The organism is Stutzerimonas balearica DSM 6083 (assembly GCF_000818015.1).
In the GTDB taxonomy this organism is placed as follows: domain Bacteria; phylum Pseudomonadota; class Gammaproteobacteria; order Pseudomonadales; family Pseudomonadaceae; genus Stutzerimonas; species Stutzerimonas balearica.
This window is the reverse complement of sequence record NZ_CP007511.1, coordinates 2,920,685-3,755,000: the sequence shown is the minus strand read 5'-3', so window position 1 is coordinate 3,755,000 and position 834,316 is coordinate 2,920,685. Positions and strand designations below refer to the sequence as shown.

The 834,316-nt window shown below is 64.4% G+C and carries 835 protein-coding genes, 7 tRNA genes, 2 rRNA genes, 2 other RNA genes, 13 pseudogenes, 3 riboswitches and 1 other annotated feature (2 of these 863 cut by a window edge); of the genes and pseudogenes, 476 read left to right on the top strand and 383 right to left on the bottom strand.

From position 1 onward, the window contains the following. From CL52_RS17515 to CL52_RS17270, 51 genes are all read left to right on the top strand, one after another. A 23S ribosomal RNA gene (locus CL52_RS17515) occupies window positions 1–2,542 on the top strand; it begins 349 nt to the left of the window's first position. A 135-nt stretch (window positions 2,543–2,677) separates the two neighbouring features. Beyond that, window positions 2,678–2,793: ribosomal RNA gene (gene rrf / locus CL52_RS17510) — 5S ribosomal RNA — on the top strand. A gap of 108 nt (window positions 2,794–2,901) precedes the next feature. Next, on the top strand, window positions 2,902–3,858 hold the full coding sequence (birA, locus tag CL52_RS17505; RefSeq protein WP_063613259.1) for a bifunctional biotin--[acetyl-CoA-carboxylase] ligase/biotin operon repressor BirA: 957 nt from the start codon (window positions 2,902–2,904) through the stop codon (window positions 3,856–3,858). Further along, window positions 3,855–4,586, top strand: coding sequence for a type III pantothenate kinase (locus CL52_RS17500; protein WP_043222070.1), 732 nt, complete (start codon window positions 3,855–3,857; stop codon window positions 4,584–4,586). Before birA ends, CL52_RS17500 begins: the two co-directional genes overlap by 4 nt. A gap of 10 nt (window positions 4,587–4,596) precedes the next feature. Further along, on the top strand, window positions 4,597–5,274 hold the full coding sequence (locus CL52_RS17495) for an SPOR domain-containing protein (RefSeq protein WP_043222068.1): 678 nt from the start codon (window positions 4,597–4,599) through the stop codon (window positions 5,272–5,274). A 127-nt stretch (window positions 5,275–5,401) separates the two neighbouring features. After that, window positions 5,402–5,486 (top strand) — tRNA-Tyr (locus tag CL52_RS17490). Window positions 5,487–5,510: 24 nt separating this feature from the next. Continuing rightward, window positions 5,511–5,584 (top strand) — tRNA-Gly (locus CL52_RS17485). Between the two features lie 19 nt (window positions 5,585–5,603). Beyond that, window positions 5,604–5,679, top strand: a tRNA-Thr gene (locus tag CL52_RS17480). A gap of 84 nt (window positions 5,680–5,763) precedes the next feature. After that, window positions 5,764–6,957, top strand: coding sequence for an elongation factor Tu (tuf, locus tag CL52_RS17475; RefSeq protein ID WP_043222066.1), 1,194 nt, complete (start codon window positions 5,764–5,766; stop codon window positions 6,955–6,957). A gap of 52 nt (window positions 6,958–7,009) precedes the next feature. Next, window positions 7,010–7,085 (top strand) — tRNA-Trp (locus tag CL52_RS17470). A 44-nt stretch (window positions 7,086–7,129) separates the two neighbouring features. Beyond that, the gene (gene secE, locus CL52_RS17465) at window positions 7,130–7,498 is read left to right on the top strand and encodes a preprotein translocase subunit SecE (RefSeq protein ID WP_041110221.1); all 369 of its coding nucleotides are present in this window, start codon (window positions 7,130–7,132) and stop codon (window positions 7,496–7,498) included. 9 nt (window positions 7,499–7,507) lie between these two features. Continuing rightward, a complete protein-coding gene (nusG, locus tag CL52_RS17460) occupies window positions 7,508–8,041 on the top strand; it encodes a transcription termination/antitermination protein NusG (protein WP_041110222.1) in 534 nt (177 codons plus the stop codon). A gap of 109 nt (window positions 8,042–8,150) precedes the next feature. After that, window positions 8,151–8,582, top strand: a complete 432-nt coding sequence (rplK, locus tag CL52_RS17455) for a 50S ribosomal protein L11 (RefSeq protein ID WP_041110223.1) — start codon at window positions 8,151–8,153, stop codon at window positions 8,580–8,582. Beyond that, the gene (gene rplA, locus CL52_RS17450) at window positions 8,582–9,277 is read left to right on the top strand and encodes a 50S ribosomal protein L1 (RefSeq protein ID WP_041110224.1); all 696 of its coding nucleotides are present in this window, start codon (window positions 8,582–8,584) and stop codon (window positions 9,275–9,277) included. The genes rplK and rplA overlap by 1 nt, the downstream gene beginning before the upstream one ends. A gap of 192 nt (window positions 9,278–9,469) precedes the next feature. Then, window positions 9,470–9,970: a 50S ribosomal protein L10 gene (rplJ, locus tag CL52_RS17445; protein WP_041110225.1), complete on the top strand. Its 501-nt coding sequence runs from the start codon at window positions 9,470–9,472 to the stop codon at window positions 9,968–9,970. Window positions 9,971–10,045: 75 nt separating this feature from the next. Next, entirely contained in the window at window positions 10,046–10,414 is a 369-nt protein-coding gene (rplL, locus tag CL52_RS17440) for a 50S ribosomal protein L7/L12 (protein ID WP_041110226.1), read from the top strand. 207 nt (window positions 10,415–10,621) lie between these two features. Beyond that, the gene (gene rpoB / locus CL52_RS17435) at window positions 10,622–14,692 is read left to right on the top strand and encodes a DNA-directed RNA polymerase subunit beta (RefSeq protein ID WP_041110227.1); all 4,071 of its coding nucleotides are present in this window, start codon (window positions 10,622–10,624) and stop codon (window positions 14,690–14,692) included. A 64-nt stretch (window positions 14,693–14,756) separates the two neighbouring features. After that, complete coding sequence (gene rpoC, locus CL52_RS17430) at window positions 14,757–18,956, top strand: DNA-directed RNA polymerase subunit beta' (protein WP_041110228.1); 4,200 nt, start codon at window positions 14,757–14,759, stop codon at window positions 18,954–18,956. A gap of 138 nt (window positions 18,957–19,094) precedes the next feature. Then, window positions 19,095–19,466, top strand: a complete 372-nt coding sequence (rpsL, locus tag CL52_RS17425) for a 30S ribosomal protein S12 (RefSeq protein WP_003280832.1) — start codon at window positions 19,095–19,097, stop codon at window positions 19,464–19,466. A 97-nt stretch (window positions 19,467–19,563) separates the two neighbouring features. Then, on the top strand, window positions 19,564–20,034 hold the full coding sequence (gene rpsG / locus CL52_RS17420) for a 30S ribosomal protein S7 (protein WP_041110229.1): 471 nt from the start codon (window positions 19,564–19,566) through the stop codon (window positions 20,032–20,034). Window positions 20,035–20,064: 30 nt separating this feature from the next. Further along, window positions 20,065–22,170: an elongation factor G gene (fusA, locus tag CL52_RS17415; RefSeq protein WP_041110230.1), complete on the top strand. Its 2,106-nt coding sequence runs from the start codon at window positions 20,065–20,067 to the stop codon at window positions 22,168–22,170. A gap of 30 nt (window positions 22,171–22,200) precedes the next feature. Beyond that, window positions 22,201–23,394, top strand: coding sequence for an elongation factor Tu (gene tuf, locus CL52_RS17410; protein WP_043222062.1), 1,194 nt, complete (start codon window positions 22,201–22,203; stop codon window positions 23,392–23,394). 150 nt (window positions 23,395–23,544) lie between these two features. Further along, the gene (gene rpsJ, locus CL52_RS17405) at window positions 23,545–23,856 is read left to right on the top strand and encodes a 30S ribosomal protein S10 (RefSeq protein ID WP_003103876.1); all 312 of its coding nucleotides are present in this window, start codon (window positions 23,545–23,547) and stop codon (window positions 23,854–23,856) included. Window positions 23,857–23,937: 81 nt separating this feature from the next. Beyond that, on the top strand, window positions 23,938–24,573 hold the full coding sequence (gene rplC / locus CL52_RS17400) for a 50S ribosomal protein L3 (RefSeq protein ID WP_043222060.1): 636 nt from the start codon (window positions 23,938–23,940) through the stop codon (window positions 24,571–24,573). Window positions 24,574–24,585: 12 nt separating this feature from the next. Next, window positions 24,586–25,188, top strand: coding sequence for a 50S ribosomal protein L4 (gene rplD, locus CL52_RS17395; protein ID WP_041110233.1), 603 nt, complete (start codon window positions 24,586–24,588; stop codon window positions 25,186–25,188). Beyond that, a complete protein-coding gene (gene rplW, locus CL52_RS17390) occupies window positions 25,185–25,484 on the top strand; it encodes a 50S ribosomal protein L23 (RefSeq protein WP_041110234.1) in 300 nt (99 codons plus the stop codon). Before rplD ends, rplW begins: the two co-directional genes overlap by 4 nt. A gap of 15 nt (window positions 25,485–25,499) precedes the next feature. Then, window positions 25,500–26,321, top strand: coding sequence for a 50S ribosomal protein L2 (gene rplB, locus CL52_RS17385; protein ID WP_041110235.1), 822 nt, complete (start codon window positions 25,500–25,502; stop codon window positions 26,319–26,321). A gap of 16 nt (window positions 26,322–26,337) precedes the next feature. Beyond that, the gene (gene rpsS, locus CL52_RS17380; protein WP_003293029.1) at window positions 26,338–26,613 is read left to right on the top strand and encodes a 30S ribosomal protein S19; all 276 of its coding nucleotides are present in this window, start codon (window positions 26,338–26,340) and stop codon (window positions 26,611–26,613) included. 13 nt (window positions 26,614–26,626) lie between these two features. Further along, entirely contained in the window at window positions 26,627–26,959 is a 333-nt protein-coding gene (gene rplV / locus CL52_RS17375; protein WP_003304070.1) for a 50S ribosomal protein L22, read from the top strand. Between the two features lie 13 nt (window positions 26,960–26,972). After that, window positions 26,973–27,659, top strand: a complete 687-nt coding sequence (gene rpsC / locus CL52_RS17370; protein ID WP_041110236.1) for a 30S ribosomal protein S3 — start codon at window positions 26,973–26,975, stop codon at window positions 27,657–27,659. 12 nt (window positions 27,660–27,671) lie between these two features. Further along, entirely contained in the window at window positions 27,672–28,085 is a 414-nt protein-coding gene (gene rplP / locus CL52_RS17365) for a 50S ribosomal protein L16 (RefSeq protein WP_041110237.1), read from the top strand. Next, window positions 28,085–28,276, top strand: coding sequence for a 50S ribosomal protein L29 (gene rpmC, locus CL52_RS17360; protein WP_003289209.1), 192 nt, complete (start codon window positions 28,085–28,087; stop codon window positions 28,274–28,276). The genes rplP and rpmC overlap by 1 nt, the downstream gene beginning before the upstream one ends. Before the next feature lie 2 nt (window positions 28,277–28,278). Continuing rightward, window positions 28,279–28,545 (top strand): 30S ribosomal protein S17, encoded by a 267-nt coding sequence (gene rpsQ, locus CL52_RS17355; protein ID WP_041110275.1) that lies wholly within the window; start codon window positions 28,279–28,281, stop codon window positions 28,543–28,545. Between the two features lie 23 nt (window positions 28,546–28,568). Beyond that, on the top strand, window positions 28,569–28,937 hold the full coding sequence (gene rplN / locus CL52_RS17350) for a 50S ribosomal protein L14 (protein WP_003289207.1): 369 nt from the start codon (window positions 28,569–28,571) through the stop codon (window positions 28,935–28,937). Between the two features lie 11 nt (window positions 28,938–28,948). After that, a complete protein-coding gene (gene rplX, locus CL52_RS17345; RefSeq protein ID WP_043222056.1) occupies window positions 28,949–29,263 on the top strand; it encodes a 50S ribosomal protein L24 in 315 nt (104 codons plus the stop codon). 19 nt (window positions 29,264–29,282) lie between these two features. Further along, window positions 29,283–29,822 carry a 50S ribosomal protein L5 gene (gene rplE, locus CL52_RS17340; protein WP_041110239.1) on the top strand — a complete coding sequence of 180 codons (540 nt, stop codon included), beginning with the start codon at window positions 29,283–29,285 and terminating at the stop codon, window positions 29,820–29,822. A gap of 12 nt (window positions 29,823–29,834) precedes the next feature. Next, on the top strand, window positions 29,835–30,140 hold the full coding sequence (gene rpsN, locus CL52_RS17335) for a 30S ribosomal protein S14 (RefSeq protein WP_041110240.1): 306 nt from the start codon (window positions 29,835–29,837) through the stop codon (window positions 30,138–30,140). A gap of 174 nt (window positions 30,141–30,314) precedes the next feature. Next, window positions 30,315–30,707: a 30S ribosomal protein S8 gene (rpsH, locus tag CL52_RS17330; RefSeq protein WP_041110241.1), complete on the top strand. Its 393-nt coding sequence runs from the start codon at window positions 30,315–30,317 to the stop codon at window positions 30,705–30,707. Between the two features lie 12 nt (window positions 30,708–30,719). Further along, entirely contained in the window at window positions 30,720–31,253 is a 534-nt protein-coding gene (gene rplF / locus CL52_RS17325; protein WP_043222053.1) for a 50S ribosomal protein L6, read from the top strand. A 10-nt stretch (window positions 31,254–31,263) separates the two neighbouring features. Continuing rightward, window positions 31,264–31,614, top strand: a complete 351-nt coding sequence (rplR, locus tag CL52_RS17320; protein ID WP_037043286.1) for a 50S ribosomal protein L18 — start codon at window positions 31,264–31,266, stop codon at window positions 31,612–31,614. A 3-nt stretch (window positions 31,615–31,617) separates the two neighbouring features. Further along, complete coding sequence (rpsE, locus tag CL52_RS17315; protein ID WP_041110243.1) at window positions 31,618–32,118, top strand: 30S ribosomal protein S5; 501 nt, start codon at window positions 31,618–31,620, stop codon at window positions 32,116–32,118. A gap of 2 nt (window positions 32,119–32,120) precedes the next feature. Continuing rightward, window positions 32,121–32,300, top strand: a complete 180-nt coding sequence (gene rpmD, locus CL52_RS17310) for a 50S ribosomal protein L30 (RefSeq protein ID WP_041110244.1) — start codon at window positions 32,121–32,123, stop codon at window positions 32,298–32,300. Between the two features lie 2 nt (window positions 32,301–32,302). Next, window positions 32,303–32,737 (top strand): 50S ribosomal protein L15, encoded by a 435-nt coding sequence (gene rplO / locus CL52_RS17305; protein WP_041110245.1) that lies wholly within the window; start codon window positions 32,303–32,305, stop codon window positions 32,735–32,737. Beyond that, window positions 32,738–34,066, top strand: a complete 1,329-nt coding sequence (gene secY / locus CL52_RS17300) for a preprotein translocase subunit SecY (protein ID WP_041110246.1) — start codon at window positions 32,738–32,740, stop codon at window positions 34,064–34,066. A 30-nt stretch (window positions 34,067–34,096) separates the two neighbouring features. After that, complete coding sequence (gene rpmJ, locus CL52_RS20885; RefSeq protein WP_043217073.1) at window positions 34,097–34,213, top strand: 50S ribosomal protein L36; 117 nt, start codon at window positions 34,097–34,099, stop codon at window positions 34,211–34,213. A 127-nt stretch (window positions 34,214–34,340) separates the two neighbouring features. Further along, a complete protein-coding gene (gene rpsM, locus CL52_RS17295) occupies window positions 34,341–34,697 on the top strand; it encodes a 30S ribosomal protein S13 (protein WP_041110247.1) in 357 nt (118 codons plus the stop codon). A gap of 30 nt (window positions 34,698–34,727) precedes the next feature. Continuing rightward, window positions 34,728–35,117 carry a 30S ribosomal protein S11 gene (rpsK, locus tag CL52_RS17290; RefSeq protein WP_021702690.1) on the top strand — a complete coding sequence of 130 codons (390 nt, stop codon included), beginning with the start codon at window positions 34,728–34,730 and terminating at the stop codon, window positions 35,115–35,117. Window positions 35,118–35,135: 18 nt separating this feature from the next. Continuing rightward, window positions 35,136–35,756: a 30S ribosomal protein S4 gene (gene rpsD / locus CL52_RS17285; RefSeq protein WP_041110248.1), complete on the top strand. Its 621-nt coding sequence runs from the start codon at window positions 35,136–35,138 to the stop codon at window positions 35,754–35,756. Window positions 35,757–35,778: 22 nt separating this feature from the next. Beyond that, window positions 35,779–36,780, top strand: coding sequence for a DNA-directed RNA polymerase subunit alpha (locus CL52_RS17280; RefSeq protein ID WP_041110249.1), 1,002 nt, complete (start codon window positions 35,779–35,781; stop codon window positions 36,778–36,780). A 45-nt stretch (window positions 36,781–36,825) separates the two neighbouring features. Then, the gene (gene rplQ / locus CL52_RS17275) at window positions 36,826–37,212 is read left to right on the top strand and encodes a 50S ribosomal protein L17 (protein WP_003289185.1); all 387 of its coding nucleotides are present in this window, start codon (window positions 36,826–36,828) and stop codon (window positions 37,210–37,212) included. 184 nt (window positions 37,213–37,396) lie between these two features. Beyond that, window positions 37,397–38,857: a catalase gene (locus CL52_RS17270; protein WP_043222050.1), complete on the top strand. Its 1,461-nt coding sequence runs from the start codon at window positions 37,397–37,399 to the stop codon at window positions 38,855–38,857. Between the two features lie 61 nt (window positions 38,858–38,918). Here the strand turns inward: CL52_RS17270 and uvrA are convergent, their stop codons facing one another. Beyond that, entirely contained in the window at window positions 38,919–41,762 is a 2,844-nt protein-coding gene (uvrA, locus tag CL52_RS17265; RefSeq protein ID WP_043222049.1) for an excinuclease ABC subunit UvrA, read from the bottom strand. A 132-nt stretch (window positions 41,763–41,894) separates the two neighbouring features. Between uvrA and CL52_RS17260 the strand changes: the two genes are divergently transcribed. The 4 genes from CL52_RS17260 to CL52_RS17245 all read left to right on the top strand — a co-directional run bounded on the left by CL52_RS17260 (window position 41,895) and on the right by CL52_RS17245 (window position 45,735). Next, window positions 41,895–43,262, top strand: a complete 1,368-nt coding sequence (locus CL52_RS17260; protein ID WP_043222047.1) for an MFS transporter — start codon at window positions 41,895–41,897, stop codon at window positions 43,260–43,262. Between the two features lie 168 nt (window positions 43,263–43,430). Further along, window positions 43,431–43,919, top strand: a complete 489-nt coding sequence (locus CL52_RS17255; RefSeq protein WP_041110253.1) for a single-stranded DNA-binding protein — start codon at window positions 43,431–43,433, stop codon at window positions 43,917–43,919. A gap of 9 nt (window positions 43,920–43,928) precedes the next feature. Continuing rightward, window positions 43,929–44,813 (top strand): sugar nucleotide-binding protein, encoded by an 885-nt coding sequence (locus CL52_RS17250; RefSeq protein WP_043222045.1) that lies wholly within the window; start codon window positions 43,929–43,931, stop codon window positions 44,811–44,813. Then, on the top strand, window positions 44,806–45,735 hold the full coding sequence (locus CL52_RS17245; protein ID WP_043222043.1) for an NAD-dependent epimerase/dehydratase family protein: 930 nt from the start codon (window positions 44,806–44,808) through the stop codon (window positions 45,733–45,735). The genes CL52_RS17250 and CL52_RS17245 overlap by 8 nt, the downstream gene beginning before the upstream one ends. A 66-nt stretch (window positions 45,736–45,801) precedes the next feature. Here the strand turns inward: CL52_RS17245 and CL52_RS17240 are convergent, their stop codons facing one another. Further along, window positions 45,802–46,479, bottom strand: a complete 678-nt coding sequence (locus CL52_RS17240) for an OmpW/AlkL family protein (RefSeq protein ID WP_041110256.1) — start codon at window positions 46,477–46,479, stop codon at window positions 45,802–45,804. 183 nt (window positions 46,480–46,662) lie between these two features. Here CL52_RS17240 and CL52_RS17235 point away from each other — a divergent pair, with 183 nt between their 5' ends. The 6 genes from CL52_RS17235 to CL52_RS17210 are packed head-to-tail and all read left to right on the top strand — an operon-like array spanning window position 46,663 to window position 51,559. Continuing rightward, on the top strand, window positions 46,663–47,445 hold the full coding sequence (locus tag CL52_RS17235; protein WP_043222040.1) for a DUF3450 domain-containing protein: 783 nt from the start codon (window positions 46,663–46,665) through the stop codon (window positions 47,443–47,445). Next, a complete protein-coding gene (locus CL52_RS17230; RefSeq protein WP_041110258.1) occupies window positions 47,442–48,788 on the top strand; it encodes a MotA/TolQ/ExbB proton channel family protein in 1,347 nt (448 codons plus the stop codon). Before CL52_RS17235 ends, CL52_RS17230 begins: the two co-directional genes overlap by 4 nt. A 1-nt stretch (window position 48,789) precedes the next feature. Then, entirely contained in the window at window positions 48,790–49,326 is a 537-nt protein-coding gene (locus tag CL52_RS17225) for a MotA/TolQ/ExbB proton channel family protein (protein ID WP_249330127.1), read from the top strand. A gap of 10 nt (window positions 49,327–49,336) precedes the next feature. Then, window positions 49,337–49,750 (top strand): ExbD/TolR family protein, encoded by a 414-nt coding sequence (locus tag CL52_RS17220; protein ID WP_041110260.1) that lies wholly within the window; start codon window positions 49,337–49,339, stop codon window positions 49,748–49,750. After that, window positions 49,750–50,466: an energy transducer TonB gene (locus CL52_RS17215; protein WP_041110261.1), complete on the top strand. Its 717-nt coding sequence runs from the start codon at window positions 49,750–49,752 to the stop codon at window positions 50,464–50,466. Before CL52_RS17220 ends, CL52_RS17215 begins: the two co-directional genes overlap by 1 nt. Window position 50,467: 1 nt before the next feature. Then, complete coding sequence (locus CL52_RS17210; protein WP_043222038.1) at window positions 50,468–51,559, top strand: tetratricopeptide repeat protein; 1,092 nt, start codon at window positions 50,468–50,470, stop codon at window positions 51,557–51,559. A 14-nt stretch (window positions 51,560–51,573) separates the two neighbouring features. Here CL52_RS17210 and CL52_RS17205 read toward each other — a convergent pair whose 3' ends face one another. Genes CL52_RS17205 through CL52_RS17190 form a run of 4 tightly spaced genes read right to left on the bottom strand, consistent with a single transcriptional unit; the run spans window position 51,574 to window position 54,686 of the window. Further along, window positions 51,574–52,086 (bottom strand): DUF3299 domain-containing protein, encoded by a 513-nt coding sequence (locus CL52_RS17205; protein WP_043222036.1) that lies wholly within the window; start codon window positions 52,084–52,086, stop codon window positions 51,574–51,576. 7 nt (window positions 52,087–52,093) lie between these two features. After that, window positions 52,094–53,359: an ABC transporter permease gene (locus CL52_RS17200; RefSeq protein ID WP_043222034.1), complete on the bottom strand. Its 1,266-nt coding sequence runs from the start codon at window positions 53,357–53,359 to the stop codon at window positions 52,094–52,096. Between the two features lie 2 nt (window positions 53,360–53,361). Beyond that, window positions 53,362–54,069, bottom strand: coding sequence for an ABC transporter ATP-binding protein (locus CL52_RS17195; protein ID WP_041110276.1), 708 nt, complete (start codon window positions 54,067–54,069; stop codon window positions 53,362–53,364). Window positions 54,070–54,089: 20 nt separating this feature from the next. Continuing rightward, window positions 54,090–54,686: a DUF2796 domain-containing protein gene (locus tag CL52_RS17190; RefSeq protein ID WP_041110265.1), complete on the bottom strand. Its 597-nt coding sequence runs from the start codon at window positions 54,684–54,686 to the stop codon at window positions 54,090–54,092. 109 nt (window positions 54,687–54,795) lie between these two features. Here CL52_RS17190 and CL52_RS17185 point away from each other — a divergent pair, with 109 nt between their 5' ends. Beyond that, complete coding sequence (locus CL52_RS17185; protein WP_041110266.1) at window positions 54,796–55,137, top strand: hypothetical protein; 342 nt, start codon at window positions 54,796–54,798, stop codon at window positions 55,135–55,137. A 6-nt stretch (window positions 55,138–55,143) separates the two neighbouring features. On the opposite strand, the gene trxA is transcribed toward CL52_RS17185, so the two are convergent. Next, on the bottom strand, window positions 55,144–56,013 hold the full coding sequence (gene trxA, locus CL52_RS17180; protein ID WP_043222032.1) for a thioredoxin: 870 nt from the start codon (window positions 56,011–56,013) through the stop codon (window positions 55,144–55,146). A gap of 186 nt (window positions 56,014–56,199) precedes the next feature. Here trxA and yedE point away from each other — a divergent pair, with 186 nt between their 5' ends. After that, window positions 56,200–57,423: a selenium metabolism membrane protein YedE/FdhT gene (gene yedE, locus CL52_RS17175; protein ID WP_043222030.1), complete on the top strand. Its 1,224-nt coding sequence runs from the start codon at window positions 56,200–56,202 to the stop codon at window positions 57,421–57,423. Continuing rightward, window positions 57,395–57,631, top strand: a complete 237-nt coding sequence (gene yedF, locus CL52_RS17170; protein ID WP_041110269.1) for a sulfurtransferase-like selenium metabolism protein YedF — start codon at window positions 57,395–57,397, stop codon at window positions 57,629–57,631. Before yedE ends, yedF begins: the two co-directional genes overlap by 29 nt. Before the next feature lie 6 nt (window positions 57,632–57,637). On the opposite strand, the gene thpR is transcribed toward yedF, so the two are convergent. Genes thpR through CL52_RS17155 form a run of 3 tightly spaced genes read right to left on the bottom strand, consistent with a single transcriptional unit; the run spans window position 57,638 to window position 59,258 of the window. After that, entirely contained in the window at window positions 57,638–58,174 is a 537-nt protein-coding gene (gene thpR, locus CL52_RS17165) for an RNA 2',3'-cyclic phosphodiesterase (RefSeq protein ID WP_043222028.1), read from the bottom strand. Further along, on the bottom strand, window positions 58,171–58,839 hold the full coding sequence (locus CL52_RS17160) for a class I SAM-dependent methyltransferase (RefSeq protein WP_043222026.1): 669 nt from the start codon (window positions 58,837–58,839) through the stop codon (window positions 58,171–58,173). Before CL52_RS17160 ends, thpR begins: the two co-directional genes overlap by 4 nt. After that, entirely contained in the window at window positions 58,836–59,258 is a 423-nt protein-coding gene (locus CL52_RS17155) for a YbaY family lipoprotein (RefSeq protein ID WP_043222023.1), read from the bottom strand. Before CL52_RS17155 ends, CL52_RS17160 begins: the two co-directional genes overlap by 4 nt. Before the next feature lie 117 nt (window positions 59,259–59,375). Here CL52_RS17155 and nrdR point away from each other — a divergent pair, with 117 nt between their 5' ends. From nrdR to CL52_RS17100, 11 genes are all read left to right on the top strand, one after another. Beyond that, entirely contained in the window at window positions 59,376–59,843 is a 468-nt protein-coding gene (gene nrdR / locus CL52_RS17150; RefSeq protein WP_041110273.1) for a transcriptional regulator NrdR, read from the top strand. Then, entirely contained in the window at window positions 59,843–60,940 is a 1,098-nt protein-coding gene (gene ribD / locus CL52_RS17145) for a bifunctional diaminohydroxyphosphoribosylaminopyrimidine deaminase/5-amino-6-(5-phosphoribosylamino)uracil reductase RibD (protein ID WP_043222021.1), read from the top strand. The genes nrdR and ribD overlap by 1 nt, the downstream gene beginning before the upstream one ends. A 104-nt stretch (window positions 60,941–61,044) precedes the next feature. Continuing rightward, a riboswitch (FMN riboswitch) is annotated at window positions 61,045–61,190 on the top strand. Between the two features lie 115 nt (window positions 61,191–61,305). Beyond that, complete coding sequence (locus CL52_RS17140) at window positions 61,306–61,968, top strand: riboflavin synthase (protein ID WP_043222019.1); 663 nt, start codon at window positions 61,306–61,308, stop codon at window positions 61,966–61,968. A 10-nt stretch (window positions 61,969–61,978) separates the two neighbouring features. Next, complete coding sequence (gene ribBA, locus CL52_RS17135) at window positions 61,979–63,055, top strand: bifunctional 3,4-dihydroxy-2-butanone-4-phosphate synthase/GTP cyclohydrolase II (RefSeq protein WP_041110844.1); 1,077 nt, start codon at window positions 61,979–61,981, stop codon at window positions 63,053–63,055. 58 nt (window positions 63,056–63,113) lie between these two features. After that, the gene (gene ribH, locus CL52_RS17130; RefSeq protein ID WP_043222017.1) at window positions 63,114–63,590 is read left to right on the top strand and encodes a 6,7-dimethyl-8-ribityllumazine synthase; all 477 of its coding nucleotides are present in this window, start codon (window positions 63,114–63,116) and stop codon (window positions 63,588–63,590) included. Beyond that, a complete protein-coding gene (gene nusB, locus CL52_RS17125; protein ID WP_041110846.1) occupies window positions 63,587–64,072 on the top strand; it encodes a transcription antitermination factor NusB in 486 nt (161 codons plus the stop codon). Before ribH ends, nusB begins: the two co-directional genes overlap by 4 nt. Window positions 64,073–64,085: 13 nt before the next feature. Beyond that, complete coding sequence (gene thiL, locus CL52_RS17120; protein ID WP_200629331.1) at window positions 64,086–65,042, top strand: thiamine-phosphate kinase; 957 nt, start codon at window positions 64,086–64,088, stop codon at window positions 65,040–65,042. Window positions 65,043–65,091: 49 nt separating this feature from the next. After that, window positions 65,092–65,583: a phosphatidylglycerophosphatase A family protein gene (locus CL52_RS17115; RefSeq protein ID WP_052264636.1), complete on the top strand. Its 492-nt coding sequence runs from the start codon at window positions 65,092–65,094 to the stop codon at window positions 65,581–65,583. Window positions 65,584–65,663: 80 nt separating this feature from the next. Further along, window positions 65,664–66,311 (top strand): TIGR02281 family clan AA aspartic protease, encoded by a 648-nt coding sequence (locus CL52_RS17110; RefSeq protein ID WP_041108593.1) that lies wholly within the window; start codon window positions 65,664–65,666, stop codon window positions 66,309–66,311. Between the two features lie 111 nt (window positions 66,312–66,422). Continuing rightward, a complete protein-coding gene (ribA, locus tag CL52_RS17105) occupies window positions 66,423–67,040 on the top strand; it encodes a GTP cyclohydrolase II (RefSeq protein WP_041107853.1) in 618 nt (205 codons plus the stop codon). After that, complete coding sequence (locus CL52_RS17100) at window positions 67,037–67,444, top strand: hypothetical protein (protein WP_043222015.1); 408 nt, start codon at window positions 67,037–67,039, stop codon at window positions 67,442–67,444. The genes ribA and CL52_RS17100 overlap by 4 nt, the downstream gene beginning before the upstream one ends. A 6-nt stretch (window positions 67,445–67,450) precedes the next feature. Here CL52_RS17100 and CL52_RS17095 read toward each other — a convergent pair whose 3' ends face one another. The 5 genes from CL52_RS17095 to CL52_RS17075 all read right to left on the bottom strand — a co-directional run bounded on the left by CL52_RS17095 (window position 67,451) and on the right by CL52_RS17075 (window position 72,426). Continuing rightward, window positions 67,451–67,984: an ATP:cob(I)alamin adenosyltransferase gene (locus CL52_RS17095; RefSeq protein ID WP_043222012.1), complete on the bottom strand. Its 534-nt coding sequence runs from the start codon at window positions 67,982–67,984 to the stop codon at window positions 67,451–67,453. A 5-nt stretch (window positions 67,985–67,989) separates the two neighbouring features. Next, window positions 67,990–68,718 carry an ABC transporter ATP-binding protein gene (locus CL52_RS17090; protein WP_052264592.1) on the bottom strand — a complete coding sequence of 243 codons (729 nt, stop codon included), beginning with the start codon at window positions 68,716–68,718 and terminating at the stop codon, window positions 67,990–67,992. Further along, a complete protein-coding gene (locus CL52_RS17085) occupies window positions 68,709–69,695 on the bottom strand; it encodes a FecCD family ABC transporter permease (protein ID WP_041107847.1) in 987 nt (328 codons plus the stop codon). Before CL52_RS17085 ends, CL52_RS17090 begins: the two co-directional genes overlap by 10 nt. Then, the gene (locus CL52_RS17080; protein ID WP_235366376.1) at window positions 69,683–70,468 is read right to left on the bottom strand and encodes an ABC transporter substrate-binding protein; all 786 of its coding nucleotides are present in this window, start codon (window positions 70,466–70,468) and stop codon (window positions 69,683–69,685) included. The genes CL52_RS17085 and CL52_RS17080 overlap by 13 nt, the downstream gene beginning before the upstream one ends. 86 nt (window positions 70,469–70,554) lie before the next feature. Next, a complete protein-coding gene (locus CL52_RS17075) occupies window positions 70,555–72,426 on the bottom strand; it encodes a TonB-dependent receptor domain-containing protein (RefSeq protein ID WP_043222009.1) in 1,872 nt (623 codons plus the stop codon). A gap of 90 nt (window positions 72,427–72,516) precedes the next feature. Then, window positions 72,517–72,729: riboswitch (cobalamin riboswitch) on the bottom strand. A gap of 206 nt (window positions 72,730–72,935) precedes the next feature. On the opposite strand from CL52_RS17075, the gene rhlE1 reads away from it, so the two are divergent. Both rhlE1 and adhP read left to right on the top strand, forming a co-directional pair. After that, window positions 72,936–74,261, top strand: a complete 1,326-nt coding sequence (gene rhlE1, locus CL52_RS17070; protein WP_043222006.1) for an RNA helicase RhlE1 — start codon at window positions 72,936–72,938, stop codon at window positions 74,259–74,261. Window positions 74,262–74,382: 121 nt separating this feature from the next. After that, window positions 74,383–75,405 (top strand): alcohol dehydrogenase AdhP, encoded by a 1,023-nt coding sequence (gene adhP / locus CL52_RS17065; protein WP_041107839.1) that lies wholly within the window; start codon window positions 74,383–74,385, stop codon window positions 75,403–75,405. Window positions 75,406–75,435: 30 nt separating this feature from the next. Here adhP and CL52_RS17060 read toward each other — a convergent pair whose 3' ends face one another. Then, the gene (locus CL52_RS17060) at window positions 75,436–76,665 is read right to left on the bottom strand and encodes a BaiN/RdsA family NAD(P)/FAD-dependent oxidoreductase (protein ID WP_043222004.1); all 1,230 of its coding nucleotides are present in this window, start codon (window positions 76,663–76,665) and stop codon (window positions 75,436–75,438) included. A gap of 146 nt (window positions 76,666–76,811) precedes the next feature. Here CL52_RS17060 and bfr point away from each other — a divergent pair, with 146 nt between their 5' ends. Together bfr and CL52_RS17050 are read left to right on the top strand one after the other, a co-directional pair. Continuing rightward, window positions 76,812–77,276: a bacterioferritin gene (gene bfr, locus CL52_RS17055; protein WP_041107837.1), complete on the top strand. Its 465-nt coding sequence runs from the start codon at window positions 76,812–76,814 to the stop codon at window positions 77,274–77,276. A gap of 95 nt (window positions 77,277–77,371) precedes the next feature. After that, a complete protein-coding gene (locus tag CL52_RS17050; protein WP_041107835.1) occupies window positions 77,372–77,572 on the top strand; it encodes a hypothetical protein in 201 nt (66 codons plus the stop codon). A gap of 5 nt (window positions 77,573–77,577) precedes the next feature. On the opposite strand, the gene cueR is transcribed toward CL52_RS17050, so the two are convergent. Further along, window positions 77,578–77,982, bottom strand: a complete 405-nt coding sequence (gene cueR / locus CL52_RS17045; protein ID WP_041107833.1) for a Cu(I)-responsive transcriptional regulator — start codon at window positions 77,980–77,982, stop codon at window positions 77,578–77,580. Beyond that, the gene (locus tag CL52_RS17040; protein WP_043222002.1) at window positions 77,979–80,390 is read right to left on the bottom strand and encodes a heavy metal translocating P-type ATPase; all 2,412 of its coding nucleotides are present in this window, start codon (window positions 80,388–80,390) and stop codon (window positions 77,979–77,981) included. The genes cueR and CL52_RS17040 overlap by 4 nt, the downstream gene beginning before the upstream one ends. 141 nt (window positions 80,391–80,531) lie before the next feature. On the opposite strand from CL52_RS17040, the gene CL52_RS17035 reads away from it, so the two are divergent. Next, complete coding sequence (locus CL52_RS17035; protein ID WP_041107829.1) at window positions 80,532–80,723, top strand: heavy-metal-associated domain-containing protein; 192 nt, start codon at window positions 80,532–80,534, stop codon at window positions 80,721–80,723. A gap of 18 nt (window positions 80,724–80,741) precedes the next feature. Here CL52_RS17035 and CL52_RS17030 read toward each other — a convergent pair whose 3' ends face one another. Continuing rightward, window positions 80,742–81,389, bottom strand: a complete 648-nt coding sequence (locus CL52_RS17030) for a TetR family transcriptional regulator (RefSeq protein ID WP_043222001.1) — start codon at window positions 81,387–81,389, stop codon at window positions 80,742–80,744. A 181-nt stretch (window positions 81,390–81,570) separates the two neighbouring features. On the opposite strand from CL52_RS17030, the gene CL52_RS17025 reads away from it, so the two are divergent. Next, entirely contained in the window at window positions 81,571–82,743 is a 1,173-nt protein-coding gene (locus tag CL52_RS17025; protein ID WP_043221999.1) for a multidrug effflux MFS transporter, read from the top strand. Between the two features lie 5 nt (window positions 82,744–82,748). Here the strand turns inward: CL52_RS17025 and CL52_RS21380 are convergent, their stop codons facing one another. The 3 genes from CL52_RS21380 to CL52_RS17015 all read right to left on the bottom strand — a co-directional run bounded on the left by CL52_RS21380 (window position 82,749) and on the right by CL52_RS17015 (window position 84,951). Beyond that, window positions 82,749–82,910 carry a hypothetical protein gene (locus CL52_RS21380; RefSeq protein ID WP_165562738.1) on the bottom strand — a complete coding sequence of 54 codons (162 nt, stop codon included), beginning with the start codon at window positions 82,908–82,910 and terminating at the stop codon, window positions 82,749–82,751. A gap of 87 nt (window positions 82,911–82,997) precedes the next feature. After that, window positions 82,998–83,948, bottom strand: a complete 951-nt coding sequence (locus CL52_RS17020; protein ID WP_043221996.1) for an adenosine deaminase — start codon at window positions 83,946–83,948, stop codon at window positions 82,998–83,000. Between the two features lie 400 nt (window positions 83,949–84,348). Continuing rightward, complete coding sequence (locus CL52_RS17015; RefSeq protein WP_043221995.1) at window positions 84,349–84,951, bottom strand: IMPACT family protein; 603 nt, start codon at window positions 84,949–84,951, stop codon at window positions 84,349–84,351. Between the two features lie 192 nt (window positions 84,952–85,143). On the opposite strand from CL52_RS17015, the gene CL52_RS17010 reads away from it, so the two are divergent. Continuing rightward, complete coding sequence (locus CL52_RS17010) at window positions 85,144–85,473, top strand: four-helix bundle copper-binding protein (RefSeq protein WP_041107822.1); 330 nt, start codon at window positions 85,144–85,146, stop codon at window positions 85,471–85,473. Window positions 85,474–85,542: 69 nt separating this feature from the next. Here CL52_RS17010 and CL52_RS17005 read toward each other — a convergent pair whose 3' ends face one another. From CL52_RS17005 to CL52_RS16980, 6 genes are all read right to left on the bottom strand, one after another. Next, window positions 85,543–85,923, bottom strand: a complete 381-nt coding sequence (locus tag CL52_RS17005) for a hypothetical protein (RefSeq protein ID WP_043221994.1) — start codon at window positions 85,921–85,923, stop codon at window positions 85,543–85,545. Window positions 85,924–86,028: 105 nt separating this feature from the next. Beyond that, window positions 86,029–86,847 (bottom strand): NYN domain-containing protein, encoded by an 819-nt coding sequence (locus CL52_RS17000; protein ID WP_043221993.1) that lies wholly within the window; start codon window positions 86,845–86,847, stop codon window positions 86,029–86,031. Window positions 86,848–87,000: 153 nt separating this feature from the next. Continuing rightward, window positions 87,001–88,296: a PQQ-dependent sugar dehydrogenase gene (locus CL52_RS16995; RefSeq protein WP_043221992.1), complete on the bottom strand. Its 1,296-nt coding sequence runs from the start codon at window positions 88,294–88,296 to the stop codon at window positions 87,001–87,003. Next, entirely contained in the window at window positions 88,293–88,721 is a 429-nt protein-coding gene (locus CL52_RS16990; RefSeq protein WP_043221991.1) for a DUF2231 domain-containing protein, read from the bottom strand. Before CL52_RS16990 ends, CL52_RS16995 begins: the two co-directional genes overlap by 4 nt. Before the next feature lie 267 nt (window positions 88,722–88,988). Then, window positions 88,989–89,333: a zinc ribbon domain-containing protein YjdM gene (locus CL52_RS16985; RefSeq protein WP_041107813.1), complete on the bottom strand. Its 345-nt coding sequence runs from the start codon at window positions 89,331–89,333 to the stop codon at window positions 88,989–88,991. A 65-nt stretch (window positions 89,334–89,398) separates the two neighbouring features. Then, complete coding sequence (locus CL52_RS16980; protein ID WP_043221990.1) at window positions 89,399–89,905, bottom strand: acyl-CoA thioesterase; 507 nt, start codon at window positions 89,903–89,905, stop codon at window positions 89,399–89,401. Between the two features lie 272 nt (window positions 89,906–90,177). On the opposite strand from CL52_RS16980, the gene CL52_RS16975 reads away from it, so the two are divergent. Then, a complete protein-coding gene (locus CL52_RS16975) occupies window positions 90,178–90,858 on the top strand; it encodes a c-type cytochrome (RefSeq protein WP_043221989.1) in 681 nt (226 codons plus the stop codon). Here the strand turns inward: CL52_RS16975 and codA are convergent. The 8 genes from codA to CL52_RS16935 form a co-directional block, all read right to left on the bottom strand. Then, complete coding sequence (gene codA / locus CL52_RS16970) at window positions 90,852–92,087, bottom strand: cytosine deaminase (RefSeq protein WP_043221988.1); 1,236 nt, start codon at window positions 92,085–92,087, stop codon at window positions 90,852–90,854. The two genes, CL52_RS16975 and codA, sit on opposite strands and share 7 nt — an antisense overlap. 106 nt (window positions 92,088–92,193) lie before the next feature. Further along, entirely contained in the window at window positions 92,194–92,643 is a 450-nt protein-coding gene (cynS, locus tag CL52_RS16965) for a cyanase (protein WP_043221987.1), read from the bottom strand. Window positions 92,644–92,721: 78 nt separating this feature from the next. Further along, the gene (locus CL52_RS16960) at window positions 92,722–93,477 is read right to left on the bottom strand and encodes a phytanoyl-CoA dioxygenase family protein (protein ID WP_043221984.1); all 756 of its coding nucleotides are present in this window, start codon (window positions 93,475–93,477) and stop codon (window positions 92,722–92,724) included. A gap of 58 nt (window positions 93,478–93,535) precedes the next feature. After that, a complete protein-coding gene (locus CL52_RS16955; protein ID WP_041107801.1) occupies window positions 93,536–94,927 on the bottom strand; it encodes a glutamine synthetase family protein in 1,392 nt (463 codons plus the stop codon). 123 nt (window positions 94,928–95,050) lie between these two features. Next, the gene (locus CL52_RS16950) at window positions 95,051–96,445 is read right to left on the bottom strand and encodes an aspartate aminotransferase family protein (protein ID WP_043221982.1); all 1,395 of its coding nucleotides are present in this window, start codon (window positions 96,443–96,445) and stop codon (window positions 95,051–95,053) included. Window positions 96,446–96,558: 113 nt separating this feature from the next. Next, window positions 96,559–100,212: an AAA family ATPase gene (locus CL52_RS16945; RefSeq protein ID WP_043221980.1), complete on the bottom strand. Its 3,654-nt coding sequence runs from the start codon at window positions 100,210–100,212 to the stop codon at window positions 96,559–96,561. Next, complete coding sequence (locus CL52_RS16940; RefSeq protein ID WP_043221978.1) at window positions 100,209–101,444, bottom strand: exonuclease SbcCD subunit D C-terminal domain-containing protein; 1,236 nt, start codon at window positions 101,442–101,444, stop codon at window positions 100,209–100,211. Before CL52_RS16940 ends, CL52_RS16945 begins: the two co-directional genes overlap by 4 nt. Before the next feature lie 958 nt (window positions 101,445–102,402). Beyond that, complete coding sequence (locus CL52_RS16935; protein WP_043221975.1) at window positions 102,403–103,275, bottom strand: helix-turn-helix transcriptional regulator; 873 nt, start codon at window positions 103,273–103,275, stop codon at window positions 102,403–102,405. A 325-nt stretch (window positions 103,276–103,600) separates the two neighbouring features. Between CL52_RS16935 and CL52_RS16930 the strand changes: the two genes are divergently transcribed. Then, window positions 103,601–103,816, top strand: a complete 216-nt coding sequence (locus CL52_RS16930; RefSeq protein WP_041107791.1) for a DUF3509 domain-containing protein — start codon at window positions 103,601–103,603, stop codon at window positions 103,814–103,816. A 1-nt stretch (window position 103,817) separates the two neighbouring features. Here the strand turns inward: CL52_RS16930 and CL52_RS16925 are convergent, their stop codons facing one another. Genes CL52_RS16925 through CL52_RS16910 form a run of 4 tightly spaced genes read right to left on the bottom strand, consistent with a single transcriptional unit; the run spans window position 103,818 to window position 106,430 of the window. Beyond that, window positions 103,818–105,155, bottom strand: coding sequence for a sensor histidine kinase (locus CL52_RS16925; protein WP_041107790.1), 1,338 nt, complete (start codon window positions 105,153–105,155; stop codon window positions 103,818–103,820). Continuing rightward, a complete protein-coding gene (locus CL52_RS16920; protein ID WP_041107788.1) occupies window positions 105,152–105,817 on the bottom strand; it encodes a response regulator transcription factor in 666 nt (221 codons plus the stop codon). Before CL52_RS16920 ends, CL52_RS16925 begins: the two co-directional genes overlap by 4 nt. Continuing rightward, window positions 105,817–106,122: a PepSY domain-containing protein gene (locus tag CL52_RS16915; RefSeq protein ID WP_041107787.1), complete on the bottom strand. Its 306-nt coding sequence runs from the start codon at window positions 106,120–106,122 to the stop codon at window positions 105,817–105,819. Before CL52_RS16915 ends, CL52_RS16920 begins: the two co-directional genes overlap by 1 nt. Then, window positions 106,122–106,430, bottom strand: coding sequence for a PepSY domain-containing protein (locus tag CL52_RS16910; RefSeq protein WP_041107785.1), 309 nt, complete (start codon window positions 106,428–106,430; stop codon window positions 106,122–106,124). The genes CL52_RS16915 and CL52_RS16910 overlap by 1 nt, the downstream gene beginning before the upstream one ends. Before the next feature lie 157 nt (window positions 106,431–106,587). Between CL52_RS16910 and CL52_RS21165 the strand changes: the two genes are divergently transcribed. The 4 genes from CL52_RS21165 (at window position 106,588) to CL52_RS16890 (ending at window position 109,125) form a co-directional block, all read left to right on the top strand. Next, the gene (locus CL52_RS21165) at window positions 106,588–106,962 is read left to right on the top strand and encodes a copper-binding protein (protein ID WP_052264591.1); all 375 of its coding nucleotides are present in this window, start codon (window positions 106,588–106,590) and stop codon (window positions 106,960–106,962) included. 88 nt (window positions 106,963–107,050) lie between these two features. Then, the gene (locus tag CL52_RS16900; protein WP_041107783.1) at window positions 107,051–107,311 is read left to right on the top strand and encodes a PepSY domain-containing protein; all 261 of its coding nucleotides are present in this window, start codon (window positions 107,051–107,053) and stop codon (window positions 107,309–107,311) included. A gap of 87 nt (window positions 107,312–107,398) precedes the next feature. After that, the gene (locus CL52_RS16895) at window positions 107,399–108,283 is read left to right on the top strand and encodes an RluA family pseudouridine synthase (RefSeq protein WP_080773384.1); all 885 of its coding nucleotides are present in this window, start codon (window positions 107,399–107,401) and stop codon (window positions 108,281–108,283) included. 59 nt (window positions 108,284–108,342) lie between these two features. Continuing rightward, entirely contained in the window at window positions 108,343–109,125 is a 783-nt protein-coding gene (locus CL52_RS16890) for a DNA-formamidopyrimidine glycosylase family protein (RefSeq protein ID WP_043221972.1), read from the top strand. A gap of 690 nt (window positions 109,126–109,815) precedes the next feature. Here CL52_RS16890 and CL52_RS16885 read toward each other — a convergent pair. Further along, entirely contained in the window at window positions 109,816–110,712 is an 897-nt protein-coding gene (locus CL52_RS16885) for a ribose-phosphate pyrophosphokinase (protein ID WP_043221970.1), read from the bottom strand. Beyond that, the gene (locus CL52_RS16880; protein WP_043221969.1) at window positions 110,712–112,292 is read right to left on the bottom strand and encodes a thymidine phosphorylase family protein; all 1,581 of its coding nucleotides are present in this window, start codon (window positions 112,290–112,292) and stop codon (window positions 110,712–110,714) included. The genes CL52_RS16885 and CL52_RS16880 overlap by 1 nt, the downstream gene beginning before the upstream one ends. Window positions 112,293–112,465: 173 nt before the next feature. Here CL52_RS16880 and CL52_RS16875 point away from each other — a divergent pair, with 173 nt between their 5' ends. Continuing rightward, on the top strand, window positions 112,466–113,740 hold the full coding sequence (locus CL52_RS16875) for a cation:proton antiporter (RefSeq protein WP_043221967.1): 1,275 nt from the start codon (window positions 112,466–112,468) through the stop codon (window positions 113,738–113,740). Between the two features lie 6 nt (window positions 113,741–113,746). Here CL52_RS16875 and CL52_RS16870 read toward each other — a convergent pair whose 3' ends face one another. After that, window positions 113,747–115,147 carry a sigma-54 interaction domain-containing protein gene (locus tag CL52_RS16870; protein WP_043221966.1) on the bottom strand — a complete coding sequence of 467 codons (1,401 nt, stop codon included), beginning with the start codon at window positions 115,145–115,147 and terminating at the stop codon, window positions 113,747–113,749. Between the two features lie 50 nt (window positions 115,148–115,197). Beyond that, a complete protein-coding gene (locus CL52_RS16865) occupies window positions 115,198–116,538 on the bottom strand; it encodes a short-chain fatty acid transporter (protein WP_043221964.1) in 1,341 nt (446 codons plus the stop codon). 106 nt (window positions 116,539–116,644) lie between these two features. Between CL52_RS16865 and CL52_RS16860 the strand changes: the two genes are divergently transcribed. Next, window positions 116,645–117,073, top strand: coding sequence for a DUF192 domain-containing protein (locus CL52_RS16860; protein ID WP_082041999.1), 429 nt, complete (start codon window positions 116,645–116,647; stop codon window positions 117,071–117,073). A gap of 25 nt (window positions 117,074–117,098) precedes the next feature. On the opposite strand, the gene CL52_RS16855 is transcribed toward CL52_RS16860, so the two are convergent. Further along, entirely contained in the window at window positions 117,099–119,009 is a 1,911-nt protein-coding gene (locus tag CL52_RS16855) for a methyl-accepting chemotaxis protein (protein ID WP_043221963.1), read from the bottom strand. 148 nt (window positions 119,010–119,157) lie between these two features. Beyond that, on the bottom strand, window positions 119,158–119,625 hold the full coding sequence (locus CL52_RS16850) for an Lrp/AsnC family transcriptional regulator (protein ID WP_041108585.1): 468 nt from the start codon (window positions 119,623–119,625) through the stop codon (window positions 119,158–119,160). A 199-nt stretch (window positions 119,626–119,824) separates the two neighbouring features. Here CL52_RS16850 and CL52_RS16845 point away from each other — a divergent pair, with 199 nt between their 5' ends. From CL52_RS16845 to CL52_RS16800, 10 genes are all read left to right on the top strand, one after another. Next, on the top strand, window positions 119,825–123,295 hold the full coding sequence (locus CL52_RS16845; RefSeq protein WP_043221961.1) for an indolepyruvate ferredoxin oxidoreductase family protein: 3,471 nt from the start codon (window positions 119,825–119,827) through the stop codon (window positions 123,293–123,295). Between the two features lie 199 nt (window positions 123,296–123,494). Beyond that, on the top strand, window positions 123,495–124,580 hold the full coding sequence (locus CL52_RS16840) for a Glu/Leu/Phe/Val dehydrogenase dimerization domain-containing protein (RefSeq protein WP_043221959.1): 1,086 nt from the start codon (window positions 123,495–123,497) through the stop codon (window positions 124,578–124,580). 77 nt (window positions 124,581–124,657) lie between these two features. After that, a complete protein-coding gene (locus CL52_RS16835) occupies window positions 124,658–126,067 on the top strand; it encodes a sodium-dependent transporter (protein ID WP_043221957.1) in 1,410 nt (469 codons plus the stop codon). Window positions 126,068–126,549: 482 nt separating this feature from the next. After that, window positions 126,550–127,635: a 4-hydroxyphenylpyruvate dioxygenase gene (gene hppD, locus CL52_RS16830; protein ID WP_043221955.1), complete on the top strand. Its 1,086-nt coding sequence runs from the start codon at window positions 126,550–126,552 to the stop codon at window positions 127,633–127,635. A 198-nt stretch (window positions 127,636–127,833) separates the two neighbouring features. Next, window positions 127,834–128,973 (top strand): homogentisate 1,2-dioxygenase, encoded by a 1,140-nt coding sequence (locus tag CL52_RS16825; protein ID WP_043221953.1) that lies wholly within the window; start codon window positions 127,834–127,836, stop codon window positions 128,971–128,973. Then, complete coding sequence (locus CL52_RS16820; RefSeq protein ID WP_043221951.1) at window positions 128,973–129,956, top strand: fumarylacetoacetate hydrolase family protein; 984 nt, start codon at window positions 128,973–128,975, stop codon at window positions 129,954–129,956. The genes CL52_RS16825 and CL52_RS16820 overlap by 1 nt, the downstream gene beginning before the upstream one ends. 90 nt (window positions 129,957–130,046) lie before the next feature. Next, window positions 130,047–130,697, top strand: coding sequence for a maleylacetoacetate isomerase (gene maiA / locus CL52_RS16815; protein WP_043221950.1), 651 nt, complete (start codon window positions 130,047–130,049; stop codon window positions 130,695–130,697). Window positions 130,698–130,781: 84 nt separating this feature from the next. After that, window positions 130,782–132,242 carry a sodium-dependent transporter gene (locus CL52_RS16810; protein WP_043221948.1) on the top strand — a complete coding sequence of 487 codons (1,461 nt, stop codon included), beginning with the start codon at window positions 130,782–130,784 and terminating at the stop codon, window positions 132,240–132,242. 213 nt (window positions 132,243–132,455) lie between these two features. Further along, on the top strand, window positions 132,456–134,345 hold the full coding sequence (locus CL52_RS16805) for a methyl-accepting chemotaxis protein (RefSeq protein WP_043221946.1): 1,890 nt from the start codon (window positions 132,456–132,458) through the stop codon (window positions 134,343–134,345). An 87-nt stretch (window positions 134,346–134,432) separates the two neighbouring features. Continuing rightward, window positions 134,433–135,116: a type 1 glutamine amidotransferase domain-containing protein gene (locus tag CL52_RS16800; protein ID WP_043221944.1), complete on the top strand. Its 684-nt coding sequence runs from the start codon at window positions 134,433–134,435 to the stop codon at window positions 135,114–135,116. Here the strand turns inward: CL52_RS16800 and rimA are convergent, their stop codons facing one another. From rimA to CL52_RS16780, 4 genes are all read right to left on the bottom strand, one after another. Continuing rightward, window positions 135,117–135,902, bottom strand: coding sequence for a S6 modification regulatory phosphodiesterase RimA (gene rimA, locus CL52_RS16795; RefSeq protein WP_041107750.1), 786 nt, complete (start codon window positions 135,900–135,902; stop codon window positions 135,117–135,119). Between the two features lie 162 nt (window positions 135,903–136,064). Beyond that, a complete protein-coding gene (locus CL52_RS16790) occupies window positions 136,065–137,000 on the bottom strand; it encodes an alpha/beta hydrolase (RefSeq protein ID WP_043221942.1) in 936 nt (311 codons plus the stop codon). Beyond that, window positions 136,997–137,311, bottom strand: coding sequence for a DUF2218 domain-containing protein (locus CL52_RS16785; RefSeq protein WP_043221940.1), 315 nt, complete (start codon window positions 137,309–137,311; stop codon window positions 136,997–136,999). Before CL52_RS16785 ends, CL52_RS16790 begins: the two co-directional genes overlap by 4 nt. A 53-nt stretch (window positions 137,312–137,364) precedes the next feature. After that, window positions 137,365–139,515 (bottom strand): TonB-dependent siderophore receptor, encoded by a 2,151-nt coding sequence (locus CL52_RS16780; RefSeq protein ID WP_043221939.1) that lies wholly within the window; start codon window positions 139,513–139,515, stop codon window positions 137,365–137,367. A 166-nt stretch (window positions 139,516–139,681) separates the two neighbouring features. Between CL52_RS16780 and CL52_RS16775 the strand changes: the two genes are divergently transcribed. Continuing rightward, window positions 139,682–140,638 carry a helix-turn-helix transcriptional regulator gene (locus CL52_RS16775; RefSeq protein ID WP_043221937.1) on the top strand — a complete coding sequence of 319 codons (957 nt, stop codon included), beginning with the start codon at window positions 139,682–139,684 and terminating at the stop codon, window positions 140,636–140,638. Window positions 140,639–140,674: 36 nt separating this feature from the next. Here the strand turns inward: CL52_RS16775 and CL52_RS16770 are convergent, their stop codons facing one another. From CL52_RS16770 to CL52_RS21160, 4 genes are all read right to left on the bottom strand, one after another. Further along, entirely contained in the window at window positions 140,675–141,868 is a 1,194-nt protein-coding gene (locus CL52_RS16770) for an amino acid aminotransferase (protein ID WP_043221934.1), read from the bottom strand. Further along, window positions 141,868–142,224 carry a 4a-hydroxytetrahydrobiopterin dehydratase gene (locus CL52_RS16765; RefSeq protein WP_041108580.1) on the bottom strand — a complete coding sequence of 119 codons (357 nt, stop codon included), beginning with the start codon at window positions 142,222–142,224 and terminating at the stop codon, window positions 141,868–141,870. Before CL52_RS16765 ends, CL52_RS16770 begins: the two co-directional genes overlap by 1 nt. A 223-nt stretch (window positions 142,225–142,447) precedes the next feature. Further along, window positions 142,448–143,233 carry a phenylalanine 4-monooxygenase gene (gene phhA / locus CL52_RS16760; protein ID WP_043221932.1) on the bottom strand — a complete coding sequence of 262 codons (786 nt, stop codon included), beginning with the start codon at window positions 143,231–143,233 and terminating at the stop codon, window positions 142,448–142,450. Continuing rightward, window positions 143,230–143,490 (bottom strand): hypothetical protein, encoded by a 261-nt coding sequence (locus CL52_RS21160; RefSeq protein ID WP_139047986.1) that lies wholly within the window; start codon window positions 143,488–143,490, stop codon window positions 143,230–143,232. The genes phhA and CL52_RS21160 overlap by 4 nt, the downstream gene beginning before the upstream one ends. Here CL52_RS21160 and CL52_RS16755 point away from each other — a divergent pair. Further along, the gene (locus CL52_RS16755; protein ID WP_043221930.1) at window positions 143,489–145,060 is read left to right on the top strand and encodes a sigma-54-dependent phenylalanine hydroxylase transcriptional regulator PhhR; all 1,572 of its coding nucleotides are present in this window, start codon (window positions 143,489–143,491) and stop codon (window positions 145,058–145,060) included. The genes CL52_RS21160 and CL52_RS16755 overlap by 2 nt on opposite strands. Here the strand turns inward: CL52_RS16755 and CL52_RS16750 are convergent. The 3 genes from CL52_RS16750 to CL52_RS16740 form a co-directional block, all read right to left on the bottom strand. Continuing rightward, a complete protein-coding gene (locus CL52_RS16750) occupies window positions 145,029–147,539 on the bottom strand; it encodes an ATP-binding protein (RefSeq protein ID WP_052264590.1) in 2,511 nt (836 codons plus the stop codon). The two genes, CL52_RS16755 and CL52_RS16750, sit on opposite strands and share 32 nt — an antisense overlap. Before the next feature lie 87 nt (window positions 147,540–147,626). Next, entirely contained in the window at window positions 147,627–149,003 is a 1,377-nt protein-coding gene (locus CL52_RS16745; protein WP_043221928.1) for an L-serine ammonia-lyase, read from the bottom strand. A gap of 63 nt (window positions 149,004–149,066) precedes the next feature. Next, a complete protein-coding gene (locus tag CL52_RS16740; RefSeq protein ID WP_052264589.1) occupies window positions 149,067–150,014 on the bottom strand; it encodes an NAD(P)/FAD-dependent oxidoreductase in 948 nt (315 codons plus the stop codon). 340 nt (window positions 150,015–150,354) lie between these two features. Between CL52_RS16740 and CL52_RS16735 the strand changes: the two genes are divergently transcribed. Beyond that, entirely contained in the window at window positions 150,355–151,350 is a 996-nt protein-coding gene (locus CL52_RS16735; RefSeq protein WP_052264588.1) for a TRAP transporter substrate-binding protein, read from the top strand. Between the two features lie 38 nt (window positions 151,351–151,388). On the opposite strand, the gene CL52_RS16730 is transcribed toward CL52_RS16735, so the two are convergent. Next, complete coding sequence (locus tag CL52_RS16730) at window positions 151,389–151,784, bottom strand: DUF488 domain-containing protein (RefSeq protein ID WP_043221925.1); 396 nt, start codon at window positions 151,782–151,784, stop codon at window positions 151,389–151,391. Window positions 151,785–151,971: 187 nt separating this feature from the next. Here CL52_RS16730 and CL52_RS16725 point away from each other — a divergent pair, with 187 nt between their 5' ends. From CL52_RS16725 to CL52_RS16655, 15 genes are all read left to right on the top strand, one after another. Beyond that, window positions 151,972–152,322, top strand: a complete 351-nt coding sequence (locus tag CL52_RS16725; RefSeq protein ID WP_041107732.1) for a hypothetical protein — start codon at window positions 151,972–151,974, stop codon at window positions 152,320–152,322. A gap of 84 nt (window positions 152,323–152,406) precedes the next feature. Further along, window positions 152,407–152,847 (top strand): CopD family copper resistance protein, encoded by a 441-nt coding sequence (locus CL52_RS16720; protein ID WP_043221923.1) that lies wholly within the window; start codon window positions 152,407–152,409, stop codon window positions 152,845–152,847. Window positions 152,848–153,009: 162 nt separating this feature from the next. After that, a complete protein-coding gene (locus tag CL52_RS16715) occupies window positions 153,010–154,257 on the top strand; it encodes an acyl-CoA dehydrogenase family protein (protein WP_043221921.1) in 1,248 nt (415 codons plus the stop codon). A 220-nt stretch (window positions 154,258–154,477) separates the two neighbouring features. After that, complete coding sequence (gene nosR / locus CL52_RS16710) at window positions 154,478–156,652, top strand: transcriptional regulator NosR (protein WP_043221920.1); 2,175 nt, start codon at window positions 154,478–154,480, stop codon at window positions 156,650–156,652. A 71-nt stretch (window positions 156,653–156,723) separates the two neighbouring features. Then, window positions 156,724–158,634 carry a TAT-dependent nitrous-oxide reductase gene (gene nosZ / locus CL52_RS16705; RefSeq protein ID WP_043221918.1) on the top strand — a complete coding sequence of 637 codons (1,911 nt, stop codon included), beginning with the start codon at window positions 156,724–156,726 and terminating at the stop codon, window positions 158,632–158,634. A gap of 97 nt (window positions 158,635–158,731) precedes the next feature. After that, a complete protein-coding gene (locus tag CL52_RS16700) occupies window positions 158,732–160,033 on the top strand; it encodes a nitrous oxide reductase family maturation protein NosD (RefSeq protein WP_043221915.1) in 1,302 nt (433 codons plus the stop codon). Next, complete coding sequence (locus CL52_RS16695) at window positions 160,030–160,956, top strand: ABC transporter ATP-binding protein (protein WP_043221914.1); 927 nt, start codon at window positions 160,030–160,032, stop codon at window positions 160,954–160,956. Before CL52_RS16700 ends, CL52_RS16695 begins: the two co-directional genes overlap by 4 nt. Further along, complete coding sequence (locus CL52_RS16690; RefSeq protein ID WP_043221912.1) at window positions 160,953–161,780, top strand: ABC transporter permease; 828 nt, start codon at window positions 160,953–160,955, stop codon at window positions 161,778–161,780. Before CL52_RS16695 ends, CL52_RS16690 begins: the two co-directional genes overlap by 4 nt. Window positions 161,781–161,795: 15 nt before the next feature. Beyond that, a complete protein-coding gene (locus tag CL52_RS16685; protein ID WP_043221909.1) occupies window positions 161,796–162,389 on the top strand; it encodes a nitrous oxide reductase accessory protein NosL in 594 nt (197 codons plus the stop codon). Window positions 162,390–162,415: 26 nt separating this feature from the next. Continuing rightward, a complete protein-coding gene (gene tatA, locus CL52_RS16680) occupies window positions 162,416–162,601 on the top strand; it encodes a twin-arginine translocase TatA/TatE family subunit (protein ID WP_224110301.1) in 186 nt (61 codons plus the stop codon). 266 nt (window positions 162,602–162,867) lie between these two features. Further along, a complete protein-coding gene (locus CL52_RS16675; RefSeq protein WP_041107716.1) occupies window positions 162,868–164,058 on the top strand; it encodes an NnrS family protein in 1,191 nt (396 codons plus the stop codon). 91 nt (window positions 164,059–164,149) lie between these two features. Then, window positions 164,150–164,893, top strand: a complete 744-nt coding sequence (locus tag CL52_RS16670) for an SDR family NAD(P)-dependent oxidoreductase (protein WP_041107714.1) — start codon at window positions 164,150–164,152, stop codon at window positions 164,891–164,893. A 9-nt stretch (window positions 164,894–164,902) separates the two neighbouring features. Further along, window positions 164,903–166,039, top strand: a complete 1,137-nt coding sequence (locus CL52_RS16665; protein ID WP_043221908.1) for a methyl-accepting chemotaxis protein — start codon at window positions 164,903–164,905, stop codon at window positions 166,037–166,039. Window positions 166,040–166,264: 225 nt separating this feature from the next. After that, entirely contained in the window at window positions 166,265–167,707 is a 1,443-nt protein-coding gene (gene ccoN / locus CL52_RS16660; RefSeq protein WP_041107711.1) for a cytochrome-c oxidase, cbb3-type subunit I, read from the top strand. 99 nt (window positions 167,708–167,806) lie between these two features. Continuing rightward, window positions 167,807–168,946 (top strand): HPP family protein, encoded by a 1,140-nt coding sequence (locus CL52_RS16655; RefSeq protein ID WP_043221906.1) that lies wholly within the window; start codon window positions 167,807–167,809, stop codon window positions 168,944–168,946. 6 nt (window positions 168,947–168,952) lie between these two features. On the opposite strand, the gene CL52_RS16650 is transcribed toward CL52_RS16655, so the two are convergent. The 7 genes from CL52_RS16650 to CL52_RS16620 form a co-directional block, all read right to left on the bottom strand. After that, on the bottom strand, window positions 168,953–169,813 hold the full coding sequence (locus CL52_RS16650; RefSeq protein WP_041107707.1) for a LysR family transcriptional regulator: 861 nt from the start codon (window positions 169,811–169,813) through the stop codon (window positions 168,953–168,955). A 114-nt stretch (window positions 169,814–169,927) separates the two neighbouring features. Then, on the bottom strand, window positions 169,928–171,445 hold the full coding sequence (locus CL52_RS16645) for a nitrite reductase (RefSeq protein ID WP_043221905.1): 1,518 nt from the start codon (window positions 171,443–171,445) through the stop codon (window positions 169,928–169,930). Beyond that, window positions 171,436–172,257: a uroporphyrinogen-III C-methyltransferase gene (gene cobA, locus CL52_RS16640; RefSeq protein ID WP_041107703.1), complete on the bottom strand. Its 822-nt coding sequence runs from the start codon at window positions 172,255–172,257 to the stop codon at window positions 171,436–171,438. The genes CL52_RS16645 and cobA overlap by 10 nt, the downstream gene beginning before the upstream one ends. Window positions 172,258–172,323: 66 nt before the next feature. Then, on the bottom strand, window positions 172,324–173,505 hold the full coding sequence (gene nirJ / locus CL52_RS16635; protein WP_043221903.1) for a heme d1 biosynthesis radical SAM protein NirJ: 1,182 nt from the start codon (window positions 173,503–173,505) through the stop codon (window positions 172,324–172,326). Window positions 173,506–173,650: 145 nt separating this feature from the next. Next, a complete protein-coding gene (locus CL52_RS16630) occupies window positions 173,651–173,908 on the bottom strand; it encodes a cytochrome C oxidase subunit IV family protein (RefSeq protein WP_041107699.1) in 258 nt (85 codons plus the stop codon). Window positions 173,909–173,919: 11 nt separating this feature from the next. Further along, window positions 173,920–174,507: a cytochrome c oxidase subunit 3 gene (locus tag CL52_RS16625; protein WP_041107697.1), complete on the bottom strand. Its 588-nt coding sequence runs from the start codon at window positions 174,505–174,507 to the stop codon at window positions 173,920–173,922. Further along, on the bottom strand, window positions 174,491–175,303 hold the full coding sequence (locus tag CL52_RS16620; protein ID WP_043221902.1) for a CbbQ/NirQ/NorQ/GpvN family protein: 813 nt from the start codon (window positions 175,301–175,303) through the stop codon (window positions 174,491–174,493). The genes CL52_RS16625 and CL52_RS16620 overlap by 17 nt, the downstream gene beginning before the upstream one ends. Before the next feature lie 330 nt (window positions 175,304–175,633). Between CL52_RS16620 and CL52_RS16615 the strand changes: the two genes are divergently transcribed. Genes CL52_RS16615 through ahbB (CL52_RS16580) form a run of 8 tightly spaced genes read left to right on the top strand, consistent with a single transcriptional unit; the run spans window position 175,634 to window position 181,128 of the window. Continuing rightward, a complete protein-coding gene (locus CL52_RS16615; RefSeq protein ID WP_043221900.1) occupies window positions 175,634–177,346 on the top strand; it encodes a nitrite reductase in 1,713 nt (570 codons plus the stop codon). Between the two features lie 53 nt (window positions 177,347–177,399). After that, window positions 177,400–177,714, top strand: coding sequence for a c-type cytochrome (locus CL52_RS16610; RefSeq protein ID WP_041107691.1), 315 nt, complete (start codon window positions 177,400–177,402; stop codon window positions 177,712–177,714). A 17-nt stretch (window positions 177,715–177,731) separates the two neighbouring features. Next, entirely contained in the window at window positions 177,732–178,070 is a 339-nt protein-coding gene (locus CL52_RS16605) for a c-type cytochrome (protein ID WP_043221898.1), read from the top strand. After that, a complete protein-coding gene (locus CL52_RS16600) occupies window positions 178,067–179,248 on the top strand; it encodes a cytochrome D1 domain-containing protein (protein WP_041107687.1) in 1,182 nt (393 codons plus the stop codon). Before CL52_RS16605 ends, CL52_RS16600 begins: the two co-directional genes overlap by 4 nt. 1 nt (window position 179,249) lies before the next feature. Beyond that, window positions 179,250–179,708, top strand: a complete 459-nt coding sequence (locus tag CL52_RS16595; RefSeq protein ID WP_043221896.1) for an Lrp/AsnC family transcriptional regulator — start codon at window positions 179,250–179,252, stop codon at window positions 179,706–179,708. Then, entirely contained in the window at window positions 179,705–180,214 is a 510-nt protein-coding gene (gene ahbB, locus CL52_RS16590; protein WP_043221895.1) for a siroheme decarboxylase subunit beta, read from the top strand. Before CL52_RS16595 ends, ahbB (CL52_RS16590) begins: the two co-directional genes overlap by 4 nt. Continuing rightward, a complete protein-coding gene (locus CL52_RS16585; RefSeq protein ID WP_043221893.1) occupies window positions 180,207–180,650 on the top strand; it encodes an Lrp/AsnC family transcriptional regulator in 444 nt (147 codons plus the stop codon). The genes ahbB (CL52_RS16590) and CL52_RS16585 overlap by 8 nt, the downstream gene beginning before the upstream one ends. Then, window positions 180,625–181,128 (top strand): siroheme decarboxylase subunit beta, encoded by a 504-nt coding sequence (ahbB, locus tag CL52_RS16580; RefSeq protein ID WP_043221891.1) that lies wholly within the window; start codon window positions 180,625–180,627, stop codon window positions 181,126–181,128. The genes CL52_RS16585 and ahbB (CL52_RS16580) overlap by 26 nt, the downstream gene beginning before the upstream one ends. A 47-nt stretch (window positions 181,129–181,175) precedes the next feature. Here the strand turns inward: ahbB (CL52_RS16580) and CL52_RS16575 are convergent, their stop codons facing one another. Then, window positions 181,176–182,045 carry a MurR/RpiR family transcriptional regulator gene (locus tag CL52_RS16575; RefSeq protein ID WP_041107677.1) on the bottom strand — a complete coding sequence of 290 codons (870 nt, stop codon included), beginning with the start codon at window positions 182,043–182,045 and terminating at the stop codon, window positions 181,176–181,178. A gap of 168 nt (window positions 182,046–182,213) precedes the next feature. Between CL52_RS16575 and zwf the strand changes: the two genes are divergently transcribed. From zwf to CL52_RS16550, 5 genes are all read left to right on the top strand, one after another. Beyond that, entirely contained in the window at window positions 182,214–183,683 is a 1,470-nt protein-coding gene (gene zwf / locus CL52_RS16570; RefSeq protein WP_043221889.1) for a glucose-6-phosphate dehydrogenase, read from the top strand. After that, on the top strand, window positions 183,670–184,383 hold the full coding sequence (gene pgl / locus CL52_RS16565; protein WP_043221887.1) for a 6-phosphogluconolactonase: 714 nt from the start codon (window positions 183,670–183,672) through the stop codon (window positions 184,381–184,383). Before zwf ends, pgl begins: the two co-directional genes overlap by 14 nt. A 16-nt stretch (window positions 184,384–184,399) precedes the next feature. After that, window positions 184,400–185,125: a bifunctional 4-hydroxy-2-oxoglutarate aldolase/2-dehydro-3-deoxy-phosphogluconate aldolase gene (locus tag CL52_RS16560; RefSeq protein WP_082041998.1), complete on the top strand. Its 726-nt coding sequence runs from the start codon at window positions 184,400–184,402 to the stop codon at window positions 185,123–185,125. Between the two features lie 69 nt (window positions 185,126–185,194). Next, entirely contained in the window at window positions 185,195–186,823 is a 1,629-nt protein-coding gene (locus CL52_RS16555) for an NADP-dependent glyceraldehyde-3-phosphate dehydrogenase (RefSeq protein WP_043221884.1), read from the top strand. 11 nt (window positions 186,824–186,834) lie between these two features. Further along, window positions 186,835–187,698: an aldo/keto reductase gene (locus CL52_RS16550; protein ID WP_041107667.1), complete on the top strand. Its 864-nt coding sequence runs from the start codon at window positions 186,835–186,837 to the stop codon at window positions 187,696–187,698. A gap of 145 nt (window positions 187,699–187,843) precedes the next feature. Here CL52_RS16550 and malE (CL52_RS16545) read toward each other — a convergent pair whose 3' ends face one another. The 3 genes from malE (CL52_RS16545) to CL52_RS16535 form a co-directional block, all read right to left on the bottom strand. Then, entirely contained in the window at window positions 187,844–189,082 is a 1,239-nt protein-coding gene (malE, locus tag CL52_RS16545) for a maltose/maltodextrin ABC transporter substrate-binding protein MalE (RefSeq protein ID WP_041107665.1), read from the bottom strand. Window positions 189,083–189,132: 50 nt separating this feature from the next. Next, window positions 189,133–190,053 (bottom strand): MalM family protein, encoded by a 921-nt coding sequence (locus CL52_RS16540; RefSeq protein ID WP_041107663.1) that lies wholly within the window; start codon window positions 190,051–190,053, stop codon window positions 189,133–189,135. Window positions 190,054–190,173: 120 nt separating this feature from the next. Continuing rightward, entirely contained in the window at window positions 190,174–191,466 is a 1,293-nt protein-coding gene (locus CL52_RS16535; protein ID WP_043221881.1) for a maltoporin, read from the bottom strand. A 383-nt stretch (window positions 191,467–191,849) separates the two neighbouring features. On the opposite strand from CL52_RS16535, the gene mta reads away from it, so the two are divergent. Next, the gene (gene mta / locus CL52_RS16530) at window positions 191,850–193,505 is read left to right on the top strand and encodes a glucan 1,4-alpha-maltotetraohydrolase (RefSeq protein WP_043223287.1); all 1,656 of its coding nucleotides are present in this window, start codon (window positions 191,850–191,852) and stop codon (window positions 193,503–193,505) included. A gap of 153 nt (window positions 193,506–193,658) precedes the next feature. Beyond that, a complete protein-coding gene (locus CL52_RS16525) occupies window positions 193,659–195,689 on the top strand; it encodes a methyl-accepting chemotaxis protein (RefSeq protein ID WP_043221880.1) in 2,031 nt (676 codons plus the stop codon). 43 nt (window positions 195,690–195,732) lie between these two features. Here the strand turns inward: CL52_RS16525 and CL52_RS16520 are convergent, their stop codons facing one another. Both CL52_RS16520 and CL52_RS16515 read right to left on the bottom strand, forming a co-directional pair. After that, entirely contained in the window at window positions 195,733–196,824 is a 1,092-nt protein-coding gene (locus CL52_RS16520; RefSeq protein WP_043221877.1) for a protein kinase family protein, read from the bottom strand. A gap of 56 nt (window positions 196,825–196,880) precedes the next feature. Further along, window positions 196,881–198,968 (bottom strand): alpha-amylase, encoded by a 2,088-nt coding sequence (locus tag CL52_RS16515; RefSeq protein ID WP_043221875.1) that lies wholly within the window; start codon window positions 198,966–198,968, stop codon window positions 196,881–196,883. A 252-nt stretch (window positions 198,969–199,220) separates the two neighbouring features. Here CL52_RS16515 and malE (CL52_RS16510) point away from each other — a divergent pair, with 252 nt between their 5' ends. The 9 genes from malE (CL52_RS16510) to CL52_RS16470 all read left to right on the top strand — a co-directional run bounded on the left by malE (CL52_RS16510) (window position 199,221) and on the right by CL52_RS16470 (window position 214,006). Continuing rightward, window positions 199,221–200,408: a maltose/maltodextrin ABC transporter substrate-binding protein MalE gene (gene malE, locus CL52_RS16510; RefSeq protein WP_043221873.1), complete on the top strand. Its 1,188-nt coding sequence runs from the start codon at window positions 199,221–199,223 to the stop codon at window positions 200,406–200,408. A gap of 66 nt (window positions 200,409–200,474) precedes the next feature. Further along, complete coding sequence (gene malF / locus CL52_RS16505; RefSeq protein WP_200889405.1) at window positions 200,475–202,031, top strand: maltose ABC transporter permease MalF; 1,557 nt, start codon at window positions 200,475–200,477, stop codon at window positions 202,029–202,031. A 10-nt stretch (window positions 202,032–202,041) separates the two neighbouring features. Beyond that, window positions 202,042–202,932, top strand: a complete 891-nt coding sequence (malG, locus tag CL52_RS16500; protein ID WP_041107648.1) for a maltose ABC transporter permease MalG — start codon at window positions 202,042–202,044, stop codon at window positions 202,930–202,932. Window positions 202,933–203,031: 99 nt separating this feature from the next. Beyond that, a complete protein-coding gene (gene malT / locus CL52_RS16495) occupies window positions 203,032–205,779 on the top strand; it encodes an HTH-type transcriptional regulator MalT (protein ID WP_043221869.1) in 2,748 nt (915 codons plus the stop codon). Window positions 205,780–205,876: 97 nt separating this feature from the next. Further along, complete coding sequence (locus tag CL52_RS16490) at window positions 205,877–206,425, top strand: sugar O-acetyltransferase (RefSeq protein ID WP_043221868.1); 549 nt, start codon at window positions 205,877–205,879, stop codon at window positions 206,423–206,425. 148 nt (window positions 206,426–206,573) lie between these two features. After that, window positions 206,574–208,202: an alpha-glucosidase gene (locus CL52_RS16485; protein WP_043221866.1), complete on the top strand. Its 1,629-nt coding sequence runs from the start codon at window positions 206,574–206,576 to the stop codon at window positions 208,200–208,202. A 77-nt stretch (window positions 208,203–208,279) separates the two neighbouring features. Beyond that, on the top strand, window positions 208,280–209,395 hold the full coding sequence (gene malK, locus CL52_RS16480; protein WP_041107641.1) for a maltose/maltodextrin ABC transporter ATP-binding protein MalK: 1,116 nt from the start codon (window positions 208,280–208,282) through the stop codon (window positions 209,393–209,395). A gap of 538 nt (window positions 209,396–209,933) precedes the next feature. Further along, window positions 209,934–211,745, top strand: coding sequence for a DUF262 domain-containing protein (locus CL52_RS16475; protein ID WP_063613252.1), 1,812 nt, complete (start codon window positions 209,934–209,936; stop codon window positions 211,743–211,745). After that, window positions 211,742–214,006 carry a DUF262 domain-containing protein gene (locus tag CL52_RS16470; RefSeq protein ID WP_041107639.1) on the top strand — a complete coding sequence of 755 codons (2,265 nt, stop codon included), beginning with the start codon at window positions 211,742–211,744 and terminating at the stop codon, window positions 214,004–214,006. Before CL52_RS16475 ends, CL52_RS16470 begins: the two co-directional genes overlap by 4 nt. 824 nt (window positions 214,007–214,830) lie before the next feature. On the opposite strand, the gene CL52_RS16460 is transcribed toward CL52_RS16470, so the two are convergent. The 7 genes from CL52_RS16460 to CL52_RS16425 all read right to left on the bottom strand — a co-directional run bounded on the left by CL52_RS16460 (window position 214,831) and on the right by CL52_RS16425 (window position 224,973). After that, window positions 214,831–215,070, bottom strand: a complete 240-nt coding sequence (locus tag CL52_RS16460) for an AbrB/MazE/SpoVT family DNA-binding domain-containing protein (protein ID WP_041110823.1) — start codon at window positions 215,068–215,070, stop codon at window positions 214,831–214,833. Further along, window positions 215,067–215,870 (bottom strand): inositol monophosphatase family protein, encoded by an 804-nt coding sequence (locus tag CL52_RS20870; RefSeq protein WP_041476671.1) that lies wholly within the window; start codon window positions 215,868–215,870, stop codon window positions 215,067–215,069. Before CL52_RS20870 ends, CL52_RS16460 begins: the two co-directional genes overlap by 4 nt. A gap of 61 nt (window positions 215,871–215,931) precedes the next feature. After that, window positions 215,932–217,218 carry a Fic family protein gene (locus CL52_RS16455; protein WP_224110277.1) on the bottom strand — a complete coding sequence of 429 codons (1,287 nt, stop codon included), beginning with the start codon at window positions 217,216–217,218 and terminating at the stop codon, window positions 215,932–215,934. A 426-nt stretch (window positions 217,219–217,644) separates the two neighbouring features. Beyond that, window positions 217,645–219,723, bottom strand: a complete 2,079-nt coding sequence (locus tag CL52_RS16450) for a hypothetical protein (RefSeq protein WP_043221861.1) — start codon at window positions 219,721–219,723, stop codon at window positions 217,645–217,647. Window positions 219,724–220,005: 282 nt separating this feature from the next. Continuing rightward, a protein-coding gene (locus CL52_RS20865; protein ID WP_139048015.1) for an IS3 family transposase occupies window positions 220,006–221,228 on the bottom strand; the annotation gives its coding sequence in 2 pieces (ribosomal slippage) (window positions 220,006–220,943 and window positions 220,943–221,228; 1,224 coding nt in all). Beyond that, window positions 220,834–220,950, bottom strand: a sequence feature (AL1L pseudoknot). It overlaps the preceding gene by 117 nt. A gap of 4 nt (window positions 221,229–221,232) precedes the next feature. After that, window positions 221,233–222,351 (bottom strand): tyrosine-type recombinase/integrase, encoded by a 1,119-nt coding sequence (locus tag CL52_RS16430; RefSeq protein WP_082041997.1) that lies wholly within the window; start codon window positions 222,349–222,351, stop codon window positions 221,233–221,235. Window positions 222,352–222,519: 168 nt separating this feature from the next. After that, window positions 222,520–224,973, bottom strand: coding sequence for a site-specific integrase (locus tag CL52_RS16425; protein ID WP_041104567.1), 2,454 nt, complete (start codon window positions 224,971–224,973; stop codon window positions 222,520–222,522). Between the two features lie 386 nt (window positions 224,974–225,359). On the opposite strand from CL52_RS16425, the gene CL52_RS16420 reads away from it, so the two are divergent. Beyond that, window positions 225,360–225,599 (top strand): helix-turn-helix transcriptional regulator, encoded by a 240-nt coding sequence (locus CL52_RS16420; protein ID WP_043221857.1) that lies wholly within the window; start codon window positions 225,360–225,362, stop codon window positions 225,597–225,599. A gap of 88 nt (window positions 225,600–225,687) precedes the next feature. On the opposite strand, the gene CL52_RS16415 is transcribed toward CL52_RS16420, so the two are convergent. The 4 genes from CL52_RS16415 to CL52_RS16400 are packed head-to-tail and all read right to left on the bottom strand — an operon-like array spanning window position 225,688 to window position 228,601. Continuing rightward, window positions 225,688–226,299, bottom strand: coding sequence for a hypothetical protein (locus tag CL52_RS16415; RefSeq protein WP_143008654.1), 612 nt, complete (start codon window positions 226,297–226,299; stop codon window positions 225,688–225,690). Window positions 226,300–226,314: 15 nt separating this feature from the next. Beyond that, window positions 226,315–227,298: a lysylphosphatidylglycerol synthase transmembrane domain-containing protein gene (locus CL52_RS16410; RefSeq protein WP_043221853.1), complete on the bottom strand. Its 984-nt coding sequence runs from the start codon at window positions 227,296–227,298 to the stop codon at window positions 226,315–226,317. Beyond that, on the bottom strand, window positions 227,298–227,714 hold the full coding sequence (locus CL52_RS16405; RefSeq protein ID WP_043221851.1) for a divergent PAP2 family protein: 417 nt from the start codon (window positions 227,712–227,714) through the stop codon (window positions 227,298–227,300). Before CL52_RS16405 ends, CL52_RS16410 begins: the two co-directional genes overlap by 1 nt. A gap of 2 nt (window positions 227,715–227,716) precedes the next feature. Then, entirely contained in the window at window positions 227,717–228,601 is an 885-nt protein-coding gene (locus CL52_RS16400) for a decaprenyl-phosphate phosphoribosyltransferase (protein WP_043221849.1), read from the bottom strand. A gap of 28 nt (window positions 228,602–228,629) precedes the next feature. Here CL52_RS16400 and CL52_RS16395 point away from each other — a divergent pair, with 28 nt between their 5' ends. Genes CL52_RS16395 through CL52_RS21155 form a run of 4 tightly spaced genes read left to right on the top strand, consistent with a single transcriptional unit; the run spans window position 228,630 to window position 233,024 of the window. After that, window positions 228,630–229,043 (top strand): GtrA family protein, encoded by a 414-nt coding sequence (locus CL52_RS16395; RefSeq protein WP_043221848.1) that lies wholly within the window; start codon window positions 228,630–228,632, stop codon window positions 229,041–229,043. Beyond that, window positions 229,040–230,341, top strand: coding sequence for an FAD-binding oxidoreductase (locus tag CL52_RS16390; protein ID WP_043221846.1), 1,302 nt, complete (start codon window positions 229,040–229,042; stop codon window positions 230,339–230,341). The genes CL52_RS16395 and CL52_RS16390 overlap by 4 nt, the downstream gene beginning before the upstream one ends. After that, a complete protein-coding gene (locus CL52_RS16385; protein ID WP_043221844.1) occupies window positions 230,342–231,094 on the top strand; it encodes an SDR family NAD(P)-dependent oxidoreductase in 753 nt (250 codons plus the stop codon). A gap of 4 nt (window positions 231,095–231,098) precedes the next feature. Then, window positions 231,099–233,024, top strand: a complete 1,926-nt coding sequence (locus tag CL52_RS21155) for a hypothetical protein (protein ID WP_143008655.1) — start codon at window positions 231,099–231,101, stop codon at window positions 233,022–233,024. On the opposite strand, the gene CL52_RS16380 is transcribed toward CL52_RS21155, so the two are convergent. From CL52_RS16380 to CL52_RS16245, 27 genes and pseudogenes are all read right to left on the bottom strand, one after another. Then, complete coding sequence (locus tag CL52_RS16380; protein WP_043221842.1) at window positions 232,997–233,452, bottom strand: lysozyme; 456 nt, start codon at window positions 233,450–233,452, stop codon at window positions 232,997–232,999. The genes CL52_RS21155 and CL52_RS16380 overlap by 28 nt on opposite strands. Further along, window positions 233,452–233,913: a hypothetical protein gene (locus CL52_RS16375; protein ID WP_200889404.1), complete on the bottom strand. Its 462-nt coding sequence runs from the start codon at window positions 233,911–233,913 to the stop codon at window positions 233,452–233,454. The genes CL52_RS16380 and CL52_RS16375 overlap by 1 nt, the downstream gene beginning before the upstream one ends. Before the next feature lie 2 nt (window positions 233,914–233,915). Then, window positions 233,916–234,206 (bottom strand): DUF6127 family protein, encoded by a 291-nt coding sequence (locus CL52_RS16370; RefSeq protein ID WP_043221841.1) that lies wholly within the window; start codon window positions 234,204–234,206, stop codon window positions 233,916–233,918. Window positions 234,207–234,271: 65 nt separating this feature from the next. Next, window positions 234,272–235,324: a phage late control D family protein gene (locus tag CL52_RS16365; protein WP_043221838.1), complete on the bottom strand. Its 1,053-nt coding sequence runs from the start codon at window positions 235,322–235,324 to the stop codon at window positions 234,272–234,274. Window positions 235,325–235,327: 3 nt separating this feature from the next. Next, window positions 235,328–235,534 (bottom strand): tail protein X, encoded by a 207-nt coding sequence (locus CL52_RS16360; RefSeq protein ID WP_200889403.1) that lies wholly within the window; start codon window positions 235,532–235,534, stop codon window positions 235,328–235,330. Continuing rightward, entirely contained in the window at window positions 235,509–236,426 is a 918-nt protein-coding gene (locus CL52_RS16355) for a phage tail protein (RefSeq protein WP_052264587.1), read from the bottom strand. The genes CL52_RS16360 and CL52_RS16355 overlap by 26 nt, the downstream gene beginning before the upstream one ends. 8 nt (window positions 236,427–236,434) lie before the next feature. Then, window positions 236,435–238,864: a phage tail tape measure protein gene (locus CL52_RS16350; RefSeq protein WP_043221835.1), complete on the bottom strand. Its 2,430-nt coding sequence runs from the start codon at window positions 238,862–238,864 to the stop codon at window positions 236,435–236,437. A gap of 49 nt (window positions 238,865–238,913) precedes the next feature. Further along, window positions 238,914–239,237: a phage tail assembly protein gene (locus tag CL52_RS16345; RefSeq protein WP_043221834.1), complete on the bottom strand. Its 324-nt coding sequence runs from the start codon at window positions 239,235–239,237 to the stop codon at window positions 238,914–238,916. 41 nt (window positions 239,238–239,278) lie between these two features. Next, window positions 239,279–239,782 carry a phage major tail tube protein gene (locus CL52_RS16340; protein WP_043221831.1) on the bottom strand — a complete coding sequence of 168 codons (504 nt, stop codon included), beginning with the start codon at window positions 239,780–239,782 and terminating at the stop codon, window positions 239,279–239,281. A gap of 12 nt (window positions 239,783–239,794) precedes the next feature. Continuing rightward, window positions 239,795–240,955 carry a phage tail sheath subtilisin-like domain-containing protein gene (locus tag CL52_RS16335; RefSeq protein ID WP_043221829.1) on the bottom strand — a complete coding sequence of 387 codons (1,161 nt, stop codon included), beginning with the start codon at window positions 240,953–240,955 and terminating at the stop codon, window positions 239,795–239,797. A gap of 70 nt (window positions 240,956–241,025) precedes the next feature. Next, on the bottom strand, window positions 241,026–241,775 hold the full coding sequence (locus CL52_RS16330; RefSeq protein WP_043221827.1) for a hypothetical protein: 750 nt from the start codon (window positions 241,773–241,775) through the stop codon (window positions 241,026–241,028). Between the two features lie 8 nt (window positions 241,776–241,783). Further along, window positions 241,784–242,863, bottom strand: a complete 1,080-nt coding sequence (locus CL52_RS21735) for a phage tail-collar fiber domain-containing protein (RefSeq protein ID WP_052264586.1) — start codon at window positions 242,861–242,863, stop codon at window positions 241,784–241,786. Next, on the bottom strand, window positions 242,860–243,483 hold the full coding sequence (locus CL52_RS16315; RefSeq protein ID WP_043221825.1) for a phage tail protein I: 624 nt from the start codon (window positions 243,481–243,483) through the stop codon (window positions 242,860–242,862). The genes CL52_RS21735 and CL52_RS16315 overlap by 4 nt, the downstream gene beginning before the upstream one ends. Beyond that, window positions 243,476–244,360, bottom strand: coding sequence for a baseplate assembly protein (locus tag CL52_RS16310; protein ID WP_043221823.1), 885 nt, complete (start codon window positions 244,358–244,360; stop codon window positions 243,476–243,478). Before CL52_RS16310 ends, CL52_RS16315 begins: the two co-directional genes overlap by 8 nt. Beyond that, on the bottom strand, window positions 244,357–244,683 hold the full coding sequence (locus CL52_RS16305) for a GPW/gp25 family protein (protein WP_043223276.1): 327 nt from the start codon (window positions 244,681–244,683) through the stop codon (window positions 244,357–244,359). The genes CL52_RS16310 and CL52_RS16305 overlap by 4 nt, the downstream gene beginning before the upstream one ends. Window positions 244,684–244,692: 9 nt before the next feature. Continuing rightward, entirely contained in the window at window positions 244,693–244,929 is a 237-nt protein-coding gene (locus CL52_RS16300; RefSeq protein WP_043221821.1) for a hypothetical protein, read from the bottom strand. 72 nt (window positions 244,930–245,001) lie between these two features. Continuing rightward, the gene (locus CL52_RS16295; RefSeq protein ID WP_043221820.1) at window positions 245,002–245,661 is read right to left on the bottom strand and encodes a phage baseplate assembly protein V; all 660 of its coding nucleotides are present in this window, start codon (window positions 245,659–245,661) and stop codon (window positions 245,002–245,004) included. After that, complete coding sequence (locus CL52_RS16290) at window positions 245,658–246,173, bottom strand: hypothetical protein (RefSeq protein WP_043221818.1); 516 nt, start codon at window positions 246,171–246,173, stop codon at window positions 245,658–245,660. Before CL52_RS16290 ends, CL52_RS16295 begins: the two co-directional genes overlap by 4 nt. 13 nt (window positions 246,174–246,186) lie before the next feature. Next, window positions 246,187–246,720, bottom strand: coding sequence for a phage tail protein (locus CL52_RS16285; RefSeq protein ID WP_043221816.1), 534 nt, complete (start codon window positions 246,718–246,720; stop codon window positions 246,187–246,189). Further along, the gene (locus tag CL52_RS16280; RefSeq protein WP_043221814.1) at window positions 246,717–247,016 is read right to left on the bottom strand and encodes a head-tail joining protein; all 300 of its coding nucleotides are present in this window, start codon (window positions 247,014–247,016) and stop codon (window positions 246,717–246,719) included. Before CL52_RS16280 ends, CL52_RS16285 begins: the two co-directional genes overlap by 4 nt. Before the next feature lie 10 nt (window positions 247,017–247,026). Continuing rightward, window positions 247,027–248,032 (bottom strand): annotated as a pseudogene (locus CL52_RS16275) (major capsid protein). A gap of 31 nt (window positions 248,033–248,063) precedes the next feature. After that, the gene (locus CL52_RS16270; protein WP_043221812.1) at window positions 248,064–248,408 is read right to left on the bottom strand and encodes a head decoration protein; all 345 of its coding nucleotides are present in this window, start codon (window positions 248,406–248,408) and stop codon (window positions 248,064–248,066) included. A 21-nt stretch (window positions 248,409–248,429) separates the two neighbouring features. Continuing rightward, on the bottom strand, window positions 248,430–249,581 hold the full coding sequence (locus CL52_RS16265) for a head maturation protease, ClpP-related (protein WP_052264585.1): 1,152 nt from the start codon (window positions 249,579–249,581) through the stop codon (window positions 248,430–248,432). Then, window positions 249,578–251,095, bottom strand: a complete 1,518-nt coding sequence (locus CL52_RS16260; RefSeq protein WP_082042020.1) for a phage portal protein — start codon at window positions 251,093–251,095, stop codon at window positions 249,578–249,580. Before CL52_RS16260 ends, CL52_RS16265 begins: the two co-directional genes overlap by 4 nt. 2 nt (window positions 251,096–251,097) lie before the next feature. Further along, window positions 251,098–251,304, bottom strand: coding sequence for a phage head-tail joining protein (locus tag CL52_RS16255; protein WP_043221810.1), 207 nt, complete (start codon window positions 251,302–251,304; stop codon window positions 251,098–251,100). Between the two features lie 18 nt (window positions 251,305–251,322). After that, complete coding sequence (locus CL52_RS16250; protein ID WP_063613251.1) at window positions 251,323–253,224, bottom strand: phage terminase large subunit family protein; 1,902 nt, start codon at window positions 253,222–253,224, stop codon at window positions 251,323–251,325. Continuing rightward, window positions 253,148–253,675, bottom strand: coding sequence for a hypothetical protein (locus CL52_RS16245; protein ID WP_052264583.1), 528 nt, complete (start codon window positions 253,673–253,675; stop codon window positions 253,148–253,150). Before CL52_RS16245 ends, CL52_RS16250 begins: the two co-directional genes overlap by 77 nt. Window positions 253,676–254,030: 355 nt before the next feature. Here CL52_RS16245 and CL52_RS16240 point away from each other — a divergent pair, with 355 nt between their 5' ends. From CL52_RS16240 to CL52_RS16230, 3 genes are read left to right on the top strand one after another with little or no spacing between them, the layout of a single operon-like run. Beyond that, on the top strand, window positions 254,031–254,237 hold the full coding sequence (locus CL52_RS16240; protein ID WP_043221808.1) for a DUF6900 domain-containing protein: 207 nt from the start codon (window positions 254,031–254,033) through the stop codon (window positions 254,235–254,237). A 46-nt stretch (window positions 254,238–254,283) separates the two neighbouring features. After that, window positions 254,284–254,505 carry a hypothetical protein gene (locus tag CL52_RS16235; protein ID WP_043221806.1) on the top strand — a complete coding sequence of 74 codons (222 nt, stop codon included), beginning with the start codon at window positions 254,284–254,286 and terminating at the stop codon, window positions 254,503–254,505. Window positions 254,506–254,551: 46 nt separating this feature from the next. Continuing rightward, window positions 254,552–255,007 carry a DUF3489 domain-containing protein gene (locus CL52_RS16230; RefSeq protein ID WP_200889402.1) on the top strand — a complete coding sequence of 152 codons (456 nt, stop codon included), beginning with the start codon at window positions 254,552–254,554 and terminating at the stop codon, window positions 255,005–255,007. A gap of 272 nt (window positions 255,008–255,279) precedes the next feature. Here CL52_RS16230 and CL52_RS16225 read toward each other — a convergent pair whose 3' ends face one another. From CL52_RS16225 to CL52_RS16155, 15 genes are all read right to left on the bottom strand, one after another. After that, window positions 255,280–256,554 (bottom strand): site-specific DNA-methyltransferase, encoded by a 1,275-nt coding sequence (locus tag CL52_RS16225; protein WP_235366375.1) that lies wholly within the window; start codon window positions 256,552–256,554, stop codon window positions 255,280–255,282. Between the two features lie 236 nt (window positions 256,555–256,790). Continuing rightward, window positions 256,791–257,177, bottom strand: coding sequence for a DUF6362 family protein (locus tag CL52_RS16220; RefSeq protein ID WP_043221803.1), 387 nt, complete (start codon window positions 257,175–257,177; stop codon window positions 256,791–256,793). Then, complete coding sequence (locus CL52_RS16215) at window positions 257,170–257,373, bottom strand: hypothetical protein (RefSeq protein WP_043221801.1); 204 nt, start codon at window positions 257,371–257,373, stop codon at window positions 257,170–257,172. Before CL52_RS16215 ends, CL52_RS16220 begins: the two co-directional genes overlap by 8 nt. A gap of 2 nt (window positions 257,374–257,375) precedes the next feature. Next, window positions 257,376–258,146, bottom strand: a complete 771-nt coding sequence (locus CL52_RS21540; protein ID WP_235366374.1) for a crossover junction endodeoxyribonuclease RuvC — start codon at window positions 258,144–258,146, stop codon at window positions 257,376–257,378. Next, window positions 258,143–260,335, bottom strand: coding sequence for an AAA family ATPase (locus CL52_RS16205; protein ID WP_200889401.1), 2,193 nt, complete (start codon window positions 260,333–260,335; stop codon window positions 258,143–258,145). The genes CL52_RS21540 and CL52_RS16205 overlap by 4 nt, the downstream gene beginning before the upstream one ends. Continuing rightward, complete coding sequence (locus tag CL52_RS16200; RefSeq protein WP_043221798.1) at window positions 260,332–261,087, bottom strand: PDZ domain-containing protein; 756 nt, start codon at window positions 261,085–261,087, stop codon at window positions 260,332–260,334. The genes CL52_RS16205 and CL52_RS16200 overlap by 4 nt, the downstream gene beginning before the upstream one ends. Next, window positions 261,087–261,350, bottom strand: coding sequence for a DUF6511 domain-containing protein (locus CL52_RS21375; protein ID WP_200889400.1), 264 nt, complete (start codon window positions 261,348–261,350; stop codon window positions 261,087–261,089). Before CL52_RS21375 ends, CL52_RS16200 begins: the two co-directional genes overlap by 1 nt. 155 nt (window positions 261,351–261,505) lie before the next feature. After that, the gene (locus tag CL52_RS16190; protein WP_043221794.1) at window positions 261,506–263,182 is read right to left on the bottom strand and encodes a DEAD/DEAH box helicase; all 1,677 of its coding nucleotides are present in this window, start codon (window positions 263,180–263,182) and stop codon (window positions 261,506–261,508) included. A 13-nt stretch (window positions 263,183–263,195) separates the two neighbouring features. Then, window positions 263,196–263,801 (bottom strand): hypothetical protein, encoded by a 606-nt coding sequence (locus CL52_RS16185; RefSeq protein ID WP_043221792.1) that lies wholly within the window; start codon window positions 263,799–263,801, stop codon window positions 263,196–263,198. A 2-nt stretch (window positions 263,802–263,803) separates the two neighbouring features. Further along, a complete protein-coding gene (locus CL52_RS16180; protein WP_043221790.1) occupies window positions 263,804–264,691 on the bottom strand; it encodes an ATP-binding protein in 888 nt (295 codons plus the stop codon). Continuing rightward, the gene (locus CL52_RS16175; protein WP_043221787.1) at window positions 264,688–265,002 is read right to left on the bottom strand and encodes a hypothetical protein; all 315 of its coding nucleotides are present in this window, start codon (window positions 265,000–265,002) and stop codon (window positions 264,688–264,690) included. The genes CL52_RS16180 and CL52_RS16175 overlap by 4 nt, the downstream gene beginning before the upstream one ends. A gap of 5 nt (window positions 265,003–265,007) precedes the next feature. Then, a complete protein-coding gene (locus tag CL52_RS16170) occupies window positions 265,008–265,478 on the bottom strand; it encodes a hypothetical protein (RefSeq protein WP_052264582.1) in 471 nt (156 codons plus the stop codon). Continuing rightward, window positions 265,475–265,687, bottom strand: a complete 213-nt coding sequence (locus CL52_RS16165; protein ID WP_043221785.1) for a helix-turn-helix transcriptional regulator — start codon at window positions 265,685–265,687, stop codon at window positions 265,475–265,477. The genes CL52_RS16170 and CL52_RS16165 overlap by 4 nt, the downstream gene beginning before the upstream one ends. A gap of 182 nt (window positions 265,688–265,869) precedes the next feature. Beyond that, on the bottom strand, window positions 265,870–266,874 hold the full coding sequence (locus tag CL52_RS16160) for a hypothetical protein (protein WP_043221783.1): 1,005 nt from the start codon (window positions 266,872–266,874) through the stop codon (window positions 265,870–265,872). Continuing rightward, a complete protein-coding gene (locus CL52_RS16155) occupies window positions 266,837–268,066 on the bottom strand; it encodes a hypothetical protein (RefSeq protein WP_043221781.1) in 1,230 nt (409 codons plus the stop codon). Before CL52_RS16155 ends, CL52_RS16160 begins: the two co-directional genes overlap by 38 nt. Window positions 268,067–268,270: 204 nt before the next feature. Between CL52_RS16155 and CL52_RS16150 the strand changes: the two genes are divergently transcribed. The 6 genes from CL52_RS16150 (at window position 268,271) to CL52_RS16125 (ending at window position 272,149) form a co-directional block, all read left to right on the top strand. After that, on the top strand, window positions 268,271–268,591 hold the full coding sequence (locus CL52_RS16150) for a helix-turn-helix domain-containing protein (protein ID WP_043221779.1): 321 nt from the start codon (window positions 268,271–268,273) through the stop codon (window positions 268,589–268,591). Beyond that, window positions 268,588–269,502, top strand: a complete 915-nt coding sequence (locus CL52_RS16145; protein ID WP_043221777.1) for an ImmA/IrrE family metallo-endopeptidase — start codon at window positions 268,588–268,590, stop codon at window positions 269,500–269,502. Before CL52_RS16150 ends, CL52_RS16145 begins: the two co-directional genes overlap by 4 nt. A gap of 132 nt (window positions 269,503–269,634) precedes the next feature. Then, the gene (locus CL52_RS16140) at window positions 269,635–269,850 is read left to right on the top strand and encodes a hypothetical protein (protein WP_043221776.1); all 216 of its coding nucleotides are present in this window, start codon (window positions 269,635–269,637) and stop codon (window positions 269,848–269,850) included. Continuing rightward, a complete protein-coding gene (locus CL52_RS16135) occupies window positions 269,851–270,357 on the top strand; it encodes a DUF2924 domain-containing protein (protein WP_043221774.1) in 507 nt (168 codons plus the stop codon). Then, a complete protein-coding gene (locus CL52_RS16130) occupies window positions 270,354–271,712 on the top strand; it encodes a recombinase family protein (RefSeq protein WP_043221772.1) in 1,359 nt (452 codons plus the stop codon). The genes CL52_RS16135 and CL52_RS16130 overlap by 4 nt, the downstream gene beginning before the upstream one ends. After that, entirely contained in the window at window positions 271,709–272,149 is a 441-nt protein-coding gene (locus tag CL52_RS16125) for a hypothetical protein (RefSeq protein WP_043221770.1), read from the top strand. Before CL52_RS16130 ends, CL52_RS16125 begins: the two co-directional genes overlap by 4 nt. A 56-nt stretch (window positions 272,150–272,205) precedes the next feature. Here CL52_RS16125 and CL52_RS16120 read toward each other — a convergent pair whose 3' ends face one another. The 8 genes from CL52_RS16120 to CL52_RS16090 all read right to left on the bottom strand — a co-directional run bounded on the left by CL52_RS16120 (window position 272,206) and on the right by CL52_RS16090 (window position 281,324). Beyond that, the gene (locus tag CL52_RS16120) at window positions 272,206–272,439 is read right to left on the bottom strand and encodes a hypothetical protein (protein ID WP_043221769.1); all 234 of its coding nucleotides are present in this window, start codon (window positions 272,437–272,439) and stop codon (window positions 272,206–272,208) included. Between the two features lie 305 nt (window positions 272,440–272,744). Continuing rightward, window positions 272,745–273,123, bottom strand: a transfer-messenger RNA (tmRNA) gene (gene ssrA / locus CL52_RS20425). Window positions 273,124–273,260: 137 nt separating this feature from the next. Continuing rightward, a complete protein-coding gene (locus CL52_RS16115; RefSeq protein ID WP_041103890.1) occupies window positions 273,261–273,566 on the bottom strand; it encodes a PA2433 domain-containing protein in 306 nt (101 codons plus the stop codon). A 176-nt stretch (window positions 273,567–273,742) separates the two neighbouring features. Further along, window positions 273,743–276,592 carry an FAD-binding and (Fe-S)-binding domain-containing protein gene (locus CL52_RS16110; protein ID WP_043221767.1) on the bottom strand — a complete coding sequence of 950 codons (2,850 nt, stop codon included), beginning with the start codon at window positions 276,590–276,592 and terminating at the stop codon, window positions 273,743–273,745. Further along, window positions 276,589–277,260 (bottom strand): LutC/YkgG family protein, encoded by a 672-nt coding sequence (locus CL52_RS16105; protein ID WP_043221765.1) that lies wholly within the window; start codon window positions 277,258–277,260, stop codon window positions 276,589–276,591. Before CL52_RS16105 ends, CL52_RS16110 begins: the two co-directional genes overlap by 4 nt. After that, the gene (locus tag CL52_RS16100; protein WP_043221763.1) at window positions 277,257–278,717 is read right to left on the bottom strand and encodes a LutB/LldF family L-lactate oxidation iron-sulfur protein; all 1,461 of its coding nucleotides are present in this window, start codon (window positions 278,715–278,717) and stop codon (window positions 277,257–277,259) included. The genes CL52_RS16105 and CL52_RS16100 overlap by 4 nt, the downstream gene beginning before the upstream one ends. Next, window positions 278,714–279,535: a (Fe-S)-binding protein gene (locus CL52_RS16095; RefSeq protein WP_041103899.1), complete on the bottom strand. Its 822-nt coding sequence runs from the start codon at window positions 279,533–279,535 to the stop codon at window positions 278,714–278,716. Before CL52_RS16095 ends, CL52_RS16100 begins: the two co-directional genes overlap by 4 nt. Before the next feature lie 94 nt (window positions 279,536–279,629). Continuing rightward, window positions 279,630–281,324: an L-lactate permease gene (locus CL52_RS16090; protein WP_043221762.1), complete on the bottom strand. Its 1,695-nt coding sequence runs from the start codon at window positions 281,322–281,324 to the stop codon at window positions 279,630–279,632. A 277-nt stretch (window positions 281,325–281,601) separates the two neighbouring features. Here CL52_RS16090 and CL52_RS16085 point away from each other — a divergent pair, with 277 nt between their 5' ends. After that, complete coding sequence (locus CL52_RS16085; RefSeq protein ID WP_041103903.1) at window positions 281,602–282,396, top strand: GntR family transcriptional regulator; 795 nt, start codon at window positions 281,602–281,604, stop codon at window positions 282,394–282,396. A 24-nt stretch (window positions 282,397–282,420) separates the two neighbouring features. Here the strand turns inward: CL52_RS16085 and smpB are convergent, their stop codons facing one another. Next, on the bottom strand, window positions 282,421–282,903 hold the full coding sequence (gene smpB, locus CL52_RS16080; RefSeq protein ID WP_041103905.1) for an SsrA-binding protein SmpB: 483 nt from the start codon (window positions 282,901–282,903) through the stop codon (window positions 282,421–282,423). 179 nt (window positions 282,904–283,082) lie between these two features. Between smpB and CL52_RS16075 the strand changes: the two genes are divergently transcribed. Together CL52_RS16075 and CL52_RS16070 are read left to right on the top strand one after the other, a co-directional pair. Continuing rightward, complete coding sequence (locus CL52_RS16075) at window positions 283,083–283,517, top strand: type II toxin-antitoxin system RatA family toxin (protein WP_041103907.1); 435 nt, start codon at window positions 283,083–283,085, stop codon at window positions 283,515–283,517. After that, on the top strand, window positions 283,510–283,839 hold the full coding sequence (locus tag CL52_RS16070) for an RnfH family protein (RefSeq protein ID WP_041103909.1): 330 nt from the start codon (window positions 283,510–283,512) through the stop codon (window positions 283,837–283,839). The genes CL52_RS16075 and CL52_RS16070 overlap by 8 nt, the downstream gene beginning before the upstream one ends. Before the next feature lie 62 nt (window positions 283,840–283,901). Here the strand turns inward: CL52_RS16070 and CL52_RS16065 are convergent, their stop codons facing one another. Beyond that, window positions 283,902–284,606, bottom strand: a complete 705-nt coding sequence (locus tag CL52_RS16065) for an SIMPL domain-containing protein (protein ID WP_043221760.1) — start codon at window positions 284,604–284,606, stop codon at window positions 283,902–283,904. Window positions 284,607–284,754: 148 nt separating this feature from the next. Between CL52_RS16065 and CL52_RS16060 the strand changes: the two genes are divergently transcribed. From CL52_RS16060 to CL52_RS16050, 3 genes are all read left to right on the top strand, one after another. Further along, on the top strand, window positions 284,755–286,008 hold the full coding sequence (locus CL52_RS16060) for an ATP-binding protein (protein WP_041103912.1): 1,254 nt from the start codon (window positions 284,755–284,757) through the stop codon (window positions 286,006–286,008). 28 nt (window positions 286,009–286,036) lie between these two features. Continuing rightward, window positions 286,037–286,597: a response regulator transcription factor gene (locus CL52_RS16055; RefSeq protein WP_041103914.1), complete on the top strand. Its 561-nt coding sequence runs from the start codon at window positions 286,037–286,039 to the stop codon at window positions 286,595–286,597. An 88-nt stretch (window positions 286,598–286,685) separates the two neighbouring features. Beyond that, on the top strand, window positions 286,686–287,624 hold the full coding sequence (locus tag CL52_RS16050; protein WP_041103915.1) for an AEC family transporter: 939 nt from the start codon (window positions 286,686–286,688) through the stop codon (window positions 287,622–287,624). A 41-nt stretch (window positions 287,625–287,665) separates the two neighbouring features. Here the strand turns inward: CL52_RS16050 and CL52_RS16045 are convergent, their stop codons facing one another. The 6 genes from CL52_RS16045 to gatC all read right to left on the bottom strand — a co-directional run bounded on the left by CL52_RS16045 (window position 287,666) and on the right by gatC (window position 293,623). Further along, a complete protein-coding gene (locus CL52_RS16045; RefSeq protein ID WP_043221758.1) occupies window positions 287,666–288,751 on the bottom strand; it encodes a calcium/sodium antiporter in 1,086 nt (361 codons plus the stop codon). 23 nt (window positions 288,752–288,774) lie between these two features. Further along, window positions 288,775–289,842 (bottom strand): calcium/sodium antiporter, encoded by a 1,068-nt coding sequence (locus CL52_RS16040; RefSeq protein WP_043221756.1) that lies wholly within the window; start codon window positions 289,840–289,842, stop codon window positions 288,775–288,777. Window positions 289,843–289,897: 55 nt separating this feature from the next. Beyond that, window positions 289,898–290,302 (bottom strand): septal ring lytic transglycosylase RlpA family protein, encoded by a 405-nt coding sequence (locus tag CL52_RS16035; RefSeq protein ID WP_043221755.1) that lies wholly within the window; start codon window positions 290,300–290,302, stop codon window positions 289,898–289,900. Window positions 290,303–290,409: 107 nt separating this feature from the next. After that, a complete protein-coding gene (gene gatB / locus CL52_RS16030; protein WP_043223260.1) occupies window positions 290,410–291,858 on the bottom strand; it encodes an Asp-tRNA(Asn)/Glu-tRNA(Gln) amidotransferase subunit GatB in 1,449 nt (482 codons plus the stop codon). Between the two features lie 11 nt (window positions 291,859–291,869). Beyond that, window positions 291,870–293,321 (bottom strand): Asp-tRNA(Asn)/Glu-tRNA(Gln) amidotransferase subunit GatA, encoded by a 1,452-nt coding sequence (gene gatA, locus CL52_RS16025; protein ID WP_041103923.1) that lies wholly within the window; start codon window positions 293,319–293,321, stop codon window positions 291,870–291,872. Window positions 293,322–293,335: 14 nt separating this feature from the next. Then, entirely contained in the window at window positions 293,336–293,623 is a 288-nt protein-coding gene (gatC, locus tag CL52_RS16020) for an Asp-tRNA(Asn)/Glu-tRNA(Gln) amidotransferase subunit GatC (protein ID WP_043221753.1), read from the bottom strand. 286 nt (window positions 293,624–293,909) lie between these two features. Here gatC and mreB point away from each other — a divergent pair, with 286 nt between their 5' ends. The 8 genes from mreB (at window position 293,910) to tldD (ending at window position 304,958) form a co-directional block, all read left to right on the top strand. Beyond that, window positions 293,910–294,947: a rod shape-determining protein MreB gene (gene mreB / locus CL52_RS16015; protein WP_041103926.1), complete on the top strand. Its 1,038-nt coding sequence runs from the start codon at window positions 293,910–293,912 to the stop codon at window positions 294,945–294,947. A 135-nt stretch (window positions 294,948–295,082) separates the two neighbouring features. Continuing rightward, the gene (gene mreC / locus CL52_RS16010) at window positions 295,083–296,024 is read left to right on the top strand and encodes a rod shape-determining protein MreC (RefSeq protein ID WP_041103927.1); all 942 of its coding nucleotides are present in this window, start codon (window positions 295,083–295,085) and stop codon (window positions 296,022–296,024) included. Then, complete coding sequence (gene mreD / locus CL52_RS16005) at window positions 296,021–296,506, top strand: rod shape-determining protein MreD (RefSeq protein WP_041103928.1); 486 nt, start codon at window positions 296,021–296,023, stop codon at window positions 296,504–296,506. The genes mreC and mreD overlap by 4 nt, the downstream gene beginning before the upstream one ends. A gap of 119 nt (window positions 296,507–296,625) precedes the next feature. Beyond that, window positions 296,626–297,216 (top strand): Maf family protein, encoded by a 591-nt coding sequence (locus CL52_RS16000; protein ID WP_043221749.1) that lies wholly within the window; start codon window positions 296,626–296,628, stop codon window positions 297,214–297,216. A gap of 78 nt (window positions 297,217–297,294) precedes the next feature. Further along, window positions 297,295–298,752 carry a ribonuclease G gene (gene rng, locus CL52_RS15995; RefSeq protein WP_041103931.1) on the top strand — a complete coding sequence of 486 codons (1,458 nt, stop codon included), beginning with the start codon at window positions 297,295–297,297 and terminating at the stop codon, window positions 298,750–298,752. Between the two features lie 49 nt (window positions 298,753–298,801). Continuing rightward, window positions 298,802–302,608, top strand: coding sequence for a YhdP family protein (locus CL52_RS15990; protein WP_043221746.1), 3,807 nt, complete (start codon window positions 298,802–298,804; stop codon window positions 302,606–302,608). A gap of 59 nt (window positions 302,609–302,667) precedes the next feature. Next, complete coding sequence (locus CL52_RS15985; RefSeq protein ID WP_043221744.1) at window positions 302,668–303,513, top strand: carbon-nitrogen hydrolase family protein; 846 nt, start codon at window positions 302,668–302,670, stop codon at window positions 303,511–303,513. A 2-nt stretch (window positions 303,514–303,515) separates the two neighbouring features. Beyond that, window positions 303,516–304,958, top strand: coding sequence for a metalloprotease TldD (gene tldD, locus CL52_RS15980; RefSeq protein ID WP_043221741.1), 1,443 nt, complete (start codon window positions 303,516–303,518; stop codon window positions 304,956–304,958). 21 nt (window positions 304,959–304,979) lie between these two features. Here tldD and yjgA read toward each other — a convergent pair whose 3' ends face one another. Continuing rightward, window positions 304,980–305,501, bottom strand: coding sequence for a ribosome biogenesis factor YjgA (gene yjgA / locus CL52_RS15975; RefSeq protein WP_043221739.1), 522 nt, complete (start codon window positions 305,499–305,501; stop codon window positions 304,980–304,982). A gap of 97 nt (window positions 305,502–305,598) precedes the next feature. On the opposite strand from yjgA, the gene pmbA reads away from it, so the two are divergent. Next, a complete protein-coding gene (pmbA, locus tag CL52_RS15970) occupies window positions 305,599–306,945 on the top strand; it encodes a metalloprotease PmbA (protein WP_043221737.1) in 1,347 nt (448 codons plus the stop codon). 42 nt (window positions 306,946–306,987) lie between these two features. Here the strand turns inward: pmbA and CL52_RS15965 are convergent, their stop codons facing one another. The 10 genes from CL52_RS15965 to CL52_RS15920 all read right to left on the bottom strand — a co-directional run bounded on the left by CL52_RS15965 (window position 306,988) and on the right by CL52_RS15920 (window position 314,119). After that, complete coding sequence (locus tag CL52_RS15965; protein ID WP_043221735.1) at window positions 306,988–307,260, bottom strand: HPr family phosphocarrier protein; 273 nt, start codon at window positions 307,258–307,260, stop codon at window positions 306,988–306,990. A 14-nt stretch (window positions 307,261–307,274) separates the two neighbouring features. Further along, window positions 307,275–308,129 (bottom strand): RNase adapter RapZ, encoded by an 855-nt coding sequence (gene rapZ, locus CL52_RS15960; protein ID WP_041103945.1) that lies wholly within the window; start codon window positions 308,127–308,129, stop codon window positions 307,275–307,277. Window positions 308,130–308,267: 138 nt separating this feature from the next. Beyond that, a complete protein-coding gene (gene ptsN, locus CL52_RS15955) occupies window positions 308,268–308,732 on the bottom strand; it encodes a PTS IIA-like nitrogen regulatory protein PtsN (RefSeq protein ID WP_041103947.1) in 465 nt (154 codons plus the stop codon). A 5-nt stretch (window positions 308,733–308,737) separates the two neighbouring features. Beyond that, window positions 308,738–309,046, bottom strand: a complete 309-nt coding sequence (hpf, locus tag CL52_RS15950) for a ribosome hibernation-promoting factor, HPF/YfiA family (RefSeq protein ID WP_043221732.1) — start codon at window positions 309,044–309,046, stop codon at window positions 308,738–308,740. Window positions 309,047–309,125: 79 nt separating this feature from the next. Further along, window positions 309,126–310,631, bottom strand: coding sequence for an RNA polymerase factor sigma-54 (locus tag CL52_RS15945; protein WP_043221729.1), 1,506 nt, complete (start codon window positions 310,629–310,631; stop codon window positions 309,126–309,128). A gap of 148 nt (window positions 310,632–310,779) precedes the next feature. Continuing rightward, complete coding sequence (gene lptB / locus CL52_RS15940; RefSeq protein ID WP_043221726.1) at window positions 310,780–311,505, bottom strand: LPS export ABC transporter ATP-binding protein; 726 nt, start codon at window positions 311,503–311,505, stop codon at window positions 310,780–310,782. Further along, entirely contained in the window at window positions 311,505–312,050 is a 546-nt protein-coding gene (gene lptA / locus CL52_RS15935; protein ID WP_041103954.1) for a lipopolysaccharide transport periplasmic protein LptA, read from the bottom strand. The genes lptB and lptA overlap by 1 nt, the downstream gene beginning before the upstream one ends. Next, complete coding sequence (gene lptC, locus CL52_RS15930; protein WP_043221724.1) at window positions 312,037–312,609, bottom strand: LPS export ABC transporter periplasmic protein LptC; 573 nt, start codon at window positions 312,607–312,609, stop codon at window positions 312,037–312,039. The genes lptA and lptC overlap by 14 nt, the downstream gene beginning before the upstream one ends. An 11-nt stretch (window positions 312,610–312,620) precedes the next feature. After that, window positions 312,621–313,145: a 3-deoxy-manno-octulosonate-8-phosphatase KdsC gene (gene kdsC / locus CL52_RS15925; protein WP_043221722.1), complete on the bottom strand. Its 525-nt coding sequence runs from the start codon at window positions 313,143–313,145 to the stop codon at window positions 312,621–312,623. Continuing rightward, window positions 313,145–314,119 carry a KpsF/GutQ family sugar-phosphate isomerase gene (locus CL52_RS15920; protein ID WP_043221720.1) on the bottom strand — a complete coding sequence of 325 codons (975 nt, stop codon included), beginning with the start codon at window positions 314,117–314,119 and terminating at the stop codon, window positions 313,145–313,147. The genes kdsC and CL52_RS15920 overlap by 1 nt, the downstream gene beginning before the upstream one ends. A 253-nt stretch (window positions 314,120–314,372) precedes the next feature. Between CL52_RS15920 and CL52_RS15915 the strand changes: the two genes are divergently transcribed. The 11 genes from CL52_RS15915 to hisC all read left to right on the top strand — a co-directional run bounded on the left by CL52_RS15915 (window position 314,373) and on the right by hisC (window position 322,976). Continuing rightward, window positions 314,373–315,188, top strand: a complete 816-nt coding sequence (locus CL52_RS15915) for an ATP-binding cassette domain-containing protein (RefSeq protein WP_041103961.1) — start codon at window positions 314,373–314,375, stop codon at window positions 315,186–315,188. Next, entirely contained in the window at window positions 315,181–315,978 is a 798-nt protein-coding gene (gene mlaE, locus CL52_RS15910; RefSeq protein ID WP_041103962.1) for a lipid asymmetry maintenance ABC transporter permease subunit MlaE, read from the top strand. Before CL52_RS15915 ends, mlaE begins: the two co-directional genes overlap by 8 nt. Then, window positions 315,978–316,436 (top strand): outer membrane lipid asymmetry maintenance protein MlaD, encoded by a 459-nt coding sequence (mlaD, locus tag CL52_RS15905; protein ID WP_041103964.1) that lies wholly within the window; start codon window positions 315,978–315,980, stop codon window positions 316,434–316,436. Before mlaE ends, mlaD begins: the two co-directional genes overlap by 1 nt. A 12-nt stretch (window positions 316,437–316,448) precedes the next feature. Next, window positions 316,449–317,096: an MlaC/ttg2D family ABC transporter substrate-binding protein gene (locus CL52_RS15900; protein ID WP_043221716.1), complete on the top strand. Its 648-nt coding sequence runs from the start codon at window positions 316,449–316,451 to the stop codon at window positions 317,094–317,096. Continuing rightward, entirely contained in the window at window positions 317,089–317,400 is a 312-nt protein-coding gene (locus CL52_RS15895) for an STAS domain-containing protein (RefSeq protein ID WP_041103968.1), read from the top strand. The genes CL52_RS15900 and CL52_RS15895 overlap by 8 nt, the downstream gene beginning before the upstream one ends. Before the next feature lie 14 nt (window positions 317,401–317,414). Next, window positions 317,415–317,909 carry a phosphate-starvation-inducible protein PsiE gene (locus CL52_RS15890; RefSeq protein WP_043221714.1) on the top strand — a complete coding sequence of 165 codons (495 nt, stop codon included), beginning with the start codon at window positions 317,415–317,417 and terminating at the stop codon, window positions 317,907–317,909. 94 nt (window positions 317,910–318,003) lie between these two features. After that, the gene (locus CL52_RS15885) at window positions 318,004–318,243 is read left to right on the top strand and encodes a BolA family protein (RefSeq protein WP_041103970.1); all 240 of its coding nucleotides are present in this window, start codon (window positions 318,004–318,006) and stop codon (window positions 318,241–318,243) included. Between the two features lie 90 nt (window positions 318,244–318,333). Then, the gene (gene murA, locus CL52_RS15880) at window positions 318,334–319,599 is read left to right on the top strand and encodes a UDP-N-acetylglucosamine 1-carboxyvinyltransferase (RefSeq protein ID WP_041103972.1); all 1,266 of its coding nucleotides are present in this window, start codon (window positions 318,334–318,336) and stop codon (window positions 319,597–319,599) included. 71 nt (window positions 319,600–319,670) lie between these two features. Further along, window positions 319,671–320,303 (top strand): ATP phosphoribosyltransferase, encoded by a 633-nt coding sequence (hisG, locus tag CL52_RS15875; RefSeq protein ID WP_043221711.1) that lies wholly within the window; start codon window positions 319,671–319,673, stop codon window positions 320,301–320,303. Between the two features lie 202 nt (window positions 320,304–320,505). Further along, a complete protein-coding gene (gene hisD / locus CL52_RS15870; protein ID WP_043221709.1) occupies window positions 320,506–321,813 on the top strand; it encodes a histidinol dehydrogenase in 1,308 nt (435 codons plus the stop codon). 104 nt (window positions 321,814–321,917) lie between these two features. Continuing rightward, complete coding sequence (gene hisC, locus CL52_RS15865) at window positions 321,918–322,976, top strand: histidinol-phosphate transaminase (RefSeq protein ID WP_043221707.1); 1,059 nt, start codon at window positions 321,918–321,920, stop codon at window positions 322,974–322,976. Between the two features lie 37 nt (window positions 322,977–323,013). On the opposite strand, the gene algW is transcribed toward hisC, so the two are convergent. Next, entirely contained in the window at window positions 323,014–324,162 is a 1,149-nt protein-coding gene (algW, locus tag CL52_RS15860) for a Do family serine endopeptidase AlgW (RefSeq protein ID WP_041103980.1), read from the bottom strand. Between the two features lie 139 nt (window positions 324,163–324,301). Between algW and CL52_RS15855 the strand changes: the two genes are divergently transcribed. From CL52_RS15855 to cysN, 3 genes are all read left to right on the top strand, one after another. After that, the gene (locus CL52_RS15855) at window positions 324,302–325,060 is read left to right on the top strand and encodes a Nif3-like dinuclear metal center hexameric protein (RefSeq protein ID WP_041103984.1); all 759 of its coding nucleotides are present in this window, start codon (window positions 324,302–324,304) and stop codon (window positions 325,058–325,060) included. A 135-nt stretch (window positions 325,061–325,195) separates the two neighbouring features. Then, window positions 325,196–326,113 (top strand): sulfate adenylyltransferase subunit CysD, encoded by a 918-nt coding sequence (gene cysD, locus CL52_RS15850; RefSeq protein ID WP_043221705.1) that lies wholly within the window; start codon window positions 325,196–325,198, stop codon window positions 326,111–326,113. Between the two features lie 12 nt (window positions 326,114–326,125). After that, window positions 326,126–328,024 (top strand): sulfate adenylyltransferase subunit CysN, encoded by a 1,899-nt coding sequence (cysN, locus tag CL52_RS15845; protein WP_043221703.1) that lies wholly within the window; start codon window positions 326,126–326,128, stop codon window positions 328,022–328,024. A gap of 195 nt (window positions 328,025–328,219) precedes the next feature. Here the strand turns inward: cysN and CL52_RS21150 are convergent. Both CL52_RS21150 and CL52_RS15835 read right to left on the bottom strand, forming a co-directional pair. After that, window positions 328,220–328,371: pseudogene (locus CL52_RS21150) on the bottom strand (IS4 family transposase); the annotation flags it as partial. A gap of 194 nt (window positions 328,372–328,565) precedes the next feature. After that, window positions 328,566–329,051, bottom strand: coding sequence for a pilin (locus tag CL52_RS15835; protein WP_043221701.1), 486 nt, complete (start codon window positions 329,049–329,051; stop codon window positions 328,566–328,568). Between the two features lie 318 nt (window positions 329,052–329,369). Between CL52_RS15835 and pilB the strand changes: the two genes are divergently transcribed. The 5 genes from pilB to yacG all read left to right on the top strand — a co-directional run bounded on the left by pilB (window position 329,370) and on the right by yacG (window position 334,064). Further along, complete coding sequence (gene pilB / locus CL52_RS15830) at window positions 329,370–331,076, top strand: type IV-A pilus assembly ATPase PilB (RefSeq protein WP_043221699.1); 1,707 nt, start codon at window positions 329,370–329,372, stop codon at window positions 331,074–331,076. A gap of 2 nt (window positions 331,077–331,078) precedes the next feature. After that, the gene (locus tag CL52_RS15825; RefSeq protein ID WP_043221697.1) at window positions 331,079–332,299 is read left to right on the top strand and encodes a type II secretion system F family protein; all 1,221 of its coding nucleotides are present in this window, start codon (window positions 331,079–331,081) and stop codon (window positions 332,297–332,299) included. Continuing rightward, window positions 332,299–333,168: a prepilin peptidase gene (locus CL52_RS15820; protein ID WP_043221695.1), complete on the top strand. Its 870-nt coding sequence runs from the start codon at window positions 332,299–332,301 to the stop codon at window positions 333,166–333,168. Before CL52_RS15825 ends, CL52_RS15820 begins: the two co-directional genes overlap by 1 nt. A gap of 93 nt (window positions 333,169–333,261) precedes the next feature. Further along, window positions 333,262–333,870 (top strand): dephospho-CoA kinase, encoded by a 609-nt coding sequence (gene coaE, locus CL52_RS15815; RefSeq protein WP_043221694.1) that lies wholly within the window; start codon window positions 333,262–333,264, stop codon window positions 333,868–333,870. Further along, window positions 333,867–334,064: a DNA gyrase inhibitor YacG gene (gene yacG / locus CL52_RS20860; RefSeq protein ID WP_074519929.1), complete on the top strand. Its 198-nt coding sequence runs from the start codon at window positions 333,867–333,869 to the stop codon at window positions 334,062–334,064. Before coaE ends, yacG begins: the two co-directional genes overlap by 4 nt. Here the strand turns inward: yacG and CL52_RS15810 are convergent. Continuing rightward, entirely contained in the window at window positions 334,058–334,768 is a 711-nt protein-coding gene (locus CL52_RS15810; protein ID WP_043221692.1) for an energy-coupling factor ABC transporter permease, read from the bottom strand. The genes yacG and CL52_RS15810 overlap by 7 nt on opposite strands. Before the next feature lie 366 nt (window positions 334,769–335,134). Here CL52_RS15810 and rplM point away from each other — a divergent pair, with 366 nt between their 5' ends. The 7 genes from rplM (at window position 335,135) to CL52_RS15775 (ending at window position 339,963) form a co-directional block, all read left to right on the top strand. After that, window positions 335,135–335,563, top strand: a complete 429-nt coding sequence (gene rplM, locus CL52_RS15805; RefSeq protein WP_041104003.1) for a 50S ribosomal protein L13 — start codon at window positions 335,135–335,137, stop codon at window positions 335,561–335,563. Between the two features lie 14 nt (window positions 335,564–335,577). Continuing rightward, window positions 335,578–335,970 (top strand): 30S ribosomal protein S9, encoded by a 393-nt coding sequence (gene rpsI, locus CL52_RS15800; RefSeq protein ID WP_043221690.1) that lies wholly within the window; start codon window positions 335,578–335,580, stop codon window positions 335,968–335,970. A gap of 253 nt (window positions 335,971–336,223) precedes the next feature. Further along, the gene (petA, locus tag CL52_RS15795) at window positions 336,224–336,817 is read left to right on the top strand and encodes a ubiquinol-cytochrome c reductase iron-sulfur subunit (protein WP_041104007.1); all 594 of its coding nucleotides are present in this window, start codon (window positions 336,224–336,226) and stop codon (window positions 336,815–336,817) included. After that, the gene (locus tag CL52_RS15790; protein WP_041104009.1) at window positions 336,817–338,028 is read left to right on the top strand and encodes a cytochrome b; all 1,212 of its coding nucleotides are present in this window, start codon (window positions 336,817–336,819) and stop codon (window positions 338,026–338,028) included. Before petA ends, CL52_RS15790 begins: the two co-directional genes overlap by 1 nt. Then, entirely contained in the window at window positions 338,028–338,837 is an 810-nt protein-coding gene (locus CL52_RS15785) for a cytochrome c1 (RefSeq protein ID WP_041104011.1), read from the top strand. Before CL52_RS15790 ends, CL52_RS15785 begins: the two co-directional genes overlap by 1 nt. A gap of 85 nt (window positions 338,838–338,922) precedes the next feature. Beyond that, complete coding sequence (locus CL52_RS15780; protein ID WP_043221688.1) at window positions 338,923–339,540, top strand: glutathione S-transferase N-terminal domain-containing protein; 618 nt, start codon at window positions 338,923–338,925, stop codon at window positions 339,538–339,540. A gap of 12 nt (window positions 339,541–339,552) precedes the next feature. Further along, the gene (locus tag CL52_RS15775; protein WP_041104015.1) at window positions 339,553–339,963 is read left to right on the top strand and encodes a ClpXP protease specificity-enhancing factor; all 411 of its coding nucleotides are present in this window, start codon (window positions 339,553–339,555) and stop codon (window positions 339,961–339,963) included. Window positions 339,964–339,996: 33 nt separating this feature from the next. Here CL52_RS15775 and CL52_RS15770 read toward each other — a convergent pair whose 3' ends face one another. From CL52_RS15770 to CL52_RS15755, 4 genes are all read right to left on the bottom strand, one after another. Then, a complete protein-coding gene (locus CL52_RS15770; RefSeq protein WP_041104017.1) occupies window positions 339,997–340,575 on the bottom strand; it encodes a BON domain-containing protein in 579 nt (192 codons plus the stop codon). After that, window positions 340,572–341,165: a phosphoheptose isomerase gene (locus tag CL52_RS15765; protein ID WP_041104019.1), complete on the bottom strand. Its 594-nt coding sequence runs from the start codon at window positions 341,163–341,165 to the stop codon at window positions 340,572–340,574. Before CL52_RS15765 ends, CL52_RS15770 begins: the two co-directional genes overlap by 4 nt. 63 nt (window positions 341,166–341,228) lie before the next feature. Then, window positions 341,229–341,591, bottom strand: coding sequence for a YraN family protein (locus CL52_RS20855; protein WP_074519930.1), 363 nt, complete (start codon window positions 341,589–341,591; stop codon window positions 341,229–341,231). Continuing rightward, complete coding sequence (locus CL52_RS15755) at window positions 341,588–343,408, bottom strand: penicillin-binding protein activator (protein ID WP_082041995.1); 1,821 nt, start codon at window positions 343,406–343,408, stop codon at window positions 341,588–341,590. The genes CL52_RS20855 and CL52_RS15755 overlap by 4 nt, the downstream gene beginning before the upstream one ends. A gap of 178 nt (window positions 343,409–343,586) precedes the next feature. Here CL52_RS15755 and rsmI point away from each other — a divergent pair, with 178 nt between their 5' ends. The 18 genes from rsmI (at window position 343,587) to lpxC (ending at window position 362,892) form a co-directional block, all read left to right on the top strand. Further along, the gene (gene rsmI / locus CL52_RS15750) at window positions 343,587–344,450 is read left to right on the top strand and encodes a 16S rRNA (cytidine(1402)-2'-O)-methyltransferase (protein ID WP_043221684.1); all 864 of its coding nucleotides are present in this window, start codon (window positions 343,587–343,589) and stop codon (window positions 344,448–344,450) included. 52 nt (window positions 344,451–344,502) lie between these two features. Then, window positions 344,503–344,862, top strand: an RNA gene (gene rnpB / locus CL52_RS20385) — RNase P RNA component class A. A 293-nt stretch (window positions 344,863–345,155) separates the two neighbouring features. Then, on the top strand, window positions 345,156–345,611 hold the full coding sequence (gene mraZ / locus CL52_RS15745; protein ID WP_041104025.1) for a division/cell wall cluster transcriptional repressor MraZ: 456 nt from the start codon (window positions 345,156–345,158) through the stop codon (window positions 345,609–345,611). After that, complete coding sequence (rsmH, locus tag CL52_RS15740) at window positions 345,608–346,555, top strand: 16S rRNA (cytosine(1402)-N(4))-methyltransferase RsmH (RefSeq protein ID WP_043221682.1); 948 nt, start codon at window positions 345,608–345,610, stop codon at window positions 346,553–346,555. The genes mraZ and rsmH overlap by 4 nt, the downstream gene beginning before the upstream one ends. Further along, the gene (gene ftsL, locus CL52_RS15735) at window positions 346,552–346,842 is read left to right on the top strand and encodes a cell division protein FtsL (RefSeq protein ID WP_041104029.1); all 291 of its coding nucleotides are present in this window, start codon (window positions 346,552–346,554) and stop codon (window positions 346,840–346,842) included. The genes rsmH and ftsL overlap by 4 nt, the downstream gene beginning before the upstream one ends. Beyond that, complete coding sequence (locus CL52_RS15730; protein ID WP_043221680.1) at window positions 346,839–348,566, top strand: peptidoglycan D,D-transpeptidase FtsI family protein; 1,728 nt, start codon at window positions 346,839–346,841, stop codon at window positions 348,564–348,566. The genes ftsL and CL52_RS15730 overlap by 4 nt, the downstream gene beginning before the upstream one ends. Beyond that, window positions 348,566–350,029 carry a UDP-N-acetylmuramoyl-L-alanyl-D-glutamate--2,6-diaminopimelate ligase gene (locus CL52_RS15725; RefSeq protein ID WP_043221678.1) on the top strand — a complete coding sequence of 488 codons (1,464 nt, stop codon included), beginning with the start codon at window positions 348,566–348,568 and terminating at the stop codon, window positions 350,027–350,029. The genes CL52_RS15730 and CL52_RS15725 overlap by 1 nt, the downstream gene beginning before the upstream one ends. Further along, complete coding sequence (locus tag CL52_RS15720; RefSeq protein ID WP_043221676.1) at window positions 350,022–351,398, top strand: UDP-N-acetylmuramoyl-tripeptide--D-alanyl-D-alanine ligase; 1,377 nt, start codon at window positions 350,022–350,024, stop codon at window positions 351,396–351,398. Before CL52_RS15725 ends, CL52_RS15720 begins: the two co-directional genes overlap by 8 nt. Next, on the top strand, window positions 351,398–352,480 hold the full coding sequence (gene mraY, locus CL52_RS15715; protein WP_041104036.1) for a phospho-N-acetylmuramoyl-pentapeptide-transferase: 1,083 nt from the start codon (window positions 351,398–351,400) through the stop codon (window positions 352,478–352,480). The genes CL52_RS15720 and mraY overlap by 1 nt, the downstream gene beginning before the upstream one ends. 5 nt (window positions 352,481–352,485) lie before the next feature. Then, window positions 352,486–353,829 (top strand): UDP-N-acetylmuramoyl-L-alanine--D-glutamate ligase, encoded by a 1,344-nt coding sequence (gene murD, locus CL52_RS15710; RefSeq protein ID WP_043223257.1) that lies wholly within the window; start codon window positions 352,486–352,488, stop codon window positions 353,827–353,829. Beyond that, the gene (gene ftsW / locus CL52_RS15705; protein WP_041104038.1) at window positions 353,829–355,055 is read left to right on the top strand and encodes a putative lipid II flippase FtsW; all 1,227 of its coding nucleotides are present in this window, start codon (window positions 353,829–353,831) and stop codon (window positions 355,053–355,055) included. The genes murD and ftsW overlap by 1 nt, the downstream gene beginning before the upstream one ends. Then, a complete protein-coding gene (gene murG / locus CL52_RS15700) occupies window positions 355,045–356,115 on the top strand; it encodes an undecaprenyldiphospho-muramoylpentapeptide beta-N-acetylglucosaminyltransferase (RefSeq protein WP_043221674.1) in 1,071 nt (356 codons plus the stop codon). The genes ftsW and murG overlap by 11 nt, the downstream gene beginning before the upstream one ends. Further along, complete coding sequence (gene murC, locus CL52_RS15695; RefSeq protein ID WP_052264581.1) at window positions 356,108–357,568, top strand: UDP-N-acetylmuramate--L-alanine ligase; 1,461 nt, start codon at window positions 356,108–356,110, stop codon at window positions 357,566–357,568. Before murG ends, murC begins: the two co-directional genes overlap by 8 nt. Continuing rightward, window positions 357,565–358,509, top strand: coding sequence for a D-alanine--D-alanine ligase (locus CL52_RS15690; RefSeq protein ID WP_043221670.1), 945 nt, complete (start codon window positions 357,565–357,567; stop codon window positions 358,507–358,509). The genes murC and CL52_RS15690 overlap by 4 nt, the downstream gene beginning before the upstream one ends. A 2-nt stretch (window positions 358,510–358,511) precedes the next feature. Then, a complete protein-coding gene (locus CL52_RS15685) occupies window positions 358,512–359,369 on the top strand; it encodes a cell division protein FtsQ/DivIB (RefSeq protein WP_041104043.1) in 858 nt (285 codons plus the stop codon). Window positions 359,370–359,382: 13 nt separating this feature from the next. After that, complete coding sequence (gene ftsA, locus CL52_RS15680) at window positions 359,383–360,633, top strand: cell division protein FtsA (protein ID WP_041104045.1); 1,251 nt, start codon at window positions 359,383–359,385, stop codon at window positions 360,631–360,633. 47 nt (window positions 360,634–360,680) lie between these two features. Then, window positions 360,681–361,868, top strand: coding sequence for a cell division protein FtsZ (gene ftsZ / locus CL52_RS15675; protein ID WP_041104047.1), 1,188 nt, complete (start codon window positions 360,681–360,683; stop codon window positions 361,866–361,868). Between the two features lie 112 nt (window positions 361,869–361,980). After that, the gene (gene lpxC, locus CL52_RS15670) at window positions 361,981–362,892 is read left to right on the top strand and encodes a UDP-3-O-acyl-N-acetylglucosamine deacetylase (protein WP_041104049.1); all 912 of its coding nucleotides are present in this window, start codon (window positions 361,981–361,983) and stop codon (window positions 362,890–362,892) included. A 123-nt stretch (window positions 362,893–363,015) separates the two neighbouring features. Here lpxC and CL52_RS15665 read toward each other — a convergent pair whose 3' ends face one another. The 7 genes from CL52_RS15665 to CL52_RS15635 all read right to left on the bottom strand — a co-directional run bounded on the left by CL52_RS15665 (window position 363,016) and on the right by CL52_RS15635 (window position 367,806). Next, a complete protein-coding gene (locus CL52_RS15665; RefSeq protein WP_041104051.1) occupies window positions 363,016–363,549 on the bottom strand; it encodes a ferritin-like domain-containing protein in 534 nt (177 codons plus the stop codon). A gap of 184 nt (window positions 363,550–363,733) precedes the next feature. Further along, window positions 363,734–364,138 (bottom strand): Rho termination factor N-terminal domain-containing protein, encoded by a 405-nt coding sequence (locus tag CL52_RS15660; RefSeq protein ID WP_043221668.1) that lies wholly within the window; start codon window positions 364,136–364,138, stop codon window positions 363,734–363,736. 37 nt (window positions 364,139–364,175) lie between these two features. Continuing rightward, window positions 364,176–364,754: an MgtC/SapB family protein gene (locus tag CL52_RS15655; protein WP_082041994.1), complete on the bottom strand. Its 579-nt coding sequence runs from the start codon at window positions 364,752–364,754 to the stop codon at window positions 364,176–364,178. Between the two features lie 57 nt (window positions 364,755–364,811). Further along, window positions 364,812–365,834: a DUF5924 family protein gene (locus CL52_RS15650; protein ID WP_043221667.1), complete on the bottom strand. Its 1,023-nt coding sequence runs from the start codon at window positions 365,832–365,834 to the stop codon at window positions 364,812–364,814. Window positions 365,835–365,898: 64 nt separating this feature from the next. Further along, a complete protein-coding gene (locus CL52_RS15645; protein WP_052264580.1) occupies window positions 365,899–366,372 on the bottom strand; it encodes an SgcJ/EcaC family oxidoreductase in 474 nt (157 codons plus the stop codon). A gap of 87 nt (window positions 366,373–366,459) precedes the next feature. Beyond that, complete coding sequence (locus CL52_RS15640) at window positions 366,460–366,930, bottom strand: DUF2726 domain-containing protein (RefSeq protein WP_043221665.1); 471 nt, start codon at window positions 366,928–366,930, stop codon at window positions 366,460–366,462. A 288-nt stretch (window positions 366,931–367,218) separates the two neighbouring features. Then, window positions 367,219–367,806 (bottom strand): cytokinin riboside 5'-monophosphate phosphoribohydrolase, encoded by a 588-nt coding sequence (locus tag CL52_RS15635; protein ID WP_043221663.1) that lies wholly within the window; start codon window positions 367,804–367,806, stop codon window positions 367,219–367,221. A gap of 590 nt (window positions 367,807–368,396) precedes the next feature. On the opposite strand from CL52_RS15635, the gene CL52_RS15630 reads away from it, so the two are divergent. After that, a complete protein-coding gene (locus tag CL52_RS15630) occupies window positions 368,397–369,305 on the top strand; it encodes an SDR family oxidoreductase (RefSeq protein ID WP_043221662.1) in 909 nt (302 codons plus the stop codon). Window positions 369,306–369,308: 3 nt separating this feature from the next. Here the strand turns inward: CL52_RS15630 and dauA are convergent, their stop codons facing one another. Continuing rightward, window positions 369,309–371,030 carry a C4-dicarboxylic acid transporter DauA gene (gene dauA, locus CL52_RS15625; protein WP_043221660.1) on the bottom strand — a complete coding sequence of 574 codons (1,722 nt, stop codon included), beginning with the start codon at window positions 371,028–371,030 and terminating at the stop codon, window positions 369,309–369,311. A gap of 186 nt (window positions 371,031–371,216) precedes the next feature. On the opposite strand from dauA, the gene CL52_RS15620 reads away from it, so the two are divergent. Together CL52_RS15620 and mqo are read left to right on the top strand one after the other, a co-directional pair. Then, complete coding sequence (locus CL52_RS15620) at window positions 371,217–371,504, top strand: PA4642 family protein (protein ID WP_041104064.1); 288 nt, start codon at window positions 371,217–371,219, stop codon at window positions 371,502–371,504. 309 nt (window positions 371,505–371,813) lie between these two features. Continuing rightward, window positions 371,814–373,325 carry a malate dehydrogenase (quinone) gene (mqo, locus tag CL52_RS15615; RefSeq protein WP_074519932.1) on the top strand — a complete coding sequence of 504 codons (1,512 nt, stop codon included), beginning with the start codon at window positions 371,814–371,816 and terminating at the stop codon, window positions 373,323–373,325. Between the two features lie 81 nt (window positions 373,326–373,406). Here the strand turns inward: mqo and CL52_RS15610 are convergent, their stop codons facing one another. After that, on the bottom strand, window positions 373,407–373,592 hold the full coding sequence (locus CL52_RS15610) for a hypothetical protein (protein ID WP_043221658.1): 186 nt from the start codon (window positions 373,590–373,592) through the stop codon (window positions 373,407–373,409). Window positions 373,593–373,742: 150 nt separating this feature from the next. Between CL52_RS15610 and CL52_RS15605 the strand changes: the two genes are divergently transcribed. Then, window positions 373,743–374,327, top strand: a complete 585-nt coding sequence (locus tag CL52_RS15605; protein ID WP_041104071.1) for a YajG family lipoprotein — start codon at window positions 373,743–373,745, stop codon at window positions 374,325–374,327. A 54-nt stretch (window positions 374,328–374,381) separates the two neighbouring features. On the opposite strand, the gene CL52_RS15600 is transcribed toward CL52_RS15605, so the two are convergent. Beyond that, entirely contained in the window at window positions 374,382–375,743 is a 1,362-nt protein-coding gene (locus tag CL52_RS15600; RefSeq protein ID WP_043221655.1) for a DUF1329 domain-containing protein, read from the bottom strand. Between the two features lie 350 nt (window positions 375,744–376,093). On the opposite strand from CL52_RS15600, the gene CL52_RS15595 reads away from it, so the two are divergent. Then, window positions 376,094–376,354 (top strand): hypothetical protein, encoded by a 261-nt coding sequence (locus tag CL52_RS15595; RefSeq protein WP_043221653.1) that lies wholly within the window; start codon window positions 376,094–376,096, stop codon window positions 376,352–376,354. A 14-nt stretch (window positions 376,355–376,368) separates the two neighbouring features. Here CL52_RS15595 and CL52_RS15590 read toward each other — a convergent pair whose 3' ends face one another. Further along, window positions 376,369–377,535 (bottom strand): 1-acyl-sn-glycerol-3-phosphate acyltransferase, encoded by a 1,167-nt coding sequence (locus CL52_RS15590; RefSeq protein ID WP_043223250.1) that lies wholly within the window; start codon window positions 377,533–377,535, stop codon window positions 376,369–376,371. A gap of 175 nt (window positions 377,536–377,710) precedes the next feature. On the opposite strand from CL52_RS15590, the gene CL52_RS15585 reads away from it, so the two are divergent. From CL52_RS15585 to CL52_RS15570, 4 genes are all read left to right on the top strand, one after another. Further along, complete coding sequence (locus CL52_RS15585; protein WP_041104140.1) at window positions 377,711–377,893, top strand: CPXCG motif-containing cysteine-rich protein; 183 nt, start codon at window positions 377,711–377,713, stop codon at window positions 377,891–377,893. Beyond that, the gene (locus CL52_RS15580) at window positions 377,893–378,153 is read left to right on the top strand and encodes a putative signal transducing protein (RefSeq protein ID WP_041104143.1); all 261 of its coding nucleotides are present in this window, start codon (window positions 377,893–377,895) and stop codon (window positions 378,151–378,153) included. Before CL52_RS15585 ends, CL52_RS15580 begins: the two co-directional genes overlap by 1 nt. 7 nt (window positions 378,154–378,160) lie before the next feature. Continuing rightward, a complete protein-coding gene (locus CL52_RS15575) occupies window positions 378,161–378,781 on the top strand; it encodes an SOS response-associated peptidase (RefSeq protein WP_043221652.1) in 621 nt (206 codons plus the stop codon). Between the two features lie 86 nt (window positions 378,782–378,867). After that, the gene (locus CL52_RS15570) at window positions 378,868–379,680 is read left to right on the top strand and encodes a M48 family metallopeptidase (protein ID WP_043221651.1); all 813 of its coding nucleotides are present in this window, start codon (window positions 378,868–378,870) and stop codon (window positions 379,678–379,680) included. Between the two features lie 15 nt (window positions 379,681–379,695). Here CL52_RS15570 and CL52_RS15565 read toward each other — a convergent pair whose 3' ends face one another. From CL52_RS15565 to CL52_RS15550, 4 genes are all read right to left on the bottom strand, one after another. Then, window positions 379,696–380,139 (bottom strand): ester cyclase, encoded by a 444-nt coding sequence (locus CL52_RS15565; RefSeq protein WP_041104148.1) that lies wholly within the window; start codon window positions 380,137–380,139, stop codon window positions 379,696–379,698. Window positions 380,140–380,221: 82 nt separating this feature from the next. Further along, entirely contained in the window at window positions 380,222–380,809 is a 588-nt protein-coding gene (locus CL52_RS15560) for a TMEM165/GDT1 family protein (protein ID WP_041104150.1), read from the bottom strand. Window positions 380,810–380,825: 16 nt separating this feature from the next. Continuing rightward, a riboswitch (yybP-ykoY riboswitch) is annotated at window positions 380,826–381,008 on the bottom strand. A 64-nt stretch (window positions 381,009–381,072) separates the two neighbouring features. Beyond that, a complete protein-coding gene (locus CL52_RS15555; RefSeq protein WP_043221650.1) occupies window positions 381,073–382,071 on the bottom strand; it encodes a methyltransferase in 999 nt (332 codons plus the stop codon). 54 nt (window positions 382,072–382,125) lie between these two features. Continuing rightward, window positions 382,126–383,085 carry a 2-hydroxyacid dehydrogenase gene (locus CL52_RS15550; protein WP_043221649.1) on the bottom strand — a complete coding sequence of 320 codons (960 nt, stop codon included), beginning with the start codon at window positions 383,083–383,085 and terminating at the stop codon, window positions 382,126–382,128. Between the two features lie 70 nt (window positions 383,086–383,155). Here CL52_RS15550 and CL52_RS15545 point away from each other — a divergent pair, with 70 nt between their 5' ends. The 6 genes from CL52_RS15545 to CL52_RS15520 all read left to right on the top strand — a co-directional run bounded on the left by CL52_RS15545 (window position 383,156) and on the right by CL52_RS15520 (window position 393,197). Further along, window positions 383,156–383,785 (top strand): LysE family translocator, encoded by a 630-nt coding sequence (locus CL52_RS15545; RefSeq protein WP_041104155.1) that lies wholly within the window; start codon window positions 383,156–383,158, stop codon window positions 383,783–383,785. Between the two features lie 94 nt (window positions 383,786–383,879). Beyond that, window positions 383,880–385,562: a fatty acid--CoA ligase gene (locus CL52_RS15540; protein WP_043221648.1), complete on the top strand. Its 1,683-nt coding sequence runs from the start codon at window positions 383,880–383,882 to the stop codon at window positions 385,560–385,562. 147 nt (window positions 385,563–385,709) lie between these two features. Further along, complete coding sequence (locus tag CL52_RS15535; protein ID WP_043221647.1) at window positions 385,710–386,354, top strand: MBL fold metallo-hydrolase; 645 nt, start codon at window positions 385,710–385,712, stop codon at window positions 386,352–386,354. A 114-nt stretch (window positions 386,355–386,468) separates the two neighbouring features. Further along, complete coding sequence (locus CL52_RS15530; protein ID WP_043221646.1) at window positions 386,469–387,125, top strand: YiaD family glycine zipper/OmpA-like lipoprotein; 657 nt, start codon at window positions 386,469–386,471, stop codon at window positions 387,123–387,125. A gap of 153 nt (window positions 387,126–387,278) precedes the next feature. After that, on the top strand, window positions 387,279–390,986 hold the full coding sequence (locus CL52_RS15525; protein WP_043221645.1) for a CHASE domain-containing protein: 3,708 nt from the start codon (window positions 387,279–387,281) through the stop codon (window positions 390,984–390,986). 90 nt (window positions 390,987–391,076) lie between these two features. Further along, on the top strand, window positions 391,077–393,197 hold the full coding sequence (locus CL52_RS15520) for a two-component system response regulator (RefSeq protein ID WP_041104163.1): 2,121 nt from the start codon (window positions 391,077–391,079) through the stop codon (window positions 393,195–393,197). A 9-nt stretch (window positions 393,198–393,206) separates the two neighbouring features. Here CL52_RS15520 and yihG read toward each other — a convergent pair whose 3' ends face one another. The 3 genes from yihG to CL52_RS15505 all read right to left on the bottom strand — a co-directional run bounded on the left by yihG (window position 393,207) and on the right by CL52_RS15505 (window position 397,683). After that, the gene (gene yihG, locus CL52_RS15515; protein ID WP_041104164.1) at window positions 393,207–394,112 is read right to left on the bottom strand and encodes a 1-acylglycerol-3-phosphate O-acyltransferase, YihG family; all 906 of its coding nucleotides are present in this window, start codon (window positions 394,110–394,112) and stop codon (window positions 393,207–393,209) included. 128 nt (window positions 394,113–394,240) lie between these two features. Then, window positions 394,241–396,337 (bottom strand): phosphate acetyltransferase, encoded by a 2,097-nt coding sequence (gene pta / locus CL52_RS15510; RefSeq protein ID WP_041104165.1) that lies wholly within the window; start codon window positions 396,335–396,337, stop codon window positions 394,241–394,243. A 158-nt stretch (window positions 396,338–396,495) separates the two neighbouring features. Then, complete coding sequence (locus CL52_RS15505) at window positions 396,496–397,683, bottom strand: acetate kinase (protein ID WP_043221644.1); 1,188 nt, start codon at window positions 397,681–397,683, stop codon at window positions 396,496–396,498. A gap of 244 nt (window positions 397,684–397,927) precedes the next feature. Between CL52_RS15505 and CL52_RS15500 the strand changes: the two genes are divergently transcribed. The 3 genes from CL52_RS15500 to CL52_RS15490 all read left to right on the top strand — a co-directional run bounded on the left by CL52_RS15500 (window position 397,928) and on the right by CL52_RS15490 (window position 400,261). Beyond that, entirely contained in the window at window positions 397,928–398,413 is a 486-nt protein-coding gene (locus CL52_RS15500) for an FKBP-type peptidyl-prolyl cis-trans isomerase (protein ID WP_041104167.1), read from the top strand. 94 nt (window positions 398,414–398,507) lie between these two features. Beyond that, the gene (locus tag CL52_RS15495; RefSeq protein WP_043221643.1) at window positions 398,508–398,990 is read left to right on the top strand and encodes a glutathione peroxidase; all 483 of its coding nucleotides are present in this window, start codon (window positions 398,508–398,510) and stop codon (window positions 398,988–398,990) included. 161 nt (window positions 398,991–399,151) lie between these two features. Continuing rightward, window positions 399,152–400,261, top strand: coding sequence for an NADH:flavin oxidoreductase (locus CL52_RS15490; RefSeq protein WP_043221642.1), 1,110 nt, complete (start codon window positions 399,152–399,154; stop codon window positions 400,259–400,261). A gap of 183 nt (window positions 400,262–400,444) precedes the next feature. Here CL52_RS15490 and cysZ read toward each other — a convergent pair whose 3' ends face one another. From cysZ to CL52_RS15460, 6 genes are all read right to left on the bottom strand, one after another. Next, entirely contained in the window at window positions 400,445–401,230 is a 786-nt protein-coding gene (cysZ, locus tag CL52_RS15485; protein WP_052264579.1) for a sulfate transporter CysZ, read from the bottom strand. A 200-nt stretch (window positions 401,231–401,430) separates the two neighbouring features. Then, window positions 401,431–401,766 carry a HopJ type III effector protein gene (locus tag CL52_RS15480; protein WP_043221640.1) on the bottom strand — a complete coding sequence of 112 codons (336 nt, stop codon included), beginning with the start codon at window positions 401,764–401,766 and terminating at the stop codon, window positions 401,431–401,433. After that, window positions 401,763–402,056: a DUF1244 domain-containing protein gene (locus CL52_RS15475; RefSeq protein ID WP_043221638.1), complete on the bottom strand. Its 294-nt coding sequence runs from the start codon at window positions 402,054–402,056 to the stop codon at window positions 401,763–401,765. The genes CL52_RS15480 and CL52_RS15475 overlap by 4 nt, the downstream gene beginning before the upstream one ends. 87 nt (window positions 402,057–402,143) lie before the next feature. Then, complete coding sequence (folX, locus tag CL52_RS15470) at window positions 402,144–402,518, bottom strand: dihydroneopterin triphosphate 2'-epimerase (RefSeq protein WP_041104172.1); 375 nt, start codon at window positions 402,516–402,518, stop codon at window positions 402,144–402,146. 13 nt (window positions 402,519–402,531) lie between these two features. Further along, on the bottom strand, window positions 402,532–403,242 hold the full coding sequence (gene folM, locus CL52_RS15465; protein WP_043221637.1) for a dihydromonapterin reductase: 711 nt from the start codon (window positions 403,240–403,242) through the stop codon (window positions 402,532–402,534). 57 nt (window positions 403,243–403,299) lie between these two features. Next, window positions 403,300–403,923 (bottom strand): hypothetical protein, encoded by a 624-nt coding sequence (locus CL52_RS15460; protein ID WP_041104175.1) that lies wholly within the window; start codon window positions 403,921–403,923, stop codon window positions 403,300–403,302. 174 nt (window positions 403,924–404,097) lie between these two features. On the opposite strand from CL52_RS15460, the gene CL52_RS15455 reads away from it, so the two are divergent. Then, entirely contained in the window at window positions 404,098–404,550 is a 453-nt protein-coding gene (locus CL52_RS15455) for a flavodoxin (protein WP_043221635.1), read from the top strand. 95 nt (window positions 404,551–404,645) lie between these two features. Beyond that, window positions 404,646–405,422, top strand: coding sequence for a class II aldolase/adducin family protein (locus CL52_RS15450; RefSeq protein WP_041104179.1), 777 nt, complete (start codon window positions 404,646–404,648; stop codon window positions 405,420–405,422). On the opposite strand, the gene CL52_RS15445 is transcribed toward CL52_RS15450, so the two are convergent. From CL52_RS15445 to olsB, 3 genes are read right to left on the bottom strand one after another with little or no spacing between them, the layout of a single operon-like run. Continuing rightward, on the bottom strand, window positions 405,410–405,991 hold the full coding sequence (locus CL52_RS15445; RefSeq protein WP_043221633.1) for an acyl carrier protein phosphodiesterase: 582 nt from the start codon (window positions 405,989–405,991) through the stop codon (window positions 405,410–405,412). The genes CL52_RS15450 and CL52_RS15445 overlap by 13 nt on opposite strands. A 25-nt stretch (window positions 405,992–406,016) precedes the next feature. Next, window positions 406,017–406,787, bottom strand: a complete 771-nt coding sequence (locus CL52_RS15440; RefSeq protein ID WP_043221631.1) for a lysophospholipid acyltransferase family protein — start codon at window positions 406,785–406,787, stop codon at window positions 406,017–406,019. Next, on the bottom strand, window positions 406,784–407,533 hold the full coding sequence (gene olsB / locus CL52_RS15435; protein WP_043221630.1) for an L-ornithine N(alpha)-acyltransferase: 750 nt from the start codon (window positions 407,531–407,533) through the stop codon (window positions 406,784–406,786). The genes CL52_RS15440 and olsB overlap by 4 nt, the downstream gene beginning before the upstream one ends. A gap of 171 nt (window positions 407,534–407,704) precedes the next feature. Here olsB and CL52_RS15430 point away from each other — a divergent pair, with 171 nt between their 5' ends. From CL52_RS15430 to CL52_RS15420, 3 genes are all read left to right on the top strand, one after another. Continuing rightward, window positions 407,705–408,604 carry an acyl-CoA dehydrogenase middle domain-containing protein gene (locus CL52_RS15430; RefSeq protein ID WP_043221628.1) on the top strand — a complete coding sequence of 300 codons (900 nt, stop codon included), beginning with the start codon at window positions 407,705–407,707 and terminating at the stop codon, window positions 408,602–408,604. Between the two features lie 192 nt (window positions 408,605–408,796). Next, window positions 408,797–409,960, top strand: a complete 1,164-nt coding sequence (locus tag CL52_RS15425; protein ID WP_043223247.1) for a phospholipase D-like domain-containing protein — start codon at window positions 408,797–408,799, stop codon at window positions 409,958–409,960. An 84-nt stretch (window positions 409,961–410,044) separates the two neighbouring features. Continuing rightward, window positions 410,045–410,626 (top strand): DJ-1/PfpI family protein, encoded by a 582-nt coding sequence (locus CL52_RS15420; protein ID WP_041104188.1) that lies wholly within the window; start codon window positions 410,045–410,047, stop codon window positions 410,624–410,626. Window positions 410,627–410,673: 47 nt separating this feature from the next. Here the strand turns inward: CL52_RS15420 and CL52_RS15415 are convergent, their stop codons facing one another. After that, a complete protein-coding gene (locus CL52_RS15415; protein ID WP_043221626.1) occupies window positions 410,674–412,197 on the bottom strand; it encodes a fumarate hydratase in 1,524 nt (507 codons plus the stop codon). A 193-nt stretch (window positions 412,198–412,390) separates the two neighbouring features. Between CL52_RS15415 and CL52_RS15410 the strand changes: the two genes are divergently transcribed. From CL52_RS15410 to CL52_RS15400, 3 genes are all read left to right on the top strand, one after another. After that, complete coding sequence (locus CL52_RS15410; protein WP_041104192.1) at window positions 412,391–413,521, top strand: GGDEF domain-containing protein; 1,131 nt, start codon at window positions 412,391–412,393, stop codon at window positions 413,519–413,521. Then, window positions 413,514–414,455, top strand: a complete 942-nt coding sequence (locus tag CL52_RS15405; RefSeq protein ID WP_043221624.1) for an iron-sulfur-binding ferredoxin reductase — start codon at window positions 413,514–413,516, stop codon at window positions 414,453–414,455. The genes CL52_RS15410 and CL52_RS15405 overlap by 8 nt, the downstream gene beginning before the upstream one ends. Before the next feature lie 130 nt (window positions 414,456–414,585). Continuing rightward, a complete protein-coding gene (locus CL52_RS15400; RefSeq protein ID WP_074519829.1) occupies window positions 414,586–415,788 on the top strand; it encodes an ISL3 family transposase in 1,203 nt (400 codons plus the stop codon). A 21-nt stretch (window positions 415,789–415,809) separates the two neighbouring features. On the opposite strand, the gene pyk is transcribed toward CL52_RS15400, so the two are convergent. Continuing rightward, a complete protein-coding gene (pyk, locus tag CL52_RS15395) occupies window positions 415,810–417,264 on the bottom strand; it encodes a pyruvate kinase (RefSeq protein WP_043221621.1) in 1,455 nt (484 codons plus the stop codon). A 142-nt stretch (window positions 417,265–417,406) separates the two neighbouring features. On the opposite strand from pyk, the gene CL52_RS15390 reads away from it, so the two are divergent. The 3 genes from CL52_RS15390 to CL52_RS15380 are packed head-to-tail and all read left to right on the top strand — an operon-like array spanning window position 417,407 to window position 418,696. Then, window positions 417,407–417,784, top strand: coding sequence for a tetratricopeptide repeat protein (locus CL52_RS15390; RefSeq protein ID WP_043221619.1), 378 nt, complete (start codon window positions 417,407–417,409; stop codon window positions 417,782–417,784). Window positions 417,785–417,814: 30 nt separating this feature from the next. Further along, on the top strand, window positions 417,815–418,237 hold the full coding sequence (locus tag CL52_RS15385; RefSeq protein ID WP_043221618.1) for a DUF4124 domain-containing protein: 423 nt from the start codon (window positions 417,815–417,817) through the stop codon (window positions 418,235–418,237). Window positions 418,238–418,285: 48 nt separating this feature from the next. Next, window positions 418,286–418,696, top strand: coding sequence for a PilZ domain-containing protein (locus CL52_RS15380; RefSeq protein ID WP_041104209.1), 411 nt, complete (start codon window positions 418,286–418,288; stop codon window positions 418,694–418,696). 7 nt (window positions 418,697–418,703) lie between these two features. On the opposite strand, the gene CL52_RS15375 is transcribed toward CL52_RS15380, so the two are convergent. From CL52_RS15375 to CL52_RS21530, 6 genes and pseudogenes are all read right to left on the bottom strand, one after another. Beyond that, window positions 418,704–420,035: a DUF58 domain-containing protein gene (locus CL52_RS15375; RefSeq protein ID WP_043223245.1), complete on the bottom strand. Its 1,332-nt coding sequence runs from the start codon at window positions 420,033–420,035 to the stop codon at window positions 418,704–418,706. A gap of 28 nt (window positions 420,036–420,063) precedes the next feature. After that, window positions 420,064–421,080 carry an AAA family ATPase gene (locus CL52_RS15370; RefSeq protein ID WP_043221616.1) on the bottom strand — a complete coding sequence of 339 codons (1,017 nt, stop codon included), beginning with the start codon at window positions 421,078–421,080 and terminating at the stop codon, window positions 420,064–420,066. Then, on the bottom strand, window positions 421,077–422,246 hold the full coding sequence (locus tag CL52_RS15365; protein WP_043221614.1) for a DUF4350 domain-containing protein: 1,170 nt from the start codon (window positions 422,244–422,246) through the stop codon (window positions 421,077–421,079). The genes CL52_RS15370 and CL52_RS15365 overlap by 4 nt, the downstream gene beginning before the upstream one ends. Continuing rightward, window positions 422,243–423,760: a DUF4129 domain-containing protein gene (locus CL52_RS15360; RefSeq protein ID WP_043221612.1), complete on the bottom strand. Its 1,518-nt coding sequence runs from the start codon at window positions 423,758–423,760 to the stop codon at window positions 422,243–422,245. Before CL52_RS15360 ends, CL52_RS15365 begins: the two co-directional genes overlap by 4 nt. After that, complete coding sequence (locus tag CL52_RS21535) at window positions 423,747–424,733, bottom strand: stage II sporulation protein M (RefSeq protein ID WP_043223241.1); 987 nt, start codon at window positions 424,731–424,733, stop codon at window positions 423,747–423,749. Before CL52_RS21535 ends, CL52_RS15360 begins: the two co-directional genes overlap by 14 nt. Beyond that, window positions 424,731–425,423: pseudogene (locus CL52_RS21530) on the bottom strand (RDD family protein); the annotation flags it as partial. The pseudogene CL52_RS21530 and the gene CL52_RS21535, both read right to left, overlap by 3 nt. Window positions 425,424–425,593: 170 nt before the next feature. Between CL52_RS21530 and sbcB the strand changes: the two are divergent. Beyond that, window positions 425,594–427,024 (top strand): exodeoxyribonuclease I, encoded by a 1,431-nt coding sequence (gene sbcB / locus CL52_RS15350; protein ID WP_043221610.1) that lies wholly within the window; start codon window positions 425,594–425,596, stop codon window positions 427,022–427,024. Between the two features lie 59 nt (window positions 427,025–427,083). Here sbcB and mvaT read toward each other — a convergent pair whose 3' ends face one another. Further along, a complete protein-coding gene (mvaT, locus tag CL52_RS15345) occupies window positions 427,084–427,464 on the bottom strand; it encodes a histone-like nucleoid-structuring protein MvaT (protein ID WP_041104219.1) in 381 nt (126 codons plus the stop codon). Window positions 427,465–427,828: 364 nt separating this feature from the next. On the opposite strand from mvaT, the gene purU reads away from it, so the two are divergent. From purU to CL52_RS15335, 3 genes are read left to right on the top strand one after another with little or no spacing between them, the layout of a single operon-like run. After that, window positions 427,829–428,680 (top strand): formyltetrahydrofolate deformylase, encoded by an 852-nt coding sequence (gene purU, locus CL52_RS15340; RefSeq protein WP_041104221.1) that lies wholly within the window; start codon window positions 427,829–427,831, stop codon window positions 428,678–428,680. 25 nt (window positions 428,681–428,705) lie between these two features. After that, on the top strand, window positions 428,706–428,876 hold the full coding sequence (locus tag CL52_RS21370; RefSeq protein WP_165562881.1) for a hypothetical protein: 171 nt from the start codon (window positions 428,706–428,708) through the stop codon (window positions 428,874–428,876). Window positions 428,877–428,905: 29 nt separating this feature from the next. Continuing rightward, window positions 428,906–430,360, top strand: coding sequence for a helicase HerA-like domain-containing protein (locus tag CL52_RS15335; protein WP_043221608.1), 1,455 nt, complete (start codon window positions 428,906–428,908; stop codon window positions 430,358–430,360). A 152-nt stretch (window positions 430,361–430,512) separates the two neighbouring features. Here CL52_RS15335 and CL52_RS15330 read toward each other — a convergent pair whose 3' ends face one another. From CL52_RS15330 to yaaA, 4 genes are all read right to left on the bottom strand, one after another. Continuing rightward, window positions 430,513–431,598: an IS5 family transposase gene (locus CL52_RS15330; RefSeq protein WP_043221605.1), complete on the bottom strand. Its 1,086-nt coding sequence runs from the start codon at window positions 431,596–431,598 to the stop codon at window positions 430,513–430,515. A 130-nt stretch (window positions 431,599–431,728) separates the two neighbouring features. Continuing rightward, window positions 431,729–431,944 (bottom strand): hypothetical protein, encoded by a 216-nt coding sequence (locus CL52_RS15325; RefSeq protein ID WP_043221604.1) that lies wholly within the window; start codon window positions 431,942–431,944, stop codon window positions 431,729–431,731. 199 nt (window positions 431,945–432,143) lie between these two features. Beyond that, window positions 432,144–433,589: a mannose-1-phosphate guanylyltransferase/mannose-6-phosphate isomerase gene (locus CL52_RS15320; protein WP_041104227.1), complete on the bottom strand. Its 1,446-nt coding sequence runs from the start codon at window positions 433,587–433,589 to the stop codon at window positions 432,144–432,146. Between the two features lie 656 nt (window positions 433,590–434,245). Then, a complete protein-coding gene (yaaA, locus tag CL52_RS15315) occupies window positions 434,246–435,025 on the bottom strand; it encodes a peroxide stress protein YaaA (RefSeq protein ID WP_043221602.1) in 780 nt (259 codons plus the stop codon). Between the two features lie 140 nt (window positions 435,026–435,165). Here yaaA and dmeF point away from each other — a divergent pair, with 140 nt between their 5' ends. From dmeF to moaE, 5 genes are all read left to right on the top strand, one after another. Beyond that, window positions 435,166–436,218, top strand: coding sequence for a CDF family Co(II)/Ni(II) efflux transporter DmeF (dmeF, locus tag CL52_RS15310; RefSeq protein ID WP_043221600.1), 1,053 nt, complete (start codon window positions 435,166–435,168; stop codon window positions 436,216–436,218). A gap of 217 nt (window positions 436,219–436,435) precedes the next feature. Next, the gene (locus CL52_RS15305; RefSeq protein WP_043221599.1) at window positions 436,436–437,824 is read left to right on the top strand and encodes a PhoH family protein; all 1,389 of its coding nucleotides are present in this window, start codon (window positions 436,436–436,438) and stop codon (window positions 437,822–437,824) included. A gap of 96 nt (window positions 437,825–437,920) precedes the next feature. After that, window positions 437,921–438,391: a cyclic pyranopterin monophosphate synthase MoaC gene (gene moaC / locus CL52_RS15300; protein WP_041104235.1), complete on the top strand. Its 471-nt coding sequence runs from the start codon at window positions 437,921–437,923 to the stop codon at window positions 438,389–438,391. Then, window positions 438,388–438,636: a MoaD/ThiS family protein gene (locus tag CL52_RS15295; protein ID WP_041104237.1), complete on the top strand. Its 249-nt coding sequence runs from the start codon at window positions 438,388–438,390 to the stop codon at window positions 438,634–438,636. Before moaC ends, CL52_RS15295 begins: the two co-directional genes overlap by 4 nt. Window position 438,637: 1 nt before the next feature. Then, on the top strand, window positions 438,638–439,093 hold the full coding sequence (moaE, locus tag CL52_RS15290; RefSeq protein ID WP_041104238.1) for a molybdopterin synthase catalytic subunit MoaE: 456 nt from the start codon (window positions 438,638–438,640) through the stop codon (window positions 439,091–439,093). Window positions 439,094–439,104: 11 nt separating this feature from the next. Here the strand turns inward: moaE and CL52_RS21365 are convergent, their stop codons facing one another. From CL52_RS21365 to CL52_RS15275, 4 genes are all read right to left on the bottom strand, one after another. Beyond that, window positions 439,105–439,269 carry a hypothetical protein gene (locus CL52_RS21365; protein WP_167650297.1) on the bottom strand — a complete coding sequence of 55 codons (165 nt, stop codon included), beginning with the start codon at window positions 439,267–439,269 and terminating at the stop codon, window positions 439,105–439,107. Between the two features lie 102 nt (window positions 439,270–439,371). Next, entirely contained in the window at window positions 439,372–440,775 is a 1,404-nt protein-coding gene (gene rhlB / locus CL52_RS15285) for an ATP-dependent RNA helicase RhlB (protein ID WP_041104240.1), read from the bottom strand. Window positions 440,776–440,866: 91 nt separating this feature from the next. Beyond that, complete coding sequence (locus CL52_RS15280) at window positions 440,867–441,802, bottom strand: GGDEF domain-containing protein (protein ID WP_043221596.1); 936 nt, start codon at window positions 441,800–441,802, stop codon at window positions 440,867–440,869. A gap of 149 nt (window positions 441,803–441,951) precedes the next feature. Then, window positions 441,952–442,608: an alpha/beta hydrolase gene (locus CL52_RS15275; RefSeq protein ID WP_043221594.1), complete on the bottom strand. Its 657-nt coding sequence runs from the start codon at window positions 442,606–442,608 to the stop codon at window positions 441,952–441,954. A 291-nt stretch (window positions 442,609–442,899) separates the two neighbouring features. On the opposite strand from CL52_RS15275, the gene CL52_RS15270 reads away from it, so the two are divergent. The 6 genes from CL52_RS15270 to CL52_RS15245 all read left to right on the top strand — a co-directional run bounded on the left by CL52_RS15270 (window position 442,900) and on the right by CL52_RS15245 (window position 451,614). Next, a complete protein-coding gene (locus tag CL52_RS15270) occupies window positions 442,900–443,928 on the top strand; it encodes an amino acid ABC transporter substrate-binding protein (RefSeq protein ID WP_041104245.1) in 1,029 nt (342 codons plus the stop codon). A gap of 84 nt (window positions 443,929–444,012) precedes the next feature. After that, the gene (locus CL52_RS15265; protein ID WP_041104247.1) at window positions 444,013–445,197 is read left to right on the top strand and encodes an amino acid ABC transporter permease; all 1,185 of its coding nucleotides are present in this window, start codon (window positions 444,013–444,015) and stop codon (window positions 445,195–445,197) included. Window positions 445,198–445,204: 7 nt separating this feature from the next. Next, the gene (locus tag CL52_RS15260; protein ID WP_043221592.1) at window positions 445,205–446,299 is read left to right on the top strand and encodes an amino acid ABC transporter permease; all 1,095 of its coding nucleotides are present in this window, start codon (window positions 445,205–445,207) and stop codon (window positions 446,297–446,299) included. A 9-nt stretch (window positions 446,300–446,308) separates the two neighbouring features. Then, complete coding sequence (locus CL52_RS15255) at window positions 446,309–447,076, top strand: amino acid ABC transporter ATP-binding protein (protein WP_043221590.1); 768 nt, start codon at window positions 446,309–446,311, stop codon at window positions 447,074–447,076. Window positions 447,077–447,200: 124 nt separating this feature from the next. Further along, on the top strand, window positions 447,201–451,097 hold the full coding sequence (purL, locus tag CL52_RS15250) for a phosphoribosylformylglycinamidine synthase (protein WP_043221588.1): 3,897 nt from the start codon (window positions 447,201–447,203) through the stop codon (window positions 451,095–451,097). 199 nt (window positions 451,098–451,296) lie between these two features. Continuing rightward, a complete protein-coding gene (locus tag CL52_RS15245; protein WP_041104254.1) occupies window positions 451,297–451,614 on the top strand; it encodes a YqfO family protein in 318 nt (105 codons plus the stop codon). An 8-nt stretch (window positions 451,615–451,622) separates the two neighbouring features. Here CL52_RS15245 and CL52_RS15240 read toward each other — a convergent pair whose 3' ends face one another. Together CL52_RS15240 and CL52_RS15235 are read right to left on the bottom strand one after the other, a co-directional pair. Beyond that, window positions 451,623–452,126, bottom strand: coding sequence for a L,D-transpeptidase family protein (locus tag CL52_RS15240; protein ID WP_041104256.1), 504 nt, complete (start codon window positions 452,124–452,126; stop codon window positions 451,623–451,625). Between the two features lie 27 nt (window positions 452,127–452,153). Next, entirely contained in the window at window positions 452,154–452,708 is a 555-nt protein-coding gene (locus CL52_RS15235; protein ID WP_043221586.1) for an NUDIX hydrolase, read from the bottom strand. A gap of 123 nt (window positions 452,709–452,831) precedes the next feature. On the opposite strand from CL52_RS15235, the gene CL52_RS15230 reads away from it, so the two are divergent. From CL52_RS15230 to purT, 4 genes are read left to right on the top strand one after another with little or no spacing between them, the layout of a single operon-like run. Further along, the gene (locus CL52_RS15230; protein WP_043221585.1) at window positions 452,832–453,449 is read left to right on the top strand and encodes a CoA pyrophosphatase; all 618 of its coding nucleotides are present in this window, start codon (window positions 452,832–452,834) and stop codon (window positions 453,447–453,449) included. A gap of 34 nt (window positions 453,450–453,483) precedes the next feature. Then, window positions 453,484–454,008: a gamma carbonic anhydrase family protein gene (locus CL52_RS15225; protein ID WP_043221583.1), complete on the top strand. Its 525-nt coding sequence runs from the start codon at window positions 453,484–453,486 to the stop codon at window positions 454,006–454,008. Beyond that, window positions 454,008–454,196, top strand: a complete 189-nt coding sequence (locus CL52_RS15220) for a DUF1289 domain-containing protein (protein WP_102847908.1) — start codon at window positions 454,008–454,010, stop codon at window positions 454,194–454,196. The genes CL52_RS15225 and CL52_RS15220 overlap by 1 nt, the downstream gene beginning before the upstream one ends. 37 nt (window positions 454,197–454,233) lie before the next feature. Continuing rightward, a complete protein-coding gene (purT, locus tag CL52_RS15215) occupies window positions 454,234–455,415 on the top strand; it encodes a formate-dependent phosphoribosylglycinamide formyltransferase (protein WP_043221581.1) in 1,182 nt (393 codons plus the stop codon). Window positions 455,416–455,444: 29 nt separating this feature from the next. Here purT and CL52_RS15210 read toward each other — a convergent pair whose 3' ends face one another. Both CL52_RS15210 and CL52_RS15205 read right to left on the bottom strand, forming a co-directional pair. Beyond that, on the bottom strand, window positions 455,445–456,728 hold the full coding sequence (locus CL52_RS15210; RefSeq protein WP_043221579.1) for an HlyC/CorC family transporter: 1,284 nt from the start codon (window positions 456,726–456,728) through the stop codon (window positions 455,445–455,447). Window positions 456,729–456,743: 15 nt separating this feature from the next. Then, window positions 456,744–457,544, bottom strand: a complete 801-nt coding sequence (locus tag CL52_RS15205; RefSeq protein ID WP_043221577.1) for a cytochrome C assembly family protein — start codon at window positions 457,542–457,544, stop codon at window positions 456,744–456,746. Window positions 457,545–457,708: 164 nt separating this feature from the next. Between CL52_RS15205 and ffh the strand changes: the two genes are divergently transcribed. The 9 genes from ffh (at window position 457,709) to thrC (ending at window position 465,954) form a co-directional block, all read left to right on the top strand. Further along, window positions 457,709–459,085 (top strand): signal recognition particle protein, encoded by a 1,377-nt coding sequence (gene ffh, locus CL52_RS15200; RefSeq protein WP_041104272.1) that lies wholly within the window; start codon window positions 457,709–457,711, stop codon window positions 459,083–459,085. Window positions 459,086–459,229: 144 nt separating this feature from the next. Then, window positions 459,230–459,481, top strand: a complete 252-nt coding sequence (rpsP, locus tag CL52_RS15195) for a 30S ribosomal protein S16 (RefSeq protein WP_041104274.1) — start codon at window positions 459,230–459,232, stop codon at window positions 459,479–459,481. 5 nt (window positions 459,482–459,486) lie between these two features. Further along, complete coding sequence (rimM, locus tag CL52_RS15190; protein ID WP_043221575.1) at window positions 459,487–460,023, top strand: ribosome maturation factor RimM; 537 nt, start codon at window positions 459,487–459,489, stop codon at window positions 460,021–460,023. Between the two features lie 4 nt (window positions 460,024–460,027). After that, window positions 460,028–460,780, top strand: a complete 753-nt coding sequence (trmD, locus tag CL52_RS15185) for a tRNA (guanosine(37)-N1)-methyltransferase TrmD (protein WP_043221573.1) — start codon at window positions 460,028–460,030, stop codon at window positions 460,778–460,780. Window positions 460,781–460,829: 49 nt separating this feature from the next. Further along, a complete protein-coding gene (rplS, locus tag CL52_RS15180) occupies window positions 460,830–461,180 on the top strand; it encodes a 50S ribosomal protein L19 (RefSeq protein WP_041104280.1) in 351 nt (116 codons plus the stop codon). A gap of 156 nt (window positions 461,181–461,336) precedes the next feature. Then, window positions 461,337–462,233, top strand: coding sequence for a site-specific tyrosine recombinase XerD (gene xerD, locus CL52_RS15175; protein WP_043221571.1), 897 nt, complete (start codon window positions 461,337–461,339; stop codon window positions 462,231–462,233). Between the two features lie 79 nt (window positions 462,234–462,312). Then, the gene (gene dsbC / locus CL52_RS15170) at window positions 462,313–463,038 is read left to right on the top strand and encodes a bifunctional protein-disulfide isomerase/oxidoreductase DsbC (protein WP_043221569.1); all 726 of its coding nucleotides are present in this window, start codon (window positions 462,313–462,315) and stop codon (window positions 463,036–463,038) included. A 129-nt stretch (window positions 463,039–463,167) separates the two neighbouring features. Next, window positions 463,168–464,472 carry a homoserine dehydrogenase gene (locus CL52_RS15165; protein ID WP_043221568.1) on the top strand — a complete coding sequence of 435 codons (1,305 nt, stop codon included), beginning with the start codon at window positions 463,168–463,170 and terminating at the stop codon, window positions 464,470–464,472. A 57-nt stretch (window positions 464,473–464,529) separates the two neighbouring features. After that, window positions 464,530–465,954 (top strand): threonine synthase, encoded by a 1,425-nt coding sequence (gene thrC / locus CL52_RS15160; protein WP_043221566.1) that lies wholly within the window; start codon window positions 464,530–464,532, stop codon window positions 465,952–465,954. An 86-nt stretch (window positions 465,955–466,040) separates the two neighbouring features. Here the strand turns inward: thrC and rnt are convergent, their stop codons facing one another. After that, window positions 466,041–466,715 (bottom strand): ribonuclease T, encoded by a 675-nt coding sequence (gene rnt, locus CL52_RS15155; RefSeq protein WP_043221564.1) that lies wholly within the window; start codon window positions 466,713–466,715, stop codon window positions 466,041–466,043. Beyond that, complete coding sequence (pyrC, locus tag CL52_RS15150; RefSeq protein ID WP_043221563.1) at window positions 466,712–467,755, bottom strand: dihydroorotase; 1,044 nt, start codon at window positions 467,753–467,755, stop codon at window positions 466,712–466,714. The genes rnt and pyrC overlap by 4 nt, the downstream gene beginning before the upstream one ends. Before the next feature lie 177 nt (window positions 467,756–467,932). On the opposite strand from pyrC, the gene CL52_RS15145 reads away from it, so the two are divergent. The 3 genes from CL52_RS15145 to gloA all read left to right on the top strand — a co-directional run bounded on the left by CL52_RS15145 (window position 467,933) and on the right by gloA (window position 470,590). Further along, a complete protein-coding gene (locus CL52_RS15145; RefSeq protein WP_043221561.1) occupies window positions 467,933–468,823 on the top strand; it encodes a flagellar protein MotY in 891 nt (296 codons plus the stop codon). 70 nt (window positions 468,824–468,893) lie between these two features. Beyond that, the gene (locus CL52_RS15140) at window positions 468,894–470,111 is read left to right on the top strand and encodes an argininosuccinate synthase (protein WP_043221559.1); all 1,218 of its coding nucleotides are present in this window, start codon (window positions 468,894–468,896) and stop codon (window positions 470,109–470,111) included. 86 nt (window positions 470,112–470,197) lie between these two features. Then, complete coding sequence (gene gloA, locus CL52_RS15135) at window positions 470,198–470,590, top strand: lactoylglutathione lyase (RefSeq protein ID WP_043221558.1); 393 nt, start codon at window positions 470,198–470,200, stop codon at window positions 470,588–470,590. Between the two features lie 35 nt (window positions 470,591–470,625). Here gloA and CL52_RS15130 read toward each other — a convergent pair whose 3' ends face one another. The 8 genes from CL52_RS15130 to rsxA all read right to left on the bottom strand — a co-directional run bounded on the left by CL52_RS15130 (window position 470,626) and on the right by rsxA (window position 477,869). Beyond that, window positions 470,626–470,805: a PA3496 family putative envelope integrity protein gene (locus tag CL52_RS15130; RefSeq protein WP_041104298.1), complete on the bottom strand. Its 180-nt coding sequence runs from the start codon at window positions 470,803–470,805 to the stop codon at window positions 470,626–470,628. Window positions 470,806–470,912: 107 nt separating this feature from the next. Continuing rightward, on the bottom strand, window positions 470,913–471,551 hold the full coding sequence (gene nth, locus CL52_RS15125; protein WP_043221556.1) for an endonuclease III: 639 nt from the start codon (window positions 471,549–471,551) through the stop codon (window positions 470,913–470,915). A 64-nt stretch (window positions 471,552–471,615) separates the two neighbouring features. After that, window positions 471,616–472,329 carry an electron transport complex subunit E gene (locus CL52_RS15120; RefSeq protein WP_043221554.1) on the bottom strand — a complete coding sequence of 238 codons (714 nt, stop codon included), beginning with the start codon at window positions 472,327–472,329 and terminating at the stop codon, window positions 471,616–471,618. Between the two features lies 1 nt (window position 472,330). Then, window positions 472,331–473,086: an electron transport complex subunit RsxG gene (rsxG, locus tag CL52_RS15115; protein ID WP_052264630.1), complete on the bottom strand. Its 756-nt coding sequence runs from the start codon at window positions 473,084–473,086 to the stop codon at window positions 472,331–472,333. Between the two features lie 2 nt (window positions 473,087–473,088). Beyond that, entirely contained in the window at window positions 473,089–474,117 is a 1,029-nt protein-coding gene (locus CL52_RS15110; RefSeq protein WP_043221552.1) for an RnfABCDGE type electron transport complex subunit D, read from the bottom strand. A 154-nt stretch (window positions 474,118–474,271) separates the two neighbouring features. After that, window positions 474,272–476,716 (bottom strand): electron transport complex subunit RsxC, encoded by a 2,445-nt coding sequence (rsxC, locus tag CL52_RS15105; RefSeq protein WP_043221550.1) that lies wholly within the window; start codon window positions 476,714–476,716, stop codon window positions 474,272–474,274. After that, entirely contained in the window at window positions 476,713–477,288 is a 576-nt protein-coding gene (gene rsxB / locus CL52_RS15100) for an electron transport complex subunit RsxB (RefSeq protein WP_043221548.1), read from the bottom strand. The genes rsxC and rsxB overlap by 4 nt, the downstream gene beginning before the upstream one ends. Further along, entirely contained in the window at window positions 477,285–477,869 is a 585-nt protein-coding gene (gene rsxA, locus CL52_RS15095) for an electron transport complex subunit RsxA (RefSeq protein WP_041104308.1), read from the bottom strand. Before rsxA ends, rsxB begins: the two co-directional genes overlap by 4 nt. A gap of 201 nt (window positions 477,870–478,070) precedes the next feature. Between rsxA and CL52_RS15090 the strand changes: the two genes are divergently transcribed. After that, window positions 478,071–478,493 carry a hypothetical protein gene (locus CL52_RS15090; protein WP_052264578.1) on the top strand — a complete coding sequence of 141 codons (423 nt, stop codon included), beginning with the start codon at window positions 478,071–478,073 and terminating at the stop codon, window positions 478,491–478,493. Between the two features lie 11 nt (window positions 478,494–478,504). Here CL52_RS15090 and CL52_RS15085 read toward each other — a convergent pair whose 3' ends face one another. Both CL52_RS15085 and CL52_RS15080 read right to left on the bottom strand, forming a co-directional pair. Further along, a complete protein-coding gene (locus CL52_RS15085) occupies window positions 478,505–479,323 on the bottom strand; it encodes an enoyl-CoA hydratase (protein WP_043221546.1) in 819 nt (272 codons plus the stop codon). 118 nt (window positions 479,324–479,441) lie between these two features. Continuing rightward, window positions 479,442–480,686 (bottom strand): substrate-binding protein, encoded by a 1,245-nt coding sequence (locus CL52_RS15080; RefSeq protein WP_043221544.1) that lies wholly within the window; start codon window positions 480,684–480,686, stop codon window positions 479,442–479,444. Window positions 480,687–480,947: 261 nt separating this feature from the next. Between CL52_RS15080 and ung the strand changes: the two genes are divergently transcribed. Then, on the top strand, window positions 480,948–481,643 hold the full coding sequence (ung, locus tag CL52_RS15075; protein ID WP_043221543.1) for a uracil-DNA glycosylase: 696 nt from the start codon (window positions 480,948–480,950) through the stop codon (window positions 481,641–481,643). A gap of 15 nt (window positions 481,644–481,658) precedes the next feature. Here the strand turns inward: ung and CL52_RS15070 are convergent, their stop codons facing one another. The 3 genes from CL52_RS15070 to ygfZ all read right to left on the bottom strand — a co-directional run bounded on the left by CL52_RS15070 (window position 481,659) and on the right by ygfZ (window position 484,172). Next, window positions 481,659–482,174: a DUF4142 domain-containing protein gene (locus tag CL52_RS15070; protein WP_041104316.1), complete on the bottom strand. Its 516-nt coding sequence runs from the start codon at window positions 482,172–482,174 to the stop codon at window positions 481,659–481,661. Window positions 482,175–482,325: 151 nt separating this feature from the next. Continuing rightward, entirely contained in the window at window positions 482,326–483,162 is an 837-nt protein-coding gene (locus CL52_RS15065) for an HDOD domain-containing protein (RefSeq protein WP_043221541.1), read from the bottom strand. A gap of 65 nt (window positions 483,163–483,227) precedes the next feature. Further along, the gene (ygfZ, locus tag CL52_RS15060) at window positions 483,228–484,172 is read right to left on the bottom strand and encodes a CAF17-like 4Fe-4S cluster assembly/insertion protein YgfZ (protein WP_041104320.1); all 945 of its coding nucleotides are present in this window, start codon (window positions 484,170–484,172) and stop codon (window positions 483,228–483,230) included. Between the two features lie 137 nt (window positions 484,173–484,309). Here ygfZ and CL52_RS15055 point away from each other — a divergent pair, with 137 nt between their 5' ends. After that, window positions 484,310–484,564 (top strand): FAD assembly factor SdhE, encoded by a 255-nt coding sequence (locus tag CL52_RS15055; RefSeq protein ID WP_041104322.1) that lies wholly within the window; start codon window positions 484,310–484,312, stop codon window positions 484,562–484,564. Then, window positions 484,548–485,003: a protein YgfX gene (locus CL52_RS21525; protein WP_074519825.1), complete on the top strand. Its 456-nt coding sequence runs from the start codon at window positions 484,548–484,550 to the stop codon at window positions 485,001–485,003. Before CL52_RS15055 ends, CL52_RS21525 begins: the two co-directional genes overlap by 17 nt. Here the strand turns inward: CL52_RS21525 and nadB are convergent. Further along, window positions 484,972–486,588 (bottom strand): L-aspartate oxidase, encoded by a 1,617-nt coding sequence (nadB, locus tag CL52_RS15050; protein ID WP_041104324.1) that lies wholly within the window; start codon window positions 486,586–486,588, stop codon window positions 484,972–484,974. The two genes, CL52_RS21525 and nadB, sit on opposite strands and share 32 nt — an antisense overlap. Window positions 486,589–486,914: 326 nt before the next feature. On the opposite strand from nadB, the gene rpoE reads away from it, so the two are divergent. From rpoE to pdxJ, 11 genes are all read left to right on the top strand, one after another. After that, a complete protein-coding gene (gene rpoE / locus CL52_RS15045) occupies window positions 486,915–487,496 on the top strand; it encodes an RNA polymerase sigma factor RpoE/AlgU (protein ID WP_041104326.1) in 582 nt (193 codons plus the stop codon). Between the two features lie 31 nt (window positions 487,497–487,527). Beyond that, complete coding sequence (locus CL52_RS15040) at window positions 487,528–488,127, top strand: sigma-E factor negative regulatory protein (protein WP_043221538.1); 600 nt, start codon at window positions 487,528–487,530, stop codon at window positions 488,125–488,127. A 12-nt stretch (window positions 488,128–488,139) separates the two neighbouring features. Then, complete coding sequence (locus CL52_RS15035) at window positions 488,140–489,081, top strand: MucB/RseB C-terminal domain-containing protein (RefSeq protein WP_041104330.1); 942 nt, start codon at window positions 488,140–488,142, stop codon at window positions 489,079–489,081. Beyond that, window positions 489,078–489,560, top strand: a complete 483-nt coding sequence (locus CL52_RS15030; RefSeq protein ID WP_041104332.1) for a SoxR reducing system RseC family protein — start codon at window positions 489,078–489,080, stop codon at window positions 489,558–489,560. The genes CL52_RS15035 and CL52_RS15030 overlap by 4 nt, the downstream gene beginning before the upstream one ends. Before the next feature lie 562 nt (window positions 489,561–490,122). Further along, on the top strand, window positions 490,123–491,922 hold the full coding sequence (gene lepA / locus CL52_RS15025) for a translation elongation factor 4 (RefSeq protein ID WP_043221536.1): 1,800 nt from the start codon (window positions 490,123–490,125) through the stop codon (window positions 491,920–491,922). Between the two features lies 1 nt (window position 491,923). Further along, complete coding sequence (lepB, locus tag CL52_RS15020; protein ID WP_041104336.1) at window positions 491,924–492,778, top strand: signal peptidase I; 855 nt, start codon at window positions 491,924–491,926, stop codon at window positions 492,776–492,778. Window positions 492,779–492,868: 90 nt separating this feature from the next. Next, on the top strand, window positions 492,869–493,246 hold the full coding sequence (locus CL52_RS15015) for a DUF4845 domain-containing protein (protein WP_041104338.1): 378 nt from the start codon (window positions 492,869–492,871) through the stop codon (window positions 493,244–493,246). After that, entirely contained in the window at window positions 493,243–493,932 is a 690-nt protein-coding gene (rnc, locus tag CL52_RS15010) for a ribonuclease III (RefSeq protein ID WP_041104339.1), read from the top strand. The genes CL52_RS15015 and rnc overlap by 4 nt, the downstream gene beginning before the upstream one ends. Beyond that, window positions 493,925–494,842, top strand: a complete 918-nt coding sequence (gene era, locus CL52_RS15005; protein ID WP_043221533.1) for a GTPase Era — start codon at window positions 493,925–493,927, stop codon at window positions 494,840–494,842. Before rnc ends, era begins: the two co-directional genes overlap by 8 nt. 47 nt (window positions 494,843–494,889) lie before the next feature. Continuing rightward, window positions 494,890–495,579, top strand: a complete 690-nt coding sequence (recO, locus tag CL52_RS15000; RefSeq protein ID WP_041104341.1) for a DNA repair protein RecO — start codon at window positions 494,890–494,892, stop codon at window positions 495,577–495,579. Continuing rightward, window positions 495,572–496,318 carry a pyridoxine 5'-phosphate synthase gene (gene pdxJ / locus CL52_RS14995; protein ID WP_043221532.1) on the top strand — a complete coding sequence of 249 codons (747 nt, stop codon included), beginning with the start codon at window positions 495,572–495,574 and terminating at the stop codon, window positions 496,316–496,318. The genes recO and pdxJ overlap by 8 nt, the downstream gene beginning before the upstream one ends. A gap of 123 nt (window positions 496,319–496,441) precedes the next feature. Here the strand turns inward: pdxJ and CL52_RS14990 are convergent, their stop codons facing one another. Both CL52_RS14990 and CL52_RS14985 read right to left on the bottom strand, forming a co-directional pair. Beyond that, window positions 496,442–496,648 (bottom strand): DUF2905 domain-containing protein, encoded by a 207-nt coding sequence (locus CL52_RS14990; RefSeq protein WP_043221529.1) that lies wholly within the window; start codon window positions 496,646–496,648, stop codon window positions 496,442–496,444. Further along, on the bottom strand, window positions 496,633–497,583 hold the full coding sequence (locus CL52_RS14985; RefSeq protein WP_043221526.1) for a LysR substrate-binding domain-containing protein: 951 nt from the start codon (window positions 497,581–497,583) through the stop codon (window positions 496,633–496,635). Before CL52_RS14985 ends, CL52_RS14990 begins: the two co-directional genes overlap by 16 nt. A gap of 139 nt (window positions 497,584–497,722) precedes the next feature. Here CL52_RS14985 and CL52_RS14980 point away from each other — a divergent pair, with 139 nt between their 5' ends. Further along, entirely contained in the window at window positions 497,723–497,998 is a 276-nt protein-coding gene (locus tag CL52_RS14980; protein WP_235366373.1) for a hypothetical protein, read from the top strand. 28 nt (window positions 497,999–498,026) lie between these two features. On the opposite strand, the gene cmoB is transcribed toward CL52_RS14980, so the two are convergent. The 4 genes from cmoB to lon all read right to left on the bottom strand — a co-directional run bounded on the left by cmoB (window position 498,027) and on the right by lon (window position 502,732). Then, the gene (gene cmoB / locus CL52_RS14975) at window positions 498,027–498,989 is read right to left on the bottom strand and encodes a tRNA 5-methoxyuridine(34)/uridine 5-oxyacetic acid(34) synthase CmoB (protein ID WP_043221524.1); all 963 of its coding nucleotides are present in this window, start codon (window positions 498,987–498,989) and stop codon (window positions 498,027–498,029) included. Beyond that, window positions 498,986–499,729 carry a carboxy-S-adenosyl-L-methionine synthase CmoA gene (gene cmoA / locus CL52_RS14970; RefSeq protein WP_043221523.1) on the bottom strand — a complete coding sequence of 248 codons (744 nt, stop codon included), beginning with the start codon at window positions 499,727–499,729 and terminating at the stop codon, window positions 498,986–498,988. The genes cmoB and cmoA overlap by 4 nt, the downstream gene beginning before the upstream one ends. Before the next feature lie 64 nt (window positions 499,730–499,793). Then, window positions 499,794–500,195 carry a protease inhibitor I42 family protein gene (locus tag CL52_RS14965; RefSeq protein WP_043221521.1) on the bottom strand — a complete coding sequence of 134 codons (402 nt, stop codon included), beginning with the start codon at window positions 500,193–500,195 and terminating at the stop codon, window positions 499,794–499,796. 155 nt (window positions 500,196–500,350) lie between these two features. Then, window positions 500,351–502,732, bottom strand: coding sequence for an endopeptidase La (lon, locus tag CL52_RS14960; RefSeq protein WP_043221519.1), 2,382 nt, complete (start codon window positions 502,730–502,732; stop codon window positions 500,351–500,353). A gap of 125 nt (window positions 502,733–502,857) precedes the next feature. On the opposite strand from lon, the gene CL52_RS14955 reads away from it, so the two are divergent. From CL52_RS14955 to putP, 3 genes are all read left to right on the top strand, one after another. After that, window positions 502,858–503,607, top strand: a complete 750-nt coding sequence (locus tag CL52_RS14955; RefSeq protein WP_041104352.1) for a helix-turn-helix domain-containing protein — start codon at window positions 502,858–502,860, stop codon at window positions 503,605–503,607. A gap of 215 nt (window positions 503,608–503,822) precedes the next feature. Continuing rightward, a complete protein-coding gene (gene putA / locus CL52_RS14950) occupies window positions 503,823–506,984 on the top strand; it encodes a bifunctional proline dehydrogenase/L-glutamate gamma-semialdehyde dehydrogenase PutA (protein WP_043221516.1) in 3,162 nt (1,053 codons plus the stop codon). Between the two features lie 176 nt (window positions 506,985–507,160). Continuing rightward, the gene (putP, locus tag CL52_RS14945; protein WP_043221515.1) at window positions 507,161–508,645 is read left to right on the top strand and encodes a sodium/proline symporter PutP; all 1,485 of its coding nucleotides are present in this window, start codon (window positions 507,161–507,163) and stop codon (window positions 508,643–508,645) included. 51 nt (window positions 508,646–508,696) lie between these two features. Here putP and CL52_RS14940 read toward each other — a convergent pair whose 3' ends face one another. Next, window positions 508,697–508,921, bottom strand: a complete 225-nt coding sequence (locus tag CL52_RS14940) for a DUF3203 family protein (RefSeq protein WP_041104358.1) — start codon at window positions 508,919–508,921, stop codon at window positions 508,697–508,699. A 186-nt stretch (window positions 508,922–509,107) separates the two neighbouring features. Here CL52_RS14940 and CL52_RS14935 point away from each other — a divergent pair, with 186 nt between their 5' ends. Beyond that, on the top strand, window positions 509,108–511,129 hold the full coding sequence (locus CL52_RS14935; protein WP_043221512.1) for a TonB-dependent receptor: 2,022 nt from the start codon (window positions 509,108–509,110) through the stop codon (window positions 511,127–511,129). Window positions 511,130–511,194: 65 nt separating this feature from the next. Here the strand turns inward: CL52_RS14935 and CL52_RS14930 are convergent, their stop codons facing one another. The 3 genes from CL52_RS14930 to CL52_RS21260 form a co-directional block, all read right to left on the bottom strand. Beyond that, window positions 511,195–512,007: a DUF1206 domain-containing protein gene (locus tag CL52_RS14930; protein ID WP_041104362.1), complete on the bottom strand. Its 813-nt coding sequence runs from the start codon at window positions 512,005–512,007 to the stop codon at window positions 511,195–511,197. Between the two features lie 463 nt (window positions 512,008–512,470). Further along, complete coding sequence (locus tag CL52_RS14925; protein ID WP_018077868.1) at window positions 512,471–513,379, bottom strand: LysR family transcriptional regulator; 909 nt, start codon at window positions 513,377–513,379, stop codon at window positions 512,471–512,473. A gap of 397 nt (window positions 513,380–513,776) precedes the next feature. Continuing rightward, the gene (locus CL52_RS21260; protein WP_025297715.1) at window positions 513,777–514,055 is read right to left on the bottom strand and encodes an ExbD/TolR family protein; all 279 of its coding nucleotides are present in this window, start codon (window positions 514,053–514,055) and stop codon (window positions 513,777–513,779) included. 233 nt (window positions 514,056–514,288) lie between these two features. Here CL52_RS21260 and CL52_RS14915 point away from each other — a divergent pair, with 233 nt between their 5' ends. The 46 genes from CL52_RS14915 to CL52_RS14695 all read left to right on the top strand — a co-directional run bounded on the left by CL52_RS14915 (window position 514,289) and on the right by CL52_RS14695 (window position 555,404). After that, a complete protein-coding gene (locus CL52_RS14915) occupies window positions 514,289–515,200 on the top strand; it encodes a LysR family transcriptional regulator (protein ID WP_019751274.1) in 912 nt (303 codons plus the stop codon). Window positions 515,201–515,731: 531 nt separating this feature from the next. Next, window positions 515,732–516,493: a hypothetical protein gene (locus CL52_RS14910; protein WP_013982109.1), complete on the top strand. Its 762-nt coding sequence runs from the start codon at window positions 515,732–515,734 to the stop codon at window positions 516,491–516,493. Between the two features lie 118 nt (window positions 516,494–516,611). After that, window positions 516,612–516,830, top strand: coding sequence for an AlpA family transcriptional regulator (locus tag CL52_RS14905; protein WP_011829925.1), 219 nt, complete (start codon window positions 516,612–516,614; stop codon window positions 516,828–516,830). A 40-nt stretch (window positions 516,831–516,870) separates the two neighbouring features. Then, entirely contained in the window at window positions 516,871–517,737 is an 867-nt protein-coding gene (locus CL52_RS14900; RefSeq protein ID WP_018076212.1) for a ParA family protein, read from the top strand. Next, window positions 517,721–517,957, top strand: a complete 237-nt coding sequence (locus CL52_RS14895; RefSeq protein WP_013982111.1) for a type II toxin-antitoxin system HicA family toxin — start codon at window positions 517,721–517,723, stop codon at window positions 517,955–517,957. The genes CL52_RS14900 and CL52_RS14895 overlap by 17 nt, the downstream gene beginning before the upstream one ends. Further along, window positions 517,950–519,608, top strand: a complete 1,659-nt coding sequence (locus CL52_RS14890) for a ParB family protein (protein ID WP_018076213.1) — start codon at window positions 517,950–517,952, stop codon at window positions 519,606–519,608. Before CL52_RS14895 ends, CL52_RS14890 begins: the two co-directional genes overlap by 8 nt. A gap of 17 nt (window positions 519,609–519,625) precedes the next feature. Further along, on the top strand, window positions 519,626–520,186 hold the full coding sequence (locus CL52_RS14885; RefSeq protein WP_018076214.1) for a DUF2857 domain-containing protein: 561 nt from the start codon (window positions 519,626–519,628) through the stop codon (window positions 520,184–520,186). Window positions 520,187–520,188: 2 nt separating this feature from the next. Further along, the gene (locus CL52_RS14880; RefSeq protein WP_017244810.1) at window positions 520,189–521,382 is read left to right on the top strand and encodes an STY4528 family pathogenicity island replication protein; all 1,194 of its coding nucleotides are present in this window, start codon (window positions 520,189–520,191) and stop codon (window positions 521,380–521,382) included. A gap of 127 nt (window positions 521,383–521,509) precedes the next feature. After that, a complete protein-coding gene (relB, locus tag CL52_RS14875) occupies window positions 521,510–521,809 on the top strand; it encodes a type II toxin-antitoxin system RelB family antitoxin (protein WP_009618210.1) in 300 nt (99 codons plus the stop codon). Next, complete coding sequence (locus tag CL52_RS14870) at window positions 521,796–522,083, top strand: type II toxin-antitoxin system RelE/ParE family toxin (RefSeq protein WP_009618209.1); 288 nt, start codon at window positions 521,796–521,798, stop codon at window positions 522,081–522,083. Before relB ends, CL52_RS14870 begins: the two co-directional genes overlap by 14 nt. Before the next feature lie 28 nt (window positions 522,084–522,111). Continuing rightward, window positions 522,112–522,303 carry a hypothetical protein gene (locus tag CL52_RS14865; RefSeq protein ID WP_011805449.1) on the top strand — a complete coding sequence of 64 codons (192 nt, stop codon included), beginning with the start codon at window positions 522,112–522,114 and terminating at the stop codon, window positions 522,301–522,303. Window positions 522,304–522,426: 123 nt separating this feature from the next. After that, window positions 522,427–523,206 carry a PFL_4669 family integrating conjugative element protein gene (locus CL52_RS14860; protein WP_017244811.1) on the top strand — a complete coding sequence of 260 codons (780 nt, stop codon included), beginning with the start codon at window positions 522,427–522,429 and terminating at the stop codon, window positions 523,204–523,206. Beyond that, window positions 523,203–523,751: a DUF3158 family protein gene (locus tag CL52_RS14855; protein ID WP_017244812.1), complete on the top strand. Its 549-nt coding sequence runs from the start codon at window positions 523,203–523,205 to the stop codon at window positions 523,749–523,751. The genes CL52_RS14860 and CL52_RS14855 overlap by 4 nt, the downstream gene beginning before the upstream one ends. Next, entirely contained in the window at window positions 523,748–524,131 is a 384-nt protein-coding gene (locus tag CL52_RS14850; protein WP_016852001.1) for a single-stranded DNA-binding protein, read from the top strand. Before CL52_RS14855 ends, CL52_RS14850 begins: the two co-directional genes overlap by 4 nt. A gap of 294 nt (window positions 524,132–524,425) precedes the next feature. Next, window positions 524,426–526,441, top strand: coding sequence for a DNA topoisomerase III (locus CL52_RS14845; protein WP_043221507.1), 2,016 nt, complete (start codon window positions 524,426–524,428; stop codon window positions 526,439–526,441). Between the two features lie 781 nt (window positions 526,442–527,222). Then, window positions 527,223–527,459 (top strand): hypothetical protein, encoded by a 237-nt coding sequence (locus CL52_RS14840; protein ID WP_011805444.1) that lies wholly within the window; start codon window positions 527,223–527,225, stop codon window positions 527,457–527,459. A gap of 25 nt (window positions 527,460–527,484) precedes the next feature. After that, window positions 527,485–527,877 carry a hypothetical protein gene (locus tag CL52_RS14835; RefSeq protein WP_003141051.1) on the top strand — a complete coding sequence of 131 codons (393 nt, stop codon included), beginning with the start codon at window positions 527,485–527,487 and terminating at the stop codon, window positions 527,875–527,877. 250 nt (window positions 527,878–528,127) lie between these two features. Further along, entirely contained in the window at window positions 528,128–528,844 is a 717-nt protein-coding gene (locus tag CL52_RS14830; protein WP_011805443.1) for a DUF5983 family protein, read from the top strand. 290 nt (window positions 528,845–529,134) lie between these two features. After that, window positions 529,135–529,932, top strand: a complete 798-nt coding sequence (locus CL52_RS14825; protein WP_011805442.1) for a hypothetical protein — start codon at window positions 529,135–529,137, stop codon at window positions 529,930–529,932. A 65-nt stretch (window positions 529,933–529,997) separates the two neighbouring features. Then, window positions 529,998–530,363, top strand: a complete 366-nt coding sequence (locus CL52_RS14820; RefSeq protein WP_019751269.1) for a DUF3085 domain-containing protein — start codon at window positions 529,998–530,000, stop codon at window positions 530,361–530,363. 344 nt (window positions 530,364–530,707) lie between these two features. Then, entirely contained in the window at window positions 530,708–531,259 is a 552-nt protein-coding gene (locus CL52_RS14815) for an STY4534 family ICE replication protein (protein ID WP_019751268.1), read from the top strand. 55 nt (window positions 531,260–531,314) lie between these two features. Then, on the top strand, window positions 531,315–531,926 hold the full coding sequence (locus CL52_RS14810) for a DUF3275 family protein (protein WP_011805439.1): 612 nt from the start codon (window positions 531,315–531,317) through the stop codon (window positions 531,924–531,926). Window positions 531,927–532,015: 89 nt separating this feature from the next. Then, the gene (locus tag CL52_RS14805) at window positions 532,016–532,381 is read left to right on the top strand and encodes a hypothetical protein (RefSeq protein WP_011805438.1); all 366 of its coding nucleotides are present in this window, start codon (window positions 532,016–532,018) and stop codon (window positions 532,379–532,381) included. Between the two features lie 85 nt (window positions 532,382–532,466). Further along, entirely contained in the window at window positions 532,467–533,117 is a 651-nt protein-coding gene (locus CL52_RS14800; RefSeq protein ID WP_011805437.1) for a hypothetical protein, read from the top strand. A 65-nt stretch (window positions 533,118–533,182) separates the two neighbouring features. Continuing rightward, entirely contained in the window at window positions 533,183–534,292 is a 1,110-nt protein-coding gene (locus CL52_RS14795; protein ID WP_011805436.1) for a DUF6094 domain-containing protein, read from the top strand. Window positions 534,293–534,393: 101 nt separating this feature from the next. Next, window positions 534,394–534,699, top strand: a complete 306-nt coding sequence (locus CL52_RS14790; RefSeq protein WP_011805435.1) for a hypothetical protein — start codon at window positions 534,394–534,396, stop codon at window positions 534,697–534,699. Between the two features lie 111 nt (window positions 534,700–534,810). Continuing rightward, complete coding sequence (locus tag CL52_RS14785) at window positions 534,811–537,081, top strand: helicase-related protein (RefSeq protein ID WP_019751267.1); 2,271 nt, start codon at window positions 534,811–534,813, stop codon at window positions 537,079–537,081. 84 nt (window positions 537,082–537,165) lie between these two features. Next, entirely contained in the window at window positions 537,166–537,444 is a 279-nt protein-coding gene (locus CL52_RS14780; RefSeq protein ID WP_305954240.1) for a helix-turn-helix domain-containing protein, read from the top strand. Between the two features lie 15 nt (window positions 537,445–537,459). Further along, the gene (locus CL52_RS14775) at window positions 537,460–537,831 is read left to right on the top strand and encodes a hypothetical protein (protein WP_019751265.1); all 372 of its coding nucleotides are present in this window, start codon (window positions 537,460–537,462) and stop codon (window positions 537,829–537,831) included. Next, entirely contained in the window at window positions 537,828–540,320 is a 2,493-nt protein-coding gene (locus tag CL52_RS14770) for an Hsp70 family protein (RefSeq protein ID WP_019751264.1), read from the top strand. The genes CL52_RS14775 and CL52_RS14770 overlap by 4 nt, the downstream gene beginning before the upstream one ends. Window positions 540,321–540,323: 3 nt before the next feature. Then, window positions 540,324–541,760: an ATP-binding protein gene (locus tag CL52_RS14765; protein WP_019751263.1), complete on the top strand. Its 1,437-nt coding sequence runs from the start codon at window positions 540,324–540,326 to the stop codon at window positions 541,758–541,760. Between the two features lie 497 nt (window positions 541,761–542,257). Then, entirely contained in the window at window positions 542,258–543,295 is a 1,038-nt protein-coding gene (locus CL52_RS21710) for a peptidoglycan-binding domain-containing protein (RefSeq protein WP_071580107.1), read from the top strand. A 15-nt stretch (window positions 543,296–543,310) separates the two neighbouring features. After that, window positions 543,311–545,335 carry a hypothetical protein gene (locus CL52_RS14755; protein WP_050543045.1) on the top strand — a complete coding sequence of 675 codons (2,025 nt, stop codon included), beginning with the start codon at window positions 543,311–543,313 and terminating at the stop codon, window positions 545,333–545,335. Between the two features lie 31 nt (window positions 545,336–545,366). Then, a complete protein-coding gene (locus CL52_RS20365) occupies window positions 545,367–546,011 on the top strand; it encodes a hypothetical protein (RefSeq protein ID WP_019751260.1) in 645 nt (214 codons plus the stop codon). A gap of 9 nt (window positions 546,012–546,020) precedes the next feature. Further along, window positions 546,021–546,509, top strand: a complete 489-nt coding sequence (locus tag CL52_RS14745; RefSeq protein WP_019751259.1) for a hypothetical protein — start codon at window positions 546,021–546,023, stop codon at window positions 546,507–546,509. 17 nt (window positions 546,510–546,526) lie between these two features. Beyond that, window positions 546,527–547,576 carry a hypothetical protein gene (locus tag CL52_RS14740; protein WP_125896072.1) on the top strand — a complete coding sequence of 350 codons (1,050 nt, stop codon included), beginning with the start codon at window positions 546,527–546,529 and terminating at the stop codon, window positions 547,574–547,576. After that, window positions 547,576–548,229 carry a hypothetical protein gene (locus CL52_RS14735; RefSeq protein ID WP_019751257.1) on the top strand — a complete coding sequence of 218 codons (654 nt, stop codon included), beginning with the start codon at window positions 547,576–547,578 and terminating at the stop codon, window positions 548,227–548,229. The genes CL52_RS14740 and CL52_RS14735 overlap by 1 nt, the downstream gene beginning before the upstream one ends. Window positions 548,230–548,247: 18 nt before the next feature. Beyond that, window positions 548,248–548,877, top strand: a complete 630-nt coding sequence (locus CL52_RS14730; protein WP_019751256.1) for an RDD family protein — start codon at window positions 548,248–548,250, stop codon at window positions 548,875–548,877. An 18-nt stretch (window positions 548,878–548,895) separates the two neighbouring features. After that, window positions 548,896–549,183, top strand: a complete 288-nt coding sequence (locus CL52_RS21360; protein WP_019751255.1) for a hypothetical protein — start codon at window positions 548,896–548,898, stop codon at window positions 549,181–549,183. Between the two features lie 247 nt (window positions 549,184–549,430). Next, window positions 549,431–549,985, top strand: coding sequence for a PFGI-1 class ICE element type IV pilus protein PilL2 (gene pilL2 / locus CL52_RS14725; RefSeq protein WP_019751254.1), 555 nt, complete (start codon window positions 549,431–549,433; stop codon window positions 549,983–549,985). Then, complete coding sequence (locus CL52_RS14720) at window positions 549,982–550,629, top strand: hypothetical protein (RefSeq protein ID WP_019751253.1); 648 nt, start codon at window positions 549,982–549,984, stop codon at window positions 550,627–550,629. Before pilL2 ends, CL52_RS14720 begins: the two co-directional genes overlap by 4 nt. A 9-nt stretch (window positions 550,630–550,638) precedes the next feature. Further along, a complete protein-coding gene (locus CL52_RS14715) occupies window positions 550,639–551,358 on the top strand; it encodes a TIGR03759 family integrating conjugative element protein (protein WP_019751252.1) in 720 nt (239 codons plus the stop codon). Further along, window positions 551,343–551,963: a lysozyme family protein gene (locus tag CL52_RS14710; RefSeq protein ID WP_019751251.1), complete on the top strand. Its 621-nt coding sequence runs from the start codon at window positions 551,343–551,345 to the stop codon at window positions 551,961–551,963. Before CL52_RS14715 ends, CL52_RS14710 begins: the two co-directional genes overlap by 16 nt. After that, window positions 551,960–552,493 (top strand): integrating conjugative element protein, encoded by a 534-nt coding sequence (locus CL52_RS14705; protein WP_019751250.1) that lies wholly within the window; start codon window positions 551,960–551,962, stop codon window positions 552,491–552,493. Before CL52_RS14710 ends, CL52_RS14705 begins: the two co-directional genes overlap by 4 nt. Window positions 552,494–552,501: 8 nt before the next feature. Further along, complete coding sequence (gene traD, locus CL52_RS14700; RefSeq protein WP_019751249.1) at window positions 552,502–554,658, top strand: type IV conjugative transfer system coupling protein TraD; 2,157 nt, start codon at window positions 552,502–552,504, stop codon at window positions 554,656–554,658. After that, window positions 554,655–555,404, top strand: coding sequence for a TIGR03747 family integrating conjugative element membrane protein (locus CL52_RS14695; protein WP_019751248.1), 750 nt, complete (start codon window positions 554,655–554,657; stop codon window positions 555,402–555,404). The genes traD and CL52_RS14695 overlap by 4 nt, the downstream gene beginning before the upstream one ends. 1 nt (window position 555,405) lies before the next feature. Here the strand turns inward: CL52_RS14695 and CL52_RS14690 are convergent, their stop codons facing one another. From CL52_RS14690 to CL52_RS14640, 11 genes are all read right to left on the bottom strand, one after another. Beyond that, window positions 555,406–556,551 (bottom strand): hypothetical protein, encoded by a 1,146-nt coding sequence (locus tag CL52_RS14690; protein WP_234410128.1) that lies wholly within the window; start codon window positions 556,549–556,551, stop codon window positions 555,406–555,408. A gap of 275 nt (window positions 556,552–556,826) precedes the next feature. Beyond that, window positions 556,827–557,621: a hypothetical protein gene (locus CL52_RS14685; protein ID WP_018076231.1), complete on the bottom strand. Its 795-nt coding sequence runs from the start codon at window positions 557,619–557,621 to the stop codon at window positions 556,827–556,829. Continuing rightward, complete coding sequence (gene pglZ / locus CL52_RS14680) at window positions 557,621–559,615, bottom strand: BREX-3 system phosphatase PglZ (RefSeq protein WP_018076232.1); 1,995 nt, start codon at window positions 559,613–559,615, stop codon at window positions 557,621–557,623. Before pglZ ends, CL52_RS14685 begins: the two co-directional genes overlap by 1 nt. Continuing rightward, window positions 559,612–562,497, bottom strand: coding sequence for a DEAD/DEAH box helicase (locus CL52_RS14675; protein WP_038057936.1), 2,886 nt, complete (start codon window positions 562,495–562,497; stop codon window positions 559,612–559,614). The genes pglZ and CL52_RS14675 overlap by 4 nt, the downstream gene beginning before the upstream one ends. 5 nt (window positions 562,498–562,502) lie before the next feature. Continuing rightward, window positions 562,503–563,552 (bottom strand): hypothetical protein, encoded by a 1,050-nt coding sequence (locus CL52_RS14670; RefSeq protein ID WP_018076234.1) that lies wholly within the window; start codon window positions 563,550–563,552, stop codon window positions 562,503–562,505. Continuing rightward, complete coding sequence (locus CL52_RS14665) at window positions 563,545–565,467, bottom strand: AAA family ATPase (RefSeq protein WP_018076235.1); 1,923 nt, start codon at window positions 565,465–565,467, stop codon at window positions 563,545–563,547. Before CL52_RS14665 ends, CL52_RS14670 begins: the two co-directional genes overlap by 8 nt. Window positions 565,468–565,470: 3 nt before the next feature. Then, complete coding sequence (locus CL52_RS14660) at window positions 565,471–568,257, bottom strand: DNA methyltransferase (protein ID WP_019751244.1); 2,787 nt, start codon at window positions 568,255–568,257, stop codon at window positions 565,471–565,473. Between the two features lie 91 nt (window positions 568,258–568,348). Next, window positions 568,349–572,080, bottom strand: a complete 3,732-nt coding sequence (locus CL52_RS14655) for a DUF6079 family protein (protein ID WP_043221499.1) — start codon at window positions 572,078–572,080, stop codon at window positions 568,349–568,351. Next, window positions 572,077–572,592, bottom strand: coding sequence for a BREX-3 system P-loop-containing protein BrxF (gene brxF / locus CL52_RS14650; protein WP_018076240.1), 516 nt, complete (start codon window positions 572,590–572,592; stop codon window positions 572,077–572,079). The genes CL52_RS14655 and brxF overlap by 4 nt, the downstream gene beginning before the upstream one ends. 9 nt (window positions 572,593–572,601) lie before the next feature. Beyond that, a complete protein-coding gene (locus CL52_RS14645; protein WP_011927933.1) occupies window positions 572,602–572,805 on the bottom strand; it encodes a helix-turn-helix domain-containing protein in 204 nt (67 codons plus the stop codon). 250 nt (window positions 572,806–573,055) lie between these two features. Further along, on the bottom strand, window positions 573,056–573,304 hold the full coding sequence (locus tag CL52_RS14640) for a hypothetical protein (protein WP_018076241.1): 249 nt from the start codon (window positions 573,302–573,304) through the stop codon (window positions 573,056–573,058). 31 nt (window positions 573,305–573,335) lie between these two features. On the opposite strand from CL52_RS14640, the gene CL52_RS14635 reads away from it, so the two are divergent. The 19 genes from CL52_RS14635 (at window position 573,336) to CL52_RS14545 (ending at window position 591,733) form a co-directional block, all read left to right on the top strand. Then, window positions 573,336–573,707 (top strand): integrative conjugative element protein, RAQPRD family, encoded by a 372-nt coding sequence (locus CL52_RS14635; RefSeq protein ID WP_018076242.1) that lies wholly within the window; start codon window positions 573,336–573,338, stop codon window positions 573,705–573,707. Further along, window positions 573,704–573,943, top strand: a complete 240-nt coding sequence (locus CL52_RS14630; protein WP_018076243.1) for a TIGR03758 family integrating conjugative element protein — start codon at window positions 573,704–573,706, stop codon at window positions 573,941–573,943. Before CL52_RS14635 ends, CL52_RS14630 begins: the two co-directional genes overlap by 4 nt. A gap of 22 nt (window positions 573,944–573,965) precedes the next feature. Then, the gene (locus tag CL52_RS14625; protein WP_016446157.1) at window positions 573,966–574,334 is read left to right on the top strand and encodes a TIGR03745 family integrating conjugative element membrane protein; all 369 of its coding nucleotides are present in this window, start codon (window positions 573,966–573,968) and stop codon (window positions 574,332–574,334) included. Window positions 574,335–574,346: 12 nt separating this feature from the next. After that, window positions 574,347–574,757 carry a TIGR03750 family conjugal transfer protein gene (locus tag CL52_RS14620; RefSeq protein WP_043221495.1) on the top strand — a complete coding sequence of 137 codons (411 nt, stop codon included), beginning with the start codon at window positions 574,347–574,349 and terminating at the stop codon, window positions 574,755–574,757. 79 nt (window positions 574,758–574,836) lie between these two features. Beyond that, window positions 574,837–575,529 (top strand): PFL_4703 family integrating conjugative element protein, encoded by a 693-nt coding sequence (locus CL52_RS14615; RefSeq protein WP_043221493.1) that lies wholly within the window; start codon window positions 574,837–574,839, stop codon window positions 575,527–575,529. Next, window positions 575,526–576,440 (top strand): TIGR03749 family integrating conjugative element protein, encoded by a 915-nt coding sequence (locus CL52_RS14610; RefSeq protein WP_043221491.1) that lies wholly within the window; start codon window positions 575,526–575,528, stop codon window positions 576,438–576,440. The genes CL52_RS14615 and CL52_RS14610 overlap by 4 nt, the downstream gene beginning before the upstream one ends. Next, on the top strand, window positions 576,430–577,863 hold the full coding sequence (locus CL52_RS14605) for a TIGR03752 family integrating conjugative element protein (protein WP_043221489.1): 1,434 nt from the start codon (window positions 576,430–576,432) through the stop codon (window positions 577,861–577,863). Before CL52_RS14610 ends, CL52_RS14605 begins: the two co-directional genes overlap by 11 nt. Then, window positions 577,844–578,278, top strand: coding sequence for a TIGR03751 family conjugal transfer lipoprotein (locus tag CL52_RS14600; protein ID WP_043221487.1), 435 nt, complete (start codon window positions 577,844–577,846; stop codon window positions 578,276–578,278). The genes CL52_RS14605 and CL52_RS14600 overlap by 20 nt, the downstream gene beginning before the upstream one ends. Then, window positions 578,278–581,157 (top strand): conjugative transfer ATPase, encoded by a 2,880-nt coding sequence (locus CL52_RS14595; protein ID WP_043221485.1) that lies wholly within the window; start codon window positions 578,278–578,280, stop codon window positions 581,155–581,157. Before CL52_RS14600 ends, CL52_RS14595 begins: the two co-directional genes overlap by 1 nt. A gap of 13 nt (window positions 581,158–581,170) precedes the next feature. Further along, window positions 581,171–581,914, top strand: coding sequence for a DsbA family protein (locus tag CL52_RS14590; RefSeq protein ID WP_016446150.1), 744 nt, complete (start codon window positions 581,171–581,173; stop codon window positions 581,912–581,914). A 195-nt stretch (window positions 581,915–582,109) separates the two neighbouring features. Then, window positions 582,110–582,604 (top strand): RadC family protein, encoded by a 495-nt coding sequence (gene radC / locus CL52_RS14585; protein WP_003140985.1) that lies wholly within the window; start codon window positions 582,110–582,112, stop codon window positions 582,602–582,604. Between the two features lie 190 nt (window positions 582,605–582,794). Continuing rightward, window positions 582,795–583,271 (top strand): MerR family transcriptional regulator, encoded by a 477-nt coding sequence (locus CL52_RS14580; protein WP_016446149.1) that lies wholly within the window; start codon window positions 582,795–582,797, stop codon window positions 583,269–583,271. Next, window positions 583,268–586,231 (top strand): HsdM family class I SAM-dependent methyltransferase, encoded by a 2,964-nt coding sequence (locus CL52_RS14575; RefSeq protein WP_043221483.1) that lies wholly within the window; start codon window positions 583,268–583,270, stop codon window positions 586,229–586,231. Before CL52_RS14580 ends, CL52_RS14575 begins: the two co-directional genes overlap by 4 nt. Window positions 586,232–586,380: 149 nt before the next feature. Next, window positions 586,381–586,899, top strand: coding sequence for a hypothetical protein (locus tag CL52_RS14570; RefSeq protein WP_017462901.1), 519 nt, complete (start codon window positions 586,381–586,383; stop codon window positions 586,897–586,899). Between the two features lie 143 nt (window positions 586,900–587,042). After that, on the top strand, window positions 587,043–587,486 hold the full coding sequence (locus CL52_RS14565) for a TIGR03757 family integrating conjugative element protein (RefSeq protein ID WP_023125138.1): 444 nt from the start codon (window positions 587,043–587,045) through the stop codon (window positions 587,484–587,486). Further along, on the top strand, window positions 587,483–588,427 hold the full coding sequence (locus CL52_RS14560) for a TIGR03756 family integrating conjugative element protein (protein WP_023125137.1): 945 nt from the start codon (window positions 587,483–587,485) through the stop codon (window positions 588,425–588,427). Before CL52_RS14565 ends, CL52_RS14560 begins: the two co-directional genes overlap by 4 nt. 10 nt (window positions 588,428–588,437) lie before the next feature. Beyond that, the gene (locus CL52_RS14555) at window positions 588,438–589,844 is read left to right on the top strand and encodes an integrating conjugative element protein (RefSeq protein ID WP_043221478.1); all 1,407 of its coding nucleotides are present in this window, start codon (window positions 588,438–588,440) and stop codon (window positions 589,842–589,844) included. After that, complete coding sequence (locus tag CL52_RS14550) at window positions 589,841–590,194, top strand: hypothetical protein (RefSeq protein WP_003292115.1); 354 nt, start codon at window positions 589,841–589,843, stop codon at window positions 590,192–590,194. Before CL52_RS14555 ends, CL52_RS14550 begins: the two co-directional genes overlap by 4 nt. A gap of 15 nt (window positions 590,195–590,209) precedes the next feature. Continuing rightward, window positions 590,210–591,733 carry a conjugal transfer protein TraG N-terminal domain-containing protein gene (locus tag CL52_RS14545; RefSeq protein WP_024162454.1) on the top strand — a complete coding sequence of 508 codons (1,524 nt, stop codon included), beginning with the start codon at window positions 590,210–590,212 and terminating at the stop codon, window positions 591,731–591,733. A 7-nt stretch (window positions 591,734–591,740) separates the two neighbouring features. Here the strand turns inward: CL52_RS14545 and CL52_RS14540 are convergent, their stop codons facing one another. Then, window positions 591,741–592,112 carry a DUF3742 family protein gene (locus CL52_RS14540; protein ID WP_003292113.1) on the bottom strand — a complete coding sequence of 124 codons (372 nt, stop codon included), beginning with the start codon at window positions 592,110–592,112 and terminating at the stop codon, window positions 591,741–591,743. 223 nt (window positions 592,113–592,335) lie between these two features. Here CL52_RS14540 and CL52_RS14535 point away from each other — a divergent pair, with 223 nt between their 5' ends. The 3 genes from CL52_RS14535 to mobH all read left to right on the top strand — a co-directional run bounded on the left by CL52_RS14535 (window position 592,336) and on the right by mobH (window position 596,037). Continuing rightward, complete coding sequence (locus CL52_RS14535; RefSeq protein ID WP_017244844.1) at window positions 592,336–593,094, top strand: type IV toxin-antitoxin system AbiEi family antitoxin domain-containing protein; 759 nt, start codon at window positions 592,336–592,338, stop codon at window positions 593,092–593,094. Further along, a complete protein-coding gene (locus CL52_RS14530; protein WP_003292111.1) occupies window positions 593,087–594,007 on the top strand; it encodes a nucleotidyl transferase AbiEii/AbiGii toxin family protein in 921 nt (306 codons plus the stop codon). Before CL52_RS14535 ends, CL52_RS14530 begins: the two co-directional genes overlap by 8 nt. A gap of 203 nt (window positions 594,008–594,210) precedes the next feature. Further along, window positions 594,211–596,037, top strand: a complete 1,827-nt coding sequence (gene mobH / locus CL52_RS14525; RefSeq protein WP_003292110.1) for a MobH family relaxase — start codon at window positions 594,211–594,213, stop codon at window positions 596,035–596,037. A gap of 401 nt (window positions 596,038–596,438) precedes the next feature. Here the strand turns inward: mobH and CL52_RS21705 are convergent, their stop codons facing one another. Together CL52_RS21705 and CL52_RS21350 are read right to left on the bottom strand one after the other, a co-directional pair. Then, window positions 596,439–596,813 (bottom strand): IS66 family transposase, encoded by a 375-nt coding sequence (locus CL52_RS21705; protein WP_074519822.1) that lies wholly within the window; start codon window positions 596,811–596,813, stop codon window positions 596,439–596,441. 63 nt (window positions 596,814–596,876) lie between these two features. Beyond that, window positions 596,877–596,942 (bottom strand): hypothetical protein, encoded by a 66-nt coding sequence (locus tag CL52_RS21350; RefSeq protein ID WP_376780438.1) that lies wholly within the window; start codon window positions 596,940–596,942, stop codon window positions 596,877–596,879. Between the two features lie 909 nt (window positions 596,943–597,851). Between CL52_RS21350 and CL52_RS20805 the strand changes: the two are divergent. Further along, window positions 597,852–598,888: pseudogene (locus CL52_RS20805) on the top strand (IS110 family RNA-guided transposase). Window positions 598,889–599,201: 313 nt separating this feature from the next. Here CL52_RS20805 and CL52_RS14510 read toward each other — a convergent pair. Beyond that, a complete protein-coding gene (locus tag CL52_RS14510; protein WP_003451223.1) occupies window positions 599,202–600,632 on the bottom strand; it encodes an FAD-binding oxidoreductase in 1,431 nt (476 codons plus the stop codon). 307 nt (window positions 600,633–600,939) lie between these two features. Between CL52_RS14510 and CL52_RS20800 the strand changes: the two are divergent. Beyond that, window positions 600,940–601,276 (top strand): annotated as a pseudogene (locus tag CL52_RS20800) (ISL3 family transposase); the annotation flags it as partial. A 188-nt stretch (window positions 601,277–601,464) separates the two neighbouring features. Here the strand turns inward: CL52_RS20800 and CL52_RS14495 are convergent. The 11 genes from CL52_RS14495 to salA form a co-directional block, all read right to left on the bottom strand. Then, the gene (locus CL52_RS14495) at window positions 601,465–601,905 is read right to left on the bottom strand and encodes a GlcG/HbpS family heme-binding protein (RefSeq protein ID WP_017849597.1); all 441 of its coding nucleotides are present in this window, start codon (window positions 601,903–601,905) and stop codon (window positions 601,465–601,467) included. Window positions 601,906–601,935: 30 nt separating this feature from the next. Further along, entirely contained in the window at window positions 601,936–602,127 is a 192-nt protein-coding gene (thmT, locus tag CL52_RS14490; RefSeq protein ID WP_003292102.1) for a 2-hydroxymuconate tautomerase, read from the bottom strand. 48 nt (window positions 602,128–602,175) lie between these two features. Next, complete coding sequence (gene dmpH, locus CL52_RS14485) at window positions 602,176–602,970, bottom strand: 2-oxo-3-hexenedioate decarboxylase (protein ID WP_017849598.1); 795 nt, start codon at window positions 602,968–602,970, stop codon at window positions 602,176–602,178. Beyond that, the gene (gene dmpG, locus CL52_RS14480) at window positions 602,967–604,007 is read right to left on the bottom strand and encodes a 4-hydroxy-2-oxovalerate aldolase (protein WP_003450283.1); all 1,041 of its coding nucleotides are present in this window, start codon (window positions 604,005–604,007) and stop codon (window positions 602,967–602,969) included. Before dmpG ends, dmpH begins: the two co-directional genes overlap by 4 nt. Window positions 604,008–604,019: 12 nt before the next feature. Beyond that, complete coding sequence (locus CL52_RS14475) at window positions 604,020–604,943, bottom strand: acetaldehyde dehydrogenase (acetylating) (protein WP_003292099.1); 924 nt, start codon at window positions 604,941–604,943, stop codon at window positions 604,020–604,022. A gap of 14 nt (window positions 604,944–604,957) precedes the next feature. Next, window positions 604,958–605,743, bottom strand: coding sequence for a 2-oxopent-4-enoate hydratase (gene dmpE, locus CL52_RS14470; RefSeq protein WP_043221469.1), 786 nt, complete (start codon window positions 605,741–605,743; stop codon window positions 604,958–604,960). Further along, window positions 605,740–606,603: an alpha/beta fold hydrolase gene (locus CL52_RS14465; protein WP_009397180.1), complete on the bottom strand. Its 864-nt coding sequence runs from the start codon at window positions 606,601–606,603 to the stop codon at window positions 605,740–605,742. Before CL52_RS14465 ends, dmpE begins: the two co-directional genes overlap by 4 nt. Window positions 606,604–606,614: 11 nt before the next feature. After that, the gene (locus CL52_RS14460; protein ID WP_009397179.1) at window positions 606,615–608,075 is read right to left on the bottom strand and encodes a 2-hydroxymuconic semialdehyde dehydrogenase; all 1,461 of its coding nucleotides are present in this window, start codon (window positions 608,073–608,075) and stop codon (window positions 606,615–606,617) included. A gap of 34 nt (window positions 608,076–608,109) precedes the next feature. Next, window positions 608,110–609,033, bottom strand: coding sequence for a catechol 2,3-dioxygenase (locus tag CL52_RS14455; RefSeq protein ID WP_009397178.1), 924 nt, complete (start codon window positions 609,031–609,033; stop codon window positions 608,110–608,112). Continuing rightward, on the bottom strand, window positions 609,030–609,368 hold the full coding sequence (locus CL52_RS20795) for a 2Fe-2S iron-sulfur cluster binding domain-containing protein (protein ID WP_003292091.1): 339 nt from the start codon (window positions 609,366–609,368) through the stop codon (window positions 609,030–609,032). The genes CL52_RS14455 and CL52_RS20795 overlap by 4 nt, the downstream gene beginning before the upstream one ends. A 442-nt stretch (window positions 609,369–609,810) precedes the next feature. Further along, a complete protein-coding gene (gene salA, locus CL52_RS14450) occupies window positions 609,811–611,124 on the bottom strand; it encodes a salicylate 1-monooxygenase (RefSeq protein WP_043221467.1) in 1,314 nt (437 codons plus the stop codon). 155 nt (window positions 611,125–611,279) lie between these two features. Here salA and nahR point away from each other — a divergent pair, with 155 nt between their 5' ends. Next, entirely contained in the window at window positions 611,280–612,182 is a 903-nt protein-coding gene (gene nahR / locus CL52_RS14445) for an HTH-type transcriptional activator NahR (RefSeq protein ID WP_003292087.1), read from the top strand. A gap of 55 nt (window positions 612,183–612,237) precedes the next feature. On the opposite strand, the pseudogene CL52_RS14440 reads toward nahR, so the two are convergent. Continuing rightward, window positions 612,238–612,426: pseudogene (locus CL52_RS14440) on the bottom strand (transposase domain-containing protein); the annotation flags it as partial. Between the two features lie 429 nt (window positions 612,427–612,855). Between CL52_RS14440 and CL52_RS14435 the strand changes: the two are divergent. Both CL52_RS14435 and CL52_RS14430 read left to right on the top strand, forming a co-directional pair. Further along, window positions 612,856–613,836 (top strand): IS5-like element ISAch1 family transposase, encoded by a 981-nt coding sequence (locus CL52_RS14435; RefSeq protein WP_014819624.1) that lies wholly within the window; start codon window positions 612,856–612,858, stop codon window positions 613,834–613,836. Continuing rightward, window positions 613,836–615,254, top strand: a complete 1,419-nt coding sequence (locus CL52_RS14430; RefSeq protein ID WP_003292084.1) for an FAD-dependent monooxygenase — start codon at window positions 613,836–613,838, stop codon at window positions 615,252–615,254. Before CL52_RS14435 ends, CL52_RS14430 begins: the two co-directional genes overlap by 1 nt. A 566-nt stretch (window positions 615,255–615,820) precedes the next feature. Here the strand turns inward: CL52_RS14430 and CL52_RS14425 are convergent. Next, a pseudogene (locus CL52_RS14425) lies at window positions 615,821–616,342 on the bottom strand (IS5 family transposase); the annotation flags it as partial. A gap of 306 nt (window positions 616,343–616,648) precedes the next feature. Between CL52_RS14425 and CL52_RS21515 the strand changes: the two are divergent. From CL52_RS21515 to CL52_RS20790, 6 genes and pseudogenes are all read left to right on the top strand, one after another. Further along, on the top strand, window positions 616,649–616,768 hold the full coding sequence (locus tag CL52_RS21515) for a hypothetical protein (protein ID WP_313666383.1): 120 nt from the start codon (window positions 616,649–616,651) through the stop codon (window positions 616,766–616,768). Further along, window positions 616,765–616,917, top strand: a pseudogene (locus tag CL52_RS14415) (transposase); the annotation flags it as partial. The gene CL52_RS21515 and the pseudogene CL52_RS14415, both read left to right, overlap by 4 nt. An 86-nt stretch (window positions 616,918–617,003) precedes the next feature. After that, window positions 617,004–617,363, top strand: coding sequence for an IS66 family insertion sequence element accessory protein TnpB (gene tnpB, locus CL52_RS14410; RefSeq protein ID WP_003292067.1), 360 nt, complete (start codon window positions 617,004–617,006; stop codon window positions 617,361–617,363). Window positions 617,364–617,382: 19 nt separating this feature from the next. Continuing rightward, window positions 617,383–618,943 (top strand): annotated as a pseudogene (gene tnpC / locus CL52_RS14405) (IS66 family transposase). A gap of 44 nt (window positions 618,944–618,987) precedes the next feature. Continuing rightward, a pseudogene (locus CL52_RS14400) lies at window positions 618,988–619,254 on the top strand (transposase); the annotation flags it as partial. A gap of 176 nt (window positions 619,255–619,430) precedes the next feature. Further along, window positions 619,431–619,562, top strand: a pseudogene (locus CL52_RS20790) (IS5/IS1182 family transposase); the annotation flags it as partial. Window positions 619,563–619,806: 244 nt separating this feature from the next. Here the strand turns inward: CL52_RS20790 and CL52_RS20785 are convergent. The 16 genes from CL52_RS20785 to metG all read right to left on the bottom strand — a co-directional run bounded on the left by CL52_RS20785 (window position 619,807) and on the right by metG (window position 636,154). Continuing rightward, the gene (locus CL52_RS20785) at window positions 619,807–621,207 is read right to left on the bottom strand and encodes an OmpP1/FadL family transporter (protein WP_040138055.1); all 1,401 of its coding nucleotides are present in this window, start codon (window positions 621,205–621,207) and stop codon (window positions 619,807–619,809) included. Window positions 621,208–621,502: 295 nt separating this feature from the next. After that, window positions 621,503–621,607, bottom strand: a complete 105-nt coding sequence (locus CL52_RS21700) for an alcohol dehydrogenase catalytic domain-containing protein (RefSeq protein WP_180983588.1) — start codon at window positions 621,605–621,607, stop codon at window positions 621,503–621,505. 114 nt (window positions 621,608–621,721) lie between these two features. Beyond that, on the bottom strand, window positions 621,722–622,360 hold the full coding sequence (locus CL52_RS20775; RefSeq protein ID WP_074519820.1) for a 2-hydroxychromene-2-carboxylate isomerase: 639 nt from the start codon (window positions 622,358–622,360) through the stop codon (window positions 621,722–621,724). Window positions 622,361–622,618: 258 nt separating this feature from the next. Continuing rightward, window positions 622,619–623,623 carry a dihydrodipicolinate synthase family protein gene (locus tag CL52_RS14395; protein WP_003292061.1) on the bottom strand — a complete coding sequence of 335 codons (1,005 nt, stop codon included), beginning with the start codon at window positions 623,621–623,623 and terminating at the stop codon, window positions 622,619–622,621. A 406-nt stretch (window positions 623,624–624,029) separates the two neighbouring features. After that, complete coding sequence (nahC, locus tag CL52_RS14390; RefSeq protein WP_020307243.1) at window positions 624,030–624,938, bottom strand: 1,2-dihydroxynaphthalene dioxygenase; 909 nt, start codon at window positions 624,936–624,938, stop codon at window positions 624,030–624,032. A 27-nt stretch (window positions 624,939–624,965) separates the two neighbouring features. Continuing rightward, a complete protein-coding gene (locus CL52_RS14385) occupies window positions 624,966–626,417 on the bottom strand; it encodes an aldehyde dehydrogenase (RefSeq protein ID WP_014819635.1) in 1,452 nt (483 codons plus the stop codon). 47 nt (window positions 626,418–626,464) lie between these two features. Beyond that, complete coding sequence (hcaB, locus tag CL52_RS14380) at window positions 626,465–627,244, bottom strand: 3-(cis-5,6-dihydroxycyclohexa-1,3-dien-1-yl)propanoate dehydrogenase (RefSeq protein WP_043221459.1); 780 nt, start codon at window positions 627,242–627,244, stop codon at window positions 626,465–626,467. A gap of 69 nt (window positions 627,245–627,313) precedes the next feature. Then, on the bottom strand, window positions 627,314–627,895 hold the full coding sequence (locus CL52_RS14375) for an aromatic-ring-hydroxylating dioxygenase subunit beta (protein ID WP_003292055.1): 582 nt from the start codon (window positions 627,893–627,895) through the stop codon (window positions 627,314–627,316). A 15-nt stretch (window positions 627,896–627,910) separates the two neighbouring features. After that, a complete protein-coding gene (locus CL52_RS20770; protein ID WP_074519818.1) occupies window positions 627,911–629,260 on the bottom strand; it encodes an aromatic ring-hydroxylating oxygenase subunit alpha in 1,350 nt (449 codons plus the stop codon). 69 nt (window positions 629,261–629,329) lie between these two features. Then, window positions 629,330–629,644: a naphthalene 1,2-dioxygenase system ferredoxin NdoA gene (gene ndoA / locus CL52_RS14360; protein ID WP_009399901.1), complete on the bottom strand. Its 315-nt coding sequence runs from the start codon at window positions 629,642–629,644 to the stop codon at window positions 629,330–629,332. A 143-nt stretch (window positions 629,645–629,787) separates the two neighbouring features. After that, window positions 629,788–630,774 (bottom strand): 2Fe-2S iron-sulfur cluster-binding protein, encoded by a 987-nt coding sequence (locus CL52_RS14355; RefSeq protein WP_009399900.1) that lies wholly within the window; start codon window positions 630,772–630,774, stop codon window positions 629,788–629,790. Between the two features lie 138 nt (window positions 630,775–630,912). Continuing rightward, window positions 630,913–632,766: a tyrosine-type recombinase/integrase gene (locus CL52_RS14350; protein ID WP_043223221.1), complete on the bottom strand. Its 1,854-nt coding sequence runs from the start codon at window positions 632,764–632,766 to the stop codon at window positions 630,913–630,915. A gap of 237 nt (window positions 632,767–633,003) precedes the next feature. After that, window positions 633,004–633,077: transfer RNA gene (locus CL52_RS14345), tRNA-Gly, on the bottom strand. Window positions 633,078–633,152: 75 nt separating this feature from the next. Next, window positions 633,153–633,845, bottom strand: coding sequence for a pseudouridine synthase (locus tag CL52_RS14340; protein ID WP_043221454.1), 693 nt, complete (start codon window positions 633,843–633,845; stop codon window positions 633,153–633,155). After that, window positions 633,845–634,051 carry a cysteine-rich CWC family protein gene (locus tag CL52_RS20765; RefSeq protein WP_074519816.1) on the bottom strand — a complete coding sequence of 69 codons (207 nt, stop codon included), beginning with the start codon at window positions 634,049–634,051 and terminating at the stop codon, window positions 633,845–633,847. Before CL52_RS20765 ends, CL52_RS14340 begins: the two co-directional genes overlap by 1 nt. 60 nt (window positions 634,052–634,111) lie before the next feature. After that, the gene (metG, locus tag CL52_RS14335; RefSeq protein WP_043221451.1) at window positions 634,112–636,154 is read right to left on the bottom strand and encodes a methionine--tRNA ligase; all 2,043 of its coding nucleotides are present in this window, start codon (window positions 636,152–636,154) and stop codon (window positions 634,112–634,114) included. Window positions 636,155–636,335: 181 nt separating this feature from the next. Here metG and apbC point away from each other — a divergent pair, with 181 nt between their 5' ends. Further along, window positions 636,336–637,430, top strand: coding sequence for an iron-sulfur cluster carrier protein ApbC (gene apbC / locus CL52_RS14330; RefSeq protein WP_043221449.1), 1,095 nt, complete (start codon window positions 636,336–636,338; stop codon window positions 637,428–637,430). A gap of 100 nt (window positions 637,431–637,530) precedes the next feature. On the opposite strand, the gene CL52_RS14325 is transcribed toward apbC, so the two are convergent. Further along, a complete protein-coding gene (locus CL52_RS14325) occupies window positions 637,531–637,740 on the bottom strand; it encodes a cold-shock protein (RefSeq protein WP_041106806.1) in 210 nt (69 codons plus the stop codon). Between the two features lie 311 nt (window positions 637,741–638,051). Between CL52_RS14325 and dcd the strand changes: the two genes are divergently transcribed. After that, complete coding sequence (gene dcd / locus CL52_RS14320) at window positions 638,052–638,618, top strand: dCTP deaminase (protein ID WP_041106804.1); 567 nt, start codon at window positions 638,052–638,054, stop codon at window positions 638,616–638,618. A gap of 75 nt (window positions 638,619–638,693) precedes the next feature. Here dcd and CL52_RS14315 read toward each other — a convergent pair whose 3' ends face one another. The 5 genes from CL52_RS14315 to CL52_RS14295 form a co-directional block, all read right to left on the bottom strand. After that, complete coding sequence (locus CL52_RS14315; RefSeq protein WP_041106802.1) at window positions 638,694–639,395, bottom strand: ABC transporter ATP-binding protein; 702 nt, start codon at window positions 639,393–639,395, stop codon at window positions 638,694–638,696. Window positions 639,396–639,398: 3 nt separating this feature from the next. Next, complete coding sequence (gene livG / locus CL52_RS14310) at window positions 639,399–640,166, bottom strand: high-affinity branched-chain amino acid ABC transporter ATP-binding protein LivG (RefSeq protein WP_043221447.1); 768 nt, start codon at window positions 640,164–640,166, stop codon at window positions 639,399–639,401. Continuing rightward, window positions 640,163–641,419: a high-affinity branched-chain amino acid ABC transporter permease LivM gene (locus CL52_RS14305; protein ID WP_041106798.1), complete on the bottom strand. Its 1,257-nt coding sequence runs from the start codon at window positions 641,417–641,419 to the stop codon at window positions 640,163–640,165. The genes livG and CL52_RS14305 overlap by 4 nt, the downstream gene beginning before the upstream one ends. After that, the gene (gene livH, locus CL52_RS14300; protein ID WP_041106797.1) at window positions 641,416–642,339 is read right to left on the bottom strand and encodes a high-affinity branched-chain amino acid ABC transporter permease LivH; all 924 of its coding nucleotides are present in this window, start codon (window positions 642,337–642,339) and stop codon (window positions 641,416–641,418) included. Before livH ends, CL52_RS14305 begins: the two co-directional genes overlap by 4 nt. A gap of 250 nt (window positions 642,340–642,589) precedes the next feature. After that, window positions 642,590–643,708 carry a branched-chain amino acid ABC transporter substrate-binding protein gene (locus tag CL52_RS14295; RefSeq protein ID WP_043221444.1) on the bottom strand — a complete coding sequence of 373 codons (1,119 nt, stop codon included), beginning with the start codon at window positions 643,706–643,708 and terminating at the stop codon, window positions 642,590–642,592. A gap of 199 nt (window positions 643,709–643,907) precedes the next feature. Between CL52_RS14295 and CL52_RS14290 the strand changes: the two genes are divergently transcribed. The 10 genes from CL52_RS14290 to CL52_RS14245 all read left to right on the top strand — a co-directional run bounded on the left by CL52_RS14290 (window position 643,908) and on the right by CL52_RS14245 (window position 650,768). Continuing rightward, entirely contained in the window at window positions 643,908–644,219 is a 312-nt protein-coding gene (locus CL52_RS14290) for a DUF2288 domain-containing protein (RefSeq protein ID WP_043221443.1), read from the top strand. A 99-nt stretch (window positions 644,220–644,318) separates the two neighbouring features. Further along, a complete protein-coding gene (gene atpD / locus CL52_RS14285) occupies window positions 644,319–645,731 on the top strand; it encodes a F0F1 ATP synthase subunit beta (RefSeq protein WP_043221440.1) in 1,413 nt (470 codons plus the stop codon). Beyond that, window positions 645,728–646,165, top strand: a complete 438-nt coding sequence (locus CL52_RS14280; protein WP_043221437.1) for a F0F1 ATP synthase subunit epsilon — start codon at window positions 645,728–645,730, stop codon at window positions 646,163–646,165. Before atpD ends, CL52_RS14280 begins: the two co-directional genes overlap by 4 nt. Beyond that, entirely contained in the window at window positions 646,162–646,446 is a 285-nt protein-coding gene (locus CL52_RS14275) for an AtpZ/AtpI family protein (RefSeq protein WP_043221435.1), read from the top strand. Before CL52_RS14280 ends, CL52_RS14275 begins: the two co-directional genes overlap by 4 nt. Window positions 646,447–646,456: 10 nt before the next feature. After that, complete coding sequence (locus tag CL52_RS14270; protein ID WP_043221433.1) at window positions 646,457–646,723, top strand: lipoprotein; 267 nt, start codon at window positions 646,457–646,459, stop codon at window positions 646,721–646,723. Next, window positions 646,720–647,385: a F0F1 ATP synthase subunit A gene (locus CL52_RS14265; protein ID WP_235366371.1), complete on the top strand. Its 666-nt coding sequence runs from the start codon at window positions 646,720–646,722 to the stop codon at window positions 647,383–647,385. Before CL52_RS14270 ends, CL52_RS14265 begins: the two co-directional genes overlap by 4 nt. Window positions 647,386–647,407: 22 nt before the next feature. Then, the gene (locus CL52_RS14260; protein WP_041106786.1) at window positions 647,408–647,656 is read left to right on the top strand and encodes a F0F1 ATP synthase subunit C; all 249 of its coding nucleotides are present in this window, start codon (window positions 647,408–647,410) and stop codon (window positions 647,654–647,656) included. A gap of 7 nt (window positions 647,657–647,663) precedes the next feature. Then, a complete protein-coding gene (locus tag CL52_RS14255) occupies window positions 647,664–648,404 on the top strand; it encodes a F0F1 ATP synthase subunit delta (protein WP_043221431.1) in 741 nt (246 codons plus the stop codon). Further along, on the top strand, window positions 648,391–649,923 hold the full coding sequence (locus CL52_RS14250) for a F0F1 ATP synthase subunit alpha (RefSeq protein ID WP_043221429.1): 1,533 nt from the start codon (window positions 648,391–648,393) through the stop codon (window positions 649,921–649,923). Before CL52_RS14255 ends, CL52_RS14250 begins: the two co-directional genes overlap by 14 nt. Next, entirely contained in the window at window positions 649,920–650,768 is an 849-nt protein-coding gene (locus CL52_RS14245; protein ID WP_043221427.1) for a F0F1 ATP synthase subunit gamma, read from the top strand. Before CL52_RS14250 ends, CL52_RS14245 begins: the two co-directional genes overlap by 4 nt. Window positions 650,769–650,778: 10 nt before the next feature. Here CL52_RS14245 and phnE read toward each other — a convergent pair whose 3' ends face one another. From phnE to CL52_RS14225, 4 genes are read right to left on the bottom strand one after another with little or no spacing between them, the layout of a single operon-like run. Continuing rightward, window positions 650,779–651,546: a phosphonate ABC transporter, permease protein PhnE gene (gene phnE, locus CL52_RS14240; RefSeq protein WP_041106778.1), complete on the bottom strand. Its 768-nt coding sequence runs from the start codon at window positions 651,544–651,546 to the stop codon at window positions 650,779–650,781. Further along, window positions 651,543–652,376 carry a PhnE/PtxC family ABC transporter permease gene (locus tag CL52_RS14235; RefSeq protein WP_043221425.1) on the bottom strand — a complete coding sequence of 278 codons (834 nt, stop codon included), beginning with the start codon at window positions 652,374–652,376 and terminating at the stop codon, window positions 651,543–651,545. Before CL52_RS14235 ends, phnE begins: the two co-directional genes overlap by 4 nt. Beyond that, the gene (locus CL52_RS14230; protein ID WP_043221422.1) at window positions 652,370–653,173 is read right to left on the bottom strand and encodes a phosphonate ABC transporter ATP-binding protein; all 804 of its coding nucleotides are present in this window, start codon (window positions 653,171–653,173) and stop codon (window positions 652,370–652,372) included. The genes CL52_RS14235 and CL52_RS14230 overlap by 7 nt, the downstream gene beginning before the upstream one ends. Beyond that, the gene (locus CL52_RS14225; protein ID WP_043221420.1) at window positions 653,170–654,021 is read right to left on the bottom strand and encodes a putative selenate ABC transporter substrate-binding protein; all 852 of its coding nucleotides are present in this window, start codon (window positions 654,019–654,021) and stop codon (window positions 653,170–653,172) included. Before CL52_RS14225 ends, CL52_RS14230 begins: the two co-directional genes overlap by 4 nt. A 114-nt stretch (window positions 654,022–654,135) precedes the next feature. Between CL52_RS14225 and CL52_RS14220 the strand changes: the two genes are divergently transcribed. The 6 genes from CL52_RS14220 to CL52_RS14195 all read left to right on the top strand — a co-directional run bounded on the left by CL52_RS14220 (window position 654,136) and on the right by CL52_RS14195 (window position 660,040). Beyond that, on the top strand, window positions 654,136–654,486 hold the full coding sequence (locus tag CL52_RS14220) for a diacylglycerol kinase (protein WP_043221418.1): 351 nt from the start codon (window positions 654,136–654,138) through the stop codon (window positions 654,484–654,486). Window positions 654,487–654,556: 70 nt separating this feature from the next. Continuing rightward, on the top strand, window positions 654,557–655,444 hold the full coding sequence (locus CL52_RS14215; protein WP_043221416.1) for an NAD(P)-dependent oxidoreductase: 888 nt from the start codon (window positions 654,557–654,559) through the stop codon (window positions 655,442–655,444). Next, entirely contained in the window at window positions 655,441–656,223 is a 783-nt protein-coding gene (locus CL52_RS14210) for a hydroxypyruvate isomerase family protein (RefSeq protein ID WP_043221414.1), read from the top strand. The genes CL52_RS14215 and CL52_RS14210 overlap by 4 nt, the downstream gene beginning before the upstream one ends. Window positions 656,224–656,344: 121 nt before the next feature. Further along, window positions 656,345–657,697: a spinster family MFS transporter gene (locus CL52_RS14205; protein WP_043223215.1), complete on the top strand. Its 1,353-nt coding sequence runs from the start codon at window positions 656,345–656,347 to the stop codon at window positions 657,695–657,697. A gap of 118 nt (window positions 657,698–657,815) precedes the next feature. Further along, window positions 657,816–659,081, top strand: coding sequence for an Hsp70 family protein (locus CL52_RS14200; protein ID WP_043221413.1), 1,266 nt, complete (start codon window positions 657,816–657,818; stop codon window positions 659,079–659,081). A gap of 56 nt (window positions 659,082–659,137) precedes the next feature. Further along, a complete protein-coding gene (locus tag CL52_RS14195) occupies window positions 659,138–660,040 on the top strand; it encodes a CHAD domain-containing protein (RefSeq protein WP_043221411.1) in 903 nt (300 codons plus the stop codon). A gap of 63 nt (window positions 660,041–660,103) precedes the next feature. Here CL52_RS14195 and rapA read toward each other — a convergent pair whose 3' ends face one another. Further along, window positions 660,104–662,953, bottom strand: a complete 2,850-nt coding sequence (gene rapA, locus CL52_RS14190) for an RNA polymerase-associated protein RapA (RefSeq protein ID WP_043221410.1) — start codon at window positions 662,951–662,953, stop codon at window positions 660,104–660,106. A gap of 141 nt (window positions 662,954–663,094) precedes the next feature. Between rapA and CL52_RS14185 the strand changes: the two genes are divergently transcribed. From CL52_RS14185 to ccoM, 4 genes are all read left to right on the top strand, one after another. Continuing rightward, window positions 663,095–663,406, top strand: coding sequence for a hypothetical protein (locus tag CL52_RS14185; RefSeq protein WP_041106764.1), 312 nt, complete (start codon window positions 663,095–663,097; stop codon window positions 663,404–663,406). Next, window positions 663,406–664,002 (top strand): alpha-ketoglutarate-dependent dioxygenase AlkB family protein, encoded by a 597-nt coding sequence (locus tag CL52_RS14180; RefSeq protein ID WP_043221408.1) that lies wholly within the window; start codon window positions 663,406–663,408, stop codon window positions 664,000–664,002. The genes CL52_RS14185 and CL52_RS14180 overlap by 1 nt, the downstream gene beginning before the upstream one ends. Further along, window positions 663,999–664,160: a hypothetical protein gene (locus CL52_RS21340; RefSeq protein WP_165562947.1), complete on the top strand. Its 162-nt coding sequence runs from the start codon at window positions 663,999–664,001 to the stop codon at window positions 664,158–664,160. The genes CL52_RS14180 and CL52_RS21340 overlap by 4 nt, the downstream gene beginning before the upstream one ends. Window positions 664,161–664,349: 189 nt before the next feature. Continuing rightward, window positions 664,350–664,463 carry a cytochrome c oxidase subunit CcoM gene (gene ccoM, locus CL52_RS21675; RefSeq protein WP_041106760.1) on the top strand — a complete coding sequence of 38 codons (114 nt, stop codon included), beginning with the start codon at window positions 664,350–664,352 and terminating at the stop codon, window positions 664,461–664,463. A 140-nt stretch (window positions 664,464–664,603) separates the two neighbouring features. On the opposite strand, the gene CL52_RS14170 is transcribed toward ccoM, so the two are convergent. Continuing rightward, window positions 664,604–665,074 (bottom strand): MaoC family dehydratase, encoded by a 471-nt coding sequence (locus tag CL52_RS14170; RefSeq protein ID WP_043221407.1) that lies wholly within the window; start codon window positions 665,072–665,074, stop codon window positions 664,604–664,606. Between the two features lie 244 nt (window positions 665,075–665,318). Between CL52_RS14170 and fadD2 the strand changes: the two genes are divergently transcribed. Continuing rightward, entirely contained in the window at window positions 665,319–667,007 is a 1,689-nt protein-coding gene (gene fadD2 / locus CL52_RS14165; RefSeq protein WP_043221405.1) for a long-chain-fatty-acid--CoA ligase FadD2, read from the top strand. A 208-nt stretch (window positions 667,008–667,215) separates the two neighbouring features. Then, window positions 667,216–668,907, top strand: a complete 1,692-nt coding sequence (fadD1, locus tag CL52_RS14160) for a long-chain-fatty-acid--CoA ligase FadD1 (RefSeq protein WP_043221403.1) — start codon at window positions 667,216–667,218, stop codon at window positions 668,905–668,907. A gap of 53 nt (window positions 668,908–668,960) precedes the next feature. On the opposite strand, the gene CL52_RS14155 is transcribed toward fadD1, so the two are convergent. Continuing rightward, window positions 668,961–670,166, bottom strand: a complete 1,206-nt coding sequence (locus CL52_RS14155; RefSeq protein ID WP_074519814.1) for an ISL3 family transposase — start codon at window positions 670,164–670,166, stop codon at window positions 668,961–668,963. A 256-nt stretch (window positions 670,167–670,422) separates the two neighbouring features. Here CL52_RS14155 and ctpM (CL52_RS14150) point away from each other — a divergent pair, with 256 nt between their 5' ends. The 4 genes from ctpM (CL52_RS14150) (at window position 670,423) to CL52_RS14135 (ending at window position 678,737) form a co-directional block, all read left to right on the top strand. Then, a complete protein-coding gene (gene ctpM / locus CL52_RS14150; protein WP_043221401.1) occupies window positions 670,423–672,108 on the top strand; it encodes a methyl-accepting chemotaxis protein CtpM in 1,686 nt (561 codons plus the stop codon). A 223-nt stretch (window positions 672,109–672,331) separates the two neighbouring features. After that, window positions 672,332–673,933, top strand: a complete 1,602-nt coding sequence (locus tag CL52_RS14145; protein ID WP_043221399.1) for a M28 family metallopeptidase — start codon at window positions 672,332–672,334, stop codon at window positions 673,931–673,933. 111 nt (window positions 673,934–674,044) lie between these two features. Next, window positions 674,045–678,148 carry an ATP-dependent RNA helicase HrpA gene (hrpA, locus tag CL52_RS14140; RefSeq protein ID WP_043221397.1) on the top strand — a complete coding sequence of 1,368 codons (4,104 nt, stop codon included), beginning with the start codon at window positions 674,045–674,047 and terminating at the stop codon, window positions 678,146–678,148. Between the two features lie 13 nt (window positions 678,149–678,161). After that, window positions 678,162–678,737 carry a flavin reductase family protein gene (locus CL52_RS14135; RefSeq protein WP_043221395.1) on the top strand — a complete coding sequence of 192 codons (576 nt, stop codon included), beginning with the start codon at window positions 678,162–678,164 and terminating at the stop codon, window positions 678,735–678,737. 2 nt (window positions 678,738–678,739) lie between these two features. Here the strand turns inward: CL52_RS14135 and CL52_RS14130 are convergent, their stop codons facing one another. The 3 genes from CL52_RS14130 to CL52_RS21510 all read right to left on the bottom strand — a co-directional run bounded on the left by CL52_RS14130 (window position 678,740) and on the right by CL52_RS21510 (window position 682,464). After that, the gene (locus CL52_RS14130; RefSeq protein WP_043221393.1) at window positions 678,740–680,830 is read right to left on the bottom strand and encodes a hybrid sensor histidine kinase/response regulator; all 2,091 of its coding nucleotides are present in this window, start codon (window positions 680,828–680,830) and stop codon (window positions 678,740–678,742) included. A gap of 230 nt (window positions 680,831–681,060) precedes the next feature. After that, window positions 681,061–681,804: a helix-turn-helix domain-containing protein gene (locus tag CL52_RS14125; protein ID WP_043221392.1), complete on the bottom strand. Its 744-nt coding sequence runs from the start codon at window positions 681,802–681,804 to the stop codon at window positions 681,061–681,063. A gap of 201 nt (window positions 681,805–682,005) precedes the next feature. Further along, window positions 682,006–682,464, bottom strand: coding sequence for a hypothetical protein (locus tag CL52_RS21510; protein ID WP_235366431.1), 459 nt, complete (start codon window positions 682,462–682,464; stop codon window positions 682,006–682,008). Between CL52_RS21510 and CL52_RS21645 the strand changes: the two are divergent. The 3 genes and pseudogenes from CL52_RS21645 to CL52_RS14115 form a co-directional block, all read left to right on the top strand. Then, a pseudogene (locus CL52_RS21645) lies at window positions 682,426–682,746 on the top strand (DUF3047 domain-containing protein); the annotation flags it as partial. The gene CL52_RS21510 and the pseudogene CL52_RS21645 sit on opposite strands and share 39 nt — an antisense overlap. Window positions 682,747–682,873: 127 nt before the next feature. Beyond that, entirely contained in the window at window positions 682,874–683,086 is a 213-nt protein-coding gene (locus CL52_RS21640) for a DUF3047 domain-containing protein (protein WP_256363839.1), read from the top strand. Between the two features lie 31 nt (window positions 683,087–683,117). Further along, window positions 683,118–683,693, top strand: a complete 576-nt coding sequence (locus tag CL52_RS14115) for a nucleotidyltransferase family protein (protein WP_043221390.1) — start codon at window positions 683,118–683,120, stop codon at window positions 683,691–683,693. 55 nt (window positions 683,694–683,748) lie between these two features. On the opposite strand, the gene CL52_RS14110 is transcribed toward CL52_RS14115, so the two are convergent. Next, entirely contained in the window at window positions 683,749–684,585 is an 837-nt protein-coding gene (locus tag CL52_RS14110) for an isocitrate lyase/PEP mutase family protein (protein ID WP_043221388.1), read from the bottom strand. 231 nt (window positions 684,586–684,816) lie between these two features. Between CL52_RS14110 and CL52_RS14105 the strand changes: the two genes are divergently transcribed. Further along, the gene (locus tag CL52_RS14105) at window positions 684,817–685,446 is read left to right on the top strand and encodes a LysE family translocator (RefSeq protein WP_043221386.1); all 630 of its coding nucleotides are present in this window, start codon (window positions 684,817–684,819) and stop codon (window positions 685,444–685,446) included. 166 nt (window positions 685,447–685,612) lie between these two features. On the opposite strand, the gene CL52_RS14100 is transcribed toward CL52_RS14105, so the two are convergent. Together CL52_RS14100 and CL52_RS14095 are read right to left on the bottom strand one after the other, a co-directional pair. Then, on the bottom strand, window positions 685,613–688,210 hold the full coding sequence (locus tag CL52_RS14100) for an AAA family ATPase (RefSeq protein WP_041106732.1): 2,598 nt from the start codon (window positions 688,208–688,210) through the stop codon (window positions 685,613–685,615). 264 nt (window positions 688,211–688,474) lie between these two features. Beyond that, window positions 688,475–689,374, bottom strand: a complete 900-nt coding sequence (locus CL52_RS14095) for a LysR family transcriptional regulator (RefSeq protein WP_043221384.1) — start codon at window positions 689,372–689,374, stop codon at window positions 688,475–688,477. Window positions 689,375–689,487: 113 nt separating this feature from the next. On the opposite strand from CL52_RS14095, the gene CL52_RS14090 reads away from it, so the two are divergent. Further along, the gene (locus CL52_RS14090) at window positions 689,488–689,916 is read left to right on the top strand and encodes a VOC family protein (protein ID WP_043221383.1); all 429 of its coding nucleotides are present in this window, start codon (window positions 689,488–689,490) and stop codon (window positions 689,914–689,916) included. Continuing rightward, window positions 689,913–690,500: a glutathione S-transferase family protein gene (locus CL52_RS14085; protein WP_041106726.1), complete on the top strand. Its 588-nt coding sequence runs from the start codon at window positions 689,913–689,915 to the stop codon at window positions 690,498–690,500. Before CL52_RS14090 ends, CL52_RS14085 begins: the two co-directional genes overlap by 4 nt. A gap of 56 nt (window positions 690,501–690,556) precedes the next feature. Here the strand turns inward: CL52_RS14085 and CL52_RS20760 are convergent, their stop codons facing one another. Next, entirely contained in the window at window positions 690,557–691,501 is a 945-nt protein-coding gene (locus CL52_RS20760; protein ID WP_074519813.1) for a LysR substrate-binding domain-containing protein, read from the bottom strand. Window positions 691,502–691,621: 120 nt separating this feature from the next. On the opposite strand from CL52_RS20760, the gene CL52_RS20755 reads away from it, so the two are divergent. The 4 genes and pseudogenes from CL52_RS20755 to CL52_RS14075 all read left to right on the top strand — a co-directional run. Then, on the top strand, window positions 691,622–692,404 hold the full coding sequence (locus tag CL52_RS20755) for a 2OG-Fe dioxygenase family protein (protein ID WP_269151289.1): 783 nt from the start codon (window positions 691,622–691,624) through the stop codon (window positions 692,402–692,404). Between the two features lie 48 nt (window positions 692,405–692,452). Then, window positions 692,453–693,070, top strand: a complete 618-nt coding sequence (locus tag CL52_RS20750; RefSeq protein ID WP_074519811.1) for a LysE family translocator — start codon at window positions 692,453–692,455, stop codon at window positions 693,068–693,070. A gap of 14 nt (window positions 693,071–693,084) precedes the next feature. Further along, window positions 693,085–693,699, top strand: coding sequence for a bifunctional phosphoserine phosphatase/homoserine phosphotransferase ThrH (gene thrH, locus CL52_RS14080; protein ID WP_041106724.1), 615 nt, complete (start codon window positions 693,085–693,087; stop codon window positions 693,697–693,699). 92 nt (window positions 693,700–693,791) lie between these two features. Then, window positions 693,792–694,343, top strand: a pseudogene (locus tag CL52_RS14075) (MFS transporter); the annotation flags it as partial. A 114-nt stretch (window positions 694,344–694,457) separates the two neighbouring features. On the opposite strand, the gene CL52_RS14070 reads toward CL52_RS14075, so the two are convergent. From CL52_RS14070 to CL52_RS13960, 23 genes are all read right to left on the bottom strand, one after another. Next, window positions 694,458–695,234 (bottom strand): ferredoxin--NADP reductase, encoded by a 777-nt coding sequence (locus tag CL52_RS14070; RefSeq protein ID WP_043221382.1) that lies wholly within the window; start codon window positions 695,232–695,234, stop codon window positions 694,458–694,460. A 30-nt stretch (window positions 695,235–695,264) separates the two neighbouring features. Continuing rightward, the gene (locus CL52_RS14065; protein ID WP_043221381.1) at window positions 695,265–696,263 is read right to left on the bottom strand and encodes a YeiH family protein; all 999 of its coding nucleotides are present in this window, start codon (window positions 696,261–696,263) and stop codon (window positions 695,265–695,267) included. Continuing rightward, on the bottom strand, window positions 696,260–696,643 hold the full coding sequence (locus CL52_RS14060) for a DUF971 domain-containing protein (RefSeq protein WP_043221380.1): 384 nt from the start codon (window positions 696,641–696,643) through the stop codon (window positions 696,260–696,262). Before CL52_RS14060 ends, CL52_RS14065 begins: the two co-directional genes overlap by 4 nt. 23 nt (window positions 696,644–696,666) lie before the next feature. After that, a complete protein-coding gene (locus CL52_RS14055; RefSeq protein WP_043221379.1) occupies window positions 696,667–696,864 on the bottom strand; it encodes a hypothetical protein in 198 nt (65 codons plus the stop codon). A gap of 3 nt (window positions 696,865–696,867) precedes the next feature. After that, complete coding sequence (gene fdxA, locus CL52_RS14050) at window positions 696,868–697,191, bottom strand: ferredoxin FdxA (protein WP_041014673.1); 324 nt, start codon at window positions 697,189–697,191, stop codon at window positions 696,868–696,870. Window positions 697,192–697,298: 107 nt separating this feature from the next. Continuing rightward, the gene (locus tag CL52_RS14045; protein WP_043221378.1) at window positions 697,299–698,258 is read right to left on the bottom strand and encodes a HEAT repeat domain-containing protein; all 960 of its coding nucleotides are present in this window, start codon (window positions 698,256–698,258) and stop codon (window positions 697,299–697,301) included. 10 nt (window positions 698,259–698,268) lie between these two features. Further along, a complete protein-coding gene (locus tag CL52_RS14040) occupies window positions 698,269–698,502 on the bottom strand; it encodes a 4Fe-4S dicluster domain-containing protein (RefSeq protein WP_014597289.1) in 234 nt (77 codons plus the stop codon). Window positions 698,503–698,601: 99 nt separating this feature from the next. Further along, the gene (locus CL52_RS14035; protein ID WP_014597288.1) at window positions 698,602–700,338 is read right to left on the bottom strand and encodes a fumarate reductase/succinate dehydrogenase flavoprotein subunit; all 1,737 of its coding nucleotides are present in this window, start codon (window positions 700,336–700,338) and stop codon (window positions 698,602–698,604) included. 11 nt (window positions 700,339–700,349) lie between these two features. Next, a complete protein-coding gene (locus CL52_RS14030; protein WP_003301428.1) occupies window positions 700,350–701,093 on the bottom strand; it encodes a GntR family transcriptional regulator in 744 nt (247 codons plus the stop codon). A gap of 71 nt (window positions 701,094–701,164) precedes the next feature. After that, complete coding sequence (locus CL52_RS14025) at window positions 701,165–702,037, bottom strand: ABC transporter ATP-binding protein (protein ID WP_082041992.1); 873 nt, start codon at window positions 702,035–702,037, stop codon at window positions 701,165–701,167. Then, complete coding sequence (locus CL52_RS14020) at window positions 702,034–702,939, bottom strand: ABC transporter permease (RefSeq protein WP_082041991.1); 906 nt, start codon at window positions 702,937–702,939, stop codon at window positions 702,034–702,036. Before CL52_RS14020 ends, CL52_RS14025 begins: the two co-directional genes overlap by 4 nt. 51 nt (window positions 702,940–702,990) lie before the next feature. Further along, window positions 702,991–704,361, bottom strand: coding sequence for an ABC transporter substrate-binding protein (locus CL52_RS14015; RefSeq protein ID WP_043221377.1), 1,371 nt, complete (start codon window positions 704,359–704,361; stop codon window positions 702,991–702,993). Between the two features lie 499 nt (window positions 704,362–704,860). Further along, entirely contained in the window at window positions 704,861–706,129 is a 1,269-nt protein-coding gene (locus CL52_RS14010; RefSeq protein ID WP_043221376.1) for a carbohydrate porin, read from the bottom strand. Between the two features lie 275 nt (window positions 706,130–706,404). Continuing rightward, window positions 706,405–708,537 carry a PQQ-dependent dehydrogenase, methanol/ethanol family gene (locus tag CL52_RS14005; RefSeq protein WP_043221375.1) on the bottom strand — a complete coding sequence of 711 codons (2,133 nt, stop codon included), beginning with the start codon at window positions 708,535–708,537 and terminating at the stop codon, window positions 706,405–706,407. 214 nt (window positions 708,538–708,751) lie between these two features. Continuing rightward, window positions 708,752–709,303, bottom strand: a complete 552-nt coding sequence (locus tag CL52_RS14000) for a VOC family protein (protein ID WP_043221374.1) — start codon at window positions 709,301–709,303, stop codon at window positions 708,752–708,754. A gap of 76 nt (window positions 709,304–709,379) precedes the next feature. After that, entirely contained in the window at window positions 709,380–710,120 is a 741-nt protein-coding gene (locus CL52_RS13995) for a lipoate--protein ligase family protein (protein WP_043221373.1), read from the bottom strand. Next, window positions 710,117–710,821, bottom strand: coding sequence for a 2-oxo acid dehydrogenase subunit E2 (locus tag CL52_RS13990; RefSeq protein ID WP_043221371.1), 705 nt, complete (start codon window positions 710,819–710,821; stop codon window positions 710,117–710,119). The genes CL52_RS13995 and CL52_RS13990 overlap by 4 nt, the downstream gene beginning before the upstream one ends. A gap of 2 nt (window positions 710,822–710,823) precedes the next feature. Further along, window positions 710,824–711,057 carry a lipoyl domain-containing protein gene (locus CL52_RS13985; protein WP_041106711.1) on the bottom strand — a complete coding sequence of 78 codons (234 nt, stop codon included), beginning with the start codon at window positions 711,055–711,057 and terminating at the stop codon, window positions 710,824–710,826. 5 nt (window positions 711,058–711,062) lie between these two features. Then, a complete protein-coding gene (locus CL52_RS13980; protein WP_074519809.1) occupies window positions 711,063–712,085 on the bottom strand; it encodes an alpha-ketoacid dehydrogenase subunit beta in 1,023 nt (340 codons plus the stop codon). Between the two features lie 13 nt (window positions 712,086–712,098). Next, window positions 712,099–713,169, bottom strand: coding sequence for a 2,3-butanediol dehydrogenase (locus tag CL52_RS13975; protein ID WP_043223203.1), 1,071 nt, complete (start codon window positions 713,167–713,169; stop codon window positions 712,099–712,101). Window positions 713,170–713,443: 274 nt separating this feature from the next. Beyond that, window positions 713,444–714,433 (bottom strand): thiamine pyrophosphate-dependent dehydrogenase E1 component subunit alpha, encoded by a 990-nt coding sequence (locus tag CL52_RS13970; protein WP_043221365.1) that lies wholly within the window; start codon window positions 714,431–714,433, stop codon window positions 713,444–713,446. A 23-nt stretch (window positions 714,434–714,456) separates the two neighbouring features. Continuing rightward, entirely contained in the window at window positions 714,457–716,034 is a 1,578-nt protein-coding gene (locus CL52_RS13965) for a GMC family oxidoreductase (protein ID WP_043221363.1), read from the bottom strand. A 57-nt stretch (window positions 716,035–716,091) separates the two neighbouring features. Further along, a complete protein-coding gene (locus CL52_RS13960) occupies window positions 716,092–716,595 on the bottom strand; it encodes a gluconate 2-dehydrogenase subunit 3 family protein (protein ID WP_043221361.1) in 504 nt (167 codons plus the stop codon). Between the two features lie 411 nt (window positions 716,596–717,006). Between CL52_RS13960 and CL52_RS13955 the strand changes: the two genes are divergently transcribed. The 5 genes from CL52_RS13955 to CL52_RS13935 all read left to right on the top strand — a co-directional run bounded on the left by CL52_RS13955 (window position 717,007) and on the right by CL52_RS13935 (window position 723,646). Then, window positions 717,007–718,935, top strand: a complete 1,929-nt coding sequence (locus tag CL52_RS13955) for a sigma-54-dependent Fis family transcriptional regulator (protein ID WP_043221359.1) — start codon at window positions 717,007–717,009, stop codon at window positions 718,933–718,935. A gap of 170 nt (window positions 718,936–719,105) precedes the next feature. Beyond that, complete coding sequence (locus tag CL52_RS13950) at window positions 719,106–721,073, top strand: hybrid sensor histidine kinase/response regulator (RefSeq protein WP_052264577.1); 1,968 nt, start codon at window positions 719,106–719,108, stop codon at window positions 721,071–721,073. Between the two features lie 69 nt (window positions 721,074–721,142). Beyond that, a complete protein-coding gene (locus CL52_RS13945) occupies window positions 721,143–722,030 on the top strand; it encodes a DMT family transporter (protein ID WP_052264576.1) in 888 nt (295 codons plus the stop codon). Window positions 722,031–722,116: 86 nt separating this feature from the next. Further along, window positions 722,117–722,953, top strand: coding sequence for an AraC family transcriptional regulator (locus CL52_RS13940; protein ID WP_043223195.1), 837 nt, complete (start codon window positions 722,117–722,119; stop codon window positions 722,951–722,953). 96 nt (window positions 722,954–723,049) lie between these two features. After that, a complete protein-coding gene (locus CL52_RS13935) occupies window positions 723,050–723,646 on the top strand; it encodes a LysE family translocator (protein ID WP_043221357.1) in 597 nt (198 codons plus the stop codon). Window position 723,647: 1 nt separating this feature from the next. Here the strand turns inward: CL52_RS13935 and CL52_RS13930 are convergent, their stop codons facing one another. Further along, the gene (locus tag CL52_RS13930; RefSeq protein WP_043221354.1) at window positions 723,648–724,643 is read right to left on the bottom strand and encodes a ribonuclease Z; all 996 of its coding nucleotides are present in this window, start codon (window positions 724,641–724,643) and stop codon (window positions 723,648–723,650) included. Window positions 724,644–724,837: 194 nt separating this feature from the next. On the opposite strand from CL52_RS13930, the gene CL52_RS13925 reads away from it, so the two are divergent. Further along, on the top strand, window positions 724,838–725,620 hold the full coding sequence (locus tag CL52_RS13925; protein ID WP_041106700.1) for a sulfite exporter TauE/SafE family protein: 783 nt from the start codon (window positions 724,838–724,840) through the stop codon (window positions 725,618–725,620). Window positions 725,621–725,775: 155 nt separating this feature from the next. On the opposite strand, the gene CL52_RS13920 is transcribed toward CL52_RS13925, so the two are convergent. From CL52_RS13920 to CL52_RS13905, 4 genes are all read right to left on the bottom strand, one after another. After that, a complete protein-coding gene (locus tag CL52_RS13920; protein WP_041106699.1) occupies window positions 725,776–726,201 on the bottom strand; it encodes a VOC family protein in 426 nt (141 codons plus the stop codon). 127 nt (window positions 726,202–726,328) lie between these two features. Further along, window positions 726,329–726,880, bottom strand: a complete 552-nt coding sequence (locus tag CL52_RS13915; RefSeq protein WP_041106697.1) for a periplasmic-like protein — start codon at window positions 726,878–726,880, stop codon at window positions 726,329–726,331. A 61-nt stretch (window positions 726,881–726,941) separates the two neighbouring features. Next, on the bottom strand, window positions 726,942–727,646 hold the full coding sequence (locus CL52_RS13910) for an MOSC domain-containing protein (protein ID WP_043221352.1): 705 nt from the start codon (window positions 727,644–727,646) through the stop codon (window positions 726,942–726,944). A gap of 120 nt (window positions 727,647–727,766) precedes the next feature. Continuing rightward, window positions 727,767–729,011, bottom strand: coding sequence for a M20/M25/M40 family metallo-hydrolase (locus tag CL52_RS13905; protein WP_043221349.1), 1,245 nt, complete (start codon window positions 729,009–729,011; stop codon window positions 727,767–727,769). Window positions 729,012–729,136: 125 nt separating this feature from the next. On the opposite strand from CL52_RS13905, the gene CL52_RS13900 reads away from it, so the two are divergent. The 4 genes from CL52_RS13900 (at window position 729,137) to CL52_RS13885 (ending at window position 732,034) form a co-directional block, all read left to right on the top strand. Further along, window positions 729,137–729,583 carry an HIT family protein gene (locus tag CL52_RS13900; RefSeq protein ID WP_043221347.1) on the top strand — a complete coding sequence of 149 codons (447 nt, stop codon included), beginning with the start codon at window positions 729,137–729,139 and terminating at the stop codon, window positions 729,581–729,583. A gap of 171 nt (window positions 729,584–729,754) precedes the next feature. Then, complete coding sequence (locus CL52_RS13895; protein ID WP_235366424.1) at window positions 729,755–730,648, top strand: ABC transporter substrate-binding protein; 894 nt, start codon at window positions 729,755–729,757, stop codon at window positions 730,646–730,648. Continuing rightward, window positions 730,645–731,406, top strand: a complete 762-nt coding sequence (locus CL52_RS13890; RefSeq protein WP_043221343.1) for an ABC transporter permease — start codon at window positions 730,645–730,647, stop codon at window positions 731,404–731,406. Before CL52_RS13895 ends, CL52_RS13890 begins: the two co-directional genes overlap by 4 nt. Continuing rightward, on the top strand, window positions 731,399–732,034 hold the full coding sequence (locus CL52_RS13885) for an ATP-binding cassette domain-containing protein (RefSeq protein WP_043221336.1): 636 nt from the start codon (window positions 731,399–731,401) through the stop codon (window positions 732,032–732,034). The genes CL52_RS13890 and CL52_RS13885 overlap by 8 nt, the downstream gene beginning before the upstream one ends. Here CL52_RS13885 and CL52_RS13880 read toward each other — a convergent pair whose 3' ends face one another. Together CL52_RS13880 and CL52_RS13875 are read right to left on the bottom strand one after the other, a co-directional pair. After that, window positions 732,035–733,291 carry a DUF445 domain-containing protein gene (locus tag CL52_RS13880; RefSeq protein ID WP_043221335.1) on the bottom strand — a complete coding sequence of 419 codons (1,257 nt, stop codon included), beginning with the start codon at window positions 733,289–733,291 and terminating at the stop codon, window positions 732,035–732,037. It lies immediately after the preceding gene. Between the two features lie 72 nt (window positions 733,292–733,363). Further along, on the bottom strand, window positions 733,364–733,765 hold the full coding sequence (locus CL52_RS13875; protein ID WP_041106682.1) for a hypothetical protein: 402 nt from the start codon (window positions 733,763–733,765) through the stop codon (window positions 733,364–733,366). A gap of 155 nt (window positions 733,766–733,920) precedes the next feature. Here CL52_RS13875 and CL52_RS21245 point away from each other — a divergent pair, with 155 nt between their 5' ends. Together CL52_RS21245 and CL52_RS13870 are read left to right on the top strand one after the other, a co-directional pair. Further along, entirely contained in the window at window positions 733,921–734,085 is a 165-nt protein-coding gene (locus CL52_RS21245) for a hypothetical protein (protein WP_158002193.1), read from the top strand. A gap of 84 nt (window positions 734,086–734,169) precedes the next feature. Further along, window positions 734,170–734,595, top strand: a complete 426-nt coding sequence (locus CL52_RS13870; protein ID WP_041106680.1) for a 3-isopropylmalate dehydratase — start codon at window positions 734,170–734,172, stop codon at window positions 734,593–734,595. Between the two features lie 24 nt (window positions 734,596–734,619). On the opposite strand, the gene CL52_RS13865 is transcribed toward CL52_RS13870, so the two are convergent. Further along, the gene (locus CL52_RS13865; RefSeq protein WP_234458818.1) at window positions 734,620–734,946 is read right to left on the bottom strand and encodes a DUF6746 family protein; all 327 of its coding nucleotides are present in this window, start codon (window positions 734,944–734,946) and stop codon (window positions 734,620–734,622) included. 395 nt (window positions 734,947–735,341) lie between these two features. Here CL52_RS13865 and CL52_RS13860 point away from each other — a divergent pair, with 395 nt between their 5' ends. Next, window positions 735,342–736,961 (top strand): methyl-accepting chemotaxis protein, encoded by a 1,620-nt coding sequence (locus CL52_RS13860; RefSeq protein WP_043221334.1) that lies wholly within the window; start codon window positions 735,342–735,344, stop codon window positions 736,959–736,961. 30 nt (window positions 736,962–736,991) lie between these two features. On the opposite strand, the gene ctpM (CL52_RS13855) is transcribed toward CL52_RS13860, so the two are convergent. Together ctpM (CL52_RS13855) and CL52_RS13850 are read right to left on the bottom strand one after the other, a co-directional pair. After that, window positions 736,992–738,674 (bottom strand): methyl-accepting chemotaxis protein CtpM, encoded by a 1,683-nt coding sequence (ctpM, locus tag CL52_RS13855; RefSeq protein ID WP_043221333.1) that lies wholly within the window; start codon window positions 738,672–738,674, stop codon window positions 736,992–736,994. Window positions 738,675–738,765: 91 nt separating this feature from the next. Continuing rightward, window positions 738,766–739,989 carry an MFS transporter gene (locus CL52_RS13850; protein WP_043221332.1) on the bottom strand — a complete coding sequence of 408 codons (1,224 nt, stop codon included), beginning with the start codon at window positions 739,987–739,989 and terminating at the stop codon, window positions 738,766–738,768. 363 nt (window positions 739,990–740,352) lie between these two features. Between CL52_RS13850 and CL52_RS13845 the strand changes: the two genes are divergently transcribed. Next, a complete protein-coding gene (locus tag CL52_RS13845) occupies window positions 740,353–742,374 on the top strand; it encodes a methyl-accepting chemotaxis protein (protein ID WP_043221330.1) in 2,022 nt (673 codons plus the stop codon). Window positions 742,375–742,417: 43 nt separating this feature from the next. Here CL52_RS13845 and CL52_RS13840 read toward each other — a convergent pair whose 3' ends face one another. Continuing rightward, window positions 742,418–744,250, bottom strand: coding sequence for an SLC13 family permease (locus CL52_RS13840; protein WP_043221328.1), 1,833 nt, complete (start codon window positions 744,248–744,250; stop codon window positions 742,418–742,420). Between the two features lie 208 nt (window positions 744,251–744,458). Between CL52_RS13840 and CL52_RS13835 the strand changes: the two genes are divergently transcribed. Then, the gene (locus CL52_RS13835) at window positions 744,459–744,935 is read left to right on the top strand and encodes a GreA/GreB family elongation factor (protein WP_041106669.1); all 477 of its coding nucleotides are present in this window, start codon (window positions 744,459–744,461) and stop codon (window positions 744,933–744,935) included. Window positions 744,936–744,947: 12 nt separating this feature from the next. Here CL52_RS13835 and CL52_RS13830 read toward each other — a convergent pair whose 3' ends face one another. Together CL52_RS13830 and CL52_RS13825 are read right to left on the bottom strand one after the other, a co-directional pair. Beyond that, a complete protein-coding gene (locus tag CL52_RS13830; RefSeq protein ID WP_043221325.1) occupies window positions 744,948–746,177 on the bottom strand; it encodes a dicarboxylate/amino acid:cation symporter in 1,230 nt (409 codons plus the stop codon). 201 nt (window positions 746,178–746,378) lie between these two features. Then, window positions 746,379–747,941, bottom strand: a complete 1,563-nt coding sequence (locus tag CL52_RS13825) for a TerC family protein (RefSeq protein WP_043221322.1) — start codon at window positions 747,939–747,941, stop codon at window positions 746,379–746,381. 288 nt (window positions 747,942–748,229) lie between these two features. On the opposite strand from CL52_RS13825, the gene CL52_RS13820 reads away from it, so the two are divergent. The 3 genes from CL52_RS13820 to CL52_RS13810 all read left to right on the top strand — a co-directional run bounded on the left by CL52_RS13820 (window position 748,230) and on the right by CL52_RS13810 (window position 750,493). Continuing rightward, the gene (locus tag CL52_RS13820) at window positions 748,230–748,559 is read left to right on the top strand and encodes a DUF1992 domain-containing protein (protein ID WP_041106663.1); all 330 of its coding nucleotides are present in this window, start codon (window positions 748,230–748,232) and stop codon (window positions 748,557–748,559) included. A 28-nt stretch (window positions 748,560–748,587) separates the two neighbouring features. After that, entirely contained in the window at window positions 748,588–749,313 is a 726-nt protein-coding gene (locus CL52_RS13815; RefSeq protein ID WP_043221314.1) for an SIMPL domain-containing protein, read from the top strand. A 91-nt stretch (window positions 749,314–749,404) separates the two neighbouring features. After that, window positions 749,405–750,493 carry a diguanylate cyclase gene (locus CL52_RS13810; protein WP_043221313.1) on the top strand — a complete coding sequence of 363 codons (1,089 nt, stop codon included), beginning with the start codon at window positions 749,405–749,407 and terminating at the stop codon, window positions 750,491–750,493. 7 nt (window positions 750,494–750,500) lie between these two features. Here CL52_RS13810 and CL52_RS13805 read toward each other — a convergent pair whose 3' ends face one another. Further along, complete coding sequence (locus tag CL52_RS13805; RefSeq protein ID WP_043221312.1) at window positions 750,501–751,031, bottom strand: ankyrin repeat domain-containing protein; 531 nt, start codon at window positions 751,029–751,031, stop codon at window positions 750,501–750,503. Between the two features lie 162 nt (window positions 751,032–751,193). Between CL52_RS13805 and CL52_RS13800 the strand changes: the two genes are divergently transcribed. Beyond that, entirely contained in the window at window positions 751,194–751,406 is a 213-nt protein-coding gene (locus CL52_RS13800; RefSeq protein WP_041106655.1) for a DUF3820 family protein, read from the top strand. Here CL52_RS13800 and CL52_RS13795 read toward each other — a convergent pair whose 3' ends face one another. After that, entirely contained in the window at window positions 751,407–751,934 is a 528-nt protein-coding gene (locus tag CL52_RS13795) for a hypothetical protein (protein WP_041106653.1), read from the bottom strand. A gap of 253 nt (window positions 751,935–752,187) precedes the next feature. On the opposite strand from CL52_RS13795, the gene CL52_RS13790 reads away from it, so the two are divergent. The 3 genes from CL52_RS13790 to CL52_RS13780 all read left to right on the top strand — a co-directional run bounded on the left by CL52_RS13790 (window position 752,188) and on the right by CL52_RS13780 (window position 755,102). Beyond that, window positions 752,188–752,823, top strand: coding sequence for a c-type cytochrome (locus tag CL52_RS13790; protein WP_043221309.1), 636 nt, complete (start codon window positions 752,188–752,190; stop codon window positions 752,821–752,823). A gap of 12 nt (window positions 752,824–752,835) precedes the next feature. Next, on the top strand, window positions 752,836–753,747 hold the full coding sequence (locus CL52_RS13785) for a c-type cytochrome (protein WP_043221307.1): 912 nt from the start codon (window positions 752,836–752,838) through the stop codon (window positions 753,745–753,747). A gap of 233 nt (window positions 753,748–753,980) precedes the next feature. After that, window positions 753,981–755,102, top strand: a complete 1,122-nt coding sequence (locus tag CL52_RS13780) for a beta-ketoacyl-ACP synthase III (RefSeq protein WP_043221305.1) — start codon at window positions 753,981–753,983, stop codon at window positions 755,100–755,102. Window positions 755,103–755,121: 19 nt separating this feature from the next. Here the strand turns inward: CL52_RS13780 and CL52_RS13775 are convergent, their stop codons facing one another. The 5 genes from CL52_RS13775 to CL52_RS13755 all read right to left on the bottom strand — a co-directional run bounded on the left by CL52_RS13775 (window position 755,122) and on the right by CL52_RS13755 (window position 758,665). Further along, a complete protein-coding gene (locus tag CL52_RS13775) occupies window positions 755,122–755,532 on the bottom strand; it encodes a SufE family protein (protein WP_043221302.1) in 411 nt (136 codons plus the stop codon). Continuing rightward, window positions 755,529–756,731, bottom strand: a complete 1,203-nt coding sequence (locus CL52_RS13770) for an aminotransferase class V-fold PLP-dependent enzyme (RefSeq protein ID WP_043221300.1) — start codon at window positions 756,729–756,731, stop codon at window positions 755,529–755,531. Before CL52_RS13770 ends, CL52_RS13775 begins: the two co-directional genes overlap by 4 nt. A gap of 85 nt (window positions 756,732–756,816) precedes the next feature. Beyond that, a complete protein-coding gene (gene dapD, locus CL52_RS13765; RefSeq protein ID WP_041110643.1) occupies window positions 756,817–757,851 on the bottom strand; it encodes a 2,3,4,5-tetrahydropyridine-2,6-dicarboxylate N-succinyltransferase in 1,035 nt (344 codons plus the stop codon). A 40-nt stretch (window positions 757,852–757,891) separates the two neighbouring features. After that, the gene (locus tag CL52_RS13760) at window positions 757,892–758,254 is read right to left on the bottom strand and encodes an ArsC family reductase (protein ID WP_043221298.1); all 363 of its coding nucleotides are present in this window, start codon (window positions 758,252–758,254) and stop codon (window positions 757,892–757,894) included. A gap of 84 nt (window positions 758,255–758,338) precedes the next feature. After that, entirely contained in the window at window positions 758,339–758,665 is a 327-nt protein-coding gene (locus CL52_RS13755; protein WP_043221296.1) for a thioredoxin family protein, read from the bottom strand. A 126-nt stretch (window positions 758,666–758,791) separates the two neighbouring features. Between CL52_RS13755 and CL52_RS13750 the strand changes: the two genes are divergently transcribed. Beyond that, complete coding sequence (locus CL52_RS13750) at window positions 758,792–759,037, top strand: hypothetical protein (protein ID WP_041110649.1); 246 nt, start codon at window positions 758,792–758,794, stop codon at window positions 759,035–759,037. 18 nt (window positions 759,038–759,055) lie between these two features. Beyond that, the gene (locus CL52_RS21240) at window positions 759,056–759,214 is read left to right on the top strand and encodes a hypothetical protein (RefSeq protein WP_158002205.1); all 159 of its coding nucleotides are present in this window, start codon (window positions 759,056–759,058) and stop codon (window positions 759,212–759,214) included. 30 nt (window positions 759,215–759,244) lie between these two features. Here the strand turns inward: CL52_RS21240 and dapC are convergent, their stop codons facing one another. Genes dapC through purM form a run of 5 tightly spaced genes read right to left on the bottom strand, consistent with a single transcriptional unit; the run spans window position 759,245 to window position 763,597 of the window. Beyond that, complete coding sequence (gene dapC, locus CL52_RS13745) at window positions 759,245–760,441, bottom strand: succinyldiaminopimelate transaminase (RefSeq protein ID WP_043221294.1); 1,197 nt, start codon at window positions 760,439–760,441, stop codon at window positions 759,245–759,247. 44 nt (window positions 760,442–760,485) lie between these two features. Beyond that, window positions 760,486–761,136 carry a COG3650 family protein gene (locus CL52_RS13740; RefSeq protein WP_043221291.1) on the bottom strand — a complete coding sequence of 217 codons (651 nt, stop codon included), beginning with the start codon at window positions 761,134–761,136 and terminating at the stop codon, window positions 760,486–760,488. A gap of 42 nt (window positions 761,137–761,178) precedes the next feature. Then, a complete protein-coding gene (locus CL52_RS13735) occupies window positions 761,179–761,889 on the bottom strand; it encodes a DUF3108 domain-containing protein (protein ID WP_041110655.1) in 711 nt (236 codons plus the stop codon). An 8-nt stretch (window positions 761,890–761,897) separates the two neighbouring features. Continuing rightward, the gene (purN, locus tag CL52_RS13730) at window positions 761,898–762,539 is read right to left on the bottom strand and encodes a phosphoribosylglycinamide formyltransferase (protein ID WP_043221288.1); all 642 of its coding nucleotides are present in this window, start codon (window positions 762,537–762,539) and stop codon (window positions 761,898–761,900) included. Further along, complete coding sequence (gene purM, locus CL52_RS13725; RefSeq protein WP_043221281.1) at window positions 762,539–763,597, bottom strand: phosphoribosylformylglycinamidine cyclo-ligase; 1,059 nt, start codon at window positions 763,595–763,597, stop codon at window positions 762,539–762,541. Before purM ends, purN begins: the two co-directional genes overlap by 1 nt. A gap of 277 nt (window positions 763,598–763,874) precedes the next feature. Here purM and CL52_RS13720 point away from each other — a divergent pair, with 277 nt between their 5' ends. Genes CL52_RS13720 through CL52_RS13705 form a run of 4 tightly spaced genes read left to right on the top strand, consistent with a single transcriptional unit; the run spans window position 763,875 to window position 767,278 of the window. Continuing rightward, the gene (locus CL52_RS13720; RefSeq protein ID WP_043221280.1) at window positions 763,875–764,948 is read left to right on the top strand and encodes a DUF2066 domain-containing protein; all 1,074 of its coding nucleotides are present in this window, start codon (window positions 763,875–763,877) and stop codon (window positions 764,946–764,948) included. 51 nt (window positions 764,949–764,999) lie between these two features. Then, entirely contained in the window at window positions 765,000–766,091 is a 1,092-nt protein-coding gene (locus CL52_RS13715) for an AI-2E family transporter (RefSeq protein ID WP_041110662.1), read from the top strand. Then, entirely contained in the window at window positions 766,088–766,792 is a 705-nt protein-coding gene (hda, locus tag CL52_RS13710; protein WP_041110664.1) for a DnaA regulatory inactivator Hda, read from the top strand. Before CL52_RS13715 ends, hda begins: the two co-directional genes overlap by 4 nt. Window positions 766,793–766,846: 54 nt before the next feature. After that, complete coding sequence (locus CL52_RS13705; RefSeq protein ID WP_043221277.1) at window positions 766,847–767,278, top strand: GNAT family N-acetyltransferase; 432 nt, start codon at window positions 766,847–766,849, stop codon at window positions 767,276–767,278. Window positions 767,279–767,327: 49 nt separating this feature from the next. Here the strand turns inward: CL52_RS13705 and CL52_RS13700 are convergent, their stop codons facing one another. The 3 genes from CL52_RS13700 to arsC are packed head-to-tail and all read right to left on the bottom strand — an operon-like array spanning window position 767,328 to window position 768,686. Next, window positions 767,328–767,738: a DUF2069 domain-containing protein gene (locus CL52_RS13700; RefSeq protein WP_041110668.1), complete on the bottom strand. Its 411-nt coding sequence runs from the start codon at window positions 767,736–767,738 to the stop codon at window positions 767,328–767,330. Next, window positions 767,731–768,336 (bottom strand): NAD(P)H:quinone oxidoreductase, encoded by a 606-nt coding sequence (gene wrbA, locus CL52_RS13695; RefSeq protein ID WP_043221275.1) that lies wholly within the window; start codon window positions 768,334–768,336, stop codon window positions 767,731–767,733. Before wrbA ends, CL52_RS13700 begins: the two co-directional genes overlap by 8 nt. Then, window positions 768,333–768,686, bottom strand: coding sequence for an arsenate reductase (glutaredoxin) (arsC, locus tag CL52_RS13690; RefSeq protein ID WP_043221274.1), 354 nt, complete (start codon window positions 768,684–768,686; stop codon window positions 768,333–768,335). The genes wrbA and arsC overlap by 4 nt, the downstream gene beginning before the upstream one ends. A gap of 147 nt (window positions 768,687–768,833) precedes the next feature. Between arsC and CL52_RS13685 the strand changes: the two genes are divergently transcribed. Together CL52_RS13685 and CL52_RS13680 are read left to right on the top strand one after the other, a co-directional pair. Then, window positions 768,834–770,042 (top strand): YihY family inner membrane protein, encoded by a 1,209-nt coding sequence (locus tag CL52_RS13685; protein ID WP_052264629.1) that lies wholly within the window; start codon window positions 768,834–768,836, stop codon window positions 770,040–770,042. 128 nt (window positions 770,043–770,170) lie between these two features. Next, window positions 770,171–770,359 carry a hypothetical protein gene (locus tag CL52_RS13680; RefSeq protein WP_043221273.1) on the top strand — a complete coding sequence of 63 codons (189 nt, stop codon included), beginning with the start codon at window positions 770,171–770,173 and terminating at the stop codon, window positions 770,357–770,359. On the opposite strand, the gene CL52_RS13675 is transcribed toward CL52_RS13680, so the two are convergent. Then, window positions 770,360–770,752, bottom strand: a complete 393-nt coding sequence (locus CL52_RS13675; protein WP_043221272.1) for a hypothetical protein — start codon at window positions 770,750–770,752, stop codon at window positions 770,360–770,362. It lies immediately after the preceding gene. 199 nt (window positions 770,753–770,951) lie between these two features. Here CL52_RS13675 and CL52_RS13670 point away from each other — a divergent pair, with 199 nt between their 5' ends. After that, window positions 770,952–771,410 carry a TlpA family protein disulfide reductase gene (locus CL52_RS13670; protein WP_043221270.1) on the top strand — a complete coding sequence of 153 codons (459 nt, stop codon included), beginning with the start codon at window positions 770,952–770,954 and terminating at the stop codon, window positions 771,408–771,410. A gap of 3 nt (window positions 771,411–771,413) precedes the next feature. Here the strand turns inward: CL52_RS13670 and CL52_RS13665 are convergent, their stop codons facing one another. From CL52_RS13665 to CL52_RS13650, 4 genes are all read right to left on the bottom strand, one after another. Beyond that, a complete protein-coding gene (locus CL52_RS13665; RefSeq protein WP_043221268.1) occupies window positions 771,414–771,986 on the bottom strand; it encodes a lytic transglycosylase domain-containing protein in 573 nt (190 codons plus the stop codon). An 11-nt stretch (window positions 771,987–771,997) separates the two neighbouring features. Further along, on the bottom strand, window positions 771,998–772,951 hold the full coding sequence (locus tag CL52_RS13660) for a hypothetical protein (protein ID WP_043221266.1): 954 nt from the start codon (window positions 772,949–772,951) through the stop codon (window positions 771,998–772,000). Window positions 772,952–772,961: 10 nt separating this feature from the next. After that, entirely contained in the window at window positions 772,962–774,677 is a 1,716-nt protein-coding gene (locus tag CL52_RS13655; protein ID WP_043221263.1) for a proline--tRNA ligase, read from the bottom strand. Window positions 774,678–774,836: 159 nt separating this feature from the next. Next, complete coding sequence (locus tag CL52_RS13650) at window positions 774,837–776,078, bottom strand: OprD family porin (protein ID WP_043221261.1); 1,242 nt, start codon at window positions 776,076–776,078, stop codon at window positions 774,837–774,839. 381 nt (window positions 776,079–776,459) lie between these two features. Between CL52_RS13650 and CL52_RS13645 the strand changes: the two genes are divergently transcribed. Together CL52_RS13645 and CL52_RS13640 are read left to right on the top strand one after the other, a co-directional pair. After that, window positions 776,460–776,882 carry an HIT domain-containing protein gene (locus tag CL52_RS13645; RefSeq protein ID WP_043221258.1) on the top strand — a complete coding sequence of 141 codons (423 nt, stop codon included), beginning with the start codon at window positions 776,460–776,462 and terminating at the stop codon, window positions 776,880–776,882. A gap of 2 nt (window positions 776,883–776,884) precedes the next feature. After that, window positions 776,885–777,091: a SlyX family protein gene (locus CL52_RS13640; protein ID WP_041109179.1), complete on the top strand. Its 207-nt coding sequence runs from the start codon at window positions 776,885–776,887 to the stop codon at window positions 777,089–777,091. Between the two features lie 23 nt (window positions 777,092–777,114). Here the strand turns inward: CL52_RS13640 and CL52_RS21670 are convergent, their stop codons facing one another. Together CL52_RS21670 and CL52_RS13630 are read right to left on the bottom strand one after the other, a co-directional pair. Beyond that, complete coding sequence (locus CL52_RS21670) at window positions 777,115–777,747, bottom strand: cold shock domain-containing protein (protein WP_043221256.1); 633 nt, start codon at window positions 777,745–777,747, stop codon at window positions 777,115–777,117. A 201-nt stretch (window positions 777,748–777,948) separates the two neighbouring features. Then, a complete protein-coding gene (locus tag CL52_RS13630) occupies window positions 777,949–778,419 on the bottom strand; it encodes a Dps family protein (protein WP_041109182.1) in 471 nt (156 codons plus the stop codon). Window positions 778,420–778,671: 252 nt separating this feature from the next. Between CL52_RS13630 and aspS the strand changes: the two genes are divergently transcribed. The 17 genes from aspS to nadA all read left to right on the top strand — a co-directional run bounded on the left by aspS (window position 778,672) and on the right by nadA (window position 793,534). Then, window positions 778,672–780,447: an aspartate--tRNA ligase gene (gene aspS, locus CL52_RS13625; RefSeq protein WP_043221254.1), complete on the top strand. Its 1,776-nt coding sequence runs from the start codon at window positions 778,672–778,674 to the stop codon at window positions 780,445–780,447. Window positions 780,448–780,504: 57 nt separating this feature from the next. After that, a complete protein-coding gene (locus CL52_RS13620) occupies window positions 780,505–781,251 on the top strand; it encodes a YebC/PmpR family DNA-binding transcriptional regulator (RefSeq protein ID WP_041109185.1) in 747 nt (248 codons plus the stop codon). Window positions 781,252–781,400: 149 nt separating this feature from the next. After that, a complete protein-coding gene (ruvC, locus tag CL52_RS13615; RefSeq protein ID WP_041109187.1) occupies window positions 781,401–781,925 on the top strand; it encodes a crossover junction endodeoxyribonuclease RuvC in 525 nt (174 codons plus the stop codon). A 41-nt stretch (window positions 781,926–781,966) separates the two neighbouring features. Then, the gene (ruvA, locus tag CL52_RS13610) at window positions 781,967–782,572 is read left to right on the top strand and encodes a Holliday junction branch migration protein RuvA (protein ID WP_041109189.1); all 606 of its coding nucleotides are present in this window, start codon (window positions 781,967–781,969) and stop codon (window positions 782,570–782,572) included. A gap of 4 nt (window positions 782,573–782,576) precedes the next feature. Further along, a complete protein-coding gene (gene ruvB / locus CL52_RS13605) occupies window positions 782,577–783,632 on the top strand; it encodes a Holliday junction branch migration DNA helicase RuvB (RefSeq protein WP_041109191.1) in 1,056 nt (351 codons plus the stop codon). Window positions 783,633–783,680: 48 nt separating this feature from the next. Then, window positions 783,681–784,124, top strand: coding sequence for a tol-pal system-associated acyl-CoA thioesterase (ybgC, locus tag CL52_RS13600; RefSeq protein WP_041109193.1), 444 nt, complete (start codon window positions 783,681–783,683; stop codon window positions 784,122–784,124). Between the two features lie 2 nt (window positions 784,125–784,126). Then, window positions 784,127–784,819, top strand: a complete 693-nt coding sequence (gene tolQ, locus CL52_RS13595) for a protein TolQ (RefSeq protein ID WP_041109195.1) — start codon at window positions 784,127–784,129, stop codon at window positions 784,817–784,819. Window positions 784,820–784,830: 11 nt separating this feature from the next. Further along, a complete protein-coding gene (tolR, locus tag CL52_RS13590) occupies window positions 784,831–785,283 on the top strand; it encodes a protein TolR (protein ID WP_041109197.1) in 453 nt (150 codons plus the stop codon). Continuing rightward, window positions 785,283–786,284, top strand: coding sequence for a cell envelope integrity protein TolA (gene tolA / locus CL52_RS13585; protein WP_043221252.1), 1,002 nt, complete (start codon window positions 785,283–785,285; stop codon window positions 786,282–786,284). The genes tolR and tolA overlap by 1 nt, the downstream gene beginning before the upstream one ends. Next, window positions 786,281–787,576 (top strand): Tol-Pal system beta propeller repeat protein TolB, encoded by a 1,296-nt coding sequence (gene tolB / locus CL52_RS13580; RefSeq protein WP_043221251.1) that lies wholly within the window; start codon window positions 786,281–786,283, stop codon window positions 787,574–787,576. The genes tolA and tolB overlap by 4 nt, the downstream gene beginning before the upstream one ends. A 53-nt stretch (window positions 787,577–787,629) precedes the next feature. After that, complete coding sequence (gene pal, locus CL52_RS13575) at window positions 787,630–788,136, top strand: peptidoglycan-associated lipoprotein Pal (RefSeq protein ID WP_041109203.1); 507 nt, start codon at window positions 787,630–787,632, stop codon at window positions 788,134–788,136. 6 nt (window positions 788,137–788,142) lie between these two features. Beyond that, a complete protein-coding gene (gene ybgF, locus CL52_RS13570; RefSeq protein WP_043221247.1) occupies window positions 788,143–788,946 on the top strand; it encodes a tol-pal system protein YbgF in 804 nt (267 codons plus the stop codon). A gap of 116 nt (window positions 788,947–789,062) precedes the next feature. Continuing rightward, complete coding sequence (queE, locus tag CL52_RS13565) at window positions 789,063–789,710, top strand: 7-carboxy-7-deazaguanine synthase QueE (protein WP_041109207.1); 648 nt, start codon at window positions 789,063–789,065, stop codon at window positions 789,708–789,710. Window positions 789,711–789,730: 20 nt separating this feature from the next. Further along, window positions 789,731–790,411, top strand: a complete 681-nt coding sequence (queC, locus tag CL52_RS13560; RefSeq protein WP_256363850.1) for a 7-cyano-7-deazaguanine synthase QueC — start codon at window positions 789,731–789,733, stop codon at window positions 790,409–790,411. 50 nt (window positions 790,412–790,461) lie between these two features. After that, window positions 790,462–790,537 (top strand) — tRNA-Lys (locus CL52_RS13555). A gap of 196 nt (window positions 790,538–790,733) precedes the next feature. After that, window positions 790,734–792,230 (top strand): succinyl-CoA:acetate CoA-transferase ScpC, encoded by a 1,497-nt coding sequence (gene scpC / locus CL52_RS13550; protein ID WP_041109211.1) that lies wholly within the window; start codon window positions 790,734–790,736, stop codon window positions 792,228–792,230. Window positions 792,231–792,475: 245 nt separating this feature from the next. Beyond that, window positions 792,476–793,534, top strand: coding sequence for a quinolinate synthase NadA (gene nadA, locus CL52_RS13545; RefSeq protein WP_043223191.1), 1,059 nt, complete (start codon window positions 792,476–792,478; stop codon window positions 793,532–793,534). 45 nt (window positions 793,535–793,579) lie between these two features. Here the strand turns inward: nadA and CL52_RS13540 are convergent, their stop codons facing one another. Further along, complete coding sequence (locus CL52_RS13540; protein WP_043221245.1) at window positions 793,580–795,010, bottom strand: M48 family metalloprotease; 1,431 nt, start codon at window positions 795,008–795,010, stop codon at window positions 793,580–793,582. Window positions 795,011–795,117: 107 nt separating this feature from the next. Between CL52_RS13540 and CL52_RS13535 the strand changes: the two genes are divergently transcribed. After that, window positions 795,118–795,360: a sulfurtransferase TusA family protein gene (locus tag CL52_RS13535; protein WP_041109215.1), complete on the top strand. Its 243-nt coding sequence runs from the start codon at window positions 795,118–795,120 to the stop codon at window positions 795,358–795,360. Between the two features lie 8 nt (window positions 795,361–795,368). Here the strand turns inward: CL52_RS13535 and CL52_RS13530 are convergent, their stop codons facing one another. Next, window positions 795,369–795,842, bottom strand: a complete 474-nt coding sequence (locus CL52_RS13530) for a peroxiredoxin (protein WP_041109217.1) — start codon at window positions 795,840–795,842, stop codon at window positions 795,369–795,371. Between the two features lie 10 nt (window positions 795,843–795,852). Next, window positions 795,853–796,413 (bottom strand): glycine cleavage system transcriptional repressor, encoded by a 561-nt coding sequence (locus CL52_RS13525; RefSeq protein ID WP_041109219.1) that lies wholly within the window; start codon window positions 796,411–796,413, stop codon window positions 795,853–795,855. Between the two features lie 195 nt (window positions 796,414–796,608). Between CL52_RS13525 and dapA the strand changes: the two genes are divergently transcribed. The 4 genes from dapA (at window position 796,609) to CL52_RS13505 (ending at window position 799,782) form a co-directional block, all read left to right on the top strand. Next, window positions 796,609–797,487: a 4-hydroxy-tetrahydrodipicolinate synthase gene (dapA, locus tag CL52_RS13520; protein ID WP_043221243.1), complete on the top strand. Its 879-nt coding sequence runs from the start codon at window positions 796,609–796,611 to the stop codon at window positions 797,485–797,487. Window positions 797,488–797,505: 18 nt separating this feature from the next. Beyond that, window positions 797,506–798,606: an NlpB/DapX family lipoprotein gene (gene bamC / locus CL52_RS13515; RefSeq protein ID WP_043221241.1), complete on the top strand. Its 1,101-nt coding sequence runs from the start codon at window positions 797,506–797,508 to the stop codon at window positions 798,604–798,606. 127 nt (window positions 798,607–798,733) lie between these two features. Continuing rightward, the gene (locus tag CL52_RS13510) at window positions 798,734–799,603 is read left to right on the top strand and encodes a phosphoribosylaminoimidazolesuccinocarboxamide synthase (protein WP_041109225.1); all 870 of its coding nucleotides are present in this window, start codon (window positions 798,734–798,736) and stop codon (window positions 799,601–799,603) included. A gap of 89 nt (window positions 799,604–799,692) precedes the next feature. After that, window positions 799,693–799,782, top strand: a tRNA-Ser gene (locus tag CL52_RS13505). An 84-nt stretch (window positions 799,783–799,866) separates the two neighbouring features. Here CL52_RS13505 and CL52_RS13500 read toward each other — a convergent pair. The 15 genes from CL52_RS13500 to CL52_RS13435 form a co-directional block, all read right to left on the bottom strand. Then, a complete protein-coding gene (locus tag CL52_RS13500) occupies window positions 799,867–800,451 on the bottom strand; it encodes an exopolysaccharide biosynthesis protein (RefSeq protein ID WP_041109227.1) in 585 nt (194 codons plus the stop codon). Window positions 800,452–800,471: 20 nt separating this feature from the next. Continuing rightward, a complete protein-coding gene (locus CL52_RS13495) occupies window positions 800,472–801,080 on the bottom strand; it encodes a flavodoxin family protein (RefSeq protein ID WP_041109229.1) in 609 nt (202 codons plus the stop codon). A 90-nt stretch (window positions 801,081–801,170) separates the two neighbouring features. After that, window positions 801,171–801,431, bottom strand: a complete 261-nt coding sequence (locus CL52_RS13490) for a hypothetical protein (RefSeq protein ID WP_041109231.1) — start codon at window positions 801,429–801,431, stop codon at window positions 801,171–801,173. Further along, complete coding sequence (locus CL52_RS21495) at window positions 801,428–801,700, bottom strand: cytochrome c oxidase subunit 3 (RefSeq protein ID WP_052264574.1); 273 nt, start codon at window positions 801,698–801,700, stop codon at window positions 801,428–801,430. The genes CL52_RS13490 and CL52_RS21495 overlap by 4 nt, the downstream gene beginning before the upstream one ends. A gap of 3 nt (window positions 801,701–801,703) precedes the next feature. Further along, window positions 801,704–802,078 carry a cytochrome c oxidase subunit 3 gene (locus tag CL52_RS21490; protein WP_052264573.1) on the bottom strand — a complete coding sequence of 125 codons (375 nt, stop codon included), beginning with the start codon at window positions 802,076–802,078 and terminating at the stop codon, window positions 801,704–801,706. Then, entirely contained in the window at window positions 802,065–803,687 is a 1,623-nt protein-coding gene (locus CL52_RS13480) for a cytochrome c oxidase subunit I (RefSeq protein ID WP_041109235.1), read from the bottom strand. The genes CL52_RS21490 and CL52_RS13480 overlap by 14 nt, the downstream gene beginning before the upstream one ends. Continuing rightward, the gene (coxB, locus tag CL52_RS13475; protein ID WP_041109237.1) at window positions 803,684–804,655 is read right to left on the bottom strand and encodes a cytochrome c oxidase subunit II; all 972 of its coding nucleotides are present in this window, start codon (window positions 804,653–804,655) and stop codon (window positions 803,684–803,686) included. The genes CL52_RS13480 and coxB overlap by 4 nt, the downstream gene beginning before the upstream one ends. Then, on the bottom strand, window positions 804,652–805,449 hold the full coding sequence (locus tag CL52_RS13470; protein ID WP_041109239.1) for an SCO family protein: 798 nt from the start codon (window positions 805,447–805,449) through the stop codon (window positions 804,652–804,654). The genes coxB and CL52_RS13470 overlap by 4 nt, the downstream gene beginning before the upstream one ends. Beyond that, complete coding sequence (locus tag CL52_RS13465) at window positions 805,442–805,843, bottom strand: hypothetical protein (RefSeq protein WP_041109240.1); 402 nt, start codon at window positions 805,841–805,843, stop codon at window positions 805,442–805,444. Before CL52_RS13465 ends, CL52_RS13470 begins: the two co-directional genes overlap by 8 nt. Then, window positions 805,830–806,822, bottom strand: a complete 993-nt coding sequence (locus tag CL52_RS13460; protein ID WP_041109242.1) for a hypothetical protein — start codon at window positions 806,820–806,822, stop codon at window positions 805,830–805,832. The genes CL52_RS13465 and CL52_RS13460 overlap by 14 nt, the downstream gene beginning before the upstream one ends. Then, window positions 806,819–807,343, bottom strand: coding sequence for a c-type cytochrome (locus CL52_RS13455; protein WP_041109244.1), 525 nt, complete (start codon window positions 807,341–807,343; stop codon window positions 806,819–806,821). The genes CL52_RS13460 and CL52_RS13455 overlap by 4 nt, the downstream gene beginning before the upstream one ends. After that, window positions 807,343–807,870: a DUF3341 domain-containing protein gene (locus tag CL52_RS13450; protein ID WP_052264572.1), complete on the bottom strand. Its 528-nt coding sequence runs from the start codon at window positions 807,868–807,870 to the stop codon at window positions 807,343–807,345. The genes CL52_RS13455 and CL52_RS13450 overlap by 1 nt, the downstream gene beginning before the upstream one ends. Beyond that, the gene (nrfD, locus tag CL52_RS13445) at window positions 807,863–809,218 is read right to left on the bottom strand and encodes an NrfD/PsrC family molybdoenzyme membrane anchor subunit (protein ID WP_041109246.1); all 1,356 of its coding nucleotides are present in this window, start codon (window positions 809,216–809,218) and stop codon (window positions 807,863–807,865) included. The genes CL52_RS13450 and nrfD overlap by 8 nt, the downstream gene beginning before the upstream one ends. Then, window positions 809,211–812,168, bottom strand: a complete 2,958-nt coding sequence (locus tag CL52_RS13440) for a TAT-variant-translocated molybdopterin oxidoreductase (protein WP_043221238.1) — start codon at window positions 812,166–812,168, stop codon at window positions 809,211–809,213. The genes nrfD and CL52_RS13440 overlap by 8 nt, the downstream gene beginning before the upstream one ends. Next, window positions 812,165–812,821: a cytochrome c3 family protein gene (locus tag CL52_RS13435; protein WP_041109249.1), complete on the bottom strand. Its 657-nt coding sequence runs from the start codon at window positions 812,819–812,821 to the stop codon at window positions 812,165–812,167. Before CL52_RS13435 ends, CL52_RS13440 begins: the two co-directional genes overlap by 4 nt. A 623-nt stretch (window positions 812,822–813,444) precedes the next feature. Here CL52_RS13435 and fdhF point away from each other — a divergent pair. The 3 genes from fdhF to CL52_RS13420 all read left to right on the top strand — a co-directional run bounded on the left by fdhF (window position 813,445) and on the right by CL52_RS13420 (window position 817,867). Further along, on the top strand, window positions 813,445–816,411 hold the full coding sequence (gene fdhF / locus CL52_RS13430) for a formate dehydrogenase subunit alpha (RefSeq protein ID WP_043221236.1): 2,967 nt from the start codon (window positions 813,445–813,447) through the stop codon (window positions 816,409–816,411). Continuing rightward, window positions 816,411–816,896, top strand: a complete 486-nt coding sequence (locus CL52_RS13425) for a helical membrane plugin domain-containing protein (RefSeq protein ID WP_041109251.1) — start codon at window positions 816,411–816,413, stop codon at window positions 816,894–816,896. The genes fdhF and CL52_RS13425 overlap by 1 nt, the downstream gene beginning before the upstream one ends. Window positions 816,897–817,249: 353 nt before the next feature. Further along, entirely contained in the window at window positions 817,250–817,867 is a 618-nt protein-coding gene (locus CL52_RS13420) for a TIGR04211 family SH3 domain-containing protein (protein ID WP_235366423.1), read from the top strand. A 10-nt stretch (window positions 817,868–817,877) separates the two neighbouring features. Here CL52_RS13420 and CL52_RS13415 read toward each other — a convergent pair whose 3' ends face one another. The 5 genes from CL52_RS13415 to oscA all read right to left on the bottom strand — a co-directional run bounded on the left by CL52_RS13415 (window position 817,878) and on the right by oscA (window position 822,463). Further along, entirely contained in the window at window positions 817,878–818,873 is a 996-nt protein-coding gene (locus CL52_RS13415; RefSeq protein WP_043221231.1) for a sulfate/molybdate ABC transporter ATP-binding protein, read from the bottom strand. After that, window positions 818,870–819,745 (bottom strand): sulfate ABC transporter permease subunit CysW, encoded by an 876-nt coding sequence (gene cysW, locus CL52_RS13410; RefSeq protein WP_043221229.1) that lies wholly within the window; start codon window positions 819,743–819,745, stop codon window positions 818,870–818,872. Before cysW ends, CL52_RS13415 begins: the two co-directional genes overlap by 4 nt. Window positions 819,746–819,755: 10 nt before the next feature. Continuing rightward, window positions 819,756–820,574, bottom strand: a complete 819-nt coding sequence (gene cysT / locus CL52_RS13405; RefSeq protein ID WP_043221226.1) for a sulfate ABC transporter permease subunit CysT — start codon at window positions 820,572–820,574, stop codon at window positions 819,756–819,758. A gap of 449 nt (window positions 820,575–821,023) precedes the next feature. After that, complete coding sequence (locus CL52_RS13400; RefSeq protein ID WP_043221224.1) at window positions 821,024–822,022, bottom strand: sulfate ABC transporter substrate-binding protein; 999 nt, start codon at window positions 822,020–822,022, stop codon at window positions 821,024–821,026. 261 nt (window positions 822,023–822,283) lie between these two features. Then, the gene (oscA, locus tag CL52_RS13395; RefSeq protein WP_043221221.1) at window positions 822,284–822,463 is read right to left on the bottom strand and encodes a sulfur starvation response protein OscA; all 180 of its coding nucleotides are present in this window, start codon (window positions 822,461–822,463) and stop codon (window positions 822,284–822,286) included. Between the two features lie 243 nt (window positions 822,464–822,706). Between oscA and CL52_RS13390 the strand changes: the two genes are divergently transcribed. From CL52_RS13390 to CL52_RS13375, 4 genes are all read left to right on the top strand, one after another. After that, the gene (locus CL52_RS13390) at window positions 822,707–823,288 is read left to right on the top strand and encodes an alpha/beta hydrolase (protein WP_043221218.1); all 582 of its coding nucleotides are present in this window, start codon (window positions 822,707–822,709) and stop codon (window positions 823,286–823,288) included. Between the two features lie 39 nt (window positions 823,289–823,327). Then, entirely contained in the window at window positions 823,328–823,966 is a 639-nt protein-coding gene (locus CL52_RS13385; RefSeq protein ID WP_043221216.1) for a peroxiredoxin, read from the top strand. 212 nt (window positions 823,967–824,178) lie between these two features. Next, window positions 824,179–826,545: a DNA polymerase II gene (locus CL52_RS13380; protein ID WP_043221213.1), complete on the top strand. Its 2,367-nt coding sequence runs from the start codon at window positions 824,179–824,181 to the stop codon at window positions 826,543–826,545. Window positions 826,546–826,584: 39 nt separating this feature from the next. Next, window positions 826,585–826,896 carry a hypothetical protein gene (locus tag CL52_RS13375; RefSeq protein WP_041106566.1) on the top strand — a complete coding sequence of 104 codons (312 nt, stop codon included), beginning with the start codon at window positions 826,585–826,587 and terminating at the stop codon, window positions 826,894–826,896. 7 nt (window positions 826,897–826,903) lie between these two features. On the opposite strand, the gene CL52_RS13370 is transcribed toward CL52_RS13375, so the two are convergent. From CL52_RS13370 to CL52_RS13350, 5 genes are all read right to left on the bottom strand, one after another. After that, complete coding sequence (locus CL52_RS13370; protein WP_043223188.1) at window positions 826,904–828,787, bottom strand: metallophosphoesterase family protein; 1,884 nt, start codon at window positions 828,785–828,787, stop codon at window positions 826,904–826,906. A gap of 14 nt (window positions 828,788–828,801) precedes the next feature. Next, window positions 828,802–829,401 carry an eCIS core domain-containing protein gene (locus tag CL52_RS13365; RefSeq protein ID WP_043223185.1) on the bottom strand — a complete coding sequence of 200 codons (600 nt, stop codon included), beginning with the start codon at window positions 829,399–829,401 and terminating at the stop codon, window positions 828,802–828,804. Between the two features lie 63 nt (window positions 829,402–829,464). Continuing rightward, complete coding sequence (locus CL52_RS13360; RefSeq protein ID WP_041106564.1) at window positions 829,465–829,806, bottom strand: YdbL family probable chaperone protein; 342 nt, start codon at window positions 829,804–829,806, stop codon at window positions 829,465–829,467. A 9-nt stretch (window positions 829,807–829,815) separates the two neighbouring features. Then, complete coding sequence (locus CL52_RS13355; protein WP_041106562.1) at window positions 829,816–830,007, bottom strand: YnbE family lipoprotein; 192 nt, start codon at window positions 830,005–830,007, stop codon at window positions 829,816–829,818. 19 nt (window positions 830,008–830,026) lie between these two features. Then, window positions 830,027–832,579 (bottom strand): intermembrane phospholipid transport YdbH family protein, encoded by a 2,553-nt coding sequence (locus CL52_RS13350; RefSeq protein WP_043221211.1) that lies wholly within the window; start codon window positions 832,577–832,579, stop codon window positions 830,027–830,029. A gap of 489 nt (window positions 832,580–833,068) precedes the next feature. Between CL52_RS13350 and CL52_RS13345 the strand changes: the two genes are divergently transcribed. Together CL52_RS13345 and CL52_RS13340 are read left to right on the top strand one after the other, a co-directional pair. After that, window positions 833,069–833,485 carry a tetratricopeptide repeat protein gene (locus CL52_RS13345; RefSeq protein WP_224110161.1) on the top strand — a complete coding sequence of 139 codons (417 nt, stop codon included), beginning with the start codon at window positions 833,069–833,071 and terminating at the stop codon, window positions 833,483–833,485. 51 nt (window positions 833,486–833,536) lie between these two features. After that, window positions 833,537–834,316, top strand: partial view of a DNA recombination protein RmuC gene (locus CL52_RS13340; protein ID WP_041106556.1) — the 5' portion only. 708 nt of this gene lie beyond the right edge of the window; 780 of the gene's 1,488 nt are visible here — the first part of the coding sequence; the start codon lies at window positions 833,537–833,539; its stop codon lies beyond the right edge, outside the window.

The following is an 834,316-nucleotide window of genomic DNA, read 5'->3' as shown; positions in this document are numbered from 1 at the left end:
GAAGTGAAATCGAGTAGGACGGCGCACGTGAAACGTTGTCTGAACATGGGGGGACCATCCTCCAAGGCTAAATACTACTGACTGACCGATAGTGAACCAGTACCGTGAGGGAAAGGCGAAAAGAACCCCGGAGAGGGGAGTGAAATAGAACCTGAAACCGTATGCGTACAAGCAGTGGGAGCCTACTTTGTTAGGTGACTGCGTACCTTTTGTATAATGGGTCAGCGACTTATTTTCAGTGGCGAGCTTAACCGAATAGGGGAGGCGTAGCGAAAGCGAGTCTTAATAGGGCGTCTAGTCGCTGGGAATAGACCCGAAACCGGGCGATCTATCCATGGGCAGGTTGAAGGTTAGGTAACACTGACTGGAGGACCGAACCGACTACCGTTGAAAAGTTAGCGGATGACCTGTGGATCGGAGTGAAAGGCTAATCAAGCTCGGAGATAGCTGGTTCTCCTCGAAAGCTATTTAGGTAGCGCCTCGTGTATCACTGCTGGGGGTAGAGCACTGTTTCGGCTAGGGGGTCATCCCGACTTACCAAACCGATGCAAACTCCGAATACCAGCAAGTGTCAGCACGGGAGACACACGGCGGGTGCTAACGTCCGTCGTGAAAAGGGAAACAACCCAGACCGTCAGCTAAGGTCCCAAAGTCATGGTTAAGTGGGAAACGATGTGGGAAGGCTTAGACAGCTAGGAGGTTGGCTTAGAAGCAGCCATCCTTTAAAGAAAGCGTAATAGCTCACTAGTCGAGTCGGCCTGCGCGGAAGATGTAACGGGGCTCAAACCATGCACCGAAGCTACGGGTTCAACGTAAGTTGAGCGGTAGAGGAGCGTTCTGTAAGCCTGTGAAGGTGAGTTGAGAAGCTTGCTGGAGGTATCAGAAGTGCGAATGCTGACATGAGTAACGACAATGCGAGTGAAAAACTCGCACGCCGAAAGACCAAGGGTTCCTGCGCAACGTTAATCGACGCAGGGTGAGTCGGTCCCTAAGGCGAGGCTGAAAAGCGTAGTCGATGGGAAACGGGTTAATATTCCCGTACTTCTGGTTACTGCGATGGGGGGACGGAGAAGGCTAGGCCAGCTTGGCGTTGGTTGTCCAAGTTTAAGGCGGTAGACAGGGATCTTAGGTAAATCCGGGATCTCAATGTCGAGAGCTGATGACGAGCTTTCTTTTAGAAAGCGAAGTGGTTGATGCCATGCTTCCAGGAAAAGCCTCTAAGCTTCAGGTAATCAGGAACCGTACCCCAAACCGACACAGGTGGTCGGGTAGAGAATACCAAGGCGCTTGAGAGAACTCGGGTGAAGGAACTAGGCAAAATGGCACCGTAACTTCGGGAGAAGGTGCGCCGGTGAGGGTGAATGACTTGCTCAGTAAGCTCATGCCGGTCGAAGATACCAGGCCGCTGCGACTGTTTATTAAAAACACAGCACTCTGCAAACACGAAAGTGGACGTATAGGGTGTGACGCCTGCCCGGTGCCGGAAGGTTAATTGATGGGGTTAGCGCAAGCGAAGCTCTTGATCGAAGCCCCGGTAAACGGCGGCCGTAACTATAACGGTCCTAAGGTAGCGAAATTCCTTGTCGGGTAAGTTCCGACCTGCACGAATGGCGTAACGATGGCGGCGCTGTCTCCACCCGAGACTCAGTGAAATTGAAATCGCTGTGAAGATGCAGTGTATCCGCGGCTAGACGGAAAGACCCCGTGAACCTTTACTGTAGCTTTGCACTGGACTTTGAGCCTGCTTGTGTAGGATAGGTGGGAGGCTTTGAAGCGTGGACGCCAGTTCGCGTGGAGCCATCCTTGAAATACCACCCTGGCATGCTTGAGGTTCTAACTCTGGTCCGTCATCCGGATCGAGGACAGTGTATGGTGGGCAGTTTGACTGGGGCGGTCTCCTCCTAAAGAGTAACGGAGGAGTACGAAGGTGCGCTCAGACCGGTCGGAAATCGGTCGCAGAGTATAAAGGCAAAAGCGCGCTTGACTGCGAGACAGACACGTCGAGCAGGTACGAAAGTAGGTCTTAGTGATCCGGTGGTTCTGTATGGAAGGGCCATCGCTCAACGGATAAAAGGTACTCCGGGGATAACAGGCTGATACCGCCCAAGAGTTCATATCGACGGCGGTGTTTGGCACCTCGATGTCGGCTCATCACATCCTGGGGCTGAAGCCGGTCCCAAGGGTATGGCTGTTCGCCATTTAAAGTGGTACGCGAGCTGGGTTTAGAACGTCGTGAGACAGTTCGGTCCCTATCTGCCGTGGACGTTTGAGATTTGAGAGGGGCTGCTCCTAGTACGAGAGGACCGGAGTGGACGAACCTCTGGTGTTCCGGTTGTCACGCCAGTGGCACTGCCGGGTAGCTATGTTCGGAAGAGATAACCGCTGAAAGCATCTAAGCGGGAAACTTGCCTCAAGATGAGATCTCACTGGAGCCTCGAGCTCCCTGAAGGGCCGTCGAAGACTACGACGTTGATAGGCAGGGTGTGTAAGCGTTGTGAGGCGTTGAGCTAACCTGTACTAATTGCCCGTGAGGCTTGACCATATAACACCCAAACAATCTGACGATTGTGGGTCGGTCGAAGCCGACAACAGCCGAAAATTCGAATTGAACTGCAAAGCCAGACATCACATACCCAATTCGCTGTAACGACTCAACACCGATACAGCAACCGAATTGCTTGACGACCATAGAGCGTTGGAACCACCTGATCCCATCCCGAACTCAGCAGTGAAACGACGCATCGCCGATGGTAGTGTGGGGCTTCCCCATGTGAGAGTAGGTCATCGTCAAGCACCTATACCAAACCCCCGACCCGCATTCGCTGGTCGGGGGTTTGTCTTTGCTCGGCGGAAACTATCAGTCGCAAGTAAACCTGCAGGGGGAGATGCATCGAAATGGAAATTGAAAAGGTGCTACATATCCTGCAGGACGGCCGTTTCCATTCGGGCGAAGTCATAGGTAAGGAGCTCGGGATATCGAGAGCTGCTGTATGGAAAGTGTTGCAGAAGGCTAAAGAGGAAAGCGGTATCGCCATTCATCGGGTTCCAGGCAAGGGCTATCGCCTGGCTAATCCGCTTTCACTACTGGATTCATCGAGACTCCTTCCCTCGCTAGCCGAGCTCAGTTGGGCGCTCTCGCTGCGCTCACAAATAGATTCCACAAACGCTGAAGCGTTAAGGCTAATGGCGGGGCGGTCCAGGCAGCCACTCGTTGTGCTGGCTGAGGCGCAATCCAATGGGCGTGGTCGCCGAGGTCGGCATTGGGTTAGCCCCTACGGCGAAAACCTGTACTTTACCTTGGGGTGCTCTGTCGCTGGGGGCTTCGCGCAACTTGCAGGCCTGAGTCTCGTAGTTGGCATCGCCACGCTACGCGCCCTCGAGTCAGAAGGATTGGCAAACGGTGGGCTTAAGTGGCCTAACGACATCTACTCCCATGGAAAAAAAATCGCTGGGATTCTGGTCGAAATAGCTGGCGACCCGGCGGACCTGTGCCAGGTGGCAATTGGTATAGGAGTCAATGTCAATATGACCGAGTCTGCTTCTAGCATCGATCAGGAGTGGACCTCGTTGCGGCTTCAACTTGGGCGGTTCGTAGATAGGTCGGCCTTGGCTATACAGCTTGCGCAGCAACTGCAACGTTATCTCCAGCGTTTCCTAGACAGGGGCTTTCACGCATTCAAGGATGAATGGGAACAAGCCCATCTGTGGCAGGGGGAGGAATGCCTGCTGAGTACGCCGTTGACCTCAATTGAAGGAGTTGTTCTAGGTGTCGACGGGCAGGGCGGGATTAGGCTGCGAGTTGATGGTCGCGAACAGGTATTCTGTGGGGGCGAGCTTAGCTTGAGACGGATTGAATGATTCTTGAACTGGACTGCGGTAATAGTTTAATCAAATCGAGGGTGGTCTCCAATGAGGGCATGGTCCTGGCGGTAGCCTCGTCCAGAGACAAGGAGGGGTTGGCTGCCTGGCTAAGCGCAAACACTGATTGGCAAATAGCGCGTGCGCGTTTAGTTAGCGTGCGAAGCCACGAAGAAACCCAGGCGATCGCGCATTTGGTTCTAAGTTACGCCAGTGAAGGGCTGGCTCAGGCGTCGGTTGCTACGAGCTATGCCGGTGTGACGAATGGCTACGATAGACCCGAGCAGTTAGGTGTGGATCGTTGGCTTGCGATATTAGGCGCGTTCGCTCTTTGTCGGCGATCCTTTGTGGTCATCGACCTAGGGACTGCTGTTACCGTGGATCTGGTTCGCGGCAACGGAGAGCATCTTGGTGGCTATATCGCGCCTGGGCTGGCGTTGCTGCGTCGTCAGTTGTCGTCGTCCACAGGGCGTATAGCGCTGGGTGAAGGACTCCCTGTCGGCACTCTAAACGATCCGGGGCGAAACACCGAGGAAGGCGTGGATCGAGGTTGTCGGCTCATGCTGAAGGCTTATGTCCAGGCCCAGATCGAGAACGCCAGATCGATCCTAGGTGATTGCCCCAAGGTCTACCTGACGGGCGGGGATGCGGAGCTGGTCTCCGACAGCGCTTCAACCGAGCACGTGCCCGATCTAGTGTTTCGTGGGTTGGCTATCGTCTGCCCTTGAGGAGCCTGTAATGCGCTGGCTATTGCTCTTGTTGCTTACCCTCAACGTCTTTTACTACTTGGCTCATCAGCAGCAGGCGCCGTTCAGGGTTCACCAGGTTGCGCCCGTCGAGGGATACACGGCCTCGTCTTCCGCCCTTCGGCTGGTGACGGAGGCTCCGCCGCCTCTTCGCGAAAGTTCTTCCCGGGCGCCGGAGCCTGGGCTTTGTCTTTTTTTGGGCGGGTTCGATCAGGAAGCGGCGGCGCGCCAAGTTGAGCAGCGCCTGCTCAGTCTGGATATCAAGTCAGGCGTTCAGGTCATTGAAACAAACGCTGGTACTGATTATTGGGTGTATCTGCCTCCGCTTGCTTCTCGGGCCGCCTCTCTGCGTCAGCTGCGCGAGCTGCAATCTCGAAATATCGACAGCTATATCGTGACGGTTGGGGATCTGGCCAACGGAATATCCTTGGGAATTTTTACGCAGCGGGATTCTGCGGAGGCGGTCGTGGCACGCTTGAGAGACATCGACTACGAAGCCTTGATCAGAGAGTTGCCGCGTATGCACCGCAGGTACTGGGTTCGTGTTGAGCCTCGCGACAGCCATTTGGTCGATGAAGGGCTGCTTGAAGGTCTGGTGTCGAGCATGCCTGCGATGCAGCATGCTCAGATGTCGTGCGATGCCATTGCATCACCACGCGTGTTTGAATAGAATGGCGCCCGCTTCGGGAAGGCACCAATAGGTGCGCTACCAAGTGACTGACAACCTAAGCTCAAGATTTTAAATGAGAAAAAGGTTGACAGACTGAGGAAAGGCATGGAAAATGCCGCCTCACTTTGGAGGGGTTCCCGAGTGGCCAAAGGGATCAGACTGTAAATCTGACGTCATCGACTTCGAAGGTTCGAATCCTTCCCCCTCCACCAGATTAAGCGCAGGCGCAAGCTTACGCGGGTATAGTTTAGTGGTAGAACCTCAGCCTTCCAAGCTGATGATGCGGGTTCGATTCCCGCTACCCGCTCCAGCATGTGAATGTTTTTTATGCTCATGTAGCTCAGTTGGTAGAGCACACCCTTGGTAAGGGTGAGGTCAGCGGTTCAAATCCGCTCATGAGCTCCAAATCAAACAAAGGCAGATATGAGAATATCTGCCTTTGTTTTAATGGTGATCACCTAATTAGCACGATCATGGGAGGCGGTCTCGATGGCAAAAGAGAAGTTCGAACGTAACAAGCCGCACGTCAACGTCGGCACCATCGGTCACGTTGACCATGGCAAGACCACTCTGACCGCTGCGCTGACCCGCGTTTGCTCGGAAGTGTTCGGTTCCGCTCGCGTCGACTTCGACAAGATCGACAGCGCGCCGGAAGAGAAGGCTCGTGGTATCACCATCAACACCGCTCACGTAGAGTACGACTCGAACGTTCGTCACTATGCGCACGTTGACTGCCCGGGTCACGCCGACTATGTGAAGAACATGATCACCGGTGCTGCCCAGATGGACGGCGCGATCCTGGTTTGCTCGGCTGCTGACGGCCCCATGCCGCAAACGCGTGAGCACATCCTGCTGTCCCGTCAGGTAGGTGTTCCTTACATCGTCGTGTTCCTGAACAAGGCCGACATGGTCGACGACGCCGAGCTGCTGGAACTGGTCGAGATGGAAGTTCGCGACCTGCTGAGCACCTACGACTTCCCGGGCGACGACACGCCGATCATCGTTGGCTCTGCGCTGATGGCGCTGAACGGCGAAGACGAGAACGGCCTGGGCACCACTGCGGTCAAGAAGCTGGTCGAGACCCTGGACAGCTACATTCCGGAGCCGGTGCGTGCTATCGACAAGCCGTTCCTGATGCCGATCGAAGACGTGTTCTCGATCTCCGGTCGCGGTACCGTGGTTACCGGTCGTGTCGAGCGCGGCATCATCAAGGTGCAGGAAGAGATCGAAATCGTTGGTCTGCGTCCGACCACCAAGACTACCTGTACGGGTGTCGAGATGTTCCGCAAGCTGCTCGACGAAGGTCGTGCGGGCGAGAACTGCGGTGTGCTGCTGCGTGGCACCAAGCGTGACGAGGTTGAGCGTGGTCAGGTTCTGGCCAAGCCGGGCACCATCAAGCCGCACACCAAGTTCGAAGCGGAAGTGTACGTGCTGTCCAAGGAAGAAGGTGGTCGTCACACCCCGTTCTTCAAGGGCTACCGTCCGCAGTTCTACTTCCGTACCACCGACGTGACCGGTTCGTGCGAACTGCCGGAAGGCGTTGAGATGGTTATGCCGGGCGACAACATCAAGATGGTTGTCACCCTGATCAAGCCGATCGCCATGGAAGATGGCCTGCGCTTCGCTATTCGCGAAGGTGGTCGTACCGTTGGTGCCGGCGTGGTCGCTAAGGTTGTTGAATAATTAGTTGATATAGCCTCTGCAGGTCGGCATAATAGTCGGCCTGTCTCTTTCTAGGCCAGTAGCTCAATTGGCAGAGCGGCGGTCTCCAAAACCGCAGGTTGGGGGTTCGATTCCCTCCTGGCCTGCCAACTTTCAAATTGAAAGTCCGGCAGTCTTTAGAAGGTTCTAGCAGATGAATGTCAAGGCTGAGGCCAAAGACTCGCGCTTCGATCTGGTGAAGTGGCTTGTAGTGGCTGCTTTGGTTCTGGTTGCTGTCGTGGGTAATCAGTTCTATTCCGCAGAGCCGATTCTCTATCGCGTCCTGGCGCTTGTTGCTGTCGCTGCTGTCGCTGGCTTTGTGGCCTTTCAGACTTCGAAGGGGCGTGCATTCGGTGTCCTCCTTAAAGAGGCGCGCATCGAGATTCGCAAGGTCGTTTGGCCGACTCGCCAGGAGACTACGCAGACCACACTGATCGTTGTGGTTGTGGTCCTGGTCATGGCCTTGCTGTTGTGGGGGCTCGACTCGCTGCTGGGTTGGCTGGTTTCCATGATCGTAGGTTAAGGATGTCTCGTGGCTAAGCGTTGGTATGTTGTGCATGCTTATTCGGGTTATGAAAAGCATGTGATGCGCTCGCTGGTCGAGCGCGTCAAGCTTGCAGGCATGGAAGAGTTTTTTGGCGAGATTCTCGTGCCCACCGAAGAGGTGGTGGAGATGCGCAACGGGCAGAAGCGCAAGAGTGAGCGCAAATTCTTCCCAGGCTACGTGTTGGTTCAGATGGATATGAATGAAGGCACTTGGCACCTGGTGAAGGATACCCCGCGTGTCATGGGCTTCATCGGTGGTACCGCTGATAAGCCTGCGCCTATCACTGATCGAGAGGCTGAGGCGATTCTGCGTCGGGTTGCTGATGGCAGTGATAAGCCGAAGCCCAAGACCCTGTTCGAGCCAGGTGAAGTGGTTCGGGTTGTGGACGGGCCGTTTGCCGACTTCAACGGCGTCGTTGAAGAGGTCAATTACGAGAAGAGCCGCATTCAGGTTGCGGTGCTGATTTTCGGGCGTTCCACTCCGGTGGAGCTCGAGTTCAGTCAGGTCGAAAAGGTCTGACGGAAAATTGCATCCCTGACCCCCGCTGCCAGCAGGCTGCGGGGTTTTTTGTCGGCGAGATGCTGGTAAGGGGAGCCGAAAGGCGTCTAACCCAAGAACGGAGTAGCTAATGGCTAAGAAAATTCAAGCTTATATCAAGCTTCAGGTTAAGGCCGGTCAGGCCAACCCGTCGCCGCCGGTCGGTCCTGCGCTCGGTCAGCATGGTGTCAATATCATGGAGTTCTGCAAGGCCTTCAATGCCCGTACGCAGGGGCAGGAGCCTGGTCTGCCTACTCCGGTGATCATCACTGTTTATAGCGACCGGAGCTTCACGTTCGAGACCAAGAGCACCCCGGCAGCAGTGCTGCTGAAGAAGGCTGCTGGTATCACCAGTGGCTCCGCTCGTCCGAACACTCAGAAGGTGGGCACTGTTACGCGCGCCCAGCTGGAAGAGATCGCCAAGACCAAGAATGCCGATCTGACCGCTGCTGACCTCGAGGCTGCTGTGCGCACCATCGCTGGTTCTGCTCGCAGCATGGGTCTGAACGTGGAGGGTGTGTAATGGCTAAGTTGACCAAGCGCCAGAAGGCCATTGCCGCCAAGGTTGAGGCTGGCAAGCAGTACGGTTTCGAGGAGGCCGCCGGCTTGCTCGCCGAGTTGTCGGCTGTGAAGTTCACCGAGTCGTTTGATATCGCGATCAACCTGGGTGTCGATCCGCGCAAATCCGACCAGGTCGTCCGTGGTGCGACCGTTCTGCCTAACGGTACTGGCAAGAGCGTACGGGTTGCCGTTTTCACGCAGGGGCCGGCGGCCGAAGCAGCTCTGGCTGCGGGTGCTGACCGCGTTGGTATGGACGATCTGGCTGCCGAAATGAAGGGCGGCGATCTGAGCTATGACGTGGTCATCGCGTCCCCGGATGCCATGCGCGTCGTAGGTCAGCTGGGTCAGGTTCTCGGCCCGCGTGGTTTGATGCCGAACCCGAAGGTTGGCACGGTCACGCCTGATGTCGCCACGGCTGTGAAAAACGCCAAGGCTGGTCAGGTGCGCTTCCGTACCGATAAGAACGGTATCATTCACACTTCGGTCGGCAAGGTTGGCTTCGCTCCGGAGCAGCTCAAGCAGAACGTTGAGGCTCTGCTGGCGGATCTGAAGCGCCTGAAGCCTTCGACCTCCAAGGGTATCTATGTCAAGCGCGTGACCCTGAGCACCACTATGGGGCCGGGGCTGATTATCGACCAGGCTTCTCTCGAGGCGTGAGTTCGGCGGAGCCCGCTTGGCGGGCTCTGCATTAAATTGGGGTCCCTGCCTGGCGGGGGCTATCCAAGACCGTAGGCGGCGCAAGCCTTAAACGTGAAAGCCTACGCAGAGGTGCTCCCGATTCATACCGAATCGACACCAACACCCGTCCGGCTCCGCCGGATGAACCGGTAAACACCAGGAGTTAAACCCGTGGCAATCAAGCTCGAAGACAAGAAAGCCATCGTCGCTGAAGTCAACGAGGCTGCCAATGCTGCCCTGTCCGCTGTCGTGGCCGATGCCCGTGGCGTGACTGTAGGGGCCATGACCGGACTCCGTAAAGAGGCCCGCGAGGCTGGTGTGTACGTGCGAGTCGTACGTAACACTCTGCTACGCCGAGCCGTCGAAGGCACCCAGTTTGAAGTGCTGAATGACGTGTTCAAGGGCCCGACCCTGATTGCGTTCTCCAACGAGCATCCGGGCGCAGCCGCTCGCATCTTCAAGGAGTTCTCCAAGGGTCAGGACAAGTTCGAGATCAAGGCCGCTGCATTCGAGGGTCAGTTCCTCGCAGCCAACCAGATCGACGTACTGGCAACCCTGCCGACCTACGATGAAGCCGTGGCTCAGCTGATGAGCGTCATCCAGGGCGCAACCAGCAAGCTGGCTCGCACGCTGGCGGCTATTCGCGACCAGAAAGAAGCTGCTGCTGCCTGATAGGCACGGTCTCTTTCAGCTTTCTTACTTATTCAGATGGCTTCAAGCCGTCGCCCCAATACAGGAATTAGAGTCATGGCTCTTACCAACGAAGATATCATCAACGCCGTTTCCGAAATGTCCGTGATGCAGGTCGTCGAACTGATCAAGGCAATGGAAGAGAAGTTCGGTGTGACCGCTGCTGCTGCCGTTGCCGCTGCTCCGGCCGCTGCCGCTGCTGCTGCTGAAGAGCAGACCGAGTTCACCATCGTTCTGGCCGAAGCCGGCGACAAGAAGGTCAACGTGATCAAGGCTGTTCGCGAACTGACCGGCCTGGGCCTGAAAGAAGCCAAGGCTGTCGTTGACGGCGCCCCGGGCGTGGTCAAGGAAGGCGTTTCGAAAGAAGAAGCCGAAGCTGCCAAGAAGGCTCTGGAAGAAGCAGGCGCCAAAGTCGAGCTCAAGTAAGCGACGACTTTGCGTCTACAGCCGAAACGCTACGCGTGAGGCTGACGGCTGGTGGCTTTGGCCACCGGCCTTTTTCCGTTATGGCTGACGATGTCGGTCCATGACGGTCCATCCGGACCAGGATGGTGCGAACCTCGATTCGCAAGATTTTCTGGCTGCTCCCGCCGGGAGAGGCCAACAAGCAGGTGACCAAGCTGGGGAACGCTGATGGCTTACTCATACACTGAGAAAAAACGTATCCGCAAGGACTTTAGCAAGTTACCGCACGTAATGGACGTGCCGTATCTTTTGGCCATCCAGCTGGATTCGTATCGCGAATTCCTGCAGGCAGGAGCTACCAAAGATCAGTTCCGTGACATTGGCTTGCACGCGGCCTTCAAATCCGTTTTCCCGATTATCAGTTACTCTGGCAACGCGGCGCTGGAGTATGTCGGCTACCGTCTGGGCGAGCCTGCCTTCGACGTGAAAGAGTGCGTTCTGCGCGGCGTCACCTTCGCAGTCCCGTTGCGGGTCAAGGTGCGCCTGATCATTTTCGACAAGGAGTCGTCGAACAAGGCCATCAAGGACATCAAGGAGCAGGAAGTCTACATGGGGGAAATCCCCCTCATGACCGAGAACGGTACCTTCATCATCAACGGTACCGAGCGCGTGATCGTTTCCCAGCTGCATCGTTCGCCTGGTGTTTTCTTCGATCACGACCGCGGCAAGACGCACAGCTCCGGTAAGCTGCTCTATTCTGCGCGGATCATTCCGTACCGCGGCTCCTGGCTGGACTTCGAGTTCGACCCCAAGGATGCGGTATTCGTCCGTATCGACCGCCGCCGCAAGCTGCCGGCGAGTGTGCTGCTGCGCGCACTCAACTACAGCACCGAGGAAATCCTCACGGCGTTCTACGATACGAACGTGTTCCATGTTCGTGGCGAGCAACTTGCGCTGGAGCTGGTGCCGCAGCGGCTGCGCGGTGAAATCGCTACGTTCGACATCACCGATGGCAGTGGCAAGGTTATCGTCGAGCAGGGGCGCCGTATCACTGCGCGCCATATCAACCAGCTCGACAAGTCCGGCATCAAAGAGCTGGTAATGCCGATGGACTATGTCCTCGGTCGTACCGTAGCCAAGGCGATCGTGCATCCGTCTACCGGAGAGATCATCGCCGAATGCAACACCGAACTGACCGTCGAAGCCTTGGCCAAGATCGTCAAAGCGGGCGTGGTGCGTTTCGAGACGTTGTATACCAACGATATCGATTGCGGTCCGTTCATTTCCGACACGCTGAAGATCGACTCGACCACCAACCAGCTAGAGGCGCTGGTAGAAATCTACCGCATGATGCGTCCTGGTGAGCCGCCAACCAAGGATGCCGCCGAAACGCTGTTCAACAACTTGTTCTTCACGGCTGAGCGCTACGACCTGTCGGCCGTCGGCCGGATGAAGTTCAACCGCCGCATCGGTCGTGCCGAGATCGAAGGCTCCGGCGTGTTGAGCCGTGAGGACATCGTTGCGGTACTCAAGACTCTGGTCGATATCCGTAACGGCAAAGGCATCGTCGATGACATCGACCACCTGGGTAACCGGCGTGTGCGTTGTGTCGGTGAAATGGCCGAGAACCAGTTCCGCGTCGGCCTGGTGCGCGTCGAGCGCGCGGTCAAGGAACGCCTGTCGATGGCCGAGAGCGAAGGCCTGATGCCGCAGGACCTGATCAACGCCAAGCCGGTCGCGGCGGCGGTGAAGGAGTTCTTCGGCTCCAGCCAGCTCTCGCAGTTCATGGACCAGAACAACCCGCTGTCCGAGATCACCCACAAGCGCCGCGTCTCTGCACTCGGCCCGGGCGGTCTGACCCGCGAGCGCGCCGGCTTCGAAGTCCGCGACGTGCACCCGACCCATTACGGCCGCGTGTGCCCGATCGAAACCCCTGAAGGTCCGAACATCGGTCTGATCAACTCGCTGGCCGCCTATGCCCGCACCAACCAGTACGGCTTCCTGGAAAGCCCGTATCGTGTGGTCAAGGACGGCGAGGTCACCGACGAGATCGTGTTCCTGTCGGCAATCGAAGAAGCCGATCATGTCATTGCGCAGGCATCGGCGAAGCTTGATGGCCGTAAGCTGGTCGACGAACTCGTCGCCGTACGTCACCTGAACGAGTTCACCGTAAAAGCGCCGGAAGACGTGACGCTGATGGACGTGTCGCCGAAACAGGTCGTTTCGGTCGCGGCCTCGCTGATTCCGTTCCTCGAGCACGACGACGCCAACCGCGCCCTCATGGGTTCGAACATGCAGCGTCAGGCGGTGCCGACCCTGCGCTCGGACAAGCCGTTGGTGGGTACCGGCATGGAGCGCAACGTCGCCCGGGATTCCGGTGTCTGCGTCGTTGCCCGACGTGGTGGGGTGATCGATTCGGTCGATGCCAGCCGCATCGTGGTTCGCGTGAACGATGATGAGGTCGAGACCGGCGAGGCCGGTGTGGATATCTACAACCTCACCAAGTACACGCGCTCCAACCAGAACACCTGCATCAATCAGCGTCCGCTGGTACAGAAGGGCGATCAGGTGGCTCGTGGCGACATCATGGCGGATGGTCCGTCCACCGACATGGGCGAGCTGGCGCTGGGCCAGAACATGCGCGTCGCATTCATGCCGTGGAATGGCTTCAACTTCGAAGACTCCATCTGCCTGTCCGAACGCGTTGTTCAGGAAGATCGCTTTACCACGATCCATATCCAGGAGCTGACCTGTGTGTCGCGTGACACCAAGCTCGGCCCGGAAGAGATCACCGCGGATATCCCTAACGTGGGTGAGGCTGCACTGAACAAGCTGGACGAGGCCGGTATCGTCTACGTCGGTGCCGAAGTCGGCCCCGGTGACATCCTGGTCGGCAAGGTCACGCCGAAGGGCGAGACCCAGCTGACGCCGGAAGAGAAACTGCTGCGCGCGATCTTTGGCGAGAAGGCCAGCGACGTGAAGGACACCTCCCTGCGTGTACCGACCGGTACCAAGGGCACCGTCATCGACGTGCAGGTCTTCACCCGTGACGGCGTGGAGCGTGATTCGCGTGCGCTGGCTATCGAGAAGATGCAGCTCGACGAGATTCGCAAGGACCTCAACGAAGAGTTTCGCATCGTCGAAGGTGCGACCTTCGAACGTCTGCGTTCGGCGCTGGTCGGTGCGACCGCCGAAGGCGGCGCGGGCTTGAAGAAAGGTACCGAGCTGAACGACGAGGTGCTCGACGGGCTGGAGCGCCACCAGTGGTTCAAGCTGCGCATGGCCGACGACGCGCTCAACGAGCAGCTGGAAAAGGCTCAGGCCTACCTGTCCGATCGCCGTCAGCTGCTCGATGAAAAGTTCGAGGACAAGAAGCGCAAGCTGCAGCAGGGCGACGACCTGGCTCCGGGCGTGCTGAAGATTGTCAAGGTCTACCTGGCGATCAAGCGCCGCATCCAGCCGGGCGACAAGATGGCTGGTCGCCACGGTAACAAGGGTGTGGTCTCGGTGATCATGCCGGTCGAGGACATGCCTCACGACGCCAATGGCGTGCCGGTGGACATCGTGCTCAACCCGCTGGGCGTACCGTCGCGCATGAACGTCGGTCAGATCCTCGAAACCCACCTGGGCCTTGCGGCCAAGGGCCTGGGCGAGAAGATCAACCTGATGCTCGAAGAGCAGCGCAAGGTGATCGAGCTGCGCAAGTTCCTGCACGAGATCTACAACGAGATCGGCGGTCGTCAGGAGAACCTTGACGAGCTGAGCGACCAGGAGGTGCTCGCTCTGGCGGAGAACCTGCGCAAGGGCGTGCCGATGGCGACCCCGGTGTTCGACGGCGCCAAGGAGCGCGAGATCAAGGCGATGCTCAAGCTCGCCGATCTGCCCGAGAGCGGCCAGATGCAGCTGTATGATGGCCGGACCGGCAATGCGTTCGAGCGCACCACTACTGTCGGCTACATGTACATGCTGAAGCTGAACCACCTGGTCGACGACAAGATGCACGCGCGTTCCACCGGTTCCTACAGCCTGGTTACCCAGCAGCCGCTGGGCGGCAAGGCGCAGTTCGGTGGTCAGCGCTTCGGGGAGATGGAGGTCTGGGCGCTGGAAGCTTATGGCGCTGCCTACACCCTGCAGGAAATGCTCACGGTCAAGTCGGACGACGTGAACGGGCGGACCAAGATGTACAAGAACATCGTGGACGGCGATCACCGCATGGAGGCCGGTATGCCGGAATCCTTCAACGTGTTGATCAAAGAAATCCGCTCGCTCGGTATCGATATCGATCTGGAAACCGAATAACCACGCACCGCCCACGCGGCGCCGGCGCGAGCCGGCTGCCGCAGGTCCGTGAGGAGGAAAGGCCTTGAAAGACTTGCTTAATCTGTTGAAAAACCAGGGTCAAATCGAAGAGTTCGATGCCATCAAGATTGCCCTGGCTTCGCCTGAGATGATCCGTTCGTGGTCGTTCGGTGAGGTGAAGAAGCCCGAGACCATCAACTACCGTACGTTCAAGCCCGAGCGCGACGGCCTGTTCTGCGCCAAGATCTTCGGCCCGGTCAAGGACTACGAGTGCCTGTGCGGCAAGTACAAGCGCCTGAAGCACCGCGGCGTGATCTGTGAGAAGTGCGGCGTCGAAGTCGCGCTGGCCAAGGTGCGCCGCGAGCGCATGGCTCACATCGAACTGGCTTCGCCGGTTGCTCACATCTGGTTCCTGAAGTCGCTGCCGTCCCGTATCGGTCTGCTGCTGGACATGACCCTGCGCGACATCGAGCGTGTGCTCTATTTCGAGAGCTACGTGGTCATCGATCCGGGCATGACCACGCTGGAAAAAGGTCAGCTGCTCAACGATGAGCAGTACTTCGAAGCGCTGGAAGAGTTCGGCGACGATTTCGATGCCCGCATGGGTGCCGAGGCCGTGCGTGAGCTGCTGGGCCAGATCGATCTGGAGCACGAGATCAACCGTCTGCGGGAAGAGATTCCGCAGACCAACTCGGAAACCAAGATCAAGAAGCTGTCCAAGCGGCTGAAGCTGATGGAGGCCTTCCACGGCTCGGGCAACCTGCCCGAGTGGATGGTGCTGACCGTCCTGCCTGTGCTGCCGCCGGACCTGCGTCCGCTGGTTCCGCTCGATGGCGGCCGCTTCGCGACCTCGGATCTCAACGATCTGTATCGCCGGGTGATCAACCGGAACAACCGTCTGAAGCGTCTGCTCGATCTGGCCGCGCCGGACATCATCGTGCGCAACGAAAAGCGCATGCTGCAGGAAGCGGTCGACGCGCTGCTGGACAACGGTCGCCGTGGCCGTGCCATCACCGGCTCGAACAAGCGCCCGCTCAAGTCGCTGGCCGACATGATCAAGGGCAAGCAAGGTCGTTTCCGCCAGAACCTGCTGGGTAAGCGCGTCGACTATTCTGGCCGTTCGGTTATCACCGTAGGCCCGACCCTGCGCCTGCACCAGTGCGGTCTGCCGAAGAAAATGGCACTCGAGCTGTTCAAGCCGTTCATTTTCGGCAAGCTCGAAGCCAAAGGCATGGCTACCACGATCAAGGCCGCCAAGAAGATGGTCGAGCGTGAGCTGCCCGAGGTCTGGGACGTGCTCGCCGAGGTCATCCGCGAACATCCGGTCCTGCTCAACCGCGCGCCGACCCTGCACCGACTGGGCATTCAGGCGTTCGAACCGGTGCTGATCGAGGGTAAGGCAATCCAGCTGCATCCACTGGTATGTGCCGCGTACAACGCTGACTTCGACGGCGACCAGATGGCCGTGCACGTCCCGCTGACCCTCGAGGCTCAGCTGGAGGCGCGTGCCCTGATGATGTCGACGAACAACGTGCTGTCGCCGGCCAACGGCGAGCCGATCATCGTGCCGTCGCAGGACGTGGTTCTCGGTCTGTATTACATGACCCGAGAGGCCGTCAACGCCAAGGGTGAAGGCCGTGTCTTCGCCGATCTGCAGGAAGTCGACCGCGTGTTCCGTGCGGGCGAGGCGTCGTTGCATGCGCGTGTGAAAGTGCGCATCAACGAGACCATCAACGAGCGTGATGGCAGCGTCACGCGCAATACCCGCATCGTCGACACCACGGTTGGCCGCGCGCTGCTGTTCCAGATCGTTCCGGCTGGCATGCCGTTCGATGTGGTCAACCAGCCGATGAAGAAAAAGGCTATTTCCAAGCTGATCAACCAGGCCTACCGTACCGTGGGCCTGAAAGACACGGTGATCTTCGCCGACCAGCTGATGTACACCGGTTTCGCCTACTCGACCCTGTCCGGCGTCTCCATCGGCGTCAATGACTTCGTCATCCCTGATGAGAAGGCGCGCATCATCGATGCGGCGACCGAAGAAGTGAAGGAGATCGAAAGCCAGTACGCCTCCGGTCTGGTTACCCAGGGCGAGAAGTACAACAAGGTGATCGACCTCTGGTCGAAAGCGAACGACGAAGTCTCCAAGGCGATGATGGCCAACCTTTCGAAAGAGAAGGTCGTCGATCGCGAAGGCAAGGAAGTGGAGCAGGACTCGTTCAACTCCATGTACATGATGGCCGACTCCGGTGCGCGGGGTTCCGCAGCGCAGATTCGCCAGCTGGCCGGTATGCGCGGCCTGATGGCCAAGCCGGACGGCTCGATCATCGAGACCCCGATCACCGCGAACTTCCGTGAGGGTCTGAACGTACTCCAGTACTTCATTTCGACCCACGGTGCACGTAAGGGTCTGGCCGACACCGCGCTGAAGACTGCCAACTCCGGTTATCTGACCCGCCGTCTGGTCGACGTCGCTCAGGACCTGGTCGTAACCGAGCATGACTGTGGCACCGAGCAGGGCCTGCACATGACTCCGCACATCGAGGGTGGCGACGTCGTCGAGCCGCTGGGTGAGCGGGTGCTGGGCCGGGTCATCGCGCGCGATGTGCTCAAGCCGGGCACCGAAGAAGTGCTGGTTCCGGCCGGTACCCTGATCGACGAGCAATGGGTCGACTTCATCGAGCTGAACAGCATCGACGAAGTGGTCGTGCGTTCGCCGATCAGCTGCGAAACCCGCTATGGCATCTGCTCGAAGTGCTACGGCCGCGACCTGGCCCGTGGCCATCTGGTCAATATCGGCGAAGCGGTCGGTGTCATCGCGGCTCAGTCGATCGGTGAGCCGGGTACCCAGCTGACCATGCGTACCTTCCACATCGGTGGTGCGGCGAGCCGGACCTCGGCTGTCGATAACGTACTGGTGAAGAATGGCGGTGTGATCCGCCTGCACAACCTCAAGTACGTCGAGCGTGCCGACGGCGCGCTGATTGCAGTGTCGCGTTCCGGTGAGCTGGCGGTTGCCGACGACTTCGGTCGAGAGCGCGAGCGCTACAAGCTGCCGTACGGTGCCGTTATTTCGGTCAAGGAAGGTGACAAGGTCGAGGCGGGGGCTGTCGTGGCCAAGTGGGACCCGCACACCCACCCGATCGTCACCGAGATGAAGGGGCGCGTGACCTTCGTCGGTATGGAAGAGAACATCACCATCAAGCGTCAGACCGACGAGCTGACGGGTCTGACCAACATCGAGGTGATGGATCCGAAGGACCGTCCGGCTGCCGGCAAGGATATTCGTCCGGCCGTGAAGCTGGTCGATGCCAGTGGCAAGGACCTGCTGCTGCCGGGCACCGACGTTCCGGCTCAGTACTTCCTGCCCGCCAATGCGCTGGTCGGTGTGGCCGATGGTGCCGAGGTGGGCGTGGGCGACGTCATCGCACGTATCCCGCAGGAAACCTCCAAGACCCGCGACATCACCGGTGGTCTGCCTCGCGTAGCCGACCTGTTCGAGGCGCGCCGTCCGAAGGAGCCTTCGATTCTGGCCGAGATCAGCGGCACGATTTCGTTCGGCAAGGAAACCAAGGGCAAGCGTCGTCTGGTCATCACGCCGACCGATGGTAGCGATCCGTACGAAGAGCTGATTCCGAAGTGGCGTCACCTCAACGTCTTCGAAGGCGAGCAGGTGAACAAGGGCGAAGTGATTTCCGACGGCCCGAGCAACCCGCACGACATCCTGCGACTGCTGGGCGTCAGTGCACTGGCGCGCTACATCGTCAACGAGATCCAGGACGTTTACCGCCTGCAGGGCGTAAAGATCAACGACAAGCACATCGAGACCATCCTGCGGCAGATGCTGCGCAAGGTCGAGATCACCGAGTCGGGCGATTCCAGCTTCATCAAGGGTGATCAGATGGAGCTGACTCAGGTGCTGGAAGAGAACGAGCGCTTGAGTGAAGAGGACAAGTTCGTCGCCAAGTATGTGCGCGTCCTGCTGGGTATCACCAAGGCATCGCTGTCGACCGAGTCGTTCATCTCCGCAGCGTCCTTCCAGGAGACCACTCGCGTACTCACCGAGGCGGCAGTGACTGGCAAGCGCGACTATCTGCGTGGTCTGAAGGAAAACGTGGTCGTCGGTCGTCTGATCCCGGCGGGTACCGGTCTGGCCTATCACAGCGAGCGCAAGCGCAAGCGTGATGCCGACAAGCCGGTACGGGTGAGTGCTGATGAAGTGGAAGCAGCGCTGACCGAAGCGCTGAACTCCAGCGGTAGCTGAGCAAGTAGGCTCCGACGCTGTCGGGGCCTGCCTTGACGGGGTATGAGAAGCTCTTTAGACTCTCGTTCCCTTAATTTGGCGGGGCTACGAGCCCTGCCATTTTTCGTTTGTGTCGAAAGACAACAGTGGAGCTAGTAGATGGCAACTATCAACCAGCTGGTACGCCAGCCGCGCAAGCGCGTCGTCGAAAAGAGCGACGTACCTGCGCTGCAGAACTGCCCGCAACGTCGTGGCGTGTGCACTCGCGTGTACACCACCACGCCGAAGAAACCGAACTCCGCACTGCGTAAGGTGTGCCGTGTTCGTCTGACCAATGGCTATGAAGTCGCCTCCTACATCGGTGGTGAGGGTCATAACCTGCAAGAGCACAGTGTGGTGCTGATCCGTGGCGGTCGTGTAAAGGACCTGCCGGGTGTGCGTTACCACACCGTACGTGGTTCGCTGGATACCTCCGGCGTGAAGGACCGCAAGCAGGGCCGTTCCAAGTACGGCGCCAAGCGTCCGAAGTAAGCAGTATTTCTATTTATCTGAGTCGATAAGAGTAAGGTCGGGCGTAACAGGCCGTTACCGTCCCGAGCTAACCTGAAGACCGTTTGAGGGCTTATCAATGCCAAGACGTCGTGTAGCAGCCAAGCGCGAGATCCTGGACGATCCGAAGTACGGAAGTCTGATCCTGGCCAAGTTCATGAACCACGTGATGGAAAGCGGCAAGAAGGCCGTGGCCGAGCGTATCGTTTACGGTGCGCTGGACAAGGTCAAGGAACGCAAGAACAGCGATCCCCTGGAAGTCTTCGAAAAAGCACTCGATGCCATCGCTCCGCTGGTCGAAGTCAAGTCCCGCCGTGTCGGCGGTGCCACCTACCAGGTTCCGGTCGAAGTTCGTCCGTCCCGTCGTAATGCCCTGGCCATGCGCTGGCTGGTCGACGCTGCGCGCAAGCGTGGCGAGAAATCCATGGCGCTGCGTCTCGCTGGCGAACTGCTGGATGCTTTTGAAGGTAAAGGCGCTGCCGTGAAGAAGCGCGAAGACGTGCATCGTATGGCCGAGGCCAACAAGGCGTTCTCGCACTACCGCTTCTAATTCAAGCGCAATTTCTACGAGGACCTTATTTTGGCTCGTACTACCCCGATTAACCGCTACCGTAACATCGGTATCTGCGCGCACGTCGATGCGGGCAAGACCACTACCACGGAGCGTGTTCTGTTTTATACCGGCGTCAACCACAAGCTGGGCGAGGTTCACGACGGCGCAGCGACCACCGACTGGATGGTGCAGGAGCAGGAGCGTGGTATCACCATCACCTCCGCGGCCGTCACGACTTTCTGGCAGGGCTCGCGTGCCCAGTTCCCGGACAAGTACCGCATCAACGTTATCGACACCCCCGGTCACGTTGACTTCACCATCGAAGTGGAGCGTTCGCTGCGCGTGCTCGATGGCGCTGTCGTGGTCTTCTGCGGCACCTCTGGTGTGGAGCCTCAGTCGGAAACGGTTTGGCGTCAGGCCAACAAGTACGGCGTGCCGCGTATCGTCTACGTGAACAAGATGGACCGCCAGGGCGCCAACTTCCTGCGCGTGGTCGAGCAGATCAAGAAGCGCCTGGGGCACACCCCGGTGCCGGTCCAGCTTGCCATCGGCGCGGAAGAGAACTTCCAGGGGCAGATCGACCTGATCAAGATGAAGGCGATCTACTGGAACGACGAAGACAAGGGCATGACCTATCGCGAGGAAGAGATTCCTGCGGAGCTCGCCGAGCTGGCTGCCGAGTACCGTTCCAACATGGTCGAGTCGGCTGCCGAAGCCAACGAAGAGCTGATGAACAAGTACCTCGAGGAGGGCGATCTCTCCAATGAGGAGATCAAGGCCGGCCTCCGTCAGCGTACCTTGGCTTGTGAAATCGTTCCGGCTGTTTGCGGTTCCTCCTTCAAGAACAAGGGCGTTCCCCTGGTTCTCGATGCGGTGATCGACTTCCTGCCGGCTCCGGACGAAGTGCCGTCGATCAAGGGTGTCAGCCCTGACAACGATGAGATCGTCGACGAGCGTCACTCTTCCGATGATGAGCCGTTTGCTGCTCTGGCGTTCAAGATCGCCACCGATCCGTTCGTTGGTACTTTGACCTTCGTGCGTGTCTACTCCGGTGTATTGTCGTCGGGCGACTCGGTGATCAATTCGGTCAAGAGCAAGAAAGAGCGCGTCGGGCGGATGGTGCAGATGCACGCCAACCAGCGTGAAGAGATCAAGGAATGTCGTGCCGGCGATATCGCCGCGCTGATCGGCATGAAGGATGTCACCACTGGTGATACGCTTTGTGACCCTGACAAGCAGATCGTGCTCGAGCGCATGGATTTCCCGGAGCCGGTGATTCACGTCGCCGTTGAGCCGAAGACCAAGGCTGACCAGGAGAAGATGGGCATTGCTCTGGGCAAGCTCGCTCAGGAAGATCCGTCGTTCCGCGTCAAGACCGACGAAGAGTCCGGCCAGACCATCATTGGTGGTATGGGTGAGCTTCACCTGGACATCATTGTCGACCGGATGAAGCGTGAGTTCGGTGTCGAGGCCAACATCGGCAAGCCGCAGGTTGCCTATCGCGAGATGATCCGCAACAAGTGCGAGATCGAAGGCAAGTTTGTTCGTCAGTCCGGTGGTCGTGGCCAGTTCGGTCATTGCTGGATTCGCTTCGAGCCCTCCGACGAAGGTCAGGAAGGTCTGGAGTTCAAGAACGAAGTCGTCGGTGGTGTGGTTCCGAAGGAATACATCCCGGCAATCCAGAAAGGTATCGAGGAGCAGATGAAGAACGGCGTTCTCGCCGGTTATCCGCTGCTCGGCCTGAAAGCCACCGTCTTCGATGGTTCTTACCACGACGTGGACTCCAACGAGATGGCGTTCAAGATCGCGGCTTCCATGGCGACCAAGCAGCTTTCCCAGAAGGGTGGCGCGGTACTGCTCGAGCCGATCATGAAGGTCGAGGTGGTCACTCCCGAGGATTACATGGGCGACGTGATGGGCGACCTGAACCGTCGTCGCGGCCTGATCCAAGGCATGGAAGACACCGTTTCCGGCAAGGTTATCCGTGCCGAGGTGCCGCTGGGTGAGATGTTCGGTTACGCTACGGACGTTCGCTCCATGTCGCAGGGTCGTGCAAGCTACTCCATGGAGTTCTCGAAGTACGCGGAAGCGCCGGCCAACATCGCCGAAGCTATCATCAAAAAACAAGGTTGATTCAGCCCTTTAAGTAAGAGGTTTACTGTCGTGGCTAAGGAAAAATTCGAACGTAACAAACCGCACGTCAATGTCGGCACCATCGGTCACGTTGACCATGGCAAGACCACTCTGACCGCTGCGCTGACCCGCGTTTGCTCGGAAGTGTTCGGTTCCGCTCGCGTCGACTTCGACAAGATCGACAGCGCGCCGGAAGAGAAGGCTCGTGGTATCACCATCAACACCGCTCACGTAGAGTACGACTCGAACGTTCGTCACTACGCGCACGTTGACTGCCCGGGTCACGCCGACTACGTGAAGAACATGATCACCGGTGCTGCCCAGATGGACGGCGCGATCCTGGTTTGCTCGGCTGCTGACGGCCCCATGCCGCAAACGCGTGAGCACATCCTGCTGTCCCGTCAGGTAGGTGTTCCTTACATCGTCGTGTTCCTGAACAAGGCCGACATGGTCGACGACGCCGAGCTGCTGGAATTGGTCGAGATGGAAGTTCGCGACCTGCTGAGCACCTACGACTTCCCGGGTGACGACACGCCGATCATCGTTGGCTCTGCGCTGATGGCGCTGAACGGCGAAGACGAGAACGGCCTGGGCACCACTGCGGTCAAGAAGCTGGTCGAGACCCTGGACAGCTACATTCCGGAGCCGGTGCGTGCTATCGACAAGCCGTTCCTGATGCCGATCGAAGACGTGTTCTCGATCTCCGGTCGCGGTACCGTGGTTACCGGTCGTGTCGAGCGCGGCATCATCAAGGTGCAGGAAGAGATCGAAATCGTTGGTCTGCGTCCGACCACCAAGACTACCTGTACGGGTGTCGAGATGTTCCGCAAGCTGCTCGACGAAGGTCGTGCGGGCGAGAACTGCGGTGTGCTGCTGCGTGGCACCAAGCGTGACGAGGTTGAGCGTGGTCAGGTTCTGGCCAAGCCGGGCACCATCAAGCCGCACACCAAGTTCGAGGCGGAAGTGTACGTGCTGTCCAAGGAAGAAGGTGGTCGTCATACCCCGTTCTTCAAGGGCTACCGTCCGCAGTTCTACTTCCGTACCACCGACGTGACCGGTTCGTGCGAACTGCCGGAAGGCGTTGAGATGGTTATGCCGGGCGACAACATCAAGATGGTTGTCACCCTGATCAAGCCGATCGCCATGGAAGACGGCCTGCGCTTCGCTATTCGCGAAGGCGGTCGTACCGTTGGTGCCGGCGTGGTCGCCAAGGTCATCGAATAAGTTCGGTGAGTCTGGAAAAGGGCCCCTTCGGGGGCCCTTTTCTATTGCTGGTCATTTATTGACACCCCCTGGACGCATCCGTACAATTGCGCCTCCTTTTATCAGGCGTTTTCGTCTGGTAGGGATGGCTAATTGGAGTCTGAGGTCAAAATGCAAAACCAACAAATCCGTATTCGGTTGAAGGCTTTTGACCATCGCCTGATCGATCAATCAACCCAGGAAATCGTGGAGACCGCGAAACGTACTGGTGCTCAGGTGCGTGGTCCGATTCCGCTGCCAACCCGCAAAGAGCGGTTCACTGTGCTGATTTCTCCGCACGTCAACAAAGACGCGCGTGATCAGTATGAAATCCGAACCCACAAGCGTGTGCTGGACATCGTTCAGCCGACCGATAAGACGGTCGATGCGCTGATGAAGCTCGATCTTGCGGCTGGCGTGGAAGTGCAGATCAGCCTCGGCTAAAACGCTCTGTTTTAGTCGTGTAACGCTCTGAAATGGGCGGCCATAGCGGGTGAAAGCCCCGTACACTCAAGAGGTTTTAAAATGACTATTGGTGTAGTCGGTCGTAAGTGCGGCATGACCCGCATCTTCACCGAAGAAGGTGTCTCTATTCCGGTTACGGTCATCGAGATCGAGCCGAATCGCGTCACCCAGTTCAAGAACGAAGAAAGCGATGGCTACCGTGCGGTGCAGGTTACCGTTGGTGAGCGTCGTGCTTCCCGTGTGACCAAAGCGCAGGCCGGTCACTTCGCTAAGGCGAATGTCGCTGCAGGTCGCGCCGTTCTGGAGTTTCGTCTGGAAGACGGCGAATACCAGGCTGGTGACGAAATCAAGGCGGAAATCTTTCAGGCAGGACAGCTGGTGGATGTCACCGGTCAGTCCAGGGGTAAAGGCTTTGCCGGTACCATCAAGCGCTGGAATTTCCGTGGTCAGGACAATACCCACGGTAACTCCGTATCCCACCGCGTCCCGGGATCCATCGGTCAGTGCCAGACTCCTGGTCGTGTATTCAAGGGCAAAAAGATGTCCGGGCACATGGGCGCCGAGCGCGTAACCGTGCAGTCCCTGGAAATCGTGCGTGTCGATGCCGAGCGCAACCTCCTGCTGGTCAAGGGCGCAGTGCCCGGTGCGACCGGTGGCGACGTTCTCGTGCGTCCGGCCGTCAAGGCTCGCGGTTAAGGGGGAGTTCACATGCAATTGAATGTTAATGGCGCTCAGGCCATCGAAGTCTCCGATCGCGCCTTTGGTGGCGAGTTCAACGAGACCCTCGTGCACCAGGCTGTAGTTGCCTACATGGCTGGTGGTCGTCAGGGCAGCAAGCAGCAGAAAAGCCGTTCCGATGTCTCCGGTGGCGGTAAGCGCCCCTGGCGTCAGAAAGGTACCGGTCGCGCGCGTGCCGGTACTACTCGTGGTCCGATCTGGCGTGGCGGTGGCGTTACCTTTGCTGCTCGTCCGCAGAATCATGAGCAAAAGCTCAACAAGAAGATGTATCGCGCGGCTCTGCGCTCCATCCTCAGTGAGTTGGTCCGCTCGGAGCGCCTGGTGGTTGTCGAGGATTTCGCCGTTGATTCGCCGAAAACCAAGCAACTAGCCGGCAAGCTGAACGGCATGGGCCTGAATGACGTGCTCATTGTTTCCGATGCCGTTGATCAGAACCTGTATCTGGCTGCCCGCAACCTGCCGCACGTGGATGTCCGCGATGTGCAGGGCTCGGATCCGGTCAGCCTCATTGCCTACGACAAGGTGCTCATCACCGTGTCGGCTGTGAAGAAATTCGAGGAGCTGCTGGGATGAACCAGGAACGCGTATTCAAAGTTCTGCTTGGTCCGCACGTCTCCGAGAAGGCAACTGTGCTGGCCGATGGCAAGAGCCAATTCGTATTCAAGGTTGCGACTGACGCAACCAAGCTGGAAATCAAGAAGGCTGTTGAAAGCCTGTTCGGCGTGAAGGTTGCTGCCGTCAATACCCTGAATGTTCAGGGCAAGACCAAGCGTACCGCTCGCGGTCTGGGCAAGCGCAACGACTGGAAGAAGGCGTACATCGCTCTTCAGCCGGGCCAGGATCTCGATTTCGCCAGCAGTGCTGAGTAAGGGAGGGGGTGCATCATGGCAATCGTTAAATGCAAGCCGACTTCCGCGGGCCGCCGTTTTGTGGTCAAGGTGGTCAATCAGGAGCTTCACAAAGGCGCTCCTTACGCACCGCTGGTCGAGAAGAAGTCGAAAACCGGTGGCCGTAACAACAACGGTCGCATCACCACTCGTCACGTCGGTGGTGGTCATAAGCAGCACTATCGTCTGGTCGATTTCCGCCGCAACAAGGATGGCATTCCTGCCATCGTCGAGCGTGTCGAATATGACCCGAACCGTACTGCTCACATTGCGTTGCTGAAGTATGCCGATGGCGAGCGTCGCTACATCATTGCGCCGAAAGGTGTCGCTGCTGGCGATCAGCTGGTTTCCGGTGTCAATGCGCCGATCAAGGCTGGCAACAGCCTGCCGCTGCGTAATATCCCGGTTGGTTCGACCGTTCACGGTATCGAACTCAAGCCAGGTAAGGGGGCGCAGATCGCTCGCTCCGCTGGTGCTTCGGCTCAGCTGGTCGCTCGCGAAGGCTCCTACGTGACGCTTCGCCTGCGTTCCGGTGAGATGCGCAAGGTGCTGGCCGAGTGTCGTGCAACCCTGGGCGAGGTCTCCAACTCGGAGCACAGCCTGCGCTCTCTGGGCAAGGCCGGTGCCAAGCGCTGGCGTGGTGTGCGTCCGACCGTTCGTGGTGTTGCCATGAACCCGGTAGATCACCCGCACGGTGGTGGTGAAGGTCGTACCTCCGGTGGTCGTCATCCGGTGTCGCCATGGGGCTTCCCGACCAAGGGCGCGAAGACCCGCTCCAACAAGCGCACCGATAACATGATCGTCCGTCGTCGCAAGTAACTAGAGGGATACGACAGTGCCGCGTTCTCTGAAAAAAGGTCCTTTTATCGATCTTCACCTATTGAAGAAGGTCGAGGCGGCGGTGGAAAAGAACGATCGCAAGCCGGTGAAAACCTGGTCGCGTCGTTCGATGATCCTGCCGCAGATGGTCGGTTTGACCATTGCTGTACACAACGGTCGCCAGCACGTCCCGGTCCTCGTGAGCGAAGACATGGTCGGCCACAAGCTCGGCGAGTTCGCTGCTACCCGGACCTACCGTGGTCACGTAGCGGACAAGAAAGGCAAGCGCTAAGGGGTAAGGAAAGATGGAAGTAGCCGCTAAGTTGTCGGGCGCTCGCATCTCCGCCCAGAAAGCCCGCCTGGTCGCCGACCAGATCCGCGGGAAGAAGGTGGGCGATGCGCTCAACCTGCTGGCTTTCAGCAGTAAGAAAGCCGCGGAAATCATGAAGAAAGTGCTCGAGTCGGCCGTTGCTAACGCCGAGCACAACGAGGGCGCTGATGTGGACGACCTGAAGGTCTCCACCGTCTTCGTCAACGAAGGGCGTTCGCTTAAGCGAATCATGCCGCGGGCCAAAGGCCGCGCTGATCGCATCGTCAAGCGGTCTTGCCATATCACTGTCAAGGTTGCGGACAAGTAACGGAGTCGATCAGATGGGTCAGAAAGTACATCCCACTGGCATTCGCCTGGGAATCGTCAAGGAGCACACCTCCGTCTGGTATGCAGACGGCCGTACCTACGCCGATTATCTGCTTGCAGATCTGAACGTGCGTGAGTACCTCCAAGACAAACTAAAAAGCGCGTCCGTAAGCCGTATCGATATTCATCGTCCGGCTCAAACCGCACGCATCACCATCCACACCGCTCGCCCTGGCATCGTCATCGGCAAGAAGGGAGAGGATGTTGAGAAGCTGCGTCAGGACCTGACCAAGCAAATGGGTGTGCCGGTGCACATCAACATCGAGGAAATCCGCAAGCCGGAACTCGATGCCATGCTGGTTGCACAGAGCGTTGCTCAGCAGCTGGAGCGTCGTGTGATGTTCCGTCGCGCCATGAAGCGTGCGGTGCAGAACGCCATCCGCATTGGTGCCAAGGGCATCAAGATCCAGGTGAGCGGTCGTCTTGGCGGTGCCGAGATTGCCCGTACCGAATGGTATCGCGAAGGTCGTGTGCCGCTGCACACCCTGCGTGCGGATATCGACTACGCCACCTACGAAGCGCACACCACCTACGGTGTGATCGGTGTCAAGGTCTGGATCTTCAAGGGTGAGGTCATCGGTGGCCGCCATGAAGAGCTCAAGCCGCAGGCGCCCGCTCCTCGTAAAAAAGCTGCCAAATAAGGAGTACGCCAAATGTTGCAACCAAAGCGTACAAAATTCCGCAAGCAGATGACCGGCCACAACCGTGGTCTGGCGCAGCGCGGTAGCAAAGTGAGCTTCGGCGAGTTCGCGCTGAAGTCCGTATCCCGTGGTCGCTTGACTGCGCGCCAGATCGAGGCAGCGCGTCGTGCGCTTACTCGTCACGTTAAGCGTGGCGGCAAGATCTGGATTCGCGTGTTCCCCGACAAGCCTGTTACCAAGAAGCCTCTGGAAGTCCGGATGGGTAAAGGTAAGGGTGGCGTCGAGTACTGGGTAGCCCAGATTCAGCCGGGCAAGGTGCTCTACGAGATCGAGGGTGTTTCCGAAGAGCTGGCGCGTGAGGCTTTCGCCCTGGCTGCTGCAAAGCTGCCGCTCGCCACCTCCTTTGTTAAGCGGACGGTGATGTGATGAAAGCGAATGAACTTCGTGAAAAATCCGCTCAGCAGCTGAACGAGCAACTGCTCGAGCTGCTGCGCGACCAGTTCAATCTGCGTATGCAGAAGGCGACTGGCCAGTTGGGGCAGTCTCACCTGCTCTCGCAAGTCAAGCGCGACATCGCTCGTGTCAAGACTGTGCTCAACCAGCAGGCAGGTAAGTGATCATGGCTGAAGCTCAGAAAACCGTCCGTACGCTGACCGGTCGCGTCGTCAGCGACAAAATGGACAAGACCATCACCGTTCTGATCGAGCGTCGCGTCAAGCACCCGATCTACGGTAAATATGTGAAGCGTTCGACCAAGCTGCACGCTCACGATGAAAGCAATCAGTGCCGCATCGGCGACAAGGTCACCATTCGTGAGACCCGCCCGATGGCCAAGACCAAGTCCTGGACGCTGGTTGACGTCGTCGAACGCGCCGTCGAAGTCTAAGGGCTAGGGGTCGGAGAAATTATATGATTCAGACTCAATCCATGCTCGATGTGGCTGACAACAGCGGTGCCCGCCGTGTCATGTGCATCAAGGTGCTCGGCGGCTCCCATCGTCGTTACGCCGGTATCGGCGACATCATCAAGGTCACGGTCAAGGAAGCGATTCCACGTGGCAAGGTGAAAAAGGGTCAGGTGATGACTGCTGTCGTGGTTCGCACCCGTCACGGTGTGCGTCGTCCCGATGGCTCGATCATCCGCTTCGATGGCAATGCTGCGGTCCTGCTGAACAACAAGCAGGAGCCGATCGGCACCCGTATCTTTGGGCCGGTGACTCGTGAGCTTCGTTCGGAGAAGTTCATGAAGATCGTCTCGCTTGCCCCTGAAGTGCTGTAAGGAGTAGCCGCATGCAAAAGATTCGTCGCAACGACGAGATCATCGTCATCGCCGGCAAAGACAAGGGCAAGCGCGGTAAGGTGCTCAAGGTTCTCGCCGACGACCGTCTGGTCGTCGGCGGTGTCAACCTGGTCAAGCGCCACACCAAGCCGAACCCCATGGCCGGCATCCAGGGCGGTATCGTCGAGAAGGAGGCGCCTCTGCACGCCTCTAACGTCGCCATCTTCAATGCTGAAACCGACAAGGCTGATCGCGTTGGTTTCAAGGTTGAGGACGGCAAGAAAATTCGTGTCTTCAAGTCGACCCAAAAGCCGGTTGATGCTTGAGACTGCTAGGTAGATAACCATGGCACGACTAAAAGAAGTTTATCGGAAGGAAATCGCGCCGAAGCTGAAGGAAGAACTGAAGCTTGCGAACGTGATGGAAGTTCCGCGTATCACCAAGATCACCCTGAACATGGGTCTTGGCGAGGCTATCGGTGACAAAAAGATCATCGAGAACGCTGTTGCCGATCTTGAAAAGATCACCGGTCAGAAGTGCGTCGTGACGCACGCACGCAAGTCCATCGCAGGTTTCAAGGTCCGTGAGGGCTGGCCGATCGGCGTTAAAGTGACTCTGCGTCGCGAGCGTATGTACGAATTCCTGGATCGCCTCCTTTCCATCTCCCTGCCGCGTGTGCGTGACTTCCGCGGCCTGAATGCCAAGTCCTTTGATGGTCGTGGCAACTACAGCATGGGTGTGAAAGAGCAGATCATCTTCCCGGAAATCGATTACGACAAGATCGATGCTCTGCGTGGTCTGGATATCACCCTGACCACTACTGCCCGCTCGGACGAAGAGGGCCGTGCGCTGTTGCGCGCGTTCAACTTCCCGTTCCGCAATTGATCGGAGTAGGACATGGCTAAGCAAAGCATGAAGAACCGCGAGCTGAAGCGTCAGCGTCTGGTCGCCAAGTTCGCTCAGAAGCGTGCCGCTCTCAAAGCGGTGATCGCTAACCCGAACTCCACTCCGGAAGAGCGCTGGAACGCCCAGGTCGCACTGCAGAAGCAGCCTCGCGACGCGAGTGCATCGCGTCTGCGTAACCGCTGCCGCCTGACTGGTCGTCCGCACGGCGTCTACCGCAAGTTCGGTCTGTCGCGCAATATGCTGCGCCAGGCTGCTATGCGTGGTGACGTACCGGGGCTGGTGAAGGCCAGCTGGTAAGTGGCTGGCCGGCTCGTTCCGGCCTGTCCAGTAGTCGATCAAGCCCCTTCTGGGGCTTGATTCATTTCTGAGCAGTCTCTAGAATGCCCGGCTCGCCTGAGCCTCGCATTTTGCGTGAGTGCTCTGCGAAGCGAGCCGTCAGGCTTATTTTTTTGTTTTAGGAGCTAAGAGCCCATGAGTATGCAGGACCCGTTAGCGGACATGCTAACTCGTATCCGTAATGCCCAGATGGCCGAAAAGTCCGTCGTAAGCATGCCGTCTTCCAAACTGAAGGTGGCTGTAGCCAATGTTCTTCAGGGCGAAGGCTATATCGCAGGATACCAAGTCAGCAGCGATGTTAAGCCGCAGCTGACCATCGAGCTTAAGTATTTCGAAGGCCGCCCGGTCATCGAGGAGCTCAAGCGTGTAAGCCGTCCTGGCCTTCGCCAGTACAAGTCCGTCGATCAGCTGCCGAAAGTGCGTGGTGGTCTGGGTGTATCGATCGTTTCCACCAATAAAGGTGTGATGACTGATCGTGCTGCCCGCGCTGCCGGTGTTGGTGGCGAAGTGCTCTGCACCGTGTTCTAAGGGGGATAAAGCATGTCTCGTGTTGCTAAAAACCCCGTCAAGGTGCCCGCTGGTGTAGAGATCAAGCTCGCCGGTCAGCAGTTGTCGGTCAAGGGTGCCAAGGGCGCTCTGGATCTGAATGTCCACCCTTCTGTTGAGGTGCTGCAGGAGTCCGGGGAGCTGCGCTTTGCAGCCCGTAACGGCGATCAGCAGACTCGCGCCATGGCCGGCACCACGCGTGCTCTGGTCAATAACATGGTGATCGGCGTCAGTCAGGGCTTCGAGCGTAAGCTTCAGCTGGTCGGTGTCGGTTACAAGGCGCAGGCGAAAGGCCAGGTGCTCTCTTTGGCTCTTGGTTTCTCTCATCCGATCGATTATGAGCTTCCGCAGGGCGTAACCGCTGAGACTCCCAGCCAGACCGATATTCTGATCAAGGGTATCGACAAGCAGCTGGTCGGTCAGGTGGCTGCCGAAATTCGCGACTTCCGTCGTCCTGAGCCGTACAAGGGCAAGGGCGTACGTTACGCGGATGAGGTTGTCCGTCGTAAAGAAGCTAAGAAGAAGTAGGGCATAGCAAATGAGCGTAAAGAAAGAAACTCGTCTGCGTCGTGCTCGCAAGGCACGTCTGAAGATGCGCGAGCTGGAAACCGTACGCCTTTGCGTGTACCGGTCTTCCCAGCACATCTACGCCCAGGTCCTCTCGGCCGACGGCGGCAAGGTCCTGGCCAGCGCTTCGACCTTGGACAAGGAGTTGCGCGACGGTGCCACTGGCAACGTCGAGGCGGCCAAGAAAGTTGGTCAGCTGGTCGCGGAGCGTGCGAAGGCCGCAGGCGTCACTCAGGTGGCGTTCGACCGTTCTGGCTTCAAGTACCACGGTCGTGTGAAGGCACTGGCTGATGCTGCTCGTGAAGGCGGGCTGGAGTTCTAAGTTATGGCGAATAACGAGCAAAAGCGCGACGAAGGCTACATTGAGAAGCTGGTTCAGGTTAACCGCGTCGCTAAAACCGTAAAGGGTGGTCGAATCTTCACCTTTACCGCGTTGACCGTAGTAGGTGATGGCAAGGGTCGCGTTGGTTTCGGTCGTGGCAAGTCCCGCGAAGTCCCCGCCGCCATCCAGAAGGCCATGGAAGCTGCCCGTCGCAACATGATTCAGGTCGAGTTGAACGGGACTACCCTGCAGTATCCGGCCAAGGCCGTGCATGGCGCCTCGCGCGTCTACATGCAGCCTGCTTCCGAGGGTACCGGCGTGATCGCTGGCGGCGCGATGCGCGCACTGCTGGAAGTTGCCGGTGTCCAGAACGTTCTGGCCAAGTGCTATGGCTCGACCAATCCGGTCAACGTGGTTCATGCCACGTTCAAGGGTTTGAAGGCTATGCAGTCGCCTGAGTCTGTTGCTGCCAAGCGTGGCAAGAGCGTCGAGGAGATTCTCTAACCATGGCTAACACCGTCAAAGTCACGCTGGTCAAGAGCGTGAACGGCCGTCTGGCTAATCACAAGGCATGCGTCAAGGGTCTCGGCCTGCGTCGCATTGGTCATACCGTCGAGGTCCAGGATACGCCTGAGAATCGCGGCATGATCAACAAGGCCTATTACCTTCTCCGCGTGGAGGGTTAATCATGCAACTGAACGATCTGCGTTCCGCGCCGGGTGCCCGTCGCGAAAAGCTGCGTCCGGGCCGTGGTATCGGCAGCGGGCTCGGCAAAACCGGTGGCCGTGGCCACAAGGGTCAGACCTCTCGCTCCGGTGGCTCGATTGCCCCTGGCTTCGAGGGTGGTCAGCAGCCGCTGCATCGTCGTCTGCCGAAGTTCGGCTTTGTCTCGCTCAAGGCTATGGATCGCGCTGAGGTGCGTACCGCCGAGCTGGCCAAGGTCGAGGGTGACGTCGTTACTCTCCAGAGCCTTAAGGATGCCAACGTCATCAACCAAAACGTGCAGCGTGTGAAAGTCATGCTGTCCGGTGAGGTTGGGCGTGCGCTGACCTTGAAGGGCATCGCAGCCACCAAGGGTGCGCGTGCGGCGATTGAAGCAGCTGGCGGTAAGTTCGAGGACTAAATGGCTAAGCAAGGTGCTCTCTCCGCGCTGGCAAATGGCGGGTTGTCTGAACTCTGGGCTCGTTTGCGCTTCCTGTTCCTGGCGATTGTTGTCTACAGGATTGGGGCGCATATTCCGGTTCCGGGGATCAATCCGGATAGGCTCGCCGAGTTGTTCCGCCAGAACGAGGGGACCATTCTTAGTCTGTTCAACATGTTCTCCGGCGGTGCGCTGGAGCGGATGAGCATCTTCGCGCTGGGGATCATGCCGTACATTTCGGCATCGATCATCATGCAGCTGATGACTGCCGTCAGCCCGCAGCTGGAGCAGTTGAAGAAAGAGGGCGAGGCCGGTCGTCGCAAGATCAGCCAATACACTCGTTACGGTACGCTGGCGCTCGCCATCGTCCAGGCTGTCGGTATGTCCGTTGGCCTGGCGGGGCAGGGCGTCGCATTCAGTAGCGACTTTGGCTTCTACTTCGTGGCCGTGACGACCTTCGTCGCGGGTGCCATGTTCATGATGTGGTTGGGTGAGCAGATCACCGAGCGCGGCATCGGTAATGGCATCTCGATGTTGATCTTCGCGGGGATCGTTGCCGGTATTCCGGGTGCGCTTGGCCAGTCCTTCGAGTCTGCGCGGCAGGGTGATATCAATATCATCGCGCTGCTCGCTGTGGGCTTGCTGGCGGTTGCGATCATCGGCTTCGTCGTCTTCATCGAGCGGGGGCAGCGTCGCATCGCGGTGCATTACGCCAAGCGTCAGCAGGGGCGTAAGGTCTTCGCAGCGCAGACCAGCCATCTGCCGTTGAAGGTGAACATGGCCGGTGTAATTCCTGCGATCTTCGCCAGCAGTATTTTGCTCTTTCCGGCGTCCTTGGGGCAGTGGTTCGGGCAGTCCGAGAATATGGGCTGGCTCGCTGATTTGTCGCAAGCGATTGCGCCCGGTCAGCCGCTCAATATCCTGCTGTTCAGTGCCGGTATCATTTTCTTCTGCTATTTCTACACGGCGTTGATGTTCAACCCGAAGGACGTAGCGGAGAACCTTAAGAAGTCCGGTGCGTTTATCCCGGGGATTCGTCCGGGCGAGCAATCGGCGCGCTACATCGATGGCGTGTTGACTCGGCTCACCCTGTTCGGCGCCCTGTACATGACGGCTGTCTGTCTGCTGCCTCAGTTTCTCGTGGTCGCAGCCAACGTGCCGTTCTACCTTGGCGGGACCTCGTTGCTGATCGTGGTGGTGGTTGTCATGGACTTCATGGCCCAGGTGCAATCTCACCTCATGTCGCACCAGTACGATTCCCTGATGAAGAAAGCCAACCTGAAGGGCTACGGCGGCGGCATGCTCCGCTGAAGTGGTTCGTAAGGTTCGAGGAGTTGGTTGATGAAAGTTCGTGCATCGGTCAAAAAGCTGTGCCGTAACTGCAAGGTCATCCGTCGCGACGGCGTCGTGCGAGTGATTTGCAGCGCAGAGCCCCGTCACAAGCAGCGCCAAGGCTGAGTGTGAAGGTGTGACGCCCGGCAGCTAGTGCGCTGCCGGGTTGAATATTTGTTTCTACAGCGATAATATCTCGCGCCCTTTTCTTGGCTTCCGGGGCGTGGGTAGCTGTCAATTGGAGTTTCACTGAATGGCCCGTATTGCAGGCGTCAACATTCCGGATAACAAGCACACTGTTATCTCGCTGACCTACATCTACGGTGTTGGTCGCACCCAGGCGCAGAACATCTGCGCTGCCACCGGCGTCAATCCGGCGGCAAAGATCAAAGATCTCTCCGACGAGCAGATCGAGCAGCTGCGTGGCGAAGTCGCGAAGCTCACCACTGAAGGTGACCTGCGTCGCGAAGTCAACATGAAAATCAAGCGTCTGATGGACCTGGGCTGCTACCGCGGTCTGCGTCATCGCCGTGGGCTGCCGGTCCGCGGTCAGCGCACCAAGACCAACGCGCGCACCCGTAAGGGCCCGCGTAAGCCGATCCGCAAGTAATTGCGCCCGCGAATCGACAGGAATTAAGTCATGGCTAAGCCTGCTGCTCGTACTCGTAAGAAAGTCAAAAAGACAGTGGTCGATGGGATTGCCCATATCCACGCGTCTTTCAATAACACTATCGTGACCATCACTGATCGTCAGGGTAATGCGCTGTCCTGGGCTACCTCCGGTGGCTCCGGCTTCCGTGGTTCCCGTAAGAGCACTCCGTTCGCCGCCCAGGTGGCTGCCGAGCGTGCCGGTCAGGCTGCTCTGGAATACGGCCTGAAGAACCTCGACGTGAACGTCAAGGGTCCAGGTCCGGGTCGCGAATCCGCCGTGCGTGCTCTGAACGCCTGCGGTTACAAGATCGCAAGCATTACCGATGTGACGCCGATCCCGCACAACGGTTGCCGTCCGCCGAAGAAGCGCCGCGTGTAATTCAGGAGACAGTGAAGAATGGCTCGTTATATTGGTCCCAAGTGCAAACTGTCTCGTCGTGAAGGTACAGACCTTTTCCTGAAGAGCGGTGCGCGTGCCCTCGAATCCAAGTGCAACATCGAGACCCCGCCTGGCGTACATGGTCAGCGTCGTGGCCGTCTGTCGGATTACGGCACCCAGCTGCGTGAGAAGCAGAAAGTTCGCCGTATCTACGGTGTGCTCGAGCGTCAGTTCAGTGGTTACTACAAGGAAGCTGCCCGTCGTAAGGGCGCGACCGGTGAGAACCTGCTGCAACTGCTCGAGTGCCGTCTGGACAACGTCGTCTATCGCATGGGCTTTGGTTCGACTCGTGCCGAGTCGCGTCAGCTCGTTTCGCACAAGTCCATTACCGTAAACGGCAAGACCGTCAACATCCCTTCGTTCCAGGTCAAGGCCGGTGACGTGGTGGCTGTTCGTGAGAAGTGCCGCAACCAGCTGCGTATCGCTCAGGCGCTCGAGCTGTGCGCTCAGCGTGGCCGCGTCGAGTGGGTGGAAGTGGATGCCGACAAGAAGAGCGGTGTTTTCAAGAATGTTCCGGCCCGCAGCGATCTGTCCGCCGACATTAACGAAAACCTCATTGTCGAGCTCTACTCCAAGTAAGGGCTAGAAAATAGGTGTATCCATGCAGAGTTCGGTAAATGAGTTCCTGACCCCCCGCCATATCGATGTGCAGGTGGTCAGTCCGACCCGCGCCAAGATCACTCTCGAGCCCCTCGAGCGTGGTTTTGGCCACACCCTGGGCAACGCGCTGCGTCGTATCCTGTTGTCCTCCATGCCTGGCTGCGCGGTAGTCGAGGCGGAGATCGACGGTGTGCTCCACGAGTACAGCGCGATCGAGGGCGTGCAGGAAGACGTCATCGAGATCCTGCTCAACCTCAAAGGTATCGCCATCAAGCTGCACGGCCGTGATGAAGTGACCTTGAGCCTGGTGAAGAAGGGCCCGGGCGCTGTGACCGCTGCCGATATCCAGCTGGATCACGATGTCGAAATCGTCAATGGCGATCACCTGATCGCCAACCTGGCGGCTAACGGCTCGATCAACATGAAGCTCAAGGTCGTCCGCGGCCGTGGTTATGAGCCGGCTGACGCACGTCAGAGCGATGAGGACGAAAGCCGTAGCATCGGCCGTCTGCAGCTCGATGCGACCTTCAGTCCGGTGCGTCGCGTGGCTTATGTGGTCGAGAACGCGCGCGTCGAGCAGCGCACCAACCTGGACAAGCTGGTCATTGACCTGGAAACCAACGGCACGCTGGATCCCGAAGAGGCGATCCGTCGTGCGGCGACCATCCTGCAGCAGCAGCTGGCTGCGTTCGTCGACCTGAAGGGCGACAGCGAGCCGGTGGTTGTTGAGCAGGAAGACGAGATCGATCCGATCCTGTTGCGTCCGGTTGACGACCTGGAACTGACCGTACGTTCGGCCAACTGCCTGAAGGCGGAGAACATCTACTACATCGGTGACCTGATTCAGCGCACCGAAGTAGAGCTGTTGAAAACGCCGAACCTGGGCAAGAAGTCCCTGACCGAGATCAAGGACGTTCTGGCTTCGCGTGGTTTGTCTCTCGGTATGCGCCTGGACAACTGGCCGCCGGCAAGTCTCAAGAAGGACGATAAGGCCACTGCCTGATCGTCCCCAGTAACCGAACTGAACGTTTGGTAAGGAATTTCAATCATGCGTCATCGTAAAAGTGGCCGTCACCTGAGCCGCACCAGCGCCCACCGCAAGGCCATGTTCCAGAACATGGCGGTGTCGCTGTTCGAGCACGAACTGATCAAGACCACCCTGCCGAAAGCCAAGGAACTGCGCCGCGTTGCTGAGCCGCTGATCACCCTGGCCAAGGAAGACAGCGTCGCCAACCGTCGTCTGGCTTTCGATCGCACTCGTTCGAAGGCTGCTGTAGGCAAGCTGTTCAACGATCTGGGCAAGCGTTACGCCACCCGTCAGGGCGGCTATCTGCGTATCCTCAAGTGCGGGTTCCGCGCTGGCGACAACGCTCCGATGGCTTACGTCGAACTGGTTGACCGTCCGGTCGCCGGTGAGGTTGAAGCCGCCGAGTAACGCTTCGGCGTTATCAGAAAAACCGAGTCCTTGGACTCGGTTTTTTTATGCTTGAAAGATTTGCTCTATCGAACGCGTTGACCGTCATCATTAGTCGACGTTTCGCTGGTTCCCTATGATGGATCTTAACCAGCCGGTGCCATACCGCTTCTGGATGTTTGAAATCCGCCAAGGAGATGCAGCCATGACCGATAAACCCAAATTAACGACCGTTGCCGGTGCCCCTGTATGGGATAACCAGAATTCGCTTACCGCCGGGCGCCGCGGGCCAATGCTTCTGCAGGATGTCTGGTTCCTCGAAAAGCTCGCTCACTTCGATCGCGAAGTGATTCCCGAGCGGCGAATGCACGCCAAGGGCTCGGGTGCCTTCGGCGAGTTCGTCGTGACTCACGACATTACTCGCTACACCAAGGCGGCAATCTTCTCGGAGGTTGGTAAGCGCACACCGTTGTTTGCCCGGTTCTCCACTGTGGCCGGTGAGCGTGGCGCGGCTGATGCCGAGCGGGATATCCGCGGTTACGCGCTGAAGTTCTACACCGAGCAGGGCAACTGGGACATGGTGGGCAACAACACCCCGGTGTTTTTCTTCCGCGATCCGCTGAAATTCCCCGACCTCAACCATGCGGTCAAGCGTGACCCGCGCACCAACATGCGCAGTGCGAACAATAACTGGGATTTCTGGACGGGCCTGCCCGAGGCACTGCATCAGATCACATACGTCATGGGCGATCGCGGTATTCCGGCGTCCTATCGGCACATGCACGGCTTCGGTTCGCACACCTACAGCTTCATCAGCGCCGACAATCAGCGCTACTGGGTCAAGTTCCACTTCAAGACCCAGCAGGGCATCAAGAATCTGACCGACGCCGAGGCTGCGGCAATTGTCGCCAATGATCGCGAAAGTTCGCAGCGTGATCTGTTCGAGGCGATCGAGCGGGGCGAATATCCGCGCTGGACCATGTACGTGCAGATCATGCCGGAAGCCGAAGCTGTGTCTTATCGGTTCCATCCGTTCGATCTGACCAAGGTCTGGTCGAAGAAGGACTATCCGCTGATCGAGGTCGGCTACTACGAGCTCAACCGCAATCCGGACAACTATTTCCAGGACGTCGAGCAGGCGGCATTCACTCCGGCCAATGTGGTGCCCGGCATCAGTTTCTCGCCGGATCGCATGCTGCAGGGCCGCCTGTTCTCCTACGGTGATGCGCAGCGTTACCGACTGGGCGTCAACCATCACCAGATTCCGGTTAATGCGCCGCGCTGCCCCGTGCACAGTTATCACCGGGATGGCGCGATGCGGGTAGATGGCAACCACGGTGGCCGCCTGCACTACGAGCCCAACACCTACGGCGAATGGCAGCAGCAACCGGACTTCAGCGAGCCGCCACTGGCGCTCGGCGGGGCAGCCGATCGCTACGACTACCGTGCGGACGACGCCGATTACTTCACGCAGCCGGGTGATCTGTTCCGACTGATGAAGGCCGACGAGCAGCAGCGTCTGTTCGATAACACCGCCCGGGCGATGCAGGGCGTGGAGCGGCATATCAAGCTGCGCCACATCAAGCACTGCTACCTGGCCGATCCGGCCTATGGTGCGGGTATCGCCAAGGCCGTTGACCTGCCGCTGGCGGAGGCGCTGGCCTAAGACGCTGAGGAACAAAAAAAGCCCGCAGCGTGCTGCGGGCTTTTTTATGCGCCGAGCCGCGTTATCGGGTGCGTGCCCGATCGCGCTCCAGTAGCGGTTTGAGGAAGTGTCCGGTATGCGACTGCGGCATCGCCGCGACATCCTTCGGAGTGCCGTTGGCGATGATCTGCCCGCCCTTGGAGCCGCCTTCGGGGCCGAGGTCGACCAGCCAGTCCGCAGTCTTGATCACGTCCAGGTTGTGCTCGATGACGACCACGGTATTGCCATGATCGCGCAGACGGTGCAGCACATCGAGCAGCTGCTGGATGTCGGCGAAATGCAGGCCGGTGGTCGGCTCGTCGAGAATGTAGAGGGTCTTACCGGTATCGCGCTTGGATAGCTCGCGTGACAGCTTGACCCGCTGCGCCTCGCCGCCGGACAACGTTGTCGCGCTCTGGCCGAGCTTGATGTACGACAGGCCGACATCGATCAGCGTCTGCAGCTTGCGCGCCACCGCCGGTACCGCATCGAAGAACTCGCGCGCTTCCTCGATGGTCATGTCGAGCACCTCGGTGATGCTCTTGCCCTTGTACTTCACCTCCAGGGTTTCGCGGTTGTAGCGCTTGCCCTTGCAGACATCGCATGGCACGTAGATGTCGGGCAGGAAATGCATCTCCACCTTGATCACGCCGTCGCCCTGGCAGGCTTCGCAGCGTCCGCCCTTGACGTTGAAGGAAAAACGGCCAGGACCGTAGCCGCGTGCGCGGGCCTCCGGCACGCCGGCAAACAGTTCACGGATCGGCGTGAACAGGCCGGTGTAGGTCGCAGGATTGGAGCGCGGCGTGCGGCCGATCGGGCTCTGGTCGATATCGACGACCTTGTCCAGGTGCTGCAGGCCATCGAAGCTGTCGTAGGGGGCGACTTCCAGTGTGGTTGCGCCATTCAGCGCGCTGGCGGCGATCGGAAAGAGCGTGTTGTTGATCAGTGTCGATTTGCCGGAACCGGAAACACCGGTAATGCAGGTCAGCAGGCCGACCGGAATCTCCAGGTCGACCCCCTGCAGGTTGTTGCCTCGCGCGCCCTTGAGCTTGAGCAGGCGCTTGGCGTCGCGTGGCGTACGCTCAGCGGGGTAGCGGATGTGTTCGCGGCCGGAGAGATACTTGCCGGTCAACGAATCCGGATGGTTCATCACCTCGGCTGGCGTGCCCTGGGCGACGACCCTTCCGCCGTGAACGCCGGCTCCGGGGCCGATGTCGACGACGTAGTCGGCGAGTCGAATGGCATCCTCATCGTGTTCGACGACGATGACCGTGTTGCCAAGGTTTCGCAGATGGGTGAGCGTGCCGAGCAGGCGTTCGTTGTCGCGCTGGTGCAGCCCGATGGACGGTTCGTCGAGAATGTACATCACGCCTACCAGGCCGGCGCCGATCTGGCTGGCCAGGCGGATGCGCTGGGCTTCACCGCCGGACAGCGTGTCGGCGCTACGATCCAGGGTCAGGTAGTCGAGGCCGACATTGACCAGGAATTGCAGGCGCTCGCGTATCTCCTTGAGAATCTTGTCGGCGATTTCGCCGCGGCGCCCACTGAGCGAAAGGGTGCCGAAGTAATCGCACGCGTCGCCGACCGGCAGCGCGGTGACTGCCGGCAGTGTCTTGTCGCCGACCCAGACATGCCTGGCTTCACGGCGCAGCCGCGTGCCCCGGCAGTCTGGACAAGGCTGGGTGCTGAGGTACTTGGCCAGCTCTTCGCGGACCGAGTTGGACTCGGTTTCGCGATAGCGTCGCTCGAGGTTCGGCAGGATGCCCTCGAAGGGGTGTGAGCGGCGAACGATGTCGCCCCGGTCGTTCAGGTAGCGGAATTCGACGTTCTCCCGACCGCTGCCGCGTAGCACGACCTTCTGATGTTCGGCCGGCAGCGAGTCGAAGGGCTCGTCCAGGCTGAAGCCATAATGCGAGGCGAGCGAGCCGAGCATCTGGAAGTAATAGACGTTGCGCCTGTCCCAACCACGGATCGCGCCTTCGGCCAGCGTCAGCTCGCCGTTGACCAGACGCTTGGCGTCGAAGAACTGCTTGACGCCCAAACCATCACAGGTCGGGCAGGCGCCGGCCGGGTTGTTGAAGGAGAACAGCTTGGGCTCGAGCTCGCTGATCGAGTGACCACAGATCGGGCAGGCGAAGCGGGCGGAGAAGATCAGGTCTTCGGCGCCATCGTCTTCCATCGAGGCGACCAGGGCGATGCCGTCGGCCAGCTTCAACGCCGTCTCGAAGGATTCGGCCAGGCGCTGCTGCAGGTCGGCGCGCACCTTGAAGCGATCGACCACGACCTCGATGGTGTGCTTCTTCTGCTTGTCGAGCTTGGGCAGTTCGTCCAGTTCATGGAGCTTGCCATTGACCCGCGCCCTTACGAAGCCTTGCGCACGTAGCTCGTCGAATACGGCGAGATGCTCTCCCTTGCGCTCACGGATCACCGGCGCGAGCAGCATCAGCTTGCGTCCCTCCGGCAATGCCAGAACCTGGTCGACCATCTGGCTCACGGTCTGGGCTTCGAGCGGAATGTCATGATCCGGACAGCGTGGCGTGCCCACCCGTGCATAGAGCAAACGCAGGTAATCGTATATCTCGGTGATGGTGCCAACCGTCGAGCGGGGGTTGTGCGAGGTGGACTTTTGCTCGATGGAAATCGCCGGCGACAGCCCTTCGATAGTGTCGACGTCGGGCTTCTCCATCATCGACAGGAACTGACGAGCGTAGGCCGACAGCGATTCGACGTAACGGCGCTGCCCCTCGGCGTAGAGCGTGTCGAAGGCGAGCGATGATTTGCCCGAGCCTGACAGGCCGGTGATCACGATCAGCTTGTCACGCGGCAGGGTCAGGTCGATGTTCTTCAGGTTGTGGGTGCGCGCCCCACGAATCAGGATCTTGTCCAAAACAGCCTCGCATGGCGGGCGAAAGCCCGAAAGTATAAGGCCGAGACGAAAGGCGCGGCAAAGCGCGCGCCTGTGACGAGTCGGGGATGGCTGCTAGAATCGCCGCCGGTTCAACTAGCGAGATACTTTCCCATGCCGGATCCGTACAGCGAGCGCATGAGCGCCAGCGAAACCCGTGCTGCCGTCGGCCTCGCGCTGGTGTTCGCGTTCCGTATGCTCGGCATGTTCATGGTGTTGCCGGTCCTGGCGACCTACGGCATGGAGCTCAAGGATGCCACGCCCGCCCTCATCGGTTTTGCCATCGGTGCCTATGGTTTGACCCAGGCGGTGCTGCAAATTCCGTTCGGCGTGCTTTCAGACCGCATCGGGCGCCTGCCGATCATCTACTTCGGCCTGCTGATATTCGCCGTCGGTGCGGCCGTCGCGGCTATGTCCGACAGCATCGGTGGCGTCATCCTCGGGCGTGTGCTGCAGGGGGCTGGCGCGATCTCCGCAGCGGTAATGGCGCTGCTGTCGGATCTCACCCGTGAACAGCATCGTACGAAGGCGATGGCCATGATCGGCATGAGCATCGGCCTGTCATTCGCCGTGGCGATGGTCATCGGCCCGCTGCTGACCCGGGCGTTCGGTCTCTCCGGACTGTTCTGGACCACGGCGGCGCTGGCGGTGCTCGGCGCGCTGATCGTTGTCTTTCTGCCGCGCCCGCAGGCGCACATTCGCCATCGCGAATCGGGCGTCGCCCGCCAGGCCTTGGGCGCCACGCTGCGGCACCCGGAGCTGCTGCGGCTGGATTTCGCCATTCTCGCCCTGCATGCCGTGCTGATGGCCAGCTTCGTCGCCCTGCCATTGGCGCTGGTGGAGCAGGGCGGCCTGCCCCGTGAGCAGCATTGGTGGGTCTATCTGACGGCGTTGCTGGTCGGTTTCTTCGGCATGGTGCCGTTCATCATCTATGGCGAAAAGAAGCGCCGCATGCGGCGTGTCGTGCTGGGGGCGGTGGCCGGCCTGCTGCTGTGCGAACTGTTCTTCTGGCTGTTCGGCGACCGGCTGTGGACGCTGGTTGCCGGAATGGTCGCCTTCTTCATCGCGTTCAACCTGCTCGAGGCATCCTTGCCATCGCTGATCAGCAAGGTCGCCCCGGCGGGGGGCAAGGGCACGGCGATGGGCGTGTATTCGACCAGCCAGTTCCTCGGCGCTGGGCTGGGGGGCGTGCTCGGCGGCTGGTTCTACCAGCATGGCGGGCTGAGCACGGTGTTCATCGGTTGTGCAGTGCTCTGTGCGCTCTGGCTGGCGGTCGCGCTGGGCATGCGCGAGCCGCCTTACGTGACCAGCCTGCGGTTGCCGTTGTCCGAGCGGGCGCTGACCGACAGCGAGCTCGAGGCCCGGCTCCTGGCGCTGCAGGGTGTCGCCGATGTGCTCATCGTTGCCGACGAGGCGGCGGCCTACGTCAAGGTGGACAGCCAGCAGGTCGACCGCCAGGCGCTCGAGCGGCTGGTCGCCTGAGGCATCGTCGACATCGAACGGAGTGGCCGGAATGCTGGCTGCTTCCGGCTCCTTGGTTGGCCGGGGCAGGGCGGTAAGGTAACATTCGCGATCACTGGTCTCTGTTCCGCCGCCCGGGCGGAATGCGTTGGGGCCCCTTGAAACATTTCTTTTCCGAAGGAGTTACCCATGGCCAGAGGGGTGAATAAGGTCATCTTGATCGGCAACGTGGGCGGTGATCCCGAGACCCGCTATCTGCCCAATGGCAACGCGGTGACCAACATCACGCTTGCAACCACCGACAGCTGGAAGGACAAGCAGACCGGCCAGCTCCAGGAACGCACCGAATGGCACCGTGTCGTGCTGTTCGGCAAGGTCGCCGAGATCGCCGGCGAGTACCTGCGCAAGGGTTCGCAGTGCTACATCGAGGGCCGCCTGCAGACCCGTGAATGGGAAAAGGACGGCGTCAAGCGCTACACCACCGAAATCGTGGTGGACATGAACGGCACCATGCAGTTGCTCGGCAGCCGCGGCGGCTCCTCCGACGACGCGCCGCGTCAGCCGCGGCCGCAGCGTGAGCCCCAGCAGGCTCCGCGCCAGCAGGCCCAGCCGCAGCGCCAGGCAGCTCCGCAGCCTGCGCCGGACTATGACAGCTTCGATGATGACATCCCGTTCTAGGTCTGCTTGATGCGAATGCGCCTGTTGCTGTTGGGTGGAGGCAATGCCCTCGGGCAGGCGCTCATCCGTCTGGGGGCCGAAGAGGACATCGGCTTTCTCGCACCGCGGCCGCCAGCGCACGGTTGGGATGCGGCGAGCCTGACCCAGCTGCTGGACGACAACCGACCGGATGCGGTGGTCAACCTCGCCTATTACTACGACTGGTTCCAGAGCGGGCAGGCGAGCGACGCCGCGTTGGCTGCTCAGGCGCGCTCGGTCGAGCGTCTTGCCGAACTCTGTCAGCATCATGACTTCATTCTTCTGCAGCCCTCCAGCTATCGCGTCTTCGACGGCGCGCGCACGACCGCCTACAGCGAGAAGGACGAAGTCGCGCCGCTGGATGTCCGCGGCCAGTCGCTCTGGCAGTTCGAGCAGAGCGTGCGCTCGCTTTGCCCAAGGCACGTACTTTTGCGCTTCGGCTGGTTGCTCGACGACAGCAGCGATGGCTTGCTCGGGCGGTTCCTCAAGCGTCTGGAACGCGGTGAGACGATCCGGCTTGCCGATGACCGGCGCGGAAATCCGACGCCGGTGGATGATGCCGCGAGGGTTATCCTCGCCGTGCTCAAGCAGCTCGACTGCCAGGCGCCGTTGTGGGGGACCTATCATTACGGCGGCCATGAAGCCTCGACGCCGCTGCTGGTCGGTCAGGCTCTGCTTGCCGAAGCCAGTCGCTACCGCCAGCTGACGGCCGACGTCCTGCAGCCGGCAGCCCATGCTGCTTGCGAGGATGCCGACGACGAACCCCAGCACGGCGTGCTCGCCTGCAAGAAGATCTTCAATACCTTCGGCATCAAGCCGCGCGCCTGGCGCGCCGGGCTGCCGAGCCTACTGGAACGCTACTACCGTCATGGCTGACCTGCCGATCCTGGTGACCGGGGGGGCCGGCTTCATCGGCTCCAACCTGGTCGATGTCCTGCTTGCCCGCGGCTATCGGGTTCGCGTGCTCGACAACCTCTCTACCGGCAAGCGCAGCAATCTGCCGCAAGACGACCGGGTCGAGCTGATCGTCGGCGATGTTGCCGACGCCGAATGCGTTCGGGGTGCCATCGAGGGGTGTGGTGCGGTGGTCCATCTCGCCGCCGTGGCTTCGGTGCAGGCCTCGGTGGAGGACCCTGTCGGGACGCATCGCGCCAATCTCATCGGTACGCTCAATGTCTGCGAGGCGATGCGTGCCGCCGGGATAAGAAGGGTCGTGTTCGCCTCCAGCGCCGCGGTGTACGGCAACAACGGCGAGGGAGCCGCGATCGACGAAGACACGCCCAAGGCACCCCTGACGCCCTATGCGGCGGACAAGTTGGCCAGCGAGCATTACCTGGACTTCTATCGGCGCCAGCATGGGCTGGAGCCGGTGGTGTTCCGCTTCTTCAACATCTACGGGCCTCGCCAGGATCCTTCGTCGCCTTATTCGGGCGTGATCAGCATCTTTACCGAGCGTGCGCAGCGGGGCCAGCCGATCAGTGTCTTCGGTGATGGCGAACAGACGCGCGATTTCCTGTATGTCGGCGATCTGGTCGAGGTGCTGGTACAGGCGCTCGAGACGCCAGAATTCGAGATGGGTGCGGTGAACGTGGGGCTCGGCCAGACCACTTCGCTGAACCAGTTGCTGGCGGCGATTGGTGAGGTGCTCGGGCAGTTGCCGCCGGTGACTTATCTGGCTGCACGGCCCGGTGATATCCGCCATTCGCGCGCGAACAACGCGCGCCTGCTGGCGCGTTATCGCCTTCCTCAGCCGCCGACCAGCATGCGTGATGGCCTGGCCCGTCTGTTGCGGCGATAACGCCTGGTGAAAACGCAAGAAAGGCGCCGATGGGCGCCTTTCTGCTGTCTGGGACGGCTAGGTTCGTCAGAACTTGTAGCCGAGGCCGACCATGTAGACCCAAGGATCTACATCCACGTCTACCTTGGTCTTGCCGACGCTCAGTGCGGTTGGGCCGTCGACAGTCGCTTCGGTATCAATGTCGATGTAACGCACTTGAGCGTTGAACATGACGTTCTCCGTAAGCATATAGTCCATCCCAATTTGGGCGGCGAGACCGAAGGAGTCGTCCAGCTTCAAGTTGCTGAACCCTTGAGCTTCGCGAGCGCTCGCGAGATCTTCTTGGAAGAAGGTCGTGTAGTTAATGCCCAGGCCGACATAAGGCTGGAAGCTGGATTGGGCTTCAAGTGGGTAGTAAACAACGCTGAGGGTCGGCGGCAGATGCTTGATGTCGGCCAGCTTGCCATCGAGGCCTCCGAGGCCTTTAACACCTACTTCGTGGCTGAATGGCGTAGCGGCCAGCAGCTCCAGGCCAAGGTTATTAGTCAGCATGTAGGCGAAGTTCAGGCCCAGCTGAGTGTCGCTGTCTAGGGTTGCCTGACCGCCGAGCGTTGCGCCATCCACCTTCAAGGCGCCGCTGTCTTCCCTTGGATCAACAGTAATCGCACCAGCGCGAACGATGATGTCCCCGGCCTCGAAGGCCTGGGCGAAGGGGGCGGCCAGCGCCAGGGCCAGCGCGGAAGCGGTGAACAGGGTCTTGCGCATAATGCTTGCTCCATGTGTGCGTAATTCGATGGGGCAATGGTAGGTGTGGCCGATTGGGGCTTTTTGACTTGGCTCAATGAAAACGGGGGGCCGTGCTGCGACCTTTTGCCCTGCTTGCTTTAGATCAATTTACTAATGATAATGGTTCTTCTTTGAGTTAAATTCTCCTAGCAAGGATTCCCCATGTCGTCCGTCCTTCCCCGCCTGCTGGCGGTCGCCGTGCTGCCCTGTTGCGTGCAGTTCGCTGCGCCGCTAATGGCTGCTCCACTCGATGCGGCGCTCGAAGAGAGTGAGCGTCTGTCCGAGGAGGCAGCCTCGTCCCAGGCGCGCATCGAGCAGCTCGACGATGCCACCCGCCAGATGCTTACCGACTATCGCAGTGCCGTGCAGCAGGCCGAGGCCCTGAAGGCTTACAACGCGCAGATGCGTGAGCTGACGGCGGCGCAGCAAAAGGAGCTCGAAGGCTACGAAAGGCAGCTACAGGGCATCGAGGGCACTCAGGAGGCAGTGACGCCGCAGATGAGTCGCATGGTGGAGGTGCTGGGGCAGTTCATCGAGGCGGATCTGCCGTTCCTGCCGGACGAGCGGGCCGACCGTCTGGCACAGCTCGAGGAGTTGCTGCCACGTGCCGATGTCAGCCTGGCGGAAAAGTACCGTCGCATTCTCGAGGCGTATCAGATCGAGAGCGATTACGGCCGCACCCTCGAGGCCTGGCGCGGCGAGCTGCCGGTCGAGGGCGGTTCGCGCAGTGTCGAGTTTCTGCGCCTGGGCCGCGTGATGCTCTATTACCAGACCCTGGATGCTCATGAGAGCGGCTGGTGGAATCCGGCGACCCGCAGCTGGGAGGTGCTCGACGGCAGCGCACGGCGCCCGCTGACCCAGGCGATTGCCATCGCGCGTCAGCAGCAGGCCCCGGCTTACCTGGAATTGCCGGTGAAAACCCTCGGTCGGGAGAGTGCGCAATGAGTCGTCTGTTTTCTCTGCTGGCGCTGCTGCTGGCGCCGGTACTGGTGAATGCCGCCGAGCCGCTGAATCCCGATCAGCTGCTTGAGCGCATCCGCAGTGAGCGGGCCGCCGAAGCGAGCGCCATGCAGGCGCGCGAGCAGGCTTTCGTGCGTGACCGCGGCGAACAGGCCCGTCTGCTGGCGCAGGCCAAGGCGGCGCTGGCCGAGCAGCAGGCCGAGGCCGAACGGCTCAAGGCCGAGTTCGACCGGCAGGAAGCGCTGCTTGCCGAGCAGGAGAAGTTGCTGGCCCAGCGCGTCGGTCATCTGGGCGAGCTGTTCGGTGTGGTCCGCCAGAGCGCCGGCGACATTGCCGGGCAGTGGCAGGACAGCCTTCTCAATGCCCAATATCCCGAGCGCCTGGCGCAACTGCGAGGGCTCGCCGAGAGCCGCACGCTGCCCTCGGCCGAGGATCTGGATGCGTTCTGGATGACGCTGTTGGAGGACCTGGCCGCCAGCGGTCGGGTCGAGCAGGTCAGCCTTCCGGTGGTTGGGGTCGACGGCCAGCGCAGCGAACAGCCGGTGCTGCGCGTCGGCACATTCTCGGTCTTCGGCCAGGATGACTTCCTGCGCTACGACGCCGATGCCGGTCAGTTGCTGGCACCGGCTCGGCAGCCTTCCGGCATGGGCGAAGTCGATGACTATCTGCGCAGCGATGAGGCACTGGGTGTGCTACCGATCGACCCGAGCCGCGGCACGCTGCTGGCGCAGTTGCAGCGCGAGCCGGACTTCTGGGCGCGCCTGCAGCAGGGCGGGCTGGTCGGCTGGGTCATTGTCGCATTGGGTGTGCTCGGCCTGTGCCTGGCGGGCTGGCGAATGGTCTATCTCAGTGGCGTCGGCCGCAAGGTCGCCAGCCAGATGCGCGAGCTCGAGCGGCCGCGCGACGACAATCCGCTCGGCCGCATCATTGGTGTGCTCGGGCCGAAGCCGCAACTTGCGGACCTGGAGACCCTGGAGCTCAAGCTCGACGAGGCGATCCTGCAGGAAACGCCGCCGCTGGAGCGCGGCCAGCCGCTGCTCAAGTTGCTGACGGCTGTTGCGCCCTTGCTTGGTCTCTTGGGCACCGTGACGGGCATGATCGTTACCTTCCAGGCCATCACCCAGAGCGGTGGCGGTGATTCGCGGCTGATGGCCGATGGCATCTCGCAGGCGCTGGTAACCACCGTGATGGGCCTGGTGGTGGCCATCCCGCTGCTGTTCCTGCACGCGCTGCTGGCCAGTCGCAGCAAGGCGCTGATCCAGCTCCTCGAACAGCAGAGCGCGGGCCTGATCGCGCTGCACTTGTCGGGAACGCCTCGTCGTGACTGATATGCACGGGCTCTGGCTGCGGCTGGTCGACAGCGGTCATCTGCTGCTCGACTTCATGGCCGCCGGTGGGGTCGTCATGTGGGCGCTGGCGGTGCTCTGCGTGCTGTACTGGACGCTGGTGTTCGAGCGCCTCTGGTACATGCGCCGGGTGTTCCCGCGCTGGGTCGACGCCCGCCGCCAGGCCTGGGCCCGGTTGGCCAGCGAGCCCGGCACCTGGCAGCGCGCGGTACGCAGCGCCTGGCTGGCGCAGGCTCAGCAGCAACTGGCCGGGCCGCTGCGCCTGAGCAAGGCGCTGGTAGCGCTCTACCCGCTGCTCGGCCTGCTCGGCACCGTGACCGGGATGATCGCCGTGTTCGATGTGCTGTCGCTCAACGGTACCGGCAACCCGCGCGGCATGGCCGCTGGCGTCTGGCAAGCCACCCTGCCGACCATGGCTGGCATGGTGCTGGCCATCACTGGACTGTTCAGCCTGGCGCGCCTCGAGCGTATCGCCCGGCTGTCGCTCGACCGGCTGGCCGACCAGCTGCGTCACGATTGAGGAGCTGTTGATGCGTATGCGTCGCCATCATTACCAGCAGGACGAAGACACCGGCATCGACCTCACGCCGATGCTCGATGTGGTCTTCATCATGCTGATCTTCTTCATCGTCACCAGCTCCTTCGTCAAGGAGTCCGGCGTCGAGGTGCAGCGCCCGCAGGCCGATACCGCCAGCGCCCAGGACAAGGGCAACATCCTCATCGCCGTGACCGCCGACGGCCAGATCTGGATCGACAAGCAGCAGATCGACGTGCGCAGCGTGCGCGCCCATGTCGAGCGCATGCGCGTCGATCAGCCCGATGGTGCGGTCGTGGTGCAGGCCGACCAGGATGCACGCACCGGCCTGGTGGTGCAGGTCATGGATCAGGCGCGACAGGCCGGGGTCCGCGACGTGGCGCTGGCGGCCAGCACGGGAGCGCGGTAATGCGCCAGGGCTTGAGCCGCGCCGGCTTTTCGCTGCTGGCGGCCTGTGTGGTCACCGTATTGCTGTTCGCACTCATGCTGAGCATGGTCTCGCCGCCGCGCAGCGAAGTCAGCGACGAGCCCGTCGCAGTCGCCAACTTCGTCCGCATGGATGGGCGCAACCAGGACGCTGCGACGCGCACGCGCCAGCAGGCGCCACAGCCGCCACAACCCAAGACGCCGCAGCCACCGACGCCACCGACGCCGAGCATGGCGACCCCGGCGGCCAATCTGCCAAAGCTCGATCTCGATCTGCCGAACATCGATGCCGGTGTGTCGGTCGCCGCGGCACCGGCGCCGAGCTTGAGCGGCCTGAGCGCCGCTGCGGCCCCTGCGCCAGCTGCCACGGCACCCGCGGCTGCTGCCGCCGCCGAGGCGGGCGGGCAACCGGGCGGGCCGGAGCAAGAGGTGGTGCCGCTCAACGATGTTCGTCCCGAATATCCCTACCGAGCCCGGCAACGCGGGATCGAAGGGCATATCAAGCTGGCCTTCACCATTTCCCCCTCCGGCCGGGTGGAAAACATCCGCGTGCTGGAGGCTTCGCCGCGCAACGTCTTCGACCGCGAGGCGCGCCGGGCGGCGGCTCGCTGGCGCTTTGCTCCACGCACCGAGAACGGCGTGGCGGTTTCGCGCGAAGCCGTGAAGACCCTGCACTTCCGCCTGCAAGGAGAACGCTGAGATGCCTCGTCTGCTGCTCGTGTTGATCCTGACCTTCGCCAGTGCCGCGCAGGCGGCGCAAAGTATTGCACCTGGCGTATACCGCGCTCTGCAAGAGGCGCAAAGCGCTCAGCAGAAGGGTGACTATGGTGCTGCGCGAAAGGCGCTGCAGGGCGCCGGGGCCAAGCCTGGCAGCATCGAGCAGGCCCTGGTCTGGCGCAGCCTTGGCTACCTGGCCTGGGCGCAGGGCGATACCGCCGACGCCGTGCGGTGGCTCGACAAGGCGCTGGCCAGCGGCAAGCTCGACGAGCAGACACTCGCCGCCGAACGCGCCAACCTGGCGCGCCTGTACCTCGCCGAAGGCGACTTCGCCCGCGTCGTCAGCCTGTTGAAGGGGGCGGACCAGCAGGATGCCGATATCCTGCGCATGCTCGTGCAGGCGTACCAGGGGCTCGGCCAGCATGCCAAGGCGCTGCCCCTGGCCGAACGTTATGTGGCGGCCAATCCGCGCGCCGAGGACGTCTGGCTGCAACTGCTGGTGGCCGGCAACGCCGAGCTCAAGCGCTACCCTGCGGCCGAGCGTTGGCAGCGCCAGCTGCTGTTGCGCCACCCAGACCAGCCGCGTAGCTGGCGCCAGTTGGCCGGGCTGCAGCAACTGGCCGGCGCCGACGAGCGGGCGTTGGCCACGCTGCGCACCGCCTACGCCAAGGGCCTACGCTTTAGCGAGGCGGAGCTGGACAACCTGGTGCTGCTGGCCGCCGCAGCCGGTCAACCCTGGCAAGCCGCACGACTGCTGGACGGCATGCTCGACGCCGGTCTGTTGCAAGGAAGCGCGACCCGCCGCGAGAGGCTGGCGCAGCTCTGGTGGCAGGCGCGCGAGCGCAGCACAGCGGCGGAACTGTACCGCGAGCTGGCGGCCCGGAGCGGCCAGGCGAAGCTGTGGATGAATCTGGCCCAGCTCGAACTCGAGCAGGCCCATTGGCAGGCCGGCCTTGAGGCGCTGCGCAAGGCTGAACGTGCCGGGGCCGAGCGGCGCCAGGTGCGCGCCTGGCGTGAGTGGGCGGAGAGTGAGCTGAGCTTCGAGCGCGAGCGTCAGGTCGCCCGCACCAACTGAGCCACGCCCGCCGTTCAGGGCAGGTCGTAGGGAAAGATACGCTGCGCCTGCATGCTGTAGCCCGCTTCGGCCAGCTCGCTGCTGGCTGGCTCGACGCGCAACGGACCTTCGATCCAGAACGGTTGATAGAGTTGCTCTACCTTTACCCCTGGCTCGCTGATGGCGTGGACGATCTGGTTCGACGGCGGCGGCGGCACGTGAATGCAGGCGCCGAAATAAGGCACCAACAGGAACTCCACGACGCGCTCCTGCTCACTGATTTCCAGCGGCACGATGTAACCCGGCAGACGCACCTCGAGGCCGTCCAGCGCCTGCACCACCGGCGCATTCGGGTGCTGTTGCGCCGCTGCGGGGCCATTCTCGGCGGCGAGTACATCGGCCAGTTGCGACAGGTCGTGCATTGCGGCCGGCGGGGCCGGGGGCGGCGCATCGGCCGGTACCAGTTCCGACCAACGTAGCTCGCGTATCTCGGCGGTCGCCCAGGATGACACCAGACACAGCAGCAGGATCGGCAGGGGTCTGGGCATGGCGTTCTCAAAGGCGAATGGACAGGCCGTCGACGAGCGACTGCCGGTACGCGCGCCAGGCGGGTACGCCGCCCATCAGCACGGCGGCGCACAGCACCGCGCCGAGCAGCCGCCATTCATGCTGGCCGGGCCAGCGCAGGGGAACGTACAGGCCGTAGTGCGCCTGCAGCGGTCCCTGCGCCCCCAGTATCGCCAGATAGAGCAGCGCGACGCCAAGCAGCATGCCGGCGACTGCCAGCAGCAGGGCTTCGGCGACCAACAGCCCGGCGATATGCCAGGGGCGCGCACCGACCGAGCGCAGGATGGCCATTTCCCGGCGGCGCTCGTTGAGGCTGGTGAGGATCGCCGTCAGCATACCGACCAGACCGATCAGCACGACGAACAGCGAAATGACCAGCAGCGCCTGCTCGGCGGTTCCCATCAGGCTCCACAATTCCTGCAGCGCTACCCCGGGCAGCACCGCCTGCAGCGGTTCGCTGTGGTAGCCGTTGATCTCGCGCTGCAGGCCGAAGGTGGCAAGGCGACTGTCCAGGCCAAGAAGAAACGCGGTGATTTGCCGGGGCTGCAGCGGCAGCTCGCGCGCCTGCGCGGCACTCAGTCGCGCCGCACCCTGGGCCGGTACGCCATGACGCCAGTCGGCATGCAGCGCTTCCATGCCCGCCAGGCTGATGTGCAGCGTGCGGTCGACCGGTGTGCCGGTGCGCTGGAGAATGCCGACCACCTCGAAGGGCTTGTCGTCGTGCTGAAGCAGGCTGATGCGGGCGACGCCGTGCGCAAGCACCAGCGAATCGCCGAGCCGGTAGTTCAATTGCTGGGCAACTTCCGCGCCGAGCACCACTTCGAAGGGGGCCGTGGCGAACGGCCGCCCTTCAGCCAGAGCCAGCGGCTGTTTGCGCCCGTAGCGGTAATGCTCGAAATAGGCCCGGTTGGTACCGAGTACCCGGTAGCCGCGGTGCGAATCGCCTAGCGAAAGCGGTATCGCCCAGCGCACCCGCGGGTGATTGGCGAAGTGCTCGAAGCTCTCCCAGCGGATGTTGTTGGTCGCGTTGCCGATGCGAAATACCGAGTAGAGCAGCAGGTTCACCGAACCGGAGCGCGCGCCGACCACCAGATCGGTCCCGCTGATGGTGCTGGCGAAGCTGGTGCGTGCCTCGGTGCGGATGCGCTCGACGGCCAGTAACAGGCACACCGAGAGCGCGATGGCCATGACCGTCAGCAGGGCGGTGAAGCGGCGGTTGTTCAGGCTCGCCAAGGCCAGGCGCAACAGATGCAAGCTCAACTCTCCGTGATCGGGCGGGCCCGGTTGAGTGCCGGCAGCGACAGGCTGCGGTCGAACAGGCCCGCCAGGCTGCGGTCGTGGCTGACGAACAGCAGGCTGGCGCCGGCTGCACTGCATTCGTCGAACAGCAGGCGCAGAAAGCTCTCGCGGCTGTCGGCATCGAGCGCCGAGGTCGGTTCATCGGCGATCACCAGTTCCGGCTGGCCGATCAGCGCACGAGCCGCGGCGACCCGTTGCTGCTGGCCGATGGAGAGCGAGTCGGCGCGGCGCTCGAGCAGCGACGGGGGCAGCCCGAGATGCTCGAGCAACCGGCTTGCGGCCTGCTCCGTACTGCCGTGTCGACCGCAGGCACGCTCCCTGCGCAGGCGCGAGAAGCCGCAGGGCAGGGTGACGTTGGCGCTTACCGAGAGGAACGGCAGGAGGTTGAACTGCTGGAAGATGAAGCCGGTGTGATCGACCCGCCAGCGGTCGCGGGCTGCGGCGCCGAGGCTGGCCAGGTCGCGGCCGAGTAGGCGGACGTGCCCGCGGTCGGGCATATGCACGCCACCGACCAGGCCCAGCAGCGTGCTCTTGCCGCTGCCCGAAGGGCCTTCGAGAAACACCCGTTCACCCTGGTGCAGGCTCAGCTGCGGGATATGCAGCAGCTCGGTTTGCCCGGGCCAGGCGAAATGCAGATCGTGGATCTCGAGGACGGGCGGAGCCATGGCGTGTTCGGCGGGCATCGTCAGAACTCGAGGGTCGCCGCGCGCAGGCCCAGCTCCGCAGCACGCTGACCGCCGGGGCCGATCAGCTGCACACGCACGCGTTCGAGCCCGGGATAGCCGGCGAACAGCGCGCTGAGGTCCAGTTGCGTCAGTTTGGTCGGCTCGGTGCACAGGAGTCTGTAGCGCGCGAGGATGTCGCTATGGCTGTTATCGTCGGCCGCCCGCGAGGTGCCCTCGCGGTTGTAGCCGGCGTGATTGCTGCCCAGCAGCGAGCTGTCGATCTCCTGCTCACTGACGGCGCAGCCTGCCTGTGCCGGTATGCCGAACAGCCTTTGCGGCTGTTGCAGATCGCCACTCACGGCGGCAATGCGGCGTTCGTCCGGCTCGCCGGCCGGTGCGTGCTCGAACCCCAGCAGATTGATCGCCGGGCTGCGCAGCTCCAGGTCCAGGCGTGTGCCTTCGAACGCCACATCGAGCTCGGCAACACCATGTTCATGGGCGTGCAGCGCGGCGTGGGTGGCCGCGGCATCGTGCTCGGCTTGTTCCTGGGTGTGCTCGTGCGCCTGGGCCAGTACCGGCAGCAGGACGAGGGTCGAAAAGGCGATCAGCTGGCGCATGGAGGGCTCCGGTAGGAAAGCGTCCGTTACGTTATAACAACTTTTGCTTGCGGCTGGCCAGATTTCCTGCGGCATGTGAGCATGAGACGTTTCGCGCTTGGAGGCGGTCATGATCAGGATCAGCGGAAAGATCGGCGATTGGCCGGTCGACCTTGCCATCGAACTCGACAACGAGGATTGGGCGAATCTGGCCGCGGGCTTCGTCGCGGCGCAGCCCGCGGCTGCGGAGCAGGGCGGCGCGCGGCGACCGCGAGAGGATGCGCTCTGGCAGACCGCCCAGGAGCGCCTGCGCCAGGCCGGCATTCTCGAAGGCCCGCAACTCTTCGAGGAGCTGCGCGTGCTGGCCGGCAGCGAGCAAGCGGCCAAGCGGCTGCTGGTCAGGCTGCGGCACAGCGAGCAGGTGCAGGTCGAGCATGGTGCCGACGCCCCGACCTATCGCTGGATCGGCTGAAGCAGCTCAGTAGAGCGCCTGATACAGCTTGCGGCGGTACTGGCCGACCAGCGGGTGATCGTTGCCGAGCAGGTCGAATACCTGTAGCAGCGTCTTGTGCGCCACGCCTTCGTTGAAACTGCGGTTGCGCACGAACAACCTGAGCAGGCCATCGAGGGCGGCTTCGTACTGCTGTCGGGCGAGTTGCTGTACGGCCAGTTGATAGGTGGCCTCGTCGTCGCCCGGGTCCTGCGCCAGGCGCGACTTGAGCGCCGCGGGCTCCGGCAGGTCGTTGGCCTGGCGCAGAAAGGTCAGCTGCGCACGGGCGCCGGCCAGCGCCTGCTTGTGCTCGTCGCCCTTGACTGCAGCGAGGACGGTTTCGGCCTCGCCCAGCTCGCCGCGTTCGGCCAGGCAGCGGGCATAGAGAATCAGCGCCTCGGCGTTCTCGTTGTCCTCGCCAAGCAACTGCTTGAGCGTGTTTTCCGCATCGCCGATGCGGCCTTCGGCGAACAGCTCCCTGGCGCTTTGCAGCAGGTCGGCCTCTGGCGCCGGTGGCAGCTGCACGTGCGGTTCGAGCATCGCGCGGATCGCTGATTCGGGTTGCGCCCCGGCGAAGCCGTCGACCGGCTGGCCGTCCTTGAACAGCACCACCGTCGGCAGGCTGCGGATGCCGAAGCGCATCACCACGTCCTGCTCGATGTCGCAGTTGACCTTGGCCAGCAGCAGCTCGCCGGCATACTCCTCGGTGATCTTCGCCAGCAGCGGCATCAGCGCCTTGCACGGCGCGCACCACTCGGCCCAGAAGTCCACCAGCACCGGTTTGTGAAAGGAGTCTTCCAGCACCAGCTGCTCGAAATTGGCGCTGGTGACATCGAAGATGAAGGGACTCTGGCTCATCGGAATCTCGTCGAGGGCGGGCAGGGAAAAGGCTGCAGGATGACATGGGGGCGCCGACGGCGCCATGCAAGTACTCGCGTCTTCGCGGGCGCTGGGCTAAGGTTGCGCCGGCCCGACGCTGCCGGGCCACACAACCCTTCCTAGACCGGTGCGGCGATTGCAGTCGCGCGTCAAAAGGAGCTTCAAATGTCCTCGCTCTCCGCTTTTCGGGAGCGCTACCTCGTGCGTTTCTGGTCGCCGCTGCCGGCACTGGTCGCACTCGGGGTCGCCTCTGCCTATTACTTTGCAATCACGGGAACCTTCTGGGCCGTTACCGGCGAGTTCACCCGCTGGGGCGGCCATGTGCTGGCCTGGTTCGGTGCCCAGCCCGAGCAGTGGAGCTATTTCAAGCTGCTTGGCCTGAACGGCACGCCGCTCGATCGGGTCGACGGGGTGATGATCATCGGCATGCTGCTCGGTGCGTTGTGCACCGCGCTGTGGGCCAACAACGTCAGTCTGCGCTGGCCGACCAGCCGGCGGCGCCTGCTGCAGGGGCTGGTCGGCGGCATCATCGCCGGCTTCGGTGCGCGCCTGGCGATGGGCTGCAACCTGGCGGCGTTCTTCACCGGCATTCCGATGTTTTCCCTGCATGCCTGGGCCTTCATGCTCGCCACTGTGGCCGGCGCCTGGGTCGGCGTGAAGATCTGCCTGCTGCCCTGGCTGCGCACGCCGCTGCGGGTCGGTACTCAGGCCAGTGCGCTGTTTGCCGACCCTGAAGCGACCCGCCGGCGTGCCGGCCTGCAGGCGCGTATCGGTGTCGGCGTTGCGCTGGTGGCGGTGGCCTTTGCCGCCTGGCGTTTCGACGCCTCGCTGGTGCTGGGCATGGCGGTGCTGTTCGGGCTGCTGTTCGGCGGGCTGATCGAGCGTGCGCAGATCTGTTTCACCAGTGCCGCGCGCGACCTCTGGACCACCGGCCGCACCCGCGCGGCGTACGGCATCCTGCTCGGCATGACCGTGGCATGCGTCGGTACCTTCGGCGCCATTGCGCTGGGTGCGAGTCCGAAGATCTTCTGGATGGGCCCGAACGCGATCATCGGCGGCGTGCTGTTCGGCATTGGCATCGTGGTCGCCGGCGGCTGCGAAACCGGCTGGATGTACCGCGCGATGGAAGGCCAGGTGCACTTCTGGGTGGTCGGCGTCGGTAACGTCATCGGCGGCACCCTCGTCGCGGTGTACTGGGACGCACTTGGCAGCACCCTGGCGCTGCCCTATCCGAAGGTCAACCTGCTCGAGCGCTTCGGCCCCACCAGCGGGTTGATGCTGACGTTCGCCGGGCTTGCCGTGGCCATGCTGCTGGTGCACCTCAACGCCAAACGATTCCAACCGAAAAGGAGCTCGCTCGATGAGCCAGGTACCCGATCTCTCGCTTGACCTGCGAGGCGAACACTGCCCGTACAACGCGATTGCCACGCTCGAAACCCTCGAGACGATGAAGCCGGGGCAGTTGCTCGAAGTGGTGACCGACTGCTCGCAATCGGTCAACGGCATCCCCGAGGACACCCGTGCCAAGGGCTACGACTGCCTCGCGGTGGAGCAGCATGGTTCGCTGTTCCGTTTCCTGATTCGCGTACCCGCCTGAGTTCGCTCAGCTCGCGGCGGCCGCTGTGCTCCGGCGCAGCGGCCAGTGCCGCAACGGCCGATAACGCACGCCGCCTTCCTCCTGCTCCGACACATACAACGCAAAGGACTCGACCGGCCAGGCGAATGTCGGGGGCGTAGCGTGCCGGCGCTCGCCTGCCTGGCGCATCAATGTCAGATGCGGCAGGAAGGGGCGGTCGTCCACCGGCAGCCCGCGTTCAGCCAGGCCGGCGCGCAGCAGCGCGACAAGGTCGCCAAGCGCGCGCGGCGGCTGCTCTGGCGCCAGGCAAGTGAACCCCTTGCCGAGGCTGATCAGCCGATCCAGGCGCAGCTCGAAGGCCTCGGCATGGATCGACTCGCCCAGGCGCGCGATCTCGGCCAGTGCGTCGGCCGGTTGCGCGCCGAGAAACGCCAGCGTCAGGTGCAGGTTCGCCAGCGGTACGGCGCGCCCGTCCAGGCCCTGCTCGTCGCGCCAGCGGCCGATGGCCTGTGCCTGGTCGGCCGGGCAGGGCAGGGCGAAGAACAGCCGCAGCGGGTCGTTCATGCTGCCGCCTCTGCGCGGCGGGCGTGGTAGAGGCTGACCCGGCGAAATTCCTCTGGTTCGGCGAGGTCCGGCCAGGTGCAGGCTTCGAGCATGCCAAGGCGCTGGTACAGCGGGTGGGCGAAGTCGCGCACCCGCGAGTCGGCCACCAGCGCCTCGCGGCCGCGGCTGAGAAACTGGTCGAGCAGCGGCAGGTTGGCGCGGTCGTAGAGCACGTCGGCGACGATGATCAGGTCGAAGCGATCGGCTTCGGCGAAGAAGTCCGCCGAGTAGCTCAGCTGAACCTCGTTCAGCGCGGCATTGGCGCGGCAGGCCGCCAGCGCCAGCGGATCGAGATCGCAGGCCACCACTTCGGCCGCACCCGCCTTGGCCGCGGCGATTGCGGCGACGCCCGAACCGGCGCCGAAGTCCAGCACACGCCGGCCACGCACCCATTCGGGATGCTCGGCCAGCCACTGCGCCAGGACCAGGCCGCTGGCCCAGCAGAAACACCAGTAGGGTGGCTCCTCGAGGATGCGCCGGGTTTCGTCTGGGCTGAAGGCGCGATCCATGTTCGCCGCATCGATCAGCCACAGGCGCAGATCGGTGCCTGGTAGCGTCTCGGCGGCCAGGCGTGCATCGCCGAGCAGGGCGGCCAGCGCCTGTTGCAGCTCGCGCGGCGGGGTCATGGCGCCGGCACCGGGCGCAGATCGCCGAGCGCCTGGCTGCCGGCGCTTTCGATGGGGATCGCCGGCAGGCGCATGATCAGTTGGCCCGCGCGGGTCACGCGGCCGCGCAGCTCGACCGTGCGTCCGGCCGGAAAGGCCTCGGGGTTGAACTGCAGGGCGAACGGCAGCGGCTCGCCCTGGCCTTGCAGCTGTAGCGAGCTGAGCAGGCGGTCGGGCTGGTCGCGGCGGTCGACTTCCAGCAGGGCCAGTTCGACCTGGCTGCCGGCCGGAACGCCGATCAGTCGGCCCTGCAGCTGGTTGAGGATGTCCGACTGCTGCACTGGCAGCTCGACCGGCTGCACCGGCGCCTCGCTCGGCTGGCTGCCGCAGCCGGCAACGGCAAGCAGGACGGCGCTGAAAAGGATGGGACGAAACGGCACGAAGGCTCCTCCGGCGGGGCAGTGGCAGGGCATACGGCATGGTACTGCGCCCTCGTTTGTCTTGCCTGGGCGATGCGCTACCATGGCGCTCCTCACACTCTGACCACGAATGTCACCATGCATTGTCCCTTCTGCAGCGCGCATGACACCAAGGTCATCGACTCCCGTCTGGTGGCCGAAGGCGACCAGGTCCGTCGGCGCCGCGAATGCCTGGCCTGCGGCGAGCGCTTTACCACCTTTGAAACCGCCGAACTGGTGATGCCGCGTCTGATCAAGTCCGATGGCAGCCGCCAGCCGTTCGACGAGGACAAGCTGCGTGCCGGCATGCAGCGTGCACTGGAGAAGCGCCCGGTGAGCGTCGAGCGCCTCGAGGCCGCCATTGGCCACATCAAGCATCAGCTACGCGCCACCGGCGAGCGCGAGGTCAAGTCGCGCGTGCTCGGCGAGCTGGTGATGGCCGAGCTGCAGAAGCTCGACGAGGTCGCCTACATCCGCTTCGCCTCGGTCTACCGCCGCTTCCAGGACCTCAACGAGTTCCGCGAGGAGATCGAACGGCTGTCCTCGCGCGATCCGGGCAAGGCCTGATGCTGCCCGATCAGGCGTGGATGGCCCGCGCGCTGCAGCTGGCGCGCCAGGGCCTGTATTCCACCCACCCGAACCCGCGGGTCGGCTGTGTGATCGTCAAGGACGGCCAGCTGGTCGGCGAGGGCTGGCACCTACGCGCCGGCGAGCCGCACGCCGAAGTGCATGCCCTGCGCCAGGCCGGCGAGCAGGCCCGCGGCGCCACCGCCTACGTCACCCTGGAACCCTGCAGCCATCACGGGCGTACGCCACCTTGCGCCGAAGCGCTGGTCGCCGCTGGCGTCGGTCGCGTGGTGGCGGCCATGCAGGACCCCAATCCGCAGGTCGCCGGGCGCGGCCTGGCGCTGCTGCGCAGCGTCGGCATCGAGGTCGCCAGCGGGGTGCTGGAGGGCGAGGCGCGCGAACTCAACCGCGGTTTCATCAAACGCATGGAAAGCGGCCTGCCGTTCGTCAGCGCCAAGCTGGCGATGAGCCTGGACGGGCGCACCGCGATGGCCAGCGGCGAGAGCCAGTGGATCACCGGACCGGCGGCCCGCGCCGAGGTGCAGCGCCTGCGCGCCCGCGCCAGCGTGGTGCTGACCGGCGCCGATACCGTGCTGATGGACGGCGCGCGGCTGACCGTGCGCGGCGCCGAGCTGGGGCTGGATGAGGCGCAGACGGCGCTGGCACTGTCGCGCCCGCCGCTGCGGGTGCTGGTCGATGGGCGCGGGCGGGTGCCGCTGGGCGCGCCGTTCTTCCAGGCCGGGCCGGCGCTGGTGGCTGCCGCCGCTTCGGTCGACGCCGCGCCCTACCGCGCTGCCGGCCACGAGCTGCTGACGCTTGGCGAGGGGCGCGTCGATCTCGCAGCCCTGCTTGGCGAGCTGGCCGCGCGAGGCGCCAACGAGGTGCTGGTCGAGGCCGGCCCGCGCCTGGTCGGCGCCTTCGCCGCGCAGGGCCTGATCGACGAATACCAGCTGTTCGTCGCCGCCAAGTTCCTCGGTTCTTCGGCGCGGCCGCTGCTCGAGTTGCCGCTCGAGCGCATGAGCGAGGCGCGCGAACTCTGCATCCGCGATATTCGCGCGGTAGGCGGGGACTGGAAGATCGTCGCAACGCCGAAGTAGAGGGCGCCGCGCCAGGCCGGGTGACCGGCGCGGGACACCGAATCGCTGCGTTTGGCTGCACCTTGTGCGCATTTGTGATAAAAACTCGCCCGGGCCGCGAGGCCCGACGTTCTCAGGGCGGGGCGAAATTCCCCACCGGCGGTGATGGCGCAAGCCCAGCCCGCGAGCGCTCGCCGCCTGATCGGCGAGGTCAGCAGATCCGGTGCGATTCCGGAGCCGACGGTCATAGTCCGGATGAGAGAGAGCGGGATGTTCAGGCGGCGCCGTTCGGCGGCGGGCCAGTCCCTGCGATCTGCATTGCCCTGTTTTTCACAAACAGGAGTTCACTGAATGCATTCGTTCCTCGGCCTCGACAGGGAGGCCACATGTTCACCGGAATAATCGAAGCGATCGGCAGCATCCGCGCGATGACGCCCAAGGGCGGCGACGTGCGCGTCTATGTATCCACCGGCAAGCTCGACCTGGCTGACGTCAAGCTCGGCGACAGCATCGCGGTCAACGGCGTCTGCCTGACCGCGGTGGAGCTGCCCGGCGACGGCTTCTGGGCCGATGTCAGCCGCGAGACCTTGGCGCGCACCGCCTTCGTCGACCTCAAGACCGGCAGCCGGGTCAACCTGGAAAAGGCCCTGACGCCTACCAGCCACCTCGGCGGGCATCTGGTCAGCGGCCATGTCGATGGCGTCGGCGAGATCGTCGCCCGCGAGGATAACGCCCGCGCCGTGCAGTTCCGCATCCGCGCACCGCGCGAGCTGGCCCGCTACATCGCGCTCAAGGGCTCGATCACCGTCGATGGCACCAGCCTCACGGTCAATGCGGTCAATGGCGCCGAGTTCGAGCTGACCATCGTGCCGCACACCCTGGCCGAGACGATCATGGCCGACTATCGGCCGGGCCGTCGGGTCAACCTCGAAGTGGACCTGCTGGCGCGCTACCTGGAGCGCCTGCTGCTGGGCGACAAGGCCGCCGAGCCGAGCCCGAACGGCATCAGCGAAGCCTTCCTCGCCGAACACGGCTACCTGAACAAGTGAGACTGCCAGCATGGCCCTGAATACCGCAGAAGAACTGATCGAAGACATCCGCGCCGGCAAGATGGTCATCCTCATGGATGACGAGGACCGCGAGAACGAGGGCGACATCATCATCGCCTCCGAATGCGTGACCGCCGAGCACATCAACTTCATGGCCAAGCACGCGCGCGGCCTGATCTGCATGCCCATGAGCCGTCAGCGCTGCGAACTGCTCAAGTTGCCGCTGATGGCACCGCGCAACGGCTCGGGCTTCGGCACCAAGTTCACCGTGTCGATCGAAGCCGCCGAGGGCGTGACCACCGGCATTTCCGCCGCCGACCGCGCGCGCACCGTACAAGCTGCAGTGGCGAAGAACGCCAAGGCCGAAGACATCGTCAGCCCCGGGCACATCTTTCCGCTGATGGCGCAGCCCGGCGGTGTGCTCGCCCGTGCCGGCCACACCGAGGCCGCCTGCGACCTGGCGCGCATGGCCGGCTTCGAGCCGAGCGGGGTGATCTGCGAGATCATGAACGACGACGGCACCATGGCCCGACGCCCGGAGCTCGAGGTGTTCGCCGCCGAGCATGACCTGAAGATCGGCACCATCGCCGACCTGATCCACTACCGTCTGCTGCACGAGCGTACCGTCGAGCGCGTTTCCGAGCAGCCGCTGGACAGCGAACTCGGCCAGTTCAACCTGGTGACCTACCGCGACTCGGTCGAAGGCGACGTGCACATGGCGCTGACCCTGGGGGCGATCCAGCCCGAGCAGCCGACCCTGGTGCGCGTGCACAATATGGACCCGCTGCGCGACCTGCTGATGGTCCGCCAGCCGGGGCGCTGGAGCCTGCGCGCGGCCATGGCCCAGGTCGCCGAGGCCGGCGCCGGCGTGGTGCTGCTGCTCGGCCATCAGCCCGGCGGCGAGCAGATCCTCGCCAACCTGCGCGAGGAACCGAAGACGCCGAGCACCTACAGCACCGTCGGCGCCGGCTCGCAGATCCTGCGCGATCTGGGCGTGCGCAAGATGCGCCTGATGAGCTCGCCAATGAAGTTCAATGCGATATCCGGCTTCGACCTGGAAGTTGTAGAATACGTCCCGGCCGAATAATCCAAGGCGCCGCGCAGACCGCGGCGCCTTTCGTTCTTTAAGAGATGAGAATTCACCCATGCCCCTGAAGACCATCGAAGGTACCTTCATCGCCCCGCAAGGCAAGTACGCCCTGGTAGTGGGCCGCTTCAACAGCTTCGTCGTCGAGAGCCTGGTCAGCGGCGCGGTCGATGCGCTGGTGCGCCACGGCGTTCGCGAGGACGACATCACGCTGATCCGCGCCCCGGGCGCCTTCGAGATTCCACTGGTTGCACAAAAGGTCGCCCAGCAGGGTGAATACGACGCCATCGTCGCGCTTGGCGCGGTAATCCGTGGCGGCACGCCGCACTTCGAATATGTCGCCGGCGAGTGCACCAAGGGCCTGGCACAGGTATCCATGGAATTCGGTGTGCCGGTTGCCTTCGGCGTGCTGACCGTCGACTCCATCGAGCAGGCCATCGAGCGTTCCGGCACCAAGGCCGGCAACAAGGGCACCGAAGCCGCACTCTCCGCACTGGAAATGGTGAGCCTGCTCGCGCAGCTGGAGGCCAAGTGAGTCTGAACCGCGACGACAGCCAGGACGCCCCGCAGCCCAAGGCCAAGGGTAAGATCGCGACCCGCCGGGTCGCGCGCAGCCTGGCGATGCAGGCGCTGTACCAGTGGCACATGGCCGGCCAGAGCCTCAACGAGATCGAAGCGCAGTTTCGCGTCGACAACGATTTCAGCGGTGTCGACGGCGCCTACTTCCATGAGCTGCTCAACGGTGTGGCGCGCAACAAGGGCGATGTCGATCAGGCGATTACCCCGCACCTGGACCGCGCCCTCGACGAGCTGGACCCGGTGGAACTGGCGATCCTGCGCCTGTGCACCTACGAGCTGATGAAGCGCATCGACGTGCCCTACCGCGTGGTGATCAACGAGGGCATCGAGCTGGCCAAGACCTTCGGCGCCACCGACGGGCACAAGTTCGTCAACGGCGTGCTGGACAAGCTGGCGCCGTCCCTGCGCAGTGCCGAAGTGCGCAGCCAGAAGCGCTGAGGCCCGCGCCTTGCTGGGTGAGTTCGAGCTGATCCGCCATTACTTCGCCGCCGCGGCCTGTGCCAGGTCCGGCGGCGAAGTCGTGCTTGGCATCGGCGATGACTGCGCCCTGCTCCAGTTGCCCCCTGGCGAGCAGCTGGCGGTGTCTACCGATACGCTGGTCGCCGGCGTGCATTTTCCCGACGGCTGCGACCCCTTCCTGCTCGGCCAGCGCGCCCTGGCGGTGGCCACCAGCGATCTGGCGGCGATGGCCGCTGCGCCCATCGGCTTCACCCTCGCATTGACCTTGCCGTCGGCCGATCCGCTCTGGCTCGGCGAGTTCGCCCGCGGCCTCGACGAGATGGCACTGGCCTGCAGCATGCGTCTGCTTGGCGGGGACACCACCTGCGGGCCGTTGTGCCTGACGGTCACCGTGTTCGGTCGCGTCCCCGCGGGGCAGGCCCTGACCCGGCACGGTGCACGGCCGGGCGATCTGCTCTGCGTCGGCGGTGTGCTCGGCGAGGGCGCGGCGGCCTTGCCGCTGGTGCTCGGCGAGCAAAAGGCCGAGCCGGCCGTGGCCGAGCACTTGCTGGCGCGCTACTGGTCGCCCGAGCCGCAGCTGGCCCTCGGCGAGGCGCTGCGCGGCAGGGCGAGTGCGGCGCTGGACATCTCGGACGGCCTGCTTGCCGACTGTGGCCACATCGCCCGCGCCTCGGGCGTGCGGCTGGTCGTCGAGCAATCGCGCCTGCCGCTGTCGCCGGCCGCGGTGGCACTGCTCGGCACGGCAGAGGCCGAGCGCTGTGCGCTGGCCGGCGGCGACGACTACCTGTTGGCGTTCACCCTGCCGCCCGCCGAGTTGCCCGCTTTGCTCGAAGCCGGCTGGCCGCTGTGGCCGATCGGCCGGGTCGAGGCGGGACAGGGCGTGGCTCTGGTCGATACCGCGGGTGATGAAATCCGCGTCACCGCGCATGGCTACACCCATTTCGGCTGAGTTCCGGCAGGCCGATCCGTACATAGAAAAGGACCGAGTCTTGAGCGAAATACACCAGGCCACCAGCGACGAAGTGCGCCCCGCGATATGGCGCAACCCCTGGCAGAACCTGGCCTTCGGCTTCGGTTCCGGGCTGATGCCCAAGGCCCCTGGCACCTGGGGCTCGCTGGTGGCGCTGCTGTTCGTGCCGCTCTGGCAACTGCTGCCCGGCTGGGCGTACGCGGTGCTGCTGGCGGCGGGCCTGGTGTTCGGCGTCTGGCTGTGCGGCAAGGTGGCGCGGGACCTGGGTGTGCACGACCACGAGGGCATCGTCTGGGACGAGTTCGTCGGTATCTGGATCACCTTCTGGCTGGTGCCGGCCGGCTGGCACTGGCTGCTCGCCGGCTTCGTGCTGTTCCGCGTGATGGACATCCTCAAGCCCTGGCCGATCAGCTGGGTCGACCGCCATGTCGATGGCGGGTTGGGCATCATGCTCGACGACATCCTTGCCGGGGTGGCGGCCTGGGCGGTGCTGCAGGGGCTGATCGTCGCGCTGGGCTGATGATTGTGCGGCAGGTCGCGGCAGGGTAACTCTGCCTGACGGAAGATCGTGCCCCTGTTCCGACCGTGAGATGGATGACCATGCGCCGCGCCAACCTGCTGTTCGCCTGCCTGCTTTCACTGCTGCCTCCGGTTGCCCAGAGTGCCTCGAGCGTGCAGGTGGTCGGGTTGTTTCCCAATGCCGCAGTGCTCAATGTCGATGGCCAGCGCAAGCTGGTGCGCGTTGGCGGGCGAGGTCCCGGCGGCGTCGAGGTGGTCAGCGCCGATGCCCGTGGCGCGGTGCTTCGGGTCGACGGCGTCGAGCGTCGCTACGAGCTCAGCCGTGAGTATTCCGGTGGCTATGCTGCGCCGGCACGCACGCAGCTGAGTGTGGCCAAGGGGCTCGGTGGCCACTACTGGGTGGCCGGTTCGATCGACGGCCAGCCGGTGCAGTTTCTCGTCGACACCGGCGCGACGTCCGTGGCGATCAACGAGAACCAGGCGCGCCGGCTGGGCATCGATCACCGGGTCGACGGCAAGCCGATGGTGGTGAGCACGGCGAGCGGCACGGCAAAGGCCTGGCGGGTCCATCTGAACCGGGTCAAGGTTGGCGCCATCGAGGTGCTTGGCGTCGAAGCGGTGGTGGTGCAGGGGGATGCGCCGACCGATGCGCTGCTGGGCATGAGTTTCCTCAATCGGGTCAGCTGGCGCGAGGAGCAGGGCATGCTCATGCTGGAATCGAAGCTGTAGGACGAGGCTCTGCGATCGACCGGCTGAATGCCCCGAACAGCATTCGGCCTACGCTCTGCCGCAGCGAGTTGATGTTACAATATCCGCTTTTCCGTCTCTGGGGTTCCGCCCGTGTCTGTCGTTTTCGTCGCTGCCTCCAAACTGCCGACGCCGTTCGGCGTGTTCACCATGCATGGATTTCTCGACCAGGATACGGGCAAGGAGCATGTTGCGCTGACGATGGGCGATGTGGCGGACGGCGAGCCGGTGCTGGGCCGTCTGCATTCCGAATGCCTGACCGGTGACGCGCTGTTCAGCCTGCGCTGCGACTGTGGTGCACAGCTGGAGGCCGCGCTGCAGGCCATCGCGGCCGAAGGGCGCGGCGTGCTGCTCTACCTGCGGCAGGAGGGCCGTGGCATCGGCCTGCTGAACAAGATCCGCGCCTATGAGCTGCAGGATGGCGGCGCCGATACGGTGGAGGCCAACGAGCGTCTGGGCTTTGCGCCCGACATGCGCGACTACGCCATCTGCCTGCCGATGCTCGAGCACCTGGGCATCCGCGAGATCAAGCTGATGACCAACAACCCGCGCAAGATGAAGGCCTTGCAGGGCTTCGGCATCCGCATTGCCGAGCGCAAGCCGTTGCAGATCGCGCACAACCCCTACAACCGCAAGTACCTGGCGACCAAGGCCGGCAAGCTTGGGCACCTGCTCGGCGAGATCCACCAGGGCGAAGCCGAGCAATCATGACGCGCGCGCAATGGCGCCGCCGGCTGGTGCGCGATGGCTGGCTGCACATCGTGCTGCTGGTCGTGCCGGTGCTGCTGCTCGGTCGCCTGCCGCCGCTGGCCGAGCAGGGCGCGCTGGTGTCGTTCGCACTCGGACTGGTCGGGCTGTTTCCCAGCCTGGGTCGCTTTACCGCCTTCAAGCACCAGCTGATCGCTACCGAGCAGGCGCTGGGCAGCGATCTCGAGGCCCAGGCCTGGGCGGCTTTGCGCCGTGTTCGCCGCCGTGGCCTGCTGGTGGCATCGTTGCCGGGCTGGTCTGCCGCGCTTGGTGCGCTCTGCGGCCTGGAGCCCATCGCGCGGTTGCTGCTGGTCGGTGCCAGCCTGGTGCTGTTCCTGCTCTACCGCATTCCGCGCCAGCTCGCCTGAGGCGTATCAGCGGCCGTAGCTTTCGCTCTTGAACGGCACCTCGGCCACACCGCGCCGCTGGTTGATCACCAGTGTCAGGGTAAAGCAGAAGTTGCACATCAGGTTGAGCAGCCGCGGCAGCAGCATGGGCACTTCGCGCCCCTCTTCATCGACCCGCACCAGCGCGCGGATGGCTTTTTTCGCCGCCGAGCGCGCCAGATGCAGCTGCGGCACCGGCGCCGTGCCGCGCGGCAGGACGAAGCCGGTGAGCCGTTCGGCGACCTCGGCACGATAGTGCGCGAGCCGCTGCGTCAGCCAGGCAATGTGCGTTTCGTCGATCGCCAGCCGCCCGCGCACCGAGCCGTTGAGGTGGAAGGCCAGCGGCTGCAGCTGCTCGAGGTCGGCACGCAGGTCGACCATCTCGTCCGGCAGGTCTGCCAGCACCGCCCCGATGTGCCCGCACAGCTCGTCGGTGATGACCTCGTAATCGCACAGGTAAGCGGTTTCGTAGATGAACGGATAGCAGAGTTCATCGAGGTTCTTGCCGGGTTTCAGCGCCATGGGCTTCACCTCAGGGAGACGATGGGAGGGTGAACGTCGAGGTCGACCTTGACCTCGACGCCAAAGACCGCCTGCAGGTTGGCCTCGGTCAGTACCTCGGCGGGCGTGCCGGCGGCCTGCACGCGCCCGCCGTGGAGCAGGCAGAGGCGATCGCAGTAGCGCGCGGCCAACGCCAGGTCGTGCAGGGCGACGATCACTCCGCGCTCGCCGGCGGCGTATTCGCGCAGCAGTTGCATGACGTTGCGCTGATGGAGCAGGTCGAGGCTGGCGATCGGCTCGTCGGCCAGCAGCAGGTGAGGCTCGCCCGCCAGCACCCGAGCCAGCCAGACGCGCGCCTGCTCGCCGCCGGAAAGGTGGTCGACGCGCTCGCCGAGCCAGGCACCGATGCCGGTCTGTTCGATGGCCCGGCCGATGGCCGCAGCGTCCCTGTCGTGCCAGGGCAGCCGGCCAAGCGCCACCACGTCGCCTACGCTCAGCGCCCAGGCGCTCTGGCAGGCCTGAGGCAGCAGGCCGATCCGCCTGGCCCGGATGCTGGCCGGCAGCTGTCGCGCGTCACGGCCTTCGAGTGCGACCTGCCCGGCATGGGTCTGGATGCCGGCCAGGCATTGCAGAACGGTCGATTTTCCCGAGCCGTTGGGGCCGATCAGGCCGAGCATCTGCCCAGGCGTTAGCGTCAGGTCGATGCCATGCAGGCGGCCGGGCACCGCCAGCTGTTTCGCGTCGATCAGCTCCATCGGTTGCGCTCCTTCCAGACCAGCCAGACGAACAGCGGTGTACCGAGCAGCGCGGTCAGCACGCCGAGCTTGAGTTCCCGGCCGGGCGGCAGCAGGCGCACGCCGATGTCAGCCAGGCAGACCAGCGTGGCGCCGGCCAGGGCCGCCGGCAGCAGCACTCGCTCCGGCCGGTGGCGAACCAGCGGCCGCACCAGGTGTGGCACCAGCAGACCGACAAAACCGATGGCGCCGGCCACCGCGACCGAGCTGCCGACCAACAGGGCGACGCCGAGCACGATCAGGCGGCTGCCACGGCGCACGTTCAGGCCCATGCTCTCGGCCACCTGCTCGCCCAGACTGAGGCCGCTGAGCAGGCGCCGCTGGCTGAAGATCAGAGCGGCACCGGCCAGCAGCGCCGGGCCCAGCAGCGCCAGATGGTCGAGACCGCGCTCGGACACCGAGCCCAGCAGCCAGAACACCAGTTCCTGCATGGCGTAGGGGTTGGGAGCAAAGTTGAGCACGGTTGCCAGTGCGGCACCGGCAAGGGTGGAGATTGCCAGCCCCGCCATGATGACCATCGCAGGCCGGGCCCCTCCGGCCAGCGCCAGCATCAGCAACAGGGCCGCCAGTGCCCCGGCAAGGCCCGCCACGGCCGGGGCGGCGCTACCCAGCTGCGGCAGCAGGCCGAAGTAGAACACCGCAGCCGCGCCGAGTGCCGCACCCTGGCTGGCGCCTGTCAGCGCCGGATCGGCCAGCGGATTGCGCAACAGCCCCTGCAAGGCGGCACCGCTCAGGCCGAGCGCAGCGCCAACGCCCAGGGCCAGCAGTGTGCGCGGCAAACGGATGTCGCCAATGACGATCGCACCGAGGCTGGCCTTGCCGGCCAGCCAGTCGCCGAGGCCGCCGAGCACCGGCACCGAGGTGGAGCCGAGGCTGAGCGAGAGCAGCGCGCTGGCGGCCAGCAGCAGCGCGAGCGCGGGAGTGACTAATCGAGCCATTGGTTGAGCTGTCCTATCAGATCCCACATCCAGGGCCCGGGGCACTGCCAGCGCCAGTAGTCGGTGCTCAGCCAGGCCTTGGGCGCAATGGCCCGGCGCAGCGCAGGATGTTGGGCGAAGCTGTTGGCCAGTGCCCGTTCGGGGGCGGCGGCGAACAGGATGGCATCCGGCGGGTCGGCCACGATGGCCTCCAGATCGAGGCGGACGTGGCCGGACTGCCCGAGGTAGTTGCGCCAGCCGGCCTGTTCGATCAGCTGGTGCTCGAAGGTATCGCGCCCGGTGCCGATGCCGTTGGCACCGAGCAGCAGCAGGCGTGGGGCATCCGGTTCCGGCTGATGCGGCGCCGGGGGCGCCGTGGCGCGGTCCGGGTCCTGGCCGAGTAGTTCGAGTAGCCGACGCTCGTAGCCCTCGATTTCGGCCAGGGTGGTCGGCAGTGGAATGACTTCGACGCGTATGCCGAGCGCGCGCAGACGCTCGCGCAGGAGCAGGGCACTGTACTGGCCGACCAGCACCAGGTCCGGTCGCAATTCGACGAGGCGCTCCAGCGAGCCGTCATGCTCGGGCCAGTCACCGTCGAAAGCCGGCAACCGATAGCGCCGATGCATCGGCGAGAGTGCAGCGACCTGAGCAGGCCTGGCGTAGTGCGCCAGCGCCCAGTCCATGCACAGGTCCAGCGAGACGACCCGAGAGGGGGCCGCTTGCGCGGCCAGCGGGGCCAGCGGGGCCAGCAGCGCGCCGAGCAGACAGCAAGCGTATTTCAGATCGCGCAGCACACGGCGAGCCCCGGTATCGACAGAGGCGCGAGCGTACCACTCCCGCCCGCGCCAGACGAACGGGCCGCAGACGGTCCGCCGGCGGTTCAGAGCGACGGCGTCCAGGTCACCGAAAGCTGCGCCATGCGGCCCTCCTCGACGTAGTCGCGCACGACGCTCGGGAAGCTCGAGTAGTCGGTGTCCTGGGCCAGCACGTAACGCTTGTCCAGCAGGTTGTCGACCTTCAGCCCCAGTTCGATCTCGTCGCTGACCTGCCAGCTGCTGCGCACGCCGAGTACGCCATAGCCGGCCAGTTCGCGCGTATTGGCCTCGTCGCTGTAGGCACGGCTGACGGTGCGCCAGCTGGCACCGACCGACACGGCGCCGAACTGGCGGTCCAGGTCGAGGCTCAGCGTGCGTCGGGCGCGGCGGCTGAGCGTCTTGCCGGTGTCGCGGTCGCGCGGATCGATGACGCTGACGCCCAGTTCGCCGTGCCAGCCCATCAGCTCATGGGACAGTGCGGCTTCGAAGCCATTGATGCGCGCCTCGGAGATGTTCATCGGCGTCCAGCTGGAGTCGAGCACGATGGCGTCTTCGATGTCGGTGCGGTAGATCGAGGCTTCCAGGCGGGTGCGCTCGGCGAGCTGGCTGCGCCATTGCACTTCATAGCTCTTCGAGCGCTCGGGCTGCAGGTCCGGGTTGGCGCCATAGGGGTAATACAGGTCCATGAAGGTCGGCGCGCGGAAGCCTTCGCTGTAGCTGAACACCAGCTGGTTGCGGGTATCGAGCGGCAATGTCAGCGCGCCGCGCCAGCTGTTTTCGTGGCCGAACTGCTCGTTGTCGTCATGCCGCACGCCCAGTTCGGTGGAGAAGTGTTCGCCGCTGAAGCGGTGCTGCACGTAGGCGGCCTTGTTCCAGCGCCGGTCTTCGGCGTAGGCGGTGTTGCTGTTGAGGCTGTCTTCGTACCATTCGGCGCCAAGCGTCAGGCTGTGTTCTGCGTTCAGGCGCAGATCGTTGAGCCAGTTGACCGTGTCCCGGTAGGTGCTCAGCGAGTCCTTGGCGTTGCTGTCGTCGGCGCGGAAGAAACGCCGCGACTCGCTGTGGCCGAGTTCGAGGCGGCTGTTCCAGATGTCGTTGATCTGCGCCGCGAGATAGCTGGCGTAGCTCTTGAGCTCGAACTCGTCGTAGGGGTAGCTGCCCATGTAGCCGAGGTCGTACTCGGTCTCGCCGCGCTGGTCGAGCAGGCTCAGGCCGGCCTCGACATCCTCGCTGAAGCGGTGGCTGAGGTTCAGGCTGAGCCCGTTGTTGCGATAGGCGTCGTGATCGCTGTTCGGGCCCTGCTCGGCATCGGTGCGATTGGTGCCGTCGGTGTCCTCGGCGCTGGCATTCAGGCTGAAGCGTGTGGCGCCGTTGCCGCCGGAGAGGCCGGCGCTGCGCTCCCAGGTGCCACGGTTGCCATAAGCCATGCGGACCCGCGGCTGCAGCCCTTCGCTCTGGCCGCGGCGGGTAAAGATCTGGATCACGCCGCCCATGGCTTCGGAACCGAAGATCACCGAGTTGGCACCGCGCGAGACCTCGACGCGTTCGATCTGCTCCACGCTCAGGTATTCCAGCGGGGCGGCGCCGCCGCTGGCGTTGTTGACCCGCTGGCCGTCGATCAGCACCAGTGTCTGTGCCGATTTGGTGCCGCGTACATACAGCCCGGTGATGCTGCCGCGGCCGCCGGACTGGCCGATCTGCACGCCCGGCACGCGGCTGAGCAGGTCGGCGACGGTGCTCGGTTGCAGGCGATCGATGTCGTCGCGGGTGAAGACGGTGGTCAGGTTGGTTGCCTCGGACCGGGTCTGCGGCAGGCGCGCCGAAGTGACGACCAGATCGTCCAGTTTCAGCTGGTCGTCGTAGGCGAGCGGATCGGCCGCGCTGGCCAGCGTGGGCACCAGGGCCGCAATGGCCAGGGCGAGGGGGTTGAGCGATTTCATCAGGATCCTCAAAAGCGAAGGAAGACTTTTGAGGAGGGCAGGAACAAGCGCGCACGAGCGCGACGCTTGACGGTGCTGCCCTCCGCAACACCAGTCGAATCCGTCCAGGCCGGTCTCCGGGCTCTCGACTCGGCCCGCTCGCCTTCCCGTGCTGTGCACAGTGGCCGTTGAGCGGACTGCGATCGGCTGATCGCGGTCGATTACCGTTGCGGGGGCAGCGCCGGGTTTGCTCCTGCGAGCGCACCGGCTTCCCGTTTAATGCGGCCCCATGGGGGCGCGCACACCTTGGCGGATTAGAAAAACGCGCGCACCTTACGGGGCGGCGCCGACAAACACAAGGTACAGGGTCAAGAAGCGAGGCCGCTGCCGCGGGTGCGCGCGTGGCCGTCCCTGGCGCATGCCTGCAGCGCTCGCGCATGCCGACAGCCGGCGAAGTTCGCGGTGGCGCCGCCCTGGCCTGTTAGAATCCGCGTCTTTTCATCCGCCCGTTGCGGCGCTGCGAGCCTGCCATGACCTTCGCCTCCCTCGGCCTGATCGAACCGCTGCTGCGGACCCTCGAAAGCCTTGACTACCACACGCCGACGCCGATCCAGGCCCAGGCGATTCCCGCCGTGCTCAAGGGCCGCGATCTGATGGGGGCGGCGCAGACCGGCACCGGCAAGACCGCCGGTTTCGCCCTGCCTGTGCTGCAGCGGTTGTGTACCGATGGGCCGAAGGTGATGAGCAATTCGGTGCGCGCGCTGGTGCTGGTGCCGACCCGCGAACTCGCCGAGCAGGTCTACCAGAGCCTGCGTAGCTACGGGCAGGACCTGCCCCTGCGCAGTTATGCGGTGTACGGCGGGGTCAGCCTCAATCCGCAGATGATGGCCTTGCGCAAAGGCATCGATGTACTGGTCGCCACGCCCGGGCGGCTGCTCGATCTGTACCGGCAGAACGCGGTGAAGTTCGCCCAGCTGCAAGTTCTCGTGCTCGACGAAGCCGATCGCATGCTCGATCTCGGTTTCGCCCGCGAGCTCGACGAGCTGTTCGCTGCACTACCGAAAAAGCGCCAGACCCTGCTGTTCTCGGCGACCTTTTCCGAGCCCATCCGGCAACTGGCCGGCGAGCTGCTGCGCGACCCGCTGTCGGTCGAGGTGAGCCCGCGCAATACCGCGGCGAAGACGGTCAAGCAATGGCTGGTGCCGGTGGACAAGAAGCGCAAGACCGAGCTGTTCCTGACGCTGCTCGAGGAGCGCCGCTGGACGCAGGTACTGGTGTTCGCCAGGACGCGCAAGGGCGTCGATGCTTTGGTCGAGGCGCTGGAACGGGCCGGCATCGCGGCTGACTCGATCCATGGCGACAAGCCGCAGCCCAGCCGTCTGCGCGCGCTGGAGCGCTTCAAGGCCGGTGAAGTGCGGATACTGGTGGCTACCGATGTCGCCGCCCGCGGGCTCGACATCCAGGGCCTGCCGCAGGTGGTCAACTTCGACCTGCCGTTCGTCGCCGAAGACTATGTGCATCGCATCGGGCGCACCGGCCGTGCCGGCGCCAGCGGTGAGGCCGTTTCCCTGGTGGCCGCCGACGAGGTCGACCAGTTGGCCGCGATCGAGACGCTGATCGGCCAGGTGCTGCCGCGCCACGAGCTGCCCGATTTCATTCCCGAACACCGCGTGCCGGCTACCGCGCCGGGCGGCCAAGTGATCAAGAAGCCAAAGAAGCCGAAAAAGCCCAAGGACGTGCCGGGCAAGGGCCGCATCCATCTGGGCAACTGGTTCGACGAGAACGAAAAACCCAACGCCAAGCCGATCCGCAAGGTACCGAGCCTGGGAGGCAGGCCGGCGAAGAAGCCGCGCTGAACCGCGGGGTGGCAAGGGCGCGACCAACGGTCGCTGCAATCGCTTGGCAACTGATCCAGGTCTAGGCTGTTCGCATCCGCAAGGAGCAGATTCGAACATCCCAACCCTGGAGAGAAGCCTCATGCCTCAAACCATGAAAGCTGCTGTGGTGCATGCCTTCGGCGAGCCGTTGCGCCTCGAAGAAGTTCGGGTGCCGATGCCCGGCCCCGGCCAGATTCTGGTGAAGATCGCCGCCTCGGGCGTCTGCCACACCGACCTGCACGCCGCCGAGGGCGACTGGCCGGTGAAACCGGCGTTGCCGTTCATTCCCGGCCACGAGGGCGTCGGCCATGTCGCCGCGGTTGGCGCCGGCGTGACGCGGGTGAAAGAGGGCGACCGGGTCGGCGTGCCCTGGCTGTACACCGCCTGCGGCTATTGCGAGCACTGCCTGACCGGCTGGGAAACGCTCTGTGAGAGCCAGCAGAACACCGGTTACTCGGTCAATGGCGGCTACGCCGAATACGTGCTGGCCGATCCCAACTACGTCGGCCTGCTGCCGGACAAGGTCGCCTTCGAAGACATCGCGCCGATCCTTTGCGCCGGGGTCACCGTCTACAAGGGGCTGAAGGTCACCGGCGCGCGGCCCGGCCAGTGGGTGGTGATCTCCGGCATCGGCGGGCTCGGCCACGTGGCGGTGCAGTATGCGCGGGCGATGGGCCTGCACGTGGCAGCGGTGGACGTCGATGACGCCAAGCTGGACCTGGCCCGGCGCCTGGGCGCGAGCCTGACGGTCAACGCGCGCACCGAGAATCCGGTCGAGGTGATTCAGCGCGATATCGGCGGCGCCCACGGCGTGCTGGTCACCGCAGTGTCCAACAGCGCGTTCGGCCAGGCCATCGGCATGGCGCGCCGGCACGGCACCGTCGCGCTGGTGGGCCTGCCGCCGGGTGATTTCCCGACGCCGATCTTCGACGTGGTGCTCAAGGCGGTGAGCATCACCGGCTCGATCGTCGGGACCCGCGCCGATCTGCAGGAGGCGCTGGATTTCGCCGGCGAAGGGCTGGTCAAGGCGACCATCCATACCGACACGCTGGACAACATCAACCAGATCTTCGACGACATGCGCGGCGGGCGCATCGAAGGGCGGATCGTGCTGACGATGTAGACGGGTGGCCCGGCCGCGTGGCCGGGCCACTCAGCGCGCGTCGAGCCAGCGCAGCAGGCCTTCGGCCGCGGCACGCCCGCTGGCGAAGCAGGCGGTCAGCAGGTAGCCGCCGGTCGGCGCCTCCCAGTCGAGCATCTCGCCGGCACAGAACACGCCGGGTACCTGGCGCAGCATCAGGTTCTCGTCGAGCTCGGCGAAGCGCACTCCGCCGGCACTGCTGATGGCTTCGTCCAGCGGCCGTGGGCGTACCAGGGTGATCGGCAGGGCCTTGATTGCCTGCGCCAGAGCCTGTGGATCGGCGAAGGTCGCGGTATCGGTCAGCTCCCGCAACAGCGCGGCCTTGACCCCATCCAGGCGCAGCTGGCGATGCAGATGCTTGGCCATTGACTGCGAGCCGCGCGGCCGCGCCAGTGCGCGCGCGATCTGCTCGGCCGAGCGATCGGGCAGCAGGTCCAGTTCGATCCGGACCTTGCCGCTGCGGTTGATGGCCTCGCGAATCGGCGCCGACAGTGCATACACCAGGCTGCCCTCGATGCCGCTGGCGGTAAGCACGAACTCGCCGCGCCGCGGCGTGCCGCCAGGCAGCCGCAGGGTGACCGTCTTCAGCGGCGCACCGGCAAATCTTTCCCGGAGATGGGCGCTCCAGCCCGCGACCTCGAAACCGCAGTTGGTTGGCTGCAGCGCGGCGACGGCCACTCCGCGAGCCTCCAGTTGCGGTACCCAGGCGCCGTCCGAGCCCAGCCGTGCCCAGCTGCCGCCGCCGAGCGCGAGCACGGTGGCCGTCGGGTGCAAGCGAAGCTCGCCCGACGGCGAGGCAATCCGCAGCGCACCCTGTGCATCCCAGCCCAGCCAGCGGTGGCGCGTGTGGATGCGCACCCCGGCTTCGCGCAGGCGCTTGAGCCACGCCCGCAGCAGGGGGGCAGCCTTCATGTCGGTGGGGAATACCCGTCCCGAGCTGCCGACAAAGGTCTCGATGCCCAGTGCATGGATCCACTGGCGCAGCGCTTCGGGGCCGAAGCGCTCGAGCGAACCCTGCAACGCTGGCTGGGCCTCGCGATAGCGAGTGACGAAGTCGGCAAAAGGCTCGGCGTGAGTGATGTTCATCCCGCCGACGCCGGCGAGCAGGAACTTGCGCCCTACCGAGGGCATGGCGTCGTAGAGGTCCACCGTGCAGCCGGCGCGGCTGAGCACCTCGGCGGCCATCAGCCCGGCTGGGCCGCCGCCGACGATGGCGATGGAGGAGGCGGAATCGGCGCTCATCTGCAATGCTCTGAAAACGGAAGGCGCATTGTAGCGGGGCGAGGGCGTCGCGGCTGCGACGATGCGCCAGGCCGCAATGCTTGACCGGCCAGGACTCAGCCCCGATCCTTGCCGCCTTGTAGCGATTGGTTTCGAGGAAGCAGCAGATGAAAGGCCAGGCACCGGTAGTCGATTACCTCAAGGAGTTGCTGCGCGGCGAGCTGGCGGCGCGCGACCAGTATTTCCTGCACTCGCGCATGTACGCCGACTGGGGGTTCGAAAAGCTCTACGAGCGCATCAATCACGAGATGGAGGAGGAGACCCAGCATGCCGATGCCTTGCTGCAGCGGATCCTTTTTCTCGAAGGCACGCCGGACATGACGCCCGAGGCCATCCACCCGGGCCAGACCGTGCCGGAGATGCTGCGCAGCGACCTCGCCCTGGAATACCGCGTGCGCGAGGCGCTGGCCAAGGGCATCGCGCTGGCCGAGCAGCACAGCGATTACGTGACCCGCGACATCCTTGCCGCGCAGCTGCATGACACCGAAGAAGACCACGCCTACTGGCTGGAGCAGCAGCTCGGGCTGATCGACCGGATCGGCCTGCAGAACTACCTGCAGTCGCAGGCCTGACGCAGCCCCTGCGCGGTGCGCCCGGCGGAACCGTTTTCGCCGGGCAGGTTCAACATGCCAGCAGTCATGTCGAACCGTCGCACGGAGTCGCGCGCATGAAACAGTTCAAAGGATTCCTCCAGGGGACGGCCGTCTTCCTGGGCTCGCTGGCGTTGCTGTTCGGGGCCGCCTTTGCGCTCAACCTCGAACGCAGCTGGGTCTACCAGTTGATCAATGCCCCGCTGATGCTCGAACTCAGCGTGCTCAGCGCCTTGATCGTGCTGTTGCTGTGGACGGGGCGGCAGCGCAGCTCCTGAGCTGCTCAGCGATCACAGCAACCGCCCGACTCCAGTTCGCTCAGGATCGGGCAGTCGGGGCGCTCGTCACCCGAACAGTGGTCGACCAGGTTCTGCAGGGTGTCGCGCAGTGACACCAGTTCGGCGATGCGCTGGTTCAGCGTCTCGATATGCGCACCGGCCAGCGCCTTGACGTCGGCGCTGGCGCGCTGGCGATCCTGCCACAGGGTCAGCAACCGGCCGACCTCCTCCAGCGAGAAGCCCAGGTCGCGCGAGCGCTTGATGAACGCCAGGCGATGCAGGTCGTCCTCGCTGTAGCGGCGGTAGCCATTGGCGCCGCGCCCGGCCGGGGCAATCAGCCCGATCGACTCGTAATAGCGGATCATCTTTGCCGACAGCCCGCTGCGGCTGGCGGCCTGGCCGATATTCATGGCTGCTCCCTCCGATCCCCGGTTGTATGGGTGTCCGGCTGCCAGCGCTTGAGCAGCAGGGCATTGCTGATCACGCTGACGCTGGACATCGCCATCGCCGCGCCGGCCACCACCGGGCTGAGAAAGCCAAGCGCCGCCAGGGGGATGCCGATCAGGTTGTAGACAAAGGCCCAGAACAGGTTCTGCTGGATCTTGCGATAGGTCCGTCGGCTGATGTCCAGCGCCGCCGGCACCAGTCGCGGGTCGCCGCGCATGAGCGTAATTCCGGCGGCGTGCATCGCCACGTCGGTGCCGCCGCCCATGGCGATGCCGACATCCGCCGCGGCCAGCGCCGGTGCGTCATTGATGCCGTCGCCGACCATGGCCACGGTGGCGCCGTCGCGCTTCAGCGCGGCGACGGTGGCGGCCTTGTCCGCCGGCAGCACTTCGGCATGTACATCGTCGATGCCCAACGCCTCGGCGACGACCCGCGCGCTGCCGCGATTGTCGCCGGTGATCAGGTGGCTTTGGATGCGCCGGCCGTGCAGCGCGGCGATCGCCGCGCTCGCGCCCTCCTTGAGGCTGTCGCCAAAGGCGAACAGCGCCAGCACCCGTGGCACCGGAGCACGTTCCAGCAGCCAGGACAGGGTACGCCCCTCGTCCTCCCAGCGGCGCGCGGCATCGGCCAGCGCACCGGCATCCAGCCCGCTCTCGTCGAGCAGGCGGCGATTGCCCAGCGCCAGTTCGCGGCCCTCCAGGCGCCCGGCGATGCCGCGCCCGGCAAGCGCCTGGCTGGCCTCGACGTCGGGCAGCGTGATGTCCAGTGCGGCGCTGCGCTCGAGCACCGCGCGTGCCAGCGGGTGCTCGCTGCCGCGCTGCAGCGCACCGGCCAGCCGCAGCGCCTGGTGTTCGTCGCCCTCGGCGGCCAGGAGATGAACGATCTCCGGCTTGCCGGACGTCAGCGTGCCCGTCTTGTCGAACGCCACGGCATTCACCGCATGGGCGACTTCGAGCGCCTCGGCGTCCTTGATCAGGATGCCGTGACGCGCGGCGACGCCGGTGCCGGCCATGATCGCCGCGGGTGTCGCCAGGCCGAGGGCGCAGGGGCAGGCGATGACCAGCACCGCCACGGCGTTGATCAGCGCGGTCTCCAGTGCCGCTCCGGCCAGTAGCCAGCCGGCCAGGGTAGCCAGGGCGATGAGCAGTACCGCCGGGACAAAGATCTGGCTGACCCGGTCGACCAGCTTCTGGATCGGTGCCTTGGCGGCCTGGGCATCCTCGACCAGGCGAATGATGCGCGCCAGGACCGTTTCGCCGCCGAGCGCGGTTGCCCGGACCAGCAGGCGGCCGTCGCCGTTGATCGCCCCGCCGGTGATGCGATCGCCCGGCTGCTTGTCCACCGGCAGACTCTCGCCGCTGATCAGCGCTTCATCGGCCTGGCTGTTGCCGTCGATGACTTCGCCGTCCACTGGAAAGCGCTCGCCCGGCTTCACCACGACGATGTCGCCCAGGCTCAGGGCCGTGATCGCCACGTCTTCCTCATGGCCGTCGACCAGGCGCCGGGCGCGTTCCGGGCGCAGCGCCTCGAGCGCGCGGATGGCCGCGCTGGTCTGGCGCTTGGCGCGGCTCTCGAGGTACTTGCCGAGCAGCACCAGCGCGATCACTACGGCCGATGCCTCGAAATACAGGTGCGGCATCTGCCCGGCCGGCGCGATCCACCACTGGTACAGGCTCAGTCCGTAACCGGCGCTGGTACCGAGGGCGACCAGCAGGTCCATGTTGCCGGCTCCGGCGCGCACGGCCTTCCAGCCGGCGACATAGAAGCGCGCACCGAGCACGAACTGCACCGGCGTGGCGAGCAGGAACTGCAGCCAAGGTGGGAGCATCCAGTGCTGGCCGAAGAGGTCGGCGAACATCGGGATCACCAGCGGTGCGGCCAGCAGCAGCGCCGCGATCACTGCCAGACGCTCGCGCTGCAGCCGCCGTTCCGCCGCCTGTGGGTCGGGCCGTTCGGCGCTCGTCAGTGCAGCCTGATAGCCCGCCGCGCTGACCGCCTGGATCAGCTGCTGAGGGTCGAGCGAGGCAATGCTGCGCACCTGCGCGCGCTCGCTCGCCAGGTTGACCGTGGCGCTCAGCACACCTGGCACCTTGAGCAGGGCGCGCTCGACGCGCCCGACGCAGCTGGCGCAGGTCATGTCGCCAAGGCTCAGCTCGTGGTCGGCTTGTGCGACCGCGTAGCCGGCCTTGTCGACGGCCTGGACCAGCTGTTCGAGCGAGGCGGATTCCGATTCGACCAGTGCCTGCTCGTTGGCCAGGTTGACGTTCGCTGCGCGCACTCCCGGTACCTTGCGCAGGGCGCGTTCGATGCGCCCGGCGCAACTGGCGCAGGTCATGCCGATGACCGGCAGGGTGTATAGGGTCTGGCTCATGTGGACCTCCCGAGTCGACAGCTAGAGCTTCGACCTTAACCCTGTGGCAAGGTCAAGCCCCGGGTGGCATAACGGCGCAGTTGACCTTGCCAGGGGGGCAAGGTCGACAATCGTCGGACGCAACCGAACGGGAGGTGTCCGATGCACGTATTCAATGTGACGGGAATGACCTGCGCGCACTGCGAGCGCGCGGTGACCCAGGCGATCCAGGCACTCGATCCGCAGGCCCGCGTCGAGGTCGACCTCGCCGCCGGCACGGTCAGGGTCGAGGGTGCGCCGAGCGAGCAGCAGATCCGCGCGGCGATCGAGGAAGAGGGCTACCAGGTGCGCTGAGGTGCCGGCGGCCACGCCTCAACTGTCGCTGCCTGCGGCGAGCGCCTGCCAGTCGCGGATCAGCCCGCGAAAGAGCGGGTCGACCAGGGCCGCGGTGTCGCCGATCGGGTCGAACAGGCTGTTGTCACGGGTCCAGTCGCTGAACAGGCCGACGATCATCGCATGCAGCGAGCGCGCCGCCAGGCGCGGCGTGACACCCGGCAACAGGTAGTCCGCCGCCTTGCCGAACAGCGCCTCGCAGAGTTCGATGAACTGGTTGATGAATGCCTCGTGGCGCTCCTGGGCGTCGCGCAGCTCCTCGGTGAATTCGCAGCGGTGCAGCAGGATGGTGAACACCCGGCGCTTCTGCGGGTTGTTGCCCAGCGCATTGAGGCCCTCGCAGAACAGCTCGCGCAGCACGCGCAGCGCATCCACCGGGTCGCGCTGGCCGCAGCTGCCCAGGCGCTCAGCCATCTGCTCGGGGGGCAGGCGCACCTGGTCGAGCATCTCGTGGAACAGGTGGGCCTTGTTCTGGAAGTGCCAGTAGACCGCGCCGCGCGTGACGCCTGCCTCGCGGGCGATCTGGTCCAGGCTGGTCTGTGCCACGCCCCGTTCGAGGAACAGGCGCTCGGCCGAGTCAAGGATGGCCAGGCGGGTTTTCTCGGCGTCTTCTTTGGTGCGACGCATCGACGTCTCCGGACAGCTGTGCCGGTCCCTTGGACCGTGAGCGGTCGTCGAGGGTATCCGGCGGTCTGTCGTTCTGCAGGTTTACAATCGGCGGTGTATGTAACAGCATCTTGCGCTTGTGTAAACGTCTGTGCGCCAGTTCTCGACGCACGCCGATCCGTTCCTGCCTGACGAGTGTGCGATGCCTCTGCCAATGCTCCTGATACTGGGCGCGCTCAGCGCCTTCGGCCCGATGGCCATCGACATGTACCTGCCGGCCTTTCCGGCGCTGGCGCACGCCTTCGGCACCGAGGTCGAGCAGGTGCAGCTGTCGCTGGCGGCCTACTTCGTCGGCCTGGCGCTTGGCCAACTGATCTACGGCCCGCTGGCCGACCGCTACGGCCGGCGCCGACCGCTGCTGGCCGGCGTTGCGCTCTTCACGCTGGCCTCGTTGGCCGCGACCCTGGCGCCTTCGCTCGAATGGCTGATCGCCGCGCGCTTCGTCCAGGCGCTCGGTGGCTGCGCCGGCATGGTGATCTCGCGCGCGGTGGTGCGTGACCTCTGCGATCCGCTGGCCAGCGCGAAGGTGTTTTCCCAGCTGATGCTGGTGATGGGGCTGGCACCCATCCTGGCGCCGGTTGCGGGCGGGGCGTTGCTGGCCAGCTTTGGCTGGCAGGCGATCTTCGTCGTGCTGACGCTGTTCGGTGCGACCTGTCTGCTCGCGGTGCTGCGGGTCCTGCCCGAGACCTTTCCGGCCGACCAGGCGCCGGCACCGATCGGCGGCGCGCTGGGCAAGTACCGCGGGCTGTTCGGCGATCGCTTCTTCATTGGGCATGCGCTGACCGGCGGGCTGTGCATGGGCGGGATGTTCGCCTACATCGCCGGTTCGCCGTTCGTCTTCATCGAACTGTACGGCGTGCCCGCCGAGCACTATGGCTGGTTCTTTGGCATCAATGCGGCGGGCTTCATCCTGATGGCGCAGGTCAACGTACGCTTGATGCGCTGGCGCGGCCCGGAGTTCTGGGTGCGGCGCTGGGTCTGGTTCTACTTCGCCAGCGCGCTGGTCCTGCTGGGCATCGCGGCGGCGCGCCCGGCCGCGCTCTGGCCCTTGCTGATTCCGCTGTTCGGCTGCGTGGCATCGCTTGGCTGCTTGCTGCCGAACGCGACCGCCTGCGCCATGGCCGACCAGCGGGCCAACGCCGGCAGCGCCTCGGCGCTGCTCGGCAGCCTGCAATTCACCATCGCGGCCAGCGCGGCTACTGCCGTCGGTGCGCTGCACAACGGCACCGCCGTGCCTATGGCCGCGATCATCGCCGGCTGTGGCTTGCTGGCTTCGGGCGTCGCCTACGGCACGGCGCGCGCGGAAACCCGCTAGCGCCTTCAGCCTGCCTTGGGCAGGGCGTGCGGCTCGGCGATTCGGCGCTGCAGGGTGGCGACGAAGCGGCGGGCCTCGGCTTCACTGCGAAAGCTCACCCGCTGCGAATCGAGGCCGACCTGCCAGCGGTTGTCACCCGGGCGGGCCGGGCGAATGAAGATGTTCATGGCAATGACCCTCTCGACTGTATCCGCCCGCCACCATAGGCCGGTTGCGGGCGGCCAGGCTTGACCAGGGTCATGCCGGTGCCTGCGTCAAAATGCCAGGCGGGCGTCCAGGCTGTTCTGCGCCAGGCGTCGGGCCTGCGCTTCGGTCATGCCCAGGGCGTCGTGCAGGGCGACGAAATTTTCCGTCACGTAGCCGCCGAAGTAGGCCGGGTCATCGGAATTCACCGTGACCTTCACGCCCTGTTCCAGCAGCGTGAGAATGTTGTGCTCGCGCATGTGGCCGAACACCTTCAGCTTGGTGTTCGACAGCGGGCAGACGGTCAGTGGGATCTGCTCCTCGATCAGGCGGGCGATCAGCCTGGGATCCTCGGCGGCACGCACGCCGTGATCGATGCGGCTGACCTTGAGCAGGTCCAGCGCCTCCCAGATGTACTCCGGTGGGCCCTCCTCACCGGCATGCGCAACGGTGAGCAGACCTTCGGCGCGGGCCTTGTCGAACACGCGCTGGAACTTGCTCGGTGGATGGCCGACCTCCGAGCTGTCCAGGCCGACGGCAAAGAACGCGTCGCGGTAGGGCAGTGCCTGCTCCAGGGTCTTGAACGCCGCTTCTTCGGGCAGATGGCGCAGGAAGCTGAGGATCAGCCCGCTGCTGATGCCGAGCAGTTCGCGGCCGTCGGCGAGGGCGGCACTGATGCCGTTGAGGGCGGCCTCGAAGGGCACGCCGCGGTCGGTGTGGGTCTGCGGATCGAAGAAGGGTTCGGTGTGAACCACGTTCTGCTCTTCGCATTTCTGCAGATAGGCCCAGGTCAGGTCGTAGAAGTCCTGCTCGGTACGCAACACGTCGGCGCCGCGGTAATACAGATCGAGAAATTCCTGCAGGTTGTTGAAGGCGTAGGCCTTGCGTAGCGTCTCGACGTCCGCCCAGGGCAGGCTGACGCCGTTGCGCTCGGCGAGCTTGAAAAGCAGTTCGGGCTCCAGCGAGCCTTCCAGGTGCAGGTGAAGTTCGGCCTTGGGCAAGTTGTTCAGCCAGTCGCGCATCGTCTCTGTCTCCTTCGTGATCGAGGCATTCTAGCCAGCCTGCCGGACCAGGGATATGCCGGGTGGCGGGGCCGCGGTCGTGCTCTGGAACGCGCTCGGCGCCGGCTGGTCATTTTTCATACAGTTGAGCGAAGGCCGCGTGCGCTGTGGGCTGGATAAATTACTCCCAGTTTTATCCACAACTTTTTCCACGAAAAACGGGCATAAACAGCGGTCAGTGTCACTCCAGTGTGATGGCTGCTTGATGGCACTGCTGACCGATGAAAAATTCAGCTAAATCAGCGAGTTGTGTTCAAAAGAGAAATGTCCGGTCGCATTTGCGCAAAAAATGGCCAGTTGGCCGGAAGCCGCGCCGGCTCGGTCGTCCAGCAAGGCGTCCAAAGGTTATCCACAGCGCCGCTCACAAAATCTGTGGGTCATCCTTGAGCTGCAGCGTGCTGCGGCCGCGGCTGACATCGGCCAGCAGCTTCTCCAGCGCAGCGATCTGGCCGGCCGGAAGGGCAAGCGCGAGCGTGGCGCCTTCGGCATCGAAGGTTTCGTGCTCGAGCAGCGCCTCGAACTCGCCAAGGCGCGCCTTGACCAGGGCCAGCTCGGCAAAGCGCAGATGCGTGCTGGCTTGCCGACGCGCCACCAGCTCGATGCGCGCCGCTTGCTGCAGGCACCTGGCCGCCGTGCCGCCGTAGGCGCGGGCCAGCCCGCCGGTGCCGAGCTTGATGCCGCCGAACCAGCGTGTCACCACCACCACGACCCGATCGCAATCCTGGCCCTCGATGGCGCTGAGCATCGGCCGTCCGGCGGTGCCGCCGGGTTCGCCGTCGTCGCTGAAGCGATACTGCTGGCCGATCTTCCAGGCCCAGCAGTTGTGCGTGGCGCTGGGGTCGGCGACGGACTGGAGAAACGTCTGCGCCTGCTCGGGCGTCTGGATCGGTGCCGCCTTCACCAGAAAGCGGCTCTTGTTGATCAGCTCCTGATATTCGCAGGGGCCGGCGAGGGTAAAGGGCATGGCGGTGAGGCGGGCTGGCGGGACGAGCCGCCATTGTAACGGCTGCATGGCGTGGCAGCGCGGCGGCCATGGGCGCCGCTCGGTCGATCGGGCTGAACTTTGCATCGGGAGCCCTGCCCCTAGTCATGAGGGGCGGCGCTGACGCCACGGCGTGGCGCCGCCCGATGGCCTAACGACACGAGGGAGGTCCCCATGCTCAACAGCCGATACCAGGCCTGCATCGAAGCCTGTTCCAACTGCGCCATGGCTTGCGAAACCTGCGCGGCGTCGTGCCTGCGCGAGGATGACGTGAAGATGATGGCGCGCTGCATCGAACTCGACCGCGATTGCGCCGACATCTGCGCCATGGCGGCCTGCCTGATGACCCGCGACAGCGCTTACGCCGCGGCCTTCTGCAAACTGTGCGCAGAGGTCTGTCGCGCCTGCGCCGAGGAATGTGGCAAGCACGAGGCCGAGCACTGTCGCCAGTGCGCCGAGGCGTGTCGACGTTGCGCGCAAGAGTGTGAGCGCATGGCCGCCTGAGGTGGCTGCAGCATCACCAGGAGGCCGCACCGATGTGCGGCCTCTTCGTTCAGGTAGGTGTGCGGCGCGTCAGCGTTCGCCGCGTGCATCGCTGGAGCGGCAGGTGACTTCGGCGAACGGCCGATCAGGCGAATAGTCGCCGGGGACGCGCTCGGTGCGCTGGGTGTTGGGTGCGACGCTGAACACCGGCGGTGCGGAGGTATCCGAGCGGGCCTCGGCCGGCACGTGGAATTCGCAGGTGATCTGCTGGGCGGTGTTGTTCATCACTTTCACGGCACGTACGCCGAGCAACTCGCCGGCGATGGCATCGGTCTGTGCCGGCACGCCCATCGGGCTGATCTCGACGTCCAGCCCGTTGAGGTGGGTGACCACCTCCGGCTGCGGCGTCTGCGCCAGGGCGAGGGGCGCGGTGATCATCAGGCTCCAGCCGGCCAGCAACTGCTTGGTCATGAATCTCTCCTCCGTGCATTGGTAGTGCTTAGAAGAGACCGGGCGGGCGAGGTTCGCCGATCGATCAGGCAAATGTGCAACGCTTCATTAGGCGCACCGGCCGGGCTAGCCAGCCTTGCCCGGCTTGCGGATCTTCACGTACAGGTCCTTGCCGCCGCTGCTGCCGCTGCCGCGCGCTTCCAGCTCGAAGCGCCCGGGTTGGGCGCGGATCAGGTCGCTGAGCTTTTTGCAGCCGTACAGACGCGGATCGAACGCCGGGCGCAGCTTGCTGATGTTCTGCCCAAGCGTGCCGAGCTGCACCCAGTCGTCCTCCTCGGAAATGTCATCGAGCACCTTGGCAATGAAGTCGACCGGCACCGGCTGGCCTTCGAGCGAGCCGGGCGCCGGTTCGGCGGCGGCCTTGGGCTCGGGCAGGGCGATTTCGGCGGCCGCCTTCTCCACGCTCGGTGCCTGGGCAGCTCTGGCGTCGGGGCGAAGGATCTCGGTGTAGACGAACTTGTCGCAGGCCGACACGAACGGCGAAGGCGTCTTCTGCTCGCCGAAGCCATAGACCGTCAGGCCCTCCTCGCGAATACGGGCGGCCAGGCGGGTGAAGTCGCTGTCGCTGGACACCAGGCAGAAGCCGTCGAAGCGCCGCGTATAGAGCAGGTCCATGGCATCGATGATCAAGGCGCTGTCGGTGGCGTTCTTGCCCGAGGTGTAGGCGAACTGCTGGATCGGCTGGATGGAGTGGTCGAGCAGGACCTTTTTCCAGCTGCCCAGGTTGGGCTTGGTCCAGTCGCCATAGATGCGCTTGACGCTGGCCACGCCGTACTTGGCGATCTCCTCGAAGAGGCCTTCGACGATGGCAGCGGGCGCATTGTCGGCGTCGATCAGTACGGCCAGATGGCGTTGCTTGTTGAGCGGGCTGGGTTTGGCGGCCATGGTGCGTCCTTGAGGGGGCAATGCCACGACCATAGCGCCTGACGGGCGCGGCGGCCAGGTGTGACGGAGGCCGACGCGAATCGCACCGGTCGCCCGCCACGGCCGAAGATTGCAGGCCGGCGGCCGTTGCGCCGCCGGCCTCTCGGCACGGCCTCAGCGCGCTGGGGTGACGCGCCAGATGGTGTTGGACAGGTCGTCGGCGACGATCAGCGCACCGCGCGGATCGACCGTCACGCCGACCGGCCGGCCGCGCGTCTTGCCATCTTCGCTGCGAAAGCCCGTGACGAAATCGACCGGCTCCCCGCTGGGGCGGCCATTCTCGAAGCGCACGAACACTACCTTGTAGCCCACCGGGTTCTCGCGGTTCCAGCTGCCGTGCTCGCCGATGAATACGCCGTCGGCGAAGCGCTCGCCCATCGCCGGCTCGGAGAAATCCAGGCCGAGTGCGGCGACATGCGAGCCCAGGGCATAGTCCGGCTTGATCGCCGAGGCCACTAGGTCGGGCTTCTGCGGTCGGACGCGGTCATCGACGTTCTGGCCCCAGTAGCTGTAGGGCCAGCCGTAGAAACCGCCATCCTGGACTGACGTCAGGTAGTCCGGCACCAGGTCCGGGCCCAGTTCGTCACGCTCGTTGGCCACCGCCCAAAGCTGGTCGCTGCCCGGCTGGATCGCAAGCGCGGTGGGGTTGCGCACGCCGGTGGCGTAGGGTCGGTGCGCACCGGTCTCGGCGTCGATCTGCCAGATCATCGCACGATCGACTTCGGCTTCCATGCCGCGTTCGGTGATGTTGCTGTTGGAACCGATGCCTACATAGAGAAAGCGTCCGTCGGGGCTGACGGTCAGTGCCTTGGTCCAGTGGTGATTGATCTCGGAAGGCAGGTCGGTGACCTTCACCGGCGGGCCGCTGGCCTCGGTCTGGCCCTCCCGGTAATCGAAGCGCACCAGGGCATCCTGATTGGCGACGTACAGGGCGCCGTCGTGGAACGCCAGGCCGTAGGGCGCATTGAGGTCCTTGGCGAACACCTGGTTCAGCTCGTAGCGCCCATCGCCGTCGGCGTCGCGCAGCAGGGTCAGACGGTTGCCGCTCTTCACCGAGGTGGTGCCCTTGGCCTTGATGTAGCCGGCGATCACATCCTTGGGCTTGAGCTTTGGCGCATTGCCGCCACGGCCTTCGGCCACCAGGATGTCACCGTTGGGCAGCACGAGCGTCTGCCGCGGGATCTGCAGGTCGGTGGCAATCGCGCTGATCCGATAGCCTTCGGGGACCGTCGGTTTGTCGCCGTCCCAGCCGGCGGGGTCGGCGATCGTCATGCTCGGTAGCAGGCCGCGCTGGGGCTCGGGCAGCTTCGGGTCGGCGCCGTGCGCCTGGGTGGCGGTCTGGCTGCCATCGCCACAGGCGCTCAGCAGCAGGGCGGTGGTCAGGGCGGAAAGGGTCAGCGTCGTTTTCATGCGGCACCTCCCGCGCGCGCCTGGCCTAGGCCGACCCAGGTCGCCGCGCAGGCCAGCAGGGTGACGATCACCGACAGCACCAGCCCCAGGGGCATGGTGGCCCAGGCATCCTTGGCATGCTCGAGGGAATTGACGAAGCCGAGCAGCCAGGTGGCCAGCAACAGCGCCAGGTAGAGCAGCGCGCGTCCCTTCTCATGCGCGGCACGCACCAGGCCCGCCAGCGCGAACAGCAGGGCCAGGCCGCAGAACACCAGGCCGCCGGCAATCAGCCAGGACGAGAAGTTGCTCCACTGGATCTGGTAGCTGCGAAAGTAGGCGATGTCGCTCAGCAGCGCGCCGAGAAACAGCGGAACGGTGCCGGCCAGCAAGATCGCGTGCAGCGGGTTTGGTGTGCTTCGGTAGACGTGCGGGGTGGTTGCAGTCACGTGGGGCTCCTCGTCGCTGGGCGGCCATGGCCGGCTGCCTTTTTGGAAGCTTGGCCCGCCAGGCACGCGCTGAATGTGCATAACGGGGGATCGTGATGCCGGGGGATAGTTCACCGCGAACGGCCCTTGCCGTGGTCGCCGCGGCGCACGGGAGGGGCTGTGTGAAGTGGCGTTGCCGCGCGCGAAGGCGGCTGCCGTGGCGCCGCGGGCGAGGCTGGAAACGCGACCGCCCGGCAGGTGCCGGGCGGTCGGTATGGCGCGTGTGGCTCAGGCCTTCTTGACGAACTCGGACTTGAGCTTCATGGCGCCGATGCCGTCGATCTTGCAGTCGATGTCGTGGTCGCCATCCACCAGGCGGATGTTCTTCACCTTGGTGCCGACCTTGACCACCAGCGACGAGCCCTTGACCTTGAGGTCCTTGATCACGGTGACGGTATCGCCGTCCTGCAGCGTGTTGCCGACCGAGTCGCGGACCTGCTTCTCGCCCTCGGCGCTACCACCGGCGGCCTCACCAGGCGTCCACTCGTGGGCGCATTCGGGGCAGACCAACAGGGCGCCGTCCTCGTAGGTGTAGGGGCTGTTGCAGTTCGGGCAGGGCGGCAGGGTGCTCACGGGCGATACCTTCGATGGGGCTAAAAGGCGCGCATTGTATAGGGTTTTGCCCGCCGCCGGGCGACTCAGGCCGGTGTCGACTCCGCTTCGCCTTCGGCACGCAGGGCCTGGTAACGCTGTTCCAGTTCGCGGCGGATCTCGCGGCGCTGGTAGGCCTGGGCGAAGCGACGCTTCTGCTCGGGGGTCACCGGATTGAGCGGCGGGACCGAGACCGGCTTGCCGTCCTCGCCGAGCGCGACCATGGTGAAGAAGCAGCTGTTGGTATGGCGTACCGTCTTGCGCCGGATGTCCTCGGTGATGACCTTGATGCCGATCTCCATCGACGTGGTGCCGGTGTAGTTGACCGAGGCGAGAAAGGTCACCAGTTCGCCGACATGCACCGGCTGGCGGAAGATCACCTGATCGACCGACAAGGTCACGACGTACTGGCCGGCGTAGCGGCTGGCGCAGGCATAGGCGACTTCATCGAGGTACTTGAGCAGCGTGCCGCCGTGGACGTTTCCGGAGAAGTTCGCCTTGTCCGGGGTCATCAGTACGGTCATGGTCAGTTCGGCATGTCCATCGAGCGGCATGTTGTCGGGGCTCCTGGGGTGGTTCAGAGGGGCGCTACTTTAGTCGAATATTCACCGTCTGTATCGCCTTTTCTGGCTGTTTCGCTCATTGGCTGCCGCGTTCGTCAATGCGACAGAGGCGCGCAGGGGCGTTCGGGTGGCTGAGGTGAACGAGGTCACAGTTTCGAGGCGCCCAGTGCGGTGATGGGCATTTCGTTGACCTGCGCCGGTATCCGGCCGGGTGCGGCCTTCTATAGTCGCGCGCCGGTACAGCCTCAGCTCAGGAAGGACCCATGCGGATTTTCGCCATTGCATTGCTCAGCTGCCTGACGGCCTTCGCCCATGCCGATGAAGGCCTCGCCAAGCGTTTCGCCCAGGTCATGGGCGACGAGGCGAGCCGCCAGCAGGCCTATGCGGCCGGCCAGGAGCGGGCCGTGTTCTGCACCTACTGTCACGGCGAGACCGGCAACAGCAAGCGCCCGCACATTCCCAATCTGGCCAGCCAGAACCCGCTGTACCTGTTCAACGCCTTCGAGAAGTTCGCCAGCGGCCAGCGCATCGACTACGTCATGTCGAAGCTGGCGAAGAATCTCACCCAGGACGACCGGGTGAACATCGCCGTCTACTTCAGCCAGCAGCAGGTCAACCCGGTGGCGGTGCCGGTGAGCGAAGGGTTGCGCAGTCGCGGCGAGACGCTGTTCCACAACACCTGCACCGGCTGCCACGGCCAGCATGCCGAAGGCATGGAGAATACCCCGCGCCTGGCCGGCCAGCCGGACGTGTACCTGCGCAAGGCGCTGAACCGCTTCCGCACCAACGACCCCAGCCGGGCGGGGTCGGTGATGATCGGTGTCGCGGCAAAACTCTCCGAAGAGGATGTCGATGCCGTTGCCGCCTACCTGTCGCGGTTGTCGCTCGACGCTGCCGACGAAAAGGCGCGCATCGCCCGGATCATGAGCGCGGCCGCTCAGTAACGCTCGGTCCGCGCCGGTGTGCGGCGCATCAGCACCTCACCATTGCGCACCGAGAGCAGGGCATGGCCCTGGGTGCGCAGCATCTCGTAATCGTCCGGCGCCGACAGCACCAGCAGGTTCGCCGGGCGCCCCACCTCCAGCCCGTAGCGCTCGCCCAGGTTCAGGGGGCGTGCGCTGTTGTCGGTGATCAGGTCCAGGCAGCGCTCGAGGTCCTCGTAGCCGAGCATGTGGCAGATGTGCAACCCCGCCTCGAGGATGCGCAGGATGTTGCCGTTGCCCAGTGGGTACCAGGGATCGACGATGGAATCCTGGCCGAAGCAGACGTTCATCCCGGCGCGGTCGAGCTCGGCCACGCGGGTCAGGCCACGGCGCTTGGGATAGGTGTCGAAGCGGCCCTGCAGGTGGATGCTCTCGGTCGGGCAGGAGACGAAGTTGATGCCACTCAGCTTCAGCAGGCGGAACAGCTTGGAGCAGTAGGCGTTGTCGTAGGAGCCCATTGCCGTGGTGTGGCTGGCGGTGACGCGCTCGCCCATCTCGCGTACCCGCGCCTGTTCGGCGAGCACTTCGAGAAAGCGCGACTGCGGGTCGTCGGTTTCGTCGCAGTGCACGTCCACCAGGCAGCCCGTGCGTTCGGCCAGGTCCATGAGGAAATGGATCGAGCTGACGCCCTGGTCGCGGGTGTTCTCGAAGTGCGGAATGCCCCCGACCACATCGGCGCCCATGGCGATCGCCTCGGTCATCAGCTCGCGGCCGCCCTTGAACGACTCGATGCCCTCCTGCGGAAAGGCGACGATCTGCAGGTCGATCAGGTGACGGGTTTCCTCGCGCACCTCGAGCATGGATTTGAGCGCCGACAGCGTCGGGTCGGTGACGTCGACATGCGTGCGCACATGCTGGATGCCGTGGTCGACCAGCATGTCGATGGTTTTCTTCGCGCGCGCCTTGGTGTCTTCGTGGGTCACCAGCGCCTTGCGCTCGCCCCAGCGTTCGATGCCTTCGAACAGCGTGCCGCTCATGTTCCAGGCCGGCTCGCCGGCGGTGAGGGTGGCGTCGAGGTGGATGTGCGGTTCGATGAAGGGCGGCACCACCAGGTTGCTGGCGGCGTCGATATCGCCCTCGCTGGTTTCGGCCGGCGCCTGCTGCGCAGTGATGGCGGCGATGCGCGCGCCGGCCAGTTCCAAGCGGTACAGGCCTTCGCGGCCGCGCAGGCGGGCGTTGACGATGTTCATCGAGCTTCCTCCAGGCGATTCGGGGCGGGGCGTCGGCGCGTGACGCCGACCCCTCGCCGCAGCATACAACCCCGGGCGGCATTCGGCAGGTGCCCGCCGGCGGCGCTCAGTAGCTCTTGTAGGGCAGGAACTTGCCCGAGAGCACCACGTGCACCCGGTCGCCCCGGGGGTCGTGCTCGCGCTGGATATCCATGGAGAAGTCGATGGCGCTCATGATGCCGTCGCCAAATTCCTCGTGGATCAGTTCCTTGATGGTGCTGCCGTAGACGTTGACCAGTTCGTACCAGCGGTAGATCAGCGGGTCGCTGGGCACGGCGCTGGGCAGTGACCCCTTATGGGGCACGATCTGCAGCCAGGCGACCGCTTCATCGGGCAGTTCGAAGAGCCGGCCGAGGGCTTCGGCCTGGGTCTTGTCGAAGGCCATCTGGCCCAGGCAGCCGGCAGTCGTCCACTCCTTCGACTTGCCGATGGCTTCGGCGGCATGCGCCCATTTCAGGCCCTGGCGGACCTTGCTGGCGACGATCATGGCGGTGACCTGGTCGCGGCTGGTGATCATGGCAATACCTCTCTGGCTGGGATGCTCGGGGCCGCTGAATGCGGCGCTCGCCGCCGGAGGTTGCAGGGCGCGTGCCAGTCAGTCGTATTCGGCCGGCGCGTGCTCGCCGAGCAGGCGCCGCTGGCGCGGCGTGGCGGCGGCCAGTACCGCCGGGTTGAAGCTGAAGTGGAGATAGGGCGAGAACTTCTGCGCGACCATCCGCCGGCCGTAATGCACCTGCAACAGGTAGCGACTGCGGTCGGCGGTCCGGTTGCGGCTGCCGGCGTGCCAGAGGTCGCTGCGAAAGAACAGCACGTCGCCGGCGCGGCACAGCACCGGCTCGGCCTCGCGGCCGTGCCACTGCGTTTCGCCCGGGCGCGGCTTGCGCCCGGCGCGGTGGCTGCCGGGAATCACCAGGGTCGGGCAGAGGTCGGCGTCGATGTCGTCGAGGTAGAGGTGCGCGGTGCAGACCTGCATCGGCAGCTCGAACGCCGGGTCGGCCAGCAGGCGTTCCGGCAGCTCCAGGGCCAGGTAGTCGGCATGCAGCTCGCCGCCGACGAATCCCGGGCGGCTGCGCCAGGCCGTCTGGCCGATGACGTGGCAGTCGCTGCCGAGCGCCGCCTCGGCCAGCTCGATCACCTCCGGCAGGTCGAGAAAGGTCAGCCAGAACGGCTCGCGGTTGAACACGCACTTGTAGTGGTCGTCGACCAGGCCCTGGTAGTCCAGGCCGACCGGCGTCAACCGGTCGATGGCCACGTGCAGCTCGCTGATCTGCGCCGGGGCAAGTACAGCGGGCAGCAGAACGAAGCCCTGATGGTGCAGGGCGGCGAGGCGTTCGCGGGTCTGGCTGTCCATCGGCAAGGTCCTGCGGTGGCTGGCTACCCGTTCAGCCTAGACCGGTTGCGCTGGCCGCTCAGGCATGGCCGAGATACCAGCGCCAGTCCTGTTCACCGACTTCACCCATGAACTGCGCGTACTCGGCCTGCTTGATCGCCAGGTAGACCCGGTGGAATTCCTCGCCGAGCGCCTCGCGTGTCCAGGCAGAGTGCTCGAGATCGCCCAGTGCCTGGCGCCAGTCGCAGCCGAGCCGTTCGCCCGTCTGCGCGTAACCGTTGCCGGTGACCGGCGCACCGGGCTCGAGGCCGAGCGTGAGGCCCCGCAGCATGCCGTGCAATACCAGCGCGGCAGCCAGATAGGGGTTGGCATCGGCGCCGCAGATGCGGTGTTCGATATGCCGGCTGGCCGCCGGCCCACCGGGCACGCGCAGCGACACGGTACGGTTGTTGATGCCCCAGTTGCGCGCCAGCGGGGCATAACTGTTGGCCTGGAAGCGCCGGTAGGAATTGGCGTTCGGGCAGAACAGCGCCAGGCCGTCGGCCAGGGTGTCGAGCAGCCCGGCGACGGACTGGCGCAGCAGCGTCGCCGCGCCGTCGCCGTCGCCGCGCTCGAGCGCCTCGACCTCGCAGGCGAACAGGTTGCGGCCCTCTGCGTCGGCCAGGCTGGCGTGCAGGTGCAGGCCGCTGCCGGCCAGCTCGGCGAAGGGCTTGGCCATGAAGCAGGCCTGCAGCCCGTGGCTGAGCGCGACGCCGCGCACCAGGCGCTTGTAGCGTACGGCCTCGTCCATCGCCTGTAGGGCATCGTGGCGATGCTGCAGGGTGATCTCCAGCTGCCCCGGTGCGTACTCGGAAATCGCCGTGCGCACCGGCAGGCCCCCGGCTTCGCAGGCGCGGTAGAGGTCGTCGAGAAAGGCGTCGAGGCGTTCGAGTTCGAGCACTCCGTAGACCTGCGGTGCCTGCGGCCGCTCGCCGTTGGCAAAGGCCGCCGGCTGAGGATGGCCTGCGGCGTCGCGCTTGGCATCGAGCAGGTAGAACTCCAGTTCGGCGGCCATCACCGGGTGGTAGCCGGCGGCCTGCAGCCGCTCGATGGCGCGCGCCAGCACGTGGCGCGGGTCGGCCAGCGACGCCGGCAGGCCGCGCGCCGGGTGCATCGAAACCTGCACCTGGGCGGTGGCCGGCCGGCGCCAGGTCTGCAGCTGCAGGCTGCCGGGCAGCGGGAAGGCCCAGCAGTCGGCGTCGGCGACGTCCCACACCAGGCCGGTGGCGTCGACATCCTCGCCGCGGATGGTCAGGCCGAGGATGCTGCTCGGCAGCGGGCGGCCGTCGGTATAGATCGCGCGCAGCTCGTCGCGGTGCAGGAGCTTGCCGCGCGGCACGCCGCAGGGGTCGATGATGAACAGTTCGATGCGTTGCACGTCCGGGTGGGCGGCGAGGAAGGCATCGGCTTCCGCGAGATCGGCGAAGCGCATGGCTGAATCCTTAGGGCTACGGGGCGGTACCGTCGCTGGAAGGATGGCTTTCCAGCGACGCAGGCGGAGCGTGAGCAGGCTTTCAGCGCCCGGGTGCGATGCCCGAAGGATAGAGCGCCATGCTCAGACCTCCCGCGCACCCGGCAGTGCGAGCAGTTCGCCGAGCCCGGTGTCGAGGGTGGCGAGCAGCTGGTCGACGTCCTCGGGACGGGTGTCCGGGCAGCACAGCGTCATGTTGTGGAACGGCGTGATGAGGATGCCGCGGTTGATCAGGTACAGGTGCAGGGCCATCTGCAGGCTGTCGTGGAAGGCCGCTTCGGCCTCGGCGCCATTCTTCGGCGCGCTGGGGCAGAACTGGAATTCGCAGCGCGCGCCCAGCTCGCTGACCGACCAGGCCAGGCCATGCCGCGCGATCACCTCGCGCAGCCCCGCGGCCAGCCGGGCGGCAAGCGGCAGCATGTGCGCGTAGGCTTCGGCGGTCATCACCTGTTCGAGGTTGGCGCGCATGCAGTGCATCGCCAGGGCGTTGGCCGAGAGCGTGGTGCCCATGCCGCTGTGGCCATGGCCGTGGCTCATCTCGCTGGCATGCTGGCGGGCGATCTGCATGGCCTGCGCCATCGCCGCGCTGCAGCCGTAGACCGATGCCGGCACGCCGCCGGCCACGGGTTTGCCGAGGGTGAGGAAGTCCGGCTCGAGATGCCAGGCGCGGGTGCAGCCGCCGGGGCCGGTGGAAATGGTGTGGGTCTCGTCGATGATCAGCAGGGTACCGTGGCGACGGGTCAGCGCGCGCACCTGCTCGAGGTAGCCGGGCTCGGGCAGCACCATGCCGATATTGGTCATCGCCGGCTCCATCAGCAGCGCGGCGACGTCGCCCGGCGCCAGCGCGGCCTCGAGCGCGGCGAGATCGTTGAACGGCACCGCGCGGCAGGTCTTGGCCAGGTTGCGCGCCTGGCCGATCAGCCCGGCGCGGTGCACGGTCAGGCCTTCGCGGTAGCGCACCAGGGTGTCGTCGACGGTGCCGTGGTAGCAGCCGTCGATCACCAGCAGCATCTTGCGCCCGGTGATGGCGCGCGCCCAGCGGATGACGAAGCGGTTGGCATCGGTGGCGGTGGTCGCCACCTGCCAGTAGGGCAGGCCGAAGCGCTCGGCCAGGCGCTCGCCGCAGACCACCGCATCCTCGCCCGGCAGCATGGTGGTCAGCCCGCGCCCGGCCTGCTCGGCCAGGGCGGCGGCGATCGGCGCCGGCGAGTGGCCGAACATGCTGCCGGTATCGCCGAGGCAGAAGTCCACGTACTCGTGCCCGTCGACATCGCGAAAGCGCGCGCCCTGGGCGCTCTCGACGAACAGCGGCACCGGCGTCGACCAGTCGCTCATCCAGTGCATCGGCACGCCGGCGAACAGCGAGTGCCGGGCGCGCTCGGCCAGCGCCGCCGAGCGCGGGTTGGCAGCCAGGAAGCGCTCACGCTCGCGCCGGGTGAAAAGGGAGACCGCCTGTTCGCCGATGCCGCTGGAGCTCATGATTGAACGCCTCGTAAAATTTTTCGCACATCTTTGAGGCGCCGAGGCGGCAAAGTCAATCGCTGTTTGCTCGCCCGCGGCATGCGGCTTTGCGCCTGCATCGGCCGGCCCGGTCAGCCCCCTGCGCCGACGATCTTCAGCCCGCTCTGCCCGTTGCCCTGGCGCTGTACCTGGATCTGCACCGGAATGCGTTCGTGCATCTCGGCGACGTGGCTGATCACCGCCACCTTGCGGCCCTGGGCTTGCAGCGAATCCAGCGCGTCCATGGCGATCTGCAGCGACTCGGGGTCGAGGCTGCCGAAGCCCTCGTCGATGAACAGCGATTCGATCCTGAGCTTGCTCGAGGCCATCGAGGCCAGGCCCAGTGCCAGGGCCAGCGAGACGAGAAAGGTCTCGCCGCCGGACAGCGAATGCACCGAGCGCAGCTCGTCGCCCATCTCGGTATCCATCACCAAGAGGCCCAGCGGGCTGCCGCCGCGCTTGAGCCGATAACGGCGGGCCAGCTGGCGCAGCTGCACGTTGGCGTGCTGCACCAGCAGGTCGAGGTTGTAGGCCTGGGCGATCTTGCGGAAGGCGCCGCCGTCGCTCGAGCCGATCAGCGCGGCGATACGCCCCCAGCGCTGCATTTCGGCGCGCGCCTTGTCGATCTGCGCCAGCAGCGCCTGGCTCTGGCGGCGGCGCTTGTCGTCGTCGAGCAGCTGAGCACGGGTTTCCGCGCAGCGCTGCTCGGCCTGTTCGCAGCGCTGCAGCTGTTCGGCATGTGCCTGTTGCAACTGCTCGGCTTCCGGCACCTCGGCCTGTTGCTGCTGGTGGCTGGCCAGGCGGGCGAGACAGCCGTCGAGTCGCTCGCGACAGCGGGTCAGGGTTTCGGCGTTCTGCTGCAGGCGCTGGCGCGCCTCGGTCAGCAGTGCCTCGTCCATCTGCAGCAACTGGGCGAGGGTGGTGTCGTCCAGCGCCGGATGGGCGCTGCGCCAGGAGGCGAGTTCGACCTGCAGCGCCTCGCGCTCCTGCTGCAGCTCGGCGTGGCGCTGCCGGCAGCTCTGCTGTTCGCTCTGCAAGCGGGTCAGGCCGAGCCTGCCGTCGTTGAGTTGGCGGTCGATTTCGACCTGGGCCTGGCGCGCGGTCTGGATGGCCTGGTCCAGTTGCAGCTGCCAGGTACTGGCGCTGGGCTGCTCGCCGAGGCTGGTCTGCAGCGCCTGCCGGCAGGCCAGCAGCAGCTTCTCGCGTTCGGCCAGGCGTGCCTGGCAGCTCGCCTGTTTCTCCTGGCGATGGCGCTGCTGCAGCTGTTCGTCGCTTTGGCGCTGCTCGCACTGGCGCAGCTCCTCGGCCAGCTCGGCTTGCGCCTGCAGTTGCTGCAGGCGCGTGGCGATGTCGGCGTCCAGCTGCATAAAGGTCTGCGCCGGGTCTTCGCGCCAGCGCTGCAGACGCTCGGCCGGCAGCAGCTCGGCGAAGGCCGTCAGCTCTGCGTCGAGCTGCTGGCCGTCGCGGGCGAGGGCATCGCGCTGGCGCTCGAGCTGCTGGGTCGCTGCGACGCAGGCCTCGCGCGCGGCCTGCCAGGCCTGCTGCAGGGCTTCGCTGCGCTGCTGCAACCCGAGCAGTTGTTGTTGCTGCCGGCTGGCATCGGCGATCTGCTGGTTCAGGGTCGCCACGCGGGCTTCCAGCCAGTCCGCGCGCTTTTCTTCGGGTTGGCGAAGCAGTTCGGCATGCGCTGGCAGGGCGTGCAGACGCGGCGCCAACGTCTGTAGCTGCGCCTCGACTTCGCTCTGACGCTGCTGGCTCTGGCGCAACTGGGTGCTGAGCGCGACGTGGCGGTCGCGCAGTTCCTGCAGGCGCTGGTCCTGGGCCTGCAGCGCTTCGCGGGCGCGTTCGGCCTCGCGGTCGTCCTGCTGATCGAGGCCGGCGAGCATGGCATCGGCCGCATGCCAGGGATGTTCCTGGCTGCCACAGACCGGGCAGGGCTCGCCCGGCACCAGCGCGGCGCGTAGCGCCTCGACATTCGCACTGCGCGCCAGGCGCTGGCGTTCGAGCAAGGCGAGGGTGACGTTCAGCGCCTGCTCGGCGGCGTCGCGCTCGGCGCGAACCTGCTTGCCCAGCGGCACCAGGCCATCCAGCTCCGCCTGCTGGCCGGTGGTGGCGTCGGCCAGTTCGCGTCGGCTGGTTTCGAGCTCGCGTTGCTGCGACCAAAGCTCGCGCAGGGTCGCGGTTTCGCGCTCGGCCTGGCGCCATTGGTCCAGCTGCCCGTGCAGTTGGGCGAGCTGTTCGGCCAGGCCGACTTCGCTGCCGCGCTCACGTTGCAGAGCGTCCAGCGCCTCGCGGGCCAGGCTTTGCTGGTTTTCGGCGGCCTTGGCCCGCGCTTCCAGTGCCGGGAGTTCGCCCTGACCTTGCTGCAGTCGTGCCGCCAGCTGCACGGCCTGTTGCAGGCGCGGGCGATAGCCGTCCCAGGCGCTGCACAGCGGTTGCAGCGCGGCGCTCTTGTCCAGTTGCTGGCTCAGCGCGGCAAGTTCCGCCGCGGCGCGCTGCTGGCGCTCGGTGAGCTGCGTGAGCGTCGCTGCGCCCGCAGTCACCTCGGCATTGGCCTGGGTGCTGTCCTCGCGGATAGTGGCCAGGTCGGCGTTCAGATGCTGCAGGCGTTCCTCTTCACGGCGCGCCTGGGCCAGCCGCGGTTCGGCGTCCTGGCGCGCCTGTTCGGCCGAACGCAGTTGCTCGCTGGCGGCGCTGCATTGGCTCTGCAGCTCGGCCAGGCGCTGCTGCACGGCCTGTTCCTCATGCTGCAGGCGCGCCAGGCTGTCGGCCGCCTTGTCCAGCAGCGGGCCGAGATCCTGCAGGCGCAAGAAACGATGGCGTTGCGGCGCCAGTTGCTCGAACAGGTCGAGGATGCGCCGGGCCTCGGCGAGGTTTTCGCGCTCGTCTTCGGCATCCTGCAGTTGCTGGCATGCCGCTTCGCGCTCGTTTTCCAGGCGCTGCAGTTCGCTGAGCCATTGCCGCTGCGCTTCCAGCGCCTTGAGCTGCTGCTGCAGCGCTTTCAGCGCGTCGAGCTGAGCCTGATGTTCGCGCTCCAGTTCGTCACGCTGCTCGGGCTCCAGTGGCTGCAGGCCGCCGGCCTGCTGCTCCAAGCGGGCGAGGCCTTCCTTCGCCTCTTTGGCGGCCTCGAAGGCGGCCTGGCCCAGGCGGCTGTAGAGGCCGGTATCGGTGAGCTTTTCCAGGAGGGTGCCGCGCTCGTTGTCATCGGCCTTGAGAAAGGCGGAAAACTCGCTCTGCGCCAGCAGCACGGCGCGGGTGAACTGGGCCAGGGTCAGTCCCAGGCGCGCTTCGAGCAGTTCCTTGAACTCGCGTTTCTTGCCGCTGGCCAGCAGCGTGCCGCTGTCGAGATCCGTAAGGCTTTGGCTGCTGGCCTGCAGGCGGCCGTCGATCTTCTCGCGGGCGCGCTTGACCTCCCAGCGCGCGCGGTAGCGGTGGCCGTCGACACCGACGAAATCCACCTCGGCGTAGCCGCTGCCGCAGCCGCGGCGCAGCAGGTTGCGCTCATCGCCACCGCCGATTTCGGCCTCCACATCGGGGACCTTGTTCAGCGGTGACACGCCGTCCAGCCGCGGCGTGCTGCCGAACAGCGCCAGGCACAGGGCGTCGAGAATGGTGCTCTTGCCCGCGCCGGTGGGCCCGGTGATGGCGAACAGCCCGGCGCTGGCCAGCGGTTCGGCGGTGAAGTCGATGACCTGCTCCCCGGCCAGCGATGCCAGGTTCTTCAGGCGGATGGCGAGGATTTTCATCGGTCATCCTCCGCATGGGCGAACTCGACGCGTTGCAGCAAGGTGGCGAAATCGTCCAGCGCCTGTTCGTCCGCCGGGTTGCCGTACTGTTCTTCCCAGGCGCGGGCGAACAGCTCCTGCGGGGTGATCTGGTCGAGGCCGAGCAGCACGTCCGATTCCGTCTCGCCACGCTTGCCGGCGTATTCGCTGGCGATGCGCACCAGCCGGCAGGCCTTGCCGGTTATCGCGGTTTCGATGCGCTGGCGCAGGTCCGGCAGCGGTTCGTCGAGCAGTACGCGTACCTCGAGCCAGGGCAGGTGTTCGTCGAACAGGCCGGTGGGCGGCAGCGCCTCCAGCGCGGCGATCACCTCGGCCAGCGGGGCGCGGCCGATGCGGATCATCTCCACCGCACGCGGCACCGCCAGGCTGTCGACCTGTTTCAGGGCCTCGCCATCGAGCTCGACGAGCAGCACCTGATGCGGGTAATTGACCTCGGCGAAGGACAGCGGCAGTGGCGAGCCGCTGTAGCGGACGCGCACCTGCCCGGCGACCTGCTGCGGTTTGTGCAGATGGCCGAGGGCGACGTAGGCGACCGATTCGGGAAACAGGCTGGCCGGCAGGGCCTCGGCATTGCCGATGACGATATTGCGCTCGGACTCCTCCGACACCGCGCCGCCGGCCATGTGCGCATGGCTCATGGCAACCAGCGCCTGGCCGGGCTGGCGCACGGCCTCGGCGGCGGCGATGAGGCGTTCATGCACCTGACGAATGCCGGCCATGTAGTCGTCGCCCAGTTCCAAGCCAGTGACCTCGGCCGGGCGCAGGAAGGGTAGGGTGAGGCACCAGGCGGCAGTATTGCCATTGACGTCGTGCAGCGGCACCAGCAGCCGCTGATGGTCGAGCTGGCCCTCGGCGACCCAGCTGATGCGGCCGACGGCATGGGCATTGAGGCGCTTCATCAGCGGCGCCGGCAGCTCGATGCGCCCGCCCGAGTCGTGGTTGCCGGCGATCATCACGATGTCCAGCTGCGGGAGTTTTTCGTGGGCGCGGACGATGAAGTCGTAGAGGCGCTCCTGGGCCTTGAGTGGCGGGTTGACCGTGTCGAACACGTCGCCGGCGATCAGCAGGGCGTCGGCGCGGTGGGCGACCAGCTGGTCGAGCAGCCAGGCGAGGAACTGCGCATGCTCGTGGTCGCGGTCCTGGCCGTGGAGGGTCTGGCCGAGGTGCCAGTCGGAGGTGTGGATCAGGCGCATGGGCTTTGGGCTCTTGTTGAGCGAAGGTGGGCGCGCCGTGACGTTGGGACGGGACGCAATTTGTTTGGAGATTTTGGTGGGGCGGAGCGCAATGCCCGGTGTCTGGGTGTGGCGCTTTCCGTAGGGTGGAAAACCGCGCAGCGTTTTCCACCTTGTTGGACGCCTATGCCCGCGAACGGCGCAGCGATTTCCTCGGCCGGAGCTACAGGTTGCGCCTGGAACGGCGCGTCACTTTCTCTTGTCTGCGGAACGCCGCCCGTGCCAAGCAAAAGTAACCAAAGAGAAGGCGCCCCCTGCATCCGGGTCTGGCTGCTACACGGCCAGACTTCCCTCACTCCGGCATTGCTCCGGGGGCACGTCACGAAGGGGCATCCCTGCCCCTTCGTTCCTCGCTCGGCGTCCATGCCTCGCGTCCCCCTGCACAACGCCTGCGTTCGGCCTCCTGAAGGGGAAGGAAGTCCGAGTTGCCTGAAGGATCGAAAGCCAGCTTCGCTCTGCTTTTCCATGCACACCCCAACAGGCGATATCACCCTTCCCCTTGCAGACGGCCGAGTGGAGCCAGCGCGCAGGGGGACGAGCGGCATGGATACCGCGAGAGGACTAGGCGTCCCCGCGATAAAGGGCCAAGGATGGCCCTTGTACGCCGGCCCCCGGAGTGCTGGCGGAAGGAGGGGAGTCCGGGGGCGAAGCTCCCGGACCCGGATGAAGGGGCGCGCTTTCTTTTGCTTACTTTTCTTTGCGCCGGGCGGCGATCCGCGTGCAAAGAAAAGTGAGGCGCCGTGAGAGGCGCGACCTGTAGCCCGAGCCGAGGAAAGCCCCACGTCAGCCACAAGCGTGCGCGCCACCCCCGGTGGAAAACGCTCTGCGGTTTTCCACCCTACGGCCTCTTCCGCGACTGGAAAAAGTGAGGCGCCGTACAAGGCGCACTCTGTGGCCGCTGCCGAGCCAAGCCAATCCCTCACGAGTACAACCACCCCTTCAACGCCTGCAGATTCCCCACCTGCAGCTGCTGCGCCGCCGCATTGGCCTGCACGGTGTTCGGGTCAATGCCGAAGCGTTGCAGCACGTACTGCACCAGGGCGCCGCGCGTCTCGACGGGCAGTTGGCCGTCGGCCATGCCGAAATCCACCTCGATGATCGCCTTCTGCGCCGGGCTCAGTCGCGCATCCGGCTCGATCAGCACGGTCACTGGCGTGTTCCACGCCTCGTCCTGTTCGCGGGTGTGCTCGCTCACATCCATCAGGTCCGGCTCGCCGCGGAAGCGGCTGAGCACGAAGTCGCGGTACTCGCGGTTCTTCTCGCAGTAGGCGCGCACGTGCCAGCGCATGCCGGTATAGACCAGGGTGTGCGGCGCCATCACACGGATTTCCACCGCCGGGTTGGCCAGCGAGACGTACTCGGTCTCCAGGCGCAACCCTTCGCGGCAGGCCTGCAGGATCGGCCGCAGCACTTCCGGGCGGATGCTGCGGTCCGGCACCTGCAGCACCTCGGTATGCGCGTAGGCCAGCGCCAGGCCTTCGATGTGTGGGGCACGCATGCGGTTCTGGTCGAGCAGGTGCAGGTAGGCGCTGGCGCTGCCATCGATGAACAGCGGGCGGAAGTTCTTGGCCGGCTTGTAGCCCTTCAGATGGCGGTCATATGTCAGGTTTTTCGACGCATGTTCGTTGAGGTAGGTGTTGATGTCCTTCGACGCCTGCTGGCGGCTGATGCCGAAGCTCTGCATCAGATGCCCCGTGGTCAGGCGGCCTTCCCACCAGGCGACGGTCTCGATCAGACGATAGCGGAGGGCGAGATCCCAGCGGATGTGGCTGATCGACTGTTTCCGTTTCATGCGCAACCTGCTCCAAAAGCTTACATGCCTCTGTCGGCATGCTCGACGTGTCGCGCGAAGCTACATATATTCCAGGTGCCTTTCAAGTCAACGAGAGCGAAGGAGGAGGCACCATGTTGCTGCAGGCTCTGGTGGTTTCGGTGCTGGCGCTGGTCGCCATGCTGTTGCTGGCCTGGTTCGCCTATGTCGAGCGCGAGCGCTAGCCAGCCGGATGCCGACCGGATGTGACAGGTTGAAGAATTCGCTGCATTTCCCGATGAACGGTCTGAATCTCCGAGCGTGGGGCATGGTCTTTGAGTCAGGCTAACCCGCACCGAGATGCTCCATGAAGACGTTGTCCCGGCATTTGGCTGAAAACTTCTCCTCGCAGTACAAGACGCGTGTCGAACCCCAACCCGACGGCTATCTGGTGGTCCACGTCGGCTATCCGATCAACGGAGCCGAGGCCACGCGGGTGATGACCGGTCGCCAGGTTCAGAACACCCTGCTAGTCGAAACCATCCTCGAAGACATTCGCAACGAGCTGGCTCGCGCCCACTGAGTCAGCCGGCCGGGCGCAGATGACGCCCCGGCGGCGGTAGCACGACGCGCACCCGCAGCCCTCCGAGCGGGCCCTGCGCCAGTTCCCAGTCGCCCTGCCAGGCGGCGACGATGTCACCGACGATGCTCAGCCCCAGCCCGTGCCCCTGGGCGTTTTCGTCCAGGCGGCCGCCGCGCGCCAGCGCCTGCTCGCGCCGATCGGCGGGGATGCCCGGTCCGTCGTCGTCCACGTCCAGCACGTAGCCGCGCTCGTCGCGCGCGATGCTCAGCCGCACCTGGCCGGCGGCCCATTTGCACGCGTTGTCCAGGAGGTTGCCGAGCAGTTCGAGCATGTCCTCGCGGTCCCACGGCAGGCGGCAGCCCGGCGGTGCCTGCCAGCGCAGGTCAAGCCCCGGGCGGTGGATCGCCGCAAGCGTGTCGAACAGCGCCGGCAGCTCGGCATCGCAATCGAAGTGCCCGCCGGGCAGCACCTCGCCGGCCAGGCGCGCGCGGCCGAGCTCGCGGCTGACACGCTGCTGGATCTGTCCCAGCTGCTCGGCCAGCGCCGCACGCAGCTCGGGGTGGGCCGCCAGTTCCTCGCGCTGTAGCAGGCTGGTCAGCACGGCCAGCGGCGTCTTCAACGCATGACCGAGGTTGCCCAGGGCATTGCGCGAGCGCTTGAGGGTTTCATCGGTGTGCTGCAGCAGGTGGTTGATCTGTTCGACCAGCGGCTGCAGCTCCAGCGGCACGTCGCCTTCGAGCTGCTGGCGCTGGCCCTGCTGTAGCTGGGCGATCTGCTGGCGGGCGCGCTCCAGCGGGCGCAGCGCCAGGCTCACCGCATAGCGCTGCAGCAGCACGAACACCAGCAGCGCCACGCCGACCAGGCCCAGGCCGCCCAGGCGCACCCGCGCGAAGCTGTCGAGAATCGGGCTGTAGTCCTGGGCGACGCTGATCACGATCGGCTGGCCCTCGCGTCGGTAATGCGCGGTATAGGCGAGCAGCCGCTGGCCCTGCGGGCCGGCGAGCAGCTCCGGCGCCAGGCCCGTTGCGTCCGGCCAGTCGGGGCTGGCGTCCCAGAGCGAGCGCGAACGCCAGGTGCGGCCCGGCAGTTCGATGCGAAAGTAGTGGCCGGAAAAGGCCCGCTGGTAACGCGGATTGAGCCGCTGGGTGTCGAGCTTCATGCCGTCGCTGCCGCGCACCACGGCCAGCAGCAGGCCTTCGGTTTCCTCGCGCAGGTCGGTCTCCAGGCTGCGTTGCAGCCCGCTCTCGAACAGCCAGAGGCTGGTCTGCAGCAGCACCAGGCCGACGATCACCAGAACCGCCGCCAGGCCCAGGCTGAGGCTGCGCTGGATGGACCTCACGAGGCGCTGCCGAAGCAATAGCCCTGGCCGCGGCGGGTCTGGATCAGCTCGCGGCCGAGCTTGCCGCGCAGGCGATTGATGTGCACCTCGATGACGTTGGAGTCGCGCTCGGTTTCGCCGTCATACAGATGCTCGGCGAGCTGGGTCTTGGACAGGACCTGCCCCGGGTGCAGCATGAAATAGCGCAGCAGGCGGAACTCCCCGGCGGTCAGCTCGACATCCTCGCCGTTGCGCCGACAGCTCTGCCGGGCCTCGTCCAGCGCCAGCCCGCCGGCTTCGAGCAGCGGCTGGTTGGCCAGGCCGTGCGCGCGGCGCAGCAGGGCCTGCACGCGCAGCAGCAGCTCCTCCGGGTGAAAAGGCTTGGTCAGGTAATCGTCGGCACCGGCCTTGAGGCCCTCGATGCGCTCGGCCCACGAGCCGCGGGCGGTCAGGATCAGCACCGGCGCCGTCAGGCCGCGGGCGCGCCAGGCGCGCAGCACCTCCAGCCCCGGCTTGCCGGGCAGGCCGAGGTCGAGAATGATCAGGTCATAGGGTTCGCTGGTGCCCTGGTAGTCCGCATCGCGGCCATCGGCCAGCCAGTCGGTGGCGTAACCCTGGCGGTTGAGGCTGGCGACCAGCTCGTCGGCCAGCGGTACGTTGTCTTCGACGACCAGCAGGCGCATCAGTCCACCTCATCCTTGAGCACCTCGCCGGTGCGGGCATCGAGCTCCAGCTCGCGGGCGACGCCCTCACCGGTCAGCAGCTCGATCTCGTAAACGTAGCGTTCGTCCTCCTCCTCCAGTTCGGCCTCCAGCAGGTGAGCGCCGGGGTGGCGCTGCAGGGCCTGTTGCAGCAAGCGATCGAGCGGCAGGATCAGGCCCTCGCGGCGTAGCCGCAGGGCCTCGTCCTGGTCGAGATCGCGGCTTGCCGCCGGGGTGGCGGCAAGCAGCAGGGCCAGTGGAAGCGTCCAGAGCAGGGGAGAGGGCATCAGTCGTCCTGGTGATCCTTGAGTACTTCGCCGGTCTTGGCGTCGAGTTCCAGATCCCATTGCACACCTTTGTCGTCGCGCAGTTCAACCTGGTAGATGTAACGGCCGTACTCCTCCTCGAGCTCGGTCTCCTCGACCTTGGCGCCCGGGTGCTTGGCCAGCGCCGCCTCGTTGAGCTTCTCGAACGACTGGATGGTGCCGGCGTCACGCAGCTTCAGCGCCTCGTCGGGACCCAGGTCGCGGGCCATCGCCAGGTTGGCGCCGAAAACGAGAGCGGTCGCAGTCATCAGGGTAGTGAAGGTTTTCATCAGTGAATCTCCGTAATGGGTGGGTACGATTCAAAGGCTACCGGGCATCGCTTACATGAAGCTGAATGGCTGTGCGGCTCGACAAAACCGGCTGAGCTGCCAGCCTTGTCGAAAGCTGCGTGGTCCCCGGCAGCTCCCTCGCGCAGGAGACGATCCCATGAAGCGCCTGTTCCTCGCCGCATTCGCCGCGGCTGTGCTGATCTGCCCATTGCTTTCTCCGCTGCAGGCCCAGGACCTGCTCAAGCCGGCCGGCGAGGGCCAGCCGCCCGCGCTGCCCGAAGAGCCGGTCGAAGGCCTGCAATCGGCGCCGTTGATCATGGCCGAGGGGCGTATCGAGCGCATCGATCGCGACCGCGGCATCGTGACCATCGCGCATGACCCGGTAACCGCACTTGGCTGGCCTGCGGGTACGCATCGTTTCCATGTCATCCGCGAACAGCTCGACGGGCTGGGTGCCGGCGATGAGGTGCGCTTCTCGTTCCAGGGTAGCGGCGAGGCGGCGGCGATCGTGGCAATCGATCCCCGGCGATGAACCTTGTTACAGGCCCTGCCGGAACTCCCCGAGCGCCGGCCGGCTCAGTATCTCCGTAAGCCTTTCGTCATCACCCTGGAGGTTCACCATGATCAAAGCCCTGACCACCGTTGCCGCCATCGCCATGCTCGGTTCGGCGACCGCCTTTGCCGCCGACAAGCCGGGCCAAGGCTGGATCAGCCTGGAGCAGGCCGTGGAGAAGGCCAAGGCCGCCGGTTATACCGAGCTTTACGGGATCGAGGCCGACAATGACGGCTGGGAAGGCGAGGGGATGAAGGCCGACGGCAAGAAGTACGAGTTCACCATCGACGGCAAGACCGGCGAAGTCACCCGCGACAGGGAAGACTGACCCTCCCCGGCGCAGGGCAGCACGCCCTGCGCCACGCCTGCCAGCCAGGTATCATCGCCGGCCCGACCGCTTCCAGTTGCGCCGCCCATGCTTCCCCCCGATGCCCGCCCCAGTACCCTGCACCTGCCACCCGGCGACTGGCCTACGGTGCTCGACTGCCTGTGCCAGCGCTTTCCCGCCATCGACCGCCAGACCTGGCTCGAGCGCATGGCGCGCGGCCGCGTGCTGGATGCCGAAGGCCGGCCGATCGATGCCAGCCGGCCGTACCGGGCGGGGCTCAAGGTGCATTACTTCCGCGAGGTGCCAGACGAGACGCCCGTGCCGTTCGAGGAGCGCATCCTGCATGTCGACGAGCACCTGGTGGTCGCCGACAAGCCGCATTTCCTGGCGGTGATGCCCGCCGGCGAGTACGTCGAACAGACCCTGCTGGCACGCCTGTGCCGGCGCCTCGGCAATCCCGATCTGGTGCCCATTCACCGCATCGACCGGCTGACCGCCGGGCTGGTGCTGTTCTCGGCCAACCGTGAAAGCCGTGGCGCCTACCAGGCGCTGTTTCGCGAGCGTGCGGTGAGCAAGCGCTACGAGGCGATCTGCCCGGCGCTGCCAGGGCTGCCATTCCCGCGCGTGCAGCGGCTGTGCATGGTGCCTGGCGAGCCGTTCTTTCTGATGCGCGAAGGCGACGGCGAGCCCAATAGCGAGACGCGCATCGAAGTCCTCGAGCGCCGCGGCGAGCTGTGGCGTTACGCGCTGGAACCGGTGACCGGGCGCAAACATCAGCTGCGCCTGACCATGGCCAGCCTGGGTGCCGGCATCTGCAACGATCCCTTCTATCCGCAACTGGCCGAGCGCAGCGCGCGCGAGCGCGACGACTATGCGCGGCCGCTGAAGCTGCTGGCGCGCCGCCTGCAGTTTCGCGATCCGCTGAGCGGCGCCGAGCGACTCTTCGAGAGCGGCCTGACGCTCGACTGGTGAACCGCACCACGGCGGCGCGCGTCGGTCTGAATCGGTAGCGCCACAGCCGCGAGGCCGCCATGCCCGAAGGTCCGTCGATTGTCATCCTGCGCGAAGAACTGGCGCCGTTCGTCGGTCGCCGCATCGCGCGCGTCGAAGGCAGTGCCCGCATCGATCAGGCGCGCCTGTCAGGCCAGCGGCTGCGTGCGATACGCAGCTGGGGCAAGCACTTGCTGATCGAATTGGAGGATGTCTCGGTTCGCATTCATCTGCTGCTGTTCGGCAGTTACCGGATCGATGAGCGCAAGGATTCGAAGCCACGTCTGCGCCTGCGCTTTGCCGAGGGCGAGTTGAATTTCTACGCCTGTTCCGTGCAGTTGATCGAAGGGCCGCTGGAGGCGGCCTACGACTGGAGCCGCGATCTGATGAGCACCGCCTGGCGCCCGCGAGCCACGCTCAAGCGCCTGCGCGAGCGTCCGCGCCTGCTGGCCTGTGACGCGCTGCTCGACCAGACGCTGTTCGCCGGCTCCGGCAACATCATCAAGAACGAGGTGCTCTACCGCATCCGCGTGCACCCGCTGTCGCTGATCGGCGAACTGCCACCGGCGAAGCTGCGCGAGCTGGTACGTGAGGCGCGCCGCTACAGCTTCGAATTCCTCGACTGGAAGAAGGCCGGCGTGCTCAAGGCCAACTGGCTGGCGCATGGCAAGAGCACTTGCGTGCGCTGCCGAATCCCGTTGGTCAAGGCCAAGGCACTGGGCCGCGCCCGGCGCCGGGCATTCTTCTGCGAACGCTGCCAGAAGCGCTACGGTGATGCCACGCAGCTCAGCCCCGACGAGCCGAGCGCGGTGGATGAGGGGTAGGGTGGCGGCGGCGCAGCCTTTTCCACTCGGTTGGTTCGGCGCTGCCGGGTGCCTGGCTTAGGTGGAAAAGTGCTGCGCACGTTTTCCACCCTACGGCGGGCACGGCGTTGGGGCGCAGAGGTCGGGGCAGGCAGGGGCTCGTAGGGTGGACAACGGCAACGCCTTGGCCACGCGGTTGATCCGCCGCCACCGAGTTGGCTCGCCGGGTTTCGGTGGAAAAGCTGCGCGTTTTCCACCCTACGGTGGGCACGGCGTTGGGCCGCAGAGGGTCGGGGCAGGCAGGGGGCTCGTAGGGTGGACAACGGCAGCGCCTTGTCCACGCGGTTGATCCGCCGCCACCGAGTTGGCTCGCCGGGTTTCGGTGGAAAAGCTGCGCGTTTTCCACCCTACGGTGGGTTCGGCGTTGAGGTGCAGACGGTCGGCCTAGGCAGGGTGCTCGTAGGGTGGACAACGGCGCAGCCTTGTCCACGCGGTTGGTCCGCCGCCACCGAGCTGGTTCGCCGGGTTTCGGTGGAAAAGCTTCGCGTTTTCCACCCTGCGGCGGGCACGGCGTTGGAGCGCAGAGGGTCGGGGCAGGCAGGGTGCTCGTAGGGTGGACAACGGCGCAGCCTTGTCCACGCGGTTGGTCCGGCGCTACCGGGTGCCTGGCTTAAGTGGAAAAGTGCTGCGCACGTTTTCCACCCTACGGTTTCAATGCAGCAGCGGCCTGAGCGCCTCGGCCAGCTGCGGCGCCATCGCCACGGCGTTGCTCTCGTGGGCGATGCAGTCGGTGCTCCAGACGTGCTCGACGCCGGCCTCGCGGATGACCTGCAGCGCATCGCCGGCGAACAGCGCGTGGGTCACCGCGACGTCCACCGAGGCGGCGCCGGCGGCGAGCAGCTTCTGCGCGGCCTCGGCGAGCGTGCGCCCGGAGCTGGCGACGTCATCGAGCAGCACCACGCGGCGCCCGGCGAACGGCAATTCGGGCAGGGCGATCTCGACCTGATGGTCGCCGTGGCGCAGCTTGTTGCACACGCCATATTCGAAACCATGCTCGGCCGCAGCCGCCTCGATCCATTGCCTGGCTTCGGCATCCGGGCCGATCAGCAGCGCGTCGGGATGCCGCTCGGCGATCAGGCGCGCCAGCGCCGGCGCCGCGCAGAGGGTGACGGCATCGGCCAGCGGCACGGCCTCCTGCAGGGTCGCGACGCGGTGCAGGTGCGGGTCGACGGTGATCAGGCCGTCGAAATGGTCGGCCAGCAGCCGGCCGATCACCCGCTGGCTGACCACTTCCCCCGGGTTGAAGGCGATGTCCTGGCGCATGTAGGCCAGATAGGGCGTGACCAGGATCAGCCGCTTGGCGCCCAGGCGGCGCGCTTCGCCGGCCACCAGCAGCAGCTCGACGAGCTTTTCGTTGGGGTGGTCGAGGCCGCGGTAGAGCACCAGTTGCTCGGCCAGCGCCTGGCCCTCGGCGAGTGGCAGGCGCAGGCGCAGTTCGTCGTCAGGGAAGCGGTGGCGTTCGACCGCGGCGGCAGGCAGGCCGCAGGCCTCGGCCAGGCGCAGCGCGGCGGCGCGTTCGTCATCGAAATACAGCAGCAGGCTTTGCATCAGAACTCCACGAATACGGCCGGCACCTGATCGGCGCGGCCGAGGCTGACGCCATTGGCCCGCTCGGTGGCCTGGCGGGCAAAGGCGAGGTCGGCGGGAAAGTCCGCGTAGACGCGATAAAGACAGTCGCCCGTGTGCACCGGTTCGCCGAGCTTGCGCAGCAGGTCGACCCCGGCGCCCTGCACCTTGGGCGCGCCGGCCAGGTTGGCGATGCGCGCCAGCTGCAGATTGTCGATGCCGGTGACCACGCCGTCGCGTTCGGCGAGCACGTCGAAACTGAGCCTGGCCAGCGCCGGCTGGTTGTGGTCGAACGGCCGTGCGCCCTGGGCGGCGATGATCGATTGCATCTTCTTCAGTGCGCGGCCCGACTCGAGGATGTCACGGGCGATGGCGTAGCCGTCGCCGCCGCGCACGTCCGGGTCGAACTCGAGCATGCGCCCGGCCAGGCGCAGGGCCTTCTGCCGCAGGTCGTTCGGCGCGCGCGGGTCGTTCTGCAGCACGCGCATCACGTCGCGTGCCTCGAGCACCGGGCCGATGCCGTTGCCGATCGGCTGGCGGCCGTCGGTAATCACCACGTCGAGGGTCAGGCCCAGGCGCGCGGCGACGAATTCGAACAGCTTGCGCAGGCGCTGCGCTTCGGCCATCGAGCGGACCTTGGCGGTCGGGCCGATGGGAATGTCGAGCAGCAGATGGGTGGAGCCGGCGGCGACCTTCTTCGACAGGATCGAGGCGACCATCTGCCCGGGCGAGTCGATCGACAGCGGGCGTTCGACGGCGATCAGCACATCGTCGGCCGGCGACAGGTCGCTGGTCCCGCCCCAGGCCAGGCAGCCGCGTTCCTCGCGGACCATCTCGCAGAGGCGCTCGAACGGCAGTTCGACGTTGGCCAGCACTTCCATGGTGTCGGCGGTACCGGCCGGCGAGGTGATCGCCCGCGAGCTGGTCTTCGGGCAGAGCATGCCGTGCGCCGCGACGATCGGCACCACCAGCATCGAGGTGCGGTTGCCGGGGATGCCGCCGATGCAGTGCTTGTCCACCACCGGGTGCTCACGCCAGTCCAGCTGGCGGCCGACGCGGATCATCGCGTCGGTGAGGAAGTACACCTCCTCGCGGTCCAGCTCGCCCTGGTTGCAGGCGACCACGAAGGCGGTCAGCTCGATCTTCGAATAGCGGTGCTCGGCGACGTCGCGCACGATCGCCCGGAAGTCCTCGCGGCGCAGGCGCTCGCCGGCGATCTTGCGGTGTAGCGCCGGGATCGACAGGGCCGGCTCGGCCTGGGCGATCGAGGCGGGCACGCCAGCCTCGGCGCCGAGCTGGGCGAAGGCGTCCTCGGACAGGCCCAGCTCGTCGCAGCCGACGATCGCGGGGTCGTCCACCAGGTTGAGGCTGGCCAGGATGCGCTTGCCGTTGACCCGCACCTCGACCTTGGCCAGCGCCTGGAAGCCTTCGGCACGGCAGGCGGCGCAGTCGCGGTGCAGGTAGGCGACGTTCTCGCGGTAGGTGTCGATGGCGACCCGGCGCAGCGCCAGGTGCACGGGCTGCAGGCTGGCGCTCGGGGTCTGGTTGGAAAGGCTGGTCATGGCGCGGGTCCGTTGCTGTCGTGGGGCGGCCGCAAGGCGGCTCCGGTGTTATGTAACGCCGCCGCAGCGGCTTGCCAAGCGCAAGGAAGCTTTTTGCCGGCTGGCCTTGTCCCACGTCATATACCCGCCGCGCGCGATCGCCCGGCGATCAACCGCTAACCATCGGAGAACCCATGCTCGATCTGGCGGCTGCATTTATCGCGCTGACGACCTTTTTCACCTACCTCAACTACCGCTTCATCCGCCTGCCGCCGAGTATCGGCGTGATGGTCACCGCGCTGCTGCTCTCGCTGCTTCTGCAGGGCCTGGCGGCGCTGGGCTTTCCGGTGCTGGAGGTGGAGGCGCAGGAGCTGATCCGCCAGATCGACTTCTCCGACGTGCTGATGACCTGGTTTCTGCCTGCACTGCTGTTCGCCGGTGCGCTGCACGTCAACCTCGACGATCTGCGTCACTACCGCTGGCCGATCGGCCTGCTCGCCACCGCCGGGGTGCTGCTCTCCACCTTCGTGGTCGCCGGCCTGGCCTATGCCATCGTCGGCGCGTTCGGCTGGCGCCTGGATTTCATCTACTGCCTGCTGCTCGGTGCGCTGATCTCACCGACCGACCCGATCGCGGTGATGGGCATTCTCAAGACCAGCGGCGCGCCAGGGCCGCTGCAGACCACCATCGTCGGCGAATCGCTGTTCAATGACGGCACCGCGGTGGTGGTGTTCAGCATCCTGCTCGGCGTGCTCACCCTGGGGCAGACGCCGACTGCCGGGGCAGTCGGCCTGCTGTTTCTCGAGGAGGCGGTGGGCGGTGTGCTCTTCGGCCTGGTGCTGGGCTTCGGGGTGTTCCTGCTCATGCGCCGTGTCGACGAGCACCAGCCCACGGTGATGCTGACCCTGGCGCTGGTCTTCGGTGGCTCGGCGCTGGCCACGCACCTGCACGTCTCGGCGCCGATCAGCATGGTCGTGGCCGGGCTGATCATCGGCAACCAGGGCCGGCGCAAGGCGATGGACGAGGATGCACGGCGCTATGTCGATGGCTTCTGGGAGCTGGTCGACGAGGTGCTCAACGCCCTGCTGTTCGCGCTGATCGGCCTGGAACTGCTGGTGCTGCCGTTCGGCTGGCTGCCGCTGCTCGCCGCCTTGCTGCTGGGCGCCGCGGTGCTGGCGTCGCGCTTCGTCACCGTGGCGAGCATCATCAACCTGCTGCGCCGGTTGCGCGGCGGCGACCGGCGCACCGGCCCCGGTGCGGTGCGCTTGCTGACCTGGGGCGGGCTGCGCGGCGGCGTCTCGCTGGCGCTGGCGCTGTCCTTACCGCTCGGCGAACAGCGCGACCTGGTGCTGACGCTGACCTACCTGGTGGTGCTGATGTCGATCCTGCTGCAGGGGCTCACCGTCGGCCGCGTGGTCTGTGCGCTCTACGGTCGCCGCGCCGAGCCGGCCACCGACGAGATGCACTGAGCGCGTTCAACTGCCGAGTCCCAGCTCGGCCATCTTGCGGTACAGCGTCGAGCGCCCGAGGCCGAGCGCGCGGGCCGCCTCGACCACGTTGCCCTGATGCTGCGCCAGGGCCGCGGCAATCAGCTCGCGTTCGAATGCCGCGCGGGCCTGCTGGAAGTCACCGACCGGCGCTGCATGCGGCGCGCCCGCGGTGGTTTCCAGCGGCTGCAGCCTGCCAAGTGCGCGACGGATGTCGGCCTCGCCGAGTTCGGCGCTGTCGGCATGCAGGGCGGCGCGTTCGAGCACGTTGCGCAGTTCGCGGATGTTGCCCGGCCAGGCGTGGCGGGCGAGCAGGGCGAGGCCATCGGGGTGCAGTTCGTGGTCGCCGGGCAGCTCGTCGAGGATCGCCTCGCACAGCGCCGGCAGATCGGCCAGGCGTTCGCGCAGGGGCGGCACGCGGATCGGCAGCACATTGATGCGGTAGTAGAGGTCGGCGCGAAAGCTGCCGCGGGCGACCGCCTGTTCCAGGTCGATGGAGGTCGCGGCGATCAGGCGTACATCGCTCTGCAGCATCTCGTCGGAGCCGACCGGCTCGAACTCCTTCTCCTGCAGCACGCGCAGCAGCTTGCTTTGCAGGGCCAGCGGCATGTCGCCGATCTCGTCGAGAAACAGCGTGCCGCCCTGGGCGATCTGCAGCTTGCCCGGCCGGCCCTTGCGCGTGGCGCCGGTGAAGGCGCCCGGCGCGGTGCCGAAGAACTCGGCCTCCAGCAGGCTTTCGGGAATCGCCGCCGCGTTGATGCTGACGAACGGCTTGTTGGCCCGCGGCGAGGCGGCATGGATGGCATGCGCGAGCAGTTCCTTGCCGGTGCCGGTCTCGCCGAGCAGCAGCACCGGCGATTCCACCGTGGCGCTGCGCCGGGCGTGCCGTTTGACCTCCAGGCTCTGGGCGCTGGTGCCGATGAAATGGGCGAAGCTGTACTTGGCCTGGCGCGCGCGCAGCAGCGAGCGGGTCGAGGCCAGTTCTTCCTGCATGCGTTGATAGCGGGTCAGCAGCGGCGACAGCGCGCGCAACTCGTCGAACAGGGCGAAGCCGATGGCGCCGATGATCTGCCCGTCGTCGTCGTGCACCGGCAGGCGCATGACCACCACCGGGCTGTCCGGCGTGTCGAGCATGTCCAGCAGCATGGGCTTGCCGGTGCTGACCACCTCGCGCAGCAGGCTGCCGGGAATCACCGTCTCGCAGGGCTTGCCGATCGCCTGCTCGGGGCTGTCGAGGCCGAAACGGCGCGCGTAGCGTTCGTTGATCCAGACGATGTTGGCGTCGCGGTCGACGATGATGGTGCCTTCGCTGGAGTGCTCGAAGATCTCGAACAGCGAGCGGATCGCCAGCTGGCGGACGTGCGGGTAGTCCTTGAGGTTGTGATTCATGCGGCTCCGTGCGCCCGCGCCGGCGACTCCGGCACGGGCGCCTGGCAGGGTCAGGTGAGGAAATAGAGCCCGCCGGCGATCACCAGGCCGGAGAAGACCAGCGTCAGCAGGCAGTAGCCCATGATGTCACGCGCGCCGAGCCCGGCAATACCCAGCAGCGGCAGCGCCCAGAACGGCTGGATCATGTTGGTCCAGGCATCGCCCCAGGCAATCGCCATGGCGGTGACCTGCGGCGGCACGCCCAGCGCCGCGCCGGCCGGCAGCATGATCGGCCCCTGCACCGCCCACTGGCCGCCGCCGGAGGGCACGAAGACGTTGACCAGCCCGGCGCTGAGAAAGGCCAGCACCGGAAAGGTGTCGGCCGTCGACCAGGCGACGAAGCGGTCGGTGACCAGGCGACCGAGCGACAGCCCGGCGGCATTGGCGCCGACCATCATGCCCATGATCCCGGCGTAGAAGGGGAACTGCACGACGATCCCGGCGATGCCACGAATGCTCTCCTCGATGGCGCGCATGTAGCGCTCCGGCGTGCCGTGCAGCAGCAGGCCGGCGAAGAGAAAGATCGAGATGACGATGTTCAGGCTCAGCGCCAGGCCGTTCTCGCTGAAGTAGCGGTAGAAGAACAGCAGTGCCAGCGCGACGACGACCAGGCCGAGGATGCGGCTGTCGTCCAGGCGCTGCACGGCGGTCTCGCGTGGCACCGCGTCGGCTTCCGGCTCCTTCAGCAGCGCCGGGTCGACCTGCTTCGGCTGCCTGGGCTGCATCGCCCAGTTGAGCAGCGGCAGGCCGACCACCAGCACGGCGATGATGATCAGGTTGTAGGAGGCGAACATGGTCTGGCCGACGTCGATGGCTTCGCTCAGCGCACCGCCGGTCATCTTCGCCAGGTCCGCGCCGCCGCTGGCCAGCGACAGCGGGATCGAGCCGGAAAAGCCGCCGTGCCAGATGAGAAAGCCCGAATAGGCCGCGGCGACCAGCAGCGGGTAGTCGACGCCGCGCACCTGGCGGGCCAGCGCGCGGGCGAACACCGCGCCGATCACCAGGCCGAAGCCCCAGTTGATCCAGGAACCGGCCAGCGCCACCAGGGTCACCAGAATGATCGCCTGCCCCGGAGACTGCGGCACCCGGGCCATGCGGTCGAGCAGTCGATTGATCGCCGGCGCGCGGGCCAGGGCATGGCCGGTGACCAGGATCAGCGACATCTGCATGGTGAAGGCCAGCAGGTTCCAGAAGCCGTTGCCCCAGTGCTGCGCCATCGCCGTCAGCCCCTGGCCGGTGGCGAGCATCGCGGCGACCAGCACGATCAGCGTCAGCAGGATGGCGAAGACGAAGGGCGAGGGCAGGAAACGCTGCACCAGGTAGACGCTGGCGGCGGTTATTCTGTTGAGCATCGGAAGGTCCTCGTTTGTTGTTCTTGTCCATGGCGGGCGTGCCCGCTTCGGTTATTGAGTGCGGCGCGAGGATCGCCGTTCCCCGGGTTCGTCAAAGGTTCATGGCATGCGCGCACTGGCTTGGCTGATCGTCTCGACCGCTCTGCTCTGGGAGCTGCCGCCCGCGCTGGCGCAGGACCGCCTGGCGCTGCGCATCGGTGGGGAAACGCTGCGGGTGGAGCTGGCTGCCAGCGACCTCGAGCGCGCCCGCGGGCTGATGGCGCGCACCGAGCTGCCGGCCGACGCCGGCATGCTGCTGCGCTTCGAGCGCCCCGGGCGCCATTGCCTGTGGATGAAGAACACGCCGTTGCCGCTGTCGGCGGCGTTCATCGACGACGCCGGGCGGATCGTCGATCTGATCGACCTCGAGCCGCTGAGCACCGAGATCCGCTGCTCGCAAGCGCCGGCGCGTTATGCGCTGGAGGTGAACCAGGGCTGGTTCGCCGAGCACGCCATCGGCCCGGGCGCACGGGTGGAGGGATTGCCTGCGGACTAGCGCCGGCTCGCGCCGGCGCCGCCGCTCAGTAGCGGAACTGCCCGACCAGCGTTTGCAGGCCCACCGCGAGATGCGCGAGCTGGCTGCTGGCCTGCGCGGTCTGGCCGGCCGATTCGGTGACGCGATCGGCCACCTGATTGATGTTCACCACGTTCTGGCTGATTTCGTCAGCCACCGCGCTCTGCTGCTCGGCGGCGCTGGCGATCTGGGTGTTCATGTCGCTGATGCGGGTGACCGCGCCAGTGATGCCGCTCAGCGAGTCACCGGCCTGCTGGGCCTGGCGCACGCTGACCTCGACCTGGGCACGGCCCCGCAGCATCACCGCGGCGGAGTCGCGCGCGCCGGCCTGCAGCTGCTCGATCACCTGCTGGATTTCCACCGTCGACTGCTGGGTGCGCGAGGCGAGCGTGCGAACCTCGTCGGCCACCACGGCGAAGCCGCGGCCCTGTTCGCCAGCCCGCGCCGCCTCGATGGCAGCGTTCAGCGCCAGCAGGTTGGTCTGCTCGGCGACGCCGCGGATCACGTCCAGCACGGCGCTGATGCTCTGGCTGTCGGCCTCCAGCCGCTGGATGGCGGCAGCGGTACGCTCGACCTCGGCCGAGACGTTTTCGATCGAGCTGACCGTCTGCTGCACCACCTGCTGGCCCTGCTGGGCCTGCTCATCGGCGGCCTGGGCCGATTCGGCCGCCAGTGCGGCGTTACGCGCGACGTCCTGCACGGTGGCGGTCATCTCGTTCATTGCCGTGGCCACCAGCTCGATCTCGTGGCGCTGTTGTGCGACGTCGCGGTTGAACTCGTCGGTGATCGCCGACATCTCCTCGGCCGCGGCGGCCACTTGCGTCGTCGAGCCGGCCACCTCGCTGACCAGCCGGCGCACCTTCTCGACGAACAGGTTGAAGGCACCGGCCAGCTCGGCTACCTCGTTGCGCCCGCGCTGTTCCAAGCGCCGAGTGAGGTCGCCTTCGCCGGCGGCGATATCGCGCATCGCATCGACCGCGACCCGGATCGGGCTGACGATGCCGCGCGCCACCAGGGCCGCGACCAGCAGGCCGATGGCCAGCGCGATGCCGGCGACGACCAGTGCGGTGTTGCGCATCGAGGCCAGTGCGTCGGCGTAGCGGGTGCGGTCCATCGCCACTTCCAGCACGCCCAGCGGCTTGCCGGAGAAGTCCTCGACCGCCGATACCAGAACCGCCACCGGCTGGCCGTCGGCCTCGGCCTGGAAGATCACGTCATTGCCGGCGAGCGCCTGGCCGCGCTGCTCATCGCTGACCAGGGGGCTGCCAAATGTGGTGGCGAAGGGCTTGAAGCTGCCGCTGGCCTCGCGCAGCACCAGGCCGACGTCGACGTGGTAGCGCGCCTTGAAGGCGTCGAAGAACGCCTGGCCCAAGGACAGGCCGAACTCCACCGAGCCAACCGGCCGGCCCTGATGGCTGATCGGCACGAGGCCGCGAATGCCCAGGCCGGCGACGCCGGACTCGACACCCCGCACCGGCGTCTGGCGGGCGTTGGTGTCGACGATGGTCTGGCGGATCGCGGAAAGGTCGTCACCGAACTGCGCCGGCTTGTGCACGCGCAGGAAGGAGGTGGCCGGTGCCTTGTGGAACTGGAACTGGGTCAGGCCATAGTCGTTCGCCAGCTTCGCATAGCCCGGCACGAACAGCGCCGAGAGTCGTTCACGGTCATCGTCGGCCATCGCCTGCTGCACCTCGGGGATGTTCGCCACCAGGGCGGCGAGGCGCTCGGCGGTGAGGCTTTCGGCGGCGATGGTGGTGCTGACGTTGTCGAAGATGCCGCGCAGCTCGCGGCGCTCGGCGTCGGCCAGCAGGCTTTCGAAGCGGCTGAAGAACAGGGCGGTCAGGGTCGTGACGGTGACGATCAGCAGCAGCACGATACTGATCGCGATGCGCTGTCCGATGCGGATATTGGCGAGCATGCTCTGGAACTCCCGGCAGTAGGAAGGCTGCCGATGGGCAATGGAAGGGTGGGGCGTCGAAGGGGCTGCCTGGGGCGATAGGCATCGCCCGTAATATCGACCGGCAGGGCCGGGACCTTAAATCTTTCCTACAAGCGGCAGCGGCCGCTCAATCCAGCGGCAGCTCCGTGGTCCGCTTCACCTCGCTCATGGCGATGTGCGAGTGCGCTTCCTGCACGTGTGGGCGCTGCAGTAGCTGGTCGCGCAGGAAGCGCTCGTAGCTGTCGATATCGCGCGCCACCACCTTGAGCAGGTAGTCCGACTCGCCGGCCATGGTGTGGCATTCGAGCACCTCGGGGTAGCCGACCACGGCCTGCTCGAATTCGTCGAGGTTGCTGCGCCCATGGGCCGAGAGCTTGATGTTGACGAACACCGTCATGTCCAGCCCGAGCTTCTTCGGGTTGAGCAGGGCGACCTTGCGCTCGATCAGCCCTTCTTCCTGCATGCGGTGGATGCGTCGCCAGCAGGGCGACTGCGAGAGCTCGACCTTTTCGGCGATCTCGGCGGCCGACAGGTCGGCGTTGTGTTGCAGCAGGCGGAGGATCTTGCGGTCGACGGTGCTCAGCGGGGTCTGCATGTTCATTCCAGTTTTGTTGTTGTCGGCGAATCGTTCATGCAAGCGAACGTGGTTCTAGCGCAAAAGTAGAAAGAAAATCTCCCCTCGTCACGGCCAGACTGTAATCACGTGCCGGCGGGGCGATCCCCTGCCGCGAAAAAGGCGGGTGGCGCCGAACGCGACCACCCTGACTCCGATAACAACAAATTAGGAGCGCCCCATGTCTCTGGCCGAGATCCGTCTGGACGACAAGTACCGCCTTGCCACCGGGCACCTGTACCTCACCGGTACCCAGGCCCTGACCCGTCTGCCGATGCTCCAGCATCAGCGCGACCAGGCGCGTGGCCTGAACACCGGCGGCTTCATTTCCGGCTATCGCGGCTCGCCCCTGGGCGGGCTGGACAAGAGCCTCTGGGAAGCCCGCGACTACCTCAAGCAACACGCCATCCACTTCCAGCCGGGCGTCAACGAAGAGCTGGCCGCCACCGCGGTGTGGGGCAGCCAGCAGGCCAACCTGTTCCCCGGCGCCCGGTACGACGGCGTGTTCGCCATGTGGTACGGCAAGGGGCCGGGCGTCGACCGTGCCGGCGACGTGTTCAAGCATGCGAATGCGGCGGGTGTCTCCCCGCATGGCGGCGTGCTGCTGCTGGCGGGTGACGATCACGGCTGCAAATCCTCGACGCTGCCGCACCAGAGCGAGCATGCCTTCATCGCCGCCTCGATTCCGGTGCTGAATCCGGCCAACGTCCAGGAAATCCTCGACTACGGCATCATCGGCTGGGAGCTGTCGCGCTACTCCGGTTGCTGGGTGGCGCTGAAGACCATCGCTGAAAATGTCGATTCCTCCGCCGTGGTGGAAGTCGACCCGCTGCGCGTGCAGACGCGCATCCCGGACGATTTCGAGCTGCCCGAGGACGGCGTGCACATCCGCTGGCCGGACCCGCCGCTGGCTCAGGAAAAGCGCCTCAACCTGTACAAGATCTACGCCGCACGCGCCTTCGCCCGGGCCAACAACCTGAACCGGGTGATGCTCGATTCGCCGAACCCGCGCCTTGGCATCATCACCACCGGCAAGTCCTATCTCGACGTGCGGCAGGCGCTGGATGACCTGGGCCTGGACGAAGCGCTGTGCGCCTCGGTCGGCCTGCGGGTGCTCAAGGTCGGCATGAGCTGGCCGCTGGAGCCGGTCTCGGTGCACGAGTTCGCCCAGGGGCTGGACGAGATTCTGGTGGTCGAGGAGAAGCGCAGCATCATCGAGGACCAGCTCACCGGACAGCTCTACAACTGGCCCGTCAGCAAGCGTCCGCGGGTGGTCGGCGAATTCGACGAGCAGGGCAATTCATTGCTGCCGAACCTCTCCGAGCTGACCCCGGCGATGATCGCCCGGGTGATCGCCAAGCGCCTCGCGCCGATCTACACCAGCGACAGCATCCAGACCCGCCTGGCCTTCCTGGCCGCCAAGGAAAAGGCCCTGGCCGCGCGCAGCTACAGCACCGTGCGCACCCCGCACTACTGCTCCGGCTGCCCGCACAACACCTCCACCAAGGTGCCCGAGGGCAGCCGCGCCTCGGCCGGCATCGGCTGCCACTACATGGTGCAGTGGATGGACCGGCGCACCGAGACCTTCACCCAGATGGGCGGCGAGGGCGTCAACTGGATCGGCCAGGCGCCGTTCACCGACACCCCGCACATGTTCCAGAACCTCGGCGACGGCACCTACTTCCACTCCGGCAGCCTGGCGATCCGCGCCGCCGTGGCGGCGGGCGTCAACATCACCTACAAGGTGCTCTACAACGACGCCGTGGCGATGACCGGCGGCCAGCCGATCGACGGCGAACTGCGCGTCGACCAGCTCAGCCGGCAGATCGCCGACGAGGGCGTCCGGCGCATCGCCCTGGTCAGCGACGAGCCGGACAAGTACCCGAGCCGCGACGGCTTCGCGCCGATCACCACTTTCCACCATCGCCGCGAACTGGACGCCGTGCAGCGCGAGCTGCGCGAATTCAAGGGCGTCTCGGTGATCATCTACGACCAGACCTGCGCCACCGAGAAGCGCCGCCGGCGCAAGCGCGGCAAGCTGGAAGACCCGGCCAAGCGCGTATTCATCAATGCTGCGGTATGCGAGGGCTGCGGCGACTGCGGCGAGAAGTCCAACTGCCTGTCGGTGCTGCCGAAGGAAACCGAGCTGGGGCGCAAGCGCGAGATCGACCAGAACGCCTGCAACAAGGACTACTCCTGCGTCGAAGGCTTCTGCCCGAGCTTTGTCACCGTGCATGGCGGCGGGTTGCGCAAGCCCGAGGCGGTCGGCCATGGCATCGAGGCCGGCGCGCTGCCCGAGCCGCAGCATCCGTCGCTGGAGCGGCCGTGGAACGTGCTGATCCCCGGCGTCGGCGGCAGCGGCGTGACCACCCTCGGCGCGCTGCTCGGCATGGCCGCGCACCTGGAAGGCAAGGGCTGCACCGTGCTCGACCAGGCCGGCCTGGCGCAGAAATTCGGCCCGGTGACCACTCACGTGCGCATCGCTGCGAAGCAGAGCGACATCTACGCGGTGCGCATCGCCGCCGGTGAAGCCGACCTGCTGCTCGGCTGCGACCTGGTGGTGGCGGCCGGTGACGAGTCGCTGACCCGGCTCAATGAGCAGATCAGCAATGCCGTGGTGAACAGCCACGAATCGGCCACCGCCGAGTTCACCCGCAACCCGGATGCCCAGGTGCCCGGCGCGGCCATGCGCCAGGCGATCAGCGACGCGGTCGGCGCGGAGAAGACCCACTTCGTCGACGCCACCCGCCTGGCCACCCGGCTGTTGGGCGACAGCATCGCCACCAACCTGTTCCTGCTCGGCTTCGCCTATCAGCAGGGGCTGCTGCCGATCAGCGCCGAGGCCATCGAGAAAGCCATCGAACTCAATGGCGTTGCCGCCAAGCTGAATCTGCAGGCCTTCCGCTGGGGCCGCCGTGCGGTGCTAGAGCGCGAAGCGGTGGAAGGTCTGGCGCGCCCAGTCGAGGTCGCCGAACCACTCTGTAAAACCCTGGAAGAGATCGTCGAGTGGCGCGTGGACTTCCTTACCCGCTACCAGAACGCCGGGCTGGCGCGCCGCTATCGCCAGCTGGTCGAGCGCGTGCGCGATGCCGATACGGCGGACGATCTGGCGCTGTCCAAGGCCGTCGCGCGCTACTACTTCAAGCTGCTGGCCTACAAGGACGAGTACGAGGTCGCACGCCTCTACAGCGAGCCGGACTTCCGCCAGCAGCTCGAGGCGCAGTTCGAGGGCGACTACAAGCTGCAGTTCCACCTGGCTCCGGCCTGGCTGGCCAAGCGTGACCCCGTCACTGGCGAGCCACGCAAGCGCGAGTTCGGCCCCTGGATGCTCAACGCCTTCGGTGTGCTGGCCAAGCTGCGCTTCCTGCGTGGCACGCCGCTGGACCCGTTCGGCTATGGCCACGACCGTCGCGTCGAACGCCAGCTGATCAGCGAATACGAGAAGACCGTGGACGAGCTGCTGGCCCAGCTCAAGCCGAGCAACTACCGCACCGCCGTGGCCATCGCCGCGCTGCCGGAGCTGATCCGTGGCTACGGCCCGGTGAAGGAACGCGCCATCGCCAAGGCCCGCCAGCAGGAAAAGTTGCTCCGCGAGCAGCTGGCCAAGGGCGACGAGGTGCAGAGCGTGCGGCTGTTCCAGCCGGCGGCCTGAGCGCCCCGGCGCTGGGCGCTCGTCGCGTCGGGCAGCGTTGTTCGGTGGGCTTCAACCCACCGGCAGGGCACGCAGCAGCGGCCCGTCACCCTGTTCGCCCAGGGCCAGATGAACCCGCCGGGCCCATCGCCCGGTGATACCGAACAAGCAGGCCCTGCCCATGGCAGGGCGCCAGACCAACAAGAACGAGGTAACCCCAATGTCCGTCTTCGCTCATCCTGACTTCGACCGCCACGAGCAGGTGGTCTTCTGCCATGACCAGGTTTCGGGGCTCAAGGCCATCATCGCCATCCACGACACGCGCCTCGGGCCGGCGCTGGGTGGCTGCCGGATGTTCCCCTACGCCAGTGACGACGAGGCCCTGCGCGATGTGCTGCGGCTGTCGCGCGGGATGACGCTGAAATCCTCGCTGGCCGGGCTCAAGCTCGGCGGCGGCAAGGCGGTGATCATCGGCGACCCGCATACTGGCAAGAGCCAGGCGCTGCTACACGCCATGGGCGACTTCGTCGACAGCCTCGGCGGGCGCTACATCACCGCCGCCGATTCGGGCACCGGCGATGCCGAAATGCAGGCCTTCGCCCAGCGCACCCGCCATGTGGTCGGCGCCACGCCGCGCGCGACCCTCGACGGCAGCATCACCAGCGGCGACCCGTCGCCATCCACGGCGCTGGGCGTCTTCGTCGGGCTCAAGGCAGCGGTGCGCCACCGGCTCGGGCGTGACGACCTCGGCGGGTTGAAAGTGGCGATCCAGGGCGTTGGGCATGTCGGCCTGGGTCTGGCGCGGCATCTGAAAGCCGCGGGCGCCGAGCTGTGGGTGGCCGACATCTTCGATGCCAACGTCAAGCAGGCGATGGACGAGCTGGGCGCCCAGGTGGTGCGCCCGCAGGACATCTACGGCCTGGACGTGGACGTCTTCGCGCCCTGCGCCATGGGTGCGATCCTCAACGAGCAGACCCTCGAGGTGCTGCGCGCGCCGGTGATCGCCGGGGCGGCGAACAACCAGCTGGCCACGCCGCAGGTCGGCGCCGAGCTGCAGCGCCGCAACCAGCTGTACGCCCCGGACTACGCGATCAATGCCGGCGGCATCATCGACGTCTACTACCAGCGCATCGGCGGCAGTGCCGCGCAGATAGACGGCCATGTGCGCGCCATTGGTGACACCCTGCAGCAGATCTTCACCCGTGCCGCCGCCAGCGGCGAGCCGACCTCGGTGATCGCCGACCGCCTGGCACTCGAGCGGCTCGACAGCGGCAGCCAGCCGGAGGCCCTGCGCTTGCACGCCTGATACCCCCGGGCGGCCGCACGGCCGCCCACTTCCGTCACTTCGCCCGACCTGACAAGAACAACAAGCAGGAAACCGCAATGACCGAACCGTCCCGCCTCACTGCCGGCAGCTTCGCCGGCGCGTCCGCAACTGCCCGTTCCGCCTCCAGCCGTGGCCTCTGGTCCTCGCGCTGGGTGTTCTTTCTCGCCGCCACCGGCTCGGCCGTGGGCCTGGGCAACATCTGGAAATTCCCCTATATCACCGGCGCCAACGGCGGCGGTGCCTTCGTGCTGGTCTACATCGCCTGCATCCTGACCATCGGCATACCGCTGCTGATGGCCGAAGTCATGATCGGCCGCCGTGGGCGGCAGAATCCGGCCGGCGCCATGGGCCGCCTGGCGCGCGAAGCCGGGGCCAGCCCGCACTGGCGCAAGGTCGGCTGGCTCGGCGCCTTCACCGGCTTCCTGATCCTCGGCTTCTATCTGGTGGTGGCCGGCTGGGCGCTGGCCTATGTGCCGACGGCGCTGAGCGGTGCCTTCAGCGGCGTCGACGGCCAGGCCAGCGGCGCACTGTTCGAAGGGCTGCTCGCCGACCCCGGCCGGCTCGCGCTTTACGGCCTGGCGGTGCTCGCGGCGACCCTGCTGATCGTCGGCCTCGGCGTGCGCGACGGGCTGGAGCGCGCGCTGCGCCTGCTGATGCCCGGGCTGTTCGTGCTGCTGCTGGGGCTGGTCGGCTATGCCGCGGTGGCTGGCGATTTCGCCGCCGCGCTGCGCTTTCTGTTCGTGCCGGATTTCTCTCAGCTGAGCGCCAAGGGTGTGCTGCTTGCCCTGGGCCATGCGTTCTTCACCCTGAGCCTGGGTTGCGGCGCGATGATGGCCTACGGCTCCTACCTGCCGGAGGGCACCTCCATCGCGCGCACCTCGCTGCTGGTGGCGCTGGCCGACACCGTGGTCGCGCTGCTGGCCGGCCTGGCGATCTTCCCGCTGGTGTTCGCCAACGGCCTGGAGCCCGGCGCCGGGCCGGGGCTGATCTTCGTCACCCTGCCGATCGCCTTTGGCCAGATGCCGCTCGGCCAGCTGGTCGGCGGGCTGTTCTTCGTCATGCTGGTGCTCGCCGCGGTGACCTCGACGATCTCGCTGTCCGAGCCGGGCATTGCCTGGCTGACCGAGCGCTTCGGCATCCGCCGTGGCCGCGCGGTGCTGCTCACCGGTTCGCTGCTCGCGCTGCTGGGCACGGCCTGCCTGCTGTCGTTCAACCACTGGGCCGAGTACCAGCTGTTCGGCCGCACGGTGTTCGACACCATGGACTACCTCACGGCCAACTGGCTGATGCCGCTCGGCGGGCTGGGTACCGTGCTGTTCACCGGCTGGGTGCTGCGCCGCGAGCTGGTCCATGAGGCGGTCGGCATCGGCCGGCCGGGCTGGTTCAGCCTCTGGTGGAACCTGCTGCGCTACGGCACCCCGGTGGCCATCGTGCTGGTCTTTCTCAACCTCATCGGGCTCGTCTGAGGCGAGCGCCCGGATGGCCCTGGATGCAATAGAGGAGGCATTGCTGAGCTGAAGCCCGCATCACGGTGAGATGGGCTTGGTGGGCATGGCCGGTGGGCTGAAGCCCACCCTACAGCGCTGGTCGGACTTGTCGCGAGGTCGCTTTTGTCGCCTCGGAATCCGGCCTGCTGCCTCGTAGGGTGGGCTTCAGCCCACTTTTTTTGTGCCCGTTTTTTTGTGCCGGGCCGCATATGGAGCGGTAGTGCGGCAGCTTGTCGCACTTGGTTGTCAGCTTTTCGTTACGGGTGGAAAGGCAAACGAACGCGCCAAGGCCCGGCCGGCGCGGTGTAAGGAAAAGCTGACAACCGATTGCGGGCGCGGCGCTGCCGAGGCCGGCGCGGACGGCTTGTTTGCCTGCCGGCGCTGGTTTGTCATGGGCCCAGCCACCCCGTGCAGGGGGTCTGTGAACCCCCTTGAACCGATAACAAGAACCAGGAGGCGAGATGAACGCCGTGACCAAGATCGAACAGCACAACCCCATCGGCACAGACGGCTTCGAGTTCGTCGAATTCACCGCGCCGAATGCCGAAGGCATCGAGCAGCTGCGCACGCTGTTCACCCAAATGGGCTTTACCGAAACCGCCAAGCACCGTTCCAAGGAGGTCTGGCTGTTCCAGCAGCACGACATCAACATCGTGCTCAACGGCAGCCCCACCGGGCATGTGCGCGAGTTCGGCGAGAAGCACGGCCCGAGCGCCTGCGCCATGGCCTTCCGGGTGAAGAATGCCGCGCAGGCCGCCGCCTACGTCGAATCCCAGGGCGCCAAGCTGGTCGGCAGCCACGCCAACTTCGGCGAGCTGAACATCCCCTGCGTCGAAGGCATCGGCGGCTCGCTGCTGTATCTCGTCGACCGCTACGGCGACAAGAGCATCTACGACGTCGACTTCGAGTACATCGAAGGCCGTACGCCGAACGACAACGCCGTCGGCCTGATGTGCATCGATCACCTGACCCACAACGTCAAGCGCGGGCAGATGGATGTCTGGTCCGGTTTCTACGAGCGCATCGCCAACTTCCGCGAGATTCGCTACTTCGACATCGAAGGCAAGCTGACCGGTCTGTTCTCCCGTGCCATGACCGCGCCCTGCGGCAAGATCCGCATCCCGATCAACGAGTCGGCCGACGACAAATCGCAGATCGAGGAATTCATCCGCGAATACCACGGCGAGGGCATCCAGCACATCGCGCTGTCCACCGACGACATCTACGAGACCGTGCGCCGCCTGCGTGGCAACGGCGTGGATTTCATGACAACCCCCGCGACCTACTACGAGAAGGTCGATACCCGCGTCGCCGGCCACGGCGAGCCGCTCGACCAGCTACGCGAGCTGAACCTGCTGATCGACGGCGCGCCGGGGGATGACGGCATCCTCCTGCAGATCTTCACCAACACGGTGATCGGCCCGATCTTCTTCGAGATCATCCAGCGCAAGGGCAACCAGGGCTTCGGTGAAGGCAACTTCAAGGCGCTGTTCGAATCCATCGAGGAAGACCAGGTGCGCCGCGGCGTGATCAAGGCGGGCGAGTAAGGCCGGCGTCGAGGTGGGGTTGCGTAGGGTGGATGTCGCGAAGCACATCCACGCGTTTCGGTAGGCCTGACACGGACGCGTGGCCGACACAGACGCGTGGAAGATGCTTCGCAGTCTTCCACCCTACGCGCCATCCACCCTACGCACCGGAAACCACCGCTTCGCATTGAGATCACGCGGTATCACGAGGAGAGGCACATGAGCCGCAAATGGATCAGTTTCCCCATCCGCGAGGGTGAGAGTTCGCGTCAGGCGCACTGCGATTTTCCGCAGGGCACCTACGAGCGCGAAATGGGCCGGGAAGGCTTCTTCGGCCCGGCTTCGCACCTGCATCACAAGCATCCGCCGACCGGCTGGATCGACTGGGAAGGGCCTCTGCGTCCGCACGCCTTCAACTTCAATCAGATCCCCAGCGAAGGCGACTGCCCGCTGCAGGCGCCGCTGGCGCTGCACAATGCCGACGTCAAGCTGCGCCTGTGGAAGACCAACGGCGCCATGCGTCATCTGGTGCGCAACGGCGACGGTGACGAGCTCTTGTTCATTCACGAGGGCGCCGGGCATCTGTACTGCGACTTCGGCCACCTGGAATTCCGCGACGGCGACTACCTGATGATCCCGCGCGGCACCGCCTGGCGCATCGAGGCGACGCAGCCGGTGTTCATGCTGTTGATCGAGAACACCGACGGCGCCTACCAGCTGCCGGAAAAAGGCCTGGTCGGCCCGCACGCCATCTTCGACGCCGCGGTGCTCGACCATCCGCGGCTGGACGACGCCTTCCGCGCGCAGCAGGACGAGAACCCCTGGCAGATCCGCATCAAGCGGCGAGACCAGATCACCACCGTGACCTACCCGTACAACCCGCTGGACGTGGTCGGCTGGCACGGCGACAACACCGTGGTACGGCTCAACTGGCGCGACATCCGCCCGCTGATGAGCCATCGCTACCACCTGCCGCCGTCGGCGCACACCACCTTCGTCGCCAACGGTTTCGTGGTCTGCACCTTCACCCCGCGGCCGGTGGAATCCGATCCGGGTGCGCTGAAGGTGCCGTTCTTCCATAACAACGACGACTACGACGAAGTGCTGTTCTACCACCGCGGCAACTTCTTCAGCCGCGACAACATCGAGCAGGGCATGGTGACCTTCCACCCTTGCGGCTTCCCCCACGGGCCGCACCCGAAGGCGCTGAAGAAGGCCAGCACCGACCCGGCGACCTTTGCCGACGAGGTGGCGGTGATGATCGACACCCGCCGCGCGCTGGAGGTCGGCGAGGCCGCTGCAGCCGTCGATGTCCCCGAATACGTCAACTCCTGGCGTGCGCCGGGCAAGGAATCCTGATGAAACTCGCAACCCTCAACCAGGGCCGCGACGGCGTGCTCGTCGTCGTCTCCCGTGATCTCGCCCAGGCGGTGAAAGTGCCGCAGATCGCCGCCACGCTGCAGGCCGCGCTGGATGACTGGAACTACTGCAAGCCGAAGCTGGAGGCGGTCTACCAGCGCCTCAACGACGGGCTGGAGGAGGGCGCCTTCGCCTTCGACCAGACCGCCTGCCACAGCCCGCTGCCGCGCGCCTATCACTGGGCCGATGGCAGCGCCTACGTCAACCACGTCGAGCTGGTGCGCAAGGCGCGCGGCGCCGAGATGCCGGAATCCTTCTGGCACGACCCGCTGATGTACCAGGGCGGCGCCGATGCCTTTATCCCGCCGCACAGCCCGATCCGGCTGGCCGACGAGGCCTGGGGCATCGACCTGGAAGGCGAGCTGGCGGTGATCACCAGCGACGTGCCGATGGGCGCGACGCCGGCCGAGGCGGCGTCGCACATCCAGCTGCTGATGCTGGTCAACGACGTGTCGCTGCGCAACCTGATTCCCGGCGAGCTGGCCAAGGGCTTCGGCTTCTACCAGAGCAAGCCTTCGTCGAGCTTCTCGCCGGTGGCGGTGACCCCGGACGAGCTGGGCGAAACCTGGCGCGACGGCAAGGTGCATCGGCCTTTGGTTTCGCACATCAACGGCGAGCTGTTCGGCCAGCCGGATGCCGGCACCGACATGACCTTCAACTTCCCGACCCTGGTCGCCCACGCCGCGCGCACCCGCCCGCTGGGCGCCGGGACCATCATCGGCTCGGGCACGGTGTCGAACTACGATCGCAGTGCCGGCTCGTCCTGCCTGGCCGAGAAGCGCATGCTCGAGGTCATCGAGCACGGCGAGGCGAAGACGCCGTTCCTCAAGTTCGGCGACCGGGTGCGTATCGAGATGTTCGACGCCGCCGGGCAGAGCATCTTTGGCGCCATCGATCAGCAGGTGGAGAAATATGAAGGCTAGGGTGGAGGGTCTTCACAGCCACCGCGCGGAACAGGCAGCCGGTGGAGATCGCTGCGCGGCTTTCCACCCCACGGCTCAGGGTGGTTCGCCATGTTGAAACTCTACGGCTACTGGCGCTCCAGCGCCGCCTACCGCGTGCGCATCGCGCTGAACCTCAAGGGCCTGGCCTATCGCCAGGTGCCGGTGCATCTGGTCAAGGACGGCGGCCAGCAGCACGCCGCCGAGTACCGCGCGCTCAACCCGCAGAGGCTGGTGCCGCTGCTGGTCGACGAGGTCAACGGCGGCGCGCGCATCGCCCAGTCGCTGGCGATCCTCGAGTACCTCGACGAGGTGTTTCCGGTGCCGGCGCTGCTGCCGGACGATCCGGTGCGCCGCGCCCAGGTGCGCGCACTGGCCATGCACATCGCCTGCGATATCCACCCGTTGAACAACCTGCGCGTGCTCAAGTACCTGTCCGGCGAGCTCGGCGTCGACGACGAGGCGAAGAATGCCTGGTACCGGCACTGGGTCACCGAGGGCCTGGCGTCGGTGGAGGTGGGGCTGGAAGCCTTTGGTGACGAGCTGTCGCTGGGCCAGCGGCCCGGCTATCTCGAAGCCTGCCTGGTGCCGCAGGTGTACAACGCCCGCCGTTTCGACTGCCCAATGGACGCCTATCCACGTATCCTCGCGCGGGTTGCTCGCTGCGAGGCGCTGGAGGCATTCACCCATGCCGCCCCGGAGGTGCAACCCGACGCTGGCTGACTACCCACAACCTTGCGTGCCACTCCGCCATGCCACAAGCGCGGCGGGTTCGATCCGTCACAGATAAAAACAAGCAGGTGACGCATGACTCGTGAAAAACCGAAGAATCTCTGGCTGTCCCGCTGGGGCTTCATTCTCGCCGCGACCGGCTCGGCGGTCGGGCTCGGCAATATCTGGAAATTCCCCTACATAACCGGCGAGTACGGCGGCGGCGCCTTTGTGCTCATGTACCTGGTCTGCATCCTCGCCATCGGCATTCCGGTGATGATGACCGAGATCGCCATTGGCCGCCGCGGGCGCGGCAGCCCGATCGACGCCATCGCCCGCGTGGTGCGCGAGAACAACGGCAACCCGGCCTGGAAACTGGTCGGCAGCATGGCGATGCTCGCCGGCTTCATGATCCTTTGCTTCTACGTGGTGGTCGCCGGCTGGGCCTTCGCCTATACGGTCAAGATGCTCGACGGCTCGCTCGCGGCCAGCAGCGTCGAGGGCCTGGCACAGACCTTCGAGGCGCACAACGCCAACCCCTGGGTGCTCGGTGGCTGGAGCGTGCTGGTGGCGCTGCTGACGCTGTTCATCGTCGGCCGCGGCGTACAGGCCGGGGTCGAGCGTGCGTTCCGCTGGATGATGCCCGGGCTGGCGGTGATGCTGCTGGTGCTGGTCGGTTACGGCCTGACCAGCGGCGGCTTCGACGAGGGCTTTGCCTTCCTGTTCAGTTTCGATGCCTCCAAGCTCAGCGGTGAAGCGCTGCTGGCCGCCCTGGGCCACGCCTTCTTCACCCTCAGCCTGGCCTCCGGGGCGATCCTCACCTATGGCTCCTACCTGCCGGATGGCCAGTCCATCGCGCGCACCACCTTCATGGTGGCGATCGCCGATACCTGCGTGGCGTTGCTCGCGGGGCTGGCGATCTTCCCGGTGATTTTCGCCAATGGCATGAGCCCGAGCGCCGGGCCGGGGCTGATCTTCATGAGCCTGCCGCTGGCCTTCCAGCAGATGCCGTTCGGCACGCTGTTCGGCGTGCTGTTCTTCGCCATGGTGTCGGTTGCCGCGCTGTCCTCGGCGATCTCGATGATCGAGGCGACCGTCGCCTACCTCAACGAAAAGCACGGCATCAGCCGCGGCAAGGCCGCCATCGGCTCGGGGACGGTGCTGCTGGTGATCAGCCTGCTGGCGATGCTCTCCTTCAACGTCGGCGCCGACTGGAAGCTGTTCGGCACCACTCTGTTCGATGCCCTGGACTACCTGACCTCGCGCTGGATGATGCCGCTGGGCGGGATCTTCATGGCGGTACTGGCCGGCTACTGCCTGCGCGCCGAAATCATGCGCGACGAGCTGGAGCTGTCGCCGGCCGGCTACGCGCTGTGGCTGTTCATGGTGCGCTACGTCAGCCCGGTGCTGATCCTCATGGTGTTCCTGCATGCGCTCGGCTGGCTGGGCTTCGACCCGCTCGAGCGCTGGTACTGGATCGCCAGCGCCATCGCGTTGCTGACGATCGTCGGCGAAGGCTTTCGCCCGCGGGTGATGCCAGCCCTGGCCGGCCGCTGAGCCCAGCGCGTGACGAGCAGACGCCAGCCTTCGGGCTGGCGTTTTTTATGGGCGCGCGCCTCCGCTGCGGCGGTGGCCTTGGGCAAGCGCGTTGCGGGCGCAGGACGGCCGGCGGTCAAGTTCTGCCGAAAACAGCCGAAAACTTGACCGAGATCAACGGAATGCACCGTGCGCAGGATGCGAGCCCCGCTCAGCCAACCGGATGTTCCGCAAATGCCCAAACAGCTCAAGTTCAGCCACAAGATCCTGCTGGCCGCCTCGCTGGTCGTGGTCGTCGCCTTCGCGCTGTTCACGCTTTACAACGACTACCTGCAGCGCAACGCCATCCGCGCGAACCTGCAGAGCTATCTCGACGAGATGGGCGTGGTCACCGCCGACAATATCGCCAACTGGCTGTCCGGCCGCCTGGTGCTGCTCGAGAGCCTTGCGCAGACCGTCGCGCGCGACAACTCGACCGAACAGGTCGAAGCCCTGGTCCGCCAGCCGGCGCTCAGTTCGACCTTTGCCTTCAGCTACCTGGGGCGTGCCGACGGCGAATTCCTCGTGCATCCGCGCTTCGAGCTGCCGCCGGGCTACGACCCGCGCCAGCGCCCCTGGTACAAGGATGCCGTGGCCGCCGGCCGGACCACGCTGACCGAGCCCTACGAGGATGCGGCGACCAACGAGCTGATCATCACCGTGGCGACCCCGGCGCAGGCCGGCGGCCAGACCCTTGGCGTGATCGGCGGCGACCTGAGCCTGAAGGTGCTGGTCGACATCATCAACTCGCTCGACTTCAACGGCATGGGCCATGCGTTTCTCGTCAGTGCCGACGGCAAGATCCTCGTCCACCCGGACAAGACCAAGGTCAACAGGACGCTGAGCGAGCTCTACCCGCAGAACACCCCGAGCCTGACCAGCCGCTACGCCGAGGCGAGCCTCGACGGCAACGAGCGCATCCTCGCCTTCAGCCCGGTCGAGGGCCTGCCGTCGGTGAAGTGGTACGTCGGCATCTCGGTCGACCGTGACAAGGCCTATGCCAGCCTGGCCAGCTTCCGTACCTCGGCCTTTGTCGCCACGGCCGTGGCGGTGCTGTTCATCATCACCCTGCTGGGCATGCTGATTCGCGTGCTGATGCGCCCGCTGACCGACATGGGCCGGGCCATGGCCAACATCGCCGAGGGCGAGGGCGACCTGACCCGCCGCCTGGCGGTGCAGTCGAACGACGAGTTCGGCCAGCTGGCCGGTGCCTTCAACCGCTTCGTCGAGCGCATCCACGGCTCCATCCGCGAGGTGTCCTCGGCGACCCAGCAGGTGCATGAAGTGGTCAACCTGGTGCTCGCCGCGTCCAACTCGTCGATGGCCAACTCGGGCGAGCAGGCCAGCCGTACCAACAGCGTGGCCGCGGCGATCAACGAGCTGGGCGCCGCTGCCCAGGAGATCGCACGCAACGCCGCCGACGCCTCGCAGCAGGCCAGCGGCGCGAGCGGCGAGGCCGACGACGGGCGCCAGGTGGTCGAGCGCAACATCGCCGCGATGCGTGAACTCTCGGCGAAGATCAGCGACTCCTGCCGGCAGATAGAGACGCTCAACGCCAAGACGGTCGACATCGGCCACATCCTCGAGGTCATCAAGGGCATCTCCGAGCAGACCAACCTGCTGGCGCTCAACGCGGCCATCGAGGCGGCACGGGCCGGCGAGGCCGGGCGCGGCTTCGCCGTGGTCGCCGACGAGGTGCGCAGCCTGGCGCATCGCACGCAGAGCTCGGCACAGGAAATCCAGCAGATGATCGAGCAACTGCAGGTCGATGCGCGGCAGTCGGTCACCACCATGACCGAGAGCCAGCGTCAGAGCGAAAGCAGCGTGGGCATCGCCGACCAGGCGGGCGAGCGACTGGTCGCGGTGACCCGCAGCATCGGTGAGATCGACGCGATGAACCAGTCGGTTGCCACCGCCACCGAAGAGCAGACTGCGGTGATCGAGTCGCTGAACATGGACATCATCGAAATCAACACGCTCAACCAGCAGGGCGTGGAGAACCTCGAGGCGACCCTGCGTGCCTGTGGCGACCTCGAGCGCCAGGCCGGCCGCCTCAAGCAGCTGGTGGACAGCTTCCGCATCTAGCGCGCCTTCCGTCCGGCCGCCGTGGAGCAGCGGCGGCCGGTTGCGGTCGAAACCTCTCAGGGCAACATGACCATGGGAGGTTTCTTCATGAAGGTACTGATCGTTCTCACCTCGCACGACCGCCTGGGCGACACCGGCAAGCCCACTGGCTTCTGGCTCGAGGAGTTCGCCGCGCCGTACTTCGTCCTGCGCGATGCCGGCGCCGACATCACCCTCGCCTCGCCCAAGGGCGGGCAGCCGCCGCTGGACCCGAAGAGCGATGCACCTGACGCGCAGACCGAGGCCACCCGGCGCTTCAAGGAAGACGCCGAGGCGCAGCGGGCGCTGGCCAGCACGCACAAGCTGGACGAGATGTCTGCCGAGGACTTCGACGCGGTGTTCTTTCCCGGCGGGCATGGCCCGCTCTGGGACCTGGCGCAGGATCGCCACTCGATCGGCCTGATCGAAGCCTTCGTACGGGCCGGCAAGCCGGTGGCCGCGGTGTGCCATGCCCCGGCGGTACTCTGCGAGGTGCGCGGGCCGGACGGCGAGTTCCTGGTCAAGGGGCGCGGCGTGACGGGCTTTACCAACAGCGAGGAGGCGGCGGTCGAGCTGACCGAGGTGGTGCCGTTCCTGCTCGAGGACCGGCTCAAGGCGCGCGGCGGCAACTACAGCAAGGGGCCGGACTGGGCGTCCTACGTGGTGGTCGACGGACACCTGGTGACCGGGCAGAACCCGGCCTCTTCGGAGGCCGCGGCCGACGCGCTGCTGGAGTTGCTGCGCGCCGGCTGATCAGCGTGCGGCCGGCCAGCTCAGGGCATCGGCACTGGCGCAGGCGCCGAACAGCGGCTTGCTGAACAGATAGCCCTGCATCAGCTCGATGCCCTGATCGGCCAGGCACAGGTATTCGTCAGCGGTTTCCACGCCTTCGGCGATCACCCGGATGTTCAACTCGCGGCACATCTGCGTGACTCCGCGCACGATCGCCTGGCGCGAGCGGCTGGCGTCGATGCCGCGTATCAGATCCATGTCCAGCTTGATCAGGTCCGGCTGGAAGTCGGCCAGCAGGTTGAGCCCGGCGAAGCCGGCGCCGAAATCGTCGATCGCGGTGAGAAAGCCGATGCGCTGGTATTCGCGCAGGACTTCGGCAAGCCACTTGCCGTCGCTCACCTCTTCGCCCTCGACCGTCTCGAAGATGATCCGCTCGATCGGGAAGTCGTGCTCGCGCGCGGCCTGCAGCGTCGAGCGGATGCACAGCTCGGGGCGGTAGATCGCATTGGGCATGAAATTGATCGACAGCCGGCTCTGCATGTCGAGCGCCGCAGCCGTGCGGATGGCCTCGACGCGGCAGGCCTGGTCGAAGCGATAGCGGTTCTCCTCGGTCACCCGCGACAGCACGGTCGGGGCCGGTTCGCCGGCCGGGCCGCGTATCAGCGCCTCATGCGCGAAGACCTGGCGGGCCGCCAGATCGACGATCGGCTGGTAGGCATAGGCAAAGGCGAAGTCCAGCGGCTGGGCGTTGCGGCAGCCCTCGCAGGTGACAGGCTGGTCGGAGTCGCAGGCGGAGCGGCGGGGCATCGGTGTTCCTCGGGTGCTTGGCGGCCATTGCGCCTGAAGGGCCGCGCGATGACGGCAGCATAACGGCTGCCGGTCGCGGTGACGGTTACCTTCTGTTGTCGGCCGCCTCGGCGGCTTTCTTGACCACCCTGAGCGCTTGACCGAGGGCGCCTCGATGACTGGTCAGTCAGCCTCGGCGGCCGCCCGGCCGACGCGACTCGCCAGTTCCAGCGCCTGAACCGTGCTGTATTGCGCATTGGTGCCATGGTTGGCCCCGGCATTGATGCGCAGGTCGACACGCAGGCCCGCCACCGCGGCCAGGCGCTGCGCCGTCTCGCGGGCGTTGCCGACCATGCGCCGTTCGGCCAGGTGCCGCTGGCGCGGGTCGCTCAGCGGGTCGTCGGCCTGCGGTTCCTCGGCACTGCCCGCGGTAATCAGCAGCTGCGCGCGAGGCGCGTCCTTGCCGGCGCGGCGCTCGAACGCGCTCAGGCGACGTTCGACAAAGCCCTGATACCACCAGATCGACGGGCTGGCGGCGACATAGCCGCTGAAGGCCTGCGGGCGCTCGAGCAGGGCGTAGAGGGTGAACAACCCGCCATAGGAGTGGCCGAACAGGGTCTGGCGCGACGGATCGACCCGATAGCGCGCGGCGATCAGCGGCTTGAGCTCGTCCTCGATGAACGCCAGGAAACGCTCGGCGCCGCCAGCGGGTGGCGCCGGGCGCCCGGGCAACCGCTGGCGGTCTGCGGCGTCGGGCGTGTAGTCCTCGGCCCGCGCCTCGAAGTTGTAGAGCTGGGTGTTCGGGTAGCCGATGCCGACCACCAGCACCGAGTCGCGTAGCGCCGGGGCGGGGCGAGCCTCGAGTGCCTGGGCCTGCAGCGCGAGCGTCGGGAACAGCGCATTGCCGTCGAGCACGAAGAGCACCGGGTAGCCCGCGGCGGGTGGCTCCTGCTGTGGTCGCGCCACGAAGATGCGGTAGTCGCGGCCGGTATGCCGCGAATGCACGCTGCGCTGTTCGGTATGCGCCAGCGTCACCGCCTGCCAGGCCGGTGCGGCGTCCTCGGCTGCGGCGCCGCCGGCCCCGAGTGTGGCGAGCAGGGCCAGTACGAGGCGCCTCACGGGTGCGCCTCGGTCCGGGCCGGCAATGGGCCGTCGCGCCATTGGACTTCCAGCGCTTCGTCGCCGGAGAAGCGTTTGAGATGGTCGGCGATGACGAAGCGCAGGCGCCGCTCGGCCTCGCCGGCCTCGGCCTGGCAATCGATCAGCAGGCGCTCGGCTTCGGCGTGCATCCGGCATTCGCCAAAGGCGAAGGCGACCTTTGCCGCGGTTTCGTCGGCCCACACTTCGGCCTTGTGGGCGAAGTGTTTGTGCAGGCGCGTCATGTTGCGTGCGGCGCGCGGCGTGGGAACCTGGGCATGGAACTGGGGCATGCGTTGTCTCCTGTGCAGACCGCCGGGCCTTCCGGCCGCGGCGGCACGGGCGGTCAGAACTGGTAGCGGGCGCCGACGCTGAAGCTGCGCGAGGGGCCGTAGAAGTTGAAGGTGCCGACGCTGCCGACCCGCGAGTAGTACTTGCGGTCCAGCAGGTTGTTCACGTCGAAGGTCGCGGTGAGCTGCTCGGTCACCGGGTAGGACAGCTTGGCATCGACCACGGCATAGCCAGGTGCGCTCAGGCGCGGGCTGCCGGCGCGTTCGATGTGAAAATCGCTCATCGCCGTGACGCCGCCAGCAATGCCCAGGCCGCGCAGGCTGCCGCCGGGCAGGGTGTACTGGGTCCACAGCGAGGCCTGGTGCCGGGGCATCAGCGCGAACAGCGCGTTGTCGTCGCCGGCGAGGTTCTCGGTCTTCATGTAGGTGTAGCCGGCCAGCACTTCCCAGTCGGGCGTCAGATAGCCGCTGATCTCGAACTCGCCGCCGCGGATGCGCGTCTTGCCGCTGGCTTCGTAGACGCCGCCGATCGGCACGCCGTTGGCGTCGATGGCGCCGGTAGCGCGGTTCTCGTCGGTCAGCTGGAAGGCACTGAGCCGGGCGTTGAGGTCGCCGCCGAAGTAGCTGCCCTTGATGCCCAGCTCGTACTGATCGCCTTCGCGCGGGTCGATGATGCGCCCGTCCGCACCGGCTTCGCTTTGTGGCTTGAATACCCGCGAGTAGCTGGCGTACAGCGAGTGCTGCGCATCCAGGTCGAACACCAGGCCGCCGTAGGGGGTGACGTAGCCCGTTTCGCTGACATCGCGGGCGGCACTGCTGTTGTCGCCTTCATAGCTGCTGACCCGCGCACCGCCGATCAGCGCCAGGCGTTCGATCGGGCGAAAGGTCAGCTTGGCGTAGAGCCCGGCCTCGCGCTCCTTCGTCTCGGTCGGCGTGCCGAAGCGGACGTCCGGCCGCGCGATGTCGGTCGGTCGATAGCTGGCGAGGTCGATCGGGCCGAGGCTGCCGCGCGCATCGGCCGTTTCGGTGTCGTAGCGCTTGTAGTCGGTGCCGATGACGAACTCGCTGACCTGCCCAAGCCATTCGAACGGCTGGCTGTAGTTGGCATCGACGGCGAGGGTGTCCTGCTCCAGGTCGCGTGCGGTGTAGGCCAGGCTGGTGGCTCCGCTGTTCACGTTGCGCGCGGTGAACGCGTAAAGGTAGTCGGTCGCGCGCCTGGAGCCGCGCACGGCGATGCGGCCGTAGCCGCCATTGTCGAAGCGATGGGTGAGTTCGGCCACGGCATCGGTGGTGCGACCGTCGAAGTCACCCCAGTCGGCGCCCAGGTAGGTCGAGCGGCTGAACGATTCGAGGCTGCCGTCGATGGCCGCCGGGTAGCCGTTGTGCGGGACGATGTCCTTGGTCTGGTGGATCAGCCCGAAGGCCAGGGTGGTGGCCTCGGTCAAGTCGATGTCCAGCGCACCATAGAAGCTTTCGCTGGTGTTGGCGTTGTAGTCGACCTCGCCATTGGTGTCGGCGCGCGAGAGCACCGTGCGGCCGCGGATGCGCCCCTGTTCGTCGAGCGGGCCGGCGAGGTCGGCTTCAAGGTATTGGCTGTCCCAGCTGCCGTAGCGGCCGGTCAGGCTGCCCTGGAATTCGCGGGTCGGGCGCTTGCGCACCATGTTGACGATGCCACCCATCTCGCTGGTGCTGTTGAACAGGCCGGAGGGCCCGCGCATGACCTCGACGCGATCGAACGGCGACAGCGACGGCAGGGTGCCGTTGATGCTCGCCATCGGCGCCGGCAGGCCATCGATGTTGAACTCGTCGTACTCGTAGCCGCGCGCATAGATCGACGAGCGTCCGCTGTCGTTGGTCAGCGTGCGCAGGCCGGTGGAGTACTTGGCCAGGTCGTCGAGGTTCACGAACTGGCGGTCGCGGATGTAATCGTGGGTGTAGACGCTGATCGACTGCGGGATGTCGCGCAGCTCGGCCGGCGTCTTGGTGCCCACGGTGGCGGCGGGCACCGTGTAGCCGCCGCTCTGCTCGGAGGACGGCATGTCGTACAGGCGGTTGCCCTCGACGGTGATGCTCTCCAGCTGAACCGCATCGCCCGGCGCGGCCACGCCCTGGGCCAGCGCGCTCAGCGGGAAAGGCGCGAGCAGGCCGGCGAGCAGCAGGTGGCGGGAACGCTGGGCAAGGCGAAGCGGGCGGGTGCGTGTGTCCATGTGGCAGCTCCTGGTGCAGAGGGCGGGCAGGTTGGCGATTGCCTCGCTCTACAAATGATAACGATTTGCATCCGAGAATGACGGCGCGTAGTCTGCCACCAGCACCTTGCTCGAACCTTTGCGCGCGCAAACATTTGCTTTGCGCGGCCATACCGGGGACCGCCGCATGCAGCAGCCTGTACACCTGATCCGTCGCGATGAGCTGCCCGCCATGAGCCAGCCTGGCCTGCGCCTGGCGCGGCCGGATGACGATCGGCTGTTCTATGGGCGGGTGCAGTGGTTGCAGCTGCGCGATGGCCTGTCGCTGCACTGGTCCGATTACGAGGAACTGCAGGATTTCGTCACCGAGAACTTGGTCGGGCCGCGGCTATCGTTCGTGCTGTTTCTCGAGGGGCAGAGCGAAGTGCAGTACGGCGACCTGGCGCTGACCTTCGGCCAGCCCGATCGCCGCCGCCCCGAGGGCGTGGCGCTGGCGATGAACGAGCCGGTGCTGTTCCGCCGCCAGGCGCGACGTGGCCGGCGCATCCGCAAACTGGTGGTGAGCCTGACGCCGGAGTGGTTCGAGCGGGCCGGTGCGCAGGACGTGGCCGGCGGTGCGCTGCATCGCTTCATGCACAGCCATCTGGTGCCGCGGCGCTGGACACCTTCGGCACGCCTGCTGACCCTGGCCGAGCAGATGCTCAGCCCGCCGGGCTACGACCCGCTGCTCGAACGGCTGTACCTGGAGAGCCGGGCACTGGACATCGCCTGCGAAGCCTTGGGCAGCCTCGCCGAGCCGCCGCCCGCGCATGGCCTGCGCCCGCACGAGCACCTGCGTGTGCAGCGGCTGACCGAACTGCTCGACAGCGGCGCGGCGGACGGCCTGTCACTGGCGGGGATCGCCCGTGAGATCGGTTGCAACGCCACGACGCTGCAGCGCCAGTTCCGGGCGCTGCGCGGCCTTTCGGTGTTCGAGTATCAGCGCCAACGGCGCCTGCAGCAGGCCCGCGAGGCGCTCGAACGCGACGGTGTCAGCGTCAGCGAGGCGGCCTGGCGTGCCGGCTACAGCAGCCCGGCCAACTTCGCCACCGCCTTCAAGCGCCAGTTCGGCGTCAGCCCGCGGCAGTTGCGCGCGCGCGTCTAGCCGGAGGTCGCCGCCCGCCGGTGAGCGCCGCGAGGCTCAGGCGACTACCCGGGCGATGGCGGCGGCCAGGGCATCGAGGCGTTCGGCATCGAGCCCGGCGACGCTGGCGCGGCCGCTTTCGACCAGGTACACCGAATGCTCGGCGCGCAGCCGGCGCACCTGTTCGGCGGTCAGCCCGGTGTAGGAGAACATCCCGCGCTGCTCGGCGATGTGCGCGAAGCGTTCGGCCAGCCCGTAGGGCATCAGCGCCTCGACCAGACCCTGGCGCAGGCTGGCGATGCGCCGGCGCATCGTTTCTACCTCGTCCTGCCAGATCTGCCGCAGCGGATCGTCGCTGAGGATGGCGGCCACCACCGCGGCGCCGTGTGCCGGCGGCGTCGACCACAGGCCGCGGGCCAGCGCCGCCAGCTGGCTGCGTACATCGAGCAGCCGTTCGCTGTCGGCGGCGAGCACGATCAGCCCGCCGGTGCGCTCGCGGTACAGGCCGAAGTTCTTCGAGCACGAACTGGTGATCAGCAGCTCCGGCAGCGTCTCGGCGAACAGCCGCACCGCCCAGGCGTCCTCGTCCAGGCCATCGCCGAAGCCCTGGTAGGCGAAGTCGAACAGCGGCAGCAGTTCGCGGCGACGCACGATGTCGAGCACCCGCAGCCAGTCGTCCTGGCTCAGGTCGAAGCCGGTCGGGTTGTGACAGCAGGCGTGCAGCAGCACCACGTCGCCGGGTGGAATGCGCTCCAGCGTGGCGAACAGGCCGTCGCGGTCCAGGCGGTTGTCGGCGCCGACGTAGGGGTAATGGCGCAGCGGCACGCCCGCCGCGGCGAACAGCGTTTCATGGATCGGCCAGGTCGGGTCGCTCAGCCAGAGGCTGCGCCCGGGCAGGCAGCGGGCAATGAACTCGCCGGCCAGGCGCAAGGCGCCGGTGCCCCCGGGGGCCTGGGTGCAACCGGCGCGCTCCTCGGTCAGCGCCAGCGCACGCGGGCTCAACACCAGGCGCAGCAACTGCGCGCCGAACAGGGCATCGCCGTGGCCGCCGATGTAGCTCTTGGTTTCTTCGCTGTCGACCAGGCGCTGCTCGGCCAGCTTGACCGCCCGTGGAATGGGCGTCAGCCCGCGGGCGTCCTTGTAAACGCCGACGCCCAGGTCGAGCTTGGCCGGGTTGGGGTCGGCGCGGTAGGCGTCCAGCAGGCCGAGGATCGGGTCGCCGGGCACGCGGGGTATCTGGCCGAAATGCATCACTTGCGGCCCTCGGCGCTGGCGGCGAGCTGGTCGGTGCGCGCGGCCATGATGAAGTCGTTGCGGTGCAGGCCGCGCATCTCGTGGCTCCACCAGGTCACGGTGACCTTGCCCCATTCGGTGAGCAGGGCCGGATGGTGGCCGACTTCCTCGGCGATGGCGCCGACCGCGTTGGTGAAGGCCAGGGCGTGGCGGAAAGTGCGGAACAGGAAGACGCGTTCCAGCTCCATGTGGTCGCCGCGTACCTCGATGTTCCAGTCGGGAATCTCGCGGATCAGCTCGGCCAGTTCTTCGTCGGATACCTTGGGCGCATCGGCGCGGCAGGCTTCGCATTGGGCTTGGGCGAGGGCGGTCATGGTGTCGGTCCCTTTGGTCTGTTGGGTGAAGGTCATTGGAAAGCCTAGGCGAATGAAAGGCCGTAGGGTGGACAACGCCGCAGGCTTGTCCACGCGTCGGGTTCGCTCCGCCTCGCTGTCGATAGATCGGGTTGCGGTCGGTGGATGAGCCTTGCGGCGTCATCCACCTGCTGCTTGGTGGCAGCCGAACCGGCGCGTGGAAAACGCCTTGCGGTTTTCCACCCTACGCCGCCTTGGGTGGAAACTTCGGCTGGTGCAGGCCCAGGCGCATGGCCTGCCGGACCAGCGCCATGATGTCCTCGCGGGCCAGTTCGAACAGCCGGTGCAGGTCCGGCAGGACGAAATACAGTGGCTGCAGGATATCGATGCGATACGGCGTGCGCATCGCCTCCAAGGGGTCGAAGGCCTGCTGCTCGGGTTCGCTGGACAGGCTGTAAAGCGTCTCCTTCGGCGAGGAGAGGATGCCGCCGCCGTAGATGCGCCGGCCGGCCGGGGTATCGACCAGGCCGAATTCCACGGTCATCCAGTACAGCCGCGCCAGGTACACGCGTTCCTCCTTGCTCGCCGCCAGGCCCAGCTGGCCGTAGGTGTGGGTGAACTCGGCGAACCAGGGGTTGGTCAGCAACGGGCAGTGGCCGAAGATCTCGTGAAAGATGTCCGGCTCCTGCAGGTAGTCCAGCTCCTCCGGCGTGCGGATGAAGGTAGCCACCGGAAAGCGCTTGCTGGCCAGCAGTTCGAAAAAGGTCTGGAAGGGAATCAGCGCCGGCACGCGGGCCACCTGCCAGCCGGTGGTCCGTTCGAGCACGCGGTTGACTTCGCCAAGCTGCGGGACGCGGTCGTTGGGCAGGGCGAGCTGGTCGAGGCCGTCGAGGTATTCGTCGCAGGCGCGCCCCGGCAGCAGTTTCAGCTGGCGCTCGATGAGGGTGTTCCACACCGCATGTTCGCTGTCCGGATAATGGATGATGCCCTCGGCGTCCGGTTCGCGGGCGACGTATCGCGTGGTTTTCATCTGACCTCCTGGCCCGACGCGGCAAGGCGCGTCTGTGAGGCAATGTTGTTGTTATCGGATGCCTCATCTGAACCCGCCAACGGAGCCTTGGGCAGCCCCGGCTGCGACAGCTTGCCGCAAGCATGGGGAGCATTTTGTAAAAAAATCATTACGCAACGGGCGAAAGCAGAACGAACGGCGCTGGCGGGCATCGAAGCCGTCAAATATTCTTGACGACAAAAGCGGCCCGCCGCGAAAAACAAGAAGGCCCATGCCATGCGTATCCGTGTGCTCTGCCAGAACCGTGTCGGCATCCTGCGCGACATGCTCAACCTGCTCGTCGATTACGGCATCAACGTCGCCCGCGGCGAAGTCGGCGGCGAGCAGGGCAATGCCATCTACCTGCACTGCCCGAACCTGATGAACCTGCAGCTGCAGGCGCTGCGGCCAAAGATCGAGGCGCTGCCCGGGGTGTTCGAGGTGCGCAAGGTCGGGCTGATGCCCAGCGAGCGGCATTCGCTGGAACTCAATGCGCTGCTCGGTGCGCTGGATTTTCCGGTGCTGTCGATCGACATGAGTGGTGCCATCGTCGCCGCCAACCGGGCCGCGGCGCAGCTGCTCGGGGTGCGCGTCGACGAGGTGCCGGGCATGAGCCTGTCGCGCTATGCCGAGGATTTCGACCTGCCGGAGCTGGTACGCAGCAACAAGGCGCGCATCAACGGCCTGCGTGTGCAGGTCAAGGGCCAGGTGTTTCTCGCCGACATCGCACCGCTGCAGTCGCAGCACGACGACAGCGAAGCCCTGGCCGGGGCGGTGTTGGCGCTGCACCGCGCCGACCAGCTCGGCGAGCGCATCTACAACGTCAGGCGCCAGGAGCTGCGCGGCTTCGACAGCATCTTCCAGAGCTCGAAAATGATGGCTGCGGTGGTGCGTGAAGCACGGCGCATGGCACCGCTGGACGCGCCCTTGTTGATCGAGGGCGAAACCGGCACCGGCAAGGAGCTGCTGGCGCGCGCCTGCCACCTGTCCAGCCCGCGCGGGCAGGCGCCGTTCATGGCGCTCAACTGTGCCGGGCTGCCCGAGTCGATGGCCGAGACCGAATTGTTCGGCTACGGCCCCGGTGCCTTCGAGGGCGCGCGCCCGGAAGGCAAGCTCGGCCTGCTCGAGCTGACCGCAGGCGGCACGCTGTTTCTCGACGGGGTCGGCGAAATGAGCCCGCGCCTGCAGGCCAAGCTGCTGCGCTTCCTGCAGGACGGCGGCTTCCGTCGGGTCGGCAGCGACGAGGAGGTCTACCTCGATGTGCGGGTGATCTGCGCGACCCAGCAGGACCTCTCCGAGCTCTGCGCCAGCGGGCAGTTCCGCCAGGACCTCTACCACCGGCTCAACGTGCTCTCGCTGCACATCCCGCCGCTGCGCGAATGCCTGGACGGCCTCGAGCCGTTGACACGCCACTTCATCGACCAGGCCAGCCGGCAGATCGGCTGCCCGCTGCCACGGCTGGCGCCGCAGGCGCTCGAGCGGCTGGCCGGCTATCACTGGCCGGGCAATGTCAGGCAGCTGGAAAACACGCTGTTCCAGGCGGTGTCGCTGTGCGACGGCGACACCATCGGCCCGGAGCACATTCGCCTGCCTGGCTACGGCGCGGCGCAGCCGCTCGGCGAATTCTCGCTCGACGGCGACCTGGGGCGGATCATGGGCCGTTTCGAGAAGGCGGTGCTGGAGAGCCTCTACAAGCAGCACCCGAGCAGCCGGCTGCTGGGCAAGCGCCTCGGCGTGTCGCACACCACCATCGCCAACAAGCTGCGCGAATACGGCATCAGCGCCGGCGCACCTGGCGCACCGCACTGACCAGCGAATCCAGGTCGACAGGCTTGCGCAGGTGCAGGTCGAAGCCGGCGCTGCGCGCCTGCTCCAGCGCGTCTCGCGAGCCATAGCCGCTGAGCGCGATAGCCGGGGTGTGGCGGTTGAGCGATTTCGCACGGATTGCGCTGATCGTCTGGTAGCCGTCCAGCCCGGGCATGCCGACATCGGAAAGGATCACGTCGTAGCGGCTGGCGGCGCAGCGTGCCAGCGCCTCTTTGCCGCTGCCGGCGGTTTCGATCTCGGCACCCTCGCTGCGCAGCAGGTCGTCGAGCATTTCCAGCACTTCGGGGCTGTCGTCCACCAGCAGGATGCGCACGCCCTGCAGCTGGCCGTTGTCATGGGCCAGGGGCTGGTCGCCGAGCTCCAGCTGCGCCTGCAGGTAGAGCGGCAGCCAGACGGTGAAGCGCGCGCCGCGACCGAGCCCGTCCGAATGCGCCTCGATACGCCCGCGGTGCAGTTCGACCAGCTGCTGCACCAGCGCCAGGCCGATGCCCAGCCCCTGTCGGCCGCGCTGGCTGTGCTGCACTTCGGCCTGGCCGAACAGGTCGAAGACCTTGGGCAGGAAGTCTTCGCTGATGCCATGCCCGGTATCGCTCACCTCGAGCCGGGCGTGCTCGCCGTCGCGGCTCAGGCGCAGGCTGATGCGCCCGCCGGGCGGGGTGAACTTCCAGGCATTGTTCAGCAGGTTCCAGACGATCTGTTCCAGCCGGGTCGGGTCCGCCTCGACGTACAGCGGCTCGGGGTCGTGTTCGCTGTCGAAGACCACGCCGTCGGCCTGGGTCAGCGGGCGAAACACCGCTTCGATGCCCTCGAGCAGCGCCTGGTAGTGCAAGGTGTCGAAGTAGAGCTTGAGCTTGCCGGTACGCAGGCGCGAGACGTCCATCAGGTCGTCGATGATGCGCGACTGGCTGCGCACCGCGGCCTGGATGCCCCTGGCGGCCTTGCTCAGCGCGGGCGACTGCTTGACCACCGGGGCGCGGATGATCAGGTCGCTGTTGAGCTGGATGAGGTTCAGCGGGTGCTTGAGTTCGTGAGAGAGCACGGCGAAGAACTGGTCCTTCTGCTCGCTGGTGCTCTGCGCATGCTCCAGGCGGCTGGCCTGTTCGCTGCTCTGGCGTTTCTGCTCGGTGAGGTCGCGGGCGATCTTGGCGAAGCCCAGCAGGCGATCGCCGTCGAGCAGTGGATTGACCAGCCCGCTGCAGTAGATCTGCTGGCCGTCCTCGCGCAGGTGCCAGCGCTCGTCCGACGCCGAGCCGTCTGCCAGGGCGCGCTGCCGCTCCTTTTGCGGAACGTCCTGCTGGCGGTCCTGTTCGCTGTAGATGCGCTCGACCGGCTGGCCGAGCATTTCGCCCTCGCTGAAGCCGAAGATGGTTTCAGCGCCGCCGTTCCAGCTGGTGACCCGGCCGTCCGGGTCCATGGTGATGATGGCGTAGCCGCGCATGCTCTGCGCCAGCCGGCGCATGTGGGCTTCGCCGGCACGCGCGCGGTCTTCGGCTTCGCGGCGGTCGCTGACGTCGATCAGGCTGAGCACCGCGCCGCAGGCCTCGCGGCCGGCGCGGTAGGGCGCCAGCCGCGCCAGATACCAGCGGCCGTCCTGGTCGGGGACCTCGCGGCGCATCCGCACGTTGTGCGTGCAGACGCTGCGCAGGTGGTCGAACAGCTGTGGGTAGTCCAGGCGCCGTGCGATCCGCTCCAGGCTGCGCTCGATGTCGCCGGCGGCCAGCGCCAGCATCTCGCGCAGGCGTGGCGAGCACCATGTGACGCGCAGGTCGCCGTCGACCAGCAGGGTGGCGATATCCACCGCGGCGATCAGGTTCTGCAGCTCGTCGGCGCTCTGGCGGGTCTGTTCGAGCTGCTGGCGCAGCCGTTCGTTGGCGGCCTGCAGGTCGTTGTCGATTGCTGCCGGCAGGGGCGCGTCGCCCGCGAGCGAGGGCGCGGCGGCACCACGCGCCTGAGCGGTGGCCTGTAGCAGCTGGTCCTGGGTTTGCTGCAGCTCGGCTTCGAGCTGGCGCATCAGGCCGTCCTGCTGGTCCGGCGGGCTCGGCAGTTCTCGGCGCGCCTGGATCTCGTCGAACAGCACCAGCAGGTGATCGCTCTGGCCTGGCTCGACCGGGCGCACCGAGATGCTGACCCAGACCCATTCACCGTCGCGCAGCACATGCACGCGCTTGGCTTCGACGCTCTCGCCGCGGCGCACCGCATCGAGCAAGGCCAGGCGCAGTTCGAGGCGCAGCTCGGGCAGCACCAGCTGCGTCAGCAGCAGCGTGGGTTCGCCGGCCGGGTGGCGCAGATAACGGCCAGCCCGTTCGCTGACGTGCAGGATCTGCCCGTTGCGATCGATCAGCATGCTGGCCGGCGTGTGCCGCTGCACGGCCAGGCGATGCGTCTCGGCCAGTGATGAGGGTTGGCCGGCGGGCGCCGGCCTGGTCTGGCCACCGCCGGTGTCGCTGGGCGCGCTGCACATGGCTGGCTGTTCTCCCTTCGGATCATCCCTACTGTAGGGACCGCTGCGCCGCTGGGCTGATGGGTGCCGTTCATCGCATCGCGGCGCTCAGCACTCGATGATGTTCACCGCCAGGCCGCCGCGGGCGGTCTCCTTGTACTTGCTCTTCATGTCGGCGCCGGTCTGGCGCATCGTGCGGATCACCTTGTCCAGCGAGACGAAGTGCCGGCCATCGCCACGCAGGGCCATGCGCGCCGCATTGAGCGCCTTGACCGCCCCCATCGCGTTGCGCTCGATGCACGGCACCTGGACCAGTCCGCCGACCGGATCGCAGGTCAGCCCGAGATTGTGTTCCATGCCGATCTCGGCGGCGTTCTCGACCTGTTGCGGCGTACCGCCGAGCACCTCGCACAGCGCGCCGGCGGCCATCGAGCAGGCCACGCCGACCTCACCCTGGCAGCCGACCTCGGCGCCGGAGATCGAGGCGTTCTCCTTGTAGAGGATGCCGATCGCCGCGGCGGTGAGCAGGAAGCGCACCACGCCGTCCTCGCTGGCACCGGGCACGAAGCGCCAGTAGTAGTGCAGCAGCGCCGGGACGATGCCGGCCGCGCCATTGGTCGGGGCGGTGACGACGCGACCGCCGCTGGCGTTTTCCTCGTTGACCGCCAGCGCATAGAGGTCTACCCAGTCGAGCACGTTCAGCGCGTCGCGCAGGTTGGCTTCCGGGTGTTCGCGCAACTGGCGGTTGAGGGCGGCGGCACGGCGCGCCACCTTCAGCCCGCCCGGCATCACGCCTTCGTTGCGGCAGCCCGCGGCGACGCAGTCCTGCATCACCTGCCAGATGTGCAGCAGGCCCTGGCGCGTCTCGGCCTCGGGGCGCCAGGCGCCTTCGTTGGCGAGCATCAGCTGGCTGATCGACAGCGCGTGCTGCTGGCACAGGGCGAGCAGTTCGCCGGCGCTGCGGAAGGGGTAGGGCAGCGGGGTGTCGTCCTCGACGATGCGCCCGCCTTCGGCCGCGCTCTGATCGAGGACGAAGCCGCCGCCGACCGAGTAGTACTCGCGGCTGGTCAGCTGCAGGCCGGCCTGATCGAAGGCGCGAAAGATCATGCCGTTGGGGTGAAAGGGCAGCGGGCGGCGGATGAAGGCCAGGCCGTCACGCGGATCGAAATCGATGCTCCGCTGGCCGAGCAGGCGCAGGCGGCGCTGCTCGCGCAGGGTCGCCAGGCGCGCCTCCACCCCCGTGGTGTCGACGCTTTCCGGCCGCTCGCCTTCCAGGCCGAGCAGTACCGCCTTGTCGCTGCCGTGGCCTTTGCCGGTGGCGCCGAGCGAGCCGTACAGCTCGACGCGCAGCGCGGCGACGCTATCGAGCAGGCCATCGTCGCGCAGCCGTTCGGCGAAGCGCAGCGCAGCGCGCATCGGCCCCACGGTGTGCGAGCTGGACGGACCGATGCCGATCTTGAACAGGTCGAAGACGCTGAGGGCCATGAGCTATGTCCGCCGAGAGGTTGTCTTGAGCCTAGCCGGTTCGGCGCGGCCGAGGGAGTGCGGTCATCGGCTGGCCGCGCTGCCGCCCCAGGGGTTGGCCTCGAGACTGTTGTGCACGGCGGTTGCACCCTGTGCGGCGTGGCCGACCGCGACGCTCATCTGTTTGAGCCCCGGCACCACGTCGCCCAGCGCATAGAGGCCGGGCACGGAGGTCTGCTGATGGGCGTCGACCAGCACTGCGCCGCTGTCATCGCAGGCGACGCCGATCCCCAGCGCGAGGTCGGAGCGAAAACGCGCACCCAGGCAGGGGTAGAGAATGTCGAAGCGATGCACCTGGCCGGCCAGCGTGGTGACCTCGATGCCGCCGTCGCGGGGTTGCAGCCGCTCGATGCCATCGAACAGCAGGTGGATGTCGTGGTGGTTCGCCAGCGCCAGCGCAGCGTCGCGGGCCGCGCGGTCGCCGCCCGGGGCGATCACCGTGACGCGGTCGCTGAAGGTGCGCAGGAACGCCGCGTGGCCGATCGCGCATTCGGCGTCGCCGTACACCGCCACGTCATGGCCGTCGACCTCGTACCCGTCGCAGATCGCACACAGGCGCAGCGCCCCGCGGGCAATCGCCGCCTGGGCATCGGGCATCTCCGGCAGGGTGTCCTCGATGCCGGTGGCCAGGATCACCCGGCGGGCGATGCAGCTTTGCCCGGCGTAGCCGACACGAAAGCCCAGTGCGTGGCGCTCGAGCGAGTCGACCCGGCCGTCCTGCAGCTGCGCGCCATAGCCCTGCGCCTGCTCGCGCAGGCGGGCCAGCAGCTCGCGGCCGGAGATGCCCGGCGGAAAGCCGGGGTAGTTGTGCGAGCGGGGGATCAGCGCCGCGCGGCTGCAGCCGGCATCGACGACCCGGCACGAGCGGCGGAAACGCGCGAGATAGAGCGCGGCGGTGAGGCCGGCTGGGCCGCCGCCGACGATCAGGCAGTCGACGTCGGCGCGCTGGCCGGGGTGATCTGGCAGGTTCATGGCGAAGTCCCGGGGTGGTGGCTTGAAGGCTGCAACAGTAGAAGCCCGCCGCGCGGGTGAAGTTCGACCGGCATGACCAAGTGAAACTGTCGGAAATGAGAGCTGGTTCGTCCTTCGAGCGTTGTCCTTTGCCGGGCGATCACCAAGAATTCCGCGCTCGCGCGCCGGCCTACCTGCCGCAGTGCGACACCATTCCAACAAGACCGACCGGCAGCCACGGCTGCCTGGACCCGTCACGCCGTCAGGGGTGCCCGCTTCGGCGCTGCAGCCCACTTTCCAAACCATCGATGCGACGCGTGCTCACGAGGCGCGCAACCGCTTTTTTTGTCTCGGGGGCCACATGTTCAAGTCCTGCGTCACGGCAGCCATCGCTGCATTCACTCTTCTGGCCGGCCCGGCCATGGCGGCCGAGGGGCAGCCGATCGTCATCAAGTTCGCCCATGTAGTGGCCGACGATACGCCCAAGGGCAAGGGCGCGCTGCTGTTCCAGAAGCTGGTGCACGAGCGCTTGCCCGGCCAGGTAAAGGTCGAGGTCTATCCCAACTCCAGTCTGGTCGGCGACGCCGACGAGATGCAGGCGCTGCTCGATAACAAGGTGCAGATGCTGGCGCCCTCGCTGTCGAAGTTCGACAAGTACACCAAGCAGCTGCAGGTGTTCGACCTGCCGTTCATGTTCGACGACCAGGCGGCGGTGGACCGCTTCCAGAAGCGCGAGAAGAGCCGTGAACTGCTGCGTTCGATGGCATCGCACGGCATCTACGGGCTGGCCTACTGGAACAACGGCCTCAAGCAGCTCTCGGCGTCCAAGCCGCTGCACCTGCCGGGCGATGCCGCCGGGCTGGCCTTCCGCGTACAGCCGTCGAAGGTGCTCGAGGCGCAGTTCGAAGCCGTCGGCGCCAAGCCGGTGCGGTTGCCCTTCGCCGAGGTGTTCAAGGCCCTGCAGAGCGGCACGGTGCAGGGCGCGGAGAACCCCTGGTCGAACATCGCCAGCCAGAACATGCACAAGGTCCAGCCCTATATCACCGAGAGCAACCATGGCGTCTTGGCCTACATGCTGGTGACCAATTCCGAGTTCTGGCGCAGTGTGCCCTTCGCCGTACGCTCCGAGCTGGAGGGCATCATTCTGGAGGTCACGCAGATGGTGAATCGCGAAGCCGAGGCGCTCAACCAGCGCGACCGCGAGCGCATTCTGGCCAGCGGCAGCAGCAAGCTGATCAGCCTCAGCGATGCCGAGCGCCAGGCCTGGCGCGAGAAGATGCTGCCGCTGTGGCAGGCCTACGAGGCCGAGATCGGTGCCGATGTGATTCGCGCCGCGCAGATCGTCAACCGTCGCTGAATCCCTTCGCTGCAAACGCTCGGGTTACCCGGCGCGCTCTACGACTTGCCAGCCAGGCAGGTCGGCGAGCTGGGTGCGTCGCGGCGCTCGAGCGCCTCTTCCAGCCATTCGGCCAGCACCTGCGCGTTGTTCAACTGCTCGTCGCGTGCCGCATAGACCAGCGTCAGCACGCCCGTTTCCGCCGGCTCCAGCAGCGCCCACCAATGCTCCGGATGCGCCGCGAGTTCGCTGCGATAGCGCTGGCGAAACTCGTCAAAGCTCAACGCACCGGTCTTGAATGCCTGGCGCAGCGCCGTCGAAGGTGCGACCTCGCGCCGCCACTCGTCCAGCTTCAGGCTTTCCTTGCGGCAGTTGCGTGGCCAGAGGCGGTCGACCAGTACACGTTGGCCGTCGGCTGGGGTCGGTGGGTCGTACGCGCGGCGGCATCGAATCATCGGCAGGCTCCTGTGCTGGGTAATCTTGACAGTGGTCGTTTGAACCATTTTGTCGGGTTATAAAAACCCGTAAGCGTGAGGTCCTATTGACCACTAAATGCTTAAATCGTTGATAAGCAAGCCTATAAAAGGCGGCACGATTCATGACTGTTCTACTGCGCAATGTCACCAACTCTAGGAGCATGAAATGAAAAAGGCGATTGCAGCGGTAGTGGGTTCGATGATTCTGCTGACCGGCGCGGCGCGTGCCGACGAGATTCTCGAAGTGCATGCGGACAACATGGTCGGCGGCGGTTTTGGCGGGCTCAGCGGCTTCATGCTCGGTGCGGTCGCCGGGCCGATCGGCGCGCTGGTCGGCGGTGGGCTGGGCTACCTGGCCGGGCAGGGCGTGCAGCAGGGCAGCGGCCTGGAGCAGACGCTCTACGTGGTACGCCGGGACGACGGCAGCATCGACCGCATCCGCAGTTCCGATGGCGGCTTCCTGGTCGGCCAGCGCATTCGTCGTGACGGTGCACACATCACCGCGATGAATCCCTGAGTCGCCCACTGTGCCTGCCGGGCTTTGCCTGCGCGGCAGCTTGCGGGATGATCCGCCCCCTGAACGGCCTTCGAGGAGTCCCTGATGAGTTATCCCCTGCTGCATGTGGTGCATCTGCTGGCGGCGATCTGCTTCATCGGCACGCTGTTCTTCGAGGTGTTGATCCTCGCGCGGGCCAAGCGCGAACTGGCGGCCGACAGCGTCCCGGCGCTGGATCGGGCTGTCGGCGCGCGTTCGCGGGTGGTGCTGCACTGGGTGGTGCTGTTCGTCTACGGCGCCGGCATCGCCCTGGCCTGGCACCATCGCCAGGCGCTGGCGGCGCCACTGGCAAGCAGTTTCGCCACGCTGCTGTGGCTGAAGATCCTGCTCGCCGTCGGGGTGTTTCTGAGCTTCGGCCTGGTTGCCGTGCTGCTGCGCCGCGGCGGCATGACACCCGAGCGTTACCGGGCACTGCACTGGGCGATCCTGGCGCAGATGATCGGCATCGTCGTTCTCGCCAAGGCGATGTTCTACCTGCACTGGTAGGTTGCGCACATAGCAGGCCTGCGCCAGGGCGTGATGACCTCGGTCAAGGGCGAAGCGGCTTTCGCAACGGTGATCGGCGGCGATTCAGCCGCTGCAGCCTCGTTGCGTCGGTGCCGCGGGCGGCTAAGGTGACGGCATCGTCCCGTCTCCGGAGCCCCACCGATGGATTTTGCCTACAGCCCCCGCGTTCAGGCGTTGCGCCAGCAGCTGCTCGCCTTCATGGATCAGTACATCGTGCCGCGCATCGGTGCCTGGCACGCCGAGGTCGATGCCGGCCACTACCCCGTGTCGTTCATGGAAGACCTCAAGGCGCTGGCACGCGAGGAGGGGCTGTGGAACCTGTTCCTGCCCTCGCTGCACGCCGACGAGCCGGGCACCGGGCTGAGCAACCTGGAGTACGCGCCGCTGGCCGAGATCATGGGGCGGGTGCCTTGGGCCTCGGAGGTGTTCAACTGCAATGCGCCGGACACCGGCAACATGGAGCTGCTGCACCTGTTCGCCAGCGCCGAGCAGCGCGAACGCTGGCTCAAGCCGCTGCTCGAGGGGCGGATCCGCTCGGCCTTCGCGATGACCGAACCGGACGTGCCGTCCTCTGACGCGACCAACATCCAGACGCTGATCCGCCGCGACGGCGACAGCTACGTGATCAACGGTCGCAAATGGTTCATCACCAACGCCTCGCATCCCAACTGCAAGCTCCTGATCGTGATGGGCAAGACCGACCCGGATGGCGAGACGCATCGTCAGCAGAGCATGATCCTGGTGCCCTTCGATACGCCCGGCGTCGAGCTGGTGCGCAACATCCCGGTGATGAGCCACATCGCCCCGGAAGGCCACAGCGAACTGCTGCTGCGCAACGTGCGGGTGCCGGCGGGCAACCTGCTCGGCCGCGAGGGCGATGGCTTCATGATGGCCCAGGCGCGGCTCGGCCCGGGGCGCATCCACCACTGCATGCGCTCGATCGGCATGGCCGAGCTGGCGCTGGAGTTGATGGTCGAGCGCGCCCAGGAACGCAAGGCGTTCGGCAAGTATCTGCAGCAGTATTCCAATGTCGCCGACTGGATCGCCGAGTCGCGCATCGAGATCGAGCAGGCGCGTCTGCTGGTGCTCAAGACGGCGTGGATGATCGACGAAGTCGGCGCCAAGGCCGCGCGCAAGGAGATCGCCATGATCAAGGCGCTGGTGCCACGCATGCATACCCGTGTGGTCGACCGAGCCATGCAGGTCTACGGCGCGATGGGCCTGACCCCGGATACGCCGCTGGCCGATATGTGGACCGGCGGCCGCGCCCTGCGCTTTGCCGACGGTCCGGATCAGGTGCACCTGCGCAGCATCGCCAAGCTGGAGCTCAAGGCCAGCGAGGACCGGCGCGGCGCCACCGCCGCCTACCTCACGCCCGGGCGCCACTGAGCCGGCCTTTCTGCGCAGCGGTTCACGCGCCGCCGCGCGGTCCCGATAACGTCACTCTTTTGGTCTAGGCTTGCCTCGGTAGCGTCATCTGCCGAGGAGTTTCGTTGACATGGCGCAATGGAATCAGACCGCCGGGACCGAGCTTGATTGCAATCAAGGGGGGAACGAGAGCCCCTCACCTACCATGCGGGCCACATCCCGTAGTGCAGTAGGTAACAGCATGAAAGCCCATCGTTTTTCCGCCCGCGGCGCCCTGCGAGCGTGGGGGAACGGCCTGGTGGTCCTCCTCGCGCTGATGATGTGCAGCTTCGGCCTCCAGGCGCGCGAGTACGAAGTCGAGCGCCAGCGCATCGAGCAGGTCTTTCCGCAGGCCGAGGTCTCCGAACCCGAGGGCGAATACCAGGTGCGAACCCTGCGCAAGGGTGACGAAATCCTCGGCTACGCCTTCCAGACGATCAACGTCGTCGACATCCCGGCCTACTCCGGCAAGCCGATCAACCTCCAGGTGCTGCTCGATCCGCAAGGCACGATCAAGGATGCCTACGTGCTCGAGCACCACGAGCCGATCCTGCTGATCGGCATTCCCGAGCAGAAGCTGCACGACTTCACCGCCAAGTATCAGGGCGTGAAGGCCGACCAGCGCGTGGTGGTCGGGCATTCCAGCGACAGCAACGCAGTGACCATCGATGCCGTGACCGGCGCCACCGTGACCGTCATGGTGGTCAACGAGATCGTCATGCGCGCCGCCCACGAGGTGGCCGTCTCGCTCAAGCTGGTCGAGCCCGCCGCCGGCGGCCGCAGCAAGCCGGCGACCGTTCGCGCCGACGTCTACCAGCCGGCCAGCTGGGCCGAGCTGACCGGCAACGGCGCGATCCGCCGCCTGCTGCTGACCTACGGCCAGATCGACGAGGCCTTCAAGGGCACCGAAGCCGAAGGCATCGACGAGGCCGAGCCGGACGAGAAGGGCGAGACCTTCATCGACCTGTACGCCACCGAACTCAACCCGCCGACCATCGGCCGCAACCTGCTTGGCGAGGCGCAGTACACCGACCTGATGAGTACGCTCAAGCCGGGCGAACACGCGATCGCCGTGCTCGGCAGCGGCGACTACTCGTTCAAGGGCTCGGGCTATGTGCGCGGCGGCATCTTCGATCGGGTGCAGCTGCGCCAGTTCGGCAACATCATCAGCTTCCGCGATCTGGACTATATCCGCCTGTCGGACGTCTATGCCGAAGGCATGCCCGAGTTCCGCGAGATGGCGATCTTCATCATCCGCGAGCACGTCGCCTTCGACCCGGGCTCGCCCTGGTCGCTGGAGCTGCTGGTACGCCGCCAGACCGGCCCGGTGGCCGGGGTGTTCACCAGCTTCGAGCTGCCTTACCAGATGCCCGAAGCCTACATCGAGCGGCCGCAGCCGACGGCCGAGGAGCTGGCCGCGATCGAAGAGGCCAACCGGCCGATGTGGGTCAACATCTGGTACCAGAAGAGCTTCCAGATCGGCGTGATCGTCGCCGCCCTGGGCCTGCTGACGGTCATCCTGTTCCTGCAGGACAAGTTCACCCAGCACCCCAACTTCCTGCACTGGCTGCGCCGCGGCTACCTGATCTTCACCGTGGTGTTCATCGGCTGGTACGCGCTGGGGCAGCTGTCGGTGGTCAACGTGCTGACCTTCGTGCATGCCCTGTTCCAGGACTTCCGCTGGGAGCTGTTCCTCTCCGATCCGGTGATCTTCATCCTCTGGACCTTTACCGCGGCGAGCATCCTGCTCTGGGGGCGCGGCGTGTTCTGCGGCTGGCTGTGCCCCTTCGGCGCGCTGCAGGAGCTGATCAACGAGGCCGCGCGCAAGCTGAAGATCCCGCAGTACGAGCTGCCCTTCGCGGTCCACGAGCGGCTCTGGGCGATCAAGTACATCATCCTGCTGGTGCTGTTCGGCATCTCGCTGGAGTCGATGATGATGGCCGAGAAGGCCGCCGAGGTTGAGCCGTTCAAGACCGCGATCATGCTCAAGTTCGACCGCCAGTGGTGGTTCGTCCTCTACGCGGTGTTCCTGCTGGTCATCAACATCTTCACCCGCAAGGTTTACTGCCGCTACGTCTGCCCGCTCGGCGCGGCGCTGGCGATCCCGACCAAGCTGCGCCTGTTCGACTGGCTCAAGCGCCGCAAGGAGTGCGGCAGCCCCTGCCAGCTGTGCGCCAAGGAATGCGAGATCCAGGCGATCCACCCGGACGGCCACATCAATGCCAACGAGTGCCACTACTGCCTCGATTGCCAGATGACCTACCACAACGAGCACAAGTGCCCGCCGCTGGTGAACAAGAACAAGCGCAAGAAGCGCGAGAAGCCGGCCCCGGCCGACGCCAACCTGATTCCCGTCGTTGAAGTCGTTGAACCCTGAGTGCCCGCCGCCGGCGAGTCGCTCGCAACCAACACACCCCTGTGTTTGTGAGTCAAAAGGAGCAACACCCCATGAGTGACAAGAGCAAGAATCCAGAGACCCTGGAAAAGGGCGGCCTGAGTCGCCGCAGCTTCCTCGGCGCCTCCGCGATGACCGGTGCGGCCGTGGCTGCGACGGCCTTCGGCGGCGCGGTGATGACGCGTGAATCCTTTGCCGCCGCCGCCAAGGAAGCACGTTCCAAGATCGAAGTCGGCCCGGGCGAACTGGACGAGTACTACGGTTTCTGGAGCGGCGGCCACCAGGGCGAAGTGCGGGTGCTGGGCATCCCTTCGATGCGCGAGATCATGCGTATTCCGGTGTTCAACGTCGACTCGGCGACCGGCTGGGGCCTGACCAACGAGAGCAAGGCGGTGCTCGGCGAAAGCGCCAAGTACAAGAACGGCGACTGCCACCACCCGCACATCTCGATGACCGACGGCAAGTACGACGGCAAGTACCTGTTCATCAACGACAAGGCCAACACCCGCGTCGCGCGTATCCGCCTGGATATCATGAAGTGCGACAAGATCCTGACCGTACCGAACTGCCAGGCCATCCACGGCCTGCGCCTGCAGAAGGTGCCGCACACCAAGTACGTGTTCGCCAACGCCGAGTTCGTCATCCCGCATCCGAACGACGGCAAGGTCTTCGACCTGCAGGACGAAAACAGCTACACGATGTACAACGTCATCGACGCCGAAAAGATGGAGATGGCCTTCCAGATCATCGTCGATGGCAACCTGGACAACACCGACGCCGACTACACCGGCCGCTTCGCCGCGTCGACCTGCTACAACTCGGAAAAGGCCTACGACCTCGGCGGCATGATGCGCAACGAGCGCGACTGGGTCGTGGTGTTCGACATCCACGCGGCTGAAAAAGCGGTCAAGGCCGGCAAGTTCATCACTCTCGGCGACTCCAAGGTGCCGGTGCTCGATGGCCGCAAGAAGGACGGCAAGGACAGCGAATTCACCCGCTACATCCCGGTGCCGAAGAACCCGCACGGCTGCAACACCTCGCCGGACGGCAAGTACTTCATCGCCAACGGCAAGCTGTCGCCGACCTGCACCGTGATCGCCATCGACAAGCTGCCCGACCTGTTCGACGGCAAGCTGAAGGACCCGCGCGACGTCGTGGTCGCCGAGCCGGAGCTGGGTCTCGGCCCGCTGCACACCACCTTCGACGGCCGTGGCAACGGCTACACCACGCTGTTCATCGACAGCCAGCTGTGCAAGTGGAACATCGAGGACGCCATCCGCGCCTACAAGGGCGAGAAGGTCAACTACATCCGCCAGAAGCTCGACGTGCACTACCAGCCGGGGCACAACCACGCCTCGCTGTGCGAAACGCGCGAAGCGGATGGCAAGTGGGTCGTGGTGCTGTCGAAGTTCTCCAAGGACCGTTTCCTGCCGACCGGCCCGCTGCACCCGGAGAACGACCAGCTGATCGACATCTCCGGTGACGAGATGAAGCTGATGCATGACGGCCCGACCTTCGCCGAGCCGCATGACTGCATCATGGCCCGTCGTGACCAGATCAAGACCAAGAAGATCTGGGATCGCAACGACCCGTTCTTCGCCGAGACCGTCAAGCGCGCCGAGAAGGATGGCATCAACCTGACCGCCGACAACAAGGTCATCCGTGACGGCAACAAGGTTCGCGTGTACATGACCTCGATGGCGCCGACCTACGGCGTCAACGAGTTCACGGTCAAGCAGGGCGACGAAGTCACCGTGACAATCACTAACATCGACCAGATCGAGGACGTGTCCCACGGCTTCGTCATGGTCAACCACGGTGTGAGCATGGAGATCAGCCCGCAGCAGACCTCTTCCATCACCTTCGTGGCAGACAAGCCCGGCCTGCACTGGTACTACTGCAGCTGGTTCTGCCATGCCCTGCACATGGAAATGGTCGGCCGCATGATGGTCGAGCCTGCGTGACCCGATCGCCCCGGCTCAGGCCGGGGCGCATCGACCGAGGCGGCGCCAGTGGCGCCGCCGCACCGGAAAAGCCCGAAAGCCGAACAAGGTAATTGCAGTGCTCGTATCTCGGACCAACGGCAGATTCCACCTCCTGGCGCTTGTTGCGCTTCTCTTTCTCGGTGGCGGCGCCCAGGCGGCGCAGCCCCTCTCGTCGCTGCCGCTCGAAGCGCTGGGCGACAACCACTGGCTGCTGCCGGCTGGCGAGCACCTGGGCCAGTTCCGCATCGACCAGCCGCTCACGCTGCGCTGTGCGCCGGGCGCCGTGCTCGATGCCGGGGGCCAGGGCAATGCCCTGACCATTGCCGCCGCGCAGGTCACTGTCGAAGGCTGCAACATTCGTAACTGGGGCCGCGACCTTACCGCGATGAACTCGGCGATCTTCGTCGAGCGCAGCGGACGCGGCGCCATCCTGCGCGACAACCACCTCGAAGGAGCCGGCTTCGGTATCTGGCTCGACGGCACGGCCGATGTCAGCGTGCTCGGCAACCGTATCGAGGGCGACCCCAGCGTGCGCTCGCAGGACCGCGGCAACGGCATCCACCTGTACGCGGTGACCGGTGCGCGCGTCGTCGGCAACCATGTGCAGCAGACCCGTGACGGCATCTACATCGACACCTCCAACGGCAACCGCCTGGAAGGCAACGTGCTGGAGGACCTGCGGTACGGCGTGCACTACATGTTCGCCAACGACAACAGCGTGATCGGCAACGTCACCCGCCGCACGCGTACCGGCTATGCGCTGATGCAGAGCCGCAAGCTCACCGTCGTCGGCAACCGCTCCGAGCATGACCAGAACTACGGCATGCTGATGAACTACATCACCTACTCGACCATTCGCGACAACTTCGTCAGCGAAGTGCAGTCCGGCGACACCGGCGGTGACAGCATGATTTCCGGGGGCGAGGGCAAGGCGCTGTTCATCTACAACTCGCTGTTCAACACCATCGAGAACAACCACTTCGAGAAGAGCGCGCTGGGCATCCACCTGACCGCCGGCTCGGAGGACAACCGCATCGCCGGCAATGCCTTCGTCGGCAACCAGCAGCAGGTCAAGTACGTCGCCACTCGCACCCAGGAATGGTCGCAGGACGGGCGCGGCAACTACTGGAGCGACTACCTGGGCTGGGACCGCAACGACGACGGCCTGGGCGACGTGCCCTACGAGCCGAACGACAACGTCGACCGGCTGCTGTGGATGTACCCGCAGGTGCGTCTGCTGATGAACAGCCCCAGCATCGAACTGTTGCGCTGGGTGCAGCGCGCCTTTCCGGTGATTCGCTCGCCCGGCGTGCAGGACAGCCATCCGCTGATGGCCCTGCCGACGCAAAATCTCTTGAAACAGGAACCCCAGTCATGAACGCCGTTGAAATCCAGGGCGTCAGCCAGCGTTACGGCAGCATGACCGTACTGCACGATCTGCATCTGAGCCTCGGCGAAGGCGAGGTGCTGGGCCTGTTCGGCCACAATGGCGCGGGCAAGACCACCAGCATGAAGCTGATCCTCGGCCTGCTCGCGCCAAGCCTCGGCGAGGTCCGTGTGCTTGGCCGCGCCCCGGCCGATCCGCAGGTGCGCCGCCAGCTCGGCTACCTGCCGGAGAACGTCACCTTCTACCCGCAGCTCAGCGGCCGCGAGACGCTGCGCCATTTCGCCCGGCTCAAGGGCGCGGCGCTCGGCCAGGTCGACGAACTGCTCGAACAGGTCGGCCTGACCCACGCGGCCGATCGCCGCGTCAAGACCTATTCCAAGGGCATGCGCCAGCGCCTCGGCCTGGCCCAGGCGCTGCTCGGCGAGCCACGCCTGCTGCTGCTCGACGAGCCCACCGTCGGCCTCGACCCGATCGCCACCGGCGATCTCTACCGGCTGATCGACACCCTGCGCCAGCGCGGTACCAGCATCATCCTCTGCTCCCACGTGCTGCCAGGCGTCGAGGCGCACATCAACCGTGCGGCGATCCTCGCCAAGGGCCGCCTGCAGGCGGTCGGCAGCCTGGCGCAGCTGCGTGCCGAGGCCGGCCTGCCGGTGCGCATCCGCGCCAGCGGCCTGGACCAGCGCGACCGCTGGCTCAGCCGCTGGCAGGAGGAAGGCCACAGCGCCCGCTCGCTGAATGAAACGAGCCTGGAAGTGGTGGCCTGCAACGGCCACAAGCTGGTGCTGCTGCGCCAGCTGCTCGGCGAGAGCGAGCCGGACGATATCGAGATCCACCAGCCGTCGCTCGAGGACCTCTACCGCTACTACATGGAGCGCGCCGGCGACGTGCGCGCCGAGGAGGGCAGGGCATGAACCAGGTCTGGAACATCGCACGCAAGGAGCTCAGCGACGGCCTGCGCAACCGCTGGTTGCTGGCGATCAGCCTGCTGTTCGCCGCGCTCGCCGTTGGCATCGCCTGGCTCGGCGCCGCCGCGTCCGGGCAACTCGGCTTCACCTCGATCCCGGCGACGATCGCCAGTCTGGCGAGCCTGGCGACTTTTCTTATGCCACTGATCGCGCTGCTGCTGGCCTATGACGCGATCGTCGGCGAAGACGAGGGCGGTACGCTGATGCTGCTGCTGACCTATCCGCTGGGGCGTGGGCAGATCCTGCTCGGCAAGTTCGTCGGCCACGGCCTGATCCTGGCCCTGGCGGTGCTCATCGGCTTTGGTTGTGCGGCGCTGGCGATCGCCCTGCTGGTCGAGGACATCGAGCTCGGCATGCTCGCCTGGGCATTCGGTCGCTTCATGCTGTCCTCGACGCTGCTCGGCTGGGTGTTTCTCGCGCTGGCCTACATCCTGAGCAGCAAGGTCAACGAAAAATCCAGCGCGGCCGGCCTGGCGCTGGGCGTGTGGTTTCTCTTCGTGCTGGTGTTCGATCTGCTGCTGCTGGCCCTGCTGGTGCTCAGCGAGGGCAAGTTCAGCCCCGAGCTGCTGCCCTGGCTGCTGCTGCTCAACCCAGCCGACGTGTACCGGCTGATCAACCTGTCCGGCTTCGAAGGCAGCAGCGCCATGGGCGTGCTGTCCCTGGGGGCCGACCTGCCACTACCCGGCGCCATGCTCTGGCTCTGCCTGCTGCTGTGGGTCGCCGTTTCACTGCTCGTTGCCTTCGCCGTGTTCCGTCGGCGCATGGCCTGATTCCTTGGGGGAACTATGAAAACCTTTCAGCAATTCGGCCTGGTTCTGCTGCTGGCGCTGGGGCTGGCTGCCTGCGGCGAGTCGCAGCAGCCGGCTGCAAGTCTCGATCCGGTAGCCTTTCACGACGGTGACGAATGCCACGTCTGCGGCATGGTCATCAGCGACTTTCCCGGGCCCAAGGGCGAGGCGGTGACGGCGGGCGGAGTGAAGAAGTTCTGTTCGGCCGCCGAGATGCTCGGCTGGTGGCTGCAGCCGGAAAACCGCGGGCGTGACATGAAGCTCTACGTGCACGACATGGGGCGAAGTGTCTGGGAACACCCGGACGACAGCCATCTGATTGACGCAACCAGCGCCTACTATGTGATCGGAACGCCGCTCAAGGGCGCGATGGGTGCGGTGCTCGCCAGCTTCGCCGAGGAGGGCGCCGCGCAGAAGCTGGCCGCCGAACACGGCGGGCGCGTGCTGCGCTTCGAGGAGATCGACCAGGCCTTGCTCCAGCAGGCGGCGGCCATGCAGTATGGCGCGGCACATGAGGGCGCGATGCACGAGGGCGCGCACGGCGAGCACGCGGCGGCGTCGATGGACCACAACGAACACGCCGGTCACTGACCGCAGTCAACGCAACGAGGTAGCAAATGATGGGTATCAGCATCTGGCAGCTTCTGATCATTCTTCTGATCGTCGTCATGCTGTTCGGCACCAAGCGCCTGCGCGGCCTGGGGTCGGACCTGGGCAGTGCGATCAGTGGCTTTCGCAAGTCGGTCAGCGAGGGCGACAGCACGCCCGCCGCGCAGGAGTCGGTGCGTCACGAGGTCAAGTGATGCGCAACCGCGCCAAGGAAACGGGCCTTCATGGCCCGTTTTTTTTGCCGCTAGGCAGGGCGCGGCCCGCCCGGGTGGCCGGGAAAGCGGCTCGCAGGGGGCCAACCGTCACTTTTTCGCCGTCTCCGGGAAAAGCTGATTGCAATCAAGTCTGATCGGGGTAGTGAAGCGGTAGAAAGTAGCCATCGCCTCCGTCTTTGGAGGCACGCCCCGCCGAGCCGTCGCAAGCCGTCGTCCGGCGGCAGAACGTTTTCAGGAGGCCTGCTGTGCAAGTTGTCGACCGGCGAAAAGCCCTCAGTATCCCGCCCGTCTGGCGCCTCGCCTTTCGCCCGTTCTTTCTCGCCGGCGCGGTGTTCGCGCTGCTGGTCGTGCCGCTCTGGGTGATGGCCTGGACCGGTCTGTGGCCGGGCTTCCAGCCCACCGGTGGCTGGCTGGCCTGGCACCGTCACGAGATGCTGTTCGGCTTTGCCATGGCCATCGTCGCCGGCTTTCTGCTGACCGCGGTGCAAACCTGGACCGGCCAGGTGGCGCCCTCCGGCAAGCCGCTGATGGGCCTGGCGCTGCTCTGGCTGTCGGCGCGCCTGGGCTGGTTGTTCGGCCTGCCGCTGGCGCTGCTGATTCCGCTCGATCTGGCCTTTCTCTTCGCCGTCGCGGTGCTGATGGGGCGCATGCTCTGGGCCGTGCGACAGAAGCGCAACTACCCGGTGCTGGCGGTGCTCACGCTGATGATCGCTGCCGATGCGCTGGTACTGACCGGCATGGCGCGTGCCGACGATGCCCTGCAGCGCCAGGGTGTGCTGGCTGGCCTGTGGCTGGTCGCGGCCTTGATGGGGCTGATCGGCGGGCGAGTGATTCCGTTCTTCACCCAGCGCGGCCTCGGCTGGGTCGAAGCGATCAAACCCTGGGTCTGGCTCGATGTGGCCCTGCTGGCAGGCAGCGCGTTGATCGCCCTGCTGCATGCCCTGGGCATCGCCCTGCAGGCGCAGCCGCTGGTAGGCGTGCTGTTGCTTCTGCTCGGCGCCGGCCACCTGCTGCGTCTCGGCCGCTGGTACGACAAGGGCATCTGGCGCGTACCGCTGCTCTGGTCGCTGCATCTGTCGATGCTCTGGCTGGTGGTGGCCTGCTTCGGCCTGGCGCTCTGGCACTTCGGTCTGCTGGCGCAGTCGAGCCCTTCGCTGCACGCGCTGACCGTCGGCGCCATGAGCGGGCTGATCCTGGCGATGATCGCGCGGGTGACCCTGGGCCACACCGGCCGCCCACTACAGGTGCCGACCGGCATGGTGCCCGCCTTCGTGCTGTTCAACCTGGGCGTGGCGGCTCGCGTGTTCCTCGCCGCGCAATGGCCGGTGGCTGGCCTCTGGCTGGCGGCGGCCTGCTGGTCGCTGGCCTTTCTCGTCTACGCCCTGCGTTACGCGCCGATGCTGCTCAGCGCGCGGGTCGACGGTCATCCCGGCTGAGCCGGGCGACAGTTTCCTTCCAAGTTCCCAACGCTGCGCCTGGCTCGAGCCCGGCGCCTGAGACTCGGCGTGCCGAGCAACGGAGAAAGAGATGAAAAGCGAGTTCCTCGATCGTCTGGCCGTGGTGACGGGCGCCAGTTCGGGTATCGGCCTGGCGCTGTGCGCGGCGCTGCTGCAGCGTGGCGCGCGAGTGCTGGCGATGTCGCGTTCGCAGGGTGGCCTCGGGCCGCTGATGGAAACCTACGGCGAGCGGTTGTGCTGGCTGTCCGGCGATGTGACGTCGGCCGAGGACCTGACAGCCCTGTGCCGGCGTGCCGCGGCGATGGGGCCGGTGGATTTCCTGGTGCCGAATGCCGGTATTGCCGAGCTGGCCGATAGCCTGGACGCGAGTGCGTTCGAGCGGCAATGGGCGGTCAACGGCGCAGGCGCGCTGAACACCCTGGCTGCGCTGCGCAGCGAACTGGCCAAGCCGGCCTCGGTAGTGTTCATCGGCACCTTTCTGACCCGTGCTAGCTTTCCCGGGCTGGCGGCCTACATCGGCACCAAGGCGGCGCTCGCCGCGCAAACGCGCACCCTGGCGGTGGAGTTCGCGCCGCTCGAGGTGCGCATCAACATGGTTTCGCCCGGGCCTACCGCTACCGCCATCTGGGGCACGCTGGGGCTGGCCGACGAGCAACTCGAGCAGGTCGCCGACACGGTGAGCAAGCGGCTGCTGCCGGGGCATTTTCTCGAGGCCGCGGCGGTCGCCAACGTCATTCTGTTTCAGCTGTCGCAGGGAGCGCGCGGTGTCTACGGGCAGGACTGGGTGGTGGACAACGGCTATACCCTGGCCTGAGGGGGCAGCATGTGGTTCAAGAGCAAGCAGATGGCACAGCGCCTGGAGCACGAGACCCGCGAGCGGCTTGCACGCGATGAGGCGCGCCAGGCGCGCATCGAGGCGCTGGAGCGGGAGCTGGGCGACGCGCACCGGGTGATCGAGGCGCAGCGGCAGCAGCTCGCGCACCATCGCGGCGTGGCGGCCAACCTGGTGCGCTTCGGCAGCTCGGTGTCCAGCCTTGGCGATTCCTTCGAATACCTCGCTGCGCAGCTGGCGCACAGCCAGGACCGCGCCGGGCAGGTGGCCGAGGCGGCGCTGGCCAGCCGGCAGCAGTTCGGTGCCTTGCGTGGCGAGGCGCAGCGGATGGAGGACGGCCTCGATCAGGCCTCGCAGAAGGTACAGTCGCTGGCCGAGTGCTCGCGCGAGATCAACGGCATCGTCGACCTGATCAGCGGCATCGCCAGCCAGACCAACCTGCTCGCGCTGAATGCCGCAATCGAGGCCGCGCGCGCCGGCAGTGCCGGGCGCGGCTTTGCCGTGGTCGCCAGCGAGATCCGCAGCCTGGCGGAAAAGACCGCGCTGGCCACCGACGACATCGTGGGCAAGATCGGCGAGGTGCAGGAAGAAATCCGCAGCGTGCATACGCACATCCGCTTGCAGGGCGAGAGCGCGCAGGGCTTCAACCACACCGCCGAGGAAGCGGTGCAGGCAATGGAACGGCTGCGCGAGCTGGCTGGGGCGATGCGCCGTAGCAGCGAGACCTCGGCCCTGCGCGCCGGCGTCGAACTGGCCAACCTTGACGAGTTGTCGCTCAAGTTCGTGGTCTATAACCACCTGCTCGGCAACGGCGAGCAGCCGCCGGAGCTGCCGAGCGAGCGCGATTGCCGCTTCGGCCGCTGGTACTACGGCGACGCCGACCGCCAGCTCAAGCTGTTCGATGGCTTCGCCCAGATCGAGCGACCGCACACCGCCGTGCACGCTCAGGGCCAGGCGGCGATCACCGCGTTCGGCCAGGGTGAGCTGACCCTCGCGTTGCAGAGCCTGGAGCGCATGGAAGACGCCAATCTTCAGGTGATGCGCATCGTCAACGGCCTGCTCGATAGACTGGAGCAGGCTCCCGAGAGCGGGGCAGAGCGGGGCGAACGACAGCTGCTCGATGCTTGATTCAATAATATTGCTTACAAGGAGCAATAACATTCGTTAGATAAAAGTAAATCGCTCGGCTGACAATGGCCACCGCATCAAGGCGCGACACCCGGTCGCGCTTGTTCATGAACCGACTTCCACAGAGGAACGGCGAGTGAGTGCGTGCCGGTCAGTCGTTACCGCCCGGGCCTTGTGACGAGGCCACGCGGATCGCCGCCCGCGCCGCATCCGCTTGCGATAGCTATGAGCGAACCGCAGAGCACTCTCGAACCCGACTACAACTACCGCGTCGTGCGCCAGTTCACCCTGATGACCCTCGTCTGGGGCGTGCTCGGCATGGGCCTGGGCGTCTTCATCGCGGCCCAGCTGGTCTGGCCGCAGCTCAATTTCGGCCTGCCGTGGACCAGCTTCGGTCGGCTGCGCCCGATCCATACCAACCTGGTGATCTTCGCCTTTGGCGGCGGCGCGCTGTTCGCCTCGTCGTTCTACATCGTGCAGCGGACCAGCCAGGTGCGACTGGTCTCCGACCAGCTGGCCGCGGTGGTGTTCTGGGGCTGGCAGGCCGCCTGCGTGGCCATGCCGATCAGCTACGTGCTGGGCTACACCACGTCCAAGGAATACGCCGAAATGGAGTGGCCGATCGCGCTGTGGGTGACCTTTGTCTGGCTGCTCTACGGCTACCTGTTCTTCGCCACCGTGGCGCGCCGACGGATGCGCCACATCTACGTCGGCAACTGGTTCTTCGGCGCCTTCATCATCGTCACGGGCATGGTGCACGTGGTCAATCACGTGCAATTGCCGGTATCGCTGCTCAAGAGCTACTCGGTCTATTCCGGCGCCACCGACGCGATGGTCCAGTGGTGGTACGGGCATAGCGTGGTCGGCTTCATCCTCTCGGTGGGCTTTCTCGGCATGATGTATTACTTCGTGCCGAAGCAGGCCGAGCGGCCGATCTACTCGTACCGGCTGTCGATCGTGCACTTCTGGGCGATCATCTCGATCTACATCTGGGCCGGCCCGCACCATCTGCACTACACCGCGCTGCCGGAGTGGGCGCAGAGCCTGGGCATGGTGATGTCGATCATCCTGCTGGCGCCGTCCTGGGGCGGCATGATCAACGGCATGATGACCCTCTCCGGCGCCTGGCATAAGTTGCGCACCGACCCGATCCTGCGCTTTCTGGTGGTCTCGCTGGCGTTCTACGGCATGTCGACGTTCGAAGGCCCGATGATGGCGATCAAGACGGTCAATGCGCTGTCGCACTACACCGACTGGACCATCGGTCACGTGCATGCCGGTGCGCTGGGCTGGGTGGCGATGATCTCGATCGGCTCGCTGTACCACCTGGTGCCGCGCCTGTGGGGCGCCGAGCGGATGTACAGCGTGCGGCTGATCAATGCGCACTTCTGGCTGGCGACCATCGGCACCGTGCTCTACATCGCCTCGATGTGGGTCAACGGCATCACCCAGGGCCTGATGTGGCGAGCTATCAACGAGGACGGCACGCTGACCTATTCCTTCGTCGAGGCGCTCGAGGCCAGCCACCCGGGCTATGTGGTGCGCATGATCGGCGGCGGCCTGTTCGCCTCCGGCATGCTGCTGATGGCGCTCAACACCTGGCTGACGGTGCGCCATGCGCCGCGCGCCCCGGCACCCGATGCAGAGCTGACCGCTGTGACTGCTTGATTTCCCCTCGCTACCCTTGTAGCTCCTGATGGTCCAGGGACGGACCTTTTTTACCCGGCTACGCTCCGATAGCCGGTGCTTCGTCTGACAAGAGCTTCCATGCAAGACAACCTGATCGACTGGTTCAAATCCTTCGTGCCCGCGCCGCTGAATGCGGCCCCCCGACTATGGCTGCGCGCCGCCATCGGCATCGCCTTCGTCATGCCGCTGGTGTTTCTCAGTGACCGCTGGCTGGTCGGCACCGGGCTGGCGCTACAAGTGATCGCGCCGGTTGGCGCCTCCGCCGTGCTGGTATTCGTCGCCTCGTCGAGCCCCTTCGCCCAGCCCTGGTCAGTCATCGGTGGCAATCTGTTCGCCGCACTGATCGGCGTCGCCCTGGGGCTCAGTGGCCTGCCCAGCGTGCTCGCCGCGACGCTGGCCGGCGCGGCAACGCTGCTGTGCCTGTTCTCGCTGCGCTGCCTGCACCCGCCGAGCATCGCGCTGGCGCTGGTGGCCGCAGTGGGCAGCCCCGACCTGCACCAGCTGCACTTCGGCCTGCTCGGGCCGGTGATGTTCAACTCGCTGCTGCTGGTGACCTTCGCGCTGCTGTTCAACAACCTCACGGGCAATCCCTACCCCAAGGCGCGCCTGCCGCGCGAAAACGAGCACCACACCCGCGACCCGCGGCCGGGCGAGCGGATGAGCTTCGTCCAGGATGACGTCGACCGGGCGCTGGCCGAATTCGGCGAGTACGTCGACATCACCCGTGACGACCTCGCCCGGCTGATCAAGCAGACCGAGAAGCACGCGCTGCGCCGCAGCATGGGCGAGGTCACCGCCGCGCACGTGATGTCGCGCGATATCTACTGGCATACCCCGGACACCTTTATCGAATCGGCCTGGCAGACCCTGCAGCAACATCGCCTGCGTTCGTTGCCGGTGGTCGAAGGCGACGATCACCGGCTGGTCGGCATCGTCACCCAGATCGACCTGCTCAAGCACTTCCACCCCCGCCCGGGGCGTTTGAGCTTCGGCCAGCTGAACTTCCTGCGCGGCACCAAGCTGCGCGCCATCATGAGTTCGCCGGTGGTTTCGGTAACCATGGACACGCACATGGTCGAGCTGGTCTACCTGCTGTCCGACCGCGGCCTGCACTGCCTGCCGGTGGTCGATGAGCAGCAGCGCCTGGTGGGCATGATCACCCAGACCGACCTGATCGCCGCGCTGTACCGCTACTGGCTCAAGCAGCTTCCGGACTGAGTCGGCTCAGATCTCGTAGTACCAGCGCGACCAGTCGAAGTCGTCCAGCGCCAGCTCGCGTACCAGGTTGAGCGCCTTGGCCAGCGCCGCCGAGCGGTTGGCACGGGAATAGACCAGGTACACCGGATGCGAGAATTCCGGCGCCTGTTCGACGCGCTTGAGCACGCCTTCGTCGAGGTAGCGCTGCACCACCCGCGTGCGGAAGTAGCCGCGCCCGCCGCACTGCACCAGGTACTGCAGCGCCAGCGGGCCGAGGCTGAAGGACATCGCGGCGCGGGTGTGCTCGGGCAGCGCCTGGTTGTGCTGCTTGCGAAACGCCGGGCCCCAGTCGACGTACAGGTACGGCTCGGGGTTGCGCGTCTGCACCACCTGGATGAGCTTTTCCTCGAGCAACTGTTCGACCTGCAGGCCCGGCCAGTACTCGGGCTGGTGCACCAGCGCGGCATCGAGCAGGCCGAGGTCGAGCTTTTTCTGCAGTTCCTCGTCACTCGCCACTTCGCTGCGCAGCGCATGGCTGGGCAGCGTCTCGCGCAGGCGCTGCACCCAGGCGAGCATCAGCGGATTGCACAGGCTGACCTCGGCGCCGAGCGTGAGCAACTGGTCGTAACCCTGAGGCAGCGGCAGGTCGCGGCGCGCAGCCTCCCAGGTCTGTACCAGCTGGTTGGCATAGGCGACGAAGCGTTCGCCATCGTCGGTCAGGCGCGCACCGGCGCGGTTGCGCACGAACAGCCGGCAGCCGAGCTGGCTTTCGAGGTTCTGGATGCGTGCGGTGACGGCGGTCTGGGTCAGGTGCATGCGCTCGGCCGCGGCGATGAAGCTGCCGCCGCGAATGATCTCGAGAAAGGTGCGGGCGAGATCGATGTCCATGCGCATGCCTGTGTAATGAGGGGGCCGCCATTGTAGCGGACAAGGCCGGTGCTGGCCCGCAACGGGCCGGCCGGGTGCAGCGGCGTGGCCGTCCGCACCCGGCAGCGGAACCGATCAGTGCGAGGTGCCTTCGGCGAACTCGATCTTGTTGCCGACGTTGTACTTGCCGGACGGCTTGTTCATCGGGATGCGCTTGATCTCCTCGAGCGTATTGGCGTCGTAGACGATCAGCGCGCCATCGGTGTCCCAGACGCTGAGCAGGGCGTAGCGGCCATCGTTGGTGAACTCGACGTGGGCGGCGTTCTTGCCGGGCATCGGGCGCAGGGTGTGGGCGATTTCCAGGGTCTGCTTGTCGATCAGGTGCACGGCGTCGTTGTTCGGTCCGAAGAACACGTCGGTCCAGGCGTAGGGCGAATTCTGCTGGCTGCGCATGAAGAAGCCCGGCCCTTCGGTGGGAATCTCCTTGATCAGCTTCCAGCTCTCGAGGTCGAGCACCGAGATCAGCCCCTTGCTGACGTTCGGCGTGGCGAACACCCACTTGCCGCCGCGCTTCCAGTAGATGCCCGAGCCCAGGTGCGGCATGCCCGGCAGCGGAATGTCGGTGACCGTGCGACCGCTGTCGAGGTCGATCACCTGGCCGCCCTTGGCCTTGCGTGAAGTCGCCAGCAGCTGGCCGTAGTCCGGGGTGAAGGAGAAGTCGTCGAGGTAGTCGGCCGCCTGGATGCGCCGCGGCACGAAGGTCGGCTCGCCGGCGTAGGACAGCTCCCAGGCTTCCTTCACGTCCTTCAGCGCGACGATGAAGCTCTCGCGCGGCGGCGCGGTGTAGACGGCACTGACCCGTGACGGCGTGCCGTCGGCCGCCACCGCCGGGATGTGCTTGACCAGCGACAGATCGCGCGCATCGAGCAGCACCAGGTTGCCCGGCAGGTAGTTGCCCACCAGCACCCAGCGGCCGTCGTTGCTGACCGCCAGGTTGCGCGTGTTCAGCCCGGCGCGCACCTCGGCGATCATGGTCAGGTTGTTGAGGTCGTAGAGGCTGACCCAGCCATCGCGCGAGGCGAAGTAGACGAAGCGTCCGTCCGGCGAGAACTTCGGCCCGCCGTGCAGGGCGAAGTGCGACTGGAAGTTGGCGAGCTCCTCGAAGCGGTCGCCGTCGAGCACCCGCACGTGATGATTGCCGGCCTCCACCACGACGAACAGGTTCAGCGGATCGGCGCCGTGCTGCGGGGGCGTCGGTAGCGTGGCGACGTCCTTGAGAAGACGATGGCTGGCACGGATGTCGGCATCGCTCCAGGTCGGCGGCACGGCCGCGGGCTGGTAGAGGTAGCCGGTCAGTGCCTTGATCTGCTGGTCATCGAGCACGCCGGAGAAGGCTGCCATCTGGCTTGCCGGGCGACCGTTGCGAATGACCTTTTCCGCTTCGGCCGGCTTCAGTCGGCTCAGGCTTTCGGGCAAGAGCGCCGGGCCGGCGCCGCCCAGGCGGTTCTCGCCGTGGCAGCTCTGGCAGTGGCTCTGGTAGAGGCTATGGGCGTCGACCTCGGCCGCGGCGGCGCGTGGCACGGCCAGGTCAAGGGCGACAAAGGTGGCCGCTGGCAGCGCCGCGGCGACCAGCAGGGCAGGTATCAGTCGCATAGTGCCTCCTCGCCACGCAGGCGTGCCGGAAAGCTCACGCGGCGCTTGGCGAACAGTTCGACGACCCGGCCGATCACGGTCAGCGTCGGGGGCGTGAGCTGCTTCTCGTCGGCCATCAGCGGCAGTTGCGCGAGCGTGCAACGCACCACCTGCTGGTCGTCGCGGGTGCCGTTGCCGATCAGCGCGGCCGGCGTGTCGGCCGGCAAGCCGGCGGCGATCAGCTGGCGCGAGATCTCGCCAAGGGTGGACAGGCCCATGTAGAACACCAGGGTCTGCTTGGCATTGGCCAGGCTGCTCCAGGGCAGGCGCAGCTCGCCATTCTCCTGCAGATGGCCGGTGATGAACTGGCAGGAGTGCGCCACGTCGCGGTGCGTCAGCGGAATGCCGGCGTAGGCGGTGCAGCCGGCCGCCGCGGTGATGCCGGGGACGACCTGGCAATCGATGCCACGGGCGAGCAGATAGTCGAGTTCCTCGCCACCGCGGCCGAAGATGAACGGATCGCCGCCCTTGAGCCGCACCACGCGCTTGTTCGTGCGGGCCAGGTCGACCAGCAGCTGGTTGATCTGCGGCTGCGGCAGGCTGTGGAAGCCACTGGTCTTGCCGACGTAATGACGGCTGCAGCGCCCCGGCAGCAGGGCCATCAGGTCTTCGCTGACGAGGCGGTCGTAGACCACCGCGTCGGCCTGTTGCAGCAGGCTCCAGCCGCGCAGCGTGAGCAGGCCGGGGTCGCCCGGGCCGGCGCCGACCAGTGCGACCTCACCGGGGGCAAGGGTGGCGCTCAGCGAGGCGGGAAAGGGGGTTGGCTGATCCATACGATCTCCTAGGTGCTCATCGGCTGCGGGGGTGACGCTGCGGCGTTCTGCGGCCGCTCGATCGGGTCAAATGGCGATGCTGGGAATGCGTTCGGGGCTCGGCAGGCCGATCTCCGTGTCGGACAGGTAACAGCCCGGGTCTTCGGCCCAGAGGTCGCCGGCGGCCCAGGCGCGGGTGCGGGTGTTGCCATTGCAGATCGCCAGCCAGCGACACTCGGCGCAACGGCCCTTGACCGCGCGCGGGTGTTGGCGCAGCTGCTCGAGCAGTGGCTCGGGGCGCTCCAGCCAGATGTCGCGGAAGCGCTGCCGGCGCACGTTGCCGACGGTGTGCTGCCACCAGTAGGTGTCCGGATGCACGTCGCCGATGTTGTCGATGTTGGCGATGCCGCTGCCCGAAGCGTTGCCGCCCCAGGCGCGCAGCATCCGTTCCAGGCGTTCGGCGTGCTGCGGCAGGTTGGCCTCGACCCACTGCAGCAGGAGCACGGCGTCGGCATCGTTGTTGCCGCTGACGAAGTCGGTCTCGCGGCCCTGCTGCACATCGGCCCAGGCCTGCTCGAACAGCTGGCGCATGGCGTCGCGGGTCATCAGGTGGTGCGCGTCGGCCTTGCGGCTGCGCCGGCCGCGGCCGCTGTAGTTGAGGTGCGAGAGGTAGAACTTCTGCACGTCGTGTTCGCGCATCAGTTCGAGCAGGGCGGGCAGCTGCGGGTAGTTGTTCTGCGTCAGGGTGGTGCGCAGGCCGACGCGGATGCCGTGCTGTCGGCAGAGGTCGATGGCGTGCATCGAGGCGGCGAAGCTGCCCTTGAGCTGGCGCCAGTCGTCATGCACCGCCTCCAGGCCGTCGATGCTGATGCCGACGTAGTCGAACCGGGCCTGGGCGATGCGCTCGATGTTGCCTTCGTCGATCAGCGTGCCGTTGGTCGACAGGGCGACGAAGAAGCCCTTGTCGCGGGCGTAGTCGGCGAGCTGGAAGATGTCCGGGCGCAGCAGCGGCTCGCCGCCGGAGAGGATCAGCACGCGCACGCCGGCTTCGTGTAGCTGGTCGATCACGCCGAGCGCCTCGGCGGTGTCCAGCTCGTCGCGGAATTCGCTGTCGGCGGAGGTCGCGTAGCAGTGGCGGCAGGTCAGGTTGCAGCGGCGCAGCAGGTTCCAGATCACCACCGGTGGCCGTGCCGGGCCGACGCTGCGGGCGCCGAGCACGCGCTGCTGCGGATTGGCGAGGGCGCGCAGGTAATGGCTGATTCTCAACATGGGCGATTCTCCTCGGGGAGCCCGGCGCTGAAGGTGCCGGGGGCGTACCCTGGTTGCGTGCAGAATCACCGACCTTGCGCGTGCTGATCCTTGACCGGAAACAATAAAAGGGGCCGAGCGGCGCGCGGCGCGACGAGCGCCAGGCTCAGCCCTGCGCCGGCAGAAGGGCGAGCACGCCGCCGGCCATCAGCAGCGGCCAGCCGAGCAGCAGCAGGCGCCACAGGCGCGGCGCGTGGCGCAGCTCCATGAAGCCCTCGGTGATCAGCCAGGCCTTGCCCAGTGCGGCGAGCATGACGGCAGCGGCGATCAGCAGGCCGGAGCCGCTGCCGCCGAGCAGCACGCTCAGGGTCGAGAGCCCGGCGAGCCCCAGCCAGCAACCGATCAGCGCCTTGGACGCGGACATCGCGGACCTCCTCAGTTGAGTACGTAGACCAGCGGGAAGAGCACTACCCAGATCAGGTCGACCATGTGCCAGTACAGCACCCCGGATTCCAGCCCGCTGTGGTCGGCGGCGGTATAGGCGCCGCGCCGGCAGCGCTCGGCCAGCCAGGCAAGGATCACCATGCCCAGCAGCACATGGAGGAAGTGGAAGCCGGTGAGGATCCAGTAGAGCGTGAAGAAGGTGTTGTGCTCCATGTTCAGGCCCAGCCCGGCAAGGTGGCCGTACTCCTCGAGCTTGAGCACCACGTAGACGCACGAACTGGCCAGCGCTGCGGCGAGCATCAGCGCCGCGCGCCCCTGGCGCCCCCGGCGCACCGCCTCGACCGCCAGGGCGGCGAGCAGGCCGGAAGTCAGCAGGCTCAGGGTCAGCGCCAGACCGATGGAGCTGTCCAGGGCCTGACGGCTTTCGGCGAACAGCGTCGGCTGGAGGCGCTGGGTGACTGCGAACGCGACCACCAGAATGGCGAAGACGGTGAGCTCGGCGAGGATGAAGAACCACATCGCCAGGTCACCCGGCAGGCGCCGGGCGGGCAGGGCAAGGGGCTCAGCCGAAGTGGACATCGACCACATCCATCAGCGCGGCGACCGTCTGCGGATCGTCCGACAAGGGCTCGGCGAGGCACGACAGGCAAGCCTCGCGCGGCGACATGCCGGCGCCGATCATCCGTGCGGTGAAGATCAACAGGCGGGTCGAGGCGACTTCCTCCAGGTCGTGCTGCTCCAGGCGGCGCAGGGCCTGGCCGAGCTTGACCACCTGCGCCGCCAGCGCCGGCTCGACGGCGGCCTCGTTGGCGACGATGCGCTCTTCCTCGGCGGCCGACGGGTAGTCGAAGCGCATGGCGACGAAGCGTTGCCGGGTGCTCGGCTTCATGCCCTTGAGCAGGTTCTGGTAGCCGGGGTTGTAGGACACCACGAGCATGAAGCCGGGCGGCGCCTTGAGCGCTTCGCCGGTGCGCTCGATGAACAGCTCGCGGCGGTCGTCGGCCAGCGGGTGCAGCACCACGGCGGTGTCCTGGCGCGCCTCGACCACTTCGTCGAGGTAGCAGATGCCGCCCTCGCGTACGGCGCGGGTTAGCGGGCCGTCCTGCCACCAGGTGCCCTGCGCGCCGATCAGGTGCCGGCCGACCAGGTCGGCGGCGGACAGGTCGTCGTGGCAGGCCACCGTGTACAGCGGCAGGCCGAGCCGGTGCGCCATGTGCTGTACGAAACGGGTCTTGCCGCAGCCGGTCGGGCCCTTGATCAGCACCGGCATGCCGTGCTGCCAGGCCTGGGTGAACAGCCGTTCCTCGTTGCCTTGGGGCTGGTAGAAGGGGATATCCGGCGTGCCAGCGGCGGTCGGGAATTCAGGCGCATTCACAGGCAATACCTCACTGCGGCGGTTGGTTATCTCGAAGCCCAAGCTACCGGTCCGACCCCGCGCTCTCAACCCATCCGCCGGCAAAGCTTGATCGTGGTCAAGTGCGACCGCGGTGCCGTCGCCATTCAATGCCGGCAACCGGCGCAACGCGCGCCATCCCCCGCGACAAGGCGTCACGGCAGGTGGGTACGGGGGGGTCTCTTGATTGTCGTCAAGCGCTGCCCGAATCGGCCCCTCATAGGATGCAATCGCACCACAAGTACCCGGGAACTGCTGCATCGCCGTCATTTAAGTACGAATCGCACGAAGCGATTCAGAGGGGATAACAGTATGAGAAAACCACTTCTGGCCGGATTCGTCGCCGGCTTCTCGTTGCTCGCGCTAGGCATCGCTCAGGCGCAGGACAAACCCGAAGAAAAGGCCGAGGCTGCCTACAAGAGCCAGGCTTCGGCCGTCGATCCTGCCAGCGCACAGGTCGTGCACTCGCCGGGCGCGCCGGACCTGACCGCCGCCGAATTCGAACAGGCCAAGGAAATCTACTTCCAGCGCTGCGCCGGCTGCCACGGCGTGCTGCGCAAGGGCGCGACCGGCAAGCCGCTGACCCCGGACATCACCCAGGAGCGCGGCCAGGCCTATCTGGAAGCGCTGATCACCTATGGCTCGCCGGCCGGCATGCCCAACTGGGGCACGTCCAACGCGCTGACCAAGGACCAGATCACGCTGATGGCCAAGTACATCCAGCACACGCCACCGACCCCGCCGGAGTGGGGCCTGGCCGAGATGAAGAATTCCTGGAAGGTTCTGGTCAAGCCCGAGGACCGGCCGAAGAAGCAGATGAACGATCTGAACCTGCCGAACCTGTTCTCCGTCACCCTGCGTGACGACGGCAAGATCGCGCTGGTCGACGGCGACAGCAAGAAAATCGTCAAGACCATCGAGACCGGTTACGCGGTGCACATCTCGCGCATGTCCGCCTCGGGCCGCTACCTGTTCGTCATTGGCCGCGATGCCAAGATCGACATGATCGACCTGTGGGCGAAGGAGCCGACCAAGGTCGCCGAGATCAAGGTCGGCATCGAGGCGCGCTCGGTGGAGACGTCCAAGTACAAGGGCTACGAGGACAAGTACGCGATCGCCGGCTCCTACTGGCCGCCGCAGTTCACCATCATGGACGGCGAGACCCTCGAGCCCAAGCAGATCGTCTCGACCCGCGGCATGACCGTCGGCACCCAGGAGTACCACCCGGAGCCGCGCGTGGCAGCGATCATCGCCTCGCACGAGCACCCGGAGTTCATCGTCAACGTCAAGGAAACCGGCAAGGTTATGCTGGTCAACTACGAGGACATCAACAACCTCAGCTACACCACCATCGGTACCGCGCCGTTCCTGCATGACGGCGGTTGGGACGTCAGCCACCGCTACTTCATGACGGCGGCGAACAACTCCAACAAGGTTGCGGTGATCGACTCGAAGAAGCGCAAGATGGCCGCGCTGGTCGATGTCGGCAAGATCCCGCACCCCGGCCGTGGCGCCAACTTCGTGCACCCCGAGTACGGTCCGGTATGGGCCACCAGCCACCTCGGCGACGAGACCATCTCGCTGATCGGCACCGACCCGGACAAGCATCCGAAGAACGCCTGGAAGGTGGTCGAGACCCTCAAGGGCCAGGGCGGCGGTTCGCTGTTCATCAAGACCCATCCGAAGTCCAAGCACCTGTACCTCGATACCACCTTCAACCCGGACGCCAAGGTCAGCCAGTCCGCGGCGGTGTTCGACATCAACAACCTGGCCGCCGGTTACAAGGTCCTGCCGATCGGCGAGTGGTCGGGCCTCAAGGGCGGTGCCCAGCGCGTCGTGCAGCCTGAGTTCAACAAGGCCGGCGACGAGGTCTGGTTCTCCGTGTGGAACGGGCAGGAAGAGGAGTCGGCCATCGTGGTGGTCGACGACAAGACCCTAGAGCTCAAAACAGTGATCCGGGACAAGAGGCTGATCACCCCGACCGGTAAATTCAACGTCCACAACACTCAGTACGACGTTTACTGAGCCACTTCGGGGCGGGCCGCAGGCCCGCTCCACCTAGCCTTGAGGTAGTACTCATGAAGAAAGTTCTGCTCCCGATGCTCGCCCTGGGCGGCGCGCTCGCCCTCCAGCCGGCCCTGGCCCAGGATGGCGAAGCGCTGTTCAAGAGCAAGCCCTGCGCAGCCTGCCATAGCATCGACGCCAAGATCGTCGGCCCGGCGTTCAAGGAAGTCGCCGCCAAGTACGCCGGCCAGGACGGCGCCGCCGACACCCTGGCGCTGCACATCAAGAACGGCAGCCAGGGCGTCTGGGGGCCGATCCCGATGCCGCCGAACCCGGTGACCGAAGAAGAGGCCAAGACGCTGGCCGAGTGGGTCCTGAGCCACAAGTAAGCGTCCCGGAGGGCGTCATGAAAGTGTCCCGACATGCAGTAAAACGTCTGGGGCTCGCTGTGGCGTCCCTTCTCCTGATTCCTGCTGCCCTGGCCGAGCCCTCGGCCGAGCGCCAGACGCAGCTCGCCAACCTGCTCAAGCAGGACTGCGGCTCGTGCCACGGCCTGCGCATGACCGGCGGCCTCGGCCCGGCACTGACCCGTGCGGCCCTTGCCGGCAAACCCCGTGAATCCCTGATCGCCACCGTGACCTACGGCAGGCCCGGCACCGCCATGCCCGGCTGGCAGCCGCTGCTCGAAGAGCAGGAGATCGCCTGGCTGGTCGACCAGTTGCTCGAAGGATTTCCCCAGCCATGAAGCGTCCGACCCTGCTCGTCGCCGCGGCCAGCCTGCTGCTCGCCGCCTGTGCCCATCAACCGCCGCTGCGCGGCACCGGCGATCTCGGCGTGGTGGTCGAGCGCGCCACCGGCAGCCTGCAGATCATCGAGACCAGCGGTCGCAGCAGCCTGGCGCGCGTCGAGGGGCTCGGCGACCTGTCGCATGCCTCGGTGGTGTTCTCCCGCGACGAACGCTTCGCCTACGTCTTCGGCCGCGACGGCGGGCTGACCAAGGTCGACCTGCTCGAGCAGCGCATCGTCAAGCGCGTGGTGCAGGGCGGCAACAGCATCGGTGGGGCGATCAGCCAGGACGGCACGCTGATCGCCGTCGGCAACTACGAACCCGGCGGGGTCAAGGTATTCGACGCCGGCACGCTGGAGCTGGTCGCCGACATCCCCGCTACGCCGCTGGCCGACGGCAGTCGCAACTCGCGGGTGGTCGGCGTGCTTGACGCGCCAGGGCGGCGATTCATCTACAGCCTGTTCGACACTCACGAGACCTGGCTGCTGGACTTCAGCCAGGGCAACACGCCGCGGATCACCCGCTTCGACGACATCGGCAAGCAGCCCTACGACGGTCTGCTGACCCCCGACGGCCGCTACTACGTCGCCGGCCTGTTCGGCGAGGACGGCATGGGCAAGATCGACCTCTGGCATCCCGAGCGCGGCGTCGAGCGCATCCTCGACGGCTACGGCCGTGGCCAGGAAAAGCTGCCGGTCTACAAGATGCCGCACCTGGAAGGCTGGACGGTGGCCGGCAACCAGACCTTCGTTCCCGCCATCGGCCAGCATCGCGTACTGGTGATGGACTCGCAGAGCTGGAAGCAGACCGATGCGATCGACGTCGCCGGCCAGCCGGTGTTCGTCATGGCGCGGCCCGACGCGCGGCAGATCTGGGTCAACTTCGCCTATCCGGACAATGGCAAGGTGCAGGTCATCGACAGCGAGACGCACCAGATCATCGCCGACCTGGAGCCTGGCCCGGCCGTGCTGCACATGGAGTTCACCGCGCGCGGCGACCAGCTCTGGCTGTCGGTGCGCGACGGCAACGAGGTGCAGGTCTGGGATCCGTACCGGCTGGAGCTGATCAAGCGCCTGCCGGCCGAGAGCCCGAGCGGCATCTTCCTGACCAGCCGCGCCCACGAGACGGGACTCTGAGATGAACCTCGACGCCCTCAGCCGCCGCCTGATCGACCGTTTCCAGCACGGCATGCCGCTGTGCGCCGAGCCCTACCGGGCGATGGCCGAGGCGCTTGGCTGCAGCGAGGATGAGGTGCTGGCCTGCCTGCAACAGCTGCAAGCCGGCGGCGGGCTGTCGCGCATCGGCCCGGTGTTCGAGCACAGCCGTGCCGGCGCCAGCACGCTGGTCGCGCTCGCCGTGCCGACCGAGTGCCTCGAGCAGGTCGCCGAGCGCATCAACCGTTTTCCCGAGGTCAACCACAACTACCTGCGCGAGCATCGCTACAACCTCTGGTTCGTGCTCACCGGGCCGGATCGCACCCATCTCGACCGCGTACTCGCCGAAATCGAGGCCGATACCGGGCTGGTGCCGCTGGACCTGCCGATGCAGAGCGCCTACCGCATCGACCTGGGCTTTCCGCTGGGAGACTTGCCATGACCCTCACGCTCGATCATCCGCAGAGCCTGCAATTGCGTCGGCTGCTCGAGGCCGGGCTGCCGCTGGTGTCGCGGCCCTACGCCTGGCTCGCCGAGCAGGTCGGCGCCAGCGAGCAGGCGGTGCTCGAACAGGTGCGGCAGTGGAACGAGGGCGGCCTGTTCCGCCGTGTCGGCCTGGTGCTCAAGCATCGCGCGCTGGGTTTTCGTGCCAACGCCATGCTGGTGCTGGACGTGCCGGACGCGCAGATCGATGCGATCGGCCACCGGCTGGGCAGCGCACCGGGCGTCAACCTTTGCTACCAGCGCCCGCGGCGGCTGCCGCAATGGCGCTACAACCTGTTCTGCATGGTCCATGGCCGCGAGCGCGAGCAGGTCGAAGGGCAGATCGAGGGCCTGCTCGCCGCGCAGGGGTTGAGTGAACTGCCGCACCAGTTGCTGTTCAGCACCCGCGCCTTCAAACAGTGTGGCGGGCGCTTCGCGCCGGCGGCGGAGCGTGCCCATGGATGAGCTCGACCGCCAGCTGATCAACCGCCTGCAACACGGCCTGCCATTGGTGCGCCAGCCCTGGGAGGCGCTGGCCGAGGAGCTCGGCAGCAGCTCGGCGACGCTGCGCGCGCGGGTGCAGGCGCTACTCGAGGACGGCACCCTCACTCGCTTCGGTCCGATGTTCGACATCGAACGCCTCGGCGGGGCCTTCACCCTGGCCGCACTGTCGGTGCCAGAGCAGCGCTTCGATGAGGTGGCCGCGGTGCTCGAGGCGATGCCCGAGGTGGCGCACAACTACCGTCGCGAGCACGCCTGGAACATGTGGTTCGTGCTCGGCTGCGCGACGCCCGAGGGCGTCGCCGAGGCCATCGCGCGGATCGAGGCGCAGACCGGGCTGCCGGTGCTCAATCTGCCGAAGGAGAAGACCTTCCATGTCGGATTGCATTTCGCCGTCTGATCAAGCCCTGGCGCAGCGCCTGGTGGCGCTGACCGAGGCCGGCCTGCCATTGGTCGAGGACCCCTGGGCCTGGCTCGCCGACGAGCTGGAAATCGAGGTGGACGAGGCGCTGGCGCTGCTGCAGCGGTTGCAGGCTGCCGGTGCGATTCGCCGTATTGCCGCGGTACCCAACCATTACCGGCTGGGCTACCGGCACAACGGCATGACCGTCTGGGATGTCGACGACGCCGAGATCGAGCGGCTCGGTGCGTTGATCGGGGCGCAACCCTTCGTCAGTCATTGCTATCGTCGCCCGCGCCAGGACGGCTGGCGCTACAACCTGTTCGCCATGGTCCACGGGCGCAGCGCCGACTACATCGAGGCCTACCGCAACCAGATCCGCGCGTTGCTGGGCACGGCCTGTCGTGCCGACGAGATGCTGGTGTCCAGCCGCATCCTCAAGAAGACCGGCCTGCGGGTCGGTGCGCGGCGGGGCTGAGGGCGCGTGCAGAAGGGGGGCTTGCCCCCGTCACACCGGGCGAATCCTCAGCTCGGCGCCTCGTCGGCCGGATAACGGCTGGCGTTCAGGCTTTCCTTCACCTTGCGCAGGTGCGGCTGGAAATCCACGCCGCGGCGCAGCGTCATGCCGGTGGCGAGCACGTCGAGCACGGTGAGCTGGATGATGCGCGAGGTCATCGGCATGTAGATGTCGGTGTCCTCCGGCAGCGGGATGTTCAGGCTCAGCGTGCTGGCCTGCGCCAGCGGCGAGCCGGCGGCGGTCAGGCCGAGTACCGAGGCGCCGTTCTGCCGGGCAATGCGCGCCACCTCCACCAGTTCGCGGGTACGCCCGGTATAGGAAATGATCACGAACAGGTCGCCGGTGTGCGCCACCGAGGCCAGCATGCGTTGCATCAGCACGTCCGAATGCGCGGTGACCGCCAGGTTGAAGCGGAAGAACTTGTGCTGCGCATCCAGCGCCACCGAGGCCGAGGCGCCGAGACCGAAGAAGTGGATCTGCCGGGCCTGGATCATCAGGTCCACGGCACGGCTGACCAGCTGCGGGTCGAGGCTCTGGCAGGCGCTATCCAGCGAGGCGATGGCCGAGCCGAAGATCTTGCGGGTGTATTCCTCGGGGCCGTCGTCCGGCTCCACCGCCTGGCTGACATAGGCCGCGCCGCTGGCCAGGCTCTGTGCCAGCTGCATCTTCAGCTCCGGGTAGCCGCTGACCCCGAACGAGCGACAGAAGCGGTTGACCGTCGGTTCGCTGACCCCGGCGGTCTGCGCCAGCGTAGCGATGCTGAAGCGGGTCGCCTGCTGCGGATTGCGCAGGATCACCTCGGCGACCTTGCGCTCGGCTTTGTTGAGGCCTTCGAGGCGGTTCTGGATCTGCTCGAGCAGGTTGTGAACGCGGTCCATGGGGGTCCTGATGGGCGGGCAAAGGGTTTTCTATGCTACTGAGCAGGGGGCAACGCGACCACAGGAAACTCTTCTCGGCAGAAATGTTGTTTTTATTACTACATCAGCCTTGAATAAGCCGGCCTCGCCGTGTATTCATAGGGTGGTTTTAGTAGAAGAACAAACATCATGACGCCATTATCTGTCGAACCCTGCACCCTGGCGCTGTTCGGCGCCCTCGGTGACCTGGCCCTGCGCAAGCTGTTTCCGGCGCTCTATCAGCTCGACCGTGCCGGCCTGTTGCCCGACGATACCCGCGTGCTTGCGCTGGCTCGCGAGAGCGGCGACCCCGCCGTGCACCTGGCGACGATCGCCGAGCACCTGCGCCGCCATGTGGCCGAGCGCGACCTCGACGAGGCCGTGCTGCAGCGGCTGCTGGCGCGGCTGGACTACCTGAGCATGGATTTTCGCCAGCGCGAGGATTTCGCCGCACTGGCCGACCTCGCCGGCCAGGCCGAACGCATCGTCGCCTTCTTCGCCACCCCGGCCTCCGTCTACGGCGCGATCTGCGCCGGCTTGGCCGAGGCGGGGCTGGCCGAGCGCACCCGCGTGGTGCTGGAAAAACCCATCGGCCACGACCTGGAGTCGTCCCGCGAGGTGAACGACGCGGTGGCGCGCTTCTTCCCGGAAGACCGCACCTACCGCATCGATCATTACCTGGGCAAGGACACGGTGCAGAACCTCATCGCCCTGCGCTTCGCCAACAGCCTGTTCGAGACGCAGTGGAACCAGAACCACATCTCCCATGTGGAGATCACCGTGGCCGAAACGGTCGGCATCGAAGGCCGCTGGGGCTATTTCGACCAGGCCGGCCAGCTGCGCGACATGGTGCAGAACCATCTGCTGCAGCTGCTCTGCCTGATCGCCATGGACCCGCCCAGCGACCTCTCGGCCGACAGCATCCGCGACGAGAAGGTCAAGGTGCTCAAGGCGCTGGCGCCGATCGCGCCGGAGCAGCTCGGCCAGCAGCTGGTGCGCGGGCAATACGTGGCCGGCAGCATTCTCGGCCGGCACGTACCGGGCTATCTGGAGGAGGAGAACTCCAACACCCAGAGCGACACCGAGACCTTTGTCGCCCTGCGCGCGGAGATCTGCAACTGGCGCTGGGCCGGGGTGCCGTTCTACCTGCGCACCGGCAAGCGCATGCCGCAGAAGCTGTCGCAGATCGTCATCCACTTCAAGGCGCCGCCGCACTACATCTTCGCCCCGGAGCAGCGCCAGCTGATCGGCAACAAGCTGATCATCCGCCTGCAGCCGCAGGAAGGCATCTCGCTGTTGGTGATGACCAAGGACCAGGGCCTGGACAAGGGCATGCAGCTGCGCAGCGGCCCGCTGCAGCTGAACTTCTCGGAAACCTACAAGAGCCCGCGCATCCCCGATGCCTACGAGCGTCTGCTGTTGGAGGTGATGAAGGGTAACCAGAACCTCTTCGTGCGCAAGGACGAAATCGAATACGCCTGGAAGTGGTGCGACCAGCTGATCGACGGCTGGCAACGCGTCGGCGCGCCTCCCAAACCCTACGCAGCAGGCAGCTGGGGACCGGCTGCCTCGATTGCCCTGATCAGCCGTGACGGCAGGAGCTGGTATGACGATCTCTAATCTCGATCTCCCGGTGCAGACGCTCGGTTTCAGCCTCGGCAACGCCGAGCAGCTGGCCGGCGAACTGGCGCTGACCGTGAGCAACGCCCTGCGCGGCGCGATCGCCGAGCGCGGTGCAGCGACCCTGGTGGTCTCCGGCGGCCGCAGCCCGATCGCCTTCTTCGAGCGCCTGGCGCAGCAGGAGTTGGACTGGGCCAAGGTCACCGTCAGCCTCGCCGACGAGCGCTGGGTGCCGGTCAGCCATCCCGACAGCAACGAAGGGCTGGTGCGTCGCCACCTCATGCAGGGCTCGGCTGCCGCGGCGCGCCTGGTTGGCCTGTACCAGAGCGCGGCCAATCTCGACGAGGCTGCCGAGCGTGCCGATGCCGTGTTGGCCGAGCTGCCGCCGATCGACGTGCTGGTGCTGGGCATGGGCGAGGATGGTCACACCGCCTCGCTGTTTCCCGACAGCCCGAACCTGGAAGCGGCGCTCGACCCGCAGGGTACGCGGCGCTGCCTGCCGATGCAGGCGCCGAGCGTACCGCGCCAGCGCCTGAGCATGTCCCTGGCGCTGCTGGCCAGCGCACGGCTGACCCTGCTCGCCCTGCACGGCCCGGGCAAGCTGGCCACGCTCAACCAGGCCCTGGCCGGCGAATCCTATGAAGCGATGCCGATCCGCGCCTTCCTCGCCCGTCCCCTCGAAATCTACTGGTGCCCCTGAGGCCGCAAGGAATCCCATGACTTCTACCCAAAGCATGACCGACAAGATCGCCCTGATCGACCAATGGTGCAGTGTCGCGCGCATCCTGCCGGTGATCACCATCGAGCGCGAGGCGGACATCCTGCCGCTGGCCGACGCCCTGGCCGCCGGCGGCCTCAAGGTGCTGGAAATTACCCTGCGCTCGGCGCTGGGCCTGAGCGCCATCCGCCTGCTGCGCGAGCAGCGCCCCGAGCTGATCGTCGGTGCCGGCACCGTGCTCGATGCCGCCATGCTCGAGCAGGTCGAGGCTGCCGGGGCGCAGTTCATCGTCTCGCCGGGCAGTACCGCCGAACTGCTGGATGCCGCGCTGCAGAGCTCCTTGCCGCTGCTGCCGGGCGTGGCCAGCGCTTCGGAAATCATGCTCGGCTACGCCCGCAGTTATCGCCGCTTCAAGCTGTTCCCGGCCGAGGTCTGTGGCGGCGTCGCCGCGCTCAAGGCGCTGGGCGGGCCGTTCGGCAATATCCGTTTCTGCCCGACCGGCGGCGTCAATGCGCGCAATGCCAGGGACTATCTGGCGCAGTCCAACGTGATGTGTGTCGGCGGCACCTGGATGGTCGACGCCAAGGCCGTGCGTGCCGGCGACTGGGCCGCCATCGAGAACGCCACGCGCCAGGCCCTGCAGGCGCTGGACGCTGCGCCGTCGGGCGAATTGCCGCGCGACTTCGATCTGCGTGCCGAGCGCGCCGAACAGCGCGAGCTGTAATCCGTCCGACCCCGTCGCGGTGGGCGTGGGGCCTGCCGCGATCATCCCGATTCGCTACCTGGAGGTTCCATGACTACCGCGCGCCCGCTTGCCGAGCTGTTTCCCCGTCTTGAAGACATTCCCCAGGCCTACCGCCCTGACGCGCCGGTGGAGCAGCGTGAATACCTGGTCGACGGCGAGCTGCGGCAGTGGGCCGGCGCACTGGCCGATGTGCGCAGCCCGGTATTCCTGCGCGAGGCCGACGGCAGCGAACGCCAGGTCGTGCTGGGCAGCACGCCGCTGCTCGATGCCGACGCCGCGCTCGAGGCGCTGGATGCGGCGGTCGCCGCCTACGACAACGGCCGCGGCGCCTGGCCGACCATGCGCGTGGCCGAGCGCATCGCGCATGTCGAGCGCTTCCTGGCGCGCATGCGCGAACAGCGCGAGGCAGTGGTCAAGCTGCTGATGTGGGAGATCGGCAAGAACCTCAAGGACTCGGAAAAGGAATTCGACCGCACCTGCGACTACATCGTCGACACCATCGACGCGCTGAAGGCGCTCGATCGCCGTTCCAGCCGCTTCGAGCTGGAGCAGGGCACGCTTGGGCAGATCCGCCGCGTGCCCATGGGCGTGGCGCTGTGCATGGGCCCGTACAACTACCCGCTGAACGAAACCTTCACCACGCTGATCCCGGCGCTGATCATGGGCAACACCGTGGTGTTCAAGCCGGCCAAGTTCGGCGTGCTGCTGATCCGCCCGCTGCTCGAGGCCTTCCGCGACAGCTTTCCGGCCGGGGTCATCAACGTCATCTACGGCCGTGGCCGCGAGACGGTCAGCGCGCTGATGGCCAGCGGCAAGATCGACGTGTTCGCCTTTATCGGCACGCACAAGGGCGCCGCCGACCTGAAGAAGCTGCACCCGCGCCCGCACCGCCTGCGCGCCGCGCTGGGGCTGGACGCGAAGAACCCGGGCATCGTCCTGCCGCAGGTCGATCTCGACAATGCCGTGGAGGAGGCGGTGACCGGCGCGCTGTCGTTCAACGGCCAGCGCTGCACCGCGCTGAAGATCCTTTTCGTCCATGAGGACCTGCTCGATGGCTTCCTGGAGCGCTTCGCCGCGCGGGTCAATGCGCTCAAGCCAGGCATGCCCTGGGAGCCGGGCGTCGCGCTGACGCCGCTGCCCGAGGCCGGCAAGGTCGATTACCTCAACCGGCTGCTCGACGATGCGGTGGCCAAGGGCGCGCGGGTAATCAACGCCGGTGGCGGCGAAGCGCACCAGAGTTTCTTCCAGCCGGCGGTGCTGAGCCCAGTCGACTCCTCCATGCGCATCTATCACGAAGAGCAGTTCGGCCCGCTGGTGCCGGTGGTGCCCTACCGCGACCTGCAGGAGGTGATCGACTACGTCACCGCGTCCGACTATGGCCAGCAGCTGTCGATCTTCGGCAACGACCCGCAGCAGGTGGGCCGCCTGGTCGATGCCTTCGTCAACCAGGTCGGCCGCATCAACATCAACGCCCAGTGCCAGCGCGGGCCGGACAGCTACCCGTTCAACGGCCGCAAGAATTCCGCCGAGGGCACGCTGTCGGTACACGACGCCCTGCGCGTGTTCTCCATCCGTACCCTGGTGGCGACGCGCTTCAACGAGGCCAACAAGGAGCTGGTCAACGACATCATCCGCGACCGGCGTTCCGGCTTCCTGACCACCGACTACATCTTCTGACGGAGCCTGCGATGGCCGCGCCCGTGCTCGCCCAGCCGCTGCTGCTGGGCATGATGCGCCTGCTGGAATACCCCGAGTTGGGCGAACCCCAGGCGCTGCTGAGCTTTATCGAACGCTGTGTCGAGCGCGGGCTGACCGGCTTCGACCATGCCGACATCTATGCCGGCGGGCGTTGCGAGGCGCACTTCGGTGCGGCCCTGCGCCAGGCCCCCGGGTTGCGCCAGCACCTGCAGATCATCGGCAAGGCCGACATCGTGCCGGCGGCGCAGGACTGCTCGCGCTGGCGGGTCAAGCACTACGACACCAGTGCCCGCTACCTGCGCCAGGCGGTCGAGGGCAGCCTGGCGCGACTGGGCGTGGAGCGGCTCGATGGTTTCCTGCTGCATCGCCCGGACCCGCTGCTGCAGGTCGACGAGGTGGCCGAGACGCTGAACGCACTGGTCGCCAGCGGCAAGGTCGGCTGGGTCGGGCTGTCCAACGCCGGCATCCTGCATTGCCAGGCACTGGCCCAGTGCGTGCCGCTGCGCTGCAACCAGATCGAGCTGTCACTGCAGGCCCAGCACTGGGTGTGGGATGGCAGCCTGCATGGGTTGCAGGCTGCCGGCCTGCAGGTGCTGGCCTGGTCGCCGATGGGTGGTGGGCGCTTCGGTGAGCGTTTGTGCCGCGCACTCGATGAAGTCGCCGCCGATCTGGGCGCCACGGCCAATCAGGTGGCGCTGGCCTGGCTGCGCCAGCTGCCCGGCCGGCCGTTGCCGATCCTCGGCAGCCTGCGCTGGGAGCGGATCGAGGAGGCGCTGCTGGGCGTCGAACTGGAGCTGGAGCGTCCCGCCTGGTTCTACCTGAGCGAAGCGGCCCGCGGGCACGCGGTGGCCTGAGGGCGACGTGCGCTGGGGCGTGGCCCCGATTTGCCTTGCTAAGCCGGTCATGGCTGGCGGAAGAAGCAGCGCAGCTCCCACCCTCCGGCTGCGCCGCGCGTTCGCGGCGGAGCGGGGCTTGTTGTCGCTGCCGAGCCGGTGTGGGTCAGGGTTGTTCGGTCGCTTGCAGGCTCAGCGGATAGTGCCGGCGGCGCCAGGACTGCATCTGCGCGCCCTTGGCCAGACGCGCGGCGATGTAGGCGAGGGTCGGCGCTATCGGCTTGCGCCCGCTGAGCATCGGCTCCAGGCGCGGGGTGAACAGCGCCCAGAAGCGCTTCATCTCCGGGATGTCCGGCATGATTTCACCGGCCTCGGCCGCGGCATAGGTGTGGGCGATCAGCGGGTCGTGACGCAAGGTTTCCATCAACGCCAGGTTGGCCACCGCCCCCAGCGGCTTCTGCGCATTGATTCGCGCCAGGCCCTCGGCGCTGGTCAGGTAGTCCTCGATGAAGCGACCGGCCGCAGCCTTGTTCGGGCTGTTGCTGTTGATCGCCGCGGCGAGAACGCCAACGAAAGGCCTGCCCGGGCGTGCCGGGTCCGCGGTGGGAATGTTGCCGACTGCGAAGCGAATCCCGGCCTGACGCACCTCGTTCCAGGCCCAGGGGCCGTTGATGATCATGGCCGTGCGCCCGGCCTTGAAGCCTTCCATCATGCTCTGGTAGGTCGCGGCGGGATCGAGCAGCCCGTCGTCGAGCAGGCGCTTGATCGATTCCATGCCTTCGATGGCGCCCGGCGTGTCGATGCCGATGTCGGTGAGGTCGTAGCGGCCCTCGGTCTTGCGCAGGCTGTAGCCGCCGCTGCCGGCAATGATCGGCCAGGAGAAATAGAGGTTGCGGTAGTCCCATTCGATGGCGCGCTTGCCCTCGGCGCGCAGGCGGCGGTCGAGCGTCGCCAGCTCCGCCAGGCTGCGTGGTGGCTCGGCTACCAGGTCGCGGTTGTAGATCAGGCCGACCGCTTCGGTCGCCAGCGGGTAGCCGTAGCGCTGCGTGCCGACGGTCAGCGCCTCCCAGGCAAAGGCCGGGGCTCGCGCCAGTGCCGCCGGGCTGGGGTTGACCGGCGCGAGCAGGCCGTCATTGATCCACGAGCCGAAGCGGTCGTGGGCGAAGATGACGATATCCGGGCCCTGGCTGGTGGTGGCCTGGCGGTCGTATAGGGCGGCGAGATCCTCCGGGGTGGCCACCTGGACCGCCATGCCGGTGGCGCGGGTGAAGTCCCGGCCGATCTCGCCGACCGCCTGGTAGCCCTTGTCCGGGGTGATCCAGACGGTCAGCGTGTCGCGCTCCAGCGCCGATGCGGGGGCGCTCAGAAAGGTCAGCAGGCTCAAGGCCTTGGTCAGGGTTCTCATGGTTGCGTCCTGCGTCGAGTCGGGGCGTCCACGCCGCCCCGGTGCGAGCATCACTTGATCTGGATGCGCTCCAGCAGATAGGCCTTGGCGCCGGTATCACCGACGCGCGCCGCCTCGTCGGCCAGGCGCAGGGCGCGCTCGAGGTCCTGCTGCGTCAACGCCGCATCGATCGCCTGGCGGTAGTAGGCCGAGGTTTCCGGCAGCACGGCGGGCGCCGGTACGCTCGGCAGGCGATTACCCATCTCGTGGCCGATGCTGTAGCCGGGCACATAACCCTTGGTCGCGCTCTGCTCGCCATCGCGGATCATCACCAGCTTGACCACGCCCACCGGCGAATGCCGGGCGATCGGATCGGGAATGCTTGGCGGCTCGTTGCCCAGCGCCTTGGCATAGGCCTTGGCCGGATGTTCGAGGGTGGTCTGGCCGGCCATCTGCGCCTCGCTGGTGTAGAGGATCAGATAGCGCTCGTTGCCGGGGTGCTCCGGCTGCGAACGGTCGATGCGCAGGCGCGCGTCGAGGCTGTCGCCCTTCAGCCCGGTCGGCGGTACGTAGGCGAAGTCGTCGGCGTCGAGCAGGCGGGTCGGGCGCCACTGGCTGTCGAGCAGCATCGCGCTGGGCGCCAGCACGCTTTGCCCGGCCTGGCTGTACAGGCGAAGCTCGAACGAGGGCCCTTCGGCCGGTAGCGCGAAGGCGCGAAAGAAGCTCTTGCCGGTTTCGAAGGCGTAGGCCGGGGCCTGGCTATCGATCACCACCTCACCGCTGAAGCCGGGCGGCAGCGGTTCGAAGGGCATTTGCGCGAGGTTCTTGCAGCACGACGGTGCCGCGGCCAGCGCCTGGCGGGCCTGTTCGACGGGCTTTTCCAGCGGTGCCGGGCTGGCGGTGAGGGCGTCGGCACGGCGCAGCGGCTCGCTGCTGCAGCCAACAAGGGTCAGGGCGAGCAGCCCGGCCGTTATCAAAGGCAAGCTGTGCATGGGATTCTCCGGAAAAAAAGCCCCGACCTGCCAGAGCCGGGGCAAAGACACCGCCTGGACGGTGGGAGCGAAAGGGGAGCGCCGCAGGCCGGCTGCGGCGAGGCGCGAATGGGCGCTGGCTTACCACCAGGCCTCGGCTTGCACGCCAAAGGTGAGGCCGTCGTCGTCACCGGCGTCGATGGACTCGCTGGCCGCCTGGTAGCGGCCACCGTCCCACTGGGCGTAGGTGGCGAACACGCGGATCTGCGGGCGTGCCCAGAAGCTGCTGCCGGCCGACCACTGCTGGGCCAGGGTGATCTTCTTCAGATCGCGGGTGCTTTCGCCGTCGGCCTGCGGATCGACGCGGTCGTAGCCGAACTCCAGTGCGGTGCTCATCACGTCGCTCCACTTGTACACCGGGCGCACGCCGAAGCTGGCCCAGGTCTGCCCGGAGTCGTTGTCGAAGTCGCGGTCCTCGTAGATCTGCACGTACATCATCTCGATGTTGTCGCTCAGGCCGACCACGCCCTGGTTCACCAGGCGCAGCATCGTGCCCTCGCTATTGCCGGTGCTGTTGCGCCCGCTGCTGCCGATGATGCCGTCGGTGCCGTACTGCAGGGCGAGCTTGTTGTAACCGCCGAACCAGTTGCTCTGGGTGTGCTCGAGGGTGACCAGATGGCCTTTCTGGTCCTCGTAGCCGGGATCGCGTTCCTGTTCATCGGTGAGGTTGGCCTTGCCGTAGTCGTAGCCCAGCTCCAGCTTGCCGTTCGGGTTGACGTCGATCTCGGCCAGGCGGAAGTCGAGGGTGTCGTTGGCCAGGTTGGTGCCGGTGCCCGAGCCCTGATAGACCCAGTCGCCGTCGGTGTTGCGGACCCAGGCCACACTCGCCTTGGCGAAGCCCAGGTCGATGTCCTCGATACCGGCGCCCGGGCCGGAGACGTCCCAGTAGTAGTAGTCGTTGATGTGCACGTCGTGGCGCTTGTAGTAGCGCTTGCCGGCCCAGATCGCCGCGCCCGGCAGGCTCGGGATGAGGTTCTTGCCGATCACGTGGAACTGGCGGATGGAGGTGGTGCCGGCCTCGTCGAAGGGGTTGTTCTCGCCGCCGTTGGTATCGGTGCCGGCCGCCTCCCAGTCGTTACCCTGGTCGGAGCGGTAGGCGATCATGCTGTCGACGTAAAAGCTCTTGCTGCCTTCGCTCCACACTTCCTGGCCAAGGCCGATCTCGGCGTAGGTTTCGCATTCGTTGCCCAGGCGATATTTCGCCGGCGCGTCGGCAGCCTGGAAGCAGGCCTGGTCGCCGCCGCCGGCCGTGGCGCCGACGCCGGAACGCAGATAGCCGTGGAAATCGACCGCCAGGGCCGGGCCGCCGACCAGCAGGGCGGCGAGGACACAGGCGGGTTTGAGGACGAACAGAGGGTGCGCGGTGTGCTTCATGACGGGTCCTTGTTTTTCTTGTTAATGCCGAACGATCACGCCGGCGCGGCCTGCTGCGGCAACGCCGGTCGGTGGCGCAAAGCCTCGGCGATGGGGCCGGGAGCGCCATCCTCCCGGCCAGAGATTTCGCTGGCGCAGGGCGAGGGCGTAATCGGGATGAATGCGGCGTAATCCCCGGGGCGGGGTCGCTACGGGTGGGGCGCAGATGATTGCCAGAGGCCTTCGGCCTGGCCATTACGCCGTCACATAGCCGGCGGGGGAGGTTGGTGGGCGTGTCACGCGGGGGCAGCCTGCCGATGCCGGTCCTCCACTGGCCGGCGTTCATCCTCGTCCGGCGCTTCGTCGCCGGTCATCCGAACAAGCACAAGAACCGGAGTATTGCGATGAGCCACACCCTGCGTGCCGCCGTACTGGCGGCGATCCTGCTGCCGTTCCCCGCCCTCGCTGACCAGGCCGGCAAGAGCCCGGCCGGCGTGCGCTACCACGGCGGCGACGAAATCATCCTCCAGGGCTTCCACTGGAACGTCGTCCGCGAAGCGCCGAACGACTGGTACAACATCCTCCGCCAGCAGGCCTCGACGATCGCCGCGGACGGCTTCTCGGCAATCTGGATGCCGGTGCCCTGGCGTGACTTCTCCAGCTGGACCGACGGCGGCAAGTCCGGCGGCGGCGAAGGCTACTTCTGGCACGACTTCAACAAGAACGGCCGCTACGGCAGCGACGCCCAGCTGCGTCAGGCCGCCGGCGCGCTCAGTGGCGCCGGGGTGAAGGTGCTCTACGATGTGGTGCCCAATCACATGAACCGCGGCTATCCGGACAAGGAGATCAACCTGCCGGCCGGCCAGGGCTTCTGGCGCAACGACTGCGCCGACCCGGGCAACTACCCCAATGACTGCGACGACGGTGACCGCTTCATCGGCGGCGAGTCGGACCTGAACACCGGCCATCCGCAGATCTACGGCATGTTTCGCGACGAGCTTGCCAACCTGCGCAGCGGCTACGGCGCCGGCGGCTTCCGCTTCGACTTCGTTCGCGGCTATGCGCCCGAACGGGTCGACAGCTGGATGAGCGACAGCGCCGACAGCAGTTTCTGCGTTGGCGAGCTGTGGAAAAGCCCGTCCGAGTACCCGAGCTGGGACTGGCGCAACACGGCGAGCTGGCAGCAGATCATCAAGGACTGGTCCGACCGGGCCAAGTGCCCGGTGTTCGACTTCGCGCTCAAGGAGCGCATGCAGAACGGCTCAGTCGCCGACTGGAAGCATGGCCTCAATGGCAACCCGGACCCGCGCTGGCGCGAGGTGGCGGTGACCTTCGTCGACAACCACGACACCGGCTATTCCCCCGGGCAGAACGGCGGGCAGCATCACTGGGCGCTGCAGGACGGGCTGATCCGTCAGGCCTACGCCTACATCCTCACCAGCCCGGGCACGCCGGTGGTGTACTGGTCGCACATGTACGACTGGGGCTACGGCGACTTCATCCGCCAGCTGATCCAGGTGCGGCGCACCGCCGGCGTGCGCGCCGATTCGGCGATCAGTTTCCATAGCGGTTACAGCGGCCTGGTCGCTACCGTCAGCGGCAGCCAGCAGACCCTGGTGGTGGCGCTCAACTCCGATCTGGCCAACCCCGGCCAGGTCGCCAGCGGCAGCTTCAGCGAGGCGGTCAACGCCAGCAACGGCCAGGTGCGCGTCTGGCGCAGCGGTAGCGGCGATGGCGGCGGCAATGACGGCGGCGAGGGCGGCTTGGTCAATGTGAACTTCCGCTGCGACAACGGTGTGACGCAGATGGGCGACAGCGTCTACGCGGTGGGCAACGTCAGCCAGCTTGGCAACTGGAGCCCGGCCTCCGCGGTACGGCTGACCGACACCAGCAGCTATCCGACCTGGAAGGGCAGCATCGCCTTGCCAGCCGGCCAGAACGTGGAATGGAAGTGCCTGATCCGCAACGAGGCGGACGCGACGCTGGTGCGTCAGTGGCAATCGGGCGGCAACAACCAGGTCCAGGCCGCCGCCGGCGCGAGCACCAGCGGCTCGTTCTGACGACATGCCCGCCCGGCCTCGGCTACGCCTACGCCGGGCGGCTCCTCCCGACCCAGGGTGGGCAGGGAGGAGGCCGGCGACGGGCCGGGCCACCGATGCTGGCACGACAACCATAAAAGCCTTCGCGCTGCGCTGTCGTATCAGGAGCTGTTCATGTTGGCCCAGACCCGCTCGACCCCTTTCCGGCTTGGCTTCCTGGCCCGGCTGAACCTGCTGATCGCCGCGCTGGTGGCCTTGCTGATGCTGGTAGCCGGCACCAGCCTGGTTGCCATCGACCGCCTGCAGGGCAATGCCGTGCAAATCTCGGCGACCGCGTCGCGGCTGCTGGTCAGCGAGAGTTTCTTCAGTGCGCTGCAGAGCCTGACGCAGAACCTGTCCGACGCCTTGGCCGAGGACCGGCCTGACCAGCTCGACGGCTATGTCGGCCGGCATCGCACGCTGCAGGCCCAGGCCCTCGAGCTGTTCGCCCAGCTGGAACGGCTGACGCCGGCACACGCCGAGACCAAGCAGCGCCTGGCGGCCCTGTTGCCGGAGCTCGACCGCCGCAGCCTGGCGCTGATCGATGCGCAGCGCGACCTGCTCGCGCGCGTGGGGCGCAACGCCGTCGCGCTGCGCGATCTGCAGCTGCAGTTCTCGCGGCTCAAGCAGGACCTGCTGCAGGCGCAGTTCGTGACTGGCGACGAGCTGGTCGCCTATTCCATCAAGCAGTTCATCATCCCGCTCGAGCAGGTCGAGGCGCTGCTGTTCGACGCCATCGGCGTGTCTTCGATCAAGGCACTCGATGAAGCGGGTGCGCAGATCGCGCAGCGGCTGCCGGCCCTGCAGAAGAAGCTGGACAACGTTCTCCTCGATCTGGAACCGCACCAGGACAGCCGTACCGACTACGCGCACAGCTTCCAGGCGCCGTTCGCCGCCATCGAGCAGCAACTGACTGTACCCGGCAATGGTGCAGTGGCGCAGTACTACGCCTGGCTGTCCGACCAGCAGGCCAACCGAGAGCAGAAACTGCAGCTCGGTCGGCTGCAGCGCCAGGCACGCGAGGACATCGGCACGCTCATCGCCAGCGCCCAGCAGGCCAGCGACAGGCAACTGGGCCTGGCCGCGCAGACCTATCGTCAGGGTGTGGCCGGCCTCTTGGCGATGGCCGGGCTGTCGATCGCGGTGGCGCTGGCCATGGGCCTGTGGCTGGGGCGCACCATGCGCATGGCCCTGGCCGCCGTCAGCGGCAGCCTGCAGCACCTGGCCGACGGTGATTTGCGCGGCGGCTGCGAGTACCAGCGCGCGGACGAGTTCGGGCGTGTCGGCGATTGGGTCAACCGGGTCGCCGGTAGCCTGCGCGACGCACTGGCCCAGCTCGGGCGCAACGCCGACGAACAGGACCAGATCGCCCGCCGCAATGCCCAGGCCTGCAGCCAGGCGCGTGCCGGGCTGGAGAAGCAGCGCAGCAGCATAGGGGCGCTCGCTGTCAGCCTGGCCGAGCTGGAGACCAGTTTTGGCGAGGTGGCGCAGCATGCCGGCGAGACGGCCACGCGGGTCGGCAGTGTCGAGGCACTGACCCTGCAGGGCAGCCAGCGGATGGCCGCGACCCGCATCGGCACGCAAGCCCTGGCCGAGCAGCTGGAAACCAGCGTGGCCGAGATCGCCAACGTGGAGGCGGTGAGCGAGCAGATCGGGCAGATTCTCGATGTGATCCGTGCGATTGCCGAGCAGACCAACCTGCTGGCGCTCAATGCGGCGATCGAAGCGGCGCGCGCCGGTGATCAGGGGCGTGGCTTCGCGGTGGTCGCCGACGAGGTGCGCGGCCTGGCCCGGCGCACGGCGCAATCGACCGGCGAGATCCAGCAGCGCATCGAACGCCTGGCCCAGGGCATCGGCTCGGCAGTGCGTTCGGTGGAGGCCAGTCGCGCGCAGATGCAGGGCACCCTCGATCAGGTCGGGCAGGCCGACCGGCTGATGCAGGAGATCCGCAGCCAGGTCGAGCACATCGCCGCCATGTCGCGGGAAATCGATTCGGCCACGGGTCAGCAACGGCTCGCCGCCGAAGAGGTGTCGCGCGGCATGCATGCGATCGATGCCGCGGCCGAGCTGCACATGGACAGCGTCGTGGCGATCAGCGACAGCAGCGAACGCCAGGCGCGCATGTCCGCCGAGCAGCAGGCGCTCTGCGCGCGTTACCGCACCTGAACGCGACCGGGCGGCGGCGATGGCCCGGTCGTCCCCGTCTGGCCTAGGCCCGCGGGACCTGCCAGCCGATGGCCTGCGCTTCGGCGCGGCGCAGCTCGTCGAGCAGGGCGGCGCGTTGCGGGGCCCGCTCGTGGGCCAGGGCGTCGGCGGCGAGCAGGTCGGCATGGCGTGCGCCAACCGTTTCCCGGAGCCAGGCCAGGCGCTGCAGGGTTTGCGGCGTGCAGGTCTGGCCGTCGAGATCGTCGGCCAGGTCGAGGCGATGCGAGCGCCAGGCCTCGCGCAGGTAGAGCGCCTCGGCCGAGCCGGCAAGGGCGGTGCGCCAGCTGTCGATCAGCCGGTCCAGCCGTTCGAGCACGGCCGGACTGGCGCCGCGGTCGGCCAGCTCGGCCCGCCAGCGCCGGTAGCGGTCCAGGGCGATCGCCTTCTCCAGGCGGAACGCCGCCAGCGCACGGGCGCTGCCGAGTGCCTCCTGGCCGAGCAGCCAGGCGAAGAACTGCCGCGTTTCGAAACGCTCGACCGGGTGGAAGCCTGGGCAGGCAAGGCCATCGCTGTTGAACTCGCGCAGCGGATCGAAGCGGTACAGGTAGCCGAAGTCGAACAGCCGGATGCGGCCGTCGTCGAGCACGTTGCCGGGGCACAGGTCCCACTCGAACAGGCCGGCGGAGGCGAGCGTGATGACGCAGTCGAACAGGTCTGCCAGGCGCGTTTCATCCCAGTCGCCGACGACCTCGCCGTCGATCCAGGGCGACAGCAGCACGCCGTGACGAAAACTCGCATAGCAGGTGTCGACGATCCCGGCGAGCGGCTCGGCCAGCTCGGGCCGGGCCTTCAGCACGCGCAGGTCGGCGCGCCGCTGGACCTCGTTGAGAAACGAGGTCTGGCCATCGGCGTTCTGCACCAGGCAGCGCTCGCGGGCGCGCTTGAGCGTCCAGCTACGGCCGGCTGCTTCGATCCGGTAGACGTGGGCGGTGAGCCCGCCGGACAGCGTGCGACTGACATAGGGTTCGCTGCCGTCGGTGGCGACCAGCGTGGCCAGCGGCAGCGGGCAGTCCTGCGGCTGGCCGACTTGCAGTTCCGCTCCGCTGGCGACAAAGGCCAGCTGCGCCTGCTGGCGCGGGTTCAGGGTTGCGTTCATTGCGGGCTCCAGGCAGGGGGCGGCTGCGTCCCGGGCTGCGGCCCGGGACGGGAGATTCAGGGGGTGAGCGATGCACCGGCCTGCACGACGACGATGCGGTCGTCGCCCAGCGTGCGGGCGAAGGCATAGGGCTGGCTGGATGACAGCAGTCGATGCGTACCCGCGCCGATCGCCGGGTGGCGCGCGCGGAACTGGCCGACCCGCTGCCAGTAATCAATCAGTCCAGCGATCTCTGGGCGCTGGTGCTCGTCCCAGTTCATCGGGCTGCGTGTGCCCTGATACGGGTCCGAGCCGCTGGGGCCGAAGGCGCGGGCGCTTTCGTCGCCGTAATAGACCTGCACCGCGCCGGGCGCCAGCAGCAGGGCGGCGGCGAGCCCGCGCTGACGCGCCAGATCGCCCTTGACCAGTTTGTTGAACAGCGCGGTGTCATGCGACGAGGCGTAGCTCAGCAGGTTGTGCCCGGGCGTTTCGGCCAGGCGCCGGGCATAGTCGGCGTAACTGGGCTCGGCGGCAGCCAGGCAGTCGCTGGCGGCTACGGCCTGCTTCTGGAAGTCGAAATTGATCAGCGCATCGAAGCCCTGGTCGAGGTAGTCACTGGCCTCTGGGCCGTGACCGAACACTTCGCCGACCATCCAGAACGGCTCGCCGGCCATGGGGTCGTCCGGGTTGGCGCGGGCCCAGTCGGCGCGGGCGCGCTCGGCCGCCACGCGCAGTTCGGCCCAGGTCGAGGGTTCGACATGCTTGACGGTATCGGCACGAAAGCCGTCGACGCCGAACTCGCGGACCCAGCCGGTCAGCCATTCGATCAGGTAGTCGCGCACCCGGTAGCCTTCGCGTGGCTCGGCACGGGTTTGCGCCTTGTGCGCGAGAAACTCCGGCAGCGCGACGACCGCCTCGGATTCGGTGCGGAAATCCGGCAGGAAGGCCAGCGAGCCCTTGAGCGGATCGACCGTGCTGCTGGGTGGCGTGTCGTAGTCGGCGATGCCCGCCCGTACCCAGTCTCGACCCCACCAGGCGGCCCAGCTCGGGTGCTCGTAGTCCACCAGGTTGTGGTAGGCGTGCAGATTCTCGTGGGCTTCCGGCTGCCAGGTTGTCCACTGCTCGGGCAGGTACTCGGCCATGCCGTCGCGCAGGGCGCCGAAGCCGAGCTGCTGCATGTCCTGCAGGGTCGAATAGCCGGGATGGTTGAGCACCACATCGAACAGCACGCGGATGCCGCGGGCATGGGCCGCGCTGATGAGCGCGCGCAGGTCGTCTTCGCTGCCCATGTTGGCGTCGAGCTGGGTGAAGTCGAGCGCGTAGTAGCCGTGGTAACCGTAGTGGCGGAAGTCGCCGCGATCACCGCCGCCGACCCAGCCGTGGATCTGCTCGTAGGGTGCGCTGATCCACAGCGCGTCGACGCCGAGGCTGGCGATATGGTCGAGCCGTTCGGTCAGCCCCTTGAGGTCGCCGCCGTGGAAGGTGCCGATCTCCTCGGCGCCATCCGGTGCGCGGCCATAGCTGCGGTCGTTGCCTGGATCACCGTTGGCGAAGCGGTCAGTAAGCACGAAGTAGACGATCGCGTTGCGCCAGTCATGCGCGACCGGCTGCTCGCTCGCTTCGGCGCGTTCGAGCAGCAGCAGACCGTCACTGCCAGCGGCGGGCTGCAGCGTGACCCGGCCGTCGCGGACCACCGCCGTGGTGCCGGACAGCGCGTCGCGCAGGGTTTCGCCCTCGCCAAAGATCTCGCCAACCGCCAGTTCCACCGCACCACCCTGCCACGGCTTGCAGACCGCGGTGGCTGCCTGCGGCTCGGCGGCCTTGATCGGCACCAGGCGCAGGGCGGGTGTGATGCCGGTCTCGACGGTCAAGCGATAGCGCCCGGCGTCCGGCACTTCGAAGCGGTAGGCGCTGTCTTTGCCAAGCGGTTGGCGGCGGTAGGGCGCCAGGGTTTCGGCCGTGCCACCGGCGGTGGGCGCGCGCAATTCGAGTTCGCCGGCTTCGAGCTGCAGTTCGGTGGCGTAGCGCTGCGCTGACAGCGCCTGCCAGTGCAGCGGCAACGGCTGCGCGTCGAGGCGGGCAGTCAGCGACGGGGCCGCCAGGGCGGGTGAGGCCAGCGCGAGGCCGAGCAGCCAGGGCAGGGCAGGCAAGCGGTGAGTGTGCATCGACAGAGCTCCGTTGCGCTTTTTTCGCTACATTTGAGCCCCGGATGGCTGCAGGGTATAGGCGTAAGCCGCAGCGCGATGGCGTATTTCGCAGCGTTGCGTGCAGCGAACTACGCCCTGCCTCTACGCCCTGACCGCCCCCACCGGGGAGGATGCAGCAGGCGACATGCGCGCCGAGGATGGAACGACTGCCAGAGCCTCAGGCCGGCAGCAGGTGGAACAAAAAACAAGAAGCCACGAGGAAAGCGAAGCATGAACAAGAAATTCTGGTGTATCGCCACCATCGGCCTGGCGGCCACCTTCAGCCTGCCGCTGCCGGCGCTGGCAGCGATCGAAGAAGGCAAGCTGGTCGTCTGGATCAATGGCGACAAGGGTTACAAGGGCCTGGCAGAGGTTGGCAAGCGGTTCACCGCCGAGACCGGCATTCCGGTGGAAGTGGCCCACCCGGACAGCGCCACCGACAAGTTCCAGCAGGCGGCGGCCACCGGCAACGGGCCGGACATCTTCATCTGGGCCCATGACCGCATCGGCGAATGGGCCAAGAGCGGGCTGCTCACCCCGGTCACGCCCGGCGCCGAGACCAAATCCGGCATCGCCGACTTCGCCTGGCAGGCGGTGAGCTACGACCACAAGCTCTGGGGTTATCCGGTCTCGGTCGAGACGATTGGCCTGATCTACAACAAGGCGCTGGTCCAGACGCCGCCGAAGAGCTTCGACGAGGTGTTCGCGCTGAACGAGAAGCTCGCCGCCGACGGCAAGCGCGCCATTCTCTGGGACTACAACAACACCTACTTCACCTGGCCGCTGCTCTCGGCCAAGGGCGGCTACGTGTTCGAGCAGCGCGATGGCGGCTACGACGTCAGCAACACCGGGGTCAACAATGCCGGCGCCAAGGCCGGTGCCAAGGTACTGCGCGAGCTGATCGACAAGGGTGTGATGCCCAAGGGCGCCGACTACAGCGTGGCCGAGGCAGCCTTCAACAAGGGTGACTCGGCGATGATGATCAGCGGTCCCTGGGCCTGGTCGAACATCGAGAAGAGCGGTATCGACTTCGGCGTGGCGCCGATCCCCGCCGTCGACGGCGAGCCGGGCAAGCCCTTCGTTGGCGTCGCCGCGGCCATGCTCAACGCGGCGAGCCCGAACAAGGACCTGGCCGTGGAGTTTCTCGAGAACTACCTGCTCCAGGTCGAGGGGCTGAAGACGGTCAACGCCGATGTGCCGCTCGGTGCGGTGGCCAACACCGCCTACATGCAGGAGCTGTCGAGCAACCCGCACATCAAGGCGACCTTCGAGAATGCGCAGATGGGCGAACCGATGCCCAACGTGCCGGAGATGGGGGCGTTCTGGTCGGCCATGGCGGCCGCGCTGACCAACATCAGCTCCGGGCGGCAGGAGGTTGACGCCGCGCTGGACGATGCGGCCAAGCGCATCACCCGATGAAGCCGACGCCGGCCGCCTGCATGGCGCGCCGGCGTGCACTACCCTGCCGATAAAGGTCCGTCTCCCGTGAATGCCCATGCCGAGTTGCCCAGCCCCGTCATGACCCGCCCGACTCTTCGCGGCTTGCCCCGCACCGGCCTGCGCTGGTTGCTCTGGCTGGCCTTCAATACCTTCGCGCTGTACCTGGTGGTCGCGCTCTACGCCCAGGGGCAGATGGCCTTCGCGCTGCTCGGGCTGGTGGTGTGCGGGCTTGCCAGTTACCTGTTCATCAATCGCCGGCTGTATGCCCAGCGCTACATCTTTCCCTCGGTGGCGGGCATGCTGGTGTTCGTCATCTTTCCGCTGCTCTACACCGTGGGCATCGGCTTTACCAACTACAGCGGCACGCACCTGCTGAGCCAGGCGCAGGTCGAGCGTTATCACCTGAGCCAGACCTACCTGGCCGGTGAGCGCTTTCGCTTCAGCCTGCACCACAGCCCCGAGGGCGAGCGGATGCGCGTGGACAAGGGCGAAGCGGGCGTTTTCGTCAGCCCACCGCTGACCGGCACGCCCGAGCCCGACGCGCCGCTGGTGCTGCAGCCACTGGAGTCGGCCGCTCCACTGGGCGAGGTGTTCTCGGTGCGCGACGTCATTCAGCGGCGCAAGGCGCTCGAGCAGTGGGTACTGCAGGCGCCCGACGGCAGTTTGCTGCGGCTCTACGGGTTGCGCGAGGTCGCCGCGGTGAAACCGCAGTACCGCCTGCAGAGCCCGGGTGTGCTGGTCGACACCCGCACCGGCGAGCGGCTCACCGCCGACCCCGAACGCGGCTTCTACATCGACGAGGCTGGCGAGCCCGTCGCCCCCGGCTTCACCAGCTTTACCGGCCTGACCAATTTCGCCCGCGTGCTGACCGAGCCGAGCATCCGCGAGCCCTTCGTGCAGATCTTCGCCTGGACCTTCGCCTTCGCCGGCCTGACGGTGGTCTTCACCCTGGCCGTGGGGCTGGTGCTGGCCAGCCTGTTGCAATGGGAACTGGTGCGCGGCAAGGCCTTCTACCGGCTGATGCTGATCCTGCCGTACGCGGTGCCGGCGTTCATTTCCATCCTCGTGTTCCGCGGCCTGTTCAACCAGAACTTCGGCGAGATCAACCTGCTGCTCAACGGGCTGCTCGGCATTCGCCCGGACTGGTTCAGCGACCCGGCCCTGGCGCGCAGCATGGTGCTGATCGTCAATACCTGGCTCGGCTACCCCTACATGCTGCTGCTGTGCATGGGCCTGTTGCAGGCCATCCCGCGCGACCAGTACGAAGCCTCGGCGATCGACGGCGCCGGGCCGCTGGACAACCTGCTGCGCATCACCCTGCCGCAACTGATCAAACCGCTGATGCCGCTGTTGATCGCCAGCTTCGCCTTCAACTTCAACAACTTCGTGCTGATCACCCTGCTGACCCGCGGCGGGCCGGACATCATCGGCGCGACCACGCCGGCCGGCACCACGGATCTCTTGGTCAGCTACACCTACCGCATCGCCTTCCAGGACTCGGGGCAGGATTTCGCCCTCGCTGCGGCCATCGCCACGCTGATCTTCATCCTCGTCGGCGCCATGGCGCTGCTCAATCTCAAGCTGTCGAAAGTCAAGGTATAAGGAGACCGGCATGGCCATGGTGCAACCCAAATCCACCCGCTACCGGCTCTGGGCGACCCACGCGGCGCTGCTGGCCTTTGTCGCGGTGATCCTCTTTCCGCTGCTGATGGTGGTGTCGATCTCCTTTCGCGAGGGCAACTTCGCCACCGGCAGCCTGTTTCCCGACAACCCGACGCTGGAGCACTGGTCGCTGGCGCTCGGCATCCCCTATACCCATGCCGACGGCAGCGTGACCCAGCCGCCGTTCCCGGTGCTGCTGTGGCTGTGGAACTCGGTGAAGATCGCCCTGGTGAGCTCGGCGCTGATCCTGCTCTTGTCGACCACCAGTGCCTACGCCTTCGCGCGCATGCGCTTCGCCGGCAAGGCGCCGATCCTGAAAAGCATGCTGATCTTCCAGATGTTCCCGCCGGTGCTCTCGCTGGTGGCCATCTATGCGCTGTTCGATCAGCTCGGCCAGTACGTCAGCTGGCTCGGTATCAACAGCCACGGCGCGGTGATCGTTGCCTCGCTCGGCGGCATGGCGCTGCACATCTGGACCATCAAGGGCTACTTCGAAAGCATCGACGCCTCGCTGGAGGAGGCCGCCATCGTCGACGGCGCCAGCACCTGGCAGGCGTTCTTCCACATCCTGCTGCCGATGAGCGTGCCGATCCTGGCGGTGGTGTTCATCCTCGCCTTCATCACCAGCGTCACCGAATACCCGATCGCCTCGGTGCTGCTGATGGATGTCGACCAGCTCACCCTGTCGGTCGGCGCACAGCAGTACCTCTACCCGCAGAACTACCTGTGGGGCGACTTTGCCGCCGCCGCGGTACTCTCCGGGCTGCCCATCACCGCCGTGTTCCTCTACTGCCAGAAGTGGATCGTCGGCGGCCTGACCGCCGGCGGGGTGAAGGGCTGACCACCTGAGTTGAACGAGGCGCGAGACCGGGGCGCGGGAGCGGTGCGAACCGGTGCGCCAGACCATGACAAGAACAAGAACGTGAACAGGGAACCGTCCATGAATGCCGCGATGCCACCTCTGCTGCCATTGATTCCCACCAAGCTGGCGATCCCCATGCTGCCGCCGGGGCTGCTCGAACGGCCGCGTCTGGACGAGTGGCTGCAGCGCCTGGGGCAGGTGCGCCTGGCGGTGCTGCATGCCGCCAGCGGCTTCGGCAAGACCACTCTGGCGGCGCAGTGGGCGCGGGCCTTCGACGGCCGGGTCGCCTGGCTGCAGCTGCACGCCAGCGACAACCTGGCACTGCAGTTCGGCCGCTACCTGACCCAGGCGCTGGACCCGCAGCTGGACGCCGGCTGCCCCCTCGCGGTGGCGCTGGCCGAACAGGGCCAGGTCTCGCTGGACGCGCTGTTCACCCAGCTGCTGGCCGAGCTGCCGGGCGAGCACGAGGCCATCCTGCTGGTGCTCGACGAGTTCGAGGTGCTGCACGACCGCGAGCTGATCGCCGGGCTGCGCTTCTTCCTGCGCCACATGCCGAGCTGGATGACCCTGCTGGTGTGCAGCCGCCGGCTGCCCGAACTGGGCGTGGCGGAGCTGCGGGTCAAGCATCAGTTGCTCTTGCTCGACGCGCGCCAGCTGGCCTTCGAGGACGACGAGGTGCAGGCGCTGCTCGAACTGGGCGTGCCGGTCAGTATCAATCGTGAGCAGGTCGAACGCCTCAACCGGCGCATCGGCGGCTGGCCCTGCGCGCTGCAACTGGCCCTGCAGGAGGTGCAGACCAGCCGCGGCATGGACCTGTTCCTGGAGAACCTGCAGCTCGGCCACCCGGACATCCGCGACTACATGCGCGAGCAGGTGCTCGAGGGGTTGCCCGATGACCTGCGCGGCTTTCTCGAGGCGACCTGCCTGCTCGAACGCTTCGACGCCGCGCTGGCCGATCACCTGACCGAGGCCTGTCACGGCCGCGAGATGCTCGAGCGGCTCGAGCGCGGCGGCCTGTTCATCCAGCCGCTGGACAGCCTGCGCCGCTGGTACAGCTATCACCCGCTGTTTGCCGTGTTCCTCCAGGGCGAACTGCGCACGCACCAGCCGCAGCGGGTCAACCAGCTGCACCTGCGCGCGGCTTCCGCGCTGCTGGCCGAGGGCTTGCCGGAGGAGGCCGCGCGGCATGCGGTGCAGGCCGGCGAGCCGCAGCAGGTTGCCGAGATCCTGCAGCGCCATGGGCGCGCCTTCTACCGTCAGGGCCGGCTTGGGCTGCTGCAGCAGTGCCTGGAGACCCTGCCGGAGGCGGTGATCGCCGGCTCGCCGCTGCTCACCCTGCTGCAGGCTTGGGTGTCGCAGAATTCCTACCAGTTCGATCAGGTCGAGCGCTGGTTCAAGGCCAGCGAGCTGGCCCTGCACGGCAGCTGTTCCGAGCAGGACTGGGCGCGCATCGTCGGCGAATTCAATGCGGTGCGCGCGCAGCTGGCGATGAACCAGGGCGACGAGCAACGCGCCATCGCCCTGGCAGAGGAAGCGCTCACCTGCGAACCGCTGATCATGCGCACCTCGCGGGTGGCGGCGCTGTCCGGCCTGGCCGAGGCGCACTTCGTCCAGGGCGAACTGCCGCAGGCGCAAAAGCAGTACGAGGAAGCCGAACGCCGTGCGCGGGAGATCAACGCCTCGCACCTGGTGGTCTGGAGCCTTGGCCAGCTGTCGGAAATCGCCATCGCCCAGGGCCATCTGCAGAAGGCCTACACCCTGCAGGAACGGGCCATCCAGTACATCGAGCAGCAGCGGCTGCAGGCCACGCCCATCGTCGAGTTCATCTACCGCGTGCGCGGCCAGGTGCTGCTCGAGTGGCACCAGCTGGACGCCGCCGAGCAGTGTGCGCTGCAGGGCATCCAGATTCTCGACGAGCTGGACGACCCGCGCTGGCGCCTGCAGAGCTATGCGCTGCTGGCTGGCGTTGCCTATGCCCGCGGCCAGCAGCACGCCTGCGCCGACTACATCGGGCAGATGCAGACGATGCTTGCCGACGATCGCTACCACATCGACTGGCTGGCCAACGCCCACGCGGTGATGCTCGCCTACTGGGATTCCAGCCAGGACCGCGACGCCATTCGCCAGTGGCTGGTCAGTGCGCCGCCGGTCAATGGCGGCGCCAACCACTTTTCCCAGCTGAACGCGCGCAACCACGCCCGCGCCTACCTGGCGCTGGGGCAACTGGACAGCGCGCTGCCGATCCTGCGCCAGCTGCTGGCGAACGCCGAGTGCCATGGCCTGGTGATGGACCGCAACCGCAACCACATCCTCCTGGCGCAGCTGCACTGGCTGCGCGAGGAACGCCAGCAGGCGCTCGACCACCTGCAGCGGGCCATGACCCTGGCCAGCGGCAGCGGCGCGATCGGCAGCTTCCTGCGTGTGGGCAAGCCGATCATCGGCATGCTCAAGTGCCTGTTGCACGAGCGCACCCTCGACGAGCCGGAGGCCCAGCGCGCCACGCGCCTGATCCAGCTGGCGCAGCAGCAGCGCGACTTCAGCCGCGCCATCCGCATCACCCTGGACGAGGCGGTGATCCAGGACATCATCAACCGTCCCGACGTGCCCGAGCTGATCCGCCGCTCGCCGCTGACCCGGCGTGAATGGCAGGTGCTGAGCCTGATCCACGCCGGGCAGTCCAACGAGCAGATCGCCGATCACCTGAACGTCGCGCCCACCACCATCAAGACGCACATCCGCAGCCTCTACCAGAAGCTCAACATCACCCACCGCAGCGAGGCGGTGCAGCTGGCGCGCGACCTGCTGAGCAAGATCCAGGGCGACTAGCCGCCGGTCGCCAACCCTGCGGGGCCCTTGTCAGGGAGGAAGAGGGCGGCGACCGGCTGTGGCACCTTCGAGGCTTCGCAAAAACGGAGGCGCCACGATGACGATGAGTGAAAAGCAGAAGATGCTGGCCGGCGAGCTGTACCGCCCCGGCGATCCGGAAATCCTCGCCGACCAGGCCGCGGCCAAGGCCTGGATGGTGCGCTACAACGCGGCGCTGGCGGCCTCGCCGGACGAGCGTCGGGCGCTGCTGGCCGAGCGGCTGGCCTCGGTCGGCGCCGGCGCGGTGATCCGCCCGCCGTTCCACTGCGACTACGGCTACAACATCCACCTGGGCGAAGGCGCCTTTCTCAATTTCAACTGCGTGATTCTCGATGTGGTCGAGGTGCACATCGGCGCCGGCGCGCAGATCGGCCCGGCAGTGCAGCTCTACACCGCCGACCATCCGCGTGACTCCGAGGCGCGTCGCTCGGGCGTCGAGTTCGGCCGGCCGATCCATATCGGCCGCAATGTGTGGATCGGTGGCGGGGCGATCATCCTGCCCGGCGTGAGCGTCGGTGACGATGCGGTGATCGGTGCCGGCAGCGTGGTCACCCGCGACGTGCCGGCCGGCGCCACGGTGCTCGGCAACCCGGCGCGGGTGCGCTGACCGGCTCGCTGGCCCGCTCTACGCCCTCGCTCGGCGGGCCGCCTACGCCCGCCCTTTACGCCCGCACGGGCACGCTGCCGGAGGATGTTGCGACCGCATGCCGCACCTAGAGTGGCCCTGTACTCACCGCTCACTCAAGGTATGTGGCATGTCCGAGCAACTTCAGAATTGGTGGCGTGGCGGGGTGATCTATCAGGTCTACCCGCGCAGTTTCTTCGACAGCAACGGCGATGGCGTGGGCGACCTGCCCGGCGTGCTGCACAAGCTGGACTACATCGCCAGCCTCAACGTCGACGCCATCTGGCTGTCGCCATTCTTCACCTCGCCGATGAAGGATTTCGGCTACGACGTGGCCGACTACCGCGGCGTCGATCCGCTGTTCGGCACCCTGGACGACTTCGTCCGCCTGGTCGAGGCCTGCCACGAGCGCGGCATGCGCGTGCTGATCGACCAGGTGCTCAACCATTCCTCGGACCAGCACCCCTGGTTCGCGGAGAGCCGCTCCAGCCGCGACAACGACAAGGCCGACTGGTACGTCTGGGCCGACCCCAAGCCCGATGGCAGCGTGCCGAACAACTGGCTTTCGGTGTTCGGCGGCTCGGCCTGGAGCTGGGACAGCCGGCGCCGGCAGTACTACCTGCACAATTTCCTCGCCAGCCAGCCGGACCTGAACTTCCACTGCCCGGCCGTGCAGGCGCAGCTGCTCGACGACATGGAGTTCTGGCTCAAGCTGGGCGTCGACGGTTTCCGCCTCGACGCGGCGAACTTCTACTTCCATGACGCCGAGCTGCGCGACAACCCGCCGAACAGTGAAATCCGCGAGGGCAGCATCGGTGTGCGCGCCGACAACCCCTACGCCTACCAGCGGCACATCTACGACAAGACGCGGCCGGAGAACCTGGATTTCCTCCGTCGTTTGCGGGCGCTGCTGCAGCGTTACCCCGGCGCCTCTTCGGTGGCGGAGATCGGCTGCGACGAGTCGCTGCGCACCATGGCCGCCTACACCAGCGGTGGCGACACCCTGCACATGGCCTATTCCTTCGACCTGCTCACCGAGCAGTGCAGCCCGGCCTACATCCGCCGCACGGTAGAGGGCATCGAGCGCGAGCTGGCCGACGGCTGGTCGTGCTGGTCCATGGGCAACCATGACGTAGTGCGGGTGATGACGCGCTGGGCGCTCAACGGCCGTCCCGACCCGGAGCGTGGCCGTTTGCTGATGGCGCTGTTGCTCTCGCTGCGCGGCAGCGTCTGCCTCTACCAGGGCGAGGAGCTGGGCCTGCCGGAAGCGGAGCTGCGCTACGAGGATCTGGTCGATCCGTACGGCATCACCTTCTGGCCGGAATTCAAGGGCCGCGACGGTTGCCGCACGCCGATGCCGTGGGAGAGCGAGGCGCACCACGCCGGCTTTACCGGCAGCCAGCCGTGGTTGCCGGTGGACGATTCGCACCGCTCGCTGTCGGTGGCCGCGCAGGATGCCGACCCGCACTCGATGCTCAACTGCTACCGGCGCTTCCTTGGCTGGCGGCGCGAGCAGCCGCTGCTCGTCGAGGGCGACATTCACATGGTCTACCATGACGACGCCCTGCTGGTGTTCGAGCGCCGGCTGGGCGGGGAAGCCTGGCTCTGCCTGTTCAACCTCGGAGACCTGCCGCGCAGCTACGCGCTGCCGGACCGGGCCGTGCCGCTGATCGACGTACCGGCGAGCCAGGCCGAGTTCGACGGCGGCTATGCCCGGTTGCCGGCGCATGGCTTCGGCTATGTGCGGCTCGCGGATTGACGGCGTGCCGGCAGCGGTGGGCATGACCCGCCGCTGCCATCGAAACGAGTGCATCGCAGCAACGGAGAACAACAACGATGGCCAGTGTCACGCTGCGCGACATCTGCAAGAGTTATGACGGTACGCCGATCACCCGGCATATCGACCTGGATATCGAAGACGGCGAGTTCGTCGTCTTCGTCGGCCCCTCCGGCTGCGGCAAGTCCACCCTGCTGCGGCTGATCGCCGGGCTCGAGGACATCACCTCGGGCGATCTGTACATCGGCAACCAGCGCGTCAACGACCTGCCGCCGAAGGATCGTTCGGTGGGCATGGTGTTCCAGTCCTACGCGCTCTACCCACACATGACGGTGGCCGAGAACATGGCCTTCGGCCTCAAGCTCGCCAGCGTCGACAAGCGCGAGATCGCGCGCCGCGTCGAGGCGGCCGCGGCGATCCTGCAGCTGGACAAGCTGCTCGAACGCAAGCCCAAGGACCTCTCCGGTGGCCAGCGCCAGCGCGTCGCCATCGGCCGCACCATGGTCCGTGAACCGAAGGTGTTCCTGTTCGATGAACCCCTGTCGAACCTCGACGCCTTCCTCCGCGTGCAGATGCGCATCGAGATCGCCCGCCTGCACCAGCGTATCCGCTCCACCATGATCTACGTGACCCACGACCAGGTCGAAGCCATGACCCTGGCCGACAAGATCGTCGTGCTCAACGCCGGCGAGATCGCCCAGGTCGGCCAGCCGCTGCACCTTTATCACTACCCGAAGAACCGCTTCGTCGCCGGCTTCCTCGGCTCGCCGCAGATGAACTTCGTCGAGGTGCGCGCCATCTCCGCCAGCCCCGAGGCGGTCACCATCGAACTGCCCAGCGGCTATCCACTGACCCTGCCGGTGGACGGCAGCGACGTCAGCCCCGGCGACCCGCTCACCCTCGGCATCCGCCCCGAGCACTTCGTCATGCCGGAAGAAGCCGACTTCACCTTCCACGGCCAGATCGCCGTCGCCGAGCGGCTGGGCCAGTACAACCTGCTCTACCTCACCCTCGAACGCCTGCAGGATGTCATTACCCTCTGCGTCGACGGCAACCTGCGCGTCACCGAGGGCGAGACCTTTGCCGCCGGCCTCAAGGCCGACAAGTGCCACCTGTTCCGCGAGAACGGCGAGGCCTGTGCGCGGCATTACCGGGAGCCGGCGATCTACGGGTAGTGCCTAGCTGGAAGCAGCCGGGTTTGCTGTGAACTGGAAGACTACTGTTGGTGGAATGGTGCAGAGACCAGAGCTGCGGCAGCTTGCGCACACACACATGCTGCCTGTGGCCAGGTCGCGGTTAAGGCCGTCGACTAGCAACTAGCTGAGCGCCCTCGCTAAGCTTCGACTCCGCAAAGAAAAGCCCCGAGAATCATGCAGTTCTCGGGGCTTTGTTGCCGGGGTCGTTTGAACAAGACAGCCAAGGCTGCACAAATCAAGGCATCCATAAAAAACCTGCATCAGGGATACACAAAGGGATACAGAATCCCCGCTACTGGGGGGGTATTTCGGCTGCTTTCGACCAGTCACACGGACAGATGCAAGCACTAATGGTGAGCGGCCAGGGGGGCAGCGCAGTGGATCAGCGTTGCGCAGTGATGAAGCAAAGGCAGTGGCTGCAAGCCATCCCCCTGTAGCATCATTCACGCACTAACCTGCCACCGTGCGAACGCCGGCTCCCTTCGGTCAGCTCGTACTCACAGTGAGACCATAGAACATGGACGTACCCTGCTTGGACGCACACAGGGCCGATACACCTTCGGCAACCCTGGCTCACAAGTACGTAGGCGATATCACCGGCTTGTTCTTCATACCTGGCTACCAACGGGGCTACCGCTGGGATGTCACAGACGTAAAACGGCTTCTGGAAGACATCTGGCACGCCCTGGATAACACTCCGAAACAGCCGTACAACTTGCAGCCGGTTGTCGTGAAACTGCGCCAGCAAGGCCTAACGGCACAATCCTGCCATTGGGAGCTGGTGGACGGGCAGCAGCGCCTGACCACGCTCTACCTGATCCTGCTCTACATGCACAATACAGGGCTGAACAGAGTCAACCTTCCTTATGAGCTGCATTATGAGACACGTCCGGGTAGCTCAGACTTCCTTAAGGGGCTCGGCAGTGAGGATCAGGCAGATCAGGACAGCAACATCGACTACTACCACTTGTACAAAGCCTACGAATGCATCGGCGATTGGTTTGAAGCTCATGGAAATCGACTTCAATACGCCGCTAACCGATTCTACGCAGCGCTGTTCGAAAGCGTCCGGGTGATCTGGTATCAAGCCCCCGACGACATGGATGCCACAGCCCTGTTCACTCGCCTGAACGTGGGCAGGATACCCTTGACCGATGCCGAGCTGGTCAAGGCCCTCCTGCTGTCACAGATCAAAGGCGAACATGCCCACCGAGCCGCCGAGGTGGCCAGTCAGTGGGACATCATCGAACGCGATCTCCATGCGCCCGAACTGTGGGGCTTCATCTCAAGCGATGTGTCGGGCACTGCTGACGATCGTTACCCCACTAGAATCAGCCTCCTACTCGATACCTTGACCCCCGGCGCCCCGTGGCCAGGGCGCAAGCCGCCGCGCTACTACACCTTCGAGTCACTCAGGCAGCAGATCGAAACAAAGCCCATGGGATTCTGGATGCAGGTTCTCAACCTGCATGACCTGATGCTTGGCTGGTTTAACAACCGCAGCCTCTACCACAAGGTGGGCTATCTGGTGCTCACGGGTACGGCTTTCGGCGAACTGGCCCGGCTGGCCCGGGACCAGAGCAAGAGCCGGTTCGAGCATCATCTGGATCAACGCATAAGGGCATCATTGGCACTTCGAGCCTCGGATGTGGAAACGCTTAGCTACGACAATCAGAGCGACTACGAGAAACTACGGCGCCTACTGCTGTTGATGAATGTCGAGAGCATGCGTCTCGCCCCTCATTCCAACCAGCGCTTCCCCTTCCACTTGCATACCGATACTGCGTGGTCACTGGAGCACATCCATGCGCAGAATGCTGAGAACCTAACCAAGGCTGAGCAGTGGCACACCTGGCTGTGCCAGCACCTGTCCGCGCTGTCTGCCCTGGCTCCAGAAACTGTTATGGATCAAGCGCAGTTGATCCAGGACATCCAGGCCGCGCTGGCGCAGATGGAAACCGCGAGGAACTTCGGCGCCATTTTCCAAGACCTTGCCACCCGCGTCGTCAAGGCTTTCAACGCACACGGCGAGCAGAGCCTGACAGCCGCCCATAATGTGCACTCCGTCAGCAACCTCGCGTTGCTTTCCAAGGCCGACAACAGCCTCCTGAGCAACTCGGTGTTCGAGGTCAAGCGGCAAAGCCTACTGGCAGTAGACCGCAAGGGTGGGTACATCCCGGTTTGCACACGCAACGTCTTCCTGAAGTACTACACCGCGGCGGACGCGCACCAGAACCATTTCTGGAGTCCTCAGGACCGCAGCCACTATCTCGACGCAATAATCTCAACAGTCCAGCCCTATCTCCGCACAGAAGAGCACACGGCATGAACCAGACTCTCACGTCCTACGCCTCGCTCTTCGGCAAGAGCCAGAACGATACTCATCGAATCGATCGAATCGAGATTCCCTTGATCCAACGCGACTACGCGCAGGGTCGCCAAGGCGAATCCGTGGAGCGGATCCGCAGGGACTTCGTCGATGCCCTGTACGATGCGGTCATGCCAGGCGGGGATCCGATCAGCCTGGACTTCATCTATGGAGACGTGGTCGATCACACCCTCTACCCCTTGGATGGCCAGCAACGCCTGACCACGCTGTTCCTACTGCATTGGTACTTGAGTTGGCGGGCCGGCGCGGCGCTCGAAGGGCAAGCTTGGCGAAACTTCAGCTATTCCACGCGGGCCAGTGCCCGGCAGTTCTGCGATGCGCTGGCAACTTATCAACCGCCTGCCGGGGAAACCAGGCTGCGGGAGTGGATCGTCGACCAGGCCTGGTACTTCCATGGCTGGCACCATGATTCGAGCATCAGCGCCATGCTGGTCATGCTGCAAGCGCTGGAGCAGCGCTTTGCCAGCGCCAGCTGCGAGTCGCTCGAGGCGGCCTGGAAACGTCTGGTCGACCCGATTGATCCGGCGATCAGCTTTCACCTGCTGCCGGCCGTGACCAATCAGCTTACCGACGATCTCTACATCAAGATGAACTCCCGCGGTAAACCCCTGACGCCGTTCGAAAACTTCAAGGCTCATTTGGAGGCGTTGCTTAAAGGCACCTGTCCGCACCGGGTCGCAGATTTCTCACTGAAGATAGATACAGCCTGGGCGGATACCCTCTGGGCCTATAAGGACGCTGATCACCTGATCGACGACCAGTTCATGCGCTATTTCCGCTTTGTCTTTGACCTGTGCACCTGGCGCGAGGGCGGTCGTTCGGACAGCAAGGCAAATCTCGACACCCTGGCGCAAAGCCTGTTCGATACCAGCAATGCGCACGGTGCCGAGCATCTGGAGTTCCTGTTCAAAGCCTTCGATGTCTGGCAAGACCTTGATATCCATGCCGAGTTCTCCGCATTGCTATGCACGGAACCGCGTGAAGACTCATCGGCGCTGCTCATTTTCAACCCGCTGCGCTCCCAGGCGAACCAAGGTACCGACCTGTTCGGCGGCTGCTGCCGGCACTATGGTGAATTCGAGTGGAGCCAGGCCCACAGTCTGTTGTTGTATGCCGTGCTGTTGCATCGCATCCATGGCACCGCTGACTTCCCTCGACAGTTGCGTATCGTGCGCAACCTGATTGAGTCTTCCGGTGGCGGTGAGATGCGCATCCAGAACATGGCCGCATTGCTGAACGACATGCAGCGAATCGTGGTCGAGGCGACCTTGGAAGACGTGTCGACCTTCAACCAGAAGCAAGTAGCGAACGAGAGGGCTAAAGCCACGCTCCTGGCCGCTCACCCTGCGCTGCGGGAGACCGTCCATCGGCTGGAAGACAATCGCCTGCTGCGAGGCTCCCTGGCCGTGTTCGACCTGGACCCATCCGGCGATCCCTCGCTATTCACCCAACGGGCAAATGCCTTCCTTCGGTTGTTCAATGATCGTCATTGCTGGCCAGAACTGACGGGCGCGCTGCTGGCTCTTGGCGATTACTCTCGCAAGCTCAATCGCCATGGCGGCTACAGGCTCTTCGAGCTCGGCTCGCCCAACAGCGAGAGTGTATGGCGAGAGCTGTTCATGGGTAGAAGTGATGCGGAGTTGACAGAACCGCTGACCCGGTTGCTGGACCACGTTGCGCAGAACGGCGGCGATTTGGGCGTCTTAAAAACGATCCAGAGGACGTTCATCGAAGAATGCGAGCGCAACCAATCGCTGGATTGGCGTTATTACCTCGTCAAGTACCCGTCGATGCGCAGAGGAACCTCCGGTCGCTACGCTGTAAGTCAACGCGGATACAGCATCTGCATGTTGGACAAGACCGTGATGCGCAGCTATTACCGTGATCCTTACCTGTTCGAGCTGGCGAGTATGAGTGGCTTGGCGACTGCGAACCTCTGGTTCTACGGCTATGAGACCGAACGGCGCCGGCTGGAGCGATCAAACGGCATCATTACCCTCGAAAGTGTCGATGAAGGTTGGCAATTGGCGGAAGTACCAAGCGATCCTGATCAGCTGAGCCGCCTGGCCGATATGTGCGCGGTGTTCGACATTGGCGCCGACTACATTTTCCGGGTGCCGCAGGAAAACCAGCGAGACACCGTAGACCGGATCGTGAAGGGTGCAGAACTGATCCGCGCGTTGAATGGGATCGGGCTCTAGCGTGATGCTTGGCTGCATGGAGCAGCTAGGCTATCTAATTGCGCACCGGTTCGGTGCGCAGCGCTTTTCCGTGCGTACCGGCTGCGTACCAACCTTGCGTACCGTTGGATGATGCCTCGCCACCAGCCACCAGGAGCTGCGAGCAGGTCATGCCGATCACAGCTCCTGCCGGAGCCGCAACCCACTCGGCGGTCGGCTTGCTGCGCTCTAGGTTGAGAGCCAGCAGGCGGCGCACGATTCCATGCGAACCTGCTCTCTGCGGAAAAAGGGGATAGATTTATTTTCACCCTCAAGCCATATGGCCTTCCCGAAAGAGGCAGATTTACATCCATTGGGCGCCTGTGCGGGAGGGAGCCGGGCAAGAAGGGGAACACCTTGCGCCGATAGGCTTTTGGTGAGAGACGACCTGAGTGCTTCGGCCGGCTTTCGATCCGGCAAAGAAAAAGCCCCGAGGCTCTTTCGAGTCTCGGGGCTTCGTATTTGGTGGAGCCGGGGGGATTTGAATCCAAAGACACAAATGCCCAGCTCAAATCAGCGTTTCAGGCGCTTGGCCTCGGAAAACTGATTTGTAGGATTTCACTCAGTCGTTGAGCAGTATAGGAACCTTGAGCCTTCCGTCAAGAGCGCATCCAAATCGATTTTCACTTCAAAGGCTTAGCGCGGTACAGGGAGGGTTTTTTGCGTTCAAATCCTTTCTGGGGAGTTGAACTGACTGGATTGATCAAGGCGTTTTGGTTCAGGTGGTTGCCCCGATCAGTCCTCTAAACGCTTTGCTCATGACGTCATGCGACAGGCAGGGCAGCCAGTTCTGCCTGGTTGCCTGCTCAATCATCCGTAACATTCTGCACTTTTCCGAAGGTATCCCAGTGTCCGACCAGTTCATCAACGCGGCCTGGAGTGCGTTCAGTTTTGCTCAGCACTAGGCACCGCGTTGAGCCAACGTATTCCTCGACTAGATAAAGGGAGTCACCAACATCTACACCGAGCTCTTGGAGGACCTCATCGGGAATGCGAATGGCGCCATCACCATCCCAATCCTCGATCACGACTTTTAGCGTTTTCATGTAAATACCTTGCTCCAATTTCGGCTTGCCAGTGACTGGCAGGCTTCTCGCGTACCGCCAAAGCATCTCCGAGATACTGTCTGCATGTCGGCTTCAGTGACATAAGTGATGCTGTTCCCATCCTGGTCAATCAGCACGCCCCCTGCGCCAATTAGCAGCGCATGACCTGCAGCCACATCGTGTGCTGAAACCGGCACAAGCGATACGCCTGCATCCCCATCACCTGCTGCGACTCGTGCCAACCGATAGGCGATGCTGGGCATCGCCACAAAGCAACCTGGTGAGCACAATTCAGAATTGATTTCGGGCTTGTTCGTTGCCGCAGTGCTGACCATAACTCTGCTGTCTTGATTCCATTCTTTTTGGGTGAGTGTCGCTTTAATGGGGCTCCCATTGCGAAGCACACACGGTGCCCCTTTTGCCCATGCGACGCAGTCGGAATCACCATCCAGCAAAACAGGTGCATAGACCACGCCAAGCACCGGTTGGGCATCCTCAAGCAAGCCGACAGATATTGCAGAGCCTTTGTGGCCTTTCAGGAAGTCTGCAGTCCCATCATTGGGGTCAACAACCCAGCAATACCTGGCTCCTGTGAGCCTATGGCCTGTTTCCTCACCCCAGAAATCACAGTCGAGCAGCTGCAGTAACCGCGGCTTTAGCAGTGATTCAATTTCAACATCGACATCTGCTTTATCGCCTGAGCCGCGAGGTCCTTCTGGGCGCTGCCATTCAGTAATGAGCAGCAGGCCAGCGTCTTCGACTAGTTGGACGACCTGTGCAAGAAGGCTTTCGTAATCCATAGGGCTTAATATTGAGTGTTCGCTTTCTGTCTGAGGGCGTGAATGGTTGGGTGTGAGATCATCAATTCCCATGGCGCGATTTCCAGAGGGTGAACTCGGATGGCCGTAATCCGTAACGCGCCAGCACCCCTTCGTGCAGTCGTCGGAGCTCTTCAACGATCAGGGCTTGTACTTCTGGCTGCTCAGTGTCTGAAACATGCTCAGCTACTGCGTGTTGAATGCAGGTCAGTGGATCAAGCTCAGGATGAGTGACGACCTCTCGAATGGTCGATTTGATGAAGTCCCGCCAGGTCAGTCTAAGTGGGTCTGGTTCAGCAAGGTCTTGCTTGATTGCCAGGTACTCCTGCGTTGAGCGTTCATAGGCCCAGAGGTACAGGTCGCGCAGCAGCTCTACCCGGGTCATTTCGTATACGCCCAACATGGCGCGGCTGTAGGCCTGTTCGGGTACATCCAGAAATGTCAGCGGACATAGGTTGGCGCGAAACAGTGGCAGGTTCGCTGCCAGTCTGGAGGTGCGCTTGTTGATGTCGGCAAAGGGCTGCAGGTAGGGCAGGTGCACCATCATGAAGAACGACTGCTCGAACGGATCAGTAATCTGATTGGCCTTGCTAAGCAGAACCTCCAAGGTGTCCTCAATCTGTTGTGGTGTTGAGAGAGGGCGATAGGTGCTTTTCCCAATGTCGACGGCATGCTGCCGGATGCGGCCTTCATCTGCAGGATTTGGGAGCAGGTTCTCGGCCAAGGCGCTGTGCAGGTTCATCAATGTGTAGCGGTTGAACTCTGCACTTTCAATGTTCTCGACCAACAGCTCGATTGCCGTTTTATGGTTCAAGATCATCTGTGTTTCGATGGCTGCTTTACCTTGTGCGGCCTTTCCATGCTCAATCAGCTGTCGCGTATCGAGTCGCGAGTAGGTGTTCCCCTCCAGGTGACTTGATGCCCACGATAAATCAATCAGCAGGCGATTCAGGACTGCGCGGCTGTACGTGCCTGCAGGCTCCAAGGCATCTGTGGTTTTGCCCATTCTGTGCAGTTGGCGCCGCAGTGATTCTGGCAGGTAGCTCGTTGCGTTCGGCTGGTAGGTGTCAAGAAAGTCGCGCTGGTAGCCTACGGGCTTGCGCGCTTCAGGTGGTTGGTTGATGTAAGCGAGGATGTCTCGGCTGTCTGCCGACAGCGGGATAAAGGACGGAAAGCTATCAGTGTCCAGGGTGCTGGTTTCTGCTTGGATAGCAGTTCCGAAATAGCGCCGTGCTCTACCTTCACCCTGCGCTGAGATCTGACCGCTTGCTATCAGCTTTGCAATCAGTCGCTGCGCTGTTCTCCGAGCAATGTCGGGGTGTTTGGCCAATAGCTCAGTCAGCGTCAGACCGTTCCCAGATGCCTGGATACTGTTGAGTATGTCTGTGGAGGAGGGCATAGCTTAGGTGGCGCCGTTTGAATGCTGTTGGCGCAATTATGGCGCAGTTTTCTGAACTGCGCCAATTGGAGTGGCGAATTTGGCGCAGTTCTAGGCGATCTGCGCCATAGCGAGGGCCGAGGGGGCTGAGCGAGGGGTAGTAGTTCAGATGTGCTGGGGCCCTGGATATTGGTACGTCCATGACCGATGCACCTTTGTCGAGGCCCCGTTAGCACGGACACTTTCGAGTATGCACACGTCGAACTCGCGGTGCGCACGCTTGAGGCGAAATGCGATCCTCGTCTTGATCTGGTGCGAAACATCTCTGCTGGGGGGAGTGTCCCTTGCGTACGGCGCCAATGTGGAGCCCCGCTCTGTTCAGTTGTGCAGACAGAGCTCAACGATTTTTTGAAGGATCGAGGTCTTGGCCGATTCCCGGAGCTTCACTATGTCGAAGGTGAACGTAGAGAAGAACATCTCACCCAGCGGGTGGCTCAAGACGGGAACCTTCGCTCCGGAATCGTTCGTGATTACTACGTTGTAGACGAGGCTCTGCTTCGGGATGGTGTTGTTGGCTGCTTTGTTAGACGCAACAAAGAACCAGGCCCCTTCAGTACCGTTTTCCTGGATGAAGATGCTATGGCGCTGTTTCTGCCTGGTTGGCGTGAGGTAGTACGGGAGGGCAGATACTTGGATGCCAACCTCTCGTGACGGTGGTATGCCGTTGTCCTGACGCTCTTGGTTGTCGAACAGGGTGTTCCCGATGATCGAGGGTATCCGGTCGGTTCTGTATGCGTTTAGCCAGGCGTTAGTTTCTTTGTCGCGGATCAGGAACGCCCCATCCCAAATGACATCGAAGGGCTTCGCATCGCCTTTACCGAGAGTGGTACTGAGCTTCTTGAATTCGTAGTTGAATTCCCCCTTGGAGGCCTCGTCGTATCGGCGCGATTGCTCAATTTTGATTGTCTCGCCGGCAACGGATACATCCAGAACCTGGATATAGACGTTCTCCTTCCAGTCTCTCCGGCAACTCATCAGCTCTAGGGACATTGTGGGCAGCGTTGCTTCGCTGATGGTTACGGCTTTGTCCTTATGGATTGCCTCTTTCAGGGCCAGCTCCTGCAGGGACTTTTCGACTGCCGCCTCAGATGGAAGCTTGCTGGCGACTACGTTGAACCCCTGGCAGATGCTACCGATAGACTGGGCGAAGCGATGTAGTTTCACCGACGTGTAGTAGTCGAACTGTGCTGTGGGATTGCGTTGCATGGCAGCAAGAGCCTGCCAGAAGGAGTTGAAGGACTCGTCGATGGAGGTTTCAAAGATGCTGGATCCGTTCTTGCTTCCCCCAACGGTTTTGACCTTCTCACTAAGAACCAGATAGTTCGTTGTGCCCACATTCAGTTGCGTGGGGTCTGGAAGGGAGTCGGCGGCCAGCACTTTTGATGCTCCAAACCTGTCGACGAGCTCGCTGATGAAGCCAAGTCGGGCCTCATCACTTGAATAGCTCGTGACAGTGTCGAGCAGCCAAAGTGGGTTGGACATGGTCGGAAGTCCTTCCAGGAAGGCTTTGACCTGGTGAGTGGCTTCGTACACGACAGGGATAAACTCAACCCCTGACAGATTCAGTAAGCGCTCGATTCGATTGATACAGTCGGTTTGATGGTAGTTGATGCTGTTTTCATAGCGATCGCAGGCCTTGGCATTTTCATTGTTCGTGGCGAAGGCCATGTAGTTGCGATCACTGTTCGTTGTCGCGCTGAGCCGGCGGGTGCGCTCGAATCGCTTCCCGGCCCAGTCGAACATGAGCTCGCCGCTGTCTGTGATCGATCGGCTGATGGCGTCCTGTGTGGTGGAGCATTCCATGACCACTCGATTGAGCTTAATGGCGAGCTCCTGTTCTTTGGAGAAGAACAGGTCGTACGCCAGTGCATCGAAGACAAATTTTCCGTCCTTGGATGTGCGGCTCAGCATCAGTCCAATGTACAGGTCAGCATTGAATTCGACCGGGGCAATTTCATAGTGCTTGTCCACGTCCAAGAGGAACGAAAGTTTGAGTTTCAGGTCCAGCAGGGCCTGAATCGCGTAGAGAGAATTCAGCGAATGCTCAGCGATGACCTCGCGAACCTGACCAGGCTCTGGGGGCAGGGCGCTCAGATATAGGAAACCGAAAACCCCCTTTCTCGCGTTGAATTTGCTGTAGTGCACTTTGGTTAGGGCAGAAAGGCCAAGCTTCTTGCGGATGAAGTCTTTGATGGTCGCATCAACGCGCTGGTAGTACCTCTCGGTCCTCTCGTCAGAGTTACGGGTTACCTCAACCACGGCCGCCTGAATATGCCCAACCCCTTCGGTGCGGGCCGACAAGCGATCAATGATGGTCTCCAGGTCGCCAGGTAGCTTCAGCATGTTGGTGCGGGCCTTGGCGGCTGCTCCTGGTTCCAGGACGTTGAAAAGGTTCATTCCGCGCTCCTTAGCAGCTGTTCCAGAGTAGGGTTGATCATCAAGCGGTCATCGACTTTAAAGATGCGATTCTTGTCCTTGGTAGGGACGTAGCTAGTGATCGTCTTGAAAGCGTTTAGGAAGTGGATTGACTCCCCGAAATTAAACTCGCGCTCGGCATTTAGATCGTTGTGGTTGGGTTGCGTGTTGACATAGAGGAAGCGTGGGGTCAGGTTCAGTGCTCCACACAGCTCATACATGTCCTGAATCGCCCCGGGTTTCGTGGAGGCTGTTTCGTTTAAGTCAGGCCGCTATGGCCTGACCTGTTTGTTGCTGGTGGAAGTTTGCCTCAGCCTCCGCAGGCGGGATATACCCGATTGAGCTCAACAGCCGCTGGTGGTTGTACCAGTGCACCCATTTCAAGGTCGCCATCTCAACAGCTTCACGACTCTTCCATGACTGACGGTAAATCAGTTCAGCCTTGTACAGCCCGTTGATAGTCTCGGCCAAGGCGTTGTCGTAGCTGTCGCCCTTGCTCCCAACTGAGGGCTCTATACCGGCCTCTGCCAGTCGCTCGGTGTAGCGGATTGAGACGTACTGACTGCCACGGTCGCTATGGTGAATCAGGCCACCCATACGATGTGGCTGTCGGGCGTACAGCGCTTGCTCCAGGGCATCGAGCACGAAGTCGGTCTTCATGCTGGTACTGACTCGCCAGCCGACGATGCGCCGCGCAAAAACGTCCACCACGAACGCCACATACAGCCAGCCCTGCCAAGTCGAGACATAGGTGAAATCCGACACCCACAGCTGGTTGGGGCGGTCGGCATGAAATTGGCGCTGGACACGATCCAGCGGACAGAGCGACTTGTCGCCGACCACCGTTGTCCGCACGACCTGACCGCGCCTTATGCCCTGCAATCCAGCTCGACGCATCAACCGTTCCACCGTGCATCTGGCTGCCTCGATACCTTCTCGCCGGAGCTGCTTCCAAATCTTCACCGCGCCATAGCACTGCATGTTGGTGTCCCACACGCGCTGGATCTCCAAGCTCAACGCCTCATCGCGCTGAGCACGGCAACAACGCAGTGCCGGATTACGCAGTTGGGCCGCATGTCTGCGGTAACCGGACGGGGCGATCTGCAAGACACGGCAGATCGACTCGACCCCGAGACGGTCACGGTACTGATCGACAAAAGCCCTCAGGACTTGGTGCGGCGGTCGAGCTCCGCCTGGGCAAAATACGCACTGGCCAGACGCAGAATTTCATTGGCCTTACGCAATTCCCGGTTCTCCCGCTCCAACGCCTTGATGCGTTCACGCTCTTCGGTGGTCGGGCCTGGACGCTGACCTGCGTCGGTCTGATGACGGCGAATCCAGCCATGCAACGTTTGCGCTGCACAGCCAATCTTCGGCGCGATGGCTTCAATGGCGGCCCACTCGGAGGCGTAGTCGTTCAAATGCTCCAGAACCATGCGCACGGCACGTTCACGGACTTCAGGGGAGTAGGTCGTAGTCTTTCTCATGGCCTCATCTTCTCAAGAGTTGAGGCCTCCACGAAACCCGGGGCGATTCAGTGTGCCCCAGCAGATGTGCGATGGTGGTTTCGGGTACACCCGACTTCTGAAGCCGTGTCGCGAAAGTGCGACGGAAGCTTTTAAAGTTGAAGCCACCGTTGAGGGCTACTGGGCAATGCTGTCCGATGAAGCCCGCTCCTGTCACAGGCCCGCAGAAGAAACGGCTCGCGGCACGTGAGTACAGATGCTTTTCGTCAAAGCGCAGTTCTGAAAAAAGCAGGGCATCCGGGCCTTCTGCCTGGCGCCGCTCCATCACGAAGTCTAGGAAACCCATTTCGATCAGCTTCGAGCAGACAGGAATCTCGCGCCTCGATGACGAATTTTTCAGAGACTTGTTGAAGCCGTTGTCGTTAATGCTAATCAGCGGCACGCCGTGAACATCGTGGAACACGTCGTGAACACGTAGCTGGCAAAGCTCGTTGAGCCTGGCTCCCGTGAAGATACCGAGTGGCATCAACCAGAAACAATAGCTGTGGGCATCGTGGCGTACATGGGCTATCGGTGTCCCAGGTTCGTATGCCTGATAAGGCCAGCTATCGAAGAGACCAACGAGGTTGGAGTCCAGAAGCGCTTTCGTCTCTACCTGAGATTTAGTCTGGCAGCCATGTACTTTCACAGGCTCAGCAAGCAACTGATCGTTGACAGCTTCGTTGATCATTCTGTTGAAGAGCTGGAAATAGCCTTGCAGGTTGCCCCCTTGGCTCTGCGATGTGCTGTTCTGCTTCAGGAGAGCAGGAAGCTGGTCCTTAAGAGTCTGAATATCCGCACTGCTGAGTTCACAAACTCGCCGCTCTGGATTTTCTGCAGTGAGAACGCGTTTGATCTTCTCCATGCGTGCTCGGAGCATGTACTCGTTCTTGGCGCTGTAGTCGTTCGAGCGCAAAAAGCGAGAGAGCACGGTATCTAGGTATTCACTCAAAAGGGGAGAGTAGTGATAACGGTTGAGCGCATTCACGACCAGTGACAAGTGCGGAATGGCTAGCTCAAGAGACTTTTCATGGCCAGGAGCGGCACTTATGAAAAGGCCATTGAAGAAAGGGATGGATAGATTGGGGGTACGATTTACATTCATGTTAGCCTCACAATGGGTGAGGTCTAAACATAATGCTGGCTATATATACAGTCAATACTCTCTATCGAATTTTCCATCTTGATAGATTTTATTGACAATTTGTCAATATCGAAAAGCCTTGCTAGCAAAGGGGAAATGTCAGATTTCCCCTTTCTCCGGCCTCAGAAATTATTTTTGGATAAATGACTTCCAATGCCGTTTTTCGGACCAACTTGAGCTCTTGAGGGAGGCTTTTCCTCTAGGCCGTCCTACCTTGAAGGAGCCTTGACGGTCTTTCAGAAGCAGGTATTGGGAGTAATGAATATGCTCAACGGGGACCTCGAAGTCGATCTTGTCGAGCTCTTCCTTGAGAACATAGCTCGGATAGCAATCTCCATAGCCACCCGTGGTGCTGCGGTCCGCGTGCCCGACTAGGGCCTTGCCGATCAGCATGTCGAGCTTCTGCCGACGGAATTGGTTGATGAACGTATGCCGCAGGCCGTGGAAAGTCAGCTCGTCATCGCCCAGCCCGCATTGACCCAGGTAACCTTGGTCTTCCTTGCTGGAGCCGATAAACCAGCGGCTTGCCACATGCCCAGGCGACAGATCGCCATACACGCGGATGTTGTCGAAAAGCTGGGCCGACAGATCTCCGTCATTCGCATCCAGGCGTTGCTGATGAAACTCTAAAAACCCAGCTTCAAGAATGGCTTTATGCAGCGGCACGAGGCGCTCGGAGTCCGCCGTTTTTAGCTGACGTGCACCAGAACTGCTGATGCTGATCACCCAGACACCAAGCTCCTCGCGGATATCCCCGAGGCGAAGTTGGCAAAGCTCACTCAAGCGAGCACCGGTATAGAGGCCGAGCAGTGGCAGCCAGAAGCGATAGTCATCCAGTCGCCAGCGCGGAGGTTCTTTGAGGGTATACACGGGGCCATTAAGCAGTTGCTCAATCTGCCGGTGAGTGTAGGTGCGCTTGCGTGGTGAGGGGGCGCCTTTCGTGCTGAACACCAGGCCAGCGGCAAGGTTCTCTTTCAGATAACCCTGGTCGTGCGCATAGCCGACGACCGCCCGCGCTAGCTCAAAAAACTTCTTAGCTGTGCGCGCATTGATGGGCTCGTACTTGCCACCCTGGATGATTTGGCTCAAGGGCTGATAGCGTGTGGCCCGCAGGCGGTGGCGGTTTTTCGGATAGCTACGGAGCTGATCGCGCAGTGCGTTGAAGTCTGAACGGCTCAATGAGTCGAGTGTCCTGTGACCACCAATGAGCTCGGCAAGTCCTTCGAGACGTGCATGCATCGTGATGCGTGTGCGCGGATTGCTCCAAGCCCCTTCGCGGATTTGGCGCTCTTCGAACTCATTGACGAGTGCAGCAAAGTTGAGCTGCTCAGGATTGCTCAAGCCCGCTGGAATCAAACGGTCATTACTTGCCGGGGTGTCAAACAGCGTGGCCAGTTTCGTTTTTTGTGCCTCGGGCAGAACGCTGCTCAGCGCACTGAGCAGTGCCAGGGTGCCGGGGTCTTGTGGGGCGGGAGTGGCGTCATTTGCAGCGGCCAGCTCCGGAAGTGAAGTCATCGGTTCAGCTGGCAGAATTGGTCCGAGTGTGCGCCGAATCAGATCGCTGATTTCTTGCATTGCACGCTCATAAGCATCAGTCGAAGTGTGCTCCACAAAGCTCTGCAGCAAGATCTTATCGATCTGAATAAGCGTTGCTTGGATCATCAGCAACGCGACGATCGGCGAACTGGTCAGCAGTTCGACATTGATTTCAGACGGGCGCTGAGGGTTCGCTTTCAGGCGAGGGTGGCTGAGCGGAATACGCAGAGAATAAAGCCCGCTTTCTTCTTGCACGACTACGAAACGACTGCAGATTTCAAGCGAGTCGATGTCCACTTGCTGCTGATTCAGCCAGAAGCCGACGGCGTATGCAGATTGGGGCAGGCTCGGCGGAATGTGCAGCAGATTCCGGCCCTGGTCCGGGCGCGCGAAGCACAGATATTCATAGAACGACATCAGAGAGACGAGAGGATGCCCGGGGGCGTAACGGATACCTGTGAGCGGCAGCGTCTCTAGAGCTGTGATGGCGTTGTAGATGTAGATCGCTGCGCTGTTTGCCACTGCGGGGTCGCGAGTACCGAGAGGCCAGTCGAAGCGCGTGAAGCCGATATTGAGGACTTTCGTTAGCTTCTGACTAGGGAACAGCGCGAAGTGTATTTCTCCGCCTGGCTCTTCAGTAAAGAGAACCGGGTGCTCTTGGCATTCCCTCATCAAACGCTCATAGCCCGGCGTGGGGTCAATGGATGCGAGCTTGCTGGGAGAGGGGCGAATACGCCACACCATCCGCGTGCTCTCCAAATTTTGCTGCACGAGGTGGTGTAGTTCTTCGAGCTCGAAGAGAACGTTATGCGAGGAGAATCGAACACGGTCCTCATTGGTTTTTTGCAGGAATTGCTTGAACCGCAGGTTCAGATGCGCAGCCAGGTTGCGAGCAAGCGCTTCGTCATAACCCAGAGACCAGCGGATTTGCGCTGGTAGCTGTGGGTTGAGCGCGAAATGCTTGGGAAAGGTGAGGTAGTACTGAAAGCCGGTTTTGGCTTGATAGACGAGGTGCGGAACACCTGTTTTGCTTTGGCGCTGGGACATGATGGCATACCTTTTGGATTCACAGACGGACTGTGAGTAATCCAATGCCATCAAATCTGGTCTGAAACCCGCGTTCTAGACGGGTTTCAGTGTTGAATTGGTGGTGGGACACTCGCCCGCCACCGACAGTGGCATGAATGTACGCAAAACAGGATGCTCCTACTCTTGCGTACCGATGCGAAAGGTTTGACCGGGGCGCATCCTACCTCAAAACCAGCTTGGTTCGATCACTTTTCGACGGTCGACACTGGATACCAATCTTGACCCTTGTCCAACCGGGGCCACAGCATCCATGTACAGCCCAGGCCTCCCAGACCACCCGCAGGACTTGCTACCTTCCCGAAACAGAGCGTTCATGGGCTCCCATTCACCACAAGGAGTTCACCATGACCACCACCCATTTCGATCAACAGCAACTGGCCGAGCGCTGGGGGCTGTCACCCAAGACGCTGGAGCGCTGGCGCGTCATCGGCACCGGACCAAAGTACATCCGGTTGCCTGGCAAGGTCATCTACCGTTTGTCCGACATCGAGGCCTACGAAAACGAGTGTCTGGTGTCATCGACTGCCGAGTTCCGAAAGCACACGAAGTTGTCCGGGCAGCCATTGGCCGCCGGGCGATGCTGACAGCGGTAATGGCAATCACACGTCAGGAGCGGGTACACAGACCGATTTCGTCGAATAGGCATGATGTTCTACCCCACTAAGCTCTCCGTCAATCTGCCAGTTTGAGCAACTCCTTACTCGAGAGCAACTCTTCGGCGAAGCGGCGCAGCATCCGAAAGTGGTTGTCAGCTAAAGGCTCCGTCTTCTTCGTGCCGTCAGCATGCGTCACCGTTCTGATCCAGAAACCCTCCTGAAGCGCTTGCAGTTTGGCATCAGGGTTGTCGACGTGGGCACCACCATCCTTGTTGGCCGCTGCAAGCACGACGTCTTTCCGTGTGTAAGCCTTCTTGTCACGGATGAAAACAGGCTGCTCCCACCAATCAGCACAGAGAATGGTAGGCGAATCTCCCGGTACCGGGTCATATTCGAGCTTGTGGCCAAACGTCATACCTGCCATTAACTCCCCGAAATCCGTGGTTTCGAGAAAGTCATTCGGCACAGTCTTTGCGGTCGTCACTAACGGCAAAGTATGCTTTCGCCCCATTTTTGTAAGCAGTGACTCACTTTTTTGAGTGTCGTGGCAAAGAACACGGATAGCGACACCGATGCGTATGGCCTCCTCTGGGCACCCGTTGTCATAAGCGGCAACAGAATTCCGGAGAAAAACGAGCTGTCGCTTCAGGTGCGCGGAGAGGTCTTCTGCCGGGGGTGAGTGTTTCATCGCGAAACCCTACTATTAACTTTGCGCCGAGCGCGTAGATCGATTGGCAAGAGCGGCTTTGGTCATCGCCACAACGCCAATACCAACGGCAAGCCATAACGTGAGACTCCGGCTGACGAGCGATGCGGTGATGGCATCCGTCAGTCCAACGCCTGCCGCCGACAGAAGCAACACGATAGCGGCTTCTGTCGCCCCCAGCCCACCAGGGATGAACGACACAGCGCCGGCCAAGATACTCAGGCAGTAAATCGCGACGACGGTGCTGGCCGTTAATTCATAGCCAAGCGCATGAACAATCAAATAAAGCGAGATGCCCTGCGCCATCCAGGCCATAAGGCTCAAAGGTGCGGCCACAGCGACTCGCCGACCCGACAATAGAAAACGAACGGACGCAACCAGGTTTGCCGCATGGCCAGCAACTGAGCTGCCTGCGGCTCGCCTTCCAATCAAGCTGAGCAGACGCGAGCGGAGCAGCAAAGTGACGATAACGATGCAGGCGATTGCAGCAAACATCCACAGCCGCTGCTCCGGGAACATCGATACCGCCAGCGACGCCAGAGCCCCCACTGCGACCAAATCCAAAAGCCGCTCCGACACAAAGGCGCCAATGCTGTGTGGATAGCTGACGCCGTAGGGATGGAGATAAACGGATCGGATCGTTTCTCCAGCCTTGCCCGGGGTGAGTGTCAGCGCAAATGCCGCCAGGTAGATTTCGAGGTTGCGAAGGATCGGCACCTTGTGCCCCAGAGCAACGATGAAATGATGCCAGCGGGAAAACCGAAGGAGATAGCTCAGGAAGGAAAGCACCACCACCTGCGCCCAAAGCATCCCGGGCAGCGCCGAGACCGCAGCACCAAACGCCTCCCAATCCGCCAGAGTCGCCATGCCGACGTACATCACCACCGTCACTACGATGGCCAAAGATATCGATCGAACCGGAATCCGGCTCGCGGTAGCTTGGGTTATCGCCTGAGCATCGGCCGTCCGTGATTCATCCATCAAGCCAACATCACGCTCACTGCGGCGGCAACCGCGATACCCACGGCGATGCCGGCGGCAATTTCCAATCGGGTGTGGCCCATGCGCTCGCGCAGTGCCTGATGGTCAGATGCCCCGGCTGCCAACTTGTTAATGGCCACCGCATGCTTCCCCACCTGCCGGCGCAGGCTATTGGCATCCAGCATCACAATAAACGCCAGTGTAATGGCGACACCGAAGGCAGGGTGTCCGACACCCTCCTTGAGGGCAATGAGCGCAGCCATGCTACTGACGATCGCGCTGTGGTTGCTGGGCAACCCACCGTAGCCGATGAGACCGAACGCGAGTTGCTTGGCCTTGATGCTGTTGATAATGAATTTTGAGACTCCAGCGACGAGCCAAGCCAGAAATGGGGTCAGGGCGTAAGAGAAATCCATGGTCACCCCTGCACTGGCCAAAGTGCCCAGCCGCAGGCAGCCACCCACAGCACCACGGTAAGCAACAGCTGCCAGTCAGCCAGCAGTGCATCAGTTGGCGACTCGCCGCCATCAAGGGCCTCCACCACGAACCAGTAGCGGAACAGGCCAAACAGGACTAACGGAACCGTGATGACCAACTCGGGCTTGGCGGACATCACGAACATGCTGTAGAACAGCAGCGCCCCGGTTGCCGACATCTCAGCGTAGCGATCCACCAGCGAAACGGAATACTTCTCCAGCACCTTGCGGCCCTCCGTTCCGCTTTGACTGAGCTCCTGGCGGCGTTTGACGGCAGCCAGGTACAGCGCCAGGCACAGGGTCGTGATGAACATCCAGGAGGACACGGGCACGTCCAGTGCCATGGCGCCCGCGTAGACGCGCAGGACAAAACCAATGGCGATGGTGAAGATGTCGACCACCGGCTGGTGCTTGAGCACGAAGGTGTAGGCCAGGTTCAGCACCAGATAGGCCGCGATAACCATCACCACCTTTGGTGCAACGAACCAGCCCCATACCAGCACAGCATAGAGACCCGTGAGCAGGATCAGCGCAGAGGGCACCGAAACGGTACCGGCCGCTAGGGGACGGGTCTTGGACTTCTTCGGGTGGCGACGGTCGCGCTCGATGTCGTGCATGTCGTTGATGATGTAGGTCGCCGACGAGGCGACGCAGAACAGCAGCACTGCCAAAAGGGCATGACTGACCGCACCAGCATCCAAAAACGCCCCAGAAAACACCAGCGGCGCCAGAACAAAGCCGTTCTTGACCCACTGCTTTGGCCGCATCAGCTTGATTAAGCCCAGCATCTGAGCTAGAGGCGAGCGGGCCATTACGGTATCATGCATTATTTTTGAACCTCGGTGATATCATTGAATGTTTGCCTCGTCTAAGCTGGCGATCAACTATGCCATTTTCGCACTAATCGCAACTGCAGCAAACATTGGCGCTCAGGATCTTGTCATCCGTACCTACAGCGGCGCCTTCGACATCCTGGCCTCGGTCGTCGTGGGCACGGGCGTCGGGCTTGTGGTCAAGTACATCCTCGACAAGCGCTACATCTTCCGCTTCCGGGCACGCAGCGTCGCCCACGACACACAGACTTTCGCCCTCTATACCGTCATGGGCCTGGTCACGACCGTGATCTTCTGGGGCTTCGAGTTTGGCTTCCATCACATCTTCGAGACCAAGGAAATGCGCTACCTCGGCGGCGTTATTGGTCTTGCGATCGGCTACCTGACCAAGTACCACCTCGACAAGCGTTACGTCTTCCGCACGGAGGTCGTATGAAGCCGGTTACTTCCTGGGGGCGCTTGAGCGCCGATCCTCATCATGTCGTCGGCCTGAATGATCCCTCTAGGGTTAAGGCGCTGGTTTGCCATGGGACCCACCCTGGCGTCGCCCATGGCATGGGTCGCAGCTACGGGGACGTCTGCCTGAATTCAGAAGGTACGCTCTGGGTCACAACCGGGCTCGATCATTTCATCGCTTTCGACGACAGCACCGGCCGCTTGGTGTGTGAGGCTGGCGTGCTGCTGCGGGACATCCAGCGCCAGGTCATTCCGCGCGGCTGGATTCTGCCCGTGACGCCGGGGACTCAACTGGTGACCGTTGGAGGGGCGATCGCCAACGATGTGCACGGCAAAAACCATCACGTATTGGGCTCATTCGGCGATCACGTTCAGAACCTCACTCTCGTTCGGACCGATGGCGAGATCATCCAGTGCGGACCACATGAGCGACCTGATTGGTTCGCCGCCACAGTGGGAGGATTGGGCCTGACGGGTGTGATCACCCAAGCTGAGATCCAGTTGCGCCGTGTGTCCGGCCCTTGGCTGGACACGGAGACCGTGCCCTATGCCAATCTGGACGAGTTCTTCCGGCTCGCGGATTATTCCGAGGCCGATTGGGAACACACGGTGTCCTGGATTGACTGCATTACGGGGGGCGGCGGGCGCGGCTTGTTCATGCGCGGCAACCCCACCAACGTCGGAGATCGCCTGGCACCTCAGGGGCGTAAACTGACCATGCCGATGGTGCCGCCCGTTTCCCTGGTCAATCGGCTGTCGCTGCGCCCCTTCAACATGGCCTACTACCAACTCAAGAAGTGGCAGGCCGGGCGGGCCATCACGCACTACGAGCCGTTTTTCTATCCCCTGGACAACCTGCTCGAGTGGAACCGGATGTACGGCCCGAAGGGCTTCTTCCAGTACCAGAGTGTGGTTCCACGCGAAGTTGGGCAAGACGCGGTTCAGGCCATGCTCAAAGAAATCGCCCGATCGGGAGATGGTTCGTTCCTCGCTGTCCTGAAGACGTTTGGCAACCGCCAGCCGGTGGGGATGCTGAGCTTCCCACAGCCAGGGGTGACACTGGCACTGGACTTTCCGAATCATGGGGATCGCACGCACAAGCTTTTCGAACGCCTGGATGCCATCGTGCGTGAGGCCAAGGGCCGCATCTATCTGGCCAAGGATGCACGAATGCCCAGAGAACTCTTTGAAGCAGGCTATCCGCGCCTGGCTGAATTCATGAAATACAGAGACCCGGGGATTAGCTCCGGTCTTTCACGCCGTTTGATGGGAAGTTGAATGAACAACAAGAAGAGAATCGTCATTATTGGCGCCACCTCGGCAATCGCCGAGCACTGCGCCAGGCTCTGGCTGGAAAAGCAGCCAGCCGACCTGACTTTGGTGGGCCGCGATACGCAGCGCATTGAGCGGGTTGCAACAGACCTCAAGGTACGTAGCCCGCAATCCGAGATTCGGGTTGCCCAAGCAGAATTCCTGAATCCTGAAGCCATAAACGCCACGGTTGGGGATATCGTCAAATCGGGGCGCGTCGATATCGTCTTGATTGCGCATGGATCGCTGCCAGAGCAAACCGAGTGCCAGACTGATCTTCAGTCTTGCCGTGATGCACTGGAGATCAACGGGGTGTCACCCGTCCTTTATGCCGAGGCCTTTGCCAAAGAGATGGAAAAAGCCAATCACGGCACCATCGCATTGATCGGCTCTGTGGCCGGCGACCGGGGGCGCAAGTCCAACTATGTCTACGGCGCAGCCAAAGGACTGGTTACGCGCTACGCCCAAGGCTTGCAGCACCGTTTTGCGGGTAGCGGGGTCAAGGTGGTGTTGATAAAACCTGGCCCGACTGATACCCCGATGACGGCTCACCTCAAGGGCAAGGGCGCCAAGCTCGCGCCTGTTGAAGGAGTGGCAAAGCAGATTGTTGAGGGCGTGGAATCGGGTAAGCCGGTTATCTACGCGCCTGGGAAGTGGTGGTTGATCATGATGGTTATTCGACATCTGCCTTCTATCGTCTTCAACAAGCTGGATATCTAAGTTCATGAATAAAAGCAAAAACATATTTTTGTTCTTTTTGCTGACTTTAAGTCTGGCCAATATATTCGCAAGTTACGTTTCGGGATCTCCTATCCAAAGCCATCTATTTAATTCGGATGCGCTTTATCTCCCCACTTTATTTTCAGATATTTTTCAGAATAACGGGAGGATTAAAGATTGGTTCCTTACTCCGGCGCCATACTTTTTTCCCGATTATCCAGCATTCATGCTGGCTTACTTGATCGGATCGACACCTTACAGCCAAATAATTTTATTTGCATTAATCCAGACAACTTTGACGTTTTTTGCGATTTGGTTTGTCGCAAGTGTAACTGCCAAGGTTAATTCATTTCTCACAGCATCAACTGGGCTAGTTATTTTAATATGGCTAGCATTGAGCGCTGGCGAGCCTTTTGTTTTAATCCTCAATAGTGCTTATCACTATGGCGCATTTCTCTCAGCTATATTTTTGGTGGCCTTATGGATTAAATTTAACAACGAAGACCAAAGCAAAAAGAGATCGCGACTTTTTTTGCTCATGGCAGCAATTACTTATGTCACCACGCTATCAGACAATCTATTCCTAGTTCAATTTATTGCGCCATTTATTGCAGTTCAAATTTTGACTGCAATAGCGGGGCGCGATTTTTCATTCAAAAACAAGATCCCTCCAATACTTCTAGCAATTTGCAGTCTCCTTGGATCGATATCCTACAAGTGGGCTGTAGAAAATCAAACCCGTTACCCTACAGCTATAGGAATCGATAAGCTATCTTCAAACCTAAAAGATATTTATGAACTACTCCACTCGGCAACAATAGACAACCCAGCGTTTGGTCTTATTTTTCTGCTCTATATTGGAATCGTACTGAACTCTTTCACCCAACTCATGAGAGGTGAAAGAGAAGGCTCTGAGTTATCTTGGCTTGCCACATTTTCTTTTTTATCCTTCTGCGCAACACTCGGAGCAGTGTCGCTGGTGACAAACCTGCCGATTACAAGTAGATATCTAATTCCAGCGCTTTCTTGGCCAGTAATTGTTGTTTTTATCTTCCTGAGTTACCGCCTGCGTGACCATTTCTCCAATATAGCAATTGCAATCTCTTTGCTGATATTGGCGCCCATGAGCTGGTCGTCATACCATTCCATGATGAGCAATGGGATCGAAAAACAATACTATCCGGAAGAGATATCCTGCATAGACAATGCTCTCGAAAAGGAGAATCTTCATAATGGAATCGCTCAGTACTGGGATGCTAAATATCTTCAGAATTTCAGCAGATTAAATCTAAACGTCGCTCAACACTTCGACAATCTGGGGGAAATGTATTGGATTACATCAAAAGAATATTTCAAGCAATCCTATGACTTCGCTATTATCTCGGAGAGCGCCGCGCCTCCATACAAGATATCTTCCGAAGTACTAACGCGCATAAATGGCACCCCAAAATCAGTGAAATCTTGTGGAAGCAAATTAGTCTTTATGTATGGCAAGGACAAAATGCGCGTTAGAAAAATTGTCTCAGTGGGTGATTCATATACATGGAAGGCATGCGAGCTGCCCACAATAATTGGAGAAAAAACAGCCGACTGCGAAATGCAAAAAAAAGACAATGCTCAATCGGGCCATGTAACTTTTGGCCCTTACGAGCAACTTCCAACCGGCCAATACACCTTTCAAATTGCGTACTCAAGCACCGCGAGTAAGGGAGAGACTGTAGGGGATTGGGATACTGTACTTGCTCTTCCCAATGAAGCAAAGGTTTTGAATTATGGGCCGATTGCAGGAACTGATGGAGCAACCGAAAATATTGTCGGTAAGTTCGCGTTGAATTCGGGACAAAATATGGAGAAGATTGAGATACGAACACTGGCCCGACCAAATGTAGATCTAAAAGTCCTCTACATTAGAGTCGACCGGGTGCAGTAAACGGCTTCCTCCGCCTTCCTTCGACGGACAAGCCCCGGCAGCCTTTTCCCCGCAGCCCACACCCACTTCATCAGCTCAGCGGGGATGCTTTCGTGTTCACCACGATTCACCTTCCGCCTAAGTGTCGAGCGCTGTAGCGCCCCGGCACCGAGGTTGAAGGTGAAAGAGACCAACGCATCGAACTGCCCGTCCGTTAGTGGCACCGAGATCAGCCGCAGCAAGGCTCGTTCGGCGATCCTCACGTCCTTACGCAGAAGATCGGTGGCCTGCGCTGGCGTGATGCCCGTTGCGAACTGATCTTGTTCATGTGCCAGAACGACATGCCCGTAACCGATAGTCGGGTAGCCAGCCGGGCAAATGTAAATGGTGGGGCTGAAGCCTTCAAACCGCCTGATCAGGTCGAGCCCCGCTTCGGTGACATGACGCATCAGCCACCCCGGCGCATCTTGCTGATCTGGCGGCTGCCAAACCAGAAGGACATCACAGCGGCAAACAGCGCCTGGGTCTCTTCGTCCCAAGTGGCCTGCAGGGCTGCTGCCAGGGTGATCCCGTCGGTTTCAAGCAAGGTGAACAGTGCCGAGACCTTCACCACTGCAAAGACCAGGAAGAAGGCATAGGTGATGACCGGGCGCACCGACGCCTGTAACGCCTCCACCCATGGTGAGTTGGAGGGATGGTTGGCGTAGCTGTACAGCGCCTGACTCTCGGCAACATCAGCTGCAATCTGGATTTCTTCCAGACGCTGGCTGTGGCCTAGCCGCTGCTGCTCCATCTGCCGATCCAGGATCGCCAGTTCATGCTTGCGATCCTGGCTGTCGCGAAACAGCTTGAGGAATTCCGGGAAGGTGCTGCTGAGGAAACCCAGCAGTGATCCGAGCAAGGTCAGCATGATCAGTGACCTCCCCCAAAGAGCTTCAACTTGATCAGTGCGCCAGCGACCAAGACCAGGATGAAGCCCGTGGTCACCATACGCACCAAGGTCTGCCAGGCCGTGTGCTTGGCAGTGTTGAAGGCCTCGAGTAATCCGCGCAGTTCACGGATGTCGGCGGCTGCACTTTCGCCATCCAGACCGACATCGGTCATGGCGCGCTTGGCGCCGCGTTCGGCGGCGTCCTCGATCAATCGCTTAAATTCGTCCAGCGGCATGGATACCCAGCCGTCTCGGGTATTCGGTGTGTTCATCACGGTCTCCAGAAGCAAGAAACCCCGCACAGTGGCGGGGTCGATGGGGTAAAAGGATTCGCAGGTCACGGGGCGCTGGGGATGGCCACGGTCGAAGTGCGTTGAGGGGGTTTGTTGTGCCCGGCTTTGGCCTTGCCTGACTTGCCGGCTGAGATTTCCACTGACGTGCTCCAGCTTTGACCGGCCAGCTGGTGGGTGACCGACTCGATCAGGTAGGTGCCGTCGACCTCTTGCTTGAACCCCTGCAACTCGACCGACTTCTCGGCGGCCAGATCGGCACGGCCACGCAACTCCAGTTGGCCGCTCGCGGTCTGCCGGTTCATGCCGGCCAATTTGGCTTTGGCTGCAGCCTTGGCGGCGCTGGGATTCGGATAGATGTGTCGATCGGTATGCGTGGCGCTGCTGGAACCGGCCGGGGCATCCGGGTTCGGGATGACGATGTCGACCTTTTTGCCGGTCTTCGTGTCGTGCGCCTGGGTTTTCACGGCACCAACGCTGCCCCGATCGGGGAAGGTCAGGCGATAGCTGGTTACTTCGTTTGGTGAGAGACGGATCACCGGCAGGCTTTTACCCGAGGCGGTCTTACCGTCAGCGCGCGGCAGGACCACGAGCTTTCGGTCCTTCAGGGTGGCCGTGGCGTTGTATTGACGCGCCAAGCGGGTCAGGAAGTTCAAGTCCGACTCGCCGACCTGATCGGCCCGAGGCACCGTCGTGGTGATCGAGCAGACCGCCTGCCAGCGGTTGCGGGCGGCGACCTCGCGAATGATTTGCGACAGCGGCACGTTTTCCCAGGCGTGCTGGCGTGGGCTTTTGGCAAGACCTGCCATCTCCGCCGGCTTGCCGCGAATGACCAGAGTGCGTGGTGGACCAGAGAACTCGATCTCGTCCACGGTGTAGGCGCCCATGAAGCTGAGGCCCTGGCCCTCCCAACCCAGCGAGATGCGCAGCTGTGCGCCTTTCCTGGGGAAAGCAATCCGGTCGTCACGGTCATCCAGCCGGATCTCGCACTCGTCAGACTGCAGCCCGGCCCGGTCAGTCAGTTGCAGGCTGATCAGCCGGTCTTTGAGCAGGTCGGTGATGTCCTGATCGTTGGCAATCACCTGGAAGATGGCACGCATCGGTCAGTCCCACAGGTTGATCACGTCGGTGCGCGCAGGGGCCAGATCCGGCAGATGGATGACGACACCTGAGACAAAGGGCTGAGCGCGCGCAGCCAGTCCCGGATTGGCTTCCAGTACTGCCTCGACCGTGCCCATCAGATGCCCGTAGTGCTGGTGGCAGAGGCGATCGAGCACATCGCCGTCAGAGGTTTTGATAGTCGTCGCCATAGCGTTTGAACTCCACGGTAAAGGTCTGCTTGCGCGGTGCGCCGTCGGCCATCAGGTCGCTTTGATCTTCCGAGACGCTGGCCAAATACCAGCGTCCGAGGGTTTCGCCATGGCCGGCGATGAGCTCGACCGGCTTCATCTGAAAGCCGATCCGGCGCAATGCGTTCAGCTGGGTCATGCCTGCCATCTGCGCAAAGACCACGCCTGAGAGCGTGAGCGACTCACCGCCCTGGTTGACCGCTTGCAGGGCCTGCGGTCGCCCCAGACGCTCCTGGGTGGCGATGTTGTATTGGCTTTGCCGGCGCAGGCTGTCGAAGGCCGCTGTGTTCAGGCCAAAGTAGAAACGCTCACCTTGTTCGGCGACCAGCACCAGCAGGTGTGGCCGGGCGCTGGAGAGCGTCGGCATACCGGTTCCCGCAGCCCGGCGTGTGCTCGAAGCGGTGGGTGATGCCAGCGGTGTCGTGGCGCCCGCACTGCCCAGTTGGGCTTTGAGTGCACCCAATTGCGCCGACACCGAGGTCGCTGCGCTCTGCACCGATCGCACCGCCGAGTCCAGACGCTTGGTGCCCGATTGGGCGGTATCGATCAGGCTGCCGACTCGCTGCGTGGCGCGATTGATCTCAGCCAGCCCAGCCTGCACGCTGGCCATGCCCCGGCCCAGGGCACTGCGTTCAAAGGCCGTCACGCTGACGGTAGGAAGCAGGGTCACCAGGCTTTTAAGGGCATTGGCGCCGCGCGTGAGCTCGGAGGATGTGTTCGCTGCCAGACGGAATATGTTTTCTGGTGGCTGGGCCGTCTGCGCCAGTTGTCCTAGTCGCTGCGCATGGCTGGTGGCGCGCGCAACCGATGAGCTGGCCTGGGAGACCCATTGGGTGATGGAAGACAGGGTCATCAGTTACCTCACACATGCGCGCCATCGAACCAGGCGGCTCGCTGGTTTTGTTGCTGAAACTGCTCGAACAGCCGCTTCAGGTGCGGCATCAGCTCATTGGCCAGTTGCCGTGGGTCTTTCACATCACCCTTGACGGTGATTTGCAGGGTGGGCGAGAAATTCACCTGTTGCGGCACAGCGGGTGCCTTGGCCACGGGCGTTGTCGCTGCTTTGGGTACAGGTAGCGCAGCGCCTGCCGCAACCGGTGGCGCAAGATTGGGGGGCACCAGCGTGGCCGCCAATGTGGGGGACGCCTTCGGTGATTGGCTGGTCACCAGCGACTTGCCCAACCAGCCGCCCAGCTTGTCACCGGAGACAGAGCCAATGGCACCCCCCAGCAAACCGCCAATCGCGATACCGATGGGGCCGCCCAGTGCCCCGACTGCGGCACCGAGCTTGGCGCCGGCCAAGCCGCCGGCCAGCGTGCCGGCCGCACCGCCGTAACCCTGGGCCTTTTCTTCGCGGGTGGTGGCGTTCTTGGCGGTATCAAAGACCTGATACGCGGCTGAGCCAATGGCCAGTGCCCCGCCCAGTCGGCCACCAGCCTTCCCAAGCCAGCCTCCGACCCGCCCCAAAGTGCCACCCGCACGGGCCATGTCACCTGCTGTCGACCCAGAGGGCCTGCCTGCGCCCTGGCCAGAGCGGCCCAGCAGATCAGGCAGGGCACCGACCCCCGGCCAGTTGGTCACGAACACAGGTTGCGCTCCAGCGGCTGCCCCACCGGTGAGCACACTTGCCAGATTGCCCAGCTTGCCAGGTAGGCCAGGCATGCCTGAAGCTCTGCCGGATCGGCCCGCCAGGAGCGTACCCCACGCCAGATCAAGCGCACCACGCCCGATGTTCCAGGCAGCACGCGCGCCTTTGAGCGCCACCAGCCCTCCAGCAACCGTGGCAAGACCGGCCACCACCATGGGTGCCTGCGCGACCAGCGTGGCCAGCGCCCGCCCCACGGAGCCTAAGGCTTGTCCAACGGTGTCGGTGACCGGGCGCAAAGCATCCCCGATGCGGCGCAAGGCTTCGTCCCAAGCTTGGGTGACTTCGCTCCAGATCTGTTTGGAGGTTTCGCGTCGGGCGGTCAGGTCTTGTTCGATTTCACCACTGGCGCGTGCCGCGTTTTGCTTGAGTCGCTGATAGAGATCAGCGTTTTGCATGTAGGCGGTGAGCGCCGCCTTGACCTGCATGTCGGCAAAGAGGTCACCGGTTTTCATGGTGGCCTCGAAGGCTTGCAGCATGGCCTGCTGCCTGGCTGGATCACGTTCCTCGCCGATGCGTTGCGCAGCCGCCGAGACTTGCTGGGCTCGCTGGGGATCGGCCTGTTCGATGTAGGCCCGGGCCAGCACAAAGGAGGACTCCATCGTGCTCCAGCCCTTGCCGATGGCCTCTTGCATCATGGCGGCGTAATCGATGCCGACATCGGCGTAGCGCCGCTGGGTCTCCGGCGAGCCGATCTTGGAGAACCAGTTCTTCAGATTGTTGGCCGCCTGATCAGGGGAGCCGGAGACCTTCATCTGCACCTGCAGCATGGCGCCCAGTTGATTGACCGAGTCCTGGCCGGTGATGCCAATCTTCTGCATCTCGGCCAACAACTCCGGAAACCAGCGCGCCATGTCCGAGGATTCGAACGAACCCTCTTTGCCCAGGTAGGCGATTGCCTCCAGGGCTTGTTGCATCTGGGCCGGGTCGCTGATCCTGGCGTTTTGCTCCAGTGCGCCGATCATGTGCGCGGTATCGACACTGCCAGAACCCTGGCCCACGGCGAACTTGGCCAGCAGCGGCGCAAAGGAGGCGGCACGCTCCAGATCCATGCCGCCACCAACTAACTGATTGACCGCCTCGGCCAGTTCGTTGCGCCCCATACCGCTGGCCAGCGCACTTTGTGCGATCTGCTCACCGATTTGTGTTTCGCGGGCCGTGCCGGCGATACCAGCCTTGATCGCCATGTCGCGAACAATGGCCTGGTAATTGGCCGAGATGGTGGCCGGCACCGCCACCGTGGCGGTCAGTTTGAGGGCATCGCCCACCGCTTCACGCCCCTGCGCAACCCCCTGGCCGATGCGTTCTCGGCCAACGGCCTGCAGTTCCAGCCCTCGCGCTGTAAGGCCAAGTCGCTGATAGGCGCGGTCCAGGTTGTCCGCTTCAATGCCAGCCTGCCGCAGAACGGTCAGATTGCTCTCGATTTTCTTGCGGATGCCATCGGCGGCCGCATCACCGCTCAGGTGCAGTTTGCGAAACTCGCCTTGCAGGCGCTGCGTCTCGCCAATCGTGCGTTGCCACAGGCGTTGCTGCTCGGCGGTCTGCTTGAGGCGGGTGATGCGCGACTGGGTATCGGTCACCGCCCGGCCCAGCGACGCATCAACCGCGCCGCCAATGACGATACCCAGTGCAATGTCGCGTTTCATTCAATCCTCCAGCCACCACAGGGCATCCCTAAGGTCCAGGGCATCAATCTCAGACGGCGGGAAGTGCAGTTCCCGCGCCAGTCGCTTCATCAGCAGGTTCAGGAGAGGCGCGGTCATCCGGGCGAGCGGACACCAGGCGAAAGTAGCTGTCTTGCAGCCGCTTGTAGTCGGTAAAGCGCATGCCCTCCAGGTCTTTGGGCGCTACGCCGGCCAGAATCCCGAACAGGATCAGCTCACGCTCTTCAGCGTCAGTAGGCGCCTGGCGTGAGGCCAGGCGCATGTCGCGCACGAGCGGCGCGCGCAGGGTCAGCGTGTCGCGGCGAATGCCGTCGAATTCGGTCGGGTGCTGCAATTTGATGGTCAGGTGGTCCATGGGTGGGTCTCCGGTGGAGTGATGGCGTGATGGGAAGTGGGTTACAGACCCAGGGCGGCACGGATGTCGGCCAGTTGATCGCGGCCATCCACGATGCGTACCGAGGCGATCGGGTCGATCTCGTAGATCAGCAGGCCATCGAGTTCGAGCTTGTAGTAGCTGCAGGCCAAGCTGAATTTGGTTTCGGCCTTGTCCGAGGGCTTCCAGTCGCCCATGTCGATTTCGGTCAGCATGCCGCGCAGGGTCACGACGCAGGACTGCACCTCCCCCTTGTGGGTACGGAACGCACCCCGGAACACGCCGTTGAAGGCACTCTGGTCGGCTAGGCCAAAGAAGCGCAGGGCTTCGACGGACATGCCCGAGAGCGAGAAATTGGCTTCCAGCGCTTCGAGGCCAAGATCCATCTTGATCGGGGCGTCCATGCCGCCGGCCCGGTAGTCTTCGGCCTTGATCTTGAGTTTGGGCGGCGTGACCTGGGTGGCGATGCCGGCGAAGTTCACGCCGTCGATGAAGAGGTTGAGGTTGTAGAGGGTTTGCGGGATCACGGTGAGGGCTCCTTAAATGTCGAGAACTTCGGTAATCCACTGGTTCGTGACCTCGACCCGGAAGGTGGGGTTTTCTGCGGGGGGCACGTCAGTGAAGCGGATGTTCCAGTACACGCGGCCTTGCTCGAGTTGGCTCGCGGTGTTGAGTTCGGGGTCGGGATAGACCTCGAAATTGATGATGGCGCCCTGCGCTTTCAGATCGCGCATGAAGGCCTGCAGCCCTTCGGTCACGTCCTTGACGTAGGTCTTGGTGATGGAGCGGTCCACCGCCCATTTGTGGCCATAGAGGATGGCGTCCATGACGATATCGACCGTTCGCACCCGGGTGACGAAGGCCCACTTGGCATCGGCCGAGCGCGTGCGGTTGCCCCACAGGCGGTAACCGCCATCGCGGATGACGGTTGTGATGTTGGCGGCGTTGAGCAGGTTGGCGCGGCAGGTCTCGTCGCCATCCAGGAACTCGATTGGGCGTGCGGTGCCGATGACCTCGACGAACTCTTTATTGGAGGGCGATGCCCAGAAGCCGTACTCACGATCGGTCCGGGCAAAGAGGCCTGCGGCATACGGGGATACCGGCACCGTGCTGGCCGCACCGGTCTCGGTGTCCCAGACCTTGAGCCAGGGATCGACGGCAAAGACGCGCTTGCTGCCAAAGTTGTTGAAGTAGGCAATAGCCGATTCGTCATCGGTGTTGGGGCCGTCCACGAGGGCAATGGCCTTGAGCTTGGCCGCCAATCCATCCATGGCGCTGGCCACGGCTTGGGTTCCCGAGTGCCCCGGGCAGACGATCAGGCGAGGCTGGGCGTTATGGACGGACTTGCCGTCGAGCAGCGCCTGCATGCCGGTGCGCTGCCCATCGACCGTCACGCCACCGATGATGGCGCTGGTGAGAGTAGCCGCATCAGCGACCAGGGGAACACCGATGGCGACCACCACAGCCGACGATTGGACGTAGATGCCGCGTGCCGATTTGGCCAGTGCGCTGCCTGCACCGAACTGCTTCACCGCCTCCCGGTAAGAGGTCAGCAAGATGGGTTTGTTGGGCACGGCCAACCCCTCGGCAGGCGTGTAGGTATCGACCAGGCCGATGATCGACGAGGACGGAATGGCAATCGGGCGCGGACCGGTGTCGATCAGGGTGACGGTCACACCGTGGAAGAAGGAAGTGGGCATCGTGTTCTCCGGAAAGTAAAAAGCCCACCGCAGGGGTGGGCCGGAAGGGATAGGTGGGCTGAAGCGGAATTTACGGAGGCGGCGTGCTGGCCATCTGGTGGAAAGCACGCAAAGCCTGCTGCCCTGCATCTGCCAGCGCCTGGGCGCTTGCCTGATCGGTGGCGCTACGAATGGCCTCCTTGGTTTTGAGTCGCTGGTCACGCAAGCCGTAAAGGGCAGCCTCCCACTGGCGGGCAGCCCGCAAGATGTCTTCGGCTGCCGCCTGCGGTCTCCACGCCTTGGCTTGCGCCCAGGACAACACTGAGACTGGCACTTCACCGCTGTAACCTGCCGCCTGGTACGCGCTGGCCTCTTGCGCTGCACGGTCGTATTCGGCCACGCGCAAGGGGTCGCCTGCCAGTTCCCGGCGCACCTGGTCGGCCACTGCGTCGATCTCTTGGCAGAGTTGGGTTTTCAGCGCATCGAGCAAGGCCGATTTCAAATCGGCATCCTCCTGCCATTGACCGTTCAGCCATCGGTGGGCCGGGCTGGGGCGTGGTTTTTCGGTGGCATGAACATCGGCAGGTGTCAGGCCTATCTCTGTGATGGAAACAGGAATGCCATTTTCAGTAGACCACAGCACTGCCGAGCGCCAATCGGGAGCGAGCTGCCACTGGTTCTCTCGGAAGACCGCTACCTGCCGCGCTTTTGGCTTGGGAGGTGGCAGATCGGTGGCATATGCCGGAATCAGCCAGATATCCGGCTCCAGTGGGGATCGGTCCGCAGCACTTTGGCCAATCAGCTCGCCGGTTTCGGGGTGGTAGTGATAAAGGGTTGTCATGGGCGACCTCAGTATTTGATGCAGGCGAGCAAGGCGGTGTTGCGGGGTCGGGTTTCGGCACCGCCCGCCACGCCGGTGTAGTAGCGATTAGGGTGATAGGTGGCGTACATCGCTGGCGCGTTGTCAGAACTCACGATGTTGTCACCCCCGTTGTCGTTGATGACAAACGCTGCGGTGTTGAACACATCGGCTGAATTGATCACGTGGTCGTGGCTCTTGAACGAATCGCCCTGCCAGGCACCGAATGTTCGACCCACGTCAACGCCGCGCGCGTCGTCCCACGCCCGCAGGAACTCACCCCGCAGATCCGGCAGGCGAAAAGTGGTGCTGCCATTGCCGGCACCAAAGCTTGTCCCGATTGCCGCAAATAACGCTGCGTACATAACGCGGCTAACCTCCGCCCCGTTTGCTTTGAGCCACCCGTTTGGGGCAACTTGCATACCAAAGAAAGCCACTGCTCCCGCAGGCGCGGCTTGAATAGCGGCAGCGACGGTGGCGCCATCGGTGATGCCGTACCCCGCCAATGTCGTCGCTTTGTCCGCTTTGCCAGAGATGGCGCTGGCCACTTCCGGAGTGGTCATGTATTGCGGGTGTGGGTCAAGGTGGGCCAGGTGCTGGCCGAACTCGTCATCCACATACCCACGTGTGGCCAGCACGATCGCCGGATCGATCTTCAGTTGAACAGCCGCCGTGTTGCTCACGATCAGCACCATGCGGATCACCTGCGTGCGCCCCGAGCCTTCGGCCAGCACAGGCTTGTAGGTATCCGGGCAGTTGGCCACCGCGCACAAGTTGCCATCGGTGTCGTACAGGCCGATCTCGCGAATCCACCAGCCTCCGATCTCCTCGGGAATGACCTGCTCGGCGATGATCTGGCTGGCATTGGCAGGATCAACAAAGAGACGATTTAAGGGTGCGCGGCGGTTTTCCCGAACCAGGGCGGTCTGGCTGCGGTTGGGCAGTGGCGTGCTGCCGTTGCCATCACCGACCCCCATCTGGGTCAGTTGCAGCGTCGTGCCCAGCGCCGTGGCATTGGCCAGCTTGGCCTCGCCAATCGCGGTCAGGATGGCAAAGTAGGTTTGACTCATAGCGATGAGCTCCAGGGATAGATATTCAGGTGATCGATCGTGTGGTCGGCGCCTTGGATGCACACCAGCCCGGCCACCTCAACCACTTCCGGCGTATAGGGGTAGATAACCATCTCGTCGCCCTCATAGGCAGCAACGTGAACGGGGCAAGCCCCCCGGGCCTCAAGACTGATGGCCAGGCCAATCAGGTGTCGGCTGAGTGGCTTGGCGTCATCGATCAGGCGCTCAAGCTCCTGGTACATCGCATCGCTGATACCGGTGTCGAGCACGCCGACCTTCAGGCTGAAGGTGCCAGCCGGACCGACAGGAACCCGCTCCCACCACTCAACGACTTCGATCAGGTAGCCCAGAGGCTCGACCACCCGGCGTAGCGCGCCGATGGTTCCCTTGTGCTGATGCACATAAAAGGCTGAAGCAATGACGCCGCGCTTGGCCGCTCCCGACCAGGCCGGGTCCCAACGATCCACCGAGCGTGCCCAGGCGAGATACGGCAGCAAGTGGGTCGGACACGATTGGGGTCGCCACAGATCAGCGATGGGCACTGGCATTGCTCGGTGGGTGGCCTCTGCAAGGTGCCGCTCCAGCGGTGTGCTGTTGGCTGGCAGCAAGGCGCTACTCATCAAAGCCTCCGGCAGACACATCAATCGCTGTGCAGTGCGCAGCCTGACTGCTCGTCAACACCACATCAGCGGACGGCTGCAGCAGTTCCACCCGCTGCACACCTTCCACATGCAGGGCGGCAAAGAGCGCCGAGCGCCGGATATCACGACCAAGCCGGCGCTGCGTGCCGACATAGGTTTCCAGTTGTGCCAACGCCGCAGCCAGGATGGGCTCAACCTCTGGCCCGGGATAAAGCCACAGAGTGGCTTTGACCTCATAAGGCACGATCTGGGCGCCTTGCACGGTGAGACGATCTGCCACAGGCCGAACTTCCTCGCTCGACAAGGCGTCATTTACTCTGTCCAACAAATCGGCACCCGCACTGCCATCGCCTTCTCGCGAGAGCACCGTGACCACCACCTCGGCGGGCGCCGGGCTCTCGGCCGACGCATCGGCCACGCGCCCATCGGCTGAAAGTGCGTGAAAGACGTAGGCCGCGCGGGGACCGGCCACGGACAGACCTTCGAAGGCCCGCTGGACCCGGGCACGCAGGCTGGCATCGTTCTCATAGACGGGCTCTACGGGTGGGGAGGCCTCTGGGTCGCCCGGGCTGACCAGCAAACGCGAGACGTTCACATTGGCCGCCAGTTGTTCCAGATCCGCACCCACGGCATAGGCCAGCAGTACCGAGCGGGCGGCATCGTTGATACGCGCACGCAGCTGCACCTCGCGGTACGCACAGAGCTCAAGCAATTTCACGACCGGGTCAGATTCCAGCGGCGCAGTCCATCCATCGCCCATCAGCGCCCGGAAGGTCGCCAACAGGTCCTGATAGATGCCCTCGAAATCCAGTGGCTCGACGACTTCGGGGGCGGGCAGTTGCGACAGGTCGATCACAGCGCCACCTCCAGCAACAAAGGCGCGGCCTCGTACTGTCCTTCAATCACAAAATCAATCCTTCCATCGACCACGCCGGTGATGCGCACCGCCGACAGGCGAATGCGTGGCTCCCATCGGCCGATGGCGCGTGCGGCTTCCGCCTGCACCGCCGAGATCCAGCCTTTGTTGATGGGCAGGTCCGCATAGCGGGGAATCTCGCTGCCGTACTCCGGGCGCATGCGCCGGCTGCCCAAAGATGTGCTCAGGATGTCGCGGATGGATTGCTTGAGGTGGGCGATGCCAGAAAGCGCCTGGCCGCTATCACGGCTCATGCCAATCAGGGCCATGGTTCAAGCCCCGGCGGCCGAATCAAACTCGCGCTGGAACTCCGGGTGTTTTTCCAGAAAGGCGATAAGGGCGGAGTCGCCGGTCTGAATGCGACCCTGCGCAACGGCAAAGTTGCGGCCATCGGCCAGCACCAAGGTGCGGCTCTTGAATGCGAGGTCGCGGTAGGTCACCGTTGAGGGACTTTTCTCATCCGGGGTGGAGATCGGTGTGGGTGTGGGCTTGTTGTCGATCTTGGCCATGTGGCGCTCCTGAAACGCACAAGCCCGTCCAGCGCGAACGGGGACGGGCTTGTTTTTGGGGTGAATGAAGGATCAGCGGGCAGCACTCGTTGGCGCGCCGTCGCCTTGTTCGGTGTGGGTGTGACCCTGCAGGCTGATACCACCGGCAGTGACATCGCCTTGTGCGTGAACCTGACCGCCGAAGGTAGCGTTGCCGCCAGCCGAGCCGCCCGACATACCCTGGGCCAGCGCGCCGCCAATCGTCAGATTGCCGGTGACCGTGGTCTCGGGTGCATCCAGCGTGACGCTGGGGGCCTTGACCGTCACCGGGCCACCACTGTCGATCAGCACGGTGGTGGCGTTATTCACGGTCACGCTCTGGGTGCCCTCAACCAGCAATGCACCTGCCTGCCAGTCGTAGAGCATCTGCGCGCCATCCGGCATGCGGATCACCGTCACATGGTCCCGGTTATCCGCCTGGCCGTGCGTGGTGGTGTAAAAGCCTGGCAGGATGAACCCGGCCTCCGGCATGCCCGAGGGTGAAATCAACAGACACTGTTCACCGACCGAGGGCGCGCGCCAGATCCGCACTGCACCGGCAGCCGGCACATGCCACGGCAGATAGGCCGACACCCAGTTGCCGATGCGCACCCGTGCCCGGGCCGCGCTGTGATCAACGACGTCGATGGTGCCTGCCTGCAGCATGGCGGCGATCATGCGATCGTGTTCGCCAATCGCGTATGCGTCGCTCATGGCGCCTCCGTCAGGGGTTCATAGGTCTCAGGAGGCTGGATACTTGGCGTAAAGCCCACCCAGATGGCCAGACCACTTTCATCCGCGTAGGGCCAGACCGCCTCGCCCAGATGAAACTCATGGGTCCATTCGACCACCCAGACCAGGTACCCATCGAGTTCGGGCTTGAAAGCGTCGTCCCCGATCTGAACCAGACTCGCCATGGTGATCGGCAGGCCCCAGGTCTCATGGGTCAGCGCCACGGCAACCCGCGCTGCCAATTCACGCACCTGCAAATCGGCCTGGGCCGCATTGGGGTCAACAATCGCCCGGGCCTGAAACCGGCCAATCAGTGCCGTGGCGCCGTTGCCCGGATCCTCGCCCGGCTCCATCTCGGCGAGTTCCACCAGCACGGCAGGCAGGCCGATGCGGCGCTGCAAGACCGGATAAGCCTCAACCGTGGGCACCCCGTCCAGCTTGGCGCGCAGGCCGTTGACGATTGCGGTGTGCAATTGGGCAAGTGAATCAATCATGGGGTTTACATCCTCAGCGGGCCTTGGCCAGCGCCTTGTGAATTTCGTAGTTCACCTCCTGACGCAGCACCGTCAGCAGACGTTCTTCGGCGCGCTCGGCAGCTTGTCGAAATGCCGCTTCGCCGGGTCCGGTCCAGTCCACCTTGACCACCTCATAGGGGCGACGCGCCTGCGTGGTACGGCGATACAGAGGTCCGTCGGGTGAGCGCTTGCGCATCTGCCACGCCTGATCAAACCGATGGCGCCCCACCGAGATGCCGGTGCGTGTCTGGCGTGGCTTTCCCAGGCGGTGGGCTTCGATGGCATTCAGCCCCAGCCAGACCTTGCCGCTGTCGCGCGAGCGCAGAAAGAAATACAAGCGCTGGCGCAGCAGCTTTTGCGGGATACGGGTCTCAACGCTCACCGCCTTGGCGGTCTGGCTTTTGACCCACTGCCCGGTCTTGCGCAGGGTGCGCCGCCAGGCCGCCTGGCTCGCGTTGACGGTGAGGCCTTGCGTGAGGGCCAGCACCTGACCCACATCGATATCGACTTTGAGGGTCGTGCTCATGTCATGGGCCTCAGAATCAGAGCCGTGACGCCGGTGCCATCCGGCTCGATCCCGACGACCTCAAACGTCTGGCCATCAAAGCTCAAGGTCGTGCCCCTGGCTACATCAACCGCATCGAGATCGCGCACGATGAGCTGCGGCTCAATCAGGCCAGTATCCAAGCGCCCCACCTGGGGGGCGAGCCACGGGGAAGAGAACATCCCCCGCACGGGGCGAGCAGCGATATCGGCCTGATCAGCCAAGGTATCGAACACGCTGGCATCCAGTTCATTGCCGAGGGCACGGAAGTCTTGCATGTCAGCCGAATCACTTGGTGAGCTTGATGACCGCACGCGGCTTGGTACACAGGTTCAGCGGGTTGGACTGCGCTTCAAGCGCCACGCCCTTGTTCATGCGCATCAGCTCCTGCTTGGCATAGAGCGGCAGGCCGATGGTGTTGACCGTCTCCATGTAATCGGCCGGCGCATATCGGGTGATGAAGAGTTCCGAGACACCGATCGGGATCAGATAGGCATCGTTTTCTCCGATGAAGCTGATGCTGCCGACCTTGCCGTAGAACTCCTTCCAGGTCACCTCGCCGAAGGTGAAGCCCTTGCGCAGATCGTCACGCAGGAATTGCCCATCGTTCCAGCGGTCGTAGGCCTGCCTTCACAGTGGCGTGGCCGACAAAGGCATCGTAGAAACCACGACCGCAAATGCCCAGCCAACCGGTGATCACGCCCGAGTCGCCGATCACATCCTCGCTTTTGCGCTTGGCATCGCGAATCTTTTGCTGCAAGTCGGTGGTTTCGGTGCCCAGTGCCATGGCCACCGACTGCGCGGTGATACCAAAGCGCTGGTGCAAGTCGAGCAGGACGCGCGAACCGTCCGCGTCGTAGATCTTGCCGGTGACCGCACCGAAACGGTGGTAGCGTAGGGTCGCTTCCAGACGCTGGCGCATTTTGAGCAGGCGCTGGGTGACCAGGTTCTGTACTGTCTGGGTTTGCGACTCAGAACCAAAGGCCCGCACGCCCTGGACTTCGTCCGCTTTGATGGCCCCTGTGGTGGCCAGGTGTAGGGTCGAGAACGGGATCATGTCGCGCTTCGATCCCACGGTCACGTCACCCGGTGCACCGCGTTCGCTGGCTGGGACCAGGGCCAGAGCATCCCCATCGCGCTCGATCATGACCGAGGTCGTGGTAATGCCTTCTTCCTCAAAGAGGCTGTCGAGCAGCGTGGGAACATATTGGCCCTCGGGCGGGTTGTTGATGGCAGCGGTGAGCGAAGCGACACCGAAGGCGTCGTCGTTAAAGATGTCGAGAGTCAGGGGCATGGAAGTCTCATGAATGAGTTGGGCACGTGGGTTAGCGCACGATGAGGTGACGGGTTTTGAGATCGGCAATCGCGGCGGCATCCAGCCCCATCAGACGCGCTGCGGCGACTTCAGCCAGGCGCACGAAAGCCACGCCATTGCGTACGTCTGCCGATGCGGGCAGTGCAGCGTGCAAGATGCCCACTGCCACCTCGGTGCCGTCGGTGGCGGCCGGGCTGTAGGCGGCGTAATGACCAGAGGCGGTCTGGATGCCCAGGACCTGCCCGGCAGGCAACGCGTCACCGGCAGCGACCGTGATGGCTTCGCGCGAGATCTCGCGGTTGCCCTCGGAGAGAAGAAATTCAGCCGTGTGGACGGCCTCGGTTTGGATGTTCATGGCGTGTGCTCCAGGTGACGATTAAGGGGTGGGTGCTTGGGGGATGGGCGCCTGAGGCGTGGCCGTTTTGACGGCCGCCGGGCGGCTGGGCTTTTTCTTGCGCGCGGCGTAGATGGCGCTCGTGTTCGGACTGGCCGCTGCTTTGGGCTCGGGGATGATGGGCGGTTCCTTGTTGTCGATCACAGTGCCTTGCGCGGCCAGCAATCGATCAAACAGCCGCGCACGCACGGCCTCCACACTCAGCCCGGAACGCGCGTAGTCGGCAGCCAGTTCCGGCAACCGGGCGCTGGCACACAGGGTGCGAATCGCTTGCAGACGCTCAATCTGCGCGGACACCGCGTCGTCATCGGAAAGGGGGGTGTTCATCAGCAACTCCTCAGTGAAATCAGCCAACCCACAGGCCAGGCAAGCCTGAGAGAAACGCGCAGCGTTGCGTGCGAGCCGGGTCGGGTCTGGCTGTGGCTCGGGTGCCTGGGCTGGTTCTTCGGGAATCAACTCAGCTTTGGGAATCGACTCAGCACTGGCTGCCAGCAAGGCTTCGGGGGGATGCTTGAAGCGCGCCAGGACATTGGTCGTGCCCCGGCAGGCCTGCAGAGCCACGGCCTCGCCAATGACGTCCACCAAGCCCAGCGCCAAGGCCTCATCGGCACTCAACCAGGTTTCTTCGTCGAGCATCTGAATGAGCGTGGCGTCTTCGATGGCGGGAGCCTTACGTCGGTAGGCCGCCAGGATGCCGTCGCGCGCCTTGTCCATCATGTCAGCGGTTTTGCGCAGGTCGTGGGCACTGCCGTAGGTGAAGGTCCACGGGTTGTGGATCATCAGCATGGCGTTGGCCGCCATCACCACCTGATGCCCGCCACAGGCAATGACACTGGCAGCCGATGCGGCCAGGCCGTCGATGCGCACGGTGCAGCGCGCACCCAGACGCAGCAGCGCGTTATGAATGGCAAACCCATCGAACACATCACCGCCCGGGCTGTTGATGGCGATCGTGATCGCGGCCTGCCCATCGTCCATCGCCTTGAGTTCGTCGATGAATCGGGCGGCACTGATACCCCACAGCCCGATCTCGTCATAGATCAGCACTTCGATGGATTTCGGTTGATCCGCATCAGTCTTGGCCTGAATGCGGTACCAGCTGCGCGTTGGCGCAGCCTCGGGAAGGTCGCTCATGCCGGCTCCTCAAGATTGGAAATGGGTGGGTTGGTCGTGGCCGTCGGCGCTGGCGGGTTGGCTCGCGCATCCGAGTCATAGGCCAGGCCCAAGGCATCAGCGCGGGCGATGTCGGCCGCGTTTTCTGCGTCGATGAGTTCGGCGTCGTAGCCTTGGCGCAGTGCGACTTCCGAGCGCGAGGTGAAACCGGCACGGACCTCCATGCGCCGGGCCTGCACGTCCTGCACCGGGTGCAGGTAGGACCAGCCTTGCGGCACCCAGCGGGTGCGCAGATACGCGCGCCGTTGTCGGGGGTAATCAGGGAGCGCGATGGCCCCAGCCAGCACCGCCATGTCCAGCCAGGCAGCACGCACGGGCCGGCACATCTGATGCACGAAGACGCCGAACTGGCGCTGCTCGATGCGCCGCCGAAACTCGTTCAGCACCACGCGGATCACCCGGTCATTCACATTGCGCAGATCGCCGGTCAGCAACTCGAAGGGCAACCCTGCCCCGGCAGCGGTGGCCAGCAGCTGCTGACGCATGAAGTCCGGGTAGGTGTTGCCGGCATCGGGCGGGTTGGAGAAATCCACCTCTTCACCAGGTAGCAGTTCCTGCAGGGTGCCAGGCTCCAGCCCCACCATTGGGGTAAAACCATCGGCATCGGTCTGGATGGGGGCGCCCGTCACCGGATCGACCGGCGGGTCCTCGGGCGCCGGTTTGCGAATGAAACCGGCAAACAGGTTGGCCACCTCCTGCCGAAACAGCACCGCGTCATCAAAGTCGTCGAGCGATTTCAGTCGTGCCAGGACCGGTGCCAGAACAGGGACGCCACGCAGCTGGCCCGCGCGCAGCGGCTCATAGATGTGCAACACCTGCTCGGCCGGGACGCGCACCAGATCGTTGAACCTCAATGCAGGATTGGGACCATCACCGGGATGGGTGCGGTACATCCAATAGGCGACCCGCTGCCCGATTGCGTTGTATTCAATGCCGGCGCGGATGACGTTGCCGCCACGGCCTTGCTCATGCTTGTCGTGCGGCACGAACTCAGGCTCAAGCACCTGCAACTGCAGGGGCACTGCCATGGCATCCTCGAGCCGCCGGGGCCGCAGGCGAATGAAGCACTCGCCCGACTCGTACACCGCCCGGCAAACCAGCGCCTGCAGCCCATAGAGGTCGGTGCGACCGTCGGCATCGGCTTCGTCGCACCAGTCCTCCCATAACGCCTGCAACTGGCGTCGCACGCCATCGTCGGGATGACGCGGCTTGGGGGTGATCCCGGTGCCGATGGTGTTCGACACCAGTCGGTCTATTGCCGAGAAGGCATAGGGGTCGTTGCGTGTGGCAGCGCGCGATCGGTTGCGCAAGTGCTGCAGACCGGCGAGCGACGCCGAACTTGGCCCGCCATCGGGCGCCTTCCAGCCGCCCAGGCGACGACCGTTGCCGGCGCTGTCATAGCTGGCTTGCACGCGGGTCAAGCGCTGAGGCAGCAGAAAGCCGCGTTGCGCCAACCAGGGGTAGGACGCGGGCATGATCACCACCCCTTGCCTGCATGAAACAAGCGCATCAGCCGGGCACGCCGTCTGCCAACTTTCGAGAGCTCATTGAGCATGCGATCGCGGGCCTCGATGAGTTCTTGCACCGAGCGGTATTCCACGGTGCGGTCCGCAAACCGCACGATGTGCTCGCCCTTGGCCACGGCACGCTCAATCCGGACCACGTCGTCCTGGGTAAAGGCCATGTAAAATTTCCTTGATGCTCAGCGTCGGCGCAGATAGGCGGATGCCGCGACCCGACGGGCTGGTGATTGGTGGGTTCCGGCAGCAGGCGCCGGCGCTTGCCTCAGTCGAGGCGAGCCCTCGTTGGGCGTGACGACGACGGGCTCGTGTTGCGATGTCATGCGCTCGCCTTCGATGACTGCGCCAGCCAGTTTGGCCAGCACCAGGCGGCGCTCGATCTTGAGTCCCTGCAGCGCGGCATAGGCATACACGCGGCAGTCCAGCGCTTCGTTGCGCGCCCCGGAGGGTTTCTGCCAGGCGCGCACCTCATTGCCTCTGCCATCGATGCGGGTCACACGTTTTTCGACAGTGGCCTGCTCGAACCAGGCGTCGTCATACGACATCGGAAAGTGGCAGTAGCCAGGTTTACCTGACGCAACCTGCCAGCGCGCATAGATCGTGTCCTTGGCGGTGTCGACACCAATCAGGCGCACCGTGTGGCCCCGGTACTTTTTGGACTTCGTCTGCCGCTTGGGCCAGACCGGGCGGGGGCCGAACTGGCCTTTGACCGCCCAGACGTTGCGCGCCGCGCGCGGGGTGGCGAACTCATACACTTGCTGCACATGGTGGCCGCCAGAGTCGATACAGCAGGCAGCAATACGCAGTGCCCGGCCGTCCTCGGTGGGCAGACGGGTGTTGATCAACAAGCCATCCAGTTGCTGCCACAGCGCGGGTTCCGCCGGGTTGCCGTGCAGCACGATGTGCTCGATACCCCAAGACTCCTCACCCGCACCCCAGCCCACGAGCTCGATTTCCAGTCGATCCTTTTGCGTGTCCACGCCAGCGGTGACGGTCAACACGCCTGCCGGTAGGTGATCCGGTGCGTACGCTTCGCGCTGCTGGGCCAGCAGGTCGGCACTGGCTCGCTCGCCCACGCTTTCGAAGGGCAGTCCCATGGCGGTGTTCCACCAGGTCTTTTCTTCTTCCGGGTTGCCCCGGGCGCGCAGGAAATCGCTGGCGATCTCCGAGAGCTTGCGCCAAGGCGAATAGAGCTCATTCAGATGAAACCCGGGAATCGGGTGTTGCGGGCACTGGGCCATCCATTGCCCCTGCGCGAGCATCAGCGGCCGGTCGCTGTCGCGGATCAGGGCGCCGCAAGACGGGCAGACCAACGCGGTTTGCGCCAAGTCCGTTTCATTGACCAGCACATTGGCCCACTCAAGCACATGACGGTGGCCGCAATGGGGGCACGGCACGAAATAGCGTCGCTGGTCCGACTGCAACCAGGCGCGCTCGATCCGGCTGTGCCCCTTGAGGGTTGGCGTCGAAACCAGCGCCACTTTCTTGCGCGCTCGGTAGGTGGCGGTACGCTTGCGGGCCAGGTTGACCGGGTCGCCCTCTGTGCCGGCCGAGGGTGGGTAGCGATCGACCTCGTCACAGAGCAGGACCCGGATCGGGCGGCTAGACAAGCTCGCTGCGCTATTGGCCCCGGCGATCGTCAGATGCCCACCGGGGAAGTGTTTCTTGAGAATCGTGTTGCCCGAGTCGCGGCTCTTGGCATCGCGCACCTTGCCGACCAGGGCTGGGGTGTCGCGGATCATCGGCGCCAGACGATCCTTGGAGAAGGTCTCTCCCATCTCGATGGTGGGCTGCACGACCAGGATTGGTGACGGGTCGAGATCGATGAAGTAGCCAATCAAAGACTTCAGGATGAGCGTCTTGCCCACCTGCGCCGAGGACATCATGACGACCTCCTCGCCCCCGGGTTCGCTGAACGCATCCATGATGCCGCGCTGATACGGGGCACGATCGCTCAGGTACTTGCCGGACTCCGCACTGTCCTCAGGCGAGAGGTAAAGATGCGTGTCAGCCCATTGGCTCACCGTCATCGTCGGGGGTGGTCGCCACAGCGAGCGCACCCGGGTTAGCAAGGTCTGGATCATCGTCAAGGGCGGCCTCAGCAAGTTCCGACAAGGCCTCCATCACCATGTCCGTCAGCAGCCGTTCAATGGCCGACTCCTCAGAAAGCGGCAGCACCAACGGGGTGGCGCGTACCGGCAGGGTCAATAACTTGGCCCGGGCGGCGGCGATCATGCTGGCCCAGGCGCGCTCAACCTGTGCAGCGGGCACCAGCACGCCCTTGAGGCGAGCGATCTCGACTTCGGTTTTTTCGGCCTGGGCTCGGGCGAGGCGGGTTTTTTCAGTCAGGAGATTACCGCCGTCGCCGCTGGCGACCGCCCGCAGGTGGCGGATGTAGGCCACAACCGACGGGATGATGTCGTACTGCCCGCGCGTGGCGGGCTTGGGGATCACGCCTTCCTTGGCCAGCTGCTGCACTCGGCGCGGGGTGAGATCCAGCAGCTTGGCCAGCGATTCGATGGGGGCAGTTGCCATGCAGGGTGGCTCGTGAGCAAAGGTGAAATCAAAGTGGGGCCGGCAGCGCCGACATTTCGCCTTCAAGCGAAATACCGATGCCACTCATTTCGTCTCGGCTCACGGCTAGGCCCTGTGGCGCCTTGAACTGAGCCACGAAGCGAAACCGTAGCGCGGCCTGTGCCTGCGCAAATCTCGCGGGTCCGCCGCCCCGCACTGGCCAAGGTCGCCAGGGTCCCCGGCGATGAAATAGCGAAGCGCTGCGAGCCACTGCCATTCCCTGCGTGGGATTGATGCGACAGGGGCCAGATTCAACTTGGCTTCTTCCGCAAATGAAGCGTTCATACGGTCATCGCAATCAACCGGAGCCCACACCATGACCCACCCGACGCTCGATCACATCGCCCAAACCATCCTCGGGCTCGAGACCCTGGACACGCGTAACAGCGACCGGCTGGATTTCCATGACCTGGCGGTCTGGAACATCAAAGCCGCGCTGCAGGCGGCTTTTGAGGCAGGCCAGCAGGCCGGCAAGAAACCTCGCCAAACCCCGCAGAAACGAGTTGCTACGCCGGCCGAATGAAGCGTTCATACAGACACGATCACCCACCCGCAAAAAGGACCGAACCATGACCACCCAGACCGCCAAGCCCACCGCCCTGGACAGCTTTATCGCCAAGGCCGGCGAATTCGACGTCTTGCTCCAGCGGCTGCAACAGATGCGCGATGACCATTTTGGCGTCAGCCCCGATGCGGTGACCTGGGGCCATGTGGGTGACGTGACGCGCTACGTCACCGCCCTCAAGGAAGTGACCGATGCCTACTTCTGGCAAGGCGAGTACGCCGAGTAAGCCCACCCCAATTCAACGCACCCCGACCCGTCACAAGGAGATGACCATGAAACTGACCGACACCCAGACCCTGATTCTCAACACCGCCATCCAGTCGTCCGATGGCCTACTGAGCTGGTTTCCAGACAACCTCAAGGGCGGTGCCCGTGACAAGGTGTTGGGCAGCCTGCTGCGACAGGGCCTGATTCAAATCGATGGCAAAACCCACCGGGTCACTGACCTGGCTTACGAGACGCTGGGACTGGCGGTGCCAACGGCTTCGATCGAACCGATCAAAGCCGCGCCACGCACCCGGGGGAACACCAAGCAGGCGCAGATCATCGCCATGCTCCAGCGCCCGGAAGGCGCCACCATCAGCCAGATCGTTGAGGCCACGGGCTGGCAACCACACACGGTGCGCGGCACCTTTGCCGGTGCCTTCAAGAAGAAGTTGGGCCTGACACTGATCTCCAGCAAGGATGACCATGGCCAACGCGTTTACCGGATCGACCACACTGACTGAGTTTCAAGCGATGGGCTACGCTTTCACCTTTGAGGTGGTTTTATGGATGCGAAAACAATTCAGCTGTTGGCTTCGATCTTGGGTTTGGTTGGCGGAACCATTCTGGCCTACAGCCTGAATCGAGTTTTATCGGAGATGCGCCTTGCACTGAACGCGCTTTCTACGTCAATCGAATCTGTAGTTCAGTCAGGCGATATTTACGTCTTTCGGGGACTGGACGAACGCATTGCGACTGCCAACCGATTGTCGGGATCGTGGGTCAGAGCCGGAATCTATTGCCTTGTCGGCTCAGCTGTACTGACAGCCATCTCCATTTTCTTCACCTGAGCTGGGCATTCGACGAATGACGTCCCATCTTGGAGACGTGTTGCTTGTTTCCCCGTGTAATCCTGCCACCGCTTGACGATCACATCGACGTACTTGGGATCAAGCTCCACCAGCCGTGCGCGGCGCTGAGTTTTCTCGGCGGCAATCAGGGTCGTGCCGGAGCCGCCAAACAGGTCGAGCACGATGTCCCGCGTTTTGCTGCTGTTGCGAATGGCCCGCTCGACCAGTTCCACCGGCTTCATGGTCGGGTGCAGATCGTTCTTGACCGGCTTGTTGATGAACCAGACATCGCCCTGGTCACGGTCACCACACCAGAAGTGATCGACGCCATCACGCCAGCCATACAGGATGGGTTCGTATTGGCGTTGGTAGTCGGCGCGACCCAGTGTAAAGGTGTTCTTGGCCCAGATGATGAAGGTGGACCACTTGCCACCCGCGCCGCGAAACGCCAGCTGCAGGGTGTCAAGCTCGCTGGAGCTCATGGCGATGTAAACCGCACCCTTGCTATAGGCCAGCAGGTTGGCGCAGGCCGCCGACAGAAATCCGGCAAAGCCTTCACCCAGGTTGTCATTAAGGATGGGCCGGTGAGTGCCGCGCTGCTTGTCCTTGGCGGTGTTGGCGTAGTTGACGTTGTAGGGCGGATCGGTAAACGCCATGTCGGCCAGATCGCTGCCCATCAGGGTCTCCAGTGCCAAGGGGTCCGTGGCATCGCCACACAGCAGACGATGCTCACCCAGCAGCCACACATCCCCTGGTTGGCTTACGGGGTCGTCGGTGACCTCCGGTACTGCGTCATCGTCGGTCAACCCCTCGTTGCCGGCCAACTCGGCCATCAGAGCAGCCAGTTCATCATCGGCAAAGCCTGTCAGAGACAGATCGAACCCGGCAGCCTGCAAGGCCTCCAGTTCGATGCGCAGCAACTCATCATCCCAGCCGGCGTTCTCAGCCAGCTTGTTGTCCGCCAGCACATAGGCGCGCTTTTGCGACTCGGTCAGGTGCGCCAGTTCGATGACCGGCACCTGATCGAAGCCCAGCTTGCGTGCCGCCAGGACGCGGCCGTGACCAGCAATGATGCCGTTGCTGCCATCGACCAGCACCGGGTTGGTCCAGCCAAACTCGCGGATGGATGCCGCGATCTGTGCTACTTGGGCATCCGAGTGCGTGCGGCTGTTACGGGCGTAAGGAATCAACGCCTCGATCGGACGGTTTTCGATTTGCACGATGGTCTGGGAGCCTTGAAATGATAAACCCGCCAAGAGCATGGTGCTCAGGGCGGGTTCATGGGGTTAGGTAGTGGCCAGATCAGGGTGGGCGTTTGCCTCGCACCTCTGTCCAGAAGATAGCTGAAATACTACGCCAATCCGGCGGATATGTTGCACGCCTGATTTCGCGTTCAACCCGCAGCGTTACGCAGGTCTGCGCAGACCTTGTAAGTCGCTGGCGATTTCATGCAATTTCATGATCGATCTTCCAGATTGAGGTGCAGCGCCACCTTGGCCAGGGCCATCTGCCAACGTCGCCAGGCGGTGCTGCGGTCACAGGCAAAGCGGATACCGATTTCCCGCCAGCCGTAGCGCTTGGCGCGCATCCACACCAGGTGCCGTTGCTCTTCTTCCAGCCAGAACACCCAGCGCATCACTTCCAGCATCCGATCGACCGACTCCGGGCTGGGCGGGAAATAGACCGGTGGCCGGTCATCCGCACCCAAGTTTTCATGTTCGGCGCGTTTGATCGCCGGCCAGCAATTGAAATACCCCTGGACTCGAGCCGCTGGCAGACGTCGGGCCACATCGGCCGCCTGACTGAAGCGCAAGGCCACATCGTCGATCGTCCACTTAGCCATGGCGAGACCCTCCGTAAAGACGCTGGCCGATGCGTCGAACGATCTCCTGCTCAAGAAAGTCCAGGCGGCTGTCATCGGCATGCACCACCAGGATGCGCTGCTCCTGCCAGCCGCTTTGCTTGATCGCGTCCAGATCGGGCGACTGGGGCTGCAGGCGCCCCAGGGGGCAGCGGTAGTGAGGTGTCGGTGTTTTCATGGTCAGGCCTCCTGCGTCTCGACGGCCCAGTGCAACAAGGCCAGGGCATCGGCCTCGTTGTCATCCGTGACCGGGTGGCCCAGGGCACGCATAGCCGCGATGACCTCGGTCTTGCCTGCATTGCCTTTGCCGGTGGCGTGCTTTTTGATCGTGCCGACGGGCACGCCGAGATAGGCGATGTTCTGGTGCTCACACCAGGTAGTGAGCGTGGCCATCAGGCCTCCGTAGACATGGGCGGCATCCACCCCGGCATGACGGCGTACCTCTTCGAAGTACACCGCATGGATGTCCTGGGCGATCGTCTTGAGTTCCCCCAACCAGCGCTTGAAGCGCAGAAACCGCATGCCACCACCCTCGAAGCGCTGGGGTCGGAAACTCGCAAACCCGTGTGCAATGTCACCTTCCCGGGTCAGCAATGCCCAACCGGTGGTGGTCCCGAGATCAAGTGCGAGCACCACCCGCCGATTCAGATCCCTGCCACAACCATCGAAGGGAATCTCCCTACGTGAGGGAGAGGGAACCACTGTTCCCTCTCCTACGTAGTAGGAGGGGGAGTTTTCGCCAACTGAAAAATCCGCGCAAACCCAGTAACCACGCGGGTTTGCGTCAGTTGGCAAGTTGGCGGCGTTTCCAACTTGCCAACTTGCCAACTTGCGCTCAAGTGGTTGATTTACATGGGAATGAAGTTGGCAAGGGTCTGCCAACTGAATCCAGTTGGCAAAAATTGGGGGGCAGTTGGCAGAAATTTTGCCAACTTGACGATGCGTATTCATGCGGGCTCCTGGGTATCGTTGAGATCGTCTTGGTACACCCACACCTCGGGGTTCTCGACCGGCATGGCGGCCCCCGATTGCGGGCATTTGTAGTGGGTGGGCAGGACGAGATGTGTCTGCATCACGACCTCCCCGGTGTCCGGATCAGGCGGTCCGATGGCCATCTGCAACGCCATGCCTTCCACACACAGGTAGCCGAACTTGGTGCGCCCGCAGGACGGCAAACCGTAGTCAGCCGCATTGCGGAAATACTTGATGTAGCCCTGGGTCGCCAGGGCCGATAGCCGCTCCCGGATGGTGCGCTCGCCACCCAGCCCGGCTTTGCCTTCAAAGCCTTCGGCAAACTGATTGGCGGTGTAGCAGCGCCCGTTGGCGGCCTCCTGAAACAGAATCTCCAGGATCGCGTCGCGCTTGCGCCGACGCTCCGCATCCAGCCGCTCGCCGTATTCCTTCATCACCAGCCGCTCGTTGGCGTCGACCTCGCGCCACTCACCCTGAACCTTGTCGATGTGCTTGAGCGGAATGCCGGCACCATTGCGCAACTCATAGATCAGCTGACGGGTCGTGCGCGTCTCATCCGGCCGGAACAGCAACATCCCGGTGGAGTAATAGCCACGCAGGCTTCCCGCGCCGGCCAGAGCCTGAAACGGGTCCTCCTCAAACTGCTTCTTGCCCAGTTTCCGGGTGTGGTGAGCGAGAATGATCCCTGCGTCCGGATTGACCGCCTGGCGTATCCGCTCCACCCGCTGCGAAAGGAAGAACAGCATGGCGCCGTTGTCGTTCTCGCCACCGGCATCACCGCCGTCGAACACATTGCGGATCGGATCGATGGCGATGACGTCGGGAGGCTCGCCGCCAAAAGCCTTCGCGATCGCTGGGATCACCTGCGCCAGACCGGCGTCATCGAGCACCAGCCGCAACTGCGGTGTGGCCACGAAGTTGGCGCGGGCGTCCAGCAGCCGATGGGACGGCAGGCGCACATCCTTCACGCGCTCACGCAGGTAGTGGTACTGGACCTCAGCCTGTAGGTAAAACACACGCAGTGGTCTGGGTGGCTGCATGCCCAGAAACGCAGCGCCAGCAGCCATGTGCGCCAGCCAGGACAACAGGAAGTCACTCTTGCCGACCTTGGGCGCGCCACCGAACACCAACATGCCTGCCGGCGTCAGCACGCGCGGCGAGATCAGATCCGGTGGCAGCGGCGAGTTGTCGTCGAGCAGTTCGCCGAGCGTGAAGGTAGGCAGAGACGGCGCTGCCGCCTTGACCACGCGACGTTCGCCCTGGGCGATGAATGCCGCGCAGTCGAACCCTTCGTCGACGGCGTCTGCGGCATCCCACTTGGCCGGCTTGTCGGTGGGCGGCACCAGGATGGCCACGGACGTGCTGCCCGCAGTCACGCAAGCACGCGCCGCGCTCTCCGCGTAGTCCCAGCCGGGTGCATCCCGGTCCGGCCAGATGACCACCGATTTCCCGGACAGCGGTCGCCAGTCGGTTTTGTCGACCGGGGCCTTGGCGCCGTTCATCGCGGTGGTGGCCACAATGCCGCAAGCGATCAATGCAGCCGCACACTTCTCGCCTTCGACCAGGACGACCTCTCGTGCCTTCGAGATGGCCGGGAGGTTGTAGAGCGGCCTGGGGTCGGGTGCGCGCCACATGCGGGCACGAACATCCCAGGGGCGGTATTCCTTGCCGGTCGGCGGGTCGTAGCGGTAGACGCAGGCGATCAGTTCGCCCTCGGGTGAAAGATAGTCCCACTTGGCGGTGTAAGCGCCGAGGTCGTCCATCGGCACGCTGCGAACATCGCGGCGCATCGGCGTGATGTTCGGCGTAGGAAGCCCCAGCCACTGCCGGATCTCGCCAGCAATGCGGGGAAAGTCGCTGCGGGCGGAGCGACCCTGCGAGCGCGCCCACAGATCGATGACATCGCCACCCTCGTCGGTGGAGAAGTCTTTCCACAGGCCACGTCGTGGCCCGTCCAGCTCAACCACCAGACTCTTGCCCGGGTTGCCATCGACATCGCCGATGGTGAACTTGCCACCCCGAACGCGCCCCTGCGGAAACAGGTAGTTGAGAACGGCCTCGAGCCGGTCCAGCAACCCCGCACGCAGCGCATCGGTGTCCGTGGCCAGTTCGTCGCGCTGCTCGGGGGCGTCATTGAAGTCGAGCCAGATGATGCTGTCGGCCATCATGTCGACTCCCAACAGCGGTCCTGCCAGGGGCAGAACTTGCACTCGACGTGCATTGGCGTGGTCGCATGGCGCGGCAGCAGTTCCTGGCTGTCTGTCGCCGTGATGACCCGTACCGCGCGATCGGACATCCGCTGCGCCAGGCCGCCGTCGAACGGCACCAGCTCGAACCAGATCTCCTCGGAGTCCTTGTTGATAGCGGTGAACAACGCCGGGTTTGACGAGATGCCTGGCACGCTCGCTTCCATATAGGCTTGGTAGACCGCCATCTGCGCGGCATAGACCGGTTTGGATTTGCTGACGCCGAGCTTGACCGTATCCCGCCAGGACTTATCGTTCATGGTCTTGCACTCCCACAGGGCGGGATAGGCCATGCCCAGCGCTGCGGGGCCGCCGTTCAGCACGCCATCGACGTGCCCTTGGATGCGGCCGCCCGCGACGGAAAAACCGAACTGACCGCCGCTGGCCTTTTGGGTGTACAGATCAAGTCCTGCGATACGCAGCCAGCGGATGGCCAGCTCTTCGAGGGCGTGTCCCACCTCGAAGATGCGCAACACGCGACCGGGAATCTCTCGACCCGGGTCGACAGGGGTTTGCAGATACTCGTATTGCAGCGCGCGCTCGCAGGCAACACCCAAGCGAGACGCACCGAGATAGTTGCGACGGGGCTGCTTGTCACGATCGGCGCTAAGTGCAGCGTCGATGAGCACGCCGATCTGCTCATGGATCTTGGGACGATGATTGAAGTCCAGCATCAGAACGGCACTCCCGTCGAACCCGGCTTGCCTTGCCGGGCGAGGCGTGTCTCAAGAAAGGCGCGATCCTTTTCTGCCATCCGCTCGTGCTCGACGAGCATGTGTTCCTGATAGGCCGTCACCACTACGTCGATCAGCATCAGCACTTCGTCTTTGCTGTAGTCCGCCAACGGTCGCTGCATACCGATGGAGCCGACATACTCGCCAAGCGGCGCCAGGCACGACGTCATGGCGGCGAGCTCCATCTCACTGGGATCGATCATTTGCCCCTCCGTTTTCGTCATGAGCTTGCAGAACGCGTTCTGGCAGCGCATGGAGCAGAACACCCAGCGGTCCGAGTAGCGCCGTGGGTCGCTGCGCGGCAGGCGTGGATTGAAGTAGCCGAAGCCCTTGGCCTTTCGTGAGCAGACTGCACATTTCACGCGGCCTCCCGGTGGGCATCGTTGGCGGCCACCACGAGGCGCTGAATTGACGACTTGTTGAACTGGAAGGAAAGCAGCGCCGAGGCCTGATAGCGCGTCATGCCAAAGTCGGCGCGCAGCGCCTGCGGCAAATACTGCAGTTGCTTGGGCGTAGGCGGCTCGTTCAGCCAGCGCCGAGTCTTGTGCGCGGAGTCAGCCGACTCGCGGTCGTTGAGCCAGTCATCGGCTTTGGCCATGCAAACCGTGCGGTCGCCCACAGCCAACAAGCGCGGCGGCAGATCCTTACCTCCGCCCACGGCGTGCCAGCGGCCGTTCAGGAAGAACACGCCACCCCATGCGTTAAAGCCAGTCGCCATCAGCGCGTCATCGCAGCCAAACAGGTCGCACCAGCGGAAGTTGGAGCGTTTGAGCAGATCGATCTCGGTCATCACGAAATCGGCCAGCGCATCACCTTCCTCGGCGGTCTCGTTCTCCCAGGTGAAGCCGCACAGCGGGCATTCGCGGCAGCCCAGCGGGACGGTGGCTTCACAGGACGGGCAGTCCTTGGTGGGCGCTTCGCCGTGATGCTGGTGTCCGTCGAGATTGACGTCCTGTTCCAGAGATCCGTGCATCAAGGTCGCGGTGCCGAAGTCCAGGACCACGCAATCGGTCTTGATGACGCCCGGATGCTCCGCTGGATCGATGGTGCGCAGGCCACGCCCGATCATCTGGGTCAGAGTCGACTTGTGCGAGCTGGGTCGCAGCAGCACCACGCAGGAGGTGGGCGTAAAGTCGTACCCTTCAGTCAGCACAGCCACATTGACCACGACCTGCGCGCTGCCGGATTCGTACTCGGCCAAGCGTGCCTTTCGCTCTGCGTCCGACAGCTCGCCGTGCACGATCACGGCAGACACCCCGGCATCCTGAAAGGCCTGGCGCACGCATTCTGCATGGGCGACGGTCGAGCAGAACACGATCGTCTTGCGCTCGCCAGCCTTCTCACGCCAATGACGGATCACGGCATCGGTGATGGGCGTCTTGTTGAGAATCGCCTCGACTTGCGTCATGTCGAAGTCAGTGGCGGTGCGCCGCACCCGCGTCAACTGCTCCTGGGCGCCGACATCGATGACAAAGGTGCGTGGCGGCACGAGGTGGCCGGAGGCGATCAACTCGCCGAGGGTGATTTGATCCGCGACGTTGCTGAAGACCTCTCGCAGACCCTTGCCGTCGCTGCGGGCAGGCGTTGCCGTCACCCCAAAGATCTGGGCGCGCGAGTTCTTGTCCAGCACCCGGTCGATTACGCGGCGGTACGAGGCCGAGGCTGCGTGATGCGCTTCATCGATCACCAGCAGATCGAGGATCGGGATGGCAGCGAGATGGTTGTCGCGCGACAGCGTTTGCACCATCGCGAACGTGGCGCGCCCGGACCAGGATTTGTCCTTGGCATCGAACACGGAGGTGCTGACGCCCGGATTCACCCGTGCAAACTTGGTCAGGTTCTGGCCGGTCAGCTCATCGCGATGAGCGAGGATGCAGGCCTTGGCATCTGGCTCGGCCAACAAGCTGCCGGCTACCGCCGACAGCATGATGGTCTTGCCCGACCCGGTGGGGCCAACAGATAGGGTGTTGCCGTGTTGGACGAGCGCCGCCAAAGAGCGCTCGACCAGTAGGGCTTGGCGGGGGCGGAGCATCATGGCCGCGTCCCCCTTACTGTGCCCAGCTCGGGCGACCCGGCACGGAGGCACGGCCCGTGGCCTGGGCATACGCGTTCGACCCGTTTGCGGGTGCTGGCGCTTTCGCCGCTCCCTGCGCGCCACCCATGAGGGCGGCGTAGTCCTTGTGGTCGGGCGTGATCGCGGCCTTGATCACGCTCTTGTCTTGGCCGTTCTGGTCTTTGTCCCAGTCGACCTTGCCGAGAAACTCGATGCCATCGAGATCGGCAAAGCCGCTGATGCGGCGCGCGTTCTGCGCGGCAGGACTGTTGTCGCCAGGATGAACGCCGCGCGCTGAGTTGAGGATCGCCTTGACGAAGGTACGGCCCATGTTGGCCCACTCAGGGCCTTTCGGGCTGTGCAGGCCGATCAGTGACCACATCTTGCGACGGGCGAACTCACCCGCCATCACGACGAACTCGCAGTTCAGGTACACCGAGCCGGTGTTGTCGTTGCGGGTGGCGTAGCCGCCGGTCCATCCCTGCGACGGATCATCGAAGCCACCCGGCTTGATGGTCATGCGGACACGCACCAGCGTGCCTTTGGGGATCAGGTCGAAAGAGGTCTGTTCGGAAGCGGAATTGAAATCGAAGTAGGTCATGATCAGGACTCCTGAGTCGAAGTGGATTCGGTGTTGGGGATGGACGAGGCAGCGGCCGCTGGGCGCGCGAAATCGAGGCGTTCGGTGGCGGGTTTGGCCGGGCCGGCGATCTTTTCCATGAGGCGGCCGAGGTGTGGCTCCTCGATCGGATCGAGCCGCCCGGAACGGTCCTTGGCGGGGTAGCCCCATGCGTTCAGCGTGTGGCAGACGAAGGCGCGGTAACTGGCGCCGTCATCGGCCTTCAGCTCGGCCAGGGTGACGACCTCATCGACGATGCCGGGCAGTTCAAGTCCGGTTTTTGAGCCGTCGATCTGCAGCGAGAACACGCGGCGATTGAAGTCATCCAGCCGCTCGTCGAGGATGCCGACGAACCACACGTTCTTGCCGCGCGTGTGCTGCAGGTGGGTCAGCCAGGCGATCATTTCCTGGCCCATCAGCCCATACGCACCCCGGCTATCGGGTTTGCCGGTCTTCTCGGAGTAGGCCTGGGGCTGGCCCTTGCACCATTGCAGGCACAGGCGACCGGCCACGGTGATGGAGTCGACGAACACGGTGTCGTACTTGTCCAGGACCGCCGGATTACCGAAGCGCGCGCATACGGCATCGAAGTGGGCTTGGCTGAACGGCTGGTCGTCGCGTAGCGCCGGGTTCGGTCCGCCGATGTACACCGCGAAGTCACGACACTCCTGCCAGGTGCGCGGGCGGATCGTGTCGCCGGCCCAACCCTCGACCGCGAGATCACCAGCCTCAAGATCAAAGAACAGCGTGGCCGTGGATTTCAGCGTCCAGAGTTGCGAGGTTTTGCCGATGCCGCTTTTGCCGACGAGCACACCCTTCACGCCACGGCGCTCGGCCAGACGCTGGTCTGCAGTAATGATGGGGAGGCTCATTTGCCGGCCTCCTCAGTGCTGATGCTGGCGAACGCGTCAGCAACGGTGGTCATACCGAGCGCGCCACGCTTGCGGGCCATCTCGTACAGGTCGCGCAGACCACCCAGACGGCGATGGATCAGACGGGATTCCGACTCCAGACCCTGGATCGCGAATGCCACGTCATCGAGGGTGGCGTCCTCGAGGCGACGCACCACTTCGTCGGGGCGGTTGCCGTCCAGCGCCGGGATGCGAATGGTTTCGGGCAGATCCCGCAGGTACATCTCCGGCTGTTTGCGCAGCAGTTCGAGCAGCGTAGGTTTGGTTTTCATGGCGATTACTCCTGAAGCAGAGCGAGACGAAAGCCCGGCTTGCCGGTCTTGAGGGTGCGTGCCGGGGCGAAGGCGCTCTTGAGCGACTCGGGCCACGCGTTGAACTTGGTTTCCGAGATCCGGTAGGTGATGTCCACATACTCGGACGGGTCGTCACCGTTGGCGGCGATGCGCCGGGTGATCTCGGCGAGTCGCTTCTGGTCCCAGTCGACTTTCTTGGGCAGATCGGCGGTGATGCGGACGTGGCCGTCATCGAAATGGACAACGCCGGTGTCCTTGCCCGCTGCCAAACGCAGTTGATGGGCACGGTCGGCGTATTTGAGATCCAGTGCGCGATCGACGTGCTCGACGATCGCCTTGGCAGCGGCAAGAAGATCAGCCGCGTCGTTTTTGAGCTGGAACAGCGATTCGCTGGCAAGCGCGGCCAGTTCACCGGCGGGAGTGGCTAATGCCTGGTCGGGGGAAATAGGACTCACAGCGCACCTCCCGCAACGGCGCGTTCAGAGGTGCTCTTGCGCAGGCTTTCTGCCTCAAAAGCTTCAATGTCCTCGGCGCGGTACAGCACGCGCCCCTGCAGCTTAAGAAAAACAGGCCCTATACCCTCGGAACGCCAGCGTTCAAGGGTTGCCTCACTGAGGCCCCAGCGTTCAGCCAGTTGGCCCTGATTCAGATGTTTGACACTCACGATGCACTCCTTTTGGTTGTTGCGAATTCGTGAGGTCAGTTTCGAAGTTGGCCTGTACGGGCGTCTGCCGCCGCGATGTACGGGCTGATGTACGGGCGCAGCTCCTGAGGGGAAAAGTGGGGCCCAGAAAGCAAAAAACCGCCCGAAGGCGGTTGTGCGTGATGCTGCCAACAGGTGGCGGGTCAATCTCGTCGGAAGCCATACTTCCCCTTTTCAGGGTTGTCGATGTAGTCCTCCCACTCCGTGTTGCCGCTGAATAGGTTCTGCATGCGCTGGCTGCGAGCGGTCTTCTTGTCGGGATAGGCTGCGCCGAGAATCTCGGCGGCTGGAAGGAGCCATCTGTCGTTGATGGCCTGCTCGAACATATATCGGACTGCCGCTGCCTGACGCTCGCCTTTGATCGTCCAGGGCTTGGTCTTTGTGCGGATGGTCAGCGTGTTGGTGTATTCGTCAAAGTGCACCGGCAACACGGGTCGGGTCACGCCATCGGGTGGCGCGGCCAAGATGCGATGCAGCAGATCCATGTCGATGCATGGCGTCGCGACATAGTTGACGATTGCTTCTCGAAGCGACGCGAAGCGGTAGCTGCGAGGTGGACTAACAAACTGCGGCAACACACCGCCAGACGACAAAATCAGCCCCTGGTCAGGAAGACTTGTCTGGCTGAAGTGGCGAAATACCTCTTCGATGGAGTGCGCCAAGCCGCGAACGAACCAGATGTCTGTCAAGGAGTGCCCGATTCGTGCCTTTCCCAAATGCCAGAGGGCATCGTCCAGCAGCGGCGCATCAATCCCTTTTCGCAGAGCCTGCGCGATACCCAGGAGATCGGCGATGGTGCTCAGGATTGCAGCTGGCCGAACGCTGTAGACGGCGACTTTGGCGGCGGGGACAAACTTCCACTGAAAAGTCTCAGGGCAGCGGTAGCGATACTTATCAGCTTGGTCATCTTCAGTCAGGTCGACTTGAACGAGATCGTCATCAAGCGATGCAGGGTAGCTCCCGGCGTAGCCGACGCAGTCGGTCCACTGCTCAAGCAGCTTTGGCGTCAAAGATGTCCGTCCAAGGACACTCCACCCGGGCACCCCACGAAGCCTCTGTCCGTCGCCATCGGCAATCGGCTGCCCAGACTGTTCGAACAGGTCGATCAGATCAAGCAGCGACTGTGTCGGCAGGGGCTTCGACGACATGGCCGATCTCCTTCACCAGATGCCATTTGGCCAGCAGGCGGTCGCACAGCGCCCGGTCCTTTTCCCGCTTGGTCTTGATGTTGCACTTGTTGTCGTCGCGCAGGATCACGGTAATCGTCCGTGCGCGGTCCTTGCCGACTTTTTTCAGTTTGATGGACAGCTTGGCGTAGTTCAGGTGGTGATTGCGGAAGTCGAAGGCCGGGCCGATCAATGATCGGGCTGCAGCGTAGATGTCATCGACGTCCTTGGTCCAGATCTTCACCAGCAGAGACCGGCCATTGGCAGCGGAGTAACCAAGCTCTACGACCTTGACGTATGCCACGGGCTCCCCAGCCAAGTCGAAGTTTCGAGGCGCCGCCAGGCTCTGATAGTCGTACTGCTTGAGAGGAATCTTCTCGCCGGTGATAGGCGATTGCAGCAGTGAATCAGCCACGATGCGAGCCAGCGCTTCGCGGCCTGCCGTGTCTTTCGACAACACCTCCAGGTGTCCATTGGCTGGCTCATAGGTGATGTGTGAAGACACCGCCCGGATCACCTCTTGCGGGACCAGTTCGCTCGCCTGCACGCAGTCGATGATCTCCGGCGGACGGTTGTGGTGGATGCTGATTTGGTACAGGTCCACGTCTTCGCCGGTCTGCGTGTCGGGCCGCAGACGCTTGAAGATCTGGACCGCGACAGCGTCATCGGAGCACCCCAGTTGTTGTGCGACGGTCTGATGGAATGCCGTCTTGGCCGTCGCGTCGTCGAGTACTGCCAGGTTGGCAGGTGCCATGAATCCGGAGTAGCAGGAGGCGCTTTGCCGGAACACGTCGGCCTGCCGGGCGTTAAGGGCTTCCTCGAAGATCACGGGTTCATTGATGTGCAACCACAGCGCGCGCTGGTACTGGTTAGGAATCACGGCGAATGCTTCCCGGGCGTCGTCATCGAAGATGTCGTCCTTGAAGCCGTCGATGACATCTTGGCCAGCACCGTCCGACAGCAGCACAATCCTTTCGGCCGCTTCTTCGATCCGCTGCCGCTCACCCACACCAAGGGCGGATAGCACGGCCTCCATCTGCTCGCGCTGCTCCTTTTTCGGCTTCTTGGCGTCCAGGTCTGGCATGGTCAGGCTGAACTCCTCGGCCATGAATTCGCGGAACACGGCCGGCGGCAGGTGGCCCAGGAGCTTGCTTAAGTTCTCTGCATCGTTCATCTACGTACCCCTTTCAAGGTGTGGATTGGGTTGGTATCAGCCCCTATCGCCCCTTTCCTTGCAGGGGAGCGCAGACCGACGGCGTTCGGTGTACCGAACGATTACGATTGTCTAGGAGCAATTAGGGGTTTGTCAAGCAGGTACGAAACCGTTCGGCACAGTGGTATCATTTTCGGACTGACGCCAACACATGAGGAGAGCAACGTGCCATCGCCCTTGGGGGACAAGATCCGTACATTGCGCAAGCAGAAGAAGCTCAGCCTGGATCAGCTGGCCGAGCTGACGGAATCGAGCAAGAGTTACATCTGGGAACTGGAGAACAAGGACGACCCAAAACCCTCTGCCGAGAAGATCGGCAAAATCGCCGCCGTCCTCGATGTCACCACCGAGTTTTTGCTGACCGAGTCGGCCACCACACCAGACGAGGAGGTGTTGGATGAGGCCTTCTTCCGTAAGTACAAGAACATGTCCGAGCCGGACAAAAAGAAGATCCGCAAGATCCTCGATGCTTGGGAAGATGAATGACGGATGCAAAGAAGCCCATGGCCGAGGCCAACCGCATCTCGTCCATGCTCAACATGGTTCTGGGTGTGGAGCGCTTTCCGGTCAAGGTTGATGAGCTGGCGTTGGAGTATTCCCGCCAGTGCTTTGCGGACTCGCCGATCGACAAGGTGCTTGGCGAGGATCTGGATGGTATCGATGGCCTGTTGAAGGCTAATAAGGCACGCTCGAAGTGGCTTGTCCTTTACAACAGCGCCACACCGTCGGAAGGCCGCAAGCGCTTCACGATCGCGCATGAGTTCGGCCATTACATACTGCACCGCCATCAGCAGGATCTGTTCGAGTGCGGCGACGGTGACATCGAAACGGGGGACAACAACGAGCGCGATATCGAGGCCGAGGCAGATCTGTTCGCCTCGACCCTGCTCATGCCGCTGGACGACTTCCGGCGCCAGGTCGACGGGCAACCGATCAGCTTCGATCTGCTGGGCCACTGCGCCGATCGCTATGGGGTGTCGCTCACGGCTGCCGCCCTGCGCTGGACTGAGATCGCGCCCAAGCGGGCCGTGCTGGTGGCCAGCCGTGACGACCACATGCTGTGGGCCAAGTCGAACAAGGCGGCGCTGAGGTCCGGCGCATACTTTCCAACCCGCAAGAACACCATTGAGCTGCCGCACGACGCGCTGGCGCACAGCTACAACGCCTTTGATGGCGCCGACACTCGAACGGGGCGTGCCCAGTCCTGGTTTGCCCGCGAAACTGCCAGCATGCCGATCACGGAAATGACACGTGTCGCGAGCCAGTACGACTACACGCTGACACTGCTACTGCTCCCTGAAGCCGAATGGCAGGGAGCGCGCCACGACGACGAGGAGCCAGAGGAAGACACCTACGACCGGCTCATCCGTAACGGCCAGCATCCGGTAAGAAAGTAGACGCTACTGCGCGGTGTTTTTTGCACCAGCCCGCAGCAACCCGCACACATTCGAAACTCCCTCATGGTGTCGGTGGCAGTCCATCCGGACAATTTCACTTCATGTGATTTTGACAAAAAAGGACTGCTACCAATGTTGCTGGTCAACACCCTTCCACCCGAACGAATGACGCCGGAGCAGCGCTGCGCTGAGCTCGCTGGCCTACTGGCTGCCGGGCTTTGCCGCATGCGCCAGCCCAATTTCGCCAAGTCCGCAAATACGCCACAAGAGACGCCGTTTGTACTTGGCTTTCCGGTCGAACAGAGCGTTCATTCAGACATCGACAACAACCCATCGATGGAGCCCTGAATGAAACCTCGAATCACTATTGCCCCTACGCCCGACACCGTCGTGGCGCAAATTTCCAACCTGCCCAAGCTGGGCATGCCGGAGATCAAGTCGCTCTGGCGGCGCCTGTTTGGAGGGGACACCCCGACGCACAACCGGCAATTCCTCGAGCGCCGGATCGCCTACAAACTGCAAATCATCGAGTGCCGCAAGACCGACCGCAACCTGCTTGAGCGCAATCAGCGTCGGATCGACAACCTGCTGGAGATCGGCAAGCAGAAATCACAGACACGGTCGGCCGATTACGCGCTGACCCCGGGCACGGTGCTTTGCCGCCATTACCAGGGCGTTGACCATGAAGTGGTAGTCCAGGCCGACGGGACTTTTCTGCACGGTGGCCAACCGTACACGAGCCTGTCGCAACTTGCGCGTGAGATCACCGGCACCCGGTGGTCGGGGCCGGTGTTCTTTGGACTGAAGACCAACGTCCGGCCCAAGAAGTCAGCCCGCAAGGGAGGTCGTCGATGAGCGAGGTTCTCAAGCGCCGGATGCGCTGCGCGGTCTATACGCGCAAATCCACTGACGAGGGGCTGGATCAGGAATACAACTCCATCGACGCGCAGCGTGACGCCGGCCATGCCTACATTGCCAGCCAGCGGGCCGAGGGCTGGATTCCGGTGGCCGATGACTATGACGACCCGGCATTTTCCGGCGGGAACATGGAACGGCCTGCTCTGAAGCGGCTCATGGCCGACATCGAGGCAGGGTTGATTGACGTCGTGGTGATCTACAAAATCGATCGCCTGACGCGTAGCCTCACCGACTTTTCCAAGATGGTCGAGGTGTTCGAACGGCACGGGGTGTCTTTTGTCTCCGTCACCCAGCAGTTCAACACGACCACGTCGATGGGCCGCTTGATGTTGAACATCCTGCTGTCCTTTGCCCAGTTCGAGCGCGAGGTCACTGGCGAGCGCATCCGCGACAAGATCGCAGCCAGCAAACGAAAGGGCATGTGGATGGGCGGCATTCCCCCGCTGGGCTATGACGTCGAGAACCGGCGCCTGGTGCCCAACAAGGGAGAAGCCAAGGTGGTCCAGCACATTTTCCGGCGATTTGTGGAATTGGGATCGAGCACCTTGCTGGTCAAGGAGCTACGGTTGGACGGGGTCACCTCGAAGTCATGGACCACGCAGGACGGTCGGGTGCGCGAGGGCAAGCTGATCGACAAGACCCTCGTGTACGCGCTGCTTCACAACCGGACCTACCTCGGCGAGCTGCGCCACAAGGAGCAGTGGTACCCGGCTGAGCACCTTCCGATTGTGGAGCAGGAGTGGTGGGACAAGGCGCATGCGATCCTGTCGACCAACAGCCGCGTGCGTGGCAACAACACCCGCTCGAAGGTGCCGTTCCTGCTCAAGGGCATGGTCTTCGGCAACGATGGGCGGGCCTTGTCACCATGGCACACGGTCAAGAAAAGCAACGGCCGGCGGTATCGCTATTACATCCCTCAACGAGACGCCAAGGAGCATGCCGGCGCTTCGGGGTTGCCACGCCTGCCGGCTGCCGAGTTGGAAGCCGCCGTGTTTGATCAGTTGCGATCGATCTTGCGCTCGCCGGATTTGCTGGCCGATATCCTGCCTCGCGCAGCGAAGCTGGACCCGTCACTGGACGAGGCCAAGGTGACGGTCGCCATGACGCGCATCGATGCGATCTGGGATCAACTGTTCCCCGCTGAGCAAACCCGGATCTTCAAACTGCTGATCGAGAAAGTAATCGTCTCGCCGACCGATCTCGAAGTCCGGCTGCGACCGAACGGCATCGAGCGGCTGGTGCTCGAGTTGCGGCCCGAGCCTGCCAAGGAAGCAGCGGAGGTGACAACATGAATGAGGTGCGTATTGAAAAGACTGGCCAGCCGGATGTGGTCAGCACCAGCGATGGTCGGCTGACCCTGTCCGTGCCGATCCAGATCAAGCGGCGTGGTGGTCGTAAGGTGGTGAGGCTTCCCGACGGCAATACCTTGAAGCCCAGGCCCATCAACGACAAACCGACGCCCATTCAAATGGCGCTGGCGCGTGGTCACCGCTGGTTGGCGATGCTGGAATCCGGGGATGCAGAAAGCCTGACAGAGGTTGCCGAGCGCGAGGGTATGGATCGGGCTTACGTGAGCCGGATGGTGAACCTCACGACGCTGGCGCCGGACATCGTGGCCGCCATCCTGGATGAAACGCTGCCGTCAGAGGTGACGCTGTTTGATCTGGCATCGGGGACGCCGCTGTTATGGAGTGAGCAGCGGGCAATCTTGAACACCAAGGAATCCTGAGTCGCCACCCGCATCGTTACGGTTACCGGGCCAAAGCAGCTTTCAAAATTTACTCGTCAGCTGATGGCAACCTGGGCCTTGGACTGGCAACTCTTACAAGTCGCAATGGACAGCTCGGGCTCAACAGACCCGCCTTCGCCATCCCAGGTTGTTTGGAAGTGCGTGAAGCTCGCACCGCTTTGCCACCATGAACCGCTCCAGTTGGAGCCTTTGTCGAGGACTTTCTGAGACTCACTGGCACCACATTTGGGGCAAGTGAGCGTGTAGGTCGTTTGATCGATGATTCCCATGACCTCTCCTTATGGATTCATAAGTGCTCATCCTACCAATTCCAAAGAACAACCGCTTGATCGATCAACGTGCAAGCCATTGATTTACATAGGTCGCAGGTGTGACGCCTGCGGACTTCGGGCGGTTTTGAGGCGGACAGAAAAGAGAGAGGAATGGCCCGGAGAGAGCACCATATGGCCAGCGGTAAGCAGGCAGCCGGACTGTCGAAGTCCGCAAACCTACTCAGCGTTCCGCGCATGTTCGCGGGGTCTGGCGGGAGCACATAAGAAAAAACCCCAACCGAGAGTGGTTGGGGTTTGAATATTGGTGGAGCCGGGGGGATTTGAACCCCCGTCCGCCAGCTCTCCGCTATTGGTTCTACATGCTTAGCCAGATCTACTGAGTTAACTCCGCGCCGCCCGATTGGCAGGGTGCTTGGAGCGAGCTGTATGAGATTTAGCCGTTACGTCTACAGCGAACTTGGCGGCGATCCTGTTCTATCTGACGGTCATTTCGGGTTTACAGGCATCCCCTAGTGACCGCTGGAGCCGAAGCTACCAGATGAAGGTTAGGCGGCTAGCGCGTACCCTTCGTAGTTGTCGTCGTTGGCAACTATAGGTTTGCAACAGTTTATTTACGAGTTCTGTTACCAACTCGGCATGCCCCTCAAGTTTCGTTACCGGCGTCGAATCCTAATCGGCCCCTGGTGCAGCTTGTGGTGCTTCAGTGGCTGCGGAGTCTACTAGGGTGATTTGGGCTTGTCGATCATTTTTTAGCCATGCTGGTTAAGAAATGATCAGGGTGCGGCCGGGCCGGTGCAAGCCGGCCCGGGCCGCCTTTCTTACTGGCCGGCGCCGGAGCCGGAGCCACTGGTGCCGCCGCTGCCGCTGCTGCCCGGGCCTTTGAGTTCCTGTAGCGCCTTGGTGCTGTGGGCGATGCACGCTTCCTTGTCGCCAGCCTGTTGCGCCTGTTTGGCCTTCTGGGTCAGCTCCTCGACCTGGCTGCGCGCCGGCTCGCCGAGAGTGACGGTGTTGGTCGCCATGTTGTTCTCGATTTCCTGCAGGTTGATCGCGCACAGATCGTCTTCGGCAAAGACGGCGGGGCTGGCCAGCAGGGCGGCTGATGCGAGCAATACGTGGATCTTCATTGTGGGTCCTCCAGTCTTTTGGACTTCCCGGTCCGCCAGGCGTACGGGTGAGCAGCGGCACCGAGTCGAAGCGAACCCGTCACGGGCTCTGAAATTCCGACTGCGATTGCGCTTGAGCGTTCATCGAACTGCCACAAACGAAACGGCCCGGCTTGGCGGCCGGGCCGTTGGGCCACTCAGGCAGGTGTCGCCATCTTTGGCCGGCTGGTCCGGTCGACCAGATAGACCAGGCCGTGGTAGTCGATCTCGCCATGGAGCGACAGGCCGATCTCGCAGGTGCGGCTGGTGGAGATGCCTTCGTCGCAGATCTGCACGGCATTCTTCAGGCTGCGCAGGGCATGCTCGTTCAGCTCCGGCGTGGTGAAGCCCTTGTCGCCAGCGAAGCCGCAGCAGTGGATGCCTTCAGGCACCACGACTTCCTTGGCGCAGTGGCGGGCGATGTCGATCAGCGCCTGCGCCTCGCCCAGGTGCTGGGTGCTGCAGGTGACGTGAACGGCGATCGGCTTGTCCTGCGGGACGAAGTCCAGTTTGTCGAGCAGGTGCGTGCGGATGAAGCGCACCGGGTCGTACAGATCGAGGCGCTGATCGGTCAGGCCCTGGACCAGGCGCAGGGTGCAGGGGCTGGTGTCGCAATAGATCGGGTCGAGCCCGCCGCGGCTGGCCTTGAGCAGCGCATCGAGCATCTCCTGGCGCTTGCGTTCGCCCTGTTCGGCATAGCCCTTGGAGGCAAACGGCTGGCCACAGCACAGGTTGTTCAGCTGTTCGGGGAAGATCACCTGGTAGCCGGCCTTTTCCAGCAGGCTGCGGGTCTTGTCGAGCAGCGGCTCCTGTTCCTGATCGCGTGCCGCCGGGCCCATGGCACGGGAGACGCAGGCGGCCAGATAGACCACGCGCGGGCGCTCGTCCTGCACGGCTGGTTTGGGCAGGTGCAGGCGTTGCAGTGGCTGCGGTGTAGCCGGCGTCCACTGGGGCACGCGGCCCTTGCTGGCGCGGGTCATGGTCGCCGACAGCTTGGCCAGGTTGCGCGTGCCCATGATCAGGTGCGCGCCGTTGGCCACATGCAGCATGAAGCGGGTGCCTTGTACCGCCGTACCGAAATGCCCGGCCAGCCAGTCAGCCACGCCGGTGCGGTTGGCCTCGCGCCCGCGCAGCTTGCGCACCAGATCGCCGGTGTTGATGCCGACCGGGCAGCGCTGGGCGCAGAGGCCGGTGGCCGCGCAGGTGTCGACGCCGTGGTAGTGGTAGAGCCGCTCGATTTCCGTGGTGTCGACACCCGCGCGCTTGCGCGCCTGGATGTCGCGCCAGATGACGATGCGCTGGCGTGGCGTCAGGGTCAGCCCGTTGGATGGGCAGACCGGCTCGCAGAAGCCGCACTCGATGCACTTGTCGACGATCTCGTCGGCGGCGGGCAGCGGCTTGAGGTTCTTCAGGTGGATGTCCGGGTCTTCGGAGAGCACCACGTCCGGGTTGAGGATGCCGGTGGGGTCGAGCAGGCGCTTGATCTTCCACATCAGCGCATAGGCCTCGCTGCCCCATTCCAGCTCGACGAAGGGCGCCATGTTGCGCCCGGTGCCGTGCTCGGCCTTGAGCGCGCCGCCGAACTCGACGGCGACCAGCTGCGCCACTTCGCCCATGAAGGCCTCGTAACGGGCGACCTGGGCCGGATCATCGAAGCCCTGGGTGAAGACGAAGTGCAGATTGCCCTCTAGCGCGTGGCCGAAGAGGATCGCTTCGTCGTAGCGGTGCTTGTCGAGCAACTCGATCAGCCGGTTTACACCTTCGGCCAGGCGCTCGACGGGGAAGGTGACGTCCTCGATGATCACCGTGGTGCCGGTCTGGCGCACCGCGCCGACCGCCGGGAAGGTGTCCTTGCGGATCTTCCAGAGCTGGTTGTAAACGACCGGGTCCTCGCTGAAATCGACCTGCTTTTCCACCGGGAAGTGCGCGATGGAGGCCATAATCTGGTTGATCTGCTCGTGCAGCAGGGGCTGGGTCGCGGCGCGCGACTCGATCAGGAGCGCGCAGGCGGTTGGCGACAGCTCTTTTACCCACTCGGGCATGCCGGCCTTGTGCTCGACCGAGCGCAGGCTGCGCCGGTCGAGCAGCTCCACGGCAGACACCGGCTGCTGCTTGAGCACCGGCACGGCGAGGCAGCAGGTTTCCACGTCGGGGAACACGACCAGCGCGCTGGCCTTGTGTGGATGGTCCGGCACGGTGTCGTAGGTCACCGCGCTGATAAAGCCCAGCGTGCCTTCGGAACCGACCATCAGGTGGTTGAGGATATCCAGCGGCTCGTCGTAGTCGACCAGCGCATTGAGGGAGAAGCCGGTGGTGTTCTTCAGCCGGTACTTGTGGCGGATCTTTGCCGCCAGTTCGGCGTTGGCGCGGGTTTCGCGGCCGAGTTCGGCCAGCTGCTCGAGCAGGGCGGCGTGGCTCTGGCGGAAGGCGGCAACGCTGGCGGCATCCTCGCTGTCGACCACGGTGCCGTCGGCCAGCACAACGCGCAGGCCCGCGAGGGTCTTGTAACTGTTCTGCGCGGTGCCGCAGCACATGCCGCTGGAGTTGTTGGCGACGATGCCGCCGATCTTCGCCGCGTTGATCGAGGCCGGATCAGGGCCGATCTTGCGCTGGAAGGGTGCCAGCACGGCGTTGGCGTTGGCGCCGATCACGCCGGGCTGCAGGCGGATCTGCTCGCCGCCGTTGCGAATCTCGCGGCCGTTCCAGTTGTCGCCGAGCACGATCAGTACCGAGTCGCTGATCGCCTGGCCGGACAGGCTGGTACCGGCGGCGCGGAAGGTCACCGGTACGTTCTCGGCATGCGCCAGCTTGAGCAGCCTGACCACTTCGGCTTCGGTTTCGACGCGCACCACCAGCTTGGGCACCAGCCGGTAGAAGCTGGCGTCGGTGCCGAAGGCGAGGGTGGAAAGCGGGTCGTCGAAGCGCCGCTCGACCGGGATCAGGCGCTCGACTTCACGGAGAAACGCCGCCGGCAAGGGCGCACGTTCGAGCTGGGCGGCCGCGTTCATGCGTCCTCCAGGATCAGCAGGACCAGATCTTTCGGCCCGTGGGCGCCATACGCTAGCACCTGTTCGATGTCGGCGGTTTTCGACGGGCCGGAAACCAGCAGCGCATTGGTCGGCATGCCGGCAGCCCACTGGAACTTCTGCTGGATCTCGTAGAAGTTGTCGTGGATTTCGCTGGCCTTGAGGATGGCGAAGTGCACCGGCGGCACCAGGCTCATCAGGCGCGGCTCCTCGCGGGTCGGCCACATGATCAGGCTGCCGGTGGAGGCAATGGCGCCGAGGGTGCCGGTGAGGCTGGCCGGGGTGTCGTTGAACAGCTCGTCCTTCCAGTCCTCGACCGGGCGGTCGTAGGCCTTCAGCGTCGGCAGGCCTTCACGACCGGCGCAATGCGCGGTGAAGCGCTGGCCGTACGGCGTGGTCGGGGCGATCAGCAGGCTCGGCAGCTGGCGGTCGTGCAGCAGCTGTTCGAGCAGGGCGGGCCAGCCGGCGTCCGTGGTCAGGTGAATCTCGGTGTGCACCGCTTCCATCAGCTGACGCAGGCGGGCGATGCGCTGCTCCGGCGCGTAGCTCCAGGGCTGGGTCACCAGCGACTCGTCGTAGTCATCGACGATCGGCGTAGTGCCCTCCAGGCTTTTTTTCAGCTTGGCGAGAATGTTGGCTTTGGCGCTCATCGCTTGCCCTCCAGGTGCTCGCGGGCCAGCTCGTGCAGCGAGCGGGCAGCCGGTTTCGGTGCGCTGTGGTTCTGCGTCCAGGGGCCGATGTTCGATGGCGTCAGGCCGCGCAGGCGTGTGGCGAAGAAGCCGAATACGCGGTACAGCGTCGGGCTGGTGTTGAGCAGGCGCCAGCCGGCCCAGATCAGCCGCTCCTTGCGCGAGTACTTGCTGCCCTGGCCGCGCATGACCTTGTGCGGATCGTCCGGCGCCTTGACGTTTTCCTCGCGCAGGCGCCGCAGGAGGGTCGGAATCGGAATCTTCACCGGGCAGACTTCGCCGCAGGCGCCGCACAGCGACGAGGCGCTGGGGTGATCCGGCACCTTGTCCAAGCCGACCATGTGCGGGGTGATGATCTTGCCGATCGGCCCGGGATAGACCTCGCCGTAGGTGTGGCCGCCGACGCGGGTGTACACCGGGCAGTGGTTCATGCAGGCGCCGCAGCGGATGCAGTTCAGCGTCTGGCGCAGCTCGCTGTCGGCGAAGGCCTGGCTGCGACCGTTGTCCAGCAGGATCAGATGCACTTCCTGCGGGCCGTCGAGCTCGTCGGCCTTGCGCGGGCCGGAGATCATGTTGACGTAGGTGGTGATCGGCTGGCCGAGCGCCGAGCGGGTCAGCAGCGAGAGCAGCGGGACCACGTCGCGCAGGTTCTCCACCACCTTTTCGATGCCGGTGACGGCGATATGTACCGGCGGCACGGTGGTGCTCATGCGGCCGTTGCCTTCGTTCTCCACCAGCAGCAGGGTGCCGGTCTCGGCCACTGCGAAGTTCACCCCGGAGACGCCGATATTGGCCTCGAAGAACTTCTGCCGCAGCGTGCGGCGACCGATCTGAATGAGTTGGTCGACGTCCTTGGTGTACTCCACGCCGAGTTTCTCGTGGAACAGGGACGCGACCTGGCCGGCGTTCTTGTGGATTGCCGGCATGATGATATGAGAAGGCTTCTCGTGGTCGAGCTGGACGATGTACTCGCCCATGTCCGATTCCAGGCATTCGATGCCATGGCCGTCGAGGAAATGGTTCATCTCCATTTCTTCGCTGACCATCGATTTTCCCTTGATCACTTGGCGCGCCTCGTGAGCGCGGGCGATCTCGAGGACGATGTTGTTCGCCTCGTCTACCGTCTCCGCCCAGTGCACCTTCACACCGTTGCGGGTCAGGTTGGCTTCCAGCCGCTCGAGCAGTTCGGGCAGCTTGGACAGTGCGCGGGCGCGGATATGGTTGCCCATTTCGCGCAGCCGCTCGCGTTCGTCGGCATCGCTGAACGCCGCGGCGCGCTTGGTCATCAGCGAGTCCATGGCGGTGCGGAAGTTGCGCCGCAGCTGCTCATCCTTCAGCGACTTGCGTGCGCGGGCGCGGAAATCCGGGTCGCCGGCGTTTTCGATCTGAATCGCGGGAATACGCTGTTCGGCGTTCATCGGGCACCTCCGGTGCGTTGCCAGAGGAAGCTCGCCAGGTGCTGGCCGCGCAGGGCTTCACGCTGCTTTTCCAGCGAGCCGTTGATGTTCATCAGGCAGCCGCAGTCGGCGCTGACCACCTGGTGCGCGCCGGATTCCTTCAGCGCACGGGTCTTGTCCAGCACCATGGCGCCGGAGATATCGGGCATGCGCACGCTGAAGGTGCCGCCGAAGCCGCAGCATTCGCTCTCGTGGTCATGCTCGACGCGCTCGACCTGGCCCAGCTGGGCGAGCAGGGCGCGGCCGTGCAGATGGGTATTCATTTCGCGCCGAGCCGAGCAGGAGGTGTGCAGGGCGACCTTGGTCGGCGTGCCGGCATCCTTGAACTCGACCTTGCAGACGTTGAGCAGGAACTCGGCCAGCTCGAAGGTGCGCTCGGCCAGCGCCTGGGCCTTCTTCAGCGTGGCCGGCTCGTCCTTGAACAGGTCCAGATAATGGTGGCGCAGCATGCCGGCGCAGGAACCGGAAGGGACGACTACCGGCCAGTCGTTGGCGAACAGCTCCAGCTGCGCACGGGCGACCTTTCGCGCCTCGTCGGTATAGCCGGTGGTGTAGGCCGGCTGGCCGCAGCAGGTCTGACCCTGCGGGTAGTGCACGGTCAATCCTTCGCGCTCGAGCAGGCGGATGGCATCCAGGCCAGCCTCGGGATAGAACAGATCCACCACGCAGGTACCGAACAGGTAAACCTGGCTCGGCTTGGCAGGATATTCGCGTGGTTTGGGCAGCGGCGGCGCGACGCGGGTGGCGTTCGGCGCGGCGTTGTAGAAGAGTTCGCTCATCGGCTTGGTCTCCGGGTGGGCCCGGTTATCCGCAAACTGCGGGAGGTTGAAGCGCTCTTGCCCCGCATGGGCGGGGCAAGGTTTCACGGTTGTCTTACTTACCGACCAGCGGGTCGGTCACGCCCATCACGTAGATCGCGATCAGGCCGATCGCCCCCGTGAACAGTACGTAGTACAGCGTAGGCCAAACGGTCTTGCGCAAGGTCTGCCCTTCGCGGCCGAGCAGGCCAACGGTGGCGGATGCGGCAACCACGTTGTGGATCGCCACCATGTTGCCGGCGGCGGCGCCGACGGCCTGGATGGCAACGATCATCGCGCCGGAGATGCCGAGGTTGGTGGCGACGCCGAACTGGAACTGGCTGAACATCATGTTGCTGACGGTATTCGAGCCGGCCAGGAAGGCGCCCAGCGCACCTACCGTCGGTGCCAGCAGCGGATAGACGCTGCCGACGCTGTCGGCGACATAGCGCGCCATGGTGATCGGCATGCTGGCCAGCTCGCCGGCATTCACCCCGGAGTTGATCAGGATGCGCACCATCGGCACGGTGAACAGCAGTACGAAGCCGGCGCTCAGCAGCACGCTGGAGGATTCCTTGACCGCTGCGCCCAGCTCGCGGGCCTTCATGCCATGCAGGAAGAAGGTCGCCAGAACCACCAGGACGAGAATGCCGCCCGGCAGGTACAGCGGCTGGATGCTGGCGCTGACGCCGGCTTCGCCGAGCAGGTCGTTGAAGGCGATGTTCCAGGCCTTGAGCAGGTTGCCGATGTCGGGGAACACACGGCTGATCACCAGCAGCGCGCCGACCAGCACGTAGGGCAGCCAGGCACGGAAGGTGCTCATCGGGCGGGCTGCCAGGTCCTCGAGCTTCATTTCCACGCTGCCCAGCCATTCGCTCGGCCAGTCCTTCGCGTCGGCGAAGTCCCAGGTGCGCTTGGGTACCAGAAAGCCCATGCGCGCCGCGGTGGTGACGATGCCCAGGCCGATCAGGCCGCCGAGCAGGGAGGGGAATTCAGGGCCGAGGAATACGCCGGTGGCGACGTAGGGCAGGGTGAACGCCAGCCCGGCGAAGATCGCGAACGGCAGCACTTCGAAGCCGGCCTTCCAGCTCTTTTCCTTGCCAAAGAAGCGGGTCAGCATCAGCACCATGATCAGCGGCATCACGGTGCCGACGATGGCGTGGGTGATCGCCACGCTGCTGGTGATCTGCTGCAGGTAGGCCTGCCAGCTCGAACCTTGCTCGACCAGCTGGGCGCCGATGGTGGCGGTATCCAGGCCGCTGTTGACGCCGACGATGATCGGCGTGCCGACCGCGCCGAAGGATACCGGCGTGCTCTGGACCAGCATGCCCATCAAGACCGCAGCCATCGCCGGGAAGCCGATCGCTACCAGCAGCGGCGCAGCAATCGCCGCCGGCGTACCGAAGCCCGAGGCGCCTTCGATGAAGCAGCCGAACAGCCAGGCGATGATGATGGCCTGGATGCGGCGGTCAGGGCTGACGGTGGTGAAGCCGGCACGGATGGCGGTGATGCCGCCGGAATGCTTCAGGGTGTTCAGCAGCAGAATCGCGCCGAAGATGATCCACAGCAGGCCGATGGTGATGACCAGCCCCTGCAGCGTGGAGGCGAGGACCCGGTTGAAACTCATGTCCCAGACGAACAACGCGACAGCGGCGGTGACGACGTACACCAGCGGCATCGCCGTGCGGGCCGGCCAGCGCAGGCCGATCAGCAGGACAGCGGCGAGCAGGATCGGGGAAAAGGCAAACAGGGCGAGCATACCTGTCGACATGTCAGACCTCCGCCGTCACGTTGCACGATTGATAGCCCGGCAGGGCCGCGGGAAGACAGCTGAGCAAAAACGGCATGGAGGATCCTCTTTTTGTTTGATGCTCGTTTTGTAAATTGGTAATACCAATTCTCGGCAGAGAATGGCCAGCGTAAGAGTTCACTTGTCAATGCGTCAATGAGGCCTGCATAGACTTTGGTCGCAGGGCGGCGTCTTGCGGGGGCTGAGGGCGCTCGCTAGTCTGGCTGCCTATATAGTGGTCAAACCAATCGAGGCATGAATGGAAGTGGGAATGGTGCGCCAGCGGCGGCTGGCTGATGGCATCGTGGCGCAACTGGAGACGATGATTCTCGAGGGCACGCTCAAGGCGGGTGAGCGCCTGCCGGCCGAGCGCGTCTTGGCCGAGCAGTTCGGCGTCTCGCGGCCCTCGCTGCGCGAGGCGATCCAGAAGCTGGCGGCCAAAGGGCTGCTGGTCAGCCGGCACGGCGGCGGCACTTTCGTCGCCGAGTCGCTGGGCTCGACCTTCAGCGACCCGCTGCTGCACCTGCTGGAGAACAACAGCGATGCTCAGCGGGACCTGTTGGAGTTCCGTCATACGCTCGAAGGCAGCTGTGCCTACTACGCGGCGCTGCGCGCCACCGAGGTTGACCGCCAGCGCCTGACCGAAGCCTTCGAAGCGCTACAGGACTGCTATGCGCGCGAGGGCAAGGTCACCCGCGCCGAGGAGGGGGCGGCCGACGCCCAGTTCCACCTGGCGATCGCCGAGGCCAGCCACAACGCCGTGCTCCTGCACACCATCCGCGGTCTGTTCGATCTGCTCAAGCGCAACGTAGTGACCAACATCGGCGGAATGTATGCGCTGCGCGACGAAACGCGCGACATGCTGATGAGCCAGCACCGCGAGCTCTATGAAACGATCATGGCGCGGCGGGCGAACGAGGCGCGCGATGTGATCCATCGACACATCAGCTATGTGCAGGAAGTGCTGGCCGAGGGACAACAGGAAGCGCAGCGTCTGGCCCGGGCGCAGCGCCGGCATGGCGAGCGGGGCCTCGCGGCAGGTGTGAGGAGCTGAGGCGAGCGAGCAGGGCGGACGCGGTCAGTCGTCCTTGCCCTTGCTGCGAATGGCGCGCTGGATCTCCCGGTCGGAGTCGCGCTCCTTTGCGGTGTGGCGCTTGTCGTATTCCTTCTTGCCCTTGGCCAGGGCGATCTCGCACTTGATCATGTGCTTCTTCCAGTACAGCGACAGCGCTACGCAGGCGTAGCCCTTCTGCTGCACGGCACCGAACAGCTTGCCCAGCTCGCGCTTGTGCAGCAGCAGCTTGCGGGTACGGGTCGGGTCGGCGATCACGTGAGTGCTGGTGCTGGTCAGCGGGCTGATGTGCGCGCCCATCAGCCAGGCCTCGCCATCCTTGAGCAGCACGTAGCTGTCGACGAGCTGGGCCTTGCCGGCGCGCAGACTCTTGACTTCCCAGCCGGCGAGCACGAGCCCGGCTTCGAATTTCTGCTCGATGAAGTAGTCGTGTAGCGCTTTCTTGTTAAGCGCGATGGTCCCGGGGGACTGCTTTTTCTGTTTGGCCATAGGGCGCGCATTATAGGCAGTCGCGCTGCGGCTGGCGACAGCTCGCCGCGTTGGCGTGAACTTGAGGCGATCCGGTTAATCCCGGACAATGCTGCAACTTGTTTCAGGCGTCGGGTCTTCGGCGCCTTGCCTGACGCTGACCGGCCGGCCGGCGCTCGCACCTGAAGTAGAAGGTCCGCATGACGACGCACATTCAACGCTCCGCGCTGCTGCCTTACCCTGCGCAGGCCCTGTTCGACATGGTCAACGATGTGGCGAGCTATCCCCAGTTCCTGCCCTGGTGTACCGCCACCGAAGTGCTGTCCAGCAGCGACACGCACATGCAGGCGAGCATGACGGTGGGCAAGGCCGGGCTGAGCCAGCGCTTCAAGACGCGCAACGATCTGGAGCCGGGCAAACGTATCGAGATGACCCTCGAAGAAGGGCCGTTCAGCCATCTGCACGGCATCTGGGAATTCAAGGCGCTGGGTGAGCAGGCCTGCAAGATCAGCCTCGATCTGCGCTTCGATTACGCCGGCCCGGTGGTGAAAATGGCGCTGGGGCCGTTGTTCACCCAGGCTGCCAATACGCTCGTCGATGCGTTCTGCGAAAGGGCCAAGCAGCTTTATGGATAAGCCTGTTGCCATCGAAGTCGTCTATGCGCTGGCCGACAAGCAGCGCTTGCTCCGGCTCACCGTGCCGCAGGGAACCAGTGTGCGCCAGGCGGCGTTGGCCTCCGGCATGCAGGCGCATTTCCCCGGGCTGGACCTGGCCGCTGCGCCGCTTGGCATTTTCGGCAAGGCAGTGCCGAAGCCCGACGAGCGGCTGGTGGAGGAGGGCGATCGTGTCGAGATCTATCGACCGCTGATCGCCGACCCCAAGGAAGTCCGCAAGCAGCGCGCCGCGAAGGCGGCGAAGAAGCAGGCCGACGCCGCCGAGCCGGACACGGCCGGCTAAGCGGCCAGCGGCAGGCTTCACGGCGACCATGCAGGCCGGTTGCCCGGCCCCTGGCGCGCCGATCAGGGCATGACCACTTCGATGACGCCATTGGCATTCAGGGTGATCTGACGGCTGCCCGCTTCGATCTCCGGCATGGATTCGGCATCCATCATCGCGGCCTTCATGCGTGGCCCGCGCAGCGGCTGGAAGTTGCCGCCACCGTCGAGGCTGAGACTCACCAGCCGGTAATCCTTGCCGCCCAGTGCCTCGGTAGCCAGCTGGGCGCGTGCGCGGAACGCCGCGACGGCCTCCTTGAGCAGGGCGTCTTCGGTCTTCTGGGCAACGGCATCGGAGACGCTGAACTGCATGTCGGCCATTTTCAGGCTTTGCATCAGATCGGCGGTCAGCTTGGACAGCGCTGCGAAGTCACCGCTTTCCAGGCGGATTTCCGCACGCTCGCGCCAACCGACTATGCGTTGGCCCTTTTCCTCGTAGACCGGATAACTGCTGCGATTGCCCTGGCTGACCGTCACGCCCTTGGCCTGCCGCGCCCGTTGCAGCGCCTCGTTCAGCGTGCGGGTCGTCTCGCCCGCCAACTGCGCCGGATCGCTGTGCTGGCTTTCGGTGTAGAGCGTGACCTGCATCCGGTCGTGCGGCACTTCCTGGCTGACCTCGGCACGCAGCGATACCTGGTTGTAGCGCTGGTCGTCGGCCAGGGCCTGGGCGCTGGCGAACAGACTCAGGCATGCCAGCAGGGTCATGCTGTGAGAGACTCGCTTGAACATTGGTTGCTCCTCGAACGGACAAATAGGGATAAGAGCGATGAATGTAACCGGCTCTGGCCGTTTGCACAGTGATTCCGTGCGTCCTGTTGCCGCACGGGAGTCGGCGAATTGGCGGCTTCGTTATACTCGCCGGATCCTTGGAGATTCCATGTATTCGTCCGTTCAGCTGCTGTCGGCCAGCCGCGAAAACCTGCGGCTCCTGATCCTGATCAGAATCCTTGTGCTCGCCGCGCAGTCCGGTGCGGTGGGCATCGCCTATGCGACGCAGTTGCTGCCCCTGCCCTGGTTGGCGCTCGGTATCACCCTGGGGCTGTCGGCGCTGCTCTGTGTCGGCACGGCCCTGCGGCTGCGGGGCCCCTGGCCGGTCACCGAGCTGGAGTATGCGGTGCATCTGGGCTGCGACCTGCTGATCCACAGTGCCTTGCTGTACTACTCCGGCGGTTCGACCAACCCCTTCGTTTCCTATTACCTGGTGCCGCTGACCATCGCGGCGGCGACCTTGCCCTGGCTGTACTCGATCGTGCTTTCGGGCTTCGCCCTGGCCGGCTACACCGCGATGCTCATCTGGTACGACCCGTTGCTGCTCGAGCCTGCCGAGCGCGCCACGTTGCAGGTGTACGGGATGTGGCTGAGCTTCGCCCTGGCGGCGGCGCTGATCACCTTCTTTGTCGCGCGCATGGCCGAACAGCTGCGGCAGCAGGCCCAGCTGCAGGCCCAGCGGCGCGAGGAGAGCCTGCGCGACCAGCAGCTGCTGGCGGTAGCGACCCAGGCTGCCGGCGCAGCGCACGAGCTCGGTACCCCGTTGGCGACGATGAGCGTCCTGCTCAAGGAGTTGCGTCAGGAATACAAGGAACCGCAGCTCAACGAGGATCTGGGGCTGCTGCAGTCGCAGGTACAGCTGTGCAAGGAAAGTCTGCAGCAGCTGGTGCGCGCTGCCGAGGCCGATCGTCGCCAGGCTGTCCAGGAACAGACCGCCAAGGAATGGGTCGACAGCGTGCTGCAGCGCTGGCATCTGATGCGCCCGGAGGCGACCTATCGCTTCCAGTGCCTGGGCAAGGGCAGTGCGCCGCGCCTGATGCCGGCGGCCGATCTCAGTCAGTCACTGCTCAATCTGCTGAACAACGCCACCGATGCGTCCCCGGATGATCTGGACATTCGTCTGGATTGGGATGCGCAGTGGATCAAGCTGACCATTCGTGACCACGGTGCCGGTGTCCCGCTGGCGATCGCCGAGCAGATCGGCCGGCCCTTCATCACCACCAAGGGCAAGGGCTTCGGCCTCGGGCTGTTTCTCAGCCAGGCCAGCGTGACCCGTGCTGGCGGTACCGTGAAACTCTACAACCATGAAGAAGGTGGCACACTGACCGAGCTGCGCCTGCCGCACGGTATGCTGCGCAGCTGACTTCAGTCGTTCAAGCGGAGGAATAGACATGACCGACGAGTTGCAGCAAGAGGGCGAGGAGCAACCTCATCTGCTTCTGGTGGATGACGATCCGACATTCACCCGCGTCATGGCGCGGGCCATGAGCCGCCGCGGTCTGCGCGTGAGCATCGCCGGTTCGGCGGACGAGGGGCTGGCGATGGCTCGCCAGGACGTTCCCGATTACGCGGTGCTCGATCTGAAGATGGACGGTGACTCGGGGCTGGTACTGCTGCCCAAGCTGCTTGAAGTCGATCCGGAAATGCGCGTACTGATCCTTACCGGCTATTCCAGCATCGCGACGGCGGTTGAGGCCATCAAGCGCGGTGCATGCAACTATCTGTGCAAGCCGGCCGATGCCGATGATGTGCTCGCCGCGCTGCTATCGCAGCATGCCGACCTCGACAGCCTGGTGCCGGAAAACCCGATGTCGGTCGATCGATTGCAGTGGGAGCACATCCAGCGCGTGCTCAGCGAACACGACGGCAACATCTCCGCTACGGCGCGCGCCCTCGGCATGCACCGGCGGACCTTGCAGCGCAAACTGCAAAAGCGCCCGGTACGCCGCTGAGCCGAGCCGCCGTCGAGCTCACGGAGCCGCTGGTGCCGTGGGCCGGATGCTTTAACATGCCGGGTTTCGCTCGATCCCAGGCCCCGGCATGTCTCTTGTCCTGCAGACCCTGAACGTCACCGCTCCGGTTTTCGCGATGCTCTTTCTCGGCGTCGTCCTGCGCCGGCTGGGCTGGATCGACGCCGTCTTCATCAACACGGCGTCGGCGTTGGTGTTCAAGGCAACGATGCCGACGCTGCTGTTCATCTCCATCATCGAGGCCGACCTGAGTGCTGCGCTGCAGCCGCGGGTGTTGATCTACTTCGCCCTGGCCACGCTGGCGACGTTCTTGCTGGCCTGGGGCTGGGCGATGCTGCGCTGCCCCCGGGCCGACCGTGGCGTCTACGTGCAGGGCGCGTTTCGCGGCAACAACGGCATCGTCGGCCTGGCCCTGGCCAGCAGCCTCTATGGTGATTACGGTCTGTCGCTCGGTGGGGTGCTGGCGGGCCTGGTGATTCTGCTCTACAACAGCCTTTCGGCGGTGGTGCTTGCGATCTACAACCCCGCCGGGCGGACCGATGTGCGTTCCATTCTCGGCAGTATCCTGCGCAATCCGCTGATCATCGGTGTGGTGGCAGCCATGCCGTTCGCCTACTGGCAGGTCGCGCTGCCCGGCTGGCTGATGACCAGTGCCGGCTACTTCGCCAAGATGACGCTGCCGCTGGCGCTGATCTGTATCGGCGGCACCCTGACGCTCGAGGCGCTACGCGAGCGCAATGGCATGGCGCTCAGTTCGAGCCTGATGAAGATGGTCTGGCTACCGCTGGTTGCCACGCTCGGTGCCTGGGCGTGCGGTCTGCGTGGCCCTGAGCTGGGCATCCTGTTCCTCTATTTTGCCAGCCCGACGGCAGCGGCCAGTTTTGTCATGGCCCGCGCGGTCAATGCCAATGCCCAGTTGGCGGCCGCGATCATCGTGATCACCACGCTGATCGCGGCACTGACGATCAACCTCGGCCTGCTGCTGTTGCGCTGGCTCGGCTGGATCTAGCCGGGCCAACGCCTGCAGCGGGCCGGGGCGCGCCCGGTCGGTCAGGCCTGCTGGCGCTTCCAGGCGCGTGCGGCGATCACCAGAATCGTGACCGCCGTCAGCGGCAGCACATAGCCGAGCATGGCTTCGCCAAAGGTCTCGGCGAACGGTCGGCCGGTGTTGGCCAGCACCAGGTAGGCGGTGTAGGCGATGTAATAGCCAAGGAACAACAGGCCTTCCCAGCGGCGGATGCAGTAGCCGGCGAAGAAGATCGGCAGACAGGCCAGGGCGACGCCGATCATCACCGGGAAATCGAATGCCAGCGCGGCATCGGACACCTTGATCAGCGTTGGCGAGACCAGCGAGGCCAGGCCCAGCACGCAGAGCAGGTTGAAGAGGTTGCTGCCGACGATGTTGCCGACCGCAATGTCGCGCTCGCCGCGAATCGCCGCCAGGATCGAGGTTGCCAACTCCGGCAGCGAGGTGCCGATGGCGATCACGGTCAGGCCGATCACCAGCTCCGACAGGCCCAGCGCCCGGGCCAGGGCCACGGCGCCCTCGACGAGGAAGTTCGAACCGGTCACCAGCAGGACCAGGCCGGCGATCACCAGGCCGGCGTTGATCAGGCTGGCATGCGGCTTGGCCGTTTCTTCTAGGCCGAACTCCTTGGCGAACTCGTCGTCCGCCGGTGCGTTGTTGCGCCGGCTGCTGACGATCAGAAAGCCCGTGTAGGCCAGCACGCAGAGAAACAGCACGGCGCCGTCGATGCGGCTCAGCGCGCCATCCCAGGCCAGCGCATAGGTCAGCAGGCTGGCGCCGATCATGAGCGGCACGTCCAGACGGATCAGCTGGCGCGAGACCACCAGCGGCGCGACCGCGGCAGTCAGGCCGAGAATCAGCAGTACGTTGGCGATGTTGCTGCCCACGACGTTGCCAATGGCAATGTCGCCGCTGCCGTTCCAGGCTGCCTGGACGCTCACCGCCGTTTCCGGTGCGCTGGTACCAAAGGCGACCACGGTCAGGCCGATGATCAGCGGCGAGATACCGAACTGGGCGGCCAGGCGCGCGGCGCCGCGAACCAGTACCTCGGCGCCGGCCACGAGCAGCACCAGGCCTGCGGCGAGGTAAACGAAGGTCATCAGGGTCATCGAAGGCTCCGAAGAGTAGGAAATCAGTGCCGGCGTCGCCAGGCGCGCAGAAAGATCACTGTTAGGGTCACGGCGGTCAAGGGCAATACGTACCAAGTCATTGCATGGCGGAACAGGTCCAGGGCGCCGAGACCGACCGCGAAGAGCACGAGGTACAGGCAGTAAGCCAGGTAGTAGGCGAAGAACAGCAGGCCTTCCCAGCGGTTGATGCGGTAGCCCGAGAAAAAGATCGGCAGGCAGGCGGCGAACACCGACAACATGACCGGGAAGTCGAATGCCAGCGCGTTGGGCGAAATCGACAGGCCGGCTGGCGAGGCCAGCGCAGCCGAGCCCAGCACCAGCGTCAGGTTATAGACGCAGCTCCCGATGGCGTTGCCGACGGCGATGTCGCGTTCGCCGCGCCAGACGGCCAGCGCTGAAGTGGCCAGCTCCGGGAGGGAGGTGCCGACCGCGACCACGGTCAGGCCGATCACCAGTTCCGAAAGGCCGAAGGCGCGGGCAAGTTCGGCTGCACCTTCGATCAGCAGTTTCGAGCCGCCGATCAGCAGGCCGAGGCCGATCAGGATAAGAACCAACTGGCGCACCCGCCGAGGCGCCTTGGCGCTAGACGCGTCGCTCGGCTCGCGGGCAGTGTGGTTCTCGCGCCAGGCGGCGACCACCAGAAACGCCGTGTAGACGACCAGCCCCAGCAGCAGTACGACGCCTTCGGCCCGGCCCAACTGGCCGTTGCGCGCCAGCAGATAGGTCAGTGCACCGGTGCCGAGCAGCACCGGAACGTCCAGCCGTATCAGCTGACGCGAGACATGCAGCGGGGCGATCATGGCGCACAGGCCAAGCACCAGAAGGATGTTGGCGATGTTGCTGCCCAGCGCATTGCCGACGGCCATGTCGCCACGCCCGGACAGGGCCGCCTGCAGGCTGATGGCGGTCTCCGGCGAGCTGGTGCCGAGGGCGACGATCGTCAGGCCGACGATCAGCGGCTTCACGCCGAGGCCCAGCGCCAGCCGCGATGCGCCGCGCACCAGGGCTTCGGCGCCGACGAAAAGCAGGATCAGGCCAGCGACGAGATAGGCGAGAACTAGCGGTGACACCAGGTGCTTTCCCCCGTGAGCTGCAACGCAGCTGAGCCGGCCGCCGGCTGCCGGTTCATGGCAGGGTTTCGAGGCGAACCGGCGCGATGCCGTCCTCGATCATGCCGAGCTGTGCGGCGGCCGCGCGCGACAGGTCGATGATGCGGCCACGGCGGTAGGGGCCGCGGTCGTTGATGCGGACGACGACCTGGCGGCCGTTGTCGAGGTTGGTAACCCGCACGCGCGTGCCGAAGGGCAGGGAGCGATGCGCGGCGACCAGCGCCTGTTGATCGTGCGCCTCGCCGCTGGCCGTCTTCTGGCCATGGTGCATGCGGGCGTAGAACGAGGCCTTGCCGCGCTGTGTGAAACGTTGCCGCTGTTCCTGCCCTTGCTTGTCCGGCGCAGGCGCCGATGGGCGCTCGGCGCAGCCGACGGCCAGCAGGGTGAACAGCAGGAGGGTCAGCAGCCGACCGTTGAACATCTGGGTGATCCTTGCCTCGAGCAGGCTGCAGTGCCGCCGTCACCGAGAGGCGGTGGCGGCACGGCCTTGGATGGCAGCCGGCCGCCCCGGGCGGTCGGCTGTTCTGCTCAGCCTTCGAGTTTTTTCTTCAGCAATTGGTTCACCTGGCCGGGATTAGCCTTGCCCTTGGAGGCCTTCATCGCTTGCCCGACGAAGAAGCCGAACATCTTGCCGCGCTTGGCTTCGTCGCTGGCGCGGTACTGTTCGACCTGGGCGGCATTGGCAGCCAGCACCTCGTCGAGCATCGCCTCGATGGCACCCGAGTCGGTGACCTGCTTGAGCCCCTTGCTCTCGATGATCGCGTCGGCAGAGTGGCCTTCGCCGTTGGCCAGGGCCTCGAAGACCATCTTGGCGATCTTGCCGCTGATGGTGTCGTCCTTGATACGCAGGATCAGCCCGCCGAGCTGCTCGGCGGATACCGGCGACTGCTCGATCTCCAGGCCGTCCTTGTTCAGCAGGCTGGACAGCTCGCCCATCACCCAGTTGGCCGCCAGCTTGGCGTCACCGCAGGTCTGCTGCACCTGCTCGAAGTAGTCGGCGAGCTCGCGGCTGGCCGAGAGCACGCTGGCGTCGTAGGCAGAGAGGCCGAATTCGCGTTCGAAGCGCTCGCGCTTCTGGGTCGGCAGCTCCGGCAGTTCGGCGCGAAGACGTTCCAGATAACTGCGCTCGATGACCACCGGCAGCAGGTCGGGGCAGGGGAAGTAGCGGTAGTCGTTGGCTTCTTCCTTGCTGCGCATGGAGCGCGTTTCGTCCTTGTTCGGGTCGTACAGGCGGGTTTCCTGAACGACCTGGCCGCCGTCCTCGAGCAGGTCGATCTGCCGCTGGATCTCGTGGTTGATCGCCTTTTCGATGAAGCGGAACGAGTTGACGTTCTTGATCTCGGCCCGGGTACCGAAGGCGGCCTGGCCCTTTGGTCGCACCGAGACGTTGCAGTCGCAGCGCAGCGAGCCTTCGGCCATGTTGCCGTCACAGATGCCCAGGTAGCGCACCAGCGCATGGATCGCCTTGACGTAGGCGACCGCCTCCTTGGCCGAGCGGATATCCGGCTCCGAGACGATCTCCAGCAACGGTGTGCCGGCGCGGTTGAGGTCGATGCCGGTCATGCCGTGGAAGTCTTCGTGCAGGCTCTTGCCGGCGTCCTCTTCCAGATGCGCACGGGTGATGCCGATGCGCTTGACCGTGCCGTCTTCGAGGGTGATGTCCAGATGCCCCTTGCCGACGATGGGGTGGTCCATCTGGCTGGTCTGGTAGCCCTTGGGCAGGTCCGGGTAGAAGTAGTTCTTGCGCGCGAAGACGTTGCGCTCACCGATCTCGGCGTCGATCGCCAGGCCAAACATGCAGGCCATGCGCACGGCGTTCTCGTTGAGCACCGGCAGCACGCCGGGCATGCCCAGATCGATCAGGCTGGCCTGGGTGTTGGGCTCGGCGCCAAAGGTGGTGGCGCTGCCGGAGAAGATCTTCGAGCGGGTGCTGAGCTGGGCATGAATCTCCAGCCCGATGACGGTTTCCCATTGCATCATCTGTTTCCTCAGAATCCGGCCGGAGCGCGGGTGTGCCAGTCGGTGACCTGCTGGTACTGGTGCGCGACGTTGAGCAGGCGGGCCTCCTGGAAGTACGGCGCCAGCAGCTGCACGCCGACGGGCAGGCCGTCGATGAAGCCGGCCGGCATCGACAGGCCGGGAATGCCCGCCAGGTTGGCGGTGATGGTGTAGATGTCTTCGAGATAGGCCGAGACCGGGTCGGCGTTTTTCTCACCGAGCTTCCAGGCCAGGTTCGGGGTGGTCGGCCCGAGGATCACGTCGACTTCCTCAAAGGCGCTGACGAAGTCGTTCTTGACCAGTCGGCGGATCTGCTGTGCCTTGATGTAGTAGGCGTCGTAGTAGCCGGCTGAGAGGGCGTAGGTGCCGACCATGATGCGGCGCTTGACCTCGTCGCCGAAGCCCTCGGCGCGCGAGCGCTTGTAGAGGTCGGTGAGGTCCGCCGGGTTCTCGCAGCGGTAGCCGAAACGCACGCCATCGAAGCGCGACAGGTTGGAGCTGGCCTCGGCCGGGGCGATCACATAATAGGAAGGGATCGCGTGCTGCGTGTTCGGCAGGCTGATGTCCTTGACCGTGGCGCCGAGCTTCTTCAGTTCCTCGACTACGGCCAGCACTGCGCTGGCGATCTTCGGGTCCAGGCCCTCGCCGAAGTACTCCTTCGGCAGGCCGATGCGCAGCCCGGTCAGCGGCCGGCCCAGCGCGGCCAGATAGTCGTCGAGCGGCTGATCGACACTGGTCGAATCCTTCGGATCGAAACCGGCCATGCTGCCGAGCAGCAGGGCGCAGTCCTCGGCGCTGCGCGCCATCGGGCCGCCCTGGTCGAGACTCGACGCGTAGGCGATCATGCCCCAGCGCGAAACGCGGCCATAGGTGGGCTTGAGGCCGGTGAGGTTGGTCAGCGCGGCGGGCTGGCGTATCGAGCCGCCGGTGTCGGTGCCGGTGGCGGCGGGCACCAGGCGCGCGGCAATCGCGGCGGCCGAACCGCCGGACGAACCGCCCGGTACACGCGACAGGTCCCAGGGGTTCTTCACTGCGCCGTAATGACTGGACTCGTTGGCTGAGCCCATGGCGAACTCGTCCAGGTTGGTCTTGCCCAGGGTGACCGCACCAGCGGCTGCGAGCTTCTCGACCACGCTGGCGTCGTAGGGTGCGGCGAAGTTGTCGAGCATCTTCGAGCCGCAGCTGGTGCGGATGCCCTTGGTGCAGAACAGGTCCTTGTGCGCGATGGGCGCGCCGAGCAGGGCGTCATTCTCGCCGGCAGCGCGGCGGGCGTCGGCCGCGCGGGCCTGTGCCAGAGCCAGTTCCTCGGTGACGGTAATGAAGCTGTTGATCTGCGGATCGAGGCGGGCGATGCGGTCCAGCAGACCGCGGGTCAGCTCCTCGGCGGAGAACTGTCGCTCGTTCAGGCCGCGAGCGATCTCGGCAAGGCTCAGTTGGTGCATGTCGGCTTCCTTTATCACTCGATGACCCGCGGGACCAGATACAGGCCGTTCTCCACCGCCGGAGCGATGGCCTGGTAATCGTCGCGATGGTTCGCCTCGGTGACCTCGTCGGCGCGCAGGCGCTGAGTCGTTTCCAGCGGGTGGGCCAGTGGCTCGACCCCGCTGGTGTCGACTGCCTGCATGCGGTCGATCAGGCCAAGGATGTTGTTCAGCGTTTCGGTAGTGCGGGGCAGGTCGTTCTCGGCCAGGCCCAGGCGGGCCAGGTGAGCGATCTTTTCCACCTCGGAGCGTTCAATCGCCATCGGGTCTCTCCAGCGCAAAGCGAATCGGGGGCGAAGCCTGCCGCGCGGCCTCTGGAGGGGCGGCAACAGGGCTTTCGGCATCCGGCAAAGGCGGCAATGGTACATGCCGGAGCCGCTTCCCGGTAGCGCGTGGGGCGGGACGTGGCGCAGCGGCAGATGCGCTTTTCGCCGATTGGTGCACACCCGCTCGGCGCTGCGCCGAATCGCGCCTTGCCCTGACCTGATGCCGTTGTTAGAGTTTGCGGCAATTTTTTCCCCACGCGTTTGCCCCAAGGGCCCTTCTCCAATGTTCAAGAAACTGCGTGGCATGTTTTCCAGCGATCTGTCGATCGACCTGGGCACTGCCAATACCCTTATTTACGTGCGCGATCGCGGCATCGTCCTGGACGAGCCGTCGGTGGTCGCCATTCGCAGCCACGGCAATCAGAAAAGCGTCGTGGCTGTCGGCACCGAGGCCAAGCGCATGCTGGGCCGTACCCCGGGCAACATCAACGCCATCCGCCCGATGAAGGATGGCGTCATCGCCGACTTCAGCGTCTGCGAAAAAATGCTGCAGTACTTCATCAACAAGGTGCATGAGAACAGCTTCCTGCAACCGTCGCCGCGCGTGCTGATCTGCGTGCCGTGCAAGTCGACCCAGGTCGAGCGTCGGGCGATCCGCGAATCGGCACTGGGTGCGGGCGCGCGTGAAGTGTTCCTCATCGAGGAACCGATGGCGGCCGCCATCGGCGCCGGGCTGCCGGTCGACGAGGCGCGCGGGTCGATGGTCGTCGATATCGGCGGCGGCACCACCGAGATCGCGCTGATCTCCCTCAACGGTGTGGTCTACGCCGAATCCGTGCGCGTCGGCGGCGACCGGTTCGACGAGGCCATCGTCACCTATGTGCGCCGCAACTACGGCAGCCTGATCGGTGAATCCACCGCCGAGCGCATCAAGCAGGAAATCGGTACGGCCTTCCCCGGTGGCGAACTGCGCGAAGTCGATGTGCGTGGCCGCAACCTGGCCGAAGGCGTACCGCGCAGCTTCACTCTGAATTCCAACGAGGTGCTCGAGGCGCTGCAGGAGTCGCTGGCGACCATCGTCCAGGCGGTCAAGAGCGCACTGGAACAGTCGCCGCCGGAGCTGGCCTCGGACATCGCCGAGCGCGGCCTGGTGCTGACCGGCGGCGGCGCGCTGCTGCGAGACCTCGACAAGCTGCTCGCGCAGGAAACCGGCCTGCCGGTGATCGTCGCCGAGGAGCCGCTGACCTGCGTTGCGCGTGGCGGTGGCCGAGCGCTGGAGATGATGGATCGTCATGCCATGGACCTGCTCTCCACCGAGTGAGTCCCGCAGTCGTTTCCCGGCGACAAGCCGGAGGGCCGCCCCGCGACCTTCCGGCTTGTCGCGTTTTGGTATCTAGCCCGGCATCCGTGAGGTATCGATATTAAGCCGCTCTTCGCCAAAGGACCTTCGCTCGGTGTGCGCCTGCTGGTGCTGACCGTGGTTTGCGTCGCGCTGATGGTGGTGGATGCGCGCTTCGATACGCTCAAGCCGGTACGCAGCCAGCTCGGGCTCGCCTTGACGCCGTTCTACTGGCTCGCCGACCTGCCGGTGCGCGCCTGGAACACCGCGACCCAGCAGCTGACCAGCACCAGCGAACTGATGGCCGAGAACGAACGGCTCAAGGCCGAGGCACTGCTGATGCAGCGCCGCCTGCAGAAGCTGGCCATGCTGACCGAACAGAATGTGCGTCTGCGCGAATTGCTCAACTCGGCGGCGCTGGTCGATGACCGGGTGCTGGTGGCGGAGCTGATCGGGCTCGATCCGAACCCCTTCACGCATCGGCTGCTCATCGACAAGGGCGAAAAGGACGGTGTCTTTCTCGGTCAGCCGGTGCTCGATGCCAGCGGGCTGATGGGGCAGGTGGTCGAGGTCATGCCCTATGCCGCGCGCGTGCTGCTGATCACCGACGTCACCCATAGCATCCCGGTGCAGGTCAATCGCAACGGGCTGCGCGCGATCGCCGTAGGTACCGGCGACCCGGACTACCTGGAGCTGCGCCATGTCGCGGACACCGCCGACATCAAGGAGGGTGATCTGCTGGTCAGCTCCGGGCTGGGTCAGCGCTTTCCCAGCGGCTATCCGGTGGCCCAGGTGAAGGAGGTGGTGCGCGACTCCGGCCAGCCATTCGCCATCGTCCGTGCGACCCCCACTGCAATGCTCAACCGCAGCCGCTATCTGCTCCTGGTGTTCAGTGATGCGCGCAGCCCGGAGGAACGCTCGGCGGCTGCGGCGCAGGCCGAAGTTGAGGCCGAGGCCGGGCGTCGCGAAGGGGGTGGCGGCGATCAGCCTGCGCCTGCGCCTGAGGCGAGCCCGGCTGCAGCCGCGGCCGAACCGGACGAGGAGGGTGCGCAGCAATGATCGTGCGCCCGCGCAATGGCTGGGTGATCTGGCTGACCCTGATCATCGCCCTGGTACTCAGCATCGTGCCGATGCCGGCCAGTGCCGAGCTTGGCCGCCCGCTGTGGCTCGGCATGGTGATCGCCTACTGGGCGCTGGTGCTGCCGCATCGTGGCGGCATGGGCGCGGCTTTCTGCGCCGGGCTCGCGCTCGACGTGCTGGCCGGCACGCTGCTTGGGCAGAACGGCCTGCCGCTGATTCTGGTGGCCTTTCTCGTGCTGAGCCTGCAGCAGCGCCTGCGCATGTTTCCGCTCTGGCAGCAGAGCATGGTGCTCCTGGTGGTACTGGGTATCGCACAGCTGGTGCAGTTGTGGCTCAACACGCTTACTGGCAACCGGCCACCGACGCTGCTGTTCCTGATTCCGGTGCCGATCAGTGCGCTGCTCTGGCCGTGGCTGTTCGTCGCGCTGCAGTGGCTGCGCCGGCGCTTCGACGTCGCCTGAGGCGGGCGCTCCCGTTCCGCTCCGGCGGTGTCGCAGATTAGGCCGGGCCTGGCTTGCGCCGCGCTTTTCGTCACTGCGCCGATATGCGACTCTGCGGCTTATTTGCACAAGGACCAGGCATGGGCGCGCTGTTTCTCGCCTCCGCATCACCCCGTCGCCGTGAACTGCTACAGCAGATCGGCGTCCCGTTTTCCTTGCTGGCGGTCAGCATCGACGAAACCCCTCAGCCCGGCGAGTCGCCCGAGGCCTACGTGCAGCGCCTGGCATTGGGCAAGGCGCGGGCCGGCCTGGCGCTTCTGGATCACACGAACGGCTGCGTGCTGGGGGCCGACACCAGTGTCGTTCTGGATGGCCGCATTCTCGGCAAGCCGGCCGATCGGGACGAGGGGCTGGCAATGCTGCTGGCCTTGTCCGGTCGCAGCCACCGTGTGCTGACTGCCGTTGCGCTGGCGCAGCATGATCGCCACGAAGTACGCCTGGTCGCCAGCGAGGTCGAGTTTCGCCCGATCGGCCGTGCCGAGGCCGAGGCCTACTGGGCCAGTGGCGAGCCATGCGACAAGGCTGGCGGCTACGGTATCCAGGGCTGGGGCGCGGTATTCGTCAGCCGGCTGTCCGGCAGCTATTCGGCGGTCGTCGGCCTGCCGCTGTGCGAGACGGCCCAGCTGCTCGATACCTTCGGTCTGCCACGCTGGTGCCAGGCCGCGACATAGAGCCTGCCCGGCACCGCGCCGGCAGCTAGAATGCCCTGCATCAAGCCCTTTTCCCTTGCACTCGCCCCGGACATAACAATGAGCGAAGAAATCCTGATGAACATCACGCCGATGGAGTCGCGCGTGGCGGTGGTGGAAAACGGCGTGTTGCAGGAGGTGCATGTCGAACGCACCCAGCGGCGCGGGATCGTCGGCAATATCTACAAGGGCAAGGTTGTGCGTGTGCTGCCGGGCATGCAGGCGGCGTTCGTCGACATCGGCCTGGACCGGGCCGCTTTCATTCATGCCTCGGAAATTTCCAGTCGCGAGGGCAATGCGGTCGAGCCGATCAATGCGCTGGTGCATGAAGGGCAGAGCCTGGTGGTCCAGGTGACGAAGGACCCCATCGGCACCAAGGGCGCGCGGCTGACCACGCAGCTGTCGATTCCGTCGCGCTATCTGGTGTACATGCCGCGCACCAGCCACGTCGGCATTTCCCTGCGCATCGAGGACGAGGGCGAGCGTGAGCGGCTCAAGCAGGTTGTCGCCGAATGCGTCGCGGCCGAGGGTATCCAGGAGGCCGGCGGGTTCATTCTGCGCACGGCGGCCGAGGGCGCCGGCAAGGACGAGATCCTCATGGACATCCGCTACCTGCGCCGGCTGTGGGAGCAGATAGCCGGGCAGATGAAGACGGCCTCGGCGCCTTCGCTGATCTACGAGGACCTGGCACTGGCGATGCGCACCTTGCGTGACCTGGTCAACCCACGGATCGAGAAGATCCGCATTGATTCACGCGAGAACTTCCAGAAGGTCACCCAGTTCGTCGGCGAGCTCATGCCCGAGCTGGGCGACCGCCTGGAGCACTACCCGGGCGAACGGCCGATCTTCGACCTGTATGGTGTCGAGGACGAGATCCAGAAGGCCCTCGAGCGCAAGGTGATGCTCAAGTCCGGCGGCTACCTGATCATCGACCCGGCCGAGGCGATGACGACCATCGACGTCAATACCGGCGCCTTTGTCGGCCATCGCACCCTCGAGGAGACAATCTTCAAGACCAACCTCGAGGCGGCCACGGCGATTGCCCGCCAGCTTCGGCTGCGCAACATCGGCGGCATCATCATCATCGACTTCATCGACATGGAAGACGAGGAGCACCGCCGCCAGGTATTGCGCACGCTGGAGAAGCAGCTCGAGCGCGATCACGCCAAGACCAACATCATCGGCATCACGGAACTGGGCCTCGTGCAGATGACCCGCAAGCGGACCCGTGAAAGCCTCGAGCAGGTGCTGTGCGAGCCCTGCCTGGCCTGCCAGGGGCGCGGCAAGCTGAAGACCGCCGAAACCGTTTGTTATGAGATCTTCCGCGAAATCCTGCGCGAAGCCCGCGCCTATCAGGCCGAGGGCTATCGGGTGCTGGCCAACCAGAAGGTCATCGACCGCCTGCTCGACGAAGAGTCGGGCAATGTCGCCGATCTCGAAGCGTTCATCGGCCGCTCCATCAAATTCCAGGTCGAAAGCATGTACTCGCAGGAGCAGTACGACGTGGTGCTGCTCTGAGCGGGTGCGGCATGTCCCTTGAACGAAGAGACCGCTGGAGCCGGACCGCATGAAAGGGGCCGCGGGATTGCTTGGTGGACTGTTGCACCGCCTGTTCGGCGTCACCGCCGGCCTGCTGGTACTGGCTGCGCTGTACGTCGCGCTAGGCCGGCAGCTGGTGCCGCTGGTGGCCGAGTACCGTCAGGAGGTCGAGGCTCGGGTCGAGCAGGCGATCGGAATGCCTGTGGCCATCGGCCGGCTGGAAGGCGCCTGGCAGGGCTTTGCCCCGCAGATGCTGGCGCATGACGTGGTGCTTGGCGACGGTGCGGCCGCCGTGCGGCTGGATCGGCTGATCCTGGTCCCCGACATCGCCGAATCGCTGCTCGCGCGCCAGCCGATACTGCGTTCGCTGACACTCGTCGGGCTTCACCTTGGCCTGGTGGAAGGCCGCGATGGCGGTTGGGCGGTCAAGGGGCTGCCGCAGCGCAGCCAGGGTCCTGCTCCGGATATCGAGCGGATCCTGCGCGGGCTGCAGGCGGTGCGTCTGCTGGCCCTGGAAGACAGTCAGGTCACCTTCGAGCCCGCCGGTGGGCCCGTAGCGACGCTCAGCTACGTGGCGCTCGCGCTGCGCAGCAGTGCAGATGACTGGCGCCTGGATGGACGTACGGTTCTGCCCGACGGACAGACGCTGAGCCTCGCGCTGCGCGCGCGCGGGAAGGCTTCAGCCTGGCGCGAGGCTGAGGCCGACCTGTACCTGAGCCTGCCACAGAGCGACTGGGCCGCCTGGCTGCCGAAGCGCTCCGTCGGCGACTGGCAACTGCAGGCTCTGCAGGCCGGTGGCGAGCTCTGGGCGCGCTGGGAGCGGGGTGGGCTGGCGCGCGCTGCGGCGCGTCTGAACGCGGCGCACCTGGTCGCTGGCTACCAGGCGCGTGCATCCGTGGTGCTCGACGATCTGGCGGCCGATCTCTATGTCGACCGGCAGGCCGATGGCGACTACCGCCTGCAGGCCGAGCGCTTGTCGTTCGACCTCGGGGAACAGCGCCTGGCAGAGACGCGCCTGGTCGTTCAGCGCGGTGCGGCTTCCGGAGACTGGGCGCTGCGTATCGATCGTCTGCAGGTCGCGCCGCTGGCAGCTCTGGCGCAGGCGCTGGCACCGCTGCCGGAGGCCGGGCTGGAATCACTGAACGCGCTTGCGCCGCAGGGCACGCTGCAGGATGTGCGGGTGGCGTTTCGCCCCGGACGAAGCGATGAGGAGCGGCTGCGCTATTCCGCTCGACTCGATGACATCCGCATTGGCGACCATCATTGGATTCCCGCGGTAGAGCACGCCTCCGGTACGGTGAGTGGTACGCAATACCGGGGACAGTTGCGCCTCGACAGCCGAGACTTCAGCCTGCAGTTGGCACCGCTGTTCCCCGAAGCATGGGCGTATCGCCAGGCGCGCGGAACGCTTTCCTGGCGGCTCGACGAGGAGGCCCTGACCCTCGTTGGCTCGGCGCTGCAACTGGAAGGTGAGGAGGGGCGCCTGGCCGGCGACTTCCTGATCCGCCTGCGACGCGACCCGGCGGCCGAGGACTATATGGACTTGCGCGTCGGGCTCAGTGACGGCGACGCGCGTTTCGCCGGTAAATACCTGCCGAGCCGCTCGCCGGCATTGAGCCCCGCCCTGAAGGATTGGCTGGAGCAGGCCATCCGCGGCGGCACCATCGAACAGGGCTATTTTCTCTATCAGGGCGCGCTCAATCGGGGTGCGCCCGCCGAAGCGCGAAGCATGGGTCTGTACTTCAAGGTGCACGACGCGGAGCTGGCGTATCGGCCGGGCTGGCCGGCCCTGCGCGGCGGCCGGGGCGAGGTACTGATCGAGGATTCCGGGATACGGGTTCGTCTCGCCGAAGGGCAGATCCTCGACAGTCAGGTGCGCGACGTTCGCGCCAGCATTCCGCGTGAGGTCGATGGGCCGCTGCAACTGGCGATCCAGGGGGCCGTCACCAGCAGCGTGGCCGATGCGCTGACGCTGTTGCGCGATGCACCGATGGGAACGCAGGCGCTGTTCGCCGGCTGGCAGGGTGAGGGGCGCCTGGAAGGCCAGCTGGACCTGCAGATCCCGCTGGCGCAGGGCGGCAAGCCACGGGTGGCGGTCGACTTCCATAGCGAAGAGGCGCGGTTGAGCATTCCGCAACCCGCGCTGGCCTTCGACCAGCTGAGTGGCAGTTTCCGTTACGACAGCGAACGTGGATTCAGCGCCGAGCGCTTTTCGGCGCAGGCCTTCGGCCGTTCAGTGCGCGGTCGTGCGGTTGCTACCGGCAGCTCCGGCGCGCCCTCGACCCGCATCGAAGCGCAAGGCAGCATCGCGCTCGAGCGGTTGGCCCAGTGGCTCGGTATCGAGCAGCCATTGCCCATCAGCGGCGAGCTGCCCTATCAACTGCGACTCGGGCTCGATGGGGCCGACAGCCTGCTGCAGATCGATTCATCGTTGCTCGGCGCCAGCATCGATCTGCCGGCGCCCTTCGGCAAGGCAGCGGGCGTGCGCCGCGACACTTCGCTGCGCATGACTCTGCAAGGGCCGGAGCGGCGCTATTCGGTGCGCCATGGCGAGCTGGCTGCGCTCAATTTCGCCGCACCGGCCGAGGATTGGCGCCAGGGCCGCGGCGAACTCAGGCTGGGCCCGGGAGCAGCGGTATTGCCAAGCCGCAGCGGCCTGCGTGTGAGGGGGCGGCTGGACCAGCTCGAACTGCAGGCCTGGCAGGCGGCACGCGAGCGCTATCTGGCCGATGCAGGCGGAGCTGCGCCAGCGGGCGGCCTGCTACGGGGAGCCGAGCTGCGGATCGAGCGTTTCCAGGGCTTCGGCACCGACATTGCCGGGCTGGATGTCGATCTGCAGCGGCTGACCGGTGCCTGGTCGCTGGGGCTTCAGAGCGACACGATCAGCGGTCGGCTGGAGCTGCCGGATGCGCCAGGCGCGACAGTGACGGCGGACCTGCAGCAGTTGCGCCTGCCTGCGGCGAGCCCGCAGGCCGATGGCGGCGACCGGCCTGACCCGCTTGCAGCAGTCGACCCGGGCAGGTTGCCGCCGATGGACATCCGTATCGCCCAGGTCTGGCAGGGAGACACCCGCCTGGGGCCTTGGGCGCTGAAGCTGCGGCCGCGCGAAAGCGGCGTGACGTTCTCGGACGTCGACCTCGAGCTCAAGGGGCTCAAGCTGCAGGGCAGCGGGAGTTGGGCCGCCGGGCGCACCCGTTATCAGGGCCGGTTGTCGGGCAGCAACCTGGCCGACGTGCTGCTCGCCTGGGGCTTCGCACCGTCGACGACCAGCGAAAGCTTTCGCCTGGATGTCGACGGTAGCTGGCCTGGCTCGCCGGCCTGGTTTGCCCTGTCGCGCTATTCGGGAACCCTCGAGCCGCGGCTGCGCAAAGGCCAGTTCGTCGAGCTGGAAGGCGGAACGCAGGCCCTGCGCGTGTTCGGCCTGCTCAACTTCAACTCGATTGGCCGGCGCCTGCGGTTGGATTTCTCGGATCTGTTCGGCAAGGGCTACAGTTACGACCGGTTGACGGGGTCGCTGGTTGCGCGCGATGGCGTATACCGCACGGAAAAGGCGGTGACCGTCAGCGGCCCCTCGAGCAATCTCGAGCTCAGCGGCACGCTCGACATGGTTGCCGACCGCATTGACGCCAAGCTGCTGGTGACCCTGCCGGTGAGCAACAACCTGCCGCTGGCGGCGCTCATCGTCGGTGCGCCCGCCGTCGGCGGCGCCCTGTTCGTCTTCGACAAGCTGCTGGGTGACCGGGTCGCGCGCTTCGCGAGCGTCCAGTACAACGTCGAGGGGCCCTGGCAGTCGCCGCGCATCACCTTCGACAAACCCTTCGAGAAGCCCGAGTGAACGGCCGTCCGGTCGGGCATTCCAAATCACTAGCTCAGTCGTCGTCCGTGGAGTGCGTCATGTCGATCGCAGTCATCCAGATGGTCAGCCAGGCGGATATCGCCCGCAATCTGCAGACTGCTCGCGAGCTGCTCGCCGAGGCCGCCGAAGCTGGCGCGCGGCTGGCGGTGCTGCCAGAGAACTTCGCTGCGCTCGGTCATCCGCAGGTGCCTGCCATTGCGCGCGCGGAGGCCGAGGGGCTGGGGCCGATCCTGCCCTGGTTGAGCGCAGTCACGCGGGAGTTCGGTTTGTGGCTGGTGGCCGGCACCATTGCCTTGCCGCCCGACGGTGCGCCAGGCGCCAGGCCCTATGCCTGTTCGCTGGTGTACGACGACCAGGGGCGTCGCGTGGCGCGCTACGACAAGCTGCATCTTTTCGATGCCGAGGTGGCTGATAGCCGCGCAAGTTACCGCGAATCGGACGATTACGCCGCAGGCGAGCGGCTGGTCGTGGTCGATACGCCTGTCGGCCGGCTCGGCTTGTCGGTCTGCTATGACCTGCGTTTCCCCGAACTCTACGGCGCTCTGCGTGCCGCCGGGGCCGAGCTGATCGCCGCGCCCTCGGCCTTTACCCAGGTGACGGGCGAGGCGCATTGGCAGGTGCTGATCCGTGCCCGGGCCATCGAAACCCAGTGTTACCTGCTCGCCGCGGCCCAGGGCGGCGAGCACGCCGGCGGGCGCCGCACGCACGGGCATTCGGCGATCGTCGATCCCTGGGGCCGGCTGCTGGCTGAGTGCGAGCGCGGCGCCGGCGTTCTGGTTCGCCCGCGCGATGCGGCTGAACAGGCCGCGCTACGCCAGCGCATGCCGCTGGCCAATCACCGACGATTTTCTGTACCGTGCCTGAGCACGGCGAATGTGGAGTGACTATGAGCGATTGGCTGTTACCTGTAACCGAACGACTGCTGACGCCCGGTGGGCTCGGCCTGGATGATCTTCCCGGCCTGCTCGGTGAGCTGGCCGGGCCGGGCATCGATGCCGCGGACCTGTATTTCCAGGATCAGGTGAGCGAGTCCTGGGTGCTGGAGGATGGCATCGTCAAGGAGGGCGGCTTCCATCTCGAGCAGGGCGTCGGTGTTCGGGCGCTGTCCGGCGACAAGACAGGCTTTGCCTACAGCAATGCGATTGGTGCCCAGGCGCTGCGCCAGGCCGCGCAGGCGGCGCGCTCGATCGCCCGCAGCGGTCAGCAACGACGCGTCGAAGTGCTGTCGAAGGCCGCCTTCGCGCCGCTCTATGCGCATGCCAATCCGCTGGATGGCATGAGCCGCGCCGACAAGGTCGAGCTGCTCAAGCGCGTCGACCTGGCGACGCGTGCGCTGGACCCGCGCATCACTCAGGTCACGGTAAGCCTGGCCGGTGTCTGGGAGCATATCCTAGTCGCCGCGCTCGACGGTTCGCTGGCTAGCGACATCCGCCCCTTGGTGCGTTTCAATGTCAGTGTGATCGTCGAGCAGAACGGCCGGCGCGAGCGCGGCGGCCATGGCGGTGGCGGGCGGACCGGATACGACTTTTTCCTCCAGGAGGATCGGGCCATGGGCTATGCGCGCGAAGCGCTGCGCCAGGCGCTGGTCAACCTCGAGGCGCTTCCGGCGCCGGCCGGTACGTTGCCCGTGGTGCTCGGTCCCGGTTGGTCGGGGGTGCTGCTGCACGAAGCGGTAGGACACGGCCTTGAAGGCGACTTCAACCGCAAGGGCAGCTCGGCCTACAGCGGGCGCATCGGTGAGCGGGTGGCTTCCTCGCTATGCACGATCGTCGATGACGGCACGCTGGCCAATCGCCGGGGTTCGCTCAGCGTGGATGACGAAGGCACGCCGACACAGTGCACCACCCTGATCGAGAACGGCGTGCTCAAGGGCTATATGCAGGACAAGCTCAACGCTCGCCTGATGGGCGTCGCGCCGACCGGCAACGGCCGTCGCGAGTCTTATGCGCACCTGCCCATGCCACGCATGACCAATACCTACATGTTGGCCGGGCAGAGCGAGCCGGAGGAAATCATCCGCTCGGTGAAGCGGGGCATCTATTGCGCCAACCTGGGCGGCGGCCAGGTCGACATCACCAGCGGCAAGTTCGTCTTTTCCACCAGCGAGGCCTACCTCATCGAGGATGGTCGCATCACCGCGCCGGTCAAGGGCGCAACCCTGATCGGCAACGGCCCGGAGGCCATGAGCCGCGTTTCCATGGTGGGCAATGATCTCGCGCTGGACAGTGGCGTTGGAACGTGCGGCAAGGATGGCCAATCCGTGCCGGTCGGCGTCGGTCAGCCGACCCTGAAAATCGATGGCATCACCGTGGGCGGCACTGGCGCGTGAGCGGGGGCGGTGTGCGGCGGCCTATTTCAGGCCGCGCTTGAGCTCATCCAGTTCGCGGATGTACTTGAATACCTTGCGCGCGGCGGCCGGCGGCTTGTTGTGCGCCACCTCGTGCTGGGCATGGCGGATCAGGCTGCGAAGGTGCTGGCGGTCGGCGTCGGGGTATTCGCTGACGAAGGCGTCGAGGACCTCGTCGTTGCCGGCGATCAAGCGATCACGCCAGCGCTCCAGTGCATGGAATCGCTCGTTGTACTGCCGTGTCGAGGCGTCGACCTGGTCGACCAGCGCGAGAATCGCGTCGACGTCCTGGTCGCGCATCAGCCGGCCGATGTACTGGATATGGCGCTTGCGAGCGATATGCGCCTTGTGCTTCGGTGCATCGGCCAAGGCCTTCTGCAGGGCGTCGCTGAGCGGCAGGCGTGCGATCAGCTCGGGCTTGAGGGTGGTCAGCCGCTCGCCGAGCTCCTGGAGTGCCAGCAGTTCGCGCTTGACCTGCGATTTGCTTTTTTCACCGAGATCGTCGGTGTCGGAATAGTCAGACATGAAAGGGTCCAATCGAGACGTGCGGGCCATGATAGCAGCAGCTCGAACAGGCGAGTGCCCGTTCCCGGGCTGCCAAGATGAATGCTTGGGAGTGCTTATGAGCGAAGTTGAAGGGATCGGGCCAGCGGCGCTGCCCGGCTTGCAGGACAAGGTCGCGCAGATCATCGGCGAAGCCCGCCGACAGGGTGCCAGCGCCTGCGAGGTATCGGTGTCGGTCGAGCAGGGGCTGTCCACCACCGTGCGCCGTGGCGAGGTCGAGACCGTCGAGTTCAATCGCGACCAGGGCTTCGGCATCACGCTGTATGTCGGCCAGCGCAAGGGCTCGGCAAGCACCACGGGCAGCGGTGACAGCGCCATACGCGAGACCGTTGCCGCGGCACTGGCCATCGCGCGTCACGCCTCGGAGGACGAGTTCGCCGGGCTGGCCGATGCGTCGCTGATGGCCCGTGAGGTTCCCGATCTCGATCTCTACCACCCCTGGGACATCGCGCCGGAGCAGGCGATCGAGCAAGCCCTGGCCTGCGAAGCGGCAGCCTTCGCCGCGGATTCGCGTATCCGCAATGCCGACGGCACGAGCCTGAACACCCACCAGGGCGCGCGTGCCTACGGCAATAGCAACGGCTTCATCGGCGGCTATTGCAGCACGCGGCACAGTCTCAGTTGCGTGATGATCGCCGAGGCTGACGGGCAGATGCAGCGGGACTATTTCTACGACGTCAACCGTCAGGGCGATGCGCTGCTCGATCCCGCACAGATCGGTCGCCGCGCCGCCGAGCGGGCGGTACAACGGCTCGGCGCGCGGCCTGTACCCACCTGTGAAGTACCAGTGCTGTTCTCCGCCGAGCTTGCGACGGGGTTGTTCGGCCATTTCCTGGCCGCGATCTCGGGGGCCAACCTGTATCGAAAGGCCTCCTTTCTCGAGGGCGCACTGGGCCAGACACTGTTCCCCGACTGGCTGACGCTGGATGAGCGGCCGCACCTGCTGCGAGCGCTCGGCAGCGCAGCCTACGATGGTGACGGCCTGGCGACCTATGCCAAGCCCTTCGTCGAGCAGGGCAGACTGCTGTCCTATGTGCTGGGCACCTATTCCGGCCGCAAGCTGGGTATGCCGAGCACCGCCAATGCGGGGGGCGTGCATAACCTGTTCGTCAGTCACGGCGAAGCGGATCAGGCGGCGCTGATTCGCCAGATGGGCCGTGGTCTGCTGGTCACCGAGCTGATGGGGCAGGGGCTCAATCTGGTGACCGGTGACTACTCGCGCGGCGCCGGCGGCTATTGGGTCGAGAACGGTGAAATCCAGTTTCCGGTGCAGGAGGTAACGATCGCCGGCAATCTGCGCGACATGTTCCGTCAGATCGCCGCGGTCGGCTGCGACGTGGAGACGCGCAGCAATGTTCGCAGCGGTTCGGTACTGATCGAGCGGATGACGGTTGCCGGCAGTTGATCGCCGGTCAGTAGCGGTCCGCGCTGTTATGCCGCGCGGCGGCTACTCGCCTTCTTCGAAGTAATCCTCGATGAGTGCGACCAGCGCGCTCATCGCATCCTGGTCCTGCTCGCCCTCGGTACTCAAATGTACGGTGGTGCCCTTGCCGGCGGCCAGCATCATGACCGCCATGATGTTCTTGCCGTCCACCAGGCTGGCGGCGTCACGACCGATGCGCACGTTGCAGGGGAAGCGTGTCGCCACGCCGACGAACTTGGCCGCGGCACGCGCGTGCAGGCCGAGCTTGTTGATGATGGTGATTTCGCGCGTGGGCATCGGTCTGGCTGGTCCTAGAGGTCGCGATGGCGAACCTGAAGATTCTTGAGAGGCTCCCGTAGCGCCTGTCCGAGACGCTCGGCCAGATAGACCGAGCGGTGGTGGCCGCCGGTGCAGCCGATCGCCACGGTGACGTAGGCCCGGTTGCTGGCGGCGAAGCGTGGCAGCCATTTGCTCAGGTAGGCGTGGATGTCCTGGAACATTTCCTCGACATCGGGCTGGACGGCCAGGTAGTCGATCACCGGCTGGTCGAGGCCGGAAAAGTCGCGCAGCTCCGCCTTCCAGTACGGGTTGGGCAGGCAGCGAACGTCGAACACCAGGTCGGCGTCGACCGGCATTCCGCGCTTGAACCCGAACGACTCGATCAGAAATGCGGTACCGGGCTCCGGCTTGTTCAGCAGTCGCAGCTTGAGTGCATCGCGCAGCTGATAGAGGTTCAGGTGCGTGGTGTCGACCTTCAGGTCGGCATGGTCGGCGATCGCCGTCAGCAACAGCTCTTCATCGCGAATGGCTTCGGCCAAAGAGCGGGTTTCGTTCGTCAGCGGGTGACGGCGGCGGGTTTCGGAAAAGCGCTTGAGCAGGGTTTCGTCGTCGGCGTCCAGATACAGGACGTCGCATTGAATGTGCCTGCCCCGGACTTCCTGCAGCAACTCCGGGAAGCGTCTGAGCTGGCTCGGCAGGTTTCGCGCATCGATCGAGACGGCGACCTGCGGTTGCAGCAGTTCGGTGTGTAGCAGGGCGCGCTCGGCGAGTTCCGGTAGAAGTCCCGCCGGCAGGTTGTCGATGCAATAGAAGCCGTTGTCCTCGAGTACATCCAGTGCCGTGCTTTTCCCCGACCCCGAGCGGCCGCTGACGATGATCAGGCGCATCACGACAGCCTCTGGCCCACGCTCCGGCGTTCGGAGCGTTGGAGGCTCCGTCGACGTGGCGTCATGGTTGGATGGCTCGCAGTCACCAAACTTCTCTCCTCATGCCGCACTCAATGCGAATGCGGCCGCGAGCGGGCATCAGGCCCCGCTCTGAACGTCGACGACCACCTGATAGAGGCTTTCGCTGGTCTGCGCTTGGCGCAGGCGCGCGCGGACGTCCTCCCGGTCCAGCATGCTGGCGATCTGGCGCAGCAGCTCGAGATGCTCGTCGGTCGCAGCCTCGGGCACAAGCAGAACGAACAGGAGATCGACCGGCTCGCCGTCGATCGCGTCGAAGTCTACCGGTGCATCGAGGCGCAATACCGCACTGACCGGCGAGGTGCAGCCGGCCATGCGACAGTGAGGAATGGCAATGCCGTTGCCGAAGCCCGTGGATCCGAGCTTTTCGCGAGCCACCAGGCTTTCGAAGATGGTCTGCGAATCCAGGTCCGGAATATCCTGGGCGACCACCTTGGCGATCTGTTCGAGTACGCGTTTCTTGCTGCCGCCCGGGACGTTCACCAGCGAACGTCCGGGGGTCAGGATGCTTTCGAGTCGGATCATGTCGATTAGCGGGCAACGACGCCCTGGGAGTGGTCGAGCTGCTTTTCCTTGTGCTTGATCAGCTGACGATCAAGCTTGTCGACCAGCAGGTCGATGGCGGCATACATGTCTTCGTGTTCGGCATTGGCCACAACCTCGCGCCCGGCGATATGCAGCGTGCCTTCGGCTTTCTGCTTGAGCTTTTCAACCTGCAGGAACACCTGAACGCTGATGATGCGGTCGAAGTGGCGCGAAAGCCGCTCGAACTTCTCCTCGACATAGCTGCGCAGGGCATCAGTCACTTCCAGATGAAGACCGCTGATGTTGATTTGCATACTGCTTCTCCTTGTTGCTTTCCGCAGAAGAGGCAGACCTCGGTCTGCCATCCAAACCTTCCGAACCAGCCGTGTTCGTCTACAGTCGCTTTCGCTCACTTGACGGCGCGATGCCCAGTGATTCGCGATATTTCGCCACGGTACGACGCGCTACCTGAATGCCTTGTGCCTCCAGTAAACCAGCGATCTTGCTGTCGCTCAATGGCTTTTTCGGGTTTTCCGCGGCAACCAGTTTCTTGATGATCGCGCGGATCGCCGTCGACGAGCATTCGCCGCCTTCGGTTGTGCTTACGTGGCTGGAGAAAAAGTACTTGAGCTCGTAGATGCCGCGCGGCGTATGCATGTATTTCTGTGTCGTGACGCGCGAAATGGTCGACTCGTGCATGCCGACGGCTTCGGCGATGTCATGCAGGACCAGGGGCTTCATTGCCTCTTCGCCGTGCTCGAGAAAACCGCGCTGATGCTCGACGATCTGGGTCGCCACTTTCATCAGGGTCTCGTTGCGGCTCAGCAGGCTCTTGATGAACCAGCGCGCCTCCTGCAGCTGATTTCGCATGAACGTGTTGTCGGCGCTCGTATCGGCTCGCTTGACGAAGCCGGCGTACTGCGGATTGACGCGCAGGCGCGGCATGGCTTCCTGATTGAGCTCGACCAGCCAGCGGCCGTTGTGCTTGCGCACGATGACATCCGGGACGACATACTCCGGTTCGCTGGCTTCGATCTGCGAGCCGGGCCTGGGGTTGAGAGATTGCACGAGTTCGATGACCTGGCGCAGCTCGTCTTCCTTGAGCTTCATGCGACGCATTAGAGCGCTGTAGTCGCGGTTGCCGAGCACGTCGAGGTAGTCGCTGACCAGGCGTTGCGCTTCGGCAAGCCAGGCGGTGTTCGACGGCAGCTGGCGCAACTGCAGCAGCAGGCATTCGCGCAGATCGCGGGCCCCGATACCGGCAGGCTCGAACTGCTGTACGCGGTGCAGAACGACCTCGATCTCGTCCATCTCCACATCGAGTTCGGGGTCGATCGACGCGAGAATGTCTTCCAGGCTCTCTTCCAGATAACCCTGGTCGTTGATGCCGTCGATGATCGAGGTGGCGATCAGGCGATCGGTATCGCTCATCGGCGTGAGATTGAGCTGCCAGAGCAGGTGGGCCTGAAGGCTGAGGCCCGTCGGGGTGCGCGTGGTGAAATCCCACTCGTCATCGTCGCTGGCCGGCAGGCTGCTGGCGCTGGTCTGGTAGATATCTTCCCAGGCGGTATCGACAGGCAGCTCGCTGGGAATTCGCTCGCTCCATTCGTTATCGTCCAGGCTCTCGGCCGAGTGGCTGGTCTCTTCGTAGCGGCTGTCGAGAGCAGGCTGGTCGTTGTCTCCGGTGCTGCTCCCCGCTTCGCTGGCTTCGGCCATCGGGTCGGCGCCGTCGTAGTCGTCGCCGTCCTCCTCGCGCTCGAGCATCGGGTTAGAATCCAGGGCCTCCTGGATTTCCTGTTGCAGATCCAGCGTTGAAAGCTGGAGCAATCGAATGGCTTGTTGCAGCTGAGGCGTCATGGTCAGCTGCTGGCCCATCTTCAGGACTAGCGATGGTTTCATGGCAGAGGACTTCGAACCTTTGATGCCGGCGCTGGTGCGCCTGTTCCTAATCGCTGGCGCGCGTTGCGCCGCCGGGAAAGCAAATTATATGCCTACCTGCGAAGCCCTTGCCTAGGCCTGGTTGCCGTTTAAACCGTTAAAAAGGAGCTCACAGGCGGAATTCGTGGCCCAGATAGACTTCCTTGACCAACTGGTTGGCCAGAATCGTCTCGGCATCGCCTTCGGCGATCAGTCGGCCATCGTTGACGATGTAGGCCGTCTCGCAGATATCCAGGGTCTCGCGCACATTGTGATCGGTTATCAGCACGCCGATGCCCTTGGCCTTGAGATGGTGGATGATCTGCTTGATGTCGCCGACCGAAATCGGGTCCACGCCGGCAAAGGGTTCGTCAAGCAGGATGAACTTCGGCGACGTTGCCAGCGCGCGAGCGATTTCGACGCGTCGGCGTTCGCCGCCGGACAGGCTCATGCCGAGGCTGTCGCAGATGTGGCTGATATGAAATTCCTGCAGCAGCGCTTCGAGCGCCTGCTGGCGGCCGGCGCGGTCGAGATCCTTGCGCGTTTCGAGGATGGCCATGATGTTGTCGGCCACCGAAAGCTTGCGAAAGATCGATGCTTCCTGGGGCAGGTAGCCGATGCCGGCACGCGCCCGGCCGTGCATTGGCAGGTGGGTGACGTCCTGCTGATCGATCAGCACGCGTCCCTGGTCGGCGCCGACCAGGCCGACGATCATGTAGAAGCAGGTGGTCTTGCCTGCGCCGTTGGGGCCAAGGAGGCCCACGATCTGGCCGCTCTCGATGGACAGGCTGACGTCACGGACGACCTGGCGGCTCTTGTAGCTCTTGGCCAGATGCTGCGCTTTGAGTACGGCCATTACTGCGCCTGCTCTGCTGGCTGATCCTTCTTGCGCGGCTGGATGACCATGTCGACACGCGGACGCGGCGTGGTCACTTCGGCATTGCTCGCGCGGCCCGCGTTGACGATCTGCCGGCGGGTGTCATAGACGATCTTCTCGCCTTCGAAGGTATTGCCTTCCTGGACGACCTTCGCCTGGTCGATCAGCACGATGCGCTCGTTCGCGGCGAAGTACTGGATGGTCAGGCCGTAAGCCTTGACGATGTCCTTGTCGACCGCCGGCTTCTGCTCGTAGTAGGCGGGCTTGCCGATCGAGGTGAATACCTCGACGTCGCCATTCTCGTTCTGGGTGATGGTGACGGTGTCACCAGTGATCTTCATCGTGCCCTGGGTAATGACCACGTCGCCGCGATAGACCGCGACGCCCTGTCGGTCATCCAGTTCGGCGGTATCGGCCTGCACGCGAATCGGCTGATCGCGATCCTCGGGAAGTGCCCAGGCGGAGCTGCCGAGCAGATAGGCGCTCAAACCGAGCAGGAGGGGAAGGGTCTTAACGCAGCTCATGCTGGCCTCTTACGTTGGACAGCAGGAGCATCCTGCCGTCATCCAGGTACGCTTTCATTCCATTGGCGGTGGTAACACCGTTGGCGGCGTCGATTCTAACGGCTTGGCGGGTTTCGGCGTAATCCTTCTCCGGCCACACCGTCATGCGGCTGGTGGTCACGACGGTCGGGCGTCCCTTGGCGTCGGTGCGCTCGACGACCACGTCATCGATGAGTTCGACCTGTTCGCCGCCTGGTGACACTTCGCCTCGCTCGCTGCGCACGTGCCACGGAAGCTCCGTGCCGCGATAGGCCAGCAGGTCGGGACGGGTAAGCAGGCTGACGTCGCTCGCCTTGATGTGTTCCATGCGCTCGCTGCGTAGTTCGTAGTGGCGCTTGCCGCCCGGCTGATACTGCACGGTGCGCGCGTTGACCACGTAGAAGTCGATGCTCGGCTCTGTCGAGGTCGCCTGCACAGGCTCCTGCATGAAACTCTCCGGGCGGATGTTCCAGTAGCCCACGGCCACCAGCAGCGCGGCGATGACGCCCAGCAACAGCGGGAAGCGCAGCTTTTGCAGCATGGTGTTCCTCTCTATAGGTAGGCGGCCTGTGCCGCCTCGAGATTGCCCTGTGCCTGGAGGATAAGCTCGCAGAACTCGCGCGCTGCCCCTTCACCGCCACGCGCCTGGGTCACGCCATGCGCGTGTTGGCGCACGAAGGGATCGGCACTGGCCACGGCCATGCCCAGGCCGACGCGGCGAATCACCGGTAGATCCGGCAGGTCGTCGCCCAGGTAGGCGACCTGAGCATAGTTCAGCCCCAGCTCGCCGAGCAGCTCATCGAGTACCACGAGTTTGTCCTCGCGACCCTGATAGAGATGCTGGATGCCCAGGTTCTGCGCGCGGCGCTCGACCACCGGTGTCTTGCGGCCGCTGATGATCGCGGTACGCACGCCGGAGTTGATCAGCATCTTGATGCCGTGGCCGTCGAGTGTGTTGAAGGTCTTGAACTCGCTGCCATCGGTCAGAAAGTACAGGCGACCATCGGTCAGTACGCCATCGACATCGAAAATGGCCAGGCGGATCTGGCGGGCGCGTTCGAGCAGGTCAGCTTGCATCACAGTACCCCGGCGCGCAGCAGGTCGTGCATGTTCAGTGCGCCAACCGGGTGGTCGCTGTCGTCGACCACGACAAGCGCGTTGATCTTATGGTCTTCCATGATCTTCAACGCCTCGGCGGCCAGCATGTCGGGCGTAGCGGTCTTGCCGTGCATGGTCATTACCTGGTCGATCAGCGCCTGCTGGAAATCGATGCCGCGGTCCAGTGTGCGGCGCAGGTCGCCGTCGGTGAAGATACCGGCCAGGCGCCCGTCGTCTTCCAGGACAACGGTCATGCCCAGGCCTTTCTGGGTCATTTCCAGCAGTGCGTCGCGCAGCGCCGTGCCGCGCTTGACGCATGGCAAGCGGGCGCCGCTGTGCATGACATGTTCGACCTTCAGCAAGAGTCGCCGGCCCAGCGCGCCGCCGGGATGGGAAAAAGCGAAGTCTTCTGCGGTGAAACCACGGGCCTCGAGCAGGGCGATGGCCAGCGCATCGCCGAGCACCAGGCTCGCGGTGGTCGAGGAGGTTGGCGCCAGGTTGAGCGGACAGGCCTCGGCCGCGACGCTGGCGTCGAGGTTCACGGCTGCGGCCTTGGCCAGTACCGACTCGGGCTGCCCCGTCATGCTGATCAGGGTGATGCCCAGGCGCTTGATCAGCGGCAGCAGCGTGACGATCTCGCTGGTGGTGCCCGAGTTCGACAGGGCCAGGACCACGTCATCACGGGTGATCATGCCCATGTCGCCGTGGCTGGCCTCGGCGGGATGGACGAAAAAGGCGGCGGTACCCGTGCTGGCCAGGGTGGCGGCAATCTTGTTGCCGATATGGCCGGACTTACCCATGCCTACCACCACTACGCGCCCCTTGCACTCGAGGATCAGCCGGCAGGCATGTTCGAAACGTTCGTCGATGCGCTGCTTCAGCTGTTCGACTGCTTCGATTTCCATGCTGATGGTGCGAAGGGCGGATTCGATCAGGCGGGCTTGCTTGGGCATGGTCGTTTGCGCTGGCAATGAAAAGCCGAGGAGTATAACGCTATTCGCGAGCATGCTCATGCAAAACTCACCCGGCTCCGCCTGCGTCGTTCGCGGGCGGACAGCAAGCTTTTGCAACGGGCTGCGCTATGCCGCGTGTTGGGACGGGCGAGGGGCGGTGCTATAGTGCGCGCCGCCGAAAGGTCAGCGCACAACGTATCCCCTGTCCATCGGGGGCCGTCTGAAGGAAGCGGACGGTTTGCAAGGAGACCAGATGAGCGCCAGCAATGCCTACGCCGTCGAGCTGAAGGGAGTGACCTTCAGGCGCGGTGAGAGGGCCATTTTCGATAACGTCGACATCGTTATTCCCAGAGGCAAGGTCACGGCCATCATGGGACCGTCCGGCTGTGGCAAGACAACGCTGCTGCGATTGATCGCGGCGCAGTTGATGCCCAGCGCCGGCGAGGTCTGGGTGGCCGGTCACAACCTTCCCAAGCTATCGCGCAGCGAACTGTTCGACATGCGCAAGCAGATGGGGGTGCTGTTCCAGAGCGGCGCGCTGTTCACCGATCTCGATGTCTTCGAGAACGTCGCTTTTCCGTTGCGCGTGCACACCAGCCTGCCCGAGGAGATGATCCGCGACATCGTGCTGATGAAGCTCCAGGCGGTCGGCCTGCGTGGCGCCGTCGAGCTGATGCCGGATGAGCTCTCCGGCGGCATGAAGCGTCGCGTGGCGCTTGCCCGCGCCATTGCGCTGGATCCCCAGATTCTGATGTACGACGAGCCATTCGCCGGCCAGGACCCGATCGCAATGGGTGTTCTGGTGCGGCTGATCCGCCTGCTCAACGATGCGCTGGGTATCACCAGCATCGTGGTTTCGCATGATCTGGCCGAGACGGCCAGCATTGCCGACTACATCTACGTGGTCGGCGACGGCCAGGTGCTTGGTCATGGTGTGCCGGCCGAACTGATGGAGTCGGATAACCCGCGTATCCGACAGTTCATGCAGGGCGCGGCCGATGGCCCCGTGCCTTTCCATTTCCCGGCGCCGTCCTATGCCGAAGATTTGCTCGGAGGTGCCGATGCGTAAGCGCTCGATGGCCGAGCAGGTTCGCCTGCTCGGTCGTGCCGGTATGGACGTGGTGGCCGCGCTTGGGCGCTCGAGCCTGTTTCTCGGGCATGTGCTCCTGGGGCGCAGCGGGTTGCGCAACGGCTTCGGCCTGCTGGTGCGTCAGTTGTACTTCGTGGGTGTGCTTTCGCTGGCGATCGTGGTGGTTTCCGGGCTGTTCATCGGCATGGTGCTGGCCCTGCAGGGGTACAACATCCTGACCAGTTACGGGTCCGAGCAGGCTGTCGGCCAGATGATCGCGCTGACGCTCCTGCGCGAGCTCGGGCCTGTGGTTACCGCGCTACTGTTCGCCGGGCGTGCCGGCTCGGCGCTGACAGCCGAGATCGGCAACATGAAGTCGACCGAACAGCTTTCCAGCCTGGAGATGATCGGCGTCGATCCGCTGAAGTATGTAATTGCTCCGCGGCTCTGGGCCGGCTTCATTTCCCTGCCGCTGTTGACGTTGATCTTCAACGTGGTCGGCATCTGGGGAGGAGCCATGGTCGCCGTGGACTGGCTGGGAGTCTATGAGGGGTCCTTCTGGGCGAACATGCAGAACAGCGTCGACTTTCACTCCGACGTGTTCAACGGCATCGTCAAGAGCGTGGTCTTCGCCCTCGTGGTGACTTGGATCGCGGTATTCCAGGGTTATGACTGCGAGCCCACTTCGGAGGGTATCAGTCGCGCCACGACGCGCACTGTCGTCTATGCCTCGCTGGCCGTTCTCGGGCTGGATTTCATTCTGACCGCATTGATGTTTGGAGATCTCTGATGCGTATCCGCACACTGGAAATGGGTGTCGGGCTGTTTCTGCTCGCCGGGCTGCTGGCGCTGCTTTTGCTGTCGCTGCGCGTCAGCGGTCTGACCGTCAGCAATGCCGATACCTACAAGCTCTACGCCTATTTCGACAACATCGCCGGGCTCACGGTACGGTCCAAGGTGACCATGGCCGGTGTGACCATTGGCAAGGTCACCGCGATCGATCTCGATCGCGACACCTACACTGGTCGGGTGACGCTCGAGATTCAGAACGATGTGAACATTCTGCCGGTCGACTCCACTGCATCGATCCTCACGGCAGGGCTGCTTGGCGAAAAGTACATCGGCATCAGCGTGGGCGGTGAAGAAGATGTGCTCGGCGAGGGCGATACGATTCGCGACACTCAGTCGTCGTTGGTCCTCGAAGACCTGATCGGCAAGTTCCTGCTCAACTCGGTAAACAAGGAATAAGGAGTGCAATCCATGTTGACTGCTCTGCGTCGCGGGCTGCTGGTGCTGCTCGCGGTCCTGCCACTGTTCACCCAGGCGGCGGCCAGCCCGCACCAGGTCATCCAGCAGACCACCGACAAGCTGCTGGCCGACCTCAAGGCCAACAAGGATCGCTATCGCCAGGATCCGGCCGCCTTCTACGATGCGCTGAACGAGATCCTCGGCCCGGTCGTCGATGCCGAAGGCATTTCGCGCAGCATCATGACGGTCAAATACGCGCGCGGCGCCACTCCGGAGCAGATGACGCGCTTCCAGGAGAACTTCAAGCGCAGCCTGATGCAGTTCTATGGCAATGCGCTGCTGGAATACAACAACCAGCAAATCCGTGTGCTGCCGCCATCGGGCAAGCAGGACGACAAGCGAACCAGCGTGGCCATGGAAGTGGTCGGCCGGCAGGGCGAGGTCTATCCGGTGTCCTACACGATGGTGAATCAGGGCGAGTGGCGCGTGCGCAACGTGATCATCAACGGGATCAACATCGGGAAGTTGTTCCGCGATCAGTTCGCCGACTCGATGCAGAAGAACGGCGGTGATCTGGACAAGACGATCGACGGCTGGGCCGAGGTCGTGGCGCGTGCGAAGGATACTCCCGCTGGCCAGCAGGCTGCAGGCGATGAGTGAAGGCCGCATCGAGCGCGGCGGCAATGGCGAGCTGCGCCTGAGTGGTGAGCTGGATCATCGCAGTGGGGCGGCCCTGCGGGAGCAGGGGCGGGCGCTGATCCAGGCGTCGAGTGGCGGCGTGCGGCTCGACTGCTCGGGTGTCGAGCGCTCCAACAGCGTGGGGCTTTCGTTGCTGCTTTCGTTCATGCGCGACGCGCGCGCGGGCGGACAGGCGATGCAGGTGGTTGGCCTGCCGCAGGAAATGCGCGACATCGCCAAGGTGTCCGGGTTGGATGAGATCCTGCCGCTGGGCGAGCAGGCCTGAGAGATGGAGCGGGCATGAAGCTGAACTGGGCGGAACGGATGCGAGAGCGGCTGCATGTCCTGGCCGAGGCGCTGGGTAACCTGCTGGTCGAGGCCTTTCATTATCTGGCGCTGTTCGCTATCGGCGCGGCTACGGCATGGGCCGCGCTGATGGCGTTTCTGGATATGGTCGGCAAGGGTAGCGCGAGTGTCGACGACATCCTGCTGCTGTTCATCTACCTAGAGCTCGGTGCGATGGTCGGGATCTACTTCAAGACCAACCACATGCCGGTTCGCTTCCTCATCTATGTCGCGATCACCGCGCTGACGCGGCTGCTGATCTCCGACGTTTCGCACCACCATCGCCCGGACATGGGAGTGGTCTACGTCTCCGGGGCGATTCTGTTGCTGGGGCTGGCGGTCCTGGTGGTGCGCTATGCCTCGTCACGCTTTCCCGCGCCGCAGGCCGACAGTGCCCGGCCTGCACAGCCGCGACCGATGTCGCCCGCGCATGGCGATGCTGTCGACTGATCGGCGGGTGCGGTCCGCCGGGCGGGGTTCGCAGCTTCCGGGGTTTTTTGTATGATGGCCGGCCCGTGCGCCCAAGCGCCGATCGAGGTTGAACATGCAGGCCCTAGAAGTGAAGAATTTCCTGGAAGAGAAGATTCCGGGAGCCCAGGTAGAAGTCGAAGGCGAAGGCTGCAATTTCCAGCTGAATGTCATCAGCGATGAGTTGGCTGCGCTCAGTGCGGTCAAGCGCCAGCAGCAGATCTACGCGCACCTCAACCCCTGGATCGCCGACGGCAGTATTCACGCCGTTACCATGAAGTTCTTCAGTCGCGACGACTGGGCCGCTCGCGGCTGAGCGCGGCGGCCATTCGCACAGACAGCTTTGGCGCCAGGCAAGCCGTGGCGCCTTTCGACGGGGTCTCAGGCCTGCGGGCTACGGAATACCATGGATAAATTGATCATTACCGGCGGTGTACGCCTCGACGGCGAAATCCGCATTTCCGGCGCGAAAAACTCCGCGTTGCCCATCCTTGCCGCGACGCTGCTCGCCGATACCCCGGTCACGGTGTGCAACCTGCCGCACCTGCACGACATCACCACGATGATCGAGCTGTTCGGTCGCATGGGCGTGCAGCCGATCATCGATGAAAAGCTCAGTGTCGAGGTCGACGCCAGCAGCATCCGCACGCTGGTCGCCCCTTACGAGCTGGTCAAGACCATGCGCGCCTCGATCCTGGTGCTGGGGCCGATGGTGGCTCGCTTCGGTGAGGCCGAGGTCGCGTTGCCGGGCGGTTGCGCGATCGGCTCGCGGCCGGTCGACCTGCACATTCGCGGGCTCGAAGCCATGGGCGCGCATATCGAAGTCGAGGGTGGCTACATCAAGGCCAAGGCACCGGCCGGCGGCCTGCAGGGCGCGCGGTTCCTGTTCGATACGGTCAGCGTGACGGGCACCGAGAACATCATGATGGCGGCCGCGCTGGCCAACGGGCGCAGTGTGCTGGAGAACGCCGCTCGCGAGCCGGAGGTGGTCGATCTGGCCAACTTCCTCAACGCGATGGGCGCGAAGATCAGCGGTGCCGGCACCGACACCATCGTCATCGAGGGCGTCAAGCGCCTGGGTGGCGGGCGTTACAGCGTCATGCCTGACCGCATCGAAACCGGCACCTACCTGGTGGCTGCCGCCGCGACCGGTGGTCGCGTGCGCTTGAAGGATACCGATGCGACCCTGCTCGAGGCCGTGCTGCACAAGCTGGTCGAGGCGGGTGCCCATATCGACACGGGCAGCAACTGGATCGAGCTGGACATGAAGGGTAAGCGGCCAAAGGCCGTGAACGTGCGTACCGCACCCTACCCGGCGTTCCCCACCGATATGCAGGCTCAGTTCATCGCCCTGAACGCCGTCGCCGAAGGTACCGGCACGGTGATCGAGACGGTCTTCGAGAACCGCTTCATGCACGTCTACGAGATGAACCGCATGGGTGCGCAGATTCTCGTCGAGGGCAATACGGCCATCGTGACCGGCGTCGATCACCTGAAGGGTGCGCCGGTCATGGCCACCGACCTGCGCGCCTCGGCCAGCCTGGTGATCGCCGGCCTGGTCGCCGAGGGTGATACGCTCATCGACCGCATCTACCACATCGACCGTGGCTACGAGTGCATCGAAGAGAAGCTGCAGTTGCTCGGAGCGAAGATTCGCCGCATCCCGGGTTGATTGCCGTGGCCCGCCTTGCGCGGGCCTTTGAGCGGGCCGCCAGGCTTCGCAGGATTCAGAAGGATTCATCCATGCTCACCATTGCGCTGTCCAAAGGCCGCATCCTCGACGACACCCTGCCGCTTCTGGCAGAGGCGGGCATCGTACCGACCGAGAATCCGGACAAGAGCCGCAAGCTGATCATCCCTACCACTCAGGACGACGTGCGCCTGCTGATCGTACGTGCTACGGACGTGCCGACCTATGTCGAGCATGGTGCGGCCGACCTCGGCGTGGCTGGCAAGGACGTGCTTATGGAGTACGGCGGACAGGGGTTGTACGAGCCGCTGGATCTTAAGATCGCCAATTGCAAGTTGATGACCGCTGGCAAGGTCGGCGCGGTCGAGCCCAAGGGGCGGCTGCGTGTCGCCACCAAGTTCGTCAACGTGGCCAAGCGTTACTACGCACAGCAAGGGCGGCAGGTTGAAATCATCAAGCTCTACGGCTCGATGGAGCTGGCCCCGCTGGTCGGCCTGGCCGACAAGATCATTGACGTTGTCGATACGGGCAACACGCTGCGAGCCAACGGCCTCGAGCCGCAGGAGCTGATCGCCACCATCAGTTCGCGCCTGATCGTCAACAAGGCTTCGATGAAGATGCAGCACGCGCGCATCCAGGCCCTGATCGAGGCCTTGCAGGCCGCCGTCGAGCGACACCACGCCTAACGTCTTGCGCCGCATTCGGCTATCCGACCCATAGCCGAAAAGCGCAGGCGCCGTCCCGGCCTCCTTGGTACTCTAGGCGGCCTGTACGGTCGGCGCGCCAGACCCTGCGGCGCCGGGCGTCCGGTCATGGCAAGGCCATGGCTGCCCCGATGCCCGACCGCTATCCGAGCCGTTTCATTGCTAGCCAACCACGAGGCCCGTCATGACCGCTTTCAACGCTGTGCGTCGACTCAACGCTGCCGATCCCGATTTCGCCCGGCAGATGGACCATCTGCTGAGCTGGGAAAGCGTGTCCGACGACGCGGTCAACGGCCGCGTGCTGGAGATCATCAAGGCCGTGCGCGAGCGCGGTGATGCAGCGCTGGTGGAGTTCACTCAGCGCTTCGACAATCTGGAGGTCGCCGACATGGCAGACCTCATCCTCGCGCGCGAGCGTCTGGACCTCGCACTCCAGCGCATCTCGCCCGAGCAGCGTGCGGCGCTCGAGGCCGCGGCCGAGCGGGTGCGGGCGTACCACGAGCGGCAGCGTCAGGACTCCTGGAGCTACACCGAGGCCGATGGCACCGTGCTCGGGCAGAAGGTCACGCCGTTGGACCGCGCAGGGCTCTACGTGCCCGGCGGCAAGGCTGCCTATCCGTCCTCGGTGCTGATGAACGCGATCCCGGCGAAGGTCGCCGGCGTTCCCGAGGTGGTCATGGTGGTGCCGACGCCGCGCGGCGAAGTCAACGAGCTGGTGCTGGCTGCAGCTGCGCTGGCGGGCGTCGACCGCGTCTTCTGCATCGGTGGTGCGCAGGCGGTCGCCGCGCTTGCCTATGGCACCGAAAGCGTGCCGCCCGTGGACAAGATCGTCGGGCCTGGAAATATCTATGTCGCTACGGCCAAGCGCCATGTGTTCGGCAAGGTGGGGATCGACATGATCGCCGGTCCGTCCGAGATCCTCGTGGTCTGCGATGGCAAGACCGATCCGGACTGGATCGCGATGGACCTGTTCTCCCAGGCCGAGCACGACGAGGATGCCCAGTCGATCCTGGTCAGCCCGGATGCGGCCTTTCTCGACCGCGTCGCCGAGAGCATCGAGCGTTTGTTGCCGACGCTCGAGCGGGCGGACATCGCACGTACCTCGCTGAGTGCACGCGGCGCGCTGATCGCGGTCGCGGACATGGCGCAGGCCATCGAGGTGGCCAACCGAATCGCTCCGGAGCACCTGGAGCTGTCGGTCGAGAATCCGGAGCAGTACTTGCCGCAGATTCGCCATGCCGGCGCCATCTTCATGGGTCGCTACACCGCCGAGGCCCTGGGTGACTACTGTGCCGGCCCCAACCACGTGCTGCCGACTTCAGGCACCGCCCGGTTCTCTTCGCCGCTGGGTGTCTATGACTTCCAGAAGCGCTCGTCGATCATCCATTGCTCGGCCGATGGCGCATCGACCCTCGGCAAGGTCGCTTCGGTACTGGCGCGCGGCGAGTCGCTGACCGCCCATGCGCGCAGTGCCGAGTATCGAATCAAGTAAGTCGGGGGCGCGGTCACAGGCCGTGCCACCGAGGTCACCTGGCGGAGATCGCTACGCGCTTTCCGCCTCATGCCAAGCAGATCGACGTCGAGGAGAGAAGGGCGATGAGCAAGTTCTGGAGCCCCTTCGTCAAGGACCTGGTGCCCTACGTGCCGGGCGAGCAGCCGAAACTGAGCCGGCTGGTCAAGCTGAATACCAACGAGAACCCCTATGGCCCTTCGCCGCTGGCCCTCGAGGCGATGCGTGCGGCGATCGGCGATGAATTGCGCCTGTATCCGGACCCCAACGGCGAGCGCCTGAAGCAGGCGGTGGCCGATTACTACGGCGTGACGCCCGCCCAGGTGTTTGTCGGCAATGGCTCCGACGAAGTGCTCGCGCACGCTTTTCATGGCCTGTTCCAGCACGGGCGGCCGTTGCTGTTTCCCGACGTGACCTACAGCTTCTACCCGGTCTATTGCGGGCTTTACGGCATCGAGTATGAAACCGTTGCGCTGAACGAGCAGTTCGAAATCGATGTCGCCGACTATCAGCGTCCGAATGGCGGCATCATCTTCCCCAACCCGAATGCGCCAACCGGCTGCCTGCTGCCGTTGGCGGCGATCGAGCGCCTGCTCGCCGCCAACCCTGATTCGGTGGTGCTGGTGGATGAGGCCTACGTCGACTTCGGCGGGCAGACCGCCATCTGCCTTGTCGACCGCTATCCGAACCTCCTGGTAACCCAGACCTTGTCCAAGTCGCGTTCGCTGGCTGGCTTGCGTGTCGGGCTCGCGGTAGGTCACCCCGATCTGATCGAGGCGCTCGAGCGGATCAAGAACAGCTTCAACTCCTACCCCCTGGATCGCATCGCTCTGGCTGGCGCGACGGCCGCATTCGAGGATCGGGCCTATTTCGAGCAGACCTGCCGGCAGGTGATCGAAAGCCGTGAGGCGCTGGTGGCCCGGCTTCAGGCCTACGGCTTCGAGGTGCTGCCTTCGGCGGCCAACTTCGTGTTCGCCCGGCACCCCGCCCATGATGCCGCTCGCCTGGCGGCCAGCCTGCGTGAGCAGGGAGTGATCGTGCGGCATTTCCGCCAGCCACGCATCGAGCAGTTCCTGCGCATCACGATCGGTGCACCGGAGCAGAACCAGGCGCTGCTCGAAGCGCTGGAGTCGGCACTCGCCTGAGTCGCTGCGGCTCGGTTTCACCGGGCCGCATGCGCGCTTACTCGCTGGCTGGCGCGGGAGGAGGGCGCATCCCGACCTCGGCGGTCAGGGTCAGCGGTTTACCGTTGCGCAGAATGTCGATATCGATCTGGTCGCCCGGGCGGGTACGCGCGACCTGGTTCATCGAGGTGCGGCCGTCGCTGGCTTGTTCGCCGTCGATGCTCAGGATCAGATCACCTGGCTGCAGGCCGGCGCGATCGGCTGGGCCGTCGCGATAGACGCCTGCCACGACGATGCCGGGGCGCCCGGCCTGACCGAAGGATTCGGCCAGTTCCTGAGTCAGCGATTGCACTTCGACACCCAGCCACCCGCGGATCACCTGGCCGTGGTCGATGATCGACTTCATCACTTCGAGTGCCAGCTTCACCGGGATGGCGAAACCGATTCCTTGCGAGCCGCCCGATTCGGAAATGATGGCGGTGTTGATGCCGATCAAGCTGCCCTGCGCGTCGATCAAAGCCCCGCCCGAATTGCCGCGGTTGATCGCCGCATCGGTCTGGATGAAATCTTCGTAGGTGTTCAGGCCGAGCTGGTTGCGCCCGGTAGCGCTGATGATGCCCATGGTCACCGTCTGCCCGACGCCGAAGGGATTGCCGATGGCCAGGGTCACGTCGCCAACGCGAATGCTGTCGGAGTGGCCGACGCTGATGACCGGAAGGTCGGGCAGGTCGATCTTGAGGACCGCCAGGTCGGTCTCCGGGTCGCTGCCGATGACGCGGGCGAGTGTTTCGCGGCCGTCGCGCAGCGCCACGACAATCTGCTCGGAGTTGGCCGTGACGTGGTTGTTCGTCAGCAGGTAACCCTCCGGGCTCATGATCACTGCCGAGCCCAGGCTCGACTCCATACGCCGCTGGCGAGGCAGGCTGTCGCCAAAGAAGCGCTGGTAGACCGGGTCCTTGGCCAGGGGTTGCTGCTGTGCTTTCTCGACCAGCTTGGTGGTGTACAGATTGGCGACCGCCGGTGCTGCGCCGCTGACAGCGGCGGCGTACGAGTTGGGGCCTGGGGGCGGCAGGTTAAGGGCGGGGCGTTGTAGGGTAAAACTCTCACTGCTGCGCCCTACCAATGCCGGATAGCGCTCGATGATCAGCAGGGCGACCAATAAGCCGACCAGCAGCGGCCAGCCGAAATAACGCAGGGCATTGAGCATCTGGGTGGTCCGGAGAGGTTGCGGGGGCCAAGGACGGCCCTTTAAGGTGGCCGCATTATACGAAGCTCTCGACGAAATGCAGCTTTGGCAGCCTGCCAAAGACTCGAGGGCGTATCGTTTCCTAGCTGCCGAGGTACGCATGCCCGTTACGCTGCACGCATTGGTCGCCGAGTGCGATCACTATCTGAACGTCGCCCGGATCGCCGACTATTGCCCCAATGGTCTGCAAGTCGAGGGGCGTGCGGAAGTCTGTCTTCTGGTCAGCGGCGTAACGGCCAGCCAGGCGCTGCTCGACGCGGCGGTCGACGCAGGGGCGGACGCGGTGCTCGTTCATCATGGCTATTTCTGGAAGAACGAAGACGCACGCGTCATCGGCATGAAGCAACGGCGTCTGCGCACCCTGTTGCTCAACGAGATGAGCCTGCTGGCCTACCATCTTCCGCTGGACCTGCACGCCGAGGTGGGCAACAACGTGCGCCTAGGCCATGAGCTGGGGTTGCAGGTGGAAGGGCCACTCGACCCGAGCGACCCGCGCTCGATCGTCTTTCATGGCACGCTGGCACAGGCGCAGACGCCAGAGGTATTCGGCGAGCGCATCCAGGCTGCACTCGGTCGCGAGCCGCTGGTGATTCCGGGTGACCGCCCGATCCGGAGGGTGGCCTGGTGCACCGGCGGCGCCCAGGGCTATATCGAGCAGGCCGTTGCTGCCGGGGTGGATGCCTATGTCACGGGTGAAGTCTCCGAACAAACAGTGCACGTGGCGCGCGAGAACGGCCTGAGCTTCTTCGCCGCGGGGCACCATGCCACCGAGCGCTATGGCGTGAAAGCGCTGGGTGACTACCTTGCGCAGCAGTTCGGCATCGAACATCGCTTCATCGATTGCGATAACCCGGCCTAGCGCAAACGGCCGGCCTGCTCGGCATAAATCTATAACGTTAAGGTCTAATCGCGGGCTCTGATAGAGCATTAGGGCGTGGTAGAGTGGCCGCGTCCAAACGGCCGCTGGCCGTCAATTGCCCCGTCGTGAGTAGCCATGGTCGATAAACTGACGCATCTGAAACAGCTCGAGGCCGAGAGCATCCACATCATTCGCGAGGTTGCCGCCGAGTTCGACAACCCGGTCATGCTTTATTCGATTGGCAAGGACTCGGCTGTCATGCTCCATCTGGCCCGCAAGGCCTTTTTCCCTGGCAAGCTGCCGTTTCCGGTCCTGCACGTCGACACTCGCTGGAAGTTCCAGGAAATGTATCGCTTCCGCGAGAAGATGGTTAGCGACATGGGGCTGGACCTGATCACCCATATCAATCCCGATGGCGTGGCTCAGGACATGAACCCCTTCACCTACGGCAGTGCCAAGCACACCGATGTGATGAAGACCGAGGGCCTCAAGCAGGCGCTGGACAAATATGGCTTCGATGCCGCCTTTGGTGGCGCACGCCGTGACGAGGAAAAGTCGCGCGCCAAGGAGCGCGTCTATTCCTTCCGCGACAGCAAGCACCGCTGGGATCCGAAGAATCAGCGCCCGGAGCTGTGGAACGTCTACAACGGCAAGGTGAAGAAGGGCGAGTCGATCCGCGTATTTCCGCTCTCCAACTGGACCGAGCTGGACATCTGGCAGTACATCTACCTGGAGCAGATCCCGATTGTGCCCTTGTATTTCGCCGCCGAGCGCGAAGTGGTGGAACTCAACGGCGCTCTGGTGATGATCGACGACGAGCGCATCCTTGAGCACCTGACGCCAGAGCAGAAGGCCGGCATCAGCAAGAAGATGGTGCGTTTCCGTACCCTTGGCTGCTATCCGCTGACCGGTGCGGTGGAGTCCACCGCCACCACGCTTCCGGAGATCATTCAGGAGATGCTCCTGACCCGGACGTCCGAGCGCCAGGGCCGTGTGATCGATCACGATCAGGCTGGCTCGATGGAAGAAAAGAAACGCCAGGGCTACTTCTAAGGATCCCGCACCATGTCTCACCAGTCCGATCTGATCAGCGAGGACATCCTCGCCTACCTGGCTCAGCACGAGCGCAAGGAACTGTTGCGTTTTCTCACGTGCGGTAACGTCGATGACGGCAAAAGCACGCTGATTGGCCGTCTGCTGCACGATTCCAAGATGATCTACGAAGATCATCTAGAGGCTATCACCCGTGATTCGAAGAAGGTCGGCACCACGGGCGACGATGTCGACCTTGCGCTGCTCGTCGATGGCCTGCAGGCCGAGCGCGAGCAGGGCATCACGATCGACGTGGCCTACCGCTACTTCAGCACCGCCAAGCGCAAGTTCATCATTGCCGACACCCCTGGCCATGAGCAGTACACGCGCAACATGGCGACCGGTGCTTCGACGTGCGACCTGGCGATCATCCTCGTCGACGCCCGCTACGGCGTGCAGACGCAGACGCGCCGGCACAGCTACATTGCCGCGCTGCTGGGCATCAAGCATATCGTCGTCGCCATCAACAAGATGGACCTGATGAACTTCGATCAGAATGTGTTCGAGAAGATCAAGGCCGATTACCTGGCCTTTGCTGATCGCATCGAGCTCAAGCCGTCGTCGCTGCACTTCGTGCCGATGTCGGCGCTGAAAGGCGACAACGTGGTCAATCGCAGCGCGCGCGCGCCCTGGTACGAAGGGCAGTCGCTGATGGAAATTCTTGAAAGCGTCGAGATCGCTGGCGACCGTAATTTCGACGACCTGCGCTTCCCGGTGCAGTACGTCAATCGTCCCAATCTGAACTTCCGCGGATTCGCCGGCACGCTTGCCAGCGGTATCGTGCGCAAGGGCGACGAGATTGCCGTTCTGCCTTCAGGCAAAACCAGCCGAGTGAAATCCATCGTCACCTTCGACGGCGAACTGGAGCAGGCAACCCCGGGTGAGGCCATCACCCTGACGCTGGAAGACGAAATCGACGTATCGCGCGGTGACATGCTGGTGCACGCCGACAACCGCCCCCGTGTTGCCGACAGCTTCGAGGCCATGCTCGTCTGGATGGGCGAGGAACCGATGCTGCCGGGCAAGAAGTACGACATCAAGCGCGCAACCAGCTATGTGCCAGGCTCGATCGCCAGTATCACCCACAAGGTGGATGTGAATACGCTTGAGAAAGGTGCGGCGAGCAGTCTGCAGCTCAACGAGATCGGCAAGGTCAAGGTCAGCCTCGATGCGCCGATCGCCCTGGACGGTTATGCGCAGAACCGCACCACCGGTGCGTTTATCGTGATCGATCGGCTGACTAACGGTACGGTAGGCGCCGGCATGATCATTGCCGACCCGGTTGCCCATGGTTCAGGTGGCCACCACGGCGCGCTGGCTCACGTTTCCACCGAAGAGCGTGCTACCCGTTTCGGCCAGCAGCCGGCCACCGTGCTGTTCACCGGCTTGTCCGGCGCGGGCAAGAGCACCCTGGCCTACGCGGTTGAGCGCAAGCTGTTCGATATGGGGCGTGCGGTTTTTGTTCTCGATGGACAGAATCTTCGTCACGACCTGAACAAGGGGCTGCCGCAGGACCGTGCCGGACGCGCCGAGAACTGGCGGCGTGCCGCTCAAGTCGCCAAGCAGTTCAACGAGGCCGGGCTAATAACCCTGGCGGCCTTCGTTGCGCCCGACGCGGAAGGCCGCGAACAGGCCAAGGCGCTGATAGGCGGCGATCGCCTGATCACTGTTTATGTCCAGGCATCACCACAAACCTGCCGCGAACGCGACCCGCAGGGGTTGTACGCGGCGGGCGGCGACAATATTCCGGGCGAGTCCTTCCCCTACGATGTGCCGCTGGATGCGGATCTGGTGGTCGATACGGAGCGGAGTTCGGTCGAGGAGGGCGTCAAGCAGGTCATGGAACTGCTGCGCGGGCGAGGGGTGATCTGATCTACTGGGAGCTAGTAATAAAAACGCCCTGCAATTGCAGGGCGTTCTTGTTTTGGATAGAAGTCACTTTTCTTTTGGGGTTGTAGCTATTTCCAAGGACGGTTTGAAAAGGCTCAGCAGGCTCTCGCCTGAGCTGATGTAAAGTTCCTTCGCAGGTTGTGTTATCTCGGCAATGCTGAGTGGCACTTATGCGTGCTCGCTGGGCAAGTGCCGCCGCGGTATGGTGGCCTGGGCGGAGAGGCTTAGCGCGGATGCCATCACTCGATTGGAATGTTCTGAGTGAAGGTGCTCAGGTCGGAGAAGTTGAACAGCTCGCCCAAGTCGAGCAGTTGCTGTTGGAGGGACATAAAAAATCCGATGCCAGAAACCTGGCATCGGATTTTCAGGGAAGCCCCGCCGGTGCTCAAATGCTTATGTGAACAACATTGCGGCGCATACAGGGCTTAATGAAGAGGTTAAGTCAACCTAGCTGAGAATAGAGATCTCCGGCTGGAGCCAGCGGCTTGGTCTGAGGGTTATTAAGCTCTTCTGTGGAATGGGATTACAGTGCGGCAGCAGGGCAACCAGGAGTGTTGTAATTGTCCGGTGCGGTGCTCTTGCAGGTCCAGGTGCCGGCCTTGTCGCGTGCCCAAACGATAGTTGCAGGGCCAGCCTTAAGGGTAGTGGCTGCGCTATTGCCGAATGTGGCTTTGATTTCTGCCGTTCCGTCTGTATTGAGCGTTACTTTGGGAACGCCGGTTCCCGTTGCAAGTACGATGCTGGTTTGCGAGTCGCCTGTCAGCAGCGTAGAGCCGGTCGCTTGTGGATCGCACTCACCCGCCCCGTCACCGATAGTTCCTTTTCCATCAAGCAGGCAGGCTTCTACAGCAGTTTTGATCGAGCCCGACTCAGAAACAACGCGCGAGACTTGTGACTTTGCGACGTAGGTCTGGTATTGCGGGATAGCGATAGCCGCCAGAATGCCAATGATCGCCACGACGATCATCAGTTCGATCAGAGTAAAACCCTTCTGCATCTGAGCTTTCATTTATATCTCCTTGAGTGGTTAGGCGTTTGCCTGCGGATGACATAGCAGAGGCCATGCCAGGTTTGTGTTTGGGTGAGATCGCGCGTGTGGGGTGTGATGTGGTGCAAAGTTCCGGTGCGGTCCGCTCTGCATAAAGTGCTCAGTGCTGAAGTTCGAAGGTGGCTGCGGTGTAGGCGAGGGGTGGCTGATCGAGAGGAGGGAAAGTTCCACACACGTGCATGCGGCAATAAGTGACCTGTTTCGTCACTTGGTGTCGTCCATGTTTGCTCCGCAGGGCAACTGCGCTATAAGGCGCCCATCGATTGATGCGAGGTCGCGATGAGCGAGCATGTTCCCCTTTCCGGACTGGCCAGGCAGATGGTGATGGCCGGCCTGCTGGATGAGAAGACAGCGCAGCAAGCGCAGACGCAGGCGCTGCGCAACAAGACACCCCTGGTCACTTATGTGGTGGAGAACCGCCTGGCAGGCGGGCGGGTCGTGGCCGAGCTGGCATCCGATCAGTTCGGCGTCGCATTGCTCGATCTCTCGGCGCTGGACAGGGCCTCGCTGCCCGCCGACCTGCTGGCCGAAAAACTGGCGCGGCAACACCGCGCCCTAGCCTTGGCCAAGCGTGGCAACAAGCTGTTCGTCGCGCTTTCCGATCCGGGCAACCATCAGGCGATCACCGACATCCAGTTCAGCACGGGGCTCAGTGTCGAGTCGGTACTGGTCGAGGATGACAAGCTGGGCAAGTGGATCGAGCAGGTCTACGAGTCCACCTCCTCGGGATTGGGTGATCTTGGCGATATCGATCTTGACGGGGTCGATGTGGAGGCTGGCGGCGACGACCAGGGCGCTGCCGGGGAATCGGGCGAGGCCGCCGACGATGCGCCGGTGGTGCGTTTCGTCAACAAGATGCTGCTCGATGCCATCAAGGGGGGCTCTTCGGACCTGCACTTCGAACCCTATGAAAAGGCCTACCGGGTTCGCTTTCGTACCGACGGAATCCTGCATGAGGTGGCGCGGCCGCCGATCCAGTTGGCGCCACGCCTGTCGGCGCGCCTCAAGGTCATGGCCGGGCTGGATATTTCCGAACGGCGCAAGCCGCAGGACGGCCGCATCAAGATGAAGCTGTCCAAGACCAAGGCCATCGACTTCCGTGTCAACACTTTGCCGACGCTCTGGGGCGAGAAGATCGTGATGCGGATCCTCGATCCGACCAGTGCGCAGATGGGCATCGATGCGCTGGGCTACGAGCCCGAGCAGAAGGAGCTGTATCTCGCTGCGTTGAGCCAACCGCAGGGCATGATCCTGGTAACCGGGCCGACCGGCTCGGGCAAGACCGTATCGCTTTACACCGGCCTCAACATCCTCAATACCGTGGATGTGAACATTTCCACAGCCGAGGATCCGGTCGAGATCAATCTCGAGGGTATCAACCAAGTCAACGTCAACCCGCGCCAGGGCATGGACTTCGCGCAGGCCCTGCGCGCCTTCCTGCGCCAGGATCCGGATGTGATCATGGTCGGCGAGATCCGCGATCTTGAAACGGCCGAGATCGCCATCAAGGCAGCGCAGACCGGCCATATGGTGATGTCGACCCTGCACACCAACAGCGCTGCGGAAACCCTGACACGCCTGCGCAACATGGGCGTCCCGGCGTTCAATATCGCGACGTCGGTCAACCTGATCATCGCCCAGCGACTGGCGCGGAAGCTTTGCCCGAGCTGCAAGAAGGCTGTCGATATCCCGCGCGAGGCCCTGCTGCGCGAAGGCTTCCCGGAACAGGCGATCGGGACATTCAAGATCTACGGGCCGGTGGGTTGCGATAACTGCAAGGGCGGCTACAAGGGCCGCGTCGGTATTTATGAAGTGGTTAAAAACACGCCGGCATTGCAGCGCATTATCATGGAAGACGGCAACTCCCTGGATATCTCCAAGCAGATGCGCAAGGACGGCTTCAATGACCTGCGCACCTCGGCCCTGTTCAAGGCCATGCAAGGCGTGACCAGCCTCGAAGAAGTCAACCGGGTCACCAAGGATTAACGATGGCGCAGCAGAAAGCGATCCGTACCAGTGTCTTTACCTGGGAAGGAACCGACAGAAAGGGCTCCAAGGTCAAGGGTGAGCTCAGTGGTGCGAGCCCTGCGCTGGTCAAGGCCCAACTGCGCAAGCAGGGCATCAATCCGCTGAAGGTGCGCAAGAAGTCGGTATCGCTGTTCGGGGCCGGCAAAAAGATCAAACCGATGGACATTGCGCTGTTCACTCGGCAGATGGCGACCATGATGAAGGCCGGCGTGCCGCTCTTGCAGTCGTTCGACATCATCGGTGAAGGCTTCGACAATCCGAACATGCGCAAGCTGGTGGACGAGTTGAAGCAGGAGGTCGCAGCCGGCAACAGCTTTGCCGCGTCGCTGCGCAAGAAACCTCAATACTTCGATGATCTTTACTGCAACCTCGTGGATTCGGGGGAGCAGTCAGGTGCTTTGGAGACCTTGCTCGATAGGGTTGCCACGTACAAGGAAAAAACCGAAGCACTGAAGGCAAAGATCAAGAAAGCGATGAACTATCCCATCGCGGTGATCGTGGTCGCCGTGATCGTTTCTGCCATTTTGCTGATCAAGGTTGTCCCGCAGTTCCAGGAGGTATTTGCCAACTTTGGTGCGGATCTCCCCGCGTTCACACTGATGGTGATCGGATTGTCGGAATTGCTGCAGGAGTGGTGGCTGATTGTGCTGCTAGCGCTCGGCGGCACTGCATATCTGTTGGGCAGCATGCACAAGCGCTCCGAGAAATTCCGCAATTGGGTGGACCGCTCGGTACTCAAGCTGCCAATCGTGGGCGACATCATCTACAAATCTTCCGTGGCGCGATTTGCCCGCACGCTCTCGACGACCTTCGCCGCTGGCGTGCCATTGGTGGATGCGCTGGATTCCGTTGCGGGTGCTACGGGCAATGTGGTGTTTCGCAACGCAACGATGAAGGTCAAGGGGGATGTGTCCAGTGGTATGCAGCTCAACTTTTCCATGCGTACCACCGGGGCTTTCCCGACGATGGCGGTCCAGATGACGGCCATTGGTGAGGAGTCGGGTTCGCTCGATGAAATGTTGGGAAAGGTGGCTACGTTTTATGAGGATGAGGTCGACAACATGGTTGATGGTCTCACCAGTCTGATGGAGCCAATGATCATGGCTGTGCTCGGTGTTCTGGTGGGCGGCCTGATCATTGCGATGTATCTGCCGATCTTCCAGTTGGGTTCCGTAGTCTGATGCCGATCATCGAGTACCTGGCCAGCCACGAGCTGGCCTTTGTTTTGTCTGCGGCTTTGCTTGGATTGCTGGTTGGCAGCTTTCTCAATGTGCTGATTTATCGGCTGCCGGTGATGATGCAGCGGGAATGGCGCGAGCAGGCGAGGGAGTACCTTTCGCTCGAGCCTGAGCCTGTCGGGCCGCGATTCAACCTTTTGCTACCTGCTTCTTCCTGTCCGCACTGTGGCCACTCTATTCGTGCCTGGGAGAACGTCCCTCTGGTGAGCTGGGTGCTGCTGCGGGGGCGCTGTTCGGCATGTCGAACAGGTATCAGTGCCCGTTATCCGCTGGTGGAGCTGGCCTGTGCGCTCCTTTCGGGGTTCACGGCCTGGCACTTCGGCTTCACCTGGCAAGCCGGGGCGATCCTGCTGTTGGGCTGGGGGCTGCTGGCCATGAGCATGATCGATATCGATCACCAATTGCTGCCCGACTCGCTCGTGCTGCCTCTTCTCTGGTTCGGCCTGATCTGCAACCATTTCGGCCTATTCGTTGCGCTCGGCGATGCGCTTTGGGGAGCTGTCTTCGGCTACCTCAGCCTGTGGGCGGTGTACTGGCTATTCAAGCTCGTCACTGGCAAGGAAGGCATGGGCTACGGTGACTTCAAGCTTCTTGCGATGATAGGGGCGTGGGGGGGATGGCAGGTGCTGCCGCTAACCATCCTCCTGTCATCGCTGGTCGGCGCCGTAATCGGCACGATTTCACTGAGATGGCGGAATGCGGCTGCCGGCACGCCTATCCCGTTCGGCCCGTACCTGGCGATCGCCGGCTGGATCGCGCTGGTGTGGGGGCAGCAGATCACCGATCGCTATCTGCAGCTTGCCGGCTTCTGAAGCGGGTCTCCTCGTCCTTCGCTTGCTCGCTTGCCTAACCTGGGCAAAGCGGGTACTACTGCGCGCCATAATTAAGGGCGGAGATGTGAATCGGTGAAGCCTTGGATCCTTGGTCTTACCGGCGGAATAGGTAGTGGCAAAAGCGCTGCCGCGGAGCGCTTCGCCGAGTTGGGCGTGCATGTGGTCGATGCCGACCAGGTGGCTCGATCGGTGGTCGAGCCGGGGAGCGCGGCGCTGGCGCAGATCGTCGATCGATTTGGGGTGCCGATCCTTGCATCGTCCGGTGAGTTGAATCGTGCTGCGCTGCGCGAGCGGATATTTACTTCCGTGGAAGATCGGCACTGGTTGGAGCGCCTGCTGCATCCGCTGATTCGTCAGGAAATCTGGGCTAGCCTGTCACGGGCTGAGTCACCTTACGCAGTGTTGGTGTCCCCTTTGCTGGTCGAGTCGGCGCAGCACGAGCAGGTTGATCGCGTGCTGGTGGTCGATGTGCCAGAAGACCTGCAGCTTCAGCGGGTGCTGGCCCGCGATCAGGTTTCCGAGGATCAGGTGCGAGCCATCCTGGCCGCTCAGGCGCGGCGCGAAGATCGTCTCCGTCATGCCAATGATGTGCTGGTAAATGATCGAGACCTGTCATGGCTGCGTCAGGAGGTTGGCCGGTTGCACGATCGTTATCTACAGTTGCGAGGAGCTGGAGAATGAATGCTAGGACTGTAGCCTGCCCGACCTGTGGTGTGCCGGTGCAGTGGGAGGCGCAGAGCCGTTATCGCCCCTTTTGCTCGGATCGCTGCAAGCTGATAGATCTAGGTGCCTGGGCTGCTGAGGAGCATGTGATTCCGGGAAATCTGAGCGAAGACGACCTGCTTTCCGAGGATGTGCCACCCAGTGTTCATTGATCTGGTGGGGATGGGTCGTCCTTGTGCTCATCGCTGCGCCAGGGCGCCTGCAGGTATCGGGTGCGATTGAAGGTTTCCAGCCAGTCGGGGCAGAACACCACGAGCGCCGTGACGGCTGTGCCATTGATGAAGGCTTCGGGAAACATCACCAGCCATATATAACCGGCAAAGTCATTCAGCCAGGGCGGCATCGGGTATCTACCATCCACGAGGAGTAGCGCGAGCGACGCCAGGATGCAAAGCAGCGCTGCGAGTGCCGCGGGAAAGAAGCCAGAGCAGAAAATATAGACGAACAGGTTCTTCGGCTGGGCTCGTTCGACAAGAATGGCGCAGCCTTCGGTGACCAGGATCGGGATGAGTACCAGCAGTACCCCGTTAATTCCTAGCGCTGTCAGCTGCTGATGTCCTGTCGCAACCAGGCCCAGTTGTGCGGCGAACGCGGCCAGCATTGCCAGCGGCCAATCGAGCAGCAAGGTGGCGGCTGTCAGGCCGATGAAATGAAACGACAGGCCTGATTCGAAATCCCTTCGAACCAGCCAGAGCAGGAAGATCGCCAGCATGGTGCCGAATACCAGGTGCTGGCGGCGCGTGTCGCTGAACAGCTCCACCCAGGGGGTGCGCAAAGCTGCCCAGCACAGGGCTGCGAAATAGAGCAATCCGCCAGCGAGGAGAGTGCTCGGAGCGAGCAATTGCGCAGCGATCAAGGCATAGCTCTCCTGAGTGATGGCAAGCGTAGCGAAAAGACTGATGAAAGGCGGGCGAAATTGTTTCGGGTGCGGGTGCGTTGTTCAAGTCCGGTTGAAAGCCAAAGATTTCGCGGTATCTGCAGGCTAAGCGGGTTGCTATTTTGCGATTAATCCGGATAATTCGCCGGCCTGTCGATAGGGGATGCCTAGCCTGTCGGCAACTTGGTAGGGATGCCTAGCCTACCGATACCACTGCCGTGGCGGACGCGCTGACCCGAGCCCCCGATAGCGTCTGGTTCCGGCTGTCCCTGGCTTGCCAGGGTAAGCACCATTCAGTAATATCCGCCGTCTTATTTTTCAGGGCGGCCCCTGAGGCTATAACGAATGAAGACTTTTACTGCTAAACCGGAAACCGTCAAGCGCGACTGGTTTGTCGTCGACGCTGCCGGCCAGACCCTGGGTCGTCTGGCAACCGAAATCGCCAGCCGTCTGCGTGGCAAGCACAAGCCCGAGTACACTCCTCACGTTGATACTGGCGACTACATCGTCGTGATCAATGCTGAGCAGGTCCGTGTCACCGGTGCCAAGGCATCCGACAAGATGTACTACTCCCACTCCGGTTTTCCGGGCGGCATCAAGTCGATCAACTTCGAGAAGCTGATCGCCAAGGCCCCTGAGCGTGTGATCGAGACTGCGGTCAAGGGCATGCTGCCGAAGAATCCGCTGGGTCGCGACATGTATCGCAAGCTGAAGGTGTACAAGGGTGCCGCGCATCCGCACTCCGCTCAGCAGCCCCAAGAACTGAAGATTTAACGGGATAGTTCATTATGTCGGCGACTCAAAATTACGGCACTGGCCGTCGCAAGACTGCAACCGCGCGCGTTTTCCTGCGTCCGGGCACTGGCAAGATTTCCATCAACAATCGCGAGCTGGATAACTTTTTCGGCCGTGAGACCGCGCGCATGGTTGTGCGTCAGCCGCTGGAGCTGACCGATACCGCTGCCAAGTTCGACGTCTACGTTACCGTCCTGGGCGGCGGCGTTAGCGGTCAGGCAGGTGCGATTCGCCATGGTATTACCCGTGCGCTGATTGAGTACGACGAGTCCCTGCGCAGCCCGCTGCGTAAGGCGGGTTACGTGACTCGCGATGCTCGTGAGGTCGAGCGTAAGAAAGTGGGTCTGCGTAAGGCGCGTAAGCGTCCGCAGTACTCCAAGCGTTAACGAACGCTTATCAGAAACGCCCAGCTCCGCAAGGATCTGGGCGTTTTTTTTAGCTGCTCGAAAAGTGTTGCTGCGACAGCGTGTCGCGTGCTGGAGGCCCCGGTTTTGCTGGCTCGTAGGTCTGTTTGTCACAGGCTATTACCTTGTCATCGTCGGGGGTTTTCTTTAACATTTGGCGAATTTTTCGCGGCCCAAATTTACGTAGTACTGCCTGCGTCCAGCAGGTCATAAGAAGCTGATGGGAGACGACTGAATGAGCAATGACGGCGTGAATGCTGGCCGGCGTCGCTTCCTTGTGGCCGCCACTTCGGTGGTGGGTGCTGCAGGAGCGGTGGGTGCCGCGGTCCCGTTCGTGGGATCGTGGTTCCCGAGTGCCAAGGCCAAGGCAGCCGGTGCACCGGTAAAGGTAAATGTCAGCAAGATTGAGCCTGGCCAGCAGATGGTGGCCGAATGGCGCGGTCAGCCGGTATTTATCGTGCGCCGCACGGACGAGGTTCTCCAGAATCTCGAAAAGGTGGCTCCCCAGGTTGCGGATCCTGATTCCAAGGCTTCGGTTCAGCCTGAGTATGTCAACCCTCAGGTGCGCTCCATCAAGCCGGAGCTACTCGTGGTAATCGGTCTGTGCACCCACCTCGGGTGTTCCCCGTCGTTCCGGCCAGAAGTCGCACCGCCTGATCTGGGGCCGGACTGGCTGGGTGGGTACTTCTGCCCCTGCCATGGCTCGAAGTACGACATGGCCGGCCGTGTTTACAAGGCTCAGCCTGCGCCCCTGAACCTGCCCGTGCCCCCGCACTCGTACGAGACCGATAGCGTCATCATTATCGGTGTGGACCAGGAGAAAGCCTGATGAGCAAGTTCATGGAATGGGTTGATGCCCGCTTCCCCGCCACGAAGATGTGGGAAGACCATCTGTCCAAGTACTACGCCCCGAAGAACTTCAATGTTCTGTATTTCTTCGGCTCCCTGGCCCTGCTTGTACTGGTCAATCAGATCCTTACCGGCATCTGGCTGACGATGAGCTTCGAGCCCAGTGCCGAAGGCGCCTTCGCGTCTGTCGAATACATCATGCGTGACGTGGAGTACGGATGGATCATCCGTTATCTGCACTCGACCGGGGCTTCGGCCTTCTTTGTCGTAGTCTATCTGCACATGTTCCGCGGTCTGCTCTACGGCTCCTACCAGAAGCCGCGTGAGTTGGTCTGGATCTTCGGCATGATGATTTACCTGGCGCTGATGGCCGAGGCCTTCATGGGCTACCTGCTGCCTTGGGGGCAGATGTCCTACTGGGGTGCACAGGTAATTATCTCCCTGTTCGGGGCGATTCCGGTCATCGGTGATGACCTGACCCAGTGGATCCGCGGCGATTATCTGATCTCCGGTATCACGCTGAACCGCTTCTTCGCACTGCATGTCATCGCTCTGCCGATCGTGATTCTTGGCCTGGTTGTGCTGCATATCCTGGCCCTGCATGAAGTGGGTTCCAACAACCCGCTCGGTGTCGACATCAAGAAGACCAAGGACGAAAACGGCGTGCCGCTCGATGGCATTCCTTTCCATCCTTACTACACGGTGAAAGACATCGTTGGCGTGGTGGTGTTCCTGTTCGTCTTCTGCGCCATCGTGTTCTTCTTCCCTGAGATGGGCGGCTATTTCCTGGAGAAGCCGAACTTCGAAGTGGCCAACGCATTCAAGACCCCGGCTCACATTGCTCCTGTCTGGTACTTCACTCCGTTCTACGCGATCCTGCGCGCCGTTCCGGACAAGCTGCTGGGCGTGATTGCCATGGGTGCTGCGATCGCTGTGCTGTTCGTGCTGCCCTGGCTCGACCGTAGCCCGGTCAAGTCGATGAAATTCAAGGGTTGGATGAGCAAGATCGCGCTGTTGGCGTTCTGCATCTCCTTCCTCATTCTCGGCGTGCTTGGCGTTCTGTCTCCGACGCCTGAGCGCACTCTGCTGGCGCGGATCTGTACGGTCATCTACTTCGCGTACTTCATCCTGATGCCGTTCTATACCAAGCTCGAGAAGACCAAAGTAGTTCCGCAAAGGGTGGCTGGCTGATGAAAAAGCAATTTGCTGCATTGATTCTTGCGCTGGTGCCGGCCTTTGCGTTTGCTGCCGGTACCGAAGCCCACTTGGACAAGGTCGAGATCGATCTGACCGATAAGGCTGCTATGCAGGATGGTTTGCGCACGTTCAGCAACTACTGCATGGGCTGCCACAGTGCGCAGTACCAGCGCTACGAGCGTGTTGCCAAGGACCTCGGCATTCCGGAAGAGGTGATGCTGAAGAACGTCGTCTTCACTGACGCGAAGATCGGCGACCACATGAAGATCGGCATGAAGCCCGAGGACGCCAAGGGGTGGTTCGGTGCGGCACCGCCGGATCTGACCCTGGTCGCGCGTGTGCGTGGTAACGACTGGCTGTACACCTATCTGCGGAGCTTCTACGAGGATCCTGCTCGTCCCTATGGTGTGAACAACACGGTTTTCCCCAATGTGGGGATGCCGCATGTGTTGGCGCCGCTGCAGGGGCGTCAGGTCCTGCCCGCCCACTTGCCCGAAGGGGAAAGTGTTGCGTGCAAGCAGGTGCAGGTTACCGAGGATGGTCGCAAGCAGTTCGATCCGCTTACGGGTACGCCGATCACCCACGAAGATTGCAGCCAGCTGACCGTCGTGCCCGGCACCGGGGCGCTGAGCGAGGCCGAGTACAACGAGAAGATCAAGAATCTCGTGACATTCCTGGCTTACTCGGCCAATCCGGTGAAGTTGGAGAGCCAGCGCATCGGGACTTACGTCCTGCTGTTCCTGGTGGTGTTCTTCGTCTTCGCTTACCTGCTCAAGCGAGAGTACTGGAAAGACGTACACTGACGTCGATCCGTCGCAAGCGGTACCTAAGCGCGCGCCCTCATGGGCGCGCGTGTTTTTTTGGTCATCGAAATACGGGAGAGAGGCGATGGCTGCTGCCAATCGGTTGATCTGCTATTCCGATCCTAGCGATCACTATTCTCACCGCGTCCGCCTGGTTCTGGCGGAGAAAGGCATCGGTGTCGAGGTCGTGAACGTGTCGCCGTGCGATTGCCCGGCCCAGTTGGCGGAAATCAATCCGTACTCGAGCGTGCCAACCTTCGTCGATCGTGATCTCGTGCTCTACGAGTCGGGCGTCATCCTTGAGTATCTGGAAGAGCGATACCCTCATCCGGCACTGTTACCTGCTTATCCAGTAGCACGAGCCAATACCCGCCTACTCCTGCATCGAATTCAGAAGGATTGGGCTGCACTTGCAGATATTGTCCTGGATTCGCGTACGCCGGAGGCTGAGCGTAGTGCGTCGAGAAAGGTGTTGCGCGAGAGCCTGATCGGCGTTTCGCCTGTCTTCGCGGAAAAGCCATTTTTCATGAGCGATGAGTTCAGTCTGCTGGACTGTTGTTTGTTGCCCTTGCTGTGGCGATTGCCCAAACTGAACATCGAACTGCCGCGACAGGCCAGGCCGCTTCTGGAATACATGGAGCAGGGCTTTGGCCGGCCGGCCTTCCAGGTGAGTCTATCCGAGGTTGAGCGCAGCATGCGCTAAGAGAGGCAGCCAATGAATTCAAGTCGCCCCTATCTGGTGCGTGCGCTCCATCAATGGATTGTCGACAACGATTGCACTCCGCATCTATTGGTCGATGCGGATGTGCCGGGCGTGGTGGTGCCCGCCGGCTTCGTCAAGGATGGTCAGATCGTGCTGAACGTGTCCCCCAGTGCTGTACGTCAGCTGCAGATGGGTAATGACGCCCTGACCTTCGAGGGGCGTTTTGGTGGCGTGTCGCACTCGCTGATCATTCCGTTCGCCGCGGTGATGGCGATCTATGCGCGCGAAAACGGACAGGGGATGGTTTTCGAGATCGAGCCGACGCCACCAGAGGATGATGATGGTGGCGACAAAGTGGCTGATGCCAAGGATGACGGAGCTGCCCGGCCGACAGGGCGGCCGAGCCTGAAAGTCGTCAAGTGAGATTTGCGGCGGTTGGCAGTGCTGCCGCCGCCTTCAGTCGATGTATTCGAACAGTTTGACGATGCGTTGCACACCGGCGACGCCTTGGACCAGCGACGTGGCACGTGCGCCCTCTTGGCGAGTCACCAGGCCTAATAGGTAGACGATCCCGTTTTCAGTGATCACCTTGATACGTGAGCCGGGCACGGTGTTGTCAGCGAGCATCTGGGTTTTGATCTTGGTCGTCAGCCATGTGTCATGGCTGCGGGCGAGCGCCGATGACGGCTGTAGAACCTGAAGCTCGTTATGCACGCGCTTGACCCGTTGCACCGAGGATGCAGCCTGCTCGGCCATCTGCTTCAGGTCGTTGCGTGGAGTCTGGCCTGCGAGCAGAACGACGCCGTTATAGCTGGCGACAACGATATGTGAGCTCTGATCGAGATCCGGGTGGGCTTTGGCAATGTTTACCGCTGCCTTGGTCTCGATCAGCGAGTCATCGATCGTGCTGCCGATCGTGCGCGTTCCGCGGTTATCGGCTATCGGTTCGTCACGTGCGGCTGTCAGCACCGAGCTGCAGCCGGCAAGCGTCAAGCACAGCGTCGTGGCGAGCGCGCGAAGCAGAAGAGGGGTCATTCCTCACTCCCGAACAGTTGGTTGTCGATCAGGTCGCACAGGCAGTGGATGGTGAGCAGGTGCACTTCCTGGATCCGTGCCGTCACCTTTGCCGGCACCCGGATCTCCACATCTTCAGGTAGCAGAAGTGAGGCCATGCCGCCGCCGTCTCGGCCGGTAAGGGCGACCACCACCATTTCCCGGTCGTGGGCAGCCTGGATCGCTTGGATCACGTTTGCCGAGTTGCCGCTGGTAGAGATGGCGAGCAACACGTCGCCCGGCTGACCCAGGGCACGGATCTGCTTGGAAAAAACCTCGTTGTAGCTGTAATCGTTGGCGATCGAGGTCAGTGTCGAGCTGTCGGTAGTCAACGCAATAGCCGGGAGGCTAGGGCGCTCCCGCTCGAAGCGGTTGAGCAGCTCGGAGGAGAAGTGCTGAGCGTCGCCAGCCGAACCGCCGTTGCCGCAGGTGAGGATCTTGCCTTCGCTGAGTAGCGCATTGACCATCACCTGCCCGGCTTGCTCGATGACTGGCGCAAGGACTGCCATGGCTTGTTGCTTGGTTTCGATGCTGGCTTGAAAGAGCTGGAGAATTCGAGTTTGCATATCCATCGGATCAACCTTGGGTATCGGGCGAGCGGGGTGTCGTATGGTTGGCGGAGGGGGCTGAAAACGCTAGCAGTCGAAGGCGTTGCGGATCCAGTTTAGCGAGGCATGACTGCCTTCCGGGCCTATGGCGACCACATCGAAGCGACAAGGGTGCGCTGCCCAGCGCGGCTCTTGGAGAAGGAAGTGCTGTGCCGCACGGACCAGCTTCTGTCGCTTTCTCGCGTCTACGCTTTCGATCGCGCCGCCCCAGGCGGTATGTCGTCTATAGCGAACTTCGACGAATACTACTGTATCGCCCTCAAGCATGACCAGATCGAGCTCGCCGCTGCGGCACAGCCAGTTCTGTGCCAGCAGCCGCAGGCCCTCGCCACGCAGATGGTGGCAGGCTAGTGCCTCCGCGGAGCGTCCGCTGCTCCGGCGGTCAATCATGGTCGGGCCGTCTCCGGCAGGCGCTCGACCTGTCCGTCACGGAAGCGCGCCCAGGGGAGCGCGCGCTCGATGCGTTGCTGATCACCGAGTGAAAGATAGCCGGACAAACCATCAAGGCGAGTGTCTGGAATCGCTACCAGCTGCCCCAGGCGCGGAGCCAGGAGATAGGCGTCTGCGCCCATCGCGTAGAGCCGGCCAAGGCTACCTGCGGCCTGCGGCCACTGTTGTTCGACTTGCTGGCGCAATGGCTGCTCGGGCTCCAGGAGCCACGGGGTCTCGGCAAACTGAATGCCCTCTAGGTCGAGATACTGGGTGCGATTGAGGGTTGCCGAGTGGACGTGCGAGGTCGCATAGACGGGCAGATCCCCCGCGTACTGGAATATCAGCGTGGGGCGGACCTGCTGCGCTTGCTGAGGCGTTGCGGTCAGGAATATGAAGTCGACGTCCTGGCGACGGGAGGGTTCGGCGGCGACGGCCTGGTTGGTACTGTTTTGCAGGCGCTGAGCGCGTGACTCGCTGGCCCGAAGCTGTAGCAGGTCGGCGATCTGATTGGCGAGCTGGACCGGTTCGGCCAGCGGCTCCGCGGCTACGGTAGTGCCGCCGAGCGATTGCCAGCGCTTGTTGAATGCGTCCAGTACGCGTGCCCCCCATTCCCCGCGAGGCGCTAGTGCGATGGCGCGACGATGGCCGTCGGCCCAGGCGCGATCGGCCGCTTCCCGTGCTTCGTCTTCGGCTGCAAGGCCAAACTGGAAGAGCTGAGGGGGCATTTGCTGATCGGCTTCGCTGTAGTTCAGGGCGAGGGTGGTGATTGGCAGGCTGCTGCGGCTTGCCAGTTGGCGGACCAGATCCTTTTCCAGCGGGCCGATCACCAGTTGTGTGCCCTTGGCCATGGCCTGCTGGTAAAAGCTGTCGAGTGACGGTTGCGCTGTGCTGTCGTAGAGGTCGATTTTCAGCTCGGGCTGGCCGGCCTGGCGGGCTTGCAGATGAGCGGCAAGAAAGCCGTCGCGCAGGGCCTGGGATACGTTGGCCAGCGGCCCCTGCATCGGCAGCAGCAAGGCGATGCGGGTCAGGGGCTGGTCGGCCAGTTCGCGCAGCTTTACCAGTGAAGTGGGTAGCTGTTTGGCGGCGGGGTGCTGTGGATGGGTGGCGATCCAGTCGTCGATCGCTCGCTGCTGCTGGCTGATCATGCCGGCTTGCTTCACTGCGGCGGCCAATGACAACCAGCCGGCCAGATCCTGGTCGGCTTCGGTGGCTTGGCGCAGCTCGTCCTGTGGAATTTCCGCCACGAGGGTCCAGATGTGTTCGTGGTTTTCCTGGCCGGCCGTGCCGCTGAGCAACGGGGCGATGAATGCGCGCTCGCGAGCGGCGGCCAAGAGCTGCCCTTGTCCTTCAAGGGCCTGGGCGCGGGCGGTCTGGCTGCGCACCTGCTGTTCCACCGGCAATTCGCCGAGGCGAGCGAAGGCCGGGTGGTTGAGGGCCTGCAATGCTTTGTCCGAGTTGCCGGCCGCCAACTCGACCTCGGCCAGCAGGGTGCTGGCGAACATTTGTTGTGCCGGCATCAGTGAGTCGATTGGGGTCAGCTGCAAGATGCTCCGCGCTTGCGCGAAATTGCCTTGTTTGAGGCTCTGATCTGCCGCGGCCAGTCGCAGAGCGGCAGCCTGTTCCGCGTCGCTCTGCTTGGCCTGCTCGAGCAGTTGCTGGGTAGTGGCCTGTGGTGTGCGCGGCAGTTCGCCCAATGCAGGTGCGCGCGACCCGGCGCACGCGGCGACAAGGATCGCCAGGCTGATGATTAGGATTGAGCGAAGACAGGCCAGCATTTGGTCGTTCCTGAGGCAGTGGCAAGGTCAGTCGAAATCGTGTGGGCAGGCGATGCGCCGGTCCGATGCGAACGGATGGGGCGTGACTGCGACCGATTGTACCCAAGCACCGGCCTGGCGGCGACGCTGCGGCGGCTGATCGGGCTACAATGCCGGTTTTTGTGATCGAGGTAAGGCTGTGACTGTCAGCGAGACGGCAAATTCCTCAGGTGGGACGCTCTACGTAGTCGCTACGCCGATCGGTAATCTCGAGGACATCAGCGCCCGCGCGCTGCGAATTCTTCGTGAGGTGTCACTGATCGCCGCCGAGGATACCCGCCACTCGGCTCGCCTAATGGCTCACTTCGGTATCGGTACCCCGCTGGCAGCCTGTCACGAGCATAACGAGCGTAGCGAAGAAGGTCGCTTTCTGGGGGTGCTCGGTGATGGCAAGGATGTTGCGCTGATATCCGATGCCGGCACGCCGCTAATTTCCGATCCTGGTTTCCGCTTGGTGCGGGCTGCGCGCGCTGCGGGTTTTCGGGTCGTGCCTGTGCCAGGAGCTTGTGCCTTGATTGCAGCGCTGTCTGCCGCCGGCCTTGCCTCCGATCGCTTTGTGTTCGAGGGCTTTCTGCCTGCCAAAAGTGCCGCTCGACGTGCTCGGCTGCAGCTACTGCAGGAGGAGCCGCGCACGCTCATCCTTTATGAGGCGCCGCACCGGTTGCTCGACTGCCTCAGCGATCTGGCCGAGATTTTCGGTGAGGCGCGCCCGGCTGTGCTGGCGCGCGAGCTGACCAAGACCTATGAGACGCTCAAGGGGCTTGCGCTGGGCGAGCTGCGGGATTGGGTCCGGGCCGACCCCAATCAACAGCGCGGAGAGTGCGTGTTGGTTGTTGGTGGCTGGGAGGCACCGGAGGGTGATGAGGCAGTCGATGCGCAGACCTTGCGCGTACTCGATCTGTTGCTTGGCGAGTTGCCAGTCAAGCGGGCGGCCGCGCTGGCCGCGGAAATTACAGGCGTGCGCAAGAATCTGCTCTATCAGCTGGCGCTCGAGCGCAAATGAGCGCAGCGGCGTGCTTGCGATGCCTGGCATCGGCGAGTACCCTGCGCGGCGGAGAGTCGATCGGACAGTCGCTGCTTCGAGCTGCTGCGGTAGCTGGAAGGGGAGGAAAGTCCGGGCTCCATAGGGCGAAGTGCCAGGTAACGCCTGGGAGGCGCGAGCCTACGGAAAGTGCCACAGAAAACAACCGCCTAAGCGCTTCGGCGCCGGTAAGGGTGAAAAGGTGCGGTAAGAGCGCACCGCACGGCTGGCAACAGTCCGTGGCTAGGTAAACCCCACTTGGAGCAAGACCAAATAGGGACCCTTCGGCGTGGCCCGCGCTGGGTCCGGGTAGGTTGCTAGAGGCAGTCAGCGATGGCTGTCGTAGAGGAATGACTGTCCTCGACAGAACCCGGCTTACAGATCGACTCTCCCCCTCTTTCCGCTCTATCCAGTCGCTCAGCCATTGCCAAAAGTTCTTGCTCTTAATAAAGCACTTTAACTTTGGCGGCCAAGGTGGCTCTCCTGCTCTGCTTAATAGTTTCCTGCGCTCGTCAGTTTTCCGTTGTTTCTTCCTGATCATTCCTAAATTGCCGCTCCGTAAGGCTTTTTCCCGCTAGGCGTGCCTTGACGGTGGGGCAGCCGCATTTCTATAGTGCGCACAAGTGGTAGAAAGTGGGATGAAGTGGGTAGATATGGGCATGGATAGCTAATTCAGGGGAAGCAGCCGTGTTTCGCGGAGCGAATGCCATCAGTCTCGATGCCAAAGGGCGGCTAGCGATGCCCAGCCGGTATCGTGACGAGTTGCTTTCGCGTGGAGAGGGCCAGCTGATCGTCACCATCGATGCCGTCGATCGTTGCCTCTGTATCTATCCCTTGCCCGAGTGGGAGCTGATTGAAGCGAAGCTGCGCGAGCTGCCCTCGCTGCGTGAAGAGACTCGTCGCCTGCAGCGCCTGCTCATTGGCAACGCCGTGGATGTCGAGATGGACGGCAGTGGACGTGTGCTGGTGCCGCCGCGCCTGCGCGAGTATGCGCGGCTGGACAAGCGCGCCATGCTGGTCGGTCAGCTCAACAAATTTCAGCTGTGGAACGAAGACGACTGGAACGCGGTTTCTGACGCGGACCTGGCGGCCATCAAACAACCCGGCGGTCTGCCGGAAGAACTACGTGACCTAATACTGTGAGCCAGATCAGCGACCTGCGACATGTCACCGTGTTGCTCGACGAAGCCGTCGCGGCGCTGGCTGTGCGTCCGGATGGCCTCTATATAGATGGTACCTTCGGGCGCGGCGGGCATAGTCGCCTGCTCTTGCGAATGCTTGGGCCTGATGGCCGTTTGCTAGGGTTCGACAAGGATCCAATGGCAATCGCCACGGGACAAGCACTAGCGGCCGAAGACGGCCGCTTTGTCGTTGTGCAGAGAAGCTTTGCCGAGCTTTCCGACGAGCTGCGTGAACGCGGCTGGATGGGCACGGTCTCGGGCGTCCTGCTTGACCTGGGTGTGTCCTCCCCGCAACTCGATGATCCGGATCGCGGCTTCAGCTTTCTCAGCGATGGCCCGCTCGACATGCGCATGGATCCGACCCGTGGCGTCAGTGCGGCGCAGTGGCTGGCGGACGCGTCCGAAGACGACATCGCGAGGGTCTTCAAAGAATACGGTGAGGAGCGCTTCGCCAAGCGTATGGCGCGGGCAATCGTCCAGCGGCGTGGTGAGGCGCCGTTCACGCGCACCGCAGACCTGGCCAAGGTCGTCACCGATGCCAACCCGGCCTGGGAGAAAGGCAAGAATCCCGCGACGCGCGCCTTTCAGGGGTTGCGCATTTTCATCAACAACGAACTGGGTGATCTGGAGCGCGGCCTCGATGCGGCGCTCGAAGCGCTTGAGGTCGGCGGGCGGCTGGTGGTGATCAGTTTCCACTCCCTCGAAGATCGCATCGTCAAGCAGTTCATGCGCCGACATGCCAAGGGTGAGGCGGACAAGCTGCCGCGCGACCTGCCTATCATTCCGAAGGCCTTCGAGCCTCGCCTGAAGCTGCTCGGCAAACCGCAGTACGCGTCGGACGAAGAGGTGAAGGCCAACCCTCGCTCGCGCAGCGCCATCATGCGAGTCGCGGAGAAGCTGCGATGAGCCGCGCGCGCGCCACCATGCCCCGCGGGGGGCTGCTCATGCTGATCCTGTTCGTCGGCGTTTTGCTCTCGGCGATCGCGGTCGCCTACACGGCCCATTGGAATCGTCAGTTGCTGAACGAGCTGTACGCCGAACTCAGCGTGCGCGACAAGACGCAGGCCGAGTGGGGGCGCTTGATTCTCGAGCAGAGCACCTGGACGGCGCACAGTCGCATCGAGGCGCTGGCGACCGGTCAGCTGAAGATGCATATCCCGGCTGCGGCAGATGTGAGATTGGTGGCGCCATGAGGCTCGACGGCGCGCGCTACCCCTGGCGCTTTCGCTTGGTTCTGGCCCTGCTGGCACTGCTGGTGGGCGCGCTCGCCTGGCGGATCGTCGACCTGCAGGTCATGGATCAGGCGTTCCTGCAGGGGCAGGGCGACGCTCGCAGCGTTCGGCATATTCCGATCCCTGCGCATCGTGGGCTGATCACCGATCGCAACGGTGAGCCTTTGGCCGTCAGCACCCCTGTCACCACGCTGTGGGGCAATCCGAAAGAACTGCAGGCTGCGCGTGCGCGCTGGCCCGAGCTGGCAAAGGCGCTGGGTCAGGATCCGGCCGTATTGACCGCAAGGCTGCAAGAGCAGGCCTCGCGCGAATTTACCTATCTGGTGCGCGGGCTGACGCCTGAGCAGGGGCAGGCAGTGCTGGATCTGAAGATCCCCGGCGTCTACGCGCAGGAGGAATTCCGCCGCTTCTACCCGGCCGGCGAAGTGGCTGCGCACCTGGTGGGCTTCACCGATATCGATGACCGTGGCCGCGAAGGCATGGAGCTGGCGTATGACGAATGGCTCGCCGGCGTACCGGGCAAGCGGCAGGTGCTCAAGGACCGTCGCGGCCGTCTGATCAAGGACGTTCAGGTCGTCAAGAACGCCAAGCCGGGCAAGCCCATGGCCCTGTCGATCGACCTGCGCCTGCAATACTTGGCCCACAGCGAGCTGCGCAACGTGATGCTCGAGCACGGTGCCAAGGCCGCGAGCATGGTCATCATCGATGTGAAGACCGGCGAGATCCTGGCCATGGCCAATCAGCCGACCTACAACCCGAACAACCGTCGCAACATGCAGCCGGTGGCCATGCGCAACCGGGCGATGATCGACGTGTTCGAGCCCGGCTCGACGGTCAAGCCGTTCTCCATCGCCGCGGCGCTGGGTACCGGCAAGTACAAACCCGAGTCGGTAATCGACACCATGCCCGGCTGGCTGCGTATCGGTCGCTACACCATTCGCGACGTGTCGCGCGGCGGCCTGCTCGACCTGACCGGCATCCTGAAGAAGTCCAGCAACGTCGGCATCAGCAAGATCGCCCTGGATATCGGGCCTGAACCGGTCTATGCGGTCATGCAGCAGGCCGGTTTCGGCCAGGACACCGGCCTCGGCTTTCCCGGCGAGCGCGTCGGCAACCTGCCCAATCACCGCAAATGGCGCGATGCCGAGACGGCTTCGCTGGCCTATGGCTACGGCCTGTCGGTCACGGCCGTGCAGCTGGCTCATGCTTACGCCGTGCTTGGCAACAGGGGTGTGAACGTACCGCTGTCGCTGCTGCGTCTGGATCGGCCGGTCGAGGGCGCTCAGGTGATCAATCCGGAGATTGCCGGGACCGTGTTGAAGATGCTGCAGGCTGTCGTCGAGGAAGAGGGCGGTGGTGGTACCCGGGCCCAGGTGCCGGGTTATCACATCGGCGGCAAGAGCGGCACGGCCAAGAAGATTTCCGGTACCGGTGGCTATACCCAGAGCGCCTACCGCTCGTTCTTCGCGGGTGTCGCGCCGGTCACCGACCCGCGTATCGCCGCCGTGGTGGTGGTCGATGAGCCCAGTACCGGCGGCTACTACGGCGGGCTGGTCGCGGCGCCGGTATTCGGCAAGGTCATGGCCCGGGCGCTGCGTCTGATGAACATCGCTCCTGACAATCTGCCGCCGCCTGCCCCCGTGCAGACGGCGGATGCCGCTCAGAGCAAGGGAGGGCGCGGCTGATGTCCATGTCTCTGAATCATCTGCTGCCGCAGGCGGCTGCCGATGTCGTGGTGCGCGAGCTGACGCTCGACAGCCGCAAGGTGCGCCCCGGTGATCTGTTCTTCGCGTTGCCCGGGCTGCACAGCGATGGGCGCACGCACATCGCCGATGCTATCGACCGTGGCGCGGCAGCCATCGTCTATGAGGCCGAGGGCGCCGAGGTGCAGGTCACTACCGCCGCCGCCTTCGTCCCTGTGCGCCATCTGGCCGAGCAGCTTTCGGCGATCGCCGGCCGCTTCTACGGTGAGCCGAGTCGCAGTCTGCGGCTGGTCGGCGTCACGGGTACCAACGGCAAGACCAGCGTGAGCCAGTTGATCGCCCAGGCGCTCGATCAGCTCGGCGAGCGCTGCGGCATCATCGGCACGCTTGGCACGGGTTTTCATGGCGAGCTGGAACTGGGTCGCCACACCACCCCCGATGCCATCGGCGTGCAGGCTGCGCTTGCCGGGCTGAAACAACGTGAAGCGCGTGCCGTCGCCATGGAGGTTTCCTCCCATGGACTGGACCAGGGGCGCGTCGCAGCACTAGCTTTCGACGTGGCGGTATTCACCAATCTGTCGCGCGACCACCTCGATTATCACGGCAGCATGGACGCCTATGCCGCAGCCAAGGCGCGTCTGTTCGACATGCCTGGGCTGAGCTGCTGCGTCATCAACCTCGACGATGCCTTTGGTCGCCAGCTGGCCGCGCAAGCACGCGAGGCGCGCCTGATCACTTACAGCCTCGAGGACCTGGCGGCGACTTTGTATTGCCCGGACGCGCGCCTGGACGACGAGGGCATCCATGCTCGCCTGGTAACCGCGCAGGGCGAGCGCATCCTGCGTAGCCCGCTGCTCGGGCGCTTCAATCTGAGCAACGTGCTGGCGGCGGTCGGCGCCTTGCTGGGCATGGACTATCCGCTGGATGAAATTCTCGAGGTGCTGCCGCTCCTGCAAGGCCCCGCTGGCCGTATGCAGCGCCTGGGCGGCGCCGAGCTTCCGCTGGTGGTAGTGGACTACGCACATACGCCGGATGCCCTGGAGAAAGTGCTCGAAGCGCTGCGCCCCCATGCGCACGGGCGTCTGTTGTGCCTGTTTGGCTGCGGCGGCGATCGCGATCGCGGCAAGCGACCGCTCATGGCGGCGGCCGCCGAACGGCTGGCCGATGTCGTATTGGTGACCGATGACAATCCGCGCAACGAAGCGCCGGAACAGATCTTTGCCGACATTCGCCAGGGCTTTTCCGATGCGGCTGCGGTGAGCTTTCAGCATGGTCGTGCCGATGCCATTGCCGCGGTGATTGCGGCCAGCCGGGGCGACGACGTGGTGCTTCTGGCCGGCAAGGGCCATGAGGACTATCAGGAAATCCGTGGCGAGCGGCTGCCGTTCTCCGACCTGGAAGAGGCGCAGAAGGCGCTTGCGCGTTGGAGGGCATCCCATGCTTGAAGCGATGCGTATCAGTGAGCTGCTCGCGCCCCTGGCGGGTCGCCTGGTCGGCACCGATGTCGCCTTCGACTCGGTCAGCACGGACAGCCGCGCCATTCAGCCCGGCCAGCTGTTCGTCGCCCTGAGCGGCGAGCGCTTCGACGGGCACGCCTACCTGGCCGATGTGGCCGCCAAGGGCGCAGTGGCCGCGCTGGTGCAGCGAGAAATAGAAGACGCGGGCCTGCCGCAGTTGGTGGTCGCTGACACCCGCCTGGCACTGGGCCAGCTGGGCGCGTTGAACCGCGATCGCTTCAGCGGTCCGGTCGCCGCGGTCACCGGCTCGAGCGGCAAGACCAGCGTGAAGGAAATGCTCGCAAGCATCCTGCGTGCGGCGTTCGGCCATGACGCCGTACTGGCGACCCGGGGCAACCTGAACAACGATCTGGGCGCGCCGCTGACACTGCTGGATATCGGTGCGCAACACCGCAGTGCCGTAATCGAGCTCGGCGCCTCGCGGGTGGGTGAGATCGCCTATACGGTGGCGCTGGTGCGCCCGCAGGTCAGCATCATTACCAATGCCGGTACTGCTCACGTGGGCGAGTTCGGCGGGGTCGACAAGATCGTCGAAGCCAAGGGCGAGATCCTTGACGGGCTTGGCGATGGCGGTGTCGCCGTACTCAACCGTGATGACAAGGCCTACCCCGTATGGGCGGCACGAGCAGCCGGGCGGCGCATCCTCGGATTCGGCCTGGAGAGTCCTTTGGCCGACTTCACCGCGGGCCTGATCGGCCATGACGAGCGCGGCTGCCCCAACTTCACCTTGGCCGGGCCGAGTGGCACTGCGCGGATCCAGCTGAACCTGCTGGGTCGTCACAACATCGCCAACGCGCTGGCCGCCGCCGCCGCGGCGCATGCGCTGGGCGTGGCGCTGCCCGCCATCGTCGATGGGCTCCAGACCCTCCAGCCGGTCAAAGGGCGAGGTGTGGCCCAGATGCTCGGCAACGGCGTGCGCCTGATCGACGACAGCTACAACGCCAACCCGGCGTCCATCTGCGCCGCCATCGACGTGCTGAGCGGTTTCGCGGGCCGGCGGCTGCTGGTGCTCGGCGACATGGGCGAGCTCGGTGAATGGGCCGAGGAAGGCCATCGCGAAGTCGGCGCCTACGCGCGCGGCAAGATCGATGCGCTGTACGCGGTCGGTCCGCTGATGGCGCATGCCGTTGCCGCCTTTGGCGTCGGTGCTCGGCATTTCGCCGACCAGGCCAGCCTGATCGAGGCGCTGCGCGCCGAGCAGGGAAGTGCCACCACCTTATTGATCAAGGGTTCGCGCAGCGCGGCGATGGACAGAGTCGTCGTCGCGCTGGGCGGACCGGCCATGGAGAAACATTGATGCTGCTGTTACTCGCCGAGTACCTGCAACGGTTCCACACCGGGTTCGGGGTGTTCCAGTACCTGACCCTGCGCGGGATTCTTGGCGTGCTCACCGCGCTGGTGCTGTCGCTGTGGATGGGCCCCTGGCTGATCCGCACCCTGCAGATCCGCCAGATCGGCCAGGCGGTGCGTACCGACGGGCCGCAATCGCACCTGTCCAAGTCCGGCACGCCGACCATGGGCGGCGCGCTGATTCTCAGCGCCATCGCCATCAGCACCCTGCTGTGGGCCGATCTGGGCAATCGTTATGTCTGGGTGGTCCTGGGCGTGACGCTGCTGTTCGGCGCCATCGGCTGGGTCGATGACTATCGCAAGGTCATCGAGAAGAATTCGCGTGGTCTGCCGAGCCGCTGGAAGTATTTCTGGCAGTCGGTGTTCGGTCTGGGCGCCGCGGTGTTTCTCTATATGACGGCGCAGACGCCGGTCGAAACCACGCTCATCCTGCCGCTGTTGAAGAATATAGAGATCCCGTTGGGCATCGGTTTCGTCGTGCTCAGCTATTTCGTCATCGTCGGCGCGAGCAATGCGGTAAACCTGACCGACGGGCTGGATGGCCTGGCAATCATGCCAACGGTGATGGTCGGCGGCGGTCTGGGCATCTTCTGCTACCTGTCGGGGAACATGAATTTCGCCGACTACCTGCTGATTCCGTACGTCCCCGGTGCCGGCGAGCTGATCGTCTTCTGTGGCGCACTGACGGGCGCGGGACTGGGCTTTCTCTGGTTCAACACCTACCCGGCGCAGGTCTTCATGGGTGACGTCGGCGCCCTCGCGCTGGGCGCCGCGCTGGGGACCATCGCGGTGATCGTTCGCCAGGAAGTGGTGCTGTTCATCATGGGCGGCGTGTTCGTCATGGAAACCCTCTCGGTGATGATCCAGGTGGCGTCGTTCAAGCTGACCGGCAAGCGCGTGTTTCGCATGGCGCCGATCCATCACCACTTCGAACTCAAGGGCTGGCCCGAACCGCGGGTCATCGTGCGCTTCTGGATCATCACGGTGATCCTGGTGCTCGTCGGTCTGGCCACGCTGAAGCTGAGGTGAACGACGTGCTCATCGCATCCGACCAGTTCCGCATCGTTGTCGGCCTCGGCAAGAGCGGCCTCTCCGTGGTTCGCCATCTGGCGCGCCGCGGTCTGCCGTTTGCGGTGGCCGACACGCGCGCCAACCCGCCGGAGCTGGCCACCCTGGCCGCGCAGTATCCGCAGGTCGAGGTGCGTTGCGGCGAGCTGGACGTCGACTTCCTCTGCCGCGCCAGCGAGCTGATCGTCAGCCCCGGGTTGCCGGTCAGCACGCCCGCACTGCAGGCGGCCGCCGCGCGCGGTGTGAAGCTGTCCGGCGACATCGACCTGTTCGCCCGCGAAGCCAAGGCACCGATCGTTGCGATCACCGGCTCGAATGCCAAGAGCACCGTGACCACGCTGGTCGGCGAGATGGCGCTGGCGGCAGGGCGGCGTGTCGCGGTTGGCGGCAACCTGGGTACGCCAGCGCTGGATCTGCTGGACGACAGCGTTGAGCTCTACGTGCTCGAGCTGTCGAGCTTTCAGCTGGAAACCACCGAGTGCCTGAACGCCGAGGTGGCGACCTGCCTGAACATCAGCGAAGACCACATGGACCGCTACAGCGGCCTGCCGGCCTATCACCAGGCCAAGCACCGCATCTTCCGTGGCGCGCGTCAGGTCGTCGTCAATCGTGATGACCTGTTGAGCCGCCCGCTGCCCGTCGAGGGCGTCGCGGTCTGGACCTTTGGCCTGGGCCAACCGGACTTTCGTGGCTTCGGTCTGCGCGACGAGGCCGGCGAGCGCTGCCTGGCGTTCCAGTTCGAGACGCTGATGCCCGTGCGAGAGCTGAAGGTCCGTGGTGCGCACAACCAGTCGAACGCACTCGCCGCGCTGGCGCTCGGCCACGCGGTCGGTCTGCCGTTCGAGGCGATGCTCGAGACGCTGCGCCGTTTTGCCGGTCTGCCACATCGCTGCCAGTGGGTCGGTGAACGCGGTGGTGTCGCCTATTACGACGACTCCAAGGCCACCAATGTCGGCGCGGCCTTGGCTGCCATCGAGGGGCTGGGCGCGGATATCCCGGGCCAGTTGGTGTTGATCGCCGGCGGCGATGGCAAGGGCGCCGACTTCGGCCCCCTGCGTGCGCCGATCGGCCGTTATTGTCGGGCGGTGGTGTTGCTCGGCCGCGACGCACCGCGCCTGGCCGAGGCGCTGCAGGGCGCCGTGGCGCTGCTGCCGGTGGCTTCGCTGGACGACGCCGTCAAAGCAGCTGCAGACGTGGCGCAGCCGGGCGATGCCGTGCTGCTGTCGCCGGCCTGCGCGAGCCTGGACATGTTCCGCAACTTCGAAGAACGCGGCCGGTTGTTCGCCGCAGCGGTGGAGGCGCTCGTCTGATGCTCGCCTTCCTGCGCAACGCCTCATCGCCGCTGTTCGGTCGCCGTCTGGTCGACCTGGACTTCCCCATGCTGGCCGGCTGCCTGGCGCTGCTGGGGCTGGGCCTGGTGATGATCACCTCGGCGTCCTCGGAAGTCGCGGCGGTCAATTCGGGCAATGCGCTGTATCACATGGTGCGCCACCTGGTTTACGTGGCCCTCGGCCTGGGAGCCGCGCTGCTGGTGCTGCTGGTGCCGGTTAATACCTGGCAGCGGCTCGACTGGATGCTGCTGCTCGCTGCGTTCGGCCTGTTGATCCTGGTGCTGATTCCCGGGGTTGGCCGCGAGGTGAACGGTTCGATGCGCTGGATTGGCTTTGGTGCCTTCAACGTGCAGCCTTCCGAGCTGGCCAAGGTCTTCGTGGTGATCTACCTGGCCGGTTATCTGGTGCGCCGCCAGGCCGAGGTGCGCGAGAGCATGTGGGGCTTTGCCAAGCCGTTTCTCGTGTTGCTGCCGATGGCCATGCTGCTGCTGCTCGAGCCGGACTTCGGTGCCACCGTCGTCATGATGGGGGCGGCAGTGGCCATGCTGTTCCTCGGTGGCGTCGGCCTTATTCGCTTCAGCTTGCTCGTGGTGTTCGCCGTGGGCGCGGTGTTCATCTTGGTACAGACCCAGGAGTATCGTCTGCAGCGCCTGATCACCTTCACCGATCCCTGGGCCGATCAGTACGGTGCCGGCTACCAGCTGACGCAGGCGCTGATCGCCTTTGGCCGCGGCGAGTGGTTCGGCGTCGGCCTGGGCAACAGTGTGCAGAAGCAGTTCTATCTGCCCGAGGCGCACACCGACTTCGTCTTCTCGGTGCTGGCCGAGGAGCTCGGTATGGTTGGCGCGCTGGTGACCATCGGCCTGTTCGCCTTTGTTGGCGTACGCGCGCTCTACATCGGCCTGTGGGCCGAGAAGGCCAAGCAGTTCTTCGCCGCTTACGTGGCCTGGGGCATCGCCTTCCTCTGGCTGGGGCAGTTCCTCATCAATATCGGTGTGAATGTCGGCCTGCTGCCGACCAAGGGCCTGACGCTGCCGTTCCTCAGCTATGGCGGCAGCTCGTTGATCGTGACCTGCGCGAGCATGGCCCTGCTGCTGCGCATCGAATGGGAAAGCCGCACGGTTCTGGGCAGCGAGGAGGTGGAGTTCAGCGAGTCGGACTTCCATGAGCCTGCACTTGGCAAGGAGGCTGCCCATGGCCGCTAACGTGCTGATCATGGCTGGCGGAACCGGCGGCCACGTGTTCCCTGCGCTGGCCTGTGCCCGCGAGTTCCAGGCGCGCGGTTACAGCGTGCACTGGCTGGGTACGCCGCGCGGCATCGAGAACGAACTGGTGCCCGCCGCCGGCTTGCCGCTGCACCTGATCCAGGTCAGCGGCTTGCGCGGCAAGAGCCTGGCGGCCCTGCTCAAGGCGCCGCTGCAGCTGGTCCGTTCGCTGCTGCAGGCGCGGCGGATCATCCGCGAACTGAAGCCCGTCTGCGTGCTGGGCCTGGGTGGCTACGTCACCGGCCCGGGCGGCCTGGCCGCACGCCTGGCTGGCGTGCCGCTGATCATCCACGAGCAGAATGCCGTCGCCGGAACGGCCAACCGCAGTCTCGTGCCGCTGGCCCGCCGGGTCTGCGAGGCGTTCCCGGATACGTTCAAGGCCAGCGCCAAGCGCCGTACCACCGGTAACCCGGTGCGCGAGGAGCTGTTCCTCGAGACGCCGCGCGATTCGCTGGTCAACCGCCGGCCGCGTCTGTTGGTCTTGGGCGGCAGCCTTGGCGCCGAGCCGCTGAACAAGCTGCTGCCTCAGGCCCTTGCGCGGGTGCCCGCGCAGTTGCGTCCGGAGGTGTTCCACCAGGCCGGCAAACAGCATGCCGAACTCACCCAGGCACGCTATGCCGAGGCCGCGGTAGAGGCCAGGGTCGCGCCTTTCATCAAGGACATGGCGCAGGCCTATGCCTGGGCCGACCTGGTGATCTGCCGTGCCGGTGCCCTGACCGTCTCCGAACTGGCGGCCGCCGGGCTGCCGTCGTTCCTGGTGCCGCTGCCGCATGCCATCGACGATCACCAGACGCGCAATGCCGGTTATCTGGCCAGGGGCGGCGCTGCCGTGCTTCTGCCGCAAGCCAAGACTGACGCTGCCGGCCTTGCCGGGCAGCTAGAAGAGGTACTGATGCACCCGGAAAAACTAAAGGCCATGGGCGTTGCTGCACGTCAGCTGGCGCGGCCGGATGCGACCCGTCGGGTCGTCGACATCTGCCTGGAGGTGGCACATGGCTAAGTCACCTGCTGCGGTGAAAGCCGAGGTCCGGCGCATGCGCCGCATCCGTCGCATCCATTTCGTCGGTATCGGCGGGGTCGGCATGTGCGGAATCGCCGAGGTGTTGCTCAACCTGGGTTACGAGGTGTCCGGCTCGGACCTCAAGGTATCGGCCAGCACCGAGCGTCTGCAGAGCTTCGGTGCGCAGATCTTCATCGGCCATCAGGCCGGTAACGTTGCCGGTGCCGATGTGCTGGTAGTGTCCAGCGCGATCAATGCTTCCAACCCCGAGGTGGCGCTGGCGCTCGAGCAGCGCATTCCGGTGGTGCCGCGCGCCGAGATGCTTGCTGAGCTGATGCGTTATCGCCATGGCATCGCGGTCGCCGGTACCCACGGCAAGACGACCACCACCAGCCTGCTGGCCTCGGTATTTGCCGCAGGTGGGCTGGACCCGACCTTTGTCATCGGTGGCCGGCTCACGGCGGCCGGCACCAACGCGCAGCTGGGCAGCAGTCGCTACCTGATCGCCGAGGCCGACGAGAGCGACGCCAGCTTCCTGCACCTGCAACCGATGGTGGCCGTGGTCACCAATATCGATGCCGACCACATGAGCACCTATGGCGGCGACTTCGGCAAGCTGAAGAAGACCTTTGTCGAGTTCCTCCACAACCTGCCGTTCTACGGTCTGGCGGTGCTCTGTGTAGATGACCCGGTAGTGCGCGAGATCATCCCGCAGATCGGTCGTCCGACCACGACCTACGGCCTGAGCGAGGATGCCGACGTGCGCGCCATCGACATCCGCCAGGAAGGCATGCGCACCCATTTCACCGCCTTGCGCGCCGGCCATGAGCCGCTGCAGGTTTCGGTCAACATGCCGGGTACGCACAACGTGCTCAACGCGCTGGCCACCATCGCCATCGCCAGTGACGAAGGCATCGATGACGAGGCCATCGTGCGCGGGCTGTCGCAGTTCGAAGGGGTTGGCCGCCGCTTCCAGGTCTACGGCGAGCTGCCGGTCGACGACGGCAGCGTGATGCTGGTCGACGATTACGGTCACCACCCGCGCGAGGTCGCAGCGGTGATCAAGGCGGTGCGGGGCGGCTGGCCGGAGCGGCGCCTGGTGATGGTCTATCAGCCGCATCGCTTCAGCCGTACGCGCGATCTTTACGACGACTTCGTTCAGGTCCTGGCCGATGCCAATGTCCTGTTGTTGATGGAGGTCTACCCGGCCGGCGAGGAGCCGATTCCCGGCGCCGACAGCCGCCAGCTCTGCCACAGCATCCGTCAGCGCGGCCAGCTCGACCCGATCTACGTCGAGCGCGGCGCGGACCTGGCGCCGGTCATCAAGCCGTTGCTGCGTGCCGGCGACATCCTGCTGTGCCAGGGCGCCGGCGATATCGGCGGCGTTGCTCCGCAACTGATGAAAAGCCCCCTGTTCGCTGGCGCCAGGCCGGCCGCGAGGAAGAATCCATGAGCGCCCTGCAATCGACCCGCAACCCGCAGTCCTATGGCCGCGTTGCCGTGCTCTATGGTGGACGCAGCGCCGAGCGCGAGGTCTCGCTGAAGTCGGGTGCCGCGGTGCTGGCTACCCTTCGCGAAGCCGGCGTCGACGCGTTCGGCATCGATGTCGACGAGCATTTCCTCGAGCGCCTGAGCCAGGAACGCGTCGATCGTGCGTTCATCGTGCTGCACGGCCGTGGCGGTGAGGACGGCAGCATGCAGGGGCTGCTCGAGTGCGCCGGCATTCCTTACACCGGCAGCGGCATCCTCGCTTCGGCGCTGGCGATGGACAAGCTGCGCACCAAGCAGGTCTGGCAGAGCCTCGGCCTGCCGACGCCACGCCATGCGGTGTTGGCCAGCGAAGAAGACTGCAAGCGGGCTGCCGAAACGCTGGGCTTTCCGCTGATCGTCAAGCCGGCGCACGAGGGCTCCAGCATCGGCATGGCCAAGGTCGGCGGCCTCGCCGAACTGATCGCCGCCTGGCGTGATGCAAGCGCCTACGACGCTCAGGTGCTGGTCGAACAGTGGATCCAGGGCCCGGAGTTCACCATCGCCGTGCTGCGCGGCGAGGTGCTGCCGCCCATCGGCCTGGGTACGCCGCACACCTTTTACGACTACGACGCCAAGTACCTGGCCTCCGATACCCAGTACCGCATTCCTTGCGGGCTCGATGCGGCCAAGGAAGCGGAGCTCAAGCAACTGACCGCACGCGCGTGCGAGGCGGTCGGCGTCAGTGGCTGGGCGCGCGTGGACGTGATGCAGGACGGCCAGGGTGAGTTCTGGCTGTTGGAAGTGAACACCGTACCGGGAATGACCGACCACAGCCTGGTGCCGATGGCGGCACGCGCGGCCGGGCTGGATTTCCAGCAACTGGTGCTGGCCATTCTCGAAGCAAGCTACGAAGCAGGGAACTGAGCATGATCACCACGCTCCGCCACACGCAACCAGGGAGCGGCCGCACCTCGCGCAAGCCGATGCCGCGTGGTGCGAGCCGCCTTGTCGAACCCAAGCCGCTCGCTTCGCGCCTGCCACGGCCGAATCTGAGCGGGCTCAAGCGGGTCATCTGGCCGCTGCTGCTGGTGGGGCTGGCGTTCGGCCTCTACGAGCTTGGTCAGCGTCTGATGCCGTATGCCGACCGGCCGATCGCCAAGGTCAGCGTGCAGGGAGAGCTGAGCTATGTCAGCCGCGCCGCCGTGCAGAAGCGTATCGCCCCGTTCGTCGAGTCGAGCTTCTTCCGGGTTGATCTGGACGGCATGCGCCACGACCTCGAACAGATGCCCTGGATCGCCCACGTCGAGGTGCGTCGCGTTTGGCCCGACCAGGTGCTGATCCGGCTCGAAGAGCAACTGCCGATCGCCCGCTGGGGCGAGGAGGCACTGCTGAACAACAACGGCCAGGCCTTCGCGCCGAATAACCTCAGCAATTATGAACACTTGCCGCAATTGCATGGTCCGAAGCGGGCTCAGCAGCGGGTGATGCAGCAGTACCAGATGCTCAGCCAGATGCTCCGGCCGCTCGGTTTCTCGATTGCCAGCCTGGAGCTGCGCGACCGGGGCAGCTGGTTCCTGACCACCAGCCAGGGCATCGAGTTGCTGCTGGGGCGTGATCATGTTGTGGAAAAGATGCGCCGCTTCAGTGCGATTTACCAAAAGGCACTGCAGGCGCAGGGCGAGAACATTGCAAGGATCGATCTGCGTTACGCCAACGGCCTGGCCGTGGCGTGGCGAGAGCCGCTCCCGACCGCGACGGAAACGACCGTCGCCGTGAAGAATTGAGGAACCAGAGAACATGGCTAGCGTGCAAAGCGGCAAGATGATCGTCGGCCTGGATATCGGCACTTCCAAAGTGGTGGCGCTGGTAGGCGAGGTAACGGCGGACGGCGAACTGGAAATCGTCGGCATCGGTACGCACCCCTCCCGTGGATTGAAGAAGGGCGTGGTGGTCAACATCGAATCGACCGTGCAGTCGATCCAGCGCGCTATCGAAGAGGCGCAGCTGATGGCCGGCTGCCGCATCCATTCGGCGTTCGTCGGCCTGGCCGGCAACCACATCCGCAGCTTGAACTCCCACGGCATCGTGGCGATTCGTGATCGCGAGGTCAGCACCGCCGACCTGGAGCGCGTTCTCGACGCTGCACAGGCCGTGGCGATTCCGGCTGACCAGCGCGTGCTGCATACGCTGCCGCAGGACTACGTGATCGATAACCAGGAAGGCGTGCGCGAGCCGCTGGGCATGTCCGGGGTGCGCCTCGAGGCCAAGGTCCACGTGGTCACCTGCGCGGTCAACGCTGCGCAGAATGTCGAGAAGTGCGTACGCCGCTGTGGCCTGGAAGTCGACGACATCATTCTTGAGCAGCTGGCCTCGGCGCATGCCGTGCTGACCGACGACGAGAAGGAGCTGGGCGTTTGCCTGGTGGACATCGGCGGCGGTACCACCGACATCTGCATCTTCACCGAGGGATCGATCCGTCACACCGCGGTGATCCCGATCGCCGGCGACCAGGTCACCAACGACATCGCTATGGCGCTGCGTACACCGACCCAGTACGCCGAGGAAATCAAGATTCGCTATGCCTGTGCGCTGGCCAAGCTGGCCGGCGCTGGCGAAACCATCAAGGTTCCAAGCGTCGGTGATCGGCCGCCGCGCGAGCTGTCTCGCCAGGCCCTGGCCGAGGTGGTCGAGCCCCGCTACGACGAACTGTTCACCCTGATCCAGGCCGAGCTTCGCCGCAGCGGCTACGAGGACCTGGTGCCGGCTGGCATCGTGCTGACCGGTGGTACCGCGAAGATGGAAGGTGCAGTCGACCTGGCCGAGGAGATCTTCCACATGCCGGTGCGCCTGGGCGTGCCGCATACGGTGAAAGGGCTGAGCGACGTGGTCCGCAACCCGATCTATTCGACCGGCGTCGGGCTGTTGCTGTACGGGCTGCAGAAGCAGGCCGACGGCGTGATCGTGCCGGGCGGCAGCAGCAGCTACGCCGACGAAAACAAAACATCTGTTCTGGATCGGCTCAAGAGCTGGATCCAGGGCAATTTCTGAGCAACGCGCAGTAAATCAAAACTAGAAAGCTGGAAGGAGAGAGGGAAATGTTCGAATTGGTAGACCATACCCCACAGAGCGCAGTCATCAAGGTCATCGGCGTTGGTGGCGGCGGCGGCAATGCCGTCAATCACATGGTGCGCAACAACGTCGAAGGCGTGGAATTTATCTGTGCCAATACCGACGCACAAGCGCTGAAGAAAATCGAGGCCCGTACCGTGCTGCAGCTCGGCTCGGCCATCACCAAGGGCCTGGGCGCCGGGACCAACCCGGAGATCGGCCGTCAGGCTGCAATGGAGGACCGTGAGCGTATTGCCGAAGTGCTGCAGGGCGCCGACATGGTGTTCATCACCACCGGCATGGGCGGCGGCACCGGGACCGGTGCGGCGCCGATCATCGCCTCGGTCGCCAAGGAAATGGGCATCCTGACCGTCGCCGTGGTCACCCGTCCGTTCCCCTTCGAGGGGCGTCGCCGCATGCAAGTGGCCGACGAGGGCATCCGTGCGCTGTCCGAATGCGTCGACTCGCTGATCACCATTCCCAACGAGAAGCTGCTGACCATCCTCGGCAAGGACGCGAGCCTGCTGTCCGCCTTCGCCAAGGCTGACGACGTGCTCTCCGGCGCCGTTCGCGGCATCTCCGACATCATGCAGCGTCCGGGCCTGATGAACGTCGACTTCGCCGACGTCAAGACCGTCATGGGCGAGATGGGCATGGCGATGATGGGTACCGGCAGCGCCACCGGCCCGAACCGTGCGCGCGAGGCCACCGAGGCGGCAATCCGCAATCCGCTGCTCGAGGACGTCAACCTGCAGGGTGCACGTGGCATTCTGGTCAACATTACCGCCGGTCTGGACCTGTCGCTCGGCGAGTACGCGGCGGTCGGCGAGATCATCGAGGCGTTCGCCTCCGACGAAGCCACCGTCAAGGTCGGCGCGGTGATCGATCCGGATATGCGTGACGAGCTGCATGTGACGGTGGTCGCCACCGGCCTCGGTTCGCGCCACGACAAGCCGGTCAAGGTGGTGGACAACACCGTGCAGAGCGTTTCCGCCCCGGCCGCAGCGCCCGCGCCGCGTCAGCAGGAGCAGGCCGCGGTCAACTACCGTGATCTGGAGCGCCCGACCGTCATGCGCAACCAGGCCCATGCGGCTGCGACCGCCGCCAAGCTGAACCCGCAGGAGGACCTGGATTACCTGGACATTCCGGCCTTCCTGCGTCGCCAGGCTGATTGATTTAGGTTATTGGCGCTATGTGTGTGATTAGTATTCAGCAAAGGTGGCATCTGCTATTATCGCCGCCACTTGTTGAAAATTATTCGCAACTAGTGCTAGCGAAGCGAAGGCCATGATCAGACAACGCACCCTCAAGAACACCATCCGCGCCACGGGCGTGGGCCTGCATTCGGGCGAGAAGGTCTATCTCACCCTGAAGCCGGCGCCTGTGGATACCGGAATCGTGTTCTGCCGTACCGACCTCACTCCGCCCGTCGAGATACCGGCGCGGGCAGAGAATGTCGGCGAAACCACCATGTCCACGACGCTGGTCAATGGCGACGTCAAGGTCGACACCGTGGAGCATCTGCTATCGGCGATGGCTGGGCTGGGAATCGACAATGCCTATGTCGAGCTCTCCGCTTCGGAAGTGCCGATCATGGACGGGAGCGCGGGGCCTTTCGTATTCCTGATTCAATCCGCCGGCCTGCAGGAGCAGGACGCCCCGAAGAAGTTCATCCGCATCAAGCGAGAAGTGTCCGTCGAGGAGGGCGACAAGCGCGCGACCTTCCTGCCGTTCGACGGCTTCAAGGTGAGCTTCGAGATCGATTTCGACCATCCGGTGTTCAAGGGACGCACCCAGACCGCCAGCGTGGATTTCTCCAGCACTTCCTTCGTCAAGGAAGTGAGCCGTGCGCGGACCTTCGGGTTCATGCGCGACATCGAGTTCCTGCGCTCGCATAACCTGGCTCTGGGCGGCAGTGTCGAGAATGCCATTGTGGTGGACGAAAACCGTGTGCTGAACGAAGACGGCCTGCGTTACGAGGACGAGTTCGTCAAACACAAGATTCTCGATGCCATCGGTGATCTTTATCTGCTGGGCACCAGCCTGATCGGCGAATTCCGCGGCTATAAATCCGGCCACGCGCTGAACAACCGTCTGCTACGCACCCTGATGGCCCAGAAGGATGCGTGGGAGCTGGTCACGTTCGAGGATGCACAGACCGCACCGATCTCCTACATGCGGCCGGCAGCAGCCGGTTAAGCAACACCTCTCTTCCTAGTTTTTCAAGCCACCTTCGGGTGGCTTTTTTTTACCCTGGGCTAGCGCGCGGAGGGCGAGCGGAGGTGGGTCACGCTCCGCATCGTGCGAAGCGTGAGGCTGCGATCAGTTCATGCCGTCGAGCAGGCCCGCGAGGTCGTCGGCATGCTCTTCTTCCTGCGCGAGGATGTCTTCGAAGATGCGCCGTGTGGTCGGGTCCTTGTCGCCCAGGTACTGCACGATCTCGCGATAGCTGTCGATCGCAATGCGCTCGGCAACGAGGTTTTCGAAGACCATGTCGCGCAGGCCGTTACCCTCGGCATATTGCGCATGTGCGCGCTCGCTCAGCCCGTCCGGGTTGAAGTCCGGTTCACCGCCCAACTGGACGATCCGTTCGGCAAGGCGGTCGGCGTGTTCCTGTTCCTCGTTGGCATGCTCGAGGAATTCATCGGCGGCTGCGCTCGATTTGAGGCCGGTCGCCATGTAGTAGTGGCGCTTGTAGCGCAGGTAGCAAACCAGTTCCGTTGCCAGTGCTTCGTTGAGCAGGCGAATCACCACATCGCGGTCGGCGGAGTAGGTTTCGGTGACTGCACCGTTCTCCACATGCTGGCGCGCACGTTCGCGCAGGGTTTGCTTGTCGCTCAGTTGTACGTAGCTCATCAGGCTCTCCTTGAGTTATGCGGGCTGTGCTCAGCGATCGAAGCCCGCTAGTTCTGATTGGCTCCCGGGCGGAAAGTTTTGCCCACCGCCTGCTCCGGTTCCGGTTCGGCCGGGTCGCCCACCGGAACCGGTTCACCAGGATCGTCGCGCTTGGGTGCTGGCGGCTCGGGCAGGTCTGGGCGATTCATCGACTCAGCGCCTCGATCAGCTCGTCCTTGCGCATCTTCGAGCGCCCCCGGATGTCCTTTTCCTGCGCCTTCTTCATCAGCTCATCGCGCGTCATGTCGCTCAGAGAGGTGCTGCCCGATCCCGAATTGCGGCGTGCCGAGCCCTTGTTCGGTGACTCGCCCTTGCGCGACTTGGCTGCGCGGTCGGCCGAGTCCTTGCGATCGGCGCGCTTGGCGGTCTCGCTTTTCTTGCGGCCCGAGCCGCCGGCGCGTTCGCCACCGCCGGATTGTTTGTTCACCGTGGCCCAGGCGCGAGCTTCAGCCTCGCTCTCCGAGACGCCGCGATCCTCGTAGCTTTGCTCGATGTGTTCGGCTTTGCGCTGTTGCTTGTCGGTGTACTTGGACTTGTCACCGCGTGGCATGGGGTCACCTCCCGCCTGCTGGTCTGCCGGCCCCGCCTCAAGGGTGCGAATGCGGCGGGTCTTCGCTGTTACGACTGCGGCGGTCGCGACTTCGTTCGGCAGTGGCCGAGCGCGCCGCACGGCGATGTCTGGCGGCACGCCGGGCCGCGTGGCGCTCGAGAATCGGCATGGTACGGAACACGGCGAGCGCCAGCAGCGAGCTGAGCACGGCGGTGGCTTCGTGCCCCATGCCTGCCGCAACGCCAATGGCCGCGGTGAGCCAGATGCCGGCGGCAGTGGTGAGGCCTTTGACGTCCTCGACCGAGCTGCCCTTGAGGATGGTGCCCGCGCCGAGAAAGCCGATGCCGGTGACGATGCCCTGCATGACGCGCGAGACATCCTCCTTGGGGACGCCGGCTTGCAGCGGGACGAGTACGAACAGCGCGGCACCGAGGGCCACCAGCATGTGCGTGCGCAGCCCGGCGGCCTTGCGCTTGAGTTCGCGCTCGTAACCGAGCAGGCCGCCGAGCGCGGCGGCGACCAGCAGCCGGGTGCTGACCCGTGCGACTTCCCTGACGTCAGGAAGGTCGGAGAATTCGGCAGCGACGGTGCCGAGAAGGGTATGCCAGGCATCCATCGGAGATTCCTCTGGGTGGCTTTCCCTTATGGAGTCGCGGCGGGCTCCGGGCGTTCGCTACGGGCCCACCTCGAAGCGCAGCATGCCGATCATCTGGCCGGCCTCGGTGACGACTCGCACTCGCCATTTGCCTTCGACGTCGGCCGGGAAATTCCGCTTATGGCTCCAGGCGCGATAGCCAGCCTCCCCCCCGCCGCTGATCTCCAGTGCGATGCGATCGACCTGGCGGCCCTCGTGCAGCCATTCATGGTAAATGCGCTCCTTCAGGCCGCGCGGGGCATTGATCGCGGTATAGGCATACAGCCCGCTGGCGCGCAGCTGCGCGCTGCTCAGCTGGCGAATGCTGCGCCCCGGCTCGCGCCGTGCGTCGTCCAGCTGGGTGGTCACGGCGACCTCGGCGAGCCATAGCGTCGCTGGTGGTACCCAGGTGCGTCCGAACCAGCCGGCGCCGGCAACCAGTATCGTGACGCCTGCCAGGGCCAGCAGGTTGCGCCAGCTCCGCCCCGGGAAAAGCTCCAGCAGGCTCGGAAGGGCCAACACCACGGCGACGGCCAGCGCCAGGCGGTAACTCTGCGGTGTACTCAGGTGCAGGATGATCGGCAGGGCGGTCAGGAGCACGGCAAACAGCGTCAGCGCGTGGAAGCCCAGGTACAGCCAACGCCGCGGGGCCAGCCAGCGGTAGTACAGCGGGTCGATCAGCGAAATCAGGGCGGCGACACCGAGCAGCCCGGTGAACACCGCCTGGCCGCTGTTCCAGGTGGTGGTGATGATGTAGAAGGGCACGATGAAGAACAGCGTCTCCTGGTGCACCATCTGCGTCGCGTAGCGCAGCAAGGGGCGCGGCACCGACCAGCCGAAGCGGCGGCGCAGCTGCTGACGCAATGTGTTTTCCAGCACCAGCCAGATCCAGCTGATGAGCATGACCAGAGCAATGACCTTGGCCAGACCTGCCTGGCGCTCGACCAGCAGGAAGCTGGCGACGCCGGAGGCGAAGCCGAATAGCGCGATCAGCCCCGGATAGCGCTGGGCGAGGCGGGTGCCCAGTTCGATCAAGGGCAGCAGGCGGGTCTTGAGGGACATCAGCGGAGACGGCGGTGGTGTGGACGCGGCGCAGTATCCGCTACCGCGCCGGCGAGCGACAGCTTCACTCGTGCGTCTTCTGCGGCTCGGGCATGGCCGAGGAATGGTGACTGGTGATCAGCCATTGCTCCTGCTCGGGAAACCACTTGTAGGTGAAGGTGTAGCGCGCCTGCACCTTTTTTCCATCGGCAAAGCGGAAGGTGTACAGGCCGGCATCGAGTGCGGTGTTGCAGTCGATCTGAATCATCCGCGAATCGATGTTGCCGCGTGGCTGGCCCGCCATGAAATGGCGAAAGTAGTCTGCCTTGGCGTCGGCGCTACGGCGCGGGGTATTGGACAGCGTCGGCAGCAGCAGTGAGTCCTGTGCATAGGTGTCGACGACGTTCTGTGGATCGCCGGACTGCAGGGCATCGTTCCAGCGCACGAACAACGCGGCGATGTCCTTTTCCGCGACCTTCTGGCAGGTTTCGGTTTCGGCAAGGGTCATGCTCGGGGCGAGCAGGGCGAAGGCGCAGACGAACAAGGGGCGGTTGAACATGGGAGACTCCAGCAGAAGGTGGACGAGCTCGACGCGGGGCCGAGCCCTCTAGGACCACCATGCAAGCGCTCCATTTCAGTGCGCCGATCAATGGAGGCCGGCGTCCGCCAGCGCCTGGCTGACCTGGCCATAGACGTGGGCCTGACCCCGATCGAGGCGGACGAGGGGCAACTCGAGCACGTTGAACAGCTGCTCGAGAAACGGATCTTGCGGCGGCTCGAGCATCACGCCGCCTGCCGGTGCGAGGTCGGGGCGCCTCAAGAGGAGGAAGTCCACGCGGCGCTCGGCGATCCGGTTGCGTGCCTGGTACCAGGGCGTCCGTCTCGGTACCACAGTGATCTCGACGAGACCCGCCAGCGGCATGCCGGGCAAGACCAGATAGCGCTCGCCAAGCTGGCGCTGCAGCAGCGCCAGCAATTCGCGCTGCGTTTCATCGAGCAGCGTCGGGCGTAGACGGTAGGGAAACTGCAGCGCCGGATGGTTGTACTGGCGTTGCTTGATCCAAAGCACCAGCGCAAAGCAGACAAAGGTGACGACGGTCAGGGCCAGCCAGTTCATACGAGCACTCCGTATTGCGTACTGCAGTGGAGTTCCCGGTGGGCGATAGGTTCGTTATCCCCAATAGCTGTGATTCGTTCTGTGCATAACCGCTGGAACAGTCGCTGCAGGCGCCGATCCGCCTGGCTTTGCGCGGGGCGATCATTTTTTTTCCGCTGTGCAGCATGCCAGAGCTGGAGTTATCCAGCGTTGCTGTGGGTCGTATTGTGGATAATTCTGGGATGAACCACTGCAAACCCCGCCAGCCGTGGCTGCGGCGAGGTTGCTCGGTTTTTGATCAGCGCCTGCTCAGGAGGGCTCGCGCTCGCTCCACTTGGCTGTGACCGTTGGTTGCCAGGCTCGCAGTCGTTCGAGCAACGCATCCGGAGTATCGCCGCGCTGCAGCATTTCACGGTACTGCGGGCGGACGAAGGCTTCGGCTACCAGGTGGTCGAGAAAGTGGCTGAGCTTGGCGTAGAAGTGGTTGGTGTCCAGCAGGCCCATCGGCTTGGCATGGTAGCCGAGCTGCCCCCAGGTCCAGACTTCGAACAGCTCTTCCAGTGTGCCCAGGCCTCCGGGCATGGCGATGAAGGCATCCGCCAGCTCGGCCATGCGCGCCTTGCGCGCATGCATCCCGTCGACGATTTCCAAGCGCGTGAGGCCAGGGTGGCCTATCTCGGCATCCTTCAGGCTCTGCGGAATGATGCCGATGACCTCTCCACCGGCAGCCAGCGCAGCGTCTGCGACCACGCCCATGAGGCCGACCGCGCCACCACCATAGACAAGCGTGATGCCCTGCTCGGCCAGGGTCCGGCCCATTGCCGCTGCCGCTTCTCGATAAACGGGATCGGTTCCCGTGCTGGCGCCGCAGAACACACAAATCGAACGCAAGACCATCTCGAACTCCGGAGGCTGTAAAAGCGCTGAGGGTAGCGTTCCGGGCTGAGCGGGCCAAGCGCTCCCCGCCTAGCCGATGCCCATCGCCGTGCAGGCGTAGTCGGCAAGCAGGCGCTCGAGCAACTGGTAATCGAACATGGCATTTCTCCTTCTGACGCGAAGAGGCTAGCGCGCCTACGAATCCACTGCCGGTTGCTTTCTTCGATCGGGGCGATAGCCATTTTGTCCAGGTTTTCGGTGGGGCGTTCTGTGGATAACCCTTTGACAGGTTGCCCCGATGCAGAGCGTGCGCGGCCTGTGGCCACTTGGTCGTTTTTTGCTCAGGCACTTGGCGGGCTCGTTCCACGCGCGTTCTGGCGGTCGCAGCGCAGCCATGGATGCGGTTATCCTCAGAAGCTGTCAATGGTTCTGTGGATAACCTTTGGAGCGAGGCCGCCAGAATAGGCAGGCCGCGCCTTGTAGCGAGGCGATCATTTTTTGAGCGGCACCTGCGCTTATGCTGCAGCATTCATTACAGAGCGCCTCGTTGTTGCGCTGCGCCAGCTCGCCGACACTGGAATCTCGTTCGGATAACAAAAAGGAAGCCCGCTATGTCGCAAGCCATTCGCTTCGAAGATAAGGTCGTGATCGTCACCGGCGCCGGTGGCGGCTTGGGTCGGGCGCACGCGCTGGCATTCGCCCGGCACGGCGCCAAGGTGGTAGTCAATGACCTCGGCGGCAGCGCCCAGGGCGAGGGTGCCAACAGTCATGCGGCCGACCGCGTCGTCGAGGAGATACGGCAGGCCGGTGGTACGGCCGTCGCCAACCATGACTCGGTGACCGAGGGTGCACGCATTGTCGAGCAGGCGCTCGACAGTTTCGGCCGGGTCGATGTGGTGGTGAACAATGCCGGGATCCTGCGTGACAAGACCTTCCACAAGATGGAGGACGCCGACTGGGATCTGGTCTACCGCGTACACGTCGAAGGCGCCTACAAGGTCACCCGTGCAGCCTGGCCGCTGATGCGCGAGCAGGGCTACGGGCGGGTCATCTTCACGGCCTCGACATCGGGTATCTACGGCAACTTCGGCCAGTCGAACTACGGCATGGCCAAGCTTGGCCTGTACGGTCTGACCCGGACGCTGGCGCTGGAGGGGCGCAAGAACAACATCCTGGTCAACGCCATCGCGCCGACAGGCGGGACGCGCATGACCGAGGGGCTGATTCCGCCGCAGGTGTTCGAGCAACTCAAACCCGAGCTGGTCAGCCCGCTGGTGGTTTACCTGGCCAGCGAGCAATGCCAGGAAACGTCCGGCCTGTTCGAGGTCGGTGGTGGCTGGATGGGCAAGGTACGCTGGGAGCGCAGCCTTGGCGTGGGGTTCGATCCACGCGGTGGGTTCGACGCCGAGGATGTTGCGGTGAACTGGCAGCGCATCTGCGACTTCGAGAATGCCGCGCATCCGGCCGACAACCTCGAGGCGCTGAAGGAAATGATGGCCAACCTGCAGAAGCACGCCTGATCGTCAGGCCTGCGTCGGCTCCTGCAGCAGGCGCAGCGCCTTGATTCGCGCCTGCTGCAGGTCGCGCACGTGGTACAGGTGCCCGGCCAGGCGATGGATGCCGGCGCGGCGCAGCTTCAGGCGCACTCGGGCATTGCTGCCGCTGAGGATCAGCACCACCCCGAGCCGGCGATAGTCCAGCAGCACGTTCTCCAGCGCCGCCAGTGCCGTCATGTCCAGCAAGGGGACGGCGCTGATGTCGACGATGACCACCCGCACGTCCGGATTGAAGCGCCGCAGCGCGCTCAGCGCCTTTTCCGCCGCACCGAAGAACAGCGGCCCGCGGATGGCGTAGGCCGCAACGTGCGCCGGCATGTCCTGCAGCAGGGCCCGCTGTTCACGGGACAGGGCGCCGGTGTCGGTCAGCTCGCTCATGCGCTTGATGAACAGGCCCGCGGCCAGCAGCAGGCCGACGCCAACCGCCAGCACCATGTCGAACAGCACGGTCAGTGCCAGACAGGTCAGCAGCACCAGTACGTCGCTGCGTGGCGCAATGCGTAGCACATGCAGTACGTGCGGGGCCTCGCTCATGTTCCACGCCACCATCACCAGCAGCGCGGCCAGCGCCGCCATCGGCAGGTAGCTGAACATCGGTGCCAGCCAGAGCATCGCCAGCAGTACTACACCGGCATGAAGGATTGCGGCCATTGGCGAGAAGGCACCGGCGCGCACGTTGGCCGCCGTGCGGGCGATTGCCGCGGTGGCGGTGATGCCGCCAAACAGCGGGGCGACCAGATTGCCGATGCCCTGGCCAATCAGCTCGCCGTTGGGTTCGTGGTTGCTGCCGGTCATGCCGTCGGCTACCACGGCGCACAACAGCGACTCGATCGCCCCGAGCATGGCGATGGCAAAGGCCGGGCCGAGCAGCTGATGGAACAGCTCGTAGGAAAGCACCAGCGCAGCTCCGTCCGGCCCGGGGAGATGCCAGGGCAGGACCGGTGCGGGGAGCTGGGGCGGAATGCCGGGGTAGGTCTGGCCTCCGAGTTCATAGCTGAACCGCTCGCCGAGCGTGGCGACCGGCAGGCCGGCGGCTTCCAGCATCAGGCCGGCGACCGCGCCGAGCGCCAGCGCCACCAGATGGCCGGGAATCTTCGGTACCCAGCGTGGCCAGAGGATCAGCACCGCCAGGCAGATCGCCGCTACCAGGGCGTCGCCGAGATTGGCTCCGGGTAGCGAGCGCGCCAGCAGCAGGAGCTGTTCGACGTAATGCTGCGGCTGGCCGTCCAGCTGCAGGCCGAGCAGGTCCTTGATCTGTAATGTGGCGATGACCACGCCGATGCCGGCGGTAAAACCGAGCGTCACCGGGTAGGGGATGAACGCGATCAGGCGCCCGGCACGCAGCAGCCCGAGGGCGATCAGGATCAACCCGGCGAGCATGGTGCACAGCAGCAAGCCGCCGATGCCGAACTGCTGGGTGATCGGCAGCAGAATGACGACGAAGGCCGCCGTCGGTCCCGAGACATTGAAGCGCGAGCCCCCGGTCAGCGCGATCAGCGGGGCGGCGACCAGCACCGTATAGAGGCCATGCTGCGGCGGTACACCCACCGCGATCGCCAGCGCCATGGCCAGCGGAATGGCAATGATGCCGACCGTCAGCCCCGCGCTGACGTCGCCACGCAAGGCGCTGGCGTTATAGCCCTGTCGCAGAGCCTGGCGAAACGCGGCGAACAACGGCGGTGCCCTCATGTCGAAACGCTCCGTGTCTGACTGCGCATTGGCGAGGCCCTTGGCGGCTTTTTCATGGATGTTAACGCCACTTTCCCGATGGACGATCGAGTACGACCTTGGTCGCAAGCGGCCACCTTGCGTTGAGCACACCGGCTGCGAGGAGTAAACTGCCGCCCCCGTGAGATCCCGTGGAGCGCAGAAGCGATGCGTAAAGACAAGAAGCAGGTGATTGGCGAAGAGATTGGCGACGAGTCGATCAAGCTGTTTCTCGAGCCGGAACCGGCTGACGATACGCCTGCTTCGCTGCACAAGCTGATCAAGGCCTACCGTGGCCTGCGTATCGATGATTTCGAGCGATTCATCACCTTCTTCATCGAAGCAGGCTATGACCTCGAGGCACGCGACGCCCAGGGTAACGATTTCATCGATCTGGTCGCCGATCAGCGCCATGCGCGGCCATATATCGAGGCAATCGAAGCCGCTCGCGGCTGACACGGCCGACTGCAAGACCGCACCACGAAGTCCGCGACCTGGCGAGCCGTGACCCCAGGTGGCGACTGCAAGATTCGCAAATCGTTTTTCGCGCTGCAGCGCGTCGTCGAGCGCAGGGCATGGCCCGCTCCGGCGTGACGGGCGAGGGAAGGGGGCCAAAAGCCGACCTTCCGACAGCTGGCAGGCGTGCTTGCGCCTGTTTTCGAGCACTGGTTCTCGAACAGCGGTGTGGAAACCATCCTCCGTTTCCGACCGTCTGGCTGGTGGGGTTCACGTGGCTGCACACCGTGGTCGCGACAGTTTAATGCTGTGATTCTGGAGAACGCGTTAATGACGCAACACGATAGCGAAGCAGTGGATCTGGTGTTGGTGGGGGCCGGCATCATGAGCGTGACCCTCGCGGTACTGCTCAAGGAGCTCGACCCCGGCATTCGGCTGGAAATCGTCGAGCAGCAGGAATCCGGAGCCGTGGAAAGCTCCAACCCGTGGAACAATGCCGGCACCGGTCACGCCGGGCTCTGCGAGTTGAATTACACCCCCGAGGGCAAGGACGGCACGATCGACATCGCCAAGGCTGTCCATATCAACACCCAGTTCGAGGTTTCCAAGCAGTTCTGGGCCTACCTCGCCGGCCGCGAAGGCTTCGGTTCCCCACGCGACTTCATCAATCCTGTTCCGCACCTGAGCTTCGTACGCGGCAGCAAGGATATCGCCTATCTCAAGAAGCGCTTCGAGGCGATCACCCAGCATCACGCCTTCGCCGACATGACCTACAGCGAGGACCGCGCCACCCTCGCCGAGTGGATGCCGTTGATGATGCCCGGACGCGATCCGAACGAGCCGATTGCCGCGACCTATGCCGCGAACGGGACGGACGTCAATTTCGGCGCTGTGACCAACCAGATGCTCGGGTATCTGAGCAAGATCGGCGGCGTCAAGGTGTCGTACAACCAGAGAGTCACCGGCCTGGCACGCAACGCCCAGGGCTGGAAGGTCGACATCAAGAACACCCAGAGCGGCGGTTCGCGTGAGGTGCAGGCCGGCTTCGTGTTCCTCGGCGCTGGCGGCGCGGCTCTGCCGTTGCTGCAGATGTCGGGTATCGAAGAAGGGCGCGGTTTCGGTGGCTTCCCGGTGAGCGGCCAGTGGCTGCGCTGTGACAACCCCGAGGTGGTCGCCCAACACCAGGCCAAGGTCTACAGCCTGGCCGCAGTAGGCGCCCCGCCAATGTCGGTGCCGCACCTGGACACCCGAGTGGTCGACGGCCACAAGTCGTTGCTGTTCGGGCCCTATGCCGGGTTCACCACCAAATTCCTCAAGCGCGGCTCGTTCCTCGACCTGCCGCTCTCCGTGCGGCCGGGCAATATCGGCCCGATGCTCGCGGTAGCGCGCGACAACATGGATTTGACTCGCTACCTGATCAAGGAAGTGATGCAGTCCATGGAAGATCGCCTGGACACGCTGCGCGGCTTCTATCCGCAAGCCAAGGCTGAAGACTGGCGCCTGGAAATTGCTGGTCAGCGCGTGCAGATCATCAAGAAGGATCCGAAGAAAGGCGGCATTCTGCAGTTCGGGACCGAGCTGGTTTCGGCAAAGGATGGCTCGATCGCCGCACTGCTCGGTGCGTCGCCGGGCGCATCGGTTACCGTGTCCATCATGCTCGATCTGCTCGAGCGCTGCTTCCCCGAGCAGTACCGCTCCGAGGCCTGGAGCCGCAAGCTGGAGGAGATCTTCCCGGCGCGCGAAGACGTTCTGAAGAAGGATGCTGTGGCCTATCGTGAGGTGAGCACGTTGTCGGACAAGCGCCTTGGCCTGATCAGCTGACGCGGGTCTCGCGCTGTTGCAAAAGCCGCCTGGCACTCAGCGTGCCAGGCGGCTTTTTCGTTGCGTGTTCGTTGTGTGCGCTCAGCCAACCAAAGCGTCGTCGGGCAGGCGCTGCCCGATCCAGCCGAGGTGCGCATGGGTCACCTCGCGCCAGGCGGCTGCGGCAGGCCGCTGGCTGGCCGTCAGCAGCATCTGGCAACAACCGGAGGCATCCAGAAGCGCGAAGTGGCGGCGGGGGCGTCGGTGCAGCAGTGGCAGCAAGCGCATTAGCGCGGTCTCTTGAGGCTCTGATGGCTGCGTTATGCCACGCCCGGGTGACAATGGCGTGACTGGACAGCGCCATCCGTCGGTCACTGTCGGGGGGCTGCGGCGATGGTTATACTGCCGCCCATTCCTCGTCCAACTGGAGAAGACAGCATGCTGCAACGCCTGGTGTTCGGCCTGTTTACCCTGTGTGCCCTGACGCTGACCGGCTGCGCCCTCAGCCCCCAGCAGCTCGATCCAAATCCCAAACTCACCGGGACGATCAATCCGGTCGGCCAGGGCCAGCCGGTGGTGGTGAGGGTGGTCGACGGGCGTTCGTCGCCCGCTCTCGGCACGCGCGGCGGGCTCTATCCGGAAACCAGTTCGATCATCGTGCCGGCGGACAAGCTGCTGCCCAAGCTGCAGGCGCAGACCGAGGCGGCGGTCAGGCTGCTTGGTTTCACCCCGTCGGCCAACGCCTATAACGCGCCGCAGCTGACCCTCACGCTGGCCGAGCTGAAGTACCAGTCGCCGAAGGAGGGGTTGTACGTCACCGAGGCCAACATCGGGGCGACTTTGCGCGTGGATGTGCAGAACGGCGGCCGCCGTTACAACGGGCGCTATGGGGCTTCGCTCAACCAGCGCTTCGGCATGGCGCCCAACGAGCAGACCAACACCAAGCTGGTCAGCGACGTGCTGAGCGATGCGCTGAGCCGCGTATTCCGCGATCAGAACATTGGCCAGCTGCTGGCACAGTAAGCACGGTCGAATGAAAAAGCCCGCCATTTGGCGGGCTTTTTTGTTGCGTCGCGATCAGCGCACGCCGGAGTTGCGCAGTGCGGTCGGCGTGTACTGGTTGGAGTTGGCCTTGTAGTTGTAGGTGTAGGGATTGCGTTCCTCGTTCTTCATGCCCATCACCAGATACCGGCCGGAGACCAGGTCATACAGGGTTTCCATCGAGTACAGCGGCACCTGCACATTGTAGATGTACTGGCTGTGTGCTTCGGCTACCCGCCACAGCGTACCGCGGCCATCGTAATGATCGATCTCGGCGGCCTGCCAGGTGTCCTCGTCGATGAAGAAGTGGCGCTTGGCATAGATATGGCGCTCGCCCGGCTTGAGCGTCGCCTCGACTTCCCATACGCGGTGCAGTTCGTAGCGGGTCAGGTCCTGATTGATATGGCCGGCCTGGATGATGTCATCGTACTTGTGCTTGGGCGAGTCCAGGCGATAGGAGTTGTAAGGGATATACAGCTCTTTCTTGCCGATCAGCTTCCACTCGTAGCGGTCCGGCGCACCGTTGAACATATCGAGGTTGTCGGAAGTCCGCAGGCCGTCGGCGGCGGTGCCCGGGCCGTCATAGGCAACCTGCGGCGCACGGCGCACGCGGCGCTGACCGGCGTTGTAGATCCAGGCCATGCGCGGCTCCTTGACCTGGTCCAGGGTTTCGTGGACCAGCAGCACGTTGCCGGCCAGGCGCGAGGGCTCGGTGACCTGCTGCTTGAAGTAGAACAGCACGTTACCGTGCTTCTCCGGTGAGTAGTCGCTGAGGCTGTCGGTGTAGACGACCTCGTCGACGAATTTCACCAGGTTGAAGCTGCCGTTCACCTGCGGTGTGGCCTGGGCAATGACACGGCGGGCCGAACCGCCGCGGTAGCGGGTGATGTGGTTCCAGACCACCTCGAGGCCGTCCTGCGGGATCGGGAAGGCGATGGCGGTATCGAAGCCTTCGAGGCCGTTGCCGCCCCGTACCAGCTTGGCGTTGCGTGCGTTGTGTGCGGCAGCCTCGTAGATATGGGCCGGCATCGCGGCGCTGCGGCGCGTCTCGTAGACGGGCAGGCGATAGGTGTCGGGGTAGCGCTTGAGCATGGCGATCTGACCTGGGGTCAGGTTGTCCTTGTACTGCTCGTAGTTCTGCGCGGTGATGGTGAACTTCGGTTGATCACCGGGGAACGGGTCGCCGACGAAGCCGTTGTCGTCGACTGCCGCGGCGTCCATCGGCAGGCCTCCGGTCCAGGCCGGGATGGTGCCGGCGGCATTGCCGGCCTGTTCGGCGCCGATGGGCGTCAGGCTTTGGCCGAGCTTGGCGGCCTGATCCTCCGCTACGGCTGCCATGGCGCTGCTGCCGAGCAGTGCCAGTGATAGGGCCCCCAGGCTAAATAGCTTGCTTGTCATTGTTCTTATTCCTGTCTCCATGAATGGCGGGTTCCGCGCACCTGCCGATCGTTCGGTCGGTGCCGGCGGCGGTGCTCCTGTCGAGACCACCGTGCCCCTCGTCGATCTAATACAGCCTGCCGCTCTCCGGCTTGCATGGCTCTAGCTCGCTAGTTCGAGGTGTGCCGAGGGTGCCGTTGAGGCCGAAGCGCCGTCAAGGTCATACGGGTAAGGCTTGGATATCACCGTTGCGAATGGCACTTTCGCCCTTCGCTCCGTCGGAAACGCCGCGCACTGTGCCGGTCGCTCCGGTAGACTCCGCTCGCCCGTCATGCGGGCCTCTCGATCGACCCCCTGAAGCGGAGGTAAAGATGTCGCTGCAGGCGCATTTCTCGCAGGTTCCGAACCTGGCGTTGATTCTCAATATGCTCGCGCTGCTGAGTGCCTTCACCGGCGGCTGGCTGCTGCTGGCAACCCGTTGGCGCGTGTTGCAGGCCAAGGCGCGCCAGGTCGGCGCAAGCGTGCCGGCGCTCCCCAGCCCCGAAGTGCAGCTCAACCAGGTGTTCTATCGGTTCGGTTTCGCCGGGCTTGGCCTGGCCCTGCTGTTCTCCTGGGGCAGTCGGCTGCTCTGACGACCGCCGCGCGGCTAGAGCGCCAGGCCGGTCTTCAGCCGGTACTGGTTGCGCACCGGGTTGGCGTACTGCTGAATCAGATACGGCTGCTGCACGCTCGGGCAAGCGGCCAACCGCCGGCCCCATTCAGCCTTGGCCCGCGCCACCTCTTCGGCGTCGAACAGGCTCTCGGCCGTCGGCACCTGCAGTGCGTCATCGCGCTCTTCCCACATCGCATAGGCCAGGTAGTGAACCGGGAACAGGCGATAGTTGCCGAGGATCTGCCGATCGAGCTCGGCGGCCAGCTCCTTGGCATCCTCGGGAATCTGCTGCATCGGCGCGCCAAAGGCGAGGTGAACCCGTCCCTTGTAGCCGGTGATGCCCAGCGCAATGCTGGCGTCGTCCTCGCCGGGCGCCTTGGTGTAGCTGCCGGTGGTGGCCCGGATGTACAGCTCCCGAGCCTTGGCCTGGTCGCATGGGTCGTATTCGTAGCTGATCGAGACGGCCGTCGGGCGCAGGGCGGCCAGCGCCTCGGCAAATGGCTCGTCCTTGCGGCTCATGTGCAGCATCTTGAGAATTGCCGAGTCGGTGCGATCGTCCCCGTCCTTGGCACGGCCCTCCGCCTGGGCGATCCATACCGATTCACCGTCCTGGCGGATCGAATGATTGATGTAGGCCGACAGCACCTGGTAGGCCGCCAGCTTCTCGCGGCGCCCGCTGATGGAGCGGCGCACGATGAAGCTTTTGTTCAGGCGCATCAGGTCGCTGACGAAGGGGCGCTGCAGCAGGTTGTCTCCGATGGCGATGCGCGGGGTGCGCAGGCCGGCGTGGTAGACCGCGTAGTTGACGAACGCCGGGTCCATCACGATATCCCGGTGGTTGGCCAGGTAGAGGTAGGCGCGGCCTTGCTGCAACTGGTCGAGCCCCGAATAGGTCACCCCGTCGGTGGCGCGCTCGATCGTGCGATCTACATAGCTCTCGATGCGGTGTTGCAGAGCGTCGACCGAATCGATATCGGCGAATTCACGGTGCAGCCGCTTGGCGATCATCGGTTTGAGCGCCCAGCCCAGCGCGCCGGCCAGGCGCGGGAAGCGGAAGTGCGCAAGCACGTCGAGGAACTCGCGGTCGGCGAAAAGCCGGTTCATGACGGCCGGTACTTCGGCGTCGGCATAGGGGCGGATGGCTTCGAATTCGTCCATCATGTTCTCGTAAAGGAGGCGGAGGCGGCTGGCATGACGCGACGCCACGCCGCGCGCTGACGAAACGGTGCGCGGCAGCCGCACGGGAACCGCGGTCAGCGGCCCAGGTCTTTCGGTCACCCGGAGCGCCGGGCGAAATCAGGCGGCGATTATAACGATAAGTTACGCGGAGGCGCCGATGCTGGAAGTGCAGAATTATCAGTGTCCCTATTGCTGGGAAACGGTCGAGGCGGTGCTCGATCTCAGTGGCGGTGATCAGCAGTACGACGAGGATTGTCCGGTGTGCTGCCGCCCGGTGGTCTTCCTGCTGGAAACCGACGGTACCCGCTGGCAGCTCAGCGTGCGTAGAGAGGACGATTGATGCAGCGAATCTACGAGCCCTGCGACCTGCTCGAGGCGCAGGTGCTGATCGGCATGCTGGAGGCCGAAGGAATCGGCGCGTACATTGCCGGCGGCCATCTGCTCGGTGCGATGGGCGAGCTGCCTGCGCTCGGGCTGCTCGGCCTGCTGGTCGAGGATGACCAGGCGGAGCGGGCACGTCAGCTGATCGCCGCGTACAATGGCGCCGAACCGCTGCCCGGCGACGAACCGGAAAGCTATCCCGGTGAACTGATCTGTTGAGTCGTGTATGTGTGGCCGCTTCGCCCTGTTCCGTTGGAATGCGGAATTCTCTGCAATCCCCGGTTTTCCTGCTGACCAGCAGCCACACTGGAATCTTGCGCCGGGCGCGCAGGTGCTGCTGTTGCGCAGCGCGGCAGGCGGGCTGCGACTCGACCGGGTGCGCTGGGGGCTGACGCCGGCCTGGCTGACCGACTTCACCCGCACGCCGGCGCAGGCACGCTCGGAAACGCTCGCCGAGCAGCCGATGTTCCGCGAGGCCTATCAGCAGCGCCGCGGCTTGCTGCCGGCCAATGGCTTCTACGAATGGCGCGGACGCGTGCGCAAGCGGCCGTACTGGATGACCACCGAAGACTCGCTGATCTACTTCGCGGCGCTCTGGGAGCGTTACCCGGTTCAGGGCCAGGAGTACCTGAGCGCGGCCGTGGTCACCTTGCCGGCTGCCGATCAGCGCAGGCCGCTGTTGCTGTCGGGGGCAGCCTGTGCCGAATGGATCGACCCGCAGACACCCGAGCAGCGCCTGCGTGAGCTGCTGAATAGCCCGCAGCCACCCTTGCGCGAGCGACCGCTGGCGACCTTCGTCAACGACCCGGCGCTCGATGCGCCCCAATGCCTGACGCCAGCCAACTGAGTGGCCTGCCGCGGCACGGGTGCGCAGCGGTTGTCTGCTCGCCGGGCTGGCTCTAGGATACGGGCGGATCTTCCGGAGTACCGCCCATGCCCAAGCGCAACATTCTATCCGTGCTGGTCGCCGCCTCGCTGATGGCCGGCTGCCAGGCTGTCAACACGACCAGCGGCGGGGCCGTAGGCGTCGAGCGCAAGCAATACATGTTCAGCATGCTCTCCACCGAGCAGGTCAACCAGATGTACGCGCAGTCCTATCAGGAAACGCTGAGCGAGGCGGCGAGCAAGGGCGCGCTGGAGAAGAACAGTGCCATCAGCAAGCGCATCAACGCCATTGCCCAGCGCCTGATCGCCCAGGTCGGCGTGTTCCGACCCGATGCGGCTCAATGGGACTGGGATGTAAACGTGATCGACAGCGAAGAGTTGAATGCCAACTGCGGGCCCGGCGGCAAGATCATCTTCTACACCGGCCTGGTGGAAAAGCTGAACCTGACCGACGACGAGATCGCTGCGGTCATGGGGCATGAAATCGCGCATGCCTTGCGCGAGCATGGCCGTGAGGCGATGTCCAAGGCGTACGGCGTGCAGATGGCCACTCAGCTGGGCTCGGCCTTTGGAGTCGACGCGGGCAGCCTGCAACTGGCGAACATGGGTGTTGAATACCTGATGACGCTGCCCAACAGCCGCTCCAACGAAAACGAGGCGGACCTCATCGGGCTGGAACTGGCGGCACGTGCCGGTTACAACCCCAAGGCTGCCATCAGTCTGTGGCAGAAGATGGCGTCCGCCGGTGGCTCGGCCCCGCCGGAGTTCATGAGCACCCACCCCTCCTCGAGCAGCCGTATCGAGGCGCTGCGCAATACCGTGCCGAAGGTGATGCCCCTTTACGAGCAGGCCCGCCGCTGAGGCGGGACGTTTTGCCTAGAGTGTGGAAAGGCCGTCGCCGAGCGCGCTGTGCAACCCCAGTTGCAGGCGCGCGTTCTCCAGGTCGAGCAGGGTACTGACGTCCTCGATTTCCCCGGCGGAATTGAACGTCCATAGCGAAATCGCCGCGACGGCCAAGATCTTGTCGTTGGCCGGGCAGCCCAGCAACGGGCGGGTGAGGGTGCCCATCACCGTGCAGGTGGTGACGACCCGATGGCCTTCGCACAGGCATTCATCGACCACCACTTCCAGATCGGGAACGGCGTTGCGCACGTCGCGCACCAGTTCAGCGAAGCCGGCCGCGTTGAGCGGTTGCCCGCCTACCGAGCTCTTGTAGCTGAAATAGCGGCTCTGCAGTTGCTCGGAAAGAGCCAGGCGGCCTTTGTTCCAGCTCAGATCGATATGGGTACAGACTCGTTTCTTGCGTCCATCCGCCGACATGCAGCCTGATCTCCTCGAACGCTGGTAGGCACTGCGATCAGCACTCTACCAGCTGGCTTCGTCGGCGGATTTGCGCTGGGTATCAGCTTGAAACGATACCGCTCATGCTGACCGCCTCGTACGCTGCATAGATCGCCAGCACGGCGAACGCGGCCGCTGCGATCCGGCGAATCAGCGTCAGGGGCAGGCGGTCGGCGGCGAAGTGGCTGGCCAGCACCACCGGGACGTTGGCGATCAGCATGCCAAGGGTCGTGCCGATCACGACGAGGACCAGTTGCGGATACTGGGCTGCCAGCATCACGGTGGCGACCTGAGTCTTGTCGCCCATCTCGGCGATGAAGAACGCGATCAGCGTGGCGAGGAAAGGCCCGTAGGCGCGGCCGAGCCGGGCGTCATCGTCATCGAGCCGGTCGGGAATAAGCGTCCAGACGGCGACAAGGGCAAAGCTCAGGGCGAGAATCCAGCGCAGCATCACGGGCGACAGCAGATCGGAGACGATGTTGCCGAGCAGGCCGGCAGCGGCATGGTTGGCCAGGGTGGCGACGACGATGCCCCAGATGATCGGCCAGGGGCGGCGATAGCGGGCGGCCAGGAGCAGGGCGAGGAGCTGGGTCTTGTCGCCAATTTCCGCCAGGGCAACGATGAAAGTAGGGACTGCGAGGGCTTCCAAACGGCATTCCTTGAGGGCGGGTCGAGATGATCACCATGGCACGCACCGCCTGCCCGCCCGGGTCAGGAGTACATGCCATGGGTCTTGTCAGACAGCGCCGCAGATGCGGTTCGGTCGCATACGCCATGGTCTGTGGACCAAGTGTGTTGACGCATGCCAGGCGTGCGCTTGCGCGCGCCTGAGACTACTCCCCCAGAGGACGGCGGCGAGTTTGCCGAACTGCTCGCCGTCGCGCAACCCTTGGTCGGAAAGCGGCCCTCCGCTCAGCCCTTGCGAGCCTGGTAGATGCGGAAACCATCGGCTTCGGCCAAGGTGTGGCAGGCGCCTAAACTGGCTTCGATCAGCGGCCGATAGCGCAGGAAGGCGTTGGCCACCAGACGGATTTCGCCGCCCGCGCGCAGGTGTTCGCCGGCTTTCGCCAGCAGCGCTTCGCTGGCCGCATAACTGGTGTGTACACCCTGGTGGAAGGGCGGGTTGCTGACGATCGCGTCCAGCTGCCGGGGCGCGGCATCGATGCCGTCACCGGCCAGCACTTCGCCTTGCAAACCGTTTGCGGCGAGGGTCAGCTCGCTGCTGCGGACGGCGAAGGCGTCGACATCCAGCAGCACCAGTTCGCTCGCGGGATAGCGGCGCTTCAACACCGCACCGAGAACGCCGGCGCCACAGCCGAAGTCCAGTACGCGGCCTGGCGGCAGGTCGTCCAGATGTTCCAGCAGCAGCGCACTGCCACGGTCCAGGCGGCCATGGCTGAACACCCCCGGAAGGCTGACCACCTCGAGCGGCCCGTCGGCGAGTTCGAGCCGGTAGTGCCGGGCCAGCCGGGCCAACTCCGGCGCAGCCGGCGCCTGGCTGACTTCGACTTGCCAGAGCTGACAATGCCGTGCGTTGTCCAGTTTTCGCGGCCGGCCGAAGGCCGCCAGCTGTTTGCCGGCGCGCTCGATGCCGCCGCGCTTCTCGCCGACGATGTAGAGCGGCCGACCGTGCAGCCGGGCTGCGAGTGCCTGCAGCAGATAATCGGCCAGCTCACGCGACTTGGGGAGAAACAGCACGGCTCCGGCCAGATCCTCGTCCGGGGCCTCGGTGCCGAAGTGGCAGCGCCCGTGGAATCGCGCCTCCAGGCGTTGCCAGTCGCCGGCGTGCCAGGTCCAGCCGCGGGCATCGACCAACCGGCCCAGCAGGTCGTCGGCGGGCAGGCCAACCAGCAGCAGTTGGCCGGTGAACAGCTCGGCCTGGCGCAGCAGAACTTCGCTTCGAGGGTCCATGATGCCTCCCTGAAAAGCCGCGCAGCTTACCAGCCCGGATCGCTGTGCCGACAGTCAGCCGACCTGGCGCAGCGGCGTGCCAGCAAAGAAAGCCGCGGCGTTTTCGGCCATCTGCTCGACAATGCGCTGTCGCGCTTCGCGGCTGCCCCAGGCGCTGTGCGGCGTCACGATCAGGCGCGGTATGTCGGTGGCCAGCAGCGGATTGTTGTCCTGCGGTGGTTCGCTGGTCAGCACGTCGGTGGCCGCGCCACCGAGGTGGCCTGTGCGCAGCGCGTCAGCCAGGGCCTGTTCGTTGACCAGGCCGCCGCGCGCCGCGTTGATCAGAAAGGCCCCCGGTTTCATCATGCGCAGCTCGCGCTCGCCGATCAGATCGCGCGTCTGTTCGGTGAGCGGACAATGCAGTGTCAGGGCATCGACCTGCGGCAACAATTCGTCGAGGCCGAGCCGCTCGGGCCGGGTGGGGCGCCCCGGCAGATTGCCGACCAGGACCTGCATGCCGAACGCCTCGGCCAGGCGCGCCACCGCGCTGCCCAGCTCGCCATGGCCGAGCAGCCCGAGCTTCTTGCCGGCGAGCTCGACGATCGGGTAGTCCAACAGGCAGAACTGGCCGCTCTGCTGCCAGCGGCCCTGGGCGACCGCCGCCTGATAATTCGGAAGGCGGGTTGCCAGCGCCAGCAGCAGCGCCAGCGTATGCTGCGCGACCGTCGGCGTGCCGTACGCCTGGCAATTGCACACGGTTATGCCCAGTCGACGGGCGGCAGCCAGGTCGATGTTGTTGACGCCCGTGGCGGCGACCAGAATCAGCTTCAGGTCAGGGCAGGCGGAAAGCGTCTCGTCGCTCAGCGCGACCTTGTTGACGATGGCCACCTGGGCGCCGCGCAGTCGCTCGACGATGTCCTGTGCTGGGGTCTGCTCGTAACAGTCGAAGGTCTCGAAGGCATCGCGCAGGGCGGAGAAATCCAGGTCGCCCTGGTCGAGCGGGGCGAGGTCGAGAAAGACGGCGCGTTTTGACATCAACTGTACCTTTTCGGATCGGGCGGGGCGGATCGACAATGCCCCGAGCAGGTTTCTAGCGGAGGTGATCGTGTATTGGATGGAATTTCTGACAGTCGCTCTGGTGCATCTGCTGGCCGTCGCCAGCCCCGGGCCGGATTTTGCGGTGGTGGTGCGCGAGAGCGTCACCCAGGGCCAGCGAGCCGGGCTGTGGACCGCGCTTGGCGTGGGCAGCGGCATCTTCGTGCACATCGCCTATTCGCTGCTGGGCATCGGCCTGATCGTCTCGCAGTCGATCCTGCTGTTCAACCTCTTCAAGTGGCTGGCTGCCGGCTACCTGGTCTATCTGGGCTGGAAGGCGCTGCGCGCCAGGCCGCAACTCGAGGCGGCGACGCTGACGGCGGGCCCGGTACCGACGCGGCGCGCGCGTCAGGCGTTCACCGTGGGCTTTGTCACCAACGGTCTGAACCCGAAAGCCACGCTGTTCTTCCTGTCGTTATTCACCGTGGTTATCAGCCACGATACTCCGCTGGCAGTGCAAGCCGGTTACGGGCTATATCTGGCCTGCGCCACGACGCTCTGGTTCTGCCTGGTGGCCTGGCTGTTCAGCCGGGACCGCGTGCGAGCAGGCTTCGCACGCATGGGGCACTGGTTCGACCGTGTGACCGGTGCCGTACTGATCGCGCTCGGCGCACGCCTGGCGCTGAGCGAGATCGGCTAGCACGCAGACGCATCCGGAAATAATCCGCCGGTTTGCCCTGGCGCGGCCCGTTCTAGAGTGGCGTTACAACTCCAACAAGAAACAGGAAGCCGTCATGTTGCAGACCCGCGTGATCAAGCCCGCCGCCAATGCCTATCCGTATCCTCTGCTGATCAAGCGCCTGCTGTTGTCCGGGCTGCGCTATGAGCGAACCCGTGAAATCGTCTACCGCGACCAGCTGCGCTTCGACTACCGCACGCTGAACCAGCGCATCGCGCGCCTGGCCAATGTGCTCACGGCGGCCGGCGTCAAGGCGGGGGATACGGTGGCAGTGATGGACTGGGACAGTCATCGCTACCTGGAATGCATGTTCGCCATTCCGATGATCGGTGCGGTGGTGCACACCATCAACGTGCGCCTGTCGCCCGAGCAGATCCTCTACACGATGAACCATGCCGAGGATCGTTTCGTCCTGGTCAACCGCGATTTCGCGGCCCTCTACCAGGGGATCGCCGGGCAACTGACCACGGTGGAGAAGACCCTGCTGATCAGCGACGGTGAGGCCGGCGAGGCGCAATTGCCGGACTGCATCGGCGAGTACGAGAGCCTGCTTGCTGCAGCGTCGCCCGAATACGACTTCCCCGACTTCGACGAGGACTCGGTCGCCACGACGTTCTACACCACCGGTACCACCGGCAATCCCAAGGGCGTGTACTTCACCCATCGTCAGCTGGTGCTGCACACCCTGGCCACCGCGGTCACCGTCGGCTGCCGCGAGAATCCGCGGCTGATGGGCTCGGGCGACGTCTACATGCCGATTACGCCGATGTTTCACGTGCATGCCTGGGGCTTGCCATACGTGGCCACCATGCTTGGCCTCAAACAGGTCTACCCGGGGCGTTACGACCCCGAGTTGCTGATCGACCTGTGGCGCCGCGAAGGCGTGACCTTCTCGCATTGCGTGCCGACCATCGTGCAGATGCTGCTCAACGCCAAGGCCGCGCAGGGCGCCGATTTTGCCGGCTGGAAGATCACCATTGGCGGCAGTGCGCTCACCCGTGGCCTCTACGACCTGGCCAAGGCGCGCGGGATGGAGCTGATCGCCGCGTATGGCATGTCCGAAACCTGCCCGCTGATTTCCGGCGCGCACATAAACGACGAGCTGCTTGCTGCCGATGAAGAGGCGCGCGTCCAGTTTCGCCTCAAGGCCGGCGTCCCGGTCGTGCTGGTGGACGCGGCGATTCAGGCACCCGATGGCAGCTTCCTGCCAGCCGATGGCCAGTCGCAGGGCGAGCTGGTGCTGCGCGCGCCCTGGCTGACGCAGGGCTATTTCAACGAGCCGGAAAAGAGCGAGGAGCTCTGGGCCGGTGGCTGGCTGCATACCGGCGATGTGGCGACGCTCGACGAGATGAGCAACATCGACATCCGTGACCGCATCAAGGATGTGATCAAGACCGGTGGCGAGTGGATTTCCTCGCTCGCCCTTGAAGGGCTGATCAGCCGGCACCCTGCCGTGCGCGAGGTCGCGGTGGTCGGCGTGCCGGATGAGCGCTGGGGCGAGCGGCCGTTCGCACTGCTCGTGCTGGGCGCCGGCGAGCAGCTCGATGCGCGTGGGCTGCAGCAGTTTCTCGAGCCCGCAGTAGCCGAAGGTCTGATCAACAAGTGGGCCGTACCCCAGCAGATCGCCGCGGTCGCGGAAATTCCCAAGACCAGCGTCGGCAAGCTCGACAAGAAGCGCATCCGCAGCGACATCGCCGCCTGGACGAAGGCGGGCTCGGCCCAGGTGTCGTCTCTGTAGCGCGTCACGGCAGGCATCGGGCTGACCTGGCCGGTGGCTCGTCGGCGCGCGCGGGCGCCGACCTGCTGCAGGCGGCGAGCTGGCTATTGAAACCAGCTTCGGCCGCCGCCATTTTCATCGGCAATTCCGCTCGCTTCAGGATCCGCCATGCACACCGCCACAGCCGCGCTCATCCGCGAAACCTTCCCCGTCGGCCCGTTGCAGTGCAACTGCACGATCATCGGCGATCCGCTGACCGGCAAGGCCCTGGTCGTCGATCCGGGCGGCGACCCGGAGCGGATCATGGCGCGGCTGGAGGCGCTCGGGCTGCGGCTGGTCAGCATCATCCATACCCATGCGCATCTGGACCATTTTCTGGCGTCCGGACAGATGAAGGAACGAACCGGTGCCACGCTGCATCTGCACAAGGACGACCAGTTCCTCTGGGACAACCTCGAGCTGCAATGCCGCATGTTCGGCGTGCCCTACACGCCGGTGCCGGCACCGGATCGCTGGCTGTCCGACGACGAGGAGCTGGCCTGCGGCTGCGGGGTGGCGTTGCACACGCCCGGGCATACGCCGGGGTCGATGAGCTTCTGGTTCGCCGATGCCAAGCTGCTGATCGCCGGTGACACCCTGTTTCGCCGCGGTATAGGCCGGACCGACCTGTGGGGTGGCGATTATTCGACCATCGAGCGTTCCATCCGCCAGCGGCTTTATCGCCTCGACGAAGACGCCACCGTAGTGACCGGGCATGGTCCCGACACCTGCCTGGGCGAGGAAATGCGCGAAAACCCCTTCGTCCGGGCCTGAAAGGGCCGAAGCGTGGTACACCGCGCGGCCACCTGCGGTAGCGGGTGGTAAGCTCTGGGCCTGGCCGGTGCGTTGTGTGCCCGGTCTGACCATCGAAGGACATAGGAACGCGTTATGAAGACCCTGAGCAAGTTTTCCGCCATGGCAGTAGGCATCGCGCTGCTGGCCGGCTGCACCACCAACCCTTATACCGGCGAGCGCGAGGCGGGCAAGGCGGGCGTCTACGGCGGGATTGGTGCCGTCACCGGCGCGGTCATCGGTGCAGCCACCTCGAGCAAGAAAGACCGCACCAAGGGCGCGCTCATCGGGGCGGCGGTCGGTGGCGCCGCCGCCGGTGGCTACGGTTATTACGTCGACACCCAGGAAGCCAAGCTGCGGCAGACGCTGCAGGGCACCGGCGTTCAGGTGCAGCGCAACGGTGACAACCTGACGCTGATCATGCCCGGTAACATCACCTTCGCCAGCAATTCGGCGGACATCTCCAGTTCCTTCTACCCGACCCTCAATTCGCTGGTGCAAGTGTTCAAGGAGTTCAACAAGAACGGCGTCGAGATCGTCGGTCATACCGACAGCACCGGCTCGATGCAGCTGAACCAGGATCTGTCCAATCGTCGCGCGCAGAGCGTGGCGGCCTACCTCACCGCCAATGGTGTTGCAGCGTCGCGTATCTCGGCATTCGGTGTTGGGCCGAACCAACCGATCGCCAGCAACGACACCGCCGCGGGGCGCGCGCAGAACCGCCGCGTGGAGATCAATCTCCGTCCGCTCTGAGCGTTTTGACCTGGCGAGGCCAGGGCAGGCCTCGCCGGTGACGTGAAACAGGCGTCAAATACCCTTCAGGCTGCGCTTTTTCTATGGAACCTCTCCGCACGCTTCGACTCTCAAACGGTTGAAGCACGCCAGTAGTGGCGCAGAGGAGGTCGAATGGAAGATCGTCCCGCTTTCCATTCCCGCAAGCCTTGGCTGCCGCTGCTCGTCACGCTGGCGCTCATGGCGGGGCTGGGTGGCTGGATCGGCTGGCAATGGCATGCCCAGGAAAGCCGAACCCGGATCGAGCAGGAGCAGCGTTTCACGTTCGCGGTCGACGACATCGAGCAGACGCTGCGTGCGCGCATGCGCGCTTACGAGATGGTGCTGCGCGGCATGGCGGGGCTCTATGCCGGCAGCGCCGAGCTGAATGCCGAGGAATGGGGGCGAGCCTCCGACCAGCTGCAACTGCAGGACTTCTATCCCGGTATCCAGGCCGTGGCATTGGCCCGCTACGCCACCCGCGAGACGATCGTCCCGCTGGTCGAATCGATCCGAGCTGGCGGGCGCCCCCTGTTTCGCATCTATCCGCAAGGCCTGCGCGACGAGTACCTGTTCGTTGAGCACATCCACCCGACCGACTGGCGCAATCGGCGGGTGATGGGCTTTGACATGTTCAGCGAGGCGACCCGGCGCGAAGCGATCGTCGCCGCACGCGACAGCGGCAACCCGGTGCTGACCGGCCCCCTGCGTCTGAAGCAGGAAACCGAGCAGGATGTGCAGAGCGGCGTGCTGCTGTACTTCCCCCTGTACCGGCCGAACTCGCCGATCACTACCGTGGAAGAACGCCGCCGCGCCTTCTTCGGCACAATGCATGGCGCCTTTCGCCTGACCGACCTGATGGAAGGCATCCTCGGTTCGCGTAGCGACAGCCTGCTGCTGCAGTTGTTCGATGCCGGCAACCCAGAGGTGCCGCTGCTGGCCGGGCGTGGTGGCATCGACCCGAACGCGCGCTTTCAGCGCACGCGCAACATCTACATGTACGGCCGCAGCTGGCAGTTGAAGGTCGCCAGTACGCGGCAATACGAGGCCGCCGCGCAGCGCAGCTCGCTCGGCTTCAACCTGCTGCCGACGCTGGCCGCGGCCATGCTGTTTTCCCTGCTGGTCGGCGGCTATCTCTATCTTCGCGAGCGGGCCTTGCGCCAGAGCGAGGCCGCAAGCCTGCTCGCCCGCGAGCGGGAGGCGCGTTTTCGCCAGCTGATCGAACAACTGCCGGTAGCCACGCTGCTGTGCAACGCCAGCGGGCGAATCGAGCTGGCCAACCAGAGTGCGGCGAACCTCTTGGGCAGCAGCACGTCGCTGCTCGCCGGCGAGCGTGCCAGCCGCTACCTGCCGGAGCTGACGAGCAGCGACTCGGTGTCGCTGCGGGTGACGGCGACCCAGCAGGAAACCCAGGCAATTCGCGAGGACGGCAACCCGATTCCGGTGGCGCTCAGCCAGACCAGCTTCAAACAGGACGACGCCCTGTTCTATGTGGTCAACCTCGTCGATCTGCAGGCGCGCAAGCGCGACGAGGAGCGCTTTCGCAATGTCGTCGAAGCCTCGCCGAATGCCTTCGTGCTGGTCGACAGCCACGGCATCATCGTCATGGTCAATCGCCAGACCGAGCTGCTGTTTGGCTACAACCGCCAGGAGCTGCTCGGCCAGGCCCTGGAAATCCTCCTGCCCGAAGCCACCCGCGAGGCGCATCGAGGGCTGCGCCAGGCCTTCAGCGAACATCCGGAGCCGCGGCGCATGGGTAGCAACCGCGAGCTGTTCGGCCGTCATCGCGATGGCAGCCTGTTGCCGGTGGAGATCGGTCTGTCGCCGCTGCGCAGCGGCGACGAAGTCCTGGTGCAGGCGGTGATCATCGACATCAGCCATCGCAAGGCGGCCGAGCGGCGGCTGCGCGACCAGGCCGACCAGCTGGCGGTGGCCAACCGTTACAAGTCCGAATTTCTCGCCAACATGTCGCATGAGCTGCGCACACCGCTCAACAGCATCCTCATTCTCAGCGATCAGCTGCGGCAGAACGCTCAGGGCAACCTCAGCGAAAAGCAGGTGCGCCACGCCGATATCATGCATCGCGCCGGCCACGACCTGCTGCAGATGATCAATGACGTGCTCGACCTGGCCCGTATCGAATCCGGCCATATGCAGCTCAGTCTCGAGCCGGTCGACCTGCGGCAATTGCTCGACGAGGCGCAGGCGGCGCTCGGGCCGATGGCGGCACAGAAGGGCTTGACCCTGACCACGACGCTCGAGCCTGGCGCACCGATCAGCCTGGACAGCGACCGGATCCGTCTGCAGCAGATCCTGCGCAACCTGCTCACCAATGCGCTGAAGTTCACCGAACGCGGGCGCGTCGAGGTGAAGATTCGCTGCAAGGAAGGCGCCGCTGCGCACGAATGTGCGGTGCTGCAGATCGTCGTATGCGACACCGGGATCGGCATTCCTGCCGAGGAGCAGGAACGGATCTTCCAGGCGTTCCAGCAGATCGACGGCTCGATCAGCCGCCAGTACGGCGGCACCGGGCTGGGGCTGGCCATCACGCGGCAACTGGTCGAGGTGCTGGGCGGCCGCATCTGGGTCGAGAGCGAACCGGGCAAGGGCTCGTGCTTCAGCGTCGAGTTCGGGCTGCCGCGCCATACGCCCAGCGCCCCCCGCCCGGAGCGCGCCCCGCTGATCTCCCGGCAGGAGGGCGCGGCGCCCGGCGTGTTGATCATCGAGGACGATGCCGACTTCGCCTCGGTGGTGGCCGAGGTCGCGCACACCCATGGCTTCGCCCCGCTGGTGTGCGCGGACGGCGAGCAGGGCATCGAAGCCTTGCGTCATGGGCGTTTCGCCGCGGTGATCCTCGACATCCTGCTGCCGGACGTCAGTGGCTGGGAAATCTACCGTCAGCTGCGCAACGATGAGCGTCATCAGCGTATGCCGGTGGTGATCATTTCCTGCGTGCCTCAGCCGGGCGAGTGGCACGACGACCACGGGCGCTATCTGATGAAGCCGGTTTCACAGGCCTCGCTCGAGCGGCTGTTCATCGAACTCGGCCGGCGTGAAAGCAATCCGCTGCGCCTGCTGCTGGTCGAGGCCGATCCGCGCCGGCGTGCGCAGCTACGTGATTATCTCGAGCGGCTCGGCTACAGCGTCAGCGTTACCGGCACCAGCGAGGCGGCGAGGCTGGCCTTCGCCGAACGCGCCTACGGCGTACTGGTCGTCGACTATGAACTCCCCGATGCACAGGGAAGCGATCTGCTCGATGCGCTCGATCGGCTACGGCCATTGAAGGAGGTAAGGGTGGTGGTACTGAGTGAGACGGCTCCCGATGCGGCGCAGCTTTCCCGGCTGCAGCGCTATCCCGTGACGCTTTTATCGCGCGCGGACGAACTGCAGGCGTTGGGCGAAGCCCTGAACGTGCACGGACATTCACAGTTCATGCCGGCCGAACGCAGCGTCGCGTTGGGACAGCGCGTGCTGCTGGTCGACGAGGACGTGCGCCTGCTGTACTCGCTGACCGGGGACCTGGATACGCTCGGCCTGCAGGTGGAGGCGGTCACCGGTCCCGGCGAGGCGCTGCAGCGCTTCGATGACGGCGCCTTCGATCTGGTCATGATCGACATGAGTCGGGCCGAGAGCGAAGCTGCCGAACTGCCGCGCCGGCTGAAAGAGGAGCACGCCTGCCAGGTCCCGGTGATTGCGCTGCTGGCGCAGCCCGACGAGGCCGCGCGTGCCCTGGCCGGCGGAGCTGATGCCTGGCTGGCCAAGCCGGTCACCCATGAGGCGCTGCTGTCGGTGTTGGAGCAGAGCCTCGGGCTGCGGAGACCGGGTATCGATGAGGAGGAGTAACGTCTTGCGTCCTGCCAATCCGCTAAGCGCCCAGCCGGGGCGCAGCCATTGCCTTGCTGGTATGACGCTCGGGCCGGCGGAGCTGCTGCCATGGCCGTGACCCAGCTCAAACCGCAGGCGCGGCGACGCACGCTGCTGGTGGTCGATGACCGCGAAGCCAACCTGGTCGCCATGGAGGCGCTGCTGGGCGATGGCGACTGGCAGGTGCATGGCGTCAGCTCCGGCGAGGCGGCGCTCAAGGCGCTGCTCGAACTGGATGTCGAGCTGGTGCTGCTCGACGTGCAGATGCCCGGCATGGACGGCTTCGAGGTGGCGCGGCTGATGCGGGCCAACCCGCACACCCGCTATACGCCGATCATCTTTGTCTCGGCCATTGCCCACACACGCGAATCGGTCCTGCGCGGCTACGCGACTGGCGCAGTGGATTTCGTTCTCAAGCCCTTCGATCCGCAGGTACTCAAGCACAAGATCAACACGCTGCTCGCCCACGAGCACAACCGCCGCGACCTGCAGCTGCTGTCGCAGCAGCTCGACAGCGCCCGCGCCTTCAACGCCTCGGTGCTGAACAACGCGGCCGAGGGCATCCTGGTGGTCGGCGAGGACGGCATCATCAGCTTCGCCAACCCGGCCATCGCGCAGATGCTCGAGTCCCGCGTCGAGGCGCTCCAGGGCACTCCGCTGCTCGAGCACCTGGCTTCGCCCGAGGTCGGCGGCCCCTGGCGTGACACGGAGTTCTACCGCCAGTGGCGGGCGGGGGCCACTTATCGCTTGCACGAGGCGCAACTGCACAAGGCCGACGGCGGCCACCTGCCGGTCGCGCTGTCCTGCTCGCCGCTGCCACGCCAGCAGCGCTCGATGGTGGTGCTGGCGCTGGACATGTCGGTCGTGCGCAACCTGCACGTTCAACTCGAGACGCAGGCGGTCACCGATTCGCTCACCGGGCTGCTCAACCGCCGAGGCTTCCACCAGGCGCTGGAGTCGGCGCTGGCGCGGGTCGACCGTAACGGCAAGGGCATGGCCGTGCTCTATATCGACCTCGATGGCTTCAAGCGCATCAACGATTCGCTGGGGCATGACGCCGGCGACGAGATTCTCTGCCGGGTCGCGCGCATGCTCGAGGCTTGCATGCGCCCGTACGACATCATCGCCCGCATGGGCGGCGACGAATTCACGGCGTTGCTCGATTCGCTCGACCATCCCGAAGATGCGGCCAAGGTTGCCGAGAAGCTGATCGACCTGATTTCCGTACGGCACACCATCGAGGGGACCGAGGTCACGTTGGGTGCGAGCATCGGCATTGCGCATTTTCCGGACTGCGGCAAGCGCGTCGACGAGCTGCTGCGGTCGGCGGACATGGCCATGTACGAGGCCAAGCGCGCCGGCCGGCGCCAGTATCGGTTCTTCTCGAACGAGATGAACGGCCGCGCGCACGCCCGCCTGACCATGGAGGAAAACCTGCGCAGTGCCATCGAGTGCAATGATTTCGAACTCGTCTACCAGCCACAGATCATGCTGGGCGACGGCCGCCTGCGTGGCTTCGAGGCGCTGCTGCGCTGGCCACGCGCCGACGAGCCGGTGGCTCCGGGCGTGTTCATCCCGCTGCTCGAAGAGACCCGGTTGATCGAACGGGTCGGGGAGTGGGTGTTGCGCGAAGGGTTGCATCAGCGGCGCGAATGGCAGTCGCTGTTCGATGACGAGCTGATCCTCAGCCTCAACGTCAGCCCGGTGCAGTTTGCCCGCACCGGGCTGCTGGACAACCTGCGTCGGCTGATCGACGACTACGGCCTCAACCCGGGCCAGCTGGAAATCGAAGTCACCGAAGGCACGCTGATGCAGGACATCGAGCAGAGCTGCGACAAGCTCCGGCAGTTGCGCCAGCTCGGCGTGCGCGTGGCGATCGACGACTTCGGCACGGGTTACTCGTCGTTGGCCTACCTGCGCAACTTCGAGCTCGACACGCTGAAGATCGACCAGCTGTTCATCGCCAATATGCTCGACTCGCCGCGCGATGCCGCGGTAGTCAGCACCATCATCGACCTGGGCCGCAATCTCGGCCTGGAAGTCATCGCCGAAGGCGTCGAGAGCGAGGCGCAGCGGGACTGGCTGATCGACAACGGCTGCGACGTGATGCAGGGCTATCTGGTGTCCCCGGGCCTGGAGCCGGCCCGGGCCACCCAGTTCTCGCGTCGGCTATCGTGGGGCGCACGTTAGCACCGGGCCTCAGGCGGGCGGGAATTGCCGGTGCAGCTCGACCAGCTGGGCGTCCTTGGCCTGCCAAAGCGCGTTGACCCACTGCTGGAAAGCCAGGCGATAGGCGTCATCCTGATCGTAATTGCGGCCGATGAACTCTTCCGGGATGGGCTGCGACTCGAGACGCAGCACTACCTTGCGAATCCGGCCGGCCAGCAGATCCCAGAACGACGGTCGGCCGTCAGGATAGTGAATGGTGACGTTGATCAGTGCGCTGAGCTGCTCACCCATCGCATCGATGACAAAGGCGATGCCGCCGGCGCGCGGCCGCAGCAGATGGCGGAACGGTGACTGCTGCTCGGCGTGCTTGGCCGGAGTGAAGCGGGTGCCCTCGAGGAAGTTGAACACCGACACCGGGTTGGTGCGGTAACGCTCGCAGGCGCGGCGGGTCGTGGCCAGGTCCTCGCCGCGCTTTTCCGGGTGCTTGGCCAGGTATTCCTTGCTGAAGCGCTTCATGAAGGGGAACTCCAGCGCCCACCAGCACAGGCCGATCACCGGCACCCAGATCAGCTCCTGCTTGAGAAAGAACTTGAGGATCGGCATGCGGCGGCTGAGCTGGTACTGCAGCACCAGAATGTCGGCCCAGCTCTGGTGGTTGCTGGTGACCAGGTACGAGTGGCGCATGTCGACCAGCTCGCGGCCCTGGACGTCCCAGTCGATGTCCCGTGCAAGGTCCATCCAGAAGCTGTTCACCGCCATCCAGGACTCGGCGATCCAGTGCATGCCGTAGCGCAGCGTGCGCTGGACCGGGGCGAAGGGCAGCACCAGCTTGAGCAGGGCGAGGGCAAACAGCGGCCAGCACCAGAACAGGGTGTTGAGCGCGAGGAGTAGAGCGGAAAGCACGCCGCGCAGCGGCGCGGGAAGAAAGCTAAGCATGGCTGGCTCGTCGATACGGCTGAGTCGAGTCGCCAAGAGTAGCGATTATGCAGGCATCTGTAACTATTTGAAGCGGCAGTAAAAAGCCCGCCCACATGCGGCGTGGGCGGGCTTTGCTGGCGCGTGCGTCAGGCTTTCTGACTGGCCGCCTGCAGCGCGGTGAGTGCGATGGTGAAGACGATGTCCTCGACCAGGGCGCCGCGCGAAAGGTCGTTCACCGGCTTGGCCAGGCCCTGCAGCATCGGGCCGACGCTCAGGCAATTGGCGTTGCGCTGAACGGCCTTGTAGGTGGTGTTGCCGGTGTTCAGATCGGGGAAGATGAACACCGTTGCCTGGCCAGCCACCTTGCTGTTCGGCGCTTTCTGACGACCGACGCTGAGCACGCTGGCCGCGTCGTACTGCAGCGGGCCATCGATCGCCAGCTGCGGTGCGCGCTCCTGGGCGATGCGAGTGGCTTCGGCGACCTTCTCGACCTCGGCGCCGCTGCCGGAGCTGCCGGTGGAGTAGCTGATCATCGCCACCCGCTGCGGTACGCCGAGGGCGGCGGCCGACTCGGCGCTCTGCAGGGCAATTTCCGCCAGCTCGGTCGCGTTCGGGTTCGGGTTGACGGCACAGTCGCCGTAGACCAGCACCTGATCGGGCAGCAGCATGAAGAACACCGAGGACACCAGGCTGTAGCCCGGCGCGGTCTTGATCAGCTGCAGAGCGGGGCGAATGGTGTTGGCCGTCGTGTGCACCGCGCCGGAAACCAGGCCGTCGACCTCGTCCAGCGCCAGCATCATGGTGCCGAGCACCACGGTGTCCTGCAGCTGCTCGCGGGCCTGGTCGGGCGTCAGGCCCTTGGCCTTGCGCATTTCGCACATCGGCTCGACGTAGCGGTTGGCGATGGCGTCCGGATCGAGGATTTCCAGGCCGGCCGGCAGCTTGATCCCCTGCTCGCGGGCAATCGCCTCGACCTCGGCCTGCTTGGCCAGCAGTACGCAACGGGCGATCCCGCGCTCCTGGCAGATTGCCGCGGCGCGAATGGTGCGCGGCTCGTTGCCCTCGGGCAGCACGATGCGCTTGTTGGCGTCCTGGGCACGCTTGACCAGCTGGTAGCGGAATGCCGCAGGCGACAGGCGCAGCTCGGTGCGCGGCACGCTGCAGCGGGTGTGCAGGAACTCGGGGTGCAGATGGCCGGCGATGTAATCGGTCACGCGGGTGGCGCGTTCGACGTCGTCGGCCGGGGTTTCCTTGTTCAGCGCGAACAGGCTGGTGGCCGTGTCGTAGGAGCCGGTGGTCACGGTCATGACCGGCAGGCCGCCGTCGAGCGCCGCCTTGCACAGCTCGAGGATGCGCGGGTCCGGCGCGAAGTCGCTGCACAGCAGTAGACCGGCCAGCTTCACGCCGTTGAGCGAGGCCAGGCTGGCGGCCAGGATGATGTCGTCACGGTCGCCCGGCGTCACCACCAGTACGCCCGGCTGCAGCAGCGGCACGGTATTGGGCACGGCGCGGGCGCAGAGGACGATTTTCTTCACCCGACGCTGGTCGGCTTCGCCGGCATGCAGGACCTGCGCGCCGAGCAGTTCGCCGATGTCGCGTGTGCGCAGCGCGTTCAGCTCTTCCTCGAAGGGAATGGCACCGAGCAATTGGAAGTCGGCGCTGCCCAGCAGCGGCAGGTGCTCCTTCAGGCGCTCGATGAAGGCGGGCACGCCGTCGTCACTCTTGACCTTGTTGAGGATGACGCCGAGCACTTTCGGGTCCTTGGCGCCGCCGAACTGCTGCGCCTGGATCTCGATGCGTTCGGCCATGCGCTTGAGGCTGTCCTTGCCCTGGGCGGCGATGAGGATGACCTCGGCGTCCAGGCTCTTGGCCAGGTGGGTGTTGATCTGCGAGGTGTAATCGGAGGTGGTGGTTGGCACCATGCCCTCGACGATCACCACGTCCTTGTCCAGCGCGACCTGCTGGAAGCGGCTGACCACTTCCTCGAGCATGAGGTCGAGTTCGCCGTTGGCCAGCTGGCGCTCGACCTGCTCGAGCGCCAGCGGCTCGGGGGATTTCAGCGACAGGGTGTTCTCGACGAGGATGCAGGAACGCTCACGGCCCTGATCGACGGGAAACGGCTGGGCGATGGGCTTGAAGAAGCCGACCTTCAGGCCGGCCGCCTGCAGCGAGCGGATCAGGCCGAGGCTGATGGAGTTCAGACCACCGCCGAAACCGGTTGGGGCAAGAAACAAGGTGTGCATGGGATCTCCTTCAGGGAGCTAAAGGCTCAGTCTGCGCAAAGGCTGGCACGTTACCGGCACCGCATCGGGGGGCGGCGGCATGCGCGGCGCTAACAAGGCAAAACCCGGCACCCTCGAGAGGTGCCGGGTCGGAACTGCGGAGCGCTGCTTGCGCCGGCTCAGGCATCGAGCAGGGCAAGGGTATCCAGGGCGATCTGGCGCTCTTCATTGGTCGGCACCACCATGACGCGCGGGCTGCCCGCCGCCTGGATCTCGCCAGCGACACCGCGGGTGCAGCGGGCGTTGGCTTCGGCATCGAGCTTGAAGTTGAACAGCTTCATGTGCTCCAGGGTGCGCTCGCGGACCGCAGCGGAGTTCTCGCCGATGCCGCCGGTGAACAGCAGACCGTCGAGCTTGGGCAGGGCGCAGGCCATGCCGGCGAGCGACTTGGCCAGGCGGTAGCAGAACACCTCGAACGCCAGAGTGGCGCCGGGGTGACCGGCCTGACGGGCCTCGGCCAGGGTGCGCATGTCGTTGGAGAGCCCCGACAGCCCCTTCAGGCCGCTTTCCTTGTTGAGCATGTTGTCGATCTTGGCCAGATCCCAGCCCAGCGTCTTGTTCAGGAAGTTGTGCAGGCTCGGATCGACGTCACCGCTGCGGGTGCCCATCACCAGACCTTCCAGCGGAGTCAGGCCCATGCTGGTGTCGCGGCTCTCACCGTTGACCACGGCGCAGGTCGAGCAGCCATTGCCCAGGTGGGCGACCAGCCAGCAGCTGTCTTCAACCGGCAGGTTGGTCATCTCCGCGGCGCGCTTGCTGACATAGCGGTGGCTGGTGCCGTGGAAGCCATAACGGCGCACGCCGTGGTCGGTGTAGAGGAAGCCCGGGATCGCGTAGCGATAGGCGTGCTCAGGCATGCTCTGGTGGAAGGCGGTATCGAACACGCCGACTTGCGGCATGTCGGGGAACAGGTTGATCGCCGCGTGGATGCCACTGAGGTTCGCCGGGTTGTGCAGCGGGGCCAGCTGGATGTTCGCCTCGATACCGGCGAGCGTCTCGTCGTTGAGCAGGCAGGAGGCGAAGAACTTTTCGCCACCATGGACCACGCGGTGGCCGATGCCGTGCAGGTGCCCGCCAGCGGCGTCTTCAACGCGCGGCAGGATCTGAGCCAGGGCGGCCTGGTGATCGGCATTCGGGACTTTCACGCTTTCCTTGCCGGCGGCACTTTCGAAGTGGATGACCGCTTCCGGGCTGCCGATGCATTCGGCGAGACCTTGCAGCGGAAAAGTGGCTTGCGCCTCATTGACCAGGGCGAACTTGATCGACGAGCTGCCGCAGTTAATCACCAGGATGTTACGAGCCGACATCGGTGGTCCTCAGTGCTTGAATGTTATTGAAATAAGCGGACGTTGAGTCATGTGCCCGGGATTCTTGCATAGCCCTACAAAAAGCGATGCCATCCAAAGGTTGTAGACAAGGGCGTCGATGGCAGCAGTCCGCGGCGTTTTGTCAAGCCGTGACGGTCCCACTCATCAGTCGTCGGTTCGCAATTGCGTCTGGGCGCGGTTAGACTTTGACGCTCATCCACTCATGCAATTAAAGGTTTCGCTCATGCTGATTGCCGCTAACAAGGCTGTCTCAATCGACTACACACTCACCAACGATGCCGGTGACGTGATCGACAGCTCCGCCGGCGGCGCGCCGCTGGTCTACCTGCACGGAGCAGGCAACATCATCCCGGGCCTGGAAAAGGCGCTGGAAGGCAAGCAGGGCGGTGACCAGATCCAGGTCACCATCGAGCCCGAAGACGCCTACGGCGAGTACAGCCCGGAACTGGTCGCCACCCTCAACCGCGCCATGTTCGAGGGCGTCGACGAACTGGAAGTCGGCATGCAGTTCCACGCCTCGGGCCCGGACGGCGGCATGCAGATCGTCACCATCCGCGAGCTGGACGGCGATGACGTGATCGTCGACGGCAACCACCCGCTGGCCGGTCAGCGCCTGAATTTCGAGGTCAAGGTGGTCAACGTGCGTGAGGCCAGCGAGGAAGAAGTCGCTCATGGTCACATCCACGGTGAAGGCGGCCATCACCACTGATGGGTAGCCCGCCAGCGGGCGGGCCGCCAGTCGTGCGGGTCAAGGAGGCGTTCCGGTTGCGACCGGAGCGCCTTTTTCGTGAGGAGGGAGAATCATGAGCGCATTTCACCAACTGGTATTGCCGGCCCTGGGCGGCGGTGAGCTGCCGCTGTCGCAGTACGCCGACCGGCTGCTGCTGGTGGTCAACGTCGCGTCGCATTGTGGGCTGACCCCGCAGTATGCAGGCCTGGAACAGCTGTACCAGCGTTATGCCGGACGCGGGCTGGTGGTGCTGGGCATTCCCTGCAACCAGTTTGCCGGCCAGGAGCCGGGCAGCGACGAGGAGATTCGCTCGTTCTGTTCGCTCAACTACGGCGTCAGCTTTCCGCTCAGTGCCAAGCTGGAAGTCAATGGCCCGCAACGGCACCCCCTTTATCGCCTGCTGGCCGGCGAGGGCGCGGATTTCCCGGGCGATATCACCTGGAACTTCGAAAAATTCCTCGTCGACACCGACGGTCGCGTGCTGGGGCGCTTTTCGCCGCGTACGGCGCCGGACGATCCGGCACTGACTCAGGCGGTGGAGAGTGCGCTGCGCTGAAGCGTGCATCGCGCTCGTGTTTGCCGCTCGATAGATCTGGCTGATGGTCGTAGGCCGCCGATGCCGGCGGCCATATGCTCGCTTCCGAATAGCCGACCGGCCGCGCCTCCGGCGAGGTGGCGTGCCGGCGCGGTGAACGACACGAATCAAGGAGTCGATGCATGACCGCTAACGTACAAGCCCTGTTTCAGCCCTTCGAACTGGGCAGTCTTCGCCTGCCCACCCGCGTGGTGATGGCGCCGATGACCCGTTCGTTCTCGCCCAACGGGGTGCCGACCGACGCGGTCGTCGACTACTACCGCCGCCGTGCCGCAGCGGGCGTGGGGCTGATCATCACCGAGGGCACCACTGTCGGGCATGCTGCTGCCAACGGCTATCCGCAGGTGCCGCGCTTCTATGGCGAGGACGCCCTGGCGGGCTGGAAGCGCGTGGTCGACGCGGTGCATGCCGCCGGCGGGCGCATCGTGCCGCAGCTCTGGCATGTCGGTAACGTGCGGCGCCTGGGCACCGAGCCGGATGCCAGCGTGCCGGGGTACGGGCCGATGGAAAAGTGCAAGGATGGCAACGTCGTCGTGCACGGCATGACCCAGCAGGACATCCGCGACGTCATCGGCGCTTTCGCGCAGGCGGCGCGCGATGCCAAGGCCATCGGCATGGATGGCGTCGAGATCCACGGCGCCCATGGCTATCTGATCGACCAGTTCTTCTGGGAGGGCAGCAACCAGCGCACCGACGAGTACGGTGGCAGTCTGGCCAACCGTTCGCGCTTTGCCGTCGAGCTGGTCCAGGCGGTACGTGAGGCGGTGGGGCCGGACTTCCCGATCATCTTCCGCTTTTCGCAATGGAAGCAGCAGGACTATACGGCGCGCCTGGTGCAGTCGCCCGAAGCGCTCGGTGAGTTCCTCGCGCCGCTGGTCGAGGCGGGCGTGGACATCTTCCACTGCTCGACGCGTCGTTTCTGGGAGCCGGAATTCGAAGGCTCGGATCTCAACCTGGCCGGCTGGACCCGCCAGTTGACCGGCAAGCCCACCATTACCGTGGGCAGTGTCGGTCTGGACGGCGAGTTCCTGCAATTCATGGTCAAGACCGACAAGGTGGCCCAGCCGGCCGGTATCGAAGGGCTGCTGGAGCGATTGAACAAGGCCGAATTCGACCTGGTGGCGGTCGGGCGTGCGCTGATCTGCGATCCCGAGTGGGCGGTGAAGGTGCGCGAAGGGCGGATGGAGGAGATCCTGCCGTTCAGCCGCGAGGCGCTGAAGACGCTGGCGTGAGGAGAGACCGGGGGATGTCCGGGCACCTGCCGTGCCTGGCCCTCTAGTCTTCGCCCGGCCCCGCATACCGGTCGGATTCGGTGGGTGACCTGGAGCTTACCCACCGCTCGCCGTTCGCCCGGAAGAACAGCCGGGTGCCGGTTTGCGCCGGCGGTGGGTGGGAACTGTTTGGCAGGCTTCCACCTATGGCGCAGGCGGCTTCGTTCCGCTTCGCGGACCCTGCCGATCCAGCTGTCGCGCCGGCCCCCCTTCCTGCACCCAGAATAGTGTGGCCCCGGCCACTGCAGCCGGCATGATCAACAGGTTGAGGCCTGGTACCAGCAGCGCGGCGTAGGTCGCAGCGCCAAAACTCAGGCTCTGCCAGCGGCGCTGGCGCAGCCAGGCGAGCATCTCGCTCCAGCCCAGCTTGTTGTTGTCCGCCGGGTAGTCGATGTACTGCACCGCCATCATCCAGACGCCAAACAGCAGCCACAGTGGCGCGGCCGCGAGATTGAGCACCGGGATGAACGAGAGAACCAGCAGCGCCAGCGCACGCGGGGCGAAGTAGAGGAGCTTGCGCGCCTCGCGTGCCAGCGTCCGCGGCAGCATGGCCAGCAATTCCGCCCAGCTGAAGGGTGGCGAGTTGTCTTCGCCGCGCGCGACGACCTCGACCTTTTCGGCCAGAAAACCGTTGAACGGCGCGGCGATCACGTTCGCCAGCAGGGTAAAGGTGAAGAACACCATGAGCAGCAGCAGCGCGACGAACAACGGCCAGATCAGGTATTCGAGAAAGGCCAGCCAGTCGGGCAGGCTCGGCATCAGGGCATCGAGCCAACTGTCGAAGCGGCTGGCGGCGAAGTAGATCAGCCCGCCGAACAGCAGCACGTTCACGGTTACGGGCAGGATCACGAACAGGCGCAGCCCCGGGCTGAGCAACAGGCGCAGGCCCTGTTGCAGGTAGTGCGGGCCGGACAGGACGGCAGAAGGCATGGCGGACTCCAGTACATGGCGCATGGCCGATAGCACGAGGCTATGGCGTTCATTCAGCCTTTGAATTTCCGCGCGACGGGCGTGCTCGGTAGCCTTCGCGGTGTTGCTTTCCCGGGGGCATCCGATCCCAGAGCCTTCCCCTAGTGCCTGGATGCCCCTTTTTTATACAGCTGCTCGGCGCAGCCCGTCGCGCGCGAGGCTCACTTGCGGGTCAGCGGCTCGGCATCGAAGCGCACGCTCGGCAGACCGGTATCCATCAGTGCGCGGATGTTGCGGTGGTCGTCTCCAGCCGGGTTGGCCAGCACCGACTGGTAGTGCTCGCCGAAGGCGAGCAGGGCTTCCTCGGTGGTGAACTGCTCGAGCAGTGCCAGCCCGAGCGTCTTGCAGGAGCCTTCGTTTTCGCCGGCGGCATTTTCCACGGCGCCGTTGATGAAGCGGCTGGGCGTGTAGTCGTAGTTCGCCGCGATAAAGGCCAGGGTGTCGGCGAAACGGTGGTTGCGGTTGCGCAGGCTGGCGCGGAAATCCTTGAGGTTCATGGCTTGTGGGTCTTCTCGAAGGCGGCTTGTTGTTCCGGCGACGCTTCCTTCTGGTAGCGCTTTTTCCATTCGGCATAGGGCATGCCGTAGACCTCTTCGCGGGCCTCATCGAGGCTGACGGCCAGCTCCAGATCGTCGGCGGCCGCCTTGTACCACTTCGACAGGCAGTTGCGGCAGAAGCCGGCGAGGTTCATCAGGTCGATGTTCTGCACGTCGGGACGGCTGCGCAGATGCTGGACCAGACGGCGAAAGGCGGCGGCTTCGAGTTCGATACGTTGTTGGTCGTTCATGTGAGCATTGTTCTCGGCGGTGGCTGAGGTGGCCGGATCATAACCCTGGCTCCTGGTAGCGGCCAGCGCTGCCAAGGCCTGGGCGGTTCAGTCTCGGTGGCCGGCTAGCGTGATCGACACCGATTCGGCGAAGCGCAGCGCATGGGGCTTGTCGACCTCGACCTCGGCATAGCGCACCTGCGGATAGGCCATGACCAGGTCGAGGATTTCTTGGGTCAGGCGCTCGAGCAGGGCGAAGCGGTTGTCCTCGACATGGCGAATGATCGCCTTGGTGATGGTCCGGTAGTTCAGCGCGTGGTCGATGACGTTATCGCGAACGGCGTCGGCCGCCGGGTAGAGCATGGTGAGATTGATCAGCACGTCCTGCTTGTTGTTGATCTCTTCTTCCTTGATGCCGATGTAGGTGCGCAGGCGCAGATCCTTGACGCGGATGCGCGCCATTCCAGGCTCGAGACGGGGCATGAGGGCTCCTCGATCAGATCAGGTGGCGGCCACCATTCACCCTGAGGGTGGTGCCGGTGACATAGGGATTGTCGAACAGATAGCGCAGGCTCTGGTAGATCACCTCCGGCCCAGGCTCGATGCACAGCGCCGACTTGGCCAGCGCCTTGCGGCGGTAGGCTTCATCGTCGTCAGGGTTGAACTGGATCAGCGCCGGGGCGATGCCATTGACCTTGACCGCCGGCGCGAGGCTGGCGGCGAAGGACAGGGTCAGGCTGTCCAGCCCGGCCTTGCTCGCGGCATAGCCGATGTGCTTGCTGCTGCCCTTGCGGGTAACGTCGTCGCCGATGTGCACGATGTCCGCCGGGCCGCCGTGGCGCAGCAGGTCTGCACAGTGCAGGTTGATCAGGTAGGGCGCCAGCATGTGCACATGGAACATGCGCTCGAACACCTCGGCTTCCTGGCCAGGCGTTTCCGCCGCCCAGTCGGAGGCGTTGTGAACGATCGCGCGCAGACCGCCAGTGTGGCCGCGCAACGCGTCGATGAAGGCGAGGATGCCGTCGCGGCTGCTGAAGTCGGCCGGCAGGGCCAGTGCGCCGCGCTCGCGCAGCCGCTCAACGCCTTCGCGCGCCTGGCGATAGGTGATGATCACGGGCTGGCCGTCATCGAGCAGGCGCCCGGCGCAATGCAGGCCGATGCGCTGTCCGGCACCGGTGATCAACACGGGAAAGGGCGTTGTGCTCATGCGAAGAACCTGGCTCGACGGGGCCGGTGGTCAATCGCACCGGCAGGGCCAGGCAGCTTACACCAGATCGGCGGGTGCCTCCGACAGCGGGTCGGCGTGCAGCCGCTTGTGCTGTTGATAGAGGAAGTGGCGGATGCGCTCGGCATCCTTCTGCCCGGCGAACTCCACCTCATAGGCAGCCTGGCCGTCCTTGAGTTCGCGCACCCGCCGCGCGTCGATTTCCATCGGTGCATCGTCGGGCAGGGCCAGCTGCAAGTGGAAGCTTTTCGGTGGCTTGCGGCGGCTGTCGGTTTCCACCAGCAGGCTGTGCGAGGACAGTTCGCGCACCTGCAACGCGCTGGGCTCGCCGCCACGTTCGAGCAACGGCAAGGGTTCGTCCAGGTGCAGGCGCCAGGCACGCGGCGTCGGGCCCTGTTCGTAGATGACCGGCGGTGACAATTGCAGGTTGAGGCTGTGCAGCTCGTCTTCGCGGATGCGCAGCGGAAAGGACATACGGAAATCGCCGCTACGGGCCTCGAGCGTCAGCTCGGCTCGCGCGGCAAGCTGCAGCAGCAGCTCGTTGGACTTGGCTCCCCCGTCGACGCGAAAGCCGGTCGGTCCTTCGCCGTTGCTGGCGCCACGCAGCATCAGCTGGCGAATGAACGCCAACTCATCTTCGGTCAGAACTGTTTCGTCGGTCATGTCGATCTCCTCCGCTGGCGGAGCAACCGCCGGATGCCGGGCCATGACTGCAAGGTGCCATCGCTGGGGCTGCGAGTGGACCTCCTGTGCTGAGTAAAGTTCCTTTCCGACCGTTTTGCTCGGTCATGCCGCGCTTGCGGCATAATGCCGAGCTTTGTTCGACGGAGTCCGCCCATGAAAGTCGCCATTCTTTCCGGCAGCGTCTATGGCAATGCCGAAGATGTTGCCCGCCATGCCCAGCGCCTGCTGAGCGAAGCCGGTTTCGAGGCCTGGCACGATCCGCGTGCCCAGCTGGACCCGCTGTTGGCCTTTGCACCGCAGGCCCTGCTGGTGGTGACCTCGACCACCGGCATGGGTGAACTGCCTGACAGCTTCGTCCCGCTGTATTCCGCGCTGCGAGACCGGCTGCCGGATTGGCGCGGCATACCGGGTGGCATCATCGCGCTGGGCGATGCCAGCTATGGCGATACCTTTTGCGGGGGCGGCGAGTTGGTGCGCGAGCTTTTTGTCGAACTCGGCGTGCGCGATGTGCAGGACATGTTGCGGCTCGATGCCAGCGAGACGGTCACGCCCGAGGCCGACGCCGAGCCCTGGATCGCCAGCTTCGCCCAGGCTCTGCGCGCCTGACCCGAGCGGCCAGCAGCCTGGCTGCCAGGGCCACTATCGGCACGCAGCTCCGTAGCTAGAATCAGCGCACCGATAATGACAACAAGAGGTGCGCCGTGACTGTTCTACATACCCTGCCATCGCTCAAGAGCCAGGTCAGTGCCGCCGAATGGCAGACCCGCGTCGACCTGGCTGCCTGTTACCGGCTGGTGGCCCTGCACGGCTGGGATGACCTGATCTTCACCCACATCTCGGCCAAGATTCCTGGCACCGAGCATTTTCTGATCAACCCCTACGGGCTGATGTTCCACGAGATCACCGCCTCGAACCTGGTGAAGATCGATCTGGCCGGCAACCGCCTGATGGACGGCCCCTACGATATCAACCCGGCCGGCTACACCATTCACAGCGCTATCCATGAGGTGCGCGAGGATGTTGCGTGCGTGCTGCATACGCACACGGCCGCCGGTGTGGCGGTGTCGGCGCAACGACAGGGCGTGCTGCCGATCAGCCAGCAGTCGCTGTTCGTCCTGTCGAGCTATGCGACGCACGGCTATGAGGGGGTGGCGCTGAATCATGACGAGAAGGCGCGCCTGCAGGCCGATCTCGGCGAGGCGTCGTTCATGCTGCTGCCCAACCATGGTCTGCTGACCTGCGGCGGCAGCATCGCCGACACCTTCCTGATGATGTTCATCTTCCAGCGCGCCTGCGAAATCCAGGTGATGGCGCAGAGTGGCGGCGCCGAGCTGGTGGCCATCCCTCAGCAGATCCTGGCCGGGGCCAAGGCAATGGCCGCTGGCGTGACCCGCTCGCCGAACGGCATGGGTGGCGCGCTGGCCTGGCCGGCGCTGCTCCGCAAACTGGACGCCCAGAGCCCCGGCTACGCCGAGTGAGCGGCGGTTGCGGCGAAACGCTGCAGCTGTGGGTAGAACGCGTGGAAGTCGGCGCTGAGCGGGCGGTAGAGCCGCTCCAGTTCGGCCATCGCGCCAAGCAGGCCCTCCGGGCGTGACAGCCGCCGGCTCATGCCGTGCAGCACCTGCTCGAGCACACCGAATTCGCGGTAGCTGCCGAGCCAGTCCTGCGCGGCCATGCGCGGTGCGATGAGGCCGAGCTTGCCAGGCAGTTCGGCCTCGGCAGCCAGCACCCGGTAGACACGGTGGGTGAACTGGGCGAGCGGCTCGTCGCTGAACTGCGGCCAGTGCGTGGCCAGGCAGTGGTCGAAGAACAGGTCAACGAGGATGCCGGCGTAGCGGCGCCGATCCTGCGCGAAGCGTGCCTTGGCGGCGAGTACCTGGGCATGGCTGTCGGTAAAGGCATCGATGCGCCGGTGCAGGCGAATGCCGGCTTCGACCGCTGCCGGCCATTGGCCACGCAGCGGCCCCTTGACGAAATCGCCGTAGAGGCTGCCGAGCAGGGCGTCAGGTTCCTGGCCGCCGAGATGCAGATGAGCGAGGTAGTTCATCGCTGCAGCTTAGCCGATGTCCCGCTCAGGCTGCCTGGGCTAGCGGGCGTTCGGCGCCGAACAGCGCCTCGGCGATGGCTCCGTGCGCCAGCGCGGCGAGTTCGCTGCGGGAGCGGCCAGCGCTGACGATCGGCGGCAACAGCAGGACCTCGACCTCGACGGTGCCATGGCGCAATAGCCGGAAGAGGTGCGCGGGCAGTTCATCGTCGTCGATGTAGGGCGTGATCCGGTCAGGGCGGCCGTCGCGGCGGTAACGCAGCGCCACCGGCTGGATGGCAGCGCCGCTCACCACCGCAGCCTCCAGCAGGCGCGGATGAAAGCGGCGCAATCGCGAGCCGTCGGTCGAGGTGCCCTCGGCAAATATCAGCAGGCTCTGGCGTCCGGCCAGGCGCTCGGCCAGCTGCTCCCCGACCCGCCGGCTATCGCCTGCGCCACGGGAGATGAAGGCTGTGCCTGCCTGCCGGGCCAGATAGCCGAGCAGGGGCCAGCGCGCGACCTCCTGCTTGGCGAGAAACGACAGCGGCGCCACGCCGCCCAGCACCGGGATATCGACCCAGGAGATGTGGTTGGCCAGCCACAGCATCGGCTGCTCGGCAGGCTGGCCGATGACGCGCACGCGCAACGGAAGCGCGGCGGTGACGCGGCCGAGAAAGCGCTGCGTCAAGCGTTGGCGCACAGCGGCCGAGGCGGGGCAACCGAGCCGCTCCCGACACGCCAGCCCGGCCGCGGTCAGCAGGCCGGCAAGCAGCACCGGGGCCAGCCGCAACAGCCTGGTGCACAGCCTGCCGGTGCTCATACCGCCGCCTTGAAGTGACGCGCATAGCGTGGGCATAGCTCCTCGCGCTTGAGCAGGATGAACAGGTCGGCGACCTGGAATTCCGGGTCCCAGCAGGGTTCGCCACAGATCTTCGCGCCCAGCCGCATATAGGCCTTGAGCAGGGGCGGCAACTGCGCGGTGACGTTGCCTGGTACTGCGATCTCCGGCAGGGGCGTCATCGGCTCGGCGTGGAGCAGGTCGGTGCTCAGGTGCGTGTCGCGCAACTTCTGCATGATGGCCTGGGCCTGCAGGCCGCCGTCGCGCATGGAGACGCTGGCGCAGCCGATCAGATAGCGGTAACCGCCGCGATTCAGCGCTTCGGCCAGTTCGGCCCAGAGCACGCCGATCGTTGCGCCGTTGCGGTAGCCGGGGTCGACGCAGGTGCGGCCGATTTCCAGCACCGGGGCGTCGAGCCGGTCCAGCCCGCGCAGGCGGAACTCGCCCTCGCTGTAGAACCGCCCAAGCCGCCCGGCGGCATCGCCGTCGAGCAGGCGAGTGGTCGCGACCAGGCGACCATCGCGGCCGTCGCGCACGCCGAGGTGCCGACAATGCGGGTCGAACTCGTCGGCATCCAGCCCGGTGGCCGCGCCGGGCAGGCTGGCGCCGAACTCGCTGGCGAATACGCGGTAGCGCAATGCCTGCGCCTCGCGAAGGGCGCCGGGGTGGTCGAGATACTCGGCCTGTAGCGAGCGCAGGTTGCGAGAGGGAATGGCGCTGACACTCATGCGGACCTCCTGTTGCCCCGGCGGGGCGGTGTTGGCAAGCTGCCGGGAGCGTCTGTCGCGCCCCTCGTGCTGACGGGCCCAAACTAGGCCGGGCGGGTGTCGGGCACGTGACGAAGCGGTGATGCTTGGATGACGGCGCGCTCGACTCGAGGCAAGACAGAGGAGCAAGCGATGTTCTGGAATGACCTGCTCGGCCCGGCGCCGCCACCGGTGGAGGTCGCCGACCTGCGCGGCTGGTTTGCCGAACTGCAGAGCGCTGCGGGTGCCGACAGCTTCAGGCTGGCGCTGATCGGCGGGCGACGGTCGGCGACCCCGGGCCTGGCGTTTCTCGCCGGTTATCAGGCCGCCTTGCGGGCCCTGTGGGGCGAGGCCCCGGACGGCCTGGGCGCCCTCTGCGCCACCGAACAGCGGCAGCTCTCGCCGGCCGGCATGCAGACGCGCCTGGCGGCCGGCTGCCTGTCTGGCAGCAAGGACTTCGTCACCGCGGGCGATGCGGCGCAATGGCTGCTGGTGCCGGCGCGCAGCGAGGCAACCGGCGATACGCCGCGGCTGGCGTTATGTCTGCTGCCGGCGGCCGGTGCCGGCGTGCAGCTATGTTCCGGTCCGGCCTTGCCGGTCGTGCCCGACATCCCGCACGCCCGCTTACGGCTCGACAGGGCCCCTTGCCAGGTGTTGCCGGGCGATGGTTGGGCCGATTACGTCAAGCCGTTTCGTACCCATGAGGATATCCATGTGCTGGCTGCGCTCGGCGCCTGGCTCTATGCCCGTCTGCTGCCGGCCGAGGGGCCGCAGGCAGCCTCTGTATCCCTGGCCGCCTTGCTCGCCAGCCTGCGCGAGATCGCCCGATTGCCGGCCGCCGCGGCCGACACGCACCTGTTGCTGGCCGGAGCCATCGAGCAGTTCGCCGTCCTGCAGGACCGGCTGGCGCCGTGTCTGCCCGCCCGACTGGCTGCTGAATGGCAACGCGACCGAGCGATCCTGGGGATCGCCCGGCAGGCACAGGGGCGCCGTCTGTCTCGGGCGTTACAGGCGCTGGGCATCGAGTCGGTCGCTCAGTGCGGGCCGGACTAGGGCGAACTCTTTGCGTGCCTCAAGGGTCTGGGTAATCTAGCTGCGCCGCGCGCAGGGGCCATACGAAAAGCCCCCGCCTGCGGCGATCACCGGATCGATCCAGACAAGGGATTTCATGTCACTGTGCCGTGGTTCGGCTCGCTTGCCGCATAGCTTCATGCCCTTCATGCCATTACCGGAGCGCCGCCCATGATGCTGGCCGGCGAGGTGCTGCCCTGGCGTGAAGGCAATCGCTTCCATCTGCTGGTAGACGGGCCGAACTTTTTTCCTGCGATGCTCGATGCGCTGGCGCAAGCCGAGCGGACCATCGACCTGGAACTCTATCTGGTCGAGGATGGGCGTTGCCTGGACCGGCTGCTGAGCGTTCTGCTGGCGGCGGCCGAGCGGCGTGTGCGGATTCGTTGCCTGTTCGATGGCTTCGGCTGCTTCAAGCTCGGCCAGCGCAACCGCGAACGGTTGGCCAGCGCCGGCATCGAAGTGCGGCTGTACAACCCGCTGGAGCTGCGTCTGTGGTTCCGCAACCTGCACCGCGACCATCGCAAGATCGTGCTGATCGACAGCGAGACCGTGTTCATCGGCGGTACGGGCGTGACCGACGATTTCTGGGACCCGGACAACCCGCGCCAGCACTGGCACGAGGTCATGGTCAAGGCCAGTGGCCCGGTGGTGCAGGACTGGCAGCGCCTGTTCGATAGCCAGTGGGCATCCTGCCTGACCCGGCGCCGTATCTGGCACCTGCCACAGCCGAGCCGTGCGCCGCGTATTCCGCTGCGCCCGGAGGCCTCGCAAGGCATGGGCCGGGTCGCCTACGCAGCCGCGCGTCAGCACAGCGACGTGCTGCACAGCCTGCTGCGCAAACTGCACCGCGCCGAGCAGCGCATCTGGCTAGCCACACCTTATTTCCTGCCCACCGGCAAGGTGCGGCGGGCGCTGATCCGGGCGGCGCGCCGGGGTGTCGATGTGCAGTTGCTGCTGACCAGCCGCAACACCGACCACCCGCCGGTCCGCTACGCCGGGCAACGCTTCTATCCGCGCCTGCTGCGCGCCGGTGTGCGGATACACGAATATCGACCACACTTCCTGCACATGAAGATGGTCATGGTCGATGACTGGGTCAGCGTCGGTTCGTGCAATTTCGACCACTGGAACCTGCGCTGGAACCTCGAGGCGAACCTGGAGGCCATCGACCCGGCGCTCACCGATGAGGTGACGCGCTGCTTCCAGCAGGATTTCGACGAGAGTCGCGAGGTGACACTCCGGCGCTGGTACGCTCGGCCACTGCACGTGCGGCTGTATCAGCGTATGTGGGGCTGGCTCGACCGGCTGCTGGTCAATATCTTCAACCGCGGGGGCTAGAGGCGTCGCGGTCGCGCCACGGCGCGATTCTGGCGGCTCCGGCTGTCGCTGCATCACCACTGGCGCTTACCCAAGGAGCTTTGCATGGCTGCCAAGAACATCCTGATGCTGGTCGGCGATTACGCCGAAGACTACGAGACCATGGTGCCGTTCCAGGCGCTGCAGATGGTCGGCCACCGCGTGCATGCCGCCTGCCCGAACAAGAAGGCCGGCGACAGCGTGCGTACCGCGATCCACGATTTCGAGGGCGACCAGACCTACAGCGAGAAGCCGGGGCACAATTTCGCGCTCAATACCGACTTCGAAGGCCTGCGCGCCGACGATTTCGACGCGCTGCTGATTCCCGGTGGGCGTGCGCCGGAATATCTGCGCCTGAACGAAGAGGTGTTGGCGTTGGTTCGTGCCTTCGACGCGGCTGGCAAGCCGATCGCCGCCGTCTGCCATGGCGCGCAACTGCTGGCGGCCGCGGGGGTGCTCAAGGGCCGTGCCTGCAGTGCCTACCCGGCCTGCGGACCGGAAGTGAAGCTGGCCGGCGGTGAGTACGTCGACATCCCGGTCGACCAGGCCCATACCCAGGGCAACCTGGTCACGGCGCCGGCCTGGCCCGCTCACCCGGCCTGGCTGGCAGCCTTTCTGAAGCTGCTCGGTACGCGAATCGAACTGTAGAAACGAAAACGCCCGGCGACTGCCGGGCGTTTTTTGCACCTGGGCGGTTACTTCACTTCGACCGCGAGCGACTCGGCGATCTTGTGCTGCCAGAGTGCCGGACCGGTGGTGTGTACCGATTCGCCCTGGGTGTCGACCGCCACGGTCACTGGCATGTCCTGCACCTCGAACTCGTAGATGGCTTCCATCCCGAGCTCTTCGAACGCCAGCACCTTGGACTTCTTGATCGCCTGGGCGACCAGGTAGGCGGCGCCGCCGACGGCCATCAGGTAGACGGCCTTGTTGTCGCGGATCGCGTCGATCGCGATCGGGCCGCGCTCGGACTTGCCGATCATGCCCAGGAGGCCGGTGCTCTCGAGGATCTGGCGGGTGAATTTGTCCATCCGCGTCGCGGTGGTCGGGCCGGCCGGGCCAACCACTTCGTCACGCACCGGATCGACCGGGCCAACGTAATAGATGAAGCGGCCCTTGAGGTCCACCGGCAGCTGTTCGCCCTTGTTCAGCATGTCGACCATGCGCTTGTGCGCGGCGTCGCGGCCGGTGAGCATCTTGCCGTTGAGCAGGATGGTCTCGCCCGGCTTCCAGCTCTGCACTTCTTCCGGGGTAATGGTGTCGAGGTTGACGCGGCGCGCGCTCGGGCCGGCTTCCCAGACGATTTCCGGGTAGGCGTCCAGCGGCGGCGGGGTCAGCTCGGCCGGGCCGGAACCATCGAGCACGAAGTGCGCATGGCGGGTCGCGGCGCAGTTGGGGATCATGCACACCGGCAAGGAGGCGGCGTGGGTCGGGTAGTCCATGATCTTGACGTCGAGCACGGTGGTCAGGCCGCCCAGGCCCTGAGCGCCAATGCCCAGCTGGTTGACCTTGTCGAACAGCTCCAGGCGCAGCTCCTCGATGCGGTTCTGCGGGCCGCGGGCCTTGAGCTCGTGGATGTCGATCGGGTCCATCAGGACTTCCTTGGCCATCACCGCGGCCTTCTCGGCGGTGCCGCCGATGCCGATGCCGAGCATGCCCGGCGGGCACCAGCCGGCGCCCATGGTCGGCACGGTCTTGAGCACCCAGTCGACGATCGAGTCGGACGGGTTGAGCATGGCCATCTTCGACTTGTTCTCCGAGCCACCGCCCTTGGCGGCCACATCCACCTCGACTTTGTCACCCGGGACGATGGAGTAATGGATGACGGCCGGGGTATTGTCCTTGGTGTTCTTGCGGGAACCTGCCGGGTCGGCCAGGATCGAAGCACGCAGCACGTTGTCCGGGTTGTTGTAGGCGCGACGTACGCCTTCGTTGATCATGTCGTCCAGACTCATGCTGGCGCCGTCCCAGCGCACGTCCATGCCGACCCGGACGAACACGGTGACGATGCCGGTGTCCTGGCAGATCGGGCGATGCCCGGTGGCGCACATGCGCGAGTTGATCAGGATCTGCGCCATGGCGTCGCGTGCAGCCGGAGACTCTTCCCGAAGGTAGGCTTCATGCATCGCCTGAATGAAATCGACGGGATGGTAATAGGAAATGAATTGCAAAGCGTCGGCGACGCTTTGAATCAGGTCGTCTTGCTTGATCACGGTCATGCAGCGCGTCCTCTAGGCGGGGCGGGTAGCGAGCGCGACGGCACGGATGACGCGCTCAGGTAAAAAAACGCGCGGCAGTATACCGCGTCGTACAGTCCGTAACACGGCTGAACCAGGAGAGAGAAATGCAGGCCAAGGTCGGCGACAGGGCTACCAGCGATCGCGGTGCAGCGGCGCACCCGGATGGAGCGCGATGAACATGGGGCGTAACGAAAGGGATCAGGTCGCTCTGCAGCAGCTGGTCACCAAGCGATTCGCCATGGCGGCAGGCACCTATGGCTTGGCGCTGATGCTCACCTGGCTGACGGTTGCCGCGGGGTTTTATCAGGCCTCGGTGCAGAGCGCCGTGATCTGTTCGGCGTTGATCGTGCTCAGCCAGCTCGGCTTTTTCTGGATGTTCCAGAGCGGTCTGAACCTGAAGTTCAAGGACCCCAGCCTGACCGAGCTGCAGGTCACCGTGGCGCTCATCTGGCTCACCTATTTTCTCGCCAACCTGGGCGAGGCGCGCGGTTCGCTGCTGATTCTGTACCTGCTGGTGCTGATGTTCGCGGTGCCGCTGCCACCAAAGATTTTCATGCGATACGCGGCGCTCGCGTTCGCCAGTTTTCTCGCGGTGACGCTCACCGATCTGCTGCTCGAACGGTTGCACCGGCCGGAGCTCGCGCTGCTGGAGGGCGCGGTGCTGCTGGTGGCGTTGGTCTGGATGTGTCTGTTCGTCGGCCATATCTACCGGTTGCGCCAGCGCATGCGGCAACGACGGGTGGCCCTGCAGGCGCACCAGGACACCTTGCGCGGGATGATGCGCCAGCTCGAGGATCTGGCGTCGACCGACGAGCTGACCGGGCTGTTCAACCGTCGCCACTTCCTGCGCCTGGCCGAAACCCAGCTCAACCGCTTGCGCCGCGGGCACCAGATCGGCCTGGCGTTGATCGACCTCGACTATTTCAAGCGCATCAACGATCGGCACGGACATGCCGCAGGTGACCGCGTCCTGCAGACATTCGCCGCGGTATCGCGAGCCTGCCTGCGCGACGGCGACGTGCTGGCGCGGTATGGCGGCGAAGAGTTCGTGTTGCTGTTGCCGGACACCGACGCCGAGCAGTTCGCCGGCTGTTGCGAGCGCCTGCGCGAGGCATTCGCCCAGGCCGAGCCGCTGGACAGCACGATTGCGCGCGGCGAGCTGAGTCTGTCCATCGGGCTGACCTTGATGGAGGCGGGCGACGGGCTCGATGAGGCGCTGCAGCGCGCCGACGAGGCGCTGTACCGGGCCAAGCGCGCCGGGCGTAATCGTTGCGAAACCTCCTGGGCGGCCAGCGATGCCTGAACTGAGTTGCCGCGGCCGTCGCTGGCAGGTCGAGGAGGGCACCAATCTGCTCGACGCCCTGAATACCGCGGGCATGGCCGTGCCCTACAGCTGTCGTGCCGGCAGTTGTCACGCCTGTCTCGTGCAATGCACGTCCGGCCAGCCGGAGGACGCGCAGCCCCAGGCGCTGGATTCCGAACGTCATGCGCAGGGTTGGCGTCTAGCCTGCCAGTGCCGGATGGCCGGTGATCTGGCCGTTACGTTGTTCGATCCGCTCGTCGATGGCGTGCCTGCTACCGTGCAGAGCTGCCACTGGCTGGCCGGTGAGGTCCTGCAGCTGCGTCTGCAACCGGCGCGACCGCTGCGTTATGCCGTTGGTCAGCATCTGCTGCTCTGGCTCGACGGCGTGGCGCGTCCGTACTCGTTCGCCAGCCTGCCGGACGAGGATACAGCTCTCGAATTCCACATCGACTGCCGCAAGCCGGGTGCGTTCGCTGACGCGCTGCGCCGGGTCAGGGTCGGCAGCCGGCTGGCGCTTGGCGAGCGGCACGGCGGTGCGTTGCACTACGATCCGGAGTGGGTTCGCCAGCCGTTGCTGTTGTTGGCTGCCGGCACCGGTCTGGCACCGCTCTGGGCGATACTGCGCGAGGCTCTGCGCCAGGGCCACGAGGCGCCGATCCGCCTCATCGCCGTGAGCCACGCTGAGCATTACTTCGCCGCTCCCCTGCAGGCGCTGGCCGAACGCCACCCGGACATCGAGCTCAGTCTGCTGACCACCTCCGAATGGGGCGAACGGCTCGGCGCGCTGCGCATCGCCTCGCGTGGCGAGATTGCCTTGGTCTGTGGCGGCCCGGGGTTCGTCGAGGCCGCAAGCCGGCGACTGTTTCTCGCCGGGCTGCCGCGCCGGCAGCTGTTCAGCGACTGCTTCGTCGGGCGCAACGAAGCTCCGGCGTAGAAAAAGGGGCTCCGTGGAGCCCCTTTTTCTAGGTTCTTCGCAGACTCTGGGGGAAGAGCGAGTTGACAGTCAGGGAAGCAGGTAAATTGGCAGTCGCCAAACACACCCTTCACCTGTCCCTGCTGTCGCCGTGCATCCTATTGATCTTGCCGCTTTCTGGCCAGGCTATGACGCCGTTGCCTGCCGCCCATCCGCCAACAACTTCCTTCTGATTGAACTCGAGCCTCAAGCCGGTTCAGTGCCCAAATGCGGGCGTTGTGGTCAGCTCAGCCCGTTGATTCACGAGCGCCGGATTCGTCTGGTGCGTGATCGTGATCTGTTCGATCAGCGCGTCCTGCTTCAACTTCCAGTGCGCCGAGTCGATTGCCTGAACTGTGGTCGGGTGACCGAGCGGATCGACTGGCTGGAGCCTGCATCTCGCCTAACCCAGCGGTTACGGGTCTGGCTCGAAAGCTTGCTGCGGCGGCTGCCGATCAGCCACGTCAGCCAGCTCACCGGCCTGCACTGGCACACCCTCAAGACGCTCGATAAACGACGCCTGCAAGCCGAGGTAGGCACCTTCGATTCACATGGTGTCCGCCGCCTGGTGATGGACGAGTTCGCCCTGCACAAGGGGCATCGCTATGCCACGGTCATCATGGATGCCGAGCGAACACGGGTGCTGTGGGTCGGCCACGGCAACAGCCGTGAGTCGATCCGCCCGTTCTTTGAATTGCTCGGCGAGCATTGCCAACAGATCGAGGCGGTGGCTATGGACATGAACACGGCTTTTGACCTGGAGGTGAAAAAGCATTGCCCGCAGGCCGAAGTGGTGTACGACCTGTTTCACGTCGTCGCGCGCTACGGGCGGGATGTGATCGACCGTATCCGGGTCGACCAGGCCAACCTTCTGCGCGAAGACAAGCTGGCACGAAAGGCGGTCAAGCAGAGTCGTTGGCTGCTGCTGCGCAATCGCGACAACCTGAAGGCCGGACAGGCCGTGCAGTTACAGGAACTGCTCGCTGCCAACCAGCCGCTGGCTACGGTCTATGTGCTCAAGGATGCGCTGAAGGATGTCTGGTACGCCCCCAGCGTACGAGAGGGTTGGCGGCGCTGGCGAACCTGGCTGCGGCATGCTCGCGAGAGCGGCCTCGCGCCACTGCAACGCTTTGCTCGCAACCTGCGCAAATACGCCCGAGGCATCCTTGCCAGTGCCCACTTCCACATGCATACCAGCGTCCTTGAGGGGGTTAACAACCGCATCAAGGTGATCAAGCGCATGGCCTATGGTTTCCGGGACTCGGAATACTTCTTTCTGAAAATCAAGGCTGCCTTCCCCGGGAAAGCGCGATGAACCTTTTTCTACGCCTCGCGATCACATCAGCGAATCGCCGACGCGCAGGATCTTCATGGTGTTGGTGCCGCCAGTGGAGTCGTGGTAGCTGTCGCCCTTGGTCAGGACCACCCAGTCGCCCGGCTCGACGATGTTGCGCTTGACCAGCTCGTCTACCGCCGCCTGGCTCACCTTGTCGGCCGGCAGTGCGGCCGGGTCGAAGGGGATGGTCTGCACACCGCGGAACAAGGCGACGCGCGCCTGGGCATCGCGATGCGGAGTGAAGGCAAAGATCGGCACCGAGGAACGGATGCGCGACATGATCAGCGTCGTGTAGCCGCTTTCGGTCAGGCTGATGATCGCCTTGACGCCGGGGAAGTGGTTGGCGGTGTACATCGCCGCCAGCGCGGTGCTTTCGTCGCAGCGGCTGAAGCTCTGCCCCAGACGATGACCGGACTTGATGCTGGTCGGGTGCTTTTCCGCGCCGACGCAAACGCGGGCCATCGCCTTGATCGCCTCGACCGGGTATTCGCCGGCAGCGCTTTCGGCCGAAAGCATCACGGCATCGGTGTAGTCGAGGACCGCGTTGGCTACATCGGACACCTCGGCGCGTGTCGGCATCGGGCTGTGGATCATCGACTCCATCATCTGCGTCGCGGTGATCACCACCTTGTTGTTGCGACGTGCATGCAGAATGATCTTCTTCTGGATGCCGACCAGCTCGGCGTCGCCGATTTCCACACCAAGGTCGCCACGCGCCACCATGACGCCGTCACTGGCGCGGATCAGGCCGTCCAGGGCCTCGTCGTCGGCGACCGCTTCGGCGCGTTCGATCTTGGCGATCAGCCACGCCTTGGAGCCGGCTTCGTCACGCAGGCGCCGGGCCAGCTCCATGTCTGCCGCATCGCGCGGGAAGGAAACCGCCAGGTAGTCGAGTTCAAGGTCGGCTGCGAGCTTGATGTCGGCCTTGTCCTTGGGCGTGAGCGCCGGAGCGGTCAGGCCGCCGCCGCGACGGTTGATGCCCTTGTTGTCCGACAGCGGGCCGCCGATCAGCACCGTGCAGTGCAGTTCGTCGGCGGTGGCGTTGTCCACGCGCATCACCACGCGGCCGTCGTCGAGCAGCAATTCGTCACCGATGCCGCAGTCCTTGACCAAGTCCGGATAATCGATACCGACCACCTGCTGGGTGCCCGCGTCGCGCGGATGGGTCACGGAGAAACGGAACTGGTCGCCTTCCTTCAGCTCGATGCGCTTGTCGGTGAACTTGGCGATGCGGATCTTCGGCCCCTGCAGGTCGCCGAGCAGCGCCACGAAACGACCATGCCGGGCGGCCAGTTCACGGACCAGGTTGGCGCGGGCGCGATGCTCTTCCGGCGAGCCGTGCGAGAAGTTCAGGCGGGCAACGTCCAGGCCGGCGAGAATCATTTTCTCGAGCACGTCCGGCGAGCTGCTGGCCGGGCCGAGGGTGGCGACGATCTTGGTGCGACGCAGGGTCATTCATAGGCTCCTTCTTCTGATGAGCGGCAGGCTACTACGCTGTTTTGCTGTAGTCATCGTCAGCGGGCCACTACCCTTTTCCGTTGCCGTCTGCCTGCAGTTCCGCCATTGACGGCCGATAAGCCGGCACGGAGGACATCTCATGCGCATCCTGATCATTCTCGTGTTTGCCCTGACCAGCGCCGGCTGCAGCAGCCGGCATGCCCTGGACCGTTACCTGGACGAGGCCTACGGCCGTTATCAGGCCGGCGATTGTGGCGGCGCGCAGCTGGCGCTTTCGCAGGCCGAGCGGCTCAAGCGAGTGCGGCCCGGCGTACAGCCGGAAATCTCGCTGTTGCGCGGCCAGTGCCTGGAGCGCCAGGGGCTGTTCGTCGATGCCGCAGAGACCTATCGCTTCATCCAGGCTCAGTACCCCACCAGCGAATATGCCTATCGAGCCGCGGCTCGGCTGGAGACGCTGCGTCAACTGGGGCACTATCGCCCAGGTGAACAAGCGGTTCCGCATCCGGTCGCGCGCTGACCGGTCGGCCACGGCCTCCAGGAGGGAAGCATGCGTAGCTGGGTTCTGATCCTTGCGTTGTCGCCGGTGCTGGCGCAGGCGCAGATCTATCGCTGGACGGACGAGCAGGGCCGGGTGCATTTCAGCCAGCAGCCGGTGGCGGGTGCGACGCCGGTCGAGGTGAAACCGCAGGTGATCGAACGTGACGCCGCAACCCTCGAGCGTGAACGGCGCAGCGAGCGCTATTTCGATGCGCGTCGCCAGGAAAACCGCCAGGCCGCGGCCAGCGCCGCTGCCGAGCGTGCCGAGCGCGAGCAGGAATGCAAGGTGCTCGAGGAGCGACTGGCGCGCCTGCAGCTCGGCGGACGCTACTTTCGCAACAATGCAGAGGGTGAGCGGGTCTACTACAGTGAGAGCGAAATAGAGGCAGCACGACGTCAACTGGCCACTCGCATCCAGCAGCGCTGTCGCTGACGGATCGTCCCGTGGCCGCGGTGCGCCGTAGGCCAGGGATTCGATGACATGAGCAACCAGCGTCGCATTCAACGGCATCAACTGCCGTACTACCTGAATGTCTTCAACCGCTACACCGACAGGCCGTTGGGCTTCATCGGCAATCTCTCCGAAGGGGGGCTGATGCTGATCAGCCGCTATCCGATGATGCTGGCGCAGCGCTTCGAGATGCGCCTGAAGGTGCCCGGCCAGGACAGCAAGATCCATTACGTGGATTTCAGCGCCATGAGCCTCTGGTCACGCGAGGATGTCACGCCCGGCAGCTACGACACGGGGTTCGCCCTGATTACCCCGTCGCCGGAGATTCGCGACATGATCGATGCCCTGCATCACTACTTCAGCTTCCGCCCCGGCGCCCTGGGGCCCTTCGTTCCGCCGTCCGGTGCTTCGACCGACAAGGGCTGCTGCCAAGGCGTCTAGCAGTGACTCAGAGCGCGCCGGCGCGTTTCATCGCCAGGTAACGTTGCACCAGAGCCGGCCCCAGCTCCGCCGGGCGTGCCTCGACGATCGGCACCCGGCGTGCCTGCAGGCTGCGCAGCTGTGCCTGGCGCGCATGGGTGTAGGCCACCGTGCCGCAATAGGCGAGTGCATCGTCGTATCGTTCGACCGGCTGTTGGCGCAGTTGTTCGAGCACCTCCTCGCGCAGGCTCGCGAACATCACCCGATGCCGTTGCGACAGGCGTGCCAGGGCCGGCTGCAGCTGATCATCATCCTCGTCGCGCAGGTTGCTGATGAAAATCACCAGGGCCCGACGTTTCTGATGGCGCAGCACCCTGTCGACTGCGTCCAGGTAGTCCGCCGGCTGCAGGCTGCAGCTGGCGTCGTACAGGCTGTCGAGCAGGATGCCCAGTTGCCGGCTGCCCTTGCCGGGCGCGACGAAGCGCGGTGTCTCGCAGGCAAAGGTGCCAACACCGACGGCGTCACCCTGGCGCAGCGCGGCATAGGCCAGCAGCAGGCTGGCGTTGAGCGCATGGTCGAAATGCGAAAGGTGGTCTTCCTGGCTGCGCATCCGGCGCCCGCAATCGAGCATCAGCAGTACCTGCTGGTCACGTTCGTCCTGGTATTCGCGGGTGATCGGTGCGTGCATGCGCGCCGTCGCCTTCCAGTCGATCTGGCGCAGGGTGTCGCCGTCGCGGTACTCGCGTAGCTGATGGAATTCGAGCCCCAGGCCCCGGCGCGGCTGCGGATGCACACCCAGTCGGGCGAGCCATTCCTCGAGGCCGCGAAAATCGGCGCCGTGCAGCCGGGTGAAGTCCGGGTACACGCGGGCTTCGTCCACCCGCGGCAACAGGCGCCGGCTGCGCCAGAGGCCGAATGGACTGCGCAGGCTGATCTCGCATCGCTCGAAGCGCATGCGCCCGCGCTGCTCGGGGCGGATGCGGTAGCGCAGCCGGGCCGCGCCGTGTGCGTCGAGGGTCAGGGCCTGTGGTTGCCCGGCGAAATCGAGACCGGCCGGAGGGTGATCATGCACCTCCACGCGCAGCGCGCGAGGTTCCACGGAGGCCAGGTTCAGCTCGACCTCTGTCCAGCGTCCCAGTGCCAGCCGGGCGGGAAGCGAGCGGCTGCAGCGCGGTGACGCCAGCCGCGTCAGCCGCAGTGCATCCACCAGCGCGACGCCCGCCAGCGCCAGCAACGCCCCCCACCACAGCAGGTGCCAGTGTTGGCCCGGCGAGCGTTCCAGTGCTTCCAGGGCGCCCAGGGCGATGCCGGCCGGCAGCAGGGCGCCGAGCGCCGCGAGCAGGCTTCGGGTCGGGTTCAGAAACTGGCGCATGGGCGCGACTCGGTCGTCACGCACGCGGTGCTGCGACCTGGTCGAGCAGCTGGTGCAGCAGCTGGTCGGTCGTCAGCCCTTCGATTTCCAGCTCCGGTGCCAGCCGGACGCGATGGCGCAGCACCGCCAGGGCACAACGCTTGATGTCATCCGGCGTGACGAAGTCGCCGCCGCGAAGCAGAGCCCGAGCGCGGCCGCCACGAACCAGCGCGATCGACGCGCGCGGCCCCGCACCGAGCGCGAGGCCGGGCCAGTCGCGGGTGGCGCGAGCCAGGCGTACCGCATAGTCGAGCACCTGGTCGTCCAGCGGCAGGTCGGCAGCGATCTTCTGCATCGCCAGGAGGTCGCGCGCCGAGAGCCGTGCCTGCAGCGCGCTGACGTCAAGGATGTCGGCGCGGGCCGAACGGGTGACCTGGCGTACCAGGGTGAGCTCCTCGTCCGCCGCGGGGTAATCCATGCGCAGCATGAACATGAAACGGTCCAGCTCGGCTTCCGGCAGCGGATAGGTGCCCTCGTGCTCGATCGGGTTCTGCGTGGCCATGACCATGAACGGCTGGGGCACTGGCAGCGCGCGGCCTTCCAGGGTGACCTGCCTTTCCTGCATCACTTCCAACAGGGCGGCCTGGGTCTTGGCCGGCGCACGATTGATTTCGTCGGCCAGCAGCAGGTGCGTGAAGACCGGGCCGCGGCGCAGCTTGAACTGCTCGCTGCCCAGGTCGTACACGGCATGCCCGGTGACATCGCTGGGCATCAGGTCAGGGGTGAACTGGATGCGTGCGAACTCGCCGCCGAAGCAGCGCGCCAGGGCACGCACCAGCAGCGTCTTGCCGAGCCCGGGGACGCCCTCGACCAGCACGTGGCCGGCCGCAAGCAGGGCAGTCAGCACGCCCTCGATCACCTCGTCCTGGCCGATCACCGCCTTGCGCAGTTCCTCGCGCAGAGCTCCGGCGAGCAGAGTGGCGCGCTGACGCGGCGTCTGGGCGACGGGGGCCTCTTCGGCAGCGTAGGTGGGTTGGCTATCGGATTCGCTCATAAGGCATTCCTGAGTCGTTGCAGGGATTCGACCTGCCGGGTGAAGTCGACCGCACCGCGGCGGCGGGCATCGTCCAGGCGCATGGCCTGCTCGACGGCCTCGAGCGGCAGCCGCGAAAGCTGGGCCAGTACCTGATGTCGCGCTGTCTGCTCGAGCTGCTCGAAGCCGGGATGCAGGTGCGTGGCGCGCTGGGCAATGTCGTGCTGCAGGGTTTCGAGCAGTGCGCGTTCGCCACAGCGCCGCCGGACAAAGGCGGCGCTGGCGTAGAGATGTTCCTGCAGGCGCCGGCGCTGGGGGGAGGGTGCGGCCAGCGCCGGCCCTTCACGACGAGCCAGGTACCAGAGGCCAAGCACCAGCAGCAGAGCCAGGGCGAGCAGCGCTTCGGGGAAATGACGCAGCAGCGCATCCAGCAGCCCTGTCGGCTCGCTGCGCTGGACGAGGGTGACCCGGGTGTTCTGGCTGAGGTAGGCGAGCAGCCAGGCGTGATCGTATTCGGCGATACGGTCGTTCTGCCAGATCCAGGCATCGGTCAGCACCGTGACCAGGCCTTGCCCGTGCCTGAGCTGCAGCATGTGCGTGGCCGCGGCGCTGTTGGCCCAGGCATGCGCACGGTTGCCGGCGTCGTAGAGGTGGAAGTCGGTATCGAAGGCCAGGTAGGCCGGACGATTCTGCCCTTGCAGGAACAGGCGGGTCAGTTGCGGGTCGTGCTCGGGGTCGCCCGGGTCGGCATGCGGATCGCCCTTGCCGGCGTCTTTGGCCTCGCTCTGGTACTGCTGCAGCCCGAGCCCGTCGAGCAGCAGATCGCCGCTGCGGCCCGCGGTTTCGTCCCAGAGCCGCTCGGCAACGAACACCAGATGCCCGCCGTGCTCGGCCCACTGCAGCAGGCGCTCGCTCTGCCGTGCGGTCAGCTGGCTGCGGTCGGCCAGATACAGCAGGGTGTGAGCCTGTGTCGGCAGCTGGTCCGGACGGCCCGCCCCGCCGAAACGTTCGACTTCGATCCCGGACTCGCGCAGAAACAGCTCGGCGGCGAGATACGGATTGCGCCGGGCTTCGGCCGTGGGCCCCTTGTCGACGCTCTGCTCGTAGAACTGCAGCTGCGTCGCGACATACGGCGCGAGCAGGGCCAGGGCGGCAAGGGCGAGGTAGATCGGCAGCCGACGCTTCATGACGGTCGCGCGCCTTCGAACAGGGCCCGCCAGCCGCCGCAGAGCTGGTCGCGTGCGTCAGCCCCGATAGGCAGGTGGCCGTAGGCCAGGCGCAGCCAGTGCCGGGTGAGCGTGTCGGTGTAGGCTCTCAGTTCCGGCGCGCCGAGGGTCTGTACGCATTGCAATACTTCGGTCTCGGTATGGGCGGCATGCAGCGGCAGGCCGTAGTCGTGCAGCAGGCGGCTGAGCAAGGCGCGGTAGAGCAGGCTGACGGCGGCGCGCGGGTGTTCGGCCCAGAGCTGCTCGGCCTCGCCGGCAACGTCGTCCGGCAGACTCTGCGGGGCGATCTCCAGGCCGAGCAAGCGTTCCGGGCCGGCCGCCGCAGCATTCGCTGGTGGGCGCCAGCCGAACACGCGCAGCCACTGGCGGTACCTCCAGGCCAGCGCGGCAACCCCTAGTACCAGAAGCGTCCAGAACAGCACCTCGACGACAGTCGCCAACTGCTCGGCGAACGGGCGAAGTCCGCCGAGCGACCAGTGGTCGAGCCAGCCCGTCGAAGGGGACTGGGGCTCGTCGCCGAGGCGCCAGCGAGTCACCGTCTCGTGCTGGTGGAACGGTGGTTGCTCGAGCAGCGCCTGAATCCGCTCGCTGGCGGCATCGCGGCTCAGCGGGTCGTCGGCCGGGCTCGCCAGCGACGGGGCCGCCGCAGGACTGTCGTCGGCCAGCGCGCGATCGGGCGCGCCGGCCAGGCACAACGAGAACGCCAACGGCGCGAGCAGCAGGCCAGGCAGCAATCGCTGGCGCAAGCGCCGGAAGCTCAGTTCGATATCCCAGGCCTCGAGCCGGGTGCGGCGGTTCAGATAGAGGCTGAAGCCACAGGCGACGTAGATCGGCTCCCAGATGATCAGCCCGAGCACGTACAGCAGGTTGGACAGGTGCTCCAGCCAGAGCCAGTCGTGATCGCCCAGCAGCAGCTCCTGCCAGCTCAGCTGTTGCAATGCCTGAGATGGCAGTAGCAGCAACAGCAACGCCGCCAGCCCCAGCCAGAGCAGCCCTTCGAGGTGGACGCCGACCAGGGTCAGCCAGCGCGCCGTACGCGCGCTGTGGCGGTGCAACGTTGCCAGGCGCCGGCTTCGCTCGCGTCCGGCCAGCTGTTCGAGCTGTAGGACTGGCAGATCGAAACTGCGCGTCATGCTCAGGCGGCGCCAGGTCAGGCTGGGCAACCACTGGTGACGCAGCAGGCCGGGCCAGGCACGCAGGCTCTGGCGCAAGCTCGGGGCCTCGCCGAACAACGCCTGCGAGAGCACGTGCAGCGGCAGGCGCTCGAACAGCGGCTTGAGCCACCAGAACAGCAGCACGGCAACGCCGGGCTGCTCCCAGAACGCCAGGCTGAGCAGCACGAATATCGGCAGGGTGATCGAGGCCCAGCCGGCGAGCAGCACGAATGCGTGGCGACGGGCCAGAAGTGTGCCGATATCCAGCGCTTCCCAGTTGCTGCGCGGTCGTACCGCCATGGTCGTTTCAGTCAGGCGCATGGCGGCTCCGTCCGGCCAGGCAGAAGTACAGCAGCACCAGCAGCCAGAGCGCGGCGCCCACGGCGAATTTCAGGGCCGGGGCGGGGTAGGTCATCGACGACCAGTAGGCTTCGATGAACGCGGCCAGCAGCAGCATCAGCATGGCGCCGGCCACCAAGCGTACGCTGATGGCGGCCGCCTGGCGCAGGGCCTCGCTTCTGGACCGCCGGCCCGGCGCGATCAGTGCCTGGCCCAGGCCGAGGCCGGCGGCACCAGCGAGCGTGATGGCGGTCAGCTCGAACGCGCCGTGGCCGATGACAAACGACCAGAAAGGCAGCTGATAGCCGATGTTGCCCAGATGGCCGGCGACCGTGCCGATGACCAGCCCGTTGTAGACGAGATAGAACAGGCTGCCGAGGCCAAGCAGCAGGCCGCCGGCGAAGGTCTGAAAGGCGATGCCGATGTTGTTCATCACATAGAAGCCGAACATCGCCCAGTCGTCGGCCGAGCCGCGCTCACCGAAGCGCCCGAGGCGGGTGGCGTCGGGATCGTACATCGCCTCCATGTCGGCAACCTGTTCGGCGGGCAGCACGGTGAAGACCAGGTCCGGAAACAGATGCACCAGCCATCCGCTTATCAGCAGCAGCCCGTAGAAGATGCCGCTGGCCAGCAGCACGCTGCGGCGCTGGCGGCGCACCAGGGCCGGGAAGCCAGCAAGGACGAAGCCCAGCAGGCGGCCGGGCAGGGGGCTGCGATGTCGGTAGAGCTGCCGGTGCCCTGCCAGCGCCAGCTGACGCAGACGTGTCAGCAGGCCTTCGCTGTAGCCGCGGCTGGTGGCTAGCGCCAGCTGCTGGCAGTGGCGGCGATAGGCGCTCGGAAAATCCTGCAACGCTGCAGATCGCCGCTCCCCGGTCTGCGCCAGGCGCTTGGCGAAGGCCTGCCACTGCGCTTCGTGCGCGGCCTCGAACGCAGCCTGACGCGTACTGCCGAGCAGCAGCCCGCTGGCGATCCCCTCCAGCTGCTCGCTGGCCTGCCCCGCCGAGCAGCCGAGCGGCTCTGCCAGGAGTGCGGCCAGTTCGCGGCGCCGCTCGCCGGAGAGCTGGTCGCCGCGCTCGGCGAAGGCAATGATCGCGCGCCGCTCGTCCTGCTCGAGCGCCACGGGGGCTTGCAGCGGTGCCGCCTGGAGGGCTGCACGGGGCTTGGCGGGGCGGTCGCGGTAAACCACCAGCGTTCCTGCGGCGATGTCGCCAAGTCGCCGGAACTGTGGATGAGCCAGGCACGAGAGCGTGCCGAGAAAGTAGCCCAGCGGCAGCATGTCGACGAAACGCAGCAGGTTGCGCGTCAGCGATGCCGCCCAGCCGACCGGCGTGCCGTCATCGTGGATCACCTCGAGACCTAGCCAGAGCTTGCCGGGGGTGCGGCCCTGGTTGAATACCTCGAACAGCACCATGTACCACCACTGGACGAGAAACAGGCACAGCGCACCGAGGCCGATGCCAAGCTTGCCGAGCAGGCCGAAGCCGAAGAACAGGGCGAGCAGGATCAGCCCGCGCAAGGCCAGGTCCACGGTAAAGGCGAGCGCACGCGGAACCAGCCCCGCCGGACGCAGCAGCAGGTCGATGCCCTCGGGCGTCTCTACCCGGTAGCGGTTGTCCAGCACCGGTTGGGAGCAGGCTGCGGTCAATGGAAAGGCTCGATCGTAAACAGCGAGCGACGATGCTATGCGCAGCTTTCGCTGGCGGCAATCGTCACGCCCGCCTTGATGCGAAAGGGCGCGCACTATCGGCCGTGCCGGTTTGCCCCGGCATTCCGGGCTGCTGCTAGACTGCCGCGCCTGACGAGGAGGGACGCGCTTTGGAATCGAGCATTTTCTGGTACGACTACGAAACCACCGGCATATCGCCCCGTTGCGACCGGCCGTTGCAGGTGGCCGGTATCCGTACGAACGAGGCGCTCGAGGAAATCGGCGAGCCACTCAACCTCTTTTGCAGGCCGTCGGACGATATCCTGCCGCACCCGGCGGCGTGCCTGGTCACCGGCATCACCCCGCAGGTCCTCGAGCGCGAGGGACTCTGCGAGGCCGAGTTCATGCATCGATTGCATCAGGAGCTGGCGCAGCCCGGTACCTGCGGCGCCGGCTACAACAACCTGCGCTTCGATGACGAGATGACGCGCTACAGCCTGTATCGCAATTTTTTCGATCCCTATGCGCGCGAGTGGCAGGGCGGCAACAGCCGTTGGGACCTCATCGACCTGGTGCGGACCGCTTACGCGCTGCGCCCGGAAGGGCTTCAGTGGCCGCAGGATGAGGGGCGCGTCTCGTTGAAGCTCGAACGGCTCACGGCGGCGAACGGGCTCGAGCACCTGCATGCGCACGACGCCCTGTCCGACGTACGCGCGACCATCGCTCTGGCGCGCTTGATTCGCGATGCACAGCCGCGGCTGTACGACTACCTGTTCCGGCTGCGGCGCAAGCATGCGGTGCTCGACCAGATCGAACTGTTCAAGCCGCTGGTGCATGTGTCCGGCCGTTTCTCGGCTCAGCGACACTTCATGGCCGTGGTGCTGCCCGTGGCGTGGCATCCATCCAATCGCAACGCCTTGATCGTCTGCGACCTGCACGCCGATCCCTCGCCGTTGTGGGACGAATCAGGCGAGACCCTGCGCAGGCGTCTTTATACGCGCCGCGAGGAGCTTGCCGAAAACGAGCTGCCGACGCCGCTCAAGCTGGTGCATGTCAATCGTTGCCCGGTGCTGGCGCCATTGAGCGTATTGCGGGATATCGACGTTCAGCGCCTGCAGCTGGACCTGCCGCTTTATCAGCGCCGGGCGCAAATGCTCTGTGAACGCCGCGAACAATGGCAGGGCAAGTTCGCTGCGATATATGCGCAGGAGGGCTATGAACCCTGCGAAGACCCGGAGCAGCAGCTCTACGATGGTTTTCTCGGTGAGCGCGACCGTCGGTTATGCGAACAGGTTCGCCTAGCAACTGCCGAGGAATGCGCAGGCCGCCAATGGATGTTTGATGACATACGCCTTGGCGAGCTTTTGTTTCGGTATCGGGCCCGCAACTTTCCGCAAAGTCTCAGCGAACAGGAACGGCTGCACTGGCACGACTTCTGCCGTCACCGCCTGTTGCAACCCGAATTCGGAGCGCCCAATACGCTGGCCCAGTTTGAGCAGACGTTGGGTCAGTTGCTGGAGCAGGCGACACCGGAGCAGGCCGTTGTTTTGCAATGCTGGCGCGAGCATGCGGCGCAGTTGCAAAGCCGCTATGGCCTGTGAAGCAATAAAAAGCCGCGCCCGATTGCTCGCTGGCGCGGCTGCGGTACTTCCGTAGCGGATTAACCGAGTACGGTGGACCAGCTTTCGACGGTGTCCGAACCCCACTTGGCCTTCCACTCTTTCAGCGTCTTGTGGTTGCCACCCTTGGTTTCGATCACTTCGCCCGAGTGCGGGTTCTTGTACTGCTTGACGCGACGAGCACGCTTGGGGGCCGGAGTGGCCTTTGCCGCGCGCTGTACCTTGCCGGCCTTTGCAGCGTCCGGATCGAGCAGGGCGATGATGTCGCGCAGCGACTTCTGATACTCGCCCATGAGTTCGCGCAGTTTGCCTTCGAACTCGAGCTCCTTTTTCAACTTGTCATCTGCCGAGAGGGACTTCAGGCGCTCCTGAAGTTCCTTGATGGCTTCTTCCGTTGCGCGGTATTCGCTGATCAGGGACATTTTGCTTCCTTGGATATAGGTTGTACGCAAGTGGGTGAATCATAGTCGGCGGTTTCAGGCAAAGTAAATATAGTTGAGCCCGTTATTTTCGAATGAAGTCGTAACAAAGCCGTTATTCGCTCGATATGTTTCCGGTTATTGGCTGTTGGGCTTTGTTCAACGGCCCCATCGTTTTCTCCGCACTCGGCTCGCGCCTCGGTCATGGCGAACTTAGTGAAACTTGGCTGCACCCGGCATTTTGTCAGGGTTGTTCGTCCGTTCTCAGCAAGCATACGCACACGGGCGGTGGGTTTATTTCGCCAATGGCCGCGCTTTTGCCGGCTGAGCTAGAATGCCGCGTTTCCATGCGAGCAGGAGTTTTCGGATGCGCACTTTCAGGCTGGTTATCGCCTGTCCCGATGGCGTTGGCATCGTTGCCAAGGTCAGTAACTTTCTGGCCACCTATAACGGCTGGATCACCGAAGCCAACCATCACTCCGACCACCAGAGTGGCTGGTTCTTCATGCGCCACGAAATCCGTGCGGACTCGCTGCCCTTCGACCTGGACGGTTTTCGCCAGGCCTTTGCACCTATTGCGCGTGAGTTTTCGATGGAGTGGCGCATCACCGACTCGGATCGCCGCAAGCGCGTCGTGCTCATGGCCAGCCGTGAGTCGCATTGCCTGGCCGACCTGCTGCACCGCTGGCATAGCGGCGAGCTGGATTGCGACATTCCCTGCGTGATCTCCAACCACGACGACCTGCGCAGCATGGTCGAGTGGCATGGTATTCCCTATTTCCATGTACCGGTCGAAGCGGGGCGCAAGCAGGAAGCGTTCGCCGAAGTGGCAAGCCTGGTGCGCGAGCACCGCGCGGACGTCATCGTGCTGGCGCGCTACATGCAGATCCTGCCGCAGGAGCTGTGCGAGGAATACGCGCAGCGGGTCATCAATATCCACCACAGCTTCCTGCCGTCGTTCGTTGGTGCCAAGCCGTATCACCAGGCGTCGCTGCGCGGCGTGAAGCTGATCGGCGCGACTTGCCACTACGTTACCGAAGAGCTGGATGCCGGCCCGATCATCGAGCAGGACGTCGTGCGCATCAGCCATCGCGACACCGTCGAGGACATGGTGCGACTGGGCAAGGACGTCGAGAAGATGGTGCTCTCGCGCGGCTTGCGCTATCACTTGGAGGATCGCGTGCTGGTCCACAGCAACCGGACGCTGGTCTTCAATTGACGGCTGGTATGACGGCTGGGTATCGATGAAGCATCCACTCGACCAGGCCACCGCCGAGGCGCCACCGATCATCGGCAGCGGTTGTACCCAGCGCTACGATCCGCAGGCGCTGGACGAGCGCCTGGGAACCGACTTTCCACAGGCAGCCGAACTCTGGGAAGCCTTGCAGGCGCAGCGCCGGCGCGAGGCCGAGTGACCTGCGCACGCTCTGATCAGGGGGATGACATGGATACAACCGATAGCCTGGTGCTTGGCGCAGAGTCCTCGGGGCAGGCCAATACGCATCTGCTGCGTCTGGCCAACCGCCATGGTCTGATCGCCGGCGCCACCGGCACCGGCAAGACCGTGACACTGCAACGGCTCGCCGAGCAGTTCAGCGATGCCGGCGTCGCGGTGTTCGCCGCCGACATCAAGGGCGATCTCTCCGGGCTCGGCGCTGCCGGCCAACCGCAGGGCAAGATTGCCGAACGCATCGCCAGCATGCCCTGGTTGGCGCACCACCCACAGGCCTATCCGGTCACGCTGTGGGACGTGTACGGGCAGAGCGGTCATCCGTTGCGCACCACGCTGAGCGAGATGGGCCCCTTGCTGCTCGGCAATCTGCTGGAGCTGACCGACAGCCAGCAGGCGGCGCTGTATGCGGCATTCAAGGTCGCTGACCGTGAAGGCCTGCTGTTGCTCGACCTCAAGGACCTCAAGGCGCTGCTCGGCTATCTGCGCCAGAGCCCGGCGGTGCTCGGCGAGGATGCGGCGCTGGTTACCGGCGCCTCGTGCCAGGCGCTGTTGCGGCGGCTGGCAACGCTCGAGCAGCAGGGCGCCGAAGCGTTGTTCGGTGAGCCGGCGCTGCAGCTTGAGGATCTGCTTGCACCGGCCGCTGATGGGCGAGGCGGTATCCATCTGCTCGATGCCTCGCGGCTGGTGCACGAAGCGCCAAAGGTCTATGCGACGTTCCTGCTCTGGCTGCTGGCCGAGCTGTTCGAACAACTGCCGGAGCGCGGCGATTCCGATCGGCCGTTGCTGGTGCTGTTCTTCGACGAGGCGCACCTGCTGTTCGGCGATACGCCCAAGGCGCTGCAGGAGCGGCTGGTGCAGGTGGTGCGGCTGATTCGCTCCAAGGGCGTGGGCGTCTATTTCGTCACCCAGTCGCCGGCGGATCTGCCCGACCCGGTGCTCGCCCAGCTCGGCCTTCGCGTGCAGCATGGCTTGCGCGCATTCACCACCCGTGAGCAAAAGGCGCTGCGTTCGGTTGCCGATGGCTTTCGCCCCAACCCCGAGTTCTCCGCGCTCGAGGTGCTGACCCAGCTCGGCATCGGTGAAGCGCTGGTCGGCGGGTTGGAGTCCAGGGGCATGCCGGCTGTGGTACAGCGGGTCTTCGTGGCGCCGCCGCAGTCGCGTGTTGGCCCGCTGAGCGAGCAGGAGCGCACGGCTATCCTGGCGCGCTCGCCGCTGCGTGGGCGCTATGAGCGGCCGATCGACCGTGAGTCGGCCTACGAGATCCTGGCGGCTCGTGCGCAGCAGGCGGCCCAGCGAGCGCCCGAGGCCGATACCGGGCCCGCTCGGTCGAGCGAGCTTGGCGATCAGGTCGGCGAGTTCGCTGGCAAGGTGATCCGAAGTGCGCTTAACCAGGCGGCTAGCCAACTCGGCCGTCAACTGGTGCGCGGCCTTCTAGCAGGCCGTTGAAAAATTCGGCCTCGACTGCCCCAACCCGTTCGGGGTGACGCTTTTTCAAGCGATTGGGGCTAACGGAGGCCGCAAAAGGCCTGGATTTTGGCCTTTTTGACCGGTTTCAGCACCATTTTCACGCCTTTCGGCGTTTTCGGGCGCACCTTGCCCTATACATGCGAGCCTCGCCACCAACCCGACAGGCTCCCCAATCGGATCAGGTTGTAGACCGAGAAGCCCAGCAGCAACTGGGCACTCAGCTTGGCGCGGCCGATCAGCTTGGTCTTGCGCAGGCCGCCAACCGTCTTCAGCCAACCAAAGCCTTCTTCGATCCGCTTGCGAATCTTCTGGCTGGTGGCGTACCCCGGGTGCCGCGTGGTGCGACCGTCGATGGCACTGCCCTTGCGTTTCTGCGCCACATGCGGCGTCACCTTCAGCTCGCGCGCGCCCTGCACGAAACGCTTCTGGTCGTAATTCCTGTCCGCCCCCACCGTGCTGCCCGGCTTGGCCGTGCGCTCGAGCATCTCCAGGGCCGCCTCCACCTCGGCACGTCCATTGAACTCGGTGCATTCCACATCCACGATCAGGCCGTTGCGGTGTTCCATCATCGTGTGGGCCATGTGCGCCAGGCGACTGGCATCGCCATTGCTCTTGCGTGCCAACCTGGCTTCAGGATCGGTGGTCGATTGGTGGGTCGCGTTGCTGCGCTTCTCGCCCTTGAAGTCGGCATCGGGGTTGCGCGTGCCATCCTCCGGTGGGTCGCCGCCGTCCTTCTTGATGAAGGACTTGTGCGAGGCCCAGGCGTCGATCAGCGTGCCATCGACGCTGAAATGCTCGTCGCTGGCGTACTCGGACCATTCGTCCAGGGACTTGATGCGCTGAAAGAACAGGCGCGCTACATCCTGATTGAACAGCCGGTCGCGGTTCTGGCTGAAGGTCGAGTGATCCCACATGCGCTCGTCCATCGACAAGCCGACGAACCAGCGAAACAGCAGGTTGAAATCAATCTGCTCGACCAACTGCCGCTCGGAGCGAATGGTGTAGATCACCTGGAGCAACGAGGCGCGCAGCAGGCGCTCCGGCGCAATCGAGGCCCGTCCCAAGGTGGAGTACAGCCTGTCGAAGTCCTGGTCCATCGACGCCAGCACGGCATCGACCAGCTCGCGCAGTGGACGCAGCGGGTGATCATTCGGGATGCGCTGCTCCAGTGTCGTATAGCTGAAAAGCTCGTTTTGTTTGAGGTCGAGTCCACGCATCGGCTTGGGCTGGCTTCGGCAGAAGAGGATAGTCGCCATTTTGCCAGAGCCAGGCGGGCTCTGGCTTTTTTCAACGGCCTTCTAGGCTCGCTAATGGGGCGCAAGCGCTGAAGCATCGCGGCTGCGCCGGTCAGGTTTGCGGCGTGGCGTCCTCGTCCGCGTAACGATCCTGCTCCATTTTGCGTAGCTCTTGCTGAAACGCTTGCTCCTGCACGCTGGGCTTCTTGCGCCAGGGTTTGCGTTCGGGCGCGGCGTGAGCGGCATAGGTCGTCACTTCGCCACCATAAATGTCCTGGTAGCGCTGCGCCTGGCGCTCCAGCTCCTTGCGTAATTCTTCCTTTGTCACTTAGCGGATCCTGTCTCTCACTGCGGTAAATCGAGAAATGCGGCCAGTCAGCTACCGAAGGCGGCGTGCTCGGGCCATGCGCTTGTAGCGGCCCGACATGCGAAGCCCGCTCATGCAAGCGACTGGCCATTATGCGCAACCCGGGCATGGCTGACAAAAAAGAGCCCGCGACAGGCGCGGGCTCGTTCAGGCGGGTCGATCAGCGCGCGACGTTCGCTTCTGCGCTCTGCTCGGCGCGGCCATAGACGTCGTCGAAGCGCTCGATGTCGTCTTCACCGAGGTAGCTGCCCGACTGGACTTCGATGATTTCCAGCGGAATCTTGCCCGGGTTGGCCAGCCGGTGGACAGACGTTACCGGGATGTAGGTGGACTGGTTTTCGGTCAGCAGGAAGGTCTTTTCGTTGCAGGTCACCTGCGCGGTGCCGGACACCACGATCCAGTGCTCGGCGCGGTGGTGGTGCATCTGCAGCGACAGGCTGGCGCCAGGGTTCACGCAGATACGCTTGACCTGGAAGCGGCCGCCCATGTCCACCGAGTCGTACCAGCCCCATGGGCGGTAGACGGCGCAGTGATTCTGGGTTTCGCTGCGCTCGCGCGCGTCCAGCTTGGCGACGAGCTTCTTGACGTCCTGCACCTTGTCCTTGTGCGCAACCATGGTCGCGTCCTTGGTTTCGACGACGACCACGTCCTCGAGCCCGAGCACCGTCACCAGCTTGTCGGTGGCGTAGATCAGCGAGTTGCGGGTGTCCTCGGCGATGACGTCACCCTTGAACACGTTGCCGTCGTCGTCCTTGCTGTGCACGTCCCAGATCGACGACCAGGAGCCGACATCGCTCCAGCCCGCCGACATCGGCACCACGCAGGCCAGGTCGGTCTTCTCCATGACCGCGTAGTCGATGGAGTTGTCCGGGCAGCAGGCGAAGGTCGCCGGGTCGATGAGAATTTCCTCACCGTTGCGAATGCTGCGTTCCAGCGCCGCCCAGCAGGTGTCATAGATATCCGGGTCGTGCTTCTTCAGCTCTTCGAGGAAGACGCTGGCGCGGAACAGGAACATGCCGCTGTTCCAGAAATAGTCGCCTGATTCGACGTAGCTCTGGGCGCGCGCTTCGTCTGGCTTCTCGACGAACTGGCTGACTCGCTCGATGCCTTCGGGCAGGGTACCGCGGCGCTGCGGGTCGCACTTGATGTAACCGTAACCGGTTTCCGGGCGAGTGGCCGGTACACCGAAGAGCACCATCTCGCCGTTTTCCGCGGCATTGGTGGCCAGCGCCAGCGAGCGCTGGAAGGCTCGTTGATCTTCGATAACGTGGTCGGCCGGCAATACCAGCAGCAGTTCGTCACGGCCTTCTTCGGTGAGCTTCATCGCGGCCATCGCGATGGCCGGCGCGGTGTTGCGGCCGAACGGCTCGAGCATCAGGCCCTGAACGCCGAGTTTGCGCGCCGCCAGCTGCTCCTTGACGATGAAACGGTGCTCTTTGTTGCACACCAGCAGCGGCTGTTGCATGCCCTCGAAAGCCAGGCGCTCCACGGTTTGCTGGAACAGCGTCTGTTCGCCGGTCATTGCGAGGAACTGCTTGGGGAACAGCTTGCGCGACAGGGGCCAGAGCCTGGAGCCGTTACCGCCTGAAAGGATTACCGGGATCATGTTGCTTCTCCTGAAACGTGTACGAAGGTCGTTCTGCTTGTTCGTCGGCACAGCAGCTGTACCGAATGGCTGAAGATCAGCGAGCGCCGGGCAAAGCGAGGCCCGTGGGCGCGACTGACCGCTCCCCCGAGGCTCATGCCCCGATTGCTGAAACCTGCCGGTACTGGCTAGTCCGCAGATGGCCAAACGGCTCCCGACGCGCGGAAGCGGTGGCGCTGGCAGTAGGAAGAAGCCATCCGGATACCGTCTGGATGGCCGTGCGGGCTGGGCGTCGTCGACGAGGAACGGCTGCCGTCGACTTGTTGTGATCGGGTTGCCTGCCGCACTTGCGGATCGAAGGCACAGCCCCGTGGGCTGTGCGCTTGGCTGGAGCGGCGGTGGACATCCTCGCCACTGCCGCTCGCCGTGACAGCGCTGCTGTCGTTGTCCGTACGCCACGGGCACTTGCCGGGCGGTCATTTATCAAGACCCTGAGCACTTTCATGTGCGACGTCCCTTTCCGGTCTGGAGTTGGTACGCGCTTATGATTGTGCTGCCCGAGAGTTAGTTCCCCGTGGGCGAACCATTGATCGGCGAGATTTCGACAGTGTCGATGGGCCGCCTCCGGGGCTGCTCGCGGCAGCGGCAGCCCAGAGCGGTTTGGTGGGACGGTTGCCTCAGGTCGGCGGGTTGTCGCGCAGGAAGACCAGACGGTCGGTGGAGGAGTGCGCCTCACTGTAGCGATAGCCGTCGTAATCGAACTGCAGCAGCAGCGCCGGATCGCTGATGCGTTCCTTGATCACATAGCGCGCCATCAGACCTCGGGCTTTCTTGGCGTAAAAACTGATGATCTTGTACTGGCCGTTCTTCAGATCCTTGAAGTCGACATCGATCACCCGGGCTTCCAGCGCCTTGCGCTTCACGGCACCGAAGTACTCGTTCGAGGCGAGGTTGAGCAGCACTGCGTCACCCTGCGCGGCGAGCGCCTCGTTGAGCCATTGGCTGATGCGTTCGCCCCAGAAAGCGTAGAGATCCTTGCCGCGGGCGGTAGCCAGCCTGGTGCCCATTTCCAGACGATAGGGCTGCATGAGATCCAGCGGTCGCAGCACGCCGTACAGCCCGGAGAGCATGCGCAAGTGTTGCTGGGCGAAGTCGAAGTCGTGCTCGCTGAAGTCGTCGGCGTTGAGCCCGGTATAGACGTCTCCCTTGAACGCGAGCAGCGCCTGCTTGGCATTGTCGGGGGTGAAATCGGCATTCCAGCTTCCGAAGCGGGCGACGTTGAGTGCGGCCAGCTTGTCGGACAGGTGCATGAGTTCGGCAACCTGTGCCGGCGAGTACTCGCGCAGCTGGTCGATGAGCAGCTGTGCTTGATCGAGATGTTCGGGCAGCGTATGGCGCGGGGTCGCGGGAGGGGTGTCGTAGTCCAGAGTCTTGGCTGGTGAAATCACCATCAACATCGAATTGCTCTCGTTCCTTTGGATGTGCCGCGATTCTAGGCGTGAACCCCAATGCGCCTCCAGCTATCGCAGCCATTGATGGCGGTTGACCTTGCCCCTGGGGCAAGGCGCAAGCTTGTTGCACACATTGAGGAGGTGACATGAGCGCGTGTGATCATTCCAATTGGCACCCTGACCATGACTATCGGCCGCTCGAGCAAGGCGCCGAGCGTCAGACCTGGCTGGTCGCTGCGCTGACCGGCGTGACCATGCTGGTGGAGGTGGCGGCCGGCTACCTGTTCAACTCGATGGCCTTGCTCGCCGATGGTTGGCACATGGCCTCGCACATGGTCGCGATAGGCCTGGCCGCACTCGCCTATCTGCTGGCGCGGCGCTACTCGGGGGACCAGCGCTTCGCATTCGGCACCTGGAAAATCGAGGTGCTGGCCGGTTTCTCCAGTGCGCTGCTGCTGGTGGTGGTCGCGCTGACGATGATCGGCGAGTCGCTCGCGCGCTTCTGGTCGCCGGCGCAGATCGGCTTCGACGAGGCAATCGTCGTCGCCATCATCGGCCTGCTGGTCAACCTGGCTTCCGCCTGGCTGCTGCATGAGCGTCACGAGCATGCGCACGCGGGGCACGGCCATCAGCATGCTCACGACCACGACCACGACCACGACCACGACCACGACCACGACCACGACCACGACCACGACCACGACCACGACGCGGGCAAGCGGACTACCGGCGGGCGCGACCTGAATCGGCACGCCGCGTTCGTACACGTGCTCACCGATGGCCTGACTTCGGTGGCTGCCATCGTCGCCCTGCTCGGCGGCAAATTTTTCGGCTGGAGCTGGCTGGATCCCGCGATGGGCGTGATCGGCGCCGTGGTCATTCTGGTCTGGGCCAAGGGCCTGCTGCGTGGCACCGGCAAGGCATTGCTGGATCGGGAGATGGACGACCCGCTGGTGCACCAGATTCGTGCGGCGCTCGAGGCGGTGCCCGATACCGATGTCACCGATCTACACCTGTGGCGTGTCGGACGCGCACAATACAGCTGCATTCTCAGCGTGGTCACCCACCAGGACTACACGGCGGACCGCTACAAGCGGGAGTTGGCACGCTTCGCGCAGGTGGTTCACGTGACGGCCGAGGTCAACCGCTGCGCGGAGTCCGGCCATCGTTCAACGGGCGATTTGTCCGCGGCGCACTGAGGGGAAAGACGCCGGCGAATCGAAAAGTCATTTGCCTGTCATATGTTTTGCGTTAGAACGAAATCCAGACCGCCGAACCCTGCGAAACAGGTGGCGGCCACTGGGTGGCCCCGAGCCCACCGGCGCCCAACGTCCGCTCACCCTCGTCGTCGTACGGCGGTCACCTCCGACGGAGCATTCGCATTCCGTCGCCGCTACTACGACGAAGGTGATCGGTATGGATGATTACGGTACCTCCCGCGCGACCCAGCCCACCCTGTACGTGCTCGACACGAACGTCCTGATCCACGATCCAAACGCCTTGCTCAACTTCCAGGAGCACCAGGTCGCGATTCCCATGACCGTGCTCGAGGAACTCGACCAACTGAAGACCGGCAAGCACACGGTCGCGGCCGAATGCCGACAGGCCATCCGGCTGATCGACCGTTTGCTCGGCAGCGCCTCGCCCGAGGAAGTCGAGGCAGGCGTACCGATCCAGCGCGGCAAGGGTGGGCCTTGCGGCAGCCTGTCGATCCTCATGAGCCGACCGGGCCAGGCCAACGGCCTGCCGGAAGACCTGAACGACAACAAGATCATCAATCTGGTCGTCACCCTCAGCAAGGAACGCCCCGGGTTGCCGGTAGTGCTGGTGACCAAGGACATCAACATGCGCCTGAAGGCGCGGGCCTGCGGCGTGGCCGCGGAGGATTATCACACCGACCAGCTGGTCGACGATGTCGGCCAGCTGTCGCGCGGCTATCACAGCCTCACCGGCTCGTTCTGGGACCGGGTAAGCACCGTCGAGACGCAGCAGGGGCACGGACGCACCTGGCACCGGGTGCAACTGATCGACAACCTGCCGGCCGTGCACATCAACGAGTTCGTGCTAGACGAGCAAGGGTTCGTCGGCTGGATCAAGGGCATCGAGGGCGATGAACTGCTGCTGCTGGACCTGCACCAGGAGCCGCTGCTGCATCAGGAAGCCTGGGGGCTGCGCCCGCGCGACATCCACCAGGCGCTGGCGCTGTGCGCGCTGCTCGATCCGGATATCCATCTGGTCAACCTGTCCGGCGCCGCCGGCTCGGGCAAGACCATCCTGGCGCTGGCGGCGGCCATCGAGCAGACCGTGGTGAGCAAGCGCTACCGGCGCATCATCGCCACCCGCAGCGTGCAGGGGCTCGACGAGGACATCGGCTTTCTGCCGGGCACCGAAGCCGAGAAGATGGAGCCCTGGCTGGGGGCCATCACCGACAACCTCGAGGCGCTGCACATGGATGACGAGAACACCCACGGCAGCATCGACTACATCCTGCAAAAGGTCCCCCTGCAGTTCAAATCGCTGAACTACATCCGCGGGCGCAGCTTCCAGCAGAGCCTGATCATCATCGACGAATGCCAGAACCTCACGCCGCACCAGATGAAGACCATCATCACCCGCGCCGGCAATGGCTCGAAGGTGGTCTGCCTGGGCAACCTCGCGCAGATCGACACGCCCTACCTATCGGCGACCAGTTCGGGGCTGACCTACCTCACCGAGCGTTTCAAGGACTTCCCGCATGGCGTGCACATCACCCTGCAGGGTGTGCCGCGCTCGATCCTCGCCGAGTACGCCGAGGCCCACATGTAGGAGGGGCGGCCGGAGCTAGAGGCCGGCTCGTCGGCCTCCAGCTTCGGCCTTCCAGCTGCGTTACACTGCGGGCTTTCCCAGCCAGCAGGACTTTCCATGCTCACCCATCTCGATTTTCAGGGCCGCGCCAGCATGGTCGACGTCACCGACAAGGCCGTCACCGCGCGCGAGGCCACGGCGGAGGCGCGTGTGCGCATGCTGCCCGCCACGCTGCAGCTGATCCAGCAGGGCGGCCATCCCAAGGGCGATGTGTTCGCCGTCGCTCGCATCGCCGGCATCCAGGCAGCGAAGAAAACCCATGAGTTGATTCCGCTATGCCATCCGTTGCTGTTGACCAGCATCAAGGTCGAACTGGCGCCCGAGGGCGAAGACTGCGTGCACATCCGCGCCGTCTGCAAGCTCGCCGGGCAGACCGGGGTGGAGATGGAGGCCCTGACTGCCGCCAGCGTGGCCGCGCTGACGATCTACGACATGTGCAAGGCGGTGGATAAGGGGATGGTCATCGAAGGCGTGCGACTGCTCGAGAAGCGCGGTGGCAAGAGTGGGCACTGGCAGGTGGAATCATGATTCGAGTGCAGTTCTATGCCCGTTATCGGGAGACCCTGGGCAGCGATGGCGAAGAACTCGACTGGGACGAACAGCTGACCTGCGTCGATGCGCTGCGCCAGCGGCTGCTTGCCCGCGGAGGTGCCTGGGAGCTGCTCGCCGAGCGCAATCTGATGTGCGCGCGCAACCAGGAGCTGTGCGGTCTGGACGAGGCGCTGGAAGACGGCGACGAAGTGGCGTTTTTCCCGACCGTTACCGGAGGCTGAAATGAGCGTACGAGTCCAGCAAGCGGCCTTCGATCCCGGGGCCGAGCTGAATGCACTGCATGCGGCGAACCTGGGCATCGGCGCGGTGGTCGGTTTCGTCGGCTACGTGCGCGACTTCAATGACGGCCACGAGGTGGCCGGCATGTTTCTCGAGCACGCCCCGGGGATGACCGAAAAGGCCTTGCAGAAGATCGTCGCCGAAGCCGAGCAGCGCTGGCCTTTGCTCTGCTGCGACGTGCTGCATCGCGTCGGGCCGCTGGAGCCTGGCGAGCCGATCGTTTTCGTCGGCGTGGCCAGCGCGCATCGCGAAGCGGCGTTCGATGCCTGCCGCTTCGTCATGGATTACCTGAAAACGCGCGCGCCGTTCTGGAAGAAGGAGGCTACCCCTGAAGGCCCTCGCTGGGTCGACGGGCGTGAAAGCGACCAGAGTGCTGCGCAGCGCTGGAAGCACGACTGAGCAGGGCGCGCTCAGCTGAAGGTGATGTACATCTTGAAGGCGAGGGTGGAGAACATGGTGAGCACGCCGGCCGCCAGAATCGCCACGCCCCATTTCTGATCGCGGAAGTTGTAGCCTACGCACAGCAGGACGAAGCCAGTGGTTATCAGCAAGATCAGCCAGTCGAGATGCTGCATGTCGTATTCCTTGTTCAAGCGTGACGTGATGAGGCAACTCTAGCCTGTGGCAGGCTGCGCCGCGCTGACCTGCATCACTGCGGCCGGGCGCGGCGCATGGCCTCAGCGCTGCCGCGGCACTGGCGCGAGCAGTTCGGCGGGCGGCATCTCGCAGTGGATCTTGCGGCCGATCAGTTCTTCGATTGGCGGCAGGGCGAAGGCGTCATCCTCGCCGGCAAAGCTGATCGACGTGCCGCTGGTGCCCGCGCGGCCGGTACGCCCGATGCGGTGCACGTAATCGTCCGGCACTTCCGGCAGGGTGAAGTTGATCACGTGGCTGATGCCCTCGACGTGGATGCCGCGGCCGGCGACATCGGTAGCCACCAGAACGCGGATCTTGCCCTCGCGAAAGCCCTCCAGCACCTTGATGCGCTTGTGCTGCGGCACGTCGCCGGACATCTGCGCCGCGCTGATGCCGTCGCGCGTCAGGCGCTCCTCGATGCGGCGTACCTCGTCCTTGCGGTTGGCAAAGACCATCACCCGCGTCCAGTCGTTCTGGCTGATCAGGTTGTAGAGCAGCTTGTACTTGTCGCTCGACGCCACGGCATAGACGTGTTGTTCGACGGTCTCGCTGGCGACGTTCTCCGGTTCGATCTCGACGATTGCCGGGTCGACGGTCCATTGCCGGGCCAGGTTCATCACGTCATCGGTGAAGGTCGCCGAGAACAGCAGGGTCTGGCGCTCGCCCTTCATCGGGGTCTGGCGAATGATCTGGCGGACCTGGGGGATGAAGCCCATGTCGAGCATGCGGTCGGCCTCGTCGAGCACCATCACCTCGACCATGTCCAGGTGCACCTCGCCGCGCTGGTTGAAGTCCAGCAGGCGGCCGGGGGTGGCGACCAGGATGTCGCAGAACTTCGCTTCGAGCTGCTTGAGTTGCTTGTCGAAGTCCATGCCGCCGACAAAGCTCATCACGTTCAGCTTGCAGTACTTGGTCAGCGCCTCGGCATCCTTGGCGATCTGCACCACCAGCTCGCGAGTCGGGGCGATGATCAGCGCGCGCGGCTCGCCCATGTAGCGTTCCTTCGGCGGCGGCGTCTGCAGCAGCTGGGTAATGGTCGAGATCAGGAACGCCGCGGTCTTGCCGGTGCCGGTCTGCGCGCGGCCGATGGCGTCGCGACCCTTGAGGGTGAACCCCAGCACCTGCGCCTGGATTGGCGTGCAGTAGCTGAAGCCCTGGTCATGAATGGCGTGCATCAGCTCGGGGGCGAGCCTGAAATCGTGGAAGCGGGTCTTGCCCTCGGCGGGCTCGACGACGAAATCCTCGGGCTTCCAGAGCGTTTCGCTGGGCGCCGGTTTCGGCGCGCGCTTGCGGCGTGGCTTGCTGGCGCTCTTGGTGCTGGGTTCTGTTGGTGCCTTGTGCGGTTCGGGTTGCGCTGCGGCTGGCTGCGGCGCAGTGGCGGGCGTACTGGCGCTTTGCTGCTCGCCTTCGCTCTTGCCAAGCATTTTCTTGAGTGCCTTGAGCACGATCGTCTCTTCTGTCAACGGGAAAGTTGGCCGGAGTTTAAAGCAAGACGCTCGAGCGGGCGAAGCATTGCGCCATCGTCCGGCCGTCCGGTCAGCCGCAGAGCTGGTTGCGTCCGCCCTGCTTGGCCTGGTACAGCTCCCGGTCGGCACGCTCGATCAGGTCGGCCAGGCGGTCGGCGGGTTGCCAGACCGCCAGGCCGATCGAAACCGTCACGCCAGGCAGCCGGCCGATCGGGCTGGGAATGCTGCGGACCTGCTCGATGGCCTGGCGCAGCCGCTCGCCGATCGCCCGAGCGTCCTCGGCTGCCAGTTCGGGCAGCAGGATGGTGAACTCCTCGCCGCCATAGCGCACCAGACAGTCCTTCGGCCGCAGCTGTGCAGCCAGCGTACGCGCAACGAGCGAGAGCACGAGGTCGCCCGCGAGATGGCCGTGGCTGTCGTTGTACTGCTTGAACCGATCGACATCGAGCATGAGCATGCACAGCGGGCTCCCCGCCATGGCACAGCGCGTGCTGTCGCGCTCGAAGGCGTGTTCCAGCCAGCGTCGGTTGAATACGCCGGTGAGCATGTCAACGTTGGCGTTGTGCTCGCTGTCGACGATCAGGCGATCGCTCAGGCGAACGCGCTCGCAGAGCAGCAGGGCCAGGTTGTGCATCAAATGCGGGGATTCGCCGAGCACGCCGATGTGCCTCGAGTGCAGGCGCAGCAGCGTACAGGGTTGGTTCGCGACGACGTAGACCGTCGGTGGCAGGTGGTCGACGAAGCTGACCTCGCCGGCGCAATCATTGGTGTCGATGACTCTGAGTGGCTGGCTGTCGAGCGAGTCGACATACACCGTCAGGCTGCCTTCCAGCACCATATAGAGGTGGTGATTGGCCTTGCGCGGGCTGAGCAGGGTTTCGTCGGCCTCGACGGTGCACAGCTGGCACTGCGCGAGCAGCTTGCGTACGTCGTCCGCGCCGGCACCGTGCAGCAGGCGCAGCCGCTCCAGGCTCGCCGGGTCCACCGGCTGGTCGACGATCTTCATGGTGCTGCCCGCTGACTGCGTGGCTGCGTCTGGCCCTGCATGGCAAGCGGTCCTCCGCTGCAATGTCTGCCGGGCGGCGGATCGATAGTCCCTTCAGCTTCCGCAGTCGGCTGTGCGTTCAAGCATAGCCGACCTGCAGGCGGTGGCGATCAGGCGAGGCGCTGGGCCAGCCAGGCGCCGATGTCGAGGATCTCGTCGGGGCGCACTTCGTGGGCCATCGGATAGTCACGCCACTGCACGGTGAGGCCCGACGCGGCAAGGCAATCGTGCGCAGCGCGCCCCATGGCCATTGGCACGACGTCGTCGAAACGACCATGCAGGCAGAACACCGGCACGTCTCGCATGTCCGGCGCCGGTTCGAGCTGTTCCGGGAACGTCGGCGCATAGGTCGATAGGGCCAGTACGCCGCCGAGCGGGCCTGGCCAGCGCAGGAACGCGGTATGCAGCACGACGGCGCCCCCCTGGGAAAAGCCGGCCAGAAAGATGCGTTTCGGATCAATGCCGGCATCGCGTTGCGCTTCGATCAGGTCGATCACCTGCTGTGCCGAAGCTTCCAGCTGCGCCTGGTCGATGGCGCGTGCGGGGCTCATGGCGAGGATGTCGTACCAGCTCGGCATGCTCCAGCCGCCATTGATACTGACCGGGCGCGTTGGGGCCTGCGGCAGCACGAAGCGGGTGCTGTCCAGGTGCTGCTGCAACGCTTCGGCGACCGGCTGGAAGTCGTAGCGGTCGGCACCCAGGCCATGCAGCCAGATGACACAGGCGTCGGCGTTGCGTGAGGGTTCGATGATCAGAGGATTGCTCATGAAGGCTCCAGTTCGGGGCGAATCGCCTCATCCTGGGGCGCGGAAGAGGCGGATGGAGCGAGATTAACCGCTCCCGGCCCCCCTCTGCACCCGCAGAGCCGGGAGATGCGGCCGCGCATGCGTGGCTGGTACGTCGCTTGCTATCTCAGGATGGCAAGCCGACATCGGTCGTCAGGTTGCCGAACGGTGGGGGGCGACTAGACTCAGGGCTGGCTCCGCAACGAAGCGGCCATTGGCCGTGTCGGCAGCAGACCCAGACCCCGAGAATAAAAAAGCAAACTGGAGGTTTCGATGACACGGGTGAAATCCACACTGGCCGTGCTTGGCGCAGTAGCGCTGGTTGGCGCGAGCGGGCTGACCCATGCGGGGGCGACCCTGGACGCGGTGAAGAAGAAGGGCTTCGTGCAGTGCGGCGTCAGCGACGGGTTGCCGGGCTTCTCCTACGCCGACGCCAAGGGCCAGTATCAGGGAATCGATGTGGACGTCTGCAAGGCCGTTGCGGCGGCGGTCTTCGGCGATGCCGGGAAGGTGAAGTTCAGCCCGCTGACCGCCAAGGAGCGTTTCACCGCGCTGCAGTCCGGCGAGGTCGACGTGCTTTCACGCAACACCACCTGGACCAGTTCGCGCGACGCCGCGATGGGGCTCAATTTCACCGGCGTGACCTACTATGACGGCCAGGGTTTTCTGGTCAACAAGGGCATCGGCGTGAAGAGCGCCAAGGAACTGGATGGGGCGACCGTCTGCATCCAGGCCGGTACCACCACCGAGCTGAATCTCTCCGACTACTTCCGCGCGAACAACCTCAAGTACACCCCGATCACCTACGACACCTCGGACGAAAGCGCCAAGTCGCTGGAGTCGGGCCGGTGCGACGTACTGACCTCGGACCAGTCGCAGCTCTATGCCCAGCGCATCAAGCTGGCCAAGCCCGACGACTACGTGGTGCTGCCGGAGGTGATCTCCAAGGAACCCCTCGGCCCGGCGGTTCGGCAGGGTGACGAGGAGTGGTTCGATATCGTGCGCTGGACGCTGTTCGCCATGCTCAACGCCGAGGAGCTGGGCGTGACCTCGACCAACGTCGAGCAGATGGCCAAGACCACCAAGAACCCCGATGTGGCGCGCCTGCTCGGCGCCGAGGGCGAGTACGGCAAGGATCTCAAGCTGGCCAACGACTGGGCCGTGCAGATCGTCAAGCAGGTCGGCAACTACGGCGAGGTGTTCGAGCGTAACGTCGGCAAGGGCAGCGAGCTGAAGATCGAGCGCGGCCTCAATGCGCTGTGGAACAAGGGCGGGCTGCAGTACGCGCCGCCGGTGCGTTGACCGACCGGCCGGCGAGGCCGGCCGCTTCAGGGATGAGCGCTGCCGCGGCCGCTCGGCTCCGGCAGCGTATCCAGAGGGTTCCCGATGCGCACCGATGGTTCTTCGCGGCGGGTAAGCGGCTCGCTGCTCACCGACCCCCAGGCACGCGCCTGGCTGTTCCAGGTTCTAGCCGTCCTGGCGGTCGTCGCCTTTGGCTGGTTCCTGTTTCACAACACCCAGGCCAACCTGGCCCATCGCGGGATCAATTCCGGGTTTGGTTTTCTCGACAATTCTGCCGGCTTCGGCATTCCGCAACACCTGATCGATTACAGCGAGAGCGACAGCTACGCTCGCGTGTTCTGGATCGGGTTGCTCAATACCCTGCTGGTCAGCGTCATCGGTATCCTGCTGGCCACGCTCATCGGTTTCGTGCTCGGCGTCGCCCGGCTGTCGCCGAACTGGCTGATTCGGCAGCTGGCCACGCTGTACATCGAGACGTTTCGCAACATCCCACCGTTGTTGCAGATCTTCTTCGTCTATTTCGCCGTGATCGGCCCGCTGCCTGGCCCGCGCGACAGCCTGAGCCTCGGCGACGTGGTCTTCGTCAACAACCGCGGGCTGCAATTGCCCGCACCCAGCGCTGACGAGGGCTTCTGGGCGTTCTGGCTGGCCCTGTTGCTGGCGATCGGGCTCTGCGTCGCGCTGGCGCGTTGGGCGAAGATCCGACGCGACGCCACCGGTCGGCGCTTTCCCCTGTTCTGGACGGCGTTGGCGTTACTGATCGCCATTCCCTGGTTGAGCACCCTGCTGTGGGGCAGCCCGTTCCAGTGGGACGTGCCGCAGTTGCAGCGCTTCAACATCCGGGGTGGCTGGGTGGTGATTCCCGAGCTGGTCGCCATTGTCGCGGCATTGTCGATCTACACGGCCGCGTTCATCGGTGAGACCGTGCGCGCCGGGATCCAGTCGGTCAGCCATGGACAGACCGAGGCTGCCGCATCGCTGGGACTGCGGCCGGGACAGCTGCTGCGGCTGGTGATCATTCCGCAGGCCTTGCGAGTCATCGTGCCGCCTCTGACCAGCCAGTATCTCAACCTGGCGAAGAACTCCTCGCTCGCCGCGGCCATCGGCTATCCGGACATGGTGTCGCTGTTCGCCGGCACGGTACTCAACCAGACCGGCCAGGCCATCGAAACAATGGCGATCACCATGAGCGTCTACCTGGCCATCAGCATCAGCATTTCGCTGTTGATGAACTGGTACAACAAGCGCATCGCGCTGACCGAACGGTAGGGGCGATATGACCAGGCATGTCTTCAAGCCCGACCTCCCGCCGCCTGCGCGCCAGCTTGGCGTGCTGGGCTGGTTGCGGGCGAATCTGTTTTCCAGTTGGCTCAACGGGCTGCTCACGCTCGTCGGGCTGTATCTGATCTGGCTGGTGCTGCCGCCGCTGCTCGACTGGGCGATCTTCAGCGCGGACTGGGCTGGCGATGCGCGTAGCGACTGTAGCCGCGAAGGTGCCTGCTGGGTTTTCGTGCGCGAGCGCTTCGGCCAGTTCATGTACGGCTTCTATCCGGTGGAAGCGCGCTGGCGGATCAACATGGCAGTGTGGCTGGCGATCGTCGCGGCAGCGCCCTTGTTCATGCGCTGGTTGCGGCACAAGGCGCGCTATGGCCTGGCCTACCTGCTGGTCTATCCGCTGCTGGCCTTTTGGCTGCTGCACGGCGGACTGGGGCTGACGGTCGTGCCGACCAGCCAGTGGGGCGGCTTGATGCTGACAATCGTCATCGCCGCGGTGGGCATCGCGGGCGCGCTGCCGCTGGGCATCCTGCTGGCACTGGGGCGGCGTTCCGACATGCCGGCGATCCGGGTACTCAGCGTGACCTTCATCGAGTTCTGGCGCGGCGTGCCGCTGATCACCGTGCTGTTCATGTCTTCGGTCATGCTGCCGTTGTTCCTGCCCGAAGGCATGAACCTCGACAAGCTGCTGCGCGCGATGCTGATGGTGATCTTCTTCGAGGCCGCGTACATCGCCGAGGTGGTGCGCGGCGGCCTGCAGGCGATCCCCAAGGGGCAATACGAGGCCGCCTCGGCGATGGGCCTGGGTTACTGGCGGATGATGGGCCTGGTGATCCTGCCGCAGGCGCTGAAGCTGGTGATCCCGGGCATCGTCAACACCTTCATCGCGCTGTTCAAGGACACCAGCCTGGTGATCATCATCGGCCTGTTCGACTTCCTCAACAGCATCAAACGCGCCACCGCGGACCCCGCCTGGCTGGGCATGTCCACCGAGGGCTACGTGTTCGCCGCACTGGTGTACTGGCTGTTCTGCTTCGGCATGTCGCGCTATTCGATGCACCTGGAGCGCAGGCTGGACACCGGCCATCGAAATTAGGAGAGAGCAATGAGCGAATCCAGCGTACAGGCCGGGGCGGCTGTGAAGCCGATCATCCTCATGGAGGGCGTGCACAAGTGGTACGGCCAGTTCCATGTCCTCAAGGACATCAACCTGAAGGTGCGCCAGGGCGAAAGAATCGTGCTCTGCGGGCCGTCGGGTTCCGGCAAGTCGACCACCATCCGCTGCCTGAACCGGCTGGAAGAGCACCAGCAGGGGCGTATCGTCATCGATGGCCACGAACTGACCAGCGATCTCAAGCAGATCGAAGCGATTCGCAGCGAGGTCGGCATGGTATTCCAGCACTTCAATCTGTTTCCGCACCTGACCGTGCTGCAGAACTGTACGCTGGCGCCCATGTGGGTGCGCAAGATGCCCCGTCGCGAAGCCGAGGAAGTAGCCATGCACTACCTCGAACGGGTGCGTATTCCGGAGCAGGCGAGCAAATTCCCGGGCCAGCTCTCCGGCGGGCAGCAGCAGCGCGTGGCGATCGCCCGGGCGCTGTGCATGAAGCCCAAGATCATGCTGTTCGACGAGCCCACCTCGGCGCTCGACCCGGAAATGGTCAAGGAAGTGCTCGATACCATGATCGGGCTTGCCGAGAGCGGCATGACCATGCTGTGCGTGACCCACGAGATGGGCTTCGCCCGCACCGTCGCCGACCGGGTGATCTTCATGGACAAGGGCGAGATCGTCGAGCAGGCCGAGCCCGAGGTGTTCTTCACCAATCCCGAGAGCGATCGCACCCGCCTGTTTCTCAGCCAGATTCTGCACTGACACGCCGGAGCAGGGCGGTCGGCGGTCGCCTGGCGGAAGCCTGCAGCTTGCCCTTAGCCTCGTCTGTCGTCATGGGCTAGAATACGCGCCCCCGACTGCTCCCCTCTTCGAGGCTGTTCCGACGATGTTGATTCTGCGCGGCGCTCCCGCTCTTTCCGCCTTCCGTCATGGCAAGCTCCTGGCCCAGTTGACCGAGAAGGTCCCTGCGGTAAGCGGCCTGTACGCCGAGTTCGCCCACTTCGCCGAGGTCAGCGACACGCTCGGTTCGGACGAGCAGCAGGTGCTGGCACGTCTGCTCAAGTATGGTCCCAGCGTCCCGGTGCAGGAACCGAGCGGCCGGCTGTTCCTCGTGGTGCCGCGCTTCGGCACCATCTCGCCCTGGTCGAGCAAGGCCAGCGACATTGCGCATAATTGCGGCCTGAGCAAGATCCAGCGCCTGGAGCGCGGCATCGCCTACTACGTAGCCGGCGCGCTGTCCGACGCCGACGCCCTGGCGGTCGCTGCGGTGCTGCACGACCGCATGACGCAAGTGGTGCTCGAGCGCTTCGAGCAGGCCGAAGGGCTGTTCAGCCATGCCCAGCCGCGCCCGCTGACCGCGGTGGACGTACTGGCCGGCGGTCGAGGCGCATTGGAGAAGGCCAACGTCGAATTGGGGCTGGCCTTGGCCGACGACGAGATCGACTACCTGGTCAAGGCGTTCAACGAGCTGGGTCGCAATCCGCACGACATCGAACTGATGATGTTCGCTCAGGCCAACTCCGAGCATTGCCGGCACAAGATCTTCAACGCCAGCTGGGACATCGACGGCCAGAGCCAGGACAAGTCGCTGTTCGGCATGATCAAGAACACCTACGAGATGCACCGCGAAGGCGTGCTCTCGGCCTACAAGGACAACGCCGCGGTGATCGTCGGCAATGTCGCCGGCCGCTTCTATCCAGCCCCTGCGACCGGCGAGTACGTGGCGAGCCAGGAGCCGGTGCACATCCTGATGAAGGTGGAGACGCACAACCATCCGACCGCCATCGCTCCGTTCCCCGGCGCCTCCACCGGCTCGGGCGGCGAGATCCGCGACGAAGGCGCCACTGGTCGCGGCGCCAAGCCCAAGGCCGGCCTGACCGGTTTCACCGTTTCCAACCTCAACATCCCCGGGTTTCTTCAGCCCTGGGAGAAGCCCTACGGCAAGCCCGAGCGTATCGTCACGCCGCTGGACATCATGATCGAGGGGCCGCTGGGCGGTGCCGCGTTCAACAACGAGTTCGGCCGCCCGGCGCTGACCGGCTACTTCCGTACCTTCGAGCAGACCGTGCAGACGCCGCGGGGCGAGGAAGTGCGTGGCTACCACAAGCCGATCATGCTTGCCGGCGGCATGGGCAACATCCGCGACGAACATGTGCAGAAGGGCGAAATCTCGGTCGGCGCCAAGCTGATCGTGCTCGGTGGCCCGGCCATGCTGATCGGCCTGGGCGGCGGCGCGGCGTCCTCGATGGCGACCGGCACCAGTTCGGCGGATCTGGATTTCGCCTCGGTGCAGCGTGACAACCCGGAAATGGAACGCCGCTGCCAAGAGGTCATCGATCGCTGCTGGCAGCTGGGCGATGCCAACCCGATCAAGTTCATCCATGACGTCGGTGCCGGTGGCCTGTCCAACGCCTTCCCGGAACTGGTCAACGATGGCGGCCGCGGCGGCCGCTTCGAGCTGCGCAACATCCCCAACGACGAGCCGGGCATGGCGCCGCACGAAATCTGGTGCAACGAATCCCAGGAGCGCTACGTGCTCTCGGTCGATGCGGCCGACTTCGAGCGCTTCAAGGCCATCTGTGAGCGCGAGCGCTGCCCCTTCGCGGTGGTCGGCGAGGCCACCGAAGCGCTGCACCTCACGGTGGCCGACAGCCACTTCGGCAACAAACCGGTGGACATGCCGCTTTCCGTGCTGCTCGGCAAGGCGCCACGCATGCACCGCAGCGCTGAGCGCGAGCCGGCGCTGGGCGATGACTTCGATGCGACCAAGGTCGTGCTGGGCGAGGCTATCGAGCGGGTGCTGCGTCACCCGGCCGTGGCGAGCAAGAGCTTTCTGATCACCATCGGCGATCGTTCGATCACCGGTCAGGTGGCGCGTGACCAGATGGTCGGCCCCTGGCAGGTGCCGGTGGCCGACTGCGCCGTCACCGCCACGAGTTATGACGTGCACACCGGCGAGGCGATGGCCATGGGCGAGCGCACGCCGCTGGCGCTGCTCGATGCTCCGGCGTCCGGGCGCATGGCCATCGGCGAGACCATCACCAACCTGGCGGCGGCGCGCATCGGCTCGCTGTCCGATATCAAGCTGTCGGCCAACTGGATGGCCGCGGCCGGTCACCCCGGCGAAGACGCTCGCCTGTACGACACCGTTCGCGCGGTCGGTATGGAGCTCTGTCCGCAGCTGGGCATGACCATTCCGGTGGGCAAGGACTCGATGTCGATGAAGACCCGCTGGCAGGAGCAGGGCGCCGAGAAGAGCGTCACCTCGCCGCTGTCGCTGGTGGTGTCCGGCTTCGCGCCGGTCAGTGACATCCGCAGCACGCTGACCCCGCAGTTGCGGCTGGACAAAGGCGCCACCGACCTGATCCTGATCGACCTCGGCCGCGGCCAGAACCGCATGGGCGCCTCGATCCTCGCCCAGGTCTACGGCCAGCTTGGCCGCCAGGCGCCTGACGTCGACGATGCCGAGGACCTCAAGGCCTTCTTTGCCGTGCTCCAGGGGCTCAACCAGGACGGCCTGCTGCTGGCCTACCACGACCGTTCCGATGGTGGCCTGCTGACCACGCTGCTGGAAATGGCGTTCGCCGGCCATTGCGGGCTGAAGCTGGCGCTCGATGGCCTGGTCGACAGCCCGGAGGAAGTGCCTGCGCTGCTGTTCAACGAGGAGCTGGGCGCGGTCATCCAGGTGCGTCAGGGCGACACGGAGATCGTGTTGGGGCAATTCAGCGCGGCGGGCCTGGGTGACTGCGTCGCGGTCATCGGCCAGCCGACGAACAATGGGCATGTCGCCGTTCAGTTGGCCGGCGACGAGCTGTATGCCGGCGAGCGTCGCCTGCTACAGCGCCAGTGGGCCGAGACCAGCTACCGGATTCAGCGGCTGCGCGATAACGCCGACTGTGCCGACCAGGAGTTCGACGCGATCCTCGAAGAGGAAAACCCCGGCCTGCATGCGAAACTGACCTTCGATGTGAACGCCGATGTTGCGGCGCCCTATATCAAGAAAGGCGTGCGGCCGAAGGTGGCGATCCTGCGCGAGCAGGGCGTCAACGGCCAGGTAGAGATGGCCGCTGCGTTCGATCGCGCCGGCTTCGCGGCCGTCGATGTGCACATGAGCGATATCCTGGCCGGCCGCATCCAGCTCGACAGTTTCAAGGGGCTCGTCGCCTGCGGTGGTTTCTCCTATGGCGACGTGCTTGGCGCCGGCGAGGGGTGGGCCAAGTCGATCCTGTTCAATGCCCGCGCGCGCGACGGCTTCCAGGCGTTCTTCGAGCGTGGCGACAGTTTTGCGCTGGGCGTGTGCAATGGCTGCCAGATGATGAGCAATCTGCACGAGCTGATCCCTGGCAGCGAAGTCTGGCCGCATTTCGTGCGCAACCGCTCCGAGCAGTTCGAGGCGCGGGTGGCGATGGTGCAGGTGCAGGATTCGCCTTCGATCTTTCTGCAGGGCATGGCCGGTTCGCGCCTGCCGATCGCCATCGCCCACGGCGAAGGCCATGCGGAGTTCGAAAGCGAGGAGGCGATGCTGCAGGCCGACCTTTCCGGCAGCGTGGCCCTGCGTTATGTCGATAACCATGGCAAGGTCACCGAACGTTATCCGGCCAACCCCAACGGCTCGCCGCGCGGCATTACCGGGCTGACCAGCCGTGACGGTCGGGTGACGATCATGATGCCGCACCCAGAGCGGGTGTTCCGCGCAGTAACCAACTCTTGGCGCCCGGACGAGTGGCAGGAGGATGGCGGCTGGATGCGCATGTTCCGCAATGCGCGGGTGTGGATCGACTGATCGCGCAAACGAGGGTAGAGAAGGCCTGGCTGCAGCTATGCACCGGGCCTTCTTTTTGCGTGCCTGCTGTGGGCGGCAGAACTGGGGCGGTGCAGACGCGTCTTAACTTTGAATTGACGCACTCTGCGCCAGGAAGGCGCAGTGGCACACTGCCGCTTCCGGTAGTGCTGCCGGCCTGACCAGGCAGCTGGAGATAACGATGTACAAGCTCTGTTTCTACGTGCCCGAGACCCACCTGGAAAGTGTCAAGGCGGCTGTCTTTGCCGCTGGTGGCGGGCGGGTCGGTCGTTATGACAGCTGCTGCTGGCAGGCGCTGGGGCAGGGGCAATTTCGACCGCTAGCAGGCAGCCAGCCGTTCCTGGGCAGCGAGGGGCAGGTGGAGCAGGTCAAGGAGTGGAAGGTGGAAATGGTCGTGGGGGACGAGCTGATTCACGACAGCGTGAAGGCGCTCAAGCGCGCCCACCCCTACGAAACGCCGGCGTTCGAAGTCTGGCGACTGTCCGATCTGCAGTTCTGACCCGCCGGTCAGGGGCGGATCTCGATCAGCGTGCCGTTTCGCACCAGCTGCCAGATTTCTTCCATGTCGTCGTTGCGAAGCGCGATGCAGCCCTCGGTCCAGTCGAGCGTGTGGAAGAACCACTCGGGGTATTCCTCGTCGAGCGGCGTACCGTGCAGCATGATCATGTCGCCGGGCGGCACTCCCTTGGCTTGTGCATGCGCCAGATCTCGGGCGTTGGGATAGGAAATGTGCATGGCCAGGTTGTACTTGTCGCTGGTCTTGCGCCAGTCGATCCAGTAGAAGCCTTCCGGCGTGCGCATGTCGCCCTGCTGTTGCTTGGGGCCGCTGGGTTGCTTGCCGAGCGATATCCGGTAGCTCTTGAGGGGCTGGCCTCGGCTGAGCAGTTGCAATTTGCGCTCGGATTTGACCACCAGAACCTTATCGATGGCCGGGCTCTGCAGGCTGGGAGTGGCATTGGCATGCGAAAAGACCGAGAACAGCAGGCAAAGAACGGCAACGGACCAGCGCATCGAAAGTGTTCCTGAGTTCGAACTGCATCAGGCCTGGGGGCGAGCGCTGCTTAGCGGAGGCATGCTCTCGTTGCGTACCGGGAAGGCCTGCAGTACCCGGTCGGCGAAGTAGCATTCTAGGGTACGGCCCACGGTGGGAAAAGCCAGCTCTGACCAGGGAATGTCATCCTGTCGGAAAAGCCTCACGTCGAGGCTTTCGTCGCCGGGGGAGAAGCGTGGCTCGGCCAGCTCGGCACGAAAGAACAGGTAGACCTGATTGATATGCGGCAGGTCGAACAGCGTATAGAGCTGCAGTCGATGCACCACGGCGCAGGCTTCCTCGAGCGTCTCGCGGGCCGCCGCCTGCTGCATCGTCTCGCCGTTTTCCATGAAGCCGGCCGGCAGCGTCCAGTAGCCTCGGCGAGGCTCGATGGCGCGCCGACAGAGCAAGACCTGCTCCTGCCAGACGGGCAGGCAGCCCGCGACGATGCGCGGGTTCTGGTAATGAATGGTCTGGCACTCCATGCACACGAAGCGCGGGCGGTTGTCGCCTGCCGGGATTTGGCTCGCTACCGAGCCGCCGCAATGGCTGCAATAGTTCATGGTCAATCCTGTTGGCGGGCCTGTGCGGCGGTGCAAAACGCCGTCGGCGCTGGAGCCTTCGCCAGGCTTGGGCGGCTGCCGCTTTCATGCCATGATGCCAGTCAAAGACGAAACGGGAAGAGTATGCTCGACATTATTCTCCAACGGGTGCGCGACCACTCCCCGCACCTCCTGGAGCCAGAGGGTCGTCTGCCGGAGGCGGCAGTTCTGATGCCGATCACGCGCAGCGAGGACCCGGAGCTGGTCCTGACGCTCAGGGCCAGCGGCCTGTCTACCCATGGTGGCGAGGTCGCCTTTCCCGGTGGGCGACGCGATCCTGAGGACCGCGATCTGGTTCACACCGCGCTACGTGAAGCCGAAGAGGAAGTAGGGCTCGCGCCAGGTATGGTCGAGATCGTCGGGCCGCTGAGCAGTCTGGTCTCGGTGCATGGCATACATGTCAGCCCTTATGTCGGCATCGTGCCGGACTATGTCGAGTATCGCGCCAACGATGCGGAAATCGCGGCAGTCTTTTCCGTTCCGTTGAGCTTCTTCTGCGAAGACCCGCGCGAAGTGACGCATCGTATCGATTACCAGGGCCAGGCCTGGTATATCCCTTCCTACCGTTATGGCGACTACAAGATCTGGGGGCTCACGGCGATCATGATCGTCGAGCTGGTCAACCTCGTGTACGACGCGGGTATCGAGATGCGTCGAGCGCCGGCCAGCTTCATTGATCTGCGTGGCCGCCCGAGCAGCTGATAGCAAGATCACAAGAAGAACAGAGGAAGCGCCCGTGAAATACCGTCTGGGACAATCGCAAGTCGAGGCACACCCGCAGAGCTGGGTGGCGCCCAACGCAACGCTGATCGGCAAGGTGCAGCTGGATGCCGGCGCCAGCGTCTGGTTCAACGTGGTAATGCGTGGTGATAATGAACTCATCCATATCGGTGAGAACAGCAACGTGCAGGATGGCAGCGTGCTGCACACCGACATGGGGCATCCGCTTAGCCTGGGGACCGGCGTAACGGTTGGCCACAAGGCGATGCTGCACGGCTGTGTTGTAGGCGATTACAGCCTGATTGGCATCAACGCGGTGATTCTCAACGGTGTGCGAATCGGCAAGCACTGCATCATCGGCGCCAATACCCTGGTGCCCGAGGGCAAGGAAATTCCTGACGGCTCTCTGGTGATCGGCTCGCCTGGCAAGGTTGTGCGAGCGCTGACCGACGAGCAGAAGAAGATGCTCGAAGCCAGTGCCGCGCACTATGTGCAGAACGCGCAGCGCTACGCGCGCGAACTGGCGGAGCAGGGCGATTGATCACTGAGCGGCGCCCTGTCGCTTCGCCGTGCGTGAGCATTTGCGCACTGGACGAGCAAGACATCTGCATCGGCTGCCAGCGCACGGCGCTGGAGATAACCCGCTGGGGACAGATGAGCGATGACGAGCGGCGCGAGGTATTGCGCCGCTGCGATGAGCGGGCCCGGATCGGCGGCCAGCTCCTGTGACGATGCGCCGGCTGGCGCCCAAACGAGAGAACGCAACATGCCCCGAATTGGCACCCCCTTGTCGGCCAGCGCCACGCGCGTCCTGCTATGTGGCTCCGGAGAGCTTGGCAAGGAAGTGGTCATCGAGCTGCAGCGACTCGGCGTCGAAGTGATCGCCGTCGACCGCTACGCCAACGCTCCGGCGATGCAGGTCGCCCACCGCAGCCATGTGATCGACATGCTGGACGGAGCCGCCCTTAGAGCAGTCATCGAGCTGGAAAGGCCGCACTACGTCGTGCCGGAAATCGAGGCCATCGCCACCGCGACGCTGGTCGAGCTGGAGCGCGAAGGCTACACGGTGATTCCCACTGCCCGTGCCGCACAGCTTACGATGAATCGCGAGGGAATCCGCCGCCTGGCGGCCGAGGAGCTTGGCCTGCCGACCTCGCCTTACCGTTTTGCCGACAGCCTCGAAGAGTGCCGCGAGGCGGTGCAGGCGCTGGGCTTTCCCTGTCTGATCAAGCCGGTGATGAGCTCTTCGGGAAAGGGGCAGTCGGTGCTGCGTGGTAATGACGATATCGATCGCGCTTGGGAATATGCGCAGGCCGGCGGTCGCGCTGGCCGCGGCCGGGTCATCGTCGAAGGCTTCATCGACTTCGACTACGAGATCACGCTGTTAACGGTGCGCCATGCCGGCGGCACGAGCTTTTGTCTGCCGGTCGGGCATCGGCAGGAGAAGGGCGATTATCAGGAGTCCTGGCAGCCGCAGCCGATGTCGCCCGGCGCCCAGGCCGAAGCCGAGCGCATTGCACTGGCGGTCACCGAGGCGCTGGGTGGGCGTGGGGTCTTTGGCGTTGAGCTGTTCGTCAAAGGCGACCGGGTGTGGTTCTGCGAGGTGTCGCCACGACCGCACGATACCGGCCTGGTGACGCTGGTTTCGCAGGATCTATCCGAATTTGCCCTGCACGCCAGGGCCATTCTCGGCTTGCCGATCCCGGCGATACGTCAGCTGGGTGCTTCGGCTTCCGCGGTAATCCTGGCCGAGGGTGAATCGTCGGCAGTCGCCTTTGCCGATCTCCAGGCGGCGCTGGGCGAGGCGGATACCAGTCTGCGCTTGTTCGGCAAGCCGGGCGTCAGTGGTCAGCGGCGCATGGGGGTTGCCTTGGCGCGTGACGAATCGATCGAGCAGGCGCGTGCCAAGGCCAGGCGGGTAGCCGGAGCGGTGAAGGTAGAACTCTAGGAAGTCGGCCGTGTACTGGCGGGCCTGGGTTAAGCGTCTTCGGGCTCGGCTGGAGGATGCTCGGCCGGCCAGGCTCGCACGCTTTTCACGCGATTTTCGGCGGCCTGCAGGATTTCCATGCGGTAGTTGCCGATCTGCAGGCAGATACCACTTTCGGGCATCTGCTCCAGGGCTTCGGTGATCAGGCCGTTCAGCGTCTTGGGGCCATCGCAGGGCAGTTCCCAGCCGAGCGCACGGTTGACCTCGCGCAGGTAGGCGGCGCCATCGATCACCAGTGTGCCGTCGTCCTGCGGATGAATGTCGGGGCTGCGCAAGCTGTCCTGATTGCTGAATTCGCCGACGATTTCCTCGAGGATGTCCTCGAGCGTGACGATGCCCAGTACGTCCCCATACTCGTCCACGACGATCCCGATGCGTCGCTTCTCCTTTTGGAAGTTCAGCAGTTGGGTCGACAAGGGGGTGCCTTCGGGAATGAAGTAGGGCGTCAGGCACGCCTCGAGCAGGTTGTCCTTGTTCAGTTGGCTCTGGCTCAGCAAACGTGCGATCTGCCGCATATGCACGATGCCTTCGATCTGGTTGATGTCCTGACGGAACACCGGCAGCCGGGTGTGCGATGTGGTGCGCAACTGGCCAAGGATGGTTTCCAGGTCGTCCTCGAGGTCGATGCCGGCCACCTCGTTGCGCGGAATCATGATGTCGTCGACCGTGACGCGTTCCAGATCGAGAATGCCCAGCAGCATGCTCTGGCGGTTGACCGGCAGGGCGCTGCCGGCCTCGCGGACGACGCTGCGCAGCTCTTCTGTGGAGAGGCTGTCGCTGCCCTTGCTGGTCGGGTCGATGCCGGTCAGTTTGAGCATTCCGTTGCTGATCCAGCCGAGCAGGGCCACCAAGGGGTAGAGCAGCTTCTGTAGCAGGCTCAGTGGCAGGCTGACCGGATAGGCGATCAGGTCCGGACGCAGGGCGGCAAAGGTCTTCGGAGTGATTTCGCCGAAGATGAGCAGGGCAATGGTCAGGCCGATAGTGGCAATGGCGATACCGGCCTCGCCCCAGAGCTGCATGGCCAGCACGGTGGCGATGGACGAGGCGAGAATGTTGACGAAGTTATTGCCGACCAGAATCGTGCCGAGCAGTCTGTCCGGGCGCGCGAGCAAGTCGGTCACCCGGCGAGCGCCGCGGTGTCCCTCTTTGGCCAGATGCCGCAGGCGATAACGGTTGAGGCTCAGCATGCCGGTCTCCGAGCTGGAGAAGAAGGCGGAGCAGAGCAGCAGGAAGACCAGCAGACCGAACAGGAAGCCGGGGTGTAGATTTTCCACGGACAGGGCCTTGGGCTAGATGTGCAGGATGAATTCGCGCACCAGCTTGCTGCCGAAATAGGCAAGCATCAACAGGCAGAAGCCCGCCAGCGTCCAGCGAATCGCCTTGTAGCCGCGCCAGCCGAGTTGGTGCCGGCCCCATAGCAGCAGCCCGAACACTACCCAGGCGATGACCGACAGCAGTGTCTTGTGCACCAGATGCTGGGCGAAGAGATCGTCGAGAAAGATCCAGCCCGAGAGCAGCGATGCGCTGAGCAGCAGCCAGCCCGCCCAGAGAAAACCGAACAGCAGGCTTTCCATCGTTTGCAGGGGAGGGAAGTTGCGGATCAGGCCGGACGGGTGCTTGTGCTTGAGGTGATGGTCCTGCAGGAGCAGCAGCAGTGATTGAAACACCGCGATGGTCAGCATGCCGTAGGCAAGGATCGAAAGCAGGATGTGCGCCAGTATGCCCGGCTCCTCGGCAATGGCCGGCGCCGTGCCTGAAGGCGCGAATTGGGCGAACAGCACCGTCAGGCAGCCGAGCGGGAATAGAAGTAACAACAGGTTCTCGACCGGCATTCGATAGAGTGCCAGGAGAATCAGCAGGATGACCGCGGCGGCGATCAGGCTGGAGGCGTTGAAGAAATCCAGATGCAGGCCACTCGGTGAGAGCAGTTGCATGAACAGGCTCAGGCCGTGAGCCATCAGGGCAAGAGCGCCCAGGGCCAGCAGCAGCGATCTGCTGGGGAGGGCGCGGCGTGCCAGGCGCATGCTTTGGTAGCCCGTGGCACCGGCGTAGAGAAGAGCGGCGGCGAGGCTCGGCAGCAGAGGGTGCATAGAATCCGGTTGCGAACTCGAAAGGCCGTGAGTGTGGCACAAACACCCTGACGGCAAAAGCCGGCCTTGTGCCGCTGGCGCCGCAAAAGCTGTCGGCGGGGTACCGGCCCACGGCTTTACGCTTCTATAATCGCCGCCTTCACCACACCAGCGTGGAATGGCTCATGTTCGAAAACCTAACCGATCGCCTGTCGCAAACGCTTCGCCATGTCACCGGCAAGGCGAAGCTGACCGAAGACAACATCAAGGACACCCTGCGCGAGGTGCGCATGGCGCTGCTCGAGGCTGATGTCGCCCTGCCGGTGGTCAAGGAGTTCGTCAACAAGGTCAAGGAGCGCGCGGTCGGGACCGAGGTGGCCAAGAGCCTGACACCGGGCCAGGCCTTCGTGAAGATCGTGCGCGCGGAGCTCGAAGAGCTGATGGGTGCGGCCAACGAGGACCTGGCGTTGAACGTGGCGCCACCGGCCGTGGTGCTGATGGCCGGTCTGCAGGGTGCGGGCAAGACCACGACGGTCGGCAAGCTGGCTCGCTTCCTCAAGGAGCGCAAGAAGAAGTCGGTGCTGGTGGTCTCGGCCGACGTCTATCGCCCGGCAGCGATCAAGCAGCTGGAAACCCTGGCCGGTGAAGTGGGGGTGACCTTCTTTCCGTCCGATACCAGTCAGAAGCCAGTGGATATCGCCCAGGCGGCGATCCGCGAGGCGCGGCTGAAGTTCATCGACGTAGTGCTGGTGGATACCGCTGGTCGGCTGGCGATCGACGCCGAGATGATGGACGAGATCCAGGCGGTACATGCCGCGATCAAGCCGGCCGAGACGCTCTTCGTGGTCGATGCCATGACCGGACAGGACGCAGCCAATACGGCACGCGCCTTTGGCGAGGCGCTGCCATTGACCGGCGTGGTGCTAACCAAGGTAGATGGTGATGCGCGGGGCGGTGCCGCGCTTTCCGTACGCCACGTTACCGGCAAGCCGATCAAGTTTCTCGGTATGGGCGAGAAGAGCGATGCGCTCGAACCCTTCCATCCCGATCGGATCGCTTCGCGCATTCTTGGCATGGGCGATGTGCTCAGTCTGATCGAGCAGGCCGAGCAGACGCTGGATCGGGAAAAGGCCGAGAAACTCACCAAGAAGCTCAAGAAGGGCAAGGGCTTCGATCTGGAGGATTTCCGCGATCAGCTGCAGCAGATGAAGAACATGGGCGGCCTGGGCAGCCTCATGGACAAGTTGCCAGCAATCGGCGGTGTGAATCTCTCGCAGATGGGCAATGCCCAGGGCGCAGCGGAAAAGCAGTTCCGGCAGATGGAGGCGATCATCAACTCCATGACGCCGGCCGAGCGGCGCAATCCCGATCTCATCAGCGGCTCGCGCAAGCGGCGGATCGCTCTCGGGTCCGGTACCCAGGTGCAGGACGTCGGGCGTTTGATCAAGCAGCACAAGCAGATGCAGAAGATGATGAAGAAGGTCACCGGCAAAGGCGGTATGACCAAAATGATGCGCGGCCTGGGCGGCATGATGCCCGGCGGCGGCATGCCGAAGTTCTGACTTTGACCGTGCCGGACACCTCTCGCGAGGCCCGGCGGAAAAAGCCATTTGCAAAAGCTCGCATAATCCTTAAAATGTGCGGCCTTTCGGGCCTCGGGCCCTGTTTCAAGATTGCTGTACCGACCCTACAGGAACGATGTTCACATGGTAACTATTCGTCTCGCCCGTGGCGGCTCCAAGAAGCGCCCGTTCTACCACCTGACCGTGACCAACAGCCGCAACCCGCGTGACGGCCGTTTCGTCGAGCGTATCGGCTTCTTCAACCCCGTCGCTACCGGTGCCGAGGTGAAGCTGTCCGTGAATCAGGAACGCGCTTCTTACTGGCTGAGCCAGGGTGCCCAGCCGTCTGAGCGTGTTGCTCAGCTGCTGAAGGAAGCTGCCAAGGCCGCTGCCTGAATCACATGAGCGAGACGTCTGCCCCGGCCGAAGACCTGCTGGTCATCGGCAAGATCGTGTCGGTGCATGGCGTTCGCGGTGACGTGAAGGTGTACTCCTTCACTGATCCGATCGATAACCTGCTGGACTACCGCAGCTGGACGCTACGGCGAGGCGAGGAAGTCAGGCAGGTGCAGGTCATCAAGGGAAGAGTCCAGGGCAATGTCCTGGTCGCCAGCCTAAAGGGTGTCGGCGACCGCGACGTGGCACGAGACTACGTGGATTTCGAGATCTGCATTCCGCGTGATCTGCTGCCCGCCCTTGATGAGGGTGAGTACTACTGGCACCAGCTTCAGGGGCTGAAGGTGATCGATGCGCTCGGGCAGTTGCTCGGTGTGGTGGATCATCTGCTCGAGACCGGTGCCAACGACGTTCTGGTGGTCAAGCCTTGTGTCGGCAGCCTGGACGATCGTGAGCGACTGCTGCCTTACACCGATCAGTGCGTACAGCAGATTGATTTGGTGGCCGGGGAGATGAGAGTCGACTGGGACGCGGATTTCTAAGCTCATGTCCGCGCTGCGTGTCGATGTCATCAGTCTGTTCCCGGAGATGTTCGCTGCTATCCGTGACTACGGCATTACCAGTCGCGCGATGAAGCAGGGCTTGCTGGAGCTCAATTGCTGGAATCCTCGAAGCTACACCGAGGATCGCCATCAGACAGTGGATGATCGCCCGTTTGGCGGTGGCCCAGGGATGGTGATGAAAATCAAGCCGCTCGAGCTGGCGCTGGCGGATGCCAGGCAAGCCGGCGGCATGCAGGCGAAGGTGATCTATCTGTCGCCGCAGGGACGCCAGCTGAAGCAGGCTGACGTTCGCAGGCTGGCCGAGGAGAAGTCTTTGATTCTCATCGCTGGCCGCTATGAAGGTATCGACGAGCGCTTTATCGAGGCGCACGTGGATGAGGAATGGTCGATCGGGGATTACGTACTGTCCGGCGGCGAGCTGCCGGCGATGGTCCTGATCGATGCCGTGACCAGGTTGCTTCCCGGAGCCCTGGGGCATGCTGATTCCGCCGAGGAGGATTCGTTTACCGACGGCCTGCTCGACTGCCCGCACTACACGCGTCCTGAGGTGTATGAGGGTAAACGTGTTCCTGAAGTGCTACTCAGTGGCAATCATGAACACATCCGGCGCTGGCGTTTGCAGCAGTCCCTGGGGCGAACCTGGGAACGCCGTGTCGATCTTCTGGATAGCCGCTCGCTTTCTGGGGAAGAACAAAAGCTGTTGGCGGAATATATCCGTCAACGGGACGATAGTTGACTTAACGTATCGATGGCAGCCGCAGACCGGCCTGCCTTAGGAGCACAGCATGACCAACAAGATCATCCAGCAGCTCGAAGCCGAGCAGATGAGCAAAGAAATTCCGGCCTTTGCCCCCGGCGACACCGTTGTTGTCCAGGTGAAGGTCAAGGAAGGCGAGCGCCAGCGTCTGCAGGCGTTCGAAGGCGTCGTGATCGGCAAGCGCAACCGCGGTCTGAACAGCGCCTTCACCGTGCGCAAGATCTCCAGCGGCGTGGGTGTCGAGCGTACCTTCCAGACCTACAGCCCGCTGGTTGACAGCATCAGCGTCAAGCGTCGCGGTGACGTGCGCAAGGCCAAGCTGTACTACCTGCGCGATCTGTCCGGCAAGGCCGCGCGCATCAAGGAAAAGCTGTCCTGATCGACGCCTCTTCCAAAAAAAGCAGCCTTCGGGCTGCTTTTTTTTAGCCTTCTGTTTTACTGCGGTGCCGCCCAGTCTTTCGTAGAGCCGTCGCCTTGCCGATGACGGAGCGGTGCGATAGAACGCCAGCCTTCTGGGGCCACGTCAAAGGTAAACATGTCCGCGCCGGGTCACCCTCTCATCGATCGCTTTCTCGACAGTCTCTGGCTGGAAAAGGGCCTGGCAGACAATACTCGGGCCTCCTATCGGAGCGATCTGGCTCTGTTCAACGGTTGGCTGGAAGGCCGCGGCATCGAGCTGAGAAACGCAGGCCGCGAGGCGATTCTGGATCACCTGGCCTGGCGGTTGGAAAACGGCTATCAGGCGCGTTCTACCGCACGCCTGTTGTCCGGGTTGCGTGGTTTCTACCGTTACCTGTTGCGCGAGGGGGACATTGCCGTCGACCCGACGCTGCGGGTCGAGCTTCCGCGTGTCGGGCGGCCGCTGCCCAAGGCGATCTCCGAAACGGATGTCGAGGCGCTGCTAGCGGCGCCCGATATCGATGACCCTCTCGGCTTGCGCGATCGCGCCATGCTGGAAGTGCTCTATGCCTGCGGCGTGCGGGTCTCGGAGCTGGTCGGCCTAACCCTGGAACAGGTCAGTCTGCGCCAAGGCGTTCTGCGCGCCTTTGGCAAAGGCCGCAAGGAGCGTCTGGTCCCCCTGGGCGAGGAGGCGCTTGCCTGGCTTGAGCGCTATCTGCGCGAGGCGCGTGGAACGCTGTTGGCAGGCCGTCCGTGCGATGCGTTGTTTCCCAGTCAGCGGGGAGAGCAGATGACTCGGCAAACGTTCTGGCATCGCATCAAGCTACACGCTCGTACGGCCGGCATCAGCACGTCCATTTCGCCACATACGCTACGGCATGCCTTCGCCACGCATCTGCTGAACCACGGGGCAGATCTTCGCACGGTGCAGATGCTGCTCGGGCATAGTGATCTATCGACAACGCAGATCTATACGCACATCGCGCGTTCACGCCTGCAGGCGCTGCACGCCATGCATCATCCGCGCGGCTAGCGACCTGCGCAGCATTTCGCGATGTTGCGCTGTGGTAGGCTTGGAAGCCTTTGCCAAGCGCTGTTCCCAGGAGTATTTCATGCGCGCACTCTCCCTTGCTGCGGTGGCCTTTGGCCTGTTTGGCAGCGTTGCGTTCGCTGCCGAGCCCGAGCAGGCCATTCGCCAGAGCCTGCAATCGCTGCAGCCGGACATGCCGATCGAGTCGATCGCCGAAAGTCCGCTCTCGGGCATCTACCAGGTGCAGCTGACCGGTGGCCAGCAGCTCTATGTCAGCGCCGATGGCCAGTTCGTGTTGCACGGCTATCTTTACCAGTTCCAGAACGGTCAAGCGGTCAATCTGACCGAACAGGCGCAGACGAAAGCGATCGCCAAGCAGATCGACGCGATTGCCAAGCAGGATATGGTCGTGTTCTCCCCGGCTGCTGCCAAAACGCACATCACGGTGTTTACCGATACCGATTGCGGCTATTGTCAGAAGCTGCACAGCGAGGTGCCCGAACTCAATCGGCTCGGAGTCGAGGTCCGCTACGTCGCCTTCCCGCGTCAGGGCATGGGCAGTCATGGAGCGCAGACGCTCGCCAGCGTGTGGTGTGCCAAAGATCGACAGGCAGCGATGAACCTGGCCAAGGCACGCAAGGAGGTTCCGCCAGCCAGCTGCGACAATCCTGTCGCCGAACAGTATCAACTCGGTCAGCGTATCGGTGTTCAGGGAACGCCCGCGATCGTGCTTGCCGATGGGCAACTGATTCCGGGCTACCAGCCTGCCGCCCAGCTCGCCGAACTCGCACTTCGCGCGGGCAAGTGAAGGCGCTCTCGTGATTTGCCCAGCTGAGTGAAAGGCCGCGCAATTGACTAACGCGGCCTCCCTTCGTAATGTGCGAATCCTTTTGCGGCTGGGGGCTCCAGCCGCTTCGCTGTGAATGGGGAGTTCAGCTTGAAACCGGTGAAGATTGGCATCTGTGGGCTGGGGACCGTCGGTGGCGGTACCTTCAATGTGCTCAAACGCAACGCCGAGGAAATCGCTCGCCGCGCCGGACGAGGCATCGAAGTTGCCCAGATTGCCACTCGCCACGCCAATCCGCGGTGCGATATCGGTGATACGCCGATCACCGACGATGTGTTCGCCGTCGCTGAAAATCCCGAGATCGATATCATCGTCGAACTGATCGGCGGCTATACCCTGGCCCGTGAACTCGTGCTCAGGGCCATCGATAACGGCAAGCATGTGGTGACCGCCAACAAGGCGCTGATTGCCGTGCACGGCAACGAGATCTTCGCCAAGGCCAGCGAGAAGGGCGTCATCGTTGCGTTCGAGGCAGCGGTAGCAGGCGGTATCCCGGTCATCAAGGCGATCCGTGAGGGGTTGGCGGGAAACCGCATCAACTGGCTGGCCGGCATCATCAATGGCACCGGCAACTTCATTCTCACCGAGATGCGCGAGAAGGGGCGCGCCTTCGAGGACGTGCTCAAGGAAGCTCAGGCGCTGGGCTACGCCGAATCCGACCCGACGTTCGATGTCGAGGGGATCGATGCCGCGCACAAGCTGACCATCCTTGCCTCGATTGCCTTCGGCATCCCGTTGCAGTTCGACAAAGCCTATACCGAGGGCATCACAAAGCTGACCACCGCTGACGTCAACTATGCCGAGGCGCTGGGTTACCGCATCAAGCATCTGGGGATGGCCCGGCGCACCGAGGCAGGTATCGAACTGCGCGTGCATCCGACGTTGATCCCGGCCGACCGGCTGATCGCCAACGTAAACGGCGTGATGAATGCGGTGATGGTCAATGGCGATGCGGTGGGCAGCACGCTCTACTATGGTGCCGGTGCCGGCATGGAGCCGACCGCTTCGGCTGTTGTCGCCGATCTGGTCGATGTCGCGCGTGCGCTGACGACCGACCCGCACCATCGTGTGCCGCACCTGGCCTTTCAGGCCGACGCCTTGTCCGATCATCCGATCCTGCCGATCGGCGCCTGCGAGAGCGCCTACTATCTGCGCATCCAGGCCAAGGACCATCCGGGCGTGCTGGCGCAGGTGGCGACCATTCTTTCCGAGCGCGGCATCAACATCGAATCGATCATGCAGAAAGAGGCCGAGGAGCAAGATGGCCTGGTGCCAGTGATTCTGGTCACCCATCGCGTGGTCGAGCAGCGAATCGACGATGCGATCGCCGCGCTGGAACACCTCGAAGACGTGGTGGGCAAGGTCGTCCGTATCCGCGTGGAACAGCTCAACTAAGACAGCAGCCGTCGGCGTCAGGCTCCTGTCGCACGGGCTCAACCAAAGGTTTGAACAATGCGCTACATCAGCACCCGTGGGCAGGCACCGGCCCTGAACTTCGAAGATGTCCTGCTCGCCGGGCTGGCCAGTGACGGTGGTCTCTACGTACCGGAGAACCTACCGCACTTCACCATCGAGGAGATCGCCTCCTGGGCCGGTCTGCCTTATCACGAGTTGGCCTTCAAGGTGATGCGGCCGTTCGTTGCCGAGAGCATTCCGGATGCGGATTTCAAGCAGATTCTCGCCGACACCTACGCGGCGGGCGCCGACGGCGTCTTCGCCCACGCCGCCGTAGCGCCCCTGCGCCAGCTCAATGGCAACGAGTGGGTGCTCGAGCTGTTCCATGGTCCCACCCTGGCGTTCAAGGATTTCGCGTTGCAGTTGCTCGGGCGGCTACTCGATTACGTGCTGGCCAAGCGCGGCGAGCGCGTGGTGATCATGGGTGCGACCTCCGGGGATACCGGCTCGGCGGCCATCGAGGGCTGCCGTCGCTGCGAGAACGTGGACATCTTCATCCTGCATCCGCATAACCGCGTGTCGGAAGTGCAGCGCCGGCAGATGACCACCATCGCCGGGGACAACATCCACAACATCGCCATCGAGGGCAACTTCGATGACTGCCAGGAGATGGTCAAGGCAAGCTTCGCCGACCAGAGTTTCCTCAAGGGCACCCGCCTCGTCGCAGTGAACTCGATCAACTGGGCGCGGATCATGGCCCAGATCGTTTACTACTTTCATGCGGCGCTGCAGCTCGGCGCTCCGGCGCGTTCGGTGGCCTTCTCGGTGCCAACCGGCAATTTTGGCGACATCTTCGCCGGCTACCTGGCCCGCAACATGGGGCTGCCGGTCAGCCAGCTGATCGTGGCGACCAACCGCAACGACATCCTGCATCGCTTCATGTCCGGCAACCGCTACGACAAGGACACCCTGCACCCGTCGCTGTCGCCCTCGATGGACATCATGGTGTCGTCCAACTTCGAGCGCCTGCTGTTCGATCTGCATGGACGCAACGGCAAGGCCGTCGCCGAGTTGCTCGATGGCTTCAAGGGCAGCGGCAAGCTTTCGGTCGAGGAGGATCGCTGGACCGAGGCGCGCAAACTGTTCGATTCGCTTGCCGTTGACGACGAGCAGACCTGCGCCACCATCGCGGACGTATTCCGTGACACCGGCGAGCTGCTTGACCCGCATACCGCCATCGGCGTGCGTGCGGCGCGCGAATGTCGTCGCAGCCTGAGCACGCCGATGGTGGTGCTCGGCACCGCTCATCCGGTGAAATTCCCGGAGGCGGTGGAGAAGGCCGGAGTCGGCAAGGCGCTGTCGCTGCCGGCGCACCTGGCGGACCTGTTCGAGCGCGGTGAGCGTTGCACCGTTCTGCCCAACGAGTTGGCTGCCGTCCAGGCGTTTGTCGGTGCGCATGGTAACCGCGGCAAGCCGCTTTAATCGCTGAGCTTCGGCGAAAACGAAAAGGCCCATCGAACGATGGGCCTTTTGCGTTGCGAGGGGCGATCAGCCGCACGACCGATCCCTTACTCGTCGAATTCTTCCCAGCCGCCCATCTCGCGCCAGCGGTTGACGATGCCGCAGAACAGCTCGGCGGTCTTCTCGGTATCGTAGCGCGCCGAATGCGCTTCTCGGCCGTCGAACTCGATACCTGCCGCCTGACAGGCCTTGGCCAGCACCGTCTGGCCGTAGGCGAGACCGGCGAGGGTAGCGGTGTCGAAGCTGGAAAAGGGGTGGAATGGATTGCGCTTCAGATCGCAACGGCCGATAGCGGCGTTGAGAAAGCCGAGATCGAAGCTGCTGTTGTGCCCAACGAGAATGGCGCGCTTGCAGCCTGCCGACTTCACTGCCTTGCGGACGTGGCGGAATATGTCGCCAAGCGCCTGGGATTCAGGCACCGCCATGCGCAACGGGTGGTCGAGCTTGATGCCGGTGAACTCCAGCGCAGCCGCCTCAATGTTGGCACCTTCGAACGGCTCGACCCGATAGAACAGCGTCTCCTGCGGGTAGAGCAGGCCCTGTTCGTCCATCGCGATAGGTACCACGGCGATCTCCAACAGGGCATCGGTGGCGCAGTTGAAGCCGCCACATTCCACATCCACCACTACGGGCAGAAAACCGCGAAAACGGCGCGCCATTGGCGAGCGAGGCTTGCCGGGCAGGTTGCCGTCCAGTTCGTCATCGAAGCTTTCGTCGCTCATCGCGAGCCCTCCAGGCGCCAGCGCAAGGTTTCGCCCGCCCGCAGCGGGATCACCTGTTGCTCACCGAACGGCAGGCTCGCCGGCATCTGCCAGTCCTCGCGTACCAGTGTGATCTGCTCCGTGTTACGCGGCAGTCCGTAGAAGTCTGCGCCGTGATGGGCCGCAAAGGCTTCGAGCTTGTCCAGTGCATTGCGCTGTTCGAAGGCTTCGGCGTAGAGCTCGATCGCCGCATACGCGGTATAGCAGCCGGCGCAGCCGCAGGCTGCCTCCTTGGCATGTTGCGCATGGGGCGCCGAGTCGGTGCCGAGGAAGAACTTCGCGTTGCCACTGGTGGCTGCGTCGAGCAGCGCCTCCTGATGGAGGTTGCGCTTGAGAATGGGCAGGCAGAAGAAGTGCGGGCGAATACCGCCGACCAGCATGTGGTTGCGGTTGTACAGCAGGTGATGGGCGGTGATGGTCGCGCCCACATTGCTACCGGCAGCCTCGACGAACTGCACGGCGTCACCTGTGGTGATGTGCTCGAACACCACCTTGAGGGTCGGGAAGCGCGCAGTGACGTGGCAGAGCTGCTCGTCGATGAAGCGCTTTTCCCGGTCGAAGATATCGACTTCGCTGCGAGTGACCTCGCCGTGGACCAGCAGCGGCAGGCCGACCTCGGCCATCGTCTCCAGCACCGGAAAGATGTTGTCGAGGCTGGTCACGCCAGAGGCGGAGTTGGTGGTCGCGCCGGCAGGATAGAGCTTGGCCGCATGAACGAAACCGCTGGCGCGGGCCTGGCGGATCTCATCCGGTTGGGTGTTGTCGGTGAGGTAGAGCACCATCAGCGGCTCGAAGCGGCTGCCATCGGGGCGCGTCGCCAGGATGCGCTGCCGATAGGCCTGGGCCTCGTCCGCATTGCGAACTGGCGGCACCAGGTTGGGCATGACGATGGCGCGAGCGAACTGCCTGGCCGCATCGCCGACCGTATGCGGAAGGGCCGCGCCGTCGCGCAAATGGATATGCCAGTCGTCGGGGCGCAGCAGGGTAATTCGGTCGCTCATGCAGCTATCTTCCAGGCCGGTCAAACGTGCCCGCATGCTACCGGAATTGGCACGGCACGGCACGTCGTGCGATGGCGAGGCGTGGAGCGGCTGCCTCGCCAGTGGCGCGGGGCGGCTCAAGTTTCCCCCGTGGGGCCCGATATCTCCGAGGTAACTGTCCATTCAGCGGAGCTCGCCGTGCGCCTGCGTCCTGTCCTGTTGTTCTGCCTGCTGGCGACCCCTGCCAGTGCCATCACCTTCCAGACGCGTCTGGAGCGGGTGGAATGGCGCGTGGAGGGCGACCAGTTCGAGTGTCGGCTGATCCAGCCGGTCGCCGGCTTCGGGCAGGGTGAGTTCGTCCGCCGCGCGGGTGAGCAGGCGGTGTTTCGCTTGCACTCGCCGCAGCGCTGGCTCGACAACGGTACGGCAACGCTGCTCGCGGCCGCAGCTCCCTGGCAGCCGACACGCAGCGATATCAACCTGGGGTCCGTTGCCGTTCGCGGTGGCGATATCCCCTTCAACAGCTCCCAGGCACAGGCGGGGCGACTGTTGACAGGGCTCCTGGAAGGGCGCAGTCCGGTGGTGCGCCATCGCACTTCTCACGGTGGCGATCCGCTGGAGGTGCGCCTATTGCCGGCGCGCTTTGCCAAGGCCTATGAGGAATATCGCGCCTGCACGGCGAAGTTGCTGCCGGTCAATTTCGATCAGGTGCGGCAGACCCGTGTGCCTTTTCCCAGTGGTGGCGTCGCGCTGGAGCCAGCCGGCCGCGCTCAGCTGGATCGGGTCCTGGCCTACCTGCGGGCCGATCCGAGCGTCAACCGTGTCCTTCTGGATGGGCACTCCGACAACAGCGGTAACCGCCTGACCAATCGTGATCTTTCGCGGCGCCGAGCCCTGGCGGTGCAGGAATACCTGATCGCCAACGGCGTGAAGGAAGAGCAGATCACGTTGCGCTTCCATGGCGAGCGTTACCCGCTGGTACCGAACAGCAACGCGCGTAATCGCGCGCAGAATCGCCGTGTGGCCGTTCGCCTGGAGCGCGAGGCGGCGGTGCCGGCGACGGCCACGGCGGCCAGCCCGACCAGCTGAGCCCCTGTAAAAGCCCGGCCGCCAGGCGTAGAATCACGGGCTTTTCGTACAACACCGTGGAGCTGATGGCATGGCGGACGTTAAGAAGGTGGTTCTGGCCTATTCCGGTGGCCTGGACACCTCGGTGATCCTCAAGTGGCTGCAGGACACCTACAACTGCGAGGTAGTGACCTTCACTGCCGACCTGGGGCAGGGCGAAGAGGTCGAGCCGGCTCGCGCCAAGGCACAGGCCCTGGGCGTCAAGGAAATCTACATTGACGACCTGCGCGAAGAGTTCGTGCGTGACTTCGTTTTCCCGATGTTCCGTGCCAACAGCGTTTACGAAGGCGAGTACCTGCTGGGTACCTCGATCGCCCGTCCGCTGATCGCCAAGCGCCTGATCGAGATCGCCAACGAGACCGGCGCCGACGCCATCTCCCACGGCGCCACCGGCAAGGGCAACGACCAGGTGCGCTTCGAGCTGGGTGCCTATGCGCTGAAGCCGGGCGTCAAGGTCATCGCGCCCTGGCGCGAGTGGGACCTGCTCTCGCGCGAGAAGCTGATGGACTACGCCGAAAAGCATGCCATCCCGATCGAGCGCCACGGCAAGAAGAAGTCGCCGTACTCCATGGACGCCAACCTGCTGCACATCTCCTACGAGGGCGGCGTGTTGGAAGACACCTGGACCGAGCATGAAGAGGACATGTGGCGCTGGACCAAGTCCCCTGAATCCGCGCCGGATAGCCCCACCTACATTGAGCTGACCTACCGCGCCGGTGACATCGTTGCCATCGACGGCAAGGACATGACCCCGGCCCAGGTGCTGACCGAACTGAACCGCATCGGGGGTGAGAACGGCATCGGTCGCCTGGACATCGTCGAGAACCGCTACGTGGGCATGAAGTCGCGCGGCTGCTACGAGACGCCCGGCGGCACCATCATGCTCAAGGCCCACCGTGCGATCGAGTCGATCACCCTCGACCGTGAAGTGGCGCACCTGAAAGACGAACTGATGCCCAAGTACGCCAGCCTGATCTACAACGGCTACTGGTGGAGCCCCGAGCGGCTGATGCTGCAGCAGATGATCGACGCCTCGCAGGTGAACGTGAACGGCGTGGTACGCCTGAAGCTGTACAAGGGCAACGTCATCGTCGTCGGCCGCAAGTCGGATGACTCGCTGTTCGACGCCAACATTGCCACCTTCGAAGACGATGCGGGTGCCTACGACCAGGCCGATGCTGGCGGCTTCATCAAGCTCAACGCGCTGCGCATGCGCATCGCGGCGGGCAAGGGCCGCAGTCCGCTCTGATAAGCTGGTAACCGCTAGCCTGACCATGACCCCGGCCACGAGCCGGGGTCATGCTTTCCGTGCTCTGAAAACAGAGGAGAATCCTGATGAGACTGCTGCATACCATGCTGCGTGTCGGCGACATGGACCGATCCATCGCCTTCTATACCGAAGTGCTGGGCATGACCCTGCTGCGCCGCAAGGACTACCCGGACGGCCAGTTCACCCTGGCGTTTGTCGGCTACGGTGACGAGGCGCACAACAGTGTGATCGAGCTGACCTACAACTGGGGCGTGGATACCTATGACCTGGGGAGCGGTTACGGACACATCGCCCTGGAAGTTGAGGATGTCTACAAGGCCTGCGAGGACATTCGCGCCCGCGGCGGCAAGATCACCCGTAAGCCGGGGCCGATGAAGCACGGCTCGAGCATCCTGGCCTTCGTCGAAGACCCGGACGGCTACAAGATCGAATTGCTGTCGCCGCAGCGGGCGGATTGAGACGTGATGGCCCCGTTAGCGGGGCCATTGCGCGATCAGAGATCGAAGTCGAAGTCGTTGAGCTGTTTTTGCAGGCGGCGCTCTTCGAGCAGGTTGTCGATGATGCGGCGCTTGGTCAGGTTGGTCTTGGCGACCTCGACCGGAGCCTCGCTACTGTCATCGTCCTCTTCGGCGATGAAGTCGTCTTCGATCTGGATATCTTCTTTTTCGGACACGTGTTCACTCCAAGGCGATGGGGCGCTTTGGCGCACCTTATAGCGGCAAACCTGGAGGCCGTAAAAAAGATTTTTTCAATCGAGACGCACGGTTTTTTCGTTGCGGCTCAATCGTCGGAGGTCTTGTGCTTGTACTCGCACAGGTCTTCGATCCTGCAGCTGCCACACTGCGGGCGGCGGGCCTTGCAGACGTAACGGCCATGCAGGATCAGCCAGTGATGGGCATCGAGCAGATACTCCTTGGGCACGACCTTGAGAAGCTTGCGCTCGACCTCCAGTACATTCTTGCCCGGCGCGATGTTGGTCCGGTTCGCGACGCGGAAGATGTGCGTGTCGACCGCCATGGTCAGCTGGCGGAATGCCGTGTTCAGTACGACGTTGGCGGTCTTGCGGCCGACGCCCGGCAGCGCTTCGAGCGCTTCGCGGTTGTCGGGAACCTGGCCGCCGTGCTGTTCGACGAGGATGCGGCAGGTCTCGATGACGTTCTTGGCCTTGCTGCGGTAAAGCCCGATTGTCTTGATGTACGGCTCCAGGCCCTCGACACCGAGTGCATGGATCGCTTCGGGAGTATTGGCGACCGGGAACAGCCGGGCCGTGGCCTTGTTCACGCCTACGTCGGTAGCCTGCGCCGATAGAATCACCGCGACGAGCAGCTCGAACGGCGAGCTGTAGGCCAGCTCCGTCTTCGGTTCGGGATTGTCCTCGTGGAAGCGACGAAAGATCTCCCTGCGCTTCTCGGCGTTCATGCGCTGTGATCCCCGCAAGCCGGCGGACGCTGCCCGAGTGGCAGGGCCGGATGAGGCAAGCGGATCATTCGATGACTCCGGTTACCCGCACGCGGCGCGAGGGCGCACTGGCTTGGGGGGCTTCGGCCTTGCGGCGTTCGGCCAGGGCATGGTCGATGCGGTTTTTCAGCGCGATCAGCAGGCCGAGGACGATGAACGCCCCCGGAGGGAGGATCGCGAGCAGGAAGCCTTTGTAATCCCGTACGAGGGTCAGCTGCCAGTCGGCCGCTGCCGGTCCGAACAGCAGGTTCATGTTGGCCAACAGCGCGCCGGTACCGAACAGCTCGCGCGTTCCGCCTAGCACCACGAGCACCAGGCAGAAGCCCAGGCCCATCATCAGGCCATCGAAAACGGCGGCCAGCGGCCCATGCTTGGCAGCAAAGCCGTCGGCGCGGCCGAGGATCACGCAGTTCGTGGTGATCAGGGGAATGAAGATGCCGAGGATCTGGTAGAGCTCATAGGTAAAAGCCTGCATCAGCAGTTCGATACAGGTCGTCAGCGCGGCGATGATCATGACGAATGCCGGCAGGCGCACGGCCGTGTTCACCACGCCGCGAACCAGCGATACGGCCAGGTTGGAACAGGTCAGCACCAGCATCGTCGCCAGGCCGAGCCCGAGAGCATTGACCGTCGAGTTGCTCACGCCGAGCAGTGGGCACAGGCCAAGCAGTTGCACCAGCCCCGGATTGTTCTTCCACAGGCCGTTGATCGTCAGATCGCGGTAGTTGACGGTGCTCATGTCATTGCTCCTCTGCGCCAGTGGGCGGTGCAAGCGACGACGGTTCGAGCGCTGCGGCCGTACCGGCGCGTGAATGTCGCGTGACGTCGGGTGCCTGCGTCGGCGCGCCAGCGTCGAGTGCGGCGGGCTCGCCACGCTGAGCCAGCAGCTCCGGGCGATGGGCGTCGAAGAACTGCAGCGCACGATGAACCGCCTCAACCACGGCACGAGGCGTGATGGTGGCACCAGCGAACTGATCGAACTCGCCGCGATCCTTCTTCACGGCCCAGCCGGAAGCCTCCGGATTGCTCAGCGATTTGCCTTCGAAACCGCGGATCCAGTCGCTCTTGGCCAGTTCGATGCGGTCTCCGAGCCCGGGTGTTTCACGATGACTGAGCGCGCGTACGCCAGCCAGTCGTCCGTCGACACCGATGCCGACCAGCAACTGGATCGCACCGCTGTAACCGTCGGGCGCGGTGACCTGCAAGATCACCGCGGTGGGCTTGCCGGCTTTGCGTGCGATAAAGGCGGGCCGCGGGGTGCGTGTGCCGAGCAGCGGGTCGTGCACCTCGACGGTATCGGCGAGCAGGTCGTTATCGTAGGTTTCGGCCGGCAGGATCTCGCCGAGCGCGCGCACCTGCGCGGCGCGCTCGGCCGCCTGGATGCGCTCGGCAGTGCCTTGCTGGAGCCAGGTGACACTGCCGACCGTGGCAATGGCGAACAGCCCGAGCACCAGGCTGTTCTTCAGCATCGAGCGGCTGATTTCCGGAAGCATCATGATCATTCGCCCAGCTTGAAGCCGCGCTCGGGCTTGCGATGGCCGTAGGTGCGCGGACGGGTGTAGTAATCGATGGTCGGTGCCGCGAGGTTCATCAGCAGCACGGCGAAGGCCACGCCGTCGGGGTAGCCGCCCCAGGCGCGGATCACATACAGCAGGATGCCGACACCGGCGCCAAACACCAGTCGGCCGAGCGTGCTCGTGGCACCGCTGACCGGGTCGGTCACGATGAAGAAGGCGCCAAGCATGGTGGCGCCGCTGAGCAGATGGAACAGCGGCGAACCATGGCTATCGGAGCCGCTACCGTTCCAGAACACCAGGCTCATCAGCAGCAGCGCGGCGAGCATGCCGACAGGCGCGTGCCAGGTGAAGATCCGCTTGTGCAAGAGGAACAGGCCGCCCGCGAGAAAGGCGAGGTTCACCACTTCCGAGCCGATGCCGCCGAAGTGGCCGAACGCCGGATTGCGCCAGAGCTCGTCGACGGTGAGGCTTTTGTTGACTTTCAGTACGTCGAGGGCCGTGGCCTGGCTCCAGCCGTCTGGCAGCGCCTGCGCGCCAAGGATCTGCAGCAGACCGTCGACAAGCCCGACGGCATGCGGGACCGGCCAGGTGGTCATTTCGACCGGGAAGGAGATCAGCACGACGACGTAGCCGACCATGGCCGGATTGAAGGGGTTCTGCCCCAGCCCACCGTAGAGCTGCTTGCCCAGAACGATGGCGCTGGCCACCGCGATCAGCGTCAGCCACCAGGGGGCGTAGGGTGGCAGGGCAAGTGCCAGCAGCACGGCCGTCACCACAGCGCTACCGTCCAGCAGGAAGAATCTTACCGGACGCTGACGCGCCTTGAGCAGCGCAGCCTCCAGCGCCAAGGCGGCGCTACTGGCCCAGCACAGGTTGATCAGCGTACCGGCGCCATACAGCCAGGTCAGCACGAGCGCGCCCGGCAGCGCAGCCAGCAGCACCAGCAGCATGACGCGCTGGGTTCGGTTGCTCCCCTTGGCATGAGGCGAGGTGAGGCGGGGCAGGGCCATGAATGCTCCGTAAATGTGCGTATGGGGGTCGAAACCACCAGCTGCCAGCGCGGGCCGGCATTGTATCCATGCAGTGACGCAGCCGACCTGGGGTCAGGTGCGCCGTGCTCCTAATCGAGCCGCTGTCTTTTTGTCAGGGCGCCCGACGCAATCGCTAGGTCACCTGCTCCGTGAGTTTTCGCTCGGCTTCGGCCAGGCGCTGGCGTGCGGCTAGCAGCGCAGCAGCATCGGGGCTCGCCTCACGTTCCAGCTTGCGCAGGTCGGCACGGGCAAAGGCCAGTTCGGTCTTCAGTGCCCGGGTGGTTTCATCGACCGCTGGATTGCCCGTGCGAACCAGTACCGGCGCCGGCTTGCCGCAGGCCTGTTCAGCGGCATGCAGAGCCTGTTCGGCTTGCTCCAGCTCAGCTCGCAGCGCTGCCAGTTCGGACGCTTCGCGGCCTGCTTTTTCGGCTTTCTTTAACGCGGCACGCCTCACTGCCAGCTCGATCTTCGCCTGCTTCAGGGTTGGATCGGCCTCCGCTTTGGCAGGCGAGGTCGCCAAGCCGTTTTCCAGTGCCGTAACGGCCGCTTGGGCCGACTCGTGCCGTTCATGCAGACGGGCCAGTTCGGCCTGCTGGTCGGCATCCAAGGCGTCCAGTTTCTCGAGCTTGCGGATCTGTGCCTTGAGCATGGCTGCTTCGATCTTGGCCTTCTTCAAGGCGTCGTCCTGCACGGCGGGTGTCGCGGCTGGCGCAGGGGCGGCGCTTGCCACGGCCCGCTCAGCCTGTTCGAGCTGCTCGCGCAGACGGGCCAGCTCGGCCTGCTGGTCGGCATCCGGGGCGTCCAGTTTCTCTAGCTTGCGGATCTGCGCCTTGAGCATGGCCGCTTCGATCTTGGCCTTCTTGGCGGCGGTATCGTCGTTCACGGCAGGCTGGGTCGGCAGCGCCGCATCCAGCGCTTGCTGGGCTGCGGCGGCAGCCTCGCGCAACTGCACTACCTGGGCCTCGAGCTCGGCGGTCGCATGTGCGGCCAGTTGTTTCTCGGCTTTGCGCAGCGCGACCTGAGCCATGCTCGCCTCGATCTTCAGCCGCTTCTGCTCGTCGCTCAGGCCCGGTTTTTGCGCCTGGGCCTGTGCCACTGCGGCGGCGGTCGGTGTATCTGCCTGTGCGGCCTTGGCGCGTGCGGCTTTCTCTGCACGTGCTTTGCGCTCGGCTTCTTTCTGCTCCTCGGCCTTGCGCAGGCGTTCCTGGCGGAGCTCGAAGCGCTGTCGTGAATGTTCGGCCTTTTGCTGCTTCTGCTCGAGATCGCGGATGTCCGCCTTCGCGGCCCGGTAGTACTGCACCAGCGGGATGCTTGAGGGGCAGACATAGGCGCAGGCGCCGCACTCGATGCAGTCGAACAGGTTGTGCGCCTTGAGCTGTTCGTGTTCCTGGCCGAGGGCAAAGAAATGCAGCTGTTGCGGCAGCAGCCGCGCGGGACAAACCTCAGCGCATTCGCCACAGCGGATGCAGGGCAGTGCCGGTGGGGGGGCGGGTAGTTCGGCTGCGGTAACGGCGAGCAGACAATTGGTGGTCTTGATCAGCGGGACGTCGAGCGAGGGCAGCGTGAAGCCCATCATCGGGCCGCCCATGATCAGGCGGGACAGTCGATCGCGGTGCAGGCCGGCGAATTCGAGCAGCTCGCCGACGGGCGTGCCGATCAGTGCTTCGACGTTCATCGGCTGGCTCAGTGCTTCGCCGGTCAGCGTCGTGATGCGCGAGATCAACGGCCGGCCGAGCAGTACCGCGTCGTGCACGGCGACACAGGTACCGACATTCTGGCAAAGCATGCCGATGTCGGCAGGCAGGCCGCCGCTGGGAACCTCTTCGCCGGTGAGGATCTGAATCAGCTGCCGCTCGCCGCCAGACGGATACTTCGTCGCAAACACCTTCAGGACGTAAGGACGTTCGCCGAGTGCCTGACGGACCGCGGCAATGGCCTCCGGCTTGTTGTCCTCGATACCGATCATGACCTCAGCCGGGGCGATCAAGTGGACGAGGATGTCGATGCCGCTGACCAGGGCGCTGGCGCGCTCGCGCATCAGCAGGTCATCGGCGGTGATGTAGGGCTCGCACTCGGTGCCATTGATGATCAGCGTGCGGATCTGCTGGGCGGGTCTCGCGGCCAGCTTCACTGCGGTGGGAAAGCCGGCCCCACCAAGGCCGGTAATGCCGGCCTGGCGAATCCGCGCGAGCAGTTCGGTCGGCTCCAGGGCACGGTAATCGGAAATGGCCTCGCATGCGATCCACTCGTCCTGGCCGTCGCTGTCGATGACGATGGCGGCGCTCGGCAGGCCGGATGTGTGCGGGTAGGGCTGCGGGCCAATGAAGCTCACCACCCCCGAGGTCGGCGCATGGACTGGCGCGCTGACCGCACTGGTCGCCTCGGCGATCTTCTGTCCCTTGAGCACGCGCTCGCCCACCGCGACGCAAGGTTCGGCAGGTGCGCCCAGGTGCTGTGCGAGCGGTACGATCAGCCGCCTCGGCAGCGGCGGCTGCTGGATCGGCGTACCGTTGGAAAGTGTCTTGTGCTCCGGCGGATGAATGCCGCCGGGAATGTCCCACACCTTCAATGCGCTCATGCGGCTTGCTCCCGGTCGGTGGCAATCAGCCGGCCCGGAGGCGTCGGCAAGTCCCACTTCCAGCTGCGCAGGTCGCGACCGACCTCGATCATGTCGATACAGTCGACCGGGCAGGGCTCCACGCAAAGGTCGCAACCGGTGCACTCGGAGACGATGACGGTGTGCATCTGGCGTGCGGCTCCGACGATGGCGTCGACCGGGCAGGCCTGGATGCACTTGGTACAGCCGATGCACTCCGCTTCGCGGATATAGGCGACCATTTGCGGCTTCTCGCCGCCCTCGGCGTCCAGCGGCTCGGGCTCGACGTCGAGCAGGTCGGCCAGCGCCTGGATGGTCGCTTCGCCGCCCGGCGGACATTTGTTGATCTTGTCACCGGCGGCGATCGCTTCGGCGTAGGGTTTGCAGCCCGGATAGCCGCATTGGCCACACTGGGTCTGCGGCAGCAGGGCATTGACCTGCTCGGCGATAGGGTCGCCCTCGACGCGAAAGCGTACGGCGGCGAATCCCAGGATGGCGCCGCATACCAGACACAGCGCGAGAAGCGCCAGAACGGCGACCAACACCATGCTCATAGCTTGATCAGCCCGGTAAAGCCCATGAACGCGAGCGACATGAGGCCCGCCGTGATCATGCCGATGGCCGGGCCCTGAAAGGAGCGCGGTACATCGGCAATGGCAATCCGCTCGCGCATGGCGGCGAACAGCACCAGGACCAGAGAAAAGCCCAGACCGGCGGCGAAGCCGTTCGCCGTGGCGGTGATGAAGGTGAACTCGCTCTTGTTGGCATTGAGCAGGGCGACACCAAGGACGATGCAGTTGGTAGTGATCAGCGGCAGAAAGATGCCAAGTACCCGGTACAGCAGCGGGCTGGTCTTGTTCACCACCATCTCGGTGAACTGAACGACCACGGCGATCACCAGGATGAAGCTGATGGTGCGCAAGAACTCCAGGTCCAGCGGCTGCAGTACATAGCGCTGGACGAGATAACTGCACATCGCGGCCAGCGTCAGCACGAAGGTTGTTGCCAGAGACAGACCAATGGCTGTCTCGATCTTCTTGGACACGCCCATGAACGGGCATAGTCCGAGAAACTGCACCAGCACGAAATTATTGACGAGAATGGCGCTAACCATGATCAGGGCGAGTTCGGTCATTAGCGTTTCCGTCGCGATCTGCGGGAGCCGTGAAGGTAAAGGGCGGCTATTATCGGGAAGCGTCGCCGACGGTACAAGCTGCGGCGGGCTGCCGCAGCGCTCGGCCGGGCGCGCCGATCATCCGAACGGTGATCGCGGGTGCCGCCGTTGTGGTCATATGCAAGGCATGCATGTCGGCAACCGACCGGCATGGAGGTGTCCATGAAAACGAGTGTGCTCGTGATGGCGCTGTCGTTGGTGCTGAGTGCCGGCCTGGCGCAGGCGCAGTGGCGCGGCGGCGTCTTTGTCTACGATCCGGAGGGGCCGCGCTACCAAGCGCCATCGCGGGACTATCGCTACGATCCCCGCAGCCCCTATCCATACCAGCCGCATTACCGTCCGAATCTCCCGCCGCGCTACGACGGGCGGCTGCCACAGCGCTACTACGACCGGCACGCTCCGGGACGCCTGGAACGTTATCCGCGCCGAGCCGACCGCTTTCCGCCGCATCGCTCCGCGCCGCCCGGGCAATGGCGTCCGCAGCAGCCTGGCGTGCCGCACTGGCAGCGCCCGCCGACGCGGGACTACCGCACCCTGCAGCGCGGCTACGATCACGGCGGGCGCTATCAGCCTTATCGCCGTTGAGCGTCGCTCGGCTAGCGATTGCGCCAGCGCGGTTCACGCTTTTCCAGAAAGGCCTGGATGCCTTCCCGCGTGTCTGCGGCGTCGAACAATCGAAGGAAGGTTTCCCGCTCGGCTGCCCGAAAGGATTCCGGCAGGCGCTTGCGCGCGCCGTCGATCAGCGGCTTTATCGCGCGAATCGCCACTGGGCTCTGCTGCGCTGCGCGCGCGGCAAGCATCAAGGCGTGTCCGCGCGACTCGCCACTCGGGCAGACCTGCTCGACCAGGCCGATGCGCAGGGCTGTGTCGGCGCGTATGCGCTCGCCACAGAGAATCATGCGCTTGGCCCAGCCTTCGCCGACCAACCAGGCCAGCGCCTGCGTGCCACCGCCGCAGGGGGACAGGCCGAAGGCTGCGTCGGGCAGGCCCAATTCGGCCTGCTCTTCAGCGATGCGCAGGTCACAGGCAAGGGCGCATTCCAGCCCGCCCCCCAAAGCGAAGCCGTTGATCGCCGCAATGGAAACCCCACGGAAGTCGCGTAGCGCCTCGAAGGCTTCGCCGAACCGCCGCACCATCTCCTGTGCACGGATTGGATCGCCCTCGGCGAACTGCTGCAGATCCGCACCTGCACTGAAAAAGCGCTCGCCCTGGCCGGTGATCACCAGTGCGTAGATCTCGTCGTCCCGGTCGAGATGCTCGACCACCTGCTTGAGGCCGATCAGCGACTCCCGGTCCCAGCTATTGGCCGGCGGGTGATTGATGGTGATGAGGGCTGTGTGACCGTGCTTTTCGACGGTCAGCTTGTGGGTAACGTCGAAAAAACCGGATTGATAGGGTTCAAGGGCTGTACGCATGCTGCTCGCTCTCCAAAACGCAGGCCGCCGGCGGCCATGTCAGACGTTACGACAGGTGCTGGAGCACGGCGTGCGCCCGAGCGCGGCGTACGTGGCGGTACGCCGCGCCCGTGGGGTGTCACTGCAGCTTGAGCGGTTGGTTGCCCGCGCGCCGTTCGTCCTGCCATTCGGCAAGTGTAGGCGCTGCCTGTTCGCCGCTGAGGCGGTGAACGATCTCGAAGTAGTCCTGCTTGAAGCGATCCTTGAGCACTTCTTCGCGAGGTTTGACGCGCACCGCGTACACCGTCTGGACATTCTGGTGGTCGAAGGCGCGCCACTGTTGTTCATCCTTGAGCAGGCTGTAGCGATGACCCTCCAGCGCGGCAATCACCTGCTCGCTGGCGATGCTCTTGGCACGTGTCGCGGCGTCGGCCCACTGGTAGACGATGCTGTACGCCGAGGCGGCAGAGCTGGATGGATGGGTCTGGTAGCGCTCATCGAAGTTCTTCACGAAGGCCTGACCGGCGGCAGAGCCTTCGATCTCCGGGACGCGCCAGGTCCAGGGTTCGGTCCCGAGCACGCCGCGCATGATGTCCGGCCCGGCCAGCTCGACCATGCTTTGCGTCAGGTTCGGTACGGCGATCTGCATCTGCTTGGTCAGGCCGAGATCATTGGCGATGCGCATGGCGCGCACCATGTCCTCGCCGAACAATACGAGCGCCAGGACATCGGCGCCGCTGTCGCGTGCCTGTTCCAACGCCGCGCGGTACTGCGACAGGCGGGCCCCGGGGAAGGGCGTGCGCACACCTGGATGCTTGGTCGGGTCCTGCGTGCCGGTAGCCTGGCGAAGCGAGCTCTCGCTGGTGTGGCCCCAGGTGTAATCACTGGTGATGTAGAAGTAGCGTTTGCCCGGCAGGTGCTCGTTGAGGTATTGCCCCAGCACCCGTGCGCTCATCCAGGCGTTGTTGCACTCGCGGAACATGTAACGGTGGCCGTCCTTGCCCGTGGTGTCGTTGGAGTACGTCAGGGTGCCGAAATAGAGGAGCCCGCGCTCCTTGGCGCGTTTGCTGGCAGCGATTGCGACGGCACTGGAAACGCCACCGAATAGCATGGCGACGCCGTCATCGGCCATCTTGTCGACGTTGGCTACGGCCTTGGCCGGGCGAGACGCGGTATTGCGGCTGACCAGTTGCAGTGGTCGGCCGAGTACACCGCCGCGCGCGTTGATCTCGTCGATCGCCATCAGCGCGCCGCGCATCTGTGCGAGCCCTTCTTCCTTGTAACTGCCCGTGCGGGGGTAATTCAGTCCAAGGGTGATGGGATCGGCGGCCTGGGCAGCGACACAGAACCCTAGCGCCAGCGCCAAGAGGGGTATCCGTTTCATTGCAGATTCCTTGCGAGCTAATTGTTATTGGTTTGTTGGCAGTCAGCTTTTTTACTCTGCGGTCGCACGGGCGTCATCAGTTATCCCGTCAGCCGCGATCACGCCACGTCGTGAATGTGACCGAGACGCCATTTTGCCGGTGGCGGGGCGGGCATGTGTTGCTGCGGCGCAAGGCTCGGTCAGTTATTTGTCGTAGGCCTGCGTTGACAGTGCTCCCTGGCTTTTCTAGGGTGCCGCGGTCGAGTACGAGCAGGTGAGAGCATGCCGCAGGATGAGCGAATCAAGCTGGAGCCCAGCTGGAAGGAAGCGCTACGAGAGGAGTTCGAACAGCCCTATATGAAAGAGCTGGCGGCGTTCCTGCGTCGAGAGAAGGCGGCGGGCAAGGTCATTTATCCTCCGGGGCCGCTGATATTCAATGCGCTGAATTCGACACCGCTCGATCAGGTCAAGGTGGTGATCATCGGTCAGGACCCTTACCACGGTCCGGGGCAGGCGCACGGCCTGTGCTTTTCCGTGCAGCCGGGTATTGCGCCGCCACCCTCGCTGCAGAACATCTACAAGGAACTCAAGCGCGACCTGAACCTGCCGGTTCCGCCGCATGGTTACCTGCAGCGCTGGGCCGAGCAGGGCGTGTTGCTGCTCAACACTTCACTGACCGTCGAGCGTGGTTTGGCAGGCTCCCATGCCAAAGCAGGCTGGCATCGGTTCACCGACCGGATCATAGAGATCGTGGCCGACCGACGGCCACATCTCGTGTTTCTGCTGTGGGGAGCGCACGCACAGGGTAAAGCACGGCTGATCGACCCCACCCGACATTTGCTGCTCAAGTCGGCTCACCCATCGCCGCTTTCGGCGCACCGCGGTTTCATCGGCAATGGGCACTTCAGTCGGGCCAATCAATTCCTCAGGCAGCACGCCATGGAGCCCATCGATTGGCGCCTGCCCGAGGCTGTTTAAGTAGCTGCAGTGGGATCAGTCTTGCTCGACGTGTCGGGTTTGGAGTTGTTTGGCCTGCTGCAGATGCTCCTCGAGCGTGGGTAGCATTTTTTCGGCGAACTGCTTCAGGTCCGAGTTCTGGCCGTTCTTCAGGTAGTCGCGATACAGCTCGATGGTCTGCTCGTGGGCCACGACCTGGTTGTTCGCATAAGCCTCGTTGAAGTCCTCGCCGTCACGCAGCTCGAGAATCATCGCCTTGGCCTTGTTCATCAACGTGGCTTCGTCGGAGAGCGGCAGGTTTTTTTCCTTGGCCAGGCGCGCCATGTCCTGGCGTGACTTCGTATGGTCGTCGAGCATCCGCTGGGCAAAGGCGCGCACGTCCTCTGCCTGGCTCGTTTCGAGCGCCATGCGCGCGGTCTCGATTTCGGCAATGCCATTGGCTGACGCCCGGTCGAGGAAGTCATCGCCCTGTGCGGCGTGAGCCAGGTTGGCGGCGAAGCCGAGCAGCAGGACGGCAGCGGCGCGAAGATAGGTTCGGGTAGCGTGCATCATCAGCGTTCTCCAGCGTGGACCAGGTGTTCCCAGCCAGGTAGTTGGCAGGGCGTGTCGGCATGGGGCCGTCTCTGGGTGTGACTGGATCGGCTGAGGCGCGTTCGTGTTTTCGGCCGAGCGGTTACCTGGTCGCCGTCAGACGCCGCTGGCGTTATTGAAGCATGCTCATTGCAGCATCCATGGCGACCGAAAGGTCTTCGTCATCGTGCAACAGGGTGCTGGGGTCGAGGCCGAGCTTGGCAAAGGCGGGAATCCGCTGCCAGTCCAGCTGGGTGAGGGGATGGTTGGTGCCCAGGTAGCTCTGCAGTGTGGCGACCTGCACGATATCGGTGTAATCGGCCGCGGCGGAGTCGCGAGTGAAGTCGCAGTACTGACCGGGCACGACGGCAATCGGCTCGAGGAAGTCCCAGGTGCGCAGGATGCGCTCGCCGAGGATCGGATGAATCTTGTCGATCACGTGGTTCAGGCTGATCGAGTCGGCCATCAGGGCGCCGTGCTCTTCGGCATAGGTCAGGATCGGCAAGACGCCAATCTGGTGCACCAGGCCGGCGAGTGTCGCCTGGTCGGGCAGCAGGCGCGTGTAATGGCGGCACAACACATGGCTGATGGCTGCGACCTCGGTGCTCTTGTTCCAGACTTCACGCATCTTGCGGTCGACCACGTCGGTGGTGGCCTGGAACATTTGCTCCATGGCCAGCCCGGTGGCCAGGTTGCAGGTGTAGTTGATGCCCAGGCGACCGATGGCCGTCTGCAGATCGTTGATCTCCCGGTTGGTGCGCAAAAGGGGGCTGTTGACCACCTTGATGATGCGCGCGGTCAGCGCGGCATCGTTGCCGATGACCTTGCTCAGCGCAGCAATGCTGATATCCGGATCTTCGGCGGCCTCGCGTACGCGCAAGGCGACCTCGGGCAGAGTCGGTAACACCAGGTCGTCGTTCTCGATGGCTAGCAGCAGGTCGCGTTGGACCTTTTCGGCGAGGGTGCTCATGTCATTCCTTGTCTTCTGGGCAGAGGCCGCGGCGATCATTGGGCCGCCGTCGATTTATACGGGCTTCAGCGCTGGATTTCCTGGTCGGGGTTCAAGGTATAGGGAAGCGTCAGCAGGGTGAGCGGCAGGCCATCCGGCGAGCCGAGATAAATGCGGCCGTCGGCCGCGGCGTCTTCCTGTAGCACGACAAGCATCTCGATGCCGTCCGGCGTCGGGGCTGCCAGTACCACCTCGCCAACGCTCGAGCCGTGGGTAGGCGAAAACAGCTCGACGCCCGGGCTCGGCAGGTCGGTCGAGGGGGCCATCAGGCTGAGCCGGTGGAGCCTGCGCTTGAGCTTGCCGAGGTATTGCATGCGCGCCACGATTTCCTGGCCCGTGTAGCAGCCTTTCTTGAAGCTGACACCGCCGAGTGCCTGAAGGTTGATCATTTGCGGTATGAACAGCTCGGTCGTGGCACCAAAGACCTGCCCGATACCGGCACGTATCTGGGCGAGCAGCCAATGCTCCAGCGGCACCTGCAGGAGGCGTGTCTGCAACTGCTCACGCACTTGTCCGGCGCCCTGGTGCGCCCAGAGCTCGGTGCGGCCGTCTGATAAGCGAATCGCCAGCAGCCCCTCCTGGCGCGCGACGCTGTCCGGCGCCTGAGGCAGGTCCAGGCCAAGGCTGGCCAGCACCTCGTCGGCGCCGCTCAGGCCGAAGCGATTCCAGCGTTCGCTTTCGTCGGACAGGCGGGACTTGGAGAAAGCTGCGTATTTGCTGAGATTTTCCAGCTGTGGCGGCAATAACTCAGTAGCCATGGCCAGCAGATAGCCGTCGCCATCCTGGACGATCCGGAAGCTCGACTGCATGCGCCCCTTCGGCGTACAGCGCGCGCCCAGGCTGGAGGTGTGTTCGCCGATATAGGCGAGGTTGCAGGTCAGCTGACCCTGCAGAAACTTGGCGGCGTCCGGGCCGCGCACGGCAAGGACACCTTCGTGCGACAGGGGGCAGAAGTAGGCGGCATCGGTCATGTTCGTTCCCGTATCAGTGCGAGGCGCCATCATAGCAAGGCGCATCATATAAGTTGGTGGCCGCGACGTGGCTACCGGCGACTGCCGCAGCGGCACTGCTGTCGCTATAATGCGGCCCTCAACCAAGGAGCCGTTGCATGGCCGATCAAATCGAACTCAATCGCCTCTTCTGGCACAGCCGTCGTGGAATGCTGGAGCTGGACGTTCTGTTGGTGCCCTTCGTCAAGGAGGTCTACCCGGCATTGGACGAGGAGGATCAGCGCCGCTATCGCAAGCTGCTCGAATGCGAGGATCAGGATATGTTCGGCTGGTTCATGGAGCGTGAAGAACCGCAGGACGAGGACTTGCGGCGGATGGTTCGCATGATCCTCGATCGTGTCCAGCCCAAGTAATCGATCCTTCGAATGGCGCTGGCGGCCATCGCGGCGGCTGGCCTGGAGCTATGCTCTCGCCGCCTGCCTGGCCGTGCTCAGCGTCTGGCTCAGCGCTGCGCCAATAGGGGTGAAGGCGGTGGTCCTGGTCTTGGCTGGAGTACATGCCGGATGGGTCGTCCCGCGCTCGGTCACGCTTTCGCATCCTGCTAGCTGGCGTGCTCTGCGGCTGGATGCCGGTGGCTGGCAACTCTGGAACGCCGGTTCCGGATGGCAGTCCGCCCGCTTGCTGCCGGACAGCATGGCACTTCCCGCGCTGATCCTGCTGCGTATGCGCCTGCCTGGCAGGCGTTTGGCTGTGAGTGTCTGTATCCCTGCCGACAGCCTGCCGAAGGATCTCCATCGGCAGCTGAGAGTTCGGCTGAAATTCAGTCGTCAGCGCTGGGCGGAACCAGAATAGTGTCGGCTGCGGTAGCCAGTTGTTGGGGAAAGTCCAGCGTGTAGTGCAGGCCGCGGCTTTCCTTGCGCTGCATGGCCGAGCTGATCATCAGGTCGGCGACCAGCGCCAGATTGCGCAGTTCGAGCAAGTCGCGGCTAACCTTGTAGTTCGAATAGAACTCGTCGATCTCGCTGAGCAGCAGCTTCACTCGGTGCTGGGCGCGCATCAGGCGTTTCGTGGTTCGCACGATGCCGACGTAGTCCCACATGAAGCGCCGTAACTCGTCCCAGTTGTGGGCGATGATGACGTCCTCGTCCGAATCGGTGACCTGGCTGGCATCCCAGGCCGGCAGGTCCTGCGGTATGGGCACTTGCTGTAGTTCGCGCAAGATATCCTCGGCCGCTGAACGGCCATAGACGAAGCACTCGAGCAGTGAATTGCTGGCCATGCGATTGGCGCCATGCAAGCCGGTGAAGCTGGTCTCGCCGATCGCGTAAAGCCCCGGGATGTCTGTCCGGCCTGCATCGTCTACCACCACGCCGCCACATGTGTAATGAGCGGCGGGAACAACAGGGATCGCTTGGCGAGTGATGTCGATGCCAAACGCCAGGCAGCGCTCGTACACCGTCGGAAAATGAGCCTTGATGAAGTCGGCAGGCTTGTGGCTGATATCGAGGAAGACGCAGTCGATGCCCAGGCGCTTCATTTCGTGGTCGATCGCGCGTGCCACGATGTCACGTGGCGCCAGTTCTGCGCGTTCGTCGAAACGCGGCATGAAGCGCTCGCCGTTCGGCAGCTTCAGCAGAGCGCCTTCGCCACGCAGTGCTTCGGTGATGAGAAAGCTCTTGGCCTGCGGATGATACAGGCAGGTTGGATGGAACTGGTTGAACTCGAGGTTGCCGACGCGACACCCGGCGCGCCAGGCCATGGCGATGCCATCGCCGCAGGCGCTGTCCGGGTTGCTGGTATAGAGGTAGACCTTTGCAGCGCCGCCGGTCGCCAGCACCACGAACCGCGACTGAAAGGTGTCGACTTCCCCGGTGTGGCGGTTCAGGACGTAGGCGCCCAGGCAGCGCTTGCCCGGCAGGCCTAGCTTCTGCTCGGTGATCAGGTCGACCGCAACCCGCTGTTCGAGGAGCTCGATATTGGCTCTGCTCTGGGCGCGCCCGAGCAATGTGCTGAAGATTGCAGCGCCGGTAGCGTCGGCAGCGTGGATGATGCGTCGGTGACTGTGGCCACCTTCGCGGGTGAGATGGAACTCAAAGCTGCCGTCTTCCCGATCGTGCGTGTCGTCGCGGGTGAAGGGAACACCTTGCTCTATTAGCCATCCGATGGCTTCTCGGCTGTGCTCGACGGTAAAGCGGACGGCCTGCTCGTGACACAGCCCTGCGCCGGCCACAAGCGTATCAGCGACATGAGAGTCCACCGTGTCGCTGGTATCCAGCACCGCGGCTACTCCCCCCTGCGCCCAATAGGTCGAGCCGTTGGAGAGGTCACCTTTACTCAGGACCGCGATCCTCAGGCTTTCAGGCAAATTCAGGGCTAGGGTCAGGCCAGCAGCGCCGCTGCCGATGACCAATACGTCGTATTGATAATGCTGGCTCATCTCGACATCCACGAATGAGATCGCCGGTAGTATATAGACCGCGCCGTGCGGCAATATAGCTGAAAGGGATTAATCTTCGCGCTCGTGGAACTTTTCTTGCAGGCGTGCGATCCATAGATGCTTGAGAGTGCTCGCTGCACGGTGATGCCGGTGTCAGCGGGCTAGGGCGTGAGAGCCCGACACGGAAACGTAGTTGCGCAGTTGCCGCCAACGTATTGCAGGAAAGCTTGCTAGGAAGGGGGAGAACTTTTGCGTAAAGCCCGGGTCTATTCTGGCAGGTCGGTTCGCTGGTGTGAGCGATGCGCCCTCGGTAAGGAGGCGTATCTATGTTGACCCAGGAGCAAGACCAGCAGCTGGTTGAGCGTGTTCAGCGAGGGGATAAGCGCGCGTTTGATCTGCTGGTTATGAAATATCAGCACAAGATCCTTGGGTTGATCGTGCGCTTCGTGCACGACTCTCATGAGGCTCAGGATGTCGCGCAGGAAGCGTTCATCAAGGCCTACCGAGCGCTGAGCAACTTTCGCGGTGACAGTGCCTTTTACACATGGCTGTACCGCATCGCCATCAATACGGCGAAGAATCATCTGGTGGCGCGTGGTAGGCGTCCTCCAGACAGTGACGTAAGTTCCGAAGATGCCGAGTTCTATGAGGGTGACCACGCTCTGAAGGACATCGAGTCGCCGGAGCGGTCGCTGCTCAGGGATGAGATTGAAGACACCGTTCATCGGACAATTCAGCAACTGCCGGAAGATTTGCGCACGGCCTTAACATTGCGCGAATTCGATGGTCTTAGTTACGAAGACATTGCGAGCGTGATGCAGTGTCCCGTCGGAACGGTACGCTCCCGGATATTCCGGGCGCGTGAAGCCATCGATAAGTCGTTGCAACCCTTGTTGCATGAATCCTGAGACAGCGGCGACAGCCAAGAGAGGAACCGCCATGAGTCGTGAAGCCCTGCATGAATCGCTGTCCGCGGTGATGGATAACGAAGCGGACGAGTTGGAATTACGTCGCGTGCTCGCAGCAAGCGACGATCAAGAAGTACGTGCCACCTGGTCGCGTTATCAAATCGCCCGTGCCGTGATGCACAAGGAGCTGATCGAGCCGCGGTTGGATATCTCGGCAGCGGTTTCCGCCGCGATTGCCGATGAGGCTGTGCCGAGTGTGCCTGCTCGTGCAGGCGCTGCATGGCGCAATTTGGGCCGGTTGGCTGTAGCGGCCTCGGTGACCGTGGCAGTGCTGGCCGGCGTGCGTCTGTACAATCAGAATGACGTCGCGGCACCGCAACTTGCGCAAGAGACGGCTCCGCCAGCTATCTCCGTGCCGCAGGCCACTCAGGGGCCGGCTGTATTGGCGGGTTATAGTGAGGGGCAGGCGGAGGTGCAGGCGCAGCCTGCGGCCGAAGCTGCACCGATTGATCGCTGGCACGAAGAGCGTTTGCCGTCCTATGTGCGTCAGCATGCCCAGCAAGCGGCATTTGGAAGTGGCTCGGACGGTGCGCTGCCGTATGCTCGCGCAGCCAGCATGGAAGAACGCTAACTAAGGAAGAACATGCGCGCACTGCCGCTATGTGTAGTAATCGGAGGCTGGCTATCGATGCCGGCCTTCGCTGCAGATGCCGATACCTGGATGGCCAGCCTCGCAAAAGCGGGGCAGAGCCATAGTTATGCCGGAACGTTTGTCTACGGACGCGATGGCAGCTTTTCCAGTCATGCGGTTTGGCATCAAGTCAAGGGTGGCGAAGTCCGCGAGCGACTGCTGCAGCTCGATGGGCCTGCTGTTGAGGTCGTTCGGATCAATGGCCAAGTCCAATGTTCCAGCGATGAGTTCGCTTCTGCGGCTGAACCCAGTCAGGCGTGGCAAAACCCACGTTTTGATGCCAAGGCCTTATCCGAATGGTATGAATTCCGGGTCATCGGGGAGTCACGTATCGCTGATCGGCCCGCGGTGGCGATCGCCGTGCTGGCCCGTGACCAGCATCGATACAGTTTCGAGTTGCACCTGGATCGAGAAACGGCGTTTCCAATCAAGTCGCTCATGCTCAGTGAAAAAGGACAGCTCCTCGAGCGCCTGCAATTCACTCATTTCGAGGCTGGCAATGTTCCGGCGCCTGGACTGAAGGCGACGGCTGCGTGCAAGCCGGTAGAACATGTCGAACGAACCGAGCCTTCGAGCGGTTGGCGGGCCGATTGGCTGCCTCCTGGCTTCAAGCTGCTGGAGTCGGCACAGCGTCCGGGCGTCGATGCGGACGTCCCGGTCACCTGGCTTTCCTATGGTGATGGGCTGGCCCGTTTTTCCGTGTTCATCGAGCCGTTGCGCGGGGCCCAAGTGCACGACGCGCGTAGTCAGATGGGGCCGACCGTTGTCGTCTCCAAGCGCATCAGCGGTTCGGGGGGCGACGTAATGGTCACCGTCGTCGGCGAGGTGCCGCTTGGAACTGCCGAGCGTGTAGCGCTTTCGGCGCGTTCCGAAGGCGAGGCCGCCGGTCAGTGATCGAGGAGCGCGGGCGCGTCATCGCGGTGGAAGACGGGGCGGTCTGGGTACAGACCGAGGTGCAAAGCACCTGCTCGGGCTGTTCAGCGAAGAATGGCTGCGGGCAGGGCTTGATGAACCGGCTGGGCGTACAGGAACGACGCGGCCTGACTCGAGCCGCTACCAGCCTCAGGTTGCAGGTCGGGGATGGCGTCGTGATCGGCATTTCCGAGCGTGCGCTCCTGCATGGAGCCGTCCTGGTTTATCTGCTTCCGCTATTTTTCCTGTTCGTGGGTGCGCTGCTGGCGCAAAGCCTGTCGGCTGCCGAGCCGGTGACGATTCTCGGTGGGCTACTGGGCTTCTTGGCAGGCTGCTGGTTGGTGCGGCAACGCAGCAAACGGATCGACCAGAACGCTGAGTTACAACCAATCGTGCTGCGTGCTCTGCTCTCGGAGGCCGCGTGCAGCAGCGGGAGCGGTATGCGGGAGCACCTGCTCTAGCTGTTCCACCTGTCAGGGGCCGACATTTTCGGTCCCGATATTCGGCATTTCATGTTCGCCCGACTTCGTTCCGGCACACCTGTCTGATCTCACCCAGCTCGCCGAGCACGCTTCGCCTGCCGTCGCGAAACTCAGGCTGAGGCGGTGGTCGCATTCTTCAACGCTTGAAAAGGGGCTGCGCCGCAACGCTATAGCGGCGCCAGGTCCGGCCCAGAGGCTTCACGTTCCCTGGCGGGCGCTGCTTGCCAGCAGACAGCTGATCAGCGGCCGCTGAAACGCGATATGCATCTCCGCAGGCAGTGGAGCGCAGGCGTGCGGGCCGGACATCCGCGTTGGCGCGGCAGGTTGATGCTAGAACGCCTTGTGTCCAACGCGCAGCGCGGGAATGCAGAGCCCGTTTCATTACGCTCGGGCTGCCCGGGCGATCCGAGTAGGGGGCCTCTCCGAGCGCCATTGGTGTGGCTCGATGGTCAGCGCGCGTGGCACTCGATAGCTTGATCGGTTAAACTCCGCGGCTATTTTGGCAGGCGCCCGGTCTGCGACATCTATCGAGTGTTGAGCTTTGAGTGACCTGAGTCATATCCGCAATTTCTCCATCATCGCGCACATCGACCATGGCAAGTCGACCTTGGCAGATCGCTTCATCCAGATATGCGGGGGCCTCTCCGACCGTGAGATGGAAGCGCAGGTGCTGGATTCGATGGATCTGGAACGTGAGCGCGGCATCACCATCAAGGCACATAGCGTGACCCTGCACTACAACGCGCAGGACGGCCGTACCTACCAGCTGAACTTCATCGATACGCCGGGGCACGTTGACTTCACCTATGAAGTCAGTCGGTCGCTGGCTGCTTGCGAAGGCGCGATCCTGGTCGTCGATGCGGGACAAGGCGTGGAAGCGCAGTCGGTCGCCAATTGCTACACCGCGATCGAGCAGGGGCTGGAGGTCATGCCCGTGCTGAACAAGATGGACCTGCCGCAAGCCGAGCCGGAGCGCGTCAAGGAAGAGATCGAACACATCATCGGTATCGATGCGACCGATGCGGTCCCGTGCAGTGCCAAGAGCGGGATGGGCGTGGTCGACGTGCTCGAGCGCCTGGTCAAGATCATTCCTGCGCCCGAAGGCGAAATCGAAGCCCCCCTGCAGGCGCTGATCATCGATTCGTGGTTCGACAATTATCTGGGCGTAGTGTCCCTGGTTCGGGTCAAGCATGGCCGTGTGAAGAAGGGCGACAAGATCCTGGTCAAGTCGACCGGCAAATTGCATCAGGTGGACAGCGTCGGCGTGTTCACGCCCAAGCACACCGCCACAGAGGATCTGAAGGCCGGCGAAGTGGGCTTCATCATCGCGGGCATCAAGGACATTCACGGCGCGCCGGTCGGTGACACGCTGACGCTGTCAAACACGCCGGATGTCGAGATGTTGCCGGGCTTTCAGCGAATCAAGCCTCAGGTCTACGCCGGTCTATTCCCGGTCAGCTCCGACGATTTCGAGGATTTCCGCGAGGCGCTGCAAAAGCTGACGCTCAATGACGCCGCCTTGCAGTTCGAGCCGGAGAGCTCCGATGCGCTGGGTTTCGGCTTCCGCATCGGCTTCCTCGGCATGCTGCACATGGAGATCATCCAGGAGCGGCTGGAGCGCGAGTACAATCTGGATCTGATCACCACGGCACCTACGGTGATCTACGAGGTGGTGCTGAAGAGCGGCGACACCGTGTATGTGGACAACCCTTCCAAGCTGCCGGACCTGGCCTCGATTGCCGAAATGCGCGAACCGATCGTGCAGGCCAACATCCTGGTGCCGCAGGACCATCTGGGTAATGTCATCGCGCTGTGCATCGAAAAGCGTGGCGTTCAGCGGGACATGCAGTTCCTCGGCTCGCAGGTCCAGGTGCGCTACGACCTGCCCATGAGCGAGGTGGTGCTGGATTTCTTCGATCGACTGAAGTCGGTAAGCCGCGGCTACGCCTCGCTCGACTACAGCTTCGATCGCTTCCAGACGGCAAACCTGATCAAGCTGGACGTGCTGATCAATGGCGAGAAGGTCGATGCGTTGGCGCTCATCGTCCATCGTGACAATGCGCACTATAAAGGCCGTCAGCTGACCGAGAAGATGAAGGAGCTCATCCCTCGGCAGATGTTCGATGTCGCCATCCAGGCCGCTATCGGTGGCCAGGTCGTCGCTCGTACTACGGTCAAGGCGCTGCGCAAGAACGTTCTCGCCAAGTGCTACGGTGGCGATGTCAGCCGCAAGCGCAAACTGCTGGAAAAGCAGAAGGCGGGCAAGAAGCGCATGAAGCAAGTCGGTAGCGTCGAAATCCCTCAGGAAGCTTTCCTCGCGGTGCTCAAGGTAGATAGCTGATATGTCGATCAATTTCCCTTTGCTGCTGGTCATCGCCGTATTGGTGTCCGGCCTGCTGGCGCTGAGCGATCTGTTGTATTTCGCCCCCCGGCGGCGTGCGGCCATCGCCAGCTATCAGGGACGCACCGATCAGGTAGACGCGCAGGCGCTGGAAGCCCTCAACCGCGAGCCGGTCCTCATCGAGTACGGCAAGTCGTTCTTTCCAGTGCTGGCCATCGTGCTGGTGCTGCGCTCCTTTCTCGTCGAGCCTTTCCAGATCCCGTCCGGCTCGATGAAGCCCACGCTGGAGGTCGGCGATTTCATCCTGGTCAACAAATTTGCCTATGGCATTCGGTTGCCGGTGATCGACACCAAGATCATTGAAGTAGGTGACCCGAAGCGCGGCGACGTGATGGTGTTCCGCTACCCGAGCGATCCCAACATCAACTACATCAAGCGTGTGGTCGGCCTGCCGGGAGACGTGATTCGCTACAGCAGCGACCGTCGGCTGTATGTGAACGACAAGCTGGTCGCCGAGACGCTGATCGGCGAAGAGCCGGGTAGTCTGGGCAGCGCGGTGCTATACCGCGAGCAACTCGGCGATGTCGAGCACATCATCCGCAAGGAGATGGGGCGCTACCGCATCGAGCCCAGCAGGCAGTGGACGGTCCCGCAAGGGCACTACTTCATGATGGGCGACAACCGCGATAACTCGAACGACAGCCGTTACTGGCAGGACGATACCATTGCGCCGGAGCTGGTCGGCATGGTTCCCGATCGCAATATCGTCGGCAAGGCGTTTGCCGTGTGGATGAGCTGGCCTGATCCGAAGCTCAGCAACCTGCCGCACTTTTCGCGGGTGGGGTTGATTCACTGAGGCTGTGAAATGCCGCCGCTGAAGCCGGTGCGTGGCTCGCTATAGTGGGCACGCCCCGCTGGGTGGGTATCGAGACGACTAGAGGTCGACATGAGTTTCGCGCGTTCGCAGAATGGGCTGTCCATGCTGAGCTGGCTGGTGGTGCTGGCTCTCGTGGCCTTCTTCGCCAGCACCGCATTCAAGATGCTGCCGCACTACATGGACTATATGTCCCTGGACAAGGTGATCACATCGGTTGAAACCGAACAGGCCGAGGAAATCCGAAGCGTTGGCGAGTTCTATACTCACGTCAGCAAAGGCCTGCAGGTGAACGGCATCCGCGATTTCGATCTGCGCGATGCACTGAAGGTGGAAATCCAGGACAACGAATTCCGCGCCCACCTCAAATATGAAAAACGTGAGCCACTGATCAGCAACCTCGATCTGGTGGCCAACTTCGACAAAGAATACCGCCTAAGGATGCCGTGAGCACTTCGCTAGCCCGTCTCGAGCGCAAGCTCGGTTATCACTTCAAGGACCAGGAGCTGATGCTCCTGGCGCTCACGCACCGCAGCTATGCCGGGCGCAATAACGAACGCCTCGAGTTCCTCGGTGACGCCATCCTGAACTTCATCGCCGGCGAGGCGCTGTTCAACCACTTTCCGCAAGCCAAAGAAGGCCAGCTCTCTCGCCTGCGCGCCCGGCTGGTCAAGGGCGAAACGCTGGCGGTGCTCGCCCGCGGCTTCGAGCTGGGCGACCATCTGCGCCTTGGTTCCGGCGAGCTCAAGAGCGGCGGTTATCGCCGTGAGTCGATCCTGGCCGACACGCTCGAGGCGCTGATTGGCGCGATCTACCTCGATGCCGGCATGGAAGCGGCACGTGAGCGGGTGCTGGACTGGCTCGCGGGGGAGCTGCAAGGCTTGACGCTGGTCGACACCAACAAGGATCCGAAGACGCGACTGCAGGAGTTCCTGCAATCGCGCGCCTGCGAATTGCCGCGCTACGAGGTGGTGGACATTCAGGGCGAACCGCATTGCCGCACCTTCTTCGTCGAATGCCAGGTAGCCTTGCTGACCGACAAGACCCACGGGCAGGGCGCCAGCCGGCGTATCGCCGAACAGGTGGCTGCGGCCGCCGCACTCATCGCCCTTGGCGTGGAGAATGGACATGACTGAACACCTTGAACCGGCGCAGCACGATGCCGTCAGCCGTTGTGGCTACGTCGCTATCGTCGGCCGGCCGAACGTCGGCAAGTCGACCTTGCTCAACCACATCCTAGGGCAGAAGCTGGCGATCACCTCGCGCAAGCCGCAGACCACCCGTCACAACATGCTCGGCATCAAGACCGAGGGCAGCGTGCAGGCGGTCTATGTCGATACCCCGGGCCTGCACCAGAACGGCGAGACCGCGCTCAACCGCTACATGAACCGCACCGCGGCCTCCGCGCTGAAGGACGTCGACGTGGTGATTTTCGTCGTCGATCGTACCCGCTGGACCGATGAGGACCAGGCTGTGCTGGAGCGCCTACAGTACGTTACTGGGCCGCTGATCGTGGCGGTGAACAAGACCGACCGCATCGAGGACAAGGCCGAGCTGCTGCCTCATCTGCGCTGGCTCGCCGAGCAGTTGCCCAACGCCGAGATCGTGCCGATTTCCGCGCAGCATGGACAAAATCTGGAAACGTTGGAAAACCTAGTCGCCGAGCGCCTGCCCGAGGGCGAGCATTTCTTCCCGGAAGACCAGATCACCGATCGCAGCAGCCGCTTTCTTGCCGCCGAGCTGGTACGCGAGAAGATCATGCGGCAGCTTGGCGCCGAGGTGCCGTACCAGATCACCGTCGAGATCGAGGACTTCAAGCAGGAAGGCCACGTGCTGCACATCCACGCGCTGATTCTGGTCGAGCGCGACGGCCAGAAGAAGATCATCATCGGCGACAAGGGTGAGCGCATCAAACGCATCGGCCAGGAAGCGCGCAAGGACATGGAGGTGCTGTTCGACTCCAAGGTCATGCTCAACCTGTGGGTCAAGGTCAAGGGTGGCTGGTCCGACGACGAGCGCGCGCTGCATTCGCTCGGTTATCAGTAAACGCGTTAGCGCACTTGCTGCGCGCACCAGGCACGCCCTGACCCGCCATGCACCAGCCTGCATTCGTACTGCATAGCCGTCCCTACAAGGAAAGCAGCGCGCTCGTCGAGCTGTTCACCCCCCAGGGACGGCTGCGCGCGGTGATGCGCGCCGCCCGCGGCAGGGCCGGCAGCCTGCTGCGCCCCTTCGTTTCGCTGGAAATCGAGCTGCGCGGCCGGGGCGACCTGAAGACCGTGGCACGCCTGGAGCAGGCAGGGCCAACGTTCTGGCTCGACGGTCAGGCTCTGTTCAGCGGTCTGTACCTGAACGAACTGCTGGTTCGTCTGCTGCCGGTCGAGGATGCCCAGCCGGCCCTCTTCGAGCACTACGCGGCGACGCTGCCGGCATTGGCGGCCAAACGACCGATCGAGCCCTTGCTGCGTGCCTTCGAGTGGCGGCTGCTTGGCGAGCTCGGCTATGGCTTCGCGCTCGAGCACGACCTCCAGGGCTTGCCGATCGAGCCTGCTGGCCTCTACCGTCTGATTCCCGATGCCGGTCTCGAGCCCGTCTCGCAATTCCAGCCCGGCCTGTTCAACGGGGCCGAACTGTTGGCGATGGCCGAGGCCGACTGGCAGGTGCCGGGAGCACTGGCGGCGGCCAAGAGGCTGATGCGCCAGGCCTTGGCGCCCCACCTGGGCGGCCGGCCGTTGGTCAGCCGCGAGCTGTTCATGAACATGAAGGAGGTATCGCGTGACTGAAGCCAATCGAATCCTGCTCGGTGTCAATGTCGACCATGTCGCGACGCTACGTCAGGCGCGCGGCACCCGTTATCCTGATCCGGTCAAGGCCGCGCTGGATGCCGAGGAGGCGGGAGCCGACGGTATCACCGTGCACCTGCGCGAAGACCGTCGACATATTCAGGAACGTGACGTTCTGATGATGAAGGACGCCCTGCAGACGCGAATGAACTTCGAGATGGGCGTCACCGAGTCGATGCTCGCGTTTGCCGAGCAACTGCGCCCCGAACATGTCTGCCTGGTCCCGGAGACGCGCCAGGAACTCACCACCGAGGGCGGTCTGGATGTGGCCGGCCAGGAGCCGCGTATTCGTGATGCGGTCGAGCGACTGACGCTCTGCGGGGCCGAGGTTTCGCTGTTCATCGATGCCGATCCCCGTCAGATCGAAGCGGCAGCGCGTATCGGGGCTCCGGCTATCGAGCTGCACACCGGGCGCTATGCCGATGCGCACAGCGTTGCCGAGCGGGCGTGCGAGCTCGCACGCATTCGCGACGGTGTGGAGGCCGGCCTCAGCCATGGCCTGATCGTCAATGCCGGGCATGGGCTGCACTATCACAACGCCGAAGCCATCGCCGCCATCCGCGGGGTCAACGAGCTGAACATCGGCCACGCCATCGTGGCTCATGCGTTGTTCGTCGGCTTCAAGCAGGCGGTCAAGGAAATGAAACATCTGATCCTGAGTGCGGCGGCGCGGGGCTGAAAGAGCCGGGAGTGTTAGCCGCAATAACACGCGGCGCGTGGCGGGCAGGCCCCGATTGGTGAGGTTGCGCCGGCTGTCATCAGCGCGCAAAGCGCCCCCAAGTGCGGGGCGCCGTATTCCACCCTAGCGGCGGAACAGGTTGATCAGTACGGTCAGCACCACGCTGACGATCACCATCGAGGTGATCGGGATGAACACCCGGCTGCGTTCGGATTCGATGCGAATGTCGCCCGGCAGGCGGCCGAACCAGTTCAGCAGCCACGGGAAATAGTGCCAGGCGATGCCGAGCGCGAGCAGTACCGCCCCGGCGAAGATCATCCAGCGTGCCATGTCGGCTTCTCGCTGGCTTCCGGGCGATGGCCGCCGAAACGGCTGCGGTATTCGGCGAAGGCGGCAATCACCTGGGCGGCCAGCACCTCGACGGCATCGCTGCGATTGCTACTACGCAGCAGGTTGATCCGATAGTCGCCCAGTTGCGGCAGCCCGTACTGCCCGTCCAGCCGTTGCAGGGGCGGGCGGACCAGGCTCGCCGGGTAGGGCGCGATCGCCAGGTCGGCGATCATCGCCGCTTCCTGACCGGACGACTGCTCGCTCGAGTAGGCGATGCGGTAGCCGCGGCCGATGCGATCGAGCGCGTCCAGGGCTTGCCGACGCCAGGCACAGTCCGGGCTGGCCAGCGCCAGCGGCAACGGCGTGCGCAGTGCGGCGACGCCGCCGCTGCGGCCGGCCCAGACCAGGGGTTCGCTGTGGATCGGCTCGCCCCGTGAATCGTCCTGCCCGAGATTGCCGGTGGTGATCAGCGCCAGATCCAGTTCGCCGGCATCGATACGCTCGATCATGTCGACGCTGCGGGCGACCGAAACCTCGACTTCCACGCCAGGATGGCTGCGCGCGAACAGCGCCAACAGGCCGGGCAGAATGCGAGTGCCGACATCGGCTGGCGTGCCAAACCGTACGCGCCCCTGCAGTGCCGGCTGGAGGAACTGCGCGACCGCCTCCTCGTTGAGCTTGAGCAGACGTCGTGCATAGCCGAGCAGGATCTCTCCGGCAGGCGTCAGGCGCACCTGTCGCGCTTCACGGATGAAAAGCGAGCGGCCAAGCGTCTCTTCCAGGCGTTTGATCTGCATGCTGACCGCCGAGGTGCTGCGGTAGATCTGCCCGGCGGCCCGGGTAAAGCTGCCGCTCTCGGCGATGGCGACAAAGGTGCGCAGCACATCGCTTTCCAGCAGAGGCGTGGCGCTCATATGGGCATCGGATTCCGGCATGGCCTTTGTTCAATATTGTTGAACGCAGGGTTTGATATTAGTCGTTTGTTTGAACGCTGGGCGCCCGCTCATCCTGTTCGTCAATTCAACGCAGCCGAGTTCTTTCGTCTCGGTTGTTGACGGCGAACGGAGGTGAGCCATGTCTGGAAAAGCACGCAAAACCGACGTTGGGCGCAGAGTGGAGCCCGAACTGCCAGACTTCTACATGCCGGCGATGCCGCCGCTGGGGCTGCAGCGCAACCTATGCGAGTGGCTGCGTGCCTGGCGTCAGCGCCGGCTGTATCGGCAACTGCTCGAGCTGGATGACCGGGCGCTGGCGGCGCGTGATCTGAATCGCCAAATGCTCAGCGAAAAAGCCCGGCTGCCGCTGCGTCAATCGATGGCGCAGCGGCGACATTGCTGCGCCGCTGACTAGCTGGCCCACGGCCCGCCCGCATCAGGCGTCAGGGCTTGCGGGCCAACAGCACTGCGCGCATGGGGGCCGGCAGCCCTTCTACGGTGCGACCATGGTCCTGCGGGTCGAGGAAATCCGGTAGCGACTGGTAACGCATCCAGTCAGTGCTGCGCTGTTCCTCGACGCTGGTCACGCTGACGTCAACGCAGCGCACATCGACGAAGCCGGCCCGGCGCAGCCAGCGTTCCAGGGCCGGCACCGAGGGTAGGAACCAGACGTTGCGCATCTGTGCGTAACGGTCCTCGGGCACCAGCGCGGTGTGCTCGTCGCCCTCGACCACCAGCGTTTCGAGCACCAGCTCGCCACCGCGGACCAGGCAGTCCTTCAGGTCGAGCAGGTGATCGATGGGCGAACGACGATGGTAGAGCACCCCCATGGAGAATACCGTCTCGAAGCCTTCGAGCTTGGGCGGCAGCTCTTCCAGGGCGAAGGGCAGGTGCCAGGCGGGCAGTTCCGGCAGGTAGCGCTTCATCGCATGGAACTGGCAGAAGAACAGCCAGTTCGGGTCGACGCCGACCACGCTGTCGGCGCCGGCGCCGAGCATGCGCCACATGTAGTAGCCGTTGCCGCAGCCGACGTCGAGGATGCGCTTGCCGGCCAGATCCAGGTGCGGTGCGACCCGGTTCCACTTCCAGTCCGAGCGCCACTCGGTATCGACATGCACACCGAACACGTCGAACGGACCCTTGCGCCACGGCGAGAGCCCCATCAGCGCTTCACGGGTGGTCTGTCGTGTGCCGTCGTCACAGGCCGCGTCGAGGCGGAAGCATTCGCGCAGCTCGATCTGCGTCGGCATCAGCGCAGGCAGCGCTTCCACGGCACGTCGCCAGCGCGGCAGGTCGCCGTGGCCGATGGCGAGCTTGGCATCCAGTTGCTGCTGAACACCGTTGGCCCAGGCGGCTAGTGGGGTGCCGGCCAGGCGCCAGGCGAGGGAGGTCAGGTCGAGATTCATGGCAGGGCGATCAGCGAAGCGAAGTTCAGGCATTGGAACCAGGGCACGACCTTGGAAAAGCCGGCCTCGAGCAGGCGCTGGCGATGGGTTTCCAGACTGTCGGGTTTCATCACGTTCTCGATGGCGCTGCGTTTCTGGGCGATCTCCAGTTCGCTGTAGCCATTGGCACGCTTGAAGGCGACGTGCAGGCCGGTCAGCAGCTGTTGCTCGCCGTCGTCCTCGAAACGCAGTTTCTCCGACAGGATCAGCGCGCCGCCCGGCACCAGGGCCTGGCGAATGCGGCCGAGCAGGGCCGGGCGCTGTTCGGGGGCGATGAACTGCAGGGTGAAGTTCAGCGCCACCAGCGAGCAGGGCTGGAACTCCAGGGCGAGGATGTCGGCCTCGATCACCTCCACCGGCAGCAACTCCTGGAACATCGAGTCCTGGGCGTGGAGGTACTCGCGACAACGCTCGACCATCGCACTGGAGTTGTCCACCGCGATCACCTGGCAGTTGTTCTGGCTGACGTGCCGACGCAGGGCCTGGGTCACCGCGCCCAGCGAACAGCCGAGATCGTACAGGCAGGTACTGGCCTGGGCGAACTGTGCGGCGATCACGCCGATGTTCTCGACGATTGTCGGGTAGCCGGGCACCGAGCGCTTGATCATGTCGGGAAACACCCGCACTACGTCCTCGTTGAAGACGAAGTCGGGTACCTGGGCCAGGGGCTGGGCGAACAGACGGTCGGGATCGTGGCTCACGTTGGTGGCGGCGTGCTGGAAAACGGGGCCGCATTGTAGCGGAAAGCCGCCCTCTGGCCGTGCTTCAGCGTACCTCGATCCGACAATCGAACAGCCCGGCCGGCTCGCCTTCGGCTTCCCAGGGGCGTTGATAGATGAGGTAGAGGCGACCACTGCCGGGCCGCTGCGCCTCGAAGCGCCAGGTAGAGAGCCCGTCGCCGCCGATCACGTCGTCGTTCGGATTGCTGTAGACCTCGGGGCCGAGGCTGCGCAGCTGTTCGGCGGCGGCCTCGCGCAGCAGCCAGCGATACCCGGTGGCCGGATTGCTCGGCAGGCTGACGATCAGCTGTTGGCCGGTCTGCAGCGTCTGCGGGCAACGGTGATCGTCACCGAGCACAACGCTCGAGGGCGTATGGTTGTCGCTGGCGCAGGCGGCCAGCAGCAGGAGGCTGGTGGGCAACAGTAGACGAGGGACGTCGAACGACATGAGCGGCACCGATCAGAAGTGAACCGGAAGGATAGCCAAAAGCGGCCGGGAGCAGCCAGGCGAGGCCGGACCGCCGAGCGGGAAGCCCGGCGTGAAAGACCAGCCCCGGCGCTCGCCCCGGACAATCGGCGCCATGACGCCGGTTGCCGAGGCGTTTAGAAGAGCACCTTGGCGACGTCGGCGAAGCGCCTGGCGAAGTGCACTGTCAGGCCTTCCTTCAGATAATCCGGCAGCTCCTCGAAGTCGCCGCGGTTGGCTTCCGGCAGGATCAGCTCGAAAATCTTCTGCCGCCGCGCCGCGATCACCTTTTCGCGCACTCCGCCAATCGGCAATACGTGGCCGGTCAGCGTCAGCTCGCCGGTCATGGCCACGCCTTTCTTCGGCGGCTGGTTGCGTGCCAGCGAAAGCAGCGCGCTGGCCATGGTGATGCCGGCGCTGGGGCCATCCTTCGGTGTGGCGCCTTCCGGCACATGCAGGTGCACGAAGGCCTGGTCGAAGAACGCCGGGTCGCCCTTGAAGGTCTTCAGGTTCGAGCTGACGTAGCTGTAGGCGATCTCCGCCGATTCCTTCATCACGTCGCCGAGCTTGCCGGTGAGCTTGAAGCCGCGGTTGAGCGTGTGGATGCGCGTGGCCTCGATCGGCAGCGTCGCGCCGCCCATGCTGGTCCACGCGAGGCCGGTGATCACGCCGACGCCGGAGAGCACCTGTTCGCTGCGGAACACCGGTTTGCCGAGGTAGCTTTCCAGGTCCTTCGGCGTGATCTTCAGCTCCGCTTGCGGGTCTTCCAGCAGCTTGACCACCGCCTTGCGCACCAGCTTGCCCAGCTGCTTCTCCAGCTGACGCACACCGGCTTCGCGCGCATAGCCTTCGATCACCGCTTTCATGGCGCTGTCGCTGATGGCCAGGCGTTGCTTGGGCACGCCGGTCTTGTCCAGCAGCTTGGGCCACAGGTGACGCTTGGCGATGGCCAGCTTCTCCTCGGCGATGTAGCCGGACAGGCGGATCACTTCCATGCGGTCGAGCAGCGGGCCGGGAATCGAGTCCAGGGTATTGGCCGTGCAGACGAACAGCACCTTGGACAGGTCCAGACGCAGGTCCAGGTAATGGTCGAGGAATTCGACGTTCTGCTCCGGGTCCAGCGTCTCCAGCAGCGCCGAGGCCGGATCGCCCTGATAGCTGCTGCTGAGCTTGTCGATCTCGTCGAGCATGATCACCGGGTTCATCACCTCGACATCCTTGAGTGCCTGCACCAGCTTGCCGGGCAGGGCGCCGATGTAGGTGCGACGGTGACCCTTGATCTCCGCCTCGTCACGCATGCCGCCGACGCTGAAGCGATAGAACGGCCGGCCGAGGGATTCGGCGATGGACTTGCCGATACTGGTCTTGCCCACGCCCGGCGGGCCGACCAGCAGCACGATGGAGCCGGCGATCTCGCCCTTGAAGGCGCCGACGGCGAGAAACTCGAGGATGCGGTTCTTGATGTCGTCGAGGCCGGCGTGATGCTTGTCGAGCACCTTGCGCGCGCGCTTGAGGTCGAGCTTGTCCTTGCCGTAGACGCCCCAGGGCAGGGCGGTGGCCCAGTCCAGATAGTTGCGGGTGACTGCGTATTCCGGCGAGCCGGTCTCGAGGATCGACAGCTTGTTCAGTTCCTCGTCGATACGCTTCTGCGCAGCCGGCGGCACCACCTTGCCTTCCAGACGGGCGCGGAACTCGTCGGCATCGGCGCTCTTGTCGTCCTTGGTGATGCCCAGCTCGCGCTGAATGATCTTCAGCTGTTCCTTGAGGAAAAACTCGCGCTGGCGCTCGCCGATCTTGCGATTGACCTCGCCGGTGAGTTCCTTCTGCAGGCGTGCGACTTCGACCTCCTTGCGCAGCAGCGGCAGCACCTTCTCCATGCGCTTGAGTACCGGCACGGTGTCCAGCACTTCCTGCAGCTCGACGCCGGGCGCGGTGGTCAGCGCCGCGGCGAAGTCGGTCAGCGGCGAAGGGTCGTTGGGGCTGAAGCGGTTGAGGTAGTTCTTCAGCTCTTCGCTGTACAGCGGGTTGAGCGGCAACAGTTCCTTGATCGCATTGATCAGCGCCATGCCATAGGCCTTGACCTCGTCGCGCGGATCTTCCTCGGGGCGCGGATAGTCGACTTCGACCAGGTAGGGTGGCTTGCGCCGCAGCCAGCCGCGAATGCGCACGCGCGCCATGCCCTGCGCGACGAACTGCAGCTTGCCGCCTTCCTGCGAGGCGTGGTGAACGCGGACCATGGTGCCGTGCTCCGGCAGGCTGTCCGGGTCGAAACTGGCGGTGTCGAGCACCGGCGTATCGACAAAGAACAGCGCCAGGCGCTGGTGCGGCGTCTTGGCCACGCGCTGCAGGGTTTCTGCCCAGGGGTCTTCGTTGACGATCACCGGTAGCACCTGCGCCGGGAAGAACGGGCGGTTGTGAACCGGGATCACGTAGAGCTTGTCCGGCTGGTTCTGGTCGGGCAGCACCAGCCCGTTGGACGAAATGATTTCCTGCTCGGTGTTGTTCGCGTCGTCGTTCATGCGGCACCTGGTACGGGGACTTGCCGATGAAGATGGGTAGTGTGGGCGGCGTTTTCAATGCCGGCCGGGCATGGCGGCCCTCCGGCAGTTTCGTTACAGTGCCGGGACGCCCGAGGTGCCTTGCCATGCTCAACGCCCGACTGATTCGCCTGGATGACCAGGCCCACAAGCACGCTCACGACTATCACCAGTTGGTGATGTCGGTGGCCGGTCGCGCCGAGTTCGAAGTCAACGGCTCGGGGGGCGAAGTCTGCCGCATGCGCGCTTGCGTGGTGCCGGGCGATGCGGACCATGGTTTCGCCGGGGTGGGCGACAACCGCATGCTGATCATCGACCTCGACGAGCAGGATGATCTCGACGACCCGGAGTTGCTTGCGCGCCTGTTCGAGGCGCCGCGCTACCCGGCCCTGGATGCCGATTTCCAGCATTTGCTGGCCTATGCCGAGGCCGAGCTGGCGCGCTATGGCAGCGATCCGCTGCTGGCCCGGGCGCTGGGCGGGGTTCTGCTGAGGGCGCTGCACCTGCGGCTGTTCGGCGAGCAGCCCGTGCGGCGTGTCGGGCCGCTGGACCTGGAGCGGCTCGACGCACACATCCGCCAGCATCTGTCGCGGCGCATCACGGTCGCCGAGCTGGCACAGGTTGCCTGCCTGAGCCCGAGTCACTTCCACGTCCAGTTCAAGGACAGCGTCGGGCTGACGCCCCATCAGTATCTGCTCAAGAGCCGTCTCGATCGTGCCGCACATCTGTTGCGCGAAACGCCGCTGCCGCTGGCGAGAATCGCCGAGGAGTGCGGTTTTTCCAGCCAGAGCGCACTGACCACGGCGACCCGCCGCTACCTCGGGCTGACGCCCAGGAGCCTGCGCCGGGCGGACTGACCCGGCAACCGCCGTCACGCTGGCCCGCCCGGGCGCTGCGACAGCTGCAGCGACTCCCAAGCCTGCTGTAAAAAAACCGTAGCTTTTCGCAAGATCGCGCGGCGCGCCTGCCTCTACATTCCGTTTCCGCTCGTTATGCCCGCTCGGTTCGCTCACCGGGGCGGTCGCATTGGGCTAGACCTATAACAGCAATAAACCAACGGAGGAGCGGCGCGATGTTTCAAGCCAGTCATGTGCTGGGCGATACCTTCGCCAGCCAGAAAGCCGCTGAGTTCTTTCCCCAGATCAGTGCCAACTACAGCGTCGAGGAGGCCGCCTATCTCGACCAGCTGCTGACCCTGGCCGACCCCGGCGAGGCCGGCGTGGCGCGTGTCCGTGAGCGTGCCCGGGCGCTGATCCAATCCGTGCGCAGCCGCGACAACGCGGTCGACACTCTTGACGCCTTGTTGCGTCAATACAGCCTCGACACCCAGGAGGGGCTGATGCTCATGTGCCTGGCCGAGGCGCTCTTGCGCGTGCCGGACCCGGCCACGGCCGATGCGCTGATTCGCGATAAGCTCGGTGCTGCCGAATGGGAGCGGCATCTGGGGCAGAGCGACAACGTGCTGGTCAACTTCGCCGCCTGGGGGCTGGTGATGACCGGCAAGGTGGTCGATCCGGATACCGCCGACGGCCGTCCCAAGAGCGTGCTGGGGCGGTTGTTGCAACGCTCCGGTGAGCCGGTGATCCGGGCCGCGATGAATCAGGCGATGAAGCTGATGGGCAAGCAGTTCGTGCTCGGCCGCAGCATCTCGGAAGCCCTGAAGAATGGCCGGGCCGAGCGCGAGAAGGGCTATAGCTATTCGTTCGACATGCTCGGCGAAGCAGCGCTGACCGCTGGCGACGCCGAAAAATACCTGACCGACTATCGCCAGGCGATCGAGCGGGTAGGGGCCGAGCCGCAGGTCGGCCCTGGGCCGCGGCCGTCGATCTCGATCAAGCTCTCGGCGCTGCACCCGCGCTACGAGGTTGCCCAGCGCGACCGCGTGCTGACCGAGCTGTTCGCCAGTGTGCGCGAGCTGGCGGTATTGGCCCGCCGTCTGGATGTCGGCATTACCATCGATGCCGAGGAAGCCGATCGCCTCGAGCTGTCGCTCGAGCTCTTCGAGAAGCTCATGCGCGACCCCGCCATCGCCGGCTGGGGCGAGTTCGGCCTGGTGGTGCAGGCCTATTCCAAACGCTGCCTGCCGGTGCTGGTCTGGCTCACTCTGCTGGGTCGCGAGCTTGGCGCGCGCATTCCGCTGCGACTGGTCAAGGGCGCCTACTGGGACAGCGAAATCAAGCAGTGCCAGGTCCAGGGGCTTGACGGCTACCCGGTCTACACGCGCAAGGAAGGCACCGATACCTCCTACCTGGCGTGCGCCCGCTACCTGCTTTCCGAGCATACGCGCGGGGTGATCTACCCGCAGTTCGCCAGCCACAACGCGCACACCGTCAGCTGCATTCTCGACATGGCCGAGCAGCTCGGCGAGCCGCGTGATTTCGAGTTCCAGCGCCTGCACGGCATGGGCGACGCGCTGTACGACACGGTGCTCGAGCAGCACCGCCGCAACGTGCGCATCTATGCGCCGGTCGGCGCGCACAAGGACCTGCTGCCCTATCTCGTCCGACGCCTGCTGGAGAACGGGGCCAACTCTTCCTTCGTGCACCAGCTGGTCGACCCACGGGTGCCGATCGAGTCGCTGATCGATCACCCGGTCACCCAGCTGCGCCGCTTCGCGAGCCCAGGCAATCCACGCATTCCATCGCCGCGGGCACTGTTCGGCACCCGCAAGAATTCGCAGGGAATCAATATGAACATCCAGGAACAATGGCAAGCGCTGGCTGCCGCCTACCAACCCTTCCTTGACCGGCAGTGGCAGGCGGCGCCGGTCATCGACGGCGAGCGCCAGCCGGGCAATGAGCAGGTCGTGCGCTGCCCCTATGAGCTGGGCAAGGTGGTCGGCACGGCGAAGTTCGCCACGGCCGATCAGGCACGCCAGGCGCTCGACGGGCTGACGGAGGCCTGGCCACGGTGGAACGCAACGCCGGTCGACGCGCGTGCGGCCATTCTCGAGCGCCTCGGTGAGCTGCTCGAGGCCAACCGCGCCGAGCTGATGGCACTCTGTACGCTGGAAGCCGGCAAGTCCTTGCAGGATGGCATCGATGAGGTGCGCGAAGCGGTGGACTTCTGCCGCTATTACGCCCAGCAGGCGCGCCTGAAGCTGGGCCGCGAGGAACTCAAAGGGCCGACCGGCGAGCGCAACGAGCTGTTTCACGAAGGGCGTGGCGTGTTCGTCTGCGTCAGCCCGTGGAACTTCCCGCTGGCCATCTACCTGGGCCAGATCACCGCGGCGCTCGTGGCCGGCAACACGGTGCTGGCCAAGCCAGCCGAGCAGACCAGCCTGATCGCCGCGCGCGCGCTGGAGCTGATGTTCGAGGCCGGTCTGCCGAAGGACGTCATCGCCCTCCTGCCAGGCGACGGTGCGACGCTCGGCGGCGTGTTCTGCCGCGATCGGCGCGTGGTCGGCGTGTGCTTCACCGGTTCGACCGAGACTGCGCGGATCATCAACCGCCAGCTGGCCGAGAAGGAGGGCGCGATTGCCACGCTGATCGCCGAAACCGGCGGGCAGAACGCGATGATCGTCGACTCCACCGCATTGCCCGAGCAGGTGGTCAAGGACGCCCTGGCCTCGGCCTTTACCAGCGCCGGCCAGCGCTGTTCAGCGTTACGCGTGCTCTATGTGCAGCGTGACATCGCCGACCGGGTGATCGAGCTGATCAAGGGGGCGATGGCCGAGCTGAAGGTCGGGCCGACGCACCTGCGCGAAAGCGATGTGGGCCCGGTGATCGATGAGGAAGCACGCGACGGCCTGCTCGCGCATGTCGAATCGCTCAAGGCGCAGGGCCGCCTGATCGCCGAGGCACGTCTGCCCGAAGGGCTCGACGGCTATTTCGTGGCACCGGTGGCCTTCGAGATCGGCGGCATCGAGGAGCTCAAGAAGGAGCATTTCGGCCCGATTCTGCACGTTGTGCGCTACGATGCCGCCGATCTGGAGAAAGTGGTCGCGGCGATCAACGCTACCGGTTACGGGTTGACCCTGGGTGTCCACAGCCGCAACGAGGAGACCGCCGAGCGCATCGAGCGGCTGGCGCGGGTCGGCAATCTGTACGTCAACCGCAACCAGGTTGGTGCGGTGGTCGGGGTCCAGCCGTTCGGTGGCTGCGGATTGTCCGGCACCGGCCCCAAGGCGGGCGGCCCCAGCTACCTGCTGCGTTTCGCCAACGAACGCACCACGTCGACCAATACCACGGCAGTGGGCGGCAATGCGTCGTTGCTCTCGCTGGGCGACGACTAGAGGCGACAGCGGCCGGCGGCAGCTGCCGCCGGCCTGACAACAACGAGATGACTTGGCGCACGCTCTTGCGCCATTGGCGGGCCGCTTTGGTCTGCCGCCGGTGATGGCGCCTTAGCCGTCGCCCTCTGCCAAGATGAGCGCGGTCTCATCGAACAACAACTAACGAGGGACAACAAATGAGCGTCACAACCCCTACGCTGATCACGTTCGTGGTCTATATCGCGGCGATGATCCTGATCGGTTTCATCGCCTATCGCGCCACCAAAAACTTTTCCGACTACATTCTCGGCGGCCGCAGCCTCGGCAGCTTCGTCACCGCGCTGTCGGCTGGCGCCTCGGACATGAGTGGCTGGTTGCTGATGGGCCTGCCCGGCGCCATCTTCGTCTCCGGGCTGTCGGAGAGCTGGATCGCGATCGGCCTGATCGCCGGCGCCTGGCTGAACTGGCTGTTCGTGGCCGGTCGCCTGCGCGTGCATACCGAGCACAACCACAATGCGCTGACGCTGCCGGACTACTTCTCGCACCGCTTCGAGGACGAGAGCCGGATGCTGCGGATCTTCTCCGCGCTGGTGATCCTGGTGTTCTTCACCATCTACTGTGCTTCCGGCATCGTCGCCGGGGCGCGGTTGTTCGAGTCGACCTTCGGCCTGGAGTATTCCACGGCGCTTTGGGTGGGCGCCGCGGCGACCATCCTCTATGTGTTCATCGGCGGCTTCCTCGCCGTGAGCTGGACCGACACCGTGCAAGCGACGCTCATGATCTTCGCGCTGCTGATCACGCCGCTGTTCGTCATCCTTGCGCTCGGTGACATGGGCTCGGTAATGGCGACCATCGAGGCACAGAACCCAGCGAATTTCGACATGTTCCGCGGGCTGTCCTTTGTCGCGATCATCTCGCTGCTGGCCTGGGGCCTGGGCTACTTCGGGCAGCCGCACATCCTGGTGCGCTTCATGGCGGCCGGCTCGGTCAAGACCATCCCGAATGCGCGTCGCATTGGCATGACCTGGATGATCCTGACCCTCGCCGGCGCAGTCGCGGTGGGGTTCTTTGGCATCGCCTACTTCGCCGACCATCCGGATCTGGCCGGCCCGGTCAGCGCCAACGGCGAGCGGGTGTTCCTCGAGCTGACGAAAATTCTCTTCAACCCGTGGATTGCCGGCCTGATCCTCTCGGGCGTGCTCGCCGCGGTAATGAGTACGCTGAGCGCGCAGCTGCTGGTCAGCTCCAGCGCCCTGACCCAGGATTTCTACAAGGCCATGCTGCGCAAGCATGCCTCGCAGCGTGAGCTGGTCTGGGTCGGCCGCGGCATGGTGCTGCTGATCGCGTTGGTTGCCATCGGCATCGCGTCGAACCCCGACAGCAAGGTGCTGGGGCTGGTGTCCTACGCATGGGCCGGTTTCGGCGCCGCTTTCGGTCCCGTGGTGCTGATTTCGCTGCTGTGGAAGGGCATGACCCGCAACGGCGCGCTGGCCGGCATGCTGGTCGGCGCGATCACCGTGGTGGTGTGGAAGGAGTTCATCGGCCTGGGCCTCTACGAGATCATTCCAGGCTTCATCCTGGCCAGCGCCGCGATCTTCATCTTCAGCAAGATGGGTCCGGCTCCGACGCCGGGCATCATCAAGCGCTTCGAAGAAGCCGACGCCGACTATCGCGCAGGCTGATCCGCCGCCGCGCAACAGAAAGCCCCGCTTGGCGGGGCTTTTTTCGTTTCGTCAGTCGTCGGCGATCAGGTTGGAGCGATCATCGGTCGCGCCGGCGGCGATCAGGTGTTCGGCCTCGTCCTCGGGCACATGCACCCGATGCCCGTCCAAGTGCAGTTCGGACATCCGCGCCTGCGGATCGGTGGTGATGCGCGCATCCATGATCGCCCCGCGGTGCGGCTGGCCATCCACCGTGATGACGCAAGTGCCGCTCGTGGTATCGATTTCGATTGCCATGGCCATGCCTCCTCTGGGTTCTCGACGGTTCTGCAATTCAGACCTGCCGAGCGGGCAATGCGATCCATCCAGGGGAAAAAAGCCTTAAACGTTACGATATAACATGTTAGATTTCCGGCCCTCTTGCCGACCGCCCACTTCGTTGCGCTGGTCGCCTCGCAGTTTTCGAAACGACAGGAGAGTCGCATGCATCCGAAAAAGAACCCGCTTGCACTGGCCCTCGGGCTGGTCGCATTTCCGTGCGCACAGGCTAGCGAGCCGGTCGAGCTGCCGCCGGTGGTCGTCAGCGCGAGCGCTTTGGGCAGTGCCCGCGAGGCAATGACCACCGCTGCTCAGGTGGTCGAGGGCGATGAACTGGTGCTGCGGCGCGAGGCGACATTGGGCGAGACGCTCGATCATCTGCCGGGCGTGCGCTCCAGCAGCTTCGGCGCCGGCGCGGCGCGACCAGTGATCCGCGGGCTGGATGGCGCACGGGTCAAGGTGCTGAGCGATGGCGTCGAGCTGCTCGACGCTTCCACCATCAGCCCCGACCACGCGGTGACCAGCGAGCCGCTACTGGCCGAGCGCATCGAGGTGCTCAAGGGCCCGGCGACGCTGCTCTACGGTGGCGGCGCCATCGGCGGGGTAGTCAACGTGATCGACAAGAAGATCCCCATCCACGTGCCGGAGAAGGGCTACGAAGGCGAGCTGGAACTGCGCACCAACAGCGTCGCCAACGAAGGTGCCGGGCTGTTCGGCATCACTGCCGGCAGCGGCCACTTCGCCGTCCGCGCCGAGGGCACCAAGCGCCAGGCCGACCCTTATGAAATCCCCGGTTCGCCAGACAAGCAGGAAGGCTCCTACAACGACACCGACAGCTTCAATCTGGGCGCCAGCTTCATCGGCGAGCGCGGCTACATCGGCGCCGCCTACGGTGAGCAGAACAACCGCTACGGACTGTTGGCCCACGAGCACGCCGATTGCCACACCCACGGCAGCGACTGGCACTGCGGTGGCCATGATGATCACGACGATGACGACGACCATGATCATGACGAACATGGCAGCGTGCCTTATGTCGACATGCGCCAGAAGCGCTGGGATCTGCGTGGCGAGCTGAGCGATCCGTTGCCGGGCTTCGAACTGGCGCGGCTGCGTGTCGGCCACAGCGACTATCAGCACAAGGAGATCGAAGGTGGCGAAGTGGGCACCCGCTTCAACAACGATGCCACCGATGCGCGCCTGGAGCTGACCCATCAGCCGCTGTTCGGCTGGCGCGGTGTGCTCGGCGCGCAGACCCTGCGGCGCGACTTCGAAGCTCTCGGCGAAGAGGCCTACGTGCCGCAGACCCTGACCCGCAACCACGGATTGTTCCTGCTCGAGGAATACACCGCCGGCGCCTGGCGCTACGAGCTCGGCCTGCGCCACGAATGGCAGGACATCGATGCCGATGGCCGCCCGGATACCGATCACAGCGGCACCTCGATGTCCGCCGGTGCGGTCTGGACCTTTGCTCCGCAGTATTCGCTGGGCTTTGCGCTGTCGCGCTCGCAACGCCTGCCGACGGCCGAAGAGCTATACGCCAACGGTCCTCACGCGGCGACCCGTACCGTCGAACTGGGCAACGTCGAGCTGAAGGAAGAAACCTCGCACAATGCCGAGCTCACCCTGCGCAAGTTCGCCGGCCGCACGACCTTCAGCCTGAGCCTGTTCCGCAACGAGGTGAACGACTTCATCTACGCCGCCGACACCGGCAACGATATCGGCGGCGGCTACCGCGAGATCGCGTATCGCCAGCAGGACGCCGTGCTCACCGGTGCGGAAGGGGAGGTGCGCTTCCAGGCCAGCGACGCCACTGCGTTCACCCTGTTCGGCGACCACGTGCGCGGCGAGTTGCGCAAGGGAGGAGATGATCTGCCGAGGATGCCAGCCGATCGACTCGGTGTGCGGCTCGACCAACGCCTCACGCCTGCGCTCGATGGCCTGCTCGAGCTCTACCGCGTTCAGCGTCAGGACCGCTTGGCCGACCATGAGACCGAAACCGGTGGCTACAACATGCTGGGCGCCGGCCTTGGCTACCACGGCTCGTTCAACGAGGCGGATTTTCTGCTGTATCTCAAAGGCAGCAACCTGCTCGACGAGAAGGCTCGCCAGCACACTTCCTTCATCAAGGATGAGGTGTTGCTACCCGGGCGCAACCTGACGGTCGGCGTACGGCTGGAGTTCTGAGGCGATCGGGCCAGGCCAGGGTCGAATGCTGGCCTTGGCCTCCCGGCGCTCCAGCGGCGAATCCTTCAGTCGAGCACCTCCGACAGATCGATTCGCCGCCAGCAGGCTTCGGCGACGCTGTACAGCGCGAAGGCGAACAACCCCGCTGCAATTGCCAACAGCAGACTTTCCCCGGCGGGCAACTGCTGTAGCGTTTCGAGGGCTTGCTTGACCCCGGGCGGATCGGTCGGGCTGTATCGGCTGCCGCCGGTCAGCAGCAACGCGGCAATGATCAGCAGCACGCAGCCGCGTGCCGCCAGGCCGATGCGCGATATTGGCCGCACCACGCGCATGGTCTGCTCGTCGCACTGAAAGTAACGCTCGAACTTCGCCCGCCAGGCCTTGACCAGATGAGCAATGCCGGCTCCGAGCGGTATCAGCGCTGCCAGGTACACCAGCCAGCGCGCATGCTGCAGGCCGAGAAAGCGCTGCAGCGCATCGGCCTCAGCGCTTCCCCCCGAACCGCTGCCGCCAGACAAGCTGTCCAGGCCGCTGATCAATCCCAGCGTGAACAGCGCCAGCAGCAGATTGACGACGGCACTGCCTAGCAATCCGCCACGAATCAACAGCCCCTTGGCATCGTCGCCATGTCGATCGGTATCGCCAAGACCTTGTGTCAGCCGCCAGGCGACATGCGCAAACAGACCGATAGCCACCAGCCAAAGCAGCACGGCACCGAACGGCTGCGTCAGCAGCTCCTCGATGGCGCCCTTGGTATCCACTGTGCGGGCCGCGCCAAGCGCCGCCAAAGCTGCGAAAAAAGCGACGATGCCATACACCAGCCCACGCGCCGCATAACCGCTACGCGCCAGCCAGACGACGCCTCTGGTTACCTGCATGCTCACCCTCCGGGTCTGCCAATAGGCTTTTCAGTGGGACGCGGTGAGGTACGGTTCGGTTCGATGCGTTGGCGCAACCGTCGACGCGCAAGCGCCGAAAAGGACGGAGGCCGCCAGGAGGGCTGGCAGCTCGCGAGTAGTCACGGCTGGGCCGAAAGTCGTTCGGACCAAACGAAAAAGCCCTGTAAAAACAGGGCTTTAACGTGCGGTATCTGGAGCGGGCGAAGGGAACAGCACCCGGTCGCTAACTCGTTTATTACGAACGTTTTTTCCGATCCAGGCGTCACGGAATGGACTCGATTGTGGACTCAAGTCTTCGGCCTGGTCAACGCAGGCCGTTGCGGGTGATCCAAAGCGAGCCAAGCACATCTATCAACAGCCAGAGCATCGGATTTCATTCCGAAGTCTATCTGTCCACCGGCACATAACGCCACAGGCCGCAACGGACAGGCGAGCTGCGTCCTCAAAGGACCGGCTCATCATCGACCGGCGCGGCCCCGTCTTTCACCCGCTCGATGAATCGCCTCATGGGCTCCGAGGGTTCGCCCCGGCGGCGCAGCAGGTAGGTGGAGAGCATCGGTGGGATGCCGGCCAGGGGACGAATGGAGATGTCCGGGCGCTGTAGCGTCTGCACCTGCGAGGCGATGGCGAAGCCGATGCCGTAGCCGGCGCCGACCAGGGTCAGCATCACGCCCAGGCTGGTCACTTCGTCCACCAGCTTGAGCGGCATGTTCGTGTCCTGCAGCACCGCCTGAATCTGGTGGCGGCAACCGGAGCCCGCCTCGGGGTGGCACAGAACCAGCGGAAACTTCAAGGCTTCGGGCAGCGGCACCTGCACGTGTGCCAGCAAGGGATGGCGTGCGGGCACGATCACCGACAGCGGGTCGGTCCACACCGGCTCGGCGACGAGGCCATCATGCACCGCGTTTGACAACGCAAAGCCGATGTCCAGCAGATCGTCGTGCAGCATCTTGAGCTGCTGCGCGAACGGCAGCTCGAAGACGCGAATCTCCAGCTCGGGCTCCTCCTCACGGCTGCGTGCCAGCAGGGTGGCGATGCGGGGCTGCGCCAGGCTGTCGCAGATGGCGATGCGCAGATGGCCCTGGTAGCCCTGTGCCGCCGCCTTGGCGCTCTTGACTGCCTGCTCCACGGTGGCCATCACGCGCCGGCATTCGCCGAGGAACACCTGGCCGGCCCAGGTCAGCCGCGTCAGGCGTGTGCTGCGGTCGAACAACTGCACGCCAAGCTGGCTTTCCAGGTCGCGCATCGCACGCGACACAGGCGACTGCTCGATGCCCAGACGCTCGGCTGCACGGGCCAGATGCAGTTCTTCCGCAACTGCGACGAAGTAACGCAGCAATCTGAAATCCAAGGCCACCTCCTGTTTGTCTTCTTCTGGTTCGGCATCTCGGGCGCCAGCATCTACATCCGCATCCCGTCAGTACCTCCTTCGATTGCATCGCGTCGAAGCACTCATGCCTGTCGGGACCAGGCCCGTCGCCGACACGCGCGGAGCTGGCCGGCGCACACAGCCGGACACTGAATGCTGATGGCCAGTGTTTGCTGCTGCCATGCCAGGGCGGGCGGCCAAGCAATATGACGCAGGCGTTCCTGCGAACCAGGGCCGCGAAGACGATGCTGCGTCCGCAAGGCTGGTAAATCAGCCGGTGTGTCGAGCACCGCGCGCAGGCGCTCACGCGTGTCGGAGTTCGCGATCGGTGCAGCCGACGACGACACGCCGGCGTCAGGGCGGGCGTGCCGATGCAGTTTCATGGGGGTGTCTTTCGGCTCACCCCGGTCGTGGCCTGGTCGGTCACGAACCCAGCTCCAACACCCCGGACTTCTGCGTAGCCGCCATCCCCTGGGCGACGCGCTCGTAGATCCACCAGGCGGTCGCCGCGGATGAAGTCCTCGGGCTGCGGTTGACGCGGCGCGGAGGCCTGCAGCCGCTGCGCGAGCTGCTCGTCGCCCATGCGTTCGTCGTTCCAGAACACGCTGCCGTGGGTAGTGACGGACAGGTTCGCCACGTCGGGCTTGATCGGCTTCACTCCATTCAGACACAGATGCTAATAAGAAATATTATTGATTGTCCGTGGTTTTGTGTGATATGGCAACACCGATGGAATAACCCGGCCTTGCCTGGACACTCGCAGCCTCGCCAGCGACTGAAGGCCGGATGGCGGCAACTGGAAAGCCTCTGTGACCGGCATCGCCACCGGGAAGCACTCATGCGGTTCCCTACGGCCAGAGGAATGGACTCCACTTTCTGGGGGGGAAGTACATGAACTTACGCCATCTTCGCTGTTTCATCGCCGTGGCCGAGGAGTTGCACTTCGGCCGGGCGGCGCGAAGGCTGCATGTGGAGCAGTCACCCCTGTCGCGAACGATCCGCCAACTGGAGGCGGACTTGGGCGTGACGCTGCTGGAGCGCACGCCGCGCGGGGTGCGCCTGACCCCGGCCGGGCAGGTGTTCCTGGAGGAGGCCCGGCGCGTGCTGCTGACCCTTGAGCAAGCCCAGACCAAGGCGCGGGCGGTGGCGGCGGGACACCGGGGCACCCTGCGCATCGCCTTGGCCGGCGGCGTCGGGCGGACCCGGCTGTCGGCGCTGCTCGCGCTGTGCCGGGAGGAGGCGCCGGAAGTGGGCATCCGGCTGTTCGAGGCGCCGCTGTCGCAGGTGGTGGGCGGGCTGGGCAACGACCTGTACGACGCGGCCTTTGCGATGGCCGGCGAGATGGAGGCCGGGGTGGTCGCCATGCCGGTGTGGCAAGACCCGCTGGTGGTGGCCATACCCGCGCGGCACCCCTTGCTGGCGCACAAGCGGGTGCCGCTGGAAGAGGTGGTGGGCTACCCGCTGGTGCTGTGCCACCCGCAGGTGTGTGCGGAGTGCAGCCGGCAATGCGAGCGCCTGCTACGCCTGGTGGAGACACCGTCGGTCGTGGCCGAGTACGTGACGACCCACTCGCTGATGCTGGCCCTGGTGGCGGCCGGCTATGGCGTGGGATTTTCCACCGAGGCGCACGTGGTGGCATGCCGGCAGGCGGACGTGATCGTCCGGCCGCTGGATGAAGACTCGGCGGCGCTGACGACCTACCTGCTACATCCCGAGGGCGCGATGTCGGAGCCACTGCGCCACTTCATCGACCGTGCGCAGCGTGTCGGCCATATGCCGTTGGATACGCAACGGCTCGCATGAGGCTGTTTCAGGCGGGTTGGCCGATTCCATTTTGGTCAAACCGCCAGACCTGTTTTGTCATAGCGGGTTTCCATTGACGTTGTGCACGGGCGCGCTGCATCCAGGCGTTGCTCGCGCTTGCGGTTGGCATCCTGCGATGAAACTCGCATGCCCATCGTGGCGCGTCACAGCGAAGACGCGCGGCGCAACAGTGCTTGCCGTATGCGCATCGGCTCTGGCGTGTTGAGCTGATCGCGCTTTACTGGGCCTTTTTCCCTGCAAAGACTTTGGCCTGGTTATCCGGGTCAGGCATGGCGCCCGCGAATGACGCTGGTGACAGCATGTTTCGCGGCTTGCGAATTGTGAGTGATGGCGCCTTGCGCGGCAAGGCGCACATCTCGCATCGGAACCGGCGGTATCACCGATGCCACGGTCTTCGCCGCTTCGCCACCTGCTCGTTTCGCCCGGAGATTCCTGGACAGCCACGCACGCCGCCTGTACGGCGGGTGCGCGTGCTTGGACTCGGTGCGATGACGAATGGAGGCGCGCGATATGCCGAAGTCGAGCAGCCTGGCCGATGGCGCCAAGACCTACTACCGCCCGATCGAGGCGGCAATCCGCTGGAGCGGATTGCTGCGCTTCGAGCGGCGCATCCTGGCGGCCTTGGGAGAGCGGCCTCTGCCGGAGGCAACGGAGTTTCCGCGCTGGCCGATGCTGCGGTTGAACGCCGAAAGAATCTTCGATGCGCTGGCTCACGGCGAGATGCCGTATGGCAAGGAGGGCTTAGTGCGGGACACGCAGGGCCTGGCAATGGACGACCCGTCGCTGACGGTGCGGCACGTCGATCTGAAAGCCTGGATGGCGCACTACTACCCAGGCGAGAAACCGACGTTTCTGTTCGATGAGATCGAGCGTGCGCTTCACCCGGCGATCAGCCTGGACACAGTGGGCGCATTGCTGGTCGAACGGGAAGCGATCAAGGCGCGGCTGGCGGAACACCTGGGCGTGCTCGAGACGCTGCGCGCCGAGCATGAGGCGCTGCTGAAAACGCACGCCGCCTGCGCGGCCGACACGGAGCGTGCGAACACGCTGGGGCCGCGCAGCGAATCGACCTACCTGAACATCGTTGGCGGGTTACTGACGCTGCTGCTGGGCAAGTCGCCCAGCGGCATGCCGTATTCCAGCTTCCTGACGCAGGAGGCCATCATCAGCGCGATGGTGGCGCACCACGGCAACGCGATGGGCATCACCGAGCGCACCCTGCAGGCCAAGTTCGCACTGGCTCGGCGCAATCTGCAGAGCACAACTTCCTGAGCGATGCCAGACCGTATCTGCGGTCGCGGAAACCGCATTTGCGGTGTCTTTCTTCAACGCGGCGTTCTTAATTCGAGTCACGCCAATCAGCGCCACTGAGCGTTAAGGAGTGACCCTCATGTCTTCGCAGACCACCGCCACGGCGGCACCGACCGAGCACCGCATCCTGCGCCGCGCCGAGGTCGAAGCCAAGACCGGCTTCAAGCGCGCGCACATCTACAGCCTGATGAAGGAAGGCAAGTTCCCCAAGGCGCTGCGCCTGGGCGTGCGCGCGGTGGGCTGGGACTCGGTGGAGATCGAACAGTGGATCGCCGAGCGCCTCAAAGAACGCGCCTGACGCTTCTTCTCGGTTCATGCCATTCGACGAGGAGAAGCCCATGCAGGTGGTGTCCATCATTTCGACCAAGGGCGGCGTGGGCAAGACCACGACTGCGGCCAACCTGGGCGGCTTCATCGCCGATGCCGGGCTGCGCGTGCTGCTGCTGGACCTGGACGTGCAGCCCACGCTGTCGAGCTACTTCACGCTGGACGTGCGCGCGCCCGGCGGCATCTACGAGATGCTGGCCTTCAACGAGCGGCGCATCGAGCAACTGGTGTCGCGCACCGCGATCGCGGGCCTGGACCTGGTGCTCTCGAACGACGACCGCGGCGAACTGAACACGCTGCTGCTGCACGCTCCGGATGGGCGCCTGCGACTGCGCCATTTGCTGCCCGTCTTCCGCACGCACTATGACCTGCTGTTGATCGACACCCAGGGCGCGCGCAGCGTGCTGCTGGAGATGGCTGTGCTGGCGTCCGACCTGGCGCTGTCGCCGGTGACGCCGGAAATCCTCGCGGCGCGCGAGCTGCGGCGCGGCACGCTGCAACTGATCGAGGACATCGCGCCGTATCGGCACCTGGGCATCGAGCCGCCGCCGCTGCGCCTGCTCATCAACCGTGTGCATCCGGTGTCGTCGAACGCGCGGCTGGTCCAGCAGGCGCTGCGACAGGTGTTCCAGGAACAGGCCGGCGTGCAGGTGCTGGGCACCGACGTGCCGGCCATCGAAGCCTATCCGCGCGCTGCGACACGAGGATTGCCAGTGCACCGGGTGGAGTACCGGCAGCCGGCTGGGCGCACGGCGCCCGCGGCGCTGGAGACCATGCGCACGCTGGCCGGCGAGCTGTTCCCCGCGTGGCGGGAGTGCTTCGCGCTGGTCACCGGCCGGGCCGATGCGGGAGGGGCCAGCCATGGCGAGCGCACATGAACTGGCGCGCGGCCGTGAACGGCTGCGCGCGCTGATCGAGTTCGCGCTGGGCGAAGGCTGGCGCGTGGTGCGCACGTCCGGCGGGCACCTGAAATTCACGAAACCAGGCTGCGCGTCGATCTACACCAGTTCGACTGCGAGCGACCACCGTGCCGACCGCAATGCCCGCGCGCAACTTCGCCGGGCCGACCGGCAGGCGCAGGAGAACGGCCGTGGCTGAGCTGACGCCGCAGGACATGGCTGCCAAGCTGCTGGCCACCGGCTTCGAGCGCAGCGGCCCTTCGGCCGCGACCTTGAGCGACCCCATCGCCGACACGCCGATGATGGTGACGCTGAACCAGTTGCGGCCCTACGACCACGACCCGCGCGTGACGCGCAACCCGGCCTATGCGGAGATCAAGGCGTCCATCCGCGAACGTGGGCTGGACGCGCCCCCCGCGATCACGCGCAGGCCGGGCGAGGCGCACTACATCATTCGCAACGGCGGCAACACGCGGCTGGCGATCCTGCGCGAGTTGTGGAGCGAGACCAAGGAGGAACGCTTCTTCCGCATTGCGTGCCTGTTCCGCCCGTGGCCGGCGCGCGGCGAAATCGTGGCGCTGACCGGGCATCTGGCCGAGAACGAGCTGCGCGGCGGGCTGACCTTCATCGAGCGGGCCTTGGGCATCGAGAAGGCGCGCGAGTTCTACGAGCAGGAAAGCGGCCAGGCGCTGTCGCAGAGCGAACTCGCGCGGCGGCTGACTGCCGACGGCTATCCGGTGCCGCAGTCGCACATCAGCCGCATGAACGATGCGGTGCGCTATCTGCTGCCGGCGATCCCGACGCTGCTGTACGGCGGATTGGGCCGGCATCAGGTGGACCGGCTCGCGGTGCTGCGCAAGGCGTGCGAGCGCACCTGGGAGCGGCGTGCGCTGGGCCGCACCGTGGCCGTGGACTTCGCCACCTTGTTTCAGGACGTGCTGACGCAGTTCGACACTCAGCCAGACGACTTCTCGCCGCAGCGGGTGCAGGACGAGCTCGTGGGCCAGATGGCCGAGCTGCTGGTGGCGGACTACGACACGCTGGCGCTGGAGATCAACGACAGCGAAAGCCGCCAGCGTGCGCTGACCAGCGAACCGGCAGCGCCGACGCCCCCGGCAGCACCTGTCTTGCCTGCTACACCGCCCTCGCCGGTCTCCGCGCCTCGGCAGCCACCCGCCTCGTCTGTGCCGCGCGACACCACGCCGGTCGCGCCTCCGGCGCCAGCAGCAACACCGCCTGCACCGCCCGGAGCGCCGGAGGAACAGTACGGGCAACGCGACGAGCGTCTGCAAGGGCACATCGTGACACCGGCACCGACCACCGAGCGCCTGCTGTCCATCCAACGGATGGTCGCGGACCAGCTCGGCGACAAGCTGCCCGACTTCGAGGTCGACGCGCTGCGTGCGATCCCCGTGCAGGCTGGCGGGCTCTATCCCATCTCGGACGTCTGGTATATCGAGCCGGGGCTGGACGCGCCGGATCGCCTGCGCGTGCACATCGCGCAGTTCGCGCGCGAGATTGCCGGGGACGCGGCGGTGGCCGACCACATCGAGGCCATCGACGGCGGCATCGGCTTCGTCTGCGTGGCGCCGGCCGTGGGCCAGGCGAAAGCGCTGCCGGCGTTCGCGCGGGCGGTGCTCACCCTGCTGCATGCGCTGAGTGCGGCGCCGCCTGCCGCGAACGGCTTGGACCGCGCGCGGCTGGCCGACGAGCTGGCGGCGCTGCTGCATGGCCACGGCGGCTCGGCCACACGCCTGAGCGATGCTGCGCTGGTGAAGCTGTTCCGTCTGCTGCGCCTGGCGCGCCGGCTGCTGGACCTGCAAGCCGGCGAAGCGGGCCAGGAATCCTGAGCGCAGGAGGCTCTCGCATGTCGGCACCGCACCCGCTCAACCAGGCCGTGATCGCCCAGGCCCTGCATGACCTGCGCAACGGCCAGTTGCGCCGCTGCAAGGCCATGGGCTTCGGCGAGGAGGAGCTGGATGCGCTGAAGCACCCTGAACTCGTGAGCATGCTGGTGAATGCCACGGTGTCATGGTGTTCGGTGTCGGTGAACCAGGAGGTGTTGAAGCGGCTGCTGAGCCAGGTGCACGACGTGGAGCGGGAGATCGCCACGGTGGACCGCATGCTGCGCCTGGGGGCGAGCACGGAGATGGTCAGCAAGTTCTACGGCCTCACGCATCAGGAAGTGGCGCTGCGCCGCGACATCCTCGGGCTGCCCAAGCGCAAGGGCCGGCATCCGGTACTCGACGAGGCGCAGGACGTGGCCTTGTGGGAGCGCTGGAAGGCCGGCGTCACCGAGCGCCATATCGCCCTGACCGACGACATGGCGATGCTGGCGCTGACCATGGACCTGGCCGAGGCCATGACCCTGCCCATGTCGGTGATCTGGTCGGCGATACGGAACTGGATCGACCAGGGGCTGGTGTAGCCATGACCACGGGCAGCGCACCACGGCGCGATGGCCCGGTTGCGCTGTCGGCGTTGTTCGACGAGGCGCTGCGGCACCTTGAGCCGAAGGAACCGGCGCAGGGCACGGCGCCGAGCCAGGACTGCTTTCTCTACAGCGGCAACCGGCACGAGAGCGTCCCGCGCGCGCTGTTCCTCGACCGGCGCCTGACGCCGCTGGAGCGCAATGCCTGGCAGGTGTTCCGCCTGCAGCTCAACGACGACGGCGTGACCGCCTTTCCTACCTACGACCAGCTCCGCCCCTATCTGGCGTCCATGCCCTGTGCGTCGCAAGCCTCGCACGAGACCGTGGCGCGCGCCTTGACGCTGCTGCGGCTGACACGCTGGCTCAGCCTGGTGCGGCGGCGGCGCGATCCCAGGACCGGCCGTATCCAAGGCAACCTCTACGTGCTGCACGACGAACCGCTGTCGCCCTTCGAGGCGATGCAGCTCGACCCGGACTACCTGGGCTTGGTCAGTCAGGCGCTCACGCACGCGGCGAAGGCGGTGCAGGTCGTGGGCATGAACACGCTGCGGGAGATCGCCGAAGACCCGCTGCTCAGCGGGCGCACGCTGCCGACCCGCCTGCAAGTGCTGGCGCAGCGCATGGCGCGGCATGGCTGGACGACGCCAGGTTATCCACAGGAGGGTGCGGACCACGAATCCGAAGAAGGCCAGGAAGCCCTTCTTCGGAATGCTGCGCGCCCGTCTTCGGAATCCGAAGCAGGGCCGAAACCCGCGCCGGACGGCTCTCTTCGGATTCCGAAGCAGGACCGTACAGTACGTAATGATCGTATAAATGAAGTACGTACAGTACCGCGCGCGAGGGCCTTGCAGAACCTGCGGCTGCCAGACCGCTTCCAGCGTTTGAAGCACGAGCAGCAGTCCGGCGCGCTGGTGGCCTTGCGGCAGGTGGACGAAGCCCTGCGGCAGGCGGTGCTGGACGAATGGGAGGCGCGCTGCTGCAACAGCTCGGTGCGCAACCCGGCTGGCTACCTGTTCGGCATCATCCAGAAGGCGATCCGTGGGGAGTTCAAGGCCTGGGCGGGCGACAGCGCCACGGTGCCGCCTGCTTCCCGTCCACCCGCACCGGCACCGGCGCCATCGGCACCGCCGGTATCCCCCGAAGTGGCGCGCGCCCACCTGGCGCGGTTGCGGGCGGCCCTGCGCGACCCGTGACCGGCCGAGCTATCCCCTGGGGATAGCTGGGACAGGGAGCCTTCCGGCGGGTCAATCCGGCTACACTCTTGCCAAGGTCTCAATTGAGATACAAAATAGGGGCTAATGCATAACAGGAGAAGCAACGATGGCCGCACAGACTTCGATGCTGCACATCCGCGTGGACGATAAGCTCAAGGCCGATGCAGCCGAGAAACTCGCCGGGGTCGGCCTCACCGTTTCGGACGCCGTGCGCATCCTGCTGACCCGTGTGGTCAAGGAAGGCGCACTGCCGGCTGGCCTCACGGCCGACCCGGAGGCCTACGATGCCTGGTTCCGGGCGAAGGTCCAGGAGGCGCTGGCCGACACACGGCCGCCGGTGCCGCACCAGCAGGTCATGGATGAGGCGCAGGCCCTGATCGACAGGAAGCGGCGTGCGCGTACTTGAGTGGCGGGAAGCTGCCCGCGCCGACCTGCTGGCGATTGTTGACTACATCTCGGACGACAACCCCGATGCCGCGCAGCGGTTGAAGGACGACATCGAGGCCAAGGCCGCGAAGCTGCCGGAGCGCCCGAAGCTCTACCGGCCTGGCCGCGTGGCCGGCACGCGGGAGATGGTCGTGCGTGCGAACTACGTGGTGGTCTACATGGAGGACACCCGCGCGGTGTCCATCCTGCGCGTGTTGCACGCCGCGCAGCAGTGGCCGCCGGCACGGGAGTGAAGGAGGTTTTCCTCACTGGAGATTCACCATGAATACCAAGGAGCCTGAAGCAGCCAAACTCAAGGCGCTGCAGGAAGCAGCTTGCATGGGCTGGGCCGACATCGCCGCCGGCCGCCATGCCGATGTTGCCGACGGCCAACTCGAAGGTTTCATTGCACAGTTGGGACAGCAGGCGGCGCTTGCCGTCGCTACCCGCCGCGAGGCTATCCCCAGGGGATAGCTGGGACAGCCAGCCTTCCCGCCACCGACAAACCGGGCGCACGCCGATTGCGGTTTGTTGACTGACGGCCTTCCGGGCGGTGCCGATGCTGGCGACTCGTTCCGTTAATGCGAGTCGTCACCCATGGCCAATGAACCCCTGCAACTGAATCTCGGGTCGCTGCGCAGCGCGATGTCGCTGACGCTGCACACGCACCACGCTTCGCGCATCTGGCACGGCCGTGCGCCGACCGAGGGGCGCGCCGGCATCATCGGACTCAACGGCTTCATCAGTGCGATGAACAAGATGAAGCGCGGCGCCGAGCAGGACGATCCGTACTCGGACTGGTGGATGTTGCGGATCGAGGACAAACTCGCCGACACCAAGACCCGTCTGCAGACCCTGCGCGAACAGGTGGATCAGGCCCTGGCCGACGTGCCCCCGGCGCTGTCGCTGGGCGAGAACATGAACGTGCAGCCGGTGAAGCTGCCGCTGTTCGTGAACGCCCAGCTCGGCTTCATGGCGGTGTACCTGCTGGCCGACTACGACGACTTGGCGCGCAAACTCATCCTGGCGCACCACACGGCGCTGATCGACCGCAGCACCTTGGAGCGCTGGCTCAATGATGGCGCGCACGCGCTGCGCAGCCTGTTCTCGCTGGCCCAGCAGTACCGCTACTCGGGCACGACGCGCGACGACTTCGCGGCGAAGAACGCCGCGGCGCGAGCGGCGTTGGAGAAGTTCGGCGAGCTGCCGCAGGACGTGCTGGAAGGCACGCGCCGCTCGCGCTTCGCGCCACCCATCGCGCGGCGGACGACCAAGCCCGGCACGCCGCATGCTGCGCCCGCCATCGAGCCCGATGCGCCGGCTCACACGGATGGCGCAGCCAATCCAGCGACGGGCAATGAGGGTGCTGACGCATGACGGCATCGCCCCCCATCAGCCACTCCACGCGCTTCGTGGCGCTGGAACAGGCGGACTTCCAGCGGCTGGAACACGCAGGCTACCTAAAAGGCCTTTTACAGCCTTTTAAGGGTAAGGGGAGTCTGGAGACCTGGGCCAGCCAGTGCGCAGCGCTGCGCGACGACGTGATTGGCCTGGCGCAGCGGCGCGTGCTGCCCCAGGCGCGCGCCTACCCCTTCAGCCTGCTCGACGTGCAACTGGCCCAGCAGGCCACTGGCGCAGGGACGACCTTCCTGCGCTGGCGCAACCTCGACCGTTCCTCCATGGGCGTGGCGTTGTGGGAGGCCCTGCTGGCCAACCCCGCGACGCCGGCCTCGCTGATCGACGAGCTGTACGCGATGGAACTGCAGCGCATCGTGCTGAACATGCAGATCAGCCTGACCCACAGCATCGCTCGCCAAGCCCTGGAATGCGCCAGCAAGGCCGCCCAGGCCGAAGCGGCTTACCTGCGGCGCGTCCACGGGCATACCGCGTCCGTTCCACCCACCACCAAGGAGTCACCATGAGCACGCACTTCGTCGGCGAGGGCAACATCGGTTCTGCGCCGGACTACCGCGAATTCCCGAACGGCAACGACGAGCCGCGCCGGCTGCTTCGCCTGAACGTCTACTTCGACAACCCGATCCCGAAGAAGGACGGCGAGTACGAAGATCGCGGCGGCTTCTGGGCGCCCGTGGAGCTGTGGCACCGCGACGCCGAGCACTGGAAGACGCTGTACCAGAAAAGTATGCGGGTGCTGGTCGAGGGCCGCACCGTGCGCGACGAATGGGAGGACGCCGACGAGAACGAGCGCGTGACGTTCAAGGTCGAGGCGCGGCGCGTGGGCATCCTGCCGTACCGCATCGAGTCGGTGGCGCTCAGCGCCAAGCCGGCCGGCGGACAGTAGTTCGCCCATCGCCGGTCCCCCGAGGGCGGCTGTAGCAACCGTCATACGCCCGCGATGCACCAGCGAGCTATCCCCAGGGGATAGCTCCAAGGTCGTCCACAGAGTTCCAGCCGCCCTCCCGAAACGACGCTCTTGCTGTGCCAGCTCCTGCGGTCTATGCGCACTGCTGCGGCAACGGACCGCCTGCCGATCACAAAGCGGTGTCTGCATCAATCGGCTTCCTTGCTGCCGGCATCTCCTGGCCCCGCCAAGCTGACGCCCATCCGATGAACCGCACATTTTCAAGGAGGCTTCATGCGCGTGTTCCTGTGCGAGAAGCCGTCCCAGGGCAAGGACATCGCCCGTGTGCTGGGTGCCGGCCACCGCGGCAACGGCTGCTACAGTGGCGCCGGTGTCGTCGTGACCTGGTGCATCGGTCATCTGGTGGAGGCGGTTCCGCCCGAAGGCTACGGCGATCAATACAAGCGCTGGGCCATCGAGCAACTGCCTATTCTTCCTGAGCGTTGGCGTGTCGAGCCCAAGGCGGCGACCGCGGCGCAATTCAAGGTCGTGCAGCAGCTCGTCGCCAAGGCGGGCGAGCTGGTGATTGCGACCGACGCCGACCGCGAGGGCGAGATGATCGCCCGCGAGATCATCGACCTGTGCGGCTACCACGGGCCGATTCAGCGCCTGTGGCTGTCGGCGCTCAACGATGCGTCGATCCGCAAGGCGCTGGGTGCGCTCAAGCCGTCCGCCGAGACGCTGCCGCTGTACTACTCGGCCCTGGCCCGCTCGCGTGCCGACTGGCTGATCGGCATGAACCTGAGCCGGCTGTTTACGCTTCTAGGTCGGCAGGCCGGCTACACCGGCGTGCTGTCGGTGGGGCGCGTGCAGACGCCGACGCTGAAGTTGGTGGTGGATCGTGATCGCGAGATCGCGCGCTTCGTCTCTGTGCCGTATTGGGCCGTGGACGTGCTGCTATCCCATGCCGGCCGGTCCTTCACCGCGAGCTGGATACCGCCCGAAGGCAGCACCGATGCAGCGGGTCGCTGCCTTCAGCAGCCGGTGGCGCAGCAGGCTGCGGATTGCATTCGCGCCGCACGCGATGCGCAGGTCGTGTCGGTGGACACCGAGCGCGTGCGCGAGGCACCGCCGCTGCCGTTCGACCTGGGCACGCTGCAGGAGGTGTGCTCCAAGCAGTTGGGCCTCGACGTGCAGGAGACGCTGGACATCGCGCAGGCGCTGTACGAGACGCACAAGGCGACGACCTATCCGCGCAGCGACTCGGGATACCTGCCCGAAAGCATGCTCGCGGAAGTGCCGGCGGTGCTCGATGCACTGCTCGCCACCGATCCCAGCCTGCGGCCCTTGATCGGCCAGCTCGACCGCAACCAGCGTTCGCGCGCCTGGAACGACGGCAAGGTGACGGCTCACCACGGCATCATCCCGACGCTGGAGCCCGCTAACCTGTCGGCCATGAACGAGAAGGAACTGGCCGTCTACCGGCTGATCCGCGCTCATTACCTCGCGCAGTTCCTCCCGCACCATGAGTTCGACCGGACGGTAGCGCAGTTCTCGTGCGGCAGTCAGTCGCTGGCGGCCGTGGGCAAGCAGATCGCCGTCACCGGCTGGCGCGAGGTGCTGGCGACGCCGGGGCCGGACGATGCCGACGGCGAGGATGCGCAGCGCAGCCAGGTGCTGCCGGCGCTGCATGCGGGCCTGTCCTGTCCGGTCGGCAAGGTGGATCTCAAGGCGCTGAAGACGCTGCCGCCCAAGCCCTACACGCAGGGCGAGCTGATCAAGGCCATGAAGACTGTCGCCAAGTTCGTGACCGACCCGCGGCTGAAACAGAAGCTGCGAGATACCACAGGCATCGGCACCGAGGCGACACGCGCCAACACCATCAACGGTCTGATCGGTCGCGGCTACCTGGTCAAGAAAGGCCGCGCCGTCCGCGCTTCCGATGCGGCATTCACGCTCATCGACGCGGTGCCCTCGGCCATCGCCGACCCCGGCACCACGGCGGTGTGGGAGCAGGCGCTGGACATGATCGAGGCCGGCCAGATGGCGCTGGACACCTTCATCGAGAAGCAGTCCGTGTGGGTCGGCCAGCTCGTGCAGCAGTACCGCGGCGCAACGCTCTCGCTCAAGCTGCCGCCGGCGCCGGCCTGCCCGCAGTGCGGCGCACCGATGCAGCAGCGCACGGGCAAGAGCGGCGCGTTCTGGTCCTGTTCGCGCTACCCGGACTGCAAGGGCACGTTGCCGATCGAGTCCCCGACGGGCCGGCGCAGCGCACCGCGCAAGCGGTGCGCTGCCTCCAAGGCGTCCTGATCCTCGCTTCCCCCTGCCGCGCCGGCCACTTCACTGGCGGCGAGGCAAACGTCCCGCACCGCGCGGGACTCCAAAGCGCGCGTCTCCTTCTGCAACGGTGTGCGCGCCCCGTCTGCCCGCCGTCGGGCGACGGGGCGAGAAGGTCATTGCTCCACGAATCGCGCCCGCCGCCATTCCCTTGATCGGTGTGCCTTGCCTCGGTCACGAGGGGCTTCCTGACGCCTTGCCGCCGCGCGAGCCGTGAGGAGGCCCCTTGGGCCGAGGGTATTCCGTGCCGGTGCCCGCCGGCGAAACATCGGGCTCCCTTTGTGTGTGGATGCACGCCAGAGGTTTCCGGCCCCAGCCACGAAACGGGCCGGGTGCGATTGCTGACGCAGCGAACGGCTTTGACGACGGCCTGCGCTGACGCAGCCCACAGGTGGTTTTCCTTTCTCTTCAGCCGAAGGCCCGTGTGGCCTTCGGCGCCCTGGTCTTTGCCTTGTCCCGTGACGCGGGCCATTGCCCTAAAGCGGGCCGTCCGCGATTCGGTTTTCCCTGCGACGGCAGCCATGCTTCGCGCCCATCCTCACGCCATGCGTTGCTGACAGTCGTCAGCGGCATGCCCTGGCAGTCTCGGTCTTCAAGACTGCAACGCGGTTCGCCGCGTCGACCGATCCAGTCCGCTTCGCATCGCCCACCGCGGACGCTCGCCGGCCTGGCGACGATGCACTTTTCTCAACCACCCGAGGGGAACCCCATCCCCTGCGGGATGCGTGCTCCCCGACCCACCAAGGAGCACGGCATGTCTGAACCTTCCGCATCTTCCTCTGCAACCGCAGTGCGCAGTGGTGCGCTGGCGCTGACCTGGACCGGCAAGCGTTTGCCGCTACAGGTGCTGCGCAGCGCGGCCGGCCACTACATCGGCACACAAGACGACGAAGGCCCGGTATCGCGGGAGTCCGTCGAGTATTTCCCGAACCACCTCGCAGCACAGCGCGCCCTGGATACCCATGCCTGGACACAGCGCGCTCACGCCTGATTCCCACCCTTCAAGGAGTTCTCTCATGAATCTGTCTTTACCCGAAGACGTGCTCGATCAGATGGCGCTGGAACAGGCGCACTTCGACGCTGCACCGCAGGCCTTCTTCGAGGCCTGGAAGCGCGGCGCGCAGATCGCCGGTCACGAGTGGTTCGGCGACGGCACACGCGAAGGTCTGCAGCGTGCCACCACCAAGTGGGACCTGCGGCCCAACATGCTGATGCTCAACGACGCCTTGGGCGTGCTGAGCAGCGGTCAACGCATGTTCCTGTCCGCGATGGTGAGCTTCTACAACTCCCGCGAGGGCGGCGCGATGCTCAAGCGTTGCGGCTTCGAGGGGCTGTCCGACTTCGGCGGCCTCGATCTGGAGCGGCGCCAGGTCATCGCCGACCTCACGCTGCACTACAACGGCTGGTGAGCCGCGCCTGGCAACCCGCCGTCTTTTCATCCCACCCCACGAGGGACATGCGTCCCCGTTCGGGGCCATGTCCCTCCTTCCTTTCGCAGGAGCGGCCATGTCCCGAATCAGCATCTTCCACTGACCTGCACCGCCCGCCACCAGGGCGGCCCGACGCCGCGGCCGGCTGACCGGCTGCCACTTCATCCACTCGCTGGGGTTCAATCCCCGGCAGGGGATTGCCTCGGCCATCCTCTGCTGGAGGAATCCCATGTCTCATTCCAAAAAACCCTTCGTCCGCGGCTACGATGGCCTGTCCGTGCAGCGGCTGCTGGCGATTTCCTACGACGACGACTGCCCGCTGAGCTATCTGCCGCTGCACGTCTCGCAGTCGCACCTGCCGGACAGCCAGGTCGAGCGCCATGCCTGCGTCTTCTGCGACGACTTCGCGCTGATCACCGAGGGCCAGAACGTGCCGCCCGAGCTGGACGCGCAGTGCCCCAGCCACGGTATCGCCCGAAACCTCGTCTACGCCGTCATGGCCGAAGAAGCCGGCCAGCCGCTGCACGTCGGCGATACCTACTCCGAGGAAGCCGCGCGCGAGGTGGTACGCCGCCTGCGCTTCGAGACCGGGTTCTACAGCCGTGCCTGGGAAATCAGTTCGGCGCACATCACCGAGGAGGCCGGTCGCTTCCTCGCCGAACTGGCGGACATCGCCACGCCGAGCGGTTTTCTGTTCGTGGCCTTCCGCATTCCCTACAGCCCGGCGGTCGGCGTGAAGCTGGTCGCCACGCCCTGGACGGATGCGAACCTGCAGCATGTCGAGGGCATCACCGCCGAAGAGCTGCGGCAGGAGCACCGGGCCAAGGGCGTGCCGGAGTCCCTCGTGGAAGTGTTGCACCTGGCTGCGCTCGCCGACGTTCGCATGTTGGTGTTCGATGCCGACGCGCCAGTGCTGGACGGGCTGACGCTCTACGACGACGAGTAACCCGCAACCCATTCGAGCCCCCACGTCGGGGCTCTTCTTTTTCGCGGAACGCGGTGCCGGCGCATTGCCGATTCCCAACGGACGGTCGCCGCCATGTGCCGCACGCTGGCCGCATGTTCGCTGGCGTTGCCGGCAGCATGCCCAGGCAGTCGAGACCTTCAAGACTGCGGCGCGGTTCGCCGTGCTGGTTGCTTCGTTCTCCGGGCGCACCCGCGTCCATCCACCTCACCCTCAAGGGACAGACCTCCCTTGCGGGCGGGAGTCCCTTGGTTGCCACAAGGAGTCTCCCCATGGATACCCAAGCCATCCGCGCACAGATGCCGACGCTCGTTGTCGGTCATGTGCCTTCCAACGTCCGTTCGTTCAAATTCAACATCTTCGACGGCCAGCCCAAGGTTTCGACGCTGGGCTTTCACATCGACCCGAAGCCTTTCGAGGGCAAGGTCATCGCCACCACCGACGAGGCCATCGTCGTCAAGACGGGACGAGCCGAGTTCGCGGTGCTCGATCGCACGCTCGTGACCGAAGTGCCCGACGAGGGCGCCAAGGTGCAGGTCGAACCCTATGTCAGACGCCGCTTCGACGGTCAGCGGGCGGACACGCCCGAGGAGCAGACCGAGTTCACCGCCGACGGCCAGCCCTACACGGTGAAGCGGTTGGTGCTCGGGTCCGCACCGGCGAAGCTGCCGATTCCCAAGCCCCGCTGCCCCGAGCTGCAGGAACTGGTCGACCAACTGGAGCAGTTGCCCGCTCCCGACGGTTTCCGGCGCGTCACCCACATGCTGGTGGATGCCGGCGCGCGGGACATCACCTGGGTCGATCCGCTGCCCGCCGACATCATCCGCACGCCGCCGGCCATCGGCTTCACCGTCGCCACGACGAAGTTCCAGGGTCGCGTCACCGTGCTGTATGAGCGTGGCCTCGACCTCTACGCGGTGGAGCTGCACCGCGACGGCGAGCTGGTCGAACGGGTCGATGAGGTGTTCTTCGACACCCTCGGCGAGACGCTGGAACGGCTGATCGACGACGGGAGTTGGCGGCGCATCCGCGTGCAGTGCCTGTCGTGTCGTAAGGCTATCCGGCACTGATCTCACAGCAGCTTCCCGCCCTCGCGGCGGGAAGCCTCTTTTCCTGCCCCCTGGAGATCACACCCATGACTGTTCGATTCAAAGGCACGGAGCTGCGGCCCGTGCTCGCCGAAGCGGTGGCGAATCAATGCCGCGTCATCCTGGTCAAGGATCAGGGCGTGTACTTCCTGGCCGAGTGCGGCGAGCGCCGACCCGATGGTCGCCAGAAGACCATCGCCTATGCCGCTGGCTGCAACCCGGATGTCGATGCCTTCGATGACTGGTGGGAGCTGGCGCGCGCCGAGTTCGGTGGCGACGACTTCGGCGAGTTCTTCGATCCGCAGGAGGGCGTGTTTGCGCGCATCCTGCACAGCGAGGACGACCTCGACGTGTCCGCCACCGCGACACACCTGTCGCTGCAGGCGGTTCCTTCCACGCCCAGCGGCAACTGACCGCCCATCCCTGGCCCCCGCTCCGGGGGCCTCTTTCTTCCCGGCAATGCGGACAGCCGCGAGTGCCGATTGCCGCTCGCCTGCGCGCCGTCCCGGCGCCACGCTTCCGGCCATGTTCCGCTGACGTCCGTCAGCGACATGCCCAGGCAGCCACGATCTTCAAGGCTGCGATGCGGTTCCGACCGCGTTGATCACTCCAGTTCGCACCGGCATCCATGCGCGAACGGCCATCGGTTCTCGATGGCGATGCCACCAAGCTGTTCCATCAACCCACGCGGGGGTTCCACACCTTCCCCGCCTTGGGTCGGGTGTGTCTCCGCCTCATTGTTCCCAGGAGATTCACCATGACCACTTCCACCGAAAAGTCCTACTTCGATCTGCACATCACCGGCCTCGGGTATCTCAATCGCATCCGCGAAGTGAAGCCCAAGAAAGGCGATGCGTTCCTGGCCTGCGACATCGCAGCCCTGAACGGTCCCAGCGATGACGTCTCGTATGTGCGTTTCGACACGCGCGTATCGGGATCGGAAGCTCAGCACCTGGTGCGCCGCTGCATTCAGGCGGTCGACGCCGAGAAGAAGGTGATGATCGGCTTCCGCCTGGGCGACCTGTGGACCGACACCTTCACCTACTCCAAGGGCAAGCGTGCCGGCGAGCAGGGTGTGAGCCTCAAGGCCCGCCTGCTGTTCGTCAGTTGGATCAAGGTCGACGGCAAGCTCGTCTACAAGGCCGAACCCAAGCCGACCGAGACCGACGAGCGGGACCCGGAAGTCCCTGTGACGTCCGACGCGCCCGCCGCGCAGCAAGCCTCGGCACCGGAGCCTTCCGAGCCCGTCGCCGATGCTGCCGACGACGCTGCCGATGCCCCCGCATTGGCCGTTGCCGAGTCGTTCTGATCCGCAAGGCCCCATCCTCGGGGCCTTGTCCTCTCTTCGCCCGCAGGAGGCCTTCATGATCACCATCCCCGGCCAACTGGCCATCAAGACCATCCACGGCAGGAACGGCGACTTCAACGTCGGCCGCCTGGCGACCTCGATCGGCGAGTTCGTCGTGAAGAACGCCGAACTCGATCAATACCGCGAGGGCAAGTACGACGGTGATTTCGTCATCGTCGAGATTCGCCCATCCACGTACAACGCCAACGGCCGCATGGTCATCGAGATCCGCGCCCATCTGGGCGGGATGACGCTGTCCAACATCGACGCCCTGAGCCGCGACGAAGCCCGCCGGCTGAGTCCGCAGGAAGTCGATCCGATCGACGAGGAAGCGCAGACGCCCCAGCCGGCATCGCCCCCGGCCAAGCCGAAGGCGAAGCCGCGCAGTCCGCGCGATCCCCTGGTCGATACCACGCCGTTCGGCAGCGAACCGGGTCCCGTGTCCGCTGCGGCCTCGGCCGAGGCAGACGACGCGGCGCTGTTCGGTGCCTTGTGGCCCCTGGGCGAGACCGTGAAGCTCGATGCGACCGTGGATCGTCGTGTGCTGCGTCAGCAGCGCGACCGTCTCGACAAGCTGGGCTACGAGTTCGCTCCGCTGTCCCAGGACTGGCACCTCCAAGCTGCCTGATCCATCCGCCGCCTTGCGCGGCATTCCGCCACCCGCCGGGGTTCTCCCCCGACGGGGAGGGCTCCGGCCATTTCTTCAAGGAGACCTTCATGGGCTGGACCTTCGTACGTCAGACGCGCGATCGGTTGATCCGCGAGCTGATCGCTCCGCAGGCGTCCGAACACGCTTGCTGCGAAGTCATCGACCACACGCTGGACGGCGACGTTCTGTGGACCGTGGTTCGCGTCACCGCCAGGCAGGCGGGCGTCATGGGCCTCGTGGCCGGTGAGTCCGTCTGCTACATCGGCTGCCATCTGCTGGAAAGCTCGGGCGGCGATTGGGGCTACAAGTCCCTCGACGAGTCCGTGCATCCGTACTACTACTCGTGCCCGCTGCGCTATCTCGACATGGCGCCGGTGCAAAGCCCTGAGTGGCGCGAGCGGGTTCACCGCTTCCACGCGGGGCGCGCTGTCTAGCGGCACGCATCTTCCTTCCACCCAACCGGGGCGAGCATGGCCCCGCGGGCTGTGGTTGCTCCTTCATTTTCAAGAGGACATCACCATGCCTGCACCTTCTTCCGCGAAACCGCTGTACCGCATCGACGAATGCCCCGACCTCATGGCCGACGGTTGCGTCGGTGACGAGCAGGGCAATCTCGTCTTTCTCTCGATCTGGGCGCGCGACACCGCCGTTCAGGAGTTCCTCGCCCGCCTGACCCTCGGCCGGGATGAACAGGGACTGGATCAGTTCCACGTCATCACCGAGCAGGGCGCATCCATCCCGGTCTTCGTCGGCAACGTCGAGGACCTGGAAAAGCGCATCACCCGTGCCTATCGGCGAACGCTGTTCGGTTCGCTGACGAATGTGTGGCTGTTCGATCGTCGCTGCGTGAAGCCAGACAAGGCCAACGCCAGCGCGCTGGCGCTTCTGCCCAGGGATTCCGCTCACCGGCTCGACCGGCTGTGGACGCTGGTGCAGGACACCTGCCCGCTGCCACTGCTCGACCACTGGCGCGACACCGTGCTGGAGGTGTTGCAGACACGGCGGATGCTGACCGGTCTTCCCTTGGCCCTCGGGCCGCTGGAAGGCCATCGGCTGGCCCTCGATGTCCCGGCGCTGACGAAGGCGTTGGGCGAGCTGATCCGCAACGGCACCCTCGGCGCCACGCAGTACGAACTGGCCGCGAACGCACCGCTTCGGCGTGTGGCGTGAGCCATCCCCACGGGCATGCGCGCCGCGCGTGCCCGCCTTCCCTCATCCATCACCAGGAGAAATCCATGACACTCATGTTTCCGCGCCTGGCGCGCAATTTCATCCGTAACGGCTACTTCCCCACCGACGAACCGACGCTGGAGCGGGCCTTGTCCGCACTGGCGCCGTCTCCCGGCGCCATGTCCATCCTCGATCCCTGCGCCGGCGAAGGCGTGGCGATCGCCGAAGCCGCTCACGCCCTCGGGCGCGAGCAGGTCCAGGCCTTCGCCGTCGAGTACGACGCCGAGCGCGCCCGCCACGCACGGCAACTGGTCGATCGCTGCATCCAAGGTGACCTGATGGACACGCTGATCTCGCGCCAGTCCTTCGGGCTGCTGTGGCTGAACCCGCCGTATGGCGACCTGAGCAAGGACGTGAACGGCAACATCGGCTATCAGGGCCAGGGCCGTGCGCGGCTGGAGAAGCTGTTCTATCAGCGGGCGCTGCCGCTGCTGCAGTACGGCGGCGTGCTGATCTTCATCGTGCCGTCCTACGTGCTCGACGCCGAACTGGTCGGATGGCTGACGCGCCACTTCGCCGACCTGCGCATCTACCGTGCAGTGGAGACGCAGTTCAAGCAGGTGGTGATCTTCGGTCGCCGGGTTCGCCAGCGCGACCAGGCGTCGGAGTCGGCCAACGCCGTGCGCGGTCTGCTGCTGCAGATCGGACAGGGTGACGCCGAAGCCGAGGAACTGCCGCTCGAATGGCCGTTCCTGCCGTACACCGTCCCTGCCAGCCCGGCCGAGCCGGAGCACTTCTATCGCGTGACGATGGAGCCCGAGCAGTTCGCCGATGAAGTCGGCCGGCTACAAGGACTCTGGCCGGCGCTCGATATGCACCTGGGCGCCGCGCAGCAATCGCTGCGTCCACCCGCGCGGGCCTTGTCGCACTGGCATCTCGCCCTGGCTTTGGCCGCAGGCGCGATCTCCGGCGTAGTGAAGTCCAAGAGCGGGCGCGTGCTCGTCGTCAAAGGTGATACCCACAAGGAGAAGACCCTCCAGACGGAATACACCGAACGCGACGACGGCTCCGTGGCCGAGACGCGCATCCTCACCGACAAGTTCGTGCCGGTCATTCGTGCATGGGACTTGACGCTGGGCTCGCCTACGTGGGGCGAAGTGCTGACCATCCGCTGATCGCTGTTCCCTGACGGTTCGCCGTCGCTTTCATCCACCCACCGGGGTCATGTCGCCCCGATGGGGTGCCGTGGCCCCTTCTTCCAGAAGGAGAAACCACCATGGCACTCGCAGTCCTCAACCTCGCGTCACAAGCACGCTTTTCGCCCGGGCAGGTGGTCATGACCGCCGGCGTTGACGAGCTGGTCCGACAGGGCCGGCTCAACCCCTCGCCGTACCTGCGCCGCCATCTTCATGGCGATTGGGGCGACCTGGACGACAGCGATCGACGGCAGAACGACGCCGCGCTGCAATCCGGTGAGGATCGTCTGTTCTCGTCCTACCAGGTCACGCGCGACCTGAAGCTTTGGATCATCACCGAATGGGATCGCAGCCTCACCACGCTGCTGCTGCCCAGCGAATACTGATCCGCATCCAGCGGCACATACACATTTCTTTGCCGCGTCTTTCTTCCCACCCAGGGGCATGTCACCGCCCCGTGGGGGAGGTGACATGCCCCATTGCTCTGGAGCATCACCATGTCCCTCGATCTCGAAACCGTTCCCGAAACCGCTGTGCAGGGCGACCTGCTCGAAGCGGCCGCTTCACCCCTCACGCTCAGCCTGCAGGACTTCGTGTCCGAGTTCGGCGACGAGCTGCTCGACTCGCTCAACCGCGCCAATCCTCCTGTCTACACCGGCCAGGTGCGGGGGCATCGGCAACTGATCCTCGCCGCGCTCAAGCGCAAGCTGTTCCCCGCGCAAGCCGATGTGGTCCACGCCGTCACCGAGCTGTTGGTCGATCGCGGCGAACGCGCCGCGATCGTCAATGGCGAGATGGGCTGCGGCAAGACGACCGTCGGCATCGCCACGGCCGCCATGCTCAACGCCGAAGGCTACCGCCGCACCCTGGTGCTCTCGCCACCCCACCTGGTCTACAAGTGGCGGCGCGAAATCCAGGAGACGGTGGCCGGTGCCAAGGTCTGGGTGCTCAATGGCCCGGACACGCTGGTCAAGCTGCTGAAACTGCGCGAGCAGTTGGGCGTGCCGGCGCAGGGGCAGGAGTTCTTCGTCCTGGGCCGCGTGCGGATGCGGATGGGGTTCCACTGGAAACCTGTCTTCGTTCGGCGGCGCGCGCCTCACGGCGACGTGGGGGCCTGCCCGGATTGCGGGCATGTCATCACCGACCTCGACGGCGAGCCGATCAACCCGGTCGAACTCGAAGCCGAGGAGTCCCGCCGCAAATGCAGCCACTGCCGTGCACCGCTGTGGTCGTTGATCCGTCCCAGAGGCCTGTCCGCCAGCGACCAGTCCTCGACCGTGCTCAAGGCACTGAAGCGTATTCCAACCATCGGGGAAGTCACCGCGCAGAAGCTGATGCAGAAGTTCGGCGACGCCTTCCTCGCGTCGATGCTCGGGGACAACATCCACGAGTTCATCAACCTGATGGATGGCAACGGCGAGCTGGTCTTCTCGGACCGGCAAGCCCATCGCATGGAACGTGCGATGGCCAACATGGAGTTCGGCTTCGGCGAGGGCGGCTACCAGCCGTCCGAGTTCATCAAGAGGCAGCTTCCCCAAGGCACGTTCGACCTGCTCATCGCCGACGAGGCGCACGAGTACAAGAACGGCGGCTCCGCTCAGGGCCAGGCCATGGGGGTGTTGGCGGCCAAGGCGCGCAAGACGCTGCTGCTCACCGGCACACTGATGGGCGGCTACGGCGACGACCTGTTCCACCTGCTGTTCCGAGCCCTGCCGGGGCGGATGATCGAAGATGGCTACCGGCCGACGAAGAACGGCAGCATGACGTCGGCCGCGATGGCGTTCATGCGCGATCACGGGGTGCTCAAGGACATCTATTCCGAGAGCACCGGCACGGCGCACAAGACAGCCAAGGGCACCAAGGTATCGGTGCGCACGGTCAAGGCGCCGGGTTTCGGTCCCAAGGGCGTGCTGCGTTGCGTCCTGCCGTTCACGGTCTTCCTCAAGTTGAAGGACATCGGCGGAAATGTGCTGCCGCCCTACGACGAGGAGTTCCGCGAAGTCGCGATGGACACGGCGCAAGCTGCGGCCTATCGCGATCTGGCGGGTCGCCTGACCCAGGAGCTGAAGCAGGCCCTGGCGAAGCGCGACACGACGCTGCTCGGTGTGGTCCTCAACGTGCTGCTGGCTTGGCCGGACTGCTGCTTCCGGTCGGAAACGGTGGTGCATCCGCGCACGCGCAACACCTTGGCCTTCGTCCCGGCTCAGTTCAACGAGCTGGAGGTGATGCCCAAGGAACGCGAGCTGATCGAGATCTGCAAGCAGGAGAAAGCAGAAGGTCGCAAGACCCTGGTCTATTCGGTCTACACCGGCACCCGCGACACCACGTCGCGTTTGAAGGTGCTGCTGGAGCAGGAAGGCTTCAAGGTGGCGGTACTGCGCGCGAGCGTGGATGCCTCCCGCCGCGAAGACTGGATCGCCGAGCAGTTGGACCGTGGCATCGACGTGCTCATAACCAATCCCGAGCTGGTGAAAACCGGCCTGGACCTGCTGGAGTTCCCGACCATCGTGTTCCTCCAGTCCGGCTACAACGTGTATTCGCTGCAGCAGGCCGCCCGGCGCTCATGGCGCATCGGCCAGAAGCAGCCGGTGCGCGTGGTCTACCTCGGCTACGCCAATTCCTCGCAGATGACCTGCCTGGGGTTGATGGCCAAGAAGATCATGGTGTCGCAGAGCACATCGGGCGACGTGCCCGAATCCGGACTCGATGTCCTGAACCAGGACGGCGACTCGGTGGAGGTGGCACTGGCCCGGCAGTTGGTGCATTGAGCGTTGCTGAACTTGGCGGCCCCTTCGGGGGCCGCTTCCTTTTTACAGCAAAGCCCTCGGGCAGCACACAGCGGGGTGACCGCCGTGACGTATGTCATTGCTGCCCTGAAAATTCTGCACTATTCTGTCATAGTTTTACCTAGACTGGCCATCACCATGCCTACAAGTACCAGCGAGGGCGAGATCCTCACCCTCAAGCAGGTCGCAGAGTTCCTGAAGGTCACGGACCGGACGATCTACAGGCTGGCCGCAGCCAAGAAGATCCCCGCGTTCAAGGTTGGTGGGACATGGCGGTTCTCCAAGGCGGAGATCACTGAATGGATTCAGCAGCAAACGCAGGGCGGAAAAGCCGATAAGACGTAACCACAGGAGGATTTGATGACCCAGCAGGCCGAAAGCAGTGAGCAGATGGAGCAATCCCTGATCGACATCGCTGTCGAGAGTTGGCGTTTCTCGCGTCTGTTCGGAAAGGTCGTCAGCAAACTCGATGCGGGTGAGTCGGGCCGTTATGTCAATCAGCTCCGCTACTTCCAGAAGAAGCTCGAGGAGAGCCTCGACTCGAGTGGCCTCAGGCTGGTCAACGTCGAGGGGCAGCACTACGACGCGGGTATGGCGGCATCTGCTTTGAATCTCGGGGACTTCGGCCCTGACGACGTGTTGCTCGTCGATCAGATGGTGGAGCCAATCATCATGGGGCCGAACGGCCTGCGCAAACAAGGCACGGTAATGCTCAGGAAGGTGGAAGCATGAAGTACGTCGGTATCGACCTGGGCACGACCAACAGTGCCATCTGCTCTTTCGACGGCGAGTCGATCCGGCTCTACAAGAGTCCAGAACAGCACGACGTCACGCCGTCGGCCATCTTCATCGACCGGCGTGGTAACAAGTACGTCGGTTCGCGCGCCTACAACAATGCCGCCCGCAATCCAGACAATGCGGCGGTGCTGTTCAAGCGGCTCATAGGTACGAGCACGCCGGTCAAGCTGCCGGCGGTGAACCTCACCATGACGCCAGAGGAATGCTCTGCCGAGGTCCTGCGTGCGCTATACGGCTACCTGCCGGAAGAGATTCGGGGCGATGGCGACACCGGCACTGTCATTACAGTTCCAGCCGCGTTCAACCAGATGCAGAAGGACTCGACGATGGCTGCCGCTGATGCGGCTGGGCTCGGGCGTGTGGCCTTGATGCAAGAACCGGTAGCCGCCGTGATGAGCGTCATGCGGCAGCGAAAGAACGACGGTGTATTTGTTGTCTACGACCTCGGCGGTGGAACGCTCGACATCGCAATTGCAGAGAGCATTTCCGGCCGTGTGACACTTCTCGCACACGGTGGCATCGCCATGTGCGGCGGCCGCGACTTCGACCGGATTCTGTTCGACAACATCGTGAAGCCGTGGCTGCTGGAAAACTTTGATCTTCCGGAAGACTTGACGACCAATCCACAGTTCAAGTCCCTGCTGCGTATGGCCACGTGGGCGACAGAGAAGGCAAAGATCGAGTTGTCGCAGAAGGAAGAGGCCGTCGTCAGTCTGCCCGAGACCGAACTCGGTGTCCGCGATCAGGCGGGTGAGGAGATCTACATCGACATCACCATTGATCGCAAACGATACGACGGCCTGATCGGACCGAAGGTGGAAGAGTCCATCGTGTCCGCCCGCGAAACCCTCGAAAAGGCTGGATTGAGCCCACACGACGTCGAGCGTGTCGTCTTTGTGGGTGGCCCAACCCACTACAAGCCTTTGCGTGACAAGGTGGCCTTCGAGCTCGGCATTGCCCCGTCCACTGATGTGAATCCGATGACCGCCGTTGCGGAAGGCGCAGCGGTCTTCGCCGAGTCCATCGATTGGGCGTCGCAAAGCCGTGGACGCAAGAGCGCCCGAGGAGCCATCAGCGCCGGTGGCGCGCTTGATCTGTCGTTCAACTACATCGCGCGCACGCCGGACTCGAAGGCAAAGATCGTCGCCAAACTGGGAAGTGCTGCTCCGGCCGGAGTCGAGTTTCAGATCGACAGTCTGGACACCGGGTGGTCCTCCGGACGCATCGCACTGAAGGATGGCGCAGGTATCGAACTCAACCTGACCAAGCCTGGCGATAACACCTTCAAGGTGTTCGTGTTCGATTCCAACGGTGGGCCCGTGTCACTGCGCGAAGACAAGATTGTCATTGCACGCACCGCGGCTAGCATCGATGCAATCCCGGCATCGCATTCCGTCGGCGTGGAAGCGCGCGACAAGGTGGGCGGTCGCTTGAGCTTGGATTATCTCGTTCGTGAGGGCGATCAGCTGCCCAAGAAAGGCAAGAAGACCTTCAAGGCAGGCGAGTCTCTCAAGGCTGGAAGTGCCGGGTCGATCAAGTTCAAGTTGTGGGAGGGCGACATCTCCGACCCCATCAACGACAACCGCTTCATCGGCATGTTCGAGATCAAGGGAACGGATTTCGACGACGGCGTCATTGCCGCCGGTGCCGAGCTGATTTGCGAGTACGAAGTGCTCGACTCTGGCAACATCGTTCTGGAGGTTTCAGTCCCTTCAATCAGCGGTTCGTTCCAGAGCGGGCGTAACTTCTACTCGAGCCAGGAAGGCAAGGTCGACTACACCAACCAGGCGAAGAACATCCAGGAACAGTCGGACCACACCTTGCAGCGGCTCGACGAGATGGCGTCCAAGGTCGATGACCCACGTCTTGAGCAGGCTCGCGAGAAGCTCGAGCAGGCGAGCACTATCAAAACTGACGAGGCCGACCCCGAGACGGCCAAGCAAGCGATGGATCACGTCCAGGAGGCCAAGCGGCTGCTGGCGCTGACCCGCAAGGAGCATCTGAAGGACATTCGCCAGCTGGAACTGGACAAGGCAGTCGATTTCTTCGACAAGGTCGTGCGTCAGCACGCCAGGCCCACCGAAGCTTCGTCTTTCGATAACTTGGTCAAGACGGCGCAGCGCTCGATTGACAACAACAGTGGCGACTTCGAGTCGCACCTGGATGATCTGCGCAGTCGCAACTTCATGATCCTGTGGCGTCAGGACTGGTTCGTCATCGAGCGCTTCAAGTGGCTGGCCGAGGATACCTACCTCTTCCCAGATGCCCGCGAGCATGCCCAGCTGGTGGCTGCGGGAGCGGAGGCGTTGAAGGCCAATGACATCGACAAGCTTCGTGCCGTAGTAGCTCATCTCGACTCCATCCGCATCGGTTCTGCGGGTGAAGACGACATGCTTGCTGGCGCGAACATCGTGCGGAGCTGACCCATGGCACTCGATGCGTGGCTTCCCATCGGTTTCAAGTTGCCCGACGGTGCGAAGGCGCGCGTCGCCCTGTTTGAAGGGGCAGACTGGCAGATCCTTGAGACCCAAGGCGGTGGGCGGGCGCTCGTCGTACGCGACGCACTGGCGGATCATTGGCTAGATGCCGGGCTGATCGATGACGGGACCTTCAACGCCTTCCAGTTCGGCGATCAGCAGCTTAGGTCCATCTCCTGCGGTCCGAGCCAGACGCTGTGCCCGGTCAGCGAGGCGAAATCACCCGACACCAAGGCCGAGGCGCTCGCCTTTGCTCTTGCGTTGAAGGCAACACGCGATATCGATACGGATTCGGCGCTCCAGGATGCGCTCTACGTTGAGAAGATCACGCGGCTGCTGCCAACCTACAGCATCAGCTCCAGAGCTGGCGATGACGTCGTGCTCGGCTACTGGCTGACGGGCGGCACCAGCATTCCGGCCACTTCCTTCCGCCGTCTCCGCCAGACCATGAGCTGGCTGGGCGCGAGCCACCTGAAGGATGTCGTGCAGGCGGCAGGCTTCGAAGTCGCGGAAATCATGCCGCTGGAGCGCAAGCCAGCGGCTCCTGCCGAAAAGACGGAAGTTGCTCCCGTCGAGAAGGTGGAGAAAGTCGAACGCGCCGAGCCGGAGCCCAACAAGGTCTTCGAACTCGCCGGGCGTCCCGAACTTGCGACCTTCTTCAACGAGCACATCGTCGACATCATTCTGCACCGCGACCGCTACAAGGCGCTCGGTATTGAATTCCCATCAGCCGTGATCCTGTACGGCCCTCCAGGCACCGGCAAGACCTTCGCGGTCGAGCGACTGGTTGATTTCCTCGGGTGGCCAAGCTTCCAGATCGACGCATCCAGCGTGGCCAGCCCGTACATCCACGAGACCAGCAAGAAGGTCGCACAGGTGTTCGACAAGGCGATGGAAAACGCGCCATCAGTTCTCGTGATCGACGAGATGGAGGCGTTTCTTGCTGACCGCGAAATGGGATCGGGCCATCACCGCGTCGAAGAGGTGGCTGAGTTCCTGCGGCGCATCCCGGAGGCCGTGAAGAACGAGGTATTGATCATCGCGATGACGAACCGAATCGACATGATCGACCCCGCCATCCAGCGCCGGGGACGCTTCGATCATGTCATCAAGGTGGACTTTGCAAGCGAGATCGAGGTGCAGTCGCTGCTGGACAAGCTGCTGTCAGCTTTGCCGAAGGAGTCAGACGTGGACTCCAAGCCGCTGGCGCAAGAACTCGCTGGACGACCGTTGTCCGACGTTGCTTTCGTTGTGCGGGAAGGTGCAAGGCTCGCAGCACGCTCTGGCAAGGAAAGGCTGGACCAGGCCAGTCTGCTGGCGGCTTTGCGCACAACACCTGCACGGGAACGTGAAGGCGGCGAAAAGCGGCGCATAGGATTTATCTAAGGGAGACAGTGGTGGCAGCGGAGGAAGAAAACAACAAGAAAAATGAAGGCAAGGGTTTCGCCGGCCTTTCATCGCTCGTGTCCGACGTGGACACGACACCGCCGCCCCCTGCGCCTAAGACGGAATCGGCCGGCTCGACGAAATCCACCGAACGCCCAGACTCGGAAGCTCCTCGACCGCAGCAGCCGACTCAGCGTCAGGCGTATCAAGAGCCTCCGCAACCGTCTTCTGGCTCGTCTGGGGGCAAATGGATACTGGGCATAGCTGCCGTCGTTGGCCTGCTTTTGCTCATTGGCCAGTCCAACAAGAACACTCCGTCTCCGTCTCCGGCTCCCGCTCCCGCCTACTCACCGCCCGCGCAGAGTGCAGCGCCGAGCTATTCGCCGCCTGCTCCACCGCAAGCCCCCTCCGGGCCACAAGAATCAAAGCCGCCAGTTGGTCAGGACTTGGTGTTTTCAACGGCTCAGATTCGGTATTGCCTGGCCGAAGACATCCGCATGGAGGGCGCGAAGGCCGCTCTCAACAACTACAGCGACTCCGATGTCGATCGGTTCAATGCCATGGTGGCTGACTACAACAGTCGCTGTGGCCGTTTCCGCTATAGAAGCGGTGCTTTGGAGAGGGCACGCCGTGACGTTGAGCCGTATCGGGGCCAACTTCAGGCAGAAGGAAGGAGCCGATTCGCTCGCGGTCCATCCACTGGCTCCCTGTCGGCACCAGCACCAGCACCAGCACCAGCGCCCGCGCGTCCTGCTCCGGATGCGACTGTACAAGCTATTCAACGGAAGCTTAATGAACTTGGCTACAGTGCCGGCCCCGCCGATGGGCTGATGGGAAGGGGCACTCGTGCTGCCATCATCGCTTTTCAGCAAGACAGGGGGTTAGCCGCCACGGGTGTCGCAGATCAAGCGTTGCTTCTCCAGCTTCAGCAAGCTCCTACCCGCTCGTCACGACCACAGCCAGAGAGCCGTCCAACCACCACATCTGTGCAGTTATCAGCTGCAGAATCTGCATCGCTAGAAGCGGCATGCTCGACTGACAAATATGTGAATGGGCCGGCTGCTTATCGTGCATGTGTTGAAAGGCAGAAGGCAGCTTTGGCCGCGGGTGTAAGACGACCGAATTTAAGCGTCCTGTCCTCGGCCGAGCAGCAATCCATTGAGGCGGCATGCTCCACAGACAAGTACGTCAACGGACCTGCTGCTTATAACGAGTGCCTGGCAAATCAACTCGCAGCAATGTCCGGTCAGGGAGCTAGGCGTCCTGATTTGTCCCGACTCTCATCCCCTGAGAGGCAATCGATTGAAGCTGCGTGCTCAACGGATAAGTACGTCAACGGACCAGCGGCTTACAACAGATGCCTCAACAATCAACTCGTAGCGTTGGAACGACAGGGTGGGCGACCAGATCTATCAAGACTTTCAACTACAGAGAGAAATTCAATCGAGGCCGCCTGCTCAACAGACAAGTATGTCAATGGTCCGGCCGCGTACAACCGCTGTCTGTCTCAGCAGTTGGCAAGACTACGTAATTAGCGGACGGGCACAGTCATGGGCATGGCAATTTGTTTTAAATGTGGTTCAGAGAAGTCAGGCGCATTGCTCGCCTGCGGTGCATGCGGAACCACTCCTCGATTAAACAGCGAGCTGGCTTTGTCACTCGTGCTTACTGATCACCTCTCTTCGAAAACGCAGCTGGCACATTACAGCCACGAGCTTCGCAATCATTTGAAGTTTTCCGTGCCATCTGATGCATTGGCACAGGCTCAAGAAGCCTTGAAGGACCCGCAGCTTATGGCGATGCTCGGTGCTCAACCGACATCAGGCGCATCTGCGATGCCCATGCCAACAGCTGCGTCTTCGCGCCCGACAGCCCCGCCCACCGGGCAACCGGCGAGAAGCGCTTCTGTGCCGCGCGTCAGTGCTCGACGCACACTGAAAACAACCGCACTCCATCAGACGCCCTTCGCGATTCTCGGTGTGACCACCCGCGACGACCGCAGGCGAATCGTTGAATTGGCTGAAGAGAAGTCTTTGGAGCTGGACCACGATGTCTGCCAGAAGGCACGCTCTGATCTAACGAATCCACGCACTAGGTTGAGTGCAGAGATCGCATGGCTTCCCGGCGTTTCTCCACGAAAGGCATCCCTGCTCGTTGAAGGTCTGCTCTATGATCCTTTTGTGGCCCGGGGCGGGGCTGGCCTGCCCACGCTTGCGCACTTGAATTTGCTTGCCGCTGCCTTCGAGGCGGTGGATGGCGAACACGATGCGGATGACCTGGCAAGTTTCATTCAGGAGGTTGCTTACCTCGTGGATGAGATCGATCCTGAAGATGTTCTGCGCGATATCAATGAAGACCGTGCTGCCTCTGGCTTCCCGGAGGTCCGGGCACTCGATCAAATTGAAGCCGAACTGGCGGAACGTAAACGGTACTACCGCAGCGCCATCAAGGACGCCCTCGACAGGCTGCCACCGACGACGCTTGTGCAGGTCATGACGGACACGGTGGAGGAGGTTACGTTGGGCGGCGAGGATCACGCGCCCGAACTGATCGATGACCTCGTCGATAGCTACGAAGTGGAAACCCAGGGCTTTCTTCAGAAGGAAGCTGAGAACGTCCACAAGCTGATCAAAGCCGCCCGTGACTCGGCGAACTCGGGTGAAGCTGCCGTCAAGCCGTATGTGGACAAGCTTGATGCCGTAGCACGTAATTGGGACAAGGTCGCCCAGCCTATCCAGCTGAGTGCCAAAGCGCGCGGCATCGATCATGAAGCAAGCCGTGACCTGGCCTACGAAATACGTATCCTCGCCATCGACCTGTTCAACACGCATGACATGTTGACGCAGTCCCAACGGCTGACTGGCCTGCTTCAAGAGTTGTTTGCCGAGCTACCTGAAGTGTCTGAGCGCGTTGAGCAGGATGCAGATGCGCTTGCCGATATCATCCAAGAGCGGAAGCAGGCGGTAGCACGAAGAGACGAGTGGGCGCACGAGATAACCTACCGCGCTGAAATTGGTGTGATGTTCAAGGACACCCTGAGCATTTCACCCGATGGCATCTCGTGGAAAGGACAGAGTTTTTCTCTGGACTCGATCACTCGAGTTCGCTGGGGTGGCGTGCGCCACTCCGTCAACGGCGTGCCGACGGGGACGACCTACACCATTGCCTTCGGAGACAAACGCTCTGAGGCGGTTGTCGAGCTAAAGAAAGAGGACATCTACAGCAAGTTCATCGACAAGCTTTGGCGAGCCGTGTGCGTCCGCCTGCTGGGTGAGATGCTGGAAGCGCTGAAGGATGGGCGGGACCTGTACTTCGGCGACGCACTCCTTCACGACGATGGCATCACCTTGGTGAAGCACAAATTCCTGGGTGCCAATGAAAGGGTGCGGTGCACGTGGGGGCAGGTGCAGATATGGAATGCTGATGGATCGTTCTGCATCGGGTCCAAGGACGACAAGAAAACCAATGTCGGCATTTCCTACATTCACGTCGCAAACACGCACATCCTGGAGCAGCTCATTCGCATGGCTTTCAAGAAGCCCGGACTGCGCCGACTGAGCGAACTGCTGCAATGACGTAATCCATTCGACTTTGGGGGCAGCTTATATGGGATTTTTATCAAACCTCTTCGGGGGCAACAAAGAAGACAAGGCGTTACGTGAGGCGCTTGCGCACATCCATCGCATCCTGGATGACGAAAAGTTCCAGTTGGAGCTCGTTCATCCAATGATGAAGGTGATGCTGGAATCTGCGCCTGCCTACGACAAGGACCCGAACGGCTCTGGCCCATTTGGCTTTACTGAGACGAACCCCATCCCGGTTAACGGGCCGATCGGTCAACTGGCATATCTGTCCAGACTCGAAACGCAGTCGGGGCAGCGCATTCTTTTTCATCGCCTCGGGGCCATCGATAAAGTGGACGTGTTTGAGGCCGTGACATTCGACGGAAGCGGATGGTTCATCTTTTTCGTTGACCTCTACCATCCACGGCGCTCGCGCCTGACCCCAGACGGCTTCCGATTCACGAAGGATGTCGCGCAGTTCTCCGGCTTCCACAAGTTCTGCGAGAACTTCCCATACGATTTCGTCGAGAAGAAGGCCTCAGAGCGGGAGTCTGGCTTGAGCATGGCGTACATCGCCATCAGCAAGGTGTCCGACCAAATCCAGAATCGTGTTTTCAACAGGCCACTGGCCCATAAGGCCAAGCTCGACCTCGTGAAAAGCCGCTTGTCGAGCTTCCAGACCCAATAGGCGATGGTCATGAAGAAGACCCTGCTGGCCACGCTTGCCGCATTGATGACCCTTCAGGCCGGGCCAGTTCTGGCTGAAAACTATGAGGTGAGCCTGACCCGCAAGGGCAGCAACGTTTACAAGATCGACGGCAAAGACATCATCATCCAGACGCGCTACTGCTACGTGTATGCCTACTCTGAAGAGGCCATTTTCAAGGCGTCCGGCTACGGCGGAGAGCTAATCTTCTTCGACAGCAAGGACAAGTGCGATGTGAAGGCGGTTTTTGGTCTGTCGAAGCAGAAGGCTGGTAAGTACGTGGTGACGGTCAGTCGTGAAGATGATGATTGGTACGAGGTCCTCGGAACAGATTCGTACATCAAGACATCGACCTGTCTCTCCCTTGCGCTCGGCGAAGAAGCCTACCTGACAATTTCGGCTTCTGGGTTCGGACAACTTCGCTTCGAAGACGGAGACGACTGTATGGTCGAAGGCGTCTATACGAAGCTGCGGCTTTGAAGAGGAGATGAAGAGCCGTGGCTGCTGACGACAAACAAAATGGAAACGCCAAAGGCTTCTCAGGCCTTTCGACACTTGTTTCGGATGTCGACGAAGGCAGCCCAGCCGGCGAGTCCACGCCACAAGTAACTCCGCCGCCCAACCCCGCTCCGGTTCCCGAAGCGCCACCCAGACAGGCCGAGGAAGCACCGTCTGCCTCAATTGTTCCACCGCCATCCAAATCAAAGAGCGACGGCTCATCAGACGCGGCCACCGGTAAATGGATGGTCGGTATCGGCTTGGGCATCGGGCTTCTGCTCATTGTCTTCGTCAACTCGACCAAGAACGAGCCCACCCGCTCGGCGACGGCACCAGTTGCTCAAGCCCCCGTCACCGCGGCCCCCTCCTATCCACCGCCAACTGTCGCGCCAGTCACGCAGAATCGGCAGGCTGCCCTGGAGACAGTTATCCAGCAACGCGCGGCTGCGGAGTCGGTGAACGTGCTTGGTCAGCAGGTCCTGTTCTCCAATCCAAGTGGCTATTGCACGCCGGGTAAGTCGGCGCGCGAAGTCGAGCTCATGGACTTGGCTAAGCGTTCCCTCGCAGAAGGTTCGCGCCTCGTGCACGCAGCAGTCCGTTGCTCCGAACTGGAGGACTACCGAGCGGGCCGCAGGGACATGCTGGATCACTGGCTGCAAATCCAACTTATCGGCCCGAAGGGGAATTTCCAGCGAATCGAGATGCCGCGAGAGGCGTTCCTTTCCGGCCTTTCCAAGTCGACTCCCCGGGTGAATTCCGCCGAGCTCAATCGACGGCTGAAAGCGTCGTTCGAGAATAGCGACGTCGCCCTAACAGACATGAAGTTTGAACCGATTGGGCGGGACGGGAACGCGGTCTATTTTTCCATGCGGATGAACATGAGCGTTGGGGAAAGCAGCCGACCAATTTCGGGAATCAGCGCAATAACGCTCCTGAACTCCCTGCCGCTCTCGATCAACGTTTATGAGGGAACCGGTTCACCACAGAGCCGTGGCCAACTGCAAGCTGTCCAGCAGGAGTTGCTGAACAGCCTCCTCACCGAGAACTGATGATGAACAATTCCAGAACAATATTCTTCGCCCTGTGCTTCTGCTTGTTGGCTGCGGTCGCCATGCCGGTGGCCGCGCAGTCAGCCGGTTACACCAAGCTCAACGTCAAAGGGCGGGTCCAGCTTGAAGTGCCGGGCGACTGGACGATCAGTGATGCCGAACAGCGCAGGCGTGTCAAGGAATTCAGCGAAAAGATGACTGGCGTGGCTATTGATCATGTGGCCTCGCTATCGGTGCAGTCCTATCCAGCACCCTCCCGGGTGTTTGTCCGGGTGTCGTTCATTCCAATGGAACCGCCACTTACTCAAGCAGACGTTAGGCAGGAGGTTCAGGCCAATAAGCAGCAGGTGTTGAGAGATTTGGCGGAAGTCTGGCGCGAAGAGTCTCCAACGATGTGGGCGGGGATGGCGAAGTATGGAATGAAGGAGGTCGGACGCCCCAGCTTTGCCGTTGAACCCATTGGAGGCCAGACCGCCCTGATCATTCGCTATGGACGCACATCATCCGTCAACTCGGCAGAGACGATGAGAGTAGCCCAGTACCACGTGCCGCTGGGCGCCGAAAAGGCATTGATCACTCTTTCGTACATTGAAGGTGATCAGCAGGCAATCGCTGCCCACAATCGATTGAAGAACAGCATCGTAATTCGATAAGAAGAACAGGAACAGCCAATGGCCTACGAAGACCCCAACGCACCGTCGCCTGTCTCCGCTAACTACGTCCAGGAATCAAGTTCACCCGTTGATCAAAGCAAGAGTTTTCTTGGAGGGAAGCATCACCCATGGAGAAGGCTGTTTGCTCGCACGGTTGACATCTGCACGGCTGGATTTGTGTTGTTTCTTCTCTTGATATTCGCTTTCAGCGCGGCGATGCCCGTACAGGCGGCGGGCTTCGCAAAGGCAGTAGAGAACCCAATTGTCGCCAGTATCGTGCTGTATCTGGTTTGGTTGCCTGCCGAGGCTTTGTTGCTATCGTTGTTTGGGACCACCCCGGCAAAGTGGCTGTTCGGCATCAAGATCGCACACCCAGGTGGCAACTTGCTGTCGTTTTCTGAGGCGCTGAATCGCTCATTTCTGGTCTTTGTTCAGGGCGTGGGCTTTGGCATTCCATTCGTCGCACTTTTCACCCAACTGTTCGCGTATCGGCGGCTCACGAAAACGGGCACGACGTTGTGGGATACATCTGCCGGCGCAGTGGTACTCCACAAAAAATGGGGGGTGGTTCGCGCGCTTGTGTGTACCGCCGCCGTCTTTGCTGTGCTGATTTTGATGAGCGCATTGAACGCCGTAGGAAATCGATAACCACAACAGGAGAAGACAATGGCTTACGAAGATCCGAACGCACCGTCATCTGCGCCGGCGTCCACAACGACGCCAGCGGCTACGCCAGCACCAGCTACGACCGAGAAGAAGTCTGGTTCATGGGACTGGCTTTGGCCGTCCATTCTGGCCGTTATCATCGTCAAGCTGTTTGGCCTTGTCGGCGGGTTGGTTGCCTTTGGCAGCTATTACTGGCTGAAACCAAAGCTGGGAACATGGGGGGCTGTTGCCGCTTCCGGTGTCATTGGCGTTGTTGTCGCAATTGGCCTCTTGGCGATGATTCGATGACCCCTGTCTTCCGTCCATGTGAGAAAGAGCGTTGCCCTGCCTCCCACCGAGCTGCCAGCCCCGGCAGCACTTTCCAGCCTCTATAGATCCATCGTCGCAGTTCCGGCCCAGCAGCGAGCCAGTCACGCTGGCTGATTGATATGTGCCCCTCCCTTGGGAAATGGGGCGCCGCGCGTTTCGGATTTTCGGCATCCCGCGCAGCACGTTTCTGCAAAGGTGAAGGCATCCCGTCACAGTGGGGTGCCACATGCTGCCGTCTCTGCCTCGTTTCCTCTGCATCTTCGCCGTGCTCAGCGGCCTACTGCCCGGTTGCACGACGACACCGGCCACCCCTGATCAGTTAGAAGCGCCACCCGACGAGATAGCTTCGGTGGTGGACCAGGGGCTGGTTCCGGTGGCCCGCTACGGCCGCTACACCCTGGTCGAGCTGGTACCGGAACCTGCGCAGCGTGATCTCTTGCAGCAGGCGGTGGAAGTCTCGATTCCGCCCATGCTCGATGCCAGCGTGGGCGATGCCATGCGCCACGTCTTGCTGCGCTCCGGCTATCGGCTCTGCGATGCGGCCGAGGCCGCCACCCTCTACGCGCTGCCGCTGCCTGCCGCACACCTGCGCCTGGGCCCGCTGATGCTGCGCGATGCCTTGCTGACCCTTGCCGGCCCCGCCTGGGAGCTCTCGGTCGATGACTTGACCCGCCAGGTCTGCTTCAGCCGGCACGGTGCTCCCACCTTCCTTTCCGCCAACCCGCCCGGCACCGCCACGCCCGTGCCGGACGCCGACCGGCCCGAGGAGCTGCAGCCATGACCTTTCCCCAAGCGCCATCCGAGCGCAATTCCCGCACGCGCTGGCTCAAGGTCGCCGCGGCCTTCTGGCTGCTGCTCATCAGTGCCGTGGCACTCATCAACAGCGTCGGCCTGTCGCGGCTCACCGAACAGACCCAGAGCAGCGCACAGGATGCGCAGGTCAACGCGCTGGGCCTGCGCGTGGCCGATCTCGAACGACAGGCCGATGCGGACAAGCGCCGGCCGGTGCCGATCAGCCAGGCAGAATTCGCCACCGCGCGGCAGGCGCTGGACGAGCGGATGGCGCGCCTCGAAGAGGCCGACGAGACGAGGGCCCTGGCCGTCGACCTGCAGACGCTGCAGGCGCGCGTGAACGGAATCGAGACCCGCCTGGAGAGGACCCGGCAGGTGGCATCTGCCGCTCGCCCGCGCGCTCCGGTTGCGACGAAGCCCAAGGTGCCGGAGCCGCCGTTCCGGGTGCTCGGCGTGGAGCTGCGTGGAGGCGAGCGCTTTCTGTCGATCACCTCCACCGCCGCGGCCTCGCTTGCGGGCGCCCGGCTGCTGCGCGAGGGCGATGCCGAGGGCGGCTGGCAACTGCAGTCCATCGAGGCGCAGGCGGGCGTGTTCCAGGTGAACGGCCAGACGCAGCGCGTCGCGGTGCCGTAGGAGGTCGCCATGATCCTGCGGTCGTTGCTCGCTGCCGTCGTCCTGTTCGCCGCTTTCGGCGCATCCGCCCAGCCGGCCCCGGTGACGAACTCGCGCATGGTGCCCGCCCAGGTGCAGCCGGGCACTGATGCCGCGCTCGACGAGAGGCAGGCGCGGGAATGGGGGCTTCAGCCCGAGGAGTGGGCGCGTTACCGGCAACTGATGCAGGGGCCGCTCGGGGTCTATTCGCCCCTGCTCGATCCGCTCACGGCGCTGGGCATCGAGGCCCGCAGCGAGGAGGAGCGCAGGCGCTACGCCGAGTTGCAGGTGCAGGCCGAGGCCCGGCGCGTCGGCAAGACGCTGGCCTACCAGCGGGCCTACGACGCGGCGTGGCAGCGCCTGTTTCCCGGCCAGCCGCGCGTGAGCCTGCCCGGCGCCAAGGCGCAGGGTGCCGGCAACACCGGCTCCGGGCGCCTGGCGGTCTTCGTCAAGGCCGACTGCGCACCGTGCGCGCAGCGCGTGCGGCAGTTGCAGGCGGCCGGCACGGCCTTCGATCTCTACATGGTCGGCAGCCGTCAGGACGACGCGCGCATCCGGCAGTGGGCCACCCAGGCGGGCATCGACCCGGCCAGGGTGCGCGCCCGCACCATCACGCTCAACCACGATGCCGGGCGCTGGCTGTCGCTCGGCCTGCCCGGCGAGCTGCCGGCCGTGGTGCGCGAGGTGAACGGCCAATGGCAGCGGCAATAGGCACTACGGGCCGGGAGCGTCGGCCATCCCGCGTCACCATCCGCTGCGCCTGCGCCGTGCTGCTGCTCGCCACCGGCACCGCGACCTTCGCAACGCCGGCGCGGGAAGTGCCGCCGCCGGCCTATCAACTGGCGGCGCATCGTGCAGACGTGCCGGCGGCGGTGCTGTACGCGGTGGCCTTGCAGGAGAGCGGCGCCATGCTGCGCGGGCGCCTGATCCCCTGGCCGTGGACGCTCAACGTCGCCGGCTCGCCGCAGCGCTATGCCACCCGCGCCGCGGCCTGCGCGGGGCTGCACCGTGCGCTCGCCCACACGCCGGCCAATCGCATCGACGCCGGCCTCGGCCAGGTCAATCTCGGCTACCACACGCATCGCTACACGCAGCCCTGCGAGCTGCTGGACCCGTACCGCAACCTCGCCATTGCTGCGGAAATCCTGCGCGAACAGCACACGCCGGGCGAGGACTGGCTGCTTGCCATCGGCCGCTACCACCGGCCCGCCGGCGGGGCACCCGCGGCGCGCTACCGGCGCAGCGTGCATCGGCACCTGACCCGCGTGCTCGACCCCGACGTTCCCGTTCCAACCCTCCAGGCTACCACGCCATGAACCACATCGTCCTCATCGCCGCCATCGGGCTGCTGTCCACGACCACCGTCTTCGCCCAGACCGCCTCCGCGCCCCTGATCGTCGTCGAAGACCGCGGCGGCACCTCCGCGCTGCCGTACTACCGGTCCCTGAATCCCCAGCCGGATCAGGCCACGCCGCCGGCCCCGATGCCGGCCCCGCGCGTGCGCAATGCGGCCGACGCCGAAGCCGCCATGCTGCCGGTGCGCTCGACGCAACTGTCGCCGGGCGAGGTGCAGCGCCGCGTCATCCGGGCGCCGGGCCTGACGGCACTGTTCCTGATCGGCGACGACGAGCGTTCGCGCGCCTGGCTGCGGCAGCGGCAGGCCGCGCTGCGCGAGCTGGGGGCCGTGGGCCTGGTGGTCAACGTGGAGTCGATGGCCGCACTGACGGCGCTGCGCAGGCTGGCTCCCGGCCTGACCCTCTCGCCGGCCTCCGGCGACGACCTGGCCCAGCGCCTGGGCCTGCGCCACTACCCGGTGCTCATCACGTCCACCGGTGTCGAGCAGTAGGTGCGCAAATGGCCCAACCGCATGCGGTCGAGGTCTTGCTGCGGCCAGCGGTGGAGCTTTATACCGTGGCGGTCTGCACCGGCGCCGCGATTCTGTGCCTGGTGGCACCGTGGTCGCTCGCGCTGAACCCGCTGCTCGGCCTGGGCTCGGCGCTGGCCTTCCTGACCTTCGGCGCGATTCGCCTGCGCGATGCCTGGGCGATCCTGCGCTATCGCCGCAACATCCGCCGCCTGCCGCGCTACGTGATGACCAGCCGCGACGTGCCGGTGAGTCAGCAACGGCTGTTCGTCGGCCAGGGCTTTCGCTGGGAGCAGCGGCACACGCACCGGCTGATGCAGACCTACCGGCCGGAGTTCCGCCGCTACGTCGAGCCGACGGCGATCTACCGGGCCGCCCGGCGGCTGGAGGAGCGGCTTGAGTTCGCGCCGTTTCCCGTCTCGACACTGGCGCGCGCGCTGGCCTGGGACAGCCCGCTCAACCCGGCGCGACCGCTGCCGCCGGTCGGCGGACTGCCACGCCTGCATGGCATCGAGCCGCACGAGGTCGACGTCACGCTGCCGCTGGGCGAGCGCGTCGGCCACTCCCTGGTGCTGGGCACCACGCGCGTGGGCAAGACGCGGCTGGCCGAGCTGTTCATCACGCAAGACATCCGCCGCAAGGTCCGCGGCGAGCACGAGGTAGTGATCGTCTTCGACCCCAAGGGCGATGCGGACCTGTTGAAGCGCATGTACGTCGAGGCCAAGCGCGCCGGGCGCGAAGGCGAGTTCTACGTGTTCCATCTGGGCTGGCCGGACATCTCGGCGCGCTACAACGCCGTGGGCCGGTTCGGACGGATCTCCGAGGTGGCCACGCGCATCGCCGGGCAGCTCTCCGGCGAAGGCAACAGCGCCGCGTTCCGCGAATTCGCCTGGCGCTTCGTCAACATCATCGCGCGCGCCCTGGTGGAACTGGGACAGCGGCCGGACTACCTGCTGATCCAGCGCCACGTCATCAACATCGACGCGCTGTTCATCGAGTACGCCCAGCACTACTTCGCCAAGAACGAGCCGAAGGCCTGGGAGGTCATCGTCCAGCTCGAAGCCAAGCTGAACGACAAGAACATCCCGCGCAACATGATCGGGCGCGAGAAGCGCGTGGTGGCCCTCGAACAGTACCTGTCCCAAGTGCGCGTCTATGACCCCGTGCTCGACGGTCTGCGCAGCGCCGTGCGCTACGACCGGACGTACTTCGACAAGATCGTCGCTTCGCTGCTGCCGCTGCTGGAGAAGCTCACCACCGGCAAGATCGCGCAACTGCTCGCACCGAACTATTCCGACCTGTCCGACCCGCGACCGATCTTCGACTGGATGCAGGTCATCCGCAAACGCGCGGTGGTCTACGTGGGGCTGGATGCGCTGTCCGACGCCGAAGTCGCGGCGGCGGTGGGCAACTCGATGTTCAGCGATCTGGTCTCGGTCGCCGGCCACATCTACAAGTTCGGCGTCGACGACGGGCTGCCCGGCGCCGCGGCGGGCGCCAAGATTCCGATCAACGTCCACGCCGACGAATTCAATGAACTCATGGGCGACGAGTTCATCCCGATGGTCAACAAGGGCGGCGGTGCCGGCGTGCAGGTGACGGCCTACACGCAGACCTTGAGCGACATCGAGGCGCGCATCGGCAATCGTGCCAAGGCCGGTCAGGTGGTCGGCAACTTCAACAACCTGTTCATGCTGCGCGTGCGCGAGACCGCCACCGCCGAGCTGCTGACGCGACAACTGCCCAAGGTCGAGGTGTACGCCACGGCACTGATGAGCGGCGCCACCGACAGCTCCGACCCGCACGGCAATACCGCGTTCACGTCCAACACGCAGGACCGCATCAGCACGACCAGCGTGCCGTTGATCGAGCCCGCGCATGTGGTGGCGCTACCGAAGGGGCAGTGCTTCGCGCTGATCGAGGGCGGCAACCTCTGGAAAGTCCGCATGCCGCTGCCGGCACCCGACCCCGACGAAGCCATGCCGAAGGATCTGCAGGAGCTGGCCGGCTACATGCGGCAGCACTACGTCGAGGCAGGAGACTGGTGGGAGAACCAAGGCATCCCCGGCCTGCAGGACAAGGCGCTGCCCGACGACCTGCTGGACGACTTCAGGCAGATGGCCGCCGCTGAAGAGGCCGAAGCATGAGCGATCCGGCCGTCGCTGCCCAGCGCCAGCAGCAACGACAGCAGGGGCTGATCGCCGGCCTGGTCACGCTGCCGTTCCGCTTCTTCGGCGTGCTGTGCGGCGCGCTGCTGCTGTGCATCCTGATCGAATGCGTCGGCATGCACTTCTTCTGGCCCGAGCAGGGCTGGCGCCACGCGCAGGGCATGCTGCACTACGAGCTGGATCAGCTCTCCACGCATTTCACGCGCAGCGCGCTGGTGCAGGAGCCGGGGCGCACCGCGCACCGGCTGGTCGAGCAAGGCTACGACTGGTTGTTCGTGAAGAGCGGCCTGCTGGACTGGATACGCGACGCCGCGGCGCAGGCCAGCGCCGGCAGCCATCGCCCGACCAAGGACTTCCGCTACTACATCGGCTTGGTCTACGTGAACGTGGAGAGCTACCTGATCGCGGCGGCCTACACGACGCTGGTCTTCCTCGTGCGGCTGCTGGTGCTGTGCCTGACCCTGCCGCTGTTCCTGATGGCCGCCTTCGTCGGATTGGTCGACGGCCTGGTACGCCGGGACATCCGCCGCTTCGGCGCGGGACGCGAATCGGGGTTCATCTATCACCGCGCCAGGGCCAGCCTGATCCCATTGGCCGTGCTGCCGTGGGTGACTTACCTGGCACTGCCGGTCAGCGTGAACCCGTTGCTGATCCTGCTGCCCAGCGCCGTGCTGCTCGGCGTGGCGGTATGCATTGCGGCGGCGACGTTCAAGAAGTATCTGTAGATCACTCCGGCTGCCAGGCGCAATCTGCCCAGTGCGTTTCGTAGCGTTTTACGAAGTCTTTCATCTCCCGGATGTTGACGGCAGGTTCGCGGAAGGCCCGGGCGCAGGTAGAAACGACATCCCGGTAGAACTCCGGAGCGACAGTCCTGATGCCGTCATAATTCATAAGCAAGTCCGGAAGACGCTCCGTGATATTTGCTCCGCGAGGTGCCATCACAATGCTCGGGGGCTCTCCATACGTATTGATCAACACGTATCGCCAGCTTGGGTCTGCGGCTCCCTGGCGAGGGACAATCTCACAGGGACGTGCGTCTCCGCCTTTGGACATGGCTTCGTAGACCTCCTTGATGGCCTGGGGTTTGTGGGCCACCAGCACATAAGGCCCGGCCCCTACATAACTACCCATGCGTTCGTCGTATTCGATGCCGAGCAAGTCTTCCAGGTCAAAGCGTGCATGTCGGCCCAGGGGAGCCTTTCCCGAGGTGAACCATTGAAGTTCCCGCAGGGTGATCCCTGCACACTTGGCAACGTCTGCAGGCGAATTGGGCCAGCACGCCACGAGGTTCTTGGCGATTTCGGCTGCGTTGTCATAGTCACTGTCGGCCCAGAAATCATCATCCTCAACGATGCCGTCCGGTGCCTTCTCACCTGTCACCAGCCAAGTCCTGCCATCGAACCCGTCGAGGTTGAAATAACGGGGCTGATCGGGCGGCAGAGAGGTCTCCCAGGACGACATCCATGGACCGGGTTCCCAGTCGAGCCCACCTGTCATTGTTGGCACCGGTACTTGCGCCGGTAAGGCCAGCCACTGCTGGATTCTGACCACGACCTCGCGGCTGTTCACGCCTCTGTGACCATCCCTGATACGAAAATCGTGGTCATTCTGAGCGTCCCGGCAAAGGGCCTGGATGGACCCGGTAAGAGATCGGTCTTTTCCGTCGTGCTTCCTCAGCAGACACCGGCTGGAGTCCTGGGCCGAGCGCAGAGACGCTGGAAGGGATTTCTCCTTGGCATCAGCGACCTCGACCTGGACTCCGATTCTTGCCATTTCCCCTACCAGTTCAGGGCTGGCCGTCGCGAGGTGGCGATTGATCCGCAGAATGTCCGGTCGGCCACGCAAGCCCTTGGCGTTACGCCACGCATCCAAAAGAACATCCCGGAAGGCCCTGGGCTGATCGGCTGGGGTAAAGGTCATCCACCGAATGGGCAACCCGGCAACGGTCAATCCATAGAGTATGAGGGGGCTGAGCCCCTACCGCTCTGCGTCCTTGACCTTGATCGGGTCCTGCACTGATACAACGCCGTGCTCCGGATGGTGAAAAAGGAACTTGGCAATCGCAACGTAGAAATGATGCTCTCTTGGTGCTGGCTGCGTCTGCTGATGCATGGACCCCCTCACTGGGTTCGAAAGAACCCGGCTGTTTAATCTGCTCGGCAGTAGTTTTTACTGTATGTACAATTTTGCTGATCCTTCAACTTCAACAGCTCATCGTCCAGTCCATAGCGAACCACGTCGATACGCTCGCTGCGTTGGGATACAAAGTCACCGGTCATCACGGGGAGCTGGAATGGGAAGAATGCCGGGTTGTTCAGGAGCAGACCCAATGCGCCCTTGGCCTCCGGTGTGGCCAGGAGTGCGGATTCAAACATCAGGATGGCCAGGTTTGGCTCGGCAATGCTCACCGGAGCGGCTTTCTCATAGCAGCCTTTGGTCTCGGAATCCTTCAGGGCTCCCCAGGCGACAAAGGAGCGGATGACGAACCGGGCATAGCGGCTGACGGTTTGCCGGTCGCCGTACTGTTCCTTCAGGCGGTTGATGATCTGGGTCTGGGTCACCTGATCCTGCAAGGCCAGCAAACGGCCGGTCTGGCGGGCCACATTGAACCAGAACGGATACACCGCCGAGATCATCCCCCAGTGGACCGCCAGAGCCATGGCCGGGTTTTCCCGCAGAAGCGCCAGCGAGGCATCCCGGAACGGGATCAACTCGGGGTCAGGAGAGACCCAGATCTTCATCAAGTTGTTGACCACGAAGGTCCGGGTCTGATCGCTTCGTTCGCGCTCTGAGCCGTTGCCTTTTCTGTCCACGAGGAACTCATGCAGCTCCTGGCGGATGGTTTTGGCGTCGAGGCCTGCCAGCAGCAGATTGGCTGCCTTCTGCATCCACTCGAAACGGATCGCCTGCTTGATGCCAATGGCTTCATGTCTTTTGCCCATCACCGTGTTCTCCTTTCAAACTTCACAAGGGGCACGATGACTTCTTCGATGGCTACACCGCCGTGACCTACGATGGCATCTCCCGGATTCACGAATGCGTCGCGGCCACCGGCTACCAGAGGGAAATAATCTGCGGGCAACCCGACCGGCTGCCACTCGTGGGCAAACGGGAAGGCCCCGGCCACCTGAGCGCGGAGTTCCGGCGTGGGATAGACACGAACCCGCTCGCCGCGAGTCTCGGCAATCACACCCTCAGATGGGCGGCCTTTGCCTTCGCATTGAATGTTGCCGTGATCGGCCGTCAGCCAGACCTCATAGCCGTAATCCAGCAGTTGGCCGACCATCGCGGAAAGAAACCCTGCATGGCACCACTGCTTGATCTGGTTGTGCATCCCGGCCGAGCCGAGTTGCATGCCGTGCATGATCTTGTCCACCTTGTCCACGACCAGCCCAACCACCTTGGTCTTTCCGGGATGGATTGCGGAGTCGAGGACGCCCGCAGCATCGCCGTCGCCAAGGCCGCGCTGGTAGGCGACATCCAGCCGAGACAGGCCATGGCCTTCCCAGAACTGCTTCCAGAGTTTCTCTTCGCTGTTGGTCGAGTTGATGGATGACGGGAAATAGAGCGGCGGCTTGCCCGAGAAGATCGATTGCCGCGATACCGAGGTCAGCGTCGGAATCCAGGCGAAGGTCGCGGATTCGCGCATGACCAGATTGGCATCCTGCTTTTGCAGTAGCTGGCGAATGGTCACCCACTGGTCCAGGGCCAGACCATCAACCACGATCAGCGCGGCCCGGCTGCTACCGGAGTCCTCGATGTCCCGAGCCAGGCGGCGCGGCACATGGTGGAGCATGGCCGGATTGGTCGGCGGTAAGTTGATCAGACTGGAGTAGTGGTCCGCCAGCCAACCGGCAAAGGTCGTGTTCAGTGCATCGCCGATTTCCTTGAGTCGGGTCTGATGCTCGGTGCTGTTGCCACAATGAACCAGCGAAGAGAGCTCGGCCCATTTCAGCGCGAAAGCGGTCCAATCAGAGTAACGCGCTTCCGCAGTGGGCAGCTCCTTCTCGACAAGGCCAAACAAGCGAGAGATCCGTAGATCGTCATCGTCCACGCCGGACGTGGCGATGCCGCTACGAACCCAGGACCCGGCATCCACTTCAATGCCTTTGGCCTCGACAGGGGTGAGTTTCCCCTCCAGGAACAGGTTGTCGATGTAGACCTTGATGTCCTGATGGTCGAACGGCAGGCGATCAGGGCCGGGATACTTGAGGCCGTATTCCGGCGAATCCTCCCGTACCTGATGAGCGCTGCCGAGCCTGGAAAGAAATAGCGGCCAGCGTTCCTGCAAAAAGGCGAAGAACGCCTCATCGTCCGGAACGATTTCAGAGAGCGGCCAAGCCTTGAATCCATCATGCCCTTTGAGAACCTGGATAAGCCGCTCAGCCAGCATCAGCGGGATCTGTAGCTTCCCATAGTGCAGGCGCAGCAATGCGCGAAGCAGCTCCACCTCGCCCCCAATTAGTTCCGCTGCAATGCCGAACACATGACGGAGAATGAAATCCTTGGTGGCGTTGTCGCCCATGCGATCCGGCGGCGACTTGCGCTGGGCCTCAAAAAGCGAATCCAGCAAGCTCCTGTCGAGCTTTTCAATGACCGGATAGCTCAGGTTGGGAAAGAGATCCCCCAAGTTGAATGAAAGCTTGCGGCCCGCCTGGAGTAGGTCGTAAGGCAAGGATTCCAGCTCCGCATCCTGCAAGCGGAGGACTACCACCAGATCGGTGTGCTCACCCCGGTCCCAGATCGAACGGTACTTTGACTCATAGGCGTATCTGAATTCGACCGGGTCACTGAACTCGATCAGGTCGAACCCGCGCCCGCGAAGCTCCAATGCCAGCTTCTCCTCGGTCAGCAGACAATCCGGGTCCGCGACCAGGGTCAGCTTGCTGACGTTGGGTACAAAATCGTTCAGGATGGCGTCTCTCCAACTACTCATTGAGCGCTTCCCTTGATGATCCGCAGCATCAGCAACGACCGGATTTCCGGTACGATCTGCCGCGCTGATTGCAATTCATGCCGCCACTCAGTTTCCTCGGCATCACAGCGAGCCAGACGGTACTGGCGCACTTCGGGCAGCCCCACCCGCTCGATGGCCTTCCGCCGTGAGGTAAAGGCGACCATGCCACGTTCCTCTTCCCGGTTCACCGAAGCGAGGTGCGCTTGCTGCAGGGCGTCGAACAGCTCCTGTCCGGCCTGTTCGGCAGCAATCTGCAAACGCTCATGCGCGGTGATGGATTCATCCTGCCCGAGGGTGGCTTGCACTTCGGCTTCCGCTGTCTGTAGCGCATCCCAGATATGCCGGGCCGTGGGCAGAAACAGTTTGCCTTCCTCGCTCAAGAACACGCTGACATAGCCCCGCCGCACCATGGGGATGCGCAGGAGTTGTGTCTTCTGGTGCATTCCGGCCTGAAGGCGGATCTCAAAGAGCCCCCAGAGTCCGGAGATGCTGGCTGGCAGTCCGCTCACAGTTGCGCAAGGCAATGGCTGACCTGCCGCGATTTGCGGAAGGTTCAAGGCCAGTCCACGGACACGGCTGTTTTCAAGATTGAGCAAGGTTGCATCGGCCAGGCGGTCCGCTTCCCGGGCGTTGAACACGGCCTTGCGATGTTCCTGGCCGTCCGGCCAATTCAGTTCCCACCAGGAGCGCTTGCGGCTGGCCGCGCCGCCGTGAGAATTGAGATAGCCCACCGTCATCCGCTCCACCCAATGGGGCAGCGGATGGGAACGCAGACGCTCAGCCGCCTGCACATCCGGTTCTTCTGAAATGCCATAGATGGCGGAGGCCTCGCGCACCTGCTGAATCTCATCACGAAGCCGGGCCACCGTGTGATCGACGGAGGTTTCGATGCCGTCAGGATTGAGAATGGCCGAGGCGAACACATCCTCGAACATCTCACCGGCCTGGGCGGAGTCAAGTACGTCGCCGGTCTTGTCGATGCCGAACTCGTCGAAGATCACCGAGAGCTTCTGCTCCAGCACTTCGCGGACCCGGAACTCGACCGAATCCTCGAACACGAAATTGATTGCCCGCACTTTCTTGGGCTGGCCGATACGGTCCACACGGCCGATTCGCTGTTCCAGCCGCATTGGGTTCCAGGGGATGTCGTAGTTGATGATGACATGGGCGAACTGCAGGTTCAGGCCCTCACCACCCGCATCGGTGGAAACCAGCACGCGGTGCGATTTGCGGAAGGCGTCCTGGGCCTGCTTGCGTTCCTCCATATCCATGGAGCCGTTCAGGGTGACGACCGATATGCCCCGAGCTTCCAGAAACTCCTTCAGCATCTGCTGGGTCGGCACGAACTCGGTGAAGATCAACACCTTCAGGTCCGGCTCGTTTTCCTCGGCCTGCAGTTCGTAGACCCACTCGATCAACGCCTCGGCCTTGGCGTCCGGTCCAGCCTGTTCGCAGCGAACCGCCGCATCCAGCAGGGTCTCCACATGGCTGCCTTCGCTCTGAAGAGCCGAGACATGGGATTTCAGCAGCTCATCGAGCAGCTCCTGGCCGTCCATGTCGTACAGCTCGTCGAAGTTTTCCGAACCATCCGCGCCGTTTTCCAGCTCCGCCAGGCGCAGGCTGGCTTGCTGTTCGCCTTCCTTTAGCGCCGCGAGCCGCCGTTCCAGCGTAGTGCGGATCGCCCGGGTGCTGGAAACCACCAGGCGCTGCATCAGGATCATCAGGAAGCCGATATGGCGCTTCTTCTCGCGCAGGGCCTGGTTGTAGCCCTCGCGCACATAGTCGGTCACCGCTTCATAAAGGAGCTGCTGAAGGTGATGACGGCTCTCCCAGGCCACCGGGGCCATCTGCGTGCGCCGGGGTTTGAAGAGCGGCTTGCCGTCGGCATCGATGGCCTTGCGCTTCTCGGTACGAATAACATACGGGGCCACCCGCTCGCGGGAGACGCTGTCCATGTCCGGAAAAGCGTCGTCATCCAGCAGGTTCATCAGGCGATGGAAGGCATCGGTCTTCCCCTGGTGGGGAGTCGCGGAAAGGAGCAGCACATAGGGCGCGGCCTCCGCCAACCCCTTGCCGAGCTTGTAGCGGGCGACCTGATCAGTGCTGCCGCCCAGACGGTGCGCTTCGTCCACCACCACCAGATCCCAACCGGCGGTAATCAAATCCTCGAACCGGCTGCGGTTGTATTCGGCAACGCGCTCAGCAGTCCAGCCGCGCCGCTTGTCCATGGGTTTGACCGAATCCAGGGAGACGATGACCTGATCAAACATCGACCAGGCTGAGCTCCGGTGATCCGCCCCTGGAGCCAGGCGTTGCAATGTGCCGATGTCGTCGCCCAGCACGAGCTGGAACTGCTCGTTGAAATGGGTCTGCATTTCCGCCACCCACTGGGTGGCGATACCTTTGGGAGAGACGACCAGGATTCGCCGAACCAGCCCGCGCAGTTTTAGCTCGCGCATGACCAGACCGGCCTCGATGGTCTTGCCGAGACCCACCTCATCGGCCAGCAGGTAGCGCACGCGGTCGCCGGAGATGGCCCGGGACAAGGCGTGGATCTGGTGCGGCAGCGGAATGACGTTGGACTCCATGGGAGCCAGCAGCACATGGCCCTCGGTGGCGCTGGTGGAGCCTTCGAGCACCTCGGCCACCTTGGCTGCGGCTGCCACATAGGCTATGCGCCCGGCTTCAATCTCCGGCTGCAGGTCGGCACTCAGCGGCCGCAAGGCGGAGCGGGGCACGCGCACTACCGCGTCCTGGTTCGGCAACCAGACACGGCACACCGTCTGCCCCCACAAGGTCTGTTCTTCGATGACCTTGCAGGCGCTGTTATGAACGGTGCTATATTGCCAAACATCCTGCATCGGCATCATCCCGGAATTGAAAAATCGTTGTGATAAACCACGGACGCTAACTCGACCGTCCCGTCGGCGCACTCCCAGTAATGAAGATGGAATTCCCTATCGATATCTCGACGCTGCGCCTTATCAGAGCCACGCATTCTTTGCGGATCATTTCCACCTGGCCCTGTCCGCAGAGCATGCACGGCTGGAAGATTGTGCCCTTTGATAGTCTCAACGATTGATCGGAGAATCTTAGGCGGCACGGAATCCCCTTGGTCGGCGCAAACTTGCTGGCACAACTCCCGGAATCTGGCTCCAATGGCTGGAACAATCACGCCACCCCAGTCAGGGGAATCACCTTGAGCAATCTCGTTTTTGAATAGAGCGATTCGGACGGCGAGTTCAATTCCAAGGTCGTCAGACGCGCCAACCAGAATGGCGGATTCATCGAGACAATCGATCAGGCCCCGAAAATCGTCACAGACCAACACATCGCCTTCAAAGAACTCGGGTGGGCACGGCAAAACCGGGATATCGTCTCTGGCATGCTCGAGCTCGTGAATATGGGCTCTTACCTGGATTACCTGTTTGGGCGCTTCTCTCAGTATGAGCGAATGGCCGCCAAGAGGTTGGGAGCAGTGCTTGCGTAGGACGGCGATCAACGTGATGCATCGGGCAAGATCGGACTGGAGGCCGTCGTGTGTTGTCAGCCGAATAACATCCGGATCTGTTTCCAGATGTTCTGCCAAGACATCCTTGACCCGATAGTAGGTTTCAAAGGATGGAGTGATCGCCAGAAGCTGGTTGGCAATTCTCGCAACCGTATTGACGTCGTACTCTACTATGCCATGGGCATTGAACAGTTCTCTGAGTTGCTCCCTCAGTGGATACAATCCGTCGGCAAACAGGGACTCTGAAGCCCGCTCGCTCATGTAAATGGCCACCCAGGGCTCATCAAGCAACTTGCTCCAGTCCAGTAGCGTATCCACATACTGGAAAGCATCATCCTTGGCGCAATCAACATGGGGAACAGCGAGCACGCCTGCGTCAATTGTTACGCTGGGCAGGCTATGCATCTTTATTCCTCCGGCTTGCTTTGCGCTTCATCGCCGCAGCTCTGAGGATTTCCTCGGCCTGCTGTTGGGACTGATCAAAGAATCCTTCCGGCCAGTCTGAGATGGCTCCGTACTCGTTTATCACCACCTCTCGGAAAGCTGAACCCTGCGACGGCTTTTCCACGAAGTAGATCTTGGTCTGACTGTTCAGCTCCTTCTCGGGTGTTGCCGCTGCAATTCGGAAGCGAAGGCGGTCGATGAAATACTCGCTGTGGGTTTCAACAATGCACTGCTTATTGCAGAGCGCCATCGAAAGGAAAAAGTCGCCGAGTAGTGTCTGAACTTTCGGGTGAAGATGCAGCTCCGGCTGTTCAAAAACGAGTGTAGAGTCCGTGTCGGCGAGAAGGCACATGACGAGGATCGGCAGGACCTGGCTGACGCCTACACCCACATGCGTGAGGTCATGCGTGCTATCCGAATTGGAAAGCCCCACCTTCAGCTCGTGCCCCAATTTGCCCTGGTCTCGGCTTTTGACTGAGCTGGCGACTCCCAGATATTGGAGCCAATCGATAACCGCCGCTTCGAGAGTCCGGGTAACTGTTTTACGGTCAACTACCGGCTCTTTGAAATTTACGGACGGGATATAGCGGATCTTCTTGTTTTTATGCAGTTCAAGAATGGAAGCAGTGTGCTCTCCGCGTAGGCCTACGTCATGTGGGTCCGCTGCTGGCGCGAGCGGATACAGCGGTTTGGGAGCATCCCTCAACGGCCCGAGGTATTTCAAGGCAGAGGCGAAGAAATTATCCAGATACCATGTAGCTTCCGTTATCAAGCGAGGTGGCCTGGCTTGGACGAAGGCATGGGTCTCGGGCTTCTCTGCCGTTGATGCCCTCATGGCTTGGTGGATGCGATCAAAAAGATCATCGCGCTCACGCAGGACCTGCTGAACTTTCAGGCGCTCGTCGCGTGGGAGGCTGCGCAACCTTTCATACCAAGACCTGAATGTAAGCGTATCGGCCTCGGAACCGAAGAGTGACTCCTGCCGATACTTGTCCTTGAAAGTCTGATCAAAATCGATTGTGCCTTCGAGGACTTCGCGCAACACCGCAACGATCTCTTCGGAAAGGAGAATCTCCCTTCCCATGTTGCGCCGTAAGCCAATGGCACGACGGCCATCATCCTGAAGAGCCATGGCGATGGCGTTTGCGTCCTCTTCGATGGTATCGATGGCGTAAACAATTCTCTCGGGAAGGAAGTGTCGAAGCATGCAGCCGATTGGCTTGGCCGAGCGAAAGTCATCCTTCACCTCAGCCATGGAGCCATCGTCCAGCTCAACAGCGTAAGCCAAACTGGCGCGTAGCTGATCGTCAATTTCACTGGCGCTGTCGGCTCCTTCAATCTCGGAGATGGCCTTGGTGGAATGATGGATCGATATATCGGCTTTCTGATCCACGTTGTCCTCGTCCCTGGATATGCAGGACAACTGCGTAGCAAAAAGCCGAGGTTGGATTTGGAACAAATCACGCTGGGAGCTCGAAGCATCAGCGTCGAACGAAATCTCACAAGCGATTTCCTGAAGCTGATTGGAGCGCGGTCCATAGTAAATAGCACCACGGGGCGCGAACTGAGACCGCCTGCCTATTGCAGCATCCTGATCCGGAAGTGGCCGACAGGTACATTTGATGGTGATCTGGTCTGAAGCACCACCATTGGATTTCAGGTCGTCAAACTGGCCCAGGCTCGTGAGAGCACCATTCAATACGACAGATCGCGATCCGACCTTATGGGCCAAAGTCTGTGCTACGAGAAGGACGGATTGGATGAACGTGCTCTTCCCGCTGCTGTTTGCGCCAGCGAAGATCGTGAGTGGGCCGAGGTCCAGCTCAGTCTCCTCACGAATCGATTTAAAGTTGAAGACCTTCCATTTGGTGATCATGGGCTATTCCCCTCCCATCCGCGTTACCGCCTGGTCGTACCACATCAGCAGCTTGGGATCTTCTTCCAGAACGTTGTTGGGGATCTTGTCGGCCACGGCGACGATGACGGCGTAATCACGTTCCTGCCAGGCTTTCTTGAATCCGGCGCGGACAGCTTCCAGGCGGAAGACCTTGAGCTTTTTCTTGACCTCTTTGTATTCCTCGAACTCCTTGAGCAGCGCTTTCTCGCGCAGCTTCTCCAGGTCGCCCGCCTTGTTGGGATCGGGCACATACCAGCGGTCGCGGGCCTTGGTGACCAGGGTCGGATCATCCTTGGGCAGGTTGCGCAGCTCTTTCCAGTTGGTTGAGAGGTAGGCGTGGATCTGCTCGGGTACCGGGCCTTTGCCGTCATAGCGAAGGAAGTTCTGCTCCAGCAATGTCAACAGTTCAAGCGGAACTTCGCTCTTGCTCCAACCAGCGGTCTCTTTGAGAAATAAAGGGTGAAGATCTTGGAATGATTGTGGCTTCCTTATTAACTGTTGCTTGAGCCACTGAATGGCAGAGGATTCGTCGATTACAAACAACTGCAGTTGAAGCACTTCCTTAACAGTCATTCGCTTTTTGTCATACATTGCCGCTTGGTCCGGCAAAAAATACATTCCGTCTCTCAATGAAAATCGTTGATCTAAGCCAGAGTAGAAGTCCGAGGCAGACAGAGGTACAGCTACGCCTCTTTGGACATGAAATGCGACCATTCGGTCGAACAGAAGGTAATTTTGTCTTTCAGCTATAACCTCAACTTGGCTATCCTTTGAAACAAAAACGGGTAGCTGGCCAAGATGAGTGCGTATGAAGTCCCAAACACCGTCTTCGGTTCCGGCCTCAAGTTCAAAGCGATCCTCAAGACCACCATTTGGTCTATATGCAGATATGACTAAGTCTTGCTTAACAGCTCCGGCTGTTGTCATCTGCTTGTATGTTCCTTGCCCCTTATCAAGAATCCGCACGTCAGCTATCACAAAGCCAGCTATCCCGAGAGATTCTTGAATAACATTCCAAACTGCGTTCTTACTATTGTGGAACGCGATGGTAATCCACCTTCCCGGCTTAAGGACTCGAAAAAGCTCGCCAAACGACCTTGTCATTAAGTCTTTGTATTCATTGAGGCCTTTGCTCTGTTTTCCTGAAATTATTGCCTCGTAGTCTTGCTTAGTGAAAACCTTGAGCCATGCCTCATACAGAAAGCTCAACTCGGAATAAATGATGTTGTCTCCGAATGGCGGATCAATAAAGATATAGTCAACGCTACCTGACGGGATATGCTGTAGATTGGTTCCTGATTGTGTGCTTGAAATTGTCCTGCCTGGCTGTTTTTTCAGTTCGAAGACATTGGAGATGTCTTTGACTTTCCCTTTAGCAAGTACAAAAATATTTCGCTCAGCAGAGACACTTGGGAACTGCAAGGTGTTATATGTCTGGCCAGCTAGATTTATTTTCCCGCCCTTGAAGCCTACATTGTGCATTCGACTGCCGGTTTTTACTGCGAACGAAGTGCATAAAAAGGCCATTTCATGAGGGTATGAGCTTTTTTGTGCTGCTGCAAATAGCTCAGATAGTGCAATCAAATTACGCTTCGTCCAAAAATGATGGACGTGAGTTATGCCAAAATGGATTCCGGCCCTAAACATATCGCCCCACCTTTCGCCATTGAACATCATTGGGGCCGATGGCGAAAACGAAGTGGGTTTCAAGCTATTGATGCGAGACATTAGCTCTCGATCAAATTTAGATGGATGCTTTGAAAAAGTCTTATTTCCTACGCGAGCCTGGATTAGAACCAAATCTTGTCGGTTTTGTTTTATAGAAGTCTTTAACTCATCATCCCAATATGTTGTATGCGCCCGACCGGAAGCTGTTTTTTTAATCTCCCTTCCACATTTTGGGCACTTCATTTCTGCGTTGAAACCTTGAGATCCCTCATCAAGCGCCGGGTTCCAAAGAAGCACCTCCTCACCACATTCACAAAAAACTACATCAGACCACAATCCGTATTCGAAGCTTCCCTTCGATTTGCCACCGGGAATGTCAGTCTCATACATCCAGCCCAAATTTTTTTCCGTTTCATTCAGGAGTCTCTCCGCACATTTTTGGAAGGTTCGTGAACTAAGGCTGGAATTGAAGTTTCTTTGCAAAAAAGTTGCGAATGGAGACAAATCGACCATGATCGCATGGCGTGTTCCCCATGAGGGCTGTTCTCGCCCGGTTTCTCGCCAATAGTCTTCGATTGCTCTTTTCAGGTCTGATGGAGGCTCAGAGCACGCTTGTGCTGCAACTCCGGTCATCCCGGTGCCGGCGAAGCAGTCTAAAACCACATCGCCAGGTGAGGTGTAATTCAAAATATATCGGACAATAGCTCGATACGGGACTTTCGTGTGATATGTATGCGCCATGCATACTGGATCTTGCTTCCCCTCGCTTACATCGGCCGCAAAAGGTTCCCTGTGGTAGTGGTAGCCATCGGGCTGTTCCGGCTTTTGCGCCTCCCAATCGGCGATGAAGTCGGCGATCCACGGGTTCGGGCAGGCGGTGTAATACGGCGGATCGCTCAGGTTCAGGATGTCCTCGTCGCTGCCGATGGGAAAGCCTTCGATCTTGCGGAACTCCGGGTCCTGCATCTTCTTGCGCAGCTCCTCGGTAAAGTGAGCACGGCGGGCCTCGTCGTTCTCGAACGTCATGCCGAGACAAGTCACCGGGCCGGAGGGCTTCTGCGGCTCTTCAAGCAGCGAGTCGAACAAACTGTTTTCTTTCATCTTCATAATCCTTGGCTTTCGTCTTGTGTCTCAGCTTGGTTACTTCGCGGGTGACCAAGCTCGACGGAGTTGGTCACTCGCTTAGTCACTCTTATTCCATGACGATCCGCACCTTGGCCGGGTCCTTGCCCTTGGTGAGCTGATCAATGTACTCCTCAAAGCGTTTCTTCATCTCCGCCGGGGTGGCCGGGCCGTCGGTGACCTGCAGGGCCTGTTGCAGCTCCTGCGCCTTGACGGTGACCTTGACCAGACCGGAGAGCACTTCCTTCAGGGCGTGAACAAAGTTGCTGTCCAGCGGCACCGGCAGTTCCTTCGTCTTGATGAAGGCTTCCAGGGGCTCGCGGTCGTCGATCTTCAGCAGATCCATGTTGGCCTGGGTGATCGGGTCCTCCAAGTTGCTGAGGATGGTAGAGGTCCAGGCAGCCACCATGGCGTCGAGCTGGGCGTCCATCTGGTCGATCATCTGCGAGCCTGCCGAAGCAAAGGTTTCCACCGAAGGCCGGAACCCGCAATGCGGGCAGATCGGCGAGGCGTCGAGGTTTTGCTCGGTCAGGGCGAAGCAGCTCTTCAGCCCGGCCAGGCGGTTCTGGTAATCGGTGAGCTGCTGCCGTGGCATCAGGTCGATACCCGCCAGTTTGAGCAGGGTTTGCAGGCGCTGGTCGTTGAGCAGGCCCGCCTTGCGCTTGTCGTCGTTCACGCCCAGCCGGGCCTTGGTATGCAGACCGATGTAGGCGACGGTGTAATCCTTCTTCAGCTTTTGCAGCTTGGCCCCGATGGACTGGGACTGGCTGGCCAGCTCGGTCAGGTCGGCCTGCTTAAGGGCATCCAGCACGTCCTGCCGGGTGGTCTTCATGCGATCCACCCAGTCATGCTCGGCGGGCAGCACCGCCTCGGCGGTGGAGAGCCAGGATGCCGTCGGGCTGTGGTCCATGATGAACTCGCGCAGGGCGTCCAGCTCGTCCAGGGCCTTCACGGCCTTTTCATGGGCCAGCACTTCGGGTGCGCTGTAGCGGAAATTCTTCAGCTTGCCGGGCGAGGAGTAGGCCTGGAGCGATTCAAAGAAGCCCTTGGCCTCGTCCAGCCCGCTGGCCTGGCTGGCCAGGTCGGTTCCCGCGAGCAGGTCCAGGCCCCAGAAGGAGAGCCCTTCGCGCAGGGTCTGCTGGGTCATGACGATGCGCTTGACGATCTTGCCCACCGCCTGCTGCAGGTTCTGCACCGGCTCGTCCTTGCCCTGGGTGACAAGCTGGGCCATGCCCGGCGTCATGCCGAGCAGTTCGAACAGCGCTTTGAGCGCGGGCAGGTTCCATTCCTTGGGTTGCTCCAGGTGCTTGAAGCGGACCAGCTCGTCCATGCCGGTCGCGGCAAGCTGCTGTAGTCCGGTGGCGTCAAACTTTTTGCCCGGAATGGCGAGCACGATGTCGCCGGAATAGACCAGCGAAGCCAGGATGACCGCCACCCATTCCGGCTCAAGCCGACCACCGCCGGGGTTCATGTATTCCAGCCCGTGGTCGTCCTGGATGATCTCGCTGCGGTTGACTACCTGGCCGTGCCCCTTGGCCTTGACGGTATCGAGAATGAACTTGGTGTACTTCGACTTGTAGGGGTCGATCTTCTCGCCGTCGAGCAGCTCCAGGGCGTCCAGCACGGCGGTGGCCTGCTTGGTGCGGTTCTGCCCGGCGATGGCTCGCAGGGCGTCTTGCGCTGCCTGGGCGCGGTTGTTGCCGGTGATCAGGACCGAGAAGAACGGGTAGTCCGGGGCCTGGTTCTCGAAGTTCGGTGCCAGGCAGACACCGGCGATGGTGTTCACCAAGTCGCGGAAGTTGATAGTCTCGTGAGGCGACAGGCCCGACAGGTCGCGGATGGATTTGCCCTTGGCCCATTCGGTCATGGACTTGGCACGGCCCTGATAGGTGACCTCGAAGGCATCGCTCATGTGCTTCTGCAGCCACTGGACCAGCTTCTTCAGGAAACCGTTGGCCTTCGATTCATAGGTGGCCTTGGCATGGCCCGATGAGGTGGCTGCAAGATCCAGTGCGGCCGCATAGCTCTTCAGCGCAGTCTGGAATTCCTCGTCGGTGCCTTTCAGGCGGAAGAAGACCTCGTCGTTGACCTTGTCATCCTTGAAGCGCGGCGGATCGTTGGGCTGGATGAAGTAGAGGTAAAAGTCCCGCTGCGGCACGGCGGTGGAACGCTCGTTCGGTGCCCCGAAAAAGAGGTAGCCGGAGCGGGCTGCCTTGTGCTCCTGCCAGACCAGTTCGTGCTGCCAGATTTTGTAGCCGGTCACATAGGTGGCGTCCTGGCATTCCATGACCCGCTTGAGCGCCTCGTAATAGAAGCGGTCGAGCTGAGCCTGGCCCAGGCTTTCGGCCCGCTTGTCGATCAGGGCGTCGAAGTCGTCGGTCTTCTTCAGGTCGAGATAGAACTGGCGGTTGTCGGCATTGAAGGAGATGAACTGGCCGCTGACCGTTTTGTGGATCTCGCGCAGGACCGTTTCCACATGGGTCTGCAGATCCTTGTCGGGCTCATCGCTGCCCAGCTCGGCGATCAGCGGATCGAACAGGCAGAGACGGTCGCGCAGTTCCTCGGCGGACGCGCCCATGGGGGCATAGATGTCGCCGGTGGTGAGGCGGTGGACGGACAGCGCATGGATCAGGCGCAGCGCCATCGGCTTGTATTGTTTGCGGGTGATGGCGTTCTCGATGCGGGATTCCAGAACCTGGCTGCAATCAATGACTGCCCGGATTTCGGGAATGGCGCGGAACGAAGCGTTCTGCTTGAGGGTACCCCAATAGCTGTCGAAGGCGATCAGGCCGGGTTCGTCCTGCGGCACGTCCTTGCCAAGAATGCCTTTCATGCCCATGGACAGGGTCTTGAGCACCTCGCGCTTTTCCACCACGGTGACCCGCTCGAAGGTGTCGATGTAATCGGGATGCACCGGGAAGAGCCGGACAAACTCGTCCATGCGCTCATTGAGCCCGCCGTAGTATTTGGCAAAAGGCATCAGGTAGTCGCGGATCTTGGCCTGTTGCTCGGTGGTCTTCTTGAGCAGACGCTCGGCCACGACGAATTTCACATCGCTGCGGGCAATGAGGATCTGCTCGAAGCGGTCCTTCACCCGGCGGATGCTGTCGGCGACAAAAGCGAAGCGCGGGCTGTCGAAAATGGCTTCCTGGACACCGGCCATGAAGCGGAAGCGCAGGTCCTTGCAGACCTCGCCGACCTCGCGGAGGAAGTTGAGGTCGAGGATCAGCTCCTGGTCCTTGCGTGTGCGCAGGTAGTCGAGCAGCTCGTCGACCACCAGCAGCAGGCCGTGTTCGGGGAAGACCTCGCCGAACTTGGCCATCATGTCTTCGAAGGCCCGCTTGTGGCTGGTAATGGTCCCGGCTTCGGGGAACACATACTCCACGCCGAGTTTTTCGAGATGCTCTTCCAGTTCGGCCACCAGGATGTCGCGCAGGGACATGGTGGTGGCTCCGATCTCGGTACGGATAACCTTGAAACGCCCGGCGATCTGAGAGGCTGCGTCGCGGACACCATCGTTCTTCAGCCCTTCCAGCAGGGAGGCATCTGCGGCAAGGCTGGAGACCACCGACATCAAGTGCGACTTACCGGTGCCGTAGTTACCGACGACCAGCAGGCCCTTGTTGTCGACCGGCTGGTCGAACTGCATCTGAGGAATGACAAGCTGGGTGAGCCGTTCGGCCATTTCCTCGGAAATGACATAGGTGTTCACGAGGGTGTGTGCGGCGCTCGATTTGTCCGCGTCACGCAACTGAACGACCGACTCAATCGGGTCGAATTGGATAAGGTCTCCGTATTTCATGCTTGTCCTGCCTCTCTATTATTTTTTGCCGAATCGACCGTGGCCGTGCCATCCATGCCCACAATCAGCGCATCGACCGAGTCATAGCTGCGGTACTCGGGATGGCCGGTTTCGGCGTACAAAAGCCTCCCGGAATTCATGATTCCGTTCCACGAAGCCACCACGGCCCGATTTCTCGAAATGGACTGCAGCAGGCGCAAGGGGTCCTGCTGGAGATCCTTGTCGAAGAGGATCTCGAGATTATCCAGCACCACCGGTGCTTGAGCCTGGTCCGCGATCTGATCGAGGATGCCCGGCAACCGAAGCGACCGCTGCTTTGCCGTCAGCTCAAGCAGTTCGCCTGAAAGCGCCAGATTGACGTTGACGACAGATGAGCCGAATTCCTCGGCAATATCCCGAAGAACGCCGGTCTTGCCGGAACCGGTCTCACCCACCAGCAACACCAGACGGTGATACAAGCCTTCGGCTGCCTGGAGGGATCGTTTTATCTTGTCGTGAATCGGCTCGGCCATGGTCGCTCCTTATTGCTCGGTGTCCGGCTTATCGGATTTGTCAGCCGCACCGCCGGAGCGGACCCATTCGTCCACTTCGTCTTGTTTGAACATCCAGCGACGGCCGACGCGATGACCGGGCATAGCCCGTTGTTCGATCCACTTGTAGACCGTCTCGTTGCTTACATTCAGGTATTTGCAAATGTCATCGACCGTCAGCCATCTCTCATCCATAGCCTTCGTCCTTCGTTCATCATGTTTTCGGTAAAAGCCCGAAGGTCTCCGGGAAACCCGAAATCCGGACACAGTGCCGCAAATTAACCTCCATAAACTACATTGATGGATTGCCAAAATCAAGCGTTTTGTGCCGATTAGTACCGACTTTTCCGAAAAAGTGCCTGATTGTCGTTGGTGATCCGGTTGCCGTTCTGAGAAGGGGCCCGCTCGTATAAGGGGATCGCCCCTCCAGCAGGCACTGTGCGACCTAGCGCCAAGCAGCCACCGCGGTGACGACCTCGGCCAGCACCGCGAATGCATCGGCTTCGGTCGGAGAGAAGTAGGCACACCGCGCCAGCAGGGTTTCCACATCAGTGACCGGCCTGTCTTGTTCTAACAGCCAGGTCCTGGACTCCCGGCCTTGTCCGGAAACGGCGCTACGCCAACCATCGAGGCAAATCCGGTGCGCCGCCCGTTCCGATTCTTTGCGGCACACCCCGGCCTCACGCCGCAGCATCCCGCCATCCAGACGACTGCGGAACGGCGTGATGACACCCCTTGGCAACCTGACGACCGCCTGCCGCCGTGTGCCGGCCCTGGCCTTGGCGCTGACCATCGCGCTGGCCAGCGCATCGCCCGCATCGGCCGACGATGCCAGCGCTGAACACGAGCAACTGGCGGCCCTTGCCCGCCAACTCAACCTGATCGACCGCCTCGCCGAGCACGCCGCCAATTCCGCCCCGCAGGAACGCGCCCGCTATCACTTCGACTACGCCCGACTGCGCGCAGACCTGAAGCGCGTTCGCGCCGGCCTGCAGGACTACCTCGTGCCCCAGCGCGCCCAGCCGCGCGATCCCGTCCCGCTGGCCGGCGACTATGTCCGCCGCGACCGCGCCGACGACGAGGAGCCGTCGCCATGACGCCCTCTGCCGATCAGGTCGCCGCCTTCCAGGCCAACGGCGGCTTTGCGCCTTCGGCCGTCTCTGCCGTGGTGCTCGCTTTCGTGTTTGCCGTGTTGCTGCTGTGGGGCGTGTGGGCCATGCGCACCGCCTACGTCGGCTGGGCCGAGCACCGCATCACTGAACGTCAGTTCCTCGGCGTCATCGTGCGCTTCGTGGCGATGTACCTGATGCTGACCTTCTTTCTCCTCTCCTGACCGTCACGAAGGGCCATACGCCATGAACACGCCACCGACACCCCATCGCATTCCGTCCCGCATCGCCGCTCCGCTGCTGCCGCTGGCGCTCGCGGGCCTGCCGCTGTCGGCCTTCGCGCAGGGCCTGCCGACCATGGAAGACCCATCGCGCGGCCAGGGCAGCGGCATCCTGCAGACCTTGCAGAACTACGGCTACGACATCGTGCTGCTGATCGCGCTGCTCGTGGTCGCCTCGATGTTCGTCGGTGTCTGCTATCACGCCTACACACGCTATTCGGAGATCCACACCGGCCGCGCCACCTGGGGCCAGTTCGGCCTGACGGTCGCCGTGGGCGCGATCCTGCTGGTGGTCGGCATCTGGCTGCTCACCAAGGCCACCGGCGTGCTGTGAGGGCGGCAAGCGATGGCCGTCCCTTCGGAGACCCCGCGCGACACGCTGGTGACCTTCCTGCCTCACCGGCTGAACCGCCAGCCCGTGGTCGTGCGCGGGCTGACCGCCGACGAGTTGTGGATCTGCGCCGGCCTGTCGGCCGCAGCCGGGTTCGCGCTCGGCCTGCCGCTGGCCTGGCTCACGCACACCATCGCCATGGTGCCCACCCTGATCGTCGCCGGCATCGCGCTGGGCGTCTTCGTCGGCGGCGGCTTCCTGCGCGCGCAGAAGCGCGGCCGGCCCGACACCTGGCTGTACCGGCAGCTCCAGTGGCGGCTGGCATTGCGGCACCCGGCGCTGGCAGCGCTCCTGGGCGGCCAGCGCCTCATCACCCGCTCGGGCTATTGGACGACCCGGCGCAACGCCGATCGAGGTGCGCCATGAGCGCGCCCGCACGGCCGCCCGAAGGGCGCGCGAACCTCCCTCGGGGAGGATGTCGCGTCAGCGACAGGAGGGTAGTTCAGTGAGCCGTTTCAAGAACGAGGTTGCGCACCTGCAGGCGCACTTGAAGACGCTGCGCCTGGGGGCCGGCGCGTTGTTCGTGGTGGCGCTGCTGCTCGGCTTCGGCTGGTGGAGTGCGCCGAAGAGTCTGACCATCCATGTGCCGCCGGACCTGCGCTCGGGCAGCACGCGCAAGTGGTGGGACGTGCCGCCCGAGAGCGTGTATGCCTTCTCGTTCTACATCTGGCAGCAGATGCAGCGCTGGCCCACGAACGGCGAAGAGGACTATCCGCGCAACCTGCGTGCGCTGTCGGCCTACCTGACGCCGAGCTGCCGGGCCTTCCTGCAACAGGACTACGAGTACCGGCGCGCCAGTGGCGAGCTGCGTCAGCGCGTGCGCGGCATCTACGAGATTCCCGGCCGCGGCTATGGCGACGCTCCGGCCACGCGCGTCAAGGTGGTTTCCGACCGCGATTGGATCGTCACGCTCGACGTGAGCGCGGACGAATACTACGGCTCCGAGCAGGTCAAGCGCGCCCTGGTGCGCTACCCCATCAAGGTCGTCCGGCTGGACATCGACCCCGAGCGCAACCCCTTCGGCCTGGCGCTGGACTGCTACGCCAGCGCACCCCAGCGCATCGAACCGCCGCCGACGCCGACCCAGGCCGGCGCGCCCGCCAACGCCTCCGGCCACCTGCAGGGAGACTCCCCATGAAGTCCGTTAACTGGTCGGCCCTGGCCGGCATCCTGCTGATCCTCGGTGTCGTGCCGGCCAGCCAGGCCGTGGAAATCCTGCGCTGGGAGCGCCTGCCCCTGCCGGTGCCGCTGGTGGTCGGTCAGGAGCGCGTGGTCTTCATCGACCGCAATGTGCGCGTCGGCGTGCCGGCCAGCGTCGGCGACCACCTGCGCGTGCAGAGTGCCGGCGGCGCGATCTACCTGCGGGCGAGCGAGCCGATTCCGCCCACGCGGCTGCAACTGCAGGACGTGGAATCCGGCGCGCTGATCCTGCTCGACATCGCCGCCGAGCCGGCGAAGGACGGTCAGGCGCCGCTGGAGCCGGTGCGCATCGTGGAAGCGGAAGCCCCCGCGAAGCGCTACGGCGGCGGTGCGGCAAGCGGCGCGGACGAGCAGGCCGACGCGCCCGCAGACAAATCCGTTCCCCGGCGCGAGACGCCGGTACCGGTCGTGCTGACGCGCCATGCCGCACAGAACCTGTACGCGCCGCTGCGCACCGTCGAGCCGGTTGCCGGCATCGGGCGCGTGAACCTGCGCCGTGGCCTCGCGCTGGACACCTTGCTGCCGACGCTGCCGGTGCACGCGCGGGCATTGGCCGCGTGGCGCCTGGAAGACCAGTGGGTGACGGCCGTGCGCCTCACCAACACCTCGGCGCGTTGGCTCGACCTCGACCCGCGCGCCCTGCAGGGGAACTTCGTGGCGGCGACCTTCCAGCATCCGAACCTGGGGCCGGCCGGCACCCCGTCCGACACCACGGTGCTCTACCTGGTCACGCGCGGCCACGGCCTGGCCGAGTCGCTGCTGCCGGCGCTGAGCCCGATCGATGCCACCGCGAACCTGCCGCCGGCCGCCGCGGCCGGCTCGACCGGAGGAGCGCGCGATGAAAAGTAATCCGCTGCTCAAGTGGCTGCTGATCCCGATGGCGCTGCTGCTGGTGTTCGTCGGCGTCAAACTGTTCTCCGGCGCCCCCGGCGGCCAGCCCGCCCCCAAGGCCGCGGCCAGTACGCTCACGCCCGAGGAGATGAAAGCCCTGGGCATCGCAGGCGACACGCCGCGCGATACCGTCGCCACGCTGGTGGCCCAGGTGAAGCAGTTGCGCACCGAGCTGCAGAGCGCGCTCGGCGACAACAAGCAGCACAAGGCCGAGAACGAGCGCCTGCGTGCCCGGGAAAGCGCGATCGACCAACGCATCCAGAGCGCGCTGGAAGGCGAGCGCAACCGTCTGGAGCAGGAACGCACCCAGGTGGCCAGCGACAGGCAGCAGACCGAGGGGCTGATGCAGGATCTGCAGCGGCAACTGGACGGCCTTGCGGGCAAGGGCGGCCCGTCCGACCTGCCCGTCGGGCTGGGGCTGGAGGAGGGTGACGGCCAGCGCTTCGACCGCGGCACCAGTAACACGCAGTGGGTCGAGCCCGACGATGCCAAAGTGGACGCCACGAGCGGGAGCAAAGCGCCGGGCTTTCCATCGAGCTTCGGGCCGGCCCAGAAAAGCCTGTCGGCCACGGTGGAATCCGTCGCCGACGTTGGCAGCCGCGCGGTGGGCGCATCCACGAGGGCCGTGTACACCGTGCCGTCGAACTCCACGCTCATGGGGTCGATTGCCATGACGGCGCTGATCGGGCGCGTACCGATCGATGGAACCGTCAACGACCCGTACCCGTTCAAGGTGCTGATCGGCCCGGACAACCTCACGGCCAACGGCATCGACATCCCCGACGTCGCCGGCGCCGTGGTCAGCGGCACGGCCTCGGGCGACTGGACCCTCTCGTGCGTGCGCGGGCAAATCCGCTCGGTCACGTTCGTGTTCCAGGACGGCACCATCCGCACGGTGCCGGAGGACAGCAGCAAGGGCAGTAGCAGCGGCGGCAACTCGGGGCACAACGGCGCCAGCATCCAAGGCGGCCTGGGCTGGATCAGCGACCCCTACGGCATTCCCTGCGTCAGCGGCGAGCGGCGCAGCAACGCCCAGCAGTACCTGGGCAGCCAGGCACTCATCACCGCGGCCGGCGCCGGCGCGGCCTCGCTCATCAAGTCCGACAACGGCAGCGTGGCCGTGGTCGCCAACAGCAACGGCTCGCTGGGCACCGTCGGCATCAGCGGCAACGAAGCGATGGGCCGCATCCTCGCGGGCGGCGTGCGCGACATGGCCGATTGGGTCAACAAGCTCTACGGCCAGGCCTTCGCGGCGGTCTACGTGCAGCCTGGCGCCAGGGTGGCCGTGCATCTGGAGCAGCCGCTCGACATCGACTACGACGCCAAGGGGCGTCGGGTCCACCACCGCACCGGAGAAGCCCATGCCTCGGATCTGGATTGACGCGGCCGCCGTGCTGCTGGCGGCCACCCTGCTCGGCGGCTGCGCTACCAGCAAGGAGAAGCTGCTGCCGCACGGCGACAGCACCATGCTCGACATCTGGCATCAGGAGACCGGCGGCAGCGCGGGCGGCGGCCAAGCCGCCCGGCAACTGCTCGATGCGCGCCAGGGCCTGCGCCGGCCGCTGACCGAGGCCGCTGTGCAGGCAACGCCCGGCATGCAGGCGCGCTACACCCGTACCGCGCAGAACGAGATTTACCGCCAGTTCCACCGCCTGCCGAACCCCGACCTGGTGATGTACGTATTCCCGCACCTGGCGGGCACCGACCCGGTGCCGGTGCCCGGCTACAGCACGGTGTTCCCGCTCTACCAGCGCGTGCAGTACGCGATGCCGGGCGAGCGCGTGGAGGACTACTGATGGCCTGGTGGTCACGCAAGCCCGGCGCATCGCCTGCTGACGCCGCGGATGCGACCGATGATGCCTGGGCACGGCACGTAACGGCCTTGGCGGCACAGGGTGTCGCCGAGCCGGGCAGCGCGCTCGGCCGGGGCCGGCGCAGACCGGCCACCCAGGCCGACCACGATGCGCTCTATGGCGTCGCGCCGTCGTTCGCGGACTTGCTGCCCTGGGTCGAGTACCTGCCCGGCAGCAAGTGCATGTTGCTGGAAGACGGCCAGTCGGTGGCGGCCTTCTTCGAACTGGCGCCGGTCGGCACCGAGGGCCGCGAGATGGCCTGGCTATGGCAGGCGCGCGATGCGCTGGAGAACGCCCTGCAGGACTCCTTCGACGAGTTGGACGACAACCCTTGGGTGGTGCAGCTCTACGCCCAGGACGAGGCCGACTGGGACAACTATCTGCGCTCCCTGGCGAACTACCTGCAGCCGCGTGCGCAGGGCAGCGCGTTCAGCGACTTCTACCTGCGCTTCTTCGCCCATCACCTGCGGGCCATCGCCAAGCCGGGTGGCCTGTTCGAGGACACCACGGTGACGCGCCTGCCGTGGCGCGGCCAGATCCGGCGCGTGCGCATGGTGGTCTACCGCCGCACGTCCGCCGCCCCGGCCTCGCGGCGCGGCCAGTCGCCCGAGCAGGCGCTGACCACGATCTGCGACCGCCTCGTCGGCGGGCTGGCGAATGCCGGCGTGAAGGCCCGGCGTCTCGGCGCGGCGGACATCCACGCCTGGCTGCTGCGCTGGTTCAACCCGAACCCGACCTTGCTCGGCGCCACTGCCGAAGACCGGGAACGCTTCTACGCGCTGACCCGCTACCCGGAAGAGCGGGAGGAGGGCGAGATCGAACTCGCCAGCGGCACCGACTTCGCGCAGCGCCTGTTCTTCGGCCAGCCACGCTCGGACGTGCCGAACGGCCTGTGGTTCTTCGACGGCATGCCGCATCGGGTGATCGTGATGGATCGCCTGCGCACGCCACCCGTGACGGGCCATCTGACGGGCGAGACGCGCAAGGGCGGCGACGCCATGAACGCGCTGTTCGACCAGATGCCCGAGGACACGGTGATGTGCCTGACGCTGGTCGCCACGCCCCAGGACGTGCTGGAGGCACACCTCAACCACCTCGCCAGGAAGGCCGTCGGCGAGACCCTGGCCTCGGAGCAGACCCGGCAGGACGTGCAGCAGGCGCGCGGCCTGATCGGCAGTGCGCACAAGCTCTACCGCGGCGCGCTGGCGTTCTACCTGCGCGGCCGCGACCTGGCCCAGCTCGATGCGCGCGGCCTGCAGCTCGTCAACGTGATGCTCAACGCCGGCCTGCAGCCGGTGCGCGAGGAAGACGAGGTGGCGCCGCTGAACAGCTATCTGCGCTGGCTGCCGTGCGTGTTCGATCCGGCTGCCGACAAGCGCCAGTGGTACACCCAGCTCATGTTCGCGCAACATGCGGCGAACCTGGCGCCGGTCTGGGGCCGCAGCCAGGGCACGGGGCATCCGGGCATCACGTTCTTCAACCGCGGCGGCGGGCCGATCACCTTCGATCCGTTGAACCGCCTCGACCGGCAGATGAACGCGCATCTGTTCCTGTTCGGCCCCACGGGTTCGGGCAAGAGCGCGACGCTCAACAACATCCTGAATCAGGTGACGGCGATCTATCGGCCGCGCCTGTTCATCGTCGAGGCGGGCAACAGCTTCGGCCTGTTCGGCGACTTCGCCGCACGGCTGGGTCTCACCGTGCATCGGGTGAAGCTCGCGCCCGGCGCGGGCGTCAGTCTGGCTCCGTTCGCCGACGCCTGGCGCCTGGTCGATACGCCGAGCCAGGTACAGACGCTGGACGCTGATGCGCTCGACGAAGACCAGACCGATGCCGGCATGGCCGTGGAAGGCGATGAGCAGCGTGACGTGCTCGGCGAACTGGAGATCACTGCACGGCTGATGATCACCGGCGGCGAGGACAAGGAAGAAGCGCGCATGACGCGCGCCGACCGCAGCCTGATCCGCCAGTGCATCCTCGATGCGGCCCAGCGCTGCGTAGCGGAGAAGCGCACGGTACTGACCCGCGACGTGCGCGAGGCGCTGCGCGAGCGCGCCCGCGACGCCACGCTGCCTGAGATGCGGCGCGCACGGCTGCTGGAGATGGCCGACGCCATGGACATGTTCTGCCAAGGCGTGGACGGCGAGATGTTCGACCGGTCCGGCACGCCGTGGCCCGAGGCGGACATCACCATCGTGGATCTCGCCACCTTCGCGCGCGAGGGCTACAACGCCCAACTCTCGATTGCCTACATCTCGCTCATCAACACCGTCAACAACATCGCCGAGCGCGACCAGTTCCTGGGCCGCCCGATCATCAACGTGACGGACGAAGGCCACATCATCACGAAGAACCCGCTGCTCGCGCCCTACGTGGTCAAGATCACCAAGATGTGGCGCAAGCTCGGCGCCTGGTTCTGGCTCGCCACGCAGAACCTGGACGACCTGCCGAAAGCGGCCGAGCCCATGCTCAACATGATCGAGTGGTGGATCTGCCTGTCGATGCCGCCCGATGAAGTCGAGAAGATCGCGCGCTTCCGCGAACTCAACGCTTCGCAGAAGGCGCTGATGCTCTCGGCCCGCAAGGAGGCCGGCAAGTTCAGCGAGGGCGTCATCCTGTCCAAGTCGATGGAAGTGCTGTTCCGCGCCGTGCCGCCCAGCCTCTACCTGGCGATGGCGATGACCGAGCCCGAAGAGAAGGCCGAACGCTTCCAGTTGATGCAGCAGCACGGCATCAGCGAGCTGGACGCCGCCTTCCGCGTGGCCGAGAAGATCGACCGTGCGCGGGGCATCGAACCGCTGGCGCTGGATACGTTGGCCTGACGGGAGCGACACGATGCGCCTGCCCTCATTCGCCCGCCGTCATCCCTGGATCGGTCTGCTGATCGTGGTGACGATTGCGGTTGCCTCGTGGATGCTGCTGCGCGCGCCGCATCCGGCAACCGAGTCCATGCCCCTGGCCGCCGCCGGGTCCGAGGGGCCGAAACCGGCTGGCCCGCCCTGGCTGTATGGCCGTGCCGATGCGCGCTTCACGGTGGTCGGCTACGCCGACCTGGAGTGTCCGTACTGCCGGGCCTACTTCCCCGAACTCAAGCGCTGGATCGACGCCCATCCCGAGGTGAACTGGCAGTGGCACCACCTGCCGCTGTCCATGCACGAGCCGGCCGCGACTGCCGGGGCACGCCTGGCCGAGTGCGCGGGCGAGACGGGCGGACACGCCGCGCTTTGGCAGGCAGTGGCCTGGCTCTACGCAAACACCCGTGGCGACGGCCAGGGCCTGCCGGAGGGCCTGCGCTATCCCGACCTCACGCCGGCCATGCAGGGTTGTCTCGACAGCGAGCGCCCCGATGCCGTCATCCGTGCCCAGGCGGCGGAAGCAGCACAGCAGGGCATCGCGGCCACGCCGGCCCTGCAACTGCGCGACCGCGAGTCCGGCAAGACCCTCCTGCTGCACGGTCCCGTCGAAGGCGATGCCTTGCTGTCGGCCATCGACCTGCTCGCCGCCGGCAGCACGACCGCGGCCGAACCCGCCCATTCCCCAGACATGCCCGCCGGCGTCGCCGGTGACATGCCCAGGTAGCCATCGATCTTCAAGGCTGCGGCGCGGCTCGTCCGCGTTGATCGAAACCCGTTCGCATCGCATCCCTTGACGCGAACAGCCACCGCATCCGCGGTGGTGGATGCCCGCTCGTCACCTGTTCCATCCCCATCGTCCCCCGGAGGGTGTGCCCTCCTGGGGCAGGCGCCCTCCGATCTCATCCATTGGAGGTTCGCCATGTCTCTTGCCATCGCCGACTCCCGCCCGGAGTCGCTCACCCTGATCGCCGCCCAGCACGAAGACTGGATCATCCAGCAGGCCATCACCCTGCTGGAGAACCGCGTGTTCAAGGCCGGTCCGGCGCTGGGCAGTCCCGCCGCCGTGCGCGACTACCTGCGCCTGAAACTGGTCGCGGAGCCGAACGAAATCTTCGCCGTCGTGTTTCTCGACAACCAGCACCAGGTGCTCGCCTACGAGCCGCTGTTCAAGGGCACGGTCGACCAGACTTCGGTGTATCCGAGGGTGGTGGTCCAGCGTGCGCTGGCGCTCAACGCTTCGGCGCTGATCCTGGCGCATCAGCATCCCTCGGGGAACACCGAGCCCTCGGCCGCTGATCGTGTGATCACCGAGCGGCTGAAGAGCGCCCTGGCCACCGTCGATGTCCGGGTGCTGGATCACTTCATCGTCGGCAAGGGCAGCCCGTACTCGTTCGCCGAAGCCGGCTTGTTGTAGTCCGCAGGCGCCCCTTCCGGGGGCGCCTTGCGTCTTGCCCCTATCCACACGTTCGCGATGCGCTCTGATGGTCGCGACTTTCGGAAGCTTGGAAGGCTTGTGGGATAGGCGGCTGAACCGGCCTTTACCTGTTGAGAAGCACACCTTTGCATGGCAGAATCTGCATATTTTCTAGTTGCCAGCAACGCGAATGTCTGCCGTCACCGCCATCCAGTACACTCAGGACCAGATGCGCACGCTAACCGGCGTGTCCGTCGAAACGGTGCGGCATTGGCGCAAGACCGTGCCCTACTTGGCGTCCAAGACCGGGAAGGCTGCCCGATTCACCTTCGCGGATCTCCTAGGCTTGGCCGTTACCAATGAGTTGGTCAGCTCGTTGGGAGTGCACATCGCCACCGTCAGCGTCGGCGTTGACGCGCTCTTTCGGTTGCTGGGCACGAGTAGCGCATTGGCGCTGAATGGGTCCGTGGCGTTCGTGACGGCCACTTCGGCGACCCTGTGCGATATCGGCCCCGAGGGGATTGGACCGGCGCCGACGCAACCGACTCTCGTCATCCCGCTCGATCCGTTGATCATGCGGCTTCAGCAGCACATGCTGCCGATCGTCCCGACGCCGAGCCAGGCAGCGTTGCCGTTTCCACCCGAAGCTATCCGGAGTAGGGCGTGAACACTGCCACGCTGGAACAGGTGCTCGCCGCAACCGGCTACCTGCCGGACGGGCAACCCGCGCCCGGTCTTCGGTTGGGGGCCGAGGCGCAGTCCTCGCGCCACGGCCGCGTTTTTGTTCCGGACGCATTGTGGCGCAGCGCGTCGTCGTTGACCGTCTACTTCAAGTTTGAGCAAAGCGCGCCTGCAGACGATCTGGTCAGCCAGTGGCGACGAGAGGTCTGGAACGAGGGGTTCGCGCCGTTGCTGTGGGTGATCTCGCCGCAGCGTATCGACCTGTACAACGGTTTCGGCACACCCGCGAAAGAAGGCGATGCCCAGAGACATTTGATTCGGCGTTTCGAGAACATCGAAGGTTCGCTTCATGAACTGGACGAGTTGGCCGGCCGACTGGCGATCGAGACGGGCCAATTCTGGGCCCAGGTGCCGGCCATCGATCGCAAGACCAGCGTCGATCAGAAGCTCCTGTCTGACCTTGGATGTCTCGAACGCGATTTGGTCGCAGGCAATCTCGCGCGCGATGCGGCGCAGGCCTTGATTGGGCGCGTGATCTTCACCCAGTACCTGATTGACCGCGAGATCGTCAGTGCGGCGCGGTTGAAGCGGGTATGCGGCCGCACGGCGTTGCCGGCGATCCTGCGCGACCGGCCAGCGACCAGCAAGCTGTTCGCATGGCTGGCCCAGACCTTCAACGGCGATATGTTTCCGCCCTCGTCGGTGAAAACGACACCAGCAGCTCACCATTTGACGCGGGTTGCGGAGTTCCTGGAGGCTGTCGATCCTGAAAGCGGGCAACTCAGCTTCTTCCCGTACCAGTTCGACGTGATTCCGGTCGAGCTCATCAGCTCGATCTACGAGCAGTTTGCACATGCTGAGCCGCAGACTGGAGGAAAGCGCACAGAAGCGTTGCGAAACGGCGTGCACTACACGCGACTGTCCGTCGTCTCGCTGGTCCTCGATGAGGTCATGGATGGTCTATCTGGACGGGAGTCGGTGCTGGATTTGACGTGCGGCTCCGGTGTCTTCCTGGTCGAAGCGCTGCGGCGCTTGGTTCATCTTCGCTCGCAAGGTCAGCCGCCCACGAGGGAGCTGATCCGCTCGACGCTCTACGGGCAGGTGTATGGCGTAGACATTAGCGAAGCCGCGATTCGCGTCGCTGCGTTCAGCCTGTACCTGGCTGCGCTTGAGCTGGACCCTGACCCGCAACCACCGCAGTCCCTGAAGTTCCAGCCATTGATCGGCAGGACATTGCTCGTCGGTGACGCTCGTACTGTCGAACGTGATGGAGATGGCAAGGCCGTGCTGGCGACGCCGGCAGGGCTGAAGCAGTTCGACCTTATCGTGGGCAATCCCCCTTGGAGCTTTAGGGGGCAGACAGGAACCGAAGCGCGGCGCAAGACCAGGGTTGCGGGCGTACCTGCGCAACCGCGCGGTGAAGGCTTGGATTTCGTGTTGCGAGCGGCGGAGTTCTCACATGAGAAGACCCGTTTCGGCATCATTCTTAGCGCGATGCCGTTCTTCAGCCGCAGCGGCACCGGCATGGCAGCAGCTCAGCATGTGATGCGAGCCGTGGCTCCGATCACCTTGGTAAATCTGTCCAATTTGTGCAGTTGGCTCTTCGCGACAGCGGCCATGCCCGCAGTGGTTCTCTTTGCCCGTCATCGACCGAAGCAGCGAACGGATCAGGTCACGGTCGTTCAGATCCCGTGGACGCCCAGCGGTGCAAGGACTCATTCGTTCGAGGTGGCGCCGAGTGACGTCATCACTTTGACACTCGACGAAATCCAAGAACAGCCGTTGAAGCTCAAGGCAGCAGCCGTTGGCCGGCGCCGTGACCTCCTATTGCTGGATGACTTGACTTCGGCCCACAGAAATCTGGGCGAGCAACTCTCATTACTCGACACTACCTTCCAGGTTGGATTGATTCGCGGGGCCCCAGAGAATCAGACGCGCGATGCTCGCCCGCTAAAAGGATTGGATGTACTGCAAGTCAAAGACATGCAGCACTTCAACATTCCCGATGATTTGCCGACTTTCAGCCAATCGAAGGCACAATGGCCACGATCGCGGGAGATATATCAAGCCCCGCTTCTCATCGTGAAGGAAATGCTTCTGGGGAGTCCACGCGTCTTGGCGGCCGTCTCCGAGCGGGATCTCGTCTTCACGAACTCATACTTCGCAGTGTCTCTTCCGAGAGGGCACACGCGGACGGCACATTTGCTTGCCACCGTGTTGAGTTCTGCTTTTGCGACATGGTTCTTCTATCTGACCGCTGCAGAGTTTGGAATCTACAAGAGGAAGCTGCTGGCTCGCGACCTCAGCTTCCTACCGGTGCCTAATTTCACGAGCGCAGTGAAATCTGAGGCTGGCCAGCGCCTGCTGCAGATTGAGAAGAATCTGCGCGCCAACGGCACCGACGAGAGGGGATGGGCTGAACTGGACGAAGCTGTCTTCGATCTGTACGAACTGAACGATGCCGACCGAACTGTCATTCGAGACGGCCTCCTTCGCGCCGGGTGGCAATGGGAAACCGGCCGCGAATCATCCGTGGAGCCATCGGACAGTCGTACTGAGGTCACGGCGTATGCCAAGACGTTCCTGTCCGTTATCGAGGATTGGCTTTCCGTTCGCAATAAGCGGCACATGCGCGCCGAAGTGCTCGACTTGCCAAGCAGTTCGGCCTTGCGCGTCGTGCGCTTTGTCTTGGAAGAAGGGCCGGGTAATGCGAGCGTGAGCGTCGTGGCACCACAAGGCGAATTGGGTGAAGTACTGGCACGTATCGGCAGGCGCCTGAAAGTCAAGATTGCGACCGCGCTCAGTGCAGAGCGGGAATTGCGAGTACACGGACGCAACGAAGTCGTGATCATCAAGCCAGCAGCGCGGCGCTACTGGATGGGCATAGCGGCACTGGAAGATGCCGATGCAGTGGTCGCGGAGAGCTTTTCAGGGGGCAAAGTTTGAGGATCCCCTATGAGGCACCTCCTGCACTGGGCAGAGAGTTCATTGAACTTGAGCCCGAGGTTGTGGCGGTCATTCTGCTGACACTGGCCGCAGGTTGGCAGCGAGCATGCGCAGCCGAGGACGTGAATGCCAACGCTGGAGAGGTAATCATGACCGAGCGCCTGCGGGACGGGATGCGCATTGCGCTGAAGAACTCCCCGTGGAAGCAGATCATGGTGCTGCCTGGCACGGAATCGCGATCCAAAAGCAACGTGATGCTGCCAGACGGACGTACCGACATCCCGCTGGCGTTCGTCGAAATTTTCTTGCGCACGCAGGAGCATGATCCGCACGCGATCATCGAATGCAAACGAATCGCCGGGTCGGACACTCACTTGTGTCGAGAGTACGTCGTCGAGGGCATGGATCGATTCATCCAGGAGAAGTACGGCGAGAACCATGCTATCGGCTTCATGGTGGGGTACGTTCTTGCCGGCGCTCCTTCGGAATCCGCGGATGGCGTCAACGCTTACTTGAGAAGAGTTTCGCGCTCGGTAGATCGCCTCGCCCCGAGCGACATCAGTGACGGGACTTGGCAGAGCCTACATGCACGCTCCAAGCCGTCGATGCCGATTCGCTTACAGCATGCGTTTCTTGGGTTCGCGGGCACCTCAGCGTCCCGCACCTGATCTCCGCCTCCGACAGGAGGCAATCACAACGCTCACAACGGCATAGGGTATGAAACCGGCAGGGGCCGGATGCGGTTTCTTTGTCGCGCTAGATCGGCACTTGAAGTCGACTGTGACTTTGATCGACTCCAAGGACGCCCGATATGCCGGCCCCCGTCTTCAAGGCTTCGCCCCGGCTGCCGACCATCAGCATTGCGCCCGGACTGTGGGCAGTGCTGTTCATGTTTACCCAGACTGCAGCAGCCGACGTGCTCGTCGTCACCGACAGCCGTCATCCGGTGCAGGCCCCGGCCGGCGTGCGGATCATCGAGCTGGACCAGGCCACGCGCATCGAGGTCGAACTCGCCGCGCACCTGCCGGCCGACCCGCAACAGGCCGCAGCCGTGGTGCGGCAGCGGTTGCATGGCGGCGGCGAGGCCCTTCAGCGCCGCATCGGCCACGCCTATCAAGGTGTCGCGGATGCCTGGGGACTGGGCATCGCCAAGATTCCCGCCGTGGTGGTCGATCGACGCTACGTGGTCTACGGCGAGCCCGACGTGCCCCGCGCCGTCGCGCGCATCAACGCCTACCGGAGCACGCAGCCATGAGCCTCCTGCTGGCACGCCGGCGCCTGCGCGCCACCGCCGCCTCGCTGCTGCTGAGCGCGGCCACGTCGACGTTCGCCCTGGACACCGCCACCATCGTCTCGTCGGCGCTGTCCCCCGACTGCCTCGAATACCGCGTGGTCGGTATCTGCTACTGGCTGTACTGCACGCCCTTCGGCTGCTCGGTTCGCACCTCCGTCAAGGTGCGCCACTACGTCCCCGATGCGGTGGTGTCGAGCTACTCGAACACCGGCGAAAACCCGTGGCTGGAGGTCAGGGCGATGAGCATGCCCAACCCGACCGCCAAGGCTGGCGGTGACGGCACGACCAATCACGACAACGAGAACAACCTCGCCAAGTTCAAGAACGCCGATGTCATCGGCCATCCGGCCGGGCTGGTGTTCAGCCAGTTCGCCAGCGCCTCCGGCTACACCTGCGAAGGCGCTGGCACGGCCTTCATGCCGTATCTGCTGAGCACGCTCGACACGATCGCCTGGCGCTACAACATCCCGGAAGCGTTCTACCCCGAAGCGCTCATCCCCGGCCGGCGCGAAATCGGTACGCGCACCGGCCTGAACCTCTGGGGCAACGTGTATCCCCGCGGTGGCTTCCTGCACCAGACCGACGACCACAAGAGCGGCGCCGTGGTCGCGCAGCGCGCGGGCGACATCGTGACGCGCCGCAACCAGATTCACGTGTATCAGCCCCTGCTGGCCAACGCCCGCGACGGCTACTGGCCAGCCGGCGCGCTGATGGAGACCGACGCCTCGACGGGCAAGTGGCAGGAGCTGACGCCCACGCTCTCGAACAGTTGCGTGGTCTTCCCGCACAGCCGCACCCGCGTGCAGGCCCAGCAGGGCGACTACGCCTGGGCCTTGTGGCGGCCGTACTCCTGCTGCCGGCGCCGTGGCCAGGTCTTCCTCGGCAGCGTCGATTTCATGTGAGGAACCCACGATGAACGCCTCCCTCCCTGATTTCCTGCGCCGCGCGAAATCGCCCCTGCGGGCCACGCTGCTCGTGGCGGCCATCACGCTGGTCGTCGGCGTCGCCTGGGCGCAGACCCGCATCGACCCCAATGGCGTGAACGTCAGCGGCAGCGTGATCGGCGACGACGTGCTCTACAGCATCGGCGGCGGCCGGGCGGTGTCGATGGGTGGTGCCGGCAACATGCAGAGCATCGGCGTCGGCGTCGGCTGGAACAGCAACCTGATCTGCGGCGACATGAGTATCACCACGACACTGCAGAACCAGCTCAACGGCATCACCAACGGCTTCCAAACGATCATGAGCAACGTGATCCAGAACGCCACCAGCGCCGTGGCCTCGCTGCCGGCCCTGATCATCCAGCGCGCCGACCCGGGCCTGTACAACCTGCTCACCAACGGCCTCCTGCAGGCGCGCCTGGATTTCGACCGCTCGAAGATGACCTGCCGGGCCATCGCCAATCGCATGGCGGACATGGCCGGCGGCCAGGCCGGCTGGGACCAGCTCGCCGAGGGGATGGCGCTGCGGGATGCGGTCAGCAGCACCGATGCCGTCTCCGCCATCGAGCAGGCCGAGTCCAACAAAGGGAACAACGGCGTGCCCTGGGTCGGCGGCGGCAACGCGGGCGGCTCCGGCCAGAGTTCGATCAAGGTGGTCGGCGACGTGACGCGAGCGGGCTACAACCTGCTCAACGGGCGCAGCGCCACCGATACCTCGTCGATCGCGCGCAGCGCCTGCAGCAACCGCCTGACCTGCCAAACCTGGTCGTCGCCTGGCGCGGCCGCGGACTGGGCGACCCGCGTGTTGGGCGAACGCGAGCAACGCACCTGCGAAAACTGCACGAAGACCCAGACCACGCCTGGCGTCGGGCTCACGCCAGTGATCCAGGAAGAGTACGAGGCCAAGCTGCAGGTGCTGCAGGAGCTGGTGACGGGCGCCCGGCCGACGACGCCGACCAATCTCGACGCGGCCGGCAGCAGCTCGCTGCCGATCACCCGCGGCGTGATCGAGGCCCTGCGTGATGAACCCGACCAGGACGTGCTGGGCAAGCGCCTGGCGTCGGAGGCGGCGCTGTCCAGCGTGCTGGAGAAGGCCTTGCTGCTGCAACGCACGTTGCTGACCGGCAAGAAGGAGCCGAACGTCGCCGCCAACGAACTGGCCGTGCAGGCGGTCGACCAGGAGAACAGTGCGCTGGAGCAGGAGATCAACAACCTCAAGACCGAGCTGGAGCTGCGGCGCACGCTGGCCGGCAACTCGGCGATGGCGATCATCCAGCGCCACAGCACCCGCGCTGCTGGTTCGCGCGGCGTCTTCGAGGGCGACACCACGCGCGACCGTCTGCGGGAAGTCCAGAAGCCGCGGAGCGGTACGCCATGAGCCGGCTGGCCTGGCTGCGGCTGCCATGGCTGTTCAACCGCCGCGTCGGCGTGGCGCTGCTGTGGACCTTGCTGGTGGTCGCCGCCGCGGTGGCGGTGAACATCGCCGGCATCCACGTCGTCGGCGGCGTCGAGGGCTGGCAGCACTGGCTGCAGGCGCACGCCGGCCACTTCTTCGTGTGGCGGCTGTGCCTCTACGGAGCGACGGCTTACGGCTGGTGGTGGATGCGTCGGCGCCTGTTGCGGCGGGAGCCGTCCCGCGAGACGCATCAGCGCCTGCTGCGCACGGAGATCGCGGCCGTGATCGCCGTGGTCGCGCTGGAAGCCAGCCAACTGCTGCGGCACGGCTGAGACCGGGAGGCAGGCATGACGCTCTACACCACGGACTACCTGGAGTATTACCTGACCCTGGTGGCTTGGGTGGTCAACAACGGCATCTGGAGCATCCTCGTGGCCAGCGGCGTGTTCGCGCTGCCGTTCGTGGCCATCGTGATCCAGGAATGGCTCAAGGCCCGCAGCGAAGGTGCGGACGAGGGCAACAAGGGCGTGCTGTCGTCGATGCGCATCGAGAACCGGGTGTGGGTGGCGATCGTGGTCATCATGTTCGCCGGCATCCCGTTCATCCCGGTGGATCTCGCCACGATCAGGTTCGACACCACGCGCTCCGCGCAATGCCAGGTCAGTGTCCCGCTGCCCAACGACACGGGCTGGTCCAACGTCTACACGGCGCTCAACGACCAGAGCGCGCTGGTGCCGGTGTGGTGGTTCTTCATGCACGCGCTGTCGAAAGCCGTGACGGGCTCCGCGGTGGCGGCGATTCCCTGCGGCACGGACCTGCGTCAGATTCGCATGGATGTGGATGCCACGCGCATCGACGACCCGGTGCTGGCACAGGAGGTCGCCGACTTCACGCACGACTGCTACGGGCCGTCGCGCGCCAAGCTGTTCATGAACCGGCCGACGCTCTCCGACGAGCAGATGAACGACGTCACCTGGATCGGGTCGAGTTACTTCCTCGACACGCCCGGCTTCTATGACACCTATCGCGCCAAGACCCCACGCACGGCCTGGCCCTACGACGCGACCCGCGATGCGGGTCTGGCACAGGTGGACAGCGGCGGCGGCTATCCATCCTGCCGGCAGTGGTGGGCCGATGGCGGCCAGGGACTGCGCAGCCGGCTGCTGGCACAGGTCGACCCGGACCTGCTGACTCGCATCGGGCGCTGGGTGGGCTTCCTGTCGCAGAGCGAGGTCAATGACTCGGTGATCCGCGCCGTGGTCGCGCCGAGGCAGCAGAAGATGAACCAGGGCGCCGTCTACACCGACTACGGCGGCCAGATCGACAAGACGCTGCCGAACATCGTCACGCGCGGCGCGAGCGACCTGGGTCTGACCGTCGGTTCGCTGGGCTTCTTTCCTGCGATGGACGTGGTGCGCCAGGCGCTGCCGATGGTGCTGACCATGCTCAAGATGGCGCTCGTCATCTGCATCCCGCTGGTGCTGCTGATCGGCACCTACGACCTGAAGACGGTGGTGACGGTGAGCTGCGTCCAGTTCGCGCTGTTCTTCGTGGACTTCTGGTTCCAGCTCGCGCGCTGGATCGACAGCACGATCCTGGATGCGCTCTACGGCTGGGGGTTTGGCGCGGACAGGCCTCACACGAACTTCGATCCGTTGATCGGTTTGAACAACGCCTTTGGCGACATGTTGCTGAACTTCGTCATGGCGATGATGTTCATCGTGCTGCCGACGTTTTGGGTCATGGCATTGGCTTGGGCAGGCGTTCGCACGGGAAATATCGTGCAGGGGTTGTCCACCGCCACCTCGGACGCCAAGGGCGCTGGGGGGCGTGGCGCTGGTATGGCAATGAGCGCCGTATCGAAGAAGTGACCGCCGTTCAGTCGTCGTCGGTCACATGCGGGTCGATGCGCCAGTCGCTCTTGTCATAAAGCCCGAAGCCGTTGGGGCCTTCCCTCCACTCGGGTTGCGGTTCCTCTTGATCAGGGTCGTCGTGCTGCACGAGCCATGCAGCAGTCACCGCAAAGGCGAGCAGCAGGGCCAGCCAGAACGCGGAGTAGAGCAGCGCACCGAGCACGGCGAGCTTGACGATCCAGAGCACCGCCGTCGCCGCGCCCGCAGGCACCCCGCGCGTCACCAGCCAGCCGGCGACACGCTGCTCGCGGCGCAGGTATCCACGCCAGGCACGGCCAGCCCCCCGGCCCAGCCGGTGGCTCCAGCGCCCGTTGTGCGTGTTGGCGGTCATGCTCATATGCCTCGGCTTCAGTGGTGCCTCACCTCGCGGAGCGGCCGGTCGTGGCCTGCCCTCCAGCATAGACCGCGATCAGGAGGGCGGGTTGCGCCCGGCAGAGCCGGGTTGGCTCGGGTCGTAGGTCGATTAGATTATGCACAACAAATCAAACCTTATGCTACTTTCCATGCACGTTCTTGCAATGGCTCTAGGGGTCGATTGGATTCTGTGTTATTTTTATAACATGGATCGAAATTCTCGGCACCAGGTAATCAAGCGACTGCAGGCGGGACTCTCCCGTGGGGCGCCGTTCGACCTTGCCACCCTGAGCCAGTTCGGGGTGTCGCCCCAGCTCGCCGCCCACTATGCCGACGGCGGGTGGCTCGTGCGCCTGGCCCATGGCGTCTATGCCTTCCCGAACGATGAGTTCGGGGTCTACGGTGCGCTGAAGTTCCTGCAACAGCGTGTGCCCGGCCTGCACGTCGGCGGCAAGAGCGCCCTGGCCCTGCAGGGTGTGCGGCACAACCTGGGCAGCCGGGAGACGCTGGTGCTGTGGGGCGACGGTCGTTTCGCGTTGCCGGCCTGGTTCACCTCGCGCTTTCCGGCCCGCTACGTCCACGCCCGCCTGTTCGACTGGCCGGACACGACGCTGGCCAGCAAGACCCTGACCACGCCGCCTGGCCTGCCCGAGGATCTGCGGGTGGCTGCCTCCGAGCGTGCCGTTCTGGAGCTGCTGTACGAAGCCGGCGTCAAGCAGAGCCTCGAAGAGGCCCGCAACCTCTTCGATGGACTGCGTTCCCCCCGCAAGGACTTGCTCGGACAACTGCTGTCCTGCTGCGCCAGCGTGAAGGCCGTGCGCCTGTTCCTCACCTGGGCGCGCGAGACCAGCCTCGTGGATGTCGATGCCCTGCTGGAGCAGTACCCGGTTCGCACCGGCAGCAACACGCGCTGGATGAGCCGGCTCGATGACGGCACCTTGCTAAGCCTGAGACCTCATGGATAAGACCTACGCGGACACCGTTCGCCTGCTGCTGGCCGTCGCGCCCGACGTGTTCGCCAACCACATCTTCGCCATGAAGGGCGGCACGGCCATCAACCTCTTCGTGCGGGACATGCCGCGCCTGTCGGTGGACATCGACGTGGTGTACCTCCCGTGGCAGACGCCGCGCGACGAAGCGCTGCAAGCCATCAACCAGGAGCTGGCCGCCATCGCCACGCGTGTTGTACCGCTGGGCGTGCAGACACGCCTGGTTCGCGCCAAGGACCTGGGGGACACCAAGCTGATCGTCGAGAACGACGCCCACCAGGTGAAGATCGAGGTCAACGTCGTGTTCCGAGGCAGTGTGCTGCCCGTCGAGCGGCGGCCGCTGAGCGCCAGGACCAGCGATCTGTTCGGCGTCGAGTTCGAGCTGCCGGTTCTGGCACCGGACGAGCTGTACGCCAGCAAGCTGGTGGCCGCGCTGGATCGGCAGCACCCCCGCGACCTGTTCGACGTGTGGCAGCTCTTTGAGTCGGGCGGCATCAGCGACGGCATGGTCGAGTGCTTCGTGATCTATCTGGCGGGCCACAACCGGCCGCCCCACGAAGTGCTGTTCGGCAACGACAAGGACATCGCCGGCGAGTACGAGCGGGCCTTTGTCGGCATGACCGAAGTGGACTGCTCCCTGGAGACACTGCTCGACGCTCGCGCCAGGATGCGGCGCGAGCTGCCACAGCGACTGAGCACCGCGCACAAGCAGTTTCTGAGCGGGCTGGCGCGCGCAGAACCGGACTGGTCGCTGGTGCAGTGCCAGCACGCCGCGCAACTGCCGGCACTGCGCTGGAAGCTCGCCAATCTCGAAACCTTCCGCAAGCGCCGTCCCGACGACTTCGCAGCGCAATCCGCCGCCCTCGACACCGGCTTGGGCCAGAGCTGACGAACATCCCGCAGCGCCCCACTTGCCGGGATTGCCCCATGCCGCATTCATCGTGGCACCCGCGCAGCAGCGGCCCTATACCCAAAGGCTTCCGACAAAGGCCAAAGGGCTGAGAAGGGGCAAAGGAAGGGCGCCAAGGGGAAAGGCCCTATCCTGAAAAGGCCAAAAGGCGCCCCTGAGCAGCCCGTCATCCGGGGTTCGCCATGCTCTCGCTGTTCCAGCGCAAACGGGTGCCACCCACCGCCGGCACACCGCCCACCTCCGGCATCGAAACTCCAAAAGGGTCGATGCGGCCGGAGTCGGCCGCATCGCTGCTGGCCACGCCGCGCCGGCAGAAACTGCTGGAACACATCTGGCAGCGCACATCGCTCTCACGCCGACAGTTCGCCGCGCTCTACCTCGCCCCACTGGAGCGCTACGCCGAGCTGGTCCAGCAGTTCCCGGCCTCCGAGAACCACCACCACGCCTATCCGGGCGGCATGCTGGACCACGGTCTGGAGATCGTCGCCTATGCGCTGAAGCTGCGGCAGTCATACCTGCTGCCTGCGGGCGTCACGCCGGAGGCACAGGCGGCCCAGGCCGAAGCCTGGACCGCAGGCACGGCCTACGCGGCCCTGCTGCACGACATCGGCAAGATTGCGGTCGATCTGCACGTCGAACATGCCGACGGCAGCGTCTGGCATCCCTGGCACGGCCCGCTGCGAAAGCCCTACCGCTTCCGTTACCGAAAGGAGCGCGAGTACCGCCTGCACAGCGCCGCCACCGGGCTGCTCTACGCGCGCCTTCTCGATCGGGACATCTTCGACTGGCTCAGCGGCTATCCCGACCTCTGGGCCGCGCTGCTGTACGTGCTGGCCGGCCAGTACGAGCACGCCGGCACGCTCGGCGAACTGGTCGTGCAGGCCGACCAGGCATCGGTCGCCCAGGAACTCGGCGGCGATCCCAGTAAGGCGCTGGCGGCACCCAAGCATGCGCTGCAACGCAAATTGCTCGACGGCTTGCGCTACCTGCTCAAGGAGGAATTCAAGTTGAACCAGGCCGGCCCGGCGGACGGCTGGCTGACCCAAGACGCCCTGTGGCTGGTGAGCAAGACCGTCTCCGACAAGCTACGCGCACATCTGCTGTCGCAGGGCATCGACGGCATCCCGGCGAGCAATACGGCGGTGTTCAACGTGCTGCAGGATCACGGCATCGTGCAACCGACGCCGGATGGCAAGGCGATCTGGAAGGCTGCGGTCACCAGCGAGGCCGGCTGGTCGCACGCCTTCACCTTCCTGAAACTCTCGCCGGCGATGATCTGGGATGCCGCCGACCGGCCGGCGCCGTTCGCAGGCCGTGTGCAGGTCGAAGAGGAACAAGCGGAGCCGACGCCGCAGGCGCCGGCGGTGGCCGATGGGCCGCGCGCGGAAGGCATCGAAGCTGCATCCGCGAGCACGGCGCCGGTCGCATCCGCAGCCATGGACACCGGCGTGGCCGCGCTGCTCGACCTGCTGGGCGACACCGCTCCACCCACGGCACCGGAGATCCCGAGTTCCCCTGTTGCCGAGCCCGAGCCGGCCCCTTCGACCGTGCCCCCGCCGCAGATGGGCCTCGCGCCTTCCCAGGATCGCGCGGAGCCCTCCGGGGCGCACTTCATGGCCTGGCTGCGTCAGAGCATCCAGACGCGCAAGCTCATCATCAACGACGCCAAGGCCCTGGTGCATACCGTCGCCGGTACGACCTACCTCGTCAGCCCCGGCGTGTTCCAGCGCTACGCGCAGGAGTACCTTCAAGTCGTCGCGCTGGCCAAGCAGGAGAAGCTGGAGGGGTGGCAGTGGGTACAGAAGCGCTTCGAGAAGCTGGGACAGCACCGCAAGCAGCCGAGCGGGCTGAACATCTGGACCTGCGAAGTCACGGGGCCGCGCAAGTCGCGCCGGCTGCACGGCTACCTGCTCGCCAGCCCGGATGCGCTGTTCCAGGAGACGCCGCCAGACAACCCATACCTGCGGCTCCTGCATGAGGACTTCTTACCAAGCGCGAACCCTCTGTAAAACCTGCCCCCTATCCAAGCCGGGAATTAGCAATCTAGGTTGAGCAGGTCGTGAGCTGCATTAAGCGCATGCTGAGCGGCATCGCCCCCCATTTAGCAACCGATCACGGTTAAGCCCGCCTCCGCGAACCCATGCTGTGGGTAGGTGCCCGTTTTCGGCTCGTCTTATGAAAAAAGGTGAGCGTCCAGCCGTCCCATCGTTACTCAGGTTGAGACGCCGAGGGGCAACAGCTCCTCGATCTGGCTGTTGGGCCAGATGGGCAGTTTTTCCCGGGGTGTCCTTGAGCCAGGCGCCGGGCTCGAGACCGTTCAGTCTGGTGGTGGCCAGCACGCTCTGGATGGCGGCGGCGCGGTAGCTGCAGCCGGTCGTGTAGGGCCTGCAGTTTGGGCAGGGCTTTCTGTTCACGCAGCAGCTGCCGGACGGCCGCGTCGAGTGCGGGGGCGCGCCAATCGAGGGCATAGAGATCGGCGATGCGCCGCAAGGCCTCGGCTGTCACTGGGCTCCAGGTCGTTGCTGCGGTAGGCCCAGAGTAGGCCCAGAGATAGGGGCGTTTGGTTTTCCCCTCGCCGGGATTGAGTTGCTGCAGAGGGAGTTTCATCGGCATGCAGCACCTGGCGTTGGAGCAATAAGGCGCGCAGCCGATCCACCAGGGGCTCAAGGCCACGCCGTAGCGCCCGACTCACTCGGCGAGGGCCGAACGGGCAGGGTGACGCCGTCACGGGCAGCGATCTGTTCGAGGCGGTAGAGCGGCAGGCGGTCAGGTCAGGGGCGGCCATGCCGCCTTCGATCACTGCTGGCGGAACCGGCGCGGCGCTGATGCTTTCGCACGGGCGGCAGGCTTATTGCGGGCGACTGTGCCGGTGGACGAAGGGCCTGGCCAGGATCAGGTCGAGCTGCTCGCTGATGTCTTCGCCGATCTTGACCAGCGCGGCGCTGCATTCGGCGGCATGGAACTAGCGAAAACGGCCTTGATGCAGACGGCGCTGACCCAACCACACACCGGTGCCGTCCTACTGCAACAGCTTGAGCCGCGAGCCGTGCCGATTGCGAAAGGCATAGGTCGTGCCATCGCAGGGTGGTCGCCCGAGGGCCTGCTGAAGGTGCACCAAAGCCCGTCGATCCCCAAGCGCATGTTGATCGGTCGGCCACCAGCCAAACCTGGGCCGGCATTCGCGTCAGACCATCCCCCGCAGCAATCCGGCCAACCAGCTTGCATCGACGTCCGCCGGCAACGCCAACCGCCAGCCACTGGCATGCCTGCAGCAGCCACACCCCTGCCGCTGCCACGGGCACCAGGGTAAGCGGCGTGGCCGCCCGCTTGCTGCGTCTGATCCAGTAGGCCAGTGCCTCGGGTTTGAGCGCATGCTACTGGCAATAAGCAACTGCGTCAGCCCGCTGTCCTGCCAGGCCTGAACATGCCGAGCCCAGGACTCGCGGCGCGCGTGCATCGTTTCCATATAAATCCCCTACTGGAAAAGCACAGGATGCAGGGCGGGGTGTTCGAGCAAAAGGGGGGGGGGCGCTTACTGTCGATACGCGGCGGCAGCCGCAAGACCGTCGCCGCGAGCAGCCTGTCCAGCACGCTCGAATACATGGATGAAAAGCGCATGCAGGCTGATACCGGTAGTTTGCGAAACGGCGCGGAGGATCAGCGTGGAGCTGGGCAGCAGCCAGGGTAGTTGGCTGCATGCCGAGAAGATCGGTGGCTTTTGCTGCCTGGTGGGTTCCGCGCGTTCGAGATTCGGGTTAATGAGATGGTCATCCCCACCCTCCGAGGGCACACTTTCGCAGGGTGTTTTATTTCGGAGGCCATCATCACGAGCGCAGTTGCACTGGTAGGGATTGATCCGGGCAAGCAAAGCTTTCATCTATACGGAAAAGACGGTTCTGGCCGGAAGATCTTTCGCACGAAAGCGACACGCCAGCAAATGATGCGATTGCTTGGCATCCTGCCGGCTTGCACGGTGGTGATGGAAGCCTGCGCCGGAGCGCACTTTATGGCGCGCCAACTGACGGCGCTCGGGCATCAAGTGAAATTGATCTCGCCGCAGTTCGTGCGTCCTTTCGTCAAGGGCAACAAGAACGACTTCATTGATGCCGAAGCGATCTGCGAAGCCGCCTCGCGGCCCAGCATGCGCTTCGTCTCGCCCAAGACCGAGGCCCGGCAAACGCTTTCGGTATTGCACCGGATGCGTGATTCGCTGGTGCGTGATCGTACCAAGACGGCCAACCAGGCCCACGGTTTCCTGCTTGAGTTCGGCATCAGCCTGCCCAAGGGACTATCGCTGGTCAGACGACTGCCGAGCACGTTGGATGAGCATGAGCTGCCGCCTCGGCTGGTCGCACTCCTAACGCGCCTGCATCAGCATTCACGCTATCTGGACGGACAGATCAAGGCACTGGACAAGGAAATGACCACCCAGCTTGAGGAAGATGACCTGGGGAGTCGCTTGCTGACGATTCCCTGTGTCGGCCCGATCACGGCCAGCCTGTTATCGGCCGAAATGGCGATGGCAAGCAGTATGGCGGCAGCCGTGATTTCGCGGCATCGGTGGGGCTGGTGCCCCGCCAGCACAGCACCGGCGGTCGAGCCAATTTGCTGGGGATGAGCAAACGAGGGGACAAGAATTTGCGGCGACTTCTAGTGCAATGCGCCCGGGTCTAGCCGCAGCGCCTGAAGCATCAGCAGGGCGCCCTGGCCGACTGGGTCCGTTCGCTACGAGAGCGACGCCGCTCGAATCACTCGAATGTAGTGGTGTGCGCCCTGGCCAACAAGTTCGCCCGAATCGCCTGGGCGATCGCTGCCAACCACTCGGAATTCGAAGCAGGGCCAGTCGTCTACGCCGCCTGATCCGGCCATTACAGCTGTACCACGGAACACCCTTCCAGGTTTTGCGATGCTGAACAACCGATGACGTGAACGGCCACCGGCTTGGTGAAGAACCTGACATAAAAAACGGCTTTCGAAGCCGCCGGCTTGTCAGGATCACCAGGCGCGACTCTCATCGTGGCGCGAGGCAGCCCAAACGAGACGCCGGATAGATTTACGCAAGCCATAGAATCATCGCTGGTCAGTATTGCAGAAACGGGGTGACCGTAAATTTTTTCTTCAAAAAAATCTCTTGCAGCACCCATCAGGCGGCGACCGCCGCCACCACCCCCACTCAAGACGCCAGAATCTTCCCCGGATTCATGATCCCGTGCGGATCGAGCGCGCGCTTCACCGTCGCGATCAAGGACAGCTCCGCCGGATTGCGGCTGTAGTGCAACCACGGCCGCTTGTGCAGCCCAATGCCGTGCTCGGCCGAGACCGATCCCGACAGGCTGCGCACGATAGCGTAGAATGCGGCCTCGATGCGCTGTTCGGTCTTGCGGTCGTCAGTCGGCAGCGAACCCACCACGATATGCACGTTGCCGTCGCCGACGTGGCCGAAGTAGATCGCCCGAACGCCGGGGAAATCGCGCGCCAGCGCCTCGCGCATCCGGGCCACGCATTCCTCGATGCCCGAGATGGGCGCGGACACGTCGAAGTTGATGGTGGGCGCGAAGGTGCGCAGCATCTCGGAGATGGCATCGCGCAGTTCCCAGAAGGCTTGGGTCTGCGTGTGAGATTGGGCCACGGCGGCGTCGGCGATCCAGCCTTCGGCCAGCGCGTGTTCCAACATCGCCTCGAAGCGCGCCGCATCCTCTTCGGGTGCGGCCGCCTGCAGGTCCAGCAGCACGTATAGTGGATACGTGGCCGGCAGCGGCGCGGCGATGCCGCCGGCGGTTGTGGCCGCGGCATAGTAGTCCTGCCACATCATCTCGAATGCGCTGACCCGGCCGCCCAGGAGGTGCTGCGCATGGCGCAGCAGCTTGATGGCCGAGCCGAAATCGGGCGCGGCTACCAACGCGGTATTGGCGCCCGAGACGCCCGGATGCAGGCGGAGCACGGCCTGCGTGATGATGCCCAGCGTGCCCTCGGTGCCGATGAACAGATGCTTCAGATCGGGGCCGGCATTGTTCTTGACCATCTTGTTCATCATGGACAGCACGGTTCCGTCGGGCAGCACGGCTTCCAGTCCCAGCACCAGGTCGCGCGCCATGCCGTAGCGGATCACGCGGTTGCCGCCCGCATTGGTGGCGATGTTGCCGCCGATCTGGCATGAGCCGCGCGCGCCCAGGTCCAGCGCGAACAGAAAGCCCGCCGCCTGCGCGGCTTCCTGAACGACCTGCAGCGGCGTGCCGGCCAGCACGGTCATGGTGGCTGAGGCAGGGTCCAGTTCGACCACGCCGGACATGCGCTCCAGTGAAACGAGCACGCAGCCTTCTATCGGCGTGGCACCGCCGGCCAGGCCGGTCAGCCCGCCCTGCGGCACCACCGGGCAGCGTCCTGCATGGCATAATGCCATCACGCGCGCAATTTCGGCGGTGTCGTGCGGGCGCACCAAGGCCAGCGGCCTGCCGCCTTCCTCGCCGCTCCAGTCGTTCAGGTACCGGGCCTCGATGTCGGCGCCCGCCAGCACTTCGCCGATGCTGGCGTCGGCGCGCAGCGCGGCCAGAATTCGTTTAGGGTTCCAGGGCCCGGACGCCGGTTCCGATGCAGTGATGTTCATGAAGAGACTCCTCTTCCAGTTTATGGAACGGCCAGCGTGTCCAGCCTTTATAATGGGCGGCCGCGGATTCTGGGGAAAGAGCGAGTTACTAACCCGAAATTTTGTATCCGGACAGTCAAAAAGTTTTCCGATAAGTATCCGTGAAACCCATAACACGCTGATGCTTTTGTGTTTTTATGATGTCAGACAATACCGCGAATATTATTGCGATGTTCGGATACTTTGTTCCTCATTAGTAACAGGCGAGGAAGTGGGTAGATTGGCAGTCGCTAAACATCCCAACCCCCACACCCTGCTGTCGCTATGCAGCCGCCAGGCGATTCGCCCATTCTTCGAGTGGCTCGGTGAGCACTGCCGGCATATCGAGGCGGTCGCCATGGACATGAACACCGCTTTCGACCTGGAAGTGAAGCGGCACTGCCCTCAAGCCGAAGTGGTGTACGACCTGTTCCATGGGGTGGCGCGCTACGGTCGTGAGGTGATCGACCGTATCCGCGTCGACCAGGCCAACCACCTTGCGCGATAACAAACCAGCGCGCAAGGTGGTCAAGCGCAGCCGCTGGCTGCTGCTGCGCAACGCTGAGCACCTCAAGGGCGGCCAAGCCGTGCAGTTGCAGGAATTGCTCGCCGCCAACCAGCCATTGGCCCACGGTCTATCTGCCACCGCCAAACTGAACGGGCTTGCCGACCTAGCATCCATCGGCTGATCTGTTTCTCGCTCCGCTTATTACCGAAACCGCCTAAAGAGATCAGAAGGCCAATCAATGCTGCTGATTTCCCTTCTGGAAGCCAGCCGCATGATGCGTTCGGGCGCGAAAGTCAAAATCTGCCTCTACCCCAAACTGGATGCCTCATGATGCCCTATGGCCGCCAAGCCCGCTGCCGCGCAGGCTTCGTCCTGCCCCTCGTCGGCCCCAGAGACGCCGATGCCGCCGATGCATTCACCATCGAGCAGGATCGGCAGGCCCCCGCCGAACACCACCAGCCGCTCGCGTCTTGGCAGGCCGATGCGCAGGCGCGGGTTGTCACCCAGCACGTCGAGCCAGTCGCGGGTGGAGAAGCCGAAGCTCACGGCGGTGTATGCCTTGTCTTCGGCAATTTCCCGTGAATGTAGAAAGGCGCCGTTCATGCGGAGATAGGCCAACGGCAGGCCGGAGTGGTCAACCACGCAGACGTTAATGCGCACGCCTAGCTTCTCTGCATGTGCCACGGCCGCACGGGTGGCGGCATAGGCGGCTTCCCAGTGCAGCGAGCGTTGATTCGTTGTTCTCATGTGCCGGACTCTGTGCAGGAGGAGGCAGGTTCATCGACCAATGGCCTTGGCGCTTTCGCCGCCGATGCCGAAGTGGCCTTTGGGCATCTCGGTTATAATCACTCGCACGCTGGTCAGCGGCGCATCCAGGGAGCGCGAGATGGCCTCGCTGACTTCGCGAATGAGGGTTTCCTTCTGCTCGTCGCTGCGGCCTTCAAGGATGTGGATCTGGGCAATAGGCATGGTGTGCCTCCTGAAGAAGAGGCCGCCCGGGCAGGGCGGCCGGATGGCTCAGACGAAGCGCGCGGAGACGCTGCCAAGCCCCTGGTAGCGCACGGTGATGTTGTCGCCCGGCGCTACTGCGACGGCGGCGGTGATGCCGCCAGTCATGATGAAGGTGCCGGCCGGTATGTGTTCGTCGCGCTCTGCCAGCAGGTTGGCCAGCATGGCCACGCTGGACAGCGGATGGCCGAGCACTGCGGCGCCGGCACCAAGTTCCACCACCTCGCCGTTCTTCTCCATCACCACGCCGAGAGTGCGCAGGTCGACCTCCTCGAGGTTGGCCATGCGGCCTCCGGTGATGTAGCGGGTCGACGAGGCGTTGTCGGCCACCACGCTGATCAGGTCGAACTTGAAATTCTCATAGCGCGAGTCGATTACCTCGACGGTGGGGATCACGTAGTCGACCGCGGCGATCACGTCGCCGATATGGCAACCAGGCCCGACCAGCGGTGCCTTGGTGACCACCGCGATTTCCGCCTCGATCTTGGGGTGGATCAGCTTGGAACAGTCCACCGTGCCGCCGTCGGGCACGCTGAAGTAGTCGGCGAGAAAGCCGTAGATCGGCGTCTCCACGCCCATCTGTGCCATCTTCGCCCATGAGGTCAGGCCCATCTTCAGGCCGACGATCTTGTTGCCGCGCTCCTCCTTGCGCCGGCGGATTTCCCACTGGATGTCGTAGGCATCGGCGAAGGTCATCTCGGGATAGTCGTTGGTGACCTTGTGGATGTCATGGGCCTGCAATTCGGCGTTCTCGATGTGCTCGGCCAGGGCCAGCACCTGCTCGCGGTTGAGGGTACGGTTCATGCGCTCACCTTCTGGTTCTGGCGGGCCCGGGACATATCCAGGGCGAGGTCTTCGATCATGTCTTCCTGGCCACCGACGGTGCCGCGGCGCCCCAGCTCGACCAGAATGTCGCGGGCCGGCACGCCGTATTTCTTCTCGGCGCGCTGGGCGAACAGCAGGAATGAGCTGTATACGCCGGCATAGCCCAGGGTCAGCGCATCGCGGTCGACGCGGATCGGCTGGTCCATCATCGGCACGACGAGGTCTTCGGCCACATCCATGATCTTGTAGAGGTCGATGCCGGTTTCCACGCCCATGCGCTTGCACACCGCGACGAAGACTTCCAGCGGGGTGTTGCCGGCACCCGCGCCTAGCCCTGCGACCGAGCCGTCGATGCGCGAGGCGCCGGCCTCGATGGCCGCCAGCGAGTTGGCGATGGCCATGCCCATGTTGTGGTGGCCGTGGAAGCCGATCTCGGTGGCCGGGTTCAGCTCGGCGCGCAGCAGGCCGATCTTCTCGCTGACTTCATCGGGCAGCATGTAGCCGGCGGAGTCGGTGCAATAGATGCAGTTGGCGCCGTAGCTTTCCATCAGCCGCGCCTGCTCCAGCACTTTTTCCGCGCTGATCATGTGCGCCATCATCAGGAAGCCGACGGTATCGGCGCCCAGCTTGCGCGACATGCCGATGTGCTGCTCGGAGACATCGGCCTCGGTGCAATGCGTGGCCACTCGAATGGTGGAGACGCCACAGTCGAGCGCCATCTTCAGGTGGTCGACCGTGCCGATGCCCGGCAGCAGCAGGGCGGATACCTTGGCCTGCTTGAGGCGCGGGATCACCGCACGCAGGTATTCCTCGTCGCTGTGCGCGGGGAAACCGTAGTTGATCGAGCGACCGCCGAGGCCGTCGCCGTGGGTGATCTCGATCAGTGGCATGCCGGCGGCGTCGAGGCCGGTGGCGACCGCGATCATCTGCTCGAGGCTGATCTGGTGGCGCTTGGCGTGCATGCCGTCGCGCAGGCTCATGTCGTGCAGGGTGACGTTCTTGCCTTGCAGATTCATGGTGCGACTCCTTTAGGCCAGTGCCGCTTCACGACGTGGCAGTTGAATGGTGCCGCTGGCGATTTCCTCGGCGAACATCTCGCCGGTGCGCAGGGCGGCGGCGGTCATGATGTCGAGGTTGCCGGCGTACTTGGGCAGGTAGTCGCCCAGGCCCTCGACCTCCATGAAGATCGAGACGCGGTTGCCGTCGAATACCGGGCCATTCTTCAGCCGGTAGCCGGGCACGTACTTCTGCACCTCGGCGATCATCGCGTGGACCGATGCGGTGATCGCATCCTGGTCCGGTTCGGTTTCGGTCAGGCAGTGGATGGTGTCGCGCATCATCAGCGGCGGCTCGGCCGGGTTGACGACGATGATCGCCTTGCCTTCCTTGGCCCCGCCGACCTGCTCGATGGCGCCGGCGGTGGTGCGGGTGAACTCGTCGATGTTCTTGCGGGTGCCCGGGCCGATGGAGCGCGAGGACACGGTGGCGACGATCTCGCCGTAGGCCACCGGCTGCACGCGCGATACCGCGGCGACCATCGGGATGGTGGCCTGGCCACCACAGGTGACCATGTTGACGTTCATTTCCAGCGTGCCGACATGCTGCTTGAGGTTCACCGGCGGCACGCAGTACGGGCCGATGGCGGCCGGGGTCAGGTCGACCATCAGCACGCCCAGCTCGTTGAGCTTGCGGCTGTTCTCGGCGTGTACATAGGCGGAGGTGGCATCGAAGGCGATGCGGATATCGTCCTCGAGCACGTGCGGCAGCAGGCCGTCGACGCCCTCGGCGGTGGTCTTCAGGCCGAACTCGCGGGCGCGCTTGAGGCCATCGGACTCGGGGTCGATGCCGACCATCCAGACCGGCTCGATCCACTCGGAACGCAGCATCTTCATCACCAGATCTGTGCCGATGTTGCCCGGGCCGATAATCGCGGCTTTCAGTTTCTTGCTCATCAGGCTGTCCTCGATCAGATGAAGCGCACGGAGGCGCTGCCGATGCCGCCGATCTCGACGCGCATGAAATCACCGGCCTTGACCGGTTCCAGCGGAACCAGCGAGCCGGACAGGATCACTTCGCCGGCCTTGAGGCCAATGCCGAAGTGGCCGAGGGTGTTGGCCAGCCAGGCCACGCAGTTGACCGGCGAGCCGAGCGCAGCCGCTCCAGCGCCGGTGGAGAGCAGCTGGCCGTTCTTCTCGACCAGCATGCCGCAGGTGACCAGATCGACCTGGCGCGGTGAGACGGCCTGGTCGCCGAGCACGAACAGCCCGCAGGAGGCGTTGTCCGCGACGGTGTCCTGGATCTTGATCTTCCAGTCCTGGATGCGCGAATCGACCACTTCGAAGCAGGGGATCACGCATTCGGTGGCGGCCAGCACGTCGGCATTGGTCACGCCCGGACCCATCAGGTCCTTCTTGAGGATGAAGGCGATCTCGCCCTCGGCGCGTGGCTGGATCAGCTTCTCGCTGATCGGCATGGCTTCGCCGCTGTTGTAGACCATCGCGTCGGTGAGGTAGCCGAAGTCCGGCTGGTGCACGCCGAGCATGTTCTGCACGGCCTTGCTGGTGACGCCGATCTTCTTGCCGATCACCCGCTCGCCGGCCGCCAGGCGGCGTTCGAGCATGCGCAGGGAGATGTGGTAGGCGTCCTCGACGGTGATGTCGAAGCCGCGGCTGGTCAGCGGCGTGACGGTCTCGCGCTGGACCATCGCCTGGTAGAGCTCGTCGCCGAGCTGCTGGATCAATTCTGGATTCATGGCTGTGTTTCCTCTTGAGCCGCACGGTCCGCCTCGGCGAGGAAATCCTCGACCTGACGGGCAAAGCGGCTGGCGTGTTCGATCTGGGTCCAGTGGCCGCAATGGCCAAAGACGTGGAGTTGGGCGTTGGGAATCCACTGCGCGAGGGTCAGCGAAGCCTGCAGCGGGATGATCCGATCCTCGCGGCCATGGATGACCAGGGTTTCGTGGGGCAGGGCGCGGATATCGGCCTCGTTGCTGGCCAGATCGTCGACGCCGTTCTGCCGTGGCGGCGGGAACATCGCGGCGAACGACTCCTGGAAGCCCGGGCGGATGCTGGCCTGGTAGCGCAGCTCGGCCAGCTCGTCGTTGACCAGGGTGCGGTCGTAAGCGAACAGATCGAGCAGCCTGCGCATGTTGGCCAACGACGGCGTGTAGCCCCACGCCATTTCCAGCCCCTCGGTGATCGGAAAGGCCACCCCGACGCTGCCCATCAGCACCAGCCGGCGCACGCGCTCGGGGTGACGGATGGCCAATGCCAGCGCCAGTCCACCGCCGAACGAGTTGCCGACGATGTCGGCCTGCTGGATGCCAAGGGCGTCGAGCACACCGATGGCATGCTCGACCCAGCGGGCCTGGCTGTAGCGTGCATCGGCCGGGCGCTCGCTGTAGCCGAAGCCGAGCATGTCCGGAGCGATCACCCGACGCGTCTGCGCCAGCTGCGGGATGATCCCGCGCCAGTTGGCCCAGGCGGTGACGCCCGGACCGGAGCCGTGGATCAGCAGCAGCGGACAACCTTCGCCCTGGTCATGCAGGTTGGTGCGGTAGCCGGCGGCGAGGATCTCGCGGCCGATTTCCGGGCTCTGCTGGGGTGCGTTCATGGTCTGGGTCCTCAGAGCTTCACGCAGATGTTCTTCAGCTCGGTGTAGAACTCCAGCGAGTGAACCCCGCCTTCGCGGCCGATGCCCGACTGCTTGGCGCCGCCGAAGGCGGTGCGCAGGTCGCGCAGGAACCAGCTGTTGACCCAGACGATGCCAGCCTCGATTTGCCCGGCGACGCGGTGTGCGCGCGAAGCGTTCTCGGTCCAGATCGCCGAAGCCAGGCCGTAGGGCAGGCTGTTGGCCAGCTCGATGGCTTCCGCTTCCGTGTCGAACGGGCGGATGTGGCAGCACGGGCCGAAGATTTCCTCGGTGACCACCGCCGAATCGTCGGTCAGGCCGGTCCAGATGGTCGGCTGCACCCAGGCGCCGCCGGCCAGGTGCGCCGGCATCTCCGGCACGCCGCCGCCGGTGACAACGGTGGCGCCGTCGTCGACTGCCTGCTGGTAGTAACTGAGGACTTTTTCACGGTGCTTGTGGCTGATCAGCGGGCCGAAATTGGCCTCTGGATCGTTCGGTTCGCCGATCTTCAACGCTTCGGCGCCGGCCTTCAGGCGGGCGACGAACGCGTCGAAGATCGGCCGCTCGACATACACCCGCTCGGTGCCCAGGCAGACTTGGCCGCAGTTGGCGAAGGCCGAGCGCAGGGTGCCCTCGATGGCCTTGTCCAGGTCACAGTCGGCGAAGACGATGCCGGCGTTCTTGCCGCCCAGCTCCAGCGACACCTGGCGCACGCCCTTGGCCGCGGCGCGCATGATGGTTTCGCCGGTGCCGGTCTCGCCGGTGAAGGTGTAGGCGTCGACGTCCGGGTGCTCGGTGAGGAAGGCCCCGGCCGAATCGCCGCCGAAACCGTGCACCACGTTGTACACGCCGGCCGGCACACCGGCGGCCTGCATCACCTCGCCGAGCAGGGTGGCGGTCAGCGGGGTTTCCTCGGATGGTTTGACCACCACGCAGTTGCCGCAGGCCAGGGCCGGGCCGACTTTCCAGGTCATCAGCAGCAGCGGCAGGTTCCACGGGCTGATCACGCCGATCACCCCCTTGGGCCGGCGCACGCCGTAGTTGAGTGCACCGGCGCCGTCCGGGGTGGCCATCTCGAAGGCTTCGGTCGGCACGTTCTTGATCAGGTCGGCGAACACCTTGAAATTGGCCGCGCCGCGCGGAATGTCGATGTGGCTGGCCAGGGATTTGGGCTTGCCGGTGTCCAGGCATTCGGCCTCGAGAAACTCATCGAAGCGCGCCGTGACGCCATCGGCCACGCGATGCAGAATCTCAGCGCGCTCGGCCACCGTCATCTTCCCCCATGGTCCCTTCAGCGCAGCGCGTGCCGCCCTGACCGCGGCGTCGACCTCGGCGCGGCCGGCCTCGTGCACGCGGCCGATCACCTGGCCATTGACCGGGTTGATGTCCTCGAAGGTGCGGCCGCTGGCCGAATCGACGAAGGCACCGTTAATGAAATGCTTGATCTCTTTCATCTGCGCAATCTCTGCAATAAGTCGAACCGAACCATCAGGTCAGCACGGTCATGAATCGTTCGTTGAGCACACGGTCGTGATAGAAGATCGCCTTGCCCAGGTCCTTAGCCAGCCAGGTCACCGGCTTGTGATCCGGATAGCTGTAGTTGCCGCCGCAGAACACCTCGCTGCGGTTACCGGACGGGTCGAAGAAGTAGATGGTCTTGCCGTGGGTCAGGCCATGACGGGTCGGGCCGATGTCGATAGAGGTGTCGGTCATGGAGATCAGGTCGGCGGCGCGAAGCACGTCTTCCCAGGTTTCGAGGTAGAAGGACACATGATGGAGGCGGCCTTTTTCCGGATGGTGAATGAAGGCCACGTCGTGGGCCTTGGTCGACAGACTGAGGAACTGGGCGACGCGCGTGCCATTTTCGTCCAGCACCTGTTCGGCCAGATAGAAGCCGAGCACCTTGGTGAACAGGTCATAGGTCGCCGGCAATTCGTCGCCATACAGTAGGCAATGATCGAAACGCACAGCCGCCATGCCTTTCAGATCGCGCGGCCATGCCTCGGGATTGACCTCATTCACACCCCACTTTCCAGTATATTCCTTGTCTGCATACAACTCGAAGTGATGCCCGGAGGGTGCCTGGAAGCGCACGCGCCGGCCACAACTGTTCAGCTCACCTGCGGGTAGCTGCTCAACGGCACAGCCATATGCCGTCAGATCCCGCTCCAGTTGCCGGAGAGCATCCTCATCCACAACCTTGAAACCCATAAAATCCATACCAGGTTCGTCGGCTTCGCGTAGCACCACGGAGAATTTGTCAACTTCGGTCCAAGCCTTGAGATAGACACGGCCCTGATCGTCACGGTCCATCTCGATCAGGCCCAGCAACTCGACGTAGTGTTCCAGGGCCTTGCTCATGTCCAGTACACGCAGCTGCACATGGCCGGGGCGCATTATACCTTTGTTCATGACGTCACCTTTTCTCTTTGTTGTGGGTCGACCGTATTTTCATAGCACGGCTTTGAATAACGCTCGATACATAGATCGCTACGGGCAAACAGTCGGCAGGCCAGGGCGTAGCCTTGTTCGCGGGCCTCTACCGGTACGTGCTTGCAGCTCATACGCCCGCATTCGTAATCACCGGTCAGCACCCGCACCTTACACAGGCCGCACCCGCCGCCGCGACAGCCAACTGGTAGGCAGTGCTTGTTCTGGGCCTCCATAGCACGAAGCACTGACTGCTGCGGCTGGCAGACGAAGCTCTCCCCATCAGGCCGTACAGTGATTTCAAAGACCGTTGGCATCCCGCCTCCGTCGACATGTGCGTCAGTGGGCACCGCTGCAGGACCTCCAAATACAAGTCCTGACCAGTTTGGCGATCGCTAGGGAAGTATTGATTGTCATCGCGGGAGCGCTGATTATTAAGGTGTAACGGAACGAACTCTTGTTATTGGTTTGCATTGTTCTCTCTAGCGATGCTCTTTGGCGCAGCATGTATGAAATCCTAATGGGTTACCGTGGTATCTGCGGTCCACTGGCACCAATGCGGTGGCTGCCTGTGCTTAGATCAGAATCTAACTATATTTACAGATCCAACGGCTCCCATGGGCGTCGGCCTAGCGGCTGAAACAAAGTGATATTTTGCACCTAGCACTAAACGCAAGCCTATGTGCATCACGTAACCCGTTCGCAGAAAACACTTCAATTACTCGCCTTCGAAACCTTAGCCACTATCGACACGGCCTCTTACCCTTGACGCAGCGCAATTTGCTCATGCGCCTCCCAGCCCATGCGCAGTCGGGCCTCAGCCACATCGGCATCGAGATCATGGTTCCATAGCCAGTCGAAACGAGTCGCCAGTATTTCCCCCACCAGCTGTTCGTCCGCACCTACAATGGGGTCGCGCAACTCGTATAACTCGCCGGTTTCCACAGTGGTTCGTTGCACACGACAGGCATGAGGGCGGCGCAGGTCGTCGTAAGCTCCAAGCAGCTCGGGGAGGTTGCCTGTTTCGGTCCGACTATCGCCCAACAGCCGGGCGAGGAAATAGGCGTCCTCAAGCCCTTGCCCTGCACCGGCCCCTTGGTGCGGCAGCATGGCGTGCGCTGCGTCGCCGATCAGGGCAACCCGACCGTGTACGTAGCCTGGCAGTTCCGGCAGGTCATGCAGTGCCCAGAGAGTTGGCGCCGGGATGCACTCCAGTAAGGCGCGCGGGGCATCGCCCCAGCCCGCGAACGCATCGAGCATCTCGCGCTGGCTCGCTTCCCGTACCCAGGGAGCGTCCGCGGGCCAAGTCGGTTCCGGCTGGCTACGGTCGGAGGTGAACGCTACCACGTTGACAATGCGGCCTTTTCTCACCGGGAAGGTAAGAATATGGCCATCGAGCCCTAAGTACATCTGCGGGACATCCACCAAGTGCTCGTCAATGCCCTTTATTCTAAAGGCTTCGCGCAGTTGCAGGCTATCTACCATGCCCCGGTATGCACAGGTACCGCTAAAACGTGGTTCTAGATGATCCAGCCCCTGACCTTCCAGCACATAGCTACGAAGCGCTGACTTAATGCCGTCGGCGCCGATTAGAAGATCGCAGCGGTACTCTGTGCCGTCGGCGAATAGCACTTGCAGTTCATCACCCTGCTGCTCGATTTGGGTGGCACGCTTCCTAAATTGGGCGATACCTTCTGGAAGGTGTCTTACTAGGGCGTCAAGGAAATCAGCCCGGTGTACAGAGGACTGACCTACGCCCGGCGCAATGGTGGCGCCTAGATAGCTAGCATCGCTACCGCGCCGCCATTCAAACCAAATATCCTCCCAAGGCTGCGGAGTCCGATCAGCAACCTGAAAGTAGGATTGACCCAAACCCAAACCGACAATGGCGCGCACTGCGTTAGGCCCGAAGGACACACCAGCACCGACTTCACCGAACGCCGGGGCAGCCTCGAATAGCTGCACATTAAGATGGGAGTGTTTGCACAAGCTCAATGCCAAGGCAAGGCCTGAAATTCCGCCGCCGACTATAGCGACGCGCAAGGCTGGTTTCTTACCGTTCATGTCGTTCATGCAATACCTGTCATGACTTTATTATTGGGATATCTCCAACAGTAGCGAAGCCATAACTATTGATAAATACACTAATCCCTATATTATATATTCATAGTGAGAATGTCCGATGCTGCCGCTCTGGCAGGACCACGTCAACAGCATAGCGAGGCTCCATGGAACTGCATGACCTGGATTTAAACCTGCTGGTAGTATTCAACCAGTTGATGGTCGACAAGCGTGTCTCTATCGTCGCGCAAAGCCTAGGCCTAACCCAACCTGCCGTAAGCAACGCCCTGAAGCGCCTGCGCACCGCACTGCAGGACGAACTATTCGTGCGTACCCACCAAGGCATGGAGCCTACGCCCTATGCTGCACATTTAGCTGAGCCTATCGCCCATGCCATGCACAGTCTGCGCGAAGCGCTACATCACGAAGAGCGTTTCGATCCTTTAACCAGCGAGCGTACCTTCACCTTGGCCATGACCGACATTGGTGAGATATATTTCATGCCGCGGTTAATAGATGCGCTCACTCGTAAGGCCCCCCATTGCACAATCAGCACGGTACGCGGCAGCTCGGTGAGTTTGGGACAGTCGTTACTAGACGGTACAGTAGATTTGGCCGTAGGCCTGCTACCCAACCTACAGGCCGGCTTCTTACAGCGTCGGCTTCTCCATAACCGCTACGTGTGCTTGTGCCGTAAGAACCACCCGGCCACCAGAGAGCCACTGACCTTGGAGCGCTTCTGTGCCTACAGCCATATACGTGTCATCGCCGCCAGCACTGGCCACGGCGAAGTAGATTCCCATATGGCGCGAGCTGGCATCCGGCGGGACATTCGCCTAGAGGTTCCGCACTTCGTCGCCGTCGGCCATATCCTCCAGCATACGGAGCTACTCGCCACCGTACCTGAGCGCTTCGCTGACTGCTGTGTAGAGCCCTTCGGTTTGAGCGTGCTGCCAATCCCCATCGACCTACCAGAAATCCCCATTAACATGTTCTGGCACGCAAAATATCACAAGGACCTAGCCAACATCTGGTTGCGACAACTGATGTTCGAGCTGTTTTCGGATTGAGTGACAATCCGGGGTGATCGATACGTAAGCGTACGCCGAACTCACCTTGCGTGATTCAGGCAGGTACCCACTGATGCGGCAGCAGTTGGCCGATCTTACTGGCCCGCTGCGTAGGCAGTCGTGTCAGCACGTCCTTGAGATAGGCATACGGATCATGTCCGTTCATGCGGGCCGACTGGATCAGGCTCATGATCGCCGCCGCTCGTTTGCCGCTGCGTAGCGACCCGGCAAACAACCAGTTCGATGGACTTGCCCCTACCAAACCGGACACCAACTCCCCGTTGATGCTACTGCCAAGCGCCTGAATTCCCTCGGCGAGCGATATTTCAAAGCGCTGTGCGGATGCTGCTCGTTCTAATCAACATAAGCAGCCTCGACAAGGCCGCGACGTTAGCCCAGGTGGGTCAGTTTTACATCGGCCTTGACACATGCAGCTGCATACTTTCCCCTCAATATTCATGCCGGCGATGATATCTATACAAATTCGCTTATTTACTTATATAACAGCCTTCTCTATTTTTCACCCAACGGCATCATTAATGGGAGCGTGGTCAGAGCGGGCTCTCACGCCACGGCATGAGACGCTGCAACTCACCGCCCCTGTTAAGGAAACTCTGAAGAAGACTTCCTGATTTGGCAAAATGCCCAGACTCTCCACCCGCCCGAGTTTCCGATGAAGCAGATGACCTTCGCCGACGCCGAGTACGCCGGTAAGCGCAAGCAGACCCGCAAGGAATTGTTCCTGATCGAGATGGATCGGGTTGTGCCATGGAAGGGTTTGATTGCCTTGATCGAGCCGTATTACCCCAAGGGCGAAGGCGGCCGACCCGCCTATCCGCTGATGGCGATGCTGCGCGTACATCTGATGCAAAACTGGTTCGGCTACAGCGATCCGGCGATGGAAGAAGCGCTGTACGAGACCACCATCCTGCGTCAGTTCGCCGGGTTGAGACTGGAGCGCATTCCGGACGAGACCACCATCCTCAATTTCCGCCGGCTGCTGGAGAAGCGTGAGTTGGCGGCCGGTATCCTTGGCGTGATCAATGGCTACCTGGGAGATCGCGGCCTGTCGCTGCGCCAAGGCACCATCGTCGATGCCACGCTGATCAATGCGCCGAGTTCGACCAAGAACAAGGACGGCAAACGCGACCCGGAGATGCACCAGACCAAGAAGGGTAACCAATATTACTTCGGCATGAAGGCCCACATCGGAGTGGATGATGAGTCGGGTCTGGTACACAGCGTAGTCGGTACGCCAGCCAACGTGGCGGATGTCACTCAGGTCGACAAGTTACTGCACGGCGACGAAAACGTCGTTTGCGCCGATGCCGGCTACACGGGCGTCGAAAAGCGCTCCGAACATGAAGGCCGGGCGGTGATCTGGCAGGTCGCGGCACGCCGCAGCACTTACAAGAAGCTTGGCAAGAGCAGCCCGCTCTACAAAGCCAAGCGCAAGGTCGAGAAGGCCAAGGCGCAGGTGCGGGCGAAGGTCGAGCACCCGTTTCGGGTGATCAAGCGCCAGTTTGGTTACACCAAAGTTCGCTTTCGAGGGCTGGTGAAGAACACGGCGCAGTTAGTGACGCTGTTCGCCCTGTCGAACCTGTGGATGGCGCGCCGACATTTACTGGCGAATACAGGAGAGGTGCGCCTGTAATGTGGGAAATGGCCGGCGCGAGGTGCTCGCGGCGGCTAAAAATCCAGAAAAAATGGATGATTCGATCGTTTTTTAGACGAATCGCCGCTTTTAAAATTGGCAGGGCTGAAGTCAGCCAGAAATACGTGACTACTTCAGACCATCCTTATAAGAAAGAGATAATAATTATGAATGAAAAAGAAACCAATAAAATACGCCGCATTGCTGTGGTCGGTGGCGGCATCGGTGGCTTGACCTTTGCGATTGCGATGCGCCACCACGGTATCGACGTTGATATATACGAGCAAGCGGAGGAGTTGCGTGAGGTGGGTGCCGCGGTCGCATTATCCGCCAATGCCACGCGTTTTTATTATAACCACTGGGGTTTGGGCGAGGAGTTTGACGAGGCTGCGTTTGAAATCTCTGCTTTGATCTACCGGGACGGAAAGACTGGCCGTGAAATCGGCAGGCACGCCGGCGGGCTGGCGTATCGAGACCTTTTCGGCGGCCCATATCTCGGCATCCACCGGGCCGAGTTGCAACGAATCCTCTCCACCAAGGTGGGTATGGAACGCATCCACCTGAATAAACGCCTAGTAAATATCGATGACACTGGCGAACAGGTAGTGTTACATTTTAAGGATGGCAGCAAAGCGGAAGCCGATATAGTCATCGGTGCTGACGGGATGCGTTCCACCGTACGGAATTTGATGCTCGGCTATGAAGATTACATATACGCGGGGTACACAGCATTTCGTGGGATTGTTCCAATCGATAAAATACCGAGCATGCCTGATCCGACCGCTATTCAATTCTGGATGGGTGAGTCCGGCCACTGTCTTCACTACCCGATCGGCGGAGACAGAAAAGGAGACATCAATTTCTTTCTCGTAGAGCGCACTCCGACGACTTGGCCACTAAAACAGTCGACTGCGCCTACAGACGACGGTGAACAGCTACGCCTCTTCAAGGACTGGCATCCTGCTCTCGTCGAGATGATCGCTTCGAACACCTTGAAGACAGTAAATCAGCGATGGGGAATGGTTTATCGTATGACCCTTGGCCGCTGGAGCAAAGGTCGGGTAACGCTGCTCGGTGATGCTGCACATTCCCTAGTACCGCACCATGGACAGGGTGCCAACCAGTCGATCGAGGATGCCGTGGTCCTTGCTGACTGCATTGCCGCTGCGGGTTCCGCGTCGATTGCAGAAACCTTTGAACGTTACGAGCGACTGCGTCGTGGCCGGGCGCGCAAAGTTGTGTATGCGTCCGTGACCACTGGCGATATGTTGCACTTGCCACCGGGTGAAGAGAGGGATCGGCGCGATGCACGTCTTGCATCTCATGATGCCATGGTGCATCACCTCGATTGGATCCACGGCTTCGATGCTAGCGATCTCAACGAGCCGGATGAACGCCAGGGCGGCACCTGGTTGTGATGCGGGCTTTCTACGTCACCTCGGAATGTAATTTACCGTAGAAGACCTGTGGTGCAATGCTACTCACCTAAGCGGAGCAGCATTGCGATTAACCGGGAAGCGAGTTGTGGAAATCTTTACCATCCTGGGTCTTGATGGCCTAAGCCTCTTGGGGCACCTCTAAAAACACTCATCCGGACTGAGCCAGGATTCGAAAGTGCAGCTCCTTGGCATCCGAACGCCGACTTGGGCGCTCGCAGAGCATCGTGAATGGCCGGTTGCATCACGCAACCGGTGCCCGGTTCAGGTCATTTCCAGCAGGCTCGACACTATGACGACGTTTATATGAGGTTCACTTGTGTTAGCCGTACCCGCTCATCCCTAGCTAATCTCCGCCTTGATGCTGGCAGATTCAGTCTGGCCTCGCGGTTCGACCTACCGAAATATCGGCGGTAACATTGTCCCAGAGCTTCAGACCCGGCTGTTACCGGCCACGCCTGTCTGGGTAGGGAACGAGTGGTGGAACAGTCGGTTCCGTCGGGCGTTAACCTGCGGAACAGAAACCCATGCGACTTTCGGGTCGCACTGCCGAAGTAATATTGGTTACCCTTCTTGGTCTGGTGCATCTCCGGGTCGCGTTTGCCGTCCTTGTTCTTGGTCGAACTCGGCACATTGATCAGCGTGGCATCGACGATGGTGCCTTGGCGCAGCGACAGGCCGCGATCTCCCAGGTAGCCATTGATCATGCCAAGGATACCGGCCGCCAACTCATGCTTCTCCAGCAGCCGGCGGAAATTGAGGATGGTGGTCTCGTCAGGAATGCGCTCCAAGCTCAACCCGGCGAACTGACGCAGGATGGTGGTCTCGTACAGCGCTTCTTCCATCGCCGGATCGCTGTAGCCGAACCAGTTTTGCATCAGATGTACGCGCAGCATCGCCATCAGCGGATAGGCGGGTCGGCCGCCTTCGCCCTTGGGGTAATGCGGCTCGATCAAGGCAATCAAACCCTTCCATGGCACAACCCGATCCATCTCGATCAGGAACAATTCCTTGCGGGTCTGCTTGCGCTTACCGGCGTACTCGGCGTCGGCGAAAGTGATCTGTTTCATCGGAAACTCGGGCGGGTGGAGAGTCTGGGCATTTTGCCAAATCAGGAAGTCTTCTTCAGAGTTTCCTTAATGAGCTTCCCCCGTTGCCAACCAATGTGCAAGCGGGCTGCGCAAGATCACTGCCGGTCGTATCGATTGCGGCACTCGGCTTGATCGAGCGTCTCTACGTGCTGTCACCGGACCGCCTATCGCGAAAGTACGCGCACCAGGTTCTTCTCATCGAGGAACTGTCGGCGTTCGGCGTCGAGGTCGTGATTCCTCAATCACGCCATCGGCGCGACCCCGGAAGAGGCGCTGTTGCTGCAGATGCAGGGCATGATCGCTGAATACGAGCGCGCCAAGATCATGGAGCGCAATCGTCGCGGCAAGCTTCATGGCGCGAAGCGCGGCAGTGTCAATGTGCTCTCGACGGCGCCCTATGGGTGATCTGGCAGGTCGCGGCACGCCGCAATACTTACAAAAAGCTTGGCAAGAGCAGCCCGCTCTACAAAGCCAAGCGCAAGGTCGAGAAGGCCAAGGCGCAGGTGCGGGCCAAGGTCGAGCACCCGTTTCGGGTGATCAAGCGCCAGTTTGGTTAGTAAGCGCTCCATAAACCCCATCTTCAAACGAACCGATAGCCAGACGATGCTGCGCTCCTGATTTCTTTTCAGGAGCAGCTGCCATGATGCGTCCCGACGCCAAGGTGCAGAAGGTCTATCTCTATCCCAAGCCTGTCGACTTTCGTAAATCCATCAACGGCCTGGCGGCACTCGTCGAGTTGGATATAAAGGTGGAAGTGTTCAACCCGGTACTGTTCGTGTTCCTCAATCGCAGCCGCAACCAGGTGAAGATCCTCTATTGGGAGCGTAATGGTTTCTGCCTGTGGCTCAAACGCCTAGAGGCCGAGCGCTTCAAGACCAAGCCCGATGCCGGCGATGAGCCCATCGAGCTGACGGTCGACGAATTGAACTGGCTGCTCGACGGCATCGACCTCTGGCGAAACCGCCCTCATCAAGTCCTGACGCCGCGTTACGTGGCCTGAGCCGGTATAATCCACGGCCATGATTGCCGTGCCCGATACCCTTCCTGACGATCCCGACGCGCTCAAACAGTTGCTGTCGCAAGTGTTGCTGGCACGTCAATCTGATCTGAACAAAATCAGTCAACTTCAGGAACAGGTCGCTCTGCTGCGCCACAAACTGTTCTCGCCGAAGTCAGAGCGCAGCCCCGAGGATGCGCGACTCGCCGCAGTTGGCCATGTTCAACGAGGCCGAAGAGCTGGTCGAAGAGGGTGCTTGCACTGACGAGCCAGGCGGTGATGGAGCTGAGGCAGAAGAGGTTATGGTGCCGCTCAAGCGCCGTGGCAAGCGCAAGCCGCTGCCGGCCAAGCTACCGCGTATTGACGTCATTCACGAACTGCCCGAGCACGCGCTGACCTGCGAGTGCGGCTGCCGCAAGCAGGCCATCGGCGAAGAAACCAGCGAGCAGCTGGAGATCATCCCGATGCAGGTGCGGGTGATCCGCCATATCCGCAAGACCTATGCCTGCAAGGCCTGCGAAGCGGCACCGGTCACCGCCGACAAGCCAGCCCAGCTGATCGAGAAAAGCCTGGCCAGCCCCAGCGTGCTGGCGATGCTGCTGGCCACCAAGTACGCCGACGGCATCCCGCTGTACCGCTTCGAGAGGATGCTCAGCCGGCACGGCATCGACATCTCTCGCCAGACCCTGGCGCGCTGGGTAATCCAGTGCGGCGAACAGCTGCAACCCGTGATCAACCTGATGCGCGACCGGCTGCTCGACTACCCGGTGCTGCACTGCGACGAAACCCGGCTGCAGGTACTGCATGAGCCGGGTCGTGACCCCACCACGCAATCCTGGATGTGGGTGCAAAGCGGTGGGCCACCCGACAAACCGGTGATCCTGTTCGACTACTCATCCAGCCGTGCGCAGGAAGTACCGCTGCGCCTGCTCGCAGGCTACCGCGGCTACCTGATGACTGACGACTATGCCGGCTACAACGCCGTGGCCGCACAAGAGGGCATCGAACGCCTGGCCTGCTGGGCGCATGCGCGACGCAAGTTCGTCGAAGCACAGAAGGTGCAGCCCAAGGGCAAGACCGGGCGCGCCGACATCGTGCTGAACCTGATCAATAAGCTTTACGGCATCGAGCGTGAGCTGAAAGAAGCCGACGACAGCGGGCGCCTCGCCGCCCGCCAGCAGCGCAGCCGACCGATCATCGACCAACTTAAGACCTGGCTGGACAAGACCCAACCACAGGTCGCCGGACAGACCGCCCTGGGCAAGGCGGTGAACTACCTGGCCAGCAACTGGAGCCGCTTGGTGCGCTACCTCGAAGGCGGCCACCTGCCAATCGACAACAACCGCGCCGAGAACGCCATCCGCCCGTTCGTCATCGGCCGCAAGAACTGGCTGTTCAGCGACACCCCGAAAGGCGCCAGGGCCAGCGCGCAGATCTACAGCCTGATCGAAACCGCCAAGGCCAACGGCCAGGAACCTTACGCCTGGCTGCGCCACATCCTCGAACGCCTGCCGACCGCCAGCAGCGTAGACGACTGCGAAGCACTGCTGCCATGGAACTGCTCGCCAGCAACTGCATCCTGACTTGCGAACCTTGTTAGCGGTAGGTGGGTTTATGGAGCGCTTACGTCGCGGCACGCCGCAGCACTTACAAGAAGCTTGGCAAGAGCAGCCCGCTCTACAAAGCCAAGCGCAAGGTCGAGAAGGCCAAGGCGCAGGTGCGGGCGAAGGTCGAGCACCCGTTTCGGGTGATCAAGCGCCAGTTTGGTTACACCAAAGTTCGCTTTCGAGGGCTGGTGAAGAACACGGCGCAGTTGGTGACGCTGTTCGCCCTGTCGAACCTGTGGATGGCGCGCCGACATTTACTGGCGAATACAGGAGAGGTGCGCCTGTAATGCGGGAAATGGCCGCCGCGAGGTGCTCGCGGCGGCTAAAAACCCAGAAAGAATGGATGATTCGATCGTTTTTTAGACGAATCGCCGCTTTTGAAATTGGCAGGGCTGAAGTCAGCCAGAAATACGTGACTACTTCAGACCGTCCTTAGCGGTAGGTGGGTTTATGGAGCGCTTACTTTGGTTACACCAAAGTTCGCTTTCGAGGGCTGGTGAAGAACACGGCGCAGTTGGTGACGCTGTTCGCCCTGTCGAACCTGTGGATGGCGCGCCGACATTTACTGGCGAATACAGGAGAGGTGCGCCTGTAATGCGGGAAATGGCCGCCGCGAGGTGCTCGCGGCGGCTAAAAATCCAGAAAGAATGGATGATTCGATCGTTTTTTAGACGAATCGCCGCTTTTAAAATTGGCAGGGCTGAAGTCAGCCAGAAATACGTGACTACTTCAGACCATCCTAGTCAACCAGATCGCTATTGCCCCCGAAGATCGAGCCAACAAAGACAGCGGCTAAAATTAATTAGTACGAACTTCAGATGCTCACGATAGCGATTTAATCAGAATGAATAATTATAGGCTAAGACGAAATTATCTTGCGACATGGACGATCTCACGGGCGACGAGGTGTTGTAAGCCGATCGATTGGTCATACTTTGCTCGAAGGCATGCGAATACGCAGCATCGAACCTACCCGATTTTGATACTTGGTAGCTGAATCCCAAGGAAGCGTGTTTCCGCAAAATACCCGGAACTAGCGCCAACAATCCCTCATCATTAAAGGGCTGCGTCGCCTGACGGTAACCTGCTCGCACTGTTAAATTCGGGGTAGCTGCATACGAAGCCCCAATCGCCACTATTGTTTGATCCTTGGCATTTTGAGGAAGTCTTAAGTCGACATCACCAACATCACTAGAAAACCCTACCTTTATATCCTTCCAGGCATCCTTCCAAAAAACGCGAGACACATCAACAGCAACGAGTAATTTGTCCGTAACTTGGTGGCTCAGACCCACGTCAAGTTTGGCAGGGGTATTAAAGTCTAAAACACGAACCTCGCCCTCGATAGGCACATTACCGATGAGGCCATCTACCGCGGTAACAGTCCCCTTCCCTTTCAAGTCGTTCATATGGCTTTTGAGCATGTAGGAGATACCCAACTTGGTCGTTGGCGTAATCTTATATAGCAAACCTAACCTACCCGAGTATCCCCAACCATCGACACCACTCGGAAGTTCCTTGTTTTGGCTAACGCTCAAATGCACACCCCGCGGGTCGGGTAAAGTGCCGATCAAGCCCAACAGCGAACCGGACACACGCCCATCACCGGCGAGACTACCCAACTGGTTCGTTCCCAGCAAATAATCGAGATCCAAACCACTCCATTTTGCATCTAGCGATCCACCGATAACAAGACGATCGTTAATCTTAAAACTCACGGCAAAAGGTATGTCAAGTATAAACAAGCGACTGGCGTTCTCAAGGCCGGTATCAGCATCGGCGGCATAGCCCATTCCGCCAATATCGCCGCGGGACAAAAAACTGTCCTTCCCATACTCGACCCCTATCCCCGCTTGTGCGAATATGCCCGCGCCAAAGGTCCAGTTAGAAACTTTACGGATAAAAGCAAGCTGAGGGGCAACATAGGGGCCTCTATTATTAGAATGCCGACTTGATGACGCTTTCTCGCCTGTACCAAGATTGGTGGCGCTGATATCTGTGGTAATCAGATCTAGCCCTAGCAGTATTTCACCTGTCGCATCAGACAAGTCCATTGTCGCTGGGTTGACCATCATTGACGCGGGCCCGACATAATGAGCAACAGCCGTACCGCCCATGCTTCTGGAAACCGCGCCAAAGCCCTCCAAAATCAAACCATCCGTCGCTACCGCATGGCTTGACGCAATACCCAAGATCGCAGCACTAATTGTTTTATTGAGTAAATTTTTTTTTTTAATCATATGTTCCACCGTTTATTAATTTTGTTTTTGGGATACAACATCACTAAAAGCAAACTGCCCGCAACCTTAGAAAAGCCCACACGAGCCGCGTAATTCTACCAGCACGTTTCAACCAATATGGAGCACCGGCTTGAGCGTGACCCCTTCTTCCGAGTCTTCGGCGGCTCGATTGATTTCCTCAAAAGGATAAAACTTAATTAGCTTGTAAAATAGAAACTTCCCCTGGCGATAAAGTTCCACCAACCTCGGAATAAAAATATCTGAAATCGACTGATCTTCGACGATTCCACGAAGCTTACGATTGAATAGCAGGAACTACACCAGGCCCTTCATGCCCTAAAACCATCGGGAGCGGAACCGGATAATGCTGATCGCGACAAATCAGATCCGTATGACACAACCCGGTCGCAACCAATATAACGAGAACTTGATCTTCTGCAGCTCATTAAGAGCTACATGCCCGAATAAGAATGGGCCGTTTTTTTTACGGACTATTGCCGCTTTGATTTCCATCTCATTCTGTTACCGGTTTTACTCCGGTTTCCCCCGCGGCGGCTATTCCAGCACTACAGCCGCACCTCAGTGTGTTCTCGAGCATAAATAGACGGTCGTTGCCCCACCACATTTGATCGCCCAAAAACATCGTTGGTACACCGAATACTTTACGTTCGATGGCGGCCTGGGTATGCTCATCATACGCATTTGTTGCAGCGTCGCTGCTGAGAAACTCCTCGAAAGCAGCGCGATCCCACCCTAGAGTCCCGCACACTAGGGCAAGCAGGCTTTCCGAGTCCAGAGCTATACCTTCCCCCCAAACTGCATTGAATATTGTATTCACGTAAGCAGCAGTCTGCGTTTCGGCACCCGAGTAATAGAGCCCAGCATTCATCCGTTGGCTATTGTAATTGGCAGGAAATAAAAACGGTAATCCGTACAGCTCGGCCCAGCGTTTTAAATCCACCATCAAATAGGCAAGTTTGACTTTCAGATCGCGATTGGAGGGGCCTACGTTTCCGATGGCGATTTTGGCTCGCGCCAAATCAATCGAGTGATAGCGAATGGAAAAGCTATAATCGTGGGCTAGCTTCGACAAGCGATGGTTAGCCAAGTAAGAAAAAGGGCTCAAAAAGTCGAAATAGAAATCAACAATCACAATCAAACACTCCAAAAAACTAAGCCAACCAACAGTGGGTTGCCTCATCAAGGATGGCACCCATCGTCGGCTTGATATGCTGGCTTCATTCGGTATTCCTAAAGCCTGACTTCACACCCGAGTCTGCGAGACTAGCAGTCTTAGCTAAATTTGCCGAACTGGCGACGCCTACTAGTAGCGCAAGAAATATGATTAATCTAATATATTTCAAATCGTTCAGCGTCTTTTCCAGCATTTCGCCAGACCAATCGAGTTGGACTACTTCAATTCCTTGCTGTATTTAGCATGCAGTGCGGCCCAAGCTTTGCCTGACTTAAGGGCGCCAGCAATATAGTCTTCTGGGACGATGTTATAGGGCGGACGGCATGGTCCAGCTGTGAGCCAGCCAGCTGCATCCATGCGTGCTTTTTCAAGTCCGATGTTGTATTTCGAGAACTCCGAAAAGTCGCCACGCGGAAACAATGTCGAATCGGCTGCGCGCATGTCATCGGAGATGGCTTTGGCCTTGATCCAGTCACCGCTGCTCTTGGCCTGATCCACTGCATCACGCAACATGATGGCGGTAGCCGGGCCGCACATGGAGCCGCTTGACCAGAACGCGGTCATGCGCTCAGGATTGATGCGTGCGGCCGCGTAATAGTCATCCTCGTGTGGAAGGAAGCGGATGTTGGGTGCCAATTTCAGGTCCAAGTCAAGCATTCCGATGCCTAGATATTTGGCAGTTACTACCTGCGGAATTTTGGACATTTCTGCCCAGAAGGGGCGAGGGAAGTCGAACTTGAAGGCTTCAGGGTTAGCGTAAATCGCAATGGCAGCCTCCGGTACCGCCTCTGCAACATCACGATAGAACTGGACCGCTGTGGGCAGGTCCATCTTCACCCACATTGGGACACCGAGCATGGTACCGCTGGCGCCCATATCCATAAACTCACGAGTTTGGCGGATGACTTCGCGGGTATTCAAGGCCGTGGTGCCGCAGAAATAAGGCACGCGACCACGAATGGTTTCGACAATCGTCGAAACATAGTCACGTTTTTCCTCCCAGGTCAACGTAGCGCACTCGCCAAAAGTGCCCATACTTAAAATTCCGTTGACACCAGCCGCAATCAGTTCTTCAACTATGCGAGCAGTCTCGTTTAAGTCAACTGTGTTAGTGCTGCGCCAGTTAGAAGCATCCGGAGTAGCCGGCGTTGGCATAATAGCCCAGACACCATGGATATCCTCGGCAGTAAGACGCGCTGGTTTCATAGTTTTATTCGACATGGAGACACTCTTGGTTAGGTAAAAAAGCTGGAACTAGGTTAGTCAGAATCGTTGTCCAATCGCGACCGACTCCAAATTACGGATCTAGAGTTACCGTAGCTGTAGCCTCTTGGAGCCCAATCACCTTTATACGTTCGGTTTAAGGAACAGCTTCCGGATATCAATACTAACGAGCCAGTCGCTCGTTAAGTCAACATGAACTTGCAGTGCTGGGCCCCATGCATGATCTGCATCGAACGACTGAGACTAGCATCCTCATTCGCCACGATCCTTGCATAATCTATTACAGCCCCGATGTGAGGGTGAACCGGAGCAAAATCGGGAAAATTAATACTGCAGGAGCATAAGTAATTTTCCCCAACGCATATCTGGAAGAGAGCCTGCGCCTGTAACTTTGGTTGTAGTTTTAACTCAATTTTACATCCATGCCGTAGCCAGTGGTCTCGATACCATGGCCAAAGATGTCTCCAACGTAGTACTCCGCTTCGTCTATGGCCTTGGCACCTCGCCAGCCGGGCTCAATGAGCCAGCCGGAAGGTGTTGCGCCATAGAACGTCAGCGCCTTGTCGTTAGCATGAATGCCAAGTTGCAAGGCAATGTCAATGTCGTTCTTTACAAACTGTTGATGGGTGTATCCCAGATCCTCTATGTCGGTGTACTCAAGCATCACATGATTGAGCCTCTTTTCAGCGGGCATGGCACCAAACCCAATGGAGTGGTCCCGACCATTGCAATGCATGAACGTTAGTTCGCCAGTCATGCCGTTGGGCAGCGGGATCCGGTATTCGACGTCCCCACGCAAGCCCAGAAGACTATAGAACTTGTGGGCAGCTTCGACATCGGTCTGGCGAACGATGCAATGACCCAGGCCTTGGTCACCAGTCACAAACTTGCCGTGCAGGGGGCGGCCGGGATGGAACGGGTTGTTCATGTCGATCCGGGGGCCCCAGAATATCTCGGTCGGGTTGCCGCCTGGATCTACTGTCTTCATCAGGCCCAACACCATTCGTTCCTGAGCCTCGGCTTTATCGCAGACGCGAACATCGTAACCGGCGTCAATGAGTTTTTGACCGAGAGCCTCGAACTCCGGTTTTCCGGACACACGCCAGCCCAGGTATTCCAGGTCGTCCTGGCCGTTATGATGGACCACGATTCGATGATGCCAGTAATCCATACGTAGATAGAAACGGTCCTTCTCACCTTCATCAAGAACTTGCAGGCCCAGCATATTCGTGGCGAATGATTTCCACGCATCAGGATCCTTGACCGAGATGCCCATGTATCCGAGTTCAATAACTGCAGGTTGCTTACTCATAGTTTGATTCCTTGGAGTTAGTGCTTATTAGAAGGGATACTGCTGCTCGAAAGGCTCGATGGTCAGCCACTTGAGCTCTGTGAACTCATCGATCACAGCACGGCCGTCGAAGCGCCCGTAGCCAGTGTTCTTAGTGCCTCCGTATGGAGCCTGCGCCTCGCTTTGGACAGTCGATCCGTTAATGTGCACTGAACCATATTCGATGGACATGCCCACGCGCAAAGCACGGTTGATGTCGCGGCCAAATACGCCCGACGACAGGCCATAGGCGCTGTCGTTGGCAATGCGAATGGCCTCTGCTTCGCCGTTGCAACGGATCACCACAGTGATGGGACCGAAGGTCTCCTCATCGTAGATCCGCATGTTGGATTTGACGTGATCCAGGATCGTGGCCGGCATGACCGCACCTTGGGCCATGCCGCCGCAGGCAACTGTGGCTCCTTTGTCGATCGCGTCCTTGAACAAACCATTGATCCGCTCGCCTGAATTTGGCGAGACCATTGGGCCGATGATGCAGTCGCCAGTTACGCATGGGTCGCCCGCGCTCAAACGCTTGGCCTTTTCGGCAAACTTGGCGACAAATTCGTCGGCGATCTTCTCATCAACCACCAAGCGCTCAGTGGACATGCAGATCTGACCTTGGAACAGGAAGCTACCGAACACCGCTGCCTTGACAGCTGCGTCGATGTCCGCGTCATCCAGAACAATAAGTGGGGACTTGCCACCGAGCTCCAGCAGGCAGCGCTTGAGGTGTTGCGCGGCCTTCTGCGCGATAATACTGCCCACGCGGGTGGAGCCCGTGAAGTTGATGCGTCGGATCTCCTTGGCTGAGATCAGTGCGTCGGCGATCTCGGGCGAACGGTCAGGCGAAGAGTTGAGATAGTTGAGCACGCCAGCAGGCAGCCCGGCTTCCTGCACGCACTGGGTGATCAGGGCATGCGTCGCGGGACTAAACTCAGAACCTTTGAATACCACCGCGTTGCCGCAGACCAGCGGATAAGCGATGGCTCGTGCCGCCAGCACTGCGGTGCCGTTCCACGGCACGATGCTCAGGATCGGACCGACCGGCTGACGTAGCGTCATTGAGAGCGTGTCAGACTTGTCTGTCGGAATAGTTTCCCCCTGAATTTGTGTAGCCAGCGATGCCGCTTCACGGAACACATTGGCTGACATCTGGACATTGAAGCCGGCCCAAAGAGCGGAGGCTCCCACCTCCTTGGCCATCACTTCGATAAACTCGGGTGTTTTACTTTCCATAACCTCAGCGACCCTCAGCAGAAGGCGGCGACGCTCCGAAGGTCCAACAGTCTTCCAGGTCTGGAAAGCCTCTTGGGCAGCTTGCGCGGCCTTTAACGCATCCATCACCGTGGAGTTTGCACACTCCGTCATCACCTCACCACTGACGGGGTGCTTTCGCTCGAAGGTCTGTTGGTCACTGGAATTGACCCAGACATTGTTGATAAACAATTTTGTATTCATGCGGTTTTACCAGAAATTTAGTTATTATTTCAAGATAGGCGACAAACCTACTTGCGACCGAGCGCCATCCCTCCATCTATATTAATGACAGTCCCGGTAATGAATTTCCCTTGATCTCGCGACGCCAACAACAAATAGGGTGCCACTACGTCTTCGGCCTTGGCTGCAAATCCAAGAGGCGTTAGACCCTTGATCATGTCCTCGATACCGGGCATGTTTTCCATGTGAGTTTTGTCGAAGCCGGCGCTTGCGGGACCGCTCAGAGACGTCACAGTGCCGCCCGGTGCTACGGCGTTGACGCGAATGTGGGGAGCCAATTCGTAAGCCAAAGCTTTCATCATGCCCAGGACCGCATGCTTGCTGGCGATGTAGCAAGAACCACCAGCACCGACCGCATGGGACGACACTGAAGCGGTCATCACCACTGATCCGCTAGTCTTTTTCAGTTCCTGCAGGGCGGCCCTGATACCGCTGAAATAGCTCTTGACATTGATGTTGAATATCTCATCAAAACTGCTCGATATTTTCTCCCAAGGCTCTTCGATGCCAAGCATGTAATCCCAAATACCGGCATTTGCAATGAAACAATCGAGATGGCCGAATCTATCGGTTGTTTGCTTTATCAGCTTCTCATTTGTTGCGTGGTCCCGGACATCGCCCACGACGATCTCGAGTGCGTCCTTGAACTCATTGCAAAGGCTCGCCTTTTGCTCCTCGTTTTGTACGAGAGCGGATACGCAATAACCGGCGGACTTAAAGGATCGAACCAGTGCGAGACCAATTCCTGAGCCAGCACCGGTTATCGAAACGACTTGTTGATTGCTCATACACACAAATTTCCTTTTGAACAATGGGACAGCTTGTAGCAGTCACCATTTGTAAAGGCGATTATTGGGTCACATAAAGATCATCACATTGTGCGTCTGGAATGTGCGCTCTGGATAATCAATCAATCGTTGGACCAACTTACGCGCTCCATCTTCGCCGCGCTTCCATTTATCCTCCCGAGTGGCATAGAAGACATCGACTTGATTGCCGCGTCGTGCTCGGTGAACAATTAGGTTGGAGCGAATGTGAAGCAAATCTTCATTTTCGTCCATTGCAGCCTGGATATTTGTGATGAAACGAGTAAAGCGCACCTTTGGACTATTGCCCCAGTTTTGCGGATCCAGTTGATGCGCTACGCGAACTTCCAGTTGTTCATAATTCTCGTTGAAAATGTTCATGGTTTCATTGAGCTGGTAACGGCGCTCGGAAGCTGAGCGCAGTTCGCGTGAGATAATCTGATATTTCACCTCTGAGTCCACGCAGTGCTCTAACCAGGCGCGGTAAGCCTGAATGTCTAAAAGATGCGCTTCCCGGGTTAGCAACGTGGTAGCTTCTTGTTGCAAAGCCTCGTCGCCGGAATTGAAGAAACGAAGAAACTCTTCGGCGTCGTGGGCGGAGACAAGCTTGTCTTCCTGAATATTAATCATCATGGTCCCTCTCGTCTGTTAGCGATCAGTAGTCTTTGCCAGTTCGGTATGCCAATTTTTAGAGACATCCTCGAATTCAGCCCAGCTAGAGCTGCTGATGTGCGCGCCGTAAGCCCGATAGAAGCCACGATAACTGGTCTCGCCAATCGCCGATTTGCCGACGATGCCAGGATAAACCTCGTCGCCGTATACGTCCCCGCCGAAACCCAGGTTGGAAACCAGATCGCCATCTCTGGACTGATATTTCTTGGCGTTTTGCGATTCCGTTTCCATATTGTCGTTGTCGTCGCTTTCCCAGAAGCCAGCAGGCCCAAACGTTCTCTGAACCGCGTCGACCAAGCGGCGCTTGAGATCCTCGGGCATGTCTTTTTCGACCATGGCGTAGGTCCATACCTCAGTGGTATTTGCGTCGATCGGGTGCCATACCTTGAAGACACCCGAGCAGGTCAGAAAACTGTTGTTCGGGAAAACGGTGCCGTTGAGGTGGCTACGATAGATTCGTGCGCGAACCTCGCCAATTTCTTTGTTCAGCCGTTCCTGCTTAGCACCGCCGAAGGCCATCAATTCCGGAACCAGGTCTGCGCTGTGCACGCCTGAATATCCGTCCCACAACACACCCATGCCGCTGCCGTATTTGGAGGTCATTTGCAGACCTGCACCTTCTGGGGGCAAAGCTGCGTTGCCAGCTAACGACGAGAAGACCGACTGCCCTGTGCGAAGCGAAGCCGCATGCGTCCAACCCACGTGGTACGCATCCCCCACAAAGTTTTCCGCGGGCGCTTTCCAGTTAGCCTTGATTATGACCTTTCCTGGAGGACCGATCAGTTCTAGCCCTCCGGAATGCTTAAACATAGGCTCCAGGTACCAGCCAGCGTCCCCCATGTAGTCTTTGAGAGAAGGGGCTTCCTCATCGAAGCAACCATAGATGAAGCCATGGAAGCTCTCTACACGAGCGACTTCTTTCAATCCCATACATTTCTTGTCGAGCGCCTCGCCATACAGTTCTTTTTCAAACGGGACGCTCTGCAGTTCACCGTTAGCGCCGAAGCCCCAGCCGTGATAGCTGCAAACGAAACCTTTAGCATTACCTGCTTCTGCGTGTACCAGCGTCTTGCCACGGTGACGACAAACGTTCAGGAAAGCACGAATCGAACCGTCGTTCTGCCTGGAGACGATAACCTCATCAACCCCCATTTTTGCCGTAACATAGTCGCCAGGGGACGGAATCAGGCTGTCATGAGTCAGGAAAAGCCAGTTCCGAGCAAAAATGGTTTCCAGTTCGCGCTGGAAAAGTTCTTCGTCGCCATGAATCAGGTGTTTTTGGGTCAGCCCAGATTCACTCACCAAGTTTTTATTTTTGTAATTCATATTTTCACCTAAAGAGATCGAATGGGGGGGATTACGCTCTAGGGTCCGGGGTGCCTCCTATTAAAATTCTCAGCTCAAATCAATCATCACACGCTGGCCCTCAATCTTCACCGGGTATGTTTTGATGTTCTGTGTCACAGGGGCGCACAAGGCCCTGCCTGTGCAAACATCAAATCTACCTTGATGCAAAGGACATTCAATTTCTCTGCCTTCTAGAAAGCCATCACTCATGCGGGCAGCACCATGTGTGCACAGGTTGTCGGTAGCGTAGATTTCGCCTTCCACTTCATACAGCGCTAGTTCCTTACCTTCGACTGTCACGCCGAGGACGTCACCTTCAGGGATTTCATAAAGAGCGACTGCGTCAATCCATTTTTCTGTCATAAAGCTATCTTCAAATGGGGTAATGATGGAGTTAGAGATCATCCAGCTGTCCTAAATATTCAGACGCGGCTGTTGTTAGTGATGCTCATTTAAGTGTCTTCCTGATGAATTCTCGATGTACAGAGGTGCAGGGTCGGGGCAATTCAGACCCCGCTGGGATAGAAGGCGTCGGCATAAATATGCTCGGGCGATATTCCAAGATCTTTGGCGACGGTGCATAGAGCGTCAACCATCGCTGGTGCGCCGCACAGGTAGGCTCTCCACCCAGCCAGCGAGGGAATGTCTTTTTCAATCAAATCGGTAATTAGGCCGGCCCGCTGGCCCTCATTAATCGGGCCCGTCGCGATCACTGTATGGACAGTCAGTTGAGGGTGGATAGCCGCGAGTTGGTTCAATCGGTCTGCGTCGTAAAGGTCTTGCTGACTGCGCACCCCGAAATAAAGGTGGATGGGGTTCGTCATTCCCGACTTCAGCGCGCCGCGAACAATCGACAGCACCGGTGCGAGTCCGGTCCCGCCGCCCACACACAGCATCGGCCCGGTGTGAGCCTGACGCAGATAGGCCGTACCAAGAGGCCCACTCAACTTAATGCTTGTACCTTCGCGGACGTGCTCGAAAATATACTCCGTGACACGCCCGCCCGGCACTTTGCGGATATGGAACTCCATTTCTTGGTCATCTGGCAGACCAGCCATTGAATATGGACGCACATGTTCGGGACTGAACTGTAGCATCGCGTACTGTCCGGGTGAGAACTCGAAGGGCTTGGCGAGGCGAATGCGGATGCGGCGAATATCGTGAGTGGGCGACTCGACGGCGACAACCATGCCTTTGATGATTCGCGCCGGGTGAGTGACTATGTCGTCTGAGTCTATGATCTCAATTGCGCAATTGCTGGTGAGCACTGACTGACAGGCGAGTACATAATGCTCTTCGATGCGATTTGAGTCACCGCTTTTCGCCGCCGAACTAATGACGCTGCCATCTATAACTCGGCAGCGGCAAGTACCGCATCGTCCAGACATACAGCTGTAGGAAATACCCACACGGTGCTCACGGAGCACTTCCAAAAGGTTGGCACCGGAATCAAAAGGCAAGCGGCGATTGTTCGGTAGTACGAGAAGTTCCATAGATCTAGCTTCTTTATTTATATGTTTTATGGTTCCATGATCATTGACTGTATTCTAATAGTCAATAAACCATAAATGAATATTAGTATCACTAATATGAATAATGTCCAGGCCATCCCTTACCGGCCCGTTGTTTGACTACACGACCCCGACCCGCAGCGGGGTCCATTCGCTTTCCTTCACCGCTGTGCTCACGGCCATGACGAGCTTGTCGAGATTGCTGGCAGTCACGCCCTCCAGTGCCGAGCGCCCCCGCAGCATCGAGCGCGGCTGCAGCAGTGCATGGTAGATCTGCCAAGGGTCCGCACCCCTGGTCAGCTTCAGGACAGACTGGATCAGCTCGTGCTTGAGCGGGTCGAGGTGCCAGTCCGGCACGCGCTGGCCGCGGTTGCCCACGTTCAAAGCCAGCAAGTTGCCCGCCTGGATCTCATAGCTGATCCACCTGCGGGATTTGCCCGCTATCTTGGCAAACGCAGCGACGGGAAGGTTGTGCGGCGCTTCGAAGACATCGAACAAATCCATTCTCTCGCGCTGAATGTCCGAAGGTACCAGCGGCGCGGCCGATCGCTGGGGCGGCACTGCCGGCAGCCGATGTGCGGCGGCAGAAACCAACGGCATGGCGTCACCCGGCTTCGTCACGAGCAGGCTTGGCGAAGCGGCAACCGGCGTAGAGGGCGCGCTTGCGGTTTGCTCAGTGGGGAATGCGGGCACGCCTTCCAGATGCACGGTGAGCGGCATGCTGGCCGCCTCGACCTGGTTCTGCTCGAAGAGGTCGAGGCGATCGGCCCAGTCCTGCATCATGCGTCGACGCTGCTCCACGTACGCGGCATGGTTGTAGGTCGCGCTGACCTTGTTGGGATCGACATGCGAAAGCTGTGCATCCACCCAGACTTTCGGGTAGCCGATCTCGTTGAGCGCAGTGGACATCGTGCCACGGATACCGTGTCCGGTCAGGCGTTCCTGATAGCCCATGCGTTTGAGCGCACCATTGAGCGTGTTCTCGCTGATGCGCTTCTTCAGGTCGCTGTCGTGCCGGAACAGGTAGCGCTGGGCCGGCTTGAACTCATCGAGCAGGTGCCGGACGATCTCCATGGCCTGAATCGACAGCGGCACGATGTAGGGCGGGATGTCCTTCGGCTGCTGCCGCTTCTTGCGCATATCCACCTGGAGTTGCTTCACGACGTCGGGCGGGATGATCCACAGCCCTCGGTCCAGATCGAATTGATCCGGCATCGCCTGCCGCAGCTCTCCGGTTCGCACGCCGGTCAGCAGCAATAGCCGCAGCCCGAGCTGGGTCTGCCGCCGGCCGCGATAGCTGCGCAGCCGCTGCAACAGCCTTGGCAGCTCGGCCATGCGCAGGAACGGGTTGTGGTTGACGGGTGGCAGCGGCAGCGCCACCACATCGAGATCGAAGGCGGGGTTCTGCTCCAGGCCCGGCACGATCACCAGCGCGTAGCGGAACAGTTGGTTGAACCACGTCCTGACTTTCTCGGCGACGGAGAGCGCCCTGCGCTTCTCGATCCTGGCGATCACCTCCAGGAGGTCGGGCCGCTTGATCTCATAGATCGACTGCTTGCCCAAGGTCGGCAGCACATCCTTGTCGAAGATGCGCGGAAGGATCGAGAGAGTCGTCTGCCGGCCTTCCTTGAGGCTGAGCCCGCGATGCTTGAGCCACTTGCGATACACCGCCTCGAAGGTGTTTTCGTCGGCGAGCCGGACAGCGGTGCGCTTCTGCTTGCGGTGATCGCGAGGATTGGTGCCTTTGGCCAGCAGGGCGCGCGCTTCATCGCGCAGGCTGCGGGCCTCGCGAAGCGTCACCTCCGGGTAGGTGCCGAGCGACATCCGCTTCTGCTTGCCCGCCCAGTAGTAGCGGAAGTGCCAAGTCCTGCCACCGGCAGCGGTGACGGCCAGGGAGAGGCCATCCAGGTCAGGGAGGGTGTATGCCTTGCCAGTCGCCTTGGCCTGTCGAACGGCCAGGTCTGAGAGTGCCATGCTCTTGCTCCGAACATGAGTCAGGAACCAGATGCTGGTCACGTCGACCTCGCCTCTCCATCAACAATCCGGAATCAGCCGCGCCCGCAAAAATGGACTTGTTTGTGGACTTAAAAGTCCCGGCTGTAGGCGGATCGCAGTGGACCACAGCAGAACGTCAAAGAGAGAAAAAGTCTTTGTGTGGCAACGACTTGCAGACTCTCTTGGACTTCTGCGGAAGTCCGCAGAATGATGCAGTGGAGCGGGCGAAGGGAATCGAACCCTCGTCATGAGCTTGGGAAGCTCAGGTAATGCCATTATACGACGCCCGCGACGGCTGCCTTTTTACCAGAAGGCGTGGGGGAAATGAAGGGCGATGATGATTTTTCCGGTAACTCGCGTCGCCTCTAGATCTGCGCAACCTCTTGCTCAGTCAGCGGGCGATGGCTGCCGGCCGGGAGCGCCGGGTCGAGCTGCAGTGGGCCCATGCTCTCGCGGTGCAGCGTGGTCACGCGATTGTTGAAATGGCCGAACATACGTTTGACCTGATGGTAGCGCCCTTCGTGCAGGGTCAGTCGGGCCTGACGCGGGCCGAGCAGCGTGAGTTGAGCGGGCAGAGTCGTGAGGTTCTCGAAGCGGAAGTAGAGGCCTCTGGCAAAGGCCGGGATGCACTCCGGCAAAATCTCGTCCTCGGTTTCGACCAGGTAGACCTTGCCTTGCCGGCTGCTCGGTTGGGTCAGGCGGCGCGACCAGTGACCGTCGTTGGTGAGCAGCATCAGCCCCGTTGTGTTGAAGTCCAGGCGCCCGGCGATGTGCAGGTCGTGCTTCTCTGGTTCGTCGATAAGATCCAGCACGGTCCTGTGGGTTGTGTCGTGCGTCGCGCTAACGCAGCCGGCCGGCTTGTGCAGCATCACATAGCGAGCGGCTTTCCCAGGCTGCAGCAGTTCGCCATCGAGTTCGATGCGGTCGAAGATCCGTATTTCTCGATCCGTCTCCAGTGCGACATTGCCATTCACCCGCGCCCGCCCTTCGGCCAGCAGGCGGCGGACGTCTTGGCGGCTGAGTTGTGCGCGGCTGGCGAGGTAGCGGTCGAGTCGCATCAGGCGTCGCTGCAGGGCTCGCTGCGGGCGCAGCGGAGGCAGAGACAGGCCCGGTTTCTGAGCGCGTCGGGGAGGCGGTCGAGGGTGCTGGCTGGAATGGTCAGCGACACGCACCAGCAAGGCTGTTCCGCGCCGGGTTCGCATTCGGCGCACTGGTTGGGCTGGCCGCACAGCGGGCAGCGTGAAGGATCGATAGGTTCGCGCATGGCTTTCCCATGGGGCGTCAGGCCTGCGAGCCGGCTTTGTGACCGGCTCGCAGGGCCAGGTTACATGACGCGCTGGCCAGGTTTGGCGCCGGCGTCCGGGCTAAGCAGGTAGATCTCGCTGCCGCCCGGGCCTGCGGCCAGCACCATGCCTTCGGACAGGCCGAACTTCATCTTGCGCGGTGCCAGGTTGGCGACGTAAAGCGTCAGTCGGCCTTCCAGCTTGCTCGGTTCCGGATAGGCACTCTTGATGCCCGAGAACACGTTGCGCTTGGCGTCGCCGATGTCCAGGGTCAGGCGCAGCAGCTTGTCGGCTCCCTCGACGAACTCGGCCTTCTCGATCAGGGCTATGCGCAGATCCACCGCAGCGAAGGCGTCGAAGTTGATTTCCGGCGCCAGCGGCTCCTTGATCAGCTCGCCGTTACCTTGGGCAACTGCTTCGGTGGCCTGGGCGGCGAGGTCTTCTTTGGAGGCTTCGATCATGGCGTCTATCTTTGCGGGCTCGATGCGAGTCATCAGTGGGGTAAAGGCGTTGAGCGAGTGGTTGGCCAGAGGCGCTGCGTGGTCCGACCAGCTGAGCGGCTCGACGTTGAGGAATCGCTCGGCGGCAGCGGCCAGATTGGGCAGCACGGGCTTGAGGAATATGACCAGCTGGCGGAACAGGTTGATACCCAGTGCGCAGATTTCCTGTACCTCGGCCTGCTTGCCCTCGACCTTGTTCAGTGCCCAGGGCGCCTTGTCGGCGATCCAGGCATTGGCGCGGTCGGCCAGATGCATGATCTCGCGCATGGCTCGGGCGAAGTCGCGCGCTTCGTAGGCATCAGCGATGCTCGGCGCGGCGGCCTGGAAGGCTGCCCAGAGTTCCGGCTCGGGATCGGCGTCGACCATCACGCCGCCATTGCCCTTGTGGATGAAGCCGGCGCAGCGGCTGGCGATGTTGACCACCTTTCCGACCAGGTCGGAATTGACCTTCTGCACGAAATCCTCGAGGTTCAGGTCGAGGTCGTCGACGCCACGGCCGAGCTTGGAGGCGTAGTAGTAGCGCAGGTATTCGGGATTGAGGTGCTCAAGATAGGTGCGCGCCTTGATGAAGGTGCCGCGCGACTTGGACATTTTCTGCCCATTCACCGTCAGGTAGCCGTGCACGTTCACCGCGGTCGGCTTGCGGAAGCCCGCGCCCTCGAGCATGGCCGGCCAGAACAGCGTATGGAAGTTGATGATGTCCTTGCCGATGAAGTGGTACAGCTCGGCACTCGAGTCCTTGCTCCAGAAAGCGTCGAAGGACAGTTCGGGGCGGCGATTGCAGAGATTCCGGAAGCTCGCCATGTAGCCGATCGGTGCATCCAGCCAGACGTAGAAGTACTTGCCCGGCTCGCCGGGGATCTCGAAGCCGAAGTAGGGGGCGTCGCGGGAGATGTCCCATTCCTGCAGGCCACCATCGAGCCACTCGGCGATCTTGTTGGCCACCGACTCTTGCAGCGCGCCGCCGCGGGTCCATTCCTTGAGCATCGCCTCGAAGTCGGGCAGCTTGAAGAAGAAGTGCTTGGAGTCCTTGAGCACCGGGGTGGCGCCGGAGATCGCCGATCGCGGATCTTTCAGTTCGGTCGGCTCGTAGGTCGCACCGCACTTCTCGCAGTTGTCGCCGTACTGATCTTCGGCGCCGCACTTCGGGCACGTGCCTTTGATGAAGCGGTCGGCGAGGAACATGCCTTTCTCGGGGTCGAAATACTGGGTCACCGAGCGCGTCGCTATGTGCCCCGCATCGTGCAGGCGCGTGTAGATCAGCTCGGCGAGCTCACGGTTCTCATCCGAATGCGTCGAATAGAAGTTGTCGAAGTCGACCAGAAAGTCGGCGAAATCGGCACTGTGCTCGGCTTGCACGTTGGCGATCAGCTGCTCCGGCGTGATGCCTTCCTTTTCGGCGCGCAGCATGATCGCCGAGCCGTGCGCGTCATCGGCGCAGACGTACACACATTGGTTGCCGCGCAGCTTCTGGAAGCGCACCCACATGTCGGTCTGGATGTACTCGAGCATGTGGCCGAGGTGGATCGAGCCGTTGGCGTAGGGCAGGGCGCTGGTGACGAGGATCTTGCGGGCTTCGGACATGGGCTTCTGCAGTCGCAATTGCTGGGAGAAAGCTCGGCACTATAAAGCTGCAGCCGGTTTTTTTCATCCGCACGCCTTGCCGTGTCGATAGTCCAACCACCAGCATTGCGCGCCGGTGGGCCGATTTCGGTCCAGGGAGTAACATGCCTGTCTGTTTTGCTCGGTCTTTCTTGGAGTACCCATGCCTGTCACCCGCGAAGCTGTGGAATCCGTATTGCGTCAGTACACCGACCCCCATCTGAATCAGGATCCGGTGAGCGCCGGCTGCGTGCGCTCCATCGAGATCCAGGGCGATCGCGTCTGCGTCCAGCTCGAGCTGGGCTATGCCGCCGGCTTGTTCCGCAGTGGCTGGGCACAGATGCTGGCCATGGCGATCGAGGGGCTCGACGAGGTGGCGCGTGCCGACGTGCAGGTCGATTGCGTGGTAAAGCCGCACAAGGCCCTGGATCAGGTGCCGGCACTGGCGAGCGTGAAGAACATCATCGCGGTGGCGTCGGGCAAGGGCGGCGTGGGCAAGTCCACCACGGCGGCCAACCTGGCGCTGGCGCTCGCGCGTGAAGGCGCGCGGGTTGGGGTGCTGGACGCCGATATCTATGGGCCTAGCGTGGGCATCATGTTCGGGATTGCCGAGGGCACTCGCCCACAGGTGCGTGACGAGAAGTTCTTCGTGCCGCTCGAGGCCCACGGCGTGCAGCTGATGTCGATGGCGTTTCTCTCCGACGACCGTACCCCGGTGGTCTGGCGCGGACCAATGGTATCCGGTGCGCTGTTGCAACTGATCACCCAGACCGCGTGGCGCGATCTGGACTACCTGGTCATCGACATGCCCCCGGGCACCGGCGACATTCAGCTGACGCTGGCGCAAAAGGTGCCGGTGACCGGCGCTGTCATCGTAACCACACCGCAGGATCTGGCATTGCTCGATGCGAAGAAAGGTGTGGAAATGTTCCGCAAGGTGAACATCCCGGTACTTGGTGTGGTGGAGAACATGGCCATCCACATCTGTTCCAACTGCGGACACGCCGAACATCTGTTCGGTGAGGGGGGCGGCGAGAAGCTGGCGGCGCAGTACAACGTCGATCTGCTGGCCTCGCTGCCACTCTCGATGGCGATCCGCAGTCAGGCGGACGCCGGGCGCCCGACGGTGATCGCCGATCCGGAAAGCCAGATCGCCATGATCTATCAGGAGGTCGCTCGTACGGTTGGCGCGCGTATCAGCCAGAGCGGTCAGATCATTGCGCAGTCGATGCCCAACATCACGGTGTCGGACGACTGACTGGCGGTGCCGCCGTGGTAAGCACGGCGGCCCATGCTGCATGGCGGCAGAAACGAAAAAGCCCCGCATGAGCGGGGCTTTCTACTAGCCGAAGGATAGGTTAGATAACCTGAACTTCCTCGGCCTGCATGCCTTTCTGGCCGCGGGTAGCAACGAAGGAAACCTGCTGGCCTTCCTTCAGGCTCTTGAAGCCGTCACCCTGGATAGCGCGGAAGTGAACGAACAGGTCGTCACCGCTCTGGGGGGTGATGAAGCCGTAGCCTTTCTCATCGTTGAACCACTTGACGGTACCGGTTTGGCGATTGGACATCTGATGTCTCCTTGGACAAGGTTGTGGGGAGAAGCTCGGGCGAAGCCCGGACAACACTGTGTGCAAGGAGATGGAAGTCGTTTCGAGCGATTCACGGTGACACTTTGCAGCAACAGCGGGCTAACAATACCCGTTTTCTCCAGCAAAGCGAGCTTTATTTTTCGATTTCCTTCTGTGGCGTGTGGTCGTGCCTCGGGGCTGGCCTGGGGCCATGCTTTTCCGCCCTTCGTGCGGACTTGGAGAGCACCAACGGCGCCGGTAAGATGCACGCTGCTTTTATTCTCAGAAACCAGCCAGATCAGGACGCCGCCATGAGCATTAAATCGGACAAGTGGATTCGCCGCATGGCCCAGGAACACGGCATGATCGAGCCGTTCGTCGAGCGCCAGGTACGTACCGAGGGTAGCGAGCGACTGATCTCGTACGGCGTTTCCAGCTACGGCTACGATGTGCGCTGCGCGGACGAGTTCAAGGTATTCACCAATATCCACTCGGCGACCGTCGATCCGAAGCACTTCGACGAGAAGAGCTTTGTCGATGTGAAAGGGCCGGTGTGCATCATTCCGCCGAACTCCTTTGCGCTGGCGCGCACCGTGGAGTATTTCCGCATTCCGCGCGACGTGCTGACTATATGCCTGGGCAAGAGCACCTATGCGCGTTGCGGCATCATCGTCAATGTCACGCCGCTCGAGCCGGAGTGGGAAGGCCACGTGACGCTCGAGTTCTCCAACACCACTACCTTGCCAGCGAAGATCTACGCCAACGAAGGGGTGGCGCAGATGCTCTTCCTGCAGTCCGATGAAGCGTGCGAAGTGTCCTACCGGGATCGCGGCGGCAAGTATCAGGGGCAGACCGGCGTCACGCTGCCGAGGGCGTGAGCCCTCCTTGCGCCTGCCGTCTGCGTGGCGGTAGGGCCGCATGCCGGGGCGAAGGCCGCCGGCATGCACTTGGCTTCACGCGCCCAGGTAGGCCTCGCGCACCTTGGGATCGGTGAGCAGGTCGTGGCCGCTTCCCTGCATCACGATGTGCCCGTTCTCCAGCACATAGCCGCGGTCGGCGAGCTTCAAGGCCTGGTTGGCATTCTGCTCGACCAGGAACACGGTCACGCCGTCCTCTCGCAACTGCTCGATGATCTCGAAGATCTGCTGGATGACGATCGGGGCCAGGCCGAGCGAAGGCTCGTCCAGCAACAGGAGCTTCGGCTTGCTCATCAGCGCGCGGCCAATGGCGAGCATTTGCTGCTCGCCGCCAGACATGGTGCCGCCGCGTTGCTGGTAGCGCTCCTTGAGCCGAGGGAACAGCTCCAGAACCTTGTGCAGCTGCTCCTGGTAGGCGCCTTTCTCGGTGAAGAAGCCGCCCATCGCCAGGTTTTCCTCCACCGTCAGGCGCGCAAATATGCGGCGCCCCTCGGGGACCACCGCAATCGCCTTGCGCATGATGTCGCAGCTCTGCTGGCCCACCAGCTCCTCACCCTCGAAGCGGATGCTGCCGCTGGCCGCCTGTGGCGAGCCGCATAGCGTCATCAGCAGAGTGGACTTGCCCGCGCCATTGGCGCCGATCAGCGTGACGATTTCTCCCCGCTCGACGTGCACGTTCACCTCGTGCAGCGCCTGGATCTTGCCGTAGAAGGTCGAGACGTTCTCGAAAGTCAGCATCGCTTACGCCTCTCCCAGGTAGGCCTTGATCACATCCGGATTATTGCGGATCTGCTCCGGCGTCCCGTCTGCCAGGGGCGTGCCCTGGTTGATCACGTAGATATGGTCGGAAATGCTCATCACCAGCTTCATGTCGTGCTCGATCAGCAGCACCGTGACACCGTGGTCCTGCCGGAGCATGCCGATCAGGGCCTTCAGGTCCTCGGTTTCCTTGGGGTTCAGGCCGGCCGCCGGCTCGTCGAGCATGAGGATGCGCGGGCGCGTCATCATGCAGCGGGCGATCTCCAGGCGCCGCTGCTGACCGTAGGCCAGCGTGCCGGCAGGGCGGTTGGCGACATCGACCAGGTCGACCCGCTCGAGCCAGTGTCGGGCGAAGTCCATCGCCTGGCGCTCGCTATGGCGGAACCCCGGGGTCTTGAACAGGCCGGCCAGGAAGTTGGTGTTCAGGTGGCGATGCTGGGCGACCAGCAGGTTCTCGACCGCCGTCATGTCCTTGAACAGCCGGACGTTCTGAAAGGTCCGCACCACGCCCTTGCGAGCGATCTGATGGCCGGGCAGGCCGTGGATAGCCTCGCCCTCGATGAGGATCTCACCGTCGGTCGGCTGGTAGAAACCGGTCAGGCAGTTGAATACGGTGGTCTTGCCGGCGCCATTGGGGCCGATCATCGAGACCACCTGCTTTTCCTGTACGTTCAGGGCCACGTTGTTGACGGCCAGCAGGCCGCCGAAGCGCATGGTCAGGCCACGTACTTCCAGAATCGGGCGACTCATTGCTTCAGCTCCAGGTGCGGGCGTTGCATGGGCAGCAGGCCCTGCGGACGCCAGATCATCATCAGAACCATCATTGCGCCGAACATCAGCATTCGGTACTCGCTGAACTCGCGCATCAGCTCCGGGAGCAGGATCATCACGATGGCCGCGAGGATGACCCCCAGTTGCGACCCCATGCCGCCGAGCACCACGATGGCGAGAATGATCGCCGACTCGATGAAGGTGAAGGATTCCGGCGAAACCAGCCCCTGGCGCGCGGCGAAGAAGCTGCCGGCGAACCCGGCGAAGGTGGCGCCGAGGGTGAAGGCCGAGAGCTTGATCACGGTCGGGTTCATGCCCAGTGCGCGACAGGCGATCTCGTCCTCGCGCAGGGCTTCCCAGGCGCGACCGATCGGCATGCGCAGCAGGCGGTTGATCACGAACAGCGTCAGCAGCACCAGCAGCAGGGCGATCAGGTAGAGGAAGATCACCTTGTTCACCGAGTTGTAGGCCACGCCGAAATACTCGTGGAAGGTCTGCATGCCTTCGGCGGCGCGGCGGTCGAAGGACAAGCCGAACAAGGTGGGTTTTTCGATGCCACTGATCCCGTTGGGGCCGCCGGTGAGGTCCGTCATGTTGCGTAGCAGGATGCGGATGATCTCGCCGAAGCCCAGGGTCACGATGGCCAGGTAATCACCTCGCAGCCGCAGCACCGGGAACCCGAGCAGGAAGCCGAACAGGGCCGCCATGGCGCCGGCCAGGGGCAGCGCTGTCCAGAAGCCCACGCCGTAATAGTGCGAAAGCAGGGCATAGGTATAGGCGCCGACGGCGTAGAAGCCGACGTAACCCAGATCGAGCAGGCCGGCCAGACCGACGACGATGTTCAGGCCCAGGCCCAGCATCACGTAGATGAGGATCAGCGTGGCGATGTCCACCGCGCCGCGCGAGCCGTAGAACGGCCAGGCCAGGGCGAGCAGCACCAGCCCGATGATGATCCAGCGCTGGGTCGAGGGCAGGGTGAGAAAACTGCCGGCGCCGGCGGGGATGGTCGGCAGGTTCGGGCTGGCAGCCCAGCCGGCCGCCAGGTGCGTGCGCACCAGCTGCCAGAAGAACATGGCCACAGCGCAGGCTGCGATGATCCAGAAGGTCAGCGCGTCCGCACCGTGCACCTCGACCTTGATGCCAACGGTGGTGAGTTTCAGGCCGAACACCGGCACCGCCACGGCGAGCACCAGCAGGGCACTGAAGAAAGCTGTACGCAGGTTGCGGGTCATACCTTTTCAACCTCCGGACGGCCGAGGATGCCGGTCGGGCGGAACAGCAGCACGAGCACGAGCAGGCTGAAGGCCACCACGTCCTTGTACTGGTCGCCGAACAGGTCGGCGCCGAAGGCTTCGGCAACGCCGAGCACCAGGCCGCCAAGCATCGCGCCGGGGATGCTGCCGATGCCGCCGAGGACCGCGGCGGTGAAGGCCTTGATGCCGGCAAGGAAGCCGATATGCGGATTGATCACGCCGTACTGCATGCTGATCAACACGGCGGCGACGGCTGCCAGCGCCGCGCCGATGACGAAGGTCAGGGCGATGATGCCGTTGGTGTTGATGCCCAGCAGGTTGGCCATCTTGAGGTCTTCGGCACAGGCCCGGCAGGCGCGACCGAGGCGCGAGCGCGAGATGAACAGCGTCAGTCCATACATCGCGATGAAGGTGACGATGAAGATCAGCACCTGCATATAGGAAATGGTCACCCCGTTCATGGTGCTCTCGCCGAACACGAGGTTGCCCGGGAACAGGTTGGGGATCGCCTTGTCCTTGGAGTCCTGGGTCAGCAGCACCACGTTCTGCAGGAAGATCGACATGCCGATCGCCGAGATCAGCGGGATCAGGCGATTGCTGCCGCGCAATGGCCGGTAGGCGACCCGTTCGATGCTGTAACCATAGGCACTGGTGACGATCATGCTGGCGACGAAGGCGCCGATCATCAGCAACGGCAAGGAATCGAGCCCCATGGCCGCCAGGCCGATCAGGGCGATGAAGGCGACATAGGAACCGATCATGTACACCTCGCCATGAGCGAAGTTGATCATTCCGATGATGCCGTAGACCATCGTGTAACCGATGGCGATCAAGGCATAGGTGCTGCCAACGGTCAGGCCGTTGATCAGCTGTTGTAGGTAATGGTAAAGCTCAGGCATCACTGCTCTCCGGAGTACCTGGGGCCTCACGGCGGCCGCGCTGCACGCATCGAACACGCAGCGTCTGGCGCTGCGTCACGGCTGTACGATCCCCTGCGGATCACGCACGGCATCGGTTCGAGGCGGGCCCGGGTCGAGGCCGCTCGTTGGGGTCCTGGGTCTGGCAGGGCGGCCCGATGCTTTTGGCGGGGCCGCCGCTAAAACAAAGCCCATACCGTGGCATGGGCTTTGTCGACTGGATGAAGATCCCTTACTTGGCTTCGGTCTTGGTGCCGTCCTGGTGCCACTCGTAGACCACGAAGTTGAAGTTCTTCAGGTCGCCCTTCTCATCGAACTCCAGAGTGCCGGTCGGGGTGTCGAAGCTGTTGCTGCGCAGCGCCTCGGCCACCTTGTCGGTGTCGGTGCTGCCGGCTTTCTCGATCCCTTCAGCGATCACCTGGACCGCGGCGTAGGCGGGGAACACGAACGGGCCGCTCGGATCCTGCTTCTTGGCCTTGAAGGCCTCGACCAGCTGCTGGTTCTTCGGATCCTGGTCGAACGACTTGGGCAGGGTGACGTACATGCCTTCGGAAGCGGGACCGGCGATTGCCGAGATTTCCGAGTTGCCGACGCCCTCCGGCCCCATGAAGCGGACGTTCAGACCCTTTTCCTTGGACTGGCGCAGGAGCAGGCCCAGCTCGGGGTGGTAGCCGCCGTAATAGACGAAGTCCACGCCCTCGCGCTTGAGACGCGCGATCAGCGAGGAGAAGTCGTTGTCGCCGGCGTTGATGCCTTCGAACATCGAGACCTTGACGCCCTTGTCTTCGAGCGTCTGCTTGACGGCGGTGGCGATGCCTTCACCGTACTGCTGCTTGTCGTGGATGACCGCGACGTTCTTCGGCTTGATGTGCTCGGCAATGAAGTTGCCGGCGGTCGGGCCCTGCAGGCTATCCAGGCCGATGGTGCGGAAGATCAGCTGGTAACCGCGCGAAGTGATCTCGGGGCTGGTCGAGGCGGCGGTGATCATCAGGATGCCTTCGTCCTCGTAGATATCGGACGCCGGCTGCGTGGAGCTGGAACACAGGTGGCCGACCACGAATTGCACGCCGTCGTTGACGATCTTGTTTGCCACCGCGACGGCCTGCTTCGGGTCACAGGCGTCGTCGTAGCGAACGCCTTCCAGTTGCTGGCCGTTCACCCCGCCGGCCTTGTTGATCTGCTCGATGGCCATCTCGGCACCGATGAACTGCATGTCGCCATACTGTGCGACCGCACCCGTCACCGGGCCGGCCAAGGCGATGCGGATGGTATCCGCGGCGAGCGAGTAGCTGGCGGCACCGCTCAGGGCCATGGCCAAAAATAGCTTCGACAGACGCTGCTTGTTCTTCATAAGCGCTCCACTTGCATCGTTTTAATTGTTTGATCCTGCGTGTCGCAGAGTCGTTAAGGGGCGAACGTCCCGAAACGGTGCGGCAACTGTACCGGTACAGTGTAGAAGTGTCTTCTACGTTTGCACAGCCGGTTACCGCTTCGCTTGAAGCGACGACGGGCGACGCTATCATTGCGCACTTTTCGCGACGGGTAGCCCCATGAACGACGAAGCAAGCACTCTCTATGCCAAGCTCCTGGGCGAGACGGCGGCAATCAGCTGGCCAGAACTCGAGCCGTTCTTCGCACGCGGGGCTCTACTACGGGTTGCAGGCGAGGCCGACCTGGTAGCCGTGGCAACCGCGGTGGCCGAAGACGATCGAAGCAAGGTCGAAGTCTGGTTGACCAGTGGCGAACTGGCCAAGATGACTGCCGAGCAAGCCATGGACTGGGCCGAGCGTCGGCCGGATCTGTGGGCGGTGGTCGTGGCACCCTGGGTGCTGGTGCAGGAGCGTACCGCCACCGCACCATGATGGTGCCGTGATGGCCTGCGGCGTCGCCGCGCTTGCGGGTTCGCCTGTCCGGTAGTGCACTTTGCTGAGACCCATTGGACCTAGAAGGGGCCAGCGGCGGTGGCAGAAGCACTCGAAGGGCGAATCACGGCGGTGCGTGGCGCGGTGCTCGACGTACGGTTCGAGGGCGGCTTGCCGGCGCTCGGCGAGGCGCTGTCGATCGTGACCGAATCAGCCTCGCTGTTCGCCGAGGTCCAGGCGCACCTCGACGAATCACGTATTCGCGCCATTGCCCTGGGCAACACCGCGGGTCTGCCACGTGGCCTGCCGGTGAGAGCCCTGGGCGGACCGCTGCAGGTGCCGGTCGGTCCCGCCGTCCTGGGGCGCCTGCTGAACGTGCATGGCGAGGTCGGCGACCTCGGTGATCCGCTCGCATCGACGCTGCCGCGGCGGCCGATCCTGCGCCAGCCGCCACCGCTGGCATCGCAACGGGCCAACCGTGAGCTGTTCGCCACCGGAATCAAGGTCATCGACCTGCTCACCCCGCTGGTGCAGGGCGGCAAGGCGGCGATGTTCGGCGGGGCCGGAGTGGGCAAGACGGTCCTGGTCATGGAGCTGATCCACGCCATGGCCGCGCGCTACCAGGGCATCTCGGTGTTTGCCGGCGTCGGCGAACGCTCGCGTGAGGGGCACGAGATGCTGCTCGACATGCGCAGCTCCGGCGTGCTCGACCACACCGTGCTGGTCTACGGGCAGATGAACGAGCCGCCCGGTGCCCGCTGGCGCGTGCCCTTCACCGCGCTGACCATCGCCGAATTCTTCCGCGACGAACGCCGGCAGAACGTACTGCTGCTGATGGACAACGTTTTCCGTTTCGTGCAGGCCGGCGCCGAGGTCTCCGGTCTGCTCGGCCGGCCTCCGTCACGGGTGGGCTATCAGCCGACGCTGGCCGACGAGGTCGCCGAGCTGCAGGAACGCATCGTATCGGTCGATGGCGTGGCGGTGACTGCCATCGAGGCGGTCTACGTCCCGGCCGACGACTTCACCGACCCGGCGGTCAGCGCACTGGCCGCACATGTCGACAGCATGGTCGTGCTGTCACGCAGCATGGCGGCGCAGGGCATGTACCCGGCAGTCGACCCGATCGCCTCGTCGTCGCTGATGCTCGATCCACTGGTGGTAGGGGCCGAGCATGTGCGCATCGCCACCGAGGTGCGCCGCGCCATCGAGCATTACCGCAGCCTGCAGGACGTGATCTCGCTGCTGGGCGTCGAAGAGCTCGGCGTCGACGACCGCCGCATCGTCAACCGCGCACGTCGCCTGCAGCGCTTCCTGACCCAGCCGTTCGCGGTAACCGAGGCCTTTACCGGCATGCCGGGGCATTCGGTGGCGCTGGCCGATACGCTGGCCGGCTGCCGGGCGATTCTCGACGGCGAGTGCGATGACTGGCAGGAGCGCTCGCTGTACATGACCGGCACCCTGGAGGACGCGCGCGCCCGCGAAACGGCCTCGCGCCAGGAGGCGCGCTCATGACCGCGCCGTTGCACCTGCTGCTGACCACGCCACAGCGTGTCCTGATCGACGCCGAGGTGGTGGCGCTGCGGGCCGAGGATGCCAGCGGCGCCTTTGGCATCCTGCCGGGGCATACCGACCTGCTCACGGTGCTGGTGCCGACCGTGCTGCGCTGGCGCCTCGCCGATGGCAGCAGGCATTACTGCGCCGTCAGCGGCGGCGTGCTCAGCCTCAGCGCGGGCGAGCTGCGCATCGCCTGCCGCGAAGCGGTGCTCGGCGAGCGTCTGGAAACGCTGCAGGCGGAGGTGGACAGCGAACGGGAGGCGCGTCGCGAGCGCATGCGCCAGGCCCGCGTCGAGCACCTGCAGCTGCACACCCGCGCGGTACGCCAGCTGGTGCGCTATCTGCGCGCCGGCGAACCGACGCCTTTCACCGAGGATGGGGGCCAATCATGAAGCGACCAGCGTCTTCGGCTGATCGGCTCGGCGACGCGGCGCGGCAAGCGCAGCGGCGGGAGACCCTGGCGCGCGAGGACCCCGAACCCTCCCTGGCGCGGCGACTCGGCCAGGTCGGTCTGCTCGGCTGGATGATCGTCACGCCGTTGCTGCTGGGGCTGCTGGTGGGGCGCTGGCTGGATCGTCTACTCGGCAGCGGGGTGCTGTTCTCGGCGGCCCTGGTGGTCGCCGGTGCGGGGCTCGGCCTGTGGTCGGCCTGGCGCTGGATGCATCGACAATGAGGAGAGGCTGATGCCGACATGGTCGTTCTGGCTGACCGGCGCCGTTGTCGGGTGGCTCACCGGATGGCTGCACTTCTCGGGGCTGGCCTTCAACCTGCGCCTGTTCGGCGAAGGGCGGCTCGCCGCGGCGCTGGCGCTGCAGTGGCTGCGTATCGGGCTCAGCGTGGCCCTGCTGGCCTCACTGATAAACCTGGGATTGGGCGCCTTGTTCGGCGGTTGCCTGGGCCTGCTGCTGGCGCGCTGGCAGCTGATTCGCCGGCGAGGGCCGGCCTCATGATCCATTCACCCCTGACCCATGAAACGCTGTTCTGGATCGGCCCGCTGCCGATCAGCCACGCGGTGGCCGTCACCTGGGCACTGATGGCCCTGCTCGGCGTCGGCAGCTGGTGGCTGACGCGTCGCCTGGCGCTGCATCCGTCGCGCCTGCAGGCCGTGCTCGAGCTGCTGGTGACCACGCTCGACGCGCAGATCAGGGACACCATGCAGGTTGCGGCGGCGGGGCCCTACCGCGGGCTGATCGGCTCGCTGTTCCTGTTCATTCTCGCCGCCAACTGGAGCGAGCTGGTGCCCGGCATCGAGCCGCCGACCGCGAATCTCGAGACCGACACCGCGCTGGCGCTGCTGGTGCTGGTCGCCAGCGTTGGCTACGGCATCGCACGGCGTGGCCTGCGCCGTTACCTGCGTGCCTTTGCCGAGCCCAGCTGGCTGATGGTCCCGCTCAACCTGGTGGAGCAGATCACCCGGACCTTTTCGCTCACCGTGCGGCTGTTCGGCAACGTGATGAGCGGCGTGTTCGTCATCGGCATCGCGCTGTCATTGGCCGGCTTGCTGGTGCCGATTCCTTTCATGGCGCTGGACGTACTGACCGGCGCCATCCAGGCCTACATCTTCAGCGTGCTGGCGATGGTCTTCATTGGCGCCGCGGTCGGCGGCGACTGAACAACCCCCTCGGAGTCTTGCCATGGACAACATGATTCAGATCGTCAGCATTCTTGGCGCCGCCCTGGCGGTGTCCTTTGGTGCCATCGGCCCGGCGCTGGCCGAAGGCAAGGCGGTCGCCGCCACGATGGACGCCATCGCGCGCCAGCCGGAGGCCGCCGGCACGCTCTCGCGAACGTTGTTCGTCGGTCTGGCGATGATCGAAACCATGGCCATCTACTGCCTGGTGATCGCCGTGTTGCTGCTGTTCGCCAACCCCTTCGTGCAGTGAGGCGCGAATGAGCCTGGACTGGTGGACCCTTGGCCTGCAGACGATCAATGTCGTCGTTCTGGTCTGGCTGCTGTCGCGTTTCCTGTTCAAACCGGTCGCGCGGATCATCGCCGAGCGACAACAGGCCGCCGAGCACCTGCTGGCCGAGGCGGACCAGGCGCGCCAGGCAGCCGACGAGACGCGCACGCGGATCGAGGCCGAGCACCAGGCGCTGCAGGCGCAGCGCGACGCCGCCCTGGCGCAGGTCGAGCAGGACGTGCAGCAGGCACGTGAGCAGCTGTTGCAGGCCGCTCGGGCAGAGGCCGACGAGCACCGTCGCCTGGCTGAAGCACAATGGCAGACCCAGCAGGCGCAGGTGCGGCAGACGCTCGAAGCACAGGCTGCGCAGTTGGCCCTGGAAATCGCTGCACGCCTGCTGCAACGCCTGCCGGAGTCGGCGCGTGTGAACGGCTTTATCGAGGGGCTTGCCGAGGCTACCGCGCGCTTGCCCGAAGCGGTGCGCCAGGGCCTGGCGGAGCAGTCGGACGCGCTTGTGCTGCACGCCGCGCGTGCGCTGGACGAAGCCGAGCTGGCGGCCTGCCTCGATGCCCTGACTGGCGTACTCGGGCGCCGACCGACGCTCGAGGTGCGGGTCGATCCGAGCCTCATCGCCGGGCTCGAACTCCAGGGGCGTACTGCGCAGGTGCATAACAGTCTGCGGGCCGATCTCGCCCGGGTGCAGCAGGAGTTGCAGCATGGCGCAGGATGACCTCGATAAGCCGAACGATGGCTGGCTGGCACGCCAGCGGGCAGCGCTGGCCCGGGCGCTGGTCGGCAGCGAGGGTCTCGAGACCGGGCGCGTCGAGCAGGTCGCCGATGGCATCGCCCATGTCAGCGGCCTGCCTAGCGTCCGCCTCGACGAGCTGCTGCGCTTCGCCGATGGCAGCCTCGGCTTCGTCATGAGCCTGGAGGAGGGGCACCTGGCGGCCGTGCTGCTCGATCGTCAGACGACGTTGGCGGCCGGCATGCCCGTCTTCGGTACCGGTCAGGTGCTGCAGGTGCCGGTCGGCCCGGCGCTGCTCGGGCGGGTCGTCGACCCGCTCGGGCGTCCGCTGGACGATCGCGCCGCGCCAGAGACGGCCGACTGGTTGCCGGTCGAGCGACCGGCCCCGGCAATCATCGAGCGAGCCTTGGTCAGCGAGCCGCTCGACACCGGCGTGCTGATCGTCGACGCCCTGTTCGCCATCGGCCGCGGCCAGCGTGAGCTGATCATCGGCGACCGGGCCACGGGCAAGACCTCCCTGGCGCTGGACGCGATCGTCAACCAGAAGCACTCGGACGTGATCTGCGTCTACGTCGCCGTCGGCCAGCGTAGCGCGGCGGTGCAGCAGGCCATCGAAGCCGTGCGCCGGCAGGGTGCGCCGGAGCGCTGCGTGTTCGTCGTCGCCACTGCGGCCGACAGCGCGGGCCTGCAGTGGTTGGCGCCCTTCGCCGGGTTCAGCATTGCTGAGTATTTCCGCGACCGTGGCCAGCATGCGTTGATCGTCATCGACGACCTCAGCAAACATGCCGCCACCCATCGCGAACTGGCCTTGCTGACCCACGCGCCGCCGGGCCGCGAGGCCTTTCCTGGCGATATCTTCTACCTGCACGCGCGCCTGCTCGAACGGGCGGCCCGGCTGTCGCCCGAGCGTGGCGGCGGCTCGCTGACCGCCCTGCCGATCGCTCAGACCGAAGCGGGCAACCTGGCCGCCTACATTCCCACCAACCTCATTTCGATCACTGATGGCCAGATCGTTCTGGACAGCCACCTGGCGGCGGCCAATCAGCGCCCGGCGGTCGAGACCGGCCTGTCGGTCAGCCGGGTCGGCGGCAAGGCGCAGCCCAAGGCGCTGCGTCAGGTGGCCGGGCGCTTGCGCCTGGAGTATTCGCAGTTCCTCGAGCTGGAAATGTTCACCCGCTTCGGCGGTCTGGGCGATGCCCGGGTGCGGCAGCAGATGACCCGCGGCGAGCGGATCCGCGCGCTGCTGGTTCAGCCGCGCTTCACCGCCCTGCGGCGCAGCGATCAGATCGCCTTGCTCGCCGCCCTGGCCGCAGGCACCTTCGATGAGCGCCCGGTCAGCGTGATCGCTCCGCTGCAGCAGCGTCTGCCGGGTTGGCTCGATGCCCATGCGCCGACGTTGCGTGAGACCCTGGAGCAGGGTGGCGAGCTGGACGATGCCGCTCGGCAGCGGCTGGTGCAGACGGTGGCCGCGCTGTGCGACGAGCTGCAGCAGGGTGGGGCATGAGCGGTCGGCTGGGTGAGGTTGCGCGCCACCTCGAGACCACCCGCGAACTCGGGCTGGTGATTGGCGCCATGCGCGCGATCGCTTCGGCGCGCTCGCGCGAGGCGCAGCGCTCGCTGGCGGCGGTACGCGACTACGCGCAGACGCTCGGAATCGCCATCGGTGAGGCGATGGCCTTGCCGCGCGAGCCGGCGGACGAGCTGCCCACGGCAAGGCAGCCGCGGCAGGTGGTCCTGGCGATCTGTGCCGAGCAGGGCTTCGTCGGCGGCTTCGATGCGAGGTTGCTGGAAACCCTGGCCGGTAGCCTGGACGCGGATACCGAGCTCTGGTTGCTGGGCGAGCGCGGGCAGGTCGCAGCGCCCGAGCACCGGCTGGTACCGACGTGGAGCGCGTCCATGGCGGTGCATCTGGACGATGTGCCGGAGCTCGCCACAACTTTGCTCGAGCGCATCTACGCCGGGCTCGATGAGCGGCCGCTGCATTTCAGTCTGCTGCATGCCCAGCCAGGTGAAGCCGGGCCGCCAACCCTGCTGTCACGACGTCTGCTGCCGTTCGACTATGGCCGCTTCCCCCAGGCCGGCCGCGGGTCCGCGCCCTGCACGCACCTGTCGTCGGCGGCGCTGGTGGCCGGTCTGGCTGACGAGTACCTGTTCGCTGAACTGTGCGAAGCGTTGGTGTTGGCCTATGCCGCGGAAAACGAAGCGCGGATGCAGGCGATGATTTCGGCCGAGGGGCATCTGCAGGAGCGCCGCGAGTCTCTGCTCGGCGAATACCGGCGCCTGCGCCAGGACGAGATCACCGAGGAAATCATCGAGCTCACGCCGCGTAGCCCGGCGGGCGGCGGCTGAGCGGCTGGCCTCAGCCGCGGACCCAGCGCATGCGCATCCAGCCACTGGTGGCATCGACGACCAGGACCATCATCAGCATCGCGAGGATGACGGTCGAGGCCTGGGCTTCCTGGAACAGGCTGAGGCTCATGTAGAGCATCTGCCCCAGGCCGCCGGCGCCGACGAAGCCCAGCACGCTGGCCATGCGGATATTGTTTTCCCAGCGGTACAGCGAGTAGGCCACCAATTGCGGCCAGAGAGACGGCAGCGTGCCGTAGCAGAACGCTGCGATGCGGTCGCTACCGGCCAGGCGCAGCGCCTCGGTCGGCGCCGCCGGGGTATTTTCCAGCGCCTCGGCGAATAGACGCCCGAGCACGCCGGTGGTGTGCAGCGCCAGCGCCAGCGTCCCCGCGTTCGGTCCTAGCCCGGCGGCCAGTACCATCAGCGCGGCCCAGACCAGCTCCGGAATCGCCCGTAGCGCATTGAGCAGCAGGCGGGCGCCGGCCTGGGCGGGCAGGCCGAAGCGCCCCGCGGCTGGCAGTGCCAGGGCCAGCCCCAGCAGGGCCGCGAGCAGTGTGCCGATGGCCGACATCGCCAGGGTTTCCAGCGCGGCGAAGCCGATGGCACGCAGGTGTGGCGCGGAGAAATCCGGTTGCAGGAAACGTGCAGCGTATTCGCCCATCGCGCCCAGCCCGTCGCGGCTGAGCAGGGCACCGGCGTCCAGTTGCAGGAAGGCAAAGGCGGCAACCACGGCGGCAAGCAGGCCGAGCGGCAGCAGCAGGCGCGACAGTCGGTTCATGCGTAGCGCCCCCGCAACAGGCGGCTGAGCACGTCGGCCAGCAGCACGAGGAGCAGAAAGGTCAGCAGCATGCTCGCCACTTCTCCGCCGGCGAACATGCGCATCGACAAATCCATCTGCTGGCCCAGCCCGCCGGCGCCGACGAAGCCCATGACCACCGAGGCACGCACGGCGCACTCCCAGCGGTACACCGAGTAGGAGAGCATCTCGCCGGCCGCCTGTGGCAGGACACCGTAGGCAAAGGCCTGCAGGCGCGAACTGCCTGCGCCGAGCAGCGCGCGGGCCGGGCCGGCATCGACCGACTCGAAAATCTCTGCGTAGACCTTGCCCAGCATTCCCGCATAGGTGATGGCGATGGCCAGCACGCCGGCCGTTGGCCCGAGGCCCACCGCGCGGACGAAGAGCAGGGCCCAGACGATTTCCGGCACGCTACGCAGGACGATCAGCAGCACGCGCACCGGCCAGCGCAGCGCGGAGGCCCACCAATGCGGCCGTCCGCCATGGATCAGCGCCGACAGCGACAAGGCTCGGGTGGCGACCAGTGCCGCCGGCAGCGCGATCAGCAGGGCCAGGCTCATGCCAGCGGTGGCGATCGCCAGGGTTTCCAGTGTGGCCTGCAGCAGCAGGGCAAGAAACTCGGAACCATGCTCCGGCGGCCAGAAGGCCGAGAGGAAGCCACCCATGGTTTCGGCGTTGCTGCCGTCGAAGAGCACGCCAAGGTCCAGCTCGCTCAGCCGGATGCCTGGCCACAGCAGCGCGAGCACGACGAGCGTCAGCAGCAGGCGCGGCAGCGCCGCCGGGTCGCGGGGCGGGGCAGCGGCTGTCAGCATCGCGGGATATGCACGCTCTGGCCAACGGGCGCCACGCTCGGCGGCCGGGGCGAGAGCTGCTCGTTGGCGTAGAGCGCTTCGAGCTCGGCTGCACTGACCGCCTCGGCGGCCTTGTCGAAGGCGATGCGCCCGTCACGCACGCCGATCACGCGTGGAAAGTGCGCCAGGGCCAGCTCCACGGCGTGCAGGCTGGCCAGCAGCGTCGCCTGGCGCGCCTGCGCTTCCTGCGTGAGCAGCTCCAGCGAGTGGGCCGCCAGCACCGGGTCCATCGCCGAAACCGGCTCGTCGGCGAGGATCAGCTCCGGCGCCTGGTACAGCACCCGGGCGATGCCCACGCGCTGCAGCTGGCCGCCGGAAAGCTGGTCGCAGCGCTGGAACAGCTTGTCCTGCAAGTCCAGGCGCGCCAGGGCCTGGCGTGCACCCTGCGGGTCCAGCGGGTAGACGAGGCTCAGCAGGCTGCGCGGCAGGGACCACTGGCCAAGCCGGCCGGCCAGTACGGCAGTGACCACACGCTGGCGGGGTGGCAGCGGCGGCGCCTGGTGGATCAGGCCGATGCGGCTGCGCAATTGCTGCCGCGCCCTGGTCGACAGCTGCCAGGGCGCCTGGCCGAGCACTTCGACCTGCCCGGCTGCAGGGCGCAGATGGCTGGCCAGCAGGCGCAACAGCGTGGTCTTGCCGGCGCCCGAGGGGCCGATGATGGCGATTCGTTCGCCCTGGGTGACCTGCAGGTCGAGGTCGTGCAGGGCCGCCTGGCCGTTGGCGTGGCGATAGGCCACGCCGGACAGGCGCAATGTCACTTCAGCAGGCCGGCCGCGCGCGCAGCCTCCTCGATGCCTTCGTAGTTTTCCGGCTTGGTCTCGATGAAGCGCGAGGCGGCCTGCAGGTCGAGAATCGCCTTGTGCTCCGGGTTGGCCGGGTCGAGGGCGAGGAAGGCTGCCTTGATCTTTTCGGTCAGCGCCGGGTCGAGGGTGCCGCGCACCGTCCAGTTGTAGTCGTAGTAGGTCGGGGTGGTGCCGATTACGCGGACCTTGCTGGTATCGACCTTGCCAGCGGCGACCAGCTTGTCCCACACCGAGGCGTTGAGCACGCCACCGTCGGCCTTGCCGGCCTGTACCCAGGCTGCAGTGGCGTCATGCGCGCCAGAGTAGGCGATGCGCTTGAAGAATTTCTCCGGCTCGATACCGTCCTTGAGCATGAAGTAGCGCGGCATCAGGCTGCCAGACGTCGAGGAGACCGAGCCGAACGCAAAGGTCTTGCCTTCCAGGTCCTTGAGCGTTTTCACCTCGGGGTCGGCAGTGATGAACTTGCTGGTGAACTGCTCGTCCTGCTCGCGCTGGACCAGCGGGATGGCATTGCCGGTCTTCAGGCGCGCCTGGACGAAGGTGAAACCACCGAGCCAGGCCATGTCCAGCCGATCCGAAGCCAGCGCCTCGACGACCGCGGCATAGTCGGAGACCGGGGTGAACTTCACCGGCATGCCCAGCTCTTTTTCGAGGTATTCACCCAGTGGCTTGAACTTGCGGATCAGTTCGGTGGGGGCTTCGTCGGGAATCGCGGAAACCCGCAGGGTTTCGGCAGCATGGATGGCGGTGACGGACAGGGACAGGGCAAGGCCGGCGACGGCTGCCAGGGTGCGCTTGAGCATGGGGTTCTCCGGTTCAATAGCGGAAAAAGCGGCGCGATTATAGGCGCCGCAGCCGGCGCTGCCCAGCGGCGGCTAGACTCGCTGGGTAGCATTGGCGGGTTCGAGGAGTCGAGCATGAAAGGACTTCCCTTCGGCAGGCGTTTCGGCTTCGCCCTGCAGGGCCTGCGGCAGGCCGTGCGCGGCGAGCGCAGCCTGCGCAGTCACCTGTTGGCGGCGGCTGCCGTGCTTTTGCTGCTGTTGCTCACGCGGCCCGCGGCGATCTGGTGGGCCGTGCTGTCGCTGGCCGTTGGCCTGGTACTGGTGGCCGAGTTGCTCAACAGTGCGCTCGAAGGGTTGCTCGACCACCTGCATCCGGCGCGCCACCCGGCGGTCGGCGCGGTGAAGGATATCGCCGCCGGTGCGGTGCTGGTCGCCAGCCTCGTCGCGCTGCTGGTCGGCGTGGCCTTTCTCGGCTCGCTCCTGTAACGGTGGCGCTTGGCGCGCATGCCGGGGCCGGCGCTAGAATCGGCGATTCGTCGAATCGAGGAGTCTGAGCATGTCCGAGCTGCCAACCCTGGGCTTTGCCGGTATCGGCCTGATGGGCCTGCCGATGTGTCGCCGTCTGCTGGCGGCGGGCTATCGGCTGAAGGTCTGGAACCGCACGCCGGACAAGTGCGCACCGCTGGTCGAACTGGGTGCCGAGCGCGTCGATACGCCGGCCGAACTCTGTGCCAACACCGACATCGTGCTGCTGTGCCTGGCTGATACCCAGGTGGTGCGCGACGTGGTGTTCGGCCCGCGGGGCATCGCCGAGGGCGCGCGCAAGGGCCAGCTGCTGGTCGACCATTCCAGCCTGGAGCCGGCCGCCACCCGCGACATGGCCGCCGAGCTGGCGTTTCGCTGTGGCACCCATTGGGTCGATGCCCCGGTATCCGGCGGGACGGCCGGGGCCGAGGCGGGCAGTCTGGCGATCATGGCCGGCGGGCGTGCCGAGGATATCGAGCGGGTACGTCCGGTGCTGATGCACCTGGGCCAGCGGCTGACGCACATGGGCGATGTCGGTGCCGGGCAGGTGAGCAAGGTGTGCAACCAGATGATCGTTGCCTGCAATGCGCTGGTGATCGCCGAGGTCGTGGCGCTGGCCGAGCGCGCCGGGGTCGATGCCGGCCTGCTGGCACCGGCGCTGGCCGGCGGCTTTGCCGATTCGAAGCCGCTGCAGATCCTCGCCCCGCAGATGGCGGCGAGCGCGTTCGAACCGGTGAAGTGGCACGTGCGCACGCTGCTCAAGGACCTGGACACCGCCGTCAAGCTGTCGCGCGAGCAGGGCTCGTCGACACCGATGAGTGGGTTGGCCGCGCAACTGATGCGCCTGCACGGCAGCCAGGGCAATCTTGCGCGCGACCCGGCGACGCTGGTCGAACTGTTCCGGGAGGCCCAGGCATGAAGATCGCAGCCAACCTGTCGCTGTTGTTCACCGAACTGCCGCTGGCCGAGCGTGTGCTGGCCGCCCGGGTCGCCGGCTTCGACGGCGTGGAAATCCAGTTCCCCTATGAGCTGCCGGCCGTGCTGCTCAAGGGCCTGCTCGACCGCGCCGACCTGCCGCTGATCCTGATCAATCTGCCGGCCGGCGACCTGATGAGCGGCGGCCCGGGCCTGGCCGCAGTGCCGGAGCGCCAGGAAGCCTTCGACCAGGCGCTGCAGGCGGCGGCCACCTATGCGGCGATGGTCCGCCCGGCCTTCATCAACGTGCTGCCGGGCCGGCTGGCCGAGGGCGTCGAGCGCGAGGCGGCGTTGGCGACGCTCGAACGCAACCTGTGGAAGACCGCCGAGGCGTTCGACATTCTCGGCATCGGTGTGCTCTGCGAGGCGATCAACCCGCTGGATATGCCGGGCTTTCTGATCAACACCGCCGACGAGCTGGTCGAGCTGCTCGAGCGGGTCGATCATCCCAATTGCCAGGCGCAGCTCGACTTCTATCACATGGCGCGCCAGGGGCTCGATCTGCCGACCTGCATCGCGCGGCTGGCCGGGCGCCTGGGCCACGTGCAGTTCGCCGATTGCCCCGGGCGCGGCGCGCCGGGTAGCGGCACGCTGGACTTCGTCGCTGCCCGCGAAGCACTGGTGAGCAGCGGCTATCAGGGCTGGCTGGGCGCCGAATATCGACCCGGCGAAGCCGGCACCGAGGCGAGCCTCGGCTGGCTCGAGCAATGGCGCAGTCGCTGAGGCATTGCCGGGCATAAGCCCGGCTGATGGTGACAGACAACCCGAAGAGCAGACTCTAGAGTCACGGTCGAGTCCCGGCTGGCGTGTGGCCGGCACCTATAACAACAATGAGACCGACAACATGCAGCCTTCGACCCAAGCCGCGAACGCCTGGCGCGTCCTGTTCCTGCTGTTTCTCGCCAACCTGTTCAACTTCTTCGATCGCACCATTCCGGCGATCATCACCGAGCCGATCCGCCTGGAGTGGAACCTCAACGACTTCCAGCTCGGCCTGATCGGCACCGCGTTCACCATCATCTATGCAATCGCCGGCGTCCCCCTGGGACGCATGGCCGACAGCGGTTCGCGGCGCAAGATCATGGGCTGGGGCCTTACGGTGTGGAGCGGGCTGACGGCGGTCAATGGGCTGGCCTGGAATTTCTGGAGTTTCCTCCTGATCCGCATGGGCATCGGCGTCGGCGAGGCCAGTTACGCGCCGGCAGCCAACTCGCTGATCGGCGACCTGTTTCCGGCGCACAAGCGCGCCCGTGCCATGGGCATCTTCATGCTCGGGCTGCCGCTGGGGCTGCTGCTGGCCTTCTTCACCATCGGCTTGATGGTCGAAGCCTTTGGCAGCTGGCGCGCACCGTTCTTCATCGCGGCGGTGCCCGGGCTGGTACTGGCGCTGTTCCTGTTCTTCATCCGCGAACCCGAGCGTGGCGCGGCGGAAAGCGTGAAGGTGGCGCAGACGCCGGTGGAAAACCCGGTGCGCAAGGTCCTGGCGATCCCCACGTTCTGGTGGCTGGTGCTCGCCGGGCTGGCGTTCAACTTCGCCACCTATGCCTGCAACGCCTTCATGGTGCCGCTGCTGATGCGCTATTTCGGCGCGCCGCTGGTGCAGGCCTCGGTGGCTACCGGGGTGATCGTCGGGCTCACCGGGCTGATCGGCCTGACCTTTGGCGGCTGGGTGGCCGATCGCATCCACGCGCGCTTCGAGCGTGGCCGTCTGCTGTTCGCCGCGGCGAGCATGGTCGTCGCGACGCTGGCCACCGGCTATGCGCTGTTGGCCGGGCGCGTCGAACTCGGCGTCTTCGTCGCGGTGTTCAGCGTGGGTTGGTTGTTCTCGTACAACTTCTATACCTGCGTCTATACGGCGATTCAGGACGTGGTAGAGCCGCGCCTGCGGGCCACGGCCATGGCGCTGTTCTTTGCCGGGCTGTACCTGCTCGGTGGCGGCATGGGCACGGTGGTGGTGGGGTTGCTGTCCGACCATTTCGCCGAGGCGGCGATGCTGGCCGCCGGGGCCGGCGCGATGAGCGAGGCATTCCGCGCCATTGGTCTGCACGATGCGATGTATCTGATTCCGGCGACGCTGCTGATGACCATGGTCTTTCTGCTCATGGCCTCGCGCAGCTTCAGCCGCGACGCGGCGCGGATGACCGCCGGCATGGCCGCGCGCGAGGCCGAGGCCACCGGCCAGGCTGTGCCCGCCTGAGGATGAGCCGGAAGGCTGCCGGCGCGTGCCGGGGCCATCCGCCGGGCGGGCGAGGTTCGGCCTGCAATGGCGCCGGGGCTGACGTAAACTGCGCGGCCCTTTCGATCCGGACCCGTTCATGCAGCCAGCAGTACCCGCCCGCGCCTGTGGCATCGACTTCGGCACCTCCAACTCCACCGTCGGCTGGTGGCGCCCCGGGCAGGACCCGCTGATCGCCCTCGAGGGCGAGGAGCCAACCCTGCCCTCGGTAGTGTTCTTCAACCTGGAAGAGCGCCGCCCGGTCTATGGCCGCCAGGCGCTGGCCGAATACCTCGAAGGCTACGAAGGTCGCCTGATGCGCTCGCTCAAGAGCCTGCTGGGCTCCAAGTTGCTCAAGAGCGAGACCACCGTGCTCGGCAGCGCCATGCCGTTCCGCGACATCCTCGGGCTGTTCCTCGGCACGCTGAAGACACGCGCCGAGACCGTCGCCGGGCGTTCGTTCGAGCAGGTGGTGCTGGGCCGCCCGGTATTCTTCGTCGACGACGATCCGCAGGCTGACCGCGAGGCGACCGAGATGCTCGAGGCCGCCGCCCGCAAGCTCGGCTTCAGTGAGGTTTCCTTCCAGTTCGAGCCCATTGCCGCGGCCTTTGACTACGAATCACGCATCAGCCGCGAGGAGCGCGTGCTGATCGTCGACATCGGCGGCGGTACCTCGGACTTCTCGCTGGTGCGCCTGTCGCCCGAGCGCCGCGTGCTGGACGACCGTCAGGCCGACATCCTCGCCACCGGCGGCGTGCACATCGGCGGCACCGACTTCGACAAGCAGCTCAGCCTGGCCGGCGTGATGCCGCTGTTCGGCTACGGCAGCCGGATGAAGAGCGACGCGCCGATGCCCACCAGCACGCACCTCAACCTCGCCACCTGGCACACCATCAATGCGGTCTATGCCCCGGCTTCGCAGCGTGCGCTGCAGAGCATGCGCTACGACATCGTCGACCCCACCGGCATCGATCGCCTGTTCAGCCTGATCGAGCAGCGCGCCGGGCACTGGCTGGCGATGCAGGTCGAGCAGGGCAAGATCGAGCTGACCGAAGCCGAGCGGCATGTCATCGACTTCGCCCGCATCGAACCGCAGCTGCAGGCCGAACTCCGCCGGGATGACTTCGATACGGCGATCGAACCGCTGCTCGAGCGCATCGGTCGCAGTATCGACGAGTTGCTGCTGGCGGCGGGTCTTGCGCGGGACGGGGTCGACACCGTGTTCTTCACCGGCGGCTCGAGTGCGGTACCGGCACTGCGACGCTGCGTCGCGAGCCGCCTGCCCGGAGCCCGCCAGGTCGAGGGCAACCGCTTTGGCAGTATCGGCAGCGGTTTGGCGATCGAGGCGCACAAGCGCTACGGTTAAGCGGGCCGGCTCGTCCGGCTGCCAGGTCCACCTATAGCCGGGAGAGGTTCTACGCCATGGCCTACCGTATCAACCCCAGACGCAAGGCATCGCGTCAGGTCCGCAAGGCGGCGCTCGACCGTATCAGTGCGGCCTTGCAGGCCCTGGCGCTGCCGGCCGAGCGGCGTGCCGAGGGCGTGCACCAGGCGCGCAAGCGCTTCAAGGAATTGCGCGCACTGCTGCGCCTGGTGCGCGAACCGCTGGGCAAGTCGTTCACCCGGTTCAACCTGGCGGTGCGCGATCTCGGCCGTGCCTTGGCCGAGTCGCGCGATGCGGCGGCCATGCTGGAGAGCTGGGACGCCCTGGCCAAGGAGCATCATGCGACCTTTGCCACCGAATCCTTCCGCCAGGTGCGCCACCGCCTCGAGGGCCGTGCGAAGGCGTCAGCCGGGCAGGCGGATGACTGGGCCGCGCACCTGGCTGAGGTGCAGGCGCAGTTGCAGGCACTGGCCGGCGAGATCGAGCGCTGGTCGCTGGAAGGCAAGGGGTTTGCGTTGCTGCAGCCGGGCCTCGCCCGTACCTATCGCGACGGCCGGCGCGACCTGGCGCTGGCGCGTCGCGAGCCAAGCGACGAGCGCCTTCACGAGTGGCGCAAGCGGGTCAAGGATCAGTGGTATCACAGCCAGTTGCTGACGCCGCTCTGGCCAGACGCCTTCGACTTTCGCAGCGGCCAGCTCAAGCGCCTGTCCGATGCGCTGGGCGACGACCACGACCTGGCGATGATGCTGGCGTTGCTGCAGGCCGATCCCGAGCTGTTCGGCTCGGCAGCGACGCGCGAGCGCCTGCTGCGCCTGATCGACAAGCGCCGGGCGGCGCTGCAGGCCGAGGCATTCACCCTCGGTGCGCGACTCTACGCGGAAAAGCCCGGCGCGCTCACCCAGCGCTGGCAGCGCTACTGGCGGATCGCGCGGGCCGGGTAGCACGGGCCTGGCGGCGTCCGCCTCGGGCGGAAACAGCGAGGCGCCGGCCCGGTGTTGCTGGCGTCAGCCAGCCACCAGCACGCGAATGGCCTCCAGGCGCAGGGCGGCCTTCTCCAGCATCGCCAGGCCGTCCTCTCGCTGGCGGCGCAGGGCTTCGATCTCGCTGTCGCGCACGCTCGGGTTGACCGCCTGCAGGGCGATCAGGCGCGCCAGCTCTTCGTCCAGTTCGGCGGTCAGGCGTTGCTGGGCCTCGGCGACGCGGGCGGCATGGCGCGGCGCAACCCTGGCTTCGGCCGCATTGATCTGCGCACCCAGCTGGTCGCGCTGAGCCTGGACGAACTTGTTGGCGCTCGAGCGCGGCACGCTTTCGAGCTGGTCGTTGAGGGTGTCGAAGGCGACCTTGGCCGCCAGGTCGTTGCCATTGGCATCGAGCAGGCAGCGCAGCGCCATCGGCGGCAGAAAGCGCGACAGCTGCAGCGCACGCGGAGCCACCACTTCGCTGACATAGAGCAACTCGAGCAGAACGGTGCCGGGCTTGAGGGCCTTGTTCTTGATCAGCGCCACGGCGGTATTGCCCATCGAGCCGGACAGCACCAGATCCATGCCGCCGCGGACCATCGGATGCTCCCAGGTGAGGAACTGCATGTCTTCGCGTGCCAGGGCCTGCTGGCGGTCGTAGGTGACCGTCACGGCCTCGTCGTCGCCCAGCGGGAAGCTGGCATCGAGCATCTTCTCGCTCGGGCGCAGCACCAGGGCGTTCTCGGAATGGTCCTCGCTGTCGATACCAAAGGCATCGAAGAGCTTTTCCATATAGATCGGCAGGGCGAACTGGTCGTCCTGCTCGGCAATGGCTTCGACCAGCGCGGCGCCTTTGTCGCCACCGGCCGAATTCAGCTCCAGCAGGCGGTCGCGGCCCTTGTGCAGCTCGCCCTCGAGTCGCTCGCGCTCGCCGCGGGCGGCATCGATCAGTGCCCCGAAGGCCTCGTCATCGTTGGCCTCCAGCTGATCCAGCAGCTGCGCGCCGAACTGGTGTTGCAGGGCATTGCCGGTCGGGCAGGTGGCCAGGAAGGCGTTGAGCGCGTCGTGGTACCAGCGGAACAGGCGCTCCTGGGGGCTGGTTTCCAGATAGGGGACGTGCAGCTGAATGGTGTGCTTCTGGCCGATCCGGTCGAGGCGGCCGATGCGCTGTTCGAGCAAATCCGGGTGGGCCGGCAGGTCGAACAGCACCAGGTGATGGGCGAACTGGAAGTTGCGTCCCTCGGAGCCGATTTCCGAGCAGATCAGCACCTGCGCGCCGAATTCCTCGTCGGCGAAGTAGGCGGCGGCGCGGTCGCGCTCGAGAATGCTCATGCCCTCGTGGAACACCGTGGCCGGGATGCCGGAGCGTACGCGCAGGGCATCTTCGAGATCGAGTGCGGTCTCGGCATGGGCGCAGATGACCAGCACCTTGTACTTCTTCAGCATTTTCAGGGTGTCGATCAGCCATTCGACCCGCGGATCGAACTGCCACCAGCGGTTCTGCTCGTCGCCCGGTTCCTGCTGGCTCTGGAACGAGACCTCCGGATAGAGCTCGGCCTGTTCGCCGACAGGCAGCTCGAGGTATTCGACCGGGCAGGGCAGCGGGTAGGGATGCAGCTGGCGCTCGGGGAAGCCCTTGACCGCGGCGCGCGTGTTGCGGAACAGCAGGCGGCCGGTGCCGTGGCGGTCGAGCAGCTCGCGCACCAGCCGGTTGCTGGCCTCGATGTCGCCATCGGTGACGGCGGCCAGCAGCGCTTCGCCTTCGCTGCCGAGAAATTCGTGGATGGTCTGGTGCGATTTCATCGACAGCCGGCCTTCGTCGAGCAGCTCCTGCACGGCTTCGGCCACGGGCTGATAGTGGTTGCTCTCGGCGCGGAAGGCCTCCAGGTCGTGGAAGCGGTTCGGGTCGAGCAGGCGCAGCCGCGCGAAGTGGCTGTCCAGGCCCAGTTGTTCGGGGGTGGCGGTGAGCAGCAGTACGCCGGGGATGACCTCGGCCAATTGCTCGACCAGGCGGTACTCGGGGCTCGCGCCCTCCGGGTGCCAGACCAGATGGTGTGCCTCGTCGACCACCAGCAGGTCCCAGCCGGCGGCAAAGGCCGCATCCTGGGCGCGCTCGTCGCCCTTGAGCCACTCCAGCGAGACGAGCGCCAGCTGGGCGTCCTCGAACGGGTTGCTGGCATCGCTCTCGATGAAGCGCTCGGCGTCGAACAGGGCGACGTCGAGGTTGAAGCGTCGACGCATCTCTACCAGCCACTGGTGCTGGAGGTTTTCCGGCACCAGGATCAGCACCCGGCTGGCGCGGCCGGAGAGCAGCTGGCGATGGATGACCAGGCCGGCCTCGATGGTTTTGCCCAGGCCCACCTCGTCGGCCAGCAGCACGCGTGGAGCGATGCGGTCGGCAACCTCGCGGGCGATGTGCAGCTGGTGCGCGATGGGCTGTGCACGGGCGCCGCCGAGGCCCCAGAGCGACGACTGCAGCTGTGCGCTCTGATGCTGCAGGGTGTGATAGCGCAGGGAGAACCAGGCCAGCGGGTCGATCTGGCCGGCGAAGAGGCGGTCGCTGGCCAGGCGGAACTGGATGAAGTTCGACAGCTGGGTTTCCGGCAGGGTGCGGGCTTCGTTGTGTGCGGTCAGGCCGTGGTAGACCAGCAGGCCGTCGACGTCGTCGACCTCGCGCACGGTCATCTTCCAGCCTTCGAAGTGGGTGATCTCGTCGCCGGGGACGAAGCGCACGCGCGTCAGCGGGGCGCTGCGCACCGCGTATTGGCGGGTTTCGCCGGTCGCTGGATAGAGCACGGTGAGCATGCGTCCATCCTGTGTGAGGATGGTGCCGAGACCCAGTTCCGCTTCGCTGTCGCTGATCCAGCGTTGTCCCGGTAGATACTGCTGCGCCATGCTGCCTCCCGCTGTCGAAAAAAGCCGGCTATGTTAACGGAACGCCGCAGCGAGAGCGACGCCGATGCCGCTGCCAGGCGTCAGTGTAGCGGGCGCGGTCCGGCACGTTGCGCCAACGGCGACGAACAAGAGGAATCAACGATGCTGCCACCCATTCCGTCCGGTGTGATTCCGGTGACCGCCCAGCAGGATGCGGTCAAGCCGCGCCCGGACGTGGCACCGGTAACGCCGGTGCAGGCCTCGGCCCAGGAAAGCGCGGTGAGCCTGGACCGTCGCCATCCGCAGGATGCGCAGATGCGCCTGCGTGAAGAGCAGCGCCGACGTCAGCGCCGCGACCCTTCGGACGACGCACAAGGCGATGGGCCGACGGGCGAGGTTGCTGCGGTCGAGGCTCTGCCCGGTGAACCCGACGAACCGCCACGCCAGGGGCGTTGGGTCGACGTGGAAGTCTGATGCAGCGAATCGAACTCGCCGATGCCGAGCTGCTCTACTGCCGCGCCTGGTGCCCGCCACAAGAGGCCGATCGATGGCTGCGCGAGCTGATCGCCACGTTGCCCTGGTCGCAGCCGTCGATCCGCCTGTTCGGCAGACAGGTGAAGGTGCCGCGCGAGGTCGCCTGGATCGGCGACCCCGAGGCCCGGTACCGCTACTCCGGGCTGGATAACCAGCCGTCGCCCTGGCCCCCCCTGCTGGCCGCGATTCGCCAACGCCTCGAGCGCGAGCTTGGCCGGCCATTTAACGGTGTGCTGGTCAACCATTATCGCGATGGGCAGGACGCCATGGGCTGGCACAGCGATGACGAGCCCGAGCTGGGCGGCGATCCGCTGGTCGCTTCGCTCAGCCTGGGCGCGACGCGGCGCTTCGACCTGCGTCGCAAGGGCCAGACGCGCATCGCACATTCTTTGGAGCTGGAACACGGCTCACTGCTGGTCATGGGCGGGTTGACCCAGCATCATTGGCAGCACCAGATCGCGCGCACGACCCGGGTGCATGCCCCGCGCGTCAACCTGACCTTCCGCCAGATCATCGCGAGCCGTACAGACAGATGAGTAAGGACAGCAACCTGATCGATTTCGATGCCGAGCGCAGCAAGCGCATCCACGATCTCAACGACAAGCGGCTGGACGACATGCGCAAGGCCTTCGAGCAGGCCCTGCCGCTGGGCAATGGCCGCAAGAAGGCTCGCAAGAAGCCAAAGAAGCGCTGAGCTCACCGCCCGGCTTTGCCAAACAACCCGAAAACCGGCCTCAGAGGCCGGTTTTTCTTGATCCAGATCAGTCGCCCGAACAGCTTTCCGTCGTGCTCCCGCTGCTATTGACCCGGGTCAATTTTGCTGGGGTGGGGCGGGTTTAACGTTCACCCATCGGACATCGCAACGGATTCGGAGGACGGTCTCATGTTCGTCGATAGCGTAGTACTCGCAGGGGTGGTCACGGTCGGCCTGATGGTCGTTTTCCTGGGCGGTGTTGCTTATTTCATCTGGCGGGACTCGAAGAAGAAGCGCAGCTGACCCGCTGATACAGAGCACGCAAGGCATTTAGGCGACCTCAGGTCGCCTTTTTTTTGCCTTCGATTCTTCGCCTCGCGCGGGCCGCGGCGCAGCCCGTGCGTAGCGACCCGCGAAGCTTCGCGGTCTTCCCTCCCGCTGGGTCAGCCGAAGCTGATCGGTGGCAGCTCCTTGAGTTCGACGGTTTCCTGCTTGCGCGGGGCCAGCACTTCGGCTTCGCCGTCGACCACGATTTCCTCGTTCTGGTTGTAGACCTGGGTGGCGACGCGCACACGGTTCTTCGGCAGCTTCTCGAGGATCTCCAGACGCACCACCAGGGTGTCACCCAGCTTCACCGGCCGGGTGAACTTCATTGTCTGGCCCAGATAGATGGTGCCTGGGCCGGGCAGGGTGCAGGCGACCGCCGCGCTGATCAGCGCCCCGCTGAACATGCCATGGGCGATACGCTCCTTGAATAACGTCCCGGCGGCATAGTCGGCGTCCAGGTGCACGGGGTTGCGGTCGCCGGACATGGCGGCGAACAGCTGGATGTCGCGCTCGTCGACGGTCTTCTCGTAGCTGGCCTTCTGGCCGACTTCCAATGCGGAGTAAGGCGTGTTGCTGATGCGGGTCATGGGGTAGGTCCATGCAGGTGATTGAGCAGCGCTGCAACAGCGCTCGGGCGTCTTCGCGGCTCTGCGGGCGAAGCGCGCATTCTAGTGACTGCAGGCGCGCTTGTCCTGACTGACCGGTCACGCTGCGTGATCCGAAATTCACGACATGGATGCAAGGCCATCTCGGTTGCGCCGGCAAGCCGAGCTGATAAGTTCGCTCTAGCCCCTCGCGGCTCGGACCACTCAGGTAAAGAGGCCAATAACAATGCAACCTGATTTCTGGAGCGACAAACGGCCGGCGGGCGTGCCCAACGAAATCGACATGGGCGGTTACCGCTCGGTCGTCGATGTGTTCGAGCGCGCTTGCCGGCAGCATGCGGACCGTCCGGCATTCACCAACATGGGTGTGACCCTCAATTACGCCGATCTGGAGCGCCATTCGGCGGCCTTCGCGGCCTGGCTGCAGAACCACACCGATCTCAAGCCGGGCGATCGCATCGCGGTGCAGATGCCGAACCTCTTGCAATATCCCATCGCCGTGTTCGGTGCGCTGCGGGCGGGGCTGATCGTGGTCAACACCAACCCCTTGTATACCGTGCGTGAAATGCGCCACCAGTTCCGGGATGCCGGGGCGCGGGCGCTGGTGTACCTGAACACCTTTGGCAAGCAGGTGCAGGAAGTGCTGGCTGACACCGAGATCGAGTATCTGATCGAAGCGCAGATCGGCGACCTGTTGCCCTCATTCAAGGGGCTGTTGGTCAACACCGCGGTCAAGCACGTGAAAAAGATGGTGCCCGCCTACAACCTGCCGCAGGCGGTTTCGTTCAAGCGTCTGCTGCGCGAGGGGGCCGGTGCCGGCTTGCGCCCGGTGTCGCTGGCGCTCGAGGACATCGCCGTGCTGCAGTACACCGGCGGCACTACGGGCGTGGCCAAGGGCGCGATGCTCAGCCACGGCAACCTGGTCGCCAACATGCAGCAGGTCAAGGCCAACATGCAGCAGCTCGACGCGCAGGGCCACCCGGTGATCCGCGAAGGACAGGAGGTGATGATCGCGCCGCTGCCGCTGTATCACATCTATGCATTTACGGTGAACTGCATGTGCATGATGGTCACGGGCAACCATAACGTGCTAATCACCAATCCACGCGACATCAACGCTTTCGTCAAGGAGCTGCAACGCTGGCAGTTCTCCGGTTTTCTCGGGCTGAACACGCTGTTCGTTGCACTGATGAGTCACCCGGAGTTCGGCAAGATCGATTTCTCCCGCCTCAAGGGCACCAACTCGGGCGGCACTGCGCTGATGTCGGCAGTGGCCGAGCGCTGGAAGAGCCTGACCGGCTGCACGGTGATGGAAGGCTATGGGCTGACGGAGACATCGCCGGTGGTCTGCGCCAATCCGCACGGCGAGAAGTCGCGCCTGGGCACGGTCGGCCTGCCGGTGCCGGGCACGCAGTTGAAGGTGATCGACGAGGCCGGCAACACCCTGCCGCTGGGCGATCGCGGCGAACTCTGCGTCAAGGGCCCGCAGGTGATGGTCGGCTACTGGCAGCGCCCCGAGGCGACCGCCGAGGTGCTGGACGCCGAGGGCTGGCTGCGCACCGGCGACATCGCGGTGATCGACGCTGAGGGCTTTGTCAGTATCGTCGACCGCAAGAAGGACCTGATCATCGTCTCGGGCTTCAACGTCTATCCCAACGAGATCGAAGAAGTGGTGATGGCGCATCCCAAGGTCGCAGCCTGCGCCGCCATCGGTGTACAGGACGAAAAATCGGGCGAGGCGGTCAAGCTGTTCGTGGTGCCGAGCGCGCCCGATCTCACCGAGGCCGAGTTGCACGCCTACTGCCGGGAGAACTTCACCGGCTACAAGATGCCCCGCCATTACGTGTTCCGCGAGTCCCTGCCAATGACCCCGGTGGGCAAGATCCTGCGGCGCGAATTGCGCGACCTCGCCTGACACCTCGAGCCCCCGCAGGCACGTGACTGCAAGTTGATTGGTGGTCATTTTGTGCCTGTATGGGGCTTCTGAGGCCCTGTTCGGCCTGTTTTAAAGCTGCTAACCTCGGGCCGCTTTCTGCTGCTATTTGCAGTACAAAAGTTTACAAATCACAACAAAACAGCTGCCATTGAGTGCAGTGACAAAGCTGTCGCTTAGGAGTGGGTTCATGACCGATAACTTCTGGAAGGATAAATATCCTGTTGGGGTTGCAAGCGAAATCAATCCCGACGAATACCAGAACATCCAGGCGGTGCTTAAGCAGTCGTGCGAGCGATTCGCCGACAAGCCGGCCTTCAGCAACCTCGGCAAGACCCTCACCTATGGCGAGCTGTATCGGCTCTCTGGCGAGTTTGCCGCCTACCTCCAGCAACTCCCGGGCCTGGAACCCGGCGACCGCATCGCCGTGCAGCTGCCGAACGTGCTGCAGTATCCGGTGGTGGTGTTCGGCGCCATGCGTGCCGGGCTCATCGTGGTCAATACCAATCCGCTCTATACCGCGCGGGAGATGGAGCACCAGTTCAACGATGCCGGCGCCAAGGCGCTGGTGTGTCTGGCCAACATGGCGCACCTGGCCGAGGAAGTGCTGCCGCGCACCGGCATCAAGCACGTGATCGTCACCGAGGTCGGCGATATGTTGCCGCCGATCAAGCGCCTGCTGGTCAATGCCGTGGTCAAGCACGTCAAGAAGATGGTGCCCAGCTACAGCCTGCCCAAGGCGATCAAGTTCACCGACGCGCTGGCCGGCGGCCGCGGCAAGTCACTCAGGGAAGCCTGCCCGCAGGGCGACGACGTCGCCGTGCTGCAGTACACCGGCGGCACCACCGGCGTGGCCAAGGGCGCCATGCTCACGCACCGCAACATCGTCGCCAACATGCTGCAGAACCGCGCACTGATGGGTAGCGAGCTGCAGGAAGGCACCGAGGTGATGATCGCGCCGCTGCCGCTGTATCACATCTACGCCTTCACCTTTCACTGCATGGCGATGATGCTGATCGGCGCGCACAACATCCTGATCACCAACCCGCGCGACCTGCCGACGATGGTCAAGGACCTCTCCAAGTACCGCTTCACCGGTTTCGTCGGCCTCAACACGCTGTTTGTCGCGCTGTGCAACAACGACAGTTTCCGCGCACTGGACTTTTCCGGCCTGAAGCTCACGGTGTCCGGCGGCATGGCGCTGCAGCTGGCGACGGCCGAGCGCTGGAAGGCCGTGACCGGTTGCGACATCGCCGAAGGCTTCGGCATGACCGAAACCAGCCCGGTGGTATCGGTCAACCCGATCAAGCACATCAAGCTCGGCACCATCGGCATTCCGCTGCCGTCGACCGAGTGCAAGGTGATCGACGACGAGGGCAACGACCTGCCCATGGGCTCGATCGGTGAGCTCTGCGTGCGTGGCCCGCAGGTCATGAAGGGTTACTGGCAGCGCCCCGAGGCGACCGCCGAGATCCTCAGCGCCGACGGCTGGCTGAAGACCGGCGACATTGGCGTGATCCAGGAAGACGGCTACATGCGCATCGTCGACCGGAAGAAGGACATGATCCTGGTGTCCGGCTTCAACGTGTATCCGAACGAGCTGGAGGACGTGCTGGCCACCCTGCCGGGCGTGCTGCAATGTGCTGCCATCGGCGTGCCGGACGAGAAATCGGGCGAGGCGATCAAGCTGTTCGTGGTGGCCAAGCCAGGCGAGAGCCTGACCAAGGAGCAGGTCATGCAGCATATGCACGACAACCTGACCGGCTACAAGCGGCCGCGCTACATCGAGTTCCGTGACAGCCTGCCGACCACCAATGTCGGCAAGATCCTGCGCCGCGAGCTGCGCGACCAGGAGCTGAAGAAACAGGCGGCGACGGCTTAACCCCGTCGTTCCAGGAAAAAGCCCCGCATGCCGCGGGGCTTTTTTTTGGTTCTTCACGGATTACCGGGGAAGTTATTCTTGATCTTCATAAAGAAGAATTCGCTGTCCCGGTAGCCGTAAGCCATCCGTTTGATGACCTTGATCCGGTTGTTAATCCCTTCTAGCTGACCCGTGTGCATGGGCCAGCGCACTCGGCTCAGGATGCCGCGCCAGTAGCCCCTCAGTCGTTTAGCAAACTGCTTCAGTGCTGGTATCTCGCTTTCTCCAGCCAAGCGCAGCCATTGCTTCCAGGCTGATCGCCAGCCCCAGGCAGTGGTGGGCGACCAGAGCGTTTTAAGTTCGGCTTTCATCAGGTAAACCGTCATCAGCGACTGGTTAGCGGCCAGTAGATCCTGTAGGCGTAGTTGCTGCTCTTCGCGTTTGAGGTTCTCTGGATTGCGCAGCAACAGCCACCGCGCTTGCTTGATGACCTTACGTGCAGGCTTGTCATGCCGCAGACGGTTGGCTTCATCCACTCGCACTCGATCAATCACTTCTCGACCGTACTTGGCGACCACATGAAACAGGTCATAGACCACCCGCGCCTGCGGGCAGTGTTGGCGCACCTCCAAGTCAAACGCAGTATTCATGTCCATCGCCACTGCTTCTATCCGAGCGCAGCCTTCCGGCCCCAGCTCTTCAAAGAACGGCCTGATGGCAGCTCGACTGCGTCCTTCGCCAATCCACAGTACCCGTCGGGTATCGGCATCCAGCACAACGCTGGCGTAGCGATGCCCTTTGAACAAGGCGAACTCATCCATCACCAAGCGCTTCGGCTGAGCTTTCGGTAGCTTCTCCAAGGCGGCTTGTAACGCTCGTCGCTCCAGCAAACGCACGCTATCCCAGTGCAAGCCGAACAGCTCAGCGACGTGCAGTGTGGGCAACCGCCGGCAAGCCTGAGTCACCGCTTCGGCCAGCCGTCTGGTCATCCGCGAATAGCGGTCAAGCCAGCTAACTGACTCCATTCGCTTACCGCATGCGCCACATTCGACGCGTCGCAGCTCCACATTCAATCGCACCGAACGGCCAAGAATGGGCAAGTCACGGATCGAGCGCTGACAGTATTCATGGATGGTGGTGCTGGGCTGATGGCAGCCGCTGCAAGTAGGGAATCTGCTGGGATTTGGGATCAGATCGATCAACAGCGCTTCGCCGTCAGGTCTGATGCCAATGACAGAAAAGCCCTCCCAAAAGGGCAGGAACGTATTAACATCGTGCACAAGAACGCCGGTTTGTAGATATGTTTGCTCGCACGAACATCATCCATCAAACCGGCGTTCTTGTTTCTATCTTTCCCGGGATTCCGTGAAGAACCTTTTTTTTTTACCGCCGTCATTACCCCGCAAGCGCTCCGTATGGCCCGTTGCAGAGCGGTTTTTCCTGATCGAGGTTAAGAAAAGAGCCGTTCCGGTCGACAACTATAGGCGATGCCTTTTGCGCGGCACGGCCGCCTTGTGAGCCTTAGGGATAAACGACATGCTCTCGAACCTGCGTCTTAGAACCAAATTGCTGCTCTTGGCCCTGGGGCCGATCCTGCTGTTGACCATCCTGCTCAGCGGGATCACCGTGCTGCGCCTGCAGCACCTGGCCGAAGCGCAGGAGGTGCAGACGCGCCAGAGCCTCATCCGCGATCGCCAGGCCGAGCTGGAGCACTACGTCGGCATCGCCTACAACGCGATCAAGCCGATCTACGAAGCCTCTGCCGCGCAGGACATGCAGGCTCGCGCCGAAGCCGTTGCCGTGCTGCAGGAGCTCAACTACGGCAAGGAAGGCTACTTCTGGGGCTACGACACCAAGACCGTGCGGCTCTTCCAGGGCAACACCGGCGACAAGGTCGGCCAGAGCTTCTATGACTTCAAGGATGCTCAGGGCAACTATCCCATCCGCGAGCTGGTCAAGGCCGGCGTCGACGGCAGCCACTACGTGCACTACAGCTTCGTGCTCGGCGCCGACAAGGTGATCGTGCCGAAGGTCGGCTATTCGTTGCACCTGCCCAAGTGGGACATGATTTTCGGTACGGCGCTCAACCTCGACGGCGTCGAGCGTGACGTACAGGCCGCGCGCGCCGAGTTCCAGGACCGCATCGACACCCTGGTCGGCATCATGCTTGGCTCGGCGGTCGCCTTGCTGGCGGTGATCGGCTTGCTGGCGATGCTGATGAGCAATGCGCTGCTGCGCCCGCTGCTGCTGATCAAACGCAACCTCGACGACATGGCGCAAGGCGATGGCGACCTGACCCACCGGCTGCCGATCACCAGCGAGGACGAGCTCGGCGAACTGGCGCGCTCGTTCAACCGCTTCGTCGAGAAGATTCACTCGCTGGTGCAGCAAGTGGCGGGCACCACCACCCAGCTCACCGGTCTGGTCGGTGCGGTCGCCACCCAGGCGCAGCGTTCGGAGCAGGCGATGGCCGGCCAGCGCAGCGAAACCGACCAGGTGGCCACGGCCATCAACGAGATGTCGGCCGCCGCCAGTGAAGTGGCGATGAGTGCCCAGCGCGCCGCTGAAGCCGCCCGCGAGACCGATCAGCAGGGCCAGCTGGCCAAGCAGGTGGTCGATCAGAGTATCCGCCAGATTCACGAGCTGGTCGGCGAACTGCGCGGCAGCGGCGAATCGCTCGAGGGGCTGCAGCAGGACGTCAAGGGTATCGTCGGCGTGCTCGACGTGATTCGCGCGATCGCCGAGCAGACCAACCTGCTCGCACTCAACGCAGCGATCGAGGCGGCGCGCGCGGGTGAGGCCGGGCGCGGCTTTGCCGTGGTCGCCGACGAGGTGCGTGCGCTGGCCAGCCGCACGCAGCAGAGCACCGGCGAGATCCAGGGCATGATCGACCGCTTGCAGAGCGCCACCACCCATACCGTCTCGACCATGCTGCGCGCCGGCGAGAAGGGCGAGAGCACCCAGCAGCAGGCCAATCAGGCCGGCGAGTCGCTCGACGCCATCGCCGCGCTGATCGGCACCATCAACTCGATGAACGCGCAGATCGCCAGTGCCGCCGAGGAACAGACGGCCGTTGCCGAAGAGATCAACCGCAGCGTGCACCATATCGCCGATGCCGTAGATGGCGTGGCCAGCGATGCCTCGCAGGGGGCGCAGACCGCGCGCGACCTCAATGCGCTGGCCGAGCGTCTGCAGGGCCTGGTCCGTCAGTTCCGCGTCTGACTCCAGGGCGGCGGGCGCAATGCTCGCCGCCGAGCTGGCCCGACGGTCAGGAAATCGCGAGTTCCCTCCGTTCCGACCGGCGGTGCTACCGGCCGGCGACTCGCCTGAACGCAACGACATCGACCCCGGTCTAGCTCTCCATGGCCGCTTCCCTGGCTGTCCGCGGGGAATGGTGGTGTATGCCTGTGCGGCCTACCCATCAACTTGTCTAGGACAGTTACCGATGCACAAGAAAAATAATGTCGTTCGGGTAGTTGTTTCTCTCTCATTGGCGGTTGCCGCCGCCTCCGCCCTGGCCGCGCCGGACGCGCAGACCGAGCGCTTCCATGACTTCTGGAGCCCCGGCAAGCTGGACCGCGCCCTGTGCCGTTCGCCGCTGATGGTCGGCACGCCGCTCGGCCTGCCGCGCTGCATGCAGGCCGAGAACATCCTCTCGCGCCTGGAATCTTTGCAGAACATCGCTACCAGCAATGGCGGCAACCGCGCGTCCGGCCAGCCGGGCTATCAGGCCTCGGTGGACTACGTTCGGCGCACGCTCGAGCGCGCCGGCTATCGCGTGCAGGTCCAGCCGTTTCCCTTCCTGGCGTTCTACCCCAGCGGCCCCGGCATGCTGGCCAGCGTCGCGCCGCAGCAGACCCAGTACGTCTGGGAAGAAGATTTCACCTACCTCGAACAGACCGATCCGGGCAGCGTGACCGCCCCCGCGGTGGCGGTCGATGTCGCGCTGGGGGCCGGTAACACCTCGACCAGCGGCTGCGAGGCGGAGGACTTCGCCAACTTCCCGGCGGGTGCCATCGCCCTGGTGCAGCGCGGCACCTGTACCTTTGGCGAGAAGGCGACCAACGCCGCCAATGCCGGGGCCGCCGGGGTGATCATCTTCAACCAGGGGGACACCGAGGATCGCAAGGGGCTGATGAGCGCGACCCTCGGCGAGGACTATGCCGGTGGCATTCCGGTGCTCTTCGCCACCTACGACAACGGTGCGACCTGGGCGCAGACCGATGGCCTGGAGCTGGCCATGACCACCGACGTGGTGCGTGAGCGGACGGAGACCTACAACGTGGTCGCCGAGACCCGCCGCGGCAACCCGGACAACGTGGTGATGGTCGGTGCGCACCTGGACTCGGTGTTCGAGGGGCCGGGCATCAACGACAACGGTTCGGGCAGCGCCACGCTGCTGGAGATGGCCGTGCTGATGGGCAAGGCGCATCCGCTGAACAAGGTGCGCTTCGCCTGGTGGGGTGCCGAGGAGTCGGGGCTGGTCGGTTCGACCTATTACGTCAATCAGCTCTCCGAGGACGAGCGCGGGCGGATCAAGGCCTATTTGAACGCCGACATGGTGGGTTCGCCGAACTTCGCGAACTTCATCTATGACGGTGACGGCTCGGACTTCGGTCTGCAGGGCCCGCCCGGTTCGGCGGCCATCGAACGCCTGCTGCGGGCGTACTTCGACCTGCGCAACCAGCCGTCCGAGGGCACCGAGATCGACTTCCGCTCGGACTACGCACAGTTCTTCGAGGTCGGCATTCCGTTCGGCGGCCTGTTCACCGGTGCCGAAGGCATCAAGAGCGAGGAGCAGGCGCAGCGCTATGGCGGGGCGGCCGGGCAGGCCTACGACCCCTGCTATCACAGCGAGTGCGACGACCTGGGCAACATCTCCCGCGAAGCTCTGGAGCTGCACGGCGATGCGCTGGCGTTCGCCACCAGCTGGTTGTCGCTGTCGACCAAGGCGATCGATGACGAGATCGCCGCGGCCGCCAACCAGCGGATGCTGCGCAGCCAGCAGGTGCAGGAGAAGTCGCGCTGGGGTCACTGGATCCGCTAGCGTCTGAACACCGCGCCGGTGCGCCGGCGCGGTCCAGCGGTCCGCCAGGCCCTGCGGCCAGCCTGGCAATCTGCGACAATCGCGTCCTTCACAGATTGCCCATGGCTGTCCATGACCGACGCAACGCCCGCCTTCGACACCCTGCACAAGAATCTCGACCACGCCTTCAGCGCCGACCGCCACCGCCTGCGCCGGCAGCTGCATGAGCTGAGGAAAAAGCCGGACGAGGCGAAACTCGCCGGCTGGCTCGAGCGCTTCCAGGCCTCCGCCGCCAAGGTCGAGGCGCGCCGACAGAGCGTGCCGGCCATTCGCTACGACGATGCGCTGCCGATTGCCGCCAAGCGCGACGAGATCAAGGCCGCGCTGGAAAAGCATCAGGTGCTGGTGATTGCCGGCGAGACCGGCTCGGGCAAGACCACCCAGCTGCCGAAGATCTGTCTGGAGATCGGCCGGGGCGTACACGGGCTGATCGGCCATACCCAGCCGCGGCGCCTGGCCGCGCGCAGCGTCGCCACCCGCGTCGCCGAGGAGCTCGGTGCGCCGCTGGGCGAGCTGGTGGGCTATCAGGTGCGCTTCGAGGACCAGAGCACCGAGCGCACGCTGATCAAGCTGATGACCGACGGCATCCTGCTGGCCGAGACGCAGCACGATCGCTTTCTGGAAAAGTACGACACGATCATCGTCGACGAAGCCCACGAGCGTTCGCTGAACATCGACTTCCTGCTGGGCTTCCTGAAGACGCTGCTGCCGCGCCGGCCGGATCTGAAGGTCATCATCACTTCGGCGACCATCGATCTGGAGCGCTTCAGCAAACATTTCAACGACGCGCCGATCATCGAGGTTTCCGGGCGCACCTACCCGGTGGAAACCTGGTATCGCCCGCTGGCCGCCGAGATCGACGAGGACGGCAACCGCATTGAGGACGACCTCACCGTCGACCAGGGCATCCTCGCCGCGCTGGACGAGATTGCCGCCCACGAGCGCAGCGTTGGGCAGCGTCCTGGTGACGTGCTGGTGTTCCTCCCTGGCGAGCGGGAAATCCGCGACGCCGCCGAGGTGTTGCGCAAGGCCAATCTGAAGTTCACCGAGGTGCTGCCGCTGTATGCGCGGCTGACGCCGGCCGAGCAGCAGAAGATCTTCCAGCCGCGACCGGGGCGCAAGATCGTGCTGGCCACCAACGTCGCCGAGACCTCGCTGACCGTGCCGGGCATCCGCTATGTGGTCGATTCCGGCACCGCGCGTATCAGCCGCTACAGTTACCGCGCCAAGGTTCAGCGTTTGCCGATCGAGGCCGTGTCCCAGGCCAGCGCCAACCAGCGCAAGGGCCGCTGCGGGCGGGTCGAGCCGGGTATCTGCATTCGCCTGTACAGCGAGGAGGATTTCCTCGGTCGGCCGGCATTCACCGATCCGGAGATCCTGCGCACCAACCTCGCCGCGGTGATCCTGCAGATGCTGCATCTGCGCCTGGGTGATATCCAGGATTTCCCCTTTATCGAGCCGCCGGATGGCAAGGCCATCAGCGACGGCTTCAACCTCCTGCAGGAGCTCTCGGCGGTCAACCGTGAGAACCAGCTGACCCCGCTGGGCCGCCAGCTGGCGCGCCTGCCGATCGACCCGCGGCTGGGCCGCATGCTGCTCGAAGCCGCGCAGCAGGGCAGCCTGGCCGAGGTGCTAATCGTCGCCAGCGCGCTGTCGGTGCAGGATGTGCGCGAGCGCCCGGCCGACCGCCAGCAGGCCGCCGACCAGGCCCATGCGCAATGGAAGGACCCGGACTCGGACTTCGCCGCACTGATCAACCTCTGGCGCGGTTTCGAGGAGCAACGCCAGGCGCTGGGCTCCAACGCGCTGCGCAGCTGGTGCCGGAAGAACTTCCTCAACTACCTGCGCCTGCGCGAGTGGCGCGACGCCCATCGCCAGCTGACGCTGATCGTGCGCGAACTCAAGCTCGGTGCCGAAGCGCGTGGCCGCGATGGCCGCGCCCTTGCGGACTCACGTAGGAGCGAGCTTGCTCGCGAAGGTGGCAACACTGGGGGGCCGGTTCGCGAGCAAGCTCGCTCCTACGACAGCGCCACGGGCGAGCCGGTGCGTACCACCGATAAGCGCGTCAATGCCAAGCTGGCCCAGCAGGCCGAAGCCAGCGAGGCCGCGCAGAAGGCCAAGGGTTACGCCGCGGTGCACAAGGCGATCCTCGCCGGCCTGCTCAGCCAGATCGGCAACAAGACCGAGGAGGGCGACTTCCTCGGTGCTCGCCAGCGACGCTTCTGGGTGCATCCTTCCAGCGTGATCGGGCGCAAGAAACCCAACTGGCTGATGGCCGCGGAACTCGTGGAAACCACCAAGCTGTTCGCGCGCATGGTGGCCAAGATCGAACCGGAGTGGATCGAGCCGCTGGCCGGCCACCTGGTCAAGAAGAACCACTTCGAGCCGCATTGGGAGAAGAAGCGCGGCCAGGTGGTGGCCTACGAACAGGTGACGCTCTACGGGCTGATCGTGGTCGGCCGCCGCCCGGTGCACTACGGGCCCATCGACCCGCCGGCGGCGCGCGAGCTGTTCATCCGCGAAGGCCTGGTGCGTGGCGAGATCAACAGCCGTGCCCGCGCGCTGGCGGCCAACCGCGAGCTGCTCGAGCGCATGGACGAGCTGGAGGCCAAGGCACGGCGCCGCGACATCCTCGCCGACGAGGAAACCCTGTTCGGCTATTACGATGCGCGTGTGCCAGCGGACATCTACCAGACCGCCGGTTTCGAGAACTGGTACAAGCGCGAGAGCCAGAAAGACCCGCAGCTGTTGATCATGCGCGAGGAAGACGTGCTCGCCCGCGAGGCGCGCGAAGTCACCGCCGCGCAGTATCCGGACCACCTGCGCATCGGCGAGCTGCAGTTGCCGCTGGAATACCACTTCGAACCCAACCACCCGCGCGATGGCGTGACCCTGCGCGTGCCGGCGCCGCTGCTGCCGCAACTGCGCCGCGAGCGGCTCGACTGGCTGGTGCCCGGCCTCATCGAGGCCAAGGCGATCGCGCTGGTGCGCGGCCTGCCGAAGGCGATCCGCAAGAACTTCGTGCCGGTGCCGGACTTCGTCGGCGCGGCGCTGGCCAAGATCAGCTTTGGCGAAGGCGCCTTGCCCGAGGCGCTGGGCCGCGAGCTCACCCGCATGACCGGCGCCCGTGTGCCGGATGAGGCCTGGGCCGAGGCCGCTGCCGGGCTGGAAAGCCACCTGAAGATGAACATCGAGGTGGTCGATGCGCGCGGCAAGTTCCTCGGCGAAGGCCGCGACCTGGCCGAGCTGACCGCGCGCTTCGCCGAGGCCAGCCAGGCCGCGCTGGAGCCGCCGCAGCAGAAGGCCGAGCAGAAGCCGGTCGAGGCCAAGGGTTTTGCCCAGGTCGCGGAAAAGGCGCAGGCGAAGATGGCCGGCCTGTCGATGACGGTCTACCCGGCGCTGGTCGAGGAGGGCGGGGTGGTCAAGGAGGCGCGCTTCCCGACCCAGGCCGAGGCCGACTGGCAGCACCGCCGCGCCCTGCAGCGCCTGTTGCTGCAACAGCTGGCGGAACCCGCCAAGTACCTGCGCAACAAGCTGCCGGGGCTCACCGAACTGGGCCTGCTCTACCGTGACATGGGCAAGGTCGATGCGCTGGTCGAGGACATCCTGCTGGCCAGCCTGGACAGCTGCATCCTCGACGGCGAAGCCCAGCTACCGCGTGATGGCGCCGCGCTGGCGTCCCTGGCCGAGCGCAAGCGCGGCGACTGGGCCGCGCATGCCGAACGGCTGGCGCGCCTGACGCTGGAAATCCTCAAGCACTGGCACGGCCTGCAGAAGCGCTTCAAGGGCAAGATCGACCTGGCCCAGGCGGTGGCGCTCAACGACATCAAGGCGCAGCTCGCCAACCTGGTCTATCCGCACTTCGTTCGCGAGACGCCGGCCGAGTGGCTGAAGGAGTATCCGCGCTATCTGAAGGCCATCGAGCAGCGCTTCGAGAAGATCGGCGCGCAGCTGCAGCGCGACCGGGTCTGGTCCGGCGAGCTGGCCGGCTACTGGGAGCAGTACCAGGCACGGTTGCACAAGCACCAGCAGGAAGGCAAGCGCGACCCGGAACTGGCCCTGTATCGCTGGATGCTCGAGGAGTATCGCGTCTCGCTCTGGGCGCAGCAGCTGGGCACGAAGATACCGGTCTCGGACAAGCGCCTGAACAAGCAATGGGCGCAGACGCAGCCCTGAGTCGGAGAGGCAGATGCATGAATTCATCGCGCCGGTCGCGCTCGACAAGGCGTACCGGCTGATCACCCACGGGCCGACCGTCCTGGTCTCGGCGCGGCACGCCGGCGTTGACGACGTCATGGCTGCAGCCTGGGCCTGTGCGCTGGACTTCCAGCCGCCGAAGCTGACCGTCGTGCTCGACAAGGCCACCCGCACCCGCGCACTGGTCGAGGCGAGCGGGCGCTTCGTGATTCAGGTGCCGACGCGGGCCCAGCTCGATCTGGTCGTCGGCGTGGGCAGCCACAGCCTGGCCGACATGCCCGACAAGCTCGCCCGCTTCGGCGTCTCGACCTTCGAGCAACCGGGGCATGCGCTGCCCTTCGTCGAAGGCTGCGCGGCCTGGCTCGCCTGCCGGCTGCTCTGCGAGCCGCACAACCAGCAATGCCACGATCTGTTCATTGGCGAGGTCGAGGCGGCCTGGGCCGATGGCCGCGTGTTCCGTGACGGCCGCTGGCGGTTCGAGGATGTCGATCCCGCCTGGCGCACGCTGCACCACGTGGCGGGCGGGCAGTTCTATGCGATCGGCCAGGCCGTGCGCAGCGAGCAGTAGGGCTAGGCCAGGGCCGGGCTGGCGAGTGCGCCGGCCACGGTTTCGGCGAGCAGCTCGAGGGTGAACGGCTTGGTCATCAGGCGCATCCCCGGGCCGAGGAATTCGGCACGGCTGCTGGCCTGCTCGGTGTAGCCGGTGATCAGCACCACCGGCAGCCCAGGGCGCTCCTGCTGCAGCATTTCGGCCAGTTGGCGGCCGTTGAGCCCGGGCAGGCCGACGTCACTGAGCAGCAGGTCGAGTGAGTCGAGGCGGGCGGCCAGGCTGAGCGCGCGCTGGCTGTCAGCGGCCAGATGCACCTGATAGCCGAGGTCCTCGAGCGCGGTTTGCAACAGCAGGCGCACGGCATCGTCATCCTCGACGATCAGAATCGACTGCCCATCCCCCGCGCTCGCCTTGCGCGGCTCACGGCTGGCCGGCACTTCGCGCACATCGGCCGCCGCCGCTGGCAGGTGCAGCGCAATGACGGTGCCCTGGCCCAGGCGACTGTCGACGCTGACGAAGCCGCCGCTCTGGCGAACGAAGCCATAGACCATCGACAGCCCGAGCCCGGTGCCCTGGCCCAGCGGCTTGGTGGTGAAGAAGGGCTCGAACACCTTGTCGAGCAGTCCCGGGGCAATGCCGGCGCCCGTATCGATAATCCTCAAGCGCACATATTCATCAGCTGGCACAGCGTGCTGCGCCGCCTGTTCAGCGTCGATCCGCAGCCGGCTGGTCTCGATGCGCAGCGTGCCGCCGCCCGGCATGGCGTCGCGGGCGTTCAGCGTGAGGTTCAGCAGCGCGTTCTCCAGCTGGTTGGGGTCGGCCAGCGCAAGGCCCGCCGCCTCGTCCAGCTCGAGTTCGAAGCCGGTGGTCTCGCTCAGGCTGCGTTGCAGCAGGTCGGCCATCGCCCTGATCAGGGCGTTGACCTCGGTCGGACGTGTCTGCAGCGATTGCCGCCGGGAAAAGGCCAGCAGCCGCTGGGTCAGTGCCGCGGCGCGCTGTGCCGAGCCGTGCGCCGCGTCCAGGTAGCGCGGCAGGTCGTCGTGGCGCCCGGCGTCCAGGCGCATGCGGATCAGGTCCAGCGCGCCGATGATGCCGGTCAGCATGTTGTTGAAGTCATGGGCGATGCCCCCGGTGAGCTGGCCGACCGCTTCCATTTTCTGCGAGTGCCGCAGCAGCTCCTCGGCGTGGTTGCGTTCCTGGATCTCCACGGTCAGTCGGTCGAGGGCCTCCTGCAGGGCCTGGGTGCGCAGGTCGACCTCATGCTCCAGCGCATGGTTGAACTGGCGCAGCATGACCTCGTTGCGCCGCTCGGCGTCGACGTCGATGATCACCACGGCCGCGCCCATCAACTGCTCGGCGTGGTCGTAGAGCGGCACGCCGCTCAGGCGCAGCCAGCGCTCGCCGCCTTCCTCGGGGTAGTAACGGTAGTCCTGGCCATTGACCTGTTCGCCGCGCAGGGCGCGGGCGCCGACGTACTGGCTTGGCGGTATGACCTGCCCCTGGCTGTCCAGCCCGACCCAGCGGCGTGCCCGCTCGAGCGCCGCCGAAGGAATCTTCCGGTTGGGCACGTATTCGTCGTACTTGGGGTTGCTGAGCAGGGTGTTGCCATGGGTGTCGATGAAGCTGACGCCGATCGGCAGATTCACGATCAGTCGTTCGAAACGGGCCCGCTGGTCGGCCCGCTCGATCACCTCGGCGTGGTGCGCGCGCTGCTGCTGGTGCAGGCGCAGACAGGTGGCCAGGCAACTCAGCAGGGTGGCCGGCCAGACCGGCTCTTCCAGCACCACGAAGTCGTTGATTGCCGCTGGCAGACGGGCCCTGAGCGCGGCATAGGGCTCGGCGTCGCGGCTCAGCAGAATGAACGGGATGGCACTGCCAGCTGGCAGCCTCTCGAGCGCGGCGTTCACCTCATCCAATGGCCCCGCTGCCAGCTCGTCGGCGAGTATCACCACCTCTACCGTCGCGTCGATCCGCTGTGCCAGGCCCGCCTGGTCGGTGCAGTGGCCGACGTGGTAGCCCTCGACCGTCAGCCAGGTGGCGAGTTCGCGTCGTTCCGCACTGTCGCGCATGCCGAGAAGGATGCGATTTGCTTCCGCGGTTCCGCCTGCCATGTCGTTATTGCGCCTTTCTGATGGGGTAGTCCGATCAGCATCCCTCCTGATCGGCCGAGCGAAGCAACGCGGCTGCCCACAAGCGGACAGCGCGCTACGCATCTGTCTTTGAGCGGACTACAAGCAAGCGAGAGTGTTCCAACGAACCGTCGGGTCGTCACGCCCGCGGCATGGTATTGGTCATCGGCCGTCAGCGATAGCAAGCTGCGTCCAGGTGCCCCCCGCGACAGTCAGCGCTCGAACCGCTGCAGGCTGCGAAAGACCTGCGCGGGGGTGGCGCCGATATAGCGCTTGTAGCAATTGCTGAAATGGCTGGCATCGGCGAAACCCGCATCGACGGCCGCCCGCGTCAGGCAGTCCGTCCGCTGCAGGTGCTCGGCGGCGAGCAGCAGGCGCTTCCAGATGCGGAAGCCGCGGTAGCTCATGCCGGTTTCGGCACGGAACAGGTGCGCCATGCGCGAGGGAGAGAGGTGCACCAGCGAGGCGGCCTGTGCCAGCGCGTGGTTGACGTCGCCCTCCTGGCGCAACAGCTCGAATACCGGCGTCAGGCGGCCCGCGGCGGCTGCATCGCTCGCGGCGGGCATCAGCGCCAGCAGGGTCTGCCGGGTCTGCTCCTTGCTCGGCGCCTCTTCGTAGAGCGCGGTCAGCGTATCGATCAGCACGGGATCGTGCAGCGGTAGCGCGCATTGCCCGGGGCGCCAGGCAAAGCGTTGCACGAAACGCCCGTACAGCCCGCTGTCGCGCTCGACGAACAGCTTGGCCAGCACGCCACCCTGTGCATCCACCGCATGCGCCACACCGGCGGGTACCACCACGGCCCGGCAGGGCAGGGCGGTGCCCGCCAGTTGCAGCACAAGCGGGCGATAGAGGCCGACCATGAGCACCGCGGCGCCGTTGACGCGTCTGTCCAGATGCCGCAGCGGGCCGAAGTACAGCAGCATGTCCGGCCACATCAGCAGGTGCGAAGGCAGCATGCCCGGGCTCCTCAGGTCAGCTCGTTTTTACAAGCCTCACGCTAGCAGCCGGCCCTAGCATCCGGACATCGTACTTTGGCGCCGAAAGCCAGGCTCAGGCGTCCGCACCCGCACGGAGGAAAAACAATGACAAACACCATCCCGCTCGAGCCCCTCGCCAGTACCGGCTCTGTGTCGACGCCGGCGCAATTCGAGGCCCAGCTAACCGACATCGCGGCGCCGCTGGCGGGCGAGGCGGTGCTCGGGCTGCGCGCGCTGTACTTGTCCTGGCGCGTCGGGTCCTGGCTGGACACCGGCCTGCAGGTAAAGGCCGGCGATCGGCTGACCTTCGTGCTCGAGGGCGGCGTTGAGGTCTCCCGGGCGCTGGGCATCCGCTACTCGGCGGAGCTGGCGACCTGGGCACGCATCGGCGAGCGGGGGCCGATCTTCCGCGCGCTGCACGACACCCAGAGCTTCACGGTGGAGCAGGACGGCCCCCTGCAGCTCAAGCTCTACCCGCGCGACCGTTGGCTCGATGCCAGCGGCCGCTACCGTGGCGAGCCGCCCGCGTTCAACCCCGACGAGGGCGGCGGCGTCAATGTCGGCATCATCCACTGGCGGCCCGGCACCGATGTCGCCGAGGTGCTGGGCCAGGCGGCGGCCGGTCGCGACGCCGCGCACTGGGCCAGCCGCGAGCTGGCGCGCCTGCGTACACCGCGTGCGCCCTTGCCTGGTGGCTGGCAGGAACTCTGGGAGCTGGGGCCGTCCACGGTGTTCTCCGCTGTCACGCCGGCCCAGGCGGGTCGGGCGCCGACACAGGCCATCCGCCTGCATACCCGTGACGATGTCTCCATCCTGCAGAAAGACGCCGACCTGCCGCTGAGCGCGAACACCACGCTGAGCTGGAAGTGGAAGGTCGACCGGTTGCCCTCGTCGGTCGCCGAAGACCAGATCCACACCCACGACTACCTGAGCATCGCCGTGGAGTTCGACAACGGCCGCGACCTCACCTTCTACTGGAGCCGGGATTCCCGAAGGCACGCACTTCCATTGCCCGCTGCCCGGCTGGCACGACCGCGAGACGCATGTCGTGGTGCGTTCGGGCACCGCCGATCTCGGCCAGTGGCTGAGCGAGGAGCAGAACATACTGGACCACTACCGCACCGCCATTGGCGGCGAGCCGCCAGCACGCATCCGGCGGGTCTGGCTGATCGGGGTCAGCCTGTTCCAGCATGGCGAAGGGGAGGCGACGTTCGGCGATATCCTGCTCCGGGATGTCGATATCGAAAAGCGCCTCTACTGAGCGCCTTTCCCCTCTGTAAAGGAGCACGCACATGGCTTCAGCCGAACCCGCCGCCGGCCCGGTCAGTGTCATTGTGCTGGCGGCCGGCCGCGGCGAGCGCTTCATCGCGTCCGGCGGGCGCATGCACAAGCTGGACGCACCGCTTGCCGGCAGGCCGGTGCTGGCGCATGTGCTCGAGACCGTGCGCCGCGCCGGCTTCGAGCCACAGCTGGTGCGGCCGCCGGGCGGGACCTCCGGCATGGGCGAGTCGATCGCCATGGGCGTGCGCGCAACGCCCGATGCCGCAGGCTGGCTGATCCTGCCCGGCGACCTGCCGCTGGTCCGGGCCGAGACGATCGCCGCGGTGGCCGCCGGGCTGGCCGGGCACGCCGTCGTCGTGCCGACGTTCCAGGGCCGGCCGGGGCATCCGGTCGGTTTTGCCAGTGGCTGCTTCACCGCGCTGGCGGCGCTTGCTGGGGATGCCGGAGCGAAAGCCGTGGTCCAGGCGCACCGCCGCGCCGGGGGCGTGCTCGAGCTGCCGGTGGCTGACCCCGGCATCGCTCTGGACATCGATCGCCTCGACGATCTGCACGCTGCCGAGCGCAGGCTGGCCGAGGGCCACGGCTAGCGCCCGAGCGGAAAGCCGCCTGCCGGTACCTGGGCGACGGAGCCGGCCTGCCCGGTCAGCGCGGTTCCGTGTGGCGCATCAGCTCGTTGAGTTCGGCGCCCGAGGGCGTGCCGCCGAAGCCATCGAACCGGCCCTGTTCGATCATCCTCCGCGCCGCGTCGATGAACCCGCCCCAGGCCGCGCGCGCCAGCGCTCCGCCGACACTGATGCGCCTGACGCCAAGCTCGGCCAGCGCCTCGACCGTCAGCTCGCTGTTCCAGCCGATCAGCACGTTCACCGGCTTCGGCGCGACGGCCTGGACGACCGTCTGAATTTCCTCCCGCGTCCTGAGACCCGGCGCGTACAGGCAGTCGGCCCCGGCCTGCGAATAGGCGAGCAGGCGCTCGACCGTGTCGTCCAGGTCGGGGCGGCCGACGAAGTAGTTTTCCGCACGCCCCACCAGCAGGGTGTCGCCGCCGCCGGCATCGATGGCGGCGCGCGCCGCCTGCAGGCGCTCGACAGCCTGCGCCTTGTCGCGCACCGGCTGGGCGGGATCGCCGGTCGAATCCTCGATGGACAGGCCCGCCACGCCGGTCTCCAGCGCCAGGCTGACACTGTCGAAGACCGCCTCGGGCGTGGCCCCGAAGCCGCTCTCGAAATCCGCGTTGATCGGCAGGTCGCTCATGGCCGCCATGTAGCGCATGTGCGCCAGGGTATCGTCGCGTGACAGTTGCCCGTCCGCCTGGCCCTGAGACCAGGCATAGCCTGCGCTGGTGGTTGCCAGGGCCCGGTAGCCGAGGCGCTCGAGCAGGCGAGCACCGCCGGCGTCCCAGGGGTTGGGCAGCAGGAAGCACCCCGCGCGGTGCATCTCGCGAAAGGCCGCGCGTTTATCGCTTACGGTGGGGCGGGTCATGATGGCTCCGGGAGCAGGGGGCTTGTCGTCATCCTATAGCCCACCGTGAGCGTGATGCGCCACCGCGACGCCACCCAGGGAGCGCCGACTTGCACGAAATTGGCGATTTGGCCGTTAACACGCTTGCCTGATACAACGCACATCAGGCCGCCCCGAACACCGGCAGTTCCCGTCACGCCGCCTGCCCTCCAGTGTTCGGCCGACAGGCTACGAAACCAGGGAGCACTACCGATGATCGACCTTCCGCTGTTGCTCGCCTTTGCTGCAGCCGCCGCGCTGCTGACCGTCACGCCGGGCGTGGATACGGCCATCGTGCTGCGCACCGCCACGCTGGAAGGGCGGCGCCAGGCCGTGCTGGCCGCGGCGGGCATCTGCCTGGGCTGCCTGGCCTGGGGTGTGGCGGTGTCGCTCGGGCTGGGTGCGCTGCTGCAGGCCTCGGAACTGGCCTATACGGTGGTCAAGTTCGCCGGCGCCGCCTACCTGATCTGGCTCGGCTCCAGACTGCTGTTCAACCCGCGCGCCTCGTTCGACTCAGGCCCGGCCGAGAGGCCCTCTGCAGCGAGCGGCCAGGCCTTCTGGCGCGGCTTGCTGACCAACCTGCTGAATCCGAAAGTGGGCGTGTTCTACGTCACCTTCCTGCCCCAGTTCGTCCCGCTCGGCGCCGATGTGGCGGGTTATTCGTTCTTCCTTGCGTGCCTGCACGTGCTGTTGTCCCTGGCCTGGTTCGCCGTGCTGATCGCCGCGACGATTCCGCTCGGGGCGCTGTTGCGCCGGCCTGCGCTGACCAGGGCGCTGGACCGATTGACGGGTGGGGTGCTGGTGGCGTTTGGGGTGCGGTTGGCGGCTTCGAGTGGGGCGTGAGGGAAGTGATTTCTGGCTGCTCTGTCTGACACGTTTTAGGGAAAGGCACGGCTGCTAACGGCCAGAACGGGACATTCGCCCCGATAACCAGAGACTTAGAACTTGACCTCGCCATCACAGCAGGTGAGCCGCGACTACAGGCACGGCTCACCTATCGGCAAATACCCTATACAACGCGCTCCTTGAACTCATCCATCCACGTTACCAGCTCCAACACATCTTGCTCGAAAACGTCGAGCTCAACTGGGACTTGAGGCAGTTCATCTGCCTGTGAGTGCTCGTACATTGAGTAAGTGGTCATCAGCCGATCAAGGTAATCGCAGTCGACAGCCGTAACCTTGGCGACTCCTCTTAATTTCCCTTTGGTCATGACATCCCTTCTGAATCGAGCAACGACATCGTGCAGAAGGATGAACTCAACCGTCCGCTCAAGGATAATCCGGAAATCACTACAGGCACTCTTCACGGCCAGGTCATATCCATCCGCATCGGCCTGAGCCTGAAGTTTTTTTAGCTGCGGAATAACCTGATCTCGAATTACATTAATAGCCTTGTCGGGCCTGGCATCACGCAAGTTGTGCTGCGCCAAGATTCCCGCGACCTTATTCAACCGCCGAAGCGATAGCACTGTGTGGTTGATCTTTTGGTTGCCTGGGTTCTCCGCATGCTTTTTGAGCGCAGATTCGACCAGAGCGATCAACGATAGGCGGTGCGTGAAGATGATGACCTGTCTAGTCTTCGCCAGCTCAACAAGCCTGGCCACAACCCGCTCTTCGAAGTCCTGATCCAGGGAGGAAATCGGATCATCGAAGATGAAAGGAGCTAGCTGGTTAGAGCCAGTTGTATCTGCCAGAAACGCAGCCAATGCGACGATTCGCGCTTCACCCTCGCTGAGTACGACCTCAGGTGAATGATTTACCCGAGCCCCGACAAGAGTGAGTCCAAAGGTGATTACCCCCTTTCCTTGAGCCTTGCTCTGCGGTGCCACGGGTAACCGACTACCACCAAGCATTTTCAACTCGGCAGCAAAACGAGCCTGATAGCCAGCGTCAAGTTCAGTTTTCGCGAGCTCATTGCGCTTGGTCGTCAGAGCATTGGTTGCGGTCAGCCTCGCAGCTTTATCCAGCAGCTCCATCGAGGCCAGCCGCTGACGCTCCGCTAGGATGGCCGGCTTGTTCTCGGATAACCACTGTAGCGCCTTGAGCTGCCTCACCCGATTTTCGAGCTCTTGCCGCTTACCATCTTGCTGCAGTTGAGTAAGGTCGGCTTCCTCTACGAGCAGATCGGCAGCGCGCTTTTCCAAGGCATTATCAATAGCTTCCCAGTCGAATCTCAATAGGTCGACCGCAGCAGCACATTCAACAAACTGAGCACGCCTGCTTTTCAATGACTCATACCAGCTACGAGCAACCAGTTCGTCGAACTGCAGCTGAGCCAATCTTGAGATCCAATCTTCAATGGATGGTAACTGGACTATTTCCGCAACAAGAGCTGCATTAGCGCTTTCTTTAGTTTTTGCCGCAGTCTCGAGGCCGGCAGTAACGAATGATTCGAAACTCTTGAGTCGTGATGCGGCGTCTGCCGTAAGCACCTGTTGGCATAGCACGCAGTGCGCACCATCCGAGGTCACAGGGAACTCGTGGGCAGGGTAAGCATTAGCAACTGAGTAGTTGCGCGCCTGCTCCCACATCAGCATCCAAGCAGCCTCGCCAACGCCCTGGAGAGGCGCATTGGCGAAAGCCTGTTGCGCGACGTCATTGGCTGCCTTCCTAGCTACCGCTGCATCACTCTTCGACTTGAATAGCGCAGCAGCTTTCTCATCCGACAGGCCCTCTTTCAGAGTGCGCATCGCCTGCCTAATGCTGTCGGTCGCAACCTTCTCTTTCCCAATGGAAACTAGTCTGCCCGCAATGTCCTTTTCCGCCAGCAGGCCTTCAGCCTTGATCCGTTCCTCATCCAACTCTTTAGGGAATTGGCAATACGCTTCAATTTTCTCGGCGGAGACCGAAGCCTTCAAAGAGGCCAGCCAGCCTTTTCCCGCAGTGTCTGCCAGATCAGCGGGAAACTGTGGAAGGGAGCTGACAAGCTTTGCCTTCTCAGAGGCCAACTCCGCAGAAACTTTGTCCGATACCTGAATGAGCAGAGTGATGAACCGCATGCTGCTGGGCTCGTAGCTCGACTCTGTTTTCCCCATGTATTGAGACGCGGCCTTTGAATCGAATACCTGCGCATGTTTAAGCTGAGGATGCGGCTCGGCATTAGGCTGCCAGTTGATATCTCGGGGGGTGCCATCGATAGTGATTCGGCATTGCGCACTGCATGCGTGCTCCTCATCGCTGAAGACGTTTGGACGGATTTCATCCTTTGAGCGCGACCCACAGAGCTGTTTGAGCAGCCGGGCATAACCACTCTTCCCCGAACCATTTTGGCCGTAAATCACGGTCAAGCCGCCCGCTCCGAACTGAAGAGACGCGCCCGGCTTGATCGCATTAACGCCAAAGACTTGGCTAACCCCTTCAACTCTAACGACCGGCCGTACGGTTGCTGCAGAGAATGATCCCGGAGCTACGTTCGCGAATCCCGGATCCTGCTGCTTGGCAGCCTCGAGCTTGCAGAGGCGAACTAGCTCGGCAAGCTCCTCCGCATTAGGCGGCCGCTTCTGCTCGATGAGCTTCTTTGCTGCTGTCTGTAGCCAGCGACCTCGCTCGCTCAACCACTTTTCGAAATCGTCTACGTACACCACTCCGTTAGCCAGACTCGACATCCCTGATCTCCGCATTTATGGGGTAGAAACAGTCATACCACGGCCAAGTATCATCACTCCAGCAGCCGTCTCCACTGACCGGCCAAATGAAGTGCAGGTCGTGGGCACTAGCTAAATGAGCCGAAGGGATGAAATCTGCTTCGTTCAAATAACTACGTCTGGGCTGGCTCATGTCGCTTTCAACTGGGAGTTCCGTGTCGATAGATACCTATCGCGACTGACTGGTTATGGCCGAAAGCCGCCCTCTACGAAAGCCGCCCTCTATTAACCATCTAACTCCGGCAACCCCCTCTCCAGCCTCGGACAAACCCACTCCACAAACGCCCGCACCCTTGGCGATAGCTGCAAGGCGTGCGGGTAGACCAGTTGGATTGGCAGGTCCTTCGGCTCGTATTCCCTAAGCACTCTTACCAGACGACCATCAGCCAGTTCATCGGCGACCTGGTAGTGCAGCAGGCGGGTGATGCCCAAGCCTTGCACGCAGGCCAGGCGGGCGGTGCGGATCTGGTTGCAGGTCAGGCGTGGGGTGATCTCTTCAGCCTGTTCCCTTTCGCCGCGGCGGTAGTACCAGTGGCGGCCCTGGGCGGCGAAGAGGATGCAGGCGTGGTCCTCCAGCGCCGCCGGGGTGTCGAGGGCGGGGGCGCTGCTCAGGTACTCGGGGCTGGCGCAGGTGACCAGCCGGGTGTTGCCGATCTGCCGGGCGACCATGGCCGAGTCGGGCAGGTGGCCGATGCGCAGGGCGAGGTCGAGGCGTTCGTCGAGCAGCGGGACGATCTGGTCGCTCAGGTTCAGCTCGACCCGGATCTCTGCATGTTCCCTGAGAAACTCGTTCACCAGCGGCGCGATGTAGCGCTGGCCGAACTCGACCGGCGCGGTGATGCGCAGCAGGCCGCGGACGGCGCCGTCGCTGGCTTCCAGGCGCTGTTCCATGTCGGCGAAGTCCGCCAGCATGCGCCGGCTCCAGGCCAGGTACTCGGCACCCTCGTCGGTCAGGGCCATGCGCCGCGTGCTGCGGTTGAGCAGGCGCACGCCGAGGTAGCGTTCCAGCGCGGCCAGTGAGCGCACTACCGAGGCCACGGATTGCCCGGTGACGTCGGCGGCCGAGCTCAGGCTGCCGCTGTCGACGATGCGCACGAAGTTGGCCATTGCCTTGAGCTTGTCCATTGCCACCCCTGGATTTGTGCGATTGCTGCATAGATGTTGTCAGGCCGACGGTATAGGTGAAACCCGCATTAGGGCCGAGACTTCAGGGCCAAGAGTCTTACGGAGTGTGGAGCATGGCCCAACCATCCAACCCCTCGCGCATCCTGGCCTACGACCATATCGGCATCCGTGTCAGCGACCGCCGCCGCGCCATGGCCTTCTACCAGGCGCTGGGCTTCGTCGAGAGCGCGAGCTTTCCGCTGTTCGAGGCCAACGAGATGCTCAGCCCGGATGGCGTGCGCATCAACCTGATCTTCAACGGCGCGCGTGCGGCCGATGCGCACAACGTGTTGCTGGACGCGCCAATCAAGCGCCCGGGCATGACCCATCCGGCGTTCATCGTCGATGACCTCCAGGCGCTGCAGCGCTGGCTGGGCGAGGAGGGCATCGCCATCACCGAAGGGCCGCACCCCATCGGCCCGCGGCGGGTCGCGCTGTTCATCCGCGACCCGGACGGCAACGTTCTCGAATTCAATCAGCTCGTCAGAGGAGATGCGCAATGAAACTGTATGACCTGGGGCCATCCGGCAACTGCTACAAGGTGCGGCTGTTCGCGGCGCTGGCCGACATCGAGCTGGAGCGGGTAGCGGTTGATTTCGCCAATGGTGCGCACAAGAAGCCGCCGCTGTCCGAGCTGAACCCGCTGGGGCAGTTGCCGATTCTGGATGATGGCGGGCATATCGTCCGCGACTCGCAGGCCATTCTGGTCTACCTCGCCGGCACTTACGGCGGCCTGGCCTGGTGGCCGGAGCACGCCCGCGGGCAGGCCGAGATCGTGCAGTGGCTGTCTTTCGCGGCCAACGAGATCCAGCACAGCCTGTGCGCGGCGCGGCTGGTGGAGAAGTTCGGCTACCCGCTGGACAAGGCCGCGGCGCTGGCGAAGGCGCCAACGGTGCTCGGGGTGCTCGATGCGCATCTGCAAGCCAACGATTGGCTGGCGATGGGGCGGCCGACCATCGCTGATTGCGCCGTCTACCCCTACGTGGTGCTGGCGCCGGAAGGGGATGTGGATCTCACGCCGTACAGCCATGTCGCCCGCTGGATCGAGCGGCTGGAAGCGTTGCCGGGTTATCTGCCCAGGCCCTGAGTGTCGATCAGGTAGGCAGGTCTACTGACAAAACTGCTGTCGGCCAGCATTCCGAGTTATGGCCTATAAGAAAATACCGCGGGATGTGGGCTGCTCGTCGAGTTAGCTGTTGGCGGCAGCTCACCACCCATAAGCTCAATGTAGTGATCAAGTTGTTCCGTTATCCAGCTCTTGAATATATTGCACTTGGAACTTTCATCAAAAGCTTTGGGTGATAAAAGGCAATATGTTGAACCGTCTCTAATAAAGCCATACGGCGCGACTAGCTGGCCGGACTCCAGTTCGGCTTGAACCATAAATAGGGACGCCATGCCCACTCCTAATCCTGACGTCGCCGCCTGAATGGACAGGTAGAAATGCTCATAGTCGACTTTTATAGAGCCAGAGAGATCGACTCCCGTAAGGCGTAGCCAATTATCCCATGCCATCGGGCGAGTCTTGCTGTGTAACAGACTTAATTTGTCTAGCCGTTTCTTGTCGGGAGTATTCGGCGGCGTACAAACCGGCCCGATCCACTCTTCGCAAATTTTCACGCTGTGTACAGAATTTCCCCAGTGAAAGTCATCGCGGCGGATTGCGAGATCAGCCCCTGAGCGGGCGAAATCAATCGGCCCGCCGGCGGCCAATAATTGGATTTGCAGGTTCGGATGTGCTTCATGAAAAGCAGGTAGTCGAGGGATCAGCCACTTCATGGCGATGGTGGGCTCACAGGAAAGCACAAGGACGTCTTCCCGACCTTCCCGCTGCAATCGATAAACCACATCTTCCAGCTGATCGAACAGGGGTGCTGTCACGTTAAGAAGGAGTTGGCCTGCCTGGTTGAGAAATATTGCCCTGTTACGCCGATCAAATAACTCGACCCCGATCGCATCCTCCAGCAGCCGCACCTGACGACTAACGGCGCCGTGAGTTACGTGCAGTTGCTCAGCTGCTTTGACGAAGCTCTGAGTTTTGGCTGCAACAGTGAAAAACCGAAACGAAGCTAGCGGAGGTAAATTCATATAGACGACGTTTTCTCACAGATATCAGAAACGATAAATCGTTTTTTTAATTGCTTGTAGGTCCGCAAGATTGCTGCTGCCACTTGAGTCAAAGCGGTGGTATGTCCATCAGGAGGACCTATGAATAACATGCGAAGCGATATACAAAATGCCGTCATGTTTCACCCTCAACTCACTAGCCCGTCGCCCGAGGTTAGAAATCTGTGCGAAAAAGTAGCACAAAAAGATTTCATTTTCCTTGCTGGCCGAAAGACTACCAAGCTGTTGACTGCAATGGACCCAGACGTCATGGATGATTGGCATGCTTTTCAGGAGAGCTGGAATCGCCTTGAGCAGGATGCATTTATGCGCGATGGCGGCACGTACCGTTTCCGCCGACATGGGACATACAGTGCTGGTCCTGGCATACAGTGCCCCGTTATGGAGCCGCACCAACCGCACTTTCAGAGCACTGACTACAACAGCCTCAACGGCGGGATTCCCCGATACTTTGCTCCGATAGAGGGCGAAATAAGCGAAGGGAAAGTGTTGCGCTCTGCATTGAAGCTATGTTGTGCCAGTTTTAGTAGCCTAGCCCCGTATTATTCTTGGCACATCGAGGTTCACCAGTTCAGGATAAATGCCTCGCAGCTTCCAGCCTCACCAACTCCTGAAGGCGTTCATCGTGATGGGGTGAACTTCGTTTTCATGATGCTGGTTAATCGCGTCAACATCGTTAATGGAGAAACGTCTATCTATGACCGTGATAGACGGCCGTTAAGCAGCCTTACACTTGCACATGAGTTGGAAGCCGCCATCGTGAATGACGAGCGTGTGCTGCATGGTGTAACACCGGTCATTCAGATAGATCCAGAGCTGCCCGCTTATCGAGATGTATTGGTTATCACCTTCAGTAAGCGATGATTAATAAATCCTGGCGGTAGGCTAGTCTTACCGCCTCGGAGAATGCACATGAACGAATTGTTTGCGGTGGCCGCCATTACTATTCTAGCTGTTGTCAGTCCTGGTCCCGACTTTGCCATGGTGACCCGTAATAGTTACTCGTTCGGGCGCCGGAATGGTTTGACGGCTGCGCTAGGTATTGCTTGTGGCGTGCAGGTCCATGTTTTTTACACAGTTTTCGGAGTCGCTGTAATAATTACCCACACACCCGTGCTGTTCATAAGTATGAAGATGCTCGGCGCTGGCTACCTCATTTACTTGGGAATTAAATCGTTGATGAACGCTGGAGCCTTGACGATAGGGGAGGCTGACGGGCGTGAGTCGACAGCTTGGAAAGCATTTCGAACTGGTTTTTTTACTAATGCACTCAATCCAAAAACAATGTTGTTTGTGGTTGCAACTTATAGTCAGGTAGTACGGGTGGATAGCTCTCTATACGTTAATTTTGCTTACGGTATATTTATGTCCTTGGCTCACTTGGTTTGGTTTAGCTTAGTAGCGGTATTCTTTTCCGCTGAAGCTCTGCGTAGAAGCATACTGAGAAAGCAGCACATTGTTGACCGGGTTATTGGTACCGCACTGATTGGTCTTGGCGCGAGCTTAGTATTGCCCGGCGTTGGGCGATGATTCAGGAGAGGCTTATGAAACTGGCCTGCATAGATCTAGAGGGTGTTTTGGTCCCGGAGCTTTGGCCAATCATTGCCGAGCGTACAGGCATCGATTCCCTGGCACTGACCACGCGTGATGTGCCAGATTACAATTTGTTGATGCGAAATCGCATTGCGGTTCTGCGTGGCAATGGCTTAAGACTCAGCTGTGTCAGCCGAATATTATCCGATGTCGAGCCTGTTCCCGGCGCCAGACAGTTCCTTGATGAGCTTGCTTTTAATGAATACGAGATAAACATTATTTCTGACTGCTTTCTCGAATTGGCAAAGCCGCTCTTCGACTTGTTAGGCGGGCCGCCAGCTATGTGTCATCGCCTGAATGTGGATCGTTTTGGCTTTGTGACGGATTGCAGTTTTTATAAGCGTGCCGGTAAGGAAGACCACGTGGCCCAGGCGCTTTATGAAAGGCGTTATGTGTTGGCAGTAGGCGATGCCTTTAATGATCTTGCGATGTTGCGAATGGCGAATAAAAGTTATTTGGTCAACCCGTCTGCAGCGACGCGCGCAGCTGCTCCAGATATCAAAACTGTGGCAAGTGTCGATGAGATTATTACTTTACTAGTTCATGATAGAGCTGCGCTGGAATGAAGCGGCTGGAGGCTCTGCCGGGTTATCTGCCCAAGCCCTGACCTGCGCTGAGTCAGGCCTGCTCTTGCCCCTCGGCCTTGAGGAAAACAGCCACCTTCTTCTATTTCGAGCAGGCGCGCCTTGTGGCCGAGCTGTTCCCCGACCGAGCCGCCCAGGTTCGCGTGTTCGGCATCATCGATGTGGTCGTCCAGGGGGGCGCGCTGCTGTCGCAACTGTTCATCACCGGGCGCCTGGCGCAGAAACTCGGCGTGCGCGTGCTGCTGGCCATCGTGCCACTGCTGGTCTGCGTCGGCTTTGTCGGCCTCGCGCTGATGCCCAGTTTCGCCGTGCTCGCGGCGCTGATGATCGTGCGCCGCATCGGCGAGTACGCCTTCGTCCGACCCGGCCGCGAAATGCTCTTCGCGCCGCTGGATGCGGAGAGTAAGTACAAGGCGAAGAACGTCATCGACACCGTCGTCTACCGCGCCGGCGATGCCGTCAGCGGTTGGGGGAAGACGGCGCTGGACATGTTCGGGCAGGGCGCCGGTCTGGTCGCCGTGGCCGGCGCACTCTGCGCACTGCTCTGGGGCTATCTCGGCTGGCAGCTCGGCAAGCAGGCGGACAGGCGAACGGAGGTGACTGAAGTAGTAGAAGCCACCTGTTGAGACGGCGGCGTGCGAAGCGCATCGCGATCGAGGGCTGGCGTGGTGTCCAGACAGGCGAGCCGGCTAGTGAGCACCTCGATGCGACGCTAGCCGGCTCGCCTGTTCCAGATGCGCTTACTTTTCAACGAACGCCCGCTCGATGACGTAATCACCCGGTACGCCCTGACTGGGCGAGGCCTGGAAGCCCAGGGCTTCGAGCTGGCTGGTGAGGGTGTCGAGCATCGCCGGGCTGCCACAGAGCATCACGCGGTCGCTCTCGGGGTTCAGCCGCGGCAGGCCGAGATCGTCGGTGAGCTTGCCGGTCTCGATCAGCGCATTGATGCGGCCGGTGTGGCGGAACGCCTCGCGGGTCACTGTTGGGTAATAGAGCAGCTTGGCCCGCACCGCTTCGCCAAGGAATTCGTGCGCCGGCAGTTCCTGGGTGAGGTAGTCGTGGTAGGCCAGCTCGCTGACCTCGCGCACCCCGTGCACGAGCACGATCTTGTCGAAACGCTCGTAGGCTTCCGGATCGCGAACAATGCTCATGAACGGCGCCAGTCCCGTGCCGGTGCCGAGCAGGTAGAGGTGCTTGCCGGGCCTGAGGTCATGCATCACCAGGGTGCCGACCGGCTTGCGGCTGACGATGAGCGAGTCACCGACCTTCAGGTGTTGCAGGCGCGAGGTCAGCGGGCCGTCTGGCACCTTGATGCTGAGGAATTCCAGGTGCTCGTCGTGGTTGGCGCTGACGATGCTGTAGGCGCGCATCAGCGGCTTGCTGTCGACTTCCAGGCCGATCATCACGAAGTGGCCATTCTCGAAGCGCAGCGCCGGATCGCGGGTGGTGCGAAAGCTGAACAGGGTGTCGTTCCAGTGATGCACGGATAGAACGCTTTCGGTGCCGAGTGCAGACATGGGGCCTTCCTCTCTCGTGGTTTGAGTCGATCAGAACAGGGTCAGCAGCAGGCTCGTCGCCAGTAACAGCGCGACGCTGAGCAGGGCCAGGTGGGCGAAGGGCTGCCAGCCCTGGGCAAACAGTTCGCCGACTCGGGTGCGCATGCCGAGCGCGGCCATGGTCAGCAGCAGGCAGGCCTGCGAGCCGGCGACCAGCGCCTCGCGCAGCGCGGCCGGCAGCCAGCCGAGGCTGTTCAGCGCGAACAGACCGAGAAAGCCGAGCAGGAACAGCGGGAAGTCCGGGCTGCCCGGCTCCTGCCGACGCAGCAGCAGGCCGAGCACCAGCACCAGCGGCGCGAGCAGGGCGACGCGCAGCAGCTTGGTCAGGGTCGCGACGTCGCCGGCGGTATCCGATACGAGGTATCCGGCACCGGCCGCCTGGGCGACGTCATGGATGCTGGCGCCGAGCAGCAGGCCGCTGTCGAGCGCATCCAGCCCGAGCAGGCCGGTCAGCGGCGGGTAGAGCAGCATCGACAGCGTACCGAGGGCTGTCACGCCGACCACCACGGCGAGCAGCCGGCGCTCTTCCAGGCGCCCGGCCGGGATCACCGCCGCCACGGCAATCGCCGCCGACACGCCGCAGATCGCCACAGCCGCGCCCGCCACCAGGCTGTGCAGGGTCGGCAGCCGCAGCAGCCGGCCGAACAGCAGCGCCAGGCCGAGCACCAGCGGCACCGTGACGAGCACCAGCAATAAAGGTCGCGCACCGACCGCTTCCAGCTGTGCGACGCCGATGCGCGCACCTAGCAGCGCCACGCCGATGCGCAGCAGTTGCCGGCTGCACAACGCCACGCCCGGTTGCATGCGTGCCTCGCTGCCCTGGCTGGCGAAACCCAGGCCGAGCAGCAACACCATCAGCAGAGCGGGCGCGCCGTAGTGATCGGCGAGAAAGCTGCCGGCCAGTGCCAGCACTGAACACAGGGCCAGGCCTGGGTAGTGCTTGCGGCACAGCGCGACGGGCGGGGCGAGCGCCTCGAGCCGGGCATTCATGCCGGATCGCCTCTCGAGTCGCCGGGGGCGCTGAGGGCGCCGAGGTCACGCAGGTAGGCCCAGGGGTACAGGCCGCGGAAATGACCGTCGCTGAAATACAACTGCAGACCGCTGATGCCGGACAGTTCCAGGCGGTTCACGCCGACCTCGGCGTCGATCAGCGTCAGCGCGCCGGTCTGCTGGAGGCGCTGGCAATTGGAGCAGGCGCAGGCCCGCCGCAGCGTCAGGCAGCTGATGCGGCTCTGCGCGCCATCCGGCCAGGTCAGTTCCAGCACGCGCTGCGCCTTGCGCAGGCGGATCTCGAGGGGTGGGTCGATCAGCCGCTGGGGCTGTGCGATGTGGGGGTTGGCGTCGTGATTCGAGGCGGTGAAGGCGTTCATGAATCTCTCCGGGCCAGCGGCCTCTAGCGAATGAACGGCATGACGAAGCCGCGCGGCATGGGCGCCGGGCCACCGCTGACGAGCAGCGTGGGTGCTTCCGGGCTTCGCACGAAACGTTCCGGCGTGTCCACCGGGCGGGCGCTGCCGAGCGCGGCGGCACTGACCGTGACCAGGGCCAGTACGCCGTGGCGCAACCCACTCGTCATGACAAGTTGGGGCATGCTTCAGCGCTCCAGAAAGGCCAGCTTGCCGCCCTGGTCCACCCAGGTTTCGGCCTCGGCCAGCGGCGAGGCGCTCTGGGTGATCACCGGCCAGACTTCGGCCAGCTCGGCGTTGAGTTCGAGAAAGTGCTGTTGGCCTTCGGGCAAGGCGTTGTCCGCGAAGATCGCATCGGCCGGGCATTCCGGCGCGCAGAGGCTGCAGTCGATGCAGGTCTCGGGGTTGATGACGAGAAAGTTCGGGCCTTCGTGAAAACAGTCGGCCGGGCAGACTTCCACGCAGTCGGTGTATTTGCAGCGGATGCAGTTCTCGGTAACGACGTAGGTCATGACGTTGGCTCCTTTGTGGTAGCGGCCCCTCACCCCAGCCCTCTCCCCGGCGGGGAGAGGGGGCAGTCGGTGCGCGGCCCGGGCTGCGGCGTTGCGGCGTGGGTCCATCAGGCCGCGGCGTCGAGCTTGGACATGGCCCAGCGCGCCAGCTTGCGCACGTCCGGGTCGGGGTCGTCCATGGCCAGTTCGACGAAGGGGCGGCCATCGTTGTGTGCGATGGCGCCCAGCGCGCCGATGGCGGCCTTGCGCAGGTTGCTCATCGGGTCGCGGGCGCAGACGCCGAGCGCCGGGATCGCACCCACCGCACCGAGCTTGCCGAGCGCATCGACGGCCTTTTCCCGGACCTGCCAGAAACTGTCGTGCGTGGCCTCGACCAGGGGCTGCAGTGCGGCCTGGTAGTCGAGCTTGCCGATGCTCACCGCGGCCTCGACGCGCACCTGCCAGTGTTCGTCGCGCAGGATGCCGATCAGCGCCGGGCCGACCTGTTCGGGCGCGGCATAGACCAGCGCGCCGGTGGCGGCGCGGCGGACGTCGGCGTCGTCGTCGTGCTGCGCCCGCTCGATCAGCGCCGGCAGATTGGCCGGCTGCTTGAGCCAGCCGATCACCGCCACCGCTTCGCGGCGCACGCCCGGGTCGGCGTGCTGCATCCGCACCAGGGCCGGCGCCTGCGCCTGTGGATGGCGCAGCGGCTTTAGCGCACGGAGGATGCCGGCGACGACGAAGGGATCGTCGCTGCCGGCCAACGCTTCGAGCAGCGGCAACGCGACGGCGGGGTCCTTTAGGTCCGCCAGCGCGTGGGCGGCGGCGTTGCGCACCACCTCGTCGCTGTCCTGCAGGGCGGCGATCAGGGCGTCGGCGATGTCGGCGGCGTCGAACTCGTCGACCACCTTGGCCGCCTCCTGGCGCACCGACGGGTCCGGGTCGTTCAGCGCCAGGATCAGCAGCTCGGCGGCTTCCGGTTCGCCGCTGTCGACCAGCTCGAGCACGGCCACGCGGCGGATGCCGGGGTCGCTCGAGGTCAGGTTGGTGGCGATGTCCTGCAGCAGTGGGTCGTCGTAGGTTTTCATTGGTCGGCCCTCAGCGCAGCAGGTAGGGAATGTTCACTGTCACCGCATCGGTCGGGCAGTCCGCCTCGCAGGGCATGCAGTACCAGCATTCGTCGTACTTCATGTGCGCCTTGCCGGTGTCCGGGTTGATCCACAGGACGTCCAGCGGGCAGACGTCGATGCAGACACGGCAACCCTTTTCGGCGATGCATTTTTCTTCGTCCACGATGACCGGGACGGCGGAGCGGTGGGTGGCGACGGGCATGGTTGATCTCCTCGGTACGGTCGGCTCGCTGCCGGCCTGTAGGGGCGAATTCATTCGCCCATGGCATCAGGTGTTGGGCGAACGAGTTCGCCCCCACGGTCAGGCATTGGCGGCCTTCTTCACGCGCAGGCGGTTGTAGGCGTCCTTCTCTTCGCCGAGCGGCACGATGTAGTCGGCGATGGGTCGCTTGCCGTGGGCCATCTGGCCGTTAGCGTCCTTGAACAGGCGGGTGTGGCAGAACCACTCGGCGCTGTTCTGCTCGGGGTGGTCGACGCGGTAGTGGTACAGCCCCCAGCGCGACTCGGTGCGGTACAGCGAGGCGCGGGCGGCCATCTCGGCACAGTCAATGATCGACTGCACTTCCAGCGCACGGAGCAGTTCGTGCGGATCGGCGGCGGCCAGCCGCGGGACGTCCTCGCGCACGGCGAGGATGCGCTCCAGGCCGATCTCCATCTTCTTGGTCACTTTCGGCGGCTGCAGGTAGTCGTTCACCAGGCGGCGGACCTTGTATTCCATCTGCTCCGGTGGGATGCCGTCGGTGACTTTCAGCGGCGCCTGGATGCGGGCGAGTTCGGCAGCGATGAAGGCTTCGTCCAGCTGGGGTTCGGCGCGGTCCTTGACGAAGGCCGCTGCGCTCTCGCCGCAGATCTGCCCGTAAACGAAGGCGCCGAGCATGTAGTTGTGTGGCACCGAAGCCATGTCGCCGGCGCAGAACAGCCCGGGCACGGTGGTCGCGCCGGTCTCGTCGGTCCACACGCCGGAGGCCGAGTGGCCCGAGCAGAAACCGATCTCGGAGATGTGCATTTCCACCATGCGCTGGCGGTAGTCGATGTGCCGGCCTTCGTGAAAGCGTCCGCGTGAAGGCCGCTCGTTGGTGTGCAGGACGGTCTCGATCTCTTGAATCGTTTCCTCGGCCAGGTGGTCGAGCTTGAGGAACACCGGGCCGGTGCCGGATTCGAGCTCCTTGAAGAACTCCAGCATCATCTGCCCGGACCAGTAGTCGCACTCGATGAAGCGCTCGCCGTAGGCGTTGGCGGTGAAGCCGCCGAGCGGGCCGGTGACATAGGCACAGGCCGGGCCGTTGTAGTCCTTGAGCAGCGGGTTGACCTGGAAGCACTCGAGGTTGGCCAGGTCCGCACCAGCGTGGTAGGCCATGGCGTGGCCGTCACCGCAGTTGGCCGGGTTCTCGTAGGTGCCGAAGAGATAACCCGAGTTCGGCAGGCCGATGCGCCCTGCGGCACCGGTGGCCATGATCACCGCTTTGGCACGGATGATGATCGGCTCGGCGGTGCGGGTGTTCACCCCGATCATGCCGGCGATGTTGCCGTCCGGGTCCTTCAGCAGGCGGGTGGCGATGAAGCGGTTCTCGATGTCCACGCGCACCCGGCGCAGGCGGCGGTAGAGGATCTTCTTGACGTTGTGGCCCTCCGGCATCGGCAGCACGTAGGTGCCGAGGTGGTGAACCTTCTTCATGTCGTAGTCGCCGGTCTCGTCCTTCTGGAAATGCACGCCCCAGGCGTCGAGCTGCTCGATCATCGAGAACGAGCGCGTGGCGTAGGCCATCAGCGCCGGCTGGTGAACGATGCCGTCGTTGGCGATGGTGATTTCCTTGACGTACTGCTCGGGCGTGGCGTGGCCGGGCACGACCGCGTTGTTCAGGCCGTCCATGCCCATGGAGATCGCCCCGGAGCGCTTGACGTTGGCCTTCTCCAGCAGCAGCACCTTGAGCGTCGGGTCCTGCTCCTTGACTGTGACGGCGGCCATCGGGCCGGCGGTGCCACCGCCGATCACCAGCACGTCGGTTTCGATGACGGGAATGTCGTGAATCGTGGTCATGGTGGTCTCCTCTATTTCCGGTCGACCCGGAACTGGTACTTGAAGGCGTCGCCGCGGTAGCACAGGTATTCGAAATCGATCGGCCGACCGCTGCGGTCATGGGTCAGCCGCTCGACGCGCAGGATGGGTTCACCGGCCTTGAGGCCGAGGTAGGGCTGGTGTTCGTCGTCGGCCAGGGTGGCGTCGAGGCCGATGGCGGCATGGCCGAGGCCGATACCGAAGCGGTTCTCCAGCAGCGGGAAGATGTCGCCGGACAGGTCCAGGCCGAACAGGCGCTGGCCGATGTCCAGGGGGAAGTAGCTGTGCTCCAGGCACACCGGGGCGCGGTTGAGAAAGCGCACGCGCTTGACCTCGACCACATCCGCGCCGGGCGCGAGGTTCAGCGCGGCAGCCGCCGGCTTGGGTGGCTTGCGCTCCTGAATCGACAGCAGCCGCGCGGTCGCTTCGTAGCCCTGGGCGGCCATGGCCTCGCCGAAGCCCTGCAGGCGCTGCACGTTCTGCACCGCCTTGGGCTTGCTGACGTAGGTGCCCTTGCCCTGGGCGCTGAACACCAACCCTTCGTTGTGCAGGTCGCGCAGCGCCTGGCGGATGGTGATGCGGCTGACGCCGAAGGCGGTCATCAGCTCGTTTTCCGAGGGCAGCCGTTCATGCACGGCATAGTCGCCTTCGAGGATCTTGCGTCTGAGGGTGTCGCGGATCTGCACATACAGCGGCAGTGGCGACTGACCCGGGGCGAGCGGTTCGAGGCGGCTCATGGGCGTGGCTCCAGCCTGTCATGACAGGTCATGTCGGGCGTGGGCGCAGGCAAAGGACGGATATGCATGGCTCAGCCTCCGTTCTGCTGCTGAAAGGCGCGCAGGGTTTCCTGGCGGATCAGGTCCAGGCACTGGCGCTTGTAGTCGATGAAGGCAGGGTCGGTGAGCAGGCTCTGCTCGCGCGGTCGCGGCAGCTCGACGCGGATGTCGGCGATGATCCGCCCGGGGCTGGCGCTCATCACCACGATGCGGTCGGAGAGGAACACCGCCTCGTCGATGTCGTGGGTGACGAACACCACGGTGTTCCTGAACTCGCGCCAGATCTCCAGCAGGTTCTCCTGCATCATGATCCGGGTCTGCGCGTCCAGTGCGCCGAACGGCTCGTCCATCAGCAGCACGCTGGGGTAGTTGGCGAGCGCGCGGGCGATGCCGACGCGCTGCTGCATGCCACCGGACAGGGTGCCGGGGTAGGCGTCCTCGAAGGCGGCGAGCCCCACCAGCGAAAGGAAGGTGCGCGCCACGCCGGTGGCCTCATTACGCGAGGCGCCGGCCATCAGCGGGCCGAAGGCGACGTTCTCGCGCACCGTCTTCCAGGGGAACAGCGAGTGCTGCTGGAACACCATGCCGCGGTCCGGGCCGGGTCCGGCGATGGGCTGACCGTCGACGGTCAGCTCGCCGCGGGTGGGTTTGACGAAGCCGGCGATGGCGTTCATCAGCGTCGACTTGCCGCAACCCGAGGGGCCGAGCAGGCAGACGAACTCGCCGGGGCGAATCTCCAGGCTGGCCTGTTGCACCGCGGCGCGCTTGCCGCCGGCGTGGTCGAATTCGATGGACAGCGCACGCACGCTCACATGGCCGCGCCCGTCGCCCTTGGCCGCGGCCTTGGCGCGCAGCCGGCTGTGATCGAGCACGGCGAGGCGGTTGTCGGAGACGATCGCATTCATGACCGGCCCCCCTGCTGCTGCCAGCGCAGCAGCGGCACGCAGGCCTTGCGCACGAGCAGCGTGCAGAGCGTGCCGAGCCCGCCGATGGTGAGCATGCCGATGATGATTTCCGGGTACTTGACCAGGGTGTAGCTGGTCCAGGTGAAGTAGCCGATGCCGTATTGGCCGCTGATGATTTCGCCGGCCAGCAGCGAGAACCAGGCTACGCCCATGCCGATCGCCAGGCCGGCGACTATGCTTGGCATCGCACCGGGAATCACCACGTGCCAGAGGATCGCCCGATCGCTGGCGCCCAGGCTGCGGGCGGCACGCACCAGCACGTCCGGCGTCTGCTCCACGCCGTGCACGGTGTTCAGCACAATGGGGAAGAAGGCGCCGAGAAAGGTGATGAAGACGATGCTCGACTGCTCAGTCGGTAGCATCAGGATCGCCAGCGGAATCCAGGCCACCGCCGGAATCGGTCGGAACAGCTCGATGTAGGGCAGCAGGATGTCCTCGGCCCAGCGCGAACGGCCGATCAGCACGCCGCAAAGGATGCCGAGCACCACGGCGTAGGCATAGGCCAGCGCGATGCGTTCCAGGCTGTGGACGATGTGCAGGTAGAACTCGCTGCTGCCCAGCTGCTGGATCAGCGTCTGGCCCACCAGCAGCGGTGCCGGCACGTTCTCGAAATTGATGAACAGGTTGAAGCCCGTGGCGGTCGCCAGGTGCCAGATCAGCACGGCTGCGAGCAGCGCCAGCACGCGCACCAGGTAACGCCCGGCCATCGGCGGCAGGCGACGCGGCGCGGAAGCGGTGGCAGCCGGCGCTGCCTGGGGAGCCGGCGCAGCGGTGAGCAGCGGCCGGTCGGCTTCTGGCGTTGCCGGTTCGCTATCGAACAGGGGGGTCGGTTTGACGCTCATGCGGTCACTCCTCGGCTTGAGGCGGGCCCGTGGCACGGGCCGCGCAGGGGCTCAGTCCAGCATCGCCACGGGTGCATCGGTCAGCAGGGCGCTGCCGCCGTGCTGGGCGATGTGCTGCTCCGAGTCGCTTTTCTTCATGAAGGCCAGCACCTCGCCGCTGGCGTCCTTGACCAGGTAGGCCGCCTTGCCGAACAGCTTCAGGCCGGTGAGGTTGTCGTAGACGTAGGTGGCGTTGATGGCGTTGCCGGACGCCTCGGCGTTGGCTTCGGCAGCGAGCATGGCGGCGGTGCTGTCGTAGGCGACGATGCCCTGGTCCTGGAACCAGATCTCCGCCGGTTTGCGTCCTGGCGCGCGGGCGACCGGGCTAACCACGCTGGCGACCGCGGCGGCGTAGTCCAGGCCCATGTCGGAGTAGGCTTTCTTCAGGTAGCTGTCGTCGATCCAGGCGGCGAAATCCAGATCGGGGATCTGCATTTCCTGCTGCAGCAGGGCGTGGTCGTATTTCATCGCCTCGACCCACTGCGGCTTGATGCTCGCCTCCATGGTCGAAATGCCGCCCTGGCTGAAATACAGATACAGCACTTCCTTCTCCACGCCGGTCCACTCGGCGACCTTTTCCGCGGCGCGCCGTGGGTCGTCGCTGATCCATTGCTGCGCGGCCAGGGTGGCCTTGAGCACGCCCTCGACCACCTCGGGGTACTGCTTGGCGAAGTCGTCGCGCACCACGATGCCGTGGAAGGTGGGGATGCCGGCCTCGCTGCCGTCGTAGATCTTCCGCGCGGTGCCGCGGAACTCCATGATCTCTGACCAGGGGCAGAAGTCGGCATGCGCGTCGATCTTGCCGGCGGCAATGTTCGCCGCGCCCACCGGTGGGCTCTGGTTGACCAGCGTCACCTTGTCGGACAGCCCTGCGTCGCGCAGCACCTTCAGGGTCATGCCCCAGGCCGCACTGCCGACCGGCGTGGACAGGCTCTTGCCTGCGAGGTCGGCAAGCGACTGCACGGGTGAGTCCTTGGGCACCACGATGCCGTTGCCGGTGCCCTTGAGGTTGTAGCCGGTCACGGCAATGAAGCGCGTCTGCTGCTTGCCGGTGGCCTGGAACTTGGCGCCATTGACGATCAGCGGGTAGTCGCCCATGACACCGAAGTCGAGCTTGCCGGCGAGCATCTGGTTGGTGATCGGCGGGCCGGAGTCGTAGTCGCGAAACTCGATCCGGTAGTCGGCGTCCGCATACTTGCCGGTTCGCGGCAGGTGCTTGTTCAGCAGGTCGAGCTTCTCCAGCACGATGCCGCCGGAAACGGTGTTGGTGACCATGCTCTGATGGCCAATTCCGATGCGGATGGTTTCCGCTGCCAGCGGGCCGCTGAACAGCAGTACCGATCCGAGTAACGAGGTCGCAAGCAGGCTATTCCGGTTGTCCATTTGTCTTCACCTTGGCGGTTGAGCAACTTGTACTAACAGGGCATGACGCCTGCTTTTGAAGGTGCACCGGCTGTGCCAGAACGCCGCGGATCGGAACTATGTTGCTGTTTTGGGAACGGATTTCGGCCTGCGGCTGACCACTTGATCAGGCGGCTTCCCAGCCCTTCGGCGCCCGTCGATGGTGCGCACCGGGTCACACCGTCCCAACGCGGCGCAGTCGGTGATGCCGCGGTTAGAACAAGTGGAACAAGTCAGTGAAAGGAGGTGACCCGCCCGCCGGTTTCAAATTGCTTGCGGTTAATCCCTACGCCAGCTGGTCTTGCTGCGGGCGATCGGGACAATCGATCGGGTACGACCATATTCATTCGGCAGCACGCTGATTTGGCACACCCACGGGGGGGGTACGCAAAGGTGAAGATTGAGGAGCTCTGGGGAGTAAGGCTTGAGCGAAGCGCAGGCGGCGACCGGCTTTGCGCGGTCGCCGCGCTTCATGCGCCGGTCAGAAGCTGATCACCGTCTTCAGCCCGAACACCACCACGTCTTCCGCCTCGTCGAAACCGCCCGGCCGGTGGAAGTACTGGACGTTTGGCGTCAGCGAAACCGCAGGTGTCAGCGCCACGCGGTAGTAGAGCTCGGCGGGGTATTCCACGTCGGGCACCGGCTCGCCCTGTTCGCGCAGGCGCTTGCGGGCGTCGTCGTTGATTTCCAGGCGGCCGAGGCCGAGGCCGAGTTCGTCATCCGGGCGCGAGGCGAAGGGGGCCGAGAGGCTGCCGCCAACCTGCCAGATGCGCTCGATATAGGTCACGTCCGGGTCGGACTGGATGAAGTTGGCAAACAGCTTCAACCGTCGCGCCGGCAGCGCCGCGCTCTGCCAGACCTGCTGCTCGGCCATCAGGTAGCCGCCCGTGGCGTGGTCGTGTTCGGCGGCCGCGGCGCCGGATAGCGACATGGGCCGGCCGGCACCGTCGCGGTAGAGGTCTTCGAAGTCACCGGTGTTGCGCCACAGGCCCAGGCGATAGGCGCCGGGTTGCCCGCCCAGGGTTGGCGTCCAGCCGAGTTCGGCGACCGCGTGGTAACCGGTGGTGCCCGAGGGGCTGCCGAAATTCAGGCCCTGCTCGCGCTCGGTGAAGCGCGGGTTGACCTGGTAGAGCGCAGTCTGCAACGACCATTCTTCGTTCAGCTGGAAGCGCGCGGTAGCGCCCCATTGGCTGATCGGCCAGGTGTACCAGTTGGGCGTGACGTAGCCGGGCACCGTGCCGCAGAAGCCGAGGTTCTGGAACGGGCAGGCGAAGGGGTAGATGTCCCCGCTCATGGGCAGCCGGCCGAGCTTGATCAGCAGGCGGTCGTCGAGCAGCGCCTGCTGGTAATAGAACTGCACCAGCCGGGTGGTGCTGCCATAGCCATAGATCTCCTGCGGCTGCAGCAGCACGCCGAGGTCGGCTTCGGCGTTGAGGTTCTCGCCGTTGCGGTTGACTACCGTGAAATGAAAGCCGGCGCCGGCCCAGCCCAGCAGTTTGTCCAGGTCCAGCGCGGCGTCGAACATCACCTGGTCGGCATAGGTGCCGGTGTGGTCATCGCCGCCCTGCGTGTTCCAGGCCAGCTCGTTGACGTAGGTGATCTGCAGGTCGACGCCGGCCTCATGCAGGCGGGTGCGGTTGCCGTTCCAGTCGCCGAACAGGAACTGGTCGGGTGAATATTCGGCCGCGTGGGCAGAAGTGAACAGGCAGGCGGCGAGAAGGCCGCTGCCGAAGCGCAGGCTTGTTGTCATTGTTCTGATCCTTCGGATGTGACGATGCGCAGTGCCGCGAATAGCGTCAGGTGCAAGGCCTATGGCATGAACGGTATTCGCAAGCGCTTGTGCTCATGGGGCATTACCTGTGGCTCGGTAACGGTGGCTGCGTTGGCGGTTCCACCGAGTTGAAAGCCCGAACCGGTCGTGATTGAAGGCTGTCGCCGGCACGTTCCATCACTTGGGTTCGGGCTCAGCCAAACTCGACCGCTTCTCGGTATTACCGGCTAAGTGGTCGGTTTGGCGTTGAAGGACTAGTGCCCTCCGCCCGACTTCACGCCGTCATGCGCTTGCCGGCGAACGAAGTGGCGAATGCTCTCCAGCTCGGCATCCGTCAAATCCGGGAACTTGGGCATGCCGTTGGCGAGCAACGCCCCACCGCGCACAACACGCTCAAAGGCTTTTTCGTTGCCCGAGAGCAGGATTGGCGACTCCCGCAGATCGGGCGCTTTCATCCCCGCGACCGCGCCGGCGCCATGGCAGCCGACACAGAGGTTTTCCGCAAAAGCACCCGCGCCGGCTTCCGCTTTCTTGGCGTCGACCTTGAAGTTCTCGTCGATGATGGGCTTGGCCAGCTGCGGTGCAGGCTGTTTGGGGATGACCGCTTTTCCGTCGAGCGAGAAGGTCATGATCCGGCGTTCATGCACACCGTATTTCCAGCCATGGCTTTCGAAACCCAGCTCACCGTTGCCGCCGAAATTGGAGGCCAGCGCCCCACCCGGGCCGACCAGCAGGGACACCATCTGCTTGCCGTCCAGCTTGTAGGTAATCGGTGGCGCGGAGATGCCAAGGCCTACGTCGTAGGACCAGAGCTCGTCGCCGGTGCGCGCATCGTAGGCCTTGAACAGGCCGTCAGGCTGACCCTGGAAAACCAGGTTGCCGGCCGTGGTCAGGGTGCCGCCACCCCATGGGCTCTTCTGGTTGACTTGCCACACACGCTCGTTCTTGACCGGGTCCCAGGCCTGCAACGAACCGCGAGTTTCATGCGGGTCCTTGGTCAACTCCCATCCGGTCAGGCCCAGATAGAGTTTGTGGCTCGCCATCTTGTGGCCAGGCTTCGTGTTCTTGCCATCGTCCTTGAAGGTATTGCCCAGATGGTTGGTGGGGATAAAGGCAAGGTTCAACTCGGGGTTATAGGACATTGCGTGCCACGAGTGAGCGCCGAAGGCCGAAGGGTAGATATTCTTCTCGCCATCGGGGTATCTGGCGTCCTTGGCGACAATATGGCGTTGCTCTTTCAGGTCGTAGCGGGGTGACCAGTTGGCGTCGGCGAATTTCTCGGCCGACAGTACCTTGCCGTTCGAGCGGTCGATTGTGTAGAAGAAGCCGTTCTTCGGCGCATGCAATACGGCGTCAACATCCTTGCCGTCGATTTTCAGGTCGGCCAGCACGATGTCCATGTTCGAGTTGTAGTCCCAGGTATCGCCGGGTGCCGTCTGAACGTGCCATTTGTACTTGCCGGTATCCGCATCTACCGCCACGACCGAACACAGGAACAGGTTGTCGCCGCCCTCCGGGCTACGCACCTTGATGTTCCATGGGCCACCGTTGCCGGTGCCAAAGATGAGCTGGTTGTACTTGGCGTCGTATGTCCAGCCGTGCCAGGCATTGCCGCCGCCGCCGTTTTCCCACCACCGGCCGCTCCAGGTTTTGGCCGCCATTGCCTGAGCAGGGTCCTCGAACCCATCGGCAGGGTTGCCGGGCACGATATAGAAGCGCCAGATCTGTTTGCCGGTTTCGGCATCGTAAGCAGTTACATAACCGCGCATCGGGCCGAGTTCCGTTCCGCCGTTACCGACAAATACCTTGCCATCGAAGGCCTTGGGATGGCCGGTGATATTCAACGGCTGGTCGTGATCGAAGGTGCGGGTTTGCCAGACTTCCTTGCCGTCTTTTCGGTTGATCGCGATCAGGCGGCCATCCCAGGTGGCGATGAACAACTTGTCGCCATAGGTCGAAAGGCCGCGGCTATGTTTCCAGAAGACCTTCTTCATGTTGTTGTCGAGAATTTCTTTGGAAACCTGCGGATCGTATTCCCAGAGCTTCTTGCCGGTGCGGGCATCGAATGCGCGCGTTCTGTTCATTTCGCCCACGTAATACATGACGCCATCGACGACCAGGGGCGTCCCGACCATATCGGATCGATCCGGAAGAGGGGCGTACCATTCGGGTTTCAGCCCGCTGACATTGTCTACATTGATATCTTTCAGCGGGCTGAACCGCTGTTCGGAGTGTGTTCGCCCATAAGCCAGCCAGTCAGCGGTGTTTGATTCATCAGACAATTCCTTGTCGGTAATCATCCGGTCCGATGCGTACAGCGGTGTAGCTGATAAAACCGAAGCTGCGATAACAAGCTGTGCCGTTAGATATGATTTCTTAGGTTTCATTATTGTTATTCCTTTATTGGCTTTTGTTGCAGGTATGCCTTGAGCGGACGAGTGCCGTTAAAGCGTTAACTGCTCTTCTTGATTCGCTTGTGATTTACAACGGCGCATACAAGCTGTGCGCTGATGTCGCTGTTCTAGTTATTTCTTGTCGGGTTATTGGCCCTGGCCAGCATTAGGGCCAGGCTGCGGCATGCGCTCGGCTGGTCGCCCCCGTTCAGCGCGCCGGGTGGCGCGGGTCCCAGAGCAGGCGATTGCGGCCCTGTTCGTAGGCCATGCCGTCGGGAAAACTGACCAGCTCCAGCTGCAGGCCCCAGGGGGCGAGGAAATACACCCAGGTCAGGCCCTTGCCTGGCCCCTCGGTGAAGGTCGAGGGCTCGCCGAGGACGCGGATGCCGCGTTCCCTGAGGAAGGCCACCGCGGCGTCCATGTCGTCCACGTAGAACGCCAGGTGGTGGCCGCCGATGTCGCTGTTCTTCGGTGGCGTGTCGGCCTGGTCCGGTGCCGAATACTCGAACACCTCGAGATTGGTGCCATTGCCGCAGCGCAGCATCTGGAAGTTGCGGATCACCGCACGCGGATTGACGTTGAGGTGCTCGTGCATCCAGTCATCGTCGAAGGCGAAGGTGCCGAGTTCGAAGAACGGCTCGCAGCCGAGCACCTCGCAGAAGAAGCTCACCGCTTCCTCGAGGTTGGGCACGGTCAGGCCGAAGTGCTGGATGCCGCGCTGGCCGGGCAGGCTGCCCTTGGGCGGGGTGGGGTGGCTCATGGGTGTTTCCTCCAGTGCAAAGGCAGGCGGGCTGCCGACTTGTTGTTGTGTACGCAAAGGAAGTACGGGCGCCGGCTCAGGGCAGGACGCGGGGCGGCGATGCGGCGCGTGCGCCGATTTCCAACCCGTGCCAGCCGAGCACGCGGCGATAGTGCTCGGGCAGCTGTTCAGCCTCCGACCAGGCTGCGCGGAGTCGCTCGGCCAAGGCCAGGTGGCGGTCCGCGCCGCAACGCAGGTCGCTGGCGCAGGCGTGATAGAAGCGGTTGACGACTTCGGCCATGTGCTCGCGCCAGTCGTCGATCAGCACCGCGGCGTGGGCCAGCACCACCGGGCGGCCGTCGCGGCTGCGTCGCCAACGCTGCGCGGTGCCGGCGACCTTGCGGCCCTCCAGGGTCAGGTTGAAGCGGCCGTCGCAGAAGGCCCCCGGAACGCTGGCGCAACCGGGTTTCAGCTCGTGCTCGGCGAGCCATACGGCAAGCGGTTCGAGTAGCCGCTCGTAAGCACTGTCGATCCGCCGGCCCTCGTCGTCGCCGGCCGGCAGGGCATAGGCGAGGGCGACATTGAGTACCGCGGGCGACTGCGGCACCGGCTCGCCGCCGGTGTCGCGCAGCAGGATCGGCCAGCCCTGGGCCGCGCAGCGCCCCGAAGCCAGTGCGAAGCCCGGCCGGCGCTCGAAGCTTTTCGGCATCACCAGCGCCTGCCCGGTCGGCCGCCAGAGCAGCAGCTGGCTGTCGAACAGGCCGTCGCAGACGCGCTGCAGCAGCGCCCGCTCGGCGTCCAGGCCCGCCGCGACGGTGAAGCGGGCGATGCCGTTCATGCGGCGTCCCCCTCGATGCGCCGACACAGGTCGTCGAGAAAGTCCGCCGCCGGCGCACCGTTCACCGCACGGTGGTCGAAGGTCAGCGACAGGCCCATCCACTCGACCTCCACCAGCTCGCCGCTGGGCCCGAGTTCCAGCCTTCGCTGAATGCCGCCGACGCCGAGAATCGCCACCTGCGGCGGGTTGAGCACCGGGGTGAAGTGGTGCACCCGCGACAGCCCCAGGTTGGAGACGGTGAAGGTGGCGCCGGTCAGCTCCTTGACCGACAGCTTGCCGGCCAGGGCCTTGTCCACCAGCGCCTTGCGCGCCTGGGACAGGCTTTCGCCGTCGAGCCGGTCGGCATCGAACAGCGCCGGGGCGACCAGCAGGTCGCCCGGCAGTGGGATGGCGAGACCCAGGTGCACCGCCGCGTGCTGGTGGATCACCTCGTCCTCCAGCGTGGCATTGAGTCCGGGATGGGCCTTGAGCGTCTCGATCACCTTGAGCAGCAATAGGTCCTGCACGGACACCGCGCTGCCCTCGGCTTTCAGTTCGGCCCGACGGGCTTTCAGCGCATCCAGCCGGCATTCGGCGTGGTGGGTCAGCTGCGCGGTGGTCTGCAGGCTTTCGAGCATCTTCGCCGCGATCATCTTGCGCATGCCCTTGAGTGGCACCCGGACGGGTGCACGCTCGGCAGGCAGTGTTTGCAGTTGGGTCATGGCTATTCCACCTGGGCGATGGTCGCGCCCTTGGCGATCACCGCGTCTTCTTCCTCGAGAATCTTCAGCACGCCGGCCACCGGCGCCTCGATCTCGAACTGGGCCTTTTCCGACATGATCTCGGCGACCAGGTCGCCAGCGGCCACTTCGGCGCCGTCGCTGACCAGCCAGGAGGTGATCACCGCCTCGGCGTCGCCTTCCCAGAGGTCGTCTGCAATCACGATGGGGGTACTCATAAACGTCATTCCTTATGCATGGCGTGATAGGCGGCCACGATCTTGTCCGCGCTGGGCAGGGCCCATTGCTCCATGACCGGGGTGAAGGGGATGGGGATGTCGGGGAAGGCCACCCGCTGCGGGCGTGCCTTGAGCATGCCGATGTCGTGCTCGACGACGCTGGCGATGATTTCGCCGCTGACGCCGAAGCTGTGGTAGTCCTCGTCGATCACGATCAGCCGGCCGGTTTTCTTCACCGAGGCGATGACGTGCTCGCGGTCCAGCGGCACCAGGCTGCGCAGGTCGATGACCTCGGCGCTGACGCCATCCTTTTCCAGCTGCGCGGCGGCGCGCAGGGCGTGATGCACGCCGGCGCCGAGACTGACGAGGCTGACGTCGCGGCCTTCGCGAACGGTCTTGGCCTTGCCGATCTCGACGATGTAGGGCTCGTCCGGTACCGGCACGGTGGCGCCTTTCTCGGTGCCCAGCCAGCCCATGCCCTGCAGCGCCTTGTGGAAGAGGTAGACCACCGGGTTGTCGTCACGGATGGCCGCGGTCATCAGGCCCTTGGCGTCGTAGGCATTGCTCGGCACCACCACCTTCATGCCCGGCAGGTGGGCGAAGGTGCCGTAGAGGCACTGCGAGTGCTGGCCAGCGTCGGAGTAGCCGGCGCCGGTGGAGGCCATCAGCACCATCGGCACCGGCACTTTGCCACCGGAGAAGTAGGTGTTCTTGGCCATCAGGTTGTAGATGGCGTCCATGCAGACGCCGAAGAAGTCGACGAACATCAGCTCGACGATCGGCCGCATGCCGTCCGAGGCGGCACCCACGGCGGCGCCGATGAAGGCGGTCTCGGAGATCGGCGTGTCGCGGATGCGCTCCTTGCCGAACTCTTCATAAAGGCCACGGGTGTTGCCGAACACGCCGCCGAGCTGGCCGATGTCCTCTCCCATCACGAACACTTTCGGGTCCAGGCGCATCTCCTGGGCCACGGCTTCAGCCATGGCGCGGGCGACGGTGAGCTTTCTCTCTTTTACTGCTGTGGTCATGGTGGTCTCCTGCTCAGCCGGCCAGTGCGCTGGGGCTGACGATGATCTTGACGTTGCGGTCCTTGTGGTTGGCCAGCTCCTCGAAGCCCTGCTCGAGAATGCTGTCCAGCCCGATGCGCCCGGTGATCAGCGGGGTGACGTTCATGCGGCCGTCGGCGATCAGGGCAATGACATCGGCGAATTCGCCGGCGTAGGCGAGCGAGCCGATCACCTGTTTCTCGGTGGCGACGATCTCGAAGAAGTTGAATTCCGAGGGCTCCTCGAAGATGCCCACCATCACGCAGCGGCCGGCCTTGCGGATCACGTCGATGGCGAGCTTGGCGGTGGCCTTGTGGCCGATGCATTCGAAGGAGGTGTCGGCGCCGTAGCCGCCGGTGATTGCCTTGATCTCGGCAATGGCGTCGCACTCGCTGGGGTCGATGACCCGCGTGGCGCCGACTTCCAGCGCCTTGGCCTTGCGCGCGGCGGACATCTCCAGGGCGATCACCTGGCCGGCGCCGGCGGCCTTGGCGCACATGATGGTGCACAGGCCGATGGTGCCGGCGCCGACCACCACCACCGTCTCGCCGAGCAGGCTGCCGGCCTTTTTCACCGCGTGCATGCCGACCGCCAGCGGTTCGATCAGCGCGCCGGCCTCCAGCGGAAAGCCTTCGGGCAGGCGGTAGAGCAGCTCGGCGGGGACGTTGACCAGTTCGGCGAAGGCGCCGTTGTTCATCAGCCCGGTGAAGGCCAGCTGTTCGCAGAGGTTGTACTGGCCGGTCTTGCAGAAGCGGCACTGGCCGCAGTGCTGGCAGGCGTCGGCGGCGACCTTGTCGCCCGGCGCGTAGCCTTCGACGCCGTCACCGGTGGCGACGATCTCGCCGCAGAACTCGTGGCCGAGGATGCACTGGCCCTTGATGCCGGTGAGCGGGTGCGGCGCATCCACCGGAATGAACACCGGCCCGGCGAGGTATTCGTGCAGGTCGGACCCGCAGATGCCGCACCAGTGCACGCGGATCTGCACCCAGCCCGGTTGCGGCGCGCCGGGCAGCGGCACCTGTTCCAGGCGGATGTCCTTGCGGCCGTGCCAGACGGCGGCGGTCATGGTGGCTTGGCTGTTCATGGGTGTTCCTCTTGTTGTTCTGGCTGGTGCCGTTCTCGGGACTTCTTTCGCGAGCGAGCTCGCTCCTACGGGTTCGGTCTGTCACGTGCCGCCTTGTAGGCGCGACCTTGGTCGCGAACCGGTGGCTCCGGTGTTCTTTCGCGAGCGAGCTCGCTCCTACGGGGTCGGTCTGTCGCGTGCCGCCTTGTAGGAGCGACCTTGGTCGCGAACCGGTGGCACCGGTGCTGTTCGCGAGCGAGCTCGTTCCTGCGGTGCGTTACACGAACACCTTTTCCATTGCCTCTTCCGGGCGTGGGTAGGGGCTTTCGCGGGCGAAGGCGACCGCTTCGTCGATACGGCCGCGGGCGCGTGCGGCGATGTCCTCGGCCTGGGTCTCGGTCATCACGCCTTCGTCGATCAGGCGCTGGCGGTAGCCGGGAATCGGGTCCTTTTTCATCAGGCCGTCCTTCTCGCCTTCGGGGCGGTAGGTTTCGCCGTCGCCCATGAAGTGGCCGGCCAGGCGGTAGGTCTCGATCTCGATCAGGGTCGGGCCGCCACCGGCGCGGGCACGCTCGATGGCTTCACCGGCGGCACGGAACACGCCGTCCGGGTCGTTGTTCTCGACGAACACACCGGGCATGCCGTAGGCCGCGGCGCGCACGTGGTGCTGCTTGATGCAGGTGGCGCTGGCCTTGGCCACCGAGATGCCCCAGGCGTTGTCCTCGATGACGAACACCACCGGCAGCTTCCACAGCGCGGCGAGGTTCAGCGTTTCGTGGAAGGCGCCCTGGTTGGCCGCGCCCTCGCCGATAAAGGACACGGCCACGCCGGGCTTGCCCTGCAGCTGCCGCGACAATGCGGCGCCGACGGCCGGGCCCATGCCCTCGGCGATGATCCCCGAACAGGAGAAATTCACCCGGCCATCGAACAGGTGCATGTGCCCACCGCGGCCGCCGGAAAGCCCGGTGGCCTTGCCGAAGATCTCGGCCATCATCTCGTTGAGGTCCACGCCCTTGGCTACGGCGATGTGGTGCGGGCGGTGGGTGGCGGTGACGATGTCCGCGGCCTCGAGGTGCGCGCAGACGCCCACCGCGCACGGCTCCTGGCCATTGGAAAGGTGCATCTCGCCGGGAATCGGGCCCTTGGCCATGTTGAACACCGGCGTCTTGCCTTCCATGTAGATGCGCTCGATGGATTCCTCCATGTAGCGGCTGGTCAGCATCTGTTCGTACATCCACAGGCGCTGCGAGGGGGTGGGCTGGGTCATGGTCGACTCCCTTGTAGTAGTGGTCAGATCGCGCGTTCGTTGAGCAGTCGGCCGATCTGGTCGGCCTGGCGCAGGGCCAGCGCGACGATGGTGAGGGTGGGGTTCTGCCCGCCGCTGGTGGTGAACTGGCTGCCGTCGGAGACGAACAGGTTGGGGATGTCGTGGCTCTGGCCCCACTTGTTCACCACGCCGTCACGGGCCTTGGCGCTCATGCGGTTGGTGCCCATGTTGTGGCTGGCCGGGTAGGGCGGCAGCTCGATCACCTCGGTGGCGCCGGCGGCCTCGTAGCACTTCGCTGTGGCGGCAACCCCATGCTTGCGCATGGCGGCATCCATCGGGTGGTCGCCCTTGGTCACCACCGGGATCGGCAGGCCGTACTGGTCCTTCTCGGTGGCGTGCAGGGTGATGCGGTTGCTTTCCAGCGGCAGGTCCTCGCCGCACAGCCAGACGCCGGACATGCGGTCGTACTTTTCCATCCGCGAGGTGAACTGGCGGCCCCAGCCCTGCGGCGTCGGGTCGAGAAAGGCCGAGAGGAACGGCAGGCCGAGGGCGAGAATTTCCAGCCGATAGCCGCCGACGAAGCCGCGTGAAGGGTCGTTGTAGGATTCGTCGGAGATAACCCCGGCACAGGTGGTGCCACGATACATGTGCACCGGCTTGGGCATCACCGCGAAGATGCCGGCGGTGGTGTGGGTCATGTAGTTGCGCCCGACCTGGCCAGAGGAGTTGGCCAGGCCGTCGGGGAACATCGAGGACGCGGAGTTGAGCAGCAGGCGCGGCGACTCGATGGAGTTACCCGCCACGCACACCACGCGGGCCTTCTGCCGCTGGATGTTGCCCTGGGCATCGGCATAGACCACGCCACTGGCGCGGCCCTTGGCGTCGTGCTCGATGCGCAGCACCATCGACTGTGGGCGCACTTCGCAATAGCCACTGGCTTCGGCGCGGGGGATGTCGGTGTAGAGCGTCGACCACTTCGCGCCCATCTTGCAGCCCTGCATGCAGAAGCCGATCTGCTGGCAGGCGGCGCGGTCGTCGTAGGGCTCGGTGTTGATCGCCATCGGCCCGGAGAGGATCTCCTTGTAGCCGACCCGCTTGGCGCCAGTGGCCAGCACCTTGAAGGAGTTGTGCCACGGGTGATAGGCCATGCCGGTGCTCGGCCCGGTCACGCCCATGTGCTTCTCGGCCTTCTCGTACCAGGGCGCCATCTCTTCCAGGGTCACCGGCCAGTCCAGCAGGTTGGCGCCGGCGATATCGCCGTTGATGCTCTGCATCTTGAATTCGAAATCACGAAAGCGCAGGGCGATGCCGGCCCAGTGCACGGTGCTGCCGCCCACCGCCTTGACGATCCAGGCCGGCAGGTTGGGGTTGTTCTCGGCCAGGTGCCAGCCGCCGGCAGCGATGCGTTTGTCGAGCCAGGAGATCTTCTTGAACATCGCCCACTCGTCGTTCTCGATGTCGTCGAGGGTGAAGCGCTTGCCGGCCTCCAGCACCACGCTGCGAATCTTCTGCTTGGCCAGCGCGTTGGCTAGGGTGCCGCCGCTGGCACCGGAACCGATGATCACCACGACGCTGTCGTCGTCCTGGGCAAACGTTGCCATGGGGTATTTCCTCGTCTTGTTCTTGTTTTGGGCGCGCCGCGGAGGCGGGCGGTTGGCCTAGAGCCAGTTCAGGTCGTTGAAGCCGCGATTGACGTAGCCGCCGTATTCCCACGACGAGCCCTCGTAGCCGAACAGCGGAAACAGCGCCTTGTTGTCGTACAGGCCGAACATCAGGTTGCTGCGCACGGCCTTGAAGAACGGCGTGCGCTCGACCTCGGTCAGCAGGGCGACGCGCTGCGCTTCGTCGAGCGTCTCGAATGGGCGGTCATGGGCCTTGAGCGCGCGCCGGTCGAGGTCCTCGAGGCCGTCGGCGACCAGCTTCGGCTGTTCCTTGACCAGCTCGGCCAGCGGGCGGGCGTAATGCGCGTCGTCGATGAAGTCGTGGGGAAATACGTCGCGGCCCATGCGCAGCAGCCCGGCGGGCAGCTCTGGCAGGGCCTCGTCGGCCAGCAGGCGCACGGGAATCAGTTGCGCCAGGCTGAAGGCCAGTGCGGACTGGCCGGTCAGGGATAGAAAGCGTCGGCGACTGAGGGCGCCTTTATGGCAGGCTGGATCTTGCATGGCTCAGCTCCTGATTTATTGCCGGAGCCTGAGAAAAGTGCAGGCGCCTGGCGTTCTTGTTATGCGGGGGCTTGTTTTGCAAGAGTGCAGGAGCAGGGCGCGTGCCAACTTTCAAGATGGCCTTATTGTTTGAGTAACCTATTGATATAAATATATTTATTCTTTTATGAGTGTGGGGCTGTAATCGGAGTGTAAAACGCCCCGAGCTTTACACCTGTAACGTCGCTGTAAAGCGCTTTACAACTTGGATGCCTCTTTTAAGCGGTGGCATGTTCCAAAGTTGAACTTCCCAGCCGGGTGCATTGGTTTATGCTGGCTGGCAGTTGTAACGGGTCGAATACAAACAGACCGTCAATAAGAAGAATCACCCAGGTCTCCGGGCGCCTGCGTGCCGGGGATCGAGGAGGAAGCATGACGCTGCTCGCCACGCCTGCCAGTCATATCGAGGCCGTGCTGTCGCTGGCCAACGCACCGCAGCAAAGCGGTGACCGTGACCCGATCATCGCCCGCTCCTGGCGCCGCTGCGTGCACGACTACGGGCTGGACCCGGCGCGCCCGTCCGAGGCGCGCTTCGTGCCGCGGCGTGTGCTGCGCGAGCACCAGGATCAGGCCGACGAGCTGATCGCCGTCGCCCGCGCCGGGGTCGAGCAGCTGTACCGGCATGTCGCCGAGCTCGGCTACGTCATCCTGCTGACCGACAGCCGCGGCATAGCCGTGCAGTTTCTCGGTGACCCGGCCGACGAGAAGGCCCACCGCAAGACCGGCCTCTACCTCGGCTCGGACTGGGGCGAGGACCATGCCGGCACCTGTGCGGTCGGCACCTGCATCAAGGAACAGCAGGCGCTGACCTGTCACCAGCACGACCATTTCAGCGCCTGGCATACCAACCTCACCTGCACCGCGGTGCCGATGTTCAACCCGCAGGGTCAGCTGCTGGCGGTGCTCGACATCTCGGCGCTGTATTCGCCGCCGTCGAAGGACTCGCAGACCTTTGCCCTGCAGCTGGTCAAGCAGTACGCGCGGATGATCGAGGACGCCTACTTCCTGCGCCTGTACCGCGACCGGCCGATCCTCTGCTTCGATGCCTCGCGCGAGTTCGTGCTGATCAACCGCCACTACCTGCTGGCGCTTGGCGACGATGGCGAGCTGCTGGCCGGCAACACCGCCGCCCGCGGCCTGCTCGCCGAGCACGGGCTGATGACGCCGGGGCCGTTCGGCAGCCTGACGCGGGCACGCATCGACGAGTTCTTCGACTGCGAGCTGGCGGACATCCTCAGCATTCCCTACGCCAGCCATGACCAGGTGCGCGCCTTCCGCACCGGGCGGCACAACCGGCTGTTCTTCGCCGCGCTGATGGAACCGCGCCGCGCCGCGCCGCTGCCGGCCGAGCGCACGGCGGGCGCGCCGCGCTGCGCGCTCGATGCCCTGGCCGACGACGATCCGGCGATGCGCAAGATGCTCGCCCGCGCCCAGCGGTTGTGCAGCGAGCCGCTCAACGTGCTGCTCAGCGGCGAGACCGGTACCGGCAAGGAGCGCCTGGCGCGCGCCCTGCACGAGAGCGGCAGCCGCCGCCAGGCGCCGTTCGTGGCGATCAACTGCGGCGCGGTGCCCGAGTCGCTGATCGAGAGCGAGCTGTTCGGCTACGCACCCGGCACCTTCACTGGCGCACGCAGCAAGGGCATGCGCGGGCTGATCCAGCAGGCGGACAAGGGCACGCTGTTCCTCGACGAGATCGGCGACATGCCGCTGCACTTGCAGACCCGCCTGCTGCGTGTGCTCGCCGAGCAGGAGGTGACGCCGCTGGGCGCCGAGCAGCCGGTCAAGGTGGATATCCGCGTGATCGCCGCCAGCCACCGCGACCTGCGGCAGATGGTCGAGGCCGGCGCGTTCCGCGAAGACCTGTTCTACCGGCTCAATGGTGCACTGCTGAAGCTGCCGCCGCTGCGCGAGCGGGCCGACAAGGGCTACCTGATCGAGCGCGTCTACGCTGAGCTGGCGCAGGGCCGCAGCAATGCCCCGCACCTGCGTGGCGATGCCATGAGTGCGCTGCTGGCCTATCCCTGGCCGGGCAACATCCGCGAACTGCGCAACGTCCTGCAGTACGCCCTGGCGACCTGCGAAGGCGCCGAGATCACCGTGCACGACCTGCCCGAGGAATGCCTGCCGCGTACCCTGGCCCGCCACGAGCCGCCGGCGCTGGAGCAGGGTCCCGACGAGGCGCTGCGTAGCCTGCTGCGCCGGCAGCGCTGGAACGTCAGCGCGGTGGCGCGCGAGCTGGGCGTGTCGCGGCCGACGGTGTACCGGCGCATGCGGGTGCTGGGGATCGAGCCGCCGGTCTGAGCACCCGGTGCGCGGCCGCACAGGCCTTTGCCGGACCGCGCGGCGGCAATTGCCGTTGCGTTGAAGCAGACACGCACCGGCGGTGGTCAGAACACCTGAATCAGGTGGCGGCCGCGGAGGGCGGTAGTGGAAGAAAGCAGGGCGTTGCGACAGGCGCTGAAATCGAGGAAGTGCCGGTCATCTATTTCGACATGAGCGGTCGCTTCGTCGATGCCAACGGCGCGTTCCTGCGTCAATCGCAGTACAGCCGGGCCGAGCTGGAAGACGGTGAGCTGTCCTGGCAGCGACTCACCCCGCCCGAGTGGGTCGAGCCGTCGGAGCGGGCCTTCGCCGAGCTGAAGCGGCGGGGCGCCACCACCCCTTACCAGAAGGAATACATCCGCAAGGACGGCACGCGCTGGTGGGCGCTGTTCGCCGCCAAGCGCCTGTCGGAACACCTGGCCTTCGAGTTCATCATCGATATCACCGCGCGCAAGCGGGCCGAAGAGGCGCTCGCGCAGAGCGAGCAGCGCCTGCGCTCGCTGATCGACGCGCTGCCCTCGCCGGTGTGGCGGGCGAATGCCGCTGGCCACTGGCGCTGGGCCAGCTGCCAGTGGCCCGAGCTGACCGGGCAGACCTGCGAGGACTGCGTCGGGCTCGGCTGGCTGGATTCGCTGTGCGACGAGGACCGCCGTGCCGTGCTCGCCGCCTGGCAGCAGGCCGGGCGCAACGAGGTGCTGCAGTTCGAGTGCCGGGTCCGCGACGCGCGCGCGCAGGAATACCGCTGGATGCAGGCCAAGGCCGTGCCGATGGCCGACGAGGAGGCGGGCAGGATCGAGTGGGTCGGCACCTTCACCGATGTCGAGGAGCAGTGCCGCGCCCGCCAGGCGCTGGCGCAGAGCCACGCCGAACTGGAGGCGCTGGTCGAGACGCGCACCCACGCCCTGCAGCAGACCGTCGACCGGCTCAATCGCGAGACGCGCGAGCGCAAACAGGCCGAGGCCCAGCTGCTGCAGAGCGAAAAGCTGCGCGCGGTCGGCCAGCTGACCGGCGGCATCGCCCACGACTTCAACAACCTGCTCGCCGGTATCAATGCCAGCCTGGAGCTGATGCAGCTGCGCCTGAACCAGGGCAAGGCCGAGGAGGCCGACCGCTACTGCTCGCTGGCGCTGTCGTCGGTCAACCGCGCCGCGGCGCTGACCAAGCGGCTGCTGACCTTCTCCCGGCAACAACCGCTCGAACCGAAGCGGGTGGAGCCCAGCCAGATCATCGCCGAACTTGAAGAGCTGGTGCGCCGCACCGTCGGGCCGAAGATCCGCGTGGAGACCCGGCTGAAGGCTGCCAATGCCGTGCACTGCGAGCCCTCGCAGCTGGAGAACGCGCTGCTGAACCTGGCGATCAATGCGCGCGATGCGATGCCCTCCGGCGGCTGCCTGACGCTCGCCACCGACGTCTGCGAGCTGCCCGCCGAGCAGGCCACCGAGTTGCTGCTCGACCCCGGCCGGTATCTGTGCATCGAAGTCACCGATAGTGGCGTCGGAATGAGCGAGGAGGTGCGCGCGCGTGCCTTCGACCCCTTCTTCACCACCAAGTCGATCGGCGAGGGTACTGGCCTCGGCCTGTCGATGGTCTACGGCTTCACCCAGCAGTCCGGTGGCCAGGCGCAGATCAACAGCGCGCCAGGCCGGGGCACGACGGTCAGGCTGTTCCTGCCGTTCGCCGCTGCGGGAACGCTCAAGACGGGCCCGGCCGAGGCGCAGCCGTCCGCGCAGCGGGCGCAGGGCGAGCGCATCCTGCTGGTCGAGGACGAGGCAGTGATTCGCGAGGTCGTCAGCGAGCAGCTGGCCGATCTCGGCTATCGGGTCAGCACCGCATTCGACGGCCAGTCGGCGCTGCAGGAGGTCGAGCGGCTCGGCGAGTTCGATCTGCTGATCAGCGACATCGGCCTGCCCGGGGCCTGGTCGGGCAACCGCCTGGCCGAGGAAATCCGCACGCGAATGCCTGCGGTCAAGGTGCTGTTCATGACCGGCTTCGCGCCGAACGAGTCGGCGCTGATCGAGGCCAGCCAGGCCGGTGGCGCCAAGCTGCTGAAGAAGCCCTTCACGCTCGGCCAGCTCAGCGGTTGCGTGCGCCAGACGCTTGATCAGACCGGCCGCTAGCGCGCCGGCCGGTTGTGTCGTTGTGGCCAATGCGCCGAGAATCGCGGCTCCGGCAAACATGTGGTCACGATGAACGATAACAACCATAAGGCCGTGGCGCCGTCCTGGCACCAGGCCTGGCTCTGGCCCGCGCTGTTCAGCCTGCTGGCGTTCGCCGCGAACTCGATCTTCTGCAGGCTCGCGCTGACCGAGGGCGGCATCGACCCGCAATCCTTCACGGTTGTCCGGCTGGCCAGCGGTGCGCTCTTTCTCTGGCTGCTGACGCACCGCCGACGCTCGCCATCGGCGGCAAGCGGCAGCTGGAAGGGCGGGCTTGCATTGTTCCTGTACGCCTACCTGTTCTCGGTGGCCTATGTCGAACTGGGCGCGGGCGTCGGCGCGCTGATCCTGTTCGGCGCCGTGCAGCTGACGATGTTCGCCTGGGCCTGGCTCAAGGGCGAACGCGTCCGGGCGAACGTGCTGATCGGCATGCTGATCGCCTTTGCCGGCCTGATTGCCCTGTTGCTGCCCGGTGCGAATACGCCGGCGCTCGGCAGTTCCTTGCTCATGCTGGTCGCCGGGGCGGCCTGGGGCGCCTATTCACTGATCGGCAGGGGCTCGACCGATCCGGTGGCCGACACGACCGGAAACTTCGCCCGCAGCCTGGTGTTTCTGCCCGGCCTGGCGCTGGTGCTGGCCTGGGGCGAAGGCCCGCAGCTGGGCGCCGCCGGGCTGCTCTATGCCGTGGCTTCCGGTGCGCTCGCCTCGGGCGCCGGTTACGTCGTCTGGTACGGCGTGGTCAAGCGGATCAGCGCGCAGCAGGCGGCCACGCTGCAGCTCAGTGTGCCGATCCTGGCGGCGCTTGGCGGCGTGCTGCTGCTCGGCGAGCCGATGTCGGTGCGTCTGCTGGCGACCTCGGCGACGGTGCTTGGCGGTGTCGCGCTGGCGCTGCTGCCGCGGCGGCAAACCGCTGCCTGAGTGCGCGGGCTGCACAAACGTTCTAAGCGCGGCCAGCCGGATGGACTAAGGTGCCGAATACTCGGACGCACGGGCTGGAAGGCATGGTGGACAGGCTCAACTGGATCGACCTCGCGCAGGATGCCGATACCGGCATCGAGTCGATTCGTGCGCATTTTCGCGGCCATGCCTATGACCCGCACTGGCATGAGAGCTTTCTGGTCGGAGTGACCGAGCAGGGCGTGCAGCAATTCCACTGCCGGCGGGTGAAACATCTCAGTACGCCCGGCAAGGTCATCCTGCTCGAGCCTGGCGAGCTGCACGACGGCCATGCGCCCACCGATGAGGGCTTCACCTATTCGATGCTCTACCTCGACCCGCAGTGGCTCGAGCGCGAGTTGCACGCGCTGTTCGAGCATGCGCCGGCCGATAGCCAGCCCAGCTTCGCCGACACCCTGAGCACCGATCGGCAGCTGGCCGCGACCATCTTCCGCGCCTTTCATGCCCTGCATGAGCGCGATCTGCGCATCGTCCGGCAGAGTGCCCTCGACGATCTGCTCGCCAGCATGACCGGCCATCTTCACTGGCGCCGTCGGGTCAATCCCGACCCGCGTCTGCCGCTGGTGGCGCAGCGGGCGCGCGATTACCTGCATGCCCACGTCGACCGCGACATCGGTCTCGACGATCTCGCCGCGGTCTGCGGCGTGGATCGCTTCCGCCTCAGCCGCGCCTTCAAGAGTGCCTTTGGCCTGGCGCCGCACGCCTACCTCATCCAGCTGCGCCTGGCCAAGGCGCGTCAGCAGCTGGCGCGCGGCGACAGCCCGGCGGCGGTCGCCTGTGCGCTGGGTTTCGCCGACCAGAGCCACCTGGGCCGCTGGTTCCGCCGCGCCTATCGGCTGACGCCGGCCGACTATCGGCGCCGCTGCTCAAAGCTTCCAGACTGACGGTGCATGGCCGGCGAGCATGAGGCTTCCCGTATCCGCAGGAGCCCGTCATGTTTTGCTGCAAGCGCTCGATCACCGGCCGGAGGGACTGACGCAATGCCGTCCCTGTTGCCCTTCGTGCTGTTCGCCCTGGTCGCCACCCTGACGCCGGGGCCGACCAATATCCTGATGCTCAGCCACGGCGCGCGCTTCGGCCTGCGCGCCACCTTGCCGCTGGTCCTCGGCGCCTGCCTGGCCGCGGCGCTGATCGTGCTGGCGGTTGGCCTGGGCCTGGGCGAGGTGCTGCTGCGCTATCCGCAGATTCAGCGGGCGCTGAGCCTGCTCGGTGCGCTGTGGCTCAGCTGGCTGGCCTGGACGCTATGGCGCGGCGCGGCCGAGCCGCTGGCCCCGGGGGCCGGGCGCGCCAAGCTGGGGCCGGGCGGTGCCGCGCTGCTGCAGGCGGTGAACCCCAAGGTATGGATGATGGCCGTCGCGGTGGTCGGGGTGTTCGCGGTCGGTGCGCCCGACAGGAGCGCACGGGTCATGCAGCTGTCGTTGATCTTTCTGCTCATGGCGCTGCCGTGCATGAGCCTGTGGGCCATGCTCGGCGCCGGCAGCGCGCGCCTGCTGCGCTCGCCGCGGCGATTGCGCTGGCTCAACCGCTTGCTGGCGCTGCTGCTCCTGGCCTCGACCTGGCTGGCGCTGCTGCGCTGACTCAGGCCGGTGCAGCGGCCGGTGCCGCGGCCGCTGTGGTCTCGGCGACCTCCAGCGCGCCATCCTTGCGCAGTTTCAGATGCAGGAAATCCTGTGCCAGGAACAGCTGCCCGCGGTAATGGCGGGCCGCTTCGCTGCGGATGTCTTCGACCGAGCGCCCGGCGCGCCCACCGGGCTGATAGCGCGCGCTGAAGTGAGTAAGCACCAGGTTCGGCAGGTTGGCCTGCTCGGCAAAGGTCGCCACCTGCGCGGCGGTGCTGTGACCAAAGGGGTTGCCGGTGGCATGCACCAGCGCCTCGGTGTAGGTCGCCTCGTGCACCAGCACCTGGGCGCCTTCGCAGGCTCTGGCGAGCAGCTCGGGACGGTCGTTGTCGCCGCCGATGACGATGCGCCGAGGCGCGCGGGCGAAGTCGAGATAGCGTTCGCTGCGCAGCGTGCGTCCGTCTAATTCGATGTCGTGGCCGCGCGCCAGCTGTCCCCACAGCGGCCCGCGTGGAATGCCGTCGCGTTCCAGCCGGTCGATGGCCAGCTTTGGATCGGGACGCGCTTCGGTGAAGCGATAGCCGTAGCACGGCACCCGGTGAGAGAGCTCGGCCGGCTCGACATGCAGCTGCGGGCTGCGCCACTGCTCGAGCGTTTCCACGGGGTGGAAGCGCAGCTCGAAGGGCAGGGCGGTGCGGCTCATGTCGAAGGTGGCGCGTAACCAGGCCTCGATGGCGGCCGGTGCGACGATATCGAGCGGTTCCTCGCGTCGCGCCATGCCGGCGCTGGCCAGCAGGCCGGGCAGGCCGTAGCAGTGATCGCCATGCACGTGGGTGATGAACAGGGCGCGCAGGCCGTGCAGGCTCAGCGGCGTGCGCAACAGCCGGTGCTGGGTGCCTTCGCCGCAGTCGATCAGGTACCAGCCCTTGCCGCTGTCGTCGAGCAGCGCGGTGGCGCTGACGTTGCGGGCACGCGTCGGGGTGGCCGAGGAAGTTCCGAGAAATAGCAGGTCCACGGGTGGGCTCCGAAAGCAGACGTCTCAGTATGTCCGAGCCGATTGCCGGGCGATAAGTCCGTGATAGCGCCGGGCGGCGTGGCTTATATCTTTTCGCTTATAAGAAAGTCCGAATTTATATTAAACATCGCTATTTCTGGCCGTTATGCTGCCCGCCATCGACACGGCCCCGGTGGGCCTTCCGGGGTAAGACGATGGATTTCGGTGTTCTGGGTTTCGTCATTGCGGGTCTGGTGGTCGGCTTTATCGTCGGCATGACCGGGGTGGGTGGCGGCTCGCTGATGACACCGATCCTGCTCTGGTTTGGCGTCAACCCGGCCGCGGCGGTGGGCACCGACCTGCTCTATGCCGCGATCACCAAGGCTGGCGGTGTCTGGGTCCACCAGAAGAACCGCAACATCGACTGGGGCATCACCGGCTGGCTCGCCCTCGGCAGCCTGCCGGCGGCCGGGCTGACGCTGTGGTTCCTGCAGTGGCTGCAGGCCGACCAGGAGGCGCTCAACGCCGTGATCAAGCAGTCGCTTGGCGTGGTGCTGGTGTTCACCGCCCTGGCGGTACTGTTCAAGCGACGCCTGCTCGACATCGCCGCGCGCCTGTCCGGCTCGAAGAAGCGCCTGACTGCGCGCCGATTGAACGGGCTCACGGTGCTGGTTGGCGCCGTACTGGGCGCGATGGTCACCCTGACCTCCATCGGCGCCGGAGCCCTGGGCACGGTGGCGCTGTTCTTCCTCTACCCACTGCTGACCACACGCCGCCTGGTCGGCACCGAGATCGCCCATGCGGTACCGCTGACGCTCGTGGCCGGGCTCGGCCATGCCGGGATGGGCAACATGGACTGGACGATTCTCGCCTACCTGCTGATGGGCTCGCTGCCGGGCATCTACTTCGGCAGCCACCTGTCCGGCCGCGTGTCGGACGAGGTGCTGCGCCCTTGCCTGGCGATCATGCTGGCGGCGATCGGCTACAAGCTGATCTGAACTATCGAGCGCCGCCCGCGGCGCGGCGATCGTGAGGCTTGGCGGTTGGGGCGGGGCTGGCAAGGTTCGGTTGTCGGCTCACGGCCAGGCCGCTCGCGTCCAACGGGGCCGGTGCCCCGAGGCGCTGCCCGCAGGCAGGCCTTCCGGCATCCGGCTCAGGCCGTTTCGCAGTTCACCATCCAGGACACGCCGAAGCGATCGGTCAGCATGCCGAAGCGTTCGGCCCAGAAGGTCTTCTCGAACGGCATCGTCACCTGTCCGCCTTCGCCCAGCGCGTTGAACAGGCGCTCGCCTTCGGCGACGCTGTCCGGGTTCAGGGTGATCGAGCAGCCCTTGATGCCCTGGTAGGGCTCGCCGCCGCACAGCTCGCCGGGCATGGTGTCCGAAGCCATCAGCGCGTAGCTGCCGACGTTCAGGCAGGCATGCATGATGCGTTCGCCGAATTGCTGCGGGTCGAAGCCTTCGCTGGCCGGGGCCTCGGCAAAGGTCATCAGCTGCAGGGTGCCGCCGAGCACCTCCTGGTAACGGGTGAAGGCCTCGCGGGTCTGGCCGTCGAAGGTGAGGTAGATGCAGATCTTCATGTGCCGCTCCTGACTGGGTTGCGCATGCCCGGGCGATCCGGCTGCCCGGCGTTCAGGCTGGAAAGCGTAGCCCTGCGGCTGCACTCGGCGCGGGTGGCCGACCAGTGGTCAGCGCGGCGGGGCCGGCTCAGTCCAGCCGGTAGCGGCGCAGGTCCCGACGGCTCAGCAGGCGCAGGCGGCCCGGCTCGACGCGCTGAATATCGGCGGCCAGCGACGGGGCGACGCCCATCTGGCGCAGGTAGGCCTGCGGGCTCTGGCGCAGGCGCTGGCGATTCGGCTGGAGCGACTCGCCGTCGCCGCCGAACGGCCGCTGCAGCGCCACGTGGCCGCGCACCGTGCGCTGGCGGCCGGCCGCCAGCAGGTAAACGCAGCTGCCCTGGCAGAGCGCCTCGGGCGGGATCACGGCGTCGAAGCCGGTCTCGCGCAGCAGGCGGCCCATGCGCATGGCCTCGCTGACGCTGCCGCCGATGTTGTCGAGCACCAGCAGCTTGCGCGTGTAGCGTCCCGGGTGTGCGGTGAGGCCCTTGAGCAGTGCTTCGTAGTCGCCCGCCGCGATCTGCTCGGTCACCCGGGCAACGAGCACCGGCCCACTCTGGCGCTGCACCGGCAGGACCTGGACCTCGGCTCGCAGCGACGAGCAGGACAGCGCCAGGGCGCAGAGCAGAACGGGGCGAAGCATGCTGGTCGATACCTGAGTGGAGGCGAGGGCTGCAGAAGATACCTGTGGCGCTCGCGTTCGCCTACCGCGTAGCGGCGCCCGATTCGCGGCCGTAGAGGCGTTTGCTCCAGTCTTCGACCTGGCGCTGGCGTAGTCGCCGCTCGACCAGCTTGCGCCAGGATGGCACCAGCGGCAGTTCGCTCAGGCGTTCGAGGGCGGGGATGTCCAGCGTGCGCTGGTAGAGCAGCTCGAGAATCCGCGACAGCGGCCAGTCGGGGTGCGCTCGGTCCTCCAGCCGCAGCGCCTGGCCCGGTTCCAGCAGGCCGGGCACCAGCACCCGGTAATACCAGCCGGTCATGCCGCTCTGCTGGACCTGCGCGGCCATGTCATGTACGCCGAAGCGCTCGTTGAGCTTCCAGCACGGCTGGCGGCTCTGGGTGACCTGCAGCAGCGCCTCGCCGCAGCGCAGCACATCGCCCAGACAGAGGTCGGCCTCGGCAAGCCCGCAGGTGCTGATGTTCTCGCCAAAAGCGCCGGGCGACTCGAGCAGCGCGTGCTTGCCGAGCCGCGCCTGCCAGTGCCGATAGTGCTCGCGCGGATAGTGGTGGATCGCCTTGTCGAGGCCGCCATGCACGCGCAGGTCGCCCTGCTCGTCGCCGGCCAGGCCATAGGCGCCGGCGCGTAGCGGCCCGGCGACCGGCGCCTTGGCGATGGCGCTGCTGGTGCCGGGGCGGGTGTAGGGGACGGCCTTGCCGATGAGCAGGTGGTCGATTCGGGCCAGGTGCATGCGCGTTCCTCTCTGGCGCTGGCGAAGCGACGATTGTGCCTCAGCCGATGCCGTCTGGCTCGCGCCGGTTGCCCGGCCGCGTTCGCTCGGCACGCCTGCGCATGCGCGCCGGGCGGCCCGCTAGGGCGCGTCGGTCGACAGCGCGCGGATCATCGCGGTGGTCAGGTACAGCCGCGGCGCGATGCTGGCCAGCTCCAGGTACTCGTCCTCCGAATGCAGCCCGGCGCCGACCACGCCCATGGTTTCCAGCACGGCGGGCTTGTCGCTGTCGGGGACATAGGCATAGCCGGCATCGGTGCCGAAGCGCATGGCGATCGGCTCGATGTCCTGATCGATCTCGCCATACAGGCGCTGTGCGGTTTCGGCCAGGCGTCGGGAGCCGGGATTGTCGGCCAGCGGTGGGCGCCCCTTGTCGATGCGCAGCTCCACGCGGGTGTCGTCGATCAGCCGGTTCTCGATGATGCGACGGCCGTCGGCGAGCACCCGCTCGGTCTCGCTGATGTCCGAGTAGCGCATGTCGGCCTCGGCGGTCGCCTGGTCCGGGATGATGTTGCGCTTCTCGCCGCCGTCGATCAGGGTCCAGTTGACCGTGGTGCCCTTGTCCGCATCGCCCAGGTCCCTGAGCTGGGTCAGCTGGTGCGCCAGCTCCATGACGGCGTTGCGACCGTCCTCCGGCGCCGACCCGGCGTGGGACGACTTGCCCCTGACCTCCAGCATCACGGCGTTGATGCCGTTGGTCGCGGTGGTCACGGCATCGCGATCCGGCGGCTCGTAGGAGAAGACGTAATCGTGCTGGCGGGCCAGCTCGGCGATGATGGACTTGGAACCCTTGGAGCCCATTTCCTCGTCCGGGTTGAACAGCACCGTGATCGTGCCGTAGTCGTCGAACTGCTGGTCGCGCAGCAGCTCGAGCGCGTGCAGGATCATCGCCACACCGCCCTTGGCATCGGCCACGCCCGGCCCGTAGGCGCGCGAATCGTCGATGCGGAAGGGGCGCTCGGCGGCGGTGCCCTCGGCGAACACGGTGTCGTAGTGGACCATCAGCAGAAAGTCCTTGCTGCCCTGGCCCTTCAGCGTGCCGACGATGTTGTCGCCGGCCGAGGGGGTGGCCGGGCGGCTGCTGACCTCGGCGCCGAGCGCCTTCAGGCGTTCGACCAGCATCTGGCTGACCGTGCTCAGGCCTGCTTGCTGGCCGGTTCCGGTATCCACCGCGACCAGTTGTTTGACGGTCTCGAGGTAGGCCGGTTGCTCGGCCTTGGCCTGCGCCAGCAGCTCGGCCGGTTGGAGTTCGGCGGCCTGGCCGGTCAAAGGTGACAGGCAAAGTGCGATGGCGGCGGCAAGCGGGGTGACGGCGCGCAGATACATCGGCAAGACCTCGGATCGCGGGGGTGATGCAATTCAGAGCGCTGCGGGCATCACAACGTTCCTCCGGGCGGCTCCCTCGGGCGCAGAGTGCTAAGGTCTGCGTTTTGACTTGCCGGAGAACTCAGGTGTCCCTGACCACGACCTACGACGCGCAGAACATCTTCGCCCAGATCATTCGCGGCGAAGCACCGTGCTACAAGCTCTACGAAGACGACGACGTACTGGCTTTTCTCGATCTGTTCCCGCAGTCCTTCGGCCATACGCTGGTGATCCCCAAGCGTTCGGCGGCGTGCAACATCCTCGATGTCGACAGCGAAGCGCTGTGCCAGGTGATGCGCGTGGTTCAGCAGCTGACCCGGGCGATCGTCGCCGAGCTGGCGCCCGACGGCGTGCAGATCGCCCAGTTCAACGGCGCGCCGGCCGGGCAGACGGTGTTTCACATCCACATGCACATCGTGCCGCGCTACGCCGGTCAGGGCATGGCGGTGCACGCGGCGCAAAAGGCCGAGCCGGCCGAACTCGAGCGCCTGCAGGCGCGTCTGCGCGCCCGAATCGAGGCCGAGCCGAGCTGAGTCGCTGCGACCAACGCAGCAGCCGGCAGGCACCAAAGTACTATTCGTGACCGCTGGCCGGGTTCGTAGGCTGCGGTCATGAAGCCTATTCGATCGCTCCTCTCCAGCCTGCTTGCCCGGCGCCTGTCGCGGCTCGCAGCACTGCTCCTGCTGGTCCTGGCGCTGCCGGCGATGGCTGCCGAGCGGCCAGTACTGCGCCTGGCCGTGCTGCAGTTCGGCACGGCGCACTGGGAACTCGACCACCTCAAACGCAGCGGGCTCGACCAGGCCAACGGCTTCGAGCTCGAGGTGCGCCTGGTGGCCGATCTGCCCGCCTCGCGCCTGGCGCTGATCAGCGGCAGCGTGGACGGCATCGTCGGCGACCTGCTCTGGGCGCAGGGCCGTTATGCCGCCGGCGCCCCGCTGGTCTTCGTACCGTTTTCCAGCCGTCTGGGCGAATTGGTGGTCTCCGAGGACAGCCCGATCACCGAACTGGCGGATCTGGCAGGCCAGCGCATCGGCGTCGCCGGCGGGCCGGACGGCTATGCCTGGCAGCTGCTGCAGCGGGCCGCGCAGCGACAGGGCGTCGCGCTGGATCGCAGCCAGGTCCAGTTCGCCGCGCCGCCGCTGCTCGACCAGGCGCTGCGTCGCGGTCAGCTCGATGCGGTGCTGACCTTCTGGCACTTCGCGGCGCGCTTGCGTGGCGAGGGCGGCGTGCGGACGGCGTTCGGCATGCGCGAATTGCTGGCGGCCAATGGCGTCGAGGCAGACCTGCCGATGCTCGGTTACCTGTTTGCGCAACCCTGGGCCGAGCAGCACGCCGATCTGTTGCAACGCTTCGCGCGCGCGGTACACCAGAGCAAACGGCAACTGGCCGAGCACCCGCAGGCCTGGCAAGGCATCCGCCCGCTGATGCGCGCGACCGACGATCAGGTGTTCGCCGCGCTGCGCGATGCCTTTGTCGCCGGTACGCCCGCGCCGCTGGACGCCGAGCGGGTCGCCGCACTGCGCGCCCTGCTGGCCGGCAGCGTCGATGCCGGGCAGGCGGTGATGCCCGCGGCATCCTTCATCCAGGCGCAGCCATGAGCGCCACCCGCTGGGCTTCCTGGGTCGCATTGCCGCTGACCCTGGCGCTCTGGGCGGGGTTGGCGGCGGGGCTGAACACGCCATTGTTGCCGGGCCCGGCGCAAGTGCTCGAGGTCGGCTGGCAGATCCTCGCCAGTGGCGAGCTGGTCCAGCATCTGGGTGCAACCCTGCGCCGCGTGGCGATTGCCTTCGCGCTGGCGATGACGCTCGGTACGCTGCTCGGCCTCGGCATGGGGCGGTCGCGGCTGTTCAATGCCTTCTGCGATCCGCTGCTGGTGCTGTTTCTCAACCTGCCGGCGCTGGTCACCATCATCCTGCTGTATGTCTGGTTCGGCCTGGTCGAGGCCGCCGCGGTGCTCGCCGTGGTGGTGAACAAGGTGCCGAACGTGGCCGTGACCCTGCGCGAAGGCGCGCGCGCGCTGGACCCGCGATTGGAGCAGATGGCCGATGTCTATGGCTTCGGGCGCTGGCGCCGGCTGGTGCATGTCTGGCTGCCGCAACTGTTTCCCTACTGGATGGCGGCGACCCGCAGCGGGTTGGCGCTGATCTGGAAGATCGTGCTGGTGGTCGAACTGCTCGGCCGTTCCGATGGGGTCGGTTTCCAGCTGCACATGGCTTTCCAGGTATTCGATGTGGCGGCGATCCTGGCCTGGAGCCTGGCCTTCATCGCCGTGGTGCAGGCGATCGAATGGCTCGTGCTGCAGCCGGTGGAACGGCGCGCCACGCGCTGGCGCGAGGCCGGGGTGGCGCATGCTTGAGCTGGCGATCGACGGGCAGGGCGCCGGGCACCCGATTCTCGGCCGGCTCGAGGCGCGCATCCACCCGGGCGACCGGATCTGCCTCTTGGGCAGCTCCGGTGTCGGCAAGACCACCCTGCTCAACGCCATTGCCGGGCTGGATCGCAGCCTGCCGGCTTCGATGATCCGACGTCAGGCCGGGCTGCGGATCGGCTATCTGTTCCAGGAACATCGCCTGCTGCCCTGGCGCACCTTGCGCCAGAACCTGGCGCTGGTCGGTGCCGCACCGGCGCGCATCGACGCCTTGCTCGCCCAGGTCGGCCTGCAGGGCTGCGCCGACAAGCTGCCCGACCAGCTGTCGCTGGGCATGGCCCGGCGGGCGGCGCTGGCGCGCTGTCTGGCGGTGGAGCCGGACCTGCTCCTGCTCGACGAGCCCTTTGCCTCGCTGGATGCACCGCGGGTGCAGGAGCTGCGCGCCTTGATCGCCGCGGTGCTCGATGCCCGGCCGGGCATGGCCATGCTCTGTGTAACGCACGATCCGCGCGATGCCGAGGCACTGGCCAACCGCCGCTGGCAGCTGGTCGGCAAGCCGGCGGCGCTGGTCGAAGTGCGGACGGAGGCCGGTGACCCGGTGCGTGACGCCGGCTGATCAGCCGCCGGCGAGCTGGGTCAGCGCATGCAGGGCGAGCCCGACGAGGCCGCCGACCAGGGTGCCGTTGATGCGGATGAACTGCAGGTCCTTGCCGACGCTGCGTTCCATCTGCTCGACCAGTTCGGCGCTCTCCCAGTTCTCCACGCGTTCGGCGATGTAGCGCCCGATCTGGCCGCGATAACGCTCCAGCAATGAGGGGGCGGCGTCGCTGAGCTGTTCGTTGATCCAGCTGCGCATGGCCGGATCGCTGGCCAGCGCGTCGCCGAGCCCGCGGGTCAACCCGACGATGCGCCCGCCGATGCGCGAGGCGTCGCTCGCCAGGTCGGCCTCGAGCCAGGCGACCAGGTCCTGCCAGAGGCCGCGGAAATAGTCGCCGGTGGCCGGATGGTCGAGCAGCAGGGCGAGGATGCGCTCGACCTTCAGCGCGTACTCGGGGTCATGCCGCAGGCGATCGATGTACTCGCCGACGTGCTCGTCGAAGCGCTGGCGCACCAGGTGCTCGGGGTCTTCGGCGATCTCGGCGAGCAGCCCGGAAAGGCCGTCGACCAGCTTGTTCGCCGACCAGCCGCCGACCGACTTGCCCAGCCCCAGGTAGCGCAGGGTGCGCACTTCGCGGGTGATGGTGTCGGCGATCAGCGCACGGGTGTCCTCGTCGCGCATGATCGAATCCAGGCGCACGAGCATCTCGTCGAGCAGCGCCTGATGCCGACCCTGTGCGGTGAGGATGTCCAGCGCCTGGGCCAGCAGCGGTGCGACATCGGCCTTGCGCAGGCGGTCGATGAGCTTGTCGCGGGCAAAGGCCTGTACGCGCTCGTCGTGCAGCGCGCCGACGGCGAAGCGCGCCATGCCGGTGAGTTGGCGGCCAACCGCGTCGGCATTGGCCGGATGCCGCAGCCAGTCGGCCAGGCGCGTGGCGATATCGAGTTCGCGCAGCTTGGCCAGCACCAGCGGGGTGGCGAGAAAGTGGGTGGTGATGAACTCGGCCAGGTTGCGGCCAATGCGCGCCTTGTTGCGCGGGATGATCGCGGTGTGCGGAATCGGCAGCCCCAGCGGGCGGCGAAACAGCGCGGTGACGGCGAACCAGTCGGCGATCGCGCCGACCATCGCTGCTTCGGCGAACGAGGCAAGGTAGCCCCATGCCGGGTGTTCGTTGTGCAAGGCGGTGGCCAGTACGTAGAGCAGTGCGGCGAGCAGCAGCAGGCCACCGGCCACGAGCTTCATCCGGGTTACCGGGGATTGCCAGGGGCTGGGCATGAGCGGGTATTCCTCTGAACCGACGACAGCCTGACTGCAGACCTGCCTGTCGCCGGTTGCGTTCGCAGCGGGTCAGTCGGCCAGGTCGGTCGCTTCGTCGCGGATCAGCACGTAGCGGCCGGCCGCGTGGTCGAGGCAGTCGTAGACGAAGAACATCGCGACCTGGGCCGGGGTTTCCATCACCGCGGCATAGTCACCCGGCTCGGGGCGAAATGCGCGCCCCGAATCGTTGCTGGCCACGCAGGCGATCTCGGCGACCACGAAGGCTTCTTCGGCGCTGCCGTCGAAATACTCCTCGCGGTCGCGTGCATCCCACTCGGCAGGTGCCTGGAAGGGCCCGGTGATGACCACGCGGGCATCGCCGAGGTCGAGTTCCTCGTCGGGGTTGCGCTCATCGGGGCGATAGAGCGTGCAATCCAGTGCCTGCGGATCTTGAACGATTGCTGCTTGGACCTTTGGATCGAGTGCGGCCATGGTGACTCCACTTCGGCAGGGATTTGCCGCAGTGTGGTGGAGCCGGCGTTGCGGTGCAAACACCACCGGCATCGGACCGTCGGCCGCCGCGCTTGGCGAACGCCGGCTGAGCTGCCGCCTCCAATGCATGAACTCACCTACCGGCGGAGACGCGCATGAACGAGGAACACACCCACGAGCCGCAACCCGAAGAAGGCGTACGCGACGACCAGGTCGAGGGCACGCCGAATCCGGAGCGGCTGTACGACGAGAACGAGCCCGAGGTACGCCCCGACGACCCGGACATGACCGCCGACGACTACACCAACCTGCCCGGGTAGCGGTTGGCTCGGCAACCCGCCGCCGGCCTGCTATCGTCGGTTCAGCGAAGCGGCAATCGGCCGCGCTTTACGAAGGGAGTCCGCATGCGCCTGAGCGTCCTGTTCCTGATCCTGCTCGCCACGGCGGGCTGTTCGTCCTGGGCGCCGGAGCCGGAGGACATCTCGGCGGTCCCGGCGGAGCGCCTGCTGGCGTATCAGCAGGCGCAGGAGGGTGCGGGCGAGATCGTGGTGACGCGGGATTTCGGATTGCGCGGCGGCGGCTGCTACATCGCCGTGCTGATCGACCGTGAGCTGGCGGCGCGCATTCACGTCGGCGAGCGGGCCCGCTTTCAGGTGCCGGCCGGGCGGCATGTCGTCGGCATCGGCACCGACCCGCTGGACGACACCCTGTGCTCGAAGGGGCGCCTGCGCCGCGAGGTGCTGGCCGAGGTCGTTGCCGGGCAGGTGCTGGACTACCGCATCACCAGCGAGAACGACATCGGCTTCGACATCCGCCCGCTCGCGCGCTGAGCGCCGCTACGGCGCTGGAGGCGCTCAGCGAATGACGCTGCGGGCGACCTCGAGATAGCTGGCGCCGTATTCGCTGACCGCCTCGGCGTTCGCCGATTCGGATTCGATATGCAGCTCTTCCAGGGTGTCGGCCAGCTCGTCCATGCGCATGTTGATGGTGCTCAGCGACCCCTGCAGGCGATAACTGATCTCGTAGATTTCCTTTAGCCGCTCGGCTGTCAGCTCCTGGCCCAGGGCGGCTTCCAGGCGCTTGTTGTCTTCGGAAAAACTGGCCACGGCCGAGGACAGCTCGCTATCGGCGACGGCCAGCGAGGCGCAGGTCAGACCGAGGGCCAGGACGGCGGTTTTCATGGATGACTTCACGAGGCGCTTCCCTTGCTGGAAATGGGGGCGCGAAATTACCACTCGTCCCCGATCCGCATGCGTACTGGCGCACAAAGCCGAAACAGCAGATTGCCGCAGGCCCGTCGGGCATGACCGTCCGGTCATCCGCCGCTGCTGAGTTCGGCAGCCGGTACCGCGCAGGGGGGGGCGCTGTTGGCAGCGCTTTCCCAGCAGCGGCGGCCGGCCAGGGGCGCGTGCCGGCTGCAGGGTATCCGTCTCCACGCGCTGAAAGCGCTCTGCGACGGCCTTTTGCGCGGCGACGAGCTCAAGCTGGATGCTTGCTTGCCGATAAACGGCAGGTCTGCCGGCACGCTCCTTTCATGCGCCGGCGCCTGCCTGACCCGTGCCCGGAAAACGACCCCATGATGCAGCGCCTGACCATTCGCATCCGCCTCCTGATCCTTGTCTGCACGATGCTGCTGGCCTGCGTGGTCGTCGGCATCACCGGCCTGAGCGCGCAGCAGCGCAGCCTGAACGGACTGAACACGGTTTACCTCGATCGTGTGGTGCCGCTGCGCGACATCAAGCTGATTGCCGACCTCTACGCAGTGAAGATCGTCGATGCCAGCCATAAGGCGCGCAGCGGCATGATCAGTTACGCCCAGGCACGCGACGATGTGCGCCAGGCGCGCGCAGAGATCCGCCGGCTGTGGCAGGCCTACCTGCAGACCCGCCTGCTGCCGGAGGAGCGCGCGCTGGCGACACGCATCGAGAGCCTCAAGGCGGCGACCGAGAAGCCGCTGGACGGGCTCGAGCGCACTCTCGATCGGCACAGCGAGAAGCGCCTTGCGGTGTTTGTCATGAATGACCTGTATCCGCTGATCGACCCGCTGTCGGAGGCGTTCAGCGAACTGATCGACCTGCAGCTCGGCGAGGCCCGCGGCGAGTACGAGCGCGCCCTGGCGCTGTACGAGCGCAACCGAGCTTTCTTCATCGGCCTGCTGGGCGCACTGCTGGTCGGTGGCGCATTGTGTTCGCTGTTGCTGATACGCAGCATCGGCCGCCCGTTGCAGGCGCTCAAGCAGGCCGCCGCGCAGGTGGCGGCCGGCGACCTGAGCCGCACCATCGAGTGCCGTGGGCGCGACGAGATCACCGAGGTTCAGCAGTCGATCCGGCAGATGCAGCACCGGCTGCGCGAAACGCTGCAGGACATCCAGGGCTCGGCGACTCAGCTGGCATCGGCGGCCGACGAGCTGCACGCAGTGACCGAGCACAGCGCCCAGGGCATCGCCCAGCAGAACCAGGAAGTGCAGATGGCCGCCACTGCGGTCAACGAGATGTCGGCCGCGGTCGAGGAGGTTGCCGGCAATGCCAATCGCACCTCGACCGCTTCGCGTGAGGCCGAGGAGGTGGCCGAAGCCGGGCGCCACAAGGTCAACGTCACGCGGGAAACCATCGACCGCCTGAGCAACAAGCTCGGCGATACCGCCGCGACCGTGCAGCGCCTGGCCGACGAGGCCGCCAATATCGGCCAGGTGGTCGACGTGATCCGTGCCATTGCCGACCAGACCAACCTGCTGGCGCTCAATGCGGCGATCGAGGCGGCGCGCGCCGGGGAGGCCGGCCGCGGTTTCGCCGTGGTCGCCGACGAGGTGCGCAACCTTGCCCAGCGCACGCAAAGTTCGACCGAGGAAATCGAGCGGATGATTGGCGCGATCCAGAGCGCGACGGCCGATTCGGTGCGCGAGATGGAGCAGAGCAGCGAGTTCGCCGGGCGCAGCCAGACGCTGGCCGGCGAGGCCGACCAGGCGCTGGCGCTGATCGCCGAGCGGGTCGGGCAGATCAACGAGATGAATCTGGTGATCGCCAGCGCAGCGGAAGAGCAGGCTCAGGTCGCCCGTGAGGTCGATCGCAACCTGGTCGCCATCCGCGATGTGTCCGAGCAGAGCGCGACCGGCGCCCAGCAGACCTCGGCGGCCAGCGACGAGCTGGCCCGGCTGGCGACCGGGCTCAATCAGCTGGTCGGGCGCTTCCGCCTGTAAACCACCGGGGCGCCTGAGCGCACGGCCCGTTCAGATGCGGAACTGACGGGCCAGCCCACCGAGGCGTTGGCCAAGCGCTTCCAGGTGGCTGGCGGTACGCGCGCCTTGCTGGGCCTGATCGGCCACCTCGTCGACCGACACGGCGATTTGATGCACGCTGCGGCTGATCTCCTCGGACACCGAGGTCTGCTCCTCGGCGGCGCTGGCAATCTGCGCGTTCATCGCGTTGATGGTGGCGATCAGCGCGGCCATGGCATCGAGCGACACGCCGGTGCGGTTGGCCTGCTCGCTGCTGCTGTGGCCGGCTTCGCTGGAGCGTTGCATCGCCTGAACAGCGCCAGCGGTGCCCTGCTGCAGGCGATCGATCATGCCCTGGATCTCCGCAGTGCTCTGCTGGGTGCGACTGGCCAGCGCGCGGACCTCGTCGGCGACCACGGCGAAACCGCGCCCGGCCTCACCGGCACGCGCCGCCTCGATCGCCGCGTTGAGCGCCAGCAGGTTGGTCTGGTCGGCGATCGAGCGGATCACGCTGAGCACGCCGACGATGGCGTCCACGTCCTGGCGCAGGTTGTCCATGCTCAGGCCGCTGCGATGGATGTCCTCGACCAGCGCATGGATGCGCTGAATGCTCAGTTCCACCACCTCGCGCGCCTGCTGGCCTTCGGCGTCGGTCTGGCGCGCTGCATCGGCTGCGTTCTGCGCGCTCTGCGCGACTTCCTGGGCGGCGGCGGACATTTCGTGAATCGCCGTGGCGACCTGCTCGGTTTCATGGCGCTGCTGGGCCATGGCGGCATCGGAGCGCTGTGCCTGCGCGGCCATCTCACCGACCACCCCGGTCAGCTCGCCGGTGACGTCGACCATCTGCCGCACCATGCCGTGGATCTTGTCGACGAAGCGGTTGAACGAGGCGGCCAGCGCGCCGATCTCGTCGCGGCTGTCGATGTTCAGCCGATGCGTCAGGTCCCCGTCGCCGGCGGCGATGTCGTCGAGGTTGTCCTTCATCCGCTGCAGCGGCCGCAGGATCGAGTTGCTCAGCGCCAGCCCGGCCACGCCGAGCAGCACGAGCATGATCGCGGCGAGGGCCAGGGTGCTGCTGACCATGGTGCGGATACGCTCGTCGATCTGCTCGCGCACCTTGGCCAGCTCGGCGTCGATGTCGGCGATGTTCACCGAGGTGCCGATGGCCAGGTCCCACTTGGGCAGGTAGCGGTTGTAGGACAGCTTGGGGATCAGCACGCTGTCGTTACCGGGCATCGAGGAGTGGTACTGCAGAAAGCCGCTGCCGTCCTTGGCGGCGCGCACCAGTTCGGTGTTGATCAGGCGGCCCTGCTGGTCGCGGCGGTCGCGCATGCTGCTGCCGACGCCGTCGGGGTTGCTGCCGCGAAACAGCCGGACGATCTGCGAGTCGTGGCCGTAGAAGTAGCCGTCGCTACCGAAACGGATGTTCTTCAGGCGCTCGATGGCCTCGGCGCGTGCGTTCAGGTCGCCTTCGGCGGAGGGGGCATAGAGATCGTCGATCGCGCTCAACGCGACTTCGGTGTAGTGCTCGAGCTCGTCGCGGTGCATCTGCATCAGGCGCTCGCGGGTGGCAGCGAGCTCGGCCTCGGCACGGTCGCTGAGGATGTAGGCGGTGCCGCCGCAGAGCACCAGCGCAAGCGCCAGGACGGGCAGAAGGGCAAGGAGGATGACTTTCTTTTTCAGGGACAGGGGCATTGCAAGGACCGGTTGTTGGCACACAAGGTCCGTGTAAGGCGGCCGTGCTGCGGAAAACCTTAATCTTTTGGTCGGATTTTCCGCGCCACACTCAGTCGCGGCAGGCCAGCGGCTCGGGCGCCGCTGCCGTCGTCCCCTGTCGCTGCCAGGCGAGGGCGAATACCAGCAGCCCGCCGACTGCGGTGGCTGCGCCGACATAGCCGGTTGCCGTCCAGCCGAAGCCGGCGCTGATCGCCAGCCCGCCAAGCCAGGGGCCGAGGGCGTTGGCGATATTGAAGGCGGCGTGGTTGGAGGCGGCGGCGAGGGTCTGTGCTTCGGCGGCGACATCCATCAGGTGCGTCTGCAGCGCCGGTGACAGCGAGATCATGCTGCCCACGGCGAACACGGCCGGGAAGACGGTCCAGGGCGATTGCGCGGCGAAGGGAAAGGCCAGCAGCACCAGCGTGCTCCACAGCAACAGCCAGGCCACGGCCTGAAAGCCCAGCCGGTCGAACAGTCGGCCGCCGAAGACATTGCCGAGGATGCCGCCCAGGCCGAACGCCGCGAGCGCGAACGGAATCCAGCCGGGGCCGAGCCGGGTCACTTCCAGCAGCGTCGGCGCCATGTAGCTGAACACGCAGAACATGCCGGCAAAACCGATCGAGCTGATCGCCAGCGCCAGCCAGACCTGCGGCCGGTTGAACGCACGCAGTTCTCGCAACGGGCTGCTGCGCGGTTGCTCGGGGTCGGCCGGGAGAAACAGCGCTACCAGGGTGACGGTCAGCAGGGCGATCACGCCGACCAGGACGAAGGCCAGGCGCCAGCTGCCCCACTGGCCGAGCCAGGTGGCCAGCGGGTTGCCGACGAGAATCGCGATGGTCAGGCCCATCAGCACCCGGGCCACGGCCTGGGCGCGCTTCTCCGGCGCGACCATGGCGGCGGCCACCAGCATCGCCACGCCGAAGTAGGCGCCGTGCGGCAGCCCGCTGATGAAACGCACCGCCATCAGCGTGGCGTAGTCCGGCGCCAGCGCGCTGGCGAAGTTGCCAAGGGCAAAGAAGCCCATCAGCAACAGCAGCAGATGTCGGCGCAGCAGGCGCGCGCCGAAGATCGCCAGCAGCGGCGCGCCGACCACCACGCCCAGTGCGTAGCTGCTGATCACATGCCCGACCTGCGGCTCGCTGATGCCCAGCCCGCGTGCCACTTCGGGCATCAGGCCCATGATGGCGAATTCGCCGGTGCCGATGGCGAAGCCGCCCATGGCCAGGGCCAGCTCGATCAAAAGGACGGCGCGCGGCGAAAGCTTCGCCGCCGCGCTGGAGGCTTGCGCCTGCATGGTCACCTCGTGGAAATGCGTTGCGTGTGGAGGATCGGCACCGCGCTGCAGGCGCGGCACACGAAGCCATGGGAGCGTTTTGTTGACGCGGAGTTTCCTCGGTGGCGTCGGCATGACGCGCTCGAGCGCCCCTGACGGCATCCGCCGAGCGGTTTCTGACCGATTCGACAGGCGGTATGGAGCCGCAAACTGTGACGCGGCGCAAGCTTGATTTGCGTCAGGGAAGGCGCCGGGCCCGCTTGCGTAAGGTGCCGCACAAGCTGGTCAGTCATGCAGTTGCCGGTTGCGACGGCGCAGGGATTTTACTTGCGGGGCGAGTCGACAGGGGCCTGCTGGCACAGCGTCACCCAGGGAGTGCGCCCCATGAAACTGCTTTTTCGTCCCGCCGAAGCGCTGATGAACCGCTTCAACTATCCCGTCAAGTTCGGCCTGCTCGGTTTACTGGTGTTCGTCGCCTTCGCCAGCCTGATGCTGACCGTGGTCGGCCAGCTGCAGCGCACCATCGAACGCTCCGCCGAGGAGCTGCAGGCTACCGCGCTGGCGCGCCCGGTGTTCCGGCTGGTCGAGCTGACCCAGCAGCATCGGGGGCTGTCGGCGATGCTGCTCGGAGGCAACCCGGCGGTGACGGCCAAACGCGCCGAGCGCGAGTCCGATGTCGAGGCGGCGCTGGCCGAGCTGAGCGGCGCGCTTCCCGCCGCACGGCAGCAGCTGCCGAGCTGGCAGGCGATTCGCCAGGGCTGGGGCGAGATCCGTCGCGACGGGCTCGGCTGGACGCAGGCGCGCAACATGCGTGCACACACCGAGCTGATCCAGAGCATGCTGCGGTTCAATACCGAACTGGCCGACGCCTACGGGCTGACCTTCGATCCGGAGGCGGAAAGCTATTACCTGATGGCTGCGGCGCTCGACGAGGTGCCCTACCTGATCGAGCGCATCGGGCGGCTGCGCGGCAGCGCCTCGGCGGCGCTGGCGCACGGCAGCATGGGCGACGAGCAGCGCGTCGGGCTGATCCTGCTGAGCGAGGAGATTCGCGGCGCGATGAGCGCCATGCAGATCAGCCTGGACAAGGTGATCGCCCAGCGCCCCGAACTGCGCGGCACGCTCGAGGCCGCCAGTACCCGGTTGCGTGAGCAGGCCGCCGGGCTCGACGAGGTGGTGCAGGGCATGGTGCAGCGCGGCGACTTCGCCCGCGTGAGCTCCGAACGCTTCTTCGCCATGGCCAGCGAGGCGATCGGTATCGGCTACCAGCAGATCCGCGAAACCCTGTTGCCGTCGCTCGACAGCCTGCTGAACCAGCGTATCGCCAAGGCGCAGCGGGTGCTGATGCTGAATGTCGCGGTGTCGCTGCTGGCCCTGCTGCTGATCGGCTACCTGTCGGCGGGTGCCTATTTTTCGGTGATGACCAGCGTGCGGCGCCTGCGCGAGGGCAGCGGGCGGCTCGCCGCTGGCGATCTGACTGCGCGCATCGAACTCGATACGCGTGACGAGCTGCGTCAGGTGGCGGCAAGTTTCAACGAGATGGCCGCCGCCATGCGCGGGCTGATCGGCAGCATCCGCGATAACTCCGATCACGTCGCCGATTCGGCGCGCAGCCTGGTCACTGCCTCCGGCCAGATCCACGTCGCCACGCAATGCCAGAGCGATGCCGCCTCGAGCATGGCGGCGGCGGTGGAGCAGATGACGGTGGGCATCGAGCACATCGCGCGCAATGCCGGCGAGGCCGATTCGCTTGCGCATCGCTCCGGCGAGCTGTCGCGCCAGGGCGGCGAGATCGTTGCCGCGGTGGTCGAGGAAATCCGCCAGATCGCCGCCTCGGTATCCGAATCGGCCCACACGGTGGCCGAGCTCGGCGAGCGTTCGGGGCAGATCTCGGCGATCGTGCAGGTGATCGGCGATATTGCCGCGCAGACCAACCTGCTGGCGCTCAACGCGGCCATCGAGGCCGCCCGCGCCGGCGAGCAGGGGCGCGGCTTCGCGGTGGTCGCCGACGAGGTGCGCAAGCTGGCCGAGCGCACCGCGCAGTCGACCCGCGAGATCGGCGAGATGGTCGCCGCCATCCAGCAGGGCACCTCCGGCGCGGTGCAGGGGATGGAACAGGGCGTCATCCGGGTCAACGAAGGCGTGGTGCGGGCCCAGCGCGCCGGCGAGGCAATGCACGGCATCCGCGAGGCGGCGAATCAGGTGCAGGGCACGGTCGCGGAGATTTCCCATGCGCTGCGCGAGCAGAGCGCGGCGTCCGCGGAGATCGCGCAAAAGGTTTCGATGATCGCCCAGATGGCCGAGGAGAATGGCAGCGCGGTCGGTAGCAACCACCAGACCGCCAGCCGCCTGAGCGACCTGGCCGGCACGCTTCTGGACAACGTCAGCCGCTTCAAGGCGGGCTGAGGCGCTCCTGTCGACGGTGCCTGCGGGCGTCGTCGGCAGGCGCTCACAGCGGCCAGACCCAGAGAATCGCCGGCACCGCGCAGAGCACCACGAGGATCGACAGCGGCAGCCCCAGCCGCCAGTAGTCGCCGAAGCGGTAGCCGCCCGGCGCCATGACCAGGGTGTTGGACTGATGCCCGATCGGCGTCAGGAAGGCACAGGAGGCGCCGATCGCCACCGCCATCAGGAATGGATCGACCGAGGCTTCCAGGCCGCGCGCCAGGCTGATCGCTACCGGCGCGGCGAGTACCGCCGCGGCTGCGTTGTTGACCACGTTGGAGATCAGCATCACCGCGACCATCAGCAGGGCCAGGGTGGCTGCCGCCGGCAGCGACTGGCCGAGGCCGAGCAGGGCGTCGGCGATCAGCTGCGAGCCGCCAGTGGTCTCCAGCGCCTCGCCGACCGGCAGCATCGCGGCCACCAGCACGATCACCGGCATGTCGATGCTTTCGTAGATGCGGCCCAGCGGAATCAGCCCGACGAGAATCATCACCAGCGCGCCGGTGACCAGGGCCACCGCGGCCGGTAGCAGGCCAAGGGCGATCACGCCTAGGGTGAGGGCAAAGATGGCGCTGGCCAGCAGCACATTGCGCGGCGTGGTGATACTCAGCCCGCGCGAGGCCAGGGGCAGGCAGCCGAGGCCGCTGAGGCTCGCCTGCAGCGCATTCTCGCGGGCCTGCACGAGCAGAATGTCGCCCGCGGCGAAGCGGATCTGGCCGAGCCGCTGGCGCAGCCGCTGCCCCTGGCGGGCGACGGCCAGCACGTTGACGCCGTGGCGCTCGCGCAGGTCGAGGCCGCTGGCCGTGGTGCCGACCAGCATCGAGCCGGGCGTGACGATGGCTTCGGCAAGCGTCAGTTCACCGTGCCGGTCCTTGGCCTTCTTTTCGCCCTGGCCCTGTTCGGCGGCCGGCTCGTCGTCGGGCTTGTCCTTCTGCCCGTCACTGTCGGCGGCCAGTTCGACGCCGGTCACGTCGAGCAGCGCCTTGAGGCTGTCCGAATCGGCTTCGACCAGGAGGATGTCCGCCTCGCGCAGCACCTCGTAGGTGGAAGGCATGCGCTGGCGCTCTTCGCCGCGGATCAGCGCGATGACCTGCACGTCGGCTTCGTCCCGTACCGCATTGATCAGGGCGTGCAGCGTGCGCCCGGCATATTTGCAGCCTTCCGGTACGCGCACTTCGGTGAGGTAGGCGCTGATCTCGAACAGGTCGCCGTTGCCTTCCTGCTCCTGCCGCCGGGGCACCAGCCGCCAGCCGAGCAGGGCGATGAAAACGACCCCGGCGAGCGTCACCGCGGCGCCTACCGGGAGAAAGTCGAACATGCCGAAGGGCGCCTCGCCGGCTTCGGCACGATAGCCGGCGATGATCAGGTTCGGCGGCGTGCCGATCAGCGTGAGCATGCCGCCGAGCAGCGAACCGAAGGCCAACGGCATGAGCAGGTAGGAAGGTGAGCGCCCGCTCTGGCGCGACATCCAGATCGCCACCGGCATGAAAAGGGCCAGGGCGCCGACGTTGTTCATAAAACCGGAGCTCAGCGCGACGATGCCGGTCAGCGCCGCCACCTGCGCCCAGGGGCGCTCGCCGACCTGCATCAGTCTGCGCGCGACGCTGTCGACCACCCCGGCGTTGAGCAGGCCGCGGCTCAGGACCAGCACGGCGGCCACCGAAATCACCGCCGGGTGGGCGAGCCCGGCGAAAACCTCCCCGGCCGGCACCACGCCGCTCTGGGCGCAGGCGAGCAGGGCGCCGAGCGCGACCAGGTCGTACCGCCAGCGATTCCAGATGAACAGCACCAGCGTCGCCGCCAGCACACCAAAGACGATCAGCTGGTCGCCGGTCATGGGTGTCTCTCCGTGGGCCGCAGGACGGCGCGGCGTATCGGCGCCGTCCGGGCGGTAATGTCGATGTGATTGGAACGGGGCAGCCTGCCGAGTGGCAGGTTGCCATAACAGACCCGCTGCCGACGCGCAAGGTGCCAGGTTTTGCCGGGCAGGTCACCGCCGTGGCGGGCCATTCCCTTCCGCGCGCAGGCGGGCTATAAGCCTGGCCATGAACAAGCCGCTACTGCTTCAGCAGATCATCGCCACGCTCGAGGCCGACCGCGAAGTCGCCCGCGCCGTGCTGGCCGCGACCCATGAGGCCGCCACCCACGCCGAGAGCAAGGCCGAGAACAAGTACGACACCCGTGGCCTGGAAGCGGCCTACCTGGCCGACGGCCAGCGCCGCAGGCTGCACGAGATCGAGACCGCACTGGCGGCCTATCGCAAGCTGCAGCCGGGCGCTGCCGACGAAGGCCGCGTGCGGGTCGGCGCGCTGCTCTGCCTCGAGCACGACGCCGGGGAACGCTGGTTCTTCCTCGGCCCCGACGGCGCCGGGCTGAAGCTGCGGCATGAGGGCCAGGAGATACTGGTGATCTCGCCGCGCTCGCCGTTGGGTCAGGCACTGCTCGGGCGCCAGGAGGGCGACGAGGTGGAGCTGCGCGTCAACGGCCGGCTGCAGCGCTACGAGGTGCTGGAAGTTCGCTAGGGCGGGCGCCGCTCAGGCGCGTTCGGCGAACCGCTGCACCACCAGGCTGCCGGTGATATCGCCCTGCACGTTCACCGCCGTGCGGACGGTGTCGAGCAGGCGGTCGATCGGCAGCAGGATGGCGATCGCCTCGGCCGGCAGGCCGACCGCCTGCAGCACCATGACCATAGTCACCATGCCGGCGCTGGGGATTCCCGGTGCGCCGGTCGAGGCGATCATCGCAGTGAAGAACACCACCGCCTGCTGCCCCAGGCTCAGCTCGACGCCCACCAGGTTGGCGACGAACAGCGCGGCGGCCGCCTCGTAGAGCGCGGTGCCGTCCATGTTCATGGTTGCGCCCAGCGGCAGGACGAAGCCGGCATAGCGCTTGTCGACCTTGAGGTTATCCTCGGCGCAGCGGATCGAGACCGGCAACGTCGCCGAACTCGAGCTGGTGGCGAAGGCGGTGATCACTGCATCGCGCGCGCCACGCCAGAACCACAGCGGCGAGCGGCCGGTGGTCAGGTAGAGGATCAGCGGCAGCACCACCGCGCCATGGAACAATGTGGTGCCGAACACCAGCACGATGAAGCCGCCGACCGCCGAGAGCAGCGCGACGTCCTGCTCGGCCACCAGGCGGATCAGCAGCGCGAGAATGCCCAGCGGCGCCAGGCGCATGATCCAGCCGACGATGCGCAGCAGCATTTCGAGAAACTCCTGCAGCACCTGCAGGATGTTGCGGTAGCGCTCGCCGCCGGCGACCAGGGCAACGCCAACGAACAGGGCGAACACCACGACGGCCAGCACGCTGCCTTCGGCAAAGGCGGTGAAGGGGTTCTGGAACAGGTTGGCGAAGAAGTGCTGGAAGAACTCCGGCAGGGTCAGCTGGCGTGCCTCGAAAGCCGCCATCTGCTCAGCGAACAGGTCAAGCGACAGGCCAGCTCCGGGCTTGAAGAGGTTTGCCGCAGTCAGCGAGACGAGCATCGCCGCGCCGGTGGTCAGGGTGAAGTAGAGCAGGGCGGTGATCCACACCCGGTGCACCTGGTGGTGCTGTTGCAGGCTGGCCACGCCCACCGCGATGGAGGTGAACACCAGCGGGATCAGCACCATCTTCAGCATGCCGATGAAGACGCTGGAAACCAGCCCGGCGGCGTACAGGGTGCCCTCGCGTAGCGCAGCGTCCTCAGGCAGCGCACCGGTCAGCCAGCCGAGCAGCAGGCCGAGACAGGCGGCGACGAGAATTTGCACGTTAAGGCTGGGCATAGTGGAGTCCTTGTCGTTTTTGCATTCGTGCTGCTGAGCAGACCGGCCGTGCCGCGGTCGGGTTCGCCAGCAGGCAGCATGATAGCCGTCTCAATCACGGCGTTGGCATGCCCGGGCGAGGCGGGCTGCCCGCTGCGGCGGACGAAAAAGGCCCGGCGGGTTTCCCTGCCGGGCCTGTCTGGCATCGTGCTGGCCGCCGCCTCAGCGCTCGGCGTCCGCGGTGCGCCTGAGCAGGACGCCGACTACCCGGCGATCCTTCACCTCGGTCACGTGCAGGCGCCAGTCGGCATGCTCGAGACGGTCGCCGATCACCGGCAGGCGGTCGAGCAGGCTCATCACCAGGCCGGCCAGGGTCTGGTAATCGTCGCTAGCGGTCGCCCGGAAGCCCAGCCGTTCGCGCAACACGGCGAGGTTGACGGCGCCATTGACGCGGTAGCCGCCCTCGACGGGTTCGATGTCCGGGCCGTCCATTTCGCTGGCGTCCGGCAGCTCGCCGGCAATGGCCTCGAGAATGTCGGTCAGGGTCACCAGCCCCTCGAAACCACCGAACTCGTTGACGATGAACGCCACGTGCGTAGAGGCCTGGCGCATCTGCTCCAGGGCACTGAGCACGGTGCAGCTTTCCGGCAGGTTGATCGGCGTGCGTACCAGCGGTTCGATCTGCGGCAGTTGGCCGTCGAGCAGGCCGCGCAGCAGCTCCTTCTTGTGCACGTAGCCAAGCGGCTCGTCCGGGGTGGCATCACGAAACACCACCAGGCGCGAGTGCGGCGAGTTGAGCAATGCCTGGTGAACCCGCTCGGCGCTGTCGTCGAGGCTGAAGCGGTCGACCTGCATGCGGTCGGTCATCACCGTGCGGATCGACTGCTCGGCCAGGCTCAGCACGCCGCTGATCATCACCCGCTCGCGGCGGTTGAACGGCGTGCCCCCATCGCCGCCAGGCTCGATCAGGTCGGCGATCTCGTCGTCCACTTCGTCGGCCGCCAGCTTGCCGCCCAGCAGACGCAGCACAGCGTGAGCGGTGCGTTCGCGCAGCGGGCGGGTGCCCTGCAGGCTGCGCTTGCGCCGCGAGCGTGCCAGCTGGTTGAAGAACTCGATGGCGATGGAGAAGCCAATGGCCGCGTACAGGTAACCCTTGGGGATGTGATAGCCCAGGCCTTCGGCCGTGAGGCTGAAGCCGATCATCATCAGAAAGCCCAGGCAGAGCATGATCACCGTTGGCCGCGCATTGACGAAGGCGGTCAGCGGCTTGCTCGCCAGCAGCATCAGCGTCATGGAGATGACCACGGCGATCATCATCACCGCCAAGTGTTCGACCATGCCGACGGCGGTGATCACCGCATCCAGCGAGAACACCGCGTCGAGCACGATGATCTGCGCCACCACCGGCCAGAAGCGTGCATAGGTCCGGCTGCCGCTGTGCTGATGGCTGCGTCCTTCCAGCCGCTCGTGCAGTTCCAGGGTCGCCTTGGTCAGCAGGAACAGGCCGCCGCCGAGCATGATCAGGTCGCGGCCGGAAAAAGGCTTGCCGAAGAGTTCGACCAGCGGTTCGGTGAGCGTCACCAGCCAGGCGATGCTCGCCAGCAGACACAGACGCATGACCAGCGCCAGGCTCAGGCCGATGACCCGTGCGCGGTCGCGCTGTTCCGGCGGCAGTTTGTCGGCGAGGATGGCGATGAACACCAGGTTGTCGATGCCCAGGACGATTTCCAGGACGATGAGCGTGAGCAGGCCCAGCCAGGCCGTGGGGTCAGCAATCCATTCCATGGCCGGTGTCTCGTCTGTTCAGGGCAGGGCGCGCGTGCTGGCACGGCAGGGAGGTGTGGCGGCAGCGCAGGGACGGCTGGCCACCGGGAGCCGCGTTCGCCAGGGCCGGCGAACGCGGCGGGGTACAGGGGATGTTCATGGAGTCCTTTGAGAGTTGAAAGACGCCGCCAGCTTAAGCACCGATGTGGCCGGCGTCAGCGCGGGATTGGTTACCGGGATTTTCAATGCTTGGCTGTCTCTGCCCCGGGGTCTCGGATAGCCTTGGGGCAGATCGTGGAGGGCTAGCCGATGAGCAGCATCGACCAGGACATCGAGCGCCGGATCGCGCAGCAGGTCGCCGACTGGCAGCGTGGTGTCCGTAGCCGCGGCGCGCCGCTGGAAATCGACAGTGCCTGGCTGCAGACGCCGCCCGGCCTGCGGCTGCCGTTTCAGGTGCTCAAGAGTGCCGGCATCCCGCCGCGCGAAGTCGAATTGCTCGCTGAGCGTGCTCGCCTGCGCGAACGGCTTGAGCAATGCGCGGAGGGCGTCGAGCGGGAAGGGCTGCGCCAGCGGCTCGGCGAGCTCGAGCAACACCTGGCGTTTCGCCTGGAGGCGCTGGCGCGTTTGGGCAAGACTTGAACGAAAGACATCACGGGAGGAGACATCGGTGGCTACGGCACGGATAGGTTTCGTATCGGCCGCCCTGCTGGCGGCAGCGGTGGCGTTTGCCGGCTGGTCGGTTGGGCAGGGCGTGGAGCGGTTCCGCATGGCCGACCGTTCGGTGACGGTCAAGGGCCTGGCGGAGATGGACGTCAAGAGCGACTTCGCCATCTGGACCCTGGGCTTTCGCCGCGCAGGCAACGAGTTCGCCGAGGTACAGCGGCGGCTGGCCGAAGACCGCGAGCAGGTGGTGGCGTTCCTGCGTGAGCAGGGGTTCGCCGCGGCAGAGATCGAGGTCCGCCCGCTACAGGTGCAGGACCTGCTGGCGCGCGAATGGGGGGCGCAGGACGTGGCGCTGCGCTTCAACGGCCAGGGCCAGGTCGTGGTCAAGACCGAGCGGGTCGAAGCGGTGGCGCAGGCGGCGAATGCGGTCGATCCGCTGATTCTCGCTGGCGTGCAGCTGGATACCGAGGCCAACGGTCAGGTCGGACCGCGCTATCAACTGCGCGGCTTCAACGAACTCAAGCCGGTGCTGCTCGAGCAGGCGACCGGAAATGCGCGCGAGCAGGCCACGCGCTTCGCCGCTGATGCAGGCGCCAGGCTGGGGCAGCTGAAGAATGCGAACCAGGGCGTGATCCGGGTGATCGATGACGACGGCAGCGACATGGAGACCGGCCGAACCATCGGCAAACGCCTGCGCGTGGTCAGTACCTTCGAATACGCGCTGGATTGAGCGACGTTTCGGATCGCCGGCCGGCGGCATTATGCCGCATGCTGGCAATCGGCTATATTTTCGCTTTCCCTGACTGCGCAGCAGGTGCCCGGTGTTCAGCCCGTCGTCCAAAGGCTCCGCTTCCGGTTCGTCCGTTTCCCAGCGGGCGTTCTTTCCGCGCTTCATCGGCCTGGGCGTCGGCTTCTTCTGCGTCGCCGCGGTATTCGCCGAGGCGCCGGGCACACCGCTCTGGCTGTGGTCGCTGCTGATCGCCTTCTGCTACCTGTGGCCGGTGCTGGCCTTGTGGATCGGCCGCCGCTCGGCAGACCCGATGAAGGCCGAGCGCCGCCACGTGCTGTTCGATTCGGTGATGGGCGGCTTCTGGATCGCGGCGATCGACTTCAACACCCTGCCGACAGTGGTGATGTTCTCGATGCTGGCCATGAACAATTCGGCCGCCGGCGGCGCGCGGTTCGTCGCCCGCGGACTGCTGGCCCAGGCCGGCGGGATGCTGTTGGCATTCGCGCTGCTGGGCTTCGGCTTTGCGCCGCACACCAGCCAGCTGCAGATCTACGCCTGTATTCCCATGCTGGTGGTTCATCCACTGGTTATCGGCACGGTGCTCTACCGTCTGGCGATGCAACTGGCGCAGCACAAGCAGAGCCTGCGTGAGCTGAGCCGGATCGATGGGCTGACTGGCCTGTTCAACCGGCGCTATTGGGACGACCTGCTGCGTCTGGAGTTCGCCCAGCGTCAGGCCGATGGAGGCGCTGCGAGCCTGGCACTGATCGACGTCGATCACTTCAAGGGCATCAACGACCGCCACGGGCATGTGCTCGGCGACCTTGTCCTGCGCCAGGTCGGCCAGTGCATCGAGCGCAACCTGCGTGCAGCGGACCTGCCGGCGCGCTACGGCGGCGACGAATTCTGCATTCTGCTGCCCGGCGTGACCGCCGATCAGGCAGTGGAAATCCTGGCGCGGCTGCGCCACGAAATCGCCGCGCTGGCGTTCGCCTCCGCGCCGCAGCTGTCGGCCAGCCTCAGCGTGGGTGTGGCCGCGTTCGACCCCAGCATGGGTTCGGCGACGGACTGGCTCGAAGCGGCCGACCGGGCGCTGTATTCGGCGAAACACCAGGGTCGCGACCGGATCTGCGTCGAGCGCGCACTGCTATTGCCCGAAGCATTGCCGACGGCCTGCTGAACGCCGCTCAGCGCACTTCGCCCAGGCGGGCAAGCAGCGCCTGGGTATCGACCGCACCCATCATCCTGGCCGCCAACAGTGGCGTCGCGCCGCCGGCGTCCCGGGCCTGCGGATCAGCGCCACGGACCAGCAACCGCTCGACGATTGCGCTGCGGTTGAACATCGCGGCGATCATCAGCGCGGTGCGTCCGTCGGGCGAGGCGCCCTCAACATCGGCGCCGTGGTCGAGCAGCAGTTCGATCATCGGCAGATCGCCTTTGAAGGCCGCACCGGCCAGCGGCGTTTGCCCCCGGGCGTTACGCAGCTCGGCATCCGCGCCGCGTTCGAGCAGCAGCCGCGCGGTGTCGAGGTGGCCGTGATAGCTGGCCAGCATCAGCAGGCTGTCACCGGCATGGTTGCGCAGATTGGCTGGCAGGCCGCCGGCGAGCAGCTCACCAAGGCTCGCGCTGTCGCCCGTACGGGCGTAGTCGAACACCCGGGCAGCAAATGCAAGGGTGGCATCGTCGAGTATCGGGGTTGGCTGGGTCGGTTCGGGCATCGCGCGTTCCTGGTCTGCAGAGGCAATGCGGGGATTCTCGCAGAGCCTTCGCGGCAGGCCAGTTCATGCTCGCTATGCGTTCGATAGGGCAGCTGCATCGTGGCAGCATGCCGGGTACGACTGTGGCAGTATGCGCGCTCTGCAGGCGGGGGAAGAGGCGACATGAAGGCCGAAGACCTTGAACGGCTGGTCACCCAGGCCATGCCGTTCGGCAAGTACAAGGGGCGGGTCATCGCCGATCTGCCAGGGCATTACCTGAACTGGTTCGCCCGCGTCGGTTTTCCTCCCGGCGACATCGGACGGCTCCTGGCCTTGATGCAGGAGATCGACCACAACGGGCTCAAACCCTTGCTCGAGCCGCTGCGTCGGCGCTGATCACGGCTGCTGCGCCTTGGCGGCTTCCAGCGCCGGGGCGGCGTAGATGCCGATCTCCACAGCCAGTTGCAGGGCGCGCTCGAGATCCTGGCGGTAGACCAGCACCGCTTGCAGCTCGTCATCCAGCGGTTCGCTGAAATCCACCAGCACGTAGCCGCCTTTCTCCGGGTAGAGGCTGCCGAGCTGGACCTGGATACGGTTCAGCGCTTTCAGTGGTTCGGTTTTCGCCAGCTGCTTGGGTTTGAGAACGAACGCGACGCTCGGGCCGAACGAGGCGACGACCTGGGCGAACAGCTGCTCGTAATCGTCGGCCTGGAACAGCACGGTATCGGGCAGGCTGCCGACCACGACCCACTCGCCCAGCGGAATCGGAAAACTGTCGTCGTAGTTGACATCCGGGTTGGCCGCCAGAAACGCGGCCGGGTCGGCGTAGGCCTGGGCGGCCTCGTCGGCGATACGCTGGATCTCGGCTTCGGTCATGCAGCCGGAGCTGATCAGGCGGATCAGCTCTGCCAGTTGTTCGTTCATTGCGGGCTCCTGTGCTCGGGGCGCGCAGCATAGCGCAAGGCAGGTGGACACGCGGCAAACCGTTTGCAGATGCCCCGTGGGGTATGTAAGCGCTTTTTTTAGAACGGAAAGTTCTATCGTTATTCGTTTTCTTCCTGGGGCCGGTTCTTCGTGCTACCTTCGCCAAAGCTGCGACAAGTGGACGCAGGCCTGCGAGCCGTCTGCCGATGGGCAGCGACTGCCAATAACTCGAAACAAGCTGATGAGGTCTCTCATGAGAATCACCGAAAGCCTCCTGGCTGGGACCTGCGCATTGCTGCTGGCAATGCAGGCCCAGGCAGCCGACGGGCAGAAGATCTATGCGCAGGGAGGCGCCAATCCGGCCGCCATGGCATGCGCCACCTGCCACGGGCCGAATGCGGAGGGCATGGCGGCCGGTGGCTTCCCGCGGCTGGCGGGTCTGCCGGCCGGCTATCTGCAAAAGCAACTGGAGGATTTCCGCAGCGGTGCGCGCAGCAACCCGATCATGCAGCCGATCGCGGCAGCGCTGAGCGCGGAGGAAATGCAGGCGGTGAGCCAGACCCTGGCCGCCAAGCCGGCCGTTGCGCCTGCCCAGGCGAGCCGCGCCGATGCCGCCGAGGGTGTCGGTGCGCGCCTGGCCCTGCGCGGAGCCTGGGAGCGCAACATCCCCGAGTGCGTGTCCTGCCACGGTCCGGGCGGCAGTGGGGTCGGTGACAGCTTCCCAGCGCTGAACGGCCAGTCGGCGGCCTATCTGAGCGCGCAGCTCAACGCCTGGCGGCAGGGGACGCGCAAGAACGATCCGAACGACCTGATGGGGCATGTCGCCCGCTCGCTGACCGATGCGGAAGTCACCGCCGTATCGGAATACTTCGCCAACCTCAGCCAGTAGGAGCCGACGACCATGAAACGCTTCACTCCCGCACTGCTGGCATTGTCGGTTGCCGTGCCGGCCATCGCCGCAGACATCAAGATGGACGACCAGTCCCAGCTCACGCCCAAGGCCACCGGCCAGGTTGGTTTCCAGCCGCCATTGGAAGGCGATCTGCCGGACAATGCGTACGGCAAGCTGGTCCAGGAAGGCCGGGCCATCTTCGTCGACACGCAGAAATATGCCGCCGACTACGTGGGCAACGGCATGAACTGCACCAACTGCCACCTCGATCAGGGCCGCAAGGCCAACTCGGCGCCGCTCTGGGGCGCCTATCCGATGTATCCGGCGTATCGAAAGAAGAACAACAAGGTCAACAGCTACGCCGAGCGGGTGCAGGGCTGCTTCCAGTTCAGCATGAACGGCAAGCCGCCAGCCGCCGACAGCCACGTGATCAACGCCCTGACGGCCTACTCCTACTGGTTGTCGACTGGCGCACCGACCGGCCAGGAGCTGCCCGGCCGGGCCTATCCGGAGGTGCCGCAACCCAAGGGCGGCTACGACATCGCCAAGGGCCGCGAGGTCTATGCGGCGCAGTGCGCGGTCTGCCACGGCGACGACGGCCAGGGCCAGAAGGCCGGTGACGGCTATGTATTCCCGCCGCTGTGGGGCCGCGACTCGTTCAACTGGGGCGCCGGCATGCACCGGATCAACACCGCGGCGGCCTTCATCAAGGAAAACATGCCGCTCGGCAAGGGCCGCACGCTGAGCGACGATGAGGCGTGGAACGTCGCTGCCTTCATGAACAGCCACGAGCGCCCGCAGGACCCGCGCCTGATCGATGGCTCGATCGCCAAGACGCGCGAAAAATACCATGCCAACGATGGCGTCAATCTCTACGGCATGGAGGTGAACGGCGTGCTGCTCGGCCAGGGCATCAAGTGACCCCTGGCCAATAGCCTGCCAAACCGGGAGCGTCGTTCGACGCTCCTTTCATTTTCAGACCGCCCGGTCACCATTCGTCGTGAGAAAACCCTCAGCAAAGCGTGCAAGGTTGCGGTTTCTTTACGATTTTCATGCACAATAGCCACCACAACAGGCGCATGCATGAACCCCGTCGGCCGCGCGGCCGCGCCGTTCCGGCGTCACTACGATCAGCCAATTCCAGAGGAGCGACCGTGTACGACGTCGTGATCAGCGGTACCGGCCTTTACACCCCTGCCCACAGCATTTCCAACGAAGAGCTGGTGGCCTCCTTCAACACCTTCGTCCAGCGTCACAATGCCGAGAACGCCGCGGCCATCGAGGCCGGCGAGATGCAGCCGCTGGCCGAGTCGAGCGCGGCCTTCATCGAGAAAGCCTCAGGCATCAAAAGCCGCTTCGTCACTGACAAGGACGGCATTCTCGACCCTCAGCGCATGGTTCCGCGCATCGCCGAGCGCAGCAACGACCAGTGGTCGATCCTCTGCGAGATGTCGGTCAAGGCCGCCGAGCAGGCGCTGGCCCGCGCCGGCAAGACCGCGGCGGATATCGACGGGGTGATCGTCGCCTGCTCGAACCTGCAGCGCGCCTATCCGGCGATCGCCATCGAGGTGCAGGCGGCGCTGGGGATCAAGGGCTTCGGCTTCGACATGAACGTCGCCTGCTCCTCGGCGACATTCGGTATCCAGAACGCCGCCAACAGCATTCGCCTGGGGCAGGCGCGCGCGGTGCTGATGGTCAATCCGGAGATCTGCACCGGGCACATGAACTTCCGTGATCGCGACAGCCACTTCATCTTTGGTGACGCCTGTACCGCCGTCGTGCTCGAGCGCGCTGACCTGGCGACGTCGCCTTACCAGTGGGAAGTGCTCAGCAGCAAGCTGGCGACCGAGTTCTCCAACAACATCCGCAACAACTTCGGCTTTCTCAACCGCGCCGCAGAGGAACACAAGGACGACCCGGACAAGCTGTTCATCCAAGAAGGCCGCAAGGTGTTCAAGGAAGTCTGCCCGATGGTGGCCGAGCTGATCGGTGAGCACCTGGCCGAGAACGGCCTGCCGGTCGAGTCGGTCAAGCGCTTCTGGCTGCATCAGGCCAACCTGAACATGAACCAGCTGATCGTACGCCGCCTGCTCGGCCGCGATGCGACGGCCGATGAAGCGCCGGTGATCCTCGATACCTACGCCAACACCAGTTCGGCGGGCTCGGTGATCGCCTTCCACAAACACCAGGACGACCTGCCGGTCGGCTCCGTCGGTGTGCTGAGCTCCTTCGGTGCCGGTTATTCGATCGGCAGCGTCATTTTGCGCAAGCGCTGATCAGGCGACTGACGGCGGCTCAGACCGCCGTCAACTCACGCATCCGCGCCAGCACGGCGTTCATGCCGTTACTGCGCGAAGGCGACAGTTGGCGACCGAGGCCGAGCCGATCGAACCAGTCGGACACATCCACCGCCTCCAGCTGGGCGGCCTCCAGTCCGTTGACCCGGTCCAGCAGCACGGCCAGCAGGCCGCGCAGCAACCGTGCATCGCTGGTCGCGCGGAACTGCCAGCATCCTTCATGCCGTTCGCCGACCAGCCAGACCTGGCTTTCGCAGCCAGCCACCCGGTTGGCTTCGCTGCGCTCGTCATCCGTCAGCGGCGCCAGGCGTTCGCCACGCTGCATCAGCAGACGGGCACGCTGTTCCCAGCTGCCGGCCTGGGCGAAGTCGGCGAGGGTTTCCCTGGCGGCGGCGGGCAATTCGTTCATCGGAGCAGCTCCAGGGCGGCATCCAGCGCCGTGAACAGGCGCTGCAGATCGCTCTCGTCGTTGTACAGACCAAGGGACGCGCGGATCGCACCGCCGAGCCCGAGCGTCTTCATCAGCGGCATGGCGCAGTGGTTGCCGCTGCGCACCGCGATGCCCTGCTCGACGAGCAGGTGCGACAGGTCGGCATGGTGCACCCCCTCGACCACGAAGCTGGCCAGAGCCACCTGGGGCGAGCCGAGCAGGCGTACCCCGCGACGGGCACGCAAGCCGTCGAGCAGCTTGTGGTGAAGGGTCTGCTCATGGCTCTGCACGGCGTGGGCGTCCAGCCCGGCGAGGTAATCGAGGCTGGCGCCCAGGGCGATGACGCCGGCGATGGGCGGCGTGCCGGCCTCGAAACCCAGCGGTGCGGCGTGGAATTCGGCCTGTTCGAAATCGGCGACGCGCACCATCTCGCCGCCGAACTGCCAGTGACGAAGCTGTAGCAGCGCCTCGCCGCGGCCAAACAGGGCGCCGACCCCGTCAGGGCCGTACAGCTTGTGTGCGGAAAGCACGTAGAAGTCGCAGGCGAGCGTCTGCAGGTCATGCCGACCGTGGACCACGCCCTGCGCGCCATCGACCACGCTCAGCGCACCGTTCCGGCGCGCCAGTTCGAGCAGCGGTTGCAGCGGCTGCCAACTGCCGAGCACGTTGGACAGCTGGCTGACCGCCAACAGGCGTGTGCGTGGGCCAATCAGCCGCTGTGCGGCGTCCAGGTCGATCCGGCCGTCGGTGTCGAGTGGCAGCACCACGAGCTTCGCCCCGCGGCGCAGCGCCAACTGCTGCCAGGGCAGCAGATTGGCATGGTGCTCCAGGGCGCTGATGACGATTTCGTCGCCGGCGCCGATCAGGTGCTCCAGGCCATAGGCGAGCAGGTTGAGCGCCTCGGTGGCGCCGCGGGTGAAGACGATCTCGGTCGGGCTGCTGGCATTCAGCCATTTGGCGACCTTGATACGGCTAGCCTCGAAGGCGCGGGTCGCGCGCTCGGCGGGCTGGTGCTGGGCACGGTGAACGTTGGCGGCACCGCAGGTGTAGTAGCCGGCCAGCGCGTCGATCATCGCTTGCGGCTTCTGCGCCGTGGCGGCGCTGTCCAGGTAGACCTGGCCCTGCGCCTCCAGAACGGAGAGGGCGGGAAAGTCGGCGCGCCAGGGGGATAGCAGCATTGCGTCAGGGCCTAAGGGCGGGGCGCTGGAAGCCACGCGGCTTCGATCATCTCCAGCGCCTGGCCGCCTGGCTTCCTGCGTCGGTTTAGTTGTGCGCGTGCAGCGCTTCGTTCAGTTCGATCGCCGACTTGTGCGTCTTGCACTCCACCGCCCCGGTCTGCGAATTGCGGCGGAACAGCAGGTCGCTCTGCCCGGCCAGCTCGCGCGCCTTGACCACCTTGACCAGCTGGCCGCTCTCGTCGAGCAGGCTGACCTTGGTGCCGGCGGTGATGTACAGCCCGGATTCGACGGTGTTGCGGTCGCCCAGCGGGATGCCGATGCCGGCGTTGGCGCCGATCAGGCAGTTCTCGCCCACCGAGATGACGATGTTGCCGCCGCCGGACAGGGTGCCCATGGTCGAGCAGCCACCGCCCAGGTCCGAGCCCTTGCCGACGAACACGCCGGCCGAAACGCGCCCTTCGATCATGCCGGGGCCGGCGGTGCCAGCGTTGAAGTTGACGAAGCCCTCATGCATCACCGTGGTGCCTTCACCGATGTAGGCGCCGAGGCGAATGCGCGCGCTGTCGGCGATGCGCACACCGGCCGGCACCACGTAGTCGGTCATCTTCGGGAACTTGTCCACGGAGAACACTTCGAGCAGCTCGCCCTTCAGGCGTGCCTCGAGCTGGCGCTCCGGCAGCTCGGCCAGGTCGATGGCGCCCTGGCTGGTCCAGGCGACGTTCGGCAGCAGCGGGAAGATGCCGGTGAGGTTCAGACCGTGCGGCTGGACCAGGCGATGAGACAGCAGGTGCAGCTTGAGATAGGCCTCGGGCGTGGAGCTCAGGGCGGCATCCTGCTCGAGCAGGGTCACGACCAGCGGCCGCTGGGCCTCGGCCAGACGGGTGAGCAGGGCGTGCTGGGCGCTGCAGATCGGCTTGAGTGCGTCGGCCAACTGCGCAGCCTGGTTGATCGTGATGGCGATCGCCTGGTTACCGCCCTGATAGCCCAGCAGTGGGGCGATGGCCTGTACCAGCTCGGCCTGGGGATTGAGCAGCGGCTGGGCATAGAAGACTTCCAGCCAGGCACCTTCGCGGTTCTGGGTGCCGACACCAAAGGCCAGGCTGAAGAGGGAAGTGGTCATGCGATTGTCCTTGTCATGGCGTGCCAACGGGCACGCGGGGTCAGTTCGAGGTGGCCAGTGCGGCCGCGTAGAGGTCAGGTTTGAAGCCCACCAGGGTCCGGTCACCGAGATCGAGTACCGGCCGCTTGATCATCGAGGGCTGTGCCAGCATCAGCTCGATGGCGCGGGCCTGATCGAGATCGGCCTTCTGCGCTTCGTCGAGCTTGCGGAACGTGGTGCCTGCTCGGTTGAGAACCGTCTGCCAGCCGTGCTCTTCGCACCAGGCCTGCAGGTGTGCCCGGTCGATGCCGGCGCTCTTGTAGTCATGGAAGCTATAGTCGACTCCATGCTCGTCGAGCCAGCTGCGCGCCTTTTTCATGGTGTCGCACGCCTTGATTCCGAACAGCTTGACGGGTCCTGACATGGACGAACTCCAACTCCTGAAAAACCGGGTCGGCGATTATGCCATGCCTGTGCCGAACTGTCGGCTGCGGGCCGGTGCCGCGCCTCAGCGACCGGCCTCGCCGAGCATCTGGTCGAGGGCTTCGACATCTGCTGGGCGGACCACTCGGGCGAGCTCGACGCCGTGCTCGAGCAGGATGTAGGTCGGCCAGAGCTTGACGCGAAAGGAGCGCCCCAGCGGCCGCCCCGGTCCGTCCTCGATCTTCAGGTGGCGCAGGTTGTCCCGCCCGGCCATCGCCTGGGCCAGGAGCGGCTGTGCCGCGCGGCAATGGCCGCACCAGGGCGCGCCGAATTCAAGCAGTGTCGGTCCGTCCAGCAGATCGACGTCGGTGCGGCTCGGCTCGGTCAGGGCGTAGGTATCGGTCAGGGCCATCGGCGGGTCTCCGGTGCGGGCTCGTATTGTTGAGAACCTGTCCAGGCGCCGCGGTTCGCGGGCACGCCGAGCGTTTGCGCAGGTTCCGTTGTCCATCGGTTATCTGAAGTGAAGACGAGGTAGACCATGGCACGTAAACATTTCGAGCATTACGAGGCAATCTCCTCGGCGGTTCCGGCCGGCGATGCGTTCGAGGCGGTCATTGCGATCAAGCGTCGCGACAGCGAAGAGCAGGCCACCGTCTTCCGCCTTACCGAGGGCCGTACCTACGACCTGGCCTCCGAAGCCGACGCGGTCGCCGAGGCGGCGCTGACCAAGGTTCGCGAGGTCAGCGAAGACGGTGAGCTAATCTGGGAAGAGAACGCCATCTGAGACAAGAGGAGGCGAGCGATGAGCGAGCATGACAAGTCATCGGCGGATGTGCTCTATCCACAGCGGCCCCAGCGCGAGGAACCGAGCAAGCCCGATGTCCCCGAGCACATGAAGCCGGAGAACGTCGAGCGCCTGCGCAACTACAACAAGGACGGCATTCCGCCGGGGGTCGCCTGATCGGCGGCCGGCTGCCCGGCCGCGATCGGCTTAGAGACGCTCGATAAAAGCGCGGATGCGCTCGGCGCCTTCGATGCACTCGGCCAGTGGCGCGACCAATGCCATGCGCACGCGATCGGCGCCCGGATTGAGGCCTTCCACCTCGCGCGACAGATAGGAGCCTGGCACCACAGTGACGTGCTCCTGTTCGAACAGCTCCCGGGTGAAGCGCTGGTCATCGATTGGTGTCTTTGGCCACAGGTAGAAGCCGCCGTCGGGACGGGCCACGTCGAGGACCGGCTCGAGAATCTGCAACACCGCCTCGAACTTGGCGCGATACAGCTCACGGTTGGCGCGCACGTGGATCTCATCGTTCCAGGCGGCGGCGCTGGCCAACTGCACGTGAACCGGCATGGCGCAACCGTGATAGGTGCGATAGAGCAGGAAAGCCTTGAGGATGTCGGCGTCGCCGGCAACGAAACCGGAGCGCAGGCCCGGCAGGTTCGAGCGCTTGGACAGGCTATGGAACACCACGCAGCGCTTGAAGTCGTGCCGGCCGAGCGCGGCGCAGGCGCTGAGCAGGCCGGCCGGCGGGTTGGCTTCGTCGAAATAAAGCTCGCTGTAGCATTCGTCTGCGGCGATGACGAACTCGTGCTCATCGGCCAGGGCGATCAGCCGCTTCAGCGTCTCCAGCGGGACCAGCGCCCCGGTCGGATTGCCGGGCGAGCAGAGGAACAGGATCTGGCAGCGCTGCCAGACGTCAGTCGGCACCGCGTCGAAATCCGGGTTGAAACCGTTCTCAGCCAGGCAGGGCAGGTAGTGCGGCTGCGCACCGGCCAGCAGCGCTGCGCCTTCGTAGATCTGATAGAACGGGTTCGGGCTGACGACCAGACCTTCGTCCGCGCGGTTGACCACGGCCTGGGTGAAGGAAAACAGCGCCTCGCGCGTACCGTTGACCGGCAGCACCTGGCGTGCCGGATCGACCGCGCCGGCGGCTAGGCCGAAGCGGCGCTCGGCCCAGCCGGCGATCGCTTCGCGCAGGGCGGGCAGGCCCAGCGTGGTCGGGTAGACCGCCAGCTGCTCGAGATTGTCGGCCAGCGCGCGGGCGACGAACTCCGGCGAACGGTGCTTGGGTTCGCCAATGGACAGGGCGATGGGACGCTTGTCCGCTGGAGGCTGGGCACCGGCCAGTAGCGCGCGCAATTTCTCGAACGGGTAGGGTTGCAGCAGATTCAGGGCGTCGTTCATGGTCGCTCGTGGGCAGAGGTCGAAGCGTTTCGCTTCGCTGGAAATCAGTGGTTGCTTGCGGCGCCGAAATAGGCACAACCGCGCAGCGGCTTGGCATCGTTCAGGCGCAGCTGCGCGCTGAGATGGCTGATCGTCCCGCTGGCGCTGTCGACGCAGCGTTGGGGGGCGATCCAGAGCTCCAGGCGTTGGCCGTCGGCTTCGCTGGTAAAGCTCGCCTGCCCTCCGGGCAGCTGTTCTTCCAGATAGGGCAGCGCCAGGCGAGGCTGGTCGGGGCGCTCCAGCAGCAGACCCTGCACGTTGAGGGTGACCGTCCAGTCTGGCTCGTGCCCGCTGGCTCGGACCATCAGCTGACGAAAGCCGGGATCAGCGCAGCCGAAGCCTTCGGCCTGCAGGCGATAGACCTGGGTGGCGAGAAAGCGCTCAGGACCGGTAGAGAGTTCGCCGCGCAGGTCGGCGAACAGAGGGCGACCTTCAATCAGCGCGTCGACATCTTCCTGCAGGCCGAGCTGCTCGGAGGCACGCAATTGCAGGGCGCGAGAGCCCGTGCAGGGCGTGAAATAGAGTTGGCCCGCCTGCTCGGTCAGCATGCCTTGCAAGCGCTCGGTAGGGGGCGGTGGTGGCGACTGTGTCAGCAGCCCCTGGCAGCCGGCGATCAGCGGGACGAACAGGAGCGGCACGGCGCGAAGGCGGATCATTCAAAACACTCGCGAAGGCGAGTGGCGCAGTAGCTGCGCCACTCAGTTGCCCTTGACCGGCTGGCCGTTGACGCTGCCGTCCTGCAGCATGATCTGGTATTCCTTGCCGTCCTTTTCCACCTGATGCAGGCGGACCAGCAGATAGTCCCAATCCTTGGCGAACCAGAGAATCGTCTGGCGCTTGCTCTGGGTCGGGTCGCGCACGCGCTCGACCTTGATCGCATCGACCTGGCCGACGCGGGTACCGACCTTCTCTTCGCCCAGTACGCGGAAGTCGTAGGTTTCGATCTCGTCACCATCGACGACCTGATAGCTCATGCTTTGCTTGCCTTCGGCGACTTCGTGCTGCAGGGCCAGCTGGTAGGTGGACTTGTCCAGCAGCCCGCGGTGCAGCGCCAGTTTCACCGGATCGCCGCGGTCGCTGCCGACGACCTGCTTGGCGGCCCAGTCGAAGGTCTGCTCGACCTTCTTGCCCTTGCCCAGCCCGCTGCGGTTCAGCCGGTAGCTGTCCGGCAGAAATGTCTCGCCCTCGACGCGAAAGGTGCTGCGTTCGCTGAAGCTGGCGACCAGCATCGAGGCCTCGAAGTCCAGACGCCAGCGACCGTCGTCGAGTTTTTCCAGGCTGCGTTCGGCAGTGCCGCTGATGGGGACCTGCTTCCAGTCAGCGGTGTAGCTGGCCGAGAAGGGTTTGAGTTCCAGCGCCTGAACCGGCAAGGCGAGAACGGCGAGGGCGAGCAGCAAGGCGCGACGCATGGGATCTCCTAGGTTCTGTAGCGGTAGCCGGAGGCCGGCAGCAGTTGGCCGTCCAGCATCGCTCCTTGTTCCGCCAGGCGCAAGCGCCCCTCGGCGAACCAGCGAACGGCCAGCGGATAGATGAGGTGTTCCTGTTGATGAACGCGTTCGACGAGCGCGTCGAGGCTTTCCCCTGGGGCGATCGGGACGCCGGCCTGCAGGGCGACGGGGCCGCCGTCGAGCTCTTCGGTAACGAAATGCACGCTGCAGCCATGCTCGGGATCGCCCGCTTCCAGGGCGCGCCGGTGGGTGTCGAGACCCTTGTGGCGCGGTAGCAGCGAGGGGTGGATATTCAACAGACGGCCCCGATAGTGGCACACGAATCCGGCCGTCAGGATGCGCATGAAGCCGGCCAGTACGACGAGGTCGGGGCCGTAGGCATCCACGGCCTCGACCAGTGCCGAATCGAAGGCTTCGCGGTCGGCGTAGTCTCGATGCGAGAGCACGCGGGTTGGAATCCCGGCCGCGCGAGCCCGCTCCAGGCCGTAGGCATCGGCGCGGTTGGAAATCACCGCGACGATGCGCATTGGATTGGTCGGACCCTGGCTGTCGATCAGCGCCTGCAGATTGCTGCCGGAGCCGGAGATCAGGACGACGACGTTACAGGCCATCAGTGGCTTTTCAGGTTGTTCAGCACGACCTGATCGGCGTCTTCGGCGGCTGCGGCGATCCGACCGATGACCCAGGGCTGCTCGCCACTGGTGCGCAGGCTTTGCAGCGCAGCTTCGACCTGATCCTGGGCGACGCAGATGACCATGCCGACGCCGCAGTTGAGTACGCGGTGCATCTCGTGCTCGTCGACGTTGCCCTGCTGTTGCAGCCAGTCGAATACGGCCGGGCGGGTCCAGCTGGCCACGTCAATGACAGCCTGCGCGCCCTCGGGCAGCACGCGCGGGATGTTGTCGAGCAGGCCGCCGCCGGTGATGTGGGCCATGGCCTTGACCGCGCCGGTATCCTTGATCAGCTTGAGCAGCGGCTTGACGTAGATACGGGTTGGGGCCATCAGCAACTCGGCCAATGGCTTGCCGTCGAGCTGGATGCTCTCGATGTCGGCGCCGGCCACTTCGATGATCTTGCGGATCAGCGAATAGCCGTTGGAGTGCGGGCCGGAAGAGGGCAGCGCGATCAGGGCGTCGCCGGTGGCCACTTTCGAGCCGTCGATGATCTCGCTCTTCTCCACCACGCCGACGCAGAAACCGGCCAGATCGTAGTCCTCGCCCTCGTACATGCCGGGCATCTCGGCGGTCTCGCCACCGACCAGCGAGCAGCCGGCCAGCTCGCAACCGGCGCCGATGCCGGTGACCACGGTGGCGGCGACGTCGACGTTGAGCTTGCCGGTGGCGTAGTAGTCGAGGAAGAACAGCGGCTCGGCGCCACAGACCACCAGGTCGTTGACGCACATGGCGACCAGATCCTGGCCGATGCTGTCGTGCTTGTTCAGGTTCAGCGCCAGGCGCAGCTTGGTGCCCACGCCGTCGGTGCCAGACACCAGCACCGGCTGCTTGTAGCCGGCGGGGATTTCGCACAGGGCACCGAAGCCGCCCAGGCCTCCCATCACTTCGGGACGGGCAGTGCGCTTGGCTACGCCCTTGATGCGCTCGACCAGCGCTTCACCTGCGTCGATGTCGACGCCTGCGTCCTTGTAGCTGAGGGAGGGTTGCTTGCTCATAGAATCCGGGCCTGTGCGGAAGGGGCGATGATCGACCGGTCGGGCGTGGCGCATGGCGCCGACTGGGCCCGTCTGCATTGCCTGCAGCCAGTCTGCGGAAAGCGCGCGATTTTAGCAGGCTTGCCCGGCAGCGGCCATGCTTCATGCACCCGGCTGGGTGGGGCTCGACGCAGCAGGAAAAGCACGCGAGGGCTTGGTTGTCGCGCCGGGGTCGGCTGTTTAAGGTATAGCCCTTCCATCCATGCCAGCGCGCGCTGGCCCGTCGCGAGTATCTCCCATGCGCCTTGTGTCACGCGTCCTAGCTTCCTGTCTCGCCCTGGTCGCGTTATCCGCGTCGGCCGAACCCGTGCAGCGGCTGTATCAGGTGCGCGAGCCGGTCGCCAGCCAGCAGCCGGCCGAACGGAGCCAGGCTCTGCAACGTGCCTTCGACACGCTGCTGCTGCGTTTAACCGGCAGCACCGAGGCGCTGGAGAAGCCAGCGGTTGCGGCATTGCGCAACGATCCGCAGCAGTTGGTCAGTAAATACGGCTACGAGAACGATCGCCTGGTCGTCGAGTTCGATCCGGCCACCACCGAGCGTCAGCTGCGCGAGGCGGGTGTGTCGTTATGGGGCTTCGACCGACCACTGGTGTTGACCTGGTGGCTCGATGAGACACCCGAGGGCTCGCAGCTCGTGGCGGGCGGGCAGGGCGCCGTCCAGGAGCTGCAGGATGCTGCGCAGCATCGTGGTCTACCGCTGATGCTGCCGATTGCCGACCTCGGCGAGCAGTTGATGGCCACCCCCGAAGCCTTCGCTGGCAAGGCGCTCGAGGCCGTGCGGGAACCCTCGGAGCGCTACGATGCCGATGTCGTGCTGGCAGTGCATGCCAAACAGACCGACACCGGCTGGCAGGCCGACTGGGCGTTGGCCCAGGACGGGGCGAGCAGCTCGGGCGAGGCGAAGGGGGACAGCCGCGCGGCCGTGGCGGATGCGGTGATGCTGGCGGTTGCCCGCTATCTTGCACCGCATTATGTAGTCGCAGCTGGCGCCGCGGAGGAGCTGACGCTGGAAGTGCTTGGCGCCGATGTGTCGCGGTTCGCCGAACTCGAGCGGCTGCTCCAGCCGTTCTCGGCGCGGCTGGTCGAGGTGGCCGACGATCGGCTGATCTACCGGCTCAGGGCTTCGCCGGATCAACTTCGCGCGCAGATGGCCCTGGCACGTCTGAGCGAGGTTCCTGCCGATGAGCTGCCGTCAGAGCCCGCGGTATCGCCTGATGCGGTTGGCGACGGTGCTGCCGAGGGCTCTCAGGAGGGCGAGCCTGCGCCTGCCGCGGCTGGTCCGGCGCCCGGCACGGTGTTGCGCTTTCGCTGATGTGCAGCCGCCTCGTTGGCGCTGCTGGAATCTGACTGACCGGAGCCAAGGATGACGATCGCTTCTTCGAACCGCTGGTTGTGGCTGGCGGTGCTTCTGCTGTGTGGCGTACTGATCTATCTGCTCTCGCCGATTCTCTCGCCGTTTCTGGTGGGCATGTTGCTGGCGTATCTGGGTGACCCCCTCGTCGATCGCCTCGAACGCTGGAGATTTTCGCGCACCTGGGGTGTCATTGCCGTGTTCGCGCTGTTCAGTCTGCTGCTGCTGGTGTTGTTGCTGGTGCTGCTGCCGATGCTGGGCAAGCAACTGGTGCGCCTCTACGAACTGACGCCGCAGGCGCTGGATTGGCTGCAGCACGATGCACTGCCCTGGGTGCAGGTGCAGATGGGGCTGGAAGCCGACTTCTGGCGCTTCGACCAGCTGAAGGCTGCGCTGTCCGGGCACCTGGGCAGTACTACCGATCTTGTCAGTGGCATCCTCAGCCGTGCGACTGCTTCCAGCCTGGCGCTGCTGGCCTGGCTCGGCAACCTGCTGCTGATTCCGGTGGTGTGCTTTTACCTGCTGCGCGACTGGGATCACATCATGGCCAGGTTGCGCAGCCTGCTGCCGCGCCGGCAGGAGCCGGTGATCGTCGCCCTGTTGGGCGAGTGTCATGAGGTCATCGGGGCGTTTCTGCGCGGGCAGTTGCTGGTGATGCTGGCGCTCGCGGTGGTCTATGCGGTGGGGCTGATGCTGGTCGGGCTGGAACTTGGCCTGCTGATCGGCGTGCTGGCCGGGCTGGCGAGCATCGTGCCCTACATGGGCTTCGTGGTCGGCATCGGTGCGGCGGTGGTGGCCGCGCTGTTCCAGTTCGGGCTCGAGCCATATCCGCTGCTGGGTGTCGCCGCGGTCTTCACGGTTGGGCAGATGCTCGAAGGCATGCTGCTCACCCCCTTGCTGGTGGGTGACCGAATCGGCCTGCATCCGGTAGCGGTCATCTTCGCGGTGCTCGCCGGGGGCCAGCTGTTCGGCTTCGTCGGCGTCCTGCTTGCCTTGCCGGTGGCCGCGGTGGTTATGGTTGTGCTGCGCCATGTACATGATCTCTATAAACTGTCCGACCTTTACGCAGAGCCCGCCGGGCCACCGGTCGATCCCCATCCATGAAACCTATCCAGCTGCCCCTGGGCGTGCGCCTTCGTGACGATGCCACCTTTGCCAACTTCTATCCGGGTGCCAATGCCGCGGCGCTGGGCTATGTCGAAAGGCTCTGCTCCCCGGCGGCCAGTTGGTCGGATGAGCTGATTTACCTGTGGGGCCGATCCGGTACCGGACGCAGCCATCTGCTGCAGGCAGCTTGCCTGCGTGTCGAGGAGCGCGGTGAGATGGCGGTGTACCTGCCGCTGGGCGAGGTCGCCAGTTATGGGCCGGCATTGCTCGATGGGTTGGAGCAGAGTGATCTGGTCTGCCTCGATGACCTGCAGGCCGTGGCCGGCGATCCGGTCTGGGAAGAGGCACTGTTTCACCTGTTCAACCGATTGCGCGACAGCGGCCGCCGGTTGCTGCTCGCGGCCGATGCGGCGCCGCGTGAGTTGCCGGTTCGCCTGGCCGATCTGCAATCGCGCCTCAGCCTGGCGCTGGTCTTCCAACTGCAACCGCTCTCGGACGAGGACAAGTTGCGCGCCCTGCAACTACGAGCATCACGACGCGGCCTGAACCTGCCGGACGACGTCGGCCGCTTCATTCTCACCCGTGGCGCGCGCAGCATGAGCGCCCTGTTCGAGCTGCTCGACCAGCTCGACCAGGCCTCGCTGCAGGCCCAGCGCAAGCTGACGATTCCCTTTCTCAAAGAGACATTGGGTTGGTAACGCGCCGCACCGGGACCGAGCGGGCGGGACGGATGGACCGATGAGGCGAGAGAGATGATCCGCAGTGCCAACGACGACGACACGCAGGCCATCCTGGATATCTGGCTGGCGGCCTCCATTGCCGCGCACGATTTCGTTCCGGCTGAGTTCTGGCGTGCCCAGCTCGATGACATGCGCACGCGCTATCTGCCCGCTTCGCAGGTGTTCGTCTATGAGCAGGAGGGGCGTGTGGTCGGCTTCCATGCGCTCAGCGGCCATACGCTGGCGGCCTTGTTCGTTCAGCCTGAGTGGCAGGGGCGGGGCATCGGCACGGCGCTGCTGAGCCATGCCAGGCGCCTGCGCGGCGAGCTGACGCTATCGGTCTATCTGGCCAACCAGCCCAGCGTACAGTTCTACCTGGCGCAGGGCTTCGAGACGGTGTGCCAGCGGGTCGATGCACACACCGGGCAGCTTGAGTGGCTCATGCGAGCGAGGCCGATCGACTAGGTCAGGCGGCGCACAGGCCTGGCGCCGCGAAACAGCGCCAGGCTCGCGGTCAGCTTTCCCCAGCCAGCCGACGGTCCAATTGCGACTTCCAGCGTGTATACAGCAGAGCGCTGCAGAACAATACGAGGCTGACCAGTGCCTCGGCCCAGCCATACAGGCTGCGCGCCGGGTCGAAGGCTGCCAGCACACCGCGGATGAAGTACAAGTTGACCACGAAGCACAGCCAGGCATGTGCGCGTGCGTGACCGAGCAGCACGCCCGGCGCGACGATCAGCAGCGGGATCAGGAGGATGCTAAGCACCACCCATGTCCGCGCGCCGTGCAGGTCGGCGAACACCCCGTTCCAGATGCCGACCAACAGAAACAACGCCAGGTAGCTGAGCAGGCTGACCGCGCGGACGACACGGACCCGGGGCTCGAGCCACGCTTGCGCGGGCAGCGGCTTGTTCTTTCTAGCCACGTGACGTCTCCAGCATGCTTGCGGTACGGGCCAGGCGTTCGCCAAGTGCCCGGCACAGGGTGATTTCGTGTTCGTCCAGCGGCCGCTTGCCGTCGGCACCGGCGAAATGGCTGGCGCCATAGGGCGTGCCGCCACCTCGTGTTTCCAACAATGCGCTTTCGCTATACGGCAGGCCCATCAGCAACATGCCGTGGTGCAGCAATGGCAGCAGCATGGAAAGCAGGGTGCTTTCCTGTCCGCCGTGCAGGCTCGAGGTCGAGGTGAACACGGCGCCCGGCTTGCCGACCAGTTCGCCCGTCAGCCAGAGGTTGCTGGTGCCGTCGAGAAAGTATTTGAGCGGTGCGGCCATATTGCCGAAACGGGTCGGGCTACCGAGCGCCAGGCCAGCGCAGTGACGCAGGTCATCCTGGGTGACGTACAGCGCTCCGCTGTCCGGAATTGCCGGCGCGACCGCTTCGCATTCGGTGGATACGGCCGGTACGGTGCGCAAACGCGCCTCCAGGCCGGCACGTTCGACGCCGCGAGCGATCTGCCGTGCCATTTCGGCAGTCGCCCCGTGGCGGCTGTAGTACAGCACCAGGATGTAGGGCGCGCTCATGCCAGCAACTCCAGCACCTTTTCCGGCGGCCGGCCGATCACAGCCTTGTCACCGGCGATCAGGATCGGCCGCTCGATCAGCCGTGGATGGCGGGCCATGGCTGCGATGATCTGCGCGTCGGTCAGCGCCGTGTCGGCGAGACCAAGGCTCTGGTATTCCTCTTCGCCCGTACGCAGCAGCTGCCGAGCCGAGAGGCCGAGCTTGGCCAGAAGCGCATGCAGCTCGGCTTCGCTCGGCGGCGTGTCCAGATAGCGCACGACGGTGGGCTGCATGCCGCGCGCCTGAAGCAGCTCGAGCGCGCCGCGCGATTTCGAGCAGCGCGGATTGTGGTAGAGGATCAGATCGGTCATTTCGGTTGCGTCCGGCCGGTGAGGGCGGCCATTCTAACCTCCACCGGGCGGCGCGCCGAAACCCGGCTGCATGGACAGCAGGGGATTTCGAGGCCGTCCGCAACGACAGCAAGGCGAAGAGGACTGCATTTGCGCTTCGACAAACTGATGGAGTTCGGACGTTTTCTGCTACGGCGCTTTCTCGCGGATCGAGGCCCGCACAGCGCCGCGGCGCTGACCTACACCACCTTGTTCGCCGTGGTGCCGATGATGACGGTGACCTTCGCGATGCTGTCGGTGATACCCGCGTTCCATGGCGTCGGCGAGCAGATCCAACTGTTCATTTTTCGCAACTTCATCCCCTCGACGGGTGCGACCATCCAGGAATACCTGGTTGCTTTCTCCACTCAGGCCCGCCAGCTGACCTGGTTTGGCGTTGGTCTGCTGATGGCCACAGCGCTGACCATGCTGCTGACCATCGAGAAGGCGTTCAACACCATCTGGCGGGTCCGTCAGCCCAGGCGGGGGATATCGAGCTTTCTGCTGTATTGGGCGATTCTCAGCCTTGGCCCCTTGCTACTCGGTGCGGCCTTCGCCACCAGCACCTACCTCACTTCGCTGACCCTGCTCTCCGGGCCGCACGCGATCATCGGTGCCAGCGCGTTGCTCAAGGTCATGCCATTGCTGCTCAGCGTGGCGGCCTTCACGCTCATCTATGCTGCGGTGCCGAACACCCGGGTACCGCTCAAGCACGCGCTGGTGGGCGGCTCCTTCACAGCGCTGCTGTTCGAGGCCGCAAAGCAGCTGTTTGGCCTTTATGTCAGTTATTTTCCCAGCTATCAGCTGATCTACGGGGCTTTCGCCACGGTGCCGCTGTTCCTGCTGTGGATCTACCTGTCCTGGATGATCGTGCTATTCGGCGCCGAGCTGGTCTGTGGGTTGTCCTCATCGGCCGAATGGCGTCGGCGTCGGCTTCCCAAGCTGGCACTGCTTCTGGTGTTGCTACGCATCCTCTACGCGCGCCAGCAGGAGGGACGTGATCTTGACCTGCGCGGTCTGCGTAAAGCGGGCTGGTCGCTGCCGAATGACGAGTGGGATGAGCTGATCGGCTTCCTTGAGTCCGAACAGCTGGTCACGCGTACCGGCAGCGGCGGCTGGGTCCTGTGCCGCGATCTCGGTGGCTACGAGATGCAGCAGCTGATGCGCAACAACCCATGGCCGGTCAATGACCCCGAAGCGCTCGGCCAGCCACTCGATGAGCCGTGGTATGTCCCGCTGCGGCAGGCATTGGCGAGCCTGCGCCAGGAGCAGGCTCGGCTGTTCGGCGGCAGCCTGGCCAGCTGGCTGCGCGGTGAGGGTGACGAAAAACGTCAGTAGGTGAATGTGCGTGCCAATCGATAGCCCGTCTGACCGGTCGGGTATGCCCGTGGCTGCGTGGCGCGTGGGCGGTTCCGGGCGGTGGCACGGATCTCGCTATGCATCATGCGAGAAGTGGAGGACGGCCTATGGACAGCAAATGCGGCAAGGTGATTCATCTGCACCGGCGAGCGCCGGAGGCGGCATTGGAGGCGCTCAATCGACTGACCGGGTTGCGCTTCAGTCACTGGCCTGAATCGCTGGTCGAGCGTCCGCCCGAGGGCGGACGCGCCATGGAGGATAGACCGACCGCGCGCGTGGAGCAGGCGGTCGGTTAGTCAGGCCTGAACCTGCAACTGGGTGGGCTCGGCCGGGGCGGCGGGTTGCGCGAAGAGCTCGTCGACGGTCACTGCGTTCAGCTCGTAGATCGAGCGGGCCACGATTTGCAGCTCCTCAATGCTATGCCTGACCGGCAGGTTGGCGACACCTGACAGCAGTATCTTGCCCACCTGATCGACGCGACCATGATCGATCGCCACCTCGCGCACCGTATTTCCATCCCGATAACGTGCCAGTAGCGACAGGCTGCGACCTATCTGTCCGGGCAGTTGCAGCCAGGCTGCGACATTGAATTCGGCCACCTTGCCGTCATGCGTCGTCAACACGAGCGTGGCTTGTTGAACAATGCGAGCGGGTACGGTCCCGACGAGTTTCTCGTATTGCTTGGACATGGCGCAGGTTACCGATTCGTTGGAGAAGGCCGAATTATAAGCAGTGCCTTGAGAGCAAACTGTGAGCGTTGCCGTGGGCTCCCGTGACCGGACTCGCAGATCGAGTGCCGGGCTGGCGCCTCGCGCTCGCAGAGGTCGCCAAGCGAGCACGGCGGCGGCACAATCGGGCCTTCGTTCGCTGTTGTAAATGAGGCAAGGCATGAAGCGCATCATCACCCTTACCGTGCTCTCGCTGGCAGTGCTGCTCGGTGGCTGCGACGCAGATTGGGGTGTCGATCAGCATGGTCGGCCCGTTGCCTCCGATGATCTGGATGGGCGCTGGCTGGTGATCAATTACTGGGCCGAGTGGTGCGCACCCTGCCGCACCGAGGTGCCCGAGTTGAATCGGCTGGCCAGTACTCGACCGGATGTTGCCGTTCTAGGGGTGAATTTCGACGAGCTGCGTGGCGAGCAGCTGGCCCAGGCGGTAGAAGCCTTGGGCATACGCTTCCGGGTGTTGAGCGAGGATCCCGCCGAGCGGCTGGGGCTCGAGCGCAGTCCGGTCTTGCCGGTGACCTATCTGGTCGACACGCAGGGCAAGGTCCGCGAGCGCCTGGTCGGCGAACAAAGTGCCGATGGCCTGCTGGCCCGCATCGAACAACTTGGCGGTGCTGATTGACGCCTAGGGCCGCACATACCAGAAGTCCTGCCAGAAGCCGATCACCCTGGCCGGGTAGTGATCTTTGCCGAGACTGCCGTTGTAGCGGGCCAACGCTCGACGCAGGTCACCATTCTCGCGCTTCAGGTAGTAGCTGAGGATGGTGCATCCGTAACGCAGGTTGGTGGCGTTGTCGGTCAGGTTATCCTGCGGCCGACCGAGCTCGGCTTTCCAGAACGGCATCACTTGCATCATGCCCTGTGCGCCAACGCTCGAAATAGCGAAGCGGTCGAAGCGGCTCTCGGCATGGATCAGAGCGACGACCAGGTCGGGGCGCAGTCCGGCGCGGGTTGCCTCGCGGTGCACAAGTCGTAGGAGTTCGAGACGCTCTTCGGCGTCTGGAACGAAACGCTTAAGGCGGGTCGACATATCCAGCAGCCAGACCTCCGCTTCGAAGCGGTCCTGGAAGCTGTCCGCCTCGGCGACGGTTTGCTGCAGGAGCTGGCGCAGCTCCGGCTCGGGTGCCTGGCGCAGGCTGGCAGCGGCGGGGCACGCCAGGACCAACAGCAGAAGCAGAGGGCATCCATGCCGCTTCATCGACCGTGCACTCAGTCGGCGTTGGCCGGTGACGCCTGCCGCCCGGCTTCCTGCAGCAGGCTGGTGAGAAACTGCTGCTGCAATTCCGGATCGTGGCGGGTCAGCTCGATCAGGCTTTGTTCCAGCTCGCTGGCCTCTTCCTCAAGGCCCAGTTCCGACAGCCGCTTGACCCGGTAGACCCAGCGCGAGACATCGTCTCCTTCGAGGTCGTCGAAAATCAGGGCGTGTGCTTCCTGAAGCTTGCTGCGCAGGTTGTGGCTGACCAGCAGCACGGCGTCGGCACGTGTGTTGTCCGCGTCGTCCTCCACGCTCAGTTGCAGCTTGCCGATCTGGGCGATGTCCTGATCGGCAAACGGCCCGTCGAGCAGGTTGAGGCGCAGGATGCCGTTGCGATCGGTATTGAGTTGGTGGCTTTGCTCGCCGGCCTGCACGGTGACCGGACGCTCGGCCCAGGGCAGGCTGGAATACTCCAGCCGCGCATCGCGCCGTTGCTCCTGAACGCTCGCCAGGTTCTGTTGCGAGCGGCCATTGGTTTCGACGTTCATGAACGGGTTGAGCCCGGCGAAACCATAGCTGATCCAATCCCGGGTCGCGGTGGTCGGCACGTTGCCTAGCGCCACGACATTCACCACGTTCGCGCCGATACCAGCAACCACGGCGACCGCGCCGAGCGGTATCTCGTAGAGTTCGCGCCAGGGCTGATACGGCGTGTAGCGATCATAGCGACGGGTGACCTCGAAGTCGGTGACCTCGAAGGTCTTCTGTTCCTGCACGCGGATGCGTCGCTGCGGCAGTTCCAGGACCAGGGGGGCGCCGACCTCGATGCGCAGGCTATGGTCGAGCAGCTTGCGTTCGGTGCGGGCTTCGTGTTCGCTGCGCTGCGGTAGGTGATTGGCGCAGCCTGCTAGCAGCAGCGCCGCGCAGAGCACGGCGCCGGTTTGGATGACAACTCGTTGGTTGAGCATGGTTTGGCGGTCAGCGGGGTGCCCGAGCGTTGATGAAGGGCAGAATGTCGGCGATGGCGACGGCCTGGGCTTCGCTATCGCGACGATGTTTGTATTCCAGGGTGCCGTCGGCCAGGCCGCGATCGCTGATTACCACGCGATGCGGAATGCCGATCAGCTCCATGTCGGCGAATTTGACGCCGGGGCTGGTCTTTTTGTCACGGTCGTCCAGCAGCACTTCGTAGCCGGCGGCGGTCAGGTCGGCGTAAAGCTTGTCGGTCGCCTCGCGGACGACCTCGTTGTCGTACTTCATCGGCACGAGTGCGATCTGGAAAGGCGCCAGCGCATCCGGCCAGAGAATCCCGCGCTCGTCGTAGTTCTGCTCGATCGCAGCCGCTACGACACGGGAAACGCCAATGCCATAGCAGCCCATAATGAGCGTTACGGGCTTGCCGTTCTCGCCCATGACCTGGCAGTTCATCGCCTGGCTGTACTTGGTGCCGAGCTGGAAGATGTGGCCGACCTCGATGCCGCGCTTGATCACTAGCGTGCCCTTGCCATCCGGGCTCGGGTCGCCTTCGACGACATTGCGCAGATCCGCGATCGCCGGCAGCGGCAGGTCACGCTCCCAGTTCAGCCCGAAATAATGCTTGCCATCCTGATTCGCACCGGCTGCGAAGTCACTCATCAGTGCCACCGAACGGTCGATGACGCAAGGGATCGGCAGGTTCAGCGGACCCAGCGAGCCCGGACCGGCACCGATCGCGCCGCGAATCTCGGCTTCGGACGCAAAAACCAGCGGGCTGGCGACCTGCTCGAGGTTGGCTGCCTTGATTTCGTTCAGTTCGTGATCGCCGCGCACGATCAGGGCAACGAGCTTGCCCTCTTCGGCAGCATGCACGACGAGTGTCTTGATCGTCTTTTCGATCGCCAGGTCGTACTGCTCCACCAGGGCAGCGATGGTCTTCGCATCAGGCGTATCGACCAGGCGCAGCTCCTGGCTGGCGGCGCCACGCTCGACCTCCCGCGGGACCGCTTCGGCCTTTTCGATGTTTGCCGCGTAGTCGGAGCCGTTGCTGAAGGCGATCGCATCCTCGCCGGACTCGGCCAGGACGTGGAACTCATGCGAGCCGGTGCCGCCGATCGATCCGGTATCGGCCTGCACCGGGCGGAAATCCAGGCCCAGCCGGGTGAAGACGTTGCAGTACGCCTGGTGCATACGGTCGTAGGTTTCCTGCAGTGACTCCTGCGACAGGTGGAATGAATAGGCATCCTTCATCAGGAATTCGCGTCCGCGCATCAGCCCGAAACGCGGACGGATCTCGTCGCGGAATTTGGTCTGGATCTGATAGAAGTTGATCGGCAGTTGCTTGTAGCTGTTCAGCTCGTTGCGCGCGAGGTCGGTGATGACCTCTTCGTGCGTCGGGCCGACGCAGAAATCGCGTTCGTGGCGATCCTTCACACGCAGCAGTTCGGGGCCGTACTGTTCCCAGCGCCCCGATTCCTGCCACAGCTCGGCCGGCTGGATGGCTGGCATCAAGACTTCCAGGGCTCCGGCCTTGTTCATCTCGTCGCGGACGATTGCCTCGGCCTTGCGCAGCGCTCGCAGCCCCATTGGCAGCCAGGTATAGAGGCCCGAAGCCAGCTTGCGGATCATGCCGGCGCGTAGCATCAGCTGGTGGCTGATGACCACTGCGTCGGAAGGGGTTTCTTTGAGAGTCGAGAGCAGGAACTGACTGGTGCGCATGTGGCCGTTGTGTCCTTGCAGGGAAGCGGTAAAGGTGGCTCGGCATTGTACGGCCGGTGGTGATGCGCGTACAGAATGCAGCGCTGGCCGGCTGGCTCTCGTAAACGAAAGAGCCCGGCTTTCGCCGGGCTCTAGAGGATCGAGTACTGCCGAACGGTGTTACAGGATGCTCAACGGGTATTCGATAAAGGCGCGGATCTCGTTGAGGTCCGGGCTGTAGTAGTCACGCATGTTGTCGTTGGAACGATAGATCGAATTGCGCAGCTTCAGCGACAGGTCCTTGGCCGGACCGCTCTGGACTACGTACTGGACCTGGTTGAAGAACTCGCGCTCCTTGCCCTCGCCAGTGCCGGTGTCGACATTGTCGCCATAGACATAGGCGGTTTTCCAGAACAGGCCTGGTACGCCGTAGCCGGAGAAGTCAAGCTCATAGCTAGCTTGCCAGGAGCGCTCGTCCTTGGAGTTGAAGTCGGAGTAGTACGAGTTGGCTACCCAGATAGCACTGCCACCATCGCCCAGATCGTAGTAATAGCCGCTATCACCGGAAACGCGTTGGTGGGCCAGGATGAAGGCGTGCGCGCCAACGCTGTATTTAGCCGATAGGCTCCAGATGGTGTTGTTATCTTCGTCGCCAAATGTTTGGCTATCGAGATCGCTCTTGTAGATATTGAAATCGAACGCCAAGGACTGGCTGTCAGCCAGAGGCATAACGTAATTAACGTTTGCATATTTCTTCTCATAAACGTCTTCGACGTCAGAGAAGTAGAGCGATGCACTCAAATTTTCCGTGAACTGATAAGTACCGCCTAGTACGTCAATGCTTTTCAGGCGGTTGTCGTCAGCGCTCGAAGATTGCATCGAGCTGTCAGCCGTGAATCGTCCAGCGTTCAGCTCCAGTCCTTCGATTTCATTGCTGGTCACCAGAGTGCCGGTGAAAGTTTGCGGCAGCAGTCGCGAATCGTCATATGCCAGTACCGGCATAAACGGCATCTGGTTGCCATATTTCACGATGGTATTGGAAAGCTGAAACTTCACGGCCGCGCCGGCCTGGCCTACGTCACGTACCGGATCTCCGTCCGAATCGAGCTCGAACATGGCGTCATAGTTGTAACCACTACCGCCATCCAGACGAACGCCCAGCAGACCAAATGCGTCTACGCCAACACCGATGGTGCCTTGGGTGAAGCCCGACTCGAAGGTGGTGATGAAACCTTGCCCCAGGCTGCGCACGTCGCCTGCGCCGTCCTTGTAGTCGCGGTTGAAATAGGTAGTACGCAGCAAAAGGTCCAGGCTTGCGTCTTCGACGAAGCCCTTGGATTCGGACTGCTGGCTGGCAACGGCCATCTGCGACGTGCCTGCCGCTACGGCCAGGGCCATTACGCTCCACTTCATCACTTTCATCGTGATTTGCTCCTTTGGATTAAAACGATGCCTACCCGCGAACTAAAGCGGGCATTTCTTATTTTTAGCGGGCAACTCGGCCTCCGGCGCCGCGCTATCTGCTGACTGTACTGTCTAGTCGGGGTCTTGCGCTAGGGCAAGGTTGCCCGACCGAAAAGGCCATTCGCGCCATTGTGGTGAGCTTAGCAAGTCCTGTGCCTACTACGGCTTTGCTTGGTCTGCGGGCAGGTTGCGGATTAATCATGGAGGCGGAGGCACCGATTTGGTGCGCTTGCCGGTGGCGAATGCGCCTGTGCTGGGCGCAGACGCTGCCGTGCGCTCGCGGCTGGCGTATCCTTTGGGCTTGTTGCGGCGCTGCCCGTTCGAACTGAGGAGTGAGCTATGTTTGTTCTCGACGCGCGCTTAGCGCAGGACACCCTGACCATTGGCGACTTTCCGCTCTGTCGGTTGTTGCTCATGAACGATGCGAACTATCCCTGGTTCATCCTGGTGCCCAGGCGAGAAGAGGTCAGTGAGTTGTTTCAGCTCGATGTCGGCGATCAGCAGCTGCTCTGGAGGGAGGCGACGGCGCTGGCGGAAATCGTCAAGGACACCTTTGGCGCGGACAAGATGAACGTGGCTACGCTTGGCAACGTCGTGAGTCAGTTGCATGTGCATGTCATCGCCCGACGCAAAGGCGACGCCAGCTGGCCCTCTCCGGTCTGGGGCCGGTTACCGGCAAAGCCCTACAGTGACGAGCAGGTCGCCGAGATCAGGCATAAGCTCAAGCTGGTGCTGGCCGATCAGCTTAGATCTGGAGAATGATGATGGATGCAGAGTCCCGTATTGCAGATCTGGAAACCCGTCTGGCGTTCCAGGACGATACCTTGCAGACCTTGAGCGATGTGCTGGTCGAGCAGCAGAGAATCATCGATCGCTTGCAGCTGCAGCTCGAAGTGCTCTCGCGTCGGCAGGAAGAGATGCAGAGTCGCTTGGGTGATGAGGGGGAAGAAGCTCCGCCGCCACATTATTGATTGAGGGCGGCGGAGCGGCGAGCCTATCGGCTGTGCAGAATCACCACGTCTTCGGCTTGCGGGCCCTTGTCACGCAGGACAATGGTGAAATCGACGCGCTGGCCTTCGATCAGTATGCGGTGGCCTTCGCCGCGGATGGCGCGAAAGTGCACGAACACGTCTTCGCCTGACTCGCGCGAGATGAAGCCGAAACCCTTCGAGGTGTTGAACCACTTGACCGTACCGGTTTCCCGAGGGCCTTCGGTGCCGGCCGTTTCGCCGGCGCTCGGTGCGCCGCTGCGGCGATGTGAGGTGGCTTGCGGTCGGCTGCCGGCCTGGGTCTGCAGGGATGCGAGGTGGAGCAGTACGGCGACCACCGCAAGCAGCAGCGTGGCCAGTGTTGCCGGTTGGCCGGCGATCTGGCCGATCGGGGCGAGGACGACGATCGCCTGAACGATTGCCGCGATGATCATCAGTGCCGATGCGGCGGCGAGTACCGGGCGTACGCCCTGAACCTGCAACCGATAGAACGGAATGAACTGAATATTGAGCAGGCCGATCATGAACAGGCCGAGAGCGGCGTTGTGTTCGAGAAACGGAGCCTGGCCGCGCAGGCTTGGTGCAAAGGACAGCAGCAGGGCAGCGACGCCCGTCAACAGGTGGACGATCTTCAACATGTCTGAGCTCACAACTACAAAAATGGAAAGGCTCGAGCGGCGCTGTCCCGAAGCGTAACGGTCAGGATGACGTTGATATAGAAGGAAGGGCCGCCGAGGCGCGGCGGTATTTAACAGGAGCCGGCGGGCGGCATCAAATCGGTGGTCGTGAAGGGCGTCAGGGAAGGGGCGCGCGGGCAGCAGCTGCCCACGCGCGGCGGCTCAGGCTGCTAGCAGGCTGCGCAGCATCCAGGCGGTCTTTTCGTGGACCTGCATGCGCTGGGTCAGCAGATCGGCAGTGGGTTCGTCACTGACCTTGTCCAGCAGCGGGAAGATGCCACGTGCCGTGCGTACGACCGCTTCCTGGCCTTCGACGAGCAACTTGATCATTTCCTCGGCGCTTGGCACGCCTTCTTCTTCCTTGATCGAAGACAGGCGAGCGTACGCGGCGTAGGTGCCGGGCGCAGGGAAACCAAGTGCGCGGATACGCTCGGCGATGTCGTCAACCGCGACGGCCAGCTCGGTGTACTGCGTTTCGAACATCAGGTGCAGCGTGTTGAACATGGGCCCGGTGACGTTCCAATGGAAGTTGTGGGTCTTCAGGTAGAGGGTGTAGGTGTCGGCCAGCAGGCGGGACAACCCCTCGGCAATGGCGGCGCGGTCCTGTTCGGCGATGCCGATGTTGATATCCATGTGTCGTTCTCCTGTTTGGTTGAGCAAAGCCTGGATAGTAAGCCACAAAGGCCATCCTGATGGCAGGCAAGTGCGGTGGCATCACGGCTGTTTGAGCGAGGGGCGCCGCGGCGGTTCCCTGCGTCGGCTGGTCGACGGCTGCGTCATTCTGATTAAGTTGATAGAATCCCGCGCTTGTGCCCGGCGGCTCGAAGTGCTCAGCGAAGTCGTGCCGCGATCAACGAATTCACCGATACGAGAAGCGAAGCCACCATGATGCGCAGCCACTATTGCGGCCAGTTGAACGAAAGCCTGGATGGTCAGGAAATCACCCTTTGCGGTTGGGTACATCGCCGTCGCGATCATGGCGGGGTGATCTTTCTCGACATTCGCGATCGTGAAGGGCTGGCGCAGGTGGTATTCGATCCCGACCGTGCCGAGACCTTCGCCAAGGCTGATCGTGTTCGCAGCGAGTTCGTGGTGAAGATCACCGGCAAGGTTCGCCTGCGCCCGGCCGGTGCGGTGAACCCCAACATGGCCTCGGGTGCCATCGAGGTGCTGGGCTACGAGCTGGAAGTGCTCAACGAAGCCGAAACGCCACCGTTCCCGCTCAACGAGTACAGTGACGTCGGCGAGGAAACCCGCCTGCGCTACCGCTTCGTCGATCTGCGCCGTCCTGAGATGGCCGAGAAACTGAAATTGCGCTCGCGTATCACCGCCAGCATCCGTCGCTACCTGGACGAGAATGGCTTCCTCGATGTCGAGACGCCGATCCTCGGGCGCCCGACACCCGAAGGTGCGCGTGACTACCTGGTGCCCAGCCGTACCCACGCCGGTAATTTCTTCGCCCTGCCGCAGTCGCCTCAGCTGTTCAAGCAGCTGTTGATGGTGGCGGGTTTCGACCGCTACTACCAGATCGCCAAGTGTTTCCGTGACGAAGACCTGCGCGCCGATCGCCAGCCCGAGTTCACCCAGATCGACATCGAGACCAGCTTCCTCGAGGAAGCGGACATCATCGGCATCACCGAAGGCATGATCCGCAAGCTGTTCAAGGAAGTGCTGGATGTCGAGTTCGGTGAGTTCCCGCACATGCCCTTCGAAGAAGCCATGCGCCGCTATGGTTCGGACAAGCCGGACCTGCGCATCCCGCTGGAGCTGGTGGACGTGGCCGATCAGCTCAATGCGGTCGAGTTCAAGGTGTTCTCCGGTCCGGCCAACGATCCGAAAGGCCGCGTGGCCGCGCTTCGTGTGCCGGGCGCTGCCAGCATGCCGCGCAGCCAGATCGACGACTACACCAAGTTCGTCGGCATCTACGGCGCCAAGGGCCTGGCCTACATCAAGGTCAACGAGCGCGCCAAGGGCGTCGAGGGCCTGCAGTCGCCGATCGTCAAGTTCATCCCGGAAGACAACCTCAACGTGATCCTCGATCGCGTCGGTGCGGTCGATGGCGATATCGTCTTCTTTGGTGCTGACAAGGCGAAGATCGTCTCCGAGGCCTTGGGCGCGCTGCGCATCAAGCTCGGCCATGACCTCAAGCTGCTGACCTGCGACTGGGCGCCGCTGTGGGTGGTCGACTTCCCGATGTTCGAGGAGAACGACGACGGCTCGCTGTCGGCGTTGCACCATCCGTTCACATCGCCCAAATGCACGCCCGAAGAGCTGGAGGCCAACCCGGCAGCGGCCCTGTCGCGTGCCTATGACATGGTGCTCAATGGCACCGAGCTTGGCGGCGGCTCGATTCGTATCCATCGCAAGGAAATGCAGCAGGCAGTGTTCCGCATCCTCGGCATCGACGAGGCCGAACAGGAAGAGAAGTTCGGCTTCCTGCTCGATGCCCTGAAGTTCGGAGCGCCGCCGCACGGTGGTCTGGCATTCGGTCTGGATCGCCTGGTCATGCTGATGACCGGTGCGCAATCGATCCGCGAAGTCATCGCGTTCCCGAAGACGCAGAGTGCGGCGGACGTGATGACCCAGGCGCCCGGCGCCGTCGACAGCAAGGCGCTGCGCGAGCTGCACATTCGCCTGCGCGAGCAGCCGAAAGCAGAGTGATGGTCGCGCCGGGGCCCTGGCTCCGGCGCCAACAGCGTTCTAGAGAGGGAGAGATTCATGGCGGGTCATTCCAAATGGGCCAACATCAAGCACCGCAAGGGGCGCCAGGACGCCAAGCGCGGCAAGATTTTCACCAAGCTCATTCGTGAGCTGACCGTGGCGGCCAAGAGCGGTGCGATTCCGGCGGACAATCCGCGGTTGCGCCTCGCGGTGGACAAGGCGCTGACCGCCAACATGTCGCGTGACGTGATCGATCGCGCCATCGCCCGTGGCGCTGGCAACAACGACGCGGACAACGTCGTCGAATTGACCTATGAAGGTTATGCGCCCAGCGGTGTGGCGATCATCGTCGAGGCGATGACCGATAACCGCAATCGCACGGCCGCCGAAGTGCGCCACGCATTCAGCAAGCAGGGTGGCAACCTGGGCACCGACGGTTCGGTGGCCTATATGTTCGATCGCAAGGGCGTGATCAGCTACGCGCCCGGTGTCGACGAGGACAGTCTGATGGAGGCTGCGCTGGAAGCCGGCGCCGATGACGTGGTGGTCGAGGATGATGGCTCCGCTCAGGTCTACACCAGCTTCACCGAATTCCATGCCGTCAACGAGGCGCTTGCCGCAGCGGGCTTCAAGTCCGATGAGGCGGAGATCGCGATGATTCCGTCGATCTCGGCGCCTGTGGCCGACCTGGAGACGGCGCAGAAGGTGCTGCGCCTGATCGATGCCCTGGAAGACCTGGACGACGTGCAGAACGTCTACCACAACGCTGAAATCTCCAACGAGATCATGGAACAGTTGGACTGAGTGGTCGCGCTGCCGGAAGCCGGAGGCACCCCCTGGGGCTTCCGGCTTCTTTGTTTGTACGGCGCCGGCCGATCATTTACGGGGCCGATGGTTCGGGAGCGCATAGCCGCTTATACTCGCCGCCTGGATGGATAGACAGTGTTGCTGAGATGACCTTGATCCTTGGTATCGACCCCGGTTCGCGTATCACCGGCTACGGTGTGGTGCGCGACACGGGCAAAGGCTGCGAGTACGTCGCTTCCGGCTGCATTCGGACCGGAGGGGGTGAGCTTCATGCGCGCTTGCAGGCTGTGTATCGGGGCATCAGTGAAGTCATCCGCCTCTATGGGCCGGTTACCATGGGCATCGAACAGGTGTTCATGGCGCGCAATGCCGATTCGGCGCTCAAGCTCGGGCAGGCGCGGGGCGCCGCGATCGTCGCCGCCGCCGAATGTGGTCTCGAAGTCGCTGAATACACCGCGACGCAGGTCAAGCAGGCAATTGCCGGCACCGGCGGCGCAGACAAACAGCAGGTGCAGATGATGGTGATGCACCTGCTCAAGCTGATTCAGAAGCCGCAGATCGACGCGTCGGATGCCCTGGCGATCGCGCTGTGCCATGCACACCATCGACAGAGCCTCATTCCCCACGGCCTCGCCAGCGCCAAGCGCCGCGGTGGCCGTCTGCGGTTGTAGAACGTCGGCCGGCTATCGGCCGAGAACAGGAGTGCCCAAGCGTGATAGGTCGTTTGCGGGGTCAACTGGCGGAAAAACAGCCGCCGCATCTGGTGGTGGATGTCAACGGCGTCGGTTATGAAGTCGAAGTGCCGATGACCACGCTCTACCGGCTGCCGGCGGTAGGGGAAATGCTGACGCTGCATACCCATCTGGTGGTGCGTGAAGACGCCCATCTGCTCTATGGCTTCCACGAAAAGCGCGAGCGTGAGCTGTTTCGCGAGCTCATCCGGCTCAACGGGGTAGGGCCGAAACTGGCGCTGGCGCTGATGTCCGGCCTTGAAGTCGACGAGCTGGTGCGCTGTGTCCAGGCGCAGGATACCTCGGTGCTGGTGAAGATCCCGGGCGTCGGCAAGAAGACCGCCGAGCGCCTGCTGGTCGAGCTGAAAGACCGTTTCAAGGCCTGGGAGACGATGCCATCGATTGCCACGCTGGTGGTTGAACCTCGCGCCGCTGCGGCAGTCTCAAGCGCCGAGAATGATGCGGTCAGCGCGCTGATCTCCCTTGGCTTCAAGCCGCAGGAGGCCAGCCGTGCGGTATCCGCGATACGGGAAGACGGTTTGAGCAGTGAAGAGATGATCCGCCGCGCGCTCAAGGGAATGGTGTAAGCGCATGATAGAAGCCGACCGCCTGATCACCGCGAGCAGTCGTGACCGAGATGAGCAGCTCGATCGCGCCATTCGCCCGCTGCGCCTGGCCGACTACATCGGGCAGCCAACGGTTCGCGAGCAGATGGACTTGTTCATTCGTGCGGCCAAGATGCGTGGCGAAGCGCTCGATCACACCCTGATCTTTGGGCCGCCAGGTCTGGGCAAGACGACGCTGGCGAACATCGTCGCCCAGGAAATGGGCGTCTCGATCAAAAGTACTTCAGGCCCCGTGCTCGAGCGTCCCGGCGACCTGGCGGCGCTGCTCACCAATCTCGAGGCGGGCGACGTGCTGTTCGTTGACGAGATCCATCGCCTTTCCCCCATCGTCGAAGAGGTGCTCTACCCGGCGATGGAAGATTTCCAGCTCGACATCATGATTGGCGAGGGGCCTGCGGCGCGCTCGATCAAGCTCGACCTGCCTCCGTTCACTCTGGTCGGCGCGACCACTCGCGCCGGTATGCTGACCAATCCCTTGCGTGACCGCTTCGGGATCGTGCAGCGCCTGGAGTTCTATTCCACCGAAGATCTGTCGACGATCGTCGGCCGTTCCGCCGGTATTCTGGGATTGCCGATCGAGCCGCAGGGGGCTTTCGAGATTGCGCGGCGCGCACGCGGCACGCCGCGTATCGCCAACCGCCTGCTGAGGCGGGTGCGAGATTTCGCCGAGGTGCGGGGCAAGGGCGAGATCACCCGGGAAATCGCCGACCTCGCGCTGAATATGCTCGACGTGGATGAGCATGGATTCGACCATCAGGATCGGCGCCTGCTGTTGACCCTGATCGAGAAGTTCGACGGCGGGCCGGTGGGGATCGACAGTCTCGCAGCGGCGATCAGTGAGGAGCGTCATACCATCGAGGACGTGCTGGAGCCCTATCTCATCCAGCAGGGCTACATCATGCGCACGCCGCGCGGGCGTGTGGTGACCCGCCATGCCTACCTTCACTTCGGCCTGAACCTGCCCAGGCGCCTGTCGGAGTCGCCTACGCCGGACCTTTTCGGTCCTGAAACGGATGGTTGAAAAAATTGTTCTTCCACCCGATTGGCAACCGATCAACTGAGCTCTAGTATGCGCGCGCAATCCGAAGCAAAGCCTTTTACGCATCGCTGCCGTGTCTATTACGAAGACACCGATGCTGGCGGTATCGTCTACTACGTCAATTACCTCAAGTTCATGGAACGGGCTCGTACCGAGCGACTGCGTGAGCTGGGTTTCGCCCAGTCGCAGCTCGTCGACGATGACCTGTTATTCGTCGTGCATTCGGTCGAGGCGCGTTACCTGTCGCCGGCTCGGCTCGACGACGAGCTGCAGGTCAGTGCCGAGGTGGTAGAGCTCAAGCGAGCCAGCCTGCGCTTTCGCCAGCAGGTCAGGCGCGCAAGCGACGATGCGCTGCTGTGCGAAGGCCACGTTTGGGTCGCATGCGTGCGAGCCGAGAATCTGAAACCCCGAGCCATCCCCGAGGCACTGCGTGGCGCCTTTGGCGGTTCGGGTCTATCCCCTGCAGGAGAGTGAGCGTGGAAGCCAACGTCGACCATATGTCCATGTGGAGCCTGATCAGCAACGCCAGCTTCGTGGTGCAACTGGTCATGCTGATTCTCGTGGCTGCTTCGGTGACTTCGTGGATCCTGATCTTTCAGCGCGGCAACCTGTTGCGTGCGGCGAAGCGGTCGCTCGAGGCCTTCGAGGAGCGCTTCTGGTCGGGCATCGACCTGTCGAAGCTCTACCGCCAGGCCGGCAGCAATCCTGATCCCGATTGCGGTGTCGAGCAGATCTTTCGCGCCGGCTTCAAGGAGTTCTCGCGCTTGCGCCAGCAGCCGGGCGTCGATCCCGACGCGGTGATGGATGGCGTCAACCGAGCCATGCGCGTGGCGATCTCGCGTGAGGAAGAAAAGCTCGAACAGAGCCTGCCTTTCCTTGCCACCGTGGGCTCGACCAGTCCTTATATCGGTCTGTTCGGTACCGTCTGGGGAATCATGAACTCCTTCCGTGGCCTGGCTCAGGTCCAGCAGGCGACGCTGGCGACCGTCGCTCCGGGGATCGCCGAGGCCCTGATCGCTACGGCGATCGGCCTGTTCGCCGCTATTCCCGCCGTGATTGCCTATAACCGCTTTTCCGCCCGTGGCGAGATGCTGATCGCGCGTTATTACACTTTCGCCGACGAGTTCCAGGCGATCCTGCATCGCAAAGTCCACACCTCCGAAGATTGAGGTCGACGGCCATGGCCAGAATTCGCAACAGACGCAAACCGGTCGCCGAGATGAACGTGGTGCCGTACATCGACGTGATGCTGGTACTGCTGGTCATCTTCATGGTCACCGCACCGATGTTGAACCAGGGCGTCAAGGTCGACCTGCCGAAGGTCAGCAGTGAGGCCTTGCCGCAGGACAACAATGCCCAGGTACTGACCATTTCGATCAAGGCCGACAAGACCTACTACTGGAACATGGGCTCGGAAGTCGACACCGATACCGTGCAGGACAAGGCGCTGACGCTGGATGAAATGACCCGCGCGGTGACCGCGATCATGAACCAGAGTCGCAGCCAGGGTAAGCAGGTACAGGTCTTCGTGCGTGGCGACAAGGCGGTCGACTACGGCGCCGTGATGGCCGCCATGGGCGGCCTGCAGGAAGCTGGCGTCGGTAATGTCGGCCTGATTACCGAGGCGCCGTGATGCAGCAGGAGCGCTCGTCTTCGGAGAGCTTTTTCTGGCCAACCATCCTGGCGGTCGGTCTGCACCTCATCATCTTTGCGATGCTGTTCGTCAGCTTCGCGATGACGCCGGAATTGCCCCCCTCCAAGCCCATCGTGCAGGCCACGCTGTACCAGCTGAAGTCTCAGAGCCAGGCGACGACCCAAACCAACCAGAAAATTGCCGGCGAGGCGAAGAAGACTGCCGCCAAGCAGTTCGAGACCGAGCAGATGGAACAACGCAAGGTCGAGCAGCAGAAGCTGGCTCAGGCCAAGGCTGCGGAACAAAAGAAGGCCGAAACGGCTCGAAAGGCCGAAGCGCAGAAGGCGGCCGAGCAGAAGAAGGCTGCTGAAGCCAAGAAAGCGGAAGAGGCGAAGAAGGCCGAGCAGCGCAAGCAGGCCGATATCGCCAAGAAGAAGGCCGAAGAGCTGGCCAAGCAGAAAGCCGCCGAGGAGGCGAAGAAGAAGGCTGCTGCCGAGGCTGCGAAGAAAAAGGCGGCCGAAGAGGCCAGGAAAAAGGCGGCGGCGGAGGCGGCCAAGAAGAAGGCTGCCGAAGAGGCGAAGAAGAAAGCGGCTGCCGAGGCGGCGCGCAAGGCGGCCGAGGACAAGAAGGCCCAGGCCCTTGCCGAGTTGCTGTCGGATACCACAGAGCGGCAGCAGGCCCTGGCTGATACCCAGGGAGACCAGGTTGCCGGCAGCCTGGACGACCTGATCGTCAGCCTGGTGAGCCAGCAATGGCGGCGACCGCCTTCGGCGCGCAACGGCATGAGCGTCGAGGTCAACATCCAGATGCTGCCTGATGGCACCATCACCAATGCCAGCGTCACCCGCTCGAGTGGTGACAGTGCCTTTGACAATTCGGCCGTCGCGGCGGTCCGCAATGTCGGGCGCATACCGGAAATGCAGGAATTGGACCGCGCTACGTTCGACCGGATGTACCGGCAGCGGCGCATGATTTTCAAACCAGAGGATTTGGATCTGTGAAAACCCTGATTCGTATCGCGCTGGTCGGCCTGACGCTGCTGGTCGGCTCCGTCCAGGCGGCCGATCCGCTTGTGGTGACCAGTGGGACCGATCGAGCCACCCCCATCGCGGTGGTGCCCTTCGGCTGGCAAGGCGGCACCGTGCTGCCCGAGGACATGGCCGACATCATCGGTAACGACTTGCGCAACTCCGGTACTTTTCAGCCGATTCCGCGGCAGAACATGATCAGCCTGCCGACCCGTGCCAGTGAAATCATCTACCGCGACTGGAAAGCCCTGGGCGCCCAGTACGTGATCGTCGGCAGCATCCAGCCGGCGGGCGGCCGTCTGCAGGTCCAGTTCGGCGTGTTCAACGTATCCACCGAGCAGCAGGTCATGTCCGGCAGCGTCGGCGGTACGCCAGACCAGTTGCGCGACATGGCGCACTACGTCTCCGATCAGGCATTCGAGAAGCTGACCGGCATCCGCGGTGCCTTCTCGACGCGCCTGCTTTATGTGACGGCTGAGCGTATGGGTGCCAACACGCGTTACACGCTGCAACGCTCCGACTATGACGGTGCACGCGCGGTGACGCTGCTGCAATCGCGCGAACCGATCCTGTCGCCGCGCTATTCGCCCGATGGCCGCCGCATTGCTTACGTCTCGTTCGAGCAGAAGCGCCCGCGCATCTTCGTCCAGCACATCGACACCGGGCGTCGTGAGCAGATAACCAACTTCGAGGGCCTCAACGGTGCGCCGGCGTTCTCGCCGGATGGCAATCGGCTTGCCTTCGTGCTGTCGAAGGATGGTAATCCCGAGATCTACGTGATGAACCTCGGCACGCGGCAGATGCAGCGGTTGACCAATCACTATGCCATTGACACCGAACCCTTCTGGGGGGCTGACGGTCAGACCATTTACTTCACGTCCGATCGCGCCGGCAAACCGCAGATCTACAAGCAGCGTCTAGGTGGCGGCGCGGCCGAGCGGGTGACCTTTGTTGGCAACTACAACGCCAATCCAAAGCTATCGGCGGATGAAAAGACACTTGTGATGATTCATCGCCAGGACGGTTACACGAACTTCAAGGTGGCGGCGCAGGACCTGCAGCGCGGCAATCTGCGCATCCTCTCGGAGACCAGTCTGGACGAGTCGCCCACTGTTGCGCCTAATGGCACCATGCTAATCTACGCCACCCGCCAGCAGGGCCGGGGAGTCTTGATGCTCGTGTCCATCAATGGTCGAGTTAGGCTCCCGCTTCCTACTGCTCAGGGCGAAGTCCGTGAGCCATCCTGGTCCCCTTACCTGAACTGATGCGGTAACACGCTTTTTAACCAAAACCAAAACCACACCTGGGGTTGTTACAGATGGAAATGCTGAAATTCGGTAAGTTCACCGCGCTGGCTCTGGCCATGGCTGTCGCTGTCGGTTGTTCGTCCAAGGGCGGCGACGACTCGGGCGAAGGCTCGGCTACGGGCATGGATCCTAACGCTGGCTACGGTGCCGACGCCGGTTCGCTGGATGGCAGCCTGAGCGAAGAAGCCGCCCTGCGTGCGATCACTACCTTCTACTTCGAGTACGACAGCTCCGACCTGAAGCCTGAAGCCATGCGCGCTCTGGACGTCCATGCCAAGGACCTCAAGGGCAACGGCGCTCGCGTCGTGCTGGAAGGCCACACTGACGAGCGTGGCACCCGCGAATACAACATGGCGCTGGGTGAGCGTCGTGCCAAGGCCGTTCAGCGCTACCTGGTTCTGCAGGGCGTTTCCCCGGCTCAGCTGGAGCTGGTTTCCTACGGCGAAGAGCGTCCGGTCGCCATGGGCAACGACGAGCAGTCCTGGGCTCAGAACCGCCGCGTCGAACTGCGCAAGTAATTCGTCATGCGCCTGTACCGCCGCTTCGCGAGTATTGCTGTACTTGGGCTGCCGCTGATGGCGGCGGCCCAGGTTCCGGTCATCGAGCCTGACTCCAACTCGGGCTACGGGGGAGGCTACCCTGTCGCCGCCCCTGAAAGCGGCGGTGCCTACGTCGGAGGCGGGGCGACAGCTCCGGCTTCGGCGCAGGGCATGCTTTTCCAGCAGCTGCAGCAGATGCAGGAAGAGATCGCGCAGTTGCGTGGCATGCTCGAAGAACAGCAGAACCAGATCCAGCGTCTGGAGCAGCAAGGGCTCGAACGCTACAAGGATCTGGACAGCCGCCTCTCCGGTAACGCTTCAGCGGGCAACCAGCCTTCCACGGCCGCGGCCGAGCTGGCCGGCGCAGGTTCGGGGGCGAATGCCGCTCCTACTCAGGCTGCCGCTCCTGCTGGCGATCCGGCAAAGGAAAAGCTGTATTACGATGCGGCCTTCGACCTGATCAAGGCGAAGGATTTCGACAAGGCCAGCCAGGCCTTCGGCGCGTTTCTGCGCAAGTATCCCAATAGCCAGTACGCCGGTAACGCGCAGTATTGGTTGGGCGAGGTAAATCTCGCCAAAGGCGACCTGCAGTCGGCAGGCCAGGCGTTCGCCAAGGTCAGCCAGGCTTACCCTCAGCACAGCAAGGTGCCTGATTCGCTTTACAAGCTGGCCGACGTGGAACTGCGCCTCGGTAATCGAGACAAGGCGCAGGGGATTCTGAAGCAGGTGATTGCCCAGTACCCCAATAGCTCGGCCGCACAGCTGGCACAGCGACAGCTCAATCGCTAACGCTCTGTTCGCCAAAGAACCCGCCACCCAGGCGGGTTCTTGCTTTACAATGCGCGACTTCCCTTCACTTGCAACGGAGGCGGATGGCCTGTTTAGCCGTCACGCCCGTGGCTGATATGCAACAGACCCTGCGAATTACCGAGATTTTCTACTCGCTGCAGGGGGAAACGCGTACCAGTGGCCTGCCCACGGTATTCGTACGCCTGACCGGGTGTCCCCTGCGCTGCCACTACTGCGATACCGCCTACGCCTTCAGTGGCGGCGAAACGATGACGCTGGATGCCATCGTCGACGAAGTCGCTCGCCACAGGCCGCGTTATGTCTGCGTGACCGGCGGTGAGCCGTTGGCGCAGCCGAACTGCGTGCCCTTGCTGCAGCGGCTTTGCGAGGCGGGCTACGAGGTTTCCCTGGAAACCAGTGGTGCGCTGGATATCAGTGCAACCGATCGGCGCGTAAGTCGGGTGCTCGACCTCAAGACCCCCGGTTCGGGAGAGGTGCGGCGCAATCGTTACGAGAACATCGCCGAGCTCACCGCTAACGACCAGGTCAAGTTTGTCATCTGTTCCCGCGAGGACTACGACTGGGCCGTATCCAAACTGATCGAGTACGGGCTCGATCGGCGGGCCGGTGAGGTCCTGTTCTCGCCGAGTCATGGACAAGTCGACGTTCGTGACCTGGCCGACTGGATCGTGGCGGACAACCTGCCGGTGCGTCTGCAATTGCAGTTGCACAAGATCATCTGGAATGACGAACCAGGCCACTGATCGGTGTGGTCGCACGGAGAATTGCCATGAATGAGAAAAAGGCGGTCGTCCTGTTGTCGGGCGGCTTGGATTCGGCAACGGTCGTCGCGATCGCGCGTAGCCAGGGGTTCGCCTGCTACACCATGAGCTTCGACTATGGCCAGCGTCATCGCGCTGAGCTGCAGGCGGCCGAGCGTGTGGCGCGGCAGCTTGGCGTGGCCGAGCACAAGGTCGTTGGCATCAACTTGAACGGTATTGGCGGTTCGGCGCTCACCGACACCAGTATCGATGTGCCGGAACAGCCTGGCGAGGGCGTGCCGGTGACCTATGTGCCGGCGCGCAATACGGTGTTCCTCGCGCTGGCGCTGGGCTGGGCCGAAGTGCTCCAGGCGCATGATCTGTTCATTGGGGTCAACGCGGTCGACTATTCTGGCTACCCCGATTGCCGGCCGGAGTTCATCGAGGCATTCGAGCGCATGGCGAACCTGGCGACCAAGGCCGGCGTCGAGGGCAACGGCTTCCGGATCCAGGCGCCACTGCAGCATATGAGCAAGGCCGAAATCATACGGCGTGGCACTGAACTGGGTGTTGACTATGCGACCACCGTGTCCTGCTACCAGGCAGACGATGACGGGCGTGCATGTGGGGTGTGTGACAGTTGTCGCCTGCGTGCTGCTGGCTTCGCTCAAGCTGGCCTGGCCGATGCCACGCGCTATCGTTGATGAAAAAGTGCTTGATTTGATTAATTAAATCCGTATCATGCGCCCGCATCGGGTCGTTAGCTCAGTCGGTAGAGCAGTTGGCTTTTAACCAATTGGTCGTAGGTTCGAATCCTACACGACCCACCATATCCCGCTCTGGGAGCAAAAAACCGGAACTCCAGTGAGTTCCGGTTTTTTTATAGCTGCAGTTTTTGTTCGCTTTTGCCGCTTCGCTTGTTCAGTTATTACGGCGCGTTCTTCTACGACTTTCGTATGTGAACGGTGGGGCTCCATTCGCAATAGACTGCAGGCCCTTCTGAATGTCCGTTGGTTCGAGGCTCAAATGTATTCTGATCGTATCCGCTTGTCGTCCCTGCAGAGCAAGGTCATGAGCGCCGAAGAGGCAGCCACCCTTATTCGTGACGGCATGACCGTTGGTATGAGTGGTTTCACCCGTGCGGGTGAGGCCAAGGCGGTGCCGCTGGCGTTGATCGAACGCGCCAAGCAGGAGCAGCTGAAGATCAGTCTGGTGACCGGTGCCAGCCTGGGTAACGATCTGGACGGCAAGATGGCCTCGGCCGGCTTGCTGGCCCGTCGCATGCCGTTCCAGGCTGACCCGGTGCTGCGCAAGGCGATCAACAACGGTGAAGTGATGTTCATCGACCAGCACCTGTCCCACACCGTGGAGCAGATGCGTAACCACCAGATCAAGCGTCCGGACGTGGCTATCATCGAGGCCGTCAGCATCACCGAGCAGGGCCATATCGTGCCGACCACTTCGGTGGGCAACTCGGCCAACCTGGCGATGTTCGCCGATCAGGTGATCGTCGAGCTGAACCTGGCGCACAACCTCAATCTCGAAGGTCTGCACGACATCTACTTCCCCGAGGAGCGCCCAGGTCGCGGCCCGATCCCGCTGACCAAGGTCGACGATCGCATCGGTAGCGCCGCGATTCCGGTCGATCCGGCGAAGATTGCCGCTATCGTCATCACCGAGCAGCCGGACTCCTATTCGACCGTCACGCCGCCGGACGACGAGACGCAAGCCATCGCCAACCATCTGGTCGAGTTCTTCAAGAAGGAAGTCGCCGAGGGCCGTCTGGGCAAGCACCTGCTGCCGATGCAGGTCGGTATCGGCAATATCGCCAACGCGGTGATGTGCGGCCTGATCGATTCTCCGTTCGATAACCTGGTCATGTACTCCGAAGTACTTCAGGACTGCACCTTCGAGCTGATCGATGCAGGCAAGATGAATTTTGCCTCCGGCTGCTCGATCACGCTGTCCGAGCGTTGCAACGACCGTGTCTTCGGCAACCTGGAAAAGTACAAGGACAAGCTGGTCCTGCGTCCGCAGGAGATCTCCAACCATCCGGAGCTGGTGCGCCGTCTGGGCATCATTGGCATCAACACCGCGCTGGAGTTCGATATCTACGGCAACGTCAACTCCACCCACGTTGGCGGCACCAAGATGATGAACGGCATCGGCGGTTCTGGCGATTTCGCCCGGAATGCGCACATGGCGATCTTCGTCACCAAGTCGATCGCCAAGGGGGGCAGCATCTCCAGCGTGGTGCCGATGGTCGCTCACGTCGACCACACCGAGCACGACGTGGAAATCCTCGTGACCGAGCAGGGTCTGGCCGACCTGCGTGGCCTGGCGCCGCGCGAGCGCGCCCGGGTGATCATCGACAACTGCGTGCACCCGTCCTATCGCGACGCGCTGAACCAGTACTTCGAAGCAGCTTGCGACAAGGGTGGCCAGACGCCGCACCTGCTGCGCGAGGCAGTAGCCTGGCACGTCAACCTCGAAGAGCGCGGTCACATGCTCAAGGGCGAGTGATCTGACAGAAGGCCCGCCGGGGAACCGGCGGGCCTTTTTCTTTTCTGGCGCACGCTTTCACTTTGTTCGGCGCTTCGGCTAGTATTCCTGCCCCTTCGAAATGGCAGGGTGGCGCCGGCCAGGCAGGTTCTTCCCGTGGCCGCCAGCCCCGCCTTTCGCCAGCAGCCCCCAGGTCGGGCCGTTCCTGAGGACGGATACGATCCGCGGCGTACCATGCAATCGCTTTCTTGCAGGGCCAGCGAAAGATGACGCACATACCCGAACGCATTCTTGTCCAGGCGCACCTGGCGGCCAAGCAGCCCGTTCCGCTGACGCCCGAACAGGAGCTGCAGCTGCGCGAGCAGATCGCCGAGGAGCTGCGCCGGCAGAATGCTGTGCTGGTGGCGCATTACTACACCGATCCGGTGATCCAGGCGTTGGCCGAAGCCACGGGGGGCTGCGTGTCCGACTCCCTGGAAATGGCGCGCTTCGGCAATGAGCACCCGGCGCAGACCGTAGTGGTCGCTGGTGTGCGCTTCATGGGTGAAACGGCGAAGATCCTCAACCCCGAAAAGCGTGTGCTGATGCCGACGCTGGAGGCCACCTGTTCGCTGGACCTGGGCTGTCCGGTCGACGAGTTCGCCGCATTCTGCGACCAGCATCCGGAGCGCACGGTGGTCGTCTACGCGAATACTTCGGCTGCGGTGAAGGCGCGCGCAGACTGGGTGGTGACGTCGAGCTGCGCGCTGGAAATCGTCGAAAGCCTGATGGATAACGGCGAGAAGTTGATCTGGGCGCCCGACAAGCACCTGGGTAGCTATGTCCAGCGCGAAACCGGGGCCGACATGCTGCTGTGGGATGGCGCCTGTATCGTTCACGAGGAGTTCAAGGCCAAGCAGCTTGCCGACATGAAGGCGCTGTATCCGGATGCGGCGATTCTCGTCCATCCGGAGTCGCCGGCGGCGGTCATCGAGCTCGCCGACGCGGTTGGCTCCACCAGCCAGTTGATCAAGGCCGCGCAGACCTTGCCGAACCGCACGCTGATCGTGGCGACCGACAAGGGCATCTTCTACAAGATGCAGCAGCTGTGCCCGGACAAGGTGTTCGTCGAGGCGCCTACGGCGGGCCAGGGGGCGACTTGCCGCAGTTGTGCGCACTGTCCCTGGATGGCGATGAATACGCTGGAGCGCACCCTGGACTGTCTGCGCAAGGGCAGCAACGAGATATTTGTCGATCCGGCGCTGGTGCCGCGGGCGGTCAAGCCGCTCAAGCGAATGCTCGACTTCACTCACGCGGCTCGGCTGCGCCAGGCTGGCAACGCCTGAGCTAAGCAGGCTTCGGCGTAGGCGATGAGGCTGGGCCGGAGCAGGCTAGCGCAGCATCTCCTCGACCATGCGTTTTTCTTCGGCCAGCTGTTGTTGGCGTGCATCCACCCGGGCAGCCAGCTGGAAGTTGTCTGCCCGACGCTTGGCGAAATCCAGCTGTTCGATCGCCTGGTCATAGTCGCCAACGAGCGCGAAGTACTCAGCGCGCGCCCGATGCAGGCCAACGATGTTGCCGGTCAGGCCACGAACTTCGGCGAGCTGATACCAGATATCGGGATCCTTGTCGCGCTCTGCAACGAGCTGGTCGAGTTCCTTTTCGGCCTCCGCCAAGCGGTTGAGCTTCATCAGCACATCCACGCGCGCCTGGCGTAGCGGGTAGTTGTCCGGGTACTGCGCCAGCAGGCGTTGCACCCGCGCGGCGGCCGCCTCGAGCTCGTTGGCGGTCATCTCCAGTTCAACCTGGGCCAGGTTGTAGAAGAGGTCGTCCGGTGCTCCTTTCAGCAGGCTGGCAAGGTTCTGGCGCGCTTCATTCAGCTGGCCGGCCTTGATCTGTGCGAGCGCCAGGCCGTAGCGCGCCGCATCCAGCTTGGGGTTGTCGGCCAGCATGGCGCGAAAGCGCTTGGCGCTGACCCCGGGCGTGGTCTCGAACTGGAGCTGGGTGCGGGCGCGAATGAGCTGATAGCGCAGGCTGTCCTGGCGGCCGCCGTTCGCGTACTGCTCGGCGCGGTTGCGGGTGTCGGCGATGCGCGATTCGGTCACCGGGTGGGTGAGGAGGAATTCCGGCGGCTTCTGATCATAGCGGTATTGGCGCATCAGGCGCCCGAACATCTCCGGCATCGCGCGCGGGTCGTAGCCAGCCTGCTCAAGGTTGAGGATGCCGATGCGGTCGGCTTCCTGTTCGTTCTGCCGGGAAAAGCGCCGCTGCTCCTGGATCGCGGCGGCCTGCGTGGACATGATCGCAGCGATACCGGCGTCTCCCGCGCCCGCGGCGGCGGCGACCACTCCGGCGAGCATCGCGGCCATCATCGGTAGCTGCATGCGCTGCTGCGCCTCAAGGCCGCGTGCGAAGTGCCGCTGCGAGAGGTGCGCCAGTTCGTGAGCCATGACCGAGGCGTACTCGGCTTCGGTCTGGGCATGCAGAAAAAGGCCGCCGTTCACGCCGATGATGCCGCCGGGAGCGGCAAAGGCGTTCAGTTGCGGGCTGTCGAGCAGGACGAATTCGAGACGGCGGTCCTGCAGCTGGCTAGTCTCGGTGAGGCGGTAGACGCTCGACTCGACGTAATCCTTCAGCAGCGGGTCGGAGAGCTGGCGGACCTGGCCGCGCAGCAGGCTCAGCCAGGCCCTGCCGAGCTGGTGCTCCTGCTCCGGAGAAACAATGCCCGAGCTGGCATCGCCCAGCGACGGCAGGTCGCTGGCGCTGATGGGTTGAGCGAGCAGGCAGGCAAGGGTCAGCAGAGTCGGGCGCAGCAGGTTCATTCGGGGCGGCTCTGAGGGGTGAGCGGCTACTGTAACGGCGCGCCCGTGCGCTGGCCAGACCGGCGCAAGGCTGGGTATGCTGCGCGCCTTCGCCGACGGAGAGATCGATGACCGACACCCCCCCTGCCTTCGACGCCGAGCTCGATGCCTCGGGGCTCAACTGCCCGATGCCATTGCTCAAGGCAAAGCTCGAGCTCAATCGTCTGCCCAGTGGCGCCGTATTGAAAGTGACGGCGACCGATCCCGGCTCGCAGCGTGATTTTCGCAGTTTCGCCCGGCTCGCCGGCCACCAACTGCTGCACGAAGAAGAGGACGGGGCGGTCTACCGCTACTGGCTGCGCAAGGCCTGACGGGGCGCTCAGGCGCGCGGCAGTGCCTGGGCCGCGTCGAGTACCGCCTGGGCATGCCCCGGTACCTTTACGCCCCGCCACTGCTGGCGCAGCACACCATTGCGGTCGATGAGAAAGGTGCTGCGCTCGATGCCCAGGTATTCCTTGCCGTAGAGCTTCTTCTGCTTGATCACGTCGAACAGCTGGCAGAGCTGCTCGTCCTTGTCGCAAATGAGCTCGAAGGGAAAGCCCTGTTTGCTGCGAAAGTTCTCGTGGGTCTTCAGGCTGTCGCGCGAAACCCCGAAAACGAGCGTATCGCATGCGAGAAACTGGTCGTGCAGATCGCGGAAGTCCTGGCCCTCGGTGGTGCAGCCCGGGGTGTTGTCCTTCGGATAGAAGTAGAGCACGACCTGCTTGCCTCGCAGCCCGTCCGGGCTGACCTCGACGCCGCTGGTAGCCTGGGCGGTGAATGCCGGGACGGGTTGGTTCAGTTCGACGGGCATGGGGGCTTCCTCACGGGTTCTGTGGACGCCAGGGCTCGATCAGCGCGTCGAGATTCATGGCGTCGGCGAAATCGAGAAACTGATCGCGCAGCCAGCTGATCTGCGTGCCGGCCGGCAGGGTCACCGTCAGCGTCGCGTTGAGCATGGTGCCGCCAGTCTGCGGGGCCTGGTAGGTATCGCAGGTCAGGCTTTCCAGTTCGACGCGGTGGTCGATGAAGAACTGGCAAAGCTCATTGAGAATGTCCGGTCGGTAGGCCGCGCTGACATAGGCGACATAAGGCAGCGCGTTCGGTCGGCTCTCCAGCGGTTCGCTACGCACCACGTTGGCGGTGAAGCCGTGCTTTTTCGACAGGGCGGGCAGGGCGGCTTCCATGCGGGCCAGCGCGTCCCAGCTGCCGGTGACCTCCAGGACCAGCGCGCTGTATTCACCATGCCGGGTGAGACGAGTGGTGACGACTGCGCAGCGACTCTCGTTGCTCGCGCGGCAAAGAACGTTGGCAAGTTCCATCGGACTCTTGCCCAGGGCGCTGATCACAAGGAACTGTTCGCGAGGTACGGACGGGGTGGGCATTACAGCTTTCCTGACGGTGAATCGGCGAATGGTCGGCCGAAAACGGCTAAGGGTAGCGAAAAGCGTCAGTGCTGTGAATGGACGGGGGCGCCGGGCCGGGTTCCTGGAGGGCTTTCGCAGGCACGTCCGGCTACTCGCAAAGCGCAATCGAGCCTTGTACCATTACGCCTCTCTTTTTCCGGCAGGAGTGGTTGCATGATTGCGGGCAGTATGGTGGCGCTGGTCACGCCCATGGACGCGCAAGGCGGTCTGGACTGGGATGGCCTGAGCAAGCTGGTGGACTTCCATCTGCAGGAAGGCACCAACGCAATCGTCGCGGTGGGGACCACTGGAGAATCGGCGACGCTTTCGGTCGAGGAACACATCGAGGTCATTCGTCGGGTCGTCGATCAGGTCAATGGACGCATCCCGGTAATCGCCGGTACTGGGGCGAACTCCACCAGCGAGGCCGTGGAGCTGACCGAGAACGCCAAGGCCGCCGGAGCCGATGCCTGCCTGCTGGTCACACCCTATTACAACAAGCCCACCCAGGAAGGCCTCTACCTGCATTTCAAGCACATCGCCGAGGCGGTGGCCATTCCGCAGATTCTCTACAACGTGCCGGGTCGTACGGCCTGCGACATGCTGCCGGAAACCGTTGAGCGCCTGTCGAAGGTCGCCAACATCATCGGCATCAAGGAGGCCACTGGCGATCTCAAGCGCGGGCAGGAAGTGCTCGATCGCGTCGGCAAGGACTTCCTCGTCTATTCCGGCGACGACCCGACGGCAGTCGAGCTGATGCTCTTGGGTGGCAAGGGCAATATTTCCGTCACCGCCAATGTCGCGCCTCGTGCCATGGCCGACCTCTGTGCCGCCGCGATGGCCGGCGACGCGGCCACGGCGCGCGCGATCAACGAGCGGCTGATGCCGTTGCACCAGAAACTCTTCATCGAGTCCAACCCCATTCCGGTGAAGTTCGCGCTGCACGAGATGGGACTGATGGCCGACGGTATCCGCCTGCCGCTCACCTGGCTCAGCCCGGCTTGCCGGGAGCCGCTGCGCCAGGCGATGCGCCAGTGCGGCATCCTCGCCTGAACAGATAAGGGAATATTGATGAAGCGACTGGCCGGACTCTCGACTCTTGCCCTGATGATTTCCGCCACCAGCGGTTGCGGTTGGCTGTGGGGCGACGATGGGTATTTTCGTGATCGCGGCAGCGATTATCTGCAGGCGCATCAGGTGCCGCCCATGCAGGTGCCGGCGGGGCAGCAACTGCGCCCGCTCGACCCGCTGCTGCCGATTCCCCACCAGGTGGCCGATAGCCGCGCCGCCGGTAAATACGACGTGCCGCGTCCGCAGCCGCTGCAGGGCGCGATCCAGGCCAGCGATTTCAGCGTGCAGAGCTCCGAGGGCGGCCGTTGGCTGGTCGCGCTGCGCAGCCCGGCTCAAGTCTGGGCAGCGACCCGGCAGTTCTTCACCGACAACGGCTTCGCCATCGATGAGGAGCGGCCACAAACCGGCGAGTTCTCCACCGCCTGGCAGAAGGGCTCGGAAATCAACGCCGCGTTGGCGCGCAGCCTGGGCGTCCAGGATGGCGAAGCCCGTGTACGTGTACGCATCGAACCGGGTGTGCAGCGCAACACCAGCGAGATCTTCGTCCTCGCGCTGCAACGCGACAGTGGCAGCACAGCCGATCCGGCATGGCCGGAAGCCTCCGTCAACGCCGAACTGGATCGCGCCCTGCTCGACGAGTTGCAGACCGCGCTCAGTCGCAGCGCTGACGAAGGCGGCTCGGTATCGCTGCTCGCCGAGCGCGACTACGATGCGCCGAGCCGTGTCGTCCTGACTGCCGATGGCAGCGGCAACCCGATGCTGACCCTGGACACCGATTTCGATCGTGCCTGGTCGAGCATCGGCCGCGCACTGCAGGCTGCCGACATCAAGGTCGACGACCTCAATCGCAGCCTCGGGGTCTACTACGTGAACCTGGCCGAAGGCGCCGATCGGCCGGACGAGAAGCCAGGCTTCTTCTCCCGTCTGTTCTCGAGCAAGCCGGACCAGGAGGAGATCGACGCGCGCGCCGAGCGCTATCAGGTGCGCCTGACTCGTGCCGGTGAGCAGATTCTCGTCACGCTGGACCGCAACATCGATACCGTTGCGCCCGCCGAGGTAGCACGTCGCGTGCTCGAGCGGCTCAAGGAAAACCTCGGCTGACCTGGCGCGCGGGCGCAAACCCAGGGGTGACGGCGCGCTGGCCTCGTCACCCTTATCTCTTCGAAACAAGGCGTCGGCCTGCAGCGCGGTGATGCTGCCGAATGGCGCGTCTAGGTGGAAATCGACCATGAGTACCCCGACCAATCTCAGCCTGAACAAGCTCTATTCGGGCAAGGTGCGCGATCTCTACGAGGTAGATGGCCAGCGCATGCTGATGGTTGCCAGCGACCGCCTGTCCGCGTTCGACGTGATCCTGGCCGAGCCGATCCCGGATAAAGGCAAGATTCTCACCGCAATCTCGAATTTCTGGTTCGACAAGTTCAGCACGCTGGTGCCCAATCATTTCACCGGAGACCGGGTCGAAGACGTGGTTCCTGCCGCCGAGCTGCCCCTGGTCGAAGGGCGTGCCGTCGTGGCCAAGCGCCTCAAGCCCGTTGCGGTGGAGGCGATCGTACGTGGCTACCTCGCTGGCTCCGGCTGGAAGGAATACCAGAAGAGCGGCACGGTCTGCGGCATCGCCCTGCCAGCCGGTCTGAAAGAGGCGAGCAAACTGCCGGAGCCGATCTTCACGCCTTCGACCAAGGCTGCGGTGGGCGACCACGACGAGAACATCTCCTTCGAAGAGTGCGAAGCCATCATCGGCAAGGAACTGGCCGCACAGGTACGCGACACCTCCATTGCGTTGTACCGCGCTGCCGTCGAGTACGCCGCCACGCGCGGCATCATCATCGCCGACACCAAATTCGAATTCGGCCTCGATGAGCATGGCACCCTGACCCTGATGGACGAGGTGCTCACGCCCGACTCCAGCCGCTTCTGGCCGGCTGACAGCTATGAAGAGGGCAAGAACCCGCCAAGCTTCGACAAGCAGTTCGTCCGCGACTGGCTGGAGTCCACCGGCTGGAACAAGGAGCCGCCGGCCCCGGCGCTGCCGGCCGAGGTTGCACAGAAGACCGCCGACAAGTACCGCGAGGCGCTTACCCGACTCACCGCCTGAACCCATGGCCGCAACCTGCTGAAAAAAGGCGGAAAAAGTGTGCTTGGGGGTTCGACAAAGCGACCTGAGCTGCTATGATGCGCGCCGCTGGAGAGATGCCGGAGTGGTCGAACGGGACGGATTCGAAATCCGTTGTATCCGCAAGGGTACCTAGGGTTCAAATCCCTATCTCTCCGCCATTACATAGTGCCTAAGCCCCTGAAATTCGTAGAGTTTCGGGGGCTTTTGCTTTTCTGGGCTGCGCGGTGGGCTTGCAGGGGCGGTTAGAAGAGGCCGCTGGCCAGATAGGCCGAGACGGCGGCCATCAGCAGGCCCAGCAGCACCAGCAATCCGTCGCGGGTGGTGAGGCCGATGCCGATGAGGCCGATGGCGGCGAAGGGGCCGCTGCTGGCGAAGGGAATCAGTTCCAGCGGCGGCACGGAAGCGGCCAGCACCAGGCAAAGCAGTGCGAGCAGGCGGCTGGCGTTGCGGTTGGTGGCCCAGTGCAGGCGGGGTCTGATCAGCTTGTCCAGCCAGCGGATCACCGGGCGCAGCTTGCACAGGCCGCGCTCGAGCTTGTCGCCGGCGACCTTGCGCCGGGTGAGCAGGTCCGGCAGCCAGAGGTGTTTGCGGCCGAACAGCATTTGCAGCGCGAACAGGGCGACGATCACCGCCAGCAGCGTCGGCAGGCCGGGAATGCCGCCGACCGGGCTGATCTCGACAAGCGCCGGGACGAACAGGAAGGGGCCGAAGCTGCGCTGGCCGACCTCGTCCTGAATGTCGGCAACCGATACCTGCTCGCGCTCGCGGCCGAGCCGGATCAGGCCCTCGACGAGGCCCTGCAGCTCTTCGTGCGGTTGATCGGCCATGATCAGGTCCGCTCCCGGACTCAGGCGCTGCCGGGGTATTGCGCGTCGCGCAGCAGGCCGGCCAGGTGCAGGGCGTTGCGCGCCATGCTGCGGGTGGTCTGCTGCACCTTGTCCGGCGTCTGCGGCAGATCCTTGAAATCCTGGCCCTGCATGGCTTCGCCGACCCAGTAGGTCACCGCGTTCGGCGCCAGGCTGAAGCCCAGATCGTTGAGGCCCTGGAAGATCTCGGCCGAGACGTGGTGTGCGCCGTCCTCGTTACCGACGACCGCGGCGCAGGCGACCTTGCCGAAAGAGGGCATGCGCCCGGCGTCGTCAGTCTCGCCGAGAAAGGCATCGAGCCGCTCCATTACCCGCTGGCAGATGCTCGAGGGATGGCCGAGCCAGATCGGCGTGCCGAGGATGAACACATCGGCGGCGAGAATGCGGCGGCGCAGTTCCGGCCAGTCGTCGCCGGCGCCTTCGTCGGAAGTCACGCCGGGTTTGATGTTGAAGTCGGCCGCGCGCAACAGCTCGCCGTAGGCACCGAGGTCGGCGAAGGCGCCGAGCGTCTGGCGCAGCAGCAATTCGCAGGAAGAGTCGGCGGGCGAAGGTTTGAGCGTGCAGTTGAGGGCAAAGACCGAAAGCGTCATGGGCGGCTCCTGGCTGTGAGGTTGCGAGGGCGTTCCTTCTAGGGACACCCCGTTGCCACTGCCCGCTCAGGGCGCTGGACGAACGGGCCATCAGACCGGGGCGCGGGTCAGCAGGTCCAGCAGGGTCAGCAACAGCAGCAGGAACACGAAGAACCAGGCTGTCAGCGCACACAGCCGCAACAGCGGACTTTCGTCCTGCAGGCGGGTGAAGCCCAGGAGCACGCCGAGCGCCTGCGCGCCGGCCAGCAGCATGATCAGGATGTCCCGGTACGGCAGGCGGCTGGTGGCCAGGGCGATGCTGACGCCAAGCAGCGCCAGCAGCCCCAGGTAGCTCAGCAGGCGCGCGCTCATGCCGGTCTCCCGACCAGATAGAGCGACGGGTAGAGCAGGATCCAGATCACATCGACCACATGCCAGTAGTGCGAGAACGCCTCGAGCAGGGTGATGCGCTCGGGCAGCGGCAGTCGGCCGCGGCGCTGGCGTACCCAGAACAGCAGGCCGAGGCTGAGCGCGATGATTACGTGCAGGGCGTGCAGGGCGTGCAGGGCGGTGGCGATCAGGTACAGGTTGAAGAACAGCTGCGCGCCGGTCTGCTGCAGTGGCGAAACCTGCCAGGGCATGAGCTACTCGCGGTACTCGGCAAAGTATTCGTAGCCTTTGAGCAGGAGAAAGGCGCCGGCCAGGATGACCGCCGTCAGCAGCAGCCGGCGCGCCCGCAGCGCCTGGCCGTCACGGGCCTCCACGACCGCCAGGGTAATCGCCAGGCTGCTGGTCAGCAGCAGCACGCTGTTGAACCCGGCGAGCCAGTAGTGCAGATGCCCGACGGTTTCGCCGACCCCGCCCGGGTGCGCGGTGCGCGTATACCAGATCACCACCAGCAGCCCGCCGAACATCATCAGCTCGGTCGCCAGAAAGGCCCAGGTGCCCAGGTGCGCCGTTTCGTGCTGCTGGCCGTGGGTCTGGAACTGCTCGGTGATCGGGTATTCAACCTTTGCCATGGGTCGCCTCGGGCGGGTAGTCGTAGGCCTCGAAGTCCACCAACGGGATCGTCTCGAAATTGTGCTTGGGCGGTGGCGACGGCACGTGGCGCCATTCCAGCCCGGCGGCATCCCAGGGGTTGTCCGGGGCCTTTTCGCCGCGGTACAGCGACCACAGCAGATAGAACAATGGCAGCGCATAGGCCACCCCGAGCACCAGCGCGCCGCAGGACGAAAGGATGTTCAGCACGCCGAACTCCTCCGGGTAGGCGTGATAACGGCGGGGCATGCCGAGATAGCCAAGGATGAACTGCGGAAAGAAGGTCAGGTTGAAGCCGAAGAAGATCATCACCGCGGCGATCCGCCCCCACAGCTCCGGGTACATCCGCCCGGTGATCTTTGGCCACCAGAAGTGCAGCGCGCCGAAATAGCCCGCCACCGCTGCGCCCACCATGATGTAGTGGAAATGCGCCACGACGAAGTAGGTGTCGTGCACGTGCAGGTTGGCCGCCAGCAGGGCAAGGAACAGCCCGGTGATCCCGCCGATCAGGAACAGCCCGAGAAAGGTCATCGCATAGAGAAAGGGCGCGTTGATCGTCAGCCGGCTCTTGTACAGCGAGGCGGTCCAGTTGTACGCCTTGATCGCCGACGGGATCGCCACCAGGAAGCTCAGCAGCGAGAAGGCCATGCTGGCGTACATCGACTGCCCGGCGACGAACATGTGATGGCCCCAGACCATGAAGCCGATCACCGCGATGGCGATGCTGGAAAAGGCCACGAAGCGGTAGCCGAAGATGCGTTTGTGCGCCGCCGAGGTGACCAGCTCGCTCATCACCCCCATCGCCGGCAACACCATGATGTAGACCGCCGGGTGGCTGTAGAACCAGAACAGATGCTGGAACAGCAGCGGATCGCCGCCGAGCGAGGGGTCGAACACGCCGATGCCGAAAAGGTGTTCCAGGGCGACCAGGGTAAGGGTGATCGCCAGCACCGGCGTGGCCAGCACGAGGATCACCGAAGTCGCGTACAGCGACCAGACGAACAGCGGCAGACGAAACCAGGTCATGCCCGGGGCGCGCAGCTTGTGCACCGTGGCGATGATGTTGATAGCGGTGAAGATCGACGAGAAGCCGGTGATGAAGACGCCGACGATCACCGCCACCACATGGCCGTTGCTGAACATCGTCGAGTAGGGCGTGTAGAAGGTCCAGCCGGTGTCGACCCCGCCGGCGACCAGCGCATAGAGGGTGAACAGCCCACCGGCCACCAGCAGGTACCAGCTGGCCAGGTTCAGCCGCGGGAAGGCCATGTCGCGCGCACCGACCATGATCGGTACAAGGAAATTGCCGAACACCGAAGGAATCGAGGGAATCAGGAAGAACCAGACCATGATCACGCCGTGGATGGTGAAGGCCCGGTTGTAGCCGTCGGCGGTCAGCAGGTCGCCGTCGGGCGTGACCAGTTCGATGCGGATCAGGCTCGCCGCCAACCCTCCGACGACGAAGAAAAAGGTCACCGCCAGCAGATAGAGCACCGCGATACGCTTGTGATCGGTGGTCAGCAGCCAGGAGAGGATGCCGTGCTCGGCTTCCAGGTAGCTCGGCTCGCGGACGGCCTTGATCTCGCTCATGGGCGGCTCCGTTTCGGGGGAATGATGGCCTGCTCCTCGCCCAGCGACTGGATGTAGGCGGTCAGGCGCAGCACCGCGTCCTCATCGAGGATCCTGGCGTAGGTCGGCATGATCGGCTCGAAGCCGGCGACCACCTGCTTGCTCGGCAGCATGATCGAGTCGCGGATGTAGCCGGCGTCGGCGACCACCTCGTCGCCGTCGGCCAGGGCCACTCGGCGGCCGTAAAGGCCCTGCAGCAGCGGGGCGCGGGTCGCCGAGCGCTCGCTGTGGCAGCCGCTGCAGCCGAACTGGCGGAACAGCGCGGCGCCCTGCTCGGCGAGGCTGCCGTCGGTGGCCGCCTGCTGCAGCCACTGCTGGTAGGCCGCCGGCGGCTGGATGACCAGCTGCGCGGTCATGCCGGAATGGTCGGTGCCGCAGTATTCGGCGCAGAAGCCGTCGAAGCGGCCGGTCCTGTCGGCGCGGAACCAGAGCTCGGTGTAGCGCCCCGGCAGGACGTCCTGCTTGATGCGCAGCGCGGGAAAGAACAGGCTGTGGATCGCATCCTCGGAGATCATCACCAGCTTGACCGGCCGGTCGGCCGGCACGTGCAGGGTGTTGATCTCGCGCTGGCCGCCGGGGTGCTGGAACTTCCACATCCACTGCTTGGCGGTGACGCGGATTTCCAGCGCATCGGCCGGTGGCACACGCGCTTCGTAGAACAGCCGCGCGGAGAGCAGGAACAGCACCATGGCACCGATGAAGGGCAGCACGATCCAGGTGGTTTCCACCTTCCAGTTGCCTTGCGACTGATGGTGCCGCGGTACGTCGCGGCCGGCGCGGTAACGCAGGGCGAAGAGCACCAGGCAGAAGAACACCGGCAGCACGAACAGCCCCATCAGCAGGGTGAACACGGTGATCAGCCAGTCCACGTCGCTGGCGTGCTGCGAGGCGGACGCCGGCCACAGGCGCAGGAAACCCTCGAGGATCATGGCCGACGCCCCCCTCGCTCGCGGCGCAGGTTGAACAGGATGAAGCCGCCGAGCAACAGCACCGTGGCGCCGCCGCCCAGCTGCAGGGCCTCGATCACCAGGCTGCTGTAGCCGCCGGTCTTCGGGTCGTAGTGGTAGCAGAGCAACAGCAGCTGGTCGGTGAAATCGCCGACGCGGCCCTGGCCGGCCTCGAGCAGCGCCAGGCGCAGGTCGTCCGGCTGGTAGCCCAGACCATAGAGCCAGCGCGACAGGCGCCCGTCGCGGCTGAGCGCGGCGACCGCGGTGACATGGGCGTACTCGCCGCTTTTCTCGTCGTAGGCGTAGCGAAAGCCCAGTGCCTCGGCCAGCGCCGAGCTGGCCGCCGCCGAGCCAGTGAGCAGATGCACGCCCGGCGAGTCGGCCAGCGCCGGCCAGCGGCGCGCCAGCTTGGCCTGCTCGGCGCGTGCGTCGGCCGGCGTTTCGTTCGGGTTGAAGCTGAAGGCCACCAGTTCGTAGTCCTCACCGGCGCGGTAGGGCAGGCCGTCGAGCATCTGCAGCAGCGAGGCCAGCTGGCTGCCGCAGACATTCGGGCAGGTGTAGTACAGCGGCAGCAGCAGCACCGGCCGCTTGCCGAACAGCTCGGCCAGGCGCAGCTGGCGGCCGTGCTGGTCGGTAAAGCGCAAGTCCAGCGGAACCTGCGCGCCGGGCCGGGCCTCGATGCCGCTGACCTCGAACGGATCGAAGGGGGCCTCGGCGTACGACAGCGGGCTGACGAACAGGAGCAGCACGGCCAGCAGCAGGCGCGGGTCAGTCATGGCCAGGTTCCTCGCCGCTCGCGTCGGCCTCTGGCCAGCCCTCGTGCGCCAGCCGTGCCATGGCCTCGTCGATGGGCAGGTGCGCCAGGCCGGCCTGGCGGTCGACCCAGCCGAGCGTCTGCAGGCGCCGCCGGGCAGCCGCCAGCACCGCCGGCGCGGCGACCTGCGCTGCAGCGTCCAGGTTCGGGATTGCCGGGCGAAAGGCCGAGGCTTCGCGCGGTGTGGGCGGCTGCTCCGGCTCGTGCTGGGCGTAAAGATGCAGCAGCAGGGCGACGCCGCCGAGGCTCAGGCCCAGCCCCACGGCAATGATCAGCCCCGCCAGCAGCACTCGCGGCACGCGGGCATCCTGCGGCTCGTAGCCCAGTTCGCGGGCGCGTGGGTCAACCTCGGCCATGCTCGCCTCCGATCAGGGGCCAGGCAGGCCGCAGCACCAACAGCCAGGCCAGCGTCAGCAGCGCGCCAAGGCTCCAGAGCAGCAGCGGCGAATGCTCGGCAAAGCCCGGCAGCACCCACCAGAGCAGCTCCAGCTGGCCGAGCAGCAGGGTGGTGATGGCCACGCCCTGCAACGCACCGCTGCGCTCGCCCAGGGGCAACAACAGCAAGACCAGCGGCAGCAGGCCCTGACCGACGCCCAGCAGCCAGACAACCGCGGCGCCAAAGCCTTCGATGCGGGTCAGATACCAGCGGATCTCTCGTGGCAGGTCGGCCGACCAGATGATCAGGTACTGCATGTAGTGCAGATACAGCCAGAGCAGCACGGCCGCGATCAGCAGGCCGCGCAGCACGCCACGCCGCTCGGCACCGGCGTGCAACGCCAGCAGCACCGCCAGGGCGACCGCCGAGAGCAGCCCGCGGCTCAGGTAGAGCAGCCCGTAGAGGGTCGAGAAGAATTCGGGCTCCAGGCTCATCGCCCAGTCGATCGCCGCGGCCGAACCACTGAGCACCAGCAGCACCAGGCCCGGCCCGGCCAGCCGCGGACGGCGCGGCAGCAACCAGGCCAGTGCGCTCCAGAGCGCGACGTAGAGCAGCGTGCGCAGCGTGAACGCCAGCGGTGACAGCCAGACGCCGCGAAAACCCTCTTCGCCTTCCAGCGCCCAGGGGTATAGCCGGTGCTGGGCCAGCAGCGCCGGCAACAGCAGCAGCCCGAGCAGGGGCGCCAGGCGTGCGATGCGCCCGGCGCCTGGCAGGATCAGCCCCTGCCAGCTGCCGCTGACCAGCGGCACCGCCAGCTGGAGCAGCAGGCCACCGATAACCAGCGCCGCCAGGGCGAAGGCCACGGCCAGGCTGGCCGCGGCCAGTGGCGGCCAGAACAGGCCGAGCACGCCGAGCAGCAGGGCCAGTACGGCCGGCCAGGCAAGCATGCGCAGGTTCATGGCCGGCCCTCCAGGCGCCGACGTTGCGCCGCGCTCAGTTGCTCCAGCGGCACGCCCTGGCTGCGCTGCAGCGCTCGCACATAGGCGACGATGGCCCAGCGATCGGCTGGGGGGATGCGGCTGGCGTAGCTGTACATCTGCCCGTAGCCATGGCTGATGACCTCGATGTAATGCCGGTCCGGCGCCTCGCGCAGGCGCGCCGCAGCCAGGTCTGGCGGCTTCGGGAAGCCACGTTGCACCACCACGCCCTCGCCGTTGCCGAGCAGGCCGTGGCACGGCGAGCAGAAGATGTCGAAGCGCTCGCGGCCGCGCTCGAGCAGCGCCCGGCTCATCGGCGGGCGCCTGTACAGGCGGGCCTCGCGGGCCAGATCGCCGCGGGCCACGGTGAACGCTGGCGGAGCCTGGTTCACTGCTCCGTTGGCGAATACCCTGGCGCTGCCCTGAGCCTTGAGCTTTTCCTGGCGCGCCATGTCATCGCAGCCGGCCAGTGCCAGCAGCATCAGCAGGATGAGAACGCGCATCAGGGTTCGATCTCCGTTACCGAGACCGCCCGCTGCGACAGCCAGAGCAGCGTCGTGCCGGGGTCGAACAGCGGGTCCTCGGCATAGATGCACAGCAGGAAGCGGTCGTCCGAGGCGCGGCGAAAGCTCTCCGCTTCGAACAGCGGGTGGTGCAGCAGCGGCAGGCGGCAGGCCAGCAGCAGGCCGAACACCGCAAACAGGCCGGCGAACAGGATCATCAGCAGAAAGCCGACCACGGCAAAGGCTTGCAGCGCCACCAGCGGGCGGCCGCCGATATCCAGCGGGTAGTCCAGGTTGACGTAGATCTGCAGGCCGAAGCCGGCCAGCGCGCCAAACAGCGCACCGGCCACGCCCCAGCGGATCGGCTCGCGATGATCGTGGCCAAGCAGCGGCTCGATGGCCTCGAGCGGGAAGGGGCTGAACGCCTCCATGTGCCGGTAGCCAGCCTGATGCGCGGCGCGCGTGGCTGCGAGCAGGGCATCGGCATCGGCGAAGTCGGCGAGCAGGCCGAACAGCGGCTTAGCCATCCTCACCTCCGCGATAGCGATGCAGCACTTCCTTGACTTCCATCGCCGAAACCATCGGCACGAAGCGGATGAACAGCAGCAGCGGCACGAGGAACAGGCCAAAGGTGCCGGCCAGCAGCGCCCAGTCCCAGACCGTCGGCAGGTAGGCCTCGCTGCTCATCGACGGCATGTGCGGGTGCGTCTCTGGCGTGACGATGAGCATGTAGCGTTCGCACCACATACCCACCAGCACCGCCGCGCTGACCAGGCAGAGCAGCCGCGGGCGGGTGCGTACCCGGCGGCTCCACAGCGCCTGCAGGATCACTACGTTGCACAGGATCGCCAGCCAGAAGCTCCAGGCGGTGTAGCCACCCAGGCGCGCCTGGGTGACGAGGATCTCGTGGTGCCGCCCGGAATAGAACGCCACGAAGATGTCGGCGACATAGCCATAGGCGGTCATCAGCCCGGTGGCCAGCAGCAGCTTGCCGAGCATGTCCAGGTGACGTGGGGTGATCAGCGTCTCGAAGTGCAGCAGGTGGCGCACGCTGCAGGCGATGATCGCCACCAGCGCGAAGCCGGAAAAGACTGCGCCGGCAACGAAGTAGGGCGGAAACACCGTCGAATGCCAGCCGGACGGGTCGCCGAGCGCGAGCAGGAACGAATAGCTGCTCGATACCGCGAACACCAGCGGCACCGCCAGCAGCGCGAGGAAGCGATAGCAGCGGCGCCAGCGCACCCAGTGGCTGCCGGCACCGCGCCAGCCAAGCGCGAGCAGGCCGAACACCACCTGCTGCACGCGGCGGGTGGCGCGGTCGCGGGCGCAGGCGAAATCCGGGATCGCGCCGACGTAGAGAAACAGCAGCGAGAACAGGAGGTAGGCCAGCACGGCGAAGAAGTCCCAGGCCGTGGGGCTGCGGAACTGTGGCCAGACGTCCATCGTCGCCGGGTAGGGCGCGCTCCAGTAGAACAGCCAGGGCCGTCCGAGGTGCAGGATCGGAAAGATCCCGGCGCAGATCACCGCCAGCAGCGTCATCAGTTCGGCCAGGCGGTTGAGCGAATTGCGCCAGGGCCGGTCGATCAGCAGCAGCAGGGCGGAGATGAAGGTGCCGGCGTGGCCGATGCCCAGCCACCACATGTAGTTGAGGATCGGCAGCCCCCAGTTGACCGAATTGTTGTTGCCGAAGATGCCGACGCCGCGCAGCAGCAGGTTGCCGACTGCGAGAAAGAACAGCCCGAGCAGGGCGCAGCCGATGGCGAAGGCGACCCACCAGCTGGCGCGATGGCGAAAGTGCAGCGGTGTATCGATGGCCAGCTCGGAGACCGCGCCGAGCGGCAGCTGCGGTGGCAGGAAGTGCGGCGTGTCAGCCATCGCTGCGGCCCTCCGGTGTCTCGTCGGCGGGGAGGCCGTCCTCGAGGGCCGCCAGGTAGGTGGTGCGCGGCCGGGTGTTGAGCTCTTCGAGCAGCGCATAGTGGCGCCGGGTCTCGCGCTGGTAGTGCAGGCCGCTGTCGGCACGTGAGAGATCGCCGAAGACGATCGCCTGGGTCGGGCAGGTCTGCTGGCAGGCGGTCTGCAGTGTCTGGCTGGCAATCGGCCGGTCGCCCATGCGCGCATCGATGCGCGCCTCGCTGATGCGCTGCACGCAATAGGTGCATTTCTCCATCACGCCGCGCCCGCGCACCGTGACGTTGGGGTTGCGCTGCGCCTGCAGCAGCGGCGGGTCGTCGCCGGTCCAGTCGAACCAGTTGAAGCGCCGCACCTTGTACGGGCAATAGGAGGCGCAGGTGCGAGTGCCGATGCAGCGGTTGTAGACCATCTGGTTGAGCCCTTCGGGGCCGTGCACCGTGGCGTTGACCGGGCAGCCCATCTCGCAGGGCGCGTGTTCGCAGTGCATGCAGGGCACCGGCAGAAAGCTCGAACGCGGCGCCTCCGGCGAGCCCTCGTAGTAGTGGTCCACGCGCAGCCAGTGCATGGCGCGACCGGCGGCGACCTGCTCGGCACCGACCACCGGCACGTTGTTCTCCGCCTGGCAGGCGACCACGCAGGCGTTGCAGCCGATGCACTGGTCCAGGTCGATCAGCATGCCCCAGCGGGGTTCGCCGAGCGGGCCGCCAGCCGGCGGCGGCGCGGCCGGCGTGGCCGGATAGAAGGACGGCTGCTCCGCTGCCGTGGCCGGTTGCCTGGCGACTTCGCGCGGCAGCCGGCGGGCCGGGGCCTGTTCGGCCTTCATGCTGTGGTGCATCTGGGTGATCGCCAGCGGTACCGTGCCGTCGAGCGGGGCGAGCCGCGCACCTTCGCGCCGCCAGGGTTCGGCGAGGCGGCGAAGCGGGGTGACATCGAAGCCCTGGCCCACCGCCACGCGGCCCATGCGTCGGCGGCCGTAGCCGGCACGGACTTCGAGCACGTCCGGGTGCTGCCCGGGCGCGAGAATCACCGCGCCTTCGATGGCTCCGCCGTCGACCTCGACCCGTACCCGGTCGCCATTGCGCAGACCCAGGCGTTCGGCCTGGCGCGGCGCGATCGCCACCGCATTGCTCCAGGTGAGCTTGCTCAGCGGCCGCGGCAACTCCTGGAGCCAGCCGAGATTGGCGAAGCGGCCGTCCCAGATCGCCTCGTCGGGGCGGATAAGGACCTCGTAGCCGCCCGGCGCCTCGACGGCCGGCAGGGCGACGGGCGCAGCCGAGACGGCCACTGGCGTCGGCTGACGGCCCTCGATGAAGCCGCGTTCGAGCGCCGCGCGCCAGGCCGCTTCGTCGAGTGACTGCCAGGTTTCGCGCAGCTGGGCATGGCTGTCCGCCGTCGGCTCGCCGCGCAGCAGCGCGAGCAATTCGCTGGCGCTGCGCGTGGCATGCAGCGGTTCGATCAGTGGCTGCCCGAGGCAGGGCGTGCCGTCGGCGGCGAGGCCGTCGTGCCAGGCTTCCAGCGGGTGGCTGAGCGGCAGGTGCCAATGGCTGTGCGAGGCCGTTTCGTCGTAGTACTGGCCGGCATGCAGGCACCAGGGCAGTGCTTCCAGCGCGGCCGCGAAGGCGGCCTCGGCAGGCGCCTGGTAAGCCGGGTTGCAGTCCAGGGCAAGCAGGCTCTGGACTTCACCGGCGCTGAGCGCCGCGCATAACTGCCCGAGGTCGCCGAGCGGCTGGCCGCCAATCTCGAGCTGTTGCAGCGGCGCGCTGAAGCTCAGGGTGTGGCCGAGGTTGCCCAGCCGATCGTTGAGCCGGTAGACGGCGGCCTGGGGCGCGGCATCGCTGCGTGCACCGGCGCTGACCAGGCAACGCCCGGCATGCGCGCGTAGCGCGGCAGCCATCCGCCGGACCCAGTGCTGCTCGTCGGCGGCCAGCTCCGGCGCCGGGCCATCGTCGATCTCGGCGAGCAATGCGCGCAGCAGGCGGTTCTGTTCGGCGCCATTGGCGATGCGCCGCTCGCTGGCCTTGGCGCCGGTCAGGCTGGGGCAGCTTTCAACGGCGATCAGCAGGGCCTGGCCGCGGCCTTCGGCGGCCGCGCGACGGCGCTCACCCCAGCGGCTGGCGTGCAGCACCTGCTGCGGGCCGCTGCCGAGCAGGTCGTCCTCGAAACACAGCAGCAGTTCAGCCTTTTCCAGGTGCAGGTGGCGCTCCAGCGGCCGGCCGAAGGCCTGCTCGGCGGCGGCGTAATGGCGCCCCTCGTAGGGCTCGAAGCGATACAGCCGTGCCTGTGGCCAGCGCGCGAGCCAGCGCTCCAGCTCGCGCGCCAGGGTCGGCGAGCTGCTGGCGCCGAGCAGCAGGTGCAGGCCCTGGCCGGCGCTGGCATCCCAACGTTCACGCCAGCCGGCGGCCTCGCCGAGAAAGGCCTCCCAGGACGCGTCACGGCCCTTGTAGCGGGGCGCCTGCGAGCGGTCCGGGTCGTACAGCTGGAGGATCGCCGCCTGGGTGATCGCGCTGGCCGCACCCCGGCAGGCCGGATGGTCGGAGTTGCCCTCCAGCTTGGTCGGGCGGCCGGCCTGGGTGCGGCCGAGTACCGGCTGCAGGTAGCCGGCGAAGTCCACCGCGGTGGCGTACAGGCGCGTTTCGCCCGGCACGATGAGTTCGGGCTGTTCGACATAGGGCACCGCGGTCTCCGGTGCCTTGCCGCAGGCCGCCAGGCCGCCGAAGGCGAGCGAGGCGCCCATCAGCTGGAGAAAGCGGCGCCGGTCGAGCTGCGGCGCGACGCTCGGAAACTCGGCCTCGCAGAAGGTCACGAAGCTCGGGTCCTCGGCCAGTTCTTCCAGGCTGCGCCAGTAGGTCGGGCCGCGCTCTTCGGCGAGGCGTCGGCCGATGGCGGCGAAATCGAGCGGGTCGCGGCGGCTCATCGGTGGCAGGTATAGCAGTGGGTGAGTGAGGTCCCGGCGATGCCGTGCTTTTGCATCAGGCGTTCACCGAGGGCCCGGCGGTCGCCCTCCGGCTGCCAGTCCATGTCGGTGACGAAGCGCCGCGGGCGCAGGCGCGGCGCCGGGTCGCGGTGGCATTCCAGGCACCATTGCATCTGGAAGCTGTTTTCCCGGCGCATCAGCGGCATGCGGTCGACCCGGCCGTGACACTCGGCGCAGCCGACCCCGGCCTGCACGTGCACACCGTGGTGGAAATAGACGTAGTCGGGCAGCTTGTTGACCCAGTTCCAGCGCAAGGGCTCGTTCTCCGTAAGGCTGCGGCGCACCGGCTCGAGCATCGGCGCGCCGGTCCAGACCTGCGAGTGACAGGACATGCAGGTGTGCGTCGGCGGAAAGCTCGCCGCCGCGGCCTGCTCGACACTGCTGTGGCAATAGCGGCAATCGATGCCCAGCTCGCCGGCATGGTGGCGGTGGGAAAACGGCACGGGTTGCTCGATCCTCCAGTTCTGGCCGGTCGAATAGTCCGAACGCGCCAGCACCAGGCCGACCACGAAGATCAGCAGGGCACCGCCGCCGACGCCGAACAGGGCGAGCCGGAACCACATGTCGGCCGAGCGCGAAAAAATCTGTGCCATCACCCTTGTCCAAGCGACATCAGAGTTTTGGGTCGTGTAACAGGATGTGAGTTCACTCGAATGTGCGATCAGCGAATCGGCACGGCCTGACGACGCGTGGCCGGCAGCCGATTGGCGCGGTGCGGCCCAGGGCTGCGACGTGACGGCCACGCCGGGACTGGCCCGTTGCCTGGCGCACGCGGCCTGCGCTGAGGGCGCGCGAAACCCGGCGGCTCGGCGCCCGGCTGGTTTACCGGCAAGCGCGATGGACCAAAAAAACGCTGAACCCCGCGCGCCGCTGCCCGGTCACTAGAAGGACGTCGCGGGCGATTGCTCCCCGTGGCATGCCTCGGCCCGTTCGCGCGAGGCGCCCGTCCATCGCGCCTGCCGGCCTGCCGGCGGCGCCCTCGCTGGGGGATTGCAGATGGCGCTTGCCATGGCTTTTCAGCACCAGCTCAGAGATCACCGACCTCTTGTCGGCGGCGTGCCGTGCGCCGCGCCAAGGCCACCTGGCAGGTGCCCGCTGCTCGTCCCCGAGCGCTGGCGCCCGAGCTAGGCCGGCGATCGAACGCCTGCGCACGGATGCCGGGGCCAGCCGCCACAGGGATGCCTGTCCACGCAACGACAAGAACAACGGAGGCCTGATGTCAGACTGCACGATCCGCTTCGATGGCAAATCGCTGACCGGCACCGCCGGCGCGCCGCTGATCGATTTTCTCGCCGAACACGACATTCACCTGCCGCACGTCTGCTACCACCGCTCGCTGGGCTCGCCGCAAACCTGCGATGTCTGCTGGGTCGAGCTCGATGGCGAGCTGGTGCGCGGCTGTACGCTGCAAGCCCGCGAGGGGCTCGAGGTCACCAGCCAGGCCGCACGCGCCAGCGCCGCGCGCGAAGAGGGTATGGATCGCCTGCTGGCCAAGCACGAGCTGTACTGCACGCTGTGCGAGAACAACACCGGCGACTGCACCCTGCACAACACCGTCGCCGACATGAACATGCCGGTGCAGCGCTACGCCTTTCAGCGCAAGCCCTACGAGAAGGATCACTCCAACCCCTTCTACACCTACGATCCGGACCAGTGCATCCTCTGCGGTCGCTGCGTCGAGGCCTGCCAGAACGTCGAGGTGAACGAGACGCTGTCGATCGACTTCCAGATGGACCCGCCGCGCGTGCTCTGGGACGGCGGCCAGACCATCGCCGGCTCGAGCTGCGTCAGCTGCGGCCATTGCGTCACCGTCTGCCCCTGCAACGCGCTGATGGAAAAGACCATGCAGCCCGACGCCGGGCCTTTCACCAGCCTGCCGCAATCGCTCAAGCGGCCGATGATCGATGCGGCCAAGGCGCTCGAACACACCATCGGCGCGCCGCCGATCACCGCCATCTCGAAAATGGACATGCACTGGCGCCAGCCGGAGATCAAGCGCACCAAGACCGTGTGCACCTACTGCGGCGTGGGTTGCTCGTTCGAGATGTGGACGCGCGACCGCCACATCCTCAAGGTGCAGCCGGTGGTCGAGGCGCCGGTCAACGGCATCTCCACTTGCGTCAAGGGCAAGTTCGCCTGGGACTTCGTCAACAGCGAGCGGCGCCTGACCATGCCGCTGATCCGCGACGGCGGCACCTTTCGCGAGGCCAGCTGGGACGAGGCGCTGGATTTGGTGGCGCGACGCCTGCTGGCAATCCGCGACGAGCACGGGCCGAACAGCATCGGGTTCATCGGCTCGAGCAAGGCGAGCAACGAGGAGGCCTACCTCACGCAGAAGATCGCCCGGCTGGTCATTGGCACCAACAACGTCGACAACTCCTCGCGCTACTGCCAGAACCCGGCGACCAAGGGCCTGTTCCGTACCGTCGGCTATGGCGGCGATGCGGGCAGCATCGAGGACATCGAGCAGGCCGAGCTGGTGGTGATCGTCGGCAGCAACCTGTCGGAAAACCACCCGGTGATCGCCTCGAAGGTCAAGGCCGCGCAAAAGCTGCGCGGGCAGAAGCTGATCGTCGTCGACCCGCGCCGTCAGGAGATGGCCGAGCGCGCCAACCTCTACCTGCGGCCGAATGCGAGCACCGATCTGGTCTGGGCCTCGGCGCTGTCGCGCTATCTGCTGGAACAGGGCCTGGCCGACGAGGCCTTTCTCGCCAGCCAGGTCAACGGGGTCGAGGAATATCGCCAGTCGCTGGCGCCGTTCACCCTGGAATTCGCCGAGCAGGTGACCGGCATCCCGCGCGCGCAGCTGGTCGAGGCCGCCGAGCTGATCGGTCGCGCCGGCAGCGTCTGCCTGCTCTGGGCCATGGGCATCACCCAGCACAGCCACGGCGCCGACACCAGCACGGCGCTGTCGAACCTGCTGCTGGTCACCGGCAACTATGGCCGGCCGGGTACCGGCGGCTACCCGATGCGCGGGCACAACAACGTGCAGGGGGCGAGTGACTTCGGTTGCCTGAAGAACATGTACCCCGGCTACGAAAAGGTCTCCGACGACGCCGTGCGGGCCAAGTGGGCACGTGCCTGGGGCGTGCCGCCGGAGCAGCTTTCGGGCGAGGTCGGTTCGGACAACTTCCTCATGGTGCAGCAGGCCGACGAGCGCAAGGTGCGCGCGATGTACATCATCGGCGAGGAGACGGCCTTTTCCGACGCTGACAGCCACAACGTGCATCAGGCCTTCGAGAAGCTCGACTTCATGGTGGTGCAGGACGTGTTCCTCAGCCGCACCGCCGAGTTCGCCGATGTGGTCCTGCCGGCCTGCCCGAGCGTGGAAAAGGAGGGCACCTTCGTCAACACCGAGCGGCGCATCCAGCGCTTCTACCCGGCTCTCGAGCCGCTCGGCGACAGCCGCCCGGACTGGCGCATCCTCACCGACCTCGCGGCGCGCATGGGCCATTCCTGGGGCTACACGCATCCGGGGCAGATCATGGACGAGGTGGCCGGCATCGCCGATCTGTTCGCCGGGGTCAGCTACGCGCGGCTCGAGGGCTGGAAGTCGTTGTGCTGGCCGGTGGCCGCCGACGGCCAGGACACGCCGTTGCTGTATACCGACGGTTTCCACACCGACGACGGCAAGGCGGTGCTCTACCCGCTGGAGTGGAAGGCGCCGGCCGAAGGGCCGGACGACACCTTCAACCTGATGGTCGACAACGGCCGCATGCTCGAGCACTTCCAGGGCGACAACCAGACCGGGCAGGGCCTGCGCATGAGTTCGCTGTCACCGCACTGGTTCGTCGAGGTCAGCCCCGAGCTGGCCGCCGAACGCGGCATCGGCCAGGGCACCTGGGTGCGCCTCACCTCGCGCCGCGGTGCCGTCGAACTGCCGGCAGTGGTCACCGAGCGGGTCGCCGGCAAGACCCTGTTCGTGCCCATCCACCAGGGCAAGCCAGGGCTCAATCTGCTTACCGGCGAACACCACGACCCGGACGTCAACACGCCCGCCTACAAGGAAACCGCGGTGCGCCTGGAGGTCCTGCAGCGCCCGCCGCTGGAGGCACCGCTGCCGCCCGGCAACTTCCGCCACGGCCAGCGCACGCCGAATGCCGGCGTGCCGGTCGAGGTCAAGTGGATGCGCGACGACTATGTCGAGCCGCCTGCCCATGAACAGCATCCGGAGAGTCTCTGATGGCTGAACGTATCGAGAACTATCGGGTTCGCCCGCCCAAGATCGGGGCGACCGCCGAGGACGAGCTGAACCAGTTGCTGCAGACGCTGCACGAGCGCGGCATCCTGCGTTTTGCCAATGACCTGGCCGGCTCGCAGGCCGAGGTGATGAAGGTGCTGGTCGACGGGTTGAACAAGCCGGGCACGCTCAATGCCATCCAGAATCTGTCGATTCTCGGCATGGCGCTGTCGCGCATTCCGCCGGAGCAGTTCTACAAGGTGGCCTTTGCCGTGCGCGATGGCCTGTCGACCGTCGCCGGCTACCAGCCCGAGGAGCACGGCAAGGATGCGCCGGGCGTCAGCGGCGCCTACCGGCTGCTGCATGACGACGACCTCTGGCGCGCCATCACGCCGCTGCTCGACGGGCTCAAGGCTTTCGCCCAGGGGCTGGACCGCGAAGTCGACAAGCCGATCAGCGCCTTCAGCGGCAAGTCCAGCGACTTCTGACCGTTCGTCGTGCCGCGGCGCGCTGCCCGTGCGCCGCGGTGCCGCGCGGGCGCCCGTGGCAGAGCGTTCGCCGGTTTCGCTGACGGGGCGGCTGGCAGGCCGGTCCGCCATGCGGGGGAACTCAGCGGTGGCACGGGGGTCTGTCAGCCCACGGACGTGGCCTGGCCGCCCCTGCGGCTGCCCGCCTTTTTTTCATCGCGTCGCCCTGTCCGTGTTCATCGATCCGGCCCGGCCGGCTTGTTTTCCTGCCGGCGCGCCCCTGTGCTGCGCCGGCCTTACTCATTCCAAGAAAGTTATCCATCCGAATGCGCTCTCAACTGCTCAATCACTCCATTGGCCGCCGCTACGCCCGCATGCGGGGCGGGTTGCTGGCCGCGCTCATGGGCGCCAGCCTGCTGGCTGGCACTGCCCACGCCCAGGAAGGTGACAATGCACGCTGGGTCAGCGACCAGCTGACCACCTACGTGCGCAGCGGCCCCACCGATGGCTATCGCATCGTTGGCTCGCTCACCTCGGGACAAAAGGTCGAACTGCTGCAGACCCAGGGCGACTACAGCCAGGTCCGCGGCGAGTCCGGCGACAAGGTCTGGATCCGCAGCGCCGACCTGCAGGAAGTACCCGGCCAGGCCGAACGCCTGCCGCAGCTGGAGGCCGAGACGACCGAGCTGCGCGAGCAGCTGCGCACCATCGATGACAGCTGGAATAACCGCGTGCAGGGCATGCAGGAGACGCTCGACTCGCGCAAGGCGCTGATCGACGAACTCGAGGCGCGCAGCCGTGCGCTGGGCGAAGAGCTCGCCGAAGCCCAGGCCGCCCTGCGCGAGGCGCAGGCGCAACTGGGCGACGAGAACAAGCACGTGCTGATGACCTACATGGTCTATGGCGGCAGCATCGCCGGCGCCGGGCTGCTGGCCGGGCTGATCCTGCCGCTGCTGTTCGGCCGCCGTAAGCGCAACGACCGCTGGTTCTGAGGCGAAGGGCTCAGCCGGCCGACGGCTGGGCCTGCGCCGACGGTACGGGCTGGACGTACAGCCGCTCGCCGCGCCCGAGGCCGACGAGGCCGGGATGGTCGTGGCCGACTTCCGCCTCGATCGGCTCGGGGTGCCCGGCCAGCCTGAGCGTGACCCGGGTGAGCGCGCCCAGCGGCCGGATATCCTGGACCTCACTGGCGATGTAGGCCGCCTGTGGCTCGCGCGAAAGCCGCACCTCATGCGGGCGGAACAGCACGCTGCGCCCTTCGTCCAGCTGCAGGCGATTGGCGTCGCCGAGGAAGTGGTAGACGAACTCGCTGGCGGGGTTGGCGTAGACCTCCGCCGGCGTGCCGATCTGCTCGATCACACCCTTGTTCATCACCACGATGCGATCGGCGACCTCCATCGCCTCCTCCTGGTCGTGGGTGACGAATACGGAGGTCAGGTGCACGTCCTCGTGCAGCCGCGCCAGCCAGCGGCGCAGTTCCTTGCGCACCTTGGCGTCCAGCGCGCCGAACGGCTCATCGAGCAGCAACACCTCTGGCTCCACTGCCAGCGCGCGGGCCAGGGCAATGCGCTGGCGCTGGCCACCGGAGAGCTGCTCGGGGTAACGGTCGGCGAGCCAGTCGAGTTGCACCAGGCCGAGCAATTCGTGCACCTTCTCGTCGATCACTGCATCGCTTGGGCGCTGCTTCTTCGGCTTCATGCGCAGGCCGAAGGCGACGTTCTCGAACACGGTCATGTGGCGGAACAGTGCGTAATGCTGGAAGACGAAGCCGACGTTGCGGTCGCGCACATCGCGGCTGGAGACATCCTCGCCATGGAACACGATGCTGCCGCTGTCGGGGGTTTCCAGCCCGGCGATGATGCGCAGCAGGCTGGTCTTGCCGCAGCCGGACGGGCCGAGCAGGGCGACCAGTTCGCCGCTCTGGATGTGCAGGTCGATCGCCTGCAGCGCCTGGAACCCGCCGAAGCGCTTGTTGACGTCACGGACTTCGATACTCATGGCTGTGCTCCGGTTTTCAGGCGCGCGATGCGCGATTCGCTCCACTGCTTGAGCAGCAGGATCACCAGCGCCAGGGCCAGCAGCAGGCTGGCCACGCTGAACGCGGCGACATGGTTGTATTCGTTGTAGAGAATCTCGACGTGCAGCGGCAGGGTGTTGGTCAGCCCGCGGATATGCCCGGAGACCACCGACACCGCGCCGAACTCGCCCATCGCCCGCGCGGTGCAGAGCACCACGCCGTAGATCAGGCCCCATTTGATGTTCGGCAGGGTGATGTGCCAGAACATCTGCCAGCCGCTGGCGCCGAGCAGGCGTGCGGCTTCCTCTTCGGTGCTGCCCTGTTCCTGCATCAGTGGGATCAGCTCGCGGGCGACGAAGGGCACGGTGACGAACAGCGTCGCCAGGACGATGCCCGGCACGGCGAAGACGATCTGGATATCGCGATCACTCAGCCACGCGCCGAAATAGCCCTGGGCGCCGAACAAGAGCACGTAGATCAGGCCGGCGATGACCGGGGAGACCGAGAGCGGCAGGTCGATCAGGGTCACCAGCAGGCTCTTGTCGCGGAACTCGTACTTGCTCACGCACCAGGCGGCGGCGACGCCGAACACCAGGTTCAGCGGCACCGAGATGCCCACGGCAAGCAGGGTGAGCTTGAGCGCGGCCAGGGCATCGGGCTCGAGGATCGCCGTAAAGAAGGTGCCGACCCCTTGCTTGAAGGCCTCGCCGAGGACGACCAACAGCGGCAGCAAGAGGAACAGCGCGAAGGTCAACCAGGCCGCGCCGATCAACAGGCGGCGGGCCGTTTGCTTGCCGCGACGGGTAGTGGTGGCGCGGGCATTCGCCGACACGGGCAGGGAAGCGGTAGTCATGCTGGCCTCCTCAGCCGTGGGCAATGCGGCGCTGCAGCAGGTTGATCGCCAGCAGCAGGATGAAAGACACCACCAGCATCAGCACGCCGATGGCCGTGGCGCCGGCGTAGTCGTACTGGTCGAGCTTGACCATGATCAGCAGCGGCAGGATCTCGGTCTTCATCGGCATGTTGCCGGCGATGAAGATCACCGAGCCGTACTCGCCGACGCCGCGGGCAAAGGCCAGGGCGAAGCCGGTCAGCCAGGCGGGCAGCAGCGCTGGCAGCAGCACATGGCGAACGATCTGCAGCGGACGCGCGCCGAGGCAGGCTGCGGCTTCTTCCACTTCACGCGGGATATCGGCGAGCACCGGCTGGAGGGTGCGCACCATGAAGGGCAGGGTCACGAAGGTCAGTGCCAGGGTGATGCCCAGCGGGCTGTAGGCGATCTTGAAGCCCATCTGCGTGGCGAACTGGCCGATCGGTCCGTTCGGCGCGTACAGCGCGGTGAGGGCAATGCCTGCCACCGCGGTCGGCAGGGCGAAGGGCAGGTCGATCATCGCCTCGATGATCTTGCGGCCGGGGAAGCGATAGCGCACCAGCACCCAGGCCAGCAGCGTGCCGATCACGCCATTGAGCACGGCGGCCGCGAAGGCGGTGCCAAAGCTCAGCTTGAGCGCCGCCAGCACGCGCGGCGCGCTGACGATGGCGATGAACTGCGCCCACGAGAGTTCGGTGGTCTTGAGAAACAGCGCACCCAGGGGAATCAGCACCAACAGGCTGAGGTACACCAGGGTGTAGCCCAGCGTCAGCCCGAAGCCGGGTATGACGGAGGTAGATCGGCTAGACATGTTCGAGGCTCGGTCGGTTTGGCGTAATGGCCGAAAACGGGAAGACCGTAGGGTGGAAAACGCGCGAAGCGCTTTTTTGCGCACCTCACGCCCGAGCCTGCTGTATGCGGGCCAGGGCCTCGGACGCGTGGATGGCTGCGGCCATCCACCCTACGACTCGATCGGTTTGGAGTTAAAACCTGGAAAACCGTAGGGTGGAAAACGCGCGAAGCGCTTTTCCACGCGCCTCACGCCCGAGCCTGCTGTATGCGGGCCAGGGTCTCGGATGCGTGGATGGCTTCGGCCATCCACCCTACGAATTCGATCGGTTTGGAGTTAAAAGCTGGAAAACCGTAGGGTGGAAAACGCGCGAAGCGCTTTTCCACGCGCCTCACGCTCGAGCCTGACGTATGCGGGCCAGGGCCTCGGACGCGTGGATGGCTGCGGCCATCCACCCTACGAATTTCCGCTTACTGCGCCTGGTAGATCTGGTCGAAAACGCCACCATCATTGAAGAACTTCGGTTGTGCGGCCTTCCAGCCACCCAAATCCCCGTCGATGGTGACCAGCTTCAGCGCCGGGAACTGATCCTTGAATTCGGCCGCCACGGCCTCGTTGCGTGGCCGGTAGAAGTGCTTCGCCGCGATGCGCTGGCCTTCCTCGCTGTACAGGTAGTTCAGATAGGCCTCGGCCAGCGCCCGCGTGCCCTTGCGCTCGACGTTCTTGTCCACCACGGCCACCGGTGGCTCGGCAAGGATCGACAGCGACGGCGCGATGATCTCGAACTCTTCACCGCCCTGTTCCTTCAGGGCCAGGAAGGCCTCGTTCTCCCAGGCCAGCAGCACGTCGCCGATGCCATTGTTGACGAAGGTGACGGTCGAGCCGCGGGCGCCGGTATCGAGCACCGGCACATTCTTGTAGAGCTTCTCGACAAAGGTCTGGGCCTGTTGCTCGTCGCCGAATTTCTGCTGGGCGTAGGCCCAGGCGGCGAGGAAATTCCAGCGTGCGCCGCCGGAGGTCTTCGGGTTCGGCGTGATCACCTCGACGCCCGGCTTGACCAGGTCGTCCCAGTCCTTGATGCCCTTCGGATTGCCCTTGCGAACGAGGAACACGATGGTCGAGGTATAGGGCGTGCTGGCGTCCGGCAGGCGGGTCTGCCAATCCTCTGGGATCAGTTTGCCGAGGCGATGCAGCTCGTCGATATCGCCCGCCAGGGCCAGGGTCACCACATCGGCGCGCAAGCCGTCGATCACCGCGCGGGCCTGCTTGCCCGAGCCGCCATGGGACTGCTGAATCTTGATCGGCTCATTGCCCTGGGCCTGCCAGTGCTTGTTGAAGGCGTCGTTGAATGCCACATAGAGCTCGCGCGTCGGATCGTAGGACACGTTGAGCAGGGTATCGGCGGCCAGTGCAGGGCCGGCGATCAGCGCGCTCGCCAGGGCGGCGAGGGCGAAGCGACGAATGGACATGGTGCAGCTCCTGAAAAAACTGATTGGGTAGGGGTTGGCGCTTCAGGGACGGTCGCTGAAATCACGCTGCAAGACAGGCAGGGCGAGGCGGAAGCAGCCTGGCGGGTTGCAACCTGGTCTAGCGGTGTCAGGTGGTTTTCAGTGACTCGATCAGCTCCGCATTCGCGGGCGACAGCTGCAGTACCGGTGCGTGTTCATGTGCTTGTTTTCCATGGTCACGCCCTCCGGTGGTCCAGTCGGGCTAGGGTTGGTCGGTCGGGTTCAGGCGTTTTTCACGGTGGCTTGCAGACGAAATTTTTCCTTGCGCTCGATCTGCACCACCTGGCCGTTGTGCACGGTGATTTCCAGCGAGCCGTACTTGAGGCCGGCGAGCGCTTGAAGGATCTCGCGTAGCAGGCCCTTCTCGTCCTGAGCATCCGGATAGCGAAGCGGTTCGCTCATCGTGTTCTCCAAGGCCGCCCTGCACTGCGGGATTGCAGCGCAGCGAGGTAGGCGTCGGGCAGATAGTAGGCAGTGCCGTTTATTCCAGAAAATACATTTTTATCACATGCTTATAACCAAGCGCTCGCGGAGAGAAGGCTTTTGCTATTAAACTAAAAGGAATAGATAAATTCTTTTTTATTCTTTTATGGTTGGTTCGGGCAGGCTCTAGACTCAGCCCCATCGTTGAGAGGAGGTGCGGGCATGCACAGCGAATCCATTCGTTACCTGATCGTGCCGGGCTGGCATGGCTCGCCTGACGATCATTGGCAGAGTCACTGGCAGCGCAACCTGCCCAACAGCGTGCGCGTCGAGCAGCGGGATTGGGTCGAGCCGCGCCGCGAGCCCTGGATTGCCGAACTGTCGCGTGCCGTCGAGGCCAGCGCGCAGCCCACCGTGGTGATCGCCCACAGCCTGGGCTGCGTGACGCTGGCGCATTGGGCGCAGCGGGCACCCGAGGCACTGCGGCAGCGGGTGCGCGGCGCGCTGCTGGTGGCGCCGGCCGACGTCGAGCGGGCGCAGTGCCCCGAGGCCCTGCGTGATTTCGCCCCGGCGCCGCGGCAGGCGCTGCCGTTTCCCAGCCTGCTGGTCGGCTCGGACAACGATCCGGCCGCCAGTGCCGAGCGAGCCATGGCCATGGGCCGCGACTGGGGCAGCGAGACCGTCGTGCTCGGCGGCGTCGGCCACATCAACGTCCGCTCCGGCCATACGCGCTGGGAGCAGGGCTTCGCCTATCTTTATCGTCTGCAGCGACTGATCGAACAACGTGCGCGCCTGGTTGCCTGACCGCGCGTTTTCCATGCCATCCAGTGAAGGGAGAGAACCATGAGCATCCATCTCGGCGATATCGCCCCCGACTTCGAACAGGACTCCAGCGAAGGCCGCATCCGCTTCCATGAGTGGCTGGGTGACAGCTGGGGTGTGCTGTTCTCGCATCCGGCCGACTTCACTCCGGTGTGCACCACCGAACTGGGCTTCACCGCCAAGCTGAAGGACGAGTTCGCCAAGCGCAACGTCAAGGCCATCGCCCTGTCCGTGGACCCGGTGGATTCGCACATCAAGTGGATCGAGGACATCAACGAGACGCAGAACACCCGCGTCAACTTCCCGATCCTGGCTGATGCCGACCGCAAGGTCTCCGAACTGTACGACCTGATTCATCCCAATGCCAACGACACCCTGACGGTGCGCTCATTGTTCGTCATCGACCCGAACAAGAAGGTGCGTCTGACCATCACCTACCCGGCGAGCACCGGGCGCAACTTCCACGAGATCCTGCGGGTGATCGATTCGTTGCAGCTGACCGACAACCACAAGGTCGCCACCCCGGCCAACTGGCAGGACGGAGACGAAGTGGTAATCGTGCCCTCGCTCAAGGACGAGGCCGAGCTCAAGCAGCGCTTCCCCAAGGGCTACCGGGCGGTCAAGCCGTACCTGCGCCTGACACCGCAACCGAATCGGTGATTGGCATAGGCCCGCCGCGGGTATGAACCAACGGCACGCGAACGTGCCGTTTTGACCAGGCCGAAGGGCGCGCGTCACGCGCGCCCTTCGGCCTTTTTCGTTTGCGCCTGAGCATCGTGCGTCGCGCTTGCATACGGCCGAACACGCGGCGTTTTTCCGGGCGCTGCGGCTGCCCGGTAGACTGTCGTCTTTCCGCAGTTCGAGGGCAGAGGGTGGACACACGGCAGGGCTTCGTCCTGACCCGGCACTGGCGCGATACCGCCGAGGGCATCGAGGTGAGCTTCTGGCTCGCCACCGACGCCGGGCCGCGCCGGGTCCGCGTGCCGCCGCAGGAGGCGGTGGCCTTCGTGCCCGCGGTACAGCGGGCCGAGGCCGAGCGCCTGCTGGCCCAGGCGCCGCCCGAGCGCGGCAGCCCGGCGCCGGGCTGGGCGTTGCGCCCGCTGCGGCTGTGCGACTTCCGTCATCGTCCGGTGCTTGGCCTGTACTGCCTCAGCTATCGTCGGCTGCTGCAGCTCGCCCGCCTGCTGCGCGAGGGGGGGGTGGATGTCTACGAGGCGGACATCCGCCCGCCCGAGCGCTACCTGATGGAGCGCTTCATCACCGCGCCGGTCACCTTTACCGGCGAGCGCGACGGCACCGTGCAGTTGCGTGCCGACGAGCACTACCGGCCGCAGCTGCGGCTGGCCTCGCTGGACATCGAGACCACCGCGCGCGGCGAACTCTACTCGATCGCCATCGAAGGCTGCGGTTCGCGCCAGGTCTACATGCTCGGCCCGGCCAACGGCGCCGCGCCGGAGGTGCCGCTGACCTGGTGCGAAAGCCGCGCCGATCTGTTGCGCGGGCTCAACGCCTGGCTGGCCGAGCACGACCCGGACGCCATCATCGGCTGGAACCTGGTGCAGTTCGACCTGCGCATCCTGCGCGAACATGCGCGCCAGCTGCAGGTGCCGCTGCGCCTGGGCCGCGGCGGCGGCGAGCTGGAGTGGCGCGAACACGGCATGCGCAGCAACCACTTCTTCGCCGACGCCGCGGGGCGGCTGATCATCGATGGCATCGAGGCGTTGCGCTCGGCGTTCTGGAGCTTTCCGTCGTTCAGCCTGGAAAGCGTCGCGCAGACCCTGCTCGGCGAAGGCAAGGCGATCGACAACCCCTACCAGCGCATGGCCGAAATCGAGCGCATGTTCGCCGAGGACAAGCCGGCGCTGGCGCGCTACAACCTCAAGGACTGCGAGCTGGTCACGCGCATCTTCGCCCACACCGGGGTGCTCGACTTCCTCCTTGAACGCGCCACGGTGACCGGCCTGCCGGCCGACCGCAGCGGTGGCTCGGTGGCCGCCTTCGAGCACCTGTACCTGCCGCCGATGCATCGCCTGGGCTTCGTCGCGCCGAACCTCGGCGAGCGCGAGCCGGAGGCCAGCCCCGGCGGCTTCGTCATGGATTCGCGCCCGGGCCTCTACGAATCGGTGCTGGTGCTCGATTACAAGAGCCTCTATCCGTCGATCATCCGCTCGTTTCTGATCGACCCGGTGGGGCTGATCGAAGGGCTGCGCCAACCCGATGAGGCCGATTCGGTGGCCGGGTTTCGCGGCGCGCGCTTCTCGCGTCGCCGGCACTGCCTGCCAGCCATCGTCGAGCGCGTCTGGCAGGGCCGCGAGGCGGCCAAGCGCGACGGCAACAAGCCGCTGGCCCAGGCGCTGAAGATCATCATGAACGCCTTCTACGGCGTGCTCGGCTCCAGTGGCTGCCGCTTCTTCGACCCGCGCCTGGCGTCGTCGATCACCCTGCGCGGGCACGAGATCATGCGCCGCACCCGCGAGCTGATCGAGGCCGAGGGGTATCTGGTGATCTACGGCGATACCGACTCGACCTTCGTCTGGCTGCGCCGTGCCCACGCCGATGCCGAGGCGACCGCGATCGGCCAGGCGCTGGCGGCGCGGATCAACGCCTGGTGGCGCCAGCACCTGGCGGCCGAATACGGCCTGCAGAGCGCCCTGGAGTTGCAGTTCGAAACGCACTTCAAGCGCTTCCTGATGCCCACCATCCGCGGTGCGGAGGAGGGCAGCAAGAAGCGCTACGCGGGGCTGGTGACGCGCGCCGACGGCAGCGACGGCATGGTCTTCAAGGGCCTGGAGACGGTGCGCACCGACTGGTCGCCGCTGGCCCAGCGCTTCCAGCAGGCGCTGTACCTGCGCATCTTCAACCGCGAGCCGCACCGCGAGTTCGTCCGCGACTACGTGCGGCGCACCCTGGCCGGCGAGCTCGACGAGCTGCTGGTCTACCGCAAGCGCCTGCGCCGCCGGCTGGACGACTACCAGCGCAACGTGCCGCCGCATGTCCGCGCGGCGCGCCTGGCCGACGCCTACAACGACAGCCAGGGCCGCCCGCGGCAGTACCAGAGCGGCGGCTGGATCAGCTACCTGATCACCCGCGCCGGCCCGGAGCCCCTGGAGGTGCGCCGCGCGCCGGTCGATTACGACCATTACATCGGGCGTCAGCTCAAGCCCGTGGCCGATGCCATCCTGCCCTTCGTTGGCGACGACTTCGATTCGCTGATCGACGGCCAGCTGGAGCTGTTCTGAGCGAGCGCGGTCCAACGGCAAACTGCCGGAGGCCCGCGCATGTACCTGATCCAGATCCTCCTGCCGCTCTACCGCAACGACGGCCAGGCGCTGCCGCGTGCGCTGTTTCGCCAGGTCCGCGACGAGCTGATCGAGCGCTTCGGCGGGCTCACCGCCTACACCCGGGCGCCGGCCAGCGGCTACTGGCAGGAAGACCCGCAAGCGCCGCCGAACCACGATGACTCGGTGATCTATGAGGTGATGGCCGCGCGCCTGGAGCGCGACTGGTGGCAGCGCTATCGCGGCGAGCTGGAGCGGCGCTTCGAGCAGGAGTCGCTGCTGTTGCGCGCGCAGCGGGTGGAGCGGCTTTAGGGGCCCCTCAATCGCGCTCGGGCTGGAACCGCACGTCCGGCGAGCCGTCGGCGTTGAGCTGCTCGATCGACTGCGGCCGGCCGCTCTCGTCCAGGCGCACGCGGCCGATGCCGGCGCCGTTCCAGAGGCGTTCGCCGGCGCTGCGGCGGTCCGGCACCCAGGGCTCGACCCGCACGCGGCGGCGCTTGGTCAGCCAGTTCAGCGGCGAGCGCGGCGCGTAGAGCCAGCGGTTGAGGCGGTCGAACAGGTCGAGTAGGCGTCGCGGAAATTCGTTCTTGATGCCACTGCTGGTGATCTGCCAGAGCTGCGGGCCGCCGCGCCGGCCGCGAATCACCACGCGGTAGACGAACGAGTAGTGCACATCGCCGGAGAGGATCACGTAGTTCGCCGGCGTGCGCGTGTGGCGGAAGATGTTGAGCATCACCTGCGCGGCGCCGCGGTGCGCCATCCAGTTCTCCGCGTCGACCAGCAGCGCGTGGCCGGCCCAGCTGAACAGGCGCTGCACCGCTTCGATCAGCTTGACGCCGAACATCGGCGCCGGCGAGACGATCACCACCGCGTCGTGGCCGAGCAGCTGCTGCTGGAAGTCGGTGAGCGCCTCCCAGTCCATCAGCCCGGATGGGCGGCTGAGGTGGCGTTCGCTGCGCCAGCGGCGGGTGCGTGTGTCGAGCACCACCAGCACCGGGGTGGTCGCCAGCGTGTAGCCCCAGTCCTCGACCTCGAGCACGGCAGCGACCGCGGCGTCGTGCCCTGCGCAGTCGAGCATGCCGGCGCGGGCGCCATGCAGCAGCGCGGCGACGCGGTCCAGCGGTGCGGCGAGCGCCTCCGGCGCGTTGCCCCAGGCCTGGCACAGCAGGTAGGCGAGCAGCGCATTGCCGATGATGCGCCGCGAGAAGGGGTGGCCATAGGCGATCTCCTCCCAGCGCGCCGAGAGGTTCCAGTCGTCGGTGATGTCGTGGTCGTCGAAGATCATCAGCGTCGGCAGGTGCGCCAGGGCGCGTGCGACGCGCGGCAGGCTCTCGACGAACGCGGCGATCGCGTCGGCCTCGCGGGCGTAGCGCGCGGCATTCTCGCTATCCAGCGCCGGTGGCTCTGGGGCGATCAGCGTCCATGGCTGCGGCGACCAGACCAGGAGGTACATCGCCAGCATTTCGGCCAGCGTGACCAAATGGTTGTGCGCGCTGGCGGTGGTGAAGATCGGCTTGTCGACGCCGCCGAAGAAACGCTCGCGCAACGCCTCGTTGGACTTGAACGCCGGCAGCAGCTCCTCGCGCCGGTAGTAGGTTGCCGGGTGCGTCAGCAGCGCCTCGCTGTCGGCGACCACCGCGCCCTCCAGGCATTCGCCATAGAGCCCGAGCCGGCGGATCAGTGCGTGGATGGCCACCAGCATCGGCCCGGCGACATCGTCGGCGTAGATCTGGTCGCCGGTGAGCAGCAACGCGGCAGGGCGCTCGGCGGGCGCCGAGGCGGCCTCGAGCAGGGCATCGACGCAAGTCAGGCCGTCGGCCGAGGCGTGGTGCGGTTTGCGGCAGGAACCATGCAGCAGGTCGTCGAAGCGCGCGCGCAGGACAAAACCCGGCCGATTCGTGCCGGGGTAGAGCAGGTGCGGTGCCCAACTGGCGATGCCGGCGTCGGCTTCGTCGTCGAGGGTCAGGTCGTAGGCGATGGTGCATTCGCGCGGCAGCGCCGCGGCGAGCGCCACGTCGATCAGGTGCAGCCAGGCGTGCTCGCCCAGGCGCAGGCGCCGGCAGGCGGACTCGTCGAGGGGAATACGGCGCTCGGCCTCGCCCTCGGGGGCCAGGTGCAGGGTCAGCGGCAGCGGGCGACTGCCGACCAGCCAGAGCCGCAGGCGCCCGGGCTCGAGGCGGCGCAGGATCGGCCCGGCGAGCACCGCCGGCAGGGCGCTCACGGCGCCGCCTCCGCGGCCTTCAGGGCCTGGCTCACCTCGCGCTCGAGGGCATAGGCCGGCGCTTCCACGGCGCGGTAGTCCTGGGTATAGCGCCAGGCGAACTCGGCGACGCCCCACTGCTGGTACTGCTCGACGTGCTTGAGCTCGTGGGCCCAGAGCGCGGCGTTGTCCTCGGCATCGGCGGCGTGGCGGAAGACGATCACGTCGACCAGCGTGACCGCGTTGACGTCGGGGTTCTGCAGCATGGCGTCGGCCGCCGCCAGGGTGCTCGGATCGCCGACCCGGTAGCGCGCGGCATCGAGCACGCCAAGGTCGAACCAGGGTTCGAGCTGGGCGCGAATCTGCAGCGGCATTGGCTGTACCCCTGCGGCCAGGGCGCTGTCGCGCGAATATTGCAGCCAGTTCTGCAGGGCAAAGGCGGTCATGCGGCTGAAGCGCTCGTAGTCCTGGCCGCCGCCGGCACTGGCCGGGGCGCAGAAGCAGGCGACCACGCAGACCTGCTGCTGGCCCTGCGGGCAGGGCTGCGCCTGCACCGGCGGGATGCAGGCGGCGAGCAGCAGTGAGCAGAGCAGGTGGCGAATGCGAAGGGCAGGCATGAGGCTGGCAGGCATGGGCTCGGGGCGGCTGATTCTAGCGCCGGCCGGGCCCGCTCGGACCGCCTATTTCTTCACCCAGCTGCCGTTGATCAGTACGAGCTGGCCGCGCGGGGTTTTTTCGATGGCCTTCTTGCCGGCGATGGCTTCGACATCACTGACAGCGATGCCGTTCTGCTGCGCGACGCGGTGATATTCGGCGCGGCGCGCCTGATTGATCTGGCTGGCGATCTCCTCGGCATGGCCGCTGGACTGCACCACGCCGAGATAGCCGTCAGGGCGCTCGCCGAGCTGGCCGCTGGCTTTGGCCTGGCCGAGCGCGGCCATGGCTTCGTTGAGGGTCATCGCCGCGGCGGGCAGGGCGATCAGGGCCAGCAGCAGGCCGGCGAGCTTGAGATGGCGTTTCATGGCGCTCCTTCAGAACAGTCCGCTGTCTTCGTTGATGATCGAGTCGAGCTGGCGATCGACCTTGATGTAGATCTCGTGCTCGATCTTCACGTTGAGGTTGATGTTGATCGGCTCGTTGGGCACCGCCAGCTCGACGCGCGGGGTGCAGGCGCCGGCCAGCAGGGCGAGCAGCAAGAGGGGCGGCATGTGACGCAACCGCATGGCGGTTCTCCTGTTCCGGTCAGCGCTGCAGGCGTTGCTGCACCCGGCGCTGGATGGTTTCGCTGACGCGATCGCTCAGTTGCAGGCTGGTCAGCAGGGCGGGGATATCTTCCTCGAGGCTGATCGTGAAGTTGATCGGCCGGCCGCCCTCGAGCGCCGGGTTGCGACCCTCGATGCGCAGCCCGAGCTGCAGCTTGCCCGTTTCATCATAGCGGACGTCGCTGGTCAGCAGGCTGTAGTGAAAGTCATGCAGCGCCTCGGTGACTAGCTTCATCGCCGGGTTCGCCGCCGCTAGGGCCTCCAGCCGCGCCGAGCGGAAGCGCAGCACGCCGCCGGGCGTGCGCGCGGTGAGGCTGCCTTGCTCGATGCTCAGCCCCTCGGGGCGGTAGCGGGCATCGAAGCGGCCGTCGAGCGTGCCGCTGCCGGCCAGCCCTTCGGCCGGGTAGGCGCGCAGCAGTTCGGCGATCTCCAGCCCCTGCAGGCGCAGGTCGAGCGCTTGCGCCGGTTCGCCGAGCGTCAGGCTGCCCGGCTCGAGCCAGAGACGCCCACCGAGCACGCCCGCCTGCGCCTTGGTCCAGCTCAGGCGCCCTTGTGCCGGCTTGGCGAGTTCCCCTTCGTAGCGGCCGGTGACCTGCAGCGGGCCGATCGGCACGCCAGGGTTTAGCGTCTGCACGCTTAGCGTGGGCAGTGCCACGCGTAGCCGCGCGCCTTTCAGCTCGACGTTCGCCACGGCATCGAGCCCGCTGAACTCGGCGGTGTCGACGATCCCGGCCAGGCCCTTGCCACGCAGCGTCAGCGTGGCCCGCTGCGCGCCGCTCGCAGGTAGCTGCCATTGTGCTTCGCCCTGCAGGCGGCCGCTGCTGATCTCCAGTGTCGCCGGCCAGTCGGCCAGGGTGCCGGCCAGAGGATTACCCGCACGAAAGAACAGCGCTGGCAGGCCGATGTCGGCGGTCAGCGTTGCGTCGCTGCGGCGAGCCGCCAGGTTCAGCGAGAGGCCTGCGCCGTTGCCGAGCTCGCCGCTGAGCGCAAGGCGCTGCGGTTCGGCTTCGAGCCGGCCGCGCAGGCGCCAGTCCAGTAGGCGCAGGCTGGGATGCTGCAGTTGCCGCGTGCTCAGGATCAGGGGGCCGCTGGCGTGATAGGTAAAGCCGTTCGCCTGACGGGCCAGGCTCACAGCCAGGCCGTCGAGCTTCGCCTGCAGGTCGAGGGCAGTGCCCGCTTCGCTGGCGATGCGCTGCGCCGAGACCTGCGCGGCGCTCAGGGTCAGCTCTGCGGCGTCGGCGCTCACCCGGCCGCGCAGCGTGGCCTGTACACGCAGGTCGTGGGCTTGCAGGCCAGCTTCGCTTAATGAAGCGCTGCGCAGCCGTGTCTGCAGCGCGTCGAAGGTCAGGTGCGGTAGTTCGCCGAGGCCTAGCTGAAGGTTGCCTTCGACGGACAGCGCCGGGCCTCCGCTGGTAGACAGCTTGAGGTAGAAGCCAAGGGCCTCGTCTGTTGGGGCGCGTGGCTCGAGCGAGAGCTGCAGAGCCTCCGGGCGCAGCGCGGGCGGGATATCGGCGAGCAGTGCCGCGGCTGGTCGCAGTTCGAGATCGGCGGTCAGGCTCTGCGGCCGCCAGCGGCCGTCCTGGCCGCTGGCGGCGAGGTGGAGACGCCCGCGCAGTTGCCCCAGCGCGGGCAGCGGCCAGTAGCCCGGCAGGTCCGCCGACAGACGCAGGTCGCCGGTTGCCGATTGCCAGCCCGGCAGCTGCTCGAACAGCCGTGGATCGGGCAGGCGCAGGGCCCAGGCCGCCCCCAGATGCATTTCGCCAGGCAGGTCGAGGCGGCCCTGCGCCTGGCATTCGGCCCAGCGGCAGAGCCAGGGCAGCAGCCATTCGGCCTCTGGCAACTGGCCGAGCGAGGCGGCGCCATCCCAGGCGAGCTGCCCGTCGCTTGGTTGCAGCCGATTCTGCAGTGACAGCCGCTGGGTATCGTCGAGCAGGACGCCGAGTTCCAGCAGCAGCGCCGCCCCCTGCGCTCGCGCGTCGACCTGCAGCTGCAGGCGGTGCGTACCTGGAACCGCTTGTGGATAGAGCGTCAGGCTGCCGCTCGCCGGCAGCAGTGCGGCACCCGCTCGCCTGAGCTGCAATGCCCCCCGTTCCTCGCAGCGGCCACTGGCGCAGGGCAACTCCAGCTGCAGGCTGGCGATCTCTACTTGCCTCGGCAGCCAGCTTGCGAGCGCGCGTAACCGCTCGTCGGAAAGGTCAGGCAGCCCGCCGCTCGGCTGCAGGGCGCTGCTTGCGGGCTGCCAGTCGAGTGCCAGTTGCGCGATTTGCAACCTGTGCGGGCGCCAGTCGGCGAGGCCAAGGCGCAGATCCTGGGCGTCCAGCTTCAGCAGCCGTCCTGACGGATCGCGCTGCACCAGCTGCAACCTCGTCAGCCGCAGGCCCGACGGGCCCAGATGCAGGCCCTGCCAGTCGAGCTGCTCGATGCCCTGGGCCTGCCTGAAGTCGTGCCAGGCCGCGGTCAGGGCGATAGCGGCAATGATCAGCAGGCCGATCAGGGATGCGCAGACAAGCAGCAGGCGCCGAGCGCGGGTCATGCCGTTCTCCAGAGGCGAGGAGCGCACAGCATAAGCCCGCAGCGAAGCATCGGCCGAGCCCCGCTAAGCCAGACCTGACGAGACATTCGGCCTTCTGGAAAGTTCCGAGAGGGGCGCGACGAAGCGTCGCGCAGGCACCTGGATAGAGCCTTTCGTACCAGAGCGCCATCACTTGTGCACATTTTCGGGGCGGCTTTGTCAAGCGCCTATCCGTGCACCCCGCAAACCCGCATGGTTGCTGGGCTCTAGCTTAAGCTATTGAAAATAAAGACTTTTTTCTTCTGGTGAAAAAAGCGTCAGTTTAACCGCAAGCCAGATAACACCGGGCCTGGGGCGATTTGTCTGCACTTTGTCCACGGAGTTATCCACAGCTTCTGTGGATGAAATTTCGTGCCCCGGCTAGATCGTCATCGAGCGCTTTTGACAAGACTTTTACTCCACGAAAAAAGGAGTAAAGTGCGCGCCCTCACGTACTTGCCTCCCTGAGACATGAGAACTCGTACTTCCTTTACGGCTTCCACCGCTACCGTTTCCTACACACCGCGCCTGCGCATGGCGATGTGGCTGCTGGACAGCCCGCGCCTCGGTCAGGCCGATGGCATCAAGCGCATCGCCGGACGCCTGCTCAAGCAGCCGGCTCGCGACGGGGTGGTGGTGGCGCAGTCGCGCCTCGGGCGTCTGCTGTGCCGCGACTGCGACGGCAACCGCGATCGCCGCATCGGCCTGGAGCTGCTGCGTCAGGCCGCCCGCGCTGGCGACTGCCATGCGCAGCTGGAGCTTGGCCGGCTGTATGCACAACCTCAGCACAACGAGCCGGGCAAGGCGCGGCACTGGCTGGAGCAGGCGGCTGCCCAGGGCTCCGACGAAGCCCGCCAGTTGCTCGAGCGGTTCGCGCAGCGGGTCTGACCTGGCGGCGGCGCCTCGTTATACTGCCCGGCACTCTCGCCGGAGCCGCCGATGCCTTTCGAACCTCTATATCTCTCCGCTGCGCTCGGCCTGAGCTGCGCGCTGCTGGCCGGGTTCTGCGTGCAGCTGCGCGCGCGCCTCAGCCGTCAACAGATCGAGCAGACATTGCTGCAGGAGCGCCTGGCCCAGGCCAGCCTGGCCGAACAGGGACTGGGTGCGCAGCTGGATGCCGCGCGGCACGAACTCACCGAACTCAATGAACTGAAGGCTGCCCAGCAGGCCGAGCTGGCCGCCGCCCGGCGCGAGGCGCAGCTGTTGCAGGCCCAGCGCGGCGAGGACCGCGACTGCATCGTGGAACTCGAGTCCGAGCGCGAGCAGTGGCAGGCCGAGCTGCGCCGGCTCGGGGCCGAGCATGCCGCCGCACAGGCTGAACTGCGCGAGCAGCAGAGCGCCCACCAGCAGCGCCTGCAGGATCTGCAGCAGGCGCGTGACGAGTTGCGTGCGCAGTTCGCCGAGCTGGCCGGGCGCATCTTCGATGAGCGTGAGCAGCGCTTCGCCGAAACCAGCCAGGAACGTCTCGGGCAACTGCTCGACCCCTTGAAGGAGCGCATCCAGGCCTTCGAGAAACGCGTCGAGGAGAGCTACCAGAGCGAGGCGCGCGAGCGCTTCTCGCTGGCGCGGGAGCTGGAACGCCTGCAGCAGCTCAACCAGCGGCTGGGCGATGAGGCGACCAACCTGACCCGCGCGCTGCAGGGGCAGAAGACCCAGGGCAACTGGGGCGAGCTGGTGCTCGAGCGGGTCCTCGAGCACGCCGGGCTGGAGAAGGGCCGC

What these genes read in the sequence shown, in the direction of transcription:
- CL52_RS21540 (WP_235366374.1), bottom strand. Translation starts at nt 258,146, where the DNA reads ATGAATACGCATCGTCAAGTTGGCAAAATTTCTGCCAACTGCCCCCCA.
- CL52_RS13525 (WP_041109219.1), bottom strand. Translation starts at nt 796,413, where the DNA reads ATGCCCACCCCGTCCGTACCTCGCGAACAGTTCCTTGTGATCAGCGCC.
- CL52_RS14560 (WP_023125137.1), top strand. Translation starts at nt 587,483, where the DNA reads ATGAGCCTCCTGCTGGCACGCCGGCGCCTGCGCGCCACCGCCGCCTCG.
- CL52_RS15390 (WP_043221619.1), top strand. Translation starts at nt 417,407, where the DNA reads ATGCGCATCCTGATCATTCTCGTGTTTGCCCTGACCAGCGCCGGCTGC.
- CL52_RS14065 (WP_043221381.1), bottom strand. Translation starts at nt 696,263, where the DNA reads ATGAATGCCCGGCTCGAGGCGCTCGCCCCGCCCGTCGCGCTGTGCCGC.
- CL52_RS14635 (WP_018076242.1), top strand. Translation starts at nt 573,336, where the DNA reads ATGACACCCCTTGGCAACCTGACGACCGCCTGCCGCCGTGTGCCGGCC.
- CL52_RS13355 (WP_041106562.1), bottom strand. Translation starts at nt 830,007, where the DNA reads ATGCGGTTGCGTCACATGCCGCCCCTCTTGCTGCTCGCCCTGCTGGCC.
- CL52_RS13770 (WP_043221300.1), bottom strand. Translation starts at nt 756,731, where the DNA reads ATGCTGCTATCCCCCTGGCGCGCCGACTTTCCCGCCCTCTCCGTTCTG.
- CL52_RS15770 (WP_041104017.1), bottom strand. Translation starts at nt 340,575, where the DNA reads ATGACCCCTCTTCTGCTTCGCGCGCTCGCCACGACGCTGTGCTTGACG.
- CL52_RS16520 (WP_043221877.1), bottom strand. Translation starts at nt 196,824, where the DNA reads ATGAACGCAACCCTGAACCCGCGCCAGCAGGCGCAGCTGGCCTTTGTC.
- CL52_RS16355 (WP_052264587.1), bottom strand. Translation starts at nt 236,426, where the DNA reads ATGACCCTGTCTTCCATCACCCAATGGGTCTCCCAGGCCAGCTCATCG.
- CL52_RS14765 (WP_019751263.1), top strand. Translation starts at nt 540,324, where the DNA reads ATGGCACTCGATGCGTGGCTTCCCATCGGTTTCAAGTTGCCCGACGGT.
- CL52_RS15855 (WP_041103984.1), top strand. Translation starts at nt 324,302, where the DNA reads ATGCCCGTTACGCTGCACGCATTGGTCGCCGAGTGCGATCACTATCTG.
- CL52_RS13935 (WP_043221357.1), top strand. Translation starts at nt 723,050, where the DNA reads ATGCCGTCCCTGTTGCCCTTCGTGCTGTTCGCCCTGGTCGCCACCCTG.
- cobA (WP_041107703.1), bottom strand. Translation starts at nt 172,257, where the DNA reads ATGGATCAGCCAACCCCCTTTCCCGCCTCGCTGAGCGCCACCCTTGCC.
- CL52_RS17095 (WP_043222012.1), bottom strand. Translation starts at nt 67,984, where the DNA reads ATGGCGCTGAAACCCGGCAAGAACCTCGATGAACTCTGCTATCCGTTC.
- CL52_RS13705 (WP_043221277.1), top strand. Translation starts at nt 766,847, where the DNA reads ATGATCCGCAGTGCCAACGACGACGACACGCAGGCCATCCTGGATATC.
- CL52_RS14790 (WP_011805435.1), top strand. Translation starts at nt 534,394, where the DNA reads ATGGCACTCGCAGTCCTCAACCTCGCGTCACAAGCACGCTTTTCGCCC.
- CL52_RS16090 (WP_043221762.1), bottom strand. Translation starts at nt 281,324, where the DNA reads ATGTCGACAGGTATGCTCGCCCTGTTTGCCTTTTCCCCGATCCTGCTC.
- CL52_RS17495 (WP_043222068.1), top strand. Translation starts at nt 4,597, where the DNA reads ATGCGCTGGCTATTGCTCTTGTTGCTTACCCTCAACGTCTTTTACTAC.
- CL52_RS14305 (WP_041106798.1), bottom strand. Translation starts at nt 641,419, where the DNA reads ATGACCCGCAACCTGCGTACAGCTTTCTTCAGTGCCCTGCTGGTGCTC.
- CL52_RS14655 (WP_043221499.1), bottom strand. Translation starts at nt 572,080, where the DNA reads ATGAAATACGGAGACCTTATCCAATTCGACCCGATTGAGTCGGTCGTT.
- CL52_RS15205 (WP_043221577.1), bottom strand. Translation starts at nt 457,544, where the DNA reads ATGCACCCTCTGCTGCCGAGCCTCGCCGCCGCTCTTCTCTACGCCGGT.
- CL52_RS13830 (WP_043221325.1), bottom strand. Translation starts at nt 746,177, where the DNA reads ATGCCCAGCCTTAACGTGCAAATTCTCGTCGCCGCCTGTCTCGGCCTG.
- CL52_RS14325 (WP_041106806.1), bottom strand. Translation starts at nt 637,740, where the DNA reads ATGTCCAATCGCCAAACCGGTACCGTCAAGTGGTTCAACGATGAGAAA.
- CL52_RS16935 (WP_043221975.1), bottom strand. Translation starts at nt 103,275, where the DNA reads ATGAAACGGAAACAGTCGATCAGCCACATCCGCTGGGATCTCGCCCTC.
- CL52_RS13645 (WP_043221258.1), top strand. Translation starts at nt 776,460, where the DNA reads ATGTTTGTTCTCGACGCGCGCTTAGCGCAGGACACCCTGACCATTGGC.
- ribBA (WP_041110844.1), top strand. Translation starts at nt 61,979, where the DNA reads ATGGCCCTGAATACCGCAGAAGAACTGATCGAAGACATCCGCGCCGGC.
- nrfD (WP_041109246.1), bottom strand. Translation starts at nt 809,218, where the DNA reads ATGGCTGACACGCCGCACTTCCTGCCACCGCAGCTGCCGCTCGGCGCG.
- CL52_RS16345 (WP_043221834.1), bottom strand. Translation starts at nt 239,237, where the DNA reads ATGGACCACCTGACCATCAAATTGCAGCACCCGACCGAATTCGACGGC.
- fadD1 (WP_043221403.1), top strand. Translation starts at nt 667,216, where the DNA reads ATGACCGATAACTTCTGGAAGGATAAATATCCTGTTGGGGTTGCAAGC.
- CL52_RS14115 (WP_043221390.1), top strand. Translation starts at nt 683,118, where the DNA reads ATGGCTTCAGCCGAACCCGCCGCCGGCCCGGTCAGTGTCATTGTGCTG.
- CL52_RS14660 (WP_019751244.1), bottom strand. Translation starts at nt 568,257, where the DNA reads ATGAAAGAAAACAGTTTGTTCGACTCGCTGCTTGAAGAGCCGCAGAAG.
- rplN (WP_003289207.1), top strand. Translation starts at nt 28,569, where the DNA reads ATGATTCAGACTCAATCCATGCTCGATGTGGCTGACAACAGCGGTGCC.
- rhlE1 (WP_043222006.1), top strand. Translation starts at nt 72,936, where the DNA reads ATGACCTTCGCCTCCCTCGGCCTGATCGAACCGCTGCTGCGGACCCTC.
- scpC (WP_041109211.1), top strand. Translation starts at nt 790,734, where the DNA reads ATGTATTCTGATCGTATCCGCTTGTCGTCCCTGCAGAGCAAGGTCATG.
- CL52_RS16535 (WP_043221881.1), bottom strand. Translation starts at nt 191,466, where the DNA reads ATGAAGCACACCGCGCACCCTCTGTTCGTCCTCAAACCCGCCTGTGTC.
- CL52_RS15385 (WP_043221618.1), top strand. Translation starts at nt 417,815, where the DNA reads ATGCGTAGCTGGGTTCTGATCCTTGCGTTGTCGCCGGTGCTGGCGCAG.
- CL52_RS14040 (WP_014597289.1), bottom strand. Translation starts at nt 698,502, where the DNA reads ATGCCCGTCGCCACCCACCGCTCCGCCGTCCCGGTCATCGTGGACGAA.
- CL52_RS15540 (WP_043221648.1), top strand. Translation starts at nt 383,880, where the DNA reads ATGTTGCAGACCCGCGTGATCAAGCCCGCCGCCAATGCCTATCCGTAT.
- CL52_RS15885 (WP_041103970.1), top strand. Translation starts at nt 318,004, where the DNA reads ATGCAGGCCCTAGAAGTGAAGAATTTCCTGGAAGAGAAGATTCCGGGA.
- CL52_RS16555 (WP_043221884.1), top strand. Translation starts at nt 185,195, where the DNA reads ATGACTACCGCGCGCCCGCTTGCCGAGCTGTTTCCCCGTCTTGAAGAC.
- CL52_RS16720 (WP_043221923.1), top strand. Translation starts at nt 152,407, where the DNA reads ATGAGTTATCCCCTGCTGCATGTGGTGCATCTGCTGGCGGCGATCTGC.
- lepB (WP_041104336.1), top strand. Translation starts at nt 491,924, where the DNA reads ATGTCGATCAATTTCCCTTTGCTGCTGGTCATCGCCGTATTGGTGTCC.
- algW (WP_041103980.1), bottom strand. Translation starts at nt 324,162, where the DNA reads ATGCTCAATGCCCTGCGTTATTTCGGCTGGCCGCTGCTGGTCGGCTTA.
- CL52_RS17030 (WP_043222001.1), bottom strand. Translation starts at nt 81,389, where the DNA reads ATGCGTCGCACCAAAGAAGACGCCGAGAAAACCCGCCTGGCCATCCTT.
- CL52_RS14465 (WP_009397180.1), bottom strand. Translation starts at nt 606,603, where the DNA reads ATGAACGCACCCCAGCAGAGCCCGGAAATCGGCCGCGAGATCCTCGCC.
- CL52_RS21735 (WP_052264586.1), bottom strand. Translation starts at nt 242,863, where the DNA reads ATGAGTCAAACCTACTTTGCCATCCTGACCGCGATTGGCGAGGCCAAG.
- dmpE (WP_043221469.1), bottom strand. Translation starts at nt 605,743, where the DNA reads ATGAATCCAGAATTGATCCAGCAGCTCGGCGACGAGCTCTACCAGGCG.
- CL52_RS15505 (WP_043221644.1), bottom strand. Translation starts at nt 397,683, where the DNA reads ATGTCGGCTCGTAACATCCTGGTGATTAACTGCGGCAGCTCGTCGATC.
- CL52_RS15120 (WP_043221554.1), bottom strand. Translation starts at nt 472,329, where the DNA reads ATGAGCACCGTCAACTACCGCGATCTGACGATCAACGGCCTGTGGAAG.
- rplQ (WP_003289185.1), top strand. Translation starts at nt 36,826, where the DNA reads ATGCGTCATCGTAAAAGTGGCCGTCACCTGAGCCGCACCAGCGCCCAC.
- CL52_RS15085 (WP_043221546.1), bottom strand. Translation starts at nt 479,323, where the DNA reads ATGCGTACAGCCCTTGAACCCTATCAATCCGGTTTTTTCGACGTTACC.
- CL52_RS15585 (WP_041104140.1), top strand. Translation starts at nt 377,711, where the DNA reads ATGCTGGAAGTGCAGAATTATCAGTGTCCCTATTGCTGGGAAACGGTC.
- CL52_RS16085 (WP_041103903.1), top strand. Translation starts at nt 281,602, where the DNA reads ATGGAAGTGGGAATGGTGCGCCAGCGGCGGCTGGCTGATGGCATCGTG.
- CL52_RS14565 (WP_023125138.1), top strand. Translation starts at nt 587,043, where the DNA reads ATGCCGGCCCCCGTCTTCAAGGCTTCGCCCCGGCTGCCGACCATCAGC.
- CL52_RS15895 (WP_041103968.1), top strand. Translation starts at nt 317,089, where the DNA reads ATGAGTGAAGGCCGCATCGAGCGCGGCGGCAATGGCGAGCTGCGCCTG.
- yjgA (WP_043221739.1), bottom strand. Translation starts at nt 305,501, where the DNA reads ATGTCTGACTATTCCGACACCGACGATCTCGGTGAAAAAAGCAAATCG.
- CL52_RS15685 (WP_041104043.1), top strand. Translation starts at nt 358,512, where the DNA reads ATGATCACCACGCTCCGCCACACGCAACCAGGGAGCGGCCGCACCTCG.
- CL52_RS16105 (WP_043221765.1), bottom strand. Translation starts at nt 277,260, where the DNA reads ATGAGCGCCAAAGCCAACATTCTCGCCAAGCTGAAAAAAAGCCTGGAG.
- CL52_RS13455 (WP_041109244.1), bottom strand. Translation starts at nt 807,343, where the DNA reads ATGCGCGTTCTCATCCTGCTGATGCTGCTGGCACTGGCCGGCTGCGAT.
- CL52_RS15040 (WP_043221538.1), top strand. Translation starts at nt 487,528, where the DNA reads ATGAGTCGTGAAGCCCTGCATGAATCGCTGTCCGCGGTGATGGATAAC.
- CL52_RS15275 (WP_043221594.1), bottom strand. Translation starts at nt 442,608, where the DNA reads ATGAGCAATCCTCTGATCATCGAACCCTCACGCAACGCCGACGCCTGT.
- CL52_RS16975 (WP_043221989.1), top strand. Translation starts at nt 90,178, where the DNA reads ATGCGGATTTTCGCCATTGCATTGCTCAGCTGCCTGACGGCCTTCGCC.
- oscA (WP_043221221.1), bottom strand. Translation starts at nt 822,463, where the DNA reads ATGAGCGAACCGCTTCGCTATCCGGATGCTCAGGACGAGAAGGGCCTG.
- CL52_RS15565 (WP_041104148.1), bottom strand. Translation starts at nt 380,139, where the DNA reads ATGTCGGCGGATGGACGCAAGAAACGAGTCTGTACCCATATCGATCTG.
- CL52_RS16915 (WP_041107787.1), bottom strand. Translation starts at nt 106,122, where the DNA reads ATGCCCTCTCCCCTGCTCTGGACGCTTCCACTGGCCCTGCTGCTTGCC.
- CL52_RS14260 (WP_041106786.1), top strand. Translation starts at nt 647,408, where the DNA reads ATGGACAACATGATTCAGATCGTCAGCATTCTTGGCGCCGCCCTGGCG.
- CL52_RS17250 (WP_043222045.1), top strand. Translation starts at nt 43,929, where the DNA reads ATGCGAATGCGCCTGTTGCTGTTGGGTGGAGGCAATGCCCTCGGGCAG.
- rpsG (WP_041110229.1), top strand. Translation starts at nt 19,564, where the DNA reads ATGCCAAGACGTCGTGTAGCAGCCAAGCGCGAGATCCTGGACGATCCG.
- purU (WP_041104221.1), top strand. Translation starts at nt 427,829, where the DNA reads ATGCGCACTTTCAGGCTGGTTATCGCCTGTCCCGATGGCGTTGGCATC.
- pal (WP_041109203.1), top strand. Translation starts at nt 787,630, where the DNA reads ATGGAAATGCTGAAATTCGGTAAGTTCACCGCGCTGGCTCTGGCCATG.
- CL52_RS14730 (WP_019751256.1), top strand. Translation starts at nt 548,248, where the DNA reads ATGGCCTACGAAGACCCCAACGCACCGTCGCCTGTCTCCGCTAACTAC.
- CL52_RS16650 (WP_041107707.1), bottom strand. Translation starts at nt 169,813, where the DNA reads ATGGACATCGATCTCGCCCGCACCTTTCTCGAGATCATTCGCGGCGGC.
- CL52_RS15110 (WP_043221552.1), bottom strand. Translation starts at nt 474,117, where the DNA reads ATGGCCCTGCCCCGCCTCACCTCGCCTCATGCCAAGGGGAGCAACCGA.
- metG (WP_043221451.1), bottom strand. Translation starts at nt 636,154, where the DNA reads ATGTCCGAAGCCCGCAAGATCCTCGTCACCAGCGCCCTGCCCTACGCC.
- CL52_RS17050 (WP_041107835.1), top strand. Translation starts at nt 77,372, where the DNA reads ATGAAACAGTTCAAAGGATTCCTCCAGGGGACGGCCGTCTTCCTGGGC.
- mreD (WP_041103928.1), top strand. Translation starts at nt 296,021, where the DNA reads ATGATCGTGCGCCCGCGCAATGGCTGGGTGATCTGGCTGACCCTGATC.
- tolR (WP_041109197.1), top strand. Translation starts at nt 784,831, where the DNA reads ATGGCCAGAATTCGCAACAGACGCAAACCGGTCGCCGAGATGAACGTG.
- CL52_RS16100 (WP_043221763.1), bottom strand. Translation starts at nt 278,717, where the DNA reads ATGAACGCCGAACAGCGTATTCCCGCGATTCAGATCGAAAACGCCGGC.
- CL52_RS15490 (WP_043221642.1), top strand. Translation starts at nt 399,152, where the DNA reads ATGACCGCTAACGTACAAGCCCTGTTTCAGCCCTTCGAACTGGGCAGT.
- CL52_RS15665 (WP_041104051.1), bottom strand. Translation starts at nt 363,549, where the DNA reads ATGAGCTACGTACAACTGAGCGACAAGCAAACCCTGCGCGAACGTGCG.
- rsxC (WP_043221550.1), bottom strand. Translation starts at nt 476,716, where the DNA reads ATGAGCGCATTGAAGGTGTGGGACATTCCCGGCGGCATTCATCCGCCG.
- CL52_RS16930 (WP_041107791.1), top strand. Translation starts at nt 103,601, where the DNA reads ATGAAGACGTTGTCCCGGCATTTGGCTGAAAACTTCTCCTCGCAGTAC.
- CL52_RS16880 (WP_043221969.1), bottom strand. Translation starts at nt 112,292, where the DNA reads ATGACCAGCCTTTCCAACCAGACCCCGAGCGCCAGCCTGCAGCCCGTG.
- CL52_RS15650 (WP_043221667.1), bottom strand. Translation starts at nt 365,834, where the DNA reads ATGTCCCTCAAGACCCGCCTGCTGCCCTTGATCGAACTGGGCACCCGC.
- CL52_RS13450 (WP_052264572.1), bottom strand. Translation starts at nt 807,870, where the DNA reads ATGGCTAAGCCGCTGTTCGGCCTGCTCGCCGACTTCGCCGATGCCGAT.
- CL52_RS16875 (WP_043221967.1), top strand. Translation starts at nt 112,466, where the DNA reads ATGCTCGATCTGGCGGCTGCATTTATCGCGCTGACGACCTTTTTCACC.
- nadB (WP_041104324.1), bottom strand. Translation starts at nt 486,588, where the DNA reads ATGAGCCAGCATTATCAATACGACGTATTGGTCATCGGCAGCGGCGCT.
- era (WP_043221533.1), top strand. Translation starts at nt 493,925, where the DNA reads ATGACTGAACACCTTGAACCGGCGCAGCACGATGCCGTCAGCCGTTGT.
- CL52_RS15580 (WP_041104143.1), top strand. Translation starts at nt 377,893, where the DNA reads ATGCAGCGAATCTACGAGCCCTGCGACCTGCTCGAGGCGCAGGTGCTG.
- pyk (WP_043221621.1), bottom strand. Translation starts at nt 417,264, where the DNA reads ATGACCCTGCGTCGCACCAAGATCGTCGCCACCCTCGGCCCGGCCAGC.
- yedE (WP_043222030.1), top strand. Translation starts at nt 56,200, where the DNA reads ATGTCCTCGCTCTCCGCTTTTCGGGAGCGCTACCTCGTGCGTTTCTGG.
- CL52_RS17160 (WP_043222026.1), bottom strand. Translation starts at nt 58,839, where the DNA reads ATGACCCCGCCGCGCGAGCTGCAACAGGCGCTGGCCGCCCTGCTCGGC.
- CL52_RS16280 (WP_043221814.1), bottom strand. Translation starts at nt 247,016, where the DNA reads ATGCAAGACTTCCGTGCCCTCGGCAATGAACTGGATGCCAGCGTGTTC.
- CL52_RS13655 (WP_043221263.1), bottom strand. Translation starts at nt 774,677, where the DNA reads ATGCGCACCAGTCAGTTCCTGCTCTCGACTCTCAAAGAAACCCCTTCC.
- CL52_RS15305 (WP_043221599.1), top strand. Translation starts at nt 436,436, where the DNA reads ATGGATGATTACGGTACCTCCCGCGCGACCCAGCCCACCCTGTACGTG.
- CL52_RS14530 (WP_003292111.1), top strand. Translation starts at nt 593,087, where the DNA reads ATGGATAAGACCTACGCGGACACCGTTCGCCTGCTGCTGGCCGTCGCG.
- CL52_RS16385 (WP_043221844.1), top strand. Translation starts at nt 230,342, where the DNA reads ATGAACAACAAGAAGAGAATCGTCATTATTGGCGCCACCTCGGCAATC.
- rpsM (WP_041110247.1), top strand. Translation starts at nt 34,341, where the DNA reads ATGGCCCGTATTGCAGGCGTCAACATTCCGGATAACAAGCACACTGTT.
- CL52_RS16185 (WP_043221792.1), bottom strand. Translation starts at nt 263,801, where the DNA reads ATGACCTACTTCGATTTCAATTCCGCTTCCGAACAGACCTCTTTCGAC.
- CL52_RS14205 (WP_043223215.1), top strand. Translation starts at nt 656,345, where the DNA reads ATGCAGCCTTCGACCCAAGCCGCGAACGCCTGGCGCGTCCTGTTCCTG.
- CL52_RS14510 (WP_003451223.1), bottom strand. Translation starts at nt 600,632, where the DNA reads ATGAACATCACTGCATCGGAACCGGCGTCCGGGCCCTGGAACCCTAAA.
- CL52_RS16730 (WP_043221925.1), bottom strand. Translation starts at nt 151,784, where the DNA reads ATGATTCGATGCCGCCGCGCGTACGACCCACCGACCCCAGCCGACGGC.
- CL52_RS16240 (WP_043221808.1), top strand. Translation starts at nt 254,031, where the DNA reads ATGACCCACCCGACGCTCGATCACATCGCCCAAACCATCCTCGGGCTC.
- CL52_RS16235 (WP_043221806.1), top strand. Translation starts at nt 254,284, where the DNA reads ATGACCACCCAGACCGCCAAGCCCACCGCCCTGGACAGCTTTATCGCC.
- hisG (WP_043221711.1), top strand. Translation starts at nt 319,671, where the DNA reads ATGCTCACCATTGCGCTGTCCAAAGGCCGCATCCTCGACGACACCCTG.
- rpsJ (WP_003103876.1), top strand. Translation starts at nt 23,545, where the DNA reads ATGCAAAACCAACAAATCCGTATTCGGTTGAAGGCTTTTGACCATCGC.
- CL52_RS17230 (WP_041110258.1), top strand. Translation starts at nt 47,442, where the DNA reads ATGAGTCGTCTGTTTTCTCTGCTGGCGCTGCTGCTGGCGCCGGTACTG.
- CL52_RS13490 (WP_041109231.1), bottom strand. Translation starts at nt 801,431, where the DNA reads ATGAGCGCGCGCCTGCTGAGCTACCTGGGGCTGCTGGCGCTGCTTGGC.
- CL52_RS14060 (WP_043221380.1), bottom strand. Translation starts at nt 696,643, where the DNA reads ATGAACGCCTTCACCGCCTCGAATCACGACGCCAACCCCCACATCGCA.
- CL52_RS16470 (WP_041107639.1), top strand. Translation starts at nt 211,742, where the DNA reads ATGAACCAGACTCTCACGTCCTACGCCTCGCTCTTCGGCAAGAGCCAG.
- ruvB (WP_041109191.1), top strand. Translation starts at nt 782,577, where the DNA reads ATGATAGAAGCCGACCGCCTGATCACCGCGAGCAGTCGTGACCGAGAT.
- CL52_RS16865 (WP_043221964.1), bottom strand. Translation starts at nt 116,538, where the DNA reads ATGCTCAACAGAATAACCGCCGCCAGCGTCTACCTGGTGCAGCGTTTC.
- CL52_RS14270 (WP_043221433.1), top strand. Translation starts at nt 646,457, where the DNA reads ATGCCGACATGGTCGTTCTGGCTGACCGGCGCCGTTGTCGGGTGGCTC.
- CL52_RS15260 (WP_043221592.1), top strand. Translation starts at nt 445,205, where the DNA reads ATGACCAGGCATGTCTTCAAGCCCGACCTCCCGCCGCCTGCGCGCCAG.
- CL52_RS14965 (WP_043221521.1), bottom strand. Translation starts at nt 500,195, where the DNA reads ATGTCGTTCGACGTCCCTCGTCTACTGTTGCCCACCAGCCTCCTGCTG.
- CL52_RS15335 (WP_043221608.1), top strand. Translation starts at nt 428,906, where the DNA reads ATGGATACAACCGATAGCCTGGTGCTTGGCGCAGAGTCCTCGGGGCAG.
- CL52_RS21160 (WP_139047986.1), bottom strand. Translation starts at nt 143,490, where the DNA reads ATGGCATGGGCCTTCTTGTTTTTCGCGGCGGGCCGCTTTTGTCGTCAA.
- mraY (WP_041104036.1), top strand. Translation starts at nt 351,398, where the DNA reads ATGCTGCTGTTACTCGCCGAGTACCTGCAACGGTTCCACACCGGGTTC.
- CL52_RS14000 (WP_043221374.1), bottom strand. Translation starts at nt 709,303, where the DNA reads ATGAGCCACCCCACCCCGCCCAAGGGCAGCCTGCCCGGCCAGCGCGGC.
- CL52_RS17000 (WP_043221993.1), bottom strand. Translation starts at nt 86,847, where the DNA reads ATGGCCGCCAAACCCAGCCCGCTCAACAAGCAACGCCATCTGGCCGTA.
- CL52_RS15605 (WP_041104071.1), top strand. Translation starts at nt 373,743, where the DNA reads ATGCTGCAACGCCTGGTGTTCGGCCTGTTTACCCTGTGTGCCCTGACG.
- CL52_RS14430 (WP_003292084.1), top strand. Translation starts at nt 613,836, where the DNA reads ATGTGGGAAATGGCCGGCGCGAGGTGCTCGCGGCGGCTAAAAATCCAG.
- CL52_RS16070 (WP_041103909.1), top strand. Translation starts at nt 283,510, where the DNA reads ATGGATAAGCCTGTTGCCATCGAAGTCGTCTATGCGCTGGCCGACAAG.
- CL52_RS13990 (WP_043221371.1), bottom strand. Translation starts at nt 710,821, where the DNA reads ATGACCCAACTGCAAACACTGCCTGCCGAGCGTGCACCCGTCCGGGTG.
- CL52_RS14775 (WP_019751265.1), top strand. Translation starts at nt 537,460, where the DNA reads ATGACCCAGCAGGCCGAAAGCAGTGAGCAGATGGAGCAATCCCTGATC.
- hda (WP_041110664.1), top strand. Translation starts at nt 766,088, where the DNA reads ATGAAACCTATCCAGCTGCCCCTGGGCGTGCGCCTTCGTGACGATGCC.
- CL52_RS13905 (WP_043221349.1), bottom strand. Translation starts at nt 729,011, where the DNA reads ATGTATCTGCGCGCCGTCACCCCGCTTGCCGCCGCCATCGCACTTTGC.
- CL52_RS16855 (WP_043221963.1), bottom strand. Translation starts at nt 119,009, where the DNA reads ATGCTCGCCAATATCCGCATCGGACAGCGCATCGCGATCAGTATCGTG.
- CL52_RS21710 (WP_071580107.1), top strand. Translation starts at nt 542,258, where the DNA reads ATGGAGGGCGCGAAGGCCGCTCTCAACAACTACAGCGACTCCGATGTC.
- CL52_RS17235 (WP_043222040.1), top strand. Translation starts at nt 46,663, where the DNA reads ATGTCGTCCGTCCTTCCCCGCCTGCTGGCGGTCGCCGTGCTGCCCTGT.
- ccoM (WP_041106760.1), top strand. Translation starts at nt 664,350, where the DNA reads ATGTTCGTCGATAGCGTAGTACTCGCAGGGGTGGTCACGGTCGGCCTG.
- CL52_RS14545 (WP_024162454.1), top strand. Translation starts at nt 590,210, where the DNA reads ATGACGCTCTACACCACGGACTACCTGGAGTATTACCTGACCCTGGTG.
- CL52_RS13775 (WP_043221302.1), bottom strand. Translation starts at nt 755,532, where the DNA reads ATGAACGAATTGCCCGCCGCCGCCAGGGAAACCCTCGCCGACTTCGCC.
- CL52_RS16840 (WP_043221959.1), top strand. Translation starts at nt 123,495, where the DNA reads ATGTCCGTCTTCGCTCATCCTGACTTCGACCGCCACGAGCAGGTGGTC.
- rpsQ (WP_041110275.1), top strand. Translation starts at nt 28,279, where the DNA reads ATGGCTGAAGCTCAGAAAACCGTCCGTACGCTGACCGGTCGCGTCGTC.
- CL52_RS16575 (WP_041107677.1), bottom strand. Translation starts at nt 182,045, where the DNA reads ATGGACCGCGTTCACAACCTGCTCGAGCAGATCCAGAACCGCCTCGAA.
- CL52_RS15755 (WP_082041995.1), bottom strand. Translation starts at nt 343,408, where the DNA reads ATGCTGGCCTGTCTTCGCTCAATCCTAATCATCAGCCTGGCGATCCTT.
- CL52_RS14755 (WP_050543045.1), top strand. Translation starts at nt 543,311, where the DNA reads ATGGGCATGGCAATTTGTTTTAAATGTGGTTCAGAGAAGTCAGGCGCA.
- CL52_RS21245 (WP_158002193.1), top strand. Translation starts at nt 733,921, where the DNA reads ATGAACGAGGAACACACCCACGAGCCGCAACCCGAAGAAGGCGTACGC.
- CL52_RS16960 (WP_043221984.1), bottom strand. Translation starts at nt 93,477, where the DNA reads ATGGACAGCCAGACCCGCGAACGCCTCGCCGCCCTGCACCATCAGGGC.
- CL52_RS15835 (WP_043221701.1), bottom strand. Translation starts at nt 329,051, where the DNA reads ATGAAAGCTCAGATGCAGAAGGGTTTTACTCTGATCGAACTGATGATC.
- kdsC (WP_043221722.1), bottom strand. Translation starts at nt 313,145, where the DNA reads ATGCAAGCTGACCTGCTCGAACGCGCCCGCCAGATCCGCCTGGCCATT.
- ftsW (WP_041104038.1), top strand. Translation starts at nt 353,829, where the DNA reads ATGCTCGCCTTCCTGCGCAACGCCTCATCGCCGCTGTTCGGTCGCCGT.
- dsbC (WP_043221569.1), top strand. Translation starts at nt 462,313, where the DNA reads ATGCGCGCACTCTCCCTTGCTGCGGTGGCCTTTGGCCTGTTTGGCAGC.
- CL52_RS13845 (WP_043221330.1), top strand. Translation starts at nt 740,353, where the DNA reads ATGAAACTGCTTTTTCGTCCCGCCGAAGCGCTGATGAACCGCTTCAAC.
- CL52_RS15295 (WP_041104237.1), top strand. Translation starts at nt 438,388, where the DNA reads ATGATTCGAGTGCAGTTCTATGCCCGTTATCGGGAGACCCTGGGCAGC.
- CL52_RS16690 (WP_043221912.1), top strand. Translation starts at nt 160,953, where the DNA reads ATGAACCAGGTCTGGAACATCGCACGCAAGGAGCTCAGCGACGGCCTG.
- CL52_RS13865 (WP_234458818.1), bottom strand. Translation starts at nt 734,946, where the DNA reads ATGAAAACCGCCGTCCTGGCCCTCGGTCTGACCTGCGCCTCGCTGGCC.
- CL52_RS15725 (WP_043221678.1), top strand. Translation starts at nt 348,566, where the DNA reads ATGTCCATGTCTCTGAATCATCTGCTGCCGCAGGCGGCTGCCGATGTC.
- CL52_RS14135 (WP_043221395.1), top strand. Translation starts at nt 678,162, where the DNA reads ATGCATGAATTCATCGCGCCGGTCGCGCTCGACAAGGCGTACCGGCTG.
- thrC (WP_043221566.1), top strand. Translation starts at nt 464,530, where the DNA reads ATGCGCTACATCAGCACCCGTGGGCAGGCACCGGCCCTGAACTTCGAA.
- CL52_RS14210 (WP_043221414.1), top strand. Translation starts at nt 655,441, where the DNA reads ATGAAGATCGCAGCCAACCTGTCGCTGTTGTTCACCGAACTGCCGCTG.
- CL52_RS15990 (WP_043221746.1), top strand. Translation starts at nt 298,802, where the DNA reads ATGAAAGGGGCCGCGGGATTGCTTGGTGGACTGTTGCACCGCCTGTTC.
- CL52_RS16200 (WP_043221798.1), bottom strand. Translation starts at nt 261,087, where the DNA reads ATGCTGGACTTCAATCATCGTCCCAAGATCCATGAGCAGATCGGCGTG.
- tolA (WP_043221252.1), top strand. Translation starts at nt 785,283, where the DNA reads ATGCAGCAGGAGCGCTCGTCTTCGGAGAGCTTTTTCTGGCCAACCATC.
- CL52_RS16595 (WP_043221896.1), top strand. Translation starts at nt 179,250, where the DNA reads ATGAACCTCGACGCCCTCAGCCGCCGCCTGATCGACCGTTTCCAGCAC.
- CL52_RS13785 (WP_043221307.1), top strand. Translation starts at nt 752,836, where the DNA reads ATGAAACGCTTCACTCCCGCACTGCTGGCATTGTCGGTTGCCGTGCCG.
- CL52_RS13495 (WP_041109229.1), bottom strand. Translation starts at nt 801,080, where the DNA reads ATGACGCTTTCGGTCTTTGCCCTCAACTGCACGCTCAAACCTTCGCCC.
- CL52_RS13640 (WP_041109179.1), top strand. Translation starts at nt 776,885, where the DNA reads ATGGATGCAGAGTCCCGTATTGCAGATCTGGAAACCCGTCTGGCGTTC.
- CL52_RS13435 (WP_041109249.1), bottom strand. Translation starts at nt 812,821, where the DNA reads ATGGCACAGATTTTTTCGCGCTCGGCCGACATGTGGTTCCGGCTCGCC.
- CL52_RS16180 (WP_043221790.1), bottom strand. Translation starts at nt 264,691, where the DNA reads ATGAGCCTCCCCATCATTACTGCAGACCAGCGTCTGGCCGAGCGCCGT.
- CL52_RS13860 (WP_043221334.1), top strand. Translation starts at nt 735,342, where the DNA reads ATGATGCAGCGCCTGACCATTCGCATCCGCCTCCTGATCCTTGTCTGC.
- CL52_RS14055 (WP_043221379.1), bottom strand. Translation starts at nt 696,864, where the DNA reads ATGCCCCAACTTGTCATGACGAGTGGGTTGCGCCACGGCGTACTGGCC.
- CL52_RS16135 (WP_043221774.1), top strand. Translation starts at nt 269,851, where the DNA reads ATGAAACCTCGAATCACTATTGCCCCTACGCCCGACACCGTCGTGGCG.
- CL52_RS13995 (WP_043221373.1), bottom strand. Translation starts at nt 710,120, where the DNA reads ATGAACGGCATCGCCCGCTTCACCGTCGCGGCGGGCCTGGACGCCGAG.
- CL52_RS13955 (WP_043221359.1), top strand. Translation starts at nt 717,007, where the DNA reads ATGACGCTGCTCGCCACGCCTGCCAGTCATATCGAGGCCGTGCTGTCG.
- CL52_RS17060 (WP_043222004.1), bottom strand. Translation starts at nt 76,665, where the DNA reads ATGAGCGCCGATTCCGCCTCCTCCATCGCCATCGTCGGCGGCGGCCCA.
- cysN (WP_043221703.1), top strand. Translation starts at nt 326,126, where the DNA reads ATGTCTCACCAGTCCGATCTGATCAGCGAGGACATCCTCGCCTACCTG.
- nirJ (WP_043221903.1), bottom strand. Translation starts at nt 173,505, where the DNA reads ATGTTGAGAATCAGCCATTACCTGCGCGCCCTCGCCAATCCGCAGCAG.
- CL52_RS13875 (WP_041106682.1), bottom strand. Translation starts at nt 733,765, where the DNA reads ATGGCCGCACTCGATCCAAAGGTCCAAGCAGCAATCGTTCAAGATCCG.
- olsB (WP_043221630.1), bottom strand. Translation starts at nt 407,533, where the DNA reads ATGAGTGTCAGCGCCATTCCCTCTCGCAACCTGCGCTCGCTACAGGCC.
- CL52_RS17005 (WP_043221994.1), bottom strand. Translation starts at nt 85,923, where the DNA reads ATGACCAAGCAGTTGCTGGCCGGCTGGAGCCTGATGATCACCGCGCCC.
- pyrC (WP_043221563.1), bottom strand. Translation starts at nt 467,755, where the DNA reads ATGAGCGACCGAATTACCCTGCTGCGCCCCGACGACTGGCATATCCAT.
- CL52_RS16365 (WP_043221838.1), bottom strand. Translation starts at nt 235,324, where the DNA reads ATGCGTGCCATCTTCCAGGTGATTGCCAACGATCAGGACATCACCGAC.
- CL52_RS14130 (WP_043221393.1), bottom strand. Translation starts at nt 680,830, where the DNA reads ATGGCAGGCGGAACCGCGGAAGCAAATCGCATCCTTCTCGGCATGCGC.
- CL52_RS16740 (WP_052264589.1), bottom strand. Translation starts at nt 150,014, where the DNA reads ATGAACCTGCCAGATCACCCCGGCCAGCGCGCCGACGTCGACTGCCTG.
- CL52_RS13665 (WP_043221268.1), bottom strand. Translation starts at nt 771,986, where the DNA reads ATGAAGCGGCATGGATGCCCTCTGCTTCTGCTGTTGGTCCTGGCGTGC.
- CL52_RS14580 (WP_016446149.1), top strand. Translation starts at nt 582,795, where the DNA reads ATGTCTGCCGTCACCGCCATCCAGTACACTCAGGACCAGATGCGCACG.
- CL52_RS14350 (WP_043223221.1), bottom strand. Translation starts at nt 632,766, where the DNA reads ATGGCACTCTCAGACCTGGCCGTTCGACAGGCCAAGGCGACTGGCAAG.
- CL52_RS15640 (WP_043221665.1), bottom strand. Translation starts at nt 366,930, where the DNA reads ATGAACTGGCTGGCCCTGACCGTCGTCACCTTTGTCTGCTTTGCGCTG.
- CL52_RS15430 (WP_043221628.1), top strand. Translation starts at nt 407,705, where the DNA reads ATGTTCTGGAATGACCTGCTCGGCCCGGCGCCGCCACCGGTGGAGGTC.
- CL52_RS14290 (WP_043221443.1), top strand. Translation starts at nt 643,908, where the DNA reads ATGAACGACGAAGCAAGCACTCTCTATGCCAAGCTCCTGGGCGAGACG.
- CL52_RS16035 (WP_043221755.1), bottom strand. Translation starts at nt 290,302, where the DNA reads ATGTTCAACGGTCGGCTGCTGACCCTCCTGCTGTTCACCCTGCTGGCC.
- CL52_RS15235 (WP_043221586.1), bottom strand. Translation starts at nt 452,708, where the DNA reads ATGAACTATTGCAGCCATTGCGGCGGCTCGGTAGCGAGCCAAATCCCG.
- CL52_RS15780 (WP_043221688.1), top strand. Translation starts at nt 338,923, where the DNA reads ATGGCTGCTGCCAATCGGTTGATCTGCTATTCCGATCCTAGCGATCAC.
- CL52_RS16460 (WP_041110823.1), bottom strand. Translation starts at nt 215,070, where the DNA reads ATGAAAACGCTAAAAGTCGTGATCGAGGATTGGGATGGTGATGGCGCC.
- fdxA (WP_041014673.1), bottom strand. Translation starts at nt 697,191, where the DNA reads ATGACCTACGTCGTTACCGAGAACTGCATCCGCTGCAAATACACCGAC.
- CL52_RS14570 (WP_017462901.1), top strand. Translation starts at nt 586,381, where the DNA reads ATGACCGAGCGCCTGCGGGACGGGATGCGCATTGCGCTGAAGAACTCC.
- radC (WP_003140985.1), top strand. Translation starts at nt 582,110, where the DNA reads ATGTCTCTTGCCATCGCCGACTCCCGCCCGGAGTCGCTCACCCTGATC.
- rapZ (WP_041103945.1), bottom strand. Translation starts at nt 308,129, where the DNA reads ATGCGCCTGATCATCGTCAGCGGCCGCTCGGGGTCGGGGAAAAGCACG.
- rplF (WP_043222053.1), top strand. Translation starts at nt 30,720, where the DNA reads ATGTCTCGTGTTGCTAAAAACCCCGTCAAGGTGCCCGCTGGTGTAGAG.
- CL52_RS21360 (WP_019751255.1), top strand. Translation starts at nt 548,896, where the DNA reads ATGGCTTACGAAGATCCGAACGCACCGTCATCTGCGCCGGCGTCCACA.
- CL52_RS14100 (WP_041106732.1), bottom strand. Translation starts at nt 688,210, where the DNA reads ATGTCGAGTCTGGCTAACGGAGTGGTGTACGTAGACGATTTCGAAAAG.
- CL52_RS16645 (WP_043221905.1), bottom strand. Translation starts at nt 171,445, where the DNA reads ATGCGACTGATACCTGCCCTGCTGGTCGCCGCGGCGCTGCCAGCGGCC.
- relB (WP_009618210.1), top strand. Translation starts at nt 521,510, where the DNA reads ATGGCCGCACAGACTTCGATGCTGCACATCCGCGTGGACGATAAGCTC.
- CL52_RS15900 (WP_043221716.1), top strand. Translation starts at nt 316,449, where the DNA reads ATGTTGACTGCTCTGCGTCGCGGGCTGCTGGTGCTGCTCGCGGTCCTG.
- CL52_RS15380 (WP_041104209.1), top strand. Translation starts at nt 418,286, where the DNA reads ATGAGCAACCAGCGTCGCATTCAACGGCATCAACTGCCGTACTACCTG.
- CL52_RS21365 (WP_167650297.1), bottom strand. Translation starts at nt 439,269, where the DNA reads ATGCAGCATCTCGACTGGCTGATCTTGCTGATAACCACTGGCTTCGTC.
- CL52_RS16800 (WP_043221944.1), top strand. Translation starts at nt 134,433, where the DNA reads ATGAAGGTACTGATCGTTCTCACCTCGCACGACCGCCTGGGCGACACC.
- CL52_RS13715 (WP_041110662.1), top strand. Translation starts at nt 765,000, where the DNA reads ATGACGATCGCTTCTTCGAACCGCTGGTTGTGGCTGGCGGTGCTTCTG.
- CL52_RS16230 (WP_200889402.1), top strand. Translation starts at nt 254,552, where the DNA reads ATGAAACTGACCGACACCCAGACCCTGATTCTCAACACCGCCATCCAG.
- CL52_RS14735 (WP_019751257.1), top strand. Translation starts at nt 547,576, where the DNA reads ATGATGAACAATTCCAGAACAATATTCTTCGCCCTGTGCTTCTGCTTG.
- CL52_RS14220 (WP_043221418.1), top strand. Translation starts at nt 654,136, where the DNA reads ATGAAAGGACTTCCCTTCGGCAGGCGTTTCGGCTTCGCCCTGCAGGGC.
- CL52_RS16900 (WP_041107783.1), top strand. Translation starts at nt 107,051, where the DNA reads ATGATCAAAGCCCTGACCACCGTTGCCGCCATCGCCATGCTCGGTTCG.
- moaC (WP_041104235.1), top strand. Translation starts at nt 437,921, where the DNA reads ATGCTCACCCATCTCGATTTTCAGGGCCGCGCCAGCATGGTCGACGTC.
- rpmJ (WP_043217073.1), top strand. Translation starts at nt 34,097, where the DNA reads ATGAAAGTTCGTGCATCGGTCAAAAAGCTGTGCCGTAACTGCAAGGTC.
- CL52_RS16860 (WP_082041999.1), top strand. Translation starts at nt 116,645, where the DNA reads ATGCGCGCACTGGCTTGGCTGATCGTCTCGACCGCTCTGCTCTGGGAG.
- phhA (WP_043221932.1), bottom strand. Translation starts at nt 143,233, where the DNA reads ATGAAAACCACGCGATACGTCGCCCGCGAACCGGACGCCGAGGGCATC.
- CL52_RS14495 (WP_017849597.1), bottom strand. Translation starts at nt 601,905, where the DNA reads ATGAGAACAACGAATCAACGCTCGCTGCACTGGGAAGCCGCCTATGCC.
- CL52_RS16065 (WP_043221760.1), bottom strand. Translation starts at nt 284,606, where the DNA reads ATGTTCAAGCGAGTCTCTCACAGCATGACCCTGCTGGCATGCCTGAGT.
- CL52_RS13760 (WP_043221298.1), bottom strand. Translation starts at nt 758,254, where the DNA reads ATGTCAGGACCCGTCAAGCTGTTCGGAATCAAGGCGTGCGACACCATG.
- CL52_RS16390 (WP_043221846.1), top strand. Translation starts at nt 229,040, where the DNA reads ATGAAGCCGGTTACTTCCTGGGGGCGCTTGAGCGCCGATCCTCATCAT.
- CL52_RS15425 (WP_043223247.1), top strand. Translation starts at nt 408,797, where the DNA reads ATGCTGGCCGGCGAGGTGCTGCCCTGGCGTGAAGGCAATCGCTTCCAT.
- dmpG (WP_003450283.1), bottom strand. Translation starts at nt 604,007, where the DNA reads ATGAATCTGCAAGGCAAGAACGTCACCCTGCACGACATGAGCCTGCGC.
- CL52_RS20760 (WP_074519813.1), bottom strand. Translation starts at nt 691,501, where the DNA reads ATGAATTTACCTCCGCTAGCTTCGTTTCGGTTTTTCACTGTTGCAGCC.
- thpR (WP_043222028.1), bottom strand. Translation starts at nt 58,174, where the DNA reads ATGAACGACCCGCTGCGGCTGTTCTTCGCCCTGCCCTGCCCGGCCGAC.
- CL52_RS21515 (WP_313666383.1), top strand. Translation starts at nt 616,649, where the DNA reads ATGCAGGGCATGATCGCTGAATACGAGCGCGCCAAGATCATGGAGCGC.
- CL52_RS14550 (WP_003292115.1), top strand. Translation starts at nt 589,841, where the DNA reads ATGAGCCGGCTGGCCTGGCTGCGGCTGCCATGGCTGTTCAACCGCCGC.
- CL52_RS16950 (WP_043221982.1), bottom strand. Translation starts at nt 96,445, where the DNA reads ATGAGCTCCAGCGGCATCGGCGAACAGGCGGTCTCCCTTTTCACCCGG.
- CL52_RS21380 (WP_165562738.1), bottom strand. Translation starts at nt 82,910, where the DNA reads ATGAACATCTTCATTCGCCCGGCCCGCCCGGGTGACAACCGCTGGCAG.
- nahR (WP_003292087.1), top strand. Translation starts at nt 611,280, where the DNA reads ATGGAACTGCATGACCTGGATTTAAACCTGCTGGTAGTATTCAACCAG.
- CL52_RS16125 (WP_043221770.1), top strand. Translation starts at nt 271,709, where the DNA reads ATGAATGAGGTGCGTATTGAAAAGACTGGCCAGCCGGATGTGGTCAGC.
- CL52_RS15455 (WP_043221635.1), top strand. Translation starts at nt 404,098, where the DNA reads ATGAAAGTCGCCATTCTTTCCGGCAGCGTCTATGGCAATGCCGAAGAT.
- purL (WP_043221588.1), top strand. Translation starts at nt 447,201, where the DNA reads ATGTTGATTCTGCGCGGCGCTCCCGCTCTTTCCGCCTTCCGTCATGGC.
- malK (WP_041107641.1), top strand. Translation starts at nt 208,280, where the DNA reads ATGGCCAGTGTCACGCTGCGCGACATCTGCAAGAGTTATGACGGTACG.
- lpxC (WP_041104049.1), top strand. Translation starts at nt 361,981, where the DNA reads ATGATCAGACAACGCACCCTCAAGAACACCATCCGCGCCACGGGCGTG.
- CL52_RS16490 (WP_043221868.1), top strand. Translation starts at nt 205,877, where the DNA reads ATGACGATGAGTGAAAAGCAGAAGATGCTGGCCGGCGAGCTGTACCGC.
- CL52_RS15440 (WP_043221631.1), bottom strand. Translation starts at nt 406,787, where the DNA reads ATGAGCACCGGCAGGCTGTGCACCAGGCTGTTGCGGCTGGCCCCGGTG.
- nosZ (WP_043221918.1), top strand. Translation starts at nt 156,724, where the DNA reads ATGAGTGACAAGAGCAAGAATCCAGAGACCCTGGAAAAGGGCGGCCTG.
- CL52_RS16810 (WP_043221948.1), top strand. Translation starts at nt 130,782, where the DNA reads ATGACTCGTGAAAAACCGAAGAATCTCTGGCTGTCCCGCTGGGGCTTC.
- CL52_RS15410 (WP_041104192.1), top strand. Translation starts at nt 412,391, where the DNA reads ATGAACATGGGGCGTAACGAAAGGGATCAGGTCGCTCTGCAGCAGCTG.
- CL52_RS14235 (WP_043221425.1), bottom strand. Translation starts at nt 652,376, where the DNA reads ATGCTGACAGCCGCTGCCCCGCCCCGCGACCCGGCGGCGCTGCCGCGC.
- CL52_RS15915 (WP_041103961.1), top strand. Translation starts at nt 314,373, where the DNA reads ATGAGCGCCAGCAATGCCTACGCCGTCGAGCTGAAGGGAGTGACCTTC.
- CL52_RS13535 (WP_041109215.1), top strand. Translation starts at nt 795,118, where the DNA reads ATGACCGACACCCCCCCTGCCTTCGACGCCGAGCTCGATGCCTCGGGG.
- hcaB (WP_043221459.1), bottom strand. Translation starts at nt 627,244, where the DNA reads ATGAGCAATCAACAAGTCGTTTCGATAACCGGTGCTGGCTCAGGAATT.
- CL52_RS13795 (WP_041106653.1), bottom strand. Translation starts at nt 751,934, where the DNA reads ATGAACGAACAACTGGCAGAGCTGATCCGCCTGATCAGCTCCGGCTGC.
- CL52_RS14225 (WP_043221420.1), bottom strand. Translation starts at nt 654,021, where the DNA reads ATGCTCAAGCGCACCCTGGCAGCCGTCGCCGGCCTTGCCCTGTCCCTG.
- hpf (WP_043221732.1), bottom strand. Translation starts at nt 309,046, where the DNA reads ATGCAAATCAACATCAGCGGTCTTCATCTGGAAGTGACTGATGCCCTG.
- CL52_RS16270 (WP_043221812.1), bottom strand. Translation starts at nt 248,408, where the DNA reads ATGAACATCCAAACCGAGGCCGTCCACACGGCTGAATTTCTTCTCTCC.
- CL52_RS14665 (WP_018076235.1), bottom strand. Translation starts at nt 565,467, where the DNA reads ATGATCACCAAATGGAAGGTCTTCAACTTTAAATCGATTCGTGAGGAG.
- CL52_RS14070 (WP_043221382.1), bottom strand. Translation starts at nt 695,234, where the DNA reads ATGTCTGCACTCGGCACCGAAAGCGTTCTATCCGTGCATCACTGGAAC.
- salA (WP_043221467.1), bottom strand. Translation starts at nt 611,124, where the DNA reads ATGAACGACATGAACGGTAAGAAACCAGCCTTGCGCGTCGCTATAGTC.
- rpmC (WP_003289209.1), top strand. Translation starts at nt 28,085, where the DNA reads ATGAAAGCGAATGAACTTCGTGAAAAATCCGCTCAGCAGCTGAACGAG.
- CL52_RS16430 (WP_082041997.1), bottom strand. Translation starts at nt 222,351, where the DNA reads ATGAATGTAAATCGTACCCCCAATCTATCCATCCCTTTCTTCAATGGC.
- CL52_RS15460 (WP_041104175.1), bottom strand. Translation starts at nt 403,923, where the DNA reads ATGACCGACGAAACAGTTCTGACCGAAGATGAGTTGGCGTTCATTCGC.
- CL52_RS15535 (WP_043221647.1), top strand. Translation starts at nt 385,710, where the DNA reads ATGCACACCGCCACAGCCGCGCTCATCCGCGAAACCTTCCCCGTCGGC.
- CL52_RS13400 (WP_043221224.1), bottom strand. Translation starts at nt 822,022, where the DNA reads ATGTCCATTCGTCGCTTCGCCCTCGCCGCCCTGGCGAGCGCGCTGATC.
- CL52_RS14280 (WP_043221437.1), top strand. Translation starts at nt 645,728, where the DNA reads ATGACCGCGCCGTTGCACCTGCTGCTGACCACGCCACAGCGTGTCCTG.
- pglZ (WP_018076232.1), bottom strand. Translation starts at nt 559,615, where the DNA reads ATGAGTAGTTGGAGAGACGCCATCCTGAACGATTTTGTACCCAACGTC.
- CL52_RS13680 (WP_043221273.1), top strand. Translation starts at nt 770,171, where the DNA reads ATGGACAGCAAATGCGGCAAGGTGATTCATCTGCACCGGCGAGCGCCG.
- CL52_RS16625 (WP_041107697.1), bottom strand. Translation starts at nt 174,507, where the DNA reads ATGTCCACTTCGGCTGAGCCCCTTGCCCTGCCCGCCCGGCGCCTGCCG.
- CL52_RS16945 (WP_043221980.1), bottom strand. Translation starts at nt 100,212, where the DNA reads ATGAAAATCCTCGCCATCCGCCTGAAGAACCTGGCATCGCTGGCCGGG.
- CL52_RS15985 (WP_043221744.1), top strand. Translation starts at nt 302,668, where the DNA reads ATGTCGATCGCAGTCATCCAGATGGTCAGCCAGGCGGATATCGCCCGC.
- CL52_RS17240 (WP_041110256.1), bottom strand. Translation starts at nt 46,479, where the DNA reads ATGCGCAAGACCCTGTTCACCGCTTCCGCGCTGGCCCTGGCGCTGGCC.
- CL52_RS15965 (WP_043221735.1), bottom strand. Translation starts at nt 307,260, where the DNA reads ATGCCCACGCGCGAAATCACCATCATCAACAAGCTCGGCCTGCACGCG.
- rplE (WP_041110239.1), top strand. Translation starts at nt 29,283, where the DNA reads ATGGCACGACTAAAAGAAGTTTATCGGAAGGAAATCGCGCCGAAGCTG.
- CL52_RS17210 (WP_043222038.1), top strand. Translation starts at nt 50,468, where the DNA reads ATGCCTCGTCTGCTGCTCGTGTTGATCCTGACCTTCGCCAGTGCCGCG.
- apbC (WP_043221449.1), top strand. Translation starts at nt 636,336, where the DNA reads ATGCCTGTCACCCGCGAAGCTGTGGAATCCGTATTGCGTCAGTACACC.
- CL52_RS16285 (WP_043221816.1), bottom strand. Translation starts at nt 246,720, where the DNA reads ATGAGCACGACCCTCAAAGTCGATATCGATGTGGGTCAGGTGCTGGCC.
- CL52_RS14030 (WP_003301428.1), bottom strand. Translation starts at nt 701,093, where the DNA reads ATGAGCCGCCTCGAACCGCTCGCCCCGGGTCAGTCGCCACTGCCGCTG.
- ptsN (WP_041103947.1), bottom strand. Translation starts at nt 308,732, where the DNA reads ATGATCCGACTCGAAAGCATCCTGACCCCCGGACGTTCGCTGGTGAAC.
- CL52_RS15445 (WP_043221633.1), bottom strand. Translation starts at nt 405,991, where the DNA reads ATGAACTACCTCGCTCATCTGCATCTCGGCGGCCAGGAACCTGACGCC.
- murG (WP_043221674.1), top strand. Translation starts at nt 355,045, where the DNA reads ATGGCCGCTAACGTGCTGATCATGGCTGGCGGAACCGGCGGCCACGTG.
- CL52_RS15595 (WP_043221653.1), top strand. Translation starts at nt 376,094, where the DNA reads ATGTCGCTGCAGGCGCATTTCTCGCAGGTTCCGAACCTGGCGTTGATT.
- CL52_RS16410 (WP_043221853.1), bottom strand. Translation starts at nt 227,298, where the DNA reads ATGGATGAATCACGGACGGCCGATGCTCAGGCGATAACCCAAGCTACC.
- hisD (WP_043221709.1), top strand. Translation starts at nt 320,506, where the DNA reads ATGACCGCTTTCAACGCTGTGCGTCGACTCAACGCTGCCGATCCCGAT.
- CL52_RS13425 (WP_041109251.1), top strand. Translation starts at nt 816,411, where the DNA reads ATGGCTGAACGTATCGAGAACTATCGGGTTCGCCCGCCCAAGATCGGG.
- CL52_RS15500 (WP_041104167.1), top strand. Translation starts at nt 397,928, where the DNA reads ATGCTGATTGCCGCTAACAAGGCTGTCTCAATCGACTACACACTCACC.
- cysZ (WP_052264579.1), bottom strand. Translation starts at nt 401,230, where the DNA reads ATGCCTTCTGCCGTCCTGTCCGGCCCGCACTACCTGCAACAGGGCCTG.
- CL52_RS14045 (WP_043221378.1), bottom strand. Translation starts at nt 698,258, where the DNA reads ATGAAAACCTACGACGACCCACTGCTGCAGGACATCGCCACCAACCTG.
- CL52_RS16890 (WP_043221972.1), top strand. Translation starts at nt 108,343, where the DNA reads ATGCCCGAAGGTCCGTCGATTGTCATCCTGCGCGAAGAACTGGCGCCG.
- CL52_RS16850 (WP_041108585.1), bottom strand. Translation starts at nt 119,625, where the DNA reads ATGCAGACCCCGCTGAGCACCGTCGACCGCAAGATCCTCCGCCTGCTG.
- CL52_RS16715 (WP_043221921.1), top strand. Translation starts at nt 153,010, where the DNA reads ATGGATTTTGCCTACAGCCCCCGCGTTCAGGCGTTGCGCCAGCAGCTG.
- secY (WP_041110246.1), top strand. Translation starts at nt 32,738, where the DNA reads ATGGCTAAGCAAGGTGCTCTCTCCGCGCTGGCAAATGGCGGGTTGTCT.
- CL52_RS13985 (WP_041106711.1), bottom strand. Translation starts at nt 711,057, where the DNA reads ATGAGTACCCCCATCGTGATTGCAGACGACCTCTGGGAAGGCGACGCC.
- CL52_RS14795 (WP_011805436.1), top strand. Translation starts at nt 533,183, where the DNA reads ATGACACTCATGTTTCCGCGCCTGGCGCGCAATTTCATCCGTAACGGC.
- CL52_RS14850 (WP_016852001.1), top strand. Translation starts at nt 523,748, where the DNA reads ATGAGCACGCACTTCGTCGGCGAGGGCAACATCGGTTCTGCGCCGGAC.
- CL52_RS13375 (WP_041106566.1), top strand. Translation starts at nt 826,585, where the DNA reads ATGTACCTGATCCAGATCCTCCTGCCGCTCTACCGCAACGACGGCCAG.
- fadD2 (WP_043221405.1), top strand. Translation starts at nt 665,319, where the DNA reads ATGCAACCTGATTTCTGGAGCGACAAACGGCCGGCGGGCGTGCCCAAC.
- CL52_RS21495 (WP_052264574.1), bottom strand. Translation starts at nt 801,700, where the DNA reads ATGCCCTGGCAGGTTTCGCCACTGCAGCAGACCGGCGCGCAGCTGTTC.
- dapA (WP_043221243.1), top strand. Translation starts at nt 796,609, where the DNA reads ATGATTGCGGGCAGTATGGTGGCGCTGGTCACGCCCATGGACGCGCAA.
- CL52_RS16260 (WP_082042020.1), bottom strand. Translation starts at nt 251,095, where the DNA reads ATGCCCGCGTCCTACCCCTGGTTGGCGCAACGCGGCTTTCTGCTGCCT.
- CL52_RS17090 (WP_052264592.1), bottom strand. Translation starts at nt 68,718, where the DNA reads ATGGAGCTGATCGACGCGAAACAGCTGGCGGTGCCCGGCCGCCTGCAT.
- CL52_RS14020 (WP_082041991.1), bottom strand. Translation starts at nt 702,939, where the DNA reads ATGAGCGTCAAACCGACCCCCCTGTTCGATAGCGAACCGGCAACGCCA.
- CL52_RS13735 (WP_041110655.1), bottom strand. Translation starts at nt 761,889, where the DNA reads ATGCGTCGCGCCTTGCTGCTCGCCCTCGCCGTTCTCGCCTTGCCGGTT.
- CL52_RS15720 (WP_043221676.1), top strand. Translation starts at nt 350,022, where the DNA reads ATGCTTGAAGCGATGCGTATCAGTGAGCTGCTCGCGCCCCTGGCGGGT.
- CL52_RS15920 (WP_043221720.1), bottom strand. Translation starts at nt 314,119, where the DNA reads ATGCCCAAGCAAGCCCGCCTGATCGAATCCGCCCTTCGCACCATCAGC.
- CL52_RS14375 (WP_003292055.1), bottom strand. Translation starts at nt 627,895, where the DNA reads ATGATGATTAATATTCAGGAAGACAAGCTTGTCTCCGCCCACGACGCC.
- CL52_RS15320 (WP_041104227.1), bottom strand. Translation starts at nt 433,589, where the DNA reads ATGATCCCGGTAATCCTTTCAGGCGGTAACGGCTCCAGGCTCTGGCCC.
- dapD (WP_041110643.1), bottom strand. Translation starts at nt 757,851, where the DNA reads ATGACCACTTCCCTCTTCAGCCTGGCCTTTGGTGTCGGCACCCAGAAC.
- CL52_RS15520 (WP_041104163.1), top strand. Translation starts at nt 391,077, where the DNA reads ATGGCCGTGACCCAGCTCAAACCGCAGGCGCGGCGACGCACGCTGCTG.
- rpsI (WP_043221690.1), top strand. Translation starts at nt 335,578, where the DNA reads ATGTCGGCGACTCAAAATTACGGCACTGGCCGTCGCAAGACTGCAACC.
- hppD (WP_043221955.1), top strand. Translation starts at nt 126,550, where the DNA reads ATGAACGCCGTGACCAAGATCGAACAGCACAACCCCATCGGCACAGAC.
- purN (WP_043221288.1), bottom strand. Translation starts at nt 762,539, where the DNA reads ATGGCCTGTAACGTCGTCGTCCTGATCTCCGGCTCCGGCAGCAATCTG.
- rpoE (WP_041104326.1), top strand. Translation starts at nt 486,915, where the DNA reads ATGTTGACCCAGGAGCAAGACCAGCAGCTGGTTGAGCGTGTTCAGCGA.
- CL52_RS13620 (WP_041109185.1), top strand. Translation starts at nt 780,505, where the DNA reads ATGGCGGGTCATTCCAAATGGGCCAACATCAAGCACCGCAAGGGGCGC.
- CL52_RS16770 (WP_043221934.1), bottom strand. Translation starts at nt 141,868, where the DNA reads ATGCATTTCGGCCAGATACCCCGCGTGCCCGGCGACCCGATCCTCGGC.
- bfr (WP_041107837.1), top strand. Translation starts at nt 76,812, where the DNA reads ATGAAAGGCCAGGCACCGGTAGTCGATTACCTCAAGGAGTTGCTGCGC.
- CL52_RS16060 (WP_041103912.1), top strand. Translation starts at nt 284,755, where the DNA reads ATGTATTCGTCCGTTCAGCTGCTGTCGGCCAGCCGCGAAAACCTGCGG.
- CL52_RS16540 (WP_041107663.1), bottom strand. Translation starts at nt 190,053, where the DNA reads ATGCACAGCTTGCCTTTGATAACGGCCGGGCTGCTCGCCCTGACCCTT.
- CL52_RS13820 (WP_041106663.1), top strand. Translation starts at nt 748,230, where the DNA reads ATGAGCAGCATCGACCAGGACATCGAGCGCCGGATCGCGCAGCAGGTC.
- smpB (WP_041103905.1), bottom strand. Translation starts at nt 282,903, where the DNA reads ATGGCCAAACAGAAAAAGCAGTCCCCCGGGACCATCGCGCTTAACAAG.
- CL52_RS15360 (WP_043221612.1), bottom strand. Translation starts at nt 423,760, where the DNA reads ATGCGCCTGACTGAAACGACCATGGCGGTACGACCGCGCAGCAACTGG.
- ygfZ (WP_041104320.1), bottom strand. Translation starts at nt 484,172, where the DNA reads ATGACCGATGCCGCCTACTTCTGCCCCCTGTCGCACGAAGGTGTCCTT.
- CL52_RS13970 (WP_043221365.1), bottom strand. Translation starts at nt 714,433, where the DNA reads ATGACCCAGCCCACCCCCTCGCAGCGCCTGTGGATGTACGAACAGATG.
- CL52_RS14215 (WP_043221416.1), top strand. Translation starts at nt 654,557, where the DNA reads ATGTCCGAGCTGCCAACCCTGGGCTTTGCCGGTATCGGCCTGATGGGC.
- CL52_RS14785 (WP_019751267.1), top strand. Translation starts at nt 534,811, where the DNA reads ATGTCCCTCGATCTCGAAACCGTTCCCGAAACCGCTGTGCAGGGCGAC.
- CL52_RS13345 (WP_224110161.1), top strand. Translation starts at nt 833,069, where the DNA reads ATGAGAACTCGTACTTCCTTTACGGCTTCCACCGCTACCGTTTCCTAC.
- CL52_RS16585 (WP_043221893.1), top strand. Translation starts at nt 180,207, where the DNA reads ATGGATGAGCTCGACCGCCAGCTGATCAACCGCCTGCAACACGGCCTG.
- CL52_RS13835 (WP_041106669.1), top strand. Translation starts at nt 744,459, where the DNA reads ATGAACAAGCCGCTACTGCTTCAGCAGATCATCGCCACGCTCGAGGCC.
- CL52_RS14910 (WP_013982109.1), top strand. Translation starts at nt 515,732, where the DNA reads ATGCCGAAGTCGAGCAGCCTGGCCGATGGCGCCAAGACCTACTACCGC.
- rplS (WP_041104280.1), top strand. Translation starts at nt 460,830, where the DNA reads ATGACCAACAAGATCATCCAGCAGCTCGAAGCCGAGCAGATGAGCAAA.
- hrpA (WP_043221397.1), top strand. Translation starts at nt 674,045, where the DNA reads ATGACCGACGCAACGCCCGCCTTCGACACCCTGCACAAGAATCTCGAC.
- CL52_RS14905 (WP_011829925.1), top strand. Translation starts at nt 516,612, where the DNA reads ATGTCTTCGCAGACCACCGCCACGGCGGCACCGACCGAGCACCGCATC.
- putA (WP_043221516.1), top strand. Translation starts at nt 503,823, where the DNA reads ATGTTTCAAGCCAGTCATGTGCTGGGCGATACCTTCGCCAGCCAGAAA.
- CL52_RS13415 (WP_043221231.1), bottom strand. Translation starts at nt 818,873, where the DNA reads ATGAGTATCGAAGTCCGTGACGTCAACAAGCGCTTCGGCGGGTTCCAG.
- CL52_RS13805 (WP_043221312.1), bottom strand. Translation starts at nt 751,031, where the DNA reads ATGCCCGAACCGACCCAGCCAACCCCGATACTCGACGATGCCACCCTT.
- CL52_RS14980 (WP_235366373.1), top strand. Translation starts at nt 497,723, where the DNA reads ATGTCTGGAAAAGCACGCAAAACCGACGTTGGGCGCAGAGTGGAGCCC.
- CL52_RS13850 (WP_043221332.1), bottom strand. Translation starts at nt 739,989, where the DNA reads ATGCAGGCGCAAGCCTCCAGCGCGGCGGCGAAGCTTTCGCCGCGCGCC.
- CL52_RS17075 (WP_043222009.1), bottom strand. Translation starts at nt 72,426, where the DNA reads ATGAAATCGCTCAACCCCCTCGCCCTGGCCATTGCGGCCCTGGTGCCC.
- CL52_RS16190 (WP_043221794.1), bottom strand. Translation starts at nt 263,182, where the DNA reads ATGATGCTCCGCCCCCGCCAAGCCCTACTGGTCGAGCGCTCTTTGGCG.
- ctpM (WP_043221401.1), top strand. Translation starts at nt 670,423, where the DNA reads ATGCTCTCGAACCTGCGTCTTAGAACCAAATTGCTGCTCTTGGCCCTG.
- CL52_RS16655 (WP_043221906.1), top strand. Translation starts at nt 167,807, where the DNA reads ATGCAAGACAACCTGATCGACTGGTTCAAATCCTTCGTGCCCGCGCCG.
- murC (WP_052264581.1), top strand. Translation starts at nt 356,108, where the DNA reads ATGGCTAAGTCACCTGCTGCGGTGAAAGCCGAGGTCCGGCGCATGCGC.
- CL52_RS14090 (WP_043221383.1), top strand. Translation starts at nt 689,488, where the DNA reads ATGGCCCAACCATCCAACCCCTCGCGCATCCTGGCCTACGACCATATC.
- rsxB (WP_043221548.1), bottom strand. Translation starts at nt 477,288, where the DNA reads ATGAGCATGGTGTTGGTCGCCGTTCTGGCGCTTCTCGCGCTGTGTCTG.
- CL52_RS14670 (WP_018076234.1), bottom strand. Translation starts at nt 563,552, where the DNA reads ATGCATAGCCTGCCCAGCGTAACAATTGACGCAGGCGTGCTCGCTGTT.
- CL52_RS14555 (WP_043221478.1), top strand. Translation starts at nt 588,438, where the DNA reads ATGAACGCCTCCCTCCCTGATTTCCTGCGCCGCGCGAAATCGCCCCTG.
- CL52_RS15690 (WP_043221670.1), top strand. Translation starts at nt 357,565, where the DNA reads ATGAGCGCCCTGCAATCGACCCGCAACCCGCAGTCCTATGGCCGCGTT.
- CL52_RS13895 (WP_235366424.1), top strand. Translation starts at nt 729,755, where the DNA reads ATGGCTGCCGAGCGGCCAGTACTGCGCCTGGCCGTGCTGCAGTTCGGC.
- CL52_RS16330 (WP_043221827.1), bottom strand. Translation starts at nt 241,775, where the DNA reads ATGACAACCCTTTATCACTACCACCCCGAAACCGGCGAGCTGATTGGC.
- ybgC (WP_041109193.1), top strand. Translation starts at nt 783,681, where the DNA reads ATGCGCGCGCAATCCGAAGCAAAGCCTTTTACGCATCGCTGCCGTGTC.
- CL52_RS15090 (WP_052264578.1), top strand. Translation starts at nt 478,071, where the DNA reads ATGAAAACGAGTGTGCTCGTGATGGCGCTGTCGTTGGTGCTGAGTGCC.
- CL52_RS13755 (WP_043221296.1), bottom strand. Translation starts at nt 758,665, where the DNA reads ATGGCCCTGACCGATACCTACGCCCTGACCGAGCCGAGCCGCACCGAC.
- CL52_RS13925 (WP_041106700.1), top strand. Translation starts at nt 724,838, where the DNA reads ATGGATTTCGGTGTTCTGGGTTTCGTCATTGCGGGTCTGGTGGTCGGC.
- CL52_RS16920 (WP_041107788.1), bottom strand. Translation starts at nt 105,817, where the DNA reads ATGCGCCTGCTGGTCGTCGAAGACAACGTACCGCTGGCCGACGAGCTG.
- CL52_RS15765 (WP_041104019.1), bottom strand. Translation starts at nt 341,165, where the DNA reads ATGGATATGCAAACTCGAATTCTCCAGCTCTTTCAAGCCAGCATCGAA.
- CL52_RS14685 (WP_018076231.1), bottom strand. Translation starts at nt 557,621, where the DNA reads ATGGGCAAAAGACATGAAGCCATTGGCATCAAGCAGGCGATCCGTTTC.
- CL52_RS16725 (WP_041107732.1), top strand. Translation starts at nt 151,972, where the DNA reads ATGAAAAAGGCGATTGCAGCGGTAGTGGGTTCGATGATTCTGCTGACC.
- CL52_RS13840 (WP_043221328.1), bottom strand. Translation starts at nt 744,250, where the DNA reads ATGACCGGCGACCAGCTGATCGTCTTTGGTGTGCTGGCGGCGACGCTG.
- hisC (WP_043221707.1), top strand. Translation starts at nt 321,918, where the DNA reads ATGAGCAAGTTCTGGAGCCCCTTCGTCAAGGACCTGGTGCCCTACGTG.
- CL52_RS16525 (WP_043221880.1), top strand. Translation starts at nt 193,659, where the DNA reads ATGTTGGCCCAGACCCGCTCGACCCCTTTCCGGCTTGGCTTCCTGGCC.
- CL52_RS14255 (WP_043221431.1), top strand. Translation starts at nt 647,664, where the DNA reads ATGAGCCTGGACTGGTGGACCCTTGGCCTGCAGACGATCAATGTCGTC.
- CL52_RS14460 (WP_009397179.1), bottom strand. Translation starts at nt 608,075, where the DNA reads ATGAAAGAGATCAAGCATTTCATTAACGGTGCCTTCGTCGATTCGGCC.
- CL52_RS16995 (WP_043221992.1), bottom strand. Translation starts at nt 88,296, where the DNA reads ATGAAAACGACGCTGACCCTTTCCGCCCTGACCACCGCCCTGCTGCTG.
- CL52_RS20365 (WP_019751260.1), top strand. Translation starts at nt 545,367, where the DNA reads ATGGGATTTTTATCAAACCTCTTCGGGGGCAACAAAGAAGACAAGGCG.
- rsxA (WP_041104308.1), bottom strand. Translation starts at nt 477,869, where the DNA reads ATGACCGAACTCGCCCTGATCATGGTTAGCGCCATTCTCGTCAATAAT.
- CL52_RS16425 (WP_041104567.1), bottom strand. Translation starts at nt 224,973, where the DNA reads ATGTCCCAGCGCCAAAGCAAAACAGGTGTTCCGCACCTCGTCTATCAA.
- CL52_RS16400 (WP_043221849.1), bottom strand. Translation starts at nt 228,601, where the DNA reads ATGCATGATACCGTAATGGCCCGCTCGCCTCTAGCTCAGATGCTGGGC.
- CL52_RS16750 (WP_052264590.1), bottom strand. Translation starts at nt 147,539, where the DNA reads ATGTGCAGCGCGCCCAGCGACACCGGCGGTGGCCAGACCAGGCCGGCG.
- CL52_RS14985 (WP_043221526.1), bottom strand. Translation starts at nt 497,583, where the DNA reads ATGCCGGAATCCGATGCCCATATGAGCGCCACGCCTCTGCTGGAAAGC.
- CL52_RS17225 (WP_249330127.1), top strand. Translation starts at nt 48,790, where the DNA reads ATGCACGGGCTCTGGCTGCGGCTGGTCGACAGCGGTCATCTGCTGCTC.
- CL52_RS16805 (WP_043221946.1), top strand. Translation starts at nt 132,456, where the DNA reads ATGCCCAAACAGCTCAAGTTCAGCCACAAGATCCTGCTGGCCGCCTCG.
- trxA (WP_043222032.1), bottom strand. Translation starts at nt 56,013, where the DNA reads ATGAGCCAGAGTCCCTTCATCTTCGATGTCACCAGCGCCAATTTCGAG.
- malG (WP_041107648.1), top strand. Translation starts at nt 202,042, where the DNA reads ATGGCCATGGTGCAACCCAAATCCACCCGCTACCGGCTCTGGGCGACC.
- CL52_RS13440 (WP_043221238.1), bottom strand. Translation starts at nt 812,168, where the DNA reads ATGAGCCGCCGCGACCCGCTCGATTTCGCCGCCATCGGCCGACGCCTC.
- CL52_RS16395 (WP_043221848.1), top strand. Translation starts at nt 228,630, where the DNA reads ATGTTTGCCTCGTCTAAGCTGGCGATCAACTATGCCATTTTCGCACTA.
- ahbB (WP_043221891.1), top strand. Translation starts at nt 180,625, where the DNA reads ATGTCGGATTGCATTTCGCCGTCTGATCAAGCCCTGGCGCAGCGCCTG.
- CL52_RS20765 (WP_074519816.1), bottom strand. Translation starts at nt 634,051, where the DNA reads ATGCGCGAACCTATCGATCCTTCACGCTGCCCGCTGTGCGGCCAGCCC.
- rimM (WP_043221575.1), top strand. Translation starts at nt 459,487, where the DNA reads ATGAGCGAGACGTCTGCCCCGGCCGAAGACCTGCTGGTCATCGGCAAG.
- malE (WP_041107665.1), bottom strand. Translation starts at nt 189,082, where the DNA reads ATGAGAACCCTGACCAAGGCCTTGAGCCTGCTGACCTTTCTGAGCGCC.
- CL52_RS14200 (WP_043221413.1), top strand. Translation starts at nt 657,816, where the DNA reads ATGCAGCCAGCAGTACCCGCCCGCGCCTGTGGCATCGACTTCGGCACC.
- mta (WP_043223287.1), top strand. Translation starts at nt 191,850, where the DNA reads ATGAGCCACACCCTGCGTGCCGCCGTACTGGCGGCGATCCTGCTGCCG.
- CL52_RS17220 (WP_041110260.1), top strand. Translation starts at nt 49,337, where the DNA reads ATGCGTATGCGTCGCCATCATTACCAGCAGGACGAAGACACCGGCATC.
- CL52_RS17205 (WP_043222036.1), bottom strand. Translation starts at nt 52,086, where the DNA reads ATGCCCAGACCCCTGCCGATCCTGCTGCTGTGTCTGGTGTCATCCTGG.
- CL52_RS16130 (WP_043221772.1), top strand. Translation starts at nt 270,354, where the DNA reads ATGAGCGAGGTTCTCAAGCGCCGGATGCGCTGCGCGGTCTATACGCGC.
- queE (WP_041109207.1), top strand. Translation starts at nt 789,063, where the DNA reads ATGCAACAGACCCTGCGAATTACCGAGATTTTCTACTCGCTGCAGGGG.
- CL52_RS13685 (WP_052264629.1), top strand. Translation starts at nt 768,834, where the DNA reads ATGGAGTTCGGACGTTTTCTGCTACGGCGCTTTCTCGCGGATCGAGGC.
- CL52_RS14895 (WP_013982111.1), top strand. Translation starts at nt 517,721, where the DNA reads ATGGCGAGCGCACATGAACTGGCGCGCGGCCGTGAACGGCTGCGCGCG.
- CL52_RS13390 (WP_043221218.1), top strand. Translation starts at nt 822,707, where the DNA reads ATGCACAGCGAATCCATTCGTTACCTGATCGTGCCGGGCTGGCATGGC.
- CL52_RS16955 (WP_041107801.1), bottom strand. Translation starts at nt 94,927, where the DNA reads ATGCGCTTCGCCGATCTCGCGGAAGCCGATGCCTTCCTCGCCGCCCAC.
- petA (WP_041104007.1), top strand. Translation starts at nt 336,224, where the DNA reads ATGAGCAATGACGGCGTGAATGCTGGCCGGCGTCGCTTCCTTGTGGCC.
- CL52_RS16745 (WP_043221928.1), bottom strand. Translation starts at nt 149,003, where the DNA reads ATGGCCCTCAGCGTCTTCGACCTGTTCAAGATCGGCATCGGTCCGTCC.
- CL52_RS14245 (WP_043221427.1), top strand. Translation starts at nt 649,920, where the DNA reads ATGAGCGGTCGGCTGGGTGAGGTTGCGCGCCACCTCGAGACCACCCGC.
- gatB (WP_043223260.1), bottom strand. Translation starts at nt 291,858, where the DNA reads ATGCAATGGGAAACCGTCATCGGGCTGGAGATTCATGCCCAGCTCAGC.
- CL52_RS16045 (WP_043221758.1), bottom strand. Translation starts at nt 288,751, where the DNA reads ATGACCCTGATGACCTTCGTTTACCTCGCCGCAGGCCTGGTGCTGCTC.
- CL52_RS15655 (WP_082041994.1), bottom strand. Translation starts at nt 364,754, where the DNA reads ATGGATGCCTGGCATACCCTTCTCGGCACCGTCGCTGCCGAATTCTCC.
- CL52_RS16335 (WP_043221829.1), bottom strand. Translation starts at nt 240,955, where the DNA reads ATGCCCACTTCCTTCTTCCACGGTGTGACCGTCACCCTGATCGACACC.
- CL52_RS14720 (WP_019751253.1), top strand. Translation starts at nt 549,982, where the DNA reads ATGACCTTTCCCCAAGCGCCATCCGAGCGCAATTCCCGCACGCGCTGG.
- CL52_RS16835 (WP_043221957.1), top strand. Translation starts at nt 124,658, where the DNA reads ATGACCGAACCGTCCCGCCTCACTGCCGGCAGCTTCGCCGGCGCGTCC.
- CL52_RS16825 (WP_043221953.1), top strand. Translation starts at nt 127,834, where the DNA reads ATGAGCCGCAAATGGATCAGTTTCCCCATCCGCGAGGGTGAGAGTTCG.
- CL52_RS13790 (WP_043221309.1), top strand. Translation starts at nt 752,188, where the DNA reads ATGAGAATCACCGAAAGCCTCCTGGCTGGGACCTGCGCATTGCTGCTG.
- lptA (WP_041103954.1), bottom strand. Translation starts at nt 312,050, where the DNA reads ATGAGCTGCGTTAAGACCCTTCCCCTCCTGCTCGGTTTGAGCGCCTAT.
- CL52_RS15785 (WP_041104011.1), top strand. Translation starts at nt 338,028, where the DNA reads ATGAAAAAGCAATTTGCTGCATTGATTCTTGCGCTGGTGCCGGCCTTT.
- CL52_RS15255 (WP_043221590.1), top strand. Translation starts at nt 446,309, where the DNA reads ATGAGCGAATCCAGCGTACAGGCCGGGGCGGCTGTGAAGCCGATCATC.
- recO (WP_041104341.1), top strand. Translation starts at nt 494,890, where the DNA reads ATGCACCAGCCTGCATTCGTACTGCATAGCCGTCCCTACAAGGAAAGC.
- CL52_RS21375 (WP_200889400.1), bottom strand. Translation starts at nt 261,350, where the DNA reads ATGATCGATCCCAGTGAGATGGAGCTCGCCGCCATGACGTCGTGCCTG.
- nahC (WP_020307243.1), bottom strand. Translation starts at nt 624,938, where the DNA reads ATGAGTAAGCAACCTGCAGTTATTGAACTCGGATACATGGGCATCTCG.
- rplX (WP_043222056.1), top strand. Translation starts at nt 28,949, where the DNA reads ATGCAAAAGATTCGTCGCAACGACGAGATCATCGTCATCGCCGGCAAA.
- purT (WP_043221581.1), top strand. Translation starts at nt 454,234, where the DNA reads ATGCCCCGAATTGGCACCCCCTTGTCGGCCAGCGCCACGCGCGTCCTG.
- CL52_RS13510 (WP_041109225.1), top strand. Translation starts at nt 798,734, where the DNA reads ATGAGTACCCCGACCAATCTCAGCCTGAACAAGCTCTATTCGGGCAAG.
- CL52_RS14865 (WP_011805449.1), top strand. Translation starts at nt 522,112, where the DNA reads ATGAATACCAAGGAGCCTGAAGCAGCCAAACTCAAGGCGCTGCAGGAA.
- CL52_RS21670 (WP_043221256.1), bottom strand. Translation starts at nt 777,747, where the DNA reads ATGTTGAAGATCGTCCACCTGTTGACGGGCGTCGCTGCCCTGCTGCTG.
- CL52_RS15495 (WP_043221643.1), top strand. Translation starts at nt 398,508, where the DNA reads ATGAGCGCATTTCACCAACTGGTATTGCCGGCCCTGGGCGGCGGTGAG.
- rplL (WP_041110226.1), top strand. Translation starts at nt 10,046, where the DNA reads ATGGCTCTTACCAACGAAGATATCATCAACGCCGTTTCCGAAATGTCC.
- CL52_RS14840 (WP_011805444.1), top strand. Translation starts at nt 527,223, where the DNA reads ATGTCTGAACCTTCCGCATCTTCCTCTGCAACCGCAGTGCGCAGTGGT.
- mreB (WP_041103926.1), top strand. Translation starts at nt 293,910, where the DNA reads ATGTTCAAGAAACTGCGTGGCATGTTTTCCAGCGATCTGTCGATCGAC.
- CL52_RS16940 (WP_043221978.1), bottom strand. Translation starts at nt 101,444, where the DNA reads ATGCGCCTGATCCACACCTCCGACTGGCACCTCGGCCAGACCCTCCAC.
- CL52_RS16265 (WP_052264585.1), bottom strand. Translation starts at nt 249,581, where the DNA reads ATGAGCGACCTTCCCGAGGCTGCGCCAACGCGCAGCTGGTACCGCATT.
- cysW (WP_043221229.1), bottom strand. Translation starts at nt 819,745, where the DNA reads ATGACTACCGCTTCCCTGCCCGTGTCGGCGAATGCCCGCGCCACCACT.
- CL52_RS17185 (WP_041110266.1), top strand. Translation starts at nt 54,796, where the DNA reads ATGATCAGGATCAGCGGAAAGATCGGCGATTGGCCGGTCGACCTTGCC.
- rplV (WP_003304070.1), top strand. Translation starts at nt 26,627, where the DNA reads ATGGAAGTAGCCGCTAAGTTGTCGGGCGCTCGCATCTCCGCCCAGAAA.
- ybgF (WP_043221247.1), top strand. Translation starts at nt 788,143, where the DNA reads ATGCGCCTGTACCGCCGCTTCGCGAGTATTGCTGTACTTGGGCTGCCG.
- brxF (WP_018076240.1), bottom strand. Translation starts at nt 572,592, where the DNA reads ATGGCCGAGCCGATTCACGACAAGATAAAACGATCCCTCCAGGCAGCC.
- CL52_RS16215 (WP_043221801.1), bottom strand. Translation starts at nt 257,373, where the DNA reads ATGAAAACACCGACACCTCACTACCGCTGCCCCCTGGGGCGCCTGCAG.
- CL52_RS16450 (WP_043221861.1), bottom strand. Translation starts at nt 219,723, where the DNA reads ATGAACCTTTTCAACGTCCTGGAACCAGGAGCAGCCGCCAAGGCCCGC.
- CL52_RS14195 (WP_043221411.1), top strand. Translation starts at nt 659,138, where the DNA reads ATGGCCTACCGTATCAACCCCAGACGCAAGGCATCGCGTCAGGTCCGC.
- CL52_RS16000 (WP_043221749.1), top strand. Translation starts at nt 296,626, where the DNA reads ATGGGCGCGCTGTTTCTCGCCTCCGCATCACCCCGTCGCCGTGAACTG.
- CL52_RS14845 (WP_043221507.1), top strand. Translation starts at nt 524,426, where the DNA reads ATGCGCGTGTTCCTGTGCGAGAAGCCGTCCCAGGGCAAGGACATCGCC.
- CL52_RS14745 (WP_019751259.1), top strand. Translation starts at nt 546,021, where the DNA reads ATGAAGAAGACCCTGCTGGCCACGCTTGCCGCATTGATGACCCTTCAG.
- maiA (WP_043221950.1), top strand. Translation starts at nt 130,047, where the DNA reads ATGTTGAAACTCTACGGCTACTGGCGCTCCAGCGCCGCCTACCGCGTG.
- CL52_RS16300 (WP_043221821.1), bottom strand. Translation starts at nt 244,929, where the DNA reads ATGGCCAAGATCGACAACAAGCCCACACCCACACCGATCTCCACCCCG.
- ribD (WP_043222021.1), top strand. Translation starts at nt 59,843, where the DNA reads ATGCTGCCCGATCAGGCGTGGATGGCCCGCGCGCTGCAGCTGGCGCGC.
- CL52_RS17085 (WP_041107847.1), bottom strand. Translation starts at nt 69,695, where the DNA reads ATGGCTCGATTAGTCACTCCCGCGCTCGCGCTGCTGCTGGCCGCCAGC.
- CL52_RS13910 (WP_043221352.1), bottom strand. Translation starts at nt 727,646, where the DNA reads ATGCACCTGGCCCGAATCGACCACCTGCTCATCGGCAAGGCCGTCCCC.
- CL52_RS14035 (WP_014597288.1), bottom strand. Translation starts at nt 700,338, where the DNA reads ATGACCACGATTCACGACATTCCCGTCATCGAAACCGACGTGCTGGTG.
- CL52_RS14830 (WP_011805443.1), top strand. Translation starts at nt 528,128, where the DNA reads ATGTCTCATTCCAAAAAACCCTTCGTCCGCGGCTACGATGGCCTGTCC.
- CL52_RS16600 (WP_041107687.1), top strand. Translation starts at nt 178,067, where the DNA reads ATGAAGCGTCCGACCCTGCTCGTCGCCGCGGCCAGCCTGCTGCTCGCC.
- CL52_RS16560 (WP_082041998.1), top strand. Translation starts at nt 184,400, where the DNA reads ATGACTTCTACCCAAAGCATGACCGACAAGATCGCCCTGATCGACCAA.
- CL52_RS14015 (WP_043221377.1), bottom strand. Translation starts at nt 704,361, where the DNA reads ATGGACAACCGGAATAGCCTGCTTGCGACCTCGTTACTCGGATCGGTA.
- CL52_RS15480 (WP_043221640.1), bottom strand. Translation starts at nt 401,766, where the DNA reads ATGAACCTCAAGGATTTCCGCGCCAGCCTGCGCAACCGCAACCACCGT.
- CL52_RS15280 (WP_043221596.1), bottom strand. Translation starts at nt 441,802, where the DNA reads ATGAAGATCGTCGACCAGCCGGTGGACCCGGCGAGCCTGGAGCGGCTG.
- CL52_RS16110 (WP_043221767.1), bottom strand. Translation starts at nt 276,592, where the DNA reads ATGAACGCGGCCGCCCAGCTCGAACGTGCGCCCTTGCCGGCGGCGTTT.
- mlaD (WP_041103964.1), top strand. Translation starts at nt 315,978, where the DNA reads ATGCGTATCCGCACACTGGAAATGGGTGTCGGGCTGTTTCTGCTCGCC.
- CL52_RS13965 (WP_043221363.1), bottom strand. Translation starts at nt 716,034, where the DNA reads ATGGCAACGTTTGCCCAGGACGACGACAGCGTCGTGGTGATCATCGGT.
- CL52_RS17500 (WP_043222070.1), top strand. Translation starts at nt 3,855, where the DNA reads ATGATTCTTGAACTGGACTGCGGTAATAGTTTAATCAAATCGAGGGTG.
- CL52_RS15775 (WP_041104015.1), top strand. Translation starts at nt 339,553, where the DNA reads ATGAATTCAAGTCGCCCCTATCTGGTGCGTGCGCTCCATCAATGGATT.
- malT (WP_043221869.1), top strand. Translation starts at nt 203,032, where the DNA reads ATGAATGCCGCGATGCCACCTCTGCTGCCATTGATTCCCACCAAGCTG.
- CL52_RS14265 (WP_235366371.1), top strand. Translation starts at nt 646,720, where the DNA reads ATGATCCATTCACCCCTGACCCATGAAACGCTGTTCTGGATCGGCCCG.
- CL52_RS14770 (WP_019751264.1), top strand. Translation starts at nt 537,828, where the DNA reads ATGAAGTACGTCGGTATCGACCTGGGCACGACCAACAGTGCCATCTGC.
- thrH (WP_041106724.1), top strand. Translation starts at nt 693,085, where the DNA reads ATGAAACTGGCCTGCATAGATCTAGAGGGTGTTTTGGTCCCGGAGCTT.
- CL52_RS14800 (WP_011805437.1), top strand. Translation starts at nt 532,467, where the DNA reads ATGCCTGCACCTTCTTCCGCGAAACCGCTGTACCGCATCGACGAATGC.
- CL52_RS17280 (WP_041110249.1), top strand. Translation starts at nt 35,779, where the DNA reads ATGCAGAGTTCGGTAAATGAGTTCCTGACCCCCCGCCATATCGATGTG.
- CL52_RS14600 (WP_043221487.1), top strand. Translation starts at nt 577,844, where the DNA reads ATGCCTCGGATCTGGATTGACGCGGCCGCCGTGCTGCTGGCGGCCACC.
- CL52_RS13750 (WP_041110649.1), top strand. Translation starts at nt 758,792, where the DNA reads ATGGCACGTAAACATTTCGAGCATTACGAGGCAATCTCCTCGGCGGTT.
- CL52_RS16885 (WP_043221970.1), bottom strand. Translation starts at nt 110,712, where the DNA reads ATGCAAAGCCTGCTGCTGTATTTCGATGACGAACGCGCCGCCGCGCTG.
- CL52_RS20785 (WP_040138055.1), bottom strand. Translation starts at nt 621,207, where the DNA reads ATGATTAAAAAAAAAAATTTACTCAATAAAACAATTAGTGCTGCGATC.
- CL52_RS15080 (WP_043221544.1), bottom strand. Translation starts at nt 480,686, where the DNA reads ATGAAACGGATACCCCTCTTGGCGCTGGCGCTAGGGTTCTGTGTCGCT.
- yacG (WP_074519929.1), top strand. Translation starts at nt 333,867, where the DNA reads ATGAATGCTAGGACTGTAGCCTGCCCGACCTGTGGTGTGCCGGTGCAG.
- CL52_RS16420 (WP_043221857.1), top strand. Translation starts at nt 225,360, where the DNA reads ATGACCACCACCCATTTCGATCAACAGCAACTGGCCGAGCGCTGGGGG.
- CL52_RS16255 (WP_043221810.1), bottom strand. Translation starts at nt 251,304, where the DNA reads ATGGCCTTTACCCAGGACGACGTGGTCCGGATTGAGCGTGCCGTGGCC.
- CL52_RS14595 (WP_043221485.1), top strand. Translation starts at nt 578,278, where the DNA reads ATGGCCTGGTGGTCACGCAAGCCCGGCGCATCGCCTGCTGACGCCGCG.
- CL52_RS14705 (WP_019751250.1), top strand. Translation starts at nt 551,960, where the DNA reads ATGAACCACATCGTCCTCATCGCCGCCATCGGGCTGCTGTCCACGACC.
- CL52_RS15475 (WP_043221638.1), bottom strand. Translation starts at nt 402,056, where the DNA reads ATGAACGACCAACAACGTATCGAACTCGAAGCCGCCGCCTTTCGCCGT.
- CL52_RS14930 (WP_041104362.1), bottom strand. Translation starts at nt 512,007, where the DNA reads ATGCAGGTAACCAGAGGCGTCGTCTGGCTGGCGCGTAGCGGTTATGCG.
- CL52_RS13500 (WP_041109227.1), bottom strand. Translation starts at nt 800,451, where the DNA reads ATGGCCGATCAACCGCACGAAGAGCTGCAGGGCCTCGTCGAGGGCCTG.
- CL52_RS14095 (WP_043221384.1), bottom strand. Translation starts at nt 689,374, where the DNA reads ATGGACAAGCTCAAGGCAATGGCCAACTTCGTGCGCATCGTCGACAGC.
- CL52_RS15550 (WP_043221649.1), bottom strand. Translation starts at nt 383,085, where the DNA reads ATGTCAAAACGCGCCGTCTTTCTCGACCTCGCCCCGCTCGACCAGGGC.
- CL52_RS14355 (WP_009399900.1), bottom strand. Translation starts at nt 630,774, where the DNA reads ATGGAACTTCTCGTACTACCGAACAATCGCCGCTTGCCTTTTGATTCC.
- CL52_RS13350 (WP_043221211.1), bottom strand. Translation starts at nt 832,579, where the DNA reads ATGACCCGCGCTCGGCGCCTGCTGCTTGTCTGCGCATCCCTGATCGGC.
- CL52_RS14820 (WP_019751269.1), top strand. Translation starts at nt 529,998, where the DNA reads ATGACTGTTCGATTCAAAGGCACGGAGCTGCGGCCCGTGCTCGCCGAA.
- ahbB (WP_043221895.1), top strand. Translation starts at nt 179,705, where the DNA reads ATGACCCTCACGCTCGATCATCCGCAGAGCCTGCAATTGCGTCGGCTG.
- lptB (WP_043221726.1), bottom strand. Translation starts at nt 311,505, where the DNA reads ATGGCCGTACTCAAAGCGCAGCATCTGGCCAAGAGCTACAAGAGCCGC.
- CL52_RS17020 (WP_043221996.1), bottom strand. Translation starts at nt 83,948, where the DNA reads ATGCGCGACTGGCTGAACAACTTGCCCAAGGCCGAACTTCACCTGCAC.
- livH (WP_041106797.1), bottom strand. Translation starts at nt 642,339, where the DNA reads ATGCCTGAGCTTTACCATTACCTACAACAGCTGATCAACGGCCTGACC.
- CL52_RS15035 (WP_041104330.1), top strand. Translation starts at nt 488,140, where the DNA reads ATGCGCGCACTGCCGCTATGTGTAGTAATCGGAGGCTGGCTATCGATG.
- CL52_RS17110 (WP_041108593.1), top strand. Translation starts at nt 65,664, where the DNA reads ATGCGCCGCGCCAACCTGCTGTTCGCCTGCCTGCTTTCACTGCTGCCT.
- CL52_RS20770 (WP_074519818.1), bottom strand. Translation starts at nt 629,260, where the DNA reads ATGAATTACAAAAATAAAAACTTGGTGAGTGAATCTGGGCTGACCCAA.
- CL52_RS16205 (WP_200889401.1), bottom strand. Translation starts at nt 260,335, where the DNA reads ATGATGGCCGACAGCATCATCTGGCTCGACTTCAATGACGCCCCCGAG.
- CL52_RS16780 (WP_043221939.1), bottom strand. Translation starts at nt 139,515, where the DNA reads ATGGACACACGCACCCGCCCGCTTCGCCTTGCCCAGCGTTCCCGCCAC.
- pgl (WP_043221887.1), top strand. Translation starts at nt 183,670, where the DNA reads ATGACGATCTCTAATCTCGATCTCCCGGTGCAGACGCTCGGTTTCAGC.
- CL52_RS15420 (WP_041104188.1), top strand. Translation starts at nt 410,045, where the DNA reads ATGGCTGCCAAGAACATCCTGATGCTGGTCGGCGATTACGCCGAAGAC.
- CL52_RS15525 (WP_043221645.1), top strand. Translation starts at nt 387,279, where the DNA reads ATGGAAGATCGTCCCGCTTTCCATTCCCGCAAGCCTTGGCTGCCGCTG.
- CL52_RS14125 (WP_043221392.1), bottom strand. Translation starts at nt 681,804, where the DNA reads ATGCTGCCTTCGCACCTGCTGATGTGGCCGGACATGCTGCTGTACTTC.
- CL52_RS14275 (WP_043221435.1), top strand. Translation starts at nt 646,162, where the DNA reads ATGAAGCGACCAGCGTCTTCGGCTGATCGGCTCGGCGACGCGGCGCGG.
- cysD (WP_043221705.1), top strand. Translation starts at nt 325,196, where the DNA reads ATGGTCGATAAACTGACGCATCTGAAACAGCTCGAGGCCGAGAGCATC.
- rplR (WP_037043286.1), top strand. Translation starts at nt 31,264, where the DNA reads ATGAGCGTAAAGAAAGAAACTCGTCTGCGTCGTGCTCGCAAGGCACGT.
- ftsL (WP_041104029.1), top strand. Translation starts at nt 346,552, where the DNA reads ATGAGCCGCGCGCGCGCCACCATGCCCCGCGGGGGGCTGCTCATGCTG.
- CL52_RS20870 (WP_041476671.1), bottom strand. Translation starts at nt 215,870, where the DNA reads ATGGATTACGAAAGCCTTCTTGCACAGGTCGTCCAACTAGTCGAAGAC.
- CL52_RS15590 (WP_043223250.1), bottom strand. Translation starts at nt 377,535, where the DNA reads ATGATGGACGAATTCGAAGCCATCCGCCCCTATGCCGACGCCGAAGTA.
- cueR (WP_041107833.1), bottom strand. Translation starts at nt 77,982, where the DNA reads ATGAATATCGGCCAGGCCGCCAGCCGCAGCGGGCTGTCGGCAAAGATG.
- CL52_RS20855 (WP_074519930.1), bottom strand. Translation starts at nt 341,591, where the DNA reads ATGATTGACCGCCGGAGCAGCGGACGCTCCGCGGAGGCACTAGCCTGC.
- CL52_RS14610 (WP_043221491.1), top strand. Translation starts at nt 575,526, where the DNA reads ATGAAGTCCGTTAACTGGTCGGCCCTGGCCGGCATCCTGCTGATCCTC.
- CL52_RS14455 (WP_009397178.1), bottom strand. Translation starts at nt 609,033, where the DNA reads ATGAACAAAGGTATAATGCGCCCCGGCCATGTGCAGCTGCGTGTACTG.
- CL52_RS16245 (WP_052264583.1), bottom strand. Translation starts at nt 253,675, where the DNA reads ATGGCAACTGCCCCCATCGAATCGCTGGCCAAGCTGCTGGATCTCACC.
- rpsK (WP_021702690.1), top strand. Translation starts at nt 34,728, where the DNA reads ATGGCTAAGCCTGCTGCTCGTACTCGTAAGAAAGTCAAAAAGACAGTG.
- rplO (WP_041110245.1), top strand. Translation starts at nt 32,303, where the DNA reads ATGCAACTGAACGATCTGCGTTCCGCGCCGGGTGCCCGTCGCGAAAAG.
- rsxG (WP_052264630.1), bottom strand. Translation starts at nt 473,086, where the DNA reads ATGATGCTTCCGGAAATCAGCCGCTCGATGCTGAAGAACAGCCTGGTG.
- gatC (WP_043221753.1), bottom strand. Translation starts at nt 293,623, where the DNA reads ATGGCGATTGAACGCTCCGAGGTGGAAAAGATCGCTCACCTGGCCCGC.
- CL52_RS16160 (WP_043221783.1), bottom strand. Translation starts at nt 266,874, where the DNA reads ATGTCGTCGAAGCCCCTGCCGACACAGTCGCTGCTTGATCTGATCGAC.
- ndoA (WP_009399901.1), bottom strand. Translation starts at nt 629,644, where the DNA reads ATGACAGAAAAATGGATTGACGCAGTCGCTCTTTATGAAATCCCTGAA.
- CL52_RS13675 (WP_043221272.1), bottom strand. Translation starts at nt 770,752, where the DNA reads ATGTCCAAGCAATACGAGAAACTCGTCGGGACCGTACCCGCTCGCATT.
- CL52_RS14605 (WP_043221489.1), top strand. Translation starts at nt 576,430, where the DNA reads ATGAAAAGTAATCCGCTGCTCAAGTGGCTGCTGATCCCGATGGCGCTG.
- CL52_RS17260 (WP_043222047.1), top strand. Translation starts at nt 41,895, where the DNA reads ATGCCGGATCCGTACAGCGAGCGCATGAGCGCCAGCGAAACCCGTGCT.
- CL52_RS14185 (WP_041106764.1), top strand. Translation starts at nt 663,095, where the DNA reads ATGCTGCCACCCATTCCGTCCGGTGTGATTCCGGTGACCGCCCAGCAG.
- CL52_RS17195 (WP_041110276.1), bottom strand. Translation starts at nt 54,069, where the DNA reads ATGGCTCCGCCCGTCCTCGAGATCCACGATCTGCATTTCGCCTGGCCC.
- CL52_RS14625 (WP_016446157.1), top strand. Translation starts at nt 573,966, where the DNA reads ATGAACACGCCACCGACACCCCATCGCATTCCGTCCCGCATCGCCGCT.
- aspS (WP_043221254.1), top strand. Translation starts at nt 778,672, where the DNA reads ATGATGCGCAGCCACTATTGCGGCCAGTTGAACGAAAGCCTGGATGGT.
- CL52_RS14620 (WP_043221495.1), top strand. Translation starts at nt 574,347, where the DNA reads ATGGCCGTCCCTTCGGAGACCCCGCGCGACACGCTGGTGACCTTCCTG.
- ftsA (WP_041104045.1), top strand. Translation starts at nt 359,383, where the DNA reads ATGGCTAGCGTGCAAAGCGGCAAGATGATCGTCGGCCTGGATATCGGC.
- CL52_RS17255 (WP_041110253.1), top strand. Translation starts at nt 43,431, where the DNA reads ATGGCCAGAGGGGTGAATAAGGTCATCTTGATCGGCAACGTGGGCGGT.
- tldD (WP_043221741.1), top strand. Translation starts at nt 303,516, where the DNA reads ATGAGCGATTGGCTGTTACCTGTAACCGAACGACTGCTGACGCCCGGT.
- rpsC (WP_041110236.1), top strand. Translation starts at nt 26,973, where the DNA reads ATGGGTCAGAAAGTACATCCCACTGGCATTCGCCTGGGAATCGTCAAG.
- CL52_RS13460 (WP_041109242.1), bottom strand. Translation starts at nt 806,822, where the DNA reads ATGAACCTGCGCATGCTTGCCTGGCCGGCCGTACTGGCCCTGCTGCTC.
- CL52_RS13465 (WP_041109240.1), bottom strand. Translation starts at nt 805,843, where the DNA reads ATGGCCGAGGTTGACCCACGCGCCCGCGAACTGGGCTACGAGCCGCAG.
- CL52_RS14825 (WP_011805442.1), top strand. Translation starts at nt 529,135, where the DNA reads ATGGATACCCAAGCCATCCGCGCACAGATGCCGACGCTCGTTGTCGGT.
- CL52_RS16670 (WP_041107714.1), top strand. Translation starts at nt 164,150, where the DNA reads ATGAAAAGCGAGTTCCTCGATCGTCTGGCCGTGGTGACGGGCGCCAGT.
- CL52_RS14340 (WP_043221454.1), bottom strand. Translation starts at nt 633,845, where the DNA reads ATGCGACTCGACCGCTACCTCGCCAGCCGCGCACAACTCAGCCGCCAA.
- CL52_RS17270 (WP_043222050.1), top strand. Translation starts at nt 37,397, where the DNA reads ATGACCGATAAACCCAAATTAACGACCGTTGCCGGTGCCCCTGTATGG.
- cmoB (WP_043221524.1), bottom strand. Translation starts at nt 498,989, where the DNA reads ATGAATCTCGACCTGACCTCCCTCGCCTGGCGCCTGGCCGGCACCCCA.
- CL52_RS17040 (WP_043222002.1), bottom strand. Translation starts at nt 80,390, where the DNA reads ATGAGCCAGACCCTATACACCCTGCCGGTCATCGGCATGACCTGCGCC.
- CL52_RS15070 (WP_041104316.1), bottom strand. Translation starts at nt 482,174, where the DNA reads ATGATGCACGCTACCCGAACCTATCTTCGCGCCGCTGCCGTCCTGCTG.
- CL52_RS15055 (WP_041104322.1), top strand. Translation starts at nt 484,310, where the DNA reads ATGGCCGATCAAATCGAACTCAATCGCCTCTTCTGGCACAGCCGTCGT.
- CL52_RS14145 (WP_043221399.1), top strand. Translation starts at nt 672,332, where the DNA reads ATGCACAAGAAAAATAATGTCGTTCGGGTAGTTGTTTCTCTCTCATTG.
- dapC (WP_043221294.1), bottom strand. Translation starts at nt 760,441, where the DNA reads ATGAACGACGCCCTGAATCTGCTGCAACCCTACCCGTTCGAGAAATTG.
- mlaE (WP_041103962.1), top strand. Translation starts at nt 315,181, where the DNA reads ATGCGTAAGCGCTCGATGGCCGAGCAGGTTCGCCTGCTCGGTCGTGCC.
- CL52_RS14645 (WP_011927933.1), bottom strand. Translation starts at nt 572,805, where the DNA reads ATGGATGAGAGATGGCTGACGGTCGATGACATTTGCAAATACCTGAAT.
- CL52_RS14710 (WP_019751251.1), top strand. Translation starts at nt 551,343, where the DNA reads ATGGCAGCGGCAATAGGCACTACGGGCCGGGAGCGTCGGCCATCCCGC.
- yedF (WP_041110269.1), top strand. Translation starts at nt 57,395, where the DNA reads ATGAGCCAGGTACCCGATCTCTCGCTTGACCTGCGAGGCGAACACTGC.
- CL52_RS16405 (WP_043221851.1), bottom strand. Translation starts at nt 227,714, where the DNA reads ATGGATTTCTCTTACGCCCTGACCCCATTTCTGGCTTGGCTCGTCGCT.
- CL52_RS15265 (WP_041104247.1), top strand. Translation starts at nt 444,013, where the DNA reads ATGCGCACCGATGGTTCTTCGCGGCGGGTAAGCGGCTCGCTGCTCACC.
- CL52_RS14695 (WP_019751248.1), top strand. Translation starts at nt 554,655, where the DNA reads ATGAGCGATCCGGCCGTCGCTGCCCAGCGCCAGCAGCAACGACAGCAG.
- CL52_RS16055 (WP_041103914.1), top strand. Translation starts at nt 286,037, where the DNA reads ATGACCGACGAGTTGCAGCAAGAGGGCGAGGAGCAACCTCATCTGCTT.
- CL52_RS14540 (WP_003292113.1), bottom strand. Translation starts at nt 592,112, where the DNA reads ATGAGCATGACCGCCAACACGCACAACGGGCGCTGGAGCCACCGGCTG.
- CL52_RS15230 (WP_043221585.1), top strand. Translation starts at nt 452,832, where the DNA reads ATGCTCGACATTATTCTCCAACGGGTGCGCGACCACTCCCCGCACCTC.
- CL52_RS13740 (WP_043221291.1), bottom strand. Translation starts at nt 761,136, where the DNA reads ATGATCCGCCTTCGCGCCGTGCCGCTCCTGTTCGTCCCGCTGATCGCC.
- CL52_RS13660 (WP_043221266.1), bottom strand. Translation starts at nt 772,951, where the DNA reads ATGCTCAACCAACGAGTTGTCATCCAAACCGGCGCCGTGCTCTGCGCG.
- malE (WP_043221873.1), top strand. Translation starts at nt 199,221, where the DNA reads ATGAACAAGAAATTCTGGTGTATCGCCACCATCGGCCTGGCGGCCACC.
- CL52_RS13650 (WP_043221261.1), bottom strand. Translation starts at nt 776,078, where the DNA reads ATGAAAGTGATGAAGTGGAGCGTAATGGCCCTGGCCGTAGCGGCAGGC.
- CL52_RS14395 (WP_003292061.1), bottom strand. Translation starts at nt 623,623, where the DNA reads ATGTCGAATAAAACTATGAAACCAGCGCGTCTTACTGCCGAGGATATC.
- traD (WP_019751249.1), top strand. Translation starts at nt 552,502, where the DNA reads ATGGCCCAACCGCATGCGGTCGAGGTCTTGCTGCGGCCAGCGGTGGAG.
- CL52_RS16315 (WP_043221825.1), bottom strand. Translation starts at nt 243,483, where the DNA reads ATGAGTAGCGCCTTGCTGCCAGCCAACAGCACACCGCTGGAGCGGCAC.
- CL52_RS14900 (WP_018076212.1), top strand. Translation starts at nt 516,871, where the DNA reads ATGCAGGTGGTGTCCATCATTTCGACCAAGGGCGGCGTGGGCAAGACC.
- rimA (WP_041107750.1), bottom strand. Translation starts at nt 135,902, where the DNA reads ATGCCCCGCCGCTCCGCCTGCGACTCCGACCAGCCTGTCACCTGCGAG.
- CL52_RS17140 (WP_043222019.1), top strand. Translation starts at nt 61,306, where the DNA reads ATGTTCACCGGAATAATCGAAGCGATCGGCAGCATCCGCGCGATGACG.
- rplK (WP_041110223.1), top strand. Translation starts at nt 8,151, where the DNA reads ATGGCTAAGAAAATTCAAGCTTATATCAAGCTTCAGGTTAAGGCCGGT.
- CL52_RS15065 (WP_043221541.1), bottom strand. Translation starts at nt 483,162, where the DNA reads ATGAGCACCCTCGCCGAAAAGGTCCAACGCGACCTGCTGCTAGCCATC.
- CL52_RS15635 (WP_043221663.1), bottom strand. Translation starts at nt 367,806, where the DNA reads ATGGTCTTGCGTTCGATTTGTGTGTTCTGCGGCGCCAGCACGGGAACC.
- rpsP (WP_041104274.1), top strand. Translation starts at nt 459,230, where the DNA reads ATGGTAACTATTCGTCTCGCCCGTGGCGGCTCCAAGAAGCGCCCGTTC.
- CL52_RS14475 (WP_003292099.1), bottom strand. Translation starts at nt 604,943, where the DNA reads ATGAGCAAGAAACTGAAAGCCGCGATTATCGGCCCGGGCAACATCGGC.
- CL52_RS13945 (WP_052264576.1), top strand. Translation starts at nt 721,143, where the DNA reads ATGAACGATAACAACCATAAGGCCGTGGCGCCGTCCTGGCACCAGGCC.
- moaE (WP_041104238.1), top strand. Translation starts at nt 438,638, where the DNA reads ATGAGCGTACGAGTCCAGCAAGCGGCCTTCGATCCCGGGGCCGAGCTG.
- rplA (WP_041110224.1), top strand. Translation starts at nt 8,582, where the DNA reads ATGGCTAAGTTGACCAAGCGCCAGAAGGCCATTGCCGCCAAGGTTGAG.
- CL52_RS16785 (WP_043221940.1), bottom strand. Translation starts at nt 137,311, where the DNA reads ATGCCCCAGTTCCATGCCCAGGTTCCCACGCCGCGCGCCGCACGCAAC.
- coxB (WP_041109237.1), bottom strand. Translation starts at nt 804,655, where the DNA reads ATGATCCTCGAGGGTTTCCTGCGCCTGTGGCCGGCGTCCGCCTCGCAG.
- trmD (WP_043221573.1), top strand. Translation starts at nt 460,028, where the DNA reads ATGTCCGCGCTGCGTGTCGATGTCATCAGTCTGTTCCCGGAGATGTTC.
- rpsE (WP_041110243.1), top strand. Translation starts at nt 31,618, where the DNA reads ATGGCGAATAACGAGCAAAAGCGCGACGAAGGCTACATTGAGAAGCTG.
- CL52_RS16515 (WP_043221875.1), bottom strand. Translation starts at nt 198,968, where the DNA reads ATGCACACTCACCGCTTGCCTGCCCTGCCCTGGCTGCTCGGCCTCGCG.
- dmeF (WP_043221600.1), top strand. Translation starts at nt 435,166, where the DNA reads ATGAGCGCGTGTGATCATTCCAATTGGCACCCTGACCATGACTATCGG.
- CL52_RS20795 (WP_003292091.1), bottom strand. Translation starts at nt 609,368, where the DNA reads ATGCCAACGGTCTTTGAAATCACTGTACGGCCTGATGGGGAGAGCTTC.
- CL52_RS20755 (WP_269151289.1), top strand. Translation starts at nt 691,622, where the DNA reads ATGAATAACATGCGAAGCGATATACAAAATGCCGTCATGTTTCACCCT.
- ccoN (WP_041107711.1), top strand. Translation starts at nt 166,265, where the DNA reads ATGAGCGAACCGCAGAGCACTCTCGAACCCGACTACAACTACCGCGTC.
- CL52_RS15015 (WP_041104338.1), top strand. Translation starts at nt 492,869, where the DNA reads ATGAGTTTCGCGCGTTCGCAGAATGGGCTGTCCATGCTGAGCTGGCTG.
- murA (WP_041103972.1), top strand. Translation starts at nt 318,334, where the DNA reads ATGGATAAATTGATCATTACCGGCGGTGTACGCCTCGACGGCGAAATC.
- yihG (WP_041104164.1), bottom strand. Translation starts at nt 394,112, where the DNA reads ATGCTTAGCTTTCTTCCCGCGCCGCTGCGCGGCGTGCTTTCCGCTCTA.
- CL52_RS15370 (WP_043221616.1), bottom strand. Translation starts at nt 421,080, where the DNA reads ATGAGCGAATCCGATAGCCAACCCACCTACGCTGCCGAAGAGGCCCCC.
- CL52_RS15660 (WP_043221668.1), bottom strand. Translation starts at nt 364,138, where the DNA reads ATGCCACGCGGTGACAAGTCCAAGTACACCGACAAGCAACAGCGCAAA.
- CL52_RS15575 (WP_043221652.1), top strand. Translation starts at nt 378,161, where the DNA reads ATGTGTGGCCGCTTCGCCCTGTTCCGTTGGAATGCGGAATTCTCTGCA.
- rplD (WP_041110233.1), top strand. Translation starts at nt 24,586, where the DNA reads ATGCAATTGAATGTTAATGGCGCTCAGGCCATCGAAGTCTCCGATCGC.
- rpsD (WP_041110248.1), top strand. Translation starts at nt 35,136, where the DNA reads ATGGCTCGTTATATTGGTCCCAAGTGCAAACTGTCTCGTCGTGAAGGT.
- CL52_RS16615 (WP_043221900.1), top strand. Translation starts at nt 175,634, where the DNA reads ATGAGAAAACCACTTCTGGCCGGATTCGTCGCCGGCTTCTCGTTGCTC.
- ung (WP_043221543.1), top strand. Translation starts at nt 480,948, where the DNA reads ATGCCGCAGGATGAGCGAATCAAGCTGGAGCCCAGCTGGAAGGAAGCG.
- rng (WP_041103931.1), top strand. Translation starts at nt 297,295, where the DNA reads ATGAGCGAAGAAATCCTGATGAACATCACGCCGATGGAGTCGCGCGTG.
- CL52_RS16115 (WP_041103890.1), bottom strand. Translation starts at nt 273,566, where the DNA reads ATGAAGATCCACGTATTGCTCGCATCAGCCGCCCTGCTGGCCAGCCCC.
- CL52_RS15600 (WP_043221655.1), bottom strand. Translation starts at nt 375,743, where the DNA reads ATGACAAGCAAGCTATTTAGCCTGGGGGCCCTATCACTGGCACTGCTC.
- CL52_RS16145 (WP_043221777.1), top strand. Translation starts at nt 268,588, where the DNA reads ATGACGGATGCAAAGAAGCCCATGGCCGAGGCCAACCGCATCTCGTCC.
- CL52_RS16980 (WP_043221990.1), bottom strand. Translation starts at nt 89,905, where the DNA reads ATGCCGCTCGATGGACATGCCGAACTGACCATGACCGTACTGATGACC.
- wrbA (WP_043221275.1), bottom strand. Translation starts at nt 768,336, where the DNA reads ATGAGCGCGCCCTACATCCTGGTGCTGTACTACAGCCGCCACGGGGCG.
- ribH (WP_043222017.1), top strand. Translation starts at nt 63,114, where the DNA reads ATGCCCCTGAAGACCATCGAAGGTACCTTCATCGCCCCGCAAGGCAAG.
- CL52_RS16610 (WP_041107691.1), top strand. Translation starts at nt 177,400, where the DNA reads ATGAAGAAAGTTCTGCTCCCGATGCTCGCCCTGGGCGGCGCGCTCGCC.
- CL52_RS15945 (WP_043221729.1), bottom strand. Translation starts at nt 310,631, where the DNA reads ATGAAACCATCGCTAGTCCTGAAGATGGGCCAGCAGCTGACCATGACG.
- tnpB (WP_003292067.1), top strand. Translation starts at nt 617,004, where the DNA reads ATGATGCGTCCCGACGCCAAGGTGCAGAAGGTCTATCTCTATCCCAAG.
- CL52_RS16350 (WP_043221835.1), bottom strand. Translation starts at nt 238,864, where the DNA reads ATGAAACGCGACATTGCACTGGGTATCGTCATTGGCGGCGCGGTTGAT.
- CL52_RS16140 (WP_043221776.1), top strand. Translation starts at nt 269,635, where the DNA reads ATGTTGCTGGTCAACACCCTTCCACCCGAACGAATGACGCCGGAGCAG.
- folM (WP_043221637.1), bottom strand. Translation starts at nt 403,242, where the DNA reads ATGAGCACAACGCCCTTTCCCGTGTTGATCACCGGTGCCGGACAGCGC.
- CL52_RS14955 (WP_041104352.1), top strand. Translation starts at nt 502,858, where the DNA reads ATGCTCAACGCCCGACTGATTCGCCTGGATGACCAGGCCCACAAGCAC.
- rplB (WP_041110235.1), top strand. Translation starts at nt 25,500, where the DNA reads ATGGCAATCGTTAAATGCAAGCCGACTTCCGCGGGCCGCCGTTTTGTG.
- CL52_RS17190 (WP_041110265.1), bottom strand. Translation starts at nt 54,686, where the DNA reads ATGCGCCAGCTGATCGCCTTTTCGACCCTCGTCCTGCTGCCGGTACTG.
- CL52_RS16290 (WP_043221818.1), bottom strand. Translation starts at nt 246,173, where the DNA reads ATGATTGATTCACTTGCCCAATTGCACACCGCAATCGTCAACGGCCTG.
- CL52_RS16605 (WP_043221898.1), top strand. Translation starts at nt 177,732, where the DNA reads ATGAAAGTGTCCCGACATGCAGTAAAACGTCTGGGGCTCGCTGTGGCG.
- ffh (WP_041104272.1), top strand. Translation starts at nt 457,709, where the DNA reads ATGTTCGAAAACCTAACCGATCGCCTGTCGCAAACGCTTCGCCATGTC.
- livG (WP_043221447.1), bottom strand. Translation starts at nt 640,166, where the DNA reads ATGAGTCGCCCGATTCTGGAAGTACGTGGCCTGACCATGCGCTTCGGC.
- codA (WP_043221988.1), bottom strand. Translation starts at nt 92,087, where the DNA reads ATGAACATCGTCAACGCCCGCCTGCGCGGCCGCGAAGGCCTGTACCGC.
- CL52_RS14835 (WP_003141051.1), top strand. Translation starts at nt 527,485, where the DNA reads ATGAATCTGTCTTTACCCGAAGACGTGCTCGATCAGATGGCGCTGGAA.
- CL52_RS20750 (WP_074519811.1), top strand. Translation starts at nt 692,453, where the DNA reads ATGAACGAATTGTTTGCGGTGGCCGCCATTACTATTCTAGCTGTTGTC.
- CL52_RS16765 (WP_041108580.1), bottom strand. Translation starts at nt 142,224, where the DNA reads ATGACCGCCCTCGCCCAAGCCCAATGCGAAGCCTGCCGCGCCGATGCG.
- rplC (WP_043222060.1), top strand. Translation starts at nt 23,938, where the DNA reads ATGACTATTGGTGTAGTCGGTCGTAAGTGCGGCATGACCCGCATCTTC.
- ctpM (WP_043221333.1), bottom strand. Translation starts at nt 738,674, where the DNA reads ATGCCCCTGTCCCTGAAAAAGAAAGTCATCCTCCTTGCCCTTCTGCCC.
- rplW (WP_041110234.1), top strand. Translation starts at nt 25,185, where the DNA reads ATGAACCAGGAACGCGTATTCAAAGTTCTGCTTGGTCCGCACGTCTCC.
- CL52_RS16375 (WP_200889404.1), bottom strand. Translation starts at nt 233,913, where the DNA reads ATGCTGACCTTGCTCGGATCACTGCTGGGTTTCCTCAGCAGCACCTTC.
- rnt (WP_043221564.1), bottom strand. Translation starts at nt 466,715, where the DNA reads ATGAGCGACGAAAGCTTCGATGACGAACTGGACGGCAACCTGCCCGGC.
- CL52_RS16295 (WP_043221820.1), bottom strand. Translation starts at nt 245,661, where the DNA reads ATGAGCGACGCATACGCGATTGGCGAACACGATCGCATGATCGCCGCC.
- CL52_RS15630 (WP_043221662.1), top strand. Translation starts at nt 368,397, where the DNA reads ATGTCGCAAGCCATTCGCTTCGAAGATAAGGTCGTGATCGTCACCGGC.
- CL52_RS14640 (WP_018076241.1), bottom strand. Translation starts at nt 573,304, where the DNA reads ATGCTGCGGCGTGAGGCCGGGGTGTGCCGCAAAGAATCGGAACGGGCG.
- adhP (WP_041107839.1), top strand. Translation starts at nt 74,383, where the DNA reads ATGCCTCAAACCATGAAAGCTGCTGTGGTGCATGCCTTCGGCGAGCCG.
- CL52_RS15415 (WP_043221626.1), bottom strand. Translation starts at nt 412,197, where the DNA reads ATGACCGTGATCAAGCAAGACGACCTGATTCAAAGCGTCGCCGACGCT.
- CL52_RS15610 (WP_043221658.1), bottom strand. Translation starts at nt 373,592, where the DNA reads ATGCGCTTGCTGCCACTGCTGCACCGACGCCCCCGCCGCCACTTCGCG.
- putP (WP_043221515.1), top strand. Translation starts at nt 507,161, where the DNA reads ATGAGCGTCACAACCCCTACGCTGATCACGTTCGTGGTCTATATCGCG.
- mvaT (WP_041104219.1), bottom strand. Translation starts at nt 427,464, where the DNA reads ATGTCCCTGATCAGCGAATACCGCGCAACGGAAGAAGCCATCAAGGAA.
- CL52_RS21490 (WP_052264573.1), bottom strand. Translation starts at nt 802,078, where the DNA reads ATGGCAAAGGTTGAATACCCGATCACCGAGCAGTTCCAGACCCACGGC.
- CL52_RS15140 (WP_043221559.1), top strand. Translation starts at nt 468,894, where the DNA reads ATGGCGGACGTTAAGAAGGTGGTTCTGGCCTATTCCGGTGGCCTGGAC.
- CL52_RS14855 (WP_017244812.1), top strand. Translation starts at nt 523,203, where the DNA reads ATGACGGCATCGCCCCCCATCAGCCACTCCACGCGCTTCGTGGCGCTG.
- CL52_RS13630 (WP_041109182.1), bottom strand. Translation starts at nt 778,419, where the DNA reads ATGGATATCAACATCGGCATCGCCGAACAGGACCGCGCCGCCATTGCC.
- CL52_RS21240 (WP_158002205.1), top strand. Translation starts at nt 759,056, where the DNA reads ATGAGCGAGCATGACAAGTCATCGGCGGATGTGCTCTATCCACAGCGG.
- CL52_RS14250 (WP_043221429.1), top strand. Translation starts at nt 648,391, where the DNA reads ATGGCGCAGGATGACCTCGATAAGCCGAACGATGGCTGGCTGGCACGC.
- nadA (WP_043223191.1), top strand. Translation starts at nt 792,476, where the DNA reads ATGACGCACATACCCGAACGCATTCTTGTCCAGGCGCACCTGGCGGCC.
- CL52_RS16220 (WP_043221803.1), bottom strand. Translation starts at nt 257,177, where the DNA reads ATGGCTAAGTGGACGATCGACGATGTGGCCTTGCGCTTCAGTCAGGCG.
- CL52_RS16870 (WP_043221966.1), bottom strand. Translation starts at nt 115,147, where the DNA reads ATGAATCACAACCTCAAGGACTACCCGCACGTCCGCCAGCTGGCGATC.
- CL52_RS21340 (WP_165562947.1), top strand. Translation starts at nt 663,999, where the DNA reads ATGAGTAAGGACAGCAACCTGATCGATTTCGATGCCGAGCGCAGCAAG.
- CL52_RS15555 (WP_043221650.1), bottom strand. Translation starts at nt 382,071, where the DNA reads ATGGACCCTCGAAGCGAAGTTCTGCTGCGCCAGGCCGAGCTGTTCACC.
- CL52_RS16120 (WP_043221769.1), bottom strand. Translation starts at nt 272,439, where the DNA reads ATGGGAATCATCGATCAAACGACCTACACGCTCACTTGCCCCAAATGT.
- CL52_RS16095 (WP_041103899.1), bottom strand. Translation starts at nt 279,535, where the DNA reads ATGAGCGAACTCTTCTACAACGCCGCGCCGAACGCCACCCGCGTCGCG.
- CL52_RS14535 (WP_017244844.1), top strand. Translation starts at nt 592,336, where the DNA reads ATGGATCGAAATTCTCGGCACCAGGTAATCAAGCGACTGCAGGCGGGA.
- CL52_RS14110 (WP_043221388.1), bottom strand. Translation starts at nt 684,585, where the DNA reads ATGACCCGCCCCACCGTAAGCGATAAACGCGCGGCCTTTCGCGAGATG.
- gatA (WP_041103923.1), bottom strand. Translation starts at nt 293,321, where the DNA reads ATGCACCAACTGAGCCTTGCCGAGATCGCTCGCGGCCTGAACGAGCGA.
- CL52_RS15245 (WP_041104254.1), top strand. Translation starts at nt 451,297, where the DNA reads ATGTACAAGCTCTGTTTCTACGTGCCCGAGACCCACCTGGAAAGTGTC.
- CL52_RS13880 (WP_043221335.1), bottom strand. Translation starts at nt 733,291, where the DNA reads ATGCCCAGCCCCTGGCAATCCCCGGTAACCCGGATGAAGCTCGTGGCC.
- CL52_RS16775 (WP_043221937.1), top strand. Translation starts at nt 139,682, where the DNA reads ATGCAGCAGCCTGTACACCTGATCCGTCGCGATGAGCTGCCCGCCATG.
- CL52_RS14940 (WP_041104358.1), bottom strand. Translation starts at nt 508,921, where the DNA reads ATGGCAATCGAAATCGATACCACGAGCGGCACTTGCGTCATCACGGTG.
- CL52_RS16550 (WP_041107667.1), top strand. Translation starts at nt 186,835, where the DNA reads ATGGCCGCGCCCGTGCTCGCCCAGCCGCTGCTGCTGGGCATGATGCGC.
- CL52_RS14815 (WP_019751268.1), top strand. Translation starts at nt 530,708, where the DNA reads ATGACCACTTCCACCGAAAAGTCCTACTTCGATCTGCACATCACCGGC.
- CL52_RS14385 (WP_014819635.1), bottom strand. Translation starts at nt 626,417, where the DNA reads ATGAATACAAAATTGTTTATCAACAATGTCTGGGTCAATTCCAGTGAC.
- CL52_RS14025 (WP_082041992.1), bottom strand. Translation starts at nt 702,037, where the DNA reads ATGAATGCGATCGTCTCCGACAACCGCCTCGCCGTGCTCGATCACAGC.
- nrdR (WP_041110273.1), top strand. Translation starts at nt 59,376, where the DNA reads ATGCATTGTCCCTTCTGCAGCGCGCATGACACCAAGGTCATCGACTCC.
- CL52_RS13385 (WP_043221216.1), top strand. Translation starts at nt 823,328, where the DNA reads ATGAGCATCCATCTCGGCGATATCGCCCCCGACTTCGAACAGGACTCC.
- CL52_RS16370 (WP_043221841.1), bottom strand. Translation starts at nt 234,206, where the DNA reads ATGAACACACCGAATACCCGAGACGGCTGGGTATCCATGCCGCTGGAC.
- CL52_RS16155 (WP_043221781.1), bottom strand. Translation starts at nt 268,066, where the DNA reads ATGAACGATGCAGAGAACTTAAGCAAGCTCCTGGGCCACCTGCCGCCG.
- CL52_RS16380 (WP_043221842.1), bottom strand. Translation starts at nt 233,452, where the DNA reads ATGCGTCATGTCACCGAAGCGGGGCTCGACCTGATCAGGCGGTTTGAA.
- CL52_RS17010 (WP_041107822.1), top strand. Translation starts at nt 85,144, where the DNA reads ATGCTCAACAGCCGATACCAGGCCTGCATCGAAGCCTGTTCCAACTGC.
- CL52_RS15620 (WP_041104064.1), top strand. Translation starts at nt 371,217, where the DNA reads ATGCGTAAAGACAAGAAGCAGGTGATTGGCGAAGAGATTGGCGACGAG.
- arsC (WP_043221274.1), bottom strand. Translation starts at nt 768,686, where the DNA reads ATGACCGATCTGATCCTCTACCACAATCCGCGCTGCTCGAAATCGCGC.
- CL52_RS14675 (WP_038057936.1), bottom strand. Translation starts at nt 562,497, where the DNA reads ATGCAGGATGTTTGGCAATATAGCACCGTTCATAACAGCGCCTGCAAG.
- CL52_RS15530 (WP_043221646.1), top strand. Translation starts at nt 386,469, where the DNA reads ATGAAGACCCTGAGCAAGTTTTCCGCCATGGCAGTAGGCATCGCGCTG.
- CL52_RS16075 (WP_041103907.1), top strand. Translation starts at nt 283,083, where the DNA reads ATGACGACGCACATTCAACGCTCCGCGCTGCTGCCTTACCCTGCGCAG.
- nth (WP_043221556.1), bottom strand. Translation starts at nt 471,551, where the DNA reads ATGAACGCCGAGAAGCGCAGGGAGATCTTTCGTCGCTTCCACGAGGAC.
- lon (WP_043221519.1), bottom strand. Translation starts at nt 502,732, where the DNA reads ATGAACGACGACGCGAACAACACCGAGCAGGAAATCATTTCGTCCAAC.
- CL52_RS21705 (WP_074519822.1), bottom strand. Translation starts at nt 596,813, where the DNA reads ATGGCCGCCCCTGACCTGACCGCCTGCCGCTCTACCGCCTCGAACAGA.
- dmpH (WP_017849598.1), bottom strand. Translation starts at nt 602,970, where the DNA reads ATGAACCGTACCCTCAACCGCGAGCAGGTGCTGGCCCTGGCCGAGCAC.
- CL52_RS16820 (WP_043221951.1), top strand. Translation starts at nt 128,973, where the DNA reads ATGAAACTCGCAACCCTCAACCAGGGCCGCGACGGCGTGCTCGTCGTC.
- purM (WP_043221281.1), bottom strand. Translation starts at nt 763,597, where the DNA reads ATGAGCAAGCAACCCTCCCTCAGCTACAAGGACGCAGGCGTCGACATC.
- CL52_RS15730 (WP_043221680.1), top strand. Translation starts at nt 346,839, where the DNA reads ATGAGGCTCGACGGCGCGCGCTACCCCTGGCGCTTTCGCTTGGTTCTG.
- CL52_RS14005 (WP_043221375.1), bottom strand. Translation starts at nt 708,537, where the DNA reads ATGAAACCTAAGAAATCATATCTAACGGCACAGCTTGTTATCGCAGCT.
- CL52_RS16050 (WP_041103915.1), top strand. Translation starts at nt 286,686, where the DNA reads ATGTCTCTTGTCCTGCAGACCCTGAACGTCACCGCTCCGGTTTTCGCG.
- CL52_RS21155 (WP_143008655.1), top strand. Translation starts at nt 231,099, where the DNA reads ATGAATAAAAGCAAAAACATATTTTTGTTCTTTTTGCTGACTTTAAGT.
- CL52_RS13530 (WP_041109217.1), bottom strand. Translation starts at nt 795,842, where the DNA reads ATGCCCGTCGAACTGAACCAACCCGTCCCGGCATTCACCGCCCAGGCT.
- xerD (WP_043221571.1), top strand. Translation starts at nt 461,337, where the DNA reads ATGTCCGCGCCGGGTCACCCTCTCATCGATCGCTTTCTCGACAGTCTC.
- rpsL (WP_003280832.1), top strand. Translation starts at nt 19,095, where the DNA reads ATGGCAACTATCAACCAGCTGGTACGCCAGCCGCGCAAGCGCGTCGTC.
- CL52_RS17035 (WP_041107829.1), top strand. Translation starts at nt 80,532, where the DNA reads ATGCACGTATTCAATGTGACGGGAATGACCTGCGCGCACTGCGAGCGC.
- CL52_RS14315 (WP_041106802.1), bottom strand. Translation starts at nt 639,395, where the DNA reads ATGCTGACTTTCGAGAACGTCTCGACCTTCTACGGCAAGATCCAGGCG.
- CL52_RS16685 (WP_043221909.1), top strand. Translation starts at nt 161,796, where the DNA reads ATGAAAACCTTTCAGCAATTCGGCCTGGTTCTGCTGCTGGCGCTGGGG.
- CL52_RS14990 (WP_043221529.1), bottom strand. Translation starts at nt 496,648, where the DNA reads ATGGCACGCTGGATGATCTTCGCCGGGGCGGTACTGCTCGCGCTCGGC.
- CL52_RS17015 (WP_043221995.1), bottom strand. Translation starts at nt 84,951, where the DNA reads ATGCCCTTTACCCTCGCCGGCCCCTGCGAATATCAGGAGCTGATCAAC.
- folX (WP_041104172.1), bottom strand. Translation starts at nt 402,518, where the DNA reads ATGCCCCGTCTCGAGCCTGGAATGGCGCGCATCCGCGTCAAGGATCTG.
- CL52_RS14915 (WP_019751274.1), top strand. Translation starts at nt 514,289, where the DNA reads ATGAACTTACGCCATCTTCGCTGTTTCATCGCCGTGGCCGAGGAGTTG.
- nosR (WP_043221920.1), top strand. Translation starts at nt 154,478, where the DNA reads ATGAAAGCCCATCGTTTTTCCGCCCGCGGCGCCCTGCGAGCGTGGGGG.
- CL52_RS15365 (WP_043221614.1), bottom strand. Translation starts at nt 422,246, where the DNA reads ATGAAGCGTCGGCTGCCGATCTACCTCGCCCTTGCCGCCCTGGCCCTG.
- CL52_RS16175 (WP_043221787.1), bottom strand. Translation starts at nt 265,002, where the DNA reads ATGAAAACCAAACCTACGCTGCTCGAACTGCTGCGCAAACAGCCGGAG.
- CL52_RS15570 (WP_043221651.1), top strand. Translation starts at nt 378,868, where the DNA reads ATGCCCAAGCGCAACATTCTATCCGTGCTGGTCGCCGCCTCGCTGATG.
- pilB (WP_043221699.1), top strand. Translation starts at nt 329,370, where the DNA reads ATGAGCGAGCATGTTCCCCTTTCCGGACTGGCCAGGCAGATGGTGATG.
- CL52_RS15890 (WP_043221714.1), top strand. Translation starts at nt 317,415, where the DNA reads ATGAAGCTGAACTGGGCGGAACGGATGCGAGAGCGGCTGCATGTCCTG.
- CL52_RS15240 (WP_041104256.1), bottom strand. Translation starts at nt 452,126, where the DNA reads ATGCGCTGGTCCGTTGCCGTTCTTTGCCTGCTGTTCTCGGTCTTTTCG.
- ruvC (WP_041109187.1), top strand. Translation starts at nt 781,401, where the DNA reads ATGACCTTGATCCTTGGTATCGACCCCGGTTCGCGTATCACCGGCTAC.
- cynS (WP_043221987.1), bottom strand. Translation starts at nt 92,643, where the DNA reads ATGATCACCAGCCGCGACCAGGTCACCGCCATGATCGTCGCCAGCAAG.
- ftsZ (WP_041104047.1), top strand. Translation starts at nt 360,681, where the DNA reads ATGTTCGAATTGGTAGACCATACCCCACAGAGCGCAGTCATCAAGGTC.
- dauA (WP_043221660.1), bottom strand. Translation starts at nt 371,030, where the DNA reads ATGAGGGCACCGCCGTTGTTCGCCGCGTTTCGCCAGGCTCTGCGACAG.
- pmbA (WP_043221737.1), top strand. Translation starts at nt 305,599, where the DNA reads ATGAGCGAAGTTGAAGGGATCGGGCCAGCGGCGCTGCCCGGCTTGCAG.
- phnE (WP_041106778.1), bottom strand. Translation starts at nt 651,546, where the DNA reads ATGAACCGACTGTCGCGCCTGCTGCTGCCGCTCGGCCTGCTTGCCGCC.
- CL52_RS14170 (WP_043221407.1), bottom strand. Translation starts at nt 665,074, where the DNA reads ATGACCCGCATCAGCAACACGCCTTACTCCGCATTGGAAGTCGGCCAG.
- CL52_RS14105 (WP_043221386.1), top strand. Translation starts at nt 684,817, where the DNA reads ATGATCGACCTTCCGCTGTTGCTCGCCTTTGCTGCAGCCGCCGCGCTG.
- CL52_RS16665 (WP_043221908.1), top strand. Translation starts at nt 164,903, where the DNA reads ATGTGGTTCAAGAGCAAGCAGATGGCACAGCGCCTGGAGCACGAGACC.
- CL52_RS14935 (WP_043221512.1), top strand. Translation starts at nt 509,108, where the DNA reads ATGCATCCGAAAAAGAACCCGCTTGCACTGGCCCTCGGGCTGGTCGCA.
- tatA (WP_224110301.1), top strand. Translation starts at nt 162,416, where the DNA reads ATGATGGGTATCAGCATCTGGCAGCTTCTGATCATTCTTCTGATCGTC.
- CL52_RS21370 (WP_165562881.1), top strand. Translation starts at nt 428,706, where the DNA reads ATGAAGCATCCACTCGACCAGGCCACCGCCGAGGCGCCACCGATCATC.
- rpsN (WP_041110240.1), top strand. Translation starts at nt 29,835, where the DNA reads ATGGCTAAGCAAAGCATGAAGAACCGCGAGCTGAAGCGTCAGCGTCTG.
- CL52_RS17025 (WP_043221999.1), top strand. Translation starts at nt 81,571, where the DNA reads ATGCCTCTGCCAATGCTCCTGATACTGGGCGCGCTCAGCGCCTTCGGC.
- secE (WP_041110221.1), top strand. Translation starts at nt 7,130, where the DNA reads ATGAATGTCAAGGCTGAGGCCAAAGACTCGCGCTTCGATCTGGTGAAG.
- CL52_RS13720 (WP_043221280.1), top strand. Translation starts at nt 763,875, where the DNA reads ATGCGCCTTGTGTCACGCGTCCTAGCTTCCTGTCTCGCCCTGGTCGCG.
- CL52_RS16845 (WP_043221961.1), top strand. Translation starts at nt 119,825, where the DNA reads ATGTCTCTGGCCGAGATCCGTCTGGACGACAAGTACCGCCTTGCCACC.
- CL52_RS16755 (WP_043221930.1), top strand. Translation starts at nt 143,489, where the DNA reads ATGCGTATCCGTGTGCTCTGCCAGAACCGTGTCGGCATCCTGCGCGAC.
- CL52_RS15270 (WP_041104245.1), top strand. Translation starts at nt 442,900, where the DNA reads ATGACACGGGTGAAATCCACACTGGCCGTGCTTGGCGCAGTAGCGCTG.
- mobH (WP_003292110.1), top strand. Translation starts at nt 594,211, where the DNA reads ATGCTCTCGCTGTTCCAGCGCAAACGGGTGCCACCCACCGCCGGCACA.
- CL52_RS13975 (WP_043223203.1), bottom strand. Translation starts at nt 713,169, where the DNA reads ATGACCGCCGCCGTCTGGCACGGCCGCAAGGACATCCGCCTGGAACAG.
- rpmD (WP_041110244.1), top strand. Translation starts at nt 32,121, where the DNA reads ATGGCTAACACCGTCAAAGTCACGCTGGTCAAGAGCGTGAACGGCCGT.
- CL52_RS14180 (WP_043221408.1), top strand. Translation starts at nt 663,406, where the DNA reads ATGCAGCGAATCGAACTCGCCGATGCCGAGCTGCTCTACTGCCGCGCC.
- CL52_RS13420 (WP_235366423.1), top strand. Translation starts at nt 817,250, where the DNA reads ATGCGGGGCGGGTTGCTGGCCGCGCTCATGGGCGCCAGCCTGCTGGCT.
- CL52_RS13540 (WP_043221245.1), bottom strand. Translation starts at nt 795,010, where the DNA reads ATGAACCTGCTGCGCCCGACTCTGCTGACCCTTGCCTGCCTGCTCGCT.
- rapA (WP_043221410.1), bottom strand. Translation starts at nt 662,953, where the DNA reads ATGGCGCAGCAGTATCTACCGGGACAACGCTGGATCAGCGACAGCGAA.
- rplM (WP_041104003.1), top strand. Translation starts at nt 335,135, where the DNA reads ATGAAGACTTTTACTGCTAAACCGGAAACCGTCAAGCGCGACTGGTTT.
- CL52_RS16630 (WP_041107699.1), bottom strand. Translation starts at nt 173,908, where the DNA reads ATGTCCGCGTCCAAGGCGCTGATCGGTTGCTGGCTGGGGCTCGCCGGG.
- pilL2 (WP_019751254.1), top strand. Translation starts at nt 549,431, where the DNA reads ATGCTGCCGTCTCTGCCTCGTTTCCTCTGCATCTTCGCCGTGCTCAGC.
- rpoB (WP_041110227.1), top strand. Translation starts at nt 10,622, where the DNA reads ATGGCTTACTCATACACTGAGAAAAAACGTATCCGCAAGGACTTTAGC.
- CL52_RS15825 (WP_043221697.1), top strand. Translation starts at nt 331,079, where the DNA reads ATGGCGCAGCAGAAAGCGATCCGTACCAGTGTCTTTACCTGGGAAGGA.
- CL52_RS16695 (WP_043221914.1), top strand. Translation starts at nt 160,030, where the DNA reads ATGAACGCCGTTGAAATCCAGGGCGTCAGCCAGCGTTACGGCAGCATG.
- CL52_RS14085 (WP_041106726.1), top strand. Translation starts at nt 689,913, where the DNA reads ATGAAACTGTATGACCTGGGGCCATCCGGCAACTGCTACAAGGTGCGG.
- CL52_RS16910 (WP_041107785.1), bottom strand. Translation starts at nt 106,430, where the DNA reads ATGAAAACCTTCACTACCCTGATGACTGCGACCGCTCTCGTTTTCGGC.
- CL52_RS17215 (WP_041110261.1), top strand. Translation starts at nt 49,750, where the DNA reads ATGCGCCAGGGCTTGAGCCGCGCCGGCTTTTCGCTGCTGGCGGCCTGT.
- rplP (WP_041110237.1), top strand. Translation starts at nt 27,672, where the DNA reads ATGTTGCAACCAAAGCGTACAAAATTCCGCAAGCAGATGACCGGCCAC.
- CL52_RS13885 (WP_043221336.1), top strand. Translation starts at nt 731,399, where the DNA reads ATGCTTGAGCTGGCGATCGACGGGCAGGGCGCCGGGCACCCGATTCTC.
- bamC (WP_043221241.1), top strand. Translation starts at nt 797,506, where the DNA reads ATGAAGCGACTGGCCGGACTCTCGACTCTTGCCCTGATGATTTCCGCC.
- CL52_RS13670 (WP_043221270.1), top strand. Translation starts at nt 770,952, where the DNA reads ATGAAGCGCATCATCACCCTTACCGTGCTCTCGCTGGCAGTGCTGCTC.
- CL52_RS14860 (WP_017244811.1), top strand. Translation starts at nt 522,427, where the DNA reads ATGGCCAATGAACCCCTGCAACTGAATCTCGGGTCGCTGCGCAGCGCG.
- CL52_RS13470 (WP_041109239.1), bottom strand. Translation starts at nt 805,449, where the DNA reads ATGACTGACCCGCGCCTGCTGCTGGCCGTGCTGCTCCTGTTCGTCAGC.
- CL52_RS13890 (WP_043221343.1), top strand. Translation starts at nt 730,645, where the DNA reads ATGAGCGCCACCCGCTGGGCTTCCTGGGTCGCATTGCCGCTGACCCTG.
- CL52_RS17245 (WP_043222043.1), top strand. Translation starts at nt 44,806, where the DNA reads ATGGCTGACCTGCCGATCCTGGTGACCGGGGGGGCCGGCTTCATCGGC.
- pta (WP_041104165.1), bottom strand. Translation starts at nt 396,337, where the DNA reads ATGCACACCTTGTTTCTTGCCCCAACCGGTTTCGGCGGTGGTCTGAAC.
- lptC (WP_043221724.1), bottom strand. Translation starts at nt 312,609, where the DNA reads ATGCTGCAAAAGCTGCGCTTCCCGCTGTTGCTGGGCGTCATCGCCGCG.
- CL52_RS13920 (WP_041106699.1), bottom strand. Translation starts at nt 726,201, where the DNA reads ATGAAGATCTGCATCTACCTCACCTTCGACGGCCAGACCCGCGAGGCC.
- CL52_RS14435 (WP_014819624.1), top strand. Translation starts at nt 612,856, where the DNA reads ATGAAGCAGATGACCTTCGCCGACGCCGAGTACGCCGGTAAGCGCAAG.
- cysT (WP_043221226.1), bottom strand. Translation starts at nt 820,574, where the DNA reads ATGTCTAGCCGATCTACCTCCGTCATACCCGGCTTCGGGCTGACGCTG.
- CL52_RS15790 (WP_041104009.1), top strand. Translation starts at nt 336,817, where the DNA reads ATGAGCAAGTTCATGGAATGGGTTGATGCCCGCTTCCCCGCCACGAAG.
- CL52_RS13980 (WP_074519809.1), bottom strand. Translation starts at nt 712,085, where the DNA reads ATGACCACAGCAGTAAAAGAGAGAAAGCTCACCGTCGCCCGCGCCATG.
- CL52_RS13365 (WP_043223185.1), bottom strand. Translation starts at nt 829,401, where the DNA reads ATGCCTGCCCTTCGCATTCGCCACCTGCTCTGCTCACTGCTGCTCGCC.
- CL52_RS13360 (WP_041106564.1), bottom strand. Translation starts at nt 829,806, where the DNA reads ATGAAACGCCATCTCAAGCTCGCCGGCCTGCTGCTGGCCCTGATCGCC.
- CL52_RS16735 (WP_052264588.1), top strand. Translation starts at nt 150,355, where the DNA reads ATGTTCAAGTCCTGCGTCACGGCAGCCATCGCTGCATTCACTCTTCTG.
- fdhF (WP_043221236.1), top strand. Translation starts at nt 813,445, where the DNA reads ATGTCAGACTGCACGATCCGCTTCGATGGCAAATCGCTGACCGGCACC.
- CL52_RS16895 (WP_080773384.1), top strand. Translation starts at nt 107,399, where the DNA reads ATGCTTCCCCCCGATGCCCGCCCCAGTACCCTGCACCTGCCACCCGGC.
- dcd (WP_041106804.1), top strand. Translation starts at nt 638,052, where the DNA reads ATGAGCATTAAATCGGACAAGTGGATTCGCCGCATGGCCCAGGAACAC.
- CL52_RS14805 (WP_011805438.1), top strand. Translation starts at nt 532,016, where the DNA reads ATGGGCTGGACCTTCGTACGTCAGACGCGCGATCGGTTGATCCGCGAG.
- CL52_RS13915 (WP_041106697.1), bottom strand. Translation starts at nt 726,880, where the DNA reads ATGCTTCGCCCCGTTCTGCTCTGCGCCCTGGCGCTGTCCTGCTCGTCG.
- CL52_RS14885 (WP_018076214.1), top strand. Translation starts at nt 519,626, where the DNA reads ATGTCGGCACCGCACCCGCTCAACCAGGCCGTGATCGCCCAGGCCCTG.
- CL52_RS21165 (WP_052264591.1), top strand. Translation starts at nt 106,588, where the DNA reads ATGAAGCGCCTGTTCCTCGCCGCATTCGCCGCGGCTGTGCTGATCTGC.
- CL52_RS13870 (WP_041106680.1), top strand. Translation starts at nt 734,170, where the DNA reads ATGCGCCTGAGCGTCCTGTTCCTGATCCTGCTCGCCACGGCGGGCTGT.
- CL52_RS14880 (WP_017244810.1), top strand. Translation starts at nt 520,189, where the DNA reads ATGACCACGGGCAGCGCACCACGGCGCGATGGCCCGGTTGCGCTGTCG.
- CL52_RS14010 (WP_043221376.1), bottom strand. Translation starts at nt 706,129, where the DNA reads ATGACAACAAGCCTGCGCTTCGGCAGCGGCCTTCTCGCCGCCTGCCTG.
- zwf (WP_043221889.1), top strand. Translation starts at nt 182,214, where the DNA reads ATGACGCCATTATCTGTCGAACCCTGCACCCTGGCGCTGTTCGGCGCC.
- CL52_RS15405 (WP_043221624.1), top strand. Translation starts at nt 413,514, where the DNA reads ATGCCTGAACTGAGTTGCCGCGGCCGTCGCTGGCAGGTCGAGGAGGGC.
- CL52_RS14295 (WP_043221444.1), bottom strand. Translation starts at nt 643,708, where the DNA reads ATGAAGAACAAGCAGCGTCTGTCGAAGCTATTTTTGGCCATGGCCCTG.
- CL52_RS13800 (WP_041106655.1), top strand. Translation starts at nt 751,194, where the DNA reads ATGAAGGCCGAAGACCTTGAACGGCTGGTCACCCAGGCCATGCCGTTC.
- CL52_RS15645 (WP_052264580.1), bottom strand. Translation starts at nt 366,372, where the DNA reads ATGTTCAACCGCCCCTTGTTCGTCTGCGCCTTCGCCCTGCTCGCCCCG.
- CL52_RS16250 (WP_063613251.1), bottom strand. Translation starts at nt 253,224, where the DNA reads ATGATCCAGACCTTGCTAACCCGGGTGCGCTCGCTGTGGCGACCACCC.
- CL52_RS17100 (WP_043222015.1), top strand. Translation starts at nt 67,037, where the DNA reads ATGACGCGCGCGCAATGGCGCCGCCGGCTGGTGCGCGATGGCTGGCTG.
- CL52_RS16475 (WP_063613252.1), top strand. Translation starts at nt 209,934, where the DNA reads ATGGACGTACCCTGCTTGGACGCACACAGGGCCGATACACCTTCGGCA.
- CL52_RS16360 (WP_200889403.1), bottom strand. Translation starts at nt 235,534, where the DNA reads ATGGCGACGACTATCAAAACCTCTGACGGCGATGTGCTCGATCGCCTC.
- CL52_RS14715 (WP_019751252.1), top strand. Translation starts at nt 550,639, where the DNA reads ATGATCCTGCGGTCGTTGCTCGCTGCCGTCGTCCTGTTCGCCGCTTTC.
- CL52_RS15330 (WP_043221605.1), bottom strand. Translation starts at nt 431,598, where the DNA reads ATGCGTGGACTCGACCTCAAACAAAACGAGCTTTTCAGCTATACGACA.
- CL52_RS14590 (WP_016446150.1), top strand. Translation starts at nt 581,171, where the DNA reads ATGCGCCTGCCCTCATTCGCCCGCCGTCATCCCTGGATCGGTCTGCTG.
- tuf (WP_043222066.1), top strand. Translation starts at nt 5,764, where the DNA reads ATGGCAAAAGAGAAGTTCGAACGTAACAAGCCGCACGTCAACGTCGGC.
- CL52_RS15820 (WP_043221695.1), top strand. Translation starts at nt 332,299, where the DNA reads ATGCCGATCATCGAGTACCTGGCCAGCCACGAGCTGGCCTTTGTTTTG.
- CL52_RS13825 (WP_043221322.1), bottom strand. Translation starts at nt 747,941, where the DNA reads ATGGAATGGATTGCTGACCCCACGGCCTGGCTGGGCCTGCTCACGCTC.
- rpsH (WP_041110241.1), top strand. Translation starts at nt 30,315, where the DNA reads ATGAGTATGCAGGACCCGTTAGCGGACATGCTAACTCGTATCCGTAAT.
- CL52_RS16485 (WP_043221866.1), top strand. Translation starts at nt 206,574, where the DNA reads ATGTCCGAGCAACTTCAGAATTGGTGGCGTGGCGGGGTGATCTATCAG.
- CL52_RS13480 (WP_041109235.1), bottom strand. Translation starts at nt 803,687, where the DNA reads ATGAGCGAGATCAAGGCCGTCCGCGAGCCGAGCTACCTGGAAGCCGAG.
- CL52_RS14630 (WP_018076243.1), top strand. Translation starts at nt 573,704, where the DNA reads ATGACGCCCTCTGCCGATCAGGTCGCCGCCTTCCAGGCCAACGGCGGC.
- thmT (WP_003292102.1), bottom strand. Translation starts at nt 602,127, where the DNA reads ATGCCTATTGCCCAGATCCACATCCTTGAAGGCCGCAGCGACGAGCAG.
- CL52_RS14810 (WP_011805439.1), top strand. Translation starts at nt 531,315, where the DNA reads ATGATCACCATCCCCGGCCAACTGGCCATCAAGACCATCCACGGCAGG.
- yaaA (WP_043221602.1), bottom strand. Translation starts at nt 435,025, where the DNA reads ATGTTGATGGTGATTTCACCAGCCAAGACTCTGGACTACGACACCCCT.
- gloA (WP_043221558.1), top strand. Translation starts at nt 470,198, where the DNA reads ATGAGACTGCTGCATACCATGCTGCGTGTCGGCGACATGGACCGATCC.
- CL52_RS13960 (WP_043221361.1), bottom strand. Translation starts at nt 716,595, where the DNA reads ATGCAAGATCCAGCCTGCCATAAAGGCGCCCTCAGTCGCCGACGCTTT.
- CL52_RS16415 (WP_143008654.1), bottom strand. Translation starts at nt 226,299, where the DNA reads ATGAAACACTCACCCCCGGCAGAAGACCTCTCCGCGCACCTGAAGCGA.